Annotated in this window: 906 protein-coding genes, 6 tRNA genes, 1 other RNA gene, 5 pseudogenes and 1 riboswitch (2 of these 919 running past the window's edge); of the genes and pseudogenes, 451 read left to right on the forward strand and 467 right to left on the reverse strand. The window is 64.1% G+C overall.

Translation table 11 applies throughout. The features are described from left to right. A protein-coding gene (locus FNB15_RS03640; RefSeq protein ID WP_144067402.1) for a M23 family metallopeptidase crosses the window boundary here: on the forward strand, window positions 1-890 show its 3' portion. It extends 451 nt beyond the left edge of the window; 890 of the gene's 1,341 nt are visible here — the last part of the coding sequence; its start codon lies beyond the left edge, outside the window; the stop codon is at window positions 888-890. A 15-nt stretch (window positions 891-905) separates the two neighbouring features. Here the strand turns inward: FNB15_RS03640 and gcvA (FNB15_RS03645) are convergent, their stop codons facing one another. Continuing rightward, a complete protein-coding gene (gene gcvA / locus FNB15_RS03645) occupies window positions 906-1,811 on the reverse strand; it encodes a transcriptional regulator GcvA (protein ID WP_144067403.1) in 906 nt (301 codons plus the stop codon). Window positions 1,812-1,916: 105 nt separating this feature from the next. Here gcvA (FNB15_RS03645) and FNB15_RS03650 point away from each other — a divergent pair, with 105 nt between their 5' ends. The 4 genes from FNB15_RS03650 to FNB15_RS03665 all read left to right on the forward strand — a co-directional run bounded on the left by FNB15_RS03650 (window position 1,917) and on the right by FNB15_RS03665 (window position 4,654). Next, window positions 1,917-2,345 (forward strand): rhodanese-like domain-containing protein, encoded by a 429-nt coding sequence (locus FNB15_RS03650; RefSeq protein ID WP_144067404.1) that lies wholly within the window; start codon window positions 1,917-1,919, stop codon window positions 2,343-2,345. A gap of 2 nt (window positions 2,346-2,347) precedes the next feature. After that, window positions 2,348-2,956: a glutathione S-transferase family protein gene (locus FNB15_RS03655; RefSeq protein WP_144258617.1), complete on the forward strand. Its 609-nt coding sequence runs from the start codon at window positions 2,348-2,350 to the stop codon at window positions 2,954-2,956. Window positions 2,957-2,997: 41 nt separating this feature from the next. After that, a complete protein-coding gene (locus FNB15_RS03660) occupies window positions 2,998-4,290 on the forward strand; it encodes a cystathionine gamma-synthase family protein (protein WP_144067405.1) in 1,293 nt (430 codons plus the stop codon). Window positions 4,291-4,390: 100 nt separating this feature from the next. Beyond that, complete coding sequence (locus tag FNB15_RS03665) at window positions 4,391-4,654, forward strand: GIY-YIG nuclease family protein (protein WP_246068778.1); 264 nt, start codon at window positions 4,391-4,393, stop codon at window positions 4,652-4,654. 99 nt (window positions 4,655-4,753) lie between these two features. Here FNB15_RS03665 and clpB read toward each other — a convergent pair whose 3' ends face one another. The 3 genes from clpB to FNB15_RS03680 form a co-directional block, all read right to left on the reverse strand. Next, on the reverse strand, window positions 4,754-7,360 hold the full coding sequence (clpB, locus tag FNB15_RS03670) for an ATP-dependent chaperone ClpB (protein WP_144067407.1): 2,607 nt from the start codon (window positions 7,358-7,360) through the stop codon (window positions 4,754-4,756). A 122-nt stretch (window positions 7,361-7,482) separates the two neighbouring features. After that, window positions 7,483-8,271 carry a hypothetical protein gene (locus FNB15_RS03675; RefSeq protein WP_144067408.1) on the reverse strand — a complete coding sequence of 263 codons (789 nt, stop codon included), beginning with the start codon at window positions 8,269-8,271 and terminating at the stop codon, window positions 7,483-7,485. 224 nt (window positions 8,272-8,495) lie between these two features. Next, window positions 8,496-9,056, reverse strand: a complete 561-nt coding sequence (locus tag FNB15_RS03680; RefSeq protein WP_144067409.1) for a helix-turn-helix domain-containing protein — start codon at window positions 9,054-9,056, stop codon at window positions 8,496-8,498. A gap of 187 nt (window positions 9,057-9,243) precedes the next feature. Between FNB15_RS03680 and asnB the strand changes: the two genes are divergently transcribed. The 4 genes from asnB (at window position 9,244) to FNB15_RS03700 (ending at window position 13,996) form a co-directional block, all read left to right on the forward strand. Next, the gene (gene asnB, locus FNB15_RS03685; protein WP_144067410.1) at window positions 9,244-11,187 is read left to right on the forward strand and encodes an asparagine synthase (glutamine-hydrolyzing); all 1,944 of its coding nucleotides are present in this window, start codon (window positions 9,244-9,246) and stop codon (window positions 11,185-11,187) included. 231 nt (window positions 11,188-11,418) lie between these two features. Continuing rightward, window positions 11,419-12,168 (forward strand): electron transfer flavoprotein subunit beta/FixA family protein, encoded by a 750-nt coding sequence (locus FNB15_RS03690; RefSeq protein WP_144258618.1) that lies wholly within the window; start codon window positions 11,419-11,421, stop codon window positions 12,166-12,168. Between the two features lies 1 nt (window position 12,169). Beyond that, window positions 12,170-13,105, forward strand: a complete 936-nt coding sequence (locus tag FNB15_RS03695; protein WP_144067411.1) for an electron transfer flavoprotein subunit alpha/FixB family protein — start codon at window positions 12,170-12,172, stop codon at window positions 13,103-13,105. A gap of 18 nt (window positions 13,106-13,123) precedes the next feature. Further along, a complete protein-coding gene (locus FNB15_RS03700; protein ID WP_144067412.1) occupies window positions 13,124-13,996 on the forward strand; it encodes a 3-hydroxybutyryl-CoA dehydrogenase in 873 nt (290 codons plus the stop codon). Window positions 13,997-14,160: 164 nt separating this feature from the next. On the opposite strand, the gene FNB15_RS03705 is transcribed toward FNB15_RS03700, so the two are convergent. Further along, window positions 14,161-14,715, reverse strand: a complete 555-nt coding sequence (locus FNB15_RS03705) for a TlpA family protein disulfide reductase (protein WP_144067413.1) — start codon at window positions 14,713-14,715, stop codon at window positions 14,161-14,163. 19 nt (window positions 14,716-14,734) lie between these two features. Here FNB15_RS03705 and argH point away from each other — a divergent pair, with 19 nt between their 5' ends. Genes argH through FNB15_RS03725 form a run of 5 tightly spaced genes read left to right on the forward strand, consistent with a single transcriptional unit; the run spans window position 14,735 to window position 20,609 of the window. After that, window positions 14,735-16,201, forward strand: a complete 1,467-nt coding sequence (gene argH, locus FNB15_RS03710) for an argininosuccinate lyase (protein ID WP_246068779.1) — start codon at window positions 14,735-14,737, stop codon at window positions 16,199-16,201. Window positions 16,202-16,221: 20 nt separating this feature from the next. Then, window positions 16,222-16,356 (forward strand): hypothetical protein, encoded by a 135-nt coding sequence (locus tag FNB15_RS21440; RefSeq protein ID WP_281287792.1) that lies wholly within the window; start codon window positions 16,222-16,224, stop codon window positions 16,354-16,356. 18 nt (window positions 16,357-16,374) lie between these two features. Further along, the gene (gene lysA, locus FNB15_RS03715; RefSeq protein WP_144258620.1) at window positions 16,375-17,658 is read left to right on the forward strand and encodes a diaminopimelate decarboxylase; all 1,284 of its coding nucleotides are present in this window, start codon (window positions 16,375-16,377) and stop codon (window positions 17,656-17,658) included. Next, on the forward strand, window positions 17,634-20,195 hold the full coding sequence (locus FNB15_RS03720) for a TIGR02302 family protein (protein WP_144067414.1): 2,562 nt from the start codon (window positions 17,634-17,636) through the stop codon (window positions 20,193-20,195). Before lysA ends, FNB15_RS03720 begins: the two co-directional genes overlap by 25 nt. A gap of 15 nt (window positions 20,196-20,210) precedes the next feature. Next, complete coding sequence (locus FNB15_RS03725; protein ID WP_144067415.1) at window positions 20,211-20,609, forward strand: VOC family protein; 399 nt, start codon at window positions 20,211-20,213, stop codon at window positions 20,607-20,609. Here the strand turns inward: FNB15_RS03725 and FNB15_RS03730 are convergent, their stop codons facing one another. Then, window positions 20,610-20,996 carry a response regulator gene (locus FNB15_RS03730; protein WP_144067416.1) on the reverse strand — a complete coding sequence of 129 codons (387 nt, stop codon included), beginning with the start codon at window positions 20,994-20,996 and terminating at the stop codon, window positions 20,610-20,612. A gap of 261 nt (window positions 20,997-21,257) precedes the next feature. Next, window positions 21,258-22,226, reverse strand: coding sequence for a zinc-ribbon domain-containing protein (locus FNB15_RS03735; RefSeq protein ID WP_144067417.1), 969 nt, complete (start codon window positions 22,224-22,226; stop codon window positions 21,258-21,260). A gap of 188 nt (window positions 22,227-22,414) precedes the next feature. Here FNB15_RS03735 and ftsE point away from each other — a divergent pair, with 188 nt between their 5' ends. From ftsE to FNB15_RS03790, 11 genes are all read left to right on the forward strand, one after another. Beyond that, on the forward strand, window positions 22,415-23,059 hold the full coding sequence (ftsE, locus tag FNB15_RS03740) for a cell division ATP-binding protein FtsE (RefSeq protein WP_246068780.1): 645 nt from the start codon (window positions 22,415-22,417) through the stop codon (window positions 23,057-23,059). Continuing rightward, window positions 23,056-23,949, forward strand: coding sequence for a cell division protein FtsX (locus FNB15_RS03745; RefSeq protein ID WP_144067419.1), 894 nt, complete (start codon window positions 23,056-23,058; stop codon window positions 23,947-23,949). Before ftsE ends, FNB15_RS03745 begins: the two co-directional genes overlap by 4 nt. A 9-nt stretch (window positions 23,950-23,958) precedes the next feature. Then, complete coding sequence (locus FNB15_RS03750) at window positions 23,959-24,513, forward strand: D-glycero-alpha-D-manno-heptose-1,7-bisphosphate 7-phosphatase (protein WP_144067420.1); 555 nt, start codon at window positions 23,959-23,961, stop codon at window positions 24,511-24,513. Between the two features lie 24 nt (window positions 24,514-24,537). Continuing rightward, on the forward strand, window positions 24,538-25,305 hold the full coding sequence (locus FNB15_RS03755) for a YdcF family protein (protein ID WP_144067421.1): 768 nt from the start codon (window positions 24,538-24,540) through the stop codon (window positions 25,303-25,305). After that, window positions 25,305-26,033, forward strand: coding sequence for a lysophospholipid acyltransferase family protein (locus FNB15_RS03760; protein WP_144067422.1), 729 nt, complete (start codon window positions 25,305-25,307; stop codon window positions 26,031-26,033). The genes FNB15_RS03755 and FNB15_RS03760 overlap by 1 nt, the downstream gene beginning before the upstream one ends. After that, window positions 26,030-26,536 carry a hypothetical protein gene (locus FNB15_RS03765; RefSeq protein ID WP_144067423.1) on the forward strand — a complete coding sequence of 169 codons (507 nt, stop codon included), beginning with the start codon at window positions 26,030-26,032 and terminating at the stop codon, window positions 26,534-26,536. Before FNB15_RS03760 ends, FNB15_RS03765 begins: the two co-directional genes overlap by 4 nt. Before the next feature lie 164 nt (window positions 26,537-26,700). Further along, window positions 26,701-27,234, forward strand: coding sequence for a Panacea domain-containing protein (locus FNB15_RS03770; RefSeq protein ID WP_144067424.1), 534 nt, complete (start codon window positions 26,701-26,703; stop codon window positions 27,232-27,234). A gap of 30 nt (window positions 27,235-27,264) precedes the next feature. After that, window positions 27,265-27,999 (forward strand): hypothetical protein, encoded by a 735-nt coding sequence (locus tag FNB15_RS03775; protein WP_144067425.1) that lies wholly within the window; start codon window positions 27,265-27,267, stop codon window positions 27,997-27,999. A 242-nt stretch (window positions 28,000-28,241) separates the two neighbouring features. Further along, complete coding sequence (locus tag FNB15_RS03780; protein ID WP_144067426.1) at window positions 28,242-30,590, forward strand: adenosylcobalamin-dependent ribonucleoside-diphosphate reductase; 2,349 nt, start codon at window positions 28,242-28,244, stop codon at window positions 30,588-30,590. A gap of 63 nt (window positions 30,591-30,653) precedes the next feature. Further along, on the forward strand, window positions 30,654-31,307 hold the full coding sequence (locus FNB15_RS03785; protein ID WP_144067427.1) for an HAD-IA family hydrolase: 654 nt from the start codon (window positions 30,654-30,656) through the stop codon (window positions 31,305-31,307). A 4-nt stretch (window positions 31,308-31,311) separates the two neighbouring features. Next, window positions 31,312-32,856 carry a class I adenylate-forming enzyme family protein gene (locus FNB15_RS03790; protein ID WP_144067428.1) on the forward strand — a complete coding sequence of 515 codons (1,545 nt, stop codon included), beginning with the start codon at window positions 31,312-31,314 and terminating at the stop codon, window positions 32,854-32,856. On the opposite strand, the gene FNB15_RS03795 is transcribed toward FNB15_RS03790, so the two are convergent. Both FNB15_RS03795 and FNB15_RS03800 read right to left on the reverse strand, forming a co-directional pair. Then, window positions 32,853-33,479: a gamma-glutamylcyclotransferase gene (locus tag FNB15_RS03795; protein WP_144067429.1), complete on the reverse strand. Its 627-nt coding sequence runs from the start codon at window positions 33,477-33,479 to the stop codon at window positions 32,853-32,855. The genes FNB15_RS03790 and FNB15_RS03795 overlap by 4 nt on opposite strands. After that, window positions 33,476-34,381: a DMT family transporter gene (locus tag FNB15_RS03800; RefSeq protein WP_144067430.1), complete on the reverse strand. Its 906-nt coding sequence runs from the start codon at window positions 34,379-34,381 to the stop codon at window positions 33,476-33,478. The genes FNB15_RS03795 and FNB15_RS03800 overlap by 4 nt, the downstream gene beginning before the upstream one ends. A 130-nt stretch (window positions 34,382-34,511) precedes the next feature. On the opposite strand from FNB15_RS03800, the gene FNB15_RS03805 reads away from it, so the two are divergent. Next, window positions 34,512-35,543 (forward strand): DUF2125 domain-containing protein, encoded by a 1,032-nt coding sequence (locus FNB15_RS03805; protein ID WP_144067431.1) that lies wholly within the window; start codon window positions 34,512-34,514, stop codon window positions 35,541-35,543. Here FNB15_RS03805 and FNB15_RS03810 read toward each other — a convergent pair. Genes FNB15_RS03810 through FNB15_RS03820 form a run of 3 tightly spaced genes read right to left on the reverse strand, consistent with a single transcriptional unit; the run spans window position 35,512 to window position 38,495 of the window. Next, the gene (locus FNB15_RS03810; protein ID WP_144067432.1) at window positions 35,512-36,489 is read right to left on the reverse strand and encodes a prephenate/arogenate dehydrogenase family protein; all 978 of its coding nucleotides are present in this window, start codon (window positions 36,487-36,489) and stop codon (window positions 35,512-35,514) included. The genes FNB15_RS03805 and FNB15_RS03810 overlap by 32 nt on opposite strands. 8 nt (window positions 36,490-36,497) lie before the next feature. Next, on the reverse strand, window positions 36,498-37,586 hold the full coding sequence (hisC, locus tag FNB15_RS03815) for a histidinol-phosphate transaminase (RefSeq protein WP_144067433.1): 1,089 nt from the start codon (window positions 37,584-37,586) through the stop codon (window positions 36,498-36,500). A 36-nt stretch (window positions 37,587-37,622) separates the two neighbouring features. After that, entirely contained in the window at window positions 37,623-38,495 is an 873-nt protein-coding gene (locus FNB15_RS03820; protein WP_144067434.1) for a chorismate mutase, read from the reverse strand. Between the two features lie 237 nt (window positions 38,496-38,732). Here FNB15_RS03820 and metX point away from each other — a divergent pair, with 237 nt between their 5' ends. Together metX and metW are read left to right on the forward strand one after the other, a co-directional pair. Further along, window positions 38,733-39,923, forward strand: coding sequence for a homoserine O-acetyltransferase MetX (gene metX, locus FNB15_RS03825; protein ID WP_144067435.1), 1,191 nt, complete (start codon window positions 38,733-38,735; stop codon window positions 39,921-39,923). Further along, on the forward strand, window positions 39,920-40,549 hold the full coding sequence (gene metW, locus FNB15_RS03830; RefSeq protein WP_144067436.1) for a methionine biosynthesis protein MetW: 630 nt from the start codon (window positions 39,920-39,922) through the stop codon (window positions 40,547-40,549). Before metX ends, metW begins: the two co-directional genes overlap by 4 nt. On the opposite strand, the gene FNB15_RS03835 is transcribed toward metW, so the two are convergent. Further along, window positions 40,546-41,313 carry a class I SAM-dependent methyltransferase gene (locus FNB15_RS03835; RefSeq protein WP_246068781.1) on the reverse strand — a complete coding sequence of 256 codons (768 nt, stop codon included), beginning with the start codon at window positions 41,311-41,313 and terminating at the stop codon, window positions 40,546-40,548. The genes metW and FNB15_RS03835 overlap by 4 nt on opposite strands. 43 nt (window positions 41,314-41,356) lie before the next feature. Here FNB15_RS03835 and gloB point away from each other — a divergent pair, with 43 nt between their 5' ends. Then, the gene (gloB, locus tag FNB15_RS03840; protein WP_144067437.1) at window positions 41,357-42,130 is read left to right on the forward strand and encodes a hydroxyacylglutathione hydrolase; all 774 of its coding nucleotides are present in this window, start codon (window positions 41,357-41,359) and stop codon (window positions 42,128-42,130) included. Here the strand turns inward: gloB and FNB15_RS03845 are convergent. From FNB15_RS03845 to ffs, 5 genes are all read right to left on the reverse strand, one after another. Further along, complete coding sequence (locus FNB15_RS03845; RefSeq protein ID WP_144067438.1) at window positions 42,127-42,897, reverse strand: substrate-binding periplasmic protein; 771 nt, start codon at window positions 42,895-42,897, stop codon at window positions 42,127-42,129. The two genes, gloB and FNB15_RS03845, sit on opposite strands and share 4 nt — an antisense overlap. A 155-nt stretch (window positions 42,898-43,052) precedes the next feature. Continuing rightward, window positions 43,053-43,646 carry a recombination mediator RecR gene (recR, locus tag FNB15_RS03850; protein WP_144067439.1) on the reverse strand — a complete coding sequence of 198 codons (594 nt, stop codon included), beginning with the start codon at window positions 43,644-43,646 and terminating at the stop codon, window positions 43,053-43,055. A 10-nt stretch (window positions 43,647-43,656) separates the two neighbouring features. Further along, window positions 43,657-43,980: a YbaB/EbfC family nucleoid-associated protein gene (locus FNB15_RS03855; protein ID WP_144067440.1), complete on the reverse strand. Its 324-nt coding sequence runs from the start codon at window positions 43,978-43,980 to the stop codon at window positions 43,657-43,659. 21 nt (window positions 43,981-44,001) lie between these two features. Beyond that, window positions 44,002-45,768, reverse strand: coding sequence for a DNA polymerase III subunit gamma/tau (locus FNB15_RS03860; RefSeq protein ID WP_144067441.1), 1,767 nt, complete (start codon window positions 45,766-45,768; stop codon window positions 44,002-44,004). Between the two features lie 38 nt (window positions 45,769-45,806). Further along, window positions 45,807-45,902, reverse strand: an RNA gene (ffs, locus tag FNB15_RS03865) — signal recognition particle sRNA small type. A gap of 153 nt (window positions 45,903-46,055) precedes the next feature. Here ffs and nudC point away from each other — a divergent pair. Continuing rightward, window positions 46,056-47,096, forward strand: a complete 1,041-nt coding sequence (gene nudC / locus FNB15_RS03870) for an NAD(+) diphosphatase (RefSeq protein ID WP_144067442.1) — start codon at window positions 46,056-46,058, stop codon at window positions 47,094-47,096. After that, a complete protein-coding gene (locus tag FNB15_RS03875) occupies window positions 47,096-47,512 on the forward strand; it encodes a DOPA 4,5-dioxygenase family protein (protein WP_246068782.1) in 417 nt (138 codons plus the stop codon). Before nudC ends, FNB15_RS03875 begins: the two co-directional genes overlap by 1 nt. Here the strand turns inward: FNB15_RS03875 and FNB15_RS03880 are convergent. Both FNB15_RS03880 and meaB read right to left on the reverse strand, forming a co-directional pair. Further along, window positions 47,509-48,507 (reverse strand): alpha/beta fold hydrolase, encoded by a 999-nt coding sequence (locus FNB15_RS03880; protein WP_144067444.1) that lies wholly within the window; start codon window positions 48,505-48,507, stop codon window positions 47,509-47,511. The genes FNB15_RS03875 and FNB15_RS03880 overlap by 4 nt on opposite strands. Before the next feature lie 17 nt (window positions 48,508-48,524). Then, window positions 48,525-49,514, reverse strand: coding sequence for a methylmalonyl Co-A mutase-associated GTPase MeaB (gene meaB / locus FNB15_RS03885; RefSeq protein WP_144067445.1), 990 nt, complete (start codon window positions 49,512-49,514; stop codon window positions 48,525-48,527). A gap of 208 nt (window positions 49,515-49,722) precedes the next feature. On the opposite strand from meaB, the gene FNB15_RS03890 reads away from it, so the two are divergent. The 9 genes from FNB15_RS03890 (at window position 49,723) to FNB15_RS03930 (ending at window position 60,738) form a co-directional block, all read left to right on the forward strand. Further along, entirely contained in the window at window positions 49,723-50,250 is a 528-nt protein-coding gene (locus FNB15_RS03890) for a hypothetical protein (protein ID WP_144067446.1), read from the forward strand. A 127-nt stretch (window positions 50,251-50,377) separates the two neighbouring features. Then, complete coding sequence (locus FNB15_RS03895) at window positions 50,378-51,292, forward strand: DUF3108 domain-containing protein (RefSeq protein WP_144067447.1); 915 nt, start codon at window positions 50,378-50,380, stop codon at window positions 51,290-51,292. Between the two features lie 20 nt (window positions 51,293-51,312). Further along, window positions 51,313-51,699 (forward strand): response regulator, encoded by a 387-nt coding sequence (locus FNB15_RS03900; RefSeq protein WP_185973701.1) that lies wholly within the window; start codon window positions 51,313-51,315, stop codon window positions 51,697-51,699. 279 nt (window positions 51,700-51,978) lie between these two features. Further along, the gene (gene ffh / locus FNB15_RS03905; RefSeq protein ID WP_144067449.1) at window positions 51,979-53,364 is read left to right on the forward strand and encodes a signal recognition particle protein; all 1,386 of its coding nucleotides are present in this window, start codon (window positions 51,979-51,981) and stop codon (window positions 53,362-53,364) included. Between the two features lie 61 nt (window positions 53,365-53,425). Beyond that, a complete protein-coding gene (rpsP, locus tag FNB15_RS03910) occupies window positions 53,426-53,800 on the forward strand; it encodes a 30S ribosomal protein S16 (RefSeq protein WP_144067450.1) in 375 nt (124 codons plus the stop codon). A 3-nt stretch (window positions 53,801-53,803) separates the two neighbouring features. Then, window positions 53,804-54,382, forward strand: coding sequence for a ribosome maturation factor RimM (rimM, locus tag FNB15_RS03915; RefSeq protein WP_144067451.1), 579 nt, complete (start codon window positions 53,804-53,806; stop codon window positions 54,380-54,382). A gap of 22 nt (window positions 54,383-54,404) precedes the next feature. Further along, complete coding sequence (trmD, locus tag FNB15_RS03920) at window positions 54,405-55,130, forward strand: tRNA (guanosine(37)-N1)-methyltransferase TrmD (protein WP_221932800.1); 726 nt, start codon at window positions 54,405-54,407, stop codon at window positions 55,128-55,130. Between the two features lie 41 nt (window positions 55,131-55,171). Next, window positions 55,172-55,570 (forward strand): 50S ribosomal protein L19, encoded by a 399-nt coding sequence (rplS, locus tag FNB15_RS03925; protein WP_144067453.1) that lies wholly within the window; start codon window positions 55,172-55,174, stop codon window positions 55,568-55,570. Between the two features lie 188 nt (window positions 55,571-55,758). Beyond that, complete coding sequence (locus FNB15_RS03930) at window positions 55,759-60,738, forward strand: response regulator (protein ID WP_185973702.1); 4,980 nt, start codon at window positions 55,759-55,761, stop codon at window positions 60,736-60,738. A gap of 56 nt (window positions 60,739-60,794) precedes the next feature. Here FNB15_RS03930 and FNB15_RS03935 read toward each other — a convergent pair whose 3' ends face one another. Next, window positions 60,795-61,460, reverse strand: coding sequence for a hemerythrin domain-containing protein (locus FNB15_RS03935; RefSeq protein WP_246068783.1), 666 nt, complete (start codon window positions 61,458-61,460; stop codon window positions 60,795-60,797). 158 nt (window positions 61,461-61,618) lie between these two features. After that, entirely contained in the window at window positions 61,619-62,068 is a 450-nt protein-coding gene (locus tag FNB15_RS03940; RefSeq protein ID WP_246068784.1) for a winged helix-turn-helix transcriptional regulator, read from the reverse strand. A gap of 110 nt (window positions 62,069-62,178) precedes the next feature. Here FNB15_RS03940 and FNB15_RS03945 point away from each other — a divergent pair, with 110 nt between their 5' ends. Together FNB15_RS03945 and FNB15_RS03950 are read left to right on the forward strand one after the other, a co-directional pair. Then, window positions 62,179-62,832, forward strand: a complete 654-nt coding sequence (locus FNB15_RS03945; RefSeq protein WP_144067455.1) for a glutathione S-transferase family protein — start codon at window positions 62,179-62,181, stop codon at window positions 62,830-62,832. 142 nt (window positions 62,833-62,974) lie between these two features. Next, window positions 62,975-63,376, forward strand: coding sequence for a DoxX family protein (locus FNB15_RS03950; protein WP_144067456.1), 402 nt, complete (start codon window positions 62,975-62,977; stop codon window positions 63,374-63,376). 53 nt (window positions 63,377-63,429) lie between these two features. Here FNB15_RS03950 and FNB15_RS03955 read toward each other — a convergent pair whose 3' ends face one another. Beyond that, complete coding sequence (locus tag FNB15_RS03955; protein ID WP_144067457.1) at window positions 63,430-64,287, reverse strand: LysR family transcriptional regulator; 858 nt, start codon at window positions 64,285-64,287, stop codon at window positions 63,430-63,432. Between the two features lie 118 nt (window positions 64,288-64,405). Here FNB15_RS03955 and FNB15_RS03960 point away from each other — a divergent pair, with 118 nt between their 5' ends. The 3 genes from FNB15_RS03960 to FNB15_RS03970 are packed head-to-tail and all read left to right on the forward strand — an operon-like array spanning window position 64,406 to window position 65,899. Further along, the gene (locus FNB15_RS03960) at window positions 64,406-64,819 is read left to right on the forward strand and encodes a tautomerase family protein (protein ID WP_144067458.1); all 414 of its coding nucleotides are present in this window, start codon (window positions 64,406-64,408) and stop codon (window positions 64,817-64,819) included. 55 nt (window positions 64,820-64,874) lie between these two features. Beyond that, complete coding sequence (locus FNB15_RS03965) at window positions 64,875-65,372, forward strand: DUF2867 domain-containing protein (protein ID WP_144067459.1); 498 nt, start codon at window positions 64,875-64,877, stop codon at window positions 65,370-65,372. Between the two features lie 53 nt (window positions 65,373-65,425). Beyond that, on the forward strand, window positions 65,426-65,899 hold the full coding sequence (locus tag FNB15_RS03970) for a DUF2867 domain-containing protein (RefSeq protein ID WP_144067460.1): 474 nt from the start codon (window positions 65,426-65,428) through the stop codon (window positions 65,897-65,899). Here the strand turns inward: FNB15_RS03970 and gcvA (FNB15_RS03975) are convergent. Next, window positions 65,896-66,792, reverse strand: coding sequence for a transcriptional regulator GcvA (gene gcvA / locus FNB15_RS03975; protein WP_144067461.1), 897 nt, complete (start codon window positions 66,790-66,792; stop codon window positions 65,896-65,898). The two genes, FNB15_RS03970 and gcvA (FNB15_RS03975), sit on opposite strands and share 4 nt — an antisense overlap. A 147-nt stretch (window positions 66,793-66,939) precedes the next feature. Between gcvA (FNB15_RS03975) and leuC the strand changes: the two genes are divergently transcribed. The 5 genes from leuC (at window position 66,940) to FNB15_RS04000 (ending at window position 71,756) form a co-directional block, all read left to right on the forward strand. Then, window positions 66,940-68,349 carry a 3-isopropylmalate dehydratase large subunit gene (gene leuC, locus FNB15_RS03980; protein WP_144067462.1) on the forward strand — a complete coding sequence of 470 codons (1,410 nt, stop codon included), beginning with the start codon at window positions 66,940-66,942 and terminating at the stop codon, window positions 68,347-68,349. Between the two features lie 16 nt (window positions 68,350-68,365). Then, window positions 68,366-68,989: a 3-isopropylmalate dehydratase small subunit gene (gene leuD, locus FNB15_RS03985; protein ID WP_144067463.1), complete on the forward strand. Its 624-nt coding sequence runs from the start codon at window positions 68,366-68,368 to the stop codon at window positions 68,987-68,989. A gap of 107 nt (window positions 68,990-69,096) precedes the next feature. Beyond that, window positions 69,097-70,209 (forward strand): 3-isopropylmalate dehydrogenase, encoded by a 1,113-nt coding sequence (gene leuB / locus FNB15_RS03990; protein ID WP_144067464.1) that lies wholly within the window; start codon window positions 69,097-69,099, stop codon window positions 70,207-70,209. 123 nt (window positions 70,210-70,332) lie between these two features. Then, window positions 70,333-70,971: a glutathione S-transferase family protein gene (locus FNB15_RS03995; protein ID WP_185973703.1), complete on the forward strand. Its 639-nt coding sequence runs from the start codon at window positions 70,333-70,335 to the stop codon at window positions 70,969-70,971. After that, on the forward strand, window positions 70,968-71,756 hold the full coding sequence (locus FNB15_RS04000) for a methyltransferase domain-containing protein (RefSeq protein ID WP_144067466.1): 789 nt from the start codon (window positions 70,968-70,970) through the stop codon (window positions 71,754-71,756). Before FNB15_RS03995 ends, FNB15_RS04000 begins: the two co-directional genes overlap by 4 nt. 1 nt (window position 71,757) lies before the next feature. Here FNB15_RS04000 and FNB15_RS04005 read toward each other — a convergent pair whose 3' ends face one another. Further along, complete coding sequence (locus tag FNB15_RS04005) at window positions 71,758-72,267, reverse strand: 2'-5' RNA ligase family protein (protein ID WP_144067467.1); 510 nt, start codon at window positions 72,265-72,267, stop codon at window positions 71,758-71,760. A 70-nt stretch (window positions 72,268-72,337) separates the two neighbouring features. Between FNB15_RS04005 and FNB15_RS04010 the strand changes: the two genes are divergently transcribed. Beyond that, complete coding sequence (locus FNB15_RS04010) at window positions 72,338-72,970, forward strand: LysE family translocator (protein ID WP_144067468.1); 633 nt, start codon at window positions 72,338-72,340, stop codon at window positions 72,968-72,970. Here the strand turns inward: FNB15_RS04010 and FNB15_RS04015 are convergent. The 4 genes from FNB15_RS04015 to FNB15_RS04030 form a co-directional block, all read right to left on the reverse strand. Beyond that, a complete protein-coding gene (locus FNB15_RS04015) occupies window positions 72,967-73,572 on the reverse strand; it encodes a 2-hydroxychromene-2-carboxylate isomerase (protein ID WP_144067469.1) in 606 nt (201 codons plus the stop codon). The two genes, FNB15_RS04010 and FNB15_RS04015, sit on opposite strands and share 4 nt — an antisense overlap. 3 nt (window positions 73,573-73,575) lie before the next feature. After that, window positions 73,576-74,499 (reverse strand): glutathione S-transferase family protein, encoded by a 924-nt coding sequence (locus FNB15_RS04020; protein WP_144067470.1) that lies wholly within the window; start codon window positions 74,497-74,499, stop codon window positions 73,576-73,578. Between the two features lie 50 nt (window positions 74,500-74,549). Further along, window positions 74,550-75,110 carry a TetR/AcrR family transcriptional regulator gene (locus FNB15_RS04025; RefSeq protein ID WP_144067471.1) on the reverse strand — a complete coding sequence of 187 codons (561 nt, stop codon included), beginning with the start codon at window positions 75,108-75,110 and terminating at the stop codon, window positions 74,550-74,552. 118 nt (window positions 75,111-75,228) lie between these two features. Further along, on the reverse strand, window positions 75,229-75,693 hold the full coding sequence (locus FNB15_RS04030; protein ID WP_144067472.1) for a nuclear transport factor 2 family protein: 465 nt from the start codon (window positions 75,691-75,693) through the stop codon (window positions 75,229-75,231). A 97-nt stretch (window positions 75,694-75,790) separates the two neighbouring features. Between FNB15_RS04030 and FNB15_RS04035 the strand changes: the two genes are divergently transcribed. Together FNB15_RS04035 and FNB15_RS04040 are read left to right on the forward strand one after the other, a co-directional pair. Beyond that, window positions 75,791-76,201 carry a nuclear transport factor 2 family protein gene (locus FNB15_RS04035; RefSeq protein ID WP_246068785.1) on the forward strand — a complete coding sequence of 137 codons (411 nt, stop codon included), beginning with the start codon at window positions 75,791-75,793 and terminating at the stop codon, window positions 76,199-76,201. A gap of 205 nt (window positions 76,202-76,406) precedes the next feature. Continuing rightward, entirely contained in the window at window positions 76,407-77,432 is a 1,026-nt protein-coding gene (locus FNB15_RS04040) for an aspartate-semialdehyde dehydrogenase (protein WP_144067473.1), read from the forward strand. 82 nt (window positions 77,433-77,514) lie between these two features. Here FNB15_RS04040 and FNB15_RS04045 read toward each other — a convergent pair whose 3' ends face one another. Both FNB15_RS04045 and FNB15_RS04050 read right to left on the reverse strand, forming a co-directional pair. Beyond that, complete coding sequence (locus tag FNB15_RS04045; RefSeq protein WP_144067474.1) at window positions 77,515-78,153, reverse strand: NrsF family protein; 639 nt, start codon at window positions 78,151-78,153, stop codon at window positions 77,515-77,517. After that, window positions 78,150-78,704 carry a sigma-70 family RNA polymerase sigma factor gene (locus FNB15_RS04050; RefSeq protein ID WP_144067475.1) on the reverse strand — a complete coding sequence of 185 codons (555 nt, stop codon included), beginning with the start codon at window positions 78,702-78,704 and terminating at the stop codon, window positions 78,150-78,152. Before FNB15_RS04050 ends, FNB15_RS04045 begins: the two co-directional genes overlap by 4 nt. Window positions 78,705-78,883: 179 nt before the next feature. On the opposite strand from FNB15_RS04050, the gene FNB15_RS04055 reads away from it, so the two are divergent. The 5 genes from FNB15_RS04055 (at window position 78,884) to FNB15_RS04075 (ending at window position 81,965) form a co-directional block, all read left to right on the forward strand. After that, window positions 78,884-79,168, forward strand: coding sequence for a BufA1 family periplasmic bufferin-type metallophore (locus tag FNB15_RS04055; RefSeq protein WP_144067476.1), 285 nt, complete (start codon window positions 78,884-78,886; stop codon window positions 79,166-79,168). Between the two features lie 69 nt (window positions 79,169-79,237). After that, window positions 79,238-80,098 carry an MNIO family bufferin maturase gene (bufB, locus tag FNB15_RS04060; protein ID WP_144067477.1) on the forward strand — a complete coding sequence of 287 codons (861 nt, stop codon included), beginning with the start codon at window positions 79,238-79,240 and terminating at the stop codon, window positions 80,096-80,098. A 1-nt stretch (window position 80,099) separates the two neighbouring features. Next, window positions 80,100-80,849, forward strand: coding sequence for an HvfC/BufC N-terminal domain-containing protein (locus tag FNB15_RS04065; RefSeq protein ID WP_144067478.1), 750 nt, complete (start codon window positions 80,100-80,102; stop codon window positions 80,847-80,849). Next, window positions 80,846-81,349: a DoxX family protein gene (locus tag FNB15_RS04070; RefSeq protein ID WP_246068786.1), complete on the forward strand. Its 504-nt coding sequence runs from the start codon at window positions 80,846-80,848 to the stop codon at window positions 81,347-81,349. Before FNB15_RS04065 ends, FNB15_RS04070 begins: the two co-directional genes overlap by 4 nt. 109 nt (window positions 81,350-81,458) lie before the next feature. Then, complete coding sequence (locus FNB15_RS04075; protein ID WP_185973704.1) at window positions 81,459-81,965, forward strand: PAS domain-containing protein; 507 nt, start codon at window positions 81,459-81,461, stop codon at window positions 81,963-81,965. Window positions 81,966-81,968: 3 nt separating this feature from the next. Here the strand turns inward: FNB15_RS04075 and pdxY are convergent, their stop codons facing one another. Next, window positions 81,969-82,838, reverse strand: a complete 870-nt coding sequence (gene pdxY / locus FNB15_RS04080) for a pyridoxal kinase (RefSeq protein WP_144067480.1) — start codon at window positions 82,836-82,838, stop codon at window positions 81,969-81,971. A gap of 120 nt (window positions 82,839-82,958) precedes the next feature. On the opposite strand from pdxY, the gene FNB15_RS04085 reads away from it, so the two are divergent. The 8 genes from FNB15_RS04085 (at window position 82,959) to FNB15_RS04120 (ending at window position 91,642) form a co-directional block, all read left to right on the forward strand. Next, window positions 82,959-83,834 carry an HpcH/HpaI aldolase/citrate lyase family protein gene (locus tag FNB15_RS04085; RefSeq protein WP_144067481.1) on the forward strand — a complete coding sequence of 292 codons (876 nt, stop codon included), beginning with the start codon at window positions 82,959-82,961 and terminating at the stop codon, window positions 83,832-83,834. Window positions 83,835-83,849: 15 nt separating this feature from the next. Continuing rightward, the gene (locus FNB15_RS04090; RefSeq protein ID WP_144067482.1) at window positions 83,850-84,920 is read left to right on the forward strand and encodes a MaoC family dehydratase; all 1,071 of its coding nucleotides are present in this window, start codon (window positions 83,850-83,852) and stop codon (window positions 84,918-84,920) included. A gap of 223 nt (window positions 84,921-85,143) precedes the next feature. Then, window positions 85,144-86,454, forward strand: coding sequence for an ammonium transporter (locus FNB15_RS04095; protein WP_144067483.1), 1,311 nt, complete (start codon window positions 85,144-85,146; stop codon window positions 86,452-86,454). A 327-nt stretch (window positions 86,455-86,781) separates the two neighbouring features. Beyond that, the gene (gene sdhC, locus FNB15_RS04100; RefSeq protein WP_144067484.1) at window positions 86,782-87,168 is read left to right on the forward strand and encodes a succinate dehydrogenase, cytochrome b556 subunit; all 387 of its coding nucleotides are present in this window, start codon (window positions 86,782-86,784) and stop codon (window positions 87,166-87,168) included. 10 nt (window positions 87,169-87,178) lie between these two features. Further along, entirely contained in the window at window positions 87,179-87,574 is a 396-nt protein-coding gene (sdhD, locus tag FNB15_RS04105) for a succinate dehydrogenase, hydrophobic membrane anchor protein (protein WP_144067485.1), read from the forward strand. A 4-nt stretch (window positions 87,575-87,578) separates the two neighbouring features. Then, the gene (gene sdhA, locus FNB15_RS04110; protein WP_144067486.1) at window positions 87,579-89,366 is read left to right on the forward strand and encodes a succinate dehydrogenase flavoprotein subunit; all 1,788 of its coding nucleotides are present in this window, start codon (window positions 87,579-87,581) and stop codon (window positions 89,364-89,366) included. Window positions 89,367-89,387: 21 nt separating this feature from the next. Beyond that, window positions 89,388-90,179, forward strand: coding sequence for a succinate dehydrogenase iron-sulfur subunit (locus FNB15_RS04115; RefSeq protein WP_144067487.1), 792 nt, complete (start codon window positions 89,388-89,390; stop codon window positions 90,177-90,179). Between the two features lie 113 nt (window positions 90,180-90,292). Further along, a complete protein-coding gene (locus FNB15_RS04120) occupies window positions 90,293-91,642 on the forward strand; it encodes a pentapeptide repeat-containing protein (RefSeq protein ID WP_144067488.1) in 1,350 nt (449 codons plus the stop codon). 54 nt (window positions 91,643-91,696) lie between these two features. Here FNB15_RS04120 and zapE read toward each other — a convergent pair whose 3' ends face one another. Next, complete coding sequence (gene zapE / locus FNB15_RS04125; RefSeq protein ID WP_144067489.1) at window positions 91,697-92,824, reverse strand: cell division protein ZapE; 1,128 nt, start codon at window positions 92,822-92,824, stop codon at window positions 91,697-91,699. A 90-nt stretch (window positions 92,825-92,914) separates the two neighbouring features. Beyond that, window positions 92,915-94,414 (reverse strand): CoA-acylating methylmalonate-semialdehyde dehydrogenase, encoded by a 1,500-nt coding sequence (locus FNB15_RS04130; protein WP_144067490.1) that lies wholly within the window; start codon window positions 94,412-94,414, stop codon window positions 92,915-92,917. Between the two features lie 147 nt (window positions 94,415-94,561). Here FNB15_RS04130 and FNB15_RS04135 point away from each other — a divergent pair, with 147 nt between their 5' ends. The 3 genes from FNB15_RS04135 to FNB15_RS04145 all read left to right on the forward strand — a co-directional run bounded on the left by FNB15_RS04135 (window position 94,562) and on the right by FNB15_RS04145 (window position 96,415). Continuing rightward, a complete protein-coding gene (locus FNB15_RS04135; RefSeq protein ID WP_144067491.1) occupies window positions 94,562-95,221 on the forward strand; it encodes a TetR/AcrR family transcriptional regulator in 660 nt (219 codons plus the stop codon). Continuing rightward, window positions 95,218-95,736, forward strand: a complete 519-nt coding sequence (locus FNB15_RS04140) for a DUF4442 domain-containing protein (RefSeq protein WP_144067492.1) — start codon at window positions 95,218-95,220, stop codon at window positions 95,734-95,736. Before FNB15_RS04135 ends, FNB15_RS04140 begins: the two co-directional genes overlap by 4 nt. 82 nt (window positions 95,737-95,818) lie before the next feature. Beyond that, window positions 95,819-96,415, forward strand: coding sequence for a DUF4142 domain-containing protein (locus FNB15_RS04145; RefSeq protein ID WP_144067493.1), 597 nt, complete (start codon window positions 95,819-95,821; stop codon window positions 96,413-96,415). A 67-nt stretch (window positions 96,416-96,482) separates the two neighbouring features. On the opposite strand, the gene kdsA is transcribed toward FNB15_RS04145, so the two are convergent. The 3 genes from kdsA to FNB15_RS04160 form a co-directional block, all read right to left on the reverse strand. Further along, the gene (gene kdsA / locus FNB15_RS04150) at window positions 96,483-97,340 is read right to left on the reverse strand and encodes a 3-deoxy-8-phosphooctulonate synthase (protein ID WP_221932741.1); all 858 of its coding nucleotides are present in this window, start codon (window positions 97,338-97,340) and stop codon (window positions 96,483-96,485) included. A 69-nt stretch (window positions 97,341-97,409) separates the two neighbouring features. After that, window positions 97,410-98,240 (reverse strand): helix-turn-helix domain-containing protein, encoded by an 831-nt coding sequence (locus FNB15_RS04155; RefSeq protein WP_144067495.1) that lies wholly within the window; start codon window positions 98,238-98,240, stop codon window positions 97,410-97,412. Between the two features lie 69 nt (window positions 98,241-98,309). Then, a complete protein-coding gene (locus FNB15_RS04160) occupies window positions 98,310-98,735 on the reverse strand; it encodes a hypothetical protein (protein WP_144067496.1) in 426 nt (141 codons plus the stop codon). A gap of 241 nt (window positions 98,736-98,976) precedes the next feature. Between FNB15_RS04160 and cysG the strand changes: the two genes are divergently transcribed. The 7 genes from cysG to cysC are packed head-to-tail and all read left to right on the forward strand — an operon-like array spanning window position 98,977 to window position 106,395. Then, on the forward strand, window positions 98,977-100,368 hold the full coding sequence (gene cysG / locus FNB15_RS04165; RefSeq protein ID WP_144067497.1) for a siroheme synthase CysG: 1,392 nt from the start codon (window positions 98,977-98,979) through the stop codon (window positions 100,366-100,368). Between the two features lie 12 nt (window positions 100,369-100,380). Next, window positions 100,381-100,689, forward strand: coding sequence for a DUF2849 domain-containing protein (locus FNB15_RS04170; protein ID WP_144067498.1), 309 nt, complete (start codon window positions 100,381-100,383; stop codon window positions 100,687-100,689). 13 nt (window positions 100,690-100,702) lie between these two features. Next, window positions 100,703-102,361: a nitrite/sulfite reductase gene (locus FNB15_RS04175; RefSeq protein WP_144067499.1), complete on the forward strand. Its 1,659-nt coding sequence runs from the start codon at window positions 100,703-100,705 to the stop codon at window positions 102,359-102,361. Further along, the gene (locus tag FNB15_RS04180; RefSeq protein WP_144067500.1) at window positions 102,348-102,896 is read left to right on the forward strand and encodes a DUF934 domain-containing protein; all 549 of its coding nucleotides are present in this window, start codon (window positions 102,348-102,350) and stop codon (window positions 102,894-102,896) included. The genes FNB15_RS04175 and FNB15_RS04180 overlap by 14 nt, the downstream gene beginning before the upstream one ends. After that, window positions 102,893-103,621: a phosphoadenylyl-sulfate reductase gene (locus FNB15_RS04185; protein ID WP_144067501.1), complete on the forward strand. Its 729-nt coding sequence runs from the start codon at window positions 102,893-102,895 to the stop codon at window positions 103,619-103,621. Before FNB15_RS04180 ends, FNB15_RS04185 begins: the two co-directional genes overlap by 4 nt. A 51-nt stretch (window positions 103,622-103,672) precedes the next feature. Beyond that, window positions 103,673-104,473 carry a sulfate adenylyltransferase subunit CysD gene (gene cysD, locus FNB15_RS04190; RefSeq protein ID WP_144067502.1) on the forward strand — a complete coding sequence of 267 codons (801 nt, stop codon included), beginning with the start codon at window positions 103,673-103,675 and terminating at the stop codon, window positions 104,471-104,473. An 8-nt stretch (window positions 104,474-104,481) separates the two neighbouring features. Further along, the gene (cysC, locus tag FNB15_RS04195; protein WP_144067503.1) at window positions 104,482-106,395 is read left to right on the forward strand and encodes an adenylyl-sulfate kinase; all 1,914 of its coding nucleotides are present in this window, start codon (window positions 104,482-104,484) and stop codon (window positions 106,393-106,395) included. Between the two features lie 39 nt (window positions 106,396-106,434). Here the strand turns inward: cysC and hspQ are convergent, their stop codons facing one another. Together hspQ and FNB15_RS04205 are read right to left on the reverse strand one after the other, a co-directional pair. Further along, window positions 106,435-106,797, reverse strand: a complete 363-nt coding sequence (hspQ, locus tag FNB15_RS04200) for a heat shock protein HspQ (protein WP_144067504.1) — start codon at window positions 106,795-106,797, stop codon at window positions 106,435-106,437. A 6-nt stretch (window positions 106,798-106,803) separates the two neighbouring features. Then, window positions 106,804-107,556, reverse strand: a complete 753-nt coding sequence (locus tag FNB15_RS04205) for an SDR family NAD(P)-dependent oxidoreductase (protein WP_144067505.1) — start codon at window positions 107,554-107,556, stop codon at window positions 106,804-106,806. Between the two features lie 103 nt (window positions 107,557-107,659). On the opposite strand from FNB15_RS04205, the gene FNB15_RS04210 reads away from it, so the two are divergent. Both FNB15_RS04210 and FNB15_RS04215 read left to right on the forward strand, forming a co-directional pair. Then, entirely contained in the window at window positions 107,660-108,166 is a 507-nt protein-coding gene (locus FNB15_RS04210) for a PAS domain-containing protein (protein WP_144067506.1), read from the forward strand. Continuing rightward, complete coding sequence (locus FNB15_RS04215) at window positions 108,166-108,762, forward strand: DUF924 family protein (protein WP_144067507.1); 597 nt, start codon at window positions 108,166-108,168, stop codon at window positions 108,760-108,762. Before FNB15_RS04210 ends, FNB15_RS04215 begins: the two co-directional genes overlap by 1 nt. Here the strand turns inward: FNB15_RS04215 and FNB15_RS04220 are convergent. Further along, window positions 108,737-109,516 carry a winged helix-turn-helix transcriptional regulator gene (locus tag FNB15_RS04220; RefSeq protein WP_185973705.1) on the reverse strand — a complete coding sequence of 260 codons (780 nt, stop codon included), beginning with the start codon at window positions 109,514-109,516 and terminating at the stop codon, window positions 108,737-108,739. The two genes, FNB15_RS04215 and FNB15_RS04220, sit on opposite strands and share 26 nt — an antisense overlap. Window positions 109,517-109,636: 120 nt before the next feature. Here FNB15_RS04220 and FNB15_RS04225 point away from each other — a divergent pair, with 120 nt between their 5' ends. Continuing rightward, on the forward strand, window positions 109,637-110,788 hold the full coding sequence (locus FNB15_RS04225) for an acyl-CoA dehydrogenase family protein (RefSeq protein ID WP_144067509.1): 1,152 nt from the start codon (window positions 109,637-109,639) through the stop codon (window positions 110,786-110,788). 36 nt (window positions 110,789-110,824) lie between these two features. Here the strand turns inward: FNB15_RS04225 and FNB15_RS04230 are convergent, their stop codons facing one another. Continuing rightward, entirely contained in the window at window positions 110,825-111,451 is a 627-nt protein-coding gene (locus FNB15_RS04230) for a DNA-3-methyladenine glycosylase I (protein WP_144067510.1), read from the reverse strand. 8 nt (window positions 111,452-111,459) lie between these two features. Beyond that, window positions 111,460-112,320 carry a CAF17-like 4Fe-4S cluster assembly/insertion protein YgfZ gene (gene ygfZ / locus FNB15_RS04235; protein ID WP_144067511.1) on the reverse strand — a complete coding sequence of 287 codons (861 nt, stop codon included), beginning with the start codon at window positions 112,318-112,320 and terminating at the stop codon, window positions 111,460-111,462. 100 nt (window positions 112,321-112,420) lie between these two features. Here ygfZ and FNB15_RS04240 point away from each other — a divergent pair, with 100 nt between their 5' ends. Beyond that, a complete protein-coding gene (locus FNB15_RS04240) occupies window positions 112,421-113,377 on the forward strand; it encodes a glycosyltransferase family 9 protein (RefSeq protein ID WP_144067512.1) in 957 nt (318 codons plus the stop codon). Window positions 113,378-113,383: 6 nt separating this feature from the next. Next, window positions 113,384-114,154 (forward strand): glycosyltransferase family 2 protein, encoded by a 771-nt coding sequence (locus tag FNB15_RS04245; RefSeq protein ID WP_144067513.1) that lies wholly within the window; start codon window positions 113,384-113,386, stop codon window positions 114,152-114,154. A 171-nt stretch (window positions 114,155-114,325) separates the two neighbouring features. Here the strand turns inward: FNB15_RS04245 and FNB15_RS04250 are convergent, their stop codons facing one another. From FNB15_RS04250 to FNB15_RS04260, 3 genes are all read right to left on the reverse strand, one after another. Beyond that, window positions 114,326-114,622, reverse strand: a complete 297-nt coding sequence (locus FNB15_RS04250) for an usg protein (protein WP_144067514.1) — start codon at window positions 114,620-114,622, stop codon at window positions 114,326-114,328. Window positions 114,623-114,760: 138 nt separating this feature from the next. After that, a complete protein-coding gene (locus FNB15_RS04255) occupies window positions 114,761-115,006 on the reverse strand; it encodes a hypothetical protein (RefSeq protein ID WP_144067515.1) in 246 nt (81 codons plus the stop codon). Further along, window positions 115,003-115,359: a peptidoglycan-binding domain-containing protein gene (locus tag FNB15_RS04260; RefSeq protein WP_144067516.1), complete on the reverse strand. Its 357-nt coding sequence runs from the start codon at window positions 115,357-115,359 to the stop codon at window positions 115,003-115,005. Before FNB15_RS04260 ends, FNB15_RS04255 begins: the two co-directional genes overlap by 4 nt. Window positions 115,360-115,657: 298 nt before the next feature. On the opposite strand from FNB15_RS04260, the gene FNB15_RS04265 reads away from it, so the two are divergent. The 7 genes from FNB15_RS04265 (at window position 115,658) to trhA (ending at window position 123,634) form a co-directional block, all read left to right on the forward strand. Beyond that, window positions 115,658-116,824, forward strand: a complete 1,167-nt coding sequence (locus FNB15_RS04265; protein WP_144067517.1) for an acetyl-CoA acetyltransferase — start codon at window positions 115,658-115,660, stop codon at window positions 116,822-116,824. Between the two features lie 113 nt (window positions 116,825-116,937). After that, window positions 116,938-117,927: an acrylyl-CoA reductase (NADPH) gene (gene acuI, locus FNB15_RS04270; RefSeq protein WP_144067518.1), complete on the forward strand. Its 990-nt coding sequence runs from the start codon at window positions 116,938-116,940 to the stop codon at window positions 117,925-117,927. Between the two features lie 185 nt (window positions 117,928-118,112). After that, the gene (locus FNB15_RS04275; protein WP_185973706.1) at window positions 118,113-119,567 is read left to right on the forward strand and encodes a peptidoglycan-binding domain-containing protein; all 1,455 of its coding nucleotides are present in this window, start codon (window positions 118,113-118,115) and stop codon (window positions 119,565-119,567) included. A gap of 47 nt (window positions 119,568-119,614) precedes the next feature. Beyond that, window positions 119,615-120,370: a hypothetical protein gene (locus FNB15_RS04280; protein WP_144067520.1), complete on the forward strand. Its 756-nt coding sequence runs from the start codon at window positions 119,615-119,617 to the stop codon at window positions 120,368-120,370. Window positions 120,371-120,485: 115 nt separating this feature from the next. Next, window positions 120,486-122,285, forward strand: a complete 1,800-nt coding sequence (locus tag FNB15_RS04285; protein ID WP_144067521.1) for a feruloyl-CoA synthase — start codon at window positions 120,486-120,488, stop codon at window positions 122,283-122,285. An 81-nt stretch (window positions 122,286-122,366) separates the two neighbouring features. Beyond that, window positions 122,367-122,924, forward strand: a complete 558-nt coding sequence (locus FNB15_RS04290) for a Spy/CpxP family protein refolding chaperone (protein WP_185973707.1) — start codon at window positions 122,367-122,369, stop codon at window positions 122,922-122,924. A gap of 59 nt (window positions 122,925-122,983) precedes the next feature. After that, on the forward strand, window positions 122,984-123,634 hold the full coding sequence (gene trhA, locus FNB15_RS04295) for a PAQR family membrane homeostasis protein TrhA (RefSeq protein ID WP_144067523.1): 651 nt from the start codon (window positions 122,984-122,986) through the stop codon (window positions 123,632-123,634). 7 nt (window positions 123,635-123,641) lie between these two features. On the opposite strand, the gene cysQ is transcribed toward trhA, so the two are convergent. Both cysQ and FNB15_RS04305 read right to left on the reverse strand, forming a co-directional pair. Continuing rightward, window positions 123,642-124,433 (reverse strand): 3'(2'),5'-bisphosphate nucleotidase CysQ, encoded by a 792-nt coding sequence (gene cysQ / locus FNB15_RS04300; RefSeq protein WP_144067524.1) that lies wholly within the window; start codon window positions 124,431-124,433, stop codon window positions 123,642-123,644. Between the two features lie 7 nt (window positions 124,434-124,440). Further along, entirely contained in the window at window positions 124,441-124,620 is a 180-nt protein-coding gene (locus tag FNB15_RS04305) for a DUF3553 domain-containing protein (protein ID WP_144067525.1), read from the reverse strand. A 116-nt stretch (window positions 124,621-124,736) separates the two neighbouring features. Here FNB15_RS04305 and FNB15_RS04310 point away from each other — a divergent pair, with 116 nt between their 5' ends. Then, window positions 124,737-125,351, forward strand: coding sequence for a histidine phosphotransferase family protein (locus FNB15_RS04310; protein WP_144067526.1), 615 nt, complete (start codon window positions 124,737-124,739; stop codon window positions 125,349-125,351). Window positions 125,352-125,413: 62 nt separating this feature from the next. On the opposite strand, the gene ctrA is transcribed toward FNB15_RS04310, so the two are convergent. Continuing rightward, window positions 125,414-126,133: a response regulator transcription factor CtrA gene (gene ctrA, locus FNB15_RS04315; protein ID WP_144067527.1), complete on the reverse strand. Its 720-nt coding sequence runs from the start codon at window positions 126,131-126,133 to the stop codon at window positions 125,414-125,416. Window positions 126,134-126,408: 275 nt separating this feature from the next. Here ctrA and fliI point away from each other — a divergent pair, with 275 nt between their 5' ends. Both fliI and FNB15_RS04325 read left to right on the forward strand, forming a co-directional pair. Next, window positions 126,409-127,728, forward strand: coding sequence for a flagellar protein export ATPase FliI (gene fliI / locus FNB15_RS04320; RefSeq protein WP_144067528.1), 1,320 nt, complete (start codon window positions 126,409-126,411; stop codon window positions 127,726-127,728). A gap of 14 nt (window positions 127,729-127,742) precedes the next feature. Beyond that, window positions 127,743-128,180 (forward strand): flagellar export protein FliJ, encoded by a 438-nt coding sequence (locus FNB15_RS04325; RefSeq protein ID WP_144067529.1) that lies wholly within the window; start codon window positions 127,743-127,745, stop codon window positions 128,178-128,180. A gap of 4 nt (window positions 128,181-128,184) precedes the next feature. Here FNB15_RS04325 and FNB15_RS04330 read toward each other — a convergent pair whose 3' ends face one another. From FNB15_RS04330 to FNB15_RS04390, 13 genes are all read right to left on the reverse strand, one after another. Beyond that, window positions 128,185-129,084: a DMT family transporter gene (locus FNB15_RS04330; RefSeq protein WP_144067530.1), complete on the reverse strand. Its 900-nt coding sequence runs from the start codon at window positions 129,082-129,084 to the stop codon at window positions 128,185-128,187. 71 nt (window positions 129,085-129,155) lie between these two features. Continuing rightward, on the reverse strand, window positions 129,156-131,006 hold the full coding sequence (locus FNB15_RS04335) for a hypothetical protein (RefSeq protein WP_144067531.1): 1,851 nt from the start codon (window positions 131,004-131,006) through the stop codon (window positions 129,156-129,158). Window positions 131,007-131,033: 27 nt separating this feature from the next. Further along, window positions 131,034-131,858, reverse strand: coding sequence for a MinD/ParA family protein (locus tag FNB15_RS04340; protein ID WP_425460315.1), 825 nt, complete (start codon window positions 131,856-131,858; stop codon window positions 131,034-131,036). Between the two features lie 5 nt (window positions 131,859-131,863). After that, the gene (locus FNB15_RS04345; RefSeq protein WP_144067532.1) at window positions 131,864-132,943 is read right to left on the reverse strand and encodes a flagellar biosynthesis protein FlhF; all 1,080 of its coding nucleotides are present in this window, start codon (window positions 132,941-132,943) and stop codon (window positions 131,864-131,866) included. Window positions 132,944-132,957: 14 nt separating this feature from the next. Then, window positions 132,958-135,078 carry a flagellar biosynthesis protein FlhA gene (gene flhA / locus FNB15_RS04350; protein WP_144067533.1) on the reverse strand — a complete coding sequence of 707 codons (2,121 nt, stop codon included), beginning with the start codon at window positions 135,076-135,078 and terminating at the stop codon, window positions 132,958-132,960. 35 nt (window positions 135,079-135,113) lie between these two features. Then, a complete protein-coding gene (gene flbD / locus FNB15_RS04355; RefSeq protein WP_144067534.1) occupies window positions 135,114-136,487 on the reverse strand; it encodes a sigma-54-dependent transcriptional regulator FlbD in 1,374 nt (457 codons plus the stop codon). Window positions 136,488-136,545: 58 nt separating this feature from the next. Then, a complete protein-coding gene (gene fliN / locus FNB15_RS04360) occupies window positions 136,546-136,881 on the reverse strand; it encodes a flagellar motor switch protein FliN (RefSeq protein WP_144067535.1) in 336 nt (111 codons plus the stop codon). 22 nt (window positions 136,882-136,903) lie between these two features. Further along, window positions 136,904-137,557, reverse strand: a complete 654-nt coding sequence (locus FNB15_RS04365) for a FliH/SctL family protein (RefSeq protein ID WP_144067536.1) — start codon at window positions 137,555-137,557, stop codon at window positions 136,904-136,906. A gap of 20 nt (window positions 137,558-137,577) precedes the next feature. Continuing rightward, window positions 137,578-138,591, reverse strand: coding sequence for a flagellar motor switch protein FliG (gene fliG / locus FNB15_RS04370; protein ID WP_144067537.1), 1,014 nt, complete (start codon window positions 138,589-138,591; stop codon window positions 137,578-137,580). A 20-nt stretch (window positions 138,592-138,611) separates the two neighbouring features. After that, the gene (gene fliF / locus FNB15_RS04375) at window positions 138,612-140,258 is read right to left on the reverse strand and encodes a flagellar basal-body MS-ring/collar protein FliF (protein WP_246068788.1); all 1,647 of its coding nucleotides are present in this window, start codon (window positions 140,256-140,258) and stop codon (window positions 138,612-138,614) included. A 186-nt stretch (window positions 140,259-140,444) separates the two neighbouring features. Next, window positions 140,445-140,780: a CtrA inhibitor SciP gene (sciP, locus tag FNB15_RS04380; RefSeq protein WP_425460294.1), complete on the reverse strand. Its 336-nt coding sequence runs from the start codon at window positions 140,778-140,780 to the stop codon at window positions 140,445-140,447. Between the two features lie 63 nt (window positions 140,781-140,843). Next, window positions 140,844-141,575 carry a flagellar hook assembly protein FlgD gene (locus FNB15_RS04385; RefSeq protein WP_144067538.1) on the reverse strand — a complete coding sequence of 244 codons (732 nt, stop codon included), beginning with the start codon at window positions 141,573-141,575 and terminating at the stop codon, window positions 140,844-140,846. Window positions 141,576-141,596: 21 nt separating this feature from the next. Further along, complete coding sequence (locus FNB15_RS04390) at window positions 141,597-143,459, reverse strand: flagellar hook-length control protein FliK (protein WP_144067539.1); 1,863 nt, start codon at window positions 143,457-143,459, stop codon at window positions 141,597-141,599. 320 nt (window positions 143,460-143,779) lie between these two features. On the opposite strand from FNB15_RS04390, the gene FNB15_RS04395 reads away from it, so the two are divergent. Then, a complete protein-coding gene (locus tag FNB15_RS04395; RefSeq protein WP_185973708.1) occupies window positions 143,780-144,229 on the forward strand; it encodes a hypothetical protein in 450 nt (149 codons plus the stop codon). Between the two features lie 3 nt (window positions 144,230-144,232). On the opposite strand, the gene FNB15_RS04400 is transcribed toward FNB15_RS04395, so the two are convergent. Both FNB15_RS04400 and FNB15_RS04405 read right to left on the reverse strand, forming a co-directional pair. Continuing rightward, complete coding sequence (locus FNB15_RS04400) at window positions 144,233-145,027, reverse strand: DODA-type extradiol aromatic ring-opening family dioxygenase (protein ID WP_144067541.1); 795 nt, start codon at window positions 145,025-145,027, stop codon at window positions 144,233-144,235. A gap of 93 nt (window positions 145,028-145,120) precedes the next feature. Next, window positions 145,121-145,342 carry a hypothetical protein gene (locus FNB15_RS04405; protein ID WP_144067542.1) on the reverse strand — a complete coding sequence of 74 codons (222 nt, stop codon included), beginning with the start codon at window positions 145,340-145,342 and terminating at the stop codon, window positions 145,121-145,123. A 119-nt stretch (window positions 145,343-145,461) separates the two neighbouring features. Between FNB15_RS04405 and FNB15_RS04410 the strand changes: the two genes are divergently transcribed. Further along, entirely contained in the window at window positions 145,462-146,370 is a 909-nt protein-coding gene (locus FNB15_RS04410) for a LysR family transcriptional regulator (protein WP_185973709.1), read from the forward strand. Window position 146,371: 1 nt separating this feature from the next. Here FNB15_RS04410 and FNB15_RS04415 read toward each other — a convergent pair whose 3' ends face one another. The 3 genes from FNB15_RS04415 to FNB15_RS04425 are packed head-to-tail and all read right to left on the reverse strand — an operon-like array spanning window position 146,372 to window position 148,193. Continuing rightward, window positions 146,372-147,403, reverse strand: coding sequence for a threonine aldolase family protein (locus tag FNB15_RS04415; RefSeq protein ID WP_144067543.1), 1,032 nt, complete (start codon window positions 147,401-147,403; stop codon window positions 146,372-146,374). A 5-nt stretch (window positions 147,404-147,408) separates the two neighbouring features. Beyond that, window positions 147,409-147,837, reverse strand: coding sequence for a M67 family metallopeptidase (locus FNB15_RS04420; protein WP_144067544.1), 429 nt, complete (start codon window positions 147,835-147,837; stop codon window positions 147,409-147,411). Further along, window positions 147,834-148,193, reverse strand: coding sequence for a hypothetical protein (locus tag FNB15_RS04425; RefSeq protein WP_144067545.1), 360 nt, complete (start codon window positions 148,191-148,193; stop codon window positions 147,834-147,836). Before FNB15_RS04425 ends, FNB15_RS04420 begins: the two co-directional genes overlap by 4 nt. A gap of 30 nt (window positions 148,194-148,223) precedes the next feature. Here FNB15_RS04425 and FNB15_RS04430 point away from each other — a divergent pair, with 30 nt between their 5' ends. The 3 genes from FNB15_RS04430 (at window position 148,224) to FNB15_RS04440 (ending at window position 150,295) form a co-directional block, all read left to right on the forward strand. Continuing rightward, window positions 148,224-149,252 carry an RluA family pseudouridine synthase gene (locus tag FNB15_RS04430; protein ID WP_144067546.1) on the forward strand — a complete coding sequence of 343 codons (1,029 nt, stop codon included), beginning with the start codon at window positions 148,224-148,226 and terminating at the stop codon, window positions 149,250-149,252. Window positions 149,253-149,360: 108 nt separating this feature from the next. After that, complete coding sequence (locus FNB15_RS04435; protein ID WP_144067547.1) at window positions 149,361-149,573, forward strand: hypothetical protein; 213 nt, start codon at window positions 149,361-149,363, stop codon at window positions 149,571-149,573. Window positions 149,574-149,608: 35 nt separating this feature from the next. Beyond that, a complete protein-coding gene (locus FNB15_RS04440; RefSeq protein ID WP_144067548.1) occupies window positions 149,609-150,295 on the forward strand; it encodes a hypothetical protein in 687 nt (228 codons plus the stop codon). Here the strand turns inward: FNB15_RS04440 and FNB15_RS04445 are convergent. Next, complete coding sequence (locus FNB15_RS04445) at window positions 150,285-151,271, reverse strand: dienelactone hydrolase family protein (protein ID WP_185973710.1); 987 nt, start codon at window positions 151,269-151,271, stop codon at window positions 150,285-150,287. The two genes, FNB15_RS04440 and FNB15_RS04445, sit on opposite strands and share 11 nt — an antisense overlap. Window positions 151,272-151,452: 181 nt before the next feature. On the opposite strand from FNB15_RS04445, the gene rpoH reads away from it, so the two are divergent. Beyond that, window positions 151,453-152,379, forward strand: a complete 927-nt coding sequence (gene rpoH / locus FNB15_RS04450) for an RNA polymerase sigma factor RpoH (protein WP_144067550.1) — start codon at window positions 151,453-151,455, stop codon at window positions 152,377-152,379. A 75-nt stretch (window positions 152,380-152,454) separates the two neighbouring features. Here rpoH and FNB15_RS04455 read toward each other — a convergent pair whose 3' ends face one another. The 6 genes from FNB15_RS04455 to mutM form a co-directional block, all read right to left on the reverse strand. Continuing rightward, window positions 152,455-153,147, reverse strand: a complete 693-nt coding sequence (locus tag FNB15_RS04455; RefSeq protein WP_144067551.1) for a hypothetical protein — start codon at window positions 153,145-153,147, stop codon at window positions 152,455-152,457. A gap of 145 nt (window positions 153,148-153,292) precedes the next feature. Further along, entirely contained in the window at window positions 153,293-154,588 is a 1,296-nt protein-coding gene (locus FNB15_RS04460; RefSeq protein WP_144067552.1) for an adenylosuccinate synthase, read from the reverse strand. Between the two features lie 25 nt (window positions 154,589-154,613). Further along, a complete protein-coding gene (locus FNB15_RS04465) occupies window positions 154,614-155,786 on the reverse strand; it encodes an ATP phosphoribosyltransferase regulatory subunit (RefSeq protein WP_144067553.1) in 1,173 nt (390 codons plus the stop codon). Between the two features lie 17 nt (window positions 155,787-155,803). Then, entirely contained in the window at window positions 155,804-156,580 is a 777-nt protein-coding gene (locus FNB15_RS04470) for an enoyl-CoA hydratase (RefSeq protein ID WP_144067554.1), read from the reverse strand. A gap of 25 nt (window positions 156,581-156,605) precedes the next feature. After that, complete coding sequence (locus tag FNB15_RS04475) at window positions 156,606-156,971, reverse strand: hypothetical protein (RefSeq protein ID WP_144067555.1); 366 nt, start codon at window positions 156,969-156,971, stop codon at window positions 156,606-156,608. A gap of 130 nt (window positions 156,972-157,101) precedes the next feature. Further along, a complete protein-coding gene (gene mutM, locus FNB15_RS04480; protein WP_144067556.1) occupies window positions 157,102-157,926 on the reverse strand; it encodes a bifunctional DNA-formamidopyrimidine glycosylase/DNA-(apurinic or apyrimidinic site) lyase in 825 nt (274 codons plus the stop codon). Window positions 157,927-157,975: 49 nt separating this feature from the next. On the opposite strand from mutM, the gene ubiE reads away from it, so the two are divergent. The 3 genes from ubiE to FNB15_RS04495 are packed head-to-tail and all read left to right on the forward strand — an operon-like array spanning window position 157,976 to window position 161,082. Next, window positions 157,976-158,734 carry a bifunctional demethylmenaquinone methyltransferase/2-methoxy-6-polyprenyl-1,4-benzoquinol methylase UbiE gene (gene ubiE, locus FNB15_RS04485; protein WP_144067557.1) on the forward strand — a complete coding sequence of 253 codons (759 nt, stop codon included), beginning with the start codon at window positions 157,976-157,978 and terminating at the stop codon, window positions 158,732-158,734. 13 nt (window positions 158,735-158,747) lie between these two features. Continuing rightward, on the forward strand, window positions 158,748-160,310 hold the full coding sequence (gene ubiB, locus FNB15_RS04490) for a 2-polyprenylphenol 6-hydroxylase (protein ID WP_144067558.1): 1,563 nt from the start codon (window positions 158,748-158,750) through the stop codon (window positions 160,308-160,310). A gap of 25 nt (window positions 160,311-160,335) precedes the next feature. Continuing rightward, window positions 160,336-161,082 carry a class I SAM-dependent methyltransferase gene (locus FNB15_RS04495; RefSeq protein WP_185973711.1) on the forward strand — a complete coding sequence of 249 codons (747 nt, stop codon included), beginning with the start codon at window positions 160,336-160,338 and terminating at the stop codon, window positions 161,080-161,082. Window positions 161,083-161,162: 80 nt separating this feature from the next. On the opposite strand, the gene FNB15_RS04500 is transcribed toward FNB15_RS04495, so the two are convergent. The 3 genes from FNB15_RS04500 to FNB15_RS04510 all read right to left on the reverse strand — a co-directional run bounded on the left by FNB15_RS04500 (window position 161,163) and on the right by FNB15_RS04510 (window position 165,169). Next, entirely contained in the window at window positions 161,163-162,452 is a 1,290-nt protein-coding gene (locus FNB15_RS04500) for a porin (protein ID WP_144067560.1), read from the reverse strand. Window positions 162,453-162,794: 342 nt separating this feature from the next. Beyond that, the gene (locus FNB15_RS04505) at window positions 162,795-163,988 is read right to left on the reverse strand and encodes a porin (protein WP_144067561.1); all 1,194 of its coding nucleotides are present in this window, start codon (window positions 163,986-163,988) and stop codon (window positions 162,795-162,797) included. Between the two features lie 290 nt (window positions 163,989-164,278). Then, a complete protein-coding gene (locus tag FNB15_RS04510) occupies window positions 164,279-165,169 on the reverse strand; it encodes a class I SAM-dependent DNA methyltransferase (RefSeq protein ID WP_144067562.1) in 891 nt (296 codons plus the stop codon). A gap of 228 nt (window positions 165,170-165,397) precedes the next feature. Here FNB15_RS04510 and FNB15_RS04515 point away from each other — a divergent pair, with 228 nt between their 5' ends. Genes FNB15_RS04515 through holA form a run of 4 tightly spaced genes read left to right on the forward strand, consistent with a single transcriptional unit; the run spans window position 165,398 to window position 170,179 of the window. After that, on the forward strand, window positions 165,398-165,928 hold the full coding sequence (locus tag FNB15_RS04515) for a DUF3576 domain-containing protein (RefSeq protein WP_144067563.1): 531 nt from the start codon (window positions 165,398-165,400) through the stop codon (window positions 165,926-165,928). Window positions 165,929-165,976: 48 nt separating this feature from the next. Beyond that, window positions 165,977-168,547, forward strand: a complete 2,571-nt coding sequence (gene leuS, locus FNB15_RS04520) for a leucine--tRNA ligase (protein ID WP_144067564.1) — start codon at window positions 165,977-165,979, stop codon at window positions 168,545-168,547. Then, window positions 168,534-169,166, forward strand: a complete 633-nt coding sequence (locus FNB15_RS04525; protein ID WP_144067565.1) for an LPS assembly lipoprotein LptE — start codon at window positions 168,534-168,536, stop codon at window positions 169,164-169,166. Before leuS ends, FNB15_RS04525 begins: the two co-directional genes overlap by 14 nt. Continuing rightward, a complete protein-coding gene (holA, locus tag FNB15_RS04530; RefSeq protein ID WP_144067566.1) occupies window positions 169,163-170,179 on the forward strand; it encodes a DNA polymerase III subunit delta in 1,017 nt (338 codons plus the stop codon). The genes FNB15_RS04525 and holA overlap by 4 nt, the downstream gene beginning before the upstream one ends. Here the strand turns inward: holA and FNB15_RS04535 are convergent, their stop codons facing one another. Together FNB15_RS04535 and FNB15_RS04540 are read right to left on the reverse strand one after the other, a co-directional pair. Beyond that, window positions 170,180-171,220, reverse strand: a complete 1,041-nt coding sequence (locus tag FNB15_RS04535; RefSeq protein ID WP_144258630.1) for a WD40 repeat domain-containing protein — start codon at window positions 171,218-171,220, stop codon at window positions 170,180-170,182. It abuts the gene before it with no gap. Beyond that, window positions 171,220-172,359 carry a CobW family GTP-binding protein gene (locus FNB15_RS04540; protein ID WP_144067567.1) on the reverse strand — a complete coding sequence of 380 codons (1,140 nt, stop codon included), beginning with the start codon at window positions 172,357-172,359 and terminating at the stop codon, window positions 171,220-171,222. Before FNB15_RS04540 ends, FNB15_RS04535 begins: the two co-directional genes overlap by 1 nt. A 119-nt stretch (window positions 172,360-172,478) precedes the next feature. On the opposite strand from FNB15_RS04540, the gene FNB15_RS04545 reads away from it, so the two are divergent. From FNB15_RS04545 to FNB15_RS04575, 7 genes are all read left to right on the forward strand, one after another. Next, complete coding sequence (locus FNB15_RS04545; protein ID WP_144067568.1) at window positions 172,479-173,015, forward strand: methylated-DNA--[protein]-cysteine S-methyltransferase; 537 nt, start codon at window positions 172,479-172,481, stop codon at window positions 173,013-173,015. Window positions 173,016-173,133: 118 nt separating this feature from the next. Further along, entirely contained in the window at window positions 173,134-173,832 is a 699-nt protein-coding gene (locus FNB15_RS04550) for a dienelactone hydrolase family protein (protein ID WP_144067569.1), read from the forward strand. Between the two features lie 25 nt (window positions 173,833-173,857). Next, window positions 173,858-174,832, forward strand: coding sequence for a quinone oxidoreductase family protein (locus FNB15_RS04555; protein ID WP_144067570.1), 975 nt, complete (start codon window positions 173,858-173,860; stop codon window positions 174,830-174,832). A gap of 137 nt (window positions 174,833-174,969) precedes the next feature. Continuing rightward, window positions 174,970-176,007, forward strand: a complete 1,038-nt coding sequence (locus FNB15_RS04560; protein WP_246068789.1) for a sodium-dependent bicarbonate transport family permease — start codon at window positions 174,970-174,972, stop codon at window positions 176,005-176,007. Window position 176,008: 1 nt separating this feature from the next. Beyond that, window positions 176,009-176,314 carry a P-II family nitrogen regulator gene (locus FNB15_RS04565; RefSeq protein WP_144067571.1) on the forward strand — a complete coding sequence of 102 codons (306 nt, stop codon included), beginning with the start codon at window positions 176,009-176,011 and terminating at the stop codon, window positions 176,312-176,314. A 2-nt stretch (window positions 176,315-176,316) separates the two neighbouring features. Continuing rightward, window positions 176,317-177,057, forward strand: coding sequence for a HugZ family pyridoxamine 5'-phosphate oxidase (locus FNB15_RS04570; protein ID WP_144067572.1), 741 nt, complete (start codon window positions 176,317-176,319; stop codon window positions 177,055-177,057). 75 nt (window positions 177,058-177,132) lie between these two features. Next, window positions 177,133-177,636 carry a hypothetical protein gene (locus tag FNB15_RS04575; protein WP_144067573.1) on the forward strand — a complete coding sequence of 168 codons (504 nt, stop codon included), beginning with the start codon at window positions 177,133-177,135 and terminating at the stop codon, window positions 177,634-177,636. A gap of 8 nt (window positions 177,637-177,644) precedes the next feature. Here FNB15_RS04575 and FNB15_RS04580 read toward each other — a convergent pair whose 3' ends face one another. The 11 genes from FNB15_RS04580 to FNB15_RS04630 form a co-directional block, all read right to left on the reverse strand. Further along, window positions 177,645-178,778 carry a peptidoglycan-binding protein gene (locus FNB15_RS04580; RefSeq protein WP_144067574.1) on the reverse strand — a complete coding sequence of 378 codons (1,134 nt, stop codon included), beginning with the start codon at window positions 178,776-178,778 and terminating at the stop codon, window positions 177,645-177,647. Window positions 178,779-178,969: 191 nt separating this feature from the next. Beyond that, the gene (locus FNB15_RS04585; protein WP_144067575.1) at window positions 178,970-179,761 is read right to left on the reverse strand and encodes a MetQ/NlpA family ABC transporter substrate-binding protein; all 792 of its coding nucleotides are present in this window, start codon (window positions 179,759-179,761) and stop codon (window positions 178,970-178,972) included. A gap of 32 nt (window positions 179,762-179,793) precedes the next feature. Next, entirely contained in the window at window positions 179,794-180,447 is a 654-nt protein-coding gene (locus FNB15_RS04590) for a methionine ABC transporter permease (protein WP_144067576.1), read from the reverse strand. After that, a complete protein-coding gene (locus FNB15_RS04595; RefSeq protein ID WP_144067577.1) occupies window positions 180,416-181,468 on the reverse strand; it encodes a methionine ABC transporter ATP-binding protein in 1,053 nt (350 codons plus the stop codon). The genes FNB15_RS04590 and FNB15_RS04595 overlap by 32 nt, the downstream gene beginning before the upstream one ends. A 6-nt stretch (window positions 181,469-181,474) precedes the next feature. Next, window positions 181,475-181,744 (reverse strand): hypothetical protein, encoded by a 270-nt coding sequence (locus FNB15_RS04600; protein ID WP_144067578.1) that lies wholly within the window; start codon window positions 181,742-181,744, stop codon window positions 181,475-181,477. 4 nt (window positions 181,745-181,748) lie between these two features. Next, window positions 181,749-181,949 carry a hypothetical protein gene (locus FNB15_RS04605; protein ID WP_144067579.1) on the reverse strand — a complete coding sequence of 67 codons (201 nt, stop codon included), beginning with the start codon at window positions 181,947-181,949 and terminating at the stop codon, window positions 181,749-181,751. Between the two features lie 582 nt (window positions 181,950-182,531). After that, a complete protein-coding gene (locus tag FNB15_RS04610) occupies window positions 182,532-182,939 on the reverse strand; it encodes a DUF2000 family protein (protein ID WP_144067580.1) in 408 nt (135 codons plus the stop codon). A gap of 40 nt (window positions 182,940-182,979) precedes the next feature. Continuing rightward, entirely contained in the window at window positions 182,980-183,834 is an 855-nt protein-coding gene (locus FNB15_RS04615; protein WP_144067581.1) for an AraC family transcriptional regulator, read from the reverse strand. Window positions 183,835-183,933: 99 nt separating this feature from the next. Continuing rightward, window positions 183,934-184,479 (reverse strand): superoxide dismutase family protein, encoded by a 546-nt coding sequence (locus FNB15_RS04620; protein WP_144067582.1) that lies wholly within the window; start codon window positions 184,477-184,479, stop codon window positions 183,934-183,936. A 159-nt stretch (window positions 184,480-184,638) separates the two neighbouring features. Next, window positions 184,639-186,000, reverse strand: coding sequence for a transcription termination factor Rho (gene rho / locus FNB15_RS04625; protein WP_144067583.1), 1,362 nt, complete (start codon window positions 185,998-186,000; stop codon window positions 184,639-184,641). A gap of 296 nt (window positions 186,001-186,296) precedes the next feature. Beyond that, complete coding sequence (locus FNB15_RS04630) at window positions 186,297-186,908, reverse strand: HupE/UreJ family protein (RefSeq protein ID WP_144067584.1); 612 nt, start codon at window positions 186,906-186,908, stop codon at window positions 186,297-186,299. Between the two features lie 272 nt (window positions 186,909-187,180). On the opposite strand from FNB15_RS04630, the gene FNB15_RS04635 reads away from it, so the two are divergent. The 6 genes from FNB15_RS04635 to FNB15_RS04660 all read left to right on the forward strand — a co-directional run bounded on the left by FNB15_RS04635 (window position 187,181) and on the right by FNB15_RS04660 (window position 194,046). Beyond that, the gene (locus FNB15_RS04635; RefSeq protein WP_144067585.1) at window positions 187,181-187,573 is read left to right on the forward strand and encodes a DUF2946 family protein; all 393 of its coding nucleotides are present in this window, start codon (window positions 187,181-187,183) and stop codon (window positions 187,571-187,573) included. Window positions 187,574-187,616: 43 nt separating this feature from the next. Then, window positions 187,617-188,594 carry a copper chaperone PCu(A)C domain-containing protein gene (locus tag FNB15_RS04640; protein WP_185973712.1) on the forward strand — a complete coding sequence of 326 codons (978 nt, stop codon included), beginning with the start codon at window positions 187,617-187,619 and terminating at the stop codon, window positions 188,592-188,594. A gap of 93 nt (window positions 188,595-188,687) precedes the next feature. After that, on the forward strand, window positions 188,688-190,796 hold the full coding sequence (locus tag FNB15_RS04645) for a TonB-dependent receptor family protein (protein ID WP_144067587.1): 2,109 nt from the start codon (window positions 188,688-188,690) through the stop codon (window positions 190,794-190,796). A 59-nt stretch (window positions 190,797-190,855) separates the two neighbouring features. After that, window positions 190,856-191,722: a helix-turn-helix domain-containing protein gene (locus FNB15_RS04650; RefSeq protein WP_144067588.1), complete on the forward strand. Its 867-nt coding sequence runs from the start codon at window positions 190,856-190,858 to the stop codon at window positions 191,720-191,722. A gap of 74 nt (window positions 191,723-191,796) precedes the next feature. Then, window positions 191,797-192,210, forward strand: coding sequence for a VOC family protein (locus FNB15_RS04655; RefSeq protein WP_144067589.1), 414 nt, complete (start codon window positions 191,797-191,799; stop codon window positions 192,208-192,210). 96 nt (window positions 192,211-192,306) lie between these two features. Beyond that, window positions 192,307-194,046 carry an ABC transporter ATP-binding protein/permease gene (locus tag FNB15_RS04660; RefSeq protein ID WP_144067590.1) on the forward strand — a complete coding sequence of 580 codons (1,740 nt, stop codon included), beginning with the start codon at window positions 192,307-192,309 and terminating at the stop codon, window positions 194,044-194,046. An 83-nt stretch (window positions 194,047-194,129) separates the two neighbouring features. Here the strand turns inward: FNB15_RS04660 and htpX are convergent, their stop codons facing one another. Next, window positions 194,130-195,110, reverse strand: coding sequence for a zinc metalloprotease HtpX (gene htpX / locus FNB15_RS04665; RefSeq protein ID WP_144067591.1), 981 nt, complete (start codon window positions 195,108-195,110; stop codon window positions 194,130-194,132). A gap of 119 nt (window positions 195,111-195,229) precedes the next feature. Between htpX and FNB15_RS04670 the strand changes: the two genes are divergently transcribed. Next, window positions 195,230-195,448, forward strand: a complete 219-nt coding sequence (locus tag FNB15_RS04670) for a succinate dehydrogenase assembly factor 4 (protein ID WP_144067592.1) — start codon at window positions 195,230-195,232, stop codon at window positions 195,446-195,448. Window positions 195,449-195,500: 52 nt separating this feature from the next. Here FNB15_RS04670 and FNB15_RS04675 read toward each other — a convergent pair whose 3' ends face one another. The 3 genes from FNB15_RS04675 to FNB15_RS04685 are packed head-to-tail and all read right to left on the reverse strand — an operon-like array spanning window position 195,501 to window position 197,176. Further along, window positions 195,501-195,998 (reverse strand): DUF2846 domain-containing protein, encoded by a 498-nt coding sequence (locus FNB15_RS04675; RefSeq protein ID WP_144067593.1) that lies wholly within the window; start codon window positions 195,996-195,998, stop codon window positions 195,501-195,503. A gap of 9 nt (window positions 195,999-196,007) precedes the next feature. After that, complete coding sequence (locus FNB15_RS04680) at window positions 196,008-196,493, reverse strand: hypothetical protein (protein WP_144067594.1); 486 nt, start codon at window positions 196,491-196,493, stop codon at window positions 196,008-196,010. 8 nt (window positions 196,494-196,501) lie between these two features. Continuing rightward, window positions 196,502-197,176 carry a hypothetical protein gene (locus FNB15_RS04685; RefSeq protein ID WP_144067595.1) on the reverse strand — a complete coding sequence of 225 codons (675 nt, stop codon included), beginning with the start codon at window positions 197,174-197,176 and terminating at the stop codon, window positions 196,502-196,504. Window positions 197,177-197,357: 181 nt separating this feature from the next. Here FNB15_RS04685 and FNB15_RS04690 point away from each other — a divergent pair, with 181 nt between their 5' ends. Together FNB15_RS04690 and FNB15_RS04695 are read left to right on the forward strand one after the other, a co-directional pair. Continuing rightward, window positions 197,358-198,581, forward strand: a complete 1,224-nt coding sequence (locus tag FNB15_RS04690; RefSeq protein ID WP_144067596.1) for an argininosuccinate synthase — start codon at window positions 197,358-197,360, stop codon at window positions 198,579-198,581. A 221-nt stretch (window positions 198,582-198,802) separates the two neighbouring features. Then, window positions 198,803-199,018, forward strand: coding sequence for a hypothetical protein (locus FNB15_RS04695; protein WP_144067597.1), 216 nt, complete (start codon window positions 198,803-198,805; stop codon window positions 199,016-199,018). Window positions 199,019-199,021: 3 nt separating this feature from the next. Here FNB15_RS04695 and FNB15_RS04700 read toward each other — a convergent pair whose 3' ends face one another. After that, window positions 199,022-199,915 (reverse strand): RNA polymerase sigma-70 factor, encoded by an 894-nt coding sequence (locus FNB15_RS04700; protein ID WP_185973713.1) that lies wholly within the window; start codon window positions 199,913-199,915, stop codon window positions 199,022-199,024. Between the two features lie 207 nt (window positions 199,916-200,122). Between FNB15_RS04700 and FNB15_RS04705 the strand changes: the two genes are divergently transcribed. The 5 genes from FNB15_RS04705 to FNB15_RS04725 all read left to right on the forward strand — a co-directional run bounded on the left by FNB15_RS04705 (window position 200,123) and on the right by FNB15_RS04725 (window position 206,636). Beyond that, entirely contained in the window at window positions 200,123-201,268 is a 1,146-nt protein-coding gene (locus tag FNB15_RS04705) for an efflux RND transporter periplasmic adaptor subunit (protein WP_246068790.1), read from the forward strand. Between the two features lie 31 nt (window positions 201,269-201,299). Further along, window positions 201,300-203,294, forward strand: coding sequence for a MacB family efflux pump subunit (locus tag FNB15_RS04710; RefSeq protein WP_185973819.1), 1,995 nt, complete (start codon window positions 201,300-201,302; stop codon window positions 203,292-203,294). A 4-nt stretch (window positions 203,295-203,298) separates the two neighbouring features. Then, entirely contained in the window at window positions 203,299-204,732 is a 1,434-nt protein-coding gene (locus FNB15_RS04715; protein ID WP_144067601.1) for an efflux transporter outer membrane subunit, read from the forward strand. Window positions 204,733-204,818: 86 nt separating this feature from the next. Further along, the gene (locus FNB15_RS04720) at window positions 204,819-206,183 is read left to right on the forward strand and encodes a YncE family protein (RefSeq protein WP_144067602.1); all 1,365 of its coding nucleotides are present in this window, start codon (window positions 204,819-204,821) and stop codon (window positions 206,181-206,183) included. A gap of 3 nt (window positions 206,184-206,186) precedes the next feature. Next, complete coding sequence (locus FNB15_RS04725) at window positions 206,187-206,636, forward strand: DUF305 domain-containing protein (RefSeq protein ID WP_144067603.1); 450 nt, start codon at window positions 206,187-206,189, stop codon at window positions 206,634-206,636. On the opposite strand, the gene FNB15_RS04730 is transcribed toward FNB15_RS04725, so the two are convergent. From FNB15_RS04730 to FNB15_RS21315, 6 genes are all read right to left on the reverse strand, one after another. Beyond that, entirely contained in the window at window positions 206,633-207,508 is an 876-nt protein-coding gene (locus tag FNB15_RS04730; protein WP_144067604.1) for an alpha/beta hydrolase family protein, read from the reverse strand. The genes FNB15_RS04725 and FNB15_RS04730 overlap by 4 nt on opposite strands. Window positions 207,509-207,632: 124 nt before the next feature. Continuing rightward, window positions 207,633-208,523 carry an alpha/beta hydrolase family protein gene (locus FNB15_RS04735; RefSeq protein WP_144067605.1) on the reverse strand — a complete coding sequence of 297 codons (891 nt, stop codon included), beginning with the start codon at window positions 208,521-208,523 and terminating at the stop codon, window positions 207,633-207,635. 69 nt (window positions 208,524-208,592) lie between these two features. Continuing rightward, the gene (gene gcvA, locus FNB15_RS04740) at window positions 208,593-209,594 is read right to left on the reverse strand and encodes a transcriptional regulator GcvA (RefSeq protein ID WP_144067606.1); all 1,002 of its coding nucleotides are present in this window, start codon (window positions 209,592-209,594) and stop codon (window positions 208,593-208,595) included. A 71-nt stretch (window positions 209,595-209,665) separates the two neighbouring features. Next, a complete protein-coding gene (folD, locus tag FNB15_RS04745; RefSeq protein WP_144067607.1) occupies window positions 209,666-210,550 on the reverse strand; it encodes a bifunctional methylenetetrahydrofolate dehydrogenase/methenyltetrahydrofolate cyclohydrolase FolD in 885 nt (294 codons plus the stop codon). 4 nt (window positions 210,551-210,554) lie between these two features. Further along, the gene (locus FNB15_RS21310; protein WP_425460299.1) at window positions 210,555-210,824 is read right to left on the reverse strand and encodes a DUF167 family protein; all 270 of its coding nucleotides are present in this window, start codon (window positions 210,822-210,824) and stop codon (window positions 210,555-210,557) included. 44 nt (window positions 210,825-210,868) lie between these two features. Beyond that, window positions 210,869-211,147, reverse strand: coding sequence for a YggT family protein (locus FNB15_RS21315; protein ID WP_246068791.1), 279 nt, complete (start codon window positions 211,145-211,147; stop codon window positions 210,869-210,871). Between the two features lie 380 nt (window positions 211,148-211,527). Here FNB15_RS21315 and FNB15_RS04755 point away from each other — a divergent pair. Then, a tRNA-Ala gene (locus FNB15_RS04755) sits at window positions 211,528-211,603 on the forward strand. A gap of 10 nt (window positions 211,604-211,613) precedes the next feature. Here FNB15_RS04755 and FNB15_RS04760 read toward each other — a convergent pair. From FNB15_RS04760 to kdpF, 6 genes are read right to left on the reverse strand one after another with little or no spacing between them, the layout of a single operon-like run. Next, window positions 211,614-212,303, reverse strand: a complete 690-nt coding sequence (locus FNB15_RS04760; protein WP_144067609.1) for a response regulator — start codon at window positions 212,301-212,303, stop codon at window positions 211,614-211,616. Further along, the gene (locus tag FNB15_RS04765) at window positions 212,296-215,040 is read right to left on the reverse strand and encodes a sensor histidine kinase (protein ID WP_144067610.1); all 2,745 of its coding nucleotides are present in this window, start codon (window positions 215,038-215,040) and stop codon (window positions 212,296-212,298) included. The genes FNB15_RS04760 and FNB15_RS04765 overlap by 8 nt, the downstream gene beginning before the upstream one ends. A gap of 21 nt (window positions 215,041-215,061) precedes the next feature. Further along, the gene (gene kdpC / locus FNB15_RS04770; RefSeq protein ID WP_144067611.1) at window positions 215,062-215,634 is read right to left on the reverse strand and encodes a potassium-transporting ATPase subunit KdpC; all 573 of its coding nucleotides are present in this window, start codon (window positions 215,632-215,634) and stop codon (window positions 215,062-215,064) included. A gap of 11 nt (window positions 215,635-215,645) precedes the next feature. After that, window positions 215,646-217,673 carry a potassium-transporting ATPase subunit KdpB gene (gene kdpB / locus FNB15_RS04775; RefSeq protein WP_144067612.1) on the reverse strand — a complete coding sequence of 676 codons (2,028 nt, stop codon included), beginning with the start codon at window positions 217,671-217,673 and terminating at the stop codon, window positions 215,646-215,648. A 10-nt stretch (window positions 217,674-217,683) separates the two neighbouring features. Continuing rightward, window positions 217,684-219,381, reverse strand: a complete 1,698-nt coding sequence (gene kdpA, locus FNB15_RS04780; protein WP_144067613.1) for a potassium-transporting ATPase subunit KdpA — start codon at window positions 219,379-219,381, stop codon at window positions 217,684-217,686. 7 nt (window positions 219,382-219,388) lie between these two features. Next, a complete protein-coding gene (gene kdpF / locus FNB15_RS04785) occupies window positions 219,389-219,478 on the reverse strand; it encodes a K(+)-transporting ATPase subunit F (protein WP_144067614.1) in 90 nt (29 codons plus the stop codon). A 389-nt stretch (window positions 219,479-219,867) separates the two neighbouring features. Here kdpF and FNB15_RS04790 point away from each other — a divergent pair, with 389 nt between their 5' ends. Continuing rightward, on the forward strand, window positions 219,868-220,383 hold the full coding sequence (locus FNB15_RS04790) for a PAS domain-containing protein (protein ID WP_144067615.1): 516 nt from the start codon (window positions 219,868-219,870) through the stop codon (window positions 220,381-220,383). Between the two features lie 22 nt (window positions 220,384-220,405). On the opposite strand, the gene FNB15_RS04795 is transcribed toward FNB15_RS04790, so the two are convergent. From FNB15_RS04795 to FNB15_RS04845, 11 genes are all read right to left on the reverse strand, one after another. Beyond that, window positions 220,406-221,383, reverse strand: coding sequence for an NADPH:quinone reductase (locus tag FNB15_RS04795; protein WP_144067616.1), 978 nt, complete (start codon window positions 221,381-221,383; stop codon window positions 220,406-220,408). 46 nt (window positions 221,384-221,429) lie between these two features. Beyond that, window positions 221,430-221,984 (reverse strand): PAS domain-containing protein, encoded by a 555-nt coding sequence (locus FNB15_RS04800; protein WP_144067617.1) that lies wholly within the window; start codon window positions 221,982-221,984, stop codon window positions 221,430-221,432. 124 nt (window positions 221,985-222,108) lie between these two features. Next, on the reverse strand, window positions 222,109-222,948 hold the full coding sequence (gene cysW / locus FNB15_RS04805) for a sulfate ABC transporter permease subunit CysW (protein WP_144067618.1): 840 nt from the start codon (window positions 222,946-222,948) through the stop codon (window positions 222,109-222,111). A 2-nt stretch (window positions 222,949-222,950) separates the two neighbouring features. Next, on the reverse strand, window positions 222,951-223,817 hold the full coding sequence (cysT, locus tag FNB15_RS04810; protein WP_144067619.1) for a sulfate ABC transporter permease subunit CysT: 867 nt from the start codon (window positions 223,815-223,817) through the stop codon (window positions 222,951-222,953). 21 nt (window positions 223,818-223,838) lie between these two features. Continuing rightward, window positions 223,839-224,843, reverse strand: a complete 1,005-nt coding sequence (locus FNB15_RS04815; protein ID WP_144067620.1) for a sulfate ABC transporter substrate-binding protein — start codon at window positions 224,841-224,843, stop codon at window positions 223,839-223,841. A gap of 35 nt (window positions 224,844-224,878) precedes the next feature. After that, window positions 224,879-225,973, reverse strand: a complete 1,095-nt coding sequence (locus FNB15_RS04820; protein WP_144067621.1) for a sulfate/molybdate ABC transporter ATP-binding protein — start codon at window positions 225,971-225,973, stop codon at window positions 224,879-224,881. A gap of 166 nt (window positions 225,974-226,139) precedes the next feature. Continuing rightward, window positions 226,140-226,691: a PAS domain-containing protein gene (locus FNB15_RS04825; protein WP_144067622.1), complete on the reverse strand. Its 552-nt coding sequence runs from the start codon at window positions 226,689-226,691 to the stop codon at window positions 226,140-226,142. A gap of 53 nt (window positions 226,692-226,744) precedes the next feature. Next, window positions 226,745-227,497, reverse strand: coding sequence for a DUF6339 family protein (locus tag FNB15_RS04830; RefSeq protein WP_144067623.1), 753 nt, complete (start codon window positions 227,495-227,497; stop codon window positions 226,745-226,747). Then, a complete protein-coding gene (locus FNB15_RS04835) occupies window positions 227,497-228,327 on the reverse strand; it encodes a hypothetical protein (RefSeq protein ID WP_144067624.1) in 831 nt (276 codons plus the stop codon). Before FNB15_RS04835 ends, FNB15_RS04830 begins: the two co-directional genes overlap by 1 nt. A gap of 268 nt (window positions 228,328-228,595) precedes the next feature. Beyond that, a complete protein-coding gene (locus tag FNB15_RS04840) occupies window positions 228,596-230,266 on the reverse strand; it encodes a hypothetical protein (RefSeq protein ID WP_144067625.1) in 1,671 nt (556 codons plus the stop codon). Beyond that, window positions 230,266-230,487, reverse strand: coding sequence for a hypothetical protein (locus FNB15_RS04845; RefSeq protein WP_144067626.1), 222 nt, complete (start codon window positions 230,485-230,487; stop codon window positions 230,266-230,268). Before FNB15_RS04845 ends, FNB15_RS04840 begins: the two co-directional genes overlap by 1 nt. Before the next feature lie 149 nt (window positions 230,488-230,636). On the opposite strand from FNB15_RS04845, the gene FNB15_RS04850 reads away from it, so the two are divergent. Beyond that, window positions 230,637-231,047, forward strand: a complete 411-nt coding sequence (locus FNB15_RS04850; protein WP_144067627.1) for a very short patch repair endonuclease — start codon at window positions 230,637-230,639, stop codon at window positions 231,045-231,047. On the opposite strand, the gene FNB15_RS04855 is transcribed toward FNB15_RS04850, so the two are convergent. Both FNB15_RS04855 and FNB15_RS04860 read right to left on the reverse strand, forming a co-directional pair. Next, entirely contained in the window at window positions 231,036-232,682 is a 1,647-nt protein-coding gene (locus FNB15_RS04855) for a DNA cytosine methyltransferase (RefSeq protein WP_144067628.1), read from the reverse strand. The genes FNB15_RS04850 and FNB15_RS04855 overlap by 12 nt on opposite strands. A 412-nt stretch (window positions 232,683-233,094) precedes the next feature. Beyond that, window positions 233,095-234,321 (reverse strand): polyhydroxyalkanoate depolymerase, encoded by a 1,227-nt coding sequence (locus FNB15_RS04860; protein WP_144067629.1) that lies wholly within the window; start codon window positions 234,319-234,321, stop codon window positions 233,095-233,097. A gap of 174 nt (window positions 234,322-234,495) precedes the next feature. Here FNB15_RS04860 and FNB15_RS04865 point away from each other — a divergent pair, with 174 nt between their 5' ends. Further along, window positions 234,496-235,149, forward strand: coding sequence for a glutathione S-transferase family protein (locus FNB15_RS04865; protein WP_246068792.1), 654 nt, complete (start codon window positions 234,496-234,498; stop codon window positions 235,147-235,149). 7 nt (window positions 235,150-235,156) lie between these two features. On the opposite strand, the gene FNB15_RS04870 is transcribed toward FNB15_RS04865, so the two are convergent. The 5 genes from FNB15_RS04870 to FNB15_RS04890 form a co-directional block, all read right to left on the reverse strand. After that, window positions 235,157-236,446 (reverse strand): hypothetical protein, encoded by a 1,290-nt coding sequence (locus FNB15_RS04870; RefSeq protein WP_144067631.1) that lies wholly within the window; start codon window positions 236,444-236,446, stop codon window positions 235,157-235,159. 108 nt (window positions 236,447-236,554) lie between these two features. Continuing rightward, on the reverse strand, window positions 236,555-236,944 hold the full coding sequence (locus FNB15_RS04875; protein ID WP_144067632.1) for an STAS/SEC14 domain-containing protein: 390 nt from the start codon (window positions 236,942-236,944) through the stop codon (window positions 236,555-236,557). A 6-nt stretch (window positions 236,945-236,950) separates the two neighbouring features. Further along, complete coding sequence (locus FNB15_RS04880) at window positions 236,951-237,781, reverse strand: hypothetical protein (protein WP_144067633.1); 831 nt, start codon at window positions 237,779-237,781, stop codon at window positions 236,951-236,953. 237 nt (window positions 237,782-238,018) lie between these two features. After that, on the reverse strand, window positions 238,019-240,187 hold the full coding sequence (locus tag FNB15_RS04885) for a methyl-accepting chemotaxis protein (RefSeq protein ID WP_144067634.1): 2,169 nt from the start codon (window positions 240,185-240,187) through the stop codon (window positions 238,019-238,021). Window positions 240,188-240,310: 123 nt separating this feature from the next. Further along, window positions 240,311-240,982 (reverse strand): ribonuclease T2 family protein, encoded by a 672-nt coding sequence (locus tag FNB15_RS04890; protein WP_144067635.1) that lies wholly within the window; start codon window positions 240,980-240,982, stop codon window positions 240,311-240,313. Between the two features lie 44 nt (window positions 240,983-241,026). Here FNB15_RS04890 and nth point away from each other — a divergent pair, with 44 nt between their 5' ends. Beyond that, on the forward strand, window positions 241,027-241,674 hold the full coding sequence (gene nth, locus FNB15_RS04895) for an endonuclease III (protein WP_144067636.1): 648 nt from the start codon (window positions 241,027-241,029) through the stop codon (window positions 241,672-241,674). Between the two features lie 3 nt (window positions 241,675-241,677). Here nth and FNB15_RS04900 read toward each other — a convergent pair whose 3' ends face one another. From FNB15_RS04900 to FNB15_RS04910, 3 genes are read right to left on the reverse strand one after another with little or no spacing between them, the layout of a single operon-like run. After that, window positions 241,678-242,952, reverse strand: a complete 1,275-nt coding sequence (locus FNB15_RS04900) for a flavin-containing monooxygenase (RefSeq protein WP_144067637.1) — start codon at window positions 242,950-242,952, stop codon at window positions 241,678-241,680. Further along, a complete protein-coding gene (locus FNB15_RS04905) occupies window positions 242,949-243,893 on the reverse strand; it encodes an NAD-dependent epimerase/dehydratase family protein (RefSeq protein WP_144067638.1) in 945 nt (314 codons plus the stop codon). The genes FNB15_RS04900 and FNB15_RS04905 overlap by 4 nt, the downstream gene beginning before the upstream one ends. Next, a complete protein-coding gene (locus FNB15_RS04910) occupies window positions 243,890-244,807 on the reverse strand; it encodes a bile acid:sodium symporter family protein (protein WP_144067639.1) in 918 nt (305 codons plus the stop codon). The genes FNB15_RS04905 and FNB15_RS04910 overlap by 4 nt, the downstream gene beginning before the upstream one ends. Window positions 244,808-244,896: 89 nt before the next feature. On the opposite strand from FNB15_RS04910, the gene FNB15_RS04915 reads away from it, so the two are divergent. Continuing rightward, window positions 244,897-245,994, forward strand: coding sequence for an AraC family transcriptional regulator (locus FNB15_RS04915; protein WP_144067640.1), 1,098 nt, complete (start codon window positions 244,897-244,899; stop codon window positions 245,992-245,994). After that, complete coding sequence (locus FNB15_RS04920) at window positions 245,991-246,356, forward strand: hypothetical protein (protein ID WP_144067641.1); 366 nt, start codon at window positions 245,991-245,993, stop codon at window positions 246,354-246,356. The genes FNB15_RS04915 and FNB15_RS04920 overlap by 4 nt, the downstream gene beginning before the upstream one ends. A gap of 13 nt (window positions 246,357-246,369) precedes the next feature. On the opposite strand, the gene FNB15_RS04925 is transcribed toward FNB15_RS04920, so the two are convergent. The 4 genes from FNB15_RS04925 to FNB15_RS04940 form a co-directional block, all read right to left on the reverse strand. Continuing rightward, window positions 246,370-246,816 (reverse strand): hypothetical protein, encoded by a 447-nt coding sequence (locus FNB15_RS04925; RefSeq protein WP_144067642.1) that lies wholly within the window; start codon window positions 246,814-246,816, stop codon window positions 246,370-246,372. A 36-nt stretch (window positions 246,817-246,852) separates the two neighbouring features. Beyond that, on the reverse strand, window positions 246,853-247,560 hold the full coding sequence (locus FNB15_RS04930; protein WP_144067643.1) for a bactofilin family protein: 708 nt from the start codon (window positions 247,558-247,560) through the stop codon (window positions 246,853-246,855). Window positions 247,561-247,628: 68 nt separating this feature from the next. After that, window positions 247,629-248,306, reverse strand: coding sequence for an EI24 domain-containing protein (locus tag FNB15_RS04935; RefSeq protein ID WP_144067644.1), 678 nt, complete (start codon window positions 248,304-248,306; stop codon window positions 247,629-247,631). Continuing rightward, entirely contained in the window at window positions 248,303-249,766 is a 1,464-nt protein-coding gene (locus tag FNB15_RS04940; RefSeq protein WP_144067645.1) for an amidase, read from the reverse strand. Before FNB15_RS04940 ends, FNB15_RS04935 begins: the two co-directional genes overlap by 4 nt. A gap of 64 nt (window positions 249,767-249,830) precedes the next feature. Between FNB15_RS04940 and FNB15_RS04945 the strand changes: the two genes are divergently transcribed. Continuing rightward, window positions 249,831-250,826, forward strand: coding sequence for an adenosine kinase (locus FNB15_RS04945; protein ID WP_144067646.1), 996 nt, complete (start codon window positions 249,831-249,833; stop codon window positions 250,824-250,826). Window positions 250,827-250,853: 27 nt separating this feature from the next. Here FNB15_RS04945 and FNB15_RS04950 read toward each other — a convergent pair whose 3' ends face one another. The 3 genes from FNB15_RS04950 to rpe are packed head-to-tail and all read right to left on the reverse strand — an operon-like array spanning window position 250,854 to window position 253,732. Continuing rightward, complete coding sequence (locus tag FNB15_RS04950; protein ID WP_185973715.1) at window positions 250,854-251,372, reverse strand: HutD/Ves family protein; 519 nt, start codon at window positions 251,370-251,372, stop codon at window positions 250,854-250,856. Between the two features lie 29 nt (window positions 251,373-251,401). Next, entirely contained in the window at window positions 251,402-253,051 is a 1,650-nt protein-coding gene (locus tag FNB15_RS04955) for a heparinase II/III family protein (RefSeq protein WP_144067648.1), read from the reverse strand. A gap of 6 nt (window positions 253,052-253,057) precedes the next feature. After that, complete coding sequence (rpe, locus tag FNB15_RS04960; protein WP_144067649.1) at window positions 253,058-253,732, reverse strand: ribulose-phosphate 3-epimerase; 675 nt, start codon at window positions 253,730-253,732, stop codon at window positions 253,058-253,060. A gap of 145 nt (window positions 253,733-253,877) precedes the next feature. Between rpe and FNB15_RS04965 the strand changes: the two genes are divergently transcribed. Beyond that, complete coding sequence (locus FNB15_RS04965; protein WP_144067650.1) at window positions 253,878-255,203, forward strand: RsmB/NOP family class I SAM-dependent RNA methyltransferase; 1,326 nt, start codon at window positions 253,878-253,880, stop codon at window positions 255,201-255,203. Here the strand turns inward: FNB15_RS04965 and FNB15_RS04970 are convergent. Together FNB15_RS04970 and FNB15_RS04975 are read right to left on the reverse strand one after the other, a co-directional pair. Then, complete coding sequence (locus FNB15_RS04970; protein ID WP_144067651.1) at window positions 255,200-255,442, reverse strand: DUF2798 domain-containing protein; 243 nt, start codon at window positions 255,440-255,442, stop codon at window positions 255,200-255,202. The genes FNB15_RS04965 and FNB15_RS04970 overlap by 4 nt on opposite strands. Window positions 255,443-255,509: 67 nt before the next feature. Continuing rightward, window positions 255,510-256,676 carry a mandelate racemase/muconate lactonizing enzyme family protein gene (locus tag FNB15_RS04975; RefSeq protein WP_144067652.1) on the reverse strand — a complete coding sequence of 389 codons (1,167 nt, stop codon included), beginning with the start codon at window positions 256,674-256,676 and terminating at the stop codon, window positions 255,510-255,512. A gap of 112 nt (window positions 256,677-256,788) precedes the next feature. On the opposite strand from FNB15_RS04975, the gene FNB15_RS04980 reads away from it, so the two are divergent. Then, the gene (locus FNB15_RS04980) at window positions 256,789-257,685 is read left to right on the forward strand and encodes a LysR family transcriptional regulator (RefSeq protein ID WP_144067653.1); all 897 of its coding nucleotides are present in this window, start codon (window positions 256,789-256,791) and stop codon (window positions 257,683-257,685) included. Here FNB15_RS04980 and FNB15_RS04985 read toward each other — a convergent pair. The 7 genes from FNB15_RS04985 to FNB15_RS05015 form a co-directional block, all read right to left on the reverse strand. Then, on the reverse strand, window positions 257,665-258,426 hold the full coding sequence (locus FNB15_RS04985) for a sulfite exporter TauE/SafE family protein (protein ID WP_144067654.1): 762 nt from the start codon (window positions 258,424-258,426) through the stop codon (window positions 257,665-257,667). The genes FNB15_RS04980 and FNB15_RS04985 overlap by 21 nt on opposite strands. A gap of 98 nt (window positions 258,427-258,524) precedes the next feature. Then, complete coding sequence (locus FNB15_RS04990) at window positions 258,525-259,358, reverse strand: N-acetylmuramoyl-L-alanine amidase family protein (protein WP_144067655.1); 834 nt, start codon at window positions 259,356-259,358, stop codon at window positions 258,525-258,527. A 148-nt stretch (window positions 259,359-259,506) separates the two neighbouring features. After that, window positions 259,507-260,484, reverse strand: a complete 978-nt coding sequence (locus FNB15_RS04995) for a DnaJ C-terminal domain-containing protein (RefSeq protein ID WP_144067656.1) — start codon at window positions 260,482-260,484, stop codon at window positions 259,507-259,509. Window positions 260,485-260,496: 12 nt separating this feature from the next. After that, a complete protein-coding gene (locus FNB15_RS21445; RefSeq protein ID WP_144067657.1) occupies window positions 260,497-261,435 on the reverse strand; it encodes a tetratricopeptide repeat protein in 939 nt (312 codons plus the stop codon). A gap of 5 nt (window positions 261,436-261,440) precedes the next feature. Beyond that, the gene (locus tag FNB15_RS05005) at window positions 261,441-261,941 is read right to left on the reverse strand and encodes an RT0821/Lpp0805 family surface protein (protein ID WP_144067658.1); all 501 of its coding nucleotides are present in this window, start codon (window positions 261,939-261,941) and stop codon (window positions 261,441-261,443) included. A 207-nt stretch (window positions 261,942-262,148) separates the two neighbouring features. Then, window positions 262,149-263,363, reverse strand: a complete 1,215-nt coding sequence (locus FNB15_RS05010) for a glucosaminidase domain-containing protein (RefSeq protein WP_144067659.1) — start codon at window positions 263,361-263,363, stop codon at window positions 262,149-262,151. 155 nt (window positions 263,364-263,518) lie between these two features. Beyond that, window positions 263,519-264,088 (reverse strand): NifU family protein, encoded by a 570-nt coding sequence (locus FNB15_RS05015; protein WP_144258632.1) that lies wholly within the window; start codon window positions 264,086-264,088, stop codon window positions 263,519-263,521. 172 nt (window positions 264,089-264,260) lie between these two features. On the opposite strand from FNB15_RS05015, the gene FNB15_RS05020 reads away from it, so the two are divergent. Next, complete coding sequence (locus FNB15_RS05020) at window positions 264,261-265,544, forward strand: adenylate/guanylate cyclase domain-containing protein (RefSeq protein WP_144067660.1); 1,284 nt, start codon at window positions 264,261-264,263, stop codon at window positions 265,542-265,544. A gap of 23 nt (window positions 265,545-265,567) precedes the next feature. Here the strand turns inward: FNB15_RS05020 and FNB15_RS05025 are convergent, their stop codons facing one another. Both FNB15_RS05025 and FNB15_RS05030 read right to left on the reverse strand, forming a co-directional pair. After that, entirely contained in the window at window positions 265,568-266,068 is a 501-nt protein-coding gene (locus FNB15_RS05025; protein WP_144067661.1) for a universal stress protein, read from the reverse strand. Further along, on the reverse strand, window positions 266,065-267,030 hold the full coding sequence (locus tag FNB15_RS05030; RefSeq protein ID WP_144067662.1) for a LysR substrate-binding domain-containing protein: 966 nt from the start codon (window positions 267,028-267,030) through the stop codon (window positions 266,065-266,067). Before FNB15_RS05030 ends, FNB15_RS05025 begins: the two co-directional genes overlap by 4 nt. 131 nt (window positions 267,031-267,161) lie before the next feature. Here FNB15_RS05030 and FNB15_RS05035 point away from each other — a divergent pair, with 131 nt between their 5' ends. After that, window positions 267,162-267,569, forward strand: a complete 408-nt coding sequence (locus FNB15_RS05035) for a tautomerase family protein (protein ID WP_144067663.1) — start codon at window positions 267,162-267,164, stop codon at window positions 267,567-267,569. Between the two features lie 4 nt (window positions 267,570-267,573). Here FNB15_RS05035 and FNB15_RS05040 read toward each other — a convergent pair whose 3' ends face one another. The 5 genes from FNB15_RS05040 to FNB15_RS05060 form a co-directional block, all read right to left on the reverse strand. After that, window positions 267,574-268,533 (reverse strand): DUF2333 family protein, encoded by a 960-nt coding sequence (locus FNB15_RS05040; RefSeq protein WP_185973716.1) that lies wholly within the window; start codon window positions 268,531-268,533, stop codon window positions 267,574-267,576. A 110-nt stretch (window positions 268,534-268,643) separates the two neighbouring features. Then, window positions 268,644-269,654: a tryptophan--tRNA ligase gene (gene trpS / locus FNB15_RS05045; protein WP_144067665.1), complete on the reverse strand. Its 1,011-nt coding sequence runs from the start codon at window positions 269,652-269,654 to the stop codon at window positions 268,644-268,646. A 103-nt stretch (window positions 269,655-269,757) separates the two neighbouring features. Beyond that, window positions 269,758-271,338 carry a murein biosynthesis integral membrane protein MurJ gene (murJ, locus tag FNB15_RS05050; protein WP_144067666.1) on the reverse strand — a complete coding sequence of 527 codons (1,581 nt, stop codon included), beginning with the start codon at window positions 271,336-271,338 and terminating at the stop codon, window positions 269,758-269,760. A 12-nt stretch (window positions 271,339-271,350) separates the two neighbouring features. Further along, a complete protein-coding gene (locus FNB15_RS05055; protein WP_144067667.1) occupies window positions 271,351-274,143 on the reverse strand; it encodes a [protein-PII] uridylyltransferase in 2,793 nt (930 codons plus the stop codon). Between the two features lie 80 nt (window positions 274,144-274,223). After that, window positions 274,224-275,003 carry an SDR family NAD(P)-dependent oxidoreductase gene (locus tag FNB15_RS05060; protein ID WP_144067668.1) on the reverse strand — a complete coding sequence of 260 codons (780 nt, stop codon included), beginning with the start codon at window positions 275,001-275,003 and terminating at the stop codon, window positions 274,224-274,226. Window positions 275,004-275,108: 105 nt separating this feature from the next. Between FNB15_RS05060 and FNB15_RS05065 the strand changes: the two genes are divergently transcribed. Both FNB15_RS05065 and FNB15_RS05070 read left to right on the forward strand, forming a co-directional pair. Next, entirely contained in the window at window positions 275,109-275,615 is a 507-nt protein-coding gene (locus FNB15_RS05065) for a hypothetical protein (protein WP_144067669.1), read from the forward strand. Between the two features lie 162 nt (window positions 275,616-275,777). Beyond that, window positions 275,778-276,305 (forward strand): hypothetical protein, encoded by a 528-nt coding sequence (locus FNB15_RS05070; RefSeq protein ID WP_144067670.1) that lies wholly within the window; start codon window positions 275,778-275,780, stop codon window positions 276,303-276,305. 12 nt (window positions 276,306-276,317) lie between these two features. Here FNB15_RS05070 and FNB15_RS05075 read toward each other — a convergent pair whose 3' ends face one another. Both FNB15_RS05075 and FNB15_RS05080 read right to left on the reverse strand, forming a co-directional pair. Beyond that, window positions 276,318-276,956, reverse strand: coding sequence for a LysE family translocator (locus FNB15_RS05075; RefSeq protein ID WP_144067671.1), 639 nt, complete (start codon window positions 276,954-276,956; stop codon window positions 276,318-276,320). Between the two features lie 107 nt (window positions 276,957-277,063). Next, window positions 277,064-277,666 carry a dioxygenase family protein gene (locus FNB15_RS05080; protein ID WP_144067672.1) on the reverse strand — a complete coding sequence of 201 codons (603 nt, stop codon included), beginning with the start codon at window positions 277,664-277,666 and terminating at the stop codon, window positions 277,064-277,066. Between the two features lie 174 nt (window positions 277,667-277,840). On the opposite strand from FNB15_RS05080, the gene FNB15_RS05085 reads away from it, so the two are divergent. From FNB15_RS05085 to FNB15_RS05110, 6 genes are all read left to right on the forward strand, one after another. Continuing rightward, complete coding sequence (locus tag FNB15_RS05085) at window positions 277,841-278,440, forward strand: TetR/AcrR family transcriptional regulator (RefSeq protein WP_144067673.1); 600 nt, start codon at window positions 277,841-277,843, stop codon at window positions 278,438-278,440. A gap of 114 nt (window positions 278,441-278,554) precedes the next feature. Further along, complete coding sequence (locus tag FNB15_RS05090; RefSeq protein ID WP_144067674.1) at window positions 278,555-278,971, forward strand: DUF1127 domain-containing protein; 417 nt, start codon at window positions 278,555-278,557, stop codon at window positions 278,969-278,971. A gap of 140 nt (window positions 278,972-279,111) precedes the next feature. Continuing rightward, entirely contained in the window at window positions 279,112-281,154 is a 2,043-nt protein-coding gene (locus FNB15_RS05095) for a TRAP transporter permease (RefSeq protein ID WP_246068793.1), read from the forward strand. Window positions 281,155-281,183: 29 nt separating this feature from the next. After that, window positions 281,184-282,338, forward strand: a complete 1,155-nt coding sequence (locus FNB15_RS05100; RefSeq protein WP_144067675.1) for a TAXI family TRAP transporter solute-binding subunit — start codon at window positions 281,184-281,186, stop codon at window positions 282,336-282,338. Window positions 282,339-282,411: 73 nt separating this feature from the next. Next, the gene (locus tag FNB15_RS05105; RefSeq protein ID WP_144067676.1) at window positions 282,412-282,765 is read left to right on the forward strand and encodes a bleomycin resistance protein; all 354 of its coding nucleotides are present in this window, start codon (window positions 282,412-282,414) and stop codon (window positions 282,763-282,765) included. Window positions 282,766-282,833: 68 nt separating this feature from the next. Beyond that, window positions 282,834-283,346 (forward strand): DinB family protein, encoded by a 513-nt coding sequence (locus FNB15_RS05110; protein ID WP_144067677.1) that lies wholly within the window; start codon window positions 282,834-282,836, stop codon window positions 283,344-283,346. A gap of 6 nt (window positions 283,347-283,352) precedes the next feature. Here FNB15_RS05110 and FNB15_RS05115 read toward each other — a convergent pair whose 3' ends face one another. From FNB15_RS05115 to FNB15_RS05125, 3 genes are read right to left on the reverse strand one after another with little or no spacing between them, the layout of a single operon-like run. Next, window positions 283,353-283,844, reverse strand: coding sequence for a PAS domain-containing protein (locus tag FNB15_RS05115; protein ID WP_144067678.1), 492 nt, complete (start codon window positions 283,842-283,844; stop codon window positions 283,353-283,355). A gap of 15 nt (window positions 283,845-283,859) precedes the next feature. Continuing rightward, entirely contained in the window at window positions 283,860-284,393 is a 534-nt protein-coding gene (locus tag FNB15_RS05120; protein WP_144067679.1) for a PAS domain-containing protein, read from the reverse strand. 9 nt (window positions 284,394-284,402) lie between these two features. Beyond that, window positions 284,403-285,644: a threonine synthase gene (locus FNB15_RS05125; RefSeq protein ID WP_144067680.1), complete on the reverse strand. Its 1,242-nt coding sequence runs from the start codon at window positions 285,642-285,644 to the stop codon at window positions 284,403-284,405. Window positions 285,645-286,015: 371 nt separating this feature from the next. Here FNB15_RS05125 and FNB15_RS05130 point away from each other — a divergent pair, with 371 nt between their 5' ends. Both FNB15_RS05130 and FNB15_RS05135 read left to right on the forward strand, forming a co-directional pair. Continuing rightward, window positions 286,016-286,378, forward strand: a complete 363-nt coding sequence (locus FNB15_RS05130) for a GFA family protein (protein ID WP_144067681.1) — start codon at window positions 286,016-286,018, stop codon at window positions 286,376-286,378. Further along, a complete protein-coding gene (locus FNB15_RS05135) occupies window positions 286,375-286,869 on the forward strand; it encodes a GNAT family N-acetyltransferase (protein WP_221932742.1) in 495 nt (164 codons plus the stop codon). The genes FNB15_RS05130 and FNB15_RS05135 overlap by 4 nt, the downstream gene beginning before the upstream one ends. An 88-nt stretch (window positions 286,870-286,957) precedes the next feature. Here FNB15_RS05135 and FNB15_RS05140 read toward each other — a convergent pair whose 3' ends face one another. Next, window positions 286,958-287,284, reverse strand: coding sequence for a YkgJ family cysteine cluster protein (locus tag FNB15_RS05140; RefSeq protein WP_221932743.1), 327 nt, complete (start codon window positions 287,282-287,284; stop codon window positions 286,958-286,960). Beyond that, window positions 287,281-287,490: a cold-shock protein gene (locus FNB15_RS05145; RefSeq protein WP_144067682.1), complete on the reverse strand. Its 210-nt coding sequence runs from the start codon at window positions 287,488-287,490 to the stop codon at window positions 287,281-287,283. Before FNB15_RS05145 ends, FNB15_RS05140 begins: the two co-directional genes overlap by 4 nt. Window positions 287,491-287,762: 272 nt before the next feature. On the opposite strand from FNB15_RS05145, the gene FNB15_RS05150 reads away from it, so the two are divergent. Further along, window positions 287,763-288,284 carry a mismatch-specific DNA-glycosylase gene (locus FNB15_RS05150; RefSeq protein ID WP_221932744.1) on the forward strand — a complete coding sequence of 174 codons (522 nt, stop codon included), beginning with the start codon at window positions 287,763-287,765 and terminating at the stop codon, window positions 288,282-288,284. Between the two features lie 48 nt (window positions 288,285-288,332). After that, complete coding sequence (locus FNB15_RS05155) at window positions 288,333-288,686, forward strand: hypothetical protein (protein ID WP_144067684.1); 354 nt, start codon at window positions 288,333-288,335, stop codon at window positions 288,684-288,686. A gap of 87 nt (window positions 288,687-288,773) precedes the next feature. Here the strand turns inward: FNB15_RS05155 and mutS are convergent, their stop codons facing one another. Next, entirely contained in the window at window positions 288,774-291,386 is a 2,613-nt protein-coding gene (gene mutS, locus FNB15_RS05160; RefSeq protein ID WP_342777572.1) for a DNA mismatch repair protein MutS, read from the reverse strand. Window positions 291,387-291,585: 199 nt separating this feature from the next. Here mutS and FNB15_RS05165 point away from each other — a divergent pair, with 199 nt between their 5' ends. From FNB15_RS05165 to FNB15_RS05175, 3 genes are all read left to right on the forward strand, one after another. Then, window positions 291,586-293,862, forward strand: a complete 2,277-nt coding sequence (locus FNB15_RS05165) for an NADP-dependent malic enzyme (RefSeq protein WP_144067686.1) — start codon at window positions 291,586-291,588, stop codon at window positions 293,860-293,862. Window positions 293,863-293,992: 130 nt separating this feature from the next. Further along, window positions 293,993-294,799 (forward strand): FkbM family methyltransferase, encoded by an 807-nt coding sequence (locus FNB15_RS05170; protein ID WP_185973717.1) that lies wholly within the window; start codon window positions 293,993-293,995, stop codon window positions 294,797-294,799. A 114-nt stretch (window positions 294,800-294,913) separates the two neighbouring features. Continuing rightward, window positions 294,914-296,128 carry a branched-chain amino acid ABC transporter substrate-binding protein gene (locus FNB15_RS05175; RefSeq protein WP_221932745.1) on the forward strand — a complete coding sequence of 405 codons (1,215 nt, stop codon included), beginning with the start codon at window positions 294,914-294,916 and terminating at the stop codon, window positions 296,126-296,128. Window positions 296,129-296,245: 117 nt separating this feature from the next. Here FNB15_RS05175 and FNB15_RS05180 read toward each other — a convergent pair whose 3' ends face one another. Next, window positions 296,246-297,007 (reverse strand): FadR/GntR family transcriptional regulator, encoded by a 762-nt coding sequence (locus tag FNB15_RS05180; RefSeq protein WP_144067688.1) that lies wholly within the window; start codon window positions 297,005-297,007, stop codon window positions 296,246-296,248. A gap of 237 nt (window positions 297,008-297,244) precedes the next feature. On the opposite strand from FNB15_RS05180, the gene FNB15_RS05185 reads away from it, so the two are divergent. The 7 genes from FNB15_RS05185 (at window position 297,245) to FNB15_RS05215 (ending at window position 303,983) form a co-directional block, all read left to right on the forward strand. Then, window positions 297,245-298,525 (forward strand): serine hydrolase domain-containing protein, encoded by a 1,281-nt coding sequence (locus FNB15_RS05185; RefSeq protein WP_144067689.1) that lies wholly within the window; start codon window positions 297,245-297,247, stop codon window positions 298,523-298,525. Beyond that, complete coding sequence (locus FNB15_RS05190; RefSeq protein WP_185973718.1) at window positions 298,522-298,740, forward strand: hypothetical protein; 219 nt, start codon at window positions 298,522-298,524, stop codon at window positions 298,738-298,740. Before FNB15_RS05185 ends, FNB15_RS05190 begins: the two co-directional genes overlap by 4 nt. Before the next feature lie 100 nt (window positions 298,741-298,840). Further along, complete coding sequence (locus FNB15_RS05195; RefSeq protein ID WP_221932746.1) at window positions 298,841-300,094, forward strand: branched-chain amino acid ABC transporter substrate-binding protein; 1,254 nt, start codon at window positions 298,841-298,843, stop codon at window positions 300,092-300,094. A 184-nt stretch (window positions 300,095-300,278) separates the two neighbouring features. Continuing rightward, complete coding sequence (locus FNB15_RS05200) at window positions 300,279-301,229, forward strand: branched-chain amino acid ABC transporter permease (protein ID WP_144067691.1); 951 nt, start codon at window positions 300,279-300,281, stop codon at window positions 301,227-301,229. 2 nt (window positions 301,230-301,231) lie between these two features. After that, window positions 301,232-302,524, forward strand: coding sequence for a branched-chain amino acid ABC transporter permease (locus tag FNB15_RS05205; RefSeq protein ID WP_144067692.1), 1,293 nt, complete (start codon window positions 301,232-301,234; stop codon window positions 302,522-302,524). Then, complete coding sequence (locus FNB15_RS05210; protein WP_144067693.1) at window positions 302,521-303,276, forward strand: ABC transporter ATP-binding protein; 756 nt, start codon at window positions 302,521-302,523, stop codon at window positions 303,274-303,276. The genes FNB15_RS05205 and FNB15_RS05210 overlap by 4 nt, the downstream gene beginning before the upstream one ends. Next, window positions 303,276-303,983 (forward strand): ABC transporter ATP-binding protein, encoded by a 708-nt coding sequence (locus FNB15_RS05215; protein ID WP_246068794.1) that lies wholly within the window; start codon window positions 303,276-303,278, stop codon window positions 303,981-303,983. Before FNB15_RS05210 ends, FNB15_RS05215 begins: the two co-directional genes overlap by 1 nt. 94 nt (window positions 303,984-304,077) lie before the next feature. On the opposite strand, the gene sugE is transcribed toward FNB15_RS05215, so the two are convergent. The 4 genes from sugE to FNB15_RS05235 form a co-directional block, all read right to left on the reverse strand. Beyond that, window positions 304,078-304,398 carry a quaternary ammonium compound efflux SMR transporter SugE gene (gene sugE, locus FNB15_RS05220; protein WP_144067694.1) on the reverse strand — a complete coding sequence of 107 codons (321 nt, stop codon included), beginning with the start codon at window positions 304,396-304,398 and terminating at the stop codon, window positions 304,078-304,080. A gap of 147 nt (window positions 304,399-304,545) precedes the next feature. Next, window positions 304,546-307,053, reverse strand: a complete 2,508-nt coding sequence (locus tag FNB15_RS05225) for a methyl-accepting chemotaxis protein (RefSeq protein ID WP_144067695.1) — start codon at window positions 307,051-307,053, stop codon at window positions 304,546-304,548. 311 nt (window positions 307,054-307,364) lie between these two features. After that, on the reverse strand, window positions 307,365-307,928 hold the full coding sequence (ahpD, locus tag FNB15_RS05230) for an alkylhydroperoxidase, AhpD family (protein WP_144067696.1): 564 nt from the start codon (window positions 307,926-307,928) through the stop codon (window positions 307,365-307,367). Window positions 307,929-308,033: 105 nt separating this feature from the next. Continuing rightward, entirely contained in the window at window positions 308,034-308,576 is a 543-nt protein-coding gene (locus tag FNB15_RS05235; RefSeq protein ID WP_144067697.1) for a peroxiredoxin, read from the reverse strand. A 223-nt stretch (window positions 308,577-308,799) separates the two neighbouring features. On the opposite strand from FNB15_RS05235, the gene FNB15_RS05240 reads away from it, so the two are divergent. The 3 genes from FNB15_RS05240 to FNB15_RS05250 all read left to right on the forward strand — a co-directional run bounded on the left by FNB15_RS05240 (window position 308,800) and on the right by FNB15_RS05250 (window position 312,471). Continuing rightward, window positions 308,800-309,753 carry a hydrogen peroxide-inducible genes activator gene (locus FNB15_RS05240; RefSeq protein WP_144067698.1) on the forward strand — a complete coding sequence of 318 codons (954 nt, stop codon included), beginning with the start codon at window positions 308,800-308,802 and terminating at the stop codon, window positions 309,751-309,753. Window positions 309,754-309,758: 5 nt separating this feature from the next. Continuing rightward, on the forward strand, window positions 309,759-310,271 hold the full coding sequence (locus FNB15_RS05245) for a GNAT family N-acetyltransferase (protein WP_144067699.1): 513 nt from the start codon (window positions 309,759-309,761) through the stop codon (window positions 310,269-310,271). A gap of 106 nt (window positions 310,272-310,377) precedes the next feature. Further along, on the forward strand, window positions 310,378-312,471 hold the full coding sequence (locus FNB15_RS05250; protein WP_144067700.1) for an ATP-binding protein: 2,094 nt from the start codon (window positions 310,378-310,380) through the stop codon (window positions 312,469-312,471). Window positions 312,472-312,543: 72 nt separating this feature from the next. Here the strand turns inward: FNB15_RS05250 and FNB15_RS05255 are convergent, their stop codons facing one another. From FNB15_RS05255 to FNB15_RS05285, 7 genes are all read right to left on the reverse strand, one after another. Then, entirely contained in the window at window positions 312,544-313,386 is an 843-nt protein-coding gene (locus tag FNB15_RS05255; protein WP_246068795.1) for an MlaA family lipoprotein, read from the reverse strand. A 217-nt stretch (window positions 313,387-313,603) separates the two neighbouring features. Continuing rightward, a complete protein-coding gene (gene yacG, locus FNB15_RS05260) occupies window positions 313,604-313,807 on the reverse strand; it encodes a DNA gyrase inhibitor YacG (protein ID WP_144067701.1) in 204 nt (67 codons plus the stop codon). Window positions 313,808-313,866: 59 nt separating this feature from the next. Beyond that, window positions 313,867-315,453 (reverse strand): ribonuclease E/G, encoded by a 1,587-nt coding sequence (locus tag FNB15_RS05265; RefSeq protein ID WP_144067702.1) that lies wholly within the window; start codon window positions 315,451-315,453, stop codon window positions 313,867-313,869. Window positions 315,454-315,477: 24 nt separating this feature from the next. After that, window positions 315,478-316,059 carry a Maf family protein gene (locus FNB15_RS05270; RefSeq protein ID WP_144067703.1) on the reverse strand — a complete coding sequence of 194 codons (582 nt, stop codon included), beginning with the start codon at window positions 316,057-316,059 and terminating at the stop codon, window positions 315,478-315,480. Between the two features lie 21 nt (window positions 316,060-316,080). Then, window positions 316,081-316,299: a translation initiation factor IF-1 gene (gene infA, locus FNB15_RS05275; RefSeq protein WP_144067704.1), complete on the reverse strand. Its 219-nt coding sequence runs from the start codon at window positions 316,297-316,299 to the stop codon at window positions 316,081-316,083. A 208-nt stretch (window positions 316,300-316,507) separates the two neighbouring features. Then, on the reverse strand, window positions 316,508-317,062 hold the full coding sequence (locus FNB15_RS05280; RefSeq protein WP_144067705.1) for a putative pterin-binding protein: 555 nt from the start codon (window positions 317,060-317,062) through the stop codon (window positions 316,508-316,510). A 253-nt stretch (window positions 317,063-317,315) separates the two neighbouring features. Further along, window positions 317,316-318,545, reverse strand: a complete 1,230-nt coding sequence (locus tag FNB15_RS05285; RefSeq protein WP_144067706.1) for a GAF domain-containing sensor histidine kinase — start codon at window positions 318,543-318,545, stop codon at window positions 317,316-317,318. 231 nt (window positions 318,546-318,776) lie between these two features. Here FNB15_RS05285 and FNB15_RS05290 point away from each other — a divergent pair, with 231 nt between their 5' ends. Beyond that, window positions 318,777-319,415 carry a VOC family protein gene (locus FNB15_RS05290; RefSeq protein WP_144067707.1) on the forward strand — a complete coding sequence of 213 codons (639 nt, stop codon included), beginning with the start codon at window positions 318,777-318,779 and terminating at the stop codon, window positions 319,413-319,415. A 3-nt stretch (window positions 319,416-319,418) separates the two neighbouring features. Here the strand turns inward: FNB15_RS05290 and FNB15_RS05295 are convergent, their stop codons facing one another. The 11 genes from FNB15_RS05295 to FNB15_RS05345 form a co-directional block, all read right to left on the reverse strand. Further along, window positions 319,419-320,165 (reverse strand): SIMPL domain-containing protein, encoded by a 747-nt coding sequence (locus FNB15_RS05295; RefSeq protein ID WP_144067708.1) that lies wholly within the window; start codon window positions 320,163-320,165, stop codon window positions 319,419-319,421. A 72-nt stretch (window positions 320,166-320,237) separates the two neighbouring features. Continuing rightward, a complete protein-coding gene (locus tag FNB15_RS05300) occupies window positions 320,238-320,633 on the reverse strand; it encodes a translational machinery protein (RefSeq protein WP_144067709.1) in 396 nt (131 codons plus the stop codon). A gap of 75 nt (window positions 320,634-320,708) precedes the next feature. After that, window positions 320,709-321,098, reverse strand: a complete 390-nt coding sequence (locus tag FNB15_RS05305; RefSeq protein WP_484083223.1) for an arsenate reductase ArsC — start codon at window positions 321,096-321,098, stop codon at window positions 320,709-320,711. Between the two features lie 45 nt (window positions 321,099-321,143). Then, window positions 321,144-321,620 carry a UPF0262 family protein gene (locus FNB15_RS05310; protein ID WP_185973820.1) on the reverse strand — a complete coding sequence of 159 codons (477 nt, stop codon included), beginning with the start codon at window positions 321,618-321,620 and terminating at the stop codon, window positions 321,144-321,146. Window positions 321,621-321,631: 11 nt separating this feature from the next. Beyond that, complete coding sequence (gene hisD / locus FNB15_RS05315; protein ID WP_144067712.1) at window positions 321,632-322,933, reverse strand: histidinol dehydrogenase; 1,302 nt, start codon at window positions 322,931-322,933, stop codon at window positions 321,632-321,634. Continuing rightward, window positions 322,933-323,637, reverse strand: a complete 705-nt coding sequence (gene hisG, locus FNB15_RS05320; protein WP_144067713.1) for an ATP phosphoribosyltransferase — start codon at window positions 323,635-323,637, stop codon at window positions 322,933-322,935. The genes hisD and hisG overlap by 1 nt, the downstream gene beginning before the upstream one ends. After that, the gene (locus FNB15_RS05325) at window positions 323,634-324,125 is read right to left on the reverse strand and encodes a DUF2948 family protein (RefSeq protein ID WP_144067714.1); all 492 of its coding nucleotides are present in this window, start codon (window positions 324,123-324,125) and stop codon (window positions 323,634-323,636) included. The genes hisG and FNB15_RS05325 overlap by 4 nt, the downstream gene beginning before the upstream one ends. A gap of 1 nt (window position 324,126) precedes the next feature. After that, window positions 324,127-325,407, reverse strand: a complete 1,281-nt coding sequence (murA, locus tag FNB15_RS05330; RefSeq protein WP_144067715.1) for a UDP-N-acetylglucosamine 1-carboxyvinyltransferase — start codon at window positions 325,405-325,407, stop codon at window positions 324,127-324,129. Between the two features lie 152 nt (window positions 325,408-325,559). Next, window positions 325,560-331,910: a phage head spike fiber domain-containing protein gene (locus FNB15_RS21450; RefSeq protein ID WP_144067716.1), complete on the reverse strand. Its 6,351-nt coding sequence runs from the start codon at window positions 331,908-331,910 to the stop codon at window positions 325,560-325,562. Window positions 331,911-332,108: 198 nt separating this feature from the next. After that, complete coding sequence (gene dcd, locus FNB15_RS05340) at window positions 332,109-332,663, reverse strand: dCTP deaminase (RefSeq protein WP_144067717.1); 555 nt, start codon at window positions 332,661-332,663, stop codon at window positions 332,109-332,111. 64 nt (window positions 332,664-332,727) lie between these two features. Further along, a complete protein-coding gene (locus tag FNB15_RS05345) occupies window positions 332,728-332,946 on the reverse strand; it encodes a hypothetical protein (protein ID WP_144067718.1) in 219 nt (72 codons plus the stop codon). Between the two features lie 302 nt (window positions 332,947-333,248). Between FNB15_RS05345 and FNB15_RS05350 the strand changes: the two genes are divergently transcribed. The 3 genes from FNB15_RS05350 to FNB15_RS05360 all read left to right on the forward strand — a co-directional run bounded on the left by FNB15_RS05350 (window position 333,249) and on the right by FNB15_RS05360 (window position 336,348). Further along, window positions 333,249-333,323: transfer RNA gene (locus FNB15_RS05350), tRNA-Thr, on the forward strand. Window positions 333,324-333,441: 118 nt separating this feature from the next. Next, the gene (locus FNB15_RS05355; protein WP_144067719.1) at window positions 333,442-335,706 is read left to right on the forward strand and encodes a lysylphosphatidylglycerol synthase domain-containing protein; all 2,265 of its coding nucleotides are present in this window, start codon (window positions 333,442-333,444) and stop codon (window positions 335,704-335,706) included. A 63-nt stretch (window positions 335,707-335,769) separates the two neighbouring features. Continuing rightward, on the forward strand, window positions 335,770-336,348 hold the full coding sequence (locus tag FNB15_RS05360; RefSeq protein ID WP_246068849.1) for a PAS domain-containing protein: 579 nt from the start codon (window positions 335,770-335,772) through the stop codon (window positions 336,346-336,348). 27 nt (window positions 336,349-336,375) lie between these two features. Here FNB15_RS05360 and FNB15_RS05365 read toward each other — a convergent pair whose 3' ends face one another. After that, window positions 336,376-336,747 carry a hypothetical protein gene (locus FNB15_RS05365; protein WP_144067721.1) on the reverse strand — a complete coding sequence of 124 codons (372 nt, stop codon included), beginning with the start codon at window positions 336,745-336,747 and terminating at the stop codon, window positions 336,376-336,378. A gap of 252 nt (window positions 336,748-336,999) precedes the next feature. Between FNB15_RS05365 and FNB15_RS05370 the strand changes: the two genes are divergently transcribed. After that, window positions 337,000-337,263, forward strand: coding sequence for a hypothetical protein (locus FNB15_RS05370; protein WP_144067722.1), 264 nt, complete (start codon window positions 337,000-337,002; stop codon window positions 337,261-337,263). Between the two features lie 55 nt (window positions 337,264-337,318). Here FNB15_RS05370 and FNB15_RS05375 read toward each other — a convergent pair whose 3' ends face one another. From FNB15_RS05375 to FNB15_RS05400, 6 genes are all read right to left on the reverse strand, one after another. Beyond that, window positions 337,319-337,897, reverse strand: a complete 579-nt coding sequence (locus tag FNB15_RS05375) for a PAS domain-containing protein (RefSeq protein ID WP_144067723.1) — start codon at window positions 337,895-337,897, stop codon at window positions 337,319-337,321. A gap of 159 nt (window positions 337,898-338,056) precedes the next feature. Then, a complete protein-coding gene (locus FNB15_RS05380; protein WP_144067724.1) occupies window positions 338,057-339,328 on the reverse strand; it encodes a pentapeptide repeat-containing protein in 1,272 nt (423 codons plus the stop codon). A 152-nt stretch (window positions 339,329-339,480) separates the two neighbouring features. Continuing rightward, on the reverse strand, window positions 339,481-340,701 hold the full coding sequence (locus tag FNB15_RS05385; RefSeq protein ID WP_185973719.1) for a pentapeptide repeat-containing protein: 1,221 nt from the start codon (window positions 340,699-340,701) through the stop codon (window positions 339,481-339,483). Window positions 340,702-340,849: 148 nt separating this feature from the next. Then, window positions 340,850-342,064: a pentapeptide repeat-containing protein gene (locus FNB15_RS05390; protein WP_144067726.1), complete on the reverse strand. Its 1,215-nt coding sequence runs from the start codon at window positions 342,062-342,064 to the stop codon at window positions 340,850-340,852. 82 nt (window positions 342,065-342,146) lie between these two features. After that, complete coding sequence (locus tag FNB15_RS05395) at window positions 342,147-343,364, reverse strand: pentapeptide repeat-containing protein (RefSeq protein WP_144067727.1); 1,218 nt, start codon at window positions 343,362-343,364, stop codon at window positions 342,147-342,149. Between the two features lie 131 nt (window positions 343,365-343,495). Next, the gene (locus FNB15_RS05400) at window positions 343,496-344,704 is read right to left on the reverse strand and encodes a pentapeptide repeat-containing protein (protein ID WP_185973720.1); all 1,209 of its coding nucleotides are present in this window, start codon (window positions 344,702-344,704) and stop codon (window positions 343,496-343,498) included. Window positions 344,705-344,913: 209 nt separating this feature from the next. On the opposite strand from FNB15_RS05400, the gene FNB15_RS05405 reads away from it, so the two are divergent. After that, entirely contained in the window at window positions 344,914-345,510 is a 597-nt protein-coding gene (locus tag FNB15_RS05405; RefSeq protein ID WP_144067729.1) for a PilZ domain-containing protein, read from the forward strand. A gap of 17 nt (window positions 345,511-345,527) precedes the next feature. Here FNB15_RS05405 and pyrC read toward each other — a convergent pair whose 3' ends face one another. After that, entirely contained in the window at window positions 345,528-346,589 is a 1,062-nt protein-coding gene (gene pyrC / locus FNB15_RS05410; RefSeq protein ID WP_144067730.1) for a dihydroorotase, read from the reverse strand. A 124-nt stretch (window positions 346,590-346,713) separates the two neighbouring features. On the opposite strand from pyrC, the gene FNB15_RS05415 reads away from it, so the two are divergent. The 5 genes from FNB15_RS05415 to FNB15_RS05435 all read left to right on the forward strand — a co-directional run bounded on the left by FNB15_RS05415 (window position 346,714) and on the right by FNB15_RS05435 (window position 350,176). Beyond that, window positions 346,714-347,265: a PAS domain-containing protein gene (locus FNB15_RS05415; RefSeq protein WP_185973721.1), complete on the forward strand. Its 552-nt coding sequence runs from the start codon at window positions 346,714-346,716 to the stop codon at window positions 347,263-347,265. Window positions 347,266-347,353: 88 nt separating this feature from the next. Then, window positions 347,354-348,256, forward strand: a complete 903-nt coding sequence (locus FNB15_RS05420; protein WP_144067732.1) for an MBL fold metallo-hydrolase — start codon at window positions 347,354-347,356, stop codon at window positions 348,254-348,256. 130 nt (window positions 348,257-348,386) lie between these two features. Beyond that, complete coding sequence (locus FNB15_RS05425) at window positions 348,387-348,902, forward strand: PAS domain-containing protein (RefSeq protein WP_185973722.1); 516 nt, start codon at window positions 348,387-348,389, stop codon at window positions 348,900-348,902. A gap of 126 nt (window positions 348,903-349,028) precedes the next feature. Then, window positions 349,029-349,589 (forward strand): PAS domain-containing protein, encoded by a 561-nt coding sequence (locus FNB15_RS05430; RefSeq protein WP_185973723.1) that lies wholly within the window; start codon window positions 349,029-349,031, stop codon window positions 349,587-349,589. A 38-nt stretch (window positions 349,590-349,627) separates the two neighbouring features. Further along, a complete protein-coding gene (locus FNB15_RS05435) occupies window positions 349,628-350,176 on the forward strand; it encodes a PAS domain-containing protein (protein WP_185973724.1) in 549 nt (182 codons plus the stop codon). 115 nt (window positions 350,177-350,291) lie between these two features. Here the strand turns inward: FNB15_RS05435 and FNB15_RS05440 are convergent, their stop codons facing one another. Continuing rightward, window positions 350,292-350,699, reverse strand: coding sequence for a VOC family protein (locus FNB15_RS05440; RefSeq protein ID WP_144067736.1), 408 nt, complete (start codon window positions 350,697-350,699; stop codon window positions 350,292-350,294). A 12-nt stretch (window positions 350,700-350,711) separates the two neighbouring features. Then, window positions 350,712-351,875, reverse strand: coding sequence for an aminotransferase class V-fold PLP-dependent enzyme (locus FNB15_RS05445; RefSeq protein ID WP_144067737.1), 1,164 nt, complete (start codon window positions 351,873-351,875; stop codon window positions 350,712-350,714). 154 nt (window positions 351,876-352,029) lie between these two features. On the opposite strand from FNB15_RS05445, the gene FNB15_RS05450 reads away from it, so the two are divergent. Further along, window positions 352,030-352,911 (forward strand): EamA family transporter, encoded by an 882-nt coding sequence (locus FNB15_RS05450; protein WP_144067738.1) that lies wholly within the window; start codon window positions 352,030-352,032, stop codon window positions 352,909-352,911. A gap of 12 nt (window positions 352,912-352,923) precedes the next feature. On the opposite strand, the gene FNB15_RS20915 is transcribed toward FNB15_RS05450, so the two are convergent. From FNB15_RS20915 to FNB15_RS05465, 4 genes are all read right to left on the reverse strand, one after another. Continuing rightward, window positions 352,924-353,076: a hypothetical protein gene (locus tag FNB15_RS20915; protein ID WP_185973725.1), complete on the reverse strand. Its 153-nt coding sequence runs from the start codon at window positions 353,074-353,076 to the stop codon at window positions 352,924-352,926. 300 nt (window positions 353,077-353,376) lie between these two features. Then, a complete protein-coding gene (locus FNB15_RS05455) occupies window positions 353,377-353,970 on the reverse strand; it encodes a hypothetical protein (protein WP_144067739.1) in 594 nt (197 codons plus the stop codon). Window positions 353,971-354,125: 155 nt separating this feature from the next. Continuing rightward, entirely contained in the window at window positions 354,126-354,500 is a 375-nt protein-coding gene (locus FNB15_RS05460) for a hypothetical protein (protein WP_144067740.1), read from the reverse strand. A 135-nt stretch (window positions 354,501-354,635) separates the two neighbouring features. Further along, complete coding sequence (locus FNB15_RS05465) at window positions 354,636-354,821, reverse strand: hypothetical protein (RefSeq protein WP_144067741.1); 186 nt, start codon at window positions 354,819-354,821, stop codon at window positions 354,636-354,638. A gap of 241 nt (window positions 354,822-355,062) precedes the next feature. On the opposite strand from FNB15_RS05465, the gene FNB15_RS05470 reads away from it, so the two are divergent. From FNB15_RS05470 to FNB15_RS05480, 3 genes are all read left to right on the forward strand, one after another. Next, on the forward strand, window positions 355,063-355,428 hold the full coding sequence (locus FNB15_RS05470; RefSeq protein WP_144067742.1) for a hypothetical protein: 366 nt from the start codon (window positions 355,063-355,065) through the stop codon (window positions 355,426-355,428). 100 nt (window positions 355,429-355,528) lie between these two features. Next, a complete protein-coding gene (locus FNB15_RS05475) occupies window positions 355,529-356,587 on the forward strand; it encodes an SDR family oxidoreductase (protein ID WP_144067743.1) in 1,059 nt (352 codons plus the stop codon). A gap of 16 nt (window positions 356,588-356,603) precedes the next feature. After that, entirely contained in the window at window positions 356,604-357,788 is a 1,185-nt protein-coding gene (locus FNB15_RS05480; protein ID WP_144067744.1) for an MFS transporter, read from the forward strand. Window positions 357,789-357,849: 61 nt separating this feature from the next. Here the strand turns inward: FNB15_RS05480 and FNB15_RS05485 are convergent, their stop codons facing one another. From FNB15_RS05485 to FNB15_RS05510, 6 genes are all read right to left on the reverse strand, one after another. Then, the gene (locus tag FNB15_RS05485) at window positions 357,850-358,785 is read right to left on the reverse strand and encodes a LysR family transcriptional regulator (RefSeq protein ID WP_144067745.1); all 936 of its coding nucleotides are present in this window, start codon (window positions 358,783-358,785) and stop codon (window positions 357,850-357,852) included. Window positions 358,786-358,823: 38 nt separating this feature from the next. Further along, window positions 358,824-359,984, reverse strand: coding sequence for a class C beta-lactamase (gene ampC, locus FNB15_RS05490; RefSeq protein WP_144067746.1), 1,161 nt, complete (start codon window positions 359,982-359,984; stop codon window positions 358,824-358,826). 19 nt (window positions 359,985-360,003) lie between these two features. Continuing rightward, window positions 360,004-360,894, reverse strand: coding sequence for a CDP-diacylglycerol--serine O-phosphatidyltransferase (gene pssA / locus FNB15_RS05495; protein WP_144067747.1), 891 nt, complete (start codon window positions 360,892-360,894; stop codon window positions 360,004-360,006). Window positions 360,895-361,008: 114 nt separating this feature from the next. Then, window positions 361,009-361,701: a phosphatidylserine decarboxylase gene (locus FNB15_RS05500; RefSeq protein WP_144067748.1), complete on the reverse strand. Its 693-nt coding sequence runs from the start codon at window positions 361,699-361,701 to the stop codon at window positions 361,009-361,011. 210 nt (window positions 361,702-361,911) lie between these two features. Next, complete coding sequence (locus FNB15_RS05505) at window positions 361,912-362,301, reverse strand: VOC family protein (RefSeq protein ID WP_144067749.1); 390 nt, start codon at window positions 362,299-362,301, stop codon at window positions 361,912-361,914. Window positions 362,302-362,319: 18 nt separating this feature from the next. Then, complete coding sequence (locus tag FNB15_RS05510) at window positions 362,320-363,213, reverse strand: LysR family transcriptional regulator (protein ID WP_144067750.1); 894 nt, start codon at window positions 363,211-363,213, stop codon at window positions 362,320-362,322. 103 nt (window positions 363,214-363,316) lie between these two features. Between FNB15_RS05510 and FNB15_RS05515 the strand changes: the two genes are divergently transcribed. Then, on the forward strand, window positions 363,317-363,934 hold the full coding sequence (locus FNB15_RS05515) for a glutathione S-transferase family protein (protein ID WP_144067751.1): 618 nt from the start codon (window positions 363,317-363,319) through the stop codon (window positions 363,932-363,934). Window positions 363,935-363,936: 2 nt separating this feature from the next. Beyond that, window positions 363,937-364,869, forward strand: coding sequence for a pyridoxamine 5'-phosphate oxidase family protein (locus tag FNB15_RS05520; RefSeq protein WP_144067752.1), 933 nt, complete (start codon window positions 363,937-363,939; stop codon window positions 364,867-364,869). Here the strand turns inward: FNB15_RS05520 and FNB15_RS05525 are convergent. After that, window positions 364,866-366,695 (reverse strand): ABCB family ABC transporter ATP-binding protein/permease, encoded by a 1,830-nt coding sequence (locus FNB15_RS05525; RefSeq protein ID WP_144067753.1) that lies wholly within the window; start codon window positions 366,693-366,695, stop codon window positions 364,866-364,868. The genes FNB15_RS05520 and FNB15_RS05525 overlap by 4 nt on opposite strands. A gap of 119 nt (window positions 366,696-366,814) precedes the next feature. On the opposite strand from FNB15_RS05525, the gene FNB15_RS05530 reads away from it, so the two are divergent. Next, on the forward strand, window positions 366,815-367,663 hold the full coding sequence (locus tag FNB15_RS05530; RefSeq protein WP_144067754.1) for a fumarylacetoacetate hydrolase family protein: 849 nt from the start codon (window positions 366,815-366,817) through the stop codon (window positions 367,661-367,663). Between the two features lie 133 nt (window positions 367,664-367,796). On the opposite strand, the gene FNB15_RS05535 is transcribed toward FNB15_RS05530, so the two are convergent. The 23 genes from FNB15_RS05535 to FNB15_RS05645 all read right to left on the reverse strand — a co-directional run bounded on the left by FNB15_RS05535 (window position 367,797) and on the right by FNB15_RS05645 (window position 387,286). Next, entirely contained in the window at window positions 367,797-368,855 is a 1,059-nt protein-coding gene (locus FNB15_RS05535; RefSeq protein ID WP_144067755.1) for a quinone-dependent dihydroorotate dehydrogenase, read from the reverse strand. Next, on the reverse strand, window positions 368,852-369,493 hold the full coding sequence (locus FNB15_RS05540; protein WP_144067756.1) for a hypothetical protein: 642 nt from the start codon (window positions 369,491-369,493) through the stop codon (window positions 368,852-368,854). The genes FNB15_RS05535 and FNB15_RS05540 overlap by 4 nt, the downstream gene beginning before the upstream one ends. Further along, a complete protein-coding gene (locus tag FNB15_RS05545) occupies window positions 369,490-369,879 on the reverse strand; it encodes a DUF952 domain-containing protein (protein ID WP_246068796.1) in 390 nt (129 codons plus the stop codon). Before FNB15_RS05545 ends, FNB15_RS05540 begins: the two co-directional genes overlap by 4 nt. 12 nt (window positions 369,880-369,891) lie before the next feature. Beyond that, entirely contained in the window at window positions 369,892-370,296 is a 405-nt protein-coding gene (locus tag FNB15_RS05550; protein WP_144067757.1) for a 3TM-type holin, read from the reverse strand. Window positions 370,297-370,319: 23 nt separating this feature from the next. Beyond that, complete coding sequence (locus FNB15_RS05555; protein ID WP_144067758.1) at window positions 370,320-370,775, reverse strand: cell wall hydrolase; 456 nt, start codon at window positions 370,773-370,775, stop codon at window positions 370,320-370,322. 13 nt (window positions 370,776-370,788) lie between these two features. Continuing rightward, the gene (locus FNB15_RS05560; protein ID WP_144067759.1) at window positions 370,789-371,085 is read right to left on the reverse strand and encodes a hypothetical protein; all 297 of its coding nucleotides are present in this window, start codon (window positions 371,083-371,085) and stop codon (window positions 370,789-370,791) included. A 27-nt stretch (window positions 371,086-371,112) separates the two neighbouring features. Further along, complete coding sequence (gene terL / locus FNB15_RS05565; RefSeq protein ID WP_246068797.1) at window positions 371,113-372,639, reverse strand: phage terminase large subunit; 1,527 nt, start codon at window positions 372,637-372,639, stop codon at window positions 371,113-371,115. Next, entirely contained in the window at window positions 372,632-372,931 is a 300-nt protein-coding gene (locus FNB15_RS05570; protein ID WP_144067760.1) for a hypothetical protein, read from the reverse strand. The genes terL and FNB15_RS05570 overlap by 8 nt, the downstream gene beginning before the upstream one ends. A gap of 61 nt (window positions 372,932-372,992) precedes the next feature. Next, window positions 372,993-373,850 carry a tail fiber protein gene (locus tag FNB15_RS05575; RefSeq protein ID WP_185973726.1) on the reverse strand — a complete coding sequence of 286 codons (858 nt, stop codon included), beginning with the start codon at window positions 373,848-373,850 and terminating at the stop codon, window positions 372,993-372,995. Between the two features lie 154 nt (window positions 373,851-374,004). Further along, a complete protein-coding gene (locus FNB15_RS05580) occupies window positions 374,005-375,207 on the reverse strand; it encodes a hypothetical protein (RefSeq protein WP_144067761.1) in 1,203 nt (400 codons plus the stop codon). Beyond that, window positions 375,204-376,547 (reverse strand): radical SAM/SPASM domain-containing protein, encoded by a 1,344-nt coding sequence (locus FNB15_RS05585; protein WP_144067762.1) that lies wholly within the window; start codon window positions 376,545-376,547, stop codon window positions 375,204-375,206. The genes FNB15_RS05580 and FNB15_RS05585 overlap by 4 nt, the downstream gene beginning before the upstream one ends. Window positions 376,548-376,573: 26 nt before the next feature. Then, window positions 376,574-377,536: a hypothetical protein gene (locus tag FNB15_RS05590; protein WP_144067763.1), complete on the reverse strand. Its 963-nt coding sequence runs from the start codon at window positions 377,534-377,536 to the stop codon at window positions 376,574-376,576. A 13-nt stretch (window positions 377,537-377,549) separates the two neighbouring features. Further along, the gene (locus FNB15_RS21455; RefSeq protein WP_144067764.1) at window positions 377,550-379,400 is read right to left on the reverse strand and encodes a collagen-like domain-containing protein; all 1,851 of its coding nucleotides are present in this window, start codon (window positions 379,398-379,400) and stop codon (window positions 377,550-377,552) included. A gap of 24 nt (window positions 379,401-379,424) precedes the next feature. Beyond that, on the reverse strand, window positions 379,425-379,883 hold the full coding sequence (locus tag FNB15_RS05600) for a virion core protein, T7 gp14 family (protein ID WP_144067765.1): 459 nt from the start codon (window positions 379,881-379,883) through the stop codon (window positions 379,425-379,427). Next, window positions 379,883-381,793, reverse strand: coding sequence for a phage tail protein (locus FNB15_RS05605; RefSeq protein WP_144067766.1), 1,911 nt, complete (start codon window positions 381,791-381,793; stop codon window positions 379,883-379,885). Before FNB15_RS05605 ends, FNB15_RS05600 begins: the two co-directional genes overlap by 1 nt. Then, window positions 381,793-382,362 (reverse strand): phage connector family protein, encoded by a 570-nt coding sequence (locus FNB15_RS05610; RefSeq protein ID WP_144067767.1) that lies wholly within the window; start codon window positions 382,360-382,362, stop codon window positions 381,793-381,795. Before FNB15_RS05610 ends, FNB15_RS05605 begins: the two co-directional genes overlap by 1 nt. Before the next feature lie 173 nt (window positions 382,363-382,535). Beyond that, window positions 382,536-382,808: a hypothetical protein gene (locus FNB15_RS05615; RefSeq protein WP_144067768.1), complete on the reverse strand. Its 273-nt coding sequence runs from the start codon at window positions 382,806-382,808 to the stop codon at window positions 382,536-382,538. A gap of 10 nt (window positions 382,809-382,818) precedes the next feature. Beyond that, window positions 382,819-383,637: a phage capsid protein gene (locus FNB15_RS05620; RefSeq protein ID WP_144067769.1), complete on the reverse strand. Its 819-nt coding sequence runs from the start codon at window positions 383,635-383,637 to the stop codon at window positions 382,819-382,821. 236 nt (window positions 383,638-383,873) lie between these two features. Continuing rightward, entirely contained in the window at window positions 383,874-384,596 is a 723-nt protein-coding gene (locus tag FNB15_RS05625) for a capsid assembly protein (protein WP_144067770.1), read from the reverse strand. Between the two features lie 54 nt (window positions 384,597-384,650). Then, window positions 384,651-384,878, reverse strand: a complete 228-nt coding sequence (locus tag FNB15_RS05630) for a Bbp19 family protein (protein ID WP_144067771.1) — start codon at window positions 384,876-384,878, stop codon at window positions 384,651-384,653. Further along, a complete protein-coding gene (locus FNB15_RS05635) occupies window positions 384,875-386,497 on the reverse strand; it encodes a portal protein (protein WP_144067772.1) in 1,623 nt (540 codons plus the stop codon). The genes FNB15_RS05630 and FNB15_RS05635 overlap by 4 nt, the downstream gene beginning before the upstream one ends. Before the next feature lie 29 nt (window positions 386,498-386,526). Then, window positions 386,527-386,766 (reverse strand): hypothetical protein, encoded by a 240-nt coding sequence (locus FNB15_RS20925; RefSeq protein WP_185973727.1) that lies wholly within the window; start codon window positions 386,764-386,766, stop codon window positions 386,527-386,529. Between the two features lie 82 nt (window positions 386,767-386,848). After that, window positions 386,849-387,286: a hypothetical protein gene (locus FNB15_RS05645; protein ID WP_144067773.1), complete on the reverse strand. Its 438-nt coding sequence runs from the start codon at window positions 387,284-387,286 to the stop codon at window positions 386,849-386,851. Window positions 387,287-387,435: 149 nt separating this feature from the next. Between FNB15_RS05645 and FNB15_RS05650 the strand changes: the two genes are divergently transcribed. From FNB15_RS05650 to FNB15_RS05660, 3 genes are all read left to right on the forward strand, one after another. After that, on the forward strand, window positions 387,436-388,071 hold the full coding sequence (locus tag FNB15_RS05650; protein WP_144067774.1) for a S24 family peptidase: 636 nt from the start codon (window positions 387,436-387,438) through the stop codon (window positions 388,069-388,071). A gap of 5 nt (window positions 388,072-388,076) precedes the next feature. Continuing rightward, a complete protein-coding gene (locus FNB15_RS05655) occupies window positions 388,077-390,851 on the forward strand; it encodes an ATP-dependent DNA helicase (RefSeq protein WP_144067775.1) in 2,775 nt (924 codons plus the stop codon). 68 nt (window positions 390,852-390,919) lie between these two features. After that, window positions 390,920-391,351 (forward strand): tellurite resistance TerB family protein, encoded by a 432-nt coding sequence (locus FNB15_RS05660; protein WP_144067776.1) that lies wholly within the window; start codon window positions 390,920-390,922, stop codon window positions 391,349-391,351. A 6-nt stretch (window positions 391,352-391,357) separates the two neighbouring features. On the opposite strand, the gene FNB15_RS05665 is transcribed toward FNB15_RS05660, so the two are convergent. Together FNB15_RS05665 and FNB15_RS05670 are read right to left on the reverse strand one after the other, a co-directional pair. After that, window positions 391,358-391,705, reverse strand: coding sequence for an antibiotic biosynthesis monooxygenase family protein (locus tag FNB15_RS05665; protein WP_144067777.1), 348 nt, complete (start codon window positions 391,703-391,705; stop codon window positions 391,358-391,360). Between the two features lie 25 nt (window positions 391,706-391,730). Then, window positions 391,731-392,696, reverse strand: coding sequence for a diacylglycerol/lipid kinase family protein (locus FNB15_RS05670; protein ID WP_246068798.1), 966 nt, complete (start codon window positions 392,694-392,696; stop codon window positions 391,731-391,733). 107 nt (window positions 392,697-392,803) lie between these two features. Here FNB15_RS05670 and FNB15_RS05675 point away from each other — a divergent pair, with 107 nt between their 5' ends. From FNB15_RS05675 to FNB15_RS05710, 8 genes are all read left to right on the forward strand, one after another. Further along, window positions 392,804-393,340 carry a thermonuclease family protein gene (locus FNB15_RS05675; protein ID WP_144067778.1) on the forward strand — a complete coding sequence of 179 codons (537 nt, stop codon included), beginning with the start codon at window positions 392,804-392,806 and terminating at the stop codon, window positions 393,338-393,340. Window positions 393,341-393,427: 87 nt separating this feature from the next. After that, entirely contained in the window at window positions 393,428-393,736 is a 309-nt protein-coding gene (rplU, locus tag FNB15_RS05680; protein WP_144067779.1) for a 50S ribosomal protein L21, read from the forward strand. Window positions 393,737-393,766: 30 nt separating this feature from the next. Then, window positions 393,767-394,027 (forward strand): 50S ribosomal protein L27, encoded by a 261-nt coding sequence (rpmA, locus tag FNB15_RS05685; RefSeq protein ID WP_144067780.1) that lies wholly within the window; start codon window positions 393,767-393,769, stop codon window positions 394,025-394,027. A 94-nt stretch (window positions 394,028-394,121) separates the two neighbouring features. Beyond that, window positions 394,122-395,171 carry a GTPase ObgE gene (obgE, locus tag FNB15_RS05690; RefSeq protein WP_144067781.1) on the forward strand — a complete coding sequence of 350 codons (1,050 nt, stop codon included), beginning with the start codon at window positions 394,122-394,124 and terminating at the stop codon, window positions 395,169-395,171. Then, a complete protein-coding gene (gene proB, locus FNB15_RS05695) occupies window positions 395,164-396,279 on the forward strand; it encodes a glutamate 5-kinase (RefSeq protein WP_144067782.1) in 1,116 nt (371 codons plus the stop codon). Before obgE ends, proB begins: the two co-directional genes overlap by 8 nt. Continuing rightward, window positions 396,276-397,553, forward strand: coding sequence for a glutamate-5-semialdehyde dehydrogenase (locus FNB15_RS05700; protein ID WP_185973728.1), 1,278 nt, complete (start codon window positions 396,276-396,278; stop codon window positions 397,551-397,553). The genes proB and FNB15_RS05700 overlap by 4 nt, the downstream gene beginning before the upstream one ends. 28 nt (window positions 397,554-397,581) lie before the next feature. Further along, the gene (locus tag FNB15_RS05705; protein WP_144067783.1) at window positions 397,582-398,190 is read left to right on the forward strand and encodes a nicotinate-nucleotide adenylyltransferase; all 609 of its coding nucleotides are present in this window, start codon (window positions 397,582-397,584) and stop codon (window positions 398,188-398,190) included. Further along, the gene (locus FNB15_RS05710) at window positions 398,187-398,402 is read left to right on the forward strand and encodes a hypothetical protein (protein ID WP_144067784.1); all 216 of its coding nucleotides are present in this window, start codon (window positions 398,187-398,189) and stop codon (window positions 398,400-398,402) included. The genes FNB15_RS05705 and FNB15_RS05710 overlap by 4 nt, the downstream gene beginning before the upstream one ends. A 4-nt stretch (window positions 398,403-398,406) precedes the next feature. Here FNB15_RS05710 and FNB15_RS05715 read toward each other — a convergent pair whose 3' ends face one another. The 3 genes from FNB15_RS05715 to thrS all read right to left on the reverse strand — a co-directional run bounded on the left by FNB15_RS05715 (window position 398,407) and on the right by thrS (window position 402,081). Beyond that, entirely contained in the window at window positions 398,407-399,402 is a 996-nt protein-coding gene (locus FNB15_RS05715) for an NADPH:quinone oxidoreductase family protein (RefSeq protein WP_246068799.1), read from the reverse strand. Window positions 399,403-399,491: 89 nt separating this feature from the next. Next, entirely contained in the window at window positions 399,492-400,034 is a 543-nt protein-coding gene (gene infC / locus FNB15_RS05720) for a translation initiation factor IF-3 (protein WP_144067785.1), read from the reverse strand. Between the two features lie 58 nt (window positions 400,035-400,092). Continuing rightward, a complete protein-coding gene (thrS, locus tag FNB15_RS05725) occupies window positions 400,093-402,081 on the reverse strand; it encodes a threonine--tRNA ligase (protein WP_144067786.1) in 1,989 nt (662 codons plus the stop codon). A 230-nt stretch (window positions 402,082-402,311) separates the two neighbouring features. On the opposite strand from thrS, the gene FNB15_RS05730 reads away from it, so the two are divergent. Further along, window positions 402,312-403,340, forward strand: coding sequence for an amino acid ABC transporter substrate-binding protein (locus tag FNB15_RS05730; RefSeq protein WP_185973729.1), 1,029 nt, complete (start codon window positions 402,312-402,314; stop codon window positions 403,338-403,340). A gap of 58 nt (window positions 403,341-403,398) precedes the next feature. On the opposite strand, the gene FNB15_RS05735 is transcribed toward FNB15_RS05730, so the two are convergent. Next, entirely contained in the window at window positions 403,399-404,535 is a 1,137-nt protein-coding gene (locus FNB15_RS05735; RefSeq protein ID WP_246068800.1) for a glycosyltransferase family 4 protein, read from the reverse strand. Between the two features lie 166 nt (window positions 404,536-404,701). Here FNB15_RS05735 and FNB15_RS05740 point away from each other — a divergent pair, with 166 nt between their 5' ends. From FNB15_RS05740 to FNB15_RS05750, 3 genes are read left to right on the forward strand one after another with little or no spacing between them, the layout of a single operon-like run. Continuing rightward, a complete protein-coding gene (locus FNB15_RS05740) occupies window positions 404,702-405,970 on the forward strand; it encodes a DUF2927 domain-containing protein (RefSeq protein ID WP_185973730.1) in 1,269 nt (422 codons plus the stop codon). Window positions 405,971-405,975: 5 nt separating this feature from the next. Next, on the forward strand, window positions 405,976-406,731 hold the full coding sequence (locus FNB15_RS05745; protein WP_221932747.1) for an alpha/beta hydrolase: 756 nt from the start codon (window positions 405,976-405,978) through the stop codon (window positions 406,729-406,731). Continuing rightward, on the forward strand, window positions 406,728-407,282 hold the full coding sequence (locus tag FNB15_RS05750) for a GNAT family N-acetyltransferase (RefSeq protein WP_144067789.1): 555 nt from the start codon (window positions 406,728-406,730) through the stop codon (window positions 407,280-407,282). Before FNB15_RS05745 ends, FNB15_RS05750 begins: the two co-directional genes overlap by 4 nt. Here the strand turns inward: FNB15_RS05750 and FNB15_RS05755 are convergent. Together FNB15_RS05755 and FNB15_RS05760 are read right to left on the reverse strand one after the other, a co-directional pair. Beyond that, window positions 407,269-409,134 (reverse strand): methyl-accepting chemotaxis protein, encoded by a 1,866-nt coding sequence (locus FNB15_RS05755; RefSeq protein ID WP_185973731.1) that lies wholly within the window; start codon window positions 409,132-409,134, stop codon window positions 407,269-407,271. The genes FNB15_RS05750 and FNB15_RS05755 overlap by 14 nt on opposite strands. 184 nt (window positions 409,135-409,318) lie before the next feature. Beyond that, the gene (locus tag FNB15_RS05760; RefSeq protein WP_144067791.1) at window positions 409,319-410,191 is read right to left on the reverse strand and encodes an SDR family oxidoreductase; all 873 of its coding nucleotides are present in this window, start codon (window positions 410,189-410,191) and stop codon (window positions 409,319-409,321) included. Between the two features lie 60 nt (window positions 410,192-410,251). Here FNB15_RS05760 and FNB15_RS05765 point away from each other — a divergent pair, with 60 nt between their 5' ends. Continuing rightward, window positions 410,252-411,037, forward strand: a complete 786-nt coding sequence (locus FNB15_RS05765; RefSeq protein ID WP_185973732.1) for a tetratricopeptide repeat protein — start codon at window positions 410,252-410,254, stop codon at window positions 411,035-411,037. Here the strand turns inward: FNB15_RS05765 and queG are convergent. The 3 genes from queG to FNB15_RS05780 form a co-directional block, all read right to left on the reverse strand. Then, a complete protein-coding gene (queG, locus tag FNB15_RS05770; RefSeq protein WP_246068801.1) occupies window positions 411,034-412,092 on the reverse strand; it encodes a tRNA epoxyqueuosine(34) reductase QueG in 1,059 nt (352 codons plus the stop codon). The genes FNB15_RS05765 and queG overlap by 4 nt on opposite strands. Then, window positions 412,076-412,426, reverse strand: a complete 351-nt coding sequence (locus FNB15_RS05775; RefSeq protein ID WP_144067794.1) for a RidA family protein — start codon at window positions 412,424-412,426, stop codon at window positions 412,076-412,078. Before FNB15_RS05775 ends, queG begins: the two co-directional genes overlap by 17 nt. A gap of 110 nt (window positions 412,427-412,536) precedes the next feature. Next, window positions 412,537-413,205: a glutathione S-transferase family protein gene (locus FNB15_RS05780; protein WP_144067795.1), complete on the reverse strand. Its 669-nt coding sequence runs from the start codon at window positions 413,203-413,205 to the stop codon at window positions 412,537-412,539. A 60-nt stretch (window positions 413,206-413,265) separates the two neighbouring features. Here FNB15_RS05780 and FNB15_RS05785 point away from each other — a divergent pair, with 60 nt between their 5' ends. From FNB15_RS05785 to FNB15_RS05795, 3 genes are all read left to right on the forward strand, one after another. Beyond that, on the forward strand, window positions 413,266-413,892 hold the full coding sequence (locus FNB15_RS05785) for a glutathione S-transferase family protein (protein WP_144067796.1): 627 nt from the start codon (window positions 413,266-413,268) through the stop codon (window positions 413,890-413,892). A 433-nt stretch (window positions 413,893-414,325) separates the two neighbouring features. Beyond that, on the forward strand, window positions 414,326-414,865 hold the full coding sequence (locus FNB15_RS05790) for an SRPBCC family protein (RefSeq protein ID WP_144067797.1): 540 nt from the start codon (window positions 414,326-414,328) through the stop codon (window positions 414,863-414,865). Window positions 414,866-414,876: 11 nt separating this feature from the next. Further along, a complete protein-coding gene (locus tag FNB15_RS05795) occupies window positions 414,877-415,350 on the forward strand; it encodes an SRPBCC family protein (protein WP_144067798.1) in 474 nt (157 codons plus the stop codon). 12 nt (window positions 415,351-415,362) lie between these two features. Here the strand turns inward: FNB15_RS05795 and FNB15_RS05800 are convergent, their stop codons facing one another. Then, entirely contained in the window at window positions 415,363-415,767 is a 405-nt protein-coding gene (locus tag FNB15_RS05800; protein WP_144067799.1) for a hypothetical protein, read from the reverse strand. Between the two features lie 278 nt (window positions 415,768-416,045). Here FNB15_RS05800 and FNB15_RS05805 point away from each other — a divergent pair, with 278 nt between their 5' ends. Then, window positions 416,046-416,999, forward strand: coding sequence for an alpha/beta fold hydrolase (locus FNB15_RS05805; RefSeq protein WP_144067800.1), 954 nt, complete (start codon window positions 416,046-416,048; stop codon window positions 416,997-416,999). Between the two features lie 6 nt (window positions 417,000-417,005). On the opposite strand, the gene phhA is transcribed toward FNB15_RS05805, so the two are convergent. After that, the gene (gene phhA, locus FNB15_RS05810) at window positions 417,006-417,884 is read right to left on the reverse strand and encodes a phenylalanine 4-monooxygenase (RefSeq protein ID WP_246068802.1); all 879 of its coding nucleotides are present in this window, start codon (window positions 417,882-417,884) and stop codon (window positions 417,006-417,008) included. A gap of 131 nt (window positions 417,885-418,015) precedes the next feature. Between phhA and FNB15_RS05815 the strand changes: the two genes are divergently transcribed. Then, on the forward strand, window positions 418,016-418,480 hold the full coding sequence (locus tag FNB15_RS05815) for an Lrp/AsnC family transcriptional regulator (protein WP_144067802.1): 465 nt from the start codon (window positions 418,016-418,018) through the stop codon (window positions 418,478-418,480). Window positions 418,481-418,495: 15 nt separating this feature from the next. Here the strand turns inward: FNB15_RS05815 and FNB15_RS05820 are convergent, their stop codons facing one another. Continuing rightward, on the reverse strand, window positions 418,496-419,428 hold the full coding sequence (locus FNB15_RS05820; protein WP_144067803.1) for an N-formylglutamate amidohydrolase: 933 nt from the start codon (window positions 419,426-419,428) through the stop codon (window positions 418,496-418,498). Window positions 419,429-419,619: 191 nt separating this feature from the next. Here FNB15_RS05820 and FNB15_RS05825 point away from each other — a divergent pair. Further along, window positions 419,620-419,694, forward strand: a tRNA-Val gene (locus FNB15_RS05825). 58 nt (window positions 419,695-419,752) lie between these two features. Here the strand turns inward: FNB15_RS05825 and FNB15_RS05830 are convergent. Further along, window positions 419,753-420,664, reverse strand: a complete 912-nt coding sequence (locus FNB15_RS05830; RefSeq protein ID WP_144067804.1) for an alpha/beta hydrolase family protein — start codon at window positions 420,662-420,664, stop codon at window positions 419,753-419,755. Between the two features lie 307 nt (window positions 420,665-420,971). Between FNB15_RS05830 and FNB15_RS05835 the strand changes: the two genes are divergently transcribed. The 3 genes from FNB15_RS05835 to FNB15_RS05845 all read left to right on the forward strand — a co-directional run bounded on the left by FNB15_RS05835 (window position 420,972) and on the right by FNB15_RS05845 (window position 426,587). Continuing rightward, window positions 420,972-421,190, forward strand: a complete 219-nt coding sequence (locus FNB15_RS05835) for a hypothetical protein (protein WP_144067805.1) — start codon at window positions 420,972-420,974, stop codon at window positions 421,188-421,190. A gap of 274 nt (window positions 421,191-421,464) precedes the next feature. Continuing rightward, window positions 421,465-423,879 carry a methyl-accepting chemotaxis protein gene (locus FNB15_RS21460; RefSeq protein ID WP_144067806.1) on the forward strand — a complete coding sequence of 805 codons (2,415 nt, stop codon included), beginning with the start codon at window positions 421,465-421,467 and terminating at the stop codon, window positions 423,877-423,879. Window positions 423,880-424,202: 323 nt separating this feature from the next. After that, on the forward strand, window positions 424,203-426,587 hold the full coding sequence (locus FNB15_RS05845; protein ID WP_185973733.1) for a methyl-accepting chemotaxis protein: 2,385 nt from the start codon (window positions 424,203-424,205) through the stop codon (window positions 426,585-426,587). A gap of 148 nt (window positions 426,588-426,735) precedes the next feature. Here the strand turns inward: FNB15_RS05845 and FNB15_RS05850 are convergent, their stop codons facing one another. Beyond that, window positions 426,736-427,383, reverse strand: a complete 648-nt coding sequence (locus tag FNB15_RS05850; RefSeq protein WP_144067808.1) for an FMN-binding negative transcriptional regulator — start codon at window positions 427,381-427,383, stop codon at window positions 426,736-426,738. A gap of 177 nt (window positions 427,384-427,560) precedes the next feature. On the opposite strand from FNB15_RS05850, the gene FNB15_RS05855 reads away from it, so the two are divergent. The 3 genes from FNB15_RS05855 (at window position 427,561) to FNB15_RS05865 (ending at window position 430,591) form a co-directional block, all read left to right on the forward strand. Continuing rightward, window positions 427,561-429,012, forward strand: a complete 1,452-nt coding sequence (locus FNB15_RS05855) for an MBOAT family O-acyltransferase (protein ID WP_144067809.1) — start codon at window positions 427,561-427,563, stop codon at window positions 429,010-429,012. Then, window positions 428,978-429,973: a hypothetical protein gene (locus tag FNB15_RS05860; protein WP_144067810.1), complete on the forward strand. Its 996-nt coding sequence runs from the start codon at window positions 428,978-428,980 to the stop codon at window positions 429,971-429,973. The genes FNB15_RS05855 and FNB15_RS05860 overlap by 35 nt, the downstream gene beginning before the upstream one ends. A 141-nt stretch (window positions 429,974-430,114) precedes the next feature. Then, on the forward strand, window positions 430,115-430,591 hold the full coding sequence (locus FNB15_RS05865) for a hypothetical protein (RefSeq protein ID WP_144067811.1): 477 nt from the start codon (window positions 430,115-430,117) through the stop codon (window positions 430,589-430,591). On the opposite strand, the gene FNB15_RS05870 is transcribed toward FNB15_RS05865, so the two are convergent. The 3 genes from FNB15_RS05870 to FNB15_RS05880 form a co-directional block, all read right to left on the reverse strand. Next, window positions 430,573-431,796, reverse strand: a complete 1,224-nt coding sequence (locus FNB15_RS05870; RefSeq protein WP_185973734.1) for a methyl-accepting chemotaxis protein — start codon at window positions 431,794-431,796, stop codon at window positions 430,573-430,575. The genes FNB15_RS05865 and FNB15_RS05870 overlap by 19 nt on opposite strands. A gap of 34 nt (window positions 431,797-431,830) precedes the next feature. Then, window positions 431,831-432,355, reverse strand: a complete 525-nt coding sequence (locus FNB15_RS05875; protein ID WP_144067813.1) for a PAS domain-containing protein — start codon at window positions 432,353-432,355, stop codon at window positions 431,831-431,833. Between the two features lie 209 nt (window positions 432,356-432,564). After that, window positions 432,565-432,640, reverse strand: a tRNA-Thr gene (locus FNB15_RS05880). Window positions 432,641-432,852: 212 nt separating this feature from the next. Between FNB15_RS05880 and FNB15_RS05885 the strand changes: the two genes are divergently transcribed. Further along, on the forward strand, window positions 432,853-433,485 hold the full coding sequence (locus FNB15_RS05885) for a glutathione S-transferase family protein (RefSeq protein WP_144067814.1): 633 nt from the start codon (window positions 432,853-432,855) through the stop codon (window positions 433,483-433,485). Window positions 433,486-433,501: 16 nt separating this feature from the next. Here the strand turns inward: FNB15_RS05885 and FNB15_RS05890 are convergent, their stop codons facing one another. The 5 genes from FNB15_RS05890 to hemC form a co-directional block, all read right to left on the reverse strand. Beyond that, window positions 433,502-435,424 carry a methyl-accepting chemotaxis protein gene (locus FNB15_RS05890; protein ID WP_246068803.1) on the reverse strand — a complete coding sequence of 641 codons (1,923 nt, stop codon included), beginning with the start codon at window positions 435,422-435,424 and terminating at the stop codon, window positions 433,502-433,504. A gap of 189 nt (window positions 435,425-435,613) precedes the next feature. Continuing rightward, window positions 435,614-436,939, reverse strand: coding sequence for a heme biosynthesis HemY N-terminal domain-containing protein (locus FNB15_RS05895; RefSeq protein WP_144067816.1), 1,326 nt, complete (start codon window positions 436,937-436,939; stop codon window positions 435,614-435,616). Window position 436,940: 1 nt separating this feature from the next. Then, window positions 436,941-438,014 (reverse strand): hypothetical protein, encoded by a 1,074-nt coding sequence (locus FNB15_RS05900; RefSeq protein WP_144067817.1) that lies wholly within the window; start codon window positions 438,012-438,014, stop codon window positions 436,941-436,943. Window positions 438,015-438,024: 10 nt separating this feature from the next. Continuing rightward, entirely contained in the window at window positions 438,025-438,738 is a 714-nt protein-coding gene (locus FNB15_RS05905; protein WP_144067818.1) for a uroporphyrinogen-III synthase, read from the reverse strand. Next, entirely contained in the window at window positions 438,738-439,688 is a 951-nt protein-coding gene (hemC, locus tag FNB15_RS05910; protein ID WP_144067819.1) for a hydroxymethylbilane synthase, read from the reverse strand. The genes FNB15_RS05905 and hemC overlap by 1 nt, the downstream gene beginning before the upstream one ends. Before the next feature lie 50 nt (window positions 439,689-439,738). On the opposite strand from hemC, the gene tsaD reads away from it, so the two are divergent. From tsaD to FNB15_RS05930, 4 genes are all read left to right on the forward strand, one after another. Continuing rightward, window positions 439,739-440,809, forward strand: coding sequence for a tRNA (adenosine(37)-N6)-threonylcarbamoyltransferase complex transferase subunit TsaD (gene tsaD / locus FNB15_RS05915; protein ID WP_144067820.1), 1,071 nt, complete (start codon window positions 439,739-439,741; stop codon window positions 440,807-440,809). Next, complete coding sequence (locus tag FNB15_RS05920; RefSeq protein ID WP_144067821.1) at window positions 440,806-441,792, forward strand: NAD(P)H-dependent glycerol-3-phosphate dehydrogenase; 987 nt, start codon at window positions 440,806-440,808, stop codon at window positions 441,790-441,792. Before tsaD ends, FNB15_RS05920 begins: the two co-directional genes overlap by 4 nt. A gap of 1 nt (window position 441,793) precedes the next feature. Then, window positions 441,794-442,207 (forward strand): EVE domain-containing protein, encoded by a 414-nt coding sequence (locus FNB15_RS05925; protein WP_144067822.1) that lies wholly within the window; start codon window positions 441,794-441,796, stop codon window positions 442,205-442,207. A gap of 137 nt (window positions 442,208-442,344) precedes the next feature. Beyond that, window positions 442,345-442,704 (forward strand): Rieske (2Fe-2S) protein, encoded by a 360-nt coding sequence (locus FNB15_RS05930; protein WP_144067823.1) that lies wholly within the window; start codon window positions 442,345-442,347, stop codon window positions 442,702-442,704. Between the two features lie 395 nt (window positions 442,705-443,099). On the opposite strand, the gene FNB15_RS05935 is transcribed toward FNB15_RS05930, so the two are convergent. Further along, window positions 443,100-443,321: a hypothetical protein gene (locus tag FNB15_RS05935; protein WP_144067824.1), complete on the reverse strand. Its 222-nt coding sequence runs from the start codon at window positions 443,319-443,321 to the stop codon at window positions 443,100-443,102. Between the two features lie 319 nt (window positions 443,322-443,640). Here FNB15_RS05935 and FNB15_RS05940 point away from each other — a divergent pair, with 319 nt between their 5' ends. Next, complete coding sequence (locus FNB15_RS05940) at window positions 443,641-445,014, forward strand: adenylate/guanylate cyclase domain-containing protein (protein ID WP_144067825.1); 1,374 nt, start codon at window positions 443,641-443,643, stop codon at window positions 445,012-445,014. Window positions 445,015-445,024: 10 nt separating this feature from the next. Here FNB15_RS05940 and FNB15_RS05945 read toward each other — a convergent pair whose 3' ends face one another. The 4 genes from FNB15_RS05945 to FNB15_RS05960 all read right to left on the reverse strand — a co-directional run bounded on the left by FNB15_RS05945 (window position 445,025) and on the right by FNB15_RS05960 (window position 447,732). Next, on the reverse strand, window positions 445,025-445,720 hold the full coding sequence (locus FNB15_RS05945; protein ID WP_144067826.1) for a 2OG-Fe(II) oxygenase: 696 nt from the start codon (window positions 445,718-445,720) through the stop codon (window positions 445,025-445,027). Window positions 445,721-445,760: 40 nt separating this feature from the next. Further along, window positions 445,761-446,156 (reverse strand): nuclear transport factor 2 family protein, encoded by a 396-nt coding sequence (locus tag FNB15_RS05950; RefSeq protein ID WP_144067827.1) that lies wholly within the window; start codon window positions 446,154-446,156, stop codon window positions 445,761-445,763. Continuing rightward, complete coding sequence (locus FNB15_RS05955; RefSeq protein ID WP_144067828.1) at window positions 446,156-446,902, reverse strand: creatininase family protein; 747 nt, start codon at window positions 446,900-446,902, stop codon at window positions 446,156-446,158. Before FNB15_RS05955 ends, FNB15_RS05950 begins: the two co-directional genes overlap by 1 nt. Before the next feature lie 77 nt (window positions 446,903-446,979). Continuing rightward, the gene (locus tag FNB15_RS05960; protein WP_144067829.1) at window positions 446,980-447,732 is read right to left on the reverse strand and encodes a helix-turn-helix transcriptional regulator; all 753 of its coding nucleotides are present in this window, start codon (window positions 447,730-447,732) and stop codon (window positions 446,980-446,982) included. Between the two features lie 518 nt (window positions 447,733-448,250). Here FNB15_RS05960 and rpsD point away from each other — a divergent pair. The 3 genes from rpsD (at window position 448,251) to FNB15_RS05975 (ending at window position 452,661) form a co-directional block, all read left to right on the forward strand. Next, window positions 448,251-448,865 carry a 30S ribosomal protein S4 gene (gene rpsD / locus FNB15_RS05965; RefSeq protein ID WP_144067830.1) on the forward strand — a complete coding sequence of 205 codons (615 nt, stop codon included), beginning with the start codon at window positions 448,251-448,253 and terminating at the stop codon, window positions 448,863-448,865. 182 nt (window positions 448,866-449,047) lie between these two features. Then, window positions 449,048-452,242, forward strand: coding sequence for an ATP-binding protein (locus FNB15_RS05970; RefSeq protein ID WP_144067831.1), 3,195 nt, complete (start codon window positions 449,048-449,050; stop codon window positions 452,240-452,242). A gap of 5 nt (window positions 452,243-452,247) precedes the next feature. Beyond that, complete coding sequence (locus FNB15_RS05975; RefSeq protein ID WP_144067832.1) at window positions 452,248-452,661, forward strand: response regulator; 414 nt, start codon at window positions 452,248-452,250, stop codon at window positions 452,659-452,661. Window positions 452,662-452,740: 79 nt separating this feature from the next. Here FNB15_RS05975 and FNB15_RS05980 read toward each other — a convergent pair whose 3' ends face one another. After that, window positions 452,741-453,127: a winged helix-turn-helix transcriptional regulator gene (locus tag FNB15_RS05980; protein WP_144067833.1), complete on the reverse strand. Its 387-nt coding sequence runs from the start codon at window positions 453,125-453,127 to the stop codon at window positions 452,741-452,743. A gap of 149 nt (window positions 453,128-453,276) precedes the next feature. Here FNB15_RS05980 and FNB15_RS05985 point away from each other — a divergent pair, with 149 nt between their 5' ends. After that, window positions 453,277-453,879, forward strand: coding sequence for a flavodoxin family protein (locus FNB15_RS05985; RefSeq protein WP_144067834.1), 603 nt, complete (start codon window positions 453,277-453,279; stop codon window positions 453,877-453,879). Window positions 453,880-453,940: 61 nt separating this feature from the next. Here the strand turns inward: FNB15_RS05985 and FNB15_RS05990 are convergent, their stop codons facing one another. Together FNB15_RS05990 and FNB15_RS05995 are read right to left on the reverse strand one after the other, a co-directional pair. After that, complete coding sequence (locus tag FNB15_RS05990; protein WP_144067835.1) at window positions 453,941-454,369, reverse strand: nuclear transport factor 2 family protein; 429 nt, start codon at window positions 454,367-454,369, stop codon at window positions 453,941-453,943. A gap of 23 nt (window positions 454,370-454,392) precedes the next feature. Next, window positions 454,393-454,998 (reverse strand): TetR/AcrR family transcriptional regulator, encoded by a 606-nt coding sequence (locus tag FNB15_RS05995; RefSeq protein WP_144067836.1) that lies wholly within the window; start codon window positions 454,996-454,998, stop codon window positions 454,393-454,395. A gap of 99 nt (window positions 454,999-455,097) precedes the next feature. Here FNB15_RS05995 and FNB15_RS06000 point away from each other — a divergent pair, with 99 nt between their 5' ends. Together FNB15_RS06000 and FNB15_RS06005 are read left to right on the forward strand one after the other, a co-directional pair. Further along, window positions 455,098-455,424, forward strand: coding sequence for a monooxygenase (locus FNB15_RS06000; RefSeq protein WP_144067837.1), 327 nt, complete (start codon window positions 455,098-455,100; stop codon window positions 455,422-455,424). A gap of 1 nt (window position 455,425) precedes the next feature. Next, window positions 455,426-455,833, forward strand: a complete 408-nt coding sequence (locus FNB15_RS06005) for a GFA family protein (RefSeq protein ID WP_144067838.1) — start codon at window positions 455,426-455,428, stop codon at window positions 455,831-455,833. A gap of 57 nt (window positions 455,834-455,890) precedes the next feature. Here the strand turns inward: FNB15_RS06005 and grxD are convergent, their stop codons facing one another. From grxD to purC, 6 genes are all read right to left on the reverse strand, one after another. Further along, window positions 455,891-456,232 (reverse strand): Grx4 family monothiol glutaredoxin, encoded by a 342-nt coding sequence (gene grxD, locus FNB15_RS06010; protein WP_144067839.1) that lies wholly within the window; start codon window positions 456,230-456,232, stop codon window positions 455,891-455,893. 26 nt (window positions 456,233-456,258) lie between these two features. Then, complete coding sequence (locus FNB15_RS06015; protein ID WP_144067840.1) at window positions 456,259-456,489, reverse strand: BolA family protein; 231 nt, start codon at window positions 456,487-456,489, stop codon at window positions 456,259-456,261. Window positions 456,490-456,516: 27 nt separating this feature from the next. After that, window positions 456,517-458,673 carry a phosphoribosylformylglycinamidine synthase subunit PurL gene (gene purL / locus FNB15_RS06020; protein ID WP_144258648.1) on the reverse strand — a complete coding sequence of 719 codons (2,157 nt, stop codon included), beginning with the start codon at window positions 458,671-458,673 and terminating at the stop codon, window positions 456,517-456,519. Window positions 458,674-458,714: 41 nt separating this feature from the next. Then, window positions 458,715-459,410, reverse strand: coding sequence for a phosphoribosylformylglycinamidine synthase subunit PurQ (gene purQ / locus FNB15_RS06025; protein ID WP_144067841.1), 696 nt, complete (start codon window positions 459,408-459,410; stop codon window positions 458,715-458,717). A gap of 3 nt (window positions 459,411-459,413) precedes the next feature. Next, window positions 459,414-459,668: a phosphoribosylformylglycinamidine synthase subunit PurS gene (purS, locus tag FNB15_RS06030; RefSeq protein ID WP_144067842.1), complete on the reverse strand. Its 255-nt coding sequence runs from the start codon at window positions 459,666-459,668 to the stop codon at window positions 459,414-459,416. An 81-nt stretch (window positions 459,669-459,749) separates the two neighbouring features. Beyond that, window positions 459,750-460,514 carry a phosphoribosylaminoimidazolesuccinocarboxamide synthase gene (purC, locus tag FNB15_RS06035; RefSeq protein WP_144067843.1) on the reverse strand — a complete coding sequence of 255 codons (765 nt, stop codon included), beginning with the start codon at window positions 460,512-460,514 and terminating at the stop codon, window positions 459,750-459,752. 237 nt (window positions 460,515-460,751) lie between these two features. Here purC and FNB15_RS06040 point away from each other — a divergent pair, with 237 nt between their 5' ends. Then, entirely contained in the window at window positions 460,752-461,069 is a 318-nt protein-coding gene (locus FNB15_RS06040; RefSeq protein WP_144067844.1) for a DUF1476 domain-containing protein, read from the forward strand. Between the two features lie 18 nt (window positions 461,070-461,087). Here FNB15_RS06040 and FNB15_RS06045 read toward each other — a convergent pair whose 3' ends face one another. From FNB15_RS06045 to FNB15_RS06090, 10 genes are all read right to left on the reverse strand, one after another. Next, window positions 461,088-462,500, reverse strand: coding sequence for a multicopper oxidase family protein (locus tag FNB15_RS06045; RefSeq protein WP_144067845.1), 1,413 nt, complete (start codon window positions 462,498-462,500; stop codon window positions 461,088-461,090). Window positions 462,501-462,571: 71 nt separating this feature from the next. Further along, window positions 462,572-463,465, reverse strand: coding sequence for a DMT family transporter (locus FNB15_RS06050; protein ID WP_246068804.1), 894 nt, complete (start codon window positions 463,463-463,465; stop codon window positions 462,572-462,574). Beyond that, the gene (locus FNB15_RS06055; RefSeq protein WP_144067846.1) at window positions 463,462-464,436 is read right to left on the reverse strand and encodes a bifunctional helix-turn-helix transcriptional regulator/GNAT family N-acetyltransferase; all 975 of its coding nucleotides are present in this window, start codon (window positions 464,434-464,436) and stop codon (window positions 463,462-463,464) included. Before FNB15_RS06055 ends, FNB15_RS06050 begins: the two co-directional genes overlap by 4 nt. Window positions 464,437-464,501: 65 nt before the next feature. Then, entirely contained in the window at window positions 464,502-465,935 is a 1,434-nt protein-coding gene (otsA, locus tag FNB15_RS06060; protein ID WP_144067847.1) for an alpha,alpha-trehalose-phosphate synthase (UDP-forming), read from the reverse strand. Further along, complete coding sequence (locus FNB15_RS06065) at window positions 465,920-467,737, reverse strand: glycoside hydrolase family 15 protein (protein WP_144067848.1); 1,818 nt, start codon at window positions 467,735-467,737, stop codon at window positions 465,920-465,922. Before FNB15_RS06065 ends, otsA begins: the two co-directional genes overlap by 16 nt. Beyond that, window positions 467,734-468,534, reverse strand: a complete 801-nt coding sequence (otsB, locus tag FNB15_RS06070) for a trehalose-phosphatase (RefSeq protein ID WP_185973735.1) — start codon at window positions 468,532-468,534, stop codon at window positions 467,734-467,736. The genes FNB15_RS06065 and otsB overlap by 4 nt, the downstream gene beginning before the upstream one ends. Window positions 468,535-468,679: 145 nt before the next feature. After that, window positions 468,680-469,546: an alpha/beta fold hydrolase gene (locus tag FNB15_RS06075; RefSeq protein ID WP_144067850.1), complete on the reverse strand. Its 867-nt coding sequence runs from the start codon at window positions 469,544-469,546 to the stop codon at window positions 468,680-468,682. A gap of 11 nt (window positions 469,547-469,557) precedes the next feature. Continuing rightward, window positions 469,558-470,301 (reverse strand): methyltransferase family protein, encoded by a 744-nt coding sequence (locus FNB15_RS06080; protein WP_144067851.1) that lies wholly within the window; start codon window positions 470,299-470,301, stop codon window positions 469,558-469,560. Window positions 470,302-470,303: 2 nt separating this feature from the next. Next, on the reverse strand, window positions 470,304-471,263 hold the full coding sequence (locus tag FNB15_RS06085) for an alpha/beta fold hydrolase (protein WP_144067852.1): 960 nt from the start codon (window positions 471,261-471,263) through the stop codon (window positions 470,304-470,306). Window positions 471,264-471,360: 97 nt separating this feature from the next. Further along, window positions 471,361-472,065: a tetratricopeptide repeat protein gene (locus FNB15_RS06090; RefSeq protein ID WP_144067853.1), complete on the reverse strand. Its 705-nt coding sequence runs from the start codon at window positions 472,063-472,065 to the stop codon at window positions 471,361-471,363. Between the two features lie 262 nt (window positions 472,066-472,327). Here FNB15_RS06090 and FNB15_RS06095 point away from each other — a divergent pair, with 262 nt between their 5' ends. Beyond that, window positions 472,328-472,831: a MarR family winged helix-turn-helix transcriptional regulator gene (locus FNB15_RS06095; protein ID WP_144067854.1), complete on the forward strand. Its 504-nt coding sequence runs from the start codon at window positions 472,328-472,330 to the stop codon at window positions 472,829-472,831. A gap of 24 nt (window positions 472,832-472,855) precedes the next feature. On the opposite strand, the gene FNB15_RS06100 is transcribed toward FNB15_RS06095, so the two are convergent. Next, window positions 472,856-474,184 (reverse strand): tetratricopeptide repeat protein, encoded by a 1,329-nt coding sequence (locus tag FNB15_RS06100; RefSeq protein WP_144067855.1) that lies wholly within the window; start codon window positions 474,182-474,184, stop codon window positions 472,856-472,858. 255 nt (window positions 474,185-474,439) lie between these two features. Here FNB15_RS06100 and FNB15_RS06105 point away from each other — a divergent pair, with 255 nt between their 5' ends. The 5 genes from FNB15_RS06105 (at window position 474,440) to FNB15_RS06125 (ending at window position 482,172) form a co-directional block, all read left to right on the forward strand. Further along, on the forward strand, window positions 474,440-475,078 hold the full coding sequence (locus FNB15_RS06105; RefSeq protein WP_144067856.1) for a TetR/AcrR family transcriptional regulator: 639 nt from the start codon (window positions 474,440-474,442) through the stop codon (window positions 475,076-475,078). Between the two features lie 12 nt (window positions 475,079-475,090). Continuing rightward, window positions 475,091-476,821 (forward strand): adenylate/guanylate cyclase domain-containing protein, encoded by a 1,731-nt coding sequence (locus FNB15_RS06110; protein ID WP_144067857.1) that lies wholly within the window; start codon window positions 475,091-475,093, stop codon window positions 476,819-476,821. Window positions 476,822-476,945: 124 nt separating this feature from the next. After that, window positions 476,946-478,871 carry a hybrid sensor histidine kinase/response regulator gene (locus FNB15_RS06115; protein ID WP_144067858.1) on the forward strand — a complete coding sequence of 642 codons (1,926 nt, stop codon included), beginning with the start codon at window positions 476,946-476,948 and terminating at the stop codon, window positions 478,869-478,871. A gap of 171 nt (window positions 478,872-479,042) precedes the next feature. After that, window positions 479,043-479,870 (forward strand): S1 family peptidase, encoded by an 828-nt coding sequence (locus FNB15_RS06120; RefSeq protein ID WP_144067859.1) that lies wholly within the window; start codon window positions 479,043-479,045, stop codon window positions 479,868-479,870. Further along, on the forward strand, window positions 479,854-482,172 hold the full coding sequence (locus FNB15_RS06125; protein WP_144067860.1) for a S8 family peptidase: 2,319 nt from the start codon (window positions 479,854-479,856) through the stop codon (window positions 482,170-482,172). Before FNB15_RS06120 ends, FNB15_RS06125 begins: the two co-directional genes overlap by 17 nt. Window positions 482,173-482,175: 3 nt before the next feature. Here the strand turns inward: FNB15_RS06125 and FNB15_RS06130 are convergent, their stop codons facing one another. From FNB15_RS06130 to FNB15_RS06190, 13 genes are all read right to left on the reverse strand, one after another. After that, complete coding sequence (locus FNB15_RS06130) at window positions 482,176-483,147, reverse strand: hypothetical protein (RefSeq protein ID WP_144067861.1); 972 nt, start codon at window positions 483,145-483,147, stop codon at window positions 482,176-482,178. 219 nt (window positions 483,148-483,366) lie between these two features. Further along, a complete protein-coding gene (locus tag FNB15_RS06135; protein WP_144067862.1) occupies window positions 483,367-485,328 on the reverse strand; it encodes a TonB-dependent receptor in 1,962 nt (653 codons plus the stop codon). A gap of 133 nt (window positions 485,329-485,461) precedes the next feature. Continuing rightward, window positions 485,462-485,836: a histidine triad nucleotide-binding protein gene (locus FNB15_RS06140; RefSeq protein ID WP_144067863.1), complete on the reverse strand. Its 375-nt coding sequence runs from the start codon at window positions 485,834-485,836 to the stop codon at window positions 485,462-485,464. Between the two features lie 27 nt (window positions 485,837-485,863). Continuing rightward, the gene (locus FNB15_RS06145) at window positions 485,864-486,193 is read right to left on the reverse strand and encodes a phosphoribosyl-ATP diphosphatase (protein WP_144067864.1); all 330 of its coding nucleotides are present in this window, start codon (window positions 486,191-486,193) and stop codon (window positions 485,864-485,866) included. Window positions 486,194-486,211: 18 nt separating this feature from the next. Further along, window positions 486,212-486,973: an imidazole glycerol phosphate synthase subunit HisF gene (hisF, locus tag FNB15_RS06150; RefSeq protein ID WP_144067865.1), complete on the reverse strand. Its 762-nt coding sequence runs from the start codon at window positions 486,971-486,973 to the stop codon at window positions 486,212-486,214. Between the two features lie 9 nt (window positions 486,974-486,982). Beyond that, window positions 486,983-487,330 (reverse strand): hypothetical protein, encoded by a 348-nt coding sequence (locus FNB15_RS06155; protein ID WP_144067866.1) that lies wholly within the window; start codon window positions 487,328-487,330, stop codon window positions 486,983-486,985. A 6-nt stretch (window positions 487,331-487,336) separates the two neighbouring features. Then, window positions 487,337-488,074, reverse strand: coding sequence for a 1-(5-phosphoribosyl)-5-[(5-phosphoribosylamino)methylideneamino]imidazole-4-carboxamide isomerase (gene hisA / locus FNB15_RS06160; protein WP_144067867.1), 738 nt, complete (start codon window positions 488,072-488,074; stop codon window positions 487,337-487,339). Further along, window positions 488,071-488,619 carry a GNAT family N-acetyltransferase gene (locus FNB15_RS06165; RefSeq protein ID WP_144067868.1) on the reverse strand — a complete coding sequence of 183 codons (549 nt, stop codon included), beginning with the start codon at window positions 488,617-488,619 and terminating at the stop codon, window positions 488,071-488,073. Before FNB15_RS06165 ends, hisA begins: the two co-directional genes overlap by 4 nt. A gap of 45 nt (window positions 488,620-488,664) precedes the next feature. Further along, window positions 488,665-489,312 (reverse strand): imidazole glycerol phosphate synthase subunit HisH, encoded by a 648-nt coding sequence (gene hisH, locus FNB15_RS06170; RefSeq protein ID WP_144067869.1) that lies wholly within the window; start codon window positions 489,310-489,312, stop codon window positions 488,665-488,667. Continuing rightward, window positions 489,309-489,782 carry a DUF2628 domain-containing protein gene (locus tag FNB15_RS06175; protein WP_144067870.1) on the reverse strand — a complete coding sequence of 158 codons (474 nt, stop codon included), beginning with the start codon at window positions 489,780-489,782 and terminating at the stop codon, window positions 489,309-489,311. The genes hisH and FNB15_RS06175 overlap by 4 nt, the downstream gene beginning before the upstream one ends. 9 nt (window positions 489,783-489,791) lie before the next feature. Further along, window positions 489,792-490,382 carry an imidazoleglycerol-phosphate dehydratase HisB gene (hisB, locus tag FNB15_RS06180; protein ID WP_144067871.1) on the reverse strand — a complete coding sequence of 197 codons (591 nt, stop codon included), beginning with the start codon at window positions 490,380-490,382 and terminating at the stop codon, window positions 489,792-489,794. A 168-nt stretch (window positions 490,383-490,550) separates the two neighbouring features. Beyond that, complete coding sequence (locus tag FNB15_RS06185) at window positions 490,551-491,063, reverse strand: hypothetical protein (RefSeq protein WP_144067872.1); 513 nt, start codon at window positions 491,061-491,063, stop codon at window positions 490,551-490,553. A 328-nt stretch (window positions 491,064-491,391) separates the two neighbouring features. Beyond that, entirely contained in the window at window positions 491,392-493,683 is a 2,292-nt protein-coding gene (locus FNB15_RS06190) for a methyl-accepting chemotaxis protein (RefSeq protein ID WP_185973736.1), read from the reverse strand. A 537-nt stretch (window positions 493,684-494,220) separates the two neighbouring features. Here FNB15_RS06190 and FNB15_RS06195 point away from each other — a divergent pair. Together FNB15_RS06195 and FNB15_RS06200 are read left to right on the forward strand one after the other, a co-directional pair. Then, window positions 494,221-494,694 carry a helix-turn-helix domain-containing protein gene (locus FNB15_RS06195; RefSeq protein ID WP_246068805.1) on the forward strand — a complete coding sequence of 158 codons (474 nt, stop codon included), beginning with the start codon at window positions 494,221-494,223 and terminating at the stop codon, window positions 494,692-494,694. 291 nt (window positions 494,695-494,985) lie between these two features. Then, window positions 494,986-495,798: a hypothetical protein gene (locus FNB15_RS06200; protein ID WP_144067875.1), complete on the forward strand. Its 813-nt coding sequence runs from the start codon at window positions 494,986-494,988 to the stop codon at window positions 495,796-495,798. Window positions 495,799-495,925: 127 nt separating this feature from the next. Here the strand turns inward: FNB15_RS06200 and FNB15_RS06205 are convergent, their stop codons facing one another. Then, window positions 495,926-496,795 (reverse strand): hypothetical protein, encoded by an 870-nt coding sequence (locus FNB15_RS06205; protein ID WP_144067876.1) that lies wholly within the window; start codon window positions 496,793-496,795, stop codon window positions 495,926-495,928. A gap of 205 nt (window positions 496,796-497,000) precedes the next feature. Here FNB15_RS06205 and hslV point away from each other — a divergent pair, with 205 nt between their 5' ends. The 4 genes from hslV (at window position 497,001) to FNB15_RS06225 (ending at window position 500,427) form a co-directional block, all read left to right on the forward strand. After that, window positions 497,001-497,558, forward strand: coding sequence for an ATP-dependent protease subunit HslV (hslV, locus tag FNB15_RS06210; RefSeq protein WP_281287794.1), 558 nt, complete (start codon window positions 497,001-497,003; stop codon window positions 497,556-497,558). Further along, window positions 497,555-498,871 (forward strand): ATP-dependent protease ATPase subunit HslU, encoded by a 1,317-nt coding sequence (gene hslU, locus FNB15_RS06215; RefSeq protein WP_144067877.1) that lies wholly within the window; start codon window positions 497,555-497,557, stop codon window positions 498,869-498,871. The genes hslV and hslU overlap by 4 nt, the downstream gene beginning before the upstream one ends. An 82-nt stretch (window positions 498,872-498,953) precedes the next feature. After that, window positions 498,954-499,565 carry a PAS domain-containing protein gene (locus tag FNB15_RS06220; protein ID WP_144067878.1) on the forward strand — a complete coding sequence of 204 codons (612 nt, stop codon included), beginning with the start codon at window positions 498,954-498,956 and terminating at the stop codon, window positions 499,563-499,565. A 73-nt stretch (window positions 499,566-499,638) separates the two neighbouring features. Then, window positions 499,639-500,427 carry an SDR family NAD(P)-dependent oxidoreductase gene (locus FNB15_RS06225; RefSeq protein ID WP_144067879.1) on the forward strand — a complete coding sequence of 263 codons (789 nt, stop codon included), beginning with the start codon at window positions 499,639-499,641 and terminating at the stop codon, window positions 500,425-500,427. Between the two features lie 2 nt (window positions 500,428-500,429). On the opposite strand, the gene FNB15_RS06230 is transcribed toward FNB15_RS06225, so the two are convergent. From FNB15_RS06230 to FNB15_RS06240, 3 genes are all read right to left on the reverse strand, one after another. Then, complete coding sequence (locus tag FNB15_RS06230; RefSeq protein WP_221932748.1) at window positions 500,430-501,218, reverse strand: endonuclease/exonuclease/phosphatase family protein; 789 nt, start codon at window positions 501,216-501,218, stop codon at window positions 500,430-500,432. Next, window positions 501,193-503,421, reverse strand: a complete 2,229-nt coding sequence (locus FNB15_RS06235) for a VTT domain-containing protein (protein WP_246068806.1) — start codon at window positions 503,419-503,421, stop codon at window positions 501,193-501,195. The genes FNB15_RS06230 and FNB15_RS06235 overlap by 26 nt, the downstream gene beginning before the upstream one ends. 130 nt (window positions 503,422-503,551) lie before the next feature. Continuing rightward, on the reverse strand, window positions 503,552-503,902 hold the full coding sequence (locus tag FNB15_RS06240; RefSeq protein WP_144067880.1) for a helix-turn-helix domain-containing protein: 351 nt from the start codon (window positions 503,900-503,902) through the stop codon (window positions 503,552-503,554). A 172-nt stretch (window positions 503,903-504,074) separates the two neighbouring features. Between FNB15_RS06240 and FNB15_RS06245 the strand changes: the two genes are divergently transcribed. After that, the gene (locus FNB15_RS06245) at window positions 504,075-504,818 is read left to right on the forward strand and encodes a substrate-binding periplasmic protein (protein ID WP_144067881.1); all 744 of its coding nucleotides are present in this window, start codon (window positions 504,075-504,077) and stop codon (window positions 504,816-504,818) included. Between the two features lie 11 nt (window positions 504,819-504,829). Here FNB15_RS06245 and FNB15_RS06250 read toward each other — a convergent pair whose 3' ends face one another. From FNB15_RS06250 to FNB15_RS06290, 9 genes are all read right to left on the reverse strand, one after another. Continuing rightward, entirely contained in the window at window positions 504,830-505,918 is a 1,089-nt protein-coding gene (locus tag FNB15_RS06250) for a M14 family metallopeptidase (protein WP_144067882.1), read from the reverse strand. Between the two features lie 107 nt (window positions 505,919-506,025). Then, window positions 506,026-506,658 carry a Smr/MutS family protein gene (locus FNB15_RS06255; RefSeq protein WP_185973737.1) on the reverse strand — a complete coding sequence of 211 codons (633 nt, stop codon included), beginning with the start codon at window positions 506,656-506,658 and terminating at the stop codon, window positions 506,026-506,028. After that, window positions 506,645-507,346, reverse strand: a complete 702-nt coding sequence (locus tag FNB15_RS06260) for a LutC/YkgG family protein (RefSeq protein ID WP_144067884.1) — start codon at window positions 507,344-507,346, stop codon at window positions 506,645-506,647. The genes FNB15_RS06255 and FNB15_RS06260 overlap by 14 nt, the downstream gene beginning before the upstream one ends. Continuing rightward, window positions 507,343-508,803, reverse strand: a complete 1,461-nt coding sequence (locus FNB15_RS06265) for a LutB/LldF family L-lactate oxidation iron-sulfur protein (RefSeq protein WP_342777573.1) — start codon at window positions 508,801-508,803, stop codon at window positions 507,343-507,345. The genes FNB15_RS06260 and FNB15_RS06265 overlap by 4 nt, the downstream gene beginning before the upstream one ends. 10 nt (window positions 508,804-508,813) lie before the next feature. After that, a complete protein-coding gene (locus tag FNB15_RS06270; protein ID WP_144067885.1) occupies window positions 508,814-509,587 on the reverse strand; it encodes a (Fe-S)-binding protein in 774 nt (257 codons plus the stop codon). A 13-nt stretch (window positions 509,588-509,600) separates the two neighbouring features. Next, a complete protein-coding gene (locus FNB15_RS06275; RefSeq protein ID WP_185973738.1) occupies window positions 509,601-510,251 on the reverse strand; it encodes a FadR/GntR family transcriptional regulator in 651 nt (216 codons plus the stop codon). A gap of 91 nt (window positions 510,252-510,342) precedes the next feature. Then, window positions 510,343-511,629, reverse strand: coding sequence for a TRAP transporter large permease (locus tag FNB15_RS06280; protein WP_144067887.1), 1,287 nt, complete (start codon window positions 511,627-511,629; stop codon window positions 510,343-510,345). A 7-nt stretch (window positions 511,630-511,636) separates the two neighbouring features. Next, window positions 511,637-512,134, reverse strand: coding sequence for a TRAP transporter small permease (locus FNB15_RS06285; RefSeq protein ID WP_144067888.1), 498 nt, complete (start codon window positions 512,132-512,134; stop codon window positions 511,637-511,639). Between the two features lie 48 nt (window positions 512,135-512,182). After that, entirely contained in the window at window positions 512,183-513,178 is a 996-nt protein-coding gene (locus FNB15_RS06290) for a C4-dicarboxylate TRAP transporter substrate-binding protein (RefSeq protein WP_144067889.1), read from the reverse strand. Window positions 513,179-513,384: 206 nt separating this feature from the next. On the opposite strand from FNB15_RS06290, the gene FNB15_RS06295 reads away from it, so the two are divergent. Then, window positions 513,385-514,071 (forward strand): GntR family transcriptional regulator, encoded by a 687-nt coding sequence (locus FNB15_RS06295; RefSeq protein WP_144067890.1) that lies wholly within the window; start codon window positions 513,385-513,387, stop codon window positions 514,069-514,071. A gap of 32 nt (window positions 514,072-514,103) precedes the next feature. Next, on the forward strand, window positions 514,104-514,859 hold the full coding sequence (locus FNB15_RS06300) for an SDR family NAD(P)-dependent oxidoreductase (protein ID WP_185973739.1): 756 nt from the start codon (window positions 514,104-514,106) through the stop codon (window positions 514,857-514,859). Window positions 514,860-514,885: 26 nt separating this feature from the next. Here FNB15_RS06300 and FNB15_RS06305 read toward each other — a convergent pair whose 3' ends face one another. After that, window positions 514,886-515,446 (reverse strand): GNAT family N-acetyltransferase, encoded by a 561-nt coding sequence (locus FNB15_RS06305; protein ID WP_144067892.1) that lies wholly within the window; start codon window positions 515,444-515,446, stop codon window positions 514,886-514,888. Between the two features lie 159 nt (window positions 515,447-515,605). On the opposite strand from FNB15_RS06305, the gene FNB15_RS06310 reads away from it, so the two are divergent. After that, a complete protein-coding gene (locus FNB15_RS06310) occupies window positions 515,606-516,130 on the forward strand; it encodes a PAS domain-containing protein (protein ID WP_185973740.1) in 525 nt (174 codons plus the stop codon). On the opposite strand, the gene mltA is transcribed toward FNB15_RS06310, so the two are convergent. Together mltA and FNB15_RS06320 are read right to left on the reverse strand one after the other, a co-directional pair. After that, on the reverse strand, window positions 516,127-517,329 hold the full coding sequence (gene mltA / locus FNB15_RS06315; protein ID WP_144067894.1) for a murein transglycosylase A: 1,203 nt from the start codon (window positions 517,327-517,329) through the stop codon (window positions 516,127-516,129). The two genes, FNB15_RS06310 and mltA, sit on opposite strands and share 4 nt — an antisense overlap. 11 nt (window positions 517,330-517,340) lie before the next feature. Next, the gene (locus tag FNB15_RS06320) at window positions 517,341-518,021 is read right to left on the reverse strand and encodes a Tim44/TimA family putative adaptor protein (RefSeq protein WP_144067895.1); all 681 of its coding nucleotides are present in this window, start codon (window positions 518,019-518,021) and stop codon (window positions 517,341-517,343) included. A 282-nt stretch (window positions 518,022-518,303) separates the two neighbouring features. On the opposite strand from FNB15_RS06320, the gene secB reads away from it, so the two are divergent. The 3 genes from secB (at window position 518,304) to FNB15_RS06335 (ending at window position 520,092) form a co-directional block, all read left to right on the forward strand. After that, on the forward strand, window positions 518,304-518,780 hold the full coding sequence (gene secB, locus FNB15_RS06325) for a protein-export chaperone SecB (protein WP_144067896.1): 477 nt from the start codon (window positions 518,304-518,306) through the stop codon (window positions 518,778-518,780). Window positions 518,781-518,914: 134 nt separating this feature from the next. Beyond that, a complete protein-coding gene (locus FNB15_RS06330) occupies window positions 518,915-519,445 on the forward strand; it encodes a PAS domain-containing protein (RefSeq protein WP_185973741.1) in 531 nt (176 codons plus the stop codon). An 89-nt stretch (window positions 519,446-519,534) separates the two neighbouring features. Further along, window positions 519,535-520,092 (forward strand): PAS domain-containing protein, encoded by a 558-nt coding sequence (locus FNB15_RS06335; RefSeq protein ID WP_144067898.1) that lies wholly within the window; start codon window positions 519,535-519,537, stop codon window positions 520,090-520,092. Window positions 520,093-520,094: 2 nt separating this feature from the next. On the opposite strand, the gene FNB15_RS06340 is transcribed toward FNB15_RS06335, so the two are convergent. The 8 genes from FNB15_RS06340 to FNB15_RS06375 all read right to left on the reverse strand — a co-directional run bounded on the left by FNB15_RS06340 (window position 520,095) and on the right by FNB15_RS06375 (window position 526,711). Further along, window positions 520,095-522,227: a hybrid sensor histidine kinase/response regulator gene (locus FNB15_RS06340; protein ID WP_144067899.1), complete on the reverse strand. Its 2,133-nt coding sequence runs from the start codon at window positions 522,225-522,227 to the stop codon at window positions 520,095-520,097. Window positions 522,228-522,357: 130 nt separating this feature from the next. Further along, complete coding sequence (gene dnaQ, locus FNB15_RS06345) at window positions 522,358-523,044, reverse strand: DNA polymerase III subunit epsilon (RefSeq protein WP_144067900.1); 687 nt, start codon at window positions 523,042-523,044, stop codon at window positions 522,358-522,360. 2 nt (window positions 523,045-523,046) lie between these two features. Then, the gene (gene coaE, locus FNB15_RS06350; RefSeq protein ID WP_144067901.1) at window positions 523,047-523,646 is read right to left on the reverse strand and encodes a dephospho-CoA kinase; all 600 of its coding nucleotides are present in this window, start codon (window positions 523,644-523,646) and stop codon (window positions 523,047-523,049) included. Continuing rightward, entirely contained in the window at window positions 523,643-524,014 is a 372-nt protein-coding gene (locus FNB15_RS06355) for a type II toxin-antitoxin system VapC family toxin (protein ID WP_144067902.1), read from the reverse strand. Before FNB15_RS06355 ends, coaE begins: the two co-directional genes overlap by 4 nt. Window positions 524,015-524,026: 12 nt before the next feature. Continuing rightward, window positions 524,027-524,299, reverse strand: coding sequence for a type II toxin-antitoxin system Phd/YefM family antitoxin (locus FNB15_RS06360; protein ID WP_144067903.1), 273 nt, complete (start codon window positions 524,297-524,299; stop codon window positions 524,027-524,029). Window positions 524,300-524,360: 61 nt separating this feature from the next. Next, window positions 524,361-525,215, reverse strand: coding sequence for a shikimate dehydrogenase (locus FNB15_RS06365; RefSeq protein WP_144067904.1), 855 nt, complete (start codon window positions 525,213-525,215; stop codon window positions 524,361-524,363). 25 nt (window positions 525,216-525,240) lie between these two features. Further along, window positions 525,241-525,834 carry a Maf family protein gene (locus FNB15_RS06370; RefSeq protein WP_144067905.1) on the reverse strand — a complete coding sequence of 198 codons (594 nt, stop codon included), beginning with the start codon at window positions 525,832-525,834 and terminating at the stop codon, window positions 525,241-525,243. A gap of 10 nt (window positions 525,835-525,844) precedes the next feature. After that, window positions 525,845-526,711: a pyruvate, water dikinase regulatory protein gene (locus FNB15_RS06375; RefSeq protein ID WP_144067906.1), complete on the reverse strand. Its 867-nt coding sequence runs from the start codon at window positions 526,709-526,711 to the stop codon at window positions 525,845-525,847. Between the two features lie 405 nt (window positions 526,712-527,116). Between FNB15_RS06375 and hemE the strand changes: the two genes are divergently transcribed. Continuing rightward, on the forward strand, window positions 527,117-528,202 hold the full coding sequence (gene hemE, locus FNB15_RS06380; protein ID WP_144067907.1) for a uroporphyrinogen decarboxylase: 1,086 nt from the start codon (window positions 527,117-527,119) through the stop codon (window positions 528,200-528,202). Window positions 528,203-528,211: 9 nt separating this feature from the next. Here hemE and FNB15_RS06385 read toward each other — a convergent pair whose 3' ends face one another. Continuing rightward, window positions 528,212-528,700, reverse strand: coding sequence for an RcnB family protein (locus tag FNB15_RS06385; protein WP_144067908.1), 489 nt, complete (start codon window positions 528,698-528,700; stop codon window positions 528,212-528,214). 140 nt (window positions 528,701-528,840) lie between these two features. On the opposite strand from FNB15_RS06385, the gene hemH reads away from it, so the two are divergent. From hemH to FNB15_RS06405, 4 genes are all read left to right on the forward strand, one after another. Continuing rightward, window positions 528,841-529,878, forward strand: coding sequence for a ferrochelatase (gene hemH, locus FNB15_RS06390; RefSeq protein WP_144067909.1), 1,038 nt, complete (start codon window positions 528,841-528,843; stop codon window positions 529,876-529,878). Window positions 529,879-529,894: 16 nt separating this feature from the next. Next, the gene (gene hemJ / locus FNB15_RS06395) at window positions 529,895-530,326 is read left to right on the forward strand and encodes a protoporphyrinogen oxidase HemJ (RefSeq protein ID WP_144067910.1); all 432 of its coding nucleotides are present in this window, start codon (window positions 529,895-529,897) and stop codon (window positions 530,324-530,326) included. Between the two features lie 227 nt (window positions 530,327-530,553). Beyond that, window positions 530,554-531,768, forward strand: coding sequence for an efflux RND transporter periplasmic adaptor subunit (locus FNB15_RS06400; RefSeq protein ID WP_221932749.1), 1,215 nt, complete (start codon window positions 530,554-530,556; stop codon window positions 531,766-531,768). A gap of 27 nt (window positions 531,769-531,795) precedes the next feature. Further along, window positions 531,796-534,972, forward strand: coding sequence for an efflux RND transporter permease subunit (locus tag FNB15_RS06405; protein ID WP_144067911.1), 3,177 nt, complete (start codon window positions 531,796-531,798; stop codon window positions 534,970-534,972). 157 nt (window positions 534,973-535,129) lie between these two features. On the opposite strand, the gene FNB15_RS06410 is transcribed toward FNB15_RS06405, so the two are convergent. After that, window positions 535,130-536,347 (reverse strand): adenylate/guanylate cyclase domain-containing protein, encoded by a 1,218-nt coding sequence (locus FNB15_RS06410; protein WP_144067912.1) that lies wholly within the window; start codon window positions 536,345-536,347, stop codon window positions 535,130-535,132. A gap of 77 nt (window positions 536,348-536,424) precedes the next feature. Beyond that, the gene (locus tag FNB15_RS06415; RefSeq protein WP_185973742.1) at window positions 536,425-537,474 is read right to left on the reverse strand and encodes a DUF2332 domain-containing protein; all 1,050 of its coding nucleotides are present in this window, start codon (window positions 537,472-537,474) and stop codon (window positions 536,425-536,427) included. 97 nt (window positions 537,475-537,571) lie between these two features. On the opposite strand from FNB15_RS06415, the gene FNB15_RS06420 reads away from it, so the two are divergent. The 3 genes from FNB15_RS06420 (at window position 537,572) to FNB15_RS06430 (ending at window position 538,855) form a co-directional block, all read left to right on the forward strand. Next, window positions 537,572-537,658: transfer RNA gene (locus FNB15_RS06420), tRNA-Leu, on the forward strand. Window positions 537,659-537,785: 127 nt separating this feature from the next. Beyond that, window positions 537,786-538,472: a PadR family transcriptional regulator gene (locus FNB15_RS06425; protein ID WP_144067914.1), complete on the forward strand. Its 687-nt coding sequence runs from the start codon at window positions 537,786-537,788 to the stop codon at window positions 538,470-538,472. A 26-nt stretch (window positions 538,473-538,498) separates the two neighbouring features. Beyond that, window positions 538,499-538,855: a DUF3861 domain-containing protein gene (locus tag FNB15_RS06430; RefSeq protein WP_221932750.1), complete on the forward strand. Its 357-nt coding sequence runs from the start codon at window positions 538,499-538,501 to the stop codon at window positions 538,853-538,855. A 112-nt stretch (window positions 538,856-538,967) separates the two neighbouring features. Here the strand turns inward: FNB15_RS06430 and FNB15_RS06435 are convergent, their stop codons facing one another. The 3 genes from FNB15_RS06435 to egtB all read right to left on the reverse strand — a co-directional run bounded on the left by FNB15_RS06435 (window position 538,968) and on the right by egtB (window position 542,080). After that, window positions 538,968-539,534: a PAS domain-containing protein gene (locus FNB15_RS06435; protein ID WP_246068850.1), complete on the reverse strand. Its 567-nt coding sequence runs from the start codon at window positions 539,532-539,534 to the stop codon at window positions 538,968-538,970. Window positions 539,535-539,627: 93 nt separating this feature from the next. After that, window positions 539,628-540,617: an L-histidine N(alpha)-methyltransferase gene (gene egtD / locus FNB15_RS06440; RefSeq protein WP_144067916.1), complete on the reverse strand. Its 990-nt coding sequence runs from the start codon at window positions 540,615-540,617 to the stop codon at window positions 539,628-539,630. Then, entirely contained in the window at window positions 540,614-542,080 is a 1,467-nt protein-coding gene (egtB, locus tag FNB15_RS06445) for an ergothioneine biosynthesis protein EgtB (protein ID WP_246068807.1), read from the reverse strand. The genes egtD and egtB overlap by 4 nt, the downstream gene beginning before the upstream one ends. A gap of 174 nt (window positions 542,081-542,254) precedes the next feature. Between egtB and FNB15_RS06450 the strand changes: the two genes are divergently transcribed. Then, complete coding sequence (locus FNB15_RS06450; RefSeq protein ID WP_144067917.1) at window positions 542,255-542,740, forward strand: cupin domain-containing protein; 486 nt, start codon at window positions 542,255-542,257, stop codon at window positions 542,738-542,740. 4 nt (window positions 542,741-542,744) lie between these two features. On the opposite strand, the gene FNB15_RS06455 is transcribed toward FNB15_RS06450, so the two are convergent. Beyond that, on the reverse strand, window positions 542,745-543,395 hold the full coding sequence (locus FNB15_RS06455) for a TetR/AcrR family transcriptional regulator (RefSeq protein WP_144067918.1): 651 nt from the start codon (window positions 543,393-543,395) through the stop codon (window positions 542,745-542,747). A gap of 84 nt (window positions 543,396-543,479) precedes the next feature. Here FNB15_RS06455 and FNB15_RS06460 point away from each other — a divergent pair, with 84 nt between their 5' ends. Then, the gene (locus FNB15_RS06460; protein ID WP_144067919.1) at window positions 543,480-544,748 is read left to right on the forward strand and encodes an MFS transporter; all 1,269 of its coding nucleotides are present in this window, start codon (window positions 543,480-543,482) and stop codon (window positions 544,746-544,748) included. On the opposite strand, the gene FNB15_RS06465 is transcribed toward FNB15_RS06460, so the two are convergent. Then, window positions 544,745-546,820, reverse strand: coding sequence for a thioredoxin domain-containing protein (locus FNB15_RS06465; protein ID WP_144067920.1), 2,076 nt, complete (start codon window positions 546,818-546,820; stop codon window positions 544,745-544,747). The genes FNB15_RS06460 and FNB15_RS06465 overlap by 4 nt on opposite strands. 60 nt (window positions 546,821-546,880) lie before the next feature. Here FNB15_RS06465 and FNB15_RS06470 point away from each other — a divergent pair, with 60 nt between their 5' ends. The 4 genes from FNB15_RS06470 to FNB15_RS06485 all read left to right on the forward strand — a co-directional run bounded on the left by FNB15_RS06470 (window position 546,881) and on the right by FNB15_RS06485 (window position 549,639). Continuing rightward, the gene (locus tag FNB15_RS06470; protein WP_144067921.1) at window positions 546,881-547,135 is read left to right on the forward strand and encodes a DUF6489 family protein; all 255 of its coding nucleotides are present in this window, start codon (window positions 546,881-546,883) and stop codon (window positions 547,133-547,135) included. Between the two features lie 17 nt (window positions 547,136-547,152). Next, a complete protein-coding gene (locus FNB15_RS06475) occupies window positions 547,153-547,554 on the forward strand; it encodes a (2Fe-2S) ferredoxin domain-containing protein (protein ID WP_144067922.1) in 402 nt (133 codons plus the stop codon). Then, window positions 547,551-548,894, forward strand: a complete 1,344-nt coding sequence (gene mnmE / locus FNB15_RS06480) for a tRNA uridine-5-carboxymethylaminomethyl(34) synthesis GTPase MnmE (RefSeq protein WP_144067923.1) — start codon at window positions 547,551-547,553, stop codon at window positions 548,892-548,894. Before FNB15_RS06475 ends, mnmE begins: the two co-directional genes overlap by 4 nt. Window positions 548,895-549,051: 157 nt before the next feature. Continuing rightward, window positions 549,052-549,639: a GNAT family N-acetyltransferase gene (locus FNB15_RS06485; RefSeq protein ID WP_144067924.1), complete on the forward strand. Its 588-nt coding sequence runs from the start codon at window positions 549,052-549,054 to the stop codon at window positions 549,637-549,639. A 10-nt stretch (window positions 549,640-549,649) separates the two neighbouring features. Here FNB15_RS06485 and FNB15_RS21365 read toward each other — a convergent pair whose 3' ends face one another. From FNB15_RS21365 to FNB15_RS06510, 5 genes are all read right to left on the reverse strand, one after another. Continuing rightward, on the reverse strand, window positions 549,650-550,066 hold the full coding sequence (locus FNB15_RS21365) for a PepSY domain-containing protein (protein WP_246068808.1): 417 nt from the start codon (window positions 550,064-550,066) through the stop codon (window positions 549,650-549,652). Window positions 550,067-550,229: 163 nt separating this feature from the next. Further along, complete coding sequence (locus FNB15_RS06495; RefSeq protein WP_144067925.1) at window positions 550,230-550,775, reverse strand: PAS domain-containing protein; 546 nt, start codon at window positions 550,773-550,775, stop codon at window positions 550,230-550,232. Beyond that, complete coding sequence (locus FNB15_RS06500; protein ID WP_185973743.1) at window positions 550,772-551,575, reverse strand: alpha/beta fold hydrolase; 804 nt, start codon at window positions 551,573-551,575, stop codon at window positions 550,772-550,774. Before FNB15_RS06500 ends, FNB15_RS06495 begins: the two co-directional genes overlap by 4 nt. Continuing rightward, window positions 551,572-551,844 (reverse strand): DUF3303 domain-containing protein, encoded by a 273-nt coding sequence (locus FNB15_RS06505; RefSeq protein ID WP_144067927.1) that lies wholly within the window; start codon window positions 551,842-551,844, stop codon window positions 551,572-551,574. Before FNB15_RS06505 ends, FNB15_RS06500 begins: the two co-directional genes overlap by 4 nt. Window positions 551,845-551,876: 32 nt before the next feature. After that, entirely contained in the window at window positions 551,877-552,662 is a 786-nt protein-coding gene (locus tag FNB15_RS06510) for an MOSC domain-containing protein (RefSeq protein WP_144067928.1), read from the reverse strand. A gap of 99 nt (window positions 552,663-552,761) precedes the next feature. Between FNB15_RS06510 and FNB15_RS20930 the strand changes: the two genes are divergently transcribed. The 13 genes from FNB15_RS20930 (at window position 552,762) to FNB15_RS06575 (ending at window position 565,694) form a co-directional block, all read left to right on the forward strand. Beyond that, window positions 552,762-553,181 (forward strand): DUF4149 domain-containing protein, encoded by a 420-nt coding sequence (locus FNB15_RS20930; protein WP_185973744.1) that lies wholly within the window; start codon window positions 552,762-552,764, stop codon window positions 553,179-553,181. A 163-nt stretch (window positions 553,182-553,344) separates the two neighbouring features. Beyond that, window positions 553,345-555,237 (forward strand): tRNA uridine-5-carboxymethylaminomethyl(34) synthesis enzyme MnmG, encoded by a 1,893-nt coding sequence (gene mnmG / locus FNB15_RS06520; protein WP_144067930.1) that lies wholly within the window; start codon window positions 553,345-553,347, stop codon window positions 555,235-555,237. Between the two features lie 144 nt (window positions 555,238-555,381). Continuing rightward, the gene (locus FNB15_RS06525) at window positions 555,382-555,822 is read left to right on the forward strand and encodes a VOC family protein (RefSeq protein ID WP_144067931.1); all 441 of its coding nucleotides are present in this window, start codon (window positions 555,382-555,384) and stop codon (window positions 555,820-555,822) included. 109 nt (window positions 555,823-555,931) lie between these two features. Continuing rightward, the gene (gene rsmG, locus FNB15_RS06530) at window positions 555,932-556,564 is read left to right on the forward strand and encodes a 16S rRNA (guanine(527)-N(7))-methyltransferase RsmG (protein WP_144067932.1); all 633 of its coding nucleotides are present in this window, start codon (window positions 555,932-555,934) and stop codon (window positions 556,562-556,564) included. Between the two features lie 68 nt (window positions 556,565-556,632). Next, complete coding sequence (locus tag FNB15_RS06535; protein WP_342777578.1) at window positions 556,633-557,460, forward strand: ParA family protein; 828 nt, start codon at window positions 556,633-556,635, stop codon at window positions 557,458-557,460. A 122-nt stretch (window positions 557,461-557,582) separates the two neighbouring features. Next, on the forward strand, window positions 557,583-558,527 hold the full coding sequence (locus FNB15_RS06540; RefSeq protein ID WP_144067933.1) for a ParB/RepB/Spo0J family partition protein: 945 nt from the start codon (window positions 557,583-557,585) through the stop codon (window positions 558,525-558,527). Between the two features lie 11 nt (window positions 558,528-558,538). Then, window positions 558,539-559,600: a GGDEF domain-containing protein gene (locus tag FNB15_RS06545; protein WP_144067934.1), complete on the forward strand. Its 1,062-nt coding sequence runs from the start codon at window positions 558,539-558,541 to the stop codon at window positions 559,598-559,600. Between the two features lie 23 nt (window positions 559,601-559,623). Next, on the forward strand, window positions 559,624-559,992 hold the full coding sequence (gene msrB, locus FNB15_RS06550; RefSeq protein WP_144067935.1) for a peptide-methionine (R)-S-oxide reductase MsrB: 369 nt from the start codon (window positions 559,624-559,626) through the stop codon (window positions 559,990-559,992). A gap of 728 nt (window positions 559,993-560,720) precedes the next feature. Next, window positions 560,721-561,986 (forward strand): ammonium transporter, encoded by a 1,266-nt coding sequence (locus FNB15_RS06555; RefSeq protein ID WP_221932807.1) that lies wholly within the window; start codon window positions 560,721-560,723, stop codon window positions 561,984-561,986. Window positions 561,987-562,189: 203 nt separating this feature from the next. Then, window positions 562,190-563,698 carry a circularly permuted type 2 ATP-grasp protein gene (locus FNB15_RS06560; protein WP_144067936.1) on the forward strand — a complete coding sequence of 503 codons (1,509 nt, stop codon included), beginning with the start codon at window positions 562,190-562,192 and terminating at the stop codon, window positions 563,696-563,698. Then, on the forward strand, window positions 563,698-564,645 hold the full coding sequence (locus tag FNB15_RS06565) for an alpha-E domain-containing protein (protein ID WP_144067937.1): 948 nt from the start codon (window positions 563,698-563,700) through the stop codon (window positions 564,643-564,645). Before FNB15_RS06560 ends, FNB15_RS06565 begins: the two co-directional genes overlap by 1 nt. Window positions 564,646-564,684: 39 nt before the next feature. Next, the gene (locus FNB15_RS06570) at window positions 564,685-564,870 is read left to right on the forward strand and encodes a hypothetical protein (RefSeq protein ID WP_144067938.1); all 186 of its coding nucleotides are present in this window, start codon (window positions 564,685-564,687) and stop codon (window positions 564,868-564,870) included. Between the two features lie 86 nt (window positions 564,871-564,956). After that, window positions 564,957-565,694 carry a proteasome-type protease gene (locus FNB15_RS06575; protein ID WP_144067939.1) on the forward strand — a complete coding sequence of 246 codons (738 nt, stop codon included), beginning with the start codon at window positions 564,957-564,959 and terminating at the stop codon, window positions 565,692-565,694. A 43-nt stretch (window positions 565,695-565,737) separates the two neighbouring features. On the opposite strand, the gene xth is transcribed toward FNB15_RS06575, so the two are convergent. Then, the gene (gene xth, locus FNB15_RS06580) at window positions 565,738-566,571 is read right to left on the reverse strand and encodes an exodeoxyribonuclease III (protein WP_246068810.1); all 834 of its coding nucleotides are present in this window, start codon (window positions 566,569-566,571) and stop codon (window positions 565,738-565,740) included. A 46-nt stretch (window positions 566,572-566,617) separates the two neighbouring features. Beyond that, on the reverse strand, window positions 566,618-567,826 hold the full coding sequence (locus tag FNB15_RS06585) for a multidrug effflux MFS transporter (protein WP_144067940.1): 1,209 nt from the start codon (window positions 567,824-567,826) through the stop codon (window positions 566,618-566,620). A gap of 17 nt (window positions 567,827-567,843) precedes the next feature. Between FNB15_RS06585 and FNB15_RS06590 the strand changes: the two genes are divergently transcribed. After that, a complete protein-coding gene (locus tag FNB15_RS06590) occupies window positions 567,844-568,536 on the forward strand; it encodes a GFA family protein (RefSeq protein ID WP_246068811.1) in 693 nt (230 codons plus the stop codon). Between the two features lie 90 nt (window positions 568,537-568,626). Here FNB15_RS06590 and FNB15_RS06595 read toward each other — a convergent pair whose 3' ends face one another. Continuing rightward, window positions 568,627-569,001: a nuclear transport factor 2 family protein gene (locus FNB15_RS06595; RefSeq protein ID WP_144067941.1), complete on the reverse strand. Its 375-nt coding sequence runs from the start codon at window positions 568,999-569,001 to the stop codon at window positions 568,627-568,629. Between the two features lie 139 nt (window positions 569,002-569,140). Between FNB15_RS06595 and FNB15_RS06600 the strand changes: the two genes are divergently transcribed. Beyond that, window positions 569,141-569,422 (forward strand): hypothetical protein, encoded by a 282-nt coding sequence (locus FNB15_RS06600; RefSeq protein ID WP_144067942.1) that lies wholly within the window; start codon window positions 569,141-569,143, stop codon window positions 569,420-569,422. A gap of 151 nt (window positions 569,423-569,573) precedes the next feature. Here FNB15_RS06600 and FNB15_RS06605 read toward each other — a convergent pair whose 3' ends face one another. The 3 genes from FNB15_RS06605 to FNB15_RS06615 form a co-directional block, all read right to left on the reverse strand. Further along, window positions 569,574-570,263 (reverse strand): hypothetical protein, encoded by a 690-nt coding sequence (locus FNB15_RS06605; protein WP_144067943.1) that lies wholly within the window; start codon window positions 570,261-570,263, stop codon window positions 569,574-569,576. A 25-nt stretch (window positions 570,264-570,288) separates the two neighbouring features. Next, on the reverse strand, window positions 570,289-571,359 hold the full coding sequence (gene gtdA / locus FNB15_RS06610; protein ID WP_144067944.1) for a gentisate 1,2-dioxygenase: 1,071 nt from the start codon (window positions 571,357-571,359) through the stop codon (window positions 570,289-570,291). Between the two features lie 404 nt (window positions 571,360-571,763). Continuing rightward, window positions 571,764-572,468, reverse strand: coding sequence for a response regulator transcription factor (locus FNB15_RS06615; protein WP_144067945.1), 705 nt, complete (start codon window positions 572,466-572,468; stop codon window positions 571,764-571,766). 416 nt (window positions 572,469-572,884) lie between these two features. On the opposite strand from FNB15_RS06615, the gene FNB15_RS06620 reads away from it, so the two are divergent. Both FNB15_RS06620 and FNB15_RS06625 read left to right on the forward strand, forming a co-directional pair. Beyond that, window positions 572,885-575,815 carry a methyl-accepting chemotaxis protein gene (locus tag FNB15_RS06620; RefSeq protein WP_144067946.1) on the forward strand — a complete coding sequence of 977 codons (2,931 nt, stop codon included), beginning with the start codon at window positions 572,885-572,887 and terminating at the stop codon, window positions 575,813-575,815. Then, entirely contained in the window at window positions 575,812-576,255 is a 444-nt protein-coding gene (locus FNB15_RS06625) for a hypothetical protein (RefSeq protein ID WP_144067947.1), read from the forward strand. The genes FNB15_RS06620 and FNB15_RS06625 overlap by 4 nt, the downstream gene beginning before the upstream one ends. A gap of 5 nt (window positions 576,256-576,260) precedes the next feature. Here FNB15_RS06625 and FNB15_RS06630 read toward each other — a convergent pair whose 3' ends face one another. Together FNB15_RS06630 and FNB15_RS06635 are read right to left on the reverse strand one after the other, a co-directional pair. After that, on the reverse strand, window positions 576,261-576,869 hold the full coding sequence (locus FNB15_RS06630; protein WP_144067948.1) for a PAS domain-containing protein: 609 nt from the start codon (window positions 576,867-576,869) through the stop codon (window positions 576,261-576,263). Window positions 576,870-576,872: 3 nt separating this feature from the next. Next, the gene (locus FNB15_RS06635) at window positions 576,873-577,469 is read right to left on the reverse strand and encodes a PAS domain-containing protein (RefSeq protein ID WP_144067949.1); all 597 of its coding nucleotides are present in this window, start codon (window positions 577,467-577,469) and stop codon (window positions 576,873-576,875) included. Window positions 577,470-577,701: 232 nt separating this feature from the next. Between FNB15_RS06635 and FNB15_RS06640 the strand changes: the two genes are divergently transcribed. Together FNB15_RS06640 and cueR are read left to right on the forward strand one after the other, a co-directional pair. Further along, window positions 577,702-580,167, forward strand: coding sequence for a heavy metal translocating P-type ATPase (locus tag FNB15_RS06640; RefSeq protein ID WP_144067950.1), 2,466 nt, complete (start codon window positions 577,702-577,704; stop codon window positions 580,165-580,167). Then, window positions 580,164-580,595 (forward strand): Cu(I)-responsive transcriptional regulator, encoded by a 432-nt coding sequence (gene cueR / locus FNB15_RS06645; RefSeq protein WP_144067951.1) that lies wholly within the window; start codon window positions 580,164-580,166, stop codon window positions 580,593-580,595. Before FNB15_RS06640 ends, cueR begins: the two co-directional genes overlap by 4 nt. A gap of 96 nt (window positions 580,596-580,691) precedes the next feature. On the opposite strand, the gene FNB15_RS06650 is transcribed toward cueR, so the two are convergent. Beyond that, the gene (locus FNB15_RS06650) at window positions 580,692-581,339 is read right to left on the reverse strand and encodes an outer membrane protein (RefSeq protein WP_185973745.1); all 648 of its coding nucleotides are present in this window, start codon (window positions 581,337-581,339) and stop codon (window positions 580,692-580,694) included. Between the two features lie 248 nt (window positions 581,340-581,587). Between FNB15_RS06650 and FNB15_RS06655 the strand changes: the two genes are divergently transcribed. Continuing rightward, entirely contained in the window at window positions 581,588-581,896 is a 309-nt protein-coding gene (locus FNB15_RS06655) for a (2Fe-2S) ferredoxin domain-containing protein (RefSeq protein WP_144067953.1), read from the forward strand. Window positions 581,897-581,908: 12 nt separating this feature from the next. Here the strand turns inward: FNB15_RS06655 and FNB15_RS06660 are convergent, their stop codons facing one another. After that, entirely contained in the window at window positions 581,909-583,012 is a 1,104-nt protein-coding gene (locus FNB15_RS06660) for a hypothetical protein (RefSeq protein WP_144067954.1), read from the reverse strand. A 25-nt stretch (window positions 583,013-583,037) separates the two neighbouring features. Beyond that, window positions 583,038-583,664, reverse strand: coding sequence for a TIGR00645 family protein (locus tag FNB15_RS06665; RefSeq protein ID WP_246068812.1), 627 nt, complete (start codon window positions 583,662-583,664; stop codon window positions 583,038-583,040). Window positions 583,665-583,948: 284 nt separating this feature from the next. Here FNB15_RS06665 and FNB15_RS06670 point away from each other — a divergent pair, with 284 nt between their 5' ends. Together FNB15_RS06670 and FNB15_RS06675 are read left to right on the forward strand one after the other, a co-directional pair. After that, on the forward strand, window positions 583,949-585,550 hold the full coding sequence (locus FNB15_RS06670) for an MDR family MFS transporter (RefSeq protein ID WP_246068813.1): 1,602 nt from the start codon (window positions 583,949-583,951) through the stop codon (window positions 585,548-585,550). 130 nt (window positions 585,551-585,680) lie between these two features. Next, window positions 585,681-586,931 (forward strand): glycoside hydrolase family 2 TIM barrel-domain containing protein, encoded by a 1,251-nt coding sequence (locus FNB15_RS06675; protein WP_144067956.1) that lies wholly within the window; start codon window positions 585,681-585,683, stop codon window positions 586,929-586,931. A 133-nt stretch (window positions 586,932-587,064) separates the two neighbouring features. Here the strand turns inward: FNB15_RS06675 and FNB15_RS06680 are convergent, their stop codons facing one another. The 3 genes from FNB15_RS06680 to FNB15_RS06690 form a co-directional block, all read right to left on the reverse strand. Beyond that, window positions 587,065-587,748, reverse strand: coding sequence for an extensin-like domain-containing protein (locus FNB15_RS06680; protein ID WP_221932751.1), 684 nt, complete (start codon window positions 587,746-587,748; stop codon window positions 587,065-587,067). A gap of 165 nt (window positions 587,749-587,913) precedes the next feature. After that, the gene (locus FNB15_RS06685) at window positions 587,914-588,387 is read right to left on the reverse strand and encodes a chemotaxis protein CheW (protein ID WP_144067957.1); all 474 of its coding nucleotides are present in this window, start codon (window positions 588,385-588,387) and stop codon (window positions 587,914-587,916) included. Next, on the reverse strand, window positions 588,387-590,474 hold the full coding sequence (locus FNB15_RS06690; RefSeq protein ID WP_144067958.1) for a methyl-accepting chemotaxis protein: 2,088 nt from the start codon (window positions 590,472-590,474) through the stop codon (window positions 588,387-588,389). The genes FNB15_RS06685 and FNB15_RS06690 overlap by 1 nt, the downstream gene beginning before the upstream one ends. A 360-nt stretch (window positions 590,475-590,834) precedes the next feature. On the opposite strand from FNB15_RS06690, the gene FNB15_RS06695 reads away from it, so the two are divergent. The 4 genes from FNB15_RS06695 (at window position 590,835) to FNB15_RS06710 (ending at window position 593,451) form a co-directional block, all read left to right on the forward strand. Beyond that, window positions 590,835-591,815, forward strand: a complete 981-nt coding sequence (locus tag FNB15_RS06695) for a Gfo/Idh/MocA family protein (RefSeq protein WP_144067959.1) — start codon at window positions 590,835-590,837, stop codon at window positions 591,813-591,815. Window positions 591,816-592,046: 231 nt separating this feature from the next. Beyond that, complete coding sequence (locus FNB15_RS06700) at window positions 592,047-592,226, forward strand: DUF1328 domain-containing protein (RefSeq protein ID WP_144067960.1); 180 nt, start codon at window positions 592,047-592,049, stop codon at window positions 592,224-592,226. 173 nt (window positions 592,227-592,399) lie between these two features. Then, window positions 592,400-592,735 carry a con-10 family general stress protein gene (locus tag FNB15_RS21495; RefSeq protein WP_144067961.1) on the forward strand — a complete coding sequence of 112 codons (336 nt, stop codon included), beginning with the start codon at window positions 592,400-592,402 and terminating at the stop codon, window positions 592,733-592,735. A 179-nt stretch (window positions 592,736-592,914) separates the two neighbouring features. Then, window positions 592,915-593,451, forward strand: coding sequence for a sigma-70 family RNA polymerase sigma factor (locus FNB15_RS06710; RefSeq protein WP_144067962.1), 537 nt, complete (start codon window positions 592,915-592,917; stop codon window positions 593,449-593,451). Here FNB15_RS06710 and FNB15_RS06715 read toward each other — a convergent pair. Genes FNB15_RS06715 through FNB15_RS06725 form a run of 3 tightly spaced genes read right to left on the reverse strand, consistent with a single transcriptional unit; the run spans window position 593,448 to window position 596,763 of the window. Next, window positions 593,448-594,263, reverse strand: a complete 816-nt coding sequence (locus tag FNB15_RS06715) for an IclR family transcriptional regulator (RefSeq protein ID WP_144067963.1) — start codon at window positions 594,261-594,263, stop codon at window positions 593,448-593,450. The two genes, FNB15_RS06710 and FNB15_RS06715, sit on opposite strands and share 4 nt — an antisense overlap. 35 nt (window positions 594,264-594,298) lie before the next feature. Next, window positions 594,299-595,996: an FAD-dependent oxidoreductase gene (locus FNB15_RS06720; RefSeq protein WP_144067964.1), complete on the reverse strand. Its 1,698-nt coding sequence runs from the start codon at window positions 595,994-595,996 to the stop codon at window positions 594,299-594,301. Between the two features lie 8 nt (window positions 595,997-596,004). Then, the gene (locus FNB15_RS06725; RefSeq protein WP_144067965.1) at window positions 596,005-596,763 is read right to left on the reverse strand and encodes an SDR family NAD(P)-dependent oxidoreductase; all 759 of its coding nucleotides are present in this window, start codon (window positions 596,761-596,763) and stop codon (window positions 596,005-596,007) included. 199 nt (window positions 596,764-596,962) lie between these two features. Here FNB15_RS06725 and FNB15_RS06730 point away from each other — a divergent pair, with 199 nt between their 5' ends. The 7 genes from FNB15_RS06730 to FNB15_RS06760 all read left to right on the forward strand — a co-directional run bounded on the left by FNB15_RS06730 (window position 596,963) and on the right by FNB15_RS06760 (window position 602,770). Continuing rightward, window positions 596,963-598,018, forward strand: coding sequence for a TRAP transporter substrate-binding protein (locus tag FNB15_RS06730; RefSeq protein ID WP_144067966.1), 1,056 nt, complete (start codon window positions 596,963-596,965; stop codon window positions 598,016-598,018). 65 nt (window positions 598,019-598,083) lie between these two features. Then, complete coding sequence (locus FNB15_RS06735; RefSeq protein WP_185973746.1) at window positions 598,084-598,659, forward strand: TRAP transporter small permease subunit; 576 nt, start codon at window positions 598,084-598,086, stop codon at window positions 598,657-598,659. A gap of 13 nt (window positions 598,660-598,672) precedes the next feature. Beyond that, window positions 598,673-600,025 (forward strand): TRAP transporter large permease, encoded by a 1,353-nt coding sequence (locus FNB15_RS06740; RefSeq protein WP_144067968.1) that lies wholly within the window; start codon window positions 598,673-598,675, stop codon window positions 600,023-600,025. An 11-nt stretch (window positions 600,026-600,036) separates the two neighbouring features. Then, window positions 600,037-600,990 carry an MBL fold metallo-hydrolase gene (locus FNB15_RS06745; protein WP_144067969.1) on the forward strand — a complete coding sequence of 318 codons (954 nt, stop codon included), beginning with the start codon at window positions 600,037-600,039 and terminating at the stop codon, window positions 600,988-600,990. 45 nt (window positions 600,991-601,035) lie between these two features. Then, complete coding sequence (locus tag FNB15_RS06750) at window positions 601,036-602,046, forward strand: LLM class flavin-dependent oxidoreductase (protein WP_144067970.1); 1,011 nt, start codon at window positions 601,036-601,038, stop codon at window positions 602,044-602,046. 68 nt (window positions 602,047-602,114) lie between these two features. Next, entirely contained in the window at window positions 602,115-602,498 is a 384-nt protein-coding gene (locus tag FNB15_RS06755) for a helix-turn-helix domain-containing protein (protein WP_144067971.1), read from the forward strand. After that, complete coding sequence (locus FNB15_RS06760; protein WP_144067972.1) at window positions 602,495-602,770, forward strand: hypothetical protein; 276 nt, start codon at window positions 602,495-602,497, stop codon at window positions 602,768-602,770. Before FNB15_RS06755 ends, FNB15_RS06760 begins: the two co-directional genes overlap by 4 nt. Here FNB15_RS06760 and FNB15_RS06765 read toward each other — a convergent pair. The 5 genes from FNB15_RS06765 to FNB15_RS06785 form a co-directional block, all read right to left on the reverse strand. Then, the gene (locus FNB15_RS06765) at window positions 602,753-603,001 is read right to left on the reverse strand and encodes a hypothetical protein (RefSeq protein WP_144067973.1); all 249 of its coding nucleotides are present in this window, start codon (window positions 602,999-603,001) and stop codon (window positions 602,753-602,755) included. The two genes, FNB15_RS06760 and FNB15_RS06765, sit on opposite strands and share 18 nt — an antisense overlap. Before the next feature lie 117 nt (window positions 603,002-603,118). Beyond that, window positions 603,119-604,270, reverse strand: coding sequence for a DNA topoisomerase IB (locus tag FNB15_RS06770; protein ID WP_144067974.1), 1,152 nt, complete (start codon window positions 604,268-604,270; stop codon window positions 603,119-603,121). 1 nt (window position 604,271) lies between these two features. Further along, entirely contained in the window at window positions 604,272-604,718 is a 447-nt protein-coding gene (locus FNB15_RS06775; RefSeq protein ID WP_144067975.1) for a low affinity iron permease family protein, read from the reverse strand. An 81-nt stretch (window positions 604,719-604,799) separates the two neighbouring features. Next, on the reverse strand, window positions 604,800-606,665 hold the full coding sequence (locus FNB15_RS06780) for an AsmA family protein (protein WP_144067976.1): 1,866 nt from the start codon (window positions 606,663-606,665) through the stop codon (window positions 604,800-604,802). 69 nt (window positions 606,666-606,734) lie between these two features. Beyond that, a complete protein-coding gene (locus FNB15_RS06785; protein ID WP_144067977.1) occupies window positions 606,735-607,988 on the reverse strand; it encodes an FAD-dependent oxidoreductase in 1,254 nt (417 codons plus the stop codon). A gap of 148 nt (window positions 607,989-608,136) precedes the next feature. Between FNB15_RS06785 and FNB15_RS06790 the strand changes: the two genes are divergently transcribed. Beyond that, window positions 608,137-610,326, forward strand: coding sequence for a tetratricopeptide repeat protein (locus FNB15_RS06790; RefSeq protein WP_144067978.1), 2,190 nt, complete (start codon window positions 608,137-608,139; stop codon window positions 610,324-610,326). Here the strand turns inward: FNB15_RS06790 and aroQ are convergent. From aroQ to FNB15_RS06815, 5 genes are all read right to left on the reverse strand, one after another. Beyond that, window positions 610,323-610,760 (reverse strand): type II 3-dehydroquinate dehydratase, encoded by a 438-nt coding sequence (gene aroQ, locus FNB15_RS06795; protein ID WP_144067979.1) that lies wholly within the window; start codon window positions 610,758-610,760, stop codon window positions 610,323-610,325. The genes FNB15_RS06790 and aroQ overlap by 4 nt on opposite strands. Window positions 610,761-610,774: 14 nt before the next feature. After that, window positions 610,775-612,076 carry a TRAP transporter large permease gene (locus FNB15_RS06800; RefSeq protein ID WP_144067980.1) on the reverse strand — a complete coding sequence of 434 codons (1,302 nt, stop codon included), beginning with the start codon at window positions 612,074-612,076 and terminating at the stop codon, window positions 610,775-610,777. Beyond that, window positions 612,073-612,591 carry a TRAP transporter small permease gene (locus FNB15_RS06805; RefSeq protein WP_221932753.1) on the reverse strand — a complete coding sequence of 173 codons (519 nt, stop codon included), beginning with the start codon at window positions 612,589-612,591 and terminating at the stop codon, window positions 612,073-612,075. Before FNB15_RS06805 ends, FNB15_RS06800 begins: the two co-directional genes overlap by 4 nt. A gap of 72 nt (window positions 612,592-612,663) precedes the next feature. Beyond that, complete coding sequence (gene dctP / locus FNB15_RS06810; protein WP_144067981.1) at window positions 612,664-613,662, reverse strand: TRAP transporter substrate-binding protein DctP; 999 nt, start codon at window positions 613,660-613,662, stop codon at window positions 612,664-612,666. Window positions 613,663-613,743: 81 nt separating this feature from the next. After that, window positions 613,744-614,685: a shikimate dehydrogenase gene (locus tag FNB15_RS06815; protein ID WP_246068814.1), complete on the reverse strand. Its 942-nt coding sequence runs from the start codon at window positions 614,683-614,685 to the stop codon at window positions 613,744-613,746. A 258-nt stretch (window positions 614,686-614,943) separates the two neighbouring features. Here FNB15_RS06815 and FNB15_RS06820 point away from each other — a divergent pair, with 258 nt between their 5' ends. The 3 genes from FNB15_RS06820 to FNB15_RS06830 all read left to right on the forward strand — a co-directional run bounded on the left by FNB15_RS06820 (window position 614,944) and on the right by FNB15_RS06830 (window position 619,136). Beyond that, window positions 614,944-615,675, forward strand: a complete 732-nt coding sequence (locus FNB15_RS06820) for a TetR/AcrR family transcriptional regulator (protein ID WP_144067982.1) — start codon at window positions 614,944-614,946, stop codon at window positions 615,673-615,675. A 102-nt stretch (window positions 615,676-615,777) separates the two neighbouring features. Continuing rightward, on the forward strand, window positions 615,778-617,667 hold the full coding sequence (locus FNB15_RS06825) for a bifunctional sugar phosphate isomerase/epimerase/4-hydroxyphenylpyruvate dioxygenase family protein (protein WP_144067983.1): 1,890 nt from the start codon (window positions 615,778-615,780) through the stop codon (window positions 617,665-617,667). 107 nt (window positions 617,668-617,774) lie between these two features. After that, window positions 617,775-619,136: a vanadium-dependent haloperoxidase gene (locus FNB15_RS06830; protein WP_144067984.1), complete on the forward strand. Its 1,362-nt coding sequence runs from the start codon at window positions 617,775-617,777 to the stop codon at window positions 619,134-619,136. Window positions 619,137-619,194: 58 nt separating this feature from the next. Here the strand turns inward: FNB15_RS06830 and FNB15_RS06835 are convergent, their stop codons facing one another. The 3 genes from FNB15_RS06835 to FNB15_RS06845 are packed head-to-tail and all read right to left on the reverse strand — an operon-like array spanning window position 619,195 to window position 622,167. Continuing rightward, window positions 619,195-620,154, reverse strand: coding sequence for a VOC family protein (locus tag FNB15_RS06835; RefSeq protein ID WP_144067985.1), 960 nt, complete (start codon window positions 620,152-620,154; stop codon window positions 619,195-619,197). Between the two features lie 15 nt (window positions 620,155-620,169). Further along, window positions 620,170-621,162 carry a zinc-dependent alcohol dehydrogenase family protein gene (locus tag FNB15_RS06840; RefSeq protein ID WP_144067986.1) on the reverse strand — a complete coding sequence of 331 codons (993 nt, stop codon included), beginning with the start codon at window positions 621,160-621,162 and terminating at the stop codon, window positions 620,170-620,172. A gap of 24 nt (window positions 621,163-621,186) precedes the next feature. Next, window positions 621,187-622,167 (reverse strand): Bug family tripartite tricarboxylate transporter substrate binding protein, encoded by a 981-nt coding sequence (locus tag FNB15_RS06845; protein ID WP_144067987.1) that lies wholly within the window; start codon window positions 622,165-622,167, stop codon window positions 621,187-621,189. 138 nt (window positions 622,168-622,305) lie between these two features. Between FNB15_RS06845 and FNB15_RS06850 the strand changes: the two genes are divergently transcribed. The 6 genes from FNB15_RS06850 to FNB15_RS06875 all read left to right on the forward strand — a co-directional run bounded on the left by FNB15_RS06850 (window position 622,306) and on the right by FNB15_RS06875 (window position 629,159). Next, complete coding sequence (locus FNB15_RS06850) at window positions 622,306-623,037, forward strand: GntR family transcriptional regulator (RefSeq protein WP_144067988.1); 732 nt, start codon at window positions 622,306-622,308, stop codon at window positions 623,035-623,037. A gap of 39 nt (window positions 623,038-623,076) precedes the next feature. Next, entirely contained in the window at window positions 623,077-623,943 is an 867-nt protein-coding gene (locus FNB15_RS06855) for a fumarylacetoacetate hydrolase family protein (RefSeq protein ID WP_144067989.1), read from the forward strand. A 4-nt stretch (window positions 623,944-623,947) separates the two neighbouring features. Continuing rightward, window positions 623,948-624,526 carry an amino acid synthesis family protein gene (locus FNB15_RS06860; protein WP_144067990.1) on the forward strand — a complete coding sequence of 193 codons (579 nt, stop codon included), beginning with the start codon at window positions 623,948-623,950 and terminating at the stop codon, window positions 624,524-624,526. A 135-nt stretch (window positions 624,527-624,661) separates the two neighbouring features. Further along, entirely contained in the window at window positions 624,662-627,337 is a 2,676-nt protein-coding gene (gene ligD / locus FNB15_RS06865; protein WP_185973747.1) for a DNA ligase D, read from the forward strand. An 11-nt stretch (window positions 627,338-627,348) separates the two neighbouring features. After that, complete coding sequence (gene ku / locus FNB15_RS06870) at window positions 627,349-628,299, forward strand: non-homologous end joining protein Ku (RefSeq protein ID WP_144067992.1); 951 nt, start codon at window positions 627,349-627,351, stop codon at window positions 628,297-628,299. Between the two features lie 83 nt (window positions 628,300-628,382). After that, on the forward strand, window positions 628,383-629,159 hold the full coding sequence (locus FNB15_RS06875; protein WP_144067993.1) for an SDR family NAD(P)-dependent oxidoreductase: 777 nt from the start codon (window positions 628,383-628,385) through the stop codon (window positions 629,157-629,159). Between the two features lie 36 nt (window positions 629,160-629,195). On the opposite strand, the gene FNB15_RS06880 is transcribed toward FNB15_RS06875, so the two are convergent. Next, window positions 629,196-629,272 (reverse strand) — tRNA-Arg (locus FNB15_RS06880). Window positions 629,273-629,484: 212 nt separating this feature from the next. Here FNB15_RS06880 and FNB15_RS06885 point away from each other — a divergent pair. Continuing rightward, window positions 629,485-629,982 (forward strand): hypothetical protein, encoded by a 498-nt coding sequence (locus FNB15_RS06885; protein ID WP_144067994.1) that lies wholly within the window; start codon window positions 629,485-629,487, stop codon window positions 629,980-629,982. A 299-nt stretch (window positions 629,983-630,281) separates the two neighbouring features. Here FNB15_RS06885 and FNB15_RS06890 read toward each other — a convergent pair whose 3' ends face one another. From FNB15_RS06890 to FNB15_RS06915, 5 genes are all read right to left on the reverse strand, one after another. Beyond that, entirely contained in the window at window positions 630,282-633,152 is a 2,871-nt protein-coding gene (locus FNB15_RS06890) for a helicase-related protein (protein ID WP_185973748.1), read from the reverse strand. Between the two features lie 84 nt (window positions 633,153-633,236). After that, complete coding sequence (modC, locus tag FNB15_RS06900; RefSeq protein ID WP_144067996.1) at window positions 633,237-634,337, reverse strand: molybdenum ABC transporter ATP-binding protein; 1,101 nt, start codon at window positions 634,335-634,337, stop codon at window positions 633,237-633,239. Next, window positions 634,334-635,023, reverse strand: coding sequence for a molybdate ABC transporter permease subunit (modB, locus tag FNB15_RS06905; RefSeq protein WP_144067997.1), 690 nt, complete (start codon window positions 635,021-635,023; stop codon window positions 634,334-634,336). The genes modC and modB overlap by 4 nt, the downstream gene beginning before the upstream one ends. A gap of 94 nt (window positions 635,024-635,117) precedes the next feature. Next, window positions 635,118-635,891 carry a molybdate ABC transporter substrate-binding protein gene (gene modA / locus FNB15_RS06910; protein WP_144067998.1) on the reverse strand — a complete coding sequence of 258 codons (774 nt, stop codon included), beginning with the start codon at window positions 635,889-635,891 and terminating at the stop codon, window positions 635,118-635,120. 114 nt (window positions 635,892-636,005) lie between these two features. Then, a complete protein-coding gene (locus FNB15_RS06915; protein WP_144067999.1) occupies window positions 636,006-636,380 on the reverse strand; it encodes a winged helix-turn-helix domain-containing protein in 375 nt (124 codons plus the stop codon). A 246-nt stretch (window positions 636,381-636,626) separates the two neighbouring features. Here FNB15_RS06915 and FNB15_RS06920 point away from each other — a divergent pair, with 246 nt between their 5' ends. Then, on the forward strand, window positions 636,627-637,544 hold the full coding sequence (locus tag FNB15_RS06920) for a hypothetical protein (RefSeq protein ID WP_144068000.1): 918 nt from the start codon (window positions 636,627-636,629) through the stop codon (window positions 637,542-637,544). An 80-nt stretch (window positions 637,545-637,624) separates the two neighbouring features. On the opposite strand, the gene FNB15_RS06925 is transcribed toward FNB15_RS06920, so the two are convergent. After that, window positions 637,625-638,530, reverse strand: coding sequence for a LysR family transcriptional regulator (locus tag FNB15_RS06925; protein ID WP_144068001.1), 906 nt, complete (start codon window positions 638,528-638,530; stop codon window positions 637,625-637,627). A gap of 74 nt (window positions 638,531-638,604) precedes the next feature. On the opposite strand from FNB15_RS06925, the gene FNB15_RS06930 reads away from it, so the two are divergent. Continuing rightward, entirely contained in the window at window positions 638,605-638,793 is a 189-nt protein-coding gene (locus FNB15_RS06930) for a hypothetical protein (RefSeq protein WP_144068002.1), read from the forward strand. After that, window positions 638,790-639,341, forward strand: a complete 552-nt coding sequence (locus FNB15_RS06935) for a GNAT family N-acetyltransferase (RefSeq protein ID WP_144068003.1) — start codon at window positions 638,790-638,792, stop codon at window positions 639,339-639,341. The genes FNB15_RS06930 and FNB15_RS06935 overlap by 4 nt, the downstream gene beginning before the upstream one ends. Window positions 639,342-639,353: 12 nt before the next feature. Here the strand turns inward: FNB15_RS06935 and FNB15_RS06940 are convergent, their stop codons facing one another. Together FNB15_RS06940 and FNB15_RS06945 are read right to left on the reverse strand one after the other, a co-directional pair. Then, window positions 639,354-639,761, reverse strand: a complete 408-nt coding sequence (locus FNB15_RS06940; RefSeq protein ID WP_144068004.1) for a DUF1398 domain-containing protein — start codon at window positions 639,759-639,761, stop codon at window positions 639,354-639,356. 12 nt (window positions 639,762-639,773) lie between these two features. Further along, entirely contained in the window at window positions 639,774-640,217 is a 444-nt protein-coding gene (locus FNB15_RS06945) for a MarR family winged helix-turn-helix transcriptional regulator (RefSeq protein WP_144068005.1), read from the reverse strand. A 462-nt stretch (window positions 640,218-640,679) separates the two neighbouring features. Here FNB15_RS06945 and scpA point away from each other — a divergent pair, with 462 nt between their 5' ends. From scpA to FNB15_RS06960, 3 genes are all read left to right on the forward strand, one after another. Beyond that, a complete protein-coding gene (scpA, locus tag FNB15_RS06950) occupies window positions 640,680-642,842 on the forward strand; it encodes a methylmalonyl-CoA mutase (protein WP_144068006.1) in 2,163 nt (720 codons plus the stop codon). Between the two features lie 223 nt (window positions 642,843-643,065). Then, entirely contained in the window at window positions 643,066-643,488 is a 423-nt protein-coding gene (gene rnk / locus FNB15_RS06955) for a nucleoside diphosphate kinase regulator (protein WP_144068007.1), read from the forward strand. A 69-nt stretch (window positions 643,489-643,557) separates the two neighbouring features. After that, window positions 643,558-643,977 (forward strand): MAPEG family protein, encoded by a 420-nt coding sequence (locus FNB15_RS06960; protein ID WP_144068008.1) that lies wholly within the window; start codon window positions 643,558-643,560, stop codon window positions 643,975-643,977. On the opposite strand, the gene FNB15_RS06965 is transcribed toward FNB15_RS06960, so the two are convergent. Further along, on the reverse strand, window positions 643,974-644,360 hold the full coding sequence (locus FNB15_RS06965; RefSeq protein WP_144068009.1) for a response regulator: 387 nt from the start codon (window positions 644,358-644,360) through the stop codon (window positions 643,974-643,976). The genes FNB15_RS06960 and FNB15_RS06965 overlap by 4 nt on opposite strands. A gap of 152 nt (window positions 644,361-644,512) precedes the next feature. On the opposite strand from FNB15_RS06965, the gene FNB15_RS06970 reads away from it, so the two are divergent. Continuing rightward, complete coding sequence (locus FNB15_RS06970; RefSeq protein ID WP_144068010.1) at window positions 644,513-646,774, forward strand: PAS domain S-box protein; 2,262 nt, start codon at window positions 644,513-644,515, stop codon at window positions 646,772-646,774. Window positions 646,775-646,778: 4 nt separating this feature from the next. Here FNB15_RS06970 and FNB15_RS06975 read toward each other — a convergent pair whose 3' ends face one another. Continuing rightward, a complete protein-coding gene (locus tag FNB15_RS06975; RefSeq protein WP_144068011.1) occupies window positions 646,779-648,506 on the reverse strand; it encodes a carbon-nitrogen hydrolase family protein in 1,728 nt (575 codons plus the stop codon). Window positions 648,507-648,882: 376 nt separating this feature from the next. Here FNB15_RS06975 and FNB15_RS06980 point away from each other — a divergent pair, with 376 nt between their 5' ends. Further along, window positions 648,883-650,343, forward strand: a complete 1,461-nt coding sequence (locus tag FNB15_RS06980) for a CYTH and CHAD domain-containing protein (protein WP_185973749.1) — start codon at window positions 648,883-648,885, stop codon at window positions 650,341-650,343. Here the strand turns inward: FNB15_RS06980 and FNB15_RS06985 are convergent. The 6 genes from FNB15_RS06985 to FNB15_RS07010 form a co-directional block, all read right to left on the reverse strand. Continuing rightward, entirely contained in the window at window positions 650,340-651,164 is an 825-nt protein-coding gene (locus tag FNB15_RS06985; protein ID WP_144068013.1) for a phosphodiesterase, read from the reverse strand. The two genes, FNB15_RS06980 and FNB15_RS06985, sit on opposite strands and share 4 nt — an antisense overlap. A gap of 59 nt (window positions 651,165-651,223) precedes the next feature. Continuing rightward, window positions 651,224-652,267 carry an ABC transporter ATP-binding protein gene (locus tag FNB15_RS06990; RefSeq protein ID WP_144068014.1) on the reverse strand — a complete coding sequence of 348 codons (1,044 nt, stop codon included), beginning with the start codon at window positions 652,265-652,267 and terminating at the stop codon, window positions 651,224-651,226. Then, window positions 652,264-653,073 (reverse strand): ABC transporter permease, encoded by an 810-nt coding sequence (locus FNB15_RS06995; protein ID WP_144068015.1) that lies wholly within the window; start codon window positions 653,071-653,073, stop codon window positions 652,264-652,266. Before FNB15_RS06995 ends, FNB15_RS06990 begins: the two co-directional genes overlap by 4 nt. Before the next feature lie 4 nt (window positions 653,074-653,077). Then, window positions 653,078-653,899, reverse strand: coding sequence for an ABC transporter permease (locus tag FNB15_RS07000; protein ID WP_144068016.1), 822 nt, complete (start codon window positions 653,897-653,899; stop codon window positions 653,078-653,080). A gap of 63 nt (window positions 653,900-653,962) precedes the next feature. Further along, on the reverse strand, window positions 653,963-654,973 hold the full coding sequence (locus FNB15_RS07005; protein ID WP_144068017.1) for an extracellular solute-binding protein: 1,011 nt from the start codon (window positions 654,971-654,973) through the stop codon (window positions 653,963-653,965). Between the two features lie 2 nt (window positions 654,974-654,975). Continuing rightward, window positions 654,976-655,803 (reverse strand): DeoR/GlpR family DNA-binding transcription regulator, encoded by an 828-nt coding sequence (locus FNB15_RS07010; protein ID WP_185973750.1) that lies wholly within the window; start codon window positions 655,801-655,803, stop codon window positions 654,976-654,978. 319 nt (window positions 655,804-656,122) lie between these two features. Here FNB15_RS07010 and FNB15_RS07015 point away from each other — a divergent pair, with 319 nt between their 5' ends. Next, entirely contained in the window at window positions 656,123-656,584 is a 462-nt protein-coding gene (locus tag FNB15_RS07015) for a hypothetical protein (protein ID WP_144068019.1), read from the forward strand. 7 nt (window positions 656,585-656,591) lie between these two features. On the opposite strand, the gene FNB15_RS07020 is transcribed toward FNB15_RS07015, so the two are convergent. Next, window positions 656,592-656,804, reverse strand: coding sequence for a superinfection immunity protein (locus FNB15_RS07020; RefSeq protein ID WP_144068020.1), 213 nt, complete (start codon window positions 656,802-656,804; stop codon window positions 656,592-656,594). Between the two features lie 97 nt (window positions 656,805-656,901). On the opposite strand from FNB15_RS07020, the gene FNB15_RS07025 reads away from it, so the two are divergent. Then, complete coding sequence (locus FNB15_RS07025; protein ID WP_144068021.1) at window positions 656,902-657,876, forward strand: complex I NDUFA9 subunit family protein; 975 nt, start codon at window positions 656,902-656,904, stop codon at window positions 657,874-657,876. 17 nt (window positions 657,877-657,893) lie between these two features. Here the strand turns inward: FNB15_RS07025 and FNB15_RS07030 are convergent, their stop codons facing one another. Continuing rightward, a complete protein-coding gene (locus FNB15_RS07030; RefSeq protein ID WP_185973751.1) occupies window positions 657,894-658,733 on the reverse strand; it encodes a LytTR family DNA-binding domain-containing protein in 840 nt (279 codons plus the stop codon). Between the two features lie 91 nt (window positions 658,734-658,824). Here FNB15_RS07030 and FNB15_RS07035 point away from each other — a divergent pair, with 91 nt between their 5' ends. After that, the gene (locus FNB15_RS07035) at window positions 658,825-659,997 is read left to right on the forward strand and encodes an acyltransferase family protein (protein ID WP_144068023.1); all 1,173 of its coding nucleotides are present in this window, start codon (window positions 658,825-658,827) and stop codon (window positions 659,995-659,997) included. 4 nt (window positions 659,998-660,001) lie between these two features. Here FNB15_RS07035 and FNB15_RS07040 read toward each other — a convergent pair whose 3' ends face one another. From FNB15_RS07040 to FNB15_RS07055, 5 genes and pseudogenes are all read right to left on the reverse strand, one after another. After that, a complete protein-coding gene (locus FNB15_RS07040; RefSeq protein ID WP_144068024.1) occupies window positions 660,002-660,724 on the reverse strand; it encodes a hypothetical protein in 723 nt (240 codons plus the stop codon). Then, window positions 660,721-661,083: a hypothetical protein gene (locus tag FNB15_RS07045; protein WP_144068025.1), complete on the reverse strand. Its 363-nt coding sequence runs from the start codon at window positions 661,081-661,083 to the stop codon at window positions 660,721-660,723. Before FNB15_RS07045 ends, FNB15_RS07040 begins: the two co-directional genes overlap by 4 nt. Next, on the reverse strand, window positions 661,046-661,966 hold the full coding sequence (locus FNB15_RS07050) for a hypothetical protein (RefSeq protein WP_221932754.1): 921 nt from the start codon (window positions 661,964-661,966) through the stop codon (window positions 661,046-661,048). Before FNB15_RS07050 ends, FNB15_RS07045 begins: the two co-directional genes overlap by 38 nt. 27 nt (window positions 661,967-661,993) lie before the next feature. Next, window positions 661,994-662,155, reverse strand: a pseudogene (locus FNB15_RS21515) (hypothetical protein); the annotation flags it as partial. Window positions 662,156-662,394: 239 nt separating this feature from the next. Then, window positions 662,395-662,700: a hypothetical protein gene (locus FNB15_RS07055; protein WP_144068027.1), complete on the reverse strand. Its 306-nt coding sequence runs from the start codon at window positions 662,698-662,700 to the stop codon at window positions 662,395-662,397. 442 nt (window positions 662,701-663,142) lie between these two features. On the opposite strand from FNB15_RS07055, the gene FNB15_RS07060 reads away from it, so the two are divergent. From FNB15_RS07060 to gltB, 3 genes and pseudogenes are all read left to right on the forward strand, one after another. Beyond that, complete coding sequence (locus FNB15_RS07060; protein WP_144068028.1) at window positions 663,143-664,588, forward strand: NAD(P)-dependent oxidoreductase; 1,446 nt, start codon at window positions 663,143-663,145, stop codon at window positions 664,586-664,588. After that, entirely contained in the window at window positions 664,585-665,175 is a 591-nt protein-coding gene (locus FNB15_RS07065; RefSeq protein WP_144068029.1) for a hypothetical protein, read from the forward strand. The genes FNB15_RS07060 and FNB15_RS07065 overlap by 4 nt, the downstream gene beginning before the upstream one ends. Window positions 665,176-665,188: 13 nt before the next feature. Beyond that, window positions 665,189-669,735: pseudogene (gene gltB / locus FNB15_RS07070) on the forward strand (glutamate synthase large subunit). A gap of 130 nt (window positions 669,736-669,865) precedes the next feature. Here gltB and FNB15_RS07075 read toward each other — a convergent pair. Further along, window positions 669,866-670,792 (reverse strand): PLP-dependent cysteine synthase family protein, encoded by a 927-nt coding sequence (locus FNB15_RS07075; RefSeq protein WP_144068030.1) that lies wholly within the window; start codon window positions 670,790-670,792, stop codon window positions 669,866-669,868. A gap of 42 nt (window positions 670,793-670,834) precedes the next feature. Here FNB15_RS07075 and FNB15_RS07080 point away from each other — a divergent pair, with 42 nt between their 5' ends. Beyond that, a complete protein-coding gene (locus FNB15_RS07080; RefSeq protein WP_144068031.1) occupies window positions 670,835-671,152 on the forward strand; it encodes a hypothetical protein in 318 nt (105 codons plus the stop codon). A 23-nt stretch (window positions 671,153-671,175) separates the two neighbouring features. On the opposite strand, the gene FNB15_RS07085 is transcribed toward FNB15_RS07080, so the two are convergent. Both FNB15_RS07085 and FNB15_RS07090 read right to left on the reverse strand, forming a co-directional pair. Beyond that, window positions 671,176-671,565 (reverse strand): MAPEG family protein, encoded by a 390-nt coding sequence (locus FNB15_RS07085; RefSeq protein ID WP_144068032.1) that lies wholly within the window; start codon window positions 671,563-671,565, stop codon window positions 671,176-671,178. A gap of 27 nt (window positions 671,566-671,592) precedes the next feature. Then, the gene (locus FNB15_RS07090) at window positions 671,593-672,201 is read right to left on the reverse strand and encodes a TetR/AcrR family transcriptional regulator (RefSeq protein ID WP_144068033.1); all 609 of its coding nucleotides are present in this window, start codon (window positions 672,199-672,201) and stop codon (window positions 671,593-671,595) included. Between the two features lie 135 nt (window positions 672,202-672,336). On the opposite strand from FNB15_RS07090, the gene FNB15_RS07095 reads away from it, so the two are divergent. Continuing rightward, entirely contained in the window at window positions 672,337-674,139 is a 1,803-nt protein-coding gene (locus FNB15_RS07095) for an ABC-F family ATP-binding cassette domain-containing protein (protein WP_144068034.1), read from the forward strand. 7 nt (window positions 674,140-674,146) lie between these two features. Here the strand turns inward: FNB15_RS07095 and FNB15_RS07100 are convergent, their stop codons facing one another. The 5 genes from FNB15_RS07100 to FNB15_RS07120 form a co-directional block, all read right to left on the reverse strand. After that, window positions 674,147-674,740: a PAS domain-containing protein gene (locus FNB15_RS07100; protein ID WP_144068035.1), complete on the reverse strand. Its 594-nt coding sequence runs from the start codon at window positions 674,738-674,740 to the stop codon at window positions 674,147-674,149. A 53-nt stretch (window positions 674,741-674,793) separates the two neighbouring features. Next, window positions 674,794-675,387 (reverse strand): PAS domain-containing protein, encoded by a 594-nt coding sequence (locus tag FNB15_RS07105; protein WP_144068036.1) that lies wholly within the window; start codon window positions 675,385-675,387, stop codon window positions 674,794-674,796. A gap of 155 nt (window positions 675,388-675,542) precedes the next feature. Further along, window positions 675,543-676,550 (reverse strand): ABC transporter substrate-binding protein, encoded by a 1,008-nt coding sequence (locus FNB15_RS07110; RefSeq protein ID WP_144068037.1) that lies wholly within the window; start codon window positions 676,548-676,550, stop codon window positions 675,543-675,545. Window positions 676,551-676,576: 26 nt separating this feature from the next. Beyond that, on the reverse strand, window positions 676,577-677,368 hold the full coding sequence (locus tag FNB15_RS07115) for an ABC transporter permease (protein WP_144068038.1): 792 nt from the start codon (window positions 677,366-677,368) through the stop codon (window positions 676,577-676,579). A gap of 8 nt (window positions 677,369-677,376) precedes the next feature. Continuing rightward, complete coding sequence (locus tag FNB15_RS07120; RefSeq protein ID WP_144068039.1) at window positions 677,377-678,252, reverse strand: ABC transporter ATP-binding protein; 876 nt, start codon at window positions 678,250-678,252, stop codon at window positions 677,377-677,379. 367 nt (window positions 678,253-678,619) lie between these two features. Between FNB15_RS07120 and FNB15_RS07125 the strand changes: the two genes are divergently transcribed. After that, a complete protein-coding gene (locus FNB15_RS07125) occupies window positions 678,620-678,970 on the forward strand; it encodes an ArsR/SmtB family transcription factor (RefSeq protein WP_144068040.1) in 351 nt (116 codons plus the stop codon). A 55-nt stretch (window positions 678,971-679,025) separates the two neighbouring features. Here the strand turns inward: FNB15_RS07125 and FNB15_RS07130 are convergent, their stop codons facing one another. After that, the gene (locus tag FNB15_RS07130) at window positions 679,026-679,289 is read right to left on the reverse strand and encodes a hypothetical protein (RefSeq protein WP_144068041.1); all 264 of its coding nucleotides are present in this window, start codon (window positions 679,287-679,289) and stop codon (window positions 679,026-679,028) included. 361 nt (window positions 679,290-679,650) lie between these two features. Here FNB15_RS07130 and FNB15_RS07135 point away from each other — a divergent pair, with 361 nt between their 5' ends. From FNB15_RS07135 to FNB15_RS07170, 8 genes are all read left to right on the forward strand, one after another. Then, window positions 679,651-680,298 (forward strand): DUF938 domain-containing protein, encoded by a 648-nt coding sequence (locus FNB15_RS07135; RefSeq protein ID WP_144068042.1) that lies wholly within the window; start codon window positions 679,651-679,653, stop codon window positions 680,296-680,298. A gap of 19 nt (window positions 680,299-680,317) precedes the next feature. Then, window positions 680,318-681,412, forward strand: coding sequence for a metal-dependent hydrolase (locus FNB15_RS07140; RefSeq protein WP_144068043.1), 1,095 nt, complete (start codon window positions 680,318-680,320; stop codon window positions 681,410-681,412). 234 nt (window positions 681,413-681,646) lie between these two features. After that, on the forward strand, window positions 681,647-681,865 hold the full coding sequence (locus FNB15_RS07145; protein WP_144068044.1) for a hypothetical protein: 219 nt from the start codon (window positions 681,647-681,649) through the stop codon (window positions 681,863-681,865). A 10-nt stretch (window positions 681,866-681,875) separates the two neighbouring features. Next, a complete protein-coding gene (locus FNB15_RS07150; RefSeq protein WP_144068045.1) occupies window positions 681,876-682,106 on the forward strand; it encodes a hypothetical protein in 231 nt (76 codons plus the stop codon). A gap of 66 nt (window positions 682,107-682,172) precedes the next feature. Next, window positions 682,173-682,529, forward strand: coding sequence for a hypothetical protein (locus FNB15_RS07155; protein ID WP_144068046.1), 357 nt, complete (start codon window positions 682,173-682,175; stop codon window positions 682,527-682,529). 139 nt (window positions 682,530-682,668) lie between these two features. Then, window positions 682,669-682,893 carry a hypothetical protein gene (locus FNB15_RS07160; RefSeq protein WP_144068047.1) on the forward strand — a complete coding sequence of 75 codons (225 nt, stop codon included), beginning with the start codon at window positions 682,669-682,671 and terminating at the stop codon, window positions 682,891-682,893. A gap of 306 nt (window positions 682,894-683,199) precedes the next feature. Beyond that, entirely contained in the window at window positions 683,200-683,529 is a 330-nt protein-coding gene (locus FNB15_RS07165) for a hypothetical protein (protein ID WP_144068048.1), read from the forward strand. Window positions 683,530-683,744: 215 nt separating this feature from the next. Then, window positions 683,745-685,085: a hemolysin family protein gene (locus tag FNB15_RS07170; RefSeq protein WP_144068049.1), complete on the forward strand. Its 1,341-nt coding sequence runs from the start codon at window positions 683,745-683,747 to the stop codon at window positions 685,083-685,085. A 468-nt stretch (window positions 685,086-685,553) separates the two neighbouring features. On the opposite strand, the gene FNB15_RS07175 is transcribed toward FNB15_RS07170, so the two are convergent. The 3 genes from FNB15_RS07175 to FNB15_RS07185 all read right to left on the reverse strand — a co-directional run bounded on the left by FNB15_RS07175 (window position 685,554) and on the right by FNB15_RS07185 (window position 688,466). Then, window positions 685,554-686,789 (reverse strand): EAL domain-containing response regulator, encoded by a 1,236-nt coding sequence (locus tag FNB15_RS07175; protein WP_144068050.1) that lies wholly within the window; start codon window positions 686,787-686,789, stop codon window positions 685,554-685,556. Between the two features lie 112 nt (window positions 686,790-686,901). Next, a complete protein-coding gene (locus FNB15_RS07180; RefSeq protein ID WP_144068051.1) occupies window positions 686,902-687,648 on the reverse strand; it encodes a phosphatase PAP2 family protein in 747 nt (248 codons plus the stop codon). Window positions 687,649-687,833: 185 nt separating this feature from the next. Next, window positions 687,834-688,466: a peroxidase-related enzyme gene (locus FNB15_RS07185; protein WP_144068052.1), complete on the reverse strand. Its 633-nt coding sequence runs from the start codon at window positions 688,464-688,466 to the stop codon at window positions 687,834-687,836. Between the two features lie 103 nt (window positions 688,467-688,569). Here FNB15_RS07185 and FNB15_RS07190 point away from each other — a divergent pair, with 103 nt between their 5' ends. From FNB15_RS07190 to FNB15_RS07200, 3 genes are all read left to right on the forward strand, one after another. After that, on the forward strand, window positions 688,570-688,989 hold the full coding sequence (locus tag FNB15_RS07190) for a four-helix bundle copper-binding protein (protein ID WP_144068053.1): 420 nt from the start codon (window positions 688,570-688,572) through the stop codon (window positions 688,987-688,989). Window positions 688,990-689,162: 173 nt separating this feature from the next. Further along, on the forward strand, window positions 689,163-689,504 hold the full coding sequence (locus tag FNB15_RS07195) for an ArsR/SmtB family transcription factor (protein WP_144068054.1): 342 nt from the start codon (window positions 689,163-689,165) through the stop codon (window positions 689,502-689,504). Continuing rightward, complete coding sequence (locus FNB15_RS07200; RefSeq protein WP_144068055.1) at window positions 689,501-690,397, forward strand: SRPBCC family protein; 897 nt, start codon at window positions 689,501-689,503, stop codon at window positions 690,395-690,397. The genes FNB15_RS07195 and FNB15_RS07200 overlap by 4 nt, the downstream gene beginning before the upstream one ends. A 77-nt stretch (window positions 690,398-690,474) precedes the next feature. Here the strand turns inward: FNB15_RS07200 and aroC are convergent, their stop codons facing one another. From aroC to FNB15_RS07215, 3 genes are all read right to left on the reverse strand, one after another. After that, window positions 690,475-691,584 carry a chorismate synthase gene (gene aroC / locus FNB15_RS07205; protein WP_144068056.1) on the reverse strand — a complete coding sequence of 370 codons (1,110 nt, stop codon included), beginning with the start codon at window positions 691,582-691,584 and terminating at the stop codon, window positions 690,475-690,477. Between the two features lie 9 nt (window positions 691,585-691,593). After that, window positions 691,594-692,436: an enoyl-ACP reductase FabI gene (fabI, locus tag FNB15_RS07210; protein ID WP_144068057.1), complete on the reverse strand. Its 843-nt coding sequence runs from the start codon at window positions 692,434-692,436 to the stop codon at window positions 691,594-691,596. A gap of 321 nt (window positions 692,437-692,757) precedes the next feature. Further along, window positions 692,758-693,114 carry an SCP2 sterol-binding domain-containing protein gene (locus tag FNB15_RS07215; protein ID WP_246068815.1) on the reverse strand — a complete coding sequence of 119 codons (357 nt, stop codon included), beginning with the start codon at window positions 693,112-693,114 and terminating at the stop codon, window positions 692,758-692,760. A gap of 119 nt (window positions 693,115-693,233) precedes the next feature. On the opposite strand from FNB15_RS07215, the gene FNB15_RS07220 reads away from it, so the two are divergent. The 8 genes from FNB15_RS07220 (at window position 693,234) to FNB15_RS07255 (ending at window position 702,380) form a co-directional block, all read left to right on the forward strand. After that, window positions 693,234-694,106, forward strand: a complete 873-nt coding sequence (locus tag FNB15_RS07220; protein WP_144068058.1) for an SDR family oxidoreductase — start codon at window positions 693,234-693,236, stop codon at window positions 694,104-694,106. Window positions 694,107-694,108: 2 nt separating this feature from the next. Then, window positions 694,109-695,728 carry an acyl-CoA carboxylase subunit beta gene (locus FNB15_RS07225; RefSeq protein ID WP_144068059.1) on the forward strand — a complete coding sequence of 540 codons (1,620 nt, stop codon included), beginning with the start codon at window positions 694,109-694,111 and terminating at the stop codon, window positions 695,726-695,728. 12 nt (window positions 695,729-695,740) lie between these two features. Further along, a complete protein-coding gene (locus FNB15_RS07230; protein ID WP_144068060.1) occupies window positions 695,741-696,898 on the forward strand; it encodes an acyl-CoA dehydrogenase family protein in 1,158 nt (385 codons plus the stop codon). A 79-nt stretch (window positions 696,899-696,977) separates the two neighbouring features. Further along, complete coding sequence (locus FNB15_RS07235) at window positions 696,978-698,933, forward strand: acetyl/propionyl/methylcrotonyl-CoA carboxylase subunit alpha (protein WP_144068061.1); 1,956 nt, start codon at window positions 696,978-696,980, stop codon at window positions 698,931-698,933. Between the two features lie 2 nt (window positions 698,934-698,935). Beyond that, entirely contained in the window at window positions 698,936-699,496 is a 561-nt protein-coding gene (locus FNB15_RS07240) for a GNAT family N-acetyltransferase (RefSeq protein WP_185973752.1), read from the forward strand. Next, complete coding sequence (locus tag FNB15_RS07245) at window positions 699,496-700,638, forward strand: acyl-CoA dehydrogenase family protein (RefSeq protein WP_144068063.1); 1,143 nt, start codon at window positions 699,496-699,498, stop codon at window positions 700,636-700,638. The genes FNB15_RS07240 and FNB15_RS07245 overlap by 1 nt, the downstream gene beginning before the upstream one ends. 92 nt (window positions 700,639-700,730) lie before the next feature. Then, complete coding sequence (locus tag FNB15_RS07250) at window positions 700,731-701,060, forward strand: DHCW motif cupin fold protein (RefSeq protein WP_144068064.1); 330 nt, start codon at window positions 700,731-700,733, stop codon at window positions 701,058-701,060. An 81-nt stretch (window positions 701,061-701,141) separates the two neighbouring features. Further along, complete coding sequence (locus FNB15_RS07255) at window positions 701,142-702,380, forward strand: MFS transporter (RefSeq protein ID WP_144068065.1); 1,239 nt, start codon at window positions 701,142-701,144, stop codon at window positions 702,378-702,380. Window positions 702,381-702,383: 3 nt separating this feature from the next. Here FNB15_RS07255 and FNB15_RS07260 read toward each other — a convergent pair whose 3' ends face one another. Further along, window positions 702,384-704,111: a Na/Pi cotransporter family protein gene (locus tag FNB15_RS07260; protein ID WP_144068066.1), complete on the reverse strand. Its 1,728-nt coding sequence runs from the start codon at window positions 704,109-704,111 to the stop codon at window positions 702,384-702,386. Between the two features lie 522 nt (window positions 704,112-704,633). Between FNB15_RS07260 and FNB15_RS07265 the strand changes: the two genes are divergently transcribed. Further along, window positions 704,634-705,542 (forward strand): MBL fold metallo-hydrolase, encoded by a 909-nt coding sequence (locus FNB15_RS07265; RefSeq protein ID WP_144068067.1) that lies wholly within the window; start codon window positions 704,634-704,636, stop codon window positions 705,540-705,542. A gap of 129 nt (window positions 705,543-705,671) precedes the next feature. On the opposite strand, the gene FNB15_RS07270 is transcribed toward FNB15_RS07265, so the two are convergent. From FNB15_RS07270 to FNB15_RS07305, 8 genes are all read right to left on the reverse strand, one after another. Next, window positions 705,672-706,364 (reverse strand): response regulator transcription factor, encoded by a 693-nt coding sequence (locus tag FNB15_RS07270; protein WP_144068068.1) that lies wholly within the window; start codon window positions 706,362-706,364, stop codon window positions 705,672-705,674. 2 nt (window positions 706,365-706,366) lie between these two features. Further along, complete coding sequence (locus FNB15_RS07275; RefSeq protein ID WP_144068069.1) at window positions 706,367-706,744, reverse strand: response regulator; 378 nt, start codon at window positions 706,742-706,744, stop codon at window positions 706,367-706,369. Then, window positions 706,741-707,388: a response regulator transcription factor gene (locus FNB15_RS07280; RefSeq protein ID WP_144068070.1), complete on the reverse strand. Its 648-nt coding sequence runs from the start codon at window positions 707,386-707,388 to the stop codon at window positions 706,741-706,743. The genes FNB15_RS07275 and FNB15_RS07280 overlap by 4 nt, the downstream gene beginning before the upstream one ends. Then, window positions 707,388-709,805: an MASE1 domain-containing protein gene (locus FNB15_RS07285; protein WP_144068071.1), complete on the reverse strand. Its 2,418-nt coding sequence runs from the start codon at window positions 709,803-709,805 to the stop codon at window positions 707,388-707,390. The genes FNB15_RS07280 and FNB15_RS07285 overlap by 1 nt, the downstream gene beginning before the upstream one ends. Before the next feature lie 337 nt (window positions 709,806-710,142). Further along, window positions 710,143-711,123, reverse strand: coding sequence for an alpha/beta fold hydrolase (locus tag FNB15_RS07290; protein ID WP_144068072.1), 981 nt, complete (start codon window positions 711,121-711,123; stop codon window positions 710,143-710,145). Between the two features lie 63 nt (window positions 711,124-711,186). Continuing rightward, entirely contained in the window at window positions 711,187-711,936 is a 750-nt protein-coding gene (locus FNB15_RS07295; protein WP_144068073.1) for an SDR family oxidoreductase, read from the reverse strand. Between the two features lie 160 nt (window positions 711,937-712,096). Then, window positions 712,097-713,002 carry a helix-turn-helix domain-containing protein gene (locus tag FNB15_RS07300; protein ID WP_144068074.1) on the reverse strand — a complete coding sequence of 302 codons (906 nt, stop codon included), beginning with the start codon at window positions 713,000-713,002 and terminating at the stop codon, window positions 712,097-712,099. A 144-nt stretch (window positions 713,003-713,146) separates the two neighbouring features. Further along, a complete protein-coding gene (locus tag FNB15_RS07305) occupies window positions 713,147-713,347 on the reverse strand; it encodes a hypothetical protein (protein ID WP_144068075.1) in 201 nt (66 codons plus the stop codon). Here FNB15_RS07305 and FNB15_RS07310 point away from each other — a divergent pair. The 13 genes from FNB15_RS07310 (at window position 713,346) to FNB15_RS07370 (ending at window position 727,749) form a co-directional block, all read left to right on the forward strand. Next, the gene (locus FNB15_RS07310; RefSeq protein WP_185973753.1) at window positions 713,346-714,017 is read left to right on the forward strand and encodes a response regulator transcription factor; all 672 of its coding nucleotides are present in this window, start codon (window positions 713,346-713,348) and stop codon (window positions 714,015-714,017) included. The genes FNB15_RS07305 and FNB15_RS07310 overlap by 2 nt on opposite strands. A 66-nt stretch (window positions 714,018-714,083) precedes the next feature. Further along, window positions 714,084-714,467, forward strand: a complete 384-nt coding sequence (locus tag FNB15_RS07315) for a response regulator transcription factor (RefSeq protein WP_221932756.1) — start codon at window positions 714,084-714,086, stop codon at window positions 714,465-714,467. 76 nt (window positions 714,468-714,543) lie between these two features. Beyond that, window positions 714,544-716,190, forward strand: a complete 1,647-nt coding sequence (locus tag FNB15_RS07320; RefSeq protein ID WP_144068076.1) for a PAS domain-containing sensor histidine kinase — start codon at window positions 714,544-714,546, stop codon at window positions 716,188-716,190. A 199-nt stretch (window positions 716,191-716,389) separates the two neighbouring features. Further along, window positions 716,390-717,604 (forward strand): NAD(P)/FAD-dependent oxidoreductase, encoded by a 1,215-nt coding sequence (locus tag FNB15_RS07325; protein WP_144068077.1) that lies wholly within the window; start codon window positions 716,390-716,392, stop codon window positions 717,602-717,604. Window positions 717,605-717,794: 190 nt separating this feature from the next. Beyond that, window positions 717,795-718,829, forward strand: coding sequence for an HlyD family secretion protein (locus FNB15_RS07330; RefSeq protein WP_144068078.1), 1,035 nt, complete (start codon window positions 717,795-717,797; stop codon window positions 718,827-718,829). Between the two features lie 71 nt (window positions 718,830-718,900). Then, window positions 718,901-720,433, forward strand: coding sequence for an MFS transporter (locus FNB15_RS07335; protein ID WP_246068816.1), 1,533 nt, complete (start codon window positions 718,901-718,903; stop codon window positions 720,431-720,433). A gap of 407 nt (window positions 720,434-720,840) precedes the next feature. Further along, complete coding sequence (locus FNB15_RS07340; protein WP_185973754.1) at window positions 720,841-721,353, forward strand: sigma-70 family RNA polymerase sigma factor; 513 nt, start codon at window positions 720,841-720,843, stop codon at window positions 721,351-721,353. A gap of 104 nt (window positions 721,354-721,457) precedes the next feature. Continuing rightward, entirely contained in the window at window positions 721,458-722,423 is a 966-nt protein-coding gene (locus FNB15_RS07345) for a FecR family protein (protein ID WP_144068081.1), read from the forward strand. Window positions 722,424-722,576: 153 nt separating this feature from the next. Continuing rightward, window positions 722,577-725,081, forward strand: coding sequence for a TonB-dependent receptor (locus FNB15_RS07350; RefSeq protein ID WP_144068082.1), 2,505 nt, complete (start codon window positions 722,577-722,579; stop codon window positions 725,079-725,081). A gap of 3 nt (window positions 725,082-725,084) precedes the next feature. Then, the gene (locus FNB15_RS07355) at window positions 725,085-725,363 is read left to right on the forward strand and encodes a hypothetical protein (protein ID WP_144068083.1); all 279 of its coding nucleotides are present in this window, start codon (window positions 725,085-725,087) and stop codon (window positions 725,361-725,363) included. Window position 725,364: 1 nt separating this feature from the next. After that, complete coding sequence (locus tag FNB15_RS07360; protein WP_144068084.1) at window positions 725,365-725,658, forward strand: hypothetical protein; 294 nt, start codon at window positions 725,365-725,367, stop codon at window positions 725,656-725,658. Between the two features lie 7 nt (window positions 725,659-725,665). After that, entirely contained in the window at window positions 725,666-727,318 is a 1,653-nt protein-coding gene (locus tag FNB15_RS07365; RefSeq protein ID WP_221932757.1) for a PepSY-associated TM helix domain-containing protein, read from the forward strand. Window positions 727,319-727,545: 227 nt separating this feature from the next. Then, window positions 727,546-727,749, forward strand: coding sequence for a hypothetical protein (locus FNB15_RS07370; protein WP_144068085.1), 204 nt, complete (start codon window positions 727,546-727,548; stop codon window positions 727,747-727,749). A 227-nt stretch (window positions 727,750-727,976) separates the two neighbouring features. Here FNB15_RS07370 and FNB15_RS07375 read toward each other — a convergent pair whose 3' ends face one another. Next, window positions 727,977-729,077: a DUF2817 domain-containing protein gene (locus tag FNB15_RS07375; protein WP_144068086.1), complete on the reverse strand. Its 1,101-nt coding sequence runs from the start codon at window positions 729,075-729,077 to the stop codon at window positions 727,977-727,979. A gap of 328 nt (window positions 729,078-729,405) precedes the next feature. On the opposite strand from FNB15_RS07375, the gene FNB15_RS07380 reads away from it, so the two are divergent. Next, window positions 729,406-730,746: a DUF3100 domain-containing protein gene (locus FNB15_RS07380; protein ID WP_144068087.1), complete on the forward strand. Its 1,341-nt coding sequence runs from the start codon at window positions 729,406-729,408 to the stop codon at window positions 730,744-730,746. Between the two features lie 13 nt (window positions 730,747-730,759). Here FNB15_RS07380 and FNB15_RS07385 read toward each other — a convergent pair whose 3' ends face one another. From FNB15_RS07385 to FNB15_RS07400, 4 genes are all read right to left on the reverse strand, one after another. Next, window positions 730,760-731,479 (reverse strand): helix-turn-helix domain-containing protein, encoded by a 720-nt coding sequence (locus FNB15_RS07385; RefSeq protein WP_144068088.1) that lies wholly within the window; start codon window positions 731,477-731,479, stop codon window positions 730,760-730,762. A 162-nt stretch (window positions 731,480-731,641) separates the two neighbouring features. Then, a complete protein-coding gene (locus FNB15_RS07390) occupies window positions 731,642-732,565 on the reverse strand; it encodes a pyridoxal-phosphate dependent enzyme (RefSeq protein WP_144068089.1) in 924 nt (307 codons plus the stop codon). Between the two features lie 12 nt (window positions 732,566-732,577). Continuing rightward, window positions 732,578-733,834 carry an NAD(P)/FAD-dependent oxidoreductase gene (locus FNB15_RS07395; RefSeq protein ID WP_221932758.1) on the reverse strand — a complete coding sequence of 419 codons (1,257 nt, stop codon included), beginning with the start codon at window positions 733,832-733,834 and terminating at the stop codon, window positions 732,578-732,580. Between the two features lie 8 nt (window positions 733,835-733,842). Beyond that, on the reverse strand, window positions 733,843-734,490 hold the full coding sequence (locus FNB15_RS07400) for an SGNH/GDSL hydrolase family protein (protein ID WP_144068090.1): 648 nt from the start codon (window positions 734,488-734,490) through the stop codon (window positions 733,843-733,845). Between the two features lie 166 nt (window positions 734,491-734,656). Between FNB15_RS07400 and FNB15_RS07405 the strand changes: the two genes are divergently transcribed. Together FNB15_RS07405 and FNB15_RS07410 are read left to right on the forward strand one after the other, a co-directional pair. Next, window positions 734,657-736,012: an aminotransferase-like domain-containing protein gene (locus FNB15_RS07405; protein WP_144068091.1), complete on the forward strand. Its 1,356-nt coding sequence runs from the start codon at window positions 734,657-734,659 to the stop codon at window positions 736,010-736,012. A gap of 69 nt (window positions 736,013-736,081) precedes the next feature. Next, on the forward strand, window positions 736,082-736,579 hold the full coding sequence (locus FNB15_RS07410; protein ID WP_144068092.1) for a YbaK/EbsC family protein: 498 nt from the start codon (window positions 736,082-736,084) through the stop codon (window positions 736,577-736,579). 282 nt (window positions 736,580-736,861) lie between these two features. Here the strand turns inward: FNB15_RS07410 and FNB15_RS07415 are convergent, their stop codons facing one another. Continuing rightward, entirely contained in the window at window positions 736,862-737,902 is a 1,041-nt protein-coding gene (locus FNB15_RS07415; RefSeq protein WP_144068093.1) for a TRAP transporter substrate-binding protein, read from the reverse strand. 192 nt (window positions 737,903-738,094) lie between these two features. Here FNB15_RS07415 and FNB15_RS07420 point away from each other — a divergent pair, with 192 nt between their 5' ends. The 11 genes from FNB15_RS07420 to FNB15_RS07470 all read left to right on the forward strand — a co-directional run bounded on the left by FNB15_RS07420 (window position 738,095) and on the right by FNB15_RS07470 (window position 749,192). Further along, on the forward strand, window positions 738,095-738,850 hold the full coding sequence (locus FNB15_RS07420; protein WP_185973755.1) for an IclR family transcriptional regulator: 756 nt from the start codon (window positions 738,095-738,097) through the stop codon (window positions 738,848-738,850). Between the two features lie 139 nt (window positions 738,851-738,989). After that, a complete protein-coding gene (locus FNB15_RS07425; protein WP_144068095.1) occupies window positions 738,990-740,156 on the forward strand; it encodes an acyl-CoA dehydrogenase family protein in 1,167 nt (388 codons plus the stop codon). 33 nt (window positions 740,157-740,189) lie between these two features. Next, complete coding sequence (locus FNB15_RS07430) at window positions 740,190-741,197, forward strand: NAD(P)H-dependent flavin oxidoreductase (RefSeq protein ID WP_185973756.1); 1,008 nt, start codon at window positions 740,190-740,192, stop codon at window positions 741,195-741,197. After that, a complete protein-coding gene (locus tag FNB15_RS07435; RefSeq protein ID WP_144068097.1) occupies window positions 741,194-742,066 on the forward strand; it encodes an HpcH/HpaI aldolase/citrate lyase family protein in 873 nt (290 codons plus the stop codon). The genes FNB15_RS07430 and FNB15_RS07435 overlap by 4 nt, the downstream gene beginning before the upstream one ends. 2 nt (window positions 742,067-742,068) lie before the next feature. Then, entirely contained in the window at window positions 742,069-743,340 is a 1,272-nt protein-coding gene (locus FNB15_RS07440) for an acetyl-CoA hydrolase/transferase family protein (RefSeq protein ID WP_144068098.1), read from the forward strand. Further along, window positions 743,337-744,575, forward strand: coding sequence for a CaiB/BaiF CoA transferase family protein (locus tag FNB15_RS07445; protein WP_144068099.1), 1,239 nt, complete (start codon window positions 743,337-743,339; stop codon window positions 744,573-744,575). Before FNB15_RS07440 ends, FNB15_RS07445 begins: the two co-directional genes overlap by 4 nt. Continuing rightward, a complete protein-coding gene (locus tag FNB15_RS07450; protein ID WP_144068100.1) occupies window positions 744,572-745,336 on the forward strand; it encodes an enoyl-CoA hydratase/isomerase family protein in 765 nt (254 codons plus the stop codon). The genes FNB15_RS07445 and FNB15_RS07450 overlap by 4 nt, the downstream gene beginning before the upstream one ends. Before the next feature lie 37 nt (window positions 745,337-745,373). Continuing rightward, entirely contained in the window at window positions 745,374-745,919 is a 546-nt protein-coding gene (locus FNB15_RS07455) for a TRAP transporter small permease (RefSeq protein WP_185973757.1), read from the forward strand. Then, entirely contained in the window at window positions 745,916-747,205 is a 1,290-nt protein-coding gene (locus tag FNB15_RS07460; RefSeq protein ID WP_144068102.1) for a TRAP transporter large permease, read from the forward strand. The genes FNB15_RS07455 and FNB15_RS07460 overlap by 4 nt, the downstream gene beginning before the upstream one ends. 7 nt (window positions 747,206-747,212) lie before the next feature. Next, complete coding sequence (locus FNB15_RS07465; protein WP_144068103.1) at window positions 747,213-748,463, forward strand: MFS transporter; 1,251 nt, start codon at window positions 747,213-747,215, stop codon at window positions 748,461-748,463. Window positions 748,464-748,478: 15 nt separating this feature from the next. Continuing rightward, on the forward strand, window positions 748,479-749,192 hold the full coding sequence (locus FNB15_RS07470; protein ID WP_144068104.1) for an NUDIX hydrolase: 714 nt from the start codon (window positions 748,479-748,481) through the stop codon (window positions 749,190-749,192). Between the two features lie 230 nt (window positions 749,193-749,422). Here the strand turns inward: FNB15_RS07470 and FNB15_RS07475 are convergent, their stop codons facing one another. After that, the gene (locus tag FNB15_RS07475; RefSeq protein WP_144068105.1) at window positions 749,423-749,623 is read right to left on the reverse strand and encodes a hypothetical protein; all 201 of its coding nucleotides are present in this window, start codon (window positions 749,621-749,623) and stop codon (window positions 749,423-749,425) included. 101 nt (window positions 749,624-749,724) lie between these two features. Here FNB15_RS07475 and FNB15_RS07480 point away from each other — a divergent pair, with 101 nt between their 5' ends. From FNB15_RS07480 to FNB15_RS07495, 3 genes are all read left to right on the forward strand, one after another. Continuing rightward, window positions 749,725-750,438: an SDR family NAD(P)-dependent oxidoreductase gene (locus FNB15_RS07480; RefSeq protein ID WP_144068106.1), complete on the forward strand. Its 714-nt coding sequence runs from the start codon at window positions 749,725-749,727 to the stop codon at window positions 750,436-750,438. A gap of 11 nt (window positions 750,439-750,449) precedes the next feature. Continuing rightward, on the forward strand, window positions 750,450-750,962 hold the full coding sequence (locus FNB15_RS07485) for a 2,4'-dihydroxyacetophenone dioxygenase family protein (RefSeq protein WP_144068107.1): 513 nt from the start codon (window positions 750,450-750,452) through the stop codon (window positions 750,960-750,962). Window positions 750,963-751,316: 354 nt separating this feature from the next. Further along, window positions 751,317-753,521: an adenylate/guanylate cyclase domain-containing protein gene (locus tag FNB15_RS07495; protein WP_144068108.1), complete on the forward strand. Its 2,205-nt coding sequence runs from the start codon at window positions 751,317-751,319 to the stop codon at window positions 753,519-753,521. A gap of 15 nt (window positions 753,522-753,536) precedes the next feature. Here the strand turns inward: FNB15_RS07495 and FNB15_RS07500 are convergent, their stop codons facing one another. The 3 genes from FNB15_RS07500 to FNB15_RS07510 are packed head-to-tail and all read right to left on the reverse strand — an operon-like array spanning window position 753,537 to window position 758,238. Beyond that, window positions 753,537-754,748: an ABC transporter substrate binding protein gene (locus tag FNB15_RS07500; protein WP_144068109.1), complete on the reverse strand. Its 1,212-nt coding sequence runs from the start codon at window positions 754,746-754,748 to the stop codon at window positions 753,537-753,539. After that, window positions 754,745-757,015, reverse strand: a complete 2,271-nt coding sequence (locus FNB15_RS07505; protein ID WP_144068110.1) for an MFS transporter — start codon at window positions 757,013-757,015, stop codon at window positions 754,745-754,747. Before FNB15_RS07505 ends, FNB15_RS07500 begins: the two co-directional genes overlap by 4 nt. Before the next feature lie 35 nt (window positions 757,016-757,050). Next, window positions 757,051-758,238, reverse strand: coding sequence for a D-alanine--D-alanine ligase family protein (locus FNB15_RS07510; protein ID WP_221932759.1), 1,188 nt, complete (start codon window positions 758,236-758,238; stop codon window positions 757,051-757,053). A 279-nt stretch (window positions 758,239-758,517) separates the two neighbouring features. Between FNB15_RS07510 and FNB15_RS21520 the strand changes: the two are divergent. Together FNB15_RS21520 and FNB15_RS21470 are read left to right on the forward strand one after the other, a co-directional pair. Further along, window positions 758,518-758,613 (forward strand): annotated as a pseudogene (locus FNB15_RS21520) (Tm-1-like ATP-binding domain-containing protein); the annotation flags it as partial. Window positions 758,614-758,827: 214 nt separating this feature from the next. Beyond that, window positions 758,828-759,211: pseudogene (locus tag FNB15_RS21470) on the forward strand (Tm-1-like ATP-binding domain-containing protein); the annotation flags it as partial. A 4-nt stretch (window positions 759,212-759,215) separates the two neighbouring features. On the opposite strand, the gene FNB15_RS07520 reads toward FNB15_RS21470, so the two are convergent. After that, on the reverse strand, window positions 759,216-760,619 hold the full coding sequence (locus FNB15_RS07520) for a methyl-accepting chemotaxis protein (protein ID WP_144068111.1): 1,404 nt from the start codon (window positions 760,617-760,619) through the stop codon (window positions 759,216-759,218). 212 nt (window positions 760,620-760,831) lie between these two features. On the opposite strand from FNB15_RS07520, the gene FNB15_RS07525 reads away from it, so the two are divergent. From FNB15_RS07525 to fdhF, 4 genes are all read left to right on the forward strand, one after another. Beyond that, window positions 760,832-761,728 (forward strand): LysR family transcriptional regulator, encoded by an 897-nt coding sequence (locus FNB15_RS07525; RefSeq protein WP_144068112.1) that lies wholly within the window; start codon window positions 760,832-760,834, stop codon window positions 761,726-761,728. Between the two features lie 281 nt (window positions 761,729-762,009). Beyond that, complete coding sequence (locus FNB15_RS07530) at window positions 762,010-763,620, forward strand: OFA family MFS transporter (RefSeq protein WP_246068817.1); 1,611 nt, start codon at window positions 762,010-762,012, stop codon at window positions 763,618-763,620. Window positions 763,621-763,726: 106 nt separating this feature from the next. Continuing rightward, window positions 763,727-765,397, forward strand: coding sequence for an NADH-ubiquinone oxidoreductase-F iron-sulfur binding region domain-containing protein (locus FNB15_RS07535; protein ID WP_144068114.1), 1,671 nt, complete (start codon window positions 763,727-763,729; stop codon window positions 765,395-765,397). Continuing rightward, complete coding sequence (gene fdhF, locus FNB15_RS07540) at window positions 765,394-768,156, forward strand: formate dehydrogenase subunit alpha (protein WP_144068115.1); 2,763 nt, start codon at window positions 765,394-765,396, stop codon at window positions 768,154-768,156. The genes FNB15_RS07535 and fdhF overlap by 4 nt, the downstream gene beginning before the upstream one ends. Window positions 768,157-768,159: 3 nt before the next feature. On the opposite strand, the gene FNB15_RS07545 is transcribed toward fdhF, so the two are convergent. From FNB15_RS07545 to FNB15_RS07585, 9 genes are all read right to left on the reverse strand, one after another. Continuing rightward, entirely contained in the window at window positions 768,160-769,002 is an 843-nt protein-coding gene (locus FNB15_RS07545) for an ABC transporter permease (protein ID WP_144068116.1), read from the reverse strand. After that, window positions 768,999-769,892: an ABC transporter permease gene (locus tag FNB15_RS07550; RefSeq protein ID WP_144068117.1), complete on the reverse strand. Its 894-nt coding sequence runs from the start codon at window positions 769,890-769,892 to the stop codon at window positions 768,999-769,001. The genes FNB15_RS07545 and FNB15_RS07550 overlap by 4 nt, the downstream gene beginning before the upstream one ends. Continuing rightward, window positions 769,892-770,974 carry an ABC transporter ATP-binding protein gene (locus FNB15_RS07555; RefSeq protein ID WP_144068118.1) on the reverse strand — a complete coding sequence of 361 codons (1,083 nt, stop codon included), beginning with the start codon at window positions 770,972-770,974 and terminating at the stop codon, window positions 769,892-769,894. Before FNB15_RS07555 ends, FNB15_RS07550 begins: the two co-directional genes overlap by 1 nt. A 31-nt stretch (window positions 770,975-771,005) precedes the next feature. Then, the gene (locus FNB15_RS07560; protein WP_144068119.1) at window positions 771,006-772,196 is read right to left on the reverse strand and encodes an ABC transporter substrate-binding protein; all 1,191 of its coding nucleotides are present in this window, start codon (window positions 772,194-772,196) and stop codon (window positions 771,006-771,008) included. Window positions 772,197-772,259: 63 nt separating this feature from the next. Then, a complete protein-coding gene (locus tag FNB15_RS07565) occupies window positions 772,260-772,979 on the reverse strand; it encodes a GntR family transcriptional regulator (protein ID WP_185973759.1) in 720 nt (239 codons plus the stop codon). Further along, on the reverse strand, window positions 772,976-774,103 hold the full coding sequence (locus FNB15_RS07570; protein ID WP_144068121.1) for an aldose epimerase family protein: 1,128 nt from the start codon (window positions 774,101-774,103) through the stop codon (window positions 772,976-772,978). Before FNB15_RS07570 ends, FNB15_RS07565 begins: the two co-directional genes overlap by 4 nt. 111 nt (window positions 774,104-774,214) lie before the next feature. Beyond that, window positions 774,215-775,420, reverse strand: coding sequence for a BaiN/RdsA family NAD(P)/FAD-dependent oxidoreductase (locus FNB15_RS07575; RefSeq protein WP_144068122.1), 1,206 nt, complete (start codon window positions 775,418-775,420; stop codon window positions 774,215-774,217). Window positions 775,421-775,460: 40 nt separating this feature from the next. After that, window positions 775,461-776,294 carry a universal stress protein gene (locus tag FNB15_RS07580; RefSeq protein ID WP_144068123.1) on the reverse strand — a complete coding sequence of 278 codons (834 nt, stop codon included), beginning with the start codon at window positions 776,292-776,294 and terminating at the stop codon, window positions 775,461-775,463. Between the two features lie 85 nt (window positions 776,295-776,379). Beyond that, window positions 776,380-777,117: a Crp/Fnr family transcriptional regulator gene (locus FNB15_RS07585; RefSeq protein ID WP_221932762.1), complete on the reverse strand. Its 738-nt coding sequence runs from the start codon at window positions 777,115-777,117 to the stop codon at window positions 776,380-776,382. Window positions 777,118-777,348: 231 nt separating this feature from the next. Here FNB15_RS07585 and dinB point away from each other — a divergent pair, with 231 nt between their 5' ends. The 4 genes from dinB (at window position 777,349) to FNB15_RS07605 (ending at window position 781,048) form a co-directional block, all read left to right on the forward strand. After that, entirely contained in the window at window positions 777,349-778,497 is a 1,149-nt protein-coding gene (gene dinB, locus FNB15_RS07590; protein ID WP_144068124.1) for a DNA polymerase IV, read from the forward strand. Window positions 778,498-778,641: 144 nt separating this feature from the next. After that, a complete protein-coding gene (locus tag FNB15_RS07595; RefSeq protein ID WP_246068854.1) occupies window positions 778,642-778,992 on the forward strand; it encodes a nucleoside 2-deoxyribosyltransferase in 351 nt (116 codons plus the stop codon). A gap of 84 nt (window positions 778,993-779,076) precedes the next feature. Then, window positions 779,077-780,009, forward strand: coding sequence for a dihydrodipicolinate synthase family protein (locus tag FNB15_RS07600; RefSeq protein ID WP_144068125.1), 933 nt, complete (start codon window positions 779,077-779,079; stop codon window positions 780,007-780,009). Window positions 780,010-780,370: 361 nt separating this feature from the next. Continuing rightward, on the forward strand, window positions 780,371-781,048 hold the full coding sequence (locus FNB15_RS07605) for an ImuA family protein (RefSeq protein ID WP_144068126.1): 678 nt from the start codon (window positions 780,371-780,373) through the stop codon (window positions 781,046-781,048). A gap of 6 nt (window positions 781,049-781,054) precedes the next feature. On the opposite strand, the gene FNB15_RS07610 is transcribed toward FNB15_RS07605, so the two are convergent. Continuing rightward, entirely contained in the window at window positions 781,055-781,960 is a 906-nt protein-coding gene (locus tag FNB15_RS07610) for a LysR family transcriptional regulator (RefSeq protein ID WP_144068127.1), read from the reverse strand. Window positions 781,961-782,068: 108 nt separating this feature from the next. Between FNB15_RS07610 and FNB15_RS07615 the strand changes: the two genes are divergently transcribed. Beyond that, complete coding sequence (locus FNB15_RS07615; RefSeq protein WP_144068128.1) at window positions 782,069-784,207, forward strand: malate synthase G; 2,139 nt, start codon at window positions 782,069-782,071, stop codon at window positions 784,205-784,207. Window positions 784,208-784,212: 5 nt separating this feature from the next. Here FNB15_RS07615 and FNB15_RS07620 read toward each other — a convergent pair whose 3' ends face one another. The 5 genes from FNB15_RS07620 to fabA all read right to left on the reverse strand — a co-directional run bounded on the left by FNB15_RS07620 (window position 784,213) and on the right by fabA (window position 788,194). Continuing rightward, window positions 784,213-784,671 carry a MaoC family dehydratase gene (locus FNB15_RS07620; protein WP_144068129.1) on the reverse strand — a complete coding sequence of 153 codons (459 nt, stop codon included), beginning with the start codon at window positions 784,669-784,671 and terminating at the stop codon, window positions 784,213-784,215. 86 nt (window positions 784,672-784,757) lie between these two features. Next, a complete protein-coding gene (locus FNB15_RS07625; RefSeq protein WP_144068130.1) occupies window positions 784,758-785,387 on the reverse strand; it encodes a glutathione S-transferase family protein in 630 nt (209 codons plus the stop codon). 81 nt (window positions 785,388-785,468) lie between these two features. Beyond that, on the reverse strand, window positions 785,469-786,284 hold the full coding sequence (locus FNB15_RS07630) for an enoyl-ACP reductase FabI (protein ID WP_221932763.1): 816 nt from the start codon (window positions 786,282-786,284) through the stop codon (window positions 785,469-785,471). Between the two features lie 45 nt (window positions 786,285-786,329). Then, window positions 786,330-787,565: a beta-ketoacyl-ACP synthase I gene (gene fabB / locus FNB15_RS07635; protein ID WP_144068131.1), complete on the reverse strand. Its 1,236-nt coding sequence runs from the start codon at window positions 787,563-787,565 to the stop codon at window positions 786,330-786,332. An 89-nt stretch (window positions 787,566-787,654) separates the two neighbouring features. Then, the gene (gene fabA / locus FNB15_RS07640; RefSeq protein WP_246068818.1) at window positions 787,655-788,194 is read right to left on the reverse strand and encodes a bifunctional 3-hydroxydecanoyl-ACP dehydratase/trans-2-decenoyl-ACP isomerase; all 540 of its coding nucleotides are present in this window, start codon (window positions 788,192-788,194) and stop codon (window positions 787,655-787,657) included. Window positions 788,195-788,547: 353 nt separating this feature from the next. Between fabA and irrA the strand changes: the two genes are divergently transcribed. The 8 genes from irrA (at window position 788,548) to FNB15_RS07680 (ending at window position 793,760) form a co-directional block, all read left to right on the forward strand. Beyond that, window positions 788,548-788,967 (forward strand): iron response transcriptional regulator IrrA, encoded by a 420-nt coding sequence (gene irrA, locus FNB15_RS07645; protein WP_144068132.1) that lies wholly within the window; start codon window positions 788,548-788,550, stop codon window positions 788,965-788,967. A 37-nt stretch (window positions 788,968-789,004) separates the two neighbouring features. After that, window positions 789,005-789,289 (forward strand): ATP-binding protein, encoded by a 285-nt coding sequence (locus FNB15_RS07650; RefSeq protein WP_185973760.1) that lies wholly within the window; start codon window positions 789,005-789,007, stop codon window positions 789,287-789,289. Between the two features lie 218 nt (window positions 789,290-789,507). Next, complete coding sequence (locus tag FNB15_RS07655) at window positions 789,508-789,927, forward strand: rubrerythrin family protein (RefSeq protein ID WP_144068134.1); 420 nt, start codon at window positions 789,508-789,510, stop codon at window positions 789,925-789,927. 98 nt (window positions 789,928-790,025) lie between these two features. Next, entirely contained in the window at window positions 790,026-791,390 is a 1,365-nt protein-coding gene (locus tag FNB15_RS07660) for a heterodisulfide reductase-related iron-sulfur binding cluster (protein WP_144068135.1), read from the forward strand. 45 nt (window positions 791,391-791,435) lie between these two features. Beyond that, window positions 791,436-792,026, forward strand: coding sequence for a DUF3501 family protein (locus FNB15_RS07665; protein WP_144068136.1), 591 nt, complete (start codon window positions 791,436-791,438; stop codon window positions 792,024-792,026). Window positions 792,027-792,103: 77 nt separating this feature from the next. Continuing rightward, window positions 792,104-792,535, forward strand: coding sequence for a VOC family protein (locus tag FNB15_RS07670; RefSeq protein ID WP_144068137.1), 432 nt, complete (start codon window positions 792,104-792,106; stop codon window positions 792,533-792,535). Between the two features lie 135 nt (window positions 792,536-792,670). Further along, window positions 792,671-793,087 (forward strand): hypothetical protein, encoded by a 417-nt coding sequence (locus tag FNB15_RS07675; protein ID WP_144068138.1) that lies wholly within the window; start codon window positions 792,671-792,673, stop codon window positions 793,085-793,087. Between the two features lie 64 nt (window positions 793,088-793,151). Next, window positions 793,152-793,760 (forward strand): pyridoxamine 5'-phosphate oxidase family protein, encoded by a 609-nt coding sequence (locus tag FNB15_RS07680; protein WP_144068139.1) that lies wholly within the window; start codon window positions 793,152-793,154, stop codon window positions 793,758-793,760. On the opposite strand, the gene FNB15_RS07685 is transcribed toward FNB15_RS07680, so the two are convergent. From FNB15_RS07685 to cobA, 6 genes are all read right to left on the reverse strand, one after another. After that, window positions 793,757-794,266 carry a group III truncated hemoglobin gene (locus FNB15_RS07685; protein ID WP_246068819.1) on the reverse strand — a complete coding sequence of 170 codons (510 nt, stop codon included), beginning with the start codon at window positions 794,264-794,266 and terminating at the stop codon, window positions 793,757-793,759. The genes FNB15_RS07680 and FNB15_RS07685 overlap by 4 nt on opposite strands. Window positions 794,267-794,335: 69 nt before the next feature. Next, window positions 794,336-794,998 (reverse strand): SH3 domain-containing protein, encoded by a 663-nt coding sequence (locus FNB15_RS07690; RefSeq protein ID WP_246068820.1) that lies wholly within the window; start codon window positions 794,996-794,998, stop codon window positions 794,336-794,338. 110 nt (window positions 794,999-795,108) lie between these two features. Beyond that, on the reverse strand, window positions 795,109-795,915 hold the full coding sequence (locus FNB15_RS07695) for a GAF domain-containing protein (RefSeq protein WP_144068140.1): 807 nt from the start codon (window positions 795,913-795,915) through the stop codon (window positions 795,109-795,111). Continuing rightward, complete coding sequence (locus FNB15_RS07700) at window positions 795,912-796,379, reverse strand: PAS domain-containing protein (RefSeq protein WP_144068141.1); 468 nt, start codon at window positions 796,377-796,379, stop codon at window positions 795,912-795,914. Before FNB15_RS07700 ends, FNB15_RS07695 begins: the two co-directional genes overlap by 4 nt. 77 nt (window positions 796,380-796,456) lie before the next feature. Then, entirely contained in the window at window positions 796,457-797,767 is a 1,311-nt protein-coding gene (locus FNB15_RS07705; RefSeq protein ID WP_144068142.1) for a cobyrinic acid a,c-diamide synthase CobB, read from the reverse strand. Next, window positions 797,749-798,564: a uroporphyrinogen-III C-methyltransferase gene (cobA, locus tag FNB15_RS07710; RefSeq protein ID WP_144068143.1), complete on the reverse strand. Its 816-nt coding sequence runs from the start codon at window positions 798,562-798,564 to the stop codon at window positions 797,749-797,751. The genes FNB15_RS07705 and cobA overlap by 19 nt, the downstream gene beginning before the upstream one ends. A gap of 61 nt (window positions 798,565-798,625) precedes the next feature. Between cobA and FNB15_RS07715 the strand changes: the two genes are divergently transcribed. Then, window positions 798,626-799,390 carry a cobalt-precorrin-6A reductase gene (locus FNB15_RS07715; RefSeq protein ID WP_185973761.1) on the forward strand — a complete coding sequence of 255 codons (765 nt, stop codon included), beginning with the start codon at window positions 798,626-798,628 and terminating at the stop codon, window positions 799,388-799,390. A gap of 74 nt (window positions 799,391-799,464) precedes the next feature. On the opposite strand, the gene cobM is transcribed toward FNB15_RS07715, so the two are convergent. Genes cobM through cobW form a run of 10 tightly spaced genes read right to left on the reverse strand, consistent with a single transcriptional unit; the run spans window position 799,465 to window position 811,531 of the window. After that, complete coding sequence (gene cobM, locus FNB15_RS07720) at window positions 799,465-800,244, reverse strand: precorrin-4 C(11)-methyltransferase (RefSeq protein ID WP_144068144.1); 780 nt, start codon at window positions 800,242-800,244, stop codon at window positions 799,465-799,467. Further along, a complete protein-coding gene (gene cobJ, locus FNB15_RS07725; RefSeq protein WP_144068145.1) occupies window positions 800,241-802,046 on the reverse strand; it encodes a precorrin-3B C(17)-methyltransferase in 1,806 nt (601 codons plus the stop codon). Before cobJ ends, cobM begins: the two co-directional genes overlap by 4 nt. Next, the gene (gene cobI, locus FNB15_RS07730; RefSeq protein WP_185973762.1) at window positions 802,043-802,762 is read right to left on the reverse strand and encodes a precorrin-2 C(20)-methyltransferase; all 720 of its coding nucleotides are present in this window, start codon (window positions 802,760-802,762) and stop codon (window positions 802,043-802,045) included. Before cobI ends, cobJ begins: the two co-directional genes overlap by 4 nt. Then, window positions 802,759-803,964, reverse strand: coding sequence for a precorrin-6y C5,15-methyltransferase (decarboxylating) subunit CbiE (cbiE, locus tag FNB15_RS07735; protein WP_144068147.1), 1,206 nt, complete (start codon window positions 803,962-803,964; stop codon window positions 802,759-802,761). The genes cobI and cbiE overlap by 4 nt, the downstream gene beginning before the upstream one ends. Continuing rightward, the gene (locus tag FNB15_RS07740) at window positions 803,964-804,617 is read right to left on the reverse strand and encodes a precorrin-8X methylmutase (RefSeq protein ID WP_144068148.1); all 654 of its coding nucleotides are present in this window, start codon (window positions 804,615-804,617) and stop codon (window positions 803,964-803,966) included. Before FNB15_RS07740 ends, cbiE begins: the two co-directional genes overlap by 1 nt. A gap of 7 nt (window positions 804,618-804,624) precedes the next feature. After that, window positions 804,625-805,650, reverse strand: coding sequence for a sirohydrochlorin chelatase (locus tag FNB15_RS07745; RefSeq protein ID WP_144068149.1), 1,026 nt, complete (start codon window positions 805,648-805,650; stop codon window positions 804,625-804,627). A gap of 20 nt (window positions 805,651-805,670) precedes the next feature. After that, on the reverse strand, window positions 805,671-806,054 hold the full coding sequence (locus tag FNB15_RS07750; protein WP_221932764.1) for a RidA family protein: 384 nt from the start codon (window positions 806,052-806,054) through the stop codon (window positions 805,671-805,673). After that, window positions 806,051-806,677, reverse strand: a complete 627-nt coding sequence (cobO, locus tag FNB15_RS07755; RefSeq protein ID WP_144068150.1) for a cob(I)yrinic acid a,c-diamide adenosyltransferase — start codon at window positions 806,675-806,677, stop codon at window positions 806,051-806,053. The genes FNB15_RS07750 and cobO overlap by 4 nt, the downstream gene beginning before the upstream one ends. Continuing rightward, complete coding sequence (gene cobN / locus FNB15_RS07760; RefSeq protein WP_144068151.1) at window positions 806,674-810,456, reverse strand: cobaltochelatase subunit CobN; 3,783 nt, start codon at window positions 810,454-810,456, stop codon at window positions 806,674-806,676. The genes cobO and cobN overlap by 4 nt, the downstream gene beginning before the upstream one ends. A gap of 25 nt (window positions 810,457-810,481) precedes the next feature. After that, window positions 810,482-811,531 (reverse strand): cobalamin biosynthesis protein CobW, encoded by a 1,050-nt coding sequence (gene cobW, locus FNB15_RS07765; protein ID WP_144068152.1) that lies wholly within the window; start codon window positions 811,529-811,531, stop codon window positions 810,482-810,484. A 130-nt stretch (window positions 811,532-811,661) separates the two neighbouring features. Continuing rightward, window positions 811,662-811,893: riboswitch (cobalamin riboswitch) on the reverse strand. Window positions 811,894-811,993: 100 nt separating this feature from the next. On the opposite strand from cobW, the gene FNB15_RS07770 reads away from it, so the two are divergent. Together FNB15_RS07770 and FNB15_RS07775 are read left to right on the forward strand one after the other, a co-directional pair. Beyond that, window positions 811,994-812,626 (forward strand): HupE/UreJ family protein, encoded by a 633-nt coding sequence (locus FNB15_RS07770; protein WP_144068153.1) that lies wholly within the window; start codon window positions 811,994-811,996, stop codon window positions 812,624-812,626. A 37-nt stretch (window positions 812,627-812,663) separates the two neighbouring features. Beyond that, a complete protein-coding gene (locus tag FNB15_RS07775; RefSeq protein WP_185973763.1) occupies window positions 812,664-813,374 on the forward strand; it encodes a sulfite exporter TauE/SafE family protein in 711 nt (236 codons plus the stop codon). A 1-nt stretch (window position 813,375) separates the two neighbouring features. Here FNB15_RS07775 and FNB15_RS07780 read toward each other — a convergent pair whose 3' ends face one another. The 3 genes from FNB15_RS07780 to FNB15_RS07790 all read right to left on the reverse strand — a co-directional run bounded on the left by FNB15_RS07780 (window position 813,376) and on the right by FNB15_RS07790 (window position 816,038). After that, on the reverse strand, window positions 813,376-813,867 hold the full coding sequence (locus tag FNB15_RS07780; protein ID WP_144068155.1) for a hypothetical protein: 492 nt from the start codon (window positions 813,865-813,867) through the stop codon (window positions 813,376-813,378). 26 nt (window positions 813,868-813,893) lie between these two features. Next, complete coding sequence (locus FNB15_RS07785; protein ID WP_246068821.1) at window positions 813,894-814,424, reverse strand: response regulator; 531 nt, start codon at window positions 814,422-814,424, stop codon at window positions 813,894-813,896. 207 nt (window positions 814,425-814,631) lie between these two features. Continuing rightward, window positions 814,632-816,038, reverse strand: coding sequence for a penicillin-binding protein activator (locus FNB15_RS07790; protein ID WP_185973764.1), 1,407 nt, complete (start codon window positions 816,036-816,038; stop codon window positions 814,632-814,634). 166 nt (window positions 816,039-816,204) lie between these two features. Here FNB15_RS07790 and rsmI point away from each other — a divergent pair, with 166 nt between their 5' ends. The 9 genes from rsmI to FNB15_RS07830 all read left to right on the forward strand — a co-directional run bounded on the left by rsmI (window position 816,205) and on the right by FNB15_RS07830 (window position 822,866). Continuing rightward, on the forward strand, window positions 816,205-817,041 hold the full coding sequence (rsmI, locus tag FNB15_RS07795) for a 16S rRNA (cytidine(1402)-2'-O)-methyltransferase (RefSeq protein WP_342777574.1): 837 nt from the start codon (window positions 816,205-816,207) through the stop codon (window positions 817,039-817,041). After that, window positions 817,028-817,393 carry a YraN family protein gene (locus FNB15_RS07800; protein WP_144068158.1) on the forward strand — a complete coding sequence of 122 codons (366 nt, stop codon included), beginning with the start codon at window positions 817,028-817,030 and terminating at the stop codon, window positions 817,391-817,393. Before rsmI ends, FNB15_RS07800 begins: the two co-directional genes overlap by 14 nt. Before the next feature lie 64 nt (window positions 817,394-817,457). Further along, entirely contained in the window at window positions 817,458-818,081 is a 624-nt protein-coding gene (locus tag FNB15_RS07805) for a BON domain-containing protein (protein ID WP_185973765.1), read from the forward strand. 25 nt (window positions 818,082-818,106) lie between these two features. Beyond that, entirely contained in the window at window positions 818,107-818,937 is an 831-nt protein-coding gene (locus tag FNB15_RS07810) for a SirB1 family protein (protein ID WP_144068160.1), read from the forward strand. 77 nt (window positions 818,938-819,014) lie between these two features. After that, a complete protein-coding gene (gene gshB, locus FNB15_RS07815) occupies window positions 819,015-819,971 on the forward strand; it encodes a glutathione synthase (protein WP_144068161.1) in 957 nt (318 codons plus the stop codon). A gap of 147 nt (window positions 819,972-820,118) precedes the next feature. Next, window positions 820,119-820,871, forward strand: coding sequence for an FkbM family methyltransferase (locus tag FNB15_RS07820; RefSeq protein ID WP_144068162.1), 753 nt, complete (start codon window positions 820,119-820,121; stop codon window positions 820,869-820,871). 96 nt (window positions 820,872-820,967) lie between these two features. Then, on the forward strand, window positions 820,968-821,165 hold the full coding sequence (locus FNB15_RS07825) for a hypothetical protein (RefSeq protein ID WP_144068163.1): 198 nt from the start codon (window positions 820,968-820,970) through the stop codon (window positions 821,163-821,165). Between the two features lie 145 nt (window positions 821,166-821,310). Further along, window positions 821,311-821,451 carry a hypothetical protein gene (locus tag FNB15_RS20935; RefSeq protein ID WP_185973766.1) on the forward strand — a complete coding sequence of 47 codons (141 nt, stop codon included), beginning with the start codon at window positions 821,311-821,313 and terminating at the stop codon, window positions 821,449-821,451. 269 nt (window positions 821,452-821,720) lie between these two features. Then, window positions 821,721-822,866 carry a DUF2336 domain-containing protein gene (locus FNB15_RS07830; protein WP_185973767.1) on the forward strand — a complete coding sequence of 382 codons (1,146 nt, stop codon included), beginning with the start codon at window positions 821,721-821,723 and terminating at the stop codon, window positions 822,864-822,866. Between the two features lie 28 nt (window positions 822,867-822,894). Here the strand turns inward: FNB15_RS07830 and FNB15_RS07835 are convergent, their stop codons facing one another. From FNB15_RS07835 to FNB15_RS07845, 3 genes are all read right to left on the reverse strand, one after another. Beyond that, window positions 822,895-824,691: a sensor histidine kinase gene (locus tag FNB15_RS07835; protein ID WP_144068165.1), complete on the reverse strand. Its 1,797-nt coding sequence runs from the start codon at window positions 824,689-824,691 to the stop codon at window positions 822,895-822,897. Window positions 824,692-824,762: 71 nt separating this feature from the next. Continuing rightward, window positions 824,763-825,911 (reverse strand): alanine racemase, encoded by a 1,149-nt coding sequence (locus FNB15_RS07840; RefSeq protein WP_144068166.1) that lies wholly within the window; start codon window positions 825,909-825,911, stop codon window positions 824,763-824,765. Between the two features lie 13 nt (window positions 825,912-825,924). Continuing rightward, complete coding sequence (locus FNB15_RS07845) at window positions 825,925-826,329, reverse strand: PaaI family thioesterase (protein WP_144068167.1); 405 nt, start codon at window positions 826,327-826,329, stop codon at window positions 825,925-825,927. Between the two features lie 247 nt (window positions 826,330-826,576). On the opposite strand from FNB15_RS07845, the gene groES reads away from it, so the two are divergent. The 9 genes from groES to FNB15_RS07890 all read left to right on the forward strand — a co-directional run bounded on the left by groES (window position 826,577) and on the right by FNB15_RS07890 (window position 835,689). Further along, window positions 826,577-826,888 (forward strand): co-chaperone GroES, encoded by a 312-nt coding sequence (gene groES / locus FNB15_RS07850; protein WP_144068168.1) that lies wholly within the window; start codon window positions 826,577-826,579, stop codon window positions 826,886-826,888. A gap of 45 nt (window positions 826,889-826,933) precedes the next feature. Continuing rightward, complete coding sequence (groL, locus tag FNB15_RS07855; RefSeq protein WP_144068169.1) at window positions 826,934-828,589, forward strand: chaperonin GroEL; 1,656 nt, start codon at window positions 826,934-826,936, stop codon at window positions 828,587-828,589. A gap of 92 nt (window positions 828,590-828,681) precedes the next feature. Next, window positions 828,682-829,644, forward strand: a complete 963-nt coding sequence (locus FNB15_RS07860; RefSeq protein WP_221932765.1) for a LysR family transcriptional regulator — start codon at window positions 828,682-828,684, stop codon at window positions 829,642-829,644. A 147-nt stretch (window positions 829,645-829,791) separates the two neighbouring features. Continuing rightward, complete coding sequence (ycaC, locus tag FNB15_RS07865; protein WP_144068170.1) at window positions 829,792-830,436, forward strand: isochorismate family cysteine hydrolase YcaC; 645 nt, start codon at window positions 829,792-829,794, stop codon at window positions 830,434-830,436. A 225-nt stretch (window positions 830,437-830,661) separates the two neighbouring features. Then, window positions 830,662-831,069, forward strand: a complete 408-nt coding sequence (locus tag FNB15_RS07870; protein WP_185973768.1) for a DUF2177 family protein — start codon at window positions 830,662-830,664, stop codon at window positions 831,067-831,069. A 106-nt stretch (window positions 831,070-831,175) separates the two neighbouring features. Next, a complete protein-coding gene (locus tag FNB15_RS07875; RefSeq protein ID WP_144068171.1) occupies window positions 831,176-831,835 on the forward strand; it encodes a peroxiredoxin in 660 nt (219 codons plus the stop codon). Window positions 831,836-832,156: 321 nt separating this feature from the next. After that, window positions 832,157-832,921 carry a PstS family phosphate ABC transporter substrate-binding protein gene (locus tag FNB15_RS07880; RefSeq protein WP_185973769.1) on the forward strand — a complete coding sequence of 255 codons (765 nt, stop codon included), beginning with the start codon at window positions 832,157-832,159 and terminating at the stop codon, window positions 832,919-832,921. 5 nt (window positions 832,922-832,926) lie between these two features. Continuing rightward, complete coding sequence (locus tag FNB15_RS07885; RefSeq protein WP_144068173.1) at window positions 832,927-834,234, forward strand: sensor histidine kinase; 1,308 nt, start codon at window positions 832,927-832,929, stop codon at window positions 834,232-834,234. A gap of 138 nt (window positions 834,235-834,372) precedes the next feature. After that, complete coding sequence (locus FNB15_RS07890) at window positions 834,373-835,689, forward strand: Hsp70 family protein (RefSeq protein WP_144068174.1); 1,317 nt, start codon at window positions 834,373-834,375, stop codon at window positions 835,687-835,689. Between the two features lie 336 nt (window positions 835,690-836,025). Here the strand turns inward: FNB15_RS07890 and FNB15_RS07895 are convergent, their stop codons facing one another. Further along, window positions 836,026-836,322 (reverse strand): SemiSWEET family sugar transporter, encoded by a 297-nt coding sequence (locus tag FNB15_RS07895; RefSeq protein ID WP_144068175.1) that lies wholly within the window; start codon window positions 836,320-836,322, stop codon window positions 836,026-836,028. Between the two features lie 52 nt (window positions 836,323-836,374). Then, complete coding sequence (locus FNB15_RS07900) at window positions 836,375-837,409, reverse strand: methionine synthase (protein ID WP_221932766.1); 1,035 nt, start codon at window positions 837,407-837,409, stop codon at window positions 836,375-836,377. A 200-nt stretch (window positions 837,410-837,609) separates the two neighbouring features. Between FNB15_RS07900 and FNB15_RS07905 the strand changes: the two genes are divergently transcribed. Next, a complete protein-coding gene (locus tag FNB15_RS07905) occupies window positions 837,610-838,899 on the forward strand; it encodes an acyltransferase family protein (RefSeq protein ID WP_185973770.1) in 1,290 nt (429 codons plus the stop codon). Here the strand turns inward: FNB15_RS07905 and FNB15_RS07910 are convergent. Next, a complete protein-coding gene (locus FNB15_RS07910) occupies window positions 838,807-839,832 on the reverse strand; it encodes a GlxA family transcriptional regulator (RefSeq protein ID WP_144068177.1) in 1,026 nt (341 codons plus the stop codon). The genes FNB15_RS07905 and FNB15_RS07910 overlap by 93 nt on opposite strands. A gap of 122 nt (window positions 839,833-839,954) precedes the next feature. On the opposite strand from FNB15_RS07910, the gene FNB15_RS07915 reads away from it, so the two are divergent. The 4 genes from FNB15_RS07915 to FNB15_RS07930 all read left to right on the forward strand — a co-directional run bounded on the left by FNB15_RS07915 (window position 839,955) and on the right by FNB15_RS07930 (window position 843,549). Beyond that, window positions 839,955-841,025 (forward strand): class I SAM-dependent methyltransferase, encoded by a 1,071-nt coding sequence (locus FNB15_RS07915; RefSeq protein ID WP_144068178.1) that lies wholly within the window; start codon window positions 839,955-839,957, stop codon window positions 841,023-841,025. Between the two features lie 2 nt (window positions 841,026-841,027). Then, the gene (locus FNB15_RS07920) at window positions 841,028-841,255 is read left to right on the forward strand and encodes a hypothetical protein (protein ID WP_144068179.1); all 228 of its coding nucleotides are present in this window, start codon (window positions 841,028-841,030) and stop codon (window positions 841,253-841,255) included. Between the two features lie 15 nt (window positions 841,256-841,270). Continuing rightward, a complete protein-coding gene (locus tag FNB15_RS07925) occupies window positions 841,271-842,647 on the forward strand; it encodes an MATE family efflux transporter (protein ID WP_144068180.1) in 1,377 nt (458 codons plus the stop codon). Between the two features lie 86 nt (window positions 842,648-842,733). After that, the gene (locus FNB15_RS07930; protein ID WP_144068181.1) at window positions 842,734-843,549 is read left to right on the forward strand and encodes an SGNH/GDSL hydrolase family protein; all 816 of its coding nucleotides are present in this window, start codon (window positions 842,734-842,736) and stop codon (window positions 843,547-843,549) included. Between the two features lie 75 nt (window positions 843,550-843,624). Here the strand turns inward: FNB15_RS07930 and FNB15_RS07935 are convergent, their stop codons facing one another. Continuing rightward, entirely contained in the window at window positions 843,625-844,908 is a 1,284-nt protein-coding gene (locus FNB15_RS07935) for an MFS transporter (protein ID WP_144068182.1), read from the reverse strand. A 161-nt stretch (window positions 844,909-845,069) separates the two neighbouring features. On the opposite strand from FNB15_RS07935, the gene FNB15_RS07940 reads away from it, so the two are divergent. Beyond that, the gene (locus tag FNB15_RS07940) at window positions 845,070-846,266 is read left to right on the forward strand and encodes a M20 aminoacylase family protein (protein ID WP_144068183.1); all 1,197 of its coding nucleotides are present in this window, start codon (window positions 845,070-845,072) and stop codon (window positions 846,264-846,266) included. A 54-nt stretch (window positions 846,267-846,320) separates the two neighbouring features. On the opposite strand, the gene FNB15_RS07945 is transcribed toward FNB15_RS07940, so the two are convergent. Then, window positions 846,321-847,115, reverse strand: coding sequence for a MipA/OmpV family protein (locus FNB15_RS07945; RefSeq protein WP_144068184.1), 795 nt, complete (start codon window positions 847,113-847,115; stop codon window positions 846,321-846,323). A 223-nt stretch (window positions 847,116-847,338) separates the two neighbouring features. Further along, window positions 847,339-849,252 (reverse strand): sigma 54-interacting transcriptional regulator, encoded by a 1,914-nt coding sequence (locus FNB15_RS07950; protein WP_144068185.1) that lies wholly within the window; start codon window positions 849,250-849,252, stop codon window positions 847,339-847,341. A gap of 192 nt (window positions 849,253-849,444) precedes the next feature. Here FNB15_RS07950 and FNB15_RS07955 point away from each other — a divergent pair, with 192 nt between their 5' ends. The 5 genes from FNB15_RS07955 to FNB15_RS07975 all read left to right on the forward strand — a co-directional run bounded on the left by FNB15_RS07955 (window position 849,445) and on the right by FNB15_RS07975 (window position 855,415). Then, on the forward strand, window positions 849,445-850,836 hold the full coding sequence (locus FNB15_RS07955) for a CmpA/NrtA family ABC transporter substrate-binding protein (protein ID WP_144068186.1): 1,392 nt from the start codon (window positions 849,445-849,447) through the stop codon (window positions 850,834-850,836). A gap of 25 nt (window positions 850,837-850,861) precedes the next feature. After that, window positions 850,862-851,701 carry a nitrate ABC transporter permease gene (ntrB, locus tag FNB15_RS07960; protein ID WP_144068187.1) on the forward strand — a complete coding sequence of 280 codons (840 nt, stop codon included), beginning with the start codon at window positions 850,862-850,864 and terminating at the stop codon, window positions 851,699-851,701. 5 nt (window positions 851,702-851,706) lie between these two features. Then, complete coding sequence (locus FNB15_RS07965; protein WP_144068188.1) at window positions 851,707-852,558, forward strand: ABC transporter ATP-binding protein; 852 nt, start codon at window positions 851,707-851,709, stop codon at window positions 852,556-852,558. A 33-nt stretch (window positions 852,559-852,591) separates the two neighbouring features. Continuing rightward, a complete protein-coding gene (gene cynS / locus FNB15_RS07970; RefSeq protein ID WP_144068189.1) occupies window positions 852,592-853,041 on the forward strand; it encodes a cyanase in 450 nt (149 codons plus the stop codon). A gap of 211 nt (window positions 853,042-853,252) precedes the next feature. Further along, window positions 853,253-855,415, forward strand: a complete 2,163-nt coding sequence (locus FNB15_RS07975) for a methyl-accepting chemotaxis protein (RefSeq protein WP_144068190.1) — start codon at window positions 853,253-853,255, stop codon at window positions 855,413-855,415. Window positions 855,416-855,427: 12 nt separating this feature from the next. Here FNB15_RS07975 and FNB15_RS07980 read toward each other — a convergent pair whose 3' ends face one another. From FNB15_RS07980 to FNB15_RS07990, 3 genes are read right to left on the reverse strand one after another with little or no spacing between them, the layout of a single operon-like run. Next, on the reverse strand, window positions 855,428-855,907 hold the full coding sequence (locus tag FNB15_RS07980) for a hypothetical protein (protein ID WP_144068191.1): 480 nt from the start codon (window positions 855,905-855,907) through the stop codon (window positions 855,428-855,430). A gap of 4 nt (window positions 855,908-855,911) precedes the next feature. Further along, window positions 855,912-857,084, reverse strand: coding sequence for a dual-specificity RNA methyltransferase RlmN (rlmN, locus tag FNB15_RS07985; protein WP_246068855.1), 1,173 nt, complete (start codon window positions 857,082-857,084; stop codon window positions 855,912-855,914). 44 nt (window positions 857,085-857,128) lie between these two features. Next, a complete protein-coding gene (locus FNB15_RS07990) occupies window positions 857,129-857,737 on the reverse strand; it encodes an invasion associated locus B family protein (protein ID WP_144068193.1) in 609 nt (202 codons plus the stop codon). Between the two features lie 180 nt (window positions 857,738-857,917). On the opposite strand from FNB15_RS07990, the gene FNB15_RS07995 reads away from it, so the two are divergent. The 3 genes from FNB15_RS07995 (at window position 857,918) to FNB15_RS08005 (ending at window position 859,622) form a co-directional block, all read left to right on the forward strand. Further along, window positions 857,918-858,436, forward strand: a complete 519-nt coding sequence (locus FNB15_RS07995) for a sigma-70 family RNA polymerase sigma factor (RefSeq protein WP_246068822.1) — start codon at window positions 857,918-857,920, stop codon at window positions 858,434-858,436. A 162-nt stretch (window positions 858,437-858,598) separates the two neighbouring features. Next, window positions 858,599-859,174: a PAS domain-containing protein gene (locus FNB15_RS08000; protein WP_185973771.1), complete on the forward strand. Its 576-nt coding sequence runs from the start codon at window positions 858,599-858,601 to the stop codon at window positions 859,172-859,174. Window positions 859,175-859,259: 85 nt separating this feature from the next. Further along, entirely contained in the window at window positions 859,260-859,622 is a 363-nt protein-coding gene (locus tag FNB15_RS08005; protein ID WP_144068196.1) for a hypothetical protein, read from the forward strand. Between the two features lies 1 nt (window position 859,623). Here the strand turns inward: FNB15_RS08005 and FNB15_RS08010 are convergent, their stop codons facing one another. After that, window positions 859,624-860,541 (reverse strand): NHL repeat-containing protein, encoded by a 918-nt coding sequence (locus tag FNB15_RS08010; protein ID WP_144068197.1) that lies wholly within the window; start codon window positions 860,539-860,541, stop codon window positions 859,624-859,626. Between the two features lie 89 nt (window positions 860,542-860,630). On the opposite strand from FNB15_RS08010, the gene sppA reads away from it, so the two are divergent. The 5 genes from sppA to FNB15_RS08035 are packed head-to-tail and all read left to right on the forward strand — an operon-like array spanning window position 860,631 to window position 864,369. After that, entirely contained in the window at window positions 860,631-861,560 is a 930-nt protein-coding gene (gene sppA / locus FNB15_RS08015; RefSeq protein ID WP_144068198.1) for a signal peptide peptidase SppA, read from the forward strand. A 38-nt stretch (window positions 861,561-861,598) separates the two neighbouring features. Beyond that, a complete protein-coding gene (gene ihfB / locus FNB15_RS08020; protein WP_144068199.1) occupies window positions 861,599-861,904 on the forward strand; it encodes an integration host factor subunit beta in 306 nt (101 codons plus the stop codon). A 21-nt stretch (window positions 861,905-861,925) separates the two neighbouring features. Next, window positions 861,926-862,258 (forward strand): lipopolysaccharide assembly protein LapA domain-containing protein, encoded by a 333-nt coding sequence (locus tag FNB15_RS08025; RefSeq protein ID WP_144068200.1) that lies wholly within the window; start codon window positions 861,926-861,928, stop codon window positions 862,256-862,258. A gap of 15 nt (window positions 862,259-862,273) precedes the next feature. Then, window positions 862,274-863,218, forward strand: a complete 945-nt coding sequence (gene lhpI / locus FNB15_RS08030) for a bifunctional Delta(1)-pyrroline-2-carboxylate/Delta(1)-piperideine-2-carboxylate reductase (RefSeq protein ID WP_144068201.1) — start codon at window positions 862,274-862,276, stop codon at window positions 863,216-863,218. Next, window positions 863,215-864,369, forward strand: coding sequence for an NAD(P)/FAD-dependent oxidoreductase (locus FNB15_RS08035; RefSeq protein WP_144068202.1), 1,155 nt, complete (start codon window positions 863,215-863,217; stop codon window positions 864,367-864,369). Before lhpI ends, FNB15_RS08035 begins: the two co-directional genes overlap by 4 nt. Here FNB15_RS08035 and ddpX read toward each other — a convergent pair. Beyond that, window positions 864,294-864,875: a D-alanyl-D-alanine dipeptidase gene (gene ddpX, locus FNB15_RS08040; RefSeq protein ID WP_144068203.1), complete on the reverse strand. Its 582-nt coding sequence runs from the start codon at window positions 864,873-864,875 to the stop codon at window positions 864,294-864,296. The genes FNB15_RS08035 and ddpX overlap by 76 nt on opposite strands. A gap of 53 nt (window positions 864,876-864,928) precedes the next feature. On the opposite strand from ddpX, the gene tsaB reads away from it, so the two are divergent. The 22 genes and pseudogenes from tsaB (at window position 864,929) to FNB15_RS08150 (ending at window position 888,553) form a co-directional block, all read left to right on the forward strand. After that, on the forward strand, window positions 864,929-866,080 hold the full coding sequence (tsaB, locus tag FNB15_RS08045; RefSeq protein ID WP_144068204.1) for a tRNA (adenosine(37)-N6)-threonylcarbamoyltransferase complex dimerization subunit type 1 TsaB: 1,152 nt from the start codon (window positions 864,929-864,931) through the stop codon (window positions 866,078-866,080). A 193-nt stretch (window positions 866,081-866,273) separates the two neighbouring features. Then, window positions 866,274-866,699, forward strand: a complete 426-nt coding sequence (locus FNB15_RS08050; protein WP_144068205.1) for a Ros/MucR family transcriptional regulator — start codon at window positions 866,274-866,276, stop codon at window positions 866,697-866,699. A 172-nt stretch (window positions 866,700-866,871) separates the two neighbouring features. After that, a complete protein-coding gene (locus FNB15_RS08055; protein WP_144068206.1) occupies window positions 866,872-867,306 on the forward strand; it encodes a Fur family transcriptional regulator in 435 nt (144 codons plus the stop codon). Window positions 867,307-867,364: 58 nt separating this feature from the next. Further along, window positions 867,365-868,189 (forward strand): lysophospholipid acyltransferase family protein, encoded by an 825-nt coding sequence (locus FNB15_RS08060; RefSeq protein WP_144068207.1) that lies wholly within the window; start codon window positions 867,365-867,367, stop codon window positions 868,187-868,189. A 393-nt stretch (window positions 868,190-868,582) separates the two neighbouring features. Next, window positions 868,583-869,962, forward strand: coding sequence for a tRNA (N6-isopentenyl adenosine(37)-C2)-methylthiotransferase MiaB (miaB, locus tag FNB15_RS08065; RefSeq protein ID WP_144068208.1), 1,380 nt, complete (start codon window positions 868,583-868,585; stop codon window positions 869,960-869,962). A 47-nt stretch (window positions 869,963-870,009) separates the two neighbouring features. Then, the gene (locus tag FNB15_RS08070) at window positions 870,010-871,077 is read left to right on the forward strand and encodes a PhoH family protein (protein ID WP_221932767.1); all 1,068 of its coding nucleotides are present in this window, start codon (window positions 870,010-870,012) and stop codon (window positions 871,075-871,077) included. Between the two features lie 49 nt (window positions 871,078-871,126). After that, window positions 871,127-871,618: pseudogene (gene ybeY / locus FNB15_RS08075) on the forward strand (rRNA maturation RNase YbeY); the annotation flags it as partial. A 122-nt stretch (window positions 871,619-871,740) separates the two neighbouring features. Then, the gene (locus FNB15_RS08080; protein WP_144068210.1) at window positions 871,741-872,619 is read left to right on the forward strand and encodes a hemolysin family protein; all 879 of its coding nucleotides are present in this window, start codon (window positions 871,741-871,743) and stop codon (window positions 872,617-872,619) included. Window positions 872,620-872,643: 24 nt separating this feature from the next. Continuing rightward, window positions 872,644-874,230: an apolipoprotein N-acyltransferase gene (gene lnt, locus FNB15_RS08085; RefSeq protein WP_144068211.1), complete on the forward strand. Its 1,587-nt coding sequence runs from the start codon at window positions 872,644-872,646 to the stop codon at window positions 874,228-874,230. Window positions 874,231-874,314: 84 nt separating this feature from the next. Then, window positions 874,315-874,758: a helix-turn-helix domain-containing protein gene (locus FNB15_RS08090; protein ID WP_246068823.1), complete on the forward strand. Its 444-nt coding sequence runs from the start codon at window positions 874,315-874,317 to the stop codon at window positions 874,756-874,758. A 205-nt stretch (window positions 874,759-874,963) separates the two neighbouring features. Next, window positions 874,964-876,178 (forward strand): methionine adenosyltransferase, encoded by a 1,215-nt coding sequence (gene metK / locus FNB15_RS08095; RefSeq protein WP_144068212.1) that lies wholly within the window; start codon window positions 874,964-874,966, stop codon window positions 876,176-876,178. Window positions 876,179-876,337: 159 nt separating this feature from the next. Then, window positions 876,338-876,913: a tRNA (guanosine(46)-N7)-methyltransferase TrmB gene (trmB, locus tag FNB15_RS08100; protein WP_221932768.1), complete on the forward strand. Its 576-nt coding sequence runs from the start codon at window positions 876,338-876,340 to the stop codon at window positions 876,911-876,913. Between the two features lie 22 nt (window positions 876,914-876,935). Continuing rightward, a complete protein-coding gene (locus FNB15_RS08105; RefSeq protein ID WP_144068214.1) occupies window positions 876,936-877,670 on the forward strand; it encodes a CbtA family protein in 735 nt (244 codons plus the stop codon). Window positions 877,671-877,900: 230 nt separating this feature from the next. Continuing rightward, complete coding sequence (gene rimP / locus FNB15_RS08110) at window positions 877,901-878,422, forward strand: ribosome maturation factor RimP (RefSeq protein ID WP_144068215.1); 522 nt, start codon at window positions 877,901-877,903, stop codon at window positions 878,420-878,422. A gap of 37 nt (window positions 878,423-878,459) precedes the next feature. Beyond that, window positions 878,460-879,980 (forward strand): transcription termination factor NusA, encoded by a 1,521-nt coding sequence (gene nusA, locus FNB15_RS08115; protein WP_144068216.1) that lies wholly within the window; start codon window positions 878,460-878,462, stop codon window positions 879,978-879,980. A 25-nt stretch (window positions 879,981-880,005) separates the two neighbouring features. Next, the gene (locus FNB15_RS08120; protein WP_185973772.1) at window positions 880,006-880,449 is read left to right on the forward strand and encodes a DUF448 domain-containing protein; all 444 of its coding nucleotides are present in this window, start codon (window positions 880,006-880,008) and stop codon (window positions 880,447-880,449) included. 120 nt (window positions 880,450-880,569) lie between these two features. Continuing rightward, complete coding sequence (gene infB / locus FNB15_RS08125; protein ID WP_144068218.1) at window positions 880,570-883,440, forward strand: translation initiation factor IF-2; 2,871 nt, start codon at window positions 880,570-880,572, stop codon at window positions 883,438-883,440. A gap of 31 nt (window positions 883,441-883,471) precedes the next feature. Beyond that, complete coding sequence (gene rbfA / locus FNB15_RS08130; RefSeq protein WP_144068219.1) at window positions 883,472-883,954, forward strand: 30S ribosome-binding factor RbfA; 483 nt, start codon at window positions 883,472-883,474, stop codon at window positions 883,952-883,954. Window positions 883,955-883,967: 13 nt separating this feature from the next. Continuing rightward, window positions 883,968-884,873, forward strand: coding sequence for a tRNA pseudouridine(55) synthase TruB (gene truB / locus FNB15_RS08135; RefSeq protein ID WP_144068220.1), 906 nt, complete (start codon window positions 883,968-883,970; stop codon window positions 884,871-884,873). A 17-nt stretch (window positions 884,874-884,890) separates the two neighbouring features. After that, a complete protein-coding gene (gene rpsO, locus FNB15_RS08140) occupies window positions 884,891-885,160 on the forward strand; it encodes a 30S ribosomal protein S15 (protein ID WP_144068221.1) in 270 nt (89 codons plus the stop codon). Window positions 885,161-885,432: 272 nt separating this feature from the next. After that, entirely contained in the window at window positions 885,433-887,577 is a 2,145-nt protein-coding gene (pnp, locus tag FNB15_RS08145) for a polyribonucleotide nucleotidyltransferase (RefSeq protein ID WP_144258684.1), read from the forward strand. Window positions 887,578-887,731: 154 nt separating this feature from the next. Continuing rightward, the gene (locus FNB15_RS08150; protein ID WP_185973773.1) at window positions 887,732-888,553 is read left to right on the forward strand and encodes a sulfotransferase family protein; all 822 of its coding nucleotides are present in this window, start codon (window positions 887,732-887,734) and stop codon (window positions 888,551-888,553) included. 6 nt (window positions 888,554-888,559) lie between these two features. Here FNB15_RS08150 and FNB15_RS08155 read toward each other — a convergent pair whose 3' ends face one another. Then, the gene (locus tag FNB15_RS08155; RefSeq protein WP_185973774.1) at window positions 888,560-889,222 is read right to left on the reverse strand and encodes a substrate-binding periplasmic protein; all 663 of its coding nucleotides are present in this window, start codon (window positions 889,220-889,222) and stop codon (window positions 888,560-888,562) included. A gap of 344 nt (window positions 889,223-889,566) precedes the next feature. On the opposite strand from FNB15_RS08155, the gene FNB15_RS08160 reads away from it, so the two are divergent. Beyond that, on the forward strand, window positions 889,567-890,523 hold the full coding sequence (locus FNB15_RS08160) for a hypothetical protein (protein ID WP_144068224.1): 957 nt from the start codon (window positions 889,567-889,569) through the stop codon (window positions 890,521-890,523). 14 nt (window positions 890,524-890,537) lie between these two features. Here FNB15_RS08160 and FNB15_RS08165 read toward each other — a convergent pair whose 3' ends face one another. From FNB15_RS08165 to FNB15_RS08185, 5 genes are all read right to left on the reverse strand, one after another. Next, the gene (locus tag FNB15_RS08165) at window positions 890,538-890,993 is read right to left on the reverse strand and encodes a PaaI family thioesterase (RefSeq protein ID WP_144068225.1); all 456 of its coding nucleotides are present in this window, start codon (window positions 890,991-890,993) and stop codon (window positions 890,538-890,540) included. 250 nt (window positions 890,994-891,243) lie between these two features. Continuing rightward, window positions 891,244-892,731, reverse strand: coding sequence for a tripartite tricarboxylate transporter permease (locus FNB15_RS08170; RefSeq protein WP_144068226.1), 1,488 nt, complete (start codon window positions 892,729-892,731; stop codon window positions 891,244-891,246). Further along, window positions 892,731-893,204, reverse strand: coding sequence for a tripartite tricarboxylate transporter TctB family protein (locus FNB15_RS08175; RefSeq protein WP_144068227.1), 474 nt, complete (start codon window positions 893,202-893,204; stop codon window positions 892,731-892,733). Before FNB15_RS08175 ends, FNB15_RS08170 begins: the two co-directional genes overlap by 1 nt. Window positions 893,205-893,215: 11 nt before the next feature. After that, entirely contained in the window at window positions 893,216-894,193 is a 978-nt protein-coding gene (locus FNB15_RS08180) for a Bug family tripartite tricarboxylate transporter substrate binding protein (RefSeq protein WP_144068228.1), read from the reverse strand. A 150-nt stretch (window positions 894,194-894,343) separates the two neighbouring features. Continuing rightward, window positions 894,344-896,062, reverse strand: a complete 1,719-nt coding sequence (locus FNB15_RS08185; RefSeq protein WP_144068229.1) for a PAS domain-containing sensor histidine kinase — start codon at window positions 896,060-896,062, stop codon at window positions 894,344-894,346. Window positions 896,063-896,217: 155 nt separating this feature from the next. On the opposite strand from FNB15_RS08185, the gene FNB15_RS08190 reads away from it, so the two are divergent. The 4 genes in view from FNB15_RS08190 to FNB15_RS08205 are tightly spaced (at most 23 nt apart) and all read left to right on the forward strand, a layout consistent with a single transcriptional unit that may run on beyond the window. Continuing rightward, window positions 896,218-897,537, forward strand: a complete 1,320-nt coding sequence (locus FNB15_RS08190) for a deoxyguanosinetriphosphate triphosphohydrolase (protein ID WP_144068230.1) — start codon at window positions 896,218-896,220, stop codon at window positions 897,535-897,537. A gap of 23 nt (window positions 897,538-897,560) precedes the next feature. Continuing rightward, window positions 897,561-898,169 carry a 2-hydroxychromene-2-carboxylate isomerase gene (locus FNB15_RS08195; RefSeq protein WP_144068231.1) on the forward strand — a complete coding sequence of 203 codons (609 nt, stop codon included), beginning with the start codon at window positions 897,561-897,563 and terminating at the stop codon, window positions 898,167-898,169. Then, on the forward strand, window positions 898,166-898,696 hold the full coding sequence (locus FNB15_RS08200) for a cell wall hydrolase (protein ID WP_144068232.1): 531 nt from the start codon (window positions 898,166-898,168) through the stop codon (window positions 898,694-898,696). The genes FNB15_RS08195 and FNB15_RS08200 overlap by 4 nt, the downstream gene beginning before the upstream one ends. A 19-nt stretch (window positions 898,697-898,715) precedes the next feature. Next, window positions 898,716-898,750, forward strand: partial view of a carboxymuconolactone decarboxylase family protein gene (locus FNB15_RS08205; RefSeq protein WP_144068233.1) — the 5' portion only. 373 nt of this gene lie beyond the right edge of the window; only the first 35 of its 408 coding nucleotides appear in the window; the start codon lies at window positions 898,716-898,718; its stop codon lies off the right edge, out of view.

Below are 898,750 nucleotides of genomic sequence, written 5' to 3' on the forward strand. Positions count from 1 at the left end.
AAGTGAATGTCACGCGTGTTGAAAGCGGCAGTTTCCGCGCCAATGAAGTGATCCGCGAATTCAACGTCGAGCATGCGCGCGTCGGCGGCACCATCGACGACAGCCTCTATAATGCAGGCATTGCCGCGGGCCTGAACAACTCGCTGCTCAGCGAATTCATCCGCATCTTCTCATACGATGTCGACTTCCAGCGCGAAGTGCAGCCGGGCGATCGCTTTGAACTGTTCTTCGAGCGTCATCACGACGATGCCGGCAAGACGATGAAGACCGGCCGCATCTCGGTGGCCGCGATGACGCTGTCGGGCCGCGAGCTGCGCTACTACTTCTATCAGCCGTCCGATGGCGGCGATGCCGATTACTTCACGCCGGCAGGTTCCAGCGTGCGCAAGGCGCTGCTGCGTACGCCGATCGATGGCGCGCGGCTCACCTCGGGCTTCGGCGTGCGTCGCCATCCGATCCTCGGCTACAGCCTGATGCACAAGGGCGTGGATTTCGGTGCGCAGACCGGCACGCCGATCCAGGCCGCCGGCGAAGGCGTGGTGGAAATGTCTGGCTGGAATGGCGGCTATGGCCAGTATGTCCGCATCAAGCACGGCAACGGCTACGCCACCGCTTATGCACATATGAGCCGACTGGGCGTGAAGACCGGCCAGCGCGTGCGCCAGGGCCAGGTCATCGGCGCTGTCGGCACCACCGGGCGCTCAACCGGCCCGCATCTGCATTATGAAGTGATGCAGAACGGCAAGCAGATCAATCCGACCGGCGTGCGCTTCCCCTCGGGCCGCAAGCTGGAAGGCAAGGAGTTCGATCGCTTCCGCCGCGCCTCTGAAGGGCTCGACAAGGAATTCCGCGGTACGCCGCAGCTCGCACTGCTCAATCGCGGTGAGTGATCAGCAGGCGCGCGCCTAACCGGCGCGCGCCTCTTCCAGCAACCAGTCGACCAGCATCTTCACCAGCGGGCGTTTGAACTGCCCCTGCGGGCCAACGATGTAATAGCGCCAGTCCGACAGCCAGCTCTGCTCGAACAATCGGACCAGCCGGCCTTTGGCCAGATGCTCGCCCAGATGCGGTGCGCGGCCTAAAGCTACGCCCTGCCCCGCCACGGCCGCCGCCACCAGCACATTGGAATCCGTGAAGAACAGCCCGCGCTCGGCACTGTCGGCGCGCAGGCCCTGGCGTTCGAACCAGCGCGACCAGCTCATCCACGGCTGCTCCGGATGTGCATCCATGTCATGCAGCAGCTGGTGCTGTGCCAGATCCTCGAAACGGCTGAGCGGCAGACCGCCATGCAGCAGCGCCGGGCTCGCCACCGGAAACAGCTCCTCGTCCAGCAGGTGAATGGCCTGCAGACCCTTGAACGGTCCCGCGCCGAAGCGGATCGCGAGATCGACGTCTTCGCGCGCGAAATCGACCAGCCGGCGCGAGGTGTCGATGCGCAGGTCGATGCCGGGATACTGCGCGCGGAAGCGGCCCAAGCGCGGCACCAGCCAGCCGGCGGCAAACGACGCCAGCATGGTCAGCGTGATCGTGCCGCTCGCCTGGCCCTCCTGCAGATGCGAGGTGGCCGCGGCGAGGCGGTCCAGGCCCTCGGTCAGGCCGGGCAGATAGGCGCGGCCGGCATTGGTCAGGCTCAAGCCCCGCGGCTGGCGCAGGAACAGTGCGACCTGTAACTGCGCTTCCAGCCCCTTCACCTGCTGGCTGACGGCCGCCGCCGTGACGCCGAGTTCTTCCGCCGCCAGCGCGAAGCTGCTGTGGCGGGCGGCGGCTTCGAAGGCGCGCAGGGCATTCAGGGGCGGCAGGCGGCGACGCATGGCCTGAGTATGGCTTAGCTTTCTTAAGCCTTCCAGCGAGAAACTCTCGTTTGTGACCCAGATAAACTTGCGGCAGGTTTCAGTCATCCACACAGGAGACCCGACATGCCCAGTTTCGTCGCCGCCACCCCCGCCGCGGCTTCAGCCGAAGCCGTCCACCATTACGCCGCCAAACTCACCTTCGAGGCCGACTGCTGGGATGTGCACCACGCGCTCAGTCACGGCCTGCACGACTTCGTGCTGCTCGATGTGCGCGGCCGCAACGCTTACGCCGACGCGCATGTGCCCGGCGCGCTCAGCCTGCCGCATGCCGACATCACGGCCGAGCGCATGGCGCGCAGCTGGCCAGCCGACACGCTGTTCGTCACCTACTGTGCCGGGCCGCATTGCAACGGTGCCGACCGGGCCGCGCTCAAACTCGCCACGCTCGGCTATGCCGTGAAGATCATGATCGGCGGCATGACCGGCTGGGCCGATGAAGGCTTCACCTTCGTCGCCGGCCGCGAGCCCGGCATGGTGGAGAAGGCCGCGTGAACATGCTGACGCTGTACGACTATCTCGATTCCGGCAACGGCTACAAATGCCGGCTGATCCTGGCGCTGCTCAATACGCCGTACACCCGCGTCGAACTCGATCTCGACAAGGGCGAAACCCGCACGCCGCAATTCCTCGCCAGGAATCCGAATGGCCGCATTCCCGCGCTGGAACTGGAGGATGGCACCGTGCTCCCCGAGTCCAACGCCATTCTCTATTACCTCGCCGACGGCACGGCCTATCTGCCCACCGAACGCCTCGCCCGCGCGCAGGTGATGCAGTGGCTGTTCTTCGAGCAGTACAGCCACGAGCCCTATGTGGCCACGCCGCGCTGGATCATCCGACATCTCGGCCGCGACCATCCGCGCATGACCGAGATGCCCGAGCGGCTGGAAAAAGGCCGCGCGGCCTTTGCCGTGATGGAACAGCATCTGCAGCGCCACGATTACTTCGTGGGTCAACGCTACTCCATCGCCGACATCGCGCTCTACGCCTATACGCATCGCGCCCATGAGGGCGATCACGACCTGTCGCCCTGGCCGGCGTTACGCGCCTGGCTCGACCGCGTCGCGACACAGCCCGGTCACATAAAGATGCTCCCAGGAGACTGAGCGGAAACGGTATGCTGGGTTCCAGAAAAGGAGCCCGGCACATGGCCAAACGCACCGAGACCAAGACCCGCAGCGGCGACCGCGACCTGCATCCCGAAACGCAGATGATGAGTTACGGCTACAATCCCTTCCTGTCGGAAGGCGCCGTGAAGCCGCCGGTCTTCCTCACCTCCACCTTCGCCTACAGGACGGCGGAAGACGGCGCCGCCTTCTTCGACCTGATGGCGGGCCGCACCAAGCTGCCGCCGGGCGAAAAGGCCGGACTGATCTACAGCCGCTTCAACCACCCCAATCTCGAGATCGTCGAGGACCGTCTGGCGCTGCTCGAAGGCGCCGAGGCGGCGGCCGTCTTTTCCAGCGGCATGGCGGCGATCGCCAGCGCCTTCCTCACATTCCTGCGCCCCGGCGACACCCTGCTGCATTCCTCGCCGCTCTATGGCGGCACCGAGACGATGATCCGCAAGGTGCTGCCCGAATTCGGCATCTCGACGGCCGAATTCCACGACGGCCTGCATGACCGCGACATCACGGCGGCAGCGGCCTCGGCCAAGGGCCGCATTGCCATGATATTCATCGAGACGCCGGCCAACCCGAACAACGCCATGGTCGACTTCGCCATGGTGGCCAAGACCGCCGACGCCATCGCCAAGAAACAGGACGGCCAGCGCCCGCTGATCGTCTGCGACAACACCATGCTCGGGCCGATCTTCCAGAAGCCCTTGCGGCATGGCGTCGATATCGCGGTGTATTCGCTGACCAAATATGTCGGCGGCCACAGCGACCTGGTCGCCGGCAGCGCGGTCGGCGCGAAACAGCATCTCGACCGCATCCGCAGTTACCGCAACACCTTCGGCAGCCAGCTCGACCCGCATTCGAGCTGGATGATCGCCCGCTCGCTGGAGACGCTGGTGATCCGCATGACCCGCGCCGCCGAGTCCGGCCGCAAGGTGGCGCAGTGGCTCAACACCAACCCGCATATGCCGGTCGAGGTGCATCATCCCGAATTCATCACCGACAACACCTACCAGGAGGTCTATGCCCGCCAGTGCAGCGGCCCGGGCTCGACCTTTGCCTTCACCCTGAAAGGCGCGACACGGCAACAGGCCTTCCGCGTGATCAACGCGCTGCAGCTGTTCAAGTCGGCCGTCAGCCTCGGCGGCACGGAATCGCTGATGTGCCACCCGGCCTCGACGACGCATTCGGGCGTCGGCAAGGCGATTCTGGATCAGCTCGGCGTCACCGAAGGCCTGATCCGCGTCTCGATCGGGCTGGAACATCCCGACGACCTGATCGACGACCTCGACGGCGCGTTCAAAGAGGCGCTGGGGACGTAATACACCGCTATTCATTCCAATATCCCTGTCATGGCCGGGCTTGTCCCGGCCATCCACGCATGCCAGCTTTTTCCGCATGGCCTATGCATGGCTTTACATCATGACCAACAAACCGAACGGCATTCTGTATGTCGGCGTGACCGGCGATATACAGCGCCGCGCATATGAACACCGTGAGGGCCTGATCGCCGGCTTCACCAAACGCTATAATTTAAAGCGCCTCGTTTACACCGAGGCCCATGACGACATTCAACTGGCGTTGCAGCGCGAAGCGAATATGAAACACTGGCCGCGCGCCTGGAAAATCAGACTGATACTGGCGCAGAATCCGGACTGGACTGATCTTTACGATACGCTCGTCTGAAAAGACGTGGATGGCCGGGACAAGCCCGGCCATGACACTGTTTGCTTTTCCTACTTCGACAAACCTGCAAGGGCCCCGGTCTCCCGGGGCCCTTTCCGATTACTCCGCCGCGATATCCACCGCGCGGCCCTGGATGGTCAGGCCCTGCGCGCCGGCGCTCACCGACACGGTCGCGCCATCCGGGATGGTGCCTTCCAGGATCATGCTGGCGAGCGGGTTCTGCAGCGCGCGCTGGATCACGCGCTTCAGCGGCCGTGCGCCGTAGACCGGATCGTAGCCGGCATCGCCGAGCCAGACCTTGGCCGCATCATCCAGCTTCAGTTCGATCTTGCGATCGGCCAGCAGCTTGCGCAGGCGCATCAGCTGGATATCGACGATGCCGGTCATGTTCTCGCGGCTGAGGCGGCGGAACAGGATCACCTCGTCGAGCCGGTTGAGGAATTCCGGCCGGAAGCTGGCGCGCACCACTTCCATCACCTGATGGCGCGTCGCCTCGTCGATCTGCTCGCCCTCGGCGCGAGCGAGATATTCGCTGCCCAGATTGGACGTCAGGATGATCACGGTATTCTTGAAATCCACCGTGCGGCCCTGGCCGTCGGTCAGGCGGCCGTCATCCAGCACCTGAAGCAGCACGTTGAACACATCGGGATGCGCCTTTTCGACCTCGTCGAACAGGATCACCTGATACGGGCGCCGGCGCACGGCTTCGGTGAGCGCGCCGCCCTCGTCATAGCCGACATAGCCCGGTGGCGCGCCGATCAGGCGGCTGACCGAATGCTTCTCCATGTATTCCGACATGTCCATGCGCACCATGGCGCTGTCGTCGTCGAACAGGAATTCGGCCAGGGCCTTGGTCAGCTCGGTCTTGCCGACGCCGGTGGGGCCGAGGAACAGGAAGCTGCCGATCGGACGGTTGGGGTCCTGCAACCCGGCGCGCGCGCGGCGCACGGCATTGGCCACCGCGACCAGCGCATCGTCCTGACCGACAACGCGAGTGGCGAGCTTGTGCTCCATCTTCAGCAGCTTCTCGCGTTCGCCCGACAGCATCTTGTCGACCGGAATGCCGGTCCAGCGCGACACCACGCCGGCAATGTCGCTCTCGGTCACCGCCTCGCGCACGATGGCTTTCTTCTCGCTGCCGCTGCTCTTCTCGGCGTCCTGCAGCTTGCGCTCCAGGTCCGGGATCACGCCGTAGGAAAGCTCCGAGGCGCGGTTCCAGTCCGACTTGCGCTGCGCCTGTTCGAGATCGAGCCGCGCCGCATCGAGCTGTTCCTTCAGCTTCTGCGCATCGCCCAGCTTGTCCTTCTCGCCCTGCCAGGCGGCGGTCAGCGTCTGCGACTGCTCCTCGAGGTCGGCCAGTTCCTTTTCCAGCTTGCCGAGGCGGTCCTTGGAGGCCGGATCGGTTTCCTTCTTCAGCGCCTCGCGCTCGATCTTGAGCTGCATGATGCGGCGGTCGAGTTCGTCGACGGCTTCGGGCTTGGAATCGACTTCCATGCGCAGCCGCGCCGCCGATTCATCGATCAGGTCGATGGCTTTATCCGGCAGGAATCGGTCGGTGATATAGCGGTTCGACAAGGTGGCGGCCGCCACGATCGCGCTGTCGGTGATGCGCACGCCATGATGCACTTCGTATTTCTCTTTCAGGCCGCGCAGGATCGAGATGGTGTCTTCCACCGTCGGCTCGCCGACGAAGACCGACTGGAAGCGCCGCGCCAGCGCCGCATCCTTCTCGATATACTTGCGATACTCGTCCAGAGTCGTCGCGCCGACGCAATGCAGCTCGCCGCGCGCCAGCGCCGGCTTGAGCAGGTTCGACGCATCCATCGCGCCGTCTGCTTTTCCTGCGCCGACCAGGGTGTGCAGCTCGTCGATGAACAGCACGATCTGGCCCTCGGCCGAGGTGACCTCGGCCAGCACGGCCTTCAGCCGCTCCTCGAACTCGCCACGGAATTTCGCGCCGGCGATCATGGCGCCGAGATCGAGCGCCATCAGCCGCTTGTTCTTCAGGCTTTCCGGCACGTCGCCTTTGGTGATGCGCAACGCCAGGCCTTCGACGATGGCGGTCTTGCCGACGCCGGGTTCGCCGATCAGCACGGGATTGTTCTTGGTGCGTCGCGACAGCACCTGGATCGTGCGACGGATTTCCTCGTCGCGGCCGATCACCGGATCGAGCTTGCCGTTTTCGGCCGCCTCGGTCAGGTCGCGCGCATATTTCTTCAGCGCGTCATAAGCCTGTTCGGCCGAGGCGGAATCCGCCTTGCGGCCCTTGCGCATATCCTGGATGGCTTTTTCCAGCGCCTGCGGCGTGACATTGCCGGCTTTCAGCGCATCGGCGGCCGGCGTACCCGCCTGCAGCGCAATCGCCTGCAGCAGGCGTTCGGCGGCCACGAAACTGTCGCCGGATTTTTCGCGCAGCTTTTCCGCTGCCTCGAACAGGCGCGCCATTTCGGGCGCGAGATAGAGATTGCCGGCGCCGCCGCCCTCGACCTTGGGAATCCTGGCCAACGCATCTTCGTTGCGCGCCCTCACGACATCGGGCTGGCCGCCGGCGGCCTTGATCAGGCCGGCCGCGAGGCCTTCGGGGTCGTCGATCAGAACTTTCAAAAGATGCTCGGGCGCGAAACGCTGATGCCCGCGCGCCAGGGCCATGGTCTGCGCCGCCTGGAAAAAGCCGCGGCTGCGCTCGGTGTATTTCTCGAAATCCATCGCAGAACTCCTTACAGGCAGCCCGAAATGGCGATCCCCGACAGGCGGCGGATCTTGGCTGGGCTCCGCAGGGAAATGTGGGAAGCCGGAGACAGCCTACAAGGGGACGCACCGCAGATTCGTCAAGAATCCGGTGGTCGTTCACTGCTCCCCAGCAGACCTTGCGCGCGCAGCCGCGCCAGGTCGGGACCATCCAGATCAACGACGGCGCGCGGCGGAGGTTCGGCCGGCGGCGACGGAGGACGCGGACGGGGCGCTCGTTCGGCTTCGCTGGGGTTCGTGGCGCTTCGCAGCGGTTCGCTGGTGTTCGTGGCGCTTCGCGACGGTTCGCTGGGGTTCGTGGCGGTTCGCACGGGTTCGTGGGTGTTCGTAGCGGTTCGCTGCGGTTCGGCCGCGGCTCCGCTCGCTCGGGCGGCATCCTGCGCCCGCCAGACCTCCATCTGCTGATCCATCCGCTGCCGCTCTTCCGCCAGCCGCCGCCGGAACGCCATGTTGGGCGGCGGCTCGCCAGTCTTGCCCAGTTGCTCGATCTGCGGCGCCAGATCGCTCCCCGGTTCCTGGCGGTGCGCAGCCTCATGCAGCAACCGCAGCAGGTCGCCATCCAGATTCTCAGGATTCAGGCCACGCGACAGCAAAGCCGTCTGGCCTAACGTGGCCAGTTGCAGCCCGGCCAGCAGGCGCTGCCGCTCCATCGCCTGCTGCAGATAGAAGCGGAAGCGCAGGCTTTTGCGCAGATGGCGCCAGATGCGCTCCTCCGCCAAGCCCAGATCGGCGGCGACGGCCGCCGGCCTGGCCCCTTCGGCCAGTCGGCAGGCGATCTCGCGCCAGGGTATGGCAACCGGGGATTTGCGGGTCGGACGCGCGAGGTCAGGCTGCGGGGCACCGACCCCGTCCGGGCGAAGTGCGGACATGGCGAAAGCTCCTTGACTGAGGATAAGAACAAATATAGTATATAGGAATAAATGTCAATAATTTTGTCTCGCCCGGCCTTGCGCCGGGCATCCACGTCTTAAAACGGGACGGCGTGGATGGCCGGAGCGAGCCCGGCCTTGAGCCGGCATTCCATTTCCTTTGCCGGCCCCGACAAAAATGGGACCCTGGATCAGGTCCGGGGTGACGATTTTTGTAAACGGGCTCAGTTCTGCCCGACTGCCATCTTGTCGCCCGCGCCACCCACCAGCGCCGAGCGCCCGCCGGGGACGTAGCGATAGAGCGTGCTGGCGGCGATGCCGAGTTCGGCGGCCACGCCTTCGATGGTGCGGTTGGGCTCCGACAGCATCTTCCGCGCCGCCACCAGGCGGGCGGCATCCAGCGCCCGCGGCCGGCCGCTGCGCCGTTCGCCCGCACTGGTTTCCGCCAGCCCGGCGCGTTTGCGGAATTCGGAGCGGAATTCCGATGGCAGGCCCTGCACGGTCTTGACCGGCACATCCTGGCGCGCGCCCAGATAGACATTCTCGATCCGCACGCCGCGCACCGTCTCGATGCTATGCGGGTGTTCGGCCCCCACCTTGCCCTGCAGGGCGCTGCGGATCTTGGCCGAAGCCTTGGCCAGCCGCATGATGCGGCTGAACATGCCCTTGCCATAGGCGTCATGCGCTGCCATGGCGAGCAGGACGAGATCGGCTTCGGCCGTGCGCAGGAGATCGCCCGCCAGCATGTGCTCCTCGAAGTCGAAATGTTCTTTCTTGGCGGTCACGGCATGCCCTTCCGAAAATTACGTCTCTAAATATATCTGATTCGCTCATTTTAAGGGGCGGATTTAGAGGAATCAACCCGTCTTGGCGGTGGAGGACCGGCCCGCGCCGCAGCTTTACCTCGTCGCACGACTCCCCTAAACACGGTTTTGCCTTCCTGGGCAGCCCTCCTGACCGGATACCTGATTCATGTGCGGCATTGCCGGCTTTCTGACCTGGCGCGGAACCCCCGCCGACCTGCTGCAGCAGCAGGTGAAGGCGATGACCGATGCCATCGCCTATCGCGGCCCCGATGCCGACACCAACTGGGTGGATGCCGGCGCCGGGCTGGCGCTGGGCCATCGTCGCCTCGCCATCGTCGACCTGACGCCGACCGGCGCGCAGCCGATGCTGAGCGCCAACGAACGCTTCGTCATCTGCTACAACGGCGAGATCTTCAACGCAGCTGACGTCGCGCGCGATCTGCCCGGCATCAACTTCCGCGGCACCAGCGATACGGAAGTTTTGCTGGAAGCCTGCGTCGCCTGGGGCGTCGAGAAAGCCGTGTCGCGTTTCATCGGCATGTTCGCCTTCGCGCTGTGGGACCGCAAGGAGCGGAAAATCTGGCTGGTGCGCGACCGGCTCGGCATCAAGCCGGTCTACTGGACAAAACAAAACACCGCGCAGGGTCCGGCCCTGCTGTTCGGTTCGGAGCTGAAGGCGCTGGCCGCTTATCCCGACTGGCAGCCGAAGCTGGATCGCGCGGCTTTGGCCGGCTATCTGCGCTACGGCTATGTGCCGGCGCCGCGTTCGATCTATGAAAATGTGCAGAAGCTGCCGCCCGGTCATATCCTCTGCGTGGAGTCCGACGGCACCGAGACGCTGACCTGCTTCTGGGACCTGCGGCAGATCGCGCGCGACGGCGTGCGCAACCGCGACACGCGGCCCGAGGCCGAACAGCTGGAAGCGCTGCACGACCTGCTGAAAGACGCCGTCAAACGCCGCATGATCGCCGATGTGCCGCTGGGCGCTTTTCTGTCGGGTGGCATCGATTCGTCCACGGTCGTTGCGCTGATGCAGGCGCAGTCGACGCAGGCGGTGAAGACCTTTTCCATCGGATTCCAGGACGAGGCCTTCAACGAGGCCGTGCATGCGCGCGCCGTGGCCAAGCATCTGGGCACCGACCATACCGAACTGGTGATCGATCCCGCCCATGCGCGCGACGTGATCCCCGACCTGCCCTTCATGTATGACGAGCCGTTCTCGGACTCGTCGCAGATTCCCACCTACCTCGTCTCCAAGCTGGCGCGCGAAAAGGTGACGGTGTCGCTGTCGGGCGATGGCGGCGACGAAATCTTCGCCGGCTATGTGCGCTATCTCGGCATCGACCGCGTGTGGAACGCAGTTGGCTCCGTGCCGGCCGTGGCGCGGCGCGGCGGCGGCGCGGCGCTGCAGATGCTGTCGCCCGATGCCTGGGACACCATGTTCAGCGCGGTGCCCGCCCGCTACAAGCCGAAATTCCTCGGCGACAAGATCCACAAGGGTGCAGCGATCCTGGGCGAGGCCGACGCGGACGCGATGTATGGCGCGCTGGTGTCGCAATGGGATGGCGAATCACTCGTCAATCATGGCGTGGTGCGTCCGGCAAATGACGCAACGCTGGCCGCCGACCTGCCCGAGACGGTGGCGCGCCTGCGCTATCGCGACATGACCACCTATCTGCCCGACGACATCCTGACCAAGGTGGATCGCGCCAGCATGGCCGTGGCCCTGGAAGCGCGCGTGCCGCTGCTGGATCATCGCGTGGTGGAATATGCCTGGACCCTGCCGCCGGACCGGCTGCTCAACGGCAGCCAGGGCAAGAAGCTGCTGCGGCAGGTGCTGTACAAGTATGTGCCTCAGCACATGGTGGAGCGGCCCAAGACCGGGTTCGGCATGCCGGTCGGCGACTGGCTGCGCGGGCCGCTGCGCGACTGGGCCGAAAGCCTGCTGTCCGACGCCGCGCTGAAGCGCGACGGGCTGATCGATCCGGCCCCGGTGCGGCTGCGCTGGCAGGAGCACTTGAGCGGCCGGCGCAACTGGCAGCACAGCCTGTGGACCGTGCTGATGTTCCAGGCCTGGCGCACGCGCTGGAACGGCGTCGCCCAAGTCTGAGTCCGGGATTAAATCCGGTTCGCCAAAAGCGGGAATTTCCCCTGCGGCAGAGGCACTTGGCGCATCCGCCGGAACTCTGTGGGTGGCAGGACGGTTCGTTGACAGCCCCCGGAGCGGGTTATAGTGTGCAGCGCGAAAAAGCTGGCGCCGGGCGCTTTCTCTGGCCTGCTCCAGCCGCCAAAATCCGTTTTTCTCGCCGCTTTTATTGCTAACAATCAGGGTTGCATGTCCATGAAGGTACTGGTCGCGGTCAAGCGCGTGGTGGACTACAACGTCAAGATCCGCGTGAAGGCGGACAAGACGGGTGTCGATCTCGCCAACGTGAAGATGTCGATGAATCCGTTCGACGAGATTGCCGTCGAGGAAGCCGTGCGCCTGAAAGAGGCCGGCACGGCCACGGAAGTGATCGCCGTCTCGATCGGCACCGCGCAGTCGCAGGAGACGCTGCGCACGGCGCTGGCGATGGGCGCCGACCGCGGCATCCTGGTGAAGACCGACGCAGAGGTGCAGCCGCTGGCGGTGGCCAAGATCCTGGCGAAGATCGCGGAGGCTGAAGCCCCGCAGCTGGTGATCGTGGGCAAGCAGGCGATTGACGACGACAGCAACCAGACCGGCCAGATGATGGCCGCCCTGCTGGGCTGGGCCCAGGGCACGTTTGCCAACAAGGCAGCCCTTGCCGACGGCAAGGCGACCGTGGTGCGCGAAGTGGACGGCGGTCTTGAGACGGTGGAGCTGAAACTGCCCGCCGTGGTCACCACCGACCTGCGCCTGAACGAGCCGCGCTATGCGTCGCTGCCCAATATCATGAAGGCGAAGAAGAAGCCCATTGAAGAGAAGACGCCCGAGGATTACGGCGTCGATATCGCGCCCAGGCTGAAGACGCTGTCGGTGGACGAGCCGCCCAAGCGCAAGGCCGGCGTCAAGGTGCCGGACGTTGCCACCCTGGTGCAGAAGCTGAAGACCGAAGCGGGAGTGATCTGAGATGAGCGTGCTGGTAATCGCTGAACACGATAACGCCTCGCTCAAGGCCGCGACGCTCAATGCCGTGACGGCCGCCCAGGCCATCGACGCCGATGTGCATGTGCTGGTCGCCGGTGAAAAGGCCGATGCGGCGGCTGCTGCGGCCGCCAAGGTCGCCGGTGTGGCCAGGGTGATCCATGTCGAGGCCGCGCATTACGCGCATGGCCTGGCCGAGCCTCTCGCCGTGCTGATCGCCGAACTGGGCAAGGGCTATGGCGCCATCGTCGCGCCGGAGACCACGTCCGGCAAGAACGTGATGCCGCGCGTGGCAGCTCTGCTCGATGTGATGCAGATTTCCGGCATCGTCGAGGTGAAGTCTGCCGATACCTTCGTGCGTCCGATCTATGCCGGCAACGCCATGGCGACCGTGCAGTCTTCGGATGCGATCAAGGTCGTCACCGTGCGCACCACCGGTTTTGCCGCCGCCGCCGCTGACGGCGGCTCGGCCAGCGTCGAGAAGGGCACGGCCGCCAGCGATCCGGGCGTGTCGACGTTCATCGGCCAGGAGCTGCAGAAGTCGGACCGTCCGGAGCTGACGGCGGCCAAGATCATCGTCTCGGGTGGTCGCGGCATGGGCTCGGGCGAGAATTTCAAGCTGATCGAGGCCGTGGCCGACAAGCTGGGTGCCGCGGTCGGCGCCAGCCGCGCCGCCGTGGACGCCGGCTTCGTGCCGAACGACTACCAGGTCGGCCAGACCGGCAAGATCGTCGCGCCGCAGCTCTATGTCGCGGTCGGCATCTCGGGTGCGATCCAGCATCTCGCCGGCATGAAGGACTCGAAAGTCATCGTCGCCATCAACAAGGACGAAGAGGCGCCGATCTTCCAGGTTGCCGACTACGGCCTGGTCGGCGATCTGTTCAAGATCCTCCCCGAACTCGAAGCCGAGCTCGGCAAGTAACCGGAGACGGTAGACCGCATGATCAAGACCATTGGGGTGATCGGCGCAGGCCAGATGGGCAACGGTATCGCCCATGTCTGTGCGCTGGCCGGTTACGATGTCGTGCTGCAGGACATCAATGCCGCGCAGCTCGACAAGGCGCTGGAAACCATCGGCGGCAACATGGCCCGCCAGGTGGCGCGCGGCAAGATCACCGAGGCCGACAAGGCCAAGGCGCTGACGCATATCCGCACCTCGAACGACATCCGCGCCTTCGCCGAGACCGACTTCATCGTCGAGGCCGCCACCGAGAACGAGGGCCTGAAGAAGAAGATCTTCGCCGACCTCTGCCCGGTGCTGAAGCCGGATGCCATTCTGGCCACCAACACCTCGTCGATCTCGGTGACCCGCCTGGCCTCCTCGACCGACCGGCCGGAAAAGTTCATGGGCATGCATTTCATGAACCCGGTGCCGGTGATGCAGCTGGTCGAGCTGATCCGCGGCATCGCCACCGATGAAACCACCTTCAGGATGGTGCGCGAACTCACCGTCAAGCTGAACAAGACGCCGGCCAATTCGGAAGATTTCCCCGCCTTCATCGTCAACCGCATCCTGCTGCCGATGATCAACGAGGCGATCTACACGCTGTATGAAGGCGTGGGTTCGGTCGAAGCGATCGACACCGCCATGAAGCTGGGCGCCAACCATCCGATGGGGCCGCTCCAGCTCGCCGACTTCATCGGCCTCGACACCTGCCTCTCGATCATGCAGGTGCTCTACGAGGGCCTGGCCGACAGCAAGTATCGCCCGTGTCCGCTGCTGGTGAAATATGTCGAGGCCGGCTGGCTGGGTCGCAAGACCAACCGCGGCTTCTACGACTATCGCGGCGAACATCCGACCCCCACTCGTTAAGAGGGGCCGACGCGGTAAAATCCGCGACGCACGAACGACAAAGGGGCCTCACGGCCCCTTTTCTTTTTACTAAACGGGATCCCGGCTCGCGCTTCGCCTGGCCGGGATGACGACCTGTGATGTCATGTCACTCCGGGCTTGACCCGGGGTCCCATTTTTCCTGCCTATTTCTCCGCGATCGCCGCGTCGATCAGCCTGAGCGCATCGGCCTGGTCCCATTCGGCGGCGCCGATCAGGCGCCCGATCTCGCGGCCCTGGCGGTCGATCAGGATGCTGGTCGGCAGGCCGATGGTGCCCCAGGCGCGGCCCGATTTCATGCTGGTGTCGAGATAGGAGGCCAGATGACGCGCACCGATCTGGCCGAGGAATATCTCCACCTTGGCCCGGCCGCTGCGATCCTGCGCAACCGCCACCACGGCGAAATCCTTCGATCCGCGCTTGGCCTGCAGCCGATCCAGCGCCGGCATCTCCTCGCGGCAGGGCACGCACCAGGTGGCCCAGAGATTGAGCAGCACGACCTTGCCGCGGAAAGCCTCCAGCGTCACCGGCCGGTCATTCGGGTCGAGGAATTCGGCCAGTGCGGCTGGCTTCCGCTCGGCCGAGACGCTAAATTTCTGCATCTCGCCCAGCCTGGGCAATTCTTGGCGCGGCAGATCGGCTGCCATGGCAGACCCTGCCATCGCGCAAACCGCCGCCAGAACCGTCAGAAACCGTTTCATACCCGAAGCCATCCCGATCATGTCCGCCAAGAAGAAATCAGATAAGTCCCCCACCAAGCCTAAGCAAGCCAACAGCATGTGGGGCGGACGCTTTGCCGCAGGCCCGGCGGCGATCATGACCGAGATCAATGCCTCGATCCGCTTCGATCAGAAGCTGTACCGCCAGGATATCCGCGGCTCGAAAGCGCATTGCGCCATGCTGGTGCGACAGGGCCTCATTTCCGCCGCCGAGGGCAAGAAGATCCAGGGCGGTCTGGACACAATTCTGCGTGAGATCGAGGCCGGCAAGTTCAAGATCGATCCGGCGCTGGAAGACATCCACATGCATGTGGAGGCGCGGCTGTCCGACCTGATCGGCAAGCCGGCCGGACGCCTGCACACCGCGCGCTCGCGCAACGACCAGGTGGCGACCGATTTCCGCCTCTGGGTGCGCGATGCCATCGACAAGATCGATGCGGGCCTGAAAGACCTGCAGCTCACGCTGCTGCGCCGCGCCGAGGACTATGCCGACACGGTGATGCCGGGCTTCACCCATCTGCAGGCCGCGCAGCCGGTCACCTTCGGCCATCACCTGATGGCCTATGTCGAGATGGTGGGCCGCGACCGCTCGCGGCTGAATGACGCCCGCGCGCGCCTGAATGAAAGCCCGCTGGGCGCCGCGGCTCTGGCCGGCACGTCATTGCCGATCGACCGCGACAGCACGGCGAAGGAACTGGGTTTCGCCCGCCCGATGGCCAATTCGCTCGATGCCGTGGCCGACCGCGACTATGCGCTGGAATTCCTCTCGGCGGCCTCGATCTGCGCCGTGCATCTGTCGCGTCTCGCCGAAGAGATCGTGATCTGGACGTCTGCTCAATTCCGTTTTGTCTCGCTCAGCGATGCCTTCACCACCGGCTCGTCGATCATGCCGCAGAAGCGCAATCCCGATGCCGCCGAACTGGTGCGCGGCAAGGTCGGCCGTATCGTGGGCAGCCTGAATGCGCTGCTGATCACGATGAAGGGCCTGCCGATGACCTACGGCAAGGACATGCAGGAAGACAAGGAGCCCACCTTCGACGCGGTGGAAAACCTGGAACTCTGCATCGCCGCCACCGCGGGTATGATCGCCGACCTCAAGGCCAACAAGCCGCGCATGCAGGATGCCGCCGGCGAAGGTTATACCACCGCCACCGACCTGGCCGACTGGTGCGTGCGCAAGCTGGATATGCCGTTCCGCCAGGCGCATCACGTGGCCGGCAGCCTGGTGCGGCTGGCCGAGACGCAGGACAAACCGCTGGAAGCGCTGACGCTGGCCGAGATGCAGAGCGTGGAAAAGCGCATCAGCAAGGATGTGTTCGCCGTGCTGGGCGTGCAGAATTCGGTGAAGAGCCGCGTGTCCTATGGCGGCACCGCACCGGCCAACGTGAAGAAACAGGTCGCGCGCTGGCGCAAGTTGCTTGACGCCGAAAAGCTTGCAGGAAAGAAGAAAACGCGGGACAAGGCGTGATGCGCTCCAGGATCGTCCTTTTGCTGCTGATTCTCGCACTGCCGGCGCTGGCCGCCTGCGGCCGCAAGGATGTGCCGGATTATCCTAAGGATGCCATCGACCGGCCGGGTGCGTTCGACCGCACCCAGCGCAACCAGAATCCCCGCTATTACTGAGATACTCCGATGACTGGACTGCCCTGGTTCGCCTATCGCAATGGCGTGCTGCATGCCGAAAACGTGCCGCTGGATCATATCGCCGCCGAAGTCGGCACGCCGGTCTATGTCTACAGCACCGCGGCGCTGACCGATCGCTACACCAGCCTGGCCGAGGCCTTTGCCGGACTGCCGGTGCTGATCGCCTATGCGATGAAGGCCAATGCCAATATGGCGCTGATCCGCCATCTGGGTAGCTTAGGCGCCGGCGCCGATGTGGTGTCGGCCGGCGAATTGCAGATCGCCATGAAGGCCGGCATCGCGCCGGGCAAGATCATCTTCGCCGGCGTCGGCAAGACCAGAGCCGAAATGGCGATTGCGCTGAAGGCCGGCAATACCGGCATCGCGCAGTTCAATGTCGAATCCGAACCTGAACTCGATGCGCTGTCGGCGGTCTCGGCTTCGCTCGGCGTCAAGGCGCCGGTGGCGATCCGCATCAACCCCGATGTCGATGCCAAGACGCACAAGAAGATCACCACGGGGAAAGCTGAAAACAAGTTCGGTATTTCCTACACCCGCGCCCGCGAAGTCTATGCCCATGCAGCGAAGCTGCCCGGCATCAGGATCACCGGCGTGCATGTGCATATCGGCAGCCAGCTGACCGACCTCGCGCCCTATGAGGCCACCTTCATCAAGCTGGCCGAACTGGTGAAGGATCTCCGCGCCGACGGCCACGACATCCAGCGCATCGACCTGGGCGGCGGCATCGGTATTACCTACGACGACGAGACGCCGCCGGACCCCAGGGCCTATGCCGATCTGGTGCGCAAATACATTGCCCCGCTGGGCTGCGAGATCGCGCTGGAGCCGGGCCGCTACATCGTCGGCAATGCCGGACTGCTGCTGACCGCCGTCACATTCGTCAAGCCGGCCGAGGGCAAGACCTTCCTGATCCTCGATTCCGGCATGAACGACCTGATCCGCCCGGCGATGTATGAGGCGTTCCATCGCATCGTGCCCGTAAAAGCGCCAAATCCCGAAGCTGAGCTGGCGCCGGTCGATGTCGTCGGCCCGGTCTGCGAAAGCGGCGACACCTTTGCCGAAGACCGTCCGATGCCGCCGGTCGATGACGGAGATTTGCTCGCCATCCTTTCGGCGGGTGCTTATAGTTCTTCCATGGCCTCGACCTACAACGCACGGCCGCTGGCCCCGGAGGTTCTGGTTGATGGCGACAGGTTTGCCATTGTCCGGCGCCGCCCTAGCATCGATGAAATGACGGCCCTGGAGACCCAGCCGGCATGGCTCAGCAAGGCGAAGGCGTAAATCCACCCGATACCACCCGGCCGGCCCAGGCAGCCCTGGCGCCGGGCCTGACGCCTTATCCCCGGATGCTTGCGGAGCCGCTCGAACGCCGCCTCGCCTTTGCCCGCGCCGCCCTGTTCTGGGAACGCTTCTGGCCCGCGCTCATGCCGGCCGCGGCCGTCGTCGCCGTCTTCTTCATCCTCGCCGGTTTCGACATCTGGCGCTTCACGCCGGTCTGGCTGCACTGGCTGCTGCTGGCAGGTTTCGCGGGTGCCTTCGGCATTGCGCTGTGGCGCGAACTGCGCGCAGTCCTCCGCTGGCCCGACCGCGCCGCCGCCATGCGCCGGCTGGAGCGCGTCAACCTGCTGCAGCATCGCCCGCTCGAAGCCGCCGCCGACACGCTGTCGGCCGAGCAGCAGGACCCGATTGCGCGTGCGCTGTGGTCGATCCATCGCGAACGCGCGCTGGCCCAGCTGGCGAAAGTGCGCGTCGGCACGCCGGAAGCCGGCTGGTGGCGCAAGGATGTCTGGGGTTTCCGCGCAGCACTTGGCCTGCTGCTGATCGTGGCCTGGGCCAGCCCCGGCGAGGATCGCGCGCAACGCCTGTCGGATACGCTCAATCCCGGCACCGCGATGGCGCCGGGCACTTTGCTGGCGATGGAAGCCTGGATCACGCCGCCGCCTTACACAGGCAAGGCGCCGCTGTTCCTGACCCGCGACGGCAAACCCGTACCGGGCAATGCCGCAGCCCCTCTCACCGTGCCGACCGGCAGCCTGCTCAAGCTGCGGCTCGCGGCGCCGCCGTCGGGCTTCGCGCTCAAATTCGGCAAGAGCGAACAGGCCTTGCAGGCGATCGACGACCGCAACGGCGAGATCGACCTGGCGCTGGACCTGACGCAGGGCGCCGCGCCGGTGCTCAGCCTGGTGCGTCGCGACAAGGTGGTGGCGGAATGGCCGCTGCAGGTAATCCCGGACCTGCCGCCGCAGATCGAGATGGCCGGCGAGCCCAAGACGCTGCGCCGCACGGAACTGGAAATCGGCTTCACCGGGCATGACGATTACGGCATGCAGCAGGTGCGCATCGAGATGGCGCGCGACGGCGCCGAGCAGACTGTCAGCGTCGACTGGCCCACGCCGCCGGCCGGTGCCGGCGAAATCCAGGACAAGCAAAGCTTCGATTTCAGCGAGCATCCCTGGGCCGGCCTGCAGGTGCAGATGACCTTGGTGGCCACCGATGCGCTGGGCCAGACCGGCCGCAGTGCGCCCGCGACCGTGACGATCCCGGCGCGCCGCTTCATCCATCCCGTGGCCAAGGCGATTGTCGAGCAGCGCCGCGACCTGGCGCTCAGGCCCGGCCAGTGGCAGCGCGTGGTGACGGCCCTGCACGGTCTGAGCCTGGCGCCGGAACGCTATCGCGGCGACGCCACCGCGCATCTCGGCCTGCGCATGTCGGCCGCGCGGCTGAAACTGAACCGTTCGCCGGATTCCGTTGCCGCCGTGCAGACTCTGCTGTGGCAGACCGCCGTGCATATCGAGGAAGGCCGCAAGACGCAGACCGATCGCGACTTCCAGGCGCTGATGGACAAGCTGCAGGATGCGCTGGATCGCAATGCCGATGATTCGGAGATCCAGAAGCTGATGCAGGAGATGCGGGAAGCGATGAACCGCATGCTGGAACAGCTGATGCAGGACGCGATGGAGCGTCTGGCGCGCGGCGAGGAGCCGGAGGAGTTGGGCGAAGACGAAGAGGCCATGAGCGGCGACGACCTGCAGGACATGATGGACCAGGCGCAGGACATGGCGCAGATGGGCGACCGCGATGCGGCGCGCGACATGCTGCAGCAGATGCAGCGCATGATGGAGGCCCTGAAGAACGGCCGCATCGCGCGCATGCCGGAAGGCCGCCAGCAGCAGGGCCAGCGCGGGCAGCGGGGTCAGCGCGGCCAGGGCCAGCAGGGCCAGATGATGCAGGAATTCGGCGAGATGCTGCGCCAGCAGCAGCAATTGCTCGACCGCAGCTTCCGCCGCAACCAGCAGGGCCAGCGTGGCGAAGGCCAGCCCGGCAGCCAGCAGCGCGGCGAGAACGAGGCCGATGCGCGCCAGCAGGAAGAACTGCGCCGCCGTCTCGGCGAGATGATGAACCGGCTGGGCGAGCGCGGCGGCCAGCTGCCCGACCAGCTCGGCAAGGCCGACCGCGCCATGCGTGATGCGCGTGAAGCACTGCGGCGCGGCGAGCCCGGCGAGGCGATGCAGGGCCAAGCCGATGCGATGGACCAGCTGCGCCAGGGCCTGAACCAGATGCAGCAGGCGCAGCGCGGCAATCCCGACGGCCAGGCGCGCGAGGCCGATTCACGGCAGAACGGCCGCAATCCGCAGCGCGATCCATTGGGGCGCAACACCACCGGCTACGAGAATGCCGGCGAAGCGACACAGGTGCCCGACCTGGCGCCGGTGGAACGCGCGCGCCGCATCCTGGAAGAGCTGCAGCGCCGCGCCGGCAACCGCGAGCGCGCCCCGCTCGAACTCGACTACCTGGACCGCCTGCTGCGGCGGTTCTGAGTCCAGATTTCATCGATGATCGACAGCCTGGATCACCTGGTACTCACCGTGCGCGACATCGATGTCACGCTGCGTTTCTATGAAAGCGCGCTCGGCATGCAGGCAATCCGCTTCACGGCGAAAGATGGCGGCACGCGCGTGGCGCTCGGTTTCGGCCAGCAGAAAATCAACCTGCATCGCCACGGCCGTGAATTCGAGCCCAAGGCTGAGCAGCCAATGCCAGGCAGCGCCGATCTGTGCTTTCTCACGGCACGGCCGGTGGAGGACGTGATCGCGCATCTGGCGGCGCAGGGTATCGCAATCCTGGAAGGACCGGTGCAGCGCACCGGTGCAACCGGGCCGATCCTCTCGGTCTACATCCGCGATCCTGACGGAAACCTGATCGAGATCAGCAACAGGCTGACCGGACGCTGATCAATCCGCCGGCTGCCCGGCGGCAACAGCATTGACGCCCAGCGCGCGCTCGACGGCATCGTTGAGCGCGACCATGGTGAAGGGGCGCTGCAGGATCACGATCAGGTTTTCGATGTCATGCGAGCGGCGGCGCTGGATGGTGTCGCTCGACATCATCAGCATCGGCAGGTCGGGGAAGTCGCGCGCTACCTTCAGCGACAGTTCGACGCCATCCATGTTCGGCATCGCCACATCGGCCAGCAGCAGGTCGAACGGCAGGCGAGCGAGCTTGACCACGGCTTCGGCGCCGTCATTGACGACAACGACCTCGTGGCCGCGCTGCAGCAGCACACGCCGGATGAATTCGCGCACCGGCACATCCGTTTCCGCGACCAGTATTCGCGCCATCCACTCCTCGCCGACGGCAGTCGCACGGCGTGGGCAGTTCTGCCCGGCGACAGCCACCTATTCTGGAATCAGCTTGGTCAAGCTATGGGTACTGAAGCCGGCGAATCCGCCCGAACCGGCATGCCGCGAATCCTACCCCAACGGGTGATGAATGAAAACGTGCATTCTGGGCCCTGCGCAACCAATGGGTGCTGCCGTACATCCCCGGATCAGGCCGGGGAATGACAAACCTGGTTTGGGTATTGCGGCGTTTACGTCGCCTTACGGCGTGGCCGCCTGGCTGGCGAAGGCGACTTCGAGATCGGTGACCTCGTCCCTGGGCGCCGGCAGCTGGACATTGAAGCTGAGCTTTTCATCGGCCTCGATGCTGGTCTGCTCCAGCTTGACCGTGAAGGCGCCGAGATCCTGGCCATTGGCGCCACGCATGGCGATGCGGACAGCCGGCAGGAGGCGCTCGGTCCCGCTGACATTCACCACATCGCCCGACACCGTCACCTTGGTGGTGCCGCCATCCAGCACGGTGGCGGATTTCAGGTTGTGCAGCTCCAGCCCGAGCCACTGCGCCGCATCGACCGGGATGCCGAGCTGTTCGTAAAGCTTGGACAGCGGCGGGTAGAAGGCGACCAGTTCGATCCGCTTCTCGTAGCCGCCGCCGACCACGCCGCCGAGCAGGCCCAGCAGCAGCAGCCAGCCCAGCCAGGCCCAGGAAAACGGCTTTTTCGGCTTGGCCGCGGCACGCTGGACCCCGGCTTCGGCCAGGCGGGCGCGGCGGCGCTTGATCGCCTCGTCGGGGTCGTCATCCAGGTCGCCCCCGCTGATCGGCTCGTCCAGCGGCGGGTGCAGCGGCGGGCGGTCCAGCTCGGCATCCAGCAGGTCGTCGTCGAAACCGCTGATTCGCGGTACCGGCGGCGGGCTCAGATCGTCCGCAGGCGACAGGTCGAGATCGGGCAGGTCAGGCAGGGAGGGCGGGGGCACCACGGCCGAGGCCGGCGGCGGCTTGCCGCCGGGCGGCGGGGGCGGCACCCACTCGTCTTCATCAGCCTGGGCAGCGGCAGCCGCCATCTGCGCCAGCACCGGGGGCACAGCCGGTTCAGGCGGCAATTCGGGTTCCGGCCGCTCCTGGCGCCAGACGTTGCGGCAGACCGAACAGCGCACCTTGCGCGGCGCGTCGCCGAATGCGTTGGGGTCGACCTGGAAGCGGGTCGCACAGGCTGGGCAATTGAGGATCATGCCAAATCTGCCTGGTGCCAGCCCTTTTGCGTTTCCGGATGCTTTCCCTTATAGGACGGACAGGGCTGCGGAAGCAACCCCACTGCCTCGCAAGATATTGAAGTCATTGGCGGGCAAGGTCTTAGACGAAGCAAGGCCTTAGACGAATCGGAGGAAGCCGGGACGTGGTGCGATTCCAGAACGTCGGGATGCGATATGGCCCCGGGCCGGAGGTGCTGCGCGACGTCAGCTTCGAGCTGGCGACGGGCTCCTTCCATTTCCTGGCCGGTCCCAGCGGCGCGGGCAAGACCTCGCTGCTCAAGCTTCTGTACCTGGCGCAGCGCCCGAGCCGCGGCCTGATCAGCATGTTCGGCCAGGACGTGTCCACCGCCAGCCGCGCCGCCCTGCCGATGCTGCGCCGGCGCATCGGCGTGGTGTACCAGGATTTCCGCCTGCTCGATCACCTGAGCGCGCTCGACAACGTGGCGCTGCCTTTGCGCATCGCCGGCGCCGACGAGAAGCGCACGCGCGAACATGTCGTCGAACTGCTGACCTGGGTCGGGCTGGGCGACCGGCTGGAGGCGCGGCCGGCGACGCTGTCGGGCGGCGAGAAGCAGCGCGTGGCGATCGCGCGCGCCGTCATTGCCAGACCAAGCCTCTTGCTGGCGGATGAACCGACCGGCAACGTCGATCCCGATATGGCGCAGCGCCTGATGTATCTGTTCGTCGAGCTGAACAAACTCGGCACGGCAATCGTGCTGGCGACGCATGACACGCATCTGCTGGAGCAGTTCCGCTTTCCGGTGATGCGCCTGCGCGCCGGCGCGCTCATGATCGACAGGAATGCAGCGTGAGCAAGCCGCGTAAAAAAGCTCCGGTCTCTGACCTGCAGCTCGAAGCCGACAAGTCGGCGCGTTTCCTGCCCTGGGCGCTGGCGGTGATGGTGTTCCTCGCCGCATTGGCGCTCAGCGGCGCGCTGGCGCTGGATGGCACCATCGAAGGCTGGCGCCGCGGCGTGTCGTCGAAACTCACCGTGCAGATCGCCGACCGTCCGGGCCAGCCGATGGCGCCGCGCCTGCAGGCCGCCGCCGATATCCTGCGCGCCGTGCCCGGCATCGCCGAGGTGCGGATCGTGGAACGCTCGGCCGTCGAAGCCCTGCTGCAGCCCTGGCTCGGCAGCGCCGCCCTGCAGGCCGATCTGCCGCTGCCCGGCATGATCGACGTGACGCTGCAGGACAATGCCGCGCTGTCGGTGGATGCGGTGAATGCGCAGCTGCAGGCCGCCGTGCCCGGCGCGCGCCTCGACGATCCCAAGCCCTGGCTCGATCGCCTCGTTCAGCTCGGCCGCCTGTTGCAGTCGCTGGGCGGCAGCATCGTGCTGCTGGTCGGCATCGCCGCCGCCGCGATGGTGATCTTCGCGACACGGGCCGGGCTTGCGGACCGGCGCGACACCATCGAGCTGCTGCATCTGATCGGCGCGGAAGACGGCTATATCGCCCGGCAGTTCCAGCGCCATGTGGCGGCGCAGGCCCTGCGCGGCGGCATCCTCGGCGCCGGCCTTGCGGCGGCGCTGCTGGTGGGTATCCAGCTGCTGGCCGGCGGCATCGGCACCGGCCTGCTGCCGGGATTGCAGCTGCTGTGGTGGCACTGGCTGATGCTGCCGATATTGCCTCTTGGGGCTGCCGCTCTCGCCATCGTCACCGCGCGCTGGACGGTGCTCGGCGAACTGCGTGCGATGCTCTAGAGTCGTGCCATGCTGATTCTGCTCGACCGCGACGGCGTTCTGAACCGCGACTACCCCGACGATTACGTGAAATCGCCGGACGAACTGGTCATGCTGCCCAATGTCGGCAAGGCCGTGGCGCAACTGAACGCGCGCGGCTGGCCGGTGGCGATCTGCACCAACCAGGCCTGTGTCGGCAAGAGCATTATCGACGAGGCGATGCTGGGCCGCATTCACGAGAAGCTGTTCGACGCACTGGCGCGCGACAATGCCAGGATCGACGCGCTGTTCTTCGCCCCCGATCCGCCCTGGGCGCAGACCGACCGGCGCAAGCCCGGCCCCGGCATGCTGCGCGAGGCGATGCAGCGCTTTCGCAAAAGCCCGGCCGAGACCGTGTTCATCGGCGACAGCCTGACCGACCTGCAGGCCGGCGTGACGGCCGGGGTGCGGCGGATTCTGGTGCGCAGCGGCAAGGGTGCGCAGACCCAGGCGAAAGGCCTGCCGCAGGATGTGCTGCCGGTGACGGTGGCGGAAGACTTGCCGGATGCCGTGAACCGGCTGTTAAGTAACGTGCATGTTGATTGAAGTGACAGAGCCTACGGATCAGTGATGGCCCGCAAAGACCGCGACGACGAAGAGTCGACCCCGTTTTTCACCCGGATCAGCCGCTGGCTGATGCTGCTGGCCACCATTGGCCTGCTCTGGCTCGGCGGCGGCATCGCCTATGTCGAGCGCGTGGAATCGATTCCGGCCCCGGCCGAGACCAAGACGGATGCGATCGTTGTGCTGACCGGCGGCGCCGCGCGGCTGGCCACGGCGCTGCGGCTGCTGAATGAAAACAAGGCTGACCGCCTGCTGGTGTCGGGCGTGGCGCAGACCGCCACCAAAGCCACGCTGCTGCAGGCCGTGCTGCCGACCATGCCGGATGCAGCACAGGCCAGCAGCAACTGGCAGGGCATCGACCTGCAGCTTTTGTTCGACTGCTGCGTCGATCTCGGCTTCGAGGCCGACGACACCGCCGGCAATGCCGCCGAAACCGCCAGCTGGGCCGCGGCACGCGGCTACAGGACCATCCGGCTGGTGACGGCGAATTACCACATGCCGCGCGCGCAGGTCGAGTTCGGCCGCTATCTGTCGGGCATGACCATCGTGCCGCATCCGGTGCGCTCGGATGCCATGCGGGTGGAAGACTGGTGGCAGCGCCGGGCCGCGACCGTGTTCCTGCTCGGCGAATACAGCAAATACCTGGCAGCCCTGCTGCGCGCCCGTCTCGGCACCCAGCTGACCGCCACGCTGGAACAGAAACCGCAGACTGTACCGGTACAGCCGGCCGCTGCGCCGACCCAAGAGAAACCGACTGAAGAGAAGCCGCAGTAATGCTGCTGCTGCGCTCCCTTCTCTTCCAGGTTGCCTTCCTGTCGTGGAGCACGCTGGTCGCGCTCTATGGCCTGATCCCCCTGGCGCTGGGCAACCGCCAGCATCTGTTCACCATCGGCGCCGTCTGGTCGGACAGCATCAATTTTCTGCTGCGCGTGATCTGCAATATCCATGTGCGCATCGAGGGCACCGAGCATATCCCGCAGGGCGCCGCGATGGTCGCGGCCAAACACCAGTCGCTGTGGGACACCGCCATCGTGCTGCGGCTGTTCCGTGGCCCGGCCATCGTGATGAAGCAGGAACTGCTGAGCATTCCGGTCTATGGCGCGCTGTGCCGCGCGCAGGGCATGATCGCGGTCGACCGCGAGGGCGGCGCGAAAGCCCTGAAGCAGATGCTGAAGGATGCGCGCACTGCTGCCGCAGACGGCCGCAAGATCCTGATCTTCCCGCAAGGCACGCGCACGCTGCCCGGCGAAAGCGCGCCCTATCAGCCGGGCGTGGTGGCGCTGTATCGCGACCTCAAGCTGCCGGTCGTGCCGGTGACGCTCAATTCAGGCTTCTTCTGGCCCAAGCGCGGCGTCCTGCGCAAGCCCGGCACCATCGTGCTGCGCTTCCTGCCGCCGATCCCCGCTGGCCTTGATCGCGACACCTTCATGGCTGAACTGGAAACCCGCATCGAAAGCGCCAATGCGGCGCTGGAGGCGGAGACGCGGGCGACGCTGTCGTGAGCGCGACCCCGACGACCTATGCCTTCGCCATCCAGTATGGCCTGGGCGAATTGCAGTTCGATCTGCAGCTGGCCGAAGCGCTGATGTTCTCCAACATGGCGAACCGCATGATGGCCGGCGAAGGCCTGCCGTTTGCGGACTTCCGCCTGCAGATGTGGGACATGCTGGCCAACAGTATCGAGGCCGGCGACCATCTGAAGGGCGGTGCCGAGGCCAATGCGATGGCGATGGGCGCAGCCTGGCTGGCGCTGACCTCCGCGATGCACCGCGACCATCCCGCGCGCGACTGTTTCGTGCTGAAGCTGGGCGCGCGGGCCGGCGAGATCGGCGTCGAGATCGCAGCGGACAATCCCTATGCCGAGCCACATGACGAGCGGGGACAGATTTTCGCCGTGGCGAATGTCACGCGCGAGCTGTTCGACCAGGACACACAGATGTTCCGCGACTGGGCGAGCGGGATTCAGGCGGAGATGGCGAAGGCGTCGAACGATTTTGGCCACTAATTGTCTAGAAAAGAGGACAAAACTGGCGCTGGCCTTCAAAAACACCAATTAGGAGAACCGGAATGCAGGAATAATCTCACAATAATGACTCGGTTCGAGATTGTGATTTGAGTCAAATTTAAAGTGCGTTAGAGAAATGAGTGGGGAAAGTTTTGGGCAGCATAATGAGTGAAGAAAAGCTGCAAAATATAGATAGGCCATACGATGCAAGAGCAGTCGCAAACTTGCTTCTTGATATTGCCGACTCCAGAAATTTAAAGCTCACCCAATTATCACTTCTAAAACTGCTATATTTTGCCCAAGGCTGGTACTTGGCGAAAAACCGCACTCCTTTAATAAAGCAGGACTTTGAAGCTTGGGAATATGGTCCAGTAATCAAAGTAGTACGAGACGAATTTAAAGTTTTTGGTAAAAAGCCGATCACTGCCCGCGCGCATAAACTAGACCTCTATAAGAATGAACGAGTTCTAGTAGAACCGGTGCTTTCAAATCACGACACTAACTTTGTTAACGAAATTTTCGATGCGTATCATGTATATGATGCATGGCGATTATCCGGCATGACGCATGAAAAAGGCTCTCCTTGGGATTTATTATGGAATGCGACGGAGCCCACCGGACGACTCGCACTTAGAATTCGCAATGACGATATAAAGCGTCACTTTGATGGTCTTGGGGCCAGATTCCGGGTATCTTAAACTGTCACGACTCGGTGGAGGCATACCGGAATGAGTAGTGCGCTTCTCCTTAACGTTATCGATGTCGCCCGATCTCTTGGGGTTCAACCAACTCGCGCCACACCTGTTTCGGTGGCTGATTGGCTGTTGGCCGAATACATTCGGCGCCGCGCAGGTGGTTTTAACTACAATCGAGCAATCGACTGCACTTTCGACTTGATGAATGGCACTTGCACCGCCGCTCAGGCCGAACTGAAGTGTTTGTCCACTGGCCCTGCGGCTGGGCGACAGCAGAATGCCGAAGCTGTCAAAACTATTTCTGCATATGCTCTGGCTAATATTTCCAAATGCTACCGCATCGGTTTTGCAGCTGTTGCTGCTGGCAGGGTGAAGGGATACACGGCGTATATCGGCATCAAAGCACCAATCCTTCGCATGGCACCGGATCGGCCCGTTGTGGTCATGCCGGGCTATCGAATGTCTTACCGACCTGTCGAGACCGAGATCGACGTCGCATGCTCGATTGCTTTGGCAAACTTGGCCCGTGATGACTATTCCGACGCCGACTTTGAGTATTTGTATGCGGGCCCCGGGCATGATGGCACACGGGAGTTCCGCGCCATTCGTGGGCGCGATCGGAAGGTCTTCGATAAAGATGCGGTCGACGCCCTACTCGACGTTTACATTAAAGGTTTAGCGTTAGCGGCCGAGAGCGGTATCGCTCTTCGGGCTCCCCATCTTCATGGGTATAAGATTTTCGACCCTCGCGAGCCGGGCCTTTTCTGACCTGTGTATAACCTGGGATAACTTTGCCGCAGCCCCTTGCGGATCACGGGGATAAGCCCGATTTTCCAAGCCTTACAACATATTGATTGACCCACCCCGGTTGATCAATCTGTAGAAACATTAAGAGAACAATTGACTCGACTCACCGCAGCCCCGCGTTAGAGTCAGGGTGACAATTTCCAGCGGCGCCGGCCTGTCCTGCGCCGCTTTCCGTCTTTAGCGCTGTTTTCAGGATTTAACCCATGTCGCCCATCGCGCCGATTTCCCAGCAGATCTGGGACATGAAATACCGCCTGAAAGGCCCGGATGGCGCGCCGGTCGACCAGACGATTCCAGATACCTGGCAGCGTATCGCCAGGGCGCTCGCCGTGGCCGAGAAAGATCCGGCCGCGCACGAGCCCGGCTTCTTCGAGGCCTTGAAAGACTTCCGCTTCCTGCCGGCGGGCCGCATCGTGGCCGGCGCGGGCACCGCGCGCAAGGTCACGCTGTTCAACTGCTTCGTCATGGGCACGGTGCCCGACGACATGGCCGGCATCTTCGAGCATCTGAAGGAAGCCGCCCTCACGATGCAGCAGGGCGGCGGCATCGGCTATGACTTCTCGACGCTGCGCCCGCGCGGCGCGCCGGTGAAGGGCGTCGGCGCCGATGCGTCTGGCCCGCTGTCGTTCATGGATGTGTGGGACGCGATGTGCCGCACCATCATGTCGGCCGGCAGCCGGCGCGGCGCCATGATGGCGACGCTGCGCTGCGACCATCCCGATATCGAGGCCTTCATCGAGGCCAAGCGCGAGGCCAATCGCCTGCGCATGTTCAATCTCTCGGTGCTGGTGACCGACGCCTTCATGCAGGCGGTGAAGCAGAACCAGGCCTGGGAGCTGAAATTCAACGGCACGGCCTATCGCACCGTGCAGGCCCGCGACCTGTGGGACAAGATCATGCGGGCGACCTATGCCTATGCCGAACCCGGCGTGATTTTCATCGACCGCATCAACCAGCGCAACAACCTGCATTACTGCGAGACGATCAGCGCCACCAACCCTTGCGGCGAACAGCCCTTGCCGCCCTATGGCGCCTGCCTGCTTGGGTCTGTCAACCTCGCAAAGCTGGTGCGGAAGCCGTTCGAGGCCGATGCCGCGCTCGACCTGGAAGAACTCGACCGCCTGACCCGCGCCGCCGTGCGCATGATGGACAACACCATCGACGTCTCCAACTTCCCGCTGGAACAACAGGCGCATGAGGCGCGCAACAAGCGCCGCGTCGGGCTCGGCATCACCGGCCTGGCCGATGCGCTGATCATGGTCGGCGCGCGCTATGGCTCGGCCGCCTCGATCACGTTGATCGAGGCCTGGATGAAGCGGCTGCAGCGCGCCGCCTATCTCGCCTCTGTCGATCTGGCCCGCGAAAAAGGCGCCTTCCCGCTGTTCGACCGCGACGCCTATCTGGCTGGCGAGTCGATTCGCGAACTCGACGCCGACGTGCGGGACGCCATCGCGCAGCACGGCATCCGCAACGCGCTGCTGACCTCGATCGCGCCGACCGGCACCATCTCGTTGCTCGCCGACAACATCTCCTCGGGGCTGGAGCCGGTGTTCAGCTTCACCTACATGCGCACCGTGCTGATGCCCGATGGCACGCGCCGGCAGGAGGAAGTCAGCGACTACGCCTATCGCCTGTACAAGCAGCTGAAGGGCGAGAACATCCCGCTGACCGAGGCCTTCGTCGATGCGCAGGGCCTGGCGCCCGCCGACCATGTGCGCGTGCAGGCGGCGGTGCAGAAATACATCGACAGCTCGATCTCCAAGACCATCAACGTCCCCGAAGACATCGATTTCGAGAGCTTCAAGGACATCTACCTGATGGCCTACGAGCAGGGCTGCAAGGGCTGCACGACCTATCGCCCGAATGACATCACCGGCTCGGTGCTGACCATCAAGAAGGACGAGAAGAAAGCCGGGCCCGCCCCGCAGCAGCAGGCCGAACTGCCACTGGTGGCTGTGGCCAAGCCGGTGCAGGTGATGAAGCCGCGGGACCCTCTTGCAGCCGGCGGCGTGATCTACATGACCAAGCCGCTGGACCGCCCGGAAGCGCTGCCCGGCAGCACCTACAAGATCACCTGGCCGGATTCCGAACACGCGATGTACATCACGCTGAACGACATCCTGCAGGATGGCCGCCTGCGGCCGTTCGAGGTGTTCATCAATTCCAAGAATACCGAGCATTACGCCTGGACGGTGGCGCTCACCCGCATGATCTCGGCGGTGTTCCGTCGCGGCGGCGACGTGTCCTTCGTGGTGGACGAGCTGAAGGCGGTGTTCGATCCGCGCGGCGGCCACTGGATGGGCGGCAAATATGTGCCCTCGCTGCTGGCGGCGATCGGCGGCGTGATCGAGCAGCATCTGATCAGGATCGGCTTCATGACCGGGCCGGACGATCTGCGCGAGGAAAAGGCCATGCTGGCGCTGGCCGCCAATGCGGAAACGCCGAAGCCGCTGTCCGGTCTGCGCCAGTGTCCGAAATGCGGCCAGCCCGGCCTGATCAAGTCCGAGGGTTGCGATACCTGCACCTCCTGCGGCTATAGTAAGTGCGGATAAGGCAAGGCTTTACGCGCACGTAAGGCGTTGCCGCTAGGGAAACGCCTTGCATAGAAAAAGCCGATGAGTGCCAATCCGGCGATCAAAGCCGTCCTGTGGGATTTCGGCGGGGTGATCAGCACCTCGCCCTTCGATGCCTTTCGCCGCTTCGAGGCAGAGCGCGGCCTGCCGCGCGATTTCCTGCGCCGGGTCAACAGCACCAATCCGCACAGCAATGCCTGGGCCTGTTTCGAACGCGGCGAGATCGATTCCGTTGTCTTCGGCGAGCGTTTTCTGACCGAGAGCACGGCGCTGGGCACGGCCATTCATGGCCGCGAGATTCTGGCGCTGATCTCGGGCGACATCCGCCCGCGCATGGTGGCCGCACTCAAGGCCGTGAAGACACGCTACAAGATCGCCTGCCTGACCAACAACATGCCGCATGGCCATGGCCCGTCGATGACCGGCTCACCCGAACGCGCCCGACAGGTCGCCGAGGTGATCGCGCTGTTCGAGGTCGTGGTGGAGTCGAGCAAGGTCGGCGTGCGCAAGCCCGAACCGGCTTTCTACGAACGCGCCTGCAGCCTGCTCGGCATCCAGCCCGGTGAGGCCGTCTTCCTCGACGATCTCGGCATCAACCTGAAACCTGCCGCCGCCATGGGCATGACCACGATCAAGGTGACCGATCCGGACGCCGCGCTGGCCGAACTGGGCCGCATCATCGGTATGGAGCTGTAAGAGAATGAAGCCCGCAGACGCTTTGCTTGCCGGAAATTATGCCACGCTGCCCGACCTGGTGCGCGCCTATGCCGAGGAGCGGCCCGACCATCCGGCCGTGATCGACGGAGACGGCATGCTGACCTACGGCCAGCTCGACGCCCGTGCCGATCGTGTCGCCGCCGCCCTGCAGCGCGACAATGCCACCAAAGCCGTCAGCATCGTCAGCACTTCGCGCAACGACTATGTCACGGTCTATCTCGGCGCCTTGCGCGCCGGCCTGGCCGTGGCGCCGCTGGCGCCGTCGTCGCTGCCGGAACAGATCGTCGCCATGGCGCAGGATGCCGATGCGCAGCATCTGTTCCTCGATGCCGACAACGAACAGGCGCTCCGCGCCGTGCTGTCAGACCTGCCGCCGCGCCGCATCCGGCTCGATACGCCGCAATTCGAGCAGTGGCTGGCGCCGGAGGGCAGCAAGCCGGCACCGGCCGAGCTGAAACCGGAGATGCCGTTCAACATCATCTATTCCTCGGGCACCACCGGCACGCCGAAGGGCATCGTGCAGTCGCATGGCATGCGCTGGCTGCACATGCAGCGCGCCAATCTCTACGGCTATGACCGCGATGCCGTCACGCTGCTCTCCACGCCGCTCTATTCCAATACGACCCTGGTCAGCCTGTTTCCCACCATGGCCGGCGGTGGCACGGCCGTGCTGATGGCGAAATTCGATGTGGCGAAGTACCTGGAGCTGGCGCAGGCCCATCATGTGACCCATACGATGCTGGTGCCGGTGCAGTACAGCCGTGTCATGGCGCATGCTGACTTTGACAAATACGACCTGAGCAACTTCCGCGCCAAATTCTGCACCAGCGCGCCCTTCAGTGGCGTCCTCAAAGCCGATATCCTGAAACGCTGGCCCGGCAAGCTGATCGAGTATTACGGCATGACCGAGGGCGGCGGCACCTGCATTCTGGTGGCCGACGAATTCCCGACCAAGCTGCACACCGTGGGCCGGCCGGCCGAAGGCCACGATATTCGCCTGATCACCGAGGACGGCAAACCGGCGGCGCCCGGCGAGATCGGCGAGATCGTCGGCCATTCCGGCGCGATCATGACGCATTACCACAAGCAGCCGGGCAAGACCGCCGAAGCCGAATGGTTCGACGAGACCGGCAAGCGCTTCATCCGCACCGGCGACATGGGACGGTTCGACGCAGACGGCTTCATGCAGCTGATGGACCGCCGCAAGGACATGGTGATTTCCGGCGGCTTCAACATCTATCCAAGCGACCTGGAAGCCGTGCTGCGCGGCCATGACGCGGTGGCCGATGTCGCCGTGGTCGGCGTGGCCAGCGAACAATGGGGCGAGACGCCGGTGGCTTTCGTCGTGGTGCGGCCGGGCACGGCCGTCACTGCGCCCGAGTTATTGCTGTGGGCCAATGCGAAACTCGGCAAGATGCAGCGCATCTCGGCGATCGAGTTCCGCGACCAGCTGCCGCGCAGCGCCATCGGCAAAGTGCTGAAGCGCGAATTGCGCGATGAGTATGGCAAGGCGGCGACGCGACCCTAAATCTCAGGGCAGCGCTTCTTTACTTCCATGAGCAGCTTGTGCAGCGGGCCATCGGCGATGCCGAGCGCATCGAGATGCTGCACGGTATTGGCCAGATAGACCGCATTCGGTCCGCGCTGGCCGCAGCAGGTCGCGATCGTGTCGATCACCTGCCGCTCGCTTAAGTATCCGGCATACTGCTTGTGATGCGGGTCAGCCACGAAGGCCAGCACCGGAATACGCTCGCCGCCCTCGATCTCGGCGCGATGGAAGCCGGGGCGGTAAACACCCGTCACCATCTCGCGCCGATAGAGATAGTCGATCACGGCGGCCTCGTCGCCGCGCCGCACGCGAAAGGCGCGGCCGGTGCAGGAGCCGCCCGGCATCAGGCCGAGCACCAGCCCGGGCTGCTCCGGCGTGCCGCGATAGCGGTGCGACCAGACGCAGAAGCCGCGATGGAAACCCCAGAGCCGCGCATTGACCTGCCGGGTGAAGGGAAAGCCCGGGTCCCACATCAGCGAGCCATAACCGAACACCCAGAGCGGCTGGCCGCGTGCGACCTGGATCTGCGGAAACGGCGGCGCTGCCTCGCCGGGCAGCGGCTCCTCATGGTCGAAGGGAATATGCCGCTTCGTTTTTTTCATTTCTTCGGGCTGATATTGACCAGCGCCACGCCCGCCATCGTGGCCACCATGCCAAAGAGCGCCAGCGGGCTGAGCTGCTCGCCGAACAAGGGCCAGGCCACCAGCGCCGTGCAGGGCGGCACCAGGAAGAACAGGCTGGAGACTTTCGCCGCCGCGCCGCGCCTGATCAATATGAACAGCAGCGTGATGGCGCCGAGCGACAGCACGATGCAGAGCCAGCCGAGCGCGAAGATGAATTCGCCGGTCCACTGCACCTGCCGCGTTTCGAACAGCAGCGCCAGCGGTGTCAGCGCCACGGTGGTGGCAGCAAACTGGATCGCCGTGCCCGAGCGCAGATCGATCTGCGGGCAGTAGCGTTTCTGATACAGCGTGCCGACCGTGATGCCGACCAGCGCGATCACCGAAAGCGCATAGCCCCACGGCGTGCCGACGCCGAGATCGAGCTTGGTCCAGACCACCAGGATCACGCCGCTCAAGCCCAGCATCAGACCGACCCACTGCCGCGGCGTGACGCGTTCGCCCAGCACAGGCCCGGCAGCGGCAGCGACCAGCAGCGGCTGAATCCCGACGATCAGCGCCGAGATGCCGGCCGGCACGCCATGGAAGATCGAGGCAAACACGCCGCCGAGATAAACTGCCTGCAGCAGCAGGCCGGCCACCGCGATATGCCCGGCCTCGGTCCAGCTTTTGGGCCAGGGCGCACCGGTCAGGCCGGCGAAGACGCAGAGCAGCACAGTGACGGCGGCGAAGCGCAGCGCCAGGAAGGTCATCGGCTCGGCATAGGGCAGGCCGAATTTCGCGCCGATGAAGCCGGTCGACCACAGCAGCACGAAGACACCGGGCATCGCGGCGATAGCCCAGGTGCTGAACTGTGGCGCCGGGCGTGAAACGGAATCGGTCATGGCGTGTGGGACAGGATGTCGCGGGAGGTGGATTTCCAGTCAATATTGACCGGATAACCAACTATGGCAAGGCAGGCAGCCTGACAAGCCGGCCCCTGACAATTCGCACCGGGGCTGCTATACGGAGGCCATGCGCTATCTGGTTCTGACTGGTCTGATTCTTGGCGGCCTGCTTGGCTATTACGTCTTGTGGTCGCATCTTGCCGACCAGGTCGCTGCACAGGCCGACGCCTGGATCGAAGGCCAGCGCCGCCAGGGCCGCGAGGTCAGTTACGAAAGCCGCCGCCTCTGGGGCTTCCCGTATCGGCTGTCGCTCACGCTGACCAAGGCAAAGTGGGACGATCCGCGCCAGCCGCTGGCGCCCCGCCTGGAAGCCGAGGAAATCACCGCGCATCTGCAATTGTGGCAGCGCGAGCATGTCATCTTCGACCTGCCCGGCCGGCAGACAGCGATCTGGGGCAGCGCAGACGGTGCGGAACGCCGGGTCAGCCTGAACGCCGAACGTTTCCGCGCCAGCCTGGTGATCGATGGTGCCGGTAACTGGCTGCGCGTCGCTGCCGACCTGACCAAGCCGCGGCTGCAGGGCCCCGGCGATGGCGTCGTGCGTGGCGAATGGACGGCGGGCAAGCTGCTGCTGCATGCGCGCCGCGCCGAGAACGTGCCGCCAAGCCTGGACCTGGCAATGCAGGCCGAGCAGGTGATGATGCCGGAACAGGCGGAAAAGCCCTTTGGCCGCGCGGTACAGAGCCTGCGCCTGACCGGGAATCTGCGTGGTGGTTTCTACGGCAATACGACAGACGATCTGCTGGCCAGCTGGCGCGATGGCGGCGGCGTGATCGATTTCAGCACGATGGCGCTGACCTGGGGCAACCTGCGCCTCGCCGGCACCGGCTCGCTGGCGCTGGATCGCGACTTCCGCCCGCTCGGGGCGATGAGCGGCAAAATGTCAGGCGCCATCAAGGTCATCGAACTGCTGGAGGCCAATGGCCTGACTACGCCGCAACAGGCCAGCGCGGCGAAGACATCCCTGCTCACAACGGACGAGCAACCCGACAACAACGGTCTGCTGATCCGTCACATCGCACTGACGGCGCAGGATGGCCGGCTGTCGCTCGGCGACGACCCGCTGCTCAGCCTGCCTTCGGTTTTGCCGGGTCGGTGATTTCAGCACCCTGATCCGGGCTCTGGCGGCCGAAATCAGGCGCGGCGGTTTCCTGGCCGGCATCGATGATGGCGCGGCGAATGGTGCGCGTGCGCGTGAACAGGTTGAACAACTCCTCGCCCTCGCCCCAGCGGATCGAACGCTGCAGCGCGATCAGATCCTCGGTGAAGCGGCCGAGCATTTCCAGCACGGCTTCCTTGTTGTTGAGGAAGACATCGCGCCACATTGTGGGATCTGACGCCGCGATCCGCGTGAAGTCGCGGAAACCGCCGGCGGAATATTTGATCACTTCCGATTCCGTCACGGCTTCGAGATCATCTGCCGTGCCGACGATATTATAGGCGATCAGGTGCGGCACATGGCTGGTGATCGCCAGCACCAGATCATGGTGCCGCGGCTCCATCAGTTCGACCTTGCTGCCGAACGCGCCCCAGAAGGCCTTCATCTTCTCGACAGCAGTCGCATCCGTGCCGGCTTCCGGCGTCAGGATGCACCAGCGATTGCGGAACAGCGCGGCAAAGCCAGCCTTCGGCCCCGAATGCTCGGTACCGGCGACCGGATGGCCGGGCACCAGATGCACGCCGGCAGGCAGATGCGGCGCGACATCGCGGATCACCGCCTGTTTGCACGAGCCGACATCGGAAACAATGGCGCCTTTTTTCAGCGCGGCCGAGATATGCCCGGCCACGGCGGCATTGGCGCCAAGCGGCACGCAGAGCATCACCAGATCGGCGTCGCGCACCGCTTCGGCCGCATCGCCATGCACGGACTCGCCTAAACCAAATTCCTGTGCCTGGGCGCGATGCGCCTCGGAGGCATCGGCAATCGCAATGTGGCGCGCGAGGCTGTTTTCGCGCACGGCACGCGCAATCGACGAACCGATCAGGCCGATGCCGATGATGGCAACCCGGTCGAAGAGCGGCTCGTCTTTCTGCGACCCGGCCATGTTGCGGATCAGCCCTTGATGAACTTGGTGAGTGTGGCGATCACCTTGTCGTCTTCTTCCACCGTGCCGATGGACAGACGCAGGCAATCGGTCAGGCCATAACCGCCCATGCCGCGCAGAATCAGGCCGGCCTGGCGCAACGCCGCATCCGCGCCCTTGACCTGTTCGGCACCGCCGGGAAAACGCATCAGCAGGAAATTCGCCACGCTGGGCACCACCTCGATGCCGAGGCCCTTGAGCGCCGCGCCGACGCGCGCCAGTTCGGCGTCGTTATGGTCGCGGCTCTTCTGCAGCCAGGCGGTGTCGTCCAGCGCCGCGGCGCCGGCGGCCTGCGCCGCAGCATTGACGTTGAACGGTCCGCGCACGCGATTAAGCACCGCCACGATATTGGCCGGCGCATAGGCCCAGCCCAGACGCAGCGCAGCCAGGCCGAAAATCTTGGAGAATGTGCGCAGCACCAGGGTGTCGTCGCGGCCCGCCACCATTTCCATGCCGTTGGAATAGTCGTTGCGACTGACATATTCGGCATAGGCGGCGTCGATCACCAGCAGCACGCCGGCCGGCAGGCCGTCGCGCAGGCGCTTGAGTTCGCTGCCCGAAATATACGTGCCGGTCGGATTGTTCGGATTGGTGAGGAACACAACCCGGGTCTTCGGCGTGACGGCCGCGAGCAGCGCATCCACGTCGGAGGTGAAGTTCTTTTCCTTCGCCATCACCGGCGTCGCACCGCGCGCCTGCGTGGCGATCGGATACATCATGAAGCCGTATTGCGAATAGACCACCTCGTCGCCGACGCCCACATAGGACGCGCAGATCAGCGAGATCATCTCGTCGGAGCCATTCGAGCAAACGATATTCTCGGCCGGAATGCCGTAGTGTTTCGCCAGCGCGTTGCGCAGAACATCGACACTGCCATCGGGATAGCGATGCAGTTCGCCGGCCAGCTGGCGGAAGGCTTCCATGCCCTTCGGGCTCGGGCCCATCGGCGTCTCGTTCGACGACAGCTTATGCACCTTGGTCACGCCCGGTACGGCAGCCTCGCCGCCCTTGTAGGGCGCGATATCGAGAATTCCGGGTTGCGGCTTCGGTGCAGTCACGACGCAGACTCCTTCAGGCTTATTCAGTTTCCCTGTTTAATCGGCAGCCAGCGGCACGGCATAGGCGCCGATCACCACGGCATCGAAAATCTGGGCCGGATCGGCCGCCGCCAGCGCGGCGAGTCGCGAATCTTCGGCGGCGACGAAACCGGGCAGCTCGAGCAGCACCCGGGCGCCATCTTCACCGCGACGATACTGCGCCACCGCCTGCCCCGCCAGCCCGACCTGGGCCAGCAGGCTGGACAGCCGCGCCATGCTGGGCGAAGCCTCGCTCATCTGCAGCACCAGCAGGGTCATGTCGTCGCCCGATTCCTCGGGCTGCGCGTTGGCCAGCACATAGGCGCCCAGTTCGGCAAAGCGTCCGCTCGGATTCGGCGCGAACGGCAGACGCGCCACGATACGCGGCGTATCGGCGGAGCGACTGGCCAGCAGCGGCCACCAGCATTCCTTCTCGCCGTCTTCGGGCAGCGCCATGATGCCGAGCGTGGCCGGATCGGCCAGGGCGCGGAACACGGCGCTGGCCGTGGTGCAGAGCTGCATCGGCGTGGTGGAGCCGTAGAAATCGCGCGCCAGATCCCAGCGCCCGGCCGACTTGTTGGGCGCATGCACCGCCACCTTGACCGGAGCCTGGTAGCGATAGAGTGCCGAGATCAGTTCGCGCCAGATGCGGGTGACTGCGGCCACCGGCAGACCGCCGCGCGCACGGCCGGCCAGACGACGCAGAATCTGCGCCTCGCGACCGATACGCAGGAAGCCGTCCGGCTGCCCGGCGGCGGCCGGCTCGCGACTTTTGGCATCGGTGATGCGCTGCACGGTTTCGGCGCGGCGACGCAACAGATCGAGGATCTGGTCATCCAGCACATCGATGTCGTGCCGCAGGTCGGCCAGGCTCGGAATATGGTCGCTCATGGGGATGCTGATCTTTAAAAAAATGCCGCATAGTCATAGGGTCAGCCGGTCCGGCCCGCAAGGCCGAGCCGCCATCGGACCCCACAGTCCCGGGGGTGTCACGGAAGCGTCAGGGTTACAATTCAGCCGTTGACAGGGCGGCCGGGGGTTCGTAATCACGGGGTCCCCGCGCCGGACAGGGCCCGGCGGGGGGTTCGAACCTTCCTTTTCAAGCCCTGTAGGACATATCGGCTGCCTATGAGTGCCGCACTCCCCCCTTTACACAGCCTCGATCCCATCGGCCCCGGCCACCGCGTCACGCTCGGCGAGACGCTGCCGCTCAAGCTGGATTGCGGCCTCGATCTCGGCCCCTACCAGATCGCCTACACGACCTACGGCAAGCTGAATGCCGACAGGTCGAATGCGGTGCTGGTCTGCCATGCGCTGACCGGCGACCAGCATGTCGCCAACGTCAATCCGATCACCGGCAAGCCCGGCTGGTGGACCACCATGATCGGTCCCGGCAAGGTGATCGACACCGACCGGTTTTTCGTGATCTGCAGCAACGTGCTGGGCGGCTGTCTCGGCTCGTCTGGTCCAAAGGATAGCGACCCCTCCACCGGCAAGCCCTACGGCCTGCGCTTCCCCGTCATCACCATCCGCGACATGGTGAATGCCCAGGCCATGCTGCTAGATCACCTCGGCATCCAGCAGCTGTTCTGCGCCATCGGCGGCTCGATGGGCGGCATGCAGGTGCTGCAATGGGCGGCGAGCTATCCCGAACGCGTCTTCGCGGCGATTCCGATCGCCTGCGCCGCCAAGCATTCAGCACAGAATATCGCCTTCCATGAAGTGGGCCGCCAGGCGATCTACGCCGATCCGCAATGGCACAAGGGTGACTATTTCGAGCATAACACCATTCCGCGCGCCGGCCTGGCCGTCGCCCGCATGGCGGCGCATATCACCTATCTCTCGGAAGCCGCATTGCACCGCAAATTCGGCCGCAACCTGCAGAACCGCGAACGCATCACCTATGGCTTCGAGACCGAATTCCAGGTCGAAAGCTACCTGCTGCACCAGGGTTCCAGCTTCGTGGAGCGGTTCGACGCCAATTCCTATCTCTATATCACGCGCGCAATGGACTATTTCGATCTCGCCGGCCAGGCGGGTGGCGTGCTGGCCAATGTGTTCCAGGGCACGAAGACCAGGTTCTGCGTGGTGTCGTTCACCTCTGACTGGCTGTTCCCCACCACGGAGAACAAGGAAATCGTGCGCGCGCTGAATGCCGCCGCCGCCAATGTCAGCTTCGTGGAAATCGAGACCGACAAGGGCCACGATGCCTTCCTGCTGGATGAGCCGGTGATGTTCGCCACCCTGCAGGGCTTCATTGACGGCTGCGCTGAGCAGCGCGGCCTGAATGGCCGCTCTGAGAAAGGCGGCCGGGCATGAACCAGACCCGCGCCCTCGTGACAACCACTCACCGTGACATCCGCCGCGACCTGCTGCTGATCGCCGAGATGGTGACGCCGGGCAGCCGCCTGCTCGATGTCGGCTGCGGCGACGGCTCGCTGCTGGAGTATCTGGCGAGCGAAAAGCAGGTCGACGGCCGCGGCATCGAAATCCGCCAGAGCGGCGTGAATGCCTGTGTCGCGCGCGGCCTGAGCGTCATTCAGGGCGATGCCGACAGCGACCTGCCGGACTATCCCGACGCCGCCTTCGATTATGTGGTGCTGAGCCTCACCCTGCAGGCCACCCGTAATCCACGAAAAGTCCTGCACGAGATGCTGCGCATCGGCCAGCGGGCCATCGTGTCCTTTCCCAATTTCGCCTACTGGCGCGTGCGGCTGCAATTGCTGCTGGACGGCAGAATGCCGATGACCGCAGCGCTGGACGATCCCTGGTACGAGACGCAGAACATCCATCTGTGCACGATCAAGGATTTCGACCAGCTCTGTGCCCGCGACGGCATCGTGGTGGAACAGCGCATCGCCGTGGACGGCCAGGGCAAGCGGCTGGGCGGCGCACCGGCCAACTGGTTCGGCGCGCAGGCTGTGTATTTACTGCACCGCCGTTAATCTGCCGGCGTCTTTTCGCTCCGGTGCGCGCCATTCGTCAGCGCCGGCTGTGAGGCCGGCTTGAGCAGGAAGTGGCGCCTGGTCTTCATGGCCTTGACCGGCATGCCGGCATAGACCTGCTTCTCGGCCTCGACCAGCAGCACGCCGGAAAAGCGCTTCCACAGCAGCTCGCCCGCCTTTTCCCAGGCATTCACCGCCTTGATCACGAAGGCGCCATCGGAAGGCGGCAGCCACAGCGCGGCCTGCGACTGCGTGGGCGAGAACAGGGAATCACGCATCAGCCGGGTCAGTTGCGGCGGCGTATAGGGATGGCCCTGGCCAAACGGCGTGGCGTCGATATGCGCCCAGAGCCCGCGGCGATTGGGCACCACGGCGAGCAGCCGCCCCTGCGGCGTCAGCACACGCCAGACTTCGCGCAGCAGCAGACGGGTGTTTTCCGAATTCTCCAGCGCATGCATCAGCAGCAGGCGATCCACGCTCGCATCCGGCAGCGGCAGGTCGTCCTCGTCCACCAGCATGACGCGGCCGGGCAGGCCGCGCGGCCAGCGCACCACCCCTTGCGGCCCCGGCATGGCCGCCAGCACGCGGTCGGCCTCGCCCTCGAAAATGCGCAGGTAAGGCGTGGCATAGCCAAGGCCCAGCACCGTCAGGCCATGAACATCGGGCCAGAAATCGCGCAACCGCTGGCGCAGCAGGCGGCGTACCGCCCGACCCAGCGGGTTGGCGTAGAATTCGCGCAGATCAATGATGTCCGGGCGCAGCATCGCGCTATATTAGCCCTTTCCACGGTCCAGCATAGAGTGCGACATGCCCCTCGAGATCGTCCAGATTCCGGTGCTGAATGACAACTACGTCTATCTTGCGCGCGAGCCGCAATCCGGCGCGGTCGGCGTGGTCGACCCGGCCGTGCACGAACCGGTGCTGGCCGAGCTGAAGCGCCGCGACTGGGTGCTGACGCATATCCTCAACACCCACCATCATCCCGATCATGTGGGCGGCAATATGGCGCTGAAGCAGGCCACCGGCTGCAAGATCATCGGCCCCGAAGCCGATGCCGACCGTATCCCGGGCCTGGACATCGCCGTGGGCGACAACGAGGGGATCAATCTGGGAAATGAGACCGCCCGGGTGTTCGATGTGCCAGGCCACACCAAAGGCCATATCGCTTACTGGTTCGCCGACAGCCAGGCGCTGTTCTGCGGGGATACGCTGTTCGCGCTGGGCTGCGGCCGGCTGTTCGAAGGCACGCCGGCGCAGATGTGGTCGAGTTTGAGCAAACTGCGCCGCCTGCCCGACGAAACACGCATCTATTGTGCACATGAATACACCGAATCGAATGCGCGCTTCGCCGTCACCGTCGAACCCGGCAACGCGACGCTGCAGCAGCGCTACGACCGCATCCGGGAACTGCGCGCTGCCGGACAGCCGACCGTGCCGTCGACGCTGGGCGAGGAGAAGGCGACCAATCCGTTCCTCAGGCCGATGAGCGACAATATCCGGCTGCAGCTGAACATGGCCGGCGCCGACGATGTCGCCGTCTTCGCCGAAGTCCGCAAACGGAAAGACACGTTCAGGGGCTAAAAGAGATAGCTCGGCGTCAGTTCGGCATAGGTGGCGTCGCGCAGGTCACCCAGCGCCTGCCAGAAGCGTTCGGCCAGCTCGCGGTTCGCGGCATAGAAGGCCTTCGAGACCGGGACGTAGAATTCCTCCACCACCAAAGGCGGCGACAGCTTCTCGATCTGGCTATAGCCCTGGACGGGCAGCAGGCGGTCGGCCATCGCATCCAGCGTGACGACGGCGTCAACGCGATACATCGCCAGCATGCCGAACATCTGCGTACCGGTATCGCTGCGCACGATCTGCGCGCCGAGCGACTTCACGCGCTTGGAAATGAGCGGCGAACCGCCGACCGCGACGGGGCCCTGCAGTCCGGTCAGGCGCGTGCCATCCCAGGCGACGGAGTTGTCCCGGCGCTTGTAGAAAGAATAAGAGAGCCGCGCGACATGACGATCAGGATCGGGCCGGCCGGCGCGCAGCGGAAACACCAGATCAGCGGTGCGGTCGGCGGAGTAGCGCAGGCTGAGCACGCCATCCTGGCGACCGGCGCGCACTTCCTCGATCAGGCGGGGCAGCGGCATGCGGGTGAGCTGCAGCCGGGCGCCCACTTTGGCGGCGGCGCGCTGCGCCAGCTCGATGGTCACGCCGGGACGTGCGGGAATTTCCGGCCCGTCGCCGATCAGGAAGGGCCTGAGGTCCTGATCGATATAGCCGAGCCGCAAATCGGCCGCGACCGCCGGCTGAGCCAGCGCGGCAACGAAGCACAGAGCGAGCAGTCGGGCGATCCTCATTGCCGGTATTCTACCCTCGGTCACTGCCACGCCCCAGTTACCTTTCGGTTAGGCTGCGCTGCTAAATCGCTGAAACGATTACGGCTGTGCGGGGTTTTTTATTTGTACAGGGTCAAAGAAGGCGGCGCGCTTTCAGTGCGGCGCCCAATCTTCGGCTAAAGCGGGCGACGCGCTTTCAGCGCGGCGCCCAGGGTGCCGTCATCGAGGTAATCCAGTTCGCCGCCGACCGGGACACCATGCGCGAGCCGGCTGATCTGCACATTCTGGCTGGCGAGCCGGTCGGTGATGTAATGCGCCGTGGTCTGCCCCTCGACGGTGGCATTGGTGGCGATGATCACTTCGCGAACTTTTCCGCTTTGCATACGCGCGATCAGACCATCGACATTGAGATCGTCCGGTCCGACACCGTCCAAAGCAGACAGCGTGCCGCCAAGAACATGGTACCGGCCACGGAACACGCCGGCGCGTTCCAGCGCCCAGAGATCAGCCACACTTTCCACCACGCACAGCAAAGCTTCGTCACGGCGCGAATCCGTGCAGATGCCACAGGGATTCCGGCTGTCGAGATTGCCGCAGGTGTCGCAGGCATGCACTGTCTCGCCGACCTCGCGCAAGGTCGCGGCCAGCGGCACCAGCAGCGTGTCTTTTTTCTTGAGCAGATGCAGCACGGCTCGTCGTGCAGACCTCGGACCAAGTCCGGGTAAACGCGCCAGCAGCTGGATCAGCCGCTCGATTTCCGGTCCGGCCATCGCGGAAGACTCAGAAGGGCAGTTTCATGCCCGGCGGCAGCGGCATGCCGGCGGTCAGCTTCTGCATCTGCTCGGCCATTTCGCGTTCGACGCGGGTCTTGGCATCAGCATGGGCGGCCTTGATCAGGTCTTCCAGCACCTCGCGCTCGTCTTCCTTCATCAGCGCGGGATCGATGGTGATGCTTTTCAGCTCGCTCTTGCCGTTCAGCGTCACGGTCACCATGCCGCCGCCGGCTGCGCCCTGTACTTCGCGCGCTTCCAGCTCGGCCTGCATTTCCTGCATCTTGGCCTGCATCTGCTGGGCCTGCTTCAGCATGTTGCCGAGATTCTTCATGGCCGGCTCCTCAGAATAAAATCAGTCGAGTTCGTCGAGCGGATCGACGTCGTCGGTGGCATAACCGTCGGCGACGTCTTCCGCAGCCGGATCGGTGTCTTCCACCGCCGGCACGGCCTCGCGCACCTCGCCCAGCATCGCGCCGGGAAACGCGATCAGCACCGCCTGCACCAGCGGATGCGCCTGGGCATGCGCGCGGCGCGCGGTGTCTTCGGCCTGTTCCTGCTCGGCCAGAGTGGGCTCGCCCGGCAGCTTGCTCAAGCTTACGACCCAGCGCTGCCCGGTCCACAATTTAAGCTTTTCGGTCAGGCGACCCGGCAGGTCATGCGGCGCGCCCGGATTGAGGCGCAGCTCGATGCGGCCGAGCTCGAAACTGACCAGATGCACGTCGTTGACCAGTTCGCCGGCGAGCAGGCCTTCGCGCATGTCCTTGGCCAGCGCGACCACGGCGGGGAAATTCACCGGCATGGTCGCCAGCGCAACCGTCTCGCCGGGCTGCGGCGCAGGCTGCACGCTCATCGCACGCGGCTGGGCGGAAACGGCGAGGCCGGCGGAAGCTCCACCGCCACCGCCTGTACTATTGGCGCCCCCTGTCGGACGCGGACCCGGCGCAGGCACGCCCGGGCCGCCCTTCTCTTTCCATTCCTTGGCCAGATCGGCCGGGCTGGGCAGATCGGCAGCGTAAGCAAAACGCACCAGCACCATTTCGGCTGCCGCTAAAGGAACGGGCGCGCCGCGCACTTCCTGCAGTCCCTTGAGCAGCATCTGCCAGCTGCGCGCCAGCACCGGCATGCCGAGCTTGGCCGCAAGGTCGCGGCCGCGATTGCGCTGGGCTTCCGGCAGAGTCACATCGTCGGGCGTGCCGCCGATGACTTTCACGCGCGTCAGCCAGTGGGTGAGATCGAGCAGGTCCTGCAGCACCACGGCCGGATCTGCGCCGACGCGATACTGGGCCTGCAAGTTATCGAGGGCTTCGGGCAGCCGCCCGTGCAACAGGTCATCGAGCAGCGCAAACACCTGGCCGCGGTCGGCCAGTCCCAGCATGTCGCGCACCAGTTCGGCATTCACGCTGCCGGCACCATGGGCAATCGCCTGGTCGAGCAGCGACAGGCCGTCGCGTACCGAACCTTCGGCGGCGCGCGAAATCAGCGTCAGCGCGTCGTCATCGATCTGCGCGGCTTCCGTTTCGGCGATGCGCTTGAAATGCGCGTTCAGCACGGCGATCTCGACGCGCTTGAGATCGAAGCGCTGGCAGCGCGACAGCACCGTGACCGGGACCTTGCGGATTTCGGTGGTGGCGAAAACGAATTTCACATGCGGCGGCGGCTCTTCCAGCGTCTTGAGCAGGCCGTTGAAAGCCGCCGTGGAGAGCATGTGCACTTCGTCGATGATGTAAATCTTGTAGCGCGCCATCGACGGCGCATAGCGCACGGCTTCGATGATCTCGCGAATGTCGCCGATGCCGGTGCGCGAGGCAGCGTCCATCTCGAAGACGTCCGGGTGCCGGTCTTCAGCAATGGCTTTGCAATTGTCGCAGACGCCGCAGGGCGAAATGGTCGGGCCGCCGGTGCCATCGGCGCCGGTGCAGTTCAGCGCGCGCGCGATAATACGGGCGGTGGTGGTCTTGCCCACGCCGCGTACGCCGGTGAGGATGAAAGCCTGGGCGATACGCCCGGTGGCGATGGCGTTGGTCAGGGTGCGCACCAGCGCATCCTGGCCGATCATCTCGGCAAAGTTGCTCGGGCGGTATTTGCGGGCAAGAACGCGATAAGGCGCCGGCTGATTCATGTGCTTACCATGCCGCGCGCGGGCTCAAATTTAAAGAGGTGGGAGGCTGACAACGACCCGAACGGGAACTCGTTACGGCTGCTTCCTTCCGGATCTGACCGGGTTGGCGAGACGCTCGTCCACCGCCAACCTCCCGGGGCCTTATATCAAGCATCGGCCCCGGCATTTCAATGGGTAGCAGGCCCGATTCCCGAGCGATTCGCCGGGCCAGCGGCCGGCATATCCGAACCATTATTTTACAATGGGGGGCGATGGACGGGGCGCGGCGGATATGCCAGCGTTTCGCTATGGTTAGCCCCGAGCCCCCAACTCCGCCACAAGACCGCCGCAGCGAAGCGCGCCCCACGCGCCCGATCGGCTTCACCGGATCGCACCTCGACCGTGCCGGCAATCCGCGCCGCAAGCCGGAATGGCTGACCGGCCAGCGCCAGCGCCCGGACGCCCGCTTCCTGCTGCTGCGCGAATTGAAGGCCCTGGTCACGATTACAAGCAAACCAGCTGCGATCCGCTGGCTCGACCTGGCCTGGGCCGATGCGCATGCGGCGCTGCCCTGCATCTTCCTCGGCCTGGATGAAAACGACATTCCGCATTTCGCGCTGGATGGCGATGCCGCCGCTGGCGACGAGAGTGTCGCCGGCATGCATGGCGAGACCGACAAGTTCATCGACGTGCGCTCGATTGCAGCTCTGCTGATCCCCGAGGAAGCCGCGATCCTGGCGCAGGCGCGCAGCGTGATCGACTGGCACCAGCGCCACCGCTTCTGCGCCCAGTGCGGCAGCCAGACCGAGATGGCCGAGGCCGGCTATACCCGGCGCTGCCTCAACACCGATTGCAACGCCGCGCATTTCCCGCGCACCGATCCGGTCGTGATCATGCTGGCCGTGCATCGCGACGCAAAGACCGGTGAAGAAAAAGTGCTGCTCGGCCGCCAGGGCCGCATGCCGCCCGGCATGTATTCGGCGCTGGCCGGCTTCATGGAGCCGGGCGAAAGCATCGAGGAAGCCGTGCGCCGCGAGATCATGGAAGAATCCGGCGTGATCACCGGCGCGGTGCGCTATCTGGTGTCGCAGCCCTGGCCCTTCCCGTCGTCGCTGATGATCGGCTGCATCGCCGAGGCGCTCGACGACCGGATCACGGTCGACCAGGACGAGCTGGAAGACGCGCGCTGGTTCAGCCGCGCGCAGGCCGCCGAAATGCTGGAGCGCGGCAAGCAGCGGCTGGCGCCGACCGATCCGCCGCCGGCCGACAATCCGCAGAACGAGCCCTGGATGCCGCCGCCGCTCAGTCTGGCGCACCAGATCGCCAAGCGCTGGTTGCGAGGCGAATAGTGGAGGCCCGCAAGCTGGCCGAGATCGCCAGCTACCACGCCCATATCTATTTCGATGGGCCGGCGCAGCGCGTGATTGCCGAATGGATCCGCGAGCGTGTGGCCGAGCGCTTTTCCGTTCAGCTGGGGCGCTGGCACGACAGGCTGGTCGGGCCGCATCACATGCCGATGTACCAGATCGCCTTCGATGTGGCGGTGTTCCCGCAGCTGGTGCCCTGGCTGATGATCAACCGGCAGGGCCTCTCCGTGCTGGTGCATCCCAACACCGACAGCCCCTACGACGATCACCTTGTGCATGCGCTGTGGCTGGGCGAGGCGCTGGCGCTCAATCCCGATGTGCTGCCGCGCAAGCTGAAAGCCGGCGAAGAGCTGATCGATCCGGTGGTGCCGAATACGGCGCCAGTGATGCAGGCCTAAGCCAGCCAGCGTCGCACATTCACCTTGATGAACTCCGCGTCTTCCGGGTTCATCACCGGGTTGCCGGCACGATGGCCCCAGATACTGGGGATCGGCAGCAGGTCCGCCGTTTGCAGATGCGGCAGTTCGGCCTCGTTGTCGGCGACGCGGAAATAGAGATCGGTCACGCCCGGCATCAGCAGCACGCGGGCCCTGATGGCAGTCAGCGCTTTGGTCAGGTCGCCGTTGTAGAGCGCGTTGTCGCTGATATCGCCGGCATCCCAGGTGCGCAGCTGGGCGTAGAGATCGGCGGCGTTACGCCGCGCATAGCGCTCTTCCCAGTCGGTGCGGTAATAGGTTTCGAGATCCGGCGCCTTCAGCGCGGTCGTGTGCAGGTTGGCGCGGTAGAAATCCTGACTGAGCGCCCAGCTCGCATAGATGCGGCCAAACGCGCGGATCGCCGCTTTCGGCGGCGCGCTGAACCGCCCGCCGCCGATATGCTCGGGTGCTGCCTCCAGCGTGGCCATCAGGCTGGCGAGAAAAATCCGGTTATGCACGGCGGTACGCGCGCTGCCGCAATTCACGATGATGCGTGACACGACATCGGGGAACAAAGCCGCCCAGTGATAGGCCTGCTGCGCGCCCATCGACCAGCCATAAACGGCATGAAGCGTCTCGATGCCGAACTGCTGTTGCAGCAAACGCCGCTGGGCCTGCACGTTGTCAAAGGCGCGCACCAGCTTGGGATAATCTGGCGTATTGGACGGGCTGGACGACAGGCCGTTGCCGAACATATCCGGGATGACGATGAACCACCGCGCCGGATCGAGTACGCCGTCCGGCCCGATCAGCCATTCCAGATCGGGATGCTGCGCCGAATAGCTGGTGGGATAGAGCACGACATTGTCGCGCGCGGCATTCAGCGTGCCATGCGTCTTCCAGCTGAGGAAGGCGCCCCTTATCGTCTCGCCCGATTGCGTTGTGAGATCGCCCAGATCGAAACGTCCGGATTGCATGGGCCAATTCATCTCTGTCACTTCCCCAGCAATCCCAGAATCTTCTTTGCCGCCGCATGCGGCGTGGCCTTGCCGGCACCGACCGCCTTCTGCAGCTTGGGCAGTTCGCTGGCGACAGCCGCATCCTGCTTCAGCCAGTCGAGCAGGCCGTCCTGCAATTCGCGCCACAGCCAGCCTTCGGCCTGGTGCCGGCGCTGCGCCTGCAGGGCGCCGCTCTTTTCCAGCTTGCTGCGGAAATCCTCAATCGTGGTCCAGACCGCGTCGATACCCTCGTTCAGCAGCGCCGAGGCCATCTGCACCTGCGGCTGCCAGTCGGTATGGCGCGGCCGCATCAGGTGCAACGCCATGCGGTAGTCGGCCGCCGCCAGCCGCGCCTTGGGCAGCAGGTCGCCATCGGCCTTGTTGATCACGACCACATCGGCCAGTTCCATGATGCCGCGCTTGATGCCCTGCAGGTCGTCGCCGCCACCCGGCGCCAGCAGCAGCAGGAAGATATCGACCATCTCGGCCACCGTGGTTTCCGACTGGCCGACGCCGACGGTTTCCACCAGCACGACATCGAAGCCGGCGGCCTCGGCCAGCAGCATGGCCTCGCGCGTGCGCCGGGCCACGCCGCCGAGCGAACCGCTGGAGGGCGAGGGCCGGATGAAGGCATTGGGGTCGCGGACGAGCTGCTCCATGCGCGTCTTGTCGCCGAGGATCGAGCCGCCCGACAGCGTGGAGGACGGATCGATGGCGAGCACCGCGACCTTTTTCTTCTGCGCGGTGAGATAGAGGCCGAAGCGTTCGATGAAACTGGATTTTCCGACACCGGGCGTACCCGAAATGCCGATGCGGATCGCCTTGCCGGTATGGGGAAGAATCTTCTGCAGCAGCGTGTCGGCGGCGGCGCGGTCGGCCTCGTGGCGCGATTCCACCAGGGTGATGGCGCGGGCCAGCGCGCGACGGTCGCCGCTGAGCAGCTGCTCGGCAAGCTGGTCGGGATCAACGGTGCGGCGCGCGGACATGCCGCGACCTTACCCAAGCCGCTGCAGGTTCGCCACCGGGAGGAAAATACCGGGAGAGTCCCAAGATGAGTCCCGGGGGCGTTGCCCGGCACGTCATCACGAATCCCGCAAACCGGGCAAGGACTCGATATCTGGCGAAATTGTCAGCGGTATGACCTCGAACCACATTGACAGCGACTCCCCGGGATTCGTATTTCCAGTAGCAGCCATGGCGAATCACCCTGACGATCTGCCGATCCCCTCGCTGTCCCAGCAGGCGCAGTCCCGCGCCCAGGCCCGGCTGGAGCAGGCGCGCGCCGATCTGTCGCGCATGGCCCGCTCCACAACGCCGCAGCCGGATACCGAGGCAGCGGCGCCCGCGCCCGTCACCTACGATCCCGCCGCCGTGGCGGCGCGCATCGACCTGATGCGCGGCCGTTTCGGCAAGGCCCGCGAGGACGCCGTCTCCGCGCTGCTGTTCCTGAGCGACGCGCAGCAGGATTGCGATGCGCTGTCGGAGGCCGCCGCCCTCAACCGCTGGCCGCTGATGTCTGCTGGCATCGACCTGCTGCACCAGTCGCTGCGCCGGGCGATGCCGGGCGAGGCCAAGCATCTCGACCTGATCGGCCTGCTGATCGACGCGCTGTATGCGCTGCGCCGCGCCGAGACCCGGCCGGATATGGGCCGCGCCGGCGAGGACCTGCTGCGCGGCCTGCGGCTGGCGGCTGCCCGGGAATTGCCGGCCACGGACGCCTGATCCACCCCCCCAAACACCGGCTGAGCGGCATATCCGGGTCATCAACCCTCCGTTTACTGCCAAATTCCTGTTTTTCCGGCGTGATTTTGGTCTCGGAAAAGCCGTGGTACAGGCTTAGACTTTAGTCATGCGCATCGTTGTCGCCGTCCTTGCCGGACCGCTGCTGCTGTTGCCCGCGACATTGGCGCTGGCGCAGCCGGGCACGGTTGCGCCGCTGTCTCCGATCGCACCCCCGAGAGCCGATGTCAGCCGCGCCGAAATCGGCTTCGGCCTTTATGCGCTGGGCGCCAAGGGGCTGGACATGCAGCTCACGATGCGGCGCGACGCTGAAGATTTACAGGTCGAACTGGCGATGCGCACCGCCGGCATGGTCGACTGGGCCATGCGCATGGTGATGACCGGCCAGTCGGCCGCGCGCATTACCCAGGACGGCCGCGTGATGCCGGTGCGCTATACCACCGACAGCGACGGCACCTGGTCGAAGCGGCTGACGCGCATGAGCTGGGGCGCCGATGGCCTGCCGGTGGCCGAGGTGTTTCCCCCCAATGACGAGGACGATCGCGAAGAGGTGCCCGACCTGCTCAAGCGCGATACGCTCGATCCGACCATGGCGCTGGTGTCGCGCGTGCTGCGCGGCGGACCGGATGCTGCGTCTGCGCCGCCCTGCGAGGGCAGCGACGCGATCTATGACGGCCGGCGCCGCTATAACCTGCATTTCTCGCCGCTCGGGCCGGAAACACTCAAGCCGCATAACCGCACGTCCTTCAGCGGCACGGCCTTCAAATGCATGGTGAAACTGGAGCCCGTCGCCGGCTACAGCCGCAAATACATGGCAGAGTGGAGCGAGAAGGACGAGCAGCCGACGTATATCTGGCTGGCCCAGCCGCCGGGTTTCAGCGCCTGGCTGCCGGTGCAGATGGAAGGCAGCTCGCGCATGGCCGCCGCCAAGACCTGGATCAACAGCGCAAAGCTGAACGGGCAGGACTGGCTGAAGCCGGTGGGTTTCGTCCGGGCCGATGTTCCGAATACCGTGACCCAGTGATGCGCTGACCACGCGATATCGTGACCAAGACCGGGCCCCGCAAGATTCTGGTCGCCGACGATGCCACGGTGGGGCGCGCGGTCTTTGAAAAGCTGCTGACCGCGCTGGGCTACGCGCCGGTCTTTGCCCGCGACGGCCGCGACGCCATCAACCTGTTCATCGAAATGCCCGACATCGCCGCCATCCTGATGGATGTGCGCATGCCCGGCCTGAACGGGATCAAGGCGACCCACGAAATCCGCTATTCCGGCGGCCCGCGCGGCATGAGCGTGCCGATCATCGGGATTACGGCCGCCGACGGCCCCGAGGTGCGGCGGGAATGCCTGGCGACCGGCATGAACGAGGTGCTGGTCAAACCGCTCGATCCCCGGGCGCTGGTCGAGGCGCTGCGGCGATTAGTACATTAAGTAATTGATTTCGTTATGATAAAAAGCGCCACCCCGGCCTTTCGATCCGGGGTCCCATTAAAACTGGGATGCCGGCCAAGAAAACCTTCCTGGGCCCGGCATGACGGGTAATGGGCGCTGCAACCCTCCCGCCTTGACTTCCAGCCCCCAAAGGGCTTTATTCCGCCCGCTTTCTGAAGCTTTGGAAGCAATCCGGTCCGAGGACCGCCGTCCGTCCGCGAGTGTCGCGCACGGGCGTCGTTTTGCTTTTGGCCTTACGTAAGGATTTTCAGGGTCGACATGTTCGAAACTCTGAGCGGCAAACTGGGAGACGTCTTCGAGCGGCTGCGCAAGCGCGGCGCGCTGACGGAGTCCGATGTCTCCGAGGCGCTGCGCGAGGTCCGTGTCGCCCTGCTGGAAGCCGACGTCGCGCTTCCCGTGGTCAAGACCTTCATCGACGGCGTGAAGTCCAGGGCCGTCGGCCAGGACGTGCTGCGGTCGGTCACGCCGGGCCAGCAGGTCATCAAGATCGTCCACGATCATCTCGTGGAAATGCTCGGCGGCGAAGCCGGCGCCGAGGATGAGTCCGGCATCAACCTGAATGCCGTGCCGCCCGTGCCCGTCCTCATGGTCGGTCTGCAGGGTTCGGGCAAGACCACCTCGACGGCGAAGATCGCGCTGCGCCTGATGAATAAAGAGCGCAAGAAGGTGCTGATGGCGTCGCTCGACGTCTATCGCCCGGCCGCGCAGGAACAGCTGAAAATTCTCGGCGAGCAGAACAGCATCCCGGTGCTTCCCATAGTCGCTGGCCAGATGCCGGTCGATATCGCCAAGCGCGCGCTGCAGGCCGCCAAACTCGGCGGCTACGACGTGGTGATGCTGGATACCGCCGGCCGGCTTCACGTTGATGAAACGCTGATGCTGGAAGTCGCCGCGGTGCGCGACGCCGTGCAGCCGCATGAGACGCTGCTGGTCGCCGACAGCCTGACCGGCCAGGATGCCGTGAACGTCGCCAAGAGTTTCAACGAGCGCGTCGGCGTCACCGGTATCGTGCTGACCCGTGTCGACGGCGATGGCCGCGGCGGTGCGGCGCTCTCCATGCGCGCCGTCACCGGCAAGCCGATCAAGCTCATTGGCGTTGGCGAAAAGGTCGACGCCCTCGAGCCGTTCCATCCGCAGCGTATCGCGCAGCGCATCCTCGGCATGGGCGACATCGTCAGCCTGGTCGAGAAGGCCGCCGAGACGATCGAGAAGGAAGAGGCCGAGCGCCTGGCGGCCCGCGTACAGAAGGGCCAGTTCGACCTGAACGACATGGCCAGCCAGCTGAAGCAGCTGCGCAAGATGGGCGGCATGTCGGGCGTGATGAACCTGCTGCCCGGCGTGGGCAAGGTGAAGCAGCAGATGGCCGCCGCCAATGTCGATGAGAGCGTGCTGAAGCGTCAGGAAGCCATCATCGGCTCGATGACCAAGGACGAACGCAGCAATCCCAAGGTGATCCACGCCTCGCGCAAGAAGCGCATCGCGGCGGGATCGGGCACTTCGGTGCAGGACGTCAACAAGCTGCTGAAGCAGCATCTGCAGATGGCCGACATGATGAAGCGCATGTCGAAGCTGGGGCAGAAAGGTTTCATGCGCAGCATGGGCGCAATGCTGCCGGGGATGCCCGGCATGCCCAAGCTGCACTGATAGAGTTTCGTATTCGCGTATTCGGTATTCAGAGTTTCAACAGTTCGAAGAAAGGAAGACCATGTCAGTCAAGATCCGCATGACCCGCGGCGGCGCCAAGAAGCGCCCTTACTACCGCATCGTGGTGGCCGACTCGCGCAGCCCGCGCGATGGCCGCTTCATCGAGAAGATCGGTTCGTATGATCCGATGCTGCCGAAGGACCGCGAGCGCGTGCAGCTCGACGTCGAGCGCTGCAAGTACTGGCTGAGCCAGGGCGCCCAGCCGTCCGACCGCGTCGCCCGCTTCTTCGACAAGGCCGGCCTTGTGAAATGGGCCCACGGCACCAACCCGGAAAAGGGCAAGCCGAAGGCGAAGGCCCAGGAGCGTATCAAGGCTGCTGAAGAAGCCGCCAAGGCCGCCGCTGCCAAGCCGGCTGAAGAAGCCGCCGCTTCCTAAGGCATGAGCGGCACTCTTCTGCTGGGCGTCGTGATCGGCGCGCAGGGCATCCAGGGCGAGGTGAAGGTGAAGACCTTCACCGGCGAGCCCGAAGCGGTGGGGGACTATGGCCCCCTGCAGGATGCCACTGCGGCGCGGACGTTCCAGCTGAAGGTGCTGCGCCTGTCGAAAGGCGATGTGGTGATTGCGCGTATCAAGGGCGTCGAGGACCGCAATGCGGCCGAGGCGCTGAAGGGGACGGAGCTCTACGTGTTGCGCTCCGCCCTGCCCCAGGCCGACGAAGGCGAGTTCTACTTCGCAGACCTGGTGGGCCTGACGGCGATGATGTCGGGCCGGGTTCTGGGCAGCGTCAGCGCGGTCCATAACTACGGCGCCGGCGACATGCTGGAGGTGAAAACCGACAGCGGCCGTTCGGCGATGGTACCCTTTACCGACGACGCGGTCCCCGTTGTGGACCTCGCCGCGGGCACGGTGACGGTGGAACCCGCCTTCTGGCTGGGCGCGCCGGAAACCGAGGAGGACCGCAAGGACCGGGCTGAACAGCTCGCAGCCGAGCGGGCGGCCGAACAGGCCGGAGGGTGAGTTGAGTACGGTCCCGGCTGCGCTGCCGTGGAATGCGCGGATACTGACGCTGTATCCTGCGATGTTCCCCGGTCCGCTGGGACAGAGTCTGGCCGGGCGCGCTCTCGCAGAGGGCCGCTGGTCGCTGACGGTGGTGGATATTCGCGACTTCGCGCGCGACAAACACCGCACCGTCGACGACACGCCGTTTGGCGGCGGGCCGGGCATGGTGATGCGGCCCGATGTTTTGGCCAATGCGCTGGATGCGACATTGGCTGATGCTGAGGGAGAGGTCGGCGGGCAGCCGCTGATCTATTTCTCGCCGCGCGGCCGGCGCCTGGATCAGGCGCTGGTACACGAGGTGAAGGCGGCAGGTGGAGCAACATTGCTCTGCGGTCGCTTCGAGGGGGTGGATGAGCGCCTGTTGCAGGCGCGCCCCGTTGTCGAGGTCAGCCTCGGCGACTTCGTCCTGTCGGGTGGCGAGATCGCCGCATATGCGCTGCTGGATGCAGTCGTGCGGTTGCTGCCCGGGGTGATGGGTGCCGAAGAGTCCGGCACCGAGGAGAGTTTCGCGGACGGTTTGCTGGAATATCCCCAGTATACCCGACCGCAGGAGTGGGGAGGCCTGGCAGTGCCCGATGTGCTGCTGTCCGGCCACCACGAGAAGATCGCAGCCTGGCGGCGCGAGATGGCGGAAAAGATCACCGCCGAGCGCCGGCCGGACCTGTGGGAGAGTTACCGTCGGCGCAAGCCGGCGGGGAAGAATTGAAACGCGTTTTGGACTTACAGAAGACAGAAAGGCTGAGTGCCATGAACCTGATGCAGCAGATCGAGAAAGAGCAGTCGGACGCCCTGAAGGCAGCGCGCGCCGTGCCGGATTTCGGCCCGGGCGACACGCTGATCGTCAACGTGAAGGTGGTCGAAGGCGGCCGCGAGCGCGTGCAGGCCTATGAAGGCGTGTGCATCGCCCGCTCGAACCGCGACGTGAACTCGTCCTTCACCGTGCGCAAGATTTCGTATGGCGAAGGCGTCGAGCGTGTCTTCCCGCTGTACAGCCCGCGCATCGAGTCGATCGTCGTGGTCCGCCGCGGCGACGTGCGTCGCGCCAAGCTGTACTACCTGCGTGGTCGCACCGGTAAGTCGGCGCGCATCACCGAGAAGCGCGACCTGGCACCGGGCGCCAAGAAGGCCGCCGCCGCCAAGGAGTAAAGGCTGGCGCCGGCTCAGTCCCTGACTGACGCCGGCCCATCCACCTGACCTGAGCCGCCTGCCGGAAAAGTTCCGGCGGGCGGCTTTTGTTTTTTTCATATTGTTCTGGCGAAAATTTCTGGCCGACAGCCGTTGGATACGCTGTACTGATGCCAAGGCAGGCATCGGGTAGCGGAGCTTTTTCGACCGTGAACGATGTCACACTAAAAACCGCTTCGGCCGCCAATACCGCCTGGGGACTGGATTTTCTCGCCGGGGGCGGCGAGATGGGCGCAAAAATGCGGGCTTATGACTGGGCGGGCTCCCCGCTCGGCCCGGCCCATCTTTGGCCGCAGAGCCTCAAGACCGCCATCCGCATCCTGCTGTCGTCGCGCTACGCCATGTGGATGGCCTGGGGGCCCGGGCTCACCTTCTTCTGCAACGATGCCTATCTGCCCACGCTCGGCGTGAAGGCGAAATGGGCGCTCGGCAGTTCGGCGCGCAAGGTCTGGTCGGAGGTCTGGGAATTCGCCGGGCCGCGCATCGAGCAGGTGCTGACCACCGGCACGGCGACCTGGGACGAAAACCTGCTGCTGTATCTGGAGCGCAGCGGGTTCCCGGAAGAGACCTACCACACCTTCTCCTACAGCCCGCTGCCCGACGACGCCGGCAATATCGTCGGCATGCTCTGCGTGGTGACCGAAACCACCGCGCGCGTGATCGCCGAACGGCGCATGACGCTGCTGCGCGACCTGGCCACCGAACTGACGCTGACACGGCGGCTGGAAGATGTCGGGCCGGCACTGAACAGGATTCTCGGCAACCAGCCCGACCTGCCCTTCGTCTCGATGTACCTGTTCGACACGCCGGGCGAACACCATGCCATCCGGCTGTGCTTTATCGGCACGACGGCGGACGACGCGCTGTTCCCGCGGTTCATACAGCTGGACGCGCAGGCGCCGCTGCCGGTGGAGGGCATGCTGGCCGGCAACCGCGACATCGCCATGGCCGACCTGGCCACGCGGCTGGGCGGCACACCGGGCCCGGCTGGCGCGGCGGGCGATCAGGCCCGCCTTGTGCCATTGATGCAGGGGCCGGACCGCTGCATCGGCTTTGCCGTGGTCGGCCTCGCGCCCTATCGCCGCTCCGACCCCGACTACATCGGCTTCATCGACCTGCTGGCACGCCAAATCGAAGCCAACCTCGCCAGCGTCAGCGCCTATGAGGAAGAGCGCCGCCGCGCCGAGGCGCTGGCCGAACTCGACCGCGTCAAGACGGCGTTCTTCTCCAATGTCAGCCACGAATTCCGCACACCGCTGACGCTGATGCTCGGCCCGCTGGAAGAACTGATCGAAAAGCGGCCACCGGATATCCGGCCGGAAAACCTGGCGTTGGCCGAAACCGCGCAGCGCAACGGCCTGCGGCTGCTCAAGCTGGTCAACTCGCTGCTGGATTTCTCGCGGCTCGAAGCCGGCCGGGCGCAGGCGCAGTTCCGGCCCACTGATCTTTCCGCCTACACCGCCGAGCTCGCCGCCAGTTTCGAATCCCTGCTGGACCGGGCCGGACTTGTCTACCGTATCGACTGTCCTCCATTGCCACAGCCCGTGCATGTCGATCACGACATGTGGGAAAAGATCGTTCTCAACCTGCTGTCCAATGCTTTCAAGTTCACCATGGTCGGAGAGGTTGCCGTCGCGCTGCGCCCGTCTGCGGATGGCCAGCAGGTGCAGCTGATCGTCAGCGACACCGGCACCGGCATTTCGCCGGAGGACCAGGCCCGGCTGTTCCAGCGCTTCTATCGCGTGGCCGGTGCGCAGGGCCGCAGCTTCGAGGGCAGCGGCATCGGCCTCGCCCTCGTGCAGGAACTGGTGCGCCAGCATGGCGGCGACATCACGGTGGACAGCGAACCCGGCAAGGGCAGCCGCTTTATCGTCACGCTCCCGGTCGGCACCGCGCATCTGCCCGACGGGCAGATCCTGAACGATACGGCGGCGACGCAGTCATCGCAGGCCGACAGCTTCGTGTCCGAAGCGATGACCTGGCTGGAGGACGGCGCAACAGAGACCCGCAACCAGCCCGACCAGACCGGCGCGCCGGACTACGGCAGCCGGACTGCCGCGCAGGCCGGCCGCCGCGTCCTGCTGGCCGACGACAACCGCGACATGCGCGAGTACATCCACCGCCTGCTGTTGGCCGAAGGCTACGTTGTCGAGGCCGTGGAAAACGGTGTCGAGGCGCTCGAGGCGATCCGGCGCAATCCGGCAGACCTGATCCTCTCCGATATCATGATGCCGCAGCTGGATGGCTATGGCCTGCTGCGCGCCATTCGCACGGATCCGCTGCTGCGCCATACGCCGGTGATCTTCCTCTCTGCCCGCGCCGGCGACGAATCCCGCCTGGACGGCATCGATGCCGGCGCCGACGATTACCTGGTCAAGCCCTTCTCCGCCCGCGAACTGGTGGTGCGGGTGGCGCGCAACCTGGAAATCACCCGTCTGCATCGCGAAACCGAACAGGCCCTGGTGGAGGAAGCCACCACGCTGGAAATCCTCAGCCGCGTCGGCGCCATGGTGACGGCGCAGCTCGATCTCGACTCGGTCGTGCAGGCGGTGACGGATGCGGCCACCCGTCTGACCGGCGCTGCCTTCGGCTCATTCTTCTACAATGTCGAGAACGAGGCCGGCGAAAGCTACATGCTCTATGCGCTGTCCGGCGTGTCGCGCGACGCCTTCGCGAAATTCCCGATGCCGCGCAACACCGCTGTCTTCGCTCCGACCTTCCAGGGCGAAGGCATCGTGCGCTCGGACGACATCACCAGAGACCCGCGCTACGGCCACAATGAACCGCATCACGGCATGCCGGATGGCCATCTGCCGGTGCGGAGCTACCTGGCCAGTTCAGTGGTGTCGCGCAGCGGCGACGTGCTGGGCGGGCTGTTCTTTGGCCATCCAAACGCCGGCGTGTTTGACGAACGCAGTGAACGCCTGCTGGAAGGCATCGCCGCGCAGGCCTCGATCGCCATCGACAATGCGCGGCTTTACAAGGCGGCGCAGGCCGAGATCGCCGAGCGCAGGAAAACCGAAACCGCCCTGCGTGAAAGCGAGGCGCGATTCCGCAACATGGCAGACAACGCGCCGGTGATCATCTGGATCACCGAGGCGAACGGCAACTGCACCTATATCAACCCGCGCTGGACCGAACTGACCGGCCTGACAGCGCAGCAGACCCTGGGCTTCGGCGGCCTGGAGGCGATCCATCCCGAAGACCGCCAGCGCTGCCGCGACATGTTCCTGGCGGCGCATGCCAGTCACGACGCCTTCCGCATGGAATACCAGCTGCGCGGCGCCGGCGGGCAGTATCACTGGGTGATGTCGGCCGCTTTACCGCGCTTCGATGGCGAGACTTTCCTCGGCTTCATCGGTTCGGTGGTCGACCTGACCGACCGCAAGCGGCTGGAGGAACAGCAGGAGCTGCTGCTGGCCATTGCCCGCGACGTCAATGCCACGCTGGAAAAGAAGGTGGATGAGCGCACGCGCGAGCTGACCGCCACCAATGCGCGGTTGCGCAACGAGATCAGCGAACGCGCCCGCGCCGAAGAGGCGCTGGGCCATGCGCAGAAGATGGAAGCCATCGGCCAGCTGACTGGCGGCGTGGCACATGACTTCAATAACCTGCTCACCGTGATCGTCGGCAATATCGAAACCCTGCAGCGCCAGATTCGCCGCGAGACGCCCGACCGGGCCCGCATGCTGCGCGCCATCGACAATGCCGCCAAGGGCGCCGAGCGCGGGGCTGCGCTGACCCAGCGGCTGCTGTCCTTCTCGCGCCGCGCGCCGCTGGAGCCGCAGCCGGTGGATGTGAATACGCTGGTGGCCGGCATGTCGGACCTGATGCGCCGCAGCCTGGGCGAGCAGGTGACGATCGCCACCGAACTGGAAGCCGGCCTCTGGACGGTCAACGCCGATCCGAACCAGCTGGAGAATGTGCTGCTCAACCTGGCTGTGAATGGCCGCGACGCCATGCCTGAAGGCGGCACGCTGACCATCCTCACGCGCAATGTCAGCTTCGCCGAAAGCAGCCACGACCTCGCAGGCGACCATGTCCTGATCAGCGTGCGCGATACCGGCACCGGCATGCCGCAGGAAGTGATGGAGCAGGCCTTCGAGCCCTTCTTCACCACCAAGGATATCGGTCATGGCACCGGCCTGGGCCTGAGCCAGGCCTATGGCTTCGTCAAGCAGAGCGGCGGCCATGTGAAGCTTGACAGCGTGCTGCAGCAGGGCACCACCGTCAGCATTTACCTGCCGCGTCTGGCCCAGGCGGATGCACCAGGAACTGATGCGCCGGCAACGAGGACGCGGCCGCAGGATTCCGGCCATATCCCACGCGGCAACGAAACCATCCTGGTGGTGGAAGACGATCCCGATGTGCGCAGACATTCCTGCGACATCCTCAACGATCTGGGCTATCGCGTGCTGCAGGCCGAAACCGGCGCGGCGGCACTGGCCATGCTGGAGCGCCATCCGGAAATCGCCTTGCTGTTCACCGATATCGGCCTGCCCGGCGGCATGAACGGCCGGCAGTTGAGCGAGGCCGCGCGCCGGCGCTGGCCAGCGCTGAAGGTGCTGTTCACCAGCGGCTATGCTCAGCATGCGGTGGTGCATGACGGCCGCCTCGATCCGGGCGTGCAGCTGCTGTCTAAGCCATTCACCTATCTGGCGCTGGCGCGCAAATGCCGCGCGGTGCTGGACAGTATCGGCAGCGCACGCGTCGGTCCGGATGTGGGCGCCACCGCGAAACCGGCCGCTGCCGCGGGCAGTCGCCGCCTGCTGCTGGTCGAGGACGATCCGCTGATGGTGTCCGTGCTGGCCGAGGGGCTGGACGACGCCGGCTATACGCATGTCGAAACCGCCACCAGTGGCAACGCAGCGCTGACGGCGATGCAGGAGAACCCGGATATCGCCATCGTGGTGATGGATATGGGCCTGCCTGACATGCGCGGCGACCAGCTGCTGCTGGCGCTGCGGACGGCACGTCCGGAATTGCCGGTGGTAATCGCCAGCGGCTATGGCCGCACCATGCTGGAAAAGCGCATGGCCGGCATTCCCAACCTGAATTTCATCGACAAGCCATTCCTGGCCGCCGAACTGGCCGAACTGCTGACCAGGATCGGTTTCGGGCCGGACTGAGGCCAGACCCTCACCCTCCCATCGCGTCAGCGATGGGAGGGTGAGGGTTTCAAGCCTTATGCCCGACCGCCCATCTGCCCAAGCAGCTCGACCTTGCGCTGCATCAGCTGTTCGCCCAGCTTCCGCAAGTCGATGCCGCTGCTGCGCAGCTGCGGGAACATCTCGTCCTGCTCTTCCTTGACGTGGTGCTTGATGTATTCGCTGAGCACCTTCACCTTGGCGTCGTAAAGATGCTCGCTCGGCTTCATCGCCTCAATTTCGGCGATCAGCTGCTTGGCGCCGTTATGCTCGACGATCGCCTCGTCGACCAGATCATGCTCGATCTTCTTATGCGCCGGCGGATAGAGGATCTCTTCCTCGATCATCGTATGCACGGTGAGCGCCGTGCAGATTTTCGCGGCCAGCTGGCCTTTCTCGGCCTTGCTCTCGAGCTTTTCGAATTTCTCGAACATCGCCTCCACCTCGCGGTGGTCCTTTTCGAGCAGGGCGATGGCATCCGACGGCGCCGACTGGCCCTCCATCAACTTGCTCATTTCACGTGCCGCCTTGGCGATGGCAGGCGGTACTGCGCGCCGCGATGCCGCCGACTTGCGCTGTGTGGTTTTGCGGGTCGCGCTCTTGCGACCGGCTGCAGCGCGTTTCGCCGTGGTGCTGCGCCGCGTCGTTGACGCGGCTTTCTTGCGGCTGCTGGTCCGTGATTTGGTTTTGGTACGCTCTGCCATGGTTCCTCCGGGGGCGTGGGGCATGGCAGCGGAACAGTGCGTGACAGAGCTTTGTTCCGCACGGCAGTGACTTGCTATGGATTTGTCAGAGGCTGTGACCGCGTCGGCAATCAGCAAATGATGTCTAATGAGTAGGCCGCTTTGCCGAAAAGGGCGCGCTATTCCGCCGCTTCCTGACGCGCGGAGTCAGCCTGCTTGGAATTGGGGCGCGCGAGACGCGGGCCGTTCTTCGCCGCCCATTTGCCGAGTTCGTCCAGCACCGGGCGCAGCGACAGTCCGAGATCGGTCAGCCAGTATTCCACCTTCGGCGGCACGGCGGCATGCACGCGGCGGCCGACCAGGCCTGCGGTCTCCAGCGCACGCAGCTGCTTGGTCAGCTCCTTCTGCGTGATCAGCGGAATGGCGCGCGACAGTTCCGAGAACCGCAACGGCGGCACTCCGTTCGGGGCCGGCGAGGCGGCACGGGCGCGGGCCAGCGTCAGGATGATCGGCACCGCCCATTTGTTGGCGATCAGGTCGAGCGTCGCGCAGATCATGCGTGCGCAGAGCGGCTGCCCGTCTGCAGTCAGCGCGTGGCGGAAATCGAGGTCGTCGTTGTCACTAGCCATTTGGTAAGTATAGAGGGTTTGGGTGCCTGCTTGCAAATTGATACTACATATGGCTTAAGCCTAGGGTCCGGCGCCCGCAATGGCCGGACAGTAACCGGAGGAATTCCCGCATGGCCAATCTCGACTTCTATTTCTCGCCTGGCGCCTGCTCGCTGGCGACCCATATCGCGCTGGAGGAAACCGGCGCCGCCTTCAATCCGAAGCCGACCTACACCCGCAAGGGCCAGACCCGCACGCCGGAATACCTGGCGCTGAATCCGAAGGGCAAGGTTCCGGTGCTGGTGATCGATGGCAAGGTGCTGACCGAGAATACCGCGATCCTGACCTGGCTGAACCGCACCTACCCGAATGCCAAGCTGCTGCCGGCCGGCGACGCGCTGAAGGAAGCCGAGGCGCTCGCCTTCGTCGCCTGGTGTGCCTCGGGTGTGCATCCGGTGCTCGGCCGCTTCTTTGGCCCGCAGAATTTCACCGACCTGCCCGACAGCGCTGACAACGTGAAAACGCTGGCGACCAAGGCCAATGCCGCCAATTTCGCAATCATCGAAAAGGCCCTGAGCGGCGGCAAGGACTGGCTGTTCGGCGACTGGTCGGTGGCCGACGGCTATATCTTCGTCTTCTTCAACTGGGCGACCAAGCTCGGCCTCGATGTCTCGGCCTATCCGAACTATGCCAAGCATTTCGAGCGCATGCAGAAGCGTGCGGCGGTGCAGCGCGCCACGGCCCGCGAGGCCGAGGCGCTGGCGGCCATGGACAAGGCAGCCTGATCACGCGATTCGGATAACACGAAGGTGTTATCCGGATATCTGTAAGGATTGTTGGACCTTGGGGACGGTGCGATAGACTTGCACCGTCCCATCCAACACAACGACAACAACACGATCCCATAAACTGAAGGACGCAACTCCCATGGCTCTTGTAGAAAAATTCGGCCCGCTGCTCGGCCGCATCCTGATCGCCTACCTGTTCATTCCGGCCGGCATCAGCAAGATCACCGGCTTCGGCGGCACGGTCGGCTACATCGCTTCCAAGGGGCTGCCGATGCCGGAAGTCGGCGCCGTCATCGCCATCGTCGTCGAGACGCTGGTGGCCCTCGCCTTCCTGGTCGGCTTCAAGGCCCGCTATGCCGCATTGATCCTCGCCGCCTTCACGCTGGGCGCCAGCATCTTCTTCCATAACTTCTGGGCCCTGCCGGAAGCGCAGGTGATGATGCAGAAGCTGATGTTCACCAAGAACCTCGCCGTGATCGGCGGCCTGCTGGCCTTCGCCGCCTTCGGTGCCGGCCCGCTCAGCGTCGATAATCGCCGCTGATCTTTAGCGTCATCAAAGAACGCCGCCGGTGTAAAAACCGGCGGCTTTTTTGTTTACTGATCGGCGCGAATGGCCGACGCGATCTCGCGCAATGCCCGCGACAGCACCGGATCGCTGACGCGTGACTGCAGCAGGATGGCGGTCTCGGGCAACTCCGGCAGGCGCTGCCTTTTCGTCCATTCCGTCATGCCCGGCAACCGCGCGCGGCGACCCAGCACGGCCACACCCAGTCCCGCCGCGACAGCCGCGGTGAGCGCGCCAACGCCGCCGCCGGTGAAACTCTCCGACCAGCGGATTTTCGCGCTGTCTAATGCTTTGATGGCGGATGCCCGCACGGTGCAGGGCGCAGCGAGCGCCAGCAGCGGCAGCGGCTCACCCGCACGCCATTCGAAACCGGGAGCCGCAAACCAGCCGAGCCGGTCGCGCAGCAGCAGCTCCGCGCCGCGCGGTGTTGTCTTGCCGACATGATGCAGGATCGCCGCGTCGATCTTTCCGGTGTCAAACGCCTCCGACAGATCGCGCGACAGGCCGATGCGGACTTCAAGCCGCAGGCCGGGCAGCCGGCCGCGCAACTGCGCCAGCAGGCCGGGCAGCTGCGCCCCCACGGCCTGATCGCTGATGCCGAGCAGCAGAGGCCGCTGCGGCTTGGCCTCCAGCGCCGCCAAAGCTGCATCATGCGCCGCCAGCACATGCCGCGCTTCCGTCAGCAGGGCTGCGCCGTCGGGCGTCAACTGCACCAGACGCGGCGTGCGTTCCAGCAGTCGCCGGCCGAGCCGCGTCTCCAGCCGCTTCAGCCGCAGGCTGATCGCGGCCTGCGTGGCCTCCAGCGCCTCGGCGGCGCGGGTGAAACTGCGATACTCCGCCACCAGCACCAGGGCGCGTAGGGAGTCGATATCGAGGGCAGGCTGCATGATATGTATCAGTTATGACTGATATAAGAATAGATAGTATTCTGTAATGATCAAGCCCGGCCTATCTTTGGCTCCACGGACGCAATCGCGCGTCCCGCCAAGAAAAGGAGCGCCTCCCATGCCGATCATCCAGGTGAAGTATTCCACCCCCAGCCAGACGTCCGGCCTCGTGAAGGAGATTGCCGCCGCCGCCAGCCGGCTCTCGGCGCAGCATCTGCGCAAGAACCCTGAAGTGACTGCCGTGACCGTCGAGGCCGTGAATGCCGAAAACTGGTTCGCCGGCGGCGTTTCGCTGGCCGAGCAGCGCAAGGCCAGCTTCTTCCTCGACATCAAGATCGTGGATGGGACCAACACCAAGGACGAGAAGGCCGCCTTCATCGCCGCCGTGTTTGCCACGATGGGCGATCTGCTGGGCGACCTGCATCACGAAAGCTACGTCTATGTGCATGACGTTTCCGCCACGGCCTACGGCTTCGGCGGCCTGACCCAGGAGCGGCGCTACATCGCCGGCAAGCTGGGCGTTGCAGCGTAATCTCTCCGCCTAATGAACAATGGTCGGCGCGGCATGAAACCTTCATGCTGCGGCGATGCGCAGCCCGACCGTCACCGATGCCGCGCCTGACCCGGCCTTCGTCGCAAGCCTGCCGGGGACGGATTTCTCCGACGCCTTCACCGTGGTGGTGCCGCGCGGCGATCTGGATGCGCGCGCCGTCGCCGCCCTCGCCTTCAGCAGCCTGCCTGACTGGGCCGGCTGGCTGATGAAAATCCGCAATCTGGCGATGCGCCCCTTCGGCCTGAAGACCGACGAGATCATGCAGGGCCTGCCGGTGCTGCAGGAAGGCCCGAGTGATGTGATCGTCGGCGTGAACGACGACCATCTGGATTTCCGCACCCAGTTCCGCACGGATACGATCCGCCTCGGACCTGATGGCCCGAATCTGGGCATGGTCACCGTCACCACCATCGTGCGCACGCATAACCGGCTCGGCCGCATCTATCTCGCCGCCGCCATGCCGTTCCACAAGCTGGTGGTGCGCAGCCTGCTGACACGGGTGGCGACGAAACTTGTGGAATCCGCAACGTAAGCTGCGACAACCCGCCCCGCGACGGCCTGCCGATCCGGGCGCATACTGCCGCAATGCAGACCGTGACCACCGTGCCCGCCGACCCGGCCTTCATCGCCAGCCTGCCCGGCTGCGATTTCGCCGATGCCTTCAGCGTGGTGGTGCCGCGCCGCGATCTGGATGCGCGCGAGGTCTCGGCCGACTTCTTCAGCACGCCGCCGGCCTGGGCCAGCGCCCTGCTGTCGATGCGCAATGCGATCATGGGCCGGCTCGGCTACAAGGCGCCAAAGATCCGCAAGGGGTTTCCGGTGCTACGTGAATCAGCCGATGAAGTGGTATCGGGACTGGATGACGGGCATCTGGATTTTCGCGCCCTGATGCGTATCGTCCCTGAAGGAAATGGCAGCCGCATCACGCTGACCACGGCGGTGGCCACGCATAACTGGATCGGCCGCAGCTATCTGGCGCTGATCATGCCGTTCCACAAGCTGATCGTGCGCAGCATGGTGAAGCAGCTGGCAGAGAAGCTGGGCCAGGCTGGCACCTAGACCGCGTCCTTCACTTCTTCGACCAGCCATTCGCGCATCGCCTTGATGCGCGGCGCGTCGCCCATATGGTCGAGGCAGACGAACCAGTAGGCATTGGTGAGCGGCAGCGGCGTGTCGAACAGCGGCACCAGACGGCCGCCGGCGATTTCCTCGGCCACCATCGCCGGGTCCATCACTGCTATGCCCATGCCCTGAACCGCCGCCTGGATCGCGTAAGACCGCGTTTCGAACATCTGGCCGACGACAGGATCGATATCGGTCTGGCCGGCGGCCTTCAGCCAGACGCGCCAGTCCTCGCGGCGGTTCTGGCTGTGCAACAGCTTCTGGCCTTTCAGATCGGTCGGCTTTTTGATCGTGTCCTTGAATTTCGGATGCGCCACTGGCACCAGCGCTTCGGCAAACAGCCGCGTCGCATTCAGCCCGGGCCAGTCGCCGTCGCCGTAGCGGATCGCGCAGTCGATGCCTTCGCGCTCCAGGTCGGCCGGTTTCAGCGACGTGGTGATCCGCACCTCGATATCGGGATAGGCTTCCTGGAACCTCGGGAGCCGCGGGATGAACCAGCGCATCGCAAAGGTGGAAAGCATGGAAAGGGTCAGCGTGCCTTCGCCGCGCCGGGCCTCCAGCTTGGAAAGCGCGCTGGCCAGGTGATCGAAGCCCTCCTGCACGTCCGGCAAGATCAGCTGGCCCTCGGTCGACAGGACCAGGCCTTTCCGGGTGCGGTGGAACAGCGGCACCCCTAGCAGCTCCTCGAGCTGGCGGATCTGGTGGCTGATGGCCGACAGCGTCACCGAGAGTTCCTCGGCGGCGGCGGTGAAATTGAGATGCCGTCCGGCGGCCTCGAAGGCTTTCAGGGCGTTCAGAGGCAGCAGGCGGCGGCTGGGCAGGTGGGCCATGGGAAAATCTTTTAAGCCGGAGAGGAATTTAAATCCAGCAATCCCCACTGGACGGGGAGGCCCCGCTGGGCTTGAATCCACCGCCCAAAACGAGGCGGTAACGCCCCTTCACTCGCAATAATAGTACTCACGAACGGACCAGCAGCCATGACCGCGCCCCGCACCCTGTACGACAAGATCTGGGACAGCCACCTCGTCGATATCGATGCCGACGGCAATGGCCTGCTCTACATCGACCTGCATCTGGTCCATGAAGTGACCTCGCCGCAGGCCTTTGCCGGCCTGAAGGCCGCCGGCCGCAAGGTGCGCCGCCCGGACCGTACCGTGGCCGTGCCCGACCATAACGTGCCGACCACCCCGGACCGCGCCCAGTTCGTGTTCGAAGATGAGGAAGCCCGCATCCAGGTCGAGACGCTCGACCGCAACGCCCGCGAATATGGCGTCAACTACTACCCGATGAACGACGTCAACCAGGGCATCGTGCATATCGTCGGCCCCGAGCAGGGCTATACCCAACCCGGCATGACCATCGTCTGCGGCGACAGCCATACCTCGACGCATGGCGCCTTCGGCAGCCTGGCCTTCGGTATCGGCACCTCGGAAGTCGAGCATGTGCTGGCCACCCAGACCCTGCCGCAGCGCAAGGCGAAGAACATGAAGATCAACATCGACGGCCAGCTCGGCCCCGGTGTGACCGCCAAGGACATCATCCTCGCCATCATCGGCAAGATCGGCACCGCCGGCGGCACCGGCTATGTGATGGAATATACCGGCAGCGCCATCCGCGCCCTGTCGATGGAAGGCCGCATGACGGTCTGCAACATGTCGATCGAGGCCGGCGCCCGCGCCGGACTTATAGCTCCCGATGAGAAAACCTTCGAATATGTGAAGGGCAAGCCGCATGCGCCGAAAGGCGCCGCCTTCGAGCAGGCGCTGGCCTGGTGGAAGACGCTGCCGACCGATGACGGCGCGCATTACGACACGGTTGTCGAGCTGAAGGCCGAGGATATCGCGCCGCATATCACCTGGGGCACCAGCCCGCAGGATGTGGCGCCGATCACCGGCATCGTGCCGAATCCGGCCGATGTGAAGGACGAGCAGAAGCGCATTTCCCTGGAGCGCGCCCTGAAATACATGGGACTCAAGGCCGGCGAGAAGCTCGACACCGTGCCGGTGCAGCGCGTCTTCATCGGCTCCTGCACCAATGGCCGCATCGAAGACCTGCGCGCCGCAGCCGTGATCGCCAAGGGCCGCAAGGTGGCCGCCGGCGTGCAGGCCATGGTCGTTCCTGGCTCCGGGCTGGTGAAGAACCAGGCCGAAGAGGAAGGCCTCGACAAGATCTTTGTCGACGCCGGTTTTGAGTGGCGCGAGCCCGGCTGCTCGATGTGCCTGGCGATGAATGCCGACAAGCTGAAGCCGGAAGAACGTTGCGCCAGCACGTCGAACCGCAACTTCGAAGGCCGCCAGGGCGCGCGCGGCCGCACCCATCTGATGAGCCCGGCCATGGCCGCAGCCGCCGCGATTGCCGGCACGCTGACCGACGTGCGCAAGATTTAAGGGCAGGAGAGACACAATGGACAAGTTCACGACGCTGACGGCTGTCGCCGCCCCGCTGCCGATGATCAATGTCGATACCGACATGATCATCCCCAAGCAGTTCCTGAAAACCGTGGAGCGCACCGGGCTGGCCAAGGGCCTGTTTTTTGAGTTGCGCGAGACGCCCGACGGCAAGCCGGTGCCCGACTTCTTCATGAACCAGCCGCAATACAAGAATGCGCAGATCCTGGTGGCCGGCGACAATTTCGGCTGCGGCTCGTCGCGCGAACATGCGCCCTGGGCTTTGCTGGATCAGGGCATCCGCTGCGTGATCTCGACCAGCTTCGCCGACATCTTCTACAACAACTGCTTCCAGAACGGCATCCTGCCGATCAAGCTGCCGCAGGCCGATGTCGACAAGCTGATGGACGACGCCAAGCAGGGCCAGAATGCCCGCTTCACCGTCGATCTGGCCAAGCAGGAAATCACCCGCCCCGATGGTGAAGTGATCAAATTCGACCTGGATGCGCACAAGAAGCACTGCCTGCTGAACGGCCTGGATGCCATCGGCCTGACGCTGGAGAAGAAGTCGAAGATCGACGGCTACGAAACCAGGCAGCACGGCACCCAGCCCTGGCTCTATGCCCAGGCGGGGCGATAACAGCATTTTTTCTTTGTCATCCCCGCGAAAGCGGGGATCCCATTTTTAAATGGGACCCCGGGTCAAGCCCGGGGTGACGGCAACTAGAGACACAGAGGACTGAAAGAATGGCTTCCAACCGTACGATGCTGATGCTACCGGGCGATGGCATTGGCCCCGAAGTGATGGGCGAAGTGCGCCGCGTCATCGACTGGATGGACAAGCGCCGCCATGTCTCCTTCGACGTGAAGGAAGACCTGGTCGGCGGCTCGGCCTTCGACAAGCACGGCACGCCGCTAGCCGACAAGACGATGCAGGACGCACTGGATTGCGGCGTGGTGCTGCTCGGTGCCGTCGGCGGCCCGAAATGGGACAACCTGCCATTCGACAAGAAGCCGGAGCGCGGCCTGCTGCGCCTGCGCAAGGAAATGCAGCTGTTCGCCAACCTGCGCCCGGCCAAGTGCTTCGACGCGCTGGTGGAGGCCAGCAGCCTCAAGCCCGAAATCGTGCGTGGCCTGGATATCATGATCGTGCGCGAACTGACCGGCGGCGTCTACTTCGGCGAGCCGCGCGGCATCAGCGACATCGGCAACGGCGAGCGCCGTGGCGTCAATACGCAGGTCTACACCACCAGCGAAATCCGTCGTGTCGCTGCCGTGGCGTTTGAGCTGGCGCAGAAGCGCGGCAACAAGGTCACCTCTCTGGAAAAGGCCAATGTGATGGAATCCGGCGTGCTGTGGCGCGAGGAAGTCACCAAGCTGCACCAGGAAAAGTACAAGGACGTGCAGCTCGAGCATATGTATGCCGATAACGGTGCCATGCAGCTGGTGCGCGCGCCCAAACAGTTCGACGTGATGGTGACCGACAACCTGTTCGGCGACATCCTGTCGGATGCGGCCGCCATGCTGACCGGCTCGCTCGGCATGCTGCCGTCAGCCTCGCTCGGCGCGGCCGACCCGGCGACGGGCCGCCGCATGGCGCTGTTCGAGCCCGTACACGGCTCGGCCCCGGACATTTCGGGCAAGGGGATTGCAAACCCGCTCGCCACCATCCAGAGCTTCTCGATGGCCCTGCGCTATGCCTACGATCTCGGCGCCGATGCTGACCTGATCGACCAGGCGGCTGAAAACGTGCTGAAGAGCGGCGTGCGCACCGCCGATCTCGGCGGCGGATCTGCCAAGGTCGGCACCACCGGCATGGGCGACGCGCTGCTCAAGGAACTCGACAAGCTGGCTGCGTAAGCCGCCTGTCATAAAGGACGACGAAAGGCCGGGATGTTCTCCCGGCCTTTTTCATTTGTGCCGTTTCAGGCTTGCATGACGGCAGGGCATTGGCGACTGTTGGGCGCCAGCGGAGGGAAAGACATGCTGAAACTGATCGGTCGCAACCTGTCGCCCTATTCGCGCCGCGTCGCCGTGGCGATGACCCTGCTGGATGTGCCGCACAGCCGCGAATATCTCTCGGTCACCGCCGATCCCGATCGCGGGCTGGAACTCAATCCGGTCGGCCGCGTGCCGGTGCTGGAACTCGAAGACGGCGAACGCCTGATCGAATCCGCCGCCATTCTGGATTACCTGATGGAACTGGTCGGGCCGGCGAAAAGCCTGATCCCGCCGCATGGCCGGTCGCGGCGCGACTGCATCCAGCTGATGGCAATCGGCAGCGGCGTGCTGGATAAATCGGTCAACGCCATCTACGAAGTGCGCCGTCGCCCGGCCGAGAAGGTGCACGAGCCCTGGCGCCAGCATCTGCTGCGCCAGGCTGCCGGCGGCCTTGCCGCGCTGGACGCGCGCGCGGCCAAGTCTCACTCCCAGAACGACAGGGCCTGGCTGCTCGGTGAACAGATCGGCATGGCGGATATCACAGCGGCCGTGACCGTCAGCTTCCTGCGCGTCATGGTGCCGGAACTGGTAACGGATGGTTTATATCCTGCGCTCTATGCTCTGACGGAACGGGCCGAGGCCCTGCCGGCCTTCCAGGCCCATCCGCTGGAGAAACCGTGACCCAACCCACCCCCATGCGTGTGCAGATGCAGCCCCTGTTTCAGCAGCCGGCCGCGCAGCCGCAGCAGACGCCCGTCCCACAGCAACCGCCCCAACAGAAACAGGGCGGCGACAAGCGCATCCTGCGCGCCTTCGCGGCGCGGCGCTATCTTGGCGGCAGCGGCATCGAGATCGGCGCGCTGGGCACGCCGCTCGACCTGCCGCCCAATACCCAGGTGAAATACGTCGACCGCATGGGGCTCGACGCCCTGTATCGCGAATTCCCCGAGATGGCGCAGCGCAAACTGCAGGCGCCCGATATCATCGACAATGGCGAGACACTGGAGACCATTCCCGACGGCAGCCTCGACTTCATCGTCGCCAATCATTTCCTCGAGCATTGCGAAAACCTGCTCGGCACGCTCCGCGTTCATGCCGCCAAGCTGCGCAAGGGCGGGCGGCTGTTCTATGCAGTGCCGAACCGCGATCACACCTTCGACCGTCATCGCCAGACCACGCCGTTCGCGCATCTGGTGCAGGACGATCAGGAAGGCCCCGAGAAAGCCCGCGCCGCGCATTACCTGGAATGGGCCACGCTGGTCTCGGGCAAGCAGGGCGACGAGGCCCAGCAGCTGGCTGACAGGCTGCAGCGCGAAAAATATTCGATCCACTATCACGCCTGGGATGCCGCGGCCTGGTTCAACACGCTGGCGCTGGCAGTGGACTACAACAAGTTTCCCGGCTTCGTGGCGCATTTCGAGCTGAACCTGCACGAGATGCTGGCCGTGCTGGTCCGCACGAAATAGATCAGGTCCGCCCGGCGAGCGGCCGCGCCGCGCCGCGGCGGATCGCGCCATGGCTGATCTCGAGAATTTCCAGCGCGGCAATCCGCCCCTGCACCGGCCGTCCGAGTTCACCCAACTGTCTTTCCAGCGCTTTCGCGCTGAACACCGCGCCGAAGCGCGTCAGCGTCACATGCGGCTCGTACCCACCTTTGCCGCCGAGTGCATGATAGAGCGCCGTCAGCGGTTGGGCACTGGCGGCATCGGCCAGCAGCACATTGAGGAAGCGGTATTTCGGCTGATGCGGATTGTCGATCCGCGCGAGCCTGTCGAGTGCCACATTGATCGGCGCGGTGACGGCGGCGACGGCGGCCACATGGCCGGCGAACCAGTCCGGATCGGCCGACTCGAAAGGAAACACCAGCGTGACATGCGCCGGCACGGACTCATATTGCGGGTCATGCGCACGCCGGATCGTGTCGATCCAGACGGCGTCATCCTCGGCGAAATCCGGAACCGCGATCACTGCCAGCATAGCCAAATCCTATAACACCCATCGAGTCTGGCATATTCCGCCCGCGCGAACGATGCGCTAGGCTCGTGCCATGTCCTTCTCGCTCTATCTCGCCGCGGCGGCTGCCGGCGCCGCCTATACATTGACCCCCGGGCCTGCCTTCCTGGCCCTGCTGGGCATTGGCGCCGGACAGGGGCGTATCGCCGGCGTGAAATTCCTCGCAGGTCACTTTGCCGGCGATATCGTCTGGGGCGCGCTGGCGCTGGTGGCGATCATCGGCTCGGCCAGCCTCGGCACCCTGGTCTTCGACATCCTCGGCGTGATCTGCGGCAGTTATCTCTTGCTGCTCGGCTGGCGCGCCGTGACGGTGAAACGCCGCGAGGATGGCGCACTGAATACCGAAGTGACGCAACCCTTACGCCGTGGCCTCGCCTTCGGCATCACCAACCCGAAAAGCTACGCCGTGGCGATCGCCATGTTCACGGCGCTGCTGGCCGCCCATGCCGGCGAACTGAGCTGGGCCAGCCTGCCGCCGCTGCTGCTGGCCGCCTGTGCCGGCTTCATCATCGGCGATGCGATCCTGGTCTGGGTGATCGGTGCCGCCCCGGTGCGCCGGCTGTATCGCCGTCACGAACTCTGGGTGACGCGGATCAGCGGCGTGATCTTCCTGGGCTTCGGCCTGCAGGCGCTGACGCAGTCCGGTGCGGGATTGTTGCGCCGCTAGCCGCGCCGCAGCGTCTCGCGTACCAGCGGCAGGCGGTCGTTGCCGAAGAACATCCCAGCCCCCACGAACATGGTGGGCGAGCCAAAACCGCCGCGCGCGATCAGCTCGTCGGTATTGGCCTTGAGCTGTTCCTTCACGCCCGGTTCGGTGATCGCCTGCGCCAGCCGCGCTGGATCGAGGCCGGCGCGCATCGCTGCCTCGGCCACCACCTCGTCCTGCGAGATGTCGCGATCTTCCGACCAGTAGAGTTCGAAGAAAGCCGTCGCCAGTTCAACTTCCCTACCCTGCGTTTTCGCCCAGAGCAGGCCGCGCAAAGCCTTCACGCTGTTCACTGGAAACACTTTCGGCGGGAAGGTGATTTTCAGCCCAGCCAGCCGCGCCCAGGCCTGCAGGTCCTGCTTGACCCAGGCATCGCGCGCCGGCACCGGATTCTCGCGCATGCGGTACATGGTCGGATTCACCGTGTTGAACACGCCGCCGACCAGAAACGGCCGCCAGACGATCTCGGCGCCTTCTTCCTGTGCCAGCTTTTGCACATTGACGAAGGCGAGATAGGTCCAGGGCGAGGAGACGTCGTAGAAGAATTCAATCTGCCGGGCCATCGCTCAACCTTTATGCGGGACCAGGATGAAACCGGCGCGCGGGAAATGCACATGCACCGTGCCGGTTTCCGGGCTTTCGCGCCTGAGCGTCACGCTCTGTGCGGTCAGCGCGACCAGCTCGCCCACCGTGGCATCGCGGCCGGTGTCGTCCGGCGTCACGCTGACCGGCATGCCGGCAGTCAAGCCCATCGCATTGGCAGCAACACCAGCCTTCGCGGGCGCCGGCTGCGCCGCCTTTGCCACCGCGATGGCGGCGGCCGAGTCCATCTCAGCAGGACTGCCATGGCCGAAGCCCTTCATGCGGTCGGCCCAGACATTCAGCGCGGTGTAGTCGCTGAGGTCGCTGGCTTTGGCGCGGTCGCGCACGAACCACACGCAGTGATAGACGGCAAGATCGGCCAGCGACGGCGCGTCGCCGAACAGGAATTTGCGGCCATCATGCAGGGCATCCTCGATCCAGCCCAGATGCGCGCGCAACGGACCCGTCATCACGGCGGCCTGCATCTTCAGCTTGGTGCGGTCGATGCTGCGGCCGGAAAACTTGGCGCGATCTTCCAGGAAGGCATCGGGCATCTTCTCGCCCATCAGGCCAAAAGCGATGGCGACGGAGGCGCTGAACAGCTGGTGATCGGCCCAGAAGGCGACGCCTTCGGCCAGGCCCTTCGCGGAGCCGGGGTAGAAGGTGGGCGTGGGATGGCGGCGTTCGATCTCGCGCAGGATGATCTGGGTGTCGCAGTAGATATCGGCGCCGACCTGCATCACCGGCGTCTTGCGATAGGCACCGGTCAGCACGGTGAGGTCCGGCTTGGGCATCATCGGCGGGATCTTCACCGACTGCCAGGGAACGTTCTTGATGCCGAAGGCGACGCGCACCTTCTCGGAAAACGGCGAGCTGTCGTAGTGATGGAAAATCATATCGGCGGCCACTGTGCTTCCTCCCGTTTCTATGAGGGAAGATTAAGGGCACTGCCGTTGCGTCAGGCAAGCCCTGCTATCACCTGATCCTGCAATTGCCGTAACTGACGCGTGAACACCGCCGGCTCGTCCAGCGCCCGGCTCAGCACCAGCGCACCCTGGATGCCGGCAACAGTGGTTTCGGCCAGGACCCGCGACTGCCTGGCGCCGCCACACTTCAGGCAGGCGGCCAGCGCCGCGATCCAGCGGGCGAAATAGTCCTGCACGTTGGCGGCAAAGCGGTCGCGCGTCGCATCCAGCGCGAAGGCGCCAACCAGACAGATGCGCCGGCCGCTGCGGAAATACCCATCCACTGCCGCGAACATGGCGGTGACGGCCGCACGCGGATCGGTGGCGTCCCGCAGCGGCGCGTAGACCTCAGCTTCGAACCAGGCATCGACATGCGCCAGCACGGCGGCGGCCATCTCGTCCTTGCCGCCGGGGAAATGGTTGTACAGGCTGCCCTTGCCGAGGCCGGAAGCTTCGGTGATCGCGCTTAAAGACGCGCCCTCGAAGCCCTGTTCGCGGAAGACTTCGGCGATACGGGCGATGGCGTCGTCGCGGGATATGAGTGCGGCTGGCATTCGAACTCCGGTTTTTAACAACATTGTCATGGCCGGACTTGATCCGGGCATCCACGTCTTTCTTGCTGATCCAGCCGCGTGGATGGCCGGGTCAAGCCCGGCCATGACAGTCTTTGTATCAGAGCCCCAGTTCCGTCAGCCCCGGATGCTCATCCGGCCGCCGTCCCAAAGACCATGTGAACTTGCGGTCGCTTTCCGCGATCCGCACGTCGTTGATGCTGGCCTCGCGCCGCTCCATCAGGCCCTCGGCATCGAACTGCCACTGCTCGTTGCCATGGCTGCGATACCATTGGCCGCTGTCATCGCGCCATTCATAGGCAAAGCGCACGGCGATGCGGTTGTCGGTGAAGGCCCAGACCTCCTTGATCAGGCGGTAGTCCAGCTCGCGCTGCCATTTGCGCGCCAGGAACTGCTCGATCAAATCGCGGCCAGCAAAGAACTCGGCGCGATTGCGCCATTGGCTCTGTTCAGTATAGGCCAGCGCCACGCGGGCCGGATCGCGGCTGTTCCAGGCATCCTCGGCCATGCGGGCCTTCTGGGCGGCGGTCTCAGGCGTGAACGGCGGCAGCGGCGGGCGGGCCATGGCGGGATCCTTGTGTTGTACCTATCGGTACAATGCAGATTCCGCTATGCTTTTGCAAGCCCCTCCCTACTTACTTTGCGAAACCGGGAGGAAGACCATGAACCAGCAGACACCCATGAGCACCGTGGACCGCAACGCCGCCGACTACGCCGCGCTCAGCAATGTGCTGCGCGACTATTTTGACGGGCTGTATCACTGCGACACGAAGAAGCTCGCCACCGTGTTCCATCCGCAGGCGACCTACGCCACCGCCACCGAGGGCAAGCTGCTCAAACTCGGCATGGACGAATATTTCCCCATCGTGGACAAGCGCGAGCCGCCGGCCAAGCGCGGCGAGACCCGGCGCGACAGGATCATCTCGATTGAATTCGCCGGGCCGGTGACGGCGCTGGCGCGGGTGGAATGCGCCATCGGGCCGAAATTCTTCACCGATCTGCTGACCTTCATCAAACTCGACGGCCGCTGGCAGATCATCGCCAAGGTGTTCCATTACGAGTTGACAGAATAATTATTAAGTAACTGATTTTACTTAAATTATTCCCCCCTGCTCCACAGGGGTACAAGTGCGGCAATTTCCCGCTTGCCTGCGGGGATGCGGGGGCCTAATTTCCGCCTCGCCTGCCGGGCGCGGCCTGCCGGGCACCAACATTCGTCTCGTGTTCCTCAAGTCCGCCGGGTGTCGACCTGCCGGACGCAGCGAAAGAAGGCCAGATATGACCTATAAGGTCGCCGTTGTCGGCGCCACCGGTGTGGTGGGCCGCGAAATGCTCAACATTCTCCACGAACGCAAGTTTCCGGTTTCGGAAGTGGTTGCCCTCGCCTCACGCCGGAGCGTCGGCCGCGACGTCATGTTCGGCGACAAGCATATCAAGGTGAAGGCGCTCGACGAATACGACTTCCGTGGCACCGACATCGCGCTGTTCTCGGCCGGCGGCGCCACCTCGAAGGAATGGGCGCCGCGCGCGGCCGCCCAGGGCGCCATCGTGATCGACAATTCGAGCTTCTGGCGCATGGACCCCGACGTGCCGCTGGTGGTGCCGGAAGTGAATCCGGATGCACTCGCCGGCTATACCAAGAAGGGCATCATCGCCAATCCGAACTGCTCGACCGCCCAGCTGGTGGTGGCGCTGAAGCCGCTGCACGACCGCGCGAAGATCACCCGCGCCGTGGTCGCGACCTATCAGTCCGTCTCGGGCGCCGGCAACGAGGGCGTCACCGAGCTGGAGCGCCAGACCAAGCAGATCCTGGTCAACGATCCTGTCGTGCGCGAGAAGTTCACCAAGCAGATCGCCTTCAACGTCATTCCTCATATCGACGTCTTCATGGACGACGGTTACACCAAGGAGGAATGGAAGATGACGGCCGAGACCAGGAAGATTCTCGACCCGAAGATCAAGCTGACCGCGACCTGCGTGCGCGTGCCGGTGTTCATCGGCCATTCCGAAGCCGTGCATCTCGAATTCGAGAACCCGATCTCGGCCGAGGAAGCACGCGAGATTCTCAGCACTGCCCCGGGCGTGCAGGTGCTGGATCGCCGTGAAGACGCCGGCTACATCACCCCGCTGGAATGCGCCGGCGACTACAACACCTTCGTGTCGCGCATCCGCGAGGATTTCACCGTCGAGAACGGCCTGGCGATGTGGATTGTCTCGGACAACCTGCGCAAGGGCGCGGCGCTCAATGCCGTGCAGATTGCCGAAGCGCTGGCGGCCCGCCACCTGAAGAAGCAGGCCGCGTAACCGGACGAAATACCAGCAGAGTACTTCTCCTCCTCTGCCCAAGGGCTGCAGCACCAACTGCAGCCCTTTCCTTTTGTGCCGCCTACCAGCGCAGCAGCCAGCGACCAAGCAACGCGCCCAGCGCCGCCAGTATGGCAATCGCCAGCACATACCAGGTGGCGACGAATAACGGGCTGTCATCCGGGCAATGCGAGGCATAGAAGGCGGCCGAAATGCCGCCGGCGATCAGCCCGGCCACAGCCCCGGCCAGCGCCGGCCGCGTCGGTGCGCCACGGCGCAAAGCCAGCAGGATCAGGCCGAGCGGCGCCAGCCCCATCAGCGGAATGTAGGTCAGGCAGATCCGGGCATTCACGCCGACCAGCACGGTCATCCAGCGTTCGGCCGGCACCGCCAGCAATTCGCCGCCAATACCGATCAGCAGCAGGCCTGGTGCCAGCAGCAGCGCGCTGTGCCACAGGCCGGGCGCGGCACCCGGACGGATCAGCCGCAGCACCAGGCCGATGGCGGCCGCGGCCAGCCCCAGCGTGACGAGAAATTTCAGCACGAAACGCGGCTCGGCCAGCGAGACCAGTGCATTGCCGCGCGGACCGAGCAGCAGCCAGAACAGGATGGCGGCTGCCGCCACCGCGCCGGCCAGCGCTAGCGCGAGACTGCGCTGCGGATGCAGGCCGGACGGCGTCACATCTTCGGCGATGGCATGGATCAGGTCGTCGGTCTTCATGTTTCGCTGCTCCTCAGCCGTACTGCCAAAGTTGCCAGCCCGCGATGCAGGGCCACGCGCACAGCACCCTCGCTCATCGTCAGCCGCTGCGCCGCGTCGCGGATCGAGACGCCGTCCATCGCAATCGCCTGCACCACGCTGCGCTGACCCGGCGCCAGCGCCTGCAGATGCCGGGCCACGTCGCGCCGGATGCCGCTGTCTTCCGGTGCGGGTGCCGCCAGCACATCACTCAGGTCGTCGATATCGACTTCCGCGCCGCGGCGGCCGCGACGGCGCAGCGCATCCACCAGCTTGTTGCGGGCAATGGCGCGGATCCACGGGCCGATCGGCTGGGTGCTGTCCCAGGTCTGCCGTTTGAGATGAAGCGCCAGCAGGGTTTCCTGCACCACATCCTCCGCTTCAGTGACCCCGAGACCAAAGCGCAGGCAGCCCTGCCGCGCAGCCGCACGCAGGACCGGCGTCAGTGCGACGAGCAGGTCCCGATAGGCTGCGCGGTCGCCACCCAGGGCGGTCCGCATCAGGGCGGCCCACTCGGCTTCACGATCGCTCACACCATGCATTCGCCAGTCCACCCGCCTTCGTTACGCTGCGTGTGGAAAAAAATATTCCCTCACACGAAAGCGTGAGCAGCGTAACACAGGGCGGCATGGACGCGAATGGATAGGCATGGGCGGGGTAATGCCGCGACCTCCCGTCCATCCCATTCTGCGGCCCCGAAAGGAGATCACCCATGCTCGCCAAGACGCATCTGACCGCAGCCATGCTGGCCGGCTCGCTCGCCACCGCTCTCGTCATGATCGGCAGCCCGGCCATGGCCCAGGACGCCAGCAAGGAGAAGTGCTACGGCGTTTCGATGGCCGGCAAGAACGATTGCGCCGCCGGCCCCGGCACCACCTGCGCCGGCACGTCCAAGATGGATTACCAGGGCAATGCCTTCAAGCTGGTCGCCAAGGGCACCTGCACCACCATGAAGACCCCGAAGGGCATGGGCTCGCTCACCCCGATCAAGGGCTGATCAGGTCCGGGGCGGATATCCTCGACGCTGACACGCCAGTATCCGCCCCATCTCCTGCTCTCGATCGCCATGCTTTCGCACGCCAGTTTACCGCCCCGGGCCGGCACCGCCTTCAAGCCCCAGCATTTCGCCGCGCTCCAGCGCAGCGATGCGCCGCCGGGCTTTATCGAGGTGCATGCCGAGAATTACATGGGCGATGGCGGCCTGCCGCATGCGCAGCTGGCTGCACTGCGCGCCGACCACGCGCTGTCGCTGCACGGCGTCGGCCTGTCAATTGGCGGCGACGCGCCACTGGACCGCGGCCATCTGCTGCGCCTGCGCAGACTCTGCGACCGCTACGACCCCCAAAGCTTTTCCGAACATCTCGCCTGGTCGAGCCATGACGGCCTATTCCTGAACGACCTGCTGCCACTGCCCTATACGGAAGACACGCTGCGCCGCGTGATCACGCATGTGTCGCAGGTGCAGGACCTGCTCGGCCGCCGCCTGCTGCTGGAAAATCCCGCCACCTATCTGCAGTTCGCCGCCAGCACGATCCCGGAAACCGAATTCCTCGCCGAGATCGCGGCACGCACGGGCTGCGGCCTGCTGCTGGACGTCACCAACGTGCTGGTCGCCTGCGGCAATCGCGGCGAGGACCCGGCTGCCTATCTGGCGCAGTTTCCGCTGCACCGCGTGGGTGAAATTCACCTCGCCGGCCATCACGACACCACCGACCGCCACGGCCTGCCGCTGCTGATCGACGACCATGGTAGCCGGATCGCTGCTGCGGTCTGGCCGCTGTACGACAGCGTGATCGCACGCGCCGGGCCATTGCCCACACTGGTCGAGTGGGACAACGACGTACCGGATTGGGCGGTGCTGCGGCACGAAGCGCAAAAGGCACAGGCTGTGCTGGATCGCGCCGCGGCGCAGGTGAGGGCCGCCTGACATGCAGACGGATTTCGCCGCAGCCCTGCTCGATGCCGGGCGCAGACCGCCTGCCGGGCTTTTTGCTGCCGATGTCGATGAGCGTTTCGCCATCTACCGCAACAACGTCGTCAGCGGCCTGAGCCGCGCGCTGGCCGCCGGATTTCCTGCCACCGAAGCCATCGTCGGTGCGGAATTCTTTGCCGCCATGGCGGCGATCTATGTGCGGATCTCGCCGCCGGCCTCGCCGGTACTGCTGGACTATGGCGCCAGCCTGCCGGATTTCCTGGCGCGTTTTGAACCGGCCGCCGAACTGCCCTACCTCGCCGATGTTGCGCGACTGGAGCTGGCCTATACGCGCGCCTTCCATGCCGCCGATACCACACCGCTGCCGGCCGACCGGCTGGGCAGCATCGCGGCCGAACGTCTTGGTGCGGTGCGCGTCACATTGCATCCATCGCTGCAGATCCTGCGCAGCGCCTATCCTGCTGCCACCATCTGGGCGATGAATACCGGTCGCGCGCCACTCGGCGAGATCGAGGACTGGACCGCGCAGGATGTGCTGGTGCTGCGACCGCACTACGACACGGTCGCCATTCCGCTTGCGCCGGGCGAAGCCGAATTCCTGTTGCAGATGCAGGCCGGCGCGGACATGGCTGAGGCCACTGCCGCCGCGCTGCACGATGTTCCGGACTTCGACCTCGCCACGGCGCTTGCTGCGCTGTTCGCACGCGGCGCCGTCATCGCCTTCACCGATCAGGACCCGCCATGACCATGACCCGTTCCACCAGCTTCCTCAGCGACCACCCACATGGCATCGCCGGACTCCTGCGTCGCCTGATCGCCGGCATGGACAGAATCCCGCAGGATGCGATTGCGCTTGCGGCGCGCGTCTTTGCCGCCGCGATCTTCTGGCAGTCCGGCCAGACCAAGCTGGAAGGCTGGCGCGTGTCGGACAGCGCCATCGAACTGTTCCGCGAGGAATATCGCCTGCCGCTGCTCGATCCCGTGCTGGCGGCACATCTCGCCACCCTGGGCGAGCATCTGTTTCCGCTTCTGCTGGTCTTCGGTCTGGCCAGCCGTTTTGCCGCCCTTGCCCTGCTGGGCATGACGGCGGTGATTCAGATTTTCGTCTATCCGGATGCCTGGCCGACTCATGGCATATGGGCGGTCGCGCTGCTGGTGGTCGTGGCGCGCGGACCGGGGCGTCTGTCTGCGGACCATCTCCTTGCCCGCCGCATGCCTGCCCTGCGCCCGCTTACCCGGGAGTGACCGCGGGGCATCACTCTTAAGTGGGGCAGCCCGGGGCCGCCGGTCTTTGCACGACTGCGACAGTTCCCTATGCTTGCGCATCTGCCAAAGGCGCCACCTCCACTCTTCGATGAGCGACGACTTCACCCTGCCCGACGACGCCCATGCCGTGATCCGGCAGGGCCTGGTCTACTGGCGCGCTGCCGCGCCGGGTCCCGGCCTGCTGCCGGGCCGCCAGCATATCGATCCGCTCGGCATGCCGGCGCTGCTGCCCTATGCCTGGCTGCTGGAAGTGCATCCGCCGGCCGGCGATGTCAGCATCCCGCGCTTCCGCTTCCGCCTGGTCGGCAGCCATGTCGATCTCGGCTTTGGTGAACCGATGACCGGCGCCTGGCTGCACGACATGGAGGACGGCTTCGACAGCGTCAGCGGTCGCTCACGCAGTTTCGTTGATGCCGCCACCAATGCACTGATCAGCCATCGCCGCGGTCCGCCGCGCTTCCGCATGAATGCGGATACCGCCGAACTCGAACGCCTGATGATGCCGCTGGCAGCCGATGGCCGAAGCGTCGACATGCTGCTCGGCTTCACCGTCTTCTATGACGGCATCGGCAGCGTCCTGCGCAGCCGGCTGTAAGGCTTAGCGCACCCGCTCGATATCGGGCAGGAACTGCGGCGCGCGCAGCAGGTCCTGGATCGTTTCCAACCGCATTTCCGGCGCGTGATTTTCGCGCGCATCGCGCAACGCCGTATACGTCGCCGACATCGCGAACAGCAGCGCCTTCTTCGCTGTGCGACCTTTCAGCAGGCGCGTCAGGAACAGCGCGGCGAACAGGTCGCCGGCGCCCTTGGGCAGCCCTTCACCCAGATCCGGCACGGCGCAAAGCCAGGCGCCCTCGCGATTGACCAACAGTGCCTCCAGCAGCGGCTGGCCACCCTGGTCGCGGCCACCATCGGTGCGTTTCAGCGTGGTGGCGACCACCGTTGACGGACCTTTGGCGCGCAGGGCGTCGCAGGCGGCCAGCGCCTGCTGCAGCGTCTCGATCCTGCCGCCGGTCAGGTATTCCAGTTCGAAGCCGTTCGGTGTGGCGATATCAGCGGTCGGGAACAGATGGTCGCGGATATAGGCCGGCAGGGTCGGATCGACATAGAGCCCGCTGTCGCTGTCGCCCATCACCGGATCGCAGAGGAAGATCGCGTTCGGGTTGGCTTTCTTCACCGCCAGTGCGGCGCGGCCGGCGGCTTCGGCCGTGCGCGGACTGCCGAGCCAGCCGAGCAGTACGGCATCGATCTGTGTCCATTCCGGCCGGGTCTGCAGCGCGGCGATCCAGGCATCCATCTCTTCGGGCGCGGTCGGGCGGTGCGCCGGCGGACCGTAGGAGGGATTGAAGGCCAGCACGCCGGTCGGCACCGCCCAGACCTCGATGCCGTTCCGCTGGAGCGGAAACACGCCGGCATTGTTGCCGACGTGGCCGTAAATCACCTGACTCTGGATGCTGAGGACGCGCATGGCCGGACATTCCTGCAGGGGCGACGAAGGGAGGACGCGGGGAACCTTGCCACGCCTAAGTCGGCGATTATAGTGGCGCAACTCAATCTTATTGCACCGCAACAATCGAGGCTTTCCCGCATGGCCGCCACCGCCCGCCCCCGTCGCAGCGTGCTTTACATGCCCGGCTCGAATGCCCGGGCACTGGAAAAGGCCAAGGGCCTGGCAGCCGACGCCCTGATCCTCGACCTGGAAGACGCGGTCGCCCCGGATGCCAAGGCGCTGGCGCGCGAACAGGTCTGCAAGGCCGTCGTAGAGGGCGGGTATGGTTCGAGAGAGCTGATCATCCGCACCAATGGCCTCGACACGCCCTGGGGCAAAGACGACATCATCGCCGCCGCAAAGGCCGCGCCCGATGCGATCCTGCTGCCCAAGGTGGAGTCTGCCGCGCAGGTGCAGGAAGCCGAAGCCCTGCTCAGGCAGCATGGCCAGGACAAGACCGCGATCTGGTGCATGATGGAAACGCCGAAAGGCATCCTGCATGCCGAGCAGATCGCCTCTGCCTCGTCGCGGCTGGCTGCGCTGGTGATGGGCACATCCGATCTGGTGAAGGACCTGAATGCACAGCACACGCCGCTGCGCCTGCCGGTGATCACCGCGCTCGGCCTGTGCATGCTGGCGGCACGCGCTTACGATTTGGCAATCCTGGATGGCGTCTATCTCGATCTCGATGACGACGCCGGTTTCGAGGCCGCCTGCAACCAGGGGCTGGAGCTCGGCTTCGACGGCAAGACGCTGATCCACCCCAAGACGCTGGAGATCACCAACCGCGTCTTTGCGCCGGGCAAGGCGCAAGTGGCATGGGCGCACAAGATCATCGCCGCTTTCGAGGCGGCGGCAAAGGAAGGCAAGGGCGTGGTGCTGGTGGATGGCAAGCTGATCGAGAACCTGCATGTCGAGCAGGCGAAGAAGCTGGCGGCGCTGGCCGAGGCGATTGCGAAACTGCAGACGGCGTAAGGGATCGGACCAGAGATGAGCGACAAGACCAATCCGGGCAATTTCTTCGAGGATTTCAAACTCGACCAGGAAATCCGCCATGCCACGCCGCGCACTGTCACCGCCGGCGATGTCGCGCTCTATACCGCTTTGTATGGTCCGCGCTTCCCCGTGCAGTCGGCCGACAGTTTCGCGCGCCGCCTGGGGCTGCGCGCCGCGCCGGTCGATGACCTGCTGGCCTTCCATGTGGTGTTCGGCAAGACGGTACCGGAGATTTCGCTCAATGCCGTGGCCAATCTCGGCTATGCCGAATGCCGCTGGCTCAGCCCCGTCTTTCCCGGCGACACGCTGCACACCGTGTCGCGCGTGATCGGCCTGAAGGAGAATTCCAACAAAAAGACCGGCGTGGTCTATGTGCGCAGCCAGGGCTACAAGGACGGCGACGAACTGGTGCTGGACTATGTGCGCTGGGTGATGGTGAGGAAGCGCGATGAGTCCGCCGTGATCGCCGAGGAGCGCGTGCCGCGCCTGAAGGATCATGTCGCGCCGGAACAGCTGCGCATTCCGACCGGGCTGAATTTCGCGCATTACGACTGGACGCTGGCCGGCAGCCGGCATGGCTGGGAAGATTACGAGCCCGGCGAGAAGATCGACCATGTCGATGGCATGACCATCGAAGAAGCCGAGCACATGCTGGCGACGCGGCTGTATCAGAACACCGCGAAGGTGCATTTCAACCAGCATCGCCAGGGTCAGGACAAACTCGGCCGCCGCCTGATCTATGGCGGCCATGTCATCAGCCTGGCGCGCGCGCTCAGCTTCAACGGCCTGGGCAATGCCGCTTTCGTCGCCGCCATCAATGGCGGCCGGCATGTGAATCCCACTCTGGCTGGCAACACGGTCTATGCCTGGTCGCAGGTGCTGGACAAGGCCGAGATCGACGGCCGCAGCGATGTCGGCGCGCTGCGCATCCGCACGCTGGCCGTGAAAGACCAGCCTGCCACGGCCTTCCCCGACAAGGACACCGCCGGTGCCTACCCGGACAGCGTGGTGCTCGATCTCGATTACTGGTCCCTGATGCCGAAACGCGAAAAGCGGCGGCGATAAGTCTATAATTTAGGCAAAAGCACAGCCTTTCGGCATAAATCTGCCGAATTTGGCGGCAATCCACCCGCGCGGACCGCCCACATAAGGTTTTCCCAGCATTTCTCGTGCCGGTGCTTTGGCATGCCTCGTGCTTGGGCAGTCTGCCCATTTTGCCAGCGTTTCGCCCGCCGGCAGGGTGAGCACAGAACCGTTTCGCCAAAACAATAACAGGGTGGGATTCCCAATGATTGTCTTAACGCTGCGCCGCCTGGCGGCGCCTGCTCTCCTGTTGTCGCTCGCAGCCGTTCCGGCGCTGGGCGCCGAGGAGAAGCCGCTCGATGCCGCCAACACCGCCTGGATCCTGACCGCCACCGCGCTGGTGCTGTTCATGACCATGCCGGGCCTTGCCCTCTTCTATGCCGGCCTGGTGCGCGCCCGGAATGCGCTCAGCGTGGTGATGCATTGCGTGGTGATCGCCGCCCTGGTCTCGCTGCTCTGGCTGATTGGCGGCTACAGCCTCGCCTTCACCGATGGCGGCGCCAACAACGCCTGGATCGGCAGCTTCGACCGCGCCTTCATGGCCGGCGTCACCGCCGAGACGCTGAAGGACGGCCTGCCCGAAGCGCTGTTCTTCATGTTCCAGATGACCTTCGCCATCATCACGCCAGCCCTGATCGTCGGCGCCTGGCCCGAACGCATCCGCTTCGGCGCCGTGGTGCTGTTCTCCGCGCTGTGGCTGTTCCTGGTCTACGTGCCGGTCTGCCACTGGATCTGGGGCGGCGGCTGGCTGTTTAATCTCGGCGTGGTCGATTTCGCCGGCGGCCTGGTGGTGCACGTGACCGCCGGCATGGCGGCCATCGCTGCCGCCATCATGGTCGGCAAGCGCCGCGATTTCCCGCATGAACCGCTGCTGCCGCACAATCCGGGCATGACCGCCACGGGTGCGGGCATGCTGTGGGTCGGCTGGTTCGGTTTCAACGCGGGGTCGGCGCTGGCCGCCAGCGGCTCGGCCGGCATGGCGATGCTGGTGACGCATGTGTCGGCAGCCTGCGGCGCGCTGACCTGGATGGCGATCGAATGGCTGCGCTATGGCCGTCCGTCGCTGGTCGGCATCGTCACCGGTCTGATCGCCGGCCTCGCCACCATTACACCGGCGGCCGGCGTCGCCGGTCCGGCCGGCGCGGTGCTGATCGGCTTCTGCGGCGGCGCGATATGCTTCACCGTTACGGCTTTGCTGAAGCAGAAATACAAGCTGGATGACTCGCTCGATGTCTTTGCCGTGCATGGCGTGGGCGGCGCGCTCGGTATCCTGCTGGTCGCCATCGTCGGCCAGCCCGGCTTCGGCGGCACCGGCTTCGCTGAAGGCGTCACTGCCCTGATGCAGTTCAAGGCGCAGCTGATCGGCCTGGCGGTCACCGCCGCCTGGTCGGGCCTGGTGTCGTGGGGGATTTTCGCGGTGCTGAAGGCGAGCGGAAATCTGCGGGTGAGCGAAGAGGACGAGTCCGACGGCCTCGACATCACCACCCATGGCGAACGGGCCTACGATCTCCGTTAAGCCCGGCCTTCATATCCTGCTTCCGTCGGCGGGCCTCGAAAAGGGCCCGCCGATCTGTTTCGCCACCCTGTGGCACCCCCTGGCCGCGTTGCGAAAGACTCGCAGCTTCGATCCCACATAGCAGCTATTCGCCGTGGCAATTTCCCTTGCCGGGGTGGGGTTTACGCGACTAAAAACAAAGTCGTCCAATGATTGACTACACAGGGACCGGGACTAGTATCCGCCCTGATTTTCGGACGCTGACTCGGCCATTTTCCCCATTTGCGCCAGTCGCGGACCGCCCCACCCCGAATGCTCCGGATACCAGCCGGGGCGAAGGCGCGAAACATGGCGAACGTCGAACGACCGCTCTCCCCCCATCTGCAGATCTACCGCTGGCCGGTCACCATGGCGACCTCGATCCTGCACCGCGCCACCGGCTGCGGTCTGGCCGCCGGCACCCTGCTGCTGGCCTGGTGGCTCGTAGCCGCCGCCGCCGGTCCGGAATACTACGCGATGGTGCAGGCCTGCCTCGGCTCATGGCTTGGCCGGCTGGTGCTGCTCGGCTTTTCCTGGGCGCTGTTCTACCACCTGCTGAACGGCATCCGTCACCTGTTCTGGGATGCCGGCCACGGCTACAGCCTTCCGGTCGCCAACAAGTCGGGCTGGGCGGTCATCATCGGTTCGGTGGTGCTGACCGTGCTGGCCTGGATTCTGGCCTATAGCTGGAAGTGAGGAGCGCATCATGAGCAATTCCAACAAGCATATGCGCAGCGCGCTGAAGTCGGTGCGTGGCCTCGGCGCCGCCAAGGAAGGCGTGCAGCATTGGTGGATCCAGCGCGTCACGGCTGTGGCCATGATCCCGATGCTGCTGCTCCTGCTGGTCTGCGTGCTGAAACTGGCGACCGGCGACCATGCCGCTGTCACGGCGGCCTTCAGGCACCCGCTCTTCGCTCTGCTGGCCCTGCTCAGCATCCTCGCCATCTTCTGGCACATGAAGCTGGGCCTGCAGGTGGTGATCGAAGACTACGTGCATACCGAAAGCGTGAAGATCGTCTCGCTGCTCGCCATCACCTTCGCCACCTTCGTCGTCGGCGGTATTGCCGCCCTGTCGGTGCTCAAGATGTTTTTCGGAGCCTAAGACCATGCCCGCCAGCTATCAGGTTCACGATCACTACTACGATGTCGTCGTTGTCGGCGCCGGCGGCGCAGGCTTGCGCGCCACCATGGGTCTGGCCGCGTCCGGCCTGAAGACCGCCTGCATCTCGAAGGTGTTTCCGACCCGCAGCCACACGGTTGCAGCGCAGGGCGGCATCTCGGCCGCGCTCGGCAATATGGGCGAGGACAATTGGCGCTGGCATATGTACGACACCGTCAAGGGCTCTGACTGGCTCGGCGACCAGGATGCGATCGAGTACATGTGCCGCGAGGCCGTGCCGGCCGTCGTGGAACTGGAGCATTTCGGCGTGCCGTTCAGCCGCACGCCCGAAGGCAAGATTTATCAGCGCGCCTTTGGCGGCATGACCAAGAATTACGGTGCCGAGCCGGCGCAGCGCACCTGCGCTGCCGCCGACCGCACCGGCCATGCGATGCTGCACACGCTGTACCAGCAGTCGCTGAAATACGACACTGAGTTCTTCATCGAATATTTCGCCCTCGACCTGATCATGGACGATGAGGGCGCCTGCTGCGGCGTGATGGCCTGGAACCTGGCCGACGGCAGCATCCATCGCTTCCGCGCCAAGATGGTGGTGCTGGCGACCGGCGGTTACGGCCGCGCCTACTTCTCCTGCACCTCGGCCCATACCTGCACGGGCGATGGCGGCGGCATGGTGCTGCGCGCCGGCCTGCCGATGCAGGATATGGAATTCGTGCAGTTCCACCCGACCGGCATCTACGGCTCGGGCTGCCTGATCACCGAAGGCGCGCGTGGCGAAGGCGGCTATGTCGTCAATTCGGCCGGCGAACGCTTCATGGAACGCTACGCCCCCTCGGCCAAGGACCTTGCCTCGCGCGACGTCGTCAGCCGCGCCATGACCATGGAAATCCGCGAAGGCCGCGGTGTGGGCAAGAATGGCGACCACATCTTCCTGCATCTGGACCATCTCGATCCGAAGATCCTGCATGAGCGCCTGCCGGGCATCTCGGAAAGCGCCAAGATCTTTGCCGGCGTCGATGTGACCAAGCAGCCGATCCCGGTGCTGCCGACCGTGCACTACAACATGGGCGGCATCCCGACCAACTATCATGGCGAAGTGCTGACGCTGAAGGACGGCAATCCCGACAGCGTGGTGCCCGGCCTGATGGCGGTGGGCGAAGCCGCCTGCGTGTCGGTGCATGGTGCCAACCGTCTGGGTTCCAACTCGCTGATCGATCTCGTGGTGTTTGGCCGCGCTGCCGCCATCCGTGCGGCGCAGGTGGTCGACAAGAATGCCAAGCATCGCGACATCAAGGGTGCCGGCGACAATGCGCTGGCCCGCCTGGATCGCTTCCGCAATGCCAAGGGCGGCAGCCCGACCGCGCGCATCCGCGACAAGATGCAGCGCACGATGCAGAACAACTGCGCCGTCTATCGCACCGGCGACGTGCTGAAGGAAGGCGTCGGCCTGATCGACGAGGTCTTCAAGATGATGCCTGACATCGACGTGGCGGATCGCTCGCTGGTGTGGAATTCCGACCTGGTCGAGACGCTGGAACTCGACAACCTGGTCGGCCAGGCCGTCGTCACCATGCATTCGGCCGAGAACCGCAAGGAAAGCCGCGGCGCCCATGCTCGCGAGGATTATGCGGATCGCGACGACAAGGAATGGATGAAGCACACGCTGGCCTGGATCAGCGACAAGGGCGGCATCACCATCGACTATCGCCCGGTTCACACCTACACGCTGACCAACGAGGTCTCGTATATCGAGCCCAAGAAGCGCGTTTACTAAGGAAGCAAGGATAACATCCCCATGGCTGAGTTCTCGCTGCCGAAGAATTCCAAGATCTCCAAGGGTAAGACCTGGACGCTGCCGCCGGCCAAGCCGGGCGAAGAACGCAAGGTGCGCAAGTTCAGCGTCTATCGCTGGAACCAGGATGACGGCAAGACCCCGCAGATCGACACCTACGAAGTCGACATGAACGACTGCGGCCCGATGGTTTTGGATGCGCTGATCAAGATCAAGAACGACATCGATCCGTCGCTCACCTTCCGCCGCTCCTGCCGCGAAGGCGTCTGCGGTTCCTGCGCGATGAACATCGACGGCGGCAATACGCTGGCCTGCACCAAGGCCTGCGAAGACATCGACGGCGACGTGAAGATCTATCCGCTGCCGCATATGCCGGTGATCAAGGATCTGGTGCCGGACCTGAGCAACTTCTACGCCCAGTACGCGTCAATCCAGCCCTGGATGAAGACCCAGAGCCCGGCGCCGACTCGCGAGCGCCTGCAGTCGGCCGAAGACCGCAAGAAGCTGGATGGTCTCTACGAATGCATTCTCTGCGCCTGCTGCTCGACCTCCTGCCCGAGCTACTGGTGGAATTCGGACCGCTATCTCGGCCCCGCCATCCTCCTTCAGGCTTATCGCTGGATCGCCGACAGTCGCGATGAGATGACCGGAGAGCGACTCGACAACCTGGAAGACCCGTTCAGGCTGTATCGTTGCCACACGATCATGAACTGCGCGCAGACTTGCCCCAAGGGCCTCAATCCCGCGCAGGCCATCGGTGAAATCAAGAAGCTGATGGTAGAACGGCGCGGCTGATCTGCTAGACTAAAGACCAAACAGGGGGCAAACGGCTGGATCGGGTTAACCGGTCCGCTTACACTTGCGGCCGAATCTTCTGTGTTGTGTTTGAGGCAAGGCCGCTAGGCGTTATGGGCGATTTTACCCGCGGGGCTCCCCCGCATCTGACCAAGGTTGGGGCCGAAAAGCTGCGCGACGTTTTGCGTGAGCATGAAGCCCATCTTGCAGGTAAGCCCGGCGCACAGCCCGCCCTGCTTGCCTATACCGATCTTTCCGATGCCGACCTGACCGGCGCCAACCTGACCTTGGCCGACCTGACCGGCGCACGCCTGCATCGCGCCCGCCTTGATGGCGCGCGGCTGTCGATGTCGAAATGTGGCGGCTCGGACTTCCGCAACGCGACTCTGGACGGCGCCGACCTGCGCTGGGCCGATCTGCGCGGCGCCTGCCTGCGCGCCACTGGCCTGAACGATGCCAACATGGCCGAGTCGAACGGCGCCGAAGCTTTAGCCCCGGTTTATGATTCCGAAGGCCGCATGGCGGATAGCGGCCCGACCAAGCGCGCCATCGATCTGTCGGGCGCCTCTGCCCAGCGTGCCGACCTCTCCGGCGCGCAGTTGCCCAAGGCCTTCGCGCTGCATGCCGATTTCGCCGACGCCAATCTCGACGACAGCAACCTGCGTGGCGCCGATCTGCGCAAGGCGCAGATGACATCGGCCCGCCTCGAAGGCGCCGATCTGCAGAATTCCGATTTTTCCGGCGCCAATCTTGCCGGCGCCAGCCTGTCGGGCGCACAGCTCGGCGGGGCCAATTTTGCCGGCGCCGACCTGCGTGGTGCCATCGTCGATGCCGCCAGCCGCAGCCTGCCGGAACTGGCCGCCGCGATTTTCGCGGCTGCCTCGCGCCATGCCGACGCCAATCTGGCCGAGGTGCTTAAGCAGCACGAACTCTGGGTGCATTCCGAAGGCCGTCAGGGCCTGCGCGCCGACCTGAGCGATTTCGATTTCTCCGGCCGCGATCTGCGTGGCGTGAACCTGATGGGCGCGCTGCTGGAACGCGCGCGCTTCAACAAGGCGGAACTGACCAATGCCAACCTGGCGCTGGCCCGACTGAATTTCGCTGACCTGCGCGAGGCCGTGCTGGTGAAGGGCAACCTGCGCGGCGCCAGCCTGGCGCGCGCCACCCTGGACGGTGCCAACCTGACCGACGCGAATCTCGCTGCGATCAAGGACGATGCCCCGCATGCCCGCGCCGCCCGCACCAATCTGGGTGCCGCCAAGCTGAAGCGCGCGATCCTGATCAACGCCAACCTGACCGGCGCCAGCCTGGTGGCGGCCGATCTGCGCGATGCGAATTTAAGTGGCGCGGATCTGACCGGTGCCGACCTGACGGATGGTCGCTTCGCCAATGCCGTGCTGACCGGCGCGAGCTTCACCAACGCCCGCCTCGATCGCGCCCGCGACCTGCTGCTGCCCAATTAACGTTAATTGGGCCGCGAGTTTCGCATTGGGCCAGTGCCAGTCGAAGCTGTGCGCCTAGCCTGAGATGTGGGGCAGCACGCGATACTCTTCGCTCTGCATCTCGTTCAGCCGCGACACGCAACGCTGGAATTCGAACGCGCCCTCGCCCTCGGGGTAAAGTGTTTCCGGCGGTGCGGCCGCCGTCGCCAACAAGTTGGCCTTGGCCTCATACAGCGCATCCACCAGCGTGACGAAACGCTTGGCCTCGTTGCGCTTGGCGGGGCTGAGCGTCGGGATATTGTCGATCATCACGGTGTGGAAGTTCCTGGCGATGGCCAGGAAATCGGCCGGACCGAGCGGCTGTTCGCACAACTCGTCAAACCGGAAGCGTGCCACGCCGCGCGCCTGTAACGGCACCATCAGCTTGCGGCCCAGCAGCTCGATCTCGGCCGGCTCACCCTCGGCATCATCGGTGAGAAGATTCCAGGCATGGTCCAGCGCCAGGGTCGACTTGGCGCTCATCGGGCTGAACCAGACCGGCGACTTGCTGAGCCGCTGCATGCGGTAGTCGCGGCTGGCCGCCAGATGCAGCACATCCAACTTTTCCTTGAACAATTCGATGAAGGGCAGGAACAGCTGGCGGTTGATACCGCTCCTGTAGAGGTCGTCGGGATGGCGGTTCGAGGTGGCGACGATCACCACCCCGCGCTGGAAGAGCTTCTCGAACAAGCGACCCAGAATCATCGCATCGGCAACATCGCTGACCTGCATCTCGTCAAAGCAGAGCAGCCAGGCCGATTTGGCGATCTTCTTGGCGGCTGGCCTGATCGGGTCGTCGCCGCCGGCTTTCTTCTCGGGATCGTCTTCGCTCAGCTGGCGATAGCGAAAAATCTCGGCATGCACTTCCTGCATGAAGGCATGAAAATGCACGCGGCGTTTTTTCTCCACCGGCGCCGTGGCGAAGAACAGGTCCATCAGCATGGATTTGCCGCGGCCGACATCGCCGTAGATATACAGGCCCTGCGGCGCGTCTTCCTTCCTGCGGCCGACCAGCTTCTGCAGCCAGCTGTCGCCGCTGCTGGGCTGGTAATGCGCCAGATGGCGGCTCAGCAGTTCCAGCTTCTCGGCCGCCAGCGCCTGGGCGGGGTCTTCCGCCAGCTCTCCGGCCGCCAGCCTGGCGCGATAGGTTTCTAGGATCGACATAAGGCCTGTTTAAAGGAATTGGGGCCTGTTTAAAACAGAACGGGCGGCAGAGTCATCTGCCGCCCGCCTGAGGAACCGGAATTATCAGGCTTACTTCATGGTCGGGATGTTGAACTCGGCGCCCGAACGGATGCCGGTCGGCCAGCGCGCGGTCACCGTCTTGATCTTGGTGTAGAACTTCACGCCTTCCGGACCATGCTGGTTGGTGTCGCCAAAGGCCGACTTCTTCCAGCCGCCGAAGGTGTGGAAGGCGAGCGGCACCGGGATCGGCACATTGATGCCGACCATGCCGACCTGGACCCTCGCTGCGAAGTCGCGGGCGGCATCGCCGTCGCGGGTGAAGATCGCCACGCCATTGCCGAATTCATGTTCGGTCGGCAGCCTGGCGGCTTCCTCGAAGCTTTCGGTGCGCACCACGCTGAGCACCGGGCCGAAGATCTCTTCCTTGTAGATGCGCATGTCCGGCGTCACGTTGTCGAACAGGCAGCCGCCCATGAAATAGCCGCCCTCGTAGCCCTGCAGGTTCAGGCCACGACCATCGACCACCAGCTTGGCGCCTTCCGACACGCCGGTATCGACATAGCCTTTCACCTTGGCGAGATGCTCCTTGGTGACCAGCGGACCCATTTCGGAATCCTTATCAGTGCTGGGGCCGACCTTCAGGGCGCGGACGCGCGGCGCCAGCGCTTCGACCAGCTTGTCGGCGGTGCCCTTGCCCACCGGCACGGCGACCGAGACCGCCATGCAGCGTTCGCCGGCCGAGCCGTAGCCGGCGCCGATCAGCGCATCGACCGCCTGGTCCATATCGGCATCGGGCATGATGATCATGTGGTTCTTGGCGCCGCCCATGGCCTGCACGCGCTTTCCATGCGCCGCGGCCGTGGCATAGACATACTGGGCGATCGGCGTCGAGCCGACGAAGCTGACGGCCTGGATACGCGGATCGGTCAGGACGGTATCGACCGCCTCCTTGTCGCCGATTACGCAGTTCAGCACGCCCGGAGGCGCGCCGGCTTCCAGCATCAGTTCGGCCAGGCGCAGCGGGCAGGACGGGTCCTTCTCGCTCGGCTTGAGGATGAAGGTGTTGCCCGAGGCAATCGCGACGGCGAACATCCACATCGGTACCATGGCCGGAAAATTGAACGGGGTGATGCCGGCGACCACACCGAGCGGCTGGCGCATCGAATAGACGTCGATGCCTTTCGACACGCTGTCGGAATATTCGCCCTTCAGAAGGTGCGGAATACCGCAGGCGAATTCCACCACTTCCAGGCCGCGCTGCAGCGAACCCTTGGCATCCGAAACCACCTTGCCATGCTCGTTGGAGATCAGCAGCGCGATCTCGTCGGCGTGGCGTTCGCACAGCTCCTTGAACTTGAACATCACGCGGGCGCGCACCAGCGGCGAGGTGGCGCCCCATTCCAGGAAGGCTTTCTGGCTGTCGGCGATGGCGGCCTCGACCTCGGCCTTGGTGGCCAGCGGCGCCTTACTTGCGACTTCGCCAGTCGTCGGATTGTAGACGTCGAGGAAACGACCCGACTTGCCGGCGACCTTTTTGCCGCCGATGAAATGATGCAACTCTTTCGCCATTTTCTTGAACTCCCTAGAGCGGAAACCGCAGCCTGGGGACTCTAAAGCCCCGCCCGCCGCTGGCAAGGGCCAGCCTGGCTCTGCTCTCCGGCCACGATTTAGAATTTTATTCTAGAATTTTATTCTAAAGCCCGATATAAGCGGGATATGAGCAAACCTGCCCGCGTCACTGCCAGCCAGATCGCGCCGAGAATCGCCTCGGCCGCCACCGAACGCAGCACGCGCCAGCGTGCGCTGGTGGCGGCGCTGGCGCTGTTCGACGCGCAGGGCGTGGAAGCCACCACCATCGACCAGGTGCGCGACGCCGCCGGCATCTCGGTCGGCAGCCTGTATCACCACTTCCGCAGCCGCGAGGGGCTGGTGATCGCGCTGTATGAAGACCTGCTGGAGCAATACCGCACGGCGATCACCGCCGAACTGGTGCGCCACAGCGCCATCCGCACCCTGCTGGATGCCTTCGTGACGACGCATATCGGCTGGGCCATGCAGAATCCGACCGCCGAGCGCTTTCTCTCGGAGCACCGCCATCACCGCACGCTGACCGGCGTGACAAGGCAGCTGCAGGGCGACACGGCGGATTTCATCCGACCGCTGCTGCGGCGGATCAAGCCGGCCATCGAGGCCGGCGTGCTGAAACCGCTGCCGCCCGAGCTGCTTCTGAGCCTGGTGCTCGGGCCGGTGCAGACCTGGCTGCGCATGCATCGCGCGGGCAGCAGCAAACTCGATGCCGCGCAGGCCGCGCGCAAGCTGTCGGACCTGATCTGGGATGCCGTGGCCGTCCCGCCGGTAAAAAGGAAACTGAAATGACCATCGCCGCCCTCGCCGTTCCCGCAGCACCTGCCGCCGCGAAAGCCACGGTGCTGAAACAATGGGACGGCTTCTGCCGCCTGCCGTTCGGCCGCCGGCTGTTCAACCTGCTGATCGGCGTGACCGTGCCCTATGCCGGCAGCATCGCGCCCCAGGTGGTGGAACTGGCACCCGGTCGGGCCCGCGCGCGCATGGCCGATCGGCGTCGCGTGCGCAATCACCTGCGCTCGCTGCATGCCGTGGCGCTGACCAATCTCGCCGAACTGACCGGCAATCTCGCGCTGATGAGCCGCCAGCCGCCGCAGGGCGCGCGCTGGATCATCACCGGCTTCGACAGCGAATTCATCAAGAAGGCGCGCGGCACCATCAACGCGGAGTGCAGCCTGCCCGAGCTCGACTGGTCATCAGCGCAGACTCTGGATGGCCGCGTGGAACTGCGTGATGCCGGCGGCGATCTGGTGATGATCGCGCGTCCGCACTGGCGCATCGGCCCCGATCAGCAGAAACAAGCTTAGCCTTGCGCTGTCTTTAGACGGAACATCCGTCCCGCCTTCGGGTTTTTTCTGCTCTCCCCGCAGCAAATCTGGAGGAAACACGATGACACGCATTCGTTCATACGCCCTGCTTGGTGCCACAGCCCTGTTCTCCGCAAGCGTGGCCGTACCGGCCGCCCTGGCCGGCGGCATGAAGGCTGAAAACCGCGCCGGCACGCAACAGCAAGCCGCCGTGCAGCAGCAGGCGCTGACAGCGCAGAATTTCGTGCTCTACGCCACCAATGCCGATCTGTTCCAGGCCGAGGCCAGCAAGATCGCCGTACAGCGCGCGCAGAGCAGCGAAGTGAAGGCCTATGCGCAGCAGATGGCGTCGCAGCACGCCAATGCGACCAGCAAGCTGAATATGGTGGCGCGCCAGGCTGGCGTGACACCGGTGACGCCGGTGCTGACGGTGCATATGCAGCAGAAGCTGGCGGAACTGCAGCACACGTCAACCACGGCGTTCGACGAACGCTACATCACGCTGCTGCAGGAAGCGCAGGAGCGCGAGCTGCGCCTGCACAACGCCTATGCCCGCGGTGGCGACAATGCCACGCTGCGTGCGGCCTCGACCGACACCGCCCAGTTGGTGTCGCAGCATCTGGCCGAGGCACGACGCATCTCGACGTCGATTCTTGCCGACCGCCCGGCTGGCTCGTAAATTTAGACCGGCCTGACGAAGAAGCCGCCTGCGTCCTGCGCAGGCGGCTTTTTTCATGCCGCGATTTTCAGGCGCGGGCAGCGGCGTGGATCGCCTTGAGCCTTGTGAGCAGCGCACGCGCGCCCGAGAGCGGCAGGCAACTCGGCCCGTCGCATTTCGCCTTGTCGGGCTCGGGATGGAATTCGAGAAACACGCCATCGGCACCGGCTGCAATGGCGGCAGCCGCGATCACCGACACGCCTTCACGACGACCGCCGGCGGCAACGCCACCGCCCTCTACGGCTTTGGCACCGGGCAACTGCACGGCATGGGTGGCGTCGATCGTCACCGGCACGCCGAATTTCTGCATCTCCTGGATCGCCAGCATGTCCACGATCAGGTTGTTGTAGCCAAAGGCCGAGCCGCGTTCGCACAGGATGGTCATGTTGGGCGCGGCCGCCTGCTCGATCTTGTGCAGGATACTTTTGCAGTCGCTGGGGGCGAGGAACTGTGCCTTCTTCACATGCAGCAGACCCTTGTTCTTCTGCGTGGCCCGCGCGGTGGCCACGATCAGGTCGGTCTGGCGCACCAGGAAGGCCGGAATCTGCACCAGATCAGCGACTTCAGCCACTGGCTCGGCCTGGAAGGGCTCATGCAGGTCGGTGGCGATCGGCACCTTCAGCTTGTCTTTCACCGTGGCGAGGATCTTCAGGCCCTCCGCCATGCCGGGGCCACGGAAGCTGTTGATCGAGGACCGGTTGGCCTTGTCGAAGCTGGCCTTGAACACGAAGGGCAGTTTCAGGTCGTCGGCGATCTGTTTCAGTTCGGTGGCGGTCTGCAGCGCGAGATCGAGATCCTCGATCACGTTCAGGCCCAGGATGCAGAACAGCGCCTTGCCATCGCCAATCGTCAGATTCCAGTTTTGCAGGGTCAGCGCAGCCATCATTGCCTCATCACATCCGTTGCCCGCAATTGTGTCGCAAAATGGCGGATTTGACGAGAGTCGGCGGACCTTTTAATGCGTCGCCAAACCGCGCAGGAGCGCCTCACTGGCCTCGTTTGCCGGCAGGAAGCTTTCGATCCGCAAATCCTGCAGGGTGACATCCTGTGGCGTGCCGAAGGTGGCGATCATGGTGACAAGATCGAGCACCAGGCCATCCTTCTCCACCGAGAAAGACAGCAAAGGCTTTGGCTCGGCCTCCCAGTCGACAGAGCGCCACAGCGCATCGACATCGGGGTAGCGGCGCACTTCGCCGAGCACGGCCGCCGCCGCCGAACTGTCCATCGCCTCGCGCTGCAGCCGGTGCAGCAGGTTGCCGGCCACCTCGCGCCAGTTGCGGATATAGGGCCGCGCGCCTTGCGGATGCAGCGGCAGCTTCATGAAGTTGACCGGTTTCGATGCGTCGTGGCTGGGGCCAAGAAGGAAAGCGATCATGCGCTGCGCCGCCTGGTTGGCCAACTGCACGGTCCAGCCGGCGTCGACCACGACAGAGGGAAATGGTTCATGCTGTTTCAGCAGCAGGTCGAGCGCATGGCGCGCCTCGGCCAGTTGCGGCGCATCCAGCTTGCTTTCGCGATAGGCCGCCGCGAAGCCCGCGGCATGCAGCAGGCGGTTGCGTTCGCGCAGTGGCATATCCAGCAGTTCCGCCAGATGCAGCACCATCTGGCGGCTTGGCCGCGCACGGCCGGATTCCAGGAAGCTGACATGGCGTTGTGACACGCCACCGTTTTCGGCGAGATCGAGCTGGCTCAGGCCCCGGCGGCGGCGCCATTGCCGCATCAGCGTGCCGAAACCGGCGGCCGCTGTAGCCGGAAATCCTTTCGGGGAGAGGACCGCTTCGCTCATCTGCGTCTCCGTTTCTCTGGTGTCACTTTGGAGAGAGGCGGGGCGGCCTGTCCAGCCGCCCCCATCAGATCAGACCGCGAGAGCTGTGCCGGGGCCGCTGCGCAGCAGCCGCAGCTTCCACAACCCGATCAGCGCGGTGTCGAGCGCGACGACAGCGAGCGCCACCATGCCCCAGGCGCTGAAGCTGGCGGGGAAGGCCGCGACCAGGACGAAAGTCCCGATCACCCAGCCGGCATCGGCGATCGCCGTGATCGCCAGCACCGGGCGGTCGAGTGCCGGCCTGACAGACGCCAGCAGCAGCAGGCCGGCATAGGCAACGAGCAGAATGCCGAGTTCCCACAGCAGCGTGGGCGTGGCAAAGCCCAGCACGGTCTCCTGGCCGGGCAGCAGGAAGCCGGCCAGCCAGGTCGGGGCGATCAGGCCGGGTAGGCCGCAAGCAGCACAGAGCGCAGCATCAATACGCAGGATGGTGGCGGAACGGGCGTTGGAGATCATGATCAGGCTCCTGTTCAGGGTGTAACTGGAGCGAATATTCAGCCAGATCAGTGGGTTAACAATTACCAAGCAGGTAATAAAGCCGCGCCGAAGCTACTGGGATGAATTTTATTTTACATTATAAAAATGCTAATAATAATATTTTATCATTTATTTCAGTGTTAATTTATTGACTCTCAATCTGATGCGTTAAATAACTTCATCTACACAAGCTGCTGGCAAAGAGAGAGGCGGCCCCGCCATGCACAGCTTTCCGGGATTTTTGAACCTGCAGGACCGTCTGGTCCTGGTTGCCGGCGGTGGCGAAAACGCCGCCCGCAAGATTCGACTGTTAGCTAAGGCCGGTGCCCGCATCCGCGTGGTGGCAAACGAGCTGAACGCTGAAATCTTTTCACTTGTCGCGGAAGGCGTCGCCGAACATCGCGCCGAATTTTCCGCCGACGTACTGGATGGTGCGCGCCTCGTTATTTCCGCCTATGGCGATGCGCGTGATGAAGCCGTGGCCGAAGCTGCGCAGCAGCGCGGCCTGCTGGTGAATGTGGTGGATCGCGCCGATCTCTCTGACTTCACCGTGCCGGCTATCGTGGAACGCGGCGACATCACCATCGGCATTTCTTCCAACGGCACCGCGCCGCTGCTGCTCGGCCGCATCCGGGCGCAGATCGAAGCGCTGCTGCCGGCGCGTCTGGGCGATGTGGCGGCGCTGGCCGGTGAATTCCGTGGCACGGTCGCGCGCGTGATTGGCGATGCAGCAAACCGCAAACGCTTCTGGCAGCGCGTCTTTGATGGCCCGGTGGCGGCCAAGGCGCTGGCCGGCGATCGCGCCGGCGCACGCGCAACCCTGATGAGCGAACTCAACAGCCAGCAGGACGAGGTACCGGGCCATGTCGCGCTGGTCGGCGCCGGTCCAGGCGATCCCGACCTGCTGACCATTGCCGCACAGCGCGCGCTGATGGATGCCGATATCGTGCTCTACGATGCACTGGTGTCACCCGAGATCCTGGACCGCGTGCGCCGCGATGCCGAGCGGGTGTCGGTCGGCAAGCGCAAGGGCCGGCACAGCATCGGCCAGGATGAAATCAACATTCTCCTTGCAGAGCACGCGACAGCAGGAAAACGCGTCGTGCGGCTCAAGGCCGGCGATCCCTTCATCTTCGGTCGCGGCGGTGAGGAGATGGATTATCTCAACGCGCGCGGTATCGCCGTTTCTGTCATCCCCGGTATCACGGCGGCGCTGGGCTGCGCGGCCAGCGCCGGTATTCCGCTGACCCATCGCGAGCTGAGCCATGGCATCAGCCTGGTCAGCGGCCAGTTGAAAGACGGCAGCGAAGACTCATTCGACTGGATCGAGCGTGCGGCGAAAGCCGAAGAAACCGTCGTCGTCTATATGGGGCTCTCCCAAGCCGCTCATATCCGCGACCGCCTGATCGCCGCCGGCGCGTCTGCCGCGCTGCCGGTCGCACTGATCGAGAAGGGCACACGGCCCGATCAGCAGGTCAGCGCCGGTGCACTCAGCACCCTGCCCGCGCTCGCAACACAGCACGGTGGCGGGCCAGTCTTGCTCATCATCGGCAAGGTCGCCGCCTATGCCCGGCCGTCCGTTGCCGTCGCCCAGCAGCGACGTATTGCCTGAGGATTCTTCAGAATGGCCAAAGCCCCCAAACTCAACAGCCAGCCGCAGGTGGTGACCGCAAATCACCTGCTGAGCGGCGATGTGGTCTACCTGACAAAGGCAGCCACCTGGTCGCGCCGCATTCATGACGCCGCCGTGGTTGCCAATGTCGACGCCGGTGCCGCCCTGCTGGCCGAAGCCGAGGCGCAGGCGAAGCAGAATATCGTCGTCGCGCCGTATCTGATTCCGGTGGATGCCAGCGTGACGCCGCCCAAGCCAATCCAGTATCGCGAGATTCTTCGCGCCGAAGGACCCAGCACAGAAACCAGGCCAGCAGCCTGAGCAGGAATGCCCCATGTACCAGTATGACGAAATTGACCAGACCATGGTGGACGAGCGCGTCGCGCAGTTCCGCGACCAGGTCGCCCGCCGCCTGACCGGCGAGATCAGCGAAGACGAATTCAAGCCGCTGCGCCTGCAGAACGGCCTGTATCTGCAGCTGCATGCCTACATGCTGCGCATCGCCATCCCCTATGGCACGCTGTCGTCGCGCCAGTTGCGCGGCCTGGCGCAGATCGGCTGCACATACGACCGCGCCTGGGGCCATTTCACCACGCGGCAGAACCTGCAATACAACTGGATCAAGCTGGAAGACACGGCTGATGCCTTGGCTGACCTGGCTAAAATCCAGATGCATGCGATCCAGACCAGCGGCAACTGCATCCGCAATACCACCACCGACCAGTTCGCCGGCGCCGCCCATGACGAGATCGAGGATCCGCGCGTCTGGTGCGAGATCATCCGCCAATGGTCGACCTTCCATCCGGAATTCAGCTTCCTGCCGCGCAAGTTCAAGATCGCCGTCACCGGCTCGCCGAATGACCGCGCCGCCGTGCGCGTGCACGATATCGGCCTGCGCATGCACAAAAACGACGCCGGCGAGATCGGCTTCGAGGTGATCGTGGGCGGTGGACTGGGCCGTACGCCCTTCATCGGCAAGACCATCCGCGACTTCCTGCCCAAGCAGGACCTGCTGAGCTATCTAGAAGCCATCCTGCGCGTCTACAACCAGTTCGGCCGGCGCGACAACCTCTACAAGGCGCGCATCAAGATTCTGGTGCATGAGATCGGCATCGAAACGATGCGCGAGAAGGTTGAAGCCGAATTCGCCGCCAGCAAGGACGGCGCCCTGAAGCTGCCGCAGGAAGCCATCGCACAGATCGCGGCGCAGTTCGCCCCGCCGGCCTTCGAAAATCTGTCAGGCATTTCGGCCGACTATGCCAATGCCTTCCGCACCGACTTCGAGTTCGGCCTGTGGGCACGCCGCAACACCTTCAAGCACAAGCAACCTGGCTACAGCATCGTCACCATTTCGCTGAAGAAGGAAGGCGCGCCTCCGGGCGACGCCTCGGCCGAGCAGATGAATGCCGTGGCCGATATCGCCGACCGCTATTCCTTTGGCGAAATCCGCGTGACGCATGAGCAGAACCTGGTTCTGGCGCATGTGAAGCAGGCTGACCTGCCGGCGGTGTTCAAGGCGCTGAAGGCCTATGACCTTGCCACGCCGAATATCGGCCTGGCCTCCGACATCATCGCCTGCCCGGGCCTGGATTACTGCGCGCTGGCCAATGCCCGCTCGATCCCGATCGCGCAGCAGATCGCACTGCGCTTCAGGAACTGGGAGCGCGCGCACGATATCGGCGAACTGAAGATCAAGATTTCCGGCTGCATCAATGCCTGCGGGCATCACCATGTCGGCCATATCGGCATTCTCGGCGTCGACAAGGCCGGCGAGGAATTCTATCAGATCACGCTGGGCGGCGCGGCCGACGAGCAGGCCGCCATCGGCGACCTGATTGGCCCGTCGCTGAACACCCAGGATGCGGTGGACGCCATCGACACGCTGGTTGAAACCTATCTGCGCCTGCGTAAATCCAGTGACGAGCGTTTCCTAGATACCTATCGTCGCGTGGGCCTCGCCCCGTTCAAGGAGGCCGTCTATGTCTCTGCTTAAGATTGGGCCGTTGCTTAAAGATGGCCGCCTTGTCGGCGAAGACGCCTTCCAGCCAGTGGCGGATGACGCCGCCCTGCCCGCCAGCGGCGCGGTGCTGGTGACCTATGCGCGCTGGCAGGCCGAGAAGGATCAGCTGTCGGGCCGCAATGCGCCGCTCGGCATCGTGCTGCCGAACACTCTCGATGTGCTGGACTTCGGTGCCGAGGCCGAGCGTTTCGACCTGATCGTATTGAACTTCCCGAAATTCAGCGACGGCCGCGCCTACAGCCAGGCCCGCCTGCTGCGTGAACGTTTCGGCTATCGGGGCGAACTGCGCGCCACCGGCCATGTGCTGCAGGACCAGCTGTGGCATATGCAGCGCAGCGGTTTCGATGCCTTCGAGATCCCGCGTGAAGATGCCGCCGAGGCTTTCGCCAAGGCGGTCAAAAGCTTCAGCAATGTGTATCAGCCGACCGGCGATGGCCGCGTCAGCGCGCTGAAGCAGCGCCTGGCAGCCTATAATACTAAGAATGGCCGCAAGGAGGCCGCCGAATGAGCGCACTCGCTTTTGCCGGCGTCGACCTCGACGACTATGCCGCCTCGCTGAATGCGCAGATGCAGGGCCGCTCGGCCGAAGACGTGCTGAACATCGCGATTCGTGACCTCTTCCCCGGCCAGATCGCACTGGTGTCTTCCTTTGGTGCCGAATCCGCTGTGCTGCTGCATCTGGCGGCGCAGACCGACAAGGCGACGCCGGTGCTGTTCCTCGATACCGGCAAGCTGTTCGAGCAGACGCTGACATACCGCGACGCACTGATCGAGCGGCTGGGCCTGAGCGATGTGCGCGTGCTGACGCCCGACCAGACGCAGACGGCCCAGCAGGATGAGGCCGGCACGCTGTGGTTCAGGGATGCCGAGGCCTGCTGCAACATCCGCAAGGTTCAGCCGCTGCAGCGCGCGCTCAAGCCGTTTGCCGCCTGGATCAATGGCCGCAAGCGCTACCAGGCCGGTACCCGCCGCGACATCGCGCTGGTGGAAGCCGAGGGCGCAAGGCTGAAATTCAATCCGCTGGCCGGCTGGTCGGCCGCCGAGATCGAAGCCTATTTCGCGCGCCACGACCTGCCCCGCCATCCACTGGTGGCGGAAGGCTATCTCTCGATCGGTTGCGCCACCTGCACGCATCCGGTGGCCGCCGGCCAGGATGCCCGTTCGGGCCGCTGGCAGGGCCGCGAAAAGACCGAATGCGGCATCCATCTGCCAATTCCGGTGGGGAATCCCTGAACTTTATTAATACTTTCAATCTAAAAGTACCGGCGTAGAGTGTATTTAGCCATGCATGACGATCTCGATTCCCTGGAAGCCCAGAGCATTTACATCCTTCGCGAGGCCTACAGCCGCATCAAGCCGATGGCGATGCTGTGGTCGCTCGGCAAGGATTCGAATGTGATGATCTGGCTGGCCAAGAAGGCCTTCCTCGGCAAGGTGCCGTTCCCGGTGGCGCATCTGGATACCGGGCTGGAATTCCCGGAAACCTATGCCTTCCGCGACCGCTATGCGACCGAGTGGGCACTCGAGCTGATCAAGGATGCCTGCCCGCCGCTGGAGGCGACCGATCCGACGCTGCCGCACAATTCCCGCGTCGCGGCGCGCAAGACGCTCGGCCTGAAAGCAGCCATCGCCAAATACCAGTGGAAAGGCGTGATCGCCGGCATCCGCCGCGACGAACAGGCGACGCGGGCCAAGGAACGCGTGTTCAGCCCGCGCGACGACGCCGGCGCCTGGGACTTCCGCGACCAGCCGCCTGAACTCTGGGATCATTTCGCCGCCGACCTGCCCGATGGCGTGCATATGCGTGTCCATCCGCTGCTGCACTGGACCGAACTGGATATCTGGCGCTACATCAAGCGCGAAGCCATCCCGGTGGTGCCGCTGTATTTCGCCAATGCAGAGAACAAGCGCTTTCGCTCGCTGGGCGAGATCGGCATTACCTTTCCGATCAGCAGCCCGGCGCGCAACATCGACGAGATCATCGCCGAACTGGCCGTGACGCGCGAACCCGAACGCGCCGGCCGCGCCATGGACCATGACAGCGAGGATGCTTTCGAGCGCCTGCGCGTCGCCGGCTATATGTGAGTTCGCAGATGTCCGCTGTTCCGCTTCCCATCCAGTCCGCCGACCAGCAACGCGCCAGCCTGCAGCAGGGTCGTGCCTTTCCCATCGTCATTGTCGGCCATGTCGATCACGGCAAATCCACTCTGGTCGGCCGCCTGCTGCATGACACCGACAGCCTGCCAACCGGAAAGCTGGAGCAGCTGAAAGCTGTCTCCGAGAAGCGCGGCCTGGAATTCGAGTGGTCATTCCTGCTCGATGCGCTGCAGGTCGAACGCGACCAAGGCATCACGGTCGACACCACGCAGATCTGGTTCACCACGCAGCAGCGCCGCTATGTGATCATCGACGCGCCGGGGCATAAGGAATTTCTGAAAAACATGGTGACCGGTGCGGCACAGGCCGATGCCGCGATCCTCGTGGTGGATGCGGCGCAGGGCCTGGCCGAACAGACCCGCCGCCATGCCTATCTGCTGCATCTGCTCGGCATCCGCCAGGTCGCTGTCGCCGTAAATAAGATCGACCTGATCGGCAACGATGCCGCCAGGTTCAGGGCCGTGGCCGAGTCCGTGCGCAACTATCTGGTCGGCATCGGCATCGAACCCCAGGCCATCGTGCCGCTGTCGGCGCGCGAGGGCGACAATATCGCCAGCCGCAGCGTGAATACGTCATGGTACCAGGGTCCGACGCTGATTGGCGCGCTGGATGCCTTCACCCCGCGCGCGCTGCCGGTCGAACAGCCGCTGCGCCTGCCGGTGCAGGACCTGTATCGCTATGGCGACAAGCGCATTGTCGTGGGCCGCATCGAAAGCGGCCGGCTGAAAGCCGGCGACCGTATCCGCTTCGCGCCGCTGGGCCGCGAGGCGACGGTGGCGACGCTGGAAAACTGGAGCGGTCCGGATCGTCCGCTGCCGGCACTGACCGAAGCCAGGGCCGGCGACAGTGTGGCCTTTACCCTGGATGAGGATGTCTTCGTCGAACGCGGCGCGCTGGGCTCCTCGCCCGAGCACCGTCCGATCGATGCCAACCGCTTCACCGTGCGGTTGTTCTGGCTCGACAAGCAGCCATTGCGCAAGGGCGACCGCCTGACCATGAAGGTCGGCACCGCCGAACGCGAGGCGCAGGTGGAATCGATCGTCGAATCACTCGATGTCGAGACGCTGGATGCAGCCACCGCGCAGCAGATCGAACGCAACGGCGTGGCCCGCGTGGTGCTGCGCGTGCGCCCGCCGATGGCGATTGACCTGTACGAGACCCTGCCGCGCACCGGCCGTGGCGTGCTGATCCGCGGCCCGCAGATTGTGGCTGGCCTGGTGATCGAATCCGCCGCCACCCGCGTCAGCACCGATATCACCGCAGTCGACTCATCTGTGACGGTGCAGGAACGCATCGAGATGAACGGCCATCGTGGCGGCGTGATCTGGATGACCGGCCTGTCCGGCGCCGGCAAGTCGACGATTGCGATGGCGACGCAGCGCCTGCTGTTCTCGCGTGGCCGCCATGTCGCCGTGCTGGACGGCGACAACCTGCGCCATGGCCTGAACCGCGACCTGGGGTTCACCGATACCGACCGGCTGGAAAACCTGCGCCGGCTGGCCGAAGTGGCCAAACTGATGGCGGTGAACGGCTCGCTGGTGCTGGTGTCGGCGATTTCGCCGCTGCAGAAGTATCGCGACATGGCGCGCGAGATTGTCGGCGAGGATTTCCGCGAAATCTATGTCAGCGCCGATATTGCCCTGTGCGAAGCGCGCGACCCGAAGGGACTGTACCGCAAGGCACGCACCGGCGAGATCAAGAATTTCACCGGCATCTCGGCGCCCTATGAAGCGCCGCAGAATGCCGATCTGGTGCTGGATACCGCCAAACCGCTGGAGTTCGCCGTCACCACGCTGACGGAATATATCGAGAGCATCTTCGGCGAACTGCCCTGGCACCCGGATATCTGAGCGCCGCCACAACGGCGTCACTCACATCCGGGCCCGTCTTTACATACGAGACGTGGCGCGCCACTCGTAGCGGCCGCTGCGGAAGCCGCCGAAATATTTTTTGATATCGGGATGATTCACCGGGCCGGCTTCTGCATCGGCCAGCAGGTTCTGCTCCGACACATAGGCCACATACGAACTCTGCGCATTCTCGGCCAGCAGGTGATAGAACGGCTGGTCCTTGCGCGGGCGCAAATCGGCCGGGATCGACTCCCACCATTCCTCGGTATTGTTGAATACCGGATCGACGTCGAAGATCACGCCGCGGAACGGAAACAGGCGGTGCTTGACCACATCGCCGATGCCGAATTTGGCGTCCCGGCTTTCTGGTTTTTTACTCCCGGACTTCTGACTCTCAGCCATCCTGCCTCAATACGTGGCGCGCCCGCCGCTCAGATCAAACACCGCGCCGGTGGTGAAGGAATTCTCCGGGCTGACCAGCCAGGCCACCATCGCCGCGATCTCGTCCACCGCCACGAAGCGCGCGCGGGGGATTTTGGACAGCATATAGTCGATATGGGTCTGCGTCATCTGGTCGAAGATGGCGGTTTTCGCCGCCGCCGGGGTGATGCAGTTGACCGCGATGTCCATTCCGGCCAGTTCCTTGCCCAGCGACTTGGTCAGCGCGATCACGCCGGCCTTGGCGGCGCTGTAGGCGCTGGCATTCGGGTTGCCTTCCTTGCCGGCGATGGAAGCCACGTTAACGATACGACCGAAACTCTTCGCCTTCATCAGCGGCACCACGGCGCGGCAGCAGTGGAAAACGCCGGTCAGATCGATATCGATCACCTGCCGCCAGTCTTCCAGCGGATAGGCATCGAGCGGTGCATTCGGGCCGGCGATGCCGGCATTGTTGACCAGGATGTCAATTCCGCCGAGTTTTGCAGCGGTTTCCTTGGCGGCGGCCTCGATGCTCGTCCAGGAAGTGACATCGGCATTCACCGCGATCACCTTGCCGAGTGAGCCAAGTTCGCCCGCCACCTTGCCGGCCAGCGCGGTATCGCGATCCCAGATCGCCACGGCTGCACCCGAGCGCAGAAAACGTTCGGTGACGGCACGGCCGATGCCCTGCGCACCGCCGGTTACGACTGCGTTCCTGCCCTTGAGGTCGATCTGGTTCATGACGTTTCCGCTCCTGTTTTTTGACAGGCTAGCAGAAGCGGCGGGTATTTTAACAGGGACAGAAATTTCTCTCGCGCCTATTCTGGCCGTGGGAGAAAACGCCATGGACCGCGCCGGCGATCCGATCATTGCCGAGTCCGACTGGCCGGTGACCCTGCCGCCACCGCTGGCGGAGTTCCTGCGCTACTGGAACAGGCTGCACGCATCCGTCGGTGACGTGCCGCCGAAGCGCGCCATCGACGCACTGCAGATTCCACCCCATCTGCTGCCCGGCATCGGCCTGATCGACTGGCTGCCGCGCGACGGGCAGGCCGAGCCCGATGACGGCCGGCTGTATTACCGCCTGCTGGGCACCGCGCACCGGCGCGCCACCGACCACGATTATACAGGCCGCTTTTTCGACGACCTCTACACGCCAGAACAGGTCACCCGGCTGAAGGCCGAATACCTCGGCATCCTGCGCAGCGGCCAGCCGCATTACGCCCGGCGCGGCTCGCTGAAGCATGGCCGCGAATTCATCATGTTCCAGCGTATCCTCGCGCCCCTGCTTGATGATCGCGGAACCCCGCGCCATCTGATCGGTTACTGGTACTGGGAGATAGCCGACTGATGACGACGCCTGATGACATCCTCGATTTCTGGTTCGACCGCCAGCCCGATGTGACCTCCGACGCTGCGGTCGATGCGCCGCTGAAACATCGCAAGGCCTGGTTCGAGAAGAACGATGCCTTCGACGCGCAAATCCGCAGCCGCTTCTCTGCCGCGGTCGAAACCGCACTGGCCGGAGGCTATGCCGACTGGGCGGAAACCGCCGAGGGCGCGCTGGCGTTGCTGATCCTGCTCGACCAGTTTTCGCGCAACCTGTTCCGCGGCCAGGCCAAGGCCTTTGCCGGCGACGCGCGCGCGCGCATCGTGGCGCGGCAGGCGGTTGACCGCGGCTTCGACATCGCCTTGCAGCCGGTGATGCGGATGTTCTTCTACCTGCCGTTCGAGCATAGCGAGCACCTGCCCGACCAGGAGCTGGCGCATCTGCTGTTCTCGGCTTTGGACAAGGATCTGCCGGGTCACGACCTGGCCGGCTGGGCCGACAAGCATCGCGTGATCATCGCGCGCTTCGGCCGTTTCCCGCATCGCAACGCAGCACTCGGCCGCGACAGCTCACCGGAAGAAGTGGAGTTCCTTAAGCAGCCCGGCTCGTCGTTTTGACCGACTTCCGCAGGTTCAGCGGCATCGGCAGGATGGTGGGCGGTGGCGGCTGCTCCGGCACACGCAGCAGACGCATCTGCGGCGGCTCGACCAGGTCAAGCGCATTGATCAGCTTGTTGACCAGGCGCGGATTCTCCGAGAAGACGACATCACCGGCGATGCGCGCCTTCTGCAGGCTGGCGGTGCCAATGACGACGCGGGTCAGCACATCCAGATCGGCGGTGATCTGCAGGTCGACCTCGAAACCCATATCGGTGTAGCAGAGATCGATATCGCCATCGCGCTTGATGAGCCACCAGTTGCGCAGCTTGTGGTCGCGGCGCGGCACGTTGGTGAATTCGAAATGCACCACGCATTTGGCCGGCAGTTCGGACAGCCGTCCATGCAGCAGGAAGTCGCGCATCGAATACATCAGGTAGCTGACGTTGCGATCCTGCTCATCGAGATAGGGCAGGCGATACGTGCTGCCCCATTCGGCCAGCTGGTTGATCAGTGCCCGGAGCGCGTTGCCGGCTTCAGTCAGCCGGTAGACATGGCTGCGGCCCTGCGGCACACGCTCGATCAGATTGCTGATTTCCATTTCCTTGAGGCGGCGAGACAGCAGGCTGCGCGACATCAGCGGCACGCCCTGCTGGATATCGATGAAACGCTCGCGGCCCTTCATCAATTCGCTCAGAATCAGCGGCGTCCAACGGCTCGCGACAACTTCGGCGGCCTTTGCAACGGGGCAGAAGATCCCATAGCGCATATCCATGCACGCATGGATATGCGAGAAGGCCGCAGGTGCCAAGTGCAAATTTTGCACTATCCTGTGAATCGTCCCGCGAGCAGTATCCGCCGCCTTTGACACCCCCACTTTGGCCCGGAGACCGCAATGACCATTCAGCCGCAGATCAACAAACCCGCCCCCAGTACCAACGCCGATACCGCCCTTGCCGCCCGCATAGCACCTCTGGGCGATGCCTTTGCCGCCAGTGCCGTGCTGCATGATGCGTCCGACCGTTTCGCGGCCGACAACTTCGCCCTGGTGAAACAGGCCGGCATCCTGCCCGCTCTGATCCCCACCGAACTGGGCGGCCTCGGCGCCGGCTATCACGACGTGGCCGACATGCTGCGCAGCCTCGCTGGCTGCTGCAGCGGCACAACGCTGGCGCTCTCCATGCACATGCATCCGGTCGCGCTGCTGGTGCGGCGCTGGCGCGGCGATCCCGCCGCTGTCGAGGCCGTGCTGAAGCGCATCGCCACCGAAAACCTGATGCTGCTCTCCACCGGCGGCAATGACTGGCTCGCCGGGTCTGGCACCGCCGTGAAGGTGGAGGGCGGCTATCGCTTCTCGGGCCGCAAGCGTTTCGTCAGCGGCTGCGAAGCCGGCAACCTGCTGATGACCATGGCCGTGTGCGACGGCGAAGTGCTGCATGCCGCCGTGCCGATGAAGGCCGAGGGCGTCAGCATCGAACAGACCTGGCGCACGCTGGGCATGCGCGCCAGCGGTTCGCATGACGTGGTGCTGAAGGATGTGTTCGTGGCCGATGCCGCGATCAGCGCGCGCCGCCCGGCCGGCGTGTGGCACCCCTTCTTCCATCTGGTCAGCCTGGTCGCATGGCCGTTGATCTACAGCGTGTATCGCGGCGTGGCCGAGAAGCTGCGCGACGAGACGGTGCGCCTGGCGTCGAAGCGCCGCGAAGACGCCGATACGCAGATCCTGATCGGCGCCATGGACACCGCGCTGGCCTCGGCCGTGGCCGCGCATGAACGCATGCTGCAGATCGGCGATGTCGGTGCGCCGGGCGAGCAGACCACGGCGACGATGATGACGCTGAAGCGAGCCATGACCGAGAGCCTGCTGCAGATGGGTTCGCTGGCGATGGATGCGGCGGGCGGCAGCGCCTTCTATCGCGACAACGGCATCGAACGGCTGTTCCGCGACCTGCAGGCCGCGCGCTATCACCCGCTCACCATGCTGCCGCAGCAGAAGCTGGCCGGCCGCATCGCCATGGGCCTGAACGCCGACGGCAAGGCCGCCTAAGCCAGCGCCTTCGATTACGGAAAAGCCGCGCGAGCTTCAGCCGCGCGGCTTTTTCAGTTTCTGCACGTCGCGATGGCGGAAGCAGTCGGTGGTGTGATCGTTGATCATGCCGACTGCCTGCATGAAGGCATAGACGATGGTGGGACCGACGAAGGTGAAGCCGCGCTTGCGCAGATCCTTCGAGATCGTCTGGCTGAGCGGTGTTTCCGCCGGCACATGCTTCTTCTGCACCCAGTTGTTCTGCAGCGGCTTGCCGTCGAGATATTTCCACAGATAGCCGGAGAAACCGCCCTTCTCCGTCTCCATGATCTCGAGCCAGCCGCGCGCATTGGCAACCGTGCCGTGAATCTTGGCCTTGTTGCGGATGATGCCCTCATCCAGCATCAGTGCATCCAGCTTTTTCGGCGTATAGCGCACGATCTTCTCCGGCGCGAAACCGTCGAAGGCTTTGCGGAAGTTGTCGCGCTTGCGCAGGATGGTGATCCAGCTCAGGCCGGCCTGGAAGCCGTCGAGGATCAGCTTCTCGAACAGGGCGCGGCTGTCCCATTCGGGCACGCCCCATTCGGTGTCGTGATAGTTCACATAGAGCGGATCGGTGCCACACCAGGTGCAGCGGCAGCGGCCGTCATCGATGGCGACGGCGGCGATGGTTTTTTTGGCCATGGGTGTTTCTAGCTTTTTGCTTCCGGAACCGGACCCGCATAGTCGGGGCGGATCGCAGTCAGCGCAACACCCGCCGTATCCAGTTCTTGCGATGACACTGCGTCCAGCCGCAGCAGGGCGAGGCCACTGCTGCCGGAAACTGACCGTAGCTGCCCGACTTCCTGGCCGTTGGCGGTGATTGGCGTGCCGGGGGCCGGCAGATCGGCTGCGCCGGTCACCTTGTAGAGCTGCTTTTTCAGCAGGCCGCGATACTTGGTGCGCGCCGTCAGCTCCTGGCCGATATAGCAGCCCTTCCTGAAGTCGACGCCGTGGAGTGCCTCGAAATGATTTTCGAGCAGCAGCCCCTTGTCGATCTCGATATCGCGCACGCCATCGGGCACGCCTAGCCCGATGCGATGCGCCTCATAGACCGCGGAACTGGTGATGGTCAGTGGTGGCACCACACCTGCGGGCAGCCAGAGCCGCCAGCCCAGAGCCGGCAGGCGCGGATCGACGAACAGCACGGCGTCCCTGTCGACCTCGGGCGCCTGGCCACTGCCGAACAGCGCAAAGCCCTGCCAGCCGTCGAGCTCGGCCAACTCGACCTTGGCGCGCAGGCGATAGAGCGTCAGCCGGCGCTTGAGATCGGCGCGGCGGTCGGTCGCCACATCGACCAGCAGGCTGTCGGCGGTCTCGGTGTAAATCAGGAAGTCGTGCAGGAACTTGCCCTGCGGGGTCAGCAGGGCGGCATAGGCGGCCCCGCCGACGGCTGCCACGTCGCTGGAAACCAGCGGATTGAGGAATCCGCTGGCATCTGGCCCGGAAATCCGCAACAGGGCGCGATCGGGCAGGGCGGCGCAGATCGGCGGCGAACAGGTCAGGTCTGACATACCTTTCACCTATGGGAGCCGGCCAGTCTTGGCAAGAGCAGAGCTTGGCAAGCCAGAATCCCCCCCCTATAACCAGCCAACCATTTTTAAGATTGGGCCCATGCGCATTCTTTTTATCTCCGCCAACCGGGTCGGCGACGCGGTCCTGTCCACCGGCCTGCTCAATGCCCTGTACGAGCAGTTCCCCAAGGCCCGCTTCACCGTGGCCTGCGGCCCCTCCGCCGTCGGCGTATTCGAGGCGATGCCCAATCTCGACCGCCTGATCGTGATGGAAAAGAAGCCCTGGGCCGGGCATTGGTGGGAATTGTGGAAGAAGCTGGCGCTGACCCGCTTCTGGCTGATCGTCGACCTGCGCGGTTCCGGCATCGGCCAGTTCCTGCTGGCGCGCCGCCGCCGCAGCTTCAGCGGCTCGGGGTCTCGCATGCACAAGGTGATCGTGCTGTCGAACTTCCTCAAGCTCAAGCATATCGCCGCGCCGCGTCTGTGGCTGAAGAGTGAGGCTGAGAAGGCCGCCGCGAAGCTGTGGCCCGAGGACGGCCGCCCGGTGCTGGCGCTCGGCCCCACTGCCAACTGGGGCGGCAAGATCTGGCCCGGCGAACGCTTTGCCGAACTGGCGCAGCGGCTGACGGCGAAAGATGGCGTCCTGCCCGACGCCCGTATCGTGGTGTTCGGCGGGCCGAATGAGGAAGCGCTGGCGGCGCCCGCGCTGGCCGGCCTGCCGGCCGACCGCACGCTGGATTTCGTCGGCAAGCTCGACCTGCAGACCATCGGCGCGGCGCTGAAGCGCTGCAGCATGTATGTCGGCAACGACAGCGGCCTGATGCATCTTTCGGCGGCCGTGGGCACGCCCACGCTGGGCCTGTTCGGCCCGAGCCGCGATGAAGTCTACGGCCCCTGGGGCGAAAAGACCGCCGCGGTACGCACCGATCGCAGATTCCATGAAATCGTCGATGCGCCGGGCTATGATCACCGCAGCCAGGAAAGCCGCATGCTGGACCTGAGCGTCGACAAGGCGCAACGTGCTGCCGAGGAATTGTGGAAGAACGCGCAGGACTGACCGACCATGACCGCGCCGAAACTCTCAGCACTTGTCGTCGCGCATAACGAATCCGCCCAGATCGCCGACTGCCTGGAGCGCCTGCGCTTCGCCGACGAGATCGTGGTGGTGCTCGACCGCTGCACCGACACCACGCGCGAGATCGCGGCCCGCTTTACGACCAAGCTGATCGAAGGCGCCTGGCCGCTGGAAGGCGAGCGGCGCAACACCGGACTGGATGCCTGCAGCGGTGACTGGATCCTGGAAGTGGATGCCGACGAGCGCGTGCCGTCCGAGATGGTTCGCGAAATCCGCGACGTCATCAGCACGGCGAAGTTTGGCCATATCCTGGTGCCGTTCGACAATTATGTCGGCACGCGCCTGGTGCGCTATGGCTGGGGCGGATATTTCGGCGTGATGATGGCGCCGCGGCTGTGCGCCAAAGGCGCCAAGCGCTGGGGCGCGCAGCGCGTGCATCCGGCACTGGAGCTGAAGGGCGAGCAGCGCTTCCTCAAGAGCCGCATGATCCATTATGTCGACAAGAACATTTCCGACATGATCCACCGCCTCGACCGCTACACCACATCGAATGCCGCCGATCTTCGTGCGTTACGCAAAGAGGGCAAGGATATCGGCAGCTACGGCCATAATATCCGCCGAATCTTCAGCCGCTTCTACAAATGCTATGTCGGCCGCAAGGGCTATCGCGAGGGCCGCTACGGCTTCCTGATCGCGCTGATGGCCGGGCTCTATCCGATCCTGAGCTATCTCAAGGCCGACCTCGAACGCGACGGGTAGCCGAGGGGTCAATCAACCCCACTACCGTCATCCCCGGGCTTGTCCCGGGGATCCATCCGCCCGAGCCAGCATGCGCGGAGGGTGACGCTGAGAGACGGGATGGGCCCTCAGCACAAGGCCGAGGGTGACGACTATTGGTGTGGCGCTGATGTCGCTTCTTAGCCGGCCGCCTTAATGCAAACTGTAGCTCTCCGCCGCCGCGCGGATTTCGGCCGGGCTGACCAGCCGCGCCGAGACCACGCGCACGCTGTGCAGCTTGCCATCGAGTTTGTCTTCCCAGAAATCGAGAAACTTCTGCAGCACCGGAAATTTCGGCGCCAGATCGTAATCCTGCCACACGTAAGCCTGCAGCAGCTGCGGATGATCGGGCATGTGATAGAGGATTTCCGCCGTGGTCAGGCGATGCGTCAGCAGCTTCTGCAGCCACGCGGCATGGTCAACTTTTTTGTCTGGGGAATGATCGGACATCGCGCCTCCGGTCAGGGAACGGCGCCTGCGCCCGATACGATGAACACCGACTCAGGCGCCGGCAACCAACAGTCAAAGCCTGTCAGCAGTGTCTGATTCGTTGCAATAAGATTGTGTAAACACGACGCCGATTGGCACTCAGCGCCGCATGCTGCTGATTGGGGCGCTGCCAAGCGGCCGGGCCGGCTGCTGGCGCGTCAGAATCCAGATGGCAAAGGCCATCATGCCGAACAGCAGTGCGGGCAGCAGGATATGGAATGCCGCCCGGTCGGCATGGAGCGCAGGGCTTTCGCTCTGCAGCGCGATGCCGCCGACGAAGGCCAGCGGCAGGATGGCGCCGAACAGCGCACTGGCCAGCAGGCGGCGCGTCGCCGGACCGCTCATTGCGAGAAACCGCGGATCGCTTCGAGGGTCTCGCCGCCGGGCCGCACGACGCCATCAATGGCAAGCCCGTTCTCTCTCTGGAATTTGCGCAGGGCATAATCGTCACGCGCGCCCCACACTCCCGTCGGCCCGTTGGTGGCGGCGGTGTCGAGATAACCTTCCAGATGCAGCAGCCCCTGCAGCTTGCAGACATCGGCATGCCGGTTGGTCTGACCGGGCCCCACGCCTGCCTGCAGGTCGAACGGGCCATTGCCGGGCGATGCGGCGAACATGATTTCCGCCCCGGCCGGGTCGGGCAGGCAATCCAGGTCATCGCGGCTGGGCAGATCGAACAGGCGCTGGTGGGCGGACATCTGAGCTACTCTCCAAATGAGAACATAATAGGAATATATCGGCTGAATGTACTTGAAGCAAGATATTTTCGCTTTATGTTCTCATTTACGACATATCAAAGGCTTAGCCGCGCCGCGAACCCAAACGAACCGCTACGAACCCGTACGAACGCCAGCGAACCGCCACGAACAGCCACGAAGCGCCACGAACCCGTACGAACCGAAACGAAGCCTCGCGAAGTCCCCGCCATCGCCTTGACTTCACCCCCCGCCCCTCTTCTCTTAACCCGTCAACAACAAGACTTTCGGGAGAGACCGCATGACCGCCTGCATCGTCGGCTGGCACCACAGCAAATTCGGCAAACTGGATGGTCGCGACGCCGAGGATCTCATCGTCGAGGCAGCAGTAGGCGCGATCCGCGACGCCGGCATCGAACCGAAGGATGTCGATGCGATCTATCTCGGCCATTTCAACGGCGGCCTGATCGACCAGGATTTCACGGCTTCGCTGGTGCTGCAGGCTGATCCCGCCCTGCGCTTCAAGCCCGCGACCCGGGTCGAGAATGCCTGCTCCACCGGCACGGCGGCGATCTATCAGGGCCTGAATGCGATTGCCGCGCGCAAGGCGCGGTTCGTGCTCTGCGTCGGCGTCGAGAAGATGACCTCCTCGCCCAATGATGTGGTCGGCAACGTGCTGCTGAAGGCGAGCTACAAGAAGGCGGAAGTGTTCACCGATGGTGGCTTCGCCGGCGTGTTCGATTCGATCCAGAAACAGTATTTCCAGCGCTATGGCGACCAGTCGGATGCCACCGCGATGATCGCCGCCAAGAATCACAAGAACGGCGCCAGGAATCCGCTGGCGCATATGCAGAAGGATTTCGGCTACGACTTCTGCAAGACCGTGTCGGACAAGAACCCGATCGTGACCGGCGGCATGCGCCGCACCGACTGCTCGATGGTCTCCGACGGTGCGGCAGCACTTGTGATGACCGACGTGCAGACTGCGCTGGGCATGAAGAAGGCGATTGCCTTCCGCGCCTCGCGCCACGTGCAGGATTTCCTGCCGATGGCCAAGCGCGACGTGATCGCCTTCGAGGGTCCGGCCAAGGCCTGGGCCGATGCGCTGGGCGAAGCAGGCCTGAGCGTGTGGGATCTGTCGTTTGCCGAAAGCCACGACTGCTTCACGATTGCCGAGCTGATCGAATATGAAGCCATGGGGCTGACCGCACCGGGCGAAGGCAAGCGGGCGATCATGGAAGGCTGGGTCCAGGCCGACGGCAAGCTGCCGGTCAATCCTTCGGGCGGCCTGAAGTCGAAGGGCCATCCGATCGGCGCCACCGGCGTGTCGATGCATGTGATGGCGGCAATGCAGCTGAACGGCTCGGCCGGCGATATCCAGGTGAAGAACGCCAAACTCGGCGGCGTCTTCAACATGGGCGGCGTGGCGGTGGCCAACTACGTCTCGATCCTCGAACCGCTGCGGTGAGTCAGTCGATACAAGTACGTCATCCCCGGGCTTGACCCGAGGATCTTTCTCAAATTGCCTGAGATGGTCGGGTCAAGCCCGACCATGACGGTCTTGTAAGTAAGGAAGTGAAGATGTCCGATACCTTCCGCGCCGTGGTCATCGAAGAGGTCGACGGCAAGCCGAAAGCCGGCTTCAAGGAGCTGACCAAGAAAGACCTGCCGCAGAATGACGTGCTGGTCGAGGTCGCCTATTCGACGCTGAACTACAAGGACGGCCTGGCGCTCACCGGCGGCCGCATTGCCCGCAAGCTGCCGATGGTGGCCGGCATAGATCTCGCCGGCACCGTGGTGATGTCGGGCAATTCCGATTTCAAGCCGGGCGACAAGGTGATCGTCAACGGCTATGGCCTGTCAGAGACGCAATGGGGCGCCTACAGCCGTTTCGCCAGCGTGAAAAGCGACTGGCTGGTGCGCCTGCCCGAAGCCTTCACGATGCAGGAGGCGATGGCGATCGGCACGGCGGGTTACACAGCCATGCTCTGCGTGATGGCGCTGGAAGATGCCGGCCTCTCCAAGGATGACGGCGAAGTGCTGGTGACCGGCGCTGCCGGCGGCGTCGGTTCGGTCGCCATCGCGATCCTGGCGCGTAAGGGCTACAAGGTGGTGGCTGCCACCGGCCGTCCCGAGACGCATGACTATCTCGCATCCCTGGGCGCCACCGGTTTTGTCGCACGCGAGGACCTGGCCACCAAGGGCGCGCCGATGGCCAAGGAACGCTGGGCGGCAGCGATAGACTCCGTCGGCGGCCAGACGCTCGCCACCGTGCTGAGCCAGGTGAAATACGGTGGCTTCGTCGCCGCCTGCGGTCTGGCGGGCGGCACGGATCTGCCGGCCAGCGTGTTCCCCTTCATCCTGCGCAATGTCAGCCTGCTCGGCGTCGATTCCGTGATGGCGCCGATGCACAAACGCAAGCGCGCCTGGTGGCAGCTGGCACAGGACCTGCCGAAGGGTGCGCTTGCCAAGATGACCGAGGTGCATCCGCTGTCGGAGGTGCTGGAACTGGCACCGAAGATTCTGGCCGGCCAGATCCGCGGTCGCGTCGTGATCGACGTCAGCAAGTAACTCACCCCTTCGTCATGCCCGGACTTGATCCGGGCAGCCACGCCTTTTCGAAACCAGACTTCGTGGATGGCCGGGTCAAGCCCGGGCATGACGGCTGAAGCTATTCTTGAATAAAGAACAAATATGGTATATATTATAGGAATATTATCAATACACCTGTATTCACCCGGATGGAGTTTTCCGCCATGTCATTGCTTCCATTTCAAAATCCCCCGGACGATCTGTTCAGCTTCTCCGGCTCGGTCGGCCGCTTCGGCGACAACAACCGCGATGACGTGATCAAGGCGCAGGCCCTGCTGGCCAATTCCGGCTATTACGAGCTGCCCGACCCCGGCATGCCCACCGGCTGGCCCGGCGGCGAGCTGAACCGCGCGCTGATGCGCTTCCAGAAAGACCATGGGCTTGAGCCGGACGGCACGCTGCTGCCGCTCGGCCCATTCGGTGTCGGCGAGACTGGTGTCGGCGAGACGCTGTCCACCCTGAAGGACGAACTTCGCGCCCCGCTCGAAGGATTTGTGCCTCCGAGCGTCAAGGAGGTCGACGACTTCTATCGCCTCCGTCCTGCGCTGGACGGCAATGGCAAGCCGATAACCAATGTTTATTTGCGCTCAGGTGACGGCGGCAGCGGCGAACCCATCGGACTCAAGCCGTCGCAGGTGATGAGCGACGAACCGCCGGAGCAATTCGCGCCGAAGGCCGGAGAGCAGACGGCGTTGCTTGCGCCCGCCGTGCAGGTTGGCACGCGAGTGATCCCACAGATTCCGAATCTGCTACGCGGTTTAGGAATTCTGGCACCGGCAGCGATGCTGCCGTTGTCCGGCGACAGTCAACAACCTACCGACAAATCCGATAACGACGCGCAACGTGAACCGGAACGCGCACAGCCTGAAGAAGACCGCCAACAGCAGGATTTCGCCAAGCCACAGCACGGCCGCATCATCATTGCCGAGGACGGCAAGGAATTGCACGTCCCGCCGCTCGGCACTTGGGCCAAAGACCTCAGTCCGGAAGACCGGCAGATTGCCGATGTCCTCAATGACGCGTTCGCAATCAAGATGCAGGGCCTGCATACCGGCGGCAGCCGGGGCAACGCGCTGACGCAAGAAGGCGTGAACATGGCGATCGAGGAATGTGTGAAGGTCGCGCGGGAAATCTTCCCGGATGCAACCGTGGGGCACATCTTTGGCGGCAATCCTGAAGGAGACGCGGATATCGAGGCATTGAAGGAAGAACACCTGTGGAATTACGACGAGAACGGTAAATTCGTGCGCCAAGGCAGTAACCGGCCGGATTTCGGCATTGCCGTCGCCCGCGATATCGTGGAAATGGTGCGTGGCAATACCTTTGACAGCGATGGCGCCGGTAACCCCGATGATCGCGAGGCAACGGCGCGCGACGGCATCAAAGCCAAGACGCCGGGCGAGAGAATGGTGATGCTCGAAAAACGGGGATCTGAGATGTCTGAGCAGGAATTCCGCAGGAATGCGCGGGAAGCCTGTCTCGCCGCCTTCATCGAACTGCGCGAGGATTGGGAAAAACGCGGTGAACTCAAGAAACCTGCATCAAAGATACCGAAAGATTACAAAGGGCCTGAAAGCGCACAGCGCGCCAAAGATCAGAGAGAAAAGAACCAGAAATGATAGTCTGGGCAGAAAACAGCCATGTCGTTTAGGCAGGAAACTCAAGCATGCCGGTAAGAAAAATCCCTATCCCCATAGTGACGCCGATCCCGCAACCCGATCTGACACCGCAGCAGGGCAGGCCGAACTTTCTGTCCCGCAGGGTCTGCCTCAATATGGACGATTGGCGTGCCTTCGGCGATGCGCTGCAGATTGCCTGTCCTTATGGTCGTTACCTGGGAACCGAATACCAGCCAGAACCCGAGCCGCCGCGTCCGCCCCGCTTCCAGCTCAGATCGCATATCGCCGATGCGCTGGAAGACACCACGATCGGAAGGGGCAGCAGAACCAGTTCCGTCTTCGATCCTAACTGGCGCCTGGAATACCGGAAGAAGCGATACACCTGGGGATACACGCAGGCCAAACCGGATCCGAAATTCTATATGCAGCTCGGTGGGTATCCGAGGAAAGACGAGCTTGGATTCGAGGAAATGGGGTCCGGCCTCTTCGTCATGGCCGTTTCTCCGCGTAACGAAAATCACATCGCCTTCTCGCGCGCGTTTTTCTCACTGTTCGGAAAATTTGCCAGCAAGCGACATCAGTGCAGCGTCTCTTTTCCCTATTACAGACACTATGATCATAAGGCCAACGGCGATATCTGGATCGGGCACCACACCATCCGCTGGCTGCTGGCCGACCCTACCCGTTTGGTCGATTTCGTCCGCTTCCCGCGTGACCCGACAGAGCCAGTAGACCCGGACAGGTCGATTGGATGCGGCCTGCGCCCTATCGAGGACAAATGGCGGGCCAAGCTCGGACTTTAAGCCCTGACGCTTCCCTCTTGCCCGCTGCCCGCGCCGCCTGTAGTCTGAGTCACATTGTAATGCTGCCTTACAAAATGGGTGGCGCGATAAAAAGCCGGTTTCCGTGGGAGGAAACATGATTCAGCCGGGCGAGACCAAACCGTCCTTCCTGCCGCTCGAGCTTGCCGTGCCGCGCATCCGCCGCCGCGAGATTCCCAGCGGTGGCTTCATCCTTCACTCCGAAGAGCCGCTCGGCGCCCATGCCGATCATCTCGGCCAGTTGCTGCAGGCACAGGCCGAACGCCAGCCGCAGAGCGTATTCCTCGCCGAGAAAACCCCCACCGGCGGCTGGCGCAAAGTGAGCTATGGCGATGCCTGGGATGCCGCGCGCAGCATCGCGCAAGGCTTGCTCGATCGCGGCCTCGACCAGTCGACACCCATCGTGATTCTCTCAGGCAACAGCATCGATCATGCCCTGCTGATGCTGGGCGGCTTCGTCGCCGGCGTGCCGGTCACGCCGGTGAGCGTCGCCTATTCGCTGATGAGTGGCGATTTCGCCAAGGTGCATCACATTGTCGGACTGGTGAAACCACGTTTGATTTTTGCCCAGGGAAATGGAAACTTGGGCGGCGGGCCATTCGAAAAAGTGCTCGCCACACTGCCCAGGGAGATCGAGACGATCACCGATCTCGCCGTGCTTCGGTCCGCCGAACCCACAGCGGCCGTTGATGCGCGCTTTGCCGCGATCCGTCCCGACTGGGTGGCGAAGTATCTCTTCACGTCGGGTTCGACCGGCCTGCCCAAAGGCGTGATCAACACGCATCGCATGCTGTGTTCCAATCAGCAGGCGATCGCGCAGATCTGGCCCTTCCTGCAGACGACGCCGCCGGTGCTGCTGGATTGGTTGCCGTGGAACCACACCTTCGGCGGTAACCACAATTTCAACATGGTGCTGCGCCAGGGCGGTACGCTGCATATCGACGACGGCAAGCCGGCGCCCGGCCTCGTCGAGAAGACTGTCGCCAACTTAAGCGACGTCTCACCGACGATCTATTTCAACGTGCCGGCCGGCTATGCCATGCTGATCCCGCATCTGGAGAAAGATGCTACGCTCTGCGAGCGCTTTTTCCGCAAGCTGCAGATGATCTTCTATGCTGGCGCGGCTTTGCCGCCCGATCTCTGGGCGAGGCTCGAAGCCCTCTCCATCCGCACGCTGGGCAAACGCGTGATCATGACGTCCAGCTGGGGTTCGACCGAGACCTCGCCGCTGGCCACCGCGGCGCATTACCCGATCGAGCGCGCCGGCGTGATCGGCGTGCCGGTGCCCGGCGTGCAACTCAAATTTGTTCCTTCGGGCAGCAAGCTGGAAATCCGCGTCAAAGGGCCCAACGTGACGCCGGGCTATATCGGCAGCGAGGAACAGACGAAAAAGGCTTTCGACGAGGACGGCTTCTACTGCATCGGCGATGCCGCGAAACTTGCAGATGAAAACGATCCGGCCAGTGGCGTGGTCTTCGACGGCCGCACGGCGGAAGACTTCAAGCTGACCACCGGCACCTGGGTCCATGTCGGCGGTGTGCGCGTGGCAGCCATCGCCGCCTGTTCACCGCTGCTGCAGGATGCCGTGGTGACCGGACAGGATCGCAGCGTCATCGGGCTTCTCGCATGGCCTTCCGCTGCGGCGAAAGAGATCGCGCCAGAAGAATTGCGCCGGCAGATCGCGGAAAAGCTCAGCCAACATAACAAGACGCAGGGCGGTTCGTCGCTGAAGGTGCAGCGCGTGTTGCTGCTGAGCGAGCCGCCGTCCATCGATGCCAACGAGATCACCGACAAGGGCTATATCAACCAGCGCGCGACACTGGAACGCCGTCACGCGGATGTGATGCGCCTCTATATCGATCCGCCTGCCCCCGACGTGATCACCGTCACCGACTGAGACGACGCATCGCCCTAGATTGCGCGCGATACCGAGCCATATTCTGCCTCGGGTTTTTTGCAAAGTCTTAGGAGATACGCCGTGACGCGACGTTTGCTCGCCACGTTGGCGTTCGGCCTGACGCTGGCCGCTGGTTTCGCTTTGGGTACCATCGGCCGCTCACCGGCCGACACGCAGGCGCAGGCCGCCGATACCGATATTCCCACCATTCCCTCGACCGCCGCGATTTTCGTCGCCGTGAATGCGCAGGATACGAGTGACGCCGAGCGCCATCTGTATCCGGCACCGCAGACCGCCCTGCAGATCGCGGACTCGCTCGGTCTCAGCGAGGGCCAGCGCGCGCAGTTGCGCCAGTTGCAGCACGATACCGATGCCGAGATCGCCGCGCTGGGCCGCCGCCTGGTCGCCGAGGAACGCCGGCTGGCGCGCGCCTTTGCCGACAACAATATCGAGGCGACGCGCGTCGATGCGCTGACAGCACGGATTTCCGCGCTGGATGGCCGCATCCGCGCGTTGCGGCTGCGCAGCCATCTGGCCGCGCGCGACGCACTGACGCCGGACCAGCTGCTGCGCTTCGCCAGTCTGCGCGGCTATGACTCCGCCCCGGACAACGAACGCGAGGACGATCTGCTGCGTTAACGTCTTCAATCCGCCGTAATTTCTGGTTTAGGATCATGCCGACGCCCTGAGAGACCGGCATGCCTGTATATACGCGCCGTCAATGTACCCGCGCCGAACTGCTGGCCGATGCCGTGGTGCATCTGCTGGGCCTCGGCTTTGGCCTCGCCGCCTGTATCACGCTGGTCGTTTTCATCGCGATCAATCCCGACCTGCCGCGTGGCCTGAGCCTCGGCATCTACGCTTTCGGCCTGCTGGTGATGCTGGCCTGTTCGGCGCTCTACAACATGACGACGCAGGCGAGGCTGAAAGCGGTGTTCCGCCGCTTCGATCATGCCGCCATCTTCGTGATGATCGCCGGCACCTACACGCCGTTTTCGCTGATCGTGATCGGCGGCCTGTGGGGCGCGCTGCTGCTTGGCTTCGTCTGGACGGTGGCCCTGATCGGTGTGTTCCTGAAACTGCGCTACCCGCTGCGGTTCGAGAAACTGTCGGTGATCGCCTATCTGCTGCTCGGCTGGGTGATCCTGGCGGCGCTTGAGCCGCTGATCAGCAGCATGTCACTGGCGGCGCTGATCCTGCTGGTCACCGGCGGCGGGCTGTATTCGCTCGGCGTGGTGTTTCATCTCTGGGAAAGGCTGCCTTTCCAGAATGCGATCTGGCATGTCTTCGTGCTGGCTGCAGCGGCCTGTCACTTCGCCGCCATCCTGGTGGATGTGGCGATTATCTGACCGACATTTAAGCGCCGCGTGCCAGGAACGGCAGGTTGCGGAAGTCCGGTTTGCCGTAATGCAGCGCAGGCCCGATACGCGGCTTGTCGGCCGGACCATCCCAGGCCAGCACCGCGCCGCCGGCGGCTTCCAGCACCGCCTGCCCCGCCGCGGTATCCCATTCCGAGATCGCCGCGAAGCGCGGATAGAAATCGGCGGATCCTTCCGCGATCTGGCAGAATTTCAGCGACGAGCCGACAGTTTTGGTTTCCGGCGCCATCTGCTGTTTCAGCCAGGTGTCCACCGAGGCCTCGCGATGATTGCGGCTGACCAGCACCAGCGGCGCGACCTTGGGCACCTTGCGCACGCGGATCGTCTTGCCCTCGGGATGCAGTTTGTCGAAGCGGCGGGCGCCGTCGGGTGCGCCGAGCCAGGCAACCTCCAGCGCCGGCGCCAGCACGATGCCCAGCACCGGACGGGTGTTCTCGACCAGCGCGATGTTCACCGTGAATTCGCCATTGCGCTCGATGAATTCACGCGTGCCGTCGAGCGGATCGACCAGCCAGAAGGGCCCGCTGCCGACATTCGGCGCCTCGCCGCGTGCTGCCAGTTCCTCGGCCACCACGGGAATATCCGGCGTCAGTGTGCGCAGGCCGGCGAGGATGATGGCCTCGGCGGCATCATCGGCATCGGTGACCGGGCTGCGGTCGTCTTTCGCGCGCGCCGTAAAGGCTGTGGCATAGACCGCCATGATGGCAGCCCCCGCCTGATGGGCGAGCGGCAGCAGGGCCTGTGCAAGCTTGGCGTGGGATTGCGTCATTGCGGGATCAGTCTTCTGGCGGCTTGGCCGGGCGCAGCATCGCCTGGTCAGTGTTGATCAGACGTTTACCGGCATGGAGGAAATTGACGGTGACGCGCGCGCCGATCGCCGACTGGACCTGGCCCGGGCCCCAATCGGGCTGCTGCGGGTTTTCCACCCAGTCGCCCGGAACGAACGGTGCCAGCATGCGCCTCGCCTGATCTGCTTTCGCTTGCGGTTGCCTGTCTGCTGCAGACATTCTAGACAGGGCATGGCCCGACTGCCACCCGCAGGTGGGCTGATTTACGGAGAGAGCGCCCACGCATGGCCAGCGAAACCACCGACCTTGTCGCCCTGATCTGCTCGCGGCTGTGCCATGACCTGGCCGGCAGCATCGGCGCGGTGAACAACGGCGTGGAACTGCTGGCCGAGGAAACCGACGCGGCGATGCGCGAGGAAGCCATCGGCCTGATCGCGCAGTCGGCCAGCGACGCGGCGCGGCGCCTGAGTTTCTTCCGCCTGGCGCTGGGCTCATCGGGCAGCATGACCGAACCGATGGCCTATACCGAATTCACGCGTGTGGCCAAGGCGTATTTCGCAGGCGGCAAGCTGAGCCTGCTGCTGCCGGCCACCACCGAGCCGCTGTCCAAGCCGCTCGGCAAGGCGCTGCTGCTCGGCCTGTCGCTGGCAGCGCAGGCACTGCCGCGCGGGGGCAGCCTCAGTCTTGTGAAAGATGCCAGGGCGTGGCTGATCCGCGCCGAAGGCACCACCCTGCGCTGGACTGACGACGTCGCGCTGGGTCTGGGCGATGGCGCAGTGCCCGCCGAGCCTGTTGCAGCCATCGCGCGCTATGCCCGCGACCTTGCCGCCTCAGCTGGCCATCGCCTGCAGGCCGAGCCGGGCGAGACATCGCTGGTACTGCGCTTCACGGCCAACTGACGCTGACGGCACAAAAAAAGCCGGCCTCAAGGGCCGGCTTTTTCATATCTATACGGCGATGATCAGTGCCCGCCAGCCGCCCGCTTGGCGCCGGCCGCCACCGGCTCGACCTGGTCGCGCAGCACATAGCCGCGGCCCCAGACCGTTTCGATGTAGTTGTCGCCCTCGGTGGCCGAAGCGATCTTCTTGCGCAGCTTGCAGATGAAGACGTCGATGATCTTCAGCTCCGGCTCGTCCATGCCGCCATAGAGATGATTGAGGAACATCTCCTTGGTCAGCGTGGTGCCCTTGCGCAGCGAAAGCAGCTCCAGCATCGCGTATTCCTTGCCGGTCAGGTGCAGGCGACCGCCTTCGACCTCGACCGACTTGGCATCCAGGTTCACCGTCAGCTTGCCGGTCTGGATCACCGATTGGGAATGGCCCTTGGCGCGGCGGACGATGGCGTTGATGCGGGCGACCAGCTCGTCCTTGTTGAACGGCTTGGTGATGTAGTCGTCGGCACCGAAGCCCAGACCCTTCACCTTCTTGTCCGGCTCGCCCATGCCCGAGAGAATCAGGATCGGCGTATTCACCTTGGCCGCGCGCAGCTTCTTCAGCACATCGTAGCCGTGCATGTCGGGCAGGTTCAGGTCGAGCACGATGATGTCGTAGTCATACAGCTTGCCGAGGTCCAGGCCCTCTTCGCCGTATTCGGTGCGATAGACGTTGAAGCCTTCGGCGCTGAGCATCAGTTCGATGCTCTTGGCCATGGAAGCGTCGTCTTCGATCAGCAGCACGCGCATGGTGCACCCCACGCTTGAAGGTCAGTCTCCGAACTGCGCCGCGAGACGGCCGGATCGGAGTTGGCGTTTTTCCGCCCGATTCGACGTAGTTTACCATTGTTAACAAATGAAGTTAACGCATTTCTTAACGCATTATTTACACCCGGGCGCGGCCCTGGGTTCCGTGCTAAAATGCAAGCAAGCGCAGCCCGGCTGCCGGGACTGACGCGGCGCTTTACCGGCAGTTAAGGCTTTGACCTGTAGGGTATTTTCTCCGTTAACCCTGTTGAGGCGCCATGCATAGCCTGCTGATGGATCTGGACCGGATCAAGGACGTGAGCTTCACTGGCCGCGTGACCTCGATCCAGGGCCTGCTGGTCGAGGTGGCCGGCGTGGAGCGCCATCTGTCCATCGGCTCGCGCGTGCATCTGCAGACCCGCGATCACCGCCAGGTGGAATGCGAAGTGGTCGGCTTCCGCCAGAACCGCGCCCTGCTGATGCCCTATGGCTCGCTGGAAGGTATCGGCTTGGGCAGCCGCGCCGTGGTGGGCGAAGACCAGCCGGTGATCTATCCCGATGCCAGCTGGCGCGGCCGCGTCATCGACGGTCTCGGCCGTCCGCTGGATGGCGGCCCGCCGCTGGTGAATGGCACCCGCCCCTATCCTTTGCGCGCCAATCCGCCGCCGGCCAATTCGCGCAAACGCGTCGGCGCCAAGATCGATCTGGGCGTGCGCTCGATCAACACCTTCATCTCCTGCTGCCGTGGCCAGCGCATGGGCATCTTCGCCGGTTCGGGCGTGGGTAAATCCGTGCTGCTGTCGATGATGGCGCGCTACACCGAAGCCGATGTCAACGTGGTCGGCCTGATCGGCGAGCGCGGCCGCGAGGTGCAGGAATTCATCGAGGACGATCTGGGCAAGGCCGGCCTTGCCCGCACCGTGATCGTGGTGGCAACCTCGGACGAACCCGCCCTGGTGCGCCGCCAGGCCGCCTATATGACGCTGGCGGTGGCGGAGTATTTCCGTGACCAGGGCGCGCAGGTGCTCTGCCTGATGGACTCGGTGACACGCTTTGCCATGGCGCAGCGCGAGATCGGCCTGTCGGGCGGCGAACCGCCGACCACCAAGGGTTATCCGCCGACCACCTTTGCCGAACTGCCACGGCTTCTCGAGCGTGCAGGTCCGGGCACGGAAGACGGCAGCATCACCGGCCTGTTCACGGTGCTGGTCGACGGCGACGACCATAACGAACCGATTGCCGATGCCACGCGCGGTATTCTCGACGGCCATATCGTGATGGAACGCGGCATCGCCGAACGCGGCCGCTACCCCGCCATCAACATCCTGCGCTCGATCTCGCGTACCATGCCGGGCTGCAACACCGAGGACGAAAACCTGCTGGTGACGCGGGCGCGCCAGCTGATGGCCACCTATGACGACATGGCCGAACTGATCCGGCTCGGCGCCTATCGCAGCGGCTCCGATCCCAAGGTGGACGAGGCGATCCGCTATCAGCCGATGCTGGAAACCTTCCTCAAGCAGCAGAAGGCCGAGCGCGCCAATCTGGCTTCGGGCTACGAACGGCTGGCGGAAATCTTCCTGCAGCAGGGCGCGTGACGCGGGCCTGACCGATGCGTGGCGTAGGCGGACTGATCCGGTTATGGAAATGGCGGCTCGACGAGCGGCGCCGCATCGTCGTCGATCTGGAAATCCTGCGCGCCAGCATCGAGCGCCAGATGGCCGCGCTGGATGCCGAACTGGAACACGAGCGCAAGGTGGCGACGCAGAATTACACCGCGGGTTTCGGCTTCACGGCGTATCGCCGCATGAACCGCGACCGCCATGCCTATGCCGAAGTGGCGCGTGACCAGACCATCGACCGCATTGCCGCCGCACAGGAAGAGGTGAACGCCGCTTTCCGCGAGCAGAAAAAATACGAACTGGTGCTTGAGAACTGGGAAAAGCGCGAACGCGCCAAGCAGGAAAAGCGCGAGCAGGACGAAATGGACGAAGCCGGCCTGCAGGGCTTCCGCCGCCGTCAGGAGCAGGACGGCAAACTGCCGGACTAGCCGGTCAGGTCTGCTGTTTCCGTAGCAACGTGAAGACGCGCCCGTCGATGGCGGCAAGTCCCAGCGCGATTACGCCGAAGCCGGCGAGATGCCGCGGCAGCAGGCTTTCTCCCAGCACCAGCACGCCCAGCAGGATCGCACTGACCGGCACCAGCAGAGTCACCAGATTCACATTGCTGCCGGCCGCGTTCATGATGCGGAAATAGATCACATAGGCCAGTGCGGTCGACAGCACGGCAAGACCCGCCAGCGCCGCCAGCACAGGCCAACCCGGAAACGGCAGCCGCCATGGCTGTTCGACCAGCAGCGCCAGCGGCAAAATCAGCACGCCCGAGACGATCAACTGTCCGGCGGCCATGACCAGCGGCGCGACGCCGAAGCGCCGGAAGCGACGGCCATAGACGGCGGCACAGGCATAGGACAGCGTGGCGAGCAGGCAGGCGCCCTGCGCCAGCAGGTTATCACCGAGCCCGGCCAGCAGGTCCGGTCCCAGCATCACGGCGACGCCGGCCAGCCCCAGCAGCACGCCGAGGATACGGCCCGGCGTCAGTTTCTCATCCGTGGTGAAGGCATGCGCGACCAGCGCCGTCGAGATCGGCGTGGTGGCATTCAGGATCGAGGCCAGCCCGCTCGGCATCTGCGCCTGTGCCCAGACAAACAGCGTGAAGGGAATCGCATTGTTCAGAAGCCCCAGGCCAATAAAAGCGAGCCACAGACTGCTGCCGCGCGGCAGCGCGATCCCCATCCCGCGCAGCACCAGCAACAGCACCAGCATGGCCAGCACGACGCGGGCGGCGACAATGGTGAAGGGTGGCAGCGCCGTAACGGCGACACCGATGAAAAAGAACGAGCCGCCCCACAGGATCGACAGGGCAATCAACAGCAGCCACGTGCGGGCCGTCATCCGGGTCTCCGTGCGAGATACAGGTGATCTAGGGCAATACCCGCAGCCACACTATCCGCAACTTGCGCTTACTATGCTTTGATTTCAGTACTGGGGCCGCGGCTGTCGAGCTCCGGACTCGGCCAGAGCAGCGGCTTTTCCCTGTCGTGGAAGCGGAGCGAGCCGGCCATGCCGGTGATCGCCAGCGCCTCTTCAAAGATCGCCGTCACATCGATGCGGAAGGCCGGGCCGAATTCGGTTTCACTGCGCAGGACCAGGTCGAGCTGCTTGGAGCCGACAAAACCATCGAACTGGATCGGGCCGGTGCTTTCCAGATCGAAGTCGATGATGAAGCGCGTCTGCTTCTGGTTCTTCTTCGGGTCCTTGCGGCGACGCATGAAGATCTGGATCGGCTCGACCTTGCCGCCGATCATCATCGGCATCACCAGCGCCTGCCAGTCATTGTCACCCTGGCGCTGGTTGAGCTTGCCGAGATCGCGGAAATCGTCATCCAGTTTGTTCAGCAGGTCGGCCCTGCCGCTCTGCTGCAGCTTGCGCACCGCTTCCGAACCGAGCCAGGCCTGCGCATTGCCCACGGCAGCGGCGGCGATGAACTGCAATGCCGTCGATGCCAGCCGCGAATTCGGCTGTGGCAGCAATTCGGTCTGCAGTCGCTGCGCCAGTGCGGGATCGGCGGCGCGGATCGCATCCAGCGTGGCCTGCAGATTGGGCCAGCCGTCATGCAGCCGCGTCAGCACGCCAGCCAGTGGCGCCGGTGTCAACTGTGTCGGCGTTGTCGCCGGCGGCCGCGTGATGCTGCCGAGTGCGAAGGTGATCTGCGTGCCGGGCGGCAGCGGCTGCGGCAGATTCAGCGACAGCACGCCCTGCGGAGTCGACACCATCACCTGTCCGCCCTGGCCCTGGCCAGTGACGATACCGGTGATCGGACCACTCGTGGTCGCCGCGGCCTGCAGGGCGGGTGTCGGTGTCGCCAGAGTCTGTGACAGCGCGGCGGTTGCCTGTGGCAAACCGGCTGGCGTGGCCGTGGGCAGCACCGGTGGCTGCACGGGTGTCTGCATCTGCGGCGGAGCGGAAGGCTGAGCCGATGGCGGTGGCACGACGGCCTGCGGAAGGCCCTGCTGCACTGGCACAGAAGAAACAGTGGGCTGCAGGACCGGCGCAGGCGTTGCACTGGATGGCGTCGTCGCCTGCGGCGTGGCGGAGGACGGCAACTGCGGCGGTGTTCCCGCCGGAACAGTCGGCAGGACGGCGGCTTGGCCCGCGGGTACCGGCGTGGTTGCCGATGCTGCATTGGGCAGAGTGACGGTCTGCACCACCACCTGCAGCTGGCTGCCGGCGGGCAATGCAGTTGCACCGGCGTTCGTCGTTGGCGTCAAAAGCACGGCCTGCAGGGTCTGTCCGGCCTGCGGCAACACCGGCGCGGCTGCAGCAGTTGCCGGCTGCGGCGGCGAAGTGGCGAGCGCGAGCTGTGCCGCCGTCGGTGGCATCGCCTGCGCTGGCATGGGCAGCGGCAACGTGGTGTTGTTGACGCTGAGCACGGTCGCCTGCTGCGGATTGGCGGGGTTGAGCTGCAGCTTGATCGCCGCATTGAGCGTGGCGAGATTGGCCTGCTCAAAGGCCTGCGCCAGATTGGTCAGCGCCAGCGTGTTGCCGGCGGCCGTGCGCACCAGCAATGCCGCGGCGTCGCGCGCCACCACCTGCGCCGAGATCTGGCCGCCCCTGGCCAGTTCGCGCGCGCTGGCGGCAATGTCGGCGGCATCGCCCTGCAGGACGGCAGTGGGAGAGGGCGGCGCCTGTTGTGTCGGCGCAGGCGTGCCGCCACCCGGCGCCGGTGTCGGCGCGGTTGGCGCAGGCGTTGAGGTAACAGGCGTGTTGCCGGGCATGACCGCCGGCTTGGGTACAACGGGGCCGAGATCGCTCACGCGCCTCTCCGCCCGCTTACGGCAAGATCAGGGCTGCATCGCGACGGGCGCGCGCAGCAGGCTGTTCATCAGGCCTTCGACATCCTCGGCGGCCTCGCAGGTCGGATGGCGCGTCAGCAGCGGCACCTGGTTGCGGATCGCATCGCGCACCTTGTCGTCACGGCGGATCACACCGGCCAGCGGCGGTGAGTATTTCAGGAAGTTTTCCGCCGCCTTGTTCAGCTTGGCATAGGTGCGTTCGCCTTCGCGCGTGGTTGGCGCGATATTGATCACCACGCGCACATCGGCGTTGCGATCGGCCATGCGGGTCAGCTTGATATAGGCATAGGCATCGGTGAGCGCGGTCGGTTCGTCGTTGGTGACCACCAGCGTGATGCCGGCAACTGCCGAGAAGGTCCGCACCACGGAATCGACGCCGGCGCCCAGATCGATGATGACGCGGTCATAGCTCTTGGCCAGCTGCATCAGTTCATCGCGCACAACGCTCATGGCTGGCTGGTCCAGCGTGGCGAGCGAGGCCGAGCCCGACTTGCCGGCGATGATGTCGAAGCCGGCTTCCGACGGCATGATCGCATCGGCCAGGCTGAAGCGGCCGGCAATCACGCTGCCGAGATCGCGGTCTGGCATCAGGCCGAGCTGGATGTCGACGTTGGCGAGGCCTATATCGCCATCGAACAGCAGCACGCGCTGGCCCTGGCGCGCGAAGGTATGCGCCAGCGTGACCGAAAGCCAGGTCTTGCCGACACCACCCTTGCCCGAGGCAACGGCGATCACGTTATGCTGGCGCACCGCCGCAGCAGGATGGCGGACCGGGCGAGCAGGAGAGGACGGCGGAGTCGGCGTCATGGTCATCACGGTCATTCGGCAGCCTTCATGGCGGCGGGTTTCGGGGAAAAGTATTGCATTTCTTCGGCAGGATCGATAGCGGAGCTGCGGGCATCCGGATCGGCCAGCAGGCGATGCGCGAGACTGAGCGGATCGCAGCGTTCAAAGCCCTTGCCGATGAACGAGCTGGCGCTGACATCGGCGAAAGCAAGACCGCCGAGATCGGCGGCAGCAATCAGTGCGCCGAGACGGCGTGCCGCATCCAGCCGTGTGCCGACATAGCGACGCGCGCCCAGCGACACGGCCTGGGCGGCAATCTCGCCACACTCCACGGCATCGGTGCCTGCCGCAAGCACGGCGACCGGCTCAGCGCCGCTGGCCTGGATCAGCGCCTTGAGTGCCTTGCGCTCGGCGGCGTCATGCAGATTCACGCCGGCAGTATCGATGATCAGCTTCGCTGCATCGGGCGCCTGGTTCACGACATATTGCAGCTCGCGCGCATCGGCGGCTTCCAGGAAGGGCGCGCTCATCACGCGGCAGAGCGCCGACAGCTGCTCGCCGGCCGCGGCGCGGCTGACATCGGTGGAAATCAGCTGCACCGGGCGGCGCTCGATCACGCAGCGCGCGGCCAGCTTGGCCGCCACCACGGTCTTGCCGTTGCCCGACGGGCCGATCAGGATCAGCGGCCGGTTGTCGGTACTGAGGCCCGGGAAGCGATAGGTTTCGTCCAGCGCCTCGGCCAGTGCGCCGATGGCATCGTCGAGGCCGACGCGCATCGCCACCTGGGTCAGCCGTTCGGCCACGCGGGCCGGCACGCCATGCCAGCTGAGCGCACCGAGGATCATGTCCCCGGTCTGCTGCAGGTCGCCCTGACTCGTAAAATCTTCGTCTGGCACGAACAGCCGGCCATTGCCCTGGCCATAGCGCAGCGCCTGCGCTTCCGGCGTGGCGAAATCGTCTTCGCTTGCCTGTTCGATGGCGGCGGTGATCTCGACGCCGCCGCCGTTGCGGTGCGTGTAGGTCGAGACGATGATCGCCTCATCGCCCAAGGCCTGGCGAACGAGGTCCATCGCCTCGGTCATTGTTTCAGCCTGGAAGGTTTTGAGCCGCATCTGTCAGCCCATCCTCAGATCTGCGCAATCGTCCGAAGCTTGGCCTTCGGATGGATTTCCTGTTGCGACATCACAACGGTGGCAGGACGGAATCGTTCGATGATCGAGCGCACATAGGGCCGCGCCGTCGGGCTGGTCAGCAGTACCGGCATATGGCCCTCGGCGGCGAGGCGCTCGAAGGTCTGGCGGACCTGGGTGATGAATTCCTGCAGACGCGACGGCTGCATGCTGAGCTGGCGGTCCTCGCCCTGGCCGACCAGCGCCTCGGCGAAATTCTGCTCCCATTGCGGCGACAGGGTCACCAGCGGGATGAAGCCGTCCGGGCTGACATTGGCATTGGAGATCTGGCGCGCCAGACGCGAGCGCACATGCTCGGTGATCTGCGTGATGCTCTGGGTATAGCCGCTCGCCTCGGCGATCGCCTCCAGGATGGTGGAGAGATCGCGGATCGAGATACGCTCGCTCAGCAGATTCTGCAGCACGCGCTGCACGCCGTTGACGTTGGTGCGGGTCGGGATCACTTCGGTGACCAGTTTCTCGTTGGTCTTCTTCAACTCGTCGATCAGCTTCTGCGTCTCGGCGAAGCTGAGCAGGTCGGACATGTTGTCCTTCACCACTTCGGTCAGATGCGTGGTGATCACCGTGCCGGGATCGACCACGGTATAGCCGCGGAACATCGCCTCGTCACGCATGCTTTCGTCCACCCACATGGCGGGCAGGCCAAAAGTTGGCTCGATGGTCTCTTCGCCGGCCAGCGCGATGCGTTCGCCACGCGGATCCATGGTCAGCAGCAGGTTCGGCCTGACTTCGCCGCGCGCCGCTTCCACTTCCTTGACGCGAATCACATAGGTCGTGCCGGGCAACTGCATGTTATCCAGGATGCGCACGCTGGGCATGATGAAGCCCATGTCGATGGCGATCTGGCGGCGCAGCGCCTTGATCTGGTCGGTCAGGCGATAGCCGCGCGCGTCGTTGATCAGCGGCAGCAGGCTGAAGCCGAGCTCCAGACGCAGGTCGTCCATCACCAGCGCATTGGTGACCGGCTCATCCAGCGGACTGATCGGCGCCGGGGCTGCAGCGGGCGGTACAAAGGCATCGGCGATGACCTTCTGTTCCTGCTTCCAGGCGAGATAGGCCAGGCCGCCGGTCATCAGCGCCAGGATCATGAAGGGGATGAAAGGCATGCCCGGAATGAGTGCGAAGGCGGCCGACAGAAGCGCCGACATGCCCAAGCCCTTGACCGACGACAGCTGGCGCGACAGCGCCTTGTCGGTGGTGCCGGTGACACCGCCCTTCGAGACCATGATACCGGCGGCAACCGAGATGATCAGCGCGGGGATCTGCGCCACCAGACCATCACCGACCGACAGGATCGAGTAGGTATTGAGCGCTGCGCTGAACGGCATGCCGTTCTGGATCACGCCGATCAGGATGCCGCCGATCAGGTTGATAAAGGTGATCAGCAGGCCGGCGACGGCGTCGCCACGCACGAATTTCGAGGCGCCGTCCATCGAACCGAAGAAGCCCGACTCGTCTTCCAGTTCCTTGCGGCGGACACGGGCAGTGGCTTCGTCGATCAGGCCAGACGACAGATCGGCGTCGATCGCCATCTGCTTGCCGGGCATCGCATCGAGAGTGAAGCGTGCCGACACTTCGGCAATACGGCCGGAGCCCTTGGTGATGACGACGAAGTTCACAATCACCAGGATGGCGAATACGATGATGCCGATCACCAGGTTACCGCCCATGATGAACTGGCCGAAGGCCTCGATCACATGACCGGCGGCATCGGTACCTTCATGGCCGTGGCCCAGGATCAGGCGGGTAGAGGCCAGGTTCAGCGACAGCCGCAGCATCGTGGTGATCAGCAGCACGGTCGGGAAGCTGGAGAATTCGAGCGGCCGGGTGACGAACAGGCAGGTCATCATCACCAGCACGGACGCGGTGATCGACAGCGCCAGCGCCACGTCGAGCAGCCAGGTCGGCATCGGCAGGATGAGCACCGACAGGATCGCCATGATGCCGATGGCGAGCATGATGTCGCCATGCTGCCCGATGCGCAGCCGACTGAACATACCGCCGCCAGCACCGCCTCCTGAGGCGGCCGGAACGTCAGCCGGCAGATTCTCCGCCATACCCTCTTCTCCTCAACCCACGTGCGACACAGCTATCAGGCCGTGACGCGCGTGCCCTCGTTGGCCGCCGGAACGGCCAGGCCTTCGTCGGAATACTGCTTCAGCTTGTTGCGCAAGGTGCGGATCGAAATACCCAGGATGGTCGCCGCATGGGTGCGATTGCCCAGGCAATGTTTCAGCGTGTCGATGATCAGGTCCCGCTCGACATCGGCAACGGTACGTCCGACCATATTGGCCGGCGTGCCGGCTTCGCCAGCAGAAGCTTCCGCAGTAGCGCCGGTGCCACGGCCGATCGCCTCGGTCAGCGCCGAGCCATCGGGCAGGCGGACGTCGGCCAGTTCGATCTGTGAGCCCATGGCCAGCAGCACGGCGCGGTGCATGGTGTTTTCCAGTTCGCGCACATTGCCGCGCCACGGCGCCAGGCGCAGGGCTTCCAGCGTGGCGGGCGACATTGGCCGCTCTGGTACGCCATTGGCTTCGGCGTATTTCTTGACGAAGAACGTCGACAGCATTTCGATATCGGCCGGGCGCTGGCGCAGCGGCGGCAGCTTGATGTTCACCACATTGAGGCGGAACAGCAGATCTTCGCGGAAATTGCCCTTGGCCACTTCATCGGCCAGGTTGCGGTTCGAAGTGGCGATGACACGGATATCGACCTTGACCGGCTTGCTGCCGCCGATGCGGTCGATCTCGCGTTCCTGGATGGCGCGCAGCAGCTTGGCCTGCAGGCGCACATCCATCTCGCTGATTTCATCGAGCAGCAGCGTGCCGCCGTTGGCTTCCTCGAACTTGCCCAGGCGACGCGCGACGGCGCCGGTGAAGGCGCCCTTCTCGTGGCCGAACAGTTCCGATTCCAGCAGCGTGTCCGGAATGGCGGCACAGTTGACCGAAACGAAAGGCTTGTCGGAACGCGGCGACTTCATATGGATGAAGCGCGCCATCACTTCCTTACCGGTGCCGCTTTCACCGGTGATCATGATCGAGGCGCCGCTCGGCGCGATCTGCTCCGCCAGCCTGACCACCTGACCCATCGCCGGGTCGCGGAACAGCATCTGGTGGCTTTCCTCGGCCACCGCTTCCAGCACGGCCGCGATCAGATCGGCTTCCGGCGGCAGCGGCAGGTATTCCTTGGCGCCGGCGCGGATCGCGGCCACCGCGGCGCGGGCATCATTGCCAATGCCGCAGGCGACCACAGGCAGGTTGATGCGTTCGGCCTTCAGGCTGTCGACCAGGTGTTTCACATCAAGACTGACATCGATCATGGCCAGATCGGCGCCGCGACCGCTGCGCAGCGTGTTCAGGCCCTGCTCGATATCCTCGACCTGGATAACCTTGGCGCCGCGCTGCAGAGCGATGCGAGTCGCCGCACCGATCTGCCCATTCAGCGTTCCAAAGATGATCAGTCGCATAATCTGCCCCAGCTTCCCGCTTTAATCAAAAACATCGGCTTCAAACCGGCGCTGCGCATCAGCCGCCGCGGCCGCCCTTGATGATTTCCGTCATGGTCACACCCAGGCGGTCTTCCACCACGACGACTTCGCCGCGCGCCACCAGCCGGTTATTCACATAGATGTCGATCGCCTCGCCAACCTTGCGGTCGAGTTCGACCACCGCACCGCGCCCCAGCTTCAGCAGCTGGCTGACCTGCATATTGGCCTTGCCCAGCACAGCCGAGACATGGACCGGAATATCGAACACGGCCTGAAGGTCCGCCGCGGTCCGTGCCGCATCGGGATCGTCCTCGGCCATCATCCCGCCGCCCTGGCCGAGATCCTTCAGTTCAAGATCGTCACTGTCCGCCATACTCGCTCACTCCTTGCCGCGGCTATTCGCCGGGCTCCGCCAGCTGCGCCTGCAGCCCGGCCAGATATCGTTCAACCGCCTGGTCGACTTCGTGTTCCAGCGCCGTCTGGCGTCGCTCGGCCGAACCATCGGCCCAGTTGATGCGGCAATCGGTCGGCGCCATCGTTTCGTCGGGCACCAGCGCCAGCTTGCCGCCGAAGCCCGACTGCGCCATCAGCTGGTCGATCTTGGCGTCCAGTTGCTGCACCACCGCTTCGGCCGCGCGGATCACCAGGCGCGGCTCGTCGCGCATGTCGTCCATGCAGCGCAGCACCAGCGCCTCGACCTGATCGAGCGGCTGGCGTTCAATCAGACGGCCCGCCAGCTTGCGCGCAATGGCCACGGCCAGTTCGGTCGCTTCGGCGCTGGCCGCGATGCGGGCCTGCTGCTGGCCGGCGGCGATTGCCGCCAGCTGCTGCGCGATACTGCGCAGCGCCTGTTCCAGATTCTGCTGATGCTCGCCATACGCGGCCTGCCGGCCGGCAACCTCGCCCTCGGCGAAGGCGGCAGCCTTGGCGGCATCGACATCCTCGGCGGAGAATTTCGCCGGCGGCGCCTTGGGCGCGTAATTCCGCTCCACCTTCGGGCGGCTGCCATCGAAGGGTACGTCGAACAGGAATTTTGCCTTGCTTGCCATCGTAACTTACGCCGCCATTCTCAATAGATAAGTTCGTCTTCGCCCTTGTTGTCGGCCAGCATGATCTCGCCCTTGGATGCCAGTTCCTTGGCCGTGTTGACCATCAGCATCTGAGCCTCATCGACATCCTTGAGGCGCACCGGACCCATCGATTCCATTTCCTCACGCAGCAGCTTGGACGCGCGTTCGGACATGTTGGAGAAGAACAGATCGCGCAGCGTTTCCGACGCACCCTTGAGCGCCAGGCCGAGCTTGTCCTTTTCGACGCCCTTCAGCAGGGTCTGCACACCGGACGGGTCCAGCTTGATCAGATCCTCGAAGGTGAACATCAGTGCCTTGATGCGTTCGGCGGCGTCGCGGCTGCGCTCTTCCAGGGCCGCGAGGAAACGCGCCTCGGTGTTGCGATCCAGGCTATTGAAGATTTCCGCCATCATTTCGTGGGCGTCACGGCGGTTGGTGCGCGCCAGGTTCGACATGAATTCGGTTCGCAGCGTCTGCTCCACCTTGTCGAGCACTTCCTTCTGCACCGCCTCCATGCGCAGCATGCGCATGACGACTTCCATCGAGAATTCTTCCGGCAGCGCGGCAAGCACACGCGCGGCATGTTCCGGACGAATCTTCGACAGCACGACAGCGACGGTCTGCGGATATTCGTTCTTCAGGTAGTTCGCCAGCACGTTTTCGTTCACGTTGGCGAGCTTGTCCCACATGGTGCGGCCGGCCGGACCGCGGATTTCTTCCATGATCTGGTTGACGCGTTCCGACGGCAGCGCCTTCATCAGCAGGCGTTCCGTGCTGTCGAAGGTACCGGTCAGTGAACCAGTGGACGAGAAATTGTTGACGAATTCGAGGAACAGCTTTTCCACGACGTCGGAATTCACCGCGCCGAGGTTGGCCATGTTCTGCGAGATTTCCTTGATCTCTTCGTCGTCGAGCAGCGGCCAGATCTTGGCGGAATGCTCCTCGCCCAGAGCGAGCATCAGCATGGCCGCCTTGTCGGGCCCCTTCAGCTGACGGAAATCTTTTTCTGCCATAGCGCGCTCCTAGCGACCTGTCAGGCGGCCTGATAGAGCCAGTTGCGGATAATCGACACGGCCTCTTCCGGATGCTTGTCGACGATCTCGCCGATCTTCTTCAAGCTGGACGCCTTCACCTGACCTTCGATGCGCGCGATATCGATCATCGATTCGATGCCGGGCGTCGGCGGTGCCATGCCAATATCGGGCGCCGCCGGCAGCTCGGCGAGCGGCGCGCCGCCCACCACCATCGGCAGGCCCGGCATGGCCGGAGTCAGCATGCCCGGCGGAATGTCTTCGCTATCCTGCGAGGCTTCGAGCACGCGGCGGATCAGCGGACGCACCACCAGCAGCATGGCCAGCAGACCGAGCAGGACATAGCCGGCGATCTCGCCGATGCGGAACAGTTCAGCCTTGGTCAGTCCGAGCAGGACCGGCAGGCTGTTCGGATCGATTTCCTCAGGCACGTCGCCCGGCTCGGCGAAGCGCATCGAAACGATTTCCACCGTGTCGCCGCGCTGCTGGTCGAAGCCGATGGCGCTGCGCACCAGCGCATTGATCTGCTGCATCTCTTCCGGCGAGCGCGCCAGATACGAGCGCTGGCCCGAACCGTCGACCTGCACGATATTGTTGACCAGCACGGCCGCCGTGACGCGGCGCATCGTGCCGGCTTCACGCACCTGGGTACGGATCGTCTTGGAGATTTCGTAGTTGACCAGTTCCTCGGTGCGGTTGCCGCTCGTGGTCGCCTGACTGCCACCCTGGCCCTGCGCTTCCGGCAGGTTGTTGGCGACCGTGACGTTCTGCTGGCCTTCCTGGCTCTGGTTATTTTCGGTGATCGTCTGGGTCGAGCGCACCACCTGCTGGTCAGGATTGAACAGTTCCTGGTTGGTGGTGACGCGGTCGAAATCCATGTCGACCGAGATTTCCGCGCGGATGTTGCCGACGCCGACCGAACGCTCGAGCAGCGCCTCGACATTCTTGCGCAGGCGGTCTTCGATCTGGCGGCGCATGTCGGACATGCGGTTGGCCGTGGCAGTGGCCGCATCGGGCTCTTCCTGCGTGCCGGCCAGCAGGTTGCCGCGGTCGTCCACGATCGAGATGCGCGACGGCTTCAGATCAGGCACCGCCGAGGCGACGAGATTCTGGATCGCGCGGACCTGCGGCTGGTCGAGCCGGCCGCCGCGCGTCTTGACGATGATCGAGGCCGAGGGCTCGCGCTGTTCGCGGCTGAACACCTCGCGCTTGGGCAGCACCAGATGCACGCGGGCGGTCTGCACCTGCTCGATCGAACGGATCGTGCGGGCCAGCTCGCCTTCCATGGCGCGCAGATGGTTGATGTTCTGCATGAAATTGGTCGCCGACAGGGCATTGGCCTTGTCGAAGATTTCGTAACCGGCAGCGCCGCCCGACGGCAGGCCGCCTTCGGCCAGCTGCATGCGGGCCCGCAGCACGCGGTCTTCGGGCACCAGGATCTGCGCGCCGTTGGCGACGATCTGGTAGGGAATTTTCTGAGCTTCGAGGCGATTGACGATTTCGCCGGAGGACTGCAGGTCCAGATTGCCGTAAAGCAGCGCCATCTTGGGCTGCGTGACTTTCATACCCAGGAAGACGAAGAAACCGATCAGAACCGCGGCCGTCGCCGCCAGCATTGCCAGCCGCGCGGGACCAATGTTCCGCATCATGTTCATAATACCGTTCACGGCATCACCCCTGCACCAAGGCACGCGTTACGGGCTGGTCCCAAACCTGCCCACAGACGCCAAATTAGGTAGCGGGAATGAAGGAGAGGTTAACATCCCGGCAAATTTTGCCTACCGGAATGTTAACCACACAAACAGTAATAAAATCAGCTAGTTAATAGGATTTCCCTAAAAACTGCGAATCGCCGGATCCCTTAACGTACCGGGGCGGTATTCCTGCAGCCGGGTGGTGCGCAAACCGGGCAATCCGTGCTGCTCGATGGCCCGCTGCCAGGACTGGAATTCCTCGACCGTTAAGATGTAGCGCTCGCAGGCTTCTTCCAGCGTCAGCAGGCCGCCACGGACCGCGGCCACAACCTCGGCCTTGCGGCGGATCACCCAGCGTTTGGTATTGGCTGGCGGCAGGGTGTCACGCGTGATCCGCTGACCTTCGGGCCCGATCACGCTGGTCGGCGCGGCCATCGGGCGCGTCGGGCTGGTCATGGTCTCGATCAGGTTCTGCATGGTCGTCATCGCCTCACGTCAAAAAAAGCTACTGGAAACAACCGGGAGAGAAGCCAACGCGGCTTACGCCGCAGGCTGCTGCTCTTCCTCTTCGTCATCGTTGCTCGGGGCCGCCGGCGCCGGATAGACCGACACGACTTTCTCGGGCAGGTACTTGTTGCCACCGATGACGAGATACTGCTGGCCATCCACGGTATCGAGCGAGCTGACATAGCCGCGCGCATAGACCTTGCTGCCTTCGATGGTCTTGCCGCCGCCATCCTTGGCGATGACTTCCAGTTTGTACTTGCCGGCCGGCTGCGCGACGCTCTGGCCGTCCTTGCCGTCCCAGGCCAGTTCGATACGGCCCTTCGGGAAACCACCGGCGGGCGCGTTCGAGGTCACGGTGCGCACCACTTTGCCCGCGGAATCCAGGATGTTGTATTTGACACTGGTGGCGCCGGCGGGCAGTTCGTAGGACCAGAAGGCGCTGCCGTCCTGCTGCAATTCCACCTGGTTATCGTCGACATCGACGATCTTGCCGATGTAGCTCAGGTTGTTGCTGCTCTGCTGCGAGGCGAACATCGCCAGCAGCTTTTCCAGGTTCTTGTTCTGATTGATCGACTGTTCGACCTGACTGAACATCACCAGCTGGTTGGTGAACTCTTTCGAGTCCATCGGCGAGGTCGGATCCTGGTTCTTCAGCTGCGTGGTGAGCAGCGTGAGGAAGGTGTCGAAGTTCTTCGCCAGCGACACGCCGGAAACTTCCGACTGGGTCTGCGGGACGGTGGTGGTTGAGCCTACGCCGGTAACCATGGTGGTTCTCCTTGCGACAAATCAGATGCGGATATCGAGCCCGCCGCGTGCGGTGGCAGCCCGTTGTGCGTTGGCAGCAGCAAGCTGCGCCGGATCAGTGTTTGCGCCGGTTTCGGCATACTCTTCGCCGCCACGATTCTGGTGGCGGCCATTGCCGGCGTCGTTGCCATCGCGGCCTTCATTGGCCTGGCTCTGGTCGCGCAGCGTGAAATTCAGCGACTGCTGGTCGGTCTTCAGACCGGCATCGCGCAGCGACTGCTCAAGATTCTTCACATCCTGCTGCAGCAGCTGCAGGGTTTCGGGCTTGTCGGCGGCGATCACCGCCTGCAGACGGCCGTCATGGCCGATTTCCAGCTTGATCTCGACCTTGCCGAGATTGCCCGGATCGAGCTTGATCGAGATCTTGTCGAGGCCTTCGGCAACGCCCTTCTTGATCTGCACGCCGACCTGTTCGCCAACCGGCACATAGGCATTGAGATGGCGCGCGGCGGTCTGCGTCGCGGCCTGGTGCGTTGCCTGTGTTGCCTGTGTTGCCTGCGTTGCGGTAGTGGCGCCGATGGTAGCGCTCTGCTGGCCGCTGGTCCCGCTGCTGCTGGCGGTACTGCCGGCCTGCAACGCGATGTCGTCGGCAGCGGCCTGCAGCAGGGCGGCATTGAACTTGAGTTCTGACGCCGTCGGCTGCGCCTGCTGCTGCAACGCGGCCTGGGCCTGCTGCTGCAACTGCGCCATGTCGGCGACGGCCTGGTCGTCGTCCTGCATGGCGAACAGCGCGGACTGATCGACCAGCGTCTTCGGCGTTGCCATCACCGTCTGCACATCGACGGTCACGATCTTGTCGGCCTTGGGCTCGGCTTTCTGCTTCGCCTCGGCCGTCACGGCCGGCTTACCGGCCTGTTCCTGCACCTGCACCTGACCCTGATTCTGGGCCGTCAGCGCCTGCTGGAGTGTTGCGAAATCTTCTGCCGACACCGTCTGCTGCTGCGAGAGCAACGCAGCGGCACTGGTGTCGGTGGCGGTCTTGATCTGCGGCTCGGCAGCGCCAGCTGGCAGCGCGGGCTGCGCCACCGCCGGCGCGGCGGCCTTGGCATCGACGGGCTCGGCATCGGCAGCATGGGTCTGCACCGGCGCGGCCGCCTTGGTCTGCGCTTCGGCAGCGGCGGCCAGCGCGGCAGCAGCGGCTTCTTCGGGCGACAGGACGGAGACAACCGGGACAGTCGCGACAGCAGCGGCATCAGCAGCCGGCGCGGCAATGGTGGTGACAGCCGCGGCGGCGTCCACCGGCACCACCTGGGTCTGCAGCAGGGCGAGAATCAGCGCGGCATCGGGAGCATCGGCCACCACCGGCTTGCCGGCATCTTCGGGCAGTGTCTCTTCCGCGGTGTCACCGGCGGCATCCTGTGCCTCCGGCTGTTCGGCCGTCTGCTCACCAGTCTGGTCGACCGGCTGGGCAGCGGCATCCTGCTGCGGCGCAGTGGCGGCAGCGTCTTCAGGGGCCTTTTCAGTCTGCTCGGCGACAGGCTTTTCGGCAGTGTCCTTGGCGGGCTTGGTCTCGGTCCTGGCCGGTGCCTTGCCCTCGCTGGGCTTCTGGGCAGCAGCCGTGTCGCGGGTGTTGGTATCGCGGACAGTGTCCTTGCGCGGGGCGGGCGTGGTGTTCGGGCGGGTCGAGGCCGGCTCGGCGCGCTCGCGGCGCTCGACCGGGCGGGTTTCGGTGCGCGGCGCGGCCGCCGCCATGGCGCGCTCGGTCGTCTTCGCCACCGCTTCGCTGCCCTGGCCAAATACAGCGGTCTGCAGCACGCGGGCAAAAGCGTCGGCACGGCTCGAGGGCTCCTCGGCCGGTTGGCCGTGGGTCGAAGCGAGAGGGCTGTTTACCTGTGCGACTTTCATGGAATCCTCAATTCGTCGCAGCTTTAGAAGCAAGCGCCGGGCCAAGTCCCATGATCGAGATAAGTGTATGATTCAGAGATAATATTTCAGAGACGTCGGAGCCCATTGCCCCCGCCGTCTTTGCCGGGCGGCAATTTCTGCCGGGACCGGAAACCCCAGCCGTACGCCCCCTTGAGGCCGGCCTAGGTCCCGGACTGAAACAGGATTAGACTGGGGTCATGGCGATTCAGCCCGGCAAACCCTCTGGTGGCGGATCAAGCGCCCCGCCCCGCCCGCTCGCTCCCAAGGCCCCCGCCACGGCGCCCGCGGCGGAGGATGAGGTGGAGCAGCTTGCCCCCAGCGAACTCGACGACGTCACCCATGCCGAATACCGGCTGCTTTACGATGCCGCCGCCCGCAACGTGCTGTTCGCCAAGCGGCAGCAATGGCGGATGGTGGAGTATTTCACCCTGATCGCGCTGGCACTGGTGGCGATCGGCATCGCCGTCCCCTTCGCGCCCGACGTGACGCGCTTCGTCGCCGGATTCTTAAGCTTTGTCGGCGCCGCCAGTCTGGGCGTCGTTGCCATGCTGCAATCCTGGCAGGGCAACGAACACGCCAAAATGGCATATCTGGCGACCGACTTTTCCAATTTTGCGCGCAACGCACTGCGCCGCAAGCCAAAGCTCAGCGGTGACATCCACCGCTATCTGATGCTGCTGCTGATGCTGCTGTATATCGTGGTGCTGGACGTCGTCGTGGTCCGGCTGCTGCTCGATATCGCGCGCTAGATTCTACGCGAAACTGTAGCTGTCCATCGCCAGCGAGCCATGCGCGAAGCTGGCATGGATGCGTTCGGCCGGCTGGCCCGGTGTAGCCGCGCCGAGCGCGACGTAGAGCGGCAGCAGGTGTTCGTCGGTCGGATGGTTCTGCGCCGCGAACGGCGCCTGACGGCGATAATCCAGCAACGCCGCATCGTCGCGCTGCGCCAGCTTCTGCGCCATCCACTCCGCAAACGCAGATGCCCACTCGGCCGGCGGCTGGCTGTCGCTGCGGTCCAGCAGGCGCAGATTGTGGGTCATCGAGCCGGTCGCCATGATAAGCACGCCGTCATCACGCAACGCAGACAGCGCACGGCCCAGGGCCAGATGATGCGCCGGATCGCGCTGCGACTGGATCGAAAGCTGCAGCACGGGAATCTCGGCATCGGGATAGATCAGCGTCAGCGGTGACCAGGCGCCGTGATCGAGGCCGCGCTGTGCATCCAGAGCTGCCGCGTAGCCGGCCTCCGCCAGCAGATCGCGAATACGCGCGGCCAGCTGCGGCGTGCCCGGCGCGTTGTAATGCATGCGATAGAGCGCCGGCGGAAAGCCGTAGAAGTCGTGGATGGTCTCAGGTTGCGCGACGGCGCCGACGGCGGGTTGTGCGGTTTCCCAATGCGCGGAGACGGCGAGGATCGCCTTCGGCTTTGGCCACAGCGCGGCAGCAGTGCGCAGGAACTGGTGTGCCGGACGATCCGGTTCCAGCGTCAACATGGGCGAGCCATGGCTGATGAAAACAGCGGGCAGACGTGTGGATGAAGAAGACATCGGAGGTTCCTGCTGCGCCGTCACAAGCAACGGCGCAGCGATCACCTAAGTCAGCGGCAGCTAAGCCGCAAGACGTTACCTTGAAGTGCCGCCTTACTCGACGGTAACGATCCGGGCCGAGGCCTGCCATTCCGTCGGGCGGAAGGCATTGGCGATGCGGGCGACGAGGCCGTCGAACAGCGCCTTGTTCGACTCTGCCCGCAGGCTGCTGGCGCGGGCGCGCAGATAGGCCATCTCGTCGGCCGAGATGTAGCGGATCGGCTGGCCGACGGTCTGGAAGCGGGTTTCAATCTGGGACGTGAGCGACTGTGTCATCGGGGAGGCCTTCCTCTGCTGGGTGGCTATGACCTCAACTCTATGCTGCGTCGCGCTTTTCATTAATACAGAGATTTGGCAGTATTTGATGACTGAAATTCATTAATAGGTCGAACACCATGGATCGATACGGCGAAATGCAGGCTTTCCTGCAGGTGGTGGATCATGGCGGCTTCAGCGAGGCCGCCAAACCGCTCGGCCTGTCGCCGTCCGCGGTCAGCAAGCTGATCTCGCGGCTGGAGGACCGGCTGGGCGCGCGACTGCTGCAGCGGACCACGCGGCGCGTCAGCCTGACCGCCGAGGGCCGCGTCTATGCCGACCAGGTGCGCGAAATCCTCGCCGATATCGATGCGGTGGAGGCCAGCGTCGGTGGTGCCGAGGCGGAACCGCGCGGCACCCTGCGGGTCAATGTCGCGCATGGTTTCGGCATGACCCAGGTCGTGCCGCTGCTGCCGGACTTTCTCGCGCGCTACCCCAAAATCGACGTGCAGATCACCTTCGCCGATCAGGTGGTCGACCTGGTGGCCGAGGGCGAGGATGTCGGCATCCGCACCGGGGCGTTACGCGACGAGACGCTGATCGCGCGCAAACTGGGCGAGCACCGTCGCATCATCTGTGCCGCGCCGGGTTATCTGGAAAAATACGGCACGCCGAAAACACCGGAGGATCTGGCACAGCACAACTGCCTGCTGTTCGACGGACCGGAAGGCCTGAACGAATGGCCGTTCCGCAAACCCGACGGCAGCATCGAACGCACGGCCATCCGCGGCAATTTCCGCAGCAGCAACGGCGATGCGATCTTTCGCATGCTGCTGGCCGGCGTGGGCCTGTGCTACGCCGCCGATTTCGGTATCCGGCAGGCCATCGAAGAAGGCCGCCTGGTGCCGGTGCTGACCGAACACACCGCCGATATCCTGCGGCCGATCCATGTGGTCTATCCGGCGCGCAAGCATCTGGCGGCGAAAGTCCGCGCCTTCGCCGATTACCTGGTCGAGTGCTACACGCTCAACCCGCCGTGGAAGATGTGAGTTACTTCAGCGCGGCAGATGCTGCCTGCACAAGCGCTGCCGTGTCGTCGCGGGTCTTGTCGAAGGCGCAGACGAAGCGGTAGAGGCTGTCGGCCTCGCTCCAGGTGTGGAACAGCGCGCCGCGCTTGCGCATGGCGTCCGCCGCCGCCGCCGGCAGCTGCACGAAGACCTCGTTGGCCTGCACCGGCCAGATGACTTTCGCGCCCGGCAGATTGCCCAGCCCGTCGGCAAGCTCCCGGGCGCGGGCATTGGCCTCACGCGCCAGCCGCAGCCACAGGCCGTTGTCCAGCATGGCCAGCAGCTGCACCGACAGGAAGCGCGCCTTGGAGAAGAGATGCGCGCCACGCTTGCGGCGATACAGGAAACTCTCGGCCAGCTCAGGCTTGAAGAAGACCACGGCTTCCACGCCCATCGCGCCGTTCTTGGTGGCGCCGAAACTGAGCACATCGACACCGGCGCGCCAGGTGAGATCGGCCGGCGCGACATTCAATCCCGCCACCGCATTGGCAAAGCGCGCGCCGTCCATATGCAGCTTCATGTTATGGCGTTTGCAGCGCTCGGCGATGGCAGCGACCTCATCGACGGAATAGACCGTGCCGGCCTCGGTCGCCTGGGTGATGCTGACGGCGGACGGCTGCGGATTGTGCTGCGAACCGGCCCAGCCGAGCGACAGCGCCGCATCGAGCGCCGCAACATCGATCTTGCCATTCTCGCCGGGCAAGGTGACCAGCTTGGCGCCGCCGGTGAAAAATTCCGGCGCATTGCATTCGTCGGTGACGATATGGGCATCCTGGTGGCAGTAGATCGCGCCATAGCCCGGCGCGATGCAGCTCAAGCTGAGCACATTCGCCGCCGTGCCGGTGGCCACCGGGAACACCTTGCACTCGTGCTCGAACAAAGCCGAGAAGGCGGCATCGAGTTTGAGACTCCACGGATCGGCGCCATAGGACGACACGTCGCCTTTATTCGCCTCCATCAGCGCCGCCATGATTTCGGGCGCCGCGCCGGCCACGTTGTCGCTGCGAAAATCCATCTTGCTCAATCCTGCCTGATCGCCAGAGGCGTGAAACCGAAGCCCGCACCGGCGGCAACGGCCTGAAAGGCGCGCAGCGGCAGGGCGCGGCCATCATGCACCGCCGTGATCAGCCAGACGAGTCCCGGATCGCTCACCATCGCAGCATCTTTTGCGGACGGTTCGTCGCGCCCGTTGGGGTGACTGTGCCAGTGACCAATTATGCGATTGGTTCCGCCGTTCTCGCGCAGCCTGCGCAGCGTGGCGATATGCACGGCGGGATCGAGTTCGAATTCGCGCTCGGGATCGGTCGAGACATTCGCCGCCGGCACGATCTCGGTGACGCGCAAATTGCTGTCGCCGACCAGAAGCGCGCAGGCCTCGCGCGGCCAGGCCGCCTCGCCCAGCTGCGCGAGCTGCGCCGCCTGTGCCCTCGACAGGCGCAAAGCACTCATCGCTCGGTCTTCACCGTCAGGCTGCCGAGCGGCTTCAGCGTCTCGCCATCCAGCGCGTAGAGTCGCTCGGTGCCATCCGCCAGCCGCACGCGCAGGATGATGCGGTTGCCGGTGGCAAACACCTCGGCCACGCGGCTGTTGCGCGGAATCATGAATTCCAAGTCCTCGACCGTGACGTTGCGCACGCCAATAGATGAACCTGGCGCCGTGGCGGTGGCCGATGGCGTACGTTTCGGCCCGCCGGTCATGATCAGCACGATCAGCAGGGTGGCGAGACCGAGGAAGATGACGCCCAGACCGATGACGGTGGCCTTCAACCACCGTATCTTCCGGGTCTCCTGCACATCTTCGCTCATACCCGCTCACCCATTTGAGACCGTCTCCCAATGTCCGACATGACCTTTCAAACCCTGCCGCCCGTGCCGCCCGACCAGGCCGGCGAACGGCTGGACCGTTACCTGGCCGCCGCCATGGCGCTGCTGCCGGGTGCGGACGAGGCGTCTTTGTCGCGCTCGCGGCTCAAGTCGCTGGTGCTCGACGGCCATGTCCATCTGAACGGCGCGACGATATCCGACCCCTCCCGCAAGATCAAACCGGGCGAGGTCTATGCCGTGGGCCAGCCCGAGGCCATCGCCGCCGATCCGCAGGCGCAGGATATCCCGCTGAACGTCGTCCACGAGGACGAGCATCTGATCGTGATCGACAAGCCGGCCGGCCTGGTGGTGCATCCCGCGCCCGGCAGTCCGGACAAGACGCTGGTGAACGCCCTGCTGCATCATTGCGGCGACACGCTGTCGGGTATCGGCGGCGTGAAGCGGCCGGGCATCGTGCATCGCATCGACAAGGACACGTCGGGCCTTGTGGTGGTGGCGAAAAACGATCGCGCGCATCATGCGCTGGCCGCGCTGTTTGCCGAACACGACATCGAGCGCAGTTACGACGCGCTGGTCTGGGACCATCCCAATCCGCTGCAGGGCAGCATCGAAGGCCCGATCGGCCGCGACCCGAAAGACCGCAAGCGCATGGCGATTGTCACGCGCGGCGGCAAGGACGCGATCACGCATTACGAAACCAAGAAGCTGATCTTCGACGGCAAGGGCCAGCCGGTCTGCGCGCTGGTGCGCTGCACGCTGGAGACCGGCCGCACGCACCAGATCCGCGTGCATATGACAGCGAAGGGCAATGCGCTGATCGGCGACCCGGTTTACGGCCGCGCCCGCAACCTGCAGCGCTTTCAGCTCGGCGATGCGGCGCGCGCGGCGCTGCTCGCCTTCAAACGCCAGGCGCTGCATGCCGCCACGCTGGGATTCAAACATCCGGTGACCGGCAAGGCGCTGCGCTTCGAGAGCCCGCTGCCCGAGGATTTCGCCAAACTGCTGAAGCTGCTGTCGAGCCAGCGCAACACGCCGCGCTAAGGCTGACTTTGTAAAAAATCAGATTGAGAAATAGAACAAATGCGGTACATATTATAGGAATATTATCGAGATGATATCGGCGGCAAGACCGAGGGCGAGCAGGTGGCCATGTTCGAGAAGCAGGGCAAGCATATGACGGCGGAGGAATTCCGGCGCAATGCCCGTGAGATTTGCCGCGACGTGATGGAAAAGCTGCGCGACGACTGGGAACGGCGCGGCGAATTGCAGAAGCCGCCATCGAAAACCTCGCGGGACTATCCCGGCCCGGCAAGCGCACAGCGCGCCCAGAGATTGCGCGACAGCGGAAAGCCACTGCCATGAAGTCACTGCTGTTTTGGCGCAGTCGCGAGGTCTGCATGATGGAGCGCGACTGGTGGGATTTCGGCTTCGGACTGCAGGATGCCTTCCCCGAGGCGCGTTATTACCGCGAACCGGACCCCGGGAATCGCAAGGACGACAACGTCACCACGCCGGAGCCGCCGGAATTGCCGATGGTCAGCCACCTCCTGGACACGCAGGTCGGCCCCAGCAGCCGGGTCAAGATGGTGTTCGATCCGGCATGGCAGCCACAGTGCGAGAAAAGCACCCATGTCTTTCCTCGCCACAATTCGGCCGGCTGGCGCTGGGATTTCTCCGACCCTCCCGCACCAAGCGTCACGTTCCGGCTGGGCGGCGGTGTCTATGACGAACCGGTGCCGCATCCTTCGACGGGCGACATCACCTTCTACATCGAGAAGAACAAGGAGAATCAGGACCTGGCGGGCCGCTTTTTTCGTATCCTGAACAAGTTCGCAACCAACAAGAAGAACCTTGTCCGCGTGCGTGTGCCAAGCATGGAAGTCACTGTGCCGGTTGGAACCAAGGGGGCCATCACCACCCAGTGGTGCGGCTATCACGCCATCGAATGGGCGCGCCAGGAACCGAACCGCGTGCTGTTTTATGTGCGCGCCGGCTTCGGCATCCGGCCAACGGCGGAGGTCAAGCCCTTCGTGCCGCCACCGAAACCGAAGGCGAAAACACCGCGTGAGAAGACTAAAGCTTGAACGCCGCCTTCATCGCGCCTTTCAGCGCCTCCAGCGATTGCGCTTTCACCGCTTCGTCCGGCGCGCCGCTGACGCCGAGCGTCTTGCACGCCGCCAGCGCCTTGCGTGCATTCTCCACCACCGCCTTGCCGTCGCTGCCGGTCGTAGTCAGCCCTGTGGTCTGTTCCACCCATCTGCGGTCGGCCTGCTCGACGTAAGTGCATTTGCTGTAATTCTCGCCGTTCGGATAGCTCCAGGGCCGGCCAACGCCATCCCAGCCATGCTGTGCGTTCGGATAGATCACCATATCGACCTTGCTGCCCGCTGCCCGCATGCGCTCGACCGCGTCGATGCAGCGCTGCGGCCCGACATAGGTATCGGCGCCGCCGATCAGCACCAGCATCGGCGCACCGGTGGTGCGCATGTTGAGATACATGTTGTCGCAACCCGCGTAAAACGGCACATGCAGCGCGAAACGCGGACCATTCGGCACATGGCGGTTCACCATGATCTGCAGCCCGGTGCGCATCGCGACCGTGCCGCCCTTGGAAAAGCCGGTGATGCCGATGCGATCCGGATCGAGGCGCGGATGAACTGCGGCCAGTTTCAGCGCATTGAAGGCATCGGCAATCATGTCGTTGCTCGACACCGTGGTCTGGTCTTCCACCGTGCTTTTCACGCCGCGCGGCGTGAAGCTGTCGGGCACGATCGAGGCGACGCCCATTTTTGTGAATTCGCGGGCATAGGCATATTCGCGCGTGTTGCTGACGCCGCCGCTGCCATGGTGGATCACCATCGCCGGCATCTTCCCGTTGATGCCTTCGGGCAGGAACAGCTCGGCCTTCACCGTCACCGGGCCGTTGCGCGACGGGCTGGTGAATTCGAGGATTTCCCGGGTCTGGGCCCGGGCGTCGTTCCGGGCCGAACCCGGGGCCAGGGCGACCGTCAGTAGCCAGAGCGCCAACGCGGTTCCCCACACTCCGGCCTTCAGCCGCATGGCACCCCTCCCCGGAGGTTGCAGTCTTCCTGTGATCACTATCACAAGGGAGGGCCGGACTGGCAAGACCGGCCGCACTTCCGCCGTATTTGGCCGCTTTGCTCGGTTGCAAATGAGCGACAAAGCACCCACATCTCGTTCAGCGCCGGACCCCAAAAGCCCGGCCGGGGGAGTTTCCAAGATGTCTGCCACGTCCAGCCTGCCTGCCCTGTCCTCCATCGAGGGGGGCCTTTCGCGTTACCTCTCGGAGATCCGCCGGTTCCCCATGCTGGAGCCGCAGGAGGAGTACATGCTCGCCAAGTCGTGGCGCGACCACGGCGATGTCGATTCGGCGCACAAGCTGGTCACCAGCCACCTGCGTCTGGTCGCCAAGATCGCCATGGGCTATCGCGGCTATGGCCTGCCGGTGGGCGAACTGATTTCCGAAGGCAATGTCGGCATGATGCAGGCGGTGAAGCGCTTCGATCCCGACCGCGGCTTCCGCCTCTCGACCTATGCCATGTGGTGGATCCGCGCCTCGATCCAGGAATACATCCTGCGCTCGTGGTCACTGGTGAAGATCGGCACGACGGCTGCCCAGAAAAAGCTGTTCTTCAACCTGCGCCGCCTGCGCGGGCAGATGAAGGCGATCGATGGCGGCCAGCTGACGCCCGACCAGGTGGAGAAGATCGCCACCCAGCTGGATGTCAGCAAGGAAGAGGTCATCACCATGGACCGCCGCCTGGCCGGTGGCGATGCCTCGCTGAACGCGCCGCTGCGCAATGACGAAGAGGGCGGCGGCGAATGGCAGGACTGGCTGGTGGACGAGACGCCGAACCAGGAAGCCCGTCTGGTCGAGGGCGACGAGTTCGACAGCCGCAAGCAGCTGCTGGCCAATGCCATGCAGGAGCTGAACGAGCGCGAGCGCGACATCCTGATGCAGCGCCGCCTGACCGAGGAGCCGACCACGCTGGAAGACCTTTCGGCGCGCTATGGCATCAGCCGCGAGCGCGTGCGCCAGATCGAGGTGCGCGCCTTCGAGAAGCTGCAGAAAGCCGTGCGCAATGCGGCGCTGGAGCAGGGCATGAGCGGCCAGTCTTCAACCACTCCCCAGCAGCTGCCGGCATAAGCCGCAGTCTCTGGCCGAAAAAACAAAGGGCTGCGTCTTGCGACGCAGCCCTTTTTCGTCCGGGGAAAGTTTAACTTACAGAATGTCGTCGTCGAGATCGGCGAAGGGATCGTCCAGCAGCGGGTCGGCGCCCGACAGCGGCACATCCATATTCAGCGCGTCGAAGGCGGTCTCGGCAGACAGGGCCTGCAGCCAGATCGCGGTCTCGTCCTTGTGGCGCAGCCAGTTCAGATTCTGCGGCGTGGACCCCATGCCATAGAGCGCGACCGACGGCAGCGCCGGAATGGCAGGCAGGCTATTGCGGCGGACGGCGGTGGCGAGCGTCTGGGCCAGGTTGCGCAGCACGGTGATGTCGCGCGGACGCCAGTCGGCATCCGAATCCCAGCGCTCGCAGCGGAAGATTGCGGCCGGGTTGTTCTGGGCATCGACCAGCAGCAGGTCGATACGGGCCTGGATCTTGTCGCGGGTGTCGGAGCTGTCGGAGGGAAGTTCGGGGGCATTCTCGGTCTGCATCGAGGCCAGGCCCTGCCGGGCGGCATCGAGATAGGCGGCGGTGGCCGAACGCGGGATCACGGCGCCGTCCTGGAAGCGGCCATCGCGGGAATCCAGCAGGCGCTTGCAGACCATGTCGCCGTTGTCGTCGAAGAACCAGATGCTGACGCGGGTGACCGAGGTGACTTCGATCGCATCGAGGCAGATCGCCTCGCACAGACCGGTCATGCCGTCCTGGCCGAAATTGAACGAAGCTGCTTCCTGCGTCCTGAGCATGAACCCCTCCCGGGTCCGGTGATCTCGATGGACACAGTGTCTGCCAAACCGGCCGATCCGGGCAGGTTATGGCTCAGTAACGGGCATTAAGATTCGATAACCTGACGCGCGGGGAAGTCGTTGATCGGACTGGATTCTTGCGGAATCAGTCCTCGAAAGGATCTTTCATCAGGATCGTGTCCTCGCGCTCGGGCGAGGTGGAGAGCAGCGCCACCGGCGCGCCGATCAGCTCCTCGATGCGGCGGACATACTTCACGGCCGTGGCCGGCAGGTCGACCCAGCTCCGCGCGCCCCGCGTGGTCTCGCTCCAGCCTTCCAGCGTCTCGTAGACCGGCTTCGCCGCGGCCTGGTCGCCCATGCCGGCCGGGAAGTAGTCCAGCAGCTTGCCGTTCACTTCGTAGCCGACACAGATTTTCAGTTCCTTCAGCCCGTCGAGCACATCGAGCTTGGTCAGCGCGATGCCGTGGATGCCGTTCAGCTTCACCGTCTGCCGCACCAGCACGGCATCGAACCAGCCGCAGCGGCGCTTGCGCCCGGTGACGACACCGAATTCATGGCCCTTCTCGCCGAGCCACTGGCCGATCTCGTCGGTCAGTTCGGTGGGGAACGGGCCTTCGCCGACGCGCGTGGTGTAGGCCTTCACGATGCCGAGGATATAACCGAGCGAACCGGGCCCGAGACCCGAGCCAGCCGACGCCGAGCCCGCCATGGTGTTGGACGAGGTCACATACGGATAGGTGCCGTGATCGACATCGAGCAGCGACCCTTGCGCGCCCTCGAACAGGATGCGCTTGCCGGCGCGGCGCGCTTCATCCAGATCGCGCCAGACCGGCGCGGCATAAGGCAGGATCTTCTCGGCGATCTCGGCCAGCTGCTGCAGCAGTTCGGCGCGGTTCACTTCCTCGGCGCCGAAGCCGCGGCGCAGCGCATTGTGATGCCCGAGCAGGCCGTCGACCTTGCGGCCGAGCGTCGCCTTGTCGGCCAGATCGCAGACGCGGATGGCGCGGCGGCCAATCTTGTCTTCATAGGCCGGGCCGATGCCGCGCCGCGTGGTGCCGATCTTGACGCCGCCGGCGGTATCGTCTTCGCGCAGGCCATCCAGTTCGCGATGCAGCGGCAGGATCAGCACGGCATTGTCGGCGACTTTCAGATTGTGTTCGCCGATTTCCACGCCCTGGCCGCGCAGCTTGTCGATCTCGGCGAACAGCGCCCAGGGATCGACCACCACGCCGTTGCCGATCACGGCCAGCTTGTTCTTGCGCACGATGCCCGACGGCAGCAGCGACAGCTTGTAGACATTCTGGCCGATCACCAGCGTATGGCCGGCATTGTGCCCGCCCTGGAACCGCACCACGACATCGGCGCGTAAGCTGAGCCAGTCGACGATCTTGCCCTTGCCCTCGTCGCCCCACTGGGCGCCGACCACCACAACATTGCTCATCTCAACAATCCTTCACGCGAAACGGTCAAAGCGGTTGAACGGTCTTGCCGTCCCACCAATGGCTGCACCCGGCGGCTTTCGCCGCCTTTTTCATATCCGTGCTTTCCTGGTCCAGCGCCGCCCAGGTGGCATGGCCATCCTTGCGCAGCTTCACGGCCGTGCTGCGCGGCGTGCCGAAGGGCAGATAGACCATCGCGGGTGCTGCCTGCGGCGGCAGGGCGCGCATGACGCTGTCGAGGTAGAGCGTGAAGCCGGTGGCGGTCTCGCCCGCCGGCGTGACGTAACGCCCGCCACGGCCGAGCTCGCCGCGCACATTGCGGGCAAACAGCGTGAACGCAATGCCGGTGTGATATTCGAAGCCACGGAATTCGCCAGGATCGAGCGTGACCAGCAGATCAGGCGCCGCCGCCGAAACTTCCGCCACCAGCTTGTCCAGATCGCCGACGATCTTCGCCGCCGCATCCGGCAGCTTCAGCTTTTTCAGTCCTTCCAGCGCGGTTTTCGCCGGACCGGCCAGCGCCAGCAGTTTCAGCAGCGTGGGCGCGGCCGCGCCACCGGCGGCCTTCAGTTCTGCAGCATCCTTGCGGTCCAGCGCGCGGCGGGCGGCTTTGGCCTGCTTCGGGTCGAGGCCATGGGCCGCGATAATGGCCGGCGCCAGCAGCGGCTGCGTGATATCGAGCGACAGTCCGGCAACGCCGAGTGAAGCGACGGCTTCGGCGGCCAGCACGGCAACTTCGACATCGGCGGCCAGCGCATCCGCGCCGATCAGTTCGACGCCAACCTGGGCGAACTGGCGCTCGGGCCGCAGCTGGGTGCCGCGCACGCGCAGCACCTGGCCGGCATAGGCGAGACGCAGCGGACGTACCGCATCCTTCATGCGCGAGGCTGCGATGCGCGCCACCTGCAGCGTGATATCGGTGCGCAGGCCCATCATGCGCTGCGACACCGGGTCCATGACGCGAAACATCTGGCCGGCGAGGTCCTGGCCCGACCCGGCCAGCAGGGTTTCCTCGAATTCGATCAGCGGCGGTTTGACGCGCGCATACCCTTGCGCCGTGAAGCTGGCGATCAGGCGCTCGCTCGCCTGCGCCTCCCATTCGGCGCGCGGTGGCAGCACGTCACGCAGGCCAGCCGGCAGCAGGCCGGCGGCCGCGTTGCTGTCGCCGTCATTCGCAGGGGTTCGGGAGCGCGTTGCCATGATGGTGGACTATCCGTTCAGCGATGCTTGAAATCAGCTTTGCGCTTCTCGGCAAAGGCACTCATGCCTTCCTTCTGGTCTTCGGTGCCGAAGGTGGAATGGAAGACGCGACGTTCGAACCGCACGCCTTCAGTCAGCGTGGTCTCATAGGCGCGATTGACCGATTCCTTGGCGATCATCACGATCGGACGCGACAGGCTGCAGATTTTCTCCGCCGCCTTGATCGCTTCGTTGAGCAGTTCCGCGGCCGGCACCACACGGCTGACCAGACCGGAGCGCTCGGCTTCGTCGGCATCCATCATGCGAGCGGTGAGGCACATTTCCATCGCCTTGGACTTGCCGACAAAGCGAGTCAGGCGCTGGGTGCCGCCGGCGCCCGGAATGGTGCCGAGATTGATTTCCGGCTGGCCGAACTTGGCGGTGTCGGCGGCGATGATGAAATCGCACATCATCGCCAGTTCGCAACCGCCGCCCAGCGCATAGCCGGCCACGGCAGCGATCACCGGCTTGCGGCAGCGCGCGGCGCGCTCCCAGTCGCGGGTGATGAAGTCTTCCTTGTAGACGTCCATATACGTCTTGGGCTGCATTTCCTTGATGTCGGCGCCGGCGGCAAAGGCCTTTTCCGAGCCGGTGATGATCATACAGCCGATGTTGTCGTCGGCCTCGAAAGCATCCAGCGCGACCGTCATTTCCTGCATCAGCGCGGCATTCAGGGCATTGAGCGCCTTGGGACGGTTCAGCGTGATCAGGCCGACCTGGCCGCGCGTCTCCACCAGGATGTTCTCATATGCCATGACAGTTTCCTCTGGTTTTCAATGATTATTGCTGGTGCGGTGCCAGTTCGAAGCGCACCGTGAGCGCGCCGTCGCGGCCGACGAAGCCAAGGCGCAGTTGCTCTTTGTCGCGGCGATACTGTTCGTTGTCCTGCCGGGTCCAGCCGAGTTGCGGCAACGTGGCAGCATAGAACTGGCGCACCGCACTGGCGGTCACCGCACCCTTGGCTTCCGTGCTGGCGATGCGGCCCGACGGCTTGTCGAACACGGCGGCGGCATCGGCATTTTCCGCCAGACCCGGCATCAACGGGACGTCTTCAGCGATGGAGAGGAAGCCGGCAGCCGCCTGAGCATCCGAAAGGCTTGCACGAATCCCCGCCAGCGCCAGACCGCCGATGACGACACCGCCCATGAGGGGTGCGACAAGGACGAAAAGTGCAGCTAGCGCCGGGACCGGGAAAGACCTCCAGCCGGGGCGGAACATGGCCGGGAATTTGGCATCCCGAGGCTGGTTTTGGAAGGCTTGGGCGGGCGGGGAATCGCTACTTCTGGCAGCGTTTGCAGAAGAAAGTGGACCGCCCGGACTGCACGATCCGCTGCACCTTCGATTTGCAGGTGATGCAGGCCTCGCCCTCACGGTCGTAGACCCGGAACCGGGTCTGGAAATAGCCCAGTTCGCCATCCGACTGCACATAATCGCGCAAGGACGAGCCGCCGGCTTCCACCGCCTCGCCCAGCACCGCCTTGATGGCGGGCACCAGCAACTCCAGCCTGTCGGCCTTCACTGTGCCGGCCAGCTTTTCGGGGTTGATGCCGGCGCGGAACAGCGCCTCGCAGACATAGATGTTGCCAAGACCAGCCACCACGGTCTGGTCCAGCAGGGCCGCCTTCATCGGGGTTTTCTTGCCGGCCAGTGCCGCCGCCAGCACGGCAGGCGTGAAATCCGCACCCAGCGGCTCAGGCCCGATTCCCGCCAGCAGCCGGTGTTCGGCGAGCTTCTTTGCCGGCACCAGATCCATCATGCCGAAGCGGCGCGCATCGTTGAAGGTGACGGCCGAGCCGTCTTCGGTGGCAAAAATCACATGATCATGCGGCCCGATATCGTTGGGCCAGCCGGCGCGAATCACCATGCGGCCCGACATGCCCAGATGAATGATCCAGACCAGATCGCCTTCCAGCCGGACCAGGATGTATTTGGCGCGGCGGTCGAGCGTCTCGACCCGGCGGCCCTGGATGGATTTGGCGAAATTCTTCGGCAGCGGAAAGCGCAGATCGGGGCGCCGGGCCTCGATGCGTGTGATGCGCCGGCCCTCCAGTTTCAGGGCCAGTCCCCGGCGGGTGGTTTCCACTTCGGGCAATTCAGGCATGTCTGTCTCTATACCGTTAAGGGCCCGTTTCGGCTATGGTCTGCCCGCCATGAGCAAGACAGGTTCTGACAGCAGCGAGACCCATTTCGGCTTCCGCACCGTAGCCGAGACCGAAAAGGCGCGCCTCGTGCGCGGAGTGTTCGATTCGGTCGCCAGCCGCTACGACGTCATGAACGACCTGATGTCGGGCGGCGTCCACCGGCTGTGGAAAGCCGCGATGATCGACTGGCTCAATCCGCATGGCGAGATCACCGTGCTGGACGTGGCTGGCGGCACTGGCGACATCGCCTTCCGCATTCTGGACCGCGCTCCGCAGTCGAAGGTCATCGTGGCCGACATCAACGCCGCGATGCTGGAACAGGGTCGCAATCGCGCCATCGACCAGGCGCGACTGGGCCGCCTGACCTGGGCCTGCATGGATGCCGAGAAGCTGGCGCTGCCCGACCGATCGGTGGATGCCTATACCATCGCCTTCGGCATCCGCAACGTCACCCATATCGAAGCGGCACTCAGCGAAGCCTTTCGTGTGCTGAAGCCGGGCGGGCGTTTCCTCTGTCTGGAATTCTCCACTGTGCGCAATCCGGCGCTGGCGAAAATCTATGACCTCTACAGTTTCAATCTGCTGCCGAAAATCGGCGGGATCGTCGCCAGCGATGCCGACTCCTACCGCTATCTGGTGGAAAGCATCCGCCGCTTCCCCAACCAGGAACGGTTCGCCGAAATGATCACGGCGACCGGCTTCCGCAACGTGGCAGTGCGCGACCTCAGCGGTGGCATCGCCGCACTTCATTCGGCCCGTCGTATCTGAGCTGCTGGACACCGTGCTGACCAATCTGCGCCACCTGTTCCGCCTGTTTGCAATTGGCCGCTGCTTGGCGCGGCACGATGCGCTGTTCCTGCTGCAGCAGGCCCCGGTCGGCGGTACGACCGCGCGGCAGGCCTTGCGCCTGTTCCAGGTGTTGTTCGGACGGCGTCGTCCGGATCTGCGCGAAGGCGAGCGGTTGGCGGCGGCCCTTGCCGATCTCGGCCCCAGTTTCATCAAGCTCGGCCAGGTCTTGTCGGTGCGGCCCGATATGGTCGGCCCGGCGATTGCCGAGGATCTCGGCCGCCTGCGCGACAAGCTGCCGCCGTTTTCATGGGAAGAGGCGCATGCGATCCTGACGGCTGAACTCGGCGCGCCGCCCGAGCAGCTTTATGCCGATATCACGATCGTACCGGTGGCCGCCGCCAGCGTGGCCCAGGTGCATCTGGCCACCACGTCGATGGGCCTGCCGGTGGCGGTGAAAGTGCTGCGTCCCGGTGTAGAAGCGGCATTTGCGCGGGACCTCAAACTGTTTGCCTGGCTGGCCGAGACGATGGAGCACCATGTCGCCGGCATGGCGCGGCTGCGGCCACGCGACGTGGTACTGGCACTGGCCGAATGGGTGTCGATCGAACTCGACCTGCGGCTGGAGGCTGCTGCGGCCTCGGAGCTGCGCGATAATTTCATCGACGATGCCGATGTGATCGTACCTGCCATCGACTGGCAGCGCACCGGCCGCCGCGTGATGACCGTACAGCGCATCAGCGGTACCCCGATCGAGGATCGCGCGGCACTGGTGGCTGGCGGTATTGACGTGACAGTGGTGGCCGACCGCGTGATCCGCGTGTTCCTGAAGCAGGCTCTGCGCGACGGTTATTTCCATGCCGACATGCATCACGGCAACCTGTTCGTGGCCCCCGACGGCCGACTGGAACTGGTCGATTTTGGTATCATGGGCCGGCTCGATCTGAAGACCCGACGCTTCATGGCCGAGATGCTGGGGGCCTTCCTGACCGGCAACTGGCGCCGCGCGGCTGAAGTGCATTTCGAAGCCGGCTACGTGCCAGCCGACCGCAGCGTGGACGCCTTTGCGCAGGCCTGCCGCTCGATCGGGGAACCGATTCTGGATCGGCCGGTAGCCGAAATCTCCGTCGGCCGACTGCTGGCGCAGCTGTTCCAGATCACCGAGACCTTCGGCATGCAGACGCAGACCCATCTGCTGCTCCTGCAGAAGACCATGGTGACGGTGGAAGGCGTGGCGCGCAGCCTGGACCCTGAGATCAATTTCTGGGACGCGGCGCGCCCGGTAATCGAGGACTGGGCGCGCGAGCATATGGGGCCCGAAGCCTATATCCGCGAAACCGCCGGCAGCATGATGGATTTCGCGCGCAAGCTGCCGCAGGTGGCACGCGACCTCGAGACGTTGGCCGAAACCACCAAGACGGAAGGCCTGCAGCTCAGTCCGGCCAGCATCGCGGCACTTGCCGAGAGTCAGGCGCTGGCCAATGCGCGCCGCCGCCGCCCGCTGCTCTGGGCGCTGTGGACTGTGGCTGCCCTGCTCGTACTGGCACTGTTCATCTGAGGCAAAACGCACAGAGATTCTGCATATGAACATGTACAGATACTGCGCAGGATGGGCGCGATCAAATGCATCGCCCGGTGCCAAGGTGCTGGATTATGGCTGCGGAGCCGGCACCATCGTTCAGATGATGATCGAAAAGGGCGTGGAAGCTTATGGTTGCGATGTCTTTTACGACGGCGGCGATTACAGCAGGCGTGTGCCGCCTGTTCTGCTGGAGAATGGCACCATTCGCCGTATGGAAGGTGACCGCATCCCGTTCGAGGACGAGAGCTTCGACCTGATCGTCAACAATCAGGTGCTGGAGCACGTTCCTGATCTCGACCTGGTACTGCAAGAGATGGCGCGCGTCCTGAAGCCCGGCGGCAGGGTACTGAGCCTGTTCCCTGATCGCAGCGTGTGGCGCGAAAGGCATTGCGGCATTCCCTTCCTCCACTGGTTCCCGAAGCTGAGCCGCTCCCGCGTTTACTACGCTTATGCCCTGCGCAGCCTCGGCCTCGGGCACCACAAGAAAAATAAGCCGAAATGGCAGTGGAGCGAAGACTTCTGCACCTGGCTCGACAACTGGACCTACTACCGCCCGCGTAAAATCATCCACGACAATTTCCGCCAGCGCATTGGCACGATCCGGAACCTGGAAGTGCAATGCCTGACCGAGTGGCTGGGGTCACGGGCCTGGCTTGTGCGTTTGATGCCAGCCTTCGTCTCCGAACAGATCGTCCACAAGATGGCCTGCCTGGTGTTCGAGACCACCAAGCCGGGCCGGGCCGGCTGATACGATCAGCACGGCACATCATTTTAAAAAAGAAAGGGCCAGTTGCCCGGCCCTTTCCCGTCTTGCCGTAATGGCCTGACTTAGAAGTCCATGCGAACGCCGACGATGGCGAAATTCGCCTTGGCATTGTTGTCGGCCTGCGCAGTTCCACCGACGACCGTGCCAGCTGCGATGGCGTCTTCATACTCATACCGGCCGATGCCGCCGAAGCCGAGGATGCCGCGCGCAACCTGGTAGGTCATACCGAGCGAGTACCAGGTGTACTCGTCTTCACCGCTGACCGTATTGCCGGCAATGTTACCCTGGTCGGCCTTGGTCTTGGCGTAGTCGACGCCGACACCGATTGAGCCCGGATTGGTGCCGTTGGTGAGGTAACGTGCACCCGCGGTGTAGACATTGCGCTCGTCATTCGGACCAACGCCCATCTCTTCCTTCTTCCAGGCGCCACCGACCTGCACCGACGAACCATCGCCGATGTTGTAGGTCACCGTAGTGCCAACCGCCCAGCCCTCCAGGCCTTCACTCTTCAGCACGGTGGCCGATCCATTGGCCAGCGTGCCGGCGCTGTTCGCCTCGATGTCGAAGCGGTTGTAGGCACCGAAGACGCCGACATCGAACGCACCGAAGGACTCAAGGTAATTAGCGGCGTAGGTGTAGGCGCGCGACACCTGCCCAGCATCGTTGCGGGTGGTGAAGCCGCCGCCGCAGCCGATCTGCGTCGGCGCCGAGGCGAAGGCGCTGTTGTTGGTCGAGGTCAAGTCCTGGCAGCCATCCGGTGTGTAGGAGACGCCGAGCTGCAAGCCTTTGCCCGCCTTGGAGCCAAAGTAGCGGTTGGCCGAGGTATAGAGGTTGATGCCGTTGGCATCATCCACCGCGCCGGAGAATTTGGTGAAGTTGCCGCTGGTACGCGCACCGGTCGGTGCATTGGTGATCGCGATCGAGCCGGTCGGGTCAATGGTGCCATAGCCCGGAATCGCGACAGGCGCGCCAAAGACCATCTTGGAAGCGGCGCGGTCAGTCGAGCCGATTTCGGCACGACCGATGTCGCTGCGCTCGACATACATATAGGCTTCGTCGATCTGGTCGCCTTCGGTCTCGCCTTCGAGTTCGACACGGCCACCAATCACGGTACCGTCAGCCAACACGCCGCGGATGTTGAAATAAATTTCGGCATCCGTTGAGAAGGCGTTGCTCTGACGGCCATTCAGGGTGCGGCTGTTGTCGAAATCGGCGGCCTTGAAGACCGTGGTGAAGTAGCCGCCAAGAGTCAGGGCGATCGGCACTTCCTTGGTCTGGGCGGAAGCGATGTCGGCGAGGAACAGGCCGGCCGTCGCAACCAGGGCAGTCTGGAGCAGGAGCGTCTTTTTCATGTGGGGGGTCCCTTGGGGGTTTGAATTGACCTGTCAGCGCCAAAGCAATGACCCACGGCTCACCACGCGACGAAATAAGATCGCCTACTGATTGAAGTCAACGCCGGTCCGGGCCAGTGGCCGGCATTTTTGCTGACGCTGATAGGTTTCCGGCACGGTGTGGCAAATCGGGCATCCATTCCTGTGTCGACCGTCACAAGGCATAGGACGCATTCATTTGGCGGTCACAATTGGAAACTGCCGGCCAGCGATGAGGTTCAATGTCCCGAAAGAATTATTACGCCAAAAAAAGAAAAAGGGCGGGGAAAATCCCCGCCCTTTCCATCCAATTCGCGGAGCGAATTAGAACGTCAGGTTGATACCGACAACACCGAAGGTCTGGTCGATGTTGCTGGCGGCAGTCGGGTGATCGGTGGTGTCGGACACGCCGACGCCAGCGAAGCCCAGGATGCCGGCAGCGACCTGGTAGGTCAGACCGACATGCCAGTATTCCAGGTCGCCCACGCGGGTGGTCGCACCGGAGGAGTTGCTCTCGTTGCGGTCGGCATATTCAAAGCCGATACCGACCGAGCCCGGAGCCGCACCGTTGGTCAGGTAGCGCACGCCGGCTGTCCAGCCCTTGCGCTCACGAACAGCGGTGACGTCTTCGTTGGTGATCGCGCCACCGAACTGCACCGACGAACCGTCGCCGACGTTCCAGGTGAACAGCGCGCCACCCTGGTAGCCGGTCTCACGGCTGCTCGGGGAGGTCGCGGCACCGGCGCCAATCACCTTCACGCTGTTATAGCCAGCGTAGAGGGCGACGTCGAACGCGCCGAACGATTCGAGGTAGTTGGCGCCAGCGTTGAACTGCTGCTCGAGACCGACAACGGTGTTCGGGGTGAAGAAACCGGTGCCGCAGCCCTGCTGACCGGAAGTCACGGCAGTGGCCGAAGCCGCGCCGCTGGCCGTGGTCAGATCCTGGCAGTTATCCGGCGCGTAGCCGACGCCGAGCTGCAGGCCCTTGCCCGCCTTCGAGCCGAAGTAGCGGTTCGAAGCGGTGTAGGCGTTGATGCGGTTGGCATCGTCCATGTTGTTGGCGAAACGCATCAGCGGGGCGTTGTTCACGGCCGAGTATTCCGACTGCACCGTGGTGCTGTAGTTCGGCAGCGAGTTCGGCGCACCGTAGATCATCTTGGTGGTGGGCGAATCCATCGAACCGATTTCGGTACGGCCGAATTCAGCATGTTCGATGAACATGTAGGCTTCGTCGATCTGGTCGCCATAGGTGGCGGATTCCAGTTCAACACGGCCACCGATCACGGTGCCGTTGGCGAGGACGCCACGGAAGTTGAAATGGATTTCCGAGTCCTGCTTGATGCCATGATCGGACTGGCCGCCATTCGGCGAACGGTCCTGCCACTGCAGGAGCTGGTTGTAGTAGCCGCCAACGGTCAAGCCGAGCGGAACTTCCTTGGTCTGCGCGTTAGCGATATCGGCCACAAACAGGCCGGCAGCGGCAACGAGCGCCGTTTGCAGAAGCAGAGTCTTCTTCATTTTCCTCTTTCCTCTCCCACCGGGATTAGGGTTGCAGTGCTAGTCACTAGCATTGAACAAACAGCCAGACGGGCCGCTGATCGCTGAGGATCAAGCCATTTGCGCCCTACAAGTGTCAATTAAAGCAGCACTTTCGCCGAGACTTTTGGAACCTGTGTTGCAATTGAGCCACACAAAATCGCCGTGAGTCGATTTTTATCGTTCTAAAACAACAATATACCTGCAGGGTACCGACTATGCCGGGGCTGTTGCAGAAACGAAAAGTGTGAAGGGGTGGTTAAAGCCGCGGGCTAGCGGCGCACGAGTCGATAGGCGCGGCCGGATTCCGGCGTGCCGTTTTCGATTCGCAGGGCCTCGTCATGGGTGACAACGACAACGAATCCGGCCCGCTCGGCCAGGTTGCGGATATAGTCGTCGGTCTGCCGGAAGCGACCGCTGGACCGCAATTCGACCGGCTGCGCCCCTTCCGCCAGCTCGATGGTGAACAGAAGCTCGCCATTCTTGTTAAGATATTGATCCGAAATAAAGAATATTTCGTCTAGCTGTCCGATATATATGAATACATCGGTAGCAAGGACGGCGTCGTAGCGGCAGGGCGGACGGCGCAGAAAGGCATGCGCTTCAGCCTTGTAGAGATGGTCGTAAGCGCCGCGACGGGCCGACTGCTGCAGCATGCGCGGGGCGAGATCGACGCCATCCAGTCGTGCCGCGTAAGGCTTGAATACCGGCGCATTCAGCCCGGTGCCGCAGCCCAGATCGAGGATTGCCCGACTGCCATCGCGGTCCCAGATTCCTTCGATCAGACCGGCAACCATCTGCGGCCCACGATAGTTCAGGGCCGCCAGATGGGCCTCGAAACTCTCGGCATGGCCGTCGAAAACCCAGACGACATAGTCGTCGGGCGCCCTGTCAGGCACCCGGCTGCCGTCCAGCATATCGACCATATGCCGGATTGCGCCGGATTGCGGCATCAGTGCCAATGCCTGGCGAAAAGCCGCGAGCGCCGCCTGCGTATCCTTGCGTTCGAGCTGGCACTGGCCAAGCCCGAGCCAGGCCGGGGCGGTTTCCTGCAGTCCGAGCGTTTTACGGTAGATTTCGATGGCCCGGTCGAGCTGTCCCGCCGCCTGGGCCTGCCAGGCGAGCTGCAAAAGATCCTGCGCCGACTGCATGTTCGAATTCATGTTCTACCGACTCTGGCCGACTCCGGGTCCGGCGGGCTTAAGCCCTTTTGCCCGGCCTGACAATCCTGCTAATCCCCCGGCAATTCCACGGTGTACTACTGGCCGGTCAACCGGGCCTGTTATAGACTGCGCCATCCATTGCTGCAGTATGCGTTTCTGGAGGTTGCCACGATGGCGTCTGTGCGCCCAACCCGTTCCTACCGACGGGATTTTCCGCATCGCGGAGCGATGCTGGTTTCTGCTTTGGCGGCTCTGCTCGCGCTGGGCGGCTGCGCCGCGAAGGGTGATGGCGAGACCCAGACCTATTACCCGGAAAAGAACCAGTACGGCAACTACGACCCGTCCCCCACCGGTCCACGGCAGTCGATCTTCGGCGCCGGCGGCCTTAACCTGCTCGGTGGCAACCAGAAGAAGGATGAAGGCAGTGGCGGCGGTATCGGCGTCAACAGCTTCCTGTGGCGCGCCACGCTCGACACCGTGTCGTTCATGCCGCTGGTTTCGGCCGACCCGTTCGGCGGTGTGATCATCACCGACTGGTACACGCCGCAGCAGACGCCGGCCGAGCGCTTCAAGGTGAATGTCTACATCCTCGACCGCGCGCTGCGCGCCGACGGCATCCGCGTCGCGGTATTCCGCCAGGTCCGCCAGGGCGACAACTGGGCCGACCAGGCGCCGGCGCCCAACACGGCGGTGAGCATGGAAAACGCCATCCTGCAGCGCGCCCGCGAATTCCGCATGGAAGCTGAGGCGCGCCGCTGAGCGACGCCCCTCCCGAACACCCGCATACGTCTAACACCGGAACCGTTGATGTCCCGCTATAACGCCAAGGCGGTCGAAACCAAGTGGCAAGCCGCCTGGAACGAACGCCAGGCCTTTCGTGCCGAAGCTGACCCCAAGCGTCCGAAATACTACGTGCTGGAGATGTTTCCCTATCCGTCGGGACGCATCCACATGGGGCATGTGCGCAACTACACGCTGGGCGACGTCGTCGCCCGCTACAAGCGCGCCCGCGGCTTCAACGTGCTGCACCCGATGGGCTGGGACGCCTTCGGTCTGCCGGCGGAAAACGCCGCGCAGGAAAAGAAGATTCATCCCGCCGCCTGGACTTACGACAACATCGCCAACATGCGCGCCGAGCTGCAGCGCATGGGCCTGTCGCTCGACTGGAGCCGCGAATTCGCGACCTGCCATCCGGGTTATTACAAGTATCAGCAGGAAATCTTCCTCGATTTCCTCAAGGCCGGTCTGATCGACCGCAAGGAAAGCTTCGTCAACTGGGATCCGGTCGATCATACCGTGCTCGCCAACGAGCAGGTGATCGATGGCCGCGGCTGGCGTTCGGGCGCCGTGGTCGAGCGCCGCAAGCTGTCGCAGTGGTTCCTGAAAATCACGAATTACGCCGACGATCTGCTCGATGCGCTGCAGACCGGCCTTGAGCGCTGGCCCGAGCGCGTCAAGCTGATGCAGCAGAACTGGATCGGCAAATCCGAAGGCGCGCGTTTCGCATTTGCGCTGCAGGACCGTTCCGACAAGGTCGAAGTCTATTCGACGCGGCCCGACACGCTGTTCGGCGCCAGCTTCGTTGCGATTGCCGCCGATCATCCGCTGGCCGCCGAAGCCGCGAAGAACGATCCGAAACTCGCCGCCTTCATCGAGGAATGCCGCCAGAGCGGCACGGCGGAAGCTGAACTGGAGAAGGCCGAAAAGAAGGGCTATCGCATCAATATCGAGGCGGTACATCCCTTCGACCCGGACTGGACCCTGCCGGTCTATGTGGCGAATTTCGTGCTAATGGAATACGGCACCGGCGCGATCTTCGGCTGCCCGGGCCATGACCAGCGCGACCTGGATTTCGCCCGCAAATACGACCTGACCGTAAAGGCCGTCGTCGCGCCCAAAGGCCAGGCGAATGTCGAGATCGGCACCGAGGCTTTCACCGAGACCGACAATACGGTTGCGGTCAATTCCGATTTCCTCAACGGCCTGGATGTGGCGGCCGCCAAGCGCGCCGCGATCAAAAAGCTGGAAGAGCTCAAGGCCGGAGAAGGCACTGTCACCTTCCGACTGCGCGACTGGGGCGTATCGCGCCAGCGCTACTGGGGTTGCCCGATTCCGGTGATCCATTGCGAGGACTGCGGCATCGTGCCGGTGCCGAAGCAGGACTTGCCGGTGCAGCTGCCCGACGATGTCACCTTCGACAAGCCGGGCAATCCGCTGGATCACCATCCGACCTGGAAGCATGTGAACTGCCCGACCTGCGGCAAGGCCGCGCGTCGCGAGACCGATACCTGCGACACCTTCGTCGACAGTTCGTGGTATTTCGCCCGTTTCTGCAGCCCGCGCGCGGAGCTGCCGATGGTGCAGGAAGAAGTCGATTACTGGATGCCGGTCGATCAGTATATCGGCGGCATCGAGCATGCGATCCTGCACCTGCTGTATTCGCGCTTCTTTACCCGCGCATTGCGCGATACCGGGCATCTGTCGCTGAAAAGCGGCGAACCTTTCGCCGGCCTGTTCACACAGGGCATGGTCTGCCATGAGACCTACAGGGATGCCTCCGGCACCTGGCTGGAGCCGACCGAAGTGAAGAAGGACAGCGGCAAGGTGGTGCATATCCGCACCAACGAGCCGGTGACGGTGGGCCGCACCGAGAAGATGTCGAAGTCGAAGAAAAACGTCATCGACCCCGGCCTGATCATCGATACCTACGGCGCCGACACCGCGCGCTGGTTCATGCTGTCGGACAGCCCGCCGGAACGCGATCTGGAATGGAGCGAGTCCGGCGTCGAAGGCGCCTGGCGCTTCACCCAGCGTTTGTGGCGCCTGGTGTCCGAACCGCGCGGACCGATCGCCGCCAAAGCGGCAGGCAAGCCGTCCGACTGGCCGCAAGCCGCGCAGGAGCTGCGCCGCGAACTGCACAAGACCATCGCCGCCCTGACCCAGGATCTCGAGCAGTTCCATTTCAACAAGGCCGTCGCGCGCATCCACGAATTCGCCAATCTGCTGGAAGCCGCCAGGGGCGACGACGCGGCAACAGCCTGGGCGCGCCGCGAGGCACTGGAATCGCTCGCCAAGCTGATTGGTCCGATGGTGCCGCACCTGGCCGAGGAAATCTGGCAGGCGCTGGGCCATGATGGCCTGCTGCTGGAGCAGCCCTGGCCGGTCGCCGATGCCGATCTGGCGCGCGACGAGACCGTCACCATCGCGGTGCAGGTCTCCGGCAAGCTGCGCGCCACCATCGAAGTGGCGCGCGACATGGCACAACCCGATCTGGAAAAGCTCGCGTTGGCCAACGACAATGTCGTGCGTGCCATCGATGGCAAACCCGTTCGCAAGGTGATCATCGTGCCGAACCGGATCGTCAATGTCGTGGTCTAGCCAGATTCGCACGCTGGCGATCAGCCTGCTGCTGGCTGGCGTTGTGGCCGGCTGCGGCTTTCGGCCGCTATACAAGCAGACCGGCAATACCGATACGGTGCGGGACTTCTCACAGATCAGCATCGCACAGCCCGAGGATCGTCCCTCGCAGCAGCTGCGCAACTTCCTGCTTGATAGCTTGACGCCTTATGGCCAGCCGGACCGTCCGCTGTACCGGCTGGAATACCGTCTCACCGAATCGGTCGGTTCGGTGTTTGTGACCCGTAGCGAGGAAATCACCCGCAACAATCTGCAGCTCAGCGCATCTGTCTCTCTGCGGGATTATCAGACCGGGGCCATCCGGACCTCGATTTCGGCAAGCAGCCAGGCCTCGTATAACGTGACCTTGGCGGATTACGCCAATCTGGTCAGCGAAAAGAATGCGCGGGAGCGCGCACTGCGTGACGTCGCCGAGCAGATCCGCCTGCGTCTGGGCAATTACTTCGACCGCCGTCCGGAAATGGAGCGTCGCGCGCTGGAACGGCAGCGGATGGAGGATCAGCGGTTCAACCCGCAGCCGCCGGCACAGCCGTTACCCGCGGAACAGCGTCCTGAACTGCAGCGCGGTCTGCTGCAATGAAGCTGGCCGCGCGCGAGGTCGAGGGCTTCGTCAAGCGGCCACGACCTGATATCCGCGCGATACTGCTGTTCGGCAGCGATGCCGGCCTGATCCGCGAGCGCGCCAAGGCCATCGCGCAAAGCGCCTGCCCCGATCTGAGTGATCCGTTCCGCGTCGTCACGCTGACCGGCGCGCAGTTGCAGGATGATCCGGCCCGGCTGGCTGATGAAGCGGCCGCGATGGCGCTGACCGGTGGCCGCCGTGTCGTGATGATCTCCGGCGCTGGCGACCGCAATGGCAAGCTGTTTGCCGGATTCTTCGAGGCCGCGATCGGCGATGCACTGATCGTGGTCGAAGCCGGCGAACTCACGCCGCGCTCGTCCCTGCGCGTCGCTTTCGAAGACGCCGCCATCGGCGTTGCCCTTGGCTGCTACGCTGACGACAACCGCGCGCTGCAGGGCCTGGCCGAGGATATGATCAAGGAAGCTGGCAAGAAGATCGCGCCGGACGCCATGGCCTATCTGCTCGACAATCTTGGCGCCGACCGCATGATCACGCGCGGCGAGATCACCAAGCTGCTGCTCTACAAGGGCGACGAGGCCACGCCGATCAGCCTGGAAGACTGCGAAGCCGTGATCGGCGACAGCTCCACGCTGTTCCTGGATGACGCCGCCTTTGCCGCATTCGGCGGCGACTTCAACCACCTGACCGATGCGTTGACGCGCTGCGAAGGCGCCGGTGAATCGCCGGTGGCGATTTTGCGCGTGGCGCAGAAGCACGGCCAAAAGTTGCATCTGGCTGCCGCCAGCCGCGAGGCCGGCAATGTGATGGATCCGAAACGGCTGGGCGTGCACTGGACGCGCAGCGCCGGATTCGAGAAGCAGATGCGCCAGTGGTCGAGCGACCGTCTGATGCGTGCGCTGGAAATCCTCACCGATGCCGAACTGATGGCCAAGAGCACCGGCATGCCGGCGGCCAGCGCCTGCGGCGACGCCCTGCTGCGCATCGCGCGCGCTGCCCAGGTGAAGCGCTAATCACTCACCGAAATCGAGGATGCCGGCCGAGCCGTCTTCGCCGCCGGCGATCAGGTAACGGCCGTCGCGGCTCCAGGTCAGCGCCGTCACCGGAGAGCGACCGAGCTGTTCCATGTCGATACTGGTTTCATCATTCACGCGTCCGAGCTTGATCAGGCCGTTCACGTCGCCTGACGCCACCATGCCCAGTCGCGGATGGAAGGCAACGGCGGTGACGACGGCGCCGCGATTGAGCTCCATCGGCGCGGTGCCCATCGGGCCCTTGCCCTTGCAATCCCACACCACCACCACTTCGGCGCCCGAGGTGGCGAGCCAGCGGCCATCCTTCGACCAGCTCAGACTGCGCGGCTTGTTCGGATAGCCGCTCATGCGCATATCGGCGCTGTCCGACAGCCGCCAGCCATGCATCTCGTTTTCCTGCGTCGCCGTCATGACGAACTTGCCGTCCGGCGACCAGGTGACCGTGAGATGCGAGCTTTTCCAGTTCAGCCGCTTGGCCGGCTGGGTTTCCGCCTTGCACCACCACAACGACACGCCGCCGTAATGCGACACCGCAAAGCGCTTGCCTTTGGGATTGAAGGCCAGCCCGGTGACCGTGCTGGGATGATCGTCGAAGGTGGCCACCGGTTCGCCGCGTGCATTCAGCAGGCCGACGCGCTTGCCGGCGCCATACACGATGCCGCCTTCGGAGACCGCAAGCTGTTCGATCCATTTGCGCGGCACCGTTGCCAACTCCTGGCCCTCGCCGCTCACCGTCGTCAGCATCAGACGGCCGTCATCGCCGCCGGAGACGAAGCCTTCGCCATCGGGCGCGGCGGCCAGGCACAGCAGCGTGGCATCGGGATGCGCGATCAGCCGCCGCGTGGTTTCGGCCTCCGGATTGTCGAACGGCCGCAGCGCGATCGAACCGTCGCCCAGGCCGAAGCCGGCATGGCCGGCAGATTCAGCGGAGGCCACGGCCACCACGCCAGACTTGAACTGCCAGAGATAGGCCCGGAATCCGATCTGCGCGCCGGGTGCTGCGGTCTGTGCGGTCGACATCAGGCGCGGCAACCCTCAAAGCCCTTCTGCAGGGCGTCGCGATCCAGCTCACGGCCGATGAAGACCAGCCGCGAGAAGCGGTCTTCGTCGCTGCGCCAGTCGCGCTGGAAGTCGCCGTCCTTGATCATATGCACCGCCTGGAAGACGAAGCGCTTGTCGCTGCCCTTGAAATCCAGGATGCCCTTGCTGCGCAGGATGTCCTGGCCCTGGGTGGCCAGCAGTTCGCTGATCCAGGCATCGAATTTGCGCGAATCGACCGGCGTGTCGAGCTTGAGCGACACGCTCTTGACGGTGGTGTCGTGGATGCTGTCGCCGTGATCGTGGCCGCAATGTTCGTCATGCACATGGCCGGCTTCGCCATGCGCCGGATTGTGATGATGGCCGTGATCATGCCCATGGTCATGATGGTGGTGATCATGGCCACAATGGTCGTCATGCACATGCCCGGCTTCGCCATGCGCCGGATTGTTCTTCAGGAAATCCGGCTCGAGATCGAGGATGCGGTTGAGGTCGAAGGCGCCGCGGTCCAGCACCTTGTCCAGCGCGACGTCGCAGCGGGTCGCGTGATGGATCTGCGCGAAACGATTGACGCTGCGGATACGGCGCTCGACCTCGGCCAGTTCGGCCGGGCTGACCAGATCGGTCTTGTTCAGCACGATCACATCGGCAAAGGCGATCTGTTCTTCCGCTTCGCGGCTGTCCTTCAGGCGCGCCGGCAGATGGCGCGCATCCACCACGGTCACGATGGAATCGAGGCGCGCGCGGCGCGACACGTCGTCATCGACAAAGAAGGTCTGCGCCACCGGGCCGGGATCGGCGAGGCCGGTGGTTTCCACCACGATGGCATCGAAACGATCCTTGCGCTTGAACAGGCCCTCGATGATGCGGATCAGGTCGCCGCGCACGGTGCAGCAGATGCAGCCGTTGTTCATTTCGAAGACTTCTTCATCGGCATCCACGACCAGCTCGTTGTCGATGCCGATTTCACCGAATTCATTGATGATGACGGCGTATTTCTTGCCGTGATTCTCGGTCAGGATGCGGTTCAGCAGGGTGGTCTTGCCGGCACCCAGATAGCCGGTCAGAACGGTGACGGGCGTCTTGCTGAAATCGGCCGAGGAAGGCAATGACTGCGACATAAGCGGATATCTCCGGCCGGTCCGGCCATGCTATTGCATTGTGGAATTTGGGCGTAACCATAGTGGCCTGAAGATTGAAGTCCAGCCTTCCGGGCCGCGTTGCCAAGTGTCAGAAACTCATGACGAAAAACCGTGCCACCTACAGCCTGACCCTGCCCAGCCCACTGGGCTCGCTCACCGTCTTTGCCACCAGCCAGGCCATCGTGAAGCTGGATTGGGGCGGCCGGGGTGCCCAGAAGGCCTCCTGGTCGGCGGATACCGACACGCCGCCCGAGGCCCAGGCCCTGCTGGATGAGGCCGGCCGCCAGCTGGCGGCCTATTTCGCCGATGGCAAAACCAGCTTCGACCTGCCGCTCGATCCGGCCGGCACCGAATTCCAGCAGGCCGTGTGGGATTTCATGCTGGCGATTCCGGCCGGACGCACGCGCAGCTATGGCGAAGCCGCCAGCGCCGTGGGCACCGGCACGGCGGATGCCCGCGCGGTGGGCAGCGCCTGCGGCGCCAATCCGATCCCGGTGATCATCCCCTGCCACCGGATTCTCGCGGCGGGCGGCGATGCCGGCGGCTATTCCGGCAAGGGCGGGCTGGAGACCAAACGCTGGCTGCTGCGCCATGAAGGCGCTTACGTTCCCTCGGAGCAGGTCAGCCTGTTCTGATTTTCCCCAAATTGATTTCCGGGGCGTAACCTGCTTTCACGGTCACCGCTCTGTCGGTTGCCGCACCGCGCCGCCCTGCCTAATGTTCTTCCCGGTTTTCAGACAGGGAGAGAGCGCAATGGCAAAGACGGTCACGATCAATGCCCATGATGGCGGCAGCTTCAGCGCCTATGTGGCGGGAGACCAGAATGTCAGCAAGGGGGGCCCTGGCATCCTCGTCATCCAGGAAATCTTCGGCATCAACGAAGTGATGCGCGACATCTGCGACGACCTGGCCGCGCAGGGCTATGTCGCGCTCTGTCCCGACCTGTTCTGGCGCCAGGAACCCGGCGTCGACATCACCGACAAGACGAAGGAACACTGGGACAAGGCATTTGCCCTGTTCGGTGGCTTCAATGTCGATCTCGGCATTGCCGACCTGAAGTCGTCGCTGAGCGCTTTGCGCCAGCTGACCGGCGGTAAGGTCGGCACGGTCGGCTACTGCCTCGGCGGCAAGCTGGCTTTCCTGATGGCGGCGCGCAGCGACGTGGATGCCGCCGTCTCCTATTACGGCGTCGGACTGGCCGACCATACCGGCGAAGTGGCGAATATCAAAAAGCCGCTGCTGATGCATGTCGCCACCGAAGACAAGTTCGTACCCAAGGACCAGCAGGCCAAGGTGAAAGCCGCCGTGGCCGGAAATTCCAACGTGACGCTGCACGAATACCAAGGCAACGACCATGCCTTCGCCCGCGTCGGCGGCGAGCATTACGACCAGGCGGCCGCCTACGCTGCGAATACGCGCACGGCCAATTTCTTCAAGTCGCACCTTTCCTGATCGAACAAGAGAAAGCCCAGATACAATGGTTCACGCGATCCGCATTCACGCACCCGGTGGCCCCGAGCAGATGAAATGGGAAGAGGTTGAGGTCGGCGCGCCCGGCCCCGGCCAGATCCGGCTCAAGACTACCGCTGCCGGCCTGAATTACATCGACACCTATCATCGCACCGGCCTGTACAAGCTGCCGCTGCCGCTCACGCTTGGCATGGAAGGCGCAGGCACCGTCACCGCCGTGGGCGATGGCGTGACCGACATCAAGGTCGGCGATCGGGTCGCCTATGCCTCGGCGCCGCTCGGCTCGTATTCGGAAGAGCGCCTGATGCAGGCCGACCGCGTCGTCGTGCTGCCGCAGGGCATATCCGACCAGACCGCCGCCGCCATCATGCTGAAGGGCATGACAACCGAGTATCTCGTGCAGCGCACCTACAAGGTGAAGCCGGGCGACACCGTGCTGTTCCATGCCGCCGCAGGCGGCGTGGGCCTGCTGTTCGGCCAGTGGGCCAAGGCGCTGGGCGCCACCGTGATCGGCACGGTGGGCAGCGAGGACAAGGCGAAACTGGCCAGGGCGCATGGCTACGATCACATCATCAACTACCGCACCGAGAACTTCGCCGAGCGCGTGAAGGAACTCACCAAGGATGCCGGTGTGCCGGTCGTGTATGACGGCGTCGGCAAGGATACCTGGGCCGGCTCGCTCGACTGCCTCTCGCCCTTCGGCCTGATGGTCAGCTTCGGCAATGCCTCGGGTCCGGTGCCGCCCTTCGAGATCGCCACGCTGGCCGGCAAGGGCTCGCTCTATGTGACGCGCCCTACGCTGGTCACCTATACGGCCAAGCGAGCCGATCTGGTCAATTCGGCCAAGGCGCTGTTCGACGTGGTGTCGAGCGGCAAGGTGAAGGTGGAAGTGCCGCAGACCTATGCACTGAAGGATGCGGCCAAGGCACATGCCGACCTGGAAGCGCGCAAAACGACCGGCTCGACACTGCTGCTGCCGTAAGTCATTCGTCGTCCCGGCGAAAGCGGGACCCCCGTCTTTCCGTCGGGCTGGATGCCCGCCTTCGCGGGCATGACAAGGTAAATAAAGGCCGTCACCCCGGCCAAGCGCAGCGCGAGCCGGGGTGATGATCCTTGAGAATGGCCCTGAGCCTTTCGCCGCCGCGCGGCCTGCGCCATGCTGCTGTCCTCATGACCGAGCTTCTGCATCTCGCCGCCGGCAACCTGCTGTCGCCGATGATCCTGGCCTTCGTGCTGGGCGCGGTCGCAGCCTTTGTCCGCTCCGATCTGGAAATCCCCGAAGGCGCCGCCAAGGCGCTGGCGATCTATCTGATGTTCGCCATCGGCTTCAAGGGCGGCGTCGCCATGCATGCCGCCAGCGGCTGGGCACTGGCCGGCGCGATCATGGCCGCTCTCGCGCTCAGCCTGGCGCTGCCGCTGATCGCCTTCGTGCTGCTGCGCGGCGTGTGGCAGCAGAACCGCACGAACGCCGCGGCCATCGCCGCGCATTACGGATCGATCAGCATCGTCACCTTCGTGACGGCCGCCGAATTCCTGCGCAGCCGCGACATTCCGTATGAAGGCTACCTCGTCGCCATGACGGCTGTCATGGAAACGCCGGCGATCCTGATCGGCCTGATGCTGGCAGGAGGGCAGAAGAGCCCCGGCATGCCGGATCGAACCAGCGAACGCGGCGCGCTGTTCCGCGAGGTGCTGGTGAACGGCTCGGTGATGTTGCTGATGGGCGGCTTCGCCATCGGCTGGATCACCGGCGATGCCGGGCTGGCCAAGATCAGGCCTTTCGTCGCCGACCTGTTCAACGGCGCGCTCTGCATCTTCCTGCTCGATATGGGTCTGGTCGCCGTGCGCCAGGGCCGCGCCGCACGGCAGTTCCCCAAGGCGCTGATCCTGTTCGGTCTGGTCATGCCGCCGATAGGCGCGACCTGTGGTTTTCTCGCGGCGGCCGCACTGGGCCTAAGCGCGGGTGGCGCCATGCTGCTGGCCGTACTGGCCGCATCTGCGTCGTATATCGCCGTGCCGGCCGCCATGCGACTGGCGCTGCCGGCGGCCAATCCCTCGCTGTCGGTGACACTGGCGCTGGCGATCACTTTCCCGTTCAATGTCGCCATCGGCCTGCCGCTCTACCTCACCGTGGCGCAGCGGCTGTTCGGAGGCTGACATGGCACATCCGCGCAAGAAGATCGAGATCATCGTCGAAGCGCCACTGCAAAAGCCGGTGCTGGACTGGCTGTCGGCCCAGGGCGTGAAGGGCTGGAGCCTGTTTCCGCGCGTGATCGGCGGCGGCAAACATGGCGAACGCAGCGGCGACGACATCACCCGCGCCTTCGACAATGTGATGATCGTGGCGGTGGCCACCGAGCCGGTGGCACGCGTCGTGCTGGATGGTTTCCACACCCGCTTCGCCGATGCGGTGGCGGTGGTCTACATCTCTGATGTCGAAGTCTCGCGCGCGGATCGTTTTTGATCATGACCAAGCTTCCGGTCGATACCAAATCCCCCGCGCAGCAGGCCCGCGCGGTGGCGCGCGCCTGCAGGACCGCCAGCCTGGCGACGACGATGAGCGGTCAGAACGGGCAACCTTACGCATCGCTGGTGCTGGTGGCCTTTGACCATGATGCGGCGCCGCTCCTGCTGATCTCGCGGCTGGCCGAGCATACCAAGAACCTGATCAGCAACGACCGCGCGTCGCTGCTCTGCGACGGTACGGCCGGCTTCGCCGAACCTCTGACCGGCCCGCGCGTGTCGCTGCTCGGCCGCGCGGTGAAGACCGAGGATCCGCGCCACCGCGCCCGTTTCCTGGCGCGGCATCCCTCGGCCGAAATGTATGCCGGCTTCGGCGATTTCGCCTTCTATCGGCTCGCCGTCGAGCGCGCGCATATCGTGGCCGGCTTTGGCAAAATCCACTGGCTCGACGATTATACATACGCTGGCGAATCCGACAGGCTGATCGATGCGGAAGCCGGCATCCTCGAACATATGAACGCCGACCATGCCGATGCCGTGCAGCTCTATGCTTCGAGGCTGCTCGGCCGTGCCGGCGATGGCTGGAGCCTGTGCGGCATTGATGCCGAAGGCTGCGACCTGATCAGGGCCGATGAAGACCATGGCGGCGAACTGGCGCGGTTGAATTTCGGCAAGACGATTGCCACCGCCGAAGACGCCCGCATCGAACTGGTGCGGCTGGTGAAGCAGGCGCGCAACGCATAACCGCTGCGCCGGACGGCGCGATCTGCTAGGCTCGCCGCAATCATGCGCATCGCCCTGCTGGCAACACACCTTCTTATGATCGTCCTGCCCGGCCTTGCGGTGGCGCAGGGCAATGACCCCATGCTGCTGCCTCCAGATTCGCCGGGCGTGTGGCGCAGGATGACGCGCGACGACGCCACCACCACCAGTCGCTGCGTCGGCAACCCGGTGACACCGCTTTGCGCCCTTGAGACCTATCTCGCCTGCTTCGTGCGGCGCCAGCCGGAACTCTGCGACATGGTGGGAGCCGGCATCCGCCCGATCATGAGTGTGGTCCCGCCCGCCGACAAGCGTGAGGAATATCGCCTGATCTATACCCGCCGGCCCTCGCCGCTCGACCCGATCGACCGCAGCACCGAGGGCAACATGAAGCCGCAGCCAGGCGATGTGGTGATCGCCTACATGGTCCGGAGCTGTTACGGCGACGTGGATGACCAAACCGCCTGCCGCAAGGTTGAGAATGACCCGCCCTATGTTCACATGCTGCGCAAGCAGGGTGACTTCTGGGTCTATGCCTACCGGTTTCGGGCGCGCTTCTGATTCTTTCGTCAGCGCCTCCACGCGCCCGGGCGCGTGCGGCTGATGCGATCGATTTCACCGGGCGTCCATTCCTTCGCCTTGAGACGCGACTCGACGATGGCAGTCTGCAGCGCATCGCGCAGCTTCGGATCATCGCTGGCCTTTTTCAGCGCTGCGAAGCTCTGCGGACCCATGCCGCCATCGGCCTTGATCGCCGGATCGATGCCCGAATCGTAGATCGCCTCCTGCACAAATGTCATCCCGCCGCTGCTGCCATGCATGAACATGGCATCGGCAACCGCATGGGCGAGATCTGGATCGAGCTGCTCCAGCGCTTTCGCGCCGCCGACATGGCGGAAACCCTGATCGAGATAGGCGCGATAGACCTGCACCTGCTGGTCCGGCGTCAGATCACCCGGCTTCACATCCTTGGGCAGACCCGGCAGCAGGCCTTTGCCCTGCATGTCCTGCAGTGTCGTCTCGGTGATGCCGCCGACAGCCGTGCCGTTCGGGTCACGCACGCGCCCACCTTCTTCGGCATAGATGCGGCCAATGGCCGTGCCCTGTGACGGCTGACCGGGCAATTGCCGCTGGATCGCCGACTGGCTGTCGGTCCAGACATCCTTGTTTTCCGGCTTCAGGAAGAAGTCGCGCTTGTGGCCAGGCACCGGCATGAATTCAGATTGGGGCATCGGTTTCTGCTGCGGCATCGGCGCAGGAGCCTGCGGCAGCGCATCTGTCTGAACTGAGTTGGCCTGGGCCAGCTGTATCTCGTCCTCCGCGTCGCGCGGCTGCTGCCAGTAGTCGTCCACCTGCTGTGGCGTCAGCGCCGGGCGGTTTTTCAGATGGCTGCCACTCTGCTGCTGCAACAGATGCAGCGTCTCGCCCACGCCATTCTGGGCCACGCGGCCCTGCACCATCGGCAGCAGCAGGCCGTCGGCCTCCAGGCCGTTGTCCTTCTGCAGATTGGTGATCGCGCGGGTCAGCCCGTCGCCCGGCCAGCCGGTCGGAATGCCGGGCGCCGGCAGATCGAGATAGCCGGCATCGGCCAGCAGGGTCTGCGCCTTGATCACGTCGTCGCGGCCGTTGTCGCCGTTGCGGCCGACCGAGCCGCCGAAGCTGAACAGGTTGTCGAAGAAATTCTCTTTTGAAAGCAATGACATGAGGAATCGGCCTCCGCTGGCGCAAGTTGATATCGAGTGACAATATTCCTCTATTATGTACCATATATGTTCTATTTTCAAGATCAAATCGCGGACATAAAAAGACCCGCCGGCCGGGTGGTCCCGGTCACGGCGGGTCTGGGCGTTCGCATCTGGGGAGGACTTACGATACGGACGGCAGTCTCAGATGCTTACCAGGCGGTGACGACAGCCTTCTGGTACTTCTGCTCAACGAAAGCCTTCACCTCGGCCGACTGATAGGCCTTCACCAGACGGGCATATTCCGGCTTGTCCTTGTCTTGGGTCCGCACGGCGATGATGTTCACATACGGCGCCTTGGCGCCTTCGCTGGCGATCGCATCCCTCGTCGGCGAGAGACCAGCCGGCAGGGCGTAGTTGGTGTTGATCGCGGCGGCATCCAGTTCGTCCAGCGCACGCGGCAGCTGGGCGGCGTCGAGCTCGACGATGCGGACCTTCTTCGGATTGTCGATGATATCCAGCGGCGTCGCCTTCAGGCCGGCTTCTTTCCTCAGCTTGATCAGGCCAGCCGATTCCAGCACCAGAAGACCGCGACCGCCATTGGTCGGATCATTCGGGATGCCGACGCGCGCGCCAGCCGGCAGATCGGAAAGCTGCTTCACCTTCTTGGAATAGACGCCCATCGGGAAGTTCACGGTGTAGCCGATGTTGACCAGCTTGTAGCCGCGATCCTTGATCTGGGCTTCCAGGTACGGCAGGTGCTGGTAGGAATTCACATCCAGGTCGCCGGCATTCAGCGCGGCATTCGGCTGGATATAATCGCTGAATTCGACGATCTGGATTTTCAGGCCATCCTTTTCGGCGACCTTCTTCACCACTTCGAAGATTTCAGCATGCGGACCCGCAGTGACGCCGACCTTGATCGGCTTGTCCTGAGCAAGGGCCGGAGAGGCAACAAGCGCCGCGAGAGCGAGGAGGGCAAGAGAACGACGAGTGACAGACATGGTTTTTCCTTTTCTGGGGAGGCTTTGTTGAATTAACGATGACTGAGCTTGCGGACCAGGCGGTCGCCCGCCGACTGCACGCCCTGAACGAAGACGATCAGCACCAGCACGACGGCGAGCATCACTTCGGGCAGGAAGCGCTGGTAGCCGTAGCGGATGCCGATATCGCCAAGACCGCCGCCGCCGACCGCGCCCGCCATGGCGGAGTAGCCGATCAGGCTGACGAAGGTGATGGTGAGGCCTGCCACGATGCCGGGCAGTGCCTCGGGCAGCAGGACTTTCACCACGATCTGCAGCGGTGTGGCGCCCATGGCATCGGCCGCCTCGATCAGGCCGCTTGGGACTTCGCGCAAAGCGGTTTCCACCAGGCGGGCGATGAAGGGGATGGCTGCAATCGTCAGCGGCACGATGGCGGCGGCGGTACCGATCGAGGTGCCGGCGACCAGGCGCGTGAAGGGAATGATCGCCACCATCAGGATGATAAAGGGCGTGGAGCGCGCCGCGTTGATGGCGAGGCCGAGCACGCGGTTGGCCGTCAGGTTTTGCAAAATCCCGCCGCGATCGGTCAGGATCAGGATGACACCGAGCGGAATGCCGAACAGTGCCCCGATGCCGCCGGACACGCCGACCATCACCAGGGTTTCAATCAGGCCGTCAAACAGCAGCGCGATCAATTGCGACGACATCTTCGAGTTCCTCAACAGTGAGCTGTTTGCTGGCGAGATAGGATTTGGCGGCGATCAGTTTCGCCTCGTCGCCACGGGCCTGCACCACCATGACGCCGAAGGGGCGGCCCTGAATTTCATCGATGCGGCCATGCAGGATGTTCAGGTCAAGTCCGAGATTGCGCGACAGTTCGGCGATCACCGGCTCGTCGGCATGCGGCCCGGTGAACAGGATGCGCCACAGGCGGGCATTTGGAGTCGGCTGGGCAGTGAGACGCTTCTGCAAAGCCGGCGGCAGGTCGAAGCCGATCAGGTCGGCGACGAAGCTGCGCGTGGTGACATGCTGCGGCCGGGTAAAGACCTCGAAGGTCTCACCCTGCTCGATGATGCGACCCTGCTCCATCACGGCGACGCGGTCGGCGATCTCCTTGACCACCGCCATCTCATGCGTGATCAGCACCACAGTCAGATTGAGGCGGTCGCGGATATCCTTGATCAGGCGCAAAATCTGCTCGGTGGTTTCGGGATCGAGCGCCGAGGTGGCCTCGTCGCAGAGCAGCACCTTCGGATCGGTGGCGAGCGCGCGCGCGATACCGACGCGCTGTTTCTGGCCGCCCGACAGCTGTGCCGGATATTGCCCAGCCTTGTCTGACAGCCCCACCAGCTCCAGCAGCGGCTCGACCTTCGCCTTGATGGCCGCCTTCGACTCGCCACGAAGTTCCAGCGGCAGCGCGACATTGTCGAACACGGTGCGCGCCGACAGCAGATTGAAATGCTGGAAGATCATGCCGATGTCGCGCCGCGCCGCGCGCAGCTCGGACGACGACAGCGCCGTCAGCTCGCGGCCGGCAACGATCACCTTGCCCTCGGTCGGACGCTCCAGCAGGTTGATGACGCGGATCAGCGTCGACTTGCCCGCACCCGAGCGGCCGATCACGCCGAAGATTTCACCCGGGTTGATGGTCAGGCTGACATTGCGCAAGGCTTCGACACCGCCTGAAGCCGTGACGAAGCGCTTGGTGAGATTCTGTAACTCGATCATGACCTGTTAGCGATCAAAGGGGAGGAAACTCAGCGCCAGCAGATCGCCGCCGCCATGCCAGTCCGGCGGCAACGCCAGCGGATCGGCCAGCGACGCGGAGTCGCTGGGCCACAGATGGCTGTTGTCGTTGCTCGCAGGCTTGGCGGCGGCGAGCCGGTCCGGCGTCACGAAAGCGCCGAAGGCCGCCTGCAGGCGGTCGGCGATCGAGATACGCCGGCCGCGCTCGTGACGGGTCACCTGCACAGGTGCATCGATAATGATCTGTGTGCGAGTCATGGCACTACCTCCAGGCATGGGTGAACTGGTTGTCGTTGGCAGCTAAAGCACGCGCCGCACGCTCGGCATCGGCGGTGCGACGAAAGAGCTGCTGCTCGATGGCATTAAACTGCGGCGCGGCGGCGAAGAAGCGGAAGCCGCCGCGTTCGCGGACAACCACACCGGCGGCCTCGCCGGCCGCCTCGATCAGATAGGCTTCACTCATGGGATACTCCGTTGGCCGACCAGCGGTCGGCACTTAAGTCGCTAAAAGGGGTGACGGCAGAAAGCTGCGGTCAGCGACAACAACAGAGGATGGATTTGCGCATAGGGGTCATGGGTCTCACTCCGAACATCTCCGGGCCCACGACCGACAGACACCGAGGTCTGCGCCGTGGCGCTTTAGCATTGGTGCGCGGTGCAAGCTGCCCTTCAAATCCCGCGATCCGGTCCGTTGGCTTTTTGCCGGGACTGGATGATCCCTATATTCCACACATAGATAAGAAAGTCAATTTAATTGTACAGTTAGTTATGCAAATAAAACTAAACTCACACGCAAAGAATGCATAGCTCATGGCCAAGCGCTACGGCTTGAGTGAGTCATGTATCTGAAAAACTTTGTATTTTCCGGAGAAAGTTCGGTCGGGTCGGCCCGCCAATGCCCCATTCTGACGGACCGACCACGAACCTCATCACGACCAGCAGAGTGATGAGGCCGACCTAAAAACCGCACCGGGGTGCGATGCCGGTAAGTATATGCGAATGATTTGCAATTACAAGTCTCATTTCGCAGCGCCTGCACTTTTTGTCAGGGATGCAGTTTCAGTCCCTTGAGCGCCTTATCCACGGCCTTGCGCTCGCCATGCACGGCGAGCCCGACCCAGCTCTGCGCGGCCACATCGCCTTCGGCAAATACGGCGCGATTGGCGGCGTCATGCCCGGTGGCAAACATCGCCTCGACATACGGCACGACGACAAGCTCCTGCTCGATGGCGCGGCCATGCGCTTTCTGTAAATCCGTCAGTGCTCCTGCAAAAACCAGAATCGGCTGGCCGCACATCGCCCCGTAGCGCCGGCCGGCGGCATCGACATACGCCTCGCCGATGCAGGCAGGCACGGCGGCGGCAATCCCGCTGGCCAGAAAGGCCGTGACGTTGAGCTTCTGCCATTGCGCGAGATCCTCGCGCACGACGATGGCGATCTTGGTGGTGAACACTGGTCTGCATCCTTGCTTCGTTATGAAGCCGAGGATGCCGTCAGGCCGCCTGCGGGTCTGGAAGATTTGTGCAGATGCGGCGATAGGCCGCCGGCGTCATGCCGAAGGCACGGCGGAACCAGCGCCCCAGATGGCTCTGGTCGGCGAACCCTGTCGCTGCCGCCACCGCAGCCGGCGTCTCGCCACGACTGAGCAGGAAACGCGCGCGGTTGAGGCGGCGCTGCACCAGATAGGCATGCGGGCTGAGGCCATAGGCCGCTGAAAACGCGCGGGTCAGACGAAACCGGTCGGTGCCGGCGGCAAGCGCCAGCTCCTCCAGGCCGAGATCGCCGTCGAAGCCGGCATCCATCGCCTCGCGCGCCAGTTTTGCCACGCGTGGTGCGCGACCGGGTTTGTCAGCCGGGGCACCAGCAAAACGCTGCGCCAGCAGGGCAACGACATGATCGAGTGCTGCATCGCAGGCCATGCGATTGTCGGGGGCAGAAATCTGCCGGCGCGCCATGCGCACGGCCTGCGCCAGCGCCGCGTCATCATCCAGTGTGCGCGGAAAATGGAAAACGGCCTCGCCGGTCTGTCGCCCGGCATAGAGCGACGCACTCTGCTGCAGCCAGGCCGGATCGAAATACAGCATCGCGTAGGTGAAGCCGTCGGCGGCACAGGCCTCGCCATCATGCGTCTCGCCCGGCTCCATGAAAATCATGCGGCCGGGCGTGCTGCGATGGATTTCGCGCCGGCAGCGGAACTGCTGCACGCCCTGTTCGGTGACGCCGATCAGCACCTGATCGTGGAAATGCGGATCGTAGGCATGGGCATGGAACCGGGCACGCACGGCCTCGGTGCCGCTCTGTGCATCGCGGGCGAAATCGAACCAGTCGTTGGTCTGGGTCTGCGCCATACCTTCCCCAATTTCGCTCCGCCCTCACCCTCCCGCTTCGCGGGTCCCTCCCTCTCCCACTCCATGGGAGAGAGTTGGGATGAGAGGGTCTCTCTTTCCTTACTTGATCACGCCACAGGCGACGCGGCCGGCGCCACCGCCGAGCGGGGCCGGCGTATCGCTGTAATTGTCGCCGCCGGCATGGATCATCAGCGCCTTGCCAACGAGATCACGCACCTTCAGCTGCGGTGCCACCACCGGCAGCGTGGCGGTGCCGTCCGCATTCACCACCAGCGGCGGCAGATCGCCCTTGTGGCCGTCCCTGGCATGCGGGCCATGATGCTTGCCGGTCTTGTTCGGGTCGTAATGCCCACCGGCCGCCATGCCCGGCGCGGGCCGGCCATCGGCGCCCGGCGCCACGCCGCAATCACCCTTTTCATGCAGATGGAAACCGCGCGGCCCTGCCGGCTGGCCGATCTGCTTCAGGTCGGGCGTCAGCAGCAGGCCCTGCGGCGTGTCCTTCGCCACGATGGTGCCCAGTGCCATGCCGGTGCCATTGGCGGAAATGGCGTGGATCGGGATGCTTTTTTCCGCCGCCAGCACGGCTGGCGCCGCAGCAAGGAGGGCGAAGCCGGTGACGGCTGTGGTCAGCAAGATGCGGCGCATGGCGTTTCTCCTGTCAGGGTGTGCTCCACAGACAAACCGAGTAAAGCCGCAAAAAGGTCCGGACTGCAGCAAAATAGTCCCATAAAAAGGGACCTGTAAAAGAAAACGGGCGGGGTTTGCTGCCCCGCCCGTGAACGTCTGGCCTGATTGGCTGACCGATCAGGTATTCATCGAATCGAAGAAGTCCGCATTGGTCTTGCTGTGCTTGATCTTGTCGAGCAGGAACTCCATCGCGTCCTGGCCGCCCATCGGCATGAGGATGCGGCGCAGCACCCACATCTTGGCCAGCACACCCTTGTCGACCAGCAGTTCTTCCTTGCGGGTGCCCGACTTGGTGATGTCGATGGCCGGGAAGGTGCGCTTGTCCGACAGCTTGCGGTCGAGGATGATTTCCGAGTTACCGGTACCCTTGAACTCTTCGAAGATCACTTCGTCCATGCGCGAACCGGTTTCGATCAGCGCGGTGGCAATGATGGTGAGCGAGCCGCCCTCTTCGATATTGCGGGCGGCGCCGAAGAAGCGCTTGGGCTTCTGCAGCGCGTTGGCGTCCACGCCACCGGTCAGCACCTTGCCCGACGACGGCACCACGGTGTTGTAGGCGCGGGCCAGACGCGTGATCGAATCCAGCAGGATGACGACATCGCGCTTGTGCTCGACCAGGCGCTTGGCCTTTTCCAGCACCATTTCGGTGACCTGCACATGGCGGCTTGCCGGCTCGTCGAAGGTGGAGGAAATCACCTCGCCCTTCACGGTGCGCTGCATGTCGGTGACTTCTTCCGGACGTTCGTCGATCAGCAGGACGATCAGATAGACTTCCGGATGATTGTGACTGATGGCATGCGCAATATTCTGCAGCAGCATCGTCTTGCCGGTGCGCGGCGGCGCCACGATCAGCGCGCGCTGGCCCTTGCCCTGCGGCGAGATCAGGTCGATGACGCGGGCAGAGACATCCCGTTTCGGACCGCCGGAGATGATCTTCTCGGTCTTGCTGCTGCCGCTGCGGCTCTTGAGCGTCGAACCCTTCACGGCTGGCGCTGCGGCTGCCGCCGGCGCCTCTTCCTCGGCGATCTGCGGCAGTTCCATGCGCAGGCGTTCGGTCGGATAGAGCGGCGTCAGATTGTCGAAATGCACCTTGTGGCGCGTCTGCTCGGGGTCTTCGTAATTGATCGTGTTGACCTTGAGCAGCGCGAAGTAGCGTTCGCCGTCCTTGGGCGCGCGGATCGTGCCCTCGATGGTGTCGCCAGTGCGCAGGCCGAAGCGGCGGATCTGGTTGGGGCTGACATAGATGTCGTCGGGGCCCGGCAGGTAATTGGCCTGGGCGGAGCGCAGGAAGCCGAAGCCGTCCTGCAGCACTTCCAGCACGCCCTCGCCGGTGATTTCAACCTCGCGGTCGGCCAGCTGCTTGAGGATCGCGAACATCATGTCCTGCTTGCGCAGGGTGGATGCGTTCTCGATCTGCAGCTCCTCGGCGAAGGCCAGCAGGTCGGTGGGGGATTTGGTTTTCAGTTCCTGAAGATTCATGGACTCGTCGACTCAGGCTGGAGCGGATGTGTTTGGGAGATTTGGGCGCCGGTTCCAGAGAAGACGGAATGGCAGCCATGGAAGGGAGGTGGTGCGAGCCGCCCGCGCAGGTTCCGCATGATGAACTGTAATTTAAAAAGTGCGGAAGGTGTGCCTGAACGGCCCCGGCCCGAAAGAAGATTGGGCCGCTGTTTAAGCGAAATACCAATGCGCCGCGGATAAGTCAAGGGCGGGCGCCGCGATCAGCAGCCACCCGCCCTGTAACAAAATAGCGACCGGAAGTTCAACCGGCCGGATCAGCCAACGATATTGGCGACCAGGAAGAAGGTACCGACCGCCACTACGCAAGCGCCAGCGACCCGACGCAATTGCAGCGTGGGGGCGGCATTGCGCGACGCCAGGACGCGCCAGGCGAGCGCCGCACCGGCTGCGATGATGTACTGCGTCAGCGCCAGACCGCCGAGATAGGCGACCAGCGGCGTCGGCTCGGCGCCGATGATGGCTTCGGCCAGCGCATGGCCATGCAGCAGGCCGGCGAGGCCGAGGATGGCGGCGAACAGGCCGTCGCCTATGTCCTTGCGGCTGATCAGCAGGGCACCCATCAGCACGACGGAACCGGCGATCAGGTATTCACCACCGGGCAGATCGACCGACTGGATATGCAGCAGCGAGCCGATGAAGGAGCCGATCACGAAAGCGGCCGGCAGGATCAGGCCACGGGCGCGCGGCGCGGCCAGCAGGCCGGCGGCGATGATGAAGACGAAATGATCGAAACCCAGCACCGGATGGCCGAAACCGGACAGCAGGCCTTCCATCATCGTGGACGGGGTCTTGCCGCCCATCGGGTGATGCGCCAGCGCGGGCGCGGCCGCAAGGAAAGCCGTGAGGCCGACAACCAGACGCAGCATGGGATACCTCCAAGAAACGATGAACCTAAGTCCTCGGCGGACTTGGGCAATATTGAAGCGACCGGGCCATGGATCAGATCATGAGAATCGACCGCCGAATGATCCCAGGACCTTAAAAGCCGTGGACTGCTGCGTCAAATGGCCACCCCGGAGGAGTTGCCGGGTGGAAATGGCTGGTCTTGCGGAAGCCGCCCGCCAAAGGTATGCGTACAGACATGTTGTCCCGCCGCCCCATAGCCCGCTCCCGGGCTGCCGGCCTGACGCGCCCAAACTTGGCGCGTCTGGCCGCGCTGCTGGCGTTGTTTGCGCTGACCTTCCATGGCCTGCTGCCGCTGACCCAGCAGGTGGCCCGCCAGGTGCAGGCCGCCAACGGCATCGAGCAGATCGTGCTCTGTTCGGCGCTGGGCTTCCGCACCATTGCCATGAAGGACGGCGCGGCAGTCGATCCCGACCCGGCCAAAAGCTCCAGGATCAGCGAGTCCTGCCCGGTCTGCCTGTCCTTTGCCGGGCTGCAGCCGGCCGTCCTGCCGCCCGTCGCCGCCGAACCGGCGCAGCCAGTTCTGGCCGTCACGGTGCTTTATGGGGCCGCCAGCAGCAGCACGCTGGCCCAGGCGCAGCATCCGTCACAGCAGGCCCGCGCACCCCCCATTCTCTCCCTCACCTGATCGACGCCACCTTTTCGTTTTCAGGATTTCGGGGAGCCATCCCATGTCGACCACCATCCGCTTTGCAGGCGCAGCCGCGCTTGCCGTTCTAAGCCTGTCCACCGCGCTGCCAGCTGCAGCGCATATCGTCGCCGATCCCGCCGAGGCGAAGCCCGGCAGCTATTTCCGCACCGCTTTGCGTGTGGGTCATGGCTGCGGCGGCGGCAAACCGACCACGGCAATCCGCGTGACCATCCCCGAGGGCGTGGTCAATGCCAGCGCGCAGCCCAAGCCGGGCTGGGAGATCAGGGTCGAGACCACCAAACTGGAAAAGCCGGTCGATGCCGGCCATGGCCGCATGACCGATACCGTGGTCAGCGCGATCAGCTGGAGCGGCGGCAGCCTGCCGAATGAGCAGTTCGACGAATTCGGCCTGGTGCTGAAGCTGTCGGATACGGTCAGCAAGCAGCTCGCGCTGCCGGTTGTGCAGACCTGCGCCGGCAGTGAAGTGCGCTGGGACCAGATCCCGGCGGCCGGCCAGCGCGCCGAACGTCCTGTTGCGATGATCCGCATTGCCGCCGGTGATGGCGTGCAGATGGCGCAGATGAACCACGGCCATCACGGCCAGACCGCCGCGGTAAAAGCCGGCGACATCATGGTTGAGCAGCCGTTCGCTCGCGCCACACCCGCCAAGGTCGGCGGCGTGTTCCTGACGCTGAAGAATGGCGGCGGCACGGCCGACAGGCTGGTGAAGGCCGCCTCGCCGGTGGCTGCGAATGTGGAGCTGCACACGCATATCAAGGATGGTGACGCCATGCGCATGCGTGCGGTGGAGAACATCCCCGTGCCAGCCAACGGCCAGACCGCGCTGGAACCCGGCGGCTATCACATCATGCTGATCGGCCTGAAGCAGGTGCTGAAGGAAGGCGAAAGCTTTCCGCTGACGCTGACCTTCGAGAAAGCCGGCAACGTGACCGTGAGCGTTCCGGTGCAGAAGGCCGGCGCGCCTGCTGCTTCGGGCGGCCACGACCACAAGCACTAACCGCAAACCCCGATTCCTGAGAACCGACGCCACAGCTATGTGCGGCGCAGGCCGCGGCTTGCCGTGCGGTTCAGCCATACTGGACACAGAACAATGAAAACCAAGACGACCACCTTCTTTGCCGCCCGCACGGCGGCTGAACAGGTCGCGCCACGCTTTGCCCTCGCCCTTCTCGGCGCCACCACCACGATCGCGCTGCTGGCACATGACGCGCGCAGCCAGACCGTGACCCAGCCGATCACCGTGACGGCCACGCCGGAAGACGAAGCCATCACCGTGCCGAATGCCGAAGAGGCAAAGAAGCGCATCGAGAAGACCGCCGGCGGCGTCGATATCGTGCCCGCCGAGGAAGTCCGCGACGGCCGCGCCAATTCGGTGAAGGATATCCTGGACTACGTGCCCGGCGTCTTCGCGCAATCGAAATACGGCCAGGAAGATTCGCGGCTGTCGATCCGCGGCTCCGGCCTGTCGCGCAACGTGCACCTGCGCGGCACCCGTATCCTGCGCGACGGTATCCCGATCACCGATGCCGATGGCGCTGGCGACACGATGGAAGTCGATCCGCTGACGGTGGACTACACCGAAATCTACAAGGGCGCGAATGCGCTGCAGTACGGCGCCTCGCTGCTGGGCGGCGCGGTGAATTTCGTCAGCCCGACTGGCCGCAGCAATCCCGGCTTCCTGCTGCGCCAGGAATTCGGCAGCTTCGACAGCATGCGCACGCAGTTCGGCGCCGGCGCCGCGCTGGGAAATTACGATTACTACATCACGCCGACCTACAGTCACAGCAGCGGCTTCCGCGACCATACCGACCAGGATTACAAACGCCTGAACGGCAATATCGGCTATCGCTTCGGCGATGGCGCGGAAACGCGATTCTTCCTTTCGGCCGCCGATATCAACCAGAAGATCCCGAGTTCGCTGACCAAGGCGCAGGCCCTGAGCAATCCGCAGCAGACCTCGCCCAACAGCTTCATCGGCAATACCAAGCGCAACATCGACAGCTTACGCGGCGCCAACAAGACCACCTTCCTGACTGACAGCGGCGAAGTGACGGTGGGTGCCTTCGCGGCACGCAAGGACCTGTTCCATCCGCTGTTCGGCGGCTTCAACCGCGTGCTCGATCATTATGAGGAAAATGGCGGCGGGTTCGCGCGCTGGACCGACGAGCAGCAGCTCGCAGGCCACCGCAACGAGACTACGCTGGGAGTGAATGTCTTCGGTGGCCGCCTGGAGGCGAAGCAGTTCAACAATGTCAGCGGGTCACGCGGCGCGCTGCTGTCCGATGCCGACCAGATCTCGCGCACCTGGGAAGTCTATGGCGAGAATGCCTTCTATGTGCTGCCGACGGTGGCGCTGATCGGCGGGCTGCAGGGCACGTTCGCCTATCGCGAATACCACGACGAATTCCTCGGCGACGGCAATGCCAGCTTCAAGCGCAATTACGACAGCATCAATCCCAAGCTGGGCTCGCGCTGGGATTATGCGCCGCAGCAGCAGGCCTTCGCCAACCTGAGCTGGTCGACCGAGCCGCCGCCGTTTTCCGAACTCGGCACCACCGGCGTGCAGAGCGACATCCGGGCGCAGGAGTCGAAAACACTCGAACTTGGCCTGCGCGGCCGCACCGGCGATGTCGCCTGGGATGCCGCCGTCTACCGCGCCTGGCTGCAGAACGAATTGCAGTTCCAGACCGTCAATAACATCACCAACGTGTTCAACGCTGACAAGACCATTCATCAGGGGCTGGAACTCGGCGGCGACTGGACGGCGTTGCGCGATCTGGCGGCGACCGGCGACAGGCTGGCATTGCGCGGTGCCTACACCTTCAGCGACTTCCGCTTTGACGATGACGCGGTCTATCGCGACAACGACATCCCCGGTGCACCGAAGCATGTCCTGCGCGCCGAGTTGCGCTACAGCCACGTCAGCGGCTGGTATGCCGGGCCGAATGTGGAATGGGTGCCGCAGGGCTATTATGTCGACAATGCCAACACGCTGAAGACCGAGGCTTATGCATTGCTGGGCGCCAAGGCGGGCTATGATTTCGGCGGGGGCCTGAAGGTCTTCATCGACGGCCGCAACCTGCTCGACAAGGCCTACATCTCCAACACCAGCGTTGCCGCCACGGCGACGGCCGCCTCGACCCTGTTCAATCCGGGCGACGGCCGCGCCGTCTATCTCGGCGTCGAGTACCGCTGGTAAGCGTCATGCCAGCATGAATACGGTTGCGCCGCCCCGGTGGCGCAACCGATACTGCCGGCATGAAAGTGATCCGGCAGCAGGGCCCGCGCGGCAACTGGGAAATGGCATTCGCCGGTCCCTCACGGCCACTGGCCGGCCTCGTCGACACCTATATCGGCTATGACGAGCGCGACACGGCATTCACGCGCCGCCACGAACTGCCCGGGCTGTTTGCGGTGCTGATCGTCAATCTGGGCGAACCGATCACCATCATCGACACGGCCGGCTATGTCATCCCGGTGCGCAGCGGCGACGGTTTCGGGGCGGGCCTGAGCGAGGCTTACGCGGTCTCGGAATCCAGCGGCAGCCAGCGCGGCTTCCAGGTGATGTTCACACCCCTGGGCGCGCGGCGTTTCTTCGGCCTGCCGCTGCATCATCTGGCCAACCGGGTGTTCAGCCTGCATGACCTGCTGGGCGCGGCACGCGCGACCGCGCTGATCGATGGCCTGCAGGCGGCGAATGACTGGGCGACGGGTTTCCGTCATCTCGACGCCGCGATCCTGTCTCGCCTCGCCACGGATGCCGATTTCGACCTGGCTGGCGCGCGGCAGACCGCCTGGGCATTGCGCCGGCTGCAACAGGAAGGCGGCCGGCTTTCGATCGCCGCACTGGCCGATGAAGTGGGCTGCAGCCGCAAACACCTGGCCGTCGGCTTCCGCGAGCATGTCGGCATCGCGCCCAAGACCGTCGCGCGGCTGCTGCGCTTCCGGCAGGTGCTGCAGCTGGTCGATATGGCGGAGCGGGTCGACTGGTCCGCCATCGCGCAGGAGGCCGGCTATGCCGACCAGTCGCATTTCTCGAATGACTTCCGCCAGATCACCGGCCGCAGCCCGGGCGCGTATCTGGCGCTGCGCTTGCCCGACCAGGTCGGCCTGCCGGTCGGGTGAACCGGTTACATTTTTGCAAGACCGGGCTTGCACGCCCCCCTAGTCTCTCCGGCATCGCAATCCCGGAGATTTTTATGTCCAGTCCCCCGAATATCTATCCCGTCCTGCAATACCGCGATGCGCCCGCCGCCATGGCCTGGCTTGAACGCGCCTTCGGCTGCCGCATCCTGTCCGATCACCGCGACGATGCCGGCGCGGTGGTGCATGCCGAACTGATGCTGGGCAACGGCATCATCATGACAGGGTCCTGCAAGGATGATGGGCCCTTCATGCTGAAGACGCCGCGTGAGGCCGGTGTCTCGACCCAGAGCATCTATGTCGTGGTGGCGGAAGTGGACGCCCTGTTCGAACGCGCCAAGGCGGCCGGCGCCGAGATCGTCTGGGGTATCCGCGACACGGATTACGGCTCACGCGATTTTTCGGTGCGCGACCCCGAAGGCCATCTGTGGAGTTTCGGGACTTATGCTCCGACATTGCCTGCGGATTAAGCCTTTTTAATCCAGCCGGCCGAGACTTCGCCACATTTCCCGGGCTAGGGTTCGCGCATTGTATTCGCATTGCGCCCTCGCGCCCGGGACATCTCCATGCCACAGACCGCTGCCGCCCCCAGTTTCTTCCAGGCCTTCTGGATGCTGGCCAAACCCTATTTCAGCGATCCGAAGGAACGCCGCGTCGCCTGGCTGCTGCTGACCGTCATCGTCATCCTGAACCTCGCTGGTGTCGGACTCAGCGTGTGGTTCAATTTCTGGTACAACACCTTCTACACGGCGCTGCAGGACAAGGATTATGACACCTTCAAGATCCAGCTGCTGTATTTCACCGCCGTTGCCTTCGCCTTCATCATTGTCGCGGTCTACAAGCAGTATCTGCAGCTGATGCTGCAGATCCGCTGGCGTCGCTGGCTCACCGAGCACTGGCTGAACGACTGGCTCGGCGGCAAGAACTACTATCACATGCAGATGCTGGGGCTGGACACCGACAACCCCGACCAGCGTATCTCGGAAGACCTGCGGCTGTTTCCGGCCTATTCGCTGACGCTGACGCTCGGCCTGCTCAACGCTGTCGTCACGCTGGTCTCCTTTCTCAGCATCCTTTGGACGCTGTCAGGGCCGCTCGATTTCATGCTGGCCGGCCATGAGATCAGCATTCCGGGCTACATGGTCTGGGCCGCGTTCTTCTATGCCGCCGCCGGCACCTGGCTGACGCATCTGATTGGCCGGCCGCTGGTGCAGATCAATTTCGACAAGCAGAAACTGGAGGCCGATTTCCGCTTCCATCTGGTGCGCGTGCGCGAACATGCCGAGGGCATCGCCTTCCAGCGGGGCGAAACGGTGGAACGCGCGGGCTTGGGCGCGCGCTTCGCGCAGGTCTTCTCCAATTTCTACGACCTGATGCGCAAGACCAAGCAGCTGACCTGGTTCACCTCGGGTTATGGCCAGCTGGCGCTGATCTTCCCCTTCGTGGTCGGCGCGCCGCGCTATTTCAGCGGCGCCATCCAGCTCGGCGGCCTGATGCAGATCGTCTCGGCCTTCGGCCAGGTGCAGGAGGCGCTGAGCTATATCATCAACGCCTATTCCGAGATCGCCGAATGGCGCGCGGTGATCGACCGCCTCACCACCTTCCGCAACGGCTTGGAGCGCGCACGCGATGTCGCAGCGCAGTCGCAGGTGATGGTCGCGAAAGACGGTGAGGCACTGAGCATCGACAGGCTGCAGCTCGACCTGCCCGACGGCAAGCCGCTGATGCAGGCCGATGGATTGCAGCTTACTGCGGGCGACAGCCTGCTGGTGCAGGGCGGCTCGGGCAGGGGCAAGACGACCTTGCTGCGCGCCATCGCCGGGCTCTGGCCCTTCGGCCAGGGCGGCGTGCAACGCGCAGATGATGAGGCCAGCCTGTTCCTGCCGCAGAAGCCGTATCTGCCGCATGGCAGTCTGCGCGCGGCATTGTCGTATCCGCGCGATCCGGCGGCCTTCAGCGACGCCGACTATCGTGCGGCGCTGGCGGCGCTGGACCTTGCCAAGCTGGAGCCGCAGCTGGAGGAAGAGGCGGCCTGGGACCAGCGCCTCAGCGGCGGCGAGCAGCAGCGCGTGCAGCTGGCGCGGGCCCTGCTGATAAAGCCGCGCTGGCTCTATCTGGATGAGGCGACGGCAGCGCTGGACGAGGCCAGCGAGCAGAAGGCGCTGGCCGCCCTGCGTGCTGCATTGCCGCAGACGGCGATCCTGAGCATCGGGCACAAGCCGGCGCTGCAGGCGTTTCACGCTCAGAAGCGGATGCTGGAGGCCGGCGCACCGGGCGAACCGGCAAGACTGGTGGCGGTGGGCTAACCCACACCGTCATGCCCGCGCAGGCGGGCATCCAGACTGTGGAACGACTGGGCTCCCGCCTTCGCGGGAGCGACGATGGGCGATTACCTGCGCCCCCAGGGGCTGAAGCGACGACCACGGCCCGATGACGGCACCGAACCACCACCTGACGACGTCGCCGGGCGCACCGGCATCGGCGAGGCCGCAGCCGCCGCGTATGACGGCTGCGCGCCGCGCATGCCACCGGCCAGCTGCATCAGCGCGGCGACACGGTTCTCGGTGCTGGGATGCGTCGAGAACAGGCTGTCCATCGCACCGCCATGCAGCGGGTTGATGATGAACATATGCGCGGTGGCCGGATTGCCCTCGGCCTGCGCATTGGGCACACGCTCGACCGTGCCGCTGATCCTCTGCAGAGCCGAGGCCAGCGCCTGCGGATTGCCGCTGATCTCGGCGCCGGCCTTGTCGGCCTCGTATTCGCGGCTGCGGCTGATCGCCATCTGCACCAGCATGGCGGCGACCGGCGCCAGGATCATCACGGCGAGGCTGCCGATGATGCCAAGGCCGCTGCGGTTGCCGTCGGAGCTGCGCCCGCCGAAGAACATGGCGAAATTCGCCAGCATGCCGATGGCGCCCGCCAGGGTGGCGGTGATCGTCATGATCAGCGTGTCGCGGTTTTTCACATGGCCCAGTTCATGCGCCATCACGCCGGCGATTTCCTCGCGGCTGAGCGACTGCAGCAGGCCGGTGGTGGCCGCCACGGCGGCGTTTTCCGGATTGCGGCCGGTGGCGAAGGCATTGGGCTGGTCGTTGTCGATGACATAGACCTTGGGCATCGGCAGGCCGGCGCGCTGCGCCAGCTGCTGCACCAGGCCGTAGAATTCCGGCGCGCTCTGTGCATCCACTTCGCGCGCGCCATACATCGACAGCACCATCTTGTCGCTGTTCCAGTAGGCGAACAGGTTCATCGCGGCGGCCACCGCCAGCGCAATCAGCATGCCGGACTCGCCGCCGATCAGAAAACCGATCGCGCCGAACAGCGCCGTCATGGCGGCCAGCAGCAGACCCGTCTTGAAGTAGTTCATCTCTCAACCCTTTTCTGCGGCCAGATTCTATACCTGCCCAGGTTAGCCTTTCTGGCTGTTCAGCCGGTCCGCACCGCTATATGTAATATCGCCAAACCCCTCCGCAAGATGGTCCCGCCATGGCCGACGATCCGAACCAGCCCAAAGATGCCGCCCTCAATCCGGACGGCTATGCCAGCGACACCCGGCCGATTGATCCGAAAACCGGCAAGCCGCTGGCGCCGGCCCAGCCGGCGATCAAGCTGACCCAGGCGGCCGGCGAGGAAGACGGCCCCAAGGGCCTTGAGCCGACCCGCTACGGCGACTGGGAACGCAAGGGTATCGTCTCGGACTTCTGAGGCCCTATCTGGGGGCCGATTTAGCCGGAAATGCGGCGGCCGGCCGGCGGGTTTATTTGCTTTCAACCGACAGCAGTGCGCGATGCATCGCCGCCTCGCGCTCCGGTACGGTGACGGCGCGCCCAATGACGAAACTGGTCGAGGAACTGCAGCCGACGCCGAAGCATTGCATGCTGAACCGCGTGGCCATGACCTTGACGTATTCGACGTCGCCCGCTTTCAGATCGACCGTCACGCCATTGTCGACCGTGTAGCCGGAGAACAGGTTGGGCGGCGCCAGTTTGAGGGTGTGGGCGCCCGGCGGCACATCCCGCACATGCAGCCCACCGGCAACCGAGGTGCCGAGTGGTTGGTCGTTGATCAGGATCTCGGGCCGCAGCACATCCACATTCAGACCGCCCCGCTGCACATCACGGAAGACGAACAGCCGTGCCTTCCCTTCCGCCAGCGGCGGGAGGGCTTCGGGTTTTTCCGCCAGGGTGGGGCCCCTGGCCGCGCAGCCGGCCAGAAGCAGCATCGCCGTCAGCGCGAGAGCGAGTGTACGCATCATCCATCCCCCTTACGGTGCCGGCAGCGACCGCTGTTGTAGCACCTTGCTCTGAATCTCTTCCCTGGCGGTCCCAGGTTCGATCAGGCGGATGTCGAAGTCACTGCCCGCCACCACTAGCCGCGTCATCATGACCTTAAGATGGATTTCGCTGCCTGCTGTCGCGTCCACACGCTGCCCCTCGCCCACCGGCCGGTAACCCGCCCAGCCCGGACCGCCGGGCGGCGGCGCCAGTTCCACGTGATAGCTGCCGGCAGGAACCGTCAGCAAGATCACGGCACCGGCCTGCATATCGCCGATCGGCCTGCCGTTCACCAGCAGATCCGGACGCACCATGTCGCTGCGGATGCCGCCAGTGATCGCCTCGCGATAAATGAACAGGCGAGCCTGGCCTTGCGCGAGGGGCTGCAAGGCGGGCGTATCCTTCAGCTGGACGCCGCGGGCGGCGCAACCACTGATGACAGAAACGATGATCAGCGTGGCAAGAATGCGCAGCATGGTTCGCCTCAATCCTTCATCCGCAGACCGCTGCGCAACTCACCCTGCAGGTTCGGTCGCTTGGCCAACTCTTCCTTGGCGCGCGCGGGATTCTGCTCGATCCTGACGATCTTCACCGGGAAGACGTTGGCATCTATAGAGAAGTCGCCGACATAGACGATCTCGCCGGGCTTCACGGTGATGCGCGGCACCTCGCGGCCCGCCACCGACAGCTGGTCGTCGCTGGCGAGGAAATTCGCCGCGACCGGCTTGTCCTGGTTGCCGTAGGTGCGCGAATGCTCCTGGATGGTTCGTTCGTTGGCGATTTTCTGCACCATGATGTCCGTCGCGACATAGTCGCCGGGCGGCACCCGTGTCACGCCATAGCGTATCGTCGTGTCGGTGCCGGTCTGATCATGACGGAAACCGCGTGCCAGGTTGAAAACCAGCGGCACATCCTTGGCTGGAGCCGGGATCACCGTCTGCCTGGCCACGTCGTAGCGTTGCCAGAACATGGCCATAAAGTTTGTATTGGCCGGCGGCTTTTGCGCGGCCGCCAGCCCCATGACCACCAGGCCCCATTCGTCTTGCGGCGTGAAAACCTGCGTCGCCTGCAGGGGTTCGACATGCAGCTTGGTGCAACCGGCCAGGCCGGCCGCCAGCAGGAGAGCCAGAGCCGCCTGCCGCCAGGAATATGCGGTCATTTTCAGATATACCCCCCGGTATGTACCCTTTTGCCACCCACTCTCCTCTTATAGTAGAGCCGCCAGACGGGCAAGATGGCCTTCGGACGGGTCTCCCCCATTGATCGGCTGCCCTGCTTGCCTATACTCCGGCCCCGATTTTCCACGGCTTTTTCCCAAGCATCGTTAAGGAGTTTGCCCGATGAGCGGCAGCAAGCGCGGCAGCGTCAAGAAAGTGGTCCTCGCCTATTCCGGCGGTCTGGATACCTCCGTCATCCTGAAATGGCTGCAGACCACTTATGACTGCGAGGTGGTGACCTTCACCGCCGATCTGGGCCAGGGCGAAGAGCTGGAGCCGGCGCGCAAGAAGGCCGAGATGTTCGGCGTGAAGCAGATCTTCATCGAAGACGTGCGCGAGGAATTCGTGCGCGACTTCGTCTTCCCGATGTTCCGCGCCAATGCGATGTATGAGGGCCTGTATCTGCTCGGCACCTCGATCGCCCGCCCGCTGATCGCCAAGCGCCAGATCGAGATCGCCCGCGAAGTCGGCGCCGACGCGGTCTGCCACGGCGCCACCGGCAAGGGCAACGACCAGGTGCGGTTCGAGCTGGGCTACTATGCGCTCAAGCCCGACATCAAGGTGATCGCGCCGTGGCGTGAATGGGAGCTGAATTCGCGCACGGCGCTGATCGACTTCGCCGAGAAGCACCAGATCCCGATCGCCAAGGACAAGCGCGGCGAAGCGCCCTTCTCGGTCGATGCCAACCTGCTGCATATCTCGGCCGAAGGCAAAGTGCTGGAAGATCCCTGGGTGGAAGCGCCCGACTTCGTCTATTCGCGCACCGTCGATCCCGAGAAGGCGCCGGATACGCCGGAATATGTCGAGATCGAATTCAGGAAGGGTGACGCCGTCGCCGTGAACGGCCAGGCGCTGTCGCCGGCCGCTTTGCTGACCAAGCTGAACGAACTCGGTGGCAAGCATGGCATCGGGCGTCTCGATCTGCTGGAAAACCGTTTCGTCGGCATGAAGAGCCGCGGCATCTACGAAACGCCGGGCGGCACCATCCTGCATATGGCGCATCGCGGCATCGAGCAGGTGACGCTGGATCGCGGCGCGGCGCATCTGAAGGACGAGATCATGCCACGCTATGCCGAGCTGATCTATAACGGCTTCTGGTTCTCGCCCGAGCGCGAGATGCTGCAGGCGCTGATCGACAAGAGCCAGGAGAATGTCGAAGGCACCGTGCGCCTGAAGCTCTACAAGGGCTCGGTCAACGTGGTCGGCCGCAAGTCGCCCAAGTCGCTCTACTCGTTGAGCCACGTCACCTTCGAGGCCGACTCGGTCTATGACCAGAAGGACGCGCAGGGCTTCATCAAGCTGAATGCGCTGCGCCTGCGTCTGCTGAACCGGCAGAAGCAGTCGTAACGGCACAGCTTCGCTGACACCGGAATTCATCGGAAAGGCGGGCTTTTCAGCCCGCCTTTTTTCTGTCCTGTCGCGATCTTGTCACGCCCGGCCACAGACTGGTCGCAACCCAACTGCGTGATTCGCCACTACTTTTTACTGGCACGACCCTGAAAAGGGGCCGCAGCGCCGGTGCCTTCATCATCTCCCGGCCTGCTCCCGTAGAAGACAGGAGACTTGCCATGATGACGACCATCACCCGCGTGGCCCCGGTCACCGCCTACAAGCGCACCACCCGCGCCACCGAACGCTATATGGAAGAGCGGCTGTGGCAACGCGCCCTGCGACTGGGCGATGCGGAGCGCGCGGCGCAACAGCCCAAGAAGCGTCGCACCTTTGCTGAAGTGCTGCGCGCCATGCGCGGCAAACTCGGCCGCCACGTCGATATCTACGTCTGATTTCTACTTTGCCTGTGGGGCATAAGCCCGGAGGCGTGCCAGCTTGTCGGGATTGCGCACGATGAACACGTTGCGCAAGGACTCGCCCACAATATCCAGCACCAGCGCCAGATAGGGCGTCTCGCCGTCGAACAGGATCCAGCCCGGCTGGCCGTTGATGACCGCGAAGACGCGCCGCACATCCCTGGGCACCTTGCCGGCGATGCCGACAAAGAAGCGCGTGATCTTGTCGGCACCATGGATCACGTTGATCGCCGCAGCGGCCTTGCCGCCGCCATCGCTCCACAGCATTGCATCCTCGGCCAGCAGGCCTGCGAACAGCGCGGCATCGCCGGCCTTGGTGGCGGCAGCGAATTTCTTCGCCAGAGTGCGCGCCGCCGCCTCATCGGCTTCAAACCGCGGCCGCGCATCCTTCAGATGCTTCTGCGCCCGGCTGACCAGCTGGCGGCAGGCCGCTTCGGATTTCTTCAGGGCCAGAGCGATCTGCGGATAGTCGTAATCGAAAGCCTCACGCAGCAGATAGGCGGCGCGTTCGGCCGGTGTCAGGCGCTCCATCACCATCAGCATCGCCATCGACAGATCGTCGGCCATCTCATGCGCGTCTTCGGCATTGGGCAGCGGCGAGACTTCCAGTTCGACGAGAGGTTCCGGCAGCCAGGTGCCGGGGTAGTTTTCGCGCTCCAGCTTGGCAGCGCGCAGGCGGTCGATGCAGATGCGGGTGCAGGCGGTGACCAGCCAGGCCTCCGGGGTCTGGATCACGCTGCGATCGGTCTTGTGCCAGCGCAGATAGGTATCCTGCACGGCATCCTCGGCATCGCCCACGCTGCCCAGCATGCGGTAGGACAGGCCGAACAGGCGGCGGCGGTGCTTTTCGAAGACCTCTGTACCGGCGTCCACGTCTGATATCCCTGTTCTGCGATCCTGCAGCCCAGACGGCCAGGCCGGCCAGCCTGTGACACCATCCGGGAAAGCTTAACAATACCAGTATATTGTAAGATAACATCGGGCCCGGGAAGCCTGCCGGCCCGCGCCCGCCCTGCACCTGCCGGGGCGCAGGAATCAGACGGCGCTTGCGTGAGAGTCAGGAAACGGCCCAGAACCCAGATGATGAAACGCACACCTCTTGTCCTGTCCTCGCTCGTCGCCCTCGCCCTGATCAGTGGCGGCGCCTGGTGGCTGTGGTCGGCCCGCGCCGACACCAAGCCCAGCTTCCGCACCCAGACTGTGACGCTGGGCGATGTGGAAGACACGGTCTCCGCCGTCGGCGTGCTGCAGCCGCTGAACTATGTCGATGTCGGCACCCAGGTCTCGGGCCAGCTGCGCACGATCAATGTCGATTTCGGCCAGCGCGTGGAACAGGGCCAGCTCCTGGCGCAGATCGATCCCACCATCTACGAGGCGCGTGTTTCGGCTGACATCGCGAACCTGCAGGCGTTGCGCGCGCAGAAGACCGACAAGCAGGTGCAGCTCGGCCTGGCCGAACGGCAGTTCGAGCGGCAGAAAAACCTGCTGGCCGGCCGTGCCACCAGCCAGGATGCCTATGACAGCGCCGAAGCCGGCCGCCGTTCGCTGCAGGCGCAGATCGCCGTACTGGACGCGCAGATCCAGCAGGGCGAGTCGACGCTGAAATCCGACCAGGCGAGTCTGAGCTACACTAAGATCTATGCGCCGATGACCGGCACGGTGGTGGATATCACCGCGCGCCAGGGCCAGACGCTGAATGCCAACCAGTCCGCACCCATCGTGCTCCGCATCGCCGATCTCGACACTATGACGGTGAAGACCCAGGTCTCGGAAGCCGATGTGCCGAAGCTCAACCTGGGCATGACCGCCTATTTCACCACGCTGGGGCAGCCCGACAAACGCCGCGAAGGCAAACTGCGCCAGATTCTGCCGACGCCGGAAGTGGTGAACAACGTGGTGCTGTATTCGGCGCTGTTCGATGTCGCTAATCCCGACAAGGATTTGCTGACCCAGATGAGCGCGCAGGTCTTCTTCGTCATCTCGAAAGCCGAGAACCTGCCGGTGGTGCCGATGGCAGCACTGCGTCCCCTGCCGCAGGGTAAAAACCGTTATGCCTTGCGCGTGATCGAGAATGGCGAGCCGGTGCGCCGCGTGGTGGATGTCGCCGCCAGCAACCGCGTCAATGCCGCTGTCGCCACCGGTCTGAAGCCCGGCGACGAGGTGGTGATCGACATGGCCAATGCTCGACCCGCGCAGGGCGCTGCCGCGCGCCCGCCGCGTCTGTAACCGCCACTGAGGCACGAGCAGCATGAACGTGATGCTCCCAGGCACTGACAAGACGACATCGGTCGATCCGGCGCCGATCATCTCGCTACGCGATATACGCAAGACCTTCTACCGCGGCACGCTGGCGGTGGAAGTGCTGCATGGCATTTCGCTGGAGATCCAGGCCGGCGAATTCGTCGCCATCATGGGCGCGTCGGGTTCGGGCAAATCGACGCTGATGAACCTGATCGGGCTGCTGGATCGCCCGACCACCGGCAGCTACCGCTTCGACGGCAGCGAAGTGGCGGCGCTGGATGCCGATGGCCGGGCGCTGCTGCGCCGCGAGGCGTTTGGCTTCATCTTCCAGCAATACAACCTGCTGCCGACCGAGAGCGCTACCGCCAATGTGGAAATGCCGGCGGTCTATGCCGGTCTGCCGCATGGCGAACGGGTGAAAAGGGCTGAAGCCCTGCTGACCCAGCTCGGCCTGGCCGATCGGCTGGATCACAAGCCGACGCAGCTGTCCGGCGGCCAGCAGCAGCGCGTGTCGATTGCCCGCGCCCTGATGAATGGCGGCGCCGTGATCCTGGCCGACGAGCCGACCGGCGCACTGGACAGCAAGAGCGGCGAAGAGGTGATGCGGCTGCTGCACGACCTCAACGCGCAGGGCCACACGATCCTGCTGATCACGCACGACCATGACGTGGCGGCGCAGGCCAACCGCATCATCGAGCTCAAGGACGGCAACATCGTTTCCGACCGCCCGGTTGAGCATCATGGCGAACATGCGGAACCCATCCCTTCGCCGGCACAGCCGAAACGCCCCGAACGCAATCGCAAGACCGGCTTCGCGCCCTTCGACGTGCTGGAAGCCGGCCGCATGGCGCTGCAGGCGTTGCGCAGCAACCTGCTGCGTACCCTGCTGACCCTGCTGGGCATCATCATCGGCGTGGCCTCCGTCGTGGCGATGCTGGCGATCGGCGACGGTGCCAAGCAATCGGTGCTGGACCGCATCACCGCCATGGGCACCAATCTTCTGCTGGTGCGGCCTGGCGCGCCCAACATCCGCCAGTCCGGCGGCGTGACGGCGACGCTGACCGCTGCGGATGCCGACGCGATCTCGGCCGAGGTGGGCAACATTCTTGCCGCCGTGCCGGAGTATACCGGCAATGTCACGGTGCGCACCGGCGCGCGCGACTATGTCACGCAGGTGAATGCCACCACGGCGCCCTTCCCCGTGGCACGCGAATGGCCGGTGGCGGAGGGGATATTCTTTTCGGAAAGCGACGTGAAGTCGTATCTGCCGGTGGCGGTGATCGGCCAGACGGTGGTGAACAACCTGTTTGAAGGCGTCGATCCGATCGGGCGCTATGTCCTGCTGAACAACATCCCCTTCCAGGTGATCGGCGTGATGACGCCCAAGGGCGCGACGCCCTGGGGCGCCGACCAGGACGACATCATCTATGTGCCGCTCAGCACCGGCATGCTGCGACTTTTCGGCCAGCGCTATGTGCGCACCATCACAGTCCAGGTGCAGGACGTGACCCGGATCAATGACACGCAGGAAGAGATACGCCAGCTTCTGATCGCGCGCCATCGTGCCGAGGATTTCCAGATCCGCAACATGGCCTCGATCATCGAAACCGCCATGGAAACCCAGAACACCCTCACCATCCTGCTCGGTTCGATTGCCGCCATCTCGCTGCTGGTCGGCGGCATCGGCGTCATGAATATCATGCTGGTCAGCGTGACCGAGCGCACCCGCGAGATCGGCGTGCGCATGGCCACCGGTGCGCGCCGGCTGAACATCATGATGCAGTTCAACTCCGAAGCGCTGGCCATTTGCACTCTGGGCGGCCTGATCGGTGTCGCCCTCGGCCTCAGCGTCACCTGGCTGTTCAGCTATTTCGGCCGGCCGGTGATCTTCTCGGCGGAACCGGTGCTGCTCGCCTTCTTCTGCGCCTTCGCCACCGGCCTGCTGTTCGGCTATCTGCCGGCGCGCAAGGCCGCCGATCTCGACCCTGTCGTCGCCCTCGCTGCGGAATAATCCTATGACCTCCCCGATCCGTTTGACGGCTGCCGCCGTCCTGATGATGACCGTCAGCGCCTGCTCGATGGTGCCTGACTATTTCAAGCCGACGGTGGAAACACCGCAGGCCTGGGACAGCCGGCAGGATGCGCTGAATGTATGGCCCGACTCGAACTGGTGGACCGGCTTCGGCTCGGCCGAGCTGAACCGCCTGATCGCCGAGGCACAGGCCAACAACACTGACCTGCGTGTCGCCGTCGCCCGCATCCGCCAGTCGGAGGCGCAGGCCAAGATCGCCGGCGCCGACCTCTATCCCACGCTGGGCGCCGATGCCGGCGCCAGCCGCACGCGCCAGGGCCGCCAGTCGCTGAGCAGCAGCGGCACCACCACCACGACCGGCGGCAATCGCGGCGACATCATCCGCAACAGCTTCAGCGGCAATCTCACCGCCGGCTACCAGGTCGACCTGTTCGGCGGCAACGATGCCTCGGCCGATGCAGCGCTCACGCGCCTTGAATCCAGTCGCTACAATCGCGAGACCGTGGCGATCACGCTCTATTCCGATATCGCCAGCACCTATTTCCAGCTGCTGTCGCTGCGCGACCGCATTCGCCTCGCCAATGAAACGCTCGGCCTGGCGCAGGGCATTCTCGATCTGCTGGAGACCCAGCGCGCCAACGGCGCCATCACCGATTACGAAGTGGCCCAGCAACGCAGCAATGTCGCGACCCAGCGCGCCACACTCGCGGGCCTGGAGCAGAACGAGCGCACCACGCTGGATGCGCTGGCGCTCCTGCTTGGCCGTCCGCCGCAGGGCTTTGTCGTGCAGGGCAATACGCTGACCGCCATCGCGCTGCCGCCGGTCACCGCCGGTTTGCCGTCCGAGCTGCTGCTGCGCCGGCCCGATATCCGCAAGGCCGAAGCCGATCTGCGCGCCGCCAACTTCGATGTGGGCGCCGCGCGTGCCGCGCGTTTCCCCAGTCTGGACCTGACCGGCCGCATCGGCACGCAGGCCGGCAGCACCGGCATGCTGTTCGATCCCGGCACCATGATCTATTCGGTGGCCGCCTCGCTGACCGCGCCGATCTTCCAGGGCGGTCGCCTGGAAGGCGGCGAGCAGCTGTCGCGCGCCCAGAAGCTGGAACTGGAAGAAACCTATCGCGCCAGCATCCTCACCGCCTTCCGCGATACCGAAGACGCACTCGGAGCCACGGTGAATACCGGCCGGCAATACGGCTTTGCGTCTGAAGCCTTCAACCAGGCTAACGATGCCTACCGCATCGTAGAAGCGCGCTATCGCGCCGGCACGGTCGGCTTCCTCGATCTGCTGGATGCGCAGCGCTCGGTCTTCTCGGCCAACGACACGATGGTGCAGGCCGCCCTTGGCCGCTACAGCGCCAATGTCAGTCTCTATCGGGCGCTCGGCGGCGGCTGGGACGGCAGCACGCTGCAGTGAGTCTGCATATACTCCCTGTGGAGTAAGCCGGAATAAACACTGGATTATCGAGTCTCACTCCTCGACGCCAACCCGTTGAGGACCTCATGAGCTTTACCCGCAGAGACGCATTGCTGGCCGGTTCGGCCGCCATTGCTACCGCCGCCATCGGACTGAAGACCGAAGCACGCATCTCGTCCGGCCCTGATATCGCAGCCGGCGACCGCGTCCTGATCTGCAATGAGGATTCCAACACGCTGTCGGTGATCGATCCCGCCACCAACAAGGTGTCGGAGACGATCAACCTGACCAGTTTCGACGCCGATCCGCGTCCGCCTTTCCGTTTCGTCACCGGCGGCATTACGCCGACCCATGCCGCGATGGTGACCAAGCCGCTGTATCATGGCGCGATCAACATTCATGGCGCGGCGCCCTCACCCGACCAGAGCATGGCCGCCGTCACCGGCCGCGGCAGCAGCAACATCTACCTGATCGACATGATCACCCGCTCGGTGATCGGCAACCGCGCCAATCCGCTGGCGCGAGAGACCACCGTATCGCAGGCACTGACCAGCGGCGTGATGGTCGGCCGCGAGCCGCATGAACCGACCTGGAGCCGCAATGGCAGGGAAATCTGGGTGGCTTTACGCGGCGAAGACCGTATCGCCATCCTGGATACCGAACTGGCCAAGGCGGAATCGGCCGGCAAGAACGTGCGCGCGATCCGCAGCTACCTGCCGGCCATCCACGGTCCGGCGCAGGTGTGGTTCTCGCGCGACGGCGCACAGGCCTTCATCTGCTCGCAGAAGGTGTCGCAGATCGTGGTCTACGACACCAACGTCGGCGCCAATGGCTTCAGCCAGCCGAAATACCGCACGACGCTGAACATCTCCGGCCAGGACCCGTTCGGCTTCACGCCGTTCCAGAAGCTGACACCCGATGGCCGCGAGATGTGGTTCGCGCACAAGCTGGCCGATGGCGTTTCGGCCCGCAGCGTGGATGGTGAGCATGCCCTGCTCGATCATGTGTCGCTTGGCGCGCTGTCGCGGCCCAATCATGTCGAGTTCGTCGAGAACGCGAAGGGCCGCGTCGTCTATGTCAGCTTCGCCCGCGTCGACGACAATGCGGGCGGCACCGCCTCCAGCCGCATCGCCATCATCGATCGCAGCGCCGGCCCCGGCCAGCGCAAGGTGGTGGGGCAGTTCTTCAGCCAGGGCCGCGAGGCGCATGGAATGTGGACCAACCCGACGCATAACCTGCTGTATGTCTCGCATGAGCAGGACGAGCTGCCGGGCACGCCGAACGAAGGCCAGACGGTCTGCTCGGTCTTCGACGTCTCGGAGCCTCTCGCGCCAAAGTTCATCACGCAGATTCCGCTCGGCCATCTTGAACTGCCCTCAGGCAAGCTGCGCAACAAGAAGAGCATCAACCTGGTCTATTTCCGTCCGCACAGCCCGATGCATTCGGGCTAGGCGATGCCGAAGCAACCCGGATACCGGCTGGGCCTGATCGGCATCGGCGTCGTGGTGGCGCTGGCCGGGCTGCATATCCTGCTGCTTGAACACGATCCTGTCTCGCATGCAGGCCGGCACAGTGCCGGCCTGCAGCAGACGGCGGCTTTCGCGCAGGAAATGGATCGAGACATGGCGAAGATGATGCGCGACATGCATGCCTCAGGTTACACCGGGCGGCCTGACGCGGATTTCCTCGCCATGATGATCCCGCATCACCAGGGCGCCGTGGATATGGCGCGCGCCGTGCTGCGCCATGGCGAGGACCCGCTGACGCGTCAGCTGGCGGAAGACATCATCGCCGGACAGCAGGCCGAGATCGCCGCCATGACGGCGCGGCTGGCGATCCTGCAGCGCGGGCCGGACCCCGCGCCCGGCGGCTTTCCCGCTTTAAGCGGTACGCGCGGGCGCTAGGCGCTCGCTGCCTGCAGCAACCAGTCGGCCTGCTCGCCCCAGCGCTGCAGCGGCATGTCGCGGCGGAAAAAGCCGAAATGTCCGATGCGCCGCAGACCCCAGTCCGACGGCGCGACATGCAGGCGCTCGATCGCCGCATTGGGATAGAAGCCGGTCAATGCATCGACGCCCTTTTTGGGACCGAAATCATGGTCGTCGTCAAAGCTGATCAGCCGCAGCTTCGCCCGCACATCGTTGTTATGCGGCCGCAGCGGTGCGCCCTCGTCGTCGACCAGGTAGTGCGGCGAACAGCACCAGCGCCGCCAGTCGCGCGCCACCGGGCCCGGCAGGGTCTGGCCGCCGAGCCACCAGCCCGGCAACTGGTTGAACAGACCGACGACCAGCGGAAACGCGATATACCATGACAGCCAGAGCCGGACCTGATGCGGCCGCGACCAGTTGCGCCAGTAGCCATGCTGCGAGGCGATGGCCAGCACGGCATCGATCTTGCCCGCCTGCGGCATCAGGCCGAGCATCTGGCCGCCGAAGGAATGGCACACCATGGCGCGCCGCATGTCGGGGGTACGGGCGGCGAGGAAGTCTGCGGCAGCGGGAATGTCGCGGCGGCCCCAGTCGAGCTTGCGCGGCGCGGCAGCCGCCGGATCGGGCAGCGAACCGCCGATGCCGCGATAGTCGAAGGTCAGCACGGTGAAGCCGCGCTGGGCCAGGAAGCCGGCGAAGGTTTCGTAGTAGCGCCGCGCCACTCCGGTGGCCCCATTGATCTGGACGCTGATGCCGTTGGGCCGCTGCGGGTTGACCAGCGTGCCGGCCAGGCGCTGGCCATCGGCCGTGGGGATCGAGACAGAGGTGATGGTGATTTTCGACTGTGTCATGCAGGCGGGCTATCACCTGCGAGGGCGGGCCCTCAATAACCCCTGAGGTCAATGACTCGAGGGTGAATCGGAGCGTAACCGCAGCGGTCCGATTCGTTTCACGTCAACTAAATGTGAGCGAGAGTCAGGCCGCCTGCTGCCTGCGCCTTGCCGTTGCACAGAGCCAGTCGCCAATCTCGGCCCAGCGCTGCGCCGGCATGTCGCGGCGGAAGAAACCGAAATGACCGATGCGCGGCAGACCCCAGTCGGCCGGCACGACATGCTGCCGCTCGATCTGCGCATTCGGATAATAGCCCGCCAGCAGGTCGACGCCCCTGCGCGGGCCGAACTGGAGATCGTCGTCGATGCTGATCATGCGGATCGGCGCGCGCAGGCGATCATTATAGGGCCGCAGCGGCCGGCCACGGTCATCGCAGACATAATGTTTCGAGCGGCACCAGCGCGACCAGTCCTTCAGCACGCCACGCGGCAGGCGTTCGCCGCCAAACAGCGACGCCGGCAGGCGGAAACCCAGCGCCAGCGACAACGGCACCAGCCCGTACCAGACCAGCGCCAGCTTCCATTGATAGCTGGTCGACCAGTTGCGCCAGTGACCATGCTGCGAGGCGACGGTGACGATAGCCGCGAGCGATTCAGACTGCGGCACCAGCCCCAGCACCTGACCGCCGAAGGAATGGCCGAGCAGGGTCGGCGTCAGTGCGGGAAAGCGCTGCGCCAGACACTGCATGGCGGTCGCCATATCCTGCTGCGCCCAGTCGAGCATGCGCGGCAGTGGTGCACCCGGCGTGGGCGGCGAGCCGGCGATGCCGCGATAGTCGTAGGTCAGCACGGTGAAGCCGCTTGCCGCCTGAAACGCGGCAAAGGCGTTGTAGTAACCGCGCGGCACCCCGGTGGCGCCGTTGATCAGCAGCGAGAGGCCGTTCGACTGCTGCGGCGGATAGAGCGTGGCGGCAATCTGCTGGCCGTCGGCACAGGTGAGCGTGATCTGTTCAGTCGGGATAGATGAGTCGGTCATGCCGCGACTTTAGAAAACGGCAGGCAGCATCGACAAACGCAAAGCGGCCGGGCTTCAGGTGAACTGATTTCACCTTACCTTGCGTTTTACAGGCTTTTTTGCCGGCGGCTTTTGCGGGCTGCTTTTACCGATCGCTTTCGCGGCTGCTTCTTTCGCCAGCCACCTGGGCAGCTGCGGCTGCATCGACATGTCCGCGCGCTGCATCAGCTCCAGTAGCCAGTCGCGCAAGGCCTGGATCGCCGGCTTGCCGGCATCGGTCTTGCGACAAGCCAGCCAGTAGCCATGCTGCAGCGGCATCAGCGGCCCGAACGGCATCACCAGCCGGCCGGTGGCCAGCCTGGGACCGATCAGGGGCGCGATGCCGAGCGCGATGCCGAGCCCGCTTTCGGCGGCATCGATCGCCTGGCTCACGCTGTCGAAATAGACTTCATGCTTCGGCTCGAACGACGGCAGGCCGGCGGCCTGCAGCCATTCACCCCAGCTTTGCGGAAACTGGCTGAAGTGAATGAGGGTCACGTCGCGCAGATCGGACGGCTTGCGCAGGCGTTTGAGCAGGGCCGGCGTGCAGACCGGCGCGACGCTGAGATCCGTCAGCTTCGTGACGTGCAGCCCCGGCCAGTTGCCGGCACCGTAGCGCACGGCGGCATCCACCGCATCGCGGGCAAAATCGGCGTTGCGGATGCTCGACTCGACATAGACGCGCAGGCCCGGCCGGCGGTTCAGCAGCTCTTCCAGATTGGGGATGATCCAGCTGGCGGCGAAATGCGGCACCGACGACAGCCGCAATTCTTCCGATTGCTGCGCACGACCGACGCGCAGGCTGACCTGCGCCACCTGGTCAAACGCCCGGCGCACGGTGCTGTAGTAATCCTCGCCGGCTTCGGTCAGGCGGATTTCGCGGTTGAGCCGGCGGAACAGCGACAGGCCGAGATACTGTTCGAGCTGCTTGACGCGATGGCTGATCGCGGATGGCGTGAGATTCAGCTCGGCTGCCGCCGCCTTGAAGCTGAGCGAGCGCGCAGCGGCATCGAAAGCTTCCAGGGCGAGCAGTGGCGGCAGACGCTTGGTCATGCCGCCAGATTAGGAGGATTCAGCCGGTTGGGAAGATGTGACGTGGCGGAAGGCGACGACTTTACAAGTAATCAGAGCGACTTCGGGTCGATCTTCTCGCGGTAGCAGGCCGCCGTCAGCGTATTCTGCAGCAGGCAGGCAATCGTCATCGGCCCGACGCCGCCCGGCACCGGCGTGATCACGTCAGCCACGGCTGCGGCAGACTCGTAATGCACATCGCCGATCAGCTTTGTTTTCCCGCTGTCTGCCGCCACGCGGTTGATGCCGACATCGATCACGGCGGCGCCCGGCTTGATCCAGTCGCCGCGCACCAGTTCGGGCTTGCCGACAGCGGCGATCACGATATCGGCCTGCCGGCACACGGCGGCCAGATCCCTGGTGCGCGAATGCGCGATGGTCACGGTGGCATTGGCGGCCAGCAGCAGGGCGGCGACCGGACGGCCGACCAGGATCGAGCGGCCGATCACCACGGCATTGGCGCCGGCAATCTGCACACCGGATTTTTCCAGCAGGATCATGCAGCCGAGCGGCGTGCAGGGCGTCAGCGCCTCGATGCCCTGGTTGAGCCTGCCGGCATTGGCCGGATGCAGGCCATCGACGTCTTTCGCCGGATCGATCGCCTCGATGATCGCCTGCGTGTCGATCTGCTGAGGGAGAGGCATCTGCACCAGGATGCCATCCACCGCCGGATCGGCATTCAGCGTCGCGACCACGGCGAGCAATTCTGCCTGGCTCGTCGTGCCCGGCAGCTTGATCTCGTTCGAGACCATGCCGGCCTCGCGCGTCTGGATGCCCTTGTTGCGCACATAGACTTCGCTGGCCGGATCTTCGCCGACCAGCACCACGGTCAGTCCGGGCAGCCGTCTGGCGCGCGCCTCGAAGGCCTTCACTTTCACGGCGATTTCGGCGCGCAAATCCGCCGCCACTGCCTTGCCATCGATCCGGGTTGCCGTCATGTCGTCACTCCTTCAACAGGGAAGAGAGGGCGGCATCCAGCAGCGCGGGGTCACCCTCGATCAGAATCTGTTTATGCCGGTCAGTCGCTCCGGCCACCAGCCGCAGACTCGATACCGGCAGCTTCAGCCGTTTGGCCAGCAGGCGCAGCAGCGCGTCGTTGGCCTTGCCGTTCTCGGGCACTGCAGTGACCTTCACTGCCAGCTCCATGCCGCCGTCTGCGGTGGGTTTCAGTCCTTCGATCCCGTCGCGGCCGGCTTTCGGCGTCAGCCGCACCGCGAGGCGCAGGCCATCCGCGACAGCGCGCCAAGGAACGGCAGTCAGGCCGCGTATTCCCAGAGCAGGTTGCGCAGGAAGATCAGCAGCAGGATCAGCACCACCGGCGACAGGTCGATGCCGCCGAAATTGGGCAGCACGCGACGGATCGGCCGCAGCGCCGGTTCGGTGATGCGATAGAGGAAATCGCCGACCGCGTAGACGAAGCGGTTGCGCGTGTTGATCACGTTGAACGCCACCAGCCAGCTGATGATCGCCGAGGCGATCAGCAGCCACATATAGAGGTTCAGCACCATATCGATCAGGATGATCAGCGACTGCACTCCACCCTCCGGGATGTGGGCCGGCCCAGAACCAAGCGGAACTGGGGCCGGCCGGAACGGGGCCTGTCCGACGGTGGCCGAACCCTGAAAACGGGCCCGGAAACGGACGTCGAGAGTGATACTGGGCGGGCCGGCGAAACGCAACCCGAGCCCGGCACAAGCACCCCCTGAACCGCCGCAAAACCATGGAAATGCCGCAAAATCCGGCCGGGGCGCGACTTCGGCCGGGTCCGGGCAGGCAGACCCAGGCCGACTGGGGATTTCCCCCGGTATTTCAAAGCTCAAGGCGGTGGACAAAGCCGGGCCCGTTTGCTACTTGCTAGCCGCCCGGCCGGGACCTTTGCGACGTCCCACTTCCACTCTGGCCGGCACACCGGCTTGGGGCCGTAGCTCAGATGGGAGAGCGCCTCGTTCGCAATGAGGAGGTCAGGGGTTCGATTCCCCTCGGCTCCACCAATTTTCCGCCCTAGTCCGGCACCAGCCGATAGCCCACACCGGGTTCGGTGAGCAGCAATTGCGGCTTGGCCGGCTCGCGCTCGATCTTCTGCCTTAACTGCCGCGCGAAGACCCGCAGGTATTGCACGTCGCTTTCATGCGCCGGTCCCCAGACTTCCCGCAGGATGAACTGGTGCGTCAGTACCTTGCCGGCATGCTGCACCAGCAGCTTCAGCAGGTCGTATTCCTTGGGCGACAGCTTCACCGCCTCACCCCGCAGGAAGACCTGGCGCTTCTCCAGGTCAACCTTCAGATCGCCAGTCGTGAAGACCGGTGTGCCGGCACTTGCGCCCACGGTATGGCGCAGGGCCGCACGGATACGCGCCAGCAGCTCACCGGTGCCGAAGGGCTTGGTGACGTAATCGTCTGCGCCGGCATCCAATGCTGCGACCTTGTCGGCCTCGTCGGCACGGACCGACAGCACCACGACGGGCACGGCGCTCCACTCGCGCAGTCGGGCGATCACCGCCTGGCCGTCCATATCAGGCAGGCCGAGATCAAGCACGACGAGATCCGGTTTCTCCAGCGCCGCCAGCCGCAGCCCCTCCTGTCCACCGACGGCCTCGACGATGGCGAAGCCATGCGCCTCCAGACTGACCCGCAGGTATCGTCTGATCTGCGGCTCGTCGTCAATCACGAGTATCTTGGCACCATCAGCCATGCGGCATCGTTTCTCCGCCCGGCCGTGCTTCATCGAATAGGGCCGGCTGCTCTTCCACCGGCAGCGTCACGATCATCCGCGTCCCGCGTCCATCCCTGACCGGACTCTCGGCACGAATCTCGCCGCCATGCGCTTTCAGGATACTGCGGCAGATCGACAGGCCAAGCCCGGTTCCCGCCACCTGCCGGTCGCCTGCCTTCACGCGATAGAACATGTCGAAGACCTGTTCAAGTTCGGCAGCGGGTATGCCGGAGCCGGAATCGGTCACGGTCAGCATGACATGACTGCCATCATGCCGAAGCCGGACATCGACGGGACTGCCCTTCGAGGAATACTTCGCCGCATTGTCCAGCAGGTTGATCAGCACCTGCTCGATCAGGATGTAGTCGACCCGCAGAAGGGGCATCTCGGGGGCGACCTCGATCCGGATGTCATGCCCATGGGTCAACGGGCTGGCCCGCTTCACTGCCGTGGCGACCAGTTCCTCGGGATCGACCCAGTCGAGCCTGGGCTGCATGGCCCCGGCTTCGATTTTCGTCATGTCGAGCAGATTGCCGACGAAGCGGTTCAGACGCTCGGCCTCGTCACGGACGGTTTGCAGAAGTTCGCTGCGCCCCCGATCATCCAGCCGGCTGTCGAAATTCATCAGGCTGGACACTCCGCCGATGATCGAGGCCAGCGGCGTGCGCAGATCGTGACTGATCGACGACAGCAGAGCCGACCGCAGTTTCTCGGTCTCGGCCAAGACGCGGGCTTCCTCGACATCGCGGTTGAGCAGGCTGCGTTCGATGGCCAGCGCCGCCTGTCCGGCCAGAGCATCCAGCAGGCGACGTTCATCCGGACCCAACGCCGGCCGGTCATCCGGGAAGCGGATGCCCAATGCACCCAGTTTGCGCTCGGCGGTGCGCAGCGGCAGGAACAGCCAGTCCGACGATGGCAGTGTGCCGGTGCCGCGTCCGGCCGGCTCGCCCTTTTCCCATGCCCAATCAGCGGCGATCTTGGCCTTGTCGTCGATCTGGTCTTCCGGCGGATAGGCGGCCCGGATACCGAGACGGCCCCCATCTTCAATCATTCTGTCGGGCATCATCACCAGCGACTGTGCCTTGCTGATTGCCGTCACGTGATGCACGACGGCCCAGAGAATGTCGTCTTCCGCTGCCGCGCCCGTCACCATGCGGCTGAAATCGTAGAGCGAGGCCGTGCGCGCTTCACGAACACGCGCTGCCTCCGCCTGTGCCCTGATTCGTGCCGTCAGGTTACTGGTGATCAGGGCCACGGCGAGAAAAACGAAAAAGGTGTAGATGTTCTCCGCATTCGCGATGGTGAAAGTGTAGAGCGGCTGCAGGAACAGGAAATTGTAGCCCAGCACGGCGACCACGGAACTCAGCACGGCCGCCGAATGGCCATAACGGAGCGAACTGAACAGCACGCCGACGAGGATCAGCAACGGTATGCTGGAGCCGGGCAGCCAGTCTTCCGCCAGTTTCACCAGCCCTGTCACGCCAAAGGCTATCGCGGCAGCCGGGATGAGTCCGGCCAGACTGACGCCGGCGAAGCGATCCCGCATGACCTCGAACCACGACTCGGCATCGGACGATCCGGTGATCACATGGATATTGATGCCGTCCCCCAGTTCGACCAGCCGGTCGGTCAGCGTGCCGCGCAGGCGATTGACCAGCCGCGAACGATGGCTGCGGGCGACGACGATCTCGGTCACATTGCGCTGGCGGGCCTGCCGGATGATCTCGCCCGGCACATTGCTGCCGGCCACGGTAACGACCTCGGCGCCAAATTCCTCGGCGAGCGTCAGCGCCCGGTTGATCTGCGTCTTCTCCTTGTCGGACAGGCGATCATGGGCGGGCGTTTCGATATAGAGCGCGATCCACGGAGCCTTGCGACGCTCGGCGATGCGCCGTGCCGTCCGCACGAGTCGCGGCATCAGCGGGCTGGGACTGATGCAGGCCATGATGCGGTCCCGCGTCGGCCACGGCCCGGCGATGGCATGCGACTGCATGTAGGACAGCATCTGGCTGTCGACCTGATCAGCCGCCTTGCGCAACGCCAGTTCACGCAGCGCCGTCAGGTTGCCCGGCGCGAAGAAGTGATGCACGGCGCGGGCAGCCTGATCCGGGACATAGACCTTGCCTTCCTTCAGCCGCTTGATCAGGTCTTCCGGCGGAAGGTCGATCACCTCGATGGTGTCGGCCTGCGCCAGCACACTGTCGGGCACCGTCTCGCGCACCTTCACGCGGGTGATCTGCGCCACCACGTCGTTCAGGCTTTCCAGATGCTGGATGTTCAGCGCGGTATAGACATCGATTCCCGCAGCTCGGATTTCCTCGATATCCTGATAGCGTTTGTCGTGCCGGCTGCCGGGCACATTGGTATGGGCCAGTTCGTCGACCAGCACCAGCTGCGGCCGGCGCTTCAGAACCTCGTCGACATCGAGTTCGTTGAACACCCGGTCACGATAGGCCACGCGGCGCTGTGGCAGCTGCTCCAGCCCACGCAGAAGATCGGCGGTCTCCTGCCGGCCGTGGGTCTCGACCACACCGACGACCACATCCACACCCTCGCGCTGCCGCACATGCGCGGCTTCCAGCATCGCATAGGTTTTCCCCACGCCGGGTGCGGCGCCCAGAAAGACGTTCAGACGGCCGCGCTTTTCCTGCGTGGCCGCCTGAAGCAGAGCGTCCGGTGAGGGCCTGCTGTCGCGATCAGAACGGTCTTCAGCCATTCATCCTCAGGGTGCCCCTGTTCACTTGGGCACGGGTTTCAGTTTATCCAAGGCAAGGTTCAGCGTCAGCACATTGACACCTGGCGCGCCGAAGATTCCCGCCTGCACGGTATGCCGGTCGACCACAGCCCGAACATCGGCCACGGTCATTCCGCGCGCCTCGGCCACGCGGGAAACCTGCCGCGCCGCATTGGCCGGCGAGATATGCGGGTCCAGACCGCTGCCCGATGTGGTGACGGCATCCACGGGAACGGCAGCCGAACCGTCGCGCCCCTTGTAGGCTTCCGCGTCGCCGGCAACCCGCTCCACCAGTGCCTTCGACGTCGGCGCGAGATTCGAGCCGCTGGACGAGGTCGCGTCATAGCCATCCTTGCCGGCCGCCGAGGGACGCGACTGGAAATACTGCGGCGATGTGAAGCCTTGCGCGATCAGCGACGAGCCGATGACCTTGCCATCCTGCTCGATCAGGCTGCCGGCAGCCTGTTTGGGGAACAGGCTCTGGCCGATGCCGGTCATCGCCAGCGGATACAGCAGACCGGTGACCAGCGTGAAGAAGGTCAGCAGGACCAGAGCGGGACGGATATGGGTGAGCATGTTTTCTCTCCTTAAGCCAGACCGAGGGCAGCCACGGCGATGTCGATGGCCTTGATGCCGAGGAACGGCAGGAGGACGCCGCCAAAGCCATAGATCACCAGATTGCGACGTAGCAGCGTGGCGGCCGGCAGCGGACGGTAGCGCACACCTTTCAGGGCCAGCGGGATCAGGGCGATGATGATCAGCGCGTTGAAGATCACCGCCGAGAGGATGGCGCTCTGCGGCGAACTCAACTGCATCACATTGAGCGCGCCCAGCTGCGGATAGGTCGCCGCGAACAGCGCCGGGATGATGGCGAAATATTTCGCCACGTCATTCGCCAGGCTGAAAGTGGTCAGCGATCCACGGCTCATCAGCAGCTGCTTGCCGATCATGACCACTTCGATCAGCTTGGTCGGATTGCTGTCGAGATCGACCATGTTGCCGGCCTCGCGGGCGGCTGCCGTACCGATATTCATCGCAAGGCCGACGTCAGCTTGAGCAAGAGCCGGAGCGTCGTTGGTGCCGTCGCCGCACATGGCGACCAGCTTGCCCTCGGCCTGTTCCCGACGGATCAGCTCCAGCTTTTTCTCCGGCGTCGCCTCGGCGATGAAATCATCTACGCCCGCCTCGGCTGCAATGGCGGCGGCGGTGAGCGGATTGTCGCCGGTCACCATCACCGTGCGGATACCCATCCGGCGCAATTCGGCGAACCGCTCGCGGATGCCGGTCTTCACGATGTCCTTCAGATGGATGACGCCGAGTATGCGGCGGTCGATGGCAACGACCAGCGGCGTGCCGCCCGACTTGGCGATTCTTTCGACGGCCACGGTCAGGTCGGCGGATGCCTGTGTCGCGGCATAGCGCAGCACGGCATCGAAAGCGCCCTTGCGGATCTCACGGCCGTTGAGATCGAGGCCGCTCATCCGGGTCTGCGCCGAAAAGGCGATGAAACTGCCAGCCTTTGTCCGGTCGATCTCCTGCGCCAGACCGTGTTTCTCGACCGCCAGCGCCACGATGGACTTGCCCTCCGGCGTCTCGTCGGCGACCGAGGCCAACAGGGCGGCTTCGGCCAGTTCGCGCTCGGACACGCCCGGCAGAGCGACGAAAGCCGAGGCCATACGGTTGCCGTGCGTGATCGTGCCGGTCTTGTCGAGCAGCAGCGTATCGACATCACCCGCCGCCTCCACAGCGCGGCCCGACTTGGCGATCACGTTATGCCGGATCAGGCGGTCCATGCCGGCGATGCCGATGGCGGACAGCAACCCGCCAATGGTGGTCGGGATCAGCGTCACCAGCAGGGCGATCAGGTAGACCACCGGCACCGGCATGCCGGAATAGATCGCCAGGGCTTCAAGGCTGCCGGTGGTGACGAGGAAGATCAGCGTCATGCCGACCAGCAGCACGGTGAGCGCGATCTCATTGGGCGTCTTCTGGCGCTTGGCACCCTCGACCAGGCCGATCATACGGTCGAGGAAACTTTCGCCGGGATTGACGCTGATCCGCACCTTGATCCAGTCCGACAGCACGCGCGTACCGCCGGTCACGCCCGACCGGTCGCCGCCGGATTCGCGGATGACAGGCGCAGATTCGCCGGTGATGGCCGATTCATCCACCGAGGCGATGCCCTCGATCACGTCGCCGTCGCCGGGGATCGGGTCACCGGTTTCCACCAGAACCACATCGCCGACCCGCAGCGCGGTTGCCGACACCAGCGTGATCTTCCCGTCGGCGCCGATCTTCCTGGCCATGGCCTCGGTCTTGCCGCGACGCAGGGATGCGGCCTGCGCCTTGCCGCGTCCTTCCGCCAGCGCCTCGGCGAAATTGGCGAACAGCACGGTGAACCACAGCCAGGCCGAAATCTGTCCCAGCAGGGCCGCATCGCCGCCGGCAACAAGATCGCGCACGAACAGCACGGTCGAGACGGCGGCAACAGCGGCGGTCACGAACATCACCGGGTTACGCCAGAGCTGGCGCGGATCGAGCTTGACGACGGATTGAGTGACCGCCTCCCGCATCAGGGCGGGGTCGAAGGTTTTCTGACTCACAGCTTTGCTCATGACAATATCCTCAGAAGGTCGTGCCGGCGGCGAGCAGCAGATGCTCGACGATCGGCCCCAGCGCCAGGGCAGGGAAGAAGGTGAGGCCGCCGACGATCAGGATCGTGCCGGCCAGCAGCAGGACGAACATCGGGCCATGCGTCGGGAAACTGCCGGCCGAAGCGGGCGTCGCCTTCTTCGCGGCCAGACCGCCGGCCATGGCGATGACCGGCACTATCATGGCGAACCGGCCGAGCAGCATCGTGATGCCCAGCGCCGTGTTGTAGAAGACCGAATTGGCGGTCAGGCCGGCGAAGGCGCTACCGTTGTTGCCGGCGGCAGACGTGAAGCCATAGAGCACTTCGCTCAGGCCATGCGGACCCGCTGACAGCAGACCGGCCAGACCCGGCTCGGTCACCAGTGCAATCGCGGTGCCGACCAGGATGGCCATCGGCGAGATCAGGATCGCCAGCACCGCCAGCTTGGCCTCGCGCGCCTCGATCTTCTTGCCGAGATATTCCGGGCTGCGGCCGACCATCAGACCCGCAATGAACAGGGTCGCGACGATGAAGAGGGCCACGCCATAGAAGCCCGCGCCGACGCCGCCGACGATCACCTCGCCCAGCATGATGTTGAGCATCGGGATCATGCCGCCCAGCGGCAGGAAACTGGAATGCATGGCATTGACCGCACCGCAGGACGCTGCCGTGGTGATCACGGCAAACAGCGCCGAGGTGAAGCTGCCGAAGCGGACTTCCTTGCCCTCCATGTTGCCCATGGCCGGGTCGACGCCAAGCTGGGTCAGCAGCGGATTGGCGCCGGCCTCGACATGGCCGGCGATCAGCACGCCGGCCACGAACAGCAGCAGCATGGTGGCGAGGATCGCATAACCCTGGCGCTGATCCTTCACCATGCGGCCGAACACATTGGTCAGCGCCGCACCGATCAGGAAGATCAGCAGCATCTGTACGAAGTTGCTCAGCGCGGTGGGATTCTCGAAGGGATGCGCCGCATTGGCGTTGAAGAAGCCGCCGCCATTGGTGCCGAGCATCTTGATCGCCACCTGGCTTGCCACCGGACCCTGCGCGATCACCTGCTGCGCGCCTTCCAGCGTCGTCGCCGTGGTGTAAGCGTCGAAATTCTGCGGCATGCCCTGCCAGATCAGGAAGATCGCGGCAACGAAGGCGATAGGCAGCAGCACACCCAGCGTCGCGCGGGTGAGATCGACCCAGAAATTGCCGATGGTCTTGACCGACTTGCGGGCGAAGGCGCGGATCACCACAAGGGCGATCGCGATGCCGGTGGCGGCCGAGACGAAATTCTGCACCGTCAGGCCGGCCATCTGGCTGAAATAGCTCATGGTGCTTTCGCCGCCATAGGCCTGCCAGTTGGTATTGGTGACGAAGCTGACGGCCGTGTTGAAGGCCAGATCGCTCGGCAGTGCAGGAAGTCCCTGCGGATTGAGCGGCAGCATGTCCTGCAGGCGCAGGATGACGAACAGCAGCAGGAAGCCGGCCAGGTTGAAGACCAGCATGGCGATGGCATAGGCCGACCAGTGCTGTTGGCGGCTGTCGCTGACCCCGGCCAGCGCATAAAGCGGCCGCTCAACGGGACGCAGCCAGCCGATCTCGCCGGAGAACAGCCGGGTCATGTAGAGGCCGATGACCGGCGTGGCGGCCAGAATGATGGCCAGAAACAGGCCAAGCTGGAGATAATCGTTCTGTGTCATGGCCGCCTCAGAATGTCTCGGCCCGCAGGAGGGCGTAGAGCAGATAGACGGCGAGCAGGAGCGCAATGCCCCCGCCCAGGATGAAATCGAAAGTCATGGGATGGCGCTCCTAAAGCCGCTCGCAGAGCAGCGTGTAGGCGATGAAGCCGGCGAAGAGGCCGGCACCGAGGGCGAGGAAAATCAGGTCAGGCATGGGAGACTCCAATGGAGCCTATGGAATAGTCCCAGCCCGCATTAAGCCGCCATGTGGGATGCACCCTGGTGGCATAAGGATTTCATAAAGGCTGCGGCAATAGCTTGAATAAAGCTCCGAAAACACCGGGTTTCGAGCCGGCGGGCACTCACTCGCAACGAGGAGGTCAGGGGTTCGATTCCTTCGTCTCCACCGATTTTCCGCATAATCCCACATGTAGACCCTGTGGGTTATTTGGAAGATTCTGCGCGCGGCCTATTCTCGGCAGAGTTACATCCGAGAGCCTTCCGCCCGTGACAGCCACCCTCGCCATCGACCGCATCGACACCTCGATCTGGCATCCGAAACTCCGGGTGCTTCACGATCTGTGGCGGGATGTTGCGCCAGCGCCGGACCTGCTGCCGGGGCGGCAGCATATCAGCCCCGAACTGCTGAAACCCTGGCTGCCGAATATCTGGCTGATCGACGCGGTCGAGAGTGAAACCGATTACGAAGGCTGCAGCCCGCGTTTCCGCTACCGGCTGGTCGGCACCAAGCTGGTGGAAATGCGCGGCGGCCACAATCCGGTGGGCGAGTGGCTGGATGAGGCCAATCCCGCGCGCCAGAGTCCGAACCCCACGGCGGCCCGCATGCGTGAGGTGGTCCGCAGCCGCCAGCCGAGCTGGCGCCATGGCCTGCCGAACAACCGCCGCATCGACGATATCAAGCAGATCGAGAATCTGTTCCTGCCGCTGGCCAGCGATAGCAACCGCGTCAACATGCTGCTCTGCTGCTCGCTGTATTTCGGCTTCGCCGGCAGGGAACTTTAGGCGCGAGCTTTAGCCGGCGCGCTTACCCGATCTCCAGCACCACGTTGCCGAAGGCGCCTTTCTCGACCGCTTCATGTGCGGCGACGATCTCGTCCAGCGGATAGCGCGCGGCGATTTTCGTCTTGAGCCGGCCCTGCTGCAGCAGTACGCCCAGCTCGGCGATGGCGGCATAGCGCGCGGCCGCCTGCAGTTCGTAGACGACGAAGAAGCGCAGCGTCAGCCCGCGGAACAGCAGGTCGCGGAATGGCACCGGCACGTCACCCATCGCATTCGAGCCGTAGCAGACCAGCGTGCCATGCGGCGCCAGTGCGCCCTTGGCCAGCAGCGGCGCGGTTGAGGACAAATCCATGTCGATGATCGCATCGACGCCCTTGCCGCCGGTCAGCTCGACAACTGTGGCGGCCACATCCTCGCTCTTGTAGTCGATCACATGGGTCGCCCCGGCCTCACGCGCGACATCGGCGCGCGCCTTTGACGCCGTGCCGATCACCTGCATGCCTTTGCCGGCCGCGATCTGCGTGGCGTAATGCCCCACTGCCGAGGCCGCACCCGTCACCAGCACCGTCTTCGCCCCGTCGGCCTCGGCCAGCCGCACGGCATGGATGGCGGTCAGCGCCGGGATGCCGAAGCACGACGCGGTGACGACATCGACTGCCTCGGGCAGCTGCACGGCCTGCGCCGTCGGCAGGGCGATGTATTGCGCCGCCGTGCCCAGCGGCCGCTGCCACTGGCCGTTCCAGGTCCAGACCCGCTCGCCGACGCGGCTGCCCGGCACGCCCTCGCCGACCGCTTCGATCACGCCGGCACCATCGCTGTGTGGAATCACCAGCGGGCCCATCGTGAGCGGCCGGCCGCGCCGGCTTTTCACGTCCGACGGATTGACGCCCGAGGCCTGCAGGCGCACCAGCACCTCGCCAGCCCTGGGCTGCGGCGTCGGCTGCTCGCCGACACTCAGCACATCCTTGGCTTCGCCGTTTTTGCTGTACCAGGCCGCTTTCATGGTCGCTCGCTCCCGTCTTTTGGTTGCGACCAGTCTAGGGCAGGCGTTACAGCAGCGCCACGACCTCAAGCGCATCGTGCCGCACGACGACATGGCGCTCCGGCGGCAGCAGCCGCAGCGGCCCCTCCAGGCCGCCCGTCACATGCAGGGTCTCCACGATCAGGACGCAGCCCACTGCAGTCCCGCCATCGGCCATCGGCAGGGCCAGGCGTTCCGCCGTGACCAGCGTCGCGGAGGTGTCACCATCGGCCGGCAGCGTATAGAGGCTGCGGCAATAGATCGGCCGGCGCCGCTGGATCAGCTCGGCCAGCGTGTCGCGCATATGCCGGATATAGGCGGGATCGGTCAGCTGGCCATAGGCCTTCGCATCCATGCCTTCCGGCATCTCGCGGAACCAGCGGCCGATCTCGCTGCCGACCAGGCGAAACCGGCTGAGGTCGAAATTCGCATTCGTGGTTTCAGCAATGATGAGATGCGGCAGGATCTCGCGCGGAATCGTGGCGACATCCAGCAGGCGGATATCGGGAATGTTGACTGGCTGCGGCAGGCTGCGCCAGAAGTCGCGCGCTGCCTTCAGCACCGGATTGCCTTCGAGGATCATGGGGTCGCGCCTGCCTTCGGGAGACGAAGCTATGCCGTAATCCGGCGACGCGAAGCAGGTTGAGATTTGGCAATGCCGGCGCTGATTTTCGTAGTGACTCGCTACGCTGCCGTTGCGCGCCGGATTAATGCGCGATGCGGCGCTCCAGCCAGGCCTTCACGGCGAGCGTCAGCAGCGCCAGCAGGGTGAGCGTGCTGGCGGCGGCGAAAGCGCCGACCGCGTTATAGTCGTGATAGAGCAGCTCGATCTGCAGCGGCAGCGTGTTGGTCTCGCCGCGCACATTGCCCGACACCACCGAGACGGCGCCGAATTCGCCGATGGCGCGCGCCGCACAGAGGATGGTGCCGTAGAGCAAAGCCCAGCGGATATTGGGCAGGGTCACACGCCAGAAGATCTGCCAGCCGGCCGCACCCAAAGTGGTGGCGGCCTCCTCCTGCTCGCTGCCCTGCGCCTGCATCAGCGGGATCAGTTCACGCGCCACGAAAGGACTGGTGACGAACAGCGTGACCAGGAAGATCGCCGGCAGGGCGAACATGATCTGGATATCGTGCTCGACCAGGAAATCGCCGAACAGGCCCTGGCCGCCATAGAGCAGGATGTAGGTGACGCCGGCGACGATCGGCGAGATCGAGAAGGGAATCTCGATCACGGTCAGCAGCAGCTTCTTGCCGGGGAACTCGAATTTGGCGATCAGCCAGGCGGCGCCGACGCCGAATACCAGATTGACCGGCACGACCGCAATCGCGACCACCACGGTGAGCAGCACGGCATGCAGCGTATCGGGCTGCAGGATTCCGGCAACGTAAGTCGCCCAGCCCTTCGACAGCGCCTGGGTGAAGATCACCACCACCGGCGCGACGATGAACAACGCGGTCAGCGTGACGCCGAGCAGGATCAGGATCAGTGGCAGCCGTGACGGGCTGGCCGCCGCAGGTGCAGAATGAAACGCAGCATCGGCAGCCATGATCAGCCCTTCATCCTGTAGCGCATATGCCAGGCCTGGATCGCATTGGTGACCAGCAGGATGCAGAAGGCGCCGGCCAGCAGCACCACGGCCAAAGCCGCGGCGGCCGGATAATCGTATTCCTCGAGCCGGATGAAGATCAGCAGGGCTGCAATCTCCGTTTTAAACGGAAGATTGCCGGCGATGAAGATCACCGCGCCGAATTCGCCCAGGCTGCGCGCGAAGGCCAGTGCGCAGCCGGTGAGATAGGCCGGGAAGATCGCCGGAAAGACCACCTTGCGGAAAATCGCGCCACGGTATGCGCCCAGCGTGGCGGCCGCTTCCTCGACATCGGGCTGGATATCCTCCAGCACCGGCTGCACGGTGCGCACCACGAAGGGCACGCTGGTGAATGCCATGGCGATGGCCACGCCGATGATCGTATAGGCCACCTTGATGCCGGCCTCGCCTTCGAGGATCTGGCCGTACCAGCCGTTCTGGGCATAGAGCGCGGTGAGTGCAATCCCGGCGACAGCAGTGGGCAGCGCGAACGGCAGGTCGATCAGCGCATCGAGGATGCGTTTGCCGGGAAACTCGTAGCGCACCAGGATCCAGGCCATCAGCAGGCCATAGCCGGCATTGAACAGCGTAGCGAGCGCGGCAGCAGACACCGTGAGCTGCAAGGAGGCCAGCACGCGCGGGCTGGCGAGCAGGCGCAGAAAACCCTCAGGACCGATCTCGGCCGATTTCAGCAGCAGGGCTGCCAGCGGCAGCAGCACGATGATGGCGAGATACAGCAGCGTGCCGCCCATCGCGAGGCCGAAGCCGGGCAGCACGCGCCGGGCTTTCACCCGACGCGCAGGACCTGCATGGATAGCGACCGCTGTCATGATTTACTCAAACCTGCCGGATCAGCGATTCACGAAGACCTGGTCGAGGATGCCGCCCTCGGCGAAGTGATCCTTGGTGGCCTTTTCCCAGCCACCGAACACGTCTTCCACCGTCACCAGCTTGAGCGACGGGAACTGCGCCTTGTACCTGTCCTGCACCTTGGGGTGATGCACGCGGTTGAAGTTCTTCGCCAGGATATCCTGGCCGGCTTCGCTGTACAGGAAGGTCAGGTAGGCCTGGGCGACCTGCTGGCTGCCGCGCTTGGTGGCGACGCGATCGACCACGGCGACCGGGAATTCGGCCAGCACGCTGAGCGACGGCGTGACAAGATCAAAACCCTTGTCGCCATATTCGCGGCGGATGCCATTGGTCTCGGCCTCGAAGGTGATCAGCACGTCGCCGATCTCGCGCTCGACGAAGGTGGTGGTCGACCCGCGGCCGCCGGTGTCGAAGACCGGCACATTGGCCAGCATCTTCTTGACGAAATCCTTGGCCTTGGCCTGATCGCCCTTGTTCTGCTCCAGCGCGAAGGCATAGGCGGCCAGATAGGTGTAGCGCGCATTGCCCGAGGTCTTCGGATTGGGGAAGACCGACTTCACGTCGGCGCGGACCAGATCGCTCCAGTCCTTCACATTCTTCGGATTGCCCTTGCGCACCAGGAAAGCCGGCAGCGAATAGTAGGGCGAGGCGTTGTTGGGGAATTTTTTCTGCCAGTCTTTGGCGACGAAATTCTTGTCGGCCAGCACCTGCACATCGGTGAACTGGTTGAAGGTCACCACATCGGCCTGCAGGCCCTCCATGATCGACCGCGCCTGGCGCGAGGTGCCGGCATGCGACTGCTTGATCTCGATGCCCTGACCCGTCCTGGCCTTCCATTCGGCGGCGAAGACCGGATTGACCTGGGCAAACAGCTCGCGGCCGATATCGTAGGAGACATTGAGGATTTCGGCCGGGGCCTTGTCCTGCGCCATCACCGGCGCAGCGAACAACAGGGCGGCAGTGGCGAGAGAGACGATTTTTTTCATTGTCGTTTGTCCTGTGGGAGAGACGTCTGGGGAAATTAAGCGCTGGCAGCGCGTTTGGCCGTGGCAGCCGCCGCCGGACGATGCGCCGGTTCGAAGATGCGGCCGCGCAGGATTTTCAGCCGCACGGCATCGCCACGCCGCAGCGTGCGACCGCGCACGGCCTCGCGGGTCAGCTCGACCTCGACCGGCTTGTCGAGGCCGGGCAGCGCGATGTCAAAGCGGAAACTCGGCCCGTTGGAGGCGATGTCGCTGATGCGCGCGCCAGACGCCGCATCGGCCACCAGATCGATTTCATGCGGCCGCACGAACAGCGTCACCGCGCCATCGCCGGCAGCCACGCGCTCGACCGCAGACGTATCGGCATGCGGCAGCACCAGGCGGCCATTGTGCAGTTCGGCCGGCAGTTCGTTCACGCCGCCGAGGAAACGGGCAACGAAAGGACTGGCGGGGTGTTCGTAGATTTCGTCAGGCGTGCCGACCTGCTCGATGCGGCCTTCGCCCATCAGCACCACGCGGTCGGCCAGCTCAAACGCCTCCTCCTGGTCGTGGGTGACGAAGATGGTGGTCATGCCGAGCTGCTCATGCAGGCCGCGCAGCCAGCGGCGCAGGTCCTTGCGGATGCGTGCATCCAGCGCGCCGAACGGCTCGTCCAGCAGCAGGACCTTCGGACGGATCGCGAGTGCGCGCGCCAGTGCCACGCGCTGGCGCTGGCCACCCGACAGCTGCGCCGGATACCGCCCGCCCAGGCCCTCGATCTGCACCAGCCCGATCAGCTCGTTCACGCGGCTGCGGATCTCGGCTTCCGCCGGGCGGATATCCTTGGGCTGCACGCGCAGGCCAAAGGCGATGTTCTCGAACACCGACATATGCTGGAACAGCGCGTAATGCTGGAACACGAAGCCGACGCCGCGGCGCTGCGCCTCGAGCGACAGCCAGTCGGTGCCATCGACCTCGACCGCGCCGGTATTGGGCCAGTCGAGTCCGGCGAGAATGCGCAGCAGCGTCGTCTTGCCCGACCCCGACGCGCCCAGCAGCGCGATCAGCTCGCCCTCGGCCACCTTCAGGTCGATGCCGCGCAGCACCGGCACTTTGCCGAACTGCTTGTGGATGTCCTGGATGTCGATCGTCATGGAAATGGCCTGCTGTAAACTGTGCGGCGGAGTTTCCACACAGCTAGCGCAGGCGTCAATGGATTTAAACTGTATTTGTGCGTAATTTATTTTTAGTACAGTGAGTTATTGTTATAACTGATGTCGAGAATTTATACATCTAATTGATATTAAATAATTTTTGACTTCAGACCAGCAGCTCGAACGGGTCATGCCGGACGTCCGTGTCCGGCTCCGGCGGCAGCATACGCAGCGGCCCGGCGCGGAAATCGCTCGCGGTCAGCGTCGCCGCCAGCATCACGCAGCCGACATCATCCCCCCTGTCCGCCATGGGCAGGGCCAGGCGGTTGCAGGTGATGATATTGGGCGGATCGCCCGTGGTCAGGCCGGGCAGCTTGTAGGTGCTGCGACAGTAGACCGGCCGGCGATGCCGGATCAGTTCGGCCAGCAGGTCGCGCATATGCTGCATGTAGGCCTGATTGGTCAGGCTGCCATAAGCGGCGGCATCCATGCCTTCGGGCAGTTCGCGGAACCAGCGCGTGATCTCGGCCCCGGCGAGGCGCAGCCGGCTGAGATCGAAATCGCCCTGGGTGGTTTGCGCGACGATCAGATGCGGCAGCACAGTGCGCGGAATCGTGGCGGCATCGAGCTGCCGGATATCGGGGATGCCGCTGGTCTGGCGCAGGCTGCACCAGAAGTCATGCGCGGCACGGAGGACCGGGTTGTCGTCGAGGGTCATGGGTATCGCCCGAATTACGATACAACGAAACTAAAGCTAGGCGCTCAGACCAATTATGCTGCGCGCTTTTTCTTCGCGTGACTAACACAATCATCTACGAAGCTATCTACCTCTTCTTCATCGAGCGCTTCGAATACAATACCGCCGCCGAACTTATTGATCGCCTTCATAAACTCTCGGAAATTGTCTTGGTGTCCGATAATCCAGGACTGATCCCTCATGGCCTTGAGGACAGAGGTCGCAATACCTTGGCGGCTGGTCATCCAGATGCGTTCAACAAAGTTGCTGCGAATATCGAGAGTTTTCAAAATCAGGCTCAGCGCGCCTTCCACATCGTTCGGCATGCAGGTTTTCGCGATGTGATAATTCCACCATAACCTGGATAGGGCATGGTCATCACGGATGCCGGTCTGCGTTGACGCAAACATATGCTTGCTGATCGCTATGGGCAGCTTCTCGTCGGCCTCACCATCTAGCCAGCGCGCCTTCGAATACTCGAAAGCCTCGACATGCGACAAATGGACCCAGATGCGTTCCTCATTCGCCATAGCGGGCGTGAGGCCCGCAAGAGCTTTACCCACGATTTTAGAATTTTCGAGGTCGATGGCCGCAACCGATTGAGGCTTATTCTTGTCGAGGGTTTTGAGCAAGTCGTTGTCAAACTCAACTCCAAGAGTGATGTCCCACGACGCGTTTTCGGCTGAATCCCTGAACCCAGCTCCCTTATAGCACCCCAGATTGGAGGTGATTGAGGCCCGCAGTTCAACCAAAGCCTTGTCGGAAAGATATTTGATTTGACCGGTCACTACAGGCGCTCCATCATCGAGATCGTCTTCCTAAGCGGCGCCCTCAGAAGTTTCTGAGCGATCACTAGTGGAGACTGGTTTCGAGCAGCGGGGTCAATCCCCATATCGTCGCACTTTGCCTTGAACACACGGTACCAATGTTTGCCAGTCACGCTGGCGTCCCCGCCCTGCAGAAGCGCGACCACTTCCATCACAGCAGGCATGTAGACAGTGTTCAGCATGATGTCTTTGCCACGCGGTATCTCACGGATATTGGCCAGAGCCTTATGCGTCGTGGGCTCCGCGAAGATGGTAATCCGATCCTGCATCGGATCGACAAAAATCGTTCCGGGCTCCACGTCAGGGCTTTCTGCCAGTTCAAAGATGCTTTCAAACGGCTTGAATTTCTTTTTATCGATAGAGAAGCTAAACTCTGGGCCCAGCGCAATCACAGACCCTTTCGGCAGATTTACTGCCTCGCCAAACTCCTTATGAATCAGCGGGCTGCTGAAACTTTTTACGTCGTGAAGCGTCCAGATAACGGGGCGAAGTACTACCTTCCCGAACATTTGGGATGCGTCAAAGAACTTTTCGCTCTTTCCGAGGGGCGCCGCCTGCAGGAAGTTGAAGTAAGTGCGACGACAGACAAGGAAGTAGCCAATTGATGCACGCTGCGTCTCGACCAGGTCCGCCAGTTCTCTGGAATCCAACGCAAGTTCTGCTACAAGCTTGAGTTCACCTTCCGAAGTCATCTGCTGGATAAACTCGCAGCGAAATTCCCCGGTCACATAATCCTGCGAGTATTCGCTCAAGACCGGGTGAGGGTAACGCATGTGATCGGTGATCTTCATAAGGCGGCCTATTCAACCGGTGTGACGAAGGCGGAGGTTTCAACCGGACCCACATATGGCGTGTCGAACGTCACATCGACCGATACCCGCTCACCCTTTTTGCAATCGATCTCGACAGACGAACCATTCACAACTCCAGCAGAGACCCAAGTAATCAACAAATGTTCTGGTTTGCTGAGGCCAGTAGCTTCCACTTGGAGTGAGATTTTGCCGCTGGCGGGGGCTGTAAAGAAGAAACGTCTTTTCTGTGGAACCGATGCATCCGGGATCAGATTGCGCTCGCCCTGCAGCTCGACCGAGCGTGCTCGGGGCGTCCCTTGGGCTTAGGGTCGTTGTCGCGATCACCATCGCCTTCACCATCACCGTGGCCTTCGCCGAAGCCGGGTATATCCCCGGGCTTTTCGCTGATCGGCTGATCTCCCGGTCCGTCAACTGGCGGCTGGTCCTCGTCTTCGCTTTTGGCAGCCGCAACTGTCTTCTTCTTGGGCGGAGACTTCATGACCGGCGTAGGCTTCAGAGCCTTAGGGTCTGTCTCTGTCGCTGCATCATCTTCCTGACGTGTCTGATCTGAAGCGAAAAAGTCGCTGAGCTCATCAAGTTCGATTTTGCTCTTGGCTTCAGTCCTGGCGAGGCCTTTGAGACGTGCTCTGATTTGCTTGGCAAGCCGCTCGAATGCGCGTTGGCCCTGCTCCCTTAGAGCTGGGTCAGAAATTCTTTCCGCGGAAAGATCGTCGTGACGCGGCCCTTCGAGACGCTTGAACCACTCCCCTTCGCCTTTCCCGACCGGCTCAATGATTGCGGAAAAGTCGCGATACAATGGAAAATTCTTGAAGGGCTCATTAAAGTGGGACAGGCTTTTCGTGATGTACATACCATTTCTGATGATACCCACGGTATAATTCAGTCCATCCCGCAGCAGGACGCTCACCCGGACTTTTCCAAGCTCTGGGACATCCAATTCGCTGATGATTGTTTTTTCATCGATCAGGCAGGCATGTAAATTTTTCGCAACCTCAAAAGGTTCTGAAGCATTGAGTTGCTTTACGGCTTCAAGGATTTTCGCATCGCGAAGCATAGACTGCAGTGTGTTGCGGTTGATCTTGATCGATCCTTTATCTATCTCAAACTCCATTTCCCGCTGTTCGATTGCACAGAAAAAATTCATGATGATCGCCGCGGCCATTTCATACCGCCAGTCGGTCTTGTTGTGCCGCATGCAAATGGAAAAAATGGAGGTGCCGCGTGTTTCGCGCAGCATCCATGCTGGAATCTCTTTGGGATTGTCGAGCGGCATATAGCCTTGGAGCCTGCCCCAATAACCTTTACGGCGCCGCTGTTTTCCGGCCTTGTCTCTGTGTGAGATGAAAAGCGTTTTTCCCATGCACAGAAAATGATCGCTACCGTTCTCGTCCTTGTACTGGGTAGAGAAGAATGCGGTGTGGATGTCCGAGAGAGCAAATACTGCGTTCTTGCCGATGCCGAACGAGCCACCCGAACTGATGTCTTCCTTGGTACTTGATCCTTCAGTCTTGGCAAGAGTGTGAAACGGCCTGCCCTCTTCGCACGGACCGGTTGCTCCCTTGGTATTGTAATCCGCGATCTTGAGAACTGTGATTTCGCTTGCGTCCAGCACTTGGACTGCGTGCTGGAAGAATCCCTTTTCTTTCTCATTGCGCGGACGATCCGCCTTTTCCAAGCAGACAGTGGCCGCCGCCCGGAACTCTTCGATCGATGGAAACTCTGAAGCTTTGATCGACAGAACATCGAATGTGATGCGCACCGGCTTGTCGGCGTCGAGCCTCGCATCCCGGCTGTTCTGGCCCATTTCGCGCGCCACTGCTGCGAAAGGCCGATCCTTAAAGAATTCGATTCCCGACTCGCTCAGACCCTCCGAGTCGCCCCCGGTGTTTTCAAGAAATTCCAACCCGATTTTAGTCATCAGAGTTTGAAACCTTCCTCTTTGCTTGAGTTTTCCCCCCCAAACCGAGCCTTCGCTGCATCCAACTCCTTTTGCAGCGCCCGGAAAATCTTCCTGATGTCCTCATCAGTGTAAGCGTAGGCGCTACGATTGGAGAGATTTCCAATCAACTGGATATCTTTGACAGTACGATTTACTCGGGCCTCAGCTAGCTCGACAAATTTTGCTCGTTTATCACGCATAATTGGATCAACCCATGATACATTTTTAATATGTTATGATTTATAGACATTATATTACAAACAAACTGCGGTAAAGGGGGATATTTGTAAGATTAGCCGCGATATTATCTCTTTGATTCAACGAGGAATATTATCATTATCAACAGATTATGGATGTACTGACCTCAGAGCAGCGCCGCCAAAATATGCAGGCGATCCGGGCCAAAGACACCGGAATTGAAAAGACGATTCGTCGCATTGTCTGGCGGCTCGGCTATCGCTACCGGCTAAACTCAAAAAGCGTCATTGGGCGACCCGACCTCGCCTTTATCTCACGGCGTAAGGCAATTTTTGTACATGGCTGCTTCTGGCACAGACATCCAGGATGCCGCCTGACAACCACGCCGAAAACCAATCCGGAAAAATGGCAGAAGAAATTCACGGCAAACATCGCCCGCGACACATTGGTGCAGCAGAAACTGCAGGAAGCGGGCTGGAAGTCTCTGGTGATCTGGGAGTGCGAAATTAAAGATCGGGCAGCCCTGACGGAACGCCTGCAGGCCTTTCTGTCAGAAAGCTGATTTCAGGAAGCCGGCGATCCGCTCGGCGATCTGCTTCGCCAGATACGACGGAACAGCATTGCCAACCTGGTGATATTGCTGGGTGCGGTTACCGCAGAAAAAATAGTTGTCTGGAAATGTCTGGAGGCGTGCCGCCTCGCGCACGGTCAGGCTGCGGCACTGAACGGGGTCGTAGTGGATATAATAATGCCCGTCCTTGGCAATATGCGACGTGATGGTTGAGGACGGCTGCCGCCCAATGCCCTGTACCTTGAAGCGATCGGCAAAGCCTGATGCCTCAAGCTGCCCATTCTTATTCACAACGACATTGCGATGGGCCGGACGCAGTTCGCCGCTCGGCCAGTCACTCAGCTTTGGCGAGCGCTCATGCTTTTCGGCATAAGCGGCACAGAACAGATACCGCGCGAGGTCGCTGGACATATGTCCGCGGGCCTGATGCTGCAGAATGCCGTTCAGTTCTGGATCATGCAGCCAAGCCTGCAATGCTTCGGCATCTTTGATCTTCTTAGGCGAGCGGGCGTACCACTGAGATCCGGAATTTCTCGTCGCAGCAAGACCTGCAATATCCTTGACCCAGTTCGCGATACCCAACCCGTATCCCGCACCCGTGAGTCTTTCGGCGGCCTGCTCTCTGATCGCCTGCACCCATACAGCGGCGTCATCCAGTCCTTTCGACAGATGGCTGCGCAGCGACGGCATCGCTTCCAGCACTGCACGCGCTGATGTTGGCGCGGCCATTTTCTTGAGTGGTTTAATCTCACCAGTGAGATCGGCACGGATGCCAACAATAATGACGCGATGGCGAGCCTGAGGAACACCGTAAACTTCGCTGCGAAGCACAAAGTCTCGAATGGATTTCTCTGCAAACATGTCTGATTGACCAAGCGAGACAATTTGTTCCGCCGATAGTGAAATGAGCCGATAGCGGGCGTTTTTCCCCTTGAGCCAGGGCCGCACTTCCAGGTGGGGGTTATCGCTGACCGCTTTTGAAGGATTCTGCAGATCACGCAGTATCAGCTCTGAAACACTGCCTGCTGCCGCATCGGCCCCGGTCCGCGCGGAAGCCAGGCCCTTCACATTCTCCATAACGAAAACGGCAGGCTCGTGAACTGCGAGTATCTCAAGATACTCGCGGTACAGGCCGTGCTTTTCATCCTGATAGAATTCTTCTTCGCGCTGTTTCTTCAGCTCTGCTGCATTTTTCCTGGTATCGCCAATGCCGAGACGGCGCGCACGCCCAACCAGCGAATACGCCTGACATGGCGGACCGCCAATCAGCACAAAGTTTTCTCCACCAATCGCGCTTTTTATTTTGCTGTGCAGTTCATTGCGTCGATTGTTGTCACCCAGCCTGATATTCAGAACCCTGGCTGCAGCTTTTGCCCACAGTTCAGGAAACTGTCTGGCGAGCGTGCCGTCGGGGTTCGGGTGCTTCACCGCCTCGTAATAGGCTTCCCTGGCTTTACCGGTGGCGAGGTGGAAGAATTTCCGGAGCCGCAGGGTGTGACAGGCGGTTTCGTCCATTTCGCAGGACAGCCGGACGTCAAACTTCACAGCACCGTGGGCGCCGGTGAAGCCTTCCCCCAGTCCGCCCGGACCGGCAAAAATGTCAATGACCGGTATTGTTTTCGTCATTCGCTCGCGCTCAGCATGTCGCGGGAAGTTATCTTTTAAATTCAAAGCGGAAGCAAATACTGCACAGGATGGGGGCGGTGATATTTACAAATCAGAGAATATGATGTACCATATTTGTTCCTGTCTGTCTCGTCCTGTTTTTTGATCATCCTGAATATGTCTCGCATACAGTCGTAACCACTCGACTGGTGTCAGAATTTGTCAGCAATCCCGGAAATCTGGCAGGATCGGTTCGGTCCCGGACAGACCTGACTCGAACGCGCACGAACCGCATCGAGCACCAAACGAACCCGCACGAACGCCCGCGAACCGCCACGAACACACACGAACCTGACCGGGCAGCCGGCGGCTCCCCTGGATATCCCTGTCGTGAAGTGTCAGCAGTCAGTGGGGCGGGCGACGCCTGCCGGCATCACTCCATCGCCAGAATCGTATTCCTGACGATCGGATAAATCTGCTTGGCCCAGCGCTTGCCGCTGAACACGCCGTAATGGCCGACGCCGGCCTGCAGATGGTGGCGCTTCATATAGGGCTTGATGCCGGTGCACAGGTCATGCGCCGCCATGGTCTGGCCGATGGCGCAGATGTCGTCGCGCTCGCCTTCCACGGTGAGCAGCGCGGTCTTGCGGATCGCCTTGGGGTTCACCGGCTTGCCGTGATGCGTCAGTTCGCCCTTGGCCAGGCGATATTCCTGGAACACCCACTGCACGGTCTCGAGATAGAAATCGGCATCGAGATCGAGCACGGCAAAATATTCGTCGTAGAAATCCTTGGTCTTGGTCGCCTGCTCGACATCGCCCTTCCACAGATTCTGGAACAGCTCGGCATGCGCCTTCACATGGCGGTCCATGTTCATGCTCATGAAGGCGGTGAGCTGGATGAAGCCGGGATAGACGCGGCGGCCGGCGCCCGGCAGGCCATGCGGCACTTCGGAAACCAGCTTCTGCTCGAACCATTCGATCGGTTTGCCCACCGCCAGCTCATTCACCTTGGTGGGGTTGAGGCGGCAGTCGATCGGCCCGGCCATCAGCGTCATCGAGCGCGGCGTGCATTTGTGCTTGGCTTCCGACATCACCGCGGTGGCCACCAGCGCCTGCACACAGGGCTGGCAGACCGCGACGATATGCCCGCCCGGGCCGAGCACTTCCATGAACTTGATCAGGTGATCGACATATTCCGCGAAGCCGAAGCGGCCTTCGCTCAGCGGCACGTCGCGCGCATTGTGCCAGTCGGTGATATAGACATCGTGGTCCGGCAGCATGACAGCCACCGTGTCGCGCAGCAGCGTGGCGAAATGGCCCGACAGCGGCGCCACCACCAGCACGCGCGGCTGCTGAGCCAGATGCGCCTGCGAGGCGTCGAAGTCCTTCCTGAAATGCAGCAGGGTGCCAAACGGCGTGACATGCGCCGCCTCTTCCGTCACCGCCACCTTGCGGTTGCCGATTTTCACCTGGTCGATGTTGTAGGGCGGGCGGCCATGGCTCAGGCCTGCCCGGGTCAGCATCTCGGCGGCGGCGGCAAAGCCGCGCAGGAAGGGGTTGTCGCCGGCCGCCTGCTGCAGGCCCGGCAATACCTGTCCGGCCAGGGCGCGCAGCGGCGCCATCAGGTTGGCTTGGGTCTGGTAGGCCAGATACATCATGAATACAGGGTGGCTTTCCCGGACCGGCTGGTTGCGACTGGATCGTGCCCTCCCCCCCGGAGTGCAAAACGACGACCCAACGCCTCTTGGCTAAAAAAGCTAATGCAGTTTTTGCTGCAATGCGAGATATATGTAGAAGACTTAAGTCTGGGACCTGACAGGGGGATGTGGACGATGCAGGCCACGCTGACCATTAGCAGCAAGAATTACTCCTCCTGGTCGCTGCGCGGCTGGCTGCTCTGCCGCATGGCCGGGCTGGATTTCGAGGAAATCATCCTCTCCAGCGACGATCCCTCCACCCGGGCCGAACTGCTGCTGCTGTCGCCCAGTTTCCTGGTGCCCCGGCTGACCCATGGCGCGGTGTCGGTCTGGGACACGCTGGCGATTGCGGCCTATCTCGACGAACTCTTCCCCGATACCGGGCTGCTGCCCGCCGACCGGGTGCAGCGTGCGCATTGTCGCTCGATCTCGGGCGAGATGCATTCCGGCTTCGTGAACCTGCGCTCGGCGCTGCCGATGAACCTGAAAGCCCATTACCCGGGCTTCAAGGTCTGGGCCGGCGCGCAGGCCGATATCGATCGCGTCGCCTCGATCTGGCGCGACTGTTTCACCACCTATGGCGGCCCCTGGCTGTTCGGGGCGAAGCCAACGGTGGCCGATGCGATGTATGCGCCGGTCTGCACCCGCTTCCTGACCTATGACGTGAAGCTCGATCCGGCCTGCGCCGCCTACTGCCAGACGGTGATGGCCTGGCCAGTGATGCAAGAGTGGGTAACCGCTGCAAAGGCAGAGCCCGACGATCTCGACGAACTCGACGTCGAATTCTGAGCCGGTTTCAGGACAGCCCGCCGGTACGCAGCACAAGGCGACGTAGCGTTTTCAGCAATTCCGTGCTGACCGGATCGCGGCCGTTCAGAATCAGCACCAGACCCGGGCGGCTCAGCTCCAGCGTCTTGGCCATGTCGTCGATCGTGATATTGGCGATGCGGCAGACTTCGGTCATCACGGCCAGGCCATTGCCTTCGATATATTTGTAGCCATCGGCCTCGTTGCGTACTTTCAGCCGGAAATCGCGGCGCGCAAGGCCCGGCGTGCCCGTCTTCGCTTCGGGCCTGGGGGCCGCATTGGCGGCCAGCTTGGCGACGGCCTGGGCCTTCTTCGACACGTAGTCGGCGTCGAAATCCATCGGCACCGGCGATGTCTGCGGCGCCGGCGGCGCTGGCGGCGGAGGTGCCGCTGCAACAGGCGGCGGTGACTCAGGTGCTGGTGGCGCCGGTGCAGGTACGGGCGGTGCCGGCATGATCATGCCGGGAATCATCAGCTCAGGCAGCACCGGCGCGGCCGCAAGCGGTTTCGGCGCTTTGGAGGCCGCTGGCTCGGAAGCTGGTGAGGGCGTCACAGGTGGCGGCGGAACTGGCGCGCCGAACCCCATCATGCCGGGGATCATGACATCGGCCTGCGTCTGTGCAGATGGAGGTGCTGCGGGTTTTGCCAGATTGACCGGCGCCGGGGCTGGCGGTGCCTGTGGCGGCGGCGGCGGCTCGATGATGGTCTCCGGCGGCACTAGCTCTTCCGGCATTGGCTGCTCGGGTGTCAGCGCTTCAGGCATTACTGGCGACGGCGCGGCGGCACTGAAATCCGCCAGCGGCACGCTGTTGTCCATCTGCCCGGAGACGCGCTCCCGGATATTCTGCATCAGCGCCGCATCTGGCAGCGCCAGCTGATACTCCGCGCCCTGCGCGGCATGGAAACCGGCGATATCGTCGAGCCGGGTCAGACGCCGGCGCAGAAATTTCTGGCTGCCCATCGGCCAGGGCCGGTCATGCGTGACCATGCGGTCGAGGAACTGACTGGTCGTCCCGATCTCCATCGCCAGTATGCTGGCGCGGATCGTTGCCAGTTTCCGCGCCTGGGCCGTCCGGTCGTTGGGCCCGAAGGCGCCGAGCCGGTTCTCTACCATATCGATGAACAGGTGGAATTCGCTGAGCGCGTCGATGAAGGCACGGAAGTCCGCGAAGCGATCGAGAATCACTTCGTTGCCGGTGTAGCGACGCGTGATCACACCGGCCTGGCGTTCGACCTGCGCAATCATCGCCAAGGCCGCTTCGCGGCTGATCGTCGCCATGACAGACCTTTCCTGCAGCGGATGCCGCGACGTCAGACTAGAGAAAAACCGGCAATGCCGGAATGGTTCCGGCGCACCCGGGCCGAACGGAGCCGGAAGATCATCCGCTCACGGTGGGCTTCGCAGCCAGCGCTGCGCCACGGCCATGTCGGAGAAATAGCGGATCGCGCGGTTGTTGAGGCCTTCATGCAGCACCTTTTCCTGCCGCATGTTGGTCGAGGCCAGCGACTTGCGCACGATGGCGATGCGGCGCAGATGGTCGGTGGGACGACGGCGGAAGATCTGGTCGAGCCGCGCAATCATCTCGGGCGTGGCGCGCCAGTCGGTATAGCGCATATCAAGCAGATAATCGTAGTTCGGCGCATCGGGATACTGCGCCATCAGGCTGGCATAGAAGCGGAGCACCTCGTTGTCGGTGAGCTCGCCGATATACACGACCATCACCGTGCGTGCGGCGACATCGATTTCATAAGCCAGATGTTCGCTGGTGATCGCCACGGGCGCTTAAAGCTGCGGCGGGCCGTTCTTGCCGAGAAACGACTGCAGCTGTTCCATGAATGGCCGGGACATCGGATCGCTGCCGTTCAGCATCAGCACCAGCGACGGCCGGCTGACTCCCATGCGCGTCGCCAGCTGGTCGAGCGTGAGGCTCGCATTGCGGCAGATTTCGCTGACAGCAACGAGGCCGTCACGTTCGGCATAGAACCGGCCATCCATTTCCTTGATGCGGAAGGTCGGCGGCGGCTCGCTGCGAAGCGGCGGACGACGTTCTGCCGCCCGTCGCCCGCTGCCGGGATCCAACCGCAGCACCATCTTCTCCGGCTTCACAAAATCTCCGGCGGGGACTGCGTAGCTGGCAGACAGATCCGAGAAATCGGTCAATGCGGGGGCGCGTTCAATCTGCTGCTTCAGCAGTTCCTCGACCGCGCGCAGCATCACTTCGCTGAGCGGCGTCAGCTGATACTGCTCGCCGAAGCGGTCGTAATATTCACTGATCTCGCCGAGGCGGCCGAGGCGGCGCTGCAGGAATTCGCGGCTGCCGAGCGGCCAGGGCTTGTGCGTCTCGCCAATACGGACAAGGAAAATCTGCGTGGTGTCGACTTCAACGATGATGATTCGCCAGCGGATATCGACGAGATGGCGCGTCAGTGCCGCGCGCTTCTCTTCCTCGAAGCCGGGCAGGCGTTCTTCCACCAGGTCGATGAAGACGTTGAAGTGATCGACCTTTTCGACGAAGCGGCGGAAATCCTTGGCTTCGGCAGACACGCCATCGCCACTGCGATAGGCCTCGGCGATGTCGAGGCCCTGCTTTTCGACCTGGGCCAGAAGACGCAAGGTCTCCTGACGCAGCCTATCCCCTTCCGCCAATCGGCGCACCGCACCACCACTGAGTGATTTGTTTTCCCCGCAGGACACAATAGTGACTGTGGTTGTGTTGTACCAGATTAGATTCTATCAGAATTTATCCCCAGACGCGCCATTACTATCCAGTAACTGAAGCGCATGCAGCAAGGGAGCACCTGCAGCGATGGTGGTTTTCCGCCACCCATCGCTGCAAGGAGCCGACAAGCTTCAAAGCCGGAAGAACCCGACCAGCTGAGCCAACTGCCTGGCCTGGCCGGCCAGGGCCTGGGCAGAGGCCGACGTTTCCTCGACCAGGGCGCCGTTGCGCTGGGTCATTTCGTCCATGCTGCCGACGGCCGTGTTCACCTGTTCCAGGCCAGTGGCCTGTTCACGGCTGGCGGCGGCGATCTCGGCCACGATATCGGCCACCTTCTTGATGGCGCCGACGATTTCGGCCAGTGAGCCACCGGTCTGGTTCACCAGGCCGGCGCCGGTCTTCACCTGGGCATTCGACGCCTGGATCAGGCCCTTGATGTCCTTCGACGCATTGGCCGAACGCTGCGCCAGGGCGCGCACTTCCTGCGCCACCACCGCAAAGCCCTTGCCAGCTTCACCCGCACGGGCCGCTTCGACCGATGCATTCAGTGCCAGCAGGTTGGTCTGGAACGCGATCTCGTCGATCAGGCCGACGATGTCACTGATCCTGCGCGCGCTCTCCTCGATCTGCGTCACGGCTGTCACGGCGTCTGCCACCACGCTGCCACCCTTCTCGGCCGTGCTGCGGGCCGCAGTCGCCAGCTGGTTGGCAGCTTGGGCATTGTCGGCATTCTGTTTCACGGTGGCGGTGATTTCATGCATCGAGGCGGCCGTCTCTTCGATGCTGGCGGCCTGCGATTCCGTGCGGCTGGCCAGGTCCTGGCTGCCGGTGGAGATCTCGGCCGCCGCGGCATTCACGGCCTCGGCATTCTCTGACAGGCCGCGCACCACTTCGCTGATCCGCTCGGCCATGCGATTGGTCGCCTGCTGCAGGTCGGCAAAGACGCCGGCATAGCTGCCCTGCACGCGACCGCTGAGATCGCCATCGGCAAGGCGCGCAAGAACCTGGCCAAGTTCACGCAGCGCCGTGTCGGTGGTGGCGACCAGCGTGTTGACGCCATCGCCCAGCCGGCGCATCACGCCGTCCATGTTCTCGACCGCGATCCGCGCGCTCATGTCACCGGCGGCGGCGGCGGCAACGATGGTGCCGATCGAACGGTCCAGCTCGGCCTCCTGGGCCTGGCGCTGCTCTTCGTAGGCCTGGCGCTGGCTGGCGCGTTCAGCCGACATGCGGCGGTTATCCACTGCCTGTTCGCGGAAGACCTGCACCGCCTTTGCCATCGCGCCCAGTTCATCGACGCGATCCCGCGCCGGAATCTCGCTATCCAGGTCACCGCCGGCCAGCGTCTGCATCGCGCCAGTCATCGCCGCAATCGGACGCACCAGGCTGCGGGCCAGGATCACCGCAACCGCACCGGTGGCGAGCAGCGTGACCAGGGCGAGCAGCGACAGGATCAGTAATTCCTGGCGCTGCGTGGCGGCCTGCTTCTCGCGGTCGGCAACGATCTCGACCACGGCAATCGCCTTGCCGGAGAAATTCTTCAGTGGCATGGCCAGCGTGGCGCTGTCGCGACCCTTCAGACGGGTATGGCGCAGCACGGTCTCGCCATTCAGTGCGGCGCGATATTCAGTCTCGCTGATCGTGGTCTTTTCGGCAAAGGTGCTGGAATACACGCTGAGCTTGTCATCAGCGAGCAGATGAATGGTGAGTTCGACATTGAGCCGGCGCTTCATGCGTTGGAGGAATTCCTCACCCAACGCGATGCCGGTGTCGATCACGCCGATCAGCTTGCCGTCCATGCGCAACGGATGCGACGAAAACAGGCTGAGCGTTTCGCGACCCGGCTCGATGCCGGTATGGGGCTTGCCGGTGTCGATGGTCTGCTTCACCGTCTGACGCCGGCTCAGCACGTTATCGCCGAAGTTGGCCGGCGAATGGGCGCGCAGGAAAGCAACGCCCGTGGGAGTCTGAATGGTGATCAGGCCGATCCCCTCGCGCTCGCGCACCGTCTTCATCGGCTCGGCCAGCAGGGCCAGGCCGGCAGCGCGATCACCGCTCGCCACGGCTTCCTGCAAGGCGCGCAGGCCGCCCAGGGCACTGCTGACGCTCGAGGCCGTGCGACCTTCGAAATCGATGGCTTCGAGCACGGCGTCGTAATTCGCCAGCAGATCGTCGCGCAGATCGCCCTCGGCGTTACTCACCTGCTTGATGAACATGTAGCCGGCGATCACCGCGATAGCGGCAAAGGTGATTCCAAGCATGGCGGCAATGAGCCGTGCCGCGATTGAGCGCTTCAACATCAGGGTTCCTTCCCAGCAACATACGGTTGCAGGCCTGATTTCACAGCAAGCGCACGGGCTTAACAATAGTCATGGGCGTAATGAACACGCTTTTATTCGTGCTGTGGTTTTATATAGAAAACATCAGCAGGCGCGGTAACGCACCAGATCACGCTCCAGGCAGAGGCGCAGTTCGCGGATGCCATCAGGACCGCCAATGACGCGCAGATGCCGGCGCTCCAGACGGTCATGCCCATGGGAGGCATCGTTGGCGGCGAGAACGGCAGCCGTAAAGGCCTGCACCGACTGGCCCGGCTGCGGCGCGGGCAGGGTCAGCCTGCTTGCAACCCCGGCCTGGGCGGTGAAATACGCATCTGGCGTGGCGAAATCACTGCAGCTGCCGTGCTTGGCCCATTCGCATTGCATCAGCCGCGGATCGGGCGAGTTGCACAGATGCCGGCGCAATACCGGCTCGGGCACCGGCTGCACCGGGCCGCAGTATTGCGGCCAGAGCTGCCCCGCCCGGCGCGTGGCGTATTGCGGCCACAGGCCATGCACGATCCAGCCGAAGCGGTTGTCGCGGCATTGCAGGGTCGCCCGCTTGCCCGCCGGACCGGCACAGAAGACCGGCGACCAACTGAAACTCAGGATATAATGGTCGAAATCACTCTTCTGCCCACGCGCCTCTTCACGACCGAGATTGGGACAGGGCAACACGGTGAGCCGGTCCGGCAGGCGGCACTGCTGCTGCGCCGCTGCCGTGTCCGGCACGGCCAGCAGCAGAAACAGAAGGCCGCCTATCGCTTTCAGTCGCATCGCGGGCTAAAGATCGACGACCAGCCCCCGTTGCACAAGCCCTCATGAAGCCCGCCCAGATCGAACATTTCTTCGCCACGCTGTCGGCTGCCAATCCCGAGCCGCAGACCGAGCTGAAATACGTCAACGCCTATACCCTGCTGGTGGCCGTGGTGCTGTCGGCGCAGGCCACCGATGTCGGCGTCAACAAGGCGACTGAGAAACTGTTCAAGACGGTGACCACACCGGCACAGATGCTGAAGCTGGGCGAAGAAGGTTTAAAGCAGCACATCAAGACCATCGGGCTGTTCAATGCCAAGGCCAAGAACGTGATCGCGCTGTCGCAGCTGCTGATCGACCGGCATGGCGGCGAGGTACCGCGCGACCGCGAGGCGTTGCAGGACCTGCCCGGCGTCGGCCGCAAGACGGCCAATGTGGTGCTGAACGTGCTGTGGGGCGAGCCGACCATCGCAGTGGACACGCATATCTTCCGCGTCGGCAACCGCACCGGCATGGCCAAAGGCAAAACGCCTTTGGAGGTCGAGCTGAAGCTCGAGAAAGTCGTGCCGGCGAAATACCGCCAGCATGCGCATCACTGGCTGATCCTGCACGGCCGCTATATCTGCAAGGCACGCAAGCCCGACTGCTGGCGCTGCGTGGTGGCGGAAGACTGCAGCTTCAAGCCGAAGACCAAAGCGCCGGACGAGGCCTGATCCTCAGGACAGCGCTGCAATCGCCGCCTGCAGGTCGCGCTTGTACTGCAGGAAGTCGACAAAGATGCCGTGTTCGCCGCGGTCTTCTGCGCCCCGCGCGCAGCCGGCCGCAATGCTGTCGCGGAAGGCCGAGGCCGCCGCCGGATTTTTCTCACGCGCCTTCAGATAGGCAGCGATCAGGTCGGTCTGCAGCGCACGCCCGGCCCAGCCCACTCCGGCCCCTTCAAGAAGTCCGGCGACGAACAGGTTGTTGTCGGCGGGAGGGAAGATGTTGAGATGCAGTTGCGGCGCCTGCTGCGCCGGCTGCCAGTTCAGCGCCGAAAGATCGGCGAGGAAGGGAAACGTGATGCGATAGCCGGTGGCCAGCAGCACCAGATCGACCTTGTCCTCAACGCCGTCGGCGAAGACAACAGTCTCGTCGCGCAATTCGCGGACCGGCTTGCGTAAACTCACATCGCCCTGCCCCAGATGCTGCAGCACCAGGGAATTGACGATCGGCGTGCGATCATACAGGCGATGTTGCGGCCGTGGCAGGCCGAAGCGTTCGGGCGGGCCGACCAGCAGGCGCAGCAGCGGCTCATGCAGCATGGCGCGCAGCTTTTTCGGCAGGATGAATCGCCTCGGCTTGTGATTGCTCTCGTCAGCCGGCTTGCCGGCGATGAATTTCGGCACAAAGTGATTGCCGCCGCGCACGCTCCACAGCACGCGTTTGGCGCGATGGATGGCGTCGACCACGATGTCGCAGCCGGTATTGCCCATGCCGACCACCAGCACGGTTTTATCCTCGAAAATATCCGGCGTGCGGTAGTCCTTGGCATGCATGACCCGGCCACTGAACGCGCCGGGCATCTTCGGCAGCAGCGGATCTGTCAGATGGCCGTTGGCGATCACCACGCCGGCGTAATCTCTGGTGCTGCCATCGCTGAAGCTGGCGCGCCAGCCCTCGCCGTCGCGTGCCAGCGCCTGCACCGAGGTGTTGAAGCGGATCAGCGGCGTGAGGCCGAAATGGCTGGCGTAATCGCGCAGGTATTGCAGCACCTGGGCATGGCCGGGATAGGCTGGCCATGCCGCCGGCATCGGAAAATCGGCGAAGGCCGTGGTTTTTTTCGACGAGATCAGATGCGTCGAGGCATAGACCGCGCTGGACTCCGCGCCATAAAGCCATTGCCCGCCGACATCGGCATGCCGCTCCACGGCTTCGACGGCGAGGCCGGCCTGTCTGAAGCTTTTCATCGCAGCCAACCCGGCCGGGCCGGCTCCGATTACCAGATACGTCATGCGCCGGTCGCCTTTGCATAGCGTTCGAACACCGCGACGGCATTGAGCTGCGGCACATAGCCGAAACCGCTTTTGAGCTGCGCGTTGTCGAGCACGGGACGGTACTGGATGAACTTCACATGCTGCGGCCCGAGCCTGGTGGCGCCCAGCAGGTTCAGCAGCCACAGCGCTGCCTTCAGCAGTGCCGGCGGAAGCGCCAGATAGGGTTTGCGCAAGCGTGCCGCGATCTGCGCCAGGCTGAGCGTGCCGTCACCGGCGAGATTGAATACGCCGGCCGGGCCGCCGCGCGCCGCCCTGAGCAAAGCCGCGATCACGTCGCTGTCGGCGATCAGCGAGAACGGCGTGGCGGTACCGGTGAGGCCGAGCACCAGCGGACGGCGGAACATCGCGGTGATCTGGTTGGCCGTGCCCGGCCCCAGCACGGTGCAGGGCCGGAACACCGTCTGCTGCAACTCGGGATGCTCGGTGCGCCAGCGTGCCAGCAGCTCCTCGACCAGCCGCTTGTTGCGCGCATAGGCAAAATCCTCGTTGCCGCGCAAGGTATCGCTTTCACGCAGCGGCACCGGATTGTCCGGGTGATAGCCATAGGCCGCGCCACTGGAGGTGACGACCAGATGCTGCACGCCGGCAGCCAGGCAGGCGCGCAGCACATTTTCAGTGCCTTTGACGTCGATCTCGTAGTCGCGCTGCTCGTCGCCGCCGGCCGCCACCACGGAGGCCAGATGCACCACGCACTGCGGCCGATGCCGCAGCAGGTGATCGGTGAGCGCGGCATCGCGGATATCGCCGGCGATATAGGTGACATTCGGCAGGCGCTCGGCCGCCGGCACCTCGCGCAGGTCGAAGGCGATCACCGGCGCTGCTTCACCTGCCAGCGCCGCCAGCAGCCCGCGTCCGATGAAGCCGGCCGCGCCGGTGACGAGAATGCCGGCATTGCTCATGGCGTTGCCTCGCGCGCATCGCTGCGTTTCCACAGCGTCGCCAGCAGCACGCCGGAGACGATATGCCAGATGCCCCAGCCGGCAGCGATCAGCGCCGCGCCACCCAGCGCATCGAACTGGTTGAGGATCAGCGCAAGGCCGAGGCCGGAATTCTGCATGCCGATCTCGATGGTGACGGCGCGCGTATCTGGCCTGTTCATGCGGATCGCCTTCGCCGCCAGCCAGCCCAGTGCGAGCGCCGCCGCATTGTGCAGCACCACCAGCGGGATGATGTCGGCCAGGAAGGTAAGCAGGTATCGCCCGTTGGCAATCGTGGTCGCCAGGATGAACAGGATCAGCACCAGCCACGACAGGATCTGGAATGGCCGGCGCAGGCGTGCGGCCAGCTGCGGCGCCCAGTGCGCCAGCGCCATGCCCAGCAGCATCGGCATGCCGAGGATCAGGATGGTCTGGGCCAGAAACGGTCCGGCCTCGATATTCACCTGCCGCAGCAAGGCTGCCGTGGCGGGATTGAGCGAGGCCCAGAGCAGGATGTTGAGCGGCGTGGCGACAATCGCCACCACGCTGGACAGACCGGTCATGCAGACCGACAAAGCCGTGTTGCCACGACCCATATGGGTGATCAGGTTCGACAGGTTGCCGCCCGGACAGGCACCGACGATGATCATGCCGAGTGCCACGCTGGGCTGCGGCTGGAGGATCATGGTCATGGCCCAGGTCAGCGCCGGCAGCAGCAGGGTCTGCGCCGCCAGGCCGGTCAGCGGCGCCAGCGGCCGGCGCAACACGTCGGCGAAATCGCCGAGGCGCAGATCGAGCGCGACGCCGAACATGATCAGCGCCAGCACCAGCCCCAGGATGGTCTGGCCGGTTGAATCGATCTGGATCAGCACGGCGTCGATGGACGCGTCGGCCATGATTTCCTCCCGGGACCCGCGCTCCTGTCCAGCCCTGTTGTTTCGGCCGGTTTGCTGGGTCATTCTGCGGCAGAAACGCGCAGCGGGCGATGGCCGCAGACGACAGCGGCTGTCCGGTTGCGCCAAAAGCCGAGGAAGAGATGGGCGCGGACGTGAGTTCCCGCAGCGTTGCCACCGGCTATGTCCGCACCCTGCTGGATGCGGTGCAGGACAGCGCGTATGCGCCGCGCCGGGTCGGCAGCGCCGCCGTGCTGGCCGAGGCCGGCTTCGCCGCCAACCTGCCGGACACGCCGCGCCTGCCGCATGACGTGGTCTCGGCGATCTGGCTGGCGGCCCTGCGCCTGACCGGCGATGCGCAGCTTGGCCTGCATGTCGGCGAGCAGGTGCGGCCCGGTTCCTTCGATGCGCTGGGCCAGCTGCTGATGACCTGCGCCACGCTGGGCGAAGCCGCCGAGCAGGCCGATCGTTTCGCGGCGCTGGTCGGCGGCGGCGGGCGGTTCGCGGCCAGGAAAGAAGCCGACGCCGGCATTCGCCTGCTGTATCTGCCCTTCGATCCCGACTGGCCCTGCCGCCGCCAGCGCGTGGAAGCCGTGCTGACTGCGACGCTGACCTTTACGCGCTGGCTGAGCGGCACCACCATCGTGCCGCGCGCGGTGCGCTTCCGTCATGATGCACCGGACAGTCTGGCCGAGCATCGCCGCATCTTCGGCATGACGCCGGATTTCAATGCTGAAGACGACTCACTGCTGCTCGGGCCGGATACGCTCGGCCTGCCGGTCCGCCAGGCCAATCCCGGGCTCAAAGCCGTGCTCTCAGGCTATGTGCAGGCCGAACTGGCGCGGCTGAACGACGACGATCCGCTGCGCGGCCGGCTGGCCGACAGCTTGCGCGCGGCACTTGCGGCCGGCCAATCGCCCGGCATCGAGGCGGCAGCCGAAACGCTGGGGCTGACGCCGCGCACCCTGCAGCGCCGGCTGGCCGAGCGCGACACCAGTTTCCAGGCCGAAGCGAGCACGCTGCGCTGTGCACTGGCCAAGGACCTGCTGCGCGGCGATCCATCGCTCAGCATCGCCGGCATCGCGGCGCGGCTCGGCTTTGCCGATGTCGCCAATTTCCACCGGGCCTTCAAAAGCTGGACCGGTGCGACGCCATCGCAATGGCGTGATGCGGAGAGGGAACAGCCATGACGCGCGTGATGTTCGACAGCAACGCCTATGATGCGATCCTGCGGCACGGTGATGCCGAACGGATCGAAGCCGAGATGTTCAGCGTCATCACGACGGCAGCCCAGGAAGACGAGCTGCGCCAGATCACCGATCCGGCGCGGCGCGTGGCATTGCTGGAGATATTTCATGCCCTGCATGCCGCAACAGCCGAGGTTTCCGCCGACTGGGATGCCGCACGCGACAGCATCATCGGCAAGGCGGCGGCCGAGCATTGCGACCTGCTGGTGACGGACGACAGGGAACTGACGCAGCGGCTCGCTGTACAGGCGCCGAAGCTGCGCGTGCTGTCTTACAGCGACTTCCGCGCCGAGTTTCTGCTTTAAGACAACTTGCTGATTAAGACATCGGCCGCTGCGGTTGCGGCTGCGGTGGCGTTTTCAGCAAGGCCGCGAGGCAGTCGCTGTCGTCGATGGTCTGGCCGCGCACGCGGCTCAGCACCTGCGCATGGCTGACGCGCAGGCGGCTGGCCGTGTCATCGGGATAGAGGAACAGCAGCAGGGTGCAGCGCGGCGCTTCGGCCTGGTACTGCCAGACCTCGCCCGGCGGTTCACGGCGCAGGGTGGTCGGCGCGCCAAATAGCACGCGGGCTTCGGCGGCGGTCTTGCGCACCACATCGGCGCTGAGCGGCCGGCGCGGCGGCTCGTCGGGCTTCTGGTGCACCAGCGAGAGATCGAGCTCCTCGCCAGGCAGTACGCCTGTGGTGGCGGGCGATGTCGGGCGGCCACCGCAGGCGGCAAGCGCAACGATCAGGCACAGGACAAAAAGAATGCGCGGCGTTTTCACGCCGCGCAGCTTAAACGCACGTTATGTGCAGAACAACTATTCAGCAGCAGCCGGCGACGCCAGACGGCCGCCCGAAGCGACGGTCTGCACGGTGCCGGAAATCTCGCCGCCGCATTCGATCTCGACCTGGCCATAGGCAATCTCGCCCGAAACCTTGCCAGAACCGCGGATCAGCAGGCGGCCGCGCACACTGAGGCGGCCTTCGAAACGGCCGCGGATCTCGGCTTCTTCCACTTCGGCCGAGCCCTTGAACTGGCCGGTCTCGGTGATCTCGACAAAACGGCTTTCGGTGAGCTGGGCCTCGACGCGGCCTTCCACAACGACCTTGTCGCAGGCGGTGATCTGGCCGCTGAGGCTGATCTCGCGGCCAATCAGCAGAACCTTCGGCTCGGCGTGGTTGTCGGAACGCGCCGGCGTGGCGGGAGCAGCACCGGCAGTCGCCTGCACCAGGGCCTTGGGCGCCAAATCCATCGGACGCTTGGCGATCTCGGGGCGGAAGGTCGGGGTCGGCGGATTGGTGTCGGACATGGTGGCGGCTCCTGCAGTTGTAACGGAGGGAAGAACGGGTTTCCCAATCGAGCGAAGATGGCTCGGCATCGGCGGCAGTTCGTCATCGCCGGTCTTGGCCGGCGCGGCGGACAACCCAGGCTGTTTCGGCTCGATCGGCTTGAGCTCAGCCTGGACCGGAGGGGCCGGCGGCATCATCGCGGCACTGTCGGTGCTCGGCTTCTTGCGACCAAACATGGGCGGTCTCCTCTGATCCCCTAGATGCACGGCCCGGCATTCACAACCCGCACTGCCGGAATTTCAGGTCAACCCGTTGCCCGCAACCGTTTGAAGACGTGGACCATGAACGCGGTTGCCACAATCGGGACGAGAAAATTTACGAGCGGAATGGTTAACAGAAGGACAATAAGCACGCCGCAGAGCCATACATCGCCCCGGCGGCGACGGCGCAGCTGGGTTGCCTCGACGCGCGGCTGATAGCGGAAGGCGACTGCTTCAAAGTATTCCCGCCCGACCAGATAGCCGTTCACCAGCAGCGACAGGCCATAGAGCAGCGGCGGGAAGAACAGCAGGATGGCATAAAGCGGCAGCAGCAGGATATTGACCACAAGAACGACGCCGAGAAAGCGCAACGCGCTCCACACCGCCGGCAGCGTGGCCAGCGGCCGGCCTGGTTCCTCACCGGCGTAATAGCGACGTTCAACCGCATCGGCGATATCGTCCAGAAACAGGCCGATCGCCGCCGTCATCACGGCCGGGAACAGCAGCATCATGCCCAGCAGGGAACCGAGGCTGGACAGGGCGGCAATCGCCCAGTCGAGCCAGGCGTAGCCAGTGGCAGGCACCACCAGCAGGGCGGACCACAACCCGACGCCCAGCAGCACGAACACGACCAGGCTGACCAGCAGCGACTTCACCAGCACGCTGCGGAAGGCAGGGTCGGGAAGCTGCGCCAGCGCGCGCCGGAACGAGGCCGCGATCATGCCACCTTCCCGCTGACTTGGCCTTCTATCGGATTCACCGGCACCCGCTCGCTGAGGCCGAAATCGGCTTCGAGCAACGCCGAGAAGGCCAGCAGTTCGGCCTCGCCGCGCGGACGCGCCACGATCTGCAGTCCGACCGGCAGGCCGCTTTTCGTAAAGCCGCAGGGAATCGAAATCGCCGGCGTGCCGGTGATCGTGATCGCGAAGGTCAGCACCAGCCAGGAAATGTAGGTGTCGAATTTGCGCCCGGCGACTTCTTCCAGATAGCGCAGGCGATGATCGAACGGCGGCGCCACGCAGGTGGGCAATACGAGGAAATCGTTCTTCTCGAAGAAAGCAGCCACGCGGTTGTAGATCTGGCCTTGCACCTGCAATGCGCGGGCCTTTTCCTCGCCGGTGAGCTTGAGCCCCTTCTCGGCGTTCCAGATCACTTCGGGCTTCACCAGATCGGTCTTGTCCTTGATCTTGGGCCAGACCGTAACGGCGAAATTGGCGGCACGCAAAACCTGGAAACACTCTTCCGCCCCACTGAAATCAGGTACATCCTCGCTCACCGTCGCGCCCAGCCTGGCAATGCGCTGCACGGCGGCTTCGCAGATGGCGAGCACTTCGGCATCGACCGGCGACAGACCAAGATCCGGCGACCAGCCGATACGACAGCCACTAGCAAAGCGACTCGGCAAACGGCCAGTGACCATGGCGTGATCGACAGCGGAAACGTAGCTGTTGACGGGTGCGGGAATGCTCAGGGGATCGCGCGGTTCGAAGCCGCTCATCGCATCCAGCATCAGCGCGCAGTCGCCGACATTGCGCGCCATCGGGCCATAGACCGAGAGCGGATCGAAGGGCAGCGCGCGCGGGCCGAAGGCGACGCGACCGGGCGACGGACGCAAGCCGACCACGCCGGTGAAGCTGGCGGGAATACGCAGGCTGCCGCCGAGATCGGAGCCATCGGCGAGCCAGACCTCGCCCGCCGCAAGGCAGGCCGCCGCGCCGCCTGACGAGCCGGCCGGCGTGGTGGCGGTGTTCCACGGATTGGTGGTGGTGCCGAACACATCGTTGAAGGTCTGCGAACCGGCGCCGAATTCAGGCGTGTTCGACTTGGCGACGATCAGCGCGCCGTTGCTTTCCAGCCGCTCGACCGACCAGCCGGATTTCGTCGGTACGTAGTCGGCATAGACGCGGCTGCCCTGGGTGGAGCGCACGCCGGCCACATCGACCAGGTCCTTGGTGGCGATCGGCAGCCCGTAAAGATAACCCGGCGGCGCCGGATCGGGCGGGGTCAGCTTTGCCGCCATGGCCCGGGCACGGTCCAGGCAGAGCGTCGGCAGGGCATTGATTTTGGGCTCGACCTCGGCAATCCGCTTGGCGGCGGCATCGATCAGGTCCGCCGGCGTGATGTCGCGGGCCTTCAGGGCGGCCACGGCCTGGCGGGCGGTCATGCGGATCAATGCGTCCATATTTGCCTTCCTTCTGTCGAACGGCTACAGAGTAACGAGATTCGACCACTCCGGGAAACCCTCTATGTCCAAGCCCAAAAACAACGTGCTCGCCATCGGCAACGCCATCGTCGACGTGCTGGCCCGTGTCGACAATGCCTTCCTCGACGAGCATGGCATGCCCAAGGGCGGCATGACCCTGATCGATGGCGGTCGCGCCGAGCAGCTGTACGGCGCCATGGGCGAGACCACGGAAGTGTCCGGCGGTTCGGCCGCGAATACCGCCGCCGGCATCGCCGCGCTGGGCGGCAGCGTCCAGTTCATCGGCCGGGTGCGCAACGACACGCTGGGCGATGTGTTCGGCCGCGACATCAAGGCGCTGGGCGTGCAGTACGACACCGCCCCGGCAACGGATGGCCCCTCGACCGCGCGCTGCATGATCATGGTGACGCCGGACGGGCAGCGCACCATGAACACCTATCTGGGCGCCTCCATCGACCTCACGCCGGACGATATCGAAGCGAGCGCTGTCGCCGCCGCCGAGATCACCTATCTGGAAGGCTATCTGTGGGATCAGCCGATGGCCAAGGAAGGCATGCGCAAGGCGATGCGGCTGGCGCATGATTCAGGCCGCCGCGTGGCGATGTCGCTGTCGGACAGTTTCTGCGTCGACCGCCATCGCGAGGAATTCCAGCATCTGGTGGAACACCATATCGACATCCTGTTTGCCAACGAGGCGGAGATCATCTCGCTCTACCAGTCGAGCGATTTCGATTCGGCACTGCAGAAGGTGCGCCCCCATGTCGATGTCGCAGCTTTGACGCGTTCCGAAAAAGGTTCAGTGATCCTGGCCGGCGAGGAAGTGCATATCATCGACGCCATCAAGGGCGTGAGCGTGATCGACACCACCGGCGCCGGCGATCTTTACGCGGCCGGTTTCCTCTATGGCTTCACGCATGATTTCGACCTGCATGCCGCCGGCCGGCTCGGCTCGCTCTGCGCCGCCGAGGTGATCAGCCATATCGGGCCACGGCCGCAGAAGCCGCTGAAGCCCTTCGTGGCGGAAGCCCAGAAAGCCTAAACAGAAGGGCAGATCAGCCCGTTCTGATTAAAACGGCTTGTCGACGGCTGCGAGGAGCACATGGCGCTCATCCAGCCGCACCGAGGCGCTGTAGGCCGAGACGATGGCATGGCCGGCGCTGGGCAACATGTTGCGGTTCTGGGCGATATTCACTCGCATCACCATCTCGTTATGCGCCATCACATTCAGCACGGTGACGGGGCGGTCGCCCTTCAGCTTGCAGTTCACGCCGAGCCCGCCATCGAACCAGTAAACTTCAAACGGCTTCACCACGTCGAAGGACGTGCCGTCGGCAAATTCCATCGTGAAACCGGGGCCCGAGACCAGCACGATCCAGCGCGATACATTCGGGAAGCTTGAGAAAGGCCCGTCGCGCTCAATCACCGCGCGACTGACGCGCCAGCGGAAATTCGAGGTATTGGCCTCTGGCGGATCGACAACGATCTGATAGGTGGTGCCGCCGCCATTCTTCCAAGGCTCGGCATCCAGCGAGGCAAGCGAGATCAGCCGGTTGGCTTCCACCGCACCCGGTTTCTCGGCCGCCACCTGCCGGTTCCTGCCGGAGAAAAGACTGCCTAGTTGATCTTTGTCAGAGCCCATTTGAACACCAGGGGTTCGGCACCTGCCGAACCCGCCATCACGATCTGCTGCGTGCGGCGGACATCGCCGCCGACGCCAAGATAAACACTATCTTCCAAACGTACTACGCCGCCCATGCCGCGCCAGCGCCAGCCCTGCCCGCTAGAGGTCTTCAGGATCACGGTGTCGCCGCTGCCCAGCAGCGAGGCATGCATGCCCGGATGCAGATGCAGCCGCAGCACGGCCTCGACCGGCATGCCATTTGTCGGATTGGCACCCTCAGAGACTATATCCTCACCGCGCAGGTCTTCGCCGCCGGCCGAGAGATACAACCGCCGGCGATAGATCCGGTTGCAGGCGGCGCGCCAGCCATCATGCTCCGCTTCGAACCAGATCGCGCCATCCTGCTCGTTGCGCGAGACGGAAACGGCGGCGCTGGCGGCTGGCTCTTTGCCGCCGAGGCAGAGCGTGGAATGCGCCGACACGCTGCTGAGTGCCGTAGCCCAGTTGCCGCCCATCCGGCGCGAGGCGCCGCAATTGGAGATCAGGCGGTCCTTGCCATGGCTGAATTCAAACGACAGCAGGCCGGAATGTGGTTTGGTGCCCGCGACGCGTGGCGGCGGTCCGGCTGCATCGAGCAGCAGCAGCGCGCGTTTGGCTGCGGCGCGCTCGAAACCGCTATGCGTGGCCGAGGCCAGCGGCTTGCCCTTGGCATCGGAAAGCTCAAGCAACAGATCGATCTGCGCGGCATTCTCTTCTTCGCCGCCGTGGAACAGCGCCAACCCGCCATCGCCGTGCCGCAGGGTACGCAGCATCGGAGCCATGCGGTCGAGGTAAGGCTGCAGCATGGCCGCGCGTTCGGGATCGACCGCTTGCAGGAAGCGCCACAGCGCCACCAGATCGCGCAGCATGCGATAGAGCAGCGAGGGATTGCGCGACACATGGCCGCCATCGGCCAGCACCTGCGCATCCAGTGCCGCGCACAGCGCCTGGATCGCAGACTTGTCCTGCGCATGGCCGAGCGCTTCGGCACCATAGACGGCGCCGAGCGTGGCATCGAAGCGCGGCCAGCCGGCCGGTGCCGTGGCGCTGGCGCGTTTCAGATACGCGGCATGACGCGCGATGCTGAGCAGGAAATCATGGCCGAAGGCATCGTCGGCGCCATCGAGCAGGAAATGCGACGCCACCAGCCACTGCGTCAGCCGCCGTCCGGCGATCGCAGGCTGCCAGGGCAGGCCACGGATCGACAGCGAATGCCGGGCGATCCAGTCGGCCACCAGGCTGCGTGCCATGCGCCGCGCCATGTCGCCGCCCTGGCTGGAGAAATCGCGCAGCCAGACAAACCCATGCAGGCCGGCGGCCCAGGCAGCATGACTGGCAGCATCGAGACCGGCTTCACCGGGCGTGATCGACCAGGGTGCCGCATGTGGCGACGCAACTTCCGCGCCGGCAAACACAAAACGCCCCTGGAACAAACGGTCGGCATTGCCCACCGTACCGGTCCAGGGATCGTCGGGGAGAACGGGGAGTTCGAGCGGCGCCTTGCGCGGCAGCGTCAGCGCATAAAGCCGCGTGCCATACCAGGCCGCCGCCAGGCGACGCAGCAGTTTACGACCGGTGGAGTCCTGCAGCGAGGCCGCAGTCACGTCATCTCACTTCGACGGCTTTGCGCGCACCCGCGCAATGTTGTCGGCATAGGCCGACGGGCCGCCCTGGAACGTGGCGGTGCCGGCCACCAGCACATCGGCGCCGGCATCGACGGCAAGCTGCGCGGTTTCGGCATTGATGCCGCCATCCACTTCCAGGTCGATGGCGCGGCCGGAGGCGTCGATCGCCTTGCGCAGCACCTTGATCTTGTCGAGCTGGGTATGGATGAACTTCTGGCCGCCGAAACCGGGATTGACGCTCATCACCAGCACGAGGTCGACCATGTCGAGCACGGCAAGCGCGGCTTCCACCGGCGTACCCGGATTGAGCGACAGGCCGGCCTTCTTGCCCAAGCTGCGGATGAGCTGCAGCGTGCGATGCACATGCGGACCGGCTTCAGGATGCACGGTGATGATATCGGCGCCGGCCTCGGCGAATTGCGGAATGAACGCATCGATCGGCGAGATCATCAGATGCACGTCGAACGGCCGGGCCGTGTGCTTGCGGAGTGCGGCGACCACGCTGGGGCCGATGGTGAGGTTCGGCACGAAATGGCCGTCCATCACGTCGATATGGATATAGTCGGCGCCGGCCTTGTCGATGGCGGCGACCTCGGCCCCGAGCTGGGCGAAGTCGGCCGAAAAGATCGAGGGGGCGATTCGGGTGGCTTGCTGCGGCATGGCGCAGGCTTAGCAAATTTGGCCTGCTACGCCAAGCAAGCGGGTTTGCGGTATTCGGTCACGAAATGCGACGAATCCGGGGTTTTTCACCCTCGAATCGCCCTCCGCCTCGACGCCCGGCGAGTCGGGGGCTAGAAGAAGCGCCATGTCTGACGCTTCCGCCTTCCCCACCGTTCCCGGCCCGGCCTCCGCGCGCCGCGTGGCCGCCAACCTGGTCGATATGGTGCTGGGCAAGGGCCGCGCACTGGACGACGCCCTGGCCGACCCGAGATCGGGTTTCCGCGATCTCAGCGATCGCGACCGCGCCTTTGTGCGTCGCCTGGCCACCACAACCCTGCGCCGACGCGGCCAGATCGATGGGTGCTTACGCAAATTCCTCACGCTCTGGCCCAAGGGGCTGCCGCGCGAGGCGATGCGGCTGGGGGCTGCCGAGCTGCTGTTCCTCGACGCACCGGCCCATGCCGCCGTGGGCGAAGCCGTCAACCTGATGCATCCCGAGCAGAAGAAGCCGCGCGGCCTGATCAACGCGGTATTGCGAAAAGTCGCCATCGAAGGCCAGGCCATCGTGGCCGAACAGGATGTCGCCCGGGCCAACACGCCGGACTGGCTGTGGCAGAGCTGGGTGAATTTTTATGGCGAGGATGTCGCCCGAGATATCGCCATGGCGCATCTGCAGGAAGCGCCGCTGGATATCAGCCTGAAAGACGGCGATCCGGCCGACTGGGCGGAGACGCTGCAAGCCGAGGTGTTGCCGACCGGTGGCCTGCGCCGCATGGGCGGCGGCGCGGTCGAGAGCCTGCCGGGCTTTACTGCGCCGGAAGACGGCAGCGGCAGTGCATGGTGGGTGCAGGATGTGGCCGCCACGCTGCCGGCGAAGCTGCTGGGCGATATCGCCGGCAAGCGCGTGGCCGATCTCTGCGCCGCGCCCGGCGGCAAGACCGCGCAGCTGGCCGCACTGGGCGCCAGCGTCATGGCAGTGGATCGTTCCGACCCGCGACTGAAGCGGCTGAAGGAAAACCTGAAACGCCTGGGCTTCAAGGCCGACGTGCGAACCGCCGAGATCGAACAGTGGCAGCCCGAAGAGAGCTTCGATGCCGTGCTGCTGGATGCGCCCTGCACCGCGACCGGCACGATCCGCCGCCATCCCGATCTGCCGTACCTCAAGGATGAAACCGACGTGGCGAAGCTGGCCGAGCTGCAGCGCCGCCTGATGGTTGCTGCCTGGGCGATGCTGAAGCCCGGCGGGCGGATGGTCTATTGCGTCTGTTCGCTGCAGCCCGAGGAGGCCGAGTACCAGATCCGGCATCTGCTGGCGCTGCCCGGCGCCGAGATCATTCCTGCCGATGCCGGCAGGCTGCATCTGCCATCCGAAGCCGTGACACATGAAGGCGCGTTGCGCACCCTGCCCTCGATGTGGTCGGGCCGCGGCGGCATGGACGGCTTCTTCGCCATCTGTTTGCAGAAGAACTAGAAGCGCGGCGGCTCCACGAAGATCGCCACGATGCGCCGCACCACCGGCAGCACGAACAGCATGATCGGGAAGGCGACAATCCAGGACAGGCCCCAAGCCTGCATCCATTTCGCCACAAAACCCTCGGCAAGGCCGAGGCTGTTGACCGTGGCAATGCCCGAAACGATGCAAGTCATCATCAGCGACAGCAGCAACGGCACGGCGATGGCGTTGTAGCGGGCGGGCAGTTTCTGGCGCATCGGTTGATCCGATTGATGGCGGCGGCAGATGTTTACCGCATCCACCGCCGCCCTGCCATAGCCAAGCTTAGTCCAGCAATTCCCTCATCACCTTGTAGAGTTCGGCCTTGGCCTCGAAACCAACACCGGGAATCTGCGGCAAAGAGACATAACTGTCGTTTACCGCGATGCCGTCGGCAAAGCCGCCGAAGGGCTTGAACACATCGGGATAGCTCTCGTTGCCGCCCAAATGTAAGCCTGCCGCAATATTGAGCGACATCTGGTGGCCGCCATGCGGCACCACGCGGCGGCTCGACCAGCCATGCTCCTTCAGCACATCCAGCGTGCGCAGGTATTCGACCAGGCCGTAGCTGAGCGCGCAGTCAAACTGCAGGAAATCGCGCTCCCTGTTCATGCCGCCGAAGCGGATCAGGTTGCGCGCATCCTGATGCGAGAACAGGTTTTCGCCGGTCGCCATCGGCTTGTCGTAATGCCTGCCGAGTTCGGCCTGCAGGGCATAGTCCAGCGGATCGCCGACTTCCTCGTACCAGTAGAGATTATACGGCCGGATCGCGTTGCCGTATTCGATCGCTGTCTTGATATCGAAGCGGCCGTTGACGTCGACGCAGAGATTCTGGCCGTCGCCGACGATCTTCAGCACGGCTTCGATGCGCTTGAGATCGTCCTTCAGCGGTTCGCCGCCGATTTTCATCTTCACGACGCGATAGCCGCGGTCGCGATAGCTCTTCATCTCGTCCTGCAGCGCCGACAGGTCCTTGCCCGGATAGTAGTAGCCGCCGGCGGCATAGACCCAGACCTTGTCATCCGCAACGCCGCCACGATAGCGATCCGCCAGCAGGCGCCAGAGCGGCACGCCGGCGATCTTGGCCACGGCGTCCCACACGGCCATATCCAGCGTGCCGACGGCGACCGAGCGTTCGCCATGGCCGCCCGGCTTCTCGTTCTGCATCAGCGTCTTCCAGATCGCAAACGGATCCAGGTTGTTGTTGGCCGTATCGACCAGCGTCTCCGGATTGGCTTCCATCAGGCGCGGCAGGAAGCGTTCGCGCATCAGCGCTCCTTGCCCGTAGCGGCCATTCGAGTTGAAGCCGAAGCCGACCACCGGCTTGCCGTCGCGCATCTGATCGGTGATCACCGCCACCACCGAGCAGGTCATCCTGGAGAAATCGATATAGGCATTGGCGATCGGCGAGGCGATCGAGGCGGTTTTCTCGCGGACGTCTACGATACGCATGGGAAATATCAGCTCCTTGGGTCGATGGCCGCATCCTAGACATGGACAGGAACCCTTAGCCAATGCCAGATTCGGATTTGATCATTCCGATCCCGCATTGGGACAATCGTCTATGGAATTCAACTGGCTGGAAGATTTTCTGGCGCTGGCCGAAGCGGGCAATTTCTCTCGCGCCGCCGAAGCCCGGCATATGACGCAGCCGGCCTTCAGCCGCCGCATCCGCGCGCTGGAGGACTGGGCCGGCGTGATGCTGTTCGACCGTTCGGCCCAGCCGGTGAAGCTCACGGCCGCCGGCGAGCAGTTCATGCCCGCAGTGCGCGACATGCTGCGCCGTCTGGCGCAGGCGCGCGACGAGGCGCGCCAGGCCGAACAGGCCGAGACCGCGACACTGATCTTCGCCGCGACGCAGGCGCTGTCGCTCACCTTCTTCCCCGGCTGGCTGCGCGGGCTGGATATCGCGGCACGCCTTGGCGCGATCCGCCTGATGTCGGGCAGCATGCAGGCCGGCGAGGAAGCTCTTTTACAGGGCCAGAGCCAGTTCCTGCTCTGCCACGGCCATGATGCCGTGGCCAACCGCCTGCCACCGGATCGCTTTCTCTATCGCCGGCTGGCGCAGGATCGCCTGCTGCCGGTCTGTGCACCCGACGCAAACGGCGGGCCTTCGCACGCGCTGGATGGCGCGAAGCAGCCCCTGCCCTATCTCGCCTATGCCGAGGATTCAGGCCTCGGCCGTATCGTCACGGCCATGCTGGGCCGGCGCGAGACGAGTCTGCCCTTGCGTGTCAGCTTCATCGCGCCGCAAGGCACCGTGCTTCGTGCCATGGCGCGCGACGGACGCGGCATCGCCTGGCTGCCCGACAGTTTGATCGAGGACGATCTGGCGGCCAAAACGCTGGTGCTGGCGGGCGACGAAGCCTGGATCATCCCGGTCGATATACGGCTCTATCGCCAGCGCGAGCGCGGCACCAGAATCGCGGAGGATTTCTGGTCAGCCGTGCAGGAAGCCTGAGAGGCCGTCCCATAAGAGTTTCAGCGCTGTGATCACCAGCAGGCTGTAGCAGGCACGATAGAGCTGGCGCTGGTCGAGCCGCTCATGCAGGCGCCAGCCGAGCCAGACGCCGAGCGGCGCCACCGGCAGGCAGACCGCCATCAAGACCCAGGTCTTAGCATCGGGCTGGCCGAGATAGAGCCACGGCCCAACCTTCACGGCATTCGCCACGGTGAAGAACAGGCTGGTCGTGCCGGCATACACCACTTTGGAAAGACCGAGCGGCAGCAGATACATCGCCAGCGGCGGTCCGCCGGAATGCGCCACCATGGTCGTAATGCCAGAGGCAAATCCCGCGAGCAGGCCTTTCGCGGGCACGCGCGGTTTCGTCTGCACCTGCCCGCCGCTGCGGAACCAGAGCCCGGCGAACAGCAGCGTGATCAGCGCCATTGCGATCTCGATGAGATGGCGATCCAGCACCGACAGCAGCAGCCAGCCGGCCGCGATGCCTATCACCAGCATTGGCAGCAACAGTTTCGCATCCGGTTTCGACCAGGTGCCCGGCCGCCAGAAGAAAAACGCGACGATGTCGATGGCGATGAACAGCGGCGCCAGCACCGTGCCCGCTGTGATCGGGTCCATCGCCAGCGACAGCACCGGAATGCCAACAATGGCAAAGCCGCCGCCGAACGCGCCGCGCATGAAGGCGATCAGGAAGACGCCGAGGGAGGCGACAAGAAAGGGAAAGAGTTCGGGGAGCATCTTCTATACCGTCACCCCGGCCTTGACCCGGGGTCCCATTTGTTGGGACAGAAAAATGGGATTCCCGCTTTTCGCGGTAATGACGAACTATGCGCCGATCACGCCTCGCGCAGGTCCATCGCGACGGGGGCGATCTGGTCGGCAAGGTAGCGCGCCAGGTCAGCGCGGGATTTCGCGTTGCGCAGGATTTTCTCATCCTGCGGATTGGACAGGAAACCGGTTTCGATCAGCACGCTGGGCAAAGCCGGCGAACGCAGCACGGCGAAATTCGCCGCCCGCATCGGGTTTTCCAGCAGCTGCACGCGATGGCCCACGCCAGTGACAATACGCTTCTTGGCGGACAGCGAAGCATTGTGGCCATGGCGGCGCGCCAGATCGATCAGGATCGCCGCGGTCTGCTTGTCGGTCGCGCCGGCATCGAAGCCGTAGATCGCATCGACCTGGTTCTCGCGGTCGGCGAGCCGGCGAGCGAAGTCATCCGTCGCCTTTTCAGCGCGGGTATAGGCCGAGAGGCCACGCGCTGACCTGTTCGGTGCGGCATCGGCATGGATCGAGATGAACAGATCGGCATGCTTCTCATGCGCAAACGCCACACGGCTGGGCAGCGGGATGTAAGTGTCGCGGTCACGGGTGAGGAAGACCTTGATGTCGGAACGGCCGGCCAGCGCCTGGCGGATGCTCTGGCAGACCGAAAGCGTGACGTCCTTCTCTTCCGTTCCGGTGACGCCGATGGCGCCCGGGTCGCGGCCGCCATGGCCCGGATCGAGAATGACGACGGCCGGCGCGCGCGGCGGCATTTTCGGCGCATTGGGCGTCGGCTTGCGGCCCGGCAGCGGCGGCGACTTGCGCGCAGCAGCGTCCGCCCATGACGGCACTGCGGCACTGCCAAGCAGGCCGACCAGCGATGAGATGATGAAGCGACGCGTATACATGACCGAATCGGGAGCCTGTTTGCGAATCGGTGGAAACTGCGCGGACGATAGAGTCCGCCGGACTCCTCTGCAAGAAAAGTCCGTAACTTAGCCTGTCAGCAGATGGTGAATGCTTCGTTAAGGGCGATCGCCGGTGGGGTCGACAGACTCACTCGACCGTGTATTTCGCCCGCACGTCGTATTTGTTCGTCTTGGCCCAGCCCTCGATCAGCTTCTCGAGCGCCGAATTCGGCTTCTCCGGCAGCACCAGCTTCAGCTTCACATACTGGTCGCCGCGCTGGTCCGAAGCGCCGCCCTTCAGCGGGAAACCGCGACCTTTCAGGCGCAACGTGGTGCCCGAACTGGCGCCCTTGGGCACGCCGACCGCCACCATGCCATCGATGGTGGGCACAGGAATCTTGGCGCCGAGAATGGCTTCATCCAGCGTGACCGGCAGTTCGAGATGCAAGTCGTCGCCCTGGCGGCTGAAAAAGGCATGCGGCTCGACCGTCACCTCGATCAGTGCGTCACCGGCTTCGCCGCTGTTGCGGCCGGCATCACCCTGGTGGCGCAGGCGGATCTGCTGGCCATCGCCCAGGCCGGGCGGAATGGTGACATCGAGCTGCTTGCCATCGGGCATGGTGAGGCGGCGCTTGCAGCCACGCGCGGCATCAAGGAAGCCGATCTTCAGATTGAAATGACGGTCGGCACCACGCATCGGCCGGTTGGCATTGCGCGCGCCGAAACCGGCACCAGCGCCACCAGCCCCGCGGCCGCGCCGCATCTGGCCGAAAATCTCGTCGAAAATATCCTCACCGCCGGCATTGGGATCAAAGCCGAAGCCGCCGCCGGCAGCGCCGCCGAACGGCCCGCCGCCCGCACCACCCGCGCGATGAGCGCCGCCACCGAAACCGCGCGCCCGCGGCTGGCCGGCGGCATCGATCTCGCCGCGATCGTATTTGCCGCGTTTGTCGGCATCGCCGAGCAGATCGTAGGCCGCCGAGATTTCCTTGAAGCGGTCGGACGCCTTTTCATTGCCCTGGTTGCGGTCGGGATGGAATTCCTTCGCCAGCTTGCGATAGGCCTTGCGCAGGTCTTCGTTGCTGACACCGCGCGCCACACCCAGAACCTGATAGGGATCACGCATCCTGCTCAATCCTCAAGGCTTGCTGTCCTGGCCATCAGCAGGCGGTTCGGCCGTTTCGTCCGGCGACGAGGTGAAGATATCAGGGATCGAGACGCCACCACCCGAAGAAATCGCCGAATAGAAACGGCTGAGGAAGCCGGGCCGGCCGTCGTCTGCCGGCTGCTCGTCAGCAGCCGGAGGCGACGGGAGAGTCGCTGGGGGTTCGGCGGGCGCGGCAACGACCGGCGGGGGCGCCGGAGTTGCCGGCTGGGCCGGCATCGTTGCGGCGGTTTCGGTTTTGCTGTCGGCAGCAGCCGCCTGCGGGACAGGCATTTGCGGGACAGGTGTCTGCGCTGCGGGCACCGGCGGCGCGGCAGTCTCCGCGACGGGCAGATTGACGCCCGAGACCAGTGGCGGTTCGGTCGCCTTCACCAGCTGCGACAGGCGCTCGATCGCTTCCGGCTGACCCGACTTGGCGGCGAGATTGTACCAGCCGAGCGCGCGCGCCTCGTTCTTCTCGACGCCGAGGCCCAGTTCATACATCAGACCGAGATTGTATTGTGCCACCGCCAGATTCTGCACGGCAGCGGCGGCAAACCATTTATGCGCCTCGTCGTAGTCGACCGGCGTGCCTTCTTCGCCCTGCAGATAGATCGCGGCGAGATTGGCCTGCGCCCGCGAGAAACCCTTCTCGGCCGCAAGGCGATACCAGTGAATGGCCTGGGCAATGTCCTTCTCGACGCCCTGACCCCAGCGGTAGAGATGGCCGATGTTGCGCATCGCCGCCACGTCGCCGCGATTGGCCAGCGGCAGCCAGGCCTCGTAGGCCGCCTTGTGGTCGCCGGCCTCGTAGGCGCGCACGCCCTGCACGAAATCCGCTTTTGCCGCCGGCGCAAACAGCAGCGCGCAGCTCAGCAGCGCGACCTGCGCCACGGCCAGCAGCGCGTGAGGCTTATGTGCGGCTGCAGGCATGCGGATCAACCGTTGACGACTTTCCAGCTGCCGTCGGGCTGGCGGCAGGCAGTGCCAAAGGCCTGCTCGGTCTTGCCGCCCACCGTGACGGACTGCTGGAACTCGCGGCAGTAATCGCCATTGCTGGCGGTGCCTTCGCGCGTCGGCGTCACCGTGCCGGAATTGCCGCTGTCAGGATTGCGCCAGGAAATCGGCTGGCCGATCGGCGCGGTGGTGGCCCGGTTGCTGGCCTTTTCCATTTCCGCCTTGTCGGCCTTGTCCAGCGAAGAGCCGATCTGGTTGCCGAGATAGGCGCCCGCCAGCGCGCCGGCCGCGACGCCGACCAACTGGCCGGTGCCCTTGCCGAACTGCGCGCCCAGCACAGCACCGCCGATGCCACCCAGCACCGTGCCGACATTTTCCTTGTTCATCCCGCCGGAGCCATCGTTGTTCTGGCAGCCGGAGACCAGCAGGGCGCTGGCCAGTGCAGGGATCAGGAGCAGGCGGACAGGAAGACGGACGGTCATCGGAAAGCCTCATGCAATGCGAAATGGCGCCGCGGTGCCGCGTGTTGCGGGCCGTCCGGCTGCGTTAACACACAGTATATTGGGCGGGTTAACGCCCCCGCAAGGCGGCGGCCCGGCGATTGCCGGCCCGAATCGTTCCCGGCCCGGCACAAAAAAGCCGGCCCGGGGGTCCGGGCCGGCTCTGGCGATCCGACTGAGACCGCTGAATTACGATTTGCCGAAGAAATCCAGCGTGGTCAGCAGCGGCGAGGGCTCGTCGGCCAGTTTGGCGCTGTCGAACTGGTCCAGCGCGTTCGACTTCATGATCGAACGGATGGTGCGGATGTAATCCTGGCCGCGCACCGAATAGCGATGCAGCGTGCCGGCCAGCTGATAGCTGTCGGTCGTCTGGCTGCGGTCGCGCATGCCGGCGCGCTTGTCGCGGAACTCGCGATAGCTCGCCTTGGAATTCAGGTTACGCATATAGGCGGCGACCGAATTCTCCAGGCTCTTGAAGCGCTGCACTTCATAGGTCTCGCCTTCGGGGCGGTTTTCCGGCACCAGGCCGGCGCCCGGAGTCCAGGTCCACATGCCGAAGACGGCGTTGCCCATCAGCGCGAAACGCGAAGTGCCCCAGCCCGATTCTTCCACGGCCTGGGCCAGCGCCAGACCCGGCGGGATCGCATCGACGCGATTCAGAAGTTCGGCGGTGTCGATGTCTTCGACGCCATAGAGTTCGGCCATCTGTGCCAGCCACTGCTGGTCGCGGGCCGACAGCGCAGCGCCGATCTGGGTGCGCTGATGCAGCTGCTCCAGACGATTGCGGTCAGCGGTGATGCGCTCGTTCTCGCGCAGGATATGCGGCAGCATCACCTTCAGGAAGGCGCGCTTGCGCTTCTCGGTCAGGTTGACGTCGGCGATATCGACCGGCAGTGAGGCGAGGAAGATGCGCGGCACTTCCACTTGGCCGGCGGGATTGCGCAGCTCGGCGAGATCAAAGCCCTGCTGCTCGAAACGCGCCAGCATGGCATCGACGGTGCGTTCGGTTTCGGCGCGCATGGCGGTGCGATGCGGCGAGAACTGGCGCACTTCGGCAATGCGGCGCGAGGCTTCTGCCGCGCTGATCGCCGGCGCGTCGTCTTTCTTCTCCCTGGAGACGGCATCGGCCACCACGCTGCTGCGCGGTTCGACCACGGCACGCCAGTCGAGCTGCGCGATCTGGCGCAGACGATCCCAGGCATCATGTACGGATTCGCCCACCGACTGGCTCGGCGCGACCTGCGCCACCTGCATGTCGGGCACGCGCGAAAGCTGGCGGCTCGAAAGCCAACCTACCCCCACTCCGGAAACCAGGCCGACGGCCAGCAACAGGCCAAAACCGGCAAAAATCAGACGTACGTCCGATCCAATGGCAAGCAATCGCCGATCGCGATGTGCTGTCATGGGTCAAACCTCCACAGTTATCAGCGCCAAGCCCACGGCACAGCCGGCATATCTTCGCCGTACTGCACCGGGCGCTGCCCTATGTGCGATCCCCCACTCAGGAAACGCGGCAAACTGCCGTCAGTTCCGGGAAACCCCCGAAAACTGGCGGCGACTCAAACGGCCCGAACTTCGGAAACCTCGGGAACGTAATGCTTCAGCATGTTTTCAATGCCGTAGCGCAGGGTTGCCGTCGAACTCGGGCAACCGGAACAGGACCCCTGCATCTGCAGCAGGACCACGCCGCGGTCGAAACCGCGGAAAATAATATCGCCGCCATCCTGGGCCACGGCGGGCCGGACGCGGGTTTCGATCAGTTCCTTGATCTGGGTGACGATCTCGCCATCGGCCGGATCAAACATCTCCTCGACGCCGGAACTGCCGGCATCGGCGTTCATGACCGGCAGGCCGGACATGAAATGCTCCATGATGCCACCCAGCAGGGCCGGCTTCAGGACCGTCCAGTCCTGCGCCTCGGCCTTGGTCACGGTCACGAAGTCGGATCCCAGGAAAACGCCCTCGACGCCGGTCACCGCAAACAGGCGGGTGGCGAGCGGAGATGCCTTGCCCGATTCGGCATCGGTGAAGTCGACCGAGCCGCCCACGAAGTCGCCACCCAGCACGTCGCGGCCGGGAAGGAACTTCAGGGTCGCCGGATTCGGCGTAGTCTCAGTCTGGATAAACATGGTCTGGTCTCTCAGGGTGGACTGGAAATTGGTTGTCGGGTCCGCAAATATCAAGGCTGAAGGCAGTGGCGAAACCGTGGCCGAGACATGAAATTGCGTAGGCAGCGCCAGTTTTGGAAGATTTTGAATCAATGTGGATAAAATCGCAGGTTGTCCCCAGGGCTGTGGAGCAATGAAGGCACCGGCCGAGGGGGTCACGGAGCTTCCCAACTGGCCCGATTCGCGGCTTGTTCTGCCGCGCGCCGCCCAGTGGCTGATCGATCACGACGGCAAAGTGACGCCGGTGAGCGAGCTGCTGGACGGATTCTGCCGTCAGCTGGTGGACGAAGGCGTGCCGCTGTTCCGGGTCACCACCGGACTGCCCTCGATGCATCCCCTGACCCTGACCCGCGCCTTCATCTGGCAGCGCGGCGAGGGGGTGACCATGGCCGAACGCGGCCATGACATCATGCAGACCGACGAATATCTGAAAAGTCCGATCGCGGTGATCCATCAGGGTGCCGCCGCGATCCGCCGCCAGCTCGAGCTGCCCGAGACCCCGATGGATTTCGGCATCCTGCCCGAGCTGAAACGGGCCGGGGTGACCGATTACCTGGTACTGCCGATGCGCTTCACCCAGGGGCCGGGCATGGGGCAATCGGCCGGCCAGAATGTCTCCTTCATGAGCTTTGCCACTGACCGCAAGGGCGGCTTCCGGCCCGATGAGCTGAGTTACCTGATCGAACTGATGCCGTTGATCTCCCTGCGGCTGGAGCTGGAAGCCTCCCGGCGCATGACCCGCGATCTGCTGACCACCTATCTGGGTCAGAGCGCGGCCGAACGGGTGCTGAACGGCGATATCCGGCGCGGCCGCGGCTACGAGGTGGAAGCCGCCATCTGGCTGTCCGACCTGCGCGGCTTCACCCAGTTTTCCGACCGCAACGAGACGGTGGAAGTGGTGGCGACGCTGGATCGCTATTTCGATGCCATGGCCGGACCGATCCAGACGCATGGCGGCGAGGTGCTGAAATTCATCGGCGATGGCGTGCTGGCAATCTTCCGCGTCGAGGACGGCAATACGCTGGAAGCCGCCTGCCGCCGCGCGCTGACCGCAGCAGAAAACGCCTTTGCCGGCCTGCATGAACTGAACCAGGGCCGCGCGATTGCCGGCGTGGCGCCGCTGAAAGTCGGCTTGGGGCTCCATGTCGGCAAGGTGGTGTATGGCAACATCGGCTCGCGCGACCGGCTCGACTTCACCGTGATCGGCCGCGCGGTGAACGAGGTGGCGCGGCTGGAAGCGCAGACCAAGGCGATCGACAGGCCGCTGCTGGCTTCGGCCGCCTTCGCCGCGGCGATCAACGGCGATGCCGCCGCGCCCTATCATCTCGATTCAGTCGGCTTCCATGCGCTGCGCGGCGTGCGCGAACCGCAGGAGCTGTTCACCATGCCGACGGAACGGCTGGCCGGTTACGAATAGGGCTGATCAGGTCAGCCAATACTTCAGGTCAGGCGGTCGATCTGTTCGTCGCTGAGCCCGCCCGGAATCACCGTGATCGGGAATTTCAGATCGCCGGCCATCTGGCCCGCGAGCGCCGAGACCAGCGGACCCGGCCCTTCGCTGCCTGCACTGGGCGCCGCCGCCAGCACCAGCATGCGGATATTGGGATCCTCATCCACCAGCGCGAGGATTTCCGTCTTGGCGACGCCTTCACGGATCACCAGTTCCGGCATCAAACCGGATTCCTGGTTCACCTGTTCGGCCAGTTTCTGCAGCAGGTTCTCGGCCGCTTCATGCGCTTCGGAACGCATCATCTCGGCCACGCCGGCCCATTGCTGGAAATCGACGGGTTCGATCACGCGCAGCATCACCACGCCGCTGCGCACATTGCGGGCGCGCCGCGTGGCATAGCGCACGGCAACGCGCACCTCGTCGGTATCGTCGACGACGACGAGGAACTTGCTGCGCCGCTTGGCTTCGGCTTCCGCCTTGGTTTCGCTCATGCGGTCAAGGTTGCCATTGCCGGCCCATCCGATGCAAGTATCGGAGGTGGCGGCTGCGCTGCCGAGAATGCAGCAGCCTCGCCAGACAGCCATTGCGCGAAAATCCGCGCAGAGTTACGGGCCTGTTTTGGCAGCAATGCCGTATAGTGATGACCGGTCGGCATGAAACCGAAGGGCGCCACCAGGCGCCCGCTGCGCACGTCATCGGCCACCAGATGCCAGAAACCGATGGCGACGCCGAGGCCACCCATCGCGGCCTCCAGCATAAAATAGAAATGCTCGAACACTTGCCCGTCGCCACTCTGTGGAGTCGAGGGCAGATCGCGCGCAGCAAGCCACTCCGGCCAGGCATCGCGGCGCGTCACTGTATGCAACAGCGGCGCCCCTCTTAGCATAATCGGGTGCAGATCCTTCGCTGCGCGAATGCCGAGCTGCTGCGCCAGGGACGGCGACAGCACCGGACCGGCGCATTCGGCAAATAACGGCACGGCGTCTGTATCGGTGGGCCAGGGCGCAGTGCCGACGCGGATGGCGACATCGAACGCGCCGCCGCGCAGTGTGTCATTCGTTGTGTCTGTCGTGGTGAGGCGGACGATCAGACCGGGATGCGCCGCCTGAAATCCATGCAGGCGCGGGATCAGCCAGCGCATGGCGAAACTGCCGAAGCTGGACACCGCGACATCGCCGGCGGCATCGGCGCAGACCGCGTCGATGCCGCGCGAGATCCGCCCGAAGGCATCTTCCAGAACGGCCAGCAGACTCTCGCCCGACGCGGTGAGCTGCAGCCGTCCGCGATGGTTTTCCAGCAGCGACAGACCGAGCTGCGCTTCCAGGCCCCGCACCTGCCGGCTGACCGCGCCATGGGTGACGCCCAGCGTATCGGCAGCGCGTGTCATGCTGCCGTGGCGGGCGGCGGCTTCGAAGCTGCGCAGCGCGGTGAGGGAAGGCAAATGGCGGGGCATGATGCACCATACTGTGAGTATTTCTCACAGTAATGCGGAAAAATCATCGCTTTTCAATTAGATAATTGAGTTTATGAAGACACCATTCGTGATTTCAAATCACTCCATACCAAACGCAAAGGCCGCTTCCCATGCCGTTCATCCGCACCCTGGTGCCCCGGGGCACCGAGTCTGCCCGCAAGCAGGCCATCGTCATGGGCATCCATCAGGCCCTGATCGATGCCATCGGCATGCCGAAGGACGAGCTGTTCAACGCCGTGGCCGAATATTCACCCGACGACTTCTTCTATGACCGCAGCTTCAACGGCATCGCCCGGTCGGACAATCTGGTGGTGGTGGAGCTGACCATGCGGCGCGGCCGCAGCGACGCGATGAAGCGCGACCTCTATGCGCGGATCGCCGCCAACCTGGAACGCGACGCCCAGGTCAGCCCGCGCGACGTGTTCATCTTCACGCATGAGAACGACTATTCCGACTGGTCGGTCGGCAATGGCCAGTTTGCGATGAATATCGTGCAGCAGCGCGGCAGCGACAGCTGATCGCTTACTTCTGCAGAATATTGATGATCTCGTAGATCTGGGTGCGCGAACGCTCGACGTAGAAGCCCGTCGAGCCCAGATGGTTGGGCAGGATGAAGGCGTCGGGTTTCGCATTCCACACCACCAGGGGCTTCAGACTGGCGCCGGCGGCAAATGAGGCCAGCATCTGATCCCAGGTGCCGGCCAGTTCGCGGTCGCGCACCAGATTGGGATAATCCTGCTTCAGCTCGCGCAGAATCAGGTAATACGCGTACATCTGGCCTTTGACGCTGTAGAAGACGTCGTCGGCTTCCCAGTCGATAAAGGTCGCATTGCCGTCCTGGATACGGCGGTCGATGGCGGCCGAGGCCGAGCCGATGTCCAGTGCAATCCGCTCCAGCGTCGCCTGAAGATTATCGGCGCGGCGTTCGAACACCGCGTTGCCGGTGCTGAGGCGCTGGTTGTAGTTCAGCAGCGATGCGCGAGCCTTGCGATACTGTTCTTCCGATTTCGCCGTCGGCAGCAGCGAGGTGGAGAAATCGAAAATCCACTTGGTGCCGGAATACTGCAGCAGGCCGGCGGCTTCCTGCAGGTCGCGGTCGGTCTGGCTCGAGCCGCGCGTGCGGCCGATCTGGTCGACAAGCTGGAAGGCAAAACGCCCGAGCGCATGGATCATGCCGAGCTGATAGTTCGGCATGTTGTCGAGCATCGAGCCCGGCATGAAGAAGGGATCGTTGGCCACCCAGCCGTTGCGATTGACTTCGCGGTCGATCAGGGCTGCCGCCATCGCCACAGTCCGGCTGCCGCCGGCCGGCAGTTCGGCCGCCGGCACTTCGTAATCCATGCGATCGTCGATCTTATGCGCGATCAGCATGCCGACCGGGTAATACAGGCCGAAGACCAGCACGACGGCAATGACGGTCACCGGCAGCCAGCGGCTGCGCAGCCAGGCAGTGAAAGCGGAGCGGGAGGCGGCGGTGTCCATTGTCATTGGCCGGAAAAATGTGGCGGGCCTTTAATGTGGGCCCGCCACCCTCATCATTCAAGACTGGGCATCATTCAAGACGGAGCATCATTCAAGATCGCCTGCCGTGATTACGGACGCAGGAAACCAACCGTGTCGTAGACTTCCTTCACCACCGGCGCCGACAGCGCGCGCGCCTTCTCACCGCCCTCGCGCAGGATACCGTCCACGTAGCCCGGGTCGGCCATCAGGCGCCGCATCTCCGAGGTGATCGGATCCAGCACCGAAACGGCGGTTTCGGTCAGCAGCTTTTTGAAATCGCCCCAGCCCTTGCCGGCGGCGACGGCGACGGCCTGGTCCAGCGTCTGGCCCGACAGCGCCGCATAGATGCCCATCAGGTTCTGCGCTTCTGGCCGGCCTTCCAGGCCGGCTGCCGTATCAGGCAGCAATTCCGGGTCGGTCTTGGCGCGCTTGATCTTGTCGGCGATCATGTCGGCCGTGTCGGTCAGGTTGATGCGCGACTGATCGGAAGCATCCGACTTCGACATCTTCTTGGCGCCGTCGCGCAGGCTCATCACGCGCGTCGCCGTACCGAAGATCAGCGGCTCGGTGATCGGGAAGAGCTCGGTCGCATAATCGTGGTTGAACTTCTGCGCGATGTCGCGCGTCAGTTCGATATGCTGTTTCTGGTCCTCGCCGACCGGCACATGCGTCGCCTTGTAAACCAGGATGTCGGCAGCCATGAGCGCGGGATACGCGTAAAGCCCGAGCGAGGCATTCTCGCGGTCCTTGCCGGCCTTTTCCTTGAACTGCGTCATGCGGTTCATCCAGCCGAGCCGGGCAACGCAGTTGAAGATCCAGGCCAGCGTGGCGTGATCGGGATTCTGCGACTGGTTGAACAGGATGTTCTTCTTCGGGTCGATGCCCGAAGCGATCATCGCGGCGGCCAGTTCGCGCGTGCTGTTGCGCAGCTCGTCGGCATTGAGCAGCGATGCGGTGATCGCATGCATGTCGACCATGCAGAAGATGCACTCATACTCGTTCTGCAGCGCGACCCAGTTGCGCACCGCGCCGAGATAGTTGCCGAGATGGAGATTGCCGGTGGGCTGGATGCCCGAGAAGATGCGCCGTTGGAAGGCCATGGAAGTCCCTGATGATGTGGGGCGGTGGAAGGCCCCGGTTGTGGGAAAAGAATAAGGCGGCCGGTTATCGCCGGGCGGCCTGCCCTCGTCAAGACGGACCGCGTCAAGCGGGCGGCAGAGTTTTCGGCGGCTTGCGCAGCATCGCCTTCCATTCTGCCGGGCGCGTGGCGCGGATCGCCACGGCCGCGACCAGGAAGGTCAGCAGCCCGGCCGCGACCAGCACCGCCAGTGCGGCCAGCCGCAGCGGCTCGGGCCCGGCATACCAGGCGGGCAGCACAAAACGGTCGAGGCCATGGAGAACCAGCGCCATCGCCAGCGCGGCGACCAGAATGCGCCAGGCCCGGCTTTTCAGCCGCGCATCCGGATGCCAGTGGCCGCGCCGGTGCAGCAGCCAGCCGAGCAGCAGCGTATTGACGAGGGCGGCGATGGCAGTGGCCAGCGCCAGGCCGACATGCTGCAGACTCAGCATCAGCGCCGCGCCGAGGCCGAGATTGATTGCGATGGTGACAAAGGCGATGCGCACCGGCGTTCTGGTATCCTGCCGGGCATGGAAGCTGGGCGTCAGGCTGCGCGACAGCACATAGCCGGGCAGGCCAATGGAGTAAGCCAGCAGGGCATCGGCGGTCGCGCGCGCCGAGGCCGCGTCGAATTCGCCGCGCTGGAACAGGATCGAGATGATCGGAAACGGCACGCTGATCAGCGCGGTGGCGGCCGGCAGCGCCAGCAGCAGACCGAATTCCAGCGCGCGGTTCTGGTTGGCGACCGCAGCCGCCACCTCGCCGCGCGCCAGCTGCGCCGAGATGGTGGGCAGCAAGGCCGTGGCGATGGCGACGCCGACCACGCCGACGGTGAGCTGGTTGATGCGGTCGGCATAGAACAGGAAGGACACCGCGCCGGCCGGCAGCAGTGAAGCCAGCATCAGCCCGACGATCAGATTGACCTGGGTGGCGCCGGCGCCGATGGCGGCTGGCACGACCAGGCGGAACAGTTCGCGCACTTTCGGACTGAGTTTCGGCCAGCGCAGCGTCAGGCCCAGGCCGGCGCGGCGGGCTTCCCAGGCGAGCCAGAGGAACTGCACGATGCCGCCGACCAGCACCGACCAGGCCAGCGCTTGGCCCGGTCCACCGACATGCGCCTGCATCAGCGGCAGGCCGGCGATCATCACCAGATTGAGCAGGATCGGCGTCGCCGCCATCGCGGCAAAACGCCCGACGCTGTTCAGCATCGCGCCATACAGCGCCGCCAAACTGACAAAAACCAGATAGGGAAAGGTGATCGTGGTGAGCAGCACCGCCAGTTCGAACCGGCCATCGGCGAGGCCGCGCTCGGCGGCAAAGCCCGGCGCCAGCGCGAAGACCACTGCCGGCATGGCCAGCTGCGCCAGCAGGCTGAACACAAATGTGGCCGGCAGCAGCACGCTGAGCGCCTGTTCGGCGAAAGTCCTGGCCGCCGCGCGGCCCTCGTTCGCCTCCATGCGGCTGAACAGCGGTAGGAAGCCTACCGTGAAGGCGCCCTCGGCAAATAGCGAACGGAAAAAGTTCGGCAGCCGCAGCGCGACGAAGAAGGCATCCGCCACCGGGCCGGTGCCGAGATAGCGCGCGATCAGCAGGTCACGGGCAAAGCCGGCGACACGGCTGACCATGGTCAGGCCGCCGACAGTGGCGATGGCGCGGAAAAGGGACATCGGCGGGGGGCTTTACGCGGCCTTCGCGGCCTTGGCGGCGGCGGGCTTTTCCTTGTCGTCGGCCTGCGTGATCTGCTTCATCAGGTGCTTTTCGATCTGCTGCAGCCGGCGCTTATCGGTCAGCTTCATGCCGGTCAGATCCTGCAGATAGAAGACGTCGACCGCGCGCTCGCCATAGGTGGCGATATGCGCCGAGCCGATGGTGAGGTTGAGATCGTAGAGTCCGCGGGTGACGTCGTAGAGGAAGCCCGGCCGGTCGCGGCCGTTCACCTCCACCACCGTGTAGCGGTTGGAAGCTTGGTTATCGATCAGCACGCGCGGCGCCACCTTGAAGACGCGGGTGCGGCTGGTGGTGCCGGGCTTTTCCGGCGCGATCGCCGAACGCAGCTTGAGATCGCCCGACAGCGCGCGTTCGATCGCCGTCGACAGCTTCTTCAGCCGGTCGGGCTTGTCGAAGGCACCGCCTTCCATGTCCTGGATATAGAAGCTGTCGAGCGCCATGCCGTCATTGGTGGTGAAGATCTTGGCGTCCACGATATTGGCACCGGCTGCGGCCATCGCGCCGGCGACACGGGCAAACAATCCCGGATGGTCGGGCGCATAGAGCGTGAACTCGGTGACCGAGCGGAATGTGTCAGACCGCGTGCCGGTGGTCAGCGTGCGCTTGGCGGCATCGGCCTCGCGCATCAGCCGCGCATGGCGCAGGATCATCTCGACGTCGCTGGAATACCAGTAATTCTCGTAATGCCGCTTGAGCAGCCGGTCGATCTCGGCCTTGCTCCAGTCGGTCAGGCCGGCACGCACCTTGTCCTTGGTCTCGGCGATGCGCTCCTCGCGACGGCGACCGGAGAAACCGCCCGAGAGATATTCCTCGGCGCGATAATACAGCTCGCGCAGCAGCTGGCCCTTCCAGCCGTTCCAGATCGTCGGTCCCACGGCACGGATATCGGCCACCGTGAGGCAAAGCAGCAGGCGCAGGCGTTCCGGGCTCTGCACCAGCTGGGCGAAGTCGACCACGGTTTTCGGATCGGCGATGTCGCGCTTGAAGGCGGTTGCCGACATGGCGAGATGCCAGCGCACCAGCCAGCCGACGGTTTCGGTTTCCGCCGCCGTCAGGCCGAAACGTGGCCCGAGCTTGTCGGCCACCTTCTCGCCCAGGATGGAATGGTCGCCGCCACGGCCCTTGGCGATATCATGCAGCAGCACGGCGACATAGAGCACACGGCGCGACAGGACTTCCTTGATCACGTTCACTGACAGCGGGTGATCTTCCTTCAGCGCGCCGCTTTCGATGCGCGAGAGAATGCCGATGGCGCGGATGGTGTGCTCGTCCACGGTATAGGTGTGGTACATGTCGTGCTGGGTCTGCGCCACCACGCGACCGAAATCGGGCACGAAACGTCCGAACACGCCGGCCTCGTTCAGCCGCCGCAGCGTGGTTTCCGGATCCTGCTTCGAGCACAGCATGTCCATGAACAGCCGGTTGGCTTCCGGGTCGTTGCGGATCTTGCCGTCAATCAGCTTCAGATGCCGGCGCACCAGGCGTAAAGCCTCGGGATGAACATCGAGCCCCTGCTCCTGCGCCAGATGGAACAGCCGCAGCATCTTGATCGGCTGCTGCTCGAACATGGTCTCGCTGCCGACATTGACGCGGCCGCCGGCAATATCGAAGCCGTCGATCTTTTTCGCCCGCTTGATCTTGGCCCTGAAGGCGGCGAGCGGCGCCACCTTCTTGTGGCGCTCTTCGAGCGCTGCGGCAAAGATGCGCGTCAGGTCGCCGACTTCCTTGGCGACCAGATAGTATTTCTTCATGAAGCGTTCGACGTCGCTGCGACCCGGACGGTCGGCATAGCCCATCGCCTTGGCGATCTCGACCTGCATGTCGAAGGTGAGGCGCTCTTCGGCGCGATTGGCCAGGTAATGCAGGTGGATGCGGACGGCCCAGAGGAATTCCATCGCCTGGGTGAAGCTGCGCTGCTCCTCGGGCAACAGCAGTCCGCGCGCGACCAGATCGGCGCTATCCTCGATGCCGTAGAGATACTTGTTGATCCAGACCAGCGTGTGCAGGTCGCGCAACCCGCCCTTGCCTTCCTTCACATTCGGCTCGACCACGTAGCGGCTGTCGCCCATGCGGCGATGCCGCTCGTCGCGCTCGGCCAGTTTCTTCTCGATGAAATCCGCGCCGGTCTTGGCGACGACCTCGGACTGGAATTTCAGCTTCAGCTGCGCGGCGAGCTCCTGGTCGCCCCAGATCCAGCGCTGCTCGAGGATCGCGGTGCGGATGGTGACGTCGCTCAAACTCAGCCGGATGCACTCATCGACCGACCGCGTGGCATGGCCGACCTTCAGGCCAAGGTCCCACAGCAGGTAAAGCATGTATTCCACCACCTGCTCGCCCCAGGGGGTCTGCTTGTAGGGGAACAGGAACAGCAGGTCGACATCGGAGAACGGCGCCATCTCGCCACGGCCATAGCCGCCGACGGCAACGACGGAGAGTTTCTCGGCCGCAGTGGGATTGGGCAGGCGATAGACGCGGTTGACCGTGAAGTCATGCACCAGACGAATGATCTGGTCGACCAGATAGGCAAAGGCCTGCCGGGTGGGCAGCGCCGGCGTGCCGGACTGGAAGCGCTGCTGGATCACCTGCCGGCCCTGGCCAAGGGCTGCCTTGAGCAGCACCAGTGCCTGCTTGCGCTGCTCGGCACTGCCATGCTTGCCCTCACCGCCCAGGGCATCGAGCTGCAGGGTCAGGGCGCGGCGGTCGATGATGGCGCGCGGGTCGGCGATCTGCGGACGGAGATACATGGCGTCATATATATAGTGCCGGGCCGCCCGCCGTCACCGGCCTAATCCGGGCCGAAACCCGGCCCGGAAGGCTTGGCCGCTCAGACCGACTGGAAATTCACCATGCCACCGCCGTCGATCACCATGGTCTGGCCGGTCATGAACTGGCCGGCGGCCGAGGCCAGGAACACGGCGGCACCGGCGATCTCGTCCGGCTCGCCGATGCGGCGCAGCGCATAGCCCTTGGTGGCTTTCTTGGCGATCTCGGGATTCTCCCACAATGCGCGGGCGAAGTCGGTCTTGACCAGGCCGGGCGCGATGCAGTTGGCGCGAATATTCTGCGGGCCCCATTCCACAGCCAGGTTGCGCACCAGCTGCATGTCGGCCGCCTTCGAAATGGCATAGGCGCCCAGCGTATTTGACCCGAACAGCCCGCCCACGGACGAGATCACGATGATCGCGCCATGGCCACGCTCGGCCATGCCCGGCGCCACCATGTTGGCGAGCCAGTGATTCGACTTGATGTTGACGGCCATGATCTTGTCGAAGGCATCGTCGGGGATGTCCTTCGACGGACCGAAGAAGGGATTGACGGCGGCGTTGCAGACCAGCACGTCGACGCGGCCCCACTGCTTCACGGTGGCATCCACCAAAGCCTGCAACTGCGCCTTGTCCGACACGTTGCAGGGCACGACGATGGCGTCACCGCCAGCGGCCTTGATTTCGTCCGCCACCTTCTCGCAGGCATCGGCCTTGCGGCTGCTGACCACGACTTTCGCGCCATGCTGCGCCATGCGGATGGCGATGGAGCGGCCAATGCCGCGGCTCGACCCGGTGACGATGGCGACTTTGTCGGACAGGTCAAAAAGATTGGCTGACATATGGGCGTTTCCTGCGTTTCTCGTGATGTTGCCATCTTATGATGAAGACGGCAGCTTAAGCCGGCTTCACCCGATCTGGGAACTGCCGCGCACGTGACCTATATAATGTCGATGATGAAACGCCTGCTTGCCCTTGCGATACTTGCCGTTGCGGCAACCGCCTGTTCGCCTTCGGCGCCGCCACCGCCACGCGTCGCCGTGTGGCAGGGCGAAACCAGCGGCCTGCTGTTCATGCGCGTGATCTCGACAGAGGCATTGCGCGACGCCCGCCTGACCACGCCGGATGGCCGCAAGATTTTGGCGCAGCGCGTCGGCCTGCCTGAACCCGCCCCGGCCAGCGGCGAAAGCTGGGCCGGACGACCCAGCGTGGGTGTCGGCGGCTCGGCCGGATCGAGCGGCGGCTTCGGCACCGGCATCGGGCTGAGTTTCCCAGTCGGCGGTTTTGGGGGCGGTAGCGGCGGCCAGACCAGCGCGGCCGGACGGTCGACCCAGGTGGAGTTCGCCCTCGACCAGGCTTTGCTGCGCGACTACCGCTCACGGCCCGGCGCCTGGCAGCTTGAGCTCAACTTCGGCAGCCGGGTCGATACCCTGCCGGCCCCGGCCCTGCCCTGACGGATTTACCTGTCTGGCCCGACCGAATCGGGCGACATTAGGTAAATCCTGCCCGTCGGGCCGAAACTGACAAGATTATTTGCTGGATTTCGGCCATTTTAACCATGGCACGAGGCTTGCTCTTATCTGGACAGGAACACTGCCGGATAAGGGACCATCGTTATGGGTATTGCTCTGCTGTCGCTGCGCCAGGCCGAAAAGGTCGAACCCCAGCTCAAGGCCGCGATCAACGCGGTGCCTGCCGCGCAGGCTGCGCTGGCCCGGGTGGCCGCCTCTGCCGCCAGGCCGAAGACGCTGGCCGATGCCGGCCTCTCGGCGCGCGAACGCCTGGCGCTGCGTGAAGGCCCGGCCGAAGCCGTCGCCGCCGCGCTGAATGCCCGCCAGTATGTGCAGCAGATCGCCGACAAGGACCGCGAGATGACCCGCTCGCAGATGGTCTGGGCGCTCGGCCGCATCGAACCGAATGAAATCGACACCATGCTGCGGTCGCTCGCCAAGATGCGCGGCCGCTACGCGACGCTGGTGCTGGAATACGCGCAGACGGAACGGCCGATCGGCCACGTCGCGCTCGAAGAACTGCGCGGCCTCCGCGAACGCATCGAAGAATTCGAACGCGGCCTGGAGACCATCAAGACGGCCATCCTGGAAGGCACCGCTGAAGTGGCGGGCGTGAAGGTCGCGCAGATGTAATTGACGACCGGCCTAGCGCCGGTCAAACGCGAGGCGAAGGGCCAGCGCGGCAAACACGCCGCCGAGCAGGCGGTTCTGCCAGCGAACGAAAGCCGGGCGCGACGAGAGAAACTCGCCGAGGCGCCCGGCTGCCATTATGATTCCGCCATTGACCAGACCGCCCGCGACATTCAGCACGCTGGCGAGGATCAGTGCCTGCGCCACCGCCGTGTCGGGATCGGGCTGCATGAATTGCGGAAACAGCGCCAGGAAAAACAGCGCCACTTTCGGATTGAGGATGTTGGTCAGCAGACCCTGACGGAACAGCACGCCCAGCGCGATACGCGGCGCCATGCCGTCTTTCGCGGCCGGCGCCTGAAATCCACCCGCGCCGCGAAACGCCTGCATGGCGAGATACAGCAGATAGGCCGCGCCGGCCCAGCGGATGATCTCGAACATCACCGGCGCCAGCAGCAGCACGCCGCTTAAGCTGAGACCGGCGATGATCGCGTGGAAATAGCAGCCGAGGCTGATGCCGGCGAGCGTGATGAAGCCCGCCATGCGGCCCTGCGCCACGCTGCGCGTCATGATCAGCAGCATGTCGGGGCCGGGCGTCGCCGCCAGCGCGAAAGCTGCGAGCGTGAAGGTGAGCAGGGTGGCGAGATCGATCATGGCGGAAAGGTGCGCGCTGCCGAATACAGAATCAAGTGTGGCATTGTCACTGAGGCAATTACAGGAAACCGTCATCCTCGGGCTTGTCCCGAGAATGGCGATAAAATTTAAGCCAGCACGAAATCATACCGCGCGATCATCTGCTCGGCGTCGCCGGCCGTGTTCATCAGCAGGCGTTTGTCAAAAATGCGGTCGCGCGCATTGCCGGCGACATCGCTGGGGAAATAGAGCTGCGTGGTAAGAATCTTTCCGCCGCGCGGCTGCAGTTTCACGTGCAGATGCCGGGTGCGGCCGACATAGATCGCCGGCAGCACAGAGTCGAACTGCCAGCGGCCTTCGGCATCGGTGAACTGGTGCCCGCGCAGGCGATAGCCCGCATTGTCGTAGCGCCCCTGCGCATCCGCCTGCCACAGATCGACCAGCACGTTTGATAACGGCCGGCAGGCGCGATCCAGCACCAGGCCGCCGACGCGTAAGCGCGTGCCGTCCATGCCCGGTTCATACAGCGCGGTGCGTCGCGGCGAGTTCGGCGTGAAATACGGCCCCTCGGTCTGAGCCGGAGTCGCGCCATGGCCGTCGCCGCAGGCTGGAGTCGGGTCGAGGCGCCCGGATGGCCCGGCCGGCTGGGCGAGGACATCGCCCGCCCCGGTCAGCGGAAGGGCGGCGAGCGGCAGGGCGGCCAGCAGCAGGTCGCGACGCGTTTTCTTCATACAGGAACTCCCCGGGTTGACTGCGGGAGTCTACGCCCGGACAGCCCGATCCCTGCGCTCACAAGCCGGGGATCCGGGCGATTTAGCCGGCTTCCGGCCGGGTTTGTGGCCCACGTCACATCCGGCGACTGGTTTTCGCTTGCGCTTACGAACGACCGTTCGTAAAGTAAATCCATGAGCAAGGGACAACAGACTCGCGCCATCATCCTCACCGAAGCGCTTCGCGCCGCCAGCGTCGAAGGTTTCCAGGGAATTTCCATCGGCATGCTGGCCGACCGGCTCAAGATGTCCAAATCCGGCCTGTTCGCCCATTTCGGCTCGAAGGAAGAGCTGGAGAAGGCCCTGCTGGATGAGGCCGCCCAGCGTTTCATGGAAGCGGTCTGGCAGCCGGCGATGAAAGCCCCGCGCGGCCGCCCGCGGATCGAAATCCTGTTCAGCTCCTGGCTCGCCTGGAGCATCAATCACGAAGACCTGCCCGGTGGCTGCCTGTTCGTGGCGCTGGCATCTGAAGTGGACGACAAGCCCGGCCCAGTGCGCGACCATCTGGCTGACCTGCAGAACCAGTGGCAGGCGATGATGATGCGCAGCGCGCAGATCGCCATCCAGGAAGGCCATTTCCGCGCCGATCTCGATCCCCGCCAGTTCGCCTATGAACTGCAGGGCATTTTCCTGGCGATGAACTATTACCGCCGCCTGTTGCGCGATACGGCGGCCGTCGAACGCGCCGAAGAGAGTTTCCGCAGCCTGATAGACCGCGCTGCGGCCCTGCACTGAATAGATGGCACTGAGAAGACGGCACTGACAGGTTTTGACATCAGTCCAGGTTACGTTTGAGTTCAGTCTCCCCAGACTTCCAAAGAACGCCCCCCAGAAGAAAAGAGCCTCCCCATGACGACCTTAGCTCCCTTTGCCCAGCCGGCCCTTGTAAAAAAGCACGATCGTTCTGATGCACTGCAGCGTGCGCGGCGGCTGCAGCCCACCGGCGAACGGCCGGCCTGGCTCGGCGCGCCGAATATCGCAGCTCCCAGTAAGGCCGAGCTCGGCTGGCTGGACGGCGTCAGCACCCCGGCCGTCTTCGATGGTCTCGCCCGGCCGTGGTGGCAGCAGGTGCTGCCGGCCTTTGCCACCGCCTTCGCCATCTGGCGGCAGCGCGCCCGCATGCGGCAGGACCTGACGCAGATCGATGCGCGCACCTTGCGGGATGCCGGCATCTCGCCCGGTTCGGCGGCGTTTGAAGCCTCGCGTGGCTTCTGGGAGGCGCCGACCTCGTTGCGCGATTATCCGGACGACAAGACGCCGGCCTGATCGCTAGGATGAAATCTGTACCGCGCCGCGCCGATCTCGTGGTCCGGCATGGTACAGGTTGATCCTCTCCCGCGCTCTCCCCTACACTGCCGGTCCGACAATCCGACCGGCAGCATAAGCCGGCGCAGGGAGGGCTACCGATGCAGAAGGCTGCCGGCACCGATGGTGCCGACACGGGCGTTCGCGCCGAGACCGAGTCCGCGCTGACGGCCGGGGAGATTTCGCCCGCCGACCGCATGGTCGAGGAACTGGCCTACCGCATCCTGCCGGTCTGGCTGCAGGCCGCTTTCGGCACGCTGACCCTGGCGGCCATGGTGCTGGTGCTGAACCAGCAGTTCAACCTGCACCTCTTCGGCTTCACCCTCGTCGAAAACCGCTATCTCTTCCTGCTGGCCGTGGCCACCCTGCCGCTGGTCTTCCTCGCCTATCCCTGGCATCCGCGCGCCGCACGGTCGCCGCTCTGGCTCGGCATCGACATTGTGCTCTGCCTTGCCACCATGGCGGCGCTTTTTTGGTTCAGCTGGAAGGCCGAAGCCATTCTCGGCGAAGGCTGGGAATTCTCCGCCCCCATCATGGCGAAGATCCTCGGCGCCGTGCTGTGGGTGCTGATCCTGGAAGCGCTGCGCCGCACTGGCGGCACCGCGATCTTCATCATTGTCACCATCGTTTCTCTGTATCCGGTGATCGCCGGCAAGCTGCCGAGCCCGCTGAACGGCATCGACCAGCCCTTAAGCGATACGCTGGCCTATCACATCGTCTCGGCCGAGAGCGCCTTTGGCATTCCGATGCGCGCCTTTGGCGAGATCGTGATCGGATTCATCGTCTTCGGCGTGGCGCTCAACCACACCGGCGGCGGCAAGTTCTTCAACGACGTGGCCTTTGCGCTGGTCGGCCGCTGGCGCGGCGGTGCCGCACAGGTCGGCGTGATCTCGTCCGCTTTGCAGGGTTCCATTTCTGGCAGCGTGATCTCCAACGTGATCTCGTCGGGTGTCGTCACCATTCCGGCGATGAAGCGCACCGGCTTCCGCGCCGATTATGCCGGCGGCGTCGAGGCTGTCGCCTCCACCGGTGCGGTGCTGATGCCGCCGGTGATGGGCTCGACCGCCTTTGTGATGGCGAGCTTCCTCGGCATTTCCTATAGCGAGATCGCACTGGCCGCCGCCGTACCGGCCTTGCTGTTCTATTTCGGCCTGGCCATGCAGATCGACGCCTATGCCGCGCGCCTCGGCCTGAGGGGTATGGCGAAGGAAGAACTGCCGTCGCTGAAACAGACCCTGAAGGACGGCTGGCTTTATATCTTCGTCTTCGCCGTGCTGGTCTATCTGATGATCAACGAGCAGCAGGAAGCCGTGGCGCCCTTCATCGCCACCGGGCTGCTGCTGGCGATCAACCAGATCCTGCCGAAGAACCGCCTGAGCTGGAAAAGCTTCGTCGACCTCGTGCTCGCCACCGGCCGCGCACTGGCCGAACTGGTGGCGATCCTGGCTGGCGTCGGCTTCATCATCGGCGCCTTCTCGGTGACCGGACTGGCCGGCACGCTGGCCAACGACCTGGTCTATCTCGCCGGCGACAGGCCGATCGTGCTGCTGCTGATGGGAGCCATCACCAGCTTCATCTTCGGCATGGGGATGACGGTGACCGCCTGCTACATCTTCCTCGCCATCGTGCTGGCGCCGCCACTGATCAAGGCCGGCCTCGATCCGCTCGCCGTGCATCTCTTCATCATGTACTGGGGCATGATCTCCTTCATCACGCCGCCGGTGGCACTCGCCACCTTTGCCGCGGCGCCGCTTGCGCGCACCTCGCCGTTCAAGATCGGCTTCCAGGCGGTGCGGCTCGGCGCGGTGATCTACATCGTGCCCTTTTTCTTCGCGCTCAACCCGGCGCTGATCCTGAAGGGCGAACCGACGGAAGTGGTCTCGGTGATCGTCACCGCCTTCATCGGCGTCGGACTGATCGCCGCCAGCATCCAGGGCTGGCTGATTGGCGCGGGCCGGCTGGATGGCTCACCGCTGCGCCTGCTGGCGCGCATCATGCTCGCCATCGGCGGCTTCGCCCTCGCGGCACCGGGCGGCAATCTCATTCCCGTGAGCAACACAACGCTTGCGGTGATCGGCGCAAGCCTGGCACTCGGCGCTTTCCTGTTGCTGAAACTGGGAAAGCAAGAGACACTTGCCGCATAAACAAAGCATAAAACAGGAGGAGACCACCCATGCGTCATTACACTTACGGCCTGCTCGGCGCTGTTGCCGCGCTCGCGCTTTCGGCATCTGCTTTCGCGCAGAAGCTGCCCGACCAGATCACCTGGACCGCCTATGACGTCGGCTCGGGTGGCTACAATCAGGCGGTTGCCGTCGGCAATGCGCTGAAGAACAAGCACAACATCACGCTGCGCGTGCTGCCCGGCAAGAACGACGTGTCGCGCACCGTGCCGCTGCGCGATGGCAAGGTGCCCTTCTCCGCCAACGGCGTCGGCGGCACCTACATGGCGCAGGAAGCGGTCTATGAATTCGGCGCCAAGGACTGGGGTCCGCAGCCGGTGCGGTCGCTGCTGCTGAACAATTCCGATGCGCTGCTCACCATCATGACGGCGAAAGACGCCAATATCAAAACCATGGCCGACCTGAAGGGCAAGCGGGTTGCCTGGGTGATCGGCGCGCCGTCGCTGAACCAGAACATCACCGCGCTGCTGGCCTTTGCCAACCTGACCTGGAACGATGTGCAGAAGGTCGAGTTCGGTGGTTTCGGCCAGGCGATGCAGGGCATGATCTCGGGTCAGACCGACGCCGCCTTCGGCTCGTCGATCTCGGGCCCGGCGTATCAGCTCGCCTCCAGCCCGCGCGGCATCCAGTATCCGACCGTGCCGCACAGCGACAAGGCCGGCTGGGCGCGGCTGAAGGCGAAGGCGCCGTTCTTCGTGCCCTTCATGGGCGCGGAAGGTCCGGAACTGAGCGCCACCAAAAAGGTGGAAGCCGCCACATATCCCTATCCGGTGCTGATGACCTATTCGAATGCCGATGCGGGCATGGTCTATGCCATGACCAAGGCGATGGTCGAACTCTTCCCTGACTACAAGGACGCCGCACCGGGCAACGGCGGCTGGGATATCAAGCGCCAGGTCTTCGACTGGGTGGTGCCGGTGCATGAAGGCGCCATCAAGTACTTCAAGGAGATCGGCGTGTGGAAGCCCGACTATGACAAGAGCAACGCCGCCCTGATCGAGCGTCAGAAGGTGCTCGCCGACGCCTGGACCGCGCATAGCAAGGGCAGCCATGCCGACGAGGCGGCCTTCATGAAGGCCTGGCAGAAGGCGCGCGCCGATGCGCTGACCAAGGCCAAGATGGAACCGGTTCTGACCGAGTGGTAATCCACGCCGTCATCGCCTAAGTAACAACGGCCCGCCCTCACCCGGCGGGCCGTTTTCCTTTTGGAGCGCTCCCATGCCGGCCATCGCCATCCTGCCGTCTGCCAATCTGGACCGCACCGCCGCCTTCTACCGTCGCCTCGGCTTCGACCGGCAGAACCGCTACCCGGATTACCTGGTGATCGTACGCGACGAGTTCGAACTGCATTTCGCCGATTGCAGCAGTGCCGCGCCGATCCTGCTGGAGCCGAAAAACAGCATGTCGGCCTGCTACTTCCGCTGCCAGGATGCCGACAAACTGCATGCGGAATGGCAGGCGCTGGGCCTGCCGCGCTTCAGCGCCATCGAAGACCGCCCCTGGGGTTTACGTGAATTCCACTTTGCCGATCCGGACGGCAACCTGGTCCGGGTCGGCCATCAGATCGGTTGAATTTCCCGCGATTGCAGCGGGACAATTCCGCGCTTCGCACCACAGGGCCGTCGCCGTAAGCTGCGGCCATGCCCCAAACCATACTCACCGATCACGTCCGCCGCTTCGCCCGTTACAACCGCTGGGCCAACCGGCGCGTCTATGAGGCCTGCGCACAGCTGTCGTCAGAAGATTATCACGCGCCGCGCCCGAGCTTCTTCGGCTCGATCCATGCCACGCTGAATCACCTTCTGGTCGGCGACAGCATCTGGTTCGGCCGCTTCACCGGCAACGTGCCAACGCATATGACCCGGCTCGACATGATCCTGCACGAGACCCTGGCCGAGCTGCGCGCCGCGCGGCAGGCCAAGGACGAAGAGATCATTGCCTTCGCCGATTCACTCGACGCGGCGAAACTCAGCGACACATTCTCTTACGCCAACATGGCGGGGCAGCGTTTTACCGATCCGCTGTTCCCGCCGCTGATGCATGTGTTCAACCATCAGACCCATCATCGCGGCCAGGTGCATGGCCTTCTGAGCCATGCCGGCGCCAGCCCGCCATCGCTGGACATGATCTATTTCATGCGCGAGCCGGCCTGAGCCGCCTCACTTCAGCGGCGTGAAAATCTGCGCGATCAGAATGGTGCTGACCGCATCGTCATGCTCGGCCACCGGCAGCAGCAGGAACTCGATGCGGAACTGACGGCCCTCGATGACGCGGTCGGCGCGGGCATGGATCGGCCGGCGCGACTTCACCACCAGATCGCAGGCCCGCATCGCCTGCACGGCGAACTCGGCTTCCGGATGCTGGTCCATATAGGTGCCGGACGGATCGACTTTCAGCGCCTCGATGAAATGCCGGCCCGCACTGCGATAACGGTAGCGGCAATGGTCGTCTTCGCAATTCTCGACATCGACCACCAGCAGCATGCCGTCGAGATAGCCGTGCCGCTTCGGATCGAGGAAGTCGCGGCCCGGCAGCACGGTGCCATGCGTGGCCTGTCGCCAGTCGCGATACAGCTGATTCAGCCGCAGGGTTTCCAGCTGCTCTTCGGCAGACAGAAGACTGAAGTTGCTGCCACTGCTGGTGAAGCTCATTTTACTCCCGTCAACTCACACACTGGCGCTGCCATAGGGCAGGCGCGGCGTCTCCGGCGGATAGATCTGCGCCGCGACCAGCCGGTCAATGATCTTACCGCCGGCATCGACCAGTGGCAGCACGATATATTCGAGCGGATAGTGCTTTTCAAACATATGGCGCATCGCCGTCAGGTAAACCGGCCGGCGCTGTTCAACCGCCAGCCCGCAGACCAGCGGACCGGTGCTGGCGACGCCAGGATCGAAATGCTGGTCCATGAAGTCGCCGGTGACATCGCGCCGGCGCCGCGCCACCACATCGGTGCCGACCAGGCGATAGCGGAAACGCAGATCGCCCGCATTCTCTGGCCGCACCACATCCATCACCACCAGCAGGCCGAGCAGATAGCTGAGGCGCAGCGGATCGGCGAAGCCATGACCGGGAAGGCCCTCAGGTGGTGTCGCCGCCAGCCAGTCGTCATGCAGGCGACGGATCAGCGGATGCTGCAACTGGTCGGGCGCGTCGACGACGCCGTAGACGAAATCCGTGATGCCGTCCGCGCCCGCCATGATCCGGGCCTAGAGCTTGGCGTAGTCGATCGGACCGTGGCGATCCAGCGGCGTGCCGCCATCGGCCATCGGGTATTTCAGCCCCGCCGCGCAGTTCCACAGCACCACGCGATCGCTCTTTTTCACGCGGCCATCGCTGAGCGCCTGTTTCCACGCCGCATAGGTGGCGGCGCCCTCGGGACACATCAGAAAGCCCTCTTCCTTCGCCACTTCATCCAGCGCCGCCGTGATGGCGGCATCTTCCACAGCCAGAGCGAAGCCGTTCGAGTTGCGCACGGCATCGAGGATGAGGAAATCACCGATCGCGGCCGGCACGCGGATGCCGGCGGCCACCGTATGCGCATTCTCCCACAATTTGGCGTGGCGCTCGTTGCCTTCCCAGGCGCGCACGATCGGCGCGCAGCCGGTCGCCTGCACGGCGATCATCTTCGGGCGTTTACTGCCGATGAAGCCGATGGCCTCCAGCTCCTCAAACGCCTTCCACATGCCGATCAGCCCGGTGCCGCCGCCGGTGGGATAGAAGATCGCATCGGGCAGTTCCCAGCCGAGCTGTTCGGCGAGCTCCAGCCCCATCGTCTTCTTGCCCTCGATGCGATAGGGCTCCTTCAGGGTGGAGGTATCGAACCAGCCGGCGGTCTCTTTTCCTGCGCCAACCAGTTTGCCGCAGTCGTTGATCAGGCCGTTGACCTTGTAGAGCCGCGCGCCCTGCAGCACGATCTCGTTCATGTTCACCTGCGGCGTGTCGTCCGGGCAGAACACCACGCTCTCGATGCCGGCGCGGCTCGCATAGGCCGCCAGCGCCGCACCCGCATTGCCGTTGGTCGGCATCGCCATTTTCGTCACGCCGAGTTCCTTGGCCATGCAGACGGCCAGCGCCAGCCCGCGCGCCTTGAACGAGCCGGTCGGCAGCCGACCTTCATCCTTCACGATGATATCGCCGGTGGCGCCATGCTTTTTCGCCAGCCGCGGCAGATTGAGCAGCGGCGTCATCACTTCGCCGAGCGAGACGACATTCTCTGTTTTGCGCACCGGCAGCAGCTCGCGATAGCGCCACCAGTTCGGCGCGCGGCTGGCGAGCTTCTCCCTGGTCAGCGCCTTCTTCACGCCGGCCAGGTCGTAGCGCACCAGGATGGGAAAGCCCTGGGGCGAGAGATTGTGCAGCTGTCCGGCCGGCAGCTTCTCGCCGGTCATGCCGCATTCGAGATGGGTGACGAAATTGGGGGTTTCGGGAACCAGACCGGCAAAACTCATGGGACGGGGACTCTCATGCTGCTGGAAAAATGAAAACGCCCCCACAGCCTAGACCAGGCCGAGGCCCGGGCGGGAGGGTGATGACAGGCTTCGTTGCGGTTCGTTTCGCTTCGCTGGTGTTCGCAGCGCTTCGTAGGTGTTCGTGAGCGTTCGTGGGTGTTCGCGGCGGTTCGCTGGCGTTCGTGGCGGTTCGTGCGGGTTCGCCGGCCCTGGCGCATTACATACAATGGTATTCAATTTCCGGCGTTCCGGCCGTATGATGAGAACATATATAGTACACTCAAATCGCACTGCAAGCTGACGGTTGCAGGCTGCGACCTTGCAGGTTATATAACCTTCTGGTTAATCACAGGATGGCGGGAGACAGACAGATGAGCGAGAAGCGGACCTATCAGGGCGGCTGCCATTGCGGCGCGGTGCGCTATTCGGTGGTGACCGACCTCAACCCGCCGGTGATCTCGTGCAACTGCTCGATCTGCTCCAAGAAGGGTTCGCTGCTGGCCTTCGTGCCGGCCGATGATTTCAAGCTGCAGCGCGGCAAGGATGCGGTGAGCGACTACCAGTTCAACACCATGAACATCCATCACCTGTTCTGCAAAACCTGCGGCATACAGTCGTTCGGCACCGGCACCGCGCCGACCGGCGACCGCATGGTGGCGATCAACGTGCGCTGCCTGGACGGTTTCGACCTCGACGCCGTCGAACCGGTGAAATACGACGGGAAGAGCATGTGACGAAAACTTACGGCTTCCGTCGCATGACGGAGGCCGACCTGCCGCTGTTGCGGCAGTGGCTGCAGACGCCTGCCGCCAGTGAATGGTGGGGCGAGCTGGAGGACGAGATGCAGAATCTCGCCGCCGACCTGCAGGAACCGGGCATGCGGCTGTGGATCGTCAGCCTGGATGATACGCCCTTCGCCTTCCTGCAGGATTACGACCCGCATAGCTGGGACTGGCATCCGTTCAACGATCTGCCGCCGGGCACGCGCGGCATCGACCAGACGATTGGTGTGACCGACATGCTGGGCAAAGGCCATGGCAGCGCGTTCATCGCGCAGCATGTGCAGCGGCTGTTCGACGAGGGCGCGCCGGTGGTCTGCACCGATCCCGATCCGGGCAATGCACGCGCCATCCGCGCCTATGAAAAGGCTGGGTTCACGCGCTTCGAGCAGCGCAGCACGGAGTGGGGCGACTGCCTGCTGATGCTGGCGCGGGTTTCAATATAATCGTCATGCCCGCGCAGGCGGGCATCCAGACTACGGATCGACTGGACTCCCGGCTTCGCGGAGTGACGATTTCTCTTTTGTTGATTTCTTAAACCGGAAAGCCGAAATGCCGCCTGGCGATCAGGCATTCCTCATCGCCGGGCTGGCAGTCGCGGCACACGATGGGCCGCACGTCATAGACGCGGCAGGCAACGTGTTCGCCGAGCGTGCCGCTCAGGGCCGTGCAACGGTTGTCGATGCTGAGCATGCAGCCGACCGCGTCATTGACGAATTCGGCCGGGATACGCGCGATATCATCTTCGGATTCAAGTGAGAAGCGGGGCCAGTCGCGCGAATAGGCGCAACAGGCCCCACAGCTCTGGCAGTCAAAGACTGCCGCGCCCTCGGACTGATCCTGGGGCGCGTTCTGGATCAAGCGGCCTTGATGCTACGAACGGCGACCTTGCCCGAACGGCTGTCCTGCTCGGTGTCGAACGAGACCTTCTGGCCTTCCGAGAGCGGGCTCATGCCGGCGCGCTCGAGAGCGCTGGCGTGGACGAACACGTCCTTGCCGCCGTCTTCCGGCTGAATGAAACCAAAGCCCTTGGTGGAGTTGTAGAATTTGACGATGCCCGTCTGCATGGGAATATCCTAAAGTTTGATGCAAGAAGGGAACAAGCCGCAGCAATGCTGCAGCCGGCACCCGGTTTTCGATTTTTTGGAGAGAAGGTCAGATCATGCGCCAGGCAGAGCCAGACGGACAGCCAGAAGGTCCGGCCAAAAATGTCGATGGCTGAAGTCTATGCTTTAATTGCGGCCAATTCAAGGCGGATAGCTCGGAGGGATTCAGGGCTGCATTATTTTAGCCAGCCATTCTAAAGACTTCGCCGCCAGAACCGGGATATATGCCGCGCATGTCTGACCGCCGTCCCATCATCCCCGACCTGCTGCGGCCCGGTTTGCGGCTGGTTTTCTGCGGCTCGGCGCTGGGAACGGCGTCAGCAAAGGCGAAAGCTTATTACGCCAAACCGGGCAACAAATTCTGGCCGACATTACATGACATCGGACTGACGCCGCACCGCTTCGCGCCCGGTGACTATCCGGCGCTGCTGGAGCTGGGCATCGGGCTGACCGATATCAACAAGACGCAGTCGGGCAACGATGACGCGCTCGCGCCCGAGCATGACGATGTGGCCGGGCTGGCCGCCAAGATCGAACGGTATCGCCCGGCCATCCTGGCCTTCACGGCCAAGCGCCCGGCGCAGGTGTTTCTGCGCGACAGCTTCGGCCTGCAGGGCCCGCCACCTTACGGGCTGCAGCCGCAGCGCATCGGGCGCACGCGGCTGTTCGTGCTGCCGTCGACCTCGGGCAGCGGCGTGCGCTACTGGGATATCGCACCGTGGCGGGAGTTGAAGATACTTTTCGACGGCCTTTGAACCAAAGCTGGTCTGCGCCATTTCTCTCTGAAAAGCAGGAGAAACCCCATGACCGAAGGTCGCCCAGCCCTCTTCCCCACCGTGGCCCGCATCTGGCGCGGTCGCGTCAAGCGCGACCGCGCCGACGAATACGCCACCTATCTGTATGAACACGGCATCAAGCCGCTGGAGCAGAAGGCGCAGGGCGTGCAGCTGCTGCGCGAGGATGGCGAGACCGAGAGCGAGTTCGTCACCATCTCGTACTGGGAATCAGTCGAGGCGATGTCGCGCTTCGCCGGACCCGACCCGATGAAGATCCATCACCTGGAGCGCGACAGGGAATTCCTGATCGAGCTGCCGAAAAGCGTGCAGGTGCTGCAGTTCCTGCACAGCCATGGCCGGATGGACCGGAACGGGGAGTGAGGAAGCGAAGACGTGGATGGCCGGAACAAGTCCGGCCATGACAATCTATATTGTGTCATGCCCGGGCTTGACCCGGGCATCCACGTCTTAAGTCTTGATCAGCGCCTTGAGCTGATACAGCAAATCCAGCGCCTGTTTCGGCGACAGTGCGTCGATGTCAGCTTTTTTCAGCGCGCCTTCGACTTCCGAGGGCGGCGCAGCAGCAACCGCTTTCGCCGGCGCAGCCAGCGAGAACAGCGGCAGGTCATCGACCAGCTTGGCCGACCTGCCGGTCTGATCAGACTGCTCCAGCGCATGCAGAACTTCCGACGCGCGCTGCAGCACGCCATCCGGCAACCCGGCGAGCTTCGCCACCTGGATGCCGTAACTGCGGTCGGCCGCACCGGGGCCGACCTCGTGCAGGAAGACCAGCTCGCCCTCCCACTCCTTCACCTTCAGCGTATGATTGGACAGCTGCGGCAGCTTTTCGCTGAGCGCGGTGAGTTCGTGGTAATGCGTGGCAAAGAGCCCGCGGCAGCGGTTCTTTTCATGCAGGTATTCCACCACCGCCCAGGCGATGGAGAGGCCGTCAAACGTCGCGGTGCCGCGGCCGATCTCGTCCAGGATCACCAGCGCGCGGCTGCCCGACTGATGCAGGATCGCGGCGGTCTCGACCATTTCGACCATAAACGTGCTGCGCCCGCGCGCCAGGTCGTCGGCGGCGCCGACGCGGCTGAACAGGCGATCGACCACGCCGAGCTCGGCCTTCATCGCCGGCACGAAGCTGCCCATCTGCGCCAGCACGGCAATCAGCGCGTTCTGGCGCAGGAAGGTGGATTTACCCGCCATGTTCGGGCCGGTGAGCAGCCAGAGCTTCTGGCCTTCCGAGAGATCGCAGTCATTCGCCACGAAACGCTCGCCTTGGCCGGCGCGTTCAAGGGCTGACTCCACCACCGGATGACGGCCGCCGGTGATGCAGAACCTGAGAGAGTCGTCGATCTGCGGTCGCACCCAGCGGCGCTGCACGGCCAGTTCGGCCAAAGCGGATGCGACATCCAGCGCCGCCAGCGCGGCGGCTGCGCGTGTGATCGATTGCGCGTTGCCGAGCACCTCGCTGCACATCCGGTCGAAGATTTCCAGTTCCATGGCCAGCGCGCGGTCGCCCGCCTGGCTGATCCTGCTTTCCAGCTCGCCGAGTTCGGGCGTGGCGTAGCGCATGGCATTGGCCATGGTCTGGCGATGGATATACTGCTGGCCCATCTTCGGCGCATGCGCGGGCGTGATCTCGATGTAATAGCCCAGCACGTTGTTGTGCCGGATTTTCAGCCCGCTGATGCCGGTATCGGCCGCATATCTGTCCTGCAAAGCCGCGATATGCCGGCGGCTTTCGTCACGCAGCACGCGCAACTCATCCAGCGGCGCATGATAGCCGGCGCGAACGAAATTGCCGTCACGCTGCATGAGCGGCAGTTCCTCGGCCAGCGCTTCACTCAGGCTCTGCACCAGCACGGCATGGTCGCCGAGCGCATCGCGCAGGGAGATCAGCTCGGGCGGCAATGCGCTTTCGCCGGCCAGACGCTGGCGCAATGCGCCGGCCTGGCTCAGGCCATCGCGCAGACTGCTGAGATCGCGCGGACCGCCACGGCCCAGCGATACCCGCGACAAGGCGCGCGCCAGATCCGGCACCTTGCCCAGCGCGGCACGAATATCGGCACGCAGCCGCGTGGTGTCGACGAGATACGCCACGGCATCATGCCGCGCGGCGATGGCCTGCGGATCGGTCAGCGGCGCCTGCAGCCGTTGCGCGAGCAACCGCGCGCCGGCGCCAGTCAGTGTCGCGTCGATGCAGTCGAGCAGCGCGCCATCGCGCTGGCCCGAGGTGGTTTCGACCAGTTCGAGATTGCGTCGTGTCGCCGGGTCGATCGCCATCACGCTCAAGGGCGGCTGCTTCACCGGCGGATCGAGCCGGGGCAGCCTGCCGCATTGCGTCAGGTCGACATAATCGAGCAAAGCGCCGGCGGCGCAGAATTCGGCGCGGCTGAAATGGCCGAAGGCATCCAGCGCCGAGACGCCGAGTGCTGCCTTGAGTCGCCGTTCGCCGGCCTGGCTGTCGAACCGCGCCGAGGGCAACGGTGAGAGCGCGGTATCAAGCTGTTCGAACATCGCCCGCATTTCGGCACGTGCCAGCAGGCCCTCGGGCAGCACCAGTTCGCGTGGGGAAACACGGGCCAGATCGGCGGCGAGGCCGGCCTGCGTGGTTTCGGTCAGGCCGAATTCGCCAGTGGAGAGATCAAGCCAGGCGAGTGCGAACTGGCCATCAGAGCCGCCGGACTGTGCAAGTGCAGCAAGATAATTGTTGCGCCGCGCATCGAGCAGGCTGTCTTCGGTGATGGTGCCGGGCGTGACCACCCGCACCACTTCGCGCCGCACAACCGATTTCGACCCGCGCTTCTTCGCTTCTGCGGGATCTTCGACCTGTTCGCAGACACCAACCTTGAAACCCTGGCGGATGAGACGGGAGAGATAGGCGTCCGCCGCATGGACCGGCACGCCGCACATCGGGATCGGCTCGCCATCATGCTCGCCATGTTTGGTCAGCGCGATATCCAGCGCCCGGGCGGCTTTCACCGCATCCTCGAAGAACAATTCGTAGAAATCCCCCATGCGATAGAACAGGACGCAGTCGGGATATGCCGCCTTGATGCTCAAATATTGAGCCATCAGGGGGGATGTTCCGGGGGGAAGATTGAGTTCGGGTTTGTTCATGCCGGTGACGAGAAAGGCGCGACTCGGATGTGAAATCGGGAAGGCCGCAGACATACCACAGGCGGCGGCCCTTTTAACCCCTCCGGCCTTGGCCTTATGATGCTGTCGGGAGCGAAATACCTCGCGCATCAAAACCGGAAAACCGCAGAGAAAAATGAGCGACTCGAAAAGCCCGTCCCTTTACGACGACGCCCTCGAATTTCACAAGATGGGCCAGCCCGGCAAGCTGGAAGTTGTGCCCACCAAGCCGATGGCGACCCAGCGCGATCTCAGCCTGGCCTACAGCCCCGGCGTCGCCGCGCCCTGCCTGGCCATCGCCGAGAATCCCGATCTCGCCTACGACTACACCTCGCGCGGCAACATGGTGGCCGTGATCTCGAACGGCACCGCCGTTCTGGGCCTTGGCAATCTCGGTGCGCTCGCCGGCAAGCCGGTGATGGAAGGCAAGGCGGTGCTGTTCAAGCGCTTCGCCGATGTCGATTCCATCGATCTGGAAGTCGACACCGAAGAGGTCGAGGAATTCATCAACGCGGTGCGCTATCTGGGGCCCAGCTTCGGCGGCATCAACCTGGAAGACATCAAGGCGCCGGAATGCTTCGTCATCGAGCAGCGCCTGCGCGAGCTGATGGACATTCCGATCTTCCATGACGACCAGCATGGCACGGCGATTATCGCCGCCGCCGGCATGATCAATGCGCTGCATCTCACCGGCCGCGACTTCAAGAACGCGAAGATGGTGGTGAATGGCGCGGGGGCCGCCGGCATCGCCTGCACCGAGCTGGTCAAGGCGATGGGGATGAAGAACGAGAATGTCATCCTCTGCGACACCAAGGGCGTGGTCTATCAGGGCCGCACCGAGGGCATGAACCAGTGGAAGTCCGCGCATGCCGTGAAGACCGATGCACGCACGCTGGAAGAAGCCATGAAGGGCGCCGACATCTTCTTCGGCCTGTCCGTGAAAGGTGCGGTGACGTCCGAGATGCTGCGTTCGATGGGGCCGAATCCCATCGTGTTTGCCATGGCCAACCCGGATCCGGAAATCACCCCGGAAGATGCGCTGGCCACGCGCGGCGACGTGATCATGGCGACGGGTCGTTCGGATTACCCGAACCAGGTCAACAACGTGCTGGGCTTCCCGTATATCTTCCGCGGCGCGCTGGATGTGCGCGCCAGCACGATCAACGACGAGATGAAGATTGCCGCTGCCGAGGCCATCGCCATGCTGGCGCGCCAGGACGTGCCGGATGAAGTGGCCGCCGCCTACAAGGGCGACCGGCCGAAATACGGCCCGGGCTATATCATCCCCTCGCCCTTCGATCCGCGCCTGATCGTGGAAATCCCGCTGGCCGTCGCAAAAGCAGCGGTGAAGTCGGGTGTGGCGCGCAAGCCGATCACCGACTGGGCCGGCTATGCCGCCAAGCTGCGCGCCCGGCTCAACCCCACCGTCGGCTCGCTGCAGATCTTCTTCGACCAGGTTGTGCAGAATCCGAAACGCGTCGTCTTCGCCGAGGGCGAGGAAGAGACCGTCATTCGCGCCGCGCTGGAGTTCAAGGCGGCTGGCTATGGCACGCCGATCCTGATCGGCCGCAGCGAGCGGATCGAGGCGACGCTGAAGGCCATCGGCCTGCACAATCTGGAAGGCTGCGAAATCCACAATGCCCGCATCAGCGAGCATAACGCGGATTACACCGACTTCCTCTATCGCCGCCACCAGCGCCGCGGCCTGCTGCACCGCGACGCCCAGCGCTACGTCAATCTCGACCGCAACATCTTCGCCGCCTGCATGGTCGCCCAGGGCCATGCCGATGCGATGATCACCGGCGTGACCCGCACCTATTCGGTCAGTTACGACGGCATCCGCATGGCGATCGACGCCCAGCGCGGCCAGCGCGTGATGGGTCTCAGCATCATCGTCGCCAAGGGCCGCACGGTCTTCGTCGCCGATACCTCGGTGACCGAAACGCCGACCGCGAGCGATCTCTGCCAGATCGCCATCCATGCGGCACGCGCCGCCCGTCAGCTCGGCGCCGAGCCGCGCGTCGCGCTCTTGTCGCATTCCAACTTCGGCAATGCGCCCGGCGGCGTGGTGGAAGTGGTGCGCCAGGCGGTGATGGAACTCGACGCGCTGGAATCCGGCGGCCACAAGGTCGACTTCGAATATGACGGCGAGCTGAATGCCCGCGTGGCGCTCAACCCGGAACTGATGAAGCTCTATCCCTTCTGCCGCCTGTCTGGTCCCGCGAACGTCCTGATCATGCCCGGCCTGCATTCGGCTTTGCTGTCGACACAGCTGATGCAGGACCTGGGCGGCGGCACCGTGATCGGTCCGCTGCTGATCGGCCTGGAAAAGCCGGTGCAGATCGCGCAGATGGGCGCCAGCGTCAGCGACATCGTCAACCTCGCGGCGCTGGCGGCGTATAACGCGCGCTAAGCATGTACATCAACCGTCACCCTCGGCCTTGTGCCGAGGGTCCATCCCAACTCTCCGCGCATCTGCTGGTGCAGATCGGCACTGACAGATGGATCCTCGGGGCAAGCCCGAGGATGACGAAACAGGTTACATGAGCACCGCCGAGACCTACTCCAACACCCTGAGGGTCACCTTCAATCACTTGGCGCAGCAGCATCCCGAACTGCTGCCCATCGCTATCGTGCATGCGCGGCGCAACCTGTCGGAACGCATCCGGCTGCATTATGCCAACACCATCGGCCATGGCCCGTTCAAGGGGCTGAAGCTGGTGGAAGACGCGCACTGGGGCTCCGCCGATCTCGGCGGCATGATCCTCGGCCTCTACGAGCAGGAAATCCTCAACGAACTGGCCGGCCTGGGCCGCAAGCCGCGCAGCTTCATCGATCTCGGCGCCGCCGACGGCTATTACGGGCTGGGCGTGCTGGCCGGCGAACTGTTCGAGAAATCCTACTGTTTCGAGATCACCGAGAAGGGCCGCGAGGTGATCGCGCGCAACACCGAACTCAACGGCCTGCAGGACCGCGTGACGATCCTGGGCGAGGCCAAGCCGGATTTCTTCAAGGAAATCGCAGCAGACGATCTGGAAGACGCCCTGCTGCTGGTCGATGTCGAGGGCGCGGAATTCGACATTATCAACGCCGAGACTTTCAAGGCCTTTGCGAAATCGACCGTGATCATCGAAGTGCATGAATGGTATCCCGACATCCAGGACAAGCTCCAACGCCTGCTGCAGCAGTCAGCCGCGACGCATGTCGCGCGCCGCTTCTCGACCGGCGCGCGCGACCTGTCAGGTTTTCCAGAGCTGAAGGTGATCACCGACAACGAACGCTGGCTGCTCTGCTCCGAAGGCCGCCCCTATCTGATGTCGTGGTACAGATTCGACCCGCGTGCAGGTTGAGCCGGGGTGCAGCGCTGATAATTATCAGCACACATCCATTTATTTGAGCGCGCCGCGTCTTGTAACGCCGCAGGTTTTTCTTACCTTGCGCCCAGCTTCGCTGTGCTGGGGACCATGATGCGTATTCTCGCTTTTGCCGCTGTGCTTTTCACTGCCGCCACATCTTACGCGCAGGCACAGGTGCCGGTGCGCATCGCCTTCATCGATCCGCTGTCGGGTCCGGCCGCGGCCGTCACCGAGAATGCGCTGAACCATCTGCGCGTCATGGGCGAGCGGCTGAGCGGCAAGGACGCGCGCTACGAGATCACCGGCTTCGACAACAAGCTGAACGCGCAGGAAGCCATCATCCAGGCGCAGAAGGCCATCGATGCCGGCATCCGCATTTTCATCGCCGGCAATTCCTCGGCGGCCGCCGGCGCGCTGAACGAATTCGTCGCCAAGCACAATGAGCGCAATCCGCAGCAGGCCGTGCTGTTCCTCAACATCTCGGCGATCGATCCGGCGCTGACCAACGACAAATGCAGCCCGGCGCATTTCCGTTTCGATGCGCATGCCGACATGAAGATGCTGGCGCTGGTGAAGTTCATCGCCACGCAGCCGCAGATCAAACGCGTCTACCTGATCAACCAGGATTATTCGTTTGGCCAGGCGGTGCGCGCCGCAGCGCTGGCCATGCTGAAGCAACACCGCCCCGATATCGAGGTGGTGGGCGACGAGCTGCACCCGCTGGCGAAGATCAACGACTTCTCGCCTTATGTGGCCAAGATCAAGGCCAGCAACGCCGACAGCGTGATCACCGGCAACTGGGGCAACGATCTGGCGCTGCTGCTGAAGTCGGCGGCCGACGCCAACCTGCAGACCGGCTGGTACACCTATTACGCCAGCGGCATCGGCAGCCCGACGGCCGTGCGCCAGACCGGACTCGCACACAGAGTTTTCGCGGTGATCGAAGGCCATTCCAATATGCAGATGAGCGACGGCCTGGATGCCGACTATCGTGCGCGCTACGGCGGCAGCTTCAATGTGCCGCGCGCGCGACTGCTGATGGACATGCTGCATGATGCCGTGGTGAAGGCGAAGAGCGCCGAGCCCAAGGCGCTGGCCGCCGCGCTGAGCGGGGCGTCGCGCGCCACGATGTACGGCGGCACCGCGACGATGCGCGCCAGCGACCACCAGGTGCTGCAGGACCTGTATGTAACGTCGTTTGGGCCGCTGGAAGGCAGCATGAAATTCGATGAAGAGAAAACCGGCTGGGGCTGGAAAACCGCCGGCGTGGTGAAGGCGGCCGAAACCGCGCTGCCGACGAGTTGCCGGATGGCGGCGTTCTGACATCTTCCTTGTCATGGCCGGGCTTGTCCCGGCCATCCACGTCTCGGCGACGTCAACATAGGAAGGCGTGGATGCCCGGCACAAGGCCGGGCATGACAACTTTGTTTTTGAAAAGCCCTACGCCATCGCCGAGGGCGCGGTGACCAGATCGACCGGCTGGTCGAGGTCGTTGCCGGTGCGCTCGAAGCCCTTGCGCCAGTCATTCAGGTGACGGCGCGTCCATAGCCGGCCCAGTTCGACATCGCGCAGCTTCAGCGACTGCACCAGCATGCGATGCGCTTCCACCAGGCGGCGGCCGCCCTGTTCGGTGCCCTGCACCGCCACATGCGTGGTGGGATAGATCAGCATGTTGGAGGGTTCGCGCGCCAGTTCGAGCACGCGGTTGCGCGCGGTCTTTTCCAGCATGACGTGGAATTCGCTGTCATAGGCGGCGACGGCGGACGGATCGTCGAGCGAGGCCTCGGTGGCGTCGATATTGGCTTCCAGCGTTGCGATCTCTTCCTGGGTGGCGCGTTCCACGGCGAGGTCGATGGTCGCCAGGCTGAGCGCCATGGTCGCTTCCCACAATTCGCGGAAGGTGACCTGGTGCAGGATCAGCGCGCGGCTGGCGCGGGTGGCGAGCTGGTCGTAATGCGGCAGGCCGACGGCAAGGCGGCGGCTGGAATCGCGCTGCACCATGCCGCTCTGTTCCAGCAGTCGGATGCCTTCACGCACGGTTGATCGGTTGACGCCGAACTGGCGCACCAGCTGCGCCTCCGTGCCGATCGGGTCGCCGGGGCGCAGGCGGCCGGACAGAATCTCGCGCTCGATGGCTTCGGCGACCATCTGGTAAGCGGGCACCGGCGTGAGCCGCGCAAATTTCTCGGCAACCTCAGACATTTAATCCCCCGACGAACGTTCGTCCGCATAATCGGAAACTGACATCAGCATCGACGCAGACGCGAATCGTTCGAAAACACCCGTGTACTCTAGCGGCCGCAGTTCTACCGGCGACCCATACCATGGTCCAGCAGCCCGGCCGGTTCCTGGCATCGAACAGTGTTTGACTTGGGTCGGATTGTCCGACAATCATAGCCTCCAAGCAAAATAAAAATCGGCCCGGGAGGCCAAACGCTGATGAAGAGCCTGACCAGGCTGGCCGCCACGGCCAGCATTGCCATCCTTGCGCTCAACGCCCCGCAGGCTCTGTCGGCCGAGCTGCTGCCCAAGGCCGATCCGGCCAGTGTGGGCTTTTCCGCCGAGCGGCTGGCGCGCATCGGCACGCGCCTGAAGGCCGACTCCGAGGCCGGCACCATTCCCGGCGCCGTGGTGCTGGTCGCCCGCGAAGGCAAGATCGCCTATTTCGAGGCCTTTGGTGTGCAGGACCCGCAGACCAAGGCGAAGATGACGCGCGACAGCATCTTCCGCATGTATTCGATGACCAAGCCGATCGTCACCGTCGCGGCGATGATGCAGGTGGAGGAAGGCCGCTATCACGTCAGCGACCCCGTCGCGCGCTTCATCCCGTCGTTTGGCAAGGTGCAGGTTGGCGTCGAAAAGCCGCCTGCCGAGGCCGGTGGCAAGCCGACACTGGAGCTCGTGGCGCCGCGCCGTGCGATGAGCGTGCAGGACCTGATGCGCCACAGTTCAGGCATTACCTATGGCTTCTTCGGCGTCGGCGCCGTGAAGGCGATGTATGGCGAGGTGCTGAACGGCGATCCGGACAATGCGGAATTCGCCGAACGCATCGCCAAACTGCCGCTGGCCTATCAGCCCGGCACGGTGTGGGATTACAGCCATTCGACCGACATTCTCGGCCGCGTGGTGGAAGTGGTCGACAAGAAGTCGCTGTACAATTCGCTGAACGACCGCCTGCTCAAGCCGCTGGGCATGAAGGACACCGCCTTCTATGTCACCGATGCCGCCAAGCAGGGCCGCGTCGCCGAGCCCTTCCCCGATGACCGCAGCCTGGGCGGCGGCGTCGAATTCTTCGATCCGCGTAAAAGCGGCAAATTCGAAGGCGGCGGCGGCGGCCTGACCGGCACCGCGATGGATTACGCGCGCTTCCTGCAGATGCTGGTGGATGGTGGCGCGCAGAACGGCAAGCGTTACCTGAGCCCCAAGATCCTCGCCTATATGACATCGGATCACATGGGCACCGGCGTAACGCCCGGCCCGTATTACCTGCCAGGCCCCGGCTATGGCTTCGGCCTCGGCTTCGGCGTGCGCACGGCGGCCGGCGTGTCTGCCGATCCCGGCAGCGTCGGCGATTATTACTGGGGCGGCGCGGGCGGTACTTACTTTTGGGTCGACCCGAAAGAGAAGATGTTCGTCGTCTTCATGATGCAGTCGCCCAAGCAGCGCCTGACCTATCGCGCAGCGATGCGCGACATGGTCTACGCCGCCATGACCAAATGAGCATGACTGTGCTGCGCCGGCTGTTCGCGCGCCTGTTTGCCATGCTGCGTCCCGCGCGGGCGCCGGCACAGGCGCGCGGCAACGCCGCAGCGCATGTGCCCATCAGCAGCTTCCATCGTCGCTTTCCGGGCCGCACGCCGGCGCAGGACCTGCGACGCAATCTGGGCTGGGTCGCCGTCTTGCCGGCCCGCTCGCATCGGGATCGCCGCGCTTGAGTGGGCCGCAGGGCCGGATTTTCAGCGCGACCACGGCATTCGCTGCAATGACGGTGAATCGGCGGAGCAGAAGCCGCCGCAACAAAACAGGATGGAGGAAATGATGTCCAACGGTTACCGGACAGGCTTGACCGCGCTCGCGCTCGGCCTCGGATTGTCGGCCCTGGCAGTGCCCGCCATGGCGCAAGTGAAGATCGCGTTCATTGATCCGCTGTCGGGTGCCATGGCGCCGATCGGTGAACACGGCGTGAAGCATTTCCAGCACATGATCGAGAAGATCAATGCGGCAGGCGGCGTGAATGGCCAGAAGATGGAACTTCTGACCTATGACAACAAGCTGAGCCCGCAGGAGACCGTGATCGCGGCGCAGAAGGCCATCGATGCCGGCGCGCGCGTGCTGACGCTGGGCAACGGCTCGGGTGCCGCGGCGGCGATGATCGACTTCGTCAACAAGCACAACGAGCGCAATCCCGGCAAGGAAGTGGTCTACCTGAACTATGCCGCGGTGGACCCGGCCTTCACCAACGACAAGTGCAGCTACTGGCATTTCCGCTGGGACGCGCATAGCGACATCAAGATGCAGGCGCTGACCAGCTACATCAAAACCCAGCCCGGCATCAAGAAGATCTACCTGATCAACCAGGACTACTCGTTTGGCCAGGCCGTGCGTAAAGCCGCCAACGAAATGCTGAAGGCCAAGCGGCCGGATATCCAGATCGTCGGCGACGAGCTGCATCCGCTCGCCAAGATCACCGACTTCGCGCCCTATATCGCCAAGATCAAGGCCAGCGGCGCCGACACCGTGATCACCGGCAACTGGGGCAGCGACATTTCGCTGCTGCTCAAGGCCTCGGCCGATGCCGGCCTGCAGGTGAATTACTACACCTACTATGCCGGTGGCGCCGGCGGCCCGACCTCGGTGAAGCAGACCGGCCTGAAGGACAAGGTGTTCCAGATCACCGAAGGCCTCGCCAATATCAACACCAAGGAAAACTTCGCCTGGGAAGAAGACTTCCGCAAGAAGTCGGCCGGCCATGGCTGGTGGTATCCGCGCGTCCGCAACGAGATGGACATGCTGGCCAAGGCGATGAACGAAGCCAAGTCGAACGACCCGAAGGTGTTTGTCGAGAAGCTGCGCGGCATGAAGTACAAGGACATCTACGGCAAAGACACTTACATGCGCGCCGAAGACCACCAGTTCTTCCAGAACATCTACATCTCCGCCCTCACTCCGATGGCTGGCGATATGAAGTTCGATGAAGAGAATACCGGCTGGGGCTGGAAGCTGACGGCCACCGTGCCGATGGGCGAAACCGACGTGCCCACCAGCTGCAAGATGGCGAAGCCGAGCTGACGACCTGAGAGGCGGCGGCCCCGGAGCATCGGGGCCGCCGTTTTTTCCGATAAGATCGTCATGTCCGCGAAAGCGGGCACCCAGCAAAACGAACGACTGGACTCCCCCGGATGAGTTTCTGGCGCGGGAGTGACGAAACAAATAAGAATGATACAGGGTCGCATCTGCTTAACGGGGGCGTGCATTGCTCGAACTGGTGATCTTCTCCACGCTGAATGGCGTGCTGTACGGTATGCTGCTGTTCCTGCTGGCCAGCGGCCTGACCCTGATCTTCTCGATGATGGGCGTGCTGAATTTCGCCCATGCCAGCTTCTACATGCTGGGCGCCTATTTCGGTTTCCAGATCAGCCAGTGGCTGGATTTCTGGGTCGCGCTGTTTGTCGCTCCCGTCTGCGTCGGCCTGGTCGGCGCCGCGGTCGAGCGCTGGGGTCTGCGCACCGTCCATAAATGGGGCCATGTGCCCGAACTGCTGTTCACCTTCGGCCTCGCCTTCGTGATCGAGGAAATGGTGCAGATGATCTGGGGCAAGCTGCCGGTGGACTACCGCGTGCCGCGGCTGCTGGATTTCCCCGCCTTCGAACTGTTCGGCACCACCTATCCCGCCTTCCGCATGTTCATGCTGCTGATCTCGGTGGCGATCTTCCTGGTGCTGCTGATGATCCTGACGCGCTCGCGCATCGGCCTGATCATCCAGGCAGCCCTTACGCATCCGAACATGGTGGCGATGCTGGGCCATAACGTGCCCAAGGTCTTCATGATGGTGTTCGGCTTCGGCTCGGGTCTTGCCGGCCTCGCCGGCGTGATCGCCGGCCCGGCACTGGTGACGCAGCCCAGCATGGCGCATGTGCTGGGCCCGATCCTGTTTGTGGTCGTTGTGTTCGGCGGGCTGGGCTCGCTGCCCGGCGCCTTCATCGCCTCGCTCATGATAGGCCTGATCCAGACCTTTGCCATCGCGATCAACTATTCGATCGGCGACCTGCTCAGCACGGTCGGCATGGCGCGGCCGGTGCAGGGCATGCTGAGCGATCTGTGGCAGGTGACGGTGGCGCAGGTCGGCCCGGTGGTGCCGTATCTGATGCTGGTGCTGATCCTGATCTTCCGGCCCACGGGCCTTATGGGCACGCGGGAGAGCTGACGATGACCGATACGACTTTGACTGCTCCGCGCGGTAATCCGGCGCTCGACCTGCTGCGGCGCTATGGCATCTGGGTGATCGCGCTCATCGTGATGCTCGTGCTGCCGAAGATTTTCACCTCGGGCGCCGCGCTCACCACCATGTGCCTGATGGGCATCATGATCGTGTTCTCGCTCGCCTATAACATGCTGCTGGGCCAGACCGGCATGCTGAGCTTCGGCCATGCGGTCTATTACGGCCTCGGCGGCTTCCTGGCCGTGCATGCGATGAACGTGATCTCGGCCGGCAAGCTGCCGATCCCGCTCCCCGTCGTGCCGCTGGTCGGCGGCCTGATGGGACTGATCTTCGGCTTCATCTTCGGCGCAGTCTCAACGCGCCGCGCCGGCACGGTCTTCGCCATGATCTCGTTAGGCCTTGGCGAATTGATTGCGTCCCTCTCACTGATCCTGCGCGGCTTCTTCGGCGGCGAGGAAGGCATCAATGCCAACCGCACCAAGATGCTGTCGCTATGGGGCGTGCGCTTCGGGCCGCAGATCGAGGTCTATTACCTGATCGCCAGCTGGTGCTTTGTCTGCATGATCGCCATGTATGCCTTCACCCGCACGCCGCTGGGCCGCATGTGCAACGCGGTGCGCGACAATCCCGAACGCGCCGAATTCGTCGGCTATTCCACGCAGATGGTGCGGTTCATCACCTTCTGTATTTCAGGATTCTTTGCCGGCATTGCTGGCGGCCTGGCCGCGATCAATTTCGAGCTGATGAATGCGGTGAATATCTCGGGCGCGCAGTCGGGCTCGGTGCTGCTGATGGCTTATATCGGTGGCATCGGGCATTTCATGGGCCCGGTGCTGGGCGCGGTCTTGGTGGTGCTGCTGCAGGTGTTCCTGAGCGACCTGACCGGCGCCTGGATGCTCTATTTCGGCCTGATCTTCATCATGATGGTGATGTTCGCGCCAGGCGGCATCGCCGGGCTGATCATGCTGCATCTGCCGCTGTGGCAGCGCGGCACCCTGCTGCAGATCGTGCCGGCTTACGCCGTCATGCTGGTGCCGGCGCTGATGGGCGTGGCCGGAGCCGTCGCGCTGATCGAGACCGCGCATCACCAGCTGGTCAAGACCGGCACCGAAGGTCCGGCGATGAAACTGTTCGGCATCGCCTACAATTCCAACACCGTGCTGCCCTGGATCGTGGCGCTGGCGCTGATCGGCGGCGGCGTGGTGCTCGGCAAACTCTGGGGGCCGCACATGGCCGATGCCTATTCCAATGCCGCCCATGGCAAGGAGGCCTCGAAATGACTGCCTTGGGCCTGCATGACGTCCACAAATCCTTCGGCATCACGCCGATCATCCGCGGCGTGTCGCTGGATGTCGGCAGGGGCGAACGCCACGCCATCATCGGCCCGAACGGCGCCGGCAAGTCGACGCTGTTCCACCTGATCTCGGGCCGCTTCCCGCTGAGTGAGGGCAGCATCAGCCTGAATGGCGAGAATATCACCGGGCTGAAACCCTACCAGATCAACCGGCGCGGTCTCTCCCGCTCGTTCCAGGTCACCAATATCTTCCCCAAGATGACGGTGTTCGAGAATGTGCGCTGCGGCGTGCTGTGGCATCTGGGCTACCGCTATTCCTTCTGGCACAACACCCGCAAGCTGAAGGATGCCAACGACCGCGCCATGGCGGTGCTGCAGCAGATCGGCCTGGCCGACCGCGCCATGCTGCCGGCCAGCTTCCTGACCTATGCCGAGCAGCGCGCACTGGAAATCGGCATCACCATCGCCGGCGGTGCCGAGGTGGTGATGCTGGACGAACCGACGGCCGGCATGAGCCGCTCCGAGACCGCGCATTTCGTCAGCCTGATCCGCAAGGTGACGGAAGGACGCACGCTGGTGATGGTGGAGCATGACATGGGCGTGGTGTTCGATCTGGCCGACCGTATCTCGGTGCTGGTCTATGGCCAGATCATCGCCTGCGATACACCGGCCAACATCCGCAACAGCAAGGCGGTGCAGGAAGCTTACCTGGGCCAGGCCATGGAGGCCGAACACTGATGTCTGAAGCAATGCTGCAAGTCCGCGACCTGCATGCCTATTACGGCAAGAGCCATATCCTGCATGGCGTGAGTTTCGAGGTGAAAACCGGCGAGATCGTCTCGCTGCTGGGCCGCAACGGCGTCGGCCGCTCGACCACCATCAAGGCGATCATGGGCGATGTGCCGCCGCAGGGCTCGATCCTGTTCAAGGGCGCCGAGATCGCCGGCAGGAAGCCGCATGAGATCGCGCGACTGGGGCTCGGCTACGTGCCCGAGAACCGCGACATCTTCCCGGCACTGACGGTGCGCGAGAATCTCTATCTCGGCCAGAAGGACACCAAGGCCAGCGGCCGCTGGTCGATGCAGGACATGTTCGAGATCTTCCCGCGCCTGGAAGAGCGCGCCGACACCCAGGCCGGCGTGCTGTCGGGCGGCGAGCAGCAGATGCTGACCATGTGCCGCACGCTGATGGGCGACCCCGACCTGATCATGGTGGACGAGCCGACCGAAGGCCTCTCCCCCATGATGGTGGAGCGCGTGGCCGAACTGCTGGAGCGCATCGCCAGCCGCGGCGTCTCGATCCTGCTGGTCGAACAGAAGCTGACGATCGCGCTGAAGATCTGCCAGCGGCTCTATGTGATGGGCCACGGCCATATGGTCTTCGAGGGCACGCCGCAGCAGCTGAAAGACAACGCCGCCATCCGCAAGGAATGGCTGGAGGTTTAAAGACCTCCATTCGCCACCCCGGCCTTGAGCCGGGGTCCCATTTATTCGTTTATAAAATGGGATACCCGCTTTCGCGGGTATGACGACTAAGGCTTCAAACCGGCGTCACTACTTTCAGCCCGACAATGCCGGCGACGATCAGCCCGATGCAGACCAGCCGCAGCACGGTGGCGCTTTCGCCGAACAGGTAGATGCCGAGGATCGCGGTGCCGACCGTGCCGATGCCGGTCCAGATCGCATAGGCCGTGCCGAGCGGCAGCGTCTTCAGCGCGATGCCGAGCAGCACGATGCTGACCACCATCGAGAGTCCGGTCAAGATACTCGGCCATAACCGGGTGAAGCCGTCAGTGTATTTCAGGCCGATGGCCCAGCCGATCTCGGTGAGGCCGGCGATGACCAGGATGATCCATGCCATGGCGAATTTCCTTTCGCTCTAGCGGCGCGCGGCACGCAGTGGCCGGCGCTCTGCTGGCAGGGTCGTCCCCGCCCGATATGCAAAGAAAAAGCCGGGTCGTCCCGGCTTTTCCTCATATGGGGCCTGAAATTTGGAAAGGCAAGAGGATCAGAATTCCTGCCAGTCGTCGTCAGCATTGGCGGCAGGCGCCGGAGACGGACGCGGGGCCGGAGACGGAGCCTGCCGCGGCACGGGCCGAGGGGCGGCCTGAGCCTGCTGCACGGTTTTGGCAGCGACCACCGGCTTGGCAATGACCGGCTTTGCCGCCACCACCGGCTTCGGCGCTGCGGCCGGCGCAGCAGCGACGGGCCGCGCCACGGCCGGTGCGCCGCCGGTGCGGAAGAAGCCGACCAGTTCAGACAGCTGGCGACCCTGATCGGCGAGCGACTGCGCCGAAGCCGACGTCTCTTCGACCAGCGCGCCATTGCGCTGCGTCATTTCATCCATGCTGCCAACGGCGGTGTTGACCTGCTCCAGGCCGGTGGCCTGTTCGCGGCTTGCCGCCGCGATCTCGGCCACGATATCCGACACCTTCTTGATGGCGCCGACGATCTCGGTGAGCGAGGCGCCGGTCTGGTTGACCAGCGTGGCGCCGGTCTTCACCTGTGCATTCGACTCACTGATCAGCGCCTTGATGTCCTTCGACGCATTGGCGGAGCGCTGCGCCAGCGCACGCACTTCCTGCGCCACGACGGCAAAGCCCTTGCCGGCTTCACCCGCACGCGCGGCTTCGACCGACGCGTTCAGCGCCAGCAGATTGGTCTGGAAGGCGATCTCGTCGATCAGCCCGACGATGTCGCTGATCTTCTGCGCGCTGGCTTCGATCTGCGTCACGGCCGACACCGCATCGCTCACCACGCTGCCGCCCTTTTCGGCAGTGTCGCGCGCCACGGTCGCCAGCTGGCTGGCGGCCTGGGCGTTATCCGCATTCTGCTTCACCGTGGCAGTGATCTCGTGCATCGAGGCAGCGGTTTCTTCGATCGAAGCCGCCTGGCTTTCCGTGCGGCTGGCCAGATCCTGGCTGCCGCTGGAGATTTCCGCCGAGGCGGTGCGCACCGTCTCCGAGCTTTCCGCCAGCTTGCCGGCAAAGTCGCGCAGGCGGGTGACCGTTTCACGCGCGGCACCGGCCAGATCGCCGAAGGCGCCCTTATACTGGCCCGAGGCCGTGGCGGTGAGATCGCCATGGCTGAGGCCCTGCAGCACGCGGCCAAGATCGCTCAGCACGCTCTGCAGCGTATCGGCCAGGCCGTTCATCTGCTGCGACAGGTCGCGGAACACGCCATCCTTGCCGGCCATGTCGATGCGGCGCGAGAAGTCGCCATCGCCGACGGCAACGCAGAACTGCGCGATCTCGCGGCTGATCGCCGCTTCGCTTTCACGCTGTTCGGACAGGCGGCCGCGTTCGGCATCGGCGCGGCTGCGTTCGTCGGCTTCCATCTGCGCCTTCTCGTCGGCGTTGCGGCGGAAGACGGTGAGCGCCTTGGCCATGTCGCCCACTTCGTCGGTGCGATCGGCATAGCCGATCTCGGCCGACTGGCCTTCGGCGATGCGCGTCATCGTCGTGGTCATGGTGCCCAGCGGCGAGATCACGCGGCGCAGGAAGAAGATTGTGCCAAGGATCAGCAGGATGGCCGAAATCGCCGCAATGACAGTGTCGATCACCAGGGTGCTGGTGCGCTCGGCAATGATGGCATCGGCCAGCTTCAGCGTATCGGTGATCGCCACGTCGCGCAGATAGCCCGCCGTGTAGAGCTGCGGATTCTGCCGGCCGCGAAAATCGGCCATGGTGAAGGGATAGGCCTCGCCCTTGTCGCTGGCGGCGCGGATCGCGGCATAGATCGGCGGCAGGGTTTCGTAGAAGGCCTTGCGGGTCTCTTCCACCTTGGCCTTCATCTCGGCCGAGGCATCTATCGCCTGCACACCCATGACGATACGCGCCCAGATCGCATCCACCCTGCCGGTCTGTTCGGCCAGCATGATGGAGGTGTTCGGCGGAATCGGCTTGCCCGAGGCGACCACATTGACCGTGGCGGTGCCGCGCACGCTGGCCTCGGCGCGCATGTCGGCCGCCAGGCGCGCGATTTCCATCGGCGCAGAGATGTCGCCATCGGCGTGATTGATCGCGGCGCCGATCTGGTTGAGCATCGGCATGACATCGTTCACCACCTTGGTGAGCGCCGGCACATAGCCGTTCATCACATCGGCGGGGCGGTCGGCCAGCGGCCGGGAGATCGCCGCCTCGGTGCGGGCGCGCCAGTCGTCCAGCGTCGCCTTCATCGCTTCGATGCGGCGGATGTCGATGGCCGGATGACCGGAGGCGCGTGCCGCCGCCAGCGCCGCGGCAATCGTGTCGTCGGTGGTCTTGCGCGGCTTGGCGATGAACTCGCCCTTCGGATCGGTGGTCTTTTCGTCGCGCAGCGCCGCGTTATAGGCGCCGCGCTCGATGCCGAGCAGTTCGACGATGCGCAGCAACTCGCCCTGGGTGGCGGCAAGGCCGCGCGCGGTGACGGCATTCTGGCGTTCCCCATAGCCGTCGTGGATCACCTGCCCAGATTCAAAGAGTATGATGCCGGCGAGGATGGCGATGAAAAGCAAAAAGCTGGCGCGGATGCGCATGGCGGTCTCCTGACACCCGGGGCGGGTAATCTCCAAGGGCGAGATTTAAGCTGACGCGAGCGCAACCGGCCATGGGGGATTACCGATAGTTACCGGTATTTAATCTCCGCCACCGCTGCGTATAACTTTTCCGTAAAGTTTCTGCCGCGGACCAGGCCCGGAGCCGATAAGAGCCGGCATATCGGCCACCTCCGGTGGCAAACCCCGTCAGCCATCGCGACAAGAAAAAGCGGCTGCCATCTTGCGATGGCAGCCGCTGGATTGTCCGGACGGAGGGGCGAAGAGCCCGGACAGGTCTGCGATGTGTCGCGTTACTCGGCGGCGGCGGCGATCTCGCCGCTCAGCGCCTTTTCGCCATCGATCACGGCGGCGACGGCATGCACCACAGCGGCGATGCGCACGGCCTGCTGCACCTGTTCCTCGCTGAAGCCATGCTTGCGCAGCTGCGCCTCATGGCTCTCGACGCACATGCCGCAACCATTCACCGCCGAGACGGCGAGCGACCAGAGTTCGAAATCGGCCTTGTCGACGCCCGGCTTGCCGATGACGTTCATGCGCAGTTTGGCCGGCATCGTCTTGTAGTTGGCGCTCGGCTCATGCGCCATCATATGGACGAAGCGGTAATAGATGTTGTTCATGCCCATGATCGCGGCGGCGGCCTTGGCGGCTTCCAGCGCTTCCGGCGACAGCCTGGGCGCGAATTCGGCAACGATGGCCTGGATCACGCTGGCTTCGCGCGAGGCGAGCGCGGTGGCGATGAAGGTGCCGGCGCGCTGCTGTTCGGTCAGGCCCGGTTCAGTGGCCAGCGAACCCAGGTTGAGCTTGAGGTCGCGGGCATATTCGGGCAGGCGGGTCTTCAGGCTGTCGAGGCTCATGGCGGAATCCTTTTTTATCTTAGCAGGTCTGGGGAGGCTTTCGCCGCGCGCCCGGGGAGAGCACGCGGCGATTCCTGACTCTGGATGGGCCTTGCTGAAACCGGCTTAGGCGGCCGGCTTCAGAACCTCTTCGCCCTTCTGCCAGTTGCAGGGGCAGAGTTCGTCGGTCTGCAGTGCGTCGAGCACGCGCAGCACTTCAGCCGGGTTGCGGCCGACGCTGAGATCGTTCACCGACACGAAGCGGATGATGCCTTCCGGATCGACGATGAAGGTGGCGCGCAGGCAGACGCCCTCGGCCTTGTCGAGGATGCCGAGTTCCTGGCTCAGCTCGCGCTTGATGTCGGCCAGCATGGCGAACGGCAGATCCTTCAGGTCGGCGTGGTTGTTGCGCCAGGCCAGATGGACGAATTCACTGTCGGTCGACACGCCGTAGACGACGGTGTCGCGGTCGTTGAAGTCACCATTCAGCTTGCCGAAGGCGGCGATCTCGGTCGGGCAGACGAAGGTGAAATCCTTCGGCCAGAAGAACACCAGCTTCCACTTGCCCTTGTCGGACTCGCTCGAAATGTCGGTGAAGGCTTTCTTCAGGTCGGTCGAAACGACGGCCTTCAGGTTGAAGGCGGGAAACTTGTCGCCAATGGTCAGCATGGGTAATCGCTCCTCTAACTTTGCTTGGTCTTGGTTCAGGCCCGGCCAAGTCATCTGGCCAAGCCTATCTGGGGGCGGCGGCGGGCTGGTCCCCGCGCCATGGCCAAAAACAGGCCCGCGCAGGTCTCGTCCCGCTCAGGAGTGATAATTAGACGCTTTCTAATTATCGTTCAAACTGATAATTCCGATAGAAATAATCGATTTTATCGATTAAATAGCATCCATGCTCAGCTCTCCCTCGCTCCGGCAATGGCAGTATCTGGTCTCCCTGGCGGAAAACCGGCATTTCGGCCGTGCCGCCGAGGCCTGTTTCGTCACCCAGTCGACGCTGTCGGCCGGCATCCAGGAGCTCGAAACCCAGCTGGGCGCGGCTCTGGTCGACCGCACCAAACGAAAAGTCGTGCTGACTCCGCTGGGCGAGGATCTGGCGGGCCGGGCGCGCGAACTGCTCGGCCAGGCCGAAGACATGGTGCTGATGGCGCGCGCCGCCTCGGTGCCCTTGAGCGGACCTTTGCGGCTGGGCGTGATCCCGACGATTTCGCCTTTCCTGCTGCCGCGCGTGCTGCCCGCTTTGCGCAAGCGCTTCCCGGCCCTGCGGCTGTTCCTGCGCGAGGACCTGACCGCGCGACTGATCGAGCAGCTGCAGGCCGGCAAGCTGGACCTGCTGCTGATCGCCCTGCCCTATGAGGGCGGCGCACTGGATACCATGACGCTGCTCGACGACGATTTCCTGGTGGCCTGCCGCGAGGATCACCCGCTGGCGCGGCGCAACGCGGTCAAACTCGACGAACTGAGCGAGACGCCGCTGCTGCTGCTGGAAGACGGCCACTGCCTGCGCGACCACGCGCTGGCCGCCTGCCGCCTGACGCCCTCACCACGCCATGACGGTTTCGCCGCCACCTCGCTGCACACGCTGGTGCAGATGGTCGATAGCGGACTCGGCGTCACACTGTTGCCGCGGCTGGCGCTCGACGCCGGCATCCTGCGCGGCACCGACGTGACGACGCGGCCGCTGAACGATGACGGCGCGGCCTCGCGCCAGATCGGCCTGGCCTGGCGGCGCGGCACGCAGCGCGCCAAGGAATTCACCCTGTTCGGCGAAGCGCTGGTGACCGGCCTGCGCAAGCCCGAGCGCTCTTCACCTGCCGCTTCATCGTCGCATTCCAGGAAAGCCTGATCCGTATGTCGAAAACCCTGATCCGTCCCGCCACCATCGCGGATGCCGAAACGATTCTCTCGCTGGTGCAGGCGCTGGCGATCTATGAGAAGGAACCGCTGAGCAGCGTGAAGGCAACGGCAGAGGATTTCCGCCGTGATGGCTTTGGCAATGAGAAACGCTTCGAGGCGCTGATCGCCGAGCTCGATGGTGCGCCTGTCGGCTTCGCGCTCTACTTCCACAACTACTCGACCTGGGAAGGCCGCGCCGGACTGTTCGTCGAGGACCTGTTCGTGCTGGAAACCGCGCGCGGCCATGGCCTGGGCCGCCAGCTGATCACGGCACTGGCGGCGATTGCCGATGCGCGCGGCTGCAAGCGTCTCGATCTCAATGTGCTCGACTGGAATCCGACGCGCGAATTCTATCATCGCCTCGGCATCAACCACAAAACCGAGTGGCTGCCTTACCGGATGACGCAGCCCGAGCTCGCCCAACTGGGCGAGCAGGCCGATCCGGCCTGGTTTCCCCGCAGGCCATAACCGGCAGCCCTGAGCGCAGCGCGGGGACAAAAGCCTTTGTCGTTCCACGCCCGAGTGTGACAAACTGACCTCCGGGCATCAGGCCCGGGGAGAGAAACCACCCGGCATGGACAGGCGCGACGCTGCCACAGAATCCGTAAGCCCGCGACGCTGGCGCGGCAGTCTGCCGCGCGGATTCGTTCCCCTGATCGTGGCTGTCGTGCTGCTGCTCGCCGCCACCGGTGGTCTCGCGCTGTCGCTCGTGCTGAACCAGCGCAGTGCCGAGCAGGATCGCACCGTGCTGCAGGGTGCAGGACTCACGCGCACGCTGGCCGATGCCGCCCAACGCCAGATCGACGTGGCCGACCTGCTGCTGCAATTCGCCGCCGCCGAAGCCAGCGACCGCATCAGCCGCGGCCTGACGCCAAGCGATGCCGTGGTAGCGCTGCTGACCGACCGCATCGCCGCCATGCCGCAGGTCGATGCCGTGCATGTCTACGACGAGCGCGGCCGTTTCTGGTTCGCCGTCGGCGAAGGGTCGATGCCGCTGGAAATCGGCTGGCATCCGGATTTCCAGCGCCATCGCGACGGCGCGGTGCAGCAGATTGTGGCCGCCCAGCTGGCGGGTGATCCGCGCGTCTGGCTCAGCCGCCGCATCAGCCGCAACGATGGCAGCTTTGCCGGCGTGCTGATCTCCACATTGCGCATCGACCTGCGCGCCCTGCTCGATCCCGGTTATTCGCCGCTGTCGGTGGCGACACTGGCACTGGTGCATGACGAAGGCCGGCTGATCACCGGCTGGCCGCAGCCGCGCGCCGTGCAACTGGCTGGCCTGCTCGGCTTCATCAGCGGCCTGCAGGGTTACAGCGCCACCGAAGCCGAGCCGCTGTACTGGGCGCGATTGAACGAACTGCCGATCACCCTGCTGCTGCAGCTCGAACCGTTGCCGGCCGACAGCGCATGGCGGCGCGCTGCCGTCGGCTTCGGCATCCTGTTCGGCATCGTCATGCTGGGCGCCATCGCCGCCGTCTGGGGCACCTGGCGCCAGCTCAGGCGCCGCATCGCGACGGAATCGCTGCTGCGCGGCCTGATGGACAATCCACCGCTGGTGATGACGCTGCAGGATCCGCAGGGCCGCTACCTGATGGTGAACCGGCATTTCGCGCAGCAGTTCCGCCGCACCGAGGAAGACCTGGCCGGACGCTTCGCCAATGAAATCTTCCCGCCCGAACTGGCAGCAAGGCTGACCCAGCAGGTGGAGGAAACCGTGCGCGCCGGCTCGCCGCAGACCTACGACATGCGCATCCCCGACATCAAGGGCGAGTTGCGCGACTACATGCTGGTGCGGTTTCCGATCTACGACCAGGACGGCACGCTGCTGGCGGTCGGCAGCATCGCCACCGAGATCACCGAACGCAAACGGCTGGAAGCGGCGTTGCGCGAACAGGCCGAGGTGCGCGAGCGCCTGGCCGAGAATTATGCGCGCCAGCGCGAAGTGGCCGAGACCGCCAACCGCGCCAAGAGCGAATTTCTCGCGCATATGAGCCACGAACTGCGCACGCCGCTGAATGCCATCATCGGCTTCGCCGACATGATCGCCGGCCGCATGCTGGGTCCGCAATCGGCCAAGTATTTCGAATATGCCGAGGATATCAGCGGCAGCGCGCATCACCTGCTGGGCGTGATCAACGACATCCTCGATGTCTCGAAAATCGAAAGCGGCCGCTTCGAACTCGAACTGCGGGAGCACGACCCGCACGATCTGGTCGATGACAGCCTGCGGCTGGTGCGCGGCCGTGCCCGCGAGGCCAAGCTGCAGGTGGTGAACGCTTTGCCCGAAGACCTGCCGCCGATGCTGGTGGATGCGCGCGCGGTGAAGCAGATCCTGATCAACCTGCTGGGCAATGCCGTGAAGTTCACACCGGGCGGCGGCAGCGTGACGGTGGAAGGCCGGCTGACCGACGATGGCGGCCTCGCCTTCACGGTGGCGGATACCGGCATCGGTATCGCCGAGGAGAATCTGGAACGCGTGTTCGAGCCCTTCTGGCAGGCCGATGCCGGCATCCGGCGCAGCGAGGGCAGCGGGCTGGGCCTGAATATCTGCCGCAAGCTGATCGACCTTCATGGCGGCAGCATCAGCGTCGCATCCACGCTGCAGCAGGGCACCCGCGTCACCGTCAGCTTCCCGCCGAACTGCCTGCTGAAACCCGCACAGGCCTGAGCATCAGCCGCAAAAGAAAACGGCGCGTCTTGCGACGCGCCGTTGTCCGGAAGAGTTGAAGCCTGGTTGCCGTTACTGCTTGATGGGCAGCGTTTCGATCTCGCTGCCAGCATCGGCGGCGCGGCTGATCGAGGTCGGCGAAACGTTGGGCTGCTTCGACGCGCGGTTGGCGATCTCGTCGGCGCGACGCTGGCGATAGACGGTGCGCAGCGTGACGTAATAGTCGAGCGAGGTCTTTTCCAGGTTGTCGAGCGTCTCGAGCAGCTGGGCGCGCGCATCGATGCCGGTCAGGGCGGTGCGGGCGTAGATCAGGCCTTCGCGATCGGTGTTGTTCAGATACCAGTTCACCGGATCGGCGACGGAATCGACCACCACGCCAGTCAGGTCGCGCGGATTGGACGGGCCGAGGATCGGGATGAAGAGATACGGGCCTTCGCCATTGCCCCAGGTGGCCAGCGTCTGGCCGAAGTCTTCGGTATGCGGCGCGATGCCGAACCACTTGTCGGCGGCATCATAGAAACCGAGCACGCCGACGGTGGAGTTGATGGCGAAGCGCTGCAGCGTGTCGCCGGCGCGGCCGGTCTCGCCCTGCAGCAGGTCGTTCGCCAGGATCACCGGGCTCTTCAGATTGATCAGGGCGCTGCGGATGCCGGTCTGCAGCGGCTGCGGGATCAGATTGGCATAGATGAAGGCGACCGGCTTCAGCAGGAAGTGGTCGACCACCTGATGGAATTCGAACAGTGCGCGGTTCACCGGCTCGAGCGGATCATTCACGGCGTCGAAATCGGCGCGCGCCTGGGGATCGGCGGGCGGCGTGGCACAGGCGGTGAGCATTCCGGTGGAGAGGAGCGCAACTGCCGCGAGGGTCTTCCACTGGGACATGCGCTGACCAAACTCGCGCGGGGCAACGGACATGATGCTGGGACCTTCTTGATTATTCTGAGGCTTATCTTATCGGGTATCCGCCATTCCGGCGCAAGCGCAATCCCGGTGACCGTGATGGCCGGCACTCGTAACCGGCGCGGAAGCCACGGATTTCTGCCCGGTGATGCAGTTCTGCAACAGGCCACCCGGACACTGCCCGGACCCCCTTCAAAAGGCAGCCCCGGGCTATCCCTGGGGATAGCCGGCGTCAGTGCCGGAGGCCGCCCCCGTCGCCGACTGCATCCCCCGGTTGCTCCGACTCGTCCTCTTCGTCGATTTCGACAGCCGGGATGGCATAGGCGCCTTTGAGCCAGCGGTTCAGGTCGACATTGGCGCAACGGGCTGAGCAGAACGGCGCGCGGTCGGATTCGGCCGGCTTGCCGCAGATCGGGCAGGTTTTGGAAACGGTCATGGCCGCAGCATACCGCACCGGAGCGAGGCGGTCAGCGCCCCGGAACAGCTATTGGGGGATCAGCGGCCGAGTCGGTCGACCGAGAACGATTCGCGGCGCCGGCTGGCATCCGGCTTCACCTGCACCACGGCGCCGATCTGGCGCTCCAGCTTGGCGCGCAGCTCGGCATCGAACAGGGCGGCCACGTCGGGTGCGCAGGCGATTTCCAGCTTGCCGCCCGGGCTGCCATGGGCCTCGCGCCAGGTCCGGCGCAGCAGTTCGGCCAGCACCGACGGCAGCGACGGCAACCGGCCATCGCCGTCACAGGTCGGGCAATCCTCGAACAGGCGGGCGGCCAGCGGTTCGCCGACGCGCTTGCGCGTCATCTCGACCAGGCCGAGCGCCGACATGCCCAGGACCTTCGTGGGCGCCGGATCGCGCTTCAGCGCCTCGCGCAGCGCATTCACAGTGCGCGCACGATAGGCGGCGTTTTCCATATGCAGGAAGTCGATCACCACGATGCCACCGATGCCGCGCAGGCGCAGCTGGCGCGCGATCGCCGTCGCCGCTTCGATGTTGATCTTGAGGGCCTGTTCCTCGAACGCATGGCCGCGCGCAGACGCCCGGCCGGAATCGACATCGATGGCGGTGAGCGCTTCGGTCTCGCCGAATACGATCATGCCGCCTGAAGGAAGTTCGACATGGCGGCCGAGCGCCGCCGAAATATCACCCTCGATCTCGTACAGCTCGAACAGCCCGGCGGGATCATCGAAGCGCTCCAGCTTCGACACATAATTCGGCGCATGTTCGAACAGCCAGGCGCGCGCTTCGGCGAAACCGGCAGCGGCATTGACGCGGATACGATCCAGCTTCGCGCCGACAAAATCGCGCAGCGCGCGGCCCACCGGGCCCATCTCACGCCACAACTCGGCCGGCACATCGCCGCTGTCTGCAGCCTTGGCACGCTGCTGTTCGATGCCGATCCAGCGCGAGCGCAGACGCTGCAGGTCGGCCAGCAGTTCTTCCTTCGACACGCCATCGGCATTGGCGTTGACGATGCAGCCCATGCGCCTGCGGCGTTCATCACCATTGCGCCGCTCAGGATCGTGCGACGACGGCTTGCCGCTGCGGCGGTCGCCGGCACGGTGCTGCAATCGCACATTCACTTCACGCTGCAGGCGGGCAGTGACTTCGAGTGGCGTCTGGTCGGCCAGCGCCATCAGACTCTGCATCACGGCGGCAAGCCGCATGCGTTCGGCATCCTGGCTGATCCGCTTGGTGACGCGCACGGCGGCATCGAACGGCGCGAGCGACAGGAAGCGGCCGGGCAGCGCGATAAAGCAGCTGAGCTTGACGCCCTTCTCGCCGACCGGATCGCGGGTGACCTGCACCAGCACGGTCTCGCCTTCATGCAGGCATTGCTCGATCGGCTTGTCGTCGGCATCCACGATGTCGTCGCGGCCAAGGAAGCCGTCGCGGCTCAGGCCGATATCGACATAGGCCGCCTGCAGCCCCTTCTCGATCCGGCGCACGCGGCCGAGGAAAATCGCGCCCAGCGCGGAATCGCGTTCGGGCCGCTCCAGATCGAGGTGGACCAGACGGCCGTCCTCGACCAGGGCGACACGCGTTTCGGTCAATCCGACATCGATCAGCAGTTCGTTGGCCATCGAACCTGTTTATAGCTGAATTCGTTAAAGAATCGGATAGCCCAGGCCCTTCAAAAGCCCGGCGGTTTCGGCCAGCGGCAGGCCGACCACGTTGGAATACGACCCGCCGATCCAGGGAATGAAGGCCTCGGCCCAGCCCTGGATGGCATAGCCCCCCGCCTTGCCCAGCCCCTCGCCGCCCGCCACATAGGCGGCGATCTCGGCGGCTTCGAGCCGGCGCAGGCGCACTTTCGTCTCCACCACGCGGGCGACGCGGCGCCCATCGGGATGGATCAGGCAGAGCCCGGTGGTGACGGTATGGCGGCGGCCCGACAGCAGGCGCAGGCAGTCCGCCACCTCAGCGGCGGTTTCCGCCTTGGGCAGGATGCGGCGGCCCAGACCCACCACGGTATCGGCGGCCAGCACCAGCGCGGCCGGGCGCAGGCCCGCCACCGCCGCGGCTTTGGCCTGGCAGAGCCGCAGCGCCAGGGCGCGCGGCAATTCGGATTTTTCAGGCGTTTCGTCGAGATCGGCGGCGAGAATCTCGGCCGGCACGATGCCGATCTGCCGCAGCAGGTCGCGACGGCGCGGCGATGCGGAGGCCAGAACAAGGAGTGGCGCAGCCACGGTTCCGGCCCCGGATCAGACTTACTTGAAGCGGAAGGTGATGCGGCCCTTGGTCAGGTCGTAGGGGGTCATTTCCACCATGACCTTGTCGCCCGCCAGCACGCGGATGCGGTTCTTGCGCATCTTGCCCGAGGTATGGGCCAACACTTCGTGGCCGTTATCGAGCTTCACCCGGAACATGGCATTGGGCAGCAACTCGTCCACCACGCCGGGGAATTCCAGCAATTCTTCCTTCGCCATTCAGCCTCTGTTGTACGGTCGTCACGCGCCGGGGCGGCGCGGATTGCTGCGCTCTCAAGCGCGGGCGAGAACATGCGCGCGACAGCCCGGAAAATCAAGCAGTGTCAGGCGCATGGCTCGATTCGGCCATTCTGCCGGGCGAAAGCGCGTTCACGGCACAGCTTTGCAGTTTTATGTTATAAATATCAAATACTTACAAATTCGCGGTTCACTCGACCTCGATCCGCAGCGCCGACCAGACCCATTTGGCGTCGTCATGGCTTTTCAGCGCGGGATGCTTGTCGTCGCGCGGATAGACCACCCAGGTCGGGCCGCGGCCGCCCAGGCCGAGATATTTGCCGTCGGCCTTGAGTGCCAGCAGCACGCCATACTGGCGCAGCTCAGGCACCGGGATTTCCGCGCCATAGCCGTCCAGCGCATAGACCTTGATGGTCTGACCGGTGGCGCCCGCCGCCTTGAGCACGTCGGCCAGCAACGGCCCCTCGAATTTATAGGCTTTGGGCCAGGTGTCGTATTTCACCGTCAGCGACGTCATGCCGAGCTTTTCCAGCATGGCGAGATCGAACTGCGCCGCCTTGTCGAAGCTGACACTGCCGAATTTGAAGAAGGCGTCCTCGAACTCGTTGAGCGCGCCGCGATTGGTGTTGGCGATCTTGCCATGGAGGGTGAGCACCACCGGGCCCTTGGGCTGCGCCAGATCGGCGGCCTGGGCAGAGACGGCGAAGCAGATGGCGAACAGCGGAGCGAACAACAGACGCAGCATTGAGTGGCCCTCCAAGTATCAGCGCATTTTATCGCCACAAACCAAAACCGTCACCCTCGGCCTTGTGCCGAGGGTGACGGTTTATGTAAGAACCGCTGGCGAGGACATAAATAGTTTCGTCATTCCCGCGAAAACGGGAATCCAGATTGAAGCGTTCAGGCTGTGGTGTACTGGATCTCCGCTCGTCGCGCTTTACGCGACAATATTATGTTGGGCGGCAAAGCCGCCGGGCGCGGGGATGACGAGGTGCGCTTCAGCCCTGCTTGCAGGGGAAGATCATCGTCGCCGTGGTGCCGCGACCGAGTTCGCTGGCGATCTTGAGCTTGCCGCCATGCAGCGCCATCAGGCGATGCGAGATAGCGAGACCGAGGCCGGTGCCCTGGCGGCGCTGGTTCTTCGGGCCGGCCTGGTAGAAGGCCTCGCCCAGCCGCACCAGATCGGCCGGCGCGATGCCCTGTCCGTCATCACTGATGCTGATGCGCACGACATCCTTCTCGACCGCGCCCGTCACGACGATGCGGCCCTCGGCCGGCGTGAACTTGATCGCGTTGGAAATCAGGTTGAGCAGAACCTGGCGGAAAGCACTGCGGTCGGCATTCAGCACCGGCAGACCATGCAGGCTGGCATCCATCACCAGCGACAGTTCCTTCTGCCGCGCCTGGGTCAGCAGCAGCGAGATCACCGCATCGGCCTCGTCCACCACCTTCAGCTTATCTAGCGTCAGCGTCATCTTGCCGGCTTCGATGCGGCTGAGATCAAGGATCGAGTTGATCACTTCGAGCAGATGCTGGCCGGCCTGGCGGATCAACCCGGCGTAATCCTTGTAGTGGTCGTCGCCGAGCGGGCCATAGGCCTCGCTTTGCAGCATCTCGGCAAACCCGATCACGGCATTCAGCGGCGTGCGCAGCTCGTGGCTCATGAAGGCGAGGAACTCGCCCTTGGAGCGCGAGGCCAGCATCGCCTCCTCGCGCGCCGCTTCGGTTTCAGACAATGAGCGATGCAGTTCCAGCGCATCGAGTACTAACGCTGCGAATTCCTTCAGATGTCCGCGCTGCACATCGTCGAACTTGCGGGGTGTGGGATCGAAGATCCCCAGCGCGCCGATGCAGTGGCCGTCGCGGCTGATCAGCGGCGCACCGGCATAAAAGCGCAGGCCGCCCTCCACCGCCGCAACCAACGGATTGTCAGCGAAGCGTGCATCGGCCTGCAGGTCTTCGGCAACGCAAAGCTCGTCGCTGAGGATCGTCCAGGCGCAGAAGCCGGTTTCACGCGGCAGTTCGCGCACATCGACGCCGACATGCGCCTTGAACCACAAACGATCGGCATCGAGCAGCGTGATCCCGGCACCCGATGTGCCGAAGACACGCGCAGCCAGCCGCGCCAGACGATCGAAGCGCGGATCGTAGGGCGTGTCGAGAATGCCGAAGCTGCGCAGGTCGGCGAGACGAGCGGCTTCATTCGGTGGGAGCGGTGCAGCAGGCAAAGTTCAGTCTCGCTGGGAAGCGCTTCTATTTAGGGGCGGTATACCGCCACCGCAAGCGCTGTTCCGTATCGTGACGGTATCGCCAAGCACTTGAGATCATTATGGTTAACTGCGCTGCGGCGATTAGCCGCCCCACTTCATCGCCCTGAAATAGAAATACGGACTGCCAACCTTCGCATAACCCCAGTGGAGTCTGGACGGGCTCCGCGCCCGGCCTTTAAGACGGCTCCCATGCTGCAGCTCGACCATATCACCGTCATTACCCCCAGCCTGGCCGAGGGCGTGGCGCATGTGCGCAGCTGTCTCGGCATCGACGTGCCGTTCGGCCGCGCGCATCCGGATATGGGCACCCACAACCACCTGCTTCGGCTCGGCGAGAGCGTCTATCTGGAGATCATCGCCGTGAACGCGGACGCGCCGCGGCCCGATCGCGCGCGCTGGTTCGGCCTGGATGATCAGGCGGACGTGCGTGCCGACTGGGACAGCGGCCGGCGCCTGCGCGGCTGGGTGGCACGCACGAACGATATCGATGCCGTGCTGGCAGGACATGAGACTGTGCTGGGCCGCAAGGTGGCGTTCACCAGCGCCAATGGCAGCTTCTGCTTCGCGATTCCCGAGGATGGATCGCTGCCGCTGGAGGGCGCGGCGCCATCGGTGATCGACCGGCTGGGCAAGCCACCCTCGGTTGCCGCCATGGCCGATGCGGGCGCGCGGCTGCAATCGGTGATGCTGGAACATCCCGAGCCGGCACGCGTCATCGCGCTGTATCGCAGCCTCGGCATTGCCGATCCGCCGGTTGTCGTCTCGGGCGAGCGCCTGCGCTATCGCGCGCTGATCAAGACGCCGAACGGACTGCGCGAACTGACCTGAGTCTCAGCGACGACGCAGAATGGCTTCGCCATCCACCGTCACGCTGATGGTCTGCTCGCCTGCCGCCGCCACCGGCGGCGCGGCTTCGGCACGGGCCGACATGGCCATGGCCTTCATCATCACCGGACGCGCGATCATGCCGCCATTCAGGCCGACACGGGCCCAGCCCTCGAAGCGCATGTCGAGCGCGGCCGCCGCTTTCTCGGCGCGCGCCCCCAGACGCTGCAGCGCCTCGGCGAACATCTCATCCTGCTGGCCGCGCTGCTGCTCGCGCGACAGCGTGTAGCCCAGTTCCTGCAGCGCCAGACCTTCGGTCTGCAGCGCACCGACCGCCTCAAGCAGCTTGGCGTCGTCCTTCGCGGTGATGATCAGGCTCTGCTGCGCGCGCCACAGCGGCGCCGGCGGCTTGGCGCCGGCCGGCAGGCTCTGCGGTCGCTGCGGACTTTCCTGGTAGGTGTTGTAGCTGCCGGTTTCGACCTCGAGCCCGAGTGCCTTCACCCGGTTGAGCGCCCGGGTCATCGCGGCATTGACGCTGGACTGCGACGTGGCAGCCGACTCCGACGTCGCCTGCGCCATCAGGCGGGCACGCATGGTGTCGGGGGTGACGTCGCGTTCGGCGCTTTCCGACAGCGTGAGCAGCGTGGCGTCATCGGGCAGCGTGCGCTGCACGGTTTGCGCTTTCGCGTTGTCGCAGGCGGCGACAGCGAACAGCATGAGGGCGAGAACGGGAAACGCGAGGCGGCGGGTCATGGCGTGAACTCCGGATCTTATCGTTGTCCGGATATGATACGCCAATCTTGGCGGTTTTGCGGCAGGCGGCGATCAGCCGGCCAGAAGCGGCCGCATACGATCCTTGGCATGGAAATACTTGCGCGCATAGGCCACCACCTGGCCGTCTGTCGGATGGTCCACGGTCTCGACGCCCAGGATACGCGGCTCCAGTCCCGGATGCGCCTTGATCGCATGGCGGAAGAGTTCCGTCTTCGCCGCACCCGGCCCCAGCAGCAGGATCTCCCCGGCCGCCTCAAGGGCCTTTACGATCTCCTCGAAGAAAGCGACATCCGCCGGTTCGCGGCCTGAGCCCACGACGGAACTGGCTTTGTGATGCAGGTGATGCTTGTGACCATGCACCGTCATCTTCTCGGCCGAGTCTCGGTCGAAATGGAAAATGCGGGCTTCGGCATGGTCCAGCCAGACCACGGCGTGATAATGCGACATTCCGGTCTCCTTGTTTTACCAGGGCAGACTAGACCGGTCGGCAGCGATCGCCTTGACGCAGGTCAAAAGAATGGGTCAGTGCCTTGCGAAACGCTCGCGGATTTTCTTGTTCAGAAAGTCGCGCACCTCGCGGTAGGCGGCCAGCCGCTGTTCCCGGGTGCCCTCCACGATGGTGGGGTCGAAGGTGTTCCAGAATTCGACGTCGCAGGCCATGGTGCGGGTCATGTCGACAGCGGTGTGCTGCGCCTCGGGCGACAGCGAGATGATCAGGTCGAACGAACTGTCTTCCAGGTCCTCGAAATTCTTCGAGCGGTGTTTGCTGATGTCGAGTCCGATCTCGTCCATCACCTCAACGGCCAGCGGATCGACCTTTTCCTTGCGCACGCCGGCTGAGTCGACGAAGACCTGCTTGGGATACAGCGCCTTGAGGATGCCCTCGGCCATCGGGGACCGGACGCTGTTCATGGTGCAACAGAACAGCACGCTACCGGGAAGCCGAGAGTCCATGGCTTACCGGATATGCAGGACGCAGATGACGGTGAACAGGCGGCGTGCCGTATCGAAATCGCAGTCGATCTTGCCCTTCAGCCGTTCGCGCAGCAATTCGGAGCCTTCGTTGTGGATGCCGCGCCGGGCCATGTCGATGGTTTCGATCTGCGACGGCGAAGAGCGCTTGATCGCCTGGTAATAGCTGTCGCAGATCTCGAAATAGTCCTTCACGATCTTGCGGAAGGGCGACAGCGCCAGAATGATCTTGCCAAGCGGGGCTGCTGCCTCGTCGCTGATATCGAAGACCAGCCGGTTGTCGGCGATGCCGATCGAAAGCTGGAACGGCCCCTGCGTGTCGTGCGCGCCGACCGGCGAGAAGCTGTTCTGCTCGATCAGGTCGAACATCGCGACCTTCAGCTCATGTTCGATATCGGCCGAGCGGCGCACCACCGTGCGCTCATCGAGCTGTACGTCGATGAGGCGGTGGCAATCCGGCAGCGCTCGCTCGGTCATACGGCTCCTCTGGGCAGCCTGATCGACACCGATAGTGCATGGCCCTGCAGGCCTTCGGCATTGGCCAGTGCGACCGCGGCCGGGCCGATCTTCTGCAGTGAGGCCTCGTCACACTGGACCAGCGTCGTGCGCTTCATGAAATCGAGCAGGTTCAGCCCCGAGGCGAACCGTGCCGCCCCCGCCGTGGGCAGCACATGGTTCGGACCCGCGACATAATCGCCGATCGCTTCCGGCGTGTGACGGCCGAGGAAGATGGCGCCGGCATGGCGCACCTTGTTCGCCAGTGCCTGCGGATCGTCGATGGCGAGTTCGAGATGCTCGGGCGCGATGGCATCCACGAGCGGCGCTGCATCCGACAGCTGCCCGACTGTGATCAGCGCGCCGAACTTTTCCCACGACGGCGTGGCGATATTGCTGCGCGGCATCGTCGAGAGCTGCTGGCGCACGGCGGCGCCGACTTTCTCGGCAAAGGCAGCATCATCGGTGATCAGCACCGACTGCGCCACTTCGTCATGCTCGGCCTGGGAGAGCAGATCGGCAGCGATCCAGGCCGGATCGTTCTTGTTGTCGGCGACCACGAGAATCTCGGACGGGCCGGCCGGGTTGTCGATGCCGACATGACCGAAGACCAGGCGTTTCGCCGTGACGACGAAGCTGTTGCCCGGACCGGTGATCTTGTCGACGGCGGGGATACTGTCGGTGCCATAGGCCAGCGCCGCCACGGCCTGCGCGCCACCGACACGATAGACTTCCGTCACGCCCGCGAGTTTCAGCGCCGCCATCACCAGCGGGTTGAGTTCGCCGTTCGGCGTCGGCAGCGTGACGACGACGCGGCGCACACCGGCCACCACCGCCGGCAGCGCATTCATCAGCACCGACGAGGGATAGGCCGCCTTGCCGCCGGGCACGTAAAGCCCCACGGCATCCAGCGGCGTCCAGCGATGGCCGAGCTTCACGCCCTGTGCGTCGGTGTAGAAATCATCCGACGGCCGTTGCCGCGCATGGAAATCGCGGATGCGGGCGGCGGCAGTTTCGAGCGCGGCAAGGGTCTGTGGGTCGACCTGCGTGGCCGCCGTATCAATCTCGGACTGCGAGATGCGCAGGCCGAGTGTCGCGGAATCGACATGATCGAACTTCGCGTTCAGCTCATGCAGCGCCGCATCGCCGCGCTTGCGCACATCGGCAATGATCTGGGCCACGACAGTCGAGACATCGGCCTCGGCGTCGCGCTTGGCCTTCACCATCGCGTTGAAGCGGGCGGTGAAGTCCTTGTCAGAGGCGTTGAGCGAGACAGGCATCAGCCGGCCGCCTTCTTTGCGCCGGCCTTGGCGGCGGTCGCAGCTTCCACGGCGGCGGTGAACTTCTCGAGCCAGCCGCCGACCTGGATCGGACGCGTCTTGAGCGCCGCGCGGTTGACCACCAGCCGCGACGTGACCTGCGCGATCACTTCGACTTCGACCAGGCCGTTGGCCTTGAGCGTCGCGCCGGTCGAGACCAGATCGACGATGCGGCGGCACAGGCCGAGCGTCGGCGCCAGTTCCATCGCGCCGTTCAGCTTGATGCATTCGGCCTGCACGCCACGCGCGGCGAAATAGGTCTGCGTCACATGCGGATATTTGGTGGCGACGCGCACATGGCTCCAGCGCTTCGGATCGTCGGACGCCGAGAGCGAGGCCGGTTCCGCCACCGACAGCCGGCAATGCCCGATATCGAGATCGAGTGGCGCGTAGATTTCCGGGAAATCGAATTCCATCAGCACATCGTTGCCGCAAACACCGAGCTGTGCGGCGCCGAAGGCCACGAAAGTGGCGACGTCGAAGCTGCGCACGCGGATCAGTTCGATATCGGGCTGGCTGGTGGCGAAACGCAGCTTGCGGCTGTTGTCGTCGGAGAATTCCTTCTCGGGCTCGATGCCGGCGGCGAGCAGCAGCGGCATGACTTCCTTGAGGATGCGCCCCTTGGGCAGCGCCATCACCAGCTTGTTCGAATCAGAGACACTCATGACACTTCCTTATGCTTGGGCACACGACGCACCGGATAGGGTTGCCCCAGATCCTGCATCTGTGCGTCCACGCATTCGACTTCAAGCCGGACGGCACCGCCGCCGGCAAATACCAGAGTGAGGACCGCCGCCGGTTCTTCGCCATGCGGTTCCGCGATGATCGAGAGCAGTTCGAGCGATGCTTTCGTATTGTCGCGGTCGATGCCGCTGCTCTGCACTTTCAGCACACCGTCGAAATGCAGGCCGGCCGGCACGCGCACATGCGGCATGGCGCGCACCAGCTTGCCGCGCGCATCGACGCGGTTCTCGTCTTCCCAGCGGAAACGGTTGAGCAGCATGGCAAAGCGGCGCTGCTGCGGCTGCCAGGCCATGTCGGCGGCGCGAAGCGTCGCATCCTGCAGGCAGGCCGCCAGCACGGTCACATCCTCCGCATCCTCTGCGCGCAGGCGCAGGGGCGGAAAACGTGGCGTCTTGCGGCGCTCGTCCATCTCAGTCCTTCAGTCTTTCGATATCCGCGCCACAGGCCGACAGCTTGTCTTCCAGCCGCTCGTAGCCGCGATCGAGGTGATAGACGCGGTTGATCACGGTTTCACCTTCGGCCGCCAGGCCGGCGAGAACGAGAGACACAGACGCGCGCAGATCGGTGGCCATCACCGGCGCGCCGGTCAGCTTGGGCACGCCGCGCACCAGCGCCGACGAGCCATGCACCACGATATTCGCTCCCATGCGCGCCAGTTCCGGCACATGCATGAAGCGGTTCTCGAAGATCGTCTCGGTGATCATCGAAGCGCCATCGGCCACCGCCATCAACGACATCATCTGCGCCTGCATATCGGTCGGGAATCCCGGATAGGGCGCAGTGAGGAAATCGACGCCTTTCAGACGCGAACCGTTGCGCGCGATCGAGATGCCGCGCGTGGTCTGGCCAATCTCGCAGCCGGCTTCCACCAGCTTCTCGGCCACGGCCTCGATCAGGTCGAGCCGTGCACCGGTCAGTTCCACCTTGCCGCCGCAGATCGCGACGGCCGCCAGATACGTGCCGATCTCGATACGATCCGGCACGATCTTGTGCGTCGCGCCACGTAAGGATGGTTTGCCGTGGATGGTGAGATGTTCGCTGCCGATGCCGTCGATCATCGCACCCATGGCGACGAGGCACTGCACGAGATCGCTGATCTCGGGTTCGCGCGCGGCATTCTCCAGCACGGTGGTGCCGTCGGCCAGCGCCGCGGCCATCAGCAGGTTTTCAGTGGCGCCGACCGAGACCTGCGGGAAGCGGATCACGGCTCCCTTTAGGCCCTGCTTCGCCCTGGCCTTGATATAGCCGTTCTCGACATTGATCTCGGCGCCCATCGCCTTGAGACCCATGATATGCAGATCGACTGGCCGCGTGCCGATGGCGCAGCCACCCGGCAGCGAGACTTCGGCTTCGCCGAAGCGCGCCAGCAGGGGGCCCAGCACGAGCACGCTTGCGCGCATCTTGCGGACGAGATCGTAGGGCGCCAGCGTCGAGGTGATCTTGCCGGCATTGAGATGGATGGTGCGGCCCTCGGGCGTGCCATTGCCGCCGTCCATCGAGACATCCACGCCATGCTGCTGCAGCAGATGCGCCATGGTGGCGATATCAGCCAGGTGCGGCACATTGGAGAGCGTCAGCGTCTCCTCGCTCAGCAGGCTGGCCGCCATCAGCGGCAGGGCCGCGTTCTTGGCGCCGCCGATGCCAATGCTGCCTTCGAGCGGCTTGCCGCCACGCAACCGGATTCTATCCATAACGCATTGATTCCAAAGAACTACCGGCTAAAATCGCCGGTCAGGGATAAATAGGGCACCGCTTGTCTAGCGCAAAGGGGGCTGAATCGCCAGTGCGGCGCGATTTCAGCCGCAGACTGTGGCGAGGACAGGGCGGCGGCAGCGCCGCCGGGTCAGTAGTTCTGCCAGGCCGCGGCGAGGACACCGTCGAGCGCGGTATGGTCGGCGGTGCTCAGGGTCAGCGTGGCCGGCACGGTGGCGGAATAGGCGGCCATGGCAGTGACGAGCGCATCGATATTGGCGGCCAACAATTCCTGTGTGCCCTCCGTGGTGCGGATCGCATCGACCTGACGGGTGGGATCGCTGTACCAGCTGGTCAGGGTGACCTGGCTGGAGGCTTCGCCGATCACGTTGATCACCAGATCGTTGCCGACATGGCGGAACCACAGCTGGTCGAAGGCCACGCCGGTCTCGAACAGCACGCGGTCGGTGGTGCCGGCGCCATCCGAAATGCCGCTCTGGCTCACCGTATCGAGACCGTCACCACGGGCGAATTGATAAGTGTCGCTGCCTGCGCCGCCATCCAGTGTGTCGTTGCCGGTGCCGCCATCCAGCGTGTCGTTGCCAGTCGCCGTAGCAGCCGCGCCAGTCGTCGGGGTGTAGCTGCCAGCGACAGCACCGGGTTCAAGCTGCGCGCCCCAGGCATAGAGACTGCCAGTCACGTTCACCGACAGGTCAGCCCCCACCAGCGCCATGCGGATCTGGCCCGAGGTGGCCGGGTCGATGTTGGTCAGCGTGCCGCTGATGCGGAACCAGCCATTGGCCAGCGCTTCCACGCCCGCCACCAGGTTGCCCGCCGCGCCGCCCGCCGTGCGCACCGTGCCATTGGCGAAATTCAGCACCACGTAAGAATCCTGGTTCACCGAACCGGGCATGAAGATCTGCATCCAGGCTTCTGCCGCCGTGCCCTGCTTCAGGTAGACCGACGCCGTGATCCTGTCATTCTGCGCCACCGTATGGGCGACCTGCTGGTAGACCGTGTGGTTGCCGCCGGAGAAGCTCAGCAGGTCCGCCGTGGTTGTGCCGTCCGGCGCCGCCAGCGTATTGGCCGTGATCGTCGCCTGCGCGCCGGCCGGGCCGCGCGCCCAGGCCGAGACATTCTCGAACCCGGCGCTCTGGCGCAGCAGATTCCACCCGCCGTCGCCCAGCAGCGTGTCGTTGCCGGCACCGCCGGAAAGCTGGTTGGCGCCCGCGCCGCCGGTCAGCGTGTCGGCAAAGGCCGAACCGGTCACATTCTCGATACCGCTCAGCACATCGCCCGCGGCATCGCCGCCAGAAGACGTTCCGGTGGCGAGATTCACCGTCACGCCACTGGAGGAACCGGAATACGAGGCCGTGTCGGTGCCGATACCGCCTGTCAGCACATCCGCGCCCGCGCCACCGATCAGCGTGTCGTTGCCGGCACCGCCAATCAGCGTGTCGTTGCCGGCGCCACCATCGAGGATGTCATCACCGGCGCTGCTGGCCGTAACAGCCGCGCTGGCAGTCGGCGTATAAGTGCCGGCGACAGCACCGGGTTCAAGCTGCGCGCCCCAGGCATAGAGACTGCCAGTCACGTTCACCGACAGGTCAGCCCCCACCAGCGCCATGCGGATCTGGCCCGAGGTGGCCGGGTCGATGTTGGTCAGCGTGCCGCTGATGCGGAACCAGCCATTGGCCAGCGCTTCCACGCCCGCCACCAGGTTGCCCGCCGCGCCGCCCGCCGTGCGCACCGTGCCATTGGCGAAATTCAGCACCACGTAAGAATCCTGGTTCACCGAACCGGGCATGAAGATCTGCATCCAGGCTTCTGCCGCCGTGCCCTGCTTCAGGTAGACCGACGCCGTGATCCTGTCATTCTGCGCCACCGTATGGGCGACCTGCTGGTAGACCGTGTGGTTGCCGCCGGAGAAGCTCAGCAGGTCCGCCGTGGTTGTGCCGTCCGGCGCCGCCAGCGTATTGGCCGTGATCGTCGCCTGCGCGCCGGCCGGGCCGCGCGCCCAGGCCGAGACATTCTCGAACCCGGCGCTCTGGCGCAGCAGATTCCACCCGCCGTCGCCCAGCAGCGTGTCGTCATCCCCACCGCCATTCAGCGTGTCGTTGTCGCCACCACCATTCAGCGTATCCGCACCGCTGGTGCCGGTGATCTGGTTGGCCAGCGCATTGCCAGTGCCGCTCAGGCCTGCCGCGCCGAGCAGCACCAGATTCTCGACATTGTTGCCCAGCACATAATTGAGCGACGACTGCACCGTATCGGTGCCGCCGCCTGCGGCCTCGCTCACGCTGTCGCCAACATTGTCGACCGTATAGGTGTCATCGCCAGTACCGCCCGTCATGCTGTCGGCACCAATACCACCGTCCAGGATGTCGTTGCCGGCGCCGCCATTCAGCGTGTCGTTTCCGGCACCGCCATTCAGCGTGTCGTCGCCAGTGGCCATGACAGCTGCGCCGGTGGTCGGCGTATAAGTGCCCGCGACCGCACCGGGTTCAAGCTGCGCGCCCCAGGCATACAGGCTGCCGGTCACGTTCACCGCCAGGTCCGCTCCCACCAGCGCCACGCGGATCTGGCCCGAGGTCGCCGGATCGACGTTGGTCAGCGTGCCGCTGATGCGGAACCAGCCATTGGCCAGCGCTTCCACACCCGCCACCAGGTTGCCCGCCGCGCCGCCCGCCGTGCGCACCGTGCCATTGGCGAAGTTCAGCACCACGTAAGAATCCTGGTTCACCGAGCCCGGCATGAAGATCTGCATCCAGGCTTCCGCCGCCGTGCCCTGCTTCAGGTAGACCGACGCCGTGATCCTGTCGTTCTGCGCCACCGTATGGGCGACCTGCTGGTAGACCGTGTGGTTGCCGCCGGAGAAGCTCAGCAGGTCCGCCGTGGTTGTGCCGTCCGGCGCCGCCATCGCATTGGCCGTGATCGTCGCCTGCGCGCCGGCCGGGCCGCGCGCCCAGGCCGAAGTGTTCTCAAAGCCAGCACTCGACAGCAGCAGGTTCGAGCCACCGTCACCCAGCAGTGTGTCGTTGCCGCCACCGCCATTCAGCGTGTCGTTGCCGCCACCGCCATTCAGCGTATCCGCGCTGCCGGTGCCGGTGATCTGGTTGGCCAGCGCATTGCCAGTGCCGCTCAGGCCTGCCGCGCCGAGCAGCACCAGATTCTCCACATTGCTGCCCAGCACATAATTGAGCGACGACTGCACCGTATCGGTGCCGCCGCCTGCGGCCTCGCTCACGACGTCGCCAACATTGTCGACCGTATAGGTGTCGTCGCCAGTACCGCCCGTCATGCCGTCAGCGCCGGCACCGCCATCCAGGATGTCGTCACCATCGCCGCCGTCCAGCGTATCGCTGCCAGTCGCCGTCATGGCTACATTGGTGGTCGGCGTATAAGTGCCCGCGACCGCACCGGGTTCAAGCTGCGCGCCCCAGGCATACAGGCTGCCGGTCACGTTCACCGCCAGGTCCGCTCCCACCAGCGCCATGCGGATCTGGCCCGAGGTCGCCGGATCGACGTTGGTCAGCGTGCCGCTGATGCGGAACCAGCCATTGGCCAGCGCTTCCACACCCGCCACCAGGTTGCCCGCCGCGCCGCCCGCCGTGCGCACCGTGCCATTGGCGAAGTTCAGCACCACGTAAGAATCCTGGTTCACCGAGCCCGGCATGAAGATCTGCATCCAGGCTTCTGCCGCCGTGCCCTGCTTCAGGTAGACCGACGCCGTGATCCTGTCGTTCTGCGCCACCGTATGGGCGACCTGCTGGTAGACCGTGTGGTTGCCGCCGGAGAAGCTCAGCAGGTCCGCCGTGGTTGTGCCGTCCGGCGCCGCCATCGCATTGGCCGTGATCGCTGCCTGCGCGCCGGCCGGGCCGCGCGCCCAGCCACTGCCGCCGATATCGGCGCTGCCCACCAGCAGGTTCCAGCCGCCATCACCCAGCAGCGTATCGTTGCCGCCGCCGCCGGACAGCTGGTTGGCGCCCGCGCCGCCGGTCAGTGTATCGGCAAAGGCAGAGCCGATCAGGTTTTCGATGCTGGTGAGCGCGTCGCCTGCCGCATCGCCGCCACTGGCCGCGCCGGTCGTCAGGTTCACTGTCACTGCAGCGGCCGAGGCCGCGTAACTCGCCGTATCAGTCCCGTTACCGCCAGCGAGAGTATCCGCACCCGCACCGCCAGCCAACACGTCGTTGCCTGCGCCGCCATCGAGACTGTTGGCATTCGCATCGCCGGTCAGCGTGTCGGCAAAATCTCCACCAATCAGATTCTCGATACCGGAAAGTGTGTCGGTGTACTGAGCCCAGCCGGCGTCATACTTGATCGCCGTACCAGCAGCCAACGAAGCGACGATGTTTCCGGTTTCGCCAACGAAGCTGACCGTATCGATACCGTTGCCGCCGTTGATGATGTCGCTCCCCGAGTCACCGCGCAGGAAATCGTCACCATCACCGCCATTCAGCGTGTCATTACCGAAGTCGCCAAACAGAAGATTGGCGGCAGCATTGCCGGTGATGGTGTCGTTACCCAACGTGCCAAGAACGTTTTCAATATCAGCCAGGGTGTGATTGTAACTGCTTGACGATGAGTGCGCTCCCACACCGGTCAGTAGATTGACGTTGATACCGCCAGCGAGGTTGAAACCGTAGTAGCTGGCAGTGTCCGTGCCGCTGCCGCCATCCAGATGCACACCGGCGGCGCCACTGCCGAATAAGATAGAATCGTCGCCAGCACCGGCACGCACGCCAGCCGGCATCAGGCTGAGCGTGTCGTTGTAGGCAGAGCCTTCCAGCCACTCGAAATTGGTGATCAGAGCGTTGTTGCCACCCGCCGTGACGCCGACGGTCGACCAGGCATAACTGAGCGTATCGCTGCCATCGCCGCCATTCAGCGTGTCGTTGCCACCGCCGCTCAGGATGGTGTCGTCGCCGGCTCCGCCCAGAATGGTATTCACGCCAGAATTGCCGGTCAGCCTGTCGTTAAACGAGCTGCCGACCAGATTCTCGATGTTGGCCAGGGTGTCGCCCTGGGCTTCGGCACCGCTGCCGGTGCCGGTGGTAAGATTGACCGTGACCGCGCCGCCGGTGCCGAAGGAGTAGTCTGCCCAGTCCGTGCCCTGGCCGCCGTCAAGAATATCCGCGCCACCATTGCCGATCAGAACATTTGTGCCCCCATCGCCTGTCAGCGTGTCGGCAAAACTCGAACCACTGATATTCTCGATGCCGGAAAACACGTCGCCGGTCGCATCGCCTCCGGAAGCCGTGCTGAGGGCAAGATTGATGTTCACGGCACTGGCAGAATCAGCGTAGCTGATAGTATCCGTGTCGGCGCCGCCGTCCAGGATATCGCCGCCGGCACCGCCGCGCAGGATATCATTGCCCTGACCACCATAGAGCGCATCGTTACCCGCGCCACCCATCAACGTATTCGCCAGTGCATTGCCGGTGATGTGATCGCTGCCACTGCCGCCGGTGGCATTCTCGATATTGGCGTTGTAAGCGATCGAGAAATTGTTGGTCTGTACCCCGCCGGTATTGATCGAGCTGAAGCTACCTGCGTTCAGGTTGATCCAGTTGGTGACACTGAGTGTCGAAACATCGATCGTATCGATGCCACCGCCATCCCAGAGGCATTTCATCTGGTTGGCGCCGAAATAGTTCGCCACCGTGTAAGTGCTGGCGCCGGAATTGTAGTTGTAATTCACGCCATAGACATGTTGCAGCGCCGCAATATCCAGCAGCATCGGCGTGACCGGCGAGCTGTTCGGATAACTCGGATGGTCGTAGTAGGACATCACCGTATACCTGTGACTGTCCTGACCGGTGGGCAGATATGGCCCCGGTGTGCCGCCGCCGCCGGCATCGTAATTGCCGGGATGCTTCAGGCCGAGTGCATGGCCGATCTCGTGCAGCAGGGTGAGATAGCCCCAACTGCCCAACGAGGTGCCGGTGTTGCTGTTGGCGATGAAAACGTCGCCGCCGTATTTGTTTCCGGCAAAGGACTGGTTCGGATAATAAGCGAAACCGCCGACGCCAGGGTCCATCGTTGCATTGGTGAATTCGATGCTCGCGGCACTGTTCGAGTTGTATGTAACCTCATTGATCGTGAGATTGCAGACCGACTCATACATATCCATGATGCCGCGCACGGCAATCTGCTGTGCGCTGCTGAAGCTGGTCCGACCGGCGAAATCCGCCAGGATCGAGAAGCCTTCCGCATTCGCATAGGGTTCGAGATTGTAATAGCGCTGCGGAATCGACGTCATGAAGGCGAAGGTGATCGTCGCCCCGGTACCGACGTTGCCGCCATTCCAGTAATTCGTGGAACCCTGATTCAGCAGCGGGTCGATGCTGCCCGGCGCACCCAGCACATAGTTCGGATCGCTGATCAGGCTGCCGCTGCTGAAGCCGGTCGTCGCGCTGCAGCCGTTACAGGCACAAAGCGCAGGCGAATGGATAGCGGCGCCACTTTGCTGCGTCGTTTCCCCCGCTCCTGAACTCACGCCTTGCCCCCGGTTGCTCGCGACACCCTTGCTGCGGGTGAGATACTGCCAAAGGGGCTATGGCAATACAACTTCAGAGAATCGGTGCCGATATGAATTTCCCGCTAAACCTGCCTAATCGTCGGCCGGTCTCTGAAAGCGTTATAAAATATACACTAAAAGTTGCAGCTTCGAGCGAAGCCTAACCGGAAGCGGGAATTACAGCTTGGGCAGCGTGACGCCGCGCTGGCCCATGTATTTGCCGGCACGGTCGGCATAGCTCACCTCGCAGGGCTGGTCGCCTTTGAGGAAGAGGAACTGGCAGGCGCCTTCATTGGCGTAGATCCTGGCGGGCAGCGGCGTGGTGTTGGAAAATTCCAGCGTCACATGACCTTCCCATTCGGGCTCCAGCGGCGTGACATTCACGATGATGCCGCAGCGCGCATAGGTGCTCTTGCCCAGGCAGATCACCAGCACGTCGCGCGGGATGCGGAAATATTCCACCGTGCGCGCCAGCGCAAACGAGTTGGGCGGGATGATACAGACATCGGTATCACGGTCGACGAAGGAATCCGGTGAGAATTCCTTGGGATCGACCACCGCGCTGTTCACGTTGGTGAAGATCTTGAACTCGCGCGCCACGCGGGCGTCGTAGCCGTAGGAGGACAGGCCGTAGGAGATCGTGCCCTCGCGCTTCTGCGCCTCGACGAAAGGCTCGATCATGCCCTGCGTCTTCGCCATTTCGCGAATCCAGATATCGGACATGACAGACATGCAGCTGCGCCCTTTCGGTGGCGGGAATACGGTCGTTCGGGCTTAAGCGGGCCGCGCTGGCGCGTCAAGCGCCCCCATCAAGCAGCGGGTCATCTTCGGGTTCATCCGGCCCTTCGCCGCCAGAGTCCTGTGCGGTCCGGTCGCGGGCCTGCTGTTTGCGGCGGCCGATATTGGCGCGCAGACTGGCGGCCAGCCGGGCGGCGCGCTCGGCACGCGCTTTCGCCCTGCGGTGACGCAGGGCTGAAACCGGTGCATCCGGAGCCGATCTGTCGCTGTCTGCCATCACCCGTCCCGCCGCCCTTTGCGGTGCTGGCAGCGATAGCCAGCGGGGTTGCGGCCGTCAATTGGAAATGCGCCGACCGGTCGCTGCGATCACGGCTCAAAGCCCCGGAAAGACAGACAAATCCCTGATTTCACAAAACCCGGCCGAAACCTTGGATGTCGCGCTTGCGCCGACCGGCCGGCTGTGGCAGTTTCCGCGCCCGACGCCGGCCGGACTCTCAGGGTCCGAGGGCCGGTTTGTCATTTTAGGCCCCTGTTAATCCAGTTGGATGTTAATCCAGCCGGATTAAACACCAGATTCGGGCTGCTGTAGCTCAGTGGTAGAGCACCTCATTGGTAATGAGGAGGTCGACAGTTCAATCCTGTCCAGCAGCACCATCTGCCACACGGCATTTTTCTGTAATACGTCTAATGGACAACTTGCTCATGCCTGTATGGCATGGCATGACCATGGCCGATTAGATCGCGCACCTCTTAACAGATTAGACAATCCGCAATGGCCCGTGGCCTTCGTCTTGCCTTTCTGGCGTTGATCTCCCTAGGCTCGCTCGCTGCGACCCTGTATTTCGCCGGCATCGACACTGTTATCGAGACCCTGGGCTCGATCCACTGGTTCAGCATCGTGGTGGCCGCCGTGCTGGTGCTGGCCAATTCGCTGCTGTCGCTGGTGCGGTTCCGCTCGGTGCTGGCCGGCCTGGGCTTTCAGCCGAGCTGGCGCAGCCTGTTCTTCGCCCACTCGATTGGTCAGGTTTCCAACCAGATCTTCCTCAACATCATCGGCCAGAGCCTGAGCCGCGCCGCCGCGCTGGCGGCCGACGGCGTGCCGTTCAGCGCCTCGGTGATCGCCACCTACTGGGAACGCATTCAGGCCGCCGCCATCCTGTTCCTGCTCAGCCTGGTCAGTGTCTGGTATCTCTTCGTCAACATCCACTTCGATCTGCTGCCGGCCGGCTTCTCGCTGCTGTCGGTACTGGCGACATTGGCCGTGGTGGCTGTCGTGATATTCGCGGTCGTGCTGCGCCCGGCCGGTATGCTGAAGGGCCTGCCCACCTCGCTGCGCGCGGCCAGTCGCCAGTGGCCCAGCGTGCTGATCACGCTGCTGGCGCATGCCTGCATGCTCGGCGCCTATCTCAGCCTGCTCTGGGGCATCGGCGTCATGCGCTTTGACGGCGAGGTGATCGCCGCCCTGATCATCGTGATGTTCACCTCCAGCCTGCCAATCAGCTTTTCCGGCTGGGGCATCCGCGAACTGAGCGCGGCGCAGGCGTTGGGCGCGATCGGCATCGATGACTCGGCAGCCATTGCCAGCGCTGTCGCCATCGGCCTGCTGTATCTCTTCCTGGTCGTGATCTTTGCGGTTGTCAGCACCCTGATCGTGATGCGGCACCGCAAGAAATACGCCGCACAGAAGACACAGCCGGCGGCCGTGATGACGCCCGGCATCAACTGGGCCACGATCGGCATCACCATCGGCTGCATGCTCTGTGCCATGCTGCTGTTCTTCCAGCTGCGCATTCCTGTGCGCGGCGGCGAACTCACCGCCAATGTCGCCGACCTGATTTCGCTGACCAGTCTGGGCCTCGCGCCCTTTTTCCTGTGGCGCTACCGGTATGCGCTGCCGCTGCCGAAGTTGCTGCTGGCGGGCCTGGCAGCAGTGACGTTGGTATTCGCGGCCTCGCTCGCCTATGGCTACAGCCGTTTCGGCTGGACCAGCTGGGCATTCCTAAACCGCGGCCTCGGCTGGCTGATCATTCTCGGCTATGTCACCACCGGCGTCGCGATTGCCGTGACGACAGACCGGCACCGCCGCCTCCTGCTGTCGACCTTCATCGCCACCGGCAGCACCATCGCGGTGCTGCAACTGGGCCTGATGATCGCGGCGCTGGCCGGCATCAGACTCCATCAGGATATCTTTTCGCTACCGCTCAAGGCCTATGCCGGCAATACGAATGCCTTCGCCGTGCAGATGGTGATGACATCTGCCGCTGCAATCGCGGCCTGGCATCTGGGGATTTTCGGCCGGCACAGATATCTGCTGTCACTGATCCTCAGCGTCGCCTGCGCCGCGATCTATTTCTGTCATTCCCGTGCGGGCCTGGGCATGACCCTCATTCTGCTGGCCACCATGATGCTGTTCCCGGCGCAGAGCAGTCGCCGCGCCCTGCTGCCGAGCCTGATCTGGTCACTGGCGACGCTGTTGTTATGCACGCAGTTGCACGAAATCTATGCCATCTTGGTGCCCGCGGTTGCCAAAGCCGTGGCCTTCTTCACCAACAGCGCCACCAGCGCCGCGGAGGCGGCCTATGTGCAACAGCTCACCGCGCTGCTGCAGGTCAGCATCGAGCGCCAGTCGGGCGACCTGGAACGCTGGACCAGCATCACCGACGGCTGGGCGATGTGGCTGGAGCGGCCGATCTTCGGCAACGGCCTCGGCGCCTACATGCATCACTATCTCAGCACCACCGGCGGCCCGCTGGTGATCCATTCGGTGCCGGTCTGGCTGCTGGCCGAAACCGGGCTGGTCGGTCTGCTGGTCGTGGCCGGCACATTCGGCATTGCCATACGCCACGCCTTCCGCGGTATGGCGATGCCGGAGACGGCCGGCTGGGCCATCGGCCTGCTGGTCGCGCTGGTCTGCCTCGGCGCCGCCACGACCGTGCATGACTTCTTCTTCCAGCGCAGTTTCTGGTTCCTGCTCGGCCTGCTTGCTGCGCTGCCGAACGACGACAGAACCACCGGCGCGCCCGCCGCCCGGGGCTGATCCACGCGGCCTGGCCTACAGCTTTAGCGACAAGTCGATGCGGCGGCGGTAGACTTGAAGGCGATGATCGGCCGCACGCCTTTTTCCGACGAGCCCATACTGGATGCCGTGGCGGTGTACTGGTCGCGCAAGCGGCTGGGCCGCCGCATGGCGGATCGCGGCGAGATCGATCCGCTCGACCTGCCGCCGGCGATCTGGCCCAACCTGCTGATCACCGAACCGGCCGGCGCCAGCATCTGGCGTTACCGCCTGGTGGGGTCAGCGCATGTCGAACGCTATGGCACGGATTTCACCGGCAAGACGCTGCACGACATCATGCAGGGCAGCTATCGCGACTACATGACACATATCTACGATGCCGCTTTCCATGACGGCGTGCCGGTCTACTCCGAAAGCGTATTCCGCTGGGATGCCGAAGGATTTGCGATGACGCGACGCCTGATGCTGCCGCTGAGTTATGGCGAGACGGACCGACCCGCGCAGGTGTTCAGCGTGCAGGTCTGGCCCTCCGCGATTCCGGTGCAGCCGCGCTCGATCACCGAACTCAGCCGCAGCGGCGGCTTCCGCGACGGCTTCTACCTGCGGCTCGACACCGAGACATTCACGCCGCTGCCCGATCAGGACATGCCGGGCGGTTTCTGAAGTCAGATCCCGCCGAGGCCACTGCTGTTACGGCAGCGGCAGCCGGACGGAGTACTGCGAGATCACCCGCAGCGGCACGCTGCCGGTATTGGTCACAGCCAGCACAGCATTGCCGATCGGGCCGCTGCTGTAGCGATCATAGAGTTCGATTTTGCCATTGGCCGGCACGGCCACCGTGGTGCCGCCCGCAGGAATCTGCAGGCTGCCGGCAACGTTGCTGCCGTTGGTAACGACGATGGTGGTGTAGTTGTTGCGCTCGGCAACATCGATCTGCGTCGTTGCGCCGGGTTGCACAACGAAGCTGCCGGCCTGCACCGGCGCTGCAGCCAAGCTTGTCGCGAGGACAACGGCAAGAGCAACAGCTGGAAGAAATGCGGCGGAAAAGGTGGCTTTTGTCATGGTCGGTCTCCAATGCTCCCGCATATTGCATTGCAATGGCGGCCGGAGCGATTGAACACAAGTATGGTTGCACATGACGAAAGGCCAAGACCACGCGTCTGGCAAAGTCGCCACCCTGCGGCGAGCGTCACAGTTTTCAATGCAAGCCCGCTTAGTAATCACACAGCAGTTAGAATTCGTTAGTTTTTCTACGTCATATGGAATATGTTTTGGTTAACGCTGCACGCAGGGGTCGGCCTGGGGAGAAGAGGCATGGGGCAGCACTACCCGTTTGTGAATTATAAGATCGACGGCAAAGTCGTCACCCTGATCATGGTGTCGGAATCCGGCGTCGCCACGCCGGAAATGGCCCAGCGGTCCATGGCTGCGTTCAAGCAGCGCCTGCAGAAAGATGATGTCGTGCTGGTCGCCAAGGGCGTCAGCCTTGCACCCATCTTCATCGGCGCCAAGCCTTACGTGGAAAAGCTGAAAGACCTGCCGCTGCACCAGATCGCCTGGGGCAAGGTCGAAATGTGACCTGCCGGCCGGGGCCAGATCCCGGTCGCCGCGATCCTGGCTGCGCCGCCGTCGCTTACTGGTCAGGCGATCCGCCGCTGCCCAGACGCTTTATCTCTTCCGGCATCTCATAGGCATCGAGTTCAAACGTCGCGACATCGCTGATGGTGATCTCGTGCTGCTCGACCATGCCGGGATTGCGAGCATGAATTTCACCATCGAGCTTGATGCAGCCCAGCAGATGATCGATACGCTCGCCGGTATTCGACAGCGGCAGCAGGATGCGCGAATAGCGGATATATGGCCGCCCGGCGAGATGCAGCGTGTTGCGACGATATTGAACCTTGCGGCCAAAAGCCGCGGCGCAGAAAGCTTCGTCGAAGAATTCGCGTAAAGGCGAGCGCAGCGCTTCATCCAGCCACAGGCCATGCAGCCGCGCCTGCACCAGCGCCTCAACATCGCTGCCGGCCAGGCGATAGCGGAAACGCTCTTCGCTGTGATCGACCTCGATGATGAACAGCGCCGGCAGCAGGAAGCGGATTTCGCCGGGCTCGATGACTGACCGCGGTGGCGGGAACCGGCTGGTCTTTTTCGACAGCCAGTAGAAATACAGATGCCGCAAATCCGGCTCGTCGATTTTTTCGGCGAAGCGCATGGTTTCTCCCTGCCTTGAGCCGTATTCCCCACTCACACTCGCGCCACTATGCCGCAAAAACCGTTACCTGTGGCGCAAGAACCACATGATCTGAAAAACCGATCATTTCTCCGAGAACAAGAAATTTCCCCATTTGAACGGACGCCGCAGGGATAACCTTCAGTCGATAAGAATCGTGCCTTTGGGCTTGGCGATATGACGCACCGGGCCTGGCGGCGGCAGACCCTTGCAATCGATCAGGCTGGCGCTGCCCAGATGCACATCCGTGAATTGCGCCTGGCCGAAGTCGACGCCCACCACCTTCGCGCCGCGCAGGTCCACGCCATTCAGATTGGTGCCGGTCATCTGCGGGTGGAACAGGCGACCGGTGGGCTGACCATCCGGCGTCGTCACCTCGGCGCCGATCAGTTGCGCGTTGCGGAAGGTGGCGGCGCCGAGATTGGCTTCACTGAAGATGGTGCCTGCACAGCAGGCTTCGTCAAAATTGACGCGCTGCAGATCGCAGCGGGTGAAGTTGGTGAATGTGAGCTGGGCGCAGACGAAATGCGCATCCGAGAGGTTGGCGTCGGTGAAATCGGCAGCGCGCAGGTCGCAGCCCGAGAAATCAGTGCCGCGCAGCTTGCGCCCGGAGAAGTTGGCGCGCTCGCCTTCGCTGCCGCCGGTGGCGATCCAGCGTGAATGGCTGGCGAGGATGGCCTCGATTTCGCCATGCATAGTCGCGTTGGCGCTGCGCATCGCGGCGCCGATCAGGTTGGCGCCGGTGACATTGACCATGCTGAGATCGACATTGCGCAGGTTTGCACCGCGCAGATCGGCGCCCTTCAGCTTGGCGCCATCGAGCTTGGCGCCGAGCAGGTTGCATTCCTTCATCTTGGCTTCGGTAAAATCGGCGCCGCTGAGATCAGCACCAGCGAGATTGACGCCGTAGAGGTTGGCGCGGGCGAAGCTGGCGCCGCGCGCCGACGCCACCGCCATGTCGGCTTCCTCAAGCTGGGTCAGCGACAGATCGGCACCCTCGAGATCGGCGCCACGCAGGGTCGTGACCTGCCGCCGTGTGCCGCGACTGTCCTGGATCTGCATCTGGCCTGGCCGCATGTCGGACTGGCGCAGGCTGGCACCGCGCAAGCACGCACCGAAGAAGTTGGCGCCGCGCAGATCGGCACGGTCGAACTGGATCTGGCTCAGATCAGCGGTGGCAAAATCGGCGGCAAACAGGTCGGCCCGTCGCAGGCTGGCCTTGACCAGGCTGGCGCTAATGAAGCGGCAGGCCGCCAGCACCGCATCGTCGAGTTGCGCCCCGTCCAGGACCAGCCGGGAGAAATCCTCGTCGCGGTATTTCAGGCGCTCGCCGCCCTGGCGCTGGGCCATATAGGCGGCATGGCGCGAAAAGGCGTGCAGCAGGGTTGGTGGAGGGAGACGGCGGTCGGTCATCGTGGCCTTCTGTCAGCCCCGGCGTTCTGTCAGGGATGCGCTGCAACTCTAGCGGGACCACGGCGCGCGCGCCAACAGATTCATGCCGTGATGAGGCTGATATCGGCGAGTTTACGTAGCCGCGGATACACGCGGCGATACCTGCGCCCGTCTCAGACGTCGCCGTTGATACCGACGCAGTTGCGCAGGTCGGCGCCGGAGAAATTGGCACGGCTGAGTTTGGCCTTGCTCAGGTCGATATGGTCGAGCACCGCACCGCGCATATCGGCGCCGGTCAGGTCGACATCGAGCATGATCGGATAGAGCGTGCGGCCAGTGGCCTGCTGGCTGGCGCTGAACAGCGGGGCGCCGACCAGCTTGGCGCCGCGGAAGGTGGCTTCGGCCATGTTGGCGCTGGTGAAATTGACGCCGCCGAGATCGGCCTGGTCGAAGTTCACCTTGTGCATGTCGGCACCCAGGAAGCTGGCGAACAGCAGCTGCGCGCTGGAAAAATCGGCGCCCTTGAGGTCGCAGCCATGCAGCTCCGCGCCGCGCAGGTCGCAACTGGAGAAATCGCAACCCACCAGCTTCTTGCCATTGAGGATGGCGCGCGACCCTTCGGCACCGCCCGTGGCGATCCAGCGGCTATGCGCGTGCAGGATCACCTCGATCTCGGTCGGCAGATTGGCGGCTTTACGGTAGGTCGCCGCCGACAGGTCGACGCCCTTCAGGTTCACCTTGGAGAGATCGACGTTGCGTAGATTTGCACCGCGTAAATCTGCACCTTGTAACAGCGCGCCTTCCATCCGCGCGCCGATCAGGTTGACGTCGCGCAGACGGGCAGAGGTGAGGTTGGCGCCCGAGAGATCGGCGCCGGCCAGGTTCACCGCGAACAGGCTGGCATTGGCGAAATTCGCGCCGGTGGCGGACGACACCGACATATTGGCTTCGTCGAGCTGGGCCGAGCGCAGGTCGGCACCATCGAGCTTGGCTTCCGACAGGTTGGCGGTCTGCGACTTGGTGCCGCCGCCCTCGACCAGGATCTGGCCCGGGCGCAGGTCGGCCTGGTTCAGCGACGCACCACGCAGCACGGTCTTCATCATGTTGGCGCCGCGCAGGTCGGCGCGATCCAGGATCGCACCCGACAGGTCGGCGCGCATGAAATCGACAGCAAAGAGATCGGCGCGGCGCAGTTCGGCCTTCACCAGCGAACTGCCGCTGAGCAGGCAGCGCGCCAGCACGGCGTCGTTCAGCTTCGCATTGTCGAACCGGAAGAAGGACAGATCCTCGCCGCGGCGCTGCAGACGCTCGCCTTCGCTGCGCCCGCCGGCCCAGGCGGCATGGCGGGACAGGGCGACAGTCAGGTGCTGCGGTGGAAAACGAAGTTCAGGCACTGCCAATAAATCCTTGCCGCCGGGCTTGTATCCCTGACGGGTATTGTCCTCGGGTTATTTCCATTTTGACAATAGTGCGGCACGGTCGCAGGCGGCAAGCCGATTTCAGACTGAGTCGCAGAATCCTACTGAATCTCGCCCCGACGGCTTACGAGACGACACCGGAGCAATCCCGCAAACGGCCGTGCTTCAGCAGGCTGCCGGTCTGGATCGCCGAGCTGAAATCTACTCCCTCGATGATCGCCCCCCGGAAATTCGCCTGGGACAGGTCGCTTCGCGTGAATTGCGGATAGAGCAGGCGACGGCTACCGCCGCGTGCACCGAGCAGGACCGCGCCGGTCAGGCGGGCTTCGAAAAAACTGGCGCCTGCCAGCTGCGCATCGCTGAAATTGGCGCCGGACAGATCGGCGCGATCAAACCGTGCACCCGCGAGGTCGGCACTGCTGAAATTGGCGAACATCATTTCGGATTCTGTGAAATCCGCATTCCTGCACTGGCTGCCGCTGAAATCGGCGCCCCGCAAGTCGCAGCCGACAAACTCGCAGTTGACCAGATTGAGTCCGCGCAGGCGCGCAGGCTCGCCCTCGGCACCGCCGGTGGCAATCCAGCGGCTGTGCGATGCCAGCATGGCCTCGATCGGCGGTGGCAATGCCGATCCGCGCCGCATGGTGGCGCCCTGCAGGGAGGCGCCGGTCAGGTCGACGCGGCTGAGATCGACGTTCCGCAGGTTGGCGCCGCGCAGGTCTGCACCGCGGAGTTTCGCGCCTTCCATCATGGCGCCGACGAGATTGGCCTCTTTCAGTCGGGCGCCGGTGAAATCGGCGCCGCTGAGATCGGCACCGGCAAAATTCACGGCATGGAGGCTGCTGTTGGCGAAACTGGCATTCCGCGCCGAGGCCACGACCAGGCGCGCCTCATCGAGTTGTGCACTGCCAAAATCGGCATCGTCGATCACCGCACCTTCCAGATTGGAGACGATGGACGCATTCCCGTCCGAGGCCGCCTGCATGATATGGCCCGGCCGCAGATCGACCTGTTGCAGCGAGGCCTTTTTCAGGATCGCGCGGCCGAGATCGGCGCCACGGAGATCGGCGCGGTCGAGGGTGGCTTTGGTAAGATCGGCATCGACAAGGCTGGCGCAGAAGAGGTCAGCGCGGCGCAATTGTGCTCCGGCCAGACAGGCATTGCTGAAATCCGCGCGGGTCAGAACGGCATCGTCGAGCCAGGCATCGTCGAGCCGAAGCGAAGCGAAGGTGCCACCCGCCGCCTGCAGACGCACACCTCCCTGCCGGCCGGCTGCATAGGCCGCGTGCCGTGACAGGGTCAGTTGAAATTCACGCGTAGGCAGATGGCGATTGGGCATGGCGTTATCCGCAATGCGCGCATCTTAGGCAAGCTGTGCTGACGAAGTAGGTTGAGATTCGGTTATTCGGAGGCGCTGGTGATCAGCGCTTGATCCCGATGCATTCACGCAGGTCGGCGCCCTGCAGGTTCGCCCCGACCAGTTTGGCCTGGGTGAAATCGATGCCTTCGAAAGCCGCGCCGCGCATGTCGGCGCTGCTCAGATCGGCCTGCTCGAAACGCGGGTAGATCACCTTGCCGGTGCGCTGGTTGCGCACATTGTAAAGCTCGACGCCGGCCACCTTCGCGCCGCGCCAGCGGCTGGCGGCCAGCAGGGCTTGGGAGAAATTCGCGCCGCTGAGATCGGCCATGTCGAAATTCGCCTTGGCCAGATTGGCCTCGATGAAGCTGGCGAACATCATCTGCGCATTGGAGAAGTCGGCGCCTTCGAGCGATGCGCCATGCAGCTCGGCGCCACGCAGGTCGCAGCCGGCGAAATTGCAGCCATCGAGTTTCAGGCCGCTGAGAATGGCGCGCTTGCCCTGCGCTCCGTTGGTGGCGATCCATACGCTATGTTCCTGCAGCGCGGTTTCGATCGCCTGCGGCAACTGATCGCCCTTGCGGTAGATCGCACCCTGCAGCGACACGCCTTCGAGATTAACTTTGCTGAGATCGACGTTGCGCAGGTTGGCGCCGCGCAGATCGACGCCCTTGAGCTTGGCGCCTTCCAGATTGACACCGATCAGGTTGGCGTCCTTCAGCTTGGTGCCGGTCAGGTTGGCGCCGCTGAGATCCGCGCCGGCCAGGTTGACGGCAAACATGCTGGCGCCGCCGAAATTCGTGCCTGATGCCGAGGACACCGACATGTTGGCTTCATCGAGCTGGGCGTTCTTGAAATCCGCGCCGTCCAGCTTGGCGCCATCGAGATTGGCGTTGACCTGTTTGCTCTCGCTGGTCTCGGCGATCATGATCTGGCCAGGCCGCAGGTCGACCTGGCTCAGCGAGGCATTGCGCAGGATGGCGCGCCCCATATTGGCGCCGCGCAGATCGGCGCGATCCAGCACCACACGGGTGAGATCGGCGTCCTGGAAGTCGGCGCAGAAGAGATCGGCACGGCGGAATTCCGCATTGGCCAGCGACGCATTGCCGAAACCGGCACGCGACAGGATCGCGTCATCGAGCTTGGCGCCGTCGAGCTTCAGGTTCTCGTAATGCACACCGGGTGATTGCAGCCGCGTGCCACCCGGCCGGCCGGCCAGGAAGGCGGCGTGGCGGGAGAGGACAACCTGCACCTCGTGCGGCGGTATGTTGCGATCGACCATTAGCGTTGAATATCTGCAATTACCCGGCAACCGGGTAGTTACAAAACGCTAATGTCTCGACCGTAGCAGCGCAACTCCTAAGTGAAATTCCTGCTAATTCTTACTAACTAAATATTACAATGGAATCACAGTCACTTATGTCTCGGGCCCGCGCGCATTCCGGTACAATTGCGCAACTCGGTGCCGGCAATATTCACTCTGTCAAAAGTTGCGCTCGCAAAATCGACGCCTTCCACGACCGCGCCGCGCAGGTCCACGCCGGTCATGTCGGCATTGTCAAAGCGCGGAAAGATGGTTTTTCCGGTGCGCTGATTCAGTGCGTTGAAGATCTCGACGCCCACCAGCTGGGCGGCGCGGAAGGCGGCCCCGAGCAGGATCGCGCCGGAGAAATTCGCGCCGCCGAGACTGGCCTGATCGAAATTCGCCTTGCGGATATCGGAGCCGACGAAACTGGTGAACAGCAGCTGGCTCTTGGTGAAATAGGCGCCGGCCAGATTGGTGTCGTGGAAGACGGCGGCGCGCAGATCGCAACTCGAGAAATCGATACCGGGCAGCTTCATGCCGGTAAAGACCGCGCGCTCGCCGCTCAGGCCGTTCGACGCGATCCATTTGCCATGCAGCAGCAGCTTTGCCTCGATCTCGGCCGGCAGCTGCGCGCCACGATAGATGGCGCCGGCCATCATCGCGCCGCTGAGATCGACGCTGGTGAGATCGACGCTGCGCAGGTTGGCGCCGCGCAGGTCGCAACCGGCCAGCTTGGCGCCTTCCAGATTAGCGCCGACGAAGGTGGTGTCCTTCAGCTTGGCGCCCGAGAAATCCGCGCCCGACAGATCGGCGCCAGTGAGATTGGCGGCAAACAGCGAAGCTCCGGTGAAGGTCGCATTCACCGCGCTGGCATTCGACATGTTGGCCTGGTCCATATGAGCGTGGCCCAGATTGGCCTCGTCCAGGTTGGCGCCGGACATGTTGACCGGCACATCCTGCTTTTTCTCCTTGGCAGGACCGTCGCCCTCTTTCACATGCTGTACGATCTGGCCCGGCCGCAGGTCGGCCTGGCGGAAGGAGGTCTTCTTCAGCACCGCCATCAGGAAATTGGTGCCACGCAGGTCGGCGCGTTCAAAGGTGGTGCCGGTCAGGTCAGCGCGGGTGAAGTCGCTGCCGAACAGGTCGGCGCGCAGGAAACGTGCATCCTGCAGCGAGCAGCTGGCGAAACTGCAGCCCGGCAGGATGGCATCATCGAAGATTGCGCCATCCAGCTTGAGATCGGAAAAGTCGTCGGCGCGGCATTGCAGGCGGACGCCGCCCGGCCGGCTGGTCAGATAGGCATTATGGCGCGACAAGGCCCAGCGAACGGGCTCCGGCGGTATCCGCGCGGACATGGCGATGATTTCGACTCTTGGTGGATTACAATGATGACGGTTCGGGGATTCACTGTAGAGAAACCGGCCCCGGGCCGCCATGGCTTTGTCAGACGGCCGCGACCTTAATCGGGCTTTTCAGAATCCGGGGCAGCAAGTAATGTTGACCTATTCAACAGGGGAATGTGTCGATGGCGTCCGTTAAGCAAAAGACCGGCAAGCAGCAGACTCAGAAAGCCGGTCCCGAGAAGGATGGGTCGAACCGCCGCAGGTTCCATCGCCGCGACACTCACATTGTCGCCCAGTTGAACTACAATGATATGCTGGTCGACGGCATGGTGACCAACCTGTCGCTGGAAGGCTGCCTGTTCGCGCCGCGGCTCGACATTCCGGTCGGCGAGCGCGTCAAACTGAAGCTGGCTGGCGAGAACAAGGCCGTGCCCGCAACGGTAAAGGCGGTGAGCGAACTGGGCGTGCATTGCCTGTTGCATGCCGGCGGCGCCACGCTGGGCCGCCTGTCGGTGGCCGTCGACGACATGGCGCTGCTGATGCTGAATGCCAGCCGCCCGCATGTGGTGGAGGCACCGCCACCGGCCGCGGCGAAACCCGCCAGAAAGAAAGCCGCGAAAAAGATCGTGAAGAAGGCTGCCGCGCCGGCAAAGAAAAAAGCCGGGAAAAAAGCAGCCAAGAAAAAGACTGCGCCGGCAAAGAAAAAAGCCGTGACGAAGAAGAAGACCGTCACGAAGAAGAAGACCGCGAAAAAAACTGCACCGAAGAAGCGCCGTTAGACGCGGCGTTTTTTATCTCAGGCCGGTACGACCTCGCCCACCGTCCACTGTTTCGCCGCTTCGGTGGCAAAGACCAGGATGCTGTCAGTGCCGACCGACACGCTGTCGGGCACGGCAGTGCCGCGACGCTCCAGGCTGATGCGCGCCTCGTTCACCGGCAATCCGTAGAAGCGCGGGCCGTTCAGCGAGGCGAAAGCTTCCAGCCTGTCGAGCGCATTTTCCTCGGCGAAGACCTGCGCATAGCTCTGCATCGCGGTCGGCGCATTAAAAATGCCGGCGCAGCCGCAGGCGGCTTCCTTCAGATGCACGAAATGCGGCGCGGTGTCCGTGCCGAGGAAGAAGCAGGCGTCGCCTGACGTGGCGGCCTTGCGCAATGCCAGACGATGATGCTCGCGTTTGGCGATCGGCAGGCAGTAGAGATGCGGCCGCACACCACCCTCGAAGATCGAGCTGCGGTTGATCATCAGGTGATGCGGGGTGATCGTCGCGCCGATCTGCGGCGCGTGGCTGCGCACGAAATCGGCGGCTTCGGCCGTGGTGATATGTTCCAGCACCACTTTCAAGCCGGGGAAATCCTTCAGCAGCTTGCCGAGGATGCGTTCGAGGAAGACGGTTTCGCGGTCGAAGATGTCGATGCTGTGATCGGTGACCTCGCCATGCAGCAGCAGCGGCATGCCGATCTTTTCCATCATCGCCAGCACGCTGGTGATGCGCGCGATGTCGGTGACGCCATGCTGCGAATTGGTGGTGGCGCCGGCGGGATAGAGCTTGGCCGCCACCCAGACCTTGCGTTTGAAGCCGTCGGCGATATCGGCCGGGTCGGTGGCGTCGGTGAGGTAGGCGGTCATCAGCGGCTCGAAGCGCACGCCTTTCGGCAGCGCAGCAAGAATGCGCTGGCGATAGGCTTCGGCATCCGTTGCCCGGGTTACCGGCGGCTTGAGGTTCGGCATCACGATGGCGCGGGCGAACTGCGCCGCCGTATGCGGCAGCACGGCGGCCATCACCTCGCCATCGCGCAGATGCACATGCCAGTCGTCGGGCTGGCGGATCACCAGGCGGTTCGGGGCGCTGCTATTCATCGGACAAACCTCTGCATGCCAATCGGGGATGACATACGCCATTCCTCCCGGACGGGCCAGTCCTCGCCGTGCAGTGCTACCGGTATTTCAGTGCAAGCCGCCGCGCCATGGATATACTGGACCCGTGATCCGCCCGTTAGCCAGCCTGCTGGAAACCCTGACCCTGCCCGGCCATCGCGCCGTCGCCCAGCACTGGCTGGCGCTGTATCGCGCCGCCGGCAACCAGGTGCCGGCATTGGCCAGTCTCGACCCCCTGCGGTTCTCCGCGGCGTTGCCCGATATCTGGATTGTCGACCAGGACGAAGACGGGGTTTTCCGCTTTCACCTGCTTGGCCAGAATATGATCGACTGGCATGGCAGTAACCCGAAGGGCCTGACCTTCGAGGAGGTCTATACGCAGGCCGTCCTGCCGGTGGTGACCGCCATGGTGCGCCAGGTCATCGACCGTCCGGCCATCTGCCATCAGCACACGCTCAGCATGACGCGCAATCGCCTGTCGCCCGTGCCGTCCGAACGGATCGCGCTGCCGCTGGCCGACACCGACGGCCGCATCCGCCACCTGTTCGGTGTCACCGTCTACAAGACCCGCGACGGCCATGGCGATGGCATGATCCGCAACGACGTACAGAGCGAGCAATGGTATCCGGTCGCGCAGGCCGAGACACTGCCGGCCTGATCACAAGAACCTGATCACCGCGTCCCAGACGCCGGCCTATGCTGCCCGGACCGGCCGACAAGCGCCGGAGACAAACGGGGAGCGACACATGAACCGGATTCTGGCGGCCTTGAGTCTCGGCGCGATGCTTTGCATGACCACACCCGTGCTGGCACAGCAGGCCCAGCCATCGGGAACACCGCGCCCGGCCATCGCCACGACAAAAGTGCCTGGCACCGACGGCGTCTATGTTTTCCGCAATGGCAATCACCAGGGCATGTTCGTGGTGACATCGGCCGGCGTGATCGCCACCGATCCGGTCGCTTATGGCAAGCCGTTCGGCGGACAGCAGTATCTGGACGAGATCCGCAAGGTCACCGACAAGCCGGTGAAATACGTGATCTACAGCCATCATCACTATGACCACATCGCCGGCGGCAAGGCGCTGAAAGAGGCCGGCGCCACCTTCATCGCGCATCGCAAGGCGAAAGAGCGGCTGGCGAAACTGAAGGACCCGCATACGGTCATACCGGATGAAGTCGTCGGCGATAAAGGCCGCACCATCACGCTGGGCGGAACCGTGCTGGAGTTGAGCTATCACGGCCTCAATCATTCCGACTCCACCTTGGTGATGCGTCTGCCGAAAGAGAAAATCGTCTTCATCGTCGACACCATTCCGGTCGGTGCCGTGCCCGGCCGCGGCATGATCGATTTTCATCCGTTTGAGACCGAAGCCTTCATGAAAAAAATGCTGAAACTGGACTGGGAGCGGCTGATCCCCGGCCATCCGGGACCGAATGACCGGCTCGGCACCAAGGACGATGTACGCGCGCAGCTCAAATTCCTCGAAGACGCCTCGGCCGCGATGAAGGTCCTCGCGCAGGACGGCAAATGCTGGGACACGGCTGAGAAGGAATTCAAATTACCGCAATATGAAAGCTGGCCCGGTTATGCCAATAACCTGCCCTTCGTGGCGCGGCGCTACTGTGGCTTGTGGGGCCGGGGAACATAAGACGGGGTACCTGAGACGCCCCACTCGCCTTTTGCATGGCTGCCCTGCGGCAAATCGCGCAGGTCAGGTGATTGAACCGGCAGTCCGCGCGGCTATGCTGCGCGGACTTTTTCAACGCCGTTTTTCTGCGATGGACCGCCCGCTCGACAGCCTGCTCGCCGATCTCGACCTGCCCGGACACCGCGCCGTGGCAGAGCACTGGCTTGCGCTGTACCGCGAGGCCGGCACGGTGCCGTCGCTGGCCCGGATCGATCCGCTGCATTTCCATCGCGCGCTGCCCGATGCCTGGATCGTCGATCTCACCGACGACGGCCGCTTCCAGTTCCGCCTGATGGGCGAAACGCTGGTGCAGTGGTATGGCCGCACTGCGAAAGGCCTGTATTACCAGGACCTGTTCCCGGCCGATGTCGTACCAGTGCTGGAGCAGCAGTCGCGCCTGGTGCTGGAACGACCGCAGGCCGGTTTCCAGCGCGTGCATACCAATGTACCGGCCGGCACACATATGCCGCGCGCCTTCGAGCGCCTGACCTTCCCGCTACGCGACAAGGCCGGCGATAAGATCACGCATATCCTGGGCAATTCGATCTTCAACCGCGCGGCCGGCGATCCCGCACCGGAGCACGAATACTGGTATCCGATCCCGTAAGATTCCGCCGCGGAAAAGGCCCGCCCCGTCCACAGGGCGGCCGGGTTATCAATTTTCAATTATCCCTGCTGCCGGATTCACCCCAGAGTTGGCATGATCACAGCCTTCCGGGAGGGGCGAACGGTCATGCAATACGACTTCGCCAGCCTGATGGACGACCTGACGCTCGAGCCGCACCGGGCACTGGCCGCGCACTGGCTCGACCTCTACGCCACCACTGGCGGCGGCATTCCGCGCGTCACCGCCATCGATGCCCTCAGCCTCGGTCGTCACCTGCCCGATATCTGCATCCTCAACCATGACGGCGGCAACGTCTTCAGCTTCCGCCTCGCCGGCGGCCATGTGAACGACTTCTATGGCCGCGAGGTGCGCGGCAAGCTGCTGACCGATCTGGTCAGCTCGCCCACGCGCGAACGGCTGATCGGCATGGCGCATGCCATCCTGCGGCCGCCGGCCGCCATCCTGCACGGCATGAGCGGCATGCTGCCGCAGTGGAATTATTCGGTGGCGCTGCAGCGCCTCAGCCTGCCGCTGACCGATGCCACCGGCCGGGTCAGGCATATCATCAGCGCCACGGTACATTCGCGCCACGCGGCCGATCCGTCGCATGACTCCGTTGATATCGATTTCCAGCGCCAGTACCGCATTCCGGCAATCGAGACCGGCAACCAGGCCACCGCCTCGTAATGAACCAGGCAGCTCACAGAAGCGCTTCATCCGGTGCCATGACGATTTCGCAGTCTACAGAGCGTCCGTTCAATGCCCTGCTTGGTGATGTCGCCCTGCCCAGCCATCGCCTGATGGTGCAGCACTGGCTCGACCTCTATGCCGCCGCGGGAAATCGCGTGCCGTTCTGGCGCAAGCTCGATCCGCTGCAATTCCCCTCGGCGCTGGCCGATATCTGGATTGTGGAATTGCGCGACAACGGCCGCCTGTATTTTCATCTCGTCGGCCAGAGCCTGGTGGACTGGTATGGCTACAGCCCGAAGGGCAAGTCGATGGAAGAGGTCTATCCGCCCGCCATGGTGCCGCTGATCAATGCCCTGTCGCAGGGCGTTCTGGGCAGGCCGGCAATCAATTACCAGAAAGCCTTCAGCCTGACGCCGCACTGGAGCGTGGCCATCCCGATGGAACGCATCGCCCTGCCGCTGACCGACGAACAGGGCCGCCTGCGCTGGGTCGCCGGCATCACCACCTTCCTCGACAGCCACGGCCATGGCAGCGGCCCGGTGTCGTCGCGTGTCGCCGAGGAATGCTGGTATCCACTGCCGTAAGAAGCAGCGCCTTTTCTTTCCATTGTCATTCCCGCGAAAGCGGGAATCCCATTTTTATTTTTTTGCGGCGCAACGATAGGATCGCGGGCCAGCCCGGGGTGACAAGAGAAAAAACTTACAGCGGCAGATTTTCATACCCGCTGCCAGAAAATTCGATCAGGTCAAAACCGTTGCCGAAGGGATCGGCCATGTTGGCGATGCGACCGTAGTCGCGTGACTTCACTGGTCGATCGAGCCGTCCGCCACGCTCCAGCAGCCGCGCCAACACTGTATCCAGGTCATCGACAACGAAATCGAGGTGCACCGGCGTCCAGTGCCGGTCGTAATTGCGCTCGACCATCCTGTCGCCAAGATCGGCGGTCGGAGTCCGGCTGGCGAGCAGAAAGACCGGTGTATTGGCACCCGCGAGTTCAATCCAGCGCTGACTGTATTGACGCTTCAGCTTCAAGCCCAGGCCGTCACAGTAGAAGGCGATGCCGTCTTCCGCAGTCGTGACTTCGATATAGGCATGGACCTTGATCATGCGGCAGCGCTCTTACAGCGCCGCTTTCAGCACCTTGAAAAGTTTCTCGATATCGTCCTCGGTGTTGTAGACATGCGGCGTGACGCGCATTGCCTGGCCGCGCACGCTGACGAAAACCTTTTCCGCCGCAAGCTTCGCCGGCAGGTCGGCCGGGACCGCACCATCGAAGCGCAATCCCAGATAATGCCCGGCACGGCGGTCGGCACGCACGGTGTCGAGACCGAGTTCGGCCCGCGCCCGTTCGGCAATCGCATCGTTGCGGTGTTTGAGCGTCGCATAGATGCGCTGCGTGCCCAGGCCGAGCAGATAGTCCAGCGCTGCATGCGCGGCCGGGGCCAGCGCGAAATTGCTGCGCTCGCCGACATCGAAGCGCCGCGCGCCGGGCTGGTAGTCGCTCTTGTAATCCACCAGGCCAGCGAAGTTTTCGGAATCCTTGCGCGCGATCCAGTTCTGCTCGATCGGCATGCCGCCGTGCCAGCGCTTGGCCACATACAGGTAGCCATAGGTGTAAGGCCCGAGCAGCCACTTGTAACCGCCGGCGACCAGGAAATCGGGCTGGATCGCCTGCACATCGAACGGCATCACGCCCATCGACTGCGTTGCATCAATGCAAAGGGCGGCGCCCACCTTGCGGCAGGCCGCGCCGATAGTGATGAGATCGAGCAGCCCGCCGTCGGTCCAGTGGCAATGCGGCAGCGCGACGATGCCGGTATTGGCATCGATGCGTTCCAGCACGCGTGCGGTCCAGTCATCGTCGCTCGGGCGCGGGATGCTGATAAACGTCGCCTCGACGGCTTTTGCCTTCTCGATCCAGGGATAGACATTGGAGGGAAACTGTTCGGCCAGCGTGAGGACGCTCTGGCCTTTTTTCAGCGCCAGGATGTTGGCCGCCACCGCCATGCCATAGGACACGCTCGGCACCAGCGCGACATCGTCGGCCGTGGCATTCACCAATTTCGCGAACAGCCCGCGCACGGTTTCGGACTCGGTGAAGAAATCCACCGGCGCAATCGTCCAGGGGTTGAGCTTGGCACGCATGCCGCGTTCGCCGGCCGCCACCGCCACTGTCGGCATCGGCCCCATATAGGCGCTGTTGAGATAGGCGACATCCGCAGGGATATCGAACTGCGCGCGCTGCGAGGGCAGAAGTGTCTGGCTGGGAGTCTGCTGGTTCATCGCCATCGATCCATTTTTTTGCTGGCGGCCATTCTGCATGGAAACGCCGGGTAAATCACGACAACGTAATGTAGCCTGACAATTTTCCGCTGGTCCGCCGACGAAGCGTGACGCATCTTCACGCCACCTCGTCAGCCGCCCCCCAGAGTTTCAGATGCCGGTTCCCCATGTCGCCCTCGCCGTCCTGATCGCCGCGATCTGGGGCTTCAATTTCGTCGTGATCCGCCTGGGGCTCGATGCCTTCCCGCCGCTGCTGTTCAACGGCCTGCGCTTCGTGGTCGCCAGCCTGCCTTTCCTGTTGTTCTTCCGCAGCCCCGGCGTGCCGTGGCGCTGGGTGATCGGTGTCGGCCTGGTGCTGGGCGTGATGAAGTTCAGCCTGCTGTTCCTCGCCATGGCCTGGGGCATGCCGGCGGGTCTGGCCTCGGTGGTGATGCAGGCACAGGCGTTGTTCAGCGTGGTGTTTGCAGCCTTGCTGCTGGGCGAGCGGCCGGGCCAGATGCAGTGGGTCGGGCTTGCGATTGCAGCATTCGGTCTCATCGTCATCGCCACCGACATGGAAGGCAATGTCGGCCTGATCGCCTTCCTGACCTTGATCGCGGCGGCAGCCTGCTGGGGCTTGGCTAATATCATGACGCGCCGTGCCGCGGCGCCGAAGCCGCTGGCCTTCATGATCTGGGTCAGCGCCGTACCGCCGCTGCCGATGTTCGGACTGTCGTGGATTTTCGAAGGGCCTGATGCGATGGCCGCGGCCTTTGCCGGCCTCGAGCTGCGCGGGCTTCTCGCCGTGCTCTATATCGGGCTGCTGTCGACCACCGCCTGCTTCGCCGGCTGGAGCCTGCTGCTGCGGCAGCATACCGCGTCGCTGGTGGCGCCGTTCACCCTTCTGGTGCCGGTCTTCGGTCTGCTCAGCGCCTGGGCCGTGCTGGACGAGATGCCGTCAACGATCAAGCTCGGCGGTGCCGCGCTGATCCTGTTCGGTCTGCTGGTCAATGCTGGATTGCTGAAACGGCTGTTGCGGCAGCCGGCCAGAGTCTGACGCGTCTTCAGATCACAGTTTGAGCGCGAGATCCCGGATCGCCGAGCGACAGGCATCGGCGGTGCGCTCAAGATATGCGCGGGCATCGGGGCGGAGTTCACTCTGCTGCAGCTGTTCGTTGATAGACGCCAGAATCGTGCGCAGGTGCCGAATACGAGCCGGCATATCCTTATCCCCCTCAAATGAATCGCGTGTCGAATCGGTTGTCACGCGAGGGAGAGTGCCGGGCTTTGGTTAACAAAATCTGTTGTCAGGCTGCGCTGGGCCATTGGCTATTGCGCAGGGTATCCCCGATGCGCAGCAGCGTCAGCTTTATCTAGTGGTAACGACAGACCCCGACCACAATGACATGTGTTGCTGAGTCGCCCGTTGCTTCGCTCAATGCCTGCAACAGATGCGAAAGATTTGTCGAAGCGACCGCTGATTTATGGGCGCGACTCTCAGGAACGCGCGCGCCGAATCGGATCACGCACCCAGCTGCGACCGGCGGCGGCGCGGCGCGCGGCGGAGTCCCGGTGTGAATTCCGGCAGGCCGGCGGCAAACACCACCGGCGGAACCATCGGTACAGACCTGGGCGACACTGACGCGGCCGGGCGGCCTGGCGTCAGCGGCTGCGGGATCAGGGTTTCGCCGACCTCTTCGGCCATGACTGTGATCACCGCCTCTTCGGCGACAGGGTCCGGCACCGGCACCGCATGAATGGTGGTGACAATCGGCGTGGGCGCCACATCGTTGGCCGCGGCAGAGATGTCGGCAGGCTGCGGCGGCAGCAGGCCGACCTGGCCGAGCAGGCGGTCGATCATGCTCTTCAGCGGCAGCGGCACCGGATCGTAGCCTTTCAGGATCAGCACCATTGCCGGGCGGTTCATGCCAAGCTTTTCCGACAGCTGGTCGAAGCTGATCTCGAAATGGCGACAGGCTTCCAGCACGCGCGGCTGCACGTCGCTCAGGTAATACAGTTTGCCGTCGCGGCGCAGGCAGGGCAGGCCGTCATCCAACAGGAAGTCGTCATCGGCCGAATTTGCATGAACCTGGGTCGTCTGGATCGTGTCGATCACGGGCATCTCCGGGTCGCAGGGTCTGCAAACCAAACAGGAGAGCGCCGGTGGAAGTTTCCGCGCGCCGCGGATCACATGGTGATCAGCACGGGACAAATGCGTGATGTGATTGCGGAATTGGCAGCTTGCGGCGATTTGCCACAAGCGAGGCTGGACTATAGCCGGTCCTGCGATGTGGCGACCGCCGCCTGCTGCCAGGGCGTGATGCCGGCGCTGAGGCTCAGGCCCCGCAGCACGAAATCTTCGATGGCGCGCTGGGTCTGGCGCTGCACCGGATCATGGCCCTTCAGCACCAGCACCAGCGCACTGCGCGGCAGATTGAAGCGCGTCGCAAACAGATCGAAGCTGATGCCATGCGCCCGGCAGGCCTGCAGCACCAGCGGCTGCACATCCTGCGCGAAGTACAGCCGCGCACCGCGTTCCGTCGTGGCGAGGCTGCCGCGGGCGCTGTTCAGCGAAGCCAGGGCGCGTCCCGACTGCGCCTGGGCGAGGCCGGGGCGGGCGAAGCGCGGATACTGCATCGGATTCATGGGCGGCCTCTGATCTGGCTTTATACGCGCGCGGCATGCGCGGCACGGTCGCACCATCACAACGCCGCATCGCTGCGGCAGTTTCAGACTGGAAAAAGATTTTTGCCCGGAGAGAGAAAAGTTGGGAGAGAAGCGTCAGACGCTGAGATCGGCCTTGCGGCCCAGGCCACGCGGCCGCGTGTCGGTTCTGGCCTCGGTGGCGGCTGCCTGGTTATCCGCCTTTTTGCCTTTTTCGCCCTTGGCGCCGGCGCTGCCGCCGCTGTTGCCGGATGCCGTGGCCGCCATGCGGGTCTGCTGACCGCCGACCGGCACAGCCGTCACCGCTGCGGCCGCCTGGACTGCAGTGGGAGCTTGGTTCTGCTGGAGTCCCTGGGCCGGATTACTTGCCAGGGCCTGGGGCAGAACAGGTGGCACAAATAGGCTCATGGTTAAGATGTAAGATGACACCCCTTGCTTGACAAGAAATTAAAGTAAGATGGCAAGGAACGAGCCTAATCGTTAACGCCGTCTGGGACATCCGGGGGATGCCCTGACGAAACCATACCGGGAAAGAACTGCCGCCTTGTCCAAGCCCAAGCTGTCCAAACCTGCACAAAAGGCTCCGGGCAAGCCCGGCCTGCTGGCCCGGCTGTTCGGTGCGGAGCAGCCGGCCGCGCCGAAGCCGGCCCAGAAATACACTGGCCCCGCCAAGACTGACTCCCGGGACCCCCGCATCCTGCTGGCGCAGCAGATCCGTGCGATCCGCGCCAAGCTGAACCCGCAGATCCTGCGTCTGGCCGAGAAGGTGGCCAAGAAGGGCCCGCCGACCACCGACCAGGACCGCGCCACCCTGGCGATCGAAATCTTCCTGGCCCAGAAGGAAGATGGCGGCGATTTTGCCACCAGGCTCAAGGCCAGGCTGGACGACCGCAAGCGCAACAGCCACTAACCCGCCCGGCCCGGGCCGGCCCGACTTTCTCCAAAACGGAAAAACTGATTCGCCCACAGCGCGGCTACCCGCGCTGTGGCGCACCCCTACCTTGCCCGGCATGGACACTGCACATGCCGTCATTGTCGGCGCCCAAGGCGTCATCGGTCGCAACCTCGCCGGCCACCTGCTGAAGCAGGGCTGGCGCGTCACCGGCCTGTCGCGTCGTGGTGGCGAGGCGACAGAGCGACAAACCCATATCGCCGTCGACCTGCTGGATGAGGCCGACACGCACAGCAAACTCACGACCCTGCGCAATGTCAGCCATGTCTTCTATGCAGCCTATCAGGACCGGCCGAGCTGGGCCGAGCTGGTCGCACCCAACATGGCGATGCTGAGGAACGGCATCGACGCCATCGAGGCGGCCTCGCCGACCACGCTGCGGCATGTCAGCCTGATGCAGGGCTACAAAGTTTATGGCGCGCATCTCGGCCCGTTTGCGACGCCTGCGCGCGAAGAAGATGGCGGCCGCCACATGCCACCGGAATTCAATGTCGACCAGCAGGATTTCCTGCGTGCCCGCCAGCAGGGCAAAGCCTGGACCTGGTCGGCGATCCGGCCCTCAGTGGTGGGCGGTTTCGCGCTCGGCAATCCGATGAACCTCGCCGTGGCGATTGCCGTCTATGCCTCGATCTCGAAAGAGCTCGGTCTGCCGCTGCGCTTTCCCGGCAAGCCCGGCGCCTATGACAGACTGCTCGAAATGACCGATGCCGGACTGCTGGCGCAGGCCACTGTCTGGGCCGCCACCACACCGGCCGGCGCCAACGAGGCCTTCAATATTGCCAATGGCGATCTGTTCCGCTGGAGCGGCATGTGGCCACGCATCGCGCGCTATTTCGATCTGGAACTCGCGCCGCCACTGCCGCTGCAGCTCAGCGTCGTGATGGCCGACAAGGCGTCGCTGTGGCAGCAGATGCAGGTGAAATACGGCCTGGTCCGGCACGACTATGCGCGCGAACTGTCACCCTGGAGCTTCGCGGATTTCGTCTTCTCCTGGGACTACGACATGTTTGCCGACACATCGAAATCACGCCGCGCCGGCTTTCATTCATATGTCGAGACCGAGGCGATGTTCATCGCCATCTTCGACGACCTGCGTCGCCGTAAAGTGATTCCATAAAACAGAAAGCCACCTCATGCGTCCCTCGTCCACGATTGCCATTGCGGCACTCGCCGTCAGCGCTTTCGCCATCGGCACCACCGAATTCGTCATCATGGGGCTGTTGCCACAGCTGGCTGCCGACTTCGCCGTCTCGGTGCCCGGCGCCGGTCTGCTGGTCACCGGCTACGCGCTCGGCGTCGCCATCGGTGCGCCGCTGCTGGCGGCGCTGACCGGCCGCGTTCCGCGTAAAACCCTGCTGCTGGCGCTGATGGCGCTGTTCACGCTGGGCAATATCCTCTGCGCCACCGCACCCAGTTACACGCTGATGATGGCGGCGCGCGTCGTCACCAGCTTCGCGCATGGCAGCTTCTTCGGTGTCGGTTCGGTGGTCGCCGCCGGCCTGGTGGCGCAGGACAAACGCGCCGGCGCGGTGGCGCTGATGTTCACGGGGCTCACCATTGCCAATATCCTTGGCGTGCCCTTCGGCAAGCTGCTGGGCGATGTCTATGGCTGGCGCTCGACCTTCTGGGCCATTTCCGGCCTCGGCGTGATCGCCATGGCCGCCGTCGCCCTGCTGGTGCCGCGCATCGCGCGCGTCGAGGACTCGAACTTCCTGAAAGAACTACGCGTGGCGATGAAGCCGCCTGTGCTGCTGGCACTGGCCACAACGGTCTTTGGCTTTGCTGGCGTGTTTGCCGCCTTCACCTATGTCGCGCCGCTGCTGCTCGATGTCACCGGCACGACGCAGGGCATGGTGACAGCCGCACTGGTGCTGTTCGGCATCGGCGTCACCATCGGCAACATGTTGGGTGGCAAGGTGGCCGACTACAGCCTGATGCCGGGCCTGATGGGGATTCTCGCGCTGCTGATCCTGGTGCTGGTGGCGCAGTATGTCTTCGCCACGCAGCTCTGGCCGACGCTTGCACTGGTCACGCTGGTCGGCGTATTTGGCTTCGCCACCGTGCCGGGCCTGCAGACCCGCGTGCTGGACAAGGCGTCTGACGCCGCAGCGCTCGCCGCCACGCTGAATATCGGGGCCTTCAATCTCGGCAATGCGATCGGCGCCTGGGTCGGCGCCGTGGTGATCGAACAGGGTTTTGGTATTGCCGCCACTGCACTGGGCGGCGCGGCGCTGGCAACGATCGGTCTGGTGGCGACGGCGATGGGGCATATGGGGGATCGGGCGGAAAGCCGCACGGCGCTGGCCGCAGCAGAGTAACACTACCATCGTCACCCCGGGTCTGCGCTACGCTACGCCCGGGATGATGGATAAGAGAGAGTCAGCGCTTCTTCTTTGGTTTGACCGCGGTGGCCGACATGACATCACGCTCCACTGCCTGCAGCTGCTTCGTGATGAAATCGACGAAACAGAGCACCCGATGCGGCACCTGGCGGCCGGGCGGGAAGACCGCATGCACGGACTCGGCGCGGCGATACTGCGGCAGCACGGTGACCAGCCTGCCGTCGCGCAGATCCTCCGCCACGTCCCAGATCGATTTCTGCACCAGGCCCAGTCCCGCCAGCATCCAGGCATAGGCCACCTCGCCATTACTGGCAGACAGGCGCCCGCTGATCCGTATGGCGGTCTCCTGCGCGTCGCCAGTAAAGCGCCAGACCTGGCCCGAGCCGCCGCTGCCGCAGATGGCGATACAGTCATGCTGCTCCAGATCGGACAACTGCTGCGGCTGGCCCCGTTTCCTGAAATAGGCCGGCGCGCCGCAGATCAGACGCTGGTTCGCCACCAGACGGCGCGCACGCAAGGACGAATCCGTCAACTCGCCCATGCGGATGGCAAGATCGATATTCTCCTCCAGCAGGTCGACGATGGTATCGGTGAGCTGCAGATGAAAATTGAGTTGCGGCTGCTGGGCTGCAAAAGCGGCGATCAGCGGTGCCAGCCGGTTGCGGCCGAACGCCACCGGCGCGGTGATGCGGATGCTGCCGGTCAAGCGTCCGTCGGCGCCGGCCACTGCCTGCTCGGCATCGGCAATCTCGGAGAGGATACCACGACAGCGCTCGAAAAACGCCTGGCCGTCTTCGGTCAATGCCAGCTTGCGCGTCGTGCGTGTCACCAACCGGCTGCCGAGCCGCTTCTCCAGCGCGGCAAGCTGCTTGCTGACCACCGCCACGGACAGATTGAGCCGGCGCGCCGCCGCCGACAGGCTGCCGCCGCCGGCCACAGCCGCGAAGATTTCCATTTCGCGCAAACGATCCATGCCGGTGAAGATGGCACGGCATCTGGCAAAAGACCAGATCAGCGCGCCAGTCGTTCCAGCACGGCATGCGCCGCCGTCACGCGTGCGGCGATCGGCAGGTTGCGGTTGGCCAGCATCACCAGACCGATATTCCGCCCCGGCAGGAAAGCGACATATGCGCCGAAGCCATTGGTGGCACCAGTCTTGTTATACAGACGTGCGCCTGATGGCGGCTGTGGCGGCACCAGCATCGTCGCCGGATTGCTCTGCTGGCTCATCTGTTCGGAATTTCCGGCCAGCAGCTGGTCGAGCGGCACCGGCCAGGGATACTGCTCCCAACCCAATCCTTGAATCATCTGGCCCTGCATCATCGGGCCGATCTGCACATAGCCGGTCTGCGCGAGCTCGACCGCGCGCCGCATCGGCGGTTCCAGCGATGCAGGCCGCAGATTCAACTGCACGAAGCGGATCATGTCGGCGGCCGATGACTTCACGCCATAGGCCTCGGCATCCAGCGGGCCGGGATTGACGCGCACCGGCTGGTTCGTGCGGCTGTAGCCCCAGGCATAACGCGGCAGTTCGGATGGCGGCACGCGCACAAAGGTGCTGCGCAGACCAAATTGCGGAAACAGCTCGCGTTCGGCCAGCGTGGCGAAATCGCGCTGCAGCGACATGGCCGCGACATGGCCGAACAGGCCGATGCTGGGATTGGAATACCGCCGCTGCACGCCTGGTTGTGCAGATGGAGTCCAGCGCTGGTACCAGTCGATCATGCGCTCGTAACTGGTGACATCGGCCGGGAACTGCAGCGGCAGGCCGCCGGCGGTATAGGTGCCGAGCTGTAACAGCGTGGCGCGATCCACCGCGCTGCCACGCAAGGCCGGCAGAGACTGGCCGGGATGATCGTTGAGCGACAGGCGGCCGAGCGCGGCGGCATAGCCGCCGAGAATGCCGGTAAAGGTTTTGCTGACCGAGCCCAGTTCGAACAGCGTGTCAGGCGTGACCGGCGTTTTCGCGTCGCGCGCGGCAACGCCGTAACTGGCGATCTCGACGCGATCCCCGACCGTGACCGCCACTGCCATACCCGGCACGTCATGCGCCTGCAGCAGCGGCCCGAAGGCGCGGTCAATCAGGTCGCGGATATCGGCGTGACGAGTATCGGCGGCCTGCGCCGGCGATACCGCAAAGAGGATAAGCAGGCCGGCGACAGCGGCGCGCATGGAGACCCGCAAAGAAGCTTTAGTGCAGAATGCCGGGCGTCGTACCAGGCTTGGCTTCGCCGCCAGATTCGCTGCCAGCGACATGCTCGGCCGGCACAGCTTCGGAGGCCACGGCTGCCTCGGCCATGTCCTTGGCCTGGGCATCGCCGCGTTTCAGCTTGTCATGCGCCTTGATCGAGAAGGGGATCGACACGATGTAGGCGATCTCCATGGCGGCCAGCGTATACCATGGCTGGTTCAGCAGGCCTGCCACCAGCAGGCCGACGCCGAGCAGCACTACACCAACATATTCACGCTTCACCCGCACGCGCTTGAACGAGTAGGTCGGCACGCGGCTGATCATCATGCCGCCGATGAACAGCATCCAGATCGCGTTGAGGAACGACGAGGCGAAGAAGGCGCTTTCGAGTTCCAGGTTGATGATCAGGAACAGCAGGCTCAGACCCGCCGCGGCCGGTGCCGGCATGCCGGTAAAGAAGCTGCCGGTCCAGACCGGCTTGCTGTCGTCATCGAGTGCAGTGTTAAAACGCGCCAGGCGCAGGGCCGCACAGACACTGTAGGCCAGCACGACAAGCCAGCCGGTATTGCCGCTCTGGCCGATATCGTGCAGCGTCCAGAAATACAGCACCATCGCCGGCGCGACACCGAAGCTCAGGAAATCCGACAGCGAATCCAGCTCGGCGCCGAACTTCGACGCGCCCTTGAGCAGCCGTGCGACGCGACCGTCCAGCATGTCGAAGAAGGCGGCCGTGGCGATGGCCAGCACGGCGAACTTGAACTGGCCGAGCATCGCGAAGCGGATCGCGGTGAGCCCCGAGCAGAGCGCGATGATGGTGAGTATATTCGGCGCCAGCGTATTGAGCGGCAGTTTGCCCAGACGGTGCGGCGGTTTCAGGTTGATCGGCTTCATCGGCCAAACTCCATCGACACGGGACGGCTCCTTCCGGCAAGCCCTGCCAAGCTTAGCCGGGCAGGGTTACGGCAGGATTAAGACGCCCCGGAGATAACGTCCCTGGGATAACGATCAGCGGACTTCGCCGGTTCGTGGCTGTTCGGTGGCGCCGTCCTCGGCGATCACGGTTTCACCGGCCACGCAGCGCTGGCCGGTCGCCACCAGCGGCACCATGCCATCGTCGAGATAGACGTCGACGCGGCTGCCGAAGCGGATCAGGCCGAAACGTTCGCCGGCTTTGTAGCTCTGGCCCTCGCGCGCTTCACACAGGATGCGGCGGGCCACCAGGCCGGCAATCTGGACAACCGCGATTTCCTTGCCATTGTTCAGCTTCATGCGCAGCGACTGGCGCTCGTTGTCGATGCTGGCCTTGTCGAGCGCGGCATTGAGGAACTTGCCGGGGCGATAGGCCACGGCCATCACGGTGGCATCGATCGGCGAACGGTTCACATGCACGTCGAACACATTCATGAACACGGAAATGCGCTGGCGGGCATCGCTGCCCATGCCGAGTTCCTCGGGCGGCACGGCGCGCTCGATCATCTGCACCACGCCATCGGCCGGCGAAATCAGCAGGCCCTCGCGCACCGGGGTGACGCGCGGCGGATCGCGGAAGAAATAGGTGCACCAGCAGGTCAGGATCACGCCCAGCCAACCGAGCGGTTCGGCGACCCAGAACAGCACCAGGGTCACGACCGCGAAGATGGCGATGAACTTCCAGCCTTCGCGGTGGATCGGGACCAGAACGGAACGGATGGTGTCCATGTGAGGCGTAAACCTTTGGAGAAATGAGGCTGGGCGCAATGTAGCTATTGCTGCCCCTGGCTTAAAGGCCTGTCGGGCGGATTTATGGGCGGAATCGTTAATCCGGGACCAGCGCTTTCATCTCCCACCCTCACCCTCCCGCTTCGCGGGTCCCTCCCTCTCCCGCTTGCGGGAGAGAGTTGGGGTGAGGGCCTTTCCATTTTTCGTCCGTCAGATCTCCGCATACATTTCCAGCATGTTGCCGTCGGGGTCGCGGAAGAACAGCGTGCGATGGCCAAACGGCTGATCGGTCGGCGGCAGCACCAGCGCGATACCCTGCTGTGTCAGTTCGGCAGCGCAGGCATCGACATCGTCGCGCGCCACCTTGAAGGCCAACTGCAGGGCGGCCGTGTTTTTCGGCACAGGGTCGTCCTTCGCGGTCAGTCCGGGCAGCGCGAGTGCCAGCGTGTTGGGCCCGATGCAGTATTCGATCCAGCGCGGCGACAGCTCGCGGATCAGTTCGAGCTGCAGCACGTCTTCATAGAAGCGGCGCATCGCGGCCAGATCGCGCACATAGATCACGGTGTAGTCGATCGCCTTGATGGCCTTGAAAGCTGACATGCTCGTCTCTCTCCGGACTCAGTTCTGCAATACAGGTTCGGTGCGCAGCTTTTCCACGGCGAAATCGAGGAAGGCACGCACTTTCGCATTGGCACGGCGGCCTTCGGCATGCACCAGCTGCACCGGGGTCGGGGGCAGTTCGTAGTCCGCCAGCAGGATTTTCAGCTCACCCCTGGCCAGTGCCGGCGCCACCATATAGCTGAGCACGCGCGTGACACCGCGCCCGGCAATCGCTGCCTTGATCGCCACATCCGAGGAATTGACCGTGAAGCGCGCCGGCGGCGCCACACGCGCATTGTCCCTGAAAATCCACTGGTCGGCGGCGGCGGCTGACGAGAAAGCGATGGCGTCGTGCTGCAGCAGATCGTCAGGTTTTTGTGGCTCGCCATGCCGCGCCAGATAGTCGGGTGCGGCGACGATCACGCGGCGCACTGCACCGACGCGGATGGCGCGCAGACTCGAATCCTGCAACTGCGCGATGCGCACGGCAATATCGAAGCCTTCGTCAATGAGGTTCGTGACGCGGTCGAGCAGCAGCAGCCGCGCATTGACGCCCGGATGTAGGCTCAGAAAATCCTGCACCAGCGGCGCAATATAGAGACTACCGAACATCTGCGACGCGGTGATGGCAAGGTCGCCGGTCGGCGCGCCATGGTCGCCGGCCGCCGAGGCCTCGGCCTCCTCGAGATCGGCCAGGATGCGGCGCGCATCCATCAAAAAGCGCTGGCCCGCCTGGGTCAGGCGGACATGGCGCGTGCTGCGCTGGAACAGGCTGGTGCCGAGCCGCTCTTCCAGGCTGGCAATCGCCCGGGTCACCGAGGGCGGCGACAGGCGCAGATGGCGCGCCGCCTCGGCGAAGCCGGATTTCTCCGCCACCGAGAGGAAGATACGCATGGCGTCGAGCCGGTCCATGGCATTATTTCATAAACTGAAATAGTGACTTGTCAAAGCCGGTTATTCTGTTTTCCATGAGAAATGCCAGATTGGGGACATCTCTTGGATAAGGACCCCCGCCATGACGCTCCGCCTGCACAGCTTCCCCCTTTCCGGCCATGCCCATCGCGCCCGGCTCATGCTGGCCCTGCTCGGGCTCGAGGCTGAAACCGTCGATGTCGACTTGCGCGGCGGCGCGCAGAAGCAGCCGGACTTCCTCGGCCTGAATGCCTTCGGCCAGGTGCCGGTGCTGGAAGACGGCGAGCCAGAGAATCCGGTCGTGATTGCCGACAGCAACGCGATCCTGGTCTATCTCGCCGGCAAGTATGACCGCAGCGGCCAGTGGCTGCCCGCCGATCCGGCGATTGCCGCACAGGTGCAGCGCTGGCTCTCGGTCGCGGCCGGCCAGCTGCTGATGGGTCCGGCACGCGCCCGCATGGTGAAGCTGTTCAGCTCGCCCTTCGATCACGACGCCTGCAGGCAGGTGGCGACGCAGCTGTTCCATGTGATGGAGCGGCATCTGCAGGGCCGTGACTGGCTGGCCGCATCGCATGCGACGATTGCCGATATCGCGCTCTATTCCTACACGGCGCATGCGCCCGAAGGCGATGTGTCGCTGCAGCCCTATCCGCATATCCGCGGCTGGATCAGGCGTGTTGAAACCTTGCCCGGCTTCGTGCCGATGCAGAAGGCAGCATAGTAATGGGACGGTTCCACGACGGCGAGCAGCAGCTGCAGAAGCGGGTCGATCCCAATCTGCCCCGGCGCATGGCGCGCACTGCCGAAATCGCGCTGCGCGACTTCATGCCCGACCAGCATCGCGACTTTTTCAGCATCCTGCCGACGCTGGTGGTCGGCAGCATCGACGAACGCGGCCGGCCCTGGGCCTCGATGCTGGCCGGCACGCCCGGCTTCGCGACCTCACCCGATCCGGTGACCTTGCAGGTCAATGCCCGGCCGGTGCCCGGCGACATGCTGGCGCAGCACCTGAAGCATGACGCGCAGCTCGGGATTCTCGGCCTGCAGCCGGAAACCCGGCGGCGCAACCGCATGAACGGCCGTGTCACGTTTTTGCAGGACGATGGCTTCACGGTGCATGTCGAGCAGAGCTTCGGCAATTGCCCGCAGTATATCCAGGCGCGGCTGCCGCGACTGGTCGGCGCGCCGAATGATCCGCCGGTGAAGCCGGAAGGCGCCGTGCTGTCGCCGCGCGCCGGCCTGATGCTGGCCGGCACGGACACTTTGTTCATCGCGACACATGCCAAGGATGAAGGCGTTGATGTCTCGCATCGCGGCGGCAAGCCGGGCTTTGTGAAGGTCGAGCAGAAGAATGGCTATACCCAGCTCACCATCCCGGATTTCCGTGGCAACAATTTTTTCAACACGCTGGGCAATATTGCGCTCGATCCCCGCGCCGGGCTGCTGGTGGTGAATTACGACAGCGGCGATCTGCTGCAGCTCACCGGCCAGGCCGAGATCATCTGGGACGGACCCGAGGTGGAAACCTTCCAGGGCGCGTTGCGGCTCTTACGCCTGCGCGTGGACGAAGGCCGCATCCTGCAGGGCGCACTGCCGATCCGCTGGAGCCAGCCGGCCTATGCGATGCAGCTGCTGGAAACAGGAAGCTGGGCTTAATCCCCTGCCGCCGACAGCACGGCCACTGTTTCGCCGCCGGCCTTCTCTTCCAGCGCACGCGCCTCCTGCTGCTTCTGCCACAGCGCGGCGTAAAGCCCCTGCTGCGCCAGCAGCGCATGATGGCGGCCGCGCTCGGCGATGCGGCCCTGGTCGAGCACAATGATCTCGTCGGCATCCACCACGGTGGAGAGGCGATGCGCGATCACCAGCGTCGTGCAGCCTTCGGCCGCGCGGGCCAGTGCCGACTGGATCTCGCGTTCGGTATGGGTGTCCAGCGCCGAGGTCGCCTCGTCGAACACCATGATCTTCGGATTTTTCAGCAGCGCCCGCGCGATCGCCACGCGCTGCTTCTCGCCGCCCGACAGTTTCAGGCCACGCTCGCCCACCATGGTTTGCATCCCGTCGGGCAGCCGCGCGATCAGGTGGTCGAGCTGCGCCAGCCGTGCGGCCTCGGACACTTCGGCATCGCGGGCTTCCACGCGACCATAGCGGATGTTGTAGAGGATCGTGTCGTTGAACAGCACGGTGTCCTGCGGCACGATACCGATGCAGCGCCGCAAGGAGAGCTGCGAGACCTCGCGGATATCCTGGCCGTCAATGCGGATGCTGCCGCTGCCGATGTCGTAGAAGCGATACAGCAGGCGCGACAAGGTCGACTTGCCGGCGCCTGACGCACCCACCACGGCGACCTTGCGGCCCGGCGCGATGCGGAAGCTGACGCCGGCCAGAATTTCGCGGCGCGGATCGTAGGCGAAACGCACTTCGTCGAAGACGATTTCGCCCTGCTGACAGACCAGCGCCGGCGCGGCGGGCTTGTCCTGCACCTCCTGCGGCACGCCGAGCAGCTTGAACATCGCCTCCATATCGACCAGGCCCTGCTTGATCTCGCGATAGGCGAAGCCGAGGAAGTTGAGCGGCAGGTAGAGCTGGATCAGATAGGCATTGACCATAACGAGGTCGCCGAGCGTCATGGTGCCGTCGCGCACGCCGAGCACGGCGAGGCTCATCACACCGATCAGGCCGATAGCGATGATCGCGCCCTGGCCGAGATTGAGATAGGCCAGCGAGGTCTGGCTTTTCACCGCCGCCTTCTCGTAACGCATCATGGCATCGTCGAAGCGATGCGCCTCATGCAGCTCATTGGTGAAATACTTCACCGTCTCGTAATTCAGCAGGCTGTCGATCGCGCGGGTATTGGCGCGCTGGTCCTCGTCGTTCATCTGGCGGCGATACTTGGTGCGCCATTCAGTGATCGCAAGCGTATAGGCGATATAGCCGCCGATGGTGGCGACGGTGATGGTGGCAAAGGTCCAGCCATACAGCCACCACAGCACGCCGCCGACCAGGCCGATCTCGACCAGCGTCGGCACGATGTTGAAGGTCATGAACTGCAGCACGAACTGGATGCCCTTGGTGCCGCGTTCGATCACGCGGGACAGGCCGCCGGTCTGGCGCTCCAGGTGGAAGCGTAAGCTGAGCGCATGCAGATGGTTGAAGGTCTCCAGCGCGAGATTCCGGATCGCGGCCTGCGCCACCTTGGCAAAGACCGCGTCGCGCAACTCGCCAAAACCCTGCGCCAGCATGCGGGCGATGCCATAGGCCAGCACCATGCCGAGCACCGCGCCAATGGCCAATTGGTTCGCACTGACGCCGCGGTCGAGCAGGTCGACCGCCTGCTTGAAGAAATACGGCACTGCAACATTGATCAGCTTGGCCAGCAGCAGGAAGCCGAAGGCGATCACCACGCGGCGACGCAGGTCTGGGCGCTCCGCCGGCCAGAGTCGCGGAATCAGCAAGGCAGGCAGAGATTTTTTCAAGTCGGTCATGGCTGGGCGGGGCGCGGGGCGTGAACTAGGCTGGCGGGTGCTTGTCGGGGTGCGATGTGCGGCGTATCGTCTGCACCCTTATTATACCGCATTTTCTTTTTCCGGCAGGGAGCAGTCCGATGAAAGTGGTGAGCTTCGTCCGTAATGGCAAGAGCTCTTACGGCGTGGTCGTGAATGACGGCATCGTCGATATGGGCGCCAAGCTGGGGTCCAAGTATCCCGACCTGGTCGCCGTGCTGAAGGCCGGCGCGCTGGCCGAGGTGGAAGCTGCCGCGAAAGGTGCCGCCGCCGACCTGCCCTATGAAGGCACCACCCTGCTGCCGGTGATCCCCAATCCGGGCAAGATCGTCTGCGTCGGCGTCAACTATGACGAGCACCGCCGCGAGATGGGCCGCGAACCACCGGGCCACCCCACCATCTTCGTGCGCTTCCCGGAAAGCCAGGTCGCCCATAACCAGCCCCTGCTGAAGCCTGCCGAATCCGACAAGCTGGATTACGAAGCCGAACTGGCCGTGATCATCGGCAAGCGCGGGTACAAAGTCTCCGAGGACGACGCTTTCAGCATCGTCGCCGGCTACGCCTGCTACAACGACGGCTCGGTGCGCGACTGGCAGACCCATACCGGCCAGTTCACCCCGGGCAAGAACTTCAACGCGACCGGCGGCTTCGGCCCCTGGATGGTGACGGCGGACGAGATCCCCGACGCCCAGAAGCTGGCAATCCAGAGCCGCCTGAACGGCCAGGTCATGCAGTCGTCCAACACTGACCTGATGACCTTTAACATCCGCAAGATCATCAAGTATGTGACGACCTTCACGCCGCTGGAACCCGGCGACGTGATCGCCACCGGCACTCCGGGTGGCGTCGGCACCAAGCGCAACCCGCCGGTCTACATGAAGGACGGCGACATCATCGAGATCGAAATCGAGAAGGTCGGCCTGCTGCGCAACCCGGTGAAAAACGGGTAAGCGGAGCCTTCATTGCAGTTCGGAAGCGGCGCCCACGTGGCGCCGTTTCTTTTTCCTCATCGTCATGCCGGCCTTGAGACGGCATCCCATTTTAATGGAACCTCGGGGTCAAGCCCGGGATGACGGCCTGTGTTTACTTCACGTCCTTGCCTACAGCTTCGGCCACGCTGCGGAAGCCATCCCGCTTCAGCAGCGCTGCCAGCTCGGCCTTGATGCGCGCCGCCAGGCCCGGGCCTTCATAGACCAGCGCCGAGTAGAGCTGCACGGCAGACGCCCCGGCACGGATTTTCGCATAAGCCTGCGCGCCCGAGGCAATGCCGCCGACGCCGATCAGCGGCACGCGGCCTCCGACATGGCCATAGAGCTGCTTCAGCACGGCTGTTGAATGTTCGAACAGGGGTGCGCCGGAAAGCCCGCCGGTTTCGCCGCGATTGGCACTGCGCAGGGAGTCCGGCCGGGCAATCGTGGTGTTGGTGGCGACGAGGCCATCGAGTTTGAACTGCAGCGCCAGCTCGGCAACGGCCGCGATATCCTCGTCGGCCAGATCGGGTGCGATCTTGACCAGCAGCGGCGTTCTCAGCTTTTCATGCAGCGGCTGCAGGCGAGCCAGCAAGGCCGTCAGTTCCTCGCGGCCCTGCAGGTTGCGCAGCCCCGGCGTGTTGGGCGACGACACATTGACCACGGCGAAATCGACCAGCGGCGCAAGGCGTTCGTAGGAAATCGCATAGTCGCCGGGGCGGTCGGCGCTGTCCTTGTTGGCGCCGAGATTGGCGCCGACAAAACCGGCGAGGAAATTCCCCCGGCCGGTGCGAACCTGCAGGCGCTTCGCGGCGGCCTCAAGCCCCTCGTTGTTGAAGCCCATGCGGTTGATCACCGCGCGGTCTTCCGCCAGACGGAACACGCGCGGACGCGGATTGCCCGGCTGTGGCTTGGGCGTGATGCCGCCGACTTCGACCAGGCCGAAACCGAGCCGCAGCATGGCATCGGGCACTTCGGCATTCTTGTCGAACCCGGCTGCCAGCCCGACCGGATTGGTCAGCCGCCGGCCAAACAGCACCGTGTTCAGTACCGGATCGTCATAGGTGGCCGGTGACAGCGGCGCACAGCTCAACAGTTTCAGGGTCAGGCGATGTGCCGTTTCGGCATCGATCTGCCGCACCAGCGGGAAGACGAGTTTGCGATAGAGGTTCATGTCACATTCTCTTGCATGATTGGCTCCGGTGCCCGCAGCGCATGTGTCTCAACCGGCTTGCCGCCCAGCAGCGGATAGGCGGTTTCGCGCATCAGCGTGGGCTCGAACAGCCGCACCTTGAGATCGAGCGGCAGCGTCATGACGCGTGCAGCGAAATCCGCCGGCAGCTTTTCCGGCTGCGCATAGCGTGCAAGCGTCATATGGATCATGTCGTAATTCGGCGTGCCGCCCGGCGGCTGCGGCACCTCGGCGCGCAACACGCGCCGCAGGCTCCAGACTACCTCCTGCGGTTCGGCCACGGCAACCACCGCCGTCTGCGTCACCCGCAACTCGCGGAAGCGCAGCAAGGTGGCCGGCTGCGCCGCGCACCAGCGGCGAAACACCGCCAGCGCCTGTTCGCCGTGAATCTGCCACCAGGCATCCTTGTCGAAATCGGAGCGTACCGGCGCGATGGCATAGAGCGAGAGATGGAAGGTTTCGGCCGGCGCAATCAGCAGATAATCAGCCGAGCCGGCCATGGCGGAGACCCGGCGCAGCACGTCGAGGCAGGCCTCGCGCGTCGCCGGCTCCAGCATCTGCATGACGGTGTAGGAGATCAGCGACTGACCCCAATACTGGTCACGAATGAAGCCGTTCACGGCATATCCCCCGGGAAAACATGCCGGCCCGTTCCGCTATCGAGCGGCAGCTTTTCGACGCGATGCACAGCCGCAACCGGCAGCGACCCGTAGAGATGCGGAAAGAGTTCGTCATTGCGGGACTTTTCCCATTTCAGCGGCGAAGCAAGGTCGCTGTCGCGCACATAGAGCAGCAGCAGGTCGGCCCTGCCGGCATAATGTCTGGCGGCGGTTTCAGCGGCCTGCCTGGCGGTGGAGAAATGGATGAAGCCGTCGCGCAAGTCATGCGCGGTGCCGCTGAAAGCGCCGGCGGCCTGTGCCGCCTGCCAGTCGCCTGCTGAGATGATGCGGTAGATCACGGTCATGGCAGCGACATAGCAGAAGGCGCTATCTGCGTCACCACTCACTTGGCCCATCCTTCATTTCGACCGGCCGGCCGACTTCTCGAAACTGCGCAGGCCGGCCATGCCGAGCATGGCCAGCACCAGTTCGAACAGGCTGTCGGTCTGGATCGCCGGCGGCTGCAGGCCGGGCGACCATAAAGCTGCCGCCCAGAGGAACAGCGGATGGCCGAGATAGGCCCAGCCGACACCCAGCGCACAGATCCAGCCCACCGCCGGACGCCAGCCGGCGACAAACACCGAGCGGTGTGCCGCCTCGATCTTGTTCAACTCGACCTGCAGCTCGGCCGGATGCTGGCGCAGTTTTTCCAGCACGGCTTCGGCCTGGGCGCGTTCTGCGTCGGAGGTGAACAGTTTGTCGAAGACATTGCCGATCGCCTCGATCGGTGAGGCTATATTGGCAGCGAGGATGCGGTCGAGCATGGCTGGCCCCGTTCTTTCTCTCGTCAGTCGATGTCGTTGTAGAAGGCGTGACGGCCGATCACCACGCAGGGCGTGCGGCCCCTGGCCCAGGCCGGCGCGCAGTCGAGCGCATGGTAATGCGTGGCGCCAAAGGTGTAGTCGGGCAGGATGCCGGCCAGCGCATCGACCGACACCGACAGCGCCGTGGCGTAACTACGGTCGCGACCATCGGCCGCCAGCAGCTTGACGCGGTTTGGATCGCTGTCCAGCCAGCAGGAAAACTGCCAGGGCTTGAGGCAGATTTCCGCCACGCTGCGGCCCCACCAGCCGGGCCGGGCGGCACGATTGAGGATGGTGTTCGCCACGCCACGCATCCCGTCGCGGCCTTCGCCGCGTGCCTCGCCCCAGAGCGTGCGCGCCAGAACATCCAGCGTGAAGGCGCGATCGCCATAGGCGGCGGCGCGAGCCGCGGGATCGGTCGGCAGTTTCGTGATGTGCATGACAGTCTTTCCCTTATATCCGCGCCGGGTGGCCGAGCTTGGCCTCGATGCGCAGCAGGTGTTCGGTCAGCCGTGTTTCGACATCTTTCAGATGCGCGATCGAGGCATAGCGCTGCGCGACATCAAGCTTGAAATCCGAAAGCGCTGCGCGCGTGGCACCGATGGCGGCACGATGTTCGGCCTGCATCTGCTGCACGATCTGGTCCTGGCGTTCGCGCTGGTGCTGGATCAGCCAGAACAGGCCGCCGAGTGCGGGCAGCTCCACCATGCTGAGCCACCACATCAGATCCATTGCGAATTGTCCGGTCATGGCGACCTCCTAAAGTTCAAAGTCAGCCTAAAGCTCGAAATCAGATTGGGCCTGATGCTGGCCGGCCTGGCCGCGCCAGTCGGGCATCGCGGGGCGCGACGGCAGCAGGCCGAAGCGCACCGGCTCGCTGAGCAGGCAGCCCGAAACGGCATCCAGCCCGTCATCGCGGCTGCGCCCATCGGGCCGCCATTCGCGCATCTCGGCAAAGAACGGCGTGTCCGTCACGCTGCGATGCGCCTGCAGCGCGCCAGCCGCTAGCACGACGTCGAAGGCCTGCAGGATGCGGGCGGATTTCGCCTTGCGGCTGGTGCATTCGATCACGCCGGCGCCGCAATCGGCCTGCGCCAAGGTGCGACGCAGCAGGCTCGGCAGGAATTTGCCGATGCCATTGGTTTCCAGGCGAATGGCCGGCAGATGCAGGGCCTTCGCGAAGCTGGTGGCCTGGGCGCAAAGCTGGCTGGCGGCATCCAGGCTGCTGCCGGGCTGCTGTTCCAGCCACTGGATGCGGTGCAGCCAGTAACCGCCATCGGCGTCGCCGTAGACGGCGGCGATCACGCTGCCATCGCCGTTGCGCGGCATGCCGAAGGCCGGGTCCCACCAGCAGCTGGCCGAGACCATGCGTCTGCCCTCGATAGTGAGCAGCATGCGGTCGCCGCTCAAGTGTTCGACCTCCAGCTCACCGCCATAGATCGGGATGCGGCCGGGATCGAGGCGTGCATCTTCGGTCGAGACCGGCTGCAGCAGCATCTGGGCGGCGAAACGCGCAGCACCCGTGCGGCGACGGATGCTATCGAGACGTTCGCGCGGAAAGCGTTCCGGCCAGCGGCTGTCGTCGCGCTCGTCCAGCACCGGCAGTTCGAGGCGGTGGAAACCGGCCAGGAACGGCGCCTGTTCACCGATCTCGCGGCGCGGCGCCAGCGCGTAGATCGAGTAGTAAGTATGCGGCGTGCCGGCATAAAGCTGCGTGCCGTCGGGCACCAGCACATAGTCGATCTCGGCCAGGCGCGCGCGCAGGTCCTCGCGTTTCTGCGGCGTGTCGCTGGTGGCCGGTACTTCGACGTCGTCGCACAGCACGATGTCGGCGCGGCAACCGGTGATGTTGCCGTTCAGGCCACGCGCCAGCATGGACGGATCGCGCCATTCCACGCTGCGGTTCACGGTGAACTGGTCAGACGCCCACTGGTCGCGCGACGGCGGCATCAGGCCGCGGGTCAGAGGGTGGCGTTCGATGATGCGCTTCACGTTGCGCACCATCTTGCGCGCCAGCGTCTGCTCGGCGGCCAGAACCAGAATGCGCAAACCGGGATCACGCAGCAGGAGCCAGGCCGCGAACAGGCCGACCAGCGTGGACTTGCCGGCATCACGGAACACGAGCAGCAGCAGCTCCTTGCGGCCATCCTGCCAGCTCTGTTCAAGCCAGTCGAGAATCTCGCGATGCAGATCCGGCAGGCCGAGATGCTGGCGCCGGTTCCAGAAGCGCACGAAATCGGTCAGCGAGACCTGCTGCGCGACCTCCATCGGCAGGCTGGGCGTGATCTGCTGGAACTCAGCCACGCTCGCTCTCCTCGTCCAGGCTCGCTGCATCCAGATCGGCCACCATGGCGCGATAACCGGCGATGTCGAGCGTGTCATTGCCGGCAGCCGTCTTGGTCGGGACATCGAGATGCAGCAGCTTGCGCAGCAGCACGATATGGGTCAGCACCGCCTTGGCGGCCGACTGGCGCTGATACAGCGCCTTGTCGCCCGGCTCGCCGGGCCTGGCCTCCAATTCGTTGTACAACTCGGTCAGCGCCGCCAGCTTGGTGCTGGCGACGGATTCGAACCGGTGGTTGAGGGATTCTGTCATGGCGTAACTCCCGCCGTACAAAAGGAGGCCCGGCGGTTTGCGCCGCCGGACCGCCCCGTGATCAGACCTTGATGATGTAGTTGAGGATCAGCGTCGGCTGCACGTTGTTGTGCGGCTGGTCGCCACCGGTCGGCAGCGCGACAGCGCCGTAATACAGATACTGGTGGATGGCGACACCACCGGGGGTCAAAGCGGATGCCGGGGTTTCGCCGACATTGACGTCATGGCCATGGGACGCCAGTTCCGCCACAGTCAGCTGATGCTGTTGATTGCCACCAGCAGCACCCAGCGCGCTGCCATTTAGCCCAGCCGCCGAACCAGCGGTCAGGCGGTTGGCGGACGTGCCGCCCATATTGTCCTTGCCAGCCGCAACACGGCCGCGCAAATCCGGCAGGTTGAACGTCGTCGTACCGTCACCAGAGCCGTAAGTGGTGCCAACGACCGCGAACAGACCCGCACAGGTCTCGCGGCCGACGGCAGCACCATCGCAAAGCAGCCAGCCATCCGGCGCAATGCCGCCAGCAAAAGGCGAGACCAATCCACTCGGGATCAGACCATCAGTGACCGTGATCTGCAGGATCTCGTCGTCGCCGTCCTCAAGCTCGGTGAGGGCAATCCCGGCGCCAGCGACCAACTTCTGCACCAGCGTATCGGCCGTGGTGTCGTTGCCGGAGACATGCACGGTCTGCAGCCGGCGGATGCGTATGACATCGCCGATTGCCGGCGCCACAGCAAAAGTCACGGTGCCGCCGAAAGGATTCCCCGTGTCGTAGACCGTGACACCAGTCGCCGGCGCGCCATTCAGGTAGACCGCGATCTCGGCAGCAGTGGAGAAGGTGAATGGAATGGTGAAAAGCACCGTGCTGCCATTGCCTTCATAGGTGACGCTGGCATTTCCAGTACTGGTAGGAATCGACATGGAAAACCTCACTGTAAAAATATGATTTGAAAATGGCCGGCTTCGTCCGCGTCAGCGGTGCTGCATGTGCATCTCCTTCTTCAGTCCCAGTGAATCGCCATCGCAGCCACCAGCAGCAGCGCGGCGGCCAGATCCGTGATGGCAAGCGATGCGGTCATCGCGCGATCTCGTCGGCGTAGTGCAGCCTGATGCCGGCACGGAAGCGTTCTGCGTCAGCCGTGCAGGTGGCGAGATCGGCGCCAAGCGTGACGAAACACGGCATCACGCCGGCCTTGTCGAAACCGCCCACAGGACTGCCGCAGTCTTCGGCGGTCAATCGCACCGGCAGGATATGCGGCGGCACTGGCAGATGTTCGACCGCAGCGATCCTGCGTCGGGGATCACCATTCACCAGATCGATCACTGTCACCGGTGCGGGAAGTGGCAGGTCGAGTGGCGCGTCGAACAGCAGGGCCGCCAGCAGGCGGCGATGCGCCGTAGGATCTGCCACGCCAGCTACCCAGTCCCAGGTTGTCGTCAGGCGGAGATTGATATCGATGAGATGTAGGCCGTCCGGTCCACGGATCCCATGCACATTCATAATACCGCGTCCCCAGGCCGGATCGCGCCGCCGCAGACGATCAAGGTGCGGCAGGTTTTCGATCAGATCCGGCGCGGCATTATTGTGGAAACAGGCCCGGCGCCAACGCGGTCCGTCGACACTGCCTGCACCGGTGAGTTCGAAATATCCGTGGCTCCGGTAGATGACATGCATCTGCGACGCCGTTAGCAACAACATGGCACCTTCCGTACAACTGCCATCCAGAGCGGCCTGCAGCAGCGCCGGGCCAAGCGCCTGAGGTTGACGCTGTTCGGCGAAGAATGGGGTTTGCAGCCCCTCTTCCCGCAGCCAGCGCATAAAGTGGTCTTTGCTGTTGAAACGGCGATAGCCCCAGGGCCGCGGTGACCAGCCACCGGACGAGCGCGTCGGTTTCACGATGATCGGTCCCGACCAGAGCCAGCCGAAAATATCTTCTGGCGTCAACGGCAGACACTGTGGCAGCAGCGGCAGATCGAAGATCTGGCTCAGTAGCGGAATTCCCGTCGCTTTATCAGCCAGCTGATTTATCAAGCCGACTGATAAGCCACCGCATCCATGGCGCTCGTTCAGACGCGCGGCCACCAGGGTCAGGGCATCACTGCAGGCAATCGCCAGAACGATTGCCTCGTCGCCCGCCATGGCTTCGACGACTTCTGACCGGTCACCGACAATGATGCGCGCCGGTACACCCAGCGATTCGGCGGCGGCACGCAGATGTGCGGCCTTATCCCGACTCTCGTGGCTGGGTGCGGCCAGCAGAAGCAGAGGCTTGCTCATGCGGCCACCTCCAGGCTGGCAGGATCGATCACCGCCATGCGTTCGGGCAGGCCGTCGCGCCGCGGCGGACCTTCAATCTCGACCAACACCAGGTGCGTCAGCCAGTAAATGGCGGCAGCAAAGACGCCGAGATTATGCCAGTAGCTGTTGTCACAGGCCTGGCGCCAGAGGTCGTCTTCGAGAAACAGGCAGGCACCCTGGCAGAGTGGCAGCACTGGGCAGTTGCCGCACTCGCTGCGCGTCGACCAGTGATAGGCGGTATCGAGACGGATATCCTGCATCGCCTCGACATGGCCGATGCGATGCTTGGTATCGGCCGACATGTTCTGGCAAGTGAGGGCATTGCCCTTCAGATCAACCGCCAACCGGCCCGGATCGTCCATGCCGCATTTCTGGCCGAGCGCCGCAGCCGGCCGACCTTCCGCCAGTTGGCGGAAAAAGCCAGTGATCTTGTCGCGGATCGTGCTGACCGACATAGACTCGCCACGCACTGCTTCCCAGAAGACGGCGGCCATGAAAGCACGGCCTTCCTCCTCATTGCGCAAACTGAGTCGCTTGCCGTTCTCATCGTAGGGCAACAGTACCTCTTCGGTGACCATCGGCAGATCCGCTTCCGGTACACCGAGTGCCGTCGCAATATGTCGGCGCGCTGCGGTCAGAGACATGTTGCGACGATGCAGCACCGCGTTGAAGCTGACGCGATGCTGCGGTGCCAGCCGATCATAGAGCAGCCGCAGCATGGCACGCTTGTGCGGATCGGCCAGCGGATCCGGACCACGGTACTTCATCGCCGGCCCGTCATGGCTGATGCCGATGCCGAAACCCATACGATCCAACCAGTCGATCTTGGCTTCATCCAGCAGCGAACCATTGCTGACCATACCGAAACCCGCCTGTGGAAACCGCGTACGCAAGGCTTCGGCCAGTGGTTTCAGCGTCTTCCAGTAGACGAAAGGCTCGCCGCCCCAGAATTCGATCCGCTGCGGTTCGCCCTCCAGCCAGTCGGACAACGTGGCGAGAAACCGATCGACATCGGTCGGATCACCCTGGCTGTCATGCGGCTGATGCGCTTGATTGCAATACTGGCAACTGTAATTGCATTTCAGCCCGAGCTGGATTTTCAGCACACGCACCTGCCGCTGCTTGCCCGCCGGCAGGGTCGGATGCACCGGAAAAGCGGGTTGCCATGCGCGGGGCGTATCGACGTAGCCATGACCGACGCCGCTCAGATCAAGCGGTGTGCCGTCATCCCAGCAAAGCCTCGCAGCCTGCGGTGACCAGAAAGCAGTCCGGCGATAGTCACCAGGACCAGCGAAGATAAGACGATAGAGCGGCGGCATGACAATGCTCCGGGCAGGAAACGGACTCAGACGATCGTGACGATCTTTTCGTCGACACCGCTAAAATTGCGCCAACCGACCTTCAGTTTGATTTTGTCGCCGGCGTTTAAGCCCAGGGCCATCAGTGGAAAGCTGCCGATTCCGTTACTGATCTCGACTTGGCGCTGCGGCAGATAGCCGGCGTTACATTCGAGGTAGACTTTGGCGTCCACGTCATCGACCAGCGTATCGGTGTTCTTGCTGAACATCTCAATGTTGTAAGTTGCGGCTTGGCCGGCCGGGATGGTGTCGGAGCCAGACAAGCGCAGCGAGGCAAACAACGCCTTGAAGCCGTATAGCGGTTCGAGATCGTATGGCCCCAGACCGATCTTGATGGTTGGCATCTGCTTGTGGCTGGCGAAATTGTGAATACAGCCGAAAGCCGGGTTGTATTTCACGACAAAGACGCAGTTGGAGAAATCCTGCCGCGCGAAAGGCACATTGAGCATCATGAGATTTATCTCCTTGCGCCCGATCAGCAGGTTGTAGTGATGCTCGCGGCTTGGCTGCGTGGCAAGGTAGCGGTTAAACGGCATCGACAGCTTGCCGTCGCGCGTGGCGTTGAAGGCCCAGATGGCGTAGTCGGACCAGGCTACAGAGCCCAGCACCCCGGTATCGATCCGGAAGCCGACCTGGCTGATCGGCTGCAGGAACAGATTCCGGTTGCGCGATCCTCCGACATACTGGCCGCCTAACGCCTCCAGCGGAATCCAGTGCCTCTCACGGATCTCGCGCGAAACCGCGAGATCGGAATCAAGCTCGAAGGGCTCCGCATGCCCACCATAAATCGCGACTGCGTCTTTCACCGGCATCGCCGAGGCAACGGCAGCATCTTCACTCAACCGCCAGGTGCGCAATGTGATCCGGTCGGAATCTGTCTTTGCCTCCACGACAAATGGAGTTTTCAAACCGGACCAGAGGAAATTGTGTCGTTGAAACAGGGCGCTCATCTGAATCTCCCGATCACTTGCAGTTCCAGCAGTTCGAACAGTCACAGTTGCAGTTACAGTTACAGTTACAGTTCGAGTAGCAGTTGGTCTGACCGCAATTGCAGTTCTTCCAGTCACGCCGCTGGACGTCGAAACCGATTTCAGTACGCAGAAGGTAGTAGGAGCCATAAATCCGCTCGTTGGTCTGGCTGACCGGCTGGTTGGTGGTCGACGATCCGCCGGCAAAGTCGTAGCCGGGATTCACGTAGGGCAGACCCAGTCCCCAGCTCCACCAATTGGCATTCGGCATACTCCAGCTGGTGTTGCTGAAGCAGTTGCCGTTCGGAATGATGCCAGAGCAGTTGGCGACCTGCTGTTCCTCGTAGAGGGTTTCGCGGGTACGATGCAGGATCGCGTAGCCGACATCCTGCCCGCTGCCGAGCAGGAAGCCGGTGGCGAGTGGCGTGGTGCCATTGCTCTGCAGGCTGGGCGCGACCAGTGGCCCGGTCATGATATCGCCGTCCTTTTCAACGAAGCCGCTCGGTGCGTCCTGCCAGGCCACATCACCGTCGTCATTCGATGCCTTGGCCAGCACCTGACCTTCGTTGCCGCCATGCGGAACACCGAGGCCTGGTGCGCCATCTTCGCCAGGCAATCCCTGTGGACCGAGTGGACCCACCGGCCCCTGCGCGCCTTGCGGTCCCTGCGCGCCGGTCGGGCCGACTGGCCCGGTCTCGCCCTGCGGACCCTGAATGCCCTGCAGACCGCGCGCCGCCAGCAGCGACCAATGCGCCGTATCATCGGCAGGTATCATGCTGCCGCTCACTGCATCGATGCAGACATAGCTTTGGCCTCCATGCTGAACCGCATCGTCGGCAGCATAAGCCGTCGCAGCCAGCCAACCGCCGCGCCAGGTCAGACCACGCGGACCCTGTGCGCCCGTCGCGCCAACCGGGCCCTGCGGACCCTGCGGACCGAGTGGACCCTGCAGACCCTGGACGCCCTGCGCTCCCTGCGGACCGGCCTCGCCGCGGCCGAAATAGATGCCGTTCGACCAGTCGGCCGCAGCATTGCTCAGCTTGAAGAAGAGTTGGCCGAGATCGGCGGCGAGAAACGCGAAGCCCGCGGTGGCTGCGTCATGCGATGTGCGCTGGGCGTAGCCGCCGATCGCATCCGGCGTAAACGACTGGCCCGGCGCACCTGCACTGCCCTGCACGCCCTGCGGACCCTGCGGGCCTGTTGCGCCCTGCGGACCCAGCGGGCCGGCGGGACCAGCAGGGCCGGGGTTGCCCTGCGGACCCGGGGGCCCGCCCACACCCTGTATGCCCTGCGGTCCCGTCACACCCTGCGGGCCGATCGGACCTGCAACACCCTGCGGACCCTGCGGACCGACCGGACCGGAGGGGATCGATCCCTCGCCGATCAGTTGCGGCTGACCATCGCCATCGAAGCCCAGCACGCGATTGGCGCGCGCACCAGACGGCAGAACAAGATCCTGCGCGGCCGGGAACGCCGCGCCTGGCGCCAGCTTTACGGCGCGAGCGACCTTTTCATCGACCTGCTGCACCAGCCGCGTCAGCCGTTCGAATTCGGCATTCAGCGCTTCGGCACGTAACACACCACCTTCGGAAAATTGTGGACCGCTGGCCAGGCCGACAATGCGTGCGATCGTCACACGCTGACCGGCCTGCGGCGGATTATCGGCGAAGGCAATTGTGCCGCCATCGCCGTTATTCAGCAGGTCGACCGTGTAATCGCTGCGCGGGCCGTCATCGACCCAGACATGCAGTTCGGCTGCATTGGACACCGGAAATTCAAACGGAAACAGTTGCTCCACGCCAGTGGCGATCAGCTGGATTCTCGGAATGAGTGAAGATGTCGTCATGAATATCTCCGCGATCTGCGATGATCAGAAAATGCCAAGCTGCCGGCCGATGCCGACGCCGGTTTGAACGACCGATGCTGCCTTTGAGAAGGAATCAGGACGTTGGTGGCGCAGCAGATTGAGCTGCATGCCGTCCTGGAGGCTGCGTATGCTGCGATCCAGCCGCTCGTCGATCTCCTGCTTTTCCTGCAGGCTCTGCGTCAGCAGATTGTCGAACACTGCCTCACCAGACCCATCACTGCTGATGCCGGCACCGGCAAAGGCTGCGCGTTGGGATGCAGACGCACGCCTCAACCGCTCCAGCCGGTCCTGCTCCGCCTTGGCATGCTGGCGCTGCAGCTCGTTCACCTGGTCCTGCGCCTGCTGGGCCTGCATGGCCTGTGCCTGCGATTGCGCCTTGCGCTGCTGATTAGCCTGCGAGATCGAACCGACGGTAGAGAGCGCGGTGCTTGCGATCATCAGGGCTGTTTCGATTCCGGACATCAGTCGGCTCCTTTCACTTCGGTGATGACGGACAGGAGTGTGCAAGGCTGTGGCACGTCCTGTGCGATGCGCCACAGCGGCTGCTCCGTACCGCGCCGCCAACCCAGTCCACGCGCCTCGAGATCGCCGCTGAAGGCCTCGGGCACTGCATCGAGCACCTCGCCGCTGCGCGCGAACGGCAGGGCGCGCAGTCCACGGCCGATATCGACATGCAGCGCCTTGGTGGCAAACAGGCGGAAGACGGCACGCACCAGACGTACCGGACTGCCCTGACTGGTCATGGTTCCGTTGCCCAGTTCTGCCGGCAACGGTCGGATCTCGTGGGTATAGGGCAGGCCGATTTCCACTTGCGAGGCTGGCTGCGATAGCGTCACCATTCCACCCGCCACTACGCGGCGTGCCTGCTGCTTGCCATCGGCGACGATATCGACGGCCGCACCATTGAGATGCCCCAGGCCGCCCCAGTCATGTTGCGGTACGGCACCGCTGGTTGCTACATGGCTGTCGGTAAAGCTGTCAGCCGCGAAATACTCGATCTGCATTTCGCTGTTGCGGATCACCGCGACATAGATGCGATCCTCCACCACGGCGATGGCGCGAAAGACACCGGCGGTCTCAAATACCGTCCACGCCGTCACTTGCTGCGCGCGATAGACGGTCAGCGCTGCGATGCTGCCGTTGCCCATGACGATCAGAAAAAGGCGGTCGCGCGCTGCGTAATCCTGGTCGAGCGGGTTGTCAAAAACGTGGCTCGACAGCAGCGCCAGATCGGCAGCCGTATAGGACTGATCAATATCCGTGTAGAGAAATTCGCGCAGCTCGCGGCCGTTGCGTGCCACAAACAGCGTCGCGCCATCGACATGGCGCGGTGGAATCGTGCGGTCGGGATATGAACCGGCCCGGGTCTGTCGATCTGCCCGCACCTTACTCGGTGTCAGCGGATCGCCGGCGACCATCCATTCGCCACCGGTGGTGAAGACCTGCAGATGCCGCCCGGCAACGACGGAGCGGATTGCATCAACCTGGTCGGTCAGTAGCGCGAATTCAATGCCTTCATCGTCCAGCGCCTCGCCTAGGTCGAAATTGTCGATGTCTGAGGTTTTAGACATCCAAATCCGGTTCGGCAGATCGCGCGAGCCGGCAAAAACCAGGCGCTCCTGATACAGCGTCGGCGAAACCGGCCAGCCCCGCACCGGAGAAAATGCCGCCTCTTCCCAGTCATCTGTGGCCGTCGTGTCGGCTAGTGTCTGCAGCACGGTGACCTGCGCCACTTTCGCAGTCGATACAGTGTCGACCCGTACGGCCTTCTTCTTGATACGCAGCTGGGTGCCAACATGAGCCAGCAGGAAAAAATCATCCGATGCGGTGAGCGATACGGTGCCGCTGGTCGCCGAAGGCACCAGCGTCATATCCTGCTTGGCGAATTTGAAACTCGGTTCGAACAGCGCACCGGTATCTTTCTCGGCAGCGAAGATGAAATTCTCGATCTTCCAGTCGCTGTGGCTCATTCGCGTGATGCGCTGCGGCCGCATCTCGGGATGGCACAGGAACAGCGTATCGGCACTTTGCGTCCAGGACAGCTTGGGCAGCTGTTCCATCGTCCAGGGCGCATCGCCGTAGTACACGCGCTCGCTGTCGCGAAAGACATGCAGCTTCAGCGGACTGAACACCAGCAGATAGGTCTGCTCGGTATTGAAAGAGAAAGATGCCAGGCGGACAGCGGCCACACCGGGCAGCGACCAGACATGCCGCAGGCCGGGACGGCGGGTGACGCCACCAGTGGGCCGCAGAATCACGTTGCGCAAGCGGGCTGCGCCATTGGCATAGCCCTGCAGATCGGCACGGCCCCACAGGTCCGGCGCGATCTCGCCAGCGGTGAAGTTGTTTTTGGCGATCGCGATCTTAGGCATCAGCCACGCACCTCGACCAGGGTGAAGTCTTCGATACGGCCCGGTTCGGCCTGCTGGCTGTCGATTGCCTTGGCGCGCCGGAATTCCGCTTCGGCCAGTTGATGCAGCAGCTGCGCCCGCGTCGTACTTTCCGTCAGCGGCAGGCAGAATTCGGCGGCCAGCCGGGCGATCAGCGCGATATCGAAGAAAGGCGGGAAGCCGGTTTCATCCGGCCGAAAAACATAGGTGAGCGTCAGGCTGTCTGTATCGGCCTCGAGCCGCCGACCGCTGATGCGGTAATTCAGGCCACGGCCGCGTTCGATCACGCCGGCCGACAGCGCACGCAGGAAATCCGGCGGCAACTGGAAGGCAAAGCCATAGTCGGCAGTCGGCGCCTGCGGCAGACGCGGCAGCGCCGCCTGCGCGGTGGCAAAGCGCCAGGGATGCGAGGAGAGCAACCCATCGCGCAAAGCAGGATAGAGATGCCGTGTGACTTCGGCTTCGACAGTGGCATCGTTGAAGCCGGTAACCGGCTGAGCCCCGAGCGTGACCAGGGCGCGATTGCATAATTCGATGGCGTTCGATGCCATGGTCGGTTCCTTTCGTTGGCGCCGGATCGAGGTGCCCTGCCGGATGAGAGGAATCATCGGCAGGGCACCTCGCGGGCCGCGCGGCCCCGATCGCTGCCGGCATCCGTTCCCGGGATGCGCGAGGCAGCGATGGATCAGGCGCGAAGGCGGACGTAGTCAGCCCCGGCGGTGCGTCAGTCGGTATCGGCGCTGCCCAGCGGAGACAGGTCGGAAAGATCGACCTGGCCGTTCTGGTTCGACGCCACGACGAAGATGCCGTGCTGTGGCGAGCCCCCACCCTGGCCGGTATTGGCGAGGATGAAGTCGCCATTGCGCAGCATTTCGGCGGCAGCATTGAAGTAACCGGCACTATCCACCGTGGTAGCGGTATCGGGCGTGCTGTAATGCCAGAGCGTGAAGCCGTTGGCGTAGCCGAGCACCGACAGGGTTTTCGAACTGTAGGACATGGTCGCCTCCTTACACTTCGCGGCAGCGCAGGGTGACGACGCCGGTCTGATCGATCAGCGTCGCGCCCTGGCTCATCATGTTGTTGATGAAATGCGCGGCGCGATCGCCGTGCCAGGTGATGTCGGACTTCACGTCCTGACCCGAGGCATGACCCACCGCGGTCTTGTGGTACCAATGGCAGAAGCGCACATCGTTCTGCAGCGTCAGGCCGCTATGGGCCATCCACAGCGTACCGAGCCACTGCTTGGCCTGCGCTCCCTTCCACGGCAGATCCTCCTCGCCGACATAATCGGCGTCGGCGAATTCCGGGATATCCAACAGCTGCGACCACTGGCGCCAGCCGATCACGGCATAGCGCTGGCCATCGTCGGGCACATCGGCATCGCCGAGCGCTTCGAAAGCAGCCAGTATCTTGGCCTTGGTCAGACCGTCGGTGTCGGCGCCGGCGAAATGGGTCGACTGATCGAGCGAGCGGATGATCAGCTCGTCGGTCTTGCGACCCAGCGCATAGGCGCCGGCATTCACGATCACGTCACGCTCGTTATGGCCGACCTTCAGTTCGTCGAGCGCATCGAGCCATTCGCCCGCATAGAAGTCCTGCAGCAGGCATTCCACCGAACCATGATCGACATTCATCACCGGCACCTTGCCGTGGCGAGCCTTGGTGCTGGCAGTCCCCTTGCCCACCTTCTGGAAGGTGGTGGACGAGCCCTTCACGGCTGTCTTCGAGCGCACAGTCGGACGCAGCTTGGCACCCAGGCGCTGATAGGCCTGATGCACGTCGTGTTCGAACTGGCGGACGAAGGATTGTTCAATCGTCGGCGTCATCTGACGCTCCTTTTCGTCATCGGTTCACAAAAGCCGGTTGCCCTGTGGGACGAACTGGCCGGTTCGTGCGGCCCGCAGCGTTGTCCCGTCCGCGTAAAGCCGGGGCGCTGTCGCCGCCGTGCCATCCGGCCGCCGGAAAATCCCGTTTGCGGTTGTCGGTCGGCACGTGAAAAGAGAGGACAGCCGGCCACCGCGATGCAGGTCTCCCTGCTGTCGTCGGGGCCAGCCGAACGCGATCAGCCCGGATACAGCCTCTTGAAGCCGTCAGTGACCTTGGCGAGGAATTCGGGGTCGCGTTTCTTCCAGTAGCGCGGGTCGCGCATCATGCCGACCAGCTGGTCTTCGCTGAGCGCCGCATCGCCACCGCCGGCACCGCGGGTCAGTGCCGGATCGCCGTTCTGCATCATCGATTCCAGTGCGCAGATGCCTTCGTAAGACGAGGCCAGTGCGTTGAATACCGATTCCGGCAGGTTGCGCTGACCCCAGGCTTCCAGCGCCCGTGCCGTCTCGGAGAAGCGCGCCTCGCCGCCATAGCGCTGCAGCAGGCGGTCACGCTCGCCGCGCTGACGGTATTCGCCGGCCATGCGATGCAGCTGCGGCACGACATGATCGCAGGCAAGGTCGTAAACCAGCTGCGCCTGGGTCGGGGTGAAACCGGCCTCATGCAGGCGGCGGTTCACCTCGGCGTCGGTGGAGAGTGCCGGATTGGCCAGCGTGATCTCATAGCCATCTGGCGAGTCCGGCACGCCGAGTGCGCGGTTAAAGCGCAGCCGTGCATCGTCGTCGCTGTCGTCGCCCGGCACGGACACCATGCCGGCGAGCTTCTGTTCAAGCGCGCGATAGGATTTCACCAGCAGATCGACGCGGATCGCGCCGGTCTGCGGATCGCGGAACTTCTCCGGCACCGCATCCGCGCCGCCTTCAGTCTGCACTTCCGCTTCGAGCAGGTTGGCCGTCATTGCATGTCCCTTTCCAAAATATTTTCAGTGATCCTGAAATGTTCCAAAGCGGTTTCACGAACCGAGCTGACCGCGTGCGACGAGCTGCTGGATGTACGCAGCGAGATGACGTTGTCCTTCCAGATGCCGCAATTCGGCTTCGCTGCAGTCGGGTGCTGGCCGGCGTTCGATGGTGATGCGGCGCAGATGCATCAGCACGCGCTCGCCGTCGCTGCCGCGGAAGCAGCGTGCAAAGGCAGACGCCAGATCGCCCTGCAGTGGGCCGCTCATCATGTCGCTCATTGCACGGCCCCCGTCGGCTGCTGGGCGCCACCACCCAGTTGCTGCAGCATCTGCTGCAGTTGTGGCAGCGAGGCCCCGACTCCGGCTTCGTTCTGGGCAGCCTCGGTTTTTGCTTCACCTGCCTCGATCAGGAATTCACCGGGCACGCCGAGTGTGCGGCCGAGCCAGCGCGCCACCGCAACACTGTCGACCACCTGCATTGCGGCGGGCCCCAGCGCCTGCAGTTGCTGGAGCCAGCTCAGCACACCCTGCACATCGCCCTGCGCCTGCAGGCGTGCCAGCGGCGATTGCTGCACCAGCGCCACTTCACGACCATCCAGCGCGAAGCGCGGGATCTCGCCGCGGCGCTGCAGGATCGCCACTGCGCGCAACAGCAATGGCGTCAGCAGTTCCGACTGCAGGCGGCCGAAGGTGGCACCGAGCTGACGCGCCATCTCGGCCGAACGTTCCATCACCTCGGTCGCCGTCATGCGCGGCGCATCAACCTGGCCGAGGCGATCCGCCAGTAAGGCATGGCGGATGCGGCCACGCAGGTCATCGAGCACGATCTGCGAGATATCGAAGCGACCGGGCGCAGCAAGCGGCGTCAGACCGGACGAACCGACCGCCTTGGGAATGATCGCGCCTGGCACCAGCTTCACATTGGCAGGATTGAGCACGCCATCGTCGTCGGCCTGCCAGATGCCGGTGACGGCAATCGAAGCATTCTTGAGCACGAGTTCGACCGTCTTGTTTGCCGTCTTGATATCGGGCAGTGCCTTCATCACCGGCGAGCGGCCATAGACTTCGCCCGGCGCCTTGAGCCAGCGGAAGGCGATAAACGGTGCCTGGTCAAAACGCCCGGCCGTCAGCAGACGTGCATCGTCCACCAGCGTGCCGTCTTCAAGGATGGTGGCGAACAGGCAGCCATGCCGCGGCGCGGGCGCAGGCAGCAGGCAATCGAGAATACCAAGCCGCGCATCCGGCTCGCGCTGACGGCGCGATGTAAACCACGCCTGTTGCTCCAGCATGGGATACCGCTGACCGAGCTGTTCAAGCGTCAGTTCCTGACGGCGGAAGACAGTATCGAGCCGCCCGGTGCCGCCTTCATCAAGAACCAGGTCGCTGAGCGGCACGGCGTTGAAGCGGAACGCGCTGGTTTCACCCAAACCCGCTTCCTCGCAGGCGAGGCAGGCCGTGCCGGCGACGACGAGATCCAGCATTGCCTGGTGCAGCTCAACGGCGAGATTCGAGCGGTCAAACTGCGCCTGCAGCAATTCGGCGGCGCGGTCGAGTGCACTGGCCATCGCACCGCGCTGCTCTTCCGGCACATCGCGACCAGGCTGGAAAGCAAACCAGCGCGACCAGGGCGGTGTCAGCTGCGCCAGCAACGTCGCTGCCAGCTGTTCGGCTGCATCGGCCGCCGTGGCATCGAACAGGCGCTCGGCCACGCGGCCCGCATTACTGCTGCCCGGGGCATGATTGGGACGACGTGCCGGTAATGAATAGTCGTAGCAGTCCTGCCACAGCGCCTCCCAGGCGCTGCGCTGACTGCGCAACCGGTCATAGCGGCGGCGCAGCGCCTCGGGACGCAGCGGATCCTTTTCGGGATCGTGTTCCGGTTCTTGTCGTATGGTCATGCGGTCTGTTGCCAACATACCTGTTGTCCTCATTCGCCGAGCAGGCGCTTGCTGCTGCGGCTGCTGCTCGGGGCCGCACCGCCGAGCGTTTCGGTGTCGGTGTCAGTGACACCACGCCAGGAGGTGGCAATGGTTTCGCCCTGGGCACGACGGCGGCGTTCGCGCGCCGCCTTCTCGGCCACCTCGGCCGCGCTTTCGACCGGTGCCGGCGGCGGCGGGGGCGGGGGCGGTGGTGGCGGCGGTGATGGAGAACTGAAAATCCCACCCATGGCGGCAAATCCCTTCTGATAATCGACTGAAGATGTTTGCTATTTGTTCCTGTGAGAAGGATATATAGAACAAAACAAACCCTCAATCAAGGGATATTTTCCGCAAACAGAGAAATAGTTCCCATGGTGTTCTTATTTGCCAGCTCTGCAGACCGATCAGACGCTTGACCACCTCGACACAGGAAAACGGCAACGGCGGTGCCAGCCGACGCGGCGGCGTCAGCACCGGCACCGTCAGGGCGCATTGTCCCAGCCCACGCAGATGCCCAGCTAGGTCGGCTTCTGTGGGCCAATCATAAAATCCTTTTATTTCAGTCATATATGCCAGAGGATCGATACCAACCCAGCCACCCGGCAGGGCCATATAGGCATAGCAGTGCCGGTAGCCGGGCTTGAGCCGGCGTAACTTCGGCAGCCGCGTTTCTTCGGCAAATACCACAACAGCCCGCTCCGGCCGTGCAGGCCCTGGCACAGCCAGAGCTGGCGATTGGAGTCCGGGTTTAGCTGGATTTTCGCTCATCTGTTTCACATCCAGACCTGATGCGAGCAGAACACAGGCGACTTTCACGCCTAAAGACAGATTATAATTCCTGTTATGTTCTTATGTCAATCTTATAATCAGATAATATTCCTGTATGCAAATTCGTTGATTTGCAAGACAATCTTCCCATGCTGACACATCGCGCGATCTGGGCTGCCATTGATGGCCTTGCCGAACGCTATGACCTGACCGCGTCGGGCCTCGCCCGCAAAGCCGGGCTTGATCCCACCACCTTCAACCGGTCCAAGCGGATTTCCCGCGATGGCAAGCAGCGCTGGCCATCGACGGAATCGATCGCCAAGGTGATCGAGGCGACCGGGGCCAGCGTGCCGGAATTCATGGACCTGCTGAGCGAAAGCGGCGGTGTGCCGCGTAGCGTGCAGCGTGTGCCGCTGATCGGTCTGGCGCAGGCCGGCAAGGACGGTTTCTTCGATGATGCCGGTTTCCCGACCGGCGAAGGCTGGGAGAAGGTGCCCTTCCCCGAGATTGGCGATCCGCAGGCCTATGCACTGGAAATCAGCGGCGACAGCATGCTGCCGGTCTATCGCGACGGCGACATCGTGATCGTGTCACCGGCCGCCAGCGTGCGCCGCGGCGACCGCGTGATCGCCAAGACCATGCAGGGCGAAGTAATGTGCAAACTGCTGTCGCGCCGCACACTCACCCGCATCGAACTCTCCTCTTTCAATCCCGCCTATCCTGAACGCGGCTTCGACGTGCACGACATCGCCTGGATCGCCCGCATCGTCTGGGCGGCACAGTAATCGCAATGACGGACTCCTTGGCAGCCGCGCTCGGTCGACTGCCGGCGCTGGTGGCCGGTGGAGGCTTTGCCTGGTGGTTCGAGAACGGCCATCTCGAAAAACTATCGCCCGATACCGCTGCGCGCCGCGCGCGCGCCACGCCACCCCTGCTGGTGCATTTCAAGGCCACGGCCGCGAAACTGGGCGTCGAGCCCTTCATGGCCTTCGACCTGCTCGACCTGTTTGCCTTCGTGCGACCGGCGCGCTTCTGTCTGCCGACACCGCATGGCCTGCTGGAACGCCTCAGTCTCGACGCCGCCGATGACGAAGAGGCTGTGCAGTATCTGCATCATGCCGCCCAGATGCTGCTGGAAGACCTGCCGCGCCAGCAGCCGCGCGCGCTGCGTCGTTCGATGCGACTGGCGCAATTACTGAACAAGGCTGGCTGGCCCTGGGCGTCGTATCTGCTGCTCGGACTGGGCCCGGAAGCAACACAGGCACCGAGCGGCGGCTTCGGTGGGCTGGATGTCTGGCAGGAGCTGCCCGAGTGGGTCGACTACGCGCCACCACCGCCACCCGATACGCAATCGGTGTCGCCGACGGAAGCGCGCGAACGGCTGGCGCAGCTGCTCGGCACCACAGCAGAGCTGCGCGAGACGCAGGCCGACTATGCCGCCACGGTGGCACAGGCCTTTGCGCCGCGCGAAGTGATCGGCATGCCGGAAATGGTGCTGGCCGAGGCTGGCACCGGCATCGGCAAGACACTGGGCTATATCGCGCCGGCCAGCGTCTGGGCCGAGAAGAATGGCGGCACGGTCTGGCTCTCGACCTATACCAAGAACCTGCAGCGCCAGCTGGATCACGAACTCGACCGCCTGTTCCCCGACCCTGCCGAGAAGCAGGGTCGAGTCGTGATCCGAAAAGGCCGCGAGAATTATCTCTGCCTGCTGAATCTGGAAGACGCGACGCAGGGCGGCGCAGCGCGGCCACAGGATATGGTGCCGCTCAGCCTGATCGCACGCTGGGCCAGCGCGACGCGCGACGGCGATCTGGCCGGCGGCGATTTTCCCGCCTGGGCCGCCGATCTGCATGGCCGTAACCGCACTTTAGGTCTGACCGACCAGCGCGGTGAATGCATCCACGCCGCCTGTCCGCATTATCGCAAATGCTTCATCGAACGCGCCGTGCGCAAGTCGCGCAAGGCCGAGATGGTGATCGCCAACCATGCGCTGGTGATGATCCAGGCTGCCATGGGCGAAGACGATGCGCAGAAACCGCTGCGCTATGTCTTCGATGAAGGCCATCACCTGTTTGAAGCCGCCGACAGCGCTTTCGCCGCACATCTGACCGGCATGGAAGGCGTCGACCTACGGCGCTGGCTGCGCGGCCCTGAAGGCGGACGCCGAAGCCGTGCACGCGGCATTGCCAACCGCATTGGCGACCTGGTGGCGCAGGACGAACGCGGCCGCACGGCACTTGAGGCCGTGGTGGAAATGGCGCGCTGCCTGCCGGGTGAAGGCTGGCTGGCGCGGCTCAGCGAGGGCAATCCGATGGGCCAGGGCGAGAAGTTTCTGGCCCGCGCGCGCCAGCAGATCCTGGCGCGCAGCGCGCAGCCGGACAGCCCCTATGGACTGGAATGTCCGACGAAAGAACCGGTGAACGGCCTGATCGATGCAGCAATGGACTTCGCTCATGGCATCGACCGTGTGCTGGAACCAGTGAACACGCTGACGAAATCCCTGAGCGACATGCTGGCGGACGAGACTGCCGAGCTGGACACCGCCACGCGCTCGCGCATCGAAGGCGCGCTGCGCGGCCTGCTGCGGCGCAAGATGACGCTGGACGCCTGGCGCAGCATGCTGCTCGACTTGCAGACCGAAACACCGGCAGCTTTCGTGGACTGGTTCGGTCTGGAGCGCATCGACGGTCGCGACCTCGATCTCGGCCTCTATCGCCATTACCTCGATCCGATGCTGCCCTTTGCCGGCGCCGTGCTGAAGCCGGCGCATGGCGTGGCGATCACATCCGCCACTTTGCGCGACATCGCGCCGGCCAAGGCCGATGCCTCGCCCGAGGCCGCCTGGGACAGCGCCGAGATCCGCAGCGGCGCGCGGCATCTGCCGCAGCCTGCGCGACGTGCCGCTTTCCCCTCGCCCTTCGATTACGCAAACCGCACGCGCATTTTCGTCGTCACCGACGTGCGGCGCGACGCGATGGACCAGGTGGCCGCCGCCTACCGCGAACTGTTTCTCGCCGCCAACGGCGGCGCGCTTGGGCTTTTCACGGCGATCTTCCGTCTGCGCGCGGTACAGAAGCGCGTCATCAGACCGCTGGCCGAAGCCGGGCTGCCGCTGTATGCGCAGCATGTCGATCCGCTGGACAACGCCACGCTGGTCGACATCTTCCGTGCCGAGGAACACGCCTGCCTGCTGGGTACCGATGCGATGCGCGATGGCGTCGATGTGCCGGGCGCCTCCTTACGCCTCGCCGTATTTGACCGCGTGCCGTGGCCCCGGCCGGACCTGCTGCACAAGGCGCGCAAGTCAGCCTTCGGCGGCCAGGCCTATGACGATCTGCTGACGCGCCTGAAACTGAAGCAGGCCTATGGACGCCTGCTGCGTCGCGCCGACGATTACGGCGTGTTTGTCGTGCTGGATGCTCAGCTTCCGTCTCGTCTGCTGTCGGCATTTCCGGCCAGCGTCGAGGTGAAACGCATCGGCATCCGCGAGGCCGTGGCCGAGACGGCGGCTTTTTTGAACAGCATGCGCGCCAGCACTGGCGGCCAGCAGAATCTCGCGTAAGCTGTCAGTCATTGTTTCGCCGTATTGTCCCGTTAGGCGGGGTCTCCCGCCCGAGGAAACACTCATCCATGTCGACCATCACGCCACAGAATGCCCTGATCTATGCCATGGTGATCGCCGCCGTGGCCGACGGAAAGCTGAAGGATACCGAGGTGGGCGCCATCGACGCCGCCGTGCGGCATCTGCCGATTTTCCGCGGCTATGGCCTGGATGCCATGCAGGTGGCGGTCGGCGACTGCGTTGCGCTGCTGGACCAGGATGACGGTGTCGATGCTGCACTGGGCCTGGTGAAGGAAGCCCTGCCGACCGACTGGTGCGAAACCGCCTATGCATTGGCCTGCGACATCGTCGCCGTCGACGGCCATGGCCGGCAGGAGGAATTGCGCTGGCTGGAGATGTTGCGGCACGAACTGCGCGTCGAACGCCTGCATGCCGCCGCCATCGAACGCGGCGCCGGCGTGCGTTACAAACGCCTGCCGGGCGATATTCCGAAGGGCTGAGCCCTATCAATCTATCTGCGGCGCCTTGAAGTTATAGGCGCGCTCGACCCTGGCGATGCGAATCTCGTAATGCGCATACCAGACCTCACGGCCCTTCTGCCGCGCGGCCGCGTGTTCCATGTTGCGCTTCCAGGCACGGATATTCTCTTCAGTGTCGAAGTAGGCCACCGTGATGCCGAAACCGTCGGCACCGCGCGTGCTTTCCATACCCAGAAATCCGGGTTGCTGCGCAGCCAGTTCGGCCATGCGGTCGGCAGCGGCGCCATAGCCGTTGTCGCCTTCGGTGCGTTGCGAGGAAAAGATCACGGCGTAATAGGGTGGCTTGGGCGTGCTGGCGAAGCCGGCGGCAGACATGGCAGCGAATCCTCTGCTGGAAGGATTATTCTGCCGCCCTGCTTATCACATCCGGGGCCAGTGTGCTGCCTTTGGGCAGGATCAGTGGGATCGGCCGGCTGCCGATCCTGACATGTGCTGGCAGTGTGGCGGCGATATCGCCATCGGCCTGCACCGGCTCGCCGTCGAGGCCTGTGCCAAGAAGAGTGATCGTCACGTCGTGTCCGCGCACCAGTTCGATCTCGGGCAGCTTTTGCAGCAAGCCGAGCGTTAGCGCCACGGTCGCGCGCGCTGCGCCGATGCGACCACCCATCCTGAACAGGCAGACTTCAAACGACGGATCATCCAGCCGCGCATGCGGCGCGCAGATAAACTTGCCGCCGTAGAAATGCCCCTTGGCGACGACGGCCGAAGCGCAGTCGTAATCTTTGCCATCAATGCCGACGCGATAGCGCGGCACGTTATAGGCCGCGAGCTGGTGCAGACTCTCGATCACGTAAGACGCCTTGCCGAACCAGCGTTTCATCTGCGGCGGCAGATCGCGCACCACATGCGCATCGAAACCGACGCCGGCCATGATGGTGAACAGGCGGTCATTCACAAAGCCGGGCCAGATCATGGTCTGCGGCCCATGCAGCACGGCACGCATCACTGCCGGAGGATCGAGCGGCAAGCCAATCTCCATCGCCAGCACATTGGCGGTGCCCAGCGGAAAGATACCAAGCGGCGCGCTGTTCGCTGGCAGACCGTTCGCCACTTCGCCAATCGTGCCGTCGCCGCCCGCAGCCACCACGGCATCGTATTTTTCAGCGACAGCTTCGGCGGCAAAGGTCTCGGCGTCGCCTCGCTTGGCCGTGGGGCGGAACTCCACCGCACAGCCGGAATCTTCCAGCAGGTCGAGATAGGCTTCGAGTCGCGCGCGCTTGCGCCGCCCGAGCTGGCCGGCTCCGGCGGTCGGGTTGTAGATCACCAGCAGGCGCCGGCGGTAGGTCGCGTGCGGTGACCCGGGCATGTCGGCCGGATAGCAGATTTTTGCGCGCCGGGGCAGCAATGGTTTTATGACAGTCGGCCCCGTTAACACTTCTGGGCCAGCATACCAGGTTATGCTAAGCCGACTGCATGACATGGTATGCGATTCGGCTTGTCGTCTTTCTCCTCCTGATGGCCGTCCCCGTGCTGGCGGCCGCGTCCGAAATTCGGGTGCTGGACGGCGACACCATCAAGATCGGCCAGGTGAATTACCGCCTGCATGGCATCGATGCCCCGGAGAAATCCCAGCATTGCCAAAGAGATAACATAGACTGGCTATGCGGTCAGGAAGCTGCCGCGCATCTGCGGCGCCTGATTGCGGGCCGTCCGGTCACCTGCTCCGAGAAGGATCGCGACCGCTATGGCCGGGTGGTGGCGGTCTGCGAGGCTGGCGGGGAAGATCTGAACCGGGCCATGGTGCGGGCTGGCCTCGCCTGGGCCTACCTGGCCTACAGCCGGGATTATGAGGCCGCCGAATGGGAGGCCCAGCTGCTGGGTAACGGGGTCTGGGCGGCTTCCGTTCGAGCCGTACCGGCTTGGGACTGGCGCCGCGCCCAAAAAGAGCAGAACCGGCGCGCCAAACCGGCGAACGATAATGCGGCTGGAAGTGGCCGAATCCGGGGTTGACAGACCCTCCCCCCCGGCTATAGTGCGCCCCTCGAATTCAGGCGGCACCGGACGGCCGGCGCTGCCACTTTCTTATGGAATATCAATATGTTCGCAGTGATCAAGACCGGCGGTAAGCAGTACAAGGTGGCAGCGGGCGACGTGCTCGAGGTCGAACTGGTGGCCGGCGAGGCGGGCGACAAGATCGAATTCGGCCAGGTGCTGGCCATCGGCAATGGCGGCGACGTCAAGCTCGGCAAGGATGTCGCCAATGCCAAGGTGACAGCGGAAGTCGTCGGTCTGACCCGCGGTCCGAAGCTGATCATCTTCAAGAAGCGCCGCCGGCAGAATTCGCGTCGCAAGAACGGTCATCGCCAGCGCTACACCGCGGTGAAGATCCTCGAGATCGCTGCCTAAGCGCTCAGACAGATTTAAGGAGACAGTTCCATGGCACATAAAAAAGCTGGCGGCTCTTCGCGTAACGGTCGCGACTCCCAGTCCAAGCGTCTCGGCGTCAAGAAGTACGGCAGCGAAGCCGTTGTCGCCGGCAACATCATCGTTCGTCAGCGCGGCACCAAGGTGCATGCCGGCAAGAACGTGGGCATGGGCAAGGACCACACCCTGTTCGCCACTGCCAACGGCGTCGTGAAGTTCCATGACGGCAAGGGCAGCCGCTCGTATGTTTCGGTGCTCCCGTCGGAGGCGTAAGTAAACGCGCCTTCCCGCAAGCATCACAATCGATCAAGGGGAATGGCGCAGGCCATTCCCCTTTTTCGTTTTCTGCACCAAGTGAAACCTCCCGATGAAATTCCTCGATCAGGCCAAGGTCTATGTTGAAAGCGGACAGGGTGGACCCGGCTCCATCAGCTTCCGCCGTGAGAAGTTCATCGAGCATGGCGGCCCGGATGGCGGCAATGGCGGCAAGGGCGGCGATGTCTGGGCCGAATGCGTCGATGGCCTCAACACGCTGATCGACTATCGCTACCAGCAGCATTTCCGTGCCGCGCGCGGCGGCCATGGCTCTGGCCGGCAGCGCTCCGGCGCCAATTCCGACGACGTGATCCTCAAAGTGCCGAAGGGCACGCAAATCTTCGCCGAGGATAACGAGACGCTGCTCGCCGACCTGACCGAGCTCGGCCAGCGCGTGCTGCTGTGCAAGGGTGGCGACGGTGGCTTCGGCAACGAACACTACAAGTCGGCCACCAACCGCGCGCCGCGTCGTAACTCGCCCGGCTGGCCTGGTGAGGAAAAGTGGATCTGGCTGCGGCTGAAGTTGATCGCCGATGCCGGCCTGGTCGGCCTGCCCAATGCCGGCAAGTCGACCTTCCTGAGCCGCGTCAGCCGCGCCAAGCCCAAGATCGCCGATTATCCCTTCACCACGCTGAAGCCGCAGCTGGGCGTCGTGAAGGCGAACGACCGCGAATTCGTGCTGGCCGATCTGCCCGGCCTGATCGAGGGCGCCGCCGAAGGTGCGGGCCTCGGCCATCGCTTCCTCGGCCATGTCGAACGCTGCGCGGTGATCCTGCATCTGCTGGACGGCACGTCAGAGGATCCGGTCAGGGACTGGAAGCTGGTCCGCAAGGAACTGAAGGCCTATGGCGGCGGGCTCGACAAGAAGCTCGAGATCATCGGCCTGAACAAGATCGATGCGATTCCGGCCGACGAACTGAAAGAGAAGATCGCCAAGCTGAAGCGTTCGGCCAAGCGCCCGGTGCTGGCGTTGTCAGGCGTCACCGGCGAAGGCGTCGACGTCGTGTCGACGCAGCTGTTCGCCATCATCGCCGAGGCGCGCGCCGCCGAGAAGGCAGCCGCAGGAATCGAGGTTGGCGAGGTCGAGAGCGGCGATGAGTAGCCATCTCGACAAGGCGCGGCGTGTCGTCATCAAGGTCGGCTCGTCGCTGCTGGTCGATACCGAGAAGAACGAGCTGCGTGCCGCATGGCTGGCCGCCCTGGTCGATGACATCGCGACACTGCGGGCTGACGGCAAGGAAGTGCTGGTGGTGTCATCCGGCGCCATCGCGCTCGGCCGTCGCATCCTGGGCCTGAACGGCAAGGCGCTGCGGCTGGAGGAAAGTCAGGCGGCGGCGGCGGCCGGCCAGATCCGCCTTTCGTCGGCCTGGCAGGATGCGCTGAGCAAGCACGATCTGAAGACCGCGCAGCTGCTGCTCACCCTGGGCGATACGGAATCGCGCCGGCATTACCTGAATGCCCGCGAAACCGTGAATACGCTGCTGAAGCTCGGCACCGTGCCGGTGGTGAACGAGAATGACACGGTGGCTACCGCCGAAATCCGCTTCGGTGACAACGACCGTCTGGCCGCCCGCGTGGCGCAGATGATCTCGGCCGACTGCCTGGTGCTGCTGTCGGACATCGACGGGCTCTACACCGCCGATCCCGGTGTCGATGCGTCCGCAAAGTTCCTGTCCGAGATTGCAGCGATCACGCCGGAGATTGAGGCGATGGCCGGTGTATCACGCTCCGGTCTCGGCCGTGGCGGCATGATCACCAAGATTGTCGCCGCCAAGATCGCGGTCGGCGCCGGCTGCGCCATGGTGATCGCCAACGGCAAGCAGATGCACCCGGTGAAGAACGTGCGCGACGGCGGCCGCTGCACCTGGTTCCATGCCCATTCGACACCGGCGGCGGCGCGCAAGCAGTGGATCGCCGGCCATCTGAATCCGCAGGGCACGCTGACGCTGGATGATGGCGCGGTGAAGGCCTTGCGCTCGGGCCGCTCGCTGCTACCTGCCGGTGTGACCCATGTCGACGGCCGTTTTCAGCGCGGCGATCTGGTGCGCGTCTGTTCGACAGATGGCGTCGAGATCGCGGTGGGTCTGTCGGCATACGCCGATGAAGACGCACGCCTGATCAAGGGGCACAAATCTGGCGACATCGAAGACATTCTCGGTTACCGTGGCCGCGACGAAATGATCCATCGTGACGAACTGGTGCTGCGATGACGGCGCATATTGCGATCACCGACACATCCGCCCTGATGAACCAGATGGGCGCGGCAGCCAAGACTGCCGCCCGCGTGCTGGCCACTGCATCGACCGAACAGAAGAATGCTGCGCTGAAGGCTGCCGCGACTGTCCTTCGCAACAGCGAGCAGAAAATTCTCACCGCCAATGCCGAAGACATGGCTGCCGGCAAGGCGAAGGGCCTGACAACAGCTTTGCTCGACCGTCTGATGCTGGACGGCAAGCGCATCGCCGCCATCGCGCAGGGGCTGGAAGAGATCGCGGACCTTGCCGATCCGGTGGGTGCCGTGATCGCCGACTGGACGCGGCCGAACGGTCTGAAGTTCGAACGTGTGCGCACGCCGCTCGGCGTGATCGGCGTGATCTATGAAAGCCGCCCCAATGTGACGGCCGATGCCGGCGGACTCTGCCTGAAAGCCGGCAACGCCTGCATCCTGCGTGGTGGCTCTGAAAGCTTCCAGTCCAGCCGGGCGATCCATGCCTGCCTGGTCGAAGGCCTGAAAGCGGCGGGCCTGCCTGAGGCCGCGATCCAGCTCGTGCCTACCACGGATCGCGCGATGGTCGGTGCGATGCTGACGGCGGCGAACTGGCTGGACGTGATCGTGCCGCGCGGCGGCAAGTCGCTGGTGGCGCGTGTACAGTCGGAAAGCCGCGTGCCGGTTTTTGCGCATCTGGAAGGTAATTGCCATGTCTATGTCGAGGCGAGCGTCACGCTCGACATGGCGAAATCAATCGTACTGAACGCCAAACTGCGCCGCACGGGTGTCTGCGGTGCGGCTGAAACCCTGCTGGTCGAACGCGCCGCCGTGAAATCACACCTGGCGCCGCTGGTCACCATGCTGCTGGACGCCGGCTGCGAAGTGCGCGGCGATGCCGACACCAGGAAGGTGGATGCACGCGTCAAGCCTGCCACCGAAGAGGACTGGGCCACCGAATATCTCGACGCCATCATCGCCGTACGCGTGGTGGACAATCTGGATGCCGCCATCGAGCATATCGCCACGCATGGCTCCAGCCATACCGAAGCAATCCTGACCGAGAATGCCGATCACGCCGCCCAGTTCATGAACCGGCTCGACAGCGCCATCCTGCTGCACAATGCCTCGACGCAGTTCGCCGATGGCGCGGAATTCGGCTTCGGCGCCGAGATCGGCATTGCCACCGGCAAGATGCATGCGCGCGGCCCGGTCGGCGTGGAGCAGCTCACCACCTTCAAATATCGCGTGCACGGCACCGGGCAGACGCGGCCCTGAACGACAAGACGGAGCGAGCAAGCCCCGCATGATCCCGCCTCTGGGTTCCTCCATCGGACTGCGCATCGGACTGCTCGGCGGGTCGTTCAATCCTGCCCATGCGGCGCATCGCGAGATCAGCCTGACCGCACTGCACCGGCTGAAGCTGGATCAGGTCTGGTGGCTGGTCAGCCCGCAGAACCCGCTGAAATCCACGCGCGGCATGGCGCCGCTGGACCGGCGGCTTGAGCAGGCCGAGGCCGTGGCAGCGCATCCGCACATCCGGGTCACCGCCATCGAGACCACCCTGGGTACGCGGTATACGGCCGATACCCTCCGGCGCCTGACCATCCATTACCCGCAGGCCGCGTTTGTCTGGCTGATGGGAGCGGACAACCTGGCGCAATTCCACCGCTGGCAGGACTGGCGGGGCATCGCGCGGACCATGCCGATTGCCGTGCTCGACCGACCGGGCTTCAATCTGACCGCCCTGCAGGGCCCGGCGGCCCGCTGGCTGTCGCGCCATCGCCTGCCGCGCTATGATGCGGCAGCCCTGGCCGGCAAAACAGCCCCGGCCTTCCTGCTGCTGAAGTCCAAGCTTAATCCGCTGAGCGCAACGGCGATCCGTGCCCAGCGAAAACCGGGAGGACGCGTATGAACAGCTTTCTCGTGACCTATGATTACGGTTCGGCCGGCCTCTGGGCCATCATCAATGCGCCCGACAAGGCGAGCATTGCCAAGCGCTTTCCCAAGGTGGAAGTGCTCGAAGACAAGCCCAACAACATGACCGCCGTGGAATACGGCAAGCTGATCACCTACGACCTCGGCGGCCCGCTGCCGCAGTGGCTCGCCGAACTCGAAGTGAAGTAAGTCTTCAGCTCACCTTGATGACCACCTTGCCGGTGGTCTTGCGCGAGAGCAGAGCCGCCATTGCCTGCGGCACCTGATCGAGCGCGAAGCTCTGCGAGACGTGCGGCTTGAGCTTGCCGTGCTCGTAGAGCGCCAGCAGCGCCGCGAAATTGGCGCGGTTCTTTTCCGGCTCGCGCGCCGCGAATGCGCCCCAGAACACGCCGACGATGCTGCAGCCCTTGATCAGCGCCAGGTTGGCCGGCGCTTCCGGGATGCGCCCGGACGCGAAGCCGATCACCAGCAGGCGACCGTCCCAGTTGATGCAGCGTAACGACTGGTCGAAGGCATCGCCGCCGACCGCATCGTAGATCACATCGGCGCCGTTGCCGCCGGTGAGTTCCTTCACGCGATCCTTGATGCTTTCTGTCGAATAGTTGATCACATGCGCCGCGCCATATTCCTTCACGATGGCGGCCTTTTCATCAGAACCGACCGTGCCGATCACGGTGGCACCGAGTTCGCGGCCAAGTTCGACCGCGTTCAGCCCAACACCACCGGCAGCGCCATGTACCAGCAGCACTTCGCCCGGCTTCATACGGCCGCGATCGACCAGCGCGTGATAGGTGGTGCCGTAGGTGATCGGAAAGCCAGCCGCCGCCTCATAAGGCATGCTGGCGGGAATCTTGAACACGTTGCTGGCCGGACACTGCACCTGTTCGGCGAAACTGCCATGACCGGTGGTGGCCATCACGCGATCGCCGACTTTCACATCGGTCACCTTCTCGCCCACCGCAATGATCTCACCCGCACATTCCATACCCGGCGCAAACGGGAAAGCCGGCTTCATCTGATATTTGCCGGTAATCATCAGCGTGTCAGGGAAATTGAGCCCCGCGACATGCACCTTGATGCGTACATCTTTTGCGCCAAGTGCGGGCAGCGCGAGATCCTTGAGCGCCAGACTCTCCGGCCCACCCCAGGCTTCACAGACCATCGCCTTCACGTTCACCGCTGCCGACATGACGCACTCCCTGATTTTTTGAATCTGTTTTTGATGCTGCAGATACAGAAATGGCGCCGACTTGCATCGGCGCCACATCGAAGCCCCGGTTATTTCGGAGCCATTACCATGGTCATCTGCCGCCCTTCCATCTTGGGCGTCTGCTCCATCTTGGCCTTGTCGCCGAGATCATCGCGCACGCGATCCAGCAGCTTCATGCCGAGTTCCTGGTGCGCCATCTCGCGGCCACGGAAACGCAGGGTCACCTTGACCTTGTCGCCTTCTTCAAGGAAGCGCACCATCGCCTTCATCTTCACGTCATAATCATGCGTGTCGATCATTGGGCGCAGCTTGATCTCTTTGAGTTCGATGATCTTCTGCTTCTTGCGCGCCTCAGCCGCCTTCTTCTGCGCCTCGTACTTGTACTTGCCGTAATCGAGGATCTTGGCGACGGGCGGATCGGCGTTGGGCGAGATTTCGCAGAGATCAAGTCCGGCCTCTTCGGCCAGACGCAGGGCTTCACGGATGGAAACCACGCCACGATTTTCGCCAACGGCGTCGATCAGGCGGACGTTCGGGACGTCGATCTCAAAATTGACCCGCGGACCATCGGTTTTCGGTGTCGGCGGGGCATTGAACGGGGGACGGGCTATGACGCGCTCCTGAAGTAGTTACAAGGAAATCAGTTAGTTAAGGCGAAAGGGGCAGGATTCAACCCTGCGGCATCCGGGCCTCGGCCGACAATCTAGCAATCGCGTCGGCCAACGCAATGGTTTCCTGCTGCTCGGTCCCGAGGCGCCGCAGGGTCACGGTACCCTGTTCCGCCTCCTTCTTGCCGACCACCAGGATGACCGGAACCTTGGCCAGGCTGAGCTCGCGGATCTTGTAGTTGATCTTCTCGTTGCGCAGGTCGGTATCGACGCGCATGCCGGCGGCATCGAGCTGGTCGGCAACCTGCTGCGCGTAAGAATCGCAATCCGACACGATGGGGGCGACCACGGCCTGCAGCGGCGACATCCACAGCGGCAGACGACCGGCATACTGCTCGAGCAGGATGCCGATGAAGCGCTCGAAGCTGCCAAGGATCGCGCGATGCAGCATCACCGGGCGATGGCGGGCGCCATCGGCACCGACATAGTCGGCATCCAGACGCTCGGGCAACACGAAGTCGACCTGCAGCGTGCCGCACTGCCAGTCGCGGCCGATGGTATCGCGCAGCACGAATTCCAGCTTCGGACCATAGAAGGCGCCTTCGCCGGGATTGAGCGTGTAGTCGAGGCCAGAGGCGACGCAGGCATCCTTCAGCGCGTTTTCGGCCTTGTCCCAGGTCTCGTCCGAGCCGGCGCGCTTGGCAGGACGGTCGGAGAACTTCACCTTGATCTCGGCGAAGCCCATGTCCTTGTAGATCGACTGCAGCAGGTCGCAGAAAATCTTGCTCTCCGAAATGATCTGGTCTTCGGTGCAGAAGATATGTGCGTCGTCCTGGGTGAAGTTGCGCACGCGCATGATGCCATGCAGCGCACCGCCCGGCTCGAAGCGGTGGCACGAACCGAATTCGGCCATGCGCAGCGGCAGGTCGCGATAGCTCTTGAGGCCCTGGTTGAAGATCTGCACATGGCAGGGGCAGTTCATCGGCTTCAGCGCGAAGATGCGCTCGTCGGGATTGGCGGCGAAGTCGCGGATGCCCTCTTCGTTTTCCGCGATATACATGCTTTCGCGGAACTTCTCCCAGTGACCAGAAGCCTCCCACAGCTTGCGGTCGACCAGCTGCGGCGTCTTCACCTCGACATACTTCGCCTTTTCCAGGCGCTGGCGCATATAGGCTTCGAGGGTGCGGTACAGCGTCCAGCCCTTCGGATGCCAGAACACCATGCCGGCGGCTTCTTCCTGCTGGTGGAAGAGGCCCATCTCCTTGCCGAGACGACGGTGGTCGCGCTTTTCGGCCTCTTCGAGGCGCTTCAGGTAAGCGTCGAGTTCTTTCTGGTCGCGCCAGGCGGTCGCATAGATGCGCTGCAGCTGGCGGTTATTGGCATCGCCGCGCCAGTAGGCACCCGACACCTTCATGATCTTGAACACCGGCGGCAGTTTGCCGGTCGAGGGCAAGTGAGGCCCCATGCAGAGGTCGAGCCAGCTATCACCCTGACGATAGATAGAGATCGCCTCGCCGCGTTTCGCAATCTCAGCGACCCATTCGGCCTTGTAGGTCTCGCCGATCGACTTGAAGTACTCGACCGCCTTTTCCGGCGCCCATTCCTCGCGCGTGATCGGCAGATCGCGCTTCACGATCTCGGCCATGCGCTGTTCGATCTTGGTGAAGTCGTCCGGCGTGAAAGCCTCGTCGCGCACGAAGTCGTAATAGAAGCCGTCGTCCGTCGATGGCCCGAAGGTGATCTGCGTGCCGGGGAACAGTTCCTGCACCGCCTGCGCCATCACATGCGCGCCGTCATGGCGCAGCAACTCAAGCAGCTCGGTCTCGTTCTTGTCCTTCATGGTGACGATCTCGAGCTTCGCATCGCTCTTGATCGGCGTCTTGAGGTCCTTGAGCTGGCCGTCCAGACGGATGGCGAGCGCCGCCTTGGCCAGGCCGGCGCCAATGCTGGCCGCCACATCCGCACCGGTGCTGCCGCCCGCGTAAGTTCGCACACTGCCATCGGGCAGGGTGACGCGGACTTCGGCGGCGGAAATGGCTGGATTCGACATGGTTTAGGGGACCTCCAAGGGGGCGCAGCCTAGCCGCCCTGCCCCCTCTGTCAAGCGCGCCGCCCCGTCCCGCCGGACGGTTTGCAGGCAGGCGCCGGGGCGGACTGCCGCTTTCAGCGCCAGTGATCGGCGGCCGGCACGAATCCGCTGGGTCTGGCGGGCGGAATATGCTGGCATGGACCTCGCATAACCAGACGGATCAACCGTCGCAAAAACAGGGGGCATTTTTCATGCGTATCAGAACCATTTTCGCTGCCATGCTGGCAACCGCCGGTCTGGCCGCCATCAGCCCGGCCGCATTGGCTGGCGCCACATTCGATGCCGTCAAGGCCAAGGGCTTCGTGCAATGCGGCGTCAACGGCAGTGTCGCCGGCTTTTCCGCCCCCGACAGCCAGGGCCTTTGGACCGGCATCGACGTCGACATGTGCCGCGCCGTGGCCGCCGCCGTGTTCGGCGATTCCAGCAAGATCAAATACACCGCGCTGACCGCGCAGCAGCGCTTCGTCGCCCTGCAGTCGGGCGAGATCGACGTGCTGACCCGCAACGTGACGCAGACGCTGCTGCGCGACGCATCGCTGGGCCTGCGCGAGGCCGGCGTCAATTTCTATGACGGCCAGGGCTTCATCGTGAACAAGAAGCTGGGTGTCAAATCCGCCAAGGAGCTGAACGGTTCGACTGTCTGCGTGCAGCCCGGCACCACCACCGAACTCAATCTCTCTGACTATTTCCGCAAAATGAACATGACCTTCAAGGCGGTGGTGATCGAGAAGGTGGATGAAAACATCGCTGCCTTCAGCTCCGGCCGCTGCGATGTCTACACCACCGATGCCTCGCAGCTGGCCGCGGTGCGCGTCACGGCACTGAACCCGCCGGATGATTACATCATCCTGCCCGAACGCATTTCCAAGGAGCCACTGGGCCCGATGGTGCGCCAGGGCGACGACCAGTGGTATCAGATCGTGAAATGGGCCCTGCTGGCGCTGAAGGAGGCCGAGGAACTCGGCATCTCGCAACAGAATGTCGACGAGATGCTGAAAAGCGAGGACCCGGTGATCAAGCGCTTCACCGGCGTCACGCCGGGCTATGGCAAGGCGCTCGGCCTGGATGAGAAATGGGCCTATTGGATCGTAAAACAGATCGGCAATTACGGCGAAAGCTTTGAGCGCAACCTGGGCAAGGGCAGCCCGGTGAAGCTGGAGCGCGGCCTGAACGACCTGTGGACCAGGGGCGGCCTGATGTACGCCATCCCGCTGCGCTAACACACATCACTTTGAATGCATCACGATGGCCGGGGTTTACGCTCCGGCCATCTGCTTTTCAGCGGTGTTCGGGAAACAGCAGGCGGGTGTAGACCTTGATATAAGCGTCGCACATTGCGTCCACGGTGAAGTTCTCACTGACATGGCGACGCGCGCGGGCGGCAATTTCCATGCGGCGTTCCGGCGTCAGGTGCAGGGCCTCATCCAGCGCATCGGCCAGCGCCTTGGCATCGCCGGCCTTGACCAGCCAGCCGGTTTCGCCGCCCGGCAGCACGGTTTCGCGCGAGCCACCATGATCGGTGGCGATCACCGGCTTGCCCATCGCCTGCGCCTCGACCGCGACGCGGCCGAAGCCTTCAGGGAAGGTGGAGGCCGACACCACCACATCGGCCAGCATATAGGCGGCCGGCATGTCCTTGCCGTCGCCCGGAATGCGCACGCTGCGGTCCAGCCGGTACTGCACGATCAGGCTTTCCAGCTCGGCGCGGTAGCCGTCGCGCCCCGAGCCCAGCAGCACAGCGGTGAAATCCTGCTTGCCGTCATGCCGCTCGGCCAGGATCTTGAGCGCACGCAGCAGAACCGTGTGCCCCTTCCAGCGCGTCAGCCGGCCCGGCAGCAGGATCACCGGCAGGCCGTCGGTCAGGCGCCACTGCTGCTGCAGGTTAGACATGCGCTCGGGGTAAATGCGGTTCGGGTCGAACTTGACCAGATCGGTACCGCGCGGAATGGTGACGAGGCGCGCACGCGGCACACCGAAAGCCGAATTCGCGTAATCGGCGACGAAATCCGAGATCGCCACCACGATGTCGCCCTTGGACATCGGGTTGGCCCAGAACTTCTTGAACCAGCTGTGCGACTTGTAGGCATTGTGAAAGGTGGTGACCAGTGGCACGCCACAGCGCAGGGCTGCCGCGCGCGCCGACCAGGCCGGGGCGCGCGAACGCACATGCACCACATCGACCGGCAGGCTGCGGATCAATTCTTCCAGCCGCGCGGTGTTCTTGCGCATCACGAAAGGATTCTTGCTGTTCACCGGCAGGGTGATGTGCCTGGCACCGGCGCGTTCCAGCTCGCGCACCATCGGCCCGCCGGCCGAGACGACGTAGGACATCCAGCCGGCCTTCGCCAGCGCCTTGGCGGTATCCACAGTGCCGCGCTCGACGCCGCCGGTAACCAGCGCGGGCAGCACCTGCATCACCGCAGGCGGTCTTCCCGAACTGGACTGGTCTGCAGTAGAAATCGGAATATCTGACATGAGCGCGCTGAAGGGCGGGAGGGAGGCAAGTATAGGCCGCCTGCCGGGTAGCGCAAAGCCGCGCGGCTGGCAAGGCCGTGCCGGGCATGAGGCGAGGAATAACGGCATGCGGCCTGCAAAAAGCCTGATCCGGCGGGGTGCGATGACGATGGCGCTGGTCGCTGTGCTCGTCTGGGCCCTGCTGCTGGCCGGCCTCGGCACCTCCTTTGCCCTGGTCCAGGTGCCGGGCCAGACGCCCACACATGACGACATCCTGCGCGGTTTCGATGCCAGCGCGCTGTCGGCCAGCCGCGAGGATGTCGCCTATGGCGGCACTTACGATCCGGTCGGCATGATCGTGAAATGGCAAAAGCCGATCATCTATAAGATCGAAGGCCTGCGCTCACGGCCCGATGCCATCAACTTCGCCATCGCAACGCTGCAGCAGCAGGCCGCGTTGGCCGGCATCGAGGTGCGCGCGGCCAGGGCGCCAAGCGAAGCCAACTACGCCATCACTTTCCGCAATGTCGCCGGCTTCAACCTCGGCGACCGCAAGGCGGTCTGTTTCCTGACCTACAATTTCAACACCAGTGGCCACATGCAGTGGGCGGCACTGCAGATCAATCTCGCCGCGCCCAGCCTGGAACGCTGTGTGCGGCACGAGATCCTGCATGGCTTCGGCCTGATGAATCATCCGCACCGCCTGCATTCGGTGCTGAGTTATCACGTTGGCGACCATATGGCCGAGATCACCGAGGCCGATATCGTGATGCTGCGGAGCCTGTATGATCCGCGCATCCGGCCGGCGATGTCACGGCTTGCCGCGCTGACGATTGTCGACAGCCTGATCGAGGCAAACCGCCGCGCACTTAATCCGCGTGCACCGGCCAAGACCGATCCGATGCCCGTGCTGCGCGACGTGATCGCCGATCTCGACAAAGCGGCGGCCGGCGGCAATGTGCGCGCGATGATGTATCTGGCCGAAGCGGCCTGGCAGGGCTATGGCATGCCGAAGGATCCGGCGCGCATGGCCGCCTGGATCGAGCGTGCCTCGGCCACCCGCGATGTCGTCGCGCGTTTCGATCTGGCCCATGCGCTGGGCAGCGGACGTTATATGCCGAAGGACAATGCACGCGCCGCGGTGCTCTATCGTCGCAATGCAGAGCTTGGCCATGCAGTGTCGCAGAACAACTACGCGGTTATGTTGCGTGACGGCCTCGGCGTGCCGGTGGATCGCGTGGCGGCGCTGACCTGGTTCACGCTGGCGGCACGTGGCAATGTCGCCTCGGCCGAACGCAGCCGGCAGGCGCTGATGCAAAACCTGCCCCCGGCCGAGCAGCAGGAGGCCGTGCGCCGCGCGGCAGCATGGAAACCGGCCGCCGAAGCCGCTAGATAAGACGAATGACCGATACCCAGTTCTTACGCCGCCCTGACGGCACCCGCCTCGCCTATTCCGCCACGCCCGCCCGGCAGAGTGACAAGCCAGGCATCCTGTTCTGCGGCGGCTTCCGCTCCGACATGACCGGCACCAAGGCCGTGGCGATGGAACAGGTGGCACAGCAGCATGGCCTGGGCTATGTGCGTTTCGACTATTTCGGCCATGGCCAGTCGGACGGAGATTTTCTCGATGGCACCATCGGCCGCTGGAAGGAAGACACGCTGGCGATGCTGCGTGAGGTCTGCGGTCCCGCGACGCAGATCGTGGTTGGCTCCAGCATGGGCGGCTGGCTGGCCACGCTGGCGGCGCTGGCGCTGCCCGACCGCACTGCCGGCCTGGTGCTGATTGCGCCGGCGCTGGATTTCACCGAAGACCTGATGTGGGCGGAAATGACCGAGCCGCAGCGCGCCGTACTGTTGCGCGACGGCATCCTGCGCGAGCCGTCGCAATATTCCGATCAGCCCTACGAATATTCACTCAGGCTGATCACCGAGGGTCGCGACCACATGATCCTCAAGCCTGGCATCGTCTACGACAAGCCGGTGCGCATCCTGCAGGGCATGATGGATCCTGATGTGCCCTACGGCCACGCCGTGAAAACTGCCGCTGCATTCCAGGGCGGCGATACGCGCCTGACCCTGCTGCGCGACGGCGACCATCGCCTGTCGCGGCCGCAGGATATCGAGCTGCTGACGCAGACAGTGCTGGGCCTGCTGTGAGCGAGGACGGAATCGAGACCACACGGCTGCGGCTGCGGCCGGTGCGACAGATGGATGCTGCGTTGCTGCCCTCTCTGATCACACCGGTGATCAGTCGCTGGACCGCCAACTGGATCTATCCGTTCACGGCAGCGATGGCTAACGAGCGTGTTGCGGCCACACTGGCCGACAATGCTGCGAGCACCGGATTCAATCGCGTTCTGACCGACAAGGAAGACGGCCGCGTGATTGGCTGGTTCCGCGCCACGCTGGTATCGGAAACACCTCGTACCGCCAGCATCGGCTACTGGCTGATCGACGCGGTGCATGGCCGCGGCTACCTGACCGAGGCCCTGCCGGTCTTCGTGCAGGCCGCCATCGCAGCGTTGAAGCTCGAGCGGCTGGAAGCCGGCGCCCAGCCGGAAAATGCGGCCTCCATTGCCGCCCTGACCCGGCTCGGCCTGCGCTTCATCGGTCGGCGCCAGCATTACGTGCCGGCGCGCGACCGCGAGGAGCCGACCAATTTCTACGCCATGGACTGCCCTGGAGATTCCTTGCCTAGCGGGTCTTGAAGAAGCCAACCATCTCGGCCAGGCGCTGGGCCTGCTGGGCCAGACTCTGCGCCGAAGCGGTGGTTTCTTCCACCAGCGCAGCATTGCGCTGGGTTGCCTCGTCCATGCTGCCGACCGCCGTGTTGATCTGATCCAGGCCAGCGGCCTGTTCGCGCGAGGCGGCCGCGATTTCGGCGACGATATCCGACGCCTTCTTGATCGCGCCGACAATCTCGGCCAGCGACTGACCGGTCTGGTTGACAAGCGATGCACCGGTTTTCACCTGTGCATTCGACTCCGTGATCAGCGCCTTGATGTCTTTGCTGGCGTTGGCCGAACGTTGCGCGAGCGCACGCACTTCCTGTGCGACGACGGCAAAACCCTTGCCGGCTTCGCCGGCGCGTGCGGCTTCGACACTTGCATTCAGGGCAAGAAGATTCGTCTGGAAAGCGATCTCGTCGATCAGGCCGACGATGTCGGCAATTTTCCGTGCACTTTCCTCAATCCGGGTCACGGCCGTCACTGCATCCGCCACCACGCTGCCGCCCTTCTCGGCGGTATCGCGCGCCACGGTCGCCAGCTGGTTCGCTGCCTGGGCGTTGTCGGCATTCTGCTTCACAGTGGTAGTGATTTCATGCATCGAGGCGGCGGTTTGCTCGATCGAGGCCGCCTGCGATTCCGTGCGGCCGGCAAGGTCCTGGCTGCCGGTCGAGATTTCCGAGGAGGCCACTTTCACTGATTGCGCAGTCTGGGTGAGTTCACCGGCGAATTCTCGCAAGCGTTCAGCCATGCCGTTGGCGCTGCCTTTGAGCTGGCCGAACACGCCCTGATACTCGCCGCGCACGCTATGCGTCACGTCACCCTCGGCCATCGCGCCCATCACTTCGGCCATCTCCACTGTCATGGTCTGCAGGGTCGCCGTCAGACGGTTCAGTTCCTGGCTGGTCGACAGGAAGAAGCCCTCCTTGCCGTTCTCATCGATGCGGCCGCTGAGATCGCCGCCGGCGACCTTGTTGACCAGCGCGGCGATTTCGCTGCCGGCCGCTTGTTCGCGCACCTCGCGTTCGGCACGACGTTGCTCGGATTCCGCACGCTGGCGACCGATATCGGCCTCTGCCTGCTCGCGCGCCATCATACTGTCCTTGAACACCAGCAGGGCCCGCGCCATCGCTGCGATTTCGTCTCGGCCGCGAACGGCCGGAATCTCCGCGTTCAGGTCGCCTCCGGACAGCCGGGTCATCGCCTGCGTGATCCGGCCAAGCGGCGCGGAGACTTTTCTCGAGATGACCCAGATTGAAACGCCGACCACGACGGCCGCCACCGCCAGCAAAGTTTCCATGGCGATCATGAAACGCTCATAAGCTTCTTCGGAAGCGGCATATTCCTCCTTGGCGATCACCAGCTGCAGCGAGATCAGCTGACTGATCGCGTCGCTGACCGCGTCGATGATCGGATACATCTCCTGTTCAGCGAAGGTGACCAGTGCGGCCTTGTCATTGGCGATCAGGATACCGTTCAGTTTTTCCACCGCGCGGTCGGCTGGCACGAACAGCAGACGAGCCTTCTCCACCAGCCTGGCCTCCTCCGGCGTCAGCCTGGTCGCGGTATAGACCTTCCACTTCTCCGAGATCGTGCTGCGCGCCTTGGCAATCTCGGCCAGACCAGCCTGCGGCTGCATCGTGCCCGCCCGTACCTTGTGCGAGGTGTCGACGATCTGCACGGCGTAGGCGTCGGCGATATCCTTTAAATCGCTGAGCGGTACCACGCGGTCGGTGTAGACGCTGGCCATCGAGGCCTGCATACGTTGCGCCGACAGATAGCCCGCGCCCGCAACCACAATGATCACCACCAGCATCGCAAGGATGCTGAGCATCAAACGCAACCGGATTGTCATTCCCCCACCCCATGTTTTTTACCAGCAGTGCTGGTTTTCCCCTGGGTGCAATTCAGCGTTATCGCGCACTGATTGCCATAACACCTATGGAGTATTTCATGCGGAAGGGTGATGAAGGTTTGGCGACGGCATGACTGCCTGCTCGTATCGCGCGAGGTACGGGTTAGTTACCCATACCCCTGAGCAGTGACTGCAGCCCCTCACGATAGGTCGGGTATTTGAGTGCTACCCCGAGCTCGAATTTGATGCGGTCATTGCGCACGCGGCGGCTATCGGCATAGAAGCTCGCCGCCATCGGCGAAAGCTGCGCCTGGTCGAACGGTACTTCCGGCGGTCGCGGCAGTTTCAGCAGGTCTGCGGCATAGGCCACCACATCCTGCGGCGGCGCCGGTTCGTCATCGGCCAGGTTGTAGATCGCGCCCGGATTGAACTTGGTCATCGAAGCGCGCAGCACCTGCGCGATATCTTCGACATGGATGCGGCAGAAGACCTGGCCGGGTTTCACAATGCGATGCGCGGTGCCGCGCTTCACGCCTTCGAGCTGATTGCGACCCGGTCCGTAGATGCCGGCGAGCCGGAAGACATGCACCGGCACGCCATGCTCAGCCTGTAGCCGCAGCCAGCCTGCTTCGGCTTCGGCGCGGCGCTTGCTGCGTCCCTGATTTGGACTGACCGGTGTCGTTTCATCGACCCAGTTGCCGCCGGCATCGCCATAGACGCCGGTGGTGGAGAGATAACCAAGCCATTTCAGGTTCGGCAATTTTGCAATATCAGCACCGTGCCAGCGCAGTACCGCATCCGCATCGTCATCGGCTGGTACCGAGATCAGAACATGCGTCGCCGGCAGCAGTACCGAGGCATCGCTGAGCGGCGCCATGCCATCGAAGACATGGCTATCGTAGCCCAGCACCGCGATATCGGCGGCCTTCTCCAGGCTGCGGCTGGTGCCGGTCACGCCCCAGCCTTCGGCATGCAACTGTGCCGCCAGCACTTTTGCACTGAAGCCGAGTCCGAAGCAGAAAAGGTTACCTGTCATGTCGAGCACACGCCTTGCTTTTGCCACAGCGCCTCGCCACTCTGCCGCGCCATGATTGCTATGAACAAGATAGTGCCTTCGGCGGTGTTCGCCAGCCTTCTGCCCGGCCTGCTGCTCTGGGCTTTGCCAGCCATGGCGCAGCAGTCGCTGCAAGGCTCGACCGTTCTGCAGGATGCCGCCTATCAGGACTGCCTGTCGCTGGCGCGCCGCAATCCCGAGGAAGGTTTCAGTCAGGCCCAGCTGTGGCAGGCGACCGGCGGCGGCTTGCCGGCGCAGCATTGCGCTGCGCTGGCGCTGGTGGAGCTGCGGCATTACGGCGATGCCGCTGACCGGCTGGAAAAGCTGCTGCCGCTGGCCGAGAAACAGGCACCGCACCTGACCGTGGCGCTGCTCGACCAGGCCGCCAATGCCTGGCTGCTGGCCGAACAGCCGCAGCGCGCCAAGCAATTGCTGGATATCGCACTGAAGGCCGCGCCTGAAACTTCCGACCTGCTGATCGACCGCGCGCTGGCGCTGGCGGCGCTGAACGACTATGCGGCGGCGCGGCGCGATCTGGATGTGGCGCTGCGTGTCGATCCGACCCGCGAGGATGCACTGGCCTTGCGCGCCGCGGCACGACGCCAGACCGGTGACATGGGTGGCGCCATGGAAGATGCCGAAACCGCGCTGGCGATCCAGCCGCGCCTGCCCGAAGCCCTGCTGGAACGCGGCATCCTGCGACTCAACAGGGGCGACAAGGCCGGCGCACGGCGCGACCTGATCGAGGTGCGCATGGTGGCGCCCGACTCACCGGCGGCGGTTTCCGCCGGCCAGTATATCGAGCAGATGGACGTGAAGCAGGATTAGGCCGCCCTGCTCAGTCTTGTCAGCGCCTGCGCCGCCTGCAGGCGCACCACTTCCGCCTCATCGTGCGACAGTTTTTCCAGCACCGGCCGCATCGCGGCATCGCCGCTGTTGCCGAGCGCCACGCAGACATTGCGGACAAAGCGATCCCGTCCGATACGTTTCACCGCCGTGGTGGCGAAGCGCTCGCGGAAGCTGGCATCGTCCAGTCCGGCCAGATCGAGCAAGGTCGGCGCATCGAGTTCCGGGCGGCTGTGCAGCGTGATCTCGCGCGCCGTGCTGGCGAACTTGTTCCATGGACAGACGGCGAGGCAGTCGTCACAGCCATAGATGCGGTTGCCCATCGCGGCGGCGAAATCCTCGGCGATCACGCCATCGTATTCGATGGTGAGATAGGAAATGCAGCGTCGCGCATCCAGCTGATACGGCGCGGGAAAGGCTTTGGTCGGACAGATGTCGAGGCAATTGCTGCAGGTGCCGCAGTGATCCGTTTCGGCCTCGTCCGGCGCCAGTTCGGCCGTGGTGAGGATCAGGCCCAGGAACAGCCAGGAACCGAAGTCGCGCGACACCAGATTGGTATGCTTGCCCTGCCAGCCGATCCCGGCCGCCGCCGACAGCGGCTTTTCCATCAGTGGCGCGGTATCGACAAACACCTTCACGTCGTTGCCGGCATGGTGGTGCAGCCAGCTGGCCAGGCTTTTGAGTTTCTTCTTGACGACGAGATGATAGTCACGGCCCTGGGCATAGACCGAGATCGCGGCGCGATCCTTTTCCAGCAGCACGTCGAGCGGGTTGTGGTCGGGGCCATAGTTCAGGCCGAGGGCGATAATACCGCGCGCTTCGGGCCAAAGCGCATTGGGATGGCGGCGCCGCTCGGCCTTGTCTTCCAGCCACTGCATGGTGCCGTGGCGTTTGAGCGCCATGAACTCGTCCAGCCGTTCGGCCAGTTCTGGGCCGATGCGGCCGGCCGTTGTGAAGCCGACCGCATCGAATCCTTCCGCCAGCGCGTGCTGACGGATCAGCTCTTTCAGATCGGTCGGATTAGCCGATCGCGGCAATGCAGGCGATCTCGACCTTGTAGTCCGGGGCCGCCAGCCTGGATTCCACGGTGGCGCGCGCCGGCGTGTTGCCCTTGGACACCCAGGCATCCCAGGCCTTGTTCATCTCGGCGAAGGTCGACATGTCGGCAAGCCAGATATTGGTCGACAGAATCTTGGTCTTGTCGGTACCGGCTTCCTTCAGCAGGCGGTCGATCTGCGCCAGGATCTGCTCGGTCTGGCCGGTGACATCGGCCTTGGGATCGGCGGCAACCTGGCCGGCAAGATACACGGTGTTGCCATGCACCACGGCCTGGCTCATGCGGGGACCGACATCGATGCGGCGGACGGACATGCGGTAGTCTCCTTTTTCTCTGCTCACGTCATGCTCGGGCTCGACCCGAGCATCTCTCTCCACTCGGCCTGAGATCCTCGGCGCAAGGCCGAGGATGACGGCTCTGTATATTAGAAATCCAGATCGGCGTAATGCTTCGGCGGCGGCAGGCCGGGAATATGGTCGGCCAGCAGCGGGCGGAAACTGGGCCGGGATTTCACGCGGGCATACCAGTCATGCGCGCCGGGATGGTCGGCCCAGGGAATGTCGCCGAGGTAATCCAGGCAACTGAGATGCGCCGCCGCGGCGATATCGGCCAGCGAGAAGTCATCGCCGGCGAGCCAGTTGCGGCGCTCGGTGAGCCAGGCGATGTAGTCGAGATGGATTTTCATGTTCTGGTGCGCGATGCGGATCACGGAGGATTCCGGATGCCCCATGCCCATGAAGCGCTTCATCACCTTCTCGAACACCAGCGGCTCGGAGACTTCCGGCCCGAATTTGTGATCCCACCAGGCGACCAGCCGCCGCGTCTCGGCGCGGCTCGGCGGATCGAAGCCGATCAGCATCTTGTTGGGATAGACCTCGTCGAGGTATTCGCAGATCGCCTGGCTATCGGCCAGCGCGCGGCCGTCATGCTCCACCAGCACCGGACCGTTGCCGCTCGGGTCCATGGCGAGGAATTCCGGCCGGCGCTCCCACAGCTTCTCGACCTCGAGATCGAATTCCAGCCCCTTTTCCTTCAGGAGCACACGGACCTTGCGGGACTGGGGGGAAAGCCAGAGATGGTACAGCTTGCGCATGGGGGCGGAGTCTAGTCGTATTCGGATGAATGAAAAAGCTGGAGAGGACCGCGAATCAGCATGTTGAAAATCTGGGGCCGGGCCAGTTCTGTCAATGTCCAGAAGGTTTTGTGGGCGGCCGACGAGCTGGGGCTGGCGTATGAGCATATCGTGGTCGGCGGCAAATTCGGCGGAAACGACACGCCTGAATACCGCGCGATGAATCCCAACGGCCTGGTGCCGGTGCTGCAGGACACGGATGGCGGCATCCACTGGGAAAGCAACAGCATGGTGCGCTACCTCGCCGCCCGCTACGACGCGTCAGGCGCCGGCCTGTGGCTGGCCGATCCGGCCGCGCGCAGCCAGGCCGACCGCTGGATGGACTGGGCCAGCAGCCTGCTGGGAGAACCAATGCGCGTGCTGTTCTGGGGCTTCGTGCGCGATCCGGTGAATGCCGACCTGAATGCCATGACCAAGGCCGAGATGCAGGCGGCCGAATATTGGGCCCGGCTCGACACCCACCTCGCTGACCGGGCTTTTGTGGCCGGTGACCGCCTGACCATCGGCGACATCCCGGCAGCCTGCCAGCTGCACCGCTGGCTCAGCTTCCCGATCACGCGGCCGACTCTGCCGAACCTGTTGGCCTGGCACGGCCGGATGACCGGACGGGCGGGTTACCGCGCCCATGTCATGCCACCCATGGAATGAAACTGGCCGTCAGACAGGGTTTACAGCCGTATCAACCTTTGCACAGAACCTGATTTTGATCCGGTTTCAGCGGGAACTTTGGGGCAAAATGGCCCTGTTTCGACAGAAACAAGCTTAAAATCGGCTTTTAAACGGGTCTTGGCCGACGTTTTCTGCAGCTAAGACCCGTTTTTGACCCTCAACTGGCTCATTTCCGGCCGTTCCGACGGTCTGAAAGGGCCGTGCCCATCCCAAATCGTGACCATTCCGCCCCTGATCGGCTCAGGCCGGAATCACCTTGACCACACAGTCTTGTTCTCCATATATAACCTATGAGTTATTTAACGGGGCATGGTGTGTGATCGCTGATTACAGGTTTTTTCCTGCCTCTCTGTCGGCTGGCGCCAGGCTCGGCCGTCCTCGGAGCATGTCCAATCCCGAACAGAAAGCTCCCATGCTCAAGATCGCCCTTATTGTCCTCGCCCTGCTCGCCGTCGCCATTGCCGGCGTGCTCGCCTATGCCGCCACCAAGCCCGATACCTCCCGCATCGCCCGGTCCGCCCAGATCCAGGCGGCGCCGGACCGGATCTTTGCGCTGATCAACGATCTGCCCGCCTGGCAGACCTGGTCGCCTTACGAGAAGAAAGACCCGGACATGCAGCGCAGCTTCACCGGCCCGGCCGCCGGCATCGGCGCGAAATACGCCTGGGCCGGCGACAAAAACATCGGCGACGGCCGCATGGAGATCGTCGAGAGCACTGCCCCGTCAAAGATCGCGATCCGGCTGGAATTCCTGAAACCCTTCCAGCATACCGCCATGGCGGACTTCACCCTGGCTCCAGCCGCCAACGGCGCCACCACGGTGACCTGGGCGATGACTGGTCCGGCCAATTACCTGTCCAAGGTGATGAGCGTGGTCTTCGATTTCGACAAGATGATCGGTCGCGACTTCGAGGCCGGCCTCACTAATCTGAAAACCCTCGCAGAGAAATAAGGGGAGCCAGCATGTCCGCCGCCCCGAAAACCGATCGTGCACCCGACCTCGTGCTGAACCGCGTGTTCAATGCCCCGCGCGAGCGCGTCTTCCGCGCCTGGATCGAACCGCAGCTGATGGCGCAGTGGTGGGGACCGGAGGGCTATACCGCACCGGTCTGCGAACTGGATGCGCGACCGGGCGGTGCCTGGCTGGTGCATATGCGTTCGCCCGAGGGCCATGTACAGGTGATGGGCGGCACCTATCACGAGATCGCCGAGCCCTCGAAGCTCATCTGCACGACGTTTGTGAAGGATGGCGAGCGCTTCATGGTGGAAGGCCTGCATGTCGTCACCTTCGAGGCGGCGTCCGAAGGCAGGACCAGGATGCGGCTGGAATCGACGCTGATCCAGCTCGCGCCCGAATGGGAAGCGGCGCGCCATGGCGGCATGCAGCATGGCTGGAACACCAGCATCGACAAGCTGGAAACGATGTTTAAAGCCTAGCCGGGCTGGAGATCACTCGCGACCGCTGCCACTGGTCTGCGGCAGCGCCGTACCCGGCGATGCGATCAGCGCAAAGGTCAGCAGCGTGGCCGGCGACAGATGTTTCGGTGTGGCCTGTGTGGTGGCGCCAGCCGGTGCTTTTACCGGCGCGATGACGGCTGGAGTGGTGACCGGTGCAACGGCCGGCACCACATCTGGTGTGGTGAGGATCGCTTCCACTTTGTCGGCGGGTGGCCCCGGAACAACATCCAGCGCGATGACAGCGCCATGATGATGGATATCGCAGTCCTCCATCGGCTCGCCCATGGCAAGCGGCGAATGCGCTGCCCAATCCTCCCCGTCTTCGGCACGTGAAACCATCGGCAGGGAGGCAAACAGCAGGACTGTACCGGCAAACACGAGCAGATCGGTTTTCATGGCAGCCATCCCGCGCAGGGTGAATGACAGCGCGACAACATTGGCCGTCGCCGTGAAGTTCCGTGACAAATGCTTCGGCCGCCGCTTTTCCCAATCCCTGTGCTAGGCTGAATTGGTCAGACGCCGGGCCGAAAGGTACGGCTGACGGGATCCTGCAGCAGAGTCCGACCCTGCAGCAGCCTCCTGTCCGGCACTTCAGCAATTCCCCGGGGATTGCCAGAGCGACGGTCTTTCTCGCCTCACCTGCCTCCCCTGTCGTCTTCACAAAGGAACATCCTATGGGTCTCTCCCTGCAGCGCCGTGGCCTCCTGGCCGCTGCCTTCGCCCTCGTGGCCATCGGCAGCATCGCCGCACCGGCCCTGGCCCAGAGTAAGCCGCCCGCCTCGGTCACCTTCCCGCGCGGTTTCAAGACGCAGGAGGTCGCCGCCAACGGCACCACCATCCATGTGCGTGTCGGCGGCAAGGGTCCCGCCGTCGTGCTGCTGCACGGCTATGGCGAGACCGGCGATATGTGGGCGCCGCTGGCCGCCGAACTGGCGCGCGACCATACCGTGGTGGTGCCCGACTTGCGCGGGCTGGGGCTTTCGGCGAAGCCGAAGAACGGCTTCGACAAGAAAACGCAGGCGCATGACGTGGCCGGTGTGCTGGACAGGCTGAAGATCACCGATGCCGACCTGGTCACCCACGATATCGGCAACATGGTGGGCTATGCCTTTGCCGCGCAGTATCCGGCCCGTGTGAAGAAATTCGTGTTGATCGATGCGCCAGTGCCGGGCATCGGCCCGTGGGACGACATCCTGAAGCATCCGCTGCTGTGGCATTTCCGCTTCGGCGGCCCGGATATGGAGCGTCTGGTGAAGGGCCGCGAGCGCATTTACCTCGATCGATTCTGGAATGAGTTCTCGGCCAATCCGAAACGCTTCACCGAAGGTTCGCGCCAGCATTACGCCAGGCTTTATGCCCGGCCCGGCGCCATGCATTCAGGCTTCGCGCAGTTTGCCGCCTTCGACCAGGACGCCATTGACAACAAGGCGATGCTGGCCGCAAACGGCAAGCTGAAGATGCCGGTGCTGGCCCTAGGCGGCGAGAAGAGCTTTGGCCTGACCATGGCTGTGGTGATGCGCGCCGCGGCCGACAACGTCACCGAAGGCGTGGTGCCCGACAGCGGCCACTGGATCATGGAAGAAAATCCGAAGGCGACCGTGGCGCTGGTGCGCGGTTTCCTCGGCTAGGGGCGCTCAGGCGTCCGCGGTGGCCGCTTCCCAGCCGCCCTGCTTCGCATCGAGCGTGCCGCGCGTGATCACGCTGTCCTGCAGCGCGATATCGGCGGCGCCGAAATCCGGCTGGTCGCGCAGCTGCGCATAGAGCGGCGTGAAATCCGGCCGCGTCGCATCGAACAGCTCGTCGAAGCTGCGGATCACGAAGTAGCTCTTCTGGAAAGTGTCGATGCGGTAGCGCGTGCGCATCACGCGAATCAGGTCGAAGCGGATGCGGTTCGGCGCATTGCTGTCGAGGCAGAAGACGCTTTCGGTTTTCGATGACAGAATTCCGCTGCCGTAGATGCGCAGATCGCCGTTCTTCTGCTCGATCAGGCCGAATTCCACCGTGTACCAGTAGAGCCGCGCCAGATGATGCAGCGCGTTCAGGCCTGCCGCCTTCAGCCCGCCTTTTCCGTAGGCCTGCATGTAGTCGGCGAAGACCGGATTCATCAGCAGCGGCACATGGCCGTAGATATCGTGGAAGCAGTCGGGTTCCTGCAGGTAGTCGAGCTGGCTGCGCTTGCGGATCCACCAGGTGACCGGAAAACGGCGCGTCGCCAGATGGCCGAAAAAGATGGCGTCGGGCACCAGGCCCGGGACGCAGACGATGCGCCAGCCGGTCGCCTTCTCCAGCACATCCGACAGTCGCTCGAAATCCGGCACGCCATCCGCCGCGACGCCGAGCCCTTTCAGGCCATCCAAAAAGGCGTCGCAGGCACGGCCGGGCAGCAAAGCGGCCTGGCGGCGGAACAGGTCGCGCCACACGGCATGGTCCTCGGCCGTGTAGCGCTCCAACGGCTGGTCATGTGTGTAGTCGGCGCGGATAACCAGATCATCGTGTCGTTCTGCGAGGGCCATGGTTGACCTCCGGAATTGGGATACCCGCAAGGATATCGCACCACGGGTGCAAGAACTTTGCATCTTACGAAATAAAACCGTGATCCGCGCAATAATCTGGCAAGAAATACCACTTCATGCCAGAATGATGCATGACTGCTGATCTGGATGCCTTTGACCTGCGCCTGCTCGCCGCGCTCCAGCGCGAAGGCCGCGCGCCGAATGCGGCGCTGGCGGAAACGGTGGGCCTGAGCGCCAGCCAGGTCAGCCGCCGGCTGGCGCGGCTGGAAGCCGAGGGCGTGATCGCCGCTTATGCGGCGTTGCTGAAACCGGACGCGGTGGGCCTGAGCGTGCTAGCGTTCAGCAGCGTGTCACTGGAACGCCAGGCCGAAGCAATGGACGGCTTCGAGGCCGCGATGCTGCGCTTCCCGGAAATCCTCGAATGCTATTCGGTGACCGGCGAGCAGGACTTCGTGCTGCGCATCGTGGCGAAGGATCTCAAGGCCTTTGCCGATTTCCTCTCCAACCGACTCTTACGCGTACCCGGCGTGCGCAGCGTGCGTTCGAGCATCGTGCTGCACACGATCAAGCAGACCACGGCGCTGCCACTGCCGTAGTAACGCGTCACGCGATCAGCCGTGCAGGAAGTCCGGCGTCGCCGAGGCGATCAGCAGTTCAATGAGACCAGTCATCGCGCGCTGCACACGGGCGAAACCCGCCGACTTCACGATCTTCTCTTCATCCATGTAGAGATCGCGGTTGATCTCGAGCTGCAGGGTGAAGAAACCCTGATCACGCCGCGCATAATGCTGCGTGATATAGCCGCCAGCATAAGGCTTGTTGCGCGCAACGCCGAAACCGCAGGAGGCGAGATAGCCTTCCGCGCGGTCGACCAGCCGCGACGGGCAGGACGTGCCATGGAAATCGCCCAGTACCATATCGGCCCGACGCTGGCCGGCATCAGGCATGTTGTTACCGCCGACGCTGGGCATCGAATGGCAGTCGAGCAGCAGGGCCACGCCATGCTGCGTCCTGGCTTCGGTCAGCAGCTGCTCAAGCATGTTGTGATACGGACGCCAGCAGGTTTCGACGCGGCGCTCGGCCTCGGCGAAGGGAATCTTGCTCTTGTAGATTTCCAGCCCGCCGGCGACGACGCGTGCAATCGTACCCAGGCCGGCGCCGATCTTGCTGCTTTCGGTGACGCAGTGCGGCGGCAGCGGCGCATCGAACATGCCGGGATCGAGTTCGTAGGCCGAGCGGTTCGGATCGCAATAGGCGCGCGGGAACAGCGCCTCCAGCAGCGGCGCGCCGCGCGAAGGGCCGTCGATGTAGAGTTCGTGGATGAAGGCGTCTTCCGAGCGGCGCAGCGTGTGCGGGTCGAGTTGGCTGTAGGCCTTGAAGCTGGCCGGGTAGATGTCGCCCGAATGGGGCGAGGACAGCACCAGCGCGCTGGCGGGACCGTCAAAGCCGACATCAGCCGGCCGCGTCACGCGCAGAGGCGGATCGGCGGGAAATTCCGGGTCGGGCCGGAAAACACGGGCTTTGATCGGGGCGCTGCTTGTCATCGAGACCTGGGAAATCGGGCCGGCGCCGGAGTGTTTGGGCCGGAACTGTGACTGGGGCAATCAGGGGGAGAATATGCGGCATCCGGGGGAGGCTTGCCAACCGGCCCGTCAGCCATTAAAAGCCAGCCGGTCCGGTCGACCCCCGGACTTTCCGCCACGAAACTGCTTCGTGGCCGGTCATTGCGCGTAATGGGCGGTTAGCTCAGCGGTAGAGCACTACCTTGACATGGTAGGGGTCACAAGTTCGATCCTTGTACCGCCCACCACGCGCCTCCCCTTCCCGATCACATCACGGCCCGATCAGATCGCGGCGTCTGCCAGCCTTCAGTTCGGAAGGTTGGCGATAAAACGCTCGACCAGCGGCCCCCAGATTCTGGCGCTGTTCTGGCCGGTGATGAAGCCGTGGCCGTCGGTGCTCCAGGGCGGCAGCAGATGGAACTCTGCCTTGCCGCCGGCCGCCGTATAGCGCGCATGCATGGCGCGCGAAATCTCCGGCGCGAAGAAGCTGTCATTCTGGGTATAGATCCACAGCGTCGGTACGCGCGCGGTTTCACCATACTTGGCTGCACCGGCGAGCAGTCGGTCGGGGACGCAATTGGTGTTTGGCTGGTTGCCGGCCCAGCCGCCGCGTCCGCCGGCGAAATTGATCATGGCGATCACGCCTTTCGGGTTCTGGCTGCTGTAGGCAAGACTGCCCCAGCCACCTGCGGACTGCCCGACGATGACGGTACGGCCCGGCTGCACATACGGCAGCTTCTCCAGGTATTGCACGGCGGAGTGCATGTCTTCCGCCGCCGGCAGGCCGCCACGATAAAAATCAGGATTGCTGCAGCGGCCGTATTCTTCCAGCCATGGTCCGCTGGTTTCGCCATAGCCGCGTCGCATCGGCATCGCCACGACATAGCCGCGCGCGAGGAACCACGCGGCCGGCTCGGAGTCGCAGGCATACGGTTTCATCGCCGGACGCTGGCCGCTATTCGCTGGCGAGCCGTGATTCAGCACCATCAGCGGCGCCGGTTTGCTGTCCGGGAATTTGTCGGCTGCGGGCCGGCAGATCTGCGTCACCAATACCCAGCCCTGCGGCTTTTCCGCCAGCGACGGAATCCAGTGAATCTGCCGCCGCCAGGGTCCTTCGGCTATGCCTTTCGGACCGGGCTCGTAGGGCTGCGCCCAGGCGGGCTGCGTGTATGATCCTGCGCCAACCAGCAGCGCCAGCATGATGCAGAGCCTGATCATCGCGACCTCCTGTCATTCCCGCGCAGCCAGCGATACCATGCAACGAAGCTTGGCTTACCGCACTTTTTGCACGGATAGCGCTGCGGTGACCGAGCTTAGCAGCAGCCACCGCGAGTACATCCATATGGGTTATACGCGGAGAAAAAGCCGGAAAACCGGCTTTTTTATTTAGATAAAATTAAGCATACTGAACCGACAGTCGATGCACGCATGGCGAATTGGGGCTGCGGCGTCGAAGCAGGGGGAAGCAGAGCATGCACGAAAAGGCTGTTGCGTCGCCAACTTGCTTACAGGCGAGGCCTGAATCATGAGCCTGGAAGTGGCGATCCCGGTTGGCACCGTCTTTCTCGAAATCTCACGTTTTGTGCCCCGTGAAGCGCAGGCGCGCTGGCGCGTCGAGCGTATCGTGTCCCTGCCCAACCTGCCGGAGCATGCAGCGATCCGCAAACTTGAACCCGGCGGCGGCGAGCGCCTGATCACGCTGCAGGCGCTGGCGCAAAGCGGCAAATACGCGCGCGAAAACTAAAGAAAACCGCGCCGCGCTCGCAACGACGCGGCATTGCACGCATCCATTTCAGTCTGAGAGTGGCACGCAACTGCGCGTGACGGTGCTGCATGCGCTGGTCGCAACTGCGACCGTCTGCTCCGTGAACAGAATGTCTCTCGTTGCGGCGTGTAATCCCCATGGGCATGAAAAAACTCAAGGTTAACGGGATTTTATGTGTGCCGCGGGCCACCGGTTATGCAAACGTAACCCGTGGTAATTGCTTGTGACTCGTTATGAGTTGGGGGGAAAATCTATGCTGAGCCGTCTGCCGCTCACTACAAAAATCGCACTCGTCACTGCTGTCCTGATCGTGTTGACGGCACTCGGTGTTGGCGGCGGAGCCGTCATGCAGATCCGCAGCGAGATCGCCAACCAGGTGATCGACCGCCAGAACAATAGCCTGCGCACACTTGCCGTCTTGGTGAAGAAGGGTTTCCCCGATACCAAGTTCGAGATCGATGCACAGGGCCGCGTCGGCCGCGTGACCATGACCGCGATCCCCGATTTCACCGAACACGACATGATTGACGAAGTCGGCAAGGTGACCGGCGAGACCGCAACATTGTTCCGCTGGCAGGATGCCGAGCAGGATTTCTTCCGCAAGACCACCAACATCATCAATGCCGAGGGCAAGCGTGCCGTCGGCACGCCGCTGGGCAAGGCCAGCGCGGCCTATGGGCCGGTGACCCAGGGCCGCACCTATCTGGGCGAGGCGGTGATCCTGGGCAAGCCGTATTACACGGTCTATCACCCGGTCTACGATCCGGCCGGCAAGATCATCGGCATACTCTACGCTGGCGTGCTGAAGACCAATATCGAAGCCTTCGTCGACAAGATTAACTGGCAGGTGATGCTGGCTGGCGTGATCTCCGTGCTGGTCGGCGTAATCATCGCCATCGTCGTCACCCGCAAGCTGCTGCGGCCGCTGGGCGAGATCGCCGGCTGGACCGAGCGACTGGCGCAATACGAACTGAATGTCGAGATCGGCCATCGCGAACGCCGCGACGAAATCGGCACGCTGGCGCGCGCGGTGGACGAACTGCGCAAGACCTCGGTGGTTGCGGCGCAGGCTGAAAGTGGCCTGGAAAATGCCTCAACCAACGTGCTGATCGTCGATGGCAACGGCACCATCGTCTATGTCAACAAGGGCATGCAGGCGGTGGTGACAGACCTCGCCGGCGAGATCGGCAAGTCGGCCACTGACTTCGACGGCCAGAACGCGGTCGGCCAGCAGATCAGCATTTTTCCCGGCCTCGATCAGGCGGCACTCGCACGCCTGACCGGTTCGCATCGTGACCGTCTCACCGTCGGCGGTCGCATTTTCGATCTGATCGCCAATCCGGCGCTGAACAAACGCGGCGAGCGCGTCGGCACCGTGGTGGAATGGGCCGACCGCACCGAGGAAGTGCGGCTGGGCAACGAAGTGGTCGCCCTGGTGCAGAGCGCCAGCGACAACGGTTTTGCCGACCGCATCGACCTCGCCGGCAAGTCCGGTTTCATCCGCGCGCTCAGCGAAGCAATCAATACGATGTCCGACAAATGCCAGGCGATGACCGGCGAGATCGCACAGGTGATCGGCGCGATGGCGCAGGGCGACCTGACCAGGCGTCTGACCAAGGACTATCCGGGCATCTTCGGCCAGCTCAAGACCGGTGCGAATGCGCTGTCGGAACGCCTGCGCGATTTCGCCGGCCGGCTGTCTGATACCTCGCGCACGGTGCGCGACGCTTCGGCGGAAATTTCAACCGGCAGCCAGGACCTGGCCAGCCGCACGGAATCGCAGGCGGCTTCGATCGAAGAGACCGCTGCCTCGATGCATGAGATCACCACCACGGTGCGGCAGAATGCGGATAACGCGCAGGCAGCCAACCAGCTGGCGGTCGCCGCGCGCGACACCGCCGAAAAGGGCGGCAGCGTGGTGGCCGATGCAGTGTCGGCCGTGACGCAGATCGAGGCGAGCGCGCAGAAGATCAGCGACATCGTCGGGCTGATCGACGAGATCGCCTTCCAGACCAACCTGCTGGCCCTCAATGCCAGCGTCGAAGCGGCGCGGGCCGGTGAAGCCGGCAAGGGCTTTGCCGTGGTGGCGCAGGAAGTGCGCGCCCTGGCGCAGCGGTCGGCCAATGCGTCGAAGGACATCAAGGCGCTGATCAACGAGTCGAATGCGCAAGTCAAGACCGGCGCGGCACTGGTCAACCAGACCGGCGGCTCGCTGACCGACATCGTCAACGCCATCAAGAAAGTGAGCGACATCGTCGCCGAGATCGCTGCCGCTTCGCGCGAGCAGGCCACCGGCCTCGACCAGGTGAACACGGCTGTCGGCAGCATGGACGAAATGACCCAGCGCAACGGCGCCCTGGTCGAGCAAACCTCGGCCTCGGCCCAGGCGCTGGCCAATCAGGGCCGCCAGCTGGCCGATCTGGTCGGCTTCTTCAAACTGGACGGCAGCAGTGGCGGTATGCCGATGTCTGCTGCGCCGGCGTCGCGGCCGGCGCCAGCCACGGCTGCGTCGCCACCTGCTGCATCGGCACCCCGGGCAACGCCGCCCGCGCCAAAACCGGCCGCTGCCGCTGCCGCGCCCCGGCCGACCCCGGCAGCCGCGCCGAAGCCTGCGCCGGCTCCGGCTGCAAAATCAGCCGCGTCGGACGACGACTGGCAGGAATTCTGAGCCGGCCGAACATCCGGCCGTCTGCGAGACGATCGCTGTGAATGACAGCTATCTGGAGATTCCCGCCATCGAACTCATCCTCCGAGGCCTTCAGGAGATACGACGGTGACGAGCGGCTTCGCGCGCCTGTCACCGCCCTGAAACAACAACGGGCATAACGCCCAAATAAACATCAGCGGCCGCGCCCTGCTATAATACTTCTAGGTGTGCTTTAACCATTATTCGCCGCTGAACGCTTCACCTTCGGCGGCGAATAGAGGGTTGCACCTGTCATTATGCGGAGGCAGTGTGTGTTGAGTGGGGTTATGAGGGGGAGCGCAAGAATGCGTTTCGGTATTCGTCAGAAACTTTTTCTGGCTGTTGGTGTGATTGCCGCCATGGCGGTGGTCTCGAGCTTGATCTCGTTCGGATTCTTCGGCCAGGTGCGCAGCGCTCTCGGCCTCGTCACTGACCGCAGCCTTCCTGCCGTCACCGCGGCTTTGACATTGTCGGCGCAGAGCGCCGATGTCGCGGCCTCGGCGCCCGCGCTGGCCTACGCCACCAACGATGCCGAGCGCACCACCGCCATCTCCGTGCTGAACGGCAAGCTGGCGCAGATCAAGCGCACGCTGGACGAGGTGAAGGCTACCGACGCACCTGAAACGCTGCGTCGTGAAGCCGAAGACTCCTTCAGCCGTCTGGCCGATGCGATGGAGCGTATCGAGAGCGCCGTGAAGGAGCGGCTGGCGCTCAGCGCCAAGCGGCAGGCCCTGACCAAGACGCTGACTGACAACCATGCCAATTTCCTGTTCCTCGCCCAGCCGGCGGTGGACCAGGCGGTGATGGACATGACGATGGAGTTCGAGCTGGTGTCGCGCGCCACCGGCGCCGGTGCATCGGAAATGATCCAGAGCATCCTCGACAAGCAGGTGGCTGGTGCCCGCGCCATCCAGGATCTTGTCGCCAAGACCAATCTGAGCGTCGGCATGCTGGCGGTCGCGGCCCAGGCCGACAGCCCGGAATCGGTCGAACTGATCCAGGTCGACAACATCAATACAAAGGCCGAAATGCTGCGCGGCCTCGATACCGTGCTGGCGATTTATCCCAACAAGGAAATCGAGGACATGGTGAACGGCATCGCCGCCGTCAGCGAGGGCGAGAACGGCCTGTTCTCCACCCGCCTGATGGAACTGGCGGCCACACGGCAGGCGTTGGCGGCGCTGAGCGAGGGCCGTTCGGCGACGCTCGGGCTATCCGATGCCGTCGACCAGCTGGTCGCCTCGGCGCGCAAGGATGCCGTCGGGTCGTCGCAGGCCTCGATCTCCGCCATCAACATCGCGCAGACCGTGATGGCCGTGATCGCGCTCTTCTGCCTGATCGCCGCCATCGGCATCGGCTGGCTCTATATCGGCCGCCGCGTGATCGATCCGATCGTCGCCACCACCGACACGATGGGCCGGCTGGCCAACCGCGACTGGAGCGCGCAGGTGATCGGCACGGATCGTGGTGACGAGATCGGCGACATGGCGCGCGCCGTGCAGGTCTTCAAGGATCAGGGCCAGGAATCCCAGCAACTGCAGGAGCAGATCGAGGCCGACCGCATCCGCTTCGAGACCGAACGCAAAGCGCAGGAAGGCCTGCTGAAGAGCGCGGTGGGCGAGATTGTCGCCGCCGCAAATGCCGGCGACCTGCAGCGCCGCATCGACACCAGCCGCATCGAAGGCGTGATGCGCGAGCTGGGCGAAGGCGTCAACACACTGCTCGGCACCATGGAGCGCGTGCTCGGCGACCTCGGCGATATGCTGCACAAACTGGCCGATGGCGACCTGACGCATCGCATCCGCAGCCAGTATCAGGGTCTGTTCGCCGACCTGGCCGGCGATGCCAATCAGGTCAGCGACCGCCTGTCGGATACCATGAAGAAGCTGGCTGAATCGGCAGCCCTGGTCCGGGACGCTTCGGCGGAGATTTCGACCGGCAGCCAGGATCTGGCGCAGCGCACGGAGAGCCAGGCCGCGGCACTTGAGCAGACGGCGGCCTCGATGCACGAGGTGACGGCCACCGTGAAGCAGAATGCCGACAACGCGCAGGCGGCCAACCAGCTGGCGGTGGCGGCCCGCGACACCGCCGAGAAGGGCGGCAGCGTGGTGGCCGACGCGGTCACGGCGGTGACCCAGATCGAGGACAGCGCGCGCAAGATCAGTGACATCGTCGGACTGATCGACGAGATCGCCTTCCAGACCAACCTTCTCGCCCTCAACGCAAGCGTTGAGGCAGCGAGGGCAGGCGAGGCCGGCAAGGGCTTTGCCGTGGTGGCGCAGGAAGTGCGCGCGCTGGCGCAGCGTTCGGCCAATGCCAGCCGGGAGATCAAGGGCCTGATCCAGGCCTCCAACACGCAGGTGAAGACGGGTGCGGCCCTGGTGAACCAGACCGGCGCGGCGCTGGCCGAGATCGTGACTTCGGTGAAGAAGGTGTCGGATATCGTGGCCGAGATCGCCGCTGCCAGCAGCGAACAGGCGCGTGGTCTGGAAGAGGTCAACGGCGCGGTGGTGAACATGGACGAGATGACGCAGCGCAACGGGGCGCTGGTCGAACAGACCAACGCCTCCGCCCAGGCCATGGCAAACCAGGCGCGGCAGCTGGCCGAGCTGGTCGGGCATTTCCGCGTCGATGGCGATGCCTCGACACTGGCTGCCAATGACAGCGAGCTGGAAGACGCTGCCGACTGATCGGCACGGCATACCCACTCAAAAGAAAAGCCCGGCCCGGGAATAGCTTCTGGCCGGGCTTTTTTTATTCATTGTTTTTGTCCTCGCCGCGAAGGCGGGGGCCCAGTCTTACTAACTTCTGGATTCCCGCTTTCGCAGGAATGACGTTTTATACCTTATTCCGCTTTTTCTGTGCCGCCGCATCCATCGCCTCGGCCAGCGCCAGATTCTCGTCGCCGCCGAGACGGCGCAGATGGGCGATCACGCCATCGACATCGGGCAGCGGACGGTTCTGGCTCAGCTTGAACTTGCCTTCCAGCTTCGTCACCGGAATTTCGATGCCGACGATGCCACGCACCATGCCGGCGAAGAAGCTCTCCGGTTCATCGTCGAGCTGCCAGCCATCGGGGCCTTCATAGATCTTCGACAGCCGGTCGACGATGCCGCGCAGCTCGGTCGCATCGCGGCTGACGCGGGCGCGGCCATAGGCATGCACCACCATGTAATTCCAGGTCGGCACCGCCGGCTTCTTGGCATACCAGTTCGGCGACACATAACCATGCGGGCCCTGGAAGATGCAGAGCACCTCCTGCCCGTCCAGTGTCGCGATCTGGGTGTTGGCCGCTGCCAGATGGCAGACCAGCGTGCCATGCTCGCCACCAGTCTTATTGCTTCCTGGGCGGTCGAGCAGGAAGGGTACATGGCTGGCGATCATCTCGGCCCCGCTCCCCGAAATGAGCAGACCGAAGGCATGCCCCTCGATCAGGTCGAACAGGCGATCACGGTCCGATTGTGCGAAATGGGCAGGGATATACATGGCGGGGCTCGGGGCGGTCGGCTCGGATTGCAGGGCTGGTCATGGCTGGAATACGGCGGGTCCGGCTTGGCTGCAACCACAGAATTGCACCCCTCTTGTCCCTGCCGCCGCGGAGACGGTCTGGTGTCTGCGTCGTCGTCCGGTTATGAATAGCGCGGATTTCAAAGGACTGCGCACTTGGTATTCAGTTCCGCCATTTTCATTTACGTCTTCCTGCCGCTGACGCTTCTGGGGTTCTACTTTCTGTCCCGCCGTGCCGGCATGGTTGCCGGCAGCCTGTGGCTGATCGCGGCCTCGCTGGTCTTCTACGCGCACTGGAAACCGGCCCATCTCGGGCTGCTCGCCGCCTCGACTCTCGGCAACTACCTGATCGGACGGTGGATGCAGCTGTGGCCGGCGCAAAGCCGCCGCCTGCTGGTGTTCGGCGTTGCCGGCAACCTTGCCCTGCTGGGCTACTATAAATATGCCTTCTTCCTCTGCGGCCAGGTGCTGGCGCTGCCGCTCGAGTCCTGCGGCAGGCTGTCGGGTGATCTGCCGCTGGCGATCTCCTTCTTCACCTTCACGCAGATCGCCTTTCTGGTCGATGTCGCGCATCGCAACGTCGCCGCACTGTCGCTGCAGCGCTACAGCCTTTTTGTCACCTTCTTCCCGCATCTGATCGCCGGACCGATCGTGCATTACCATGCACTGGCGCCGCAATTCGAGGATGGCGGGCGCTTCCGCATCACCGCCGAAAATCTCGCCGTCGGGGGCGCCATCTTCACCATCGGACTGTTCAAGAAAGCGGTGCTGGCTGACCGTTTCGGCGCCGTCGCCTCGCCGATCTTCGCGATTGCCGATGGCACTGGCACAGTGTCGACGCCGGCAGCCTGGATCGGCGCCGGGGCTTACACCCTGCAGATTTATTTTGATTTTTCGGGTTACAGCGACATGGCGATCGGGCTGGCGCGCATGTTCGGCATCGCTTTCCCGGAGAATTTCAACTCACCTTACAAGGCAACCAGCCTGATCGATTTCTGGCGGCGCTGGCATATGACACTGTCGCAGTTCCTGCGCGATTACCTCTATATTCCGCTGGGCGGCAACCGGCATGGAGGCTGGCGCCGCTACCTCAACCTGATGATCACCATGCTGCTGGGGGGCCTGTGGCATGGCGCCAACTGGACCTTCCTGGTCTGGGGCGGGCTGCATGGCCTGGGATTGGTACTCAACAACCTCTGGCGCCAGCTGTACCGGCCGGCAACACCGCCCGGCCGCGTTTATATGGTGGGCTGCTGGCTTGTCACCATACTGTTCGTCATGCTGTGCTGGGTCTGTTTCCGCGCCAGCAGCCTGGACACCGCCGTAAAGATCTACAGCGCCATGATAGGCCTCAATCCCGATGGCGGAACACTGCCGCCGCAACCGCCGCATATGTATCTGCTCATGCTGGCCGGCGTAGTGGTCTGCCTGTGGCTGCCGAACCGGCAGAGCTGCTTTGCAGCCACTGTCACCGGCGGCAAACTGTTCCAGCTGCTGCGTTTCCGCAGCGACCTGATCTATACCGCCGTGATCGCCCTCATGCTGATCGCGTCGCTCGTCTCGGTGTTCCGCAATGCCTCGCCTGAATTTCTCTATTTTGACTTCTGAGCGGCCGCTGCGGCTGCTGGCATGGGGGATCGGTGCCACATGGCTGGCGATGCTCCTGATCACCAACAGTCATGTGCCCGCGGCAATCCGGCATGACCCCTTCGGCCTGTGGAGCGACAGTGGGCCAAGACGCATCTATACCGATGAGCGGGCGTCGAAATACCTCCTCGCCAAACGGTATGTACCCGAGAATTTCGATGGCGTCCTGATGGGTCCTTCATACTCGGCCAATATCGATCCGGGCCATATCGAAGGAACGCGCCTGTACAATCTGTCGATCAACGGTGGCAATGCCTATGAGCTGAAACATGTCTTTGAGCCGGCGGCCAGCAGCGGTCGACTGAAATACCTTGTGCTCTGCCTGCACCCGTATATCGTCAAGGAGAGTGGCTTCAAGACGAAGACTTTTGGCACTACCTACCTGGAACTGGCGCTGCTTTCGCGGCAGGCCGGACGGATTGCCGCTGCTGCGAGCAGCGGCAGATCCATGGAACAGCCCGACATCTTTGCCCGCAGCGAGGCGGGCTGGCACGACTTCGATCAGGTCAAGGATCTCGAACAAATAGATTTTCGCGCCCGTGTCGCAGGCATGGCGCGGAATGTACCGGGCAGCCAGTCATTTCACGTCGATCCCCGTGGCGTCCAGGATGTGCGCGACATCGTCGCACTGGCGCGCAGCAACAACATCCGCGTCTTCGCCTTTTACTTCCCAAACGACATATGGTCATTCGAGGCCATCTACCGATCGGGCTGGGATGCGTTCCGCCGCGACATGGATGCCATCTTCGGCCCCGAAGATGTGGTCTGGGACATGAATACGCCGGACTACGATTTTATCCGGGCTAACCTCGATGCCTATTCGGATGGCCATCTCAACCGTACCGGCGCCCGGTTGACCGCCAAAGTGCTGCAGGACAGGCTGGCGGCCCATCAGGCCGGATCTGCGCCGTCGACGCGCTGACATTCCTGCTTATAAGCCCAACCGGCATTCTACTAGCGGTTATGCGAGACACGCTGAGAAGCTACTCGTGCAACTTCACCGGGACTTTCGATTCAACCCGGGCTCTTAACATGCTAGAAAGATTCAAAAATACGCTTTGAGATGCAGACCACAGAAGACAGCTTGCCCGATGATTTGAAGACCCTGCTTGCGCTGTGGCGCATGCAGGCAGGCACGCGCCGGTTTCCGTCGCGTGAGTCTTTTGACGGCCGCACCCTGATGCCCTGGGCCGGCCGGCTGCATCTGATCGAGATGCTGGAGGACGGCGACTTCTACTTCCACCGCTTTTCGCCGATCAGCGCCGCACGGCTTGGCCTCGACATGACCGGCCAGCGCCTGTCAGCCACCGTGCTGGACGAGCGCGCGACCATGACGACGAGTGGCTATCGCCGGTGTTTGTCACTGGCACGGCCGGTCTGCGACCAGATCGCGGCGACGTTTGGTGACGGCAGGCACCACACGCCCTATGACCGCCTGATGCTCCCGCTGGGCAGCAACGACCGGCCGAACTTCCTGCTGGTCGGACTATGGTTCCATCCGGCCGACATCCCGCCCGACAATCACAAGGCGCGGATATAGCCGAGGAAACTGCGCACCTGGCCGCCGAGCCGGGTGGTCTGGCCTTTGAGGCCATCGACCGCAGCGCCAACGTCATTCGCAGCCCGCTCCGCCGTGCCGGCTGCGTCGCTGATGTCGCGCATGCTGACAGATACGCTTTCGATACTGGCGGCGGCATCCTGGATGTTGTCGTTGATATGCGCCGTGGCATCCGCCTGTTCCTGCACGCTGCCGGCGATCTGGCCGATGCGCTCGTCCAGCGTGGCGGCCTGTTCACGAATCACCGCGATGGCGGCAATGGTGTGATCGGAGGCACGCTGGATCGCGCCGATCTGGTCTGCGATGCTTTTGGCCGCCTCGGCAGTCTTCTGCGCCAGATTGCGCACCTCGGTGGCGACCACGGCAAAGCCTTTGCCGGCTTCGCCTGCCCGCGCGGCCTCGACGCTGGCATTGAGCGACAGCAGGTTGGTCTGGAAGGCCACCGCCTTGATGAACTCCACCACCTCGTCGATCTTGCGGTTGGCGATCGCCAGCTGCTGCACGGCCTGGTCGGCGCGCGCCACTTCCTGCGTCACGGCCGAACTGGCGCCACGTGACTCGCGCACCTGCCGGTCGATCTCGGCGACACTGGCATTCAGCTCTTCCGCCGCGGAGGCCACGGCTTGCGCATTCGCCGCCGCCTGTTCGGCGGCCTGCGACACTGAGGCGGCCTGATCGCGCACCGCGCCGACTTCGCCGGCCATGGTGACAGCATTGTCCTGCAACGTCTGGGTGGAAACTTCAACAGCCTCCATCACCGAAGTGACGTCGCGTTCGAACTGGTCGGCCAGCGCGGCGCGTTCCTCGCGCGCCGTCTGTTCCATGGCGACACGCTGCTCGGCCATCTGGCGTTCCAGCGCGGCGGCCGCTTCGGCCTTGGTCTGCATTGCGGCGCGCGCGCTGTTGATCACCTCGGCACCGCGACGGAAGTCGCCCACCATGCCGCGCAGCAGGAAAGCGCGATAATATTTGCCTTCGGCGGCATGGGTGAGCGAGGCGCCGGCTTCGCGGATGAAGGCATCGGTGCGATCGAGCAGGCGGTTGAGCGAACGCAGCACGGGCGCCTGCGCGCCATAGACTTCAGGATCGGTGATACGAACCGAGAAATCGCCCGACGCCGCGCGATCGCAAACGGTACTGAGGGTTTCGAGCGCTTGCTGACGCTGACCGGGACCAAACAGACTCATGGGACTAACTCTTTCTTGTCTGGACAGTGCGCCGTCACGTCGCCAGCGCGAACACGAACTCGTCGTAACTCTGCCCGCGGTCGGCCAGCAGCTTTTGCAACAGGGCGACACCGGCAGCCTGACCCTGCTTGCGGTCGGCATGACGGCGCTCCTCCTCGAGCAAGGCCTGATAGAGCGGCGCGATCTGCCTGATGGCGGCGGCATCGGGCCGGCGACGATTGGAATGATAGCCTTCGATACGCCCGGCCTTGTCGTAGCTTGGCGTGACATGAGCGAGCACCCAGTAGTAGTCGCCGCTTTTCGCCAGATTCTTCACATAGGCAAAGATCTCACGACCATCGGTGATGACATCCCACAGCAGCTGAAACACACAGCGCGGCATATCGGGATGGCGCAGGATGCTGTGCGGCTGACCGATCAGCTCACGTTCGGCATACTGGCCGACCCGGCAGAACACGTCGTTGGCATACAGGATGCGGCCCTTGGTGTCGGTCTTGGATACGATGATCTCGTCGTCGCCGAATATGCGTTCGGTCTGGGTCGGAGTTGGGCGAAGCATGATACTGGGCGGCCTTGAGATTGGTCCGGGGGGAATTGTGGTGGGTCGATATCGATCAACGGCCAGTTTTGTAGCAATCCGCCCGGTGGGCCGAGTTGATCTATCTCAAAGGCAGCAGCAGATGGCACCGCCACAAACCGATGCAGGCCGTGGCGATGCCACGGTGCAGACCGAAAAATGCCGGTAAGCAGGGATAAACAGGCTGCGGATGGTGCCGGCGGAGGGACTCGAACCCCCGACCTCGACTTTACGAAAGTCTTGCTCTACCAGCTGAGCTACGCCGGCACGGCGCCCGTTCGGTGCGGCCCCGGAGATATTCCGAATATGCCCGAGCTGGTTGACCCGGCCGGACCGCGCGCGGAAAATACGGCCCGGCCGGCGGCTTGGCAAGCCGCAAGATCGGCCAAAATTACCGCCGCCGGCCAAGCACTTGCTCTTGGGGGGCACCGGGCGGCGAGGTTGGGGTTCGGGACAGGTTTTCGGGGGTAAGTCGCATCATGGCCGCCGCTTATACGCTTTACGGCAGTTTCCTTTCGGCCCCGACCTACAAGGTCGGGCTGATGTTCGCGCTCTGCGGACTGGACTTCGACTACCGCCATATCGACCTGGCCAAGGGCCAGCACAAGAGCCCCGACTTCCTCAAGATCAACCGCTACGGCCAGGTTCCGGCCATCGTGCATCGCGGCTTCAACATGTGCCAGGCCAACACGATCCTGGAATATATCGCCGAGCAGACCGGAAAATTCGCGCCCGCCAACGCGGAAGATCGCCAGCGCATCCGCGAATGGCTGGTCTGGGAAAGCGACCGGCTCGAACCCGGCATCAACCGCTCGCGCTTTTTCGAGCGCTTCGCCAAGCCTGACCAGGCCGTGGTGGACTATCACCGCAAATGGGCCGAGATGGGCCTGGAAGTGCTGAACGACCTGCTGGACGGCAAACAGGTGCTGGTCGGCACGCAGCCGACCATCGCCGATATCGCCGTCTTCGGCGTGGTGGCGCATATGGCGGAAGCTAAATTCGATGTCACCGCCTGGCCGCATGTGAAAGCCTGGTGGGATCGCATCGCGGCACTGCCGGGCTTCAAACTGCCCTACGACCTGCTGCCCCGGACGGACAAGGACGCGGCGTAGCCTTTTTCGCGGGCGGTTACTCCGCCGCCTGCAGATACATCCGTGGCTCGTTGCTTTGCGGCACGCCATTGTGCTGGACGTCACCGCGCAGCGATTCAACCACATGCTCCAGTTCGGTCGCCTGACCCTGCAGCTGCTGGGCGCCGGCGCGAGTCTGTTCCACCATCGCCGCATTGCGCTGGGTCGTCTCGTCGATGCTGGTGACCGCCGTGTTGATCTGATCGAGCGCGTTGGCCTGCTCGCGGCTCGCGGACGAGATTTCCGCGATGATGCCACCAACCTGCGAAATCGAGGCGACGATATTCTGCAGTGCCGTGGCGGCCCGCCCCACCAGCTCGGCGCCATGGCGCACCTCGCCGTTCGATTTCTGGATCAGGCCCTTGATGTCCTTCGAGGCATTCGCCGAGCGCTGGGCCAGCGCGCGCACTTCCTGCGCCACCACGGCAAAGCCCTTGCCGGCTTCGCCGGCGCGGGCGGCCTCGACACTGGCATTGAGCGCCAGCAGGTTGGTCTGGAAGGCGATCTCGTCGATCAGGCCGACGATCGTGCTGATCTGCTCGGCCGACTGTTCCAGCGCACCCATCGCCGACGTCACCTCGCTCATGATCCGGCCGCCGTCGTTGGCGGCAGCGGTGGCTTCGGTGGCACGCTGGTTGGCGGTATTGGCGTTTTCCGAATTCTGTCGCACCGTCTGCGTCACTTCATGCATGGTGGCGGCAGTCTCTTCCACCGTGGCGGCCTGGCTTTCGGTGCGCTGCGCCAGATCTATGCTGGCGGTCATGATCTCGTTCGACGCCGAGGTGATGGTGGTGGAGACCGCCATGATGGCGCGAATCGCCAGGGCCTGAGCCGTGATGTCGGTGGCGAATTTCACCACCTTGAACGGCTTGCCGTTCATGTCGCGGATCGGGTTGTAGCTGGCCTGAATCCAGATTTCCCGGCCAGCCTTGCCGACGCGCTTGTACTGGCCGGCATCGTAGTCGCCGCGACCGAGCTTGGTCCAGAAGGCACGATACTCGGCCGTGTTGGCCTCGGCCGGTTCGACGAACATGCGGTGATGCTGGCCCTTCACCTCGGCAAGGTTGTAGCCCAGCGTGTCGAGGAAATTCTGGTTGGCATCAAGGATATTGCCCTGCAGGTCGAACTCGATCACGGCCTGCGATTTGCCGATGGCGTCAATCTGGCCTGCGTAATTGGCGTTGGCCATTTTCTGCGCGGTGATGTCGGTGGCGAATTTCACCACCTTGAACGGCTTGCCGTTCATGTCGCGGATCGGATTGTAGCTGGCCTGAATCCAGATTTCCCGGCCGCCTTTGCCAAAGCGCTTGTACTGGCCGGCATCGTATTCGCCACGGCCGAGTTTGTCCCAGAAGGTGCGATAGTCGACACCGGCGGCTTCGGCGGGATCGACGAACATGCGGTGATGCTGGCCCTTCACCTCGTCGAACCGGTAACCCATGGCATCGAGGAAATTCTGGTTGGCCGTCAGGATATTGCCCTGCAGGTCGAACTCGATCACGGCCATCGCCTTGCTGATCGCGGCGATCTGGCCTTCGAAATTGGCGTTGGCGGCCACCTGCGCGGTGACGTCAGTGGCGAACTTCACCACCCTGGACGGCTTGCCCAGCGCATTCAGGATCGGATTGTAGCTGGCCTGGATCCAGACATCCTTGCCGGTCTTGGTAATGCGGCGGTACTGGCCGGCATCGTATTCGCCGCGCGACAGCTTGTCCCAGAAGGCGCGATACTCCGCACTCTGCGCGTAGGCCGGATCGACAAAGATGCGGTGATGCCTGCCCTTGATCTCGGCCAGGCTGTAGCCAAGCGTCTTCAGGAAATTTTCGTTGGCATCGAGAATGTTGCCATGCAGATCGAATTCGATCACCGCCATCGAGCGACCGATCGCAGATTCCATGCCGTTCTTACCAAAGATCGCCATGTTCATACTCCTCCTGCAGTTTCCCGCTTTTTTGGCCAAATGCCCATATGGGCTATTTTGACGCAGGCACCGATAGAGGTTGAGTGAAAATCTGATTACCCGCCGCAGTAATCCAAATACATGTGTAGGCAATCGGGCGCGGACCGCATGGGCTGGATATGCGGATTTTATGGTGGTTACTGGATTGCCCTACTGACGCTGCGTTGACAGCAGCGGCCGGGCCGGGGCAGCGAGCGGCAAAGCTTCGCCAAGCCGGGTCGGATCGAGCGTGTCGAAACTGCCACAGGCCGCGCAAAGCAGGGTCCAGTCAGCAGCACCATTGCCGCAATGGCCGCATTGCCAGGGCGCATGCCGGCCGGCGATGCCATGCCAGTGATCGGCCGCCGCCGCATCGCCTTCACTGTCTTCCGCCAGCTTCGCCAGCAGACGCGCTGCCCAGGCACCGCCCGACAGTCCCGCCCTGTTGAGCGCTGCGCGCGCCACGGTGAAGTCGCGGATCTGCAGCGCGGCAGCAGCCAGCAGCAGCTGGCTCGCCACTTCCGGCTTGCGCTCGGCAACGAACTCTTCCGCCCTGGCCATCAAAGTCTCGGCCGGCGTCGCACGCTGCAGCATCAGCCAGGCCTCGGCCAGCGCTTCCGATGGCATGCGCGCAAAGGCGCGCTTGAGATGGAAGGCGGCGGCCTCCCGCGCATTGTGATGATCCGCCGCGCGCGCCATCAGCACCGGCGGCGCCGGATGATCGGGCAGGACTTTCGCGGCACGTTCGGCCCATTGCCGCGCCATGCGCTGGTCGTTGCGTGCCAGCGCAGCCTGTGCCTCGGCCAGATCGAGCCGCGCCGACAACGCCGTGGCAGCGTCACGCGTGACGGCTTTCTTCTTGCGCGCGAGTTCGAGCCGCTTGCGCGCGGCGTCCCAGTCGCCGGCTTCGACCAGCAGCTGCAGCTCGGCCTCGGCGGCAAAGGGCGATGACGGCCTCAAGCGCGAGGCGCGCTGCGCCTGCTGCAGCGCGTCCGCGCGATCGCCCGTGCGACGTGCGTCAGCCAAAAGCCCGCGCGTGCCGAGAAACGCCGTGCCGGGATCCTGGCTGAGCGCCAGGTAAGCCTCATGCGCCAGCGCCGCATCACCCTTCAGTTGCGCCGCATGCGCCACCAGCAGGCGCGACAGCGCCGGATCGTCGAGCTGCTTGCGTGCCTTGTCGGCCAGGCTGAGCGCGCGGTCGGCTTCACCAGCGGCGACCGCCACCATGCCGGCGGCGAAATTGGCATAGCCCTTCTGCTGGCGCTTCAGCCGGCGGCGTTGCGGCAGGGCCGCGGCCCAGGCCAGCACCCAGGTCAGCATGAAGGCGCCAAGCCCGAGCAGCAGAAGCCCGAGCGCCAGCAGCGGCGCCGGCGCTGCGATCTCATAGCCGAACCAGGTGATGGCGACGCGGCCCGGCTGGTCGGCGATCCAGGCCGCCGCGCCAGCCAGCGCCATCAGCGCGATCAGAACCAGCGCGCCGCGCAGCAGACGCATCATGTCACTGTACCGTCAGATGCGCGCGCAAAGCCGCGCCATAAGCATCCAGAGCCGCATCCAGCTTCAATCGCGCCTGCGCCTGCTCGCGCCATTCGGTCAGTGGACCCACCAGAGTCAGCCCATCGAGGTCTGCGACCGCCGCTTTCAGATCGCCCTGCGCCAGCGCGGCAGCTGCGAGATCGAGCCGGCCATCGATGGTGGCGGCATCGGGTGCGCCGGTGCGGCGGATGCTGACCAGGCCGCTCAGCTTGTCGACCGCGCGCTGCCACCAGGCCTTGTCGGTTGCGGCCGTGGCATCCGCCGTTGCTGGCGTGGCGCGCTGCTGTTCAGCCAGTGCAGCAAACCGCGCGGCAAGCGCTGCCGTCGACGGCGCCGGCTGTTCGGCGAAAGGCTGCAGACCGGCAAAGGCGGTTTTCAGGTTGCCGCCCTGCGCCTCGGCATAAGCGCCCAGTGCGGTGGCTTCGCGCGGGAAGCTTTCGCCGCGGCGGGCATGTTCGCGCAGCTCGCTCCAGCCGATCAGCTGCACCAGCGGCTCGCGCAAACTCGACAGGCGCGCCTCGCTCAGCGCTGTCATGCGTCCTTGCAACTCTGCGACCTGGCTTTGCAGCGCTGCACGCTGCGTCGCCGAGGTTTCCAGGGCGGCGCGCAGCGCCAGCACCTGCTGCTCGATCTCATGCAGCTTCTGCGGATCGACAGCGTTCGCTGCCGGCAGCTGCTGCAGCCGTTCCAGGCTGGCGGTCAGGCTGGAGAAGCGGCTTTCAAGCTGGTCGAGCCGGGCATCGCGCGTCGACATCGGCACGACGGATGGCGCGGGGGTCGGCGCTGCGGCCGAAGGCGCCGGCGTCGGTGCCGGTTCTCCAGCGCGCGGTGCAGCGGATGATGGCGCAACACTGCCCAGCAGATCGTCCAGCCGGCCACTGACCGCGAAATGATAGCCGATGGCAATGGCCACCGAGAGCACCACGGCGGCGAGCAGATAAAGCACGATGCGCAGGTTGCGGCCCGATCCGCTGCCGGCATTGCCGATCGGTTCGGCCTCGGCGTCGATGATCTTTTCCTGCGGCTTCTCGCTCATCAGAACTCCGTCACTGAAGCAGCGCGACCAGATCGGCCTCGCCGGGACTCTGCGCCACCTTCACGTCCCGCCAGGGCAGGACGGAGGCTTCGCGCGCGACATTGTCGCTCAGGCACCAGGCGGTGGCTACCGCCGCGCCGCCGGCAATGCCGGCCGCCTGTGCTAAATTAACAAATGTTGCCGCCGTGCGGGGAGAGAAAAACAGCACGCCGTCATAGCCTTTCGCCGCGAAACGCGCGGCCACCGCAGGCGGCAGTTGAATCGCCGTCTCGGCATCGTAGAGCACCGCGCGGCGCACGTCATAGCCATCCTGTTGCAACATGGCCTGCAGATCGCCGGCCCGGGCCGAGCCGGCCGCATGCAGTAACGCTCCAGCCGCGCGGGAGTGCCGTGCGCGCACCATTTGCGCCAGCAGATCGACATCACCGCCCGCCGCCTCGACCCGGGTGAAGCCAGCCGCCTTTGCTGCCAGCGCACTGGCGGGACCGACGGCGTAGACGATGAAATCCCGCTGTGGCTCGGCATCGGCAAAGGCGCGCACGCCATTGGCCGAGGTGAACAGCAAAGCCGTGACGCCATCCAGCGCCGCCCGCAGCCCGTCGCCGGCATCATGTTTCTGCCGGATCGCCAGCATGGGCGCGGCATCGACAACATGGCCCATCGCCTGCAGCCTGTCACGCAAGCTTTGCGATTCTGCCTCGGGCCGTGTCAGCAGCAGCTGCATTATTCTTTGAAGAAATCCGGACCGATGCGGCTTTTCAGTTCCGCGCCGGCATCCTGGCCCATGCTCACGCCGTCGCGCGCATTGCCGCGGCGCTCGATCTCGATCAGCTCGCTGCCATCGGGCCGCGCGATGGCCCCGCGCAGGCGCATGCCGACGCCGTCGAGTTCGGCCAGCGCGGCAATCGGCGTGCGGCAGGAGCCATCCAGTACGGCGAGCAGCGCACGCTCGGCTTCGACGCGCATGCGCGTCGCGGCGTCATCCAATGGTTTCAGATAGGCCATCACCCGCGCATCGCCCTGGCGGCATTCAATGCCGATGGCGCCTTGTGCCACGGCGGGCAGCATCTCGTCGGTCTGCAGCACGCGCATGCCCGGCGGCGCGATCTTCAGGCGATTGAGACCGGCCATGGCAAGGAAAGTGGCGGCAACGTCGCCGGCTGCCAGCTTGCGCAAACGGGTCTGCACATTGCCACGGAAGGTGACGACCTTGAGGTCGGGCCGCCGCGCCAGCAAAAATGCTTTCCGCCGCAGCGACGCCGTGCCCACGGTGGCGGCCTGCGGAATCTCGGCGAGATTCATCGGTTCTATTGCCAGCAGCACGTCGCGCACATCCTCGCGCGGCAGATAGGCGCCCATCATCAGCCCGGCGGGCAAGGCCGTCGGCATGTCCTTCATCGAATGCACGGCGAGGTCGATTTCGCCGCTCAGCAGCGCGTCCTCGATCTCCTTGGTGAACAGCCCCTTGCCGCCGGCCTCGGCCAGCGCGCGGTCCTGGATCTGGTCGCCGGTGGTCTTGATCACCCGGATGGCGATCTGGTCTTCGCGCAAGCCCGGATGCGCTCTGAGCAGCCGGTCACGGGTCTCATGCGCCTGGGCCAGCGCCAGCGGCGAGCCGCGCGTACCGATGCCGAGTACGGGCTTTTCCGGCTTCACTTGCTGGCTTGGCGTCATAATGTTAAGGCCTACTCGATTGATAGTCTGACGGAGCGGATGATCTGACGATGCGCGTGCTCGGCATCGAAACCAGTTGCGACGAAACCGCCTGCGCCGTGGTTACGGATGCAGCCGACCCGTCGCGCCGCATCCTCAGTCATAGCCTGTTCTCGCAAATGAGGGAACACGCGCCCTATGGCGGCGTGGTGCCCGAAATCGCCTCCCGCGCCCATATCGAGCATCTGGACGGGCTGGTGGCCGAGGCACTGGCCGAGGCCGGGCTGGAGCTGGCCGATCTGGATGCCATCGCCGCCACCGCCGGGCCCGGCCTGATCGGCGGCGTCATGGTTGGTCTGATGACCGCCAAGGCGCTGGCCTATGCGAGCGGCAAGCCGCTCATTGCGGTGAATCACCTGGAGGGCCATGCGCTCTCGGTGCGGATCAGCGATGACGTGCCCTTCCCGTATCTCCTGCTGCTGGTCTCGGGCGGGCACTGCCAGTTCCTGATCGTGGAAGGCGTCGGCCGCTATCAGCGCCTCGGCACCACCATCGACGACGCGGCCGGCGAGGCGTTTGACAAGACCGCGAAACTGCTCGGCCTTGGCTATCCCGGCGGGCCGGCCATCGAACGCATTGCGAAACAGGGCGATGCCGCGCGCTTCAGCCTGCCGCTGCCGCTGAAAGGCAAGCCGGGCTGCGATTTCAGCTTCTCCGGTCTCAAGACTGCCGTGCGGCTGGCGCTCGAAAGCTGCGGACCGTCTCCCTCTGAACGGGACAAGGCCGATCTCGCCGCCAGTTTCCAGCAGACCGTCATGGCGGTGATCCTGGACCGCGCCCGGAATGCCATCGCACTGTTCGATGCGGCGCATGGTGCCGCAGGCAAACATTTCGTCGTCGCCGGCGGTGTTGCGGCCAATGCGACCCTGCGCGCAGGGCTGGTCGATCTCGCCGCCGACCACGGCATGCGCTTCACCGCACCGCCGATGAAGCTCTGTACGGATAATGGCGCGATGATCGCCTGGGCTGGCCTCGAACGCTTTCGTCTCGGCATGATCGATGATCTTGAAGCACCGGCCCGCGCGCGCTGGCCGCTGGATACGCTGGCCGCTCCGAAACCCTATGCCGGAGTCAAAGCATGAAGCGCATCGGCGTCATAGGCGGCGGTGCCTGGGGCACGGCGCTGGCGGCACTCAGCGCTGAACAAGGCGACACGATCCTGTGGGCGCGCAATGCCGATGTGGTCGACAGCATCAACACCGCACATGCCAATCCGCTTTACCTGCCCGATGTGAAACTGCCGGCAGCCCTGAAGGCAACCGGCGATCTGGCCGCGCTGCAGGACTGCGATGCGCTGGTGCTGGCCGTGCCGGCGCAGACCTTGCGCACATTCGCCGAGGCGATCCGCATGGCTCTGCCGCTGAACGCGCCCATCGTGATTGCCGCCAAGGGCATCGAGATCAGCACCGGGCTATTGCCGAGCGACGTGCTGCACGAACTGCTGCCGGGCCGGGTGCTGGCAATTTTAAGTGGGCCGAATTTCGCCAGCGAAGTCGCACGTGGCTTGCCGGCTGCCAGCACGCTGGCCTGCGCCGATGAGGCTTTGGGTGCGGCGCTGGTACAGCGCCTCGGCCGGCCGACCTTCCGGCCGTATCTGTCGGATGACGTGACCGGCGCGCAGATCGGCGGCGCAGTCAAAAACGTGCTGGCGATTGCCTGCGGTATCGTGATCGGGCGTAAGCTGGGCGACAATGCGCGCGCCGCGCTGATCACGCGCGGCCTGGCGGAAATGTCGCGGCTCGGTCTCGCGCTCGGCGCAAAACGCGAAACCCTGATGGGCCTGTCGGGCCTCGGCGATCTGGTGCTGACCTGCTCTGGCACGCAGTCGCGCAATCTCTCGCTCGGCATTGCGCTCGGCGAAGGCAACACGCTTGAGCAGATCATGGGCACGCGCCGCACGGTGGCGGAAGGCGTGCATACTGCGCGCGCCATCGAGGCACTGGCCGGCAAGCACGGCGTCGATATGCCGATCTGTGCGGCGATCGACGCTGTGCTGCACAAATCCAGGGAAATCGACGATACGCTGGCGGCGTTGCTCGCCAGACCCTTCAAGACCGAGGCATGACATGAACTACTGGCTGATGAAATCCGAACCTTCCGCCTGGTCCTGGGACCAGCAGGTGAAGAAGAAAATCGAGACCTGGAACGGCGTGCGCAATTACCAGGCCGCCAACAACATGAAGGCGATGGCGCTGGGCGATCGCGCCTTCTTCTACCATTCGGTGGACGAGAAGCAGATCGTCGGCATCGTCGAGATCTGCAAGCTGTATCACCCCGACCCGACCGACGAGACGGCTAAGTTCGGCATGGTGAGCGTCAAGGCGCTGATGCCGCTGAAAACCCCGGTCACGCTGGCGCAGATCAAGGCCGAGCCGAAGCTGCAGGGCATGGCGCTGCTGAAGCAGTCGCGACTTTCCGTGCAGCCGGTCGATGCGGCCGCCTGGAAAATCATCTGCAAGATGGGTGGCGTGAGCGTGTAGACAAAGATTGTCATGGCCGGGTTTGACCCGGCCATCCACGTGGCTGGATTGCGTGCAATGGTTGGCGAGATTCAAAAAGATAAGGCGTGGATGGCCGGGTCAAGCCCGGCCATGACAGCTTTTGGGTTGGATGCGCCATGACCACCCGCCCCAACCAGCCCGCACCCGGCACGAAACTGCTGCGTTTCGACGAACTGGGCGAGACCGACGCCAAGGGTTTCAGCTTCGGCGAGGGCAAGGAGCGCTTCCAGTGTTTCGTGGTGCGCTGGATGGGCGGCGTGTTCGGCTATGTCAACGAATGCCCGCATGTGCGCACGCCGCTGGACTGGCAACCCGACAAGTTTTTCAACCTGCGGCGCGACGCCCTGCAATGCGGCACCCATGGCGCGCTGTTCACCATCCATGACGGCATGTGCTTTATCGGCCCGTGCAAGACCAAGGCGCTGGAGCCGTTTGCCGTCAAGCTCGATGGTGAAGGCTGGGTGATCGCCGCCTAGGCTGCTGAAACGAAAAGCGGCCGGGATGCGCGAGGGACGCATCGCCGGCCGCAGATCGGCAGCAGGCAGGGTGGGAGGAGCTGCCGCCGACCACTTCTGAATCCCTGGCGCCTAACCGGCGCGGGTGATGACCCGGATATCGCGACAGGCGTCCGCCAGGCCAAGCAGGGCCTGGCCGAGCATGCTGAGCGGTGTCTGGCGACGCGTAACCTTGCGAGACATGGTTTTGCCTCTTCAGCCGGAGCACATCACAGGATGGCAAACCGTCGCCGGCCCGCCATGGACAGAGCCTACCGGGCGGCCGATATAAATGCAAGTAAGAATTATTATCATATATAAACCTGAAAAGACCGGGCAGGATTGGCCTGCCCGGTCGGGGACTACAGGCGCGGGGCTCAGGCCGACGCGTCGAGGTCGCGAGCCTCGTCCTGGCGTCGCGCGCTGGCCTGGCGCAGCCGCGTGGCCAGGCGGCGGATCTCCGCCTCCTGCACGCCATCGCGCCGCATCAGCAGCTGGGTCATGGGATCAGCCAGCATGTCGTTGAGGGCGGGTTCGGCGGCGAGCCAACACACTTCCGTCCCACCGATCAGATGAATGGCAGTGCTGCGCGTGTTCATTGGCCCCTCCTTCCTCTGCGCTGCCGTTCCGGTTCGTGCCGGCGGCAACGCATACAACAACTTGGTCCGTTTCCCGTACGCGGGCCGTATAACGGCGCTCGCGTTTGATCTATGGCGCTCACCATACTTCGGCAAGCATGCCCGGCGTGTGACGAGAAAGCGGTATTTTCGTGACGCGTGATTCAGGACTGCGCGAACGGGTGTATGAGTGTGCAGTGCAGCGCAATCACGCGCTTGTGGTCGCAGCTGACGACGCCAATCGCGGAAACTGCTGCCGTCGTCACAGATTGCTTCAACTTCGATCCGGCAGGATGGGATATTGCGCAACGAGGGACCGAATTTCATGGCCGAGGCCGACCACGCCGCATCCCGCTTCACCGGCCGGCTCGGCCGCGCCATCGCTGACGAGGAACAGCGCGGGCTGGTCTTCGCCTTCCGCGCGCGCCTGATCGCCGTCGCGGTGGTGATGGCCTATCTGCTGCTGGCGATCGATGGCCAGCGGCAGTTCTACTACATCGGCGTCGCCGCCGTATTCCTGCTGCTCGGCTGGGTGCCGCATCTGCTGCGGCGACACCGCCATGCCGTGCCGGTACGGCTTGGCTTCGTGGTGCTGGACGCCATCCTGGTGACGGCGGTGGTGATCCTGCCGCCGCCGGGCGCGCTGGATTACGGCTTTCCGATCCAGATGCGCGTGCGCGGCCCGGAATTCCTCTATCTCGTGCTGCTGATCGTCGGCTCGGCGCTGTCCTATTCGCCGCTGCAGGTGATCTGGACCGGCCTGTGGTCGATCCTGGCCTGGTCGGCCGGCATGGTGATGGTGGCGATGCGCAGCGACACGCTGACCACCCCGCCGGGCATCGGTGCCTCACCGCAGGCGCTGCTGCAGCTGATCACCAATCCTTACTATGTCGGCTATTTCCAGCTGCTGAACCAGGTGGTGCTGACCGCCATCGCCACCGCCGTGCTGGCAGCCGCCGTCTGGCGGTCGCGCGCATTGCTGCTGCGCCATACCCGCGCCGAGATCGCGCGCGCCGACCTGGCGCGCTATGTCGCGCCCGATGTCGCCGATGCGATCATGGACGATCCGGCCACGGCCGAGAGTTTCGGCACGCCGGCCAACCGCAATGTCGCGGTGCTGTTCGCCGATGTCGTCGGCTTCACCGGCCTGTCGGAACATATGGCGCCCGACCGCGTAGTGCGGTTGCTGAAAAGCCTGCATGAGCGCGGCAGCGGCGTGGTCTTCGCCCATGGCGGTTCGCTGGACAAATATCTCGGCGACGGTTTCCTCGCCACCTTCGGCGGCATCCGCAGCCAGCCCGATGCGGCCGCGCGCGCCGTGCGCTGTGCCGTGGCGTTACAGGCCGAGGTCGAACGCTGGAACGCCAAGCGCCAGAGTCGCGGCCATGCGCCGTTGCGGCTGTCGGTCGGCGTGCATTACGGCCCGGTTGTGGCGGCCAATGTCGGCAGCGCGCAGCGGCTGGAATTCACCGTGGTCGGCGACACCGTCAACATCGCCAGCCGGCTGGAGACGCTGACCCGCGCGCTGGATTGCCGCATTGCCGTGTCGGATGCGGCGCTGAGCGAGTCACGACTGCATGACGCGAGCCTGCCGCCGTTTGAAGCCGCCGGCGACCGCCGCCTCGAGGGCCGCGAGCAGACGCTGTCGGTGCATACCTGGCCGGTTAGAACTTAACCGGGCGGGCTTAACCGGCGTCGTGGAAGATCACACCGAGCGTGTGGCGGCTGCCCGAGTGCAACGTCGAGACGCCGTGGCGCATGGCGACGCGGTAGCTGCCGCGCGTGCCCTGCACGGGACGCTGGTTGACGGCGAAGATCACCGCCTCGCCCTGCTGTAGACGCACCACTTCGGCGCGGCTCTGGCTGCGCGGCTTGTTCTCGACCAGCACGAACTCCCCGCCACTGAAGTCTGACGGATCACTGAGCAGCAGGGTGAGCTGCAGCGGAAACACCATCTCGCCGTAGAGATCCTGGTGCAGGCGGTTGTAATCGCCGGGACCGTAACGCAGCAGCAGCGGTGTCGGCCGCGACTGCCCGGCGGCATGACACTGCGCGATGTAATCCTGATGCGCCGCCGGAAATTTTTCGGCCTGCTGCCAGCGGTTGGCCAGCACTGCTAAGCGCGGATAAATCCTTTCGCGCAGCGTCTGGATCGCATCGGGGAGCGGATATTTGAAATAGCGGTATTCGCCCTGGCCGAAGCCGTGCCGCGCCATCACCACGCGGTTGCGGAATGGCGCCGGATCGTCATACAGCGCCACGAGTGCAGAGCATTCGTCGGCTGAGAGCAAAGGCCCGGTAGTGGCGAAGCCCTGTTGATCCAGCCGCTGCAGCAAAGCGGACCAGTCGAGCGCGTCGAGACGGGAAGCGAGCGATGTCATGCGCCTGATATAGCGGAGCGGCCGCGCGGCGGCTTCCCGTTTATTGCGAAGATAGCAGCGCCGCAAAGGCGGCCGTGTCGGTATAGACGCGGTATTCGGCGATCAGGCCATCGCGGAACCGGAAGGCATTGGTGCTGCCGACGCGGATCTCGCGGCCGCTGCTGCGGGCGCGCCACACCCCGCGCCCCATCATCACGATCCACTCGCCCTCGGTCACGGTGGCGTCGGGCACCATCTCGACCAGCTCCAGTGCCTCGCGCACCAGCGTGAGAAAGCGCCGGTAGCCGGCGAAACCGTCATGCCGCCCGCTCCAGGGCAGCACATCCGCCGGGCCGTCATACTGCACGCAGACATCGGGCGTCAGCAGCCGTTCCAGCGTGGCGAAATCGCCGGCGCGTAACGCTGCATAGTAGCTGTCAAGAACGGCCCTGCTCATTATGCGCCGATAAACGCCTTGTAGCTCTCGGCCAGTTCCGGCACGACGGCATCCATGATGGTCTTGCCATGCGCGGCCGTGGCCAGCGCCGGATTCGAACCGATGCGGCCATCGGGGAAGCGGCCGCGATAATCGGCGGCATCGGTGAAGCCGCCAAACGGCGCGACGCGCGGGCTCATCTCGGCCTGCTTGATCGCTTCGGGGTAGGCATGGAAGGTGACGCTGACCTCGCTCGGCGTGGCATGACTGCCTTCTTCACCCGGGAACAGGCTGTTCGACAAACGCTTGGCGCTCGGCGCTTCCCACCAGTTCTTGATCATGCAGCGCACGCTCGGCAGGTTATGACCGGGCTGGGCCAGCGAGGCCTCCGCGTAGATTTCTGAAAACGCCGCCGTGGTGGTGGCGATGTTGCCGCCATGGCCGTTGAGGAAAAAGAAGCGGTCGAAGCCGTGACGGCTCAGGGAGGCCACCCAGTCGCGGATCACCGCGATCATGGTGGAGGGCCGCAGGGTCATCGAGCCCGAGAAAGCAAGATGATGCTGCGCCATGCCCACAGAGAGCGTGGGCGCGACCATCGCCTCGGCGACCTTGCCGACCTCGCGGGCGAAGACTTCGGCGCAGATCGCGTCCGTCCCGACCAGACCGTTCGGACCATGCTGCTCGGTCGAGCCGATCGGGATGATGATGCCGGTCGAGCGCTTCAGATAGGTCTCGACTTCGGCCCAGGTGGACAGATGCAACTGCATGACGGCTCCGCGTGAAAAGCACTGCCGTCATAGGAAGGGCAGCACGCCAAAAAGTCTAGGGCTGGAAAAGTCCGGACTCAGGCTGCCGCTTCATCCTTCTCGGGCAGTGAGGCCACGGCCGCCGCCGCCTCTGCCTCGCACTGCGCGCGCCGGATGGCCTCTTCCTCGCGCCAAGCCTTCATCAGCGCGGCGCGGCGCTTCGGATAACGCTGCGGGATCGGCGTCAGCGTCACGATGCGGTCGGTGCGGAAATGCCGGAAGGCCTGGCGCAGCTCGCACCATGCCACCACCATGCGCACGCTCTCGAAGAAGGCCAGCGCGAATGGCCAGACGACACGCGTGCTGTCGCGCTCGTTCTCGTCGCGATAGGCCATCTGCATCTTGTGTTCGCTGCGGATCAGCTGGCGGATGGTGGCGAGTTCGGCATCGCCCGCCGCAATCACCGGCGCGCCGGCGATGAACAGGCTTTCGCTGTCGAGTGCATCGCGCAGGTCCACCGGCAGCACCGCGCCGATCCGCGCGATGGCATTGCGTGCCGCAGCGCCCAGCCGCGCATCGGCGCGTTCGGCGACCCAGCGCGAGCCGAGCAGCAGGGCTTCGAGCTCTTCTTCCGAGAACATCAGCGGCGGCAGCATGAAGCCCGGCCGCAGCACATAGCCCACGCCGGGCTCGCCATCGATGCTGGCGCCCTGCGCCTGCAGGCTGGCGATGTCGCGGTAGAGCGTGCGTAAGGAGATGCCGAGTTCGTTGGCGAGGTTCTGGCCGCTGACCGGCTGGCGGTGGCGGCGCAGGCACTGGATCAGGGCAAGCAGGCGTTCGGCGCGGGACATTGTCTTTCACCCGTCTGGGGAGGCCCCGGTGGGGGCGAATGAACCACAGTCTGCCAGATTATACTGCCAGTTCCTGTCAGGATGGTTGGAATTCCCGGAGGATCGGTTCGGCTTCGCAGGTGTTCGCGGCGCTTCGCGCGTGTTCGTGGGTGTTCGCAGCGGTTCGTTTTGCTTCGTACGGGTTCGCTGGCGTTCGTAGCGGTTCGTGAGCGTTCGTGGCGGTTCGCCAATAACAGAGCCTGGCTGCCATATTCTGTCAGGCATACCCGCCGGGACCGTCCCGGCACCCGGCGGATTATAGAACATTATGTGAACATTTCCAAGGGCGGATCTTGCCGGCCAGGGCCCGGAAGCGGGACGGGAAACCGGATGGCATCCGCGCTTGACGGGGGGTCGGTTCTCCCTATGATGCGCCCGCCCTCTCCGGTTCCTCACCGGAGGGATCGGCATTCCTTGCATGGACCGGGTCGTCGTGGCTGCCGTCCGACCATGCGCCGAAATTCAGGACTACAGACAGAATGAGCAAGCGTCAGGAATCCAAGTACAAGATTAATCGCCGCCTCGGCGAAAATCTCTGGGGTCGCGCCAAGAGCCCGATCAACAAGCGCGAATATCCGCCGGGCCAGCATGGCCAGAAGCGCAAGAAGCCGACCGACTACGGCACGCAGCTGATGGCGAAGCAGCGCCTGAAGGGCTACTACGGCAACATCACCGAGAAGCAGTTCCGCCGCGTCTATGCCGAAGCCAACCGCCGTCGCGGTGATACGTCGGAAAACCTGATCGGCCTGCTGGAGCGCCGCCTCGACGCCGTCGTCTACCGCATGAAGGTGGTGCCGACCGTGTTCGCCGCCCGCCAGTTCGTCAACCATGGCCACATCCTGGTCAATGGCAAGCGCGTCACCATCGCCAGCTACCAGGTGAAGATCGGCGACGTGATCGAAGTGCGGAGCGCCGCCAAGGACTTCACCTTCGTGCTCGAATCCGTGAAGTCGAGCGAGCGTGAAGTGCCGGACTACATCGAGTTCGAAGAGAACAAGCTGCGTGGCACCTTCAAGCGCGTGCCGCTGCTCGCTGACGTTCCCTACCCGGTGAAGATGGAACCGAACATGGTCGTCGAGTATTACTCGCGCTAATTGGTTCGGATCTCTTCCGAGACATCAAAGGCCGCTCTCACGAGCGGCCTTTTTTTTGCGCGGTGTCACCACGACGATGCGTCTTTCCTGAGCCGCAACCATCGCGGGCAGAAGATGCTGCGCTTTACTTGCCCTGATTAATCGCTGAGAATGCGGCGAGCGATCTCTTCTCCGCCCGGCTCATGTCATTCCTTCGCCATTACGCCCTGCCGATTGCCGCCGCCGCCATCGTGGTGGTGCTGGGCCTGCTGCTGGCGCTCGTGCTGCATCGCCAGCAGGAGGAGCGGCTGGTGGCCGATGCCGAGGCCGGGCTGAACCGGATCGCGCAGCAGATTTCCGCTTCGCTCGATGATCTGTTCGAACCGGCCATCACCTTCACCAACACCGTGAATGATGCGCGGCTGTTCGAGACCTCCGGCACTGATACCGCGCGGCTGCTGTTCGCACTGGGCGGCAATCCGCTGCGCCGCCTGCCGCAGGTGAACGGCATCTATCTCGGCTTTCCCGATGGCGCCTTCCTGCAGATGCAGCAGTTCGTGCCCGAGCCGGTGCGCGATGCCACGACCGGGCTGATCGATGCGGCGATGGGCACGCGCCGCATCCTGCTGCCGCGCGCGCAGGACGGCAGCAATGGCGACGACCGCTGGCTGTATTTCGACCGCACGGCGGCCGCGGGCCAGGAATGGCGGAAGGCCAGCGTGATGCCGCCGCCCTACGATCCGCGCCTGCGGCCGTGGTATCTGCAGGCGCTGGTCAGCGACCTGCCGGTCTGGACCGATCCTTATGTCTTTGCCTCGACCGGCAAGCTGGGCGTGACCTATGCCACCAAGATCCTGAAACCCGACGGCGAGCTGTGGGCGGTGCTGGGCATCGACCTGAGCATCGAGGCGCTGTCGCGCATCCTGCTGCAGCATGAACGGCGGCATGCCGGATTCGACGGACTGGTCTTCGCCACCGACCATCTCGGCAACGTGCTGGCGCATCCCGATGTGGCGGCGCTGATCGACCGCACGGATCTCAACCTGAGCACCTTCCTGCAGCGTTACCAGCATCCCAGCACCTTCGAGCGCCAGATCATCGCCACGGTGAAACAGGCCGGCCCGGTCTATCGCCTGCGGTCTGATGGCGTGGACTACATCCTGTCGCGCGCCGATCCGCGCGGCAGCAATGCCATGCCGCTGCGGCTGCATATGGCGCAGAACCTGGACAGCGTGACCGCGGCGGCGCGCAAGACGCTCGGCCGCAACCTCCTCTATCTGGTGATCGGCGCGGTGGCGCTGGGCGCCGGCATCGCCTATGCCGTGAAGCTGAGCGTGGAAGTGGGCGCGCGCAAACGCGCCGAGACCGAGCTGATCGGCGCGCGCGACCAGGCCGAAGCCGCGACCAAAGCCAAATCCGATTTCCTCGCCACCATGAGCCACGAGATCCGCACGCCGATGAATGGCGTGATGTCGATGGCCGAGATGCTGGAGCTGACCCGGCTGGATGCCGACCAGCAGCGCATGGCCAAGGTGATCCGCGAGTCTGGCGGCGCGCTGCTGACCGTGATCAACGACATCCTTGATTTTTCCAAGATCGAGGCCGGCAAACTGGATCTCGAACAGATCGCCTTCTCGCTGGGCGATGCGGTGGATGGCGTGGGCGAATTGCTGGCGGCGCGCGCCGACGACAAGGGGCTGGACCTGCTGGTCGAGATCGACCCCGCGCTGCCCGACCAGCGGCTGGGCGACCCGACGCGGCTGCGGCAGGTACTGCTCAATCTCGGCGGCAACGCGATCAAGTTCACCGAACGCGGCCATGTGCATATGAGCGTGCGCGAGACAGGCGATGGCCTGCTGCACTTTGCCGTGCGCGATACCGGCATCGGCCTGACGCCGGAACAGCAGGCCAGGCTGTTCCAGCCCTTCATGCAGGCCGACTCCTCCACGGCGCGCAAATTCGGCGGCACCGGGCTGGGGCTTTCGATCTGCCATCGGCTCTGCGAGATGATGGGCGGCCGCATCGGCGTGGACAGCACACCGGGCGAGGGCTCGGTCTTCTGGTTCGAACTGCCGCTGCCGGCAGAGGCGGGCGCCACCGCGCCGGCGCCGCCGGCCGAGATTTCAGGCGACTTCAATCACGGCGGCATTGCCGGCACGCGCGCGCTGCTGGTCGGGCTGCCCGACAGCATGGCAGACGTGGCGACGCGCTATCTGGAGGCGGCCGGCATCGCGGTGGCGGCACGCGTCGACACGCTGGAGGCCGCCGCCGCGCAGCCACCGGGCAGCCATGACCTCGCGCTGGTGGATGCGCGCTGCTCGGATTACGTGATGCAGGAGGCCGCCGACCTGCTCGATCCCGGCCTGCCACGCATCCTGCTGGCCTCGCGCTATCTGGTCTCGACGCTGGATGCGGCGGCCCATCCTGACAAGCAGGGGGCCAGCTTCCGCGCCACGCTGACCTATCCGCTGCATCGCATCAGCCTGTGGCGCGCGGTCGCGCTGGCGCGCGGCCTGACTGTGCCCGAACAGGCCGCCGCCACGCGCGACGACATGGATTTCACTCCGCCCGACTTCACCGAGGCTGCCGCCGCGCAGGCCATGATCCTGGTTGCCGAAGACAATCCGACCAACCAGATGGTGATCCGCCAGATGCTGTCGCGCATGGGTTTTGCCTGCGACATCGCCGCCGATGGCGCCGCGGCGCTGCGGCAGTACGAAGCCGAGCGCGGTTCCTATGGCCTGCTGCTGACCGATTTCCATATGCCGGAGATGGATGGCTTCGCGCTGACCGCCGCGATCCGCGCGCAGGAAGCGCAACGCGGCGCTCCACGTTTGCCGATCATTGCGCTGACCGCCGATGCGCTGAGCGGCACCGAACAGAAATGCCTCGCAGCCGGCATGGATGCCTATCTGACCAAGCCGATCGACAGCCGCGCGCTTGGCCGCATGCTGGCGCACTGGCTGCCGCGGGCATTGCCGCTGCGGCGCAGCGCCGAGAGCGTGGCCGCTGCAGCGGCACCGGCAAAGCCGAAGCCACCGACGGCGGCCGCCTGGGACACCGATATCTTTGACGCCACCAAGCTGGCCGAGAGTTTCGGCAGCTTCAACGACATGGCCAAGCAGCTGTTGCAGGATTTCCTGCGCGATGCGCGGGACCGGCTGGATGAGGTCAACGCCGCGCTGGCCGCCGGCGATCTCGCGCAGCTGCGCCATCTGGCCCATGCGCTGAAAGGCGGCGCGCTCACCATCGGCGCCGGGCGGCTGGGCCATCTCGCCGGTGATCTGCAGGATGCCTGCGATGCGCAGGATGCCGACACCGCCGCGCTGATGGCGGAACTTCTGCCGCCGACCCTGGACGAACTGACCGCCACCCTTCCCCTGATCCTGAAGGCCTGACCGAGATGAGCGACGACAAAGACAAGTATCAAAAACTGCGCATCCTGGTGATCGAGGATGAATCCTATACGCGCCTGATGATTGTCGGTCTGCTGCGCCAGATCGGCTTCAACCTCATCGGCGAGGCGGCCGAGGGCGAGGCCGGCTTCAAGGAGACGGTGCGCACGCGGCCGCAGGTGGTGCTGTGCGACGTGCATATGGCGCCGATGGACGGGCTGGATTATCTGGGCAAGCTGCGCGGCTTTGCCAACCAGGCGATTGCCGCCACGCCGGTGGTGTTCCTCACCGCCGACAAACAGCAGGAGACCGTGCTCTCGGCCAAGCAGCTCAAGGTCGATGGTTATCTGGTCAAGCCGGTGTCGCTGCAGGTGCTGAAGCAACGCCTCGACGGGCTGTTGAAATTCCACAACCTGCTCTGAGGGTAGATATCCGCGCATGAAAAAGCCGCCGGGGCGATCCGGCGGCTTTTGGTTTGTCGCAGCGATGAGGTCGCGGGACTTACTCCGCCGCGGCCTTCGCGGCCGCACCCTGTACTGCGGCCTGCGCGTCTTCCTTCTGCCAGCGCAGCGCGATGTCCTTCAGCGCATCCAGCATCGGATTCAGTTCGGCGCCACGCGGCGCCAGGCTGTAGGTCACCTGCGGCGGGATCGTCGCCTGGTAGTCGCGATGCACCAGCCGCGCGTCTTCCAGCATGCGCAGCCGCTCGGTCAGCACCTTGGCCGAGATGCCGCCGACCTCGCGTTTCAGTTCGCCGAAGCGGCGCGGGCCCTGCGTGCGCAGGATGTAGAGGATGTAGGTGGTCCAGGGCCCCATCAGCAGCCGCAGCACGGCATCGATCGGGCACTCATTACGCCCGGAAGCGGACTTGTCGGCGGGACTGACCATCGGGGAAACTCCGGTTCAAATTCATACCAGTTACTTTTAAGTACCTACTTTACTCAGGAAATCAAGGGGACATATTAATAGTCACCTGAAGTAACCTGCTTGCCTCAGGTAATCTACTTTTTTTTACTGCAAAACAGGGACTTAACGACATGACCCAGTCCAAATCGACCATTGCGGTGGTCTATCACAGCGGTTACGGCCATACCCAGAAACAGGCCGAGGCCGTGGCCGATGGCGCTGCCGCCGGCGGCGCACAGGTTCTGCTGGTGCCGGTGAGCGAGGCCGAGGCCCGCATTGCCGAGATCAATGCCGCTGACGCGATCATCTTCGGCGCGCCGACCTACATGGGCAGCGTCTCGGCGCCGTTCAAAGCCTTCATGGATTTCAGCTCCGGCGTCTGGTTCACCCGCGGCTGGAAGGACAAGATCGCCGCCGGCTTCACCAACTCGGCCTCGCAGTCGGGCGACAAGCTGAACTCGCTGCAGCAGCTTTCGGTCTTCGCCGCACAGCACGGCATGGTCTGGGTCGGCCTCGACCTGCTGCCAGGCAACAACAATTCCAAGGGCAGCGTGAACGACCTCAACCGCCTCGGCAGTTTCCTCGGCGCCATGGCGCAGTCGAACAGCGACGAAGGCCCGGACAAAGGCCCGATCGCCAGCGACCTGGAGACTGCGAAGTATCTCGGCAGGCGCGTGGCGACGCTGACCGCGCAGTTCGTGGCCAGCAAGCAGCGCGAACTGGTCGACGCGTAATCGACTGGCTCCGGCATGTTAAGGCTCCGGTCCTCGCGACCGGAGCCTTTTGCATGCGGCCCTAGTTGCTGAACAGGTGACTGCCGGAGTCGGGATGCGCATCCAGCATGTCCGACACGCGCGTCACTTTTCCATCGCGGATTTCAAAGATCGCACCGGCCGGCAGGCTGTAATTCTGGCCTTCCGCATCGGGCAGGCCGTCTTCGGTTTCGAGATAGACGCCGAGCAGGGTGAATTCCGCTTCGGCGCGCGTGCCGTCTTCGCTGGCGATAACAAACAGATCGACGGCCTTTTCCTCGTAGCAGCGCGCAGTCTGGTCGAGCCAGGCGCGGAAGGCGGCCTTGCCGGCCTCGCTGCGGCCATCGCCATGCATGCCCGACAGATCATGCACCACATCGTCGGCCAGCAGGCTGAGGCAGCCATCGACATCGCGCGCATTGAGCGCGTCGAAGTAGCGCTTGACCAGTCCGGCAGAGTCTCTGTCGCTCATCTCTATGTCGCCCCCGCGCCAGATTAGGCCGCGCGGCCGGCCTTGCCCAGCACAAGGTCGATTGTATGGGCCGCGATGTTTCGCAACTGCGGCTCGTCGTCGAAGGCGCGTTCCAGCACGGCGAGGCCACGCGTCACCGTGGCGATCTGCCAGGCGGCCGCAGCTGCATCGCCGCTGAACTCGCCGCGTGCCGCAGCGCGCACAAAGGCGGCTTCGATCAGCGCGGTGATGCGCGTGACCAGCGCCGCGAAAGCGTCGCGCGCCTGGTGGTGCAGCGCAGCGTCAGCGGAAGAGTCGAGTTCCATCAGCCCGCGCGTGGTGGGACAGCCGCGCGGCGGCGTGCCGGAGCGGAAATTGCGGATCGTCATCTCGAAAAACGCCGTCAGGCTGTCGCGCAGATTGCCGCCGCCCAGCGTCTGTTCGACAGCGGCCAGATAGTCGCCGGCATAGCGGTCATAGGCGGCGAGGAACAGCGCCTCCTTGCTGCCGAAGGCGTTGTAGAGGCTGCCGCGCTGCACGCCGGCCTCGCGCGCGATATCCGACAGCAAGGCGCCGCGCAGACCCTTGCGCCAGACCTGGTCGAAGGCGATGCGCAGCAGGGCATCGTTGTCGAATTCGCGTGGTCGCATATCGGTTTTCCCGGGATACAGGCATAAACATAGTATTTGACATAGCGTCAATAACATGGTTTCTCGACATCGTGTCAAAAACTATTGAAGTGATAGCCCATGATCACCGCCCTGACCAGCTTCACCCTGCCCGCACCGATCAGCCGGGAAGATGCCGTCGCCATCTTCCGCAGCACCGCGCCGAAATACCGCAACGTGCCGGGCCTCTATCGCAAGACCTATGTACTCTATCCCGATGGCGTCACCGTCGGCGGCATCTATCTGTGGCAGACCCGCGAAGCGGCCGAGGCGATGTACACCGACGCATGGCGCGACTTTGTGCGCGGCAAATACGGCTGCGAGCCGAGCGTGACCTATCTCGACAGCCCGGTGGTGGTCGATAACGTCACGCAGCAGACCGTGATCGATGATTTGGGCGAGGCCTGAGTTGTCGAACCGCGAAGGCGGCTGCCTGTGCGGCGCCGTACGCTATGTGCTGAAAGCCGAGCCGCGACCGGGCGTACTGTGTCACTGCACGCATTGCCGCAAGCAGAGCGGCAGCCTGTTCTCGTTCAACATCGTGCTGCGCGAGAGCGACTACGAACAGCAGGGCGAGACGAAAGTGTTTGTCGATACCGGCGACAGCGGCCAGCCGGTGAACCGCCATTTCTGCGGCAACTGCGGCGCGCCGATCCTGGTGAAGATCGCGGCAGCACCAAAGCATGTGGTGATCAAGGCCGGCTCGCTGGATAATCTCGGCGGGCTGACCGCGACGACGGAAATTTATTGCGATCATGCCGCCGACTGGCTCGCGCCAGTGGCGGGCGCGGCGCGATTCCCGCAGAACCAGTCATAAAAAAGGCGCTGCCGGCTTGCGCTGGCAGCGCCTTGTTATTCGCGGTGAAGCGGAAGCTTACGCTTCCTGGACGGCGACGCCCTTGTCGGTGAGATACTGCTGCAGCTCGCCGTTCTGGTACATCTCTTTCACGATGTCGCAGCCGCCGACGAACTCGCCCTTCACATAAAGCTGCGGGAAGGTCGGCCAGTCGGAGAATTCCTTGAGGTGCGTGCGGATCGCCGGGTCCGACAGAATGTCGATGCCTTTGAACTTCAGGCCAAGGCGCGACAGCACCTGCACGGTGACGGCCGAGAAGCCGCATTGCGGAAACACCGGCGTGCCCTTCATGAACAGCACGACCTCGTTGCCGGCAAGCTCTTCGCGGATACGCTCGAAAGTCTGTTCCTTCTCGCTCATGGCGATCGTCCTCTGGTCGTTATTCGTTATGGCGTCTGCGTGGTGAGCTGCAGGGCATGCAGCTGGCCGCCCATGCGGCCCTTGAGTGCGGCATAGACCATCTGGTGCTGCTGCACCCGGGTCTTGCCGGCAAACGCGCTGGAGACCACGGTGGCGGCGTAATGGTCGCCGTCGCCGCGCAGGTCGTCGATGCGCACCTGGGCATCGGGCAGCGCGTCCTTGATCATGCTCTCGATTTCGCTGGCATCCATTGCCATTTTGTCAGCGTCCTTTTTGACCGATATTCACTGTTTACCGGCCATGAAGCCCGGCAGCCAGCCCTCATGGGCCGACTTGAGCTGCGCCACCGATATGGTGCCAAGGCCGGCAAAGGTCAACGCGTCGCCGCCGGTCAGGCCGAGCTTGGCGACCGGCGCCCCGGCAGCTTCCATCGCTGCGATCACCGCCTCGGCCTTTTCCGCCGGGCAGGTCAGCACATAACGGGCCTGATCCTCGCCGAAACCGATCTCGAATTCGTCGCCCGAGGGCAGTTTCACCTCGGCGCCGAAGCCGGCCGCCATGGCCATCTCGGCCAGGGCGATGGCCAGACCGCCGTCCGAGCAGTCATGCACCGCCGAGACCATGCCCTTGCCGATCAGCATCCGCACGGCATCGCCATTGGTGCGCTCGACCTTCAGGTCGACCGGCGGCGGCGGGCCGGCTTCCTGGCCGCAGATGTCGCGCAGGTAAACCGACTGGCCGAGATGGCCGTTGGTCTTGCCCACCAGCAGGATGGCTTCGCCCGGCAGCTTGAAGGCCAGCGTCGCCATCTTGGTCACGTCATCCAGAATACCGACGCCACCGATGGCGGGCGTGGGGAGAATCCCCTTGCCGTTGGTCTCGTTATAGAGCGACACGTTGCCCGACACGACCGGGTAGTCGAGCGCCAGGCAGGCTTCACGGATGCCTTCGACGGCACCGACGAACTGCCCCATGATCTCGGGGCGTTCCGGGTTGCCGAAATTCATGTTGTCGGTGATGGCGAGCGGACGCGCGCCCACCGCGGTGAGGTTGCGCCAGGTTTCGGCCACTGCCTGCTTGCCGCCCTCGACCGGGTCGGCAAAGACATAACGCGGCGTGCAGTCGGTGGTCATGGCGAGGGCCTTCTTCTCGTTGCCCTCGATGCGCACCACGGCCGCGTCGCCGCCCGGCACCTGTGCCGTGTTGCCACGGATCAGATGGTCATACTGTTCCCAGATCCAGCGGCGTGAGCTGAGATCCGGCGAACCGATCAGCTTGCCCAGCGCCTCGACAAACGGCAGCGGATGGTTGACGCGGCCAAGCGGCTTCTGCGGCGGCGTCTTCACCCACGGCCTGTCATACTCCGGCGAGGCAGCGGCGAGCGGATCGATCGGCAGGTCGCCGACCTGCTCGCCGTTGAAGCGCAGCACCATGCGGCCGGTATCGGTGAGATGACCGATGACGGCGAAATCGAGTTCCCACTTCTTGAAGATCGCCTCGGCCTGCGGCTCGCTGCCCGGCTTGAGGATGATCAGCATGCGCTCCTGGCTTTCGGAGAGCATGAATTCGAACGGCGTCATGCCGGTTTCGCGCGCCGGCACCTTGTCAAGATCGATGACGATGCCCATGCCGCCCTTGGACGCCATCTCGAAGGACGAAGACGTCAGACCGGCCGCGCCCATATCCTGGATGGCGACGATGGTGTCGGTGTTCATCAGTTCGAGGCAGGCCTCGATCAGCAGCTTTTCGGTGAAGGGATCGCCGACCTGCACGGTGGGCCGCTTCTCTTCGCTGTCCTCGGTGAATTCAGCCGAGGCCATGGTGGCGCCATGGATGCCGTCGCGGCCGGTCTTGGAGCCGACATAGACGACGGGATTGCCCAGGCCCGCGGCGGCCGAATAGAAAATCTTGTCGGTTTTCGCGAGACCGACCGTCATCGCGTTGACCAGGATGTTGCCGTTGTAGCTCGGGTGGAAATTCACCTCGCCGGCCACCGTCGGCACGCCGACGCTGTTGCCGTAGCCGCCGATGCCATGCACCACGCCCGAGACCAGATGGCGCGTCTTGGCATGATCGGGCGAGCCGAAGCGCAGCGCATTCAGGTTGGCGACGGGACGCGCGCCCATGGTGAAGACATCGCGCAGGATGCCGCCCACGCCGGTCGCCGCACCCTGATAGGGCTCGATGAAGGAGGGATGGTTGTGGCTTTCCATCTTGAAGATGGCGGCATAGCCGTCACCGATATCGATCACGCCGGCATTCTCGCCCGGACCGCAGATCACCCACGGCGCTTTCGTCGGCAGGGTCTTGAGCCACTTCTTCGACGACTTGTAGGAGCAGTGCTCCGACCACATCACCGAGAAGATGCCGAGTTCGACCTGGTTGGGCTCGCGGCCCATGATCTCCAGCACCAGATCGTATTCGGCCTTGCTCAGGCCCATCAGATCCTTGGGATACTTCGTCTCACTCACGCCGGTCTTGCTCAAGACAGGGACTCCGCAATCGATTCAAACAGGCCGAGACCATCGGTGCCGCCGCAGACCGGGTCGGTGGCGTTTTCCGGATGCGGCATCAGGCCAAGCACGGTCTTCTTCGCGTTATAAATGCCGGCGATATTGGACACAGAGCCGTTCAGGTTGGTGCTGGCTGCGACATTGCCGAGGCTGTCGGCATAGCGGAAGGCGACAAGGTCGGCATCTTCCAGACGCTTCACGCTGTCGGCGTCCAGCGTGTAGTTGCCATCGTGATGCGCGACCGGCACGCGGATGGTCTGGCCCTTGCGGTATTTCTGCGTGAACTGGCTGGCGGTGGTCTCGACGCGCAGGTTCACTTCGCGGCAGATGAACTGCAGGCTGGCATTGGTCATCAGCGCGCCAGGCAGCAGGCCCGCCTCACACGCAATCTGGAAACCGTTGCACACGGCCAGCACGCGCGTGCCGGCCTCGGCGCGCTTTTTCACTTCCTGCATGATCGGCGAATTGGCCGCCATGGCGCCGCAGCGCAGGTAATCGCCGTAGGAAAAACCGCCCGGCAGCACGATCAGGTCGATGTCTTTCGGCAGTTCGCTGTCGCCATGCCACACGTCAACCGGCGGCTTGCCGTTGTTGACCTTGGTCAGCGCCATGCGCATGTCGCGCTCGCGGTTCGATCCGGGGAAGGTGACGATGGCAGCCTTCATTGATCAGCCCACCAGTTCGACGGAGAAATTCTCGATCACGGTGTTGGCCAGCAGCTTCTGCGCCATGTCCTTCACGGCGGCCTCGATCTCGGCCTTGGGCTTCGCGGCCAGCGCGCCGGTCAGTTCGAGTTCGATCAGCTTGCCCTGGCGCACATCGGCGACATCGGCGAAGCCGAGGCCATGCAGCGCGTGATTGATCGCCTTGCCCTGCGGGTCGAGCACGCCGTTCTTCAGGGAAACATGTACGCGGGCTTTCATCGTCTCTTCGTCCTTCTGAAAAAGCAGCGGCGGCCCTTGCTCTGGCCGCCGCTTCAAGTCACGGCGCCTGTTGTGCGCCAGTTACTGCATGGTGTCGGGACCCTTGATGTCGCGCGGGCCGCCTTCGGGAAGAATCCCGAGCCGCCGCGCCACTTCCTGATAGGCCTCGGCGACATTGCCGAGATCGCGGCGGAAGCGGTCCTTGTCCATCTTTTCGTTGGTCTTGAGGTCCCACAGACGCGCAGAGTCCGGGCTGATCTCGTCGGCCAGGATGATGCGCATCTCGTCATTCTGCCACCAGCGGCCGAATTCCAGCTTGAAGTCAACGAGCCGGATCCCGATGCCGAGGAACAGGCCGGAGAGGAAATCATTGATGCGCAGCGCGAGGTGCATCAGCTCATCGATTTCCTGCGGATTGGCCCAGCCGAAGCAGGTGATGTGCTCTTCCGACACCAGCGGATCGCCCAGCTCGTCGTTCTTGTAATAGAACTCGACGATCGAGCGCGGCAGCATGGTGCCTTCGGCAACGCCCAGGCGGGTGGCCAGCGAGCCGGCGGCGACATTGCGCACGACGACTTCGAGCGGAATGATCTCGACTTCCTTGATCAGCTGCTCGCGCATGTTCAGCCGGCGCACGAAATGCGTCGGAATACCGACCTCGCCAAGGCGGGTCATCAGGTATTCGGAAATCCGGTTGTTCAGGACACCCTTGCCGGTGATGGTGCCCTTCTTCTTGTTATTGAACGCCGTGGCGTCGTCTTTGAAATACTGTACCAGAGTGCCCGGCTCGGGACCCTCGAAGAGGACCTTCGCCTTGCCCTCGTAAACCTGTCTGCGGCGCGTCATGGCACACCTGTCCGGCTATAGGGAAAGCTCGCGCCCTAGATACCGCAAGGGGGTTCGCGCCGCAATGCGCCCAAGAGCATTTAGGGGACACAGGAAACAGTGGAAAAGCATCGCCGCGAAACTACGCATATCGCCCGGTTTTCCGTCATAAATCCCTGACCGGCCGGACACTTGCGGCCGGGGGGGACGCACCCCTATATATCGGACACCTTTCTCCCCGTTTGCGACGAGGCCCGGATGACCACTTTTGATGACCGCAAGGACGCCTTCGAGAAGAAGCATGCCCATGACGAGGAGCTTGCCTTCAAGGCGGTCGCGCGGCGCAACAAGCTGCTCGGCCTGTGGGTCGCCGAACAGATCGGCCTGACCGGCGAAGCCGCCGATGCCTATGCCAAGGACGTGGTGGCCGCCGATTTCGAGGAAGCCGGCGACGCCGACGTGATCCGCAAGGTGCAGGCCGACCTGAAGGCCAAGAATGTCGAGGTTTCCGACCACCGCCTGGCCGCCAAGCTGGCCGAGCTGCTGGACGTGGCCAAGAAGCAGCTTTCCGCCTAAACCACGGAATTTTATATATTATTTGACACTGACGGTCGCCATCATCCCGGCGGCCTGATGCTCCAGGATATGGCAATGGAGCATCCAGTGGCCGGGGTTGTCGGCCACCAGGGCGAGCTGCGCCTTCTCATTGGGCTGCAGCAGCACCGTGTCGCGCCAGGGTTTGCCCGGCTGGGTCAGCACGCGGAAGACATGGCCATGCAGATGCACCGGATGCGGCCATGACGTCTCGTTGCTGGCCTCGATCAGGTAGGAGCGTCCGCGCTTCAGGCTGAACAGGGTGTTGTGGCCGAGATGGTCCGAATGTTCGGTCATCGCCTCGCCGTTCAGGCTCCAGGCCATGCGGTGCCGGTCCCAGGCCTGCCGCATATCCAGCTTCGCCCCGCCATCGACCTTCAGATCGTAAGGCACGCCCATACCGCCGCCCAGCACCAGCGGCAGGCGCTCGGCCTTCGCGGCATCGAACGCGCCGACCGGATTGGCGGCGAGTGTGGGTGCATCTTGCGACCCCGACGCCCTTGCCGGTGCATCGCCGTAAGCCAAATCGGTCAGGCGATGCTCGCGGCCCTGGAAGTCGCGATCGAAGACCGAATAGCGCGTGGCAGGATTGCCGGTGAGGTCAACGATGAGATCGGCGCGCATGCCGGGGCCGAGCGTGACGCGATCCCGCGGCCCAAGCTGCAGCGGCGTCTCGAGCGGATGGCCGTCCAATGCTACGATCCAGGGCGCGTGATCGGAAAAGCGCAGATCGAAGATGCGCGCATTCGCGGTGTTGACCAGACGCAGGCGGATGCGTTCGCCGGCCGTCACCGCGAAAGGCTGCACCAGCTTGCCGTTGTTGAGCGCGACATTGCCGAGCCGCCCGGCATGGGTGAGATCCATGAAGTTGCCGAAATCGGGCGTGATCTGCGCGTCTTTATTCAGGCGCAGATCGCTCAGCACCCAGGCGACATCGCGATCCACCGGCGGCGGGTTCGGTTCATCGACAATGAGAAGACCGTAGAGACCGCGGCCGACCTGCTCGGGATTGCCGGCGTGCGGGTGATACCAGAAGGTGCCGGCATCCTGGCAGGCGAAGTCGTAAGTGAAGCTGGCGCCGGGCCTGACCGGTTTCTGCGTCAGGCCCGGCACGCCGTCCATCGCATTGGGCAGGCGGATGCCATGCCAGTGAATCGTGGTGTCCTGCGTCAGGTTGTTTTTCAGCACGGCGCGCAGGCGGTCGTTCTGCTTCAGGCGCAGCACTGGTCCGGGCAGGCTGTTGTTATAGGCCCAGACAGCCGTGTCCTGCTGGTTCGGCATCACCGGCCAGGTGGCAGGCGCCGGCATCAGCGTGACATTCGTCGTCGCAGCCGACGCAACCTTCGGCAGCGCCACGAAGGCGACAGCGGCGACGGAAGAGGCGGCGGTGAGGAAATGGCGGCGCGTGATCATGCGGGCATGCTAGCGCGGGACAACCTCCCGCGCACCTTACCATGTGGCAAGGCGCAGACGACTTGTGTTTTTCAGGCCTGCTTCTGGGGTCGCAGTGCCAGCCACAGCCCCGCCAGCACCACCGCCATGCCGGCGAGTAACGGTCCCGTGAGCGGCTCGGCCAGCAGCAGCGCGCCGACGATGCCGGCCGTGATCGGGCTTAAGCCAAGAAAGACCGTGACCTGTGTGGGCGGCGCATGGCGCAACGCCCAGAGCCAGCCGAAATAGCCGATGCCGCTGCTGAGGCCGATGAACACCACGGCGAGCCAGCCGGTGGTGCTGTAGCCCGGCCAGCCGGTGAAGGCACCTTCCCACACTGCGAGAAAGATCAGGAAGGCGACGCTGGCCAGCATCGAATAGGCCCCGACGCTGAGCGTGGGGTAGCGCTGCAGATAGGGCTTGAACAGCACGCTGCAGAGCGCGCCGCAGAAGGCGGCCAGCAGCACGGCGCCTTCGCCCAGAAAACTATTCGGCCAGCTGTCTGCGCTGGCGCCGTCGAAAATCTTTTCACCGAGCGCGAGCCCAACGCCGAGGATGGTGAGCAGCACACCTGCGGATTTCAGCAGGGTGAGCTTTTCACGGCCAAGAATGGCGGCGATGATCATGGTCATCAGCGGGAAGCTGGCAAACAGAAGTGCCGCGCGCGCGGCGGTAATATGCGCCAGGCCATAATTGATCAGCACGATCAGGATGCCGAACTGCAGGATGCCGAAAATGGCGATCGGCAGCGCATCGCGCCAGGCGAAACGCATCGGCATGCGCAGGTGAGCCATCACCGGCAGCAGGCAGGCGGCGCCGATGGCATAGCGGAACATCGCCAGCGTGCCCGGGCCGCTTTCGCCGACGGCATAGCGCGTGGCGACCAGCGCCAGCCCGACCTGCACGCCGACGCCGGCGGCGACGGCAATGGGCGCCCAGCTTTTCAAAGCTTGAGATCCCAGGTCTCGCCGATCAGCTTCTGGCCGAAACTGTCATGCGGTTCGCTCTGCACCAGCCTGAAGCCGGTCTTTTCGTAGATGCCGCGCGCGGCGACCAGAATACTGTTCGTCCACAGCGTGATCTTGCGATAGCCTTTCAGCTTGGCGAAATCGATACAGGCCTGTACCAGCGCCTTGCCGACGCCAAGGCCGCGTGCCTTCGGGTCGACGATCAGCACGCGCAGCTTGGCCACCGTGGCAGACTTGCGGATCAGGAAGACACAGCCGACGCGTTCGCCGCTGTCGAGTTCGGCGATCCAGGCATTCTCCCATGCGGGATCGAAGTCGCGCAGGAACTGCGTGCCGACCTCGGCGGCCAGCGCCTCGAAGCTGCTGTCCCAGCCATATTCGGCGGTGTAGAGCTCGCCATGCTTCTGCACCATCCAGCCGATATCGCCGGGACGATGCGGGCGCAGATGGAAACCCGGCTTGGCAGCCGGTTTTTCTTCCGACAGCAGCTGCGTGATGGTGTCCATCGCCTCGACCAGCCGGGCGCGATCTTCCGCCGGCAGCCGCTCGATCAGCGGGCTGAGCACACGACGCGACACATCCTCCTGCGGCGCGAAGGCCTTGCGGCCGGCAGCGGTGATGGTGAGCACGCTCTGGCGCGCATCTTCCTTCGCCGCCTTGCGGGTGATCAGCCCCTGTTTCTCGAAGCCGCGCAGCATGCGGCTCAGGTAGCCGGCATCCATCCCCAGATCACGCACCAGATCGGACGCCGTGACGCGGTCGCGATGCGCGAGTTCATAGAGCACGCGGGTCTCGGCCAGCGAGAAGGGATCGTAGAGCCTGCTGCCCTCGAGCAGGCCGATCTTATGGGTATAGAAGCGGTTGAAGGACCGCATGCGCTCGACCTGAGCCGCGACATCGGCGGCAAGGGCGGACTTCGGGCTTTTGCGGGCGGCAGCAGGCTTCGTCATGGGGCGCGTTCCTCCGCGCCCATCCTGCCTCAATACTTGACTAAGTCAACTATCTATTCGCCTGGCTAATCGGCCGCCCCGGCGAGGTTGTCATCCCCGCGACCGGCTGGGTTGCCCTCGGCCTGCAGGGCGGCGAGGTAGTTTTCCCGCCAGTGCGAAATGGTATTGACCTTCAGCACGCCCATCATCGATTCCCAGCGCTGGCGCCGTTCCTCCAGCGGCATGACCAGCGCGCGGTGCAGCGCGTCGGCGATATGCTCGGTGTCGTAAGGGTTCACCAGCAGCGCGCCTTTCAGCTCGCGCGCGGCACCGGCAAAGCGCGACAGCACCAGTGCCCCCGGATCGGCCGGATCCTGCGAGGCGACATATTCCTTGGCCACGAGGTTCATGCCGTCGCGCAAGGGCGTGACCAGGCCGACGCGGGCATGGCGGTAGAAACCGGCCAGCGTGTTGCGGGCAAACGACTTGTTGAGATAGCGCACCGGCACCCAGTCGAATTCGGCGAACTTGCCGTTGATGCGCCCGGTGAGCGCGTCGAGCTCGTTGCGCAGTTTGCGATACTGCGCCACCTCGCCGCGCGAGATCGGCGCGATCTGCATGAAGGTGACCTTGCCGCGATGTTCGGGCCGGCTGCCGAGCAGATGCTGGAAGGCCTCGAAGCGCTGCGGGATGCCCTTGGAATAATCGAGCCGGTCGACACCGACCACCAGCGCACGGCCGGCGAGGCTTTCGGTGAGGCGCTGGGTTTCGTCGCTGTTGGCGCCCTCGGCGGCGATCTCGGCGAAATCCTGCGTGTCGATGCCGATCGGGAAGGTGCCGACGCGCAGTTCGCGGCCAAACGCGCCGATACGCACATCGCCCTCGCCGCTGTTGCCGATCACGGTGCCCTCGGCTTCATGCAGGATGTATTCGGTCAGCGCGCGCACGTCGCCACGGGTCTGGAAGCCGACCAGATCATAGGCGCAGAGATCGCGCACCAGCCGCTCGTGGCCGGGCAGCGCCGCCAGCACTTCGGGCGCCGGGAAAGGAATATGCATGAAGAAACCGATGCGGTTCTGCACGCCGCGCCGGCGCAGTTCGGCAGCCAGCGGAATGAAATGGTAGTCGTGGATCCAGATCACGTCGTCGGGCCTGAGCTCGGTCGCCAGCTGGTCGGCAAAACGCGCATTGACGGCGAGATAACTGTCCCAGGCCGAACGGCGGAATTCGATCAGGCCGAGCCGGTAGTGGCAGAGCGGCCAGAGCATGCCGTTGGAGAATTCGAGATAGAAGCCCTTGTGTTCCTCGGTGGTGAGGTCGAGCACGGCATAGTCGACGCGGCCCTGGCGGGTGCGGCGCGGCTCAGGCGATGGCGCGTCGTTGATCTCGCCGCTCCAGCCGAACCACAACCCGCCATGCTGCTGCAGCGATTCACGCAGGGCCACGGCGAGGCCGCCGGCACGGCCGGCGCGGTCACGCGGCATGGCGACGCGGTTGGAAACGACTACGAGCCGCGCCAAAACGCTTCCTCCCAGCTTTTGGACAGTCGCATCGCGCAAACGATCAAACCAACCATCGAATAGGTCTGCGGGAAATTTCCCCATAGCTCACCTGTCGCCGTATCAATGTCTTCCGAAAGCAGTCCGAGATGGTTGCGCGAGGCGAGCAGCCCTTCGAACATCTGCCGCGCCTCGTCGCGCCGGCCGGTGGCGGCCAGTGCATCGACATACCAGAAGGTGCAGATCGAAAACGCGTTGTGCGGCAGGCCGAAATCGTCGGGCGCGATATAGCGCATCAGGTGGCTGCCGCGTTTGAGATGCTTGCCGATCGCATCCACGGTGCCGAGGAAGCGCGGATCGTCGGCGGCCAGGAAACCGATCTCCTGCAGCAGCAGCAAGGAGGCATCGAGATCCTCGCCGTCGAAACTCTCGACGAAGCTGTTCAGCTTGGGATTCCAGGCATGTTCCAGAATGGCCTTGCGGATGCGTTCGGCATGGTCGCGCCAGTAGCCGGCGCGCGCCTCCAGCCCGAGCAGGCCGGCGATCCTGGCAAGACGGCGGCAGGCCGCCCAGCACATGGCGGCGGAATGCGTGTGCACCCGCGCGCGGCCGCGGAATTCCCATAATCCCGCATCATCGGTGAGCGCCAGCGCGGCGGCTTTTTCGCCCAGGCCTTCCAGCTGCTCGAACAGCGCGATGTCGCCACGGCGCGGCAGGCGCTTGTCGAAGAACATCTGCGCCACCGCCAGTACGATAGACCCATAGGTGTCGTTCTGGCGCTGCGAGAAGGCGGCATTGCCCTTGCGCACCGGACCCATGCCGCGATAGCCGGCGAGGCCCGGCATGGTCAGTTCTTCCAGCGACGCCGCCGGGTCGAGGCCATAGACCGGCTGCAGCTCGATATCGGGATGCAGCGCCACGGTGGTGGTGATATAGCGGAGGAAATCCTCCATCGTCTTGGTGGCGCCCAGGCGATTCAATGCCTGCACGACGAAATAGGCATCGCGCATCCAGCAGAAGCGGTAATCCCAGTTGCGCGGCGTGTCGGCGGCTTCGGGGATCGAGGTGGTCAATGCGGCGAGAATCGCGCCGGTTTCCTCATAGGCGCAGAGTTTCAGCGTGATGGCGGCGCGGATCACCGCCTCCTGCCATTCGAACGGCACCGAGAGATAGCGCACCCATTCGATCCAGTATTCGATGGTGCGTTCCTGGAATTCACGCGCCATATGGGTGAGCGAGGCCGTGAAGCTTTCGTCGGGCCCGAGCACCAGGGTCATGGGATGGGTGAGCGCGAATTCACTTTCGGCATCCACAAACGCAATCGGCGCGTCGGTGGTGAGGCGGAGCGCGGCGCCCGGTGCGGTGAAACGGATATGGTTGGAGCCCAGCGTACGGCTCGGCTGCGTCATGCCGTAATCGAATAATGGCCGGATGCGCACGCGCACCACCGGCGTGCCGCTGACCGGCTCGATGCGGCGGATCAGCATAGCCGGGCGGTAGGTGCGGTCATACTGCTTGAAGCGCGGGCAGAAGTCGGTGATGCGGATGCTGGCACCGTTGGCATCGGTCAGCACCGTCACCAGCACGGCGGTATTCTCGACATAGTGCTGCGAGGTCTGCTGCAGTCCGCGCAGCTCGACGGCGAAGATGCCCTCGCCCTCGATCTTGGGCGACAGCAGGTCGCAGAAGACCGGATCGCCATCCAGCCTGGGCGCGCAATGCCAGACGATCCGCGCCTGACGGTCGATCAGGGCGGCGATCACCGAGTTGCCGATGATGCCGAGATCGAGCGAATTGCGATGTGCTGCTGTCGTTGTCGTCATGCCGCAGCTCCATCGCGCATGGCAAAATCGGACAGCCATTTGCGCACCTGTGTCGGTGTAGCAAAGGCCACGATGGGCTTTCCCTGGGCGCGTCCGCGTTTCAGCGCCAGCTGGCCGACCGGAATGGCAAGTCCGCCATGTTCTTCCACGGCATGGAAACCGTCTTCATCCGTGCGGTCGTCACCGATGAACACCGCGACGCGATCGGCAAAAGCCGGCTGACGCATGAACAAATTCACCGCCGTGCCCTTGGACTGCTGCGCATCCTTGATTTCCCACACGGCCTTGCCGTGCAGCAGCATCAGGCCGTCGAAGCCCGCCATCGCGGCCGCCAGGCGACCGCCGATCTCAGCGCCGAAATCCGGCGCGTTGCGATAATGCACGGCGAGCGCATGGGTCTTGCGTTCCACCACGATGCCGGGATGCAGGTTGCCGAGTTTCGCGGCCGCTTCATGCAGGCCGGCGGGCAGTGGCGCTTCGGACACGGATTGCGTTGCGGCGCCGGGCACCGGCCGCCATTCGCTGCCATGCTGGCCGCTGGCCGCGAGCTTCAGGGGATCGAACAGTTTGTCGATTTCCGAGATCGGACGGCCGGAGACCAGCGCCAGCGCGCCGCTGAGCTTCTTCTCGGCGGCCTGCAGATCGTCGAGCAGGCGCGCCGGCACCTGCACGCGATCCGGCGTGTCCGCGATATCGAGCAGCGTACCGTCGATATCGAGAAACAAGGCCCAGTTCGGTTGCGGCGGCGGCGGCGGCTGCAGGGCAGCCATCTGCCCCGGTGGCATAGAGTCGGTCATCCGTGTCTGCTTCCCCCGCCCCGAATGGGCAGGAATCATGTATTTTCTCGGTTTTCCGAGAAATATATAGAAAGCTAAACGACCGATTACAACCCCGGTTCCCTCCGCAGTCACAGGATGGAACGTATACGGCGGATTTAGGGGATCAGCCGGCCCAGCGCAGGCCGCGGCGCGCCACCTGGGTGGCGATGTCGAGGAAGTCGACCAGCAGCGGATTGACCAGATCGGGCTGCTGCAGGGGTGCCATATGGCGGCCGCCCGCCACCTCAACGAAACGCGGCGCAGGCAGCAGCCGGCGCAGTTCGGCGACCACGCCGCGCGCCGCAATGGTGGTGTCGCTGCCACAGAGCAGCAGCACCGGCATGGTCAGCCGGCTGAAATCCGGCGGCGCATCGCGCCGACGCAGCACTTCACGGAATTCGTCCGCCACCTTGGGCATGCCGGCGGCGACCGTCTCCTGCATCGCCTCGGGCATCGCCTCGAATCCGCCGGGCGCGGTCCAGTAGCCGATGAAATGCGACGCCGCAGCGCGCAGGTTGCCGGCGGCGACCAGATCGACCAGACGCTGCGCCACCTGCGCGATCTCGCTCCAGGCCGCCTGCTGCTGGCTGTCGCGCAGCAGGGCGAACATCACCGGTTCATACACCGCCAGCGCTGCGATGCGTTCGGGATGCAGCAGGGCCAGTTCGATCCCGATGGCGCCACCATAGGAGTGGCCGACGACATGCACCGGGCCATCGACCTGCTGCAGCAGCGCACCGAGCAGATCCATTTCATCCTGCACGATGGAGCGGCGCGCCGATGGCGCTGCTTCCGGCATCGGCGCATCGCGATAGCCGAACAGGTCGGGCGCGAGGATGCGCCAGCTCTGGCCGAGCTGCCCGACGAGCTGGCGCCACTGCCGGTGCGAGGCACCGCTGGAATGCAGCAGCAGCAGGGTGGGCGCACCGGCATCCGCGACGCCGTTGTCGAACCAGGACAGCCGGCCGGCGGTGGTTTCGAGCGTGGGCATGACGTGTCTCCTCAGACCTTGAAACCGGGGATCAGCGCCGGCACGCGGCTGCGATAGGCACGATAGCGGTCGCCGAACGTGGCGATCAGGTCGCGCTCCTCGCAGATGATGCCGACCAGGATGTAGGCGGACATGCCGATCGCGAACAGCAAATGGCTGACGCTCATCTGCGGTGTGGCCCAGAAGGTGATGAGCCAGCCGGTGTAGATAGGATGCCGCATATAGCGATACGCATAGACCATGCGGAAGTCACTGGCCGGTGCGGGCTTGCCGCGCCAGTGGCGCCAGGCCTGCGCCAGGCCGAAGAGTTCGAAATGATCGATCATCCAGGTGGCAGCCACCAGCAGCAGCCAGCCGGCACCAAACAACGCCCAGAGCAACAGCGTGAGAATGTCGTCGTCACTGCGCCAGACCATGCCGGGCAGCGGCTGCCAGAACAGCAGTACCGTCAGCAGTGCCGGAGAGCTGACAAACATATACGTCGCGCGCTCCAGGTGCGGCGGCACAAAGGTGGTGAGCCAGCGCTTGAAGCCCGGCCGCGCCATGACGCTGTGCTGCAGGCCGAACAGCGCGATCAGGCCGAGATCGACGGCACCGGCCAGCCAGGGCGACAACGGCGGCCAGATCGAGGAATCGACCGTGATCGGCAGCTTAAACCCGGCAATCTCGGGCAGGCCGGTGAGGAACAGCGCCAGCGCGCCAGTGACGAGGTTGAAGCAGAGATAGGCGAAAGCGGCGAATGACAAACCGGCCATGGTCAGAACTCCTGATGCTGGGGAAGAGATGAAAGGAAGGCGAGATAATCGGCAGCGACAGTGTCGGGTGCCTCGATCATCGGCAGATGTCCGCCCGGCAGCAGCAGCAAAGACGCATTCGCCAGGTGGTCGACCAGCAGCGTGGCGCCCGAAACGTGCCAGATGCGATCACGCTCGCCCCAGACGATGCGGGTCGGCACCGTCATACCGTTGAGGCTGTGTTCCAGCGATACGGTCTCGTGGGCGAAAGCGTCGAAGACACTGCGATGGAAATCCGCCTTACCGAGCGCGCGTTCGGCCATGGCGTGTTTCACCGGTGCCGGGATGCGCGGCGGCGCGGCCATCAGCCAGTGCAGATAGGCGTCGAAGGCATAGATGCTGCGGATGAAGAGCGGATTGTCGCCGCCGGCTTGCAGATGGCGCTGCAGATCGCTGGGTGCAGCCGACAGCACGCCGCTTGGCCCCGGCAGCCACAGACTGCGCACGCGGCGCGGATGAGCTGCTGCATAGAGCGCGGCCACGCGCGCGCCCATGGAATTGCCGCCCAGATGCAACTGCTGCAGCCCGAGCGCATCGATGATCGCGGTCAGCGCCGCGACCTGGTCGGCCAGACCGATGCCATGGCCAATCCAATGTGGACTGTCGCCGAAACCGGGCAGATCAATGGCGATCACGCGATGCTGCGGCGTGAGGAAGCGTGCAACGCGATTCCAGTTATCCTTTTCACCGCTGCTGCCATGCAGCAGCAGAATCGGCGCGGGGTCGGTTGCCGCACCGCCATCGAGATAGGCGATAGGCTGACCGCCGGCCGTGACGGTTTTCGCCACCAGGCCGGCGCGCTGGCGCTCAGCAGCCGTGACGACATCACGCCACGTCGCCGTGGGGAGAAAGAACCAGGCGGCCGCGCCGGTGAGAGCCAGCGCGGCCAGTGTGCAGACAAGGATAAACATGATGCGGTGCATGGACCCGGTCGCCTCGGAACGGCGAGGAATATATCAATGTTATTGATATTATCAATATAGTTGATATATCGCCGCCGCCGCGGGCTGGTTCTGGCCACTAGCTTTTTGAAATCATTGCCATTTGTTGCAATGGCGCCGCCGCATACCGGCTCAGCGCGCAGGGTGTTTCGACATGCTCCTCGCGATCGAGGTGATGCAGCACGAGATGCCACCAGTTGTGGAGCGCCATGAAATTCTCGAGCGCGCCCGGCGCGCGCGGATCGACATTGCGGCTGTGGCGGCCCGCCGGCTGCTCCAGCCCGAAGGCCAGCATGTGGAGCATCGCATGAAGATGCGGCAGCGCCGCGCTCCAGGCCGGCAGTATGCGCCGCACGCGCACATGCAGGCTGCGCATGTCGCCACGATGGAAATCGATCAGATGCGCCATCTGGAGGGCCAGGCTGTCGCGCGGGTTGGCGATCAGGACGTCGTCGAAACATGCAGCGGCCGCCGCCAGACGGCCGCCGGCCCAGGCTTCCGCCGCCAGCACATGCAGCGTCTCGCGTTCGGTCCAGGCGAGGCGACGGGCCGTTGCAAGGCTCCGCTGCCCCGGCGCGATGCCGGAGACGTCCATGCGCGACAAATACAGATACGCGCGCAACAGATGCGCCATGGCGAAATCCGGCGCGGCCGCGATGGCCGCATCGGCCGCCTGCAGCGGATTGCCGATCAGGCAATGCAACTGAGCCAGTGCGGTCTCGAACGACGCCAGGGCTTCGACAGTCGCGCCGCTGACGGGGTGACCGGTCCGATCGTGAAGCATCTAGCAGCCGGACAGGAGAGACGGACCGCAGCGCATGGCGGGAGCAGAAGGCTTCGCAAGCTGCCGAATATGCAGCGGGGAGTAACTCGACATGCCCTATCGTCGCCATGCGCCGTGGAAACCAGCATTGAAGGCAGCGTGTGAATAGTATCAATATAATTGATATATCCCCGCAGTGCGCCCCGGTTCTGGCCGCTAGCCCTGCGGGGTCATTCCTGTATGCTGCGCAGACGCTTCCGCCCCGGTTCCGGATTCCCGCCCCATGACGGCCACCCAGAAATCCTCGTCTCCACGCAAGCCGGCGCCGCGCCAGACCCTCCTCGAGTCGGCGCGCGGCTCGGTGGATGAGACCATTTCGCTGTTTTACCTGGGCTACCGCGCCGGCGTGGCCGGGCCGAAGAAAGTGCTCGACAAACTGGCCTTCGGCCGGCCGCATCACCGCATCCTCTATGTGGTGGCACGCCGGCCCGGCATCGCGATCGCCAACCTGATCGACCTGCTCGAGGTCTCGCGCCAGGCGCTGCACCGTCCCATGCGCGATCTGATCGCGCAGGGCTATCTGGTGCAGAAGCCGGCGCCGACCAATCGCCGGCTGACGCTGCTGTCGCTGACGCCCAAGGGCGCGGCGCTGGAAAGCCGGCTGACCGATCTGCAGTACGACGCCTTCGCCAAAGCTTTCTCCGTCACCGGACCAGAGGCCGAGCAGCAGTGGAAAGCCGTGATGCGCGCACTGGCCGAACAGGTGCGTCCCGCCTTTACCGTTTAGGCGCACCATCCGGATACGTCGCGGTCAAGCCGCGACGCGGTCGTTCGACAGCGCGAGATAGCGCAACGCCAGCGGACTTTTCGGCCGCGCATGCAGGCGTTCGGCGGTGAGGGCGCGCAGCAGGTTGTGATCGTCGGCGCGCCGCGCTGCTTCGAGCAGCGTGAGATCGAGCAGATCGCGCTGCGCATGGCTGCCGCCAAAGCGGTGCGCGATCGTGCGCATGCCACGCAGGCGTGCGATGCAATCCTGATACTCGCCATCCATGAACGAGGTCAGCGCCTTGGCCACAGGCAGGCCGACCTGCGAGGTCATCGCCGCATTGCTGAAATTGCTGCGCTCGGCCGAGCGGTGCAGTGTCTCGAGCTGGCGCGCGGCGAGATCCGTGCGGCCGGCGCCCAGATACGCGATCAGGCCATGCACGTCGTTGAAGGCATAGACGCCGTCATCGGCGGTGCTCGACCAGGCCTCGGCCAGTTCAGTCCAGCGTGCCGTGCCGATCTCGACGCCGCGCAGGTGAAGCCGCCACAACATGGCGGAAGCATCGACGAGATCGAGGATCACAGTGGAACCGCCGCCGCGCACCTTGTCGTCGTACAGACGCAGCACCTGTGCATGATCGTCGTGCTCCAGGTGATAGAGCATCAGATGCCACCAATTGTGCACCGCCATCATGTTGTCGGGTGCCCAGTGCTGTTCGCGCGTGGTGGCCCAGCGGATGCCATCTTCGACACGACCCTGCATTTCCATCACATGCAGCACGGCATGGTGCGCCCAGGCATCGCGCGGATTGAGATCACAGGCGCGGCGGCCGGCGGATTCCGCCGCCGCGTAATCGCCGGTTTCCTCCAGGCCGAAGCCGAGCATGCCAAGGACCGCGTGATGATTCGGCAAGTTCGCGCTCCACGATGGCAGCACGCGCAGCACGCGATCGCGCAGATTGCGCGCATCGCCGCGATAGAAATCGAGCAGGTGACCCATCTGTAGCGCAAGACTATCGCGTGGCGCAGCGAGCAGGATATCGTCGAAGCGTTCGGAGGCTGCCTCGAAGCGGCCGCCAGCCCAGGCCTCGGCCGCGACAGTGTGCAGGGTTTCGCGTTCCGTGCTGGCCAGACGGCGCGCGGTGCTGATGCTCTGCAACGCCGGCACGATACCGGGCGCTTCCATGCCCGAGAGATAGAGATGCGCGCGCAGCAGATGCGCCATGGCGAAGTCGGGTGCCGCCGCAATGGCAGCCTCAGCGGTCTCGAGCGGGTTGCCGGTATAGGTGTGAAACTGGCCCAGCGCGGTCTCGAACAGCGCCAGCGCCTCGTCCGTGGCGCCGCTGAGGCCATGACCGGCCTGATCGTGCAGCATGACTATGGTCTCCATCTTGAAACTAACAGACTAGTCGGTATAAATAAGACGCACCAATCCCGTCAAGGTATACATTGCACCCGTACAACAACTTGCCATATTAGGAGTTTAGCCCTTGAATTATCTATAACTTCCAGGGGTTATGCGGTCAGTTGCTCACAGCCTTGTGAAACCGACCAGCCCGTATAATAATCCGCTCACCATCCACTGGAGGCCGCTTTGCCCCGCGACGGCAGCATCACCCGGAAGGCCATCATGGATGCGGCCCAGGGCCTGATCCTGGAGACCGGCTATTCGGCCGCCTCGCTGGATGCGGTGATCGGCCGGGCCGGCATCACCAAGGGTGCGTTCTTCTATCACTTCAAGAGCAAGGCCGAGCTGGCGCTGGCGCTGGTGCAGCGCGATGCCGATGCCGATGCCGCGCATCTTCAAAGCGTGCTGGATCGCGCCGAAGCCTTGAGCCGCGATCCGCTGCAGCAGCTGCTGATCTGCATCGGGCTGTATGAGGAAGAGACCGCGAAACTCACCGCGCCGTATCCCGGCTGCCTCTATGCCTCCTTCATCTATGAATCGCAGCTGTTCGACGACGTAACCATGACGGTGGTGCGCGAGGTGTTCAGCCACTGGACCCGGCGCATCACCGGGAAACTGGAGGCGGCGATGCGGCTATATCCGCCGCGCCTGCCGGTGGACGTGCGCACACTGGCCGAGATGAGTCTGGCGCTGGCCGAAGGTGCCTTCATTCTCTCAAAAGTGCAGCGCGATGCCGGCGCGATGGCGGCGCAGTGGCGGCATTACCGCAACTATCTCGAACTGCTGTTCTCGCCGCAGATTCCCGAACCTGACACAGGCGTGAAGCGCGGCAAGCTGGACGCGGCCGTATCGGCCGCCTAGGCTGAAACCATCATGGCGGCGGGCGCACGCTTCGAGGAGATCTACAGCCGGACCAAGCTGGCCTCGGGCCTGGTGCTGTTCACTTTCCTTGCCACGCATCTGATCAATCATACGTTCGGTATCGTGTCGCTGCAGGCGATGGATGCCGGCTCGGGCGTGTTCAAGTTCATCTGGCGCAGCTGGCCGGGCACGGTGCTGCTCTACACGGCTGCGATCACGCATCCGCTGCTCGCCCTGTTCAACTGGCTGCGACGCGGCCATTACCGCGGCATTCAGTGGCAGGGCTGGATGCAGCTGGCGCTCGGCGTCTGCGTGCCGCCGCTGGTGGTCGATCACGTGATCGGCACGCGCGGCCTGCATGAAGCACTCGGCGTGAACGATACTTACGCCTATGTGCTGATCGTGCAGTTCGTGCAGGAGCCTCTCATTGGCCTGCGCCAGAATATCCTGATCCTGATCGCCTGGGGCCATGGCTGCTTCGGCGTATATTACTGGCTGCGGCTGAAAGCCGTGTCCGAGCGCGTCTGGCCGTTCCTGTTCGGGGCGGCTTTGCTGCTGCCGATGCTGGCGACGATGGGCTATCTCTCGGCCGGACGCGCCGTGCTGCTGGCGATGCAGCAGCCCGAATGGATGGAGGCTTTCCGCGCCAGCCTCAACTGGCCCGGACCTGCCGCCAATGATTTCGGCATGCGCAATGTCGGCCTGGCCTACCAGACGATGATCGGCCTGCTCGGCCTCGGCCTGTTCGGCCGCCTGCTGGCGGCAGCGCTGCGCCGGCGGCGCGGCATCGTCACCGTCAGCTATCCCGATGGCCGCAAATTCCGCGGCCTGGCCGGCAGCCTCACCGTGCTGGAAGCCAGCCGCGCGATCGGCTATCCGCATGCTTCGGTCTGCGGTGGCCAGGGCCGCTGCTCGACCTGTCGCGTTCGTCTGAGCGGTGCGGGCGCGGCCGATCTGTCGCCGCCCGATGCCGCCGAGCAGAAGGTGCTGGATCGCGTCAAGGCGTCGCCGGGTGTGCGGCTCGCCTGCCAGGTGCGGCCGCAGGGCGATGTTGCCGTGCTGCCACTGCTGCCGGCCGGCGTGCAGAGCAGGATCGCCTACGGCAATACCAGCTACGCACAGGGCTCCGAACGCCGCATCGCCATCCTGTTCGCCGACCTGCGCGGCTTCACCAAACTGTCGGAAGGCAAACTGCCCTACGATGTGGTGTTCGTGCTGAACCAGTATTTCAAGGCGATGGGCGAGGCGGTCGATGGCGCCGGCGGCAAGCTCGACAAGTTCATCGGCGACGGCGTGATGGCGCTGTTCGGCATCGATGAAGGGCCCGACGAAGGCTGCCGCCGCGCCCTGGATGCCGCGCGCCGCATGGCGGCGGCGCTGGTGCAGCTGAACGACGCGCTGAAGATGGACCTCGACCAGAAACTGCGGATCGGCATCGGGATTCACTGCGGGCCGGCCATCGTTGGCGAGATGGGCCATGGCAGCGCCATGCACCTGACCGCGGTGGGTGACGCGGTGAACACCGCCAGCCGGCTGGAAACCGCCACGAAAGACTTCGGCGCCGAACTGGTAATCTCGGCTGAAGTGGCCGATCGCGCCGGGGCGGCCGCCATGGCCGGCATGAGCTGGCAGCGCGAAAGCGTGGCTTTGCGCGGCAAATCGGAAAATATCGAGGTGCTGGTGGCCGGGCATATCGCGCCGGCCGAAGCCGGCATGAGCGCAACGGTCGCCGCCACGTCTTGAGTGCCGCCGACGAACCGGGTTCAATACCCCGGCCCGGAACCTTCCGGTCAGGACAACGTTTCGGTTTTGTTACCCGGCGCCTCGGCGTCCCAGCATGCCAAGGGGCTGCAGTTTCGGGGGAAGCATGACGGCGGACCTGCCGTTGAAGACAGCCATCACCGACGACCGGCGCTATCGCCTGATGGTCGATTCCATCACCGACTATGCCATCTACATGCTGGATACGACCGGCACGGTGGTGAGCTGGAATGCCGGCGCGCAGCGTTTCAAGGGCTACACCGCCGACGAGATCATCGGCCAGCATTTCTCCCGCTTCTATACCGAGGAAGACCGCGCCACCCATCTGCCGCAACGCGCGCTGAAGACGGCTGAAACCGAAGGCCGCTTCGAAGCCGAGGGCTGGCGCCTGCGCAAGGACGGCTCGCTGTTCTGGGCGCATGTGGTGATCGATCCGATACATGATGACGCCGGCGGGCTGACCGGCTTTGCCAAGATCACGCGCGACCTGACCGCACGCATGCTGGCACAGGAGGAACTGCGTCGCAGCGAGGAGCAGTTCCGCCGCCTGGTGCTGAGCGTGACCGATTACGCGATCTACATGCTGGATCCCGACGGCCGTGTGGAAAGCTGGAATGCCGGTGCCGAGAAGATCAAGGGCTACACCGCCGACGAGATCATCGGCGCGCATTTCTCGCGCTTCTACACCGACGAGGACCGTGCGCAGAACTTGCCCGAGCGTGGCCTGGCAACGGCGGCGCTGGATGGCCGCTTTGAAAAGGAAGGCTGGCGTGTCCGCAAGGATGGCACGCTGTTCTGGGCGCATGTGGTGATCGACGCGATCCGCAACGAGGCCGGCATGCTGGTCGGCTTCGCCAAGGTCACGCGCGACATGACCGACAAGGTGAAAACGCAGCAGGCGCTGGAGCGGGCGCAGCAGGCGCTGTTCCAGTCGCAGAAGATGGATGCCATCGGCCAGCTGACCGGCGGCGTGGCGCATGACTTCAACAATCTTCTCATGGCGATCATCGGCAGCATCGAACTGCTGAAAAAACGCATCCCCGAACATCCGAGGGTGACGCCACTGCTCGAAAACGCCATGCAGGGCGCCAGGCGCGGCGCCGCACTGACCCAGCGCCTGCTGGCCTTTGCGCGCAAGCAGGACCTGAACCTGCGCAGCATCGACCTGCCGGCACTGGTGCGCGGCATGACCGACCTGCTGCGTCGTACGCTGGGGCCATCGATCACCATCGACACACAGCTACCTGAGACGCTTGCCTCGATCCAGGCCGATGCCAACCAGCTGGAACTGGCGCTATTGAATCTGACCATGAATGCGCGCGATGCCATGCCGCAGGGCGGCAGCATCGTGATCGCGGCACGCGAGGAAACCGTGCCGGATGGCGCTCCGGCGGGCCTGCTGGTGCCGGGCCGCTATGTCTGCCTTTCGGTGGCCGACAGCGGCGAAGGCATGGACGAGGCGACACTGAAACGCGCCGCCGAGCCTTTCTTCACCACCAAGGGCATCGGTAAGGGCACCGGGCTCGGGCTTTCGATGGTGCACGGCCTGGCCGAGCAGTCCGGCGGTCGGCTGGTGCTGAAAAGCGAAACGGACAAGGGCACCACGGCCGAACTCTGGCTGCCGCTTGCGCATGCGACGGCGGTCCGGAACGAGGCGTCGCCGGCCGGTGCGGCGCAGTCGGCGACGCGACCGTTGACCGTGCTGGCGGTGGATGACGACCGGCTGGTGCTGATGAACACCGTCGCCATGCTCGAGGAAATGGGCCATACCGTGCTGGAGGCGACCTCGGGCCCGCAGGCCCTGGAAATCCTGCGCCAGCATGCCACGGTCGACCTGCTGATCACCGACGAGGCGATGCCGCAGATGACCGGGCTGCAGCTTGCCAAAACCGTGCGGATCGAACGACCCAATCTGCCGATCATCCTGGCCACTGGCTATGCCGAGGTGCCGCGCGACGCGATGTTGCCGAAACTGTCAAAGCCGTTCTTCCAGGAAGACCTGGCGCGCGCGGTGGCGGCGGCGGTGAGCTAGAGCCAGGCCGCTGATCATTCGCCTGCAGCTTCATGCAGGCGCGGCATCAGAACTGAACACCATCGTATTCAACACCCTCTGACATTTTTTCTGTCGCAGAAAATTCGACTCGCGCCCCGCAACACTGCGGACTACGGTGAGGAAGAGATCGTTTTCAGACAGGGGGTGGTCATGAAATCGGGTCTTTTTACCATCTGTATACTGTCGCTTCTGAGTCTGCTGCCTGTCTGCCATGCCGGCGCACAGGAGAAAAAGCCGTCATTCACCGTATTGCCAGCCGAGCCTTCGGCCGCCAGTCCCAAAATCATCGGCGGCGAGCAGGCGGAGACCGCCAACTGGCCGGCGACTTTCTATTTTGTCGCCAACAATCAGGCCTGCACCAGCACTGCCATCGGCAGGCAGGTCATCCTGACCGCCGCGCATTGCATCAATGACGGCGCCGTCGGCGAGATCAACCCGAACACGCCAGCTGCGGTCAGCGTCACCTGCAGCCATCATCCGCGCTACAATCCGCAATACGAGAATTACCACCAGTATGATGTCGCGCTCTGCCTGGCCTCCAAGCCCATTCCTTTGCCGGACGGACAGCGCTATGAGCGGATCTCGCTCGCCGCCCAGACGCCACGCCGCGATTCAGACGTGATCCTGCTGGGATTCGGCTGCCGGCAGGATGGCGGCGGCGGACCGATGGGTGTTCTGTATCGCAGCGAGAAAGACGCCGTGAAGGCAGTGCGGATCGATGGCGCCTATGTGGTTGCCAAGGGCAGGTCGTCGCTCTGTTTCGGCGACAGCGGCGGCGCTGCCTATACCGGCACCGAGATCGCGGCCCGTGCCATCATCGGCGTCAATTCGCGCGGCTGGATCAAGCAGTTCGAAGAATCCTACCTGTCGCATCTCGGCAATCCGGCCATCGCGTGGTTTGTGGCCGACTGGGCCGACAAACATGCCGTGCGCATCTGCGGGTTGAACGAGAGTGGCGCCAATGTCTGCCATCCGTAGCGCATCCTGCCTTGCCGCTGTCACCGGCGCGCTGCTGGCGAGTGTCGCATTTCCTGTCGCCGCCCAACCCACCGATACCGGCAGGACTGCCGGGCCGGAACGGCTGAATGTCCGTATTGGACAGCAGGTGTCTCCCGTGCTTGCCATGACCATCGCGGAGGTCGGCGCCAGCGAGATGATGGATCTGCCCCCGGGCGCCAAGATTTCTGACGAGATCCAGCGCCGCTGCGGCAGTCTCGATCCGACGGTCGGCCGGCTGCTGCTCGAGCGGAATGAGCAGCGCGGCCTGAAAGGGCTGTCGTTGACGGCCGCGCAGAAGGCGCCGCTGACGGTGGAGTTCCCCGCCTGCGCCCGGTCGCCGGGGCCAAAGCGTATCCTCGTCCAGGATCGCGATACGCTGGAAAAGCTTTTCGTCAGGGTCGGCGAAGCCACTGCCGTTGCCGCGCCGCCGCCGGTCAACCGGACTGTGCCAACCACGTCGAATACCCAGACCGACGCCGGCTATGAAAAGCTGGTCCGTGACAACCTGAAACTCGGCACCGAGACCGACGCCTGGCGCAATATGGTGAGCCAGTATTATTCCAACCTGAACTTCGATCAGGTCTTTGCGCTGAACAGCAATCTGACCGATATCAACCGCCTGGCAGCCAACCAGGAACTGACGATCCCGGGCAAGGAACCCTTCTGGTCAGAGATCAGGCTCAAGGACGGCATCTCTTCCGCAGAAGCCACCGCCAAGGTGCAGGCCGCCCAGATGCGGGACGAGGCAACACTCCTAAGCAAGCCGGTCAACCGCGCCGTTTCAAATGTGCCGAACAATGTCGAGCAGGGAGAAGCGGCTCTTCTGGTGACAGCTTCCACCATCGACACCAGCGCGCCGGCCTGTGGAAAGGCCTCCGAACTGCGCGCCGACTGGCCATTATCGGCCATCGATCTGGTTGCCCAGATCGGACGCAACAGGGTGCTCAATCCCAACCGCCAGCCGGGCGATGCCGTGACGCGCGGACGGATCATGGTGCTGGATACCGGACTGGATATCGCAGAAAACCATGCGCAGACCTTCCCGAAAGAGTATTTCGCCAGGATACGCGCGCTTCCCGATATGCGGACCAGCGCGCCGCCCAAAGTGCGAATCGTCGAGGGCCTCAACCTGGCGACGAACGTCAACGCGGCCACAACGCCCGCCATGCTGGGCGCGCGGCCTGACCGCTGGCATGGCCTTGCCGTCGCCAGCGCTGCGCTCGGCTCGCGCGTGATGGACGACCTGCGCCATGTTGTGCCCTTACCCGTCTCGATCATTCCAGTCAGTCTGGTCGGCAAGGAGATCGGCGATCCGCTCACGCTCAGTGCGCCGCAATTGCCCGGAGCGGTCCAGGCCGCCGCGGAAGGCGAGAAATTTCCGATCATCAACATCAGCTTCGCCACGCCGATGCGGGCGAAATACTTTAGCGATGCGCTCGCGCATGCGAAGAATCACAGCATTCTGCTCGTCGTTGCCGCTGGGAACGATGGCGGCGACGACAGCACCGGGCAATGGCCCTCCATGCTCGGCGGCGACCCGGCGCGTGCAGATGGCGCCATCGTGGTCACGGTCGGCGCCCATGATGCCGACGGACAGATCGCGAAATTCTCGCGGCGCGGCTGGCGCGCTGTCGATCTGCTGGCCCCGGGCTGCGACATCCCGGTCCACACCATGAAGATGCCGGATACCGGAGATCGCCTCACACTGGCACCGGCCAATCTGAGCGGCACCTCGTTCGCGGCGCCGCTGGTCTCGTTCATGTCGGCACTGCTGTATTCCGAAGGCCTGCCGCCGAAAGATATCAAGGCCCGCCTGATCAGTTCGAGCGATCCGTCACATGGCTTGCGCAGCCTGACCTATTCAGGCGGCCGCCTGAATGCGATGAAGGCCCTGTCCGTCTGGGAAGATGTCGTCGAAATCGCGGTCGATGCAAACACCGCAGCCGGCGACCGCGCGGCGAAAGGCAAGCCGTCCTCAACCGTCGTGCTGCGAGGCGAAGTCACGGATACGCAGGCCGCAGTCAAGTTCTGCGGCAAGGAGCGACTGCTCGATCATTTTGAAAAACTGTCGATCGTGAAGGACGAGAAAACCGGGCAGCGTTTCTGGCAGTTCTGGACGCGCAGCGACCGGAACGAAGACCCGCACCTCATGAAGCGCGAGGACCTCTGCCCGGTCGATATTGATGACAAGGTGGAATTCAGCCTGCGTCAACGCGACTCCGCCGTCGCCGTGACGGTGACGCCGGCAAACCTGATCGACTTCGTGCCGAAACGACGCTGAGCCTCAGGCTGCCTGCGTGACGCAGGCCTGAACATCCTTCGGGAAATCCGTGATTGTCATCAGGCTGGAAGACCCGAGCGCGGCACTCAGCGTACCGACCGCGTCATTCAGCTCCTTGGTCGCCGTCGTGCTGTCAGTGGGGTCGGCCGCCACCGGGAGCGGCAACGTCGCAGGTGCCGGGCGCAGGGCCTGGCGGGCCGTATCGATGGCCGCGCGGCTGGTCGCCGCCTCCTGAATCGCCGACGTCAGACGCGAGGTGAAGCTGCCGAGAGTGACATCCTGAATCGTCGCCATGTATTTGGTGTTGGTGTGCGACCAGATGTCGGAATACCCGCGATACGCCGTCTTCACCGCCTCGCCGTCGGTTTTGCGCAACTCACGTACGGCTGTCAGCGCCGTATTGGCCGCCACGATCGCATCGTTCAGCCTGCTCAGGCGGCCGGAATCCTTGTCGACGGCAACGAACCCGCGCGCTGTCGCCAGCCGGCCCGAAACCGTGTTGGCCGCCGTGATGACGGCGGTGTATTCGGTCGAGGAGACTACGGCCTGCATCTGCGCCGAGGCCTGCGCCAGGCAGGACATGGCTTTGCTGCCCTGTCCGAGAATATTCGCGCGTCCGATCGGATTGAAATACCATTTGCCGGTTCCCACGGCGCCGCCGAACAGCGCGCTGCCGATGATGAAATCGGGATGCGCCTTGTAGACCAGCCCGGTGACCATGGCCGCCGCGGATGCAAACAGGCCGGCATCGTAATAGCGCGCCGACGAGACCAGATCCCCTGCGGCATCGTCCCAAAGCGTGACTGTGGCAGTTGCCTTGTTCGCCACCATGGGCAGTGAAGTTGGCAGCGGTTGCTGTCCCGCGGCGGCTTCATCCGCAGCAGACGGCTTCGGCAGACGGAAATCTGTCGAGGCGCAGCCGCCCAGAACGACAGGCATGACGGCAAGCAGACGCAATGTCCTGGTCAAGGTCATGGATGTATCCCCCCGTCACACACGGCGCGGAACTGACACACACACTCTGAAGCCGCCGTGATGACGCCGTTGTTGTTGTGAAACTGCCTCTGGAACCCCGGCTGCATTAAACACGCCGGCGAAGAGAGGTCAAAGCGGTTTCGGGAATCTCCGGTCTGATTCTCGAGCAGCAGGCAAGACTCGACTACGGGTGTATTCGTGCGTCTGCGGATGCATTTTTCAGAATGTCACGCTGCCACCGAGCCGCACTTCACGGCCGCGGATCGGCGCCTGCTCCTTCAGCATCGATGTGTGCAACCGGCCCTCTTCGTCGGTCAGGTTGCGGCCCTGCAGCAGCAGCGCCACGTTGCGGTTTTCCGAAAACGGCCGCCAGGTGACGGCTGCGTTGATCACGCGATAGCCGTCGGTGGTGGTTTCATTGGCCCCCGCGCGGTCCTGCCGCGCGACGCCGGCCAGCTCGAGTCGGAAACCGATATCTTCCTGTTCGGCGACAAAACCCAGCCGATAGCCGAGCGGCGGAATCAGCGGCAGATTGGCGCTGTTGCTGCGGTCTTCGGCGCGGACAAAATCCACGCCGCCATCGATGCCCATACGGCGTTTCTTCGTCGGATCGCGCCAGAAGTTCCAGGCTGCATCCACTTCGACACCGCGGAAGTCGGCATCGGTCTGGCTGATCTGCAGCTCGTTCAGATCGTCCTGCTGGTTGCCGGTGAAGGCGCCATAGATGTAGTCCTTGTAGCGCGTGGCGAACACATTGATGCCGCCGGTGAGATCGCCCTGCACCTTGCGCAGCGAAACTTCCGAATGCCAGGCGGCTTCCTTGCCAAGATTGACATTGCCGATTTCAAAGCTGCGCGTCGCCAGATGCGCGCCGTTGGCATAGAGCTCCTCCGCCGTCGGTGCGCGTTCGGTGTAGGACACGGCCGCGCCCGCCTGCCAGCCGGGTGTGAAGCGCCAGGTGGCGCTGGCCGAGAGACTGGCCGGCGTGTAGTCACGGTCGTTGGTGTCGCTCAGATTGTCGATCTCGACATGCTCGATGCGGCCACCGAGCGCGAACAGCCACGACCCGGTATCAAAACGTTCGAGCAGGAACAGCGCGTTGCTGTCGGTCACGTTGGCCGGCAGATAGGCCTCTTCGCCGCGCGCCGAGAAATCGCGCCGGCCGGTCTGCACGCCGATCACGCCGTCATTGCCGCCGAACAGCGGCGTGTGGATCGCCTCAAGCCGCGCCTCCCAGCTGTCGTTGTCGAAGCGCGTCGCCGGCTGGCCATCAGGCTCGATCTCGTCATGCAGGTAGTTCGCATAGCCGACTTTCAGCTTCACTTCCTCCAGGACCGGCAGCGGATCGTAGAGGCCGAAGCGCGTATCGAGGCGGGTCTGCTGCAGGTCGATATGCACGGCCTCGTCGCCGGGGATGCCATAATAGCTGCTGAGACGGCTGAGGCTGGCGCCGGCATAGCCGCTGTCGCCCAGGTAAGACGCGCCGATCGCGCCGTTCTGGCTGCGCATCGCCGAGTTGTCGATCCTGCGGCCACCACCGGCTCTGTAGTCATCGGCCGTGAGCGCACCGGCCTCGCCATGCACCACGAACTTGTCCGTCACTGCGGCGTCGATGCCGGCGAAGCCGCTTTTCTCCTGCGCCGCCGAACCATAGTCGAGACGCGCCCGTCCTTCGATTCCTGGGCCGCTGACGCCGTTCTTCGGCACGGAGTCCGGGATGCGGCCGTCGATCACATTGACCACGCCGCCAATCGCCGACGAACCATAGAGCAGGGTGGACGGCCCGCGCAGCACCTCGACGCGCTGCACACCGCCCATAGGTGCTGCCACCGCGTGATCGGGACTGACGGTGGCGGCATCGAAGGTGTCGAGGCCGTTCTGCATCACGCGCACGCGCGGTCCGCCCTGGCCGCGGATGATCGGCCGGCCGGCGCCCGGACCGAAGGCCGACGACGACACACCGGGCAGACCCTGCAGGGTTTCGCCGAGCGTCGCCGCGCGGCGGCGGTCGAGCTCTTCACCTGTCAGCACGCTGCTGCCCTCGACCAGATCGGCCTGGCTGGTCTGCGGCAGCGGCGCGGTGACGACGACGGGGGACAGTTGCGCCGCCTCCTGGGCAAAGGACGGAAACGGCAGCAGGATGGTGCCGAGCAGCAGGCTGCGACGGAAAACGGATGACATGCGGACCCCCGGGGAGAGAATGTTATTCTATAACGTTATAGAATAACATTCCCCAGCCGCAAGCCCTGGCCAGCACGAAAAAAGCTGGCGGGTTTTGTCCCGCCAGCCCTGGAAAACCGGGAAATCTGGAAAGCTACTCGCGGTCCGTCTTCAGCATGCGGCCCAGCACGCGGCCGCCGAAGATATGGACATGCAGGTGCGGCACTTCCTGGTTGGCATTGGCGCCGCAGTTGCTGAGCAGCCGGTAGCCATCGGCATCGACGCCGACTTTGCGTGCCGCATCGCCGATCGCCTTCACGTAATCGGCGATCTCGTCATTGCTGGCCTTGGCCGAGAAATCGTCGAAGCCCACGTAAGGCCCCTTCGGGATCACCAGCACATGAACGGGCGACAGCGGGTTGATGTCGTGGAAAGCCAGGCTGTGCGCGGTCTCGTGCACCTTCTTGCACGGAATCTCGCCGCGCAGGATTTTCGCAAAGATGTTGTTGCTGTCGTAGGCGGCAGCCATCGCTGGTCTCTCCCGGAATGAATCTGATCAGGTAAGCTGGCGGGCCTTCTTTTCCTCGATGCCCGAGAGGCCTTCGCGGCGGCGCAGCTCGGCGCGCACATCCTCGATGGTCACGCCGCATTCGGCCCACAGCACCAGCAGGTGGAAGACCAGGTCGGCGCTTTCCGAGATGACTTCCTCACGCGTCTCGGCGACGGCGGCAATCGCCAGCTCGACGGCTTCCTCACCCATCTTCTGCGCGATCTTGGCGCGGCCCTTGGCGAAGAGTTTGGCGGTATGCGACACGGCCGGGTCGCCGCCCTTGCGCGATTTGATCGTCTCGTACAGCCGTTCCAGCGTGTCGCGGTTCTCGCTCATCGCCGTTTCATCTCCCTGTTACAGCCGGACCGGAATGCCGGCGGCGGCCATGTGCTGTTTCGCTTCGCCGATGCTATGCCGGCCGAAGTGGAAAATCGAGGCTGCCAGCACGGCCGAGGCATGGCCTTTAGCGACACCCTCAACGAAGTGATCCAGATTGCCGACGCCGCCCGAGGCGACCACCGGAATGGAAATCGCATCCGCCACGGCACGGGTCAGGTCGAGGTCGAAACCCTTCTCGGAGCCGTCGCGGTCCATCGAGGTGAGCAGGATCTCGCCGGCACCATAGGACGCCATACGCTGCGCCCATTCCACCGCATCCAGCCCGGTGCCGTTGCGGCCGCCATGGGTGAAGACTTCCCATTTGCCGGACGACACCTGCTTGGCATCGATGGCCACCACCACGCACTGGGCACCGAATTTCTCGGCTGCCTCGCGTACGAATTCGGGGCGGTTAACGGCAGCCGTGTTGATCGAGGTCTTGTCGGCGCCGGCCAGCAGCAGCTTGCGCACATCCTCCACCGTACGCACGCCGCCACCAACGGTGAGCGGCATGAAGCAACGCTCGGCGGTGCGCGCCACCACATCGAACAGCGTGTCGCGCGCCTCCGACGAGGCCGTGATGTCGAGGAAGGTGAGTTCGTCAGCACCCGCAGCATCATAGACCGTGGCCTGCTCGACCGGATCGCCGGCATCGCGCAGGTTGACGAAGTTCACGCCCTTGACGACGCGGCCGTCCTTCACGTCGAGACAGGGAATGATGCGGACCTTGAGAGTCATGGTCGTTTCCTAGAGCAGCAGCGCGGCGAGACGCCGCGCCAGCGGGTGACTGTCCTGCAGATCGGCCAGTTCGGCATTGATCACGTCGAGCAGGCCGAAGGTCCGCGTCGCGCCATCCATCCACGGCCGCGAAAACGACAGCGACAGGATGACGATGCGGCCATCGCGGTCCTCGTAGCTGCCGCGCATCTCAAGCGGATGCTCTTCACCTGCGAGCAGCAGCGTGGCCGAGATCGCCCTGGTGCGACGGTCGATGGCGACGCGGTCGACCTTGGCCCAGTCGAGCTGCTGCCGGTCGAATACCAGTCGTGCCACCTTGGTCGCCATCCAGCCGGTCGCCTTATCGAGGATCGCCATTTCGCATCATGCTGCTTCCCTGAGCGCTGCGGCGGGATCGATGCGGCCGTCATACAGCGCGCGTCCGAGGATCGCGCCATCAATGGCGGCGCCGTTGGCGGCTTCGTGCTTCAGCGCGACGAGATCCTCGATGCCGGCCAGACCACCGGACGCGATCACCGGGATCGGCACGGCGCGCGCCATCGCGGCCGTGGCGGCGACATTCACGCCCTTGAGCAGACCGTCGCGGTCGATGTCGGTGTAAACGATGGCGGCGACGCCGGCATCGACGAATTTTTTCGCGAGATCGATGGCATCGAGGTCGCTGGCTTCGGCCCAGCCTTCGACCGCCACGCGGCCCGAGCGCGCATCGATACCGACCACGACACGGCCGGGCCAGCGTTTCGCCGCCGCCCTGACCAGATCGGGATTGCGCACGGCAATGGTGCCGAGGATGACACGCGAAATGCCGGCGTTGAGCCAGCTTTCGATGGTGGCTTCATCGCGGATGCCGCCGCCAAGCTGGATCGGCAGCCGGATCGCCTGGCGGATCGCCTTGACGGCCGCGACGTTGGCCGGCTTGCCGGCGAAGGCACCGTCAAGATCGACAAGATGCAGATATTTGAACCCGGCATCTTCCCAGGCTTTCGCCTGCGCCGCCGGATCGGAATTGAAGACGGTGACGCGCGCCATGTCGCCCTGCTGCAGGCGCACGCATTCGCCGTTCTTCAGGTCGATGGCGGGATAGAGATTGAGCGCGCTCATTCGGCCACCAGACTCTTGGAATAGAAATAGCCGTCGACATAGACGCCATCGACCAGCGCATAGCGCGGCTTGGTGCCCCAGCGCTGATAGCCCGCGCCTTCGGCCAGCTGGATCGCGGCCTGCTGGCTGGCACGCATGTCGAGATCGATCTGGCGATAGCCGCCATCGCGCGCGATGTCTTCCGCCAGCCTGATCAGGCCGCGCGCCAGGCCGAAACCGCGTGCGCCGGGCGCGATGAAGAAGGAGGTGATCTGCGCCGAATGCGCCTGCGCCTCGTTGTTCGGCGGCGGGCGCAGCAGCTGGCTGGAACCGACCACGGCGCCATCGAGCCGCGCCACGAACAGATCGCGCTGCGGCATCAGCAGCACGCCCCGCCAGTAGCGTTCCAGCACGGTGCGCGAGGGCGCCTTGAGCCAGCCGAAACCGTTGCCATCGAGGATCGCCTTCTCGGCGGCGTCGCACAGCTCGTCGAGTTCGTCGTCGTTCAGCGCCTCGACCTTTTCGATCACGGCATTCGGCGCGGTGGTTTTCACTTTGGCATTCATGCTCGCATCCAACTCAAAAGACTGGCCCGACTCGAAAGACGCAACTTAGGGGCGCCATCGCAGGAAGTTCGCCAGCAGGCGCAACCCGGTGGCCTGGCTCTTTTCCGGATGGAACTGCGTGCCCACCATATTGTCGCGGCCAATTGCGGCCAGAACCGGGCCGCCATAGTCGGCCTCGGCGAGCACATTGCCGCGGTCCTGCGCCGCAAAATGATAGCTGTGCACGAAATAGGCATGATCGCCGGAATGAATGCCGGCCAGCACCGGATGCTGCGGTTGCCGCAGGTTGAGCTGGTTCCAGCCCATATGCGGAATCTTCAGTGCAGCGTCAGACGGCTTGAGCAGTTCGACGGCGCCGTCGATCCAGCCCAGCCCCTTGTGTTCGCCATGCTCGCGGCCGACGCTGGCCATCAGCTGCATGCCGACGCAGATACCCAGAAACGGTTTCGCTTTTGCGATGACCTGATCGTTCAGCGCGTCGATCATACCCCCCAGGCTGCTGAGACCCCGGTAGCAATCGGCAAAGGCGCCGACGCCGGGCAGCACGATGGCATCCGCTGCCGTCACATCCTCGGTCTTCGCCGTCACCCTGAGATCGAGCGCAATCGCGTTCTCATCGGCGGCACGCTGGATCGCCTTGGCGGCGGAGCGCAGATTGCCGGAACCATAATCGATCAATGCGACGCGTTTCATAACAGCCTCGGAAAGGCTTCGTTGCCGCGTGCAGATGGCGGCATGGCGGGCGGGAAAGTCTGCGGCAGGGGCGCAACACTGACGGCCGCGCTGCTGCCGGCGCCTCGACTGCGGATATAGAGATCTTCGGCATCGACCGCCGCGTCGACGCGCAGCACGGCGACCAGCCGCCAGCCGCGCCGCTCCAGTGTCCAGCGCCAATAGTCAGCCGCACCGAGTCCGATCAGCAGGCTGACCGCCAGGCCAATGGCCGTCGCCGCCGGTTCGGCAACGTCACCCAGCGCAAAGGCCACGCCGAGCGCGACGCTGAACAGCAGATAGAGCGCGACGCCGAGCCAGAGCCGGTGCCACAGCAGCCAGACGATTGGCGCGATCGCGGCCCACCAGCGGAAGCCCGAGGCAATCGCCAACACCTCTGCGTCGCCGCCGGCTGTCTGCGCGGGGCGCTCATGGATGGTGTAAAATCGCATGAACGCCTCTTAGAGCTTGCCCTTGGTCGACGGCACCGCATGCGGGCTGCGGGCGTCGAGCGTAATGGCGTGTCGCAATGCGCGCGCGACGCCCTTGTAGCAGGACTCGACGATATGGTGATTGTTCTCACCATAGAGATTCTCGACATGCAAAGTGATGCCGGCATTCTGCGCAAACGCCTGGAACCACTCCTTGAACAATTCAGTGTCCATGTCGCCAAGCTTGGGCTTGGTGAAGTTCACCTTCCAGATCAGGTACGGACGGTTCGACACGTCCATGGCGACGCGGGTCAGCGTCTCGTCCATCGGGATCAGCGCATCGGCATAGCGCGTGATGCCCTTGCGGTCGCCGAGCGCCTTGGACACGGCTTCGCCGATGGCGATGCCGGTGTCTTCGGTCAGGTGGTGGAAATCGATATGGATGTCGCCCCTGGCCTGGACCTCAAGGTCGATCAGGCTGTGCCGCGAAAGCTGCTCGAGCATATGGTCGAGGAAACCGACGCCGGTCGACACCTTGTAGGTGCCCTGACCATCGAGGTCGAGCTTGACCGAGATCTCGGTTTCGTTGGTTTTCCGCGCAACGCTGGCCGTACGGGCCATGGACGCTCTCCTTCTACACCCCGCTCCGGTACCGGGACCTGAAGCCCCGGCCGGGATCGGGCGCGGTATAGCAGGAACCGGCAGCGGTGACTACCGGGCTTTTGCCACACGTCTGGCCCACCAATCGCCGGGTTTTTGCAGTCCGTTTTCGGGGTTTAGCGCTGTTTTTCAGGGCACCGGAATGCTGGCCGGCGGGCGCAGCGGCGGGCCGGACGGCGGCGGGTCCGGCGCGTCATGGCGCCGGGCCATGGCCGCGGCATCCTGGCGATACTGTGTCAGCCGCGCGCTGTAGGCCGAGACATCGGTCGGCTGCAGGACGAGCAGGCGGCGCTCCAGCGCCTCGAGATCGATCAGCAGCGGCCAGATCAGGCCGAGCTTGATCACCGGCGACAGGTTGCTCAGGCAGGTGAGCGGCAGGCCTTCGATCATGCGGTTAAAGGCGCGGACCACGCGTTCGCCGCGCGTTTCATAGGCCGTCGGCGCCGCCAATGCGGCGCCTGGCTGCGGCTGGGGCTGCGGCCGCAGCAGTGCCACCGCCTGCTTCAGGTTGCCCAGGGTGATCATCCACTGGCCGGTGCGAGCCGGGTTGTCGATCAGGTCGAGGGGAAATGGGGTCGCCTGCAGCAGCGCCAGCACCCGCCCCAGCCGGTCACCCATATCGTCCTCCGGCTCAGCCGTCATGCCGCCCGCACCGACCGGACCAAGGGGTCCGGAGACGGGCAGAGCAGCGATGATTGGAAAAGTTTCCTTGGCGCACGGCTATGGGCAGTCTGCTGACGATGGCGGTTGTAGGAGTGGCAAAAAACCCTTTAATTACAAGCAATCGGACTCGCTCTGCGAGTCCAGACTAGATCGACTACTCGTTTTTGGCGAGCAGAAAACATTCACGATACCGCTTTTTGTCTACATTGTCGAATACAAGTGCATTCGATCAGGAATGGAAATAGAACTCTCCCGCTCGCTATTCGCGGTATGGTTAATAGTCCCGCCGAGGAGCCCGAAGCGAGGCTCAGCCGATCCTGAAGCGCGCCACCTGCGCCGCCAGCTCGCCGGCCTGGTTTGCCATGGCCTGGGCGGAGGCGTTGGTCTGTTCGACCAGCGCCCCGTTGCGCTGCGTCATCTCGTCCATGTTCACCACCGCGCCGTTGACCTCTTCCAGACCACGCGCCTGTTCGCTGCTGGCAGCGGCGATCTCGGCCACGATATCCGACACCTTCTTCACCGAAGTCACGATCTCGGCCAGCGCCGCGCCGGTCTGGTTCACCAGGGCCGCACCCGTCTTCACCTGCGTGTTGGAGGCCTGGATCAGGCCCTTGATCTCCCGGCTGGCATTGGCCGAACGCTGCGCCAGCGCGCGCACTTCCTGCGCCACCACGGCAAAGCCCTTGCCGGCCTCGCCTGCCCTCGCTGCCTCAACGCTTGCGTTGAGGGCGAGAAGGTTGGTCTGGAAGGCGATCTCGTCGATCAGTCCGACGATGTCACTGATCTTGCGCGCGCTGTCCTCGATCTGGGTCACCGCCGTGACCGCGTCGGCCACCACGCTGCCGCCCTTCTCGGCGGTGTCGCGGGCCGCCACCGCCAGCTGGTTGGCCGCCTGCGCGTTGTCGGCATTCTGCTTCACGGTGGCCGTCACCTCGTGCATCGAGGCCGCCGTCTGCTCAAGTGCCGCGGCCTGGCTCTCCGTGCGCTGCGCCAGATCCTGGCTGCCGGTCGAAATCTCCGCCGAAGCGTCCCGGACGGTATTGGCACTCTGCGCGATCTGGCGCATCGCATCGGCCAGCGTCTCGCCCGCCATGTTCACATCGCCCTGCAGCTTGGCGAAGACACCGTGATAGTCGCCATCGACGCGCCGCGTGAGATCGCCAGACGCAAGGCCTGACAGCACGCCGCCGACATCGGCGATGGCACCGCTGATCGCATCGAGCAGGCGATTGATGCCATCGCCCAGACGGACGGCGACACCATCGAGCGGCGCGGTGTCGATGCGGTGCTGCAGGTCGCCGGCGGCAGCCGCCGCCACAATCTCGCCGACCGCACGATCGAGCAGCGCATCCTGTTCACCACGCGTCTGTTCGGCGCTGCGCCGTTCCAGGTCCACGGCCTGGCGCAGCTGCTCGTTCTCGGCACCGTTCTGCTTGAACACCGCAACGGCATTGGCCATGCGGCCGATTTCGTCGCCGCGCTGCAGACCCGGCACGATGGCGCTGAAATCGCCACGCGCCAGCACCGACATCGCCTGTGTCAGCGCCACGATGGGATTGGCGATGTTGCGGCCGATCAGCCAGGCAAAGATGATGCCGATCGCCAGTGCCACCAGCGACACGGCCAGCACGGTGGCAAATGTCGTTTCCAAGACGCTGATGGCGCCGTCGCGTTCGCGCGCAAGCGTGGCACCCTGGCTGGTCTTCACCTGATCGATCTTCTCGACGATCTGGGCGATCTCCTGTTCGATCTCCTGATAGACCAGTCGATTGATGTCGCCTGCAGCCGCAGCGGCAGCCAGGATTCCGGCTTCGTACTGCTTGGCGAAGCCTTCGGCCTCGGCGGCGAGTTTCTGCAGCGCTTCATCATCCAGCACGGCCTTCAGATCTTCGATCATGTCGACGAAGGTGCCGACCTTGCCACGCGCCTCGTTGGCCATCGCCATGTCGCCCTTGCCAACAAAGCGCGTGGCGGCAATGCGGATTTCGGAAAAGCCGTCGAGCACCAGGCCGGCTTCGCTGGCGGAAACGAAATCCTGTTTCTTGTTGGCGGCCTTCACCAGTTGCACCAGGCTGTCGCGCGCCCGCGGGCCATAAACATCGAGCTGGCTGCCGGTGACGGATTTCAGCGTGTTGCGCGCCGTGATCGCCTGCGCCAGCTTGGCGAAGGCGCTCTTCAACTGCGGTGCAGCCTCGGCCAGCATCGCCTTGCGCTGCGGATCACGCACGCCGGCAACCAGAGTGTCGAGCGTTTCGGTCATCTGCGGTTCGAGCCGGCGTGTGGCGAGCAGGCCGCGCGGATCGTCGCGCTCGATGTACAGCAGCAGATTGCGGCGCAGATCCAGCATGTCGCGCTCGAACTGCTGCAGACGCTGGTTGTTGCCGGTGATGCGATCATAAGTGCCGAAAGCGCTGCGGCCGGCCTGCACGCCATAGACCGACGCGGCCGAGACGATCACCAGCAGGCCGAGGGCAATGCCGAAGCCGATGGCGATGCGGGCACGGATGCCGAGGCGGCCGAACCAGGCGGCCAGCGGCGGCTTGCGGGATTCCGTTGCGGGTTGGGGGATGAGATCGGTGGCGGCTTCGGAAACGGCCATCGCTGGAAACTCCATAAACTGGGCCGGAATGACCGGCCTGCCGGCGGCGCTGGATTGCGGAACAGGAAGAGCTGGGATCAAGCGGCCAGAGGGCCGGCGGACTGGGCAGCAGCGGAGGGACAGGTCGGCGGACAGGGGGGCGGGCAGATCGTGCAATCCATACGGGAAACTCCTCAGTCACAGCTTGGCGACCTGTCTTGGCAGGCCTGATGCCCTGTTCCGGCGTTTCCCGGACTCACACTCGCCAGAGCCGACACGACGGTCAAGTCGCTTCACCAGCGCTGGGTTATCGAAATTTTAGAATAGCGTCGCGCCGCGCGAAAACGGCTTGAACACGCCCTGACGTCATGGTTGTCTTCCGGGGTAAGTCATTCTCGCGACAGGCGGAATCGGCAACGCCGAATGCCCGGTAAGTCGAGGAAATGCGGTGCTTTTAGTCCGAAATGCAAATTTGCAACCGGGTAGCAGCCGCTGGCAACTAATGGTAAAAACACTACATCGAATGCTTGTAAAGCTTCACTTGTGATGGAGACGTTCATGCGTAAACCGAACCCTTATGACGCCCATGTCGGGGCCCGGCTGCGCGCTTGCCGTACCCTTGCCGGTTTCAGTCAGGAACGCCTGGGTACGTCGGTCCAGCTGAGCTTCCAGCAGATTCAGAAATACGAGAAGGGCCTGAACCGCATCGGCGCCAGCCGCCTGCAGCAGTTCGCCCAGATCCTGAATGTGCCGCCGTCCTACTTCTTCGAGGACATGCCCGGCATCGAGCAGCAGCCCACCGCGCGGCCCGAACATGCCGTCGTCTCGGAAATCGAGCAGGACAAGAGCCCGGTATCGCGCCGCCAGGCGCTCGAACTGGTGCGTAATTTCGGCAAGATCACGGACTCGATGGTGCGCGACCGCATCTTCCAGCTGATCAAGGCCGCTGCCGCGTCTTACAGCGGCAAGCCCGAAGGTGAGGAAGGCGGCGAAACTCCCGCTGTCGCGGCCACACCGGCGACCGAAGCGTAAAACGCAGTCCGACCGATACGATTGAACCGGGCCCGCAAGGGCCCGGTTTTTTCATGCCTGCATTTCCGTGACCGCGGCCGTCGATCCCGACAGCGCCGTTGCACCTCGCCTGCAGCAACCGCTGCAGGTTCACTCCTGAAATAAATTCCATCCATCGCGCGGAGACTGACAGCGCAATGGATATTCGCGTGTGCGGCGCGCCGTGCATTGCAACCATAGTTAGTCGCTCCGCCGCTTCCTTAACCTCAGGTGTATAACCTGTCTCCGTTAACCAAAGCCAAGGAGGCAGACATGACCTATCAATCACGCATCAATACCGGTACCGCTTTCCGGCGCCTGCCGGATCAGATCACCGTGCAGCATGGCCCGCGCGAAGAGCTTGGCCATTTCTTCCTGACCGCCGACAAGGCGGCACGGGAGCGCGGCGTCAGCTTAAGCCTGAATGCCGATTTCGATTACCTGCGCAACGTGAACAACGCCAACAAGGACAGCTGGGACAGTCTGGCACCCAGCTTCAACAACAGCCTGAGCGATATCGACGCCAGCAACGGCTTCTGCATCATCGGCCGCAACGAGGCCGGTGATGTGGTGTCGACGCAGGCAGCGCGCGTCTATGACCTGACCGGCAGTTCGCTGGCGGAGTGCGTTTCCAGCTTCCGCTTCTTCTATGCCGATCCGAAGCAGATGTGCGAGCCGGGTGAGACCTGCAGCTTCACCTCGCCGAGTGCGACGAAGCTGAGCGGTCGCATCGTGTTTTCCGGTTCGACCTGGATCCATCCCGACTATCGCAAGCGTGGCCTGCCGGCGATCCTGCCGCGCATCAGCCGTGCGCTGGCGCTGACGCAGTGGAATACCGATTACACGATCAGTTTCGTGAAGTTCATCCTGGTGGAGAAGGGCGTGGCCAAAGCCTATGGCTACAGCAACGTGGAACCGGCGCTGGAATGGCGCGCGCCGGACGGCAAGATGCGCTATCAGGGCGCGCTGATCTGGATGGACCGGCAGGAACTGCTGGCCGACATGCAGCGCTTCCCGGACCTGATCGCGCCGAAGGACGAACATGTCGCACCGGTTACGGGCGAGATTCGCGCAGCATTGAATTGATGCGTCGCGGGTAATTTTCGCAGAGGTGAAAGCCGGCCGAGAATCAGCCGGCGATTACCTGACCGCTGTTTCTGTCAGTAAAATTCAGCGCAGCCCGAAAAGTCAGCCCAGAAGCCTGGCCAGAAACTCAGCTCTGGGGCTTGCTGTCGAACGACAGCGGGATCGCCAGCTGCATATTCACCAGCGAACTGCCGGTCAGCATCCGACTGCCATCGGTCTGCCGCCAGGGCAGAATCATGCGCTGGTAACGGCGCCGGCGCGGATCGTGATCCGGTTCCTCGATGATCGCATCAACATCATCGAGCGCGGGCCGGCCGCTTTCGAGGCAGGTGCGGTAGCTGTTTTCGACCCAGGCGCCATAGGCGCGGTCGGGCTGGTCGGACACGCGGCGACCGGCAACCTTCTGCATCTGGAAATTGTCATAGATGGTGAAGCCGCCGCCGGTGGCGTTGACGAAGAGTTCGTTGTTGCGCGGTTCGACGAACACCGTGCGCTCGATCAGACCACTGCTGCTGAGATAGCGCTGCACCGGATCGGAATAGGTGCCGCCCTCGAAGCGCCAGAGTTCGAACAGGCTGCTGAGATGATGATGTGCATGATACAGCCATTCGCTCGGCTGGTGCGCATGTGCAATGAACTGGTCGCGCATGCGCGGCTCGCGCAGCGGCGCCAGTTCGTCCAGACGCGCCAGCAGACCGTTCGGCTCGACGAACACTTCCTCGAGCCAGCCGGTGGCATAGAAAACCAGCGCGACCGGCTTGGACAGCACGGCCTTGCGCAGATAAGGCTTGAGCGAGTTCACAATCGCCTGGCTGACCATGCCGGCGCGGAACTGCATCAGCGTGACCTCGTCTTCGATCACCAGCCAGACATAGCCGAGATTGCGCGCGGCATAGGCGGCGAGATCGAAATCGGGATCGGTATGGCCGAGCCGTTCGGCCAACGTTGCCGACGGCCAGCGCCACCAATGCCCTTGCGGGTCGATCAGATAATTCATTCAATACCCCTGCCGCGCCTGCCTGCGGCGACAGATAAATTTTAGGGCAGCGCCTGAGCTAAGTCGAGGGGGCTGGCCGCAACCCGGAGGCCACAACTGGGCGCTGCTACCGCGGTTGCGTAGACTGCTGGTTGTGCCGGGCGTCACAGGTCGTCTCATTGCAGTGCGATGGAGCCGGCTTGCAGCCCGGCCTGCGCGCCCCTACATGAAGGTCCGTTTCGATGCCGAGGATTTCCCGATCATGACGACAATTATTGCTGTCCGTAAGGGCAACCAGATCGTTCTCGCCGGTGACGGGCAGGTCAGCCTGGGCCAGACGGTGATCAAGTCGAATGCGCGCAAGGTGCGCCGTCTCGGCGACGGATCGGTGGTGGCCGGTTTCGCCGGAGCAACCGCCGATGCCTTCACGCTGTTCGAGCGACTGGAAGCCAAGCTGGAACGCTATCCCAACCAGCTGGCGCGCGCCTGCGTGGAGCTTGCCAAGGACTGGCGCACCGATCGCTATCTGCGTCGCCTGGAAGCGATGATGGCGGTGGCTGACAAAGCCGTGTCGCTGGTGCTGACCGGGACCGGCGATGTGCTGGAGCCCGAGGACGGCCTGATCGGCATCGGCTCGGGCGGCAATTACGCACTCGCCGCCGCGCGCGCGCTGATCGACCGCGACGACATGGATGCCGAGGCGATCGCGCGCAAGAGCCTGAAGATCGCCGCCGATATCTGCGTCTACACCAATGGCAACATCATCGTAGAAAAGCTGTCATGACCTCTTTCTCGCCGCGTGAAATCGTTTCCGAACTCGACCGCTACATCGTCGGCCAGCACGATGCCAAGAAGGCGGTCGCCGTCGCATTGCGCAACCGCTGGCGCCGCCAGCAGCTGCCCGAAGGCTTACGCGAGGAAGTGCTGCCCAAGAACATCCTGATGATCGGCCCCACCGGCGTCGGCAAGACCGAGATTTCACGCCGCCTGGCCAAGCTGGCCAATGCACCCTTCCTGAAGGTGGAAGCCACCAAGTTCACTGAAGTGGGCTATGTCGGCCGCGATGTTGAGCAGATCGTGCGCGACCTGCTGGAAGGCGCGCTGACCATGATCCGCGAGAGAAAGCGCAAGGACGTTTCGGCCCGCGCGGAGCTTGCAGCGGAAGAACGCCTGCTGGATGCGCTGGTTGGCGACAAGGCCAATGTCGAGACGCGGCAGAAATTCCGCAAGATGCTGCGCGAAGGCGAACTCGACAAGCGCGAGATCGAGATCGAACTGAAAGACGCCGGTGCCGGCGGCATGCCGATGTTCGAGATTCCCGGCATGCCCGGCGCGCAGATGGGCATGACCAATCTGCAGGACATGCTGGGCAAGGCCTTTGGCGGTGGGCGCGGCAAGCCGCGCAAGACCAATGTGGGCGATGCCATGAAGGCGCTGATCCAGGAAGAAAGCGACAAGCTGGTGGACCAGGACAACCTGGTGAAGGAAGCCATCGAGGCGGTCGAGCAGAACGGCATCGTCTTCCTCGACGAGATCGACAAGATCTGTGCCCGCAGCGAATACCGCGGCGGCGGCGATGTTTCGCGCGAAGGCGTGCAGCGCGACCTGCTGCCGCTGATCGAGGGCACCACCGTCAACACGAAACACGGCGCGGTGAAGACCGACCATATCCTGTTCATCGCGTCCGGCGCATTCTCGCTGGCCAAGCCGAGCGACCTGCTGCCGGAACTGCAGGGCCGCCTGCCGATCCGCGTCGAGCTGAAGGGGCTGACGCGTGAGGATTTCAAGCGCATCCTGACCGAGCCGGAAGCCAGCCTGCTGAAGCAGTATACCGCGCTGATGGGCACCGAACAGGTGAAGCTGGACTTCAGCGACGACGCGATCGACGCACTGGCGCAGATCGCCGCCGATGTGAACGAGGGCGTGGAGAACATCGGTGCCCGCCGGCTGCACACCGTGCTTGAGCGCGTGCTGGAAGAGATCAGCTACTCTGCGGCTGACCATTCAGGTGAGACAATCACGATAGATGCGGCCTATGTGCAGCAGCGCATCGGCGACCTGGCGAAGAATAGCGACCTGAGCAAGTACATCCTCTAGGGTTATGTCCTCGCTGTCCCACGCGCGGAATCTCACTGATTGTGCGGTTGAAAGCTGCGGCGGCGAATGCTAAGGCCGAAGCATGCCGGAACGACTGCTTCGCTTTGCCTCCCTGACCACCGCGCGTGGCTGGCTCAACCATCCGGTTTCCCACCAACTGGTTGATCACTATATCGCGCTGCGACAGCAAGCCGGCGGCCTGCCGGCCAAGTCGGCCATCGAACCGGGGCGTTTGAAGGCCTGCCTGCCGCATATGGTGGTGATGGATTGCGACATCCCGGCCGAGCCGCATTACCGCCTGGCCGGCGAAGCCTATATCCAGCTTCTGGGCACCAATCCGACCGGACGGCCCTATCTCGATTTCGTGCCGAAAGAACGCCACGCCAGCGCCAGCGCCGCCTATGTCGCCTGCATGACACATGACTGCGGCATGCTGACCCGGCTGATCACCACCAACCGCTTCGGCCATGAAGTGGTCTGCGAGGTGGTGAACCTGCCGGTCAGCGACGATGCCGCGCCCGGCCGCCCGCGCTATCTCTACGTCACGCTCGTGCCGGAAGGCGAAGCCGGCTGGGACATGCAGGAAACCGGCTTCTCGCAATACCGCGAAGTGCGCGAACGCGCCTTTGTCGATCTGGGCAGCGGCGTGCCGCTGCAATTCGTCGGCCGGACTGTCGAACCTGCTGCGGTTTGAGTCTGGCTGACGCCTGACACCTTCGCCCGGGCAGGCTAGCATCCTCCGCATAAAGAGGGGGTAACGAAAAATCATGGGCGATCTCAAGGGACATGTGGCGCTGATCACCGGCGGTTCGAGCGGCATCGGCGCCGCGACTGCCAGACTGCTGGCCGGGCGCGGCTGCAGCGTGGCGATTAATTTCTCCAAAAGCCGGGCCGCCGCCGAGAAGGTCGCCGTCGACTGCAAGTCTGCTGGCGGCGAGGCGCTGCTGGTGCAAGGCAATGTCGCCGAGGATACCGACTGCCGCCGCATCGTCGAGGAAACCGTCACGCATTTCGGTCATCTCGACTACCTGGTCAACAATGCCGGCACGACCAAGTTTGTCGCGCATCGCAATCTTGCCGGGCTGTCGGCCCAGGATTTCCATGACATCTTCGCCGTCAACAGCATCGCGCCCTTCCAGATGGTGCGTGCCGCCGAATCCCATCTGCGTGCCCGGCGCGGTTCGGTGGTGAATGTGTCGTCGATTGCCGGCATCTATGGCACCGGGTCGTCGATCGCCTACGTCGCCTCGAAAGCGGCGCTGAATGGCATGACGCTGAGCCTCGCCCGCGTGCTGGGGCCGGAGGTGCGGATCAATGCCGTCTGCCCCGGCTTTGTCGAGGGCGAATGGCTGCAGCAGGGCATGGGCGAGGCGGCCTACAAGGCGGCACAGGACACCTGGCGGAACGCCGCGCCGCTGGGCACTACCAACAAGCCGGAAGACGTCGCGCAGAGCATCGCCTTCTTCCTGACCGCGGCGGTCAACGTCACCGGCGAAACGCTGCTGGTCGACAGTGGCATGCGGCTGGCCCAGCCCCGTGCGCCGCACAAGGCGTAACGTCAGACATCATCCTCGATCTCAGCCTGCGCACGCGCTTCGGCCAGGCTGAGCGGTTGCGGGCCCGGCTCGGCCTCTTCCATGCGGATGTCGGCGAAGACCGGCAGGTGATCCGACACGCGCCGGCCGAGCGGATCGGTCCAGCACTCCAGCAGCGCATGGCGCGGCCGGCAGTAGATGCGGTCCAGCATAAAAATCGGCCAGACAGCCGGAAAGCTGCGCAGCTTGGTGCGGCCGGGCAGCACGGTGGCGAGGGCGCGACGCACCGTGCCGTAGATGAACCAGTCGTTGAAGTCGCCCAGCATCACCGTGGTCTGCCGCGCCGTGCCGGCGATGGCCGAGAGCATGGCGGCCTGCTGGCGCCGCTCGCGCAGGCTCAGGCCCAGATGCACCGAGGCCAGATGCAGCGGGCCATAGGGCGTCTGCACGATGGTTTCGATGGCGCGGCGCGGTTCACGCCGGGTAACCGAGAGATCGTGGATGGCGATATCAGTCATCGGCCAGCGGCTGATCAGCACATGGCCATAGTCTCCGTCCGGCGTGACGATGGTGCGGGCCTCGGCCGCATGGCTGCCGAGCGCCTTGGCCATATAGGCGAAGGCGTCGCTGCCACGGCCGCGGGAATCGATTTCCTGCAGTGCGACAATATCGGGCTCATGCCGGCGCACCAATGCTGCGATGCGCGGCAGGTCGTAGACGCCATCGGGGCCTACGCCGGCATGCACATTCCAGGTCAGGATGCGGACGGTATTAGGCCGGGAAGAATCAGGTTTGGGGAGATTCTGTCGCACCGAACTTGTCTCGCAGGCGCGCGACGATCAGCTGCATGATGTAGGAGAGCCCGGCCCAGAGCAGCAGGAAGCCGACGATCAGCGCAATATCCAGCAGCGAAGGCCGCGTCATCATCTCCAGCAGCCGGCCGCCCAGCACCGACATGATCACGATGCCTGGCGCCAGGCCGAGGAAAGTCCCGATCGTGTAATCGAGCAGCCGGATTTTCGTCGCGCCGGCGACCAGATTGACCAGCATGAAGGGCGCGGTCGGCATCACGCGCATGGTGGTGACGGCGAGGATGCCGTTGCTCTTCACCTTGCGCGCCACGCGGTTGATACGCGGGCCCATCACGCGACGCAGCAGATCCGCGCCGAGCCAGCGGCCGGCCGCATAAGTGGCGAGCGCGCTGGCCATCGAGCCGGTCAATGCGATCGACAGACCTTCCCAGGTGCCAAACGTGATTGCCGTGGCCGCGATCAGCAGCGTGACCGGGAAGGCAATGAAGCCGGCAGCAATGAAAATACCGACCACGATGGGGAAGGACAGCGGGCTCTGCGCCACGGACCGGAAGGCGGCAGCCAGGCGCGTCGGCGAGGCCCATTCGGCCAGTGGCGTGTAACGCCAGGCCAGCACCAGCACGATCACCGCCACCACGCAAAGCCCGATGACCAGCAACGACGAGATGCGCCGCTGCGGCACCGGCTCGTTGCCCGGATCCAGCAGATAACGGTCCGTCTCGAGCGGGCGGACCGGATCTGCCATCGCACCGATCAGGTCGAAGCCGCCTGGCATGTCATCATGAATCGGGCAGAGCCGGTGGTCGCGGTCTTTCAGCGCATCCAGCGTGGCGAACAGCGATCCGGTCCGCTCCAGCAGCGTCTCGACCTCTTCGACGGTGGCGCCGCAATGTTCGGCGACCAGACGATTGCGCGCCCGCGCAACACAGGCACGCTGATCCGGTGTGGTCGCCTCGATCACTAGGTCGCATTCGGTATCGACGGCGATCGAACGGTTGCACAGATTGGCCGAGCCGACGCGCAGCAGGCGGTCGTCGACCGCCATCACCTTGGAATGCACCATCACTTCGGCGTCGCGGTCCTTCACGCTGCCGTCGTTCTTCAGACAGGGATAGGTGAAGCGCACGCGGTCCTGCACGCCGGCATCCTCGATCAGCTGGATGAAGCGGATGCGACCGGCCAGCATGCTCTGCTGTTCAAGCCAGGTATGATGCGTCTTGGGTGCGACGATCAGCACTTCGAGATCGCGCTTCTGCTTCAGCCGATCCACCAGCCGGCGCGCCAGCGCCATGCAGGTGAGGAACTGGTTCTCGATATAGAGGATGCGCTCGGCCGCATCGATCATGTCGTGGAACAGCGCCTCGACCTCGCGTACCTCGGGCTCGGGGCCATAACGCGGTTCGGTGCGGGCGATACCTACGGAAACGTCGCCGGTGAATTCGGGCCGCACGGCCACCGGCCAGGGATCGCAGTCGCCTTCGCGATAGAATCCCGGTGCAGGCGTCAGCAGTTCATGCGTGACGCGATACCAGCGACCGCGCACCAGCTGACCCAGGGCCGCCGCCGCCGCGCCATCCACCATCATCTGCACGTCATGGAAGGGCGGATAGGGCTTGCCGGCCGGATCGACCCGCAGGGCATTGTGCAGCTCGTGCTTCTCGTTGTCCCAGCGCCGGATGGTGATGTCGAGACCGCCCGAGAAGGCCACGGCATCGTCGATCACCACGATCTTCTGGTGATGCGAGGCACCGATGGGGAGCACGTCGTCGAGACAGAGCTCGATCTGGCGCGGCGTATTCCATTGCAGCGCCAGCGCCGGCATCAGCTCGCGTTCCAGCGAATAGACCGCCGAGTAATAGTCCCATAGCAGCAGCTTGATGGAGAGCTGCGGCCGGCGATGCACCAGCTCGGTGAGAAAAGCGCCAAAGGTGATCGGCAGGTCGTCGCCGGTCTTGCCGTCCGGGCCGACCAGCGGCGTGCGGCTGTCGATATCCCAGCCGGTGATGACCACGGAGTGGCGCGCATTGCGCAGCGCCTGGCGCAGCGCGCCGAAATAGGCGGCCGCATCGACCAGCATGGTGGCGCGGCTGGCGGTTTCACGCCGCCAGACATTGCCGCCGGGCCGCAGAATGCCTGTTGCAGCGGCTGGCGGATCGATACTTTCAGCGGTTTTCTTTGGGCGACTGGCCCGCACGGCTTGCACGACTGCCTCCTGGGTTCTGGAGGCTTAACGTCTCATCCGGGCTTTGGTGCCCATGCCTGAATAGCGGTCACGCCGCGGAATGCGGCGGATTTGCGGCATTTATGCCAAAGCGGGGACGAGCCCACAGCCGTCAGCCGCGCAGCAGCCTGAGCAACTGCTCCAGCCGGGCATCATCGAGTTCGGTGATGCGGCGCGAGAGTTCGTTGGCCAGCAGGGTGGCTTTCGGCGTCAGTCCGGCGGTGTCGATGGTGATGCGCGGGTGAGACAGTTTGGCAAGTTCGGCCAGCTCTTCGGCATCGTCCCAGATGATGTTGAGATAGCCGCAGATACGTTGCAGCAGCAGCCAGCTCGGCCGGCCGCGATGGCCATGCTCCAGCGCGGAGAGATACGCCGACGACACCCCGAGATCGGCAGCCATCTGCTTCAGCGCGATACCGCGCGCCTGCCGCAAGCTGCGGATGCGCGCCCCGAACGGGGTCACGACACCGTCTCCCGCGCCGGGGACACGGCACAGATCGTTTGCAGGCCAATCGCTTTCGCGCGAGCCGCTCGCAGGAAGGTGCATGGACGGCGCATCAGGCGCATCCTAGTATCCTGACGTGCTGTTACGCCACCTCTTCGCCACCTGCCTTGTCTTACTCCTTGCCGCCGGGATGGTCCCCGCGGCAACGGCGCAGACCGATATCAGCATCGGTTTTCGTGCCAGCGCGCCCTATGTGATCCGCGCCAATGATGGCAGCCTGAGCGGCCTGGAATACGAACTGGTGATGCAGGCCGCCGGCGCGACGGGGATCAAGCCACGCGCGGTGCTCACGCCCTTCGGCCGCCTGCCGGAAGATTTCCGGCGCGGCTCGATCCAGGCCTTCGTGCCAGCCAATCCGGCGATGAACCTGCCCGGCTGCATCAGCGACACCGTGCTGGTCTATCGCAACATGGCCTTCAGTCTGCAAAGCCGGGCTTTGAGCATTGCATCTGCCACCGACCTTGCCGCACTGGATGTCACGGCGTTCCAGAATGCCCAGCTGCTGCTGGGCCCGGGCGTAGGCTCGCTGATGTTGAACCCTGATCGCTATCGCGAAGTGGCCAACCAGATGCTGCAGGTGCGCGCGCTGTTTTCCGGCCGCACCGATGTGGTTTTGGCTGAGCGCCGCATCTTCCGCTATATGATGCGCAGCCCCGAGGCCGGCGTGAATACCGACCAGCCACTGACCGAACACGATATCTTTCCGCCAACGCACTATGGCGTCGCCTTCCAGCGCCAGGACGATTGTATCAGTTTCAACCGCGGGCTGGCCGCGATCCGGCGCAGCGGCGTCTATGACGAGGTGCTGCGGCGCTGGGACAGCGGGCCGCAGGCCAGGAGCGGCGCCCGGCCTGTCGCCAACCCTGCAGGTTAGGCGGCCGCCCGTTAAGCGACAGACAGGCCGGCCAGCGCCAGTTTCTGGATCTCGACGGCACGCGGATAGCACAACCCGCGCCATTCATCGTTGTCGGGATAGAAAGCGGCGCGGATCTGCGCCTTGATCTGGCGGCCGGCCGGCGAGAAGACATCGCCACGCAGATGCAGCCAGTTGTCGGCGATCACCGAGAGCCGCACTTCTTCGGATGACAGCGTGCCGACCTCGATGGCGCTGGCCACCACGGTGGCCTGGGCGCAGAAGCGCGCAATGCCCATGCGCAGGTTGCCCTCGATGATCGGCGAGTCCGACTGCCCCATCGCCGGCGAGGTGACGGCATCGCCGAACCACTGGCGCGCCAGCTTCAGCGAGTCGGAGTCGACCGGGTGGCGGCAGATCATTTCCGAATAGCCGAACGGGCCAAGGCCCGTGTGATAGTCCAGCACGCAGATGCGCTTCGCCGTGCTCAGGTATTTCTGCGCGATAGCCTTGATCGTCCTGTGCGACCAGCAGGCCTGCTTGCCGCCATAGAAGATGCCGTCCGCATGGCTGTGCTGGCCGCCGACGATGGCGGCCGTCGCGGCTTTCGCGCCGACGCGGGCGTAATAGGCGGCGATCTTCTGCTGGATACCTGACGCGATCTCGTCGCTCCATGTATGCGGCACCAGCCAGTCATGCACTTCCGCATAGGCCGGATTGGCCGGCGGCTGTTTCGTATCGAAGTCGATGAAGTTGCGGTTGATATCCATGTTGTCTTCATTGACGCGGCGACCCCAGGAGAAACCGTAGGGGTTGCTGGCATGGATCGACATCATCGCGGTATTGGCCGGCAGTTTCGCCACATGGCCTTCACTGAGCCAGCCGACCTGACAGCCCGAACCGTAATAGCCTTCGATGCCATGCGTGCCCGACACCGTGACCAGCACGCTGCGCGCATCCTTCGGCCCGATCCAGGCGACATCGGTGAACAGATCCTCGCCGGCGATGCCGGTATCCGGATGCTGGAGGCTCTCGACCTCAGCTTTGGCGTCTTTCGCCGCATGAAGGAATTTCTGGCGTGCGGTGGCGTAGTCGGGCGAGAAATACTGGTGGATCGACATGCTGGAACCTGTGGGGCTTACGAAAATTTCCGCCACTTTCCGCCTGTCACCTGCGCTTGGCAAGCGTGACGGCGATTGGTCCGTATTGGCTCAGCTGGTGGCGCGGATCAGCGGTGTGTTTTGACCGGGGCTTCGTCGCGCTGGCGACGCAACAGCACGTAGAATGCGCCGGCGCCACCCATGTCTGGTCGCGCCGGCGCGAGACCGAGAATCTGGTCGCGCCATGGGCCGCGCTTCAGATACTCCGGCAACCAGGCGCGCAGCACGCCGCGGCCTTTCTGAAGCGTGCCGATCTCGTCGTCCTTGGCCCTGACGCTGCCCTTGCCGGTGATCACCAGCAGGCAGCGTTTCTGCTGGGCGACGCCGTCGCGCAGGAATTTCGATAAGGCGCGCTCGGCATTGGCGAGCGTCATGCCATGCAGGTCGATACGCGCCTCGACCGGCAGTTCGCCACGCTCGAAACGCTGGCGCAACCGCTTGTCCATCTGCAGGGCGGGCTTCTCGTTGTGCCGCCCCGAAATGCCATGAGCAGGAAGCGGGGCTTTCTGCTTCGCCTCGGCCTTGGCATAGGCAGCCGCGCCGACCCCCTCGGGGCGATACACCTTGGGCAACGGCGCGAGCGGCTGCGGCACGACATTGGCCGGCTTTTTCAGCGGGCGCGCCGATTGCACCACCTGCTGCCAGACTTCCTGGTCCGGGATCAGCGGCGTCGGCTTGACGGAGGACTTACGGGGTGCCATCCGCGATGAGTACGATATGAAGCCGCCGCGGTCCATGGGCGCCGAGCACCGGCACGCCTTCAATATCGGCGGTGCGCGACGGCCCGGTGACGAAATTCACCGTGCGCGGCCAGTTTTCCGCCGCCGTCTTGTCTGCCGTGCCGAGCTTGTCGCGCAGGCGCGCGAAGGCATCTTCCAGCGAGCCGGTGATCTGGCTCTCGCGCATCACGACGATATGATGGTCGGGCACGAAATGCAGCGTGGTCGGCGTCGTGGTGGAAGAATGCAGCATGAGCGTGCCGGTCTCGGCGATGCCGGCAAAGGCCGGTGTCACGCTGACCAGGTCCTGGCTGCGGCCACCGCCATAGTCGACCTGCAGCATGGGCCGTTCGGACCAGGGCAGGTTTTGCAGCAGCGGGTCGGGCGAAACACGGAGCTGCGAGGGCAGATTATGCCGCGCCAGATAGTCGGCCACCTTGCCCGGCACGTCCTGTTCGGATGGCACGCTGTCGACCGTGACGGTGAGTGCTTCCACCTTGGCGGTGAACAAAGCCACCTGTTCGGCATGCGGAATCTGCGCGCGCTGCGGCACCAGATTCGGCGTCCGGCGATTGATGCGCTCGGTCACGGCCTGCGGCCGTGCCGGATCATCGACAGTGTGTTTCAGGCCGGCGCGGAGCGTGGCGAAGATGCGGTCGCGCGAACTCATTTCAGGCCGCCTTTCTTCGAGGCCTTATACTGGCTCATGAAGGTGCTGGCGGATTGCGGCGCCGGGAAATCGCGGCCATCGGTCCAGCCGCCAGCCAGCGGCAGGGATGACAATCGTCCCTTGTCCTTGCCCAGCATATTCAAGAGCCCGATGGCAACACGCGCCCCGAGACGATAGAGCCAGGGGGTTTTCGCCGCAAAGGCCCAGGCCTCGATGCCCCAGCGCTGCAGCGGCGGGGTGATGCGCTTTTCATGCGCCTGCTCGCGCCACCAGCGCATGATATCGGGCAGCGGAATCCGCATCGGGCAGACTTCTTCGCATTTGCCGCAGAAGGTGGAGGCATTCGGCAGATGCCGCGCGGTTTCCAGCCCGATCATATGCGGATCGAGCGCCGCGCCGATCGGGCCAGGATAGACCCAGCCATAGGCATGGCCGCCGACCGAGTGATAGACCGGGCAGTTGTTCATGCAGGCACCGCAGCGGATACAGCGCAGCAGCGGTTCCAGCGCCGTGCCGAGCATTTCGCTGCGGCCATTATCGACCAGCACGACATGGAACTCTTCCGGGCCGTCAATGTCCTCGGGCCGCTTCGGACCGCAGGACAGTGTGGTGTAGCAGCTCATCTCCTGGCCGGTGGCCGAGCGCGCCAGAATGCGCAGGATGGTGGAGAGGTCTTCCAGATTGGGGATGACCTTCTCGATGCTGCTGACCGCGATATGCATCCTGGGCAGCGACTGCGTCAGGTCGCCGTTGCCTTCGTTGGTGACGATCACGGTGGCGCCGGTTTCGGCGATCAGGAAATTCGCGCCGGTGATGCCGACATCGGCCCGGAAATACGTGTCGCGCAAGACGCTGCGCGCTTCGGTGACCAGCACCTGTGGCTCGGTCGAGCGCGGCCCCGCCTTGATGCCCGGCACATTCGGCAGTTCGTAATCCGGATGATGCTCCTCGAACAGTTCGGCGACCTGTTCGCGCGTCTTGTGCAGCGCCGGCCCGATGATGTGGCTGGGCGGCTCCTGCGCCAGCTGGATGATGTATTCGCCCAGATCGGTTTCCACCGGCGTGATGCCATGTTCCTCGAGGAAGGCATTGAGGCCGATTTCCTCGGTCACCATCGACTTGCCCTTGGTGACCAGCTTGGCGTCGCGCGAGCGGCAGAGCGCGAGAATGGTTTCGCGCGCCTCGCGCGGCGTGCGGCACCAGTGCAGCTTGCCGCCGCGCGCGGTCAGCTGCTGCTCGAACTTTTCCAGATAGAGGTCGATATGCTTCAGGACGTGGTTCTTGATCTTCACGCCTTCGTCGCGCAAAGCCTCGAATTCCGGCAGTTCGCGCGCGGTTTCCACGCGCCGGCTCGCCATCGGGCCGCCGATGATCTGCATCGCCTTGCGCAGGTTCGGGTCCTTCAGCGCCTTGGAGGCATTGGCTTCGAAATTCTGGGTGGTGACCTGCATGCTCATGATCTTGCCCTCACTTGCTCTCGCCAATGGCGGGCAGATCGGTCATCCCGGCCAGCACCTCGGCGACATGGCGCACCTGCACAGGGCTGCCTTCGCGTTTCAGCTTGCCGGCCATGTTGAGCAGGCAGCCCATATCTCCGGCCAGCAGCAGGTCGGCCCCGGTGGCGGTAATATCGGCCGTTTTACGTCCGACAATATCTGTCGAGACCTCGCCATATTTGACGCAGAAGGTGCCGCCGAAGCCGCAGCAGGTTTCCGGCGTCTGCATTTCCACGATCTCCAGCCCGCCAATCGAATCAAGCAGCTGGCGCGGCTGACCTTTCACGCCGAGTTCGCGCAGGCCGGAGCAGGAATCGTGATAGGTGATTTTCACATCCTGCGGCGCGGTCTGTACGCCCTGTATCTTCAGCACATCGACCAGGAAACTGGTCAGTTCATGCATGCGGCCGGACAGATCCTCGGCGCGGCGCTGCCATTCAGGGTCGGCTGCGAACAATGCCGGATAGTGATCCTTGATCATGCCGCCGCAGGAGCCGCTGGGTGCTACGACATAGTCATAGTCCTCGAACGCCTCGATCACCTGTTTTGCAATCGCCGCCGTATCTTTGCGGTCGCCCGAGTTATAGGCCGGCTGGCCGCAGCAGACCTGCGCCTCGGGCACTTCGACGATGCAGCCAGCATCTTCCATCAGCTTGATCGCGGCGAAGCCGACGCTGGGCCGGAACAGATCGACGAGACAGGTGACGAAGAGGGCGACGCGGGGTTTTGCATCAATCTGGGACATGGGCATACCTCGGCTAACTCAGGCCATGGCGGCGCAGGCCGCTGGCAATATGGTGCTGCACGGCAGCGCGCGCAGCGAGGGCGTCGCGCGCGGCGACAGCGGCGATGATGGCGGCATGTTCGGCTTCGATCTCGGCCAGGCGGTTCTGCTCTTTCAGATGGGAGAGCCGCGCCAGCTGCATCGCCTCGCGCGCATGACGGCCGACGAAGGCGGCGAAACGACGCAGCGCCGGATTATGCGCCGCGTCCGCCAGCACATCATGGAAACGGATGTCTTCAGCCAGGCCGAGCCCGCCCTTGGCCACCGCATCGCGCATGGCATCCGATGCCGCGCGCAAAGCCGCCAGGTCGGCCGCTGTGTGGCGCTCGGCGGCAAGCGCCGCGCAATCAGCCTCGATCAGGGCGCGCAGCTCAAGCAGATCGTCACGCACCTCTTCGTCGTTGAGGCGGAAAGCATTGCCGCCGGGCGCAGCGGCAACGAAAGCGCCCTTGCCCTGACGCGTCTCGACATAACCGTCGGATTTCAGCCTGGCGATGGCCTCGCGCACCACGGCGCGGCTGACCTCGTGTTGCGCCGCCAGCGCATGTTCGGACGGCAGCCGGTCATGCGGCCGCCAGTCGCCGGCCAGGATCGGCTGCAGCAGGGCCTCAGTAAGGCTGTCCACGCGGGACGGCAGGCGTATGTCAGACAGGAGGGTCATAACTTGCCTGACAAGCTACGCAGATTACCCAATCAAATCAATGTGAGAACTGCTCTCAACTGGGTCCGAAAATCCAGTCCGGCACCAGCAGCACCACTTCGGGGATGAAGATCAGCGCCAGCGTCACGACCGAAACGGCCAGCAGGAAGGGCAGCGACTCCCGGGTGTAGTCGCCAATGCGGCATTTCAGGATCGAGCAGACCGCATACATTGCCGCGCCGACCGGCGGCGTGAAATTGCCGATGGTGGCGACCAGCACGAAGACCAGGCCGAAATGCACCGGATCGACGCCAAGATCGCGCACCAGCGGCAGGAAGATCGGCGTCAGCATGATGATCAGCACCGTGCCGTCGATGAAGCAGCCGGCCACCAGGATGAACAGCACGATCAGGAGCATCACCAGATGCACATTCCGGGTGAGATCGAGCATGCTTTCGGAGATCACCTCGGGCACGCGCTCGAACACGATGCCGTAGCCGAAGATGCCCGACAAGGCGATCAGGAACATCACCGCACCGACATCGACCAGGCTGCCTTCCAGCGCTTCGGCGAAGCCGGCGGCATTGAGCTTGCGGTAGATCACCACGCCGATGGTGACGGCATAGATCACGGCGAAGGCGCCGATCTCGGACGGCGTGAACACGCCCATGCGCAACCCGAGCAGCAGGAAGACCGGGAACAGCAGCGCCCAGATGCCGCCGCTGATCGCCGAACCGACCTCGCGAATACTGGGCCGCGCCGTGCGTTCGGGCTGGTAGCCGCGCCGTTTGGCGGTGACGCCGATGGTGAAGGCCAGCGCCGCCCACAGCAGCAGCGCCGGCAGGAACCCGGCCGCGAAGAGTCTGCCGATGGAAACCTGTCCGACCGTGCCGTAGAGGATAAAGCCGATGCCGGGCGGAATGATCGGCGTGAGCAGCGAACCGAACGACAGCACGCCGGCGGCATAGCCTTTCGAGAAGCCGCGTTTCAGCATCTGGTCGCCCAGCATGCGGGTCTGCATGGCCGCATCGGCAATGCAGGAGCCCGATACGCCGCCCATCAGCGCGGCCAGCGCAATCGACACCTGCGCAATGCCGCCACGCAGTCGCCCTGTCAGCACGGCAGCCAGGTTAAGCAGCTGCTCGGTGATGCCGGTCTTGTTCATGAAGTTGCCGGCCATGATGAACAGCGGCACGGCCAGCAGCGCAAAATTCTGCGTCTGCGTGACAGTCAGCTGAATCGGAATGGTGGACGGCAGTTCGGGATGCTGGAGGAAGAACAGCGCGCCGGAAATGCCGATCGCAAAGGCGACCGGCATGCCCATCAGGATGAAGACGGCAAAGGCAATGGCGACGAGCAGCATGACGGCCTCAGACGTCCGCAATCACAGCGGCGGAATGCGCGGGTCTGCCACGCCATTCATCGCGTAGCTTGAGGATGGTGGTGATCAGCAGCAGCAGGCCGCCGACCGACAGGCTCATCGTGACCCAGGAATAACTGATCTCAGGGATGCCCTGAAAACTGCGGGCCCGGCTTGTCCAGGACAGCCAGACGCCGTAGACCGCCAGATAGGCGAGAAAGACACTGATGATGACATAGTTGGCATAGCGGCAGAACGCCTGCACTTTCGGCGGCAGGCGGTCGGTCAGCAACTCCACCGACATCAGGCTGTTGCGCCGCCAGGCGATGTCGGCGCAGAGAAAACACGACCAGGCAAATAACGCGGTGGCCGTGTCACCAGCCCAGTTCAGCGGGTAGCCGAGCATGCGGCCGACACCGCCGGCAAAGATCAGCACCACCATCAGGACCAGGAACAGCCCGGCAATCCAAATCTCGACCCGGCACAGGCCGTCGTAAAACTTCTTCATGCCCGGCTTCCTGATCCTGACGATGGTGTAGGCGTTACGCGTCGTTTTTTACTTGCCGATTTCCTTATGCACGGCCTTCTTGGCCTCCAGGATATTCAGCACTTCGTAAGCCTTTTCGCCGGCCTTGCGGAAGGCGTCGAGATTGACGTCTTCCACGATGGTCATGCCACGGCCCTTGAGCTGCTGCTCGACTTCGGCTTCGAGGCGGAAGATTTCCTTCGACGTCGCCTCGCCGGCCTTGTCGGCTTCTTCCAGCAGCGCGGTCTGATAGTCCTTCGGCAGGCCATCGAACCACTTGGCGCTGACCACTTCAAAGTTGATCAACATGATATGTCTGGTCTCGTTGGCGAATTTCAGCACTTCATAGAAACGCCCGCCGGGGATGTTGTTGTAGACCAGCTCGACACCATCGATGGCGCGCTGCTGCAGGCCCGGATACATGTCGCCGAAGCCCATCGCGACCGGCGTGGCGCCAAGCGCGCGGATCGATTCCTGCCAGATCGGCGCAGGTGGGGTGCGGATGCGGAGACCCTTGAGGTCGTCGGGCGTCTTCACCGGCTTGTTGGTGAAGAAGTGGCGATAGCCCTGTACCCAGCTGAAGGACACGACCTTGAGGCCGTGCTTGCTGGCCAGTTCGTCCTGCCATTTGATCACGGTCGGCGCCTTGCGCAGCTTGGCGACGTCTTCCAGCGTCTCGACGAAATACGGCCCGTTCATCACCGCGATGCCCGGCACATAGTTGCCCATGCGGGCAGAGTCGGTGTTCTGGCCGAGATTGGCGCCCTGGCGGATCTGCTCGATGATGTCCTCTTCCTTGCCAAGCTGCGAGGAATGGAAGACATCGATCTTCAGGCCGCCATTGGTGCGCGCCTCGACCGCTTTTGACCAGGCCAGGAAGCCGTCATGGAATGGCTCTTTCGGGCCGAGCACATGGTTGAATTTCAGGTTGAACTTCTGCTGCGCTTCGGCCGGCAGGGCGGCGAAGAGCGCAAGGCCGGCGCAAAGCGCAAGGCCGGATTTGAGAATGGTCTTTGCGATGGTCATCTGCCTCTCCCGGACGGAATGGCGGCGCGGTCGCCGGATTGATCTCCGGCTGAAACGGCGCCTGCGGTTTGCGTTTCCTCAGAACTCTTGCGGTGCGCACTTGAGCGGCGCCCTGTAAACTGGTATATCAGACACCACACACTAGGCACAAGACCATATTTTTATGCCGCGGCTATGCGGCGGCCCGTAGGACTGCGGATACCGGCATGAAACTGATACGGCCGAAATCGCTGAAGGAACTGGTAGTCGAGGAGATGCGGACCCGCATCATCGACGGCCGCCTGCGGCTGGGCGCCGGCCTGTCGGAAAACACGCTGGCTGCCGAGCTGGGGATTTCCAAGACGCCGGTGCGCGAGGCGCTGCAGCAGCTGAAGCTGGAGGGCCTGGTCGAGGTGCAGCCGCAGCGCGGCACTTACGTCTTTCGTCTCGCGCCCGAACAGGTGGTGGCGATTTCCGAATTACGCGAAGTGCTGGAGGTCGCTGCCATCGCCGCCGCGATCGAACGTCATCACGATGCGCTGGTGCTGCGCATGTCGCGTATTTTCGATGGCATGAAGGCCGCCTTCGATGCCGACGACAACGCGGCCTACCGCACGCTGGACGGCGAATATCACGACGCGATCATAGAGCTGTGCGGCAACCCCTATATCAGTTCGGCCTACAGCCTGATCGGTTTCCGCATCCAGGCGCTGCGCTCGCGTCTGTCGCATGAAGCCTCGCTGAACAAGCTGTCGATCAAGGACCATCGCGAGATGCTGAAACTGGTGAAGACGCGCGATGTGCCGGCGCTGCAGGCGCTGATGCGCGGCCATATCAACCAGACCAAGCAATCCTATCTCGACGTGCTGGAACGTCGAGATTTTATCAGTGACGAGCAGGAGAAGGCGTCTTGAACAGCGCAGCCGGAATCCCCCAGCCTGAGGCCATGTCCTTCGACCTCAGCGGCAAGCATGCCGTGGTGATCGGCGGCGGCAGCGGCATCGGCAAATCGATTGCCGAGGGCCTGGGCAAAGCTGGTGCGCGTCTGACTCTGGCCGGCCGTCGCCGCGACGTGCTGGAAGGGGCCGCCGTGGCCTTCAGCAAGGCCGGCATCGCCGCCGGTGTGGATGCGGTGGACGCCAATGACACGACGCAGCTGGCTGCCTTCGCGGCGCGCGCGCAAAAAACCGCACCGGTCGATATCCTGGTGAACGCGCAGGGCGTGATGACGCTGAAGCCGGCCGAGGAATTCACGCCGGACGACTTCGACCGCATCATGACCACCAATACGAAAAGCGTGTTCTTCGCCTGTCAGGAATTCGGCAAGCTGATGCTGGCGCGCGGTCGCGGCAGCATCGTCAACATCGCATCGCTGGCCTCGTTCCGCGGCTTTGCGCGCAATGCGGTCTACACGATCAGCAAGCATGGCGTGGTGGCGCTGACCGAGACGCTGGCGTCTGAATGGGCCGCGCGCGGCGTGCGCGTGAATGCGATTGCGCCGGGCTTTTTCGTCACCGATCTCAACCGGACAACGCTGGTGGACGAGCGCCGCAACAAAGCGGAAAGCCGCACGCCGATGGGCCGGCTGGGCGAAACCTCCGAACTGGCCGGCGCTGCCGTGTTCCTGAGTTCGCCGGCGGCCTCTTACGTGACCGGCGCAACGATTCCGGTCGATGGCGGCTTCCTCGCCGCCGGGATGTAGGCCGTAATATTTAGTCGGGCCCAGTTTTAATCTGGTTTTGGCTGCTGGTTCGGCAACGTGCTGTCACCCGAGCCGAGCGGGCGCTGCATGAACACGCTGTCGACCCAGCGGCCATGCTTGAAGCCGATGGAGGGCAGCGTGCCGACCACGCGAAAGCCAAGTGTGGCATGGAGCGCGATCGAGCCGGTATTCTGCGTGTCGCCGATCACCGCCACCATCTGGCGATAGCCCAGCGCCGCGCAACGCGCCATCAGGCTTTCCAGCAGCGCGCGGCCCACGCCCTTGCGCGGCGCGTCATGCGACACGTAGATCGAGTCCTCCACCGAAAATCGATAGGCGATGCGCGGGCGATAGGCGCTGGCATAGGCATAGCCGACCACCCGGCCATCAAGTTCCGCGACCAGATAAGGGAAATCCTTCGCCAGAATATCGCCGCGCCGGCGCGCCATCTCGGCGGCATCGGGCGGCACTTCCTCGAAACTGCCGAAGCCATGGCGCACATGGTGGCCATAGATTGCGGCAATCGCGGTGATGTCGCGCTCTTCGGAGGCGCGGATGATCAGGGGTGTAGTGGCGGGCGAAGACATGGCGGATCGGGTTCCGGCAGGGAGGTGTTAACCGCACTATGCCACGATGACGGCGGTGGCGGAATCCGCCGGATTGCAGTTCCTGCAGAAAGTGTTGATCGGAATGGGATATCCAGATTTTCACTTGTCCGGCGACGGCCACCGGCCCAGATTGGCGACATGATCGATCCCGCTGCCCCGCTGGATGCGGCAAGCCTGCGGTTCAACGCCACCGGCGCCGCCGACGGACCTGACCCGCACTCGCCGGTCCTGCTGGCGCTGCTGCGCTACTGGCAATCCAAGCGTCATGCAGACGGTCGCCTGCCAGGCCGCAGCGATCTCGATCCGCTTGAGCTGCGCAGCCTGCTGCCACATGTCTACCTGATCGACGTGCTGCCCGGTGAAGTGCCGGGTCGCTGGCGCTTCGGCGTGCGCCTGCTCGGTGAGAAGCATGTCGAGGTTTATGGTTCAGGCCTGGTCGGCAAGGTGATCGACGATGTGTTTCCTGCCGCCGTGGCGGCCGAGTTCAATCGGCTTTACGCGACCGTGGTGCGGCGGCGCGGGCCGGTCGTCAATCGCGGCCGGGTCAGCTGGATCCGCAACAAGGAATGGCTGGAATATGAAGGGATGCATGCGCCGCTGGCCAGCGACGGCGTAACCGTCGACTGCATCTTCGGCACCGGCGCGTTTGTCGGACTGGATTAAGACAGCGAAACCAGTTTGGTGGCCACGGCCTTCGGCAGCAGCAGCCAGGTGCGGCCCGGATGCTTCATGCGGCCGGCAATGTTTTCAGCCGGCGCACCCGCCCCCCAGAACACATCGCCACGCACGGCGCCACGGATCGCGCCGCCGGTATCCTGCGCCACCATCAGGCGCTGGAACGGCACGGCATCTGCGGTGGTTTCCACCGCCGGACGCGTTGCCGCGACCCAGACCGGCAGACCGAGCGCGAAATGGCTGCGGTCGACCGCCAGGCTGCGGCCCGGCACCAGCGCCACGCCCTGCGCACCGGGCGGTCCGTCGAGATCATCCTTCGGCGCCGGCAGTTCGCGGAAGAACACGTAGGATGGGTTCTGCTGCAGCAATTCGGGCGCAGCCGCGGGATTGGCACGCAGCCAGGCGCGGATCGCCTGCATCGAGACATCTTCGCGGGTCAGCGTGCCGCGATCGATCATCACACGGCCGATGGCCACATACGGGTGGCCGTTCTGAGCGGCAAAGCCGACGCGCAGGCGCTGCCCGGTATCGAGCTGCACCAGGCCAGAGCCCTGCACCTGCAGGAAGAAGGCATCCGAGGCGTCGTCGAGCCAGACCAGTTCGAGATTCTTGTTATTGAGCGCGCCGGCATCGATCTGGCCGCGATCCTCATAGGGCCGCAGGCGGCCGTCGCGCACGCGGCCGGCGATGCGCTGGCCCTTCAGGCTGTCGCGGAATTCGCCGAGATCGACCTGCACCAGATCGGGCGGCTGGCGATACAGCGGTGTGACGTAAGCGCCCTGTTTCTGCCGGCTGCCGCGCACCAGCGGTTCGTAATAGCCGGTGAACAGTCCTTCAGGCTTGCCGTCGCCGATCACGGCGACCGGCTGCAATTCGCTTTCGATCAGGCGGCGCAGGGCGGCATCGTCGCCCTGCGGCAGCGCAGTCAGCGCCGTGCAGAAGGGTTTCCAGTCGTTGCCGGTACCGTAGCGATCGTGGCTGTCGAGGCCGCGTTCGTTGCGCGGCATCATGCGCGCGCAGCTGCGGCTCAACGCCGGCAGCGCCTCGGCCACGCGGTCAGCGTTGTAGCCGGGCAGATCCGTGAAGCGGGCAGGCTGGAAGGCGATGGCCGGCGGCGCGGGTGGTGGCGCCTTGGGCGCGCAGGCAGCGACAAGCAGAAGTGTGAGAAGCGCCAGGCCACGCCGCATATGCGGGTGCCTCAATTCGGCGCGGAGGTGGCGATCAGGGTCCAGTTCGGATCGCGCGAGCGGGTATCGCGGGCAAAGGTCCAGATATCGGTGACCTGGTCAACGCTGTTGGCATGACCGCCGACCACATGGCCCTGGGCATCCTTGGTGACGCTGATCAGTTCGGACTCGAACTTCACCGTCACTTCGGCGATGCGGTTATTGACCTGGGTCTCGGTGATGGCGATGCCGCGCAGGCCGACGAACGTGGTTTCCATGGTTTCGCCGCGTTTGGCGCGCTCGTCGATGGCGCCGGCGAAATCGTTGAACACTTCGCGCGACAGCAACGGGCGCAGCGTGTCCTTGTCGCCGGCGGCAAAGGCGGTCACCACCATTTCATAGGCGGCCTTGGCGCCACCGATGAATTCGGCGGCATCGAAATCGGGATCGACAGCGCGCAACGGGGCGAGGGCTGCTTCCTGGACCGGATCGGCCGGAGCAGCCTCCGGCGCGTCGCGCCGCGGCAGGGCGACGACATTGTCCTCGGCGCTCTCGCCATCCTTGGCAGCGCCATCCTTGTCGGCAAAGCCCGGGCGGCGACGCTTCTGTTCATGCCCGGTGCGCTGGCCCAGCACGGCGCGCAGGCGCAGTGCGATGAAGCCGGCAATCGCGCCAAGCAGAAGAATGTCGAGGAACTGGAAACCGTCGCCCATTATGTCTGATGCCCTGTTTTCACGGAATTTTACCCCCGGCGACCGGGGCGGTCCAGCCATGCCGCCCCCCGGAAGCAGTCCTATGCTGCGGAAATAAGGGCAAATCATGGCAATACAAGCGGTACGGCGACGTTTCCCTTCCCCCGGCGGCGCAGCGGAATTGCATCCGGGGGCCCGCCGCCTTGTCGATATCCGCCAAAGCATGCTAGGGACAGCCCGCCCTTACGCGATACACAGACTGCATTCAGCAGCCTGCCTTCAGACGGAAAGACACCACCGGCCATGACCGACACCGCCAATCCGCCGCCGGGTTTCGACCCCAACGCCGCCCCGCATTTCGGCCTGAGCGCGCAATACACCAAGGATCTCTCGTTCGAGCATCCGATGGCGCCGCGCACCTTCAGCATGCAGGGCGCGCCGCAGATTTCGGTGAATGTCGGCACCTCGGCCGAGCGCGTGAACGACACGCTGTTCGAAGTGACGCTGCGCATCCTGTGCGAAGCCAAGCATGGCGAGGAAGTCGCCTTCCTGGTCGACCTGCATTATGCCGGCCTGTTCACGCTGGCCAATATTCCGGCCGAACATGTCGAACCGCTGCTGCTGGTCGAAGCGCCGCGTCTGCTGTTCCCCTTCGCCCGCCGCATCGTCGCCGATGCGACGCGCGACGGCGGCATGCCGCCGCTGATGCTGGATCCGATCGATTTCATGCAGCAGTTCCAGCGCAGCAAGCAGGCCGAAGGCCAGGCTGGCAACGCGTAAAATCTGGCGCGCAGATACGTTTTAGAGAAGCCGGGCGTCATGCCCGGCTTTTTTCTTGATCTGGCCACGTCGCATCGGCAATCTCGCTGGATCGAGGCGAAAACCAGAAACCAACCGGAGGCAGGGTGGAACCGTTGCTCGACGACCTCATTCAGGCGTCGTCCTATCCGCGTCTGCTTGGAACGGCCTTTCTGGATCGCTGCTCCCCGCCCATTCGCCGTATCTGGGATTACTGGGACAGCCGACGCGGCGACCAGCCGCTGCCCGGCCGACGCGACATCGATCCCTTAAGCATTCCCGCCGACCTGCTGCCGGGCATCATGCTGACCGAGGTGCTGCGTGAGCCGCCATGGCTGCGCTACCGCCTGGTCGGCACCGCGCAGGTGGCGCTGCGCGGCCGCGATCCGACCGGGCAACCGGTGGCCGGCAACTACATGGGCGCGCATCTGGGCGTGAAGCCCGACGAAACGATGCTGAACTACCGCATCGTCATCGAGAAGCGCGTGCCGGTCTACACCTACAACCCGGTGGTCGGCATGGCGCCCGACGGCAGTTCGCTGCGGCAGTCGCCGCTGCGGGCCAACAGCTCGCTGCTGATGCCGCTGTCGAGTGACGGGGACAGCGTCGACATGGTGCTCTGCTACAGCGAGCTGGAAGCACCCTGACTGTCCTGGGCCGGCGGCCAAGCCTGCCCGTTCACCTTAACAGTTGTCCACCTTGCGATCGCCGCCCTGCGGCGGCAATCTGCGCGACCATGACCAGACCAGAGCAGGGAAAGTCCGCGCTGGATGATGCGATCCGCATGTCCACGCATCCGCGCATTCTCGGACCAGCTTTTCTGGACCGGTGCTCTCCGCGCGTGCGCCGCATTTACGAATACTGGGATGAGCAGCGCGGCGACCGCGCCATGCCGGCGCGACGCGACATCGATCCGTTGAGCATTCCGCGCGACCTGCTGCCGGGTATCGTACTGACCGAGGTACTGCGCGAAGCGCCCTGGCTGCGCTATCGCCTGGTTGGCACCGCGCAGGTGGCGCTGCGCGGTCGCGATCCGACCGGCCAGCCGGTGGACGGCAATTATCTCGGCGCGCATCAGGGGCTGCCGGGCGACAACGTGATCCTGAACTATCGCATCGTCATCGAGAAGAAGACGGTGGTGTATGTCTACAATCCGCTGCCCGGACCGGCGCCGGGCGGCAGTTCACTGACCCAGCGCATCGTGCGCGGCAACGGCACGGTACTGATGCCGCTGTCGAATGATGGCGACAGTGTCGATACGGTGTTCTGTTTCAGCGACCTGGATCAGCCGTAACATCAGGCCGGCTTTGCTGCCGGCAGGCCAATGGCGGCCAGCAGCTTGTCGATCTCGATCGGCTTGGCGAGGATGGCGTCGAAGCCGGCGACCTCGTAGCGCGCCAGCGCTTCAGGCACCACATCGGCGGTCAGCGCGATGATACGCTGGCGGGCGCCCTGTGGCAGGCTGCGCAGATGACGATGCGTTTCGATGCCGTCCATTTCCGGCATATGGATATCCAGCAGCACGACATCGAATTCCTGGCTTTCGGCGGCCTGCAATGCAGCCGCACCGCTGCTAACCAGCACCAGCTTGTCGCAGAGCGGCTTGAGCAGGGTTTCGACAACGCGACGGTTGACATGGTTGTCGTCAACGCAGAGCACGCGCGGCCGCTTGGTGCGGTAGTCCGGACTGGCAGAAGCCTGCTGCAGTAAAGGCTCATGGTCTTCGACCAGTTCGGCAGGGATTTCGAACCAGAACAGCGAGCCGCGGCCCCGCTCGCTTTCACAGTCGATCACGCCGCCCAGCAGTTCGCAGAGCCGGCGACAGATCGCCAGTCCAAGGCCGGTGCCACCAAAACGCCGCGAGGTCGAGGCATCTTCCTGCGAAAAGCGCTCGAAGATCGAGTTCAGCGCCGCCTCCGAGATGCCGGGGCCGGTATCCTCGATCTCGAAGCGAATCCCGTCAACGCCGCCCGCCAGCGTCACCGGTTTCACCCGCAGCACGATACCGCCATGCGAGGTGAATTTGACCGCATTGCCGACCAGATTGACGAGGATCTGGCGCAGGCGCACCGGATCGCTTTCGATACTCACCGGCGCAGCGGGGTCGATCTCGACACGCAGGCTGAGCTTCTTCTGCGTGCAGGCCGAGGAAAACAGCGCCGACATTGAGTCCATCAGGGTGCGCAGGCGGATCGCGCTGGGTGCGACCTTCATCTTGCCGGCTTCAAGCCGCGAATAGTCGAGGATGTCGTTGATGATGCCGAGCAGGCTTTCGGCCGATTCCCGGATCACGCCGACATAGTCGCGCGTCGTGGCATCCAGCGGCATATTTTCCAGCGCCTGCGCCATGCCGAGCACGCCATTCATCGGCGTGCGGATTTCATGGCTCATGGTGGCGAGAAATTCGCTTTTCACCGTGGCGAGTTTTTCAGCGCGCGCGGTCTGCTCCTGCAGGTCGGCATTCAGATTGGCCAGCATGCGCGCACGGCTTTCGCGGTCGGCCAGAGCACGCAAGCCGACCGCCAGCGCGATAATGCCACTGAGCATCACGAGCAGCGAGATCACGCTGATGATGGTGGCCAACGAGCGCCAGTTGGCAATGCCCTCTTCGAGTGAACGCGAGGTCGACAGCACCATCCGGTCGCCAAAAATGCGGCGCACGGCAACGATGCGGTCCTCGCCGGTGAAAGGATTGGCATAGATCCCGCTGTGCTCCCGCGCGCCGCTGGCGGCGAAAGCGTCATAGGCATCGACCTGACGCCGGGTGCCAACATCCGCTTCACGCCAGGGATAGCGGGCGATGAGAGTGAAGTCGTTGGTCAGCAAGGTGACGTTGTCGCCGTGGCCGACCGCACTTTCAAAGGACTTGGAATAACTGTAAGGGTCGATAATCGCGCCGATCACGCCCTTCAGGCTGCCGTCGGGATGGCGTACCGCCATGCTCATCGTCAGCTGCCAATTGCCGTCGATGGTGTTCTTGGTCGGGCCGGAGAACAGGAAGCGTTCGTCGGAGTCGCGCAGCCGTGCGAAGGAGGCGAGGCCGGCGGCGCTGTAGGGCCGCACCGGATGCATGCGCGACGAAAACAGGCCGGCGCCGGCGCCATCGACCACGCCGAGCGCGCGGACATAAGGCAGCTGTTCTTCGAGCTGCTTGAGTTTCAGATGCATCCGCGCCGAATTGTTACCGTCCGCCAGCCAGAGCAGTTCGATCTTCTCCAGCCCGAACTGCACGTTCAGCAACGAGTTTTCGATTTCCTGGGCGCGGATTTCGCCCTGGCGCTCAAGGTCGCCGGTCTCTTCGGTGATCGCCGCCTGGCGCAGGGCCGTATAGACGTAGTGATTGAGCCCGATCAGCGGCAGCATGATCGCGCCGATATAGACGACGCAGAAAAGGATGGCGCGACGCATGGTGGCTTGGGCCGGGTTCATCGGTAGCAGGCGCAGTTCATGGAGTGCAGCCTAGATTCGCCTCTTTCCCACGAAAAATTGCCTTGCGGTAAGGTTATCGGAAAATTATCCGCCTGAGGATGATTTCCCGGCACCGCGCGACTGGCTGTGATCATTCCGTCTTGAGCCAGAGGGCGTCTTTCAGCTTGGCGACGAAAGCCGAATGAGCAGCAAGCTCCTCTGCGCTGGCGGCATGCGGCCGCACCGGCCGGGCGGGGCCGCGGGGTGCCTGTGCTGCCAGAATGGCATCGCCGTCGGCCGAGCCGACAAGGCCCAGCCCCTGCTGCCGGCCGCCGATCAGCTCGAGATAGACCTCGGCCAGCAGCTCGGCGTCGAGCAGCGCGCCGTGTTTCACGCGGGCTGAATTGTCGATATTGAAGCGTTTGCACAGCGCGTCCAGGCTGGCCTGCGCGCCGGGGAATTTCTGCCGCGCCAGCCGCACTGTGTCTATGGCGCGTTCCATGGCGATATGCGGAAAACCCGACAGCCGCGCCAGTTCGGCATTCAGGAATCCGAGATCGAACTGCGCATTGTGGATCACCAGCGGATCCTCGCCGATGAAATCGCAGAAGTCCTGCGCCACCGCGGCAAACAGCGGCTTGTCCCTGAGGAACTCGTCCGACAGGCCGTGCACCTTGAAGGCCTCTTCCGGCATGCCGCGTTCAGGATTGATGTAGACGTGATAATGCCGGCCGGTGGGGATGTGGTTGACCAGTTCGATGCAGCCGATTTCGACCAGGCGGTCGCCCTCGTTGGCCTTGAAGCCGGTGGTTTCGGTATCGAGCACGATTTCGCGCATGTTCAGCGCCCAGCTTTCGTATTGAGGGTTTCGATCAGTTCCGCCACCTGCGCCTCTGTCTCTGCCAGGGTGACGCCGGTGTCGATGACATGATCGGCGCGGGCGCGTTTTTCCGCATCCGGCATCTGGTTCGACAGGATGCCGGCGAGTTTGTCTTCCGTCATGCCCGGCCGCGCCAGCGCGCGCGCGCGCTGTACATCTGCAGGCGCGCTGACCACCACGATGGCGTCGAGCTGTTTCGCGCTGCTGCCTTCCAGCAGCATCTGAATTTCCAGCACGGCCATGGCCGCGCCGCTCGCTTCGGCCTGGCGCAGGAAATCCTCGCGCAGCGTGGCCACCAGCGGATGCACGATGCTTTCGAGTTTTTTGATCTCGGCCGGCTTGCCGACCACGGCGGCCGACAAGGCCGCGCGATCAATTGCGCCATCCTTCACGACACCCGGGAAGGCCGCACCGACCGGTTCGACCGCGGCGCCGCCTTTGGCATAAAGCTGGTGCACGCCGGCATCGGCATCGAAAACCGGGATACCGCGCGCGGCGAACATCTTCGCCACCGTGGTCTTGCCCATGCCGATGGAGCCGGTGAGGCCGATCTTTTTCATGCTGGCAGCACCGTGACGTCATATTCGGCCAGCTGCCTGTCGCTGGTGACAAGAATCAGGTTCTCGATCCTGGCCTGGGTAACCAGCATCCGGTCAAACGGGTCGCGATGTAGCAAGGGCAACTCGCGATAAGCCGCAAGATGTGGCCGGGAGAGCGGGAGTTCGATGATGCCCAGTTGTTCGACCTGAACGTCGAGATCATCAGGCACGCGCAGTTTACCCAAGCCAGACTTGATGGCGATTTCCCATAGCGAGACGTGACTTACAAACAACTCGTTCGCCGGGTCGTCCAGCATGTCCATCACGTCCGGTCGCAACGCGCCGGCGATGCTCTGGATCAGCACATTGGTGTCGAGAAGCAGCCGCATTGGCCTGACCAGCTACGCTTTCTCGTCCGGGAAAACCGGCGTGCTGTAAAAGTCCTTTTCGATTTCGGCATCGGCCTGATCGTAATCCGGGGCATACCAGACCTTGCCTTTCCAGGCACCGAAGCCGCGCCGCCGTTTCGGCTTCGCCGCATCGGTTTGAGCCATGACCAGTCTTACGGCCGGCTTGCCGGCCCGCGCGATCACAACCTCTTCGCCCCGCTCCGCCGCTTCAATCAGCTTGGAGAGGGTGGTTTTGGCTTCGTGGATATTAACCTGAATTTTCATCGGCTTAGAACTTAGCTTAGCTAACCTGCAGGGATTAGCTTAGCTAAGTTAGCTAAGCTAATCAAGCCAGGACTGCGGCGCGCAGCTCGGGCGTGACCTCCGGTGCGACGCCGAACCAGGCCTCGAAGCCCGGCCGGCCCTGATGCAGCAGCATGCCGAGCCCGTCCACCACCGGGTTGCCACGCGCCTGGGCCGCAGCCAGCAGGTCGGTTTCCAGCGGCGTGTAAACAATGTCGTTGACGAGCGCGGTGGCCGGCAGGTCGTTCAGCGGCAGGTCGAGGACGGGCTGGCTACCCATGCCGAGACTGGTGGTGTTGACCAGAAGATTCGCCCCGGCGAGCGCGCCAGCGCGCTTCTCCCAGTCGACGACCTGGATGCGGTTGCCGAACTCGACGGCCAGCGCTTCGGCCTTGTCGCGACTGCGGTTGGTCAGTCGCAGTTCGGGCACCCCTGCATCGAGCAGGGCCACAATAATGGCGCGCGAGGCGCCGCCGGCGCCCAGCACCACGGCCGGGCCGTTTGCCGCGCGCCACATCTTCGGCGCATCCGCCCGCAGCGAGGCGAGGAAACCGAAGGCATCGGTATTGCTGCCATGCAGGCTGCCATCTTCGCGCACGACGATGGTGTTCACCGCGCCGATACGTCTGGCCACCGGATCGATCTCGGCCAGATAGGGCAGCACGGCAACCTTGTTGGGAATGGTGACATTCACGCCGCGAAAGCCGGGCTCCTTCGGCAACGCCTCGAGGAAAGCCCCGACCTCCTCCGGGGGCACCGGCAGGCGGTCGTAGCGGCCGCTGAGGCCATACTGCGCCAGCCAGAATCCATGCAGCTTCGGCGAGCGCGAGTGATCTACCGGCCAGCCGATCACGCCGGCGCGCGGCAGGATGTCGTCTTCGGTGTCGAATGCTGTCATGCGCCCGACCTCATGAATCGAGGACTCATGCTCGAAGCACCTTGTTCTCGCGCAGGATATCCAGCAGCGGCAGCAGCGGCAGGCCGAGGATGGTGAAGAAGTCGCCCTGAATACGGCTGAACAGCTGCACGCCGAGCCCTTCGAGCTGGTAGCAGCCGACGCAGGACAGTATGGCCTCGCCGGCCTGCGCCAGATAGGCATCGAGGAAATCATCACTGAAATCACGCATGGTCAGCTTCGCGCTTTCAGCGTGGCGCCAGATCACGCTGCCGCCACGCGCCAGTGCCACCGCGCTAACCAGTTCATGCGTCTTGCCGCGCAGGGATTGCAGATGCGCGCGCGCCTCGTTCATATCCTTCGGCTTGTCGTACCAGCGAGCGTCGCAGGCGACCATGGAATCCGCCGCGATGATGAAATCCTGCGGCTCCGCCGAGCTGATGCGATGCGCCTTCAGTTCGGCCAGCGCCGTGGCGGTATCGCGCAAGCTGACGCCATCGCCTTTCAGCGACAGCTTGATTTCCTCTTCGTCGACGCGGGCCGGCCTGATGTCGAAATCCAGCCCGGCCTGGCGCAGCATCGCTGCGCGGGACGCGCTGGCGGAAGCGAGGATCAAGGTCATTCCCGGCAACTCACTCTTTGGGTCCGTCGAAGCCGAGATTCTGCTGCTTGCGCTGCTCCTCGCGACGGTTATGTAAGTTGAGAATTGCAGCGGCCGTTTCTTCGATCGAGCGACGCGTCACGTCGATGATCGGCCAGTTATGCTTGGCACACAGCTTGCGCGCGATCATCAGTTCTTCCTTCACGCGATCGTCGTCGACATAGGCCGTCTCGGTATTCTGGTTCATCGAGATCAGGCGGCTTCGCCGGATCGACACCAGACGATCCGGCGAAGCGGTCAGACCGACCACCAGCGGATTTTTCAGCGCCTCGACTTCGGGCGGAATGATCAGGCCCGGCACGATCGGCACATTCGCGGTTTTGAGCCCGCGGTTGGCCAGATAGATCGAGGTCGGCGTCTTCGAGGTGCGCGACACGCCGACCAGCACGATATCGGCCTTGTCGAGGTCTTCGAGATGCTGGCCGTCGTCATGCGCGATGGTGAAATGCATGGCATCGATGCGGTGGAAATATTCCGCATCCATTTCATGCTGGCGGCCTGGCAGATTGACCGCCTTTTCGCCGAGATATTTGCCAAAGGCCATGATCACCGGATCAAGCACCGGCACGATGGGAAGTTTGGCCTTGGCGCAGCCTTTCACCAGGATCTCGCGCAGTTCCTGGTCGACGATGGTGAACAGCACCAGACCGCCCATGGCGGCGATGGCTTCCACCACGCGTTCCATCTGCAGCGGCTTGCGCACCAGCGCCCAGGTATGGGTCTCGACCTCTTCCTGCGATTTCTGGAACTGCACCAATGCCGCCTTGGCCACCGATTTCAGGGTTTCGCCGGTGGCGTCGGAGACCAGATGGATATGCGGCCGGGCGGTTTTCGGCATCAGCGGGGCACCAGGGAGCGCGGGTGAATCATGGGGATAAAGGGCATAAGCGGGGTGTTTTCCCCAATCCGATCAATTTCATGCCCGTAAGCTGGATTCCTTGCAACCGGCCAGTCCCATCGGGATCGATTTTGTGACACCCCTGTGGAAAGCGGGGAGGAAATACAATTCCGCCACAATGCTTACCCATCCACGTTATCCCCACGATCCCCAATCGGGAACAGCCGGCATTCCGTGACAGTTTTGACGCGCTTATCCCCGGCCTTACCGAATCAGGCCGGTAAAGATGCGCTTGGGACAGAATCCGGGACCGGTCCTGTATGGGCAGTTATCCCCGCCACTCACCGCACATACCTCAACTACTATCTCTTTTAATTTAAACTAAAATAGAAGAGGAATAAGGCCATGAGCCCTGTTCCCCCGACCCCTCTCACGGCGCAACTGACCAAGCAGCCGACCAAACCGTTGCTGCGCACCCTAGCCGGTCTGCCCAGCACGCGTCCGCCGCTCTGGTTGATGCGCCAGGCTGGCCGTTACCTGCCGGAGTATCGCCAGACCCGGTTCGAGGCCGGCGGTTTCCTCGACCTGTGCTACGACCCGGAGCGGGCCGCGGAAGTGACCCTGCAGCCAATCCGGCGCTTCGGCTTCGATGCCGCCATCCTGTTCGCCGATATTCTGCTGATTTGCCAGGCGCTGGGCCAGCATCTGGAGTTCCGTGAAAACGAGGGCCCGGTGCTGGATCCGATCCGCACGGCCGGCGAACTGACCCGCCTGAACCCCAATGGCATCCACAAGACGCTGGAACCGGTCTACGAGGCCGTCGGACGCATCAAGGCAGACCTGCCCCCCAACTGCACCATGATCGGCTTTGCCGGCGCTCCCTGGACGGTGGCGACCTACATGCTGGAGGGCAAAGGATCGAAGGATTATCCCGCTGCCAAGACCTGGGCCTTCGGCAATCCCATCGGGCTCAACACCCTGATGGAAATCCTGATCGAGGCCACCGTGGCCTATCTGGACCGGCAGGTGCAGGCCGGCGCCGAAGTGGTGCAGCTGTTCGACACCTGGGCCGGGGTGCTGCCCGAAGCAGAATTCCGCAAATTCTGCATCGAGCCGGTGCGGCGGATCATCGCGGCGCTGAAAGCCAGATACCCGACCCTGCCGGTGATCGCCTTCCCGCGCGGTGCCGGCATCATGTACGACGGCTATGCGGCCGCCACCGGCGCAGATGCTTTGGGGCTCGACTACACGATGCCGCTCGGCTGGTCGAAGGACCATCTGTGGAGCAAGCATGTCGTGCAGGGCAATCTCGATCCACGTTTGCTCGTGGTCGGCGGTTCAGCCCTCGCGGAAGGCGTGCAGCGCCTGCTCTCCACCTTCAAGGGGCGCAACCACATCTTCAATCTCGGTCATGGCATCGTACCGGAAACGCCGATCCGCCATGTCGAGGAACTGGTGCGCCTGGTGAAGGGCTCCGAAGCGCTGGCCTGACAGGCAGCACTACATCCGCGCCAGATCCTCGATCGCGGCAGCAACCATGCCGGTGCCGACTGCAATCATCAGGATGTCGCCGGCGACGCGAACGTATTTGTAGCCAGAGGGCGGCGCGCTCATACGGATGCGCAACTCATGCGGCAGGTCGTAGAACACGACGTCGCGTGGCAGCGGATGACCCATCATCCATTTCTTCGCCTGGCCCGGCGGCATGCAACCGTTGTTCTTTTTGGCCAGGCCCGGCGGGCAGCGGCCGCCCGGCGGATGGCCATAGTAGTCGCGGATGACCACGCGGTCGCTGTCGTTGAAACTGAAATTGATGTTGATGCTGTCGCCGCCACCTTTTCCCTTGTTCCCTTGCGGCGCATGGCCTTTTTCCTTCTTCGCGTGACCCGGCGGATCGGCGTAAGCCGGCAAGGCGGCAGTGAGGCTGGTGCTGGCGATGGCAAGAGCAAAGGCAGCGGTGGCGATACGAAAGCTGGTGGTGGCGCGCATGGCGATGTCCTTCTCCCGAAGTTTTTCCCGGGCATGGTGATCCTCAGGAACGATTGCGGCGTATCTTTGTCTCAAAAAGCGCGAAATATAGGACGGCTCGCGCTCGTCTGAACCTCTTTCCTGCCTTAAGTCTTAGGATCATGAAAAAGAAGACAGCCGTTATCCTTTTCAATCTCGGTGGACCGGACAGCCCGCAGGCGGTGCAGCCGTTTCTGTTCAACCTGTTCAACGATCCGGCGATCATCCGCCTGCCCAATCCGTTCCGCTGGCTGTTGGCGAAACTGATCTCGACACGCCGCGCGCCGGTGGCGCGGGAAATCTACGCGAAGATGGGCGGACGCTCACCGATCCTGCCGCAGACCGAAGCGCAGGCACGCGCGCTGGAAGCCGAGCTGGGTGAGGATTTTCGCGTCTTCATCGCGATGCGCTACTGGCATCCGTTTTCCGATGAAACTGTAAAAGCCGTGAAGGACTGGGGCGCCGAGCGCATCGTGCTGCTGCCGCTCTATCCGCAATTCTCCACCACCACCACGGCCTCGTCCTTCGCCGACTGGCACAGGGCCGCGGCCAGAGCAGGCCTGACCGCACCGACGGCGGCGATCGGCTGTTACAACGATGAGCCGGGCTTCGTCGCCGCGCAGACCGCGCTGCTGCGCGACCGGTTGCCTGAGGCCGAAGCAAAAGGCATGGAAGCAAAAACGGGTGTGCGGATTCTCTTCTCGGCGCATGGCCTGCCGAAAAAAATCGTCACCGATGGCGATCCGTATCAGCAGCAGGTCGAGCGCAGTGTCGCAGCGATCCGCCAGCAGCTGGGACGCGACGACCTCGACACCCGCATCTGCTACCAGAGCCGCGTCGGTCCGCTGGAATGGATTGGCCCGTCCACCGATGCCGAGATCGCGCGTGCTGCGCAGGAGAAGCGCGCCATCGTCGTCGTGCCCGTCGCCTTTGTGTCCGAGCATTCGGAAACCCTGGTCGAACTGGATATCGAATATGCCGAACTGGCCCATCACAACGGCGCGGCCTGCTATATCCGCGTCCCCACCGTGGGCACGCAGCCGGCCTTTATCGCTGGCCTGGCCCGTCTGGTGCGCAGCGCGACTGATGGCGGTGCGCCGCGCTGCGGCAGCAGCCAGCCCTGCGGCGCCGCTTGGCGGCGTTGTGCCTGCGCGGCCTGAGGGGTAAAACCACGGCATGCTCTACGACTGGCTGAAAGCCCTGCACATCATCTCGATCATCGCCTGGATGGCGGGAATGCTGTATCTGCCGCGGCTGTTCGTTTACCACGCAGAAGCCGAGACCGGATCCAAACAATCCGAGACCTTCAAGGTGATGGAGCGCCGGCTGCTGAAAGCGATCATCAACCCGGCGATGGGTGCGGCCTGGATCTTCGGCGCCAGCATGGCGTGGCTCGGCCACCACTGGGACCAGCCCTGGTTCTGGGCCAAGATCACCCTGGTGCTGGTGATGCAGGCGGTGCATGGCAAGCTGGTGGCCTGGCAGCGCGACTTCGAGAATGACCGCAACACCCGCAGCCAGCGTTTTTACCGCTATGCGAATGAAGCGCCGACTGTGCTGATGATCGGCATCGTCCTGCTGGTGGTCCTGAAGCCCTTTTTATCCTGACAGGCGCTGTCAGCAGAGCATTGTCCGGTAACAATGTTCCTTTTGCGTGCTCATTCACCCGATGGTATGAGACCGCCAAACCAACGAGTCATGTGCGCGCGCGTGAAGTATCCCTAAGATGCCGTTGCGTCAGTGTTTCGTGCCGTTGGTCACACAGGATGTACTTGTCGTCCGTGCGATATCCGCATAGTTCTTCGCGCATGCAAAAAATCAGTGGGGGTCTCCCAATGTCTTTCCGTCAGTTCCGTAACGGCGCCCTGGCTGCTGCCGCCCTGATGAGTGTCGGCGCGCTGCCGGCAACCTCTTATGCCCAGGGTGGCCCGGGCGGCCCGCCGCCGGTGACGGTCGCCAAGCCGGTACTGCGCAGCATCGTCGAGATGGACGAGTATACCGGCCGCTTCGACGCCGCCGCCTTCGTGGAGATCCGCGCCCGCGTCAGCGGCTATCTCGACACGGTGCATTTCCAGGACGGCGCCATGGTGAACCAGGGCGACCTGCTGTTCACCATCGACCGTCGCACCTATCAGGCCGCCTATAACCAGGCCCAGGCCTCGCTCAGCATCCGCCAGACCGAGTTCGACCTCGCCAAGGTGGAATTTGAACGCTACCAGCGCCTGACCCAGAGCGGCGCCGCCGCTGCCGCCACGCTGGACCAGCGCCGCCAGGCCTTCCTGTCCGCGCAGTCCGGTATCGTCGGCGCCCGCGCCGCTGCCGAATCCTCGCGTCTGGCGCTCAGCTTCACCGAGGTGCGCGCGCCGATTTCGGGCCGCATTTCGCGCAAGCTGGTCACCGAGGGCAACCTGGTGCGCGAGAACGAGACGCTGCTGACCACCATCGTGCAGGTCGACCCGGTGCATTTCTATTTCGACATCGACGAGCGCTCGTACCTCTCCTACCAGCGCATCGCCAAGCAGGGCGGCAACAGCAGCAGCGGCGGCAGCAACGGTCGCGGCCTCGCCGTTTCGGTGATGCTGACCGACGAGAAGACCTTCACGCATAAGGGCGTGCTGGACTTCACCGACAACCGCGTCGATACCGCCACCGGCACGATGCGCCTGCGCGCCGTGTTCGACAACAAGGACCAGTTCCTGACGCCGGGCCTGTTCGGCCGCATCGCCGTGCCAGGCAGCCCGCAGTATCAGGCTGTGATGGTGCCGGATGAAGCCATCCTGACCGATCTCGACCGTCGCTACGTCTATGTCGTGGGTGACGGCGGCGCGGTGCAGCAGCGCCCGATCCGCACCGGCTCGCGCACCGACAACTACCGCATCGTGCGCGAAGGCCTGAAGGGCGACGAGACTGTCGTGATCAACGGCCTGCAGCGCGTGCGTCTGGGCGGCGGCAAGGTGACGCCGATGCCGGTGGAACTGCCGCAGGTCTGGAACGGCCTGATGTCGCTGCCGCAGCCGGCAGCGCCCGGTGGCCAGGCGCCTGCCAAGTAATCCAGTCTTTTACGCCGCGAGGGCGCCATGAAATTCGGACACTTCTTCGTCGACCGGCCGATCTTTGCCGCCGTGATCTCCATCGTCACGGTGATCCTCGGTGCGATCGCCTTCTTCCAGCTGCCGGTTTCGGAATATCCCGAAATCGCGCCGCCGCAGATCAACGTGACCGCCAGTTACCCCGGCGCCGATGCCGAGACGCTGGCCCGCACGGTGGCGACGCCGATCGAGCAGGAAATCACCGGCATCGAAAACCTGCTCTATATGTCGTCGTATTCCACCGCCGACGGCCTGATGCAGCTGACCGTCACCTTCAAGCCGGGCACCGATCTCGACACGGCGCAGGTGCAGGTGCAGAACCGTGTCACCATCGCCGAGCCGCGTCTGCCGGAAGAAGTGCGCCGCCAGGGCATCCAGACGCGCAAGCAGGCCGGCGACTTCCTCATGGTCGTGCATCTGCTGTCGCCCGATGAGCGCTACGACCAGCTCTACATCGCCAACTACATGCAGCTGCGCATCCGCGACCAGCTGCTGCGGCTGGAAGGCGTGGGCAACGTGGTCGTGTTCGGCGGCAGCGAATATGCCATCCGCATCTGGCTCGATCCCAACCGCATGGCTGCCTATGGCCTGTCGGGATCTGACGTAGTCAGCGCGCTGCGCGCCCAGAATGTGCAGGTTTCCGGTGGCGCGCTGGGCCAGCAACCCTCGCCGGACGACACGGCCCTGCAGGCCATCGTCACCACACAGGGCCGCTTCTCGGATGCCCGCCAGTTCCGCGACGTGATCATCAAGGCCTCGGCCGACGGCCGCCTGGTGCGCCTGGATGACGTGGCTCGCGTCGAACTCGGCGCCAAGGACTACAGCAGCCGCAGCTATCTGGATGGCAAGACCGCCATCGCCATGGGCGTGTTCCAGCGCCCCGGCACCAATGCGCTGGAAACCTCGACGGCCGTCATCGCCCGCATGGACGAGCTGAAGCAGGATTTCCCCGAAGGTCTGGAATACACCATCATCTACAACCCGACCGAATTCATCGAGGAGTCGGTCAACGAGGTGTACAAGACGCTGGTTGAGGCGATCATCCTCGTCGCGCTGGTGGTTCTGATCTTCCTGCAGAACTGGCGCGCGGCGCTGATCCCGATCCTGGCCATCCCGGTCTCGCTGGTCGGCACCTTCGCCGTCATGCTCGCCTTCGGCTTCACGCTGAACGTGCTCAGCCTGTTCGGCCTGGTGCTCGCCATCGGCATCGTGGTCGACGACGCCATCGTCGTGGTGGAAAACATCGAACGCAACATTGCGCTGGGCATGAGTCCGCGCGATGCAGCGCATGAAACCATGGACGAGGTCGGCACGGCCGTCATCGCCATCGCCGTGGTGCTGTCGGCGGTGTTCATCCCGACCGCCTTCATTCCCGGCATCACCGGCCAGTTCTACAAGCAGTTCGCGCTCACCATCTCGGTGGCGACGATCCTGTCGGCCTTCAACTCGCTGACACTGTCGCCGGCGCTCGGCGCCGTGCTGCTGCGCAAGCATGAGCCTGGCCACGAGCCGAAATTCCCGCCGTTCCGCTGGCTGAACAGCGCAGGTAACAAATTCAATTCCGCCTTCGACAGGATGAGCAACGGCTATGCCCGTGGCGTCAGCCGCATCGTCACCCGCCGGGTGCTGATGCTGGGCGTCTATGGCCTGCTGGTGGCGAGCACCTTCTTCCTGTTCCGCACCGTGCCGCCGGGCTTCATCCCGCCGCTCGATCGCGGCTATGCCATCGTCGTCATCCAGCTGCCCGATGGCGCGTCGCTCAGCCGCACCGACGAGGTGACGCAGAAGGCGACCAAGATGATCGAGACCGTGCCGGGCGTGGCGCATGTCGTCGCCATCCCGGGCTTCAACGGCGCGACCTTCACCAATGCGACCAACGCCTCGGTGATGTTCACCCCGTTCACGGCCTTCGAGGAGCGCCTCGGCCAGGGCCTGACCGCGGATGCCATCATCGGCCAGATGATCGGCAAGCTGCAGGGCATCGAGGAAGCCTTCGTCATCGCGGTGCCGCCGCCGGCGGTGCCCGGCATCGGTTCGGGCGGCGGCTTCAAGATGCAGCTGCAGAACCGCACCGGCGACGACGTGCGCCCGATCCTGGCGGCCGCCTATCAGATCATGGGCATGGCGGCGCAGACGCCCGGCGTGACCGGCGTGTTCACCACCTTCTCGGCCGCCTCGCCGCAGGTGTTCCTGAATATCGACCGCGTCAAGGCGCAGATGCTGAACGTGCCGATCGCCAACGTGTTCGAGGCGCTGCAGGTCAATCTCGGTTCGGCCTATGTGAACGACTTCAACGCCTTTGGCCGCATCTTCCAGGTGCGCGCCCAGGCCGACCAGCAGTTCCGTCTCAACAACGAGGACATCTCGCGCCTGAAGGTTCGTTCGGCGACCGGCGACCTCGTTCCTCTCGGGACTTTGGTCGAGATCAAGGAAACCGCGGGCCCCGACCTGCTGCAGCGCTACAACACCTATGTGTCGGTGCCGCTGCAGGGCAACACGCCGCCGGGCGTTTCCACCGGCCAGTCGCTGGCGATCATGGAAGGACTGGCCAAGCAGGTGCTGCAGCCGGGCCAGAGCTTCGAATGGACGGAAATCGCCCTGCAGGAGCGCTCGACCGGCAACACGGCGACCTATGTGTTCATCCTCGCCGTCGTCTTCGTCTTCCTGGCGCTGGCGGCCCAGTATGAAAGCTGGGTCCTGCCGCTGGCGATCATGCTGATCGTGCCGATGAGCGTGCTGTTCGCCCTGCTGGGCGTCTGGATCGTCGGGATCGACAACAACGTGCTGGTGCAGATCGGACTCGTCGTGCTGATCGGTCTGGCGGCGAAGAACGCGATCCTGATCGTGGAATTCGCCCGCCAGCTGGAGGCGGAAGGCAAGTCGGCCGCCGACGCGGTGATCGAGGCCTGCCGCCTGCGCCTGCGCCCCATCCTGATGACGGCATTCGCCTTCATCCTCGGTGTGCTGCCGCTGGTGACCTCGTCGGGCGCCGGTGCGGAAATGCGCCGCGCGCTAGGCACGGCGGTGTTCTCCGGCATGATCGGCGTGACCTTGGTCGGCCTGTTCCTGACGCCGGTCTTCTACGTGGTGCTGCGCGCCTTCGTGCACGGCCGCGTGTCGAAAGGCCAGAAACACCAGGAGCAGCCCAATCCTGCGGGCGAATAGCTGAAACGGAAACAGAAAAGGCCCGGTGTCAGAACCGGGCCTTTTTTATTGTAGCCCTACTCGTCACCCCGGCCTTGAGCCGGGGTCCCATTTTCTCACCGCCATAAAACAAATGGGATCCCGGGTCTTCGCCCGGGATGACGGTGAAGGACAGCGCTCAGCGCAGAACGCTCGGATCCAGCGTGAACAGCTCCGAGGGATTCTCGACGCCGCGCAACGCGTAACGCCCCAGCGAAATCGCATACTCGTTCAGCCCGCCGGCGGCCTGCTTGAAGGCGGCCGAGTAGATCGCGCGCTGGTCGACCGAGCGCGCCAGGCCGGAAATGCGCGAGAGTTCGTTCACTGCCGGGCCCACGACAGTGAAGTCGAGGCGATCCTCGCCGCCGAAATTGCCATACAGCACTTCGCCGACATGGAGCGCGACCGACATATCCGTCACTGGCAGCCCCGCATTGGCGCGGCGGTTGCGCACCTCGCGCAGGTCGCGCAGGCAGCTTTTCAGCGCCTTGATTGATTGCAGACAGGCATTCTGCAGGTTGCCGTCATCGCGGAAGATGGCGAGCACGCCGTCGCCGACGAATTTCAGCACCTCGCCGCCATGCGCATGGATCGCGGAGACGGCCGCGCCGGCATAGTCGTTCAGCAGCGGCATGATAAGTTCGGGCGACACGGTATCGACCAGCCGCGTGAAACCGCGCAGGTCGGAGAACCACAGGGCCGCCGTGATGCGTTCGGCCTCGCCGCGGCCGATGGTGCCGCTGAGAACGCGCTGCGCGGCGTTGCGGCCCAGATAGGTCTCGGCCACCGTTTCGGCGATGCGGCGCACGCTGGCCGATCGTACGGCGGCGGCGGCGAAAGGAATCAGTGCGCCGAGCGTTTCGACCTGCTTGTCGGTGTAGCCCTCGCCATGCGTCGTGGTCCAGGAGGCATAGACCGAATTGAGCTGGCCGATCACCGCGCGCTCACCGAAGCGCGTCATGGTGACCAGGTAGTCGGTATAACCCTGCTCGGCCAGTTCCGGCAGCACCGGGAAGGGATAGTCGCCGTTATGGCCGAGGATGCGGAAACGTAAGGAATCCTCGCCGCTGGTTTCCAGATGGTAGAACGGGCTGGAATGCCATTTGCGCTGGCCTTCCTCGGTGATCGAGCGGCCGAATTCGTACAGCTCCACATCCTGCTTGTCGGCATGCCAGGAGAAGATGCGGCCGGCCAGCACCGGATGCAGCGTGTCGGCGCCGAGCAGCGCGCGCTTCACCGGGATGCCGGCTTCGTTCAGGTTCGAGCAGAAGTTGCTGAGGATTTCGCCTTCTGAATGCCCATTGAGCGAGGCATCGGCGATGGCGCGGGCGATATTGGTGAAGACCTTGGGATCCATGCGCGCAAGATAGGACCGGGTTTGCGAAAAAGCGATGGTGCGGTGGATGAATCCGCGGCAGAAACTGTCAGCAGACGTTAATCGTTTTCCCAGCGCATCCAGCGGCCGTGATAATCGCCGGCGCCCAGCCGTTCCTCGCGGCCGGCGGGGTCGGTGCCGTTCCACAGCGTCAGGGTGAGATCCGCGCCGTCCTTGGCGCGGCCGGGCTCGAACCGCAGCCAGGCCAGCGGTGCCTGCGCGGTCGCGGTTGCTCCGGCCTGGTTCATGGCGGCGGCGATACGCTGCTGCTCCGGCGCTGCGATATACTGCCAGACGATCGAGTGATAGAGCACCAGGGCCGCATCGGGTTTGCGCTGCTGCAGCTGTGCGGCGACGAAATCGGCAGCATGGTTGCGGGCGACGGCGATATCGCAGGCGGCGGCGTGATCCAGCGCCAGCGTGACCCGCGCCAGCCGTTCGGGCTGGTCGGCCCAGATATACGACAGCAGGCGCTGGCGGTCGGCGGTGTTGCGCGCATCGAGCGGACTGACATCGCAGCCGGCGCGCGCAATGACACGCGGGCGCAACGCGGGCGGCTGCGATCCGCCCCAGCGACAGCGCAGCAGCAGCGGCGCGGTCTGCGGCTCGCCATGTTGCCAGCCGCCGAAGTCATAGGCGTAGGTGTCCCACAGCTGGTTGAGTCCGGCGCTGGCGCCGATCTCGCAGGTCTGCAGCGGCAGTCCCGGACAAAGCTGCGCGAGCTTGAGGAAACCGCCGAGCAACACGGCCGAGCGCTGCGGATCGTTGGTCTGCGGCGGGCTTTGCAGATACTGCGCGAGCAGCGCGGCATGGCGCGTCAGCGCGGCATCGAGGTCTCCGGCGGTGATGTGTGTTGCCGCATAAGCGGCCGTGAGCGGTGCATCGCCACCCTCCAGCACGGCGCGATGCAGCGCGCCGGCCAGCCGCAACGGCAAGGCATCGGCACGCGGATCGCCCGGCCAGTTTAAAATCGGTTCCGCCCACGATGCGTTCGCCGCGAGCCGTTCGGTGGCGAGATCGAGCAGCATGCCGGTGAACGGCGAGCCCAGCGCGCGGCAATAGTCGGCCTGGTCGCGGAAGGATGCGATGACGGAATCGGCAGAAGGCATGGCGCATTTTGTCGAGCGCATGCCGGCTGCGTCCAGTGCTGCATTGCTGCGGGACAATTGACGGTCTGCCTGCGCCCCCGCTAGACAGGACCCGCCTGCCCGCTTGGCGGAATTGGTAGACGCACGGGACTTAAAATCCCGAGGCCGCAAGGCCGTGCCGGTTCGAGTCCGGCAGCGGGCACCAGCCTTCACGACTCTTTTGACACCCGACGGCCGCCGCGCAGTGAATAATCTGCTTGACTCAGATATCGCAAAGTATATCTTACGATATGTCAGACAACGGGTCTGACGTAAGAAGCGAGTAGACTATCATGAGTGAACATCTGGAATTTCCCCATATTCTCAAGGCTTTGCGCGATCATCGCTGCATCGGGCGCGCCAAATACGGCATTGGGGGCGGCCGCCGCCATTTCCGCGGGCGACTGGCTGCCGCCTTATTCTCGGCCGGGGAAGACGGCCTGGGCGGCCATGGCTTCCGCGCCAGCCGCGTGGTCTCGGCCGCCGACCTGCAGCTGCTGATCCTGGTGCTGCTCGAGGAGCATCCGCGCCACGGCTACGAGATCATCAAGGCGCTGGAGGAACACACTTCGGGCTTCTACGCGCCGAGCCCCGGCGTGATCTATCCCGCGCTGACCTATCTGGAAGAGATCGGCCATACCAGCGTTGCGGCTGACGGCGCCAAGAAGCTCTACAGCCTGACGACCACGGGCCGTACCTATCTGGCCGAACACCGCGTGCATGCCGACACGATGATGGCGCAGCTGGCCAAGATCGGCCTGCGCATCGCCAAGGCGAAGCGGTTTTTCCGCAGCGGCGACGAGATGCCGGCGGAAGAGGACGATGTCACACGGCACAATGCCGATCCGTCTTCCTCGATGAGAGCTGCGCGCCGGCACCTGCGCGCCGTGCTGCAGGCCACCGACGACGCCTCGCCCGAGGAACAGCGCCGCATCATCGACATCCTGGTGCGGGCGGCGAAAGAGATCCGCGGCCAGTAAGGGCCATCTTCATAGGACGGGGGCCTATGGGCACTGCAACCATCAGCGACATCGCCTGGAAAGGGCATCACATGCGTGGCCATCGCTATCGCGTCACCATCGAACATCTCGGCACGCCGCGCGATGGCATGGACCGGCAGCCCGAGCTGGTGTTCGAGGCAGTCAACCATGACGACATTATCGGCATCGTGCAGCGCATCCGCGCCAGCGGGCATTACAGCGAGGACGAAGCCGCCTCGCTGGGTATCGGTCTCAAGCTGTTTTCGGAAGTGATGCTGAAGCGCAAGGACGATCCGCTGTTCGCGGCCTTGCGTCCGGCGATCAGCAGCTTTATCGGCGGCCTGAAAGATCGGAATCGCGCCGGATCTGGCGAGGCAGCCTGAAGGCCGGAAAGTATTTTCGGGGTTGGTACCGGGCCGGCATCGCATCGAGCTGCCTCAAGATGCGATGCCGGCCACGGTTTGCCACCCCCGGCAACCGGATAGATGAAAGCTGTTACTGCGCCGCCAGCGGCGCGGTTTCCCACAGATCGATGGGACGATAGGGCAGGCTGATCCCCAGGACGGTGTCGACGTTGATGCCGTCGCTGGCGAGCGGCAGCATCAGGTTTTCCACCTCGCTCCAGCCATTGAAATCGAAGGCGTCATCTTCCACCGGCACGGCACCGCGGCGCCAGGTCGGCATGCCGTCGCGCACGGTGGTGATCAGGCGGGTGCGGTTGGCGGCCCAGGCCTGCGGCCGCAATTCGTCATACCAGTCGTTGCCGATGGTGCGGCCGACCGAAGCGGCAAATTCGCTGCCGGCCATGCGATAGCGGAAGCGCCATGGGCTGCGCTCGACATCGAGCATCCACATATGCGGCAGCAGTTCGGAAAGTTCGATCCGGTCGATCGCCTGGCGCGATGGCAGATGCCCTTCGGCATTGCAGTTGCGCATCCAGTAATACAGCAGCTCGCGAACCTGCGGGTGCCAGTCGTTGCCACGCTCGGCGGCGCGGACGACGCGCCAACCGCCGTCGAAAACGCGGGGCAGTTCGGAGGAGACGAGGAAGGGCTGGGTCATAAGCACGGAGGGACCCTACCGGGTTGGATCACCGTCCGCGCGTTACTTTCCGATTACGTTTCGGATCGAAACCCAGATGATTCAAGCCCATGCTTAAGCTTGCGGCAGGGTGAGCCAGTGCAGGCTGAACAGACTGTCGGGATCGGTCCACATCGCCGCCGGCCGGAAACCGGCCTTTTCCGCCAGCTGGCGGAAGCGGATCGGCGTGTATTTGCAGGAATTCTCGGTGTGGATCGACTCACCGGCATCAAAGCCATACTGCCGGCCAGCGACTGTCACCGTCTGCGCCTTGCTGCTGACCAGATGCATTTCGATCCGGTGCTGGCGCGGATTGTAGAAAGCGTAGTGATCGAAGGCGTCGAGATTGAAATCGCCATCCAGTTCGCGGTTGATCCGCTCCAGCAGGTTGAGGTTGAAGGCCGCGGTGACGCCAGCACTGTCGTTATAGGCGGCATGCAGCACGGCCGGGTCCTTCACCAGGTCGACGCCGATCAAGAGCCCCGAACCAACACCACCGCCGTCGCGCAACATCGCGGCCGCATTGCGCAGGAAACCCAGCGCCTCGTCGGGGGTGAAATTGCCAATCGTCGAGCCCGGAAAGAAGCCGACGCGGGCCCGCGCCTGCGGCAGCGGTGCAGGCAGCGGCAGCTGTTTGGTGAAATCGCCGGCCACCGCGCGCATGGTGACATCGGGATAGGCGCGCTGCAGCGACGCCACTGCAGCCGACAGATGCGCACCGGAAATGTCGATCGGCAGATAGCCGGCCGGGCGCGGCAGGGCGTTGAGCAGCAGGCGGATTTTTTCCGCAGCACCCGCGCCGAATTCCACCACCTCCACGTCAGGCCCGATGATGCCTGCGATGGCCGGGCCCTGCTCGCGCAGGATTTTCCACTCGGTGCGGGTCGGGTAATATTCCGGCAGGCGGCAGATCTGCTCGAACAGCTCCGAGCCGCGCTGGTCGTAGAAATACTTCGCCGGCAGGGTTTTCACCTGGGCGCCGAGGCCCGCCTGCACATCGCGGTCGAATTCAGGATCATGTGGGGCCGGGCGCTCCCGGCGCCGCAGCGAGACAAGCGTGCTCATACATCCTCCGCGAGACGGATTCCGGAAAACTGCCAGCGCGCGGCCGGCGGGAAGAAATTGCGATAGCTGGCGCGCACATGGCCCGGCGGCGTGACGCAGGAGCCGCCGCGCAGCACGATCTGGCTGCACATGAATTTGCCGTTGTATTCGCCGATGGCGCCGCCGGCCGGTTTGAAACCCGGATAGGGTTCGTAGCCCGAGCGCGTCCATTCCCAGACCTCGCCGAACATCTGCAGCCGGCCAGGCGGCGCGCTGGCGGGACGCGGATGCGGATGCGCGCGATCGAGGAAACCGCCACGGAATTCGCAGCGGCCGCTTTGCGCCGCATGCTCCCATTCCGCCTCGGTGGGCAGGCGCTTGCCGGCCCAGGCGGCAAAGGCGGCGGCCTCGAAGAAGGAGACATGGCAGACCGGCTCGGCCGGATCGATGGCGCGCTTGCCGTTCAGCGTGAAGACCTGCCAGCCGCCCTTCTTGGCGTCTTTGGTCCAGTAGAGCGGGGCCTGCCAGCCTTCGCGCTGCACCGTGGCCCAGCCATCCGACAGCCAGAGTTCGGGCTGGCTGTAGCCGCCGTCTTCCATGAACAGCAGGTATTCACCGCAGGAGATCGGCCGTGAGGCAATGCGATAGGGATTGAGCAGCACGCGGTGGCGCGGGCCTTCATTGTCGAAGGCGAAGCCGTGACCGTCATGGCCGATCTCGACGATGCCGCCGGCGAAGCTGACGAAGTCGAGCGGCGGCGGCATGTCGCGCGTGAAGCCCTGTGCCGGCTGGTAGGCGAGCGAGACCGGGTTGCGCCAGAAGGCATGCTTGATGTCTGTGAGGATCAGTTCCTGGTGCTGCTGCTCATGCGCCAGCCCCAGTGCCAGCAGCGGCGCGATCTGGCCGAGCGCGGCATCGTCGATGCGCGCGATCAGCTCTTCCATCGCGGCATCGACATAGCGGCGATACTGCGTGACCGTTTCGGCGGTGGGGCGGCTGAGGATGCCGCGTTCGGGACGCGGATGGCGCTCGCCGATGGCTTCGTAATAGGAGTTGAAAAGGTAGTTGAAGTGTTCGTCGAACACGCAGTAGGCCGGCTGGTGCGGCTGAAGCAGAAAGGTCTCGAAGAACCAGGTGGTATGCGCCCGATGCCATTTCGCCGGACTGGCATCGTCCATTGACTGCAGGTTCTGGTCTTCCGGTGTCAGTGGCTCGACCAGCTTTTCGGTCATCTGCCGCACGGTGCGATAGCCCTCCAGCAGCGCGTCACGCGCCGCCTGATTCTGTATCGGCTGCATCTGTGGCAGAGGGCCGTCGTAGATGGCAGCGGCGGCCGTATCGGGATCTGCCGCGAGATCCTTAAGCTCGAGAATGTCAGGCTCTGCGTTGGACTTGTCCGGGCTGAGATCAGCCGGCCCGATCTCCTCGAAAGTGTCGGCTTTGTCGAGGATTCCAAGCTTTTCGAAGATAGCTGTGCTGCTCATCCCTGTGGCTCTCCCCTGACGCAACGCAAACGGGTTCAAGTGCCGCAACCGGGGTCCGACACCAGCAAATAAGTTAACGCCAGTGCCGAACCGTGGTTCCGGGGTGTCGCCCCCGCGCCCGACAGAGATTGGGCGTCAGGCCCGGCTAATCCAGTGCGAAACGATGACGGAGGCGTGACTGCTGCCGGAAACTGGCAGATCACCGCCATGCTGCGTTATCCTGTGGCCATGAACACACCCACTGATTGGCGCAACGCAGTGCAGGTGCGGCGTGCCACCGCGCTGGCCGACGAGCGTGCCATGCAAGGTGGCCGCACGACGGTGTTCGACTTCAGCGGTATCGGCGGCAGCGAAAAGGCCTGGGTCGGCAGCGTCCATGTCGCGCCGGGCAGCAATACCGGGCCGCACACTCATGGCCGCCATGAAGTGATGATCCATGCCGTGCGGGGCCGCAGCGAGATCCGCTGGGGCGCGCGGCTGGAATATGCCATCGAGATCGGGCCGGGCGACGCGGTGTATTTCGCGCCCCATGTTCCGCATCAGGAACGCAGCCTGGAGACGACCGAGATGGTGGAATACCTGGTCGTGCGCAGCGACAACGAGAAGATCGCCAACCAGCTGCCTGACGTGCAGCCGGTGGAAAACCCGCAGTGTTTCTGACGTTTCAGCGCGTCAGATGGCTGTCGATCAGCCGCGTGGCGGCAGCGGCCAGTGCGCGCGCCGGGCCGCCGCCGGCATGGAAGATCTGGCCCGACACGAAGGCGCCCTCGATCAGCAGCATCAGGCTGTCGCCCAGCTGCTTCGGATCGTCGGCGCCCATATCGGCGGCCAGCTCGGCCAGCTTGAGCCGTAATTTGCGCTTGTGGTCTTCCGACACCTTGCGGGCCGGATGCGCGTCGTCGGGATATTCCACCGCCGTGTTCGACAGCCCGCAGCCACGGTAGCTGGCGGCGCTGGCCCGGTCGTTCAGGCTTTGCAGGAAATCCATCAGGCCGGCGCGCGGATCGTCGCGCCCGGCCTTGTCGAGCCGCGCCTCGAAGCGCTGCCAGAACTCAGCGTCGTAGTCGCGCAGGTAGGCTGCGGCCAGCTCATCCTTGGACGGGAAGGCGCGGTACAGGCTCGGCTTGGTGACGCCGGCCCTGGTGACGATCTCATCGACGCCGACGGCGCGGATGCCCTCGGCATAGAACAGCTCGCGCGCGGTGCGGCGGATCTTGTCGGCGGCGCGCGGCGCGCCAGTCTTCGCATCGACCGGCAGGGGCGGGTTGCTGCCAAACGGCGTCTGGGCCGGTTCGTGCTGGCTTTTGCGGGCCATAAACGACGGGTTCCTGAATGAGACTTGACAATGTTACCGATCGGTACGCATATAACGGCATCATTTAACGTACCGGTAAGTCACATGAGCATAGCACGCCCCCGTTTCCTTGGCCAGAAATATGCGTTCCTGGTCGTCGCCGTCATTTTCGTCTGTCTGCTGGCGGCGGCGGGGCTGCGTTCCAGCCCCAGCGTGCTGCTGGTGCCGTGGGAAAAGTCGTTCGGCTGGAGCCGCGACACCACCTCGCTGGCCGCCGCGATCGGCATCTTCCTCTACGGCCTGGTCGGGCCCTTTGCGGCAGCCCTGATGCAGAGTTTCGGCATCCGTCGCACGCTGCTCTGCGCCCTGGTGCTGATGTCGGGCGCCACCATGCTGTCCACCCTGATGACCGAGGCCTGGCACCTGATCGCCACCTGGGGCGTGCTGACCGGTCTGGGCTCGGGCGCCATCGCGCTGGTGATGGGCGCGACCATCACCAACCGCTGGTTCGCCACCAACCGCGGCCTCGTCATGGGGCTGCTCACCGCCAGCACCGCGACCGGCACGCTGATCTTCATTCCGCTGCTCTCCATGCTGGCCGAGATGGGCGGCTGGCCGCTGGTGACCTGGACGGTGGCGCTGGCCGCGGCCGCGCTGGTCCCGCTGGTCTGGTGGCTGCTGCCGGAGCGTCCGGGCGATATGGGCCTGATGCCCTATGGCGCCACCGAAGCCGCGCCGCCGGCCGCGCCGGCGCAGAACCCGCTGGTATTTGCCGTGGCCGCGCTCGGCCGCGCCTCGAAGAAAGCTGACTTCTGGTTCCTGTTCGCCACCTTCTGGATCTGCGGTTTCACCACCAACGGTCTGGTCGGCACGCATCTGCTGTCATTCTGCGGCGATATGGGCCTGGCGGTGACGACGGCGGCCGGTGTGCTGGCGCTGATGGGCTTCTTCGACCTGTTCGGCACGACGGCGTCGGGCTGGCTCACGGATCGTTACGATCCGCGCAAGCTGCTGTTCATGTATTACGGTCTGCGCGGGCTGTCGCTGGTCTACCTGCCCTATACCGACTTCTCGCTGGCGAGCCTGTCGATCTTCGCGGTCTTCTACGGTCTCGACTGGATCGCCACCGTGCCGCCGACCGTGCGGCTGGCGACGGAAGCTTTCGGCGAGCGCGATGCACCGGTGGTGTTCGGCTGGATCGCGGCGGGCCACCAGCTCGGCGCGGCCAGCGCGGCTTTCTTCGCCGGCTGGATGCGCGTGCAGCAGGGCGATTATCTGCAGGCCTTCATCATTGCCGGTGTCACGGCTGTGATTGCGGCCGGGCTGTCGCTGCTGATCAAGGGCAGGAAGCAGGCGGTGCTGGCAACCGCCTAGACCGCCCGCGTCGCCTTGATCGAGGACGTCAGTTCCGCCGGCGTCGTCACCGGCAGGCCGCAGGTCGGACCGAGGCAGACATAAGCCGTCGGCTTGCCGTCGATCTGCGTCTTGGCATGGGCCGGATGGGTTTCGGGCAGGGTCGCATCGGGCGAGGACACCAGAAGCACGCGGTTGGGCGCCGAGACCTGGTAGGCCGCCGTGATCAGCGCCTCGGTGGCGGGGTCGCCGCGCCGGCCGATGATCGCCACCTGCACGGCATTCAGGAAGAGGTCCGCGCCGTTGAGGAAGCTGCCCATCGGGAAGAAGTTGCGCCCGATCTCGGGCGAGAAGGCATCGATCAGGTTCTGCGCCCGCTCGCGCCAGACCACATCGCCGGTGAGATACCACAGCCGCGCGAACACGCCGACCAGGGTGCCGTTGCCGGCCGGTGTGGCATTGTCGGCCGCATGACGCGTGCGCGCCACCAGATCCTCGGCATCTTTTGAGGTGAGGAAATAGCCGCCGTTCACACTGTCGGCGTAATCGCTTTCCACCACCTCAAGCCAGCGTTTGGCCTGTTCGAGATAATCGGGATTGCCGGTGGCCTCATACAGCGCCAGTGCCGCCGCGGCCATGTTGGCGTAATCATCCAGCAGGCCGGGGCTGACCAGGATATCGTTGCGCCAGCTGTGGCCGAGGCGATTGTCGCCATACTGCATCGTCGCATGGATGAAGCCATAGGCGCGTTCGGCGGCCTGCAGCCAGTCGGGCCTGGCATATTGCAGCGACAGGTCGGTCATGCTGCGGATCATCAGGCCGTTCCAGTCGGCCAGCACCTTGTCGTCCCAGCCGGGCTTGATGCGTTTGTCGCGCACGGCGAACAGTTTCTCGCGCGCGATGCGCAGGCGTTTTTCGCCGGCCTCGTCCTTCAGGTCGGGCTCGAGCGAGCGGCGCAGGATGGTCTTGTGTTCCCAGTTGCCATCATCCGTGACGTCGTAGGCCGCACAGAATTCGCCGGTATAAGGCCCGAGCACGGCGGCGATCTCGTCTTTGTCCCAGACGTAGAACTTGCCTTCCTCGCCTTCTGAATCCGCGTCTTGAGTCGCGGCAAACGCGCCGTCTGCAGCAATCATCTCGCGCAGCAGCCAGCCAACGGTCTCGCCGATGCGCTGGCGCAGCATCGCATCATTGGACTCGGCCTCGACCATCGCCATGTGGCTGAGCAGCTGCGCGTTGTCGTACAGCATCTTCTCGAAATGCGGCGCCAGCCATTCGGCGTCCGTCGAGTAGCGCGCGAAGCCGCCGCCGAGATGATCGTAGATGCCGCCCTGCGCCATGCGCGTGATCGTGGTGATCACCGCCACGGAATAATCGGGGATGCCGGTGCGCAGGTAAGCGCGCCACAGCAGATCGAACAGGCCGGTCTGCGGGAATTTCGGCGCCGAGCCGATGCCGCCCTGTTCGGGATCGACATGGCCGAGCACCTGCCCTGCCACCTGGTCGAGCACGTCGTTGCTTAAAGGAAGGCGGTCGCGGCTCTGCGGCTTGGCCAGGTTGCGCAAGGCGCCGACCAGCATCTTGGAATTCTGCGCCACGGCGTCGGGCTTCTGCGTATAGGCCTCGTGGATTTTTTCCAGCACCTCGCGGAAGCCGGGCCGGCCATAGCGGCTTTCCGGCGGGAAGTATGTGCCACCCCAGAAAGGCTCGCCCTTCGGCGTCAGGAACATGGTGAGCGGCCAGCCGCCCTGTTCGCCCAGCACATGCAGCGCGTTCATGTAGATGGTGTCGATGTCGGGGCGTTCTTCGCGGTCGACCTTGATGTTGACGAACAGCTCGTTCATCACCGCGGCGATACCGGGATTTTCAAAACTTTCATGGGCCATCACATGGCACCAGTGGCAGGCGGCATAGCCGATGCTGAGCAGGATCGGCTTGTTGGCGGCCTGGGCAGCCTTCAGCACCTCGGGCGACCAGATCTGCCAGTGCACCGGATTGTCGCGGTGCTGCTGCAGATAGGGCGAGGCGGCCCGGTCGAGATTGTTGCGGCCAAGATCGGGTTGATTGGTCCCTGACAACGCGGCACCGGTCATGCTAGGTATTTGTCCTGCTTCTGAATTTCGAGCATTTCCACTCAGCAGTATGGTGCAGCGATGAAGGTGACTGTCAATGTCGATTGCACGCCGGAGGAGGCCCGGAGCTTCCTCGGGCTGCCGGATGTGCAACCCTTGCAGGAGGCCGTGATGGCCCAGATGCAGGAGCGCATGCTGGGGTCGCTCAAATCCATGGACCCGGAAGTGCTGCTGCGCACCTGGGGCCCGATGGGGATGAACAACCTGGAGCAGATTCAGAAATTCTTCTTCAGCCAGTTCCCGGCGAATGCGGGCACGCCGCCGGGCAAGAAGTAAGCCCGAAGGTATAAGGTATGGCCATCCGTTATCAGGTCCGCCCCCCGGCCAAGGCCGGCGACGCGTCAGATTTCTACCGCGCGCATATTTTCGTCTGCACCAACGAGCGGCCGGAAAATCACCCGCGCGGCAGTTGCGCGCGCAAGGGCGCCGAGAAGCTGCGCAACTACATGAAGGCGCGCGCCAAGGAACTCGGCCTGGGGCTGGAAGACGGCGTGCGGGTGAACAATGCCGGCTGCCTCGAGCGCTGCGAACTGGGGCCGACGCTGGTGATCTATCCCGAAGGCATCTGGTACCGCGCCGACAACTTTGCCGATATCGACGAGATTCTGGAAACGCATGTGAAGCAGGGCGGCCGTGTCGAGCGCCTGCTGCTCAGGCCGGAAGATGGCCCGGACCACAGCGAAAAGAAAAAGTGACGCCGCAGACCATCTACGCGCTGTCTTCCGCGCCCGGCCGCGCCGGTGTGGCGGTGATCCGGCTCAGCGGGCCGCAGGCCGCCGATGCGCTGGAAGCTCTCGTGGGCGGCAACCTGCCGCGCCCGCGCGCTGCATCGCTGCGCCGGCTGAAGGATGAGACCGGCGCGCTGCTCGATGAAGGCATGGTGCTGTGGTTCCCCGCACCGCACAGCTTCACCGGCGAGGATGTGGTCGAGCTGCAGGTGCATGGCGGCCGCGCCGTGCTCAGCGCGATCTTCGCGGCCCTGGCGAAACTGCCGGGCCTGCGCCTGGCCGAGCCGGGCGAGTTCAGCCGGCGTGCGTTTGAGCATGGCAAGCTCGACCTGACGGCGGCCGAGGGCCTGGGCGACCTGATCAATGCCGAGACCCAGGCGCAACGCAGGCAAGCATTACGCCAGATGCAGGGCGCGCTGGGCCAGCTGTACGAGGGCTGGCGCAACCAGCTGGTGCGCGCGCTGGCGCATCTCGAGGCCGATATCGATTTCCCCGACGAGGATCTGCCCGAAGGCGTGGCGGCCGAGGTGAAGCCGCAGATCGCGCGCCTGCGCGAGGAGATCGCGGCGCATCTGAACGACCGCCAGCGCGGCGAAAGACTGCGCGACGGCCTGATGGTGGCGATTGTCGGCGCGCCGAACGTGGGCAAGTCGTCGCTGCTCAATGCGGTGGCGAAACGCGAGGCGGCGATTGTTTCGGATATTCCGGGCACCACGCGCGACGTGATCGAGGTGCATCTCGATCTCGGCGGCTATCCCGTGATGCTCGCCGATACGGCCGGTCTGCGCGAGAGCGCGGACGCCATCGAGTCTGAGGGCGTGGCGCGCGCCCTGAAGCGCGCCGAGAGCGCCGACCTCAAGATCGTGGTGCTGGACGCGACGAAAAAGACCGTGCCGAAAGACACGGAAGCCCTGATTGATGGCGATGCCATCGTGGTGGCCAACAAGGCCGATGCGACCGCCGTGCTGGCCGGCTGGGAGATCAATGGCCGCCCCGTGCTGCCGATCTCGGTGCGGACCGGCACCGGCATGGGCACGCTGCTCGATCTGCTGGAAAAGGAAGTGGTCGAGCGCATTGGCCTGACCGGCAGCGCGACGCTCACCCGCGCGCGCCACCGCGAGGCGCTGACCGACTGCATCGCTGCGCTGGACCGCTTCCTGCGCGGCTCGGAGCGGCACAACACCAGCGCCGAACTGGCCGCCGAGGATGTGCGGCTGGCGGCGCGCAGCATTGGCCGCATCACCGGGCGGATCGATGTCGAAGACCTGCTGGATGTGATCTTCAGGGATTTCTGTATCGGGAAGTGAGGGCTGGCTTGCCGACCTGTCCCCCAGTATCGTCATGCCCGGCCTTGTGCCGGGCATCCACGCCTTTTTAAGCTGCGATGCGGTAAGACGTGGATGGCCGGGACAAGCCCGGCCATGACACTCCCGGCCATGACACTGGTGGGTTCCGAGACAGAAAATGCCCGACGCCTTTCCCACCCTGAAATCCGAACGCCTGGTCCTGCGCGCCTTCGTGCCAGATGACGAAGTCGCGTTCCAGCAGTTCGCCGTGAAGGAGGATTTCTGGAAATTCCTGCCCGGCCCGGCGCTGGATTCCGGCCTGGTGAAGCGCTTCATCGCCGCGCGGGTGATCGAGGCCGAGACTCCGACCGGGCATGACTGGCTGTTCTGCGTGGCCGAACGCCAGATGGAGCGCGCCATCGGCATGGTGCGCCTGAGCGTGGCCTCGGCCGAGCATCGCCAGGGCAATATCGGTTTTTCGTTCGACGGCACCATTCGCGGCAAGGGCTATGCCTCGGAAGCCGTGCAGGCGGCGCTGCGCTTCGGTTTTGCCGAACTGGGGCTGCACCGGATCACGGCGCTGGCCGATGTGGAGAATATCCGCAGCCATGCGGTGCTGAAGAAACTGGGCTTCCGGCTGGAAGGCCGGCTGCAGCAGAATTTCAATGTGCGTGGCGAATGGCGCGACTGCGACCTGTTTGCCCTGCTGCGCAGCGAATGGCCGCCGCACGACCATCACGGCAGCGGCGGGACCGCGCTGGCGTAAACTCTAAACCTTACGACTTGGGCCAGTGCACGGTGGGCAGCGCGCCCTCGACCGGTCGGCCGGTGCGCGGATCGACCTTCAGGTTGCGGTCGCGGCCGTCACGCGTGCGGTATTGCACGTCGTAGCGGCCATCGTCCCAGTCGATATCCTTGATGAAGGCGAAATCCGGCCGGCTCTCGATCTGGGTGATGATCTGCGACAGCGACAATGCGCCAGCCGGCGGCCCGCCCTCAGGCTCGACCTGCTGCGCCGGCTCGGCCATGACATTGCTCTGAGAGCCTGGTGTCGGCGCACCCTGCGACTGCACGATTCCGGCAGATGGTCCGCCGCCGGGCGAGGATCCGCCGCGCGCGGGTTCGATGGCGGGGGCCGGGGCGGCGACACCGGTCAGCATGCCGAACAGGATCAGGGCTGCGAGGTTGTTCATGGCGAGGGCTCTGTCTGGTCCAAACGAATAGGTCCGCCCATAAGGGCCGGGCTGGGCTTTGCGCCCTTGTCGGGGACCTATGACGGACCCGGAATATGGCATCAGCAGGGCCGCCCGGGGGCGATGCATGGGCGATTCGGGGGGATTCCCCGGATCGGACGGTTCAGCCCGGGTCCGGCCCAAGATCCGGCCGGGGGTCCGGGCTGGGCAGCGGCCGGACCAGGGCCAGGATCATGTCGACCTGCCGGCCATCGCTGGCCAGCGGCAGGCCGAACCGGCCGAAATAGAGGAAACCCCGGCCCGGCGCCGCCGAGGGGCTGGCGAAAAACATCGGCCGCGCTTCGCTGACCGCCTGGTCGAGATGCTGGCGCAGCACGGCATAGCCGGCAGGTGGCACGGTTTCGTCATAATAGCGCCCGGTCTCGTCGGCCCCGGTCATCGCCGCCAGCGCACTGCCGAACAGGCGGATGCGGTAGCGGCGGCTGCCGTCAGATTGAGGCACCACCTCCAGCAGCGCGATGTCGCGCAGCAGCTCGCGCGGGATATCCAGCACGTCGATATCGTTGCGCGCCGGCAGGAGACCGTGCCCGGTCTCGTCCCGGCGGCATTTGCCGAGCCAGAACTGATGCAGGCGGGCGAAGGCAGGGTCGCCCTCCGCGCCTGCGGGCAGGGACCAGTGGACTGGCCAGGAAGTGGAATGCTGGGTCATGCCGCAGAACGGCCAAGGAAGTCGCGCAGTGCCATCACAAATTCTTCAGGCCGCTCGTCATGCGGTACATGGCCGGCGCCCTCGAAGATCTTCAGTTCGCAGCGCGGATTGAGCGCCGCCATGCGGTCCATCTCTTCGCGCTTCACCAGCCAGCTCTTCGTGCCGTGCATCAATAAAATCGGACAGACGATGGCGGCCCAGTCATCGCTCCAGTCACCGGTGATATGGGCGCGCGCCTCGTCATGCCAGGCATCGGAGAAGCGGAAACCCCAGCCATCCTCGTACTCGACCAGGCTGTCGAGCAGGTAGCGGTCCATGCCGATCTCGGTGCTGCGCATGAAGGCGAGGAACTGGTCGAGCGTTTCCCAGCGCAACGGCCAGGATACGCCGGGTTTAGCCGGGCCGAAGCGGCAGCCGACATCCTCGATGACCAGCGCGCGCACCAGGTCGGGGCGGTGGGCCGCGAGCTGGTAGGCATTCACGCCGCCAAACGAATGCCCCATCAGTACGACCGGGCCGCAATCGAGATGTTCGATCATCGCGGCGGCATCGTCGAGGAAGGCGTCGCGCGTGCGGTCGGTGGCATGGTCGCTCCAGCCATGGCCGCGCTGGTCCATGCCGACGATGCGCCAGTCGGGGCGCCCCGTATTATCTCTTAGGGCCTGCGCCAGCGGCGCATAGTTGCGGCCGCAACCGGCGCGGCCATGCAGCGCCAGCAGCGTCTTCTCAGGCTGACCGCCGAAGTCGACGTATGACAGCTTTACGCCGTCACGCGTGAGGTGGCCGCGTTTGCCGGTCACAGCTGATCGGCCAAAGCAGCCGCCGTATCTTTGCCGGGTGTGACCGGCACGATCTCGAACTCGACGAGATCCGACCAGGCGGCGCACCAGCGCTGCAGCAGGGTGAGGTCGTCACATTCCATCACTTGGAAACAGCGGCTGAGATCGGCGCTGACCCAGCTTGATACGAACTGCACGCCCTCGGGCATCATGCGGCCCTGGTCGCGGAAGCGGCGATAGACCGCTTTGGCGTCCTGGTTGCGGAAATGCTCGATCACCATGAACTGCATGTCTCGCCTCCGGATGGCCGCTGCCGGCGGGTTCAGAGAATGCGGCCGACGCGGTCGCCGCGCCTGATCCGGCCGCCTTTGACCACGCGGGCATAGACGCCGCATTTGTTATGGCCATAGACGCTGTTCAGCGTGCCGACCAGATCGCTGTCGGGAATCCCGGTATCGGGATTCACATGCGTGGCGGCGCAGCGGCCGATCACGGCCTCGATCGCCAGCACGGTCTCGCCGATCTCGATCTGCGACCCGACCCACTGCATCTCGGCCCAGGCCGGGAAGCCGCCGATCACCAGGTTGGCGCGCAGGCGGCGAGAGTCGAGCGGTTCGGACTGTCCCAGCTTGCGGCCGAGTTCGACCAGCGTGGCGGTGTTCTGGATCGAGAGATAGGGATCGGGCACATCGGCGAACCAGGCGCCCGGTGCCTCGGCGACTTTCACGCTGCCGCGCGAGCCTTCCGGGCCGATATGATCGAGCACCACTTTCTCAATGGCGGGCCGGCTGAGCGGCGAGGTCAGGTCGGCCTCCTGCACCAGCACCCTGCCGTCTTTTTTGATCGTGATCTTCGTGCCGCTTGCATCGAAGCTGCAGTCCAGCGCTGCCAGCGGCGGGTTGCGGATCCAGGTGAGGAAATGCGCCTTCTTCTGGAAGGCCGGCGTCTGCGCGTCGAAAGCCGAACTGCCATGCGCCAGCGCGAAGCGGCGGTCATTGGCGAGCGGCTGGTCAGGCGTGAGCTGGGCGTCGTCGAGCGACTGCGGCGTCAGGCCCTTCACCGGGAAGCGCGTGATGGAGAGAAGAGAGGCGTCGAGATCCATTGTCATGGCTTCTCTATGGCCAAGGCGGCGCACGCGGTCAACGCCGGAATTGCACCGCTATTGTCCTCCTGTAACACTGGCCTGTTCACAGAGAAGGATATCTCCATGCTGCTCTCCGCCGTTGCGCTCTATGCCACCGCGATCCTGCTCGGCACGATGCTGTTCTTCTCGTTTGCGCTGACGCCGGTGATCTTCGCCAAGCTGGAGTCCGAGCAGGCGTCGCGCACGGTGCGGGCGCTGTTCCCGGTCTACTATCTCGTCATCATCATTTGCGGCGCTGTTGGTGCGCTGACATTGGCGCTCGATCAGCACCCGGTGCCATCATCGCTGCTCGCCATCGTCGCGGGATTTGCCGTGCTGACGCGGCAATTCGTGATTCCGCGTCTGGATGCATTGCGCGAGGCGAAAACCGCCGGCGATGCGGGGGCTGTGCGGCAGTTCAAACGCCTGCATTCCTTGAGCATGGCGGTAAACCTGGTGCAGATCACCGCCGTGCTGGCAGCGCTATCCACCTTTGTTCACTAAGCCCGGCCATTCCGGATTGTGAACCCTTTTATTAAAGAACAAAAAGAGAATATAAAGCCAGATGGGTCGGTTTCACGTGAAACGGGGTCTGTTTCCCGTGCAACCCGGGTCTGTGGGCGATTCCCTTTGACGACCCGGCCCCCTGTGCGTAAAACCCGCGCCCATGCAGGACAGGTTCGATGTCATCGTGATCGGCGGCGGCCATGCCGGCTGCGAGGCCGCAGCGGCCGCGGCGCGCATGGGCGCGCGCACCGCGCTGGTGACGCACAAGCCCGAGACCATCGGCGAGATGTCGTGCAACCCCGCCATCGGTGGCCTGGCCAAAGGCCATCTGGTGCGCGAGATCGATGCGCTGGATGGCGTGATGGGCCGCGTGGCCGATGCCGCCGGCATCCAGTTCCGCATGCTCAACAAGTCGAAGGGCCCCGCGGTGCGCGGCCCGCGCACGCAGGCGGATCGTAAGCTGTATCGCCAGGCGATGCAGGCAGTGCTGGCCGAGCAGCAGAACCTGACCATCATCGGCGCTGCGGTTGAAGACATCCGCATCGAGCAGGGCGAGATCAAAGGCGTCGAATGCGGCGATGGTCGTTTCATCGCCGCGCCGAAGGTGATCCTCACCACCGGCACATTCCTGCGTGGTCTGATCCATATCGGCGAAGAGAAGATTCCGGCCGGCCGCGTCGGTGAGGCGCCGTCGCTCGGCCTCTCGAAAACCCTTGAGAATTGCGGCTTTTCGCTGGGTCGCCTGAAAACCGGCACGCCGCCGCGTCTCGATGGCCGCACGATCAACTGGTCGGCGCTCGAGATGCAGAGCGCCGACGATCCGCCGGTGCCGTTCAGCTTCCTGACGCAGCAGATCACCACGCCGCAGATTCAATGCGGCGTGACCTATACGTCTGAGGCCGGCCATGCGCTGATCCGCGACAACCTGCATCGCGCGCCGATGTATTCCGGCCAGATCGAAGGCACCGGGCCGCGCTACTGCCCGTCGATCGAGGACAAGGTGGTGCGCTTCGCGCAGCGCGACCGCCATCAGATCTTCCTTGAGCCGGAAGGGCTGGATGACGACACCGTCTATCCGAACGGCATTTCCACCTCGCTCCCCAGGGATGTGCAGGCCGGCCTGCTGAAGACCATCCCGGGTCTGGAGCGGGCCGTGATGCTGCGGCCGGGCTATGCCATCGAATACGACTTCGTCGATCCACGTGAACTGAAGCCCACGCTGGAGACAAAACGCCAGCCCGGGCTGTATCTGGCCGGCCAGATCAATGGCACGACCGGCTATGAAGAAGCCGCCGCGCAAGGGCTCATCGCGGGCCTGAATGCGGCCATTTCTGCCGGAAATCAGGGAAATTCCAGAGAAACTGCGCCCTTCATTCTCGGCCGTGCCGATGCCTATATCGGCGTGCTGATCGACGACCTGGTCACGCTGGGCACCCGCGAACCCTACCGCATGTTCACCAGCCGGGCGGAATACCGCCTCAGCTTGCGCGCCGACAATGCCGACCAGCGCCTGACCCCGCTGGGGCTCAAGCTGGGCTGTATCGGGGTTTCCCGTGAAACCGCCTGGACCGCCAAGGATATCGCGCTGACCGAGGCCCGCCGGCTGGTGCGCGAGCTGAAAATGACCCCGCCTGAACTGGTCAAGCGCGGTTTTCCGGTGAATCAGGACGGCCAGTTGCGCTCGGCCGCCATGCTGCTGGGCTATCCGGACATGAATGTGGCCCGGTTGAGCGGGATCTGGCCCGAACTGGCCGGGCTTTCACCCGAGATCATCGAGCAGGTCGAGATCGACGGGCTGTACGCCGGCTATATGGAGCGCCAGGAGGCCGACATCGTCGCCTTCCGCAAGGATGAAGGCCTGATCCTGCCCGAAAGCCTGGAGTATGACGCGGTCGGCGGGCTGTCGAACGAGGTGCGCGCCAAGCTGAAGCAGCACCGCCCCGGCACGCTGGGGCAGGCGGCGCGGATTTCCGGCGTCACGCCGGCGGCGCTCTCGGCCCTGCTGGGATACGTAAAAAAGGCCAAGCGGGACGGTGCCGAAGCAGCTGAATAAAGCAATTTCAATAACTTAAGTACCAAAAGGGGATGTTTCACGTGAAACATCCCCTTTTTCGTGTCCCAGAAAGGTCTCGCCCGCGCCCAACAAAAGCCGGGTAGCATCGGCACCATAAACGGCGAAAAACGAGGGAGACGCCCCATGACCGGCCTACCGGTAGCAGGAACCCCCACAGAAGCCCCCGGCCTGATCGTGCCGGTGCTGCGCTATCGCGATGCGCCGGCGATGATCGAGTGGCTGTGCAAGACCTTCAGCTTCGAGAAACACCTTGTCGTGCCCGACGAGGAGGGGCGGATCGTGCATGCCCAGCTTTGCTACGGCGACGAGATGATCATGCTTGGCTCGGTGATGGAGTCGGAATTTGGCCGCCACATGACCCAGCCGGACCAGACCGGCGGCCGCGCCACCATCAGCATCTATGTCGTGGTGCCCGATGCTGACCTGCATTACGCCCGGGTGCGCGCCGCCGAGGCCGAGATCCTGATCGATATCCGGGACGAGGATTACGGCGGCCGCGGTTTCACGTGTCGCGACCCCGAAGGCCATATCTGGTCCTTCGGGACCTATGATCCCTGGAAATAAGCGGAAAACGGGCGGGTTTCACGGGAAACAACGCCACTTTCGCTGTCACCCCGGCTCAAGGCCGGGATGACGATTGAGTAGTGGGCCTGCTGGTGAGATAACCCGCGGCATGACGCCCGCAGATTTCCAGACTGCCACCGACTGCAGCGACGCCGCCATCGCGCGGCTCGAAGCCTATGCCGCGCTCATCAACAAATGGCAGAAGGCGATCAACCTGGTGGCGCCGAAAACACTGCCCGAGCTATGGTCGCGGCACTTCCTCGATTCCGCGCAGCTGCTCGAGCATGCGCCGAAAGACACCATGCGCTGGCTCGATCTCGGATCGGGCGGCGGCTTCCCGGGCCTCGTCATTGCTGCACTTTTCGATGGTTATGTTCATCTGGTCGAAAGCGATCAGCGCAAATCCACCTTCCTGCGTGAGGCCGCGCGCGCCATGAATGTGCAGGCCACCGTCCACGTGAAACGCATCGAGGCGGTCGATCCCGCCGATCTGCACAAAGCCATGGGCGGTGCGCCGCAGGTGATCTCGGCCCGCGCCCTGGCGCCGCTCCATGAGCTGATCGGCCTGGCGCAGCCGCTGGCCGGACCTGATACGGTCTATCTGTTTCCCAAGGGACGTAATGCCGAGGATGAATTGACCGAGGCGCGGCGATATTGGACACTTCCCGCAGCTGAGAAGCTGCCGAGCCGGACCGATCCGGAAGCCAGCATCCTGCTTCTCAGGGGAATGGAAGCCAAGTGAACGGTACAGAACAAGAACATCCTGCCGAAGGCGGCGCCTGGGGTGACGACAGCACCCTGAATGCCGAACTGGAGGCTGGCAGTCCGCAGGCGAAAGTGGCGCCGCCACGACAGGGCCGCGTGCTGGCCATCGCCAACCAGAAGGGCGGGGTGGGCAAGACCACGACGGCGATCAATCTCGCCACGGCTTTGGCCGCCGTTGGCGAACGCGTGCTGCTGATCGACAGCGATCCGCAGGGCAATGCCTCGACGGGCCTGGGCCTCACGCATGAGGAACGCGACTTCGGCACCTACGAATTGCTGATGGGCGCGGCCGAACTGCACGAGACGATACGGCCCACGAAAGTCCCCAATCTTTCCATCGTGCCGGCCAATGTCGAGCTGGCCGGTGCGGAGCTTGAGATGATGGATCTCGAGCATCGCACCCATCGCCTCAAACATGCGATCGAGGGCCGGCTCGCCGACTTCGACCACATCCTGATCGACTGCCCGCCATCGCTCACCCTGCTCACCGTCAATGCGATGGTGGGATCGGATGCCGTGCTGGTGCCGCTGCAATGCGAGTTCTTTGCGCTCGAAGGTTTGTCGCAGCTTCTGAGAACAGTGGAGCGCGTGCGCACCACGCTGAACCCGACGCTGGATGTGCAGGGCGTGGTGCTGACCATGTTCGACAAGCGCAACAACCTGTCCGACCAGGTGGCGGCCGACGTGCGCGGCTTCCTCGGCGAGAAGGTCTACGAGACGGTGATCCCGCGCAACGTCCGCATCTCGGAAGCGCCGAGCCATGGCGTGCCGGCGCTGATCTACGATCATCGCGCGCCCGGCAGCACGGCCTACATGGCGCTGGCGCGCGAGGTGATCAAACGCGAACAGGCTTTGCGCGACGCGGCAGAGTGAGATGAGCGGAGTAGTCAGTTTAAGCCGTCACCCTCGGGCTTGACCCGAGGGTCTCATGCCGATTGGCGAAAGATCCTCGGCTCAAGCCCGAGGATGACGAAGTAGGGTACAGAGGACAGAGTATGATCGACGATCCGAAACGACGCGGCCTGGGCAGAGGCCTGGCCGCATTGATGGGCGAGCCGGCGCCGGGCTCCGAAGCCGCCGCCGCGCGTAGCGCCGCCGCCACCGGCGTGCGCGAAATCCCCATTGAGCAGCTCAAGCCGAACCCGTATCAGCCGCGCAAGGTCTTCAACAAGGACGCGCTGGAAGAACTGGCGCAGTCGATCAAGGCCAAGGGCGTGCTGCAGCCGCTGCTGGTGCGCCGCGCCAAGGACGGGCAGGGCTACGAGATCATCGCCGGCGAGCGTCGCTGGCGCGCCTCGCAGCTGGCCAAGATCCATGCCGTGCCGGTGGTGATCAAGGAGATCACCGACCGCGACGCCGTCGAGATCGGCCTGATCGAGAACTTGCAGCGCGAGGATCTCAATCCGGTGGAAGAGGCCGGCGCCTTCCTGCAGCTGTCGGAAGAATTCGGCTACAGCCAGGACCAGATCGCCCAGGTGATCGGCAAGAGCCGCAGCCATGTCACCAATATCCTGCGCCTGCTGCAGCTGCCGAAATCGGTGATCACGCTGGTCATCACCGGCAAGCTGACAGCCGGCCAGGCCCGCCCGCTGATCGGCCATCCGCTCGCCGAGCAGCTCGCCCAGCGCATCATCGAGGGCCAGCTCACCGCGCGTCAGGTGGAAAAGCTGGTCGCGGTCGGCCGTGAGGTCGGCACGCCGCAGGCCGCGAAGAAGGGCGGCCGTCCCGCCGGTGCCGCCAAGCCCAAGGCGGCGAACGAGTCCGCGCCGGCGCGCAAGGATGCCGACACGCTGGCGTTTGAGCGCGGAATGGCGGCGGCGCTTGGCATGAAGGTCGAGATCGAGGCCGAGCCCGGCAACCCGGAAGCCGGCCGGCTGGTGGTGCATTACCGCAAGCTCGAACAGCTGGATGAGCTGGCCAAGAAACTGAGCCGGCGCTGACCCGAGCGAAGATGCAGCCGCCGTCCCGACAGCCCCTTGCCCTCCTGACCCGGCTGTTCGGCGGCGGCGATGCGCTGGCCGGCCATCGCGAGAAAATCCTCTACCGTATCGCCATTGCCAGCGCGGTGCTGCTGACGCCATTCGGCATTTTCAATCTGTTCATCGACCGTCTGCCGCTCGGCCTCGCCATCCTCGCCACCGTGGGCGTCCTGGCGGTTGATGCCCAGGCAATCCGGCGCGGCCGCAAGCCGCCGGTGCCGTTCGCGCTGCTGCTGGTGCCGACGGCGGCGGCCGTGGCCATTCTGCTTTTGCTGCAGCCGGCCTATGGCGTGCTGTGGACCTATCCGGTGCTGCTGTTCTGCTATTTCGTGCTGACGCGCGGCCTCGCCGTGATGGTCAGCCTCGGCCTGCTGATCGGCACGGTGCTGCTGGTTTATGTGAATGTCGATGCGGCGACAGCGATCCGCGTCTTCGCCTCGCTGCTGCTCACCATCGTGATCGTCAACATCATCCTCGGCGTGATCAACGACCTGCATGACCGGCTGGTGGCGCAGACCATCACCGATCCGCTGACCGGCGCCTATAACCGCCGCCATATGGAAACCTGCCTGGATGAAGTGATCGAGCGGCAGCGCCGCAGCCGGGCCAGCGCCGCGCTGCTGGTGATCGACATCGACCAGTTCAAGCCGGTCAACGACCGGCTGGGCCACGCCGCCGGTGATATCGTGCTGCGCACCGTTGTCGCTCTGGTCGCCGACCGCGTGCGGCGGCTTGATCGCGTGTTCCGCATCGGCGGCGATGAATTCCTGCTGCTGCTTCCGGATACCGATTTGGCTGCAGCACAAACAGTGGCGGAAGACCTGCGCAGCCGCATCGCCGCCGCCGCGATGCCCAGTGCGGCGTCTGATGCCGCGCCCGTCACGGTCAGCATCGGCCTGGCCGTGCTGCAGCCCGGCCAGCAGATGGATGCCTGGATGCACGCGGCCGATGCCGCGCTCTACCGCGCCAAGCAGCAGGGCCGCAATCGCGTGGTGAGTGCGGCGGTTGAAGCAGCGGCGCAACGCACTAGTTAGTCGCCTGCCAAGGAGTGATCGCCATGACCGACACCAAATCCCTCTCCCCCGAAGCCGCGCGCGTGCTGCGCGACCACGGCACCGAGCGGCCCGGCTCCAGCCAGCTCAACAAGGAATACCGCGCGGGCCGCTATTTCTGTGCCGGCTGCGGCACCGAGGTGTTTTCGTCCGACACCAAATACGACAGCGGCAGCGGCTGGCCCAGCTTCTATGCCCCGGTGGGCGAGAATGTCGCCGCCACCGTCGACACCAGCCATGGCATGCACCGCGTCGAGGTGCACTGCGCCAAATGCCAGGGCCATCTTGGCCATGTTTTCGAGGACGGGCCGGAGCCGACCGGCCTGCGCTACTGCATCAACGGCGTGGCGCTCGATTTCAAGCCGCAGGACTGAGTGTAGGGTCCGGGCCCTGCATCGCCATTTGCGACAGGCCCCCGCATGTGCTATAATTCCCATATTCGGAACATTTGTCGTATGCGCTGGCGCGCGTGTTGGCGCGGCGTTTGACCAAGTGGCGCGTTGTCGGACATCGTTCAGCAGGAAAATCAAAGGCTTGAGGTGAAAACCGATGGCTGGAGCGGGATTGAACGGGACGAAACAGGACGAAACAGGACGAAACGGGACGGAACGGGACGGAACTGGCTCTAACTGGCCCAAACTGGACGGAACTGGCTGCCAACCGGCCGCCAACTGGCTCCCTCCCGGAATAGAGGCGGCTAAAAAAACACCAGATTGGCCACATTCGCCTAAAAACTGGTCACGCTCCCGCCCGGCTGCGGGCGGAATAGCCAAGCTATTGGGCTGATTCCCTGATTCCGACCCTGATTCCGCCTCTGTGCCGCAGTGCAACCAGCTGGCACGCTTCTTGTAACTCCGTAGTCAGAGGTATGCGCCAGGGGTGGGCCTTGTCCGGGATTCTCAATGGGGGGAACCGGGTCAGGTCTGCCGGCAGCCGGGAGCGATCCCGGACCCGGTCCGGAAACTGGCGCGGCCTTCCCTGACAGGAGGATTAAAACGTCATGCAACTCTCCACCGTCTCGACGGCCAAACTCGTCGACCAGCGGCAGCCCGGCTGGCTCAGCTACGTTATGTTCGGTCTTGTGCTGGCCGCACTCTTCGCAATGATTCCCTCGCTCGGTTTCGCGCAGGCTGCGGCCGAAGCGCCGAAGCTCGATACCGGCGACACCGCCTGGATGCTGACCTCGACCGCGCTGGTCCTGCTCATGACCATCCCGGGCCTCGCCCTCTTCTATGGCGGCATGGTGCGCAAGCAGAACGTGCTCACCATCATGATGCAGAGCTTCGCCATCACCTGCCTGATCTCGATCCTCTGGATGGTCGTCGGCTACAGCCTGGTCTTCTCGGAAGGCAACGCGATCATCGGCGGCTTCGGCAACCTGTTCCTCGCGAACGTTGCCATCGACAGCGTCAATGATCTGGCCAAGACCATTCCGGAAACCGTCTTCCTGACCTTCCAGATGACCTTCGCCATCATCACCCCGGCGCTGATCACCGGCGCCTTCGCCGACCGCATGAAGTTCTCGGCCCTGCTGTGGTTCATGGGTCTGTGGGTCATCTTCGTCTATGCGCCGGTTGCCCATATGGTCTGGGGCGGCGGTCTGATGGGCGAGATGGGCGTGCTCGACTTCGCTGGCGGCACCGTGGTGCACATCAACGCTGGCGTGGCCGGCCTCGTCGCCTGCCTCGTGCTCGGCAAGCGCCATGGCTACGGCAAGGTTGCCCATGCGCCGCATAACCTGACGCTCTCGATCATCGGCGCCTCGCTGCTGTGGGTCGGCTGGTTCGGCTTCAATGCCGGCTCCGCCGTCACCGCCGGTCCGAATGCAGGCATGGCCATGCTGGTCACGCAGATCGCCACGGCGGCTGCCGCGCTGGCCTGGATGTTCGCGGAATGGCTCGCCCGCGGCAAGCCGAGCGTGCTCGGTGTCGTCTCGGGTGCGGTTGCTGGCCTCGTCGCCATCACCCCGGCCTCGGGCTTTGTCGATCCGATGGGCGCGCTGATCATCGGTATCGTCGCCGGCATCGTCTGCTTCGTGGCCTCCACCACGGTGAAGAACGCGCTGGGCTACGATGACAGTCTCGATGTCTGGGGCGTGCATGGTGTCGGCGGCATCGTCGGTGCGGTGCTGACCGGTGTGTTCGCCAAGGCGGCGATTGCCGGCAAGGACGCTCCGCTCGGCCTGATCGACGGCAATGCCGGCCAGGTCCTGACCCAGATCTACGGTGTGCTCATCACCATCGTCTTCACGGCGATCGTGAGCCTGATCATCCTGAAGATCATCGACTGGACCATCGGTCTGCGCGTCGATGAGGCCACCGAGCGCGATGGTCTCGACCTGAACCTGCACGGCGAGACGGTGCAGTAACAGGAGTACGCGAAGGCACCCGGGCCGGCATTCCCACCCGCCGGCCCGGGTTGCTTCGTCTCAGGAGTATCATGGTGGGGATATCCGGCCCCCTCGTTCCATCCGCATTCTTCGACCGGCCGGCGTAAGTCGCTTTTCTCTCCGCCATTTTTCCGATTAAATCGAACGGAACCTCTTCCCGCTCGTTCTCGTCGCGGAGACCAATGCCCTTGACCGCTTTTGACGAGATGGACCTCGGTCCCGCTGCCAGCCAGACACAGAGCCAGTCCCAATCCGGGCAGGCTCAGTCCCAGGGAAGCAGCGTCCGCGCCCCCTATCGCGACTACAAGCGCTGGCTCGATGCCGCGCCCGGCGACATGCTGGCCCGCCGCCGCCAGGAAGCCGACCTGCTGTTCCGCCGGCTCGGCATCACGTTTGCCGTCTATGGCGAGGGCGGCGACACCGAACGCCTGATCCCCTTCGATGTTGTGCCGCGCATTATCGCCGCCAAGGAATGGAAGCGCCTGCGCCGCGGGTTGAAGCAGCGCGTGAAAGCGCTGAACGCGTTTTTGGACGACATCTACCACAAGCGCGAGATCCTGCGTGCCGGCACGATCCCTGAGGACCTGATCCTCAAGAATGCGGCTTACGTGAATCACATGCGCGACGTTACCATCGCGCGCCAGACCTACACGCATATCGCCGGCATCGACCTGGTGCGCACGGCGGAAAACGAATTCTACGTGCTGGAAGACAACTGCCGGACGCCGTCGGGTGTCTCCTACATGCTGGAGAACCGCGAGGCGATGATGCGCCTCTTCCCCGATCTGTTCGCGCAGGTGCGCGTGGCGCCCGTGGGCCATTATCCCGATGCGCTGCTGCAGACGCTGCGCGATTCCGCGCCACCCAACTGCGATGCCGAGCCCACCGTCGCGCTGTTGACGCCCGGCGTCTACAACTCGGCCTATTTCGAACATGTCTTCCTGGCCGAGCAGATGGGCATCGAGCTGGTCGAGGGCGGCGATCTCGTGGTGAAGGATGATATCGTCTACATGCGCACGGTCGGCGGGCTGAAGCGCGTCGACGTGCTGTATCGCCGCCTGGATGACGACTTCCTCGATCCGAAAGTGTTCCGCAAGGATTCGATGATCGGCGTGCCCGGCATCTTCGCGGCGTATAAAGCCGGCAATATCACGCTGTCGAATGCAGTCGGCACCGGCGTGGCCGACGACAAGTCGATTTACCCTTACGTGCCCGACATGGTGCGCTTCTATCTCGGCGAGGAACCGATCCTCGCCAATGTGCCGACCTATGTGCTGCGCCGGCCCGACGATCTGAAATACACGCTGGAACACCTCGGCGAGCTGGTGGTGAAAGAGGTGCATGGCTCCGGCGGCTACGGCATGCTGGTCGGGCCGAAATCGACCGCGGCCGAGATCGAGACTTTCCGCGCCAAGATCATCGCCAAGCCGGAAGCCTATATCGCGCAGCCCACACTGGCGCTCAGCACCTGCCCCACCTTTGTCGAGAGCGGCATCGCGCCGCGCCATGTCGACCTGCGGCCCTTTGTGCTGTCAGGGGAGACCATGCGCGTCGTTCCGGGCGGTTTAACCCGCGTTGCCCTGAGGGAGGGCTCGCTGGTGGTGAATTCCAGCCAGGGCGGCGGCACCAAGGATACCTGGGTGCTGGAGGAAGATGAGTCCGACGACATCGCGGCCGGTGAGGACGACTGATGCTCAGCCGCGCCGCCGATAATCTCTACTGGCTCAACCGCTATGTCGAACGCGCGGAATCGATGGCGCGCATCCTCGGCGTGGCGCATCGCATGAGCATGCAGTCGACCCATGGCGGCACGCGCAACGACGAATGGGAAGCAGCATTGATCATTGCCGGCTGCGACAAGTCGTTTGCGCTGCATGGCGGTCCGCCGACGCGGCGCGCGGTGATCGACTTCCTGGCCTTCGCGCCCGACAATCCGTCCTCCATTCACGCCTGCCTGAAAGCCGGCCGCGAGAATGCGCGCGCCATGCGGGCGCAGATCACCTCGGAAGCCTGGGAAAGCATCAACGCCGCCTGGCTCGAGATGCGGACTTTCTCGATGGCCAAGGTGGAAGCCGACGGCTTCAACACCTTCTTCGACTGGGTGCGCGAACGCAGCCAGCTGTTCCGCGGCGTCGCCGAAGGCACCATGCAGCGCGACGACGCGTATCGCTTCATGCGGCTGGGCACCTTGCTGGAACGCGCCGATTCGACGGCGCGCATCCTCGATGTGAAATACCACGTGCTGCTGCCCTCGGCGGCCGATATCGGCGGCGCGGTCGATTACTACCAGTGGGGCGCGCTGCTGCGCTCGGTCTCGGCCTTCCGCATCTACCGCCAGATCTACCGCGACAGCATCCGGCCGCTGAAAGTCGCCGAGCTGCTGGTGCTGCGCGAGGATTTCCCGCGCAGCCTGCATGCCTGTTTCGCCGAGATCGTGCAGATCCTGCAATACCTGCGCGAAAGCTATCGCCGCGACTATCCCTCCGTGCGGCTGGCTGAAAGCATGCTGCTGAAACTGCGCTACGACGACATCGATTCGATTTTCACACGCGGGCTGCACGAATACCTGACCAGCCTGATCGATACCAATATCGAGCTGGGCGCGGCGATTGCCCACGATTTCATGCAGCCGAACTAAGCTGGGTTTCGGCCGTTAGGTCTGGCAGGAGACTGCCATATGCTCGACTTCCTCAGGCGTTTCGCCATTGCCGCCACACTCGTGATCGGACTCAGCTTTGCCGGCTGGGTGACGCATCTCTATACCTGCTTCACCCAGGGCGAATGGGGCTTCCTGATTGCTGGCGCGCTCTTCTTCCCGATCGGCGTGATCCATGGCTGGGGCGTCTGGTTCGGTGCCTGGTAGGTCTATTACCGCCTGAATACCTTGACCGGAGCTGTAACCGCTTGCTTTGATGCGGGCGGGTTTCCTGTCTGGGGCGGATTTTCATTATGACCTATTGCGTCGGTCTTCTGCTGGATGACGGCATCGTCATGCTGTCCGACAGCCGCACCAATGCCGGCGTCGATTCCATCTCCACCTTCGGCAAGATGCATGCCTGGCAGAAAGACGGCGACCGCGCGCTGGTGCTGACCACGGCCGGCAACCTGTCGCTCAGCCAGTCGGTCGTCACCCTGCTGAAAGACGGCTTTGCCGATGAAGACGGCAAAGCCTGCGACCTGATGCAGGCGACCAGCATGTTCGAGGCTGCCGGCATGGTGGGTGCGGCGATCCGCGAAGTGGCACGGCGCGACGGCGAGGGTCTGAAGGAACAGGGTGTTGAACCTAACCTGTCCATGCTGCTCGGCGGCCAGATCGGCAACCGGCCGCATGAACTTTACCTGCTGTACTATGCAGGGAATTTCATCAAGGCGACGGAAGACACGCCGTTCCTGCAGATCGGCGAGATCAAATACGGCAAGCCGATCCTGGATCGTGTGATCACGCCGGCCACGCCGCTGGTGCAGGCGGCGAAATGCGCGCTGGTTTCGATGGACTCAACGCTGCGCTCGAATATCTCGGTCGGCCTGCCGCTCGATCTGGCGATCCTGCCGAAGGGCGCGCTGAAGTTCGCCCTTAAAAAACGCATCACCGATCAGGAGCCCTACTTCGCCAGCATCCGCGGTTTGTGGGGCGAAGGCCTGCGCAAGGTATTCCAGACCATCCCGGACCCCGACTGGGGGGTGTGAAGAAAGGTCGTCATGGCCGGACTTGTTCCGGCCCTCCACGCCTTCACCCAAGCTTCAAGGTCACGATGATCGGCACGTGGTCGGACGCCTTGTCGCGACCGCGCATGTCTTTCACGATCTTCACGCCCGCCAGACTGTCTTTCAGCTGCGGACTGACCCAGACATGGTCGAGCCGGCGGCCCTTGTCGGCCGTGGCCCAGTCGGGCGAGCGATAGCTCCACCAGCTGTAGATTTTTTCGCTCGGCGGCACGAAATGACGCACGGCGTCGACCCAGTCGCGAGCTGCCTGCATCTTCAGCATGCCCTCGGTTTCGATCGGCGTATGGCTGACGATCTTGAGCAGCGGCTTGTGGGCCCAGACATCGGTTTCCAGCGGCGCGATGTTGAGATCGCCGACCAGAATTTCCTTACCACCCTTTTTCTTGAGTGCGGCCGACCATTTGGTCATCCCGGCCAGCACATCCAGCTTGTGTTGGAACTTGTCGTTCACTTTCGGATCGGGAATATCGCCACCGGCAGGCACATAATAATTGTGCAGGATGGTGCCGTCGGCCAGTTCGGCGGCGATATGCCGGCGGTCGTCGCGGCCGGCCAGGTTCAGCTTTTCCTTCAGCGTGATCGCCGTCTTGGCAAAGATCGCCACGCCGTTATAGCCGGGCTGGCCATGGATCAGACGGTGGGTATAGCCGCGCTGCTCGAACAGCTCATGCGGAAAATCGACATCCTTCACCTTGGTTTCCTGCAGGCAGAGGATGTCGGGATTGTGCTCGGACAGGAAGCCGGCCATCAGGTCGAGCCGGGCGCGGACCGAGTTGATGTTCCAGGTCGCCAGGGTGATCGGGCGGGATGGAGCTTTTTTCGCGGGTGCTTTTGCCATGTCGCTTTTCTAGCCCAGTCCGGCCCTATGTTCCAGACGGCAGCGTTTACTCGGCAGGTACGGCCTGCTTGCCGCTGCCACGCAAGGTCAGCAGGGCCACGGCCAGCGTTGCCACCGCGCAGAGTGCGATGCCGCCGGTCATGGCGGTACCGGCGCCGTTGATGAACTTGCCGCTCACCCCGATCACCACCGCGCCGATCGCCAGCTGCAGCGTCGCCATCAGCGACGCGGCCATGCCGGCCGCTTCGCCATAGGCTTCCAGCGCCAGCACGGAGGCCGTGGGCAGCAGGAAGCCGAGACAGCTATAGCCGAGCAGCAGCAGGGCCATGGTGAGATAGAGGTTGTTGAACCCGATGGCATTCAGTGCAAAGACCAGCACCATCATCGCCGCGAAGCCGAAGATCGAGGGCATCACCAGTGCGCGCAGGCCGAAGCGCGCGCCCAGGCGGCCACAGAACTGTGCGGCGAAGAAGAAGGCGGCGGCGTTCAGCGAAAAGGTGATGCTGAAGCCGATCGGCGACAGGCCGTACTGCCCCATCATCACGAAGGGTGCATTGGCCAGGAAGACGAAGAAGCCGCAGATGGCAAAGCTGCTCGCCAGCGTGAGGCCCATGAAGGTCCTGTCGGTGAACAGATGGCCGCAGGTGCGGATCATGCCGCCCAGGCTGGTCTCGGCGCGTTGCGCGGCCGAGCGCGTCTCCGGCACCAGCAGCAGCCCGAGAATGCTGGCGAAGACCGCGATGCCGGCGACGAACCAGAAGATCATGCGCCAGCCCAGCGCCTCGATGATCACGCTGCCGAACAGCGGCGCCAGCAGCGGCGACACGCTGAACACCAGCATCAGCAGGCCGAGCAGTTTGGCCTCTTCCACGCCGCTATGCAGGTCACGCACGATGGCGCGCGGGATGACGATACCGGCAGCGCCCCCCAGGCCCTGCAGCAGGCGGAAGGCGATCAGCGTCTCGACGGTTTCGGCCAGCGCGCAGCCCACGCTGGCGCCGATGAACAAAGCCACGCCGAAATACAGCGGCAGCCGCCGGCCGAACAGGTCGGAGATCGGGCCGAAGACCAGCTGGCCGAGCGCGAAGGTGATGAAGAAAGCCGTCAGGCTCATCAGCACCTTGTCGGGGTCGGCATTCAGGTTGCTGCCGATGAATGGCAGCGAGGGCAGATACATGTCGATGGCGAACGGGCCGATCGCGGTCAGCAGGCCGAGGATCAGGGCGTTGCGCAGGAAATGCGTTTGGGTGGTCATGGAAAGACTGCCTTGAATTGCAAAAGAAGGAGAGCGCCCCGGAACTGGAGCGTGCATATATGATTTGGGGTGAAGGCGCCGCCGGCCGGTCCGCAGAAGCGGACGAGCGGTGGTTATATAAAGCGGCCGCGCCGCGCTGGCTACCGCAGAATTGCCATGGTGCAATCTGCGACGTTTCTGTTGCAGCCAAACAACACCGGGTCACTGCCATGCCGATGCATCTTGAAGGGTCCTGCCGCTGCGGTGCCGTCGTGTTCGAACTCGACAGTCACACGCCGGTACCCTACCAGCTTTGCTATTGCACGATCTGCCGGAAAACCGCGGGCGGTGGCGGATTCGCCATCAATCTCGGCGGTGTCTCTGCCAGCCTCCATATCAAAAAAGGAAAACGCAGCCTCGGCGTCTATCGTGCCGAAATCTGCGACGACGATGGTAAAAATTGCGAGGTCAGTTCGGGTGAGCGCAATTTCTGCAAAGGCTGTGGCACGGCGCTCTGGCTCTACGATCCGCGCTGGCCCGAGCTGGTCCACCCCTTTGCCTCCGCCATCGACACCGACCTGCCGAAGCCGAAAGCGAAAGTGCATCTGATGCTGCGCTACAAGGCGAACTGGGTGAAGCCGCAGATCGGCCGGTCAGACGAGCGCTATGAGCTGTATCCGAAACTGTCGCTCGAGGCCTGGCATAAGAAGCACAAGGTTTGGGTCAGATAGATACCTCTATCCATTACAATAATTGTCATGCCCGGCCTTGTGCAGGGCATGACAACTTGTGTGGTGCGGGGTGATGTGAGTTGGGTGCGATTACGCCTCCACCTTCATCTGCGCCGGGTCGTAATAGAAGCGTTCGCGCCACACTTTGTCGCCCTTCCAGGTCTGGTGCGCCAGTTCCTCGATGCGGCGTTTGCTGCCATCCTTGAACTCGAAGCGGAAGATCCAGTGGATCACCACGGTGTCGCCGTCGATCAGCACCGGGCGCACGCATTCGGTTTCCACCGTTTTGGCTCGCGCCAGCACGGCGCGCTCATGCGCCACCAGCGTGTCGCGGCCCTGGCGCGGCGGGGCGTTCAGGTTTTCCTGCATGGTGGCGTCTTCGGCATAGAATTGCGCGATGGCTTGGTCATGCTGGTTGGATTCCACCATGGCGACAAAGGCTTCCACGGTTTCGCGACTGGGCATCGGGGCTTTCCTCCTGTCTTTTGTTCTGTGGCAGCATGACAGAATGCCGCAGGCCAAGCGCGGCCATTCGTCACATTACTTGCCAATTGCCTGTGAGGCGCAATCTGGTGTCTGGTGAATGTATAAAAGGAGCATAACCATGCCCGCCTCGCCACTACGCCAAGACAGTCCGCCGTCCGTCGCGCCGAAACACAGCCGCGCCGACAAGATTTTCGCCATCGTGATCACCGCCGCCCTGGTCGGCGCGCTCGGCGGCGCAGCCTTCATGGCGGTGCGCTTCTGGACCGGCATGCGCGCCGATTTCGATCCGGCCGCCACCTGGCCGCTGATCTGGGGCGTGCTGCTCAGTCTGGTGCTGGGCGGTGCCGTGGTCGGCGTCTTCCTCTACGGCCGCAGGAAAGAGATCCGCGAAGAAGGGTGAGGCGAACTCCACCCCTTTTCGTCATTCCCGCGAAAGCAGGAATCCAGACGACAGGCGAGATTTTTCAGGTGGCCCTGGGTCCCCGCCCGTCGCGCTAACGCGACAGTATATGTGAGGCGGCAAAGCCGCCGGGCGCGGGGACGACGAAACTTCAAAACAGATTGAACGTGCTGCCGGTCGCGCCGAGCGGCAGGCGCCCCGCCTCGAAGAGGCGGAACTTGATGGCGAAGGGGTGCTCGTCCTCGGCGTCGTCCGCCACTTCATCCTCGGCGCCACGCGCCGCCAGCACCAAAGCCGCCTGATAGGCCGCCTGCGCGGCGGCGCCCGCCGCCACTTTCAGCAGGGCCGGATCGGTCACGCCCTGGCGCGCCGCCATCTTGGCGGCATGGTCATGCGCCACTTCGCCGGCGCGCGTCGACACATGCGTCAGCGCTACTTCCAGATCATGTTCGTCGATGCGGGTCAGCGCCTGCTCCAGCAGCGCATTCTGCATCTGCTGCTCGGCCTGCCACCAGTCGTCGTCCCAGTCGGGCGCCTGCGCCGCGCCTGAGGCAGCGAGCCAGTTCTCGACCCCGGCCACCTGCATCTCGGCAAAGCCGATGCCGGCGATATAGGCCTCGGCGTCGTTGATCTCGGTGGCGGTCAGCTTGCGGCCGACGGCGGAGAACCACGGCAGGCTGCCGACCAGTTTCGCCAGCCGGGCGACGGCGCGCAGGCTGCTGTGGTCGTCATCCTCGTCGAGCGCCATGCCGGTCAGCGCATCGATGCCCTCATCGCCGAAGATGTCGTCGTCGTCTTCGTCGTCATTGGCGATCTCGACGATCTTGGTCACTTTCGCCATGGCTCTCTACTCTCTACTGAATGCATCAACGATTGCCGCGGCTTTCGCGCCACAGGCCCAGCACCTTCTGCACCGGCCGGTCCGAGAAGCTGAACAGCACGGCGTCTCCATCCGGCGCATGATGCCGGTGCGGCACCCAGCTCGGAATCACAAAGGTGTCGCGCCGGCCCCAGTCAAAACGCTCTGCCGTCGAACCTTCACCCACCATGGTATGGCCCTTGCCCTCCACCACGCTGAACACGGTGGCATCCGAACTGCGATATGCCTCGCCGGTAAAACCCTTCGGCAGCAGCTGCATGTAGGTGCCGATGGTCGGCATCGCGCTCTGGCCGGTGGCCGGATTGACATATTGCAGCTTCAGACCGTGGCACGGATCCCATTCATCGGCGCGGCGCATGGTCTCCAGCGCCTCGCGCGTGCGGCTGTAGGGATAGTTGAAGACCGGCGAGGTCGGTGTGCGCACCTCGTGGTCGACCGGCAGCAGACCGGCGCCGTAGCGCGCCAGCGCGTCGCCGGTCGGTCGCGCCAGTGGCTGGCTGTCTTCCGGCAGGCGTTCCATGAAGGAACAGTCGAGTGCCTGCACCAGCGGAATATCCAGGCCGTCCATCCATACCATCGGGTGGTCGCTGTCGTTGCCGTGGTCGTGCCAGGTCCAGCTCGGTGTGATAACGAAATCGCCTTCGCGCATGATGGTCTTTTCGCCATCCACTGCCGTGTAGGCGCCGTTGCCTTCGACGATGAAGCGCAAGGCGGATTGCGTATGGCGATGCGCCGGCGCGACTTCGCCCGGCAGGATCAGCTGCAGCCCGGCATAGAGCGAGGTGGTGATGCGCGACTGGCCCGGCATGCCGGGGTTTTCCAGGATCAGCACGCGCCGCTCGGCTTCCTTCGCCGTGATCAGGCGGCCGGCTTCCATGATGTCGTCGCGCAGCTCGTCGTAGCGCCACAGCGCCGGCTGACAGGCGCTTTTCGGCTGCGGGATCACCAGCGCATGCAGCACTTCCCACAGCGGCGCCAGCTTGCGGCTGCCGATCTTGTCGTAATAGGCCTTGCGCTGCTGCATCACGGCAGGGTCGATGGCGGAGTGCTGTGTCATGGTTTCCTCATTTCCGCGCATATTATCAGACGGCGGAGGAAACCCAATCGTCACGAGCAAAGCCGCGCGAACCGGAGCCGTGGACAAAAAAAGAAACGCCCGGTCGGGGGGCGAGCCGGGCGTTTCGCGCAATAAACTCTGCGCCATTGTGGCAGTCGGAAGGGGGGATCTTCCGGTGCCGGCAACAGCTATGTGCCGTCGCCATGACGGAGATATGGGTACCGGAACGCGATTTGCCAAGGGGTGCGCCTGCGACATTCTCCCACTTTTCCGTGAAGCGAAGCGCGGCATTTTGTCCCGCAGGATACAAACCGCTGGGCTGCAACAACAATTCAGACGGCGCGCGCAAGCCATGCAGCGCGCGCAAATCTGGGGCGCGAAATCAGCAGCGGTGCTGTCGCGCTTCAGGCCGTTGCGGGCTCGGGATTGATCAGGCGATAGCCCAGCCGCGGCTCGGTGAGCAGGAAGCGCGGCGCATCCGGATCTTTCTCCAGCTTGCAGCGCACCTTGCGCGCCAGCACGCGCAACGCCTGGCGCATCTCGGCATTGTCGTTGCCCCAGAGCGTGATCGTCAGCTGCTTGGTGCCGACCGGCTGCCCGCTTTTCTGCGCCAGCATCTTCACGAAGCGCGCTTCCATCGGCGACAGCCGCACCGGGCGGTCTTCCCTGCGCGTGTCGCCGGTGAGGGCGTCGATCACGAAGGGCCCGACGGTGACGATGGTGGTGGCGTTCTTCGCCGCGTTTTCCTGCGCGCGACGCAAGGCGGCTCGCACGCGCGCCAGCAGTTCGCCGGCATCGAAGGGCTTGGTGACGTAATCGTCGGCGCCAAGATCAAGGGCGCGGATTTTCGCGTCCACCTCTTCCTGGCCCGACAGCACGATCACCGGCTGGGCGGAGGTCTTGCGCAGGGTTTCCAGCACCTCGAAGCCGCTGATGCCCGGCAGGCCAAGGTCGAGCACGATCAGGCCGGCCTGCGCCGCCTTCTTCAGGCCGTCCTCGCCATCCGGCGCTTCGATCACTTTGTATGAGGCTGCCTCCAGCGCGGCCTTCAGGGCCTGCCGCACGGGCATCGAGTCCTCGATCAACAGGATGGTGGCTTGCTCCGTCATCAGTACGCTACTCCGGGCTGACCCTGCCTTTAGCGGCCGGCATCAATCGCCAGCCAAACTCGCCTGCCGATTAAGTTACCGAAAAATAATCTATTCGCCCAGCGTGAAGATATGCCCCGCCATGCAGGGCAAGATTGTGCAGTATCGGCAGCCCTGACGGCACGCGGGATAACACGATGATCGGCATGGGATTGTTTGTATGCAGCCGATGCCCGTTTCGCGTCGGGGCAACGGCGATACCGCAATGCCGGGGCGAGATTGCGGGCGGCACGGTAGCGATTCGCTGCTTAAATCCGCCGATAAACAGCCAATAACATTACCGCATCATAACTTCAGCTTGGCTGCGGTACTGGAGTATTCCGGCAGCGAGCACACGGCCGGCCGGTCGTGGCCGCCTGGAAAAGGACGCCCCTGTCATGGATACCCCGACCATTCGCCGCAGTCTCCCGGTTCGCGCCAAGATCGTGACCGCGCTGGTTGCCTTCGCCGTTTTGCCCCTGCTTGTACTAGGTGGCGCGCTTTGGTTCGAGGTTGATGAGATTCAGCACACGCAGACTAGCCGCGTGGAGATGGCGGCGCACCAGATCAACGATGTGATCGACCGCAATCTGTTCGAACGCTATGGCGATGTGCAGGCCTTCGGCTACAACGCCGCTGCCATCGATCCGCAGAACTGGAGTAAGCCTGGCACCGGCAATCCGCTGGTGGTGGCGATGAACCGCTACATGGCGAATTATGGCATCTACAAGCTGATGCTGCTGGTCAGCCCCGAGGGCAAGGTGCTGGCCGTGAATTCCAAGGATTCCGGCGGCAAGACACTGGCCACCGATGCGCTGTACCAGAAAAGCTATGCCAACGCCTCATGGCTCAAGGCCGCGCTGGAAGACAAATTCCTCAAGGGTAAAAACGGTTTTACCGGCACAGTGGTGGAGCAGCCAGCACGCCATCCTGAACTTGCCAGCTTATATGGCGGTGACGACTATGCGCTGGTCTTCGCCGCACCGGTGACGGATGAAACGGATAAGACGATCGGCGTCTGGGTAAATTTCGCCGGTTTCGATCTGGTCGAACAGATCATCCAGCAGTCGAGCGAAAGCCTCGCCATCGCCGGTCTGCCGGGTGCCGAGATCACGCTGCTGGATTCGCGCGGTGTTGTGATCGTCGATTACGATACCGAAACTCTCAAGGGTAAAACCTACAGCCGCGACTGGTCCGTGCTTGGCAAGCTCAACCTCGCCGATGCCGGCGTCGAGGCCGCGAAGCGGGCGCTGACTGGCAAAGCCGGCGGTATCGAATCGATGCATGCGCGCAAGCAGATCGTGCAGGTTGCCGGCTATCATCAGAGCACTGGTGCCTATGACTATCCCGGCCTGAAATGGTCTGCCCTGGTCCGCGTGCCGACCTCGGTGGCCTACGCGGCGATCAATGCGGCCATCTTCCAGGTCGTTGCCGTGCTGGTGGTCGCGATTGCGGCTGCTACGATTATCGGCCTGTGGTTCGGCAATGTGCTGGCCAAGCCGATCCGCCGCGTCACTACTGCGCTCACCGACCTCACCTTGGGCAAGGTGGATATCGATACCACAGGCAAGAACGCTGGCGACGAACTCGGTGCGGCTTTGCGCGCGTCGGAAGAAATCCGCGACCGCATCGTCAGCGGCCTGCAGACCGGCGAGACGCTGAAAAGCATCACTGCCTCGGTCATGCTGGCCGATGCCGACAACAACATCGTCTTCGTCAATCGTACGGCACAGGAACTGTTCAAGGAAGCCGGGGACGACATCCGCAGGGAACTGCCGCAGTTCGATCCGAATGCCATGATCGGCAAGAAGATCGATATTTTTCACAAGAATCCGGTGCACCAGCACCGCATGATTGCCGCGCTCGACAAGCCCTACAACACCACGATCACCGTCGGGGTCCGCCGCTTCGACCTGACCGCGGTGCCGGTCTTCGATGTAACCGGCAAGCGGCTGGGCACGGCCGTGGAATGGCGCGACATGACGCAGCAGCATGCCGTGCAGATTGAAGTTTCCAGCCTGGTCGAGGCCGCGCAGCAGGGCGATCTGGCGCGTCGCGTCAATCTTGACGGCAAGAGCGGCTTCATGCGCGAAATCGCCACAGGCATCAACGGTCTGCTGGAAACTGTCTCGGTTGCGGTGAACGACGTGGACAGCGTGCTGTCGGCATTGTCGGAAGGCGATCTCGGCCGCCGGATGGACGGCAGCTATCACGGCCAGTTCCGGAACCTGCAGGAGAATTGCAACACCACGATCGAGCGCCTGCGCGACATCACTGGCAAGATCGGAGAAACGGCACTGAATGTGAACAGCGCTTCCACCGAGATCGCCACCGGAGCGCAGGATCTGGCGCAGCGCACCGAAAGCCAGGCCGCCAGCCTGGAACAGACCGCTGCCGCCATGCATGAAGTGACTGAGACAGTGCGGCAGAATGCCGCTAACGCCAGTGCCGCCGATCAGAAGGCGAGTGCCGCGCGCGAGACTGCGGCCAAGGGCGGGGCGGTGGTCAACGAGGCCGTGGCCGCGATGGGCGAAATCGAACAGAGCGCGCAGAAGATCGGCGACATCATCGGCCTGATCGACGAGATCGCCTTCCAGACCAACCTGCTTGCACTGAATGCCTCGGTAGAAGCGGCCCGGGCCGGTGAAGCCGGCAAGGGCTTTGCCGTGGTGGCGCAGGAAGTGCGCGCCCTGGCGCAGCGGTCTGCCAATGCCTCGAAGGACATCAAGGCGCTGATCCAGTCTTCCAACGCCCAGGTCAAGACCGGCGTGCAGCTGGTCAACCAGACCGGCCAGTCGCTGCAGGAGATTCTGGTGGCAGTGAAGCAGGTCAACGACATCGTGGCCGAGATCGCGACCGCCAGCAGCGAACAGGCGCGGGCGATGCAGGAGATCAACACCGCCGTCGGGCAGATGGACGAGATGACCCAGCGCAACGGCGCCTTGGTCGAGGAGACCAGTGCGGCGACCCAGACGCTGGCGCATCAGGCGCGCGACCTTTCTGACCTGATCAGCTTCTTCCGCGATGGCGGCGAGACCACGGCTGAACGGCGTCGGGAGACACGCTTCGACTGCAGCCAGGAAGACAGTCTCGAGATCGGCGGCAATGCCATTGGCCTGAAGAACTGGAGCATCAATGGCCTGCTCGCCGGTCCGTTCGACCATCCGCCGCCGATCGGTCAGCGCTTTCCGGTTCAGGCGGATCTGCGCCGCGCCGGGCTGCGTTTCAAGGCGGAAGCCGAAGTGGTGCGCATCGACGGCAATTTCGTGGCGCTCAAGTATCGGGCCGCCAATGACGACAAGCGCAAGATTGCGGCCTATTTCGCATGAGTGCACTGGCCGTTCGGGCGCGGCCGGAACCGGGGGCCGCTGCACTTGTGGTGGTCTTCCCGGGTTTGGCGATGCTGCCATGCGGAATGTCGGATTGCACCGTAGATTTCCGCGGCGAGCATATTGTCGTTGTCAACGGGACGACCCGGGAAATAGCCGGCATGCCGCTCGAATTGCGTGGCCACCTGCGGCAGCAGTCGCAACGGGCTAAAGTTCAGACGCTTTATTCAGATATGTTCGGTAATCGGCGCGGCCTCATCCTGCCGGTCGATCTTGCTGTGAAGATCGTCGCGGGTGCAGGACTGCTGCCCGATCAAGATCGCATTCTGCTCACCGGTTGTTATCGCGGCTGGCTGCCCGGTAGTATTGATGTCCTGGCAGAAGCACTGGCCGCGTTGCGTTATCATGTGGAAGTCGACGCGCGTGTGCCGCGTCGCTGAACGCCTCAGGCCGGAATGCCGCCGCCGAGATCGAGGAAATGCTGCGTCGCGCCGGCGAATTCCAGCGGCCGTGTCACATGCGAGCCGACTTCCAGCACCGGCAGGCCGGCGGCCAGGCCGATCAGCTGGGTGGGAGCTTCTGCGCTATCGGGCAGGATCGGCAGCACGAAGGTCTCGATCTGGTGCAGCCGGCCGTTGTCGGGATGCGTGACAATGTGGAAGGCGAGCGCACCGCAGGGCTGCGTTGCCGCGCCCCAGAGCAGGCGGCTGCGTGAGGCGCGCTGATCGGGCTGCGCCATCAGGATATGGTCGCGGCCGGTCAGGCGCATCCCGGCGATGCTTTCGATCTCGGTGCCGGCAAGACGGAAGATCACGCGCTGCGGGCTGAAGACATCGAGCAGCACAAGACGCGGCATCAGGCGCGCGATCGACACCAGATCCATGTCGCGCCGGTGTGGCAGCAGACGCTCGCCGCGCCAGCGTTTCCACGCTGCGAGAAGATGCCGGCTGTCACCCGACATCAGGGCTTCCACATCCGTGGCGGGCGCTTTGCCGTAGCTGGCTTCCAGAGTCGGCAGCTGCGGATGCAGATAGGCGCGGTGCTGCAAGGTCATTGGCTACTGCACCCGTTGGGCGACATGGATGTCGGGCCCGACCGGCGGCAGGCCGGCGCCGATGTCGATGAAGCGCAGGCCTTCGCCTTCGGCATAAGACTCAGGTTCGACACTGTTGGCCTGGTCGCCGTTCCTGACCAGCGGCGTGGCGCAGGCCAGCACCAGCGATGGCGTGGTTTCGCCATCGGCGCAGAGCGGCGCAGAGACCAGTTCAACCGGCACCACCGCGCCATTGGGCGTACGAAGCCAGTAATAGATGACGGCGGCGCAGGGCTGCGCCACTTCGGCAAACAGCAGGGCGGCGCGACGCGTGCGGTTCTCGGGTTCGGTCAGGTCGAGATAATTGCGGCCCATCAGGCTGGCGCCCAGCATTTCGCCGACCATCGATCCGGCGAAGCGGATCGGGATCGCGTCGCGGCCACGGATCTCCAGCAGCAGGCAACGCAGCAGCAGCTCGCCCAGCTTGTCGGTGTTCAGCACGCTGTGCTGCGGCACCAGGCCCAGGTCGCGCCAGCCCGGACCGCGCCAACGATGCCATTCGGCGAAGAATCGCCGGCTTGGCTCGGTCAGGGCGCTGGGCAGGGAAGTGACGAAATCCATGTCGAAACAGTACCAAACACGCTGTTGCTCCGTCGCGTTATGATTCGGTAATCGCCGGAAAACGCTGCGAAAATCAGAATTGATCAGTTTTTATGCAACCTCCGGAAGTCAACCGGTTGGTTGACAGAGACCTCCGCCTGCATTGGCGCAGTCATAGACCGCACCTTGACCTTCCCATCATGGGAAGCCTTATCTGATACGGCAGGTTCGATCCTTTTTGAAAGCTTCAGTCATGTCGATCTCGCAAAGCCTCGATCTGCCGGTCACCGGAATGAGCTGCGCCTCCTGCGCCGGCCGGGTGGAAAAAGCGCTGCGCGCTTTGCCCGGTGTGCAGAGCGCCAGCGTCAATCTTGCCTCTGAATCCGCGCATGTGGTGTTCGAAGGCGCCGCCCAAGATACTCTCATGGCGGCGGCGGCGATGCAGGCGGTGAAGAAAGCCGGCTATGCCGTGCCGCAGGAACGCTTTCGTCTCGGCATCAGCGGCATGAGCTGCGCCTCCTGTGTCGGTCGCGTCGAGAAAGCGCTGCGGTCCGTGCCGGGCGTCGCCAGTGCTGCCGTCAATCTCGCCGGTGAAAGCGCTGAGGTGTCTGCCCCGCTCGGCAGCGTTGATGCCGCGCAGCTGATCGCTGCGTTGCGCAAGGCGGGCTATGAGGCACGCCCGTTTGACGATGCCGGCACCGATGCCGCGCCGGCGATCGCGCAGCGTGCCGAGGCAACAGCGAAGGCATTGGCGCGCGAACGCAATCTCGCGCTGCTGACACTGGCGCTCGCAGCACCTTTCGTGGGCGGCATGATCGCCAGCCTGCTCGGCCACCATGATCTGATGCTGTCGCCGCTTGTGCAGTTCCTGATCGCTACGCCGGTGCAGTTCGTGCTTGGCTGGCGCTTTTATCGTGCGGGCTGGAGCGCGCTACGGGCAGGCACCGGCAACATGGATCTTCTGGTGGCGCTCGGCACCACGGCGGCCTGGGGCCTGAGCACCTGGCTTTGGATCGCGGGGTTGCCGCATATCGAGCATGGTGTGGTCCCGCATCTCTATTACGAAGGTTCGATCGCCATCATTGCGTTTGTGCGGCTCGGCAAATGGCTGGAGGCGCGTGCGCGCGGCCAGACGGCCGCGGCGCTGCAGGCGCTACTACGGTTGCGGCCGACCACAGCGCGGCGACGTCGCGCCGATGGCAGTGAGGAAACCGTCGAGACCGCGCTGCTGCAGCCGGGCGACCTGCTGCTGCTGCGGGCTGGCGAGGCCTTTGCCGCCGACGGCATCGTGGTGGAAGGCCATGGCAGCGTCGATGAATCGATGCTGACGGGCGAATCCCTGCCGGTCGACAAGCAGCCGGGCGATACGGTGCGCGCCGGCACGATCAACCGCGACGGCCTGCTGGTGGTGCAGATCGAAGCTATCGCCGGGGAAACCATGCTGGCGCGCATCCTGCGCCTGGTTGAAAGTGCGCAGATGGCCAAGCCACCGGTGCAGCAGCTGGTCGACCGCATCAGCAGCATCTTCGTGCCGGTCGTGCTGTTCATCGCGCTGGTCACCTTTGCCCTCACCTTCACGCTGAACGGCGGCAATGTTGAAATTGCCCTGCTGCATGCCATTGCCGTGCTGGTGATCGCCTGTCCCTGCGCGCTCGGCCTGGCCACGCCGGCGGCGCTGATGGTCGGCACCGGTGTGGCAGCAAAGCATGGCATCCTGATCCGCGATGCCGGCGCACTGGAACAGGCGCGCGACCTGCGGCTGGTTGCCTTCGACAAGACCGGCACGCTGACCGAAGGCCGGCCGGTGGTCGCCGCATTACATGCGATGAATGGTGACGTGGCCGCGTTGCTGCGTTTCGCCGCCGCCCTGCAGGTCGGCTCGCAGCATCCGCTCGCGGCCGCCATCCGTGCGCGCGCCGGCACTGTCGCGCTGCCACCGGTGCAGGACTTCCGCGATTTCGCTGGGCGCGGTGTCTGCGGCACCGTTGAGGGTCGTCATCTGCTGCTAGGTAATGTGCGGCTGCTGCAGGAGCATGGCATCGATGCCGCGCCATTGCGCGCACAGGCCGAGGAACAGGCCGGTCAGGGCCGCACGGTGTCCTGGCTCGCCGACGACCACAGCAAGCAGTTGCTCGGGCTGTTTGCCTTCGGTGACGAACCCCGGGCGACATCAGCCGCCGCCATCGCGCGCCTCAAACAGATGGGCCTGCGCGTCGCCATGCTGTCGGGCGACAGTTTTGCGGCCGCCAATGCCGTAGCCGCACGCCTTGGCATCGACGAGGTGCGCGCCGGCCTGCTGCCGGAAGACAAGGCTGCGGTGCTGGCGCAGCTGCGCAACGATATCGGCGGCGATATCGCCATGGTCGGCGACGGCGTCAACGATGCGCCGGCGCTGGCGGCCAGCGACCTGGGCATTGCCATGGGCAGTGGAACAGACGCGGCGATGCAGACGGCGGGCATCACGCTGATGCGTGGTGATCCGCTGCTGGTGGCCGATGCGATTGACATCGCGCGCGCGACCGATACGCGCATCCGCCAGAATCTTGGCTGGGCGTTTGCCTACAACGTCATCGGCATTCCGCTGGCTGCCTTCGGTCTGCTCGATCCGGTGCTGGCCGGCGGCGCCATGGCATTCAGTTCGGTATCGGTGCTGGCCAATGCGCTGCTGCTGCGGCGCTGGCGGCCCACGACCATCGTCCGTCAGGAGGCGCGGCCATGAATATTGGACAGGCCAGCAATCATTCCGGCGTCAGCGCCAAGATGATCCGCTATTACGAAAGCATCGGCCTGATGCCCGAGGCCGGTCGCACGCAGGCCGGCTATCGCGTCTACAGCGAACGCGACGTGCATCTGCTGCGCTTCGTGCGCCGCTCCCGCGACCTCGGCTTCGCGCTGGAAGATATCCGCATGCTGCTCGGCCTGTGGCAGGATGATGAACGGCCGTCCGCGGCGGTGAAAGATATCGCGATGAAGCATATCGACGAGCTGACGCGCAAGATCGCCGAACTGCAGGCGATGAAGCGCAGCCTGCAGCATCTGGCCGAGGCCTGCCACGGCGACGATCGGCCCGACTGCCCCATTCTTGATGACCTGAGCGGGCCGATACAGACGGATGGCGAAGACGCAGCCTGCTGTGCCAAGAAATAAAAAAAGAACGGCGGGAATTGCTCCCCGCCGTTCCGGCAAAGCGACCGCAGCTGGCCCCCCGCTATACGGCCATCTTCCCGTGACTCAGGTCAGGTCTCAGAACCAGCTGCGGAAACCGACGCGGGCGACATGCTGCGTGCTGTCGTCCAGGCCCTGTGCGCCGTCATTGATCCACTGGTAGCGATAGCTCGGTACGATTTCGAGGCCATCCGACAGCTTGTAGGCGACGCCGGCTTCACCAAAGGCGGTGAAGTCAGTGGCGCTGCCGTCGTTGCCGCCGAGCGTCGAGCCGTTCGAGGTAACGGCCGGGCGGTCATGACGCTGGTGCACGATGCCGGCGCCACCGCCGAAATACGGCGTCAGCGGCGTTCCGGTGGCGACGTCGTAATAGGCTGCGCCGGTCAGCGAATACTGGTCGGTGTCGCCGCCGACGCCGGCGCTGCCGCCATTGGCATGATAGCGCTCGTTGTCGATATTGCCGTAACCCAGGTCGCCTTCAAGGCGGAGGTTGTTGCGGAAGCGATGGCCATACTGGGCGGAGATGCCGGCACCGTGGTCGCGCTCCAGATAGCCGCCGCCGGAGCGGTCGGTATCCTGCGGCATCAGATAGCCGCCGGTGATGCCGGCGTAGGAACCATAATTCAGCTTGTTGTCCTGGGCCCGGGACGACGGTGCGATGGCCGTGGTGGCGAGCAGTGCAGCCGCAACAGCGGCAAGGGTAGCGGTGGGGGCGAGGCGGATCATGTGTTTAAACTCCTGTACCAAGTTTGACGAGGCGGGGGCGCCCGCCCTGTTGTGCCGTCTTGTGCGGCCGGGCGGTGCTGCATAAATGGGACTCGATTCTGGGCAGAAAAATGGCGTGTGACGCCGCTCCGTCACGGCAAGCTCTGCCATGGTATTTTCGCAACACTGCCAAGGGCCTGCTTGAGCGAAGCGCGGCAATGCCCTAATTGAGAAAGCCTTGGTGCTCCGTTCTTTTCCGGCTCTCATTCATGTCATCGAAAAAATCCGTTCTCGAAACCGCAGAGCAGCCGTGGTCAACCGCGCTGGTGCTGGTGTGTTCAGAATGTGACGGCGGCCACGGTGTCGAACTGACGAACAGACTGAAGGACAGCATGAAAGCGGCCGGCCACAAGAAGGATGTGCGGGTGGCGCGCGTGCGCTGCCTCGGCATCTGCCCCAAGCGCGGCGTCGCGGTGACGGTCACCGGCATCGAGCGCACGGCCTGCAGCTACGTGGTGCATGGCAAGGGCGATGACGCGGTGGACGCGCTGCGCGACGCTATCTTGCCGCAGAGGTGACGCTTCGTCGCGTCAACGCGACAGGGTAATTCTGTAGAGCCGCAGGCCGCGCGCGGGAATGCTGTCGCGAAACAGGCCGCGTTCCGGGTCGACCGCGACGGCTTCGGCATCATCGACGCGACTGACGGCGCGGAGCGCACGCGAAAAGCCGACGCGGAATTCTTCCGCCTGTGCGGCTTCATTCAGCACGATCAGCAGCAGGCCGCCATTTTCGGCGGGCTTCAGCAGGCTGCGCAGGCGCGGTGGCGCTTCGGATGAGCGCCTGCCGCCGATGGCCAGCGTATAGGGATCGGCTGCATCGGGCTGCAGCAGGGCGGGCACCAGTTTCGCGATACGGCGATTGAGCTGCATCACGGCGGTCCATAACCGGCGCGAGGCGGCGACATCGCCGGGGGTGGCTTTCAGCGCCGGCAGGCCGGTGCCGGTCTGGACGCCGTAATCCGATTGCGGCGCCGGCGCGATGCCCAGCATGCCGGCATTGCGTGCGGCGTAATTGTCTTCGCCATGCCAGATCAGGCCGGTGGCGCCAGCCATCAGCGCGGTAAAAGCCATCACCTGCACCTCGGCCGGATCAGGCAGCGTCTCGCCGTTGCCGGTGCGCGCGCTCACTGGCAGCAAAGCCCAGACCGGACGGCCGCTATGCTGACGCAGGCTGCGCGCGAAGGCCGCGCCGCCATCCGGTCCACGCGGCATCGGCACCACGGCAATGTCGCTGGCATCCAGCAGGGCGGCATGCTGCAGCCTGCCCCAGGTGTCGCTCGGCGTGGCGCGCAGCAGTTGCAGCCGCGAGCGGTCGGCGGCGGCGAGCTGCGCTTCCAGCGGCTGTTCCGGATCGGCAGTGACGGAATTGAAGTCCGCCATCAGTACGGTGTGGAAGCCGCGCCCGGCATCGCGATCGTAATCGACCAGCGCGCCGCTCAGGGCCAGCGGAAAGAACGAGCGCGCGACATCGTAGCCCGGCAGGATGTCGCCCTCGCGCGAGGCCTGCGGTACCCCACGAGATGAGCTTGCCGGGTGCGGGCTCTGGATCGCGCCATCGAGTGGCGCATACTCGGCAAAGGGATCGCTGGCGCAGCCGGCCAGCGCGAAAAGAACACCGAACAGCAGCGCCTTCATGCCGCGCTGCCGCATCGGATTGCGGTCAGCTCTTCTTGCCGCCGCTTTTGCTGGCCGCCTTCTTGCCGTCCGGCTTATCGCCATGCTCGATCACCGTGCCATCCTCGACATCCGTGTCATGCGGGATATGCGGATCCTTGCCGTGGCCGGCAGCGGATTCGGTCAGCCGGTCCATCAGGGCCAGCAGCACGCCCGAGACCACGAAGGTGAGGTGGATGCCGACCAGCCAGGCCAGTTCGATATTGTCGCGGTTCTCGATATTCATGAAGGCGCGCAACAGCTGGATGGCGGAAATGGCGACGATGCTGGCCACCAGTTTCAGCTTCATGCCGGAATAGTCGATCTTGCCCATCCATTCCGGACGGTCCTTGTGATCGGCATTGTCGATCTTGGAGACGAAATTCTCGTAGCCGGAGAAGATCACCAGCAGCAGCAGGTTGCCGGCCAGCGACAGGTCTATCAGCGACAGGATCGAGAGCACCAGCTGCGCCTCGGTCATGGCGAAGACGTTGGGCACCGTATGGAAAAGCTCCTGCATGAACTTGACCAGCAGCAGCACCAGCGCCACGGCGAGGCCCAGATAGAAGGGCGCCATGACCCAGCGGCTGGCAAACAGGATGCGTTCGATCAGGCGCTCAAGCATCACGAGCATTGCAGGACTCCGGCAAATCGCAGCGGGGAAAATCGCTCGCGGCAAGCTAGCCGAAGCGGGGCCACGGAGCCAGAGACTGGACCCGGGCGGGCCGGACCAATCTGCGGCTTTGGTTTCTGCCCCGGCCGGCGCGATCCCGTCTTGTCAGCCCTGCGACACGGGTCTAGGTAGATTCGCACGACCGTTTCCGGCGCCGCAGCCTCCCGCACCCTGCTTCTGGCGCGCCGCCCTGCCCGTTGAGCGTCATGACATTGCCATCTGCATCGGCTTCCCCGGAGGCCAATTTGCCTGTTTCCGGGCCTCTTGTTTTCAGCCACCAGGAAAAGATCGCCATTGTCGCCGGCCTGATGCTCGGCATGTTTCTGGCCGCGCTGGAACAGACGATCGTCACCACTGCCCTGCCGGGCATCGCCGCCGAACTGAAGACCGCCGAGCATATGTCCTGGGTGGTGTCGGCCTATCTGCTGACCTCGACGGCGGCGACGCCGATTTACGGCAAGCTGTCCGATCTCTACGGCCGCAAGCTGATGCTGCAGATCGCGATCGGGATTTTCCTCCTCACCTCGCTGCTCTGCGGCCTGGCCCAGACAATGACCGAGCTGATCATCTACCGCGCGCTGCAGGGCTTGGGCGGCGGCGGCCTGCTGGCGATGGCGCATGCAACGATTGCCGATGTGGTCAGCCCGCGCGAACGCGGCCGCTACCAGGGCTATATCGCCGCCGTCTTCGCGACGGCCAGCGTGGCCGGCCCGGTGCTGGGCGGCGTGTTTACCACGCATCTCGGCTGGCAGTGGATCTTCTGGATCAACCTGCCTTTTGGTCTGGCCGCGCTGGTGGCGGCGGAACGCACGCTGAAACGCCTGCATGTCAAACGCCTGCGCCACAGGATCGACTATGCCGGCGCGGTGCTGATCGTCTCGGCGGTCTGCTGTATCCTGCTGATCACCACGATGGGCGGCAACGATGTCGCCTGGGGGTCGCCGATCATCGCCGGCCTCGCCGTCGCTTCGGTCGTGCTGTTCGGGCTCAGCATCTGGCAGGAGCGCCGGGCGCCCGAGCCGATCCTGCCGCCCCGGCTGTTCCGCAACCGCAATTACGTCATCGCCATGTCGTCCAGCCTGCTGCTCGCCATGATCATGATCGGCGGTCTGGTCTTCATGCCGCTGTTCCTGCAGATGGTCTACCGGCTGCCGGCCGACCAGGCCGGTCTGCTGATGATACCGCTGACCCTCACGGCCGTCCTGGGCGCCATCACCGCCGGCCAGATGGTCACCCGCACCGGACGCTACAAACATTTCCCGCTGATCGGCCTGACGCTGCAGATTGTCTCCATGCTGCTGCTCGGCACAGTCGATGCCGCGACACCGCACTGGCAGAGCGCCATGTATATGGGCCTGTCCGGCTATGGCATCGGGCTGTTCATGCCGGTGATCCTGATCTCGGTGCAGAATACAGTCGAGCCGCGCGATCTCGGCGTCGGCACGGCGTCGGTCTCCTTCTTCCGCTCGATGGGCGGCTCCTTCGGCGTGGCGCTGTTCAGCGCCGTGCTGGTCGCCATGCTCGATCGGCTGATCGCGGCGCTGCCAGGTGCCGCCGCTCTGGGTCCGCAGCCTGCGGTGCAGCTGCTGCGCGCCGGCCCGGCGGGGCTGGATTCCGCGCCGGCTGGCTTGCGCGACGGTGTGCTGCTGGCGATGACCGATGCCTTCCAGATCGTATTCTGGCTTGCCGCGGCCATTGCGGTACTGGCGCTGGGCATCATCGCCTTCCTGCGTGAGATCCCGCTGCGCACCAGCGCGGGCGCAACCGGCGCCTCGCCGGCAGAGACGGCCGTCGCAACGGCCGAGAAAACCAGCCCGGGCACCAGCGTCGGCGCTCCGGCCGACTGACCTGTCTGTGACCATGCCCTGTGATCATCCGGAGAGATTGTCGCGGGCGACGAGGCTTATCCACACCGTAGATCACCCTGCGGCTTCAAAGCGCTTGCATGAGCAAGGGCTTCCCGGCATGAGTCACGCCATGCTCCGCTCCGCGTTCACTGCCGCCCTGTTCGCCCTTTCCGTTGCCGCCGCCCTGCTTCCGGCCGCCTCGCCTGTCTCTGCCGCCACGGTGGAGGTGCAGGGCGATGCCATCACGGTCGGCGGCAAACCGTTTGCCGTCGTGGGGGCCGCCGGCCAGACCCGCTTTGGCCTGCTCAAGCAGCTCGGCGCCACCACGGTGCGCACCTATGGCGACGAAACCGGCTTTGTGCTCGATGAAGCGCAGAAGGCCGGCCTGAAGGTGATCGCCGGCTTCTGGCTCGAACATCCCCGCCGCGGCTTCAGCTACACCGATCTTGCCAAAGTGGGCCCGCAGCTGCAGCGCCTCACCGAATTCGTCAACCGCCACAAGAACCATCCCGCGCTGCTGATGTGGGGTCTGGGCAACGAGGTCGAGGCCGATGTGGCCGACGACGCGCATGTCTGGTCCGGCATCGAAGAGGCCGCCAAGGTGGTGCGCCGGCTCGATCCGAACCACCCGACCATGGCGGTGCTGGCCGAGGCCGGCAATGAGAAGGTCGTGCGCTTCCGTCGTCATGCGCCCAGCATCCAGGTGCTCGGCGTCAATTCCTATGGCGAGGCGCTGCCCTCGCTGCCGGATCGCGTGCGCGCGCAAGGCTGGAAGGGCCCGCTGATCATCACCGAGATGGGCCCGATCGGCCAGTGGCAGGCGCCGCGTACACCTTGGGGTGCCGCGATCGAGCCTAGCAGCGACGAGAAGGCGGCAATGCTGTCACGCTGGTTCAGCGCGCTGCAGCCCAAGGTGCAGGGCTATATCGTGTTCTACTGGGGCCAGAAGCAGGAAGTGACGCCGACCTGGCACAGCCTGCTGCTGCAGGGCGGCGAGTATACGAGAACGGCCGAGGCGATGGCGGCGGCCTGGGGCGGCAACACGCCGCAGGGCAATCGTGCGCCGCGCATCTCTTTGTTCCGCCTGCCGCAGGGCAATGAATGGAATCGCGACCAGAGCATCCGCGCCGAGATCGCGGTGGACGACCCCGACAACGATCCCTTCGGCGTGGTCTGGCAGGTGATGGCAGAAAGCAGCGACCTGAAAACCTGGGGCGACGCTGAACAGCCGCCGCCGGTCTTCCCGCAGGCGGTGCGCGATCCCGGTCCGAAGGGCGCCACCATCGCGGGGCTGCAGCCGGGCAACTACCGCCTGTTCGTCACCGCGCGCGATGGCAAGGGCGCGGCAGCCACGGCGAATTTGCCATTCCGGGTGAGATAAGATTGGCCGGCTGAAGTGACGGCCCAGTCAGACCGTCATCCCGGGCGAAGACCCGGAATCCTATTTTCTCTGCAATCGCAAAACAAATGCGACCCCGGCTCGCGTTGCGCTTGGCCGGGATGACGAGTGCGTTTCACCTGCACAACCCGAATCTTCCGCCCATACCGAAATGGAAGTGGTTGTGGTGCGCTGCATCGTAAGCGGGGCCGAGCGCCATGGTGAAGACGTCGCAGCTGCGTCTGTGCAGCGCGCGTAAGAAAGCGCCCGCCGCGCCGTTCTCCGTCCAGTGTTTCTCCACGCTGAGGATGCGGCCGTCGGTCAGTGCAATCGCACTGATGTCGATGGCATTCGCGCCGGCATGTTCGCTCTGCCGCGTGCCGCCGCGCACATTGCGGCAGGCATAGCTGCCCAGATGCGTCACACGGCGAATGCCCTGGCCGAAATGCTGCTGCGCCAGCGGCTGCAGCACATGGCTCTCCCACAGCGCGTAAGACACGGCCAATGGACAGCTGGCAAGGAAACTGCTGCTCAGCGGAATGACGGCGGACTGCACCCGCACGGCGCCCGGCAGCGGACACTCGGCGCTGCCGGCATCCGGACTTGGTACGGTACGCAGGGGCGCGGTCAGAAGCGCTGCGCTGCAGTATCCGGCATTGTTGCGTAGTCGCCGCAGCTTGAATTCCGTCATCAGCGTCAACGGATCGGCGACATGCAGCGGTGCGAAAGGGTTGTACTGGCGCGGCAGATAGCGCCAGCCGACCACCGCCGAGACGGCGATCAGCGCAAGGACGGTGAGCCAGAGCAGGCGACGCAGCATTCTCCGGCTGTACCGGACAGACAAGGCGTAAAAATGGCAAGGCATGAAAAAGGCGGGCGCCATGACCTGACGCCCGCCCACTGGATGCCGTACGCGATACTGAACTCTACTCTGTACCCTACGCTACGCGGTACTTACGCAACTTTACTCTACTCTGTACTCACTCTACTCAGCGGCATCCAGCAATGGTGTTTCAGGTGCATTCAGCGCGGCAACAGTCCGCGCCTCAACGAGACGATCGAGATCGAGCAGCGACACCATGCGGTCGCTGTAGGTGGCGAGCGCGGTGAGGAAGCCATGTTCGGCATCGGCCACCGTCTCGGGCACCGGCTGCAGTTCGGTCTCGTCCAGCGACACGATGTCGGAGACCGAGTCGACCAGCAGGCCGTAGATACCGGCGCGGGCCTCCACGATGATCACCACATGGTTTGCCGTCGGCGGTGTCGCCTCGGCGTTGAGACGGATACGCAGGTCGAAGATCGGGATCACCTGGCCGCGCAGGTTGATCACGCCACGCACGCCGCCCGCGGTATTGGGCAATGGCGTTTCCCTGGTCCAGCCGCGAATCTCGCGCACGCTCAGGATATCGACGCCATAATCCTGACCCGAGATGGCGAAGGTGAGATATTCGCGCTGCATCAGAATTCCTCCCAGGTGTCGTCTTGGGCCTTCAGCGCGGTATTGCCGACAACAACGGCTGACTTGGTGCGCACAGCCGGCTTTGCAACCGGGCGAATTGTCGCAGCCGGCACAACCTTGGTTTTTGCGCGCGGCGTCACTGCCGCCACGTTCGTGGCGGCGGTCGCGACCTCACCGGTACGGAAGAAGCCGACCAGTTCGTTCAGCTCATGCGCCTGGCCCGACAGCGCCTGTGCGGCAGCCGAGGTCTCTTCCACCAGCGCGCCGTTGCGCTGCGTGGTCTCGTCCATGCTGGCGACAGCGGTGTTGATCTGGTCGAGGCCGGTAGCCTGCTCGCGCGAGGCCGCCGCAATCTCGGCGACGATATCCGCCACCTTCTTCACGGCATTGACGATCTCGTCCAGGCTGGACCCGGTCTGCTGCACCAGGCCGGCGCCGCTGCGCACCTGCGCATTGGATTCCTGGATCAGGCCCTTGATGTCCTTCGATGCCGACGCCGAACGCTGCGCCAGCGCACGCACTTCCTGGGCGACGACGGCAAAGCCCTTGCCGGCTTCACCCGCACGCGCGGCTTCGACCGAGGCATTCAGCGCAAGGAGATTCGTCTGGAAGGCGATCTCGTCGATCAGGCCAACGATGTCGCTGATCTTCTGGGCGCTCTGCTCGATGCCGTTCATGGCGGTGACAGCATCGGTCACGATGCGGCCACCCTTCTCGGCGGTCTGTCGCGCCGCACCGGCCAGCTGGTTGGCGGCCTGGGCGTTGTCGGCATTCTGCTTCACGGTCGCCGTGATCTCGTGCATCGAGGCGGCCGTCTCTTCAATCGACGCGGCCTGCGATTCAGTGCGCTGTGCCAGATCCTGGCTGCCCGCAGAGATTTCGCCCGAGGCGTCGCGCACCGCCGACGAGGCATTGCGCAGCCGGCCGGCGAAATCCTTCAGCGTGTCGGCCATGCGGTTGACGCTGTCCTTCAGCGTGCCGAACACGCCGGCATAGTCGCCTTCCACATGTTTGGTCACGTCGCCATCGGCCAGCGCCGTGGTGATGGTGGCCAGTTCGCCGGTCATTGCCTGCAGCATGCCAGCCAGGCCGTTCAGCTTCTGGCTCATGGTCAGCAGGAAGCCGTCCTTGTCGCTCTCGTTCAGGCGCTTTTCCAGATCGCCGGCGGCCATGGTGTCGCACAGGTCGGAGATTTCAGCGATAGCGGCGCGCTCGCGGGCCTCGCGGGCCTCACGTTCGGCGGCCTGTTTCTGGCGATCGGACTCGATCTGGGCCTCGGCTTCGGCACGGGCCACCATGTTGTCCTTGAACACCTGCACGGTCTTGGCCATGGCACCGATCTCGTCGGTGCGCTGCGCGCCGTCGACATTCACGCCCAGGTCGCCCTCGGCCAGCTTGCCCATGGTGCCGGTGATGCGTGTGATCGGCCGCGTGATGGTCAGCACGACGATCAATGCGGCGAGTACGATGGCAGCCAGCAGGCCGAGCGCTGTGGACCAGATCATGGTCGGACGCTGCACGGTATAGAAGTCGGTCAGCTTGTCGTTCATTTCGTCGACAGCCTTGGAATTGCGCTCAGACGCGGTGCGCAAGGTTTCGATCACGTCGTCACGCTGCTTCAGCACGGCGGGCGCGCGGCCGATTTCGCGGGCGGCTTCCACGCCGTCGCTCTGCACGGTGGCCATGATGGCGCGGCGGTTGGTGAAATAGGCCTGCAGCGGCTTCTTCACGCTCTCGATGAAGGTCTTCTGCGTTTCCGGCGGCAGCATGCCTTCCCAGCGCACCATGACCTGCTCGACGCTGATGATTTCGGCATTCATCGCCGCGATAAGCGCCTTCAGGCGCTCGCCATCCTCGGCGACGTAGATTTCCTGGGTCAGGCCACGGGTATTGACGATGCTGGACACGACGCGCTGGCTGATCAGCGCACGCTCGGCCAGCGCAGACATCTGGTTGCTCTGGGTCTCGTAGCGGTCCATCGAGAAGATGCCCATCCAGCCGATACCGACGGTGAGCAGCGCCATAATGGCGATGACGAGATAAATGCGGGGGCCGATTTTCAGCCACGAGAGAAGGCGGCGACGCATGGCAAAAGTCTCCTGTGCGCGCGGGCGGCATGGCCCGGGCGGCGTTCGAGTCCGATCTGGATCAGAAGACCGCTGCGCTCTGGCGATACCGGTAGCACTGCATCGGCGCGGCAGCGATCAATGGAGACTTCCCCTTCCCGCGGGAAAGTGCCGCACAACTTGTTACGCTGCGACGCGGGGGTTATGCCGCAGGCGGAGGGTTTTTACACGTGCAAATAGCGCGATCCCGCTATGCAAGGGCTGCATATAAAGAGGCGAGCCATTCCCGGACCATTCTTCCGGCACTGGCTTTGCCTTTATGGAGGCGGCATATATTGGCGCGACGTCTCCAATTGTAAGAATTGAACAGAAAGCGTCCTCATGACCCCGGCATCCGTGCGTCTCGGTTTCATCGGCTACGGCATCATGGGCGAGCGTTTGTTGCGCGCCGCCCTCGATCACGATCCGGCGGTGCTGACGGTGACCGGGGTGTGGGATCCGTCGGCGCCGGCGATGACGCGACTGCAGGCCGATCTGCCGCAGGTGACGCGGCTCGCGTCATCGGATGCCGTGATCGCCGCCAGCGACTGCCTCTACATCGCGTCGCCACCGGCCTCGCATCTGGCCTATGCGCGGGCTGCGTTTGCCAAGGGTCTCGCCGTCTTCTGCGAAAAGCCGCTCGCCGTCGATGTGGCGGATGCCGAGGCCTTTGTTGCCGAGGCGCAGAAGAGCCAGGCGCGCTGCGGGGTCAATTTCCCCTTCGCCTCGTCGTTTGCGGTCGATCAGCTGCGCGCCTGGATGGCGGAAGGCGTCACTGGTGACGTGCAGCGCATCGATATCGAGATCGGTTTCGCCGCCTGGCCGCGGCCCTGGCAGGTCGATGCGGCCAGCTGGCTGGATGCGCGCGCGCAGGGCGGCTTCACGCGCGAAGTGGGATCGCATTTCCTGTTCCTGGCGCGCCGGCTGTTCGGGCCGCTCAGCCTGTTGTCTCACAGCGTCGCATATCCAGAAGCCGGCAAATCCGAGCGCAGCATTGCCGCCGCGCTGACGGCGGGCAGCCTGCCGGTCGCCCTGAGTGGCATGGTCGGCGACACGGATAAACCCGACCATAATATCTTCCGCATCACTGGCCCGAACGGCGCGATCCGCCTGCGCGACTGGTCGATTGCGGAAAAGCAGGAGAAAGACGGCAGCTGGCGCGAGGCGCCCGATGCCCTCCCGAACGAGAAAATGCGGCCGCTGGTGCTCAGGCGTCAGCTGGATAAAGTTGCCGCGCTGACCCGTGGCACCGATCAGGATCTGGCGAAAGTTTCGGAAGCCGCCGAGGTCCAGCGCGTGGTGGAAACCGTCCTGAAGGTCTGAGAACCGGCGGGCCCTCCGGATTTTATTGGAAAACCAATCTATTCGGCAGCACGCGGGCATGGCTGTGACATTCCCTGTCACAGCTTTCTCGCGGTTTTCTAGCGGTCCTGCGCTGAACTGAATCCCCATCAAGCCCGTTTCTTTCCCGACTGCACGGCCGGTGCAGACCACGAGCGCCCCTCCCCCCGCGTTAATCGTGGTCTGTGCCGGCCAATCAGAAAGGACGCCGTCATGCTCTATTGGGCCCTGATTTTCTTCGTTCTGGCGCTGATCGCCGGTCTGTTCGGTTTCGGCGGCATTGCCGCGGCCTCGGCCAGCATTGCCCAGATTCTCTTCTTCATCTTCCTGGTGGTCTTCGTGATCAGTCTGATCGCGCATCTGATCACCGGTCGCCGGCCTCCGACGGTCTAGGCGCCCAGAGTTTAGTACCGCGTACTTTTCCTCTGTAGGTCCTTCCCCCCAACTCGGCGGATGCCTCGGCATCCGCCAATTTTTTTGCGCGAATTATTTTTGCGCCTGCACAAGCGGAACAGGCGGGCCTCTGGGGTGTTTGGACTGGGTGAGAATGGAAAAGGAGGACCGAAATGGCTGAGAACCCGAATTCCCCGCCGTATCCGCAGGGCCCGACGCAGAGCCCACAGCACTACGGCCCCCAGACGAACGGGGATGGGCAGACTGAAACCCGTCAGCCTGAAGCCAAGCCTCGCTCGGGCCGTGGCTTTGCGGCAATGGACCCCGAACGCCAGCGGGAGATCGCGCGTAAGGGCGGCCGCTCGGTGCCTGACGAGAAACGCAGTTTTTCGCAGAACCGGGAATTGGCAGCCGCAGCCGGCCGCAAGGGCGGCCAGGAGAGCGGCGGCAATTTCGCGCATGATCGTGAGCGTGCTGCGGCCGCGGGCCGCAAGGGCGGTCAGCACTAACCTCTATCGGTACCGGCGCAGCGACGGCAAATCGTGGGAAACCGCGATTTGCCGTCGGCTTGCGTTATGCCTGCGCAAAACGTGCAGCAGCGCTGTGACAAGCGGCCCGGAATCGGAACCCCGCCGTGAAAGGGTCCGTTCGGTTGGGTGTGTTCCGTACATCCAAGCGATGAGGCGTCATGAATTTCGAGCGTTATTTCCGATTGCACCTGCTGCGTGAAATGCCGGTGGTGCGGCGTTGGTCCTATGTCCTGTGCCGCAATCCCAGCCTGGCCGAAGACATGATGCAGGAGACCCTCACCAAGGCCTGGGCCAATCGCGGCAGTTTCGCGCGCGGCACCAATATGCGGGCCTGGCTCTATCGCATCCTGCGCAACACCTATTTCAATCATCTGCGCCAGCGCCGCCGCGAAGTGCCAGATCCCGATGGCGCGCTGACGGCCACCTTGCGCACGCCGGCTGAGCAGACCGGCAAGATCGAGCTGCGCGAGGTGACGGAAGCCATGCAGGATCTGTCGCCGGCACAACGCGAAGCGATGATCCTGATCGGCGCACAGGGCATGTCGTATAAACAGGTGGCGCGATTGCAGCGCGTGAATATCGGCACGGTGAAAAGCCGGCTGGCGCGTGCGCGCCAGGCGGTGGCGCGCATCATGGGCTATGATTCCATCAGCCGCCGCGGCGATACGTTCGGCGATATGGCGTCACGCCACTAGGGGTTTGCGATGTAACCCAGCTGTTCCGACAGGCGGCGCGTAAACGCCAGCAATGCTGCGGCATGTCCACCCTGCAGCGAAACGTCGATCTTGGGCGTCGGGCCGATCACGGTGATGGCAAGCTGCAGGTGGCCGCTGTGATTGAAGACCGGCGCGCTCAACGCGCTGATGCCCGGCACCGGCAGGTCGGTCGTCGCGGCGATGCCGTCCTGCCGCACCTTGTCGATCTCGCGATCCAGCGCGGTGCCCGACAGCGCGCCTACATCGCTCCAGCCTTTCTGCACCGCCTGCATTTCTTCGGCGATCACCGGCTCGACCAGCTTGCGTGGCAGCCAGGCGGCGAACACCTTGCCGGTCGCCGTGCCGGTGACGGTGAACATGCCGCCGGGGCGGACGTTGGCGTGAATGTAGTTGGACGATTCCTGCACCAGCACGATGGTCGGGCCATGCGTGCCCCAGACCGTGATCGCCACCATCAGGTTCAGCTGCTCGGCCAGACGGGCCACCTGTTCGGCAGCCAGGCGATACGGATCGCTGCCGCGCAGCCGCGCCAGACCCAGCATCAATGCGAAAGGTCCCAGACGGTAGCGGCCCGAAGCGGCGTCCTGCTCAACCAGGTCGAGTTTGCGGAAGCTGGTCAGATAAGCATGCGTCTGGCCCGGCGTCAGTTCGGCGCCGACGGCAAGGTCGCGCAGCATCATCGGCTGCTGTGCTTGCGCCAGCAGGTTCAGCAACCGGCCGCCGATCTCGACCGACTGGACACTGCGCCCCCCGGAAGCCGGACTTCTGGTTTCTTGCTCTTTATCCGCCATGCCCGGCCATCCTTAGCCGGAGAGTGCTGCGCTGTCTATGCAACACCGGCGGCATGACGGCCGGCGATATAGCCAAAGGTCATGGCGGGCCCGAGCGTGATGCCACCGCCGGGATAGTTGCCGCCCATGATGCTGGCCATGTCGTTGCCGGCCGCATACAGCCCCGGTACCGGCCGGCCTTCGCCATCCAGTACGCGCGCCTGCGCATCGGTCTTCAGGCCGGCGAAGCTGCCCAGATCGCCGATCACGACCTGCACCGCATAGAACGGTCCGGTCTGGATCGGCGCGAGACAGGGATTGGGCGTGACGGAGGGATCGCCGAGATAGCGGTTATAGGCCGTGCTGCCCTTGTGGAATTCCGGATCCTCGCCGCGTTCGGCATGGCGGTTGTAGCTGGCCACCGTGCGCTCGAATTCGGCAGCATCAACACCGCATTCCGCCGCCAGCTCTGCCAGCGTGCGGCCGCGTTTCAGATAGCCGCTGCGCAGCTGGTGCGCCAGCGGCACCGGGAACGGCTTCACATGGCCAAGGCCGTAACGGCGGAGCGTCGGATGATCGGCCACCAGCCAGGCGCAGATTTCGCCGGGCAGGTTTTTCGTCGCCTTCACCAGCGCCTGGCAGAAATCGTGATAGCAGTCGCCTTCATTCACGAAACGCCTGCCGGCATTGGTCACCGCGATCACGCCGGGTTTGGCGCGGTCGATGAAATGCGGAAAGGTCCCGGGCGTGCCGTCAGAGCGCCGCGGCCGGCTGACCGGCACCCAGGCGGCGGCATTGGGCAGTTCATCGGCAGTGGTCGCGCCGACGGCTTTCATCGCCAGCTTGATACCGTCGCCGGTATTGCTCTCTGTGGCCGGCGACCAGTGTTCGTGGCCGCTCGGCGCATGCGGATAGAGTTTGGCACGGCGCGCGATGTCATGCGGAAAGCCGCCGGTGGCCAGCACCACGCCTTTCGTCGCGCGCACTTCCACTGCGCCGTCTTTCGTGTTGATGATCGCGCCGGTCACGCTGTCGCCCTCGCGCAGCAACTCGCCGGCCGGCGCATTCAGCCAGAGCGGAATGCCGAGATCGGTGGCGGATTTCGCCAGCCGTCCGGCCAGCGCATTGCCATTGGTCAGCCGCATGCCGCGGCCATGCAGCGCCAGGTCGCGCAGGTATTTCGCCAGCAGTTTGGCCACGTAGGCTGCCGAGACCACGCTGCGCGTGACATTGAAGAAATGCAGCAATTCTTTGCCCGAGCCGATCATCATGCCGACGAAGGTGATCTCCTCCAGCGGCGGACGCAGCGTCTTGATCTGCGCGCCCAGTTCGCGGCCATCGTAAGGGGCCGCGCAGATCGAACGGCCGCCGGTCAGTGCGCCGGGCTGGTTCGGGTGATAGTCGGAAAACTGCGGCCCGAGCACGAACTGCACGTCCGTCTTGCTCTCAAAGAACTCAACCATCTGCGGACCGTTGTCGAGAAAGGCATCGACACGCGCGGCATCGAAATGGTTGCCGGCTTCGGCCTGCAGATAGGTGCGGCCCTGTTCCTTGCTGTCCTTGAAGCCTTCGCGCGCCGCCAGCGGATTGCCCGGAATCCACAGCCAGCCGCCGCTGCGTGCGGTCGTGCCGCCGTAGACGGCCTCTTTCTCGACCACCAGCACATTCAGGCCATGCAGTTTCGCGGTGATCGCCGCCGCCATGCCGCCGGCACCCGAGCCCACCACCAGAAGATCGCACTCGTAGGTTTTCATCGCAGAGCTCATACTGTGAGGAAGCCGCCATCAACCGGCAGCATCGCGCCGGTGACGTAGCTCGACATGCTGGAGGCCAGGAATACGACAGGCCCGACGAGTTCTTCCGGCTTGCCGGTGCGTCCCATCGGCGTATGCGCCATGAAGCGGCCGATAGCATTCGGATCGCCGCGCGTCGCTTCAGTCATCGGCGTGTCGATCACGCCCGGTGCGATGCCGTTGACGCGGATGCCTTCGGCGGCCAGTTCGGCGGCGAGCGACCGTGTCAGCTGCAGCACCGCGCCCTTGCTGGCCGTATAGGTGCTGCTGCGCGGGCCGGTGGCAAAGGAATTGATCGAGCCGAGATTGACCACGCGGCCTTTGGTCCGGCGCAACTGCGGCAGCAAGGCGCGCACCATGTTCTTCATGCCGGTGGCGTTCACGCGCAAGGTCATGTCCCATTGCGCGTCGTAGTCGGCGTCATCAATGGCGATACGCCGGATAATGCCGGCATTGTTGACCAGCACCGAGCAGGCGCCGCCGAGTTCGCGCTCGACCGCTGCCGCGAAAACCGCGCATTGCGCCGCTTCGCCGACATCCAGCCCGGTGGCGAAGGCCTGGCCACCGGCGCGCCGGATTTCGTCGGCCACCGCTGCGGCGCCGGCCGCATTCACATCGCCCAGCGCCACCCGGGCGCCTTCAGCGGCCAGGCCGAGCGCGATCGCCCGGCCATTGCCTTGGGCCGCACCGGTGATGACGGCGATATCGCCTTGAAGCAGCTGGCTCATTTTTAGCCTCCGGGTATTACGTTTCCATCCCGTAATTCGCTTATTGCGAACTTGTTCGTTATTTCATATAGTCGAGGCGACGCGATTGCAAGCGATCCGTTTGCGCGGCCTGCCTGTATCGCCGTCATTGGAGGAAACGCCCCGTCCACTTAAGGACGGGTCATTCGGTCGGTTCGCAAAACCCCGAAGGGAGGGATTCATGCGTCAGCTTATTCTCAAGGCGGCAGCGGTCGCGGCACTGGGCCTTGGCCTCGCCGCGCCTCAGCCGGTTCTGGCCCAGGCCAAGAGCTTCGATCTGCAGAGCGTGTTCGGCCTGCAGGTGCCCTCGATCGGTCCGAGCCCGGTGAAATGGGCCGAGCGCGTCGCGCTGATGACCAACAACGAGGTCAAGATCAAGGTGCATGGCGCCGGCGAATTCGTGCCGCCCTTCGAGGTGTTCGGCGCGGTCTCCAACGGTTCGATCCCGATGGGGTTCGACTGGGTTGGCTACTGGGCCGGCAAGATTCCGGTCGCCAATCTGGTCGGCTCGATGCCCTTCGGCCCGAACCCGGAACTGTTCCTTGGCTGGATGTTCCAGGGCGGCGGTCTGGAGATCATCCAGAAAGCCTACGATCCGCATAACGTGAAAATCATTCCCTGCCATCTGGTGGTGCCGGAAGCCGGCGGCTGGTTCAACAAGGAGATCAAGTCGGTTGACGATCTCAAGGGTCTCAACATGCGTATCGCCGGCCTGGGCGCCAAGGCGATGGCCAAGCTGGGTGCCAATGTGCAGCTCGTGCCGGCCGGCGAAATCTTCGTCTCGCTGGAACGCGGCCGCATCGAGGCGGCGGAATTCTCCGCCCCGCAGCTCGATCTCGGCCTCGGCCTGCAGAAGATCGCCAAGCATTACTACTTCCCGGGCTGGCATCAGCCGGCGAGCTGGGACACCATCATCGTCAACATGAATGTGTGGAAGGCGCTGCCCGAGAAGCACCAGAAGGCGATGATCGAGGCCTGCTACGCCAATATCACCTTCAACACCTTCGACCAGATCAATGCGCAGATCGACGCGATCGAGAAGATCGAGGCGGCCGGCGTGAAGATCCAGCGCTTCCCCGATGCGGTGCTGGCCGCGCTGCAGAAGGCCTCGACCGAGGTGATGGAAGAAGAGGCGAAGAACGATGCGCTGTTCGCCGAAGCCTACAAGTCGCTGACCGCCTATACCAAGCGCGTCGGCCGCTGGGGCGACCTGCAGGCCCTGCCGCGCAGCAAGTAACCCGCGCATAAAGTAGCGGCGCCGCCGGCATGGACCGGCGGCGCCCGTTTTCTGGGAGGCCACCGGTGATCGTCCTGCTGCAACGGATCGAGCATGCCTGCGCCTGGTTCGGCCGAGCCATCGGCTGGGCCACGCCGCTGCTGGTGCTCAGCGTCTGCCTCAGCGTTCTGATGGTGCATCTGCGCATCAACACGCTGTTCGCCTGGGATTTCAGCCTGCCGCTGTTCGGCAGCAAGATCACCATGAACGGCCTGACCGACCTGCAATGGCATCTGTTCGCCGTGATGGTGATGCTGGGCGGCGTCTATGCCCTGCATACCGATGGCCATGTCAGCGTCGATTTCATCGCCAACAATTTCACCGAGCGCACGCGGCGGATCGTCATCATCCTCGGCGACATCGTCTTCCTGCTGCCCTTTGCCGCCGTGATGACTTGGTTCGCCTGGAAATTCATGATGTCGGCCTATACCTCGAACGAAGGCTCGCCCTATGGCGGCCTCAACAATGCTTGGATCATCAAGGCGGTGATGCCGCTCGGCTTCGGCCTGCTCGGCCTGCTGGGCCTGGCGCGTACGCTACGCCTGATCATCCAGCTCATCCTGACCCGCGGCGCCGTCGCGGACCGCCAGCTCGGCGCCTGAGGAGTCTGGCATCATGGAATATTTCTGGCCGCTCCTGATGTGCGCCGCTCTGCTGCTCGGCATCTTCACCGGCTATCCGGTGGCGATCGTGCTGGCCGGCATCGGTGTGATCTTCACCTTTGCCGCCGACGTGCCGATCCTGTTCCTCTCCACCGGTGTGTCGCGCACCTTCTCAGGGATTCTCAGCAACTGGCTGCTGATTGCCGTGCCGCTGTTCGTCTTCATGGGCCTGATGCTGGAAAAATCCGGTATCGCCGAGCGGCTGCTGCGCTCGCTCGCTGGCCTGCTCGGTCCGTTGCCCGGCGGCTATGCCTTCGCCGTTGCCATCATCGGCATCGTCATGGCGGCCTCCACCGGCATCATCGGCGCATCCGTGGTGCTGATGGGCGTGCTGGCCCTGCCGGTGATGCTGGAAAGCCGCTACGACCCCAAACTCGCCACCGGCATTATCGCCTCCACCGGCACGCTGGGCATCCTGATCCCGCCCAGCATCATGCTGGTGGTGCTGGGCGACACCATGCGCATTTCGGTCGGTGACCTGTTCGCCGGTGCGATGATCCCGGGCCTGATGCTCGGCGCGCTGTACATCGTCTATCTGGTCTTCATCGCGATCTTCAAACCAGAGGCGATGCCGCCGCTGCCGGCCCGCGACCGCCTGCCGTTCGCCCAGGCGATGACGCGGCTGGCACGCGACCTGGTGGCGCCGATGCTTCTGATCCTGGTCGTGCTCGGCTCGATCATCGCCGGCATCGCCACGCCCACCGAAGCGGCCGCACTGGGCGCACTCGGCGCCTTCCTGCTGGCGCTCGCCTCGCGCCAGCTCAGCTGGAAGCAGTTTCTGGCCGTGCTGAACGAAACCACGCGCACCACGGCGATGATCATGTTCGTGATGATCGGTGCCACCATCTTCAGCGTGATCTTCCGCAAGCTGGGCGGCGATACCATGATCGCCGATGCGCTCGGCGTGGACGAGGCCGGCACCAATCCCTACTGGGTCATGTTCGTGATCATGGCCTTCATTTTCGTGCTCGGCATGTTCCTTGACTGGGTCGAGATCACCTTCATCGTCATGCCGATCATCGCGCCGATCATCGCCGGGCTCGACTTCGGTGGCGGGCTCGACAAGGACCAGATCCTGCTCTGGTTCGCCATCCTGTTCGCCGTCAACCTGCAGACTTCCTTCCTCACGCCGCCGTTCGGCTATGCGCTGTTCTACATCCGCGGGGTCGCGCCGGCCGAGATCGGTACGCGGATCATCTATCGCGGCATCGTGCCTTTCGTGATCATCCAGCTTATTGCATTGTTACTGTGCATCATGTTCCCGCAGCTCGCGCTCTGGCTGCCGGAAACCCTGCTCGGCAAATAAGGAGTATCTCCATGTCCGCCCCCAAATTCGCCTCCACCGCCGACACCGAAGAAAAGGTCGTCACCTTCAGCCAGCTCGGCGAGGGGCTGTATGCCTTTACCGCACAGGGCGATCCCAATACCGGCGTGATCGTCGGCGATGACGGCGTGATGGTGATCGACACCCAGGCGACGCCCAGGATGGCGAACCAGGTGATCGACTTCATCCGCAAGGTGACCGACAAGCCGATCAAATATGTGCTGTTGACGCATTACCATGCCGTGCGCGTGCTGGGCGCCTCGGCCTACCAGCCGGAACAGATCCTCGCCTCGGATGCCACACGCAGTCTTATTGTTGAGCGCGGCAAGGAAGACTGGGACTCGGAATACGGCCGCTTCCCGCGCCTGTTCCGTTCGGCCGAAAGCATTCCCGGCCTGACCTGGCCGACCATGACCTTCCCGCAGAAATTCACGCTCTACATGGGCAAGCGCCGCGTCGAGATCATGCATCTCGGCCGTGGTCACACGGCGGGCGACACGGTCGCCTGGGTGCCCGATGCCGGTGTGCTGTTCTCGGGCGACCTGGTGGAATACCACTCGGCCTGCTATTGCGGCGACGCGCATTTCAAGGACTGGCCGAAGACGCTGGATGCGATTGGCGACTTCAATGCGAAAGCTCTCGTGCCCGGTCGCGGCGATGCGCTGGGCAATCCGAAGGAAGTTTCCGACGGGCTTCAACTGACCCGCGATTTCCTCACGACGCTCTATGGTTCGGTGTCAGAGTCAGCGGCGAAAGGCCTGTCGCTCAAGGAAGCCTTTGATCGCTGCAACGACGCGATGCGGCCGCGCTTCGGCAACTTCGCCATCTTCGACCACTGCCAGCCCTTCAACGTGGCGCGCGCCTATGACGAGGCGATGGGCCTCGATCATCCGCGTATCTGGACGGCGGAACGCGACCAGCAGATGTGGGCGAGCCTGAACGGGTGAGACAAAGAGTTGCCAAGGCCGAGGTTGTGTCCTAGCTAGGCTGCCATGACCCAGCCGAAACTCACGCTCTCCGTCCTCGATCAGTCCACCGTTTCGCATGGCACGCCGGAAGACCAGGCGATCCGCGACACCGTCAGCCTCGCGCAGCACACCGAGGCGCTGGGCTACAGCCGCTTCTGGATCGCCGAGCATCACAACCACGCCTCCATCGCCGGCTCCTCGCCCGAGGTGCTGCTCGCCGCCCTGGCGGTGAAGACCGAGCGCATCCGTCTCGGTTCGGCCGGCGTGATGCTGCCGCATTATTCCGCGCTGCATGTCGCCGAGCAGTTCCGGGTGCTGGATGCGCTGGCGCCCGGCCGCATCGATCTCGGTGTTGGCCGCGCGCCGGGCTCGGATGGCCGGACCGCCCATGCGCTCAATCCGCACAACGACCATGCCGACAATTTTCCGGCGCAGGTCCGCGACCTGCTGCATTGGGTGAATGGCCTGGAGATGCCGGAAGGCCACAGCTTCCGTTCGGTGACGGCGCATCCGATGAGCGAGGCCTCGGCGCCGGATGTCTGGATGCTGGGCAGTTCGGACTATGGCGCGCAGCTGGCGGCGCATTTCGGCCTGCCGTATTCCTTCGCGCATTTCATCACCGACGGGCGCGGTGCCGGACAGGCGCTCGATCTCTATCGCCGTAACTTCAAGCCCTCGTTCTTCCTGAAAGAGCCCAAGGCCAATCTCTGCGTCTGGGCGCTGGCGGCCGAAACCGAGGACGAGGCGCGGCACTGGTTCCGCAGCCGGGCACGCTGGCGCATCGACCGCAACCGCGGCCGGCTCGGGCCCCTGCTGGCGCCGGATGACCTGCCGCCGTTCAGCCGCGACGAAGAGGTGGAAGCCGAAAATCTCTGGGCGCAGTCCTATGCCGGCTCGGCCGCCCAGGTGGCGGACAAGCTGCGCAAGCTGGCGCAGGAGCAGGGCCTGGATGAGATCGTCATCCTGACCTGGACGCACAGCCGCGAGGTGAAGCGGCGTTCCTACGAATTGCTGGCGGCCGAATTCGGTCTGTAGGCTGAATTTGGAGTACCGCTACGGAATTCCTATATACATAGGGCGAATACCCTAGTATAATCCCGGGCATGACACCTGCCCAGCTTGAAAAGATCGGCATCGATAATTTTGGACCGCAGTGGCAGTCGCCGCTCGCACGAGTCCTGCGCGTCGATGCACGCACGGTGCGCGCCTGGATCAGCGGACAGAACAAAATTCCAGTAACAGCATCGAGCATCCTTCTGATGCTGGAAGAACTGGCCGAATTCGCCGCCAGCGATGCGGTCCACAGTCGCCACCTCGTGTTCCGCCTGACTTTCGACGGCTTTGTTTTTCCGGCATTGCATGCGCGATCCCAAGCCTCGATCGTTCTGATGGGCGTGCCCGATGTGCCAATTCTGCAGATCCTTAATCGCTTTCTGCTGCGCTATCCCAAGCCGAAGGCCGGCACGTATCACTGGAGAGACCTATGAGCCATTCACAGAACGGCGAGACATTCTCCGTGAAATTCCGGGTGCGCTCGACGAATGTCGATCCGGAGATGATGCTTGATGCCGCAAGGCGCCAAGGCGATCTGATGGGCGATTTCTGCCTTAAGCGCGGTCAGACCAATGCGCGCTACAAGCGGCATGGCTACCTGGAATTCTTCTTTCCAACGCGGCAGACGGCGCGGGAATTCCAGAATCGCGTCGAACAGCTTTGCGGCACTGCAGTTGAAACGAAACGCTTACGCCACGAAGCGTGAAAATGCTGAGGCCCGCTGCTGCCGCATGGCCAGGTTGAAGGCAACACGCGCATCGCGCATCGCGGCACGTTCCAGCGCTGGTGTCATGCGCTGCACCTGCTTGGCACGCATATAGGCGATATCGTAGTCGCCATCTTCGCCATCATAGAAAGACACGACGTAGTCGTCGTTCTCGACGATCTTGGCGGAAGCATCGATGGTCCAGTCGAGGATCTGGAGATTGGTCTGCATGGGAGGCACTCCTTGGTTTCCTGATCCGACGCACTGATTCGTTTTTTCAATATAACGAACCTACACTACGGCCGGAATAAGTCAGGACAGGGTTCGGCCATTCATATAACGCGCCAGCTACGGCTGCGTTCCGCTCGCCATCACAGTTTCGCTTCTTTCACGCAGAATCTTTTTGGCGATTGTTTTGCGTCCGGGTTTGGCTGCAACCGATGCGCGCGGTTCGCTGCGGGGTCCGGGGCGTGGCTTGCGCATGATATGCCGTAGAACCGCGATTTCTTCCGGCTGCAGTCCGGTGATATCGGCTTTGGTCGGCATGCGCAGGCGATGCTCTCCGGCCATATATCGCTCGATCACCACCGGATGGATGTAACATTTCCGGCAGATCGTCACGGTATTGCCGAGCTTGCCGCTCACTTCGGTGATCGCCGCTTTCAGATTGCGTTTGGCTTCGCGCTGGCTTTGCGGCGCGGCAAAGGCCTGCAGCGCCAGGGCGGCCATCACCGTGCCGGCCCAGGTGCGGAAGTCTTTCGCCGTCACCTCGCTGCCGCTGACGGTGCGCAGATACTCATTCACGTCGGCTGAGCTGACCGCCAGCACCGCGCCGTCCTCGGTGCGATAGCGGAACAGCTCCTGGCCCGGCAGGTCCTGACAGGCGCGGATCACTTTCAGCACGCGACGATCATGCAGCTGCAGATCCCAGCTCTTGCCGCTCTTGCCGGTGAAACGAAACCGCAGCGCGCCGCCTTCCACCTTCACATGCCGGCGCGTCAGCGTGGTCAGGCCACGACTGCCATTCTGCTCGGCGTAATCGGCATTGCCGATGCGGATCAGGGTGCGTTCCAGCAGGTAGACGATGGCGGCCAGCACCTTTTCGCGCGGCAGGCCGTTCAGCGCCATGTCGGTGGCAACCTGCGCGCGGATCGCCGGCAGCAGCCGCGCGAAACCCGGCAGCGCGGCGTATTTGCCGCTCTCGCGCAAGGCGCGGAATTCCGGGTGATAGATATACTGCTTGCGGTCGCGCGCATCGCGCCCGGTGGCCTGGATATGGCCGTCTTCGCGCGGGCAGATCCACACAGCCGTCCAGGCCGGCGGGATCGCCAGACTGCGCAGGCGTTTGAGCGTGGCGGCATCGCGCACGAGGCTGCCGTCAGGCAGCCGATAAGAGAAGCCCGTGCCGCTGCGCTGGCGGCGGATGCCGGGGGCGGCATCCGTGACGTAACGCAGGCCGGCTTCGCGCGCGGCGGCTTCAGGCGACAGGGGCTGCAGCATGTCAGGCCGCGGCTTTCTTTTTCTGCTGAGTGGCCCGTGCTTTTTCAGCCAGCTTCTCATAAGTGTTGCGGAATTTGTCCAGCTCCTCCTCGGTCAGTTCCTCGAGGTCGAGCAGGGAATTCTCGGCAGTGCGCGTGGCGCGGATCAGTTCGTCCAGCTTGATCTGCATGGCGACCGCATCGCGGTTCTGCGTGTTCTGGATCAGGAACACCATCAGGAAGGTGATGATGGTCGTGCCGGTATTCACGGTCAGCTGCCAGACTTCGGAGAATCCCAACAGCGGGCCTGTTGCGGCCCAGGCCACGATGCTCAGCAGCGCGGCGGCAAACACCCACGGCGTGCCAGCGATATGCGCGGCACGACCGGCGAAACGGGTGAACCACAGATTGGGCCCCGGCTTGGCCGGGAGACTCTTCCGGGGCTGGTTCTGAAGCGGCGATCTCGGCATGACGGGGATCTCAATGCTTTGCCCCCTCTAAACGACGCCACGAAAGCGACGGTTCCGGCTCGCCGTTTTCCGCAGTTTTTCTTACTGGAAGCAGGGATTGGCGCGCGCCAGCAAAGCCTGGGCCGGAGGCAACTCGGGTAGCGTCTGGCTGGGCAGCGCGGCCTGGCGATCCGGTTTCGCCGAGATATTGTTCAGCGGCCCCTGCAGCTGAAGTGGGATGTCGAGCGCCAGGAAGCCGGTGGTTTTCGGGTCGGAGCGCAGCACGAGGTCGAGATGCTGGCGGCCCAGATCGATGCCGCCGCCGCCACGGATCGTGCCGTCGTCGCTGCGGAGCGTGAGCGGCCCTAGCGCCACCACGCCATTCCTGATCTCGGCGATCCCCAGCAGGCAGCGCAATGCCGTGCTGTCGCCGCGGTTGCGGAAGATGGCGCTCAGATCGGCCGAGGCGGCCTCCACCAGGCTGCGCGCAATGCGGCCCCGCTGCATGGCGATCACGGCATGGCCGCGCGTGGTCTTCAGGGCCTCGCCCAGCACTGCGCCGCGCATGCTCACATTGGCGCGGCCTTCCACCGCACCGGCAATCTGCGTGGCGCCGTCGCGCAGGCCGAGTGCCTGCAGCACCGTGCCGGCCTCGGCGCGATCGAGCTGCAAATTGGCGGTCAGGCTGGCGCTGTCGCTGTCGACGGCCCGCAGCTCGCCGTTCAGGCGCAGATGCCCGGCCTGCTCGGGGGTACCCAGATTGGCGGTGGCGCCATGCAGGCGGATCAGGCCACGTGCCACTTCGACGGCGACCGCCACCTGCTTCAGGCTGTGGTCATGGTAGTGCAGCGCGTCAGCGCTGATTTGAAGATCGAGATGCGCGGCATCCTGCGCCGTGTCGGGCCGCAGCTTCGCCTTGCGCCAGTCGTCGTTGTTGTTGCCTTTCGGCATCACGCTGGGCAGGTCCAGCTTGTCGAAGTCGAGGCGGAACTGCAGGTCGTCGGCCTCGCCGCGATTGCCTTCGTCCAGCGCGATGCGACCGGTGAAAGCATTGCCGCCGATGTCGCCGCGCGCATCTTCCAGCCGCCAGGCATCGCCGTAGCGGGTCAGGCCACCGGCCAGTTTCAGCGGCGCGGCGATGCCGGTCGGCGTGTCGAAAGCACCGATCAGGTCATCCAGCCGTCGTGCCTCCAGCGCCAGCCGGCCTTCGACATTGTCGAAATCCAGCGGAAGTCCCAGCACGCCCTTGAAGTCCAGCCTGACGCCCGGCGTGGCGATGCTGAAACCGGCATCGAAGGGTTTCGACGCATCGCGGAAGGCATTGAACGACGCCGTCGTGGCGGTCAGCTGCGCATCGGTGTCGTTGTAACCGCCGTCCAACACCAGACTGACCGGCGCATCCTCGTCGGCGGCCTGGATCGTCAGGTCGTCCAGCGGGAGGCGCAGCCATTTGCCCGACGAGGTCCGGAACCGCACTTCGCCGCCGGTCAGGCGGAAATTCAGCAGGCTGGGAAACTGCTGGCGATTTTTCGGCACCAGCACCAGCCGGCTGTCCGACGTCGCGGCGCCTGCACTGCCGCCACCGCTGCCGAATTCCCAGTTGCCCTTGCCGCGCGCATCGCGTTCCAGTGCAATGCGCGGCCGCGTCACCTGCAGGCGTTCATAGACCAGCTTGCCCTGCAGCAGCGCGGCGCGATCCAGGGCCGCGTCAATCGCCTCGATGGCGATCATGTCGGCGCTGCTGCCATTTGGCATGTTGGCGATCTGCAGCCCGCGCACGGTCAGGAGCACCGGATCGCCCAGCGTGATCGAGAGTTCGGTGACATGAACGCGACGATCCAGCAGGTGGCTCGCCAGCATCTGTCCGGCGGCGCGCGGCCAGGCCAGCAGCGCGGCGGCGGCACCAACGGCCAGCACCAACAGGGCAGCGACCAGCGCTGCAAGGTATTTCGGGCGGAAAATCATCATGGAAGGAACGCCGGGGCAGTATACCCGTTCCGGCCGCCTGCAACAGGCCGGTCGGGGCCACTCGCTTTATTAATGCCTGTCTGGTGTCTGGATATGCTCGCGACGCGGGCCCAGCGCCACCAGCCGCGGCCCCAGCCCGCGCAGGATCGGGATGCGGTTGATGATCCGCAGCAGCAGCGGCGGTTTGACCGGGCCGGTGGCGTTGAAAACGCGGTCGGTCAGGAAATCCTGCACGCGCACCTGGAAGCCCTGGATGAATCTGGTCGGCCAGTCACGGCGTTTCTGCACCTGATCCAGCAGGCCGTCGTTCACCGCCGTGCCGTCGGTCTGCGCCTGCAGCAGCGCATCCTGCAGGATATTGGCCGTCGCGACCGCATCCTGGATCGCCAGGTTGATGCCGACGCCGCCGGCCGGCGACATCGCATGTGCCGCGTCGCCGATGCACAGCAGTCCCGGGGCATGCCAGCGATGCAGGCGGTTGATCTGCACCGACAGCAGTTTCAGCCTGTCCCAGCTGTCGAGCGCGGCCTCGAATCTTCCGGCAGCAAACGGCGCGATACGGGCGAGATCGATGCGCAGGGCCGGCAGGCCGCGCTGCTTCAGGGCGTCGAAACCGTCCTTGCGGATCAGATAGGCGCATTGCCAGTAATCGCCGCGGTCGATCATCACCAGCGCCTGGCCGGTATCGATGCGGCCGAGCAGGTCCTGCGGATCCTCCTCGGCGCGCTCCATGCGGAACCACAGCACGTCGATGGGTGCGCCGATATCGATCACCGGCAGGCCGCTCTGATGCCGCAGTGTGGAGTCGCGCCCGTCGCAGGCCACCACCAGATGCGCCTCGATCTCGTGTTCCGCTTCGCCGGCATCGCGCCAGCGCAGGCCGCTGACCCGGCCGCGGTCGCGCAGCAATGCGATGGCCTCGGCCTGCATCAGCAGGGTGAATTCGGGATAGCGCGATGCCTGTCGTTTCAGGAAATCCAGAAAGTCCCATTGCGGCATGAAGGCGACGAACTTGCACGGTGTCGGCAGATATCTGAATTCGCCGAACGTAATGCTCTCGCCACTGAAGCTGCCGCCGATGCTGTGGACCTTGTGATGCGGCAGGCGCAGGAAGTCTTCCAGCAGGCCGAGTTCGCGCATCAGCTCAAGCGTCGAGGTGTGAATGGTGTCGCCGCGGAAGTCGCGGAAGAAATCCTGATGCTTCTCCAGTACGGTGACATGGATGCCGGCGCGCGCCAGCAGCAGGCCCAGCATCATGCCGGCCGGCCCGCCACCGCTGATGCAGACAGTGGTGCGGGCGGTGGGGGTTGCGGATTCCGTCATGGCGGCACTCGACCCGGGCGGCAAAAAACGGTGCGGACGTGCAGCGTAATCAGCCAGTCGAGTAGGGTCAAATTATGGCGAGCAGGACTGTGGCGACCGTCACGGTGCCCCGATATGCTCCGTGCACAGGGGTTTTGCAGGCAAGAACATGGCGATCGACAAGGTTCTCGTCCAGGCGGTTGAGGCGCACCAGGCCGGCCGGCGCGAAGAGGCGGAAAAGCTCTACCGTAAGATCCTGCTCAAACGCCCCCGCGACCAGCTTGCGGTACAGAATCTGGGTGCCCTGCTGTATGAGCGCGGCGAACTGGACGAAGCCGCCAAGCTGCTGCGCCGGGCCCTGAGCATCGACCCGCGCGATACCGATGCGCTGAACAATCTCGGCAATACCCTGCGGGCCCAGGGCCAGCCGGCTGAGGCCGAGGCGAACTTTCGCAAGGCCATCGCCATCCGGCCCAATGCCATGGTGCTCAACAGTTTCGGCAATCTGCTGCGCAGCCGCGGCGACTATGCGGAGGCCATCGCCTGCTACGAACAGGCACTGCAGCTGCAGCCGGACTACCTGCATTCGCATTACCATCTCGCCATGACCTACCGGCTGACCGGGCGACTGGCGGAAGCCGTCGCCATCCAGGAAAAGGCGCTGGCGATCAATCCGCGCTTCCCGCAGGTGCTGATGCAGCTCGGGCTGTGCCTGTCCGAACTGGGTCGCATCGCGGAAGCGATTGTGCGGTATCGCGAAGCCCTCGCGATCGCACCGCAGTTCTACGAAGCCTGGAGCAACCTGGGCAACGCGCTGCAGCGGACCAGGGATCTGGCCGGCGCTGAAACCGCCTATCGTGAAGCGCTGCGCCTGAAGCCGGACTTTCCCAATGCGCTTGGCAATCTCGGTACGCTGCTGGCGGAAAGCAATCGTCGCCGCGAAGCCATTGCCCTGTTCGAGCGCGTCGCAGCCCTTAATCCAGATCATGATGGTATCTGGGGCAAGCTCTCCTTCGAGAAGCGGAATCTCTGCGATTGGCGCGACTATGACAGCCTGGTGGATGGCAGGGTGCGCGAACAGGTGCGGGCCGGCTCCAGGAAAACCACGGCCTTCTCGCTGCTCACGCTGTCCTCCACGCCGCAGGAACAGCTGCTCGTCGCCCGCGCCTATGCGGAGGCCACAGGCGCATCCGCCATCGCCCTGCCGCAACGCGCGCCGCAGCAACGCGCGCGACTCCGCATTGGCTATCTTTCGGCCGATTTCCATCCGCATGCCACGGCCTATCTGATCGCCGAGCTGATGGAGCGGCACGACCGCAACCGGTTCGAGATCGTGGCCTATTCCATCGGCCCGGACTCCGACACTGCAATGCGCCGCCGCCTGGTGGCAGCGTTCGACAGCTTCGTCGACCTGCGGCCGTTGTCGCATGACGCGGCGGCGCAGCGCATCCATGCCGATGATCTGGATATCCTGGTCGACCTGAAGGGCTACACGCAGAATGCGCGGTCCGAAATCCTCGCCCGCCGTCCGGCGCCGATCCAGGTCAACTATCTCGGCTACCCCGGCACGATGGGCGCCTCTTTCATCGATTATGTCATAGCCGACGCCTTCATCATTCCGCCGGCGCAGCATGCCTTCTACGACGAGAAGGTGGTGACATTGCCACATTGCTACCAGCCCAACGACACACGCCGCCCGATTTCAGATCAGCGGCCGACACGCGCCGCCTGCGGTCTTCCGGAAAACGGCTTCGTCTTCGCCAGCTTCAACAATTCCTACAAGATCACGCCGCTGATCTTCGATATCTGGATGCGGTTGCTGGACCAGGTGCCGGGCAGTGTGCTGTGGCAGCTGGAGGCCGAGCCGGACGCCGTCGAAAACCTGCGCCGCGAAACGCAGGCGCGCGGCGTTGACCCGGCGCGCCTGGTCTTTGCCCCGCCGCTGGAACTGGCCGATCATCTGGCGCGCCAGTCGCTGGCCGACCTGTTCCTCGATACCCTGCCGGTGAATGCGCATACCACAGCGTCCGACGCGCTCTGGGCCGGCCTGCCGGTGCTGACCTGCGCCGGCGATACCTTCATCAGCCGCGTCGCCGGCAGCGTGCTGACCACGATCGGCCTGCCCGAGCTGATCACCACCAGCCTGCAGGATTACGAAGCGCTGGCCCTGGCCCTGGCGCGCGATCCGGCGCGCCTGGCCGCGCTGCGCCAGCGACTGGCGGCCAATCGCCAGACCTCGCCGCTCTTCGACATCGCGCGCTTCACGCGCAATCTGGAAGGCGCCTATCTGCAGATGCAGGAACGGCGGCTCGCCGGTCAGCCGCCGGCGGCCCTGACGGTGGAAGATCGCCCAGGCTAACGCTTCAGCTTCTGCAGTACGGCCTGGATGGCGAGGATATAGCCATGCGGCCCAAGGCCGCAGATCACGCCGGTGACGGCGGCCGAGAGTTTGGAATGCCGGTGCATCTCGTCACGCGCATGAATGTTCGAGATATGCACCTCGAGGATCGGACCCTCGAAGGTCTTCAGCGCATCGTAAAGCGCCACGGACGTGAAGGAGTAGCCGGCGGGATTGAAGATGATCGCTGAGGCCGTGTCACGCGCCTGCTGGATCGCATCGACCAGCACGCCCTCATGGTTGGACTGGCGGAAGTCGATGCTGGCCTTGTTGTCGGCGGCAAAGGCCTCGCAGCTCTGCCGTATCTCGTCCAGCGTAGTGGAGCCATAGATATGCGGCTCGCGGATGCCCAGCATGTTCAGGTTGGGGCCGTTGAGGATAAGAATCTTCGTCATTGTCTTTCCTTGTCTCAGCCGCCGTAGCCCATCTGTCTGGGCAGCCACAGCACGACCTCGGGGAAGAAGGTGATCAGCGCCAGCGAAGCGATCATCGCCCACAGGAACGGCAGCGTATCCTTTACGATATCGCGGATCGGCACTTCGGCAATCCGCGTCATCACGAAGAGCAGCAGGCCATAGGGCGGCGTGATCAGGCCCAGCATGATGTTGACCACCACCACGATGCCGAAATGCACCATGTCGATGCCCAGCGCCTGTGCGGCGGGGATCAGCACCGGCACGATCACCAGCAGGATCGTGGTGCCCTCCAGCAGGCAGCCGAGCAGCAGCAGCAGGATGTTGACCAGGATCAGGAAACCGACCGGCGACAGCTCCCAGCCGGCCAGCAGCACCTTGATGCCTTCGGGGATATTCTCCACGGTGACGACATAGTTGAAGACCAGCGCGCCGGCGATCAGCATGCCGATCGAGGCCGAGGTGCGCGCGCTCGCCAGCACCGAGCGATAAAAGTCGCGGAAGCTGACGCTGCGATACAGCACCACCGAGATGATCAGCGCATAGGCGGCGGCCACGGCGGCGGCTTCTGTAGGGGTTGTTATGCCACTATAAATGCCGCCCAGCAGCACCACGGGCATCATCAGGCTGGGAAAAGCCTGCCAGGTGATCCGTGGCAGGTCGCGCAGCGGCGCCGGTTTCTCGACCGGGAAATTCTCGCGCCGCGCGCCCCAGGCGACAATGCCCATCTGCGCGCCTGCCATCAGCAGGCCGGGGATCACGCCGCCGAGGAACAGGTAGCCGATCGAGGCATCCGAGACGAGCGCGAACAGGATCATCGGGATCGACGGCGGAATAATCGGGCCGATCACCGAGGTGACGGCGGTGAGGGCTGCGGCATAGCTGGCGCGGTATTTGCCGTCGGCCGTCATCATGTTCTGCATCATCTTGCCGGTGCCGGCGGCATCGGCGATGGCCGACCCCGACATGCCGGCGAAGATGATGCTCTGCACGACATTCACCTGCGCCAGGCCGCCGCGGAAACGGCCGACGATGGCGTTGCAGAAATTCAGCAGGCGTTCGGTCATCGAGCCGATATTCATCAGCTCGGCGGCCAGGATGAACAACGGCACCGCGAGGATGACGTAGTTGGTGAACATGCCGTTCAGCAGCTGCTCGGCGGCGGTGCCCAGGTCGAGCCCGGCGATCCACAGATACAGGATCGAGCCGGCGATCATGGCATGGCCGATCGGCAGGCCGAGGAAGGCCAGCGCCGTCATCACGACGATGGCGATGGAAAACGGACTTGCGAAACTCATACGCCGGACGCCGCCTTTGTCGGATCGATATCCTCGGCAGTCTTGCCGCGCAGGGCCTGCCAGGAGAGCCAGAGATAGCGCACCAGCACGGCCGCCACGAAAACGATGTAGATGGAATAGACCCAGTTCATGCGGATCTTCAGATAGGCGGCTTTTTCCACCTTCATGAAGGTGACGTAGTCGATGGTGGCGGGGAAGGAGACGGCATAGAGCAGTACGGTGGACAGGCAGGCGATAGCCATCATCACGCGGCGCGTTTTCGGCTTCACGGCGCCATAGATCAGGTCGAAGCGGATTTCCTCTTCCTCGCGGATCACGAAGGCGGCGCCCCACAGCACCAGCCAGACCCAGAGAATCGTGCTGACCTCGTTGGTCCAGCCGATGGGAAGATTCAACAGGTAGCGGAAGACGATCTGCAGGATGAAGACGGCGAACATGCTGGCCAGCATCGCCATCAGCACGTTTTCGGCGCGGCGATAAAGCCACCCGCCCCAGAATGTAAGTGTCTGCTGCACGGCGCCCCCGTCAATTGCACTATACTCGAAAAAATTGCGGCGGGCGCCTGGAAAGGCGCCCGCCGCTGATACTCAGAGCGCGTTGATCTTCTCGACCATGCCCTTCGGCCAGTCCTTGGCCAGATCCGAGGCCAGGTACTTGGCCTGCGCATGCTTGCGGAAGGCAGCCTGGTCCGGTTCGTAGATATTCAGACCCTTGGCCTTGAACAGGTCGAGCAGTTCCTTCTCGCGCGCCTGGTGTTTCTTCTGCGAGAAGTCGATGGCGGAGTTGGCAGCCGCCTGGACACGCTTCTGCTGGTCGGCATTCATGGCCTTCCAGGTCTTGCTCGAGATGGTGAGCAGGTCGAAGCCGACCAGATGCGAGGTCAGGACGATCTGCGTCATCACTTCATAGAACTTCATGTTCTCGACGTTCGGCAGCGGATTGTCCTGGCCGTCGATCGCACCAGTCTGCAGGCCGGTATAAACCTCGGCATAGGCCATCGCGGTCGGGTTGGCGCCGATGGATTCGCCCAGGAACTGCCAGGCCTCGCCCGGTGGCATGCGCAGCTTGATGCCGGCCATGTCGGCAGGAGTGTTGATCTTCTTGTTCGGCTTCAGGCCGACCTGGCGCGCGCCGAAATAGGTCGGGCCGAGGATATGCACGCCGAGCTGGTCGTCGGCCAGCTTCTTCATTTCCGCGCCGGCCGGGCTGGCGAAGAATTTGGTCAGGTGGTCGGCGTCGCGGAACAGATAGGCGGCGGTCAGGATCGACCAGGCCGGAATCTGCTTCGAGATATCCTGCGGCGCGATGTTGCCCATTTCCAGGTTGCCGCGCTGGATCGCCACCAGTTCGGTGCCCTGCTTGAACAGGTTGCCGCCGTAATAGCCCTCGAACGTGAAGTCATTCGCCGTCGCGTCGGCAAACTTCTTCATCATCTCGGCGCGGATATCCTGCTCCGAGAAGACCGCCGAGAAGCGCAGCTTCGGCTTGGCCTGTGCCAGCGTCGGCAGACTGAAGCCGGCAGTGGCAGCCGCAGCGGCCATGCCGGTGCCGGCCAGGAAGCGGCGACGTGTGGTGTTGATGCTCATTTTTGTTTCCTCCTGATTGAACATTTTAAACGCAGGTTTCTTGGTTACTGTAATTCTCGGTGTTTCCCTCAGGCTGCTCCATCACGCGGCAGCCGCGAAATGCCCGGCCATCGCGGCCATGTCCGACTTGCGGCCGGTGAAGAGTTCAAAGGCGCGCACCGCCTGGCCGATCGCCATACCGGTGCCGGCCAGATTGCGGCAGCCCAGCCCGCGCGCCACGCGCAAAAGCTCCGTTTCCTCAGGGAAATAGATGATCTCCGCCACCCAATGCTGGCGCCGCAGCGCCTCGGCCGGAAACGGCATGCCGGGATATTTCGCCATGCCGACCGGCGTGGTGTTGACGATGCCGTCGGTCCACGACAGCGCATCCGCGACTTCGGCGGTCGCCTGCACGCGTTCGCCCCATTCGGCCCGCATCTGCGTGGCCAGCGCTTCGGCGCGGGCGGCATCGCTGTCGATGATGGCCAGATTCTCGACGCCGAGCTGCATCAGCGCATAGGCTACGGCAGCACCGGCGCCGCCGGCGCCGAACTGCACCACCTGGCGCAACGGCACGCCAGCCAGTCCTTGGCGGAAACTCTCGGCGAAGCCCCAGCAGTCGGTGTTATGCCCGGTGGTGCTGGCAGTTGGGGTGCGGCCGGCGTCATACACCACGGTATTCACCGCGCCGATGGCGGCGGCTTCGGGCGCGATCCTGTCCAGCAGCGGGATCACCTGCTGCTTGAAGGGATGCGTGACGTTGAAACCCTGAAACCCCAGCGCCGCGCCGGCCGACAGGATGCCGGGCAGCGCATCGTCCTTCAGGCCCAATTGGTCAAAATCCACCAGCATATAGGCGTAGTCGAGGCCGAAACGGGCCGCTTCGCGTTCATGCATCGCCGGGGTGCGCGACAGCTGGATGCCACGGCCGATCAGCCCGACCAGCAGCGGCCGGCCAGAGGACGCAACGCCCGCCAGATCGGACCGCGCCGCCATCACGGCGCGCAGCTTGTCCACGCAGATATCGTGCAGGGTCTGCACCATCTCGCCTTTCGCGTCCTCCCCAGGACACATCCGCCTCGAACTTTCTGGCTGGCACTTTGTACGAAATAGTTAGTATAGTCAAATCCGGAAACGCCGAGGCCCGGTTTCGTCCCGTTCCGGGCGCAGCAGCTGAGAAAAATCTCTTTGATTCTGGCCGCGTTAGCTATTTGAAATGCAACCGACCGAGGGCAGTATGCAGCAGAGTCCACCACCTGCGCGCTGGGGCAGCCCCGCCGCGCCGGCAAGAAAAACCAACCCATGACCCCCTCTGCAAAGCAACGCGCTGCCAAGAAGAAACCTGCAAAGAAAGCAGCGCCGCCCAGGAAGGCTGCCGAGCCCGCTCCTGCGCCGCGCCATGCCGGCGCCAAGGCGCGCGCGCCCGAGGCGACCAAGCAGGACATCATCGACGTGGCGACGCGCGAATTCGCGCAGAACGGCCTGTCGGGCGCGCGCGTCGACGAGATCGCCGCCAAGACCGGCTCCAGCAAGCGGATGATCTATTACTATTTCGGCGACAAGGACGGTCTGTACCTTGCCGTGCTGGAAGAAGCCTATCGCAAGGTGCGCACCACCGAGGCACAGCTCGATCTCGAACATCTGCGGCCGACGGATGCGTTGAAAAAGCTGGTCGAATTCACCTTCGATCACCATCATTCCAATGAGGCCTTCATTCGCCTGGTGATGATCGAGAATATCCACCATGGTGAATATCTGGCGCGTTCGAAGACGATTCAGGATCTCAACGTCTCGGCCATCGGCGAGCTGGAGCGCGTCTATCAGCGCGGCCTGCAGGACGGCATTTTCCGCAAAGGCCTGAATGCCATCGAACTGCACTGGCAGATCAGCGCGCTGGCCTTCTTCAACGTCTCGAACCGCGCGACGTTTTCGCAGATTTTCCGTGTCGATCTCACGTCGAAGAAGGCGGTCGCCAGCCTGCGCTCGCAGGTGGTCGACATGGTGTTGCGCAACGTCCTGAAGCATCCGGGCTGAACTAAACCGTGGCGGCGGCGTTCTGCTGCCAGATTCGTCTCGACGTGTTTTGTACGAACTAGTCCGCTCAAAGGCGGCAAGACCTCTCGAGGAGGCATCCAGATGAAGACATCCATCGCCACCGTCACGCTCAGCGGCACGCTGGTCGAAAAGCTGCAGGCGATCTCGGCCGCCGGGTTCGACGGCGTGGAGATATTCGAAAACGACTTCCTCGCCTTCGATGGCAGCCCGCGGGAAGTCGGCCAGATGGTGCGCGATGCCGGGCTGCAGATCACGCTGTTTCAGCCATTCCGCGACTTCGAGGGCATGCCCGAGCCGCAGCGCGCCCGCACCTTTGACCGCGTCGAGCGCAAGTTCGACATCATGCAGGAACTCGGCACCGACCTGATGCTGGTCTGCTCGAATGTCTCGCCGCTGTCGCTCGGTGGCATCGACCGCGCCGCCGACGATTTCCGCGAACTGGGTGAGCGCGCCGCCAAACGGGGCCTGCGCGTCGGTTACGAGGCGCTGGCCTGGGGCCGGCATATCCACGATCACCGTGATGCCTGGGAAATCGTGCGCCGCGCCGATCACCCAAATATCGGGCTCATCCTCGACTCCTTCCACACGCTGGCGCGCAAGATCGATCCGGCCTCGATCCGCGCCATTCCGAAAGACAAGATTTTCATCGTGCAGTTGGCCGATGCGCCGATGATCGAAATGGAGCTGCTGCACTGGAGCCGGCATTACCGCAACATGCCGGGCCAGGGCGACCTGCCGGTGGTGCCGTTCATGCGCGCGGTCGCGGCGACCGGCTATGACGGTCCGCTGTCGCTGGAAATCTTCAACGACCAGTTCCGCGGCGGCTCGCCCAAGGCGATTGCAGTCGACGGCAAGCGTTCGCTGGTCAACCTGATGGACCGCGTGACGCGCGAGGAACCCGGCACGAAAATCGCCGTGCCGGAAATCCCCGACCGTATCCGCGCGACCGGCGTGGAATTCCTCGAATTCGCCGCCAACGAGCAGGAAGCGGCCGAGCTCAGCACGCTGTTCCGCACTTTCGGCTTTTCTCGCGCGGCGAAACACAAGTCGAAAGATGTCACGCTGTGGCGTCAGGGCGATATCAATCTCCTGGTCAACACCGAACGTGACGGCTTCGCCCATGCCGCCTATCTGATGCATGGCACCAGCGTCTGCGATATCGGGCTTCGCGTGGAAGACGCCGCCGCCACGGTGGCGCGCGCCCGTGCGATGGGCGCCGATCCCTTCGAGCAGGCGGTCGGTCCCGGTGAACTGAAGATTCCGGCCATCCGCGGCGTCGGCGGCGGCGTGATGCATTTCATCGACAGCCGCAGCGATCTGTCGCGGCTGTGGGAGATCGACTTCGAGCCGGTGCGCGATGACGGTGCAGCAATAGACGCCGGCCTCACGCGCGTCGATCATGTGGCGCAGACCATGAACTATGAGGAAATGCTAACCTGGATCCTGTTCTACACCTCGATCTTCGCCACGCATAAGACGCCGATGGTGGATATCGTCGATCCCGGCGGGCTGGTGCGCAGCCAGGTGATCGAGAACGCCGAAGGCAGCCTGCGCCTCACGCTCAACGGCGCCGAGAACAGCCGCACTCTAGCCGGCCATTTCATCGCCGAAAGCTTCGGCTCGGCCGTGCAGCATCTCGCCTTTGCCAGCGACGATATCTTCAGGACGGTCGCGGCGATGAAGCAGAACGGTTTCCGGCCGCTCAGCATCTCGCCGAATTACTATGACGATATCGAGGCGCGCTTCGGGCTGGAGCCGGAGCTGCTGGATGCTCTGCGCGACCACAACATCCTGTATGACCGCGATTCAGAGGGCGAGTATTTCCAGATCTACAGTCCGAACTACGGCGAGGGATTTTTCTTCGAGGTCGTGCAGCGCCGCAAATACAGCGGCTACGGCGCGCCGAATGCCACTTTCCGCATCGCCGCGCAGAAACGGCATCTGCGGCCGAAGGACAGAGTTGAGATCTGAGTCTGTACGCCCTATGGGTTATGCCGCTGGTGACCAGTTCTAACTAAGAACTGGAGAGTCACGGCGCGTTGGTCGATTGGAAGGGGTCACTCACTGAGAGAACTCCAATGACCAAACCGAAACGTTTCATTCCCCTCCTCGTCGCCAGCGCGATCGCTGCGCTCGCACCACTTGCCGCATCTGCTGCCGATATCGCCGGTCTCACGCCGCGCGCCGAAGGCTGGCTGGTCAAGTCGTCCAGGGATATCGCCATCGATCCCGTGCCTGCCAATCTGCAGGGCGAGACCGACGCGCTGAAGGCCATCGTCGCAAAACGCTCGAAGGAAGATCTTGCGCGTTTCAAATGGTGGTCGGTCGGCGGCCCGGTCTATCGCTGGAACGAGATCGTCATCGAGGAAGTGCAGGATGCCTTCGTGACCCTGCCGCTGGTCGCGCGCCATCTTGCGCTGTTCCATGCCGCACTGGATGACGCCATCGCCACCAGCCAGCGGCATCGCGCCGCTGCCTATCGTGTGCGCGGGCAGGCTGTCGATGCCGCACTGACAAGCAAGCTCACGCCGGCGGCACTGGCGCCATCCGATTATGCGGCCGTCGCCACCGCCGCCGCCGGGGTGCTGGGGTATCTCTTCCCGGCACGCGCCGACGTCTACGCCGCGAAGGCCGAAGCCGCGATCCAGTCACGGCTCTCTGCGGGGGTTGAATTCCCCTATGAAGCCAATGCGGGCCGCGCCATCGGCAGGCAGGTCGTCGCGCTCGCCATCGCGCGCGGCAAGTCTGACCGGTCGGATGCCAAATGGGATGGTGCCGTGCCCACGATGGACGGCCAGTGGAAAAGCGCCGCGCCGCCGATCGCGCCGGCGGCGGCAAGCTGGCAGCCCTGGCTGCTCGCGCATCCGAGCGAACTGCGCCCGGCCGCACCGCCGGCTGTTGGCTCTGATCGGTTCAAGACCGACATGGCTGAGCTGAAGGCCTTCCAGCGCACGCCGAAATCCAACCATCGTGCGACCTACTGGGAAGTGTTCGGTGGCGCGCGGGCGCATTCGCTGTGGAACGAGGTCACCCGCACCAAGCTGATGGAGTATAACGTTGCCGCGGAAGTGGCGGCGCGGGTGCTCGCCGTGATGAATATCGCCTTTGCCGATGCCGGCGTGGCCTGCTGGGACGCGAAATACGTTTACTGGTATCCGCGTCCCGGCATGGTGGACCCCGAGTTCAAGTCGGTCTTCCCCTCGCCGAACCATCCGTCCTATCCGTCGGCGCATAGCTGCTTCTCGACGTCGGCGGCGACGGTGCTGTCGCGTCTCTTCCCCGCCGACGCCGAACGCATTCTCGCGATTGGCAAGGAAGCCTCGGAGGCCCGCATCTGGGCCGGCATTCACTACCGCTTCGATCTGGAAGCCGGCCAGGAGATCGGCCGCAAGGCCGGCGACAAGGCGCTGGCGCGCGGCTTTATCGGCCGCACGAACTGATCGCCTGAGTCTGAATGGAGAAGCCGCCGGCGTCAGAACCGGCGGCTTTTTCAGCAGCTTACCGGCTGGCGGCGTCGCGGAAGGCCTGCGGCGCCTGCGGGCCCCATTGCGAATGCAGGCCGGTGCTTTTCGGATGCTTGCGGTACTCGTGGCTGTTGTTCAGCACATCCGTATCGGTCCAGTGCTCATGCACGCGGCCCCAGGGATCCATCCAGTAGTCGAAAACCTGCGCACCCAGCGTATGGCGGCCCAGACCCCAGAGATGCAGGTCGGGATATTTCTGCATCAACGTGTCATGTCCGGTGGCGAGGTCGTCGAAATCCTGCACCTCGAAGGAGACATGATTCATGCCCGAACTGGCGTGGCGGCCGAACATCATCACATGGTGATCGACATAGTCCGGCCCGGCATCGACGCGGTTGAAGCTGGCCAGCAACGTGTCGGGATCGTCTTCCATATGCACGTCGTCGGAGGCGACGATGCCGAGATGGCGCTGCGCCCAGGCGACCGATTTCTCGATCTCAGGCGTGCTGATCACCACATGGCCGATGCGCTTGACCAGCGACGGGCGATGCTCGACGCGCAACAGCTTGCCCGGCCGCGCGGTCTTGTTCGCACCGAAATTGAAGGCATTGGCTTCGGCCTGCAGCGGCGCGGCGCTTTCGACGCCCCACACCACTTCCAGCTCCATGCCGTTGTGTTCCCTGATGCGCACGCGCTTGCCGCCGCCGGGCTCATCTAGGTCTTCGACAGCCGAGGCCCCGTCGCCTTCGCGCGACAGCTTGTGCAGGTCCTCCAGCGACTGCGCCCAGAAGGCGATGCGCAGCACGGCCGGATCGCCCTTCTCGGTGATGTGGATATGGTGCGACGGGTCGGTGCCGCGCATATACAGCTTGTCGCCGCTGCGCTCGGCGCGCACCAGGCCGAAAGTGGTCAGATATTCCTCGGCCTTGTCGAGGTCGGGCGAGCGCAGCCTGATCCAGGCGATGTCCTTGATGCGGATGATGGGCGTAACCATGCTTGCCTCTACGCTTTACGGAACCAGAAGAATCTTGCCGAGTGAATCGCCGCGCTCGATCCTGCGATGCGCTTTGGCCGCATCATTCAGCGGCAGCTTCACGGAGACCACCGGGCGAATGGCCCTCTTGCCCAGCATGTCGATCACCTCGCTCATGATCTGGCGGCGCAAGGCCGGATCGGCGTCCAGCGTGTGCATCGAGAAGCAGCGCAAGGTCAGGCTTTTGGTCAGCAGGTTGCGCATCTCGGCGAAAATGTCACCCGGCGGATTGCCCGCCACGGCATTGAACGACACCAGCGTGCCCCAGGGCGCCAGCATTTTCAGCCCGTCGAACAACCCCGCGCCGCCGACATGATCGAGCACGAGGTCGACACCGCGGCCATCGGTTAATTCCAGCACACGGCCGAGCACGTTTTCGCGTCTGTAATCGATCACATGATCGGCGCCCTGTTCACGGGCAAAGCGCTCTTTATCAGGCGAGCTGACGCTGCCGATCACCGTGAGGTCGAGATGCCGGGCGATCTGCACGGCGGCAGAGCCGACACCGCCGGCGGCACCGGCGATGAAAATGCTTTTCAGCTTGCGTGCCTGCAGCACGTCGCGCAGCATCGCCCAGGCCACCTGGTAATTCGGCAGGCAGGCGGCTTCGTCGAGGTCGACGCTGTCGGGCAGCGCAAACGGCGCGGCCTCGGGCACGACCATGCACTCGGTGTAGCAGCCGCCGCGCTGCGCCAGTTCGCGCGCGGTGACGAGCACCTTCTGCCCGACCTGCAGTTTGCTCACGCCATCGCCGAGGGCGGCGACGCGCCCGCTCAGGTCGCTGCCCGGGCTGGTGGGCAGTGGCGGCATCCATTTGTATTTGCCGGTGCGGATCAGGACATCGGGCCAGCCGACGCCAATCGCCTCGGCCCTGACCAGAACTTCTCCCCTGCCCGGCGCGGGAGTGGCAACATCGGCGGGCTCGAGAACCTCGGGCCCGCCGGTCTTATGAATGACAACGGTCTTCACGTTGTTACGCTGCCTGTTTCCGGCTCATTCCTGCTGCGGAATATTCGCCTTCTTGATCACGTCGGTCCAGCGTGCGGCCTCCGAGGCCACCATGGTCTTCATCGCCTCCGGCGTGCTGCCCTGCACATCGCCGCCGACCACCTCTTCCAGACGCGCCTTCACCTCAGGCCGCGCCAGCGACTGCTGGATGGCGGCGTTGAGCCTGGCGACAATCGGCGCCGGCGTGCCCTTTGGCGCGAAGATGCCGGCCCAGGTGCGGACATCGAAGCCCGGCAGCGCGCTTTCGGCCACCGTCGGCACGGTCGGCATATCGCGGAAGCGCGTCGGCGAACTCACCGCCAGCGCCTTGAGCTTGCCGGCCTTGAGCTGCGGTGCCACCGTCACCGTGGTGGCAATGATGATAGGCAGATCGCCGCTGAGAAGCCCGGTGAAGGCGGCCGCCTCGCCACGATAGGGCACATGGTTCCACTGGATGCCGGCCACCGAGCCGAGCAGTTCGCCGGTCAGATGATGCGTCGAGCCGACGCCGGCGGAGCCGTAATCCAGCTTGCCCGGATTGGCCTTGGCGTAGGCGATCAGCCCCTTCATGTCATTGGCGGGGAAATCCGGCTTTGCCGCGATGGAAAACGCGTAATAGACGACGGTCGAAACCATCTCGAAACTGTCGACCGGATGGAACGGCAGACTCTTGTATAGGCCGGCCGAGACGGCGTGACCGCCAGTCGGCAGCCCGATCGTGTAGCCGTCGGGTGCCGCAGTAGCGACCGCGCGCGAGGCATTGTTGCCGCCGGCGCCCGGGCGCTGCTCGACCACGATCGGCTGCTTCAGGATTTCGCCCATCGGCTGGGCCAGGATGCGCGAGATCGCATCGGCGGTGCCGCCGGCGGCAAAGCCATGGATCAGCGTGATCGGACGGGACGGGAAGTCCTGGGCGACAGCGAGCGGTGCCGCGGCGGCAATGGAAAGGCCGAGGCCAAGCCCGGCGACAGCAAAGAGTCCACGCATTTGTTTCTTCTCCCTAGACTTTTTCTGCGGTTTTCCGTCCCGGCCTGCTATTTAGTCGGCCGAGATGAACCATACGTATTTGCATTAAGAGGAGTTTTATGCATAATGTCCAGAAGAATGCATAAAGAATCTTCGAGCATGGACCAGCACACTGCCGCGACCGCTCTTGGCGCAGACCGCCCCGAAGCCGAAACCACCCTGGTGGAAAAGGCCTATGGCGTGCTGCGCAAGGCGATCGTGCGGGGCGAACTGCTGCCCGGCGACAAGCTGAAGATCGACGTGCTGCAGAAACAGCATGCGATTTCCAGCAGCCCGCTGCGCGAGGCGCTCAATCGACTGACCGCCGAAGGGCTGGTGACATCCGAAGGCAACCGTGGCTTCCGCGTCGCGCCGATCTCACTCGAGGACCTGGCCGATATCGTACACCTGCGCATCGTGCTGGAGCGCCAGGCGGTCGAGGCCTCCATTGCCGAAGGCGGCGACAACTGGGAAGCCAGCGTGGTCGCGGCCTTCTACCGGCTGGAGCGCGAGGAAAAGCGCATCTTCGAGGAACAGGCGGCGCTGAACGAAGAATGGAGCCAGCGCCATCGCGATTTCCACATGGCGATGATGTCGGGCGGCCGCTCGAAGCGCCTGATCAACATGGTGGCCAACCTGTTCGATCAGGCCGAGCGCTATCGCCGCCTGTCGGCCGTCTATCGCAAGGGGCCGAAGAACAAGAGCAATGAGCACAAGCGGCTGATGGATGCCGTGCTGTCGCGCGATCCGGTGCTGGCCGCCGAGCGGTTGCGCGAGCATGTCGAGAAGACCGCGCAGAATGTTGTCAACGCCATGAAGGCGAAACAGGCCGAAGCCGAACCGGCCGAGTGAACTCATCCAGTCCAGGCGTATCCAGGGAGACGTGATTTTATGAAGCTGGCATCCTTTACCGTCAAAGGTCGCGAGAGTTATGGCGCCGTGCAGGGCGACAAGATGGTGGACCTCGGCCAGCATTTCTCCGGCAAGCATGCCACGCTGGCCGATTTCATTGGCAGCAGTGATTTCGCCAGCCGCGACAAGATCATCGCCGGACTGAAGGCCGATCTGGCGCTGAACGACGTCAAGCTGCTGCCGGTCATTCCGCGGCCGGAAAAGATCGTCTGCCTCGTGCGCAACTACATGGACCATCATCAGGAGGTGCTGGCTGCCGGCATGCACCGCGAGCTGTCGGAGTTTCCGCCGATCTTCCTGCGCGTCTGGCGTTCGCAGGTGGCGCATGGCGAGCCGATCATCCGCCCGAAAGTCTCCGAGCAGCTCGACTGGGAAGGCGAGATGGCGGTGATCATCGGCAAGGGCGGGCGTCATATCGCCAAGGAAGATGCCTTCAACCACATCGCCGGCTATGCCTGCTACAACGACGCCAGCATCCGTGAATGGCAGTTCCATGCCAAGCAGATCGCGGCGGGCAAGAATTTCCAGGGCACCGGTGCCTTCGGTCCGTGGATGGTGACGGCCGATGAGGTTCCGGAACCCGAGAATCTTAAACTGGAGCTGCGCATCAATGGCAAGACCGAACAGTCGTCGAATACCAGCAACCTGATCTTCAAGATCCCGACCATCGTCAACTACTGCTCCACCATCTTCGACCTGGTGCCGGGCGACGTGCTGGTGACCGGCACGCCGGCTGGCGTGGGCTGGAGCCGCAAGCCGCCGCAGTTCATGAAGCATGGCGATACGGTGGAAGTCGAGATCGAGAAGCTCGGCATCCTGCGCAACCCCGTCGTCAACGAAGCCTGACGCCATGTGGAAAGTCCGTAAGTTCGTCACCAATGTTGAAGACGTTCTGCACGACCGTGGACCGGACCTTGCAAAACCGCTCCGCATCGGCACGGCCGCTGTCGTGGTGCAGAACCCTTACGCCGGGAAATATGTCGAAGATCTCATGCCCGGCATGGAAGCGCTGAACGCGCTCGGCCGCGACGTCGCCCAGCGTCTGCTCAAGGCGCTGGAGGCCAAACCGGCCGAGATCGAGGCCTACGGCAAGGGCGCCATCGTCGGCGCCGACGGCGAGCTGGAACACGGCGCCATGTGGCATCCGTCGGGCGGCTGGGGCATGCGCGCCATCCTCGGTGATACCAAGGCCATCGTGCCGGCCGGCAAGATGGTCGGCCCGGTCGGCGTGCGCCTGATGATGCCGCTCGGGCATGTCAATGCGGCCTATGTGCGCTCGCATTTCCATACTGTCGGTGTCAGCATCGACGACGCACCGCGCGCCGATGAAATCGTCTATGCGCTCGGCATGGCCACGGGTGGCCGGCCGCATGCGCGTCTCGGCGGCCTGGCCGCCAAGGACATCAAGGGCGAAGACGGCCTGCGCTGAGCGGCTGTCATACGATCCAGATTTTGTAGGCCGCCCGGAAACGGGCGGCCATATCTGCTGTTCCGCTTCGCTCGGTGAACTGCGCTACGCATACCAGCGTTTGTTGCACAGGATTTCTGTGTAACGGAGCGGAGCTTGGCCGGCGGCATTCAGACCTACAACAAGAAACGCGATTTCCGGAAAACGGCGGAGCCGCGCGGCGAGGTGGGCAAGCCCTCGAAGGGCCTGCCGAAATTCGTCATCCAGAAACACGATGCCTCGCATCTGCATTACGACTTCCGCCTCGAAATCGGCGGCGTGCTGACCAGCTGGGCTATCCCGAAGGGCCCGAGCCTCGATCCCGGTGAAAAGCGCCTCGCGGTGCGCACCGAAGACCATCCGATGAAATACGGGTCGTTCGAGGGCACCATCCCCGAAGACGAATATGGCGGCGGCACGGTGATGCTGTGGGATCAGGGCACCTACAAGCCGGCCGGCAATCCGCGCGAGGGCCTGAAAAAGGGCGACCTGAAATTCGAACTGCGCGGCAAACGGCTGCGTGGCAGTTTCGTGCTGGCCCGCATGCGCCCGCGCGGCAACGAAAAGCGCGAGAACTGGCTGCTGATCAAGCATCGCGACGCCACGGCACGGCCGGGCAGCAAGGATGCCGTGGTCAAGGAGCATACCGAGTCCGTCGAGACCGCCCGCGCGATGACAGAGATCGCCGAGGGCGAGGCCGTCTGGCATTCCAGCCGGACAGGTGCGAAGAAGACCGGCAAGACGACATCCCGCAAGCTGAAAGAGGAAAAGGCCGTCGCACCTCCGAAGCGGCGTATCGCCAGTGTCGATGTGGCGAAACTGAAAGGTGCAAAGAAGGGCCCCCTGCCGGCGAAGATTTCGCCACAGCTCGCGACCCTGGTGGAGGAGCCGCCACCGGGCAAGGGCTGGATCAGCGAGATCAAGTTCGATGGCTACCGCATGGTGGCGCGCATCAACAACGGCAAGGTGAAAATCTACAGCCGCAACGGCAATGTCTGGACCACCAGGCTGCCGACCATCGCCAAATCGTTGGCCAGGCTGAAGGTGAAGCAGGCCTGGCTCGATGGTGAAATCGTCGTGCTGGACGATGAGGGCAAGAGCAATTTCAGCAAGCTGAAAGATGCCCTGGGAGGCGAAGACCAGCGCAGCATCTTCTTCTTCGCCTTCGATATCCTGTATCTCGATGGCTACAACACCGCGGGCTGCAGCCAGATCGACCGCAAGCGGCTGCTGGACTCCGTGCTGGGCGATACGCCGCCAGCTTTCATTCGCTACAGCGATCATATGGCCGAGGCACCGGAGGCGATCCAGCACCGCGCCTGCCAGATGCATCTGGAAGGCATCATCGTCAAGCAGGCGGATGCGCCTTACCGGCAGGCGCGCACGCGCAACTGGCTGAAGCTGAAATGCGTGCAGCGCGAAGAATTCGTCGTGATCGGCTACACCGATCCGCAGGGTACGCGTACCGGCTTCGGTGCGTTGCATCTGGGCTATTACGACAAGGGTGGCGAACTGCATTACGCCGGCGGCGTCGGCACCGGCTTCAACACGAAGAAGCTGGTGGCGATGGAAAAGACGTTGTCGAAAATGACGCGGCGCATTCCGCCGGCGATCTGGATTCATGGCGAGAAACCACCCGCCAAAATGCACTGGGTACGGCCCGAGATGGTGGTGGAGACCCAGTTCATCGACTGGACCGGGGCCGGGTCGGTGCGCCATGCGGTCTTTATGGGCATCCGCGACGACAAGCAGGCCACGGATGTGGTGCGCGATCCGCCGACGGAAGCGAAAAGCCGGTTCAGCGGCACCGGCACCATTGTGCGCGCCGCCAAAGCCAAGCCGAAGACGAAGAAAGCCAAGACGCCGCCGAAGGCGCGCAAGGACGTGCCGGAGATCATCGACAACCGGGGCGCCGACGATGGCGCGGTGCGGCTGACCCATCCCGACAGGATTCTCTGGCCCAGACAGAAGCTGACCAAGCAGGACCTGGCCGACTACTGGGAGCGGGCGGCGGTTTTCGCCTTGCCCTTCATCGCCAACCGCCCGCTGGCGCTGGTGCGTACCCCGGACGGCATCGACGGCGAGCAGTTTTTCCAGAAGAAAATCAGCCGCGGCTTTCCGAAGCAGATTCTCGATCTGGAACTGGAGGGCGAGCAGCTCATCGCCATCGACGGGCTGGACGGATTTCAGGCGCTGGCGCAGATGTCGGCCATCGAACTGCATCCCTGGGGCAGCAGCATCGAGGACATCTCCGCACCGGATGTCATCGTCATGGACCTCGATCCCGATGCCGGCCTCGACTTCGAGGATGTCATCCAGGCCGCGCGCGACCTGCGCGATGCGCTCAAGTCGGTCGGGCTGACCGCCTTCTGCAAGACCACCGGCGGCAAGGGGCTGCATGTCGTCGTGCCCTTCCAGCCCGAACTCGGCTGGGATGAGGTGAAGGCCTTCGCCCGCTCGATCGCGACCGCCTTTGCCACCTCCGATCCGAAGCGCTTCACCGATACGCTGGCGAAAAAGGCGCGCAAGGGACGCATCTTCATCGACTATCTGCGCAACGGCCGCGGTGCGACGGCGGTGGCTCCGTTCAGTCCGCGCGCGCGGCCCGGCGCCACGATTGCCATGCCGCTGACATGGACGCAGGTCAAACCCGGCCTCGATCCGGCCGACTACACCATCCAGCTTTCCGAAAAGCAGCTGCGCGCCGGCGCGGCGGCCTGGAAAGAGTATTTCGACGTGCAGAAAAAACAGCGCATCACCGCCAAGATGCAGCGCGCGTTCAAGTCCATCTAGGAGACATCACCATGGCCAGACGCAAAGCCCGTAAGAAAAAGACGCTGCCGGCCCGTCCGCTGTGGCGCGGACATCTGAAGCTGTCGCTGGTCAGCTGTCCGGTCGCGCTGTTCAACGCCATCTCGGAGAGCGAGGATATCCACCTGCATTTCCTCAACCCCGATACCGGCAACCGCATCCGCTACCAGTCGATCGACGCCGAAACCGAAGACGTGGTGGAACGTGCCGATCTGGTGAAGGGCTACGAATTCCAGAAGGATCGCTATGTCACCCTGACGAACGACGAGCTGGACGACCTGAAGATCGAATCCAGTTCGGTGATGACCATCGAGCAATGCGTCGAGGATGGCGAGATCGATCCACGCTATTTCGAGCGGGCCTATTATCTCATCCCGGACGGCGATGCTGGTGAAGATGCCTTTGCGGTGATCCGCGATGCGCTGCAGAAATCCGGTTTTTACGCCATCACCCGCGCCGTCATCGCCCGCAAGGAGCGCGTGATTGCCCTGAAACCCTGCCAGAAGGGCTTCATGGGCTGGGCGCTCCGCGAGGCCAGCGATATCCGCGATACCGATACCTTCTTCGACGACATCGAAGCTGGCCGTGCCAGCCGCGACGAGGTGTCGATCGCGCTCAAGCTGGTGAACCAGAAGAAGGGCAGGTTCGATCCTGACAAATTCGATGACCGCTACGAGAAGCGTCTGCGCCAGCTGATCGACGCCAAACTTGAAGGCGTCGAGCTTGAGCCGGAAGAGATCGAGGAGGAGCCCAAGGTCATCAACCTGATGGACGCATTGAAGAAGTCTCTGAGTCAGGGCAAGGGCGGTCGTCGCGGTCCCTCCAATGACAACGAGGGCGCACGCAAAAGCGCCAGTGTCCACAAGCTGACGCCCAGGAAGAAAACCGCGAAGAAGAAAACCGCCGGAAAGAAAAAAACCGCCAAAGCCAGAAAGCGGGCCTAGAGGCCATGGACGTTGCCGACATTCCGGTGTGATATGCCGCCCTGATATTTCGGGCAGCATTCAGAGCATCGGGAAGATTCGACATGAGACTTGCTGGAAAAGTTGCCGTTGTCACCGGCGCGGCGCAGGGCATCGGCCGGGCTTGCGCCGAGCGCTTCCTGAAGGATGGCGCCAAGGTTGTGATCGGCGACGTCAACGAGGCCCAGCTGGCCAGCGCGGCCGCTGATCTGGGCAATCCAGGCGGGCTGGCAACCTTGCGCACCGATGTATCAAAACGCGCCGATGTCGATGCGCTGGTGAAACTGGCCGCCGACAAGTTCGGCCGGCTCGATATCATCGTCAACAATGCCGGTATCGCCCGCAGCCAGCAGTTCCTCGACATCACCGAGGAAGACTTCGAAACCGTTCTGGGCATCAACCTGAAGGGCGCCTTCTTCGGCACGCAGGCGGCGGCGCGGCAGATGATCAGCCAGGGCAGTGGTGGCGTGGTTATCAACATGTCGTCGGTCAATGCGCTGCTGGCGATCCCGACGCTCAGCACCTATGCAATGTCGAAGGGCGCCATGAACCAGCTGACCACCACGGCGGCGGTCGCGCTGGCGCCGCACAATATCCGTGTCGTCGGCATCGGTCCGGGCACGATCCTGACCGAGCTGGTGGCGCAGCAGATCATGACCTCGGATGCGGCGCGCAAGTCGGTGCTGTCGCGCACGCCGATCGGCCGCTGCGGCGAGCCCAGCGAAGTCGCTTCCGTGGCAGCTTTCCTCGCCAGCGAGGATGCGTCCTACGTCACCGGCCAGACCGTGTATGTCGATGGCGGCCGGATGGTGCTGAACTACACGGTGCCGGTGAAGGACTAGGGCGGTAAAGTCGCTGATTTTCCGATATGGGAAAATTGGCGTCCCCGGAGAGATTCGAACTCCCGACCCGCTGCTTAGGACGCAGCCGCTCTATCCAGCTGAGCTACGGAGACGCACGCGGCGGACCCTAGCGCCTGTCCCCGTCTGCCGCAACCACCGCCGTCGCAAAGCCCGGGATTGGCGAGTTTTTCCGGCGGTTTGCGGCATATCCGAAAAGTAACTGCGTATCGGTGCCGGGGCGATGGCAGAGTGCGCCTCGCCGGTCGACGTCCTCCTGCGCGGGGCCGTCTCTTCCCCAGGATCGCCGGCACAGCGAGGAGCGTCCATGATGTCGCAGTCCTATATCGATCTCGCCCGCCAGCATCTGCATGACGGCGCCAGCTTCATCGGCGTCGCCTCGATCACTCCGGCCATGACCGCCGGCATCGCCCCGCTGGAAGACTGGATTGCCGCGATCGAGAATGCCTATCACGGCCTGCTCTGCCTCGTGGCCGCCCAGGCCAACCTGCATGCCATCGCGCCGATCACGGCCGCCGACCTGCAGGCGATCAGCGAAGAGCGCGGCATCGGCCAGCATGTGCGCGACCTGCTCGGCCCCTATTCCATCGGTCATCATGCCCCGCTGGCGAAAATGCCGGTGGCGGAACGCCTGCAGTTCCTCGGCCTGATCGTGCTCGAACTTCAGGTCGTGCAGGGAGATCTGGTCGCCCAGCAGCGCGACTGGGTGCTCGATGCCGTCGCCATGAGCGATATCGATGCCGCCATGCAGCGCCTGCTCACGGCTTTGCGCCTGGCCGAAACCGGCACGCAGCTGCGCCTTTAAGCCGGGCTGACCAGAAGGGTCATCCAGAGATGGCGCGGCGTCACCATCCTCCGGCAATAATTGCTGGCCGGTATAGCCGCTCCGGCTCGTCTGGCCGCAGCCGCTCGGTCCGGTCGCGGCGGCTGGCCGCGCATCCCGCAGCGAAACCGTCCCCCGCTTTCCAGGGCCGGCCCCAGCCACGCCGTCGTCATTCCGCGCGGGCTGTACCGCATATTCCGGCTGTGGGCGGTCCGCTCCAGCCGCCGACAGACGCGCGGCACTGACCGCGCTTTAAACCACGGATCGCCTGAAAGCGGAAATCAGCGCTTCTTGCCGCCGCCTTTGTGCTGTGGCTTCTGCGGCTGCTTTTGCGCCTGCTGTTTCAGCGCCAGCAGCGCCGCGAAAGGCGAGTCGGCCATCTTGGCCTCGTCGGCCTTGCGTTTTTCCTGTTCGCGTTCGCGCTTGGCGACGATCGCCTTGTGCGAGCGTAAGTAAAGCGTGACGTCTTCCTTGGTCTCGGGGTCGCGCGCGGTGATGGTCTTGTAGCCCAGCGCCCAGAACAGGCGCTGCAGTTCCTCGGCCCCGCAACCGGCCAGGTTCATCCAGGCGGTGTCGGCGATGAAGCTGCCCGGTGGACCGAGGCGCTTCTTCGGCTTCGGCGCTGCTTCGGTTGGCGGCGCTGCCGGCGGCGCGGCATCGGCTTTCACGTGGGCGGCGAGCGCGGCCAGTGCGGCGGCCTCATCGACCGGTTCAATCGCAGCCGGCTCTTCTGCCACGGCCCCTTCTGCCAAGGCTTCTTCAATCTGCGTCTCTTCAGCAACCGCCTCCGGCTTTGCCGCCTCAGGCTTGCCGCCATGCCCAGATCTGTCTTTCTGGGGCTTGTCGTAGCCGGCCTTGCGCGAGGCCATCTCGGCCTGGCGCGCGCCTTCGGCGATGCGCTGCACGATGTCCAGGCGATAGGCCTGGCGTCCGGCCCGCAGGAAGCCTGCTGCCAGCCACCAGGCATCGTCGCGCCATTCCAGCAGCGGCACCGAGGTGAGCCCCGGCGTCGGCGGCGCGTCCGGCTCCTTGCCGTTGGCAATCGCCCAGAGCAGGGTCTTCAGCTGCGTCGGCTTGGGCTTCAGCAGTTTGGTGGCCAGGATATGCGTCTCGCCGAAGCTGACGCCCATCTTGCGCAAGGGATGCCGCTCTGCCTGGCCCATGTTGCGCACCAGATCGGACACATCGTCGCGTTTCAGCGCGCCCAGATTCTCGGCCAGCTGGAAAGCCAGGCCGCGTGCCGCGCCTTTCAGCTCGGCATCGCGCAGGCGATACAGATCGCCCAGATGCTGGCGCAGATGGCGCTTCAGCCAGCCGGTCAGCTTCTCTTCCACCGCCTTGCGCGTCTCACTGGGCAGCTGGTCGTCGGCCAGCAGGCTGACCTTGGGCTCCAGCATCTCGTTGCCCTTGACCAGCACAGCCAGCGTCACCGCGTCCTTCTCGGGCGTGATGCGCAGGATGCCGCCCTCGGGCGACAGCGCAAAGGCGTCGTCGGACAACTCGATCAGCGCAGCGGCGCGTTCGGCCAAAGCCGGGCCCAGCACGCGCAGGGCAGCCGAGCGCAGGATGCGGCGCTGTTCCACGGTGTCATGGCCGATCGGGCGGAAACGCAGGCCATGCAGGTGGCCGATGATCTCGCCTTCCACGGTCAGCGCGTCATCGTCGCCCAGCTTCACATCCAGCGTGGCCGGATCTTCCTCCAGCCCGCGACTCAGCACGCTGGTGCGGCGGTCGACAAAGCGCTCGGTCAGCTTTTCATGCAGTGCATCCGACAGGCGGTCCTCGATGGAGCGCGTCTTGCTCTGCCAGCTCAGCGGATCGTCCATCCAGCCGCCGCGATGCGTCACGGTCGTCCAGGTGCGGATATGCGCCAGCCGTTGCGACAGCGTGTCGATATCGCCATCGGTGCGGTCGATGTTGCGCAGCTGCCCCGCCACCCAGTCGCTGGGCAGCCGGCCATCGCGATCGCACAGATGCACATAGATCTGCGACAGCAGACGCGCATGGCTGTCATGCAGGTCCTTGGCGAAATCCGGAATCGCGCAGACCTGCCACAGCAGTTCGACGCGGTCCTTGGTTGTGGCACGCTCCTGCACGGCGGCATCTTCGCGCAGCGCCTGCAGTGACAGAAGGTCGTCGGCGTCGCGACCGCGCGTCAGGCTCTCGCGCGGCGGCGGCAGTTCCAGTGTTTTGATCAGGGCTTCCACGCTGCGGAAATCCAGATCGTTGTTGCGCCAGCGCGCCGCGGTCACCGGCTCGAAGCGATGATTCTCGATCCGCTCGATCAGGTCGGGGTCCATCGCCGGGCAGTCGGCTGTCGTGCCAAACGTGCCGTTGCGCATGTGCCGGCCGGCGCGGCCGGCAATCTGCGCCACCTCGGCCGGCATCAGCGACCGCATGCCGACGCCATCGAACTTGGTCATCTCGGCAAAGGCCATGTGTTCGATATCGAGATTGAGGCCCATGCCGATGGCATCGGTCGCCACCATCACATCGACATCACGATTCTGGAACAGCGCCACCTGGGCATTGCGCGCCCGCGGACTCAGCGCGCCCAGCACCACGGCCGCACCTCCCCGTTGGCGCCTTACCTGTTCGGCGATGGCATAGACGTCGCTGGCCGAGAAGGCCACGATGGCGGAACGCTTGGGCAGCCGCGACAGTTTCTTGGCGCCGGCATAGGTCAGCTGGGACAGGCGCGGCCGGGCGATGAATTCGGCATTCGGCACCAGCCGCTTGATCAGGCCGCGCATGGTGTCGGCGCCGAGGAACATGGTCTCTTCCATGCCCCGCGCATGCAGCAGGCGATCCGTGAAGACATGGCCGCGTTCGGCATCGGCGGCGAGCTGCACTTCGTCGATGGCGAGGAAGTCGTAAGCACGGTCGAGCGGCATCGCCTCGACCGTGCAGACGAACCACTGCGCACCCTTCGGGATGATCTTTTCTTCGCCGGTCACCAGCGCCACGGCGCGGTCGCCCTTGATCTGGACGGCCCGATCATAAATTTCCCGCGCCAGCAGCCGCAGCGGCAAGCCGATGATGCCGCTGCGATGGCTCAGCATGCGCTCGACGGCCAGATGGGTCTTGCCGGTATTGGTCGGGCCCAGCACGCAGAGGATGCGGCCCTTCACGGTGGTTTTCAGCTCGGTCACGGCGGAAGCTTTCTGAAACGACCGCTCATCACTCCGGCGGCGCGGCATTATAGGGCGCTGCTTGCGCCTGCCTCAACTGCCGGGCTAAGGGCGATTGCGCCCCAGGCTGCCGCCATCCAGCGCCACGGTCTTCACCATGGCATAGACGGGTTTGCCGGGCCGGAGGCCGAGCCGGTCGGCTGACAGGCGCGTGATGCGGGCCAGCATGGTGTCGCCGTGGCAGTCCAGCCGCACTTCCACCTGCGGGCCGTCCCCGCTCGGTTTCAACTCGGCCACCGTGCCCTGCAGGATATTGAGCGCGCTGGTGTCCGGCGGCGGGCTCAGCGCCAGCGTCACATCGCGGGCGCGGATACGGATGCGTAAAGATGTGCCGATCGCGCGGCCCTCCAGCCTGGGCACCAGGAATTCGCCGGCGCGCGTCTGCAGCACGCTCAGGCCCCAGGCCTCGTCATGGCGAAGCAGCGTCGCGGCCAGCACCGCGCCGGCCTCGTAGCGCCCGGTCAGCGGAAACAGGTCGAGCCGCGCGGTCAGATCCTCGACGCTGCCGACCGCCTGCACGCGGCCGTCCGACAGCAGCACCACCGTGTCGGCCAGCCGCGTCACTTCCGGGATGGCATGGCTGACATAGACGATGGGCAGCCGCAGCTCGTCGCGCAGACGCTCCAGATAGGGCAGGATCTCCTCCTTGCGCGCGCCATCCAGCGCGGCCAGCGGCTCGTCCATCAGCAGGAGCTCCGGGCGCGCCAGCAGCGCGCGGCCGATGGCGACGCGCTGCTTCTCGCCGCCCGACAGCGTGGCCGGCCGACGCTGCAGCAGCGGCGCGATGCCGAGCAGCGCGACGATATGGTCGAACTCGATATTGTCCTGCCGACGCGCAAAGAAGCGTCCGAACAGCAGGTTGTTGCGCACGGTCAGATGCGGGAACAGCCGCGCTTCTTGGAACACATAGCCGATGCGGCGCCGGTGCGGCGGCACATTGATGCCGGCCTGCGTGTCGTTCAGCACGCGACCGTTGATGCTGATGCGCGCGCGTCTGGGCGTCAGCAACCCGGCGATGGCGTTGACCAGCGTGGTCTTTCCCGCGCCCGAACGGCCGAACAAGGCGGTCAGCCCCGGCGCGCAGGCAAACCGCGCCTGCAGCGCGAAGCCGCCATAGTCATGCGTGATGTCGACTTCGAGCGTCATCCGAGGATTCTTCTCGCGCTGCGCCGCGCCAGCAGCTCGCTGAGCACCAGCGCGACGGCGGCGATCACGATCGAGACCAGGGTCAGGCGCAGCGCCTGCGCGTCGCCGCCGGGCACCTGGGTAAAGCTGTAGATCGCGGTCGGCAGGGTCTGCGTCTCGCCGGGGATGTTGGAGACAAACGTCACCGTCGCGCCGAATTCACCGAAGGCGCGCGCGAAGCTCAGCACCACGCCGGCCAGTATTCCCGGTAAACTGAGCGGCAGTGTCACGGTCAGGAAGACCAGTGCGGGATGCGCGCCCAGCGTTCGCCCGGCGGCTTCGAGTTTCGGGTCGACGGCTTCCATCGACAGGCGGATGGCGCGCACCAGCAGCGGAAAGCCCATCACCGCGCAGGCCAGGGCCGCGCCGGTCCAGCGGAAGGCGAAGACAATCCCGATCTCGGCGAGCCAGCCGCCAACCAGGCCGCGCCTGCCGAACAGCAGCAGCAGCAGATAGCCGGTGACGACCGGCGGGATGATCAGCGGCAGATGCACCAGCGCATCCAGCAGCGCCTTGCCGGGGAAGGTTTTGCGCGCCAATAGCCATGCAATCAGAACGCCAAACGGCAGACTGCCGATGGTGGCAACGCTCGCCACCTTGAGGCTCAGCAGGATCGCGGTGGTTTCTTCGGGGGTGAGGGTCATCATCTCAAAACCGTCATGCCCGGGCTTGACCCGGGCATCTCAGGCAGGACTGCGAAAGATCCTCGGGTCAAGCCCGAGGATGACGACTCTATAGTTATCAATTCACCGCCGCCTGTGCCGGAATCACCGTGAAACCGTTCTTCTCGAACACGGCTTTCGCAGCATGGCTGCGCAGGGCGCCGAGCCAGGCGGCGGCCTGCGGATGCCGGCTCTCCACCAGCTGCGCGGCGGGATAGAGGATCGGCGGATGCGTGCTGGCCGGGAAAGCATCCAGCACGCGGACAGTCTTCTCTGCCGCCGCGTCGGTCGCGTAGACGATCCCGGCCGGCGCCTCGCCGCGCGCCACCAGCAGCAGCGTGGCGCGCACGTTCTCGGCCTGCGCGGTGCGGCCCGACACGCTGGGCCAGACCCGCAGCGCTTCGAGCGCCGCCTTGCCGTATTTGCCGGCCGGCACGGCATTGACGTCAGCCATCGCCAGTCGCCCGTCCCGGCCGAGCAGGCCGGCGAGGTCGAAGCCTGGCGCGATCTTCACACTGGCTTTGGAGTCGGATGGCGCGATCAGCACGATGCGGTTGCCCAGGAGCGTGCCGCGCGTGCCCGGCCGCAGCAGCTTTTTCTGGTCGAGATAATCCATCCAGTCGAGATCGGCCGAGAGGAACAGGTCGGCCGGCGCGCCGGACTCGATCTGCCTGGCCAGCGCCGACGAGGCCGCATAGGAAATCTTCACATTGGCTGGCGGGATCACGCCCTGCGCCGCAGTGATCTCGTCCAGCGCCGTCTTCAGGGAGGCGGCGGCGAAGACCAGCAGGTTCTGTGCCTGGGCGGCAACGGGCATGAAAACGATCAGGACGGCCAGCAGCAGGCGGCGCATGATGACTCTCCGTTATGTCCCCAGGACTATAACGGGCGTTATAGCCGTACGGCAATAGCGAAGCTTTATCTGGATCGTTACCCCGGGCTTGGCCCGGGATGACGACTACGTTGTCTATTTCCGCCGCAGCCTGTGCAGCGCCGCGACCTGCTTTGCGCAGGCTTTCTCGGTGGCCGCCGTCATCGCCTGATACTGCGCCAGCACCTGCCGGCCCAGCGTGGTCAGCTGCGCGCCGCCGCCGGCCTTGCCGCCGGTGGCCGCCTGCACCAGCGGCGCTTTGAAATAGCCGTTCAGCGTTTCCACCAGCTGCCAGGCGCGTTTGTAGCTCATGCCCATGGCGCGACCGGCCGCCGAGATCGAGCCTGTGGCGGCGATGCGCTCCAGCAGCTCGCCCTTGCCGGGGCCGAGAAACACGCCGGGTGCCAGCACCACGCGCAGCCGCGTGGCTGATATGGGCTTGAGAGTCTTTTTCGCTGCAACCTTTGCCATGGCGCGACTACAGCACAGCCGCGATAGCAGGCGCCAGTCGCCGCCGCGCTTCGAGGCAAAAATCGGGCAGGTCACCGCCTGTTCCCAAGGCATTCGCCCCGATGTGACCGCTATGGGGCATTTGCAGCCAAGTTCGGCACCCCTTGTGCGCCAACGGGTTTTTATCTGTGGCAGCGGTTCGCCGCCGCGGGACTGAACCTGCGCGGCAGCTTTTGCTGACGATCCCCTCAGACAGGAGAAATGCAGATGAAACACCTTGTGAAACAGGTGCCGCAGGTCGCACTGGCGGCCGCCCTCATGGTCTCGGTCTCTACATTTGCTTTGGCTGCCGGTGGCGGTAGCGGCGGCGCGGGTGCCGGCGCTGGCGCGGCCGGAGCCGCAGGTGCCGCAGCAGGTGCTGCCGGTGCGGCGGCGGGTGCCGCGGCTGGTGCGGCGGCCGGCGCGGCCGCTGCGGCGGGCGTCGGCGGTGACTCGGGCAGCGCTTCGGCGGGCGGCTCGGGCGGTGCATCCGGTGGCGCTTCCGGTGGCGCTTCCGGCGGCGGTGCCTCGGGCGGCGCGAGCGGCAATGCCTCGGCTGGCGGCAGCGGAAGCACCAATTCCGGTGATCCGAGCGCCCAGAACGGCAGTGTCGGCATTGGCGGCAATACCGGCATCGGCGTGAGCGCCGGGTCGTCGGGTATCGGCGTCAGCACCGGCACCAATGCTGGCGGCAATGCCGCCAGCAGCAACGGCAATGGTGCGGCCGTGGGCGTGAGTAACGGCAACGCGGTCGGCGTCGGACCTTCGGGCATCGGCGTGACCAGCGGCACCGGCGCAGGCGTCGGCGCGACCGGTAACGGCAATGCTGCCGCGGTCGGCGCCAGTAACGGCACCGGCGTGGGCGTCGGCCCGTCGGGCATCGGTGTCAGCAGCGGCACCGGCGCCAATGCCGGCGTGGCCGGCAGCAACGGCGGCACGGCGGGCCTCGGCGCCGCCAGCGGCCTGGGCGCCAATGTCTCGGGCAGCAATGCCGGCGACCCGAGCGGCCATGGCGGCGTCACCGCCGGCGTCGGCACCAATGCCGGCGTGGCCGGGAATGCCACCGCGTCGAACGGCAGCAGCGGCAGCGCCGCGGCCGGTGCGAACGGCTCGGCGGGCGGTACAGTAACGGGTGGTACGCGGTAAAGGCGTCGATCGCCCAAGTCTAGGTGAGGCAGAGTGAGGAGAAGGCGGGCAGCCGCAGAAAGCTGCCCGCCTTTTCTTGTCTATCTCGACCGCCGCTTCAGCCCGCGCAGCGCGGCGATGGTTTCGCGCAGGCCACGGCTCAACGGTTTGTCCCGCCGCAGCACCAGCGCCAGCTGGCGTGTCAGTCGCGGCTTCAGCGCGCGCACCTCCAGGCCGCGGCGTGACTCTGGCGTGGTCAGCGCCATGCCCGGCAGCACCGAACAGCCCAGTCCCGCGCCGACCAGCTGCTTGATCGCCTCCACGCTGTCGAGCTCCATGCCGGCTTTCGGCGTGAAGCCGGCGGCGGCAAACCAGCCATCGATCAGGCTGCGCGTATTGCCGCCTGGCTCGGGGATCACCAGCGGCAGCGCCATCAGCATGGCGGGCGTGACAGGATCGGGCAGCTTCATGGCCTTCGGCGCAATGGCGACGAAATCGTCATCGATCAGCGGCGTCACATCCAGCGCGCGACCCAGTGATTTATTGTTCGGCGGCAGGGTGACGAGGCCGAGATCCAGGCTGTTGTCCTCGATGGCGCGCAGGATCTCCGGCGCATTGCCGGTATTCACCATCAGGTCGAGTTCGGGAAAGCGCCGGCGCAGGTCGCTTAAAATCGGCGGCAGGATATGAATGCAGGCGGTGGCGCCGATGCCGATGCGCACGCGGCCGATCACGCTGCGGCCATGCTGCGCCACATCTTCCAGGGCGGCATTCACCGCCGCATCGATGCCACCGGCATGCTGCAGCAGGGCGCGGCCGGCCGCCGTCGGCGTCGCCTTGCGGCCCACGCGTTCGATCAGCTTCAGGCCGAGTTTGAGTTCGAGCTGGCGCACCTGCAGGCTGACGGCGGGTTGCGTCAGATTGAGCCGCGCGGCGGCAGCCGAAAAGCTGCCGAGCCGCACGACATCGGCGAAGGTCTGCAGGTGGTCGAGATTGAAGCCGCGCATCCCTTAATTTTACTGATGCTTTGCATAAAAAGGCAAAATTTTATTTATGCGAGAAAAAGCCGCATCCTGCCGCCATGACGCCTGTTGTCCTTCCGCGGCTGATCGCCGCGCCCTCGCTCAGCCTCTGGCCGCTGCTGCGCCGGCTCGCCGGCAGCAGCGGCACGGAGATGCCGCCCGACATGGAAGACTGGCAACTGCGCGACCTCGCTCTCACCCGGCCTTATGCAGGTCCATGTCGCTCACTCTCTGTCTGGCTGCCATGAACGCTCTCGCCCCTTCGCCGATGATTCTTTCCGACGCCACCGAAGCCGACATGGCGCAGGTGCAGCGCATCTATGCGCAGCATGTGCTGCACGGCCTGGCCAGTTTTGAGGAGGAGCCGCCGCCGGAGGAGGAGATGCTGGCGCGTAGAGAGAAGGTGCTGGAGCACGGCCTGCCGTATCTCGTGGCCAAAGACGAGAGCGGCCGCGTGCTGGGCTACGCCTATGCCACGCAGTATCGCCCGCGCCGGGCCTATCGTTTCACGGTGGAGGATTCGGTCTATATGGCCGAGGGCGCACAGCGCCGCGGCATCGGGCGCTTGTTACTGCAGGCGGTGGTCGACCGCTGCACAGCAGCGGGCTTCCGCCAGATGATCGCCATCATCGGCGACGGCGAACACAATGCCGGTTCGGTGGCGGTGCATCGTGCCTGTGGTTTCAGGCTGGTCGGCAGCTTCACCGATGTCGGTTTCAAGCACGATGGCTGGCGCGACACCGCGCTGATGCAGCGCGTGCTGGGAGATGGGGCGGCGGAGCCGCCAGTGGAATAAGCATGCGGCGGCTCACCTCGCCCCCGGAAACATCTCGACATGGCTTTCGCCGCTGCGGCCGAAATAGACTGCGCGGCGGCCGCTGATCGACACGATGTAATCCACGCAGCCGGCCGCCATCACGCGGCGGCAGAAGTCGCGATAGGCGATCTTGCCCGCCTGGATGTCGCGCACGGCCGAGTCCACGCCGGCTGCCGAGAAGTCCATCGCCGGTGTGCCGTCGATCACCGCATTGCTCACCACCTGCGAACGGCCATCGGGCATATAATAGGTCTTCTCATGACGCAGCAGGTCGGCGCGATAGCGTTCCACGCCGGCCGCCATCAGCTTGCCCACCACCTGCGGAAAGGTCATGCGTTCCTCGTCGGAGCCGCGCGTGCAGTCCTGCAGCACGGTTTCAAGATCAGTGTCGTTCAGCATCGCTGGGTCCTCTTAATCTATGGGCACGGCGCGCAAACCGTGATGGCGCACCAGGTCTTTCAGCGCGGTTTCCAGCGCGGCGCGTTCGGCCGGCGGCAGATGGCCGAAAAAGGCGGCGTCATTCGCATCGGCCGCTGCGGCCAGCGCCGGCACCAGGTCGCGGCCGGCTGCGGTGAGCGAGAGAACCTGCGCGCGTTTGTCGGTCTCGCTGGCGCGGCGCGCGACCAGCTGCTTGGCGATTAGCCGGTCGGCCAGCCGGGTGACGGCGCCGCGCGTCAGGCCGATCTGCCCGGCCAGCCGGCTCGGCGCGGCATCGTTGTCGAGCAACTGCCGCAGCAGCACCCATTCGGCCACGGTGACGCCGCGCGCCTCCAGCCGGCGGGCGAAAGCCTGCGAGACATGGTTGGAGACGTAGCGCAGCCAGTAACCGAGATGGGTGTCGAGAGCGGAGGTCATGCGGTGCGGCCCGGGGGATGGTTGACTAGGAAAGTACCGCGATATGATTGCCTAGTCAACCAGATCGCGGTTCGATGATTATGTTTCCGTATTGTTCCTGTTTGTGGTAGGCTGCGGAAGCCCTCGCCTGGGCAGGATGGCGCGTGCCTGATCAATCACTTGCAGGGCAAACGAAGGCGCGCGAACACGCACGAACGCTGGCGAACACTGGCGAAGCGCCACGAACACGCACGAACGCTGGCGAACACCAGCGAAGCACCACGAACACGGGCGAACCCGAATGAGCATCGAATGGACTGACTGGGCCCCGGAACCGATAACGCCGGCTATCGCTCAGTTGCGGCGGCAGACGGAGTAAATTTGACACCCGGCCAAAGCCCGGCATACTGCCTGTTGCACCGCAGCATCGCTTACAATGGCTGGCGGGATAAAAGTTAAGATGAGCGGGTGGACGTAGAGAAGATGAGCAGCAGCGACGAGACCGAAGTCCCCTTCCCGGAAGCCTGGGCCAAACTCGCGCAGAAGGAACTGGGCGAGAAGCCGCTGTCGGATCTGGTCTGGCTCACGCCCGAAGGCATCAAGGTCAAGCCGCTTTACACCGCCGCCGATCTCGAAGGCCTCGAAGGCCTGGATACGCTGCCCGGCGTCGATCCGTTCACGCGCGGCGTGCGCGGCACCATGTATGCCAACCGGCCCTGGACCATCCGGCAATATGCCGGCTTCTCGACGGCCGAAGAATCCAATGCCTTCTATCGCAAGAATCTCGCCGCCGGCCAGCAGGGCGTGTCGGTGGCCTTCGATCTCGCCACCCATCGCGGCTATGACAGCGATCATCCGCGTGTGGTCGGCGATGTCGGCAAGGCCGGCGTGGCGATTGATTCCATCGAGGATATGAAAATCCTGTTCGATGGCATCCCGCTCGACAAGATGAGCGTGTCGATGACCATGAACGGCGCGGTGCTGCCGGTGCTGGCCTGCTATATCGTCGCCGGCGAGGAACAGGGCGTGTCGCCTGCCCAGCTTTCAGGAACGATCCAGAACGACATCCTGAAAGAATTCATGGTGCGCAACACCTATATCTATCCGCCCGCGCCCAGCATGCGGATTATTTCGGATATCATCGGCTATACCGCGCAGCATATGCCGAAGTTCAATTCGATCTCGATTTCCGGCTATCACATGCAGGAAGCCGGCGCGACCGCCGTGCAGGAGCTGGCCTTCACGCTGGCCGACGGCAAGGAATATGTCCGCACGGCGATTCAATCCGGCCTCGATGTCGATGCCTTCGCGGGCCGCCTGAGTTTCTTCTTCGCCATTGGCATGAACTTCTTCATGGAGATCGCCAAGCTGCGCGCAGCTAGACTGCTGTGGACGCGCATCATGAAGGAGTTCAAGCCGAAGAAGGCCGGCAGCCTGATGCTGCGCACGCATTGTCAAACGTCTGGCGTCTCGCTCACCGAGCAGGACCCGTATAACAACGTGGTGCGCACCGCCGTCGAGGCGCTCGCCGCCGTGCTCGGCGGCACGCAGTCGCTGCACACCAACGCGCTGGACGAAGCCATCGCGCTGCCGACCGAATTCTCGGCGCGGATCGCCCGCAACACCCAGCTGATCATCCAGGACGAAACGTATGTGACCAAGGTGGTCGATCCGCTGGCCGGCTCGTATTACGTCGAGGCGCTGACCCATGCGCTGGCGAGCCATGCCTGGGCGCTGATCGAGGAAGTCGAAAGCATGGGCGGCATGACCAAGGCGGTCGAGTCCGGCATGCCCAAGCTCAAGATCGAGGAGGCCGCCGCGCGGCGTCAGGCCCGCGTCGATCGCGGCGAGGATGTCATCGTCGGCGTCAACAAATATCGCGCCGGCAGCCAGGATGTGCCGGAAACGCTGGAAGTCGACAACACCAAGGTGCGCGACAACCAGGTGGCGCGGCTGCGCACCATCCGCAACACGCGTGACAAGCTCGCCGCGGAGCGCGCCATCAAAGAACTGGAGACTGGCGCCGCCGGCACTGCCAACCTGCTCGAACTCTGCGTCAATGCGGCGCGGGCGCGTGTCACGGTCGGCGAGATGTCGGATGCGATGGAGCGCGTGTTCACGCGGCACCAGGCCACCGTGCGCTCGATCGCCGGCGTCTATGGCGCGGCCTATGCGAATGACGAGGGTTTCATGAAAATCCAGAAGGACATCGAAGCCTTCGCCGCCGAGGAAGGCCGTCGCCCGCGCATGCTGGTGGTCAAGCTCGGCCAGGACGGCCATGACCGCGGCGCCAAGGTGATCGCCACGGCTTTCGCGGATCTGGGCTTCGACGTCGATGTCGGGCCGCTGTTCCAGACGCCCGAGGAAGCCGCGAAAGACGCCATCGAAAACGACGTGCATGTCGTCGGCATTTCCAGCCAGGCGGCCGGCCACAAGACGCTGGTGCCGCAATTGATCGAAGCCCTGCGCAAGCAGGGCGCGGGCGACATTCTGGTCATCACCGGCGGCGTGATCCCGCCGCAGGATTACGATTTCCTGCGCAAGGCCGGCGTCGCCGGCATCTACGGCCCCGGCACCAATATTCCGGCGGCGGCGGCCGAGATCGTCAAGCTGATCCGCCAGCAGCATTCAAAAGCGGCCGAGTAGTTGAAAGCCGCGGCACCGCGGCCCATATTGATCGCATCATGACCCCGTCGCGCGCCCGCACTCTCGCTCTGCATTTCCGCGCCAGCCGCCTGCACGCAGGCCGCTAGGCCCCGGCCGCGCGCGCAGTTTTCGCTGCGCCTCGCCCGCCGGGGCAGACGTCCAGAAAAACCACTCTTCCTTTCCACGCGCGCGATGAATCGCAGCGCGAACACGGAGTCCTGTCATGAGCTTTCTCGATCCGCGTCCCGCCATCATTCTCACCAGCTCCGATGCCGACCGGCTGTCGGCTCTGGCCGAGGCCGCCCGCAGCAGCCAGCCCGCCGTCGCCGATATGCTGGAGGCCGAGGTCGCACGGGCAGATATTGTCGCGCCCGGCGATGTGCCGCCCGATACGGTGACGATGAACAGCCACGTCACCTTCGGCTACGACCATGCCAGGCGCAGTCACTGGCTCACGCTGGTCTATCCGGGTGAGGCCGATCTCGATCTGGCGAAAATCTCGGTGACAACGCCGGTGGGTGCCGCGCTGATCGGCCTGCGCGAGGGCCAGTCGATTGGCTGGAGCACTGCCTCGGGCGCGGTGCGACGCATCACGCTGCACAAGGTGGCCTACCAGCCCGAACGCGCCGGGCGTTACGACCGGTAGGAACTTCGCGACGCTGGGCAGGTTGTGTCTCGACCGTTAAGCTTGCACGGTTCAGAACCGGAGGATTCGATGTTGCCGCCTTTTGCCGTCACGCCGCTCTATGCTGCGCTCTGTGGCCTGCTGTTGCTGGTGCTCGGCCTCGTCGTGGTGCGGCTGCGGCGCAAACATGCCGTGCTGACCGGCGATGGCGGCAATGCCGATCTGGCGCGGGCCATGCGCGTGCAGGCCAACTTCGTCGAATATGTGCCGCTCACGCTGCTGCTGCTGTTCATGCTGGAGATGTCGCGCCAGCCGGTCTGGGCACTGCATCTGCTCGGCGCCGCGCTGTTCATCGGCCGGCTGCTGCATGCCTGGGGCTATCTGCTGACGCCGCGGCTGTCGTTCGGCCGCGCGCTCGGCATCGGCCTGACCTGGATTGTGCTGGGTGTGACGTCGATCTGGCTGCTGCTCGTGGTGCTGCAGCGCTATGCGGCGATGCCGCCCGCCTAAGCCTGCTTCTTCAGGTTGGCCTGCAGGGCTTCGTCCACGGCCTTGATCAGCGCGTCGCGCCGCACCGGCTTCTGCAAGACCTGATCGGCGCCGAGACGTTCGGCCATGCCGAGCAATTCGGTCGCCTTGATCCATCCGCCGCCGGAAATCGCGATCACCGGCAGGCCGGGCCAGCGCCGCTTGGTTTCGCGCAGCACCTCAACGCCGTCGCGCCGCGGCATCAGGATATCGGTCAGCACCATGTCGAGGTCGCCGCGCTCCAGCGCCGCCAGGCCCTCCTCGCCGTTACTGGCCAGCACGGTGTGATGCCCGGTCGCCTCCAGATGGGCCCGGAGGATTTCACGGAATTCCGGGTTGTCGTCGATGACGAGGATACGGGCCATGTAAATCTTTCCGCGGCGAAACTGACAGCGAGGCGAAACTTAATATTGCATACGCGCCCCGGCAGCCCCATTCTAGCCGGGAATATCCGGTATGCAGCATATATTTGAAATAGCAATTCTAATCAGTTTACGGCGCGTTCAGGTAACAGAACATGAACGACGATCTTCTGCAGGCGGTTGTAGATACCGCGATCGACGGCCTGATCCTGATCGAGGCGGACGGGCGGATCGCCCTCTATAACACCGCCTGCGAGCGGTTGTTCGGCTACAGCCGCGAGGAAGTTCTGGGCTGCAATGTCTCGATGCTGATGCCCGAACCCGACCGTTCGGCGCATGACGGCTATATCGGGCGATATCGCTCAACCGGCGAGAAACGCATCATCGGCATCGGCCGCGAGGTGATGGGCCGGCGCAAGGACGGCACGGTCTTTCCCTTCGAGCTGGCGGTCGGTGAATACAGTCGCGACGGCCGCGTGATGTTCGTGGGTGTGATCCATGATCTCAGCAAATACCGCCGCAGCGAAGGGCGGCTGGGCAAGATGGTGGAAACCGCCATCGACGGCATGATCCTGATCGATGCCCGCGGGATCGTGAAACTGTTCAATCCCGCCTGCGAGAAACTGTTCGGCTACGGGCCCGACGAAGTGCTCGGCCGCAATGTCTCGATGCTGATGCCCGAACCCGACCGCTCGGCGCATGACGGCTATCTGCATCATCACCTCAGCACCGGCGAGAAACGCATCATTGGCATCGGCCGCGAGGTGATGGGCCGCCGCAAGGATGGCACAGTATTTCCGTTCTCGCTGGCGGTGGGCAGCTTCGAGGAAGATGGGGCGCCGATCTTCGTCGGCGTCATCCACGACCTGACGCAATACCGGCTGAGCCAGCAGCGCCGGCAGGAAAGCGAGGCGCGCTTCCGTCTGCTGGTGGATTCCATCACCGATTACGCCATCTTCCTGATGGATCCCGACGGCATCGTGCTGACCTGGAATACCGGGGCGCAGAACCTGACCGGCTACATGCCTGACGAAGCGATCGGCAAGCGGCGCGACCAGTTTTATGTTGCTGCAGCGCGCGAGGGCCATCAGCCCGGTGATGCGCTGCGCATCGCCGCCGAGAAGGGCCGCTACGTCAACGAGGAATTGCGTTTGCGCAAGGATGGCTCGCAATTCTGGGCCAGCGTGGTGATCAGCGCACTGCGCGATAGCGATGGCGATCTGCACGGCTTTGTCAATATCACGCGCGACATGACCGAGCGGCGGCAGGCCGACGAATTGCGCGACCAACTGCGCCAAGCGCAGAAAATGGAGGCGCTCGGCCAGCTGACCGGCGGCATCGCGCATGACTTCAACAACCTGCTGGCGGTGATCGTCGGCAATCTCGAACTGCTGGGCGACCGCGTCATTGATGACGACGGCAAAAGGATGATTGATCAGGCGCTGCGCAATGCCGAACGCGGCGCCGAGCTGACGCGCCGTCTGCTGGCCTTTGGGCGCCAGCAGCAGCTGCAACCCACCCGGTTCGACATCAATGACCTGATCAACAGCATGCTCGATATGCTGCGGCGGACGCTGGGTTCTGGCGTGTCGATCCAGCCGGCGCTGGAACTCGATGTCTATATGGTCGAGGCCGATCCGAACCAGCTCGAGAATGCCATCCTCAACATCGCGCTGAATGCCCGCGATGCCATGAACGGCAACGGCACGCTGGCGATCCGCACCACGGTGGCGCATCTGTCTGAGCCGCGCGCGATGTCCAACCGGATCTTGCCTGTCGGCACTTATGTGATGGTCAGCATCCGCGATACCGGCTGCGGCATGCCATCCGACGTCGTCGCCCGCGTCTTCGAACCCTTCTTCACCACCAAGGAAGTCGGCAAGGGCAGCGGGCTGGGCCTGAGCATGGTCTACGGCTTTATCACCCAGTCGAACGGTTTCATCGAAATCGACACCATGCCCGGTGCCGGCACCGAATTCCGGCTGTATCTGCCGGCGCTGGAAGGCGACCGGCTGGCCGCCCGCAAGCCCGAGCACGATCCAAACCGGCGACTGGTGCTCTGTGTCGACGACAATCAGGATGTACGCGCCACCATGACGGCGCTGCTGGGCAGCCTGGGCTTTGCCGTGCTGCCGGCAGCCACGCCCGCCGATGCGTTGCAGGAACTGCGCCGCGGCCTGCCGATCGATCTGCTGCTGACCGACATCCAGATGCCGGGCGGCATGAATGGCATCGAATTGGCGGACGAGGTGCTGGCGAAGAAGCCCGGTCTGCCGGTGCTGTTCATGTCAGGCTCCGCCGGCAATGACGATTTGCGGCATACGCGTTACTTTGGCGTGTCGGAGGTTCTGGCCAAGCCGGTGCGCAAGGCCGATCTGGCCGAAGCGGTCAAGCGCATGCTGGGAGAGACGTCGTAAAGTCTCAGTCCGCCGCGTCACGCAGCTGGGTGTCGCGCGGATGCGAGTCACGCGCTGGCGGCGCGCCGTCTTTCCAGGTCACGTTGTAGAGATCGAAGCGGCGATCTTTCAGGTTCTGCACTGTTCCGTGCTGGCGTGCGGCGGCCAGGCTGTCAAGCTGCACATCTGCAATAGCGACCATTTCCACATTCGGTGTGGTGTCGGCGGCGATGCCGTCGCGCGCGAAGGCGAAATCGCAGGGCGTCAGCACACAGCTCTGGGCATACTGGATGTCCATATTGTCCACGCTGGGCAGGTTACCGACATTGCCGGCCATCACCACATAGCACTGGTTTTCTATGGCACGGGCCTGGGCGCAGTAGCGCACGCGCTGATAGCTCTGGCGCTCGTCAGTGCAGAAGGGCACGAACAGGATCTGCGCGCCCTGGTCGACGAGATGTCGCGCCAGTTCGGGGAATTCGGCGTCGTAGCAGATCATCACGCCGATCGGGCCGAAATCGGTCTCGATCACATTCGAGCTGTTGCCGCCGGTGATGTTCCACCAGTAGCGTTCGTTCGGCGTCGGGTGGATCTTGCGCTGTTCATGCACCGCGCCGTTGCGCAGGCAGACATAGCAGATGTTGTAGACATGGCCGTCGACCGGATCGCGCGTCGGATGCGAGCCGCCGATGATATTGATGTTGTAGCTGACTGCCAGTTCGCTCAGCAGTGTCTTGATCCGGTCGGTGTAGCGCGTCAGTGCCGCGATGGCTTCCGCTGCCGGCACATTGCGATTCTCGATCGACAGCAGCTGCAGGGTGAAGAGTTCGGGGAACAGCGCGAAGTCGGCCTTGTAGTCGGCGACCACGTCGACGAAATACTCGACCTGCTTGGCGAATTCCTCAAACGACCGCACGGGCCGCTGCTGGTATTGCACGGCGGCGACGCGGGCGGTGCGTGCGCGCGGCAGCGGTGCGGAGATATGCACATCGCCCTCGGCACCATAGGCGGGATTGCGCCACACCATATGCGTGGCATGGCCGCGCGATTCATGGTCGGTGTCGAGATAGCCGCGCAGCACGCCGATCGGCTCGAAGGCATTGCGGAGCTGGAAGTTGATCACCGGATCGCGCAGGTTGCCGGCGCGCACGCGGTCCAGATACTTCTCCGCCGAACGCAGCTGCGACCAGCGTCGGCTCAGGCCCGGCATGCGGCCGCCGAAGACAATGCCTTTCAGATGCAGCCGTTCGCAGAGCTGCTTGCGCGCGTTGTACAGCCGCTGGCCCAGGCGCAGGCCGCGATAATCGGGATCGACGCAGACTTCCATGCCGTAGAGCCAGTCGCCCTGGCTGTCATGCCGTGCCGCGTAGCCGCGTCCGGTGATGCCTTCCCAGTCATGCGGCTTCAGCGCCAGCTTCTCGGTGATGCGGAAGGTCGCGCAGTAGCCGACGATGGTGTTGTCGTAGATGGCAACAAACTGCCCCTGCGGGAAATGATGCTGGTGGCCGCGCAACTGCGCCACTGTATAGGCACCGTCCGTGCTGTGCCCGGCATAGACTTTCGTGGTCAGGGCATGGATGCCGGGGATGTCCTGCGGCGTGGCATTGCGCAGCAGCAGCCTGGGTTTGGCTGCGCCGGTAGGTACGGTTTCGACGGTCCCGGATTTGGCACGGCGCGGGGCACGCTGCTGCAGGGCGCGGCTGGCGCCCACGGCGGAGCCCGGCTTGGCGGGGGTTTTTTTCGGCGTGGTCATGATGAAATCTCGCTGCGGGGACTGATCGGAAAATCTCCCCTAACAACGGCGCAACGCGGCTTAAGGTGCCGAAATGAACGCGCAGAATGACCGCAAAAACCGGCGGCTGTGTGATGGAATGCTGCTGTGAGGAGAAAAGAAAAAGGGCCGCCCGGACGATGCCGGGGGGATGGCAGGGGGTGCCGGACGGCCCTGTTCAGACTGCCTTGGCAGCCTGCAATGAAGCGATTTGAGCCGATGAAAGCGGCAGAAATGGGGCGGCCGGCGGGTTTGTCGGCGCCCAGGTAACGCTCCCGGCCGTTTCGCAGAACTGTAACAATCGTAAACGGCTGTATTGTTTGACTATTTTCCAATGGCTCCGATAGAGTCCGCCGCCATGAACGAACCGCCCGCGCTGCTGCGTTTCGGCCTTGCCCCGGGCGGGCTGTCGGCTTTGCGTCGGCATGACCTGCTCAGCGCGAAGCGCGGTCGCATCCTGAAATCCACTCTGGCCCTGCTCGATACGACGGATCGCCGCTTTGCGGCCGCCGGCTGGCTCTGCCTCGCGCTCGATGACACCGAAGGCAAGCGCATTGTCACGCTTCCGGTCAGCGGCCTGCCGCTCGCGCCGGCACCGGCGCTGGACGAGGTCGGCGATCTGGAAAAGCTGGCCGAAGGCACGCAGAGCGGTCACATCTACAGCCTGCGCCAGGATGGCCATGCGATCATGCTGCAGGGCTACAAGGTGCAGCTCAAAAGCGGCAAACGCAGTGCGGTTTATGAGGCGCTGACCCTGCAGGCGCCTGCCGAAGCCGGTGCCGCTGTCGATGCGATGGCAGGCGATCTGGTGCGCGAGTTGCCGCTGCGCTGGACCGGTGCCGCGCCGCTGATCCAGGCTGCAGCCGCGCTTGATCTGGTCGAGCCGCAGTCGCTGCGCGCCGCCGGCCTCGATTTCGATCCGCCCGATGATGCCAGTGCCGCCGTTGTGCTGGCGGCTATCGGTCGACACTGTCTGGCGCAGTTCGATGCCAACCTGCTGCCGGTGCTGCGCGACCGCAATGCGGAAGGCGTGCATCAGATGCGCGTCGCACTGCGCCGCCTGCGCTCGGCCATCGGCGTATTTTCGGCGATGCTGGATGACAGCGCCCTCAATCCGCTGCTGGACGATCTGCGCTGGCTCGGCGCGCCGCTGGGGCGCAAGCGCGATCTCGATGTCTTCCTCACCGAAACGCTGACGCCGCTGCGCAGCCTGCCCGACGCGCCGAAACGCCTGCAGCATCTCGCCACCATCCTGGAAGACCGCCGCGTCTCGGCGCAGGAGGCGCTCGACGCCGCCCTGAATGCGCCGCGGCTCGCGGCGATGCGGCTCGGCCTCAACCGCTTCCTGTCCGCGGTCGAGGCCGGCGATGCGGCCGTGCTGTCCGACACCGCGCTGGCCTCTGCGCCGGCGGCGGATTTCGCCAGCGATATCCTGCACCGGCGGCGCCGGAAGGTGAAGGCGCTCGGCAGCCGCCATGCCGAACTCGATGTGCCGGAACTGCACGACCTGCGCATCCGCGCCAAGAAGCTGCGCTATGCCGCTGAATTCTTCCGGCCACTGTTCAAACATCGCAAAGGCTCGCGGCGCTTTATCGCTGCACTGGCGCATCTGCAGGATTGTCTCGGCATGCTCAACGATGCCGATGTGGGTACGCGCCTGGTGCGCGACCTGCTGCCATCGCCGGACCAGGACCCGGCCGCTGCCGCAATCGCGGCCTGGTTCTCCGGCCGGCAACAGGTACAGCTCGCGCAGCTTGGCGAGGCCTGGGACAGTTTCGCGGCGCTGCGGCCGTTCTGGAAAGACCGCCGGTCCAGCTAGTCGATCAGCTTGCCATCCGGCCCGTGGAAGGGATGCGGCCCGTCGTGGTCGCCGATCGCCACCGTATGCGTGATCAGCCTGCCATCGTTCCACCAGTGCAGCATGTAGCCCGGCGGTTCCATGGTGAAGCGGCTCGGCGCATCCGGATCGATATCCAGCGCCACCTGATGCGCCGGGCTCGGGCAGGTCAGCGCAGTGCGGCCGCCGACATCGGCGCGGATCACGCGATGCAGATGTCCGCACAGGATCAGCCTGATCTGCGGGTGCTGCGCGACAATACGCTCGAACTCGGTCGCGCCCTTCAGGCCGATCTTGTCCATATGGCCGATGCCGGTGATGAAGGGCGGATGATGCATCATCACCAGCGTCGGCTGGTCGGGCCGCTGCCTCAGTGCGTCCTCCAGCCAGCTTAAACGCTCGGCGCAGAGTTCGCCGCCGCCCTGGCCAGGAATCAGCGTGTCGAGGCCAATGAGGCGCAGCGGATAGTCATCATTCACCGCGAATTGCAGGAAGCTGCCGCGTTCCTTCGGCAGATAGCCGCCGGTGGCGAAGGCATCGCGCATCGCGTCGCGTTCATCATGGTTGCCGGGGATGGCTATGATGCGCTGCTTGAGCGGCGCCAGAATCGATTTGAGGTGATCGTATTCTTCCGGCCGGCCGAGATCGACCAGGTCACCGGTCAGCAGGATCAGGTCGGGCTGCTGCTTCAGCGTCTGCAGGTGCTGCACGCAGACTTCCAGCATCGCGGCGGTATCGACCTTGCGGTAGGCCAGCTTCCCCGGCAGCTTGATATGGGTGTCGGTGATCTGGGCGATCAGCATGGGGGCTTCCTCGTTCCTTCATCCGTCATTCCCGCTTTCGCGGGGACGACGACTATATCCTACAGAATCACTATACCGCGCGGGTCGATGGCCAGTCCTATCTGTTCGCCGCGGGAAAAGTCGCGGCGCGCCGTGCTTTCCACCACCAGCGGCAGCTTCTCGCCGACTTCGACGAACAGTCGCGTGCGGTCGCCGAGGAAGAAGGCCGAGGCAATCGTGCCCTGCAGGCGACTGGCTTCGCCGGTGTCCGTCACGCGGATGTCTTCCGGGCGGAACAGGATTTCGCTGGCATCGGCCGGAGCATCGGGCCAGGGCAGATCGCCGGCGCGGCAGGTGAACACGCCGTTGCGCACGGCGCCGTTCAGGCGGTTCATGGTGCCGATGAAGTCGGCGACAAACCGCGTGGCGGGTTTTTGATAGATGTCGCGCGGCGCGCCGATCTGGGCGACGCGGCCATGCTCCATGACGACAATGCGGTCGCCCAGCGCCATGGCTTCGGCCTGGTCATGGGTGACGTAAATCGCGGTGATCTGCAGCGACCGCAGCAGCGTGTCGATTTCCAGCCGCAAGGTATCGCGCAGCTTGGCGTCCAGCGCAGTGAGAGGTTCATCCAGCAGCAGCGCGCGCGGACGCACGGCGATGGCGCGCGCCAGCGCCACACGCTGGCGCTGGCCGCCCGACAGTTGGTCGATACGGCGGTTGGCCAGCTTCTCGATCTGCATCATGCCCAGCATCTCACCGACGCGGGTGCGTACCTGGGCGCTGGGCATTTTGCGAATCTTCAGGCCGTAGCCGATATTCTCGGCCACGGTCATGTTGGGGAACAGCGCGTAGGACTGGAACACCATGCCGACGTTCCGTTGCTCGATCGGAATCTGCGTCACGTCCTGGCCGTCGAACAGCACGCTTCCGCCGGCATCGGGTTCTTCCAGACCGGCGATGATGCGGAGCGTGGTGGTCTTGCCGCAGCCCGACGGGCCGAGGAAGACCACGGTCTCGCCGGCATTGATCGACAGATCGAGCGGCTCCAGCGCCTTGGTGCCGTCGGCAAAGGTCTTCGCGCAGTTCTTTAGCGCGATCGACATGGGATTGATGTCACTCATTGGGCATTGTCCTCGGCAACAAACTTTTTGAGACGCGGCTGGGCAAAAGCCTGCAGGGCCAGCAGCAGCGGCATGATCATCAGGAAGAAGACCAGCGTATAGGCGCTGCCGATTTCCAGGCGGAGCGACGCGTAAGCGTCGGCCAGGCCCACGGGCAGCGTCTTGGTGAAGGGCGTGTGCAGCAGCCAGGTCATGTTGAATTCGCCCATTGACAGCGTCACCACCATCAGTGAGCCGGCAAGAATGCCCGCGCGGCAATTGGGCAGCACGATGTCGCGGAAGCGCCGCCACCAGCTCGCACCCAGCGAGGCCGCGCCCTCTTCCAAAGTATTGAGGTCGATGGCCATCAGCACGGCCAGCACGCTGCGCACCATGAAGGGCAGGGTGAACAGCACATGGCCGACCAGGATGAAGCCCCAGCTGGTGCGGAAGCCCGACAGGCTGCCATAGGTGACGATCAGCGCCAGCGCAGTCGCCAATCCAGGCACAGCCACCGGCATTACCAGCAGTTCCTCAATGGCACGGCTGAGCGCGCTCTGGCGTCGCGCCAGCACATAGGCTGTCGGAATGCCGATCAGGAGCGTGACGACCAGGCAGGCCAGCGAGATGCCGATAGAGAGGAAGATGGTGTTGCGGTAGCCGTTCCAGACTTCCATCACCCAGCGCAAGGTCAGCCCGCTTTCGATGCCGACCAGATAGTTCACGGTCAGGCCGGCCATGATCGACAGGATCACCGGCACGATCAGGAAGGCGCAAACCAAGAGCGTGAACGCGAGCTGCAGGTTGAAAAGCCATTTGGTGCGCATGGCGCTAACCCGCCGCCGCAACGGTGCCGCCGGCGGCCGTGCGCGCCAGCGCCAGCACGATCCAGGTGACTGCGCCGAGCACGAAACTGAGCGCGGCGGCCATGGCGATATTCGCCGACAGCGTGAATTCGGTATAGATCACCATCGGCAGCACATTGATCCTGGCGGCCAGCGTGAAGGCCGTGCCGAAAGCGCCGACGGCGGTGGCGAAGCAGATCGCGCCGGCCGAGATGAAGGCGGGCTTGAGCCCGGGAATGATGACATCGAGCACGACGCGCAACGGCGAAGCGCCGAGCGAACGCGCGGCCTCTTCCAGCTTGGGGTCGAGCTTTTCGGCGGCGGCCATCACGGTGAGTATGGTGCGCGGGATCGAGAAATAGACATAGCCCATGAACAGGCCGGCGAGCGAATACGCGAATACGATCCTGTCGCCGGTCAGCGCTTCGCTGACGGTGCCGATCAGTCCCTGGCGGCCGGCCAGCATGATCACCATGAAGCCGATGACGACGCCGGGAAAGGCCAGCGGAAAGGTCAGCATGGCGACCAGCGCGGCATTGCCGGGAAATTTGTGGCGCTGCAGGAACACGCCGCTGATGCCGCTGATCGCCAGCGTCACGATGGTGGTCAGCACGGCGACGGCCAGCGTGGCGAGCAGGCTGTTGAAGTAATTCGCATTGGTGATGATGGCGGCATAAGCCGCCCAGCCGTGCTCTTTTCCGCTGCCGCCGATCAGGAAGAGTTCGGCCATCGGAATAAGGAAAAAGGCCGAGAAGAAAATTCCGGCCGGCAGCAGCAGCAGTATCAGGCGTCGCGTTTCGCGTTGCATTTTTTTACGTTGTTTCCTCCGCGAAGAAAGAAGCGGGGCAGCCGAGAGGCTGCCCCGCGGGACTCAGTTCACTTCCTTGTTGTAGCGATCGACAATCACCTTCTGCGCGGTCGCCAGCTTCTTCAGGTCGATTGGCTTGGCGCGGGCATAGTCGGCATCGGGCAGGAACTTCGCCTTGGCGTCGGCCGACAGATGCTGCGCGAAGACCGGGCGCAGATAGGCATTGCCCCACATGGCCTGGCTTTCATCCGACAGCACGAAGTCGAGCACCTTCTTGCCGTTCTCGGCATTCGGTCCCTTGTTGGTCAGGCCCATCACATAGGGGAAGACCACGCTGCCTTCCTTCGGGATGACGAACTCCACCGGCGACTTGTCGGTATACTTTCCGCGATAGGCGTTGAAATCGTAGTCGAGCAGGATCGGGATTTCACCCGAGATCACGCGGGCGTAAGACGTCTGCTTCGGCACGATCGGCTGGTTCTTCTGCAGATCCTTGAAATACTTGATGCCGGCATCAAGGTTCTCGTAGGTACCGCCGAGCGCTAGGTTCACCGCCATCACGCCGAGCTGGCCGACAGCCGCGGAGGTCGGATCGAGGTAGCCGACCAGGCCCTTGTATTCGGGCTTGAGCAGGTCGGCCCAGCTCTGCGGCACCGGCTTGTTGCCCAGCGCCTGCTTGTTGACGAACAGGCCGAGCGTGCCGGAGTGGATGGTGAACCAGTTGCCGTCCGGGTCCTTCAGGTCGGCCGGGATCTTGTCCCAGTTCTTCGGCTTGTAGGGCGACAGCACGCCGGCATCCTTGGCCGGATCGGCAGCGATGCCACCCAGATACGTGACGTCGGCGACCGGGTTGGCCTTTTCGGCGATCAGGGCGGCAATGGCCTGGCCGGAATTCTTGTTGTCCGGCGGCACGGTGATGCCGAGCTTGGACTGGATCATCTTGAGCTGCGAGCCCCAGTCGGCCCATTCCGGCGGGCAGTTGTAGCAGATGGCGCGCTGCTGCGCGTTGGCGTCATGGATGCCGCCGAGCGCGGCGATGCCGAGCGCGGTGGCGAGAAGGATGCGTTTGAACATAATCAGCCTCTCCCGTTGTTGTGCTGCTGTGTGGTGGATACTGTGGCAGATGCGTCGTCGGACCAGACGACGAGACGGACACCGGCTTCTTTGAGTTGGCCGGCGATGGCGGGTGGCACCGGCCTGTCGGTGAAGACAGCGGTCGCCTCGGTGATGTGGCCGCCGCGCATGGTGGCGTCGCGGCCGAATTTGGAATGGTCGAGCACCAGGAAGCGCTGGCGGCAATGCTGCGCCAGATTGCGGCGCACCTCGATTTCGTCGGGTCCGAAATCCAGCAGCGTGCCGTCCTCGGCCACGGCGCCGACGCCATAGATGCCGATATCGACCGAGAAGCGCGAGAAGAAGCCGTGCGCTTCGGCCGCCACCACGTCCCGGTCCAGGTTGCGGACCCGGCCGCCAGCGATGGTGATCTCGCAGGAGGGATTGCGCGACAGCGCCATGGCGACGTTGAGGTTGTTGGTCATCACGCGCAGGCCCGGATGATCGGTCAGCGCCAGTGCGCATTGCTCGGGCGTGGTGCCGATGCCGAAGAACAGCGTGGCATTGTCGGGCACATCGCGCGCCACCAGTTCGGCGATGCGGCGCTTGGCCTGGAAGTTCAGCACCTGGCGGGCCGGATAGGCGAGATTTTCGCCCTCGGGCGGCAGTTCGACGCCGCCATGTTTCCGGCGCAGCATGCCGCGATCGCAGAGGTGGTTGACGTCGCGACGGATGGTCTGCGTGGTCTTGCCGAACTGCGCGGCCAGCGCCTCGATGGTCTGGTAGCCCTCAGCCCGCACGAGGTCGATGATCGCCCGCGCGCGGTCGTCGGCCGGTAATCCGGCTGCCATGGTCGTTTCCTGTCCCGTGCGGCTCGTCATGTTCAAATGAACATTGCCAGCCGCTTATTTCGTTGAAATGACCATCACATGAACATTATGTGACGTCAAATGAACATTATCCACGGCATTCCATCTGAATAATATCAATGGGTTATGCGGCCCGGCCCGGCCCGGCCCGGCTATCTCTCGCCTGTCTTGTTGCACGGATCGGGTCCCACGGGACCGGCAGCGGTTCGGGGCTGACAGGATATCTTGGGCGTGTGGGGCACTAAACCGCCTGCAGACGGGTTGCTGTCAGGACAAGATCCCTGCCACCAAAGGACATCAGATGAAGACGACAAAAACCGCCCGACGCAGTGCGACCGCGCTTCAGCGGGCGGCAGCCAGGACGGCGGCCCTGGGCGCGGTCTCCGGGCAGGTGATCGCGCAGCGGATGGTGCGTGCTGCCGTTGGTGATCATGGCGAGACCAGTCGCATGGTGCCGGAGAAACTCGGTGCGGCAACGCTGTCGGGTTTTGTGGTGATGCAGCACGCGATGCGGATGTCGATGCGGATGATGGGCTTCGCGACAACGGAAGCCTTCGGGATGGCCCGCGCCGCGCAGGCGATGGCCGTCGCGCCGACCCCGGCAGCGATCTACGGCGCGCAGGTCGACTTCATGCAGGCCTGGCTGCCGCGCTGGCAGGCCCGGTCGATGCAGTTGGGTACCGCGATGATCCAGTCGGGCAGTGCGGCCCTGGCGCCGCTGCAGCGTGTCGCGGCAGGCAACGCCCGGCGGCTGGGCGGCTAGACTCTGCTCAGGACGTTCGGGGCCGGCTCAGCGCCAGTCCGAGGCAGACCGCCCAGCCGATCACGGTCCAGCCGGTCAGCAGATTGGCCAGCAGGATTTTGTCGCGCCAGCGATGCTGGCGCCGCCAGGCCAGCAGGCTGGGCAGAAAATAGACCGCCGCAATCAGCAGGCCCATGACAACAGTGGGGAATCCGGCACCCATGGCGGCAGCATAAGCCACCCCTGCGACCAGGCAAACGAACCGGGCAAACTATTGGCCGGGCCGGCAAAATGGCTATAGTCCGGCCAGATCATTCGTTTTTGCAGGGGTGTCCCCAATGACCCAGCCGTCGCTGCGCAACCAGCTCGTCACCGTTTTCGGCGGCTCCGGCTTCATCGGCCGCTATGTCGTGCAGAAGCTGGCCCGCGAAGGCGCCCGGGTGCGCGTCGCCATCCGCCGCCCTGACGAGGGCCTGTTCCTCAAGCCGATGGGCTCGGTGGGCCAGATCGACATCGTGCAGGCCAATATCCGCGTGCCGATGTCGGTGCAGCAGGCCGTGCGGGGCTCGGATGTGGTGATCAACTGCGTCGGCATCCTGTTCGAGCGCGGCGCGCAGAAATTCTCCGCCGTGCAGGCGCGCGGCGCCGAAGTGATCGCGCTCTGCGCCAAGGAAGCCGGCGTGAAGACGCTGGTGCATGTTTCGGCCATCGGCGCCACTGCCGACAGCAGCTCGGACTATGCGAAGACCAAGGCCGCGGGCGAAGCCGGCGTGCGCCGCCATATGCCGCAGGCGACGATCATCCGTCCCAGCGTGGTGTTCGGCCAGGAAGACGATTTCTTCAACCGTTTTGCCTCGATGGCGGCGATGTCGCCGGTGCTGCCGCTGATCGATGGCGGTCACACGAAGCTGCAGCCGGTCCATGTCGTCGATGTCGCCAGCGCGATCCTGCGCGCCGTGCAGGACGAGGCAGCCGCCGGCCAGACCTACGAGCTCGGCGGGCCGAAGGTCTACAGCATGAAGGAAATCATGCAGCTCACGCTGGCTGCGATCCACAAGAAGCGGCTGCTCGTGCCGGTGCCGGGCTTCGCGCTCAAGCCGCTGGCCTTTGCGCTCGAACTGCAGCCGATTTTCGCGCCGCCGATCACGCGCGACCAGATCGAACTGCTGAAGCGCGACAACGTGGTTGCTGAAGGCGCCAAAGGCCTGAAGGATCTCGGCGTCGACCAGCCGACCCCGGTGGAAGGCACCATCGAAAGCTATCTGTATCGCTACCGTCGCGGCGGCGGCAAATTCGAGCCGCGTTTCTCTTAAGCCTTCACTTCAGCGCCCTAAAGCGCCAAAGACTGGCGCCAGCGCCGGCCGCCGCCGATCTGACGGCCGTCACTCAGCGTCACGGTGAAATCGCCGCTGTCATTGCCGGCCATGCTGCGCACATGGCGGCGGTTGACCAGTCGCGAGCGATGGATGCGCACGAACTCCTGATCCGACAATTCCTGTTCGAGCGAGGACAGAGTCTGTCGTTGTAACAGGCTGCGGCCAGCGAGATGCAGTTCGACATAATTGCCGGCCGCTTCGGCCCACAGAATCTCGGCCGGATCGACGAAGATACGCTGTGCCCCGTCGCGGATTTCCAGCCGGCGCGGGCCAGCCGACGCCATGCGCTGCACCACCACCTGCTGAACAACAACCTGCGCGCGCCGCCGCGCCATTGCCACCAGCCAGATCAACGCCACCATGCCGAGATAGATCGCGGCATCCTTGCGGACTTCGTAGACCAGCTGCAGGCCCAGATTGCCCGGCACGCCGAAACTGTAGTCGCGGCCGAACAGCGGAAAGATCGCATACCGCAGCGCGGCCATGCCAGCGATATGCGCGGCGCTGCCCAGCGCGAAGCCGGCCAGATGGTTTGCCACGACGCGCGGCCAGCCGATGCGTTTCGGATCCAGCCGGGCGGTCAGCCAGAGTAAAGCCGGCGTCAGGGCGAACAGCATGATCACGCTGGTGCCTTCGGTGACGGCATAGCACCAGGCCGGATTGGCCATGCCGTTACGGGTATCCTCGATCCAGAAGGAGCTGGCGCCCATGGCGGCGGCCAGCACCAGCGATGCCGCATAGCCGAGCCAGAGCAGTTTCGAAAAACCGATATATTCCGCAATATTGCTGCTCATCACAGCAGGCCCGCCGCTCGTCCCAGCCGGCTTTATGCCGACGTCAGACGCTGGCAGAGACGACGCAGTGCTTTGCTGAACAGAGGATTCCATGTCGGACATGAGTGAGCGTCGCTACGATCTGGACTGGCTGCGCATCGGCGCCTTCGCGCTGCTGATTTTATACCATATCGGGATGTTTTACGTCTCCTGGCCCTGGCATGTGAAAAGCAGCCAGACCGGACCGGAGGTCTACGAGATCGTCCAGCCGCTGATGCTGCTGACCAATCCCTGGCGGCTGGCGCTGCTGTTCCTGATCGCCGGCTGTGCGACACGGTTCATGGCCGACAAGCTGCCGCGTGGGAAGATGGCGAAAGCGCGGAGCTGGCGGCTGCTGCTGCCGATTGTCTTCGGCATGCTGGTGATCGTGCCGCCGCAGACCTATTACGAGGTCGTGACACATATGGGGTTCGATGAGGGCTGGGTTGCCTTCTACATGAAATACATCGGCTTCCATGACGGCTGGCGCAGCAACGGCGCGCCGCTGATCGTGCCGACCTGGAACCATCTGTGGTTCGTGGTCTATCTCTGGGTCTATACGATGCTGGTGCTCGCGTTACGTCCGCTGCTGCATCGCCTGCCGCTGCAGCGCATCGCCGCGCTGTTTCGTCAGCCGCTGGCGCTGCTGGTGCTGCCGCCGGTTTTCGTCGGGCTGCTGCGCCTGTTGCTCAAGCCCATCTTCGGCGAGACCCATGCGCTGCTGGACGACTGGTATCTGCATGCGCTGTATCTGTCGCTGTTCCTGTTCGGCTATGGCATCGCCAGATACGAAGGTATCTGGCGCAGCATCGAACGCCTGCGCTGGATCGCGCTGGTGCTGGCGGTGCTGGTCTATGTCGTGATGATCTGGGCGGTGGTGACGAATAGCGGTGGCGGCGCGCGGCCATTCATCTGGGCGCTGGATCAATGGGCCTGGATCATGATGCTGCTGGGCTTCGCGCGGCGGCTGATGAATTTCGACAGCCCCGCCCGGCGCTATCTCACCGACGCAGTGTTTCCCTTCTACATCATCCACCAGACCGCCATCGTCGTGCTGGGCTATCACCTCACCAGGCTCGGCCTGCCGGTCGGTGCTGAGGCGGCGATCCTGGTGGCGGGCACGGCAACGGCCTGTGTCGTGGGGTATGAGATCGTGAAGCGCGTTGGTGTGCTAAGGCCGGTGTTTGGGTTGAAGGGCAAGCCGGAGACGTCCGACCGTACCCGAGCGACGGTAACAATACCCTGATACTTCACGACTCTTGCACTGGCGGTCGCTGCGCCGGCAGTGCAACCATTTCTTCTTCCGTGCATGGTCGCATGGCCCAACTGGTGCTTCCCGCATAATTTAGGCTGCGCCGCGAATCCTCACGCACCCAGCGGATCGCATCGTGGCCAAACCAGTACCACGATCCTTTTGCCTCCGTACGGATCAGTTCGAATGACGGCAGCCGGTAATAGGCCTGGTTCCGGTTGGTGCAGAATTTATCAAGCAGGCGAAAGTACCGGCGCATCTCAGCAGCAGCGGGCTTGTTGTCGGCCAGGCAGAAATAGTGAATGTGACTTTCCCTGAATGTTGTGATTGTGGCCAGTTCATTGGTATCCGGACCCACACGATCCTGGAATTTCACAAATGGCAAAGGGGTGCGGGGCGTCTGGGCGATGCCCCAGCGCATTGTATCGGGCGGCTCGTTGTAGAGGGGGATATATCTCGTAGATGTAGGCTGCCAGTCCGGGTCGAAGATCATCGGGATATCTCCGGCCCAGGATGACGCCCCTTTTCTGGAAAAAGGAATATCGGCGATCCTGTTTTCCCACACTATCTCCGGGCGATCCTGACCAACGTCATATGCGGGCCGGAAATCGTAGCGCGCCTGCGGATATGCTTCGGCGAGGGCATCGGAGAAAGCCTGCCAGTCAGCTAGTGTGAACCATACGTAGCGTGTTTTAACGGTAAACTTTCGTTGTTCCGTCATGACTTGGGCTGCGTTCCCATAGCGTCAATCTCTTCGGCCAATCGTTCTGCGAAATCACGGATGCGGGCCTGGTAACTTTCCCAATCATAGGGAATTTTTCTACCGGCGACACGCGCTACAACTGGCTTCTCGACAATCTCTACGCGGGACTCAGGGTGATTCTTCTCCAGTCTGGCCTTCTTTTCACGCTCGTCGCTGACGGCCGTTTTGCCATCTTTCAAGAGTCTGGCACTGCTGAGATGCAGGTATTCAATGCCCAGTTCCTTCACCAGTTCAGGTTTAGCTTTGAAAGTGATATCAGCCCAGCTGCCACCTTCCTGTTTATTCGTTTCGATATTCGAATAGTGGCGTTCCCTCAAGTACGTTCCTTCGGCGGTATCGCCCGGTGATCCATCCATGGGATTTGGCGAATGCGAACCGCCAGCAATGCTTCATGCCATCTGCCAGCGCCGGATATTTCTTCAGCGCGTCCATCATCTCTTTCACGATGATTGCATTGCCCTTGATGGTCTCCGGTCCGCCGCGCCGGTTGTAGATCAGCATCAATTCGCGGGCGAGCTGCTGATCGAACGGCTCCAGTCCTTCGATCCACGGCTTCATCTCCGGCGGAATCAGATCTTCCAGTGACGGTGCGCGTTCTTCGGCCTTGCTGCCTTCTGGCGGCGGATCCTCCGGCGCGCTCGGTTTCAACGGCGGCGTTCTGCTTGCGGCTTCATCCGACGGATCAAGCGCAGGGGAGGTCGTATTGGCGAGATGCTGATACATCTGCGCCGGCAGGCTCAGCAGGTTGACCCTCTCGTCAAACCACTTCTCCAGTTGCTGGCTGGTCTTCTCGATGTTCGGGGTCACGCCGGGTGGCAGTTTCTGTGACGCGCCAGCAGCGCCCGTAGCCGGTGCAGTCATTGTCGGATGAATCGGCAACGCGAGCTGCGCGACCTGTGTGCCCATCACAAATTCTGATGGCGCATCGGCAACATCGCTCACGGTTGCAGAGAGCAGCTGCGGCTCTGGATTTCGTTGATCGGTGTTTTCTGCCAGCGTCCGCACATAAGCGGGTAGTCCGCCTCCCGGCATGGCGAGCGCCGTACGCGGCATTTCACGGACTTCATTCTCGCCGGCGCGATAGCGCGCCAGCTTGTCATGATGATCGTCCACTTCGGCTGTGGTTGGCGCCTTGTAGCGCGCCAGGCGGTCGTAAAGATCGCTCTGCAGCGCCTTGATCGTCTCGCCATCGGGCAGCATCAGGCCGTCGACGGTGAGTCCCCGGCGGCGCTGGTAGCGTTTCAGGCTGCGGGTCAGTTCGCCACCGGGCCAGCCGGTCGGGCCGCCAAGGTTGTCGAGGTCGAGATCGCCGGACTGGCCGAGCAGGATCTGGGCGCGGATGACGTCGTCGCGCGCGTTGGCGGCTTCGGGTCCGATCGCGCCTGTGATGCGGAAAGGGTCGCCGAAGTCAGGGAGGGCAGAGGATCGAACCGGTTCTGGTCGGGATCAATGGGAAGCAGGCGCATCAGGGCGATCCTGAATATGAGAGAGGCGTATCGTTTAAATGTACATAAAATGTTCTCGTTATGCAGCCTGATTTAAGCTGTATGCGGGGTGATGCAACCACAGGCATAAAAAAGCGCCCGGCATTCGCCGGGCGCTCGTCGTCATCATCCTGATGCGTCAGGTCAATCCAGCGGGATGGTCACGCTGATCGAGGGGCCGTGCGGCACATACCTGGGCGGCGGCGGGTGGTAATAGACCGGCGCCGGCGCGACGTAATAGCCGGGCGGATAGGCATAGTAGCCGGGAGGACCATAATAACGGCGGTCGACCCGGTAGTCGTAAAACACCGGCTTGCCGCCGTGATAATGATGGCCGTGCTTGTGGCCGTGACCGTGGCGGTGCCTGTCGCCAGCCTCGGCCGGCGAAGTGAAGGCGGGCAGCGAGATCAACATGGCGCTCGCGATCGCCAGACCATGTAGAAGGCGCATGGATAGACCTCCCGAATGAACGAACCGGCTGTTCCGGCCCGCTATCATCAGGCGGCTCAATTCTGGCTGAACTCGGGCGGGGCGGCGGCATTTTGCGGCACAGGCTGGCTGTGGAAAACTACAGGTGACACTTCAATGGCTTAACAGTCAAATAGTACCATTCCGGTCCTAATAAGATGGATTTGTGACAGTCGCCCCTGCAGTCAAGCCCCGAAACCCCCGCGCAAGAATCGAAAAGGTCAACAAACATGACCTATCGGATATTATTTGCTTGATCGGCCGGGCATTCGGCAATAAAAGTTGCGCTCCGCCCCAGTCGAAGCGTCCTTTACGTCTTAGCCGGCGTCATGGACCCGCCGCCCGGGGTGTCTTTGTCCCCAAGACGGACCTGAGGCCGCCACCAGCAACTGCCGGCCATCATCAGGTTCCCCCGGAGCGTGCCATGGCCGAGAAGATGCTGAAGTTCGTGCAGACCGCCCAGGCGATGCCGGAAAAGCGCAGCGCGTCGGAGCGCGCGAAGGACTTCGACGAAATCTACCGCGAATTCGCCGCAACCAAGGCTGACGAACAGGCCTCGCGCTGCTCGCAATGCGGCGTGCCTTTCTGTCAGGTGCATTGCCCGCTGCACAACAATATCCCCGACTGGCTGCGCATGACCGCGGAAGGCCGTCTGGAAGAAGCCTATGAACTGAGCCAGGCGACCAACACGTTTCCCGAAATCTGCGGCCGCATCTGCCCGCAGGATCGCCTGTGCGAAGGCAACTGCGTGATCGAGCAGTCGGGCCATGGCACCGTCACCATCGGTTCGATCGAGAAATACATCACCGAAAAGGCCTGGGAGTCGGGCTGGGTGCAGACGCCGAAGCCGGTGCATGGCGAACGCCCGCAGAGCATCGGCATCATCGGTGCCGGGCCTGCCGGTCTGGCCGCGGCCGACAAGCTGCGCCGCAAGGGCTACCAGGTGCATGTCTATGATCGCTACGACCGTCCCGGCGGCCTGCTGATCTACGGCATCCCGAACTTCAAGCTGGAAAAGAACGTGGTCGAGCGCCGCACGGCCTTGCTCGAAGCCGCCGGCGTCAAGTTCCACATGAATTTCGAAGTCGGCCGCGATGCCTCGCTGGACGATCTGCGCAAGAAGCATGATGCGGTGCTGATCGCCACCGGCGTCTACAAGGCGCGCGAGCTGCAGGCGCCGGGCTCGGGGCTCGAGAATATCGTGCCGGCGATGACGTATCTGACGGCCTCGAACAAGAATGGCCTCGGCGACAAGGTGGCCGAGTATGACAGCGGCACGCTGAATGCCGCCGGCAAGAAGATCGTCGTGATCGGCGGTGGCGACACCGCGATGGACTGCGTGCGCACCGCGATCCGCCAGGGCGCGACGGCGGTGCATTGCCTGTATCGCCGCGACAAGGCCAACATGCCGGGCTCGATGCGCGAAGTGAAGAATGCCGAGGAAGAAGGCGTCGAATTCGTCTGGCTCAGTCTGCCGAAAAGCTTCCGCGGCGAGGGCAAGGTGACTGCCGTGCATGCCGGCCGCATGAAGCTCGGCCCCGCCGATGCCTCGGGCCGCCAGGTGCCGGTGGAAATCGAGAATGCCGATTTCGACCAGCCGGCCGATATCGTGATCAAGGCGCTCGGCTTCGATCCGGAAGACCTGCCGCAGGCTTTCAAGGCGCCGCATCTGGAAGTCACCCGCTGGGGCACCGTGAAAATTTCGGCGCGCAGCAAGATGACCAACATCCCGGGCGTGTTCGCCGCCGGCGATATCGTGCGCGGCGCCAGTCTGGTGGTCTGGGCGATCCGCGACGGCCGCGACTGCGCCGATGCGATCCATCAGTTCATCCAGGCCAAGGCGCAGCCGGCGGCTGCGGCTGCCGAATGAGCGCGCTGCGCAACATCACTGTCGCAGCCCTGCTGTCGGTGGCGCTGACGGCCTGCGTCACCGCGGCACCCAAGACCGATGCCTCGCTGCGCCAGCAGGAGGCGCAGGTCGTGGCGCGCGCCTTCCCCGTGGAGCAGATGCTGGCCGAGCAGATCGCGCTCAGCCGTCGCCAGCTCTATGTCTCGCTCAGCCGCGAATTCCCCGGCAAGGATGCCAGCATCGAGACCTACGTTGAGGAATTCCAGGCCGCCAATATGCGCGCCGTGCTGGAGGACCTCGTCGGCGTTGTGGCCGATGAATTCGCCGCCAATTTCACGGCGGCCGAGCTGCAGGTCTTCAGGCGCGTGCTGCTGTCGCCGGCCGGCCAGGAAGCGATGCAGCCCGGCGTGCCGACCGACAAGCTGTCGCCGGCTGCCATCAACGCGCTGCTGGAGATCGAGCGCAATGTCGACCATGGCCGCATGGCGGCCTTCGGCCAGGCGCTCGGCCAGCGCCACAAGGAACTCGCCCTGCTCGCACGCCTGCGTGCCGAGCGGGCGCAGGAATTGAACAAAGCCCGGCTCGCCGAGCTGGGTCTGCAGAAGTAAAGGAGTCCGATCCATGACCGACATCCGCAAGAGCTACGTCGAGCAGTGGCAGGACGAAACCACGCACCTGTCGGAAACCGGCATGTACAGCCGCGCGGATGAGCGCGATGCCTGCGGCGTCGGGCTGATTGCTTCGCTGGACGGCCAGCCGCGCCGCAGCGTGGTGGCTGCCGGCATCACGGCGCTGAAGGCGCTGTGGCATCGCGGCGCGGTGGATGCCGATGGCAAGACCGGCGACGGCGCCGGCATCCATGTGCAGATCCCGCAGGATTTCTTCCGCGAGCATGTGCGCCGTTCGGGCTTCGAGCCGGGCGAGGGCAAGCTGGGTCTGGGCATGGTCTTCCTGCCCAAGACCGATCTGGCCGCACAGGAAACCTGCCGCACCATCGTCGAGACCGCGATCCTGGATTTCGGCTACGGCATCTATGGCTGGCGCCAGGTGCCGGTGGACGCCACGATCATCGGTGAAAAGGCCAATGCGACGCGGCCTGAAATCGAGCAGGTGCTGATCGAGAACCGGTGGGCCAAGGATGACGGCGCCTTCGAGCGCGACCTGTTCCTGATCCGCCGCCGCATCGAGAAGCAGGTTCTGGCAGCCCACATCAGCGACTTCTACATCTGCTCGCTGAGCTGCCGGAGCGTGATCTACAAGGGCATGTTCCTCGCCGAACAGATCGACTATTTCTATCCTGATCTGCAGGACGAGCGTTTCGTCAGCACCTTTGCCATTTATCATCAGCGCTATTCGACCAACACTTTCCCGACCTGGCGTCTGGCGCAGCCCTTCCGCATGCTGGCCCATAACGGCGAAATCAACACGCTGCGCGGCAACGTCAACTGGATGAAGAGCCACGAGATCAAGATGGCGTCCGACGCCTTCGGCGATTTCTCGGACGACATCAAGCCGATCGTGCAGTCGGGTTCATCGGACTCGGCCGCGCTCGACAGCGTGTTCGAAGTGCTGGTGCGTGCCGGCCGTACGGCTCCGATGGTGAAGACCATCCTGATTCCGGAATCGGCGTCGAACAAGCCGCTGATGCCGCAGTCGCATCGCGACCTCTATGCCTATTGCAACTCGATCATGGAGCCGTGGGACGGCCCGGCGGCGATCTGCGCCACCGATGGCCGCTGGGCGGTTGCCGGCCTCGACCGCAACGGGCTCCGCCCGATCCGTTACACCGTCACCACCGACAATCTTCTCATTGTCGGCTCTGAAACCGGCATGGTGCCGGTGCCGGAGCAGAATGTCGTGCGCAAGGGCCGCGTCGGTCCGGGCGACATGATCGCCATCGACCTGAAAAAGGGCAGGCTGTTCCTGGATCGCGAGATCAAGGACAAGCTGGCGTCTGATCATCCTTACGGCGAGTGGGTCAAGAACATCACCACGCTGGAAAAGATCAAGGATGCGACCGTCGCCGCCAAGGTTTTCAGCAAGGATGAGCTGCGCCGCTCGCAGCTCGCGTTTGGCCTGACGCTCGAAGACATGGAGCTGATCCTGCATCCGATGGCGGAAGACGCCAAGGAAGCCATCGGCTCGATGGGCGACGACACGCCGATTGCCGTGCTGTCGGAACATTATCGCGGCCTGCATCATTTCTTCCGCCAGCAGTTCAGCCAGGTCACCAATCCGCCGATCGATTCCTTGCGCGAAAAGCGGGTGATGTCGCTCCGCACCCGCATGGGTAACCTGACCAACGTGCTGGCCGAAGACGCCAAGCAGGTCGCCATCCTGCTGCTCGAGTCGCCCTGCCTGTCGAATGCCGATTATGGCAAGGTGCTGAAATACGCCGAGAAGATGACGGCGAAGATCGACTGCACCTTCCCGGTCGATGGCGGCGAGAGCAGCCTGCGCGACGCGCTGAAGCGCATTCGCGGCGAGGCCGAGAATGCAGTGCGCGGCGGTGCCGCCCATATCGTGCTGACCGACGAGGGCATGAACCCGACGCGGGCGGCGATCCCGATGATCCTCGCCACCGGCGCCGTGCACAGCCATCTGGTCGGCCAGGGCCTGCGTACTTTCACCTCGCTGACCGTGCGGTCGGGCGAGTGCCTGGATGTGCATTACTTCGCCGTGCTGATCGGCGTCGGCGCCACCTCGGTGAACGCCTATCTGGCGGAAGCCTGCCTGGTCGACCGCGTCAATCGTGGCCTGCTCGGCAAGCTGAGCGCTGAAGACGCCGTCTCCCGCTTCAAGGAAGCTGTCGATGGCGGTTTGCTGAAGATCATGTCCAAGATGGGCATCTCGGTGATCAGCAGCTATCGCGGCGGCTACAATTTCGAGGCGCTCGGCCTGTCGCGTTCGCTGGTGGCCGACCTGTTCCCCGGCATGCCGTCGCGCATCTCCGGCATCGGCCTGATCGGTATCCAGAAGAAGGTGTTGGCCCTCCACGAAAAGGCCTTCCGCTCGGACGTGACCGCGCTGCCGGTCGGCGGCATCTATCGCTACCGTCGCGGTGGCGAGGCGCATGCCTGGGAAGCCAACCTGATCCACATGATGCAGACAGCGGTGGGCAGCGAGAATTACGCGCTGTTCAAGAAATACACGGCCGGTTTGCGCGAACTGCCGCCGATCTCGGTGCGCGACCTGCTGGAAATCAAGCCGGCGGCTGCGGCGATCCCGATCGAACAGGTCGAGAGCGTTACCGAAATCCGCAAGCGCTTCATCACGCCCGGCATGTCGCTCGGCGCGCTCGGCCCCGAGGCGCATGAGACGCTGACCATTGCGATGAACCGCATCGGCGCCAAGTCGGATTCCGGCGAAGGCGGCGAAGCGCCCGAGAATTTCAAGCCGCGTCCGAATGGCGACAACGCCAACTCGGCAATCAAGCAGGTGGCTTCCGGCCGCTTCGGCGTGACGGCGGAATATCTCAACAACTGCCGTGAGCTGGAAATCAAGGTCGCCCAGGGCGCCAAGCCGGCGAAGGCGGCCAGCTGCCTGGCTTCAAGGTGACCGAGCTGATCGCCAAGCGCCGTCTGGCGACGCCCGGCGTGATGCTGATCTCGCCACCGCCGCATCACGACATCTATTCGATCGAGGATCTGGCGCAGCTGATCTACGACCTGAAGCAGATCAACCCGGAAGCGCAGGTGGCCGTCAAGCTGGTGTCGGAAGCCGGCATCGGCACGATTGCCGCCGGCGTCGCCAAGGCCAAGGCGGACGTGATCCTGGTGTCGGGCCATGTCGGCGGCACCGGTGCCTCGCCGCAGACCTCGGTGAAGTATGCCGGCACGCCTTGGGAAATGGGCCTGTCGGAAGTCAACCAGGTGCTGACGCTGAACAAGCTGCGGCATCGCGTGAAACTGCGCACCGATGGCGGGCTCAAGTCCGGCCGCGACATCGTCATCGCCGCCATGCTGGGTGCCGAGGAATACGGCGTCGGCACGGCGGCCCTGGTGGCGATGGGCTGCATCATGGTGCGCCAGTGCCATTCCAACACCTGCCCGGTCGGCGTCTGCACGCAGAACGACGCGCTGCGGCAGAAATTCAATGGCAGCCCGGAGAAGGTCATCAACCTGTTCAGCTTCATCGCTGAAGAAGTGCGTGAGATCCTGGCCGGATTGGGCGTGAAGTCGCTGGACGAGATCATCGGCCGCACCGATCTGCTGATGCAGGTCAGCCGCGGCGGCGCGCATCTCGACGATCTGGATCTCAATCCGATCCTGGCCCAGGCCGATGCCGGCGACCATGCGCGCTACTGCACGCTGGAAGGCCGCAACGAGGTGCCGGATACGCTGGATGCCCAGATGCTTGGCGATGCGGCGCCAGTGTTCAGCCACGGCGAGAAGATGCAGCTGGCCTACAACATCCGCAACACGCATCGCGCCATCGGCACGCGGCTCAGCTCGCATCTGGTGCGCAAGTTCGGCATGAAGGGGCTCAAGCCCGGCCATATCACCGCGCGTCTCACCGGCTCTGCCGGTCAGTCGCTCGGCGCCTTTGCCGTGCAGGGCCTCAAGCTGGAAGTCTTCGGCGATGCCAACGACTATGTCGGCAAGGGCCTGTCGGGTGGCATGATCGTGGTGCGGCCGTCACCGGCCTCGCCGCTGATGCCGGTGACGAATGAAAACACCATCATCGGCAACACGGTGTTGTATGGCGCCACCGGCGGCAAGCTGTTCGCGGCCGGCCAGGCCGGCGAGCGTTTCGCCGTGCGCAACTCGGGCGCCACGGCGGTGATCGAAGGCTGCGGCTCGAACGGCTGCGAATACATGACCGGCGGTCGCATCGCCATCCTCGGCAAGGTCGGCGACAATTTCGGCGCCGGCATGACCGGCGGCATGGCTTTTGTCTACGATGTGGACGACGTGCTGCCGATCGCGATCAACGACGAAAGCGTGGTCTACCAGCGGCTCCAGTCCTCCTACTGGGAAGGCGTGCTGCGCGGCCTGATCGAGGAGCATATCCGCGAGACGCAGTCGCTCTATGCCAACAACCTGTTCGCCGATTGGGACCAGGTGAAGGGCAAGTTCTGGCAGATCTGCCCGAAGGAAATGATCGCGCGGCTCGATCATCCGCTCAGCGACAAGGTGGCGGCTGAGGTTGGTGCCAAGCGCGCCTGATGGTTTCTGAGCCGGCATTCGCTGCTGGCCCAGGGAAGCGGAAACGCCGTCGAGGGCAACCTCGGCGGCGTTTTTGTATCCGTTTATGTCATGGCCGGAACAAGTCCGGGCATGACAATGGTAGGAGGCGTTATGCCTGCGAATACAGCGCGGTGCTCAGATATTTCATCCCGGTATCGCAGGCGATGGTGACGACGGTCTTTCCCGGCCCAAGCCTTTCCGCCACGCGCAATGCCGTCAGCACATTCGCGCCCGTCGAGGTGCCGGCGAAAATGCCTTCCTCGCGCGCCAGCTTTCGCGCCATTGCCATCGCCTCCATGCTGGAGACCTGCGCGATCTCGCTGGCCAGTTCCGGCCGCCATTGCGGCGGCACGAAACCCGGGCCGGTGCCTTCGATCTTGTGACTGCCGCTTGGGCCACCTGACAACACGGCGGATTCCGCCGGCTCGACAGCAACTGTCCGCACCTGAGGATTCAGTTCGCGCAGCCTGGTGCTGAGGCCGCGAAACGAGCCGGATGTGCCCACACTCTGCACCATCGCATCGACCTTTCCGCCGGTCTGCTGCCAGATTTCATCCGCCATTTTGGCATAGCCGGGCAGCACATCGGTGTTGTTGAACTGGTCGGTCCAGACACTGCCGGGTTTGCTCGCCGCGATCCGGCGCGCGGTTTCGATCATCTCCAGCGTCAGCTCCCGCGTCGTGCCGCCGGTCGGGCTGTGCACCAGCGTCAGTTTCGCGCCGAGCGCCGCCATATGATCGCGCTTCTCCTTGCTGAAGGCCTCCGAGGTGACCAGTTCGAGTGAAATGCGTTTTGCCGCACAGACCAGGCTGAGCGACACCCCGGTGCTGCCGCCGGTATATTCCACCACCGCGCCGCCAGGCTGCAGCCGGCCGTCCTTCTCGGCGGCCTCCACCATGGCCAGCGCCATGCGGTCCTTCATGCTCCCCGTGGGGTTCTCGGTTTCCAGCTTGAGCAGAACCGTGGCGGAATTCCGCGGAGCGAGATGGCGCAGCGCCAACAGGCGGGTATCGCCGACGTGATCAAGAATGCCCATGCCTTAACCTCCTTTTCAGGACTCCCGCACTAGACTGGTCGGATGCTGAAAGCCGTCGCCGTTTTCGCCGTCGTTGTCGCCGCCACCACGTTTTACGCGGATCCGGCCAGTGCCTTCTGCGTGCAGAACAACGGCAGTGTGGCGGTGGCGGTGCATGCCGGTGGATCGCCGATGCCGATCTACGTGAAACCGGATCTGATGCCCGGCGAACGCGACTGCTATGTGCCGCGCAAGCCGGACGGCATCACCGTGGAAATCTTCGACCGCCAGAGTCGCCAGATGCGCTGCCGCCTGTCGGTGCCGGCGCGGGATGCGACCATCTTCGTCGATGGCAAGAGCTGCCGGGCGAAACTGGGTTAGCTTCGCCCGGCGTCACATCACCCTCAGGTCACGATGCCGTACAGCACCATGACCATGCCGGCCACGCCGCCGAGCCAGGCGAAGGTGCGCAGCCACGGCACGCCGGCGATATACACCACGGCATGCAGCACGCGGCTATAGAAGAACACCTGGCTGCCCAGCGCGGTCCAGCCATCGGCCTTGCCCGCCACAGCGGCGGCCAGCACCAGCGCTGCAAACGGCACCATATTCTCAACCATGTTGAGATGCGCGCGATGCGCCCGGCCGATCCAGCCGGTCGCGGCCGGGAAATCCTCGCGGTTGCCGGCCATCACATAGAGGCCCCGCGTCAGCATATGGCCGGTGGAATAGGGCAGTGTCAGCAGCACGGTCAGCACCGCGCTGGCGATCAGCATGGTCATGTCGGTGGTCATGGGGGTTCTCCTCTGGTGTTGTGATCTTCAGGCGGCGGGACGGAAATCTGGTGCAGGCATCAGCGGCGCGACCGCCGTGGTCAGGATGGAAGTCAGTGCGTCGCGGTCCGCGCCGCTTTTCGCCATCACCATCAGGCCATGCGCCATGCCGACGAGATATTTCGCCAGCGCGTCCGCGTTGCTGCTGGCCGCGATCTCGCCGCGCGTCCGTGCGTTGATCAGTGCGTGGCGGAAGGCGGCTGCCATGTTGTCCATATGCGCGCGCACCTTCACGGCAATCTCGGCATCATGCGGCGCAAGTTCCAGCGTGGTGTTGGCCATCAGGCAGGCGCGCCGCTTCGGGTATCGCACCAGGAAGTCGATGATCGCCAGGCCCGCCTCATGCAAAGCCTGCAGGCCCGCGTCGGGCGCGCGCAGCGGGCGCAGCATCGCGTCGTCCAGCATGGCGCAGTAGCTGTCCATCGCCGCAAGAAACAGGCGGTGTTTGTCGCCGAAGGTGTCGTACAGGCTCTGGCGGCTGATCCCCATGGCGACGACCAGCTGCTCCATCGAGGTGGCGGCATAGCCCTGTTCCCAGAACAGCTCCATCGCCCGCACCAGGGCCGCATCGGTATCAAAGGCCTTCGGTCTCGCCATGGCGCAGGTATAACTTATTCTGGAATGATCAGTCAATAACTAGATAAATCTTGGAATTCCGGGCGGAAATTCCGCAAGTGTCGGCCTTCCCCTGTCGCCCGGCGGTTGCTACACCCTCCCACCCAGAGGATTTTCATGGCGCCGCCGCTTCTCACACTGTCCGACATCCATCTCACCTTCGGCGGTACGCCGCTGCTCGAAGGCGCGTCGCTCAGCGTGATGCCCGGCGACCGGCTCTGCCTGGTGGGGCGCAACGGCTCGGGCAAGTCGACCTTGCTGAAGATCGCGGCCGGCGCGGTGCAGTCGGATCGCGGCGAACGCATCGTGCAGTCCGGCGTCACCATGCGTTATCTGCCGCAGGAACCGGATCTCTCCGGCTTCGACGACACGCTGTCCTATGTGCTGGCCGGCCTGGCGCCCGGCGATGAACCGCATCGCGCGACCACATTGCTCAATGCACTCGGCCTCGATGGTACGGAAAATCCGGCGCGGCTGTCCGGCGGCGAGGCGAGGCGCGCGGCACTGGCGCGCGTGCTGGCGCCCGAGCCCGACATCCTGCTGCTCGACGAACCGACCAACCATCTCGACCTGCCGGCCATCGAATGGCTCGAAAGCGAATTGCAGCGTCTGCGCTCGGCGCTGGTGCTGATCAGCCATGATCGCAGGTTCTTGAGCAATCTCACGCGCGCTACCATCTGGCTCGACCGCAGCGCCACGCGACGTCTGGAGCAGGGCTTCGCGGCCTTCGAGGACTGGCGCGACGCCTTCCTGGAACAGGAGGAAACCGAGCGCCACAAGCTGGATCGCAAGATCGTCGCCGAACTCGACTGGGTGCGGCACGGCGTGTCGGGCCGGCGCAAGCGCAACATGGGCCGCATGCGCGCGCTGCAGCAGCTCAAGACCGGCCGCAGCGAGCAGCGCAAGGTGGCGGGCAACGTCAATCTCGTTGTCTCCGAAGCCGAGACGTCATCCAAGCTGATCGCCGAGGCCAGGGCGATTTCAAAATCCTTCGGCGACAATACGGTGCTGCGCGAGGTCAGCGTGAAGGTGCTGCGCGGCGACCGTTTCGGCATCGTCGGCGCGAATGGCGCCGGCAAGACCACTTTGCTCAACATCCTCACCGGCCAGATGCAGCCGGATTCAGGCAGCATCCGGCTGGGCGAGAATATCGCGCTGGTCACGCTGGACCAGCGGCGCGAAACGCTCGATCCGGAAATGACGTTGCAATACGCACTGTCGGGCGGCAGCGACAAGGTGACGCTGAACGGCCAGCCGCGCCATGTCATGAGCTACATGAAGGACTTCCTGTTTGCACCGGAACAGGCGCGCACACCCTTGCGTGTGCTGTCAGGCGGCGAACGCGGCCGGCTGATGCTGGCGCGCGCGCTGGCCAAGCCGTCCAATGTGCTGGTGCTCGACGAACCGACCAACGATCTCGATCTCGAAACGCTCGATCTGCTGCAGGAAATGCTGGCCGACTATCCCGGCACGGTTTTGTTGGTCAGCCATGATCGCGACTTCCTCGACCGCGTCTGCACGTCTGTGCTGGCCTCGGACGGTGACGGCCGCTGGAACGTCTATGCCGGCGGATATTCCGATATGGTGGCGCAGCGCGGCTCCGGCGTGCAGGCCCGCGCCGCCGCCAAGGCCGAGAAGGCTGCGGCCGAGAAGACAGAGGCTGCACCGCGTGCAGCGGCCAGGCGCAAACTCAGCTTCAAGGAAAAACACGCGCTGGAGACTCTGCCCAAGCGTATCAAGGAATTGCAGGACCAGATCGCGAAGCATCAGGCATCGCTGAACGACCCGCAGCTTTTCTCGCGTGATCCGGCCAAATTCGAGGCCGCCAGCAAGGGGCTGGAAAAAGCCGGCGCGGATCTGGCCGCCGCCGAGGACCAGTGGCTCGAACTGGAAATGCTGCGCGAAGAGCTGGAAGGCTGAGCCTTCTTCACTGCACCGGCCGCGCCTCTTGCCGTTCAGCCGGCACCAGCGGCGGCACGCCGTAGCCGATATCGATGAAGCGCATGCCGTCGCCTTCGACATATGAGTCCGGGTCGAGCGGCTGCTTGCGGCCCGCCGTGTCGGCGAGCCCGGTGGCGCAGCACAGGATCAGGCTGGATTGCGCGGCGCCGTCTTCATAGAGCGGCGCGCCGGTGAATTCGACCGGCAGCACGGCGCCGTCGGGGAAGCGCAGCCAGTAATAGATCAGCACCCCGGCCGGCTGGGCGGCCTGCGCGATGGTCAGCGTGGCGCGCCAGCTGCGGTTCTCTTTCGAGGTCAGGTCGAGATAGTTCATCCCGGTCAGATCAAAACCGATCTTCTCGATGATGGTACGGCCGACATTCTCCATGCGGATGTCGTCGGCGGAGCGGATGTTGAGCAAGAGACAACTATCGGCCAGCGCGCCGAGGTCGCCCTTGGACAGGTCGCTGCGCTGCGGCAGGCGGCGCGCACCGCGCCAGCCCTGCCAGATCGCGAAGAACTGCCGCGCCTGCTGCGACAGCGGCGTTGGCAGTGTATGCAGAAAATCACCCGACCCCATGCGAGTTATCTAAGCACCATGGCGGTGTGAAATCCAGTCCGGCAATCCCGCGCTCAGAATGCCGGCAGCATGTGGCGCGGCGTGGAGGGATCGGCGGGCGGGATGCCGAAGCCGAGATCTATGAAGCGCATGCCTTCGCCGACCAGCCAGGAATCCGGATCGACGACATCGTTGGGTCGCGGCGGCACCAGCGGTGTGCAGCAGCCGGCCATCAGGCTGACCATGCCGCTGCCATCGTCGTCGCAGAACGGCGCGCCGGCGCATTCGATCGGCAGCACGCCGCCATCAGGGTAGCGCAGCGGATAGTAGAGGACGCTGCCGCAGGGCTGCAGCGCCTGTTCGATGAACAGCCGCGCGCGCAAGGCACGGTTCTCGGGATTGGTGATGTCGAGATAGTTATGGCCGGTAAGGTCGAAGCCGAGATACTGGCGTATGCCGTCGCCGATCGAGATGATGCGGATGTCGTCGCGGTGCCGCAGCTCCATCACGATATGGTGGGTCCCGAGCCTGGCGACCTGCAGATCGCGGCGTTCAGGCAGGCGGCGACCACGCCGCCAGCTGTGCCAGGTGGCAAAGAACTGCCGGCTCGCCGGCGACACCGGCCCCGGCAGACGTGCCAGAAAATCCGCGCCGGAGACATCGTCCATGCGCCCCCCTGTCCTGAACCTCAACAGGTCCCGGAAAATTATACCCGATACGTCCTAACTGCCCAGTTAAAAAATCACTGTCATAAATGGCCAAAGAAAACGGCCGGGCGATTGTGCGCCCGGCCGCTCAGTACCGGCAAAAGTAGAATGGTCGATTACTTCTTCACGGCCTTGATGAATTTGTCGTTGAAGGTCTTGTTCAGGTCGATATTCGCGCTGGCGATCTCGGCATCGAACTGCTTCAGCATGTCATGCGCGCTCTTCATGCCGTCGGCCGAGATGATGCCGGTGCGCGAATAGGTCTCCATCGAGGCTTTCACCGCCTGCATGTACAGCGGCTTGTCGCCCAGGAAGTAGGCTTCCGGCACGGCGCCGGCGATGTCTTCCGGCTTGGCCTTGGCGATGAAGTCGAGCGCCTTGTAGAGCGCGTTGACCAGCGCCTGCGTGGTCTTCGGGTTCTTCTCGGCGAATTCGGGCTTCAGATACAGCACGGCGGCTGGATTGGAACCGCCGAAGATCGCCTTGGTGCCAGCCTCCGTGCGGCTGTCGGCCAGTACGAAACCGAGCTTCTCGGATTCGATCTTCGAAATCACCGGATCGAGATTCGACATGCCGTCGATCTCGCCCTTCATCATCGCCGCCACGGCGCCAGCACCGCCGCCAACGCCGATATACGCGGTGTCCTTCGGATTGCCGCCGGCCTTGGCGATCAGGTAGTTGACGAAGAAGTTGGTCGAGCTGCCCGGCGCGGTGACGCCGATCTTCAGACCTTTCAGGTCGGCCGGGGTCTTCACCTTGTCCTTCAGGCTGTCCTTCACCATCAGCACGATACCGGGGAAGCGGCCGAGCTCGATCACGGCGACCAGCGGCTCCTTCTTGGCCTGCATGCGGATGGTGTGTTCATAGGCACCAGTGACGACATCAACGCTGCCGCCCATCAGCGACTGCAGCGACTTCGCGCCGCCACCGAAGTCGTTGATCGTGACATCGAGGCCTTCAGCCTTGAAGTAGCCCTTGGTCTCGGCAATCGTCAGCGGCAGATAATACAGCAGCGGCTTGCCGCCGACGCCGAGTTCCAGCTTCGGCTTCTCGACCTGCGCATTTGCTGCGCCTGCCATCAGTCCCAGCGCCGTCATGGCGGCGAGTGCGAGTTTGAGTTTCATGGGTCGTTTCCTCCTGGTGTTTTATTTTACGTGGTTTTGGCTGTGGTGTCCGGCCGCCAGACCAGCAGCCGGTTTTCAATACGGGTGACAATGGCATCCAGTATGATCACGACGATGGTCAGGATCAGCATGCCCGAGAAGACGCCGGTGACGTCAAACACGCTTTCGGCTTCGTGAATCTTGTAGCCCAGCCCCGCCGACGAGCCGAGATACTCGCCCACCACGGCGCCGATCAGCGCGAAGCCGACGCTCGTGTGCAGCGAGGAGAACATCCAGGTCAGCGCCGCCGGCCAGTAGACATGGCGCAGCAGCTGGCGCTCATTCATGCCCAGCATGCGGGCATTGGCCAGCACGGTGGGGCTGACTTCCTTGACGCCCTGGTAGACATTGAAGAAGACGATGAAGAAAACCAGCGTGAAGCCCAGCGCCACCTTCGACCAGATGCCAAGGCCGAACCACAAGGCGAAGATCGGCGCCAGCACCACGCGGGGCAGGGCATTGGCCGCTTTCACATAAGGGTCGAACACGGCAGCCAGCAGTTCGCGGCGGGCAAAGGCGAAGCCGACAACAATACCGGCGCCGGCGCCGATGCCAAAGGCGAGCACGGTTTCCAGCAGCGTGATGCCGAGATGGCGCCAGAGCGTGCCGCCGAGGATGTCTTTCCAGGTGCGCGCCAGCACATCCAGCGGCGTGGAGAAGAAGAAGGGCGCAAACAGCGGCTTGCCGTTGGCCATCGGCACGGTGGTGAGCAGATGCCAGGCCACCAGGAAGGCGACGCCGACCAGAACCTGCAATGCGACCAGAGTGGAGCGTTTCATGCCGTTCTTCATTGCGGCTGGGCCTCTTCACCCTGGGAATAGGCCTTCTGCACTTCGACGCGCAAGCTCGCCCAGATCGCCTTGTGGATGGCGTGGAACGCCGGCTCGGTGCGGATTTCGGCAATGTCGCGCGGCCGCGGCAGCTCGACGCGGAAATCGCCGACGATGCCCGCCGCAGGTCCGGCCGACATCACCACCACGCGATCCGACAGCGCAATGGCTTCTTCCAGGTCGTGCGTCACGAACATCACGGCCTTCTTATTGGCGGCCCACAGATCGAGCAGCAAATTGCCCATGATCTGCCGGGTCTGCGCATCCAGCGGGCCGAAAGGCTCATCCATGAGAAGGATCTGCGGATCGCGGATCAGCATCTGCGCCAGCGCGACGCGTTTGCGCTGTCCGCCCGACAGCATGTGCGGATAGCGCTGCGCGAAACCCTTCAGGCCAACGCGGGCGAGCCAGTCCTGCGCACGCTTCAGCGCTTCGGCACGCGGCACACCCTGCGGTTCGAGTGCGACAGCGACATTGTCGATCGCGGTCTTCCACGGCATCAGCGCATCGGCCTGGAACAGATAGCCCGCTTTGGCATTCAGGCCCGACAGACCTGCGCCCTGGATATCGACACTGCCGGCCGACGGCTTCAGCAGGCCGGCGGCGGCATTCAGCAAGGTGGATTTGCCGCAGCCGGTCGGGCCGACGACCGAGACGAATTCACCTGGCGACACCGTCAGGTCGATGTTGCGGACCGCGCAATGCTGCTCGCCGGTCTTGAGCTCAAAGGTGATATCGAGGCCGCGCAGGCCGACATCGGGCGTGGCGGCTGAAGCGCCGGACGCACCCTGGACGGCGAAGGCGGGGGCTGATGCAACAGAGCCCTGAGACAAAAGATTTCCTCCAAAAACGGTCCGCGTCTTGGCGCGCGGCGAAACCGCAACCCTAACGATTGCGGCGGTGCGAGGTAAAGCGCCGGGGGCGGATCAGTGCATCGCTTTCGACTCGTTTTGCTTCGTTTTGGTTCGTGGCTGTTCGTACGTGTTCGCTGGCGTTCGTACGGGTTCGTGGCGCTTCGCGCGGGTTCGTAGCGGTTCGGAGGGCTGAATGCGGGAGTATGCACGCTCGTATTTTGAGAACAATATACGAACATATAGGTCGAATGCGGCGGTTTCCGAGCCCTCGCTTGACGATGGACTGTTGCGGCTTATGCTTAACTCATAGGTTAATTAACCGGATGGAAAAGGGGAGAGTGCCGCCATGCCTGCCGCCGTCACCAGGGCCGATCCGCTCAGCACCACCTTTGCCGCCCTGGCCGATCCGACCCGGCGCGCGATCCTGGCGCGCTTGAGCCAGGGCGATGCCTCGGTCGGCGAACTGGCCGCGCCGTTCGCGATGAGCCAGCCGGCGATCTCGAAACATCTGAAGGTGCTGGAACGCGCGGGCCTGATCACGCGGGGCCGCGAGGCGCAGTGGCGGCCGTGCAAGCTGGACGCCGCACCCTTGCGCGCGGCCAACAACTGGCTCGAACATTATGCGGCTTTCTGGTCCGGCAGTTTCGACCGGCTCAAGACGCTGGTGGAAACCTCGCCGGACGACGGCAAGGCGTAAGCACCGCACCCGGGCGGGAGCGACATCGACTGGAGTGAATGGCAACGCCCGCGCCTTATACCGCGTGCAGCATCACCTGGCCTGCGCCGGCGGTCAGCCGGATGGCGCCTTCGGCCAGCCGCACGCGTTCCATCGCATTGTCGATCTGGCGGTCGTCGATCAGGGTTTCGCCGCGCGCGATCAGCGTGCGCGCGGCATCGCGGTTCGTGGCCAGGCCGGCCAGGACGAGCAGCTCCGCCAGCGAGACGCCTTCGGCGAGATGGGATTTCTGCAGCGATACCTGCGGCAGATCAGCGAGAATAGTGGTTTCGGTAGTCATGATGGTCTCCAGTTTGATGGCTTTCCTGAAGCCGTCGGGTCGGAGACCCTGAGTCAAGAACCGCAAGCCGCCGACCTCGGCGGCTGCAATGGTTCAGACAAAACCCTGCGCGCCGCCCGTATGGGAGGAGATAAACCAATAATAATAGTTGGCCGCGTGGATCATGGCGGCGATTAAAGCGAAGCGGATCGCCGCCGTCAATCGCCTTGTGAGCCGGCGAGCGATTGTGTGATGGCGGTAACGTTGGCTCTGTCCATTGCCCCTCTTTGTCATGCCCGGGCATGACACGGATGTTGGTCAAGGTTGGGGATGACACGGGGGGCGGTTTCCTTTGTCACCCCTCAGTCTTAGTTTGTGACCCATGACAGCGACCCCCGACACTCCCAGACCCGATCCGCGCCGCCATATGCCGGCCACCCTGCGCAACCGCGATGCCATCCTTGCGGTGCTGCAGGAGACCCTGCCGCGGCAGGGTGTTCTGCTCGAGATCGCCAGCGGCAGCGGCGAGCATGCCGCCTTCATGGCGCCGCAGCTCACACCGCTGGTCTGGCAGCCGAGCGATTATGAGGCGGAGAACCTGCCGTCCATCGACGCCTATGCCGGTGACAGCAGGATCGCAAATGGGGGCTCCGGCAACATCCTGCCGGCGGTGCAGCTGGATGTGACGCAGCCGTCCTGGCCGGTGCAGGCCGGCATCGCGGCGCTGCTCTGCTGCAACATGATCCATATCGCGCCCTGGGCAGCCGCCGAGGGGTTGTTCCATGGTGCTGCGATCATCCTGACGAAGAACGCGCCGTTCATTCTCTATGGTCCGTTCCGTCGCAACGGCGCACATACAGCGCCGTCCAATGCTGCCTTCGACGACAGCCTGCAAAGCCGCAACGCAGACTGGGGCGTGCGCTGCCTCGACACTGACGTTCTGCCGCTGGCGCAACGAACTGGTTTCGTGCTGGAACGTATCGTCGAGATGCCGGCCAACAATCTCACTGTTATATTCCGCAAGCTGTAATTTTCCGAAAGACGTAAGAATGGATAGCGTCACGCAGATTCTGTTCGGCGGTGTGATCGCCGCAGCCGGCTTCCGTGCGCAGCTCGGCCGCGGCGCGGTGATTGCCGGCGGCGCGATCGCCACCTTGCCAGATCTCGATGTGCTCGCCGATCTCGTCACCGAACCCTCGGTGATCAATGTCTGGCTGCATCATCGCAGCATCACGCATTCTTTCCCGGTGACACTGATCGCAGGCGCTGTCATCGGCGCCGGCATCTGGGCGGTCGAGCGCCGTGTGCGGCGGCGTCCGCGCATCCTGCCGAAAGACGCGCTCGACGATGCAGGTCGACGCAGCGCATGGATGTGGCTCGGCGCGCTCTCTGCCGTCACGCATCCGCTGCTCGATCTTTTCACCTCCTATGGCACGCAGCTGCTGGCGCCGTTCAGCATGGCGCGCTTTGCCGTCAACGCGATGCCGATTATCGATCCATTGTATTCGCTGCCACTGCTGGCGGTGTTTCTCTTTGCGCTGCTGACGCGCCGCCATGTTGATACGGCACAGAGCATGGCGCAGCTGGTGCTGCTGTATGTCGCGCTCTACACCACGATGGCCTGGGGCGTCGGCCGTCACATGGAGGATCGCGCGCGCGAGGAACTGCGCGCGAGTCATCCGGCCGCTGCGGCGGCGGCGCGTGTCGATGCCTATCCGGTGATCTTCCAGATCTGGTGGCGACGCATCGTGGCCGATCTGCCCGATGAAATCCTGGTCGGTTTCGCCTCGCCGTTTCGCGATGCGCCGATCGAATGGACGCGCATTCCGCGCAGCGAGAACGGCCCCGGGCAGACGCCGGCGCTCGATGCGATCCAGTCGACCTACGAAGCCCGCGTGTTCCGCTGGTTCGCCGATGGCCGGCTGCACTGGCGCCAGCTGCCGCAGGACTCCGGCGGCTTCATCTTCGAGGCGCGTGACTATCGTTACGGCCTGCCGGGCGAAAGCGTGCTGGGCTTCTGGGGCCTGCGCTTCCGCACCGATGCGCAGGGTCGCATCACCGCACCGCTGACGCCGCTGGCGGAACGCCCGCCGTTCAGCCGCGCCGCGCTGGAAGAGTTGCGCGACGGCGTGCTGGGACGCTGATCTGCGGTGTCGCTTCGTTGCAAAAATCCACGATTGGCGCGGGTCTGTAAATAATAAGTGTGCGTATTTCAAGTATTCGTAAATATAGTTACCAGCGATTACAGCGCATTACATAGTAAAACGGGCAATTACTTCTTGAATAAGGCATTGTTTTTATTTAATTTCTGGCTAAATCCCAAATAAAGCGTATGGTCGCGCTGGGCATATTCCTGCCCATCAGAAAGCGTGATTTTCATGACGCAGACCCAGACCCAGACTCCCCAGAAGCAGAATTCTTTCGCCGCGCTCGACCAGAAGGTCGCTGACGGCATTGCCGCCGACAAGGCAGCGACCCAGCCGCAGCCCGCGCTGCAGCAGGGCCCCGACAAGCCGGCGGTCCAATCGCAGCAGCAGGCCCAGGCCGAGCCGCAGAAGCAGCCGGACGCTGCCGCCAAGCCCGTCGCCCAGTCCTAACAGGCGCAGGATGCGAGATGCCGTTTCAGCAACGCATGTCGTCTCCGTCCTGCCCTCGTCGGTCCGTCACTGGACCGACGGCGGCATGGTCGGCGATCTGCCGCTACATGTCCTTCTGGCCGATGAGGTCATGGAGGCTGTTCTGCGCAGCGCCGGCCATACCGCGGCGACGTTTCTCCAGCAATGGCGCGGCTTTGCGACAGTCTCGTCCGCCGGCATGGCGCCCGCGATGGCAGCCTAGCGTCGCGCTCACGACCCCGCCGGTGCCATTTTTATCCGCCGCGAACCTGCGGCAAAGGAGTCAGTCATGACCACCATGCTCGACCGAAAAACCAGTTGGCAGGATCGCCTCGCCTACCAGTGGGGTGTGCTGAAGCCATTCGCGCTGGTTCTCGCGCTCGGCCTCGTCGCCGGTCCGCTGATCTCGAACTACATGGGCTGGCAGGTCACTTCCGGCGCCGCCAATCGCGAGAACCACGCTGTTGCCGTCCGGCAGCAGGCGATGGTCTGCGACGCGATGGCGCGCAGCGACACGCCCAATGCATCGACGCTCGACTGGGGCGCGCGTCGCAGCCTGGCCGAGAAATTTGCCGTCATGCCTGGCCGCCAGGAGGCGGAGTCCGGCGTGGCGATGGCCTGCAGCGAGATGCTCGCCAGGCCCTGATTCTGCCGTCCGGACGCGCGATGCGGCGCTTTGCCGCCGCGCGCGAGGGCGAATTCCCACCAGATCGGGCCGAAATCTGCTATACTATGCGCATCACACCGCCCCGGCTCAGGCCACAGCGCAATAGGAGCCGCTTTTCATGACAGCCCGCAGACAACAGGCGGAACTCGACCGCCATCGCGCCGAACTGCGCCAGGAAACCATGCAGCAGCGTCACCAGGCGTCGGTGGATGCCGCGCGTGACGCCGAGGACGTGCGTGCCGCCGAAGCTGAACGCGTGACGGAACTGCGCAATCTGCGCCTTGCCCGCGATGCCCGCAAAGCCGGTGTTATGGCTGCCAAAACTGCGGCCGAGCAGGCCTGATGGCTGGTCGCACAAGTCTTGTAATCGTGCGGGTACACACCATATAATTATGTGACGTAAGTTGACTGCGCGGCCAGCGAAGCTGCGCTGTAAGAAGTGTTGAGCACTTCTACGTCCAAACCTGTGTCTGACATTTCGGCATCCACTGGTTGCCGGTTTTGCACAGTCCTTCCCGGCGCGTTTCACCGCATTTCCATGTTCGATGCGGATTCAAGCCTTGTCTTCGCGCCGTTTTCTCCGATGAGCACCTCACTGCATGGTTCGCCATGCATGGATCAGGTGCAGTTTGACTGGAGGCCATACGCCATGACGGCACGAACGATTACATCCGCTGATGCCCGCGCCCGGGCCGAACAGCGTTTTCAGAAAACCGCGCAGCGCGAGCGTGACGCCGAAGCCTCGGAGAAGGCTGAAGCCGAGCGCCGCAAGGCCACGGCGGCGAAGATGGAACATCTGCGCAAGCTGCGCATGGCCCGCGAAGCCGGTGAACCCGCGCCGGACCAGGCCGAGCTCGACGCCGAGAATGTCAAACGGCGCGCGGAACTGCTCGGTCTCGACAAGCCGGCGCCGGCCAAGCGCAAGCCGAGCATGCGGCCGAAGAAGACCGCGCCGGCCGCCTTCGATGCCAACGCATAATCCCTGTGTGAATTCATAGGCATACAAGCATAAGCGGGGCCGGCCCTAGCCACGGGGCCGGCCCCTGCCTTATAGTGCCGCCGCTATGCCAGACCGACCTAGCCTGGGCGCCACGCCCGCCAGCGGCACCCGCGACTCCGCGGATGCCGCTCCCGAAAATCCCCCGAGATTGCCGGCCTCTTTCGCCTCCGGTGTTCAATATGTGCGAGGACTGCATGTCCCTCGCCATTGAACTGCTGCTGATCGTCGCCCTGATCCTGCTCAATGGCGTGCTCGCCATGTCGGAGCTGGCGGTCGTGTCGGCGCGCAAGGCGCGTCTCGAAGCCATGGTGCGCAAGAAGGGCCGCAGCTGGCGCGGCGCACGGCTGGCGCTCACGCTGGCCACGGAACCGGGCCGCTTCCTGTCGGCGGTGCAGATCGGCATTACGCTGGTCGGTATTTTCGCCGGCGCCTATTCGGGCGCCACGCTGGCCGAACGCCTCACCGGCTGGATGATGCTCACCTTCAGTTTCGAGCGCACGCTCGCCGAACCGATCTCTTTCGCTATCGTCGTCAGCATCGTCACCTATCTGTCGCTGATCATCGGCGAACTGGTGCCCAAGCAGCTGGCGCTAAAGAATGCCGAAGGCATCGCCAGCGCGATGGCGCCGGTGCTGAACCTGCTGGCGAAGATTGCCGGGCCGCTGGTCTGGCTGCTCGATATCTCGTCGCAGGCCGTGCTGCGCCTGCTGGGCGCGGGCAGCGGCAATGCCGACGCGGTGACGGAAGAAGAGATCCATCATCTCGTCGCCGAAGCCGAAAGCGCCGGCACCGTCGAGCCCGCCGAACGCCTGATGATCGCCGCCGTGCTGCGGCTGGGCGACCGCCCGGTGCGCAGCGTGATGACGCCGCGCCACGATCTCGACTGGCTCGACCTGTCGCTGCCGCATGAAGAACAGCTCATGCGTCTGCGTGAGACCACGCATCTGCTGCTGCCCGCCGCGCGCGGCTCGATCGACGAACCGCTCGGCAGCGTCAGCGTGAAGGATGTGCTGAACCTGCTGCTCGACAGCGGCCGCGATGGCCTGGCGCAGGCCGGCATCGCCAGCTTCGTGCGTCCGGTGCCTGCATTGCATGAAAGCGCCGATCTGCTCGAGGCACTCTCGCTGCTGCAGAAGTCGCCCGCCGGCATGGCGTTTGTCGTCGATGAATTCGGCAGCCTCGAAGGCGTGGTGACGGCGAACGACATTCTCGAAAGCATCGCCGGCAATTTCGCCTTGCCCGATGGCGAGGATGTGCCCGGCGCGGTTCAGCGCGAGGACGGCTCCTGGCTGCTCGATGGCCTGCTGGCGCGCGACGCATTCGCCGCACAGCTCGGCATCACGCTGCCGGCGCAGGAAGACGACTACCACACGGTGGCCGGCTTCATGCTCGCGCGCTTCGGCCGCCTGCCCGAGACCGGCGACTATGTCGAATGGAACGGCTGGCGTTTCGAGGTGATCGACATGGACGGTCGCCGCATCGACAAGGTGCTGGCACAGCAGGTGACGATCACCGACGGCGCGCACGACTCTTAGGTCGTTCAGCGTATACATCGCCGCGACGATGCCATTGCCTTCTGTGAGGCAGCCTCAAAAACGTTCTTGTATGACAGGGCTGCCCTGGCGTGCGGGCAAAAAAAGGGGCCGCATCGAAATGCGGCCCAAGTCTAGGGAGGAAACGCCCGAGAAGGGCATACAACAAACCCGGAGGCCTGTTGCAACGCACAATCTAAAGAAACGACGTGTGCAGCGCAAGAGGAATTTTGGGCCAGATTGTCGCACCAGTGATTTCAATGACTTGTGTAATTTTCTGATTCAAATTCCCGGAGTCTGCGACAGATTGTTTGCTCACATTCTATTGTGCAAGTGCGAATAAGATCAGAGTGTTGCGCCCGGAACACAGGCAGCCGTTTTTCCAGGCATTTTTTAGGCAATGCCGATTCCACAGTCAGCTGCGCTAACGGCCGGATCGTGTGAAGTTTTTATGTGATTAAACCCGGCCGGTCAGACACGCCGGCTGAGCCAGGCGGCGATCCAGCCTGGCAGGCTCTCGGGCTTGATCGGTGCGGAGATGAAATAGCCCTGCGCGATGTCGCAGCCCAGGGCGGCGGCGCAGTCCCAGTCGGGCTGGTTCTCGATGCCCTCGGCCACCGTGGTCATGCCGAGCTTGCGCGCCAGTCGCACGGATGAGCTGACGATGGCGCGCGCCGCCTGGTCCGTGACGGCCATGCCGACGAACTGGCGATCGATTTTCATTTCCTCGAAGGGAAACCGCTGCAGCTGTTCGAGCGAGGAATAGCCGGTGCCGAAATCGTCGATGGCGAGGTTGAAGCCTTTCAGCTTGAGTCGCGTCAGCACCTCGAGCGCCGCGGTCTGGTCTTCGATCAGCCGGCTCTCGGTCACTTCCAGCACGAGGTCGGCGGGCGTCAGGCCGTGTTCGCTCACCGCTGCTGCAATGCGCTGCGGCAGATCGAGCCGTGTCAGATTCGCGGTGGAAAGATTCACCGCCATCTGCAGGTGCAGACCTTCAGCGCGCCACAAACCGGCGGCGCGCAGTGCCAGCCCCAGGATCGCCTCGAACAGCGGCTCGGCGGCGGCGCCATTCTCGGCAAGCGGAATGAACTGCCCGGCGCCGATCACGCCGCGCTGCGGATGACGCCAGCGGGCCAGTGCTTCGACGCCGATCGGCTGGCGCGTCTGCATCGACACTTTCGGCTGCACCATGATCTCGATCTGGCCCAGACGAATGCCATCGAGCAACTCCGCTTCGCTCAAGGGTTCGGCAGTGTTGATCACGGCTTTCGCGCCGCCCAGGCTCAGTTTGCGCAGCAGGTCGGCGACGGCGGCGTCGGTCAGCGGCTTTTCGACGAAGCCGAGGATGTTGAGATTGTGCGCGCGCGCCAGCGTCTCCGCAGTGCGCAGCACGCGCGCGGACTCCGCGCTGAACAATGCGATCTGGCCTTCATAGCCGCGATCGGCGAGATGACGCAGCACCTCGATGCCGTCCATGCCGGGCATGTTGAGATCGAGCAGCATCAGGTCGCAGGACAGCGATGCCGCTGCCAGGCGATCGAGGGCGGCGAGCGCCGTGCTGCCGTCGTCGCAGGTTTCGACAATGCCGATGCCCTGCGCGCGCAGCATGGCCGAGGCCATCTCGCGCATCAGCTTCATGTCGTCGACCACCAGCACGCGCAGGCGGGCCGGATCGATGACGGCAGCGGTAGTTTCAGCAGCTGACACGATGCTACTCTCGGCTGCCGTCAGGGCAGGGTCAAGAAAAAGTGCGTGTCCGTGCTTGGACTTAGGTCGCGCCTGAAAGCGGGCCGTGTCTTACAGGACTGTCGCCCGTGTCTCAGCTCCGATCCCCGGCCTGATCGTCCGGCGATGGTGCCGATTCGCCTTCCAGCTCGCCGCGGCGCTGCAGCAGCACGGCGAGTGTCCAGCACACCGCCGCCCAGGCGCTGCCGATCATCCAGCCGCCGAGCACGTCGCTGGGCCAGTGGACGCCGAGATAGACGCGGCTGAGGCCCACCATCAGCGTCACGGACGCCGCCAGCAGCAGCAGGAAGGCTTTCAGCCGGTGCCGGCTTTCACTGCGCGCCAGCAGGGCTGCGAGCGTGAGATAGACGATGGCGGTCATCATCGCATGGCCGCTCGGGAAGCTGGCGGAATAGACCGTCATGCCATGTGGCACCAGGTCGGGTCGCGGCCGGTCGAAACCGAGTTTCAGCAGCGATGACAGCAGCTGGCCGCCACTGATGGCGGCGAAGAGAAAGAGTGCCGTCCGCAGCCGCCGGCGCAGCAGCAGGTAGATCATGCCGGCCAGTGTGATGAAGGTGAGCGGCCCGGTGCCGCCGAAGGCGGTGATGTCGCGCATCAGTTCCTCGAACCAGCGCGGCCCGAGCGGATCGGAGGCATCCTGCGGATTGCGCAAGGCGAACAGCAGGCGGCTGTCGATGTCATGGACCTCCCCCTCCAGCACTTCATCCACCAGCGCGACGAAGCCCCACAATGCTGCGGCGGCGAGGCCGGGCAGCACCAGCAGCGGCAGTTCAAACTTGCCGAGGCGGGTGAAGAGGGAAGAGAGAAGATGGGGCATGGTCAGGCGTCAGACCATCATGCCGTGGCGAAACTATGACGTGGCGAGGCACTCATACAAGACTCGTCATGGTCGGGCTCGACCCGAGCATCTCAGCCAGAACTGTGAGAGATCCTCGGGTCAAGCCCGAGGATGACGTACCTGTATGGAGAGTGGCCGGCATTTAGAATGACCGGATGCAGGCCTCACCGGAACGCGCCGTGATACTCGTCGTTCGGATTCATCTCGATGGCGGCGGCCATGCGGTTGCTCATGTTGAAGAAGCTGGCTGTTGACGCGATGTCCCAGATGTCCTTGTCGCTCCAGCCCGCCTTGCGCAACGTCTCGCGATCCGATTCCACGATCTTGTCCGGGCGCTCGGTCAGCTTGGCGGCGAAGTCCAGCGCGGCGCGCATCTTCGGCGTCAGATCGGCGACGCGGTAGTTCATCACCATCTGCTCGCCCAGCTTCGGATCGCCCGACAGCTGGCGCACCGCCGCGCCATGCGCGGTCAGGCAGTAGAAGCAGTGGTTGATGCTGCTGACCGCCACCGCGATCATTTCGCGTTCGAGTTTGCTCAGGCCGCTCTCGCCCAGCATCAGCTCGTTGTACATGTCGGTGAAGCCGCGCAGCTTCTTCGCGTCGAAGCTGTAGCTCAGCAGCACGTTGGGCACGAAGCCGATCTTCTCGTCGCATTTGGCGAAATAGGCCTGCGTCGCCGGATCCAGCTTGTCGCGCGCCGGCACCGGAATCTTCAGGGCATGCGCTTTTTGGGCATGCGTCTTCGATGCCTTTTTCGCGGCGGCGGGTTTGGCGGTTTTCTGCTTCGGCTTGGCCATGGATCGGTCCTCCTGATCTGACAGCAGACTAGGGCCAAGTCTGGCCGGAACAAAGAGTTGGGATCAGGGGTTTCAGCGGCAGTCGCAAATGTGGAGAGGGGCCATGCATACTCAGATGATGATCCAGACCCATCCAGACGTGGATGGCGACATCCAGGCCGACCAGGTACTGATCGATTGCATCGAGGCCTGCTTCGACTGCGCGCAAACCTGCATCGCCTGCGCCGATGCCTGTCTGGCCGAAGACGAGGCGCATCACCTCAAGCAGTGCATCCGGCTCGATCTCGACTGCGCCGATATCTGCGACACGGTGGCGAAAGTCGCAACGCGCCGCACCGGCAGCAACATCACCACACTGCGCGTGCTGCTGGCCGCCTGTGCCGAGGCCTGCCGCGTCTGCGCGGAAGAATGCGAGAGCCATGCCGACATGCATGAGCATTGCGCGATCTGCGCCGAGGCCTGCCGCCGCTGCGAGATGTCGTGCCACGCGATGGCCGACCTCGCGTCGCCGCTGATGCAGTGACCACGACGTCGCCCGGCCTTTGGGCCGGGAACCCATTACCCCTGTGAAGGCGAAAATGGGACCCCGGGTCAAGCCCGGGGTGACGGCGGAAGCACCCTGGTTCATCGGCAAAAACTTAGCCACTTGGCGAAGTTTCGCTTGCGGCGTCGTCGAAACCGGCTATAGTTAGCCGTATGGCTAAGCATGATCCTGATCTCTCGCTCCTCTTCCACGCGCTCGCCGATCCGACCCGCCGCTCGATCCTGACCCGGCTTGCGGACGAGCCTGCGCGCGTCACCGATCTGGCCGGGCCCACGGGACTGCGCCTGCCCACGGTGATGCGGCACCTGTCCGTGCTGGAGGAGGCGGGGTTGATCTCGACCTCCAAGGAGGGGCGGACACGGACCTGCGCCCTCGTTCCGGAAGCGCTGGACCCGATGCGGACATGGCTGGAGGACCAGCGGGCGATCTGGGAAGCCCGACTCGACCGGCTGGATGCATTTGTGATGAACGTGATGAAGGCGCAAAAGGAATGACTCGGACAGCAAATGACCCGGCAAATCGCTTTGCAACTCTGACCTTCGCGCGCGACATCGCCGCGCCGGTCTCGGTGCTGTGGCAGGCCTGGACCGCCCCGGCCGCGCGCAAGGTCTGGGCTGCGCCCACGCCCGCGGTCACCGTGGAGTTTCTGGAAGCCGACACCAGGGTGGGCGGGCGCGAGGTCTCGCTCTGCAAGGTCGAGGGGCAGCCGGATATCCGCTGCGAGGTTGGCTGGCTCGACTTGCAGCCCATGCTGCGCAGCGTGAATTACGAAGTGGTGTCATGCGAGGACGTGACGCAATCGGTTGCGCTGGTGACGGCGGAAGTCTCAGGTACGGACCAGCGCAGCCGGCTGGTCGTGACGGTGCAGCTGTCCTCGCTGGCGGAGAATATGGAGACGGGATACCGGCAGGGTTTTGGCGCCGGGCTGGACAATCTGGCAAATGCTGCTGAACGCACCATGGTGCTGGAGCGCGTGATCAAGGCGCCGCGGCGCCTCGTCTGGGGCGCGTGGATGAACCCCGAGACGCTGCCGCAATGGTGGGGGCCGGACGGATATTCCTGCCGGACAACGCGGATCGATCTGCGCGCCGGTGGCGAATGGGTCTTCGACATGATCGGGCCGGATGGCACGGTCTATCCGAACCACCATCGTTACGGCGAGGTGCACGCCGAAGAACGACTCGCCTACACGCTGCATTGGGGTGAGAACGGGCCGAAACATGCCGATGCCTGGGCCTTGTTCGAGGATCAGGGCGGCGCCACAAAGGTGACGCTGGGCATGGTGTTCAACACGGCTGACGAATTCCAGGCGGCGAAGGGCTTCGGTGCCGTGGAACTGGGGCTGCAGACGCTCGGCAAACTAGAACGCTTCGTCACATCCCGCTGACAGGCGTCGACATCGCACGAACTGTCATGCCCGGGCTTAACACAGCGGGTTCAGGGCGAAGTGGAGAGTGTCGCGCCTCAGCGCGGATCGAACCCGCTCTTGAAACCGCCGACCTGGCCGCGATGGCGCAGCAGATGGTCGGCCAGAACCAGCGCCAGCATCGCCTCGCCGACCGGCACCGCGCGGATGCCGACGCAAGGGTCATGGCGACCCTTGGTCATGATCTGCGTCTCGGCGCCGAAGCGGTCGACCGTGGTGCGCGGATTGAGAATGGAAGATGTCGGCTTCACGGCGAAGCGCACCACGATCTCCTGGCCGGTCGAAATGCCGCCGAGGATTCCGCCGGCCTGGTTCGAGGTGAATTCGGGCGCGCCGTTGTTCAGCTTCATCTCGTCGGCATTCTGCTCGCCGCTTAAGGCCGCCGAGGCGAAGCCCGCGCCGATCTCCACGCCCTTCACGGCATTGATGCTCATCATCGCCGCAGCAAGCTCGGCATCCAGCTTGCCGTAGATCGGCTCGCCGAGGCCGGCGGGAATGCCGCTGGCGCGCAGCTCCACGACGGCGCCGACCGACGACCCCGCCTTGCGGATGCCGTCGAGATAGTCTTCCCATTCCAGCGCCATTTTCGGATCGGGACACCAGAAGGGATTCTGCGTCACGCTGTCCCAGTTCCAAATGCTGCCGTCGATGGTCTTTTCGCCGATCTGCACCAGCGCGCCACGCAACTGCACCTGCGGACCGATCAGGGTCTTCAGCACCTGCCGCGCCACGGCGCCGGCCGCCACACGCGATGCGGTTTCGCGCGCAGAACTGCGCCCGCCGCCGCGATAGTCGCGGATGCCGTATTTGCTCCAGTAGGTGAAGTCGGCATGGCCGGGACGGAACTTGTCCTTGATGTCGCTGTAGTCCTTCGAGCGCTGGTCGACATTCTCGATCATCAGCATGATCGGCGTGCCGGTGGTCAGGCCCTCGAAGGTGCCGGACAGGATTTTGACCGTGTCGGGTTCCTGGCGCTGCGTCACGAACCGCGAGGTGCCGGGCTTGCGCTTGTCCATCCAGTCCTGGATATCGGCTTCGGTCAGCGGCACGCGCGGCGGCGCGCCGTCGATCACGCAGCCCAGCGCCGGGCCGTGGCTTTCGCCCCAGGTGGTGACGCGAAAGAGTCGACCGAAGCTGTTATCCGACATGGCGTCTGTTTACTCGGCCTTTTTGCCGAGCGAGAGCAGCAGTTCGGCCACCTGCGCCGACTGGTCGGTCGCCACCATGCCCACGGCATGATAGCCGCTGTCGACATGATGGGTTTCGCCGGTGACGCCGGAGCCCAGGTCGCTGAGCAGATAGAGGCCGGCGCCGCCGACCTGTTCGATGCTCACATTGCGGCGCAGCGGCGCGTTCAGTTCGTTCCACTTCAGGATATAGCGGAAGTCGCCGATGCCGCTGGCAGCCAGTGTCTTGATCGGGCCGGCTGAAATGGCGTTGACGCGGATGCCCTTCTTGCCGAGATCGACGGCGAGATAGCGCACGCTGGCTTCAAGTGCTGCCTTGGCCACGCCCATGACGTTGTAATGCGGCATCACGCGCTCGGCGCCGTAATAGGTCAGCGTGAGGGCCGAGCCACCGTCGGTCATCAGCTTTTCGGCGCGCTGCATCACGGCAGTGAAGCTGTAGCAGCTCACATTCATGGTCAGCGCGAAATTATCGAAGCTGGTGTCGACGTAACGACCCTTCAGTTCGTTCTTGTCGGAAAAGCCGATGGCATGCACCAGGAAGTCGATCTTGCCCCAGGCCTTGCCCAGCGTGTCGAACACGGAATCGATCGAGGCGGCATTGGTGACGTCGCATTCCAGCACATGTTCGGCGCCGATAGTGGCGGCCAGCGGACGCACGCGCTTTTCCAGCGCCTCGCCCTGGTAGGTGAAGGCCATCTCTGCACCCTGGTCGTGCAGCGCCTTGGCGATGCCCCATGCCAGCGAACGGTCGTTGGCGACGCCCATGATCAGGCCACGCTTGCCTTGCATGAGCGGTTGCGGTTGCGACATGAAATCCTCGGAAACTGAAAGGGCGGGAGAAAGACTGGGCCGGGAGAGTACCCGAAAGGGCCGGCCCCGCCAAGGCCGATAACCCTTTTACTAACAATGACTTGTGGGTAAATCCGCCGGTCGCCCGGTCAGTTGGGCGGCCTGCGGGTGACGGGTACCGGCCCGACCGGCAGAGCGGTCAAGGTGGGCGGCGATCCGCCGTTTTACGCGCAGCCGGCCGTTCCCGGCCTGCGCCAGCGATATCATGAAGGTCGTGTCGGTGGGCGCCTGCCTGCCTGTGTCGGCGGCGCGCAGGGCCCGGGGCTTTGGAAAGGCGACGGTTCAGCCGAGGATCGACTGCAGCTTCATCGCGACGCCCATATTCCCCTTCACCTTCAGCTTGCCCATCATGAAGGCCGTCGTCGGATCAAGGTCGCCGCTGGCGAGCGCCGTGAAGTTGCTCATCGAGATGGTGATGGTGCAGTCGGCGTCGCTGTCGTCATTGGTCACGGTGCCGGCTGGGCCGTCGACAAAGACAATGCCGTCATCGCCGAAATCGAACTTCACCGTCGCGTCGATCGCGCCGGGCTTCACACGCTGGCTCATCTGCTGGGTGATCTGTTCGAGCGACATCTCGGGCTCCCGGTTTTTGTCGTATTTGCAGGCGGTGGCAAACATGACGAATTGACGTAACGTCATGCGTCATGCGGGTTTTTCGCACCCTATATTGACGCTTACGTTAGCGTCAAGTAGCGTTCCTGAACGATAAAAAACAACGTAGCGGCAGAGGTGCTGCACAGGGAGAGAGAAACGGTCCGATGCCCTATCGCACGGTCTTTCGCGATGCGCTGTTTGCCGGCCAGGTGGTGATCGTCACCGGCGGCGGCTCAGGGATAGGCCGCTGCACGGCGCATGAGCTGAGTCGCCTGGGCGCCAGGCTGGTGCTGGTCGGTCGCAAGCTCGACAAGCTGCAGAGCGTGGCAGCCGAACTGCAATCGGACAATCCGGGTGCGGAGGTCGAATGCCTCTCCTGCGATATCCGCGAGGAAGACCGCGTGGCGGACACCGTCAAGGCGGCCTTGGCGCGGTTCGGCCGCATCGACGGTCTGGTCAACAATGCCGGCGGGCAGTTCCCCGCGCCGCTGGCCCAGATCTCCCAGAAGGGCTGGGACGCCGTCGTGCGCAACAACCTCACCGGCGGCTTCCTGGTGGCGCGCGAATGCTACACCCAATGGATGGCCGATCATGGCGGCAGCATCGTCAATATCGTTGCCGATATGTGGATGGGCATGCCGAATATGGGCCATTCGGGCGCGGCGCGCGCCGGCATGGTGAATTTCACCGAGACGGCGGCCACGGAATGGGGCGTGTCGGGTGTGCGGGTGAATGCCGTGGCGCCGGGCTGGATCGCGTCGTCCGGCATGGACACCTATCCTGACTGGATGAAGCCGCTGATCCGCGACATGCGCAATCATGTGCCGATGCAGCGGCTGGGCAACGAGGCCGAAGTCTCGGCTGCCATCGTCTTCCTGCTGTCGCCGGCGGCATCTTTCGTGAGCGGAACGACTCTGCGTGTGGATGCCGCCGTGCCCAATGCGCGCCGGCATTATCCGCTGCCCAAACACAGCAACGCGCCGAAGCCCTTCGACGGTTTCCACCGCGCCGTGTCGCCGAAAGTGCTGGAGGAATAACGGTGACAGTCTGGCGTTCGCAGATCGACACCGGCTCGGACGCGTATCGGCAGAACCGCGCCGAGATGCTGGCGCTGGTGGAAGGTTTCCGCGCGCTGGAGCAGCGCGTGCGCGATACCTCGAATGCACGCCGTCCGGTCTTCGAGAAGCGCGGCCAGCTCAGCCCACGCGATCGCCTGGCGCATGTGCTGGATCGCGGCGCGGCGTTTCTGGAGATTTCGACGCTCGCCGGCTACCAGATGCATGACGACGACGGCGGCGACAACATCATGGGTGGCGGCTTCATCGCCGGTATCGGGTCGATTGCCGGCATCCGCTGCATGGTCACGGCATCCGACAGCGGCATCAAGGGCGGCACGATTGCGCCGATGGGGCTGCGTAAAAGCTTGCGCGCGCAGGAGATTGCCTATCGCAACAAGCTGCCGGTGGTGAACCTGGTCGAATCCGGCGGCGCGAATCTGAACTATCAGGCCGAGATTTTCGTCGATGGCGGGCGCGGCTTCGCCAACCAGGCGCGCATGTCGGCCGCCGGCATCCCGCAGATCACAGTCGTGCATGGCTCCAGCACGGCGGGCGGCGCGTATATTCCCGGCATGAGCGACTATGTCGTGGTGGTGAAGGGCCGCGCCAAGATATTCCTGGCCGGGCCGCCGCTGCTGAAATCCGCCACCGGCGAGATAGCCACCGATGAAGAGCTCGGCGGCGCCGAGATGCACACCACGGTTTCCGGCGTGGCCGAATTCATGGCCGAGGACGATGCCGATGGTCTGCGCATCGCGCGCGAGATTCTGCAACGTCTGCCGTGGAACGAGCGCGGACCGCAGTTGCAGAAGAAAAGCTGGCAGCCGCCGGCTTACGATATCGACGAACTCTGCGGCATCGTGCCGGTGGATTACAAAAAACCTTACGATGTGCGCGAGGTGATGGCGCGGCTGGTGGATGCCAGCGACCTGACCGACTTCAAGGCCCTGTATGGGTCGCACACCGTCTGCGTGCAGGCGAGTATCGAGGGCGAGGCCGTCGGCCTGATCGGCAACAATGGCCCCATCGACACCGAAGGTGCCGTGAAGGCCGCGCAGTTCATCCAGCTCTGCGACCAGGCCGATATGCCGCTTGTCTTCCTGCAGAACACCACCGGCTACATGGTCGGCAAGGAGGCCGAGCGCGGCGGTATCGTCAAGCATGGCTCGAAGATGATCCAGGCTGTCACCAATGCGCGTGTGCCGAAACTCACGCTGCATATCGGCGCCAGCTTCGGCGCCGGCAATTACGGCATGTGCGGCCGCGCCTATGATCCGCGCTTCATCTTCGCCTGGCCGAACAACCGCATCGCCGTGATGGGGCCGGAACAGGCCGCCGGCGTGCTGGGCATCGTGGCGGAAGAGAAATTCCGCCGTGCCGGTGTCGAGCCCGACATGGCCGCGCTGGAGAAGATGAAGGCCAAGGTCGTCGCCAAGATGGAAGCCGAAAGCACCGCCTACTTTGCCACCGCGCGGCTGTGGGACGACGGGCTGATCGATCCGCGCGACAGCCGCCGCGTGCTCAGTCTCTGCCTCGCTGTCTGTCGCACCGCCGATACGCGCGAAACCAAAACCAATGCCTTCGGCATTGCCCGCATGTAAGGAGATCGCGTCATGGAATTCACCCAGGAACATGAAGGCCTGCGCCGCAACCTGATCAAGTTCATCGACACGGAGATCAATCCGCATGTCGACGAATGGGAGCGCGACGGCATCTTCCCGGCGCATGAGCTGTTCAAGAAGATGGGCAACCTAGGCTTCCTCGGCATCAATAAGCCGGTGGAATATGGCGGCCTCGGCCTCGATTACTCCTACCAGATGGTGATGATCGAGGCGCTCGGGCATATCAACTGCGGCGGCGTGCCGATGGGGCTGGGCGTGCAGACCGATATGGGCACGCCGGCCTTGTCGCGTTTCGGCTCGGACGAGCTGCGCAGGGAATTCCTCGCCCCCGCCATTGCCGGCGACCAGGTGGTCTGTCTCGGCGTCTCGGAAGTCGGTGCGGGCTCGGATGTCGCCGGCATCAAGACCACCGCCAGGAAAGACGGCGGCGACTATGTGATCAACGGCGGCAAGATGTGGACCACCAATGGCACCCAGGCCGACTGGATGTGCCTGCTCGCCAATACCGGCGAGGGCCCGATCCACCAGAACAAGTCGCTGCTCTGCCTGCCAATGAAGACCAAGGGCGTGCAGATCGCGCGCAAGCTCGACAAGATGGGCATGCGCAGCTCGGATACTGCGCAGGTCTATCTGGATGACGTGCGCATCCCGCAGCGCTATCTGATCGGCCAGGAAGGCCACGGCTTCGTCTACCAGATGCAGCAGTTCCAGGAAGAGCGGCTGTGGTGCGCCTTCTCGTCGCTGATGGCGTTTGACCGCCATATCGATGAGACGATCGAATATACCCGCCAGCGCAAGGCCTTCGGGCAGTCGATCCTCGACAATCAGGTGGTGCATTTCCGCATGGCCGAGTTGCGCACCGAGGTCGAACTGCTGCGCTCGATCAGCTATCGCGCCGCCGATCTGATGCTGAAGGGCGAAGACGTCACCATGCTCGCCTCGATGGCCAAACTGAAGGCCGGTCGTCTCGCCCGCGAGATCACGGATTCCTGCCTGCAGTATTTCGGCGGCATGGGCTTCATGAACGAGACGCCGATCAGCCGCGCCTATCGCGACAGCCGGCTCGCCTCGATCGGCGGCGGCGCCGACGAGGTGATGCTCGGCATCATCTCGAAATACATGGGCACCCTGCCGGGCAAGCGGAAGTGAGTGCGGTGGCCGCGATTGAAAAGAAAAGTGTCATGGCCAGGCACAAGCCCGGCCATGACGGTTGTGGGGTTGCGGGATAATGCCTTCCTTCACCACCATCCTGATCGCCAATCGCGGCGAGATCGCCTGCCGGGTGATCCGCAGCGCGAAAGCGCTCGGCTATCGGACGGTGGCGGTCTATTCCGAGGCCGATGCCGGCGCGCTTCACGTGCAATCCGCAGATAAGGCAATTTGTATAGGTCCGGCCGAGGCGAAGCAGAGTTATCTCAGCATCGACGCCGTGATCGCCGCAGCCAAGGCCACCGGGGCCGATGCGGTGCATCCGGGCTATGGCTTCCTGTCGGAGAATGCCGGCTTTGCCAAAGCCTGCACCGATGCCGGCCTCGTGTTCATCGGGCCGCCCGCCGAGGCGATTGCCGCCATGGGCAACAAGGCGGCGGCGAAGCAGCGCATGATCGCCGCCAGGGTGCCCTGCGTGCCGGGCTATCAGGGTTCCAACCAGAGCGATGCGACGCTGACGAAAGAGGCAGAAAAGATCGGCCTGCCGGTGATGGTCAAGGCGGCGGCCGGCGGCGGTGGGCGCGGCATGCGGCTGGTGCAGAATGCCGTTGATCTGCCGGATGCGATCCGTGCCGCGCGGGCGGAAGCTGAAAATGCCTTCGGTTCAGGCGAACTGATTCTCGAAAAAGCCGTGGTTAACGGCCGCCATATTGAAATCCAGGTCTTTGCCGATACCCATGGCAACGTGATCCACCTTGGCGAGCGCGACTGTTCCGTGCAGCGCCGGCACCAGAAGGTGATCGAAGAGGCGCCCTCGCCGGCGGTGAACGAGTCTTTACGCGCGCAGATGGGTGCGGCGGCTGTCGCGGCGGCCAAGGCGATCCATTACGTCGGCGCCGGTACGGTCGAATTCCTGCTCGATGCCAATGGCCGCGATTTCTATTTCCTCGAAATGAACACGCGGCTGCAGGTCGAGCATCCGGTCACCGAGGCGATCACCGGCCTTGATCTGGTGGCCCTGCAGATCCGCGTCGCCGCTGGCGAAAGTCTGCCGCTGACGCAGGCCGATGTGCAGTTGCAGGGTCACGCCATCGAGGTGCGGCTCTATGCCGAATCTCCGGCGCAGAATTTCCTGCCGCAGTCGGGGTGGCTTTCTCTCTGGTCGCCGCCCGGCAATATCCGCGTCGATCACGGCCTGCATGGCGGCGATCAGGAGATCACGCCCTATTACGATCCGATGATCGCCAAGCTGATCGCGCATGGCGGCAGCCGCGAAGAGGCACGCCGCCGCCTGATCGTCGCCCTGGAGCAGACGGCAGCCTTGGGCATCAGCACCAATCGCGGCTTCCTGATCGATCTGCTCTCGCATCCGGAATTCGCCGCTGGCAAAACCACCACGGCCTTCATCCCGCAGCATTTCTCGACCATCGCCGCGCCGCAGGCTGACGCGGCCCTGCAGGCCATCGCGGCACTGCTGTGGTTTGAACGTGGCGCCGCGCAGCATGGCCACGATCCGGCCAATGCCTGGTCGTCCAACGGCAGCCTCGCCTGGCCGGTGAAACTTGGCATCGGTGAGACAACCGCAAAACTATCGGTCGCCGTGCTTGGCCGCGACCGCTACCGCATCAACGACGCCGACTACACGGTGACCGCGCGTGGTGACAACCGCCTGCGTGTATCGGCTGGCGGCATTGAACGCGATGTCGCTTACGCATTTTCCGGCGATGAGCTGCATCTCTGCAGCGGTGCCGCCGATCTTGCCTGCCGCGACCTGACCTGGGCGCCACCAGCCGAGGCTGAGGGCGCGGCCGAGCGTGAATTGCGCGCGCCGATGAACGGCAAGATCGTGGCCGTGCTGTCGGCTGTCGGTGACAGGGTGAAAAAAGGCCAGTGCCTCGTCGTGATGGAGGCGATGAAGATGCAGCATGAGATGGTGGCGCGCGTCGATGCCACTATCTATACCCTGCCGGTCAAGGTCGGCGACCAGGTGGCGACGCGGCAGCTGCTGGCGGCACTGACACCCGTGCAGGCATGACCATGAGCGAGATGCCCAAAGAAGAGAAAGCTCGCGCCACATTACGCCAGATCACCGAAGCCGATGCCGCAGGCTATCGCGCCTGCCTCGACCGTGTCGCGGCGGAGCGGCGCTATCTCGCCTTCACGGCGGCGCCGCCGCTGCAGGAAGTGAAGTTCTACATCATGGCCATGCTGCAGCGTGGACTGCCGTTCGTTGTCGCGGTTGATGCCGAAGGCCAGGTGGTGGGATGGTGCAATATTCACGTCCTGCCGCAGACCGAACACCGTGTCGGCTTCTCGCATGTCGGCACGGTCGGCATGGGACTTGATGCCGCCTGGCGCGGGCGCGGGCTGGGCCGTGAAATGCTGCAGTCGGTGTTCGACACGGCCGGCCGCGTCGGTATCGAACGCGTCGAGCTGCAGGTCTATGCCAGCAATGAATCGGCCGTGAAGCTCTATCGCAAATTCGGTTTCGTCACCGAAGGCATCAAGAGCCGCGCGCGCAAGATCGACGGACAATACGACGACATCATCATGATGGCGCGACTGCGTCCGCCGCAAAGCAGTGGAGGCGCGCGCTGATGCTTGGCGCTTCGCCGTACTATACTGCCGACCACGAAGCCTTCCGCGACCAGCTGCGCCGTTTCGTGGCGAAAGAGATCACGCCTTTTGCCGACCAGTGGGACGAGGCCGGCGAATTCCCGCGCGAATTATACAAGAAGGCCGCCGCCATTGGTCTGCTGCAGCTGAATTTCCCGGAAGAGTATGGCGGTATTGCCGCCGACCGCTTCTACGCCATCATCGCCGGCCAGGAACTGGCGCGCGCCGGTTCGGGCGGCGTGGCGGCCTCCCTGATGAGTCACACCATCGGCTGCCCGCCGATCGCCAAGCTGGGCGGCGAGCATCTCAAGCGCAAGGTGTTGCCCGGCGTGCTGAGTGGCGAGAAAATCTCCGCGCTGGCGATCACCGAACCTGGCGGCGGCTCGGATGTCGCCAACCTGAAGACCACGGCGAAGCGTGACGGCGATGATTACATCGTGCGCGGCGAAAAGACCTTCATCACGTCGGGCATGCGCGCCGACTACTACACCGTGGCGGTGCGCACCGGCGAGGCCGGCATGGGCGGCATTTCGCTGCTGCTGGTCGAGCGCGACTGCGCAGGCTTCACGCGCACGCCGCTGAAGAAAATGGGCTGGTGGGCCTCGGACACGGCCACCCTGCATTTCGACGATTGCCGCGTGCCGGCCGAGAACCTGATCGGGCCGGAGAATGCCGGCTTTCGTGGCATAATGCTCAATTTCAACGACGAGCGACTTGGACTTGCGGCGAGCTCCATCGGTTTCGCCCGCGTCGCCTATGAAGACGCGCTGGATTATGCGCGGCAGCGCGAGACTTTCGGCAAACATCTGATCCGGCATCAGGTGATCCGCCACAAACTGGTGGACATGGCGCAGCGGATCGAGGCGAGCCAGGCCATGCTGGAACGTATCGCCTGGGCGCTGGATCAGGGTGAAAGCCCGGTGGCAGAATTGTGCATGCTGAAGAACCAGGCGACGCAGACGATGGCCTTCTGCGCCTCGGAAGCCGTGCAGATTTTCGGCGGCGCCGGCTTCATGCGTGGCGCCCGTGTGGAGCGCATCTACCGCGAGGTGAAGGTGAATGCCATCGGCGGTGGCGCCGAAGAGATCATGAAGGATCTGGCGAGCCGTCAGCTCGGGTGGTGACAGCACATATTATTATTGTCTCCCGACAATTCCGCGCTGGATTTGCGTGAAATCGCGGCCTAGAAGCGGACTGCAGTTCTGGAGCCCACCCCATGCAGATGTCCAGTATTCCTTTCGGCACCACCGACTGGTCGAAGATCGAACCGACCCAGCACAAGGGCGAGACCGGCAGCGCCACCTGGCGCACGCAGACCTTTGGCAGCATCCGCGTGCGCCGTGTCGACTACACGCCGGGCTATCTGGCTGACCACTGGTGCGTGAAGGGGCATATCCTCTTCGTCCTCGAGGGTGAACTCGTCACCGAACTTGAAGATGGCCGCGAATTCGTGATGAAGGCGGGGCAGTCGTATCAGGTGGCCGACAATGCCGAGCCGCATCGCTCGCGCACGGCCACCGGCGCCAAACTCTTCATCGTTGACTGAACACGTCATTGCCGGCCTGCGACGTACCCGGCTAGACTGCTTCGTATAACAAGAAAGTATCGCCACCCCGGAGGAAGCCCCATGGCGCCAGCCACTGCGGAAAGCCGCGTCGAATCGCCCTATGCCTGGCTGCGACTGGTCACCGCCATTGTGATCGGCACGATCGGCGGCGTCGGCATGTGGTCGCCGGTTCTGGTAGTGCCGGCCGTGCAGGCCGATTTCGGCGTGGCGCGCGCCGAGGCGGCCCTGCCCTACACGCTGACCATGATCGGCTTTGTCTTCGGCAGCATCATTGCCGGCCGCATGGCCGACAAGCGTGGCATCATTTTCCCGGTGGTGCTGGCCACGATCACCATGTCGGCCGGCTACATGCTGGCCTCACAGGCGCCGAGCTTCTGGGTGTTTGCCGCGATCTGCGGTCTGATGGGCTTCATGGGCAGCGCGGCGTTCTTCGCGCCGTTGCTGGCCGATACCTCGATGTGGTTCGAGAAGCGGCGCGGACTGGCCATCTCGCTCTGTGCTGCCGGCAATTATGTGGCCGGCACGATCTGGCCGCCGGTGCTGGAGCATTTCATTTCCACCGATGGCTGGCGCGCCACGCATTTCTATGTCGGCGTCTTCTGCCTGATCACGCTGCTGCCGCTCAGCCTGCTGCTGCGTCGCCGGCCGCCCGCGCAACCTGCGCCGGCCGCCACGGCGCAATCGGGCATGGCGCGTCCGCTCGGCCTGCATCCCAATGTCCTGCAGGGCGCCATTCTGGTGATGGGGCTGGGCTGCTGCGTCGCCATGTCGATGCCGCAGGTGCATATCGTGGCCTATTGCGTCGATCTCGGCTATGGCCCGGCGCGCGGCGCCGAGATGCTGTCGCTGATGCTCGGCTTCGGCATCATCAGCCGGCTGGCGTCGGGTTACATTCTCGACAAGATCGGCGGGCTGAAGACGCTGCTGCTGGGGTCGACCCTGCAGATGCTGGCGCTGGCGCTCTATCTGCCGTTCGACGGGCTGATGTCGCTCTACGTCATCTCGGCGGTGTTCGGTCTGGTCCAGGGCGGTATCGTGCCCAGCTATGCCTTCATCATCCGTGAGCTGTTTCCGGCTGCACAGGCCGGCCTGCGTGTCAGCCTGGCGATTTCCGCCACGCTGGCCGGCATGGCGCTGGGCGGCTGGATGTCGGGCAAGATCTACGATTTCACCGGCTCGTATCAGGCGGCGCTGCTGAACGGCATTGCCTTTAACATGATGAACATCCTGATCGCCGCCTGGCTGCTGTATCGCCTGAAAGGCGGCCGTCGCGCGACGCCGGTCGCGACGACGGCCTGACGCTTACGCCAGACTGGTGCGGCCGTTGCGGGCGGCCTCGGCATCCTTCTGCGAACTGCGGTCCGGACGCTCGTCGGCGCGCAGCCGCGTCGCAGTCAGTTCGCCGGTCTGTTCCAGGATCGGATAGGCCACAGCCGTAAGATGGCTGTTGATGCGCTTGAGGTCGCGGATCAGGTCGAGATGGATCGCGCTGGTCTCGATGCTTTCAGACCGGCCGTCGCGGATACGCTGGTAATGATTCTCCGCGGCCTGCTGTTCGGCCAGCCGCAGCTGGGCTTTCTCTTCCAGCAGCAGGCGCGCCATCTTCACATCGCCCGACATGAACAGGTTACAGGCCATCTGCAGATTGGCGGCGACGCGATGGTGGAAGTTGGTCAGTTCGGCCAGGCCTTCCTTCGAGAAGGTCAGCTTGTTCTTGATCTTCTTCTGCGCCAGTTCCATCAGGTTCTTGTCGATGATGTCGCCGATATGCTCGAGATTGGTGGTGAAGGTGAGTACATCGACATAACGCCGGCTGTCCTTCTCATCCAGGCCCTGCTTGCTCAGTTCGGTCAGGTACAGCTTGATCGCTTCGTAGAGCTGGTCGACCTGATCGTCGGCCTGCTCCACCGCCTTGGCGAGCTTGCCGTCGTCGCGGGTGAACACCGTCATCGTGTCGTCCAGCATGCGGGCGACCGCATCGCTCAGGCGCAACGTCTCGCGCGCCGCCGCCGCCAGCGCCACGCCGGGCGTCTCCAGCGCCGAGGCATCGAGATAGCGCGGCGCGAAGCTCGCTTCGTCCTTCACATCGGGCAGGAAACGGCGCGTCAGCTTATCGACCGGCCCCAGCAGCGGCAGGAACACCAGCGCCAGCGCGATATTGAAGGCGGTGTGCATGTCGATGGCCTGACGCGCCGGCGAGGTGCCGAGCTGCGCCATCCAGTCCGGCAGCCATGACAGCAACGGCAGCATCAGCAGCACGCCGATGCCGCGCATCACCAGATTGCCCAGCGGTGGCCGGCGCGCGGCCGGCGGCTGGCCGGCGGTCGCCATGAACGGTGCCATGGCGCCGCCGATATTGGCGCCCAGCACCAGCGCAAACACCAAAGTCGTGTCGATGGTGCCAGCCGCGGCCAGACCGGTGAACAGCAGGATCATGGCGAGGCTGGAATGCGCCGCCCAGGTCAGCAGCGCGGCCAGCAGAACGGCGATCAGCGGCTCGTGATCCAGCGGCCGCAGCACGATGGCGAGCGCGGGGGAGTCGCGCAGCGGCGCGGAGGCCGCGACGATCAGTTTCAGCGCCAGCAAGGTGAGGCCGAGGCCGATGGCAAGGCGGCCGATATGACGGCGCATGCTGTTTTCGCCGGTGGTGAACAGACCGACGCCCAGCACCAGGCAGAGCGGCGCGAGCCAGCTGAGATCCAGCGAGAGAATCTGCGCGGCAACAGTCGTGCCGACATCGGCGCCCAGCATCACGCCCAGCGCCACCGTGCCGGTGATCAGGCCGCGACCGGCAAAGGAAGAAATGATCAGTGCGGTGGCCGTGCTCGACTGCAGCAAAGCGGTGATGCCGAGGCCGGCGACGAAGCCGGAAAAGCGCTGGCGCAGCGCGCGGCCGAGATAGCGGCGCAGCTGTGCGCCGAAGGCGCGGGTCATGCCGGTGCGCACCATGCGCACGCCCCAGAGCAGGAGGGCGACGCCGGACATCAGGTGGAGAAGCAGTTCGGTCGCGCCTGCGGATGCGGTAATCATGTGGCCCCCCGGTCATGGCGCGCCAGGATCAATGTGGCGGGGGGCATCAAAGCGTCCAGTGCGCCGTCGGGGTCCGGGTCAGGATCGCGGAAAACAGGCATTTATTTCCACCTTTGTGGGCAAGATTCGATTATTACAGTTTCATTACACCTATATGACATACAGCCCAAGTCTTTAAATCCGGCAAACAGGAATTCTTCTGAACTGAGCCATTAGGTGCCCAGTGTGCATCTGAGGCCGCAACAGGTGCGCATTGAGAAATGAACACCTATTCGGAAAGTCTGTTCAGATTGGGGCGAGTGTTCAGGCGACAGGCATTCTGACTTCGGGGGAGCTTTCCCCACACGCTTGCCGATTTCATGACCGGTGCCTGTGCAAGGGCTGCCGTTCTACCAGCGACGAGGCAAACCTATCTCAAGGTGCAGGTCCATCTGTTTCTTGGGTCGCGGAACCTAGCGGGCTGCACGATACACGGCGGTCGATCCGTGAGCGACCATGGCCTCACCATAACAGGAGGCAAACATGAACGTGAACGTTGCATCACATTCCGGCAAAGCGAAGCCCGACGAACTGGTTCCGTCGCGCTATGCGCTGCAGGTCGGCGATTATGAAGTTCTGGTAATCAGCGACGGCGTGCTGACGATACCAACATCGGTCCTGGCCACCAACGCCGATCCGGCTGCCCTCGCGGCTTGGCTGAAGGGTATGTTTATGCCGTCGGACACGCTCGACTGGCCGCTGAACGTGGTGGTGATCCGTGGCCGCGGCCGGACCATCCTGGTCGATGCCGGGATCGGGCTGGAGTATCCGGACTTCCCGAAAGCCGGGCGGCTGGCGCAGCGTCTGGCCGCTGCCGGCGTTGAACTCGCGTCTGTGACGGATTTGGTGCTCACCCACCTGCACATGGACCACATCGGCGGGCTGGTCGGCGACGGGCTGAAGGGGCTGCGTCGGGATATACCGATCCATGTGGCGGCCACCGAGGTCGAATTCTGGGCATCGCCCGATTTCTCCCACACCACCATGCCGAATCCGATCCCGCCTGTCCTTCGGTCGGTCGCCACTCGGTTCCTGAAACAGTATGGCAGCCAGCTGCGGCAGTTCGACGAGCAGCACGAAGTGGTGCCGGGTGTTGTCGTCCGCCGCACCGGTGGCCACACGCCCGGGCACAGCGTGGTTCGCATTTCATCCGGTGGCAAGCATCTGACTTTCGCCGGCGACGCCATCTTCCCGGTCGGGTTCGACCATCCGTACTGGTACAACGGTTTCGAACACGATCCTGAAGAGTCGGCCCGTGTCCGTGTCGAGCTTCTGCGGGAACTGGCGGGAACCGGCGAGGTGTTGGTGGCGGCACACCTGTCATTCCCGTTCTGCCGGGTGGCGATCGACGGCGACGTGTTCCGCTGGGTGCCCGCCCACTGGGAGTACTGACCACTTGCGTGCTACCGGCGTCTTTTCTCCGAGGCGCCGGTAGAGCTCGAATATTTTCGAGCGCATCACTCTTTCAAAAAGGGCCGGTCAGCCATTCAGTGGCGGCCGGCCTTTTTGCTAATGAGTCCGCTATTCCTTGCCGATATCCCGTACGGGCGCGGGCAGTGCTTCCCAGATGCGGACCAGTTCGCCAACCGAGCTGACCTCCATCTTGCGCATGGCATTGCTGCGATGGAGTTTCACCGTCACGTCACTGATCCCGAGGTCAAAGGCGATCTGCTTGTTCTGCCGTCCGCGCACCACTTGCTGAAGTACCTCGCGCTCGCGCTGGGTCAGCACTTTGAGGCGCTCGGTGTAGCGTTCGATCACGACACCACGGGCGCGCCGTTCGGTGTCCAATGCAATCGCTGCGGTGATGGCATCGAGAAGGTCCTGGTCGCGCACGGGCTTGGTCAGGAAATCGACCGCACCGGCTTTCATGGCCTGTACGCTCATCGGGATGTCGCCATGGCCTGTCAGGAAGATGATCGGTTTGACGTCGCCCTTCTGCGCCAGGCGACGCTGCAAATCTAGTCCGCTCGCGCCCGGCATCCGCACATCAAGGATGAGGCATCCGGGAGCTTCCAGTATATCGGCTCCGATCAGTTCGCCAGTCGAGGCAAAGCAGATAGCGTTGAATCCTGCCGATTGAACGAGGTCGGATAACGCCTCGCGGACCGCAGAATCGTCATCGACGATGATGACGGTCGGCTGCCCTGCGTCCTGACTGGTCTGTGATGATGACTGTGTTAATCGCCGCTGGAGCGGCTGGTCAACTCTCATGATCACCCTCCTTTTCCTTTGTGTTGCAAGGCATCTCCGACGGCCGCCAACAAAGCCTGGCCATCGAACGGTTTTTGGAAAATCCCGCCTACTCCCTGTGCGCGGCCCTGATCCGCAATCTCGTGGCGACCGGTGATCAGGAAAACCGGCAGATCCGGACGCTCCCGTTTCACCCGGTCGCGCAGTTCGAAACCGTCTATGGTCGGCATTCCGATATCGGTGATCAGAAGATCAATGTTCGATATGCCGCCATTGAGCAGCGCTCCGGCCGATCCAAAGCTGCGTGTGGCATAGCCAGCCGATTCCAGCAGCTCTTCCAGAGACTCCAGCACCCGCGGGTCATCATCCACAACGGCGACTATACGCTTCACCTGACTCACTTTCGTGTACCTCCCGCTCGACGGGAATGTTTGACTGGTATTCCCATTCGCTCTGCGACCCGCACGAGATCGGCGAATGAATCGACGCCCATTTTCTGCGTCACGTTTCGCCTGTGGATTTGCAGCATCACCTCGCTGATCCCCAGTTCCGCAGCTGCCTGCTTATTGAGAAGACCACTTACCACCAGCGGAAATACCTCGCGTTCGCGCGGCGTCAGTTCGAGATACCGGCGCTGCAGGTCTTCCAATTCGGCACGGGCCGATCGGTTCCCGCGATCCTGAGCGATGGCGGTGTCGATCGCGGTCATCAGGTCGTTGTCGCTGAAAGGCTTGGTCAGGAAATCGACGGCGCCGCGTTTGATCGCGCGTACCGAGGACGGGATGTCGCCATGCCCGGTAATGAACACGATCGGGGGATGATTGGTGGTGGCAATTTGTCCCTGCAGGTCCAGACCGTTGATATCGGGCAATTCGACATCAAGGATCAGACAGGCGGGAATATCCGGCTTGTCGGCGGCGATGTAGTCGCGCGCAGATCCGAAGGCAATGCTATGCATACCACGTGAGGCAAGCAGGTCTGCAAGCGCCTCGCGAATGCGGGCGTCGTCATCGACAATGAAAACAATCTGGCTATCCAAACTCATCACAAAACTTTCAACTCTATCGGTAAGGTAAACAGCAGGATCGCGCCTTGCGGCTCGTTCCGTTCGGCCCACAGCCGCCCGCCATGCGACTCTATAATCGACCGGCAAATGGCCAGGCCCATGCCCATGCCATGTTCCTTGGTGGTGAAGAATGGCTCGAACATCCGGTCCGGATTCTCGATGCCATGGCCGCGATCCCGGATTTCAACCTGGATCGCCGTTTCGACGCGATGGACATGCAGCCCAAGCATCTTGTCGCCGGATACGGAATCCATGGCTTCCATGCCATTGCGCAGAAGATTGATCAGAACCTGTTTAACCTGCACCACGTCCATGAAGATGGCTGGCAGATCGCTGGCAACATCGATATCCATCTGGACACGGCGGCGGGTTGCTTCCTCCGCCATAAGATTCTGCGCCTCCGCCACGACATTGCCGATCATCGTATAGGCCCTGGTGTCGGCGGACTGCTTGAACAGGGCGCGGATGCGGCTGACGACATCAGCTGCCGAGTTGGCGTCGCGGATAATGCGATCGACCGTCTTGTTCGCCCGTTCGATATTCGGCGGATCCGCCGTGAGCCAGCGATGGCAGGCATAGGAGTTGGCGATCACCGCGGCGAGCGGCTGATTCACTTCATGGGCAATGGAGGCCGAGAGTTCGGCAAGGCTTGCGGCCTGACTCTGGCGTGCCAGGCTGTCCTGCGCCGCCCGCAAGGCCTGCTGGGCCTGCATCTCGTCGTCGATGTCGATCGAAACCATGTACCATTGCACAATTTCACCAGAGGCATCGCGTAAGGGCTGCGCGCGGGCCTCGATCCAGCGATAAATGCCCTGGCTGTCGCGCCGGCGGAAACGGTTCACGAAGAGCTGGCCGGAGGCAAAACCGTGTGATGCCACGGCAAACATCTTCGGAAAATCTTCCGGATGGGCCACTTCCCGGGCCAGCGCATCGAAGTTCTCGATATGCGGCTGCGGCGCGCCGACTTTGTCGATGTATCGTTTGCTGGCATAGGTCATTTTGCGCGAAGGCGCGAAGCTCAGGATGTTGATGGGCAGGGCATCGACCAGTTCCTGCAATCCGCGCTCGCGTTCACGTAGCGCCTGTTCGGCGTGCACCTGATCGTCGATGTCATGGCAAAGACCATACCACTGGACGATACGTCCGTCCTCACCACGCAGCGGGTCGGCACGGCTCGACATCCAGCGGTAGACGCCATCGGCGCGGCGCAGGCGATAGCGCATGGCAAAAGGCTCGCCGGTGGAAAGCGAATGTTTCAGTGATGTCCTGAAGTCTGGCGCGTCGGTCGGGTGAACCGCTTCGATAAGCACATCAAGCCGGGTGCTGCCCGGCCTGTCGGTGTCCGCGACTTTCATACCGAGAAAGTCGACCATCCGCCGGTTGAAGAAGATCGGCTCGCCATCTGGCGTCAGACGCCACAGATGGCTGGGGACCACATTGACGAGCTGAGTGAGTTCCCACTGCCGGTCGCGCAATGCATCCATGCTTTGCCGCAGGGTCAGCAGGCCCAGGCGGTGCTGGCGGGAAATCGCCGCCACGACCATCGCCGAGAATGCGGAAATGGCCAGAAAAAGCTGTAGCAGTATATGCCGCTCTTTCGGGGAGTCAGACACGCCGGCAAGTTCGCCCGTGCCCGACATGGTGAATACCGCCGTGATCAGGGCAAGCAGAATCAGTGCAATCGCGGCGCCTTTGAATTCGAAACGTACAGCGGCCCAGAGCAGCGGCGGCACGATGATATAGGTGAAGGACAGGTAGTGGCCGAGGGAGAGGGCGGCGATACCCAGGAAGATCAGCGCCAGAATGGAAATTTCCATCCATTGCGCCGTCGAGAGTCGGCTCGTCTCGCCCCAGTTCTGGAACACGGCAAGCGCCAACGGCGCCACGATCAGAACGCCGGTCGCATCGCCGATCCAGAAAAGCGGCCAGGCTGTCCAGAAGTTTTGCGACAGCATGTCGAACCAGTCGACGGTCGCGGCGCCCACCGTCGCTGTCATGATCGGCGCAATACCGGCGCCCAGCGCAATGAAGATGAGCATTTGCTGCAGGGTGTCCAGGCGAACCGGGTGGCCCAGCGCGCGCCGGATCAGCCATGCGCCCGTGACGGCTTCCAGCGCATTGCCGGCATAGATCAGGACCGCAGCGGGGAATGGACTATGGAACCACAGCATATTGGCAACGAGTTCGGCAAAGCAGCCCGCGACGACCCACCATGCCCAGTTGCGCCCGGAGTTGAGCAGTAATGTCGCAATAAAGAGGCCGCTCGGAAGCCAGATGGAAATCCCGGTACCCGGCATGAAGGCCAGGACCTGGGCAAACGCACAGCCTGCGATATAGGCCGCCACGAAGATTCCGAGATGGATCAGTTTGGGGCGCTGCATCCAGAGACCGGTCATCTGCTGCTCCCCTTCGGGCCAGAACGGCCGCTTGGGTCTTGGCATATCCTCCAGCACTTCCCCAGATTGCCTGCCCTGCGGAAGTGCATGATCTGACACTAGTTATGCCATACCGGTGCCGCAACTATGGAAATCCATGCCTGGCCGCGCCGGAAAAAGAGGGCCGCCACTCACGGGGTGCATGAGTGGCGGCCAGGTCCGGCATGCCTGGGGGAGGCTACCGGGAACGCCACGTCGCCGGGGGACTGCGGGTGGCGGCAGACCGGTGGCTCAGGGGGGCGAGGCCACCGGAGAGGAGACAGACGGCTGCTGCGAAAGCGTCTGTCTGCGCCTGGGGTCAGGCTTTGAAGAAGCCGAGCAGGTCCTCGTTGATGATCTCGGCATGGGTCGCAGCCATGCCGTGGGGCAGACCCTTGTAGAGCTTGAGCCTGCCATTCCTGACCAGCCTGATCGCCTTGTGGGCGGAGTCATGTACCGGCACGACCTGGTCGTCCTCGCCATGCATGATCAGCACCGGCTGGTCGATTCTTTTCAGATCTTCGGTGAAGTCCGTCTCGGAGAAGGCCTTGATGCAGTCGTACTGTGCCTTGGTGCCGCCCATCATCGCCTGGCGGAACCAGTTCTGGATCAGCCCCATGGAAATTTCGCTACCCTTGCGATTGAAGCCATAGAACGGGCCTGAGGCGAGTTCGAGGAAGAACTGCGCCCGGTTTTTGGCGTGCGCCGCGCGGAAACCGTCAAACACTTCCAGCGGCAGGCCTTCGGGATTGGTCGCCAACTTCACCATCACCGGGGTGACGGCGCCGACCAGCACCAGCTTGGCGACGCGACCGGGTTCGGCGCGGGCGACATAATGCGCGGCTTCGCCGCCGCCGGTGGAATGCCCGACATGGATGGCATTCTTCAGATCCAGCGCTCTGGCCAGTTCGATCAGGTCGGCGGCATAGGTGTCCATGTCGTTGCCGTTATAGGCCTGGCTCGACCGGCCATGGCCGCGGCGGTCATGCGCGATGACACGATAGCCTCGGGCATAGAAATAGAGCATCTGGTTGTCCCATTCGTCGCCGCTGAGCGGCCAGCCGTGATGAAACACGATCGGCTGTGCATCGCGCGGACCCCAGTCCTTGAAGAAAATCCGGGTGCCGTCACGTGTGGTGATCGTATCCAGGAAGGGGCCTTCCTTGGTGCTCGGATTCAGCGCGACCGACGCGGTCTGCGCCTGTGCAACGCCGGGAAGTGCTGCGATGCCCGCAAGGCCGACGCCGGCCTTGAGCAGGCTGCGCCGCTGCGGGGCACCAACATTGTTTGATTGAGTCATTGGAGGCTTCCTTCTTGTTTTTGAGGTGGGGAGAGAAACGGGTATCTGCTGCACGGCCTGACGTCAGGTCAGCGACATGCCGCCATCCACAGTGAGTTCGATGCCGGTGATGAAGCTGCCTGCATCGCAAGCAAGGAACAGCGCGGCATTGGCCAGGTCCTCGGGCAGGCCCATGCGGCCCAGCGGGATCATGTTGCCCATCGCCCTGACGAAGTCGGGCCGTTCTTTCTCGCCCACGCCGAGCTTGTCGAGGATGGGGGTTTCGACCGGGCCGGGGCTCAGTACGTTGACACGGATTTTCCGCGCCTTCAGCTCCAGTGCCCAGGCCCGGGCGAAGGCACCAATGGCCGCCTTGCTGCCGGCATAGACGGCGTGATTGTCGAGGGTCTTGTGTGCGGCGATGGAGCTGACCAAGATGATGCTGCCACCGTCGCGCATCAGGGGCAGGATTGCCTGCACGCCGAAGAACACGCCGCGCGCATTAACACCGAACTGGTGGTCGTAGTCCTCCACCGTCACTTTGTCTGATGGCGCGAGGTTTATGACGCCGGCATTGGCGACGAAGGTGTCGAGTCCACCGAATTGGCGGCGAATCTCATAAGCCAGCCGGGTATGATGTGCGATGTCCGAGGCGTCGCTGCGGATACCGACGACACCCGGGCCGATTTCCGCGACTGCGGCATCGAGTACGTCCTGCCGGCGGCCGGTGATGGCGACTTTGGCGCCCTGCTGGGCGAACAGGCGCGCCGTGGCTTTGCCGATTCCGCTATTGCCGCCGGTAATGACAGCGATCTTTCCCGCCAGAGTTTGCATCGACACCTTTCCGTCAGTCGGTTGGACTGTTCGGGCAGAGTGTGTCAGCGCAGGGTGGGCCGGCGGTATCGCGCGCCGGTCTAGCGCGACGTTACCAATCGTAGGGGGGATTAGGGCTCAGGTATGGTTTGCCCTATCCAAGGCATAAGGCTGTCTATGGTTATGACAGCGCGCGGCGCCAGGCGCCGGGGCTCTCGCCGACAATCGACTTGAAGACCCTGCTGAAGTGGCTGGCATCGTTGAAGCCCGCTGTGGCGGCGACCTCTGCCAGTGTCAGAGTTGGCACCTGCAGCAAGGCTTTTGCGGTTTCGACCCGTCGCTGCAGCAGCCATTGATGCGGTGAGACGCCGGTCGAGTGACGGAAGGCACGGGCGAAGTGGCTGGCGGAAAGGCCGCATTCCCTGGCGAGCGCCTCCAGGGTCGTCGTGCCATCGAGATTTGCGTCGATATAGTCGCAGACCCGCTTGAGCTGGCGCTGGGTCAGCCCGCCCTTGGCAAACGTCTTGAGGAACTGCATCCCGCCATAAGCTGTTGCCGCATGCAGGGCGATGGCCATGGTGACATGGTCGACGAAAAGCTGGTTGGCCTCGGCCGGCCGGCGCACGGCCTCCAGCAGCGACATGCCGAGGTGCCGGATCACCGGATCGTCAAAAGCTTCGCCCAGCGGGCAGTACAGGTGACGGACGGGTGTGGCATTCGCCTGTTCGGCCACGGCATTCAGTGCACTGCGCGGCACGTAGAAGAAGATCGAGTGATATGGCTTGTCGATGACGTAACGCGGATTCGACTTCAGATCGTAGATGTAGGTGGCGCCGGCAAAGACGTCGTATTTCTTGACCTTGTGTTCGACCCATCCCTCGCAGTCGGGATAGTCCTTCAGCTTCAGGCTGATCATGTAGGCGTCGTCGGCCGGGATCGAACCGGACAGGCCGACCTCGGGTTTGTCCGACCGGACTTCCGTGATCGCAATCTCGGATTTGCGCAGCGAACGGTTCACCAGGACGGGCGAGATGTCCGAGCGGAGTACCTTTCCAAGGCTTTCACCGTATACGCCGGCACGCGTCATCAGATTCTGCCCTAGCGAAGTCACTAAAACGGCGGTGCCTCCGCCGCCAGGACGTATGCGCCCAAATTATTGCGCATGGGGACATGGGGGCCAACCTATGGTTAGCCATACCCCCGGATGCCGGGCTGGAATTGTACAAGTCGATCATTCCTTGTCCGAACCGATCATAAAGTCCGGAACGGCAAGAAGGTTTTGGCAGACAGCTGTATGCCAATGCGGTGAAATCGCTGCCAGGGAAGCTGCGACCTCGTCCAGAAATTTCTCAGGCTCCGGGCCGGTGACCGACCATGTGTCGCGATATCGCGTCAGGCGCCAGATTTCACCCGTGATCGGGAGACGATCCATGAATCTGATGCTTGCAACTGCAAAAAAGCCAGCAACGCCGCCCGAACGGCCGATCGTGATCGTCGTCGATGACGACAGCGATGTCCGCATGGCGCTCAAGGAACTGCTGGAATCCGTAGGACTGGAGGCGGCTTGTTTCAGCTCCGTCCAGGAGCTGACGAAACAACCGCTATCCGACCGTCCTGGCTGCATCGTGCTGGATGTCCGCCTGCCGGGAATCAGCGGCCTCGACTTTCACGGCCAGCTGGCATCGACAGGAAGCGCAAAGCCGGTGGTCTTTCTCACCGGACATGGCGACATCACGATGTCGGTGCAGGCAATGAAGGCTGGCGCTATTGATTTTCTGACAAAACCCGTGCGTGACCAGACACTTCTCGACGCCATCATGCTCGGCATCGAGCGCGATATCGAAAGCCGTATGACCGCGCAGGCAGTCAAAATCCATGTCGACCGGTTCAGCAGCCTGACCCCGCGCGAACGCCAGGTCTTTCGAGGTGTGGCCAACGGGTGGGCGAACAAGCAAATCGCCTTCGACCTCGGCATCAGCGAAATCACGGTCAAACTGCACCGCACCAACACAATGCGGAAGATGCACGTCACTTCGATCGGCGATGCAGTCCGCGCCTGGGAAGCGATCCCGCCCGCCATCCGGGATCGCGGGGTGAATTAACATCAGTAGGCCGAGCCGGCCGGGCGGGCCGGGCGGTAGTTCCATGACCATGGCAAGGACAGTTTATTGCCCAAGAAAAAAACAGTAATCGCCATCGTTGATGACGACCCGGACATGCTAGCTGCGCTCTCCGAGCTTCTCCAGGTCCTGTCATTTGAGTGTTTGACCTTCAGTAGTGCCGAAGCTTTTCTGGAGTCTTATGGTCACCATGAATTCGGGTGTCTGATTACCGATGTGCGCATGCCGGGCATCAGCGGGCTGGAACTGCTCGAAAAACTGAAAAAAATCAGGTCGCCTCTGCCGGTGATTGTCATCAGTTCGTCGGTAAATGATGAGACCGGAGCGCAGGCAATGGCGAACGGGGCGCTGGCATTCCTGAAGAAGCCGATCGATGACAAGACCCTGCTGCATTACCTGGCGCTCGCACTGCGGCAGGGTGACGGAGTCTGATTGCGTACAGTTGAAGTGATTGGCGTAAAGGGCGGTGCGTTAGGGGAAAGGACTCGATTGATCAAGGAACCATGACATGGGCGAGACTGCCAAATCATTGGAGAAACCTGCATTCAGTAGTTCCGTCAACGCAGTGGAACTCGCCGATCTCGCTGCCGAAAGCGTGATCGTCTATGATCCCAATGGTGTCATTGCCTACTGGAATCCGGCATCGGAGCGCCTCTATGGCTGGACGGCGACCGCAACCGTCGGTCGCCATTTCAGCGCCTTCCTGGCACCCGGGACCCCATATACGGATCACTGGAACGCCATCCTGGAGAAGGGCTGGTGGGAAGGAATTGTGCGCCGGAGAACCGCGGCGGGCCGGCTGTTTTATGCTTATGTCCGGCAGACTGCACGGCGGGATCAGCGGGACGGTCTCGTCGATATCGTCGAATATGGGCGGCTTGTGGCGCCACGCCCGGCCGGAACCCTACACGATGCCGACGCGGATATTACTGCCGATCCTACAGGGAGCGATGATCAGTATCACAAACTGCTGCGGAACATGCCCACGGCACTGTGGCAGGTCGACGCGCGGTACTCAGCTGAGCTTTTTACGCGGCTGAGGGCAGAAGGGGTCACCGACATCAGGGCGTATCTTGATGAGCATCCGGAGGTGGTGGAATTCGCAAAGGACCATGTGGTTGTCACGGCTGCGAATCACAGCGCAGTCGCCTTGATGCGGGCCAACGAGGCCGCCGAGCTGATCGGACCGATCCGGTATCTTGTCGCTGCCGCGCCGAACCTGGCCAGGCGCGTGATGATCGCGCGCTTCGAAGGGCGACGCAGCCATACCGAAGAGACCAGGCTGCTGACCTTCGATGGTTGCGTGCGGGATGTTTCCTTCTCGGCAACCTATCCGACACCACCGGAGAATATTGAAACCACGTTCATCACGCTTGAGGACATCACCGAGCGCGTGCGCGCCCAGGCACAGCTTAGAAAGCTGCAGATGGAACACGAACGGGCGGCACGCATATCTACGCTCGGCAAGCTGACGGCCTGCATCGCGCATGAGGTGAAGCAACCATTGGCGGCCATTGTTACGAATGCCGAGACGTCGCTGCGCTGGCTGGCGAAGGAAGATCTCAATATCGAAAAAGTCAGGTATCTGACCGGACGCATCATCTCTGGCGCGATTCGCGCTAGCGAAATCGTTCAGCGTGTCCAGCGCATGGCGGGGAAGAGCGAGGCCATGCGAATACCGCTCCAGATCGCGGATGTGATCGGCGAGGCGGTGTGTTTTATCCAGGATGATATCGACGCCAGGGATATCGCGCTGGAAGTCGATTGCGAGCCGTGCCTGCCGGCGGTACTGGGGGACCGGGTACAGCTGCAGCAGGTCATCGTCAATTTGCTGATCAACAGCATACAGGCGATCTCGCAGGCCGGTTCGGAGCGGCGATTCATCCACATGTCGATTGCTATATCCGCGAACCGGCGCAGCATCGTCATTTCGATCCATGACAGTGGGCCTGGAATCTCGGACGACAACCTGTCCCATATTTTTGAGAGTTTCTTCACGACCAAGGATGGAGGCATGGGGATTGGTTTGGCGATCTGTCATTCGATCGCCACCGAGCATGGTGGAGAGATCCGGGCTTCGAACCATCCCGATGGTGGCGCACATTTTCAGATGTCGCTGCCGACCGCTCCGGCAGAAAACCAGCAGGGCACCTAGAGCGGCCGCACCAGGACTATGCCTAAGCATAGGCCGACCTGACGATCAGCGACCGCAACCGACCGTCGCGCACAATACCCGACAAAACCTCCAGGACGCACACTCGCTTGGCTCCATCGCGCAGGCCGCAGACGTCGTGCGCATCCGGGGGCAGGACGCGGAGCGAAACGCCCCGACATTCAACGAGCGGAGACTTCGAATGCAAAAGCGACTTCTGATCATCGGTGCCGGTTTTGCCGGCATGTATGCCGCCCTGTCCGCGGCCCGCCTGCGCGAACTGAACGGCGTTTCTGCCGATCAACTGGAAATCGCGCTGGTGGCACCGCGTCCGACCCTGGTGGTCCGGCCGCGTCTCTATGAGGCAAAGCCGGAGACCCTGTCGGCTCCGCTTCTGGATGTCCTCAAGGCCGTCGATGTCGTCTACATCCAGGGCTATGTGACCGGCGTCGATACCGCGCGGCAGGTCGTCGAGGCGACTGGCCACGGGGAAGACAATTTCACCATCCAGTACGACCGGCTGGTGCTGGCAACCGGCAGCCAGCTGTTCCGCCCGCCGGTGCCGGGCTTGGCCGAATTCGGCTTCAGCGTCGATCAGATGGAAGACGCGGTAAAACTCGACCGGCATCTGCACGACCTGGCGAAGCAGCCGGACTCCGAAACCCGCAACACTGTCGTGGTTGCCGGTGGTGGCTTCACCGGCATCGAAGTCGCCACTGAACTGCCGGCGCGACTGAAGGAAATCTTCGGATCGAAGGTGAAGACCCGCGTCATTATCGTGGATCGTTCCGATGCCATCGCACCGGATATGGGCGCCGGGCCGCGTCCGATCATCGAAAAGGCACTGAAGGATCTCGGCGTCGAAATGCGCATGAAGTCGGGTGTCGCCGAGCTGACCCGGACTGGCGTGAAACTGTCGGACGGCAGCGAGATTGCCTGTTCCACCGTGGTCTGGGCCGCTGGTATTCGCGCCAATCCGCTGACCCAGAAGTTCGCCGCCGAACGCGACAATTTCGGTCGGCTGATCGTCGACCGCGATCTTCGCGTGCCGGGTCTGCAGGGCGTCTTTGCCACCGGCGACTCCGCCAAGGCAGCCTGCGACGATGATGGCAACTTCGCGCTGATGTCCTGTCAGCATGCCACGCGCATGGGTGCTTTTGCGGGCAACAATGCTGCCGCGGATCTGCTCGGCGTCGCAACCAGCCCGTATCATCAAAAGGCCTATGCTACCTGTTTGGACCTGGGCGCCGCCGGCGCGCTGTTCACGCGTGGCTGGGACCGCAAAGTCGAATTGACCGGCGAAGTGGGCAAGGCGACCAAGCGCGAGATCAACACGGTCTGGATCTATCCGCCCAAGGCCGATCGCAAGATCGCACTGGCCTCGGCCGAGCCGGCGCGCGTCACCGACCTCGGCTGAGGGCCGCGTTTAACCAACCCGTTCAGGAGACGCCGTCATGTTACGCAAAATCCTTGCCCTGCTGATGAGTCGCAAGTGGCGCAAGCCTGTCATGCTGAAAGGAAACCCCCTCGGCCGTTCGCGGCCGAGGACGCGGCCGAAAGCCGGCTTGCGTCTGGGCTGATGGCTGGTAATCGGGTGCGGGGCAGTGATGGCGCAACTCAACCGCAATAAGGCAGTCGGGCTGCTGCTGTGTCTGGGTGCCATCCTGCTGGCGGTGGCCGGCTGGGCCTGGGCTGACGCGAAGAGTGCGCGATTCACCGACAACGCCTATATCCGCGGCGATGTCACCTCGCTGGCGCCGAAGATCGCTGGTTATGTCACGGCAGTAGAGATCGACGACAACCAGGCTGTTCGCACAGGCGACGTCCTGTTCCGCATCGATGACAAAGATTACCGTGCACGGCTGGCGCAGGCGATTGCCAATGTCGAGGCCGCGCAGGCCCGGCTGACCAATGTGGATGCCGAAATCCAGCTCCAGCACGCGCTGGTGCGGCAGGCCAGGGCGCAGTTCCGGTCCAGTGCTGCAGAACTGACCCGGGCCAGCAAAGCCTCTGACCGGCGGCGGGAGTTGGTTCGCAACAGCGTGGTCAGCCAGGCGCAGGTCGATGAAAGCGACGCCGCGAGATTGCGGGCCGAGGCCGGAGTTGCGGCGGCCTCTGCCACGGTGGATGCACAGCAGCAGCGTATCACCGTACTGCTCACCCAGCGTGAAGCGGCGGGTGCCGCGGTGGCGCAGGCGCAGGCTGCGCGCGATCTCGCACAGATCGACCTGGACTGGACCGTGGTGCGCGCGCCGGTCGATGGCGTCATCGGGAATCGTCAGGTCCGTGTCGGCCGGTTGGTCGCACCGGGCGCTGCCCTGCTCGATATCGTTCCGGTCGACGACCTGTGGGTCGTGGCGAATTTCAAGGAAACCCAGATCGAGCATGTCCGCCCCGGCCTGCGCGCACGGATTACCGTCGATGGATATCCGGATGAAACATTCGACGGCGTGGTGGATAGTTTCGCGCCCGGCAGCGGCTCGGCCTTCAGTCTGCTGCCGGCCGACAATGCGACGGGCAATTTCATCCGCGTGGTCCAGCGCGTGCCGGTGAAAATCCGGTTTGCCGGCAACCCGTTGCCGGGACGCCTGGTGCCCGGACTCTCTGCGCGTGTGGAGATCAGGCCCGGCGCTGGCGCATGACAGCTGTGGCTTCGCCCAGTCGTGAAACGGCGGCAGGCCCGTTACTTCTGGTTGGCATTATACTTGCCGCCATGACCGAGGCGGTCGCCGTTACTGTCCTCGCTCTGGGCCGCCCTGATATTCTGGGCGATATCCATGCCACGCCGGATGAATTCGCCTGGCTCGATATCGGCTACACGAGCCTGAAGTTGATCGGTTTCCTGTCTGCCGCACCGCTAATGACCCGGGTCACACCCTATCGGCTGGTCATCGCTACGACCTTGGTCATGGGCGCAGCGTGTCTGATCGCCGCCATCGCAGTGGCGCGGCTCGACATTCTGATCGCGCTCCGCATGGTTCAGGGATTCGCGGGCGGGACTTTGCTTGTCGCCGGTCAGGCAATTGTATTCTTCGTCTATCCGCGCGTGCATCAGCCGATGTTGCAGGCGCTTTTCGCGATGGGGTCGGTGGTCGCGCCGGCAACGGTCGCACCGGCCTTTCAGGGCTGGCTGCTCGACACTGAGTCCTGGACCTGGATTTTTTTCAGTGTTGGTCCGCTGGCGTTGACGGCGGCCGGTTTGCTGCTGATCGTCGAGGTCCCGGCACTGCCAACAGTTGTTCGTCGCCGCTTCGACTGGATCGGGCTATTTTTGGTCTCGATCACGCTGCTCTGCTTCACATACGTTCTCAGCCAGGGCCACCGATGGGACTGGTTCGAGGAACCGCACATCCTGTGGCTCACGCTGCTCGGGACTTGCGGCCTGCTGGGTTTCTTCGGTCAGCTGGTCCTGCGCCGCGGGCAGGGCCTGATCGACGCGACCATCTTCAGGTCGGATGATTTCTGCTTCGCCTTCATTGTCAGCTTTGTCGCCGGCATTGCCCTGTTTGGCAGCGCGTATCTGATTCCGACCTTCGCCATCTCCGTCCTCGCGTTTACGCCGACGGATGCCGGCCTGCTGCTGCTGCCGAGTGGCGCGTGTTTCGCAGGCTCCCTACTGGCCGCGGCTTACGTCATGCAGGTTCGTCACATATCGCCGATTGCCACGGTGCCGTTCGGGATCCTGATGATCATGGCCGGCATGTGGATGCTGTCCGGTTCGACCAGCGAAAGTGGCGCAGGGGATATGACGGCCGGCATTCTGCTGCGGGGACTGGGGCTTGGTTTCCTGTTTCTGTCGATCACGATCACGGCCTTCGGCAATCTCGCCAGCCCGAATCTCGCCAGCGCCATCGGCGTCTTCAATACCGGTCGCCAGGTGGGCGGTCTGATGGGCGTTGCCGGACTGCAGACGCTGATCGACCACGAGGTTATGTCGAATCTCGCCGTGTTGGGTGCGAGTATCACGACGGGCGTTCCGGCCGTTGGCGAGCGGCTGGCGGCGACAACCGCCATGCTGGCCGGACGGGGGATGGATGCCGCGACCGCAGGCCGGGCCGCCACCAGCCTGCTGGGCCGCGCCGTGACGGGGCAGTCTACCGTGATTGCCTTCGACGCGGCGTTCAACGCGGTCGCGCTGCTCTTTGTGATCGCCGCGCCCCTGCTGGTTAGCATCAAGATCGGGCTTCACCGCTTTGCGGTGAGGCGAAATTCGGCCGAGCGCGGGCGCCTTCCCCCTGCTTTTTGAGCAGTTCATCTCTACACCACTGAAATCTGTGCAGAGATATCGTCATAGTCGGAAATTCTGGGCAGACTTAGCGTCATAAACGCAATTTCAGACTTTATAACAGATTAAATAAAATCAATGACTTACTTTGCAAATCCGTGCAGGTATTTCGGCATCTCAGAATTCTTCTGAACTGTCGGGACACCCATATTCCGCAACAAGGCACCCATTTCCTGCAACACGCTGACGCATAAGGTGCAAACGCGAGTTCAAGGACCTTAAGAGTCGGACATGGCTTTTTGACGACCCTGGCGGCCAACTCCCACTCACCAGACTCGAATTACCATTGTATTTAAGAACCATTCTCATTTAGATTGCGCGGGAATAAAGCTGGGGTGCGGCATCCCTCGGCGTTTGGGACTGCGCATTTGAAATATACCGGCCCGCTCGACGTCTTTGTTTCCCAGCGTTCCGCGTTGGTCGATTACGCGACTCCGATCGTCGGCGACAGGAGCCGGGCGGAAGACGTTGTTCAGGAGGCCTTCCTGCGATACGCCCCGGCGGTCGAGAAGGGCACAGAAGTCGACGAACCCCTGCGCTACCTGTATCGCATCGTCCGCAACCTCGCCTTCGACCTGCGACGTCGCAAAACGCTGGAAAGGCGCGAGGCAGATAAGGGGCCGGAATGGTGGATGGTCCCCGCGACGCCCCAGACGCCGGAAGAACAGCTCATAGAGACCGATACGGTTTCCAAGTTCCGGCTGGCGCTGGCCAAGCAGCCTGCGGAGATTCGCACCGCCATCGAAATGAACAAATTTGGCGGTCACTCCCTGACGGACGTGGCTGCGCATCTGAATATGCCCCTGACATCTGTCCATCGCCTGGTGGCGAGGGGCATGGCAGACATCATTGAGGAGCTCGACGGCAGCCCACCGCCATAGATTTTGAGTTCAGGCCGCCCCAGCCTGGAAAATACCCCTGAGCCAGACGTCATTATGGTAGCGGCACTGCGCCAAACGTAACTCAGGCCTGCGAAACCGGAAAAATGATCAGCACGCCGACCAAGCACCATGTTGAAGAAGCCATGTCCTGGCTGCTCCGCCTTCAGGAGGCGGAGAGCGATGCGGGACTGCGCGCACAGCACCGTGCCTGGCTGAACAGCGACCCGGTCCACGCGATTGCCTGGCAGAAGGTGATGAAGGCCTGGTCTGTGGCAGGGAAAGCCGCCGGACCATCGGAGCCATCTGCAGCAGAAACGGACACTGTCGTGCCGTTCGCTGTGCGCAGGCGGCGTGTCGCTACCTGGGCCGCTGTGGCTGCAGCAGCCTGCATGGCCGTTTTCGTGGCGCCGCAGCTGTGGCAGCGCGCCAGCGCAGATGTCTCGACACACACCGCTGAATTTCGCACCGTTCAGCTGTCGGATGGCAGTACCGTTCAGCTCGGTGCCCAGACCTCGATTTCAGTAGATATCAAGGCTGACAAGCGCTCGGTTAAACTGCTGGGCGGGCGGGCGTTCTTCGATATCGCCAAGGATGCAAACCGGCCCTTCACTGTTACGGCACGCGATGTCGATATCACTGTGCTGGGGACGGCTTTCGATGTGCGCCTGGGCGAGCAGGAGGTATCGGTAGCGGTACAGCGTGGCTCGGTCAGTGTCCGCCGGACTGCCTCGCATTTCGATGAGCGACTGTCCGCCGGCGACCAGGTGACGATCGCACCCAAGAGCGGGACGGCGCATATGGCTGCGATCCAGCCATCGGAAGTCGCCGAGTGGCGCGACGGCAAACTGTCGGCGGTGAAGGTGCCGCTCTCTGAAGTTGTCGCGGAGCTGCGGCGGTATCACAAGGGCTGGATTCTGATCGCCGACGACCGGTTGGGTGCAGAACCGATCACCGGCCTGTACGACCTGAAGACTCCCGACCTTGCCCTGAGAGCCATGATGCAGCCGGTGAAGGGCAACATCCTTCAGGTCACTCCTTACCTGACGATCCTGTCGAAGCCCGACAAATAGCCGCCCCGGCCAGTCTCCCCGGTAAATTCGGGCCGCGCGAAAAAATCTTCTGCAATCTGGAAATCACCTCCGAGCCGCTCGTCAATCAGTTTGGGTAGACGCGAGTGCATCGCATTTGCGGCGTAACGATTATGCATTTGGGGGATCATTTTTATGCGATTTGGCGGGCAGCAGGCACTGTCTCAAGTGCTTGGTTTCAATAAGTTTTCTCTTCTTCTGACGACGGCGCTGGTTGCCCTGCCGCTAGCTCCGGCGCAGGCGGCTGATGCCGGATCCGCGCCTGTTCAGGTCGCTCAGGCCCAGACCCGCATCCGCTTTGCCGTTCCGGCCCAGCCGCTCCCGGCCGCGCTGATCCAGTTTGCTCGCCAGGCGAACCTGCAGATCACCACGCATGGATTGACCACGGACGGCAAACAAAGCGCGGGCGTCACCGGCGATCTGACGCCGAATGAAGCCTTGGCGCGCCTGCTGGAAGGCACCGGATTGACCTGGAGCTACACCGACAGCCGAACGGTGAATCTGATTGAGGCGCCGCGCGGCAGCGGAGCGACGGTCCTGCCGACGCTGAACGTGGAAGGGCGTGCGATCAATCCGAATTCGACGATGACGCCGATGCCGGAATATGCCGGCGGCCAGATCGCGCGCGGCGGGCAGCTCGGCATGCTCGGCAACAGGGATGTGATGGACACGCCGTTCTCACAGACCAACTACACGAACAAGACGATTCGCGATCAGCAGGCCCGGACCGTTCAGGATGTACTACTGAATGATCCGTCGATCCTGACAAAACAAAACAGCGCCAGCGATGAAGACGGCTCGATCACCATTCGCGGCTTCTCGCACACCCTGTCATCCGGTAACGGCAGTCTGAACGGCCTGGCGGGCATGGCGCCGCTGCGCACGCCGGACATGGATTACATGGAACGCGTCGAGGTGCTGAGGGGGCCGAGCGCTCTGCTGAACGGCATGGCGGCTTTCGGGCAGGGCGGTGTCGGCGGCTCGTACAATCTCGTCACCAAAAAGGCCACTGACGAACCGGTCACCGAGCTGACGGCGCGCTATGGCTCCCTCATGCAGCTGGGCACTCATCTCGATATCGGCCGCCGCTTCGGTGCGGAGAAGCAGTTGGGCATTCGCGCCAACGGAGCGTATCGCGAAGGCGATACGGCGGTGGAACCGGGCAATGCAGAAGTGGGATCGATGGCGATCAATCTGGACTATCGCGGCGAGCGCGTCCGGATATCCGGTGATGTCGCCCATCAAACGAACGACGCCAACCCCCAGATCGTACAGCAGCTCGTTCTCAGCGGTGTCGGCGGCGGTATCGTCCACGTACCGAAAGCTCCCGACGCCAGCACCAGCCTCAATCCGACATGGAGCAAACAGCCCAGCAAGTTGACGCTCGGCATGGTGGCAGGCGAAGTCGACATTACCGAGAAAGTCACGGCCTATGCCGCCATCGGCAAGCAGACACTGGATTTCTCGCTCATTGGCCCGAACCAGCCCAAGCTGCTGGGTACGGACGGAACTTATGGATGGAACAACGTCGAGCACACGAATTTTGCCTATGACGTGCTGTCCATGCAGGGCGGCTTGAGGGCGAAGGCGACGACAGGTCCGGTGAACCATACCTTCGGTCTAAACCTGTCGCAGTCCGTGATGGAGACCGGCGAGGCGCAGGCGACAACCCCCTTCGCCTACACCACGAATATTTACAATCCGGTATTCGGCGGCGTTACGGCCGCCGCCGATCCTGGCGCTCCTAAGAAAACAAACGAGACGCGGACTTCGAGCATCGGTATCGCCGATACCTTGTCGATCCTCGATGAGCAGATCCAGTTCACCGCAGGCATCCGTCAGCAGAGAGTGGAATCCGACAGTTTCAATACGACGACTGGCGCCATCACGTCCGGCTATGACAGCGATGCACTGACCCCGGCTCTGGGTGTGGTCGTCAAGCCAAGGGAGAATGTCTCGCTCTACGCCAACTATGTAGAAAATCTGCAACGCGGAACCATCGTCAGCACATCGTTTTCGAATGCTGGCGAGGTCTTTGCGCCCTATGTCAGCAAACAGTATGAGACGGGCGTCAAGGTCGATTGGGGAAGGATGACCACAACGCTGGCGGTGTTCCAGATCGCTCAGCCCAACACGATCAGCATCGCCGGCACGCCGCTGCCGCGGCAAGCACTCGATGGCGAGGTGCGCAATCGCGGTGTCGAGCTGAACGCTTATGGAGAAGTCACGCCTGGCATTCGCCTGATGGGTGGGCTCACCCTGATCGACAGTCAGCAGACGAAGACCCAGGGTGGCCTCTATGACGGCAACAGGGAAGCCGGCATCCCCATCATTCGGACTGTTGTTGGCGGCGAGTGGGATACGCCGTTCGTGCACGGCCTGACCCTGACCGGCCGCTTCACCTACACCGGAAATCAAATGGTCAGCAGCAGCAACGACAACCTGAAGATCCCTGCATGGGAGCTCGTCGATCTCGGTGCCCGGTATGTCTGGGACTCGCCCTGGAACAACAAGCCGATCACGTTCCGCTTCAATGTCGATAACGTGTTCGACAAGAACTACTGGTCGGCATCGAACTTCAGGTATGTCCAGCTCGGCGCGCCGCGCACCTTCTGGCTTTCGGCATCCGTGGACTTCTGAGCCATGATGGTGGCCCTGGCACTCGCACTGACCATAGCCGGTTGCGCGTGCCTTTACCTCGCCAGCCCCAATCAACGGTGGCTGGCGCAGGCTTTGCCGGGGAGGCCCGTCCTTGTGGCGGGCAGCCTGCTGCTGGCGGCCGGCCTTGCCGCATGGATCGCGGCGTTGCAGCCTCTGGCGGGCTTCTTCGTCGCGCTGCATGTCGCCATGGTCTGTCTTTTCGTCTTTCCCTATTCGGCTGCCCTCCGTAGCCTGGGGCGCAGTCTCGGGCGGAAGAGCTGACATGGCTGGCGATATCCGTCCCGACTGGTGGGGGAAGGCCAGTGCCGGCGTCATCCTCGGCTTCGGCCTGGCGCTCTCGCTGGTCGGCCTCTACGCCTATCTGGGGCCGGGAGGCATAGATGCACCGGGTGGGCGCTACTCGTTGATGCGTTATCTGGAAGCGTTCGTCTGGATCTCGGTGTTCAGCTTCTGCTTCCTGTTTCGCAGCGGTCGTTCCGCCTGGGCGTGGCTCGGCGCGGCGAACCTCATCGCCTTCGCGGCGCTGTTTGCGTGCCGCTTTGTCTTTTTTGCGTGAGGCCAGCATGATCCGCGCCGATATCGTCAGGCTCTACAAAACGGTTCACACATGGACCGGTATTACTTGCGGCTTTTCACTGTTCATCGCTTTCTATGCGGGCGCGCTCACCATGTTTCAGGAGCCCATAGCTCGCTGGGCGTCGCCGCCGTCCGTGGGGGTGGCCGCGGTTTCTCTGGACAATGCCCCCCGTCTCCTCGAGCTGGTCGCCGCCGCTCATCCTCAGGCGCGTGCGGAAGGTATCAAGCTGCATCTGCGGGGCCACGAGAACGAGCCTGCGCGGGTCACCTGGGAGGAGGACGAGCCGCACGAGCCGGGTCAGCCGCATGGGCATGTCCACTGGTGGGGGACGCTCAATCCAGACGGCAAGCTGCTAGCGAAGCCGGAAGAGCCGTCCGAACTGGCCGAGTTCATCAATGACATCCACATGCGCGTCGGGATACCGAGGCCGTGGGGATCGTATTTTATGGGGGTGATCTCGCTGCTCTACGGTGTGGCGCTGATCGCAGGCGTCATCACGCTGCTGCCGTCGCTTGTGAAGGATTTTCTTGAGCTGCGTGTCGGCAAAAACCTCAAGCGCATGTGGCTGGATGCCCACAATGTCGTTGGAATTACCGCACTCCCGTTTCACATCGCGATCGCGATCACTGCGACCGCATTGAGCCTCAGCAGCCCGCTCTGGTCCGCACAGGAGCGTGTGATTTTCGGCGGCAAGCAGGCCATCCTGGACGATCAGGAAAATGAGCCGCGCAGAGCGCCCAAGCCGATCGGCGAGGCGGGTGTGATGATGCCGCCCGTGCAGTTGCTGCAAAAACTCAAGGAGCAGGTGCCCGATCTCGAGCCCCGCTTCCTGGTTTTCAAGAATTTCGGCGACAAGGCCGCTTCGGTGAGAGTCCCCGGACGGGAGCGCGGCTATGTGGGAGATTACCATCTTGGCGGCGTGATGCTCAGCGCCGTGACCGGCGAATTGCTCAACGACCTCACCCGTCCAGCGCGCCAGGATCCGGATCGTCGTGCGGCAGAGACATTCTACGGCCTGCATGCCGGGCATTATGAGGGGGCGACAGTTACGTGGGCGTACTTCTTACTGGGCCTCTCCGGAGCGTGGCTGTTTTACAGCGGTAATCTGCTCTGGATCGAGACGCGCCGGAAGACTGCCCGCAAGGGCGGCGAGGTCGAACAGTCGCGCTCGACGCGCCTCCTGGGCAGCGCGACCGTAGGTGTGTGTCTCGGCTGCGTGGCGGGTATCTCGCTCACCATTGTCGCGGCCAAATGGCTGCATGGTCGCGTGGACGATCTCAACCACTGGCATGAGCTGATCTATTACGCCGTGTTCCTTGGCTCGATCGCATGGGCCTTTGCCTCGGGCGCGGCGCGCTCGGCCGTCCATCTGCTGTGGCTGTGCGCCGCCGCGACGGTAGCGATCCCGCTGACAACGCTGACGGCACTCCTGTTTCCGACACTCGGCATGTGGGCGCATGGCAGCATTGCCACCATCGGCGTCGATGTGGTTGCCTTCGTCGGCGCGCTCTGCTTCGCATGGATGGCAGTCGCCACCCGGCGTCGCATCACGACCGGTCCCGCCGATAGCATCTGGTCCGTCCGTAAGGCGGACGCGGCCACACCGCCGCGTGAGCCTGCCGCTGTCGCGGCCGAATGACCGTGCCGGGCCTGAAGCGTGCCGCTTCGACCTCGAAGAGAAAGGCCCGATTATGACCCCCGAGTCAGTCTCTCGTAGATTGCTCCAGCCTGCCTGCGGGGCACTCAATTTATAAGTAATTCCTATAAGTCTTATAAGATTACCACCAATATTTTTGGATATAACTTCCTCGTAAAATCAGTGCCTAGACGTAAAACCTGCGTCCGCTGCTTTTAGAGGAATTGGACATGAAGACTCTTGTCGCGATACTCACCGCCGCCGTGCTGTTTGCCGCGCCTATGAGTCATGCCGAGACCCGAACCGCCACCCCGGCCATTGGCCTGGCCCCGGTGAAGACTTCGCAAATCTGTGCAGCGTTAAAAACATCTCAGATGTCGTGTGAGGCATTAAGTGAGCACAGTGCAGCTAAGGCTGATCCTGTGTGCAGTTAAGATTTGAACATGGGCTTACGCCTAAGGCTTGGCCGGAATATGGCGAAGCCCTCCCGAGTCTGGGTACGAAGCCAGCATTCCAGGGGCTGGTGCTGCTTTTCCACCGGAAAAGCACGCGATCCAGATCTATTACAATTCAAGATCTGGAATAGATGTCCTGATGTCGCCGCCACTTTTGAGTGACACGGCGCCATACAGAATCGTGCCGATGGGTCTATTGGCGGACTTCAGTCCGAAAGCACGGACAATGCGTAAGTCTCAAACTGTTCAATTATCACTCGATTCTGATTCAATACCAGGCGCCGCCACAGGGGTGAGCACGGATCGTACTCCTCGCGAAGCGCGTTCTTGATGGTCTTCGTCTCAGAGGCGTGCCAGTCAAGCTGACCCGGCTTCCGATGCAGATAGCTGTCCTGCCTGAGGATGCCTCCAGCCAATGTCATAGGGTAGGTGCCGAACTCAAGGGCAAGCAGATAGGCGCGATCGCAACCAACCCTCTCCCAGAGTTCCGAACCAAGGCCTGTCTGCGGCGGAGTAACCGCGCCGTCCGATCGTTGAGATGTGAGCCAGGAGCCGAAAAGCGTTTTGGCAAGACGATAACGTATTCCCGTCGGTTGACCGAGGTAGATTGGCTCGCAATAGCCGAAGGGGCCCGCGCCAGTGTGGTAGTCCAAAACCACGACATTTGCGCGGTCAACCAAGGCATAATCCTTGATTACAGCTTCGACGATCAACCTCGATGCCGATGGTCGCAGGCCGCCGTAGTGCAGACCATCAGGAAACTCATACTGCCCCGCAGAACGAGCCGTCAGGACGGCGCGCGACCCGTATTTTTCAGCGGCCCGGTCGATAGCAGCATTAGATTCAGACAAACCTGCGCCACTCAGATCACGAAGCAACAGGTCCGCATGGATGTCGCGGTAGAGGTCGTTCCGCGGCAGCGCGGCATCGAAGTCAATATAGTTGCGGTTCAGGTCGATGTTGTCTTCGGTTTCGCGTCGGCCCCATGCAGAGCCCCACGGATTTACGGCATGGATGAGGCAGAAGGCCCAGCTATCGGGTACGCGGCCATGCAGGAGAATGTCAATCATACAGGCCGAGCCGCAGTAAAGCTCGACGCCATGCGTGCCGCTCTGCAATACCAGAATGTTCCTGGCGTCAGTCCTTCCAAGCCACACCACGTCTGTCGTCAATCGCTCGCCTAACGGGCCTGTGGTGCTGTGCGCGTATTCACGATGCTGCCCACCTGCAATCGCGGCCGCGTGCAGGAACTTTTGACGGGCGTCGCTGTAATCAAGCGAGAAAAAGCGTTCGACTGGCGACTTCATGAAGGTTCCTCAGCGATGACAGCGGCTGCCGCTTGTAAGCGACAGGCTCTTAGGTTGCGGAAGGTTGATCCGTACCTGCATGGAGCCCTTCGGCACGCTCTTATCGTCGAGGTTGCCACTCTGCCTGGTTCGTCTCACCCTGCATAGACGGTATTGGCGAGATGCAGATCTGGTCTTGGACAGAAGTGTACCGAGACGCATTCGCTTACCGGCATCTGGGTTCCTTCCATCCAAGACGCTCCGTTTTGTTGCAGCCATCGTCATGGACACAATGAGGGTGGGATGGGACCGCCCCATAACGATTTTGCTCAAAACAGAGGGGGTAGAGATGGAAGCTCAATTCACAACAGTGTCACGAGACACTTCGTGGTTACGATTGGCCGCACTATTTGTGTGCGCGAGCATCTGTGTCATCATTGCGGAAATCGCCGGCCCGCTGACTATTCCGCTGGGTGGCGCCTACAAGGTCACCCTGTTGCCGTTTCTCTGGGCGCTGCTGATCGGGGCAGTGTGGGGCACGGTTTCCACACGCCTTCCGCCTTTTATGAAGGTAGACAACTCCATCCAGCGTCTGGCAAGCGCGGCGCTTCAATTCGCACTCCTACTGTTCATCGCAAAACTGGGCCTGCTCGTAGGAGGGTCTCTGCCAAAAATCCTGACGGCAGGCTGGGCACTGGCCTTCCAGGAGTTCGGTCACTTCTTCGGAACTGCAGTTATCGGCCTACCGATCGCTCTACTGCTGGGCATCAAGCGTGAGGCCATCGGCGCTACATTCTCCGTGGGGCGCGAACCCAGTCTGGCGATCATCGGTGAGCGGTATGGGATGTCGAGCCCGGAGGGTCACGGTGTTCTGGCTGAATACATCACCGGAACGGTCTTTGGTGCAGTCTTTATCTCCATCTTTGCCTCACTCGTGACCAGCCTGAACATTTTCCATCCCCATGCACTGGCTATGGGCGCCGGTATGGGTTCGGGCAGCCTTATGGCTGCGGCTGCAGGTGCCATTTCTGCTCAGCAGACGCCTGAAATGGCCAAGGAAGTTGCCGCTTTCGCTGCCGCCAGTAACCTGATTACGACCACGATCGGCACGTATTTCACGCTGTTCCTGTCACTGCCGTTCACCGTCTGGGCGTACAAGGTGCTGGAGCCTATCCTGGGGCGCGGCAAAGGACAGCCTGTGGAGGCTACACCTGCGTTCACCCAGAGCGAACAGGTCGTAGATAAGCCGGAAGCGCTTTCCATCCCGCAAATTCTCACTCTCTGGCTGGGCGTGGGCGTCATTGGTTTGGCGGCTAATTACATCGCCTTCAAGACTGTGCCTGATGCTGTGACGGTCAGCGGCATGGGCATCATTCTGGGCTGCGTCGTGGTGGGCTATATTCTGTATAAGCTCGCCCGCGGCGTCCTCCCGGCAGTGTTGTGGGTTTCGCTGGTTGCGATGGCCCTGACCTATCCCGGCACGCCGTTCGCTGCCGAAACCGTCGCCATGACCGGGAAAATCAGCTTCCTGGCGCTGGCCACGCCAGTCATCGCGTTGGCAGGTCTTTCGATTGCCAAGGATCTGCCGGTATTCCGCCGTCTCGGCTGGCGTATTGTCGTGGTGTCGCTGGCAGCAAATGCCGGGACGTTCCTGGGGGGTGCGTTCGTGGCGCAGTTCTTCATGCACTGACGCGACGCACGCATCACTGCCTGGTGGTAGTTCTCACTGCGTATGCATGCTCGGAGGTCCGCGGCGCCGTAACCCAGGCGCCGCGGAACGCTCCAGGCGTAAAGCCGTAGGTCCGTACCAGTTCCCGGCTCAGATGAGCCTGATCGTAGAAGCCAGCTTCCAAAGCGGCGTCCACAATCGGCAGGCCGCTCTTTAGCATCGATTTGGCGTGGTGAAGGGCGACCAGCACGTGGAAATCATGCAGGCCTGTTCCAACCTCGTGGCGGAACCGCCGCGACAGATAGCCTTTGGAAATCGCGCAGGCTTCGGCAATCTGAGCGACATCGGTGCGCAGTGAGCCGCGCCTGGACAATAAGGCTTTTACGCGCTCCACCAGCGCGCCATCCGGTCCACGATTGAGGCCGTCCAATTTGTAATCGTCGGGCACCACGAACTCGGAGACAAAACTCCAGCCGTGAGAATCCAGTGGCTCGAAGCGGTGAATGACCCCAGCCGGGACAATGACTTTCTCGCCAGCTTCAACTCTCCGGCCGACGCTCCCAATTCTCAGGAATGCACATCCTTCCAGCATATGCACCACTTCATCGCCGAGATGATAGTGCGGACGGAACGACCAGACACTGCGAGTACCCGCGATGATTTCCCGATACCTCCCTTTAGTGAAGTCCACCGACAGGGAGGTGCGTGGCGCTGGCCGTGCCGCCGACACTGCCGAGGAAGTCAGAGTTTCCATTGTATGGCTAGGTCTGCTTTTGGAGCTTTCACCCCTTGATGTCGGTGACGAACATCTTTCCGGGCGACTGAACAGCGGTATTGCGTTTGAAATCGCCGCTGCGGCAGGCCAGCCGCAAGGCCAGGGGTGTGTCGAAGTTCTGGAACATTTGTCCTCCCAGGATCAGGCCGCTTGCGCCACGTCGTGGCGCCAGCCTTCGAGCAGCGACGCGCTGGTGCTGGCACCGCCGCAGACAATGACGACGACATCCTTGGCGTTTGCGATGAGTGGATGATTAAGATAGGCAACCGCCAGTGAGACACCGCAAGCGGGCTCGACCAGTTGCCGCATGTCGTCGGCAAACCGGACCGCACCAGATAGCGCTTCGGCATCGGACAGGATGGCCGGTCGATAGCGGAACCGGCCAATCTGCTCGACTGGCCATGCGGCGACTTCACCTGCGGCCAGGCAGCCGCAAACCGTGTCCAGCGGGAAGTTTACGGGACGCCCGGCCGCGACCGCTGCGGCAAAGGAAGCCGAGCCGGTCGTCTCGCAGCCAATGACATCGACGTCATGTCGCTTGTGGCGATCCAGGCCGACCATAAGACCGGCAAGAAGGCCACCGCCGCCAATCGCGGTTACCAGAGCATCGAACTCGGGTTTCTCCTCGATGATTTCGTCAATCATCGTCGAGTGCCCGCGCCAGAGTGTCGGATGGTCGAACGCCGGGACCAGCTCCACATGCTCACCCTTGGCCAGTTGCTGGGCCAGCGCATTGGCTTCGTCCCAGACAGCTCCATGCACGGTGACGCTGGCACCGAGGGAAGCGATGATTTCGCGAGTCACGGCAGGTGTGGATTTCGGAACGATGATACTGCACTTGATGCCGAGCTTCTTGGCGGCAAAAGCGACCGCGACACCGGCATTGCCGCCCGAGGGGCAGATGAACTCAGTCTTCCCGGCCCTGGCCGCTTCCTCGCAAAGCAGGCCGATGCCGCGCAGCTTGAAGGAACCACTGGGCTGAAGGTTTTCGAGCTTGAGCCAGATCCGTCGTTCGGACGTGGACAGGCCGTGATGGAGGACGAGCGGAGTGCGGATGTGAAGCATACTGGAACTCCATTAAGCAAAGCGTGCGGGTGAGAACGGCGCGACATCAATGCGCGGATTGGCCCCAGTCATCTGGGCCGCCAGCAGCTCGCCGGTGACCGGACCAAGCGTGAAGCCCTGGTGGCCGTGGCCGAAGGCGCACCACATGCCATCCTGGCCAGGTATCCGACCGAAGACGGGCTTCATGTCCGGCATGCAGGGCCGTGCGCCCATCCAGGGTTCGGCATCCAGCCGATCGCCCAATGGGAACACGTCGCGAGCGATCGCTTCGGCATTGGCCAACTGACTGGGGGTGCGGGTAGCATCCACATGCGCCAGTTCTGCTCCAGTGGTGAGACGCAGGCCCGCCTTCATCGGGCAGACGACGTAGCCCATCTCGGCGTCGATCACCCAGTTGTTGAGAGGCCGGTCATCCTGCCTGGCGTAATGCATGTGATAGCCGCGCTTGGCGAACATCGGCGGCCTGTACCCGAACCTGGAGGTCAGTTCCGTGCTCCATGGACCAAGGGCAATGACAACCTTTTCGCCTTCAACGGTGCTCCGATCATTGAGGGTGATCCTCCAGGCATCCGGACGCAGACGGGTGAGCGATTTGGCATCGCCAAGGAGTACTTGGCCGCCCTCCTTCTCGAACAGGCGTGCATAGGCCTGCACCAGATCGCCCGGGCTTTTGATCGCCAGCGGATCGGTCCACTGAATCGCGCCAGCGAACTCACGCTTGAGGTGTGGTTCTGCCTTTGCCACATCCGCGGCAGTGAGCTTCAGGTGGCTGACTCCCAGCTTCGCCCGCGCGTCGGCCTTTTCGAAGAACTTGTGCAGCTCGCGCTCGGTACGGAACAGGGTCAGGTAGCCCTTACCAGCGATCAGCTCTTCCGCATCGGCCTGCTCGATCAGTTCGGCATGGGTCTCGATGGAGCGGGCGATAAGCGTCTTATACTCGCGGGAAATCTCGGCATGCCGCTTCGGTGCGGATTGCACAAAATACGAGAACAGCGGTCCGGCCAATTGCAGGACTGCGTCCAGGTGATAGCGGACATCAATCCGCCGGTTCATCGCTCCGGAGATCAGGAAGCCGAGGTCGCGCGGCAGCTCGTAAGGCTCGGTTGCCTCGAACTGGACAAGCCCTGAGTTGCCGAACGATGTCTCCAGCCCAGGTGCGCGGCGGTCGACCAAGGCGACCGACAGCCCCCTGCGCTGCAAATGTAACGCGCAGCTGACGCCCACCATGCCCGCGCCAAGTACGATCACGTCATGCTTCATATCTGGCATGGCGGTAGTCAGCTTCGATTGACGATGTCGGCGACGATCGGGGCCAAGGCCTTGCCGATGGCGATATGCTGGTCGGCGTCCAAGTGAATGCCATCGACCTTGCTGCCGCCCGTCACGCTGTTGACGTCGAAGAAGTGGACCGACTTCAGCTGGGCCATTTCCTTAAGCGCAGGCGCGAAGCCCTTGTTGCGCTCCACAGCGCCTTCGAACTTCTGCACGTTGGCGCCCTTGGGCTCCTCGATTGCAGGCGGCGCCAGCACCAGGATCTCCGGACGAGGCATGCCGGGCTCAATGGGGGCCTGGCGGATGATGTCGACCAGCTTGCCGACACCGGCGGCTGCACCCCACGCCTTGATATCGTGGGTGGCCTGGAAGTCGTTGGTACCGAGCTGGATGATGACCAGGGCCAATGGAGAGTTGATTTCGATGACCTCCCCCAGCGCCACCGAGCCGTTGCGGCCCGGCCGGAATGGGTCGTCCCACAGGGTCTTACGGCCTGCCAGGCTGTTCTCGATGACCCGGACGTCCTGCTTCCCGTCGCCATTCAGGGCAATCTCAAGGACACCGGGCCAACGCTGATCGAAGGGGAATCTGTCACGGGTGCCGGGCACCATGCCCCAACCCACACTGTCGCTATAAACTAGAATCTGTTTCATCACCCACTGCCTTTCTGTTGGCTTGGGCGGAGCATAATATCTGTGACACTTTGTTCAAAACATTATAGTGTCACGATACACTTTTAAGGAAATCACGGAAAATAGGTCTAGTCGATGAGATGCTTCTGCAAAAATTTCGATATGATTTTTAGACGCTGAGGTGTCGATGCGTAAGAAGCCCACCTGGATGCCACGCCTTTCGGGAATCGAAGGGACGCCCTGCGATCGCCTCGTCACGGCAATGGCTGAAGACATCGTCGAGGGACGGATTGAGGCGAATTCCCGCCTGCCGCCCCATCGTGAATTGGCGATTGCGCTTGGCCTGGGGCTGGGGACCGTGACCAAGGCCTATGGCCTTCTTGAACGTCGCGGCCTGACCCGGACTGTCAAGGGTAGCGGTACCTTCGTCGCTCTGTCGCATTCCAGAAGCGGGCCGACGATAGACCTGTCACGGAATGTGCCGCCCGCCATCATGACCGAGCGCGTGTTGGCGCGCACAATGTCAGCGCTGGCCAAGCGACCTGATTCTCACCTGTTCAACAGCTATCCACCGGCCGCGGGGCACGACGAATATCGGCGCCAGATGGCGCACTGGTATTCCCGCCTTGGAATGGATGCAGATCCGCGCAGGCTCATGCTGACCAGTGGCGCGCATCATGCGCTGGCGGTCGCCCTGTCCGTAGCGGCGGGTCCGCAGGGGCATCTGTTGGTCGAATCTCACACTTATCCCGGCGCGATCGCCCTGGCCCGCTACCAGGGACTGAAGCTTGTGGGAGTGGAAGCCGATGACGACGGTATGAGCGCGGACGCATTGGATCGGGCTCTACACGGCATTCGGGAAAGCAAACGTGCGCTGTATGTAACGCCAACAATGCAGAACCCGACCACAACAACGATGAGTCTGTCCCGCCGCAAGGCCATCGTGCGGGTTTGCATTGAGCACGATGTTCAAATCATCGAGGACGATGTCTATTCTCTGGGTGGCGCTCCCGCATTGCCTCCGCTGGCAATGCTTGCACCTGAGCGCACACTTTACGTCAACGGTTTGTCCAAGACGCTATGTCCGTCCCTGCGGATTGGCGGCCTGGTGACCCCTCCTTCACTGTATGCGCAGGCCGAGAACATCCTTCAGGTCACCTCCTTGATGGTGTCGTCCGCCAGTTGTGCGGTGATGGAGCAATGGATGCTGGATGGCACGGCAGACGCCGTCAGTGCATCCATTCGCGAGGAGTCCCGGCGCAGGTATGCCGTGGCTCGGACATACCTAGGAGATGCCATGAAGGAACCCGATCATGTGGGCTTTCACCTATGGCTTCCCATGGAGCGGTCGACGGCCCGGCTATTTGAAGAGGAGGCGAAAGCTCTTGGCGTCATCGTGACGCCAGCCGATTCCACAGCAGTCGGCCCCGATGTTGCAAAGGGCGGCATCCGGCTCTGCATCGGGGCGGTCTCGCAAGCTGAGCTCCAAACAGCCCTGCCAGCACTCTCGGCTCTGATGACAAAAATGAGCAAAGAGGTGTGAACTGTACAAGACGGCAATTCGAGAATGATGGCCGATTAACCGATTGCCATGATTCGAGAGTAGGCCGGCATGTCCGCATCCACCAATTCCACACGTGATAGGATTCTGAATCTGCTGAATGAGAATCAGGCCCGATATCAGCAGATGAGTCACGAGGCGCTGGGTTTCACCTCCGATGAGGTCGCCAGGGTCCGGAATGTTGAGCTGGGCCAATGTTCAAAGGCCGCTATCCTGAAAATCAAAGGGAATGGCGTCAGAAAGTATGTGCTGGCTGTCTTGCCCGGAGACAGGAAGATCAACACCGACAAGCTGTCGAGCCTGTACGGGGGGAAGAAGGCCTCATTTGCCTCTGCCGGCGAAGTGCTGGAACTGACGTCTTGTGTTCCAGGTGCGCTGGCCCCGTTCAGCTTCAACGAGGAACTGGCGCTGGTGGTGGACCCAAGCATCTTTGAACGGTATTCGGAGATAGCTTTCAACGCTGGCACGCTGACTGAAACCATCGTGCTGAATGTCGACGATTATCGCAGAATCGTGAAACCGAAAGAGTACAGCCTCATCCAAGATTAGTTGGATAGGGTCCGGTCGGCCAGCTATTCCCCATACGCTGTATAATCAGATGCGGCGTCCGATTCGCTTGTCGCAACTGACTGACGCATAAGATGCAGACTGGAGCGGTGACCTTAAGAGTCGGACATGGCCTTTTTGACGACCACGGCGGCGGCCAACTCCCACTCACCAGACTCGAATTACCATTGTCGTGGCCTGTTTTCTTACTTTTTTGCCCGTGCCTGAAATGAAAAAGCCCCGGCATTCCTGCCGGGGCTTTCCATGCCATCTGTGTCTGTACGCTTAGCGTCGGACTTCGGCCAGCGCCGCGCGGAATTCCTTCAGCACCTGGCTGCCGGGTTTGCCGCGCTTGTCGAGGCCATCAGCCCATTCATTGGCGACCTCGGCCGAGATGTCGTCGAACGGCTTACGTTCGGCGGCAGTCAGCGTGTGGTACTTCACGCCTGCCTCGGCCAGCTTGGCCTGCATGTGGCCGATATTGGCATCGATCACCTTGCAGATATTCATCGTCGCGGCTTCGCCGGCATCCTTCATGATCTTCTGCACGTCCTTGGGCAGCTTGTTCCACACCGCGTCGCTGACCACATAGGAGGCCACGAAGCTGCCGAAGTTGCCGCCCTTGGTGCCGAACTTCGTGAAGCTCTGCAGGTCGTAGGACATCACGCTTTCATTTGGGAAAATCAGGCCGTCCAGCGTGCCGCGTGACAGCGATTCACGCGCTTCGGGCGCGGCCATGCGCACCGGAATCGCACCGATCTTGCGGGCGAAGATGTCCATTGCACCGCCGGTGCTGCGCAGTTTCAGGCCTTTGACGTCATCGACCGTGCGCACCTGTTTCGACGTGGTGTAGAACTGATAGGGCTCGAGCACGATGGCAAACAGCGGCCGCACCTTGTTGGCGCTGAACTCCTGCTTGGTCATCGTCTCGCCATGGGCGATCTTCCAGTAGGCCTTGGTGCCTTCGCAGGCAGTGGTGAAGCTGCCCGGCAACTGCGCCACGCTGGAGAGCGGCATCTTGTCGGAGACATACGACATGCCGACATAGCCGATATCCGCCACGCCGGTCTGGGTCAGGTTGAGCAGATCCGGCGCCTTGCCGAGCTGCTGGGCCGGGAAATACTCGAACTTGACCTGGCCGTTGGTTTTCTTGGTCACTTCTTCCATCCAGGGAAGGGTGGCCGTGCCGGGAATGAAATGGCCGGTGGGGAAAGAGTCGGCGACGCGCAAGGTAATCGTCTTGCCGCTCTGGGCGAGGGCAGTGCCGCCCAGCAGCGCGGTGCCGGCGGCAACCGCCGTGACCAGCATATGTATGTATTTCTGCATGTTTCCTCCGGTGATCCGCTCATCGAGTCGGTTGTGTTTGGCCATAGCCTCGCGGCATATTCGGCGTCGTACATCAGAAAACGGTACCTACGTTCCGATATTGGAATTATATTCGAAAATATGAACAGCACAACCAGAGATTCTGACAGCGATGGCCGTGCGCCCGAGGGGCCCCGGTCTCCGCTGCGTGTGATGCAGGCGCTTGAGGAACTGGCCGCCAGCAAGGATGGCCTGACCCTGACCCGCCTGAGTGAGCGGTTGCAGACGCCGAAAACCAGCCTTCTCAATCTGTTGCGCTCGCTCGAGGCGGGCGCTTATGTCACCCAGGTCAACGGGCATTACCAGCTGGGGGCGAATGCGCTGCGGCTTGGTGCGCTGATCGGCACGCGCCTGACCCCGGAATCTTCAATTTCGGCAAAACTGCATCCGCTGCTGGCCGAGATGATGGAGCAGGCCGAGGACACCACACTGCTTGGCGTGATGGGCGACGATCGACGTCACGGCGTCTATGTAGACATCATCGAAAGCCGTGGCGCGATCCGCTTCAGTTCGCTGATCGGCACCAGGCGGCCGCTATTTTGCTCGGCTTTCGGCAAGACATTGCTGGCTTTCCAGCCAGCAGCGCATATCGATGCCTACTTGAAGGACACCGATCTGGTGTTGCCCAATGGCGGCCGGCGCCTGCATCCTGAAGAGGTGCGGGGCAGTCTCGCCGCGATCCGGGCCACCGGCGTCAGCGCCTCCTACGAGGAGATCGTCGAAGGTGCGGGCGGTGTGTCGTCGCCGGTCTACGATCGCAATGGTGTTGTCGTCGCGGTGTTTGCCATTGCGGCACCGATCGCGCGCCTGAAGGCACGGCATGACCGGCTCGCCGGGCTGGTACACGCTTTCGGCGACCGCGCGTCGCGCCTGCTCGGCTATATCGGACCTTACCCCGGCAAGGCCTGAGCCGACCGTTTACTACCCGGCTTAATCAGTCCCATTTCAGATCATGGTGCATTCGCCTTGACAGGCGCGGCCGCCACTCTCTAGGTTGTTCCGATATAAGTATTAAGTTCCAATATTGGAACAATATGGGAGAGAAACAATGCCAGGCAGCCTGACCGCTGACCAGCAGACCATTCGTGAAACCGTCCTGCGCGTCTGCAGCGAGTTTGGCGACGATTACTGGCTGGCGCGGGATCGCGACGGCAAGTTTCCCGAGGAATTCAAGCAGGCCATGGTCGCTGGCGGCTGGCTCGGCCTGACCATGCCGGTCGAATATGGCGGCGCCGGATTGGGCATTACCGAAGGCGCCGTGATGATGCAGGCGATCGCCGAGTCAGGCGCCGGCATGAGCGGTGCCTCGGCGATCCACCTGAACGTCTTCGCGCCGAAGGTGATCGTGAAATTCGGCAACGACGAGCAGAAGCAGCGCATGCTGCCGCCGATCATCCGCGGCGACGTGCTGGCCTCTTTCGGCGTGACCGAACCGGATGCCGGTCTCGACACCACCAGCATCAAGACCAAGGCCGTGCTGCAGGGCGACCGCTACATCGTCAACGGGCGCAAGGTCTGGACCACGCTGGCGCAACGGGCGACCAAGTTGTTCCTGCTGGCGCGCACCACGCCGCGCGATCAGTGCAAACGTCCGACCGACGGCATCACGCTGTTCTATACCGATCTCGACCGCAGTCGCTGCGAGGCGCGCGAGATCGAAAAGATGGGCCGCAAATGCATCGATTCGAACCAGTTCTTCATCGACAATCTTGAAATTCCGGTCGAAGACCGGATCGGCGAGGAAGGCCGAGGTTTCGAATATATCCTGATGGGACTCAACCCCGAACGCATCCTGCTGGCGGCGGAAGCCATCGGCCTAGGCCGCGTCGCGCTGCAGCGTGCGACGCGCTATGCGAATGAGCGTGTCGTCTTCAACCGGCCGATCGGACAGAACCAGGCGATCCAGCATCCGCTGGCGGAGAACTGGATGGAGCTCGAAGCCGCCAATCTGATGATGCTGCGTGCCGCCGAGCTCTATGATTCGAACCAGCCCTGCGGCGCCGAAGCCAACGCGGCGAAATACCTGGCGGCCGAAGCCGGCTTCAAGGCCTGTACGCAGTCAGTCATGACCCATGGCGGTTACGGATATTCCAAGGAATTCCACGTCGAACGCTATATGCGCGAAGTGATGATTCCGCGCATCGCGCCGGTCAGCCGCGAGATGATCCTCTGTTTCATTGCCGAGAAAGTGCTTGGTCTGCCGAAATCCTATTGATCGTTCGCGTCAGCGTTGCCGGGAGAAAATGCCGTGACCATTGAATCCGTCCTCAAGAACACTGTGTTGTGCAAGCGTCTCGGTATCGAATATCCGATCATGCAGGCCGGCATGGGCCAGGTCGCCTATGGCCGTCTCGCTGCCGCGGTTTCCGCGGCCGGCGGTTTGGGCGTGATCGGTGCCGGCTATCTCACGGGCGATGAACTCCGCCGGGAAATCCGCGTGATCCGTGACACCACCGACAAGCCGTTCGGCGTCGATATCCTGTTCGCCAAAGTGTCGGGCGATGACGATGCTTCAGTCAAATACACCCGCCAGGTGCAGGACCAGATCGCGGTCAGTCTGGAGGAGCGTGTGCCGGTGCTGATCTCCGGCCTGGGCAATCCGCTCGGCGTGGTCAACGAGGCGCATGATCTCGGCATGACGGTGATGAGCGTGGTCGGCAATGTGCGGCAGGCACGCATGCTGGAATCGCAGGGTGTCGACATGCTGATCGCATCTGGTGGCGACGGCGGTGGTCATGTCGGCCGTGTCGGCACGGCGGCGCTGGTGCCGGCGGTGACGCAGGCGGTGAAAATCCCGGTGATCGCCGGCGGCGGCCTGGCCGATGGTCGCGGCCTGCTGGCCGCGCTGGCTTTCGGCGCGGTCGGCGCCTGGATGGGTACGCGGTTCATCGCGTCCGACGAAGCGCGCGCACATGACAACTACAAGAACGAGCTGGTGACGCGGGACGAAGAGGGCACGGTCATCAGCCGCGCCCATAGCGGCAAGACGGTGCGCATGCTGCGCAATGCCTTCACGAATTACTGGGAGCATAACCAGGACAAAATCCTGCCTTATCCGCGCCAGATGCAGGAAGTGGGCGGGCCGGCAACGATCCGCGGCCGCATCGAGGGCGATATCGACAATGGCGTGCTGCCGGCCGGCCAAAGCGTCGGCCTGATCCAGTCGGTGAAGCCGGCGGGCCAGATCGTGCGCGACATCTTCGACGAGGCCTGCGCCGCCTATCGGCAGAATTTTGCACCGGGAGATGCGGCATGATCCGCAGTCTGTTCTTCGCGCCGGCCAACCGGCATGACCTGCTGACCAAATTCCCCCGCTTCCGGGCCGACTGCTATGCGATCGATCTCGAGGATGGCACCCCGGAGGGCGACAAGGACTCTGCGCGTGCCCGCCTGGACGAGGCCGTGCGCATGCTGCGCGGCGTCAGCCTGCAGGGCCGGCTCTATGTGCGCGTCAACGAGGCATCGTCGAAGCATTACATCCGCGACATCGAAGCCGCCGTGCTGTGCGATATCGACGGCCTGATCGTCCCGAAACTGGAAAGCCGCGACCAGCTCTTCCCGGTCGATCATGCGATCACCCGCGCCGAAGCAGCTCAGACGGGCCGGCGTCGTATCGAGATCATGGCCGGCATCGAATCGATGCGCGGCGTGATCGACGCTGTGGCTCTGTGCGCGGCGCATCCGCGCATCACTTCGGCCTTCTTTGGCGCCGAGGATTTCGCCTCCGATATCGGTGCGCGGCGCACCCGTACTGGCGATGAAGTGCTGTATGCCCGCTCGCAGGTTGTGCTGGCCGCCAAGGCGGCGCGCATCATCGCCATTGACCAGGCCGTGGTGGAAATCCGCGACGACGAGCAGTTCCGCCGCGACGCCGAAAAGGGCCGTGATCTTGGATATGAAGGCAAGATCTGCGTGGTGCCGCGTCAGGTCGAACTCAGCAACGAGATCTATGCACCTACTGCGGACGAAATCGCCCATGCCCGCGAACTGGTTGCCGTTTATCAGGATGCCATGCAGCGCGGCATCGGCACCATCGACTTCAAGGGCCACATGATCGACGGTCCCCTGCTCAAGCGCGCTGAAGCAGTGCTTGAACTGGCACGCCAGCTCGAGGCGAGGGCCTGACCATGCAGGAATTGCAGGCCGACGGGCTCGACCTCAAAGGCATTGTCCGTGCCGGCGACACCATCCTGTGGGGCCAGGCCTGTGGTGAACCGCAGACTCTGACCGAAGCGCTGATGGCGCAGCGCGCCGGACTTGGCGGCGTGAACGTCTTTCTGGGATCTGGCTTTTCCAGCACGCTGAAACCGGAATATGCCGATCACCTCCGCTTTGTCGGCATCGGAGCTGCCGGCACGCATCGTCGCCTGACCAAGGCCGGCGTGCTCGATGTACTGCCCTGCCATGTGTCCAAGATGGAAGGTTACGTCACCGACGGCGTGATCCCCTGCGATATCGCCTTCGTTCAGGTGGCGCCCGCCGATGAAAATGGCCATTACAGCCTCGGCCTGATCAGCGACTATATTCGCGCAGCCGTCCGTCGTGCCCGCGTGGTAGTGGCGGAGGTGAATGCCCGGGTGCCGCAGGTGCCCTGTGCCGAACCGCTCACGGCTGCCGATATCGACTACGTTATCCATACCGACCGCGCACTGGTCGAACTGGCGCCGGCGGCGATCACCGATCTCGACCGAGCCATCGCCGGTTTTGCTCAAGGCTATATCCCCGAACGGGCCACATTGCAGGTTGGCATCGGCGCGGTGCCCGAGGCGGTGATGGCCAATCTGCGCAATCACCGCGATCTCAGCATCCATTCCGGCATGCTGGGAGACAGCGCCGCCGATCTGGTGGAGTGCGGCGCTGTCACCAATGCCTATAAGGAAATCGACCCCGGCGTGATGGTGACCGGCGCGCTGATCGGCACCCGCCGCCTGTATGATTTCTGCCATCGCAACAAAGGCGTGCGGATGCATCCGCTTTCGCATACGCACAACATTGCCATGCTGTCGCGGCTGTCACGGTTCATCTCGCTCAACTCCGCCATCGAGGTCGATCTGACCGGGCAGGTCAATGCGGAAAGCATCAATGGTCAGTATCTGGGCGCCGTTGGCGGACAGGTCGATTATGTGCGCGCCGCCACGGCGTCAGTCGGCGGCCGTTCTATGATTGCTCTGCCCAGCACGGCGCAAAACGGCGCGGTCAGCCGCATCGTCATGTCGCTCTCCGGCCCGGTCACCACGGCGCGCAGCGATGCCGACGTGATCGTGACCGAATACGGTGCCGCCGACCTGCGCGGCAAACCGCTGAGTCAGCGCATGAAAGCCATGATCGCGATTGCGCATCCGGCGCAGCGTGAAAACCTGGAACGCGCCGCACATGCCGCGGCGAAGGAAGTTGCATGACCACCAGTAAGACCGCGGCGCGCAAGACCGGTCCGCTCGCCGGCATCCGGATTCTCGATCTTACCTCGGTGCTGATGGGGCCGTACTGCACCCAGATCATGGCCGATCTCGGCGCCGACGTGATCAAGGTCGAAAGCCCGGATGGCGATACCTCCCGCTATGTCGGCCCCACCCGGACACCGGGCCGTTCCGGCATGTTCGCCAACCTCAATCGCGGCAAGCGCGGTATCGTACTCGATTTGCGCAAGCCGGAGGGCCTGGCGGTCTGCCTGCGCCTGGCCCAGAAATCCGATGTCGTGCTGCACTCCATGCGCAAGCCGGCGATTGAAAAACTGAAGCTGGATTATGCGGCGGTGTCCGCGGTCAATCCGGATGTGGTCTATGCCAGCCTGTACGGCTACGGCAAGGATGGCCGCTACTCCGGCAAACCGGCCTACGACGACACGATCCAGGCCATCAGCGGTCTTGCCATGTTGCAGGCCGAGATCAATCCCGAGCCGCAATACGTCACCACAGTGGTTGGCGACAAGGTCTGCGCGCTGAGTGCGGCCTATGCGATCATAGCTGCGCTGCTGCATCGCCAACGTGGTGGCGGAGGCCAGGAAATCGAGATTCCGATGTTCGAGGTGATGACCTCGTTCCTGCTGGTCGAGCATATTGCCGGCGCGGCCTACGACCCGCCGATGGGACGGCCGGTCTACGAACGCACTGTCACGCCCTATCGCCGGCCCTACAAGACACGCGACGGTTATCTCTCAGTGCTGGTCTATAATGACAAACAGTGGACGCGGTTTGCCGAACTGATCGACCGGCCGGATCTGGCGGCCGATCCACGCTTCCGCAGCCAGGCGGCGCGGAGCCAGAACATGGCGGCTTTCTGCACCATGGTGGCGGAAATCCTGGCCGGCCGGACCTCGGTGGAGTGGATCGCTCTGCTGGAACGTGCCGAAATTCCGGTCGCCCGCCTCAATACTACCCAGGATCTCTACACCGATCCGCACCTGGCCGATGTCGGTTTCTTCAAGTCCATCGACGATCCGCATGACGGGACGCTGCGTCTGCCGGACTATCCGGTCCGCTTCTCGCAGACGCCGGGCCATTTCGAGCGCGGCGGGCCGATGCTGGGCGAACATACGGCCGAAGTGCTGCACGAACTCGGCATGGATGATGCCGAGTTGGAAGGACTGGAAAACCGTGGCGCCATCCGGCGCTGGCAGGGGAAGGCCGGAGCATGAGCGAAGATATCCTGTTTGACCGCCGCGGTGCCGTCGCGGTCATCACCATCAACCGGCCGGAGCAGCGCAACGCGATCAGTTCGGGCGTTCGCCGTGGCCTGCGCGATGCCTTCGAATGTTTCGAGGCAGACGAATCCGCGCATGTCGCCATTCTGACCGGCACTGGTGAAAAGGCCTTCTGTGCCGGCATGGACCTGAAGGAGGCGGCCGATACCATGCTCGGCGTGCCGCCGCGCGATTTCCTGCCGATCATCGGTGATACCGTTCAGGTGACCAAGCCGGTGATTGCCGCGGTGAACGGTGTTGCCTATGCCGGCGGCTGGCTGCTGACGCAGATGTGTGATCTGTGCATCGCTGCCGAGCATGCCACTTTCGCGATCACCGAGGGCAAGGTCGGCCGGGGCATGCCCTGGGCGGCGCCACTCGGCCATATCATTCCGCAGCGGCTGATGATGGAATTGCTGCTGACCGGTGATCCGATCGATGCCCGGCGTGGCTATGAAATCGGCTTCGTCAACCGCGTGGTGCCGGCTGCGGATCTGATGCCGGCCGCCATGGCGATGGCGGAGAAGATCGCCGCCAATGCGCCGCTGACCGTGCGCGCCGCGCGGGAACTCGTCTATCTTTCGACTGAGATGGGCCGTTCCGCCGCCCTGCGTGCAGGTTATCATTTGTTCGAACGGGTCTACCGCAGTGAAGATGCGCAGGAAGGTCCGCGCGCATTCAAGGAAAAACGCAAGCCACAATGGCGCGGCCGGTGAATTCAACACCGGTGCAATCGGGGAAGCGGAGGGGTGCATGCAGATGCTGGACAGATTGACGGCGGGTGTTGAAAAAGCATTCCTGTACCTGACCGGTCTTGGGTTGATGGCGATCATGCTGGTGATCGTGGTCGATGTAGTGATGCGCTATCTGTTCTCTGCACCGCTGAGCTGGTCCTACGATCTGATCGGAATGTATCTCGTCACGTTGGTTTTCTTCCTCGCGCTGGCCGACACTTTCCGGCGTGGCGGCCACATCAAGGTCGACCTGTTCGAGAGCCTGCGCGGCAATCGCCTGTTCGCCGTCGCCGAAATACTCTGCTACTGCACCGCGCTGGTCTTCTTCGCGCTGATCCTGAAGCAGATGATTGAGAGCGGCGTGGACGGGATGCTCGCCGGCGACGTGGTCGACGGCGCCATCCCATGGCCAACCTGGCCACCCTATCTGATGGCGGCGCTGGGCGTTGCCCTGCTGATGATCCGTGTCACGCTGAACACCATTCGCCGCATCGCCGCACTCGCTGCCGGCCGCGTTTATGAACAAGAAGGTGGCAACCACCTGCATGTGGAGCATGTGGAATGATTGTCGCGGCCGGACTGATCATGCTGCTGCTGCTACTGCTCTTCGGCATGCCGGTGGCGTTTGCACTGGGCGTCGCGGGTGTTGTCGGGCTCTACCTCAAGGGTGGCCTCGCCATGGTGCTCGGTGTTCTGAACACCACGCCGATTTCCGGCACATCGTCGTATGAACTGATTACCGTTCCGATGTTCATGTTGATGGCGGAATTCATCATCGTGAGCCGCATCGCCGATGAACTGTTCGACAGCGCCAAGGTCTGGCTCGGTCGCACGCCGGCCGGCCTGGCGATTTCCACCGCGCTGGCCGGTGCCGGTTTCGGGGCGATCTCGGGCTCCTCCACGGCATCCGCCGCTACTCTCTCAGGGACCAGCATTCCGGCAATGATCCGCTACAAATACGATCCGCGTCTCGCCTCGGGCGTGGTGGCGATCTCCGGCACCCTGGCGATGCTGATCCCGCCCTCGATTGCCATCGTGCTGTACGGCCTGATCGCACAGGTCAGCATCAGCAAGCTGCTGATCGCGGGCATCATTCCTGGCCTTCTGGTCACACTGGTGATCATCCTGACCGTGCTGGTGCTGGCCGCGATCAATCCCTCGCATGCACCGGCTGGCTCGAGCTATACGATGCGCGAAAAACTCGCGTCTCTGCGCGTCGTCGGGCCGATGCTGGCGCTGATCATGCTGGTCACCGGTTGCATCTACCTGGGCATTGCCACGCCGACCGAAGCGGCGAGCCTGGGCGCCTTCGGCGCCATGGTGATCGCGATGATCCGCCGCCGGCTGACCTGGGCGACGCTGTGGCAGGCCCTGTTCAGTGCCTCGCGTACCACCTGCATGATCATCCTGATCATCATCTGTGCGCAGATCTTCGGGTATTACTTCACCCTGACGGGCTTCACCCAGGGCCTGGTCAGCTATGTCGGTGGATTGGATGTGTCGCGCTGGGTGATATTCCTGCTGATCATCCTGATCTACCTCGCGCTGGGCTGCATCATGGACCAGATCGCCATCCTGTTCCTGACCGTGCCGGTTGTGCTTCCGGTGGTGACCGCGCTGGGCTTCGACCCCATCTGGTTCGGCATCATCATCATCATCACCGCAGAGGTCGGCCTGGTGACGCCACCTGTCGGGCTCAACGTTTTCGTGGTCTCGGCCTATTCCAAGATTCCGGTGAAGGATATCTTCATCGGGGTGACGCCGCATGTGATTGCACATATGTTTGTCATCTTGATCCTGGCGATGTTCCCCGCCCTGGTAACGTGGCTGCCGTCAACCGTGCTGCAATAGGCGTATCGTGAGTGAATCTGGATCAGGTGCAGCAGGGCAGGACAACAGTCGCCTCGCCCTGCTTGCCCTGACCATCGCCTTCGGCTTCATCTTCGTTTCCCGCGGCGTGGCCGACAGCTGGATGGTGTTCTTGCTGCCGGTCGAGCAGGAATTTGGTGTTTCTCGCCAGCAGACGGCGGGTGTTTATTCCACTTACATGCTCAGCACCGGTCTGAGCGCGCCGCTGGCGGGTCTGATGCTGCGCCGCTTCGGCGCGCGGCTCAATTATGCGCTCGGCGTGCTGCTGATTGGCTGCGCCATGCTGCTGGCTGCGCAGGCGCATGTCATTGCGGAACTCTATATATATGTCGGCGTGCTAGCCAGCATGGGTATCTCGGCGATCGGCATCGTTCCGGCATCGGCGCTGATTGGCCACTGGTATCGCCATCGCATGTCGGTTGCCATGGGCGCGGCCTATGCCGGGCTTGGCTCGGGTTCACTGCTGATGGTGCCGCTGGCACAATGGTCGATCGAATGGCAGGGTTGGCGCGGCACCTATACGACGATGGGCTGGAGTCTCGCGGTTCTGCTGCTGCTGACACTGATATTGCCATGGCATCGCCTGCATGGCACCGGAAGAGCGCAAGGTGCATCGGGCGACAGCGCCGCAGGCGAAGCCGGCATCACTCTGCGCCGAGCCCTGCGGCGGCCGGAATTCATCGGCCTCGCCGTCTCCTTCGCGTTCACCGGTTTCAGCATGTATATGGTGATCGTTCAGGTCGTGCCTTTCCTCGTCGACAGCGGCTATGCGCCGCTAAAGGCTGCCACCGCTTTCGGCCTTGCCGGCATGCTTTCGGTCTTCGGAGTGATATCCACCGGCTGGCTGTCGCATCGCTACGGCCTGCGCCCGATTGCGCTGCTGAGCTTTGCCTGCACCTTCACCGGAATCTTCTGCCTGCTGGGCCTAAGCTTTCGCAATTCCGAACTGCTGCTGGTCTGCTTCGTCGGAATTTTCGGCATCGCACAAGGCGCACGTGGACCGGTTGTGGCAACGATGTCGAACCGGCTGTTCCCTGGCCCGTCGGCGGCAGCAATCTATGGCGTGATCTTCGCCTGCAGTAATGTCGGCGCTGGCATCGGCGCGTGGATCTCCGGTTATCTTCACGACGCCAGCGACAGCTACCGTCCGGCGCTGCTGCTGGCGGCAGCGGGCATTGCTCTCGCCGCGGCGCCTTTCCTGCTGCAGCGCGCCTTCCGCTCGCCCACCGCCGTTGTCTGAACCGGGAGATTTTCGATGACCGCAGTGATTGTCACACCGCGACTGGCCGCTTCGCTGATCCTGCTGCGCGACGGTGCCCGGGGCCTCGAAGTCATGATGGTGGAACGTACCGGCTCGGCCAGCTACGCCGCCGGTAAGTTCGTGTTTCCCGGCGGCACCGTGGATGCCACGGATGCCGGGTTCGCCGGTACGGATGCACCGGATGCGGCACTGCGCGTGGCTGCGATCCGTGAAGCCTACGAGGAATGCGGTCTGCTGGTGGCAGAAACGATGCCGGCCGACAGCGGACAGGGTCAGGATTTCGCCCGGCTTCTGCAGGCCGGGTGCAGGCTGGCAATGCAGTCGTTGGTGCCCTTCGCGCACTGGATCACCCCCCCGCATCTGCCCAAACGTTTCGACACGCATTTCTTCCTTGCGCCGGCACCGCTGAACCAGGTGGCGGCCGCGGATTTGCGTGAGGTGGTTTCGGCAGCCTGGCTGCAGCCGGGCGCGGTGGTCGCCGCGGCCGAGGCGGCCGAACTGAATCTGATGTTCGCGACCTATATGAACCTGCGCTGGCTGGCCCGCTTTGAGTCGGTGGCGACGGCGCTTGCGGCAGCGCAGAACCGACCCATCATAACCGTGATCCCCGAACCGTCAGACAGCCCGGAAGGCCGGGTCTTCCTGATTCCTGAAGCCGCCGCCTATGGCGAAACGGCCGTTCTCGAACACCGTTTCCGCCGCACCTGACCCCTGCGATGGCCTTTGAAGCGGACCCCTGCTTACAGTGGCCGGATATTGTCTGGCGCGACTGCATTTCGCGCTCGTAGAGGCGGGTCTGCTTTGGGCAGTTCGGCCTGCATTCCGGGAACTCCTCTTCCAGGCCGATCTGAGAATGCTCGCATTCCTGATCTGAGTTGGCGCGAGTGTACCTGTGGACCGCTCGCAGGAAGCCGAGCAGGCGGTTATTCCAAGGCGAGCTAACGCGCTGTCCGCGGGTCAGATGCCGACAGGTCCTGCTCAAGGGTCTGCCAGTATGAACCTTCCTTGCGGACAATATGCTTCAGCACCATATCTATCGCCGCGTCGACCTCGTTCTTGCGCAGCAGGCGGGCAATTTCCTTATGCTCTCCCATCGATTTCTTCATATGATGTTCGTCGCGGCCGAGTTTGTTGCGCAACGCTGTCCTCGCCGACCATACCGCCTGGTACTCGGAAGCATCCGTGGCTGAACTGCAGACTAAAGCGGCGAGCGAGATCTGCTTATGGGAGCACAATGGGAATGACGCGTAAGGTCTTGGTATCGGGTGGTACGAGTGGAATTGGGGCGGGTATCGCGCAGGCTTTCCGCGACCACGGTGACAGCGTGATTGCCGTCGGCCTTGCCGGGCCGGAACTGGACACAGCCGCAAAGGATGGAGCCTTTCGGGGCATAACCTTGAAGGCACTCGATGTCTCCGACCAGCAGGCCGTGGATGATTTGGCCGGATCCTTGGGCGACCTGGATGTTCTGGTCAATTGCGCGGGGATGATCCGTCGCATGGCGGAATACGAAATGGCGACCTTTCTCAAGGTGCTGGATGTCAACCTGTCCGGCACGATGCGTCTGTGCATGGCGTGCAAGCCGCAGCTGGCGGCACGGCGCGGTGCCATCGTGAACATGGCCTCCATGCTCAGCTTCTTCGGCGGTCCGGCAGTGCCGGCCTATTCGGCGAGCAAGGGCGGCGTGATGCAGTTGACCAAGTCGCTGGCCGTGGCCTGGGCCAAGGAAGGCATTCGGGTCAATGCTGTGGCGCCGGGCTGGATTGCCACACCGCTGACCCAGGCGCTGCAGGACGACGCGGCCCGCAGTCAGGTCATACTCGACCGTACGCCGATGGCACGCTGGGGCACTCCGGCCGATGTGGCGAAGGCCGTGCTTTTCCTGGCGTCTGATAAGGCTGATTTCATCACGGGCGCGATTCTGCCGGTCGATGGCGGCTATGCCGCAATGTAAGGAGTGACCAGATGACCGATACCAGCCGTATGCCCTACCAGCTGCCGTTTCCGCCCGAAGCGGCCGCCGAGATTGTGATTTCCTCACCCATCCCGGAGGATGAACGCGTCTGGGTGCCGCAGGCCGAGAATGTGTGGTTCCGGCCACTCTGCCTGCATGCGAGCCAGGGTTACTGGGTGAACCTGCTGCGCGTGCGTCGCTCCGGTGTACTCAGCCGCCATCGCCATCCGGCCCCGGTGCATGGCCATGTGCTGCGTGGCAAATGGCATTACCTGGAGCATGACTGGGTGGCGACGACCGGATCGTATGTTTTCGAGCCGCCGGGTGAAACCCACACGCTGGTGGTGCCGGAAGACTGCCCGGAGATGATTACCCTGTTCCACATCACCGGCTCGATGATCTACGTCGATCCCTGGGGCAAGGTGACGGCTTACGAGGATGTCTTCAGCAAGATCGAGATGTGTCGCAAGCATTATGAATCCTGCGGTCTTGGGGGCGCTTATCTGGACCAGTTCATTCGATAATCCACAAGTTTGAAGCCTGGTGCCTCTCTGGGGTTGATCACCGGCTTGCTTTGCAAATCTGTTCAGTTGTTACGACAGTCCAGAATTTCCTGCTCACGCATGAGGTCAATTTTCTGATGCAGTAACTCGATCTCGAGTTCTGCCTTCACGTTGACGTCGTAGTCGTTGTCCCCGGTATTATATGCTATAAATCAATGACTTATTTCAAAGTCGAGCATCATTCCGGGCAATCCGGATTGGTGTTGGTCGTGACGAAGCTGTCCGCCCAGAGAGCTTTTCACGCTAAATCAATACTCCTGCGGTAATCTGCTGATCAATCTGGCCAAATTGGTCATCTGCGGGCGGGAAGAGCGAATGGACTCTATGGATGACGGGCGGAGCGTGGCAGCCCAGGTCGGGTCTGATACGGCGAATATGCGCGGGCGCGTGCGGGTCTCGCTGAAAATCAGCCTTATCGTCATCTCCCTGCTGACGGTTTTCCTGACGGCCGCCGCGGTGCATCTGCCTTGGCTGTTCGTCAGCCGCGACAACGTCGCGGTGATGGCGCAGCAGCTGAATACCGAGATCGTCTCCGGCGTGAACCGGGAAGTCTCCAGCATTTTCGAATCCGCCACTGCCGCTCAGGCAGCCCTGCACGATGCGCTGTATGACGGCGCGGTCGAACTGGAGGACAAGCGCAGCCGCGACCGGCTGTTCTTCTCCCTGCTCAAGGCGAACAAGCATTTCTCCTGGGTCAGCTTCGGAAAGCCGAATGGCGACTTCTATGGCGCGCAACGGATTGATGAGGTCAGCCTGCGCATTGCCGAGAGCCGCTGGTCGCCGGAGCGCCAGGAAGCTGAGCGCGTCGAGGACTCTTACGTCAACGACGGCGAGCAGATCACCTATACGAACACGAAATACCGGGCGTCCGACTATTACGCGCCGACCCGCTCCTGGTATCGCCTGGCGGCGGCCAAGCCCGGCCAGCATATCTGGACGGACATTTATGTGTTCGACGTCAGCCGCAAGCCCGGCCTGAATACCGCAGTCACGCTGCAGAATCGCGGCGGAGATCTGCTGGGGGTGATCTCGGTTGCCATCGAGCTCGACCGCATCTCGCATTATCTGGCGAACCTGACATCGCTTCGTTCCGGTTCAGCCTTCATCATCAATCAGGCCGGCAACCTGGTGGCCTTCCCGGATGCACGCGAAGTCACGCAGCCGTCGCTGGTATCAAGCCTGCCGGAACTGAAGCCGCTGGCCAACAGCTATCACCCGATGCTGCAGATGGCCCATGCCGGCATTCAGCAGGCCGGGTTGAGTCTGGAATCACTCGGTGCCACGAAACAGCTGGTGACACACGACGCGTCCGGCGCACGTTACTTCCTGACCCTGGCACCATCCGAACGCAGCGGCTGGGTGATCGGTACCATCATTCCTGAATCGGCTTTCATGGGTCCGATCGAGGAAAACTACTATCGCGTGATCCTGGCAGTGCTTGGCGCAGTTCTGCTGGTCAGCCTCATGTCCATCGTCGTTTCGCGCCACCTGTTCATCGGGCCGTTGCAGCGTCTGATCAACGAGACGCAAAAGATCGCGCGTTTCGATCTGGATCAGGTGCAGCGTGTCTCGAGTCCGCTGATCGAAATCGACGCCCTGTCGGCCTCGATCGAGCAGATGAGCCGCGGCCTTGGATCATTCCGGCGCTATCTGTCCGCCGATCTGGTGAAGACCCTGGTTGATCAGGGTGTCGTGGCCGAGCTGGGTGGCGAACGTCGCAACATGTCGGTCATGTTTATGGATCTCGAGGGGTTCACGGCGACATCCGAGCGTCTCGGGCACCGGATTGTGCCGCTGCTCGGCGAGTATTTCGGTGCCATGAGCAAAGCCATCGAGGGACAGCGCGGTACCATCGACAAATTCATCGGCGACGCCGTGATGGCCTTCTGGGGGGCGCCGAATTACGACGAGGATCACCCGACGCTGGTCTGCCGCGCGGCACTGGATTGCGCCGCAGGGATGGCGGCGTTGCGCGTCGACTGGGCGCGTCGCGGCCTGCCTGAACTGAAACTTCGGATCGGCCTTACCACCGGTCGCATGGTGGTCGGCAATATCGGCAGCGCCGAGCGCCTGAACTACACCGTGATCGGCGACCCGGTGAATCTGGCTTCCCGACTGGAGGGCATGAACAAGGAATTCGGCAGCACCATCCTGATCAGTCACAACACCTGGGAGCTGGCGCGGTACGATATTGTCACCCGGCGACTGGATGCGGTGAAGGTCAGGGGCCGTGAGACGGCTATCGCGGTCTACGAGCTGCTCGCCATGCGCGAGGAGAACGGCAATGTGCCGGCCGGCTTCGAGTGGATCGCGCTGTTCGAGAAAGGCCTGGATCTCTATGCGGAAGGCCGCTGGCATGAGGCGGCGCAGCAGTTCCGTCTGGTGATCCAGATGCGCGGCACCGATGCACCGTCGGAAGTCTTCCTGGCCCGGGCCGAGCAGCGGATTGCCGCCGAGCCGAAGCATCCTGTTCTTGCCGTCTCGCGTCCAGAGCAGGGCACTGGTGGCGACGTTGGATAAGCGTGCCGTCCGCCCTCAGCCGCCTGGCCGTTCAGATACCGTCTGACCGCGAATCCGCACCGGCCTGCCGCTGGCATCGAAGATGAACGTCGCGGCTTCAAAGAACGAGAACGGGATTTTCAGGCCGATCTCACGGGCACGCAGGAAGTTGATGGCGATATCCGGCGGCGAGACGACGCCGACTTTCATAGTGGCCGGGCGGCTTTTTCCCGCGAGGATGTCGGCGCCATACAGCGCCGCCAGCTGAGCATTTGATTCGAAGCTGACACCGATCGACAGCACTGCGCTGTCGCGACCGGCCTGCACCACTTCCGGTACCACGGCAAGGACCGGCACCGCGCCGCTATGCGCGTTGATCGTGGCGATTTCGGCGAAGACGCTGGTCGCGCCCGTGACCCAGAACACGCTCTGGTCAAGGCCGGGATCGGTGCGGCGCATCTGTTCAACCGCCGCCGGGACCAGCGCCGCCAGCTGGTCTTTCGCCTGCGCCGGTTCTGTCACCGCCACTTCGGAGACCTGGATACCCTGCCGCTGCAGGGCTTCGGCAATCGGGCGGGCCTGCGTCGTGACTGCACTCGTATTCTTGTCATCAACCAGGATCGCAACATTCCGCAGTTTCGGCTTTAGCTCGCGCAGATAGCCGATCTGCACATCGAGCAGCACATTCAGCGAAGTGAAGGCAAAGTTGTTCCCGCTGCCGTGTTCGTAATCCGGCATCTGCCCGAGCTGTACAGGGTCCTTCGCGCAGATTGTCACCACGGGAATTCCAATGTCGCGATGGTCCTGATACAGCCATTCCACTGTCTCCGATCCCATCGCATAGATCAGGGCATAGCCGTCGCGACGCGCTTGCGCGATCAGAGAGGCACCGCGCTGCGGGTTCACCGCGAAGTTGACTGCCAGGATTTCTGTATTGAGCGGCCGGTTGGAAAAGTCGTGCAGCATGGTCGACATTGCGACGTCATAGGCCGTGGATTTGCGCGGGTAGATCACCATCACGCGCTGCACAGGCCCTGCCGCCCCGACCTTGCGCCGCAGCAAGATGCGCTGATCGTCTGCGGCATCTGGTCTGGACGGCAGCCAGTGATCGAGCGATTTTTCGTCGATCGAGAACCACGACTCGACACTATGCAATGCATCATCGGATGCGGTTGCCACGGCGGGCATGGCCAGCACCAGTAGCGTGCCTATTGCCAGCAGGCGAATGAGGGAAGTGAGGCGGGTCATTTTCCTGCACCAGCTTGATGCGTACGGGTGGGAAGTGCGAACAGCAGGGTGCAGGCGAGCATGACGCCACCCATCCACAACCACGCCACCGGACTGTTTGATGTCACCAGCAGCAATTGTCCGGCAAGGATCGGCCCCATGGCATGTCCGACCCGCTCCACCATGCGGTAGAGCGCTGTCGCGCCATTCACGCCCAGCTGCTCAGCCGCCCCGGTGGTACCGACATAGGTGATGATCGGCGCGTTGATACAGCCATGCGCCAGGCCGAGCAGGAAGACCCCGCCGACGATGACGCCAGCCTCGAGAAGTGGTGGCAGAAGCCAGAGTCCGATGCTGCCGAGTGCGAACAGGCTGATGGCGGAGACCAGACCGCCGGCCACCAGCGTCGCGCCGCTGCGGCCGGTGCGGTCGACAAAACGGGCAACCGGCCCGCTCGCGAGCAGCACACCACCGGCATACAGCATGATGACCTGCCCAATATCCTCGGCAGCCCAGCCGAGCCCGCTCAGCAGCAGCGGCGTGGCGAAGCCGATCGCACCGGTGAGCAAGGCCTTCGAGGGCGCGCCGATCAGCAGCAGTGCGCGCAGGAATCCCAGGCTGGCAAAGGCACGCGGGACATCCCGCAGCATCTGGCGAAAACCGGCGCCTGCGGTGGAACGGGCCGACACCACTGCCGCCGACCAGGCGGCATAGACAGCCAGAAGCCCCGCGGTGATGGCGCCGACCGCGAAGACGCCGTTTGCTGAAAGGTCATTGACGAGCAGCGAGCCGATGGCGGCGCCCGCAATCATGCCGGCATTGAAGCCGAAGACGATGACGGCTGCGCCGCGGGTACGTTCATTCGCCGGAACGCTGGCCAGAACGGCGGCCTGCACGGAAATAAACAGGATGCCCTGGCCCAGCCCGGCGATGGCGCGTGCCATCAGCATGGTCGGAAAATCCGGAGACATTGCGGGCAGCAGGCTGGCCAGGCCGACCAGCAGGGCACCGCAGACAATGGCATTGCGGGGACCGTGCCGGCTGACCCAGGCGCTGGTCGGCAGCAGAGACAGCAGGAAAACCGCAAAATAGGTGGCAAACGCGAGCGAGGCCGCATTCCGGCCCAGGCTGTACTCCGCGGCCGCCGTCTGCAACAGCTGCGGCCAAAAGCTTGCCGGCAGGTATTCGCAGAAAACCGAAATGAAGAAGATCGGCCGGATCAGCGCCAGTTGGCGCGCGTCGGCATGATTGCTGCGCGATCCCAATGCCTGTGCCACGCCGAGCAGAAGTGTGGCGACCAGCACCGAGCCGACAAACAGCGCACCAAAGTTCCTGACGCCGCGCAGCACGGCGTTCGAAACGATGGCAACCGGCAGCGCGACGATTACACGAATCTCACTTGCACTGGCATCGTGCATGAGGGGCACGACATATTCGTAGGCTTCCTCATCGCTGCGCCATGTTTGTCCGGTTGTGGTCGGGTCGCTGCTGACCACGACCGTGCCGTTCAGGATCATGGACACGGCCTTGATATCTGGATTGAGCTGGCGGTAGCGCAGCAGCATCCTGTCCAGCCCCTCGAAATCCTCGATCGCCAGACCGTAAGTCAGCACCGGTTCGACTCTTTGGGCCAGTGATTTGGCCAGCGCCTGGGCTTTGGCCTGCGCGCCGTCCTCGTAAAGGGTCAGCAGGCCGATCACCACAACCACCGTGGTGATGACAAAGGTCAGCACGTAACCTGCGCCAATCCACAGGGTGGCGCTGCTGCTTGTTCGCCCGGCAACCCGGAAAGCGAACAGGCCAAACAGGAGTGCGAGGCTGGCCGCCACGGTCACGAGTTGGGGCAGGGTTGCATTGACGACTCCCGTCACGGCTTCGCGCGGCATGGTGATCCGTAACTCGCCGATGGTTTCGAAGCGGTTGCTCAGCGGCAATGCAACCTGCAGCCAGGACTCATTTTCGTACACCTGGAAGCGGTGTGTGCCCCTATGACCGGAGAGGTACGGCGTCGCCGTATTGCCCACCAGAAAGATCGCGCGGCCATTCAGGTCGTGGACGGCGATCGCGGCGATGGCGGGATCCGACTCACGGATCGAGTCTGCAATCTGGCGGAAGCCCGGAAACTGTCCCACCGGAAGCCCGGCGCGCAGGTAGGTGTCCATGGCGGTCAGGACGAGCTCGCCCTGGGTGACCATCTTGTCGACCTGAAAGCGCGTGTATGTTCGCCTGGCTTCGCTCCATCCGATATAGACCAGCAGGCCAAGCGACAGGGCCGCCATGGCCAGCATGATCAAACCGTTGCGGGATCGATCCGCAAAATTCACTAAAGCCGTTCCGCGATGTGATGCACGGCCGCTGGCCGGTTTCGCAAGTAATGCTCAAGCCGGTCCATCAGCTGCGAGAGAATCAGATCTTCGTAACTCATGTCATGCACGCCGAGGCCGACGCAGACAAGGCTGGTCCGTTTGTCATCCGGTCGTTTCAGGTCCGGCTTGGGATTGGCCTCCAGAATATGGAGGCGGCCATCACTGTCGGCGCGGATATCCAGACGGACCAGGGCGCGCAACTGAAACTCGCCGTGGACGGCCCGCGCCAGACGCACAAGTTCGTCATAAGTCTTACCATCAGCGGGACCCAGCAGGCGTGTGCGATCCTGCGTGATCGGGCGTATATCCATCGAGGTGAAGATCGCCTCGTCCGGCTCCAGCAGGCGTTCCAGCGCCGAGAAGACGAGTGGTTGCGCCAGCTGCTCCAGTTTGCCGCCGCGGGAAATCACCTTACCGCCGACCGCGACGCAGTATTCGGGCCCGCCGACAAATGTCTCCACCAGCACCTGGTTCAGTGTGCGGCGATACACCTCGTCGACGGCAGCTGTCAGGCCGGCATAATCCGGTACGAAATGCACATGCTGGGAGGCGCGTCCGGTGACCGGCTTGACGACGAATGGTCCCCGGTAGCCGCGGAAGGCAGTCTGGAAGCGCGGCTCGTTCTCCGGATCCAGTTTGCCCCATACGCCGTCCCAGACCATGAAAGCGGGCGTGGGCAAACCGAGGCCGGCGCATTCGCGCTTGAAGACCTGCTTGTTGTCCAGGGTGACGGCCAGCAGCGGGCGGTGGCCGACATAGGGAATGCCTGCCATCTCCAGCAGGGACGGCGTGTGCGCGACAGCATCATAGCCTTGCACACCGGCGGTATTGAGCCATGCAATGTCGATGGACTCCTGACGCAGCCGTTCGGCCAGGGTCATGTCGTCAGGCAGCAGCATGACATGCCGGAAGCCGTTGTTCCGAAGGGCTTCGGCGATGTCCTCGGCGACCGGGCGATACGATTTTTCGGAGCGGGGATTGTGCGTCTGGTGGATCACGGCGCCGGGGCTCTGGCGATCGCCGTTGTAGAGGACGGCGATCCGCAACGTCTCGCGCAGTCGCGGCAGGCCTGCGGTCAGGCGTTCGAAAACGCTGCCGGTCAGCTTTGTCGTTTCAGCCAGCTTTTTCGCTTCAGATTGCGGCACAGCCCCGTCAATCCCCACCACAATGCCGTTCCCCAATGATCGCCCTGCCGAACGCAAATCGTCGGCCGCTGGCCCGATGGAAAGCTGGTTAAAAAGCAGGCTCTGTAAATAGCAGAATTCGGGCCGTCATGCCATGGGCCGTGCGGGTCCGCAGACAGCAGTTAACCGCTGATCTGGCGCGCTGACGCTCAGCTCTCTGGACCGGCTTCCGGCCGTCGCTGTTCCGCAGCCGCCATCGCGGCGGCCATGCAGGCACAGCCGATCGGCCTGCCCAAGCTGATGGTGTCGACGCTGGCGGCCGGCGATGTCTCGGCTTTTGTCGGTGTGCATGACATCGCCATGCTGTATCCGGTCACCGATATTGCCGGGCTGAACAGATTATCTCGCGTGATCCTCGCCAATGCGGCGCATGCGCTGGCCGGTATGATGACACGCAGCATTCCGGCCTCGAGCGACACTCGCCCGGCGCTGGGCCTCAGCATGTTCGGCGTCACCATGCCCTGTATCCAGCGGCTCACCGCGCGGCCTCAATGCCGATTACGAATGCCAGGTCTTCCATGCCAATGGCCCTGGTGGCCGCTCGCTCGAGGCGATTGCCGGTTCCGGGCTGTTGCAGGGCATGGTCGATCTCACCACCACCGAAGCGGCCGACCATCTGCTCGGCGGCGTCTGCACGGCGGGGGCGGAACGTTTCGATGTGGTGGCCAAAACAGGCATTCCCTGGATCGCCGCCAAGCTGAATGCTTCAGCGGGTCCCGTGCGGCTCCTGCTGTCCGAAGGCGGCGTCTCGGCGCTGGATGCTCCGGGGCAGAAATTTCATGACCCGGCCGCCAACGCCGCGCTGTTCGCCGCCTTCGAAAAGCACTTCGCAGTGAGCGATACACATCGCATCCTGCGCGTGCCGCATCACATCAATGATGCCGGTCTCGTCGAAGTCGCCGAGCGGCATGTTCGTGAGCTGATCCGGTCCTAGACCGTCACGCCTTGTAGCAGACGCGCAAACCGCCCCACAGGCGGCCATCGATGCGGATCGGGGCCGAGGCGTCCTTCATCAGCACGAACACGCCGCCACCCATGTCGCGGCGATAGGTCTGCAGCAGGAAAGGCGCCGTGCTGCGTGCCACGGCCTGCGCGGTCTTGTCGAGATACTGGCGGCGGTTGCGGCAATGCGCGGCATTCCAGATCGGATCACTGCTGAGTGGTTGACGGAATTTTGGATTATGCGTCGGGATCAGCTGGTTGTGGTCGGTGGTGGCGCAGAACACCATGCGCTCGTCCAGCGCCATGATCGGATCGTGCAGCTGCGGCAGCACGCGATCGAGGAACGGGATGTAGCGTGTCATATACTGCACCGGATCGCTGCCCTGGATTGGCTGCAGCTGCTTGTCGAACAGGTCGTCGACGCGGATCTCGCCACGCACCACGGCGTCAGCGAAGACCTGCTCGATCTGCCGGGCGACCTCGACCGCAGCGGCGATGAACTTGCTGTCGGCCGTCTCGAAACCCGAAGTAGCGGTCAGCATCATGATCGATTCCGCGCCCGTCAGCGTACGGTCGATGCGGGTCGAGGCCGCTTTCAAAGCGGCATTCGACTGATCCACCCCGGCATTCAGGTCCTGTACAGTCTGGCCGAAGCTGCCGGCCTGCTGGCCGATGGTTTCGGTCATGCGCGCAATCGAATCGGCATTCTGGTCCACGCGGGTGACGGCTTCTCCCACCGTCTGCATCGCGGTGCTGATCGTGGTGGCGCTCTGGCGTACGCGTTCGGTGCTCTGCATGCCGGCGGACATGCGCTCGCCAAGTTGCTTCATCTGCGTGGTCAGCGCCGCCAGCGTGCGTGCGATCTCGTCGGTGGCGCCGCTGGTCTGCTTGGCCAACGCCTTCACTTCATGCGCGACCACGGCAAAACCGCGTCCGGCTTCGCCGGCGCGTGCGGCTTCAATCGTTGCGTTCAGCGACAGGATATTGGTGTGGCGCGCGATCTGGCCGATCTCGGCCGACACCTTCGCCACGCTTTGCATTGCGGTTTCAAATGCAGCGAGCTGGTCGCCGATGGCCTTCACGGCTTCCACGAGTTCGCCGATATCGGTGAGCGATTTTGTCAGCTCGCCATGCGAGGCATCGACATCGTGATGCGCCTGTTTCGCCATGCGCTGCGTTTCCGCGGCCATGCCGGCAATCTGCAAATTGCTGGCGACGATTTCCTTCGTCGCATCGGCGATGACGTGAAACTGTTCAGTCTGGCTGTCGATCAGGCGACTCACCTGCTGCACGTCACCAACCACATCAGCGATATCGACGCTGAGCCTGCCGATTTCATCTGAGATACGCCAGGCCAGTTCGCCCGCATCTGCATTCGATAGCTCGGCATGTGCAGTCATGCGACTGAATTTCCCCCGCGTGATGATTCGCTTTTTTCTTTTTTTCAGTCATAGCGCAGGCCCAGTCGCGAAGACCAGCACTCATATTCGTCGGCGGTGTGTGTAAACTTCGCATAAAATTTTCGGTAATCGCACGTACGGGCAGTGCTTCCTGTGCACCTGCGAAGAAGAATTCTGAATCCTTGCGACGAAAAAGCAGCTAAGAAGACTCCATGATCGACAAGCTCGAGTTTCTTCTCGCCCTCGCGCGTGAAAAGAACTTTCGCAAGGCAGCGGATGAATGTGGCGTGACACAACCCACGTTTTCCGCGGCAATCAAGCAGCTTGAAGACATTCTGGGCGTGCTGCTGGTGCAGCGCAGCTCACGCTTTCTCGGCTTCACCGCTGAGGGTGAACGCGTGCTCGACTGGGCGCGGCGCATCGTTGCCGATTCGCGCGCGATGCGTCAGGAGGTGCAGGCACTCAAACGCGGTCTCGTCGGACATCTAAAAATTGCAGCCATTCCAACGGCTTTGGGTATGGTTTCGGAACTCACCACGCCCTATCGCGAGAAGCATCCGCAGGTGAAATTCACCATCTACTCGCGCACCTCGGTCGAGGTGCTGTCGATGCTGTCGAATCTCGAAGTCGATGCAGGCATCACCTACATCGACAACGAGCCACTCGGCAAGGCACGCTCGATCCCGCTTTATTCCGAGCAGTATCGGTTGGTTACATCGGAGAACAGCCCACTCGGGGATCGCCAGTCCGTCACCTGGGCGGAAGTTGGCAAGATCCCGCTCTGCCTGCTGACGCCCGACATGCAGAACCGTCGGATCATCAACCGGCTGTTGCAGACGGCGGGTAGTGGCGAGCTTGAATCGACGCTGGAATCCAACTCGATGATCGTGCTGTTTTCACATGTACGTACCGGACGCTGGGCCAGCGTTATGCCGGAAAAACTCGCAAATACGCTGGGTCTTACCGAACGGCTGCGCTCGATTCCCATCGTCGAACCCGAGGCCGTGCACATGATTGGCCTGGTCGTGCCGAACCGCGAGCCGATGACGCCACTGACAGTGGCGTTGGTCGCCGAAGCCAAGCTGCTGGCCGAGCGCCTGCGCGACTGAATCGGCATTATAGGAATAGCTGATCACCCGATTGGGCGAAGCATAGTAATGCCTGCGCGTTGATAGCTTTGTTCTATCGCAGCATACGACTGCTGTATTGATCGGCTCTGCCTAATCAATCACTAAAACATCCATGCATGGGTCGGAGCGGTCCATGCGGCATGCCACGCCGAGATGCAGAACACCACTGCAGCGGCGCGGCAGCAGAAAATTTCATGGGAGGGGACGGCAAAATGGCCGCTGCGCAGGATACTGCAGGACTAATGCCCGGAATCGGGCTGTTGGATCGCGAACGCATCATCGCGAAGCCTGGATTCAATCGTTGGCTTGTGCCGCCTGCGGCGCTCGCAATCCATCTCTGCATCGGCATGGCCTATGGCTTCAGCGTGTTCTGGCTGCCGCTGTCGCGGGCCATCGGCATCACTTCTGCCAAGGCCTGCCCGCCGGACATGAGCCTGATGGCAGCGCTGTTCACCACGTCATGCGACTGGAAGGTCAGCGACCTCGGCTGGATGTACACGCTGTTCTTCGTGCTGCTCGGTTCGGCCGCCGCCATCTGGGGTGGCTGGCTGGAACGCGCCGGCCCGCGCAAGGCCGGCTTCGTCGCAGCGTTGTGCTGGTGCGGCGGCCTGCTGATCTCGGCGGTCGGCGTCTATACCCATCAGCTCTGGCTGATGTGGCTGGGCTCGGGCGTGATCGGCGGCATCGGCCTCGGTCTGGGCTACATCTCGCCGGTATCGACCCTGATCAAATGGTTCCCCGACCGTCGTGGCATGGCGACCGGCATGGCCATCATGGGCTTTGGTGGCGGCGCCATGATTGGCGCACCGCTGGCCGACCTGCTGATGAACACCTTCCGCACGGCCACCTCGGTCGGCGTCTGGCAAACCTTTGTCGCCATGGGCGTGATCTATTTCGTCTTCATGGTTGGCGGCGCCTTCGGCTACCGCATTCCGCCGGCGGGCTGGCGTCCTGACGGCTGGACTCCGCCGCCGGAAAACGCCAAGTCGATGATCACCAAGCATCATGTGCACCTGAAGAATGCACACAAGACTCCGCAGTTCTGGCTGGTCTGGTGGGTGCTCTGCCTGAACGTGAGCGCAGGTATCGGTGTGATCGGCATGGCCTCGCCAATGCTGCAGGAAATTTTCGCCGGTGGCCTGATCGGCCTGCCGGACGTTTCCTTCACGCAGCTTGATCCGGATCAGCGCAGGACGGTGGCGGCAATTGCCGCAGGCTTCACCGGCCTGTTGTCGCTGTTCAACATCGGCGGCCGGTTCTTCTGGGCCTCGCTGTCCGACAAACTTGGCCGCAAGCTGACCTACTATACGTTCTTCGCGCTGGGCATCGCCCTTTACGCCGCCGCTCCCTGGGCAGCCAGTATCGGCAGCAAGGCGATGTTCGTACTGTTCTTCGGCATCATCCTGTCGATGTATGGCGGCGGTTTTGCCACCGTGCCGGCCTATCTGGCTGACCTGTTCGGCACGCAGTTCGTCGGCGCGATCCACGGCCGCCTGCTGACCGCATGGTCGACGGCGGGCATCATCGGCCCGGTGGTGGTGAACTATATCCGCGAAGCCCAGATTGCCGCCGGCATTCCGCGCGCGCAGGTGTATGATTTCACCATGTACATCCTGGCCGGCATGCTGCTGGTGGGCTTCATCTGCAACCTCTTCGTCAAGCCGGTCGATTCGAAATGGCATATGAGCGAAGAGGAAGTGGCGGCGATGCAGGCCAAGACCGCGCTGGTCTCGGCCGGTCCGACCGGGGCCTTCGGCATCGGCAAGGGCGGCCTCGACGGCAAGGCGGTTGTCGCCTGGGCCATCGTGGGTATCCCGATCCTCTGGGGTATCTGGATCACCCTGTCGAAGTCCTTCGTGCTGTTCCGTTAAAGCAGACGCAACCAGGACTGTTATAAGATTGCTCTCTGGCGTTTGCCCCGGACGCCGGAGAGTTCTTTTTACCTTTATGCAGTAAATTCCAGTCGGTACCAGCGGCATGAACGTCAACGCCAACATGAGCATCCGCAATAACCGGAAGGGCCGGGCCACTCCGCGCGGCCGTCAGGCCTCCGACGCTGACCATGAGGCGCTGCGCGCCATCGTGCGGCCGGATTTTGCCCGCCGCGACCTGCTGATCGAATACCTGCATCTGATCAACGACGCGAAGGGCTTCCTGCCCGCTCCGCTGCTGACTGCCCTGGCCGAAGCGATGCGCCTGCCGCTGGCGGACGTATTCGAGACCGCCACCTTCTATGCCCATTTCAAGGTCGTCGATGCCGATGAGGTGCAGCCCGCGCCGGTCACGCTGCGCATCTGCGACAGCTTGAGCTGCGTCATGGCCGGTGCCGATGCGCTGGCCGAAAGCCTGGATAACATGAGCCCGGATGTGCGCGTCGAGCGCGCGCCCTGCATGGGCCAGTGTGACCGCGCGCCCTGCGCGGTCTACGGCAAGAACGTGATCGCGCCGGCGGCGGTCGAAACCGTGCTGGATGCTCATGTGCAGAAGGCCGTCGCGCCGGTGCTGCCGAACTACAAGGGCCTGGCAGCCTATCGCGCCCAGGGCGGTTACGGCGTACTGCAGAAGCTGCGCAACGGCGAGATGACGCGTGACGCGCTGATCGCCGAGGTCGAAGCCGCCGGCCTGCGCGGCATGGGCGGTGCTGGTTTCCCCACGGCGCGCAAATGGAAAGCATTGCTGGAGCAGCCTAAGCCGCGGCTGCTCGCCGTCAATGGCGACGAGGGCGAGCCGGGCACGCTGAAGGATCGCTGGTTCCTCGAAACCGATCCGCATGGTTTCCTCGAAGGTGTGCTGATCGCAGCCCATCTGATTGAAGCCGAGACGGCCTATATCTATCTGCGCGACGAATATCCCGCGCTTCATCTCGTGATCGCCGAAGAGCTGAAGGCGCTGAAGGCCGCCGGATTCCTAGGCAATGTGAAGATCGAACTGCGGCGCGGCGCCGGCGCATATATCTGCGGTGAAGAGTCAGCGATGCTGGAAAGCATCGAGGGCAAACGCGGCCTGCCGCGCCAGAAGCCGCCATTTCCCTTCCAGGTCGGCCTCTGGGGTCGGCCAACGTTGATCAACAATGTCGAGACGCTCTACTGGATTCCGCAGATCGTGGATAAGGGCGCGGCCTGGTGGCAGGGCCACGGCCGCAACGGCGGCAAGGGTCTGCGCAGCTACTCGGTTTCGGGCCGCGTGCGCAATCCGGGCGTGAAGCTGGCCCCGGCCGGCGTCACCATCACCGAGCTGATCGAGGAATATTGCGGTGGCATGCTGCCGGGCCATACCTTCACGGCCTATCTGCCGGGCGGCGCCTCCGGCGGCATACTGCCGGCCAGCATGAACGATATCCCGCTCGATTTCGGCCAGCTCGAGAAATACGGCTGTTTCATCGGGTCGGCCGCTGTGATCGTGTTGTCTGATCAGGACAACGTGAAGGACGCGGCGCTCAATCTGATGAAGTTCTTCCGCCATGAAAGCTGCGGCCAGTGCACGCCCTGTCGCGTCGGCACCGAAAAGGCCGCCGACCTGATGGCGCAGCCGAAATGGGATGAACCGCTTTTACGCGATCTGGCGCAGGTGATGCGTGATGCCTCGATCTGCGGCCTGGGCCAGGCCGCGCCGAATCCACTTCTTTCTGTGCTGGAGCGCTTCAAATGATCCGCTTCCATCTCGATGGCAAACCTGTCGACGCCCTGCCGGGTGAAACCATATGGCAGGTCGCCAAGCGCGAAGGTACCGATATTCCGCATCTGTGCTACACGCCACAGCCCGGCTTCCGTGCCGATGGCAACTGCCGCGCCTGCATGGTCGAGATCGAGGGCGAGCGCGTGCTGGCGCCGAGCTGCAAGCGCATGCCGATCGACGGAATGAAAGTCTTATCGGCCAGCGCGCGCGCGACGCGCGCGCGCGAACTGGTGATGGAGCTTCTGGTCGCGGATCAACCCAAACGCGCTGAAGCGCATGACGGCGAGTCCAAATTCTGGCACTGGGCCGAAGCGCTCAATGTCACCGAAAGCCGCTTCCCGGCACGCGAGCATATGCCGGCGCCGGATCGCAGCCATGGCGCGATGGCGGTCAACCTGGATGCCTGCATCCAGTGCAATCTCTGCGTCCGCGCCTGCCGTGAAGTGCAGGGCAATGACGTGATCGGTATGGCCTTCCGCGGCCATCATTCCGAGATCGTGTTCGATTTTAACGATCCGATGGGCAACAGCACCTGCGTCGCCTGCGGTGAATGCGTGCAGGCCTGCCCGACCGGTGCGCTGCTGCCGTCCACGCTGGTCGACGAGCATAACCATGCCGTCGAGAAGGCTACCACGGCGGTCGACAGCCTCTGCCCCTTCTGCGGCGTCGGCTGCCAGCTCACCTACCACGTCAAGGACGACAAGATTCAATATGTCACCGGCAAGGATGGCCCGGCCAATCGCGGCCGGCTCTGCGTCAAGGGCCGCTTCGGTTTCGACTATATCAACCACCCGCATCGCCTTACCAAGCCGCTGGTGCGCAAGGATGGCATCCCCAAGCATGGCGAGGATTTTGTCGATCCGGCCAATCCGTGGACGCATTTCCGTGAGGCGACCTGGGAAGAGGCGATGGAGCGTGCTGCCCGGGGCCTGGTGAAGGTGCGTGACGAGGTAGGTCCGCAGGCGATGGCCGGCTTCGGGTCTGCCAAGGGCTCGAATGAAGAGGCCTATCTGTTCCAGAAGCTGGTGCGCATGGGCTTCGGCACCAACAATGTTGATCACTGCACCCGCCTGTGCCACGCCTCGTCGGTGGCGGCGTTGATGGAAGGTGTTGGCTCGGCCGCCGTGACGGCGCCGTTTGCCGCCGCCATGGATGCCGAAGTGATCATCGTGATCGGTGCCAATCCCGCCGTGAATCATCCGGTGGCGGCCACCTTCATCAAGAATGCCGTGCGCCAGAAGAATGCCAAACTGATCGTGATGGATCCGCGCGGCCAGGCGCTGACCAAATTCGCCACCCATCACCTGCGTTTCAAGCCGGGTTCCGATGTGGCAATGCTGAACGCGCTGCTCAACGTGATCATCGAGGAAGGGTTGACCAATCCGGCCTATATCCAGCGTTTCGTGGATGGCTTCCCTGACCTGGAGCAGGCGGTGAAGGACGCGACACCAGAAGCGATGTCGCCGCTCTGCGGCATCGCACCCGATGTGCTGCGCGATGTGGCGCGCATGTATGCGACGTCTAAAGCCTCGATCATCTTCTGGGGCATGGGTGTGTCGCAGCATGTGCATGGCACCGATAACGCCCGCTGTCTGATCGCACTCGGGCTGATCACCGGCCAGGTCGGCAAGCCCGGCGCGGGCCTGCATCCGCTGCGCGGCCAGAACAATGTGCAGGGCGCCTCCGATGCCGGCCTGATCCCGATGGTGTTGCCCGACTATCAGTCGGTGGAGGATGCCGCCAAGCGTCAGGCCTTCGAGGCGATCTGGGGCCCGGGCGTGAAAAACGAGCATATCGCCGCCAAGCGTGGCCTGACGGTCGTCGAGATCATGAACGCGATCATGAAGGGCGAGATTCACGCCATGTATATCATGGGCGAGAATCCGGCCATGTCCGATCCCGATGCCAGCCATGCCCGCGAGGCGTTGGCGAAGCTCGATCATCTCGTGGTGCAGGATATCTTCCTCACCGAAACCGCCTTCCATGCCGATGTGGTGTTGCCAGCCTCGGCCTTTGCCGAAAAGGACGGCAGCTTCACCAACACCGATCGCCGCGTGCAGATCGGCCGTGCCGCGCTCAAGCCGCCGGGCGAGGCGCGCCAGGATTGGGAACTGGTGCAGGATATCGCCCAGCGCATGGGTCTGCCGTGGAACTACGCGCATCCGCGCGAGGTCTATGCCGAAATGGCCTCCGTGATGCCATCGCTCGCTGGCATCACCTGGCCGCGCCTGGAAGACGAAGAGGCCGTCACCTATCCGGGTGGTCGCGAAATCATCTTCACGGACGGTTTCCCCACCGCGACCGGTCGCGCCAGGATCGTTACCACCAAGGTCACGCCGCCGGCCGAACTGCCCGATACGGAATATCCGATGGTACTCAGCACCGGTCGCCTGCTGGAACACTGGCATACCGGCGCGATGACGCGCCGCGCCACCCAGCTGGATGCGCTGGAACCGGAAGCCACCGCGCAGCTGCACCCGCGCGATGCGGCAAAGCTGGGCGTCACGGCCGGCCAGCAGATCCGTGTTTCCACCCGGCGCGGTTCGATCCAGCTCAAGGCCCGCATCGACCGCGACGTGGCGGAAAATATGGTGTTCATCCCGTTTGCATTCTACGAGGCGGCGGCGAACCTGCTGACCAACCCGCAGCTCGATCCCTTCGGCAAGATCCCGGAGTTCAAGTTCTGCGCAGCAAAAGTCGAAGCGGTCGAGGCCGCAGTGGCGGCCGAATAAGCCTCAGCTCTTTTTCACCCGCGTGACCAGCTGGGTCGGATTGACGAAGCGCAGCGCGATCAGCAGCCAGATCATCGTCGTGGCCATATAGATCACCGCCATGGCGTCGATGGATTGCGGCGCGCGCACGCCGGCGGCATAGACGGCGTAATACAGCGCCACCACCAGCGTCTGGCTGCTCGGTCCCGCGGTGAAGAAGGTCAGTTCGAACATCGCGATGGTGCGCACCAGCACCATCAGCAGCGCCGCAAGAATGCCCGGCGCCAGCAGCGGCACCAGCACATGCACGAACATCTGCCGCGAATTGGCGCCAAAGACGCGGGCGGCGGCTTCCACGCGCGGATCGATCTGTTCGATGAAGGGAATCATCACCAGCACGACGAAGGGCACGGTCGGCACCAGATTGGCCAGCACCACGCCGAAGATAGATCCGCCGACGCCGAACTGGTACAGCACGGTGGCGAGCGGAATGCCGAAGGTCAGTGGCGGCACCAGCAGCGGCAGCAGGATCAGCAGCATCACCAGCCGTTTGCCGGGAAACTCGCGGCGCGCCAGCGCATAGGCGCCCAGCACGCCAAGAATGCCCGACAACAGCACGACCGCGCCGACGACCTGGAAAGTGACGATCAGCACGTCGTCGAGCTGGAATTCTGCCCAGGCCGAGAAATACCATTTGGTGGTGAAGCCGGACGGCAGCCAGGTGTTGAACCAGCGCGTGCCAAACGAATTCACCAGCACGCTGGCGATCATGGCCAGCAGATTGAGCACGAAGAAGCCGACCAGCACCCAGATGGCGGTATTCCAGGCGCGCAGGGCGAGGGGATGGCGGTCCAGAGCAAGCCTCATCCCTTGGCACCTCCCATCGGGCCGCGATAGAGCAGGCCGCGTGCCGACAGCAGGCCGGCCACGATCAGCAGCTGAACGCCGGCCATGATCATCGCGATGGTCGAGGCCAGGGAATAATCGTAAGCCTCGTAGGCGGCGGTGTAGGCGGCAATCGAGATCACGCGCGTCGAGCCCGCCGGCGAGCCCAGCAGAACGGCGGTGGGAAACACCGAGAAAGCCTGCACAAAGGACAGGCAGAAATTGACCGTCAGTCCCTGCGCCAGCAGCGGCAGCAGGATATGGCGGAAGCGGGCCCAGGGCCGCGCGCCCAGCGTAGACGCCGCCTGCTCTAGCGCCGGGTCGATGCCAGTGACGTAAGACAGCGTCAGCAGGAAGGTGAAGGGGAAGATCGCGATCAGCAGGCCGAGGAAGGCGCCCCAGTAATTGTGTACCAGCTGCAGCGGACCGCCGATCAGGCCGATGGTGATCAGCGTGCGGTTCAGCCAGCCCTGGGGGCCGAGATAGTTGAGCAGGCCTTCGGCGATCAGCACAGTGCCCAGCGTGATGGGCAGCACGAGAATCGTGGTCAGCAGACGCTGGTTGCGCATATGCCGCACGCGCAGCGCAATCGGGATCGACAGGAAGACACAGAGCAGAGTGACGGGCACGGCCAGTCGCAGCGTCTTGCCGATGGTGTCGTACAGGAACGGGTCGGTGAAGAAGGCCCGGTAATTGGCATACCAGACGGCGTTGTCTTTCGGCTCGATCGACAGCACCAGGCCGTAGAAGAAGGGATAGACGAACAGCGCCAGTACGAACAGCACGGCCGGCAGGGCCAGCAGCGTGACATTGTCGACGCCCATCGCGGCCAGCTGCAGACGCAGCGGCGGTTTTTCCGGCACCGCTGCCATTACGATTTCACCGGCGGCGCTTCATCCGGATAGATCAGCACGCGGACCTGATCGGCGCCCAGCATCAGCTCTTCGTTGGCCTCTACTTTTCTGTCAGAGCGGAAGAACAGTTCCTGGCCGCCGGCAGTCGCGGCAATGCCATAAAAATCGCGACCGCGATACTCAGCCGACACCACGCGGGCGCGGATCGGGCCGTGGCTGCGCGGCGTCAGGTCGTCGGGACGGATCGCCACCACGGCAACATCGCCAGGTATGGTCTTGCCCAGCAACGACCCCTGCAGCGGCGCGGTCTCGATACTTACCTCGGCCACGCCATTGGCGACGGCGGTCACCGGCAGGCGCAGCAGGTTGCGATAGCCCATGAATTCGGCGACATCGGCATGGCTCGGCCGGGCATAGAGCTCATCCGGACGGCCGATCTGGCGCACCTGGCCGTCGCGCATCACCACGATACGGTCGGCCAGCGACAGCGCCTCATCCTGGTCATGCGTCACATAGATGGTGGTCGAGCCGACCAGGTTATGGATGCGGCGGATTTCGGCGCGCATCTCCAGCCGCAGCTTGGCGTCGAGATTCGACAGCGGCTCGTCCATCAGCACCAGCGGCGGCTCGATCACGATGGCGCGGGCAATCGCCACGCGCTGCTGCTGGCCGCCCGACATCTGGCCGGGCAGCTTGTGTCTCTGTTCGTCGAGACGGACGAGCGCCATGGCTTTCGCCACGCGCTCGTCGATCTCCGCTTTAGGCCGGCCCTGCATGCGCAGGCCGAAACCGACATTCTTCTCAGCGGTCATATGCGGGAACAGCGCATAATTCTGGAACACCATGCCAAAGCCGCGTTCCTCGGGCTTCAGCTGGTCGATCCTGCGTTCGTCCAGCCAGATGCTGCCGCCGGTCAGCGGCAGCAGTCCGGCAAGGCAGTTCAGTGCGGTCGACTTGCCGCAGCCCGACGGGCCGAGCAGGGCGATGAATTCTCCGCGCGACGCCTCCAGTGACACGTCACGCAACGCATTATGCTGGCCGAAGCTGCGGCTCACGCGATCGAGCCGCAGCTTCCGGAAATCATGCGACATACCGGCCATCAGATGATGTCTCTTCCCTCGTAACTCACGATCACTTGGTCTTGGCGGCGCCGACTTCCTGGTCCCAACGCGCGAAGGCATAGACCAGCTGGTCGGGCAGCAGCGGAATTTCCTGCGGCCGTTCGGCGATCAGCTTGGCGTATTCGGGGCGGCCGTATTCCTCGATCACCTTCTGGCTCTCCGGCGGCGCCATCGACAGCGGCACGTCCTTCACTGCCGGGCCCGGATAGAAATAGCCCTCGTCATAGGTGGTGGCCTGCGCCGGCTTGCTCAGCAGATAGGCCAGCAGGTCGACGATCACCGCCTGCTTCTCGGCGGACACGCCCTTGGGGATGCAGAGATAATGCGCATCGAGAATCCAGTGGAAACCATCGAGTGCGGCCACCTTGGCTTCCTTTGGCACCACGCCCAACGCACGCGGGTTGATGTCCCAGCCCATCTGCGTCGGCACCATGTCGCGTGAACCATCGCCCAGCGCCTTGAACACCGGGCCGGTACCCGACGGGTAATACTCGATGTACTGGCCGAGCTCCTTCAGATACGCCCAGGTCTTGTCCCAGCCGTTCTTCGGATCCTTCGGGTCCTTGTCGCCCAGCAGATACGGCAGGCCCATCATGAACACGCGGCCCGGACCGGAATTGGCCGGACGGGCATACATGAAGCGGTTCGGATTGGCCTTGGCATAAGCCAGCAGCTCGGCGGCAGTCTTCGGCACCGTCTTCACGCGGTCAGGCATGTATTCCAGCAGCGGACCGGCCTGGCAGAACACGACGCAGACACCCTGGTTCGACGCCAGTGCCTGCATCTGCTTGGCGCCCGAGAGATAAATGTCATCCAGCTTCGGGATCTTGTCGGAGAAGTCAGGCAGCATAGGCTGCCACAGCTTCTGCTCCACGCCGGCCGACAGTGCATCGATGCCGGTCAGCACGATGTCGATATCGACGCGGTTGGCGGCTTGTTGTGCCTTGATTTTCCCGGGCAGTTCGGGCGACGGCGCCTTGGTGAAGGTGACGCGCGAGACCAGCTTCGGATTGTTGTTGCGATAGGTCTCGATCGCTTTCTGGGTCAGCGCCAGGTTGCCGGCGACATCCACCACATTCAGCACCACCGGCGATTTCGGCAGGGCAGGTGTGGCGGCCAGCAGATCGGGTGCAAGGCCGGCGGCGGCGAGGCCGACGGCACTGCCGAGCAGGCCACGGCGGGTGAACTGGAATTCACTCATTGTTTTTCCTCCCAAGGATTGTGACCAGTGGAACGTTACATATGCGGACAGAAACTCCTGGACTCAGCGCCGTGCGCCGCTGCGGCTGCGCTGCGGCGGCGTGACGTCGGATTCGGTGGCGAAATAGCTTTCATTCTCGGCGACCAGCACCTGTACCGACTGGAACACGCCGCGCAGATGCGTGCGCAGGGCTTCCACGGCACCGGGCGCGTCGCGGTTCAGCACGCGGTCGATGATCGCCTGGTGTTCGGTCAGCACGGCGTTGCGCTTCAGCGGCCGCCGCACGGTGAGGTGGCGCACGCGGTCCATCTGCGCCTTGGCGCTCTGCACCTGGCGCCAGACCTGGGCATGGCCGGCAATCGCCATCAGCGTGGCATGCATCTCCTCGTCGGCATCGAAGAAACGGTCGTTGTCTTCCACCTTGTGGAAGGCACTCTGGCGATCCAGCACGGCGCGCAGCTGGCGAGACTGCTCGGCATCGATTTTCTCCGCTGCCAGCGAAATCGCCGAGCATTCCAGAGACTCGCGCACGAACTGCGCATCATAAACGTCGGTCAGGCGGATCGGCGATACGAAGGAGCCATGCTGCGGATAGATGTCGACCAGGCCTTCTTCGGCCAGCTTCAGCAGCGCTTCGCGGATCGGCGTACGCGACACGCCGAACCGCGCGGTCAGCTCCTGCTCCGACAGCGGCGACCGCGGCGCCAGCTGCGCCGTGACGATCTCCTGCCGCAGCTGGTCATGCACCTGCATCGCGGCGGTCTGGGCGCGAATGTGGCTCATGCGCCGGTCCTGTCGGTGGGGGCCCTGTCGATGCCAAAGCGATAGACGATGCGGCCGGTATAGCGCTGGCCCGGTCGCAGCAGCGTGCTGGGGAAATGCGGATGGTTGGGCGAATCCGGGAAATGCTGCGGCTCCAGGCATAGGCCATCGCGGCGTCCGTAGAGCCTGCCGCTCTTGCCGCGATCGCGCGGCACGGCGCCCGACAGCCTGTTGCCGGAATAAAACTGCAGGCCCGGGGCGGTGGTCAGGATGTCCATCACCCGGCCGCTCTGGGGATCGGCTAGTCGCGCCACGGCTGCCACAGCCTCGTTGCGCGGGCGCAGCACATAGTTGATGTCATAGCCATCGGCCTGCACCAGTTGCGTGTCATCTTCATCTATCCGTGTGCCCACGCCCATCGGCACCGTGAAGTCGAAGGCCGTGCCGCGCACCGGGCGGATTTCGCCGGTTGGCAGCATGGTGCCATCCACCGGCGTGATCGCATCGGCATGAATGGTCAGGCGATGATCGAGGATGTCGCCATCATCGCCGCGCAGGTTGAAAAAGACATGGCTGGTGAAGTTCACCACCGTCGAACGGTCGCTCTGCGCGCTGTAGCTGATCACCAGCTCGTTCGCCGCGCTGACATGGTATTCGACCTCGGAGTCGAGGTTGCCGGGATAGCCTTCCTCGCCATCGGCATAGCGATAGCGCAGACGCAGGGTGGCACCATCGACCTGCTCGGCGTCGAACACGCGAAACCGGCTGCCTTTGGTGCCGCCATGCAGGTGATGCGGGCCGTCATTGCGGCTCAGCGGGTAGCGCTGCCCATCGAGGCAGAACTGCCCGGCGGCAATGCGATTGGCATAGCGGCCGATGAAGGCGCCCATCGAGGGCTGCCCGGTTTGCGCGTCGCCTAAGCTGTCGTAGCCCAGCGCCACGTCGCCGAATCGACCATGCCGGTCGGGCACCAGGATCTGCATGATTTTCGCGCCCCAGTTGGTGGCGCGCACGGTCATGCCGGCGGCATTGGCGATGGTGAAGAGGTCGACCGGCTTGCCGTCGATATGGCCCTGCCAGCGTTCGCGCAGCAGCGGCTGCGGCGCGTCCGTGGCAGGCCTGTCGGCAACTCCGATCCGGCTCATGAATCCTCCCGAGGCAGGGTTATTCCCCGTCCGCTCCGAGCATTAGAATACTAATATACTAGCGTCAACCCATATCTGATGTATTCTATTAATATATTGATTTCATTACATTTAGTTCGAATTCAGCCAGTGAATCGCGCCATGCCCGGCGGCCAGACCAGTGGCAAAACAGGCTTGCAGCAGATAGCCCCCGGTCGGGGCTTCCCAGTCCAGCATTTCGCCGGCGACGAAGATGCCCGGCCGCTTGTGCAGCATCAGGCCGTCATCCAGTTCCGTCAGCGCGATGCCGCCGGCGGTCGAGATCGCGCGCGCCAGACCAAAAGGCGCAGTCAGCCGCAGCGGGATGGCTTTCACCAGCGCTGACAGCTTCACGCTGTCCGCGCCGCTATGCAGCGCCTCCTGCATCAGGCCGATGCTAACCGGCGGCAGGTTGGCGCTTTTGCGCAGGAAGTTGCTCAGCGTCGCGCCGCGTCGCGGGCCATCCACCTTTTCCGACAGTTCGTCCAGCGTCATGTCGGGCCGCAGATCGATGAACACCTTCGCCTCGCCGGCGCGCGCAATCGCCTCGCGCAGTTTCGCCGACAGTGCATAGATCGCGCCGCCTTCAATGCCTTCCGAGGTGATCACCGCTTCACCGCGTAAAACCTCGCCGTTGAATTTCAGCGCGATGCGTTTCAACGGCGCGCCGGCATGCTGCTTGCGGAAAATCTCGGACCAGCCGACGCGAAAGCCGCAATTGGCGGGCCTCAGCGGCACGATGTCGATGCCGGGCAGCAAAGCCGTCCAGCCGCCATCGGCGCCGAGACGCGGCCAGGAGGCGCCGCCCAGTGCCAGCACGGTCGCATCAGCCCTGAACGTGTTGCCATTGGCAAATGTCAGCGCGCCATCGGCGTCCCAGCCGTGCCAGTCGCTGCGCAGCGACACACGCACGCCGAGGCCATCGAGGCGATTGAGCCAGGCGCGCAGCAGCGGGCTGGCCTTCATCGCTTTCGGAAATACGCGGCCGCTGCTGCCGACAAAGGTTTCCTGTCCCAGCGCGGCGCACCAGTCCACCAGCGCAGAGGGCGGAAAGGCCTTAAGATGCGGCGCGAGCCAGTCGGCGGCATCGCCATAGCGCGCGCAAAACGTCCCCGGCGGTTCGGAATGCGTGATGTTCAGCCCGCCGCGTCCGGCCATCAGCAGCTTGCGAGCGACGCTCGGCATGCGCTCGAAGACATGCACGCGCAGACCGGCCCGCGCCATCGTTTCGGCAGCGATAAGCCCGGCTGGGCCGCCGCCAATCACGGCAACCTGCTTGCTGGAAAGCGTGCTGTTCATCCCCGGTGTTATGGACCGGGGCGCGGCCTATCGCCAGTCTTTAGCGCGACATGAGAACAGGTACCGGTGGTGCCTGCAGCAGACTGTGCGTGGCGCCGCCGAAGACCAGTTCGCGCAGGCGCGAATGGCCATAGGCGCCCATCACGATCAGGTCAGCCTGCATGGCGCGGGCCTGATCCAGGATCGCTGCGCCGGCCGAGATGTCGGGCGTCAGCACCGGCATCACCGTCACCTTCACACCATGACGGGCCAGATGGGTGGCAAGGTCGAAGCCCGGGTTGTGTGCCGGTTCTTCCGGATCGGGATTGGCGCGCATCACGGTAACGGCCTTGGCCCGCTGCAACAGCGGCAATGCGTCATGCACCGCCCGCGTGGCTTCCGCCGAGGGTTTCCACGCCACCAGCACATGCCGGCCGATTGCCGCACCCTTATAGTCCTTCGGCACGATCAGCACCGGGCGGCCCGCCGCCATGACGATGCTGCCGGCGGCCGGACCGGCGGGCGCGTCAAGATCGGTCAGGGGCGTATCCTGCGACAGAACGATCAGGTCGGCGTAGCGGCTCTGGTCGACCAGTGCATCGTCGATCACGCCGTCCAACTTGCGCCATTCGATGCTCAGGCCGTGGCGCTGTTCGGCGGCCAGAACGACGTTGCGCGCCGCGTCGGCCTGGGCCTGGCGCTGCTGCATCTGCCATTCGATCAGGTCTACGCTCACGCCGGTGCCGAGCAGGTCGACCGGTATGAAGGGCGGGATACCGACATGCAGGGCGACGAGATGCGCGTCCTGCGCCTTGGCCAGCAAGACGGCGGCATCGAGCCGCGCGGCGGCGGCCGGCGCAGCATCGGCATAGACCAGGATATCCTTGTAGGCCATCGTGCTCTCCTTCGTGGCAGGCAGCCAGTAAGGCGCAGTGCGGCCGGTCAGGCCTTGATCGAAGTCAATTCGCAGCGAAGAAGAGTCAGGCGGCTTCCGACAGCCGGCGCAGCCGGTCGATCTGCCGGATCTGCACGCGATCGGGCGCGGGCAGGCCGATCACGTCGAGTTTGCGCAGCCTGGTGAAACAGCGGCTGACGGTTTCGATGGTGAGGCCGAGATAGTCACCCATCTCCGCGCGCGTCATCGGCAGCAGCACCGGATTGTCGGGCATGCCGCGCGCCTTCATGCGGGACGCCTGCAACAGCAGGAAGGAGGCGATGCGCTCCATCGCGGTCTTGCGGCCGAGCAGCAGGATCTGCTCCTGCGCGGCGGCGATCTCATTCTCCGCCACCGCCAGCAGGCGCTGTTCCAGGCAGGGCATGTCGGCCAGCAGCCGGCGGAAGGTGGCGCGCGGGAAGCGGCAGAGATGCGCCTCGGCCAGGGCTTCGGCGCTCACGGTATAGTCGGCCCTGGTGCTGGCGCCGAGAAAGTCGCCGGCACCCAGGAAGCCGGCGATCTGGCGGCGGCCATCGGGCATCGACTTGGCGACCGACATGCTGCCGCTGGTGATGTTGAAGACATGCTCGGCGCTGTCGCCTTCGCTGAACAGCATCTGGCCGGGCTGCAGGGTCACAGTGGTGACATGAGAAGCCATCTTCGCCTGGTCGTCGGGCGTCAGCGACGCGCAGATCGTCAGGCTGCGTGCCGTGCAGGTGCTGCAGGGACTGGGCGCGGCATTCTGACGCGGCAAGGCATGACGCAAGGCAATGATCTGAGCCATCACAAGTCTTTCTGCCGAAGCCGTTGGCAGCAGGGGCGAGATTCAAAGGAAAATCGCTTACCTGCGGCCCGCATCCGGCACCTAAATCATCCTCCCGCCGGTGCCCGCTTGCGATAGGTAAAATTGTCGCATCGCTACGGACATCGACGAACAGGAAGCGGCAGCAGTCGTAATGGTATCGAGTCACGACTGATGACCCGTCTCCGTAAAGCGGTTATCCATGGCGGCAGGATGACCGACGACGCTGACCAGGGCCCGCCTGAAACCACCGCCATACCGGCCGCGGAAGCGGCGCGCGTGCGCAAGATCATCCATGTCGATATGGATGCCTTCTACGCCTCGGTCGAGCAGCGCGACCATCCGGAGCTGCGCGGCAAGCCGGTGGCGGTCGGTGGCTCGGCAGCGCGCGGCGTGGTGGCGGCGGCCAGCTACGAGGCGCGCAAATTCGGCGTGCGCTCGGCGATGCCCTCGGTGACGGCGAAGCGCAAATGCCCGGAGCTGATCTTCGTGCGGCATCGTTTCGATGTGTATCGCCAGGTGTCGCAGCAGATCCGCGATATTTTCGCCGAATACACGCCGCTGATCGAACCGCTGTCGCTTGATGAAGCCTATCTCGATGTCACCGAGAATCTGAAGGGCATCGAATCCGCTACGCAGATCGCCGAAGAAATCCGCGCGAAGATCAAGGCCGTAACGCAGCTCACCGCCTCGGCCGGTGTGTCCTACAACAAATTCCTCGCCAAGCTGGCCTCGGACCAGAACAAGCCCGACGGACTGTTCGTGATCACACCGAAGATGGGCGCGGCTTTCGTGGCGGATCTTCCGGTCGGGCGCTTCCATGGCATCGGGCCGGCGACCTCGGCCAAGATGAACCGGCTCGGCATCGAGACCGGCCGTGACCTGCGGGCACAAACCCTGCCATTCCTGCAGCAGGCGTTCGGCAAGTCTGGCACGTATTACTACTGGATTTCGCGCGGCATCGATCATCGCCAGGTGCGCCCGGATCGCATCCGAAAATCGGTCGGCGCCGAGAACACGTTTTCCGAAGACCTGTTCAACAGCGGCATGGCCGAGATCGAGCTGCAGCCGATCATCGCCAAGGTCTGGCGCTACTGCGAAAAGTCCGGCATCCGCGGCCGCACTGTCACATTAAAAGTGAAATTCTCCGACTTCCAGATCATCACCCGCAGCCGCACCCTGCCGCAGCCGGTGGCCTCGGAAGCAGAGATAGCACAGGTGGTCGAAACCCTGATGCAGCCGCTCTTCCCGGTGCTGAAAGGCATCCGTCTGCTCGGCGTCACGCTGTCGTCGCTCGGCGAAGACGAGAATGAGGCAGCGGATTCTGTTGCCGAAACACCGCAGCTGCGGCTGACATTATAGGATCACCATGGCGCGCAAACTCTATCTCGCCGGCCCGGATGTCTTTGCTCCCGATGCGGCGGCGCGTTTCGATGCGATGCGCGAGGCCTGCAGCAAAGCGGTTTCGCGCCGCTCACGCCGGTCGACACTGCGCTGCCTGAACATCTGCAGGGCAGGGCGCTGGCCGCCTTCATCAAGCAGGCCAATGTCGGGCTGATCCGGCGCTGCGATGCGGTGGTGGCGAATGTCTCGCCGTTCCGTGGCCCCAACATGGATCCGGGCACCGCCTGGGAGATCGGTTTCGCCGAGGCGCTGGGCAAGCCGGTGCTGCTGTGGAGCGAGACGCCGGTGCTGCTGGCCGAGCGTACGCCAGGGAATGGCAATACCGATCCGGACGGCTGGATGGTGGAGAATTTCGGCCTGGCCGAGAATCTGATGATCGCGGTCAACCCGCAGGATGTCGCGCCCGATTTCACCACCGCGCTGCAGCGGGCCGCTGCAGCTTTGGCTGGCTAGGTCGCTTTCCCGTTTGCTTCGCAGCTCCCCGGTGGCAGACTGAGTCCACGCGGTCGCAAAAGCCGCAAGCAAAGGGAGAACAGCATGCGTCTCGATCACACTGCCGCCGGCGTCTTTCCGATTGCCCCCACCGCTTTCCATGCGGACGGCCGCATCGACGAGGCCTCGACCGACAGGCTGATCGAGGCCTATCTGGCGGCGGGTTCGACCGGCGTCACCGTGCTCGGCATCATGGGCGAGGCGCCCAAGCTGGAACCCGAAGAGTCGCTCGGCATCGCCACGCGCTTCATCAAGGGCATGAAAAACCTGCCGGTGATCGTTGGCGTCTCGGCGCCGGGTTTTGCCGCGATGCGTTCGCTGGCGCGCGCCAGCATGGATCGCGGTGCGGCCGGCGTGATGATCGCGCCGGTACCGTCTCTGCGCACCGACGACCAGATCACCGGCTATTACCGCCAGGCGATCGAGGCGATCGGCGACGACATTCCCTTCGTCATCCAGGATTATCCGCTCACTTTGAGCGTGCAGATGACGCCGAAGGTGATCCGCCAGATCGTGCAGGACCATCCCTCCTGCGTGATGCTGAAACACGAGGACTGGCCGGGGCTGGAAAAGATCACGGCTTTGCGTGGCTTCCAGGCCGAAGGCGCGATGCGCGAGATTTCCATTCTCACCGGCAACGGTGGCCTGTTCCTCGATTTCGAGATGGAGCGCGGCGCTGATGGCGCGATGACCGGCTATGCCTTCCCGGAAATGCTGGTCGATGTCGTGCGCTTTCAGAAGGAAGGCAAACGCGATGCCGCGCATGATCTGTTCGACGCGCATCTGCCGCTGCTGCGCTACGAGCAGCAGCAGGGCGTCGGGCTGGCCGTGCGCAAATACACGCTGATGAAACGCGGTATTCTCGCGAGTGACGCGCAGCGCAAGCCGGGTGCGGGTCTGAGCGCCAAGGCGAAGGCCGAGGTCGATTACCTGCTGGCCCGTCTGGCGCGCACCGACCGGCGGGCACTGGCAGCGTAAGCAAGCGCCCGTTGCGGCCTGTTTCGTCCCGTTCGGGAGCCAGTCAAGACCAGTTCCGTGACGCCTAAACCCCTGGCATTCTGTGCCAAGGCATTGATTTCCCGATCCACGATGTCCAAGAGCGGCGGTAAACAGCCCTTCGCCCCAGTCTGTACGCATATCCCGATAAGCGGACGGGCAGCCTCATAGTTAGGAATATTAGCATATATCTCAATGGACATCAAGAGAATATCTCCTGGATTGACCCGTAATTCTCTGGAAATCCGGGAATAATGCGAAAGTCCAAATTAGGAATACGAACATATGGCGTACTATAGGGATCGGAAGTAGAACATACGGGTCATCCCAAAGGAGCCCGTCGATGTCGCGTTTTGCCCCGCTTCCCGCCGTCCAGCCCCGTTCAGCGTCCTATATCGCACCCTCTTCGCGGCGCGGCCTCGCCGCGTTGCGCCGCTCCTTTGGCCTTGGCTCCTCGGCGCTGACCTTCGGCATTCCGCAGATCGACGCGCTCACCGACGGCTTCGCCCGTGGCGCGCTGCACGAGATCATCGGCGAGCAGGCCGCGGTCAGCGGTTTCCTCGCAGCATTACTCGGTCGTGACCGCCGCCGTGCGCAGATTCTCTGGGTCACGGCCGGCGGCAGCCTGCATGCGCCGACGCTGGGCCAGCTCGGCCTCGATCATCGCCGCCTGACGGTGGTCAGCACGCCGCGCGTGTCCGACCGCTGCGCGGCAGCCGAGCAGGCGATGAGTCCGCTCGGTTATGGCGCCGTGGTGGCCGAAATCGAATATGCCGACAGCGAGATCGCGCAGCGCCTGCAGGATGCAGCATCGCGTCACAGCGCCATTGCTTTTCTGGTCCGTCAGGATCGCCCGCAGCCGTCGCTGGCCGCTACGCGCTGGTCGGTGCAGTCAGCCTCGAGCGACGGCTTCCGTCCCTGCTGGCAGGTCACGCTCGAAGCATTCGACGGCAGCGCCGTGCATGGCGCGTGGCTGGTGGAGTGGGATCACAGCACCGGCAGTTTCCGCCTCGTCGCATAAGCGGCGCTAGACTTTCAATGCCCGGTCCCAGCTGGGCGCATCGCCATAGATCGCCCGCAGGTGATCGACGAAGGCGCGCACGCCGGCAGTGACGAAGTTGGTCACCGGATGCACGGCGAAGATATTCACATCGGCCGCGCCCGGGTGATCGGGCAGCACGACCTGCAGCACGCCGCTGCGCAGTTCGTTGCCGACATCCCAGGTCGAGCGTAGTGCAATGCCAAGGCCGGCAATTGCCAGTTCGCGCACCACTTCGCTTGAATTGGTGCGCACAGCGCTTTCGCCCGGCACAGTCACGATCTGACCACCCTTGCCCTGCAGCCGCCAGGGCAACTGCCTTTCGGCGGCCAGCAGGCGATGCCGGCGCAGGTCCTGCACGCGCGCTGGCGCGCCATGCTGTTTCAGATAGGCCGGGCTGGCGCAGAGCAGGCGGCGGTTCGGCGCCAGGCGATGACCGGTCAGGCCGGCCTCGACGCCCGGTGCGATGCGGATCGCAAGGTCGATGCGTTCGCCCAGCAGGTCGACATAGCCATCGGATAAATCCAGTTCGATCTCCAGCCGTGGCCAGCGGTCGAGAAAGGCTTTCAGGTGCGGCGCCACATGCAGGCGGCCGAACGACGTCGGGGCGGTCAGCCTCAGGCGGCCGGTCGGTTCGCCGGCCGCGCCGGTCACCAGGCTTTCGGCTTCGCGCGAGGCCGCGAGAATCTCGCTGACGCGCTCGTAAAACCGCTGCCCCGCTTCGGTGGTGGCCAGCTTGCGCGTGGTCCGGTGCAGCAGTCGCGCACCCAGCCGCTCTTCCAGCGCCGCGATCCGCTTCGAGACCATCGCCGGCGACAGGTTCAGGCTGCGCCCGGCGGCGGCCAGGCTGCCGGTCTCGATCACCCGGGCATAAAGCTCGTATTCGCGGTCCATAAGACTGTTTCCCACAGAGAACGACTGCATTCAATTCTTTTCATCTACAGAATGAATGCCCGGTGGGTTAGAGTGCCGCCTGTTTCAGAAAACGCTTCAGGGAATGACATGACCAAGATCGTCGATCGCGCCGGCCTCAAGGTGGCCGAAGAGCTTGCCGTTTTCATCGAGCAGAAGGCCCTGCCGGGCACCGGCCTCGAGGCCGCGAAATTCTGGACCGGCGTGGCGTCGATCTTCGCAAAATTCGCCCCCGAGAACCGCGTGCTGCTGAAAAAGCGCGATGACCTGCAGGCCAAGATCGATGCCTGGCATGCTGCGCGCAAAGGCCAGCCGCAGGATGCCGCCGCCTACCAGGCTTTCCTGAAGGAGATCGGCTATCTGGTGGCCGAGCCGGCGCCGTTCAAAATCGATAGCATGAATGTGGATGACGAACTGGCGCGCATGGCCGGGCCGCAGCTGGTGGTGCCGGTGCTGAATGCGCGCTTCCTGCTCAATGCCGCCAATGCGCGCTGGGGCAGCCTGTACGATGCCTATTACGGCACCGACGCCATCCCGCACGAGGCCAACGAGAAGAAGGGTTACGATCCGGCGCGTGGCGCCAGGGTGATCGCGAAAGCCAAGACCTTCCTTGACGCTGCCGTGCCTCTCAGCAGCGGCAGCCATACGGACGTGAAAGGCTGGAGCATCACGGATGGCGCACTGTCGCCGGCATTGAAAGACGCTGGTGCGTTCGTCGGCTATCGTGGCGATGCCGCCGCGCCATCAGCGGTGCTGCTGAAGCATAACGGCCTGCATATCGAACTCGTCATCGACCGCGCGCATCCGATTGGAAAAGACGATGCCGCCGGCCTGGCCGATGTGATCCTGGAATCCGCGCTCACCACCATTGTCGATCTGGAAGATTCGGTTGCCGCGGTGGATGCCGAAGACAAGGTCGAGGCCTATGCCAACTGGCTCGGCCTGATGAAGGGCGACCTCGAAGCCACCTTCGACAAGGGCGGCAAGACGATGACGCGCGCCCTGGAACCTGACCGCGACTATACCTCAGCCAAGGGCGGCAAGCTGACGCTGGCCGGCCGTTCGGTGTTGCTGGTGCGCAATGTCGGTCATCTGATGACCAATCCGGCCATCCAGCTGACCGACGGTCATGAAGCGCCGGAAGGCATCCTGGATGCGATCGTCACCAGCCTGATCGCGATGCACGACCTGCAGAAGAAGGGCCGCTTCACCAACAGCCGCGCCGGCTCGGTCTATATCGTCAAGCCGAAGATGCACGGGCCGGAGGAGGCCGGCTTCACCAACCGCCTGTTCGATGCGGTGGAAGACCTGCTCGGTCTCGCGCGTCACACCATCAAGGTCGGCGTGATGGACGAGGAGCGCCGCACCTCGGCCAATCTCGCCGCCTGTATCGAAGCCGTGCAGCATCGCATCATCTTCATCAATACCGGTTTCCTCGACCGCACCGGCGACGAGATGCACACCTCGATGCAGGCCGGCCCTATGGTGCGCAAGGCCGACATGAAGGCGTCGAGCTGGATCAAGGCCTACGAAGAGCGCAACGTCGCCATCGGTCTCGCCTGCGGCCTGTCAGGTAAGGCGCAGATCGGCAAGGGCATGTGGGCGGCGCCCGACCGCATGGCCGACATGCTGGAGCAGAAGGTCGGCCATCCGAAAACCGGCGCCAACACCGCCTGGGTGCCGAGCCCGACGGCCGCGACGCTGCATGCCACGCATTATCATGCTGTCGACGTATTCGGCCGGCAGGCCGAGGTGGCGAAGCAGCCGCTGCCGCCGCTCGACGCACTGCTCAGCATTCCGCTCAGCATCGGGCAGAATTTCTCCGAACAGGATGTGAAGGACGAGCTCGACAACAACGCGCAGGGCATTCTCGGTTATGTCGTGCGCTGGGTCGATCAGGGTGTTGGCTGTTCCAAGGTGCCCGATATCCACGATATCGGCCTGATGGAAGATCGCGCCACCTTGCGCATCTCGTCGCAGCATATGGCCAACTGGCTGCTGCACGGCATCTGCACGAAGGAACAGGCTGAAGCAGCCTTCCAGCGCATGGCCGCCAAGGTGGATGCGCAGAATGCGGGTGATCCGCTGTATCAGCCGATGGCGACCAATCCCGACAGCCTGGCCTATCAGGCGGCACGTGCGCTGGTGTTTGAAGGCATCGCGCAGCCGAACGGCTATACCGAGCCGCTGCTGCATGCCTTCCGCCAGAAGGTGAAGGCCGGAAAGTAAAGTGGTTACGGTGCCGCCTTGCGCGGCACCGGCATCTTCACGGTGAAGGACTGCACCAGCTCGTCCTTCTGGTTCTTCGTCTCGATGCGCATGGTGATCATGCCGCGGTCGGGCCGCGACTTCGACGGCGTGATGTCGAGCACTTCCGCTTCCACGCGCAGCACGTCGCCCGGCCGGGTCGGTCGCGGCCAGGCCAGTTCGCCGCTGGCGCCGATGATGCCGCCGGCAATCGGTATGCCGCCATCGGTCACCAGCTTCATGGTCATCGCCGCCGTATGCCAGCCGCTGGCGGCCAGGCCGCCGAACAGGGTCGGTTTCGCCGCCTCGTGATCGAGGTGGAAGGGCTGCGGATCGAATTCGGCGGCAAAGCTCTTGATGCGCTCTTCGGTCACCGTCACCGATGTCCTGCTGGCAAAGCGCTGGCCGATGCTGAGATCGTCCAGGTCATAAAGCGTGTCGGCCATGTCGAAACTCCGGGCTGGACCTCAGCTATATCCGATCCGCCGGCCGTGTGCCTCAGCGAAAGCCGTCGCTGTTCTAAAATGAAACCTCAGGCCGCCAGTTCCGCGGCGATGGCGCGCATCACGGCCGGGCGGTCGGCGACGCGGCGGCGATGTTCGGCCACGCGCGGCAGGCGGGCCGGGTCAACGCCATCGGCCTCCAGCCATTGCGCCAGGGTGAAGAGATAGGCGTCGCAGATCGTGTAAGACTCGCCCAGCACCCAGGGTCCGGCCAGCATATGCTGTTCGACCAGCGCGAAACCGTCATAGACGCTCTGCGGCACTTTCTTCTTCATTGCCTCGATCGCATGCGTGTCGTCCGCCTCGACCCAGCGATAGCCGCGCATGCGATGGGCATGCGCCACATGCAGGCTGGAACAGAGATAGCTATTGAAGGCCTGCGCCTGCGCGAAGGCAAACGGATCCTGCAGCGGCGCCAGCTTCGCCTGCGGATAGCTTTGCGCGATATAGGCCAGCATGGCCGGCGTTTCGGTCAGCACGCCGCGGTCGGTCACCAGCGCCGGCACGCGACCCTTGGGGTTGATCTTGAGATAGTCCGGCTTGCGCTGGTCGGCGCCGGCAAAGCTGATCCGCGTCAGCGTGTAATCCGCGCCGGCTTCTTCCAGCGCGATATGCGAGGCGAGCGCGCAGGTATGGGCGGCATAGAACAGGTTGAGCATGGCGTCCCCGCAGACAGGAAAAGGCCCGGGCAGCATAGCCGTCCGGGCCTTTGGTCTTAAGCGGAGAATTGTGCCGCTACATTATGCGTCGCTGCCGTTCAGGTCGGCCGGATTGGGAATGCCGATTGTGTGGAAGCCGCTGTCGACATGGATGATCTCGCCGGTGACGCCGGCGCCGAGATCGGACAGCAGGAACAGTGCGGCGCCGCCGACTTCCTCAAGCGAGGCATTGCGGCGCAGCGGGCTGTGCTGGGCGGTGAACTTGAAGGTGGCGCGGGCCGAGCCGATGGCCGAGCCGGCCAGTGTGCGCATCGGGCCGGGCGACACGGCATTGACGCGGATCTTCTGCGGACCCAGATCGACGGCGAGATACCGCACGCTCGCTTCGAGTGCAGCCTTGGCCACACCCATCACGTTGTAGTTCGGCATCACGCGCGTGCTGCCTTCATAGGTCAGCGTGATCAGCGAGCCGCCCTGCGCCATATAGGGCTGCGCCAGGCGCGCCACTTCGGTGAAGGAATAGCAGCTGATCAGCATCGAGCGGCTGAAGTTGCCGCGCGTGGTGTTGAGGTAGCGACCCTTCAGCTCTTCCTTGTCGGAATAGGCGATGGCATGCACCACGAAATCGATCTGGCCACCAAACGCCTTGGCCACCGTGTCGAAGGTGTTGCGCATCGAGGCTTCGTCCTCGACATCGCAGGGCACCACGGCTTTTGCATTCACGCTCTCGGCCAGCGGGCGGACGCGGCGTTCGAAGGCCTCGCCCTGGTAAGTGAAGGCCAGCTCGGCGCCATGCTGGTGCAGCATCGAGGCGATGCCCCATGCGATCGAGTGGTCGTTGGCAACTCCCATGATGAGGCCGCGCTTGCCGCTCATCAGTGCGCGCGTATCGGTCATGTCAAATCCGGCTTTATCGTTCTGTATGGGGCAGGGCAGGTGGGATCAGGCAGCGTAGCGCTGGAAGATCAGGGAGGCATTGGTGCCGCCGAAGCCGAAGGAATTCGACATCACGCGGTTGAGCGTCACGTTGTCACGACGGGTCCGCACGATATCGAAGCCTTCCGCGCCGGGATCGAGGTTCTCGATATTGGCGCTTGCTGCGATGAAGTTGTCGCGCATCATCAGGATCGAGTAGATCGATTCCTGCACGCCGGCGGCGCCGAGCGAATGGCCGGTCAGTGACTTTGTCGAGCTGATCGCCGGCACCTTGTCGCCGAACACTTCGCGGATCGCCTTCAGCTCGGTGATGTCGCCGGCCGGAGTAGATGTGCCATGCGTGTTGATATAGTCGATCGGCGCGTTGTGACCGTGGCCGCCGGCTTCACTCAGCGCCTGCTGCATGCAGCGCACGGCGCCTTCGCCCGAGGGGGCCACCATGTCGGCGCCGTCCGACGTCGCGCCATAGCCAACCAGTTCGGCATAGATCCTGGCGCCACGCGCCTTGGCATGTTCCAGTTCTTCCACCACGACGATGCCACCGCCGCCGGCAATGACAAAACCGTCGCGGTCCTTGTCATAGGCGCGGCTGGCGCGGTCAGGCGTGGCATTGTAGCTGCTGCTCATCGCCGGCATGGCGTCGAACAGGTTGCTTAAGGTCCAGTCCAGTTCCTCGCCGCCGCCAGCGAAGATGACGTCCTGCTTGCCGAGCTGGATCAGTTCGGCGGCGTTGCCGATGCAATGCGCCGAGGTCGAACAGGCCGACGAGATCGAGTAGTTCACGCCCTTGATCTTGAAGGCGGTGCTCAGCACGGCCGAGCAGGTGCTCGACATGGCGCGCGGCACGAAGAAGGGGCCGATCCGCTTCGGGCCGCCCTTTTCGCGGGTGATGTCGGCGGCCTGCACGATATTGCGCGTACTGGCGCCGCCCGAACCGACGATCAGTCCGGTGCGCGGATTGATGATGTCGCCGGCTTCAAGTCCGCTGTCGGCAATCGCCTGTTCCATGGCGAGATAGGCATAGGCCGCGCCATCGCCCATGAAGCGCTTCTGGCGGCGGTCGACTGCGGCTTCGAGGTCGATCTTCACCGTGCCATGCACCTGGCTGCGGAAACCGAGCTTGGCATATTCCTCGGAGAAGACGATACCGGAGCGTCCGGCTTTCAGGCTGTCCGCCACTTCCTCGGTATTGTTGCCGATGGAGGAGGTGATGCCGAGACCGGTGACGACGACACGACGCATGGGCGTGAGACTCCTTAAATGCGGGCCGGAACCTGTGTCCGGGCCGCAATCATAACGCTAGGACGTTACAGTTCGCTGCCGCGGATCACTCAGGCAGCAGCGGGGGCCAGGCCGTCGGGGAACACGCCAACGCGCATGTCCTTGCATTCATAGGCCGGCTTGCCATCGATAAACATCGTGCCATCGGCAATCGCGATACCGAACTTGCGCAGCAGCAGCTTCTTGATGTCGATCTTGTAGGTGATCTTCTGGGCCGTCGGCGTCACCATGTTGGAGAACTTCACTTCCCCGACGCTGAGCGCGCGGCCGCGGCCCGGCGCCTTGGTCCAGCCGAGGAAGAAGCCGATCAGCTGCCACATGCCATCCAGCCCCAGGCAGCCCGGCATGATCGGGTCGTTTTCGAAATGGCAGGGGAAGAACCAGAGGTTCGGCTTGATGTCGAGTTCGGCTTCGATCTCGCCCTTGCCGTACTTGCCGCCATCGGCGACGATTTTCACGATCCGGTCGATCATCAGCATCGGGGGCAGCGGCAGGCGGGCATTGCCCTCGCCGAACAGCTTGCCATGTGCGCAAGCCAGCAGATCCTCGTAGCTGTAACTGTTCTTCTGTTCCACGATCTTCTGTTCCACTGGCGTGAAATCCTCAAAACCCCGTTTTCGACGCCGGCACTGCCGCGTTTTTCAGCGGCCCTGCCGGTGCGGCATCGACATTTCCCCCTGCGCAGCCTGCGCGCCCGGCTGCGGGCCTGACGGTCGGAAACCGTTTAAGTAGCGGAACTGCCTTTGCCTTCCGGGACAATGTAGTGATCCGGGGCCCAGTCGCAACAGTTTCGTTGCATCTTGTTACAAAGACGCGAGCGGCCGCGCCCCCGGCCGATTGCCACCTGATCGGGCAGAGGCTCAAGTATTTGTGAATACAAGTAGAATCGGCCCAGATGACATTCCTGTGGCCCTCTTTCACGCTCTGCTATATATCGAAATCAATGGTAAAGACGATCGAACCCCGTTTCGAGGCTGCCGCCGAGCAGCTCCGGACAGCCGGGCTGCGCACGACGCGGCAGCGGCTGGTGCTGGCCGAAATCCTGTTCGGTCAGGGTCATCGTCATGTGACGGCCGAGAGCCTGTTCACCGAGGCCGCCGAGCGCGGCGCCCGGCTGTCGCTCGCGACCGTTTACAACTGCCTGCACCAGTTCACCGCCGCGGGCCTGCTGCGCATCGTGACGGTGGATGCGGGCCGCGCCTATTTCGACACGAATCTCTCGCCGCACCATCATTTCTATTACGAGCGCAGCGGCGAATTGCGCGACATCCCGGAGGCGGAAGTCGCCGTCTCGCGTCTGCCGGCCGCGCCGGCCGGGGCGAAGATCGCCCGCGTCGACGTCATCCTCCGCCTGGAAGACTGAGCAATCTTTAAAGCCGGTGCGCGGTCATATCTCTATCGTGGCAAAGGCGCCGCAGGAGAGTGGCCGGATCGTCATCGAGGTGCTCGACGATGGGCCGGGCGTGAAAGAGACGACGTTGGCCCGTCTGGGCAAGCCCTTCGTGCAGGACCGCGATTCCTGTACCTCGGATAATTCCGCCACCGGCCTGGGTCTCGCCATCGTGGTGGAGCTGGCCGCCGCCCATCGCGGCAGCGTCAGTTTCCGCAACCGCCTGGAGGGCGGCTTCTGCGCCGCGCTCGACCTGCCAGCCGCCGTCGCGGCCGCTTCCTCCCAGGCCGCATGACGTGCTATCTGCGAGCCATTCTCAGATTTAGAACTATTCCAAACAACCTTGACTGATCGTCGCGCGGGTTCATAATCCCCGCGTTCCGAATCTCTGTCCCGCTGCTCCCCCCGTCCTTAATCAGATACCGGGCAGTTGGGGGGGCAGGGCGGGACGATCCGTTGCGGGGCTCCCCATGGCCCGCGCAGCGGCAAGCGACAGCCAAGGAGGACCACACTATGGCCGCACTCAAAGGTACCAAGACCCACGGCAATCTGAAGGATGCCTTCGCCGGCGAGAGCCAGGCGAACCGCCGCTATCTCTACTTCGCCCAGAAGGCCGATGTGGAAGGCTACAACGACGTCGCTGCCGTGTTCCGCTCGACGGCGGAAGGCGAGACCGGCCATGCCCATGGCCATCTCGAATTCATGGCCGAAGTGGGCGATCCGGCCACCGATCTGCCGATCGGCCCGACCGCGTCGAACCTGAAGGCCGCCGTCGCCGGCGAGACCCACGAGTACACCGACATGTATCCCGGCATGGCGAAGACCGCCCGCGAGGAAGGCTTCGACGAGATCGCCGAATGGTTCGAGACGCTGGCCAAGGCTGAAAAGAGCCATGCCGGCCGTTTCCAGAAGGCCCTCGACACGCTGGGCTGAGTTCCCTGTACCGGTGACGTAAACGATCCGCGGGGCGCGTGCCCCACACGGCGCCCCGCGGATGACCAGCACGTTTAAGCACCCGTTAGGGGACGACCATGCGCGAAGGCAGCCTGGACGCGCCAACCCGGCATCCGCTGGATTGGAACAATCCTGATTTCTATGATCTGGAAAAGCTCGACGCCGAAATGCGGCGCGTGCTCGACATCTGTCACGGCTGCCGCCGCTGCTTCAATCTCTGCGACTCATTTCCGCGCCTGTTCGACCTGGTCGATGCTTCGCCGACCGGCGAGCTGGATGAAGTCGATTCCAAGGATTTCAAGCCGATCGTAGACGCCTGCACGCTCTGCGACCTGTGCTACATGACCAAGTGCCCCTATGTGCCGCCGCACGAGTTCAATCTCGATTTCCCGCATCTGATGCTGCGCTACCGCGCGGCCGAGCGGCATCACGGCCACAAGGACGCCATTGGCGACCAGCTCTCGCAGACCGATCGCAACGGCAAGCTGGCCGGACTGGTTGCGCCGATCGCCAACTGGGCCTCGGAGCGCGGCAACGCGCTGACGCGGCCGGTGATGGAAGCGGTGATGGATGTCCATCGCGACGCCGAGCTGCCGAAATTCAATTCAAAGACGCTGGTGGCGCGCGCCAAATCCGAGCCTTCCGCTGTGAACCGTGCAGCGCCCGCGTTCGGCAAGCGCAAGGCGGCGATCTATGCCACCTGCTTCGGCAACTACAACAATCCCGATATCGGCATCGCCGCCCAGAAGATCTTGGCGCATAACGGCGTCGAGCTGCGCGTGGAATATCCCGGCTGCTGCGGCATGCCGCGGCTGGAACAGGGCGATATCGCAGACGTGGCGAAAAAGGCGCGAGTGGTGGCGGAAGCCTTCTCGCCGCTGATCGACCAGGGCTATGACATCGTGGCGCTGGTGCCGAGCTGCGCGCTGATGCTGAAATTCGAATGGCCGCTGATTTTGCCGAATGATCCGCTGGTGAAGAAGCTGGCGCAGGCGACCTTCGATATCTCGGAATACATCGTCGACATCGCGAAGAAAGACGGCCTCGCGCCAGGGCTGAAACCGCTCGAAGGCGGCGTCACGCTGCATCTCGCCTGCCATGCCCGCGCGCAGAATATGGGCGCGAAAGCCACCGAGATGATGAAGCTGATTCCTGACATGAAGCAGGGCGAAAGCCTTGCCGTGATCGAACGCTGCGCCGGCCATGGCGGCAGCTGGGGCGTGCGGAAAGAGTTCTTCGAGGTCGGCATGAAGGTCGGCAAGCCGGTCATGCGCGCCGCCGTGAAGGAAAACAAGGCGCATATCGCGTCCGAATGTCCGCTGGCCGGACTCCATATCCGCCAGGGCATGGAACGTGAGGGCAAGGATAAAGACGGCTTTGTCCTGCCGCCCAAGGCCGAGCATCCGGTCGAGCTGTTCGCCAAGGCTTACGGATTGCTGTAAAGCATTTCCGGTGACGGAGGGGCATCCGGCACACAGGAGAGCGTCATGAGTTTGAAGACCACCATCACCCGCGCCGACATTCTGTCGATGGACGAGTTCATCAAGGTACGCAAGGACAAGCGTAGCGAGATCGTCGCCATCAAGAAAAACCGCCGTGTCGGCGTCGGTCCGTTCTGCACCTTCTATTTCGAGAATTACGCCACCATGTGGTGGCAGATTCACGAGATGCTGTTCATCGAGAAGGGTGGGGAGGAGCAGATCAAGGACGAACTGCATGCCTATGCGCCGCTGATCCCCAAGGGCAGCGAACTGGTCTGCACCTTCATGATCGAGGTCGACGATCCGGTGCGACGTCCGGCCGTACTGGGGCAGCTGACCAATGTCGACCAGATGGTGGTGCTGGAATTCGGCAGCCATAAGGTGAAGTCGGTGCCCGAGGATGACGCCGAGCGCAACCGCGAGGACGGCAAGACCTCCTCGGTGCATTTCCTGCGTTTTCCCTTCACGGCCGAGCAGGTGGCTGCCTTCAAGGTCGCCGGCACGCGCGTGCTGCTGGCCGTCGAGCATCCCAATTACGGCCATATTGCCGTGATGCCGGAAACGGTGCGCGAAAGCCTGGCCGGGGATTTCGCCTAGATACGCCTTTTCTCCCCGGATCAAAGCGCGGCGCTGTGGGTTACACGCAGGCGCTTTACGATCCGGAGGAGAGACATATGCGGCTTCATCGCGGCCGGCTGATCGACCATGTGCAACTGGTGGTGAAAGACCTTGCCACCGCGCGGCGGTTCTACGAGGCCGCCTTCGAGGCGCTCGGCCTCAAAGTCGAGGGCGAAGGTCCCGGTTTCTTTTTCTGCGACGAGTTCTTCGTCAGCAGCCCTGAGGCGCACGAGGATTTCCACCTCACCGGCCGTGCTCACCTGGCGTTCCAGGCCCAGGACCAGACCATGGTGCACCGGTTTCACGCCGCCGTGCTGGCGGCCGGCGGCAAGGACAATGGCGCGCCGGGCTTCCGCGACAAATATCATCCCGGCTATTACGCCGCCTTTGCCATCGATCCCGATGGCAACAATATCGAGGCAGTGTTCCATGGCCTGGCCACCCGCTCGGCCCCCAGCATCGTGATCGTGCCGCATCCCAAGGCGTAATTACTGGGCTTAGATATCTGGGCCAGTCCCGCGTAGTCTGGTGGTGCGGGCGCCGGCTTTCGACCTTGGCCAATATTGTACGGCCTGGGCTGGAGCCATATGCTGGTGTCGGCCTCAGCGACCCGAGGTGGACCCATGACGCCCCATTCCTACGTCCTTCTCACCACCATCCTGCTGCTCTTCCCGCTGGGCTACCTGTTCCTGGCCTGTCCGGCATTTTTGCTGGTGCGGCTCAGTATCCCCAAGGTGTCGGTGCTGCTGCGCGCAATGTTCCGCGGCTATTTCTGGATGCTGCTGATTGTCAGTCCGCTGGCGATGCTGGCTTATGCGGTGGCCGGCAAGCTGGGCCCGGCCTTCGGCATGGGCGTGCTGACGACGGCTGCGTTCTTTGCGCATCGCTGGTTCCTGCGCAATTTCGACATCGCCCTGCAGGCCCGCGATTCCGGCGATGCCGGCGCGGTGCGGAAGCTGCGCCGCCTGCATGTCTCGGCCATGCTGGTCAACTCCGTGGTGCTCGCCGGCGTGATCCTCGGCATCCCCTACATCATCTGACGCTTCCTGCATCGCGCATCGCCGGTATACTGGGCCGGTGATATCCTGGCGCCCGGAGCCGGCCATGACCGTTCTCGACACCGAAGCTTCCTTACGCGACTGCTACGACCAGCCCAACGAGATGGTGCAGAAGAAAATCCTGCACCGGCTGGATAAACATGCGCGCGCCTTCATTGCGCTGTCGCCCTTCGCGGTGCTGGCGACGCATGGCCCGGACGGCAGCGATGCTTCGCCGCGCGGCGATGCGCCGGGCTTTGTGCGTGTCGAGGATGACACGACCCTGCTGCTGCCGGACCGGCGCGGCAACAACCTGATCGATTCACTTCGCAATGTCGTGGCGTCGCCCGATGTCGGGCTGCTTTTTATGGTACCGGGCATCAACGAAACGCTGCGCGTCAACGGCACGGCAAGGGTGATCACCGATGCGGCACGGCTGCAGCCGATGAGCGCGCAGGGCAAGGTGCCGGCCTCGGCGCTGGAGATCAGCGTGCGCGAAGTCTATTTCCATTGCGGCAAGGCGATGATCCGTTCGGATCTGTGGAATGCCGAGAAGCATGTGCCGCGTTCCAGTTTCCCCACGCTGGGCCGCGTGATCGCCGATCAGGTCGCCGGCGTGGATGCCGAGGCGGCGGACGTCAATCTGGCGGAGAGTTACAAGAGCCGGCTCTATTAGGCCGGTTCGCTTTTTACCGGCCCGAGCCAGTCGGGCATCTCGCCACGGTTGAAGCGGATGCCGTGCACGAAGGACTGCGCGATCTTTTCGGCACGGTTGACGAACAGGGCCGCCGCCTGCGGCGGGCAGACCTCGGCGGCGGTGGCACGGAACAGTTCGAGCCAGCGGTCAAAATGCGGCTGGTCCAGTCGCGGCATGCCCTGTTCGCCGCGCCTGGCGTCCAGGATCAGATGCGCCGCCATCGGCCGGCCGGAATAACGCCCGGTCATCAGCACCACCGACGACCAGAAATCCACCATGTTGGCCAGATGCCTGTCCCAGCGGTCTTCGATGGCGCCATTGAAGATCGGGCCGAGCACCTCGTCCTCGCGGATGCGGGCATAGAAGCCATGCACCATCCTGTGCACCATCGCCTCGTCGATGCCGACCTGCGCGCCGGGCGCAAGGGCGGCGCGGCGGGCCTGGCGTTCGGCGAGCGTGCTGTCGGTTTCGTCCTGGTGGGCCATCGGAGCGATGATAGGACGGCCCGGGGCGATGCATAGGGGGAGCTGCCGGGCCGCGACCGGTTGCCGCAGTCAGTCGAACACTTCGGCGGGATACAGGCCCCAGAGATAACTGCGCGGCATCCAGCCTTTGGTACCGGCGATCTCCACCTGGCACCACATCGCATCGGGGCATTTGCGCAGGCGCGCCTGCACGCCGGTTTCGGCGGTCAGCAGCACGTCCGTATCCGCGTCCGGTTTGCGATACAGGGATCGCATGCCGCCTTCGACCACGGCATAGCGTTTGCCCGAGGTCAGGTTCTTGTGTACCCAGGTCTCGGTGCCGTCATGGTCGCGGATGCGGCGCCAGTATTCGTACTCGGCCACCACTTCCACCGGCAGGCCACGACGCTGGTACTGCCAGGCGATCGGGTAGCGCGAGCCCGGGCCGGTGCGCGCATTCACCTTCTCGGCGGCGAGGCTGACGAAGCGTGGCAGTGGCAGGCCGGAATCGATGCCCTTCTCGGGCAGGTCGGCCGGTTGCGTGCTGGCCTGCAGCGCGGGCGTGGTGGCGATGACGGGCAGAGCTGCCGGCATGACGGTGGCGGGCGCGGTCACAGGCACAGCGCCCGGACTGGCGGAAACCGGGGTCGGCTTCTGGGCCGGCGTCGGCGTCTTCGCCTGGGCCAGCGCTGGCCACGGGGCGAACGACGGGACGAGCAGAGCGGCCAGAACGAAGGCGAAGCGCGACAACATGAAAGCGGTGACTAGCCCAGAACTGGCAAAGGAAGGGTTAAGACCGAATCGGAACTCAGCAGGCGGATGGTAGCAGGGGCGAGTCAGGCTGCAAGCAAATGATACGCCCCTCAGGTCTGGGCGGGCGCCACCACGAAGCCGTCGCCATCACGATAGATCGCCAGTGTCACGGCCTCCATCGGCAGCTGCATGTCGCGCCGGCCGGACTTCAGCATTGCCTCGGTCGACCAGGCCTCTTCCGGCAGTCCGAGCGCCGTGGTCAGTTCGATGCCAGGATCGGGCCAGCTGGGACAGATGGCGGCAAAGGCGTCGTTGAAGAAGGTGAGTTCGCCATGTGCGTTCAGCAGCGCCAGCGGATCGGGGACAGCCTGCATCGCTGCCTCGCAGCGCTCGGCCAGGCTGCGGCTGACATCCAGGTCCTGGCGCAGCGCGCGGACGGTGATGGCGGTGAGCGCCAGCTTGGCCAGCTGCGCCAGCCTGCCACGTTCGCCGTCATCGAAGCTGCTGCGTGGTTCCGGGCCCAGAATGCAGACTGTGCCGATGGTATAGCCGCTCGGCAGCATGATGGGCGCGCCGGCATAAAAGCGGATGAAGGGCGGTCCGGTCACCAGCGGATTGTCATGAAAACGCTCATCCTGGCTGGCGTCCAGAATGACGAAGACATCTTCCTGCAGGATGGCATGGCCGCAAAAGGATACCGAGCGGGGTGTTTCGAACGCTTCAAGGCCGATGCGGGCCTTGAACCACTGGCGTTCGGCATCGACCAGGGTGACCAGACAGGTCGGTATGTCGAACAGCGTCTGGCCGATCTGCACGATGGCGTCGAAATCCGGTTCGGCGATGGTATCCAGCAGAGGCAGGGCATGCAGGGCCGCGAGGCGGAACGGCTCGTCGCCGGGTTTGCGTGGCGGGATCATTTGAAAGCCCTTTTCCAGTCGATGCCGGCGAGGTCATAGATGGTATGGATGATACGGACGTGCAGCCTGGCATCGCAGAACGGCAGCATCAGCATCTCGAAATCCGGGGCGCCGTGGCTGCCGCGGTTGCGCCGCACTTCCGGCTGCCGGGCGGTGACGATGCGATGATAAGGCGCCGTCACGGCCGCGCGCGTCACCGGCGAGCGCAGTTCGGCAAAGCGCATGCCCGGCTTGCAGTCGGGGATGATGTTGGTCAGGTGCAGGCCGATATGCTTGAACACCGGGCCGCCCTCGGCCGGCAGCAGTACGGCGGCGGAACTGGCACTGGACTCTTCGACCGTCTCGACGCTGGCGAAGGCGTTGTAGTCGGTGACGCTCGGCATCAGAAAGTTGCCGCGATAATGAATCCAGTCCTGGTGCAGCTGGCGCAGTTTCGGCGAGAGGATGTCGATCCAGTTGATCATCTGACCCGTGGTGAGACTCGGACTGACGGGAGTTTAGCGCGACGGAGTCCCTCGGCAAGCCCAGGTTTCCCGGAGGTTCATTCCCGGTCGATCAGATGCAGGTAGCTGCCGAACACGTTGCCCTTGCGGCAACCGGACGGGCCGAGTGCTGTGCCGGTGGCATCCTCGGCGCTGAATAGCGGCATGGTGTTGCTGCTGTCACCGATCTGCATCGAATAGTGGAATTCGTGGCCGCGAAAACGACTGCCCTTTGCGCCCAGCGGCGAATCGGCCAATGCCGTGATACGGCGATAGCCCAGCTGGCGTTTGCGCTGCGCGAAGCTGGTCGCCACCGGCAGCAGCCCGGCCATGGCATGTTCATGGCCGTCCGCATCGGTCAGGCTGCGGCCCAGCAGCATGAAGCCGCCGCATTCGCCATAGATCGCGACGTTACGCATGGCGGCGGCGCGCAAGGCTTGCAGCAAAGCTGCGTTGCCGGCCAGCCGCCCGGCGTGCAGTTCGGGATAGCCGCCGGGCAGGAAAATCGCATCGCAGTCCTGCGCCGGCGCTTCATCCTGCAACGGCGAGAAGAAACTGAGCTCGGCGCCCTGGCTGCGCCAGCCCTGCAGCAGATGCGGATAGCTGAAGGCAAAGGCGGTGTCGCGTGCCACGGCGATATGCTGGCCCAGTGGCGGCAGCGGACACAACACGGTCTCCGCCTGCACGGCCAGTGGCCGGACGATGTGTTCGAGCATCGCGCGATCGAGATGACGGTGCAGCCAGTCCGCCGCCGTGTCGAGGAAGAAATCGAGATCGGTATGCTCGCCGGCCTGCACCAGGCCAAGATGCCGGCCGGGCAGCGCGAGATCGCCCTGTGGCGGCAATGCCGCCAGCACCGGCATGTCGATCTGCTGCAGCGCCGCGCGCAGCAACGCCTCATGCCGCGGTGACGCGACGCGGTTGAGGATCACGCCGGCGACGGTCACATCCTGGCGCAGGCTGCGGAAGCCATGCGCCAATGCTGCCACCGACTGGCTCTGGCGCGCGGCATCGATCACCAGGATCACCGGCAGGCCCAGCATGGCGGCGAGGTCGGCGGTCGAGCCCGTGCCGCTGGCGGCGCCATCGAATAATCCCATCACGCCTTCGATGATCGCAAGATCCACATCCTGCGCGCCGGTGGTGATCGCAGCCGCGATGGTGTCGGGCCGCATGGCGAAAGGGTCGAGATTGTAGCAGGGGCGGCCGGCGCCGGCGGCACGATGGAAGGCGCCGTCGATATAGTCGGGTCCGGTCTTGAACGGCGCGACGATGCGGCCTTCGCGCGCCAGCAGGCGCAGCAGCGCCAGGGTCACGGTGGTTTTGCCGCTGCCCGAAGCGGGCGCGCCGATTACGAGGCCGCCTGGCATGACGAGTTCAGGGTTGCCTGCAGGTCGCTGCGGCCGAAGGCGGCGTGCAGATCGACCACCTCGCCGACCACCAGCAAGGCTGGCGGCGCGATGCCGGCGGCCTGCGCATCGGCACAGATGCGGCCGAGTGTGCTGGTCAGCACGCGCATCTGCGGCAGCGTGGCATCCTGCACCAGGGCGGCGGGGCGGTCGCCGCTCAAGCCCGCATGGCGAAGCTTGGCGACCAGGAGGTCGAGATGCTTCATCGCCATATAGATCACCAGCACCGGCGAGGCGCGCACCATCGCCGCCCAGTCGAGGCTGTCGGGTACTTCACCACTCGCGTTATGCCCGGTCAGGAAGGTGACGCAGGAATTGGTGTCGCGATGGGTCAGCGGGATGCCGGCATAGGCCAGGCCGCCGATGCCGGCGGAAATGCCGGGGATGATGCGAAAGGGAATGCCTGACTCATGCAAGGCCAGCGCCTCTTCCGCGCCACGGCCGAACACGAAGGGATCGCCGCCCTTCAGCCGCAGCACGCGCTTGCCGGCCTGCGCCAGTTCCACCAGCCGCAGCGAGATGTCGCGCTGTTTCGGCGACGGCTTGCCGCCACGCTTGCCGGCATATTCGAGGATGGCATTGGGTCGCGCACAGCGCAGGATCGCCTCGCCCACCAGCGCGTCGTAGATCACCACATCGGCCTGGTTCAGCGCATTCACGGCATGCAGGGTCAGCAGGCCCGGATCACCGGGGCCGGCACCGGCCAGCCAGACCCAGCCGGGCTGGAAAACGGGCATATCGAGGGCGGGCAGCTGCATGCGGCGCAGGGTACAGCAGGTTGCCAGACGTGTATACTTGGGCGGTCTGAACGGAGGTGACATGGCGCGGCTGCGCAACCTGCTGCTGCTCGGCGGTACCGGCGAGGCGCTGCGTCTGGCGCGCGAGCTGTATGGCCATGGCCGCGTGCGCTGCATCTCCTCGCTGGCCGGCCGCACAGAGTCTCCGGAAAAGCCGCCGGGCGATCTGCGCATCGGCGGCTTCGGCGGCCTCGATGGCCTGAGCGAGTATCTTGCCACCGAGAAGATCGACCTGGTGCTGGATGCCACGCATCCCTTCGCGTCGCAGATGGCGCGGCATGCGCATGAGGCCTGCAGGCTGCTCGGCATTCCGCGCGCCAAGCTGGTGCGCCCGGCCTGGGTTGCAGCGCCAGGCGACCGCTGGAGCATGATGCCCAGTATCGCGGCAGCGGCGGTGTTCCTGCGTTTCCATCCGGCGCAGCGAATCTTTCTCGCGCTCGGCCGGCAGGATCTCGGCGCTTTCGTGCCGCTGAGCGAAGAGGAAACGCGACCACGCTGGTTTCTGACCCGCAGCATCGATCCGCCCGGTGAGGGCGTCGCGCTGCCGAAGGGCGAACATCTGCTGGCACGCGGGCCGTTCACGCCCGATGACGAAAAGGCACTGATGCAGCAGCATCGCATCGACCTGCTGGTGACGCGCAATTCCGGCGGTTCGGCCGCCAAGATCGCGGCAGCGGCCGAACTGCATCTGCCAGTGCTGATGATCGAACGCCCGCCGCTGCCGCCGGGCGAGAGGCTTGACTCGGTCGGCGCCGCGCTGAGCTGGATCAATCTCCACGCGGTTTAACCCACTATCGTCATACCGGGCTTGACCCGGCATCCCATTTACTGGGACCCCGGCTCAAGGCCGGGGTGACAAGGTTATTTTGAGGGTTTCTTCTTCTTCCCCGGTCGCAGCACATGCACATGCCTGGGGTCATACAGCGCGCTGTCGCGGAACTCGGCCGCCTCGTCCAGCACGCGGCCGACCAGGATCAGCGCCGTGCGGGTGATCTTGGCCGCGCGGACTTTCGCTGCAATCGTCGACAGCGTTCCGCGGATGATCTCCTGGTCGGGCCAGGTGGCGCGCACGACGACGGCCACAGGGCAGTCCGCGCCGTAATACGGCGTCAGTTCCTCCACCACATGTTTCATGTTGCGGATCGACAGGTGGATCGCCAGGGTCGCATTCGTCCTGCCGAAATTGGCCAGCGTCTCGCCCTTGGGCATGTCCGACGACTTCATCGTCGTGCGGGTCAGGATCACACTCTGCGCTATATCGGGCAGCGTGAGTTCGGTCTGCAAGGCGGCGGCTGCGGCCGCGAAAGCAGGCACGCCGGGCGTGATCGTGTAGGGGATGCCGAGCGCCTTCAGGCGTCTGATCTGTTCGGCAATGGCGCCATACAGGGACGGATCGCCGGAATGCACCCGCGCGACATCCTGTTTTTTCAGATGCGCCGCTTCGATCTCGGCCATGATCTCGTTCAGGTCCAGCGGCGCGGTGTCGATCACGCGCGCAGCCCTGGGCGCCAGCGCGACGACCTCCTTCGGCACCAGCGAGCCGGCGTAGAGACAGACCTTGCACTTCCTTATGAGTGCCGCACCACGCAGGGTGATCAGGTCCGGTGCGCCGGGGCCGGCGCCGATGAAATGCACGGTCATTCGGTGAACTTCTTCTCGTAACCGCGCGGCGTATAGGCGAAGCGGCGGCCGTCGGGCAGTTCGATGGCGCGGCTGACCGACGAGCCCACCAGCACCACAGTCAGCATGTCGACCTTGTCGATGTCGAGTTCGTTGAGCGTGGTCAGGGTCACGCGTTCGCCTTCGCGTCCGAGGTTGCGCGCCAGCACGACTGGCGTTTCGGCGGGGCGGTGCTGCAGCAGGATGTCTTTTGCCATTTCCAGCTGGTGGCGGCGGCGCTGCGACACCGGATTGTAGAAGGCGATCACGAAGTCGGCTTCGGCCGCTGCTTTGATACGTTCGAGAATCGCCTCCAGCGGCGTCAGCAGGTCTGACAGCGAGATCGTGCAGAAATCGTGGCCGAGCAGCGCGCCCGAACGTGCCGCGGCCGCCTGCAATGCGGAAATGCCGGGCGCGATCTGCACAGCGACACGCGCCCAGTCTTTGCGCTCTGGCTCTTTCTCCAGCAGGGCAAAGACCAGCGTTGCCATCGCATAGATGCCGGGATCGCCCGAGCAGACCAGCGCCACGCGCTTACCCGTTGCCGCGAGATCAAGTGCCGCGCGCACGCGCACTTCCTCCTCGCCCAGTTCATAGCGATGCAGCACCTTGCCGGCTTGCAACTGCGGATAGAGATCGAGATAGAGGCCATAACCGACCCAGTCGGTCGCCTCAGCCAGTGCGATGCGTGCTTCCGGCGTCAGCCACATCGCATCGCCCGGCCCGGTGCCGACGACATGCAGTTCGCCGCGCGGATTGCCACGCGTGGCACCGTCGAAGGGTGCGGGTGCCAGGGCAAAAGCGCAGGTGGCGTGGTCTGATTTGCGTTTCGGCACGATCAGTTCGGCCTCGGGCCCGGCGGCCGCCAGCGCGGCGCCCTCGGCGACACCATGGGTGCCGACTTCGGCAAACACCACATCGGAGGGGGTCTGCATGCGCGGAGTCTCAGAGTCCAGCGTCGCGGCATCGAAGACGCGGAACGGCACGCCGAACCATTTCGCCAGTTCCTGCATGGCCGGTTCGTCGGCCTTGAGGTCGAGTGAATAAATGCCACTGATGCTGTCGCGTGCGATGCCTTCGGCGTCGATCACGCCCTGCACCAGGCGGATCAGTTCGACGGGTTTGGTGTTGCGTTCGCAGCCGACGCCGATGGCGATGCTGCGCGGATGATAGACCAGATGTTCCGGGCTGCCGTCTTCGCTGCGATGGGTCACCTCGATCAGCAGGGCGCCGTCGTCGTTGCGGATCGGCAGGTTGCTGCCAGCCAGCCAGGGCGCGTTGCCCTTGATGCGGATGCCGCCGCCCCGCAGCAGCGTTGCCATCACGCCTTTCGCATCCTGCGGATTGGCCAGCGTGTAGCCGTCGGGCGGTTCATCCAGCCCGAGGCCGAAGGCAAGATCGCCGGCCGTGGTGATGGCGGGAATGCCCTGCAGCACGGTGGCGATGCGGCGGCTGAGCAGATTGGCGCCGTGATGCCCGCCCAGCAGCGGCACAACGCTGGAGCCATCGGATGCCACCGCGATCAGCGGCGGCTCGGTCTGCTTGTCGGCCAGATGCGGCGCCACGGCGCGGATCAGAATCCCGGCGGCGCAGATGCCGATCACCGGCCGGCCAGACTGGAACAGCTGCGCAATCGTCTCGGTGACCTTGCCGAGCGGCAGGGCATGCTGGAGCGCGGCCTCGTCGGGCGCATAGACCTCCCAGGCCGGGAAGGCGGTCATCAGCGCCTGCGCAGCATTGCGCGCATGCGGCGTCAGCAGAACAAGGGCGGGTTTCCCACTCAACTCTGAAACTCCATGAAATGCTGCTCACCCCGACGATGCACCAGGATCATGGCGAAATAGGGAATGCTGGCCGGATCGACCTCGGCCAGTGGCAGGATGCGCTGCTCAGGCATGGTGGCGCGTTCGATATAATGCGCATTGCCGGCCAGTCCGAGTTCCTTCAGCAGCGCGACGATACGCGGGCCATGGCGGCCGAGTTTGATGATGGCGGCGGCATCGGTGTGCAGCAGCTTGGCGCCGATGGTCTCGTCGTCGAGCGGTGCGGGGATCACGGTCAGCACATCGTTGCGCGACACCAGCGGATGTTTCAGCGCGGCAGCGCAGGCGGTCAGCGATGACACGCCGGGCACCACCTCGACCGGGAAGTCTTCCGCCAGCCGGCCGAACAGATACATGAAGGAGCCATAGAGGAACGGATCGCCCTCGCAGAGCACGGCAATGCTGCGCCCGGCGGCCAGATGCGCAGCAAGGTCCTCGGCGGCCTGCTCATACACGGCCTGCGCCGGAAAGCGCGCCACGGTCAGCGGCATGCGGATGGCGATCTCGGTCTGGCCACCTTTCAGATGCGGGGCCACGATGCGCCGCGCCAGGCTGTCGCCGGCTTCCGGCGCCGGATAGGCCACCACATCGGCAGCCTGCAGAATCCGCAGCGCCTTCAGCGTGATCAGTTCCGGATCGCCCGGACCGATGCCGAGGCCATACAATGTCCCGCTCATTCTTTCGTTACGCTCCACTGGGTCACCGGCATCATGGCATGCCAGCCATGAAAACGGCCCACGGGCTCGGCGCGTTGCACGGAAAAGCGCGCGAGATCGCCGCCATGGTCGCGGCGCGCCTGTTCCAGCACGCTTTCGCCTTCCAGCGTGACGACATTGGCGACCAGCCGTCCGCCGGGTTTCAGGGCCTGCCAGCAGCGCTCGATCAGGCCCTCGGTGGTGATGCCGCCGCCGATGAATACCGCGTCGGGGTCTGGCAGGCCGTTCAGCGCATCGGGCACGCTGCCGGATTTTATCTCGAGCTGCGGCACGCCGAGCGCCAGTGCATTCTGCGCGATCATGCTGCGGCGCGCGTCCTTGTTCTCGATGGCAATCGCGCGGTTGCGACGGTCGGCGCGCAGCCATTCGATCGAGATCGAGCCCGAACCAGCCCCGACATCCCAGAGCAGGTCGCCCGGGAATGGTGACAGGCGCGCGAGCGTGACGGCGCGGATCTCGCGCTTGGTGATGTTGCCGTCATGCAGATAGAGATCGTCTTCCAGCCCCGCCAGCCGCGTCAGGCCGGGACCGTCGCGCACTTCGACCGCCAGCAGGTTGAGATCGGCGCAAGTCTTGTGCGGCCAGTCTTTCGCCGTGCCGGTCAGGCTGTTGTCCTGCGCGCCACCCAGATGTTCGAGAAGGGTGAGCTGCGCGCTGCCGAAGCCGCGCCTGACCAGATAGTCGGCGATCTTCGCCGGCGCCGCGCCGTTTTCCGTCAGCAGCAGCAGGCGCGCGCCAGGTGTCAGAAACGGCGCCAGCAGATCAAGCGGGCGCCCATGTAATGAAAGGCAGTCAACGGCATCGAGCGGCCAGAGCAGGCGTGCCGCCGCCAGCGAAAACGCGCCCGGATGCGGCACCACGGTGATCTCGGCGGCGGGAATGCGTTTGGCCAGCGTCGCGCCGATGCCGAACCACATCGGATCGCCGCTCGCCAGCACGCAGGTGCGCCGGCCCTTGTACTGCTGCGCGAGACCATCGGCCTGCGCCAGCAGCTGCGACGCGGCCCAGGCGATGCGTTCCTGATCCTGTTGCTGCGGGATCATGGCAAGATGCCGCTCACCACCGATCAGCAGATCGGCGCTTTGCACCAGCGTTCGCGCGGCGGCAGACAGGCCATCCAGCCCGTCCTCGCCAATACCGATAATGCTGAGCCATTTCTGCATTAGGCCGGCTCCCAGGTGGCCAGCGCATTGATCGCGGCCGCGGCAATGGCGCTGCCGCCACGCCGGCCTTTCAGCGTCGCGTAAGCCACGCCCGCGGGTGCGCTGTCGATCAGCGCCTGTTTCGATTCTGCCGCGCCGACATAGCCGACCGGGAAACCAAGAATGGCGGCCGGTTTTGGTGCGCCTTCGTTGTTGAGCAGTTCGAGCAGGCGGAACAAAGCGGTCGGCGCATTGCCGATCACCACCACGGCTCCCTCGAGATGGGGAAGCCATAACTCAACAGCTGCAGCCGAACGGGTGATCTGCTTTGTCTGGCCGATAGCACGCGCTTCGGGCGTGTTGAGGAAGCTCAGCACCTTGTTGTCGGCAGGCAGGCGCGAGCGGATCACGCCATAGGCCACCATATCGACATCACTCAGGATCGGCTTGCCGCTCTGTAAAGCGCGATGCACTGCATGGGGCAAGTCCGGCGTCCAGGCAATGTCGGAGAGAATCTCGGGCATGGCGCAGGCATGAATCAGACGCAGCGCCATTTCATCGATGCCGGGCGGCAGGCCGGACAGGTCAACCTCGGCGCGGATCATCTCGAAGCTCCGGCGATAGATCGCATCGGGATCGCGCAGGTAGTCGTATGTTACCGCCGGTTCCGTCATCGCCGCATCACTTGCCGTTCAGCGTGCGCGGACCAAGCGGATGGTCGGCATGCGGATAAGGGTGATGGCCGTGCCCGTCATGATCATGACCGTGATGGGCGTGGTCGTGCCCGTGATCATGGTTGTGCCCGGTGCCGATGCCCTCGACATGGTGGTGGTGGCTTTCCTGCGCCAGGCCGACCTCGTCCTCGAAGCCGAGCACCTGGGCGCGGTATTTGCACATCTGGCAGTTCATGTTGTTGCTGCCGGCGAGAATCTCCTGCAGCCGGTCCTCGAACACCTCCAGCACCAGCGGATGGTCATTCAGGTAGCCGGCCTTGATGAATTCGATCTCCGGATGCCGGGCTGCCACATGATCGGTCGCCTCATAGATGCGTTCGACCAGGATGCCGGTGAACAGGAAATACGGGAAGATGATGACGCGCTTGTAGCCCAGCCTGGCGACATGCTCGAGCGAGGGCTGCACCAGCGGGAAGGTGACGCCGGAATAGGCGGTCTCGCCCCAGCCGAAACCGAAGCCCTCCCACAGCATCCGCATCACCTTGGCGATGTTGGAATTGGCATCCGGATCCGACGTGCCGCGACCGACCACCACCAGGCATGTCTCGTGCCGGCCGATGCCTTCGCCGGCGGTGTTCAGCGCCTGCTGAACCCGGTCGCCGGCGGCGCGCAGCATCTTGAGGTCGAGGCCGAGATCGCGGCCATAGGAAATACTGACGTCAGTGTGCTCGGTCTGATAGCGGTTCAGCACGCTCGGGATGTCGTTCTTGGCATGGCCGGCCGCCATCAGCATGCCGGGCAGCGCGAGAATGCGGCTGTTGCCCCTGGCCCGCAGATTGTCCAGTCCGGTGCGGATGATCGGCGTGGCGAATTCCAGGAAGCCGAAATCGACATCGTATTGCGGCAGGCGGCGCTTCATATGGGCGGCGAGCGCGGTGAATTCGGCCACGGCGCGCGCGTCGCGGCTGCCATGGCCGCAGAGCATCACGCCGGTTTTCTGGAACGGATTGTCGATCGGGGGCTTCTGGAACATGGGGCTGGTCATGGGGCGGACTATGCCATCGCTATGGCTTCGATTTCCAGCAGCCAGTCGCTGACCAGCGTCTGGGTCACAATTCCGCTGGAGGCGCATTTGCGGTCGCCGAGGATTTCGTTGCGGATCTTGCGGTTCGGTATCAACTGGCTGTGATCGGTCAGGAAACTGGTGGTCTTGACCAGGTTGTCGAAACTCATGCCGGCCTCTGCCAGCACCGCCTCGATGTTGCGCCAGCAGTTGCGCGCCTGGCTCTCGAAATCCGGCGGCAGGCTGCCGTCGGGCGCAACGCCGATCTGCCCGCTGATGAACAGGATGCGCTGGCCTTCGGTGACCAGGCAGCCATGGGCATACTGGCCGACCGGAGCGGCGATGGATTTCGGATCGAGCAACTCGCGTTTCAAAACTCGATTCCTTTCTGGGCTTTCACGCCGGCCTGGAAGGGATGCTTCACTTCCGTCATCTCGGTCACCAGGTCGGCGGCCTCGATCAGTTCCGGCTTGGCGTTACGTCCGGTCACCACGATATGCAGGTTCGGCGGACGGTTTTTCAGCACCTCTACCACCTCGCCCAAATCGAGATAGTCGTAGCGCAGCACGATGTTCAGTTCATCGAGGACCAGCAGGTCGAAGTCCGGCGGGTCTTTTCTGGCGGCCTCGATCATGCGTTTGGCTTCGGTCCAGGCAGCAGTGGCGGCGGCGATGTCGCGCGCGCGATCCTGCGTATTCCAGGTGAAGCCTTCGCCCATCGCCTTGATCTCGACCTGGTCGGGAAACATCTCCAGCACCGGGCGTTCGCCGGTCTGCCACGCGCCTTTCACGAACTGCACGATGCCGATGCGGAAACCATTACCGATGGCGCGCATCGCCAGGCCGAAGGCAGCCGTCGATTTGCCCTTGCCCTTGCCGGTATGCACCATGAGAAGGCCCTTCTCGATGGTCTTGCCGGCCATGATCTTCGCCTTGGCTTCCTGGCGCTTCCTGGCCTTTTCATTGGCGCGCGTGTTTTCGTCTTCAGCTTCGCTCATGCTGCCAGCATCCTGTCCAGAGTGTCCGCTGTTGAATTCGCCCTGGGCCGCCATAACCCGCGGCGGATGGCCTCGCGGAAGCGTGCGGCGATCTCGCGTGCGCCGGCCGGGTTGTTGGTTTCGAGAAATGCGCGCGTGTCCGCATCGGCCAGATAGGCATCATACAGCGCGTCGAACTGGTGATCGCGCACCAGGCCTGTCGTGGCGGCAAACGCAAAGAGATAATCCACCGTGGCGGCGATCTCGAAGGCGCCCTTGTAGCCATGACGCTTCACGCCGGCGATCCATTTCGGATTGGCGGCACGGCCGCGCACGACGCGGGCGATCTCTTCTTCCAGCCGGAGGATGCGCGGCGCCTCGGGGCGCGAATGGTCGTTGTGATACGCGGCCGGCGCGGCGCCTGAGGCATACTGAACAGCCGCCACCGCGCCACCCTCGAACTGGTAATAGTCATCCGAGTCGAGCAGGTCATGCTCGCGGTTATCCTGGTTCTGCACCACCGTATCGATGCCGCTCAGGCGCTGGGTGAACACTTCCGCATCGGCGATGCCTTCCGCGTTCCCGCCATAGGCATAGCCGCCCCAGGCGATATAGGCCCTGGCCAGATCGGCGGTATCAGTCCAGCCGCCTTCATCGATGATCGCCTGCAGGCCCGCGCCATAGGCACCGGGCTGCGCACCGAACACGCGGTAGCCGGCGCGGCGCATGGCCTCTTCCGCGGTCAGGCCGCGGCCGATCATCACGGCGGCCTCGTCCTTCACGCGCTCGGCCAGCGGATTGACTTCCGGCGGTTCGTCCAGCGCCTGCACGGCGCGGCTGGCGGCGTCGAACAGCGCCAGCTGCGCGGGGAAGGCATCGCGGAAAAAGCCGCTGATCTTCAGGGTCACGTCGATGCGCGGACGGTCCAGCAGATCCGGCGGCACGATCTCGAAACCGGTGACGCGGCCAGAGGCCGGCTCCCAGGTCGGGCGCGCGCCGATGAGGGCCAGCGCCTGCGCGATATCGTCGCCGCCGGTGCGCATGTTGGCGGTGCCCCAGGCGTTGAGAAGGATCGCGCGCGGCCATTCGCCATGGTCCTGGCGATGGCGTTGCAGCAGTGCATCGGCCGACTGCCAGCCCAGTGTCCAGGCCGTCGGCGTCGGCAGGCTGCGCGCATCCAGCGAGTAGAAGTTGCGCCCGGTCGGCAGCACTTCCGGCCGGCCGCGCGTCGGTGCGCCGCTCGGGCCCGGCGGCACGAAACGGCTGTCCAGTCCGCGCAGCAGGTTTTCGATCTCGGCGCGGCCGCAGCCCAGCACCGCGCCGCGCAGGTTATAGTCGATGTCCTGCAGCACGGCTTTTGTCGCCGTCCAGCCTTCGTCGGGCAGCCGCCGGTCGGCGACCAGCTGCTTGGCCAGAATCTCCAGCCGCTCGATGGTGTCGCCATGGCTGCGCCAGCTGCCCGGGGCGAGATCCGCCAGCACGGCCGGCTGCGGGCCCTCCCACACGGCCGCATAGTCGGTGCCGAGCGGATCGAAGCCCCTGTTCGGCTCATTCAGGCCGAGGTCGGAGCTCAGCGCGCGCAGGATCGAGGCGCGGCCGCCTTTGCCGTCGCCGCGCGGCAGCCGCACCAGCGCCACCAGCAGATCGATCAGCTGCTCGCCATGCGGCTTCACGCCATAGACATGCAGCCCGTCGCGGATCTGCAGCTCCTTCAGGTCGCAGAGATGGTTGTCGAGCTTCAGCAGTGCCGAGTCCGTCGCTTCGCCGGTCTGGATGTCGCAATCGGCATCGAGCCCGAGGCGGCGCGCCTCGGCGATGATGCGTTCGGCCAGCAGCGGCAGGCGGCGGCGATCCAGTCCGGCGGCTTCGTAATATTCATCGACCAGCTGCTCGAGGCCGGCGAGGTCGCCATAGATTTCGGCGCGGGTCAGCGGCGGCGTCAGGTGGTCGAGGATCACGGCCGAGGTGCGGCGCTTGGCCTGCGTGCCTTCGCCGGGATCGTTGACGATGAAGGGATACAGCTGCGGCAGCGCGCCGAACACCGCTTCCGGGTAGCAGTCCTCGGAGAGAGCCAGCGCCTTGCCCGGCAGCCATTCGAGATTGCCATGCTTGCCGAAATGGATCACCGCATCGGCGCCGAAACTTTCGCGCAGCCAGGCATAGGCCGCGAAATAGTGGTGCGGCGGCACCAGGTCGGGATCGTGATAGCTGCGCGTCGGGTCGATATTGTAGCCGCGCGCCGGCTGGATCATCACCACCACATTGCCGAGCGGCAGCACCGGCAGGGCGAAACCATTGCCGCCATCGGGGCCGGCATCGATATGCGGATCGTCTTCCGGTTCGCCCCAGCGTGCGCTGACGGCGGCGCGGATCGTGGCCGGCAATGTCTCGAAGAAGCGGCGATACAGCGCCAGCGGATAGACCACGCGCACGCGGCGGCCGGCCAGCGCGGCAAAATCGTTGGTCACGCCTTCGATCAGGGATTCGATCAGCCGGTTGCCGCTCACGGGAAGCGCGTTCAGCTCGTAGCCGGCATCCTTCATGGCGCGCAGCACTTCGACCACGCTCTGCGGCGTATCGAGGCCGACGCCGTTGCCGATGCGGCCGTCGCGATTGGGATAATTCGCCATCACCACGGCGATCTTGCGTTCGGCCGGCGACAGGCGGCCGAGCCGCGACCAGGCGCAGGCCAGCCGGGCCACATAGGCGCAACGGCCATGATCGGGCTGCAGCCGAACGATGCTGCATTCGGTGCGGGTGTCGAACTGCGCCTCGGCCTTGAAGGCGACGGCGCGGGTCATGATGCGGCCGTCGATTTCCGGCAAAGCGACGGCGATGGCAAGATCGCGCGGATTGAGGCCGCGCGTGGAGGTGGCCCAGTCCTCGCGCGGCTGCGTGGCGAACACGACTTGCAATACAGGGCAATCGCATTGCCCGAGCGGATCATCCGTGCCGCTGTCGCCTCCCGTCGGATTTCCCAGCGCAAAGCTGGTCGCATTCAGGATCACGTCGGGCAGCGCATGATCCAGCAGCGTGCCGACGATATCGGCTGACATGCGGTCCTTCAGGCTGGTGACAAAGATCGGCAGCGGATTGAGGCCCTCGGCCGACAGCGCCTGGACCAGCGCATCGATGGCAGCCAGATCGCCGGCCTGCATCAGCGCGCGGTAGAACACGATGGCGGCCACCGGACGCAGGCCATGATGCAGCGCATTCCATTGCGGCCGCAGGCTGTCGAGATCGGGATCGTGCAGGCCCGGCCAGTAGATGCCGGCGGCCGGCAGCGGCCGTGCCGGCGGCGGGTCTTCATCATGGCCGATCAGCGCGGCTGCGCGGCGCAGGCAGTTCTGCAGGTTTTCAATGCCGCCTTCGCGGAAATAGTCGAACAGTGCCGCGCGGCTGCCGTCATCGACGGTGGAGAAGCCATCCAGCCCCGGATCGGGCTGGCGGTCGCCCGGCAGGAAGGCCAGCAGGATGCCGCGCGCGCGACAGAGATCGCTCAACCGTTCGACACCATAGGTCCAGTAGCTCTGGCCGCCGAGCAGGCGCACGATCACCAGCCTGGCATGCTGGATCACGCTCTCGACGTAAAGATCGACCGCGTAAGGGTGGCCGAGCTGCAGCAGGTTGGCGAGCCGCAGGCGCGGGAAGTCGTCGGGCAGGCCGGACAGCGCGCTGCTCAGCGCCGCCAGTTCGGTATCGGCGGCCGAGAGGATGACAATGTCGCCGGGCGTCTGGCCCAGATCGACTGCACCATCGGTCGTCGCCGTGCCGCCGGGTATGGCATTGAGCAGATGCACGGCGGCGCGCTCCCGGCACCGGGCCTTAGATGGCGGCGAGGGCGGCGCGGATGGCCGCCTCGTCCAGGCCGGCCTGGCCGATCACCACCAGCCGCGTGGCGCGTGGCTCATGGCCGTGCCAGTCGCGGTCGTAATAATGCGACAGCCGCATGCCGACACCCTGCAGCACCAGCCGCATCTTCTTGCCGGCGACGGCGACAAAGCCCTTCACGCGCAGGATGTCGTGGTCTGCGATCACCGGCAGCAGGCTGTCGAGCAGCGCATCGGGTGAAGCCTGTTCCGGCAGCGTGACCGAGAAGCTGAAGAAATCCTCGTGGTCGTGGTCGTCCTCAGTGTCGTGATGCGACTTGCGCGCGGCGATGTCATCTTCGGCGGCCGCCCGCAGCCCGAGCAGGATGTCGGCGGCGATCTCCCCCTTGCTGATCGACAGGGTCTTCACGCCCTGGCGCAGATGCGCGGCGATCTCGGCGCGCACATTGTCCAGTGCGCCCTCGTCCAGCAGGTCGGCCTTGTTCAGCAGCACGAGATCGGCGCAGCCGAGCTGGTCCTCGAACAGTTCCTCCAGCGGATTGTCGTGATCCAGGCTGGGGTCGGCGGCGCGCTGGGCGGCCAGCGCTTCTTCGTCATCGGCAAAGCGGCCTTCAGCCACGGCGGCGGCGTCCACCACGGTGATCACGCCGTCCACGGTGGTGCGGCTCCTGATGCCGGGCCAGGCAAAGGCCTGCACCAGCGGCTTCGGCAGCGCGAGGCCCGAGGTCTCGATCACGATATGCGTCGGCGGTTCGGGCCGGTCGAGCAGCTTCTGCAGCGTCGGCAGGAAATCATCGGCCACCGTGCAGCACAGGCAGCCATTGGCCAGTTCGATGATGTCGTCTTCGCTGCAGTCCGGCGCGCCGCAGCTTTTCAGCAGATCGCCGTCGATGCCCATTTCGCCGAATTCATTGACGATCAGCGCGATGCGCCGGCCATTGGCGTTGGTGATCAGGTGCCGGATCAGCGTGGTCTTGCCGGCGCCGAGGAAGCCGGTGACGACGGTTGCGGGGATTTTGTTGGCGGCGGCTGCAGTCTTTTGCATTCTTCAAGCGTCCTGTTGCATGACGCCGACACGGATTGGCCCGCCGGTCCGCCGCCATGTCTCCCCTGTCGCGGGAAGGGTGGCGAGAATGGCACAGGCCGGGCACCGACACACCCCGTCCGGCACATCCGTTCGACCAAGGGCGATGGCAGGTCTCCGGGCTTGCGGGTCGTAACGGTTCGTGCGCCTTCCCGGGGGACTGTCACATCCTGCCAGTGGCCTGTTGCACGCCGCTCGCCGCCTACCGTAGCGGGGGCTGCCGCGGCTTGCGGTTTCTGTATCAGAAACCGGCACCGCGTTCCCTTTTCATCACCGCAATGTCAGGCATGACATGGCGGTGAACCATCGCGCCGGACGGTAAGCCGCGCCCCCGGTCTTGTCAAACCGGCCGCGCTTGGGCAAAAAGGGATCGGGTGGGTCCGCATGCAGCGCATTTTCTGCGCGCGTTTCAAAGAGGTTGCCATGTCCTTCAATTTCAAGATCGGCAAGTCAAAGCTCGGTCAGGCCGTTCTGCCGGCCATCCTTCTGGCAAGCCTTGCTCTTCCGGCGCTGGCCCATCCCGGTCATCCGGGCGGCGAAGCGCATGACGCCGGCTTCGCGCAAGGCTTCGCGCATCCCTTCGGCGGTTTCGATCATCTGCTGGCCATGATCGCCGTCGGCCTGTGGGCCGTGCAGTTCGCCACCCGCACCGGCAACCGCTCAGGTCTCTGGCTGCTGCCCGCCGCCTTCGTGCTGCCGATGGGCGCCGGCTTCCTGCTCGCGCTGAACGGAATTGCACTGCCCGGCGTCGAGGCCGGCATTGCGCTGTCGGTGCTGATCCTCGGCCTCGCTGTCGCCTTCGCCGCCCGCCCGCCGCTGGCCGCCGCGATGGCGGTCACCGCCGGTTTCGCCCTGTTCCACGGTTATGCGCATGGCACGGAAATGGGCGCTGGCGTCGCCACGGCTTATGCTGGTGGCATGCTGCTGGCCACCGCGCTGCTGCATGGCGTCGGCCTTGTCGTCGCCCTGCTGTCGCAGCAGGTTGCCACGCCGGTGCTGACGCGCGCGGCCGGTGCCGCCGTGGCTGTCGCCGGCGTCGTCATCCTGGTTGCCTGACAGTTTTCTCTTTCTGACCGAACCGCGTTACTGGGCAGTGGCCGGCGCAGCTGCGCTGGCCGGCCTGGTGCGCGGGTTTTCCGGCTTTGGCGGCGCGATGGTGTTCATGCCGATCGCCAGCCTGCTCTATGAGCCGAAACTCGCCGCCATCCTGCTGTTCATCGCCGACGATATTGCCGCCTTGGCCATGCTGCCCGCCGCAGTGCGCCGCTGCATCTGGCGCGAGGTGCTGCTGCTGGGCATCGCCGCGGTGATCGCGGTGCCGTTCGGCGTCGCATTGCTGGTGGTGGCCGATGCCGATGTGATGCGCTGGGTGATCTGCCTGGTGATTCTGCTCGCCGTCGTCCTGATGGCGCTGGGCTGGCGCTATACCGGGCGGCTCGGTCTGCCGGCCACGCTGGGCACCGGCATGCTGGCGGGATTGAGCGGTGGGGCGGCTGCCCTGCCGGGGCCGCCGGTGGTGCTGCTCTGGCTCGGCGGCCAGGGCAATGCCGCCACCGTGCGCGCCAACCTGATCGTGTTTTTCGGCTTCACGGCCACCGCGTCTGGCATCGCCTACTGGTGGAGCGGGCTGTTCACGCAGACCAGTCTGCTGATGTCGCTGCCGTTGATCCCGGCCTATCTGCTGCCACTTTCGCTGGGCAGCCGGCTGTTCGCGCGTTCCAGCGAACAGCAGTTCCGCCGCGTGGCGCTGGCGCTCTGCGCCTTCGCCGCCCTGTCGGGCCTGCCGTTGTGGCGGCTGCTCTAGATCAGTGCCTGTATTTGCGCGCGGCTTCTTCCAGCGCGCTGAGCAGCTGCATTTCGATCTTGCTGCCGCTGCCCTGGATGCGGTTGCCCATCACCACATAGAGCGCATCGATCTGCGCCGCGATGATGTCGAGCTGGATCGGCGTCGGCACGCCCATATCCCTGGTGAAGTCGTTCAGCGATTTGGCGAAGGCGGTCAGCAGCGGATATTTGAACATGCCGCCCATGCCCTTGATTTCGAGCGAGATGGTGCGGATCGCCTGCATCGCCTGGTCGGCGCCGATCTGGCTGTGCGCCACATCGTTCAGCGCCACGCGCAAGCCACGCAGCTTGTCGGCAACCTCAACGGTAAACTGGTCGGTGGCCTTCTCGACCACCGCTTCCAGCTTCTTGATTTCCTCAGGCTCAAGCTTGAGCTTGAAACCTTTCTTGAAATTGACCGCCTTGCGTCGCAATTCCTGCGACGGCGGCATGAAAACAGGTTTTTTAGTCATCCCGGCAGACTACATCCTACGCGTCGTCAGATGGCGTCGGCCATGATGCGACGCTCGGGTCCGGCCCAGTCGAGCCTGCGGCGGCGGCGGTCCGGGCCGAAATATTCGCCGATGCGCACGAACTGGCGCGGGCGGGCGATGGCCGAGGCGAGGCGGGTGTAAAAGCCGTTGACCGTATAGGGCTTGGCGACGAATTCCGACACGCCGCAATCGCGCGCGCGGCAGACATATTCCTCTTCGGAATTGGCCGTCATCATCACGATCGGCATCATGCGGTTCGGCGAACCGCCGTCATTGCGCACCCAATGCACGATGTCCATGCCGTTGCGGCCAAGCTTCTCCTGAGAGAGCGCCCATTCGGTGATCATGATGTCGGTGCGGCCCATGCGCAGCACGTTGACCGCGGTCTCGAAGTCGCGCGCGCGGTCGATATACTGCACATCCAGCATCTGCAGAACGTCGCGCACCATCTGGCCCATCAGGCGATTCGGCTCGACAACCAGAAAACTGATCTTGGAAAAATCGATACGCTCGTGATCGGCCATGTCTTCGCTCACTTTGGTCCTCCCGCGGGCGGGACAGGACGTAAATTCTAATAGAAGGAACTTCGAGTGAGAAGCACGCACAGGTAGTGATGCGCTTTTTCGCCTAATAGCATACCGTCAGGCCTAGCACCGAATAACTTCTCGGTAATCAGCCCAGAAGGGTGAGATTTGGTAGGATTCTGCGGGAGTTAACGTCAGACCGGCCGGCGCGTTTCCGGCTCAGTTTCCCGGGACCTGGAAGCTGCTCGGTGCCGGGTCGATCACCCGGCCGCCGCCGCGGCGCTGGATTTCCAGCACCGCCAGTCCACGCTGCACGAGGCCATCGGCCTGAAAGCGGAAAATCCCGTCATAGCCGGCAAACCCGTCGGGGTTCGACAGCGCGGTCTCGTCAAAGGGCGCGGCAATACCGGGAGATTCACCCGGGCGGCGGGCCAGGACGCCGACCAGCGCGGTGGCGTCGTAGGCCAGGCTGGCCAGGCGCGGCGGCCGGCGACCGAAGCCCTGCTCGAAGCGGCGGGCGAATTCGGCAAAGCCATCCGGGGTCGGGCCGGCATACCAGCCGCCGACCAGGGCGGGTTCGGTGCTCAGGGAGGGATCGTCCCACAGGCCGGTGCCGAGGAAGCGCACGGCGCGCGGGTCGATATCGAAGAAGGGCAGCAGCGGAGCCAGCGCGCGCAGGCGGGCGCCGCCCTCGGGCAGCAGCACGGCATCGACCGGGCGGGCGATGTTGGGATCCACGCCATCCACCGGCGGCGCCTCCAGCCCGCGCGGCGGCAGGGCGCGCAACGCCGTGGCGAAGCGGCGCACGGTGGGGGTGAGATCGCCGGTATCGACCGGGTAGCGGTCCTGTCGCAGCATCTCGCCGCCCGCCGCCTGCGTCGCCGTGGTGGCGGCCTGCATGATCGCATTGCCGTAAGCCGAATCCGGCGCCAGTGCTGCAAAGCGCGTCAGGCCGCGCGTCCGGGCATAGGAGATCACGCGTTCGATCTGCTGGTCCGGCGTGAAGCCGAGCAGATAGACGCCGCCACCCGCCACGCTGCGGTCGGTCGAGAAGCTCAGCACCTTGATGTTGCGCTCACGCGCGATCAGGCCCACGGCAGAAGCCTCGTTGGCAAACAGCGGCCCGATGATGATCTGCGCGCCTTCCGCGATCACGCGGCGCGCGGCCTCGGAGGCCTTTTCCGCATTGCCCTCGGTGTCGCGCGGCAGCAGCACCAGCCGGTTGTCGGCCAGGTCGAACAGCGCCAGCTGCGCGGCATCGAACAGGGCGCGGCCAAGTCCGGCATTCGGGCCCGACAGCGGCGCCAGGAAACCGATGCGGATGGCGTCCGCACTGCCCGGCGCGGTCAGGGGCGGGGCGGCGGGCAGCGGCTGGGTCTCGATCGCCAGCGAAGGCGAGGCCGGCTGCGGCTGCTGCTGCTGCAGCGCCTGCTGCATGGCGGGCGGAATATTATTTTGCGGCGCATTCGTCTGGGCCGGGGTGCCGGCCGAGGGGGCCACGCGCTGCGGTGCGCCGGTGCCGGGCGCCACCCGGTCCAGCAGGCCGGGCAGGCCGCCCTGCGCCTGCGGCCCGCTCTGGCAGGCGACGAGCAGCAGCACCAGCAGCACGGGTGCGAGCCTGGACATCAGAGTCTGAAGCATAGACTGAGCGGAAACCCGCCCCCTACAATGCGCGACACAGCTCAGTCCGAGGCCCATGACACATCCAATCCAGCCGCCGCCCGACAAGTCGAACCGAGAAAGTTCTGACTGGGGTGTCAACACGGCACAATTCACCCCGGGCTTATATCTGGTGGCCACCCCTATCGGCAACGCCGCCGATATCACCTTGCGGGCGCTCGCCCTGCTGAGCCACGCCGATCTGGTCGCCTGCGAGGACAGCCGCGTGACCGGGCCGCTGCTCAAGCGCTACGGAATCGACACCCCGCTTTTCCCATACCATGAACATAATGCGGCGAAAGTGCGGCCCCAGCTGATCGAAAAGCTGAAAGGCGGCGCGGTGCTGGCCCTGGTGTCGGATGCCGGCACGCCGCTGGTGAACGATCCGGGCTACAAGCTGGTGCGGACCTGCATCGAGGAAGGCGTGGCTGTCACTGCGCTGCCCGGCGCCTCCGCCGTGCTGACGGGCTTAAGCCTGTCAGGTCTGCCGACCGACCGCTTCCTGTATGCGGGCTTCCCGCCGCCGAAACAGGCGGCACGGCGCAAATGGCTGGCCGAACTGGCCAGCATTCCGGCGACGCTGGTGCTGCTGGAAAGCGCGCAGCGGCTGGCTGACAGCCTGGCGGACATGGTCGCGGTTCTCGGTCCGGCACGCGAGGCTGCCGTGGCGCGCGAACTGACCAAGAAATTCGAGGAGGTGCGGCGCGGGCCGTTATCCGAACTCGCCGCGCATTATGCCGCGGCCGGTGCGCCGAAAGGCGAGATCACGCTGGCCATCGCGCCGCCGGCGGATCAGCCCGCCGCCACGGCTGCCGATCTGGACGGCGCGCTGAAAGAGGCGATGGCGCGGCTGCCGCTGCGCCAGGCGGTGGACGAGGTGGCGGTACTGCTGAATCTCGGCCGCAAGACGGTCTATGCCAAGGCTCTCGAATTCAGAACGGCACTCGAGCTGAAAGATGGCAAGGACTGACCGTGGCCCTGAACGCCACGTCCGCGGCCGGGCCGGGGAGGCCCGCGCGGTCTGGTGGCTGCGGCTGCAGGGCTTCCGCATCCTGGCCCGCAACTGGCGGCACCCGCTGGGCGAGATCGACATCCTGGCCCGGCGCGGCCGGCTGATCGTGGCCGTTGAGGTGAAATGGCGCGACAGCGTCGACCGGGCGGCCGAGGCGGTGCTGCCCGCGCAACGCCATCGCATTGCTCGGGCGGCTGCGGTATTTCTGGGCCAGCAGGCCGATGCTGCAACACTTTCTCTACGATTTGATGCCATGCTGCTGGCGCCGGGCCGCTGGCCGCGGCATATCCGCGACGCCTGGCGGGTCTGATTCGCCCGCCTTCCGTTGCCGACGGTCATTAACTCGAGACGGCCACTATCCGAGGAGTTCTCCCGTGCTTCAGTTCTCTCTCTCCCGCACTCTGCGTTTCGCCCCCCTGGCTCTGCTGTTGCTGGCGCTGCCGGCGCTGCAGGGCTGTGTCGGCGTGGCGGTCGGTGCCGGTGCGGCCACCGGCGTGGCGGCGGCCGAGGAACGCGGCATCAAGAATGCCGCCAACGACAAGGGCATCCAGCTCGCCATCAACGACAAATATCTCAAGGACAACCAGTATGTCTGGCGCAAGCTGTCGGTCACCGTGATCGAGGGCCGCGTGCTGCTGACCGGTGTGGTCGGCACCGAATATTCCAAGGACGAGGCCACGCGTCTGGCCTGGGCGTCGACCGACCGCGTGCAGGAAGTGATCAACGAAGTGCAGGTCACCGACGAGGGCGGCGTCGGCGCGGCGGCCTCCGACACCTGGATCACCACGCAGCTGCGCACCAAGATCGCCACCGACAAGGAAATCGTCGACATCAACTATTCGATCGAGACGGTGAACGGCACGGTCTACCTGATCGGCCTGGGCCAGTCCGACCTGGAGATCACCAAGGTCACCGACCATGCCCGCACCATCAAGGGCGTGCGCAAGGTCGTCAGCCATGTCTGGCTGAAGTCCGACAAGCGTCGCCGTCCGGTCTAGGCGGCGATATGACGGACAGGACCAGATGACAGACAGCGCGGCGATCGAAACGGCTCTCAAGGCTCTCGGCGCCGCGCCCGATGACGGCTTCGACATCGCCGAAGCCGCGCTGCTGCTGGCGGCGCTCGACAGGCCGGGGCTGGATCTCGCGCCTTATCGCCGTCATCTCGCCGATCTCGCGGCGGCGCTCAGCCGTATCGATGCCGGCAGCGAAGTGGCGCCGCGCGCCGTGGCGCTGGCTGCCGTGCTGGGTGCGGAATTCGGTTACCGCGGCGACACCGAGTCTTACGAAGATCCGCAGAATGCCGATCTGCTCCGCGTGATCGACCGCCGCATGGGTCTGCCGGTCGCGCTCGGCGTGCTCTACATCTTCGCCGCGCGCGCCCAGCACTGGCCGGTCTGCGGCATCGATTTCCCCGGCCATTTCCTGGTGCGCGTCGAGGGCGAAGATGGTGCGCTGATTCTCGATCCCTTCCATCACGGCCGCATCGCCGCGCCGCCCGACATGAATGACCTGCTGCGCCGCGTCGGCGGCACGGAAGCCGGCGAATTGCAGCCCGAACATGTGCGGCAGATGACCGGGCGCGAGGTGCTGCTGCGCCTGCAGAACAACATCAAGGCGCGCGCCTGGCGCGGTGGCGATATCGAGCGCACGTCGGAAATCCTGCGCCGCATGCTGCTGGTCGCGCCGGCCTTCGCGCCGGCCTGGCGTGAGCTGGGCGTGGTGGAGGGCGAGCTGGGGCGCATCCGCCAGTCGATCGCCGCCACCGAACGTTTCCTGATGCTGGCCGGCGACGAGGCGGCAAGCCTTGAGGCCGAGGTGTTCCTGCGGCACATTCGCCGCCAGTTGAACTAGACGTCTCGCCCAATCTTCCCATTTCGGAACGGCTCCCTAAATTGAGGGGCCGGACTTGATAAAAAAAGGACTGTGCCATGGCTCTCAAGGTGGCGATCCAGATGGACCCCATCGAAAGCATCGATTTCGATGGCGACAGCACCTTCGTGCTGGGCCTCGAGGCCGAGGCACGCGGCTACAGCCTGTTCCACTATCTCGCCAAGGACCTGAGCTTCCGCGACGGCAAGGTGCTGGCACGCGGCCGCGCCATGCGGCTGCGGCATGAACGCGGCAACCATTACACGCTGGGCGAACCCGAACTGCGCGATCTGGCCGAGATGGACGTGGTGCTGATGCGCCAGGATCCGCCGTTCGACATGTCCTACATCACGGCGACGCATATCCTGCAGCATATCCACCCGAAAACGCTGGTGGTGAACAATCCGGTCGCGGTGCGCAACGCGCCGGAGAAGCTGTATGTCACGCATTTCGACGGCGTGATGCCGCCGACGCTGATCTCGTCCGACATGGAGGCGATCAAGGCCTTCCGCGCCGAGCACAAGGACATCATCCTCAAGCCGCTGTTCGGCAATGGCGGCGCCGGCGTGTTCCATCTCACGCCCGACGATGAAAACCTTGGCTCGCTGCTTGAGATGTTCACCAAGCTGGCGCGCGAGCCGGTGATCGTGCAGCGCTATCTGCCTGAGGTCCGCGCCGGCGACAAGCGCATCATCCTGATCGACGGCCGTCCGGCCGGTGCGGTCAACCGCGTGCCGGCCAAGGGCGAGGCGCGCTCCAACATGCATGTCGGCGGCCGGCCGGAAAAGATCGGCCTGACCAAACGCGAGCAGGAAATCTGCGAGGCGATCGGCCCGCACCTGAAGCGCGAAGGCCTGATCTTCGTCGGCATCGACGTGATCGGCGACTATCTCACCGAGATCAACGTCACCTCGCCGACCGGCATCCAGCAGATCAACCGCTTCGACGGCGTGAAGCTGGAAGCGGAAATCTGGGACGCCATCGAAGCCGCGCTGAGCCGCCGCTCGATGGCGTGAAAGCACAACCTGCAACCGGGCGTAACCAGTTGCGGGTGGTGCGGTTGCAAAGCTCCGTAGACAGCTTTCTCCCCGTCGCGAGATTTATCTGTCTTACGGCGTAGCACAGGCCTAGTCTGCCTCCGGGGTTTACGGGGGTAGGCTGAAATGTCGGGTCTGGAGCGGCAGCTTTGGACGCTTGAGGAGCGCGTCAAACACGCCCTTATTCCGTCCGGGTTATACATTCGCTACAAGGTTCTGAAGGAGCGCTGGTCGGGCGAACCTGAACTGCGTCTGCTCGACATGCTGGTCGACCGGCGGCGCAATGCCATCGATGCCGGCGCCAACAAAGGCACTTTCACTCATGTGCTGTCCGGCCTGGCCCGGCATGTCCACGCGTTTGAGCCCAATCCGAAAATGCTGGCCGTGCTGCGCGAGACCGCGGCAGACAATGTCACGGTCTCGTCCGTCGCGCTGTCGGATCGCAGCGGGCCGGCCGAATTCCTGATCCCGCGCGACAGCCGCGGGAGCCATTCCAACCAGGGCGGCTCGCTCAGCCGCGTGAAGGTGCGTGGCGAGCATACGGTCGTGCCGGTGCAGATGGCGCGGCTGGATGATCTCAACATGTCCGATATCGGCTTCATCAAGATCGACGTGGAGGGCAGCGAACTGGAGGTGCTGGCTGGCGCTGCCCAGGTGCTGGCGCGCGACCGCCCCGTCCTGCTGATCGAGATGGAAGAGGTGCACACGCAGACACCCATCGAGCTGTCGCTCGCCAAGGTGCTGCAGTTCGGCTATCGCGGCATGTTCTTCGACCGCGACCGCCAGAACCTGCGCATGCTGGAGGATTTCGATCCCGAAGCGATGCATCGCCAGCGCGGCCCCGGCTATGTTTTCAACTTCATCTTCCTGCCGGCTTAAAGCACGCCGGAAGCTTGGCTATACCGGTCTCGTTAAAATCACAGAACCGAACCAGGGCTTTGGCGGTTGTTCTCCATAACCAAGGAGGTCAACGCCATGCGCACTCTCATTCTTGCCACCGCAGCCGTCGCCGCACCGCTCCTGCTCGCGGCCTGCAGCCCCAGCCCGCCGCCGCCGCAGACCGTGATCGTCGATCCGCCGCCGCAGCGCGCCGTGGTGCAGCCGGGCCAGGCGGTCGTCGTGCCGCCGGGCAGCACGGTGCGCACCTGCCCGCCGGGCTATGCCACCTGCTGAGTGATCTGAAGGATTGCGCCAGCGCCGGGTTTATCCGCGCTGGCGCAGCCCCATTATAGACGGACGCAGCAGCGGAACCGGGCTGTACCGCGGGCACCGTCCGGGCGTATCATACCGGCCTGACCCAGCTTCAATGGAGACTGCCATGCGCAAGACCCTGCTTGCCCTGATCGCCATGCTGCTCGCCGCTCCGCTGCTGATCGCCTGCGGCGATCCGATCAACTACGAGGATCGCCCGCTGGGCGACCGGACCTGCCCTCAGATCGGCACGAGCACGACCTGCTGACACCACCTGAATAGCGGGTCGCATATCCCCCAGCGTGCAATGCCATTCGCACGCCTATGACCCTGTCCGCGCGGAGCGCCTGATTCTGCAGCCGGTTGCTGCCTGATCAGGCAATTTGCGGAAGCTTGTATGCAGTGTCGCCGGTGACCATACCGGAGAGGATTGATCAGGATATTTCACCGTGACAATCCGGCGTTGTTTCCCTATTGTCCGCGCCCAACAAACACCGGCACCAACGAACGATGTTATGGGCGGGGGCTGCAGAGTTAGTGGTTCAAGGGGCGTTTCTCGGCATTCAGGATGTACAGCGGCTGCTGGCGGACCCTTCGCCTGCGGCACGCGCCGACACGGCCGCGAAAGTCGCGCGCGCTTTTGCCAATGAAAACGAAGGTGGCATTGCATTAACAGCCACCGAGCGCGAACTGGCGCAGGCGATCATCGCCGCGCTCGCCCGCGATGCCGAAACCATGGTGCGGCAGGCGCTGGCCGAACAGCTGCGCGACTCGCCGCAACTGCCACGCAGCGTGGCGATGAAACTGGCGCGCGACGTGGCCGATGTGGCCACTCCGCTGCTGCAATTCTCGCCGGTCTTCAGCGATGCCGATCTGATCCAGCTGGTGCAGGCGGTGTCGCCGCTGCACCAGAGCGCCATCGCCGGCCGCGCCAAAGTCTCGGCCACGGTGGCTGCCGCACTCGTCACCCATGCCGCCGAGCCCGCCGTGGCGGTGCTGATCAACAATCGCGGCGCCGAGATCGGCAGCACGATGATGGAACGCGCGCTCGATCGTTTTCCCGACAGCCGGGCGCTGGGCGATGCGCTGGCGCGTCATCCGCAGCTGCCGCCGAAATTCGCCGCCCGCCTGATCGCGCAGGTGTCCGAGGCGCTGCGCGATGCGCTGGTCAGCCGTTACCAGATTCCGCCGGCCATGGCCGCCGACACGATGATGCAGCTGCGCGAACGCAGCCTGCTCGGTCTGCTGGGTGACGGCGCCGAACCGCCGGCTCTGGCCGAGCTGGTGGTCGACCTGCAGAAGCGCGGCCAGCTGAGCAGCACCCTGCTGCTGCGCGCGCTGGCCGGTGGCGACCTGGCCTTCTTCGAGCAGGGCGTGGCGCTGATCGCCGGCGTGCCGCTCAACAATACGCGCCTGCTGATCCATGATCCGGGCAAGCGCGGCCTGGCCGCCATCTACCAGCGCTGCCGCCTGCCCTCGGAATATTACAAGATGACCGAGGCCGTGCTGGATCTGGCGCGCGGTTTCGATTTCGTGCGTGGCGCGGCCGAGCGCGCCGAATTCGTCGAGATGGTGATCGGCATGATGCTGGCCGATTACGCCATCCTGTGGGATCGCCATGAACAGCAATGGCTGACCCGCCGCCGCAGCCGCGCCCAGGCGGCGCAGAGACTCGCCGCCTAGCACCGCGCGGCCTGATCTTCCGTATTCTTTAAATCGACTGCGAAATCCCGGTACGCGAGGCCGGGAACGACACCGTGATCACCGTGCCGCGGCTCGGCGCGCTGTCGATGGCGATGCTGCCCTGATGCGCGCGTACAAAGGCGCGGACCAGCGAAAGCCCCAGGCCGACGCCGCCATATTTGCGGCTGAGCTGGGTATCGGCCTGTTCGAAGGCATCGAAGATGCGGCTCTGGTCTTCCGGCGCGATGCCGATGCCGCGATCGGTCACTTTCAGCAGGATTTCGTTGCTGGCGGCATCCAGCCGGGCTTCGGCTTCCACCGGAATGCCAGTGGGCGAGAATTTCAGCGCATTGCCGATCAGGTTGATCATGATCTGTCGCACCAGCCGCGCATCGGCATGCAGCGACGGCAGGTCGTGGGGCACCGAAACCACCACGGCCTCCACCGTGCGGCCGTAATGCGAGGCGGCGAGGCGCGCGCAGATCGGCAGTTCCTCGTCCAGCATCACCGGCTGCTCATGCAGCTGGATCTGGTTCGCCTCGATGCGGGCAAGGTCAAGGATGTCGTCGATCACCGACAGCAGATGGCGCGCGCTGCCGTTGATGTCGCGCAGGTATTCATCGTATTTCGCCCAGTCGGGGCCGAACATCTTCTGCTGCACGATATCCGAGAAACCGATGATGGCATTCAGCGGTGTGCGCAGCTCGTGGCTCATGTTGGCGAGGAAGATCGATTTCGCCTGGCTGGCGCGCAACGCCGCGTCGCGCGCCTGGCTCACTTCGCGGAACAGCTCTTCCAGCCGTGCATTCTGGCTCTGCAGCTTGGCGCTCGCCTCCTGCTGCTCGGTGATGTCGATCACGATCAGCGCGCTGTCGCCCTGCGGCGTGGTGCGGCGGCCGATCTGCAGCCAGCGGCCGTTCGGCAACTGCAGCGCGCGTCCTGTCATTTCGCTGTTCAGCACGCGATCCGGCAGGCCGGCACGGCGCAGCAGACCGGGCAGCGAGGCGCCGCGCCCGAACAGGGTTTCGCTCAGGCCCAGCAGGGCCGGCAGCCGGCGGTTCCACAGCAGCAGGCGGTTGTCGCCGTCCAGGAAGGCAAAGGCCTCCGTGCTTTCGGCGATGTCCAGCAATTCGCCCTGGGCGGCACGGATGCGTGCATACAGCGCGGTGTTTTCCTCATGCAGGCGGCGGTTGCGCCGGATCACGCCATTGACGATGCGGTTGGTCAGGATCATCGCCACGGTATACAGCGTCGAGACCACCGCCATGGCCACGCCGATCGTGCCGCCCTGCCACAGGAAGAACGAGATGAAGGGCACGGCGATCAGCAGCATGAAGGTCAGCGCCGCCTTGGGCACCACCGCCAGCGTCGCCGCCGAACCGGCCAGCATGCCGGCCGCCACCATGATCACCAGCAGACGATGCGCTTCATCCAGCTGCGGCAGGAACAGCGCCGCCGCGCCCCAGGCGACGCCGGAAAAGCCCGCGCCCCAGATGTCGAAGGCGCGCATGCGGGCCGCGCGGCCCTGGTCGCGGTCGGCGCGCCGGGCATAGGTGATCCAGCGATACAGCATGTAGATCAGGCCGGCGGCATGCAGCAGCCACCAGCTCAGCAGCCAGCTGAGCGGGATCTGGCCGATCAGCAGCACCGCGACGGCGGTGACATTGACGATGGTGACGCCGGCGTTGATCGGCACCACCTGGCGGAAACTGACGAGTGTGGGGTTGCGCCGCGACGCCCCGCCGGGTGCTGCGGGATCGGTTGGCCGAGGTGATGTTTCTCCGGGTGTGGGCCCACCCGGAGATGTGTGGCTGGCGTCTGACATGTCTGCCCCCGCCTCACTCAAGCGGAAATGCCCTGCCGCCGCAACTGCCCATCTTGGTTACCGAGGTCAGATCACCAACCGTTGACGCGATCCCATTCGGCGATGATCTCGCTGCCGCCGTCGGTCACGTAGTAACGGTCATACATCGCGCCGGTCATGCAGGAATGGTTGGGCAGCACCCGCAGCCTGCTGCCCGGCGGGTGCGCCGCGAAATCCACCTTCGGAGCATCCGGCCCGCCCAGCAGCCCATGCTCCTGGTGCACGTCATGGACATTCATGCCGTCCAGCGGCAGCGCCTCATTCGGCCGGCAGACCCGGCCATAGCCGGTGCCCGGCACATTCCTGTTGGCGCCGGTATCCTTCGACAGCGCCAGGCCGCCGGCATCGATCAGCACATGGTTGCGCGCCGGATGATGCGACACCACGGTGGCCAGCACCGACACGGCGATATCCTGCATCGCGCAGGTACCGAGGCCCTGCTGGAACAGGTCGAAGAACACGAAATTGCCCGGCCGCATCTCGGTCACGCCGGTCAGGTCTTTGGCGAACAGCGCGGTGGGCGTCGACCCGACCGACACGATCGGGCAGGCAAAGCCGGCCGCGCGCAGGCGGGTGGCAGCCTGCACCACCGCCACGCGTTCGTCTTCGGCGATGCGTTCGATCTCGGCCAGGCTTGTCGCGCCGTAGGAATGTCCGGCATGGGTCAGCACGCCGGCCAGTTCGACGCCGGGCTGAGAGAGCGCCCCGGAAAGTTTCTGGGCCAGCGGCAGCAGGATATCGGAGTCGGGCGCGATGCCGGCGCGGCCCAGGCCGCAGTCGATCTTGATCAGCGCGCGGAAGGTGACGCCGAGCCGCTGGCCGGCTTCGGCCGCGGCCTGCGCCACCGCCGGATGGTCGGTGATGAACTTGAGGTCGACGCCGCTTTTGATCAGTGCACCGACCTGGTCCAGCTTCTGCGGCGCCATCGGCACGGCGTAAGTGATGTCGCGGAAACCCGCCTTGGCGAAATACTCGGCCTCGGCGAGCGTCGACACCGTGATCGGACCGCTCTTGCCGACGGCGAGTTCGGCCACCATCACCGATTTCGCTGTCTTCAGGTGCGGACGCAGTGTGACGCCGAGTTGTTTCGCCCGCGCCTGCATGCGGGCCACATTGGCCAGCAGCCGGCTGCGGTCGAGGATCAGGACAGGCGTGGGCAGGTCGTTCAAAGTGCGGGTCATCGATTTGTCTTCTCTATTTGCGCGGTGCCAGCACGAGCTGGGTCTGCGTCACGATCGCGGCCAGCTTGCCGTCGGCGCGGGTGATCCGCGTCTGCCACACCATCGTGGTCTTGCCCCGGTGCAGCGGCGTGGTCTCGGCCTGCGCGGTCTCGCCGGCGGGAATGGCGGCGAAGAAGTTGGTCTTGCTCTCGATCGTGGTGGTGGAATGGCCCGGCGCCAGGTTGGCCACGGTGGCCACCGCGCCCAGTGTGTCGGCGAAAGCCATCACCGCGCCGCCATGCAGGATCGCCGGCACGGTGCACAGCTCGGCTCTGACCGGCAGTTCGGCGGTCACCTTCTCCGGCGTCACCGAGGTAATCTTCAGGCCCATCAGTTCGGCAAATGGCAGGGCAGAAAGCGATGGGGGCAGGTCCGTCATCGGATCCTCCAGATTTTCTTAATCAGGGCAGCAGCTTAGACGGAATCCCGGCCTCTCTGCGAGACGGGCCGGTGAAAAAATGTGGCGGAATCCGGGCAGCCCTCCCTTGACGGGGGCGGGCAGGCTGCTTAAGTGTCTGGCGCTCTCCGACCGAGAGTGCTAACAATCCGCGGGGCATGGCGATAAATCGCTGATTTCCAAGGGTTTTCAGATTTCCCAATGCGACAGAACAATCTAGGAGGATCGCATGAAGTTTCGTCCGCTGCATGATCGCGTGGTGGTTAAGCGCGTTGCAGAAGAAGAGCGCACCGCCGGTGGCATCATTATCCCCGACAGCGCCAAGGAAAAGCCGATGCAGGGCGAGATCGTCGCCGTCGGCGCCGGCGCCCGCGATGAAAACGGCAAGGTTCAGCCGCTCGATGTGAAGGCCGGCGACCGCGTGCTGTTCGGCAAGTGGTCGGGCACTGAAGTGAAGCTCGATGGCCAGGAGCTCCTGATCATGAAGGAGTCCGACATCATGGGCATCATCGAAGGCACGCCTTCGAAGAAGTCCAAGTAATCAGCGACTCTCACCAGTCCAGATAGTCTTTAAGGAGATACAGCTATGGCTGCTAAAGATGTCCGTTTCGGCGCTGATGCGCGCGGCAAGATGCTGCGCGGCGTCGATATCCTCGCCGATGCCGTCAAGGTTACCCTCGGTCCGAAGGGCCGCAACGTCGTGCTCGACAAGTCGTTCGGCGCCCCGCGCATCACCAAGGACGGTGTGACGGTCGCGAAGGAAATCGAGCTGGCCGACAAGTTCGAGAACATGGGCGCCCAGATGGTGCGCGAAGTGGCCTCGAAGGCGAACGACCAGGCCGGCGACGGCACCACCACCGCCACCGTGCTGGCCCAGGCCATCGTGCGCGAAGGCGGCAAGGCCGTTGCCGCCGGCATGAACCCGATGGATCTGAAGCGCGGCATCGACCTCGCCGTCGAGAAGATCGTCGAAGACCTGAAGAGCCGCTCGAAGAAGATCTCGGGCACCAAGGAAATCGCCCAGGTCGGCACCATCTCCGCCAACGGCGACACCGAAATTGGCAACATGATTGCCAAGGCGATGGAAAAGGTCGGCAACGAGGGCGTCATCACGGTGGAAGAGGCCAAGAGCCTCGAGACCGAGCTGGACGTCGTCGAAGGCATGCAGTTCGACCGCGGCTATCTCTCGCCGTATTTCATCACCAACGCAGAGAAGATGATCTGCGACATGGAAAACCCCTACATTCTTCTCCATGAGAAGAAGCTGTCGGGTCTCCAGGCCATGCTGCCGGTTCTCGAAGCCGTCGTGCAGACCGGCCGTCCGCTGCTGATCGTCGCCGAAGATGTCGAGGGCGAAGCCCTTGCCACGCTGGTGGTGAACAAGCTGCGCGGTGGCCTGAAGGTCGCCGCCGTCAAGGCGCCGGGCTTCGGCGATCGCCGCAAGGCCATGCTGGAAGACATCGCGATCCTGACCGGTGGTCAGCTGATCTCGGAAGATCTCGGCATCAAGCTGGAGAGCGTCACGCTCGCCATGCTCGGCACCGCCAAGAAGGTCACGATCGACAAGGAAAACACCACGATCGTTGCCGGCGCCGGCAAGAACAAGGACATCCAGGCTCGCGTGGGCCAGATCAAGGCGCAGATCGAGGAAACCACCTCGGACTACGACCGTGAGAAGCTGCAGGAGCGTCTGGCCAAGCTGGCCGGTGGCGTTGCCGTGATCAAGGTTGGCGGCGCCAGCGAGATCGAGGTGAAGGAGCGCAAGGATCGCGTTGATGACGCGCTGCATGCGACCCGCGCCGCGGTCGAAGAAGGCATCGTTCCGGGCGGCGGCACTGCGCTGCTGTACTCGGTGCGCGCCATCGACAAGGTCAAGGTCGACAATGCCGACCAGAAGCATGGCGTGGAAATCATCCGCCGCGCCCTGCAGGCTCCGGTCCGTCAGATCGCCGAGAATGCCGGCGTTGACGGCGCCGTGGTGGCCGGCAAGCTGCTGGAGTCGAAGGACACCAGCTGGGGCTTCAACGCCCAGACCGAAGAATACACCGACCTGGTCAAGGCCGGCGTGATCGACCCGACCAAGGTCGTGCGTGTGGCCCTGCAGGGCGCGGCTTCGGTCGCTGGCCTGCTGATCACCACCGAAGCCATGGTTGCCGATCGTCCGGAGCCCAAGGGTGCGGCCGGCGGCGGCGCCCCGGGCGGCATGGGTGGCATGGGCGGCATGGGTGGCATGGACTTCTAAGTCCACAGCCCATCAGTCCTGCACTGATACGAGAAGGCCCGGTGGAAACACCGGGCCTTTTTCGTTGTCGGCCCGTCCTCTACAGTCGCGCCATGACCCATCGCCACGAAGACATCCTCGCATTTCTCGAAGTGGTGAAGGCTGGCAGCTTCACTGCGGCCGGCGCGCGGCTGGCGGTGGCCAAATCGGTGATCAGCGACCGGGTGCGCAACCTGGAAAATGCGCTGGGTGTCGAGCTGCTGCGGCGCACGACGCGCAAGGTGACGCCGACCGAGCGCGGCCAGGAGTTCTTCGACCGGATGGCGCCGCTGGTGCAGGCCATGGCCGATGCGGTCGATGCCGCCTCGGACGCGGAAGGGCCTTTGACCGGCCGTCTGCGCATGACCGCGCCGATCAGTTTCGGCATGGAGTATCTCACGCCGGTGATCACCGCCTTTGCGCGCCAGCACAGCGAACTGGAAATCGCGCTCGATTTCGACGATCGCGCCGTCGACATCATCGGCCAGGGCTATGATCTTGCGTTGCGCATCGGGCGCTTAAGCGATTCAGCGCTGATGGCGCGCAAGCTGTGCGACAGCGATCGCGTGGTCTGCTGCAGCCCCGACTATGCCCGCGCGCATGGCCGGCCGAAGACTCTCGACGACCTGCTGCAGCATGCCACCATCGACTATGCCAACGCACATGCCAGCCGGCTGTGGTCGTTTTCACCTGATAAGCCCGGCGGCACACCGCGCACCGTCGAGACGCGCAGTCGTATTGTTGTGAATAACGGCGAGGCGATGCGCGACATGGCGATCGCGGGACTGGGCATCATCGTCTTGCCGCGTTTCATCGTCGCGAAAGCTTTGCAGAGCGGCGACCTGATCGAGGCGCTGCCGCCAGAGTCGACAGGCGTCACGCCGTTGCCCGATGCGATCTATGCCGTCTATCCGCCGGTGCGCCATATGCCGCGCAAACTGCGGGCCATGCTCGATCACCTCGCCGCCAGCTTCGCCGGCACGCCGCCCTGGCTGGCGCGCGGCAGCAAACCCGCCCTGAAAAAGGCGCGGCGCTAGGCCGCCTTATTGTTCTGTTAATCCGGACAATGTATCCGGAACGACCTGGCTAATCACCCTCCATTGTCCGGGGTAGGGTCTGTCTCACCGGGGCACGATGCCCCGGACGAGATCGAAACCCTGACCCACGCAAGAAGGATGACGACCATGGCCAAGAACTTCACCTACAACCGCCTCGACAAGAATAACGCCGCCGTTCTGCTGGTCGACCACCAGGCCGGCCTGCTGTCGCTGGTGCGCGACATCGACCCCGACAAGTTCAAGAACAACGTGCTGGCGGTCGCCGACCTGGCGAAATACTTCAACCTGCCGACCATCCTGACCACCAGCTTCGAAGACGGCCCGAACGGTCCGCTGATGCCTGAGCTGAAGGCGCTGTTCCCCGATGCGCCCTATATCGCCCGCCCCGGCAACATCAACGCCTGGGACAACGAGGACTTCGTCAAGGCGGTGAAGGCCACCGGCAAAAAGCAGCTGATCATCGCCGGCGTCGTCACCGAGGTCTGCGTCGCCTTCCCGGCACTCTCGGCGCTCGAGGAAGAGTTCGAGGTCTTCGTGGTGACGGATGCATCGGGCACCTTCAACGAGATCGCGCAGAAGGCCGCCTGGGATCGCATGAGCCAGGCTGGCGCGCAGCTGATGAACTGGTTCGGTGTCGCCTGTGAGCTGCATCGCGACTGGCGCAACGATGTCGAGGGTCTGGCCAAGCTGTTTGCCGACCATATCCCCGACTACAAGAACCTGATGACCAGTTACTTCGCGCTGACGGCCCGCAAGCCGGCGGCGAAGTAAGCGGGGCGTGGCCCGCGGAAAGGCCCGGCAGTAATGCCGGGCTTTTTTCGTTTTATACAACGCCGTCATCCCCGGGCTTGACCCGGGGATCTCATACAGACCGGCGAGAGATGGTCGGGTCGCGCCCGACCATGACGGACCCGTACGGGCAGGTCGCTTCCAGCCCTTTCCCTCAGCGCAATCGCTCTACATCATGATCCTCAGACCTGTGGGGAGCGCCGTTCCATGTCGAAAAGCCTCGTGATCGCCGCCGCCGGCATGTGGGCCGCGCTGGCCGTACTGGATTTCCTCTGGCTCTCCACCATGACGAAACTGTTCTACCGGCCGCGGCTCGGCGGCCTGCTCGGCGACCAGCTGGTCTGGCCGCCGGCGCTGCTCTTCTATTTCCTCTACGGCGTCGGCCTGCTCGCCTTCGTGCTGCGCCCCGCACTCAACGACAGCAGCGGGCTGCTGGCGGTGTTTCTCTGGGGCGCTTTCTTCGGCCTGGTTGCCTATGGCACCTACGACCTGACCAACCACGCCACGCTGCGCGACTGGCCGCTGGCCGTCACCCTGGTCGACATGGCCTGGGGCGCACTGATCAGCGGCGCGGCGTCGGTGGTCGGCGTGTGGCTGGCGCGGAAATTCGCGTAAACCTTCAGCATAAATCGCTGAGGATCAGCGACAAAAAATCTTCATGCCCGGAACTGATGCCGCTGCCCTAGCTTAACTCCATTCCATCTCGCGGAGGGAGACGATCATGAGCTTACGCATCGGCAGCAAGGCCCCGGATTTCGAAGCCGACACCACGGTCGGCAGGATCAGGTTCCACGACTTCCTCGGCGACGGCTGGGGCATCCTGTTCAGCCACCCGAAGGATTTCACACCCGTCTGCACCACCGAGCTTGGCGCGGTGGCCAAGCTGAAAGGCGAATTCGACAGGCGCAACGTGAAGGTGCTGGGTCTCAGCATCGATCCGGTCGAGGATCACAAGCGCTGGGTCGGCGACATCAAGGATGTCACCGGCTATCTGCCGGACTACCCTCTCATTGGCGACCACGACCTCAAGGTCGCCAAGCTCTACAACATGCTGCCCGAGGAACTCGACGGTACCTCGCAGGGACGTTCGGCGGCTGACAATGCCACGGTGCGCACGGTCTACATCGTCGGCCCCGACAAGACGATCAAGACGCAGCTGCATTACCCGATGACGACGGGCCGCAATTTCGACGAGATCCTGCGCATCGTCGACAGCCTGCAGCTCACCGCCAAGCACAAGGTGGCGACGCCGGCCGACTGGAAGCCGGGCGAGGATGTTATCATCGCCGGCAGCGTGAGCGACGAGGATGCCAAGGCGAAATATCCCGACGGCTGGAAATCGCCGAAGCCGTATTTGCGGATCGTATCGCAGCCGAAATAACACCTGTCTGCATGAGGCGACGCCCGCTTGCAGCGGCGTCGCCCGCGATGCTCCGGAACACCGCTGCCCGCAGCGTGCCATTCACAATTCCAATGCAGGCAAGCCGGGTGAATCATCCGGCATGCAGGTGGCGCATGGCGTTGATTTCCGCGAATTCCGGCCAATCGGCGGCCCGCAGCCTGCGGGTTATTGAATAGTAAGCGGAAACCCTCTGCGTTCACTGGTAGTACGACGGGAGCCAGACCCCAGCGAGCAAACATTCCGATGATTTGCATCCCGTCCCTTCGCTTTTGCCTTTTCCTGTTGCTGCTCCCCCTTCTCATGGGGGCACCGGCGTATGCTGCCGATATCATCCGCGTCGGTGGTACGGGCATGGGCTTGGCGCTGATGCGCATCGTCGGCACGCAGGTCGAGCGTGAGCATCCGGCCATCCAGACGCAGGTGCTTCCAAGCCTGGGGACCACCGGTGGTCTGAAAGCGCTGGCGGCCGGCGCCATCGAGGTTGCGATTGCCACCCGCAAGGCAACGCCGGAGGAGAATGCGGCAGGCATCCGCACGGCTGCCTGCATGACCACGGCGCTGATCTTCGCCACCTCTCGCAGCCAGAACTTCAATCTGACCCGGGAAGAACTGCCGGCACTCTACAGTGCGAGCGACCCACGCTGGCCCGATGGCCAGCCGCTGAAGGTCATCCTGCGCTCGCGCACAGGCTCGGAGAATCCCTATCTGGTGAAAGCCATTCCTGCGCTGGAGCCTGCCTTCGCCGCTGCTTTCCGGCGCAGCGGCATTCCTGTGGGCGCGACCGATCAGGAAAACGCCGAGTTCGCCCAGAAAACAGCGGGCTCGCTCGCCATCACCACGCTGCTCCAGGTTCGCACTGAAAAACTGAACCTGACGCCGCTTGCGCTGGATGGCGTCGTGCCGTCGCCGCAGTCGATTGCGGATGGTTCCTACTCCCTGCCGCTTCCGGTCTGCCTGCTGGTGCGCGAAAACGCCACGCCGGCAACCCGTCTTGTGGCCAGCTACATCACGACACCCGCCGGTCAGGCCGTCACCCGTGCCAACGGCGCCGAGCCGTCGCCATAAAGCCCATGGTTGACTCCGGGACCGATCGTATCCGGCGCATCCTGCGCCGCATCGCCATCTGGGTGGGGGTGCTGGTCGCGTTCGTGGTTCCGGCGGGCTATGGCACGATTGCTTATTTCGACCAGATCGCCATGCAGGCCCTGTCGGCGCGCTTCTCGGCGCGCCAGGTCGCACTCTACGCTTATGTCCAGGGCGACACCTGGCGCTACAGCAATCATCGCGTCGGCGAGATCGTCGAACTCTTCGCGTCCGAAGACAGCGCAACCCGCCACTATGTCTACGACGACAGCGGCGCCGAGGTCGTGACGATCGGCGAGCGGCCGCAGTGGCCAGTGCTGGAAGTCTCAGAGCCGATCGTCGCCGGCCCACGGGTGGTGGGCAGGGTCACAGTGGCGCAAAGTCTGCGGCCGCTGCTTGAACGCCTGCTGATCCTGTCGCTGCTGGGCGGTCTGCTCGGTATTTCCGCCTATACCTGCGTGCATCTGGCGACCACGGCCCTGCGCAGAGCAGCGGAGACTCTGAAGGAGCAGTATGTTCTGACGGAAGAGGCCCTGCGCGTGGCAGAAGGCGAGCGGCGCAAGGCTGAAAGCGCCAGCCACAGCAAATCGGAATTTCTGGCCAATATGAGCCATGAGCTGCGCACGCCGCTGAATGCGATTATCGGCTTTTCCGACATCATGCGCGGGCAGCTTATCGGTCCGCTCAGCGACCGTTATAAAGCCTATGCCGAAGACATCTGCAGCAGCGGTCAACATCTGCTTGGCGTCATCAATGACATTCTCGATCTTGCCAAGATCGAGGCTGGCCGGCAGGACCTGCATACGGAATACTGCGACGTTCAGGAGGTTCTGAACGAGAGCCTGCGCCTGACCGCCTGCCGCGCAGAGAAAACCGGCATTACGCTCATATCCCATTTCAGCATGCCGGGTGGCCGCATGGGTACGATCGATGCGACCAAGACGAAACAGATTCTGCTCAACCTGCTATCGAATGCCGTAAAGTTCACACCATCGGGTGGCACCGTGACGCTCAGCGCCAGCCGTGATATGGCCGGTCAATTGCGCATCGTGGTGTCTGATACTGGCATCGGCATGACGCCGGCCGAAATCCAGCAGGCTTTCGAGCCGTTCCGGCAGATCAGCAATGCGCTGTCGAAGCGCTTTGAAGGCACCGGCCTTGGATTGCCGATCTCGCGCAAGTTCACTGAAATCCAGGGCGGCAGCCTGCAGATCACCAGCCAGCCCGGTAAAGGCACCAGCGTCGAAGTGGTGCTGCCGATCGGCCTGCAGCAGACGAACGAGCGGGCTGCATAGCTACGACCCGCTGCTACGCGGCCCCATCCACTCCGACGGACGGATGTTCCGGGCGGGAAGCTACGGGGTTGAGTTACGTCCCGGCAGCCCCTATAAGAGGCGCCCTTCAAACGCCCCGGACAAAGAACTCTTCCCGCCATGGCCGCCGCCATCCCCCGCGCCATCGGTGTCGATTTTGGCACCACCAATACGGTCGTCGCGATTGCCGACGCCGATGGCAATGTGCGTCCGGTGCGTTTCAGCCATGCCGAGGTCGCGCACGAAATCTTCCGCTCGGCGCTGTGCTATGAAGACATTCCCGCCAATGGGAGTTCTGGGCCCCGCCGCATCGAGACTTCCGCCGGTCCTTTCGCCATCGAGCAGTTCCTGGCGACGCCGCATGAACATCGCTTCATCCAGTCGTTCAAGTCGTTCGCCGCCAGTCCGCTGTTCACCTCGACGCAGATTTTCGGCAAACGCTTTTCCTATGAAGACATCCTGAGCGGCTTCCTCACGCTGCTGCGCCGCCATGCCGGCGAAGCCTTGAGCGGACTCGAAAATCTGCCGGTGATCGCCGGCCGCCCGGTGCAGTTCGTCGGCGCCGCGCCCGATCCCGCACTCGCCATCACGCGCATGGATGCGTCCTACGCGCGCGCCGGCTTCCCCATGATGCGCTATGCCTATGAGCCGGTCGGCGCGGCGTTTTTCTTCGCGCGGCGGCTCACCGCCGATGCCACCATTTTAGTTGCCGATTTCGGCGGCGGCACCAGTGATTTCTCGCTCATGCGGTTCCGCAAAACCCGAAGCGGTGTGACGGCCGAGCCGCTCGGTCATTCCGGCGTCGGCGTCGCCGGCGATGCCTTCGATTTCCGCATCATCGACAACGTCGTGGCGCCGCGTCTGGGCAAGGGCGGCAGCTATCGCGCCGGCGACAAGCTGCTGCCGATGCCGGGCCAGCAGTATGGCCAGTTCGCGCAGTGGCACCAGCTCGCCATGCTGAAATCGCCGCGCGTGCTGGCCGAGCTGCGCAAACTGGCGAAAGATGCCGAGCAGCCTGACGCCATCGAAGACTTCATCACCGTGATCGAGATGGATCTCGGCTTCGGCCTTTATCGCGCGGTGTCGGAGGCCAAGACGGCGCTGTCGCTGAGCGAACACACCGAACTGGTCTTCGACATGGAAGGCGTGAAAATCCGCGAACCCGTCACGCGGCGCGACTTCGAGCGCTGGATCGCGCCGGAGCTGGCGCAGATCGATGCGGCACTCGATCAGGTCTTCGCGGTGTCGGGGCTGAAACCCGCCGAGGTCGACCAGGTGTTCATGACCGGCGGCTCGTCCTTCGTGCCGGCGTTGCGCGCACTGTTCGACTCCCGCTTCGGCGCCGACCGGCTGGCGACCGGCGACCAGCTGCAGTCGATTGCGTCGGGCCTCGCGCTGATCGGGCTGGAGCGCGACCCGGCGCAATGGCTCGCCTGAGGGGGCCAGCCCAGGGTCTTGCGTCCGGCCTGGATTTATTGTACTCTATATGTTCTCATTGAGGTGAGCTGGTTTGGCGGTTCGCCGCGCTTTCCTGCGCCTGTTGGGACACAGCGCGGGTCGTTGTTGTGCATCGTGAATCGGGGAAAAGCAGGAGGATCACATACATAAGTATGCGATGGGCGGCGATACGCGCCGCTACGTCAAACGAACGCCCGCGAACCGCTACGAACGCCCGCGAACGCTCACGAACACTCACGAACACCAGCGAAGCGCTGCGAACACCCACGAAGCGCCACGAACGCAAACGAACACGAACGAAGCGAAACGAGCTGCTCACCCCGCCGGGTCGATCCTGTCGGCCACCTCGTCCTTCACCCGCTGCGGGCTCAGCTTCATGAACAGGATGAAGGCGGCCAGCAGCAGGCAGATCGTGTTGCAGACAATGATCGGCCATTGCATCAGGGCGATGCCATAGGCCGACCACAGCGCGAAGCCGGTGACGGTGAAGCCGTACATCACCGCCGAAATGTCCTTGGTGCGGCGCGAGCGGATCACCTTCCAGGCCTGCGGCGCGAAGCTGAGCGTGGAGGCCAGCGCAGCAAAGGCGCCGAGCCAGGCGGCGGTATCCATGTCGCTCTCCGGTTGGACCGGAGAGCAACGCAATACTCAGCTGAACTGTTCCTTAGCTGAACTGCTCTCTGGCGAGTTTCGCGCCCTTGCCGAGCGCCTCCAGCTTGGCGGCGGCCACCGCACCGTCCAGCGGCGCCAGGCCGCAGTTGCTGCAGGGGATCAGCTTGTTCTTCGGCACATACTGCAAGGCGGTCTTGATCGTGGCGACGATCTCTTCCGGCGTCTCGATCTTGTCGGAGGCGACGTCGATCACGCCGACCATCACCTCCTTGCCGTCCAGCAGGCTCATCAGATGCGGTGGCACGCGGCTGTTGATGCATTCCAGCGACACCTGGTCGATCTTGCTTTTCGCCAGCGCCGGGAAGAAATCCTCATACTGGCGCCACTCTTCGCCCAAGCTCGCCTTCCAGTCGATATTGGCCTTGATGCCGTAGCCGTAGCAGATATGCACGGCGGTCTTGGCCTTCAGCCCGTCGGCGGCGCGATGCAGCGCCTCGATGCCCCATTCGCCGGCCTGTTTCGTGTAGGCGTTGAAGGCCGGTTCGTCGAACTGGATGATATCCACGCCCTCGGCTTCCAGGGCTTTCGCCTCGGCATTCAGCAGGTCGGCGAAGGCCATCGCCATCTTGATGCGGTCGCCGTAATACTCGTCGGCGATGGTGTCGATGATGGTCATCGGGCCGGGCAGGGTGAATTTCAGCTTGCGCTTGGTATGGGCGCGGCAGAAGGCGCCTTCCCAGGGATGCGCGCGCCGCGTCTGCTCCAGCTTGCCCACCACGCGCGGCACCATCGCCTTGTAGCGGTTGTCGCGGATGCCCATCTCCACCTTGTTCTGCCGATCGATGCCGGAGATATGCTCGACAAAGCCATGCACGAAATGCTGGCGCGACATCTCGCCGTCGCCGACGATGTCCAGCCCGGCATCTTCCTGCAGCTTGAGCCACAGCAGCGTCGCCTCGCGCTTGCGCTCTTCCAGCGCCGGGCCCTCGGCCTGCCACTGCGGCCACAGCTTGTGCGTCTCGGCCAGCCAGGCCGGCTTGGGCAGGCTGCCGGCGACAGCCGACGGGAACAGGTGCGCTGCGGACATTGTGGTTCCTCCCTTGATTCGCGCAGCACCTTAGCACGGCGACGCTGCACCGCCGAAGTCACCGGTGCGTGTGACCATAGTGGAACCAATTCCAGACAAGCACGCCGCAACGCAGCATGGCGGCAGTGTCTGCCAAGGTCTCGCCCCATTCGCTTTCCAGCCTGCGTAAAGGATTCAATCCGGGGAAAGCGTTTTCGGACATGCAGCGTATCCAGTATCTCGACGGTCTGCGCGGCTGGGCGGCGCTGTTCGTGCTGTTCCATCACCTGCTGCTGGCCTTTGCACCCGATGGCCGGGAATCCGCACTGCACACTTCGCCGGTGTCGGCGCCGCTGGGCTTCCTGACCGACGGGCCGCTGGCGGTGGCGATCTTCTTCATCCTGTCGGGCATCGTGCTGACCGCCGCCGTCACCAGCGCCCAGGAGAGGGGGCTGCATCTCAGACTCGGACCGCTGCTGGTGAAACGCTGGCTGCGGCTCGGCATCCCGATCTTCGTGGCGGGCCTGCTGGTGCTGGCGCTGTTCACGGTCGGGCTCGACCGCTCGATCGCGATCGGCTGGGCATCGGAGTCCAGCTTCATGCGGTCGTTCTTCCCGCCAGGTTACGATCCGAGCCTGCTGCTGGTGCTGAAGGAAGCCTTCATTGCGTCGTTCCTCGGCCCGACGCCGCCGCATGATCCGGTGCTGTGGACCATCCGTATCGAATTCGCCGGTTCAGTGCTGGTTTTCCTGCTCGCGTTGCTGCTGCCGGCAGGGCGGTTGCGGCTGGCGGCCGCTGTAGTGACCGGTGTGGCGCTGGCCGTTGTGCCGGCAGACTGGCCGTCGCGCATACCACTGGGCTGGATCGGCAATTACTGCGCGCTGTTCGCGCTCGGCGTCGCGCTGTTCGAATTGCTGCGGCTGCACCACCAGCGTGGCGGTCGCAACGATCCCTGGCGCGATGCCTTCGGTTTCACCCTGCTGGCGCTCGGCCTCGTGCTCTATCCGCTGTTCGGCATCCGCGTCTATGATGTGGCGGCCATTCCGCCGGTGATCGGCGAGGCGCCGCTGCTCGGCGGCAGCCAGTTGCGCGCCGTGCTGGTGGTGGCGGGCGTGCTGTTGTCGCCGAGCCTGCAGCTGTTCTTAAGCAATGCGACCTCGGCTTTCCTCGGCCGCGTCTCCTTCGGGCTGTATCTGCTGCATGCGCCGCTGATCTGGTCCGCCGGCGGGCTGGCCTACTTTCCGCTGGCCGCGCGGCTCGGCCACTGGCCGGCGGCATTGCTGGCCGCGCTGGCGGTGATCGTGCTGTCGCTGTGTGCCGCGGCGCTGTTCCACCAATGGGTCGAGCAGCCGTCGATGCGGCTGTCCGCGCGGGCCGCCGCACTTGCCGCGATGCCCGGTCGCCTATTCCGCCGGCCGTTATTCCGCAGCCTGGGGCGCGGCAGCGTAGGTCGGAATCTGGAACTGCTTCCGGTAGCTGCCCGGCGAAATCCCCGTCACCCGTTTGAATAGGCGGCGGAAAAACGCCGGGTCTTCATAGCCGACCTGCCAGCCGATCTCGTCGATGGCATCGCGCGTGGTTTCCAGCCGGCGCTTGGCGTCCTCAATGCGCAGCTGCTGCACATAGGCCATCGGGGCAACGCCGGTCGACCTGGTGAAGCGGCGCTTGAAGGTGCGTTCGGCCAGCCCGGATTCGCGCACCACCTGCTCGACCGGATCGGCGACCGAGAAATGCCCGGCCAGCCAGTTCTGCGCGCTCAGGATGGCGGCATCGCCATGGTCGCGCCGCGCCTCGAAGGTGATGAAGGGCTGCAGCCCGTCGCGGTGCCATTGCAGTGCAAAGAATTTCGCCACCGCGCGCGCCGCCGCCTCGCCGCTGTGGCGCGCCACCAGATACAGCGCGAGGTCATGCCAGGACATAGATGCGCCGCAGGAGATGAACTGCTGGCGATCGCCGGCAATCGCCAGCGTCTGCTCCGGATGCACCGGCACCTTCGGGAACAGCTCCTGGAAATGCGGACCGTAGGACCAGTGGATCGTGCTCTGCCGGCCATCCAGCAGGCCGGTCTCGGCGATCAGGAAAACCCCGGAGCAGGCCGAGCACAGCATGGCGCCATCGGCATGGCGCTGCACCAGCCAGTCGACCAGGGCGGGATAGCGCCCGGTCTTCCAGGTGCGCAGCACCAGCGCCGGCACCACGATGATGTCGGTCTGCGTCACGTCGCGGCAGGCCTGGTGCACATGGATCGGCGTGTTGCCGGCCACCGTCAGGTCGCCGGCGGTTTCGCCCACCACCTCGATGCGGAACGGCGTCACCGCGGGCAGGCCGGGGATGATGTCCTGCATCTGCGGAAAGGCATTCAGCAGGTCGTACATGCCGAACAGCACCGATGCCGAGGCTTCGGGCAGGGCGACCAGGCTGACGTGAAGGGCGTTTGTGCTCATTCCGGCGCTTCCTTGGCATAAGAGGACCGGTATTGACAAGTTACGCTCTCACGCAGGGCCCTGACAATCGCCATTGTGCCGGCCCGCCCATCCCCCCGGGCAGCTAACATTCAGGTGATTCGATGAACGCAATCAATATTAACCAGGACAAGCTGATGGCCCTGGTCGGCATGGCGATGGGCGAACTGTCCGGTGCCAATGGCGGCGTGATGATCAGCGTCGGCAACAAGCTCGGTCTTTACAAGGCGATGGCCGGCCGCGGCCCGATGTTCCCGTCCGAACTCGCCCAGCGCGCCGGCTGCGCCGAGCGCTATGTGCGCGAATGGCTGAACTGCAATGCTGCCGGCGGTTATATCAACTACAACCCCGAGACACAGAAATATGAGCTGTCGCCGGAACAGGCGATGATGCTGGCTGACGATACCAGCCCGGTCTTCATCCCCAATGCCTGGGAAGTCACCGCGTCGATGTGGTTCGACGAGGTCAAGACCATCGCGGCCTTCCGCACCGGCAAGGGCATCGCCTGGGGCGACCATCACGACCGCCTCTATTGCGGTGTCGCTGCCTTCTTCCGCAACGGCTACGCCGCGAGCCTGGTGCCCGACTGGCTGCCGGCCCTGACCGGCATGGTGCCGAAGCTGGAAGCCGGCGCGAAGGTGGCCGATATCGGCTGCGGCCACGGCCATTCCACCGTGCTGATGGCGAAAGCCTTCCCGAAGTCACGCTTCTGGGGCTTCGATACCCATGCGGCCTCGATCGCCGAGGCCCGCGAAGTGGCAAAGCAGCAGGGCGTCTCCGACCGTATCACCTTCGAAGTGATCAAGGCGGGCGACTATCCGGCGAATGGCGGTTACGACCTGATCTGCTTCTTCGACGCCCTGCATGACATGGGCTTCCCCGAAGCGGCGATGAAGCACGCGTATAAGAGCCTGGCGCCGGATGGCAGCGTGATGCTGGTCGAGCCCTTTGCCCATGACAAGGTGGAAGCCAACTTCAACCCGGTCGGGCGTCTGTACTATGCCGGCTCCACCATGCTGTGCTGCGCCCATGCGATTTCGGAAAACGGCACGCATGTGCTGGGTGCGCAGGCCGGGCAGGGCAAGCTGGCGGAGATCGCGAAAGCGAGTGGCTTCACGCAGTTCCGCCGCGCCACCGAGACGGCGTTCAACCTGATCCTCGAAGCACGGCGCTGATCATGCAGGCGATCATCCGCGCGATCCTCGGCCGCCGGGCCGGGGATCGCCGGATCCACTGGTTGATGCGTGTGGCAGAAGCCCTGCGTGTCTGGCGTCGCCGCACTCTGGCGCGGCGCATGCTCGGTCGGATCGATGTACGCACCATGCGGGATGCGGGCATCGATCCGGTTGCCGCGCGCCATGGCGGCGGGCCGCTGCTGCGCATCGTCGACCGGCGCCTGTCGTAGAAGAACGGATACATCATGTCGATTGCACAGACTGAACATGCACCTGCGGCGCCCCGAGTTACCACACACGGGGCGATGCTGAGCGAAAGCGGCGCGCTGCTGCGGCTCGGCTGGCCGATCATGCTGATCGCGCTGGTCAATATGGGCATGAGCATCACCGACACGATGATGGTGTCGATGATGTTCGGCGCCGAGGCGCTGGCGGCGGTCTCGGTCGGCAGTGATCTTTATTCGATCATCTTTTATATCTGCGCCGGCACCCTGGGTGGTGTCGCGCCATTCTATGCCGGTGCGGTGGCGCGCAACGACAGCGCCGACCGTGCGCGGCTGGAGCATATCGGCTGGGCGATGGCAACCCTGCTGGCGCTGCCGGCCGTGCCGCTGGTCTGGTTCGCGCCGCAGTGGTTGCGGTATCTGGGACTCGAACCCGGCCTGCTCGATCAGGGCGCGGATTTCACGCAGACCATGGCGCTGACGCTGATTCCGATGCTGGGCGTCACGCTCTATCGCACGCTGCTGACGGCGGCGGAAAATCCGCATGCCTTTCTCAAGGTGACTCTGGCGATGCTGCCGCTCAATGCGCTCGGCAATCTCGTGCTGATGAAAGGCCTCGGTCCGATCCCGGCTTTTGGGCCGACCGGCTCTGGCCTGTCGACACTGCTGGTCGCCTGCGGCACGCTGGTCGCGCTGCTGGCCATGGCAAAACGTGGTGCGCGCCGCACTGCTCCCGCTGTGAGTGCGGCCTTCGACTGGCGCGGATTACTGGCCGTGCTGCGCGTCGGCCTGCCGATCGGCGTCACCATGGCAACCGAGACCGGCCTCTATCTTGCCGTCACGCTCTACGCGGCGACCCTCAGCGCGGCCGATGTGGCGGCGCATACCCTGACGCTGCGCATGGCGGGCATCGCCTATGCGGTCTCCTTTGCCCTGCAGCAGGCAGCCATGGTGCGCCTGGCGCGCGCCCTTGGCCTCGATGACACAGGCCATGTCCGCGCCGTGATGCGCAGCGGCCTGTGGCTATCGCTGGTCGGCGGCACGCTGCTGTTCGTTCTGCTCAGCTTCGGCGCCGAACCGCTGGCCGCGTGGTTCTTCGATGCGAGCCCTGCCGGACTGGCGGCGATCCAGGTTGCCGGCGGGCTTCTCGTGCTGCTCGGACTGCTGCAGTTTGTCGGCTATCCGGGGCTTGCAGGACTGGGCCTGCTGCGCGGCCAGAAGGACACCCGCCTGCCGATGATCTTCAAGCTGGTGGCCTACTGGGGCATCGGCGCGCCGCTCGGCATCTGGCTCTGCGAGATGCAGGGGCTGGGCGTCACCGGCCTGTGGATCGGGCTGGTCACCGGCGCGGCGATCACCACCGTGCTGACGCTGGCGCGGCTATACACGCGGCGCTAGCACTACAAGTTGGTTTGCTCCGGGTCTTCGGGCGCAGTAGCATTGCTGCGCCCGAGAGGCGTTATAACAAACTGGAGGAAATCCCCATGTCTTTGCGGCAATCCATTCTGGGAATTGCGGCCGTCGTTGCGCTCTCTGTCACCACGACAGCGGCGCTGGCGCAGACCAAGCCTGCCATAAAAGATCTCGGCGGCGCAGCGCCGGCCTCGGTGATCTTCATCGGCAACAGCTTCTTCTACTACAACAACAGCATGCACGGGCATGTCACCCGCTTTGTCAGCGAAGGCATGAAGGGCCACAAATATCGCAACACCTCGGTGACGATCAGCGGCTCAGGCCTGGACTGGCATAATGTCGAGGCCTATTTCGCACCCAACGGCATCGGCAAGTACTCCTTCGTCGGCGACAACGAGGTGGTGATGAATCCGCCCGGCCAGAAGCTGTTTGAAGTCGCCGTGATGATGGATTGCAGCCAGTGTCCGGTGAATCCGACCCTGAGCAAGGCCTTCACCGAATACACCAAGAAGCACAGCGCCACCGTGCGCAAGCATGGCGCCCAGCCGGTCTTCTTCATGTCCTGGGCCTATCAGGACAAGCCGGAGATGACCGAACAGCTGGCCGAGGCCTATACCAAGGCCGGCAACGCCAACAAGGCACTGGTGATTCCGGCCGGTCTGGCTTTCGCCAATTCGATCAAGGCGAAACCCGATCTCAATCTCTATGTCGCCGACAAGCGGCATCCCAGCCTGGCCGGCACCTATCTGGCCACGGCCGTCACCTACTCGACGCTGTTCGGCAAACCGGCCAATGGCATGAAATACGATGCCGGCCTCGGCGCCGAGACGGCGGCGCATCTGCAGAAGGTGGCCGACGACACCGTGAAGTCGTATCTCGGCCGCTGAGTTCGGACTCACAAAATGAAAACGGCGGCGGGTTGATGGCCCGCCGCCGTTTCGTTTTGTGTCTGCCGCGCCGTTCTATTCCGCGGCGACCGCAGCCCGCTGCGCGGCCAGCACGCGTTCGGTCGGGCGCGTATTCATGAACAGCTGCATGACGCCGGCGGCGGCACCGATGCCGGCGGCCAGCTGCCAGGCCAGTTCATACGAGCCGAGCTTGTCGTAGATCACGCCGCCGGCCCAGGCGCCGAGGAAGCTGCCGACCTGGTGGCTGAAGAAGGCGATGCCGGTCAGCGTGGCGAGATAGCGGATGCCGAAGATCTGCGCCACCAGGCCGTTCACCAGCGGGATCACGCCGAGCCACAGCGTGCCCATCATGGCGGCGAAGACCAGCGTGCTGAGCTGGCTGACCGGCATCATGAAATACAGTGCGATGGCGACGGAGCGAAGGATATAGATCAGGCCGAGCAGCATCGGCTTGTGGTGGCGGTCGCCGAGCCAGCCGAACAGCCAGCTGCCGAACACGTTGAAGGCGCCGATCACCGCCAGCGCCTGCGCGCTCAGCATCGGGTCGGCGCCGCAATCGGCCAGGAACGTGGGAAGATGCGTGGTGAGGAAGACCAGCTGCAGGCCGCAGACGAAGAAGGCGGCGGCCATCACGATATAGCCGCCATGATTGGCGGCCTCGCCCAGCGTGCTGCGCATGGTTTCCACCGCGCCGGGCAGGGCATCGACCGGCACCTTGTCGGCCCGTCCGCCCATCAGCGCGGCCGGCAGCATGGCAGCGGCCAAAGCGACGAAGGCGAACATCGCGATCTGCCAGCCGGCGACCTGGATCACGCCCTGCGCCAGCGGCGCGCAGAAGAACGTGCCGATCGAGCCGGCGGCTGACACCAGGCCGAAGGCCAGGCTGCGGCGATCGGGCCGCACGACCTTGGCGGCGATCTTGGCGGCGATGGCCGAGGCGGTGCAGGACAGCGCCACGCCGATCATCAGGCCGGCGCCGAGCGTCACCATCCAGGCATTCGTTGCGAAAGCGGTGATGATCAGCGCGCTGGCATAAAGCAGCGCACCGGCCAGCGTGATCACGCGCGTGCCGTATTTGTCGACCAGCGCGCCGACGAAGGGCTGCGAAATGCCCCAGACGATATTCTGGATGGCCAGCGCGAAAGCGAAGTCGGCAGCGGAAATCCCGATGTCGCGGGTCATCGGCTGCATGAACAGGCCGAGGCTCTGCCGCATGCCCATGGCGAGCGACAGCATCACGGCGGCGCCGCTCAGCATGGAGACGCTCTGCCACTGGCTCAGCGAGGGATGATGGAACGGCGGGCGGGCCGCAGCGGGGGAGGCGGTATCGGTGGCCATGGCGGGGCTCTGTTCGTTCTTGTCTCGGGTGCCGTGATGATATGCGGCGTACTGCACAAGTCCAGAGGCGGAAATGTACCCCTACATCTTGCCCCAGGGACTTGCCTTGGCGGTCAGGCGGTGGTGTCCTTGCGGAAATTCCGCTGAAAAGAGAGTTCCCCATGACCAAAGACCTTCTCAAGGATATGCAGGCCCATCGCGACGAACTGACCGCGATCCGCCGCGACATCCACCAGCATCCCGAAACGGCGTTTGAGGAAAACCGCACCGCCGACATCGTGGCCGCCAAACTGACCGAATGGGGCATCCCGATCCATCGCGGCTTGGGGAAAACCGGCGTGGTCGGCACGCTGAAGGGCAATCGCCCCGGCCAGCGCAGCATCGCGCTGCGCGCCGACATGGATGCGCTGAACCTGCAGGAGAAGAATACCTTCGACCACAAGTCGGTGTATGCCAACAAGATGCATGCCTGCGGTCATGACGGCCACACCACCATGCTGCTGGGCGCGGCCAAGCATCTGGCGAAGAATCCGAATTTCGCCGGCACGCTGCATTTCATCTTCCAGCCCGCCGAGGAAGGCGAGGGCGGCGCGCGCGTGATGATCGAGGACGGCCTGTTCGAGATGTTTGCCTGCGATGCCGTTTATGGCATGCACAACATGCCGGGGCTGAAGACCGGCGAATTCGCCATCCGGCCGGGCGCCATGATGGCCGCGAGCGACACATGGTCCGCCGTGTTCCGCGGCACCGGCGGCCATGGCGCGATGCCGCATATGGGTACCGATCCCACCATGCCGGCCGGCGCTTTCATCACCACGACGCAGGGCATCATCGGCCGCAATGTGAATCCGCAGCATGCCGCCGTGGTCAGCGTCGGGCATATCGCGGCCGGCTCGTATGGCTCGCCCAACGTGATCCCGTCGGAAGTCACCATCCGTGGCACCGCGCGCAGCTACACGCCGGAAGACCGCGACCTGCTGCAGCGTCGTCTGGGCGAGATCGCGCAGGGCATTGCCTCGGCGCATGGCTGCACGGCGGAGTATCATTATCTGCGGCGCTATCCCCCGCTGCGCAACGCACCGGAACAGACCGCGCTGGCGCTCAAGGCGGCGGCACTCACGGTGGGTGAAGCGAAGACCGATGGCGATGTCGAGCCGCTCACCGGCGCGGAGGATTTCGCCTTCATGCTGGAGAAGAAACCCGGCGCCTATATCCTGATCGGCAATGGCGGCAGCATCAGCGATGGCTCCTGCCATTACGTGCATACGCCGCATTACGACTTCAACGACCAGATTCTCACCACCGGCGCGGCCTACTGGGTCAACCTGGTGGATGTCGAGCTGGGCGACGCGCGGTAAGGCGCGACTCCATCCGTCATGTCGGCCTTGAGCCGGCATGACGGATGAGTGTGACTACCAATCGATCCCGAGCGTCACGCCGAGCTTGGCCTGTGTCGGCGAGCCGGCCTGGTCGACCAGCGGGCTGTCGGCAGCATCGCCCACGATGCGATCGACGCCGGCAAAGCCGCCCAGCGAAAGATAGTCGTTCACCTTGTATCTGAGCGACGCGCCGAGGCCGTAGGACATGAACGGGCCATCCGGCGAATAGGCGCGATAGCCGGTGCGCGCAGCCTGGCCGGGCGTCACGCCGAAATAGGTCTCGGTGAAATCGCGGCTCGCCAGCGTCGCCTTGGGTCCGACGGTCAGCATCAGGCTGTCGCTCAGCTTGGTGCTCCAGTTGACGAACAGGTCGCCGACCGCGCCCTCATGGCCGCCAAAGCCCTGGCGGATTTCCGCGCCCATGGTGAAGGGCCGCAGGTCGTAATGCACATAGCCTCCGGCCTCGCCGGCCGCATCCACATCGCCCATGCCGCGCAGCGCCGCATCGTCATCCTGGTCGCGCGCCGCGCGGTATTTCACCACCGGGCCGGCGCGCCAGTTCGAACCCGACGGGGCGAAATTCGCGCCCAGGCCATCGCGGGTGGAGAGGAAAAAGCGGTCGGCATAGCGCAGGTCGAACAGCGGGATCGGATCGGCGTCGTAATTGTCGGAGCCCAGATAGGTCGGCGCATAGAGCGCGCCGCCGCCAATGCTCAGCTTCAGAGGCGACTCGTCCTTGGCGCCAGCAGCCGTCTGCGCATACGCGCCCGGCGCGGCAAGCGCTGCGCAGGCGAACAGGGTGGCGATGGCGACGGCGGTGAAGCGCATGGGGCGGGTGGATACCTTTGGAAAGCTCAACGTCCAGAGTGGGCGGCAGTGCCGGGACCCATCGGATTATTGGGCCGGGACTATTCATGGCGATCAATTAGGGCCGTATCGGGGCGGCCGGCGCTGTGTCGCCAGTCACCAATTGCGTCGCAAATCTGCGAAGTCTCCGAAGGGTTTATCCGGGTTTCCCGGCGCGCTGCGCGGCAATTGCCCCTAAAAAGGGCTATCTGCCCGTGGTTTCGGCAAGACTGCTCTTGTCGATGCCCAGCACCCTGATCCGCGAGGCCAGCGTGGTCGGCTTCACGCCCAGCAGGGTGGCGGCGCCATTCGGGCCGAAAATCCGCCCGCCGCAGCTCTGCAGCGCCGCCGTGATATTGGCGCGGTCGCGGTCTTTCCGGTCGGCATCGGTCAGCAGCGGCGGCGCGGAGGTGTCTTCAGCCGGCGGTCCTGCATTGAGAGGACGGGCGCTGTCGGGAAGTTCGATGCGCAGGCGGCCGTCGCGCGCCAGGATGGCGGCGCGCTCGATCATGTTTTCCAGCTCGCGCACATTTCCCGGCCAGTCGTAGCCCGCCAGCCGTCGCATGTCGCCTTCGCTCAGGCGCAGACCCTCGGTCTTCAGCTTGCGGCCGGTGCCGCGCAGGAAATGCGCCGCCAGCAGCGGGATATCGGCGCGGCGTTCGCGCAGGGGGACGGATTCGATCGGCACCACGTTGAGGCGGAAATAGAGATCTTCACGGAAGCGGCCCTTGCGCACTTCCGATTTCAGGTCGCGATTGGTGGCGGCAATCACACGCACATCGACATTGCGTGTGCGCTCCTCGCCGACGCGTTCGAACTGGCCTTCCTGCAGCACGCGCAAAAGCTTGCCCTGCAGCTCGAGTGGAATCTCGCCGACTTCGTCGAGGAACAGCGTGCCGCTGTTCGCCAGTTCAAAGCGCCCGATGCGATCGCGCAGTGCGCCGGTGAAAGCGCCCTTCACATGGCCGAAGAATTCGCTCTCGAACAGTTCGCGCGGGATGGCTGCGCAGTTGACGCGGATCAGTGGCCGGTCGAGGCGCTTGCTGGCCTCGTGGATAGCGCGCGCGATCAGTTCCTTGCCGGTGCCGCTCTCGCCGGTGACCAGCACGGTGGCGTCGGTCGGCGCCACCAGTTCCACCTGCCGCAGCACGCTCTGGATCGCCGCGGATGTGCCGATAATGCCGCGGTGATTGCTTTCAGCGCGGATTTCTTCCTGCAGATACGCGTTTTCCAGTTCCAGCTTCTGCCGCAGGCTTTCCACTTCCTCCAGTGCGGCGCGCAGCTTTTCATCGGCCTCGCGCTTCAGGCTGACATCGCGGAACACCACGACAGCGCCCACCACCGCGCCGCGATCGCGGATCGGCGTCGAGGTATACTCGACCCAGAAGGACGTGCCGTCCTTGCGCCAGAACACCTCGTCGCCGACGGTGTGGATATGGCCGTCCCGGAAAGCGCCGTAGATCGGGCAGTCATGGCCGGGATAATGCGAGCCGTCGGCATGGCTGTGATGCACCATCGAATGGATATCCTGGCCGACCAGTTCTTCCGCCGCGTAGCCCAGCATGCGCTCGGCCGCCGGATTTACGAAGGTGGTCTTGCCTTCCGCATTCACGCCGTAGATGCCTTCGCCGGCTGCCGACAGGATCAGTTGGTTCTCGCGTTCGATGTCGCGGAAGAACCGCTCGACGCGCTGCCATTCGGCCAAGCCGCCGCGCACGTAATAGTCAGCTTCCGAGTCGACATTGCGCCGGCGCAGTTCTTCCAGATCGGTGGCCGTGAGCAGCAGGCGGCCTTCACTGCCAAACGGCGCGCCGACATATTCCACTTTCAGCTCGCGGCCGGTGGCATGGCGCGGACTTAAGGAGCGTGTCCACCAGCGGCCTTTCTGCAGCACGGCCTGGCTGAACACGATCAGATCCGGCCGTTGCTGCGGATGCAGGTCCGTCACCGACGTGGCGCAGAGGGTTTCGCGGTCATAGCCGAACAGGCGGCAGGCGGCGGGGTTGGCATCCAGCACGCGGTCGCTGGCCGGGTCGATCACCAGCATGGCCTGCGGCGCGCCCTCGAAAACCGGGTCGGTCGTCTCGGCGGGATGAGGAAGGGTGGTGACGGTGCTCATGACGAACTATCGTAATTCAGACTACGAACTCTCGTATACTACGAATTTTCGTAATCTGTGTTCCCGCTCCATCCACGGCCGTTAATGCTGGTTTTATGCGGGCCTGGCGGTGAAACAGTGCAGTGCAGCAGGGCTGGCATGGTCCTTGCTCCTTTCTGAGGCAGGCAAGCCAATCTCAGGGGGATACCGACCATGTCGCTGTTCAAGAATCCGTTCGATACGAAGACCGACCTGTCGGCCTGCCCCTGCGGCGCGCACCGGACCCTGGGCGAACACAATGCCGAACTGGCTCTGCTGCAGCGTGATCAGCAATTGGCAGTCGCAGCGGATGAAGAAAAGCGTCTGACCAATGCGGTCGACCAGGCCGTCGTCCGCGCCCTGATCCCCGACGATATGACCCGCCGCCGCGTGCTGCACACCATCGGCGCCGGCACGCTGCTGGCTGCCATTGAGCAGTTCTTCCCGCTCGCCACCGCGCGCGAGGTTTTCGCCCAAGACAAGGGCCCGCTGGAAAAGAAGGATCTCAAGGTCGGCTTCATCGCCATCACCTGCGCCACGCCGATCATCATGGCGCATCCGATGGGCTTCTATAGCAAGCACGGCCTGAATGTCGACGTGATCAAGACCGCCGGCTGGGCGGTGATCCGCGACAAGACGATCAACAAGGAATACGACGCCGCGCATATGCTGTCACCGATGCCGCTGGCGATCACCACCGGCAGCGGGTCGAATCCGATCCCCTACACCATGCCGGCGGTGGAAAACATCAACGGCCAGGCGATCACGCTGGCGATGAAGCACAAGGACAAGCGCGACCCGAAGTCGTGGAAGGGCTTCAAGCTCGCGGTGCCGTTCGATTACTCCATGCACAACTACCTGCTGCGCTATTACCTGGCCGAACATGGCATCGACCCGGATACCGATGTGCAGATCCGCGCCGTGCCGCCGCCGGAAATGGTGGCGAATCTCCGCGCCGACAATATCGACGGCTTCCTGGCGCCCGATCCGGTCAACCAGCGCGCGGTCTATGACGGCGTCGGCTTCATCCACCTGCTGACCAAGGAAATCTGGGACGGCCATCCCTGCTGCGCCTTCGCCGCCAGCCAGGAATTCGTCACCACCAATCCCAATACCTACCGCGCCCTGCTGCGCGCCATCATCGAAGCCACGGCCTATGCCACCAAGGCGGAGAACCGCAAGCAGATCGCCGAGGCCATCGCGCCGGCAGCCTATCTGAACCAGCCGGTGACGGTTGTTGAACAGGTTTTGACCGGGACCTACGCAGATGGCCTGGGCAACATCAAGCGCGTGCCGGATCGTATCGATTTCGCGCCCTTCCCCTGGCAGAGCTTCGGCATCTGGATCCTCACGCAGATGAAGCGCTGGGGTCAGCTCAAGGGCGATGTCGATTACCAGAAGGTCGCCGAGCAGGTCTTCCTCGCCACCGATACGGCGAAGCTGATGCAGGATGTCGGACTGACGCCGCCATCGAGCCCGTACAAGACCTTCTCGGTGATGGGCAAGCAGTTCGATCCCTCCAAGCCGACCGACTACATCAACTCGTTCAAGATCAAGCGGGTCTAAGACCGGTCCTTTCGGAGTTCAGTCGATGAAGATGTCGTTCCGCCTGCGCGCCGCCGTCGTGTCGGTGGCGCTCCTGATCACCATGCTTGCGGCCTGGCACATCGCCACCGCAGGCGTGGGTCAGACCCAGGCCATGGATCCGGAATATGCCAAGCTGATGGGCCTGACGGCGACGCAGGGCAAGTCGGCCATGCCGGGGCCGCTCGATGTGGCGAAAATCCTCGGCGGCCATCTGGCCGATCCCTTCTATGTGAAGGGGCCCAATGATCAGGGCATCGGCATCCAGCTCGGCTACTCCATCGGTCGCGTCGCGCTCGGTTTCGGGCTTGCCGTGCTGGTCGCCGTCCCGCTCGGCTTCCTGATCGGTCTGTCGCCGCTGTTCCGTCAGGCGCTCGATCCTTTCATTCAGGTGATGCGTCCGGTTTCTCCCCTGGCGTGGATGCCGCTGGCGCTCTACACGATCAAGGACAGCGCGATCTCGTCGATCTTCGTCATCTTCATCTGTTCGGTCTGGCCGATGCTGACCAACACGGCCTTTGCCGTGGCCAATGTGCGGAAAGAGTGGCTCAACGTCTCCCGGACGCTGGAGGTCGGCACCTTCCGCACCATTTTCCGCGTCATCCTGCCGGCGGCGGCGCCGACGATTCTCACCGGCATGCGCATCTCGATCTCGATTGCCTGGCTGGTCATCGTGGCGGCCGAGATGCTCGTCGGCGGCACCGGCATCGGCTACTTCGTCTGGAACGAATGGAACAACCTGTCGATCGCCAATGTGATCAACGCGATCCTGTTCATCGGTGTGATCGGCATGCTGCTTGACCAGCTGCTCGGCTTCCTCACCCGCCTCGTCACCTTCACCGAGTAAGCGTCATGAGCCAGCATTTCATCTCGGTCGAAGCGCTCAAGCGCCAGTTTCCCGGCACCGACCAGGCGGTGTTCGAGGACCTGTGGTTCGGCATCGACAAGGGCGAATTCGTCTGCGTCATCGGCCATTCCGGCTGCGGCAAGACCACCGTGCTGAACGTCATGGCCGGCCTGGATCACGCCACCGAAGGCGGGATTATCTTCGACGGCAAGGCCATCGAAGGTCCCAGCCTGGACCGCGCCGTGGTGTTCCAGGGCCATGCCCTGATGCCCTGGATGTCAGTGCTGGAAAACGTGATGTTCGCGGTGCAGTCGCGCTGGCCGCAATGGAGCAGGTCCGAGGCCGCCGAACATGCGCGCAAATATATCGCCATGGTCAATCTCACCGGCGCCGAAGACAAGAAGCCGTCCCAGTTATCGGGCGGCATGAAGCAGCGCGTCGGCATTGCCCGCGCGCTCAGCATCGAACCCAAGACCCTGCTGATGGACGAGCCCTTCTCGGCGCTGGATGCGCTGACGCGCGGCACGTTGCAGGACGAGGTGCTGCGCATCCGCGCCACCACCAGTCTGACCGTCTTCATGATCACGCATGATGTCGATGAAGCGATTCTGCTGGCCGACCGTATCGTGCTGATGACCAACGGTCCCGGCGCGCGCATTGCCGAGATTCTGGTCAACACGCTGCCGAAAACCCGCACGCGCGAAACGCTGCACCAGCTCGCCGACTACTACCCGATGCGCAACCACCTGCTCGATTTCCTGGTAAGGCGCTCGAAGAATTTCGTCCCGCCGCCGGGCTGGGATGCCAAACGCCCGCCACAGATCAGAGCTACTGCCACCGGCGTGGCCGCTGAATAACCCTCGTCACAAGAAAGCATAGGAGAGAGACCCGTGAAGCGCGAAGCCGTTACCGAAAAAATCTGCGATGCCAAACGCATGAAGGGCCTGACCTGGAAGGCGATCGCCAAGAAGATCGACCCGAAAGAGTCGCATATCCTGATTACCGCCGCGTTGCTCGGCCAGATGAAGCTGGAACCGGCCCAAGCCGCCAAGGCCGCCAAGCTGCTGGGCCTGGGCAAGATGGAAGAAAAGCTGCTCTGCGAGATTCCCTATCGCGGTTCGCTGCCGCAGGTGCCGCCGACCGATCCGACCATCTATCGCTTCTATGAGCTGGTGCAGGTTTATGGCACCACCTGGAAGGAACTGATCCACGAAGAATTCGGCGACGGCATCATGTCGGCGATCGACTTCAACATGACGATGGAGCGCCTGCCCGATCCGAAGGGCGACCGCGTCAAGATCGTGATGACCGGCAAATATCTCGAATACAAGCGCTACTGATCCGCGCGCCGCTGAAGGCATCACCCTTCAGGAGGCCGGCAATGAATGAAAAGCGGGATGCCTCACAGGCATGCCGCTTTTTTCATGCCGGCTTCTGCACGCAGGTGGTGCGCATAGTGTCGTGCGCGCCTCCAAAACGTGCTCTTGGCACGGATCATGCTTCGATTCTCAACAGAAATGTCAGCATCGCAAAAGGCGATAGGGGTGGCGTATGTCGGGTGAAGGCAGCAGGTCGCGCAGTATCTCCACACTCGGTTTCGTCGGCTATGCCGCCAGCCAGATGTTCGAAGCCCGCCAGTTGTCGGCGGAAGCACCGGATGCTGCGAAAGCCATCGCCTATGCCACCGCGGCCGGTGCGCTGTGCCACGATCTGCAGCGCGAGCGTGGCTCCAGCGCGCTGTATCTCGGCAGCGGCGGTCGGGAATTCCGCGAGCAGCTGAAAGCGGCGCGCGGCAGCGTTGATGAAAAGCTGCTGGCGCTGCGGGCCGCGCTGGAGGATTGCCGCACCGCGGGTTTACTCAGGGATCTGGTGACGGCCGGGACGGCGCTGAGCAACCAGATCGATGCTGCGCGCAGCGCACGCGATGCCATCGACCGGCTGGAGTTCACCACACAGCAGTCCTTTGCCAACTGGACAGCACCGATCCGCCAAGCGCTGGAGAGCGTGCGCAGCCTGGGCTACCTGCTGCAGAACATGGCGCTCGCACGCGGGCTGGATGCCTATCTCGCGCTGCTGGAAGGACTGGAGAAAGCGGCGCAGGAACGCGCCACCGGCTCGGCCGCGCTGGCCTCGGGCAAATTCGAACTCGCGGTGTTCCAGCGCTTCATGAGTCTGGGTTTCCTGCAGGAGGCCGACTTCACCGTGTTCAGGTCGCATGCCGGCAGGGAACAGGTCGCCTTCTTCGAGGAGGTCAGCGCGGGCCCGGTTTTCGCGGAAGTCGCCAAGCTGCGCGCCGCGATCTACGACGGCTATGCCCACGGAGACTCGACCGGCGGCATCGCGGCGCCGCACTGGTTCCAGATCACCACAGGGCGCATTGACCAGATCGTGCGCGTGCGTGATCGCGTCGCCGAGGACCTGCGCGCCGCCTGTGCCGCGCTGCTGGCGCAGAAACCCGATCGCATGGCGGGCGTGTTCGGTGTCTGTCTGCTGCTCGGCCTGCCGGTGATCGCCACCGTCGGCGTGCTGGCCGGCGGCGGCGGGCGCCTCGCCCAGCTGCGACAGTCCTGGCGCGAGTGGCAGCATGGCATGCAGGCGCGGCGCAAATCCTCGCGCGACCGCCAGGTGCTGCGCGATGGCGAACAGCTCAAACGCGCCGAGGCCGAAGCACGCGAGCGCGTCTCGGCCGCCGAAGTGACCGATCTGGTCAACCGGCTTCTCGCGGGCGATCTCGGCAGCCGGCTGTCGCAGGAAGGCAAGGGCGGCTTCTTCCTCGAGATCAGCCAGCAGCTCAATCGCTTTGCCGCGATGCTGCAGACCATGATGGACGAGATGGCGCTGGTGACGGCAGCACTCGGCGCCGGCGATCTCAGCCGGCAGGTGCGCGGCGACTATGCCGGCTTGTTTGGCCAGCTGAAAGACAGCACCAATGCCATGGCCGGGCTGATCGGCGATTTCTCAGGCCGGCTGGCGGAAAGCGCCGTGGCGGTGAAAACCGCCTCGGCCGAGATTTCCGCCGGCAGTCTCGATCTGTCCCAGCGCAGCGAAAGCCAGGCCGCGGCATTGGAGGAAACCGCCGCGACGATGCAGCAGATCACCGCCACCGTGAAGCAGAATGCCGACAATGCCACGCGCGCGGACCAGCTCAGTCACAATGTCCGCAACAAGGCGGCAGCGAGCGGCGAGGTGGTGCAGGGCGTGATCGCCGCCATGCGCCAGATCGAGCAGAGCGCGGCCAGGATCGGCGACATCATCGCGGTGATGAACGAGATCGCCTTCCAGACCAACCTGCTGGCGCTGAATGCCAGTGTGGAGGCCGCGCGCGCCGGCGATGCCGGCAAGGGTTTTGCGGTGGTGGCGCATGAGGTGCGGGCGCTGGCCCAGCGCTCGGCCAATGCCGCCAAGGAGATCAAGGGGCTGATCGAGGCTTCGAACGGCCATGTGCGCAGCGGCGCGGGCCTGGTCGAGCAGGCCGGCACATCGCTCACCGAGGTGAATTCCGCAATCCAGGGCGTATCGGACATCATCGCTGAAATCGCCGCCGCCAGCCGCGAACAGGCCACCGGCCTTGAACAGGTCAGCATGGCGGTGACGCAGATGGATGAAGCGACACAGCGCAATGCCGCGCTGGTCGAGGAAACCACGGCCTCGGCGCAGTCGCTGGCGCACCAGTCGACCGAACTGGCCGACCTGGTCGGCTTCTTCCGGCGCTAGTGCAGGCTTCGCCTAGTATAAAATCCCGGGCAGGATATCGAGCACTTCGCCGCTGGCGGTGCTCACCATCAGGATGTTCTTGCCGACCAGGACCCGGTCGGTCTCCGGCCGGGCCGGCGGCAGCTCGCGCAGCAGCGGGCCGGGCAGGCGGTCGAGCGCGGACAGCACCGTCATCGGCAGCCGGTCGCCCTTGGCCGGGTCGGCCGTGAGGCCGGCGGGCAGCACGCGATCGTATTTCTTGTTGCGAGCGGCGCGCTTCTGCTTGTCGCGCACACGCTCGTAGAAGGTCGGGATGAGCCAGCGCTCGCTGCTGTTGAAGGCTATGCGGTCGTCGACCGTCTCCGGCGCCGCGGTGATCAGCGCGGTCTGCTGCGGGGCATCGGCCGGCAAGGTCGGCGGCGGCGCCAGATTGGGACCGGGCATCTGCGCCTGCACGGCCGATATGCCGGCCAGCAGTGCAAGGACAAGACCGGCGTGAGGCAGTCCGCGCATGGCGTCAGGCCGCCGGAGCGGCAGCGGCGGCCGCGTCCTTGGCCGCCTGTTCACGCAGGATGTCGGCCTTGCTGCGCTTCACGCTGTCGGATTTCAGCTGGCCGCAGGCCGCCATGATGTCGCGACCGCGCGGCGTGCGCACCGGCGAGGAATAGCCGGCATTGAACACGATATCGCTGAACTTGCGGATCGCCTCGTCGCTTGAGCATTCGTAGGGCGCACCCGGCCAGGCGTTGAACGGGATCAGATTCACCTTGGCCGGCACGCCCTTCAGCAGCCGCACCAGTTCCTTCGCATCGGCCGGCGTGTCGTTCACGCCCTTCAGCATCACGTATTCGAAGGTGATGCGGCGCGCGTTGCTCAGGCCCGGATAACTGGCGCAGGCCTGCATCAGGTCCTTGATCGGATACTTCTTGTTGATCGGCACGATCACGTCGCGGATATCGTCGCGCACGGCATGCAGGCTGATCGCGAGGTTGACGCCCAGTTCGGCGCCGCAGCGCTCGATCATCGGCACCACGCCGGCGGTGCTGAGCGTGATGCGGCGCTTCGAGATGGCGATGCCCTCGTTGTCCAGCACGATTTTCAGCGCCTTCGCCACCTGGTCGAAATTGTACAGCGGCTCGCCCATGCCCATCATCACGATGTTGGACAGCATGCGGCCGTCCGGCGGCGAAGGCCATTCATTCAGGTGGTCGCGAGCCAGCATCACCTGGCCGACGATCTCGGCCGCATTCAGGTTGCGCACCAGCTTCATCGTGCCGGTATGGCAGAATTTGCAGGTCAGCGTGCAGCCGACCTGGCTGGAGACGCAGAGCGCGCCGCGGTCTTCTTCCGGGATATGCACGCATTCGGCTTCTTCGCCATCGGCGAATTTCAGCAGCCATTTGCGGGTGCCGTCGGTGCTTTTCAGGTCGCGGCTTGCCACCGGGCGGCCGACGCTGAAATGCCGCGCCAGACGTTCGCGCAGGTCCTTCGACAGCGTGGTCATCTCGGCGAAATCGCGGCTGCCGCGATAATAGATCCAGTGCCAGAGCTGGTTGGCCCGCATCTTCGCCGATTTCTCGGCCTCGCCGGCAGTCACCAGCGCGGCGGCGATTTCCGCGCGCGTCAGGCCAAGCAGCTCGACAGCCGCGCCGTCAACCGGGACTTGGGGGGCGCGGTCGCCCACGCGCACGTCGTCAACCAGTGCGGCAGAACGGGGGGCGGCAGACGACGGGGTCACGAGTTGGCTCCCACCCCGCAGGCCTTGTCGATGGCCTGCAAGGCCTGGCCGAAACCGTCGAGGTCATAGGTGTCGGTGGTCTTGGTGCCGCGGCTCGACTCGCCGCGCACGACCAGCGTTTTGCCCTTGCGCAGCGCATCGACCAGCTTCTGGTCGGTCGTGGCATCCGAGGCCCAGGCGGCTTCCTGGTGGGTGAACATGTCGATGGTGGTCGGGCCGATCACGGCCTGTGCCGGGGTGGCGTCCTTCAGCGGATAGCCGAAATAGATGCTGACCTCGTTGCGGATCTTTTCCTTCGGCTTATGCGTCACCAGGATGTAGATCTCGCCACGCTTGGCGCTGGACGGTTCCTTCTTCTGCGGCTGCGCATGCAGGTAGCAGAGCTTGGACCCCTTGTCGGTATGCTCGTAGGCATCCCAACCGGTGAACTTGCCGATCCGCCTGGTTTCAGTAGCGGCGGCCTTCGGGTCGGCCTTGCGGGCCTGCGCGGTCGCATCGGGCATGCCCAAGGCAAACCCGAGCAGCAGCCCGAGAGAGAGGACAGGCAACAGAAGGTGCGAGGCGGGCAGCGAGACTGCCGGTCGATGGGCCTTTTTGTCGGTCATGGCGGCGAACATAGCTGTGGAGGTGCCTGATTTCCACCCGATTTCATGGCGACATCATGGCGTTTGCCGCGCCGACTGTGTCGTACGTTACGATTTGATACGTAAACCGTTGGTAATCTTGCTTTATCCCGCGACTTTCAGCACCATTGCGGGATGGACAGGGGGCAACAGGCCGTCTTGATGCGCGCCGTGGCCGAGGCTGGTGATCGCGCCGCTTTTGCCGCGCTTTACGAGCATTTTGCTCCCCGGCTGAAAGCCTATCTGCTGCGGCTCCGCGTGCCCGAGGATGTCGCCGAGGAACTGGCGCAGGAAAGCCTGATCGTCGCCTGGCACCGCGCCGCCAGTTTCGATCCGGCGCAGGCCTCGGTCTCCACCTGGTTGTTCACCATTCTGCGCAACAAGCGCATCGACCGTCTGCGCCGCGAAAAACGGCCAGAACTCGACCCCGACGATCCTGCGCTGGTGCCCGAGCCTGAACCTGCCGCCGATGTGCGGATGGTGACCATGCAGGATGAAGCGCAGCTTCGGGCGGCCCTGCAGAACCTGCCGGATGAACAGCTGCATCTGCTGCGGCTGGCGTTTTTCTCTGATCTGTCGCATCGCGACATCGCCGAACGCGAAAACCTGCCGCTTGGCACGGTGAAGTCGCGCATCCGCCTGGCGCTCGGGCGCCTGAAGCTGCTGCTGGAAAAATCCTGACGCCGCCTCGTCCTGGGCGCATTGCCTGTCACGGAACGATATTTGTGCCGCGCTGATACGCGGACTAGTTGTAACCCATTGAATAGGAATGAAAAATATCTGACTGTCGGATCATGTTACCGTTGTCCGATTCGCTTCGTCGGCTGTGAGAATTCGAGTTCCGTGTCTGGTCTTCCCCTGCCGTTCGCCGACGACCGTATCCTGCTCAACCTGGCCGCCTACTGGTCTGCCAAGCGGGGCGGCCATCCTTTGCCGCCACGCTCCGCGATCGATCCGCTCGACATGCCGCGCCGGCTGCTGCCGCATCTCATGCTGGTCGAGCCGACCGGCCGCGATATCGAAGTGCGCTTCCGCCTGGTCGGCACCGAGCTGGTGCAGCGATTCCGGCGCGATGCCACCGGCAAGACCAGCCGCGATCTCTATCCGCCGGACAGCGACTATCGCAGTTATATCGAGCAGATTTATTCCAGCGTGATCCAGCGCGGGCAGCCGCTCTATGTCGACAACACGCGCCGCTTTCCCGAGGAAGGCAGCAGCCGTGTGCGCCATCTGCTGTTGCCGATCGCGGCCGAAGCCGGCAGTGCCCGTGCGGCGCTGGTGCTCAGCTCGATCAGCTGGAGCACGGGGAGTGACGAAGGCCATCAGCCGCCGCCCTCGCGCGAACGCCAGATTTCCGTCGAGGCACTGGAAAAAGGCGTGCTGCAGGCGACGCTGCGCGGCCTGCTCGATTCCATCTGACTGACCAAAGTCGAACTGGTCCAGCCGCGCCATAGAAGTGCGGCGGCGTCCCCCGGTATAGTCGTCACGCAACGGGAGGAAGATTATGACGGAGATCGACGCTTACACGGCAGGTATGGGTGGCGGCATGCTCGTGCTGTCGGTCATTGCCGGCTGGTCGACCACCCGCTACGAACTCGACATGACCCAGCAGTGGCGCATCACGAAATATGCCAGCGCCGTGCTGGCGCTGGTGCTCGGCTTCGGCTTCTGCCAGCTGCTGGCTGGCCAGCTTGCCGCCGCGCGCGGCATGTCGCCCGACGGCATTCTCGTGGTGCTGGCCGGCGCCTTTGTCGGCAGTCTCCTGGTGATGTGGATCGCGCAGGCGGTGGAATATGCCACGCGCCGCGCCTATGGCCTGGAGCCGATGCCCTACCGTCTGGTGCGCTTCGACCTGTTCCGCTGGTAAATCACTTCAATACGGCCGGATCGAAGGAGAACAGCAGCGGGAAGAACGTCGCCCAGCTGTTCCAGCGCTGCGATCCCGCTTCGCTTACCCCCCAGAGCAGGCCGTCTTCGCCGCGCGCCAGGTCTTCAAGCCCCGCCATCGCCTCATGCTGCGCCAGCACCGCACCGGTCTGCGTGTCGATGCGATAGAGCCGGCCCATGCGGCCGTTGCTGGCGCTGATCCACAGGTTGCCCTTCGCATCGAAGGTCGCGCCCTGCGCATGGAAGGGCAGCGGCAGGCTGCGCACCGCTTCCGCCGCGCGGAAGGGCTGCGTGCTGCCGCTGAACAGCGTGGCGGGATCGGCGGCGATCAGCCGCGCCGAACCGTCGTCGCGGCTGTAGCGGCCGAACCACAGCAGCTTGCCGTCGAAGCTCAGGAAGTTGCTGCCCAGCGCCGGGTCCTTGTCCAGTTTGCGCGCCTCGCCCACGGCAATGGCGGTGCCGGCCTGCAACGATCTGGGAAGATCGAAGGCATAGAGCGCGCGACCGTTGTCGGCCACAAACAGCAGGCCGCCGTCGGGCGTGGCGGCAAGGCCATCGGCATGGCCGATGCCGGCGGGCAGGTCGAAGCCGCCGATTACCGCGCCGTTTTTCGGATCGACCGCGAAGATTTTCGCCGGGCCGCGATTGGTCTGCGGCTCGGTGCTGAGATACATGCCGACGAACAGCGTGCCGCGCGCCGTGGTCAGGCCCTGCGGCACATAGCCCTGATTGAGGCCCGGCGCCCAGTGGCGCTGGCGGATGGCGTGATCCAGCGGCGTGACCGACAGCGCCCGCTCGGTATAGACCGGTGCCTCGCCGCCCATCGGTCGATTCGAGGGCTGGGCGCCGGCGGGCGCGGCCAGCAGCAGTATAAGAAGGAGAGGCGGAAGCCGAAGCATGGCGGAACCATAGCGCCGTCCGGCCGCTTCTGTCCCGCCATCTGAGCCAGCCCCTTGGCAAAAACCCTATCGCTACTTAAGTTTAGCCCATGTCCTCAGATACTGACGCCTGGCTTGAACGCCGCACCCTTGCCCGCCGCGCCACCCGCTGGCGGATCGTCGCCGTGCTGGCCCTGCTGGTCCTCGCCCTGATCGGGCTCTGGCGCCTCGACCCCGGCAATCTGCTGGCCCATCGCCAGGTCCATGTCGCCCGGCTCGAGATCAGCGGCGTGATTGCCGAAAACGACTGGTGGCTGGAAAAGCTGGAAGAGGCCGGCGAGGACGACCGCGTCCGTGCGGTGATCCTGCATATCAACAGCCCCGGCGGCAGCACCTATGGCGGCGAGGCCCTGTTCCAGGCGATCCGTCGGCTCTCTGAAAAGAAGCCCGTTGTCTCTGTCATCGGCACGCTGGGCGCCTCTGCGGGCTATATGGTGGCCATCGCCGGCGACTATGTGCTGGCCCGCGAAACTTCGCTGACCGGCTCGATCGGCGTGCTGTTCCAGACCGCCGAATTCTCCAAGCTGATGGAAAAGGTGGGCGTCAGCTCCGAAACCATCACCTCCGGGGCGCTGAAGGCGGAGCCCAACCCGACCCGGCCGATGAGCCCGGCCGGCCGGGCCCAGATCCAGTCCATGGTCAACGAGACCCATGTCTGGTTCGTCGACCTGGTCGCCAGCCGGCGCGACCTGCCCCGGGACGAGGTCGCAAGGCTGGCCGATGGCCGGGTCTATTCCGGCCGGGCCGCCCTGCAGAACCGCCTGATCGACGGCCTGGGCGGGTTGGCCGAGGCCCGTGACTGGCTGGCCCGGACCCGCCAGATTCCGGCCGACCTGCCGCTGCGGGACATCCCGCCGGACCCGCCGGTCGGCATGCTGGACGGGCTGGGCAGCCGGACCTTCAACGCCATCCTAGGAAAAAGCCTTATCTCCGAACGGCTTAGGCTTGACGGACTGGTCTCCCTTTGGCACCCTGACTAAAGAACGAGGGGCCCGCAGCCGCTGCGCAGGGAAAACCGATGATCAAGTCTGAACTCATCAATCGTCTTGCAGAACGTAATCAGCATCTGACGCAACGCGATATCGAGCGCATCGTCGGTACGATCTTCGATGAGATCGCCAACGCGCTCTCACGCGGCGATCGTGTTGAATTGCGCGGTTTCGGAGCGTTTTCGGTCAAGCGTCGTCCGGCACGCACCGGTCGCAATCCGCGCACCGGCACTGCAGTGGAAGTGCAGGAGAAATTCGTGCCCTTCTTCAAGACTGGCAAAGAGTTGCGCCAGAAGCTCAATCTGTCGGGCAAGCAATCCGACGACTCTGAATAGTATTTTTCCTGGAGGTGCCGCATGCGCTTTCTGCGCGTTTTCATCGGCGCCCTGCTTCTCCTCATCCTGATCGTCTTTGCGGTCGCCAATAAGAACGCAGTGACGGTCAGTGTCGATCCACTGCCGTTCGAGATCGAGCTGCCGCTCTATCTGCTCGTCTTCGCAGTGTTTTTCACCGGACTGGTGGTCGGCGTGCTGGTCGGTCGGCTCAATGCATGGTCGGCCTCGCGCCGCAAGGCCGAAGCCGAGAAGCAGCGCCAGGCGCGTCAGGCGCTGCAAGGCGCCAAACCGGCCCCGGCCGCCACGAGTGGCACGGATAGCGCTCAGTTGCCGCCGCCGTCCCCTCTCGTCTGAATACAGGCTGGTCATATGCGTTCGATCGATGCTGCCGCCGTTCATGCAGCCCTGCCGTATGACAAGCTGATCCCGCATCTGCGCGATGCGTTTCGCGTCGGCGGCGAGGTGCCGCTGCGCAGCCGCTTTCATATCGATGCGGTTGACGGCGGCGCCGGCGGCACATTGCTGCTGATGCCGGCCTGGCAGCCGGGCCGCCATATCGGCATCAAGACGGTCAGCGTCTTTCCCGACAATGCGAAACTCGGCCACGGTTCGGTGGCTGCCACCTATCTGCTGCTCGATGCGCGCACTGGCTTGCCCAAGGCGGTGATCGACGGCGAGGCGATCACGCTGCGCCGTACCGGTTGCGCCTCGGCGCTCGCCGCCAGCTATCTGGCGCGCCAGGATGCGCAGCATCTTCTCATGGTCGGCGCTGGCTCGCTGGCGCCGCATCTGATCCGCGCGCACTGTGCTGTACGAAATTATACCCGCATCGAGATCTGGAATCGCAATCGCGCGCGTGCCGAACAGGCGGCCGCGACCTTGCGCGATCTCGGTGGGACGGTTGCGGTGGTCGATGATCTTGAATCTTCCGTTCGCGTCGCCGATACGATTTCCTGCGCCACGCTGTCGCGCGACCCGCTGGTTCGCGGCGACTGGCTGAAAGCCGGCGCGCATCTCGATCTCGTTGGCGCCTTCACGCCGGAGATGCATGAGACCGATGCCGCCGCACTGACGCGCAGCTCGGTTTATGTCGACAATCGCGCCGGTGCGCTGAAAGAGCCGGGCGATCTGGTGACGCCGATCAATGCCGGGCAGTTCAAACCGGAAGACGTGCGTGGTGATCTGTTCGATTTATGCCGTGCCGATGTGATGGCGCGTCGCAGCGACACCGAGATCACACTGTTCAAGTCGGTCGGCCTGGCGCTGGAAGATCTCGCCGCCGCCGAACTGGTCGTTGAGGGACAGCAGACATGAAGAGCATCATTGTCGGCGGCGGCATCATGGGGCTGTCTGCCGCGCACGCGCTCAAGAAAGCCGGCCATGACGTGGTGCTGATCGAGCAGGGCACGCTGCCCAATCCGCTCGGCTCTTCGGTCGACCAGCATCGCCTGATCCGGTATCCGTATGGCGCGCAACGCGGCTATACCCGCATGGTGCGTCATGCCTATCATGCCTGGAAGCGCCTCTGGCACGACCTGAAGATGACGCTCTATGCCGAGACCGGCACGCTGGTGCTGAGCGGCGCGGGCGATGGCTGGGCCAAGGCCTGCGTTGAAGCTTTGACCGCCGAAAATGTCGAGCAGCTCGCCTTTGACGCCGAGAGCGTCGTTGGCCGCTGGCCCATGCTGAACGGCGACGGCATCGAGGAAGCATTCTTCTGTCCCTCCGGCGGCGTGCTGTTTGCCGAAGCCATCGTCGCCGCGCTGAGTTCTCACTTGCGCGAACGTGGCGTCACGCTGCTGACCAACACCTCAGTTGTCGCGGTGGATGCGGACAAGGGCAGCGTCACGCTGGCGGATAAAACCGTGCTGCAGGCCGATCATGTACTGGTAACAGCAGGTCCCTGGACATCGAAGCTGCTGCCCGATCTCGGCAACGTGTCGCGGCCGTCGCGCCAGGTCGTGGTCTATCTGCAGCCGCCGGGCGATCTCACTGCTACCTGGTATCAGGCACCGATGATTCTCGAGATCGGCCTCAGTCAGGGCTTCTATCTGGTACCGCCGCGCATCACCCGCGACGGCATGCGCACGGGCCTGAAGATCGGCGATCACACTTTCGGGCCGACTGCCGATCCCGGCACGAACCGCGATGCATTGCCGGACGAGATCGACGCCATCGTCGCCAAGGCGAAGACGCGGATCGCCGATCTCGACCAGTATCGCGTGGCGCAGGCCAAGACCTGTTTCTATGACGTGGAAGCCGACGAGAAATTCCAGTTCCGCCAGCTGGGCGCACGCGGCTATGCCTTCTGCGGCACGTCCGGGCACGGCTTCAAGTTCGGACCCGTCGTCGGCGAACTGATCGCCGATGCGCTGGCCGGCAAGGCGTCTTACGAGGAAACCGCGCGCTGGCTCGCCGGAGACATCATCGAAGAGCCGGCGGCCACATCCGACAGCAGCGGATAACGGCGCGGCTGGAACAGCTGGTAGTGCCACCATTCATTGCGATAGAAGTCCCAGCCCGCCGCCGTCATGATGCCGAGCAGCAGCGCCCGGTTGGCCTGTTGCTCCGGCGTGATCTCAAGGCAGCCATGGAAGGCCAGCGGCGTGAAGGCGTCGAAGCCGGTACCCATGTCGAGTTCCTCACCGTCCTGATCCACCAGTGTCACGTCCACCGCAGCACCGCGCGAATGCGGCGAACCCTTTCGCGGGTCGGCCAGGAAATCCGGATTGGGGTCGTGATTCCACAGCGCCCAGGCCGCCTCGGTCGGACGGAAGGCGTCGAACACCTTCAGCTGCAGGTCCATCTGGCCGGACAGGGCGATGGCCTTGCGCAGCAGGTCGGCGGCTTCGGTATTGAGAAAACAGGCGGGCCGGCTGTATATGGGCGCGCCGGTCAGGTTGTCGGCCGTGGCATAGCGCAGGTCGAGCAGCACCGGAAACGCGGGCGGCTTGATTTCAACGAGCGGCATGCGGCGGACTCCGGAATGGCATCCCGTTTCTCCTATCACCGGAGCATCGCTTCGTGAAGCTGCTCGGCATCGATACCGCACTCAATGCCTGCTCCGTCGCCATTGTGGATGGCAACGCGGTATTGGCCTGCGTGGTATCGGCCGGCGGCAAAGGCAATGCCGAACGGCTGCTACCGCTGCTGGAACAGGCGCGGCTGCAGGCTGGCATCGAACTCGCCCAACTGGATGGTATCGCCGCCACCATCGGGCCGGGCTCGTTCACCGGCATCCGCACCGCACTCGCCACGGCGCGTGCGCTCGGCCTTGCGCTGAAGATTCCGGTCTGGGGGATTACCACCACTGAGACCCTCGCCCATGCTGCGATCCTGGCCACCGCGCAGCCGGGCCTGGCGACGGTTGCCGTGATCGATGCGAAGCGCGACGAACTCTACATCCAGTGTTATTCGGCTGATGGCGCGGCGCTGGCCGAACCGCAGCTTCTCAACATCGCCGATGCTGCAGGTATCCTGCCACCAGGTCCGGCCGTGCTGGTCGGCAGCGGCAGCGAATTGCTGATGCATGCCGCCAGGACTCTTTCCGGGCGCGACGACCTGCGGCTCTCGTCCGTGTCGCCTGATCCCGATCCCGTGCTGGTGGCGCGGATCGCCGCCGGCCGGCCGCGACCGACCGTATCGCCGTCGCCGCTTTATATCCGTCCGCCAGACGCAAAGCTGCCGTCTGCCATCGGCGCGACCGCAACATCCAGGCCGCCGCTGAACATCCAGCCCTGCGGCAGCGAAGCCGCCGGTGTGCTTGCCGCGCTGCATGCAGAGGCCTTTACCGGCCAGTCGGAAGAACTCTGGACCGAGAAAAGCCTGCGCGAGCTGCTGGCGATGCCGGGCGCGCTGGCATTGCTGGCCACGCAGGGTGGCGGGCAGCCGATCGGATTCATCCTGCTGCGCCAGGCTGCCGACGAAGCAGAGATCATCACGCTTGCCGTGCAGCCCCAGCTGCGGCGTCTCGGCGTGGCACGCCGCCTGCTGACCGTTGGCCTGGCCAAGATGACCGGGCGCGGCGCGCAGCAGTGTTTCCTCGAAGTGGCCGACACCAATGTCGCGGCGCGCGGCCTCTATGCCGCGGCGGGATTTGTCGAAGTCGGCCGCAGGCCGGGCTATTACCGCGATGCAACCGGCGGCCAGCGCGACGCCATTCTGATGCGCAGGTGAGACAGCGGCGCAATTAAATGGTTTCATGCGCAACTGAATCTGCTGCGATTATCATGCGCCCATAAAGTATAGGTTGCAGCCAAGTCGCGCTGACACGCCAAAAGGCAGTAGCGCTTCACTGGCTTTACTGAATTCGCTCCTTGTATAATTGGCCTTCCCCGCAGTTTTACTTGGCGTATTCAGGAGCGAGAGAATGGCCAGTCCCGCCGACCGATCGGAATTGCTCGCACTGACGGCCGAGATCGTCGCCGCGCATGTCTCGAACAACAAGCTCGAGGCCGGCGACCTGCCGGCGCTGATCCGCCAGGTCTACGGCACGCTGGCGGGCATCGGCGCGGAGCCGGCCGAGCTGGTCGCCGGTGGCGCCGCCGACCGTCCGGCGCCGGCCGTGCCGGTCAAGAAATCGGTGACGCCGGATTACATCGTCTGTCTCGAGGACGGCAAGAAGCTGAAGATGCTGAAGCGGCATCTGATGAGCCACTACAAGCTGACGCCGGAACAGTATCGCGAGCGCTGGAGCCTGCCGCCGGAGTATCCGATGGTGGCGCCGAACTATGCGATCCGCCGGCAGGTGCTGGCCAAGAAGATCGGCCTGGGCAAGGGGCGACGCGGCGGTTAGCGGGCCGGATCCCGGGCCCTGTCGTATGGGATGCAGACCCCAAGGCAGTTTTTACTGCTAACCCCTTGTCCAAGCAGGTCGCCTGTACGTTTCATCGGGCGGCGGGTCATGCTATAAACTCCCCGTCAGTCTGACAGGGATTCTCATCTAATCAGAAGAAGGCGTTCGGCGCATGGGCAGCCGCCTCGAACAACTCTGCGAACAGCTCGGAATGCGAATGACGGACCAGCGGCGTGTGATCGCCCGGGTCCTCAGTTCCAGTAGCGACCATCCCGATGTGGAAGAACTGCACCGTCGCTCGGTGGCGGTCGATCCGCGCATCTCGATTGCCACCGTGTATCGCACGGTGCGCATGTTCGAGGAGAACGGCATTCTCAGCCGCCTCGATCTCGGCGACGGTCGCGCCCGCTACGAAGAAATGCCGGAGTCGCATCACGACCATCTGATCGATACCCGCAGCGGCAAGATCATCGAGTTCAACGACCCCGAGCTTGAAGCGCTGCAGGAACGCATCGCCGCCCGGCTGGGCTACAAGCTGGTCGATCACCGGCTCGAACTGTTCGGCGTCCCGCTCGACGACAAGGACGGCAAGAAGGGCAAGGCCTGAGGCCTTGCTCCTCACGCCGGCACCATGACGTCCCTTTTTGCATGACGGCAGTATTCTGATGACGGCACGCGCCGTGTTTACGCTCAGCCTCTTCCTGATCTGGACGGTGCTGTTGATCCCAGTGCAGATGCTGCTGATCCGGCTTAACTCGCCGCTGCGGCGCAGCCTGCCGTATGTCTATCACCGCACCGTGGCCTGGCTGCTGCGCGTGCAGGTGCGCAAGGTGGGCGAGCCCTCGGCCGCCGCGCCGACGCTGTTCGTCAGCAATCACATCTCCTGGCTCGACATCGTCGTGCTGTCGGCTGCGATGCCCAATGTCAGTTTCATCGCCAAGCAGGAAGTGGGCACCTGGCCCTTCTTCGGCACGCTGGCGCGGCTGCAGCGCACCGTGTTCGTCGAACGCGAAAAGCGCCATCGCACCGCCGAGCATCGCGACGAGATGGTCGAGCGTCTGGCCAGCGGCGACAGCCTGATCCTGTTTCCTGAAGGCACCTCGTCGGATGGTCTGCGCATCCACAATTTCAAATCGGCGTTCTTCGCCGCCGCCGAGCGCCCGGTGGGCGACAAGCAGCTGACGGTACAACCGGTGTCGCTTGGCTATGCGCGGCTCAATTACATGCCGGTCGGCCGGCGCTGGATGCAGCTGTTCGCCTGGGTCGGCGACGAGGATCTGGTGCCGCATCTGTGGCGCTTCCTCAAGGCCGGCCCAAGTGAGGCGGTGGTCGAGTTTCATCAGCCGGCCACGATCGACCAGTTCAACTCCCGCAAGGGCCTGGCCGCCTGGTGCCATCAGCGGGTGCTGGAAGGCCTCAGCGATATCAATGCCGGGCGCGATCCCGGTCGGCGCACCCCGCCGCAAAAGGCTGCGCAGAAGTCCGAGTAAGTCGGCCGCCGCCCTTGACTGGCGGGCCATGTTTCCATATTGTTCTCTTTGTAAGTCACTGTTTCCACGGCCAGATCAGCAAATAAGAAAAAATAGGCACCGAATAAGCCGGGATTGGGCGGGTTAACGCCACATGGCGCCGGCCCGGAGGGACATAGGCGCGGCACAAACGCGAACAGCTCCGCGCGGAAATGTCTGACGCCAAAGCGGGCATCTCGTTAACTCTTTGATTTTACTGTGAAGAATCTGTGACGCTGCAGCGCAATCGATGCGGTTGTGCTTTCCTTGCGGCGATTCGGATGATACCCTCGGATTCGGTCGTCAATCGTTAACAAGGAGCGTCTGGGGCGCCGCCCACTTCCACCCGGCAGGCCGCCCCGCTGAAACCCGGATTTGGCCAAAAAGCTGTTCATCAAGACCCATGGCTGCCAGATGAACGTCTACGACTCCGCCCGCATGGCGGACGTGCTGGCCCCGCTGGGATACGCCAAGACCGAGACGCCCGATGACGCCGACATGGTGATCATCAACACCTGTCACATCCGCGAAAAAGCCGCCGAGAAAGTCTTCTCCGAACTCGGCCACTGGCGCATCCGCAAGCATGCCGCGCAGGCCAGGGGCGCGGACGTCACCATCGCGGTGGCCGGCTGCGTCGCGCAGGCCGAAGGCAAGGAACTGATCAACCGCGCGCCCTTCGTCGATCTCGTGATCGGCAGCCAGGCGTATCACCAGCTGCCCGAACTGCTGGCGCGCGCCGAACGCGCGCGGGTGAAAGGCACCGGCGGGCGCGGCATTCTCGCCACCGACTTTCCGCCCGATTCCAAATTCGATCATCTTCCAGATGAGATCAGCGCTGCACCCGGACCGGTCGGCTATCTCGCCGTGCAGGAAGGCTGCGACAAGTTCTGCACCTTCTGCGTCGTGCCTTACACCCGCGGCGCCGAATATTCGCGCCCGGCCGAAGCCATCCTGCGCGAGGCTGATCGCCTGGTCGCCACCGGCGTGCAGGAAATCGCCCTGCTCGGCCAGAATGTGAATGCCTGGCATGGCGAAGGGCCGGACGGTAAAAGCTGGTCGCTCGGCCGACTCTTACGCGTGCTGAATGACCGTTTCGCCAAGACCCATCCTCACCTGCGCTGGCGCTACACGACGTCTCATCCGCGCGAGATGGGCGACGACCTGATCGCGGCGCATGGCGACGTGGCCGGGCTGATGCCGTTCCTGCATCTGCCGATCCAGGCCGGCTCGGACGCCGTGCTGAAGGCGATGAACCGCGGCCATCGCGCCGGGGATTACCTGCGCGTGGTCGAGAAGCTGCGTGCCGCTCGGCCCGACATCGCACTGAGCGGCGATTTCATCACCGGCTTCCCCGGCGAGACCGATGCCGATTTTGAAGCAACGCTGCGCGTCGTGCGCGAAGCGCGCTTTGCCGCCGGCTATTCCTTCAAATATTCCAATCGCCCCGGCACGCCGGGCAGCCTGCTGGGTAAACAGGTGCCTGACGCGGTCAGCAGCGAACGGCTCCAGGCGCTGCAGGCCCTGCTGCAGGAGCTGTCGGGCGACTTCAACCGTGCCTGCGAGGGCCGCGAACTGGATGTGCTGTTCCAGAAGCCGGGCCGCCAGAACGGCCAACTGATCGGCTATTCGCAATACATGCAGGCCATCTATGTCACCGATGCTGCGCTGAAGATCGGCGACCGCCTGCCGGTGACGATCGCCGGCGGCTATGCCAATTCACTTGCCGGCGAGATCGTCCGGCGAGAGGCCGCGTGACGCGGGCGCGGCACGGGAATCTTTTGGAAGCAACGAGGCTGAAGCCTGTGAGCGATGCACGCGGTCCGGACACATCCGGTCAACCGATCATTCTCGACTTCGATGACAACCGCGTGCTGGCGCTGCTGTTCGGCGAACACGATCGCCATCTGGCGCGCATAGAAGAGCGCATCGGCGTGGCGGTCGCCTCGCGCGGCAACCGGCTGATGATCACCGGCCCTGCCGAAGCGCAGGCGCAGGCGAAAAAGGTTCTGACCGATCTCTATCGCCGCCTTGAGGGCGGGGCGGAGATCGAGATGGGTGATGTCGATGGTGCAATCCGTATGACCCAGGGAGGTCCGATGAACGCTCCGGTGAGTGCGAAGCTGCGTGACAAGGCGGAACTGATCCGCGACGACCGGCCGATTCCGGAAGGTGCGGTGCGCACCAAGAAGCGCGTCATCCTGCCGCGATCGCATACCCAGAAAGTCTATTTCGACGCCCTGCAGAACAACGAGCTGGTCTTCGGCCTCGGCCCGGCCGGCACCGGCAAGACCTATCTCGCGGTCGCCATGGCGGTGAACTTCCTGCTGGAAGGCCGCGTCGATCGCATCATCCTGTCGCGTCCTGCGGTGGAAGCCGGCGAACGTCTCGGCTTCCTGCCCGGTGATATGCGCGACAAGATCGACCCCTACCTGCGTCCGCTCTACGATGCGCTCTACGACATGCTGCCGGCCGAACGCGTCGCCAAGGGCCTGGAGAGCGGTGAGGTGGAAGTCGCGCCGCTTGCCTTCATGCGCGGCCGCACGCTGGCCAATGCGTTTGTCATTCTCGATGAAGCGCAGAACACTTCGCCGGTGCAGATGAAGATGCTGCTGACGCGCCTGGGCGAGAATTCCCGCCTGGTGGTCACCGGTGACCTGTCGCAGATCGATCTGCCGATCGGCGTGCCCTCGGGTCTGCGTCATGCGCTCGACATCCTCGAAGGCGTCGATGGCATTGCCTTCGTGCGTTTCGGCGAAGCCGACGTGGTGCGCCACCCGCTGGTCACCAAGATCGTGCGGGCCTATTCGGCGCATGAACAGGAACTGGGCCTGTCGCGGCCCGATGCGGCCGGGCGTCCCCGTCGTGGATAAGTCCAACAGGTTGAATTGAGCCGCCGAATTTGCCAAAAAGCCCTGCACCATGCCCGACGGTTCCAGTATTGAGATCGATATCCGCATTGCCAGCAGCGCCTGGCGTGCGGCGCTGCCCAATCCGGCAGCCGCAGTGCGTCGCGCGGTCATTGCCGCGCTGAAGGCCGAACTGCCCGCCCAGAAGAGGGGCGCGCCGAAGACCAGTCTGAGCATCCTGCTCACCGACGATGCCGAGATGCGCAAGCTGAATGCCGGCTGGCGCGCCAAGGACAAGCCGACCAACGTGCTGTCCTTTCCGTCTGAAAATGCCATCGACCCGGCAAAGCCGCCGGCCTATCTCGGCGACGTGGCGCTGGGCCTCGCCACCTGCAAACGCGAAGCGCGCGAGCAGAAAAAGACGCTGGCCGATCATGTCGCGCATCTGATTGTGCATGGCGTGCTGCATCTGCTCGGCTACGATCATATGGATGACGACCAGGCCGAGGCGATGGAGCCGCTGGAAACCGTGATCCTGGCCGGTATGGGGATCGCCGATCCGTACAGGCTGGCGGCGCCGGCAAAGAAGAAGCCGGCCGCGAAGAAAAAACCCGCCAAAAAGAAAGCCGCGAAAAAAGCGGTGAAGAAGATCGTGAAGAAGAAGACCGCCAGAAGGCGGAAGGCCGCATGAGCGAGACGCGCGAAAACGGCGCCACACTCTGGAAGCGGCTGCTGACGCTGCTGCGCGGCCGTGGCGATGAATCTCTGCGCGACAGCATCGAAGAACTGCTGGAAGAGCATGCTGACGACAGCGCCACGCCGGAGGAAACCGCCGAGCGTGCGCTGCTGCGCAATGTGCTCGAAGTGGGCGAGCTGCGCGTTGGCGAGATTCGTGTGCCGCGCACCGATATCATCGCCGTACCGCTCGAGATCGACTTCGAGAAGCTGGTGAAGACGCTGGTCGATGCCGAGCATTCGCGCCTGCCGATTTATCGCGGCAATCTCGATGACGTGATCGGCATGATCCACGTCAAGGATGTGCTGCCTTATCTCTCCGGAGCGCGCAGCAACTTCTCGCTCGAAAAAGTGCTGCGCAAGCTGCTGGTGGTACCGCCGTCGAAATCGGTGCTCGAACTGCTGCGAGAGATGCGCGACACCCGAGTGCACATGGCCATCGTGGTGGACGAATACGGCGGCCTCGACGGCCTGGTCACCATCGAGGACCTGGTCGAGCAGATTGTCGGCGAGATCGATGACGAGCACGATGTCGCCGCCGGCGGCATGCTGATCCAGCGCGCCGACGGCGTGCTGGAAGCGCTTGGCCGCTGCCCGATCGACGACCTTGAGGAAAAACTCGGCCGCAGCCTGCTTGATCCCGAAGACGACGATGATGTCGATACCGTCGGCGGCCTGATCGTGTCGCATCTCGGCCGTGTGCCACTGCGTGGCGAGGTGATCGAACATCCCGCCGGGCTGTCCTTCGAGGTGCTTGAGGCCGATCCGCGCCGCGTCAAGCGCGTGCGCATCCGCCAGCTGGCGCCGCAACCCAGCGCCGATGTGGTCTGATCTCTAGATGACCCTGTCTTCAAGATGACGCTGCACGGCGCTCTGGCGGCCTGGCAGGCTTTGCGCGGCTGGCGCCGCTATGCTGCGGCGTTGCTGCTCGGTGTGCTGCTGGCCGCGGCACAGGCACCGCTGTCGCTCTGGCCGCTGGCCTTCCTCGCATTCATCCTGCTGTTGCATCTCGACGATGGCGGCCGCGACATGGCGGCGCGCCGCCGCAGCTTCTTCACGCTGTTCACCTTCTGCTACGGCTATTTTGTCGCCGGTCATTACTGGATCGGCATCTCCTTCTTTGTCGATGCGGCGAAATACGCGCTGCTGCTGCCGCTGCCGATGCTCGGCCTGCCCATCGTGCTGGCGGTGTTTCCCGCCACCGGCGCATGGCTTGCCTGGCTGATCGCGCGGGGCCATCGTCTGGCCTACATGCTGCTGATGCCGTTCGGCTGGCTGGTCGGCGAATGGCTGCGCGGCCATGTCGGCACCGGCTTTTCGTGGAATCTGATCGGTTATGTCTGGGGCGACTGGCCGGCGGCGATGCAGCTTGCGGGTTATATGGGCGCGCAGGGTCTCGGCCTGCTGACCATGCTGGCGGCCAGCGGCCTTGCTATAGCGCTGGTCCCCGGTCGTCGCATCGCACTCATGTTGCCCGCCCTGTTAGCTCTTGCGATGGGCCTGGCGTCGCTTCGCATGCCGGCAGACATCGCCATGCTGCCGGATGTCCATCTGCGGCTGGTGCAGCCCAGCATCGAACAGACTCTGAAATGGCAGGACGATCTGCGCCAGCAGCATCTGCAGCAGCATGTCGCGCTCAGCCTGCAGTCCCCAAAAACCAATCCCGAAAAGCCGCTCACGCATGTGATCTGGCCCGAGACTGCGATCCCCTATCTGCTGGATGAAGAACCCGGCCTGCGCGACGCGCTGGCGCAACGGCTGGCACCGGGAACGGTGCTGATCACCGGCGCGCCGAGACGAGAACAGCTTTCCGCCAATCCGCGCGACATCGCAGTCTACAACAGCGTCTTCGCGCTCGGCAGCGATGCGCAGATCGCCGCGCGGTATGACAAGGTGCATCTGGTGCCGTTCGGCGAATACCTGCCGTTCCGCAGCCTGCTCAAACCGCTCGGCCTCGATGCCGTGGCGGCCGGTGCGGTGGATTTCTCAGCAGGCCGTGACGCGACGCCCATCGCGATTCCGGGTTTGCCGTTTGCGCGTGTGCTGATCTGCTATGAAGCAATCTTCCCCGATGAATCGATGCAGCAGTTCGATGACGGAAAACCGGCGGCGGGTCTCCTGCTGAATCTCACCAACGACGCCTGGTTCGGTCGCTCGTCCGGTCCGTACCAGCATTTTGCTGCGGCGCGCTTCCGTGCTGTCGAACAGGGATTGCCGTTGGTGCGCGCCGCCAACAACGGCATCAGCGCCATTGTCGATCCATATGGTCGTGTCACGGTGCGGCTTGGCCTCGATGAAGTCGGCGTCGTCGATGGCGGTTTACCGGCCGCAACGGCAGAGCGTCCGCCTTACGCGCGTATCGGCGACGCACCTCTGCTCGCTTTTGCAATAGTCATTCTTGTCGCCGCTTTTGTCGCATTGCTCCGGACCGCAAAGCATTGACCACGTCGGCCCTGGAGGGTTTATTCGGGGGCGAGTTATTCCATTGTGTGATTGTGATTACCGTACAGAGTAGAGGGCAGTTCAGTGCCGAAGAATTCGGTTGATGTGCATGTTGGCAATCGTTTGAAGTTGCGCCGCACCATGGTCGGCATGAGTCAGGATCGCCTCGGCCAGATGGTCGGCCTGACTTTCCAGCAAATCCAGAAATACGAGAAAGGCGCCAATCGCATCGGTGCCAGCCGGCTCTATCAGTTCGCCACGTTGCTCGATGTGCCGCCGGCCTATTTCTTCGAGGGGCTGGAAGGCCAGCCGGTCACCGCCCGGGATGGCCGCACGCTGAGCGTTGCCGTGCCGGCCGGCAGCCCCGCCGCGTCAATCACGCGGGAAGATGTGGAATTGCTGCGGGCCTTCCGCGGCCTGCAGCAGCAGGGCCTGCGTCGCCGCATCATTGATCTTGTCTGGGCCATGAATGGCGACAGCGAGGCCGCAGAGCCCGCCGCCAGCCCCGAAACTCTGCCGGCAGCCTGATCAATCCGGCCGTTCGGGCCCCATACGGTCACGCCGAACAGGGTCATGCCCCAAGAGGGTCACGCCATTGTGCTTGACCATCGCGGCAACCTCTGCGAAATAACCGGACTTTCGCGTTTTCCCAATTCCGGCGTGCGCCAAGCGACCGGTGCGGGGGAACGTCAGCTTCGGGCCGGTTGGCGCGGCCGCTTGAGGAGATATAAACGTGGCGCGTTCCTCTTATCTGTTTACCAGCGAATCGGTTTCCGAAGGCCATCCGGACAAGGTCTGCGACCAGATTTCCGACGGCGTGCTGGATCTCTTCCTGAAGGAAGACCCGTATTCGCGCGTGGCCTGCGAAACCCTGACCACCACCAACCGCGTCGTGATTGCCGGCGAAGTGCGTGGCCCGAAGAGCCTGGTGTCGAAGTCGGGCGCGGTGAACAAGAAGAAGATCGAAGAGGTGGCGCGCGCCACCATCAAGAAGATCGGCTACGAACAGAAGGGCTTCCACTGGAAGACCGCCAAGGTCGACGTGCTGCTGCATGGCCAGTCGGCCGATATCGCTGTCGGCGTCGACTCCGCCGGCAACAAGGATGAAGGCGCGGGCGACCAGGGCATCATGTTCGGTTACGCCACCAACGAGACGCCGGAGCTGATGCCGGCGCCGCTGCAGCTGTCGCACAACATCCTGTCGGCGCTCGCCGCCGTCCGTCACAGCGGCAAGGAGCCGCTGCTGGGCCCGGACGCCAAGAGCCAGGTCACGCTACTGTACAAGAACGGCAAGCCGACCGGCGCCACCGCCATCGTGGTATCGACCCAGCATGCCGCCAAGGACAAGAAGGGCCGCGAGCTCGAGTCCGGCGACATCAAGCGCATCGTGAAGCCCTACGTGCAGAAGGTGATGCCGAAGGGCTGGATGTGCGATGACGAGCATTTCTACGTCAACCCGACTGGCCGTTTCGTCATCGGCGGTCCGGACGGCGATTGCGGCCTGACCGGCCGCAAGATTATCGTCGACACTTACGGCGGCGCGGCCCCGCATGGCGGCGGCGCCTTCTCGGGCAAGGATCCGACCAAGGTTGACCGCTCAGCTGCCTATGTCGCGCGCTATCTGGCGAAAAACGTGGTCGCCGCCGGCCTGTCTGACAAGTGCCTGATCCAGCTGTCCTACGCCATCGGCGTGGCCTATCCGCTGTCGGTTTATGTCGACACCTACGGCACCGGCAAGGTCGACGAGAACAAGATCTCGAAGGTTCTGCAGGAGCTGGTGAAGCTCAGCCCGCGCGGCATCCGCGAGCATCTGAAGCTGAACCGTGCGATCTATGCCCGCACCGCTGCTTATGGCCATTTCGGCCGCAAGCCGGAAAAGGACGGCGGTTTCTCGTGGGAGAAGACCGACCTGGTCAAGGACCTGAAGTCGGCCTTCAACGTCCGCTAAGGGCGTTGAAGCACCACCGTGTCTGACGAAGAGTCCGCGGCCGCGTCCAGACGCCTGATTTTCGGGCGTCGGCGCGGCCGCAAATTTTCTCCCGCCCGCGAAACGACATTCGCTGACTGGCTGCCGCGCCTGCGCATTGTGCTGCCGCCAGAAGGACGCGTGCTGACTCCGGCGGCGCTGTTCGCACAGCCGATGCGCGAATACTGGGTCGAGGTCGGTTTCGGCGACGGCCAGCACCTGTTTGCGCTGGCGGAAGCCAATCCTGATGTGGGGTTCCTCGGCGTCGAGCCTTATGAGCCCGGTGTGGCCAAGCTGGTGTCGCGCATTGCCGCGCGCGTGAATGCTGGCGGTGCCGACAATATCCGGATTCTCACCGACGATGCGCGCCTGTTGCTGAAGTCGCTGCCCGATGGCAGCATCGCGCGCGGCTTCACGCTGTTCCCGGATCCCTGGCCGAAGAAACGCCATCAGTGGCGTCGCATCGTCAACACGGAGACGCTGGAGCAATGGGCGCGGCTGATTCCGCCGGGCGGCGCGTTGCGGCTGGCCACCGATGTGCCGGATTACCAGCGCTGGATGCTGCGCCATATCCTGGCCGCGCCGCGTTTCGACTGGCTGGCCGAGACCAGCGCCGACTGGCTGCGCCGCCCGGCCGACTGGCCGGCCAGCAAATACGAGCAGAAGGCGATATCCGCCGGTCGCACCCCGCATTACTATCGTCTGCACCGGGTCTGAGGTCTTTTCCAAGAGGGCGCCGATGCCGTTTCGCCTGCTGGTGGCCGCCTTTGCCGCGGCGCTGCTGGCCACCCTGGGCCTGATGTTCGCCCGGGTGGCGACCACGCCGGCCGGCCTGCTGGACCCCCGCGAAGGCGATTTTCTGCTGCTGCACCATCTGGCGCTTGGCCTGTTCGGCGGGTTTGCCCTGCAGGTTTTCCTGCTTTACCGCCCTTTGACCGGGCTTTACCGCGCCCTGGCCTGGGGGATGGCGGGGTTTCTGGCCCTGACCCTGATGCCCTGGCTGGTCCTGCCCGAGACGGTACCCGGACAGATGACCGCCCGGCATCCGTTGCGCTGGCTGATCGTGGTGGCCTGCACGGCTGGCGGCTTTTGGCTGCTCTGGTCGCCGGGTATGGGCGAAAAGTCGCGCCGCAATCGCCGGCTGGCCGGCCTGGGCCTGATCCTGCTGCCGCTGCTGGCCGGGGCGGCGGGTGGCGACAATCCCGGCCTGCCGGATCCGGGGGCGGGGGTGCTGGGCGACGCCGCTGCCGATGCCGCGCCAGAGTTTGCGGTCTTGCGGGGACTCGGCCTCAACCTGCTGTTCTGGCTGCTGCTGGGGCTGTTTTCGGTGCTGACCGCCCGCCGGATCGTGCAACGGCCCCAGGGCGGTATGGGAGGCGGCACGGGGGGCGGCAGCGGGGATGGAGACGGCCGCGAAAACCGGCCCGGAAAGGGCCCGGAAAATGGCCCCGGAATCGGCCCCGGCATGCCCTGACCGGGTGGGTTAAAATGGGCGCAAAAGCCTTGCATTGGCTGAATTTGCCGCTATAACAGCGTCCGACATTGCTGGCCTGGTCCATGGCTGGATCGGGAAGAGGACATGGGCCGGACGGCCCATTTTTTATTTCTGCCAGTTTCACTATCCGCGCAGCGGAATGTGTACCCGGCGGACGTCCCGGGCCGGCACCAGATCGATGACAGGTTAGAACAGGAACCCACGCACGCATGGATGCGGCGACTCGGATTGCGAATTTGATTGCACCCACGCTGGAAGGCATGGGCTTCCAGCTTGTGCGCGTCAAGCTGATGGGCACCGAACGGCCGGTGCTGCAGATCATGTTCGAACGCGACACCGGCGGTGCCCCGCATGACGGCGGCATCACGGTGGACGATTGCGCCGATGTCAGCCGCGCGGTCAGCGCCGTGCTCGACGTGGAAGATCCGATCAGCGAGGCCTACCGGCTGGAGGTTTCCTCGCCGGGCCTGGACCGTCCGCTGATCAAGCCGTCCGATTTCGCCCGCTTCAAGGGCTTTGCCGCCAAGGTCGAACTTGGCCGTCCGCTCGATGGCCGCAAGCGCTTCCAGGGCCGCATCGGCGGTCTGGAGGGCAACGAACTGCTGCTGCGCGATGAGGAGAAGGGCAGCGAAGCGCGCTTGCCTGTCACCGACATCGCCACTGCCAAACTGATTGTTACCGACGACCTGATTACCGCGAGTCTCGCGGGACGCAGTGCGGCGGCGAATTGAGTTTCTACCGGTAAACGAGTTTCAAGGAACAGGAACCATGGAAACGGTAACCAGCTTCAACCGGCTCGAGCTGCTGCAGGTGGCTGATGCGGTCGCCCGCGAGAAGGCGATCGAGCGCGATGTCGTGCTGATGGCGATGGAAGATGCGATCCAGAAGGCGGCGCGCTCGCGCTATGGCCTGGAGAACGACATCCATGCCGAGATCGATCGCAAGAGCGGCGAAATCCGCCTGGAGCGTCATCTGCAGGTCGTCGAGAAGATCGAGAACGATGCCATCGAAATCGGCATCGGCGAGGCGCAGCGCCGCAATCCGGATGCCCAGGTGGGCGACGTGATCGCCGAGCCGCTGCCGCCGATCGATTTCGGCCGCATCGCCGCGCAGACCGCCAAACAGGTGATCGTGCAGAAGGTGCGCGAGGCCGAACGCGAGCGTCAGTATGCCGAATACAAGGACCGCATCGGCGAGGTCGTGAACGGCCTGGTCAAGCGCGTGGAATACGGCAACGTGACCATCGACATGGGCCGGGCCGAAGCGATCCTGCGTCGCGACGAGCTGCTGCCGCGCGAGACCTTCCGCCAGGGCGATCGCGTGCGTGCCTATATCTACGACGTGCGCCGCGAACCGCGTGGTCCGCAGATTTTCCTGTCGCGCTCGCATCCGCAGTTCATGGCCAAGCTGTTTGCCCAGGAAGTGCCGGAAGTCTACGACAGCATCATCGAGATCCGCGCTGTCGCCCGTGATCCGGGCAGCCGCGCCAAGATCGCCGTGCTGTCGAACGACAACTCGATCGATCCGGTCGGCGCCTGCGTCGGTATGCGCGGCAGCCGCGTGCAGGCCGTGGTGAACGAACTGCAGGGCGAAAAGATCGACATCATCAAGTGGTCGCCCGATCCGGCCACCTTCATCGTCAATGCGCTGGCCCCGGCTGAAGTGGCCAAGGTGGTGCTGGACGAGGAAGCCAATGCGGTTGAAGTCGTGGTGCCGACCGACCAGCTGTCGCTGGCGATTGGCCGTCGCGGCCAGAATGTGCGTCTGGCCTCGCAGCTCACCGGCTACGACATCGACATCCTGACCGAGGAAGAAGAGTCCGAGCGCCGCCAGAAGGAATTCCGCGAGCGCAGCCAGCTCTTCATCGACGCGCTGGATGTCGACGAGACGCTGGCCCAGCTGCTGGTCACCGAAGGCTTCACCAAGATCGAGGAACTCGCCTATCTGCCGGTGGAAGAGCTGGCCGAGATCGAGGGCTTCGACGGCGATGTGGCCAACGAGCTGCATGAGCGCGCGATGGAATACATCGACAAGCGCAACTCCGAGATGGAAGACAAGCGCAAGACGCTGGGCGTCAGCGACGAGGTGGCCGGTATCGAAGGCCTCACCCCGCCGATGCTGGTGGCGCTGGGCGAGAAGGGCGTGAAGACGCTCGACGATCTGGGCGATCTGGCCGGCGATGAGCTGCAGGAGATCGTCGGCGAAGGTCTTTCCAATGACGATGCGAACGCCATCATCATGGCGGCGCGTCAGCATTGGTTCGAAGGCGAGGAAAGCGGCCAGGCGTAAGCCCGGTCGCCGACGGGATCGCGCGATGCCGCAGCGGCGCTGTCTGCTGACCGGCCAGCGCGCGGACGCTGAAACCCTGTTGCGGTTCGCTGTAACAGGAGATTCGGTGGTGGTGCCGGATCCGGCGCATCGGCTTCCCGGCCGCGGGCTCTGGCTCGCGCCGGCACCGGATGCGGTGGGGCTGGCCGCGGCCAAGGGCATGTTCGCCCGGGCCGCGAAACGCAAGCTGCAGGTGCCGGCTGATCTGCCGGCCCGCAGCCAGGACGCCTGGACGGCCCATGTGGCCGGGCAGGTGAAGAAAGCCCGGCAAGCCGGGCTGGTACTGGCCGATGCGGCCGCAGATGCAGACACGGTGTCTGCCGATGCGAACGTGCTCGGGCTGGGGCGGCTGGCGCTGAAACGCTCGCCGCTGACACGGCGTGCGGTAGCCGATCTGGCGCTGCTCGCCCGGCTGGTCCCGCCCGCCTGACGGCGCGGGACATTGACGGGCCGGGTGGGGGGTGCCAAGAGGCTGGGCCCGCCATAGATAACCACTGGAGCCATCCGGCATCAGTGGAATGAGTTTGAGCGGTAGGCGGAAGCGGACTGTATGAGCGACGTGAACGAGCAGGACAAGGACAAGACTGCAGCCAAGCCCAAGCGGCTCGAGCTGAAGAAGACCGTTGAGACCGGACAGGTGCGCCAGAGCTTCAGCCATGGCCGTACCAAGGCGGTAACGGTCGAGGTGCGCAAGAAGCGCACCATTGTCCCGCCGGGTTCGAAGGCTGCCGAAGCTGCACCGGCTGCCGCATCTGCGGCGCCCGCCTCGGGTGCTGCTGCGCCGCGCGCCGTGACGCCCAGCGTGCATGTGCCCTCGCATGCCGAAAAGATTGCCGAATACGATGCCGCCAAGGCGGCCAAGGCCGCTGAAGAGGCTGTCGCCTCGCAGGCCCGCGTCGCTGAAATCGCCAAGGCGCCGGACACGGCACCTGCGAGCGCTGCGCCTGCCCCGGCGCCAGCTCCGACCGCGTCGCGCGGTGAAACCCTGCGCAGCAGCGGCCCGCGCATGACCGCGCAGCCGACCAGCGATGTCCGCCCCACCAGCGCCGCCGCCGCCCGTGATCGCGACCGCGCCCCGGCCCGGCCGGCTCGGACCAGTGGCATGGTGCTCAAGCCGATGTCGGAGGAGGAGCGGCAGGCCCGCACTCGTACGAACGAGGATGAGCGCCGCAAATACGCCGAGATGCGCCGCGTTGCCGAAGAAGGCATGCGCCGCCGTATGGACGACCAGTCCAAGATCCACGCCGAGCGAGAGGCGGCCCTGCGCCGCCAGGCCGATGAGGATTCGCGCAAGAAGGCCGAAGACGAAGCGCGCAAGAAGGCCGAGGCCGAAGCGGCCCGTCGTCTGGCCAATCCTGAACAGGCTGCCACCACCGGCACTGCCGCTGCGCCTGGCGCTCCGGCGCCGACCGGCGTGCGCCCGCCGATGGATGAAGAGGATGACAGCGGCGCCAAGCGTCGTAGTGGTCCTGGCGGCACCAAGATTGTGCCGGCCAAGCCGACCACGCTGCGTCCCAAGGATGGCGGCGAACGCCGCACCGGCAAGCTGAGCGTCTCTGCGGCGCTGAACGAGAACGAGCGCGTGCGCTCGGTCGCCTCGTTCCGTCGCCGAATCGAGCGCGAGAAGCGTTCACATGGCCAGGCGGCCGCGGAGCAGCAGAAGATTTTGCGTGACGTCGTCGTCCCCGAGACCATCACCGTGCAGGAACTGGCCAATCGTATGGCCGAACGTGGCGTGGATGTGGTCAAGGCGCTGATGAAGATGGGCGTGATGGCGACCATCAATCAGACCATCGATGCCGACACCGCCGAACTGATCGTCGGCGAATTCGGCCATCGCGTGCAGCGCGTGGCGGAGTCCGACATCGAACTCGGCCTCGGCGGCGAGAAGGACGAAGATGCGGTCATGGTGCCGCGCTCGCCGGTCGTCACCGTCATGGGCCACGTCGATCACGGCAAGACCTCGCTGCTCGATGCACTGCGGTCTACCGATGTGGTCAGCGGCGAAGCCGGCGGCATCACCCAGCATATCGGCGCCTACCAGGTGCATATGAAGTCGGGCAAGGCGATCACCTTCCTCGATACGCCAGGCCACGAAGCCTTCACGCAGATGCGCGCCCGCGGCGCCAAGGTCACCGACATCGTCGTGCTGGTGGTCGCGGCCGACGACAGCGTGATGCCGCAGACGGTGGAGGCCATCCATCATGCCAAGGCGGCCGGCGTGCCGATCGTGATTGCGATCAACAAATGCGACAAGCCGGCTGCCAATCCGCAGAAGGTGCGGCAGGAGCTGCTGCAGCACGAGATCGTCGTCGAGCAGATGGGCGGCGAAGTGCAGTCCATCGAAGTGTCGGCCAAGACCAAGATGGGCCTCGACACGCTGGAAGAAGCCATCCTGCTGCAGGCTGAAATCCTCGACCTCAAGGCCAATCCCGACCGCAAGGCGGAAGGCGTGGTGGTGGAAGCCAAGCTGGAGCGCGGCCGTGGCTCGGTCGCCACCGTGCTGGTGGCCCGCGGCACGCTGCATGTCGGCGATGTGTTTGTCGCCGGCAGCGCCTGGGGCCGCGTGCGTGCCCTGATCGACGATCATGGCAAGAATGTCGTCTCGGCCGGTCCGGCCGTGCCGGTCGAAGTGCTCGGCCTGCAGGGCAATCCGGAAGCCGGCGACGAGTTCGTCGTGGTCGAGAACGAAGCCCGTGCCCGTGAAGTGGCCGAGTTCCGCGAGCGCAAGCAGCGCGAAGCCCGCTCCGCCATCTCGGCGCGCGGTTCGCTCGAGCAGATGTTCTCCAAGATCCAGGCCGGCGAAGCCAAGGAACTGCCGATCGTCATCAAGACCGACGTGCAGGGTTCGCTGGAAGCGATCCAGGCCGCCGTCAACAAGCTGGGCACCGAGGAAGTGGTTGTCCGCTTCCTGCACGGCGCCATCGGCGGCATCAACGAGTCCGACATCTCGCTGGCCGGCGCCTCGAAGGGCGCCGTCATCGGCTTCAACGTGCGTGCCTCCAAGCAGGCACGCGAACTGGCCGAGCGCGAAGGCGTCGACATCCGCTACTATTCGATCATCTACAACCTGATCGACGACCTGAAGGCGCTGCTCTCGGGCATGCTGGCACCGACCATTCGCGAAAACTTCCTCGGCTATGCCGAGATTCGCGAGGTGTTCAACATCACCAAGATCGGCAAGGTCGCCGGTTGCATGGTCACCGAAGGCATCGTCAAGCGTGGCGCCAAGGTGCGCCTGCTGCGCGACAACGTGGTGATTCACGAAGGCGCGCTCTCGACCCTCAAGCGCTTCAAGGACGATGCACGCGAGGTCAAGCAGGGCATGGACTGCGGTATGTCGTTCGAGAATTACAACGACATCCAGGTCGGTGACATGATCGAGTGTTTCGAACTCGAGAGCGTGGCGCGCGAACTGTAATCGCGCGTCAGCCTTACCTTCGGAGCAGCAGATGGCGCAGAGCAAGCGCAGTGGTGGCGGCAAGCCTGCCAAGGGCGGGGGCAAATCCGCCCGCGGCGGCGCCAAAGGCAGTGGTCGCGACGAACTGCCCGGCGGACGCAGCCAGCGCCAGCTGCGCGTCGGCGAGGAGTTGCGCCACATCCTGTCCGATGTGCTGCGCAACGGCCATTTCCGCGACCCCGATCTGGTCGATCTTGTCGTCACCGTCACCGAAGTGCGCGTCAGCCCCGATCTGAAGGCGGCGACCGCTTTCGTCATGCCGCTGGGCGGCAGCGATGCGCCCAAGATCATCGCCGGGCTCAACCGCGCCACCTCCTATATCCGCATGGAAGCCGTGAAGCAGATCGACCTGCGCGTGGCGCCGCAATTCTCCTTCAAGCTCGACCACAGCTTCGACGAGGCCGCCCGTGTCACCAGGCTGCTGCAGCAGCCGGCGGTGAAGGCCGATCTCGACAAGCCGTCGGACGAGGAATGAAAAAGCCCAACCTATGAAAAGGAAGGGCCGCCCGGTCCATGGCTGGGTGATCGTCGACAAGCCGCTCGGGCTCACCTCGACGCAATGCCTGGCGAAAGTCCGCCGCCTCACCGATGCCGCCAAGGCCGGCCATGGCGGCACGCTGGACCCGCTGGCGACCGGCATCCTGCCGATCGCTTTGGGCGAAGCCACCAAAACCGTGAACTGGGTGATGACGGCGGGCAAGACCTACCGCTTCACCGTGCGCTGGGGCGAAGCCACCGAAACCGACGATACCGAGGGCGCGATCACGCAGCGCTCGGATGTGCGTCCCGATCGCGCCGCCATCGAGGCGATGCTGCCGAGCTTTGTGGGCGAGATCATGCAGCGGCCACCGGCTTATTCCGCCATCAAGGTGGACGGCCAGCGCAGCTATGACCTGGCCCGGAAAGGCGAAATGCTGGAGCTGGCGGCGCGGCCGATCCGCATCGATGCGCTGCGTCTGATCGACTGTCCCGATCCGGATCATGCCGTGTTTGAAGTCGATTGCGGCAAAGGCGCGTATGTCCGCGCGTTGGGCCGGGATTTTGCTTTATCCTTAGGCACTTACGGACATATCACGGTGCTCCGGCGGACCCGGGTCGGGCGCTACGATGAAAAGGCGGCCTTTTCGCTGGATTCACTGGAGGAACTGTGCCAAAAGGACGCCGCGCACGCGTATCTGCTGCCGATTGAAACCGCGCTGGACGACATCCCGGCCCTGGTTCTGACCGGCCCGCAGGCTGACCGCCTCAAACACGGCCAACCTATAAAGATCGCGCTGACGGCCCCCGGACTCCCGCCGGAAGGCGAACTTCTGGTGATGGCAGACGGCAAGCCCGTCGGCCTCGCAGAGCGTTCCGCCGACGAGGTCCGCCCGCTGCGTTTGTTCAACCTTTGATGTCGCGGAGTTAAGTCATGACGATCACTGCCGAGCGCAAGACCGCGCTGGTTGCCGAATATGCCACCAAGAAGGGCGACACTGGTTCGCCGGAAGTCCAGGTGGCCGTGCTCACCGAGCGCATCAACAACCTCACCGACCATTTCAAGTCCCACAAGAAAGACGTGCATTCGCGTCGTGGCCTTCTGATGATGGTGAGCAAGCGTCGCAGCCTGCTCGACTACCTGAAGAATATCGACACCGCGCGGTATGACTCGCTGGTCAAGCGACTGGGTCTCCGCAAGTAACGACTATGGCAGCTGCAGCGAATGCAATCGCCAGCAGCCGTATTCCGGATACGATGACACACGCCCGCTCCCGGACCGCCGGGGCGGGCGTCTGCATTTCATCGTAGTCCGGACATTGGCCGGCGGCATCGGGATGGACTCGATGCGCCGGTTTGCCGCGCGCGACTGATGTCGTCGTGCCGGCCGGGCGGGAGGCGATGGGCGCCGTCCCGCCGGGTGCCTGGGTCAGGGTCAGTCCGAAGGACCAGGGCGCCGAGGAAGGAAGAAAACAGATGTTCAATATCCACAAGACCGAAGTGATGTGGGGCGGCCGCAAGCTCACCATCGAGACCGGCAAGATTGCCCGTCAGGCCGATGGCGCCGTGATGGTGACCTATGGCGACACCATCGTGCTCTGCACGGCGGTCGCCGCGAAGAACCCGAAGCCGGGCGTGGACTTTTTCCCGCTCACCGTGAATTACCAGGAGAAGACCTTCGCTGCGGGCAAGATCCCCGGCGGCTTCTTCAAGCGTGAAGGCCGTCCGACCGAGAAGGAGACGCTGACCTCGCGTCTGATCGATCGTCCGATCCGCCCGCTGTTCGCCGACGGTTTCCGCAATGAGACCCAGGTCGTTGCCACCGTGCTGTCGCACGATCTGGAAAACGATCCCGATATCGTCGCCCTGGTCGGCGCCTCTGCCGCGCTCACCATCTCGGGCATTCCCTTCATGGGCCCGATCGGTGCCGCCCGTGTCGCCTACATCAACGGCGAATATGTGCTGAACCCGACCAAGACCCAGCTGACCGAAGCGGGCAACAAGCTCGACCTCGTCGTCGCCGGCACCGCCGACGCCGTGCTGATGGTTGAGTCGGAAGCCCAGCAGCTGCCGGAAGACGTGATGCTCGGCGCCGTGATGTTCGGTCACAAGGGCTTCCAGCCGGTGATCGAAGCCATCATCGGCCTGGCGGAACGCGCCGCCAAGGATGCGATGCCGCTGCAGGCCCGCACCGGTTACGAGACTGCCTTCAAGAAGCTGCAGGATTCGGGCATCGAAGCCGAGCTGCGCGTCGCTTACGAAGAGAAGGTCAAGCAGGCCCGCTATGCCAAGGTCGGCGAAGTGAAGGCCAAGGCCAAGGCGCTGTTCGCCGATGGCGAAGCCAACCCGGTCGACGTTTCCGATGCCTTCAAGCATCTGGAAGCCCAGGTCGTGCGCTTCAACATCCTCGACACCGGCCTGCGCATCGACGGCCGCGACACCAAGACCGTGCGTCCGATCGTATCGGAAGTCGGCGTGCTGCCGCGCGCCCACGGTGCCGCGCTGTTCACCCGTGGCGAGACCCAGGCGCTGGTTGTCACCACGCTGGGCACCGGCACCGATGAACAGATCATCGACGCGCTGGACGGCGAATACCGCGAAGCCTTCATGCTGCACTACAACTTCCCTCCCTACTCGGTCGGCGAAGCCGGCCGCATGGGTTCGCCGGGCCGCCGCGAAATCGGCCATGGCAAGCTGGCCTGGCGTGCGGTTCGCCCGCTGCTGCCGGCGAAGGAAGCCTTCCCCTACACGATCCGCGTCGTCTCGGAGATCACCGAGTCGAACGGTTCCTCCTCGATGGCCACCGTCTGCGGCACCTCGCTGGCGCTGATGGATGCCGGCGTGCCGCTGACCGCTCCGGTCGCCGGCATCGCCATGGGCCTGATCCTGGAAGACAAGCGCTTCGCCGTGCTGTCCGACATCCTGGGCGACGAGGATCACCTCGGCGACATGGACTTCAAGGTTGCGGGCACCAACGAGGGCGTCACCGCCCTGCAGATGGACATCAAGATCGCCGGCATCACCGAAGAGATCATGAAGGTGGCGCTGGAGCAGGCCAAGCATGGCCGCGTCCATATCCTGGCTGAGATGGCCAAGGCGATGTCGCAGAACCGCGCTGGCGTGAAGGAAAACGCCCCGCGCATCACCACGATGAGCGTGCCGAAGGACAAGATCCGTGAAGTGATCGGGTCGGGCGGCAAGGTGATCCGCGAGATCGTCGAGAAGACCGGCACCAAGATCGACATCGAGGATGATGGCACGATCAAGATCGCGTCGAGCGATCCGGCCGCTGCCGACGCTGCCGTGCAGTGGATCAAGTCGATCGTCTCGGAACCCGAGGTCGGCATGATCTACAAGGGCAAGATCGTCAAGCTGGTCGATTTCGGCGCCTTCGTGAACTTCTTCGGCAGCCGCGACGGCCTCGTGCACGTTTCGGAAATGGCGCCCAAGCGCATCAACAAGCCGAGCGACGTGGTGTCGGAAGGCCAGGAAGTGCGCGTCAAGGTGCTGGGCATCGACGAGCGCGGCAAGGTCCGCCTGTCCATGAAGGTGGTCGATCAGGCCACCGGCGAGGACCTGTCGAACAAGCCGAAGACCGACGAGGCCGAGCAGGCTGAATAAGCCTTCGGCAGACAAAACGGAAAAGGCCGGGAGCGATCCCGGCCTTTTTTATTGCCTGGTTCGGTCAGCGCGGCGCGAGGCAATCCCGACCGCCCGCATGGTTTAGGGAATCTTAAGTTCCAGGCGCGATGTTGGCCGAAACCAGAGGTGTGCTTTGCAATTCAGCGGTAAGACGGATCTGCCTTTCGAGCCTTATTTCGTGGTCGGTGCGCCGCGCACCGGCACCACGATCCTGCATGCCCTGATCTGCACCGATGACTCGGTGAACGATTACATCGCCGAATGCAGTTACTTCACTGCACTGCTGCCGCCCTTCACAGTGGGCTGGAACACTTTCGAATCCCATACCTATGCCTATTTCTCTGGCGGCCGTCCGGAATTCGGGCGTTATCACAGCCAGCTGCTGCGCGCGGTGCTGCATGATACTTGGGAGCATGCCGGCCGGCCGAAGAAACTGGCGCTGAAGGACCCGGTGCTGAGCCGCCAGATCGGCAACCTGGCGCAGCTGGTGCCAGAAGCGAAATTTGTGCTGTCGATCCGCGATGTGCGCGATGTGGCCGCCTCGCGCGTCACCGTGATGCGAAAGGGCAATGCGCAAGCCGTGATTTCCGAACAGGATATCCTGCGCATCTGCCAGGAGTTCAACGCTTCCTATGCACCGCTGCTCAACGCGCCGGATGTGTTCAGCAAGCGCGCCCTGATCGTGACCTATGAAGGCCTGAGCCGCAGCGGCAATCTCAAGCCGGTCGACAGCTTCATGGGCATTACCTGCCAGCCGGACCGGGTGTGGAAGTCAGACCTCACCGATATCAACCGTCCGGCCAGCAAGACCGAATGGCATACCGAGCAGTATGGCCGGCCGCTGAATGCCGACTCGATCGGCAACTACGCCAGCATCCTGACGCCGCCGCAGGTACAGATCGTGCTGGACCAGTGCGGCCCGCTGATGCAGCAGCTCGGCATGCCGCTCATTTGAGCGGCATTACTGCGGATTTTCCAGCGCCAGCAGCGGCGCGATGATGCGGCGATAGCGACCATCGACACGTGCGGCGCGGTAGGCCGCGCGCAGGGTCGCAACGGTCTGCTCGGGCAGGTCTGCCGAACCCGCAATCCAGAAGGGCACGGTGGCAAAAGCCTCGCTGGTCCGCAGTTCGGCCGGATCGAACTGCAGCTGTGCCCAGGTCGCGCGTCCCACCGCACGCAACGTAAACCAGCCGTCGATCCGTCCGGCATGCAGCAGGCGGGCATTATCGATTTCGCTGTTGCTGGTTTCGAAATTTTCCAGTCCGAAGGACTGCAGCATGCCCTGCAGTTCGGAGCCGCGCATCACGCTGACGCGCGGCAATTCGCGCGCTGCGGCCAGGCTGCCGACCGGCGTCCTGTCCCGGCGGGTGAAGAAGACGGCGCGGTCGGCGTAAACCTCACCGATCCAGATGAAACGGTTCTCGCGCTGCGGGGTGCGCAGCAGTGCGGGATACAGTGTGCTGCCCTGTTCGAGCGCCAGCAGGGCGCGCTGGAACGGCAGGATGCGCACGGCCTGATCGACGCCGACGCTGCGGGCGAGAATCTGCAGCAACTCGATCGCGGGGCCGGTGCCGACGCCGTTGGTCTCGATGATATAGGGCGGCCGGGCCGCGCCGATCACCTGTAACGGCTGCGGCGGGGCAGCGGGCGCCGCCGGCTGGGCGAGGGCTGCGGACGGTGCCAGAGCCAGCGCAACCACAGCCAGGGCGAGGGCAACAGCCCAACGCCTCCGCCGCGCGCAGCCGGCGAGTCGTGGCAACGAATAAACCCTGTCCTCCCCCATAAAGCCCAGATTAATCCCGCCTGTGGTAAGAAAGCGCTTATTTTCCGTCCTTAATATATGCCGGCAAACCGGGCCGGATGGGCGACAGCGGCATCGTGATCTCGCTCCCGTCCCTTTCCGGCCAGATTGTTGCCGTTTTTCTGCGTTTGGATTGTGATGCCGAGTCTGTCTGGAGCCATGAAATGCCGATGCCACAGCCGCGCCCTGATGCAACCCGCCTTGCCGGCCTGTTGACGATCAGGCTGGCGGCCAGGGCGGCAGCTTGCGGCCTTGCGCTTGCCGGCGCCCTGCTGGTCGCTGCGCCGCCGCTGCAGGCGCAGACCACCTCCCCGGCACCCGCCGCCGACTCCGTCCCGGCCGATACCGAGGATGTGATGGACGGCGCCACCATCGTGCGCGGCAAATACAATACCGGCGAAACCAGTGCCGACTGGGAAGCCGCGCTGCGCAACGGCAAGCCGGAACGCATCGCCGAATGGCGCGAATACGGCGGCAACGGCAATGCCAATGTGGTGTTCAGCTTTCACAACGGCGACCTGATGCACTATGCCGAGCATGGCCGCCGTCGCGGCGGTCAGGCCGGGTCGATGGACGGGCTGCGTCGCGTCGATCTCAATCTCTCCTTCTCCAACGGCCGTTACACCGGCGGCCGCAAGACGATCGACGGGATCGAAACGGAACCCACCGATGCCGAAATCCGCGGTGCCAATGTGCAGGCGCTGGCGGCGCTCGAGCGCCTTGCGGTGGCCAAGCCGGCCTGGCAGGACAGCCGCCAGAGCACCGGTTTCTCGATCGCTTCGATCCCGCAGGCGGCGGCGCCCAGCGCCGAGGCCCGCAAACTGGCCGGCGCCGGCGGCGAGATCGTGTTCCGCTGCACCGAGCAGGTGGTTGCCGTGATGGGGGCTGCGCAGGACCGGCTGGTGGTGGAAACCCAGGGCCGCGATCCGGTGACCCTGCAGCGCCAGCCGCCCGGCCATCGCTACGATTATTTCGGCGCCGGCTGGGGCGCCCAGCGCAATGGCGAGGATCTGCGGCTGGAAGAAGCCAGCGGCCGCGCCATGCTCTGCCGCATCGTCTCGGCGGCGGCGCCGCCCGGCTCGCTGCCGCCAGCTTCAGCGCAGCCCGCCGCGCCGCGCTAACCCGCCGCGTCAATTCAAGGCGCGCGCCGCCCGGCGATCTTGAAGCTGGCGCTGGCGCGATTGGTTACCAGCGATCCCATCCGCAATTCGCATTGCACAGTCAGGATGTCGCCATCGACCTGCAGGTCGATCAGGTGGCATTCCAGCCAGGCGCCGATCGGCGCCGGCCGGCGATACTCCACGGTGAGCTTCGTGGTCCACATTCTGGTGACGTCAGGGCGCTGGTGGTGGATGAACGACGCCATGAAGGTATCGGCCAGGGTGGCGAGGAAACCGCCATGCCCGGTGCCATTGCGGTTGCCATGCTTGGGTCGCACATGCAGGCCGTAGACCGGCGACGCATCGTTTTCATGATGGCGAACGTAAACCTTGCCCAGTGCGGCAAAGAATTTCGACACCGGTGGCAGGACGGTGAAACCCGGCGGCACCGGTTTCGACCTGTAGCCCGGCCTGGAGGATTGCTTTGTCATGCCCCGCTGAATGGCCTATGCGGACGCGGAAGGCAAGTCATGCATAAGATGCAAAAACGCAGGACAAAAAAATGAGGGCGACCGGGGGGAAGGTCGCCCTCAAGGGGGATTCATAGGGGAGGAAATCCGAAACGAAGCGACTCTGCAAAATCTCTCCGTTCCATGATTCCTATATAGGACGTCCTTGCCCATCTTGCAGTGACGGGCGTCACTTTTCATGAAATCGCCTCATTCCCCGCCGAGTCAGGCTTTACCCGACTTTGCGGGAGCGCAGGCGGAGCAGCAGCGGCACAACTACCAGCAGGGTTGCGATGATCAGCAAGGTCAGACTGAGTGGGCGGGTTACAAAGGTAGTCATATCGCCGGCCGAGATGGTCATGGCGCGACGGAATTCCTGTTCGGCAAACGGCCCGAGGATCATGCCGATCACGGCGGGCGCAGTCGGGAAATCGAAGCGGCGCATCAGATAGCCGACGCCACCGATCAGGTACAGCAGCACCAGATCGATCCACGACTGGCTGATGCCATAGGTGCCGATCGTGGCAAAGACCAGGATGCCGCCGTAGAGCCACGGCGCCGGGATGGTGAGAATCTTCGCCCATAATCCGGCGAGAGGAAGATTCAGCACCAGCAGCATCACGTTGCCGACATACAGCGACGCGATCAGGCCCCAGACCAGTTCGGGCTGGTTCTGCAGCAGCAGCGGCCCGGGATTGATGCCGTAGGACTGGAAGGCCGACAGCATGATCGCCGCTGTCGCCGAGGTCGGCAGACCCAGCGCCAGCATCGGCACCAGCACGCCGGCGGCCGAGGCATTGTTGGCGGCTTCCGGTCCGGCCACGCCTTCGATGGCGCCATGGCCGAATTCCTCCGGCTTTTTCGACAGCTTCTTCTCCAGGAAATAGCTGACGAAGGTGGGGACTTCGGCGCCGCCGGCCGGCAGTGCGCCGAAGGGGAAGCCGAGGAATGAACCGCGCAGCCAGGGTTTCCATGAGCGCTGCCAGTCTTCCTTCGTCATCCAGGCGCGGCCTTCCAGCTTGATCACACTGGCATCGGTCTTGGGGCGTGCCGCGAGATAGAGCGTCTCGCCGACCGCGAATAAACCAACGGCCACGACGATGACGTTGATTCCGTCCAGCAGCTCAGGCAGTCCAAACGTGAAGCGCGCTTGCCCGGTCTGCAGGTCGATGCCGACCAGGCCAAGCAGAATGCCGAAGGTCAGCGCCGTCAGGCCGCGCAGCATCGATGAGCCCAGCACGGCCGAGACGGCGACGAAGGCCACCACCATCAGCGAGAAGTAATCGGCCGGACCGAAACGCAGGGCGAACTCCACCAGTGGCGGCGCCACGAATGTCAGACCGAGCGTGCCGATGGTGCCGGCGACAAAGCTGCCGATGGCCGCAGTGGCAAGGGCAGACGCCGCGCGGCCCTTCTTGGCCATCTTGTTGCCTTCGAGCGCCGTGACAATGGTGGCGCTTTCGCCTGGTGTGTTCAGCAGGATCGAGGTCGTGCTGCCGCCGTACATCGCGCCGTAATAAATGCCGGCGAACAGGATGAAGGCGGCGGTGGCTGGTACGCTGAAAGTGATCGGCAGCAGCAGCGCAATCGTCAGGGCGGGGCCCAGACCCGGCAGCACCCCGATCGCGGTGCCCAGCGTGACGCCGACCAGCGCCCAGAGCAGGTTCATCGGCTGCAGCGCGACGGCGAACCCGTTGCCGAGGAGATCGAGGGTTTCCATCAGTCCAGTGCCCCGAGGAAGCCGGCACCGATGTTGATGCCGAGCAGTTCAGCAAAGCCGAAATAGGTGACGGCCGAGAGCACAAAACCGATCAGCGCATCGCGTAGCGGCCGGCGGCTGCCGAAGGCGCGCGCCGTGCAGGCAAACAGCAGCACGGAGGCGGGAATGAAGCCGAGCGGATCAATCAACCCGACATTCAGCACCAGCCCGAGCAGAAGCCAGCCGATCCCGCGCAGATCGAGTACCGCGTCGCTTTCTTCCGCGTCGCTGACCCAGCGGCCGCTCACCGCCTGCACCAGCAGCGCGCCGCCCAGTGCGATCAGCAGCGCGCTGGCCAGATAGGCGACCGCCGTGGGCCCGACCTTGGCATACATCGGCGAGACCGGAATCTGCGTGGTCTCATACAGCGCCAGCAGGCCGAGGGCGATCACGCCTAGCGCCAGCAATGCCTCGGGCTTACGGAGCCGGTCCATGGGTGCGGGACTCAGGCCAAGCCGAGATCCTTCAGGATCGCCTCGATGCGCGTGATCTCGGCATCGAGATATTTGCCATAGGCATCGCCAGCCAGGAACACGTCGGTCCACTCGCGCGTCTTCAGCTGCTCCTGCCATGGGGCAGAGTCGCGCATCTTGGTCACCAGCTCGATCAGCGCCTTCTTGTCGGCATCCTTGATGCCCGGCGGCGCAAACACGCCGCGCCAGTTGTAGAGTTCGACATCGAAGCCGGCTTCCCTGATCGTCGGCACGTCGATGCCGGACTGGCGCTTGTCGGCCGAGATGGCGAGTGCCCGCAGCTTGCCGGCCTTGACCTGCTCGCTGAATTCACCCCAGCCCGAAACGCCGCAGGTCACCTGGTTGCCGAGCAGGGCAGCGAGAGCCGGTCCGCCGCCGGAATAGGCGACGTAGGATACCTTCTTGGCTTCGCCGCCCGATGCCTTGGCCAGCATGCCGGCCAGGATATGGTCGGTGCCGCCGGCCGAACCGCCAGCCCACGACACCTTGGCCGGATCGGCCTTGAAGGCTGTCATCAGGTCCTTCAGCGTCTTGTGCGGCGACTCGTTCGGCACGACGATCACTTCGAATTCGCCGGTCAGGCGCGCGATCGGCACGGTCTGCGTCACTTTTACCGGCGACTTGTTGGTGATCAGTGCGCCCACCATCACCATGCCGGCCACCATCAGCGCATTGCCGCGGCCCTTCCACTGGTTCACGAATTGCGGCAGGCCGACAGCCCCACCGGCGCCGCCCACATTGGTCACCTGCGCGCCCTTGATCAGGTTGGCGCTCTTCAGCGCCTGCTCCATGCTGCGCGCGGTCTGGTCCCAGCCGCCGCCGGGATTGGCCGGCACGAAGAACTGCACCTGGTCGATGGCGGCGCGCGCGTCACCGGCGAAGCCGGGTAGCAGGGCGGAAACGGCGGTGGCACAGGCCGTGGTTTGCAGGAAGCTGCGGCGATTCAGCATGTTTCTCTCCCGTACGGATTTGTTCGTTGCCTGCAGTAGAGGACAGACAGGCATCGGAAAACAAGGAAATACGGTGTAAAAACCGCGCGATTACGGGCCGGTTCCCGGTCTGACGCGAATCAGGCTGCTGCGAAATCGGGCGGCTGCAGATCAGCCCGGCAGCAGCACGTCCACGGTGGTGCCTTTGCCGGGCTGGCTCAGGATTTCCAGCCGGCCGCCATGCAATTCCACCAGGCTGCGGCAGATCGACAGACCGAGGCCGGCGCCACTATTGGCGCGTGTGCGGTAGACATCAATACGATGCAGATGCAGCGGCTGGCTCATCGCGCGGCTTTCGGATTCGCTCATGCCGATGCCGGTGTCGCGCACGCGGATACGGATGATGCCGTTGTCCTTGCTGGCTTCCAGGCTGACGCTGCCCTGCGGCCGGCTGAACTTTACGGCGTTGCCCAGCAGGTTGACCAGGATCTGCGTCAGCGCGCGGGGATCGGCATGCAGTGTGAGGTCGGTCGGCGCACAGGACAGTGTGATCTCGGCCTGGCGCGCCTGCGGCTGCACCATCGCCAGGGCACTCTGCGCGATCTGGTCGAAACTGCAGCTCTCGATGCGGATATCCAGGCGGCCGCTTTCCAGCCGCGAGAGGTCGAGAATGTCGTTCACAAGCCGCAGCAGATGCTCGCCCGATTCCTGCACATTGGCGGCATAGCCGAGCTGGCGTTCACTCAGAGGCCCGGCATAGCCGCCGGACAGCATCTGCGCAAAACCGATGATGGCATTCAGCGGCGTGCGCAACTCGTGGCTCATGTTGGACAGGAAGGCGCTTTTCGCGCGACTGGCGCCTTCGGCGGCTTCGCGCTGTTCGATCAGCTGAGCTTCGGTTTCCTTCAGCCGCGAGATGTCGATGCCGCAGGTGATGATGCCCATGACGCGGCCTTCGGTATCGCGCAACGGCACTTTCAGGGCGAACAGAACGATGGGCCGGCCGTCCGGCCCGGTCCAGGCCTGCTCCATATGCGTCGGCTCGCCGGTTTCCAGCAGGCGGCGGTCGATATCCTCGATCACCGCGGCCGCGCTGGGTCCGACGATCTCGCTCCAGGTGCGCCCCATATATTCGACATTGTTGGCCTGCCGCAGTTCGCGCATGCGGCGGTTCATCATGCGATAGCGCAGATCGCGGTCCTTGTAGCTCATCGTCGCCGGCATGGCGTTCAGCAGCGCCTCGAGGAACTGCGCCGTCTCATGCTCGGCGTCACGCGCACGGCGTTCGCTGCGGCGCGCATTGTCGAACTCGATCATCATCAGGCCGAGGCCGGTCAGCATGATCAGCAGGATGGAGAGCGCCAGCGCTGAATCCATGCTGGTGCTGCGATCGACCAGCCGCATCGTGTAGATCAGCGACAGGCCGCCGCGCGCCAGCAGGATAATGCCGGTGACGGTATAGAAGATCGAGCGCTGCTTGAGCAGCAGCAGGGTGCCGCCATAGAAGAAGCAGAGCAGGCTGACGAAAGGCGCCGAGGTGTAGATCGCGTAATGGCCGAGCCGCTGCGCCGCCACCACCGCCACCGTGACCGCAACGCCGGCCAGCAACGCGTAGATCAGGCGGTCGCCATAGCCGACCAGGACGCGGATGCCGGAGGCGAGCACGATGGCCGAGCTGACGGTGCAGAGCGTCGCCACCATGGTCAGGCCGGAGCCGAGGCCGAGCGGCGTGACCGCCAGCAGCAGGAACGCCAGCGCCAGCAGTGCATGACCCAGCGCCCAGAACAGAAGGTGCCGGCCGCCATCCAGATAGCGCCAGGCCATCAGGCAGGCCAGGGCGACCAGCAGAGGGGCGAGGGCCGCGGAAATCTGAATCGTCGAAAGGATCATGCCAAGCCTGTGAACACACCCTAACCTTTGATTGCGGGCAGTTCCGTTTCAATCAAAAACTGCAGGCACTGTCACCTATTTCGCCGGACTTCCGCCCCCGCTAAGCCCTTGGCCGGGCCTTGAAAGCCGGAATCAGAGCCGCCACAGTGCCGGCCATGACGATGCAATGGTCGCGGCTGCTGTCTGCCCAGAGACTCGGGCACCACGGCGCCGAGCCGGTCACGCCGGCACGTAATCCGTTCCAGAAAGACTGGGACCGTGTGGTCTTCTGCTCGGCCTTCCGGCGCCTGCAGGATAAAACACAGGTGCACTCGCTCCCGGAGAGCGACTATGTGCGCAACCGGCTGACCCATTCACTGGAAGTGTCATCGGTCGGGCGCTCGCTGGGGGCGCAGGTCGGGCAGGTTGTGCTCGAGCGCCATGGCGCAGCATTGACGGGCATCAGCGCGGCCGAGTTCGGCCATATCGTTGCCGCGGCGTGCCTGGGGCATGACATCGGCAATCCGCCATTCGGCCATTTCGGCGAAGCGACCATCCAGCACTGGTTCCAGTCCGGCCCGGGCGCCAGCCTGATGGAGGGCCTGAGCGAGGCCGAGCGTCTCGACTTCCTCTGCTTCGAGGGCAATGCGCAGGGCTTCCGCGTGATGACACGGCTGCAGAACTGGCGCGATGCCGGCGGTCTGCGGCTCACCTGCGCCACGCTGGCCACCTTCATGAAATACCCCTTCGGCAGCCAGGCGGCCGACCCGAAGAAAAAGAAATTCGGGCATTTCGCTGCCGAGGCCGGCCTGTTCGAGGAAATGGCCGGCAATGTCGGGCTGGTGTCGCTGGGCAAGGATCGCTATGCGCGACATCCGCTGACCTATCTGGTCGAAGCGGCCGACGACATCTGTTACTCGGTGGTCGATGTCGAGGACGGCTTCAAGCTCGGCCGCATCACATTCGCTGAAGCCGAAGAGCGGCTGAAGAGCCTGCTGCGCCGCCTGCCGCCGCGCTATGCCGAGATCACCGACGAAACCTGGAAGATCGCTTATCTGCGCGCCAAGGTGATCGGTGACCTGATCGATCTCGCCGTCGAGGTTTTTCTCGCGCATGAAGCCGAGATCCTGCGGGGCAAATTCACCGGTGACCTGCTGGGTAAGACTGATGTGACGCCGCAGCTGGACGAGATCGCCAGTTTCACACGCGCCCGCATTTTCGAGACGCGCGAGCGTTTCCAGACCGAGGTGATGGGCGGCGAAATCCTTACCAGCCTGCTGGCGGCCTTCTGCGAGGCGCATCATGCGCTGGAACTGGCGGGTGGCAGCAGCGTTTCGCTTGCGCCGCGGCAGCGCGCCCTGCTGCGTCTCATGCCTTCGTTGCCGCGCGGTGAGGCCTCGCGCTACGACTGGCTGCTGACCGTGACCGATTTCATCAGCGGCATGACGGATTCTTACGCACTGACGCAGTTCCAGCGGCTGCGCGGTCTGCAGTAACGATAAAACGGCGACGAGGAAACATGGCGGTCAAGATTGACTATTACGTCTTCATCAGTTCCCCCTGGGCCTATCTCGGCTCGGAGCGTTTTGCCACCCTGGCCAGAAAATACGCCGCACAGGTGACGATCATTCCGATGGCGCCGCTCACGCTGTTCGATGCGACCGGCGGCCTGCCGCTGCTCAAGCGCGCGCAGCAGCGCCAGGATTATCGCTTTGTCGAGCTGGAACGCTGGCGCAGCCATCTCGGCGTCAAGCTGAACCTGCGCCCAAAGGGTTTCCCTACCAATGAAACGATGGCGGGCAAGCTGGTGACGGCGGCGCGAGACAGTGCGGGCAATGATAAAGCGATCACGCTGGCGCATGCGATGATGCGCGGCCTCTGGGCCGAGGAGCGCGATATCGCCAACCCCGACGACCTGAAGCAGGTTATCACCGAAAACGGCCTCGATGCCGGCAAACTGTTCGCCGCCATCGAGACGCCGGAACTGCTGGCGGAATACGGACGCGGCACGCAGCAGGCGATTGCCGCCGGCGCTTTCGGCGCGCCCTTCTACGTGATCGAAGGCGAGCCTTTCTGGGGCCAGGACCGGCTCGACTTCGTCGAACGTAAGCTGGCCGGTCTGACATGAGTCTGCGCCGGCTCATTCTGCTGCTGCTTCTGTCCGGCCTTGTCGCGCCGGATGTGGCAGCCCAGGAGAAGCCGGCGCCGGAGACACCGGCAGAGGTGCCCGTGGCATCCACCGCGACGGTGCCGGCCGCCACAATGGATGCCGAGACCAGATGCCTGGCGCTGTCGGTCTACTGGGAAGGCAAGACCGAGACGCGCGAAGGCCAGCTGGCGGTGGCGCATACCGTGCTGAACCGCACGAAGAATCCGAAATTCCCGAATACGATCTGCGGTGTCGTGGCGCAGAAGCCGGAAGGCAGGAAAAAGGGCTGCCAGTTCTCCTGGTGGTGCGACGGCAAGCGCGACGAACCCAAGGACGACAAGGACTGGCACGAAGCCGTCGATGTCGCCAAGGCGACGATGAAAGCGGAAGCCGGCGATCCGACCGGCGGTGCACTGTATTTCCACAGCAGCAAGATCAAGCCGCCGGTCTGGGCGACCAAGCGCAAACGGCTCGCCCGTATCGGCGACCACATATTCTACCGATAGAGAAAAAGGGGAGGACACTATGGCGAAGGAAGATGAGACCAGGGCGCTGTTTGA

It is taken from the genome of Ferrovibrio terrae, assembly GCF_007197755.1.
Lineage (GTDB): Bacteria > Pseudomonadota > Alphaproteobacteria > Ferrovibrionales > Ferrovibrionaceae > Ferrovibrio > Ferrovibrio terrae.

Coding starts and splice junctions, on each gene's coding strand:
- gcvA (WP_144067403.1), bottom strand. CDS start 1,811: ATGCGTCGCCGCCTGCCGCCCCTGAATGCCCTGCGCGCCTTCGAAGCC.
- FNB15_RS03650 (WP_144067404.1), top strand. CDS start 1,917: ATGCCCAGTTTCGTCGCCGCCACCCCCGCCGCGGCTTCAGCCGAAGCC.
- FNB15_RS03655 (WP_144258617.1), top strand. CDS start 2,348: ATGCTGACGCTGTACGACTATCTCGATTCCGGCAACGGCTACAAATGC.
- FNB15_RS03660 (WP_144067405.1), top strand. CDS start 2,998: ATGGCCAAACGCACCGAGACCAAGACCCGCAGCGGCGACCGCGACCTG.
- FNB15_RS03665 (WP_246068778.1), top strand. CDS start 4,391: ATGACCAACAAACCGAACGGCATTCTGTATGTCGGCGTGACCGGCGAT.
- clpB (WP_144067407.1), bottom strand. CDS start 7,360: ATGGATTTCGAGAAATACACCGAGCGCAGCCGCGGCTTTTTCCAGGCG.
- FNB15_RS03675 (WP_144067408.1), bottom strand. CDS start 8,271: ATGTCCGCACTTCGCCCGGACGGGGTCGGTGCCCCGCAGCCTGACCTC.
- asnB (WP_144067410.1), top strand. CDS start 9,244: ATGTGCGGCATTGCCGGCTTTCTGACCTGGCGCGGAACCCCCGCCGAC.
- FNB15_RS03690 (WP_144258618.1), top strand. CDS start 11,419: ATGAAGGTACTGGTCGCGGTCAAGCGCGTGGTGGACTACAACGTCAAG.
- FNB15_RS03695 (WP_144067411.1), top strand. CDS start 12,170: ATGAGCGTGCTGGTAATCGCTGAACACGATAACGCCTCGCTCAAGGCC.
- FNB15_RS03700 (WP_144067412.1), top strand. CDS start 13,124: ATGATCAAGACCATTGGGGTGATCGGCGCAGGCCAGATGGGCAACGGT.
- FNB15_RS03705 (WP_144067413.1), bottom strand. CDS start 14,715: ATGAAACGGTTTCTGACGGTTCTGGCGGCGGTTTGCGCGATGGCAGGG.
- argH (WP_246068779.1), top strand. CDS start 14,735: ATGTCCGCCAAGAAGAAATCAGATAAGTCCCCCACCAAGCCTAAGCAA.
- FNB15_RS03720 (WP_144067414.1), top strand. CDS start 17,634: ATGGCTCAGCAAGGCGAAGGCGTAAATCCACCCGATACCACCCGGCCG.
- FNB15_RS03725 (WP_144067415.1), top strand. CDS start 20,211: ATGATCGACAGCCTGGATCACCTGGTACTCACCGTGCGCGACATCGAT.
- FNB15_RS03730 (WP_144067416.1), bottom strand. CDS start 20,996: ATGGCGCGAATACTGGTCGCGGAAACGGATGTGCCGGTGCGCGAATTC.
- FNB15_RS03735 (WP_144067417.1), bottom strand. CDS start 22,226: ATGATCCTCAATTGCCCAGCCTGTGCGACCCGCTTCCAGGTCGACCCC.
- ftsE (WP_246068780.1), top strand. CDS start 22,415: ATGCGATATGGCCCCGGGCCGGAGGTGCTGCGCGACGTCAGCTTCGAG.
- FNB15_RS03750 (WP_144067420.1), top strand. CDS start 23,959: ATGCTGATTCTGCTCGACCGCGACGGCGTTCTGAACCGCGACTACCCC.
- FNB15_RS03755 (WP_144067421.1), top strand. CDS start 24,538: ATGGCCCGCAAAGACCGCGACGACGAAGAGTCGACCCCGTTTTTCACC.
- FNB15_RS03760 (WP_144067422.1), top strand. CDS start 25,305: ATGCTGCTGCTGCGCTCCCTTCTCTTCCAGGTTGCCTTCCTGTCGTGG.
- FNB15_RS03770 (WP_144067424.1), top strand. CDS start 26,701: ATGAGTGAAGAAAAGCTGCAAAATATAGATAGGCCATACGATGCAAGA.
- FNB15_RS03775 (WP_144067425.1), top strand. CDS start 27,265: ATGAGTAGTGCGCTTCTCCTTAACGTTATCGATGTCGCCCGATCTCTT.
- FNB15_RS03780 (WP_144067426.1), top strand. CDS start 28,242: ATGTCGCCCATCGCGCCGATTTCCCAGCAGATCTGGGACATGAAATAC.
- FNB15_RS03785 (WP_144067427.1), top strand. CDS start 30,654: ATGAGTGCCAATCCGGCGATCAAAGCCGTCCTGTGGGATTTCGGCGGG.
- FNB15_RS03790 (WP_144067428.1), top strand. CDS start 31,312: ATGAAGCCCGCAGACGCTTTGCTTGCCGGAAATTATGCCACGCTGCCC.
- FNB15_RS03795 (WP_144067429.1), bottom strand. CDS start 33,479: ATGAAAAAAACGAAGCGGCATATTCCCTTCGACCATGAGGAGCCGCTG.
- FNB15_RS03800 (WP_144067430.1), bottom strand. CDS start 34,381: ATGACCGATTCCGTTTCACGCCCGGCGCCACAGTTCAGCACCTGGGCT.
- FNB15_RS03805 (WP_144067431.1), top strand. CDS start 34,512: ATGCGCTATCTGGTTCTGACTGGTCTGATTCTTGGCGGCCTGCTTGGC.
- FNB15_RS03810 (WP_144067432.1), bottom strand. CDS start 36,489: ATGGCCGGGTCGCAGAAAGACGAGCCGCTCTTCGACCGGGTTGCCATC.
- FNB15_RS03820 (WP_144067434.1), bottom strand. CDS start 38,495: ATGAGCGACCATATTCCGAGCCTGGCCGACCTGCGGCACGACATCGAT.
- metX (WP_144067435.1), top strand. CDS start 38,733: ATGAGTGCCGCACTCCCCCCTTTACACAGCCTCGATCCCATCGGCCCC.
- metW (WP_144067436.1), top strand. CDS start 39,920: ATGAACCAGACCCGCGCCCTCGTGACAACCACTCACCGTGACATCCGC.
- FNB15_RS03835 (WP_246068781.1), bottom strand. CDS start 41,313: ATGCTGCGCCCGGACATCATTGATCTGCGCGAATTCTACGCCAACCCG.
- gloB (WP_144067437.1), top strand. CDS start 41,357: ATGCCCCTCGAGATCGTCCAGATTCCGGTGCTGAATGACAACTACGTC.
- FNB15_RS03845 (WP_144067438.1), bottom strand. CDS start 42,897: ATGAGGATCGCCCGACTGCTCGCTCTGTGCTTCGTTGCCGCGCTGGCT.
- recR (WP_144067439.1), bottom strand. CDS start 43,646: ATGGCCGGACCGGAAATCGAGCGGCTGATCCAGCTGCTGGCGCGTTTA.
- FNB15_RS03855 (WP_144067440.1), bottom strand. CDS start 43,980: ATGAAGAATCTCGGCAACATGCTGAAGCAGGCCCAGCAGATGCAGGCC.
- FNB15_RS03860 (WP_144067441.1), bottom strand. CDS start 45,768: ATGAATCAGCCGGCGCCTTATCGCGTTCTTGCCCGCAAATACCGCCCG.
- nudC (WP_144067442.1), top strand. CDS start 46,056: ATGGTTAGCCCCGAGCCCCCAACTCCGCCACAAGACCGCCGCAGCGAA.
- FNB15_RS03880 (WP_144067444.1), bottom strand. CDS start 48,507: ATGCAATCCGGACGTTTCGATCTGGGCGATCTCACAACGCAATCGGGC.
- meaB (WP_144067445.1), bottom strand. CDS start 49,514: ATGTCCGCGCGCCGCACCGTTGATCCCGACCAGCTTGCCGAGCAGCTG.
- FNB15_RS03890 (WP_144067446.1), top strand. CDS start 49,723: ATGGCGAATCACCCTGACGATCTGCCGATCCCCTCGCTGTCCCAGCAG.
- FNB15_RS03895 (WP_144067447.1), top strand. CDS start 50,378: ATGCGCATCGTTGTCGCCGTCCTTGCCGGACCGCTGCTGCTGTTGCCC.
- ffh (WP_144067449.1), top strand. CDS start 51,979: ATGTTCGAAACTCTGAGCGGCAAACTGGGAGACGTCTTCGAGCGGCTG.
- rpsP (WP_144067450.1), top strand. CDS start 53,426: ATGTCAGTCAAGATCCGCATGACCCGCGGCGGCGCCAAGAAGCGCCCT.
- rimM (WP_144067451.1), top strand. CDS start 53,804: ATGAGCGGCACTCTTCTGCTGGGCGTCGTGATCGGCGCGCAGGGCATC.
- rplS (WP_144067453.1), top strand. CDS start 55,172: ATGAACCTGATGCAGCAGATCGAGAAAGAGCAGTCGGACGCCCTGAAG.
- FNB15_RS03935 (WP_246068783.1), bottom strand. CDS start 61,460: ATGGCAGAGCGTACCAAAACCAAATCACGGACCAGCAGCCGCAAGAAA.
- FNB15_RS03940 (WP_246068784.1), bottom strand. CDS start 62,068: ATGGCTAGTGACAACGACGACCTCGATTTCCGCCACGCGCTGACTGCA.
- FNB15_RS03945 (WP_144067455.1), top strand. CDS start 62,179: ATGGCCAATCTCGACTTCTATTTCTCGCCTGGCGCCTGCTCGCTGGCG.
- FNB15_RS03950 (WP_144067456.1), top strand. CDS start 62,975: ATGGCTCTTGTAGAAAAATTCGGCCCGCTGCTCGGCCGCATCCTGATC.
- FNB15_RS03955 (WP_144067457.1), bottom strand. CDS start 64,287: ATGCAGCCTGCCCTCGATATCGACTCCCTACGCGCCCTGGTGCTGGTG.
- FNB15_RS03960 (WP_144067458.1), top strand. CDS start 64,406: ATGCCGATCATCCAGGTGAAGTATTCCACCCCCAGCCAGACGTCCGGC.
- FNB15_RS03965 (WP_144067459.1), top strand. CDS start 64,875: ATGCGCAGCCCGACCGTCACCGATGCCGCGCCTGACCCGGCCTTCGTC.
- FNB15_RS03970 (WP_144067460.1), top strand. CDS start 65,426: ATGCAGACCGTGACCACCGTGCCCGCCGACCCGGCCTTCATCGCCAGC.
- gcvA (WP_144067461.1), bottom strand. CDS start 66,792: ATGGCCCACCTGCCCAGCCGCCGCCTGCTGCCTCTGAACGCCCTGAAA.
- leuC (WP_144067462.1), top strand. CDS start 66,940: ATGACCGCGCCCCGCACCCTGTACGACAAGATCTGGGACAGCCACCTC.
- leuD (WP_144067463.1), top strand. CDS start 68,366: ATGGACAAGTTCACGACGCTGACGGCTGTCGCCGCCCCGCTGCCGATG.
- leuB (WP_144067464.1), top strand. CDS start 69,097: ATGGCTTCCAACCGTACGATGCTGATGCTACCGGGCGATGGCATTGGC.
- FNB15_RS03995 (WP_185973703.1), top strand. CDS start 70,333: ATGCTGAAACTGATCGGTCGCAACCTGTCGCCCTATTCGCGCCGCGTC.
- FNB15_RS04005 (WP_144067467.1), bottom strand. CDS start 72,267: ATGCTGGCAGTGATCGCGGTTCCGGATTTCGCCGAGGATGACGCCGTC.
- FNB15_RS04010 (WP_144067468.1), top strand. CDS start 72,338: ATGTCCTTCTCGCTCTATCTCGCCGCGGCGGCTGCCGGCGCCGCCTAT.
- FNB15_RS04015 (WP_144067469.1), bottom strand. CDS start 73,572: ATGGCCCGGCAGATTGAATTCTTCTACGACGTCTCCTCGCCCTGGACC.
- FNB15_RS04025 (WP_144067471.1), bottom strand. CDS start 75,110: ATGCCAGCCGCACTCATATCCCGCGACGACGCCATCGCCCGTATCGCC.
- FNB15_RS04030 (WP_144067472.1), bottom strand. CDS start 75,693: ATGGCCCGCCCGCCGCTGCCGCCGTTCACGCCTGAGACCGCCGCCCAG.
- FNB15_RS04035 (WP_246068785.1), top strand. CDS start 75,791: ATGAACCAGCAGACACCCATGAGCACCGTGGACCGCAACGCCGCCGAC.
- FNB15_RS04040 (WP_144067473.1), top strand. CDS start 76,407: ATGACCTATAAGGTCGCCGTTGTCGGCGCCACCGGTGTGGTGGGCCGC.
- FNB15_RS04045 (WP_144067474.1), bottom strand. CDS start 78,153: ATGAAGACCGACGACCTGATCCATGCCATCGCCGAAGATGTGACGCCG.
- FNB15_RS04055 (WP_144067476.1), top strand. CDS start 78,884: ATGCTCGCCAAGACGCATCTGACCGCAGCCATGCTGGCCGGCTCGCTC.
- bufB (WP_144067477.1), top strand. CDS start 79,238: ATGCTTTCGCACGCCAGTTTACCGCCCCGGGCCGGCACCGCCTTCAAG.
- FNB15_RS04065 (WP_144067478.1), top strand. CDS start 80,100: ATGCAGACGGATTTCGCCGCAGCCCTGCTCGATGCCGGGCGCAGACCG.
- FNB15_RS04070 (WP_246068786.1), top strand. CDS start 80,846: ATGACCATGACCCGTTCCACCAGCTTCCTCAGCGACCACCCACATGGC.
- FNB15_RS04075 (WP_185973704.1), top strand. CDS start 81,459: ATGAGCGACGACTTCACCCTGCCCGACGACGCCCATGCCGTGATCCGG.
- pdxY (WP_144067480.1), bottom strand. CDS start 82,838: ATGCGCGTCCTCAGCATCCAGAGTCAGGTGATTTACGGCCACGTCGGC.
- FNB15_RS04085 (WP_144067481.1), top strand. CDS start 82,959: ATGGCCGCCACCGCCCGCCCCCGTCGCAGCGTGCTTTACATGCCCGGC.
- FNB15_RS04090 (WP_144067482.1), top strand. CDS start 83,850: ATGAGCGACAAGACCAATCCGGGCAATTTCTTCGAGGATTTCAAACTC.
- FNB15_RS04095 (WP_144067483.1), top strand. CDS start 85,144: ATGATTGTCTTAACGCTGCGCCGCCTGGCGGCGCCTGCTCTCCTGTTG.
- sdhC (WP_144067484.1), top strand. CDS start 86,782: ATGGCGAACGTCGAACGACCGCTCTCCCCCCATCTGCAGATCTACCGC.
- sdhD (WP_144067485.1), top strand. CDS start 87,179: ATGAGCAATTCCAACAAGCATATGCGCAGCGCGCTGAAGTCGGTGCGT.
- sdhA (WP_144067486.1), top strand. CDS start 87,579: ATGCCCGCCAGCTATCAGGTTCACGATCACTACTACGATGTCGTCGTT.
- FNB15_RS04115 (WP_144067487.1), top strand. CDS start 89,388: ATGGCTGAGTTCTCGCTGCCGAAGAATTCCAAGATCTCCAAGGGTAAG.
- FNB15_RS04120 (WP_144067488.1), top strand. CDS start 90,293: ATGGGCGATTTTACCCGCGGGGCTCCCCCGCATCTGACCAAGGTTGGG.
- zapE (WP_144067489.1), bottom strand. CDS start 92,824: ATGTCGATCCTAGAAACCTATCGCGCCAGGCTGGCGGCCGGAGAGCTG.
- FNB15_RS04130 (WP_144067490.1), bottom strand. CDS start 94,414: ATGGCGAAAGAGTTGCATCATTTCATCGGCGGCAAAAAGGTCGCCGGC.
- FNB15_RS04135 (WP_144067491.1), top strand. CDS start 94,562: ATGAGCAAACCTGCCCGCGTCACTGCCAGCCAGATCGCGCCGAGAATC.
- FNB15_RS04140 (WP_144067492.1), top strand. CDS start 95,218: ATGACCATCGCCGCCCTCGCCGTTCCCGCAGCACCTGCCGCCGCGAAA.
- FNB15_RS04145 (WP_144067493.1), top strand. CDS start 95,819: ATGACACGCATTCGTTCATACGCCCTGCTTGGTGCCACAGCCCTGTTC.
- kdsA (WP_221932741.1), bottom strand. CDS start 97,340: ATGATGGCTGCGCTGACCCTGCAAAACTGGAATCTGACGATTGGCGAT.
- FNB15_RS04155 (WP_144067495.1), bottom strand. CDS start 98,240: ATGAGCGAAGCGGTCCTCTCCCCGAAAGGATTTCCGGCTACAGCGGCC.
- FNB15_RS04160 (WP_144067496.1), bottom strand. CDS start 98,735: ATGATCTCCAACGCCCGTTCCGCCACCATCCTGCGTATTGATGCTGCG.
- cysG (WP_144067497.1), top strand. CDS start 98,977: ATGCACAGCTTTCCGGGATTTTTGAACCTGCAGGACCGTCTGGTCCTG.
- FNB15_RS04170 (WP_144067498.1), top strand. CDS start 100,381: ATGGCCAAAGCCCCCAAACTCAACAGCCAGCCGCAGGTGGTGACCGCA.
- FNB15_RS04175 (WP_144067499.1), top strand. CDS start 100,703: ATGTACCAGTATGACGAAATTGACCAGACCATGGTGGACGAGCGCGTC.
- FNB15_RS04180 (WP_144067500.1), top strand. CDS start 102,348: ATGTCTCTGCTTAAGATTGGGCCGTTGCTTAAAGATGGCCGCCTTGTC.
- FNB15_RS04185 (WP_144067501.1), top strand. CDS start 102,893: ATGAGCGCACTCGCTTTTGCCGGCGTCGACCTCGACGACTATGCCGCC.
- cysD (WP_144067502.1), top strand. CDS start 103,673: ATGCATGACGATCTCGATTCCCTGGAAGCCCAGAGCATTTACATCCTT.
- cysC (WP_144067503.1), top strand. CDS start 104,482: ATGTCCGCTGTTCCGCTTCCCATCCAGTCCGCCGACCAGCAACGCGCC.
- hspQ (WP_144067504.1), bottom strand. CDS start 106,797: ATGGCTGAGAGTCAGAAGTCCGGGAGTAAAAAACCAGAAAGCCGGGAC.
- FNB15_RS04205 (WP_144067505.1), bottom strand. CDS start 107,556: ATGAACCAGATCGACCTCAAGGGCAGGAACGCAGTCGTAACCGGCGGT.
- FNB15_RS04210 (WP_144067506.1), top strand. CDS start 107,660: ATGGACCGCGCCGGCGATCCGATCATTGCCGAGTCCGACTGGCCGGTG.
- FNB15_RS04215 (WP_144067507.1), top strand. CDS start 108,166: ATGACGACGCCTGATGACATCCTCGATTTCTGGTTCGACCGCCAGCCC.
- FNB15_RS04220 (WP_185973705.1), bottom strand. CDS start 109,516: ATGGATATGCGCTATGGGATCTTCTGCCCCGTTGCAAAGGCCGCCGAA.
- FNB15_RS04225 (WP_144067509.1), top strand. CDS start 109,637: ATGACCATTCAGCCGCAGATCAACAAACCCGCCCCCAGTACCAACGCC.
- FNB15_RS04230 (WP_144067510.1), bottom strand. CDS start 111,451: ATGGCCAAAAAAACCATCGCCGCCGTCGCCATCGATGACGGCCGCTGC.
- ygfZ (WP_144067511.1), bottom strand. CDS start 112,320: ATGTCAGACCTGACCTGTTCGCCGCCGATCTGCGCCGCCCTGCCCGAT.
- FNB15_RS04240 (WP_144067512.1), top strand. CDS start 112,421: ATGCGCATTCTTTTTATCTCCGCCAACCGGGTCGGCGACGCGGTCCTG.
- FNB15_RS04245 (WP_144067513.1), top strand. CDS start 113,384: ATGACCGCGCCGAAACTCTCAGCACTTGTCGTCGCGCATAACGAATCC.
- FNB15_RS04250 (WP_144067514.1), bottom strand. CDS start 114,622: ATGTCCGATCATTCCCCAGACAAAAAAGTTGACCATGCCGCGTGGCTG.
- FNB15_RS04255 (WP_144067515.1), bottom strand. CDS start 115,006: ATGAGCGGTCCGGCGACGCGCCGCCTGCTGGCCAGTGCGCTGTTCGGC.
- FNB15_RS04260 (WP_144067516.1), bottom strand. CDS start 115,359: ATGTCCGCCCACCAGCGCCTGTTCGATCTGCCCAGCCGCGATGACCTG.
- FNB15_RS04265 (WP_144067517.1), top strand. CDS start 115,658: ATGACCGCCTGCATCGTCGGCTGGCACCACAGCAAATTCGGCAAACTG.
- acuI (WP_144067518.1), top strand. CDS start 116,938: ATGTCCGATACCTTCCGCGCCGTGGTCATCGAAGAGGTCGACGGCAAG.
- FNB15_RS04275 (WP_185973706.1), top strand. CDS start 118,113: ATGTCATTGCTTCCATTTCAAAATCCCCCGGACGATCTGTTCAGCTTC.
- FNB15_RS04280 (WP_144067520.1), top strand. CDS start 119,615: ATGCCGGTAAGAAAAATCCCTATCCCCATAGTGACGCCGATCCCGCAA.
- FNB15_RS04285 (WP_144067521.1), top strand. CDS start 120,486: ATGATTCAGCCGGGCGAGACCAAACCGTCCTTCCTGCCGCTCGAGCTT.
- trhA (WP_144067523.1), top strand. CDS start 122,984: ATGCCTGTATATACGCGCCGTCAATGTACCCGCGCCGAACTGCTGGCC.
- cysQ (WP_144067524.1), bottom strand. CDS start 124,433: ATGACGCAATCCCACGCCAAGCTTGCACAGGCCCTGCTGCCGCTCGCC.
- FNB15_RS04305 (WP_144067525.1), bottom strand. CDS start 124,620: ATGCTGGCACCGTTCGTTCCGGGCGACTGGGTGGAAAACCCGCAGCAG.
- FNB15_RS04310 (WP_144067526.1), top strand. CDS start 124,737: ATGGCCAGCGAAACCACCGACCTTGTCGCCCTGATCTGCTCGCGGCTG.
- ctrA (WP_144067527.1), bottom strand. CDS start 126,133: ATGCGCGTGCTGCTGATCGAAGACGACGCTTCCATGGCCAAGAGCATC.
- fliI (WP_144067528.1), top strand. CDS start 126,409: ATGCATAGCCTGCTGATGGATCTGGACCGGATCAAGGACGTGAGCTTC.
- FNB15_RS04325 (WP_144067529.1), top strand. CDS start 127,743: ATGCGTGGCGTAGGCGGACTGATCCGGTTATGGAAATGGCGGCTCGAC.
- FNB15_RS04330 (WP_144067530.1), bottom strand. CDS start 129,084: ATGACGGCCCGCACGTGGCTGCTGTTGATTGCCCTGTCGATCCTGTGG.
- FNB15_RS04340 (WP_425460315.1), bottom strand. CDS start 131,858: ATGACCATGACGCCGACTCCGCCGTCCTCTCCTGCTCGCCCGGTCCGC.
- FNB15_RS04345 (WP_144067532.1), bottom strand. CDS start 132,943: ATGCGGCTCAAAACCTTCCAGGCTGAAACAATGACCGAGGCGATGGAC.
- flhA (WP_144067533.1), bottom strand. CDS start 135,078: ATGGCGGAGAATCTGCCGGCTGACGTTCCGGCCGCCTCAGGAGGCGGT.
- flbD (WP_144067534.1), bottom strand. CDS start 136,487: ATGCGACTGATCATCTTTGGAACGCTGAATGGGCAGATCGGTGCGGCG.
- fliN (WP_144067535.1), bottom strand. CDS start 136,881: ATGGCGGACAGTGACGATCTTGAACTGAAGGATCTCGGCCAGGGCGGC.
- FNB15_RS04365 (WP_144067536.1), bottom strand. CDS start 137,557: ATGGCAAGCAAGGCAAAATTCCTGTTCGACGTACCCTTCGATGGCAGC.
- fliG (WP_144067537.1), bottom strand. CDS start 138,591: ATGGCAGAAAAAGATTTCCGTCAGCTGAAGGGGCCCGACAAGGCGGCC.
- fliF (WP_246068788.1), bottom strand. CDS start 140,258: ATGATGCGGAACATTGGTCCCGCGCGGCTGGCAATGCTGGCGGCGACG.
- sciP (WP_425460294.1), bottom strand. CDS start 140,780: ATGCAGAACCTGATCGAGACCATGACCAGCCCGACGCGCCCGATGGCC.
- FNB15_RS04385 (WP_144067538.1), bottom strand. CDS start 141,575: ATGGTTACCGGCGTAGGCTCAACCACCACCGTCCCGCAGACCCAGTCG.
- FNB15_RS04390 (WP_144067539.1), bottom strand. CDS start 143,459: ATGAAAGTCGCACAGGTAAACAGCCCTCTCGCTTCGACCCACGGCCAA.
- FNB15_RS04400 (WP_144067541.1), bottom strand. CDS start 145,027: ATGTCTTCTTCATCCACACGTCTGCCCGCTGTTTTCATCAGCCATGGC.
- FNB15_RS04405 (WP_144067542.1), bottom strand. CDS start 145,342: ATGACACAGTCGCTCACGTCCCAGATTGAAACCCGCTTCCAGACCGTC.
- FNB15_RS04410 (WP_185973709.1), top strand. CDS start 145,462: ATGGATCGATACGGCGAAATGCAGGCTTTCCTGCAGGTGGTGGATCAT.
- FNB15_RS04415 (WP_144067543.1), bottom strand. CDS start 147,403: ATGGATTTTCGCAGCGACAACGTGGCCGGCGCGGCGCCCGAAATCATG.
- FNB15_RS04420 (WP_144067544.1), bottom strand. CDS start 147,837: ATGAGTGCTTTGCGCCTGTCGAGGGCACAGGCGGCGCAGCTCGCGCAG.
- FNB15_RS04425 (WP_144067545.1), bottom strand. CDS start 148,193: ATGAGCGAAGATGTGCAGGAGACCCGGAAGATACGGTGGTTGAAGGCC.
- FNB15_RS04430 (WP_144067546.1), top strand. CDS start 148,224: ATGTCCGACATGACCTTTCAAACCCTGCCGCCCGTGCCGCCCGACCAG.
- FNB15_RS04435 (WP_144067547.1), top strand. CDS start 149,361: ATGTTCGAGAAGCAGGGCAAGCATATGACGGCGGAGGAATTCCGGCGC.
- FNB15_RS04440 (WP_144067548.1), top strand. CDS start 149,609: ATGATGGAGCGCGACTGGTGGGATTTCGGCTTCGGACTGCAGGATGCC.
- FNB15_RS04445 (WP_185973710.1), bottom strand. CDS start 151,271: ATGCGGCTGAAGGCCGGAGTGTGGGGAACCGCGTTGGCGCTCTGGCTA.
- rpoH (WP_144067550.1), top strand. CDS start 151,453: ATGTCTGCCACGTCCAGCCTGCCTGCCCTGTCCTCCATCGAGGGGGGC.
- FNB15_RS04455 (WP_144067551.1), bottom strand. CDS start 153,147: ATGCTCAGGACGCAGGAAGCAGCTTCGTTCAATTTCGGCCAGGACGGC.
- FNB15_RS04460 (WP_144067552.1), bottom strand. CDS start 154,588: ATGAGCAATGTTGTGGTGGTCGGCGCCCAGTGGGGCGACGAGGGCAAG.
- FNB15_RS04465 (WP_144067553.1), bottom strand. CDS start 155,786: ATGGCAACGCGCTCCCGAACCCCTGCGAATGACGGCGACAGCAACGCG.
- FNB15_RS04470 (WP_144067554.1), bottom strand. CDS start 156,580: ATGGCATATGAGAACATCCTGGTGGAGACGCGCGGCCAGGTCGGCCTG.
- FNB15_RS04475 (WP_144067555.1), bottom strand. CDS start 156,971: ATGGGCGGTGTCGTCATCGGCGGTCTGGCGCTGGCGGGGATTCGTGCA.
- mutM (WP_144067556.1), bottom strand. CDS start 157,926: ATGCCTGAATTGCCCGAAGTGGAAACCACCCGCCGGGGACTGGCCCTG.
- ubiE (WP_144067557.1), top strand. CDS start 157,976: ATGAGCAAGACAGGTTCTGACAGCAGCGAGACCCATTTCGGCTTCCGC.
- FNB15_RS04495 (WP_185973711.1), top strand. CDS start 160,336: ATGAACATGTACAGATACTGCGCAGGATGGGCGCGATCAAATGCATCG.
- FNB15_RS04500 (WP_144067560.1), bottom strand. CDS start 162,452: ATGAAAAAGACGCTCCTGCTCCAGACTGCCCTGGTTGCGACGGCCGGC.
- FNB15_RS04505 (WP_144067561.1), bottom strand. CDS start 163,988: ATGAAGAAGACTCTGCTTCTGCAAACGGCGCTCGTTGCCGCTGCCGGC.
- FNB15_RS04510 (WP_144067562.1), bottom strand. CDS start 165,169: ATGAATTCGAACATGCAGTCGGCGCAGGATCTTTTGCAGCTCGCCTGG.
- FNB15_RS04515 (WP_144067563.1), top strand. CDS start 165,398: ATGCTGGTTTCTGCTTTGGCGGCTCTGCTCGCGCTGGGCGGCTGCGCC.
- leuS (WP_144067564.1), top strand. CDS start 165,977: ATGTCCCGCTATAACGCCAAGGCGGTCGAAACCAAGTGGCAAGCCGCC.
- FNB15_RS04525 (WP_144067565.1), top strand. CDS start 168,534: ATGTCGTGGTCTAGCCAGATTCGCACGCTGGCGATCAGCCTGCTGCTG.
- holA (WP_144067566.1), top strand. CDS start 169,163: ATGAAGCTGGCCGCGCGCGAGGTCGAGGGCTTCGTCAAGCGGCCACGA.
- FNB15_RS04535 (WP_144258630.1), bottom strand. CDS start 171,220: ATGTCGACCGCACAGACCGCAGCACCCGGCGCGCAGATCGGATTCCGG.
- FNB15_RS04540 (WP_144067567.1), bottom strand. CDS start 172,359: ATGTCGCAGTCATTGCCTTCCTCGGCCGATTTCAGCAAGACGCCCGTC.
- FNB15_RS04545 (WP_144067568.1), top strand. CDS start 172,479: ATGACGAAAAACCGTGCCACCTACAGCCTGACCCTGCCCAGCCCACTG.
- FNB15_RS04550 (WP_144067569.1), top strand. CDS start 173,134: ATGGCAAAGACGGTCACGATCAATGCCCATGATGGCGGCAGCTTCAGC.
- FNB15_RS04555 (WP_144067570.1), top strand. CDS start 173,858: ATGGTTCACGCGATCCGCATTCACGCACCCGGTGGCCCCGAGCAGATG.
- FNB15_RS04560 (WP_246068789.1), top strand. CDS start 174,970: ATGGCCCTGAGCCTTTCGCCGCCGCGCGGCCTGCGCCATGCTGCTGTC.
- FNB15_RS04565 (WP_144067571.1), top strand. CDS start 176,009: ATGGCACATCCGCGCAAGAAGATCGAGATCATCGTCGAAGCGCCACTG.
- FNB15_RS04570 (WP_144067572.1), top strand. CDS start 176,317: ATGACCAAGCTTCCGGTCGATACCAAATCCCCCGCGCAGCAGGCCCGC.
- FNB15_RS04575 (WP_144067573.1), top strand. CDS start 177,133: ATGATCGTCCTGCCCGGCCTTGCGGTGGCGCAGGGCAATGACCCCATG.
- FNB15_RS04580 (WP_144067574.1), bottom strand. CDS start 178,778: ATGTCATTGCTTTCAAAAGAGAATTTCTTCGACAACCTGTTCAGCTTC.
- FNB15_RS04585 (WP_144067575.1), bottom strand. CDS start 179,761: ATGTCTGTCACTCGTCGTTCTCTTGCCCTCCTCGCTCTCGCGGCGCTT.
- FNB15_RS04590 (WP_144067576.1), bottom strand. CDS start 180,447: ATGTCGTCGCAATTGATCGCGCTGCTGTTTGACGGCCTGATTGAAACC.
- FNB15_RS04595 (WP_144067577.1), bottom strand. CDS start 181,468: ATGATCGAGTTACAGAATCTCACCAAGCGCTTCGTCACGGCTTCAGGC.
- FNB15_RS04600 (WP_144067578.1), bottom strand. CDS start 181,744: ATGACTCGCACACAGATCATTATCGATGCACCTGTGCAGGTGACCCGT.
- FNB15_RS04605 (WP_144067579.1), bottom strand. CDS start 181,949: ATGAGTGAAGCCTATCTGATCGAGGCGGCCGGCGAGGCCGCCGGTGTG.
- FNB15_RS04615 (WP_144067581.1), bottom strand. CDS start 183,834: ATGGCGCAGACCCAGACCAACGACTGGTTCGATTTCGCCCGCGATGCA.
- FNB15_RS04620 (WP_144067582.1), bottom strand. CDS start 184,479: ATGCGCCGCATCTTGCTGACCACAGCCGTCACCGGCTTCGCCCTCCTT.
- rho (WP_144067583.1), bottom strand. CDS start 186,000: ATGAATCTTCAGGAACTGAAAACCAAATCCCCCACCGACCTGCTGGCC.
- FNB15_RS04630 (WP_144067584.1), bottom strand. CDS start 186,908: ATGCTGCGTCTGGTTGTCGGCCTCACGGCTTTCCTTGCGGCCGCGCCC.
- FNB15_RS04640 (WP_185973712.1), top strand. CDS start 187,617: ATGTCGACCACCATCCGCTTTGCAGGCGCAGCCGCGCTTGCCGTTCTA.
- FNB15_RS04645 (WP_144067587.1), top strand. CDS start 188,688: ATGAAAACCAAGACGACCACCTTCTTTGCCGCCCGCACGGCGGCTGAA.
- FNB15_RS04650 (WP_144067588.1), top strand. CDS start 190,856: ATGAAAGTGATCCGGCAGCAGGGCCCGCGCGGCAACTGGGAAATGGCA.
- FNB15_RS04655 (WP_144067589.1), top strand. CDS start 191,797: ATGTCCAGTCCCCCGAATATCTATCCCGTCCTGCAATACCGCGATGCG.
- FNB15_RS04660 (WP_144067590.1), top strand. CDS start 192,307: ATGCCACAGACCGCTGCCGCCCCCAGTTTCTTCCAGGCCTTCTGGATG.
- htpX (WP_144067591.1), bottom strand. CDS start 195,110: ATGAACTACTTCAAGACGGGTCTGCTGCTGGCCGCCATGACGGCGCTG.
- FNB15_RS04670 (WP_144067592.1), top strand. CDS start 195,230: ATGGCCGACGATCCGAACCAGCCCAAAGATGCCGCCCTCAATCCGGAC.
- FNB15_RS04675 (WP_144067593.1), bottom strand. CDS start 195,998: ATGATGCGTACACTCGCTCTCGCGCTGACGGCGATGCTGCTTCTGGCC.
- FNB15_RS04680 (WP_144067594.1), bottom strand. CDS start 196,493: ATGCTGCGCATTCTTGCCACGCTGATCATCGTTTCTGTCATCAGTGGT.
- FNB15_RS04685 (WP_144067595.1), bottom strand. CDS start 197,176: ATGACCGCATATTCCTGGCGGCAGGCGGCTCTGGCTCTCCTGCTGGCG.
- FNB15_RS04690 (WP_144067596.1), top strand. CDS start 197,358: ATGAGCGGCAGCAAGCGCGGCAGCGTCAAGAAAGTGGTCCTCGCCTAT.
- FNB15_RS04695 (WP_144067597.1), top strand. CDS start 198,803: ATGATGACGACCATCACCCGCGTGGCCCCGGTCACCGCCTACAAGCGC.
- FNB15_RS04705 (WP_246068790.1), top strand. CDS start 200,123: ATGATGAAACGCACACCTCTTGTCCTGTCCTCGCTCGTCGCCCTCGCC.
- FNB15_RS04710 (WP_185973819.1), top strand. CDS start 201,300: ATGCTCCCAGGCACTGACAAGACGACATCGGTCGATCCGGCGCCGATC.
- FNB15_RS04715 (WP_144067601.1), top strand. CDS start 203,299: ATGACCTCCCCGATCCGTTTGACGGCTGCCGCCGTCCTGATGATGACC.
- FNB15_RS04720 (WP_144067602.1), top strand. CDS start 204,819: ATGAGCTTTACCCGCAGAGACGCATTGCTGGCCGGTTCGGCCGCCATT.
- FNB15_RS04725 (WP_144067603.1), top strand. CDS start 206,187: ATGCCGAAGCAACCCGGATACCGGCTGGGCCTGATCGGCATCGGCGTC.
- FNB15_RS04730 (WP_144067604.1), bottom strand. CDS start 207,508: ATGACACAGTCGAAAATCACCATCACCTCTGTCTCGATCCCCACGGCC.
- FNB15_RS04735 (WP_144067605.1), bottom strand. CDS start 208,523: ATGACCGACTCATCTATCCCGACTGAACAGATCACGCTCACCTGTGCC.
- gcvA (WP_144067606.1), bottom strand. CDS start 209,594: ATGACCAAGCGTCTGCCGCCACTGCTCGCCCTGGAAGCTTTCGATGCC.
- folD (WP_144067607.1), bottom strand. CDS start 210,550: ATGACGGCAACCCGGATCGATGGCAAGGCAGTGGCGGCGGATTTGCGC.
- FNB15_RS04760 (WP_144067609.1), bottom strand. CDS start 212,303: ATGGCTGATGGTGCCAAGATACTCGTGATTGACGACGAGCCGCAGATC.
- FNB15_RS04765 (WP_144067610.1), bottom strand. CDS start 215,040: ATGGCTGAAGACCGTTCTGATCGCGACAGCAGGCCCTCACCGGACGCT.
- kdpC (WP_144067611.1), bottom strand. CDS start 215,634: ATGCTCACCCATATCCGTCCCGCTCTGGTCCTGCTGACCTTCTTCACG.
- kdpB (WP_144067612.1), bottom strand. CDS start 217,673: ATGAGCAAAGCTGTGAGTCAGAAAACCTTCGACCCCGCCCTGATGCGG.
- kdpA (WP_144067613.1), bottom strand. CDS start 219,381: ATGACACAGAACGATTATCTCCAGCTTGGCCTGTTTCTGGCCATCATT.
- kdpF (WP_144067614.1), bottom strand. CDS start 219,478: ATGACTTTCGATTTCATCCTGGGCGGGGGCATTGCGCTCCTGCTCGCC.
- FNB15_RS04795 (WP_144067616.1), bottom strand. CDS start 221,383: ATGAAAGCGGCCTGGTACAGCAAAAACGGCGAAGCCAAGGATGTGCTG.
- FNB15_RS04800 (WP_144067617.1), bottom strand. CDS start 221,984: ATGATCCTCGAAGGCAATCCGGTGCTGAAGGCAGCGCGCGACTTCTGG.
- cysW (WP_144067618.1), bottom strand. CDS start 222,948: ATGGCTGCCGATGCTGCGTTTCATTCTGCACCTGCGGCGGCCAGCCCG.
- cysT (WP_144067619.1), bottom strand. CDS start 223,817: ATGACAGCGGTCGCTATCCATGCAGGTCCTGCGCGTCGGGTGAAAGCC.
- FNB15_RS04815 (WP_144067620.1), bottom strand. CDS start 224,843: ATGAAAAAAATCGTCTCTCTCGCCACTGCCGCCCTGTTGTTCGCTGCG.
- FNB15_RS04820 (WP_144067621.1), bottom strand. CDS start 225,973: ATGACGATCGACATCCAGGACATCCACAAGCAGTTCGGCAAAGTGCCG.
- FNB15_RS04825 (WP_144067622.1), bottom strand. CDS start 226,691: ATGACCCTCGACGACAACCCGGTCCTCCGTGCCGCGCATGACTTCTGG.
- FNB15_RS04835 (WP_144067624.1), bottom strand. CDS start 228,327: ATGAAGATCACCGATCACATGCGTTACCCTCACCCGGTCTTGAGCGAA.
- FNB15_RS04840 (WP_144067625.1), bottom strand. CDS start 230,266: ATGACTAAAATCGGGTTGGAATTTCTTGAAAACACCGGGGGCGACTCG.
- FNB15_RS04845 (WP_144067626.1), bottom strand. CDS start 230,487: ATGCGTGATAAACGAGCAAAATTTGTCGAGCTAGCTGAGGCCCGAGTA.
- FNB15_RS04850 (WP_144067627.1), top strand. CDS start 230,637: ATGGATGTACTGACCTCAGAGCAGCGCCGCCAAAATATGCAGGCGATC.
- FNB15_RS04855 (WP_144067628.1), bottom strand. CDS start 232,682: ATGACGAAAACAATACCGGTCATTGACATTTTTGCCGGTCCGGGCGGA.
- FNB15_RS04860 (WP_144067629.1), bottom strand. CDS start 234,321: ATGATGTATCTGGCCTACCAGACCCAAGCCAACCTGATGGCGCCGCTG.
- FNB15_RS04865 (WP_246068792.1), top strand. CDS start 234,496: ATGCAGGCCACGCTGACCATTAGCAGCAAGAATTACTCCTCCTGGTCG.
- FNB15_RS04870 (WP_144067631.1), bottom strand. CDS start 236,446: ATGGCGACGATCAGCCGCGAAGCGGCCTTGGCGATGATTGCGCAGGTC.
- FNB15_RS04885 (WP_144067634.1), bottom strand. CDS start 240,187: ATGTTGAAGCGCTCAATCGCGGCACGGCTCATTGCCGCCATGCTTGGA.
- FNB15_RS04890 (WP_144067635.1), bottom strand. CDS start 240,982: ATGCGACTGAAAGCGATAGGCGGCCTTCTGTTTCTGCTGCTGGCCGTG.
- nth (WP_144067636.1), top strand. CDS start 241,027: ATGAAGCCCGCCCAGATCGAACATTTCTTCGCCACGCTGTCGGCTGCC.
- FNB15_RS04900 (WP_144067637.1), bottom strand. CDS start 242,952: ATGACGTATCTGGTAATCGGAGCCGGCCCGGCCGGGTTGGCTGCGATG.
- FNB15_RS04905 (WP_144067638.1), bottom strand. CDS start 243,893: ATGAGCAATGCCGGCATTCTCGTCACCGGCGCGGCCGGCTTCATCGGA.
- FNB15_RS04910 (WP_144067639.1), bottom strand. CDS start 244,807: ATGGCCGACGCGTCCATCGACGCCGTGCTGATCCAGATCGATTCAACC.
- FNB15_RS04915 (WP_144067640.1), top strand. CDS start 244,897: ATGGCCGCAGACGACAGCGGCTGTCCGGTTGCGCCAAAAGCCGAGGAA.
- FNB15_RS04920 (WP_144067641.1), top strand. CDS start 245,991: ATGACGCGCGTGATGTTCGACAGCAACGCCTATGATGCGATCCTGCGG.
- FNB15_RS04930 (WP_144067643.1), bottom strand. CDS start 247,560: ATGTTTGGTCGCAAGAAGCCGAGCACCGACAGTGCCGCGATGATGCCG.
- FNB15_RS04935 (WP_144067644.1), bottom strand. CDS start 248,306: ATGATCGCGGCCTCGTTCCGGCGCGCGCTGGCGCAGCTTCCCGACCCT.
- FNB15_RS04940 (WP_144067645.1), bottom strand. CDS start 249,766: ATGGACGCATTGATCCGCATGACCGCCCGCCAGGCCGTGGCCGCCCTG.
- FNB15_RS04945 (WP_144067646.1), top strand. CDS start 249,831: ATGTCCAAGCCCAAAAACAACGTGCTCGCCATCGGCAACGCCATCGTC.
- rpe (WP_144067649.1), bottom strand. CDS start 253,732: ATGCCGCAGCAAGCCACCCGAATCGCCCCCTCGATCTTTTCGGCCGAC.
- FNB15_RS04965 (WP_144067650.1), top strand. CDS start 253,878: ATGTCTGACGCTTCCGCCTTCCCCACCGTTCCCGGCCCGGCCTCCGCG.
- FNB15_RS04970 (WP_144067651.1), bottom strand. CDS start 255,442: ATGCGCCAGAAACTGCCCGCCCGCTACAACGCCATCGCCGTGCCGTTG.
- FNB15_RS04975 (WP_144067652.1), bottom strand. CDS start 256,676: ATGCGTATCGTAGACGTCCGCGAGAAAACCGCCTCGATCGCCTCGCCG.
- FNB15_RS04980 (WP_144067653.1), top strand. CDS start 256,789: ATGGAATTCAACTGGCTGGAAGATTTTCTGGCGCTGGCCGAAGCGGGC.
- FNB15_RS04985 (WP_144067654.1), bottom strand. CDS start 258,426: ATGCTCCCCGAACTCTTTCCCTTTCTTGTCGCCTCCCTCGGCGTCTTC.
- FNB15_RS04990 (WP_144067655.1), bottom strand. CDS start 259,358: ATGTATACGCGTCGCTTCATCATCTCATCGCTGGTCGGCCTGCTTGGC.
- FNB15_RS04995 (WP_144067656.1), bottom strand. CDS start 260,484: ATGCGTGATCCCTATCAGGTTCTGGGTGTGGCGCGCGGTGTCAGCAAC.
- FNB15_RS21445 (WP_144067657.1), bottom strand. CDS start 261,435: ATGCCTGCAGCCGCACATAAGCCTCACGCGCTGCTGGCCGTGGCGCAG.
- FNB15_RS05005 (WP_144067658.1), bottom strand. CDS start 261,941: ATGACCGTCCGTCTTCCTGTCCGCCTGCTCCTGATCCCTGCACTGGCC.
- FNB15_RS05010 (WP_144067659.1), bottom strand. CDS start 263,363: ATGACAGCACATCGCGATCGGCGATTGCTTGCCATTGGATCGGACGTA.
- FNB15_RS05015 (WP_144258632.1), bottom strand. CDS start 264,088: ATGTTTATCCAGACTGAGACTACGCCGAATCCGGCGACCCTGAAGTTC.
- FNB15_RS05020 (WP_144067660.1), top strand. CDS start 264,261: ATGAAGGCACCGGCCGAGGGGGTCACGGAGCTTCCCAACTGGCCCGAT.
- FNB15_RS05025 (WP_144067661.1), bottom strand. CDS start 266,068: ATGAGCGAAACCAAGGCGGAAGCCGAAGCCAAGCGGCGCAGCAAGTTC.
- FNB15_RS05030 (WP_144067662.1), bottom strand. CDS start 267,030: ATGCCCCGCCATTTGCCTTCCCTCACCGCGCTGCGCAGCTTCGAAGCC.
- FNB15_RS05035 (WP_144067663.1), top strand. CDS start 267,162: ATGCCGTTCATCCGCACCCTGGTGCCCCGGGGCACCGAGTCTGCCCGC.
- FNB15_RS05040 (WP_185973716.1), bottom strand. CDS start 268,533: ATGGACACCGCCGCCTCCCGCTCCGCTTTCACTGCCTGGCTGCGCAGC.
- trpS (WP_144067665.1), bottom strand. CDS start 269,654: ATGGCCTTCCAACGGCGCATCTTCTCGGGCATCCAGCCCACCGGCAAT.
- murJ (WP_144067666.1), bottom strand. CDS start 271,338: ATGTCCCTTTTCCGCGCCATCGCCACTGTCGGCGGCCTGACCATGGTC.
- FNB15_RS05055 (WP_144067667.1), bottom strand. CDS start 274,143: ATGTATCTCCGTCCGCAGATCGCCGACCCGCGCGCCATCATCGACCGC.
- FNB15_RS05060 (WP_144067668.1), bottom strand. CDS start 275,003: ATGTCAGCCAATCTTTTTGACCTGTCCGACAAAGTCGCCATCGTCACC.
- FNB15_RS05065 (WP_144067669.1), top strand. CDS start 275,109: ATGTCGATGATGAAACGCCTGCTTGCCCTTGCGATACTTGCCGTTGCG.
- FNB15_RS05070 (WP_144067670.1), top strand. CDS start 275,778: ATGGGTATTGCTCTGCTGTCGCTGCGCCAGGCCGAAAAGGTCGAACCC.
- FNB15_RS05075 (WP_144067671.1), bottom strand. CDS start 276,956: ATGATCGATCTCGCCACCCTGCTCACCTTCACGCTCGCAGCTTTCGCG.
- FNB15_RS05080 (WP_144067672.1), bottom strand. CDS start 277,666: ATGAAGAAAACGCGTCGCGACCTGCTGCTGGCCGCCCTGCCGCTCGCC.
- FNB15_RS05085 (WP_144067673.1), top strand. CDS start 277,841: ATGAGCAAGGGACAACAGACTCGCGCCATCATCCTCACCGAAGCGCTT.
- FNB15_RS05090 (WP_144067674.1), top strand. CDS start 278,555: ATGACGACCTTAGCTCCCTTTGCCCAGCCGGCCCTTGTAAAAAAGCAC.
- FNB15_RS05095 (WP_246068793.1), top strand. CDS start 279,112: ATGCAGAAGGCTGCCGGCACCGATGGTGCCGACACGGGCGTTCGCGCC.
- FNB15_RS05100 (WP_144067675.1), top strand. CDS start 281,184: ATGCGTCATTACACTTACGGCCTGCTCGGCGCTGTTGCCGCGCTCGCG.
- FNB15_RS05105 (WP_144067676.1), top strand. CDS start 282,412: ATGCCGGCCATCGCCATCCTGCCGTCTGCCAATCTGGACCGCACCGCC.
- FNB15_RS05110 (WP_144067677.1), top strand. CDS start 282,834: ATGCCCCAAACCATACTCACCGATCACGTCCGCCGCTTCGCCCGTTAC.
- FNB15_RS05115 (WP_144067678.1), bottom strand. CDS start 283,844: ATGAGCTTCACCAGCAGTGGCAGCAACTTCAGTCTTCTGTCTGCCGAA.
- FNB15_RS05120 (WP_144067679.1), bottom strand. CDS start 284,393: ATGGCGGGCGCGGACGGCATCACGGATTTCGTCTACGGCGTCGTCGAC.
- FNB15_RS05125 (WP_144067680.1), bottom strand. CDS start 285,644: ATGAGTTTTGCCGGTCTGGTTCCCGAAACCCCCAATTTCGTCACCCAT.
- FNB15_RS05130 (WP_144067681.1), top strand. CDS start 286,016: ATGAGCGAGAAGCGGACCTATCAGGGCGGCTGCCATTGCGGCGCGGTG.
- FNB15_RS05145 (WP_144067682.1), bottom strand. CDS start 287,490: ATGCAGACGGGCATCGTCAAATTCTACAACTCCACCAAGGGCTTTGGT.
- FNB15_RS05150 (WP_221932744.1), top strand. CDS start 287,763: ATGTCTGACCGCCGTCCCATCATCCCCGACCTGCTGCGGCCCGGTTTG.
- FNB15_RS05155 (WP_144067684.1), top strand. CDS start 288,333: ATGACCGAAGGTCGCCCAGCCCTCTTCCCCACCGTGGCCCGCATCTGG.
- mutS (WP_342777572.1), bottom strand. CDS start 291,386: ATGGCTCAATATTTGAGCATCAAGGCGGCATATCCCGACTGCGTCCTG.
- FNB15_RS05165 (WP_144067686.1), top strand. CDS start 291,586: ATGAGCGACTCGAAAAGCCCGTCCCTTTACGACGACGCCCTCGAATTT.
- FNB15_RS05170 (WP_185973717.1), top strand. CDS start 293,993: ATGAGCACCGCCGAGACCTACTCCAACACCCTGAGGGTCACCTTCAAT.
- FNB15_RS05175 (WP_221932745.1), top strand. CDS start 294,914: ATGATGCGTATTCTCGCTTTTGCCGCTGTGCTTTTCACTGCCGCCACA.
- FNB15_RS05180 (WP_144067688.1), bottom strand. CDS start 297,007: ATGTCTGAGGTTGCCGAGAAATTTGCGCGGCTCACGCCGGTGCCCGCT.
- FNB15_RS05185 (WP_144067689.1), top strand. CDS start 297,245: ATGAAGAGCCTGACCAGGCTGGCCGCCACGGCCAGCATTGCCATCCTT.
- FNB15_RS05190 (WP_185973718.1), top strand. CDS start 298,522: ATGAGCATGACTGTGCTGCGCCGGCTGTTCGCGCGCCTGTTTGCCATG.
- FNB15_RS05195 (WP_221932746.1), top strand. CDS start 298,841: ATGATGTCCAACGGTTACCGGACAGGCTTGACCGCGCTCGCGCTCGGC.
- FNB15_RS05205 (WP_144067692.1), top strand. CDS start 301,232: ATGACCGATACGACTTTGACTGCTCCGCGCGGTAATCCGGCGCTCGAC.
- FNB15_RS05210 (WP_144067693.1), top strand. CDS start 302,521: ATGACTGCCTTGGGCCTGCATGACGTCCACAAATCCTTCGGCATCACG.
- FNB15_RS05215 (WP_246068794.1), top strand. CDS start 303,276: ATGTCTGAAGCAATGCTGCAAGTCCGCGACCTGCATGCCTATTACGGC.
- sugE (WP_144067694.1), bottom strand. CDS start 304,398: ATGGCATGGATCATCCTGGTCATCGCCGGCCTCACCGAGATCGGCTGG.
- FNB15_RS05225 (WP_144067695.1), bottom strand. CDS start 307,053: ATGCGCATCCGCGCCAGCTTTTTGCTTTTCATCGCCATCCTCGCCGGC.
- ahpD (WP_144067696.1), bottom strand. CDS start 307,928: ATGAGCCTCGACAGCCTGAAGACCCGCCTGCCCGAATATGCCCGCGAC.
- FNB15_RS05235 (WP_144067697.1), bottom strand. CDS start 308,576: ATGCTGACCATTGGCGACAAGTTTCCCGCCTTCAACCTGAAGGCCGTC.
- FNB15_RS05240 (WP_144067698.1), top strand. CDS start 308,800: ATGCTCAGCTCTCCCTCGCTCCGGCAATGGCAGTATCTGGTCTCCCTG.
- FNB15_RS05245 (WP_144067699.1), top strand. CDS start 309,759: ATGTCGAAAACCCTGATCCGTCCCGCCACCATCGCGGATGCCGAAACG.
- FNB15_RS05250 (WP_144067700.1), top strand. CDS start 310,378: ATGGACAGGCGCGACGCTGCCACAGAATCCGTAAGCCCGCGACGCTGG.
- FNB15_RS05255 (WP_246068795.1), bottom strand. CDS start 313,386: ATGTCCGTTGCCCCGCGCGAGTTTGGTCAGCGCATGTCCCAGTGGAAG.
- yacG (WP_144067701.1), bottom strand. CDS start 313,807: ATGACCGTTTCCAAAACCTGCCCGATCTGCGGCAAGCCGGCCGAATCC.
- FNB15_RS05265 (WP_144067702.1), bottom strand. CDS start 315,453: ATGGCCAACGAACTGCTGATCGATGTCGGATTGACCGAAACGCGTGTC.
- infA (WP_144067704.1), bottom strand. CDS start 316,299: ATGGCGAAGGAAGAATTGCTGGAATTCCCCGGCGTGGTGGACGAGTTG.
- FNB15_RS05280 (WP_144067705.1), bottom strand. CDS start 317,062: ATGCTGCGTCTGTTGTTCGCTCCGCTGTTCGCCATCTGCTTCGCCGTC.
- FNB15_RS05290 (WP_144067707.1), top strand. CDS start 318,777: ATGCTGCAGCTCGACCATATCACCGTCATTACCCCCAGCCTGGCCGAG.
- FNB15_RS05295 (WP_144067708.1), bottom strand. CDS start 320,165: ATGACCCGCCGCCTCGCGTTTCCCGTTCTCGCCCTCATGCTGTTCGCT.
- FNB15_RS05300 (WP_144067709.1), bottom strand. CDS start 320,633: ATGTCGCATTATCACGCCGTGGTCTGGCTGGACCATGCCGAAGCCCGC.
- FNB15_RS05305 (WP_484083223.1), bottom strand. CDS start 321,098: ATGAACAGCGTCCGGTCCCCGATGGCCGAGGGCATCCTCAAGGCGCTG.
- hisD (WP_144067712.1), bottom strand. CDS start 322,933: ATGCCTGTCTCGCTCAACGCCTCTGACAAGGACTTCACCGCCCGCTTC.
- hisG (WP_144067713.1), bottom strand. CDS start 323,637: ATGAGTGTCTCTGATTCGAACAAGCTGGTGATGGCGCTGCCCAAGGGG.
- FNB15_RS05325 (WP_144067714.1), bottom strand. CDS start 324,125: ATGGACGAGCGCCGCAAGACGCCACGTTTTCCGCCCCTGCGCCTGCGC.
- murA (WP_144067715.1), bottom strand. CDS start 325,407: ATGGATAGAATCCGGTTGCGTGGCGGCAAGCCGCTCGAAGGCAGCATT.
- dcd (WP_144067717.1), bottom strand. CDS start 332,663: ATGTCTGTCATGTCCGATATCTGGATTCGCGAAATGGCGAAGACGCAG.
- FNB15_RS05345 (WP_144067718.1), bottom strand. CDS start 332,946: ATGGCAGACAGCGACAGATCGGCTCCGGATGCACCGGTTTCAGCCCTG.
- FNB15_RS05355 (WP_144067719.1), top strand. CDS start 333,442: ATGGCCCGTGGCCTTCGTCTTGCCTTTCTGGCGTTGATCTCCCTAGGC.
- FNB15_RS05360 (WP_246068849.1), top strand. CDS start 335,770: ATGATCGGCCGCACGCCTTTTTCCGACGAGCCCATACTGGATGCCGTG.
- FNB15_RS05365 (WP_144067721.1), bottom strand. CDS start 336,747: ATGACAAAAGCCACCTTTTCCGCCGCATTTCTTCCAGCTGTTGCTCTT.
- FNB15_RS05370 (WP_144067722.1), top strand. CDS start 337,000: ATGGGGCAGCACTACCCGTTTGTGAATTATAAGATCGACGGCAAAGTC.
- FNB15_RS05375 (WP_144067723.1), bottom strand. CDS start 337,897: ATGCGCTTCGCCGAAAAAATCGACGAGCCGGATTTGCGGCATCTGTAT.
- FNB15_RS05380 (WP_144067724.1), bottom strand. CDS start 339,328: ATGACCGACCGCCGTCTCCCTCCACCAACCCTGCTGCACGCCTTTTCG.
- FNB15_RS05390 (WP_144067726.1), bottom strand. CDS start 342,064: ATGCCCAATCGCCATCTGCCTACGCGTGAATTTCAACTGACCCTGTCA.
- FNB15_RS05395 (WP_144067727.1), bottom strand. CDS start 343,364: ATGGTCGATCGCAACATACCGCCGCACGAGGTGCAGGTTGTCCTCTCC.
- FNB15_RS05405 (WP_144067729.1), top strand. CDS start 344,914: ATGGCGTCCGTTAAGCAAAAGACCGGCAAGCAGCAGACTCAGAAAGCC.
- pyrC (WP_144067730.1), bottom strand. CDS start 346,589: ATGAATAGCAGCGCCCCGAACCGCCTGGTGATCCGCCAGCCCGACGAC.
- FNB15_RS05420 (WP_144067732.1), top strand. CDS start 347,354: ATGAACCGGATTCTGGCGGCCTTGAGTCTCGGCGCGATGCTTTGCATG.
- FNB15_RS05425 (WP_185973722.1), top strand. CDS start 348,387: ATGGACCGCCCGCTCGACAGCCTGCTCGCCGATCTCGACCTGCCCGGA.
- FNB15_RS05430 (WP_185973723.1), top strand. CDS start 349,029: ATGCAATACGACTTCGCCAGCCTGATGGACGACCTGACGCTCGAGCCG.
- FNB15_RS05435 (WP_185973724.1), top strand. CDS start 349,628: ATGACGATTTCGCAGTCTACAGAGCGTCCGTTCAATGCCCTGCTTGGT.
- FNB15_RS05440 (WP_144067736.1), bottom strand. CDS start 350,699: ATGATCAAGGTCCATGCCTATATCGAAGTCACGACTGCGGAAGACGGC.
- FNB15_RS05445 (WP_144067737.1), bottom strand. CDS start 351,875: ATGAACCAGCAGACTCCCAGCCAGACACTTCTGCCCTCGCAGCGCGCG.
- FNB15_RS05450 (WP_144067738.1), top strand. CDS start 352,030: ATGCCGGTTCCCCATGTCGCCCTCGCCGTCCTGATCGCCGCGATCTGG.
- FNB15_RS20915 (WP_185973725.1), bottom strand. CDS start 353,076: ATGCCGGCTCGTATTCGGCACCTGCGCACGATTCTGGCGTCTATCAAC.
- FNB15_RS05460 (WP_144067740.1), bottom strand. CDS start 354,500: ATGAATCCGATGCAGTATCCGCGCTTCGCCCGCCCCGGCCTCGCCCAG.
- FNB15_RS05475 (WP_144067743.1), top strand. CDS start 355,529: ATGGACACTGCACATGCCGTCATTGTCGGCGCCCAAGGCGTCATCGGT.
- FNB15_RS05480 (WP_144067744.1), top strand. CDS start 356,604: ATGCGTCCCTCGTCCACGATTGCCATTGCGGCACTCGCCGTCAGCGCT.
- FNB15_RS05485 (WP_144067745.1), bottom strand. CDS start 358,785: ATGGATCGTTTGCGCGAAATGGAAATCTTCGCGGCTGTGGCCGGCGGC.
- ampC (WP_144067746.1), bottom strand. CDS start 359,984: ATGCGCGCCGCTGTCGCCGGCCTGCTTATCCTCTTTGCGGTATCGCCG.
- pssA (WP_144067747.1), bottom strand. CDS start 360,894: ATGAAGCCGATCAACCTGAAACCGCCGCACCGTCTGGGCAAACTGCCG.
- FNB15_RS05500 (WP_144067748.1), bottom strand. CDS start 361,701: ATGGACACCATCCGTTCCGTTCTGGTCCCGATCCACCGCGAAGGCTGG.
- FNB15_RS05505 (WP_144067749.1), bottom strand. CDS start 362,301: ATGTCAGCTTTCAAGGCCATCAAGGCGATCGACTACACCGTGATCTAT.
- FNB15_RS05510 (WP_144067750.1), bottom strand. CDS start 363,213: ATGGACCGGCTCGACGCCATGCGTATCTTCCTCTCGGTGGCGGAGAAA.
- FNB15_RS05515 (WP_144067751.1), top strand. CDS start 363,317: ATGACGCTCCGCCTGCACAGCTTCCCCCTTTCCGGCCATGCCCATCGC.
- FNB15_RS05520 (WP_144067752.1), top strand. CDS start 363,937: ATGGGACGGTTCCACGACGGCGAGCAGCAGCTGCAGAAGCGGGTCGAT.
- FNB15_RS05525 (WP_144067753.1), bottom strand. CDS start 366,695: ATGACCGACTTGAAAAAATCTCTGCCTGCCTTGCTGATTCCGCGACTC.
- FNB15_RS05530 (WP_144067754.1), top strand. CDS start 366,815: ATGAAAGTGGTGAGCTTCGTCCGTAATGGCAAGAGCTCTTACGGCGTG.
- FNB15_RS05535 (WP_144067755.1), bottom strand. CDS start 368,855: ATGAACCTCTATCGCAAACTCGTCTTCCCGCTGGTGCGGCAGATCGAT.
- FNB15_RS05550 (WP_144067757.1), bottom strand. CDS start 370,296: ATGCTCGACCGCATCCTCGCTGCCAATATAGCCTCACCGATCGAGGCG.
- FNB15_RS05555 (WP_144067758.1), bottom strand. CDS start 370,775: ATGCACATCACGAAACTGCCGACCGATCCCGCGGCTCGCGCCGCCGCC.
- FNB15_RS05560 (WP_144067759.1), bottom strand. CDS start 371,085: ATGACCGGACAATTCGCAATGGATCTGATGTGGTGGCTCAGCATGGTG.
- FNB15_RS05570 (WP_144067760.1), bottom strand. CDS start 372,931: ATGACAGAATCCCTCAACCACCGGTTCGAATCCGTCGCCAGCACCAAG.
- FNB15_RS05575 (WP_185973726.1), bottom strand. CDS start 373,850: ATGTCGATTCCTACCAGTACTGGAAATGCCAGCGTCACCTATGAAGGC.
- FNB15_RS05580 (WP_144067761.1), bottom strand. CDS start 375,207: ATGAGCAAGCCTCTGCTTCTGCTGGCCGCACCCAGCCACGAGAGTCGG.
- FNB15_RS05585 (WP_144067762.1), bottom strand. CDS start 376,547: ATGCCGCCGCTCTATCGTCTTATCTTCGCTGGTCCTGGTGACTATCGC.
- FNB15_RS05590 (WP_144067763.1), bottom strand. CDS start 377,536: ATGAGCGCCCTGTTTCAACGACACAATTTCCTCTGGTCCGGTTTGAAA.
- FNB15_RS21455 (WP_144067764.1), bottom strand. CDS start 379,400: ATGACGACATCTTCACTCATTCCGAGAATCCAGCTGATCGCCACTGGC.
- FNB15_RS05600 (WP_144067765.1), bottom strand. CDS start 379,883: ATGTCCGGAATCGAAACAGCCCTGATGATCGCAAGCACCGCGCTCTCT.
- FNB15_RS05605 (WP_144067766.1), bottom strand. CDS start 381,793: ATGCCTAAGATCGCGATCGCCAAAAACAACTTCACCGCTGGCGAGATC.
- FNB15_RS05610 (WP_144067767.1), bottom strand. CDS start 382,362: ATGGCATCGAACGCCATCGAATTATGCAATCGCGCCCTGGTCACGCTC.
- FNB15_RS05615 (WP_144067768.1), bottom strand. CDS start 382,808: ATGTCCTACAGTTCGAAAACCCTGTCGGTGCTCGGCTACGCCAACGGC.
- FNB15_RS05620 (WP_144067769.1), bottom strand. CDS start 383,637: ATGACGCCGACGATTGAACAATCCTTCGTCCGCCAGTTCGAACACGAC.
- FNB15_RS05625 (WP_144067770.1), bottom strand. CDS start 384,596: ATGACGGCCAACCTGCTCGAAGCGGAAGTGCAGACTGAAGGCGGCGCG.
- FNB15_RS05630 (WP_144067771.1), bottom strand. CDS start 384,878: ATGAGCGACATGATGAGCGGCCCACTGCAGGGCGATCTGGCGTCTGCC.
- FNB15_RS05635 (WP_144067772.1), bottom strand. CDS start 386,497: ATGACCATACGACAAGAACCGGAACACGATCCCGAAAAGGATCCGCTG.
- FNB15_RS20925 (WP_185973727.1), bottom strand. CDS start 386,766: ATGGGTGGGATTTTCAGTTCTCCATCACCGCCGCCACCACCGCCCCCG.
- FNB15_RS05645 (WP_144067773.1), bottom strand. CDS start 387,286: ATGAGCGAAAATCCAGCTAAACCCGGACTCCAATCGCCAGCTCTGGCT.
- FNB15_RS05650 (WP_144067774.1), top strand. CDS start 387,436: ATGCTGACACATCGCGCGATCTGGGCTGCCATTGATGGCCTTGCCGAA.
- FNB15_RS05655 (WP_144067775.1), top strand. CDS start 388,077: ATGACGGACTCCTTGGCAGCCGCGCTCGGTCGACTGCCGGCGCTGGTG.
- FNB15_RS05660 (WP_144067776.1), top strand. CDS start 390,920: ATGTCGACCATCACGCCACAGAATGCCCTGATCTATGCCATGGTGATC.
- FNB15_RS05665 (WP_144067777.1), bottom strand. CDS start 391,705: ATGTCTGCCGCCGGCTTCGCCAGCACGCCCAAGCCACCCTATTACGCC.
- FNB15_RS05670 (WP_246068798.1), bottom strand. CDS start 392,696: ATGCCCGGGTCACCGCACGCGACCTACCGCCGGCGCCTGCTGGTGATC.
- FNB15_RS05675 (WP_144067778.1), top strand. CDS start 392,804: ATGACATGGTATGCGATTCGGCTTGTCGTCTTTCTCCTCCTGATGGCC.
- rplU (WP_144067779.1), top strand. CDS start 393,428: ATGTTCGCAGTGATCAAGACCGGCGGTAAGCAGTACAAGGTGGCAGCG.
- rpmA (WP_144067780.1), top strand. CDS start 393,767: ATGGCACATAAAAAAGCTGGCGGCTCTTCGCGTAACGGTCGCGACTCC.
- obgE (WP_144067781.1), top strand. CDS start 394,122: ATGAAATTCCTCGATCAGGCCAAGGTCTATGTTGAAAGCGGACAGGGT.
- proB (WP_144067782.1), top strand. CDS start 395,164: ATGAGTAGCCATCTCGACAAGGCGCGGCGTGTCGTCATCAAGGTCGGC.
- FNB15_RS05700 (WP_185973728.1), top strand. CDS start 396,276: ATGACGGCGCATATTGCGATCACCGACACATCCGCCCTGATGAACCAG.
- FNB15_RS05705 (WP_144067783.1), top strand. CDS start 397,582: ATGATCCCGCCTCTGGGTTCCTCCATCGGACTGCGCATCGGACTGCTC.
- FNB15_RS05710 (WP_144067784.1), top strand. CDS start 398,187: ATGAACAGCTTTCTCGTGACCTATGATTACGGTTCGGCCGGCCTCTGG.
- FNB15_RS05715 (WP_246068799.1), bottom strand. CDS start 399,402: ATGTCGGCAGCGGTGAACGTGAAGGCGATGGTCTGTGAAGCCTGGGGT.
- thrS (WP_144067786.1), bottom strand. CDS start 402,081: ATGTCGAATCCAGCCATTTCCGCCGCCGAAGTCCGCGTCACCCTGCCC.
- FNB15_RS05730 (WP_185973729.1), top strand. CDS start 402,312: ATGCGTATCAGAACCATTTTCGCTGCCATGCTGGCAACCGCCGGTCTG.
- FNB15_RS05735 (WP_246068800.1), bottom strand. CDS start 404,535: ATGCAGGTGCTGCCCGCGCTGGTTACCGGCGGCGTCGAGCGCGGCACT.
- FNB15_RS05740 (WP_185973730.1), top strand. CDS start 404,702: ATGCGGCCTGCAAAAAGCCTGATCCGGCGGGGTGCGATGACGATGGCG.
- FNB15_RS05745 (WP_221932747.1), top strand. CDS start 405,976: ATGACCGATACCCAGTTCTTACGCCGCCCTGACGGCACCCGCCTCGCC.
- FNB15_RS05755 (WP_185973731.1), bottom strand. CDS start 409,134: ATGCTCAGCATCCTTGCGATGCTGGTGGTGATCATTGTGGTTGCGGGC.
- FNB15_RS05760 (WP_144067791.1), bottom strand. CDS start 410,191: ATGACAGGTAACCTTTTCTGCTTCGGACTCGGCTTCAGTGCAAAAGTG.
- FNB15_RS05765 (WP_185973732.1), top strand. CDS start 410,252: ATGAACAAGATAGTGCCTTCGGCGGTGTTCGCCAGCCTTCTGCCCGGC.
- FNB15_RS05775 (WP_144067794.1), bottom strand. CDS start 412,426: ATGTCCGTCCGCCGCATCGATGTCGGTCCCCGCATGAGCCAGGCCGTG.
- FNB15_RS05780 (WP_144067795.1), bottom strand. CDS start 413,205: ATGCGCAAGCTGTACCATCTCTGGCTTTCCCCCCAGTCCCGCAAGGTC.
- FNB15_RS05785 (WP_144067796.1), top strand. CDS start 413,266: ATGTTGAAAATCTGGGGCCGGGCCAGTTCTGTCAATGTCCAGAAGGTT.
- FNB15_RS05790 (WP_144067797.1), top strand. CDS start 414,326: ATGCTCAAGATCGCCCTTATTGTCCTCGCCCTGCTCGCCGTCGCCATT.
- FNB15_RS05795 (WP_144067798.1), top strand. CDS start 414,877: ATGTCCGCCGCCCCGAAAACCGATCGTGCACCCGACCTCGTGCTGAAC.
- FNB15_RS05800 (WP_144067799.1), bottom strand. CDS start 415,767: ATGAAAACCGATCTGCTCGTGTTTGCCGGTACAGTCCTGCTGTTTGCC.
- FNB15_RS05805 (WP_144067800.1), top strand. CDS start 416,046: ATGGGTCTCTCCCTGCAGCGCCGTGGCCTCCTGGCCGCTGCCTTCGCC.
- phhA (WP_246068802.1), bottom strand. CDS start 417,884: ATGGCCCTCGCAGAACGACACGATGATCTGGTTATCCGCGCCGACTAC.
- FNB15_RS05815 (WP_144067802.1), top strand. CDS start 418,016: ATGACTGCTGATCTGGATGCCTTTGACCTGCGCCTGCTCGCCGCGCTC.
- FNB15_RS05820 (WP_144067803.1), bottom strand. CDS start 419,428: ATGACAAGCAGCGCCCCGATCAAAGCCCGTGTTTTCCGGCCCGACCCG.
- FNB15_RS05830 (WP_144067804.1), bottom strand. CDS start 420,664: ATGATCAGGCTCTGCATCATGCTGGCGCTGCTGGTTGGCGCAGGATCA.
- FNB15_RS05835 (WP_144067805.1), top strand. CDS start 420,972: ATGAGCCTGGAAGTGGCGATCCCGGTTGGCACCGTCTTTCTCGAAATC.
- FNB15_RS21460 (WP_144067806.1), top strand. CDS start 421,465: ATGCTGAGCCGTCTGCCGCTCACTACAAAAATCGCACTCGTCACTGCT.
- FNB15_RS05845 (WP_185973733.1), top strand. CDS start 424,203: ATGCGTTTCGGTATTCGTCAGAAACTTTTTCTGGCTGTTGGTGTGATT.
- FNB15_RS05850 (WP_144067808.1), bottom strand. CDS start 427,383: ATGTATATCCCTGCCCATTTCGCACAATCGGACCGTGATCGCCTGTTC.
- FNB15_RS05860 (WP_144067810.1), top strand. CDS start 428,978: ATGCCTCGCCTGAATTTCTCTATTTTGACTTCTGAGCGGCCGCTGCGG.
- FNB15_RS05865 (WP_144067811.1), top strand. CDS start 430,115: ATGCAGACCACAGAAGACAGCTTGCCCGATGATTTGAAGACCCTGCTT.
- FNB15_RS05870 (WP_185973734.1), bottom strand. CDS start 431,796: ATGAGTCTGTTTGGTCCCGGTCAGCGTCAGCAAGCGCTCGAAACCCTC.
- FNB15_RS05875 (WP_144067813.1), bottom strand. CDS start 432,355: ATGCTTCGCCCAACTCCGACCCAGACCGAACGCATATTCGGCGACGAC.
- FNB15_RS05885 (WP_144067814.1), top strand. CDS start 432,853: ATGGCCGCCGCTTATACGCTTTACGGCAGTTTCCTTTCGGCCCCGACC.
- FNB15_RS05890 (WP_246068803.1), bottom strand. CDS start 435,424: ATGGCGATCTTTGGTAAGAACGGCATGGAATCTGCGATCGGTCGCTCG.
- FNB15_RS05895 (WP_144067816.1), bottom strand. CDS start 436,939: ATGATGCGTCTGCTGCGCGGCGCGCTGGTTCTGATCGCGCTGATGGCG.
- FNB15_RS05900 (WP_144067817.1), bottom strand. CDS start 438,014: ATGAGCGAGAAGCCGCAGGAAAAGATCATCGACGCCGAGGCCGAACCG.
- FNB15_RS05905 (WP_144067818.1), bottom strand. CDS start 438,738: ATGCAGCTGCTGCTGACACGGCCCGAGGCAGAATCGCAAAGCTTGCGT.
- hemC (WP_144067819.1), bottom strand. CDS start 439,688: ATGACGCCAAGCCAGCAAGTGAAGCCGGAAAAGCCCGTACTCGGCATC.
- tsaD (WP_144067820.1), top strand. CDS start 439,739: ATGCGCGTGCTCGGCATCGAAACCAGTTGCGACGAAACCGCCTGCGCC.
- FNB15_RS05920 (WP_144067821.1), top strand. CDS start 440,806: ATGAAGCGCATCGGCGTCATAGGCGGCGGTGCCTGGGGCACGGCGCTG.
- FNB15_RS05925 (WP_144067822.1), top strand. CDS start 441,794: ATGAACTACTGGCTGATGAAATCCGAACCTTCCGCCTGGTCCTGGGAC.
- FNB15_RS05930 (WP_144067823.1), top strand. CDS start 442,345: ATGACCACCCGCCCCAACCAGCCCGCACCCGGCACGAAACTGCTGCGT.
- FNB15_RS05935 (WP_144067824.1), bottom strand. CDS start 443,321: ATGAACACGCGCAGCACTGCCATTCATCTGATCGGTGGGACGGAAGTG.
- FNB15_RS05945 (WP_144067826.1), bottom strand. CDS start 445,720: ATGACATCGCTCGCTTCCCGTCTCGACGCGCTCGACTGGTCCGCTTTG.
- FNB15_RS05950 (WP_144067827.1), bottom strand. CDS start 446,156: ATGAGCAGGGCCGTTCTTGACAGCTACTATGCAGCGTTACGCGCCGGC.
- FNB15_RS05955 (WP_144067828.1), bottom strand. CDS start 446,902: ATGCAGTTGCATCTGTCCACCTGGGCCGAAGTCGAGACCTATCTGAAG.
- FNB15_RS05960 (WP_144067829.1), bottom strand. CDS start 447,732: ATGTCCCGCGCCGAACGCCTGCTTGCCCTGATCCAGTGCCTGCGCCGC.
- rpsD (WP_144067830.1), top strand. CDS start 448,251: ATGAGCAAGCGTCAGGAATCCAAGTACAAGATTAATCGCCGCCTCGGC.
- FNB15_RS05970 (WP_144067831.1), top strand. CDS start 449,048: ATGTCATTCCTTCGCCATTACGCCCTGCCGATTGCCGCCGCCGCCATC.
- FNB15_RS05975 (WP_144067832.1), top strand. CDS start 452,248: ATGAGCGACGACAAAGACAAGTATCAAAAACTGCGCATCCTGGTGATC.
- FNB15_RS05980 (WP_144067833.1), bottom strand. CDS start 453,127: ATGGTCAGTCCCGCCGACAAGTCCGCTTCCGGGCGTAATGAGTGCCCG.
- FNB15_RS05985 (WP_144067834.1), top strand. CDS start 453,277: ATGACCCAGTCCAAATCGACCATTGCGGTGGTCTATCACAGCGGTTAC.
- FNB15_RS05990 (WP_144067835.1), bottom strand. CDS start 454,369: ATGAGCGACAGAGACTCTGCCGGACTGGTCAAGCGCTACTTCGACGCG.
- FNB15_RS05995 (WP_144067836.1), bottom strand. CDS start 454,998: ATGCGACCACGCGAATTCGACAACGATGCCCTGCTGCGCATCGCCTTC.
- FNB15_RS06000 (WP_144067837.1), top strand. CDS start 455,098: ATGATCACCGCCCTGACCAGCTTCACCCTGCCCGCACCGATCAGCCGG.
- grxD (WP_144067839.1), bottom strand. CDS start 456,232: ATGAGCGAGAAGGAACAGACTTTCGAGCGTATCCGCGAAGAGCTTGCC.
- FNB15_RS06015 (WP_144067840.1), bottom strand. CDS start 456,489: ATGGCAATGGATGCCAGCGAAATCGAGAGCATGATCAAGGACGCGCTG.
- purL (WP_144258648.1), bottom strand. CDS start 458,673: ATGGGCCTGAGCAAGGCCGAATACGATCTGGTGCTGGAGATCATGGGC.
- purQ (WP_144067841.1), bottom strand. CDS start 459,410: ATGAAGGCTGCCATCGTCACCTTCCCCGGATCGAACCGCGAGCGCGAC.
- purS (WP_144067842.1), bottom strand. CDS start 459,668: ATGAAAGCCCGCGTACATGTTTCCCTGAAGAACGGCGTGCTCGACCCG.
- purC (WP_144067843.1), bottom strand. CDS start 460,514: ATGACGCGCCGCAGACAGGTTTACGAGGGCAAGGCGAAGGTCCTCTTC.
- FNB15_RS06040 (WP_144067844.1), top strand. CDS start 460,752: ATGACCACTTTTGATGACCGCAAGGACGCCTTCGAGAAGAAGCATGCC.
- FNB15_RS06045 (WP_144067845.1), bottom strand. CDS start 462,500: ATGATCACGCGCCGCCATTTCCTCACCGCCGCCTCTTCCGTCGCCGCT.
- FNB15_RS06055 (WP_144067846.1), bottom strand. CDS start 464,436: ATGACGAAGCCTGCTGCCGCCCGCAAAAGCCCGAAGTCCGCCCTTGCC.
- FNB15_RS06065 (WP_144067848.1), bottom strand. CDS start 467,737: ATGACGACAACGACAGCAGCACATCGCAATTCGCTCGATCTCGGCATC.
- otsB (WP_185973735.1), bottom strand. CDS start 468,534: ATGACCGACTCTATGCCACCGGGGCAGATGGCTGCCCTGCAGCCGCCG.
- FNB15_RS06075 (WP_144067850.1), bottom strand. CDS start 469,546: ATGCCCACGCTCGAAACCACCGCCGGCCGGCTGTCCTGGTTCGACAAC.
- FNB15_RS06080 (WP_144067851.1), bottom strand. CDS start 470,301: ATGGCCGGTTTGTCATTCGCCGCTTTCGCCTATCTCTGCTTCAACCTC.
- FNB15_RS06085 (WP_144067852.1), bottom strand. CDS start 471,263: ATGCACCGCATCATGTTTATCCTTGTCTGCACACTGGCCGCGCTGGCT.
- FNB15_RS06090 (WP_144067853.1), bottom strand. CDS start 472,065: ATGCTTCACGATCGGACCGGTCACCCCGTCAGCGGCGCGACTGTCGAA.
- FNB15_RS06095 (WP_144067854.1), top strand. CDS start 472,328: ATGACGGCCACCCAGAAATCCTCGTCTCCACGCAAGCCGGCGCCGCGC.
- FNB15_RS06100 (WP_144067855.1), bottom strand. CDS start 474,184: ATGCTGCACGATCAGGCCGGTCATGGCCTCAGCGGCGCCACGGACGAG.
- FNB15_RS06105 (WP_144067856.1), top strand. CDS start 474,440: ATGGATGCGGCCCAGGGCCTGATCCTGGAGACCGGCTATTCGGCCGCC.
- FNB15_RS06110 (WP_144067857.1), top strand. CDS start 475,091: ATGGCGGCGGGCGCACGCTTCGAGGAGATCTACAGCCGGACCAAGCTG.
- FNB15_RS06115 (WP_144067858.1), top strand. CDS start 476,946: ATGACGGCGGACCTGCCGTTGAAGACAGCCATCACCGACGACCGGCGC.
- FNB15_RS06120 (WP_144067859.1), top strand. CDS start 479,043: ATGAAATCGGGTCTTTTTACCATCTGTATACTGTCGCTTCTGAGTCTG.
- FNB15_RS06125 (WP_144067860.1), top strand. CDS start 479,854: ATGTCTGCCATCCGTAGCGCATCCTGCCTTGCCGCTGTCACCGGCGCG.
- FNB15_RS06130 (WP_144067861.1), bottom strand. CDS start 483,147: ATGACCTTGACCAGGACATTGCGTCTGCTTGCCGTCATGCCTGTCGTT.
- FNB15_RS06135 (WP_144067862.1), bottom strand. CDS start 485,328: ATGTCATCCGTTTTCCGTCGCAGCCTGCTGCTCGGCACCATCCTGCTG.
- FNB15_RS06140 (WP_144067863.1), bottom strand. CDS start 485,836: ATGGCTGCCGCCTACGACAGCAACAACATCTTTGCGAAAATCCTGCGC.
- FNB15_RS06145 (WP_144067864.1), bottom strand. CDS start 486,193: ATGAGCGAGAACCGCGACACGCTGGAACGGCTGTACGAGACGATCAAA.
- hisF (WP_144067865.1), bottom strand. CDS start 486,973: ATGACTCTCAAGGTCCGCATCATTCCCTGTCTCGACGTGAAGGACGGC.
- FNB15_RS06155 (WP_144067866.1), bottom strand. CDS start 487,330: ATGGCGATCCTCGATAAGGCGACCGGCTGGATGGCGACCAAGGTGGCA.
- hisA (WP_144067867.1), bottom strand. CDS start 488,074: ATGAGCGCGCTCAATCTCTATCCCGCCATCGACCTGAAGAACGGCGAA.
- FNB15_RS06165 (WP_144067868.1), bottom strand. CDS start 488,619: ATGAATGCCAAAGTGAAAACCACCGCGCCGAATGCCGTGATCGAAAAG.
- hisH (WP_144067869.1), bottom strand. CDS start 489,312: ATGAAACGCGTCGCATTGATCGATTATGGTTCCGGCAATCTGCGCTCC.
- FNB15_RS06175 (WP_144067870.1), bottom strand. CDS start 489,782: ATGCGATTTTACACCATCCATGAGCGCCCCGCGCAGACAGCCGGCGGC.
- hisB (WP_144067871.1), bottom strand. CDS start 490,382: ATGGCCCGTACGGCCAGCGTTGCGCGGAAAACCAACGAAACCGAGATC.
- FNB15_RS06185 (WP_144067872.1), bottom strand. CDS start 491,063: ATGACGGCTGAGCCGGAGGACGATATGGGTGACCGGCTGGGGCGGGTG.
- FNB15_RS06190 (WP_185973736.1), bottom strand. CDS start 493,683: ATGGCCGTTTCCGAAGCCGCCACCGATCTCATCCCCCAACCCGCAACG.
- FNB15_RS06195 (WP_246068805.1), top strand. CDS start 494,221: ATGCGTAAACCGAACCCTTATGACGCCCATGTCGGGGCCCGGCTGCGC.
- FNB15_RS06200 (WP_144067875.1), top strand. CDS start 494,986: ATGACCTATCAATCACGCATCAATACCGGTACCGCTTTCCGGCGCCTG.
- FNB15_RS06205 (WP_144067876.1), bottom strand. CDS start 496,795: ATGAATTATCTGATCGACCCGCAAGGGCATTGGTGGCGCTGGCCGTCG.
- hslV (WP_281287794.1), top strand. CDS start 497,001: ATGAAGGTCCGTTTCGATGCCGAGGATTTCCCGATCATGACGACAATT.
- hslU (WP_144067877.1), top strand. CDS start 497,555: ATGACCTCTTTCTCGCCGCGTGAAATCGTTTCCGAACTCGACCGCTAC.
- FNB15_RS06220 (WP_144067878.1), top strand. CDS start 498,954: ATGCCGGAACGACTGCTTCGCTTTGCCTCCCTGACCACCGCGCGTGGC.
- FNB15_RS06225 (WP_144067879.1), top strand. CDS start 499,639: ATGGGCGATCTCAAGGGACATGTGGCGCTGATCACCGGCGGTTCGAGC.
- FNB15_RS06245 (WP_144067881.1), top strand. CDS start 504,075: ATGGTCCCCGCGGCAACGGCGCAGACCGATATCAGCATCGGTTTTCGT.
- FNB15_RS06250 (WP_144067882.1), bottom strand. CDS start 505,918: ATGTCGATCCACCAGTATTTCTCGCCCGACTACGCCACCGCACGCCAG.
- FNB15_RS06255 (WP_185973737.1), bottom strand. CDS start 506,658: ATGGCACCCCGTAAGTCCTCCGTCAAGCCGACGCCGCTGATCCCGGAC.
- FNB15_RS06260 (WP_144067884.1), bottom strand. CDS start 507,346: ATGAGTTCGCGCGACCGCATCTTCGCCACGCTCCGCGCCGGCCTGAAA.
- FNB15_RS06265 (WP_342777573.1), bottom strand. CDS start 508,803: ATGAGCATGCAGGTCACCACCCAGAATTTCGAAGCCAATGCCTCCAAG.
- FNB15_RS06270 (WP_144067885.1), bottom strand. CDS start 509,587: ATGTCCCAGATTGATGCAAAACCCCGCGTCGCCCTCTTCGTCACCTGT.
- FNB15_RS06280 (WP_144067887.1), bottom strand. CDS start 511,629: ATGCTGCTCGTCGCCATTGCCTTTGCCGTCTTCATCCTGATGGGCATG.
- FNB15_RS06285 (WP_144067888.1), bottom strand. CDS start 512,134: ATGAAGAAGTTTTACGACGGCCTGTGCCGGGTCGAGATTTGGATTGCC.
- FNB15_RS06290 (WP_144067889.1), bottom strand. CDS start 513,178: ATGACCATCGCAAAGACCATTCTCAAATCCGGCCTTGCGCTTTGCGCC.
- FNB15_RS06295 (WP_144067890.1), top strand. CDS start 513,385: ATGAAACTGATACGGCCGAAATCGCTGAAGGAACTGGTAGTCGAGGAG.
- FNB15_RS06300 (WP_185973739.1), top strand. CDS start 514,104: ATGTCCTTCGACCTCAGCGGCAAGCATGCCGTGGTGATCGGCGGCGGC.
- FNB15_RS06305 (WP_144067892.1), bottom strand. CDS start 515,446: ATGTCTTCGCCCGCCACTACACCCCTGATCATCCGCGCCTCCGAAGAG.
- FNB15_RS06310 (WP_185973740.1), top strand. CDS start 515,606: ATGATCGATCCCGCTGCCCCGCTGGATGCGGCAAGCCTGCGGTTCAAC.
- mltA (WP_144067894.1), bottom strand. CDS start 517,329: ATGCGGCGTGGCCTGGCGCTTCTCACACTTCTGCTTGTCGCTGCCTGC.
- FNB15_RS06320 (WP_144067895.1), bottom strand. CDS start 518,021: ATGGGCGACGGTTTCCAGTTCCTCGACATTCTTCTGCTTGGCGCGATT.
- secB (WP_144067896.1), top strand. CDS start 518,304: ATGACCGACACCGCCAATCCGCCGCCGGGTTTCGACCCCAACGCCGCC.
- FNB15_RS06335 (WP_144067898.1), top strand. CDS start 519,535: ATGACCAGACCAGAGCAGGGAAAGTCCGCGCTGGATGATGCGATCCGC.
- FNB15_RS06340 (WP_144067899.1), bottom strand. CDS start 522,227: ATGAACCCGGCCCAAGCCACCATGCGTCGCGCCATCCTTTTCTGCGTC.
- dnaQ (WP_144067900.1), bottom strand. CDS start 523,044: ATGCGCGAAATCGTGCTCGATACCGAAACCACCGGCTTCAAGGCCAAC.
- coaE (WP_144067901.1), bottom strand. CDS start 523,646: ATGAAAAAGATCGGCCTCACCGGCTCCATCGGCATGGGCAAGACCACG.
- FNB15_RS06355 (WP_144067902.1), bottom strand. CDS start 524,014: ATGCGGCTGCTTCTCGACACCAATGTGCTGATCCAGAGCATCGCCGGC.
- FNB15_RS06360 (WP_144067903.1), bottom strand. CDS start 524,299: ATGAAAATTCAGGTTAATATCCACGAAGCCAAAACCACCCTCTCCAAG.
- FNB15_RS06365 (WP_144067904.1), bottom strand. CDS start 525,215: ATGACAGCATTCGACACCGAAGACGACATCCTGCCGCGCGCCGGCGTG.
- FNB15_RS06370 (WP_144067905.1), bottom strand. CDS start 525,834: ATGACCTTGATCCTCGCTTCCGCCAGCGCGTCCCGCGCAGCGATGCTG.
- FNB15_RS06375 (WP_144067906.1), bottom strand. CDS start 526,711: ATGCCGAAAACCGCCCGGCCGCATATCCATCTGGTCTCCGACGCCACC.
- hemE (WP_144067907.1), top strand. CDS start 527,117: ATGAGCCCTGTTCCCCCGACCCCTCTCACGGCGCAACTGACCAAGCAG.
- FNB15_RS06385 (WP_144067908.1), bottom strand. CDS start 528,700: ATGCGCGCCACCACCAGCTTTCGTATCGCCACCGCTGCCTTTGCTCTT.
- hemH (WP_144067909.1), top strand. CDS start 528,841: ATGAAAAAGAAGACAGCCGTTATCCTTTTCAATCTCGGTGGACCGGAC.
- hemJ (WP_144067910.1), top strand. CDS start 529,895: ATGCTCTACGACTGGCTGAAAGCCCTGCACATCATCTCGATCATCGCC.
- FNB15_RS06400 (WP_221932749.1), top strand. CDS start 530,554: ATGTCTTTCCGTCAGTTCCGTAACGGCGCCCTGGCTGCTGCCGCCCTG.
- FNB15_RS06405 (WP_144067911.1), top strand. CDS start 531,796: ATGAAATTCGGACACTTCTTCGTCGACCGGCCGATCTTTGCCGCCGTG.
- FNB15_RS06410 (WP_144067912.1), bottom strand. CDS start 536,347: ATGGATCCCAAGGTCTTCACCAATATCGCCCGCGCCATCGCCGATGCC.
- FNB15_RS06415 (WP_185973742.1), bottom strand. CDS start 537,474: ATGCCTTCTGCCGATTCCGTCATCGCATCCTTCCGCGACCAGGCCGAC.
- FNB15_RS06425 (WP_144067914.1), top strand. CDS start 537,786: ATGAGTGAACATCTGGAATTTCCCCATATTCTCAAGGCTTTGCGCGAT.
- FNB15_RS06430 (WP_221932750.1), top strand. CDS start 538,499: ATGGGCACTGCAACCATCAGCGACATCGCCTGGAAAGGGCATCACATG.
- FNB15_RS06435 (WP_246068850.1), bottom strand. CDS start 539,534: ATGACCCAGCCCTTCCTCGTCTCCTCCGAACTGCCCCGCGTTTTCGAC.
- egtD (WP_144067916.1), bottom strand. CDS start 540,617: ATGAGCACGCTTGTCTCGCTGCGGCGCCGGGAGCGCCCGGCCCCACAT.
- egtB (WP_246068807.1), bottom strand. CDS start 542,080: ATGAGCAGCACAGCTATCTTCGAAAAGCTTGGAATCCTCGACAAAGCC.
- FNB15_RS06455 (WP_144067918.1), bottom strand. CDS start 543,395: ATGGCCCGCAAAAGCCAGCACGAACCGGCCCAGACGCCGTTTGGCAGC.
- FNB15_RS06460 (WP_144067919.1), top strand. CDS start 543,480: ATGAGCATAGCACGCCCCCGTTTCCTTGGCCAGAAATATGCGTTCCTG.
- FNB15_RS06465 (WP_144067920.1), bottom strand. CDS start 546,820: ATGACCGGTGCCGCGTTGTCAGGGACCAATCAACCCGATCTTGGCCGC.
- FNB15_RS06470 (WP_144067921.1), top strand. CDS start 546,881: ATGAAGGTGACTGTCAATGTCGATTGCACGCCGGAGGAGGCCCGGAGC.
- FNB15_RS06475 (WP_144067922.1), top strand. CDS start 547,153: ATGGCCATCCGTTATCAGGTCCGCCCCCCGGCCAAGGCCGGCGACGCG.
- FNB15_RS06485 (WP_144067924.1), top strand. CDS start 549,052: ATGCCCGACGCCTTTCCCACCCTGAAATCCGAACGCCTGGTCCTGCGC.
- FNB15_RS21365 (WP_246068808.1), bottom strand. CDS start 550,066: ATGAACAACCTCGCAGCCCTGATCCTGTTCGGCATGCTGACCGGTGTC.
- FNB15_RS06495 (WP_144067925.1), bottom strand. CDS start 550,775: ATGACCCAGCATTCCACTTCCTGGCCAGTCCACTGGTCCCTGCCCGCA.
- FNB15_RS06505 (WP_144067927.1), bottom strand. CDS start 551,844: ATGCAGTTCATGGTGATCGAGCATTTCCGCAACCAGGACGCCAAAGCG.
- FNB15_RS06510 (WP_144067928.1), bottom strand. CDS start 552,662: ATGACAATGGATCTCGACGCCTCTCTTCTCTCCATCACGCGCTTCCCG.
- FNB15_RS20930 (WP_185973744.1), top strand. CDS start 552,762: ATGCTGCTCTCCGCCGTTGCGCTCTATGCCACCGCGATCCTGCTCGGC.
- mnmG (WP_144067930.1), top strand. CDS start 553,345: ATGCAGGACAGGTTCGATGTCATCGTGATCGGCGGCGGCCATGCCGGC.
- FNB15_RS06525 (WP_144067931.1), top strand. CDS start 555,382: ATGACCGGCCTACCGGTAGCAGGAACCCCCACAGAAGCCCCCGGCCTG.
- rsmG (WP_144067932.1), top strand. CDS start 555,932: ATGACGCCCGCAGATTTCCAGACTGCCACCGACTGCAGCGACGCCGCC.
- FNB15_RS06540 (WP_144067933.1), top strand. CDS start 557,583: ATGATCGACGATCCGAAACGACGCGGCCTGGGCAGAGGCCTGGCCGCA.
- FNB15_RS06545 (WP_144067934.1), top strand. CDS start 558,539: ATGCAGCCGCCGTCCCGACAGCCCCTTGCCCTCCTGACCCGGCTGTTC.
- msrB (WP_144067935.1), top strand. CDS start 559,624: ATGACCGACACCAAATCCCTCTCCCCCGAAGCCGCGCGCGTGCTGCGC.
- FNB15_RS06555 (WP_221932807.1), top strand. CDS start 560,721: ATGATTCCCTCGCTCGGTTTCGCGCAGGCTGCGGCCGAAGCGCCGAAG.
- FNB15_RS06560 (WP_144067936.1), top strand. CDS start 562,190: ATGCCCTTGACCGCTTTTGACGAGATGGACCTCGGTCCCGCTGCCAGC.
- FNB15_RS06565 (WP_144067937.1), top strand. CDS start 563,698: ATGCTCAGCCGCGCCGCCGATAATCTCTACTGGCTCAACCGCTATGTC.
- FNB15_RS06570 (WP_144067938.1), top strand. CDS start 564,685: ATGCTCGACTTCCTCAGGCGTTTCGCCATTGCCGCCACACTCGTGATC.
- FNB15_RS06575 (WP_144067939.1), top strand. CDS start 564,957: ATGACCTATTGCGTCGGTCTTCTGCTGGATGACGGCATCGTCATGCTG.
- xth (WP_246068810.1), bottom strand. CDS start 566,571: ATGGCAAAAGCACCCGCGAAAAAAGCTCCATCCCGCCCGATCACCCTG.
- FNB15_RS06585 (WP_144067940.1), bottom strand. CDS start 567,826: ATGACCACCCAAACGCATTTCCTGCGCAACGCCCTGATCCTCGGCCTG.
- FNB15_RS06595 (WP_144067941.1), bottom strand. CDS start 569,001: ATGCCCAGTCGCGAAACCGTGGAAGCCTTTGTCGCCATGGTGGAATCC.
- FNB15_RS06600 (WP_144067942.1), top strand. CDS start 569,141: ATGCCCGCCTCGCCACTACGCCAAGACAGTCCGCCGTCCGTCGCGCCG.
- FNB15_RS06605 (WP_144067943.1), bottom strand. CDS start 570,263: ATGGCGAAAGTGACCAAGATCGTCGAGATCGCCAATGACGACGAAGAC.
- gtdA (WP_144067944.1), bottom strand. CDS start 571,359: ATGACACAGCACTCCGCCATCGACCCTGCCGTGATGCAGCAGCGCAAG.
- FNB15_RS06615 (WP_144067945.1), bottom strand. CDS start 572,468: ATGACGGAGCAAGCCACCATCCTGTTGATCGAGGACTCGATGCCCGTG.
- FNB15_RS06620 (WP_144067946.1), top strand. CDS start 572,885: ATGGATACCCCGACCATTCGCCGCAGTCTCCCGGTTCGCGCCAAGATC.
- FNB15_RS06625 (WP_144067947.1), top strand. CDS start 575,812: ATGAGTGCACTGGCCGTTCGGGCGCGGCCGGAACCGGGGGCCGCTGCA.
- FNB15_RS06630 (WP_144067948.1), bottom strand. CDS start 576,869: ATGACCTTGCAGCACCGCGCCTATCTGCATCCGCAGCTGCCGACTCTG.
- FNB15_RS06635 (WP_144067949.1), bottom strand. CDS start 577,469: ATGGATTTCGTCACTTCCCTGCCCAGCGCCCTGACCGAGCCAAGCCGG.
- FNB15_RS06640 (WP_144067950.1), top strand. CDS start 577,702: ATGTCGATCTCGCAAAGCCTCGATCTGCCGGTCACCGGAATGAGCTGC.
- cueR (WP_144067951.1), top strand. CDS start 580,164: ATGAATATTGGACAGGCCAGCAATCATTCCGGCGTCAGCGCCAAGATG.
- FNB15_RS06650 (WP_185973745.1), bottom strand. CDS start 581,339: ATGATCCGCCTCGCCCCCACCGCTACCCTTGCCGCTGTTGCGGCTGCA.
- FNB15_RS06655 (WP_144067953.1), top strand. CDS start 581,588: ATGTCATCGAAAAAATCCGTTCTCGAAACCGCAGAGCAGCCGTGGTCA.
- FNB15_RS06660 (WP_144067954.1), bottom strand. CDS start 583,012: ATGAAGGCGCTGCTGTTCGGTGTTCTTTTCGCGCTGGCCGGCTGCGCC.
- FNB15_RS06665 (WP_246068812.1), bottom strand. CDS start 583,664: ATGCTCGTGATGCTTGAGCGCCTGATCGAACGCATCCTGTTTGCCAGC.
- FNB15_RS06675 (WP_144067956.1), top strand. CDS start 585,681: ATGCTCCGCTCCGCGTTCACTGCCGCCCTGTTCGCCCTTTCCGTTGCC.
- FNB15_RS06680 (WP_221932751.1), bottom strand. CDS start 587,748: ATGCTGCGTCGCCTGCTCTGGCTCACCGTCCTTGCGCTGATCGCCGTC.
- FNB15_RS06685 (WP_144067957.1), bottom strand. CDS start 588,387: ATGCAGCGCGAATATCTCACCTTCGCCATCTCGGGTCAGGATTATGGC.
- FNB15_RS06690 (WP_144067958.1), bottom strand. CDS start 590,474: ATGCGTCGCCGCCTTCTCTCGTGGCTGAAAATCGGCCCCCGCATTTAT.
- FNB15_RS06695 (WP_144067959.1), top strand. CDS start 590,835: ATGACCCCGGCATCCGTGCGTCTCGGTTTCATCGGCTACGGCATCATG.
- FNB15_RS06700 (WP_144067960.1), top strand. CDS start 592,047: ATGCTCTATTGGGCCCTGATTTTCTTCGTTCTGGCGCTGATCGCCGGT.
- FNB15_RS21495 (WP_144067961.1), top strand. CDS start 592,400: ATGGCTGAGAACCCGAATTCCCCGCCGTATCCGCAGGGCCCGACGCAG.
- FNB15_RS06710 (WP_144067962.1), top strand. CDS start 592,915: ATGAATTTCGAGCGTTATTTCCGATTGCACCTGCTGCGTGAAATGCCG.
- FNB15_RS06715 (WP_144067963.1), bottom strand. CDS start 594,263: ATGGCGGATAAAGAGCAAGAAACCAGAAGTCCGGCTTCCGGGGGGCGC.
- FNB15_RS06720 (WP_144067964.1), bottom strand. CDS start 595,996: ATGAAAACCTACGAGTGCGATCTTCTGGTGGTGGGCTCGGGTGCCGGC.
- FNB15_RS06725 (WP_144067965.1), bottom strand. CDS start 596,763: ATGAGCCAGCTGCTTCAAGGCGATATCGCCGTCATCACCGGTGCGGCC.
- FNB15_RS06730 (WP_144067966.1), top strand. CDS start 596,963: ATGCGTCAGCTTATTCTCAAGGCGGCAGCGGTCGCGGCACTGGGCCTT.
- FNB15_RS06740 (WP_144067968.1), top strand. CDS start 598,673: ATGGAATATTTCTGGCCGCTCCTGATGTGCGCCGCTCTGCTGCTCGGC.
- FNB15_RS06745 (WP_144067969.1), top strand. CDS start 600,037: ATGTCCGCCCCCAAATTCGCCTCCACCGCCGACACCGAAGAAAAGGTC.
- FNB15_RS06750 (WP_144067970.1), top strand. CDS start 601,036: ATGACCCAGCCGAAACTCACGCTCTCCGTCCTCGATCAGTCCACCGTT.
- FNB15_RS06755 (WP_144067971.1), top strand. CDS start 602,115: ATGACACCTGCCCAGCTTGAAAAGATCGGCATCGATAATTTTGGACCG.
- FNB15_RS06760 (WP_144067972.1), top strand. CDS start 602,495: ATGAGCCATTCACAGAACGGCGAGACATTCTCCGTGAAATTCCGGGTG.
- FNB15_RS06765 (WP_144067973.1), bottom strand. CDS start 603,001: ATGCAGACCAATCTCCAGATCCTCGACTGGACCATCGATGCTTCCGCC.
- FNB15_RS06770 (WP_144067974.1), bottom strand. CDS start 604,270: ATGCTGCAGCCCCTGTCGCCTGAAGCCGCCGCGCGCGAAGCCGGCCTG.
- FNB15_RS06775 (WP_144067975.1), bottom strand. CDS start 604,718: ATGCCGAGATCGCCGCTTCAGAACCAGCCCCGGAAGAGTCTCCCGGCC.
- FNB15_RS06780 (WP_144067976.1), bottom strand. CDS start 606,665: ATGATGATTTTCCGCCCGAAATACCTTGCAGCGCTGGTCGCTGCCCTG.
- FNB15_RS06785 (WP_144067977.1), bottom strand. CDS start 607,988: ATGACGGAATCCGCAACCCCCACCGCCCGCACCACTGTCTGCATCAGC.
- FNB15_RS06790 (WP_144067978.1), top strand. CDS start 608,137: ATGGCGATCGACAAGGTTCTCGTCCAGGCGGTTGAGGCGCACCAGGCC.
- aroQ (WP_144067979.1), bottom strand. CDS start 610,760: ATGACGAAGATTCTTATCCTCAACGGCCCCAACCTGAACATGCTGGGC.
- FNB15_RS06800 (WP_144067980.1), bottom strand. CDS start 612,076: ATGAGTTTCGCAAGTCCGTTTTCCATCGCCATCGTCGTGATGACGGCG.
- dctP (WP_144067981.1), bottom strand. CDS start 613,662: ATGAGCATCAACACCACACGTCGCCGCTTCCTGGCCGGCACCGGCATG.
- FNB15_RS06815 (WP_246068814.1), bottom strand. CDS start 614,685: ATGGTGCAGACCCTGCACGATATCTGCGTGGACAAGCTGCGCGCCGTG.
- FNB15_RS06820 (WP_144067982.1), top strand. CDS start 614,944: ATGACCCCCTCTGCAAAGCAACGCGCTGCCAAGAAGAAACCTGCAAAG.
- FNB15_RS06825 (WP_144067983.1), top strand. CDS start 615,778: ATGAAGACATCCATCGCCACCGTCACGCTCAGCGGCACGCTGGTCGAA.
- FNB15_RS06830 (WP_144067984.1), top strand. CDS start 617,775: ATGACCAAACCGAAACGTTTCATTCCCCTCCTCGTCGCCAGCGCGATC.
- FNB15_RS06835 (WP_144067985.1), bottom strand. CDS start 620,154: ATGGTTACGCCCATCATCCGCATCAAGGACATCGCCTGGATCAGGCTG.
- FNB15_RS06845 (WP_144067987.1), bottom strand. CDS start 622,167: ATGCGTGGACTCTTTGCTGTCGCCGGGCTTGGCCTCGGCCTTTCCATT.
- FNB15_RS06850 (WP_144067988.1), top strand. CDS start 622,306: ATGGACCAGCACACTGCCGCGACCGCTCTTGGCGCAGACCGCCCCGAA.
- FNB15_RS06855 (WP_144067989.1), top strand. CDS start 623,077: ATGAAGCTGGCATCCTTTACCGTCAAAGGTCGCGAGAGTTATGGCGCC.
- FNB15_RS06860 (WP_144067990.1), top strand. CDS start 623,948: ATGTGGAAAGTCCGTAAGTTCGTCACCAATGTTGAAGACGTTCTGCAC.
- ku (WP_144067992.1), top strand. CDS start 627,349: ATGGCCAGACGCAAAGCCCGTAAGAAAAAGACGCTGCCGGCCCGTCCG.
- FNB15_RS06875 (WP_144067993.1), top strand. CDS start 628,383: ATGAGACTTGCTGGAAAAGTTGCCGTTGTCACCGGCGCGGCGCAGGGC.
- FNB15_RS06885 (WP_144067994.1), top strand. CDS start 629,485: ATGATGTCGCAGTCCTATATCGATCTCGCCCGCCAGCATCTGCATGAC.
- modC (WP_144067996.1), bottom strand. CDS start 634,337: ATGACGCTCGAAGTCGACATCACGCATGACTATGGCGGCTTCGCGCTG.
- modB (WP_144067997.1), bottom strand. CDS start 635,023: ATGATGACCCTCACCCCCGAAGAAACCACCGCGATCCTGCTGAGCCTC.
- modA (WP_144067998.1), bottom strand. CDS start 635,891: ATGCGCCGCCTGCTGCTGGCCGTCCTGATCGTTTTCATGCCCGTTGCC.
- FNB15_RS06915 (WP_144067999.1), bottom strand. CDS start 636,380: ATGGCAAAGGTTGCAGCGAAAAAGACTCTCAAGCCCATATCAGCCACG.
- FNB15_RS06920 (WP_144068000.1), top strand. CDS start 636,627: ATGAAACACCTTGTGAAACAGGTGCCGCAGGTCGCACTGGCGGCCGCC.
- FNB15_RS06925 (WP_144068001.1), bottom strand. CDS start 638,530: ATGCGCGGCTTCAATCTCGACCACCTGCAGACCTTCGCCGATGTCGTG.
- FNB15_RS06930 (WP_144068002.1), top strand. CDS start 638,605: ATGACGCCTGTTGTCCTTCCGCGGCTGATCGCCGCGCCCTCGCTCAGC.
- FNB15_RS06935 (WP_144068003.1), top strand. CDS start 638,790: ATGAACGCTCTCGCCCCTTCGCCGATGATTCTTTCCGACGCCACCGAA.
- FNB15_RS06940 (WP_144068004.1), bottom strand. CDS start 639,761: ATGCTGAACGACACTGATCTTGAAACCGTGCTGCAGGACTGCACGCGC.
- FNB15_RS06945 (WP_144068005.1), bottom strand. CDS start 640,217: ATGACCTCCGCTCTCGACACCCATCTCGGTTACTGGCTGCGCTACGTC.
- scpA (WP_144068006.1), top strand. CDS start 640,680: ATGAGCAGCAGCGACGAGACCGAAGTCCCCTTCCCGGAAGCCTGGGCC.
- rnk (WP_144068007.1), top strand. CDS start 643,066: ATGAGCTTTCTCGATCCGCGTCCCGCCATCATTCTCACCAGCTCCGAT.
- FNB15_RS06960 (WP_144068008.1), top strand. CDS start 643,558: ATGTTGCCGCCTTTTGCCGTCACGCCGCTCTATGCTGCGCTCTGTGGC.
- FNB15_RS06965 (WP_144068009.1), bottom strand. CDS start 644,360: ATGGCCCGTATCCTCGTCATCGACGACAACCCGGAATTCCGTGAAATC.
- FNB15_RS06970 (WP_144068010.1), top strand. CDS start 644,513: ATGAACGACGATCTTCTGCAGGCGGTTGTAGATACCGCGATCGACGGC.
- FNB15_RS06975 (WP_144068011.1), bottom strand. CDS start 648,506: ATGACCACGCCGAAAAAAACCCCCGCCAAGCCGGGCTCCGCCGTGGGC.
- FNB15_RS06980 (WP_185973749.1), top strand. CDS start 648,883: ATGAACGAACCGCCCGCGCTGCTGCGTTTCGGCCTTGCCCCGGGCGGG.
- FNB15_RS06985 (WP_144068013.1), bottom strand. CDS start 651,164: ATGCTGATCGCCCAGATCACCGACACCCATATCAAGCTGCCGGGGAAG.
- FNB15_RS06990 (WP_144068014.1), bottom strand. CDS start 652,267: ATGAGTGACATCAATCCCATGTCGATCGCGCTAAAGAACTGCGCGAAG.
- FNB15_RS06995 (WP_144068015.1), bottom strand. CDS start 653,073: ATGCGCACCAAATGGCTTTTCAACCTGCAGCTCGCGTTCACGCTCTTG.
- FNB15_RS07000 (WP_144068016.1), bottom strand. CDS start 653,899: ATGCAACGCGAAACGCGACGCCTGATACTGCTGCTGCTGCCGGCCGGA.
- FNB15_RS07005 (WP_144068017.1), bottom strand. CDS start 654,973: ATGTTCAAACGCATCCTTCTCGCCACCGCGCTCGGCATCGCCGCGCTC.
- FNB15_RS07010 (WP_185973750.1), bottom strand. CDS start 655,803: ATGGCAGCCGGATTACCGGCCGACGACCGCGCGCGGGCGATCATCGAC.
- FNB15_RS07015 (WP_144068019.1), top strand. CDS start 656,123: ATGAAGACGACAAAAACCGCCCGACGCAGTGCGACCGCGCTTCAGCGG.
- FNB15_RS07025 (WP_144068021.1), top strand. CDS start 656,902: ATGACCCAGCCGTCGCTGCGCAACCAGCTCGTCACCGTTTTCGGCGGC.
- FNB15_RS07030 (WP_185973751.1), bottom strand. CDS start 658,733: ATGAGCAGCAATATTGCGGAATATATCGGTTTTTCGAAACTGCTCTGG.
- FNB15_RS07035 (WP_144068023.1), top strand. CDS start 658,825: ATGTCGGACATGAGTGAGCGTCGCTACGATCTGGACTGGCTGCGCATC.
- FNB15_RS07040 (WP_144068024.1), bottom strand. CDS start 660,724: ATGACGGAACAACGAAAGTTTACCGTTAAAACACGCTACGTATGGTTC.
- FNB15_RS07050 (WP_221932754.1), bottom strand. CDS start 661,966: ATGCTGCCCGATGGCGAGACGATCAAGGCGCTGCAGAGCGATCTTTAC.
- FNB15_RS07055 (WP_144068027.1), bottom strand. CDS start 662,700: ATGCGCCTTCTACATGGTCTGGCGATCGCGAGCGCCATGTTGATCTCG.
- FNB15_RS07060 (WP_144068028.1), top strand. CDS start 663,143: ATGGCCGAGAAGATGCTGAAGTTCGTGCAGACCGCCCAGGCGATGCCG.
- FNB15_RS07065 (WP_144068029.1), top strand. CDS start 664,585: ATGAGCGCGCTGCGCAACATCACTGTCGCAGCCCTGCTGTCGGTGGCG.
- FNB15_RS07075 (WP_144068030.1), bottom strand. CDS start 670,792: ATGGGCATTCTTGATCACGTCGGCGATACCCGCCTGTTGGCGCTGCGC.
- FNB15_RS07080 (WP_144068031.1), top strand. CDS start 670,835: ATGCTGAAAGCCGTCGCCGTTTTCGCCGTCGTTGTCGCCGCCACCACG.
- FNB15_RS07085 (WP_144068032.1), bottom strand. CDS start 671,565: ATGACCACCGACATGACCATGCTGATCGCCAGCGCGGTGCTGACCGTG.
- FNB15_RS07090 (WP_144068033.1), bottom strand. CDS start 672,201: ATGGCGAGACCGAAGGCCTTTGATACCGATGCGGCCCTGGTGCGGGCG.
- FNB15_RS07095 (WP_144068034.1), top strand. CDS start 672,337: ATGGCGCCGCCGCTTCTCACACTGTCCGACATCCATCTCACCTTCGGC.
- FNB15_RS07100 (WP_144068035.1), bottom strand. CDS start 674,740: ATGGGGTCGGGTGATTTTCTGCATACACTGCCAACGCCGCTGTCGCAG.
- FNB15_RS07105 (WP_144068036.1), bottom strand. CDS start 675,387: ATGGACGATGTCTCCGGCGCGGATTTTCTGGCACGTCTGCCGGGGCCG.
- FNB15_RS07110 (WP_144068037.1), bottom strand. CDS start 676,550: ATGAAACTCAAACTCGCACTCGCCGCCATGACGGCGCTGGGACTGATG.
- FNB15_RS07115 (WP_144068038.1), bottom strand. CDS start 677,368: ATGAAACGCTCCACTCTGGTCGCATTGCAGGTTCTGGTCGGCGTCGCC.
- FNB15_RS07125 (WP_144068040.1), top strand. CDS start 678,620: ATGCCTGCCGCCGTCACCAGGGCCGATCCGCTCAGCACCACCTTTGCC.
- FNB15_RS07130 (WP_144068041.1), bottom strand. CDS start 679,289: ATGACTACCGAAACCACTATTCTCGCTGATCTGCCGCAGGTATCGCTG.
- FNB15_RS07135 (WP_144068042.1), top strand. CDS start 679,651: ATGACAGCGACCCCCGACACTCCCAGACCCGATCCGCGCCGCCATATG.
- FNB15_RS07140 (WP_144068043.1), top strand. CDS start 680,318: ATGGATAGCGTCACGCAGATTCTGTTCGGCGGTGTGATCGCCGCAGCC.
- FNB15_RS07145 (WP_144068044.1), top strand. CDS start 681,647: ATGACGCAGACCCAGACCCAGACTCCCCAGAAGCAGAATTCTTTCGCC.
- FNB15_RS07150 (WP_144068045.1), top strand. CDS start 681,876: ATGCGAGATGCCGTTTCAGCAACGCATGTCGTCTCCGTCCTGCCCTCG.
- FNB15_RS07155 (WP_144068046.1), top strand. CDS start 682,173: ATGACCACCATGCTCGACCGAAAAACCAGTTGGCAGGATCGCCTCGCC.
- FNB15_RS07160 (WP_144068047.1), top strand. CDS start 682,669: ATGACAGCCCGCAGACAACAGGCGGAACTCGACCGCCATCGCGCCGAA.
- FNB15_RS07165 (WP_144068048.1), top strand. CDS start 683,200: ATGACGGCACGAACGATTACATCCGCTGATGCCCGCGCCCGGGCCGAA.
- FNB15_RS07170 (WP_144068049.1), top strand. CDS start 683,745: ATGTCCCTCGCCATTGAACTGCTGCTGATCGTCGCCCTGATCCTGCTC.
- FNB15_RS07180 (WP_144068051.1), bottom strand. CDS start 687,648: ATGCCCCATCTTCTCTCTTCCCTCTTCACCCGCCTCGGCAAGTTTGAA.
- FNB15_RS07185 (WP_144068052.1), bottom strand. CDS start 688,466: ATGGCCAAGCCGAAGCAGAAAACCGCCAAACCCGCCGCCGCGAAAAAG.
- FNB15_RS07190 (WP_144068053.1), top strand. CDS start 688,570: ATGCATACTCAGATGATGATCCAGACCCATCCAGACGTGGATGGCGAC.
- FNB15_RS07195 (WP_144068054.1), top strand. CDS start 689,163: ATGGCTAAGCATGATCCTGATCTCTCGCTCCTCTTCCACGCGCTCGCC.
- FNB15_RS07200 (WP_144068055.1), top strand. CDS start 689,501: ATGACTCGGACAGCAAATGACCCGGCAAATCGCTTTGCAACTCTGACC.
- aroC (WP_144068056.1), bottom strand. CDS start 691,584: ATGTCGGATAACAGCTTCGGTCGACTCTTTCGCGTCACCACCTGGGGC.
- fabI (WP_144068057.1), bottom strand. CDS start 692,436: ATGTCGCAACCGCAACCGCTCATGCAAGGCAAGCGTGGCCTGATCATG.
- FNB15_RS07215 (WP_246068815.1), bottom strand. CDS start 693,114: ATGACGTTACGTCAATTCGTCATGTTTGCCACCGCCTGCAAATACGAC.
- FNB15_RS07220 (WP_144068058.1), top strand. CDS start 693,234: ATGCCCTATCGCACGGTCTTTCGCGATGCGCTGTTTGCCGGCCAGGTG.
- FNB15_RS07230 (WP_144068060.1), top strand. CDS start 695,741: ATGGAATTCACCCAGGAACATGAAGGCCTGCGCCGCAACCTGATCAAG.
- FNB15_RS07235 (WP_144068061.1), top strand. CDS start 696,978: ATGCCTTCCTTCACCACCATCCTGATCGCCAATCGCGGCGAGATCGCC.
- FNB15_RS07240 (WP_185973752.1), top strand. CDS start 698,936: ATGAGCGAGATGCCCAAAGAAGAGAAAGCTCGCGCCACATTACGCCAG.
- FNB15_RS07245 (WP_144068063.1), top strand. CDS start 699,496: ATGCTTGGCGCTTCGCCGTACTATACTGCCGACCACGAAGCCTTCCGC.
- FNB15_RS07250 (WP_144068064.1), top strand. CDS start 700,731: ATGCAGATGTCCAGTATTCCTTTCGGCACCACCGACTGGTCGAAGATC.
- FNB15_RS07255 (WP_144068065.1), top strand. CDS start 701,142: ATGGCGCCAGCCACTGCGGAAAGCCGCGTCGAATCGCCCTATGCCTGG.
- FNB15_RS07260 (WP_144068066.1), bottom strand. CDS start 704,111: ATGATTACCGCATCCGCAGGCGCGACCGAACTGCTTCTCCACCTGATG.
- FNB15_RS07265 (WP_144068067.1), top strand. CDS start 704,634: ATGAACGTGAACGTTGCATCACATTCCGGCAAAGCGAAGCCCGACGAA.
- FNB15_RS07270 (WP_144068068.1), bottom strand. CDS start 706,364: ATGAGAGTTGACCAGCCGCTCCAGCGGCGATTAACACAGTCATCATCA.
- FNB15_RS07280 (WP_144068070.1), bottom strand. CDS start 707,388: ATGAGTTTGGATAGCCAGATTGTTTTCATTGTCGATGACGACGCCCGC.
- FNB15_RS07285 (WP_144068071.1), bottom strand. CDS start 709,805: ATGACCGGTCTCTGGATGCAGCGCCCCAAACTGATCCATCTCGGAATC.
- FNB15_RS07290 (WP_144068072.1), bottom strand. CDS start 711,123: ATGACTCAATCAAACAATGTTGGTGCCCCGCAGCGGCGCAGCCTGCTC.
- FNB15_RS07295 (WP_144068073.1), bottom strand. CDS start 711,936: ATGCAAACTCTGGCGGGAAAGATCGCTGTCATTACCGGCGGCAATAGC.
- FNB15_RS07300 (WP_144068074.1), bottom strand. CDS start 713,002: ATGACGCGTGCCGGCGTATACGGTGAAAGCCTTGGAAAGGTACTCCGC.
- FNB15_RS07310 (WP_185973753.1), top strand. CDS start 713,346: ATGAATCTGATGCTTGCAACTGCAAAAAAGCCAGCAACGCCGCCCGAA.
- FNB15_RS07305 (WP_144068075.1), bottom strand. CDS start 713,347: ATGGATCGTCTCCCGATCACGGGTGAAATCTGGCGCCTGACGCGATAT.
- FNB15_RS07320 (WP_144068076.1), top strand. CDS start 714,544: ATGGGCGAGACTGCCAAATCATTGGAGAAACCTGCATTCAGTAGTTCC.
- FNB15_RS07325 (WP_144068077.1), top strand. CDS start 716,390: ATGCAAAAGCGACTTCTGATCATCGGTGCCGGTTTTGCCGGCATGTAT.
- FNB15_RS07330 (WP_144068078.1), top strand. CDS start 717,795: ATGGCGCAACTCAACCGCAATAAGGCAGTCGGGCTGCTGCTGTGTCTG.
- FNB15_RS07335 (WP_246068816.1), top strand. CDS start 718,901: ATGACCGAGGCGGTCGCCGTTACTGTCCTCGCTCTGGGCCGCCCTGAT.
- FNB15_RS07345 (WP_144068081.1), top strand. CDS start 721,458: ATGATCAGCACGCCGACCAAGCACCATGTTGAAGAAGCCATGTCCTGG.
- FNB15_RS07350 (WP_144068082.1), top strand. CDS start 722,577: ATGCGATTTGGCGGGCAGCAGGCACTGTCTCAAGTGCTTGGTTTCAAT.
- FNB15_RS07355 (WP_144068083.1), top strand. CDS start 725,085: ATGATGGTGGCCCTGGCACTCGCACTGACCATAGCCGGTTGCGCGTGC.
- FNB15_RS07360 (WP_144068084.1), top strand. CDS start 725,365: ATGGCTGGCGATATCCGTCCCGACTGGTGGGGGAAGGCCAGTGCCGGC.
- FNB15_RS07365 (WP_221932757.1), top strand. CDS start 725,666: ATGATCCGCGCCGATATCGTCAGGCTCTACAAAACGGTTCACACATGG.
- FNB15_RS07370 (WP_144068085.1), top strand. CDS start 727,546: ATGAAGACTCTTGTCGCGATACTCACCGCCGCCGTGCTGTTTGCCGCG.
- FNB15_RS07375 (WP_144068086.1), bottom strand. CDS start 729,077: ATGAAGTCGCCAGTCGAACGCTTTTTCTCGCTTGATTACAGCGACGCC.
- FNB15_RS07380 (WP_144068087.1), top strand. CDS start 729,406: ATGGAAGCTCAATTCACAACAGTGTCACGAGACACTTCGTGGTTACGA.
- FNB15_RS07385 (WP_144068088.1), bottom strand. CDS start 731,479: ATGGAAACTCTGACTTCCTCGGCAGTGTCGGCGGCACGGCCAGCGCCA.
- FNB15_RS07390 (WP_144068089.1), bottom strand. CDS start 732,565: ATGCTTCACATCCGCACTCCGCTCGTCCTCCATCACGGCCTGTCCACG.
- FNB15_RS07395 (WP_221932758.1), bottom strand. CDS start 733,834: ATGCCAGATATGAAGCATGACGTGATCGTACTTGGCGCGGGCATGGTG.
- FNB15_RS07400 (WP_144068090.1), bottom strand. CDS start 734,490: ATGAAACAGATTCTAGTTTATAGCGACAGTGTGGGTTGGGGCATGGTG.
- FNB15_RS07405 (WP_144068091.1), top strand. CDS start 734,657: ATGCGTAAGAAGCCCACCTGGATGCCACGCCTTTCGGGAATCGAAGGG.
- FNB15_RS07410 (WP_144068092.1), top strand. CDS start 736,082: ATGTCCGCATCCACCAATTCCACACGTGATAGGATTCTGAATCTGCTG.
- FNB15_RS07415 (WP_144068093.1), bottom strand. CDS start 737,902: ATGCAGAAATACATACATATGCTGGTCACGGCGGTTGCCGCCGGCACC.
- FNB15_RS07420 (WP_185973755.1), top strand. CDS start 738,095: ATGCAGGCGCTTGAGGAACTGGCCGCCAGCAAGGATGGCCTGACCCTG.
- FNB15_RS07425 (WP_144068095.1), top strand. CDS start 738,990: ATGCCAGGCAGCCTGACCGCTGACCAGCAGACCATTCGTGAAACCGTC.
- FNB15_RS07435 (WP_144068097.1), top strand. CDS start 741,194: ATGATCCGCAGTCTGTTCTTCGCGCCGGCCAACCGGCATGACCTGCTG.
- FNB15_RS07440 (WP_144068098.1), top strand. CDS start 742,069: ATGCAGGAATTGCAGGCCGACGGGCTCGACCTCAAAGGCATTGTCCGT.
- FNB15_RS07445 (WP_144068099.1), top strand. CDS start 743,337: ATGACCACCAGTAAGACCGCGGCGCGCAAGACCGGTCCGCTCGCCGGC.
- FNB15_RS07450 (WP_144068100.1), top strand. CDS start 744,572: ATGAGCGAAGATATCCTGTTTGACCGCCGCGGTGCCGTCGCGGTCATC.
- FNB15_RS07455 (WP_185973757.1), top strand. CDS start 745,374: ATGCAGATGCTGGACAGATTGACGGCGGGTGTTGAAAAAGCATTCCTG.
- FNB15_RS07460 (WP_144068102.1), top strand. CDS start 745,916: ATGATTGTCGCGGCCGGACTGATCATGCTGCTGCTGCTACTGCTCTTC.
- FNB15_RS07470 (WP_144068104.1), top strand. CDS start 748,479: ATGACCGCAGTGATTGTCACACCGCGACTGGCCGCTTCGCTGATCCTG.
- FNB15_RS07480 (WP_144068106.1), top strand. CDS start 749,725: ATGACGCGTAAGGTCTTGGTATCGGGTGGTACGAGTGGAATTGGGGCG.
- FNB15_RS07485 (WP_144068107.1), top strand. CDS start 750,450: ATGACCGATACCAGCCGTATGCCCTACCAGCTGCCGTTTCCGCCCGAA.
- FNB15_RS07495 (WP_144068108.1), top strand. CDS start 751,317: ATGGACTCTATGGATGACGGGCGGAGCGTGGCAGCCCAGGTCGGGTCT.
- FNB15_RS07500 (WP_144068109.1), bottom strand. CDS start 754,748: ATGACCCGCCTCACTTCCCTCATTCGCCTGCTGGCAATAGGCACGCTA.
- FNB15_RS07505 (WP_144068110.1), bottom strand. CDS start 757,015: ATGCTGGCCATGGCGGCCCTGTCGCTTGGCCTGCTGGTCTATATCGGA.
- FNB15_RS07520 (WP_144068111.1), bottom strand. CDS start 760,619: ATGACTGCACATGCCGAGCTATCGAATGCAGATGCGGGCGAACTGGCC.
- FNB15_RS07525 (WP_144068112.1), top strand. CDS start 760,832: ATGATCGACAAGCTCGAGTTTCTTCTCGCCCTCGCGCGTGAAAAGAAC.
- FNB15_RS07535 (WP_144068114.1), top strand. CDS start 763,727: ATGAACGTCAACGCCAACATGAGCATCCGCAATAACCGGAAGGGCCGG.
- fdhF (WP_144068115.1), top strand. CDS start 765,394: ATGATCCGCTTCCATCTCGATGGCAAACCTGTCGACGCCCTGCCGGGT.
- FNB15_RS07545 (WP_144068116.1), bottom strand. CDS start 769,002: ATGAGGCTTGCTCTGGACCGCCATCCCCTCGCCCTGCGCGCCTGGAAT.
- FNB15_RS07550 (WP_144068117.1), bottom strand. CDS start 769,892: ATGGCAGCGGTGCCGGAAAAACCGCCGCTGCGTCTGCAGCTGGCCGCG.
- FNB15_RS07555 (WP_144068118.1), bottom strand. CDS start 770,974: ATGGCCGGTATGTCGCATGATTTCCGGAAGCTGCGGCTCGATCGCGTG.
- FNB15_RS07560 (WP_144068119.1), bottom strand. CDS start 772,196: ATGAGTGAATTCCAGTTCACCCGCCGTGGCCTGCTCGGCAGTGCCGTC.
- FNB15_RS07565 (WP_185973759.1), bottom strand. CDS start 772,979: ATGAGCCACATTCGCGCCCAGACCGCCGCGATGCAGGTGCATGACCAG.
- FNB15_RS07570 (WP_144068121.1), bottom strand. CDS start 774,103: ATGAGCCGGATCGGAGTTGCCGACAGGCCTGCCACGGACGCGCCGCAG.
- FNB15_RS07575 (WP_144068122.1), bottom strand. CDS start 775,420: ATGAACAGCACGCTTTCCAGCAAGCAGGTTGCCGTGATTGGCGGCGGC.
- FNB15_RS07580 (WP_144068123.1), bottom strand. CDS start 776,294: ATGGCCTACAAGGATATCCTGGTCTATGCCGATGCTGCGCCGGCCGCC.
- FNB15_RS07585 (WP_221932762.1), bottom strand. CDS start 777,117: ATGGCTCAGATCATTGCCTTGCGTCATGCCTTGCCGCGTCAGAATGCC.
- dinB (WP_144068124.1), top strand. CDS start 777,349: ATGACCGACGACGCTGACCAGGGCCCGCCTGAAACCACCGCCATACCG.
- FNB15_RS07600 (WP_144068125.1), top strand. CDS start 779,077: ATGCGTCTCGATCACACTGCCGCCGGCGTCTTTCCGATTGCCCCCACC.
- FNB15_RS07605 (WP_144068126.1), top strand. CDS start 780,371: ATGTCGCGTTTTGCCCCGCTTCCCGCCGTCCAGCCCCGTTCAGCGTCC.
- FNB15_RS07610 (WP_144068127.1), bottom strand. CDS start 781,960: ATGGACCGCGAATACGAGCTTTATGCCCGGGTGATCGAGACCGGCAGC.
- FNB15_RS07615 (WP_144068128.1), top strand. CDS start 782,069: ATGACCAAGATCGTCGATCGCGCCGGCCTCAAGGTGGCCGAAGAGCTT.
- FNB15_RS07620 (WP_144068129.1), bottom strand. CDS start 784,671: ATGGCCGACACGCTTTATGACCTGGACGATCTCAGCATCGGCCAGCGC.
- FNB15_RS07625 (WP_144068130.1), bottom strand. CDS start 785,387: ATGCTCAACCTGTTCTATGCCGCCCATACCTGCGCGCTCGCCTCGCAT.
- FNB15_RS07630 (WP_221932763.1), bottom strand. CDS start 786,284: ATGACCGATACGCGCGCACTGATGAGCGGCAAGCGCGGCCTCATCATG.
- fabB (WP_144068131.1), bottom strand. CDS start 787,565: ATGCGTCGTGTCGTCGTCACCGGTCTCGGCATCACCTCCTCCATCGGC.
- irrA (WP_144068132.1), top strand. CDS start 788,548: ATGGTAAAGACGATCGAACCCCGTTTCGAGGCTGCCGCCGAGCAGCTC.
- FNB15_RS07655 (WP_144068134.1), top strand. CDS start 789,508: ATGGCCGCACTCAAAGGTACCAAGACCCACGGCAATCTGAAGGATGCC.
- FNB15_RS07660 (WP_144068135.1), top strand. CDS start 790,026: ATGCGCGAAGGCAGCCTGGACGCGCCAACCCGGCATCCGCTGGATTGG.
- FNB15_RS07665 (WP_144068136.1), top strand. CDS start 791,436: ATGAGTTTGAAGACCACCATCACCCGCGCCGACATTCTGTCGATGGAC.
- FNB15_RS07670 (WP_144068137.1), top strand. CDS start 792,104: ATGCGGCTTCATCGCGGCCGGCTGATCGACCATGTGCAACTGGTGGTG.
- FNB15_RS07675 (WP_144068138.1), top strand. CDS start 792,671: ATGACGCCCCATTCCTACGTCCTTCTCACCACCATCCTGCTGCTCTTC.
- FNB15_RS07680 (WP_144068139.1), top strand. CDS start 793,152: ATGACCGTTCTCGACACCGAAGCTTCCTTACGCGACTGCTACGACCAG.
- FNB15_RS07685 (WP_246068819.1), bottom strand. CDS start 794,266: ATGGCCCACCAGGACGAAACCGACAGCACGCTCGCCGAACGCCAGGCC.
- FNB15_RS07690 (WP_246068820.1), bottom strand. CDS start 794,998: ATGTTGTCGCGCTTCGCCTTCGTTCTGGCCGCTCTGCTCGTCCCGTCG.
- FNB15_RS07695 (WP_144068140.1), bottom strand. CDS start 795,915: ATGATCCCGCCACGCAAACCCGGCGACGAGCCGTTCCGCCTCGCGGCC.
- FNB15_RS07700 (WP_144068141.1), bottom strand. CDS start 796,379: ATGATCAACTGGATCGACATCCTCTCGCCGAAACTGCGCCAGCTGCAC.
- FNB15_RS07705 (WP_144068142.1), bottom strand. CDS start 797,767: ATGCCAGGCGGCCTCGTAATCGGCGCGCCCGCTTCGGGCAGCGGCAAA.
- cobA (WP_144068143.1), bottom strand. CDS start 798,564: ATGCAGCTGCCCGCCCTCGATATGCCCGTTTTCCAGCCCGGCTGGGTC.
- FNB15_RS07715 (WP_185973761.1), top strand. CDS start 798,626: ATGGCGCGGCTGCGCAACCTGCTGCTGCTCGGCGGTACCGGCGAGGCG.
- cobM (WP_144068144.1), bottom strand. CDS start 800,244: ATGACCGTGCATTTCATCGGCGCCGGCCCCGGCGCACCGGACCTGATC.
- cobI (WP_185973762.1), bottom strand. CDS start 802,762: ATGAGCGGGACATTGTATGGCCTCGGCATCGGTCCGGGCGATCCGGAA.
- cbiE (WP_144068147.1), bottom strand. CDS start 803,964: ATGCAGAAATGGCTCAGCATTATCGGTATTGGCGAGGACGGGCTGGAT.
- FNB15_RS07740 (WP_144068148.1), bottom strand. CDS start 804,617: ATGACGGAACCGGCGGTAACATACGACTACCTGCGCGATCCCGATGCG.
- FNB15_RS07745 (WP_144068149.1), bottom strand. CDS start 805,650: ATGTTCCAGAAGCCCCCGATCGACAATCCGTTCCAGAAAACCGGCGTG.
- cobO (WP_144068150.1), bottom strand. CDS start 806,677: ATGAGCGAAGCTGAAGACGAAAACACGCGCGCCAATGAAAAGGCCAGG.
- cobW (WP_144068152.1), bottom strand. CDS start 811,531: ATGCAAAAGACTGCAGCCGCCGCCAACAAAATCCCCGCAACCGTCGTC.
- FNB15_RS07770 (WP_144068153.1), top strand. CDS start 811,994: ATGTCCTTCAATTTCAAGATCGGCAAGTCAAAGCTCGGTCAGGCCGTT.
- FNB15_RS07780 (WP_144068155.1), bottom strand. CDS start 813,867: ATGACTAAAAAACCTGTTTTCATGCCGCCGTCGCAGGAATTGCGACGC.
- FNB15_RS07790 (WP_185973764.1), bottom strand. CDS start 816,038: ATGTCCAGGCTCGCACCCGTGCTGCTGGTGCTGCTGCTCGTCGCCTGC.
- FNB15_RS07800 (WP_144068158.1), top strand. CDS start 817,028: ATGGCAAGGACTGACCGTGGCCCTGAACGCCACGTCCGCGGCCGGGCC.
- FNB15_RS07810 (WP_144068160.1), top strand. CDS start 818,107: ATGACAGACAGCGCGGCGATCGAAACGGCTCTCAAGGCTCTCGGCGCC.
- gshB (WP_144068161.1), top strand. CDS start 819,015: ATGGCTCTCAAGGTGGCGATCCAGATGGACCCCATCGAAAGCATCGAT.
- FNB15_RS07820 (WP_144068162.1), top strand. CDS start 820,119: ATGTCGGGTCTGGAGCGGCAGCTTTGGACGCTTGAGGAGCGCGTCAAA.
- FNB15_RS07825 (WP_144068163.1), top strand. CDS start 820,968: ATGCGCACTCTCATTCTTGCCACCGCAGCCGTCGCCGCACCGCTCCTG.
- FNB15_RS20935 (WP_185973766.1), top strand. CDS start 821,311: ATGCGCAAGACCCTGCTTGCCCTGATCGCCATGCTGCTCGCCGCTCCG.
- FNB15_RS07835 (WP_144068165.1), bottom strand. CDS start 824,691: ATGTCAGACGCCAGCCACACATCTCCGGGTGGGCCCACACCCGGAGAA.
- FNB15_RS07840 (WP_144068166.1), bottom strand. CDS start 825,911: ATGACCCGCACTTTGAACGACCTGCCCACGCCTGTCCTGATCCTCGAC.
- FNB15_RS07845 (WP_144068167.1), bottom strand. CDS start 826,329: ATGACGGACCTGCCCCCATCGCTTTCTGCCCTGCCATTTGCCGAACTG.
- groES (WP_144068168.1), top strand. CDS start 826,577: ATGAAGTTTCGTCCGCTGCATGATCGCGTGGTGGTTAAGCGCGTTGCA.
- groL (WP_144068169.1), top strand. CDS start 826,934: ATGGCTGCTAAAGATGTCCGTTTCGGCGCTGATGCGCGCGGCAAGATG.
- FNB15_RS07860 (WP_221932765.1), top strand. CDS start 828,682: ATGACCCATCGCCACGAAGACATCCTCGCATTTCTCGAAGTGGTGAAG.
- ycaC (WP_144068170.1), top strand. CDS start 829,792: ATGGCCAAGAACTTCACCTACAACCGCCTCGACAAGAATAACGCCGCC.
- FNB15_RS07870 (WP_185973768.1), top strand. CDS start 830,662: ATGTCGAAAAGCCTCGTGATCGCCGCCGCCGGCATGTGGGCCGCGCTG.
- FNB15_RS07875 (WP_144068171.1), top strand. CDS start 831,176: ATGAGCTTACGCATCGGCAGCAAGGCCCCGGATTTCGAAGCCGACACC.
- FNB15_RS07880 (WP_185973769.1), top strand. CDS start 832,157: ATGGGGGCACCGGCGTATGCTGCCGATATCATCCGCGTCGGTGGTACG.
- FNB15_RS07885 (WP_144068173.1), top strand. CDS start 832,927: ATGGTTGACTCCGGGACCGATCGTATCCGGCGCATCCTGCGCCGCATC.
- FNB15_RS07890 (WP_144068174.1), top strand. CDS start 834,373: ATGGCCGCCGCCATCCCCCGCGCCATCGGTGTCGATTTTGGCACCACC.
- FNB15_RS07895 (WP_144068175.1), bottom strand. CDS start 836,322: ATGGATACCGCCGCCTGGCTCGGCGCCTTTGCTGCGCTGGCCTCCACG.
- FNB15_RS07900 (WP_221932766.1), bottom strand. CDS start 837,409: ATGTCCGCAGCGCACCTGTTCCCGTCGGCTGTCGCCGGCAGCCTGCCC.
- FNB15_RS07905 (WP_185973770.1), top strand. CDS start 837,610: ATGCAGCGTATCCAGTATCTCGACGGTCTGCGCGGCTGGGCGGCGCTG.
- FNB15_RS07910 (WP_144068177.1), bottom strand. CDS start 839,832: ATGAGCACAAACGCCCTTCACGTCAGCCTGGTCGCCCTGCCCGAAGCC.
- FNB15_RS07915 (WP_144068178.1), top strand. CDS start 839,955: ATGAACGCAATCAATATTAACCAGGACAAGCTGATGGCCCTGGTCGGC.
- FNB15_RS07920 (WP_144068179.1), top strand. CDS start 841,028: ATGCAGGCGATCATCCGCGCGATCCTCGGCCGCCGGGCCGGGGATCGC.
- FNB15_RS07925 (WP_144068180.1), top strand. CDS start 841,271: ATGTCGATTGCACAGACTGAACATGCACCTGCGGCGCCCCGAGTTACC.
- FNB15_RS07930 (WP_144068181.1), top strand. CDS start 842,734: ATGTCTTTGCGGCAATCCATTCTGGGAATTGCGGCCGTCGTTGCGCTC.
- FNB15_RS07935 (WP_144068182.1), bottom strand. CDS start 844,908: ATGGCCACCGATACCGCCTCCCCCGCTGCGGCCCGCCCGCCGTTCCAT.
- FNB15_RS07940 (WP_144068183.1), top strand. CDS start 845,070: ATGACCAAAGACCTTCTCAAGGATATGCAGGCCCATCGCGACGAACTG.
- FNB15_RS07945 (WP_144068184.1), bottom strand. CDS start 847,115: ATGCGCTTCACCGCCGTCGCCATCGCCACCCTGTTCGCCTGCGCAGCG.
- FNB15_RS07950 (WP_144068185.1), bottom strand. CDS start 849,252: ATGAGCACCGTCACCACCCTTCCTCATCCCGCCGAGACGACCGACCCG.
- FNB15_RS07955 (WP_144068186.1), top strand. CDS start 849,445: ATGTCGCTGTTCAAGAATCCGTTCGATACGAAGACCGACCTGTCGGCC.
- ntrB (WP_144068187.1), top strand. CDS start 850,862: ATGAAGATGTCGTTCCGCCTGCGCGCCGCCGTCGTGTCGGTGGCGCTC.
- FNB15_RS07965 (WP_144068188.1), top strand. CDS start 851,707: ATGAGCCAGCATTTCATCTCGGTCGAAGCGCTCAAGCGCCAGTTTCCC.
- FNB15_RS07975 (WP_144068190.1), top strand. CDS start 853,253: ATGTCGGGTGAAGGCAGCAGGTCGCGCAGTATCTCCACACTCGGTTTC.
- FNB15_RS07980 (WP_144068191.1), bottom strand. CDS start 855,907: ATGCGCGGACTGCCTCACGCCGGTCTTGTCCTTGCACTGCTGGCCGGC.
- FNB15_RS07990 (WP_144068193.1), bottom strand. CDS start 857,737: ATGACCGACAAAAAGGCCCATCGACCGGCAGTCTCGCTGCCCGCCTCG.
- FNB15_RS07995 (WP_246068822.1), top strand. CDS start 857,918: ATGCGCGCCGTGGCCGAGGCTGGTGATCGCGCCGCTTTTGCCGCGCTT.
- FNB15_RS08005 (WP_144068196.1), top strand. CDS start 859,260: ATGACGGAGATCGACGCTTACACGGCAGGTATGGGTGGCGGCATGCTC.
- FNB15_RS08010 (WP_144068197.1), bottom strand. CDS start 860,541: ATGCTTCGGCTTCCGCCTCTCCTTCTTATACTGCTGCTGGCCGCGCCC.
- sppA (WP_144068198.1), top strand. CDS start 860,631: ATGTCCTCAGATACTGACGCCTGGCTTGAACGCCGCACCCTTGCCCGC.
- ihfB (WP_144068199.1), top strand. CDS start 861,599: ATGATCAAGTCTGAACTCATCAATCGTCTTGCAGAACGTAATCAGCAT.
- FNB15_RS08025 (WP_144068200.1), top strand. CDS start 861,926: ATGCGCTTTCTGCGCGTTTTCATCGGCGCCCTGCTTCTCCTCATCCTG.
- lhpI (WP_144068201.1), top strand. CDS start 862,274: ATGCGTTCGATCGATGCTGCCGCCGTTCATGCAGCCCTGCCGTATGAC.
- FNB15_RS08035 (WP_144068202.1), top strand. CDS start 863,215: ATGAAGAGCATCATTGTCGGCGGCGGCATCATGGGGCTGTCTGCCGCG.
- ddpX (WP_144068203.1), bottom strand. CDS start 864,875: ATGCCGCTCGTTGAAATCAAGCCGCCCGCGTTTCCGGTGCTGCTCGAC.
- FNB15_RS08050 (WP_144068205.1), top strand. CDS start 866,274: ATGGCCAGTCCCGCCGACCGATCGGAATTGCTCGCACTGACGGCCGAG.
- FNB15_RS08055 (WP_144068206.1), top strand. CDS start 866,872: ATGGGCAGCCGCCTCGAACAACTCTGCGAACAGCTCGGAATGCGAATG.
- FNB15_RS08060 (WP_144068207.1), top strand. CDS start 867,365: ATGACGGCACGCGCCGTGTTTACGCTCAGCCTCTTCCTGATCTGGACG.
- FNB15_RS08080 (WP_144068210.1), top strand. CDS start 871,741: ATGAGCGAGACGCGCGAAAACGGCGCCACACTCTGGAAGCGGCTGCTG.
- lnt (WP_144068211.1), top strand. CDS start 872,644: ATGACGCTGCACGGCGCTCTGGCGGCCTGGCAGGCTTTGCGCGGCTGG.
- FNB15_RS08105 (WP_144068214.1), top strand. CDS start 876,936: ATGCCGTTTCGCCTGCTGGTGGCCGCCTTTGCCGCGGCGCTGCTGGCC.
- rimP (WP_144068215.1), top strand. CDS start 877,901: ATGGATGCGGCGACTCGGATTGCGAATTTGATTGCACCCACGCTGGAA.
- nusA (WP_144068216.1), top strand. CDS start 878,460: ATGGAAACGGTAACCAGCTTCAACCGGCTCGAGCTGCTGCAGGTGGCT.
- FNB15_RS08120 (WP_185973772.1), top strand. CDS start 880,006: ATGCCGCAGCGGCGCTGTCTGCTGACCGGCCAGCGCGCGGACGCTGAA.
- infB (WP_144068218.1), top strand. CDS start 880,570: ATGAGCGACGTGAACGAGCAGGACAAGGACAAGACTGCAGCCAAGCCC.
- rbfA (WP_144068219.1), top strand. CDS start 883,472: ATGGCGCAGAGCAAGCGCAGTGGTGGCGGCAAGCCTGCCAAGGGCGGG.
- truB (WP_144068220.1), top strand. CDS start 883,968: ATGAAAAGGAAGGGCCGCCCGGTCCATGGCTGGGTGATCGTCGACAAG.
- rpsO (WP_144068221.1), top strand. CDS start 884,891: ATGACGATCACTGCCGAGCGCAAGACCGCGCTGGTTGCCGAATATGCC.
- pnp (WP_144258684.1), top strand. CDS start 885,433: ATGTTCAATATCCACAAGACCGAAGTGATGTGGGGCGGCCGCAAGCTC.
- FNB15_RS08160 (WP_144068224.1), top strand. CDS start 889,567: ATGCCGATGCCACAGCCGCGCCCTGATGCAACCCGCCTTGCCGGCCTG.
- FNB15_RS08165 (WP_144068225.1), bottom strand. CDS start 890,993: ATGACAAAGCAATCCTCCAGGCCGGGCTACAGGTCGAAACCGGTGCCG.
- FNB15_RS08170 (WP_144068226.1), bottom strand. CDS start 892,731: ATGGAAACCCTCGATCTCCTCGGCAACGGGTTCGCCGTCGCGCTGCAG.
- FNB15_RS08175 (WP_144068227.1), bottom strand. CDS start 893,204: ATGGACCGGCTCCGTAAGCCCGAGGCATTGCTGGCGCTAGGCGTGATC.
- FNB15_RS08180 (WP_144068228.1), bottom strand. CDS start 894,193: ATGCTGAATCGCCGCAGCTTCCTGCAAACCACGGCCTGTGCCACCGCC.
- FNB15_RS08185 (WP_144068229.1), bottom strand. CDS start 896,062: ATGATCCTTTCGACGATTCAGATTTCCGCGGCCCTCGCCCCTCTGCTG.
- FNB15_RS08190 (WP_144068230.1), top strand. CDS start 896,218: ATGACGATGCAATGGTCGCGGCTGCTGTCTGCCCAGAGACTCGGGCAC.
- FNB15_RS08195 (WP_144068231.1), top strand. CDS start 897,561: ATGGCGGTCAAGATTGACTATTACGTCTTCATCAGTTCCCCCTGGGCC.
- FNB15_RS08200 (WP_144068232.1), top strand. CDS start 898,166: ATGAGTCTGCGCCGGCTCATTCTGCTGCTGCTTCTGTCCGGCCTTGTC.